Raw genomic sequence first — 922,746 nt, forward strand, 5'->3', positions numbered from 1 at the left:
GAGAAACAGCTGCACCAGCAGCGGCACGTTGCGGAACACTTCCACATAGGCGGTGGCGATGCCGGCAATCCAGCGGTTCGGCACCGTGCGCATCACGCCGAGCAATGAGCCCAGCAACAGAGCGATGATCCAGCCCGCCAGGGCGACGGCGAGGGTCCAGCCGAGACCGGTGAAGAACCAGTCCAGGTAGATTTCATCGCCGATCCCGGTGGACTTGAAGAACACGCTCCAGTCCCAGTTGTAGTTCATTGGGGGTTTCCCTCAATCGGTCGGTTCACGGGTGAAGGCAGGGGGTAAGGGGCCGGGGGAGAGGGCGGACTTACCCTCTCCCCAGCCCTCGGCTTTGACATCCTGAGTCGCCCTACCTCCTGCAGCCATGCAGTCGTCTCCCGTAAACGGGAGAGGGGGCAAAAGCCTTGCCCGCGCCGAGTGCCTGTCAGATTTCTTCGGCCGACTTGTCGGTCGGGTTGGCGATCAGCTTCTTCAGCTCGTCGCTCATCTGGAAGTTGAGGTTGAGGCTCTTCGGCGGGATCGGCTGGGTGAACCACTTGGCATAGATGGCGTTGATCTGGCCGGAGGCGTAGGTCGCGTTGATGGCCTTGTCGACCACCTGCTTGAACGCCGGGTCGCCCTTGCGCAGCATGCAGCCGTAGATCTCGAAGGACTGCGGCTCGCCAACCACCACCCAGGCGTCGGGCTGCTTGGCCTTGGCCATTTCACCGTAGAGCAGGGCGTCGTCCATCATGAACGCCACCGCGCGGCCGGATTCCAGCATCAGGAACGACTCGCCGTGGTCCTTGGCCGAGATGATGTTCATGCCCATCTGCTTCTCGGCATTCATGCTCTTGAGCAGGCGCTCGGAGGTGGTGCCGGCGGTGGTCACCACGTTCTTGCCCTTGAGGTCGGTGAACTCGTTGACGCCGGAGGTCTTCTTGGTCAGCAGACGGGTGCCGACCTCGAAGATGCCGACCGAGAAGTCCACCTGCTTCTGCCGCTCGAGGTTGTTGGTGGTCGAGCCGCATTCGAGGTCGACGGTGCCGTTCTGCACCAGCGGAATGCGGGTCTGCGAGGTGACCAGGTTGTAGCGCACCTTGAGTTCCGGCAGGCCGAGCTCCTGCTTGAGCGCCTCGACCACCTGCAGTTGCAGGTCATGGGCGTAGCCGACCGGCTTGCCCGGCTCGGCGCCGAGGTAGGAGAAGGGGATCGAGGCGTCGCGGTGGCCGAGGGTGATGGTGCCGCTGTCCTTGATCTTCTTCAGGGTGCCGGTGAGTTCGGCGGCGACGCTGGTGGTGGAGAACAGGGCGGCAGCGACGGCTGCGCCCAGGAGTTGGGGAAGGATGCGCATGAATCTAGTCCTCGGCTTGTTGTTTTTAGGGAATACGCCAGCTGCGCTGAAATGCTTCAGGTGCCTGTTCGCATTCGTCCCCTGCCTAAGAGCAGATTGCATGCCAGCCTTTTTGGCTTGCGTGCTTTTATTTCATCTTGTTGAAATTAAAAGAGTTTATTAAATTTCTCGAGGAGCCTTGGCGGGCGTCTGTCCGGTCTGCCGAATTTTTCCGGGATCATTCGTTCGGTTTCCCGAACGCTCACGCGGGCCCGACGAAAAAACGGGGGATCGCTCCCCCGCCAATACCCGCTCGGTCAGTCGATCGCCTCGTAGGGCAGACCGACATAGTTCTCGGCAATCGTCTTGCGCCCGGCCAGCGAGCCGACGTAGTAGTCCAGCTCGGTGCGCTGCATGCGCTGGCTGAACGCATCGGTATCGGGGAAGCGGTGCAGCAGCGAGGTCATCCACCAGGAAAAGCGCTCGGCCTTCCAGATCCGCCGCAGGCAGATTTCCGAATATTTCTCCAGCAGCTTGCTGCGGCCTTCGGCGTAGACCTTGACCAGGATGCGCTACAGCGTGTTGACGTCGCTGGCCGCCAGGTTCAGACCCTTGGCGCCGGTGGGCGAGACGATGCGCGCGGCGTCGCCGCGCTCAGGCCTGCTTGCGCAGCCGTGCCAGGTCGCGCAGCGGCGGGGCGCCGAACAGGCGGCTGTATTCGCGGCTGAACTGCGAGGGGCTTTCGTAACCGACCCGGTAGCTGGCCGCCGAGGCCTCCAGGCCTTCGGTGATCATCAGCCGTCGCGCCTCCTGCAGGCGCAGCTGCTTCTGGTATTGCAGCGGGCTGAGCGCGGTCACCGCCTTGAAGCGGTGGTGCAGGGTGGAGGCGCTCAGGTTGACCGTGCGCGCCAGCTCGTCGATGCGCAGTTGCTGGTTGTAGTTCTGGTTCAGCCAGTCGATGGCGCGGGCGATGCGATGGCCCTGGCTGTCGGCCAGGGCGATCTCGTGCAGGATCTGCCCCTGCGGGCTGTGCAGCAGGCGGTAGAAGATCTCGCGCTGGATCAGCGGGGCGAGCATGGCAATGTCGCGCGGCGTTTCCAGCAGGCGCACCAGGCGGATCAGTGCATCGAGCAGCGTCACGTCGAGGCGGTCGAGGTACAGCGCGCGTGCCGGGCCGGCATTGGGCACGCCGATCGGCCCGGCATCGGCGATCAGGCGGGCAATCTGGGTGGCGTCGAAATCCAGGCGCAGGCTCAGGTAGGGCTGCTCCGGCGAGGCTTCGACCACATGGCCACACACCGGCAGGGTCACCGAGGCCACCAGATAATTGAGCGGGTCGTAGAAGAAGCGCTCCTCGCCCAGCTGTATCTCCTTACGGCCCTGGGCGATCACGCACAGGCTCGGCTTGTACAGCACCGGCATCGGCAGGGTCGGCTGGTCGCCACGGACCAGCGCCAGACCGGGAATGGCCGACTCGTGGATGCCTTCTTCCGGGGTCAGGCGGCGCAGCAGCGCGACCAGTTCGGCCTGGCGCTGGTCGAGGGCGGGATCGGCAGTAGCGGGCTGGGCAACGAGCGTGGTCATGGCGGATACCTCTAAAGGATGCTGCAGCTTAGTCCGGCTTTTCAGGCAAGTCTGCGTTGCCCAATCAACATCCGCAGGATCAGGCAAGAATTCGCCAGCTTTGGGAAAAACGCCCATGTTCAGTGGCTTGGCTTGATCTAAGCGATGTATGCGTGAGCCGCCGTGTGGTTCGACGGCTCGATTGCACAAAAGCAGTATCAGGCAAGAATGCGGCAGTAACCGGCTAACGCCCGGGCGGCCATCCCCGTAGCCTCTGGACCTGTAGCGGCGCACCACGCAGCCGACCCCAGACCCCGAGGATGCAAGCATGAACAAAGTCATTCTGATCACCGGCGCCAGCAGCGGTATCGGCGAAGCCAGCGCACGTTTGCTGGCCGAAAAAGGCGCCCGGCTGTTGCTCGGCGCGCGGCGTACCGAACGCCTGGAAGCCTTGGTCGCGGAAATCCGCGCCGCCGGCGGCACCGCCGAGTTCCGCCGCCTCGACGTGACCAGCCGCGAGGACACCCAGGCCTTCATCGATTTCGCTCTGGAGCGTTACGGCCGCATCGACGTGCTGCTCAACAACGCCGGGGTCATGCCGCTATCCAAACTCGAGGCGCTGAAGGTGGACGAGTGGGACCGGATGATCGACGTCAACATCCGCGGCGTGTTGCACGGCATCGCCGCCGCGCTGCCGGTCATGCAGAAGCAGCACAGCGGCCAGTTCGTCAACATCGCCTCGATTGGCGCTTACAGCGTGGTGCAGACCGGTGCGGTGTACTGCGCGACCAAGTACGCGGTGCGGGCGATCACCGAGGGTCTGCGTCAGGAAGTCGGCGGCGATATCCGCGTGACCCTGGTGTCGCCGGGCGTGGTCGAGTCGGAGCTGGCCGACAGCATCTCCGATCCGCTGGCCCGCGGGGCGATGCAGGAGTTCCGCAAGATCGCCCTGACCCCCGATGCGATTGCCCGCGCCATCGCCTACGCCGTCGAGCAACCGGCGGATGTCGATGTCAGCGAGCTGATCGTGCGGCCGACTGCCAGCCCTTACTAAGCAGCCCTTGTCCGACCAGGAGATCGTCATGACGACCCATCATCTGGCTTACGTCCGCGCCTGCCGCGGGCGCTCGACGCAACTCGGTGCCTACCTGCGCGATTTGCAGGAGCCCGTCGCGCGGCTGCCGGGCTGCCTGGCGTTCAACGTCGAGCCGCTGCCGGGCGGGGTGTGGCGGTTGCAGGGTAGTTGGGAGTCGCTTGCGGCGCGCCAGAGGTTCTTCACCGCGCCGCTGCTGCAGGAGATGTTCAGTGGCTTGCTGCGCGATGGACTGCTTGGCAGCCTGGAGTGCCAATCGGACGAACATGGATGACCATGAAAAAGCCCCGGTGCTCACGCAGCCGGGGCTTTTCGGTGCCGGACTATTACTCGGCGGCGGCCTGCGCCTTGCCTGACTTCTTCGGCGCGAAGCGTGATGCCAGGCGCATCGAGCCGACCACCAGGCGCTGGTACAGGGTCGGCAGCACGCGCTGCATGCCGTCCAGTGCCCAGGCATCGGCGCCGATCAGGATGCGCCGCTTGTCGCGCAGCACGCCGCCCAGGATCACTTGGGCCGCTTTGTCCGGCGTGGTGCGCAGCAATTGATCATTGAACTGCTGACGCGCCTGCTCGACGCCCTGGCCGGTGACGCGCGCCATGCTGTCATTCATCCGCGCGGTCTTGGCGATGTTGGTCTTGATTCCGCCCGGGTGCACGCAGCTGACCGACACGCCGTTGCCGGCCATGTCCAGCTCCTGGCGCAGTGCCTCGGTGAAGCCGCGCACGGCGAACTTGGTGGCGTTGTAGGCGCTCATCCCCGGCTGGGCGAACAGCCCGAACACGCTGGAGACGTTGACGATATGGCCTTCGCCGGACGCTTTCAGGTGCGGCAGGAAGGCCTTGGTGCCATACACCACGCCCCAGAAGTTGATGTTCATGATCCATTCGTAGTCGGTGTAGTCGTTGGCTTCCACCGTGCCGCCCTGGGCCACGCCGGCGTTGTTGAAGATCAGGTTGACCCGGCCGTGCTCCTGCACCACCTGCTCGGCCCAGGCGTGTACGGCTTCGCGGTCGGACACGTCGACCCGCGCATCGGTGACGCTGACGCCCAGCTTGCGCGCCTGCTCGGCGGTTTCCGCGAGGCCTTCGGCGTTGACGTCGGCCAGCGCCAGGTGGCAGCCCTGGCGGGCCAGGCGGTAGGCGAGGGCGCGGCCGATGCCGGAACCGGCGCCGGTGATGGCGGCGACTTTATTTTCGAACGACTTCATGCGGTGGCCTCCTCGGCGCTGATGGCATAGCTCTGGGCGGAATGTGCGGCGTGCTCGCGGCTGAAATGATAGGCGGCTGGGTCGAAGTTGCGCGTCAGCATGCGGAAGCGCCAGGTGAAGCCGGGCCACACGGTGCAATTGCGTCCACTCACCGGGTGCAGGTACCAGCTCATGCAGCCACCGGCGTTCCATACCGTACTGCCGAGGGTGCCCTGCAGCTTGGCGTTGAACTTGTCCTGCGCCTCGCGCTTGACCTCCAGGCTGCGCAGTTGGCGCTGGTCGAGCAGGTCGAGGGCACCGAGCACGTAGTGGATCTGCGACTCGATCATGTAGACCATCGAGTTGTGGCCGAGGCCGGTGTTCGGGCCCATGAGGAAGAACAGGTTGGGGAAGCCGGCGGTCAAGGTGCCCTTGTAGGCTTCCGGGCCTTGCGGCCAGGTGTCGAGCAGGTCGACGCCGTCACGACCGAACACCACGCCACGCGGCAACGGATCGCTGGGCATGAAGCCGGTGCCGAAGATGATGGCGTCGACCTCGCGCTCCTGGCCATTGGCGGTGACGATGCTGCCCGCGCGGATTTCCTGCACGCCGTCGGTGATCACGCTGACGTTCGGCTGGACCAGCGAGGGGTAATAGTCGTTGGAGATCAGCACGCGCTTGCAGCCCATGGTGTAGTCCGGGGTGACCTTGGCGCGCAGGACCGGGTCCTTGATCTGCTTGTTGATGTACAGCTTGCCAACGGTCTGGGCCACCTTGAGCAGGCGTGGGGCGAAGGCGATCACCCGGCTTTCCAGCATGGTGTAGAGCAGCCCGCGCCAGAGCTTCTGCGCCAGCGGGAAGTGCTTGAAGCGGGCGCGCTCGCGCTCGCTGATGGCGCGGTCCGGCTTGGGCATGATCCACGGCGCGGTGCGTTGGTAGAGGTCGAGCTGGGCGACCTGCTGCTGAATCTGCGGGACGAACTGGATCGCCGAGGCGCCGGTGCCGACCACGGCGACGCGCTTGCCGGTGAGGTCGAAGTCATGGTTCCACTGCTGCGAGTGGAAGACGGTGCCTTTGAACTTCTCCAGGCCCTTGAGCTTGGGAATCGACGGGGTGGACAGGGCGCCCATGCCGGAGACCACGAACTGCGCGCTGTACTGGTTACCCTGGGCATCGGTGATGTGCCACAGCTCCCGCAGTTCATCCCACTTGAGGTGGGTGATTTCGCTGCCCAGCAGGGTCTTGTCCTGCAGGCGGTATTTCTCCCAGCAGCCTTCCAGGTAGCTCTGGATCTCCGGCTGCTTGGCGAACATCCGCGTCCACTTCGGGTTCGGCTCGAAGGAGAAGGAGTACAGGTGCGATTGCACGTCGCAGCCGCAGCCCGGGTAGTTGTTGACCCGCCAGGTGCCGCCGACGCCGCCTTCCTTCTCGAACAGGAGGAAGTCGTCCTCGCCTTGCTGTTTCAGGCGGATGGCCATGCCAAGGCCGGAAAAGCCACTGCCGATGATGGCGATCTTGCAGTGGCGAGCAGTGCTGCGGGGTGACACGGGCGCATTCATATGGCCAAGCTCCTGTTATGCTTATTGCCGGCGTATACATCTGTATACCAAAGTAGACATCTGTATACTCGCCGGCAAGGCACACCGCCACAAGCCAACCTTAGGTAGGGTTAGTCATGGGTACTGAGGTCAACGACACCCCCTCTGCGCGGGAAAGAAGCAGCGATGCTCCCGGCAAGCGCCTGCTGATGGAGGCGGCGTTACGTTTGACCTCGACCAGCCGCAGCCTGAGCAGCCTCGGCCTGCGCGAACTGGCGCGCGAGGCGGGGCTTAACCCGAACACCTTCTATCGCCATTTCAAGGATGTGGACGATCTCGGCATGGCGGTGATCCGCGATATTTCCGTGCAACTGCGCCAGCCGCTGCGCGACCTGCGCCGCGAGGCGGCGCAGCGGGCGGTGAGCGAGTCCAAGGACACATCGCCGCAGCTGTTCGGCATCGACCTCAATCGAGGGCGGCGGGTCTGCCATGAAACCGTGCGGCTGTTCTTCGCCTTCGTCGAGGCGCATCCGGAAGCCTTCATCATCGGCGTACGCGAACTGCATGGCGCCTCGCTAGTGCTACGCGCGGCGTTGCAGGAGGTGATGGACGAGTTCGCTGCCGACATGGCCGAGGACATCTTCGAGTTCAAGCTGCTGCCGGCCTTGGTCAGCAAGCCGGTAGTGCTGCAGATTTCCAGCCTGGTCAGCCGCAACCTGTTCCAGGTGTCGCTCGACTACATCGGCCAGCCTGAACGGCGCGCGGCGATTTGCGCGCTGGCCGAGGAGGAGATCGTCATGCTGTTCACCGGCGCCAGCGTGCTACAGGGACTGGGGCAGCTGCGCTTGTCTTGACGGAGTCGGTTGCTGAAAGTTCGTAGGATGGGTGGAGCGTAGCGATACCCATCGTTGCAGCGCCAAGCCTTGTACAGCCCGATCGGCCAATCCTTGGGTATCGCTGCGCTCAACACCAACCTACAGGTGCAGGCCTTGGCGCTCTGCGTTCTGCCCAACCCGCGGAAACAAAAAAGACGGCGCCGCCTTGGGGAAGGCGACGCCGCCAACTTGGGTTGTGACGATGATCAGTTGCTGAAGCCCAGGCGCTGCCGCCAGGTTTTCTCCAGGGTCTTGGTTTCGTGATCGTACGGGTGGAAGCCCGGGCGGTAGTAATCGAGGTACGGCCCGATCAGTTTGGTGAAGAAGCCGTTGCGCGGGCTGAACAGGGTGGTCAGCCCGCGTTTCCAGGCGCGCCAGTTGAATAGTTGGCCGTCCTTGCGCAGCAGATGCAGCTGGAACCAGCCGATCACGCCGAGGAAGATCACCGTGGTCAACAGCATCGTGATGGTGCGGATGAAATAGCCGCCGCCGATGGCCTGATAGGCGTCGTAGCAGACCGCCTTGTGCTCGTTTTCCTCGATCGCGTGCCACATCCACAACTGATACATCTTCGGGTCGTCGATCTGGGTGGTCAGGTCCTCGCGCTTGAGCAGCTGCTCGGCCATGGTCGCGGTGAAGTGCTCCAGGGCGCAGGTGGCGGCCAGGCATTGCTTCTTGGTGAACACCTTGGTCACCCATTCCAGCAGGACCTTGATGCGCAGCTCGAGCTTTTCCAGGTCGATGCCGTGTTCCGCCGCGTAATCGTTGTAGGTCGCATGCTCCTTGGAGTGCATGGCTTCCTGACCGATGAAGGCGCTGATGTCCTTCTTCAGTTGTGGATCGGTGATCCGCTCGCGTACGGCGCGCACGCTGTCGACGAAGAACTTCTCGCCATAGGGAAACAGTGACGACAGGTTGTTCATGAAGTGGGTCATGAACGGCTCGTCGCCCCACCAGTACTTCTTGGTGTCGCTGAAGCTGAAATCCATCCGGCGTACGGGGAAGCTGGCGCTGGGCTGCGGTTTGGCCGCGGCAGTAGTCGACATGACGAAGTCCTCGATTCGTGGCGGCAAATCGGGTGCCGCTGTTCTTGTTGTGGGCGTGGCCATGACGGTGCTAACCATGTCATTGCGTGATGTCACTATCGAGTAAGTCGTCAATTCCCGCGGCCAACTTTTGGCGGGTTGTGCCTCGTGCGTGGGCGTCCGGGTAGCAGACGGCCAGCTGTGGGTAACGGCTCGGGGAGATGCAGGCAGGCGCGACAGCAGAACAGCAGGGTAACGCGGAGGGGGTGGGGCCGCCGGGCGGCGGCCCGGGTGTTCAACGTTCGTCGAGGGCGAAGGCGGTGAGGGTGAAGGTGGGGATGCCGATGTCCTGCAGCTTCTCTGAGCCGCCGAGTTCCGGCAGGTCGATGATCGCCGCGGCCTCGAACAGGCTGGCGCCCATGCGTCGCACCAGCTTGGCGGCCGCCAGCAGGGTGCCGCCGGTGGCGATCAGGTCATCGAATATCAGCACCGAGTCGCCTTCGCAAAAGCTGTCGGCATGCACTTCGAGGAAGGCCTCGCCATACTCGGTCTGGTAACCCTCGCTGAGCACTTTGGCGGGCAGCTTGCCCTGCTTGCGGAACAGCACCAGCGGCTTGTTCAGCTCATAGGCGATGATCGAACCGATCAGGAAACCACGGGCGTCCATGGCGCCGATATGGCTGAAGTCGGCCTCGACATAACGCTGGATGAAGCTGTCGGCAACCATGCGCAGGGCGCGTGGCGACTGGAACAGCGGGGTGATGTCGCGAAACACCACGCCGGGTTTGGGGAAGTCCGGCACTGGGCGGATCAGGGTTTTGATGCTGAATTCGTCGAAGATCATGGTTGCGGGGTCCTGCGGCAGACGGGCGAGGAAACAGGCCATGGCGCCGGCACTGGGCCGGCGGGCGGGGCGGAATCAGGCGTCGAGATTGCCGCCGGCCAGGGCGCAGAGTTCGATCGGGTCGAGAATCTGCACTTCCTTGCCGGTGGCGCTGATCAGGCCGTTTTGCTGGAAGCGGGTGAACACCCGCGAGACGGTTTCCACCGCCAGACCCAGGTAGTTGCCGATCTCGTTGCGCGACATGGCCAGACGGAACTGGCTGGCCGAGAAGCCGCGGGCGCGAAAGCGCGCCGACAGGTTGACCAGGAAGGTGGCGATGCGTTCGTCGGCGGTCTTCTTCGACAGCAGCATCATCATCTGCTGGTCGTCGCGGATTTCCCGGCTCATCACCCGCATCAACTGACGGCGCAGCTGCGGCAGCTCGGCGGCCAGCTCGTCCAGCCGCTCGAAGGGAATCTCGCAGACCGAAGTGGTTTCCAGCGCCTGGGCGGAGACCGGGTAGTGCTCGCTGTCCATGCCGGACAGGCCGACCAGTTCGCTGGGCAGGTGGAAGCCGGTCAGCTGCTCTTCGCCATCATCGCTGAGGCTGAAGGTCTTCAGGCTGCCGGCGCGCACGGCGAATACCGAGCCGAACGCGTCGCCCTGGCGGAACAGGAATTCGCCTTTCTTCAGCGGCCGGCCGCGTTTGACTATCTCGTCGAGCGAATCCATGTCTTCGAAGTTGAGCGACAGCGGCAGACACAGGCTGGCCAGGCTGCAATCCTTGCAGTTGACTTGCGGCAGCGGGCGAACCTTGATGATTTCCGACATTGCGAGGATTCCTTGCTGCAAAACACACATTGTCAGCAAGGGTACTCCACGGGGGGACGTTTCTGCCAGTTAGCCCCAGCGCGCCGGCCTTGTGCCCTGTTTAGATCACCCGGGAGAAGCGTTGGCTGTTCTGCTCGCCTAGATAGGCATCGAACAGCATGCACACGGCGCGCACCAGCAGGCGGCCGGCCGGGCGGATGACCAGGCTGCGTTCGCTCAGTTCGATCAGGCCGTCGCTGGCCATCTGCAGCAGTTGTGGCCAGATTTCGGCGAAATAGCCGCGGAAGTACAGCTCGAAAGCTTCCTCGATTTCACTGAAGTCCAGGCGGAAGTCGCACATCAGGCGTTGGATCACCGCGCGACGGATGCGGTCGTCCTCACAGGTGAGCAGACCGCGGTGGGTGGCCAGCTGACCGCCGTCCAGGCTGTTCTGGTACTGCTGCAGATCACTGTGGTTCTGGATATAGAGCTCGCCGATCTTGCCGATGGCGGAGACGCCGAGGCCGATCAGGTCGCAATGGCCATGGGTGGTGTAGCCCTGGAAGCTGCGCTGCAGGCGACCCTCTTCCTGGGCCATGGCCAGGTCGTCGTCGGGCAGGGCGAAGTGGTCCATGCCGATGTAGCGGTAGCCGGCGCCGTTCAGCTGCGTGATGGTGTTCTGCAGCATGCTCAGCTTGGCCGCCGGCGCCGGCAGGTCGGCGCTGTTGATGCGCCGCTGCGGCATGAAACGCTCCGGCAGGTGCGCGTAGTTGAACACCGACAGGTGATCGGGCTGCAGGCCGATCACTTCGTCGACGGTGCGGGCGAAGCTCTCCGGGGTCTGTTTGGGCAGGCCGTAGATCAGGTCGATGTTCACCGAACGGTATTGCAGGGTACGCGCCGCCTCGAGGATGGCGCGGGTTTCCTCGGGGGTCTGCAGGCGGTTCACCGCGCGCTGCACCTCCGGGTCGAAGTCCTGCACGCCGAGGCTGATGCGGTTGAAACCTAGCTCGCGGAGCAGGCCCATGGTCGCCCAGTCGGCCTCGCGCGGGTCGATCTCGATGCTGTAGTCGGCACTGTCGTCATCCAGCAGGTTGAAGTTGCGCCGCAGCTCGACCATCAGCCGGCGCAGTTGGGCATGGTCGAGAAAGGTTGGCGTGCCGCCGCCGAAGTGCAGCTGCTCGACCACCTGATCGTGATCGAGGTGGCGGCCGAGGATTTCGATCTCGTGGATCAGCCGTTGCAGATAGGGCTCGCTGCGGCTGCGGTCCTTGGTAATCACCTTGGTGCAGGCGCAGTAGTAGCAGATGTGCGCGCAGAACGGGATGTGCACATAGAGCGACAGCGGGCGCTTGGCCCGGCGGCTGCCGCGCAGGGCATGGAACAGCTCGAACGGGCCGACGCCGGGGTGGAACTGCACGGCGGTGGGATAGGAGGTGTAGCGCGGGCCCGGATGATCGTAGCGACGGATCAGCTCGAGGTCCCAGTGAATGGTGTCGCGCATGTCAGCGCTCTCCGTTTTTTCAGGCTATGCGGAGAGTCTAGGGAGCGGCCGGGCCGGCGGTTTTGATCTGTATCAAGCGCCTCAGTGGTTGTGCTGCATACCGCTGTGGTCGGCAGCATGGCCGCTGTCATGGCCCATCAGCCAAGCCTGGTGCGGGCCGGGCATTGTCCACAGGCCAAAGAGGATCACCAGCAGGCCGCCGGCCATGCGTACCCCGCGCTTGCGCAGCAAAGCGGTGAGGCGCTCGGCGGCGAGGCCGGTGGCGAGCAGCACCGGCCAGGTGCCGAGGCCGAAGGCCAGCATCAGCAGCGCGCTGTCCAGCGCATCGCCCTGACTGGCGGCCCACAGCAGGGTGCTGTAGACCAGGCCGCAGGGCAGCCAGCCCCACAGGGCGCCGAGCAGCAGGGCGCGCGGCAGGCTGGCGACCGGCATCAACCGGCTGGCGAATGGCTGGATATGCCGCCACAGGCCGCGGCCGAGGGCTTCGATGCGGGTCAGACCGCTCCACCAGCCGGCCAGATACAGGCCCATGGCAATCAGCAGCAGGGCGGCGACTACCCGCAGCAACATCGCCGCCGGGCTGCTCGCCACGGCCCAGCCGGCCAGGCCGATGAGCAGACCGGCGGCGGCATAGCTGAGGATGCGTCCGAGGTTGTAGGCCAGCAGCAAGTGCAGGCGGCGACTGCGTTGTTCGACGGGGATGGCCAGGGTCAGGGCGCCCATCAGACCGCCGCACATGCCCAGGCAGTGGCCGCCGCCGAGCAGGCCGAGGATCAGTGCGGAGACCAGCAGCGGAGCGAGTTCAAGCACGCGGCGGCTCCTGGCGCTGATCGCGCTTGTCGGCCGAGGCTTCGTCGACGCCGGCCTGATGCTGGGGGTCCTCGTCGTCGAACAGGATGCTGTGCGCCGGGCCGTCGAGGTCGTCGTACTGGCCGCTGTCCACCGCCCAGAAGAAGATGTAGATGGCCACGGCGACGATCAGCAGGGCGACCGGAATCAGCACATAGAGAGCGGGCATGCGGGCCTCCTAGCGGGTCAGCCGCAGCGCGTTGAGCACCACGGTCAGGGAGCTGACGGACATGCCGATCGCCGCCCAGGCCGGGGTGATCCAGCCGAGGGCGGCGAAGGGCAGCATCAGGCCATTGTACAGCCCGGCCCAGAGCAGGTTTTCGATGATGATGCGCCGCGTGCGCCGGGCCAGACCGAAGGCCGCCGTGAGCGCCTCCAGGCGATTGGACAGCAGCACCGCATCGGCGCTGGTCTTCGCCAGGTCGGTGGCCGAGCCCATGGCCACGCTGATGTCGGCGGCGGCCAGCACCGGAACGTCGTTGACGCCGTCGCCGAGCATCAGCACCTTGCGTCCCTGTTGGTGCAGCTGTTGGAGGATCGCCAGCTTGTCGTCCGGGCGCAGGCCGCCGCGGGCATCGGCGATGCCCAGCTCGGCGGCGACGCTGGCGACCATCGGCGAGCTGTCGCCGGACAGCAGCAGGGTGTTCCAGCCGCGCGTTCGGCAGGCGGCCAGCAGGGCCGGGGCGTCGGCGCGCAGGCGGTCGTCGAGCACCAGCCAGGCCAGTGGCCCATGACTGTCGCCGAGTAGCAGCCATTGACCGGGTTCGTCGGGCATGCTCGGCGCTGGGCGGCCACTCAGGGCGGCGACGAAGGCCGGTTGGCCTATGCGCAGGCGGCGGCCGTCGACCACGCCTTCCAGGCCCAGGCCCGGCGTATTGCTGACCTCATCGGCGGCCTGCGGTGCCTGGCCGAAGGCGCGGGCGATGGGGTGTTCCGAGCGGCTTTCCAGGGCGGCGGCGAGCGCCAGGCAGGTGTCGGCATCGACCGCGGCCAGCGGGCGGATTTCGCGCAGGGTCAACCGGCCTTCGGTGAGCGTGCCGGTCTTGTCGAAGATCACCGTGTCGATCTGGTTCAGGCCTTCCAGCACATGGCCGCGGGTCAGCAGCAGGCCGAGCTTGTGCAGGGTGCCGGTGGCGGCGGTCAGCGCCGTCGGGGTGGCCAGCGACAGCGCGCAGGGGCAGGTGGCGACCAGCATGGCGAGGACGATCCAGAACGCCCGCTCGGCATCCAACTGCCACCAGAGCAGGCCGATAGCGGCCGCCGCCAGCAACGACAGCAACAGGAACCACTGTGCGGCGCGGTCGGCGAGTTCGGCCAGGCGCGGCTTTTCCGCTTGCGCGCGCTCCAGCAGGCGGACGATGGCTGAGAGCCGGGTGTTTTGGCCGAGCGCCTGCACCTCGACGGTCAGCGGCCCTTCGACGTTGAGCGTGCCGGCGGTGACCGCATCACCCGGGCGACGCGCCTGCGGCAGGTATTCGCCGGTCAACAGCGATTCGTCGACGCTCGACTGGCCGGCGAGGATGCGCCCGTCGGCCGGTATTACAGCGCCGGGCAGCACCTGCACGCGCTCACCCAGGCGCAGTTCGCTGAGCAGGATGCGCTCGCTCTGCTCCTCAGCATTCAGACGCAAGCAGGAGGCCGGCAACAGGTTGACCAGCTGTGCGGTGGCTGCGGCGGTGCGCTCGCGGGCGCGGCGCTCCAGGTAGCGGCCGCTGAGGAGGAACAGGGCGAACATGCCGACGGCATCGAAATACAGCTCGCCCTGGCCGCTGATGGCCGTCCAGATTCCCGCCAGGTAGGCGCCGCCGATGGCCAGCGAGACCGACACGTCCATGGTCAAGTGGCGGGTGCGCAGGTCGCGCAGGGCGCCTCGGAAGAACGGCGCGCAGCTGTAAAAGACGATCGGGGTGGTGAGGAACATCGCCACCCAGCGCATGATCTGGTGCATCTCCGGGCTGAGGTCGATGTTGAATTCCGGCCAGGTGGCCATGGTCGCCATCATCGCCTGGAACCACAGCAGGCCGGCGACCCCAAGCTGGCGCAAGGCGCGACGGTTTTCCGTGGCCAGTTGCTCGGCGGCCCGGTCGGCCTGATAGGGATGGGCGGCGTAGCCGATCTTGCGCAGCTCGGCGAGCAGCTGGCTGAGCGGCAGTTGGCTGTCGGCCCAGCGCACATGCAGACGGTGGTTGGACAGGTTCAGGCGCGCCTCGCCGACGCCGGGCAGATGCTTGAGGTGATGCTCGATCAGCCAGCCGCAGGCGGCGCAGCTGATGCCTTCCACCAGCAGGGTGGCTTCGGCCAGATCGTCCTGATGGCGGACGAAGGGTTGCTGCACCTCCGGGCGGTCGTACAGGGCCAACTCGTCGCTGAGCTGCTGCGGCAACGCCTGGGGGTTGGCGGAATTTTCGCTGCGGTGCTTGTAGTAGCTGTCCAGACCACCGGCAACGATCGCCTCGGCCACCGCCTGGCAGCCGGGGCAGCAGAATTCACGCGGGTCGCCGAGCACCGACGTGCGAAAGCGGCTGCCGGTAGGTATCGGCAGTCCGCAGTGGTAGCAGGGCAGGGGAGCGGTCATGGGGCTACTCGGGAAAGGGTGACAGCGCGCGGCGTCATCACTTTCCTTGGACTTCGGCCCCCGGGATGGCTTCGTCACCGAGTTTCAGCTCAGCGCCCGGAGCCACGCTTTCTTCCTCGAACAGGCGCCAGGTCTGGCCTTCGTGCTCGCCCAACAGTTCGACGAAGCGGTGGCCACTGATGGCCTCGCTGAGCTGGCCGACGTAACGGCCCTGCTCGCTGGCGCTGCGGTTGAGCTGGATATGCCGGTCCTTTTCCGGTTGGGTCGGCGAGATCAGGCTCAGCTCGAGGCTGGCGGGCTGGCTGTTGCCGTTCAGGCTCAGGCTGATCTCGCCGGTCAATTCGTCCAAGTGGATGTCGGCATGCAACTGCAGGTCACGGGCCAGGCGTTCGCGGTCGAGCGAGCGGCTGATGCCTTTGCCAGCCTCGTAATAGTTGTCGTTGACCAGGGTGTCCTGGTTGCTGACCGCAATGCGGATCAGGTTGACGCTGAGGATCACCGAGGTGCCAAGCATGCCGATGATGGCCCAGGGCCAGAAGTTCTTGTACCAGCGGGTGCTGTGTTGCGGAGCGGAAGGCATGCTGCGGTTCTCTTGCTGGGCAGGCGGACACGCGTTTGGCGCGTGCCCGCGGGATTTTACCGGACGCGTGGACCAATGAAACGACTCTTCGCCTCGACCTGGCTGCCCGGGTTGTCGGCGTCGTGCAGGGTGAAGGTCACCTCGTTGGTGCTCGACGGCAGTTTTTCCGGCGCGATGGACAATTCTACCGGCAAGCTGAGAATTTCACCGGCGGCGACTTTCAGCTCGCGTTTGCCTTCCAGCTGGATGTCGTCCAGGCCCTTGGCGTCGATCAGATAGGTGTGATCGCGCTGGTCCTTGTTCATGATCTTCAGGCTGTAGACGTTCTCGATCCGGCCTTCGGCATTCTCGCGGAACAGCACGCGGTCCTTGCTGACATCGAAGCCGACCAGCGGGCGCATGACAATGGCGCCGACCAGCACGCTGATCATCGCCAGCAGGGCGAGGGCGTAGCCGATCAGGCGCGGGCGCAGCAGGTGGGTCTTCTGCCCGGACAGGTTGTGCTCGGTGGTGTAGCTGATCAGGCCGCGCGGGTAGTTCATCTTGTCCATGATGCTGTCGCAGGCATCAATGCAGGCGGCGCAGCCAATGCATTCGATCTGCAGACCGTCGCGGATGTCGATGCCAGTCGGGCAGACTTGCACGCACATGGTGCAGTCGATGCAGTCGCCGAGCCCTGCGGCCTTGTAGTCGATGCCTTTCTTGCGTGGGCCGCGGTGTTCGCCTTTGCGTGGGTCGTAGGAGACGATCAGGGTGTCCTTGTCGAACATCACGCTTTGGAAGCGCGCGTACGGGCACATATAGATGCACACCTGCTCACGCAGCCAGCCGGCGTTGCCGTAGGTGGCGAGGGTGAAGAAACCGACCCAGAAATACGCCCAGCCATCGGCCTGGCCGGTGAACAGTTCGCTGAGCAGCTCGCGGATCGGCGAGAAGTAGCCGACGAAGGTCAGGCCGGTGAGGAAACCGATGAGAATCCACAGGCTGTGCTTGGCCAGCTTGCGGGTGAACTTGTTGGCGCTCATCGGCGCCTTGTCGAGTTTCATGCGCTGGTTGCGGTCACCTTCGGTGATCTTCTCGCACCACATGAAGATCCATGTCCAGACGCTCTGCGGGCAGGTGTAGCCGCACCATACCCGGCCGGCGAATACGGTGATGAAGAACAGGCCGAACGCACTGACGATGAGAATGCCGGACAGCAGGATGAAGTCTTGCGGCCAGAAGGTGGCGCCGAAGACGAAGAACTTGCGCTCGGGCAGGTTCCACCACACGGCCTGGCGACCGCTCCAGCTGAGCCAAACAGTACCGAAGTAGATCAGAAACAGCGCGGCGCCACCGAACCGGCGCAGGTTGCGGAAAAAGCCGGTAAAGGCGCGGGTATAGATTTTCTCGCGCGAGGCATAGAGATCGACGCTGTTGTCCGCGGGTTTGGCCTGCGGGGTCACGTCTTGGACCGGAATCAGCTTGCTCATCAGTGCGTACCACGGCGGTAGAAGAGTGCCCCGGTCAGTGCATGCCGACAGAGGTCAAGGTGACTTGCGTCCTTCCAAGTATACCCTTGGAGTGCTGGCTAGACGGTGCGACCGGAGGTCGCGTGGTGTTGCGGGGAGGGTTTCCACACCGGATTCGGCCAGCGCTGCTGGCGCGAATCCGGGGGAGAGCTGGGCTTACAGGTGCTTATTCAGCAGCCTTTTCACCGTGGGACAGGCTGTAGACATAGGCGGCCAGCAGGTGGACCTTGTCGTTGCCTTGCATTTGTTCCTGAGCCGGCATTGCGCCCTGGCGACCATAGCGGATGGTCTGTTGCAGCTGGGCGAAGCTCGAGCCATAGATGAAGGCGCCCGGGTTGGTCAGGTTAGGTGCGCCCATGCTCGGGGTGCCTTTGCCTTCCGCGCCGTGGCAGGCGAAGCAGGTGGTGGCGAAGATCTTCTGGCCGGCAACCGGATCGGCCTTGGCATCTTCGGGCAGCTTGCGGCCGTGCAGTTGGGTCGTGACGAAGGCGGCGACGTCGCGAACGCCCTGATCGCCGATCATCGGGCCCTGGGGCGGCATCATGCCGTGGCGGCCATTCATGATGGTGGTCTTGATGGTTTCCGCCTCACCGCCCCAGCGCCATTCGCTGTCGGTCAGGTTGGGGAAGCCGTAGGCACCCTTGGCGTCGGAGCCGTGGCAGACCGAGCAGTTGGACGCGAACAGGCGGCCACCCATTTTCAGGGCTTGTGGATCCTTGGCGACTTCTTCGATCGGCATGCTGGCGAACTTGGCGAAGATCGGCCCGAACTTGGCGTCGGCCTTGGCCATTTCCTTTTCCCATTCGTGCACGCCGGTCCAGCCAGGCTGGCCGTTGGAGAACTCCTGCTTGGTTTCGCTGTTCACGTAGGCGTAGCCCGGCAGCAGGCCTTTCCAGTTACCCAGGCCCGGATAGAGCACTAGGTAGCCGAGGGCGAAGACGATGGTGGCGACGAACAGCCAGAACCACCATTTCGGCAGCGGGTTGTCGTACTCCTCAATGCCGTCGAAGGCATGGCCGACGGTCTCGTCGGTGGCTTCGACGCGCTGGCCCTTGCGCGTGGATAACAGGATCCAGGTCAGGGTGGCGATGGTGCCCAGGGTGAGTACTGTGACGTACAGACTCCAGAAGAGGGTCATTCTTTGTTACTCCTAGAAGCTTGCTCTTGCGCGACGTGCTTGATGGCATCGGGGTCATCTGCAAAAGGCAGCAGAGTGGCTTCGTCAAAGTCCTTGTTGCGTCTGGCGCTAAACGCCCAGAGAGCCAGACCGATGAAGGCAACCATCACGACGACGGTGCCCAGGCCACGAATAGTCCCGATGTCCATCGCAATCACCGTTTGCTTTTGATAATGGTGCCAAGACCTTGCAGGTAGGCAACCAGGGCATCCATTTCGGTTTTGCCCTTGACGGCCTCACGTGCGCCGGCAATGTCTGCGTCGGTGTAAGGCACGCCCATGGAGCGCAGCACTTCCATCTTCTTGGCAGTGTCTTTGCCGTCCAGCTTGTTCTCGACCAGGAAGGGGTAGGCCGGCATGATCGACTCAGGCACCACGTTGCGCGGGTTGTACAGGTGCGCACGCTGCCACTCATCGGAGTAGCGGCCGCCGACACGGGCCAGATCCGGGCCGGTACGCTTGGAGCCCCAGAGGAACGGGTGGTCCCAGACGCTTTCACCGGCTACCGAGTAGTGGCCGTAACGCTCGGTTTCGGCGCGGAACGGGCGGATCATCTGCGAGTGGCAGCCGACGCAGCCGTTGGCGATATAAACGTCACGGCCTTCCAGCTCCAGGGCGGTGCGTGGCTTCATACCTTCCACCGGCTTGTTGGTGACGTCCTGGAAGAACAGCGGAACGATCTGGGTCAGGCCGCCGATGCTGACGGCGATGACCATGAAGAAGGCCAGCAGGCCGATGTTCTTCTCGACTACTTCGTGGTTCATCAATGGGCTCCTGCAGTGATCACGGCTGCGGCTTCAACTTCGGCCGGCTTCGAGGCGCGCACGGTGCGGAAAGTGTTGTAGGCCATCAGCAGCATGCCGGAGGCGAAGAACGCACCACCGATGGCGCGAACGACGAAGCCTGGCTGGCTGGCCTGCAGCGCTTCGACGAAGGAGTAGGTCAGGGTGCCGTCCTCGTTGATTGCACGCCACATCAGGCCCTGGGTGATGCCGTTGACCCACATGGAGGCGATGTACAGCACGGTGCCGATGGTGGCGAGCCAGAAATGCGCGTTGATCAGGCCCACGCTGTGCATCTGCGCACGGCCGTAGAGCTTCGGAATCATGTGGTACAGCGCGCCGATGGAGATCATCGCCACCCAGCCGAGGGCGCCGGCGTGCACGTGGCCGATGGTCCAGTCGGTGTAGTGGGACAGGGCGTTGACGGTCTTGATCGCCATCATCGGGCCTTCGAAGGTCGACATGCCGTAGAACGCCAGGGACACGACCAGGAAGCGCAGGATCGGGTCGGTGCGCAGCTTATGCCAGGCGCCGGACAGGGTCATCATGCCGTTGATCATGCCGCCCCAGCTCGGCGCCAGGAGGATGATCGACATGGCCATGCCCAGGGACTGCGCCCAGTCCGGCAGGGCGGTGTAGTGCAGGTGGTGCGGGCCGGCCCAGATATACAGGGTGATCAGCGCCCAGAAGTGGACGATCGACAGGCGATAGGAGTAGATCGGGCGCTCGGCCTGCTTCGGCACGAAGTAGTACATCATGCCGAGGAAGCCGGTGGTGAGGAAGAAGCCCACGGCGTTGTGGCCGTACCACCACTGGATCATTGCGTCGGTCGCGCCGGAGTACAGCGAATAGGACTTGAAGAGCGAAACCGGCATTTCCATGCTGTTGACGATGTGCAGCATGGCGGTGACCACGATGAAGGCACCGTAGAACCAGTTACCGACATAGATGTGCTTGGTCTTGCGCTTGATGACAGTGCCGAAGAACACCGCCGCGTAGGTCACCCAGACGATGCCCAGCAGAATGTCGATCGGCCATTCCAGTTCGGCGTATTCCTTGGTGCTGGTGTAGCCCAGCGGCAGGGTGATGCCGGCGGCCACGATCACCGCTTGCCAGCCCCAGAAGGTGAAGGCAGCCAGGCTGTCAGAGATCAGGCGCGTCTGACAGGTACGTTGCACCACGTAGTACGAGGTAGCGAACAGAGCACAGCCACCAAAGGCAAAGATCACCAGGTTGGTGTGTAGGGGGCGCAGGCGTCCAAAGCTCGTCCACGGCAGGCCGAAGTTCAGCTCCGGCCATACCAGTTGCGAGGCAATGAAAACGCCCATGCCCATGCCAAGGATCCCCCAGACCACCGTCATGATGGCGAACTGGCGGACCACCTTATAGTTATAAGCAGTCGGACTGATTGCTGTGCTCATTCTAAGGTTCCACGGTTTTGGGTATTTTTTAGGGTCAAAAATCGGCGGCAAGTATGTAGAAACAAGGTACTCATTGCAACGCCAAAAGCCGTAGCTATCGGGCTTCCAGGCTGCTTATACAAAATGTTTCGGCGTCCTGAAGCGTGCGCTTCTCAGATGCACGCGTGACTGCGGATGTCACGCGAAGAAGGGCGTGGCCTTGGTCTGTCGACCGCAGGCTGCTGGGCGAAGATTAGTCCAAGACAACTGGCAGGAAAGGCTGTTGGTCGGAGAGGTGCGACACTCAGTCGCAGCGTGAAAGAGCCCCAAGAATGGAACATGGCGATGCCGCATGCGTCTGGGGTCGCCTGGTGCAAATCGGTGCTGACGGCGGGATAGAACCCTTGGTTGCGACCGGCCGTTTGGCGTCGACCAGTGGGCGAGGCCGAGTTCATACAAAGAGAGGAAAACATGGCGAATACGCCACAACCTGATACTGACGATGAAGTTCCGCTGGAACCGCCCCAATGGCTGTGGAATCGACCAACTGGCGAACCCCGGGCCAGCTTGATTCTTGCCCACGGCGCCGGCGCGCCGATGGACAGCAGCTTCATGAGCGGCATGGCCGCCCGCTTGGCTGAGCGCGGCATTGCGGTGCTGCGCTTCGAGTTCGCTTACATGGCCGCGCGACGTGTGGATGGGCGCAAACGCCCGCCGAATCCGCAGGCGCAGTTACTGGCGCAATGGCGGGAGGTCTATGCCCAGGTGCGCCAACAAGCCGCAGGGCGATTGGCCATCGGCGGCAAGTCGATGGGCGGGCGGATGGCCAGTCTGTTGGCCGATGAGTTGGGGGCTGATGCGCTGATTTGTCTCGGCTATCCCTTTCATGCCGTCGGCAAGACCGACAAACCGCGAGTGGCGCACCTGGCGGCCTTGCAAACGCCGACGCTGATCGTCCAAGGCGAGCGCGATGCCATGGGCGATCGCCCGACCGTGGCGCAATACGCACTGTCGGCGGCAATCGAGTTGTGCTGGCTGGCGGCGGCCGATCATGACCTGAAGCCGTTGAAGGCCTCAGGCATCACCCATGACCAGCATCTGGACCGCGCGGCGGATGCGGTGGCGAGCTTCTTGATCCCGAGCTGAGGGCGCTTTTCTGTAGGAGCCGTAGGGTGGATGTCGCTTTTCACATCCACCGCTTTTCCGGTGGAAAACGCTTCGCGGTTTTCCACCCTACGGCCTGGCTTTAACGGTTGAAGCGCTCCACCAGTGCCGACTGATTGTGCGCAGTGGCGGTCAGTTCCCGGCTCAGTTGCGCGGTGTTCTGCGCTTCGCCGGCGGTCTGGTCGGCCAGTTGGGCGATGGTGGTGATGTTGCGGTTGATCTCGTCGGCCACCGCGCTTTGTTCTTCCGCGGCGGCGGCGATCTGGTTGGCCATGTCGGTGATGTTGGCGACCGCATCGCCGATCCCGGCCAGCGCCTGATCGGCCTGCTGCACGCGCTCGACGCCTTCGTCGGCCTGGCGGCGGCCGATCTCCATGGTCATCACCGCCTCTTCGGCCGTGCGTTGCAGCTTGGCGATCAACTGGTGGATCTGCTCGGTGGACTCGGCGGTGCGTTGCGCTAGCGAGCGCACCTCGTCGGCGACCACGGCGAAGCCGCGACCCATCTCGCCGGCGCGGGCGGCTTCGATGGCGGCGTTGAGAGCCAGCAGGTTGGTCTGGTCGGCGATGCCTTTGATCACATCGACCACGCCGCCGATCTCGTTGCTGTCTTGGGCCAGGCGGGTGACGGTTTCGCCGGTTTCGCCGACCGACAGCGACAGACGCTGGATCGCCTCACGGGTTTCCGCGGCGATGGTGCGTCCCTGGTTGGTCAGATTGTTGGCCGCCTGGGTGGCGATGGCGGTACGCGCGACATTGCTGGCCACCTCCAGAGTGGTTGCGGCCATTTCGTTGACGGCCGTGGCGACTTGCTCGGTTTCGACACGTTGGCGCTCGAGGCTGCCGGAGCTGCTTTGCGCCAGGCTGTCGGCCTGGCGTGCCTGCTGGGTCAGGTGCTCGGCGGTGTCCTGCAGGCGGGTCAGGCAGGTGCGCAAGTGCGCTTCCTGACTGAGGATCGACATCTCCAGTCGTCCTTGCGAGCCGCGGCTGTCGGTGTACATCTGCGCGATCAGCGGGTCCGAGGTGCTTTGTTCGGCCAGGTGCAGCAGCCGGCGCAGGCCGCTCTGCTGCCAGTTCAAGCTGAACAGACCGAGCGGGATCGCCAGCGCCGCGGCCAGCAACAGGCCCCAGCCGGAACCCAGCCAATTGCCGATCAAGCTGCCCAGCGCGGCGGTCAATATAAAAGGCAGCCAGTACTGCAGCAGCGGCAACCAGCTGTCACTGGCCGGGACCGCCGACTTGCCGGCATTGATCCGTTGATACAAGGCCTCGGCGCGGCGTACCTGTTCTGCCGTCGGTTTGACCCGCACCGACTCGAAGCCAACCACCTGGCCGTTTTCCAGCACCGGGGTGACATAAGCGTTGACCCAGTAGTGGTCGCCGCTCTTGCAGCGATTCTTGACGATGCCCATCCACGGCCGGCCTTTCTTCAACGTCGTCCACATATGGGCGAACACGGCTGGCGGCACGTCGGGGTGGCGCACGGTGTTGTGCGGGGCGTGCAGCAGTTCGTCGCGGCTGAAACCACTGATGGCGACGAAGTCGTCGTTGCAGTAGGTGATCTGCCCCTTGAGGTCGGTGGTGGAGATCAGCCGCTGCTGGGCAGGGAAGGTACGTTCGCGTTGGGTGATGGGTTGATTGTTACGCATGGGGCTTGTCCATAAGGTGGATAACCAGTGATCGGCCGCCACTGGGAAAATTTGAGCCGGAAGGCAAAAAAAGACCGGACGATTAGTCCGGTCGTTTTAGGGGCGGCAGTGTAATCCGATTGGACCGCGTTCACAGTTCTGTTGCCGGAATCACCCGGCGATCAGCTGCCGCAACACGTAATGCAGAATGCCGCCGGCCTTGAAGTACTCCACCTCGTTGAGGGTATCGATGCGGCACAGCACCTCGAAGCTGTCGCGGCTGCCGTCCTCACGATGCACCTCCACGGTCAGGTGCATCTTCGGGTGCAGTTCGACGCCGTCCAGGCCGCAGATGTCCAGGTTTTCGCGGCCGCTCAGCTTCAGGCTATTGCGGTCCTGGCCGTCCTTGAACTGCAGCGGCAGCACGCCCATGCCCACCAGGTTGGAACGGTGGATGCGCTCGAAGCTTTCGGCGATCACCGCCTTGATGCCCAGCAGGTTGGTGCCCTTGGCCGCCCAGTCGCGCGACGAACCGGTGCCGTATTCTTTGCCGGCGACTATCAGCAGCGGCGTGCCTTCCTCCTGGTAGCGCATGGAGGCGTCGTAGATCGCCAGCTTGTCGCCGCTGGGGATGTGCAGAGTATTGCCGCCTTCCTCGCCGCCGAGCATCTCGTTCCTGATGCGGATATTGGCGAAGGTGCCGCGCATCATCACTTCATGGTTGCCGCGCCGCGAACCGTAGGAATTGAAATCCTTGGGCTCCACGCCATGCCCTCGCAGGTAGCGGCCGGCCGGGCTGTCGGCCTTGATGTTGCCGGCCGGGGAGATGTGGTCGGTGGTCACCGAATCGCCGAGCAGGGCGAGGATGCGGGCGTGGTGGATGTCGCCGATGTGTGGCGGGGCGTCGCCGATATCCTCGAAGAACGGCGGGTGCTGGATGTAGGTGGAGTCGTCCTGCCAGACATAGGTATCGGTCTGTGGCACCTGGATCGCCTGCCACTTGGCGTCGCCGGCGAACACCTCGCCATATTCCTTGTGGAACATCGCGGTATCGACCTTCTGCACCGCTGCGGCGATTTCCGCCTGGCTGGGCCAGATGTCCTTGAGATACACCGGCTGGCCGTGCTTGTCGGTGCCGAGCGACTGGCTGCTGATGTCGAGGCGCACGCTGCCGGCCAGGGCATAGGCCACCACCAGCGGCGGCGAGGCCAACCAGTTGGTCTTCACCAGTGGATGCACGCGGCCCTCGAAATTGCGGTTGCCGGACAACACCGAGGCGACGGCCAGATCGGCCTGCTGGATGGCCTTCTCGATCGGCTCTTGCAGCGGTCCGGAGTTACCGATGCAGGTGGTGCAGCCGTAACCGACCAGATCGAAGCCCAGCTCGTTCAGATAGCTCGTCAGGCCGGCGGCGTTCAGGTAGTCGGTCACCACCTTGGAACCGGGCGCCAGCGAGCTCTTCACCCAGGGCTTGCGTTGCAGGCCTTTCTCCACCGCTTTCTTCGCCAGCAGGCCGGCCGCCATCATCACGCTGGGATTGGAGGTGTTGGTGCAGGAGGTGATGGCGGCGATCACCACCGCACCGTTCTTCAGGCGATGGGTGGCGCCTTCGTATTGGTAGTCGATTTCGCCGACATGGGAGGTGCCGCCGACCGCGGTTCCGCCGCCGCCCTCGTCGAGCAGGCGACCTTCTTCGTTGGGGCTCGACTTCAGTTGCAGGCCGAATAGGTCGTCGAAGGCCTTGGGCACCTGCGGCAGGGCGACGCGGTCCTGCGGACGTTTGGGACCGGCCAGGCTGGCCTCGACACTACCCAGGTCGAGCTCCAGGCTGTCGCTGAACAGCGGTTCGTGACCGGGCTCGCGCCACATGCCCTGGACCTTGGAGTAGGCCTCGACCAGCTTGACGGTATTCTCCGGACGGCCGGACAGGCGCAGGTAGCTGAGGGTAATCTCGTCGACCGGGAAGAAGCCGCAGGTGGCGCCGTATTCCGGGGCCATGTTGGCGATGGTGGCGCGGTCGGCCAGCGGCAGGTCGGCGAGGCCGTCGCCGTAGAATTCGACGAATTTCCCCACCACCCCCTTCTTGCGCAGCATCTGGGTGACGGTCAGCACCAGGTCGGTGGCGGTAATGCCTTCGTGTAGTTTGCCGGTGAGCTTGAAGCCGATCACCTCGGGAATCAGCATCGACACCGGCTGGCCGAGCATGGCCGCTTCCGCCTCGATCCCGCCCACGCCCCAGCCGAGTATGCCGAGGCCGTTGATCATGGTGGTGTGCGAGTCGGTGCCCACCAGGGTGTCGGGGAAGGCGAAGGTCTGGCCGTCCTCGTCCTTGGTCCAGACGGTGCGGCCGAGGTATTCCAGGTTGACCTGGTGGCAGATGCCGGTGCCCGGCGGCACCACGCTGAAGTTGTCAAAGGCATGCTGGCCCCAGCGCAGGAAGCTGTAGCGCTCGCCGTTGCGCTGCATCTCGATCTCGACGTTTTCTGCGAAGGCCTGCTTGGAGGCGAATTTGTCGACCATCACCGAGTGGTCGATGACCAGGTCGACCGGCGACAGCGGGTTGATCCTCTGCGGGTCGCCACCGGCCTTGGCCATGGCGGCGCGCATGGCCGCCAGGTCGACCACCGCCGGCACGCCAGTGAAGTCCTGCATCAGCACGCGGGCCGGGCGGTACTGGATCTCGTGGTCGGAGCTGCGGGTTGTCTGCCAGTCCACCAGTGCCTTGATGTCATGGGCACTGACGGTGGCGTTGTCTTCCCAGCGCAGCAGGTTTTCCAGCAATACCTTCAACGACATCGGCAGGCGGCTGATGTCGCCGAGGCTCTTGGCGGCCTCGGCGAGGTTGTAATAGTGGTAGGTCTTGCCGTCGACATCGAGCGTACGGCGGCTGTTCAGGCTATCCAGGGAGGGCATTTTTATCTCCTCTTGGCCCGCACGGCACGGCACGGGCCTGGCTATCGGCTCAGGAATCTTCAACCTAGACCGCTTCGGGTGGTCCTGCCTGTTTAACTGGGCTGTCCGCCGACGTTCGGGTTGTTAACTCCGTTATCATGCGCGGCTTGAGGAGACCCCCGATGAATTCTTTGTTATTGCACTGCCGTCCCGGTTTCGAGGGCGAGGTGTGCGCGGAAATCAGTGAACACGCCGCCCGCCTGAACGTCGCCGGCTACGCCAAGGGTAAGCCCGGTACGGCTTACGCCGAGTTCATCTGCAGCGAGGCGGACGGCGCCGAGCGCCTGATGCGCGGCCAGCGCTTCAACCGGCTGATCTTCCCGCGCCAGTGGGCGCGTGGAACCTTCGTCGAGTTGCCGGAAAGCGACCGCATCAGCGTGCTGCTCGAGGCCCTGGCGGCATTCCCGGTCTGCGGCAGCCTGTGGCTTGAGGTGCTCGACACCAACGACGGCAAGGAGCTTTCCAACTTCTGCAAGAAGTTCGAGGCGCCCCTGCGCAAGGCCTTGAACAAGGCCAGCAAACTGGTCGAGGACGGTCACAAGCCGCGCCTGCTGCTGACCTTCAAGAGTGGCCGCGAGGTGTTCCTCGGTCTGGCCGAGGCGAACAATTCGGCGCTGTGGCCGATGGGCATCCCGCGCCTGAAGTTCCCTCGCGAGGCGCCGAGCCGCTCGACCCTCAAGCTTGAGGAGGCCTGGCATTTCTTTATCCCGCGCGAGCAATGGGATGAGCGCCTGTCGGGCGAGATGACGGGGGTCGACCTCGGCGCCGCGCCCGGTGGCTGGACCTATCAACTGGTCCGACGCGGCATGCTGGTGACCGCCATCGACAACGGGCCGATGGCCGAGAGCCTGATGGATACTGGGCTGGTCCAGCATCTGATGGTCGACGGTTTCACCTGGAAGCCGAAGCAGCCGGTGGACTGGATGGTCTGCGACATCGTCGAGAAGCCGGCGCGCAACGCCGCCTTGCTGGAAACCTGGATCGGCGAGGGCCTGTGCCGCGAGGCGGTGGTCAACCTCAAACTGCCGATGAAGCAGCGCTACGCCGAGGTGCGGCGCTTGTTGCAGCGGCTTGAGGACGGTTTCGCCGCGCGCCGGATCAAGGTGTCGATCGCCTGCAAGCAGCTCTACCACGACCGCGAGGAAGTGACCTGCCATCTGCGCCGGTTATAAGCGGACGTCGGGTGGCGGAGTGAAGCGCCCGTAGCCCGATGCCGTTCGGACTTTCTCTCACCCTGACCCTCCCGCAAAGGGAGCGGTCTGATCGGGGCTCGGAAACGCCGGGAGGGCGGCTAACACCTGCTTATCAATAAACGCCGCCTTGCATCATTCCCCCTCTTGATTGGCGGGATAGCCGCTTTAGGTTGGGTATCGCTAGTCCTGTGCGATCCCCTAAGATCGCAGGGCATTTCAGTGGCGAGGTGGTAATGAATTTTTCCGAATTGATGCGGGCGGTGCGTGGCAACCCGAACGACGTGGTGGTGCCGAGTCATTGGGGGCAAGGCCGGGCCGGTTTCGGTGGGCTGGCGGCGGCGCTGGTGTACGAGGCGATGCGTGCCAAAGTCCCCGCCGGGCGTCCGGTGCGTTCGCTGGCAATCACCTTCGTCGGCCCGCTGGCGGTCGATACGCCGGTGAGTTTCGAGGTCGAGGTGCTGCGCGAAGGCAAGGCCGTCAGCCAGGTGCTTGGCCGCGCCGTGCAGGACGGTCAGGTGGTGACCTTGGTGCAAGGCAGCTTCGGCGGCGCGCGCGAGTCGGCGATCAAGGTCGAGGCCGAACTGGCTCCGGCGATGAAGCCCGCCGAGGAAGCCATGGAGCTGCCCTATGTGAAAGGCGTGACGCCGGAATTCACCCAGCACCTGGCGATGCGCTGGGCGGTTGGCGGCATGCCATTCACCAATACACCGAAGCGGCAGATGGGCGGCTGGGTGCGCTTTCGCACCGAAACCGAGGCCCGGCCGGTGGACGAAGCCGACCTGCTGGCCCTGGTCGATGCCTGGCCGCCGGCCGTGTTGCCGCACCTGCGCCAGAAGGCGCCGGGCAGTTCGCTGACCTGGACCATAGAGTTCGTCCAGCCGGCGCCGACCCTGAGCACCCTGGACTGGTGCCAGTACCTGGCGGAGATCGACCATGCCCAAGACGGTTATGGCCATGTCGCCGCCAAGCTGCGGACCCCGAGCGGCGAGTTGGTGGCGATTAGCCGGCAGACGGTGGCGGTGTTCGGCTAGGACGGGCGGAGAAGGACGGAGTTGACCTTCACCCGTTCAGATCGCCGGCAAACGAAAAAACGCCCGCGCGCAGGCCGTGGTGTGCTCGGCCACTTGCTCCGGGCTTTCGCCACGATGACGGGCGACCTCCTGCAGGACCTCGGTGAGAAAGGCGGGCTCGTTGCGGCCGTGTTTGGGTTTTGGCCGCAGGCTGCGCGGCAACAGATAGGGCGCATCGCTCTCTAGCATCAGGCGACCCTGGGGGATTTCCCGCATCAGCGGATGCAGATGGGTGCCGCGGCGCTCGTCGCAAATCCAGCCGGTGATGCCGATGTGCAGGTCCATATCCAGGTAGTTGAACAGCGCGCGCTTATCGGCGGTGAAGCAATGCACCACCGCCGCCGGTAGGCGGTCACGGTAGTCGCGCAGGATTTCGCGCAGGCGTTGATCGGCCTCGCGCTCATGCAGGAACACCGGCAACTGCAGTTCCACGGCCAGTGCCAACTGTTCCTCCAGCGCCTTTTCCTGTGCAGGGCGCGGCGAGAAGTCACGGTTGAAGTCCAGCCCGCATTCGCCGACCGCGCGTACCTCAGGCTCCCGCAGTAGCGCGCGCAACTGGTTGGCGCTGGCACTGTTCCAGTGGCTGGCATCGTGCGGATGGACGCCGGCGGTGCAGAACAGCCGTTCGCTGCTTTCATCCAGTTGCCGGCAGAGGGCCAGGGATTGTTCGCTGCCGGCCAGGCTGGTGCCGGTGAGAACCAGCTGGCAGACACCGGCCTCGTAAGCGCGGGCCAGTACGGCTTCAAGCTGCTGGGTGAAGCTGGCGTGGGTCAGATTGATGCCGATGTCGATGAGTTGCATGGTGCTACCTCGAAACTGAGCCGTGCAGCATAACAGAGCGCGTTTCTCATAAATAAAACTAACAAATACATATAGTTAACGTTAACTATTAATGTTGGATAGTGGGTGGGGCTGGCGTCACGCGACCTGCTGTGCCAACCTCCGCGCCCCGCGTGTTGGGGAACTCCCCGATTGCGCAACGCTCTCAGACGATCGGCTTTCAGTGGTTTAAACCGATCTGCCCCGGAGACACGATGACGCGACCGCTGCTGTTTCTGCTCTGTCTGCTGGCGCTGTTGCCATTGCCGGCGGCTGCGCGCCTGGCCGGGCCGCCGGAAACCTGGCAGCAGTCGGGCAATGCCCGCGATCTGGCGCAGATCCGCAGCAGCGGCGTATTGCGCGTGCTGGTCAATCAGAGTCGCAACAGTTCTGGCGCGGTCAAGGGCCAGAGCATCGGCATCGAATATCACCGCCTGCGGGCGTTCGAGCAGTACCTCAACAGCAAATCCCGCGATGGCCGCCCGCTGACCCTGAAGATCATCCCCAAGGCCAAGGACCAGTTGCTGGCGGCCCTGCAGCGCGGCGAGGGCGACCTGGTCGCGCCGGGGGAGCTGCTCAGCGCCCGTAGCGGCCAGCAGGTCAGTGCCACCGCGGCGTTCCGCAACAACGTGCCGATCGTGCTGGTCAGTCGCCAGGGTGACCGGCGCTATCAGCGCCTGGAACAACTGGCTGGGCGCAGCCTGGCATTGCCGGTGGGCAGTGCGGCGGATGAAGCGCTGCGGGCGGTCAACCAGAAACTGGCGCAGCGCAGGCTGGCGCCGATGATGATCGAGTGGGTCGACCCCAGTCTGGCGGTCGAGGATGTGCTGGAACTGGTCCAGGCCGGCATTCTCCCGCGTAGCGCGGTAGAGCTGCCCATCGCCGAGCGCTGGGCCAAGGTCATGCCCAAGTTGCGCATCGACAAGCAATTGGTCTTGGCCAATGAAGGCGACATGAGCTGGTTCGTACGCCGCGATGCACCCATGCTGCGCGCCAGTGTCGACCGCTTCATCAAGACCTACCATGTGCCCACCGATCAGGATGCCGATTTTCAGCGGGTCTATCGGCGTCTGTATCGGGTGCATTCGCCGTTGGCGCTGGCCGATCGGCAGCGCCTGGAGAAGGTCCGCCCGGTCCTGCAGCGCTATGCCGAGCAGAATGACTTCGATTGGCTGGCGTTGGCGGCGCTGGCCTTCAAGGAGTCGACCCTGAATCCTGCCGCACGCGGGGCTGGCGGGGCCACCGGGCTGATGCAGATCACGCCGGCGGCAGCGCGCCGTGTGGGCGTTGGCAACGTGCAGGCGCTTGATGGCAATGTGAAGGCCAGTGCCAAGTACCTGGCGATGATCCGCCGCAACTATTTCAGTAGCCGGCAGATCACCGAGCGTGAACGCCTGGCGTTTGTCTTGGCGGCCTACAACCTGGGGCCGGAACGGGTGCAAGGTCTGCGTGCGGAGGCGCGCCGGCGCGGCCTGAACAGCAATCAGTGGTTCTTCCAGGTCGAGCGTATTGCCATGGAGCAGCTGGGTATGGGGGTGGCCAGCTACGTCAGTGCGGTGAACAAGTACTACCTGGCGTATGACCGCGAGCGCGATTCGCTGGAACGGCAGGGGCGACGGGTTAGCTCACGCTAACCGCCTATTTTTCGATAGGTATGGCGGATTTTTTGCGCCTTTTTAAACGGATTAATAATTTAGGCTAGCCTCAACTTAACCCTCTCAGCCAAAGGACCCTCGCTCCATGAACAACGCGCTCAAAGCTGTTTTCGCTACTCAGGCCGGTTACGGCATCACGCTGCTGCGCGTGGTCACCGGCCTCACCTTCGCCGCCCACGGCTCACAGAAACTGTTTAGCTGGTTCGGCGGTCACGGTCTGGCCGGTGTCGGCCAGTGGATGGAAAGCATCGGTCTTACCCCCGGCTACCTGATGGCGTTGCTGGCCGGTAGTGCCGAGTTCTTCGGTGGCATGGCGCTGGTGCTGGGCCTGTTGGTTCGTCCGGCAGCCCTCGCCTTGATCGTGAACATGGTGGTGGCGATTTTCGCGGTGCACTGGGTCAATGGCTTCTTCATCACCGAGAATGGCTACGAGTACGCCATGATCCTCGGCCTGATCAGCGCCGTGCTGCTGATCGAGGGCGCCGGCAAGCTGTCGTTGGATCGCCGCATCGCCAGCTGAGCCTGAGCGAGTCAAACAAAAGCCCGCATGATGCGGGCTTTTGTCGTTTAGGTGACGTCTGTCGCGTTACAGCCCAGCGTTCTTCAGGCGGTTGGCCTGCTGGCGATACACGGTGGTCGGATTGGTCTCGAACAGGCTGGTGAGGCCGAAGGTCTGGTTGACCTCGTCGAGGTGGTTCATCCGGTAGTTGTCGCGGATGACTTGACCGAGGTGCGAACTGCAGCGGCCGACCAGGCCGTCGTTGGGCTCGCTGAAGGTCAGCGAACTGGCGCCGAGCATCAGGTCGCTGACGTCCAGGACGTTGGTCAGCGGGCTGGTGCCGCTCCACGAGTAGTAGCGCACGCCATTCACCGAATAGGCGCCCTCGCCGCAGGCGCTGCTCGGAATGCCCGCAGGGAATTTGGCGTTGAACACCGCCGCGCCGGCGCTATTCAGCGACTCCAGCGAGCCGAGGGCGTTCTGCGGCGTGGTGCTCGGACTGGTGGAGAGGAAGTTGATCAGTGCACCGAGGCCATTGACGATGCCGGCGAGGATCGCTTCCCCGGCCGAGTCCGGCGGGATCTGGCGCAGGAAGTCGGCGGTGGCCGAGCCCTTGTGCGGGCTGCCGACGCTGGTCATCGAGGCGACCAGGTCCGGGCGCACCCCGGCCACGTAGCGGGCGGTGGGGCCGCCATGGCTGTGGCCGATCAGGTTGACCTTGGGCTTGCCGCTGATGGCGACAATCTCCTCGACCTGGGCCAGCAACTGTTCGCCACGGGCTTCGGAAGTGTCCAGCTGGCTGACTTCGGTGACGTATACCTTAGCGCCGTCGCTGCGCAGCGCGCCAGGAATGCCGTACCAGTAGTTGATGCCGAGGATGCTGTCGAAGCCGAGCATGCCGTGGGCCAGGACGATGGGGTACTGGGTCTGGGTATAGCCGGACGAGCCGAACAGTCCCGCTTGGGCCGGCCCGCTGAAGGCACAGGCGGTGCCCAGGCAGAGGGCGAGCAGAGTCTTGTTTTTGTTCATGGGCGCTCTCGAGATAAATGGGGCGCGGGCAGGCTTCCATGCTCCCTGGGGATGGCCTCGTCCAGAGGCTGACGACGAAAAGGCAGGAAGCGTGCCATGTTCTCGGGCGCGGAATGGAGAAGGCTCTGGTGCAAGCCCTGGGGCGATGCCGGGGCGAGAAGTCGCAAGGAGTCCAGCCTGGATGTCTGTTACAGGCTGAAACGCGCGGGTGTTGGTTAGGCGCGAGGTTCCCAGCCGGTTGTCAGAAGATGCCTTCCACCTAGCCGAAGGTTAGGGTCTGTTGACGTTTCGTCACGAACCGCGTTGCCGCGCAACCCGCAGAGACAGGTCTGTTTTTGCGCGGCGCATCGTTGCTCGACGCTCATTTGAAACGACCAAACTTCGCGTCTCGCGCCTAGCCCCGCGCAAAAACAGGCTCCGTCGCGGCCGTGACGAAACGTCAACAGACCCTAGGTGGCACAGGAGCACTCTTCAGCTTTTGCTCGGTTGTTGCCGGGCCTTGTTCATCTGCTCGGCGGCCTCTAGACGCAGCCGTTCGCGCTCGTCAAAACCTTCCTCGGCCAGACGCCGGATGGCGGCCTGCTTGTCGGCCTCGCTCAGCCCATCCTGGGCCGCGATCCTGGCTTTCTCGGCGCTGTAGGCCTCGACCCGCTGCTTCCAGGCGGCGCGTTGCTGATCCAGCGTCTCCAGGCGAGTGGTCGCTTCGCTGCCGACCAGCTGTTGACGCATGGCTCGAATCTGTTCGGCGCTGGCGCCCTGAGCCTGCAACTCGGCGGTGCGCGCCAGCAGTTCGCTCTGCAGCTGCGGCAACACGCTGTCCTGCAGTTCCGTCGGCAGGCTTTCGCGCAGGCGATCCATGGCGGTGCCCTTGGCTGCGGCGTCGAGGCTGCTGTCGCGGCTGATCGCCAGGCGTTCGAGGTTGAAGCGGTTGTAGGCCTCTTCCAGGGCGAAGAGCGCCTGGTGCGCCTCGGGGCTGAAGATGCGCGCGCGCAGGTCGTGGACCGCTGTCTCGCGGCGGCGGATGGCGTCCAGATCGTTGAGCACCGGCAGGTCGCGCTCCAGCAACACCAGCTCGCGCTTGTAGCTGAGGTACTGGTCGAGCAGTGCCTGGGCCTGGCCTTCGGCCGGCTCGTCCAGAACGGCGGCGATGTAGTCGCGCAGCCGCTTGATGCTGGTCTTCAGTGGTTCCTCGCCGATGGCGCTGAGGAAGTAGTCGAACAGGCGGCGGATGTCCTGGGTGATCAGCAGGTTGCCACTTTCGTCGATGCTGAAGCCGCCGTCCACCTCGGTGCCGCGAAAGGAGGGGGGCAGTGGCACGACACTGGGCGGCAGCGCGGATGTCTTGGTGGGCGCCTGGGGCTCGGCAGCCGGGGTGGCGCTGGATGCATCAGTGGTTTCGCTGGTGCGAGAGGGGGCCTCCGGAGCCGGTATGGGCTGCTGGAGGAGAAACATGGCCACGGCGGCGATGAATAGCACGGGCAGCAGCAACAGCAGTTTCTTCACGGACAATTCCTTGGCAAAGGTCGGAGTGACGAAGAGTTAGCACAAGCCATGCCAGCGTGCCGCCGCTTCGCGAAAAGCCTTGTGGGGCGGGGCTTGCGGCATTCTGGCCGATTCGCTGAGGGCTGGGGCGGTTACGTCGCGTAACGCCCATGGGGGCCGGGACGCCGTGGCGTCCCGGCAGACGCGGTCACAGTCCGGCGTTCTTCAGACGGTTGGCCTGCTGGCGGTAGACGACCTTGGGATCGGTCTCGAACAGGCTGGTGAGGCCGAACGTCTGGTTCACCTCGTCGAGGTGGTTCATCCGATAGTCGTCGCGGATGGTCATGCCCAGGTGTGAGCCGCAGGCGCCGACCAGGCCGTCGTTGGGGGCACCATCGAAGACGACGGAGGTCAGGCCCAAAAGGGCATCGCCGGCATCGGCCGCGTTGGTCAGCGGGCTGGTGCCGCTGAACGAGTAGTAGCGCACGCCGTTCACCACATAGGCGCCTTCGCCGCAGGCTGTGGTCGGCACGCCCTGCGGATGGCGGGCGTTGAAGGCGGTGATCCCGGGAGTATCGAGAGAGGCCAGCGCTGTGGCGGCATCCTGGGCAGTCCACGGATCCCCCGGCGAGAGGAAGTCGATGTAAGCCGCCAGCGCATTGTTCACGCTATTGAGGAAGTCCGTGGAGCCTGCAGGCTGGTTGGCGATCATGTCGGCCAGTGGTACGCCTTGGCTGGGGCCGGCGACGCTGGTAACCGATGCCACGAGGTCCGGACGCACCGAGGCGACATATCGCACGGTCGGCCCGCCGTGGCTGTGGCCGATCAGGTTGACCTTGGGCTTGCCGGTGATGGCGATGATCTCCTCGACCTGCTGGAGCAGTTCCTCGCCGCGCAGTTCGGTGCTGTTGAGCTGGCTGACTTCGGTCAGGTGCACGTCGGCGCCGCCCGAGCCGAGCGCCAGGGGAATGCCGTACCAGTAGCTGACGCCGAGGATTCGGTCGAAGCCGAGGACGCCGTGGGTCAGCAGGATCGGGTATTTGGTCTTGGTGTAATCGAGCAGGCCGGCCTGGGTTTGAGCTGACAGTGCCATGCTGGCGCCGAAGCACAGGGCGAGGAGGGTATTTTTCTTATTCATTGTGTGCTCTTCAGGGTTGGAGTTCGGGCGAGATGCAAGGCCTTGCCTGCCCATTTCACCCTTCCATGGGTGAGTGCAGGAGGGATGGCAGGAAACATGCCATTTCCTGGCGATTGGCACGCGCGGCTCTGGACTGCACTTCTTTGTCGAAACGCGATTTTTCACCGGGCTGGCGGGGGCATAGATCTTGTTACATGGGGAAGCGCCCGCTGCTGCGATTTGCCTCCAACCGTAGCGTTGTTGCAGCAGAAAATCGGCGTCTGCGACGGTGTTTGGGCCTGCTAGAAGCAGAAAAGCCGCCACGGGTGGAGGTTTTTTGCGGCTTGGGGATCGGTGGGTTAACCCAGTTGTGTGACTAGTCGGTCATCCTTTGGCTGTTGGACTCGCCATCACCCTGCGAGTCGCGGGCTGTGTTACCGCCTGGTTTGTGGCCGACGGCGGCATCGTTGTTCCGTGAGGGCGGCAGTAGCGGCCACTGGCTCAGTACCCGATAACGCGTGCCTTTGGCGTTGCTCTCCGAAACGAACAGGGCGAAGTGCTCGACCTGCCAGGCAAATGCGGGAGCTGGGCCGGCCGGCAGCCGGGAACAATGCCGGGCCAGGGTCAGGTGGGGATGGAACGCCCGGCTTTCCAGGTTGAAGCCTACCAGTTGCAGCCGTTCGCGCAGCTCATGCACCAATTGCAGCAACGCTTCGGGCGGTTGGCTGAGAGCAAGGTGCAACAAACCGTTATTCCAGCGCTCCAGTCGGTCGAGTTGGAGCCGGAAGCTGTGCCCATCGATGGACGCGGCCAAGGCTTTCAGCTCGGGCAGGCGGCCGCGTGGTTGCGCGCCGAGGAATATCAGCGTCAGGTGCAGGTTGTTCGCGGTTACCGGGCGGCTGTGCGTGGACAGGCTATCGCGCCAGTCGACCATGGCCTGCGCCTGTTCGGGCGGGCAGGGCAGGGCGAAGAACAGACGCAGGGGCGGCGTAGTCATGGGCAGGCTCCCGGATTGGTTGCCTTGACAGTATCGCGCGAGATTTCCTAGGATGCCGCTCAAGCGCCGATTTAAACAGCTACTTGCGGGGCGCGGAGGTCTTCTCTGAAGGCATCGAAATACCGCTAAAACGCTGGTTCGGTGTCGCCTCTCACCGCTGCCCAGCGGGATTCCCGAGGCGGAGACGCGCACCATGACCTGTCCCCAACCACTCATTCGCCTGGCCCCGATCACCAGCGGGCCGATTCTGCGCAACCCCAAGATACTGCTCAGCGGCGAACACCAGCCGACCCTGCTGCGTTATCTCGAGGGCTGGCCCAAGCGCTGGAGCCAGCCGCGCACCCTGCTGATTCAGTTCGCCCACGAAGGCGAATCGCTGGCGCGCTTTGCGACGAATAGCTTCGACCTGGCCGTGGTCCAGGCCCCAAGCCGCGAGCAATTGCCGGAGCTGGTGCGCGAGCTGATCCGGGTCGCCCGCCAGGGGCTGATTACCCGCCGCCGGGCCTAGCTCAGACCGGCTCGCGATGGTCGCGCAAGTGCTCAGGGATAGTGGATGTCGACGATATAGCAGGTCTTCTCGCCGGTCGGAGTCTGCACCCGCACTTCGGCGTCCAGGGCCTTGCCGATCATGGCGCGCGCCAGTGGCGAGTCGATGCTGATCAGGTTCTGCTTCAGATCCAGCTCGTCCGGGCCGACGATGCGATAGCGCGACTCCGCGCCGTCTTCGTCCTCGATGGTCACCCAGGCGCCGAAATACACCTTGCTCGGATCGGAAGGGCGTTCGCTGACGACCTTGAGGTTTTCCAGGCGCTTGCTGAGAAAACGCACACGGCTATCGATCTCGCGCAGCATCTTCTTGCCGTAGGTGTATTCGGCATTCTCCGAGCGGTCGCCCTGGGCTGCCGCCTCGCTGACCGCCTGAGTGACTTGCGGGCGGCGCACGTGCCAGAGCTCATGCAGTTCGGCGCGCATCCGTGCTTCGCCTTCGGGAGTGATCAGCGGTGTGCCCGCGCTGCGCGGTGGACGATAACGACTCATGCGGTTCGGCTACTGGGGGGAAGAGCACAGTTTACCAAGCTCAACCTTCGCGCAACACGCTGAGCGGACTGGCATTCAGGGCCCGGCGAGTGCCCAGCATGCCGGCACCACCGATCAGCAGGGCACCTATCAGCGGCAACAGCAGGAGCCAGGGATGCGGATGCCAGTTCATATCGAAGGCGAAGCGATACAGCAGAAAGCTCACCAGTTCACAGCCCAGCGCCGCCAGTATGCCGCTGCCGGCGCCGAGCACGGCGAACTCGGCGCGGCGCGCGCTGGCCAGCAACTGGCGCCGGGCCCCGAGGGCGCGCAGCATGGCGCCCTGGCGGATGCGTTCGTCAAGGGTCGCCTGCAGGCCGGCGAACAGCACGGTGAGGCCGGCGGCCAGCACGAACAGCAGGACATATTCCACCGCCAGGGTGACCTGGGCGAGGATGCTGCGCAGTTGCGCCAGCAGGGCATCGACCTGCAGCAGGGTGACGGCCGGAAAGGCACGGGCCAGTTCGACCAGCTGCTGCTCATGGTGCGGCGGCAGATAGAAGCTGGTCAGGTAGGTGACCGGCAAATCCTGCAGCGTGCCGGGCTCGAAGACCATATAGAAGTTGGGCTGGAAGCTGTCCCAATCGACCAGACGGAAGCTGCTCACCCGGGCCTCGCGCTCGAGCCCGCCGACGTTGAAGCTGAGGCGATCGCCCAGCTTGAGACGCAGGCTTTCCGCCAGCTTGGCTTCCACCGAGACGCCGGGCAACTCGCTGGCATGGGCGCTATTCCACCAGCTGCCGGCGGTCAGCTGGTTGCTTTCCGGTAGCTCGGTGGCCCAGGTGAGGCTGAGGTCGCGGCGAACGGCGCGGTCACCGGTGCTGTCCTTGCTGACGACCTGCCGTACCGGCTCGCCGTTGATGGCCACCAGCCGTCCCGGCACCACCGGATAGAGCGGCGTCGGATGTGACGAGAGTTGGGCCAGACGGGCAGCGAACGCGTCTTTCTCGGCGGGCAGCACATTGAGGGCAAAGTGATTGGGGGCATCGGCCGGCAACTGATCCTGCCAGGTGTCCAGCAGTTCGCTGCGCAGCAGGGTGATCAGCGCCATGGCCAGGAGGATCAGGCCGAAGGCCAGCGACTGGCCGGCTGCAGCCAGGGGATGACGCAATAGCTGACCCAGCCCTAGACGCCAGGGCAGGGCTGCGCGCGCCAGCAAACGGCGCAAACCGCGCAGGCAGAACAGCAATAGCCCGCCGAGCAGCGCAGCGGCGACCAGACCACCACCGAGCAAGCCTAAGGTCAGGCGTAGATCCAGGCTGAGGCGCCACATGATCAGGCCGAGGGCCAGCACGGCAGCGCCATAGACCAGCCAGGCGCTCGGCGGCAACGGCAGCAGGTCGCGGCGCAGTACCCGCAGCGGCGGAACGCGGCCGAGGGCGGCCAGTGGCGGTAGAGCAAAGCCGGCCAATGCGACCAGGCCGGTGGCGATGCCGGCCAGCGCCGGCAGCAGACCGCCCGGCGGTACCGTAGCGGGTAGCAAGCCTTGCAGGAGATGGAACAGCCCCAGTTGCGCCAGCCAGCCGAGCAGGGCGCCGCACAGGCTGGCCAATAAACCGAGCTGCGCCAACTGCAGGCTATATAGCCCTAAGGTTTCCCGGCGCGAGAGCCCCAGGCAGCGCAGCAGGGCGCTGGCATCGAAGCGCCGGGCGGCGAAACGTGCGGCCGACAAGGCGACCGCGACCCCGGCGAGCAGCACCGCCGCCAGGCTGGCGAGGTTCAGATAGCGCTCGGCGCGGGCCAGCGCTCCACCGATCTGGCGGTTGCCGTCGCGGGCGTCTTCGAGGCGCTGGCTGGGCGTCAGGTCGGGTTTGACCGCGCGGCGGTAGTCCGCCAGCGCCTGTGGGCTGCCGCGCCACAGCTCGCGGTAGCGCACACGGCTGCCGGGCTGGACGATGCCGGTGGCGGCGAGGTCGGCGAGATGCATCAGCACTCGTGGCGTCAGGCTATAGAAGTCGCCGGCGCGATCCGGTTCGTAGGTCAGTACGCGGCTGAGTTTCAGCGTCTTGTTGCCGACCTCGATCGGGTCGCCGACTCGCAGGTTCAGGGCCGCGAACAGGCGCGCCTCGGCCCAGGCCTCGCCGGGTTGCGGCCCCTTGCCGACGCTTTCCGGCTGATAAGGCGCTGCGGCGCTTTTCAACTGGCCACGCAGGGGATAGGCGCTGCCCGCCGCCTTGACGCTGGCCAGCTGGATGCCATTGTCGGTGGCGATCACGCTGGAAAACTCGACCACCTGTGCATGCTCCAGGCCCAGACGCTTACCGCTGTCGATCTGCTCAGGCGTTGCTGGTGAACTGCCGTTGAGCACCAGATCGGCGCCGAGGAATTCGGTGGCGCGCAGCAGCATGGCGCCGTTCAGACGTGCGCCGAAGTAACCGATGGCGGTACTGGCGGCGACGGCCACCAGCAGGGCGAAGAACAGCACGCGCAACTCGCCGGAGCGGGCGTCACGGAGCAGTTGCCGGTAGGCGAGGGCGCCCAAGCGGGACAGGGACATGCCGGCCATCAGGGCTCCACGTGGTCGACCAGGCGACCGCCTTCCAGACGGATCAGACGCCGGCAGCGATGGGCCAGACGTTCGTCATGGGTCACCAATACCAGCGTGGTGCCACGTTCCTGGTTCAGCTCGAACAACAGGTTGCTGATGCGCTCGCCGGTCTGGCTGTCGAGGTTGCCGGTCGGCTCGTCGGCAAACAGCACATCCGGCTCGGCGGCAAAGGCGCGAGCGATGGCCACTCGCTGCTGCTCGCCGCCGGACAGGTGGCGCGGCGAATGGCTGAGCCGTTCGCCCAGGCCGACCCGTCCGAGCAGCTCGGTCGCGCGGGCACGGGCATCGCGGCGGCCTTCCAGCTCGAGCGGCAGCATGACGTTTTCCAGTGCATTGAGGTTGTCGAGCAATTGGAAGGACTGGAAGACGAAACCGGTGTGTTCCGCTCGTACCCGCGCGCGCTGATCTTCATCGAGCGCGCCGAGGTTGCGTCCGGCCAGGGTGACTTCGCCCGCGCTGGGTAGGTCGAGGCCGGCGAGCAGACCGAGGAGGGTGGATTTGCCCGAGCCGGAAGTGCCGACGATCGCCAGACTGTCGCCGCGGTTCAGCACGAGGGAGAGGTCGTCGAGGATGGTCAGCTCGCCTTCCGCGCAGGGGACCACTTTGCTAAGGTTCTGCGCAGTCAGAATGCTTGTGCTCATGGAGAATCCAATGCGTAGCTGGTGGTTGGGCAGTGCCCTGATGTTGCTACTGTGGGCTCAAGGCGCCGTTGCAGGCACAGTGCTGGTCGTCGGCGATAGTATCAGCGCCGCTTTGGGCCTGGATACCAGCCAGGGTTGGGTCGCCTTGCTGGAAAAGCGCCTGGCACAAGAGGGGTTCGACTACCGGGTGGTCAACGCTTCGATCAGCGGCGACACCAGTGCGGGCGGCCTCGCACGGCTGCCGGCGTTGCTGGCGGAGCATCGTCCAGACCTAGTGATTTTCGAACTGGGCGGCAACGATGGTCTGCGCGGTCAGCCCCCGGCGCAATTGCAACAGAATCTTGCCGCGATGATCGACAGTGCTCGCAGCAACGGCGCCAAGGTGTTGTTGTTGGGTATGCGTTTGCCGCCCAATTATGGTGAGCGCTACACCCATGCCTTCGCCGAGGTGTTCCAGGCGCTGGCCGAGCAAAAGCAGGTGTCGTTAGTGCCGTTCTTCCTCGAGGGGGTTGGCGGCGTACCCGGGATGATCCAAGCCGACGGCATTCACCCGACCGCCACGGCGCAGCCGCGACTGCTGGATAACCTCTGGCCGACATTGAAACCCTTGCTCTGAGACTTTTCCGCACACAGCCTTTCGGCTAATGTGGCGCCCCCTGCTCAGGAGCCTTCGATGCCCCGTCCCGCCTGGTCTTTGCATGCCTATCAAGTGATTGAGCCAGACGAGCAGCTGGATCTTTTCGCTTGTCGCGAGGTACGCCTGCATCTGGTCGCGCGCCAGCTCGAACTAGGGTGGTACGCCGACCGCACTCTCTGTGGCGGCCTGCTGCCGGCGCAACCGCGCTGGTCAGGTCTGAACAGGCCAGCGCTGCGTGACAAACGCCTGTGTCCGGCCTGCCATGCGACTCTGCAGGCGCAGCGAAGCGGCGAGCGTCCGGACTGGTCGGGCTTCTGAACCCTCCCAGCGCATGGACTGGCGGTGTACAATTGCTACCTTTTCCGTCGTTTATTATGTCAAGGATTTCCGGATGTTGTTGCGTGTTCCTACCGTCACCCGCTCGCTGTCACTCGCCGCATTGTTTGCAGTCGGCCCAGTTGCAGCCCTAGAGTTGCCCTTGCCGCCGCCTGGCGAAGATATCGTTGGCCAGGTGCAGGTGATCAAAGCCAAGTATGAGGACACCTTTGCCGACATCGGCGTGGCCAACGATCTGGGCTATCTGGAAATGGTGGCGGCCAACCCGGGGGTCGACCCTTGGCTGCCGGGCGAAGGCACCGAGATAGTGCTGCCGACCCGCTACATCCTGCCGCCCGGCCCACGCGAGGGCATTGTCATCAACCTGGCGGAATATCGCATGTACTACTATCCGAAAGGGCAGAATGTCGTGCACACCTTTCCTTTGGGGATTGGTCGCGAAGGTTGGGGCTCGCCGGTGGCCCAGACCACCGTTATCGCGAAAACCTCGAATCCGGCCTGGTATCCACCCAAGTCGATCCGTGAAGAGCACGCCGCCGATGGTGATCCACTGCCAACTGTTGTGCCGCCAGGACCCGACAACCCCCTGGGGCCGTTCAAGTTCAGCCTTGGCGTGACGGGCTACCTGATTCATGGATCGAACAAGAAGTTCGGTATTGGCATGCGTGTGAGCCATGGTTGTTTCCGCATGCTCAACCCGAATGTTCTTGAGCTCGCCAAGATGGCACCGGTAGGCACCAAGGTGCGAATTCTTAACGATCCTTACAAGTTTGGGGTCAGTAACGGGAAGATTTACCTGGAAGCCCATACCCCGCTCGATGATCATGGCGAGCCTTCAGTGGTCGACAAACATACAGCGGTAATCAATGCCTTGATCAAGCGTGAAGATCTGGCTGGCAATTTGCGTCTGAATTGGGATGTGGTACGCGAGGTTGTCGCTGCCGAGGATGGTCTGCCTGTGGAAATTGCTGAACCGGCAGCAGCCGTCGCAAGCAGTGCCCCCGCTGTTTTTTGAGCTGCGGCGCTAACTTAAAACCCGTTGTGTGCGAAGCATCAGCGGGTTTTTTATTGCTGCATATTTGCGCTGGTCAAATTATAGGCAATAAAAAAGCCGACCCAGATACTGGGTCGGCTTTTATAGCCTGTGGGGCTATTACTTGCGGCTGGCTTTTTCCAGCATACGCATGGCGCGCTCGTTGGCTTCGTCAGCAGTTTGCTGAGCCTTCTGAGCGGCAGCCAGAGCTTCATCAGCCTTGCGATAGGCTTCGTCAGCGCGGGCTTGAGCGCGAGCAGCTGCGTCTTCAGTCGCAGTCAGACGGGCTTCAGTTTCTTTGGAAGTGCTGCTGCAACCGGTAGCCAGTACTGCGGCCAATGCCAGAGCAGAGAATTTCAGAGCGTTGTTCATCATGATCCCCTTAAGGTGGATATTCCATAAAAGCAACTCCCCGAGCTCGAGGAATTAGCCGGCCTACATACTACCCATTACTTTTAGTAAGTAAACTGACGGAGCGCTAGGACGGCAGTTTTTTTCAGCTGATTGAGTGTTTCGTAAGCAACTGGTAATGCGATTGTATAAAAAACATCCAGCATGGCCTATGAGGCGCTCAAGCATCCTTATCTTTGTAGCAGAAATTCAGGTGTGCGCCCGGTCACGTTTCTAAGAGGGTGGCCGATAGGGCAGCGTGGTGACTGGCAACCTGCCGCGCTGATAAGCTCGCGGTCAGAGTTGGCTTGCGCCTCTCCCCAATTCACAGCTCGCATCAAGGACGTCTGAATGTCGAAGATTCTTAAATGGAGTCTGCTTTCTGTATTGGCGATTGCACTGCTGATCAAGTTGTCACTCTGGCTGTCTGTGCGCTCGATTATGGAAGATGCCATTGCGCGCTTGTCACCTGTTATGGATATCAGCTACGGCGGTATCACTTCGTCCTTCGATGGCCGCGTAGGGCTGGAGAAGGTGAATGTGCGGGTTCCGGCGTTGGGCGATAGCGTGCGAGTGGCGCATGCAGAACTGAAATTCAACGGCCTGGGCGAGCTATTGCGCTTTAAAGAGCGCTTGGCCGAGGGCAAGTTTCCCGAGCAGATGGCCTTGACTCTCAAAGGGATGGCCCTGGATGTCCACGGTCCCTTCATGCAGCAGCTGTATGACATGCCCGCCGAGCGCAGCGTATTTACGGCGATGAGTGAAGTCGCCTGCGGCAAGATTCGTCACATTGGTACTACTGAATTGCTGGAGATGGGCTATCGCACTTTTGAAACTGATGCTGAGATCTCTTATCTGTTTAAGCCCGGTGCGCAAACACTGACATTTAATATGACTGCCGATGCCCGTGACATGCTGGATATGCGGCTGAGCATGTCACTGGCCAACATGTCGGAGAATCCAGGCGATCTGCGCGTGAATCCGCCGCGTCTAGCGATGTGGACGCTGGAGTTGAACGACAACCAGTATCAGCGCAAGGTGCAGGCCTATTGTGCTGCTAAGCTTGGTCAGTCGAGCGAAGCCTACGTACAGACTGCAGCCGATCAATTCGATCGGGTGTTGCGTAGCCAGCGTATTGCCCTTGATGCCCCGGTTCTGGAGGCATATCGGAAGTACCTGCAGGATCCACAGTCCCTGCGCCTGGAGCTCAATCCTAGCGAGGGCATGAGTTGGGATGGCTTGCAGTTCTTTGCGGCAAAAGACGTGTTGGCGATGATGCGCCCGGTGCTGCTGGTCAATCAGCAGCTGGTGAGCCCGCTGGGTTTTGCCTGGGCCGAACCGACCGCCGGCAAGCAGTCAGGGGCGCATGAGGTGGTGGTTGCAGAAAAAGTTGAGGCTACCCGTGCAGCGCCGCAATATGAGTTCGTCAACGTTTCCAGTTTGTCCGAGTATGCCGGCAAGCGCTTGCAGTTCATCACCCATGACGGCGCTTACTATCAAGGTGTTTTGCATAAGGTGGAGAACGGAAAGGCGTTTCTCAGTGTCCAATTCGGCTCGGGAAGCGCGGAGATGTTTCTTCGGCTGGAAAAGATCGATAAGGTAAGGGTCATGCTTTAAGGCCCGCTGAGGAGTAGCGATGAGCGAGGTGCTATCCATTAACCATGACCAGGCAGGTCATCAGTTTGAAACCATCGTGAATGGTGATCGCGCCTACCTGGCTTACATGGACCTGGGTAAGCAGACCCTGGACATCTATCGGACTTACGTGCCGAACTCCCTGCGTGGCCGTGGCATTGCCGCCGCGCTCACCGAGCGCGCGCTGGAGTATGCCGAACGGATGGGCTACACGGTGATTCCGTCGTGTTCTTATGTTGAACGTTATATGGAGCGCAGGCAGCGTCACGCTGTAAGGAACTGAGCTCTTTGAGATAAAAAAACGCCGGGCAATTGCCCGGCGTTTTCATTTCTGCTTGCTCAGCCGCGCTGACGCTTGGGCAGTACGTCCTTGAGCTTGGCGTGCATGCTGCGGATGCTCTTCTCAGTGGTTTCCCAGTCGATGCAGGCATCGGTGATGGAAACACCGTACTTGAGTTCACAGAGATCTTTCGGGATCGCCTGGTTGCCCCAACCTAGATGGCTTTCCACCATCAGACCGACGATGGACTGGTTGCCTTCGAGGATCTGGTTGGCAACGTTGTCCATGACCAGTGGCTGCAGAGCCGGATCCTTGTTGGAGTTGGCGTGACTGCAGTCGACCATGATGTTCGGGCGGATGTCTGCCTTGGTCAGTTCCTGCTCGCAGATGGCCACGCTGACCGAGTCGTAGTTCGGCTTACCGTTACCGCCGCGCAGAACCACATGGCCGTAGGCATTGCCTTTGGTGGTGACGATGGAGACGCCGCCTTGCTGGTTGATGCCGAGGAAGCGGTGCGGGCTGGAGACCGACTGCAGGGCGTTGATTGCTACGGTCAGGCCGCCGTCGGTGCCGTTCTTGAAGCCCACGGCGGAGGACAGGCCGGAAGCCATCTCGCGGTGGGTCTGGGATTCGGTGGTGCGCGCGCCGATGGCCGACCAGCTGATCAGGTCCTGCAGGTATTGCGGGGAAATTGGGTCGAGCGCCTCGGTAGCGGTTGGCAAGCCCATCTCCGCCAGGTCACGCAAGAGCTGGCGACCGATGTGCAAGCCGTCCTGGATCTTGAACGAGTCATCCAGATATGGATCGTTGATCAGGCCTTTCCAACCGACAGTGGTACGCGGCTTCTCGAAATACACCCGCATCACCAGATACAGGGTATCGGCCACTTCTTCCGCCAACACCTTCAAGCGCGCAGCATATTCGTGGGCGGCCTTGATGTCGTGAATCGAGCAGGGACCCACGACCACGAACAGACGATGATCCTGGCCATCGAGAATGTCGCGGATCACTTCGCGACCCTTGGCAACAGTGTGCAAAGCGGCGTCGGTGAGGGGAATTTCGCGCTTCAGCTGATCAGGTGTGATCAGGGTTTCGTTGGAAGCGACGTTGAGATCGTCGATCGGTAAATCAGCCATCGTGCTATTCATCAGCTCAGAGTCAGGTCACGGGTGCCGGCCGCCAGCCATCCCCGCGCGGCGGAGCACAGCATTATGGGCGCAACGGGGTAAGGAACCTTAGCGCGTTACACGCCGGCTCGACAATGGGCGGGGGCGGTTTAATCAGCCGGGAAGTGGCGAAACGGCTAGTTCAGGCGGGCGCTGGGAAAGTCGGCGGCATGTTGCGCGATCCATTCCTGGGCAACAGCTTCTACCGGTAAGGGCTGCCCAGCTTGTTGCTCGCGCTGCTGTCGATACTGTTCGATCTGGCAGATCTGCTCGACCATCCGAGCGCGGAACAGCGAATCCTCGTCGATGAAAGCGATGCCGATCAGGTAGTCGTCAAGCTGCTTGCGGCACCAGGCGACCACGCCGGCACAGCGCGCCTGATCGCCCAGCAGGGGGATGCACAGTTCCACGGCGGTACCGCGGCGAAAGCTCTTGCTCGAGTTACAGGCCACACCGCCCAAGCTGATATTGTGCAGGCGCTGCTTGGGCAGGAAGGCGTGCTTGCGCTGAATCAGCTCCACAGGCAGCTCGCTGGGATGACGTAGGAATTGGCGCATGAAGACGAACTCCGGGTGGGGCAAATGGATATCGCTTTAAACAGTGTAGTGACCGAACTGGAGCTGACGGATTTGGATGCCGATCGTCAATTGCTCGATTTGCCCGGTACTTCGCTGCTGATATTTACCAGCATAGGTTGTGCCAGCTGCCGCTGGGCGCGCCGCGAGCTGCCGAGGATGGCTTTGCCGATCGCCCGCCTGTGCTGGGTAGACGCGGGCGACAATGGCGGCTTGGTCGAACGCTACGAGGTCTTTCATTTGCCGGCGCTGTTCGTGGTCCGTGATGGTCAGTTCTACGGCACCTTGCAAGCGCGCTTGAGTGCTGCTGATTTGACTGCTGCTATGGGACGGGCATTGCGTCGGCCCGTCGAGGAGCTTCCCTGATGTCTGATTTGAAACGTCCGCGCATTGGCATCATCGGTACCGGCGCCATCGGTGGTTTCTATGGCTTGTTGCTGGCACGCGCCGGTTTCGATGTGCACTTTCTGCTGCGCAGTGAATACGCTGCAGTGGCCGAGCGCGGCTTGCAGCTGAACAGTGTGGTTCACGGAGCGCTCAGCCTGGCCCCAGTCCAGGCCTATCCGTCGGCGACGCAGATGCCACCTTGCGACTGGCTGCTGGTCGGGGCCAAGACCACCAGCAATGAGGCGTTGGCGCCGGCGATCAGCCAGGCCGCGGCCAGTGGCGCCAAGGTAGTGCTGCTACAGAATGGGCTGATGGTGGAGGAACGTCTGCGACCTTTGCTGCCGGACTCGCTGCATCTGCTGGGCGGTCTCTGCTTTATCTGCGTGCATCGCGCCGCGCCCGGGGTGATCGAGCACCAGTCGCTGGGAGCGGTGAACCTCGGCTATCACTCCGGTCCTGCCATCGACCAAGCGGCGCGGCAAACCATAGTGGAAGAGGGCGCGGCACTGTTTCGGGCGGCCGGTATCGATTCCACCGCGGTGGCTAATCTGCAGCAGGCACGCTGGCAGAAGCTGGTATGGAATGTGCCCTACAACGGCTTGTCGGTGCTGCTGAATGCCGGGACCACGGCCTTGATGGCCCAAGCCGACAGTCGGGCGCTGATTCGGGCGATCATGCAGGAAGTGGTGCAGGGGGCGGCGGCCTGCGGGCATCAGGTACCGGAAGGCTATGTCGGCCAACTGCTGGCGGCGACCGACCGCACTCCGGACTATCTGCCGAGCATGTACCACGACTATGTCCAGCGCCGGCCGCTGGAGTTGCAGGCCATCTATGCCGCGCCACTGCAGGCCGCGGCGCAGGCAGGCTGCGAGTTGCCACGCATACAGGCGCTGTATCTGGCTTTACGTTTTCTCGATGAACGCAATCTGAGCTGAGGTCGATATGAGCAAGGGATTGGGCGATAAGCTGGTATTGGCGATTTCTTCACGTGCCTTGTTCGATTTACGCGATAGCCATCGGATCTACGAGACCGAGGGGGTCGAGGCCTATCGCCAGTATCAGATCGATCATGAGGACGAGATTCTTGCGCCGGGGGATGCCTTTCCCTTGGTGGAAAAGCTGCTTGGCCTCAACTCCACGCTGGGACAATCGCGGGTCGAGGTGATCCTGGTCTCGCGCAACAGTGCGGATACCGGGCTGCGGGCGTTCAACTCGATTCAGCACTATGGTCTCGGGATTTCCCGCGCGGCCTTCGTCGGCGGGCGCAGCCCCGATCCCTACCTGGCGGCGTTCGGCTGCCAGCTGTTTCTCTCCACTCATGCCGAGGATGTGCGCAGCGCACTGAAGTCCGGTTTCGGTGCGGCCACCATTCTTTCCGGGGGCGCGCGGCGGGCGGCCAGCACCGAGTTGCGCATCGCCTTCGACGGCGATGCGGTGCTGTTTTCCGATGAATCCGAGCGGGTCTACCAGCAAGATGGTCTGGCGGCCTTCCAGAATCATGAGCGCGAATCGGCGCGTGAGCTGCTAGGAGGCGGGCCGTTCAAACCGTTTCTCGCGGCGTTACACCGATTGCAGCAGGAGTTCCCCAGCGAGGCCTGCCCGATCCGTACGGCCCTGGTGACGGCACGCTCGGCGCCGGCCCATGAACGGGTCATTCGCACGCTGCGTGAGTGGAATATCCGCCTGGACGAGTCCTTCTTTCTCGGTGGCCTGGAAAAGGCGGCGATTCTCGAAACCTTCGCTGCCGATGTGTTTTTCGACGACCAGTTGGGGCATTGCGAAAAAGCCCGCGAGCTGGTCGCCACCGGCCATGTTCCGCACGGGATCAGCAACGAGCCGCAGCTCTAACCTGCCGCTCATCCCGGCGCGGCCTGGCGCCGTTGCGTTGTGCTTGGCGCTGCTAAGCTCAAACAAGACCCCCAGGCCGGCAGTCGAGGAGAATGCATGATCCGTTCGATTCTCTACGCCACAGATCTTGGTCTGTACGCCCCCTTCGTATTGCAGCACGCTCTGGCTCTGATCCAGGCCTTTCGTGCCGAGCTCTATGTGATTCATGCGGTCGAACCCATGAGTCTGTTCGCCGAGTCGATGCTGAAAACCTATCTGGACCAGGACACCCTCGAGGAGATGCAGAGCAAGGGGCTGCCGACGGTCATGTCGAGTATCGAACAGCGGGTGCTGGAGGCCTTTCGCGACGAGCTGAACGAAGCCCAGCAGGACATGACGATGATCCGTGCCGTGCGGGTGGTGCAGGGCGATCCACCGCAGGTGATTCTCGAAGAAAGCAAAAGACTGGCGGTGGATCTACTGGTCATCGGCAGCCATAGCCATGGGGCGGAGGCGGAGGCGCCGATGGGGCGGACAGCCGCTCGGCTGCTGCAATTGTCCGAAGTACCGGTGTATCTGGTGCCGATGCTGCAGCATCGGGGCCGTGGGGAGATGTGAGCCTGTTAGACGAATGGCATGCAAGTCTGAGAAAAACGTCTAGCTTTATTCTTCTAACCATTAATATGGTTATATGACGCCGCTCGAGTCCACAGCGCCGTATTCTTGCTTTGAGGGAAATCTATGAAGCTTCAGCAATTGCGTTACATCTGGGAAGTAGCGCACCACGACCTCAATGTGTCCGCCACGGCCCAAAGTCTGTACACCTCGCAGCCCGGCATCAGCAAGCAGATCCGTTTGTTGGAGGACGAGCTGGGAGTCGAGGTGTTCGCCCGCAGTGGCAAGCACCTGACCCGGGTGACCCCGGCCGGCGAGCGCATTATCACTACGGCCGGGGAGATTCTGCGCAAGGTCGAGAGCATCAAGCAGATCGCCCAGGAGTTCTCCAACGAGAAGAAAGGCACGCTGTCGATCGCCACCACCCACACCCAGGCGCGCTATGCCCTGCCGCCGATCATCAGCAGCTTCATCAAGCAATATCCGGATGTCTCCCTGCATATGCACCAGGGCACGCCGATGCAGATCGCCGAGATGGCGGCCGACGGCACCGTGGATTTCGCCATCGCCACCGAGGCGCTGGAGCTGTTCGGCGATCTGGTGATGATGCCGTGCTACCGCTGGAACCGCTGTGTCGTGGTGCCGCAAGGTCATCCGCTGATCAAGCTGCCGAAGCTGACCCTGGAGGCCTTGGCCGAACACCCGATCGTCACCTATGTGTTCGGTTTCACCGGGCGCTCCAAGCTCGACGAGGCCTTCAATCACCGCGGTCTATCACCGAAAGTGGTGTTCACCGCCGCCGACGCCGACGTGATCAAGACCTACGTGCGCCTCGGTCTGGGTGTTGGCATCGTGGCCAAGATGGCGGTGGACACCAAACTCGATACTGACCTGGTGGTGCTGGATGCCAGTGAGCTGTTCGAGTCCAGTGTGACCAAGATCGGTTTCCGCCGTGGCACCTTCCTGCGCGGTTTCATGTGCGATTTCATCGAGAAGTTCGCCCCGCACCTGACCCGCGACGTGCTGGCCCAGGCGGTGCAATGCCACAACAAGTCCGAGCTGGAAGAGTTGTTCCACGATGTCGAGCTGCCGACCTACTGAGGCGGCCAGCAACACAAAAAAAGCCCGGCACTTGGCCGGGCTTTTTTGTGTGTAAACGCTTCAGAGCATGTCGAGGCCGTCGCGTTTAGCCAGCTCGGCCAGGCTCGCGCGCGTATCGCTGGGCGCGTCGCTCTGCCGAGGCTCGAGCACCTCATGCAGGAAGGCGAGAAATACGCTGTAAACCTGCTCGCGGCCATCGTCGTGGCGGACCACGAAGAACGGCGCGGCATCCACGCCGTAGTGCTGCGCCACCATCCAGCCGGCGCTGCCGGGGTCGCGCTCGTCGGCGACTAGAATGCGGTCGATGCGCCCCAGGTGGCCGCGTCGTTCGAGTTGTTCCAGCACGTCGCGACATTTGCGGCAGTCCTGGCCGTCGGCCAGGATTTTCTTCACCAGGGTGATACGCATCGGTTCAACTCTTCGCGATCAGGTTGCCGACGTGCAGGCCGCATTCCTTCTGGGTGGCTTCCTCCCACCACCAGCGGCCTTCGCGTTCATGCTGGTTGGGCAGCACCGGACGGGTGCAGGGCTCGCAGCCGATGCTGATGAAGCCGCGCTCGTGCAGGCTGTTGTAGGGCAGTTCGAGCATGCGGATATAGGCCCAGACCTCCTCGCTGCTCATCTGCGCCAGCGGGTTGAACTTGTACAGTGGCTTGTCGGCAGTGGAGAACGCCGAGTCCACTTCAAGGACCGCCACCGCACTGCGGGTGCCGGGGCTCTGGTCGCGGCGCTGGCCGGTGGCCCAGGCGCTGACAGTGCTCAGCTTGCGCCTCAGCGGCTCGATCTTGCGGATGCCGCAGCATTCGCCGTGGCCATCCTTGTAGAAGCTGAACAGGCCCTTTTCCTTGACCAGGGGTTCGAGCAGGCGCGGGTCGGGGGAGAGCACTTCGATGGCGATCTGGTAATGCTCGCGGACCTGATCGATGAAACGATAGGTCTCCGGATGCAGGCGGCCGGTATCCAGGCTGAACACCTTGACGTTCTTGTTGAGTTTCCAGGCCATGTCCACCAGCACCACGTCTTCGGCGCCGCTGAAGGAGATCCACAGGTCGTCGCCGAAATGTTCGAAGGCGAGTTTGAGGATGTCCTGGGGGGATTTGTTGGCGTAAGTTGCGGCCAGTTCGGCGACGTCGAAAGGGTGGCTCATCAGGCAGGCTTCCTAGTTATGGCGGCGTTGACACGCTCTATGGCGGCGATGGTAACAAATCGGAGATATGCCCCTAAATAACCATGTGAAAGCATAGCTAAGGCTTTTGGATATAAGGCCTGCGTTGCGCGGTCCGGGACGAGCGGATAGAGTGCCGCCTTCTTCTTGCTAGCTCTCTGGGAGTGTCCTGTGGAAATCGCCTGTCTCGACCTGGAAGGGGTCCTGGTTCCGGAAATCTGGATCGCCTTCGCTGAAAAAACCGGTATCGATGCGCTCAAGGCGACCACCCGGGATATTCCTGACTACGACGTGCTGATGAAGCAGCGTCTGCGCATCCTCGACGAGCACGGCCTGAAGCTGGCCGACATCCAGGAAGTGATCGCCACCCTCAAGCCGCTGGACGGCGCGGTGGAGTTCGTCGACTGGCTGCGCGAGCGCTTCCAGGTGGTGATCCTCTCCGACACCTTCTACGAGTTTTCCCAGCCGCTGATGCGTCAACTGGGCTTCCCGACCCTGCTGTGCCACAAGCTGATCACCGACGAGACCGATCGTGTGGTGGATTACCAGCTGCGCCAGAAGGACCCCAAGCGCCAGTCGGTGCTCGCCTTCAAGAGCCTCTACTACCGCGTGATCGCCGCCGGCGACTCGTACAACGACACCACCATGCTCAGCGAAGCCCACGCCGGCATCCTGTTCCATGCCCCGGACAACGTGATCCGTGAGTTCCCGCAATTCCCGGCGGTGCACACCTACGAAGACCTCAAGCGCGAGTTCATCAAGGCGTCCAGCCGGCCGCTGAGCCTGTAAGGTTCCAGCTCAAGAAAAAGCCCGCTTCGGCGGGCTTTTTCGTTTCCGGCTCAGGGGTGCAGCTGTTCCAGGGTATCCAGCAGCACCTTCACCTTGGTGATCGACTCGCGGTATTCGGCCTGCCAATCGGAGTCCGCGACTATGCCGCCGCCACCCCAGCAGCTGACCTGGCCGTCTTTCACCAGCAGGCTGCGGATGGCGATGGAGCTGTCCATTTCGCCGCGCACGTCGAGATACAGCAGCGAACCGCAGTAGATGGCCCGGCGGGTCGGCTCCAGTTCGTCGATGATCTGCATCGCGCGGATCTTCGGCGCGCCGGTGATCGAGCCGCCGGGAAAGCTGCCGGCAAGCAGGTCGAGGGCGTCCTTGCCCGGCGCCAGTTCGCCGCTGACGCTGCTGACCAGATGGTGCACGTTGGGGTAGCTCTCCAGGGCGAACAGCTCCGGCACCCGTACCGAGCCGGTGGTGCAGCTGCGGCCGAGGTCGTTGCGCAGCAGGTCGACGATCATCAGGTTTTCCGCGCGGTCCTTGCTGCTGGCGAGCAGTTCGGCGGCCAGGGCTGCGTCTTCCGCGGCAGTCTGGCCGCGCGGGCGGGTGCCCTTGATCGGCCGGGTCTCTACCCGACCCTGGCTGACATGGATAAAGCGTTCGGGCGACAGGCTGAGAATCGCGCCGCCATCGGCCAGCCCGAGAAAGCCGGCGAACGGCGTCGGGCAGCTGGCGCGCAGGGCGCGATAAGCGCTCCAGGGTTCGCCCTGGCACGGTGCGCGGAAGCGCTGAGCGAAGTTCACCTGATAGCAGTCGCCGGCCTGGATGTAGTCCTGAATGCGCTCGATGGACTGGCGATAGCGCTCTTCGCTGAGGTCGGCACGGAATGCCTCTTTGAGCTGGAACGGTTGGCCTGGCGCCGTCTCGGGTTGACTGAGCAGCGCGATCAGCCGTTGCCGCTCGCTGGTGGCGAGGCTGGGGTGAAAGACCAGCTGACTGGTGCCTAACAGGTGATCGCTGATCAGCGCCCAGGGATAAATGCCCAGGCAGGCATCGGGCAGATGCAGGTCATCCACGGCGTGAATGGGTAGTGATTCGAGGTGGCGGCCGAAGTCATAGGAGAGATAGCCGATCACGCCGCCGACGAAAGGCAGCTCGCAGTTTTCCGGGGGGCTGGTCGGTCCCAGCCGGGCTAGAGCGGTGCGCACACGGTGGAGAAAATCGTTGGCCGATTCGTCGGCTGCCAGTGACAGCTGCGCCAATGGCCACGCGCTGATTAGGTCATAGCGTCCACGTTGGGCGGCGGGTCGCCCGGCGTCCAGCAGCACCGCGCCGGGGGCATGGCGGACGGCGGCAAAGTAATCGGCGGGGTCTGCCCGATAAGGCAAGGCGTGTAGTGAACAGGTAGGCATGCGCGGCTCAGGCAGCTCGGGAGACGATTGTAATTCGTCGCCAGCATTCGTCCTAGAGCATCTAAGGCGGGTTTACTCTGGCTTCGGCGGCTGATAAGTATGGGTAGTAAAGCTCGGTCGTACTACAACAATAATGATCAAGGAACCTGGCCATGGATGTTGTGTTAGATCCAGCCGTTGGCAGCTTACTGCGCTCAAAACTTACCCTTCCTCAAGCTCCAATCGAGCATCTGGCGCGTCCGCAGGTTCAGGCCGCGCTGGCGGCGCATCCGTATGCCCGAGTGCTGCTGTTCTCGGCGCCGGCGGGGTTTGGCAAGACCACCGAACTGGCGGTCATCGCCGAAAGACAGCGCCAGGCCGGGCACGCGGTCGCCTGGTTGTCCCTGGGTTCGGAGGACGACGATCCGTCGCGTTTCTTCCAGCAGCTGATCAAAGTGCTAGGTGCGGAGATTCCGGGCCTGGGCGCCAATGCTCAGGCCTTTCTGCTCAACACCATGCGCGTGCCAGTAGCGGCGGTCATGGAAAGCCTGCTGGCCAATCTGTGCCAGCACGAGCAGCCCTTGCTGCTGGTGCTCGATGACCTGCACCTGCTACAGGACAGCGAGCTACTGGCAGCGCTCAATCGTCTGGTGGGGCTCGCTCCGGCCGGCTTCACTCTGGCCATCGGCAGCCGCGCGCAACCGGCCTTGAGCCTGGCGACCTGGCGGGCCAAGGAACTATTGCTGGAAATCGGTCCGCAAGAGCTGCGCCTGAGCAAGGCGGAGACGCGCGATTACCTGGAGCGCAGCGGCTTGCAACTGGACGAGCGGGCCCTCGATACCCTGTATGGCCAGACCGAAGGCTGGATGATCGGCGTGCACCTGGCGGCGCTGCTGCTGCGCCACCAGCCGCAGACGCCGGAGCAGATAGCCAGGTTCGGCAGCGATCAGGTGGCGGTCGGCAACAACCTGCTGCGCACGGTGTTCGAGCAGCTGCCGGCGGAGATGCAGGGCGTGCTGCTGGCGCTGGGGGTGGCCCGGCAGCTGAGTGGTGATCTGGCCAACGCCCTAACCGGTCGGCAGGATGGCCAGGCCCTGCTGGAGCAGTTGGAGTCCATGCAGTTGTTTCTTTTGCCGCTGGATCGCGAGCGGCAGTGGTATCGCTTCCATAACCTGTTTGCCGATTTTCTCCACGCGCGGCTCAAGGAGCGTGACCCGGAGCGTTTCAGTCAGCTGCATTTTAATGCCAGCCTGTGGTTCACCAACCACCATATGCAGAACCTCGCCATCGAGCACGCGTGTCTGGCCGATGACCCGGAGATGCTCGCCGCGCTCATCGATGGCTGTGGCCTGGAGTTGATCAACCGCGGTCAGCTCAGCCTCATCTACCGCTGGCGCCAGCAGGTGCCGGATGAGATCGCCCAGCGCTACCCGGTGCTGGTGCTGGCCGATGTCTGGACACAGGCGGCCACGCTGTCGCTGCCCGAGGCCAATCGCATGCTCGACGAGCAGTTGGAGCGCTGGAGCAGCAAGAAGCCCGAGGGGGGCTTGAGCGATAAGGCTCTGGCCGCCCTGGCGATCAAGTCGGTGTTGGCGATGCAGAAGGACGATCTGGAAAGCTGTGTCAGCCTGGCGCGCAGAGCCGAGGGGCAACTGGGGCAACACGCGGCGTTCCTGGAAGTGGCGATGCTGCTGCTCGGTGCGCTGGCGCATGTGATGCTGGCACAACCGGAACAGGCGCGCAGGCTGCTGGCCCTGGCGCAGCAGCGCAAACATTTCCTCGAAGGCCGCTATCTGGACATGCAGTTGGCCAACGTCGAGATCCTCCTGCACCTCGAGCAGGGGCAGGTCAAGCAGGCGCAACTCCTGTCCGAACAGTTGCATGCCCGTGTACTGCCGTGGTTCGGCGAGCGTTCGCGGGCCCTGGTTCTGCCGACCATCACCGAGTCGCTGATCGCTTATCAGCAGGCGCGCCTGGAGGACATCGAGGCGCGTTTGCGCTGGGCACTGGCGACGGTCGATGTGATCAACCCGATCGACCTCTATGCCCAGGGCATGCTCAGTCTAGCGCGTAGCCAGCGCCTGCTGGACAAGCCCAAGGAAGCTTTGGCCAGCCTGGTGCTGATGCAAAACCTGGCGGCGCGCAATCAGTCCTGGCGCTTCTATGCGCAGGCGGTGGGTGAGGAGATCGCCCTGATCCTGCAGGAGCCGGCCACCGACCGGCTCAAGCGCGCCGAGCAGCGCTTCAGTAGCGTGGAGTGGAGCAAGCTGGCCGCCGGCTATCAGCGCATGAGTTTCAACCCGGTGCTCTGGGTGCAGGGGGTGACGCGGGTTCGTTTGCAGCAGGCGCGCGGTCACTACAGCGAGGCGCTGCACGAGATCACGCAGCTGCGTGGCTTGCTGCAAAACGGCTGGCACGGTTTGCAGCGCCTGCGCCTGGACCTGCTGGCAGCGCTCAGCTACCAGCGCCTGGGTTACCAGGAACGGGCGCAGTCGTTGCTGGTGCAGTGCCTGATCACGGCCGAGCGTGAAGGGGTGCGCAACCTGTTCATCGAGGAGGGCGAGGCGATTCGCCAGTTGCTGCAGCAGTTGGAAGCGGCCGAGCGGCAGCCGGCCTTGCAGAGCTTCATTCGCGGCCTGCTCGGCATCTGGCCTGGGCAGGCGGCGCGTAAATCCCTCGATGCGCTGGACGAAGGGCTGACCGAGCGTGAGCGCGAGGTGGTGTGCCTGGCGGCCCGCGGCATGTCCAACGAGGAGATCGGCCAGCAGCTGGCGCTGGCGCTGGGCACGGTCAAATGGCACCTGCACAACATCTACGAGAAGCTCAAGGTGCGGAACCGGACGCAAGCCATCCGCCGCGCCCGTGAACTGAATCTGCTCGCCTGAGGAGCATGCCCGTGTCGAATCTGAATGCGTTGCCGCTGTTGCGCACCAAGCTGTTTCCGGCGTCGGTCACAGGCCGTGCGCAATTACCGCGCACGGCCTTGCTCGAGCGCCTGTTCGCCGCCCGCGAGCAGCGCTTGCTGCTGCTCAGTGCGCCTGCCGGCTTTGGCAAAAGCACGTTGCTCGGCCAGTACCGCCAACGTCTGCTCGCCAGCGGCGCGCAGGTGGCCTGGCTGTCCTGTGATGAGTCGGACAGCGAACCACAACGGCTGATGCAGTATCTAGTCGCGGCGATCGAGGCGGTGGTGCCGCGCTTCGGCAGCCACATCACGGGGTTGCTGCAGGGGGATGCGAGCTGGCCGCTGGAGGCGCTGATCGATGCCTTCTTTTCCGATATCCGGCGTCTGCAGGATGACATCTACCTGATGCTGGATGACTTCCATCGCATCCGCCATCCGTCCATGCGCAAGGCGGCGCGCTACCTGGTCGAGCATTTGCCGAGCAATCTGCACCTGATCACCAGCATGCGCTTCAAGCCATTGGTGCTCGATCAGCAGACGGACCTGTCCTGGGTGTGCTGGCTCAAAGCCGACGATCTGCGTTTGAGCAGCGAGGAAACGGCCAGCTACCTGCGCGAGGTGAAGCAGCTGAGCTTGACCAGCGCGGAGCTGAGCGTGCTGCATGCGCGCACCGAGGGCTGGATCACGGCCTTGCATCTGGCGGCTCTGGCGCTGGCTCGGCATCCGAATCAGGCCGCGTTTCTCGCCGGGCTGTCCGGCACCGAGCGCAATATTGCCGACTATCTGGCCGAGGATGTGCTCGCCAGCCTGCCGGAGACTGTGCAGCAGTTTCTCGACCAGACTTCGGTGCTCGACGAACTCAGTGCCGAGCTGTGCAACGCTTTGACCGGGCGGCGCGACGGCCTGGAGATGCTGATGCGTCTGCAGAACGAGCAACTGTTCGTGATCCCGCTGGACGAGCAGGGCGAATGGTTCCGCTATCACCCGCTGTTCGCCGAGTTCCTGCAGGGGCGGCTGACCAAGCGCGGCGATCCCTCGGTGCTGCTGCATGCCGCGGCCCGCTGGTGCGAGAGCCATGAACTGCCGGATCGTTCGATCAGATACGCCTTGCGCGCGCGGGACTTCCAGTTCGCCGCCGACTTACTGGAACGCCAGGGCGCCAACCTGATTGCCGGCAACCGCGTGTACGGCATCCTCGCCATGCTCAAGAGCGTGCCGGCCGAGGTGATTCGCGAGCATCCGGTGTTCCAGATCTTCTATGCCTGGCAATTGGCGTTCGATCAGCGCTTTGCCGAAGCCGAGGCGCTGATCGAGGAAATCAGCGCACGCTTGTTGCAGGGGCGCGGCAAGCCTATGCATTTCGGCCTGATGGAGCTGTTCGCCATCGTCCAGGTGCTCAAGGCGCTGGTGCTGCTGTATCAGGACAAGCTGGAGAACTGCCTGAAAGTCGCGCGCCACTGGCTGAGCCTGGTCCCCGGCAACCAGCCGGTGTTCCGCGCCAGCCTGTCCTGCGTGCAGGCGGCGGCCTATGCACTGCTGGGCGAGTACGGCGAAGCCGGCAAGGCGATCGCCGTGGCGCGCGACAACCTGCGCCAGACCGACAGCGACTACCTGCACGTGATGACCAGCCTGATCGAGTCGCTGATCTGCAAGGAACATGGCGAACTGGAACGCGGCAGAGCCCTGGCCGAAGCCGCGCGGGCGCGGGTGGAGCGGGTGTTCGGTCGACGCAGTCGGGTCGGTGGGCCGCTGGCGCTGGCCTATGCCGATCTGCTCTACGAGCAGGATCGGCACGCGGCGGTCCTCGCCGAGCTGCCGCTGGCCACCACCTGGCGCGACGTGGCGACGCCGGTGGAGTTGATCAGTCGCGGCAAGCTGGTGATGGCGCGGGGGCGCTTCTTTGCCGGCGAGGCGGAGCAGGGACTGGCCCAGCTCGACGAATGGCTGGCCGAATTGCAAGGTGCCGGCTCCGAGCGGGTCTTTGCCTTGGGCATGAGCTGCAAGGTGCAGTTTCTCCTGTGGCTGCGCCGTCCCAATGAGGCCGAGCGGGTTTGCCTGCAATTGCAGCAGCATCTGGCCAGCCTGGCGGTCGGGCGCTATCCCGATGCAAACACCGCCCTGGCCTTGGCCGAGGCACGCCTGGCGCTCAGCGAGCGGCGGGCCGACAGGGCCCAGAGCGGCCTGGAGGCCTGCCTGGCCAAACAGACGGCCGAGCACCAGCGCGACCGGCGCTTGCGTTTGGCCTTGTTACTTTCTGTGGCGTATTGGCGCAAAGGTAACAGCGAAAAAGCCTTTGCCCTGTTCCAGTCGACCCTGGAGGAAGCCTGGAGCAGCGGCTATCGCCGCCTGTTTCAGGATGATGCCCTGTGGCTGCTGCCGCTCTGGGAGGCCTGGCAAGCGGCCGAGCCGAAGCGTGCCGCGGCCTGGCACGGGTTGGCCGAAATGCTTCGCGAACAATGCCGCCGGCTGGCCGTTGACTATGAAAACCTGGATGAAAATCAGGATGTTAGCCACAGGGAGCGGGAAATTCTGCGCTTCGTGGCGGCGGGTCTGTCGAACCGCGATATCGCTCAGTCGGTGCATTTGTCGGAGGCCACCATCAAGTGGCATCTGCACAATCTGTTCTCCAAGTTGGGGGTGCGCAGCCGCACCCAGGCGGTACTCAAGGGCAAGAGCATGGGCTTGCTGAGCGAGCTGTAGGTTCACCTGGGGTGCCGCCTGACCGTGCTCCATCCGTTGGATAGGCTGGCAGCCGAGGGTGGCATCAGTAACTTGAGGTTCAGGGCGGGAAGCACGGTGCTTCACGAATCCAGGCTTGCGGTAACTAGGGAAGCAACCACGAGCCTGGAGATCGGCGTGAGCCGGTCCAGCTGTCGGTGACAGGAGTCCGCGGCAGCAAAACCTCATCTGTGAACTGTGGAGACAACAACAATGAAAAACTTCAAACAACTGGTTCTTGCTGCTGCTCTAGCTGCTCCGTTCATGGCCCAGGCCGATCTGAAAGCCATGGACGACAGCACTCTGGCGAGCGTGACCGGTCAGGACGGGATCAGCATTGCCGGTGACTTCTCCGGTTCCATCGGCAACGTGGCCTACACCGACGATGGTGGTGCGCTGAACCTGAATGATATCGATATCACCGGTTTCACCATTGACGATAACGCCCCGCTGACGGTTGACGTGGTGACCACCAGCATCACTCCGGTCGGTGGTGGTGCGGCCGTAGCGACCAAGCAGTTGGCCATTGGCTTGCCGGCCATGACTGGCACCGTGTCGGTAGGGAAAATCAACGTAGGCGGTGCCTATAGCGCCGGTGCCCTGACTGGCGGTAGCAATATCGGCGGCCTGGCGATTTCCGATATCAACATGAGTGGCAGCACCATCAAGGTCTGGGGCCACTGAGTTCGCTCACCGCACCAGCCTCGGAAAACCTTATCAGCCTCGGCTGATAAGGTTTTCTTCTGATAAGAAAAGTCGCTTTACCAGGACTGCTGATGATCGAAATTCTCTTGGGTAGCCTGATCGGCCTGTTCGGCTTTACCGAGGCGGTGGACACCAAGCCGCCGGCGCCGGGAACGGTCAATATCACCCAGGCGCTGGTGCCCAACGGCCCGCTGCGCGAGTCGGTGGTTCTCGAGCCGATGAGCCAACTGCAGTTTCGCAATGTGATCCGTCAGGCCTACGACTACAGCTGCGGCTCGGCCGCGCTGACCAGCCTGTTGGACTACTACCTCGGTCGCAATCTGGAAGAGCGCCAGGTGATGGAAGGCCTGCTGCGTTACGGCGAGGCCGACAAGATCGTCGAGCGCCGCGGTTTTTCCCTGCTCGACATGAAGCGCTTCGTCGGCGCCCTCGGCTACAAGAGTGGCGGCTTTCGCGCCGAATTCGCCGACCTCGATGCGCTCGAACATCCGGCCATCGTGCCGATCCACTATGCCGGCTTTAAGCATTTCGTGGTGGTCCGTGACGTCTACAACGACCACGTGTTCGTCGCCGATCCGGCCCTCGGCAATATCAGTTTTACCCGTAGCCGTTTCGAGGAAATCTGGGACCAGAACGTCCTCTTCGTGATTTTTCCCAGCGGTCAGGAACCGCACAACGCCATGGCGTTGGCCGAGCGCGATCTGCGCATCATCGATGACCGCACGATAAGCCTGCTGGCGTTTCGCGAGTTCCCGCAAATCAGCAAATTCACCGAGAACCAGGCCGACGAATTGGGCTCTGGGGGCGACATTCAATACATCCGTCGCAAATGATCTTGAGGCAATCCACTGCCCGGCATAACAAGAAATTACTGGGGATAGCGTGATGGATGTGAAGGGGTGTGCATGGCTGGCCATGCTGGCGCTGCTGGTGGCGCAACCGCTATGGGCAGATGAGTCTGCGGTCAATGCATCCGGGGTCGACCAGGCGCGCGATGCCTTGAGCAAGAAAGACGACGACGCCGACAGCGCCAAGGCCCTGGAGCAGGTGTTCCAGGCCGCTGAACAGAGCTACACCCTGCTGAAGAAGGGCGAGCGCACGCTGACCTACGGCTTCGACTATTCGCTGCTGCGCGATACCCAGATCCAGACCGTGCGCAGCGGCACCAACGTGTTCAGCGTGGTGTCGCAGGCCGAGGCGCAGCACACCTTCACCAACTCCTTCACCTTCGATTACGGCGTATGGGACAACCTGACCTTCAGCATGCGCTTGCCGCTGGTGGCCAAGTACGACACCGAGCGCGAGATCGACGTCTACAGCCTCGGTGATATCTCCGCCAGCCTGCGCTGGCAGCCCTGGCCGTCGCTGCGCGGCAAGCCGGTCACCACCCTGTTCGCCACCATTGGCCTGCCGACCGGCACTAGCCCCTACGACATCAACAGCGACAAGGACCTGGCCACCGGCAGCGGCTTCTACAGCCTCGGTGGTGGGGTGAACATGTCCTACGTGATCGACCCGGTGGTGCTGTTCGGCTCGGCGGGGTACACCTACAACGTGCCGGTCTCGGGTATCCATCAGGTGCGGGGCGGGCGCGAGCTGCAGAAGGTCGACCCGGGCTCGACTCTCAACTTGAGCATGGGCTTCGCCTATGCCCTGTCCTATGACGTGTCGCTGTCCACCTCCTACCAGATGGCGCACAGCTTCAAGCCGACCTACACCTTCGCCGATGACAGCTTCGAGGGCACCGAGCAGACCAGTGCGATCATGAACTTCTCCCTGGGGCTGCGGACCTCGCCGGACTACATCGTCAACATCAACGCCGGTTTCGGAATGACCGAAGACTCGCCCGATGTGTTGCTGGGGCTGTCGATGCCCCTGGATATCAAGGGCCTGAAGGCTCAATAAGCGGCGAGCGGACAGGTCATGACTATGCGTATTTCGCCGCTGGCGCGGGCGGTTGCCGGGATCACGCTGCTCTGGGCCGGGCTGGCGCAGGCGCAGCTGGCGCAAAACCTGACCATCGGCAACCCCAAGGCGATGGCCCTGGGCAATGCCATTACCGCCGACTACAGCGGCATCGATGCGGTGCATTACAACCCGGCGGCGCTGACCAAGCTGAAAGGCCGGCAGACCATGGTGAAGTTCCTCACCGGGGTCATGGATATTCGCGCCGACTTCGACGCGCCAGCGGATTACGGCAGCAACTTCCTCGGCCTGGACGACGACCCGGTGGCCAATCGCTCCAGCCGCACCACCGCGGCGGCGATGTATTTGCCCGGACTCGGCGGCGCTACCGAAGTCCCAGTATTGTTCGCGCCGCTGGCTGGGCTGTCGATCAATCCGCCGGGCTCGAAGTTCACCTTCGCCACCGACGTTTATGCTCCGCAGGCGCTGGGCTACTCGCGCGATGACGACGACCCGGCGCGTTATCAGGGCAAGGAAGTGGTGTTGCAGCGGATCACCTACTTTTCCCCATCGCTGGGCTATCAGGTGAATGACGAGCTGGCGGTGGGGCTGTCGATCGGTTTTTCCCACCAGGCGGTGGCGCTCAACCAGGACTTCCGCGCGCCGGGCGTGCTCACCGGCTTCACCGGGGTGGCGCAGGACGCGTTGTGTACAGTCGACGGCAACCCGTTCGAGGTCCTCCTGAATATCTGCGGCGGCGACCTTGGCCCGTTCACCGATATCGCCAACCTCGACATCGACATGCAGCAATCGCTGTCGCCGACCTGGAACGTTAGCTTCCTGTGGGAGCCATACGACTGGTTCGCCCTCGGCGCGGTGTATCAGAGCGAGGCGAAGATGCATCTGCAGGGCAGTTATCGCGTCGACTATTCGCAGGACTGGCAGGGCTTCTGGCAGGGTCTGGACAGCTCGCTGATCGGCGCCATCTTCAACAGCATCACCCCGGATGGCGTGTTCGACGAGGAGCAGGGCAACGTCTCCATGGACCTGACCTATCCCCAGCACTTTTCCACCGGGATCAAGCTCAAGCCGCATCCGCAGTGGCAGGTCAACTTCGACGTCAAATGGACCGACTATGCGGCCTGGAACGAATTCAAACTGGAGTTCGACCGGCCGCTGGACGTGCTGAAAATCGCCAGCCTGTTCTCGCCCAACAACGCCACGGCGACCACCATCACCCTCGATCGCAATTACGAGTCGGTGTGGAGTTGGGCGCTTGGCGTCCAGTACGAGGTCAACGACCGTCTGAGCCTGCGCGCGGGCTACGAGCCGAGGCCCTCGGCGATTCCGGATGACCAGGCGGATGTGCTCGCGCCGCTGGGCGACGCCCAGCTGTATGGGCTCGGCCTCGGCTATCGCTGGGACAAGGACACGCTGATCGATATCGGCTTCAACTACCTGGTCAGCAAGCAGAGCATCCCGGCCCGCTCCAGCTGCAACATCAACTGTTCGGATATCGACAGCATGGTCTACAACCCCTACGCCGATCTGGATGTCGACACGAGCGTCAAGGCCTATATCCTGGCGCTGACCTACCAGACCACCTTCTGAGCCTTCGCCATGTCGACACTTGTGCGTATTCCGCAACTCCTGGCTCTGCTGCTCTGTACGCTGGCGGCGAGCGGGGCGGGTGCCAGCCAGGGCCGTTACCTGACCTGGGTGGACGAGCAGGGGCGGGTGCATAACACCTTCGTTGATGGCCACTACGGCGAACAGCAGCGCCAGGCGGCGCGGCGTATCAGCCTGAGTGACCAGGCTCGGCTCAACGACGACGAGGCGGCACGCTGGCCGGGCAGCGCCAGCAGTGGCGAGAGCAAGCGCCGCTACTACACCTGGGTGGACGCCAGCGGCAATCTGCAGAACAGCTTCTATGCCGGCGACCAGCAGCTGGCCAGGCAGGCCGATCAGTTGTTGCCCAATGGCGAGCGTTCCGGCGAGTACATCGACGCCGATGTGCTGGAAGGCCGCGGTTTCGCTCGTCCGGAACACAGCAAGCAGTACTACACCTGGGTCGACGAGCAGGGGCGGATGCGCAATTCGACGTTGCCGCCGGCGGGGCGCCAAGCCGTTGCCAGCTCTGGCCAGCCGATCCAGTTCAGCGAGGGCCGGCAGATCGAGTTTTCCAGCAAGGCGGCCGTTTTGCCGGCCCTGGACGGCCAGCCGACTGCCGCCATGCAGGCATTGCTGGCGGGTAGCAAAAGCACTGGCGACGGGCTCTACCAGAGCCTGCTGGCGCAATGCTGCGGACAATTGGCGGAAGACGCCTTCAGTGAACTGTCGGCCGATGAACCGCGCTATGAGGAGCTGAACCGCTTCTCGCCGAGCTTCGATTTCCCCATGGGCCGCAGCTATTACGCCGCGGTGAAACTGCCGCGTTCGCAGCGGACCTATGGTCTGCGCGTGCGCAGCTTCGCCAACAAGCAGGTGGTCTATCCCTCGCTGCTGTTCCTCGACGAGGCCAAGCGTCCGACGCGCCTGGTCAGCGACGCGGTCTACCAGCTGCATGGCGAGACCTGGTACCGCTATGCCTTCATCGAAGGCACGGTGCCTGTCAAGGCCGCCGAGGGCGAGCGCTATGTGCTGCTGCTGACCACCGACGAGGATCGCCATCTGCAGACCCTCGACAACAAGCCGTTCAAACGGCCGCTGCAGGAGCTGGCAGTCGATACGGCCGGCATGCAGGCCCATGCGCACAGCGATGAAGGTGGCTTCGAGCTGGCCATCGTGCGCTGAATGGCCGCCGTGAAAAGCAAAAAGCCCGGCTAGCTGCCGGGCTTTTTGCTGAGCGCATGACCGCTCAGAGTTCGGCTTGCTGCACGTGACCGAACAGCTGTTGGGCGAAGCGCACGCGCTCTTCCGGCGTCTCGACCACGCCTTTGGCTTCCATCTCCGCCAGGCGTGCCTCGACCGCATGGGTACGCTTGGTCAGGCCGCAGTCGTTGGCGATCTGGATGTTCAGGCCGGGGCGGGCGTTGAGCTCGAGAATCAGCGGTCCCTTGTCCTGGTCCAGCACCATGTCCACGCCGATGTAGCCGAGGCCGCACAGCTCGTAGCAGCCGGAGGCGAGCTTCATGAAACCGTCCCAGTCAGGCAGTTGCACGCCATCCACCGCGTTGGCGGTATCGGGGTGCTTGCTGATCTTGTTGTTCAGCCAGGTGCCTCTCAGGGTCACGCCAGTGGCCAAGTCGACGCCGACACCGATCGCGCCCTGGTGCAGGTTGGCCTTGCCGTTCGACTGCCGGGTCGGCAGGCGCAGCATGGCCATCACCGGGTAGCCCTTGAGGACGATGATGCGGATGTCCGGTACGCCTTCATAGCTGATGCTCTTGAAGATCTGGTCCGGAGTCACCCGATACTCGATCAGCGCACGGTCGCGGTGGCCGCCGAGCGAGTAGAGGCCGGTGAGGATGTTGGAAATCTGGTGCTCGATTTCATCATGGCTGATGATCTTGCCGGAAACCGTCTTGTAGCGCTCCTCGAAGCGGTCGGCGATCACCAGGATGCCATCGCCGCCGGCGCCCTGCGCCGGCTTGATGACGAAATCGTTGCGCTCGCCGATGATCTCGTTGAGCTTGTCGATCTCCTTCTCGGTCTCGATGATCCCGTACATCTCGGGAACATGGATGCCCGCCTCGATAGCCCGCAGCTTGGTGATGATCTTGTCGTCGACAATCGGGTACAGGTGCCGTTGGTTGTACTTCAGCACGTAGTCCGCATTGCGCCGGTTGATGCCCATGATGCCTTTGGCATCCAGGGCTTTCCATCGCTTGATCAGGCCGAACATGGCTCAGTCCTTCAGGAAGGCTTTGAAACGGAATAGTTCGGTGAGGCGGTAGCCGCGGTAGCGACCCATCGCCAGCATGAAACCGACCAGCACCATCAGCACCGCCGGGAAGGTGAATATGAAGTACACCAGCTCCGGCACCTTCATCAGCAGATGCGCCAGCGAGGCGGCGAACAGGGTGCCGATGGCGGCCTTCATGGCATGGGCGGCGCCGCGTTCTTCCCAGGTGATCGACAGGCGTTCGATGCTCATGGTCAGGATCACCATCGGGAACAGGGCAATCGACAGACCGCTCTCGAAGCCGAGCTTGTGGCTGAGCAGGCTGATAGCCGCAATGGCCACCACCACGAAGGTCAGCACCACCGATAGGCGCGGCAGCATCTGCAGCTTCAGGTGTTCGAGGTAGGAACGCAGCGACAGGCCCAGTGCGGTGATCACCGTGAACAGGATGATGCCCCATTGCAGGCCGGTTTCGCGGAAGGCGAGGGCGATCAGCACCGGGGTGAAGGTGCCGAGGGTCTGCAGGCCGATCAGGTTGCGCAGGATCAGGATCACCAGCACGCCGATGGGGATCATGATCATGATCTGGAAGGTCTGCTGGGTCTGCAGCGGCAGGCCGTACAGCGAATATTCGAGGAAGTCGGCGTCGGTGCTCTCATCGGTCAGCTTGGCCAAGTGGATGGCATTGATCTCGCTGTTGTTGAGGTTGAAGCTGACTTGGGCCTTCTTGCCGCCATCCACGCTGACCAACGGCTGGTCGCCAATCCACCAGACCAGGCGATCGCTCGGTAGGCCCTGCTCGCCGGTCTCCGGGTTGAAATACAGCCAGTTTTCACCGTCGAAACTGCGCAGCCAGAGTTCCGGGTTCTGCGGCTGGTCGGCGATCAGGCGCAGGCTGTGCACGCGCTCCATCGGCACATGGGCGATGGACAGCAGCAGCTCGATAGTCTTGGCCTTGTTGACGGTCGAGGCATCGCCGGCCAGCAACAGTTTGACGTTGTCGTCGCCGAGGTTGTTGACCCGCTTGATGGTTTCGCTGATGAAGGTCTCCACGTCCGCGGAGTGCTGACGGATCGGCGCCAGCAGGGCCTCGGCGGCAATCTTCTCCGGCCCCTCGACCGGGATGGTGTCGCGGAAGATCGGTCCCTTAGGCTTAGGCTGCTCACCGCTGTAGCGTTTGGTCAGTACCAGGCGGTAATAGAGAACCTGGTTGCCACTGGCGCGACGGGCCGACCAGGTGACCTTACGGTTGCCATCGACGCGATTGATGCTGACCCCGTAGTTTTTCGAGACGAAGCTCTCGTTCAGGCTGACGTAATCCTGGCTCAGCGGTGGCACGAACATCTGCAACTTCACCGGGCTCTTCGGGTTGGCCTGGAATTCGACCTTGGCGTCGATGTTCCACAGATCATCGGTTTCATCCTCGGTGACCGGGATGCCGACGATGAAGATCTGGTACGCCGTGATCAGAATGCCCAGGGTCACCAGTACGGCGATCAGGACTTTCAGATGGAGGTTGAGAGAGCGCATGGGTTTTACTCTGCAGAGTTTGCGTCGGTGGCACAGCCCGGTTTTCCGGCTGCGTATTTAAGGCTTGGGTCGACCAGGGCATTGAAGCGTTTGAGCGCCTCGGAGCCGATCAACAGCGGGTATTGGAAGGCGCTACGGTCGGTCAAGTTCACTTCGATGGTGCGCAAGGTCGAGCCCATGCACACAGCCAGCTCGATGACCGGGCGGGCGGTGTAGGTTTTTTCTTCCTCGGCGTTGTAGTCGCCCGCGCGGCGTTTGATCTTACTGATCCGTGCCAGTGGGCGCTCGAACGGGTGACTCTGGGCATCATCGATGGCCAGGTAGAAGCGCACCCAGGTTTCCCCGTCACGCTTGAAGCGCTTGATGTCGCGCGCGCTCAGGGAGGCGGTCTTGGCTCCGGTATCCAGCTTGGCGGCAACCTGCTGATCAAAATCGGCGAGTTGGGCGTATTCGTTCAAGCCATAGACGGTTTTGTCGGCAGCGAGACTGAGGCCGGGCAAAAGAAACAGACAAAACAACAGGGCGAAGGGCTTGGATCTCATAAGTCCTAATGGCGTAGGGCGATCGCATGGAGTCTAGCTGGCGCGGCGAGGCCGCCCGGCCGGTGCAGGCGGGCGGCATTCTAACATGCGTGGTTTCAGCCGTGACAGGCGCTTATAGGTGTTTGTGTAAGTGACCAGGCGTTTGTTGGAGTTTTTGCTTATTAGTGGATTGTCGACAATAGGGTCTAACCGTTTGACATGAATGCCTTGCTGGCGTAGTTTTCACCGAAATATTTACCGGTGTGTCGACAATATGCTGGATGCCACTGAAGAGCTGCTGGTCGCTCAAGACGAAAGCGAAACGCTAGCGGAGCATGTCTTTCGGCGTATTCAGGCAGCCATCGTCAAGGGCGAAATCGCCCCCGGCAGCAAGATCTCCGAGCCGGAGTTGGCGCGTACTTACGGTATCAGTCGCGGCCCGCTGCGCGAGGCCATCCATCGCCTGGAAGGGCAGCGGCTGCTGGTGCGAGTGCCCCACGTCGGCGCCCGGGTGGTGTCGCTGAGTCAGGCCGAGCTGATCGAGCTGTACGAAATCCGCGAGTCGCTCGAAGGCATGGCCTGCCGCCTGGCCGCCGAACGCATGAGCCAGGACGAGATCGACGAACTGCGCCGCCTGCTTGACCTGCACGAGCAGGACGAGGCGTTCAAGGCGGGCGTCGGCTACTACCAGCAGGAAGGCGACTTCGACTTCCACTATCGAATCATCCAGGGCAGCGGCAACCGCACCCTGACCCAGATGCTCTGCGGCGAGCTGTACCAGTTGGTGCGCATGTACCGCCTGCAGTTCTCTGCCACGCCGAACCGGCCGCGCCAGGCCTTCGCCGAGCACCACCGAATTCTCGATGCCATCGCCGACCGTGACGGCGAACTGGCCGAGTTGTTGATGCGCCGCCACATCGGCGCCTCCAAGCGTAACGTCGAGCGCCATTACCTCGGCGCTTCCACCCCGACAACCACTCCACGAGGTGAGTCATGAGTTTGAAAACCCCCGGCCAGCGTTTCCGTGACGCCATTGCGGAAGAGCATCCTCTGCAGGTCATCGGCGCGATCAACGCCAACCATGCGCTGCTGGCCAAGCGTGCTGGCTTCAAGGCCATCTACCTGTCCGGTGGCGGTGTCGCGGCCGGTTCGCTGGGTCTGCCGGACCTGGGTATCAATACCCTGGATGACGTGCTCACCGACGTGCGTCGCATCACCGACGTCTGCGAGCTGCCGCTGCTGGTGGATATCGACACCGGTTTCGGCCCGAGTGCGTTCAACATCGAGCGCACCGTCAAGAACCTGATCAAGGCCGGCGCCGCCGCCGCGCACATCGAGGACCAGGTCGGCGCCAAGCGCTGCGGTCACCGTCCGGGCAAGGAAATCGTCTCGGTCGAGGAGATGGTCGACCGCGTCAAGGCGGCCGCCGATGCCAAGACCGATCCCAACTTCTTCCTGATCGCCCGTACCGACGCGATCCAGGCCGAGGGTGTCGAGGCTGCCATCGAGCGTTCGCTGAAGTACGTCGAAGCCGGCGCCGATGCGATCTTCGCCGAAGCGGCCTATGACCTGCCGACCTACAAGCGCTTCGTCGACGAGGTGAAGGTGCCGGTGCTGGCCAACATCACCGAGTTCGGCGCAACCCCGCTGTTCACCCGTGACGAGCTGGCTTCGGTCGGCGTGGCGATCCAGCTGTACCCGCTGTCCGCCTTCCGTGCGGCCAACAAGGCTGCCGAAGCTGTTTACACGGCGGTGCGCCGCGATGGCCATCAGAAAGAGGTCATCGACCTGATGCAGACCCGTGCGGAACTGTATGACCGCATCGGCTACCACGCCTTCGAGCAGAAGCTCGACGCGCTGTTCGCCGCCAAGAAATAACCGGCAAGCAGGCCGGCTTGCGCAGCGCGAGCCGGTCTGCCCACGACAAGAAGCGACACCGAACCGGATTACATGAGGAGAGACACGCGATGAGCGCTACCCCAGAAACGACCACTCCAGGCTTCAAGCCGAAGAAGTCCGTAGCCCTGAGTGGCACCGCCGCCGGCAACACCGCACTGTGCACTGTCGGCCGCACTGGTAACGACCTGCACTACCGTGGCTATGACGTTCTCGACTTCGCCAACCGCTGCGAATTCGAAGAAATCGCCCACCTGCTGGTCCATGGCAAACTGCCGAACGTTGCCGAGCTGGCTGGCTACAAAGCCAAGCTCAAGGCCCTGCGCGGCATCCCGGCGGCCCTCAAGACCTCCCTCGAGCAACTGCCGCCGTCCGCCCACCCGATGGACGTGATGCGCACCGCCGTATCCGTGTTGGGCTGTGTGTCGCCGGAGAAGGAAGACCACAACCACCCGGGCGCCCGCGACATCGCCGACAAGCTGATGGCTTCGCTGGGTTCCGCGCTGCTGTACTGGTACCACTTCAGCCACAACGGCAAGCGCATCGACGTGGAAACCGATGACGATTCCATCGGTGGCCATTTCCTGCACTTGCTGCACGGCGAGAAGCCGCGTGAGTCCTGGGTGCGCGCGATGCACACTTCGCTGAACCTGTACGCCGAGCATGAATTCAACGCGTCCACCTTCACTTCCCGCGTAATCGCCGGTACCGGTTCCGACATGTTCTCCTGCGTTGCTGGTGCCATCGGCGCACTGCGCGGCCCGAAGCACGGCGGCGCCAACGAAGTGGCCTTCGAGATCCAGAAGCGCTACGACAACCCGAATGAAGCAGAAGCTGACATTCGTGCGCGCGTCGAGAAGAAGGAAGTCGTGATCGGCTTCGGTCACCCGGTCTACACCGTTGCCGACCCGCGCAACAAGGTGATCAAGGAAGTGGCTCGCGAGCTGTCCGCCGAGCAGAGCAACACCAAGATGTTCGACATCGCCGAACGTCTGGAAACTATCATGTGGGACATCAAGAAGATGTTCCCCAACCTCGACTGGTTCAGCGCCGTCAGCTACCACATGATGGGCGTGCCCACCGCCATGTTCACCCCGCTGTTCGTGATCGCCCGCACCTCCGGCTGGTCGTCGCACGTCATCGAGCAGCGCATCGACGGCAAGATCATTCGCCCGAGCGCCAACTACGTCGGCCCGGAAGATCTGAAGTTCGTGCCGCTCAAGGACCGTAAATAAGATGAACAGCCAATACCGCAAGAATCTGCCCGGAACCCAGCTGGACTACTTCGATGCCCGCGCGGCGGCCGAAGCCATCCAGCCTGGTTCCTGGGCGAAGCTGCCCTATACCTCGCGCGTGCACGCCGAGAACCTGGTGCGCAAATGCGATCCGGCGATCCTCACCGAGTGCCTGACCCAGATCGTCGAAGGCAAGCAAGAGCGTGACTTCCCGTGGTTCCCGGCCCGCGTCGTCTGCCACGACATCCTCGGCCAGACTGCGCTGGTCGACCTCGCCGGCCTGCGCGACGCGATCGCCGACCAGGGCGGCGACCCGGCCCAGGTCAACCCGGTGGTGCCGGTCCAGCTGATCGTCGACCACTCGCTGGCCGTCGAGTGCGGCGGCTTCGACCCGCAAGCGTTCGAGAAGAACCGCGCCATCGAAGACCGCCGTAACGAAGACCGCTTCCACTTCATCAACTGGACGAAGAAAGCGTTCAAGAACATCGAAGTGATCCAGCCGGGCAACGGCATCATGCACCAGATCAATCTGGAGAAGATGTCGCCGGTAATCCACTCGGACAATGGCTTGGCCTACCCGGACACCTGCGTCGGCACCGACAGTCACACCCCGCACGTTGACGCGCTGGGCGTGATCGCCGTTGGCGTGGGCGGCCTGGAAGCCGAGAACGTCATGCTCGGCCGCGCCTCCTGGATGCGCCTGCCGGAAATCGTCGGCGTCGAGCTGACCGGCAAGCCGGCCGAAGGCATCACCGCCACCGATGTGGTGCTGTCCCTGACCGAATTCCTGCGTCAGTCGAAAGTCGTCGGCGCCTACCTGGAATTCCGTGGCGAGGGTGCTTCGGCCCTGACCCTCGGCGACCGCGCGACCATCTCCAACATGGCTCCGGAATACGGCGCCACCGCGGCGATGTTCTTCATCGACCAGCAGACCATCGACTACCTCAAACTCACCGGCCGTGACGACGAGCAAGTCAAGCTGGTTGAGACCTACGCGAAGGAAGCCGGTCTGTGGGCGGACAGCCTGAAGACCGCGCAGTACAAGCGCGTTCTGAGCTTCGACCTGTCCACCGTCGTGCGTACTCTGGCTGGCCCGTCCAACCCGCATCGCCGTCTGCCGGTCTCGGCACTGGCCGAGCGCGGCATCGCCGTGGATCTGGACAAGGCTCGTGCTCAGGAAGCTGACGGTCAGATGCCAGATGGCGCAGTGATCATCGCTGCCATCACCAGCTGCACCAACACCAGCAACCCGCGCAACGTGATCGCTGCCGGCCTGCTGGCACGTAACGCCAACAAGCTCGGTCTGACCCGCAAGCCGTGGGTGAAGTCCTCGCTGGCTCCGGGCTCCAAGACCGTTGCCCTGTACCTGGACGAGGCCGGCCTGACCGCAGATCTGGAGCAATTGGGCTTCGGCATCGTCGCCTTCGCGTGCACCACCTGCAACGGCATGTCCGGCGCGCTGGACCCGGTGATCCAGCAGGAAATTATCGACCGCGACCTGTACGCCACTGCCGTACTGTCGGGCAACCGTAACTTCGACGGCCGTATCCACCCGTACGCCAAGCAGGCCTTCCTGGCTTCGCCGCCACTGGTGGTTGCCTATGCCATCGCCGGTACCATCCGCTTCGATATCGAGAAGGATGTGCTGGCCGTGGTCGATGGCAAGGAAATCCGCCTGAAGGACATCTGGCCGAGCGACGAAGAAATCGACGCCGTGGTTAAGGCGGCGGTCAAGCCGGAGCAGTTCCGCAAGGTCTACATCCCGATGTTCGCCATCCAGGAAGACACTGGCCCAAAAGTCGAGCCGTTGTACGACTGGCGCGAGATGAGCACCTACATCCGTCGTCCGCCGTACTGGGAAGGCGCGTTGGCGGGTGAGCGTACCCTTAAAGGCATGCGTCCTCTGGCCGTACTGCCGGACAACATCACCACCGACCACCTGTCGCCGTCCAACGCGATCATGATGGATTCGGCCGCTGGCGAGTACCTGCACAAGATGGGCCTGCCGGAAGAGGACTTCAACTCCTACGCGACCCACCGTGGCGACCACCTGACTGCTCAGCGCGCAACCTTCGCCAACCCGCAGTTGGTGAACGAAATGGCCGTGGTCAATGGTGAGGTCAAGAAGGGCTCGCTGACCCGTATCGAGCCGGAAGGCAAGGTCACCCGTATGTGGGAAGCGATCGAGACCTACATGGATCGCAAGCAGCCGCTGATCATTGTCGCCGGCGCCGACTACGGTCAGGGCTCGTCCCGTGACTGGGCGGCCAAGGGCGTGCGTCTGGCGGGTGTGGAAGCGATCGCAGCTGAAGGCTTCGAGCGTATTCACCGCACCAACCTGATCGGCATGGGCGTGCTGCCGCTGGAGTTCAAACCGGGTACCACCCGCAAAACTCTGGGTCTGGACGGCACCGAGACCTACGACGTAGTCGGCGATCTCACCCCGCGTACCGATCTGACGCTGGTGATCAATCGTCGCAACGGCGAGCGTGTCGAAGTGCCGATGACCTGCCGTCTCGACACCGCGGAAGAAGTATCGGTCTACGAGGCCGGCGGTGTGCTGCAGCGCTTCGCCCAGGACTTCCTGGAATCGACTGCTACCGCTTAAGAAACGCTGAACGGTTCAGCGTTGCTTGCTCTGACAATCGACCCGGTGCCGCAAGGCCCCGGGTCGATTGTTAAACGGAGCAGGGCGGCGCAAACCCAATGAATCCGACCCATTCGTGGTGCTTCATGTGCCGCGGAATCTATCAGGACAACATTGCCATGGCCCACGTACCCCAGATCAAAGTTCCCGCCACCTATATCCGTGGCGGCACCAGCAAAGGCGTGTTCTTCCGTCTACAAGATTTGCCCGAGCGCTGCCAGGTGCCGGGCGAGGCCCGTGACAAGCTGTTCATGCGCGTGATCGGCAGCCCCGACCCTTATTCGGCGCACATCGACGGCATGGGTGGTGCCACCTCCAGCACCAGCAAATGCGTGATCCTGTCGAAGAGCAGCCAGCCCGATCACGATGTGGACTACCTCTACGGCCAGGTCTCCATCGACAAGGCCTTCGTCGACTGGAGCGGCAACTGCGGCAATCTGTCGACCGCCGCCGGCGCCTTCGCCCTGCACGCCGGGCTGGTCGATCCGGCGCGCATCCCGCAGAACGGCACCTGCGTGGTGCGCATCTGGCAAGCCAACATCCAGAAAACCATCATCGCCCATGTACCGGTCACCAATGGCCAGGTCCAGGAAACCGGCGACTTCGAGCTCGACGGCGTGACCTTCCCGGCCGCGGAAATCGTGCTGGAGTTCCTCGATCCGTCCGACGATGGCGAGGAAGGCGGCTCGATGTTCCCCACCGGCAACCTGGTGGACGACCTGGAAGTGCCAGGCATCGGCACGCTCAAGGCGACCATGATCAGCGCTGGGATTCCGACCGTGTTCGTCGAGGCCGAGGCCATCGGCTACAAGGGCACAGAGCTGCGTGAAGACATCAACACAAACCCCGAGGCATTGGCCCGCTTCGAGGCGATCCGCGTCGCCGGTGCCCTGCGCATGGGCTTGATCAAGACGGCCGAAGAGGCGGCCACCCGGCAGCACACGCCGAAGATCGCCTTCGTCGCCAAGCCGGTCGATTACCTTTCCTCCAGCGGCAAGACCGTAAGCGCCGGCGACGTGGATCTGCTGGCCCGCGCCCTGTCGATGGGCAAGCTGCACCACGCCATGATGGGCACCGCCGCCGTCGCCATCGGTACTGCCGCCGCGGTCCCCGGTACCCTGGTGAACCTCGCCGCCGGCGGCGGTGAACGCAGCGCCGTGCGCTTCGGCCACCCGTCGGGCACGCTGCGTGTCGGCGCCGAAGCCACCCAGGTCAACGGCGAATGGACCGTGACCAAGGCGATCATGAGCCGCAGCGCCCGGGTGCTGATGGAAGGCTGGGTCCGTGTGCCGGGCGATGCGTTCTAACAACGCCCCGGGAAAACGAAAAAGCCGGAGCGAAAGCCCCGGCTTTTTCGTTTCAGCAAGACGCAAGGGATGGATGGCGGAAACGCTGTATAGCCGTAGGATGGGTTGAGCAACGCTATACCCATCACTAAACCCTGCGCGGGTATCGCTGCGCTGCACCCACCCTACCTGCTAGCGAGTGGTTCGAAAGATGAGCGCCAACGTCGACCTCAACATCCGCCCCGATTACGACCAGGTCCTCCAGGACATTGCCGACTACGTCCTGAATTATAAGGTCGAGTCCGCCGAAGCCCTGAACACCGCCCGCAACTGCCTGATGGATACCCTCGGTTGTGGCCTGCTGGCCCTGCGCTTTCCCGAGTGCACCAAGCACCTCGGCCCGCTCGTCGAAGGCACTATCGTGCCGCATGGTGCTCGCGTACCGGGTACTACTTTCCGCCTTGATCCAGTCAAGGCCGCCTGGGACATCGGCGCGATGGTGCGTTGGCTGGACTTCAACGACACCTGGCTGGCGGCCGAGTGGGGCCACCCATCCGACAACCTTGGCGGCATCCTCGCCGTGGCCGACCACCTGTCGCAGAAGCGCATCGCCAAAGGCGATGCACCGCTGACCATGCGTGTCGTGCTGGAGGCCATGATCATGGCCCACGAAATCCAGGGTGTGTTCGCTCTGGAGAACTCCTTCAATCGCGTCGGCCTCGATCACGTGTTCCTGGTCAAGCTGGCCTCCACCGCCGTCACCGCCAAGCTGATGGGCGCCAACCGCGAGCAGCTGCTGTCCGCGCTGTCCCATGCCTGCGTCGACGGCCAGGCCCTGCGTACCTACCGTCACGCACCGAACGCCGGCTCGCGTAAGTCCTGGGCCGCCGGCGATGCCTCCAGCCGCGGCGTGCGCCTGGCTGATATCGCCATGCGTGGGGAAATGGGTATCCCCGGCGTGCTCACCGCGGCGCAGTGGGGCTTCTACGACGTGCTGTTCAGCCACACCAACAAGGACCTGGCGACCAAGCCGGCCGACCAGCGCCAGTTCAGCTTCCCGCAGGGCTTCGGCACCTACGTGATGGAGAACGTGCTGTTCAAGATCAGCTTCCCGGCCGAGTTCCACGCGCAGACTGCCTGCGAAGCCGCGGTCAAGTTACACCCGCAGGTCAAGGACAAGCTGGACCAGGTCGGGAGGATCGTCATCACCACCCAGGAATCGGCGATCCGCATCATCTCCAAGGTCGGCCCGTTGGCCAACGCCGCCGACCGCGATCACTGCATCCAGTACATGACCGCCGTGTCGCTGGCCTTCGGCAAGCTGGTGGCCGAGCAGTACGAAGATGACTTCCACGCCGCCAATCCGGTCATCGACGAGCTGCGCGAGAAAATGGAAATCGTCGAAGACGAGCGCTACACCCGCGAGTACCTGGAAGCCGACAAGCGCTCCATCGCCAACGCCGTGCAGGTGTTCTTCAAGGACGGTACTTCCACCGAGCAGGTTGCGGTCGAGTACCCGGTCGGCCACCGTCGCCGCCGCGCCGAAGGCATTCCGCTGCTGGAAGAGAAGTTCAAGGCCAATCTCGCTACCCGTTTTACCGGCCAGCGCAGCGCGGAAATCTTCGCCCTGTGCAAAGATCAGGCGAAGCTGGAAGCTACGCCGGTCCACCGTTTCATGGATCTGTTCGTGATCTGATGCGCTCCGGTTCCCCGTCCTGCGCTGCGCGGGGCGGATACCTTAGGCAGGAAAAGAAAAAGCCCGCATTTTGCGGGCTTTTTTGTTGCTCGGGTTGGCGATTATTTCAGGCGCCGTTCAACGCCTTTTTCCACCAGAATCTTGGCGGAGATCTCCTCCACCGAGAAGTGCGTGGAGTTGATGTAGTTGATGTTTTCCCGGCGTAACAGACTTTCCACCTCGCGCACCTCGAATTCGCATTGGGCGAAGCTGGCGTAGCGGCTGTTGGGTTTGCGCTCGTTACGAATCGCCGCCAGTCGGTCAGGGTCGATGGTCAGGCCGAACAGCTTGTGCTTGTAGAGTTTGAGCGCGGCCGGCAGCTGCAGGCGCTCCATGTCGTCTTCGGTCAGCGGGTAGTTGGCCGCCCGGATGCCATATTGCATGGCCATGTACAGACAGGTCGGCGTTTTGCCGCAGCGCGAGACACCGATCAGGATCAGGTCGGCCTTGTCGTAGTAATGGGTGCGCGCACCATCGTCGTTATCGAGGGCAAAGTTCACCGCCTCGATACGCTCCATGTAGTTGCCGCTGCTGGCGATCGAGTGCGACTTGCCGACGCTGTAGGACGAGCGGGAGGTCAGCTCTTGCTCCAGTGGGGCCAGGAAGGTGGAGAAAATGTCGATCATGAAGCCATCGGATTTGGCCAGAACGTCACGAATTTCCTGGTTCACCACGGTGTCGAAAATGATCGGCCGGGCACCATCATTCTCCGCAGCGGCGTTGATTTGTTGTACCATTGCGCGCGCTTTTTCAATGCTGTCGATGTACGGTCGCGTGAGCTTGCTGAACGTGATGGTCTCGAACTGCGCCAACAAGCTCTGGCCCAAGGTTTCGGCGGTGATGCCGGTGCCATCGGAGATGAAAAAAGCGGTTCGTTTCATTTGCGCCGTAGGCCTTAAGCTGGGATCGATTCTTGGCTATCATAGGCCCCCCTTTTGCCGGGCCTGTACTGGCCGGCATTGTGACTTATTTGCCAGGGCCAAAGCCACCGCACGCTGGCTTTCCCAAATTCAAGTGGAGAGATCACCTTGGTTGAGTACGTAGTTTCCCTCGATAAGCTCGGCGTCCACGATGTTGAGCATGTAGGGGGCAAGAACGCCTCCCTGGGCGAGATGATCAGTAACCTCGCTGGTGCCGGTGTCTCGGTTCCCGGCGGTTTCGCCACTACCGCTCAGGCCTATCGTGACTTCCTCGACCAAAGCGGTCTGAATGGCCGTATCCATGCCGCCCTCGATGCGTTGGACGTGGACGACGTGAATGCCCTGGTGAAAACCGGCGCGCAGATTCGCCAGTGGGTGATGGAAGCTGAGTTTCCCGAGCGTCTGAACGCCGAAATCCGCACCGCCTTCGCCTCCATGTCCAACGGCAATGACAACATGGCAGTCGCCGTGCGCTCTTCCGCCACCGCCGAAGACTTGCCGGACGCCTCCTTTGCCGGTCAGCAAGAAACCTTCCTGAACATTCGCGGCGTGGATAACGTGATCCGCGCGGCCAAAGAGGTGTTCGCCTCGTTGTTCAACGACCGTGCCATCGCCTACCGCGTGCACCAGGGCTTCGACCACAAGCTGGTCGCCCTGTCCGCCGGCGTGCAGCGCATGGTGCGTTCGGAAACCGGGACCGCCGGCGTGATGTTCACCCTGGATACCGAGTCGGGCTTCCGCGATGTGGTGTTCATTACCGGCGCTTACGGCCTCGGTGAGACCGTGGTGCAGGGCGCGGTCAACCCGGACGAGTTCTATGTCCACAAACAGACGCTGGAGGCCGGCCGTCCGGCCATCCTGCGCCGCAATCTGGGCAGCAAAGCGATCAAAATGGTCTATGGCGATGAAGCCAAGGCCGGTAAGTCGGTCAAAGTTGTGGATGTCGAGCACGCCGATCGCGCACGTTTCTGTCTGAGCGACGCCGAAGTGGCCGAGTTGGCCAAACAGGCGATGATCATCGAGAAGCACTACCAGCGGCCGATGGACATCGAGTGGGCCAAAGACGGCGACGACGGCAAGCTGTATATCGTCCAGGCGCGCCCGGAAACCGTGAAGAGCCGCAGCAGCGCCAACGTGATGGAGCGCTACTTGCTGAAGGAAACCGGCAAGGTGCTGGTCGAGGGCCGTGCCATCGGCCAGAAAATCGGCGCCGGTAAGGTGCGGGTGATCAACGATATCGCCGAAATGGACAAGGTCCAACCGGGCGACGTCCTGGTTTCCGACATGACCGACCCAGACTGGGAACCGATCATGAAGCGCGCCAGTGCCATCGTCACTAACCGTGGCGGCCGTACCTGTCACGCGGCGATCATCGCCCGTGAATTGGGTATTCCGGCAGTCGTCGGTTGCGGTAACGCCACTCAGGTGCTGAAGGATGGCCAGGGCGTCACCGTGTCCTGTGCTGAGGGCGACACCGGCTTCATCTTCGAGGGTGAGCTGGGCTTCGATATCCGCCAGAATTCGGTCGATGCCATGCCCGAGCTGCCGTTCAAGATCATGATGAACGTCGGCAACCCGGATCGCGCCTTCGACTTCGCCCAGCTGCCGAATGAAGGCGTGGGCCTGGCCCGCCTGGAGTTCATCATCAACCGCATGATCGGCGTGCATCCGAAGGCGCTGCTGAACTTCGCCAGCCTGCCGGCGGAGATCAGGGACAGCGTCGAGAAGCGCATCGCCGGTTACGACGATCCGGTCGGCTTCTATGTCGAGAAGCTGGTCGAGGGCATCAGCACTCTGGCCGCGGCGTTCTGGCCGAAGAAGGTCATCGTGCGCCTGTCGGACTTCAAGTCCAACGAGTATGCCAATCTGATCGGCGGCAAGCTCTACGAGCCGGAAGAAGAGAACCCGATGCTCGGCTTCCGTGGCGCTTCGCGCTACATCAGCGAGTCGTTCCGCGATTGCTTCGAGCTCGAATGCCGCGCGCTGAAGAAAGTCCGCAACGAGATGGGCCTGACCAACGTCGAGATCATGGTGCCCTTCGTGCGTACTTTGGGCGAAGCCAGTCAGGTCGTCGATTTGCTCGCCAGCAATGGCCTGAAGCGCGGCGAGAATGGCCTGAAAGTCATCATGATGTGCGAGCTGCCGTCCAACGCCATCTTGGCCGAAGAGTTCCTCGAGTTCTTCGACGGTTTCTCCATCGGCTCCAACGACCTGACCCAGCTGACCCTGGGCCTGGACCGTGACTCCGGGATCATTGCCCATCTGTTCGATGAGCGTAATCCGGCGGTCAAGAAGCTGCTGTCCAATGCCATCCAGGCCTGCCGCAAGGCCGGCAAGTACATCGGCATCTGCGGCCAGGGCCCTTCGGATCACCCGGATCTGGCCAAGTGGCTGATGGAGCAGGGCATCGAAAGCGTGTCCTTGAACCCGGACTCGGTCTTGGAAACCTGGTTCTTCCTGGCGGAAGGTCAGCAGGCCTGATACGCGTTCCTCACCATAAAAGGGGCGGGATTGATCCCGCCCTTTTTTGTGCCAGTAACAATTCATTGTCAGTAGTGGTATGCAAAGTAGTAGTGAGCTGTTCCCTGTCGCCCTGGTAAGTGCGGAGCTGCGTGGCGACCTGAGCGAAGATGTCTACCGCTTGAAGCCCGGTAACAGTCCGGACCGCAGTGTCGAGCTGGCGTTGACTCGTCTGGGCCTCCATCGCAGTGAGGGACGGCGTGGTACGCCGGTGATTCTGCTGCATGGCAGCTTTTCCAATCGACGTTTCTGGTACTCGCCCAAGGGCCTCGGGCTAGGCCCTTATCTGGCGCGGGCCGGCTTCGATGTATGGATCGCCGAGATGCGTGGTCACGGCCTGTCGCCGCGCAATCAGGCCTATCGCCATAACCGGGTAGCCGATTACGCCCGCTATGACCTGCCAGCGATTGCCGCCTTCGTGCGCGAGCAGAGCGACCAGGTTCCCCACTGGCTTGGTCATTCGCTGGGTGGCATCACCCTGGCGGCGGCTCTGGGTGGGCACTATCTGGGCGAGGCTGAAGCCGCCTCTGCGGCTTTGTTCGGCAGTCAGGTCAGTCGGGTCTACTGGCCCTTGAAGCTGCCTCCGCTGGAGTGGGGTGGGCGCCTGCTGCTCAAGCGTCTCGCGGTATTGTCCGGCGCTGGGCTCAAGCGCGGTCCGGAAGACGAGCCTATCGGTGTCGCGCTGGAAAGCTTGCGCTGGCACGGTCTGTTCGGCCGCTTCGGTGATGCCGGAGGCGACTGGTGGGCCGGGCTTTCCGAGGTGCAGGTGCCGCTATTGGCGGTCGGTTCTGCGGGTGATCATCAGGACCCGCCCTGGGCTTGCCGGAAGTTACTGGAGCAGTTCGGCTCGGCGCGCCGTGAGTTTCTCCACCTTGGCAGGAAAAACGGCTTTGCCGAGGACTACGGGCATATCGAAATGCTGCTGAGCAAGTCGGCGCAAAGTGAGGTCTGGCCGCTTGTCGTGCACTGGTTGCAGCAGTTGTGCTTGCCCGAGTTACCAGTCAGAGGCTAAGCCAGACGTAAAGCCAATTGCTCAGCTTTCTGGGTGGGCGCTCCCCGGTATGCCGCGTAGCAGAGCGGGCGGGCATTTCGCCTCGCGTGGCATCCGGCTAAGATGTGACGCGGAGTTGGCTTGCAGTCATTTCTGCTGCCACTGGAGGTGCCATGTTCGTTGCGCTCGAACGGTTACTGAATCTGGAAGAAGGTTATCGGCGGACCTTTCAGCTCGCCGGGCGTAACCTCTTACTCATGGTGGTTGACCGTCAGCCTCTGTTGCTGGAGAACCGTTGCCCGCATCAGGGCGTGCCTTTGCACAACGCTACCCTGGCCGGTTGGGTGTTGCGCTGTGCGCGACATGGGGTGGAGTTCGATTTTTTCAGCGGCCAGGCATTAAATGCACATTGTCCTGCACTGACTCGTTTTGAGCTGGTCTATGACGACGATCGTATCGGCGTCGACCTCTGACACTGTTTTCTCTTTACAGGAGTTTTCCCCATGCAATATGTCACTCCCGATCTGTGCGATGCCTACCCGGAGCTGGTGCAGGTGGTTGAGCCGATGTTCAGTAACTTTGGCGGTCGCGACTCCTTCGGCGGCGAAATCGTCACCATCAAGTGTTTCGAGGACAACTCCCTGGTCAAGGATCAGGTAGAGGTAGATGGTAAGGGCAAAGTGTTGGTCGTCGATGGTGGCGGCTCTCTGCGCCGTGCTCTGCTTGGTGACATGCTGGCCGAGAAGGCGGCGAAGAATGGCTGGGAAGGGCTGGTCGTCTATGGCTGCATTCGTGATGTCGACGTCATTGCCCAGACCGAGCTGGGTGTTCAGGCCCTGGCTAGCCACCCGATGAAGACGGATAAGCGTGGGATTGGCGACTTGAACGTGCCGGTGACTTTCGGTGGCGTGACATTCCGCCCGGGCGAATTCGTGTATGCCGATAACAACGGCATCATCGTTTCGCCCAAGCCGTTGGCAATGCCGGAGTAACGAGCAGAAAGCCTGGTGCCAACCGGGGTTTTTCTGAGGGCTGTCAGTAGTGGGGAGTGGGATGCTCGAGGAAGACAACTCGCAATGGGGGCTGGTCCACGCATTTGTCCTGGACGGCAAGGGAGGGGCGAAGCCTATTTCGCGCCAGCAACTGGATGAGTTGCAGCTCACTGAGGAGCAAAGCCTGTGGCTGCATTGGGATCGTGGTCATCCGCAGACGCACGCCTGGCTACGCAGCGCCAGCGGCCTGAATGAGTTCAGCTGCGACTTGCTGCTGGAGGAGAACACCCGTCCCCGTCTGCTGCCGTTGCCGAACAATGAGCTGCTGCTGTTTCTGCGCGGGGTAAATCTCAATCCAGGGGCGGAGCCCGAAGACATGGTCTCGGTGCGGATTTTCGCTGCGCCTCAGCGGATTATTTCCCTGCGCCTGCGGCCATTGCGGGCGACCGATCAACTGATCGATGAGCTGGAAAGGGGCGAAGGCCCGAAAAACCCCTCCGAGCTGCTGCTCTATCTCGCGCACCATCTGAGCGATAAGGTCGATGACTTGGTCGCAGGGCTGGCGGAGCAGGTTGATGGTGAGGAAGAGAAGATTGACGCCGACGAGCGCTACGCGCCGGACCATAGCCTGATGCTGCATATCCGTCGGCGCGCCGCCAGTTTACGGCGATTCCTTGCGCCGCAGCGGGACATTTATGCGCAGCTATCGCGTAACCGGCTGCCCTGGTTCGTCGACGGTAATGCCGATTACTGGAATGAGCTCAACAACCATCTGACCCGCAACCTTGAAGAGCTCGAGCTGATTCGCGAGCGGATAGGCTTGGTTCTGGAGTCCGAGCACCGGCGGATGAGCGAGCGAATGAGCCGTACCATGTACCGTTTCGGCATCATCACTGGGGTTTTTCTGCCGATGAGTTTTCTGACTGGGCTGTTGGGGATCAATGTCGGCGGTATCCCAGGGGCGGAAAGCCCCTATGGCTTCTTGATTGCCTGCCTACTCATCGCTGGGGTAGCGCTTGGTCAGTGGTGGTTGTTCCGCCGCTTGCGTTGGGTTTGATGTGACTTGTCGACTTTTCATCTCGTCTAGCCGACACATCCCAAGAGGTGCGCATGCGCGATCCGTTTGAAGAATCTCTCCGCGACCTGCTGAGAGCGTCGCCGTCGACCCATGACGATGATGCGACGCTAGGGCGCGTGCTGAAAACAGCCAACCGCCAGGTCGGCGCCGGTGATCTGTTCAGTCTGATGGGGCATTGGTTCGAGGCGCTGATGATGGCCTTGAACAAGGGCGCCGCCCATGTGGCCCCTGTTTCTCGCCGCACTTCTCCCGACCGTACTGCTGATAAGGCTGAGTGAAGATGGAATTCGACCCCTGGACTCAAGGTCTGGTCAACGCCATGACCAATGTATGGACGCCCGTCGCCGGCTTTATTCCACGCTTGTTTGGTGCGTTGGCGGTGGTCTTGCTTGGTTTCGTCGTGGCCAAGCTGCTCGACGCCTTGCTTTCCAAGCTTCTGGCCAAACTGGGCCTGGATCGCCTGATGGCTGGAACCGGTCTGACCAAGATACTTGGGCGTGTCGGCATCCAGGTGCCGGTCTCGACCCTGATCGGCAAGATCGTCTACTGGTTCGTATTGCTGATCTTCTTGGTTTCTGCGGCTGATTCGCTTGGCCTTGGGCGTGTTTCCGCCACGCTCGATGTGCTGGCGCTGTACCTGCCGAAAGTCCTGGGTGCTGCGCTGGTGGTGATTGTCGGCGTATTGCTGGCGCAACTGGTCAACAGTCTGGTGCGCGGCGCCGCCGAAGGCGTCGGGCTCGATTATGCCGGTGGCCTGGGGCGTTTTGCCCAGGGACTGGTCATCATCATCAGCATTTCGGTGGCCATTGGTCAGCTGGAGGTCAAAACCGAGCTGCTTAACAACGTGATCGCCATCGTGCTGATTTCGGTCGGTCTGGCGGTGGCCTTGGCGCTGGGGCTCGGCAGTCGTGAGCTGGCTGGGCAAATTCTTGCCGGCATATATGTGCGTGAGTTGTATCAGGTCGGGCAACAAGTCAAGGTGGGTGATGTCGAAGGCCAGATCGAGGAGATCGGCACGGTCAAGACCACCCTGCTGACGGAGGAGGGGGTATTGGTTTCCGTGGCCAATCGCATTCTTCTCGAGCAACAGGTGAGCAGTCGCTGAGGCGTCAATCCCTGCTAATGTATGTCGCCATCTGATGGCCCGGGCTCCGGGCCGTGGCGGCTATTCACCTGACTGTCGGCCCGACTCGTTTTGAATAAAGTCCAATCGCTACCTTCTCGCTATGACCCTCGCGAGCTCTCGGACGAAGAGCTGGTGGCGCGTGCTCATGGCGAGCTGTTTCACGTAACCCGAGCCTATGAAGAGCTGATGCGGCGCTACCAGCGCACGCTGTTTAACGTTTGTGCCCGCTATTTGGGAAATGAACGTGATGCGGATGATGTGTGTCAGGAAGTTATGTTGAAAGTGCTGTATGGCCTGAAAAATTTTGAGGGCAAGTCGAAGTTCAAAACTTGGCTATACAGCATTACTTACAACGAGTGTATTACCCAGTACCGGAAAGAGCGTAGGAAGCGCCGGCTGATGGATGCGCTGAGTCTGGATCCGTTGGAAGAGGCTTCCGAGGAGAAGACTCCCGCAGTTGCCGAGCAAGGTGGTCTGGATCGTTGGTTGGTCCATGTAAATCCGATTGATCGGGAAATTTTGGTATTGCGTTTTGTTGCGGAACTGGAGTTCCAGGAAATAGCCGACATCATGCACATGGGGCTTAGCGCGACGAAGATGCGTTACAAGCGAGCCCTGGACCGCTTGCGAGAAAAATTTGCTGGCGCGACCGAAACTTAGTTGGGGAAGATAGCTCCAATCGTTCGGGCGAACTCTGTTACAATCGCCCGCTGAGTTGTCCTGGAATTGTTAGACAACTTACTGACTACCAAGATGGGGATTTACGGATGAAATTGAAAAACGCCTTAGGCGTTGTAATTGGCTCTCTGATCGCTTCTGCCTCTCTTCAGGCGCTGGCTCAAGGCCAAGGTGCGGTAGAAGTGGAAGGCTTCGCCAAGAAGGAGATGTTCGACAGCGCTCGTGACTTCAAAAACAACGGCAACCTGTTCGGCGGCTCGATTGGCTACTTCCTGACCGACGACGTTGAATTGCGTCTGGGCTACGACGAAGTGCACAACGCTGTTGGCGAAGACGGTCGTAACATCAAGGGCTCGAACACTGCCCTGGATGCTCTGTACCACTTCAACGCCCCTGGCGACACGCTGCGTCCGTACGTCTCCGCAGGTTTCTCAGACCAGAGCATCGGTCAAACCGGCCGCAGCGGTCGTAACGGTTCCACTTTCGCCAACGTTGGCGGTGGTGCCAAGCTCTACTTCACCGAAAACTTCTATGCTCGTGCTGGCGTTGAAGCTCAGTACAACATCGACCAGGGCGACACCGAGTGGGCTCCAAGCGTTGGTATCGGCATGAACTTTGGTGGCGGCTCCAAGCCTGCTGCTCCAGTTCCTGCTCCGGCTGAAGTGTGCGCCGACAGCGACAACGATGGCGTGTGCGACAACGTCGACAAGTGCCCGGATACCCCGGCCAACGTCACCGTTGACGCCGACGGCTGCCCGGCTGCGGCCGAGGCCGTGCGGGTCGAGCTGGACGTGAAGTTCGACTTCGACAAGTCCAAGGTGAAAGAAGAAAGCTACGGCGACATCAAGAACCTGGCTGACTTCATGACCCAGTACCCATCGACCACCACCACCGTGGAAGGTCACACCGACTCCGTCGGTACCGATGCGTACAACCAGAAGCTGTCCGAGCGTCGCGCCAACGCGGTTAAAGACGTGCTGGTCAACCAGTACGGTGTCGGTGGTGAGCGCATCGAATCGGTCGGCTACGGCGAGTCCCGCCCGGTAGCGGACAACGCCACGGATGCCGGTCGCGCCGTCAACCGTCGCGTAGAAGCTGAAGTGGAAGCTCAAGCCAAGTAATGGCGTTGAGTGGTGAGAAAAACCCGGCCTCGGCCGGGTTTTTCTTTATCTGCACTCCGGGTTCCGTGGTTCAGGTATTTCCCGTGTAGTCATAACCGTATGATCGGTGGCCTTATCAGGCGGAGAGTGACGAGCTTGTTCTGTTTTAATCGCAACTCATTGTCATTGTTGAAATTTTTCCTGGTGACGGGTCTATTGCTTGGCGGTTGCCAAGGCCCGGGAAATTTACCGGTGGATATTCAACGTCTGCCAGAGCGGGTGGAATTGAGCGGCGTACCGTTCTTTGCGGAGTCGGCTTTTGATGGTGCTCCTGGAGCTTTGGCGACCGTGTTGTCGCAGCAAGGGGTGGTGACTACGCCGGGATTGGTCGCCAAGCAATTGAAGTTGCCTGAGGCGGAGTTGCAACTGGCGCAAAACATCCCGCGCGTAGCTCGCGAGCAAGGGTTCGTGGTCTATCCCCTTGGGGCCGGTCTTGCCGAGTTGCTGGATCAAGTTGCAGCGGGATTTCCAGTACTGGTGCGCTTCAGTGAAGGGCTCGGCTGGATGGCTTCGTCTCGCTATGCGGTGTTGGTCGGTTACGACCGCGCCCAGCAAACGCTTTTGCTGCGATCAGGGCAAAGCAAGCGCTGGCTGGCCGATTTCACAGCATTCAAGGATGACTGGGAGAAGGCGGGGCGTTGGTCGGTTCTGGTGCAGGCGCCGGCGCGCCTACCCGCAAGTGTGGACCCGCTGCGCTGGCGGCAGGCGGCGGCAGAGCTGGAACGAGTCGGCCAGGTGCAGGCGGCGGCTTCGGCATATCAGGCTTTAGAGGCGCCTTCGCAGCCTGTGAAGAGTAAAACGGCGCCCTGAGGCGCCGTTTTTTCTTAGACGCCCAGCTTGTCGCGCAGGCTGTAGTACCAGGCGCCAAGGGCGGTGAAAGGTACGCGGAAGACCTGTCCGCCAGGGAAGGGGTAGTGTGGTAACTCAGCGAAGGCATCGAAGCGCTCCGCTTGTCCACGCAGGGCCTCGGCCAGAACCTTGCCGGCAACATGGGTGTAGGTCACGCCATGGCCGCTGCAGCCCTGTGAGTAGTAGATGTTATGGCCCAGACGGCCAACCTGCGGTAGGCGCGAAAGGGTGAGCAGGAAGTTGCCGGTCCAGGCGTAGTCGATTTTCACATTTTTCAGTTGCGGGAAGGTCTTCAGCATCTTCGGGCGAATAATCGCCTCGATGTTGGCTGGGTCGCGCGCGCCATAGACCACGCCACCGCCGAAAATCAGGCGTTTGTCGCCTGAGAGCCGGTAGTAGTCGAGGAGATAGTTGCAGTCTTCTACGCAGTAGTCCTGAGGAAGCAGGCTCTTCGCTAGCTCGTCGGAAAGCCGCTCGGTGGTGATCACCTGGGTGCCGCACGGCATGGATTTGGCGGCTAGCTCTGGCAGCAAGTTGCCCAGGTAAGCATTGCCAGCGACCACAACGAACTTGGCTTTCACGTGCCCTTGGGGCGTGTGAACGACTGGCGCCGCTGTACGCTCAATTCGAATGGCGGGTGATTGCTCGTAGATCATGCCGCCAAGGGATTCGACCGCTGTGGCCTCGCCGAGCGCCAGATTGAGTGGGTGGATATGGCCGCCGCTCATGTCGAGCATGCCGCCTATGTAGTTGTCAGTGGCGGCAACTTCGCGGATGCGTTTGGCGTCTAACAGCTCTAGTTGGGTATGACCATAGCGTTCCCACAGACGTTTCTGCGACTCAAGGTGGGTCATCTGCTTGGCAGTGAGGGCAGCGAAGACGCCGCCGTCCTTCAGGTCGCATTGGATGCCGTACTTCTTAACGCGTTCGCGGATGATGCTTCCGCCTTCAAATGCCATGTCTCCGAGGAGCTGGGCATTTTTAGGGCTGACGCTGCGTTCAATGCTGTCGATGTCACGGCTGTAGCTATTGACGATCTGCCCGCCGTTGCGCCCCGATGCACCAAAACCTACCTTGGCTGCCTCCAAGATTACTACCTTGAAGCCATGTTCGAGTAGGAATAATGCAGTCGACAGGCCGGTATAGCCCGCGCCGATGATGCAGACATCAGTTTGGACTTCACCAAGTAGTTCTGGGCGCGCAGGCGTGGGATTAGCTGAGGCGGCGTAGTAGGACTGTGGGTAGGGGGTGTGCGTCATTTTGCAACCTATGTTCTTTATTTTTTACGACTGTTGCGATGCTAACTCAGCTGAAAATCCTCGGCTAGTCTGTGTGCAAAATATTTAACGCAGCAGTGAGCGCTAAAAAATCCACTTTTTCAGGCAGTTAGAATAAAAGCTGTTGACAGCAATGAGTAATTCCGTAGAATGCGCGGCCAATGGAGGCACATAGCTCAGTTGGTTAGAGCACCACCTTGACATGGTGGGGGTCGTTGGTTCGAGTCCAATTGTGCCTACCAAATTTAAAGGGTCGCGTAAGCGGCCCTTTTTTATTGCGCAGCTTGTCAGGGCTGCGGCTTTCTGAAAGCATCCCGTTTCTTCGCATCCAGTGACTCTGGTTCGGTTTCAGGTAGGCCTTTGGGCTCCTGCCACTGTGAGGCAGGTACACCGCCGGATCGCTTACTGGCTCATCCCAACCCACGTGACCTTTGGTAGGGGTCACCACTAGGAGAGGAGGCGCCATGCCCATCATTACTCTTCCCGACGGCAGTCAGCGCTCGTTTGATCACCCGGTTACCGTGGCTGGGGTGGCTCAGTCCATTGGTGCTGGCCTGGCCAAAGCTACTTTGGCTGGTAAGGTCGATGGTCGTTTGGTAGATGCCGGTGATCTGATTGATAGCGATGCCAGCCTGCAAATCATCACGCCGAAAGACGAGGAGGGGTTGGAGATCATTCGCCATTCCTGCGCCCATCTAGTCGGTCATGCGGTCAAGCAGCTCTATCCGGCGGCGAAAATGGTGATCGGTCCTGTCATCGATGAGGGCTTCTATTACGACATCGCTTACGAGCGGCCCTTCACTCAGGAAGATCTCGCCGCCATCGAGCAGCGCATGCAGCAGTTGATCGACAAGGATTACGACGTCATTAAGAGAGTGACGCCGCGTGCCGAGGTGATCGAATTGTTCAGGGCGCGGGGCGAGGAGTACAAGCTGAGGCTGGTCGATGACATGCCTGATGAGAAGGCTATGGGCCTGTACTTCCATGAAGAGTATGTGGACATGTGCCGTGGTCCGCACGTGCCTAATACGCGCTTCCTTAAAGCATTCAAGCTGACCAAGTTGTCCGGCGCCTATTGGCGTGGTGATGCCAAGAACGAGCAGCTGCAGCGCATTTATGGCACTGCCTGGGCGGACAAGAAGCAACTGGCTGCCTACATCACTCGCATCGAAGAAGCGGAGAAGCGCGATCACCGCAAGCTTGGCAAGCGCCTGGATTTGTTCCATACCCAGGAAGAAGCGCCCGGCATGGTGTTCTGGCATCCGAATGGTTGGACTTTGTATCAGGTGCTTGAGCAGTACATGCGCTGTGTGCAGCGGGAAAATGGCTATCTGGAAGTGAAGACTCCCCAGGTTGTCGATCGCAGTCTGTGGGAGAAATCCGGGCACTGGGCGAACTACGCCGAGAACATGTTTACCACTGAGTCGGAAAGTCGCGACTATGCGATCAAGCCGATGAACTGCCCCTGCCATGTGCAGATTTTCAACCAGGGGCTGAAGAGCTATCGCGAATTGCCGATGCGCTTGGCTGAGTTCGGTGCTTGCCACCGCAATGAGCCGTCAGGTGCGCTGCATGGCATCATGCGGGTGCGTGGTTTCACGCAGGACGATGCACACATTTTCTGTACTGAAGATCAAATGCAGGCCGAGTCTGCGGACTTCATCAAGCTAACCCTGGATGTCTATGCCGATTTCGGTTTCGCCGACATTCAGCTGAAGCTGTCGACTCGTCCGGAAAAACGGGTCGGTTCCGATGAGTTGTGGGATCGTGCTGAGGCGGCTTTGGCTTCGGCGCTGGAAAGCGCCGGTCTGCCTTACGACTTGCAGCCGGGGGAGGGGGCTTTCTATGGGCCGAAGATCGAGTTCTCCCTGAAGGATTGTCTGGGTCGGGTGTGGCAGTGTGGTACCCTGCAGCTCGACTTCAATCTGCCGGTTCGCCTTGGTGCTGAGTTTGTCGGCGAGGATAACAGTCGCAAGCACCCAGTGATGCTACATCGCGCGATCCTCGGTTCTTTCGAGCGCTTCATCGGCATGCTGATTGAGCACTACGAGGGGGCGTTCCCTGCTTGGCTGGCGCCAACCCAGGCGGTGATCATGAATATCACCGACAAGCAGTCAGAATTCGCCCTTGAGGTGGAGAAAACCCTCAATCAAAGCGGGTTCCGTGCCAAGTCCGACTTGAGAAACGAAAAAATCGGCTTTAAAATCCGCGAGCATACTTTGCTCAAGGTTCCCTATCTCCTGGTTATTGGTGATAGAGAAGTCGAAATGCAAACGGTCGCCGTGCGTACCCGTGAAGGTGCTGATCTGGGCTCGATGCCCGTCGCTCAATTCGCAGAATTCCTTGCGCAGGCGGTTTCCCGGCGTGGTCGCCAAGATTTGGAGTAATCATTATTAAGCGTGAAATGAGACAGGATAAACGAACTGCACCGAAAGCCCCGATCAACGAGAATATCTCGGCACGCGAGGTTCGGTTAATTGGCGCTGACGGCGAGCAGATTGGCATCGTCTCGATTGATGAAGCGCTTCGAGTGGCTGAAGAAGCCAAGCTGGATCTGGTAGAAATCTCCGCTGATGCAGTGCCGCCTGTCTGCCGCATCATGGATTACGGCAAGCATCTGTTTGAGAAAAAGAAACAGGTCGCTGCCGCGAAGAAGAACCAGAAGCAGGTTCAGATTAAAGAAATTAAGTTTCGTCCAGGGACGGAAGAAGGGGATTACCAGGTAAAACTACGCAACCTGGTACGTTTCCTAAGTGATGGGGACAAGGCCAAGGTATCCCTGCGATTCCGTGGTCGTGAGATGGCTCACCAGGAGTTGGGGATGGAACTGTTGAAGCGGGTCGAAGTCGATCTCGCCGAATACGGTACCGTCGAACAGCATCCTAAGCTGGAAGGACGCCAGCTGATGATGGTCATCGCCCCCAAAAAGCGAAAATAATCTCCAGGGCACTGGCAGGCCTTGTGGTTATGTGTAATTGACTGAATGCGGAGTATCCGAACATGCCAAAGATGAAAACCAAGAGTGGCGCTGCGAAGCGCTTCAAGAAAACTGCTGGTGGCCTCAAGCACAAGCACGCTTTCAAGAGCCACATCCTCACCAAAATGACTACCAAACGTAAGCGTCAATTGCGTGGCACCTCCATGCTGCACAAATCTGATGTCGCTCGTGTAGAGCGTTCGCTGCGTCTGCGTTGATTTCCGGTCTAGGTCAAGAGGATTAATTCATGGCTCGTGTTAAGCGTGGCGTTATTGCCCGTGCCCGTCACAAAAAAATTCTGAAACTCGCCAAAGGCTACTACGGTGCGCGTTCGCGTGTATTCCGTGTTGCCAAGCAAGCGGTAATCAAGGCTGGCCAATATGCCTACCGTGACCGCCGTCAGCGCAAGCGTCAGTTCCGTGCTCTGTGGATCGCCCGTATCAACGCTGGTGCTCGTGTCAACGGTCTGTCCTACAGCCGTCTGATCGCCGGTCTGAAGAAGGCGTCCGTCGAGATCGATCGTAAGGTTCTGGCCGATCTGGCAGTGAACGAAAAAGCGGCGTTTGCTGCGATTGTCGAGAAAGCGAAAGCCGTCCTGGCTTAAGTCCCCGACAATCACCGGGTTCGCCCGGTGCTAAACGTCACCAATAGGGGAAGAGCCTTCGTGCTCTTCCCCTATTTCGTATCTGGAGTCCGTACATGGAAAACCTGGATGCGCTGGTCTCGCAAGCGCTTGAGGCCGTGCAACATACCGAAGACGTCAATGCCCTGGAGCAGATCCGGGTTCATTATCTCGGCAAGAAAGGCGAGCTGACTCAGGTGATGAAGACCCTGGGCGATTTGCCGGTTGAAGAGCGGCCGAAAGTCGGTGCCCTGATCAACGTGGCGAAAGAGCGCGTGCAGGAGGCCCTGAATACGCGTAAAGCAACGCTGGAGCAGGCCGCCCTGAGCGCCAAGTTGGCTGCCGAGTGTATTGACGTGACTTTGCCGGGGCGTGGTCAGGTTTCTGGTGGTCTGCACCCGGTTACCCGCACCCTGGAACGGGTCGAGCAGTTCTTCACGCATATCGGCTACAACGTCGCCGAGGGGCCTGAAGTCGAAGACGACTATCACAACTTCGAGGCCCTCAACATCCCTGGCCACCATCCGGCGCGGGCGATGCACGACACTTTTTATTTCAATGCGAACATGTTGCTGCGCACCCATACCTCGCCGGTGCAGGTGCGCACGATGGAGTCGCAGCAACCACCGATCCGCATCGTTTGCCCGGGTCGGGTCTATCGCTGCGATTCAGATATCACCCACTCGCCGATGTTCCATCAAGTCGAAGGTTTGCTGATCGACGAAGGCATCAGCTTTGCCGATCTGAAGGGCACCATCGAGGAGTTTCTGCGGGTGTTCTTCGAGAAGGACTTGGGTGTGCGTTTCCGCCCATCCTTCTTCCCCTTCACCGAGCCGTCGGCAGAAGTCGATATGCAGTGTGTGATGTGCAGTGGCAAAGGCTGTCGTGTATGCAAGCAGACCGGCTGGCTGGAAGTGATGGGCTGCGGCATGGTGCACCCGAATGTTTTGCGCATGTCGGGCATCGATTCCGAAAAATATCAAGGCTTCGCCTTTGGTATGGGGGTCGAGCGTTTGGCGATGCTGCGTTATGGCGTCAATGATTTGCGCCTGTTCTTCGATAACGACCTGCGATTCCTGGCGCAATTTCGCTAGAACTCGCACGACCGTAACCGAATTGATTGGGAGAGCAGGATGAAATTCAGTGAACAGTGGCTGCGGGGCTGGGTAAATCCGCAGGTTTCCCGTGATGAATTGGTAGCTCGTCTGTCCATGGTCGGCCTCGAGGTCGACAGCGTGACTCCGGCTGCCGGCAATTTCTCCGGAGTGGTGGTGGGTGAGGTGCTCAGCACGGAGCCGCACCCGGATGCTGACAAGTTGCGCGTTTGCCAGGTGAGCAACGGCGCCGAATCTTTCCAGGTGGTCTGCGGTGCCCCCAATGTTCGCCCCGGGTTGAAGATTCCGTTCGCCATGATTGGCGCGGAGCTGTCTGGCGACTTCACGATCAAAAAGGCCAAGCTACGCGGGATCGAGTCCAACGGCATGCTCTGCTCGGCGTCTGAATTGCAGATCAGCGAAGACAATAATGGCCTAATGGAGTTGGCCGCCGATGCTCCGGTCGGCGAGAGCATTCGCACCTATCTCGGGCTGGATGATGTGAGCATCGAGCTTGGCTTGACGCCCAACCGCGGTGACTGTTTGTCGATTGCAGGTTTGGCCCGTGAAGTAGGAGCCATCTACGCCGCCGAGGTTAGTCCGATGTTGGTCGAGCCTGTTGCGGCGGGCCATGATGAAGTACGGCCAGTCGAAGTCTCGGCGCCACAGGCTTGCCCGCGCTATTTGGGACGAGTGATTCAAAATGTCGACCTGTCTCGGCCGACGCCGCTGTGGATGGTCGAGCGCCTGCGCCGTTCGGATATCCGTAGCATCAATGCTGCCGTCGATGTCACCAACTACGTGATGCTAGAGCAAGGCCAGCCGATGCATGCGTTTGATCTTGCCGAAATCAATGGCGGGATTCGAGTGCGCATGGCAGAAGAGGGCGAGAAGCTGGTGCTGCTCGATGGTCAGGAAGTCAGCCTGCGGGCCGATACCCTGGTAATCGCCGACCACCAGCGCGCGCTGGCAATTGCCGGTGTGATGGGGGGCGAGCATAGCGGGGTGAGCAACGCAACTCGCGATGTGTTCCTGGAGAGCGCGTTCTTCGACACCATTGCTTTGGCCGGTAAGGCGCGCTCCTATGGCCTGCATACGGACTCTTCGCACCGGTTCGAGCGTGGCGTGGACTCCCAGTTGGCGCGGAAGGCCATGGAGCGTGCCACTGCTCTGTTGATCGAAATTATGGGTGGTGAGGCGGGGCCGATCATTGAGGTGGTCAGCGAGGCGAGCTTGCCGCGTGTCGCACCGATTACCCTGCGTGCCGAGCGCATTGCTCAGATGCTTGGTCTTGAGATGGACTCGGCTGAAGTCGAGCGCCTGCTGAGAGCTCTGGGCCTGACCGTGAGCAGCCAGGGTGTTGGGTTATGGCAGGTCGGGGTGCCAAGCCATCGCTTCGATATCACTCTGGAAGTCGACTTGATCGAAGAGCTCGGGCGTCTCTATGGCTACAACCGCTTGCCGGTTCGTTATCCGCAAGCGCGTCTGGCGCCCCAGGCCAAGGCGGAAGCTCGTTCTGAGTTGCCGGCACTACGCCGTTTGCTGGTGGCGCGTGGCTATCAAGAGGCTATCACCTATAGCTTCATCGATCCGAAGCTGTTCGAGCTGTTCAATCCGGGCGTTGAGCCACTGCAATTGGCCAACCCGATTTCTGCCGATATGTCTGCCATGCGCTCCTCGCTGTGGCCGGGTTTGGTCAAAGCGCTGCAGCACAACCTGAATCGCCAACAGTCGCGTGTGCGTCTGTTTGAAAGCGGACTGCGCTTTGTCGGTCAGTTGCCGGGACTCAAGCAGGAGGCGATGCTGGCTGGCGTAATCACCGGTAGCCGTTTGCCTGAGGCATGGGCCAATGGACGTGAAGGTGTGGACTTCTACGATCTGAAAGCGGATGTCGAGGCGTTGTTAAGCCATGCTGGAGCCGTCGAATCTTTCCGCTTCGTGCCGGGCGAACATCCCGCGCTGCATCCAGGGCAGACGGCACAGGTCGAGCGCGATGGGCGTCTGGTTGGCTTTATCGGGGCGATCCATCCGGAGCTGGCTCGGTCGCTTGGCCTCGAGCAGCCGCTCTATCTCTTCGAATTGGTATTGTCCGAAGTTGCTCAGGGACGCTTGCCGAAGTTCAGCGAACTGTCGCGTTTCCCTGAAGTTCGCCGTGATTTGGCACTGTTGGTGGGGCGTGATGTCGCTGCCGAGGCGGTGCTGGCGACTATCCGTGAGGCGGCCGGTGAGTGGCTAACGGACCTCAGGCTGTTTGACGTGTATCACGGTAAAGGCATTGATCCACATAGAAAAAGCCTGGCCGTCGGCTTGACCTGGCAACATCCATCGCGCACTCTTAATGACGATGAGGTGAGTAGTACAACGCAAAACATCCTTACCTCGCTGGAACAAAGGTTCAATGCCACGTTAAGGAAGTAACGTATGGGGGCTCTGACGAAAGCTGAAATGGCGGAACGTCTGTATGAAGAGCTAGGCCTGAATAAGCGGGAAGCCAAGGAGTTGGTGGAGCTGTTCTTTGAAGAAATCCGGCAGGCGCTGGAGCTTAATGAGCAGGTCAAATTGTCGGGTTTCGGCAATTTTGACCTGCGAGATAAGCGACAGCGCCCGGGACGTAATCCAAAGACAGGAGAAGAGATTCCGATTACGGCTCGCCGTGTCGTCACTTTTCGCCCCGGCCAGAAACTGAAAGCCAGAGTTGAAGCTTATGCTGGAACCAAGTCATAACGACGAGCTTCCGCCGATACCGGGCAAGCGCTACTTCACCATCGGTGAAGTAAGCGATCTTTGTGCGGTGAAGCCGCATGTCCTGCGTTACTGGGAGCAGGAGTTTACTCAGCTCAATCCAGTCAAGCGACGCGGGAATCGCCGCTACTATCAGCGTCAGGATGTGCTGATGATTCGGCAGATTCGGGCCTTGCTTTATGATCAGGGCTTCACCATTGGCGGTGCCCGTCAGCGCCTTTCCGGCGATGAAGCCAAAGACGACACGACTCAATACAAACAACTCATCCGGCAGATGATCGTTGAGCTGGAAGATGTCTTGTTGGTGCTGCGGAAATAGCTCGGCTTTTCAAAAAACTTCCATATTTCATAAGCTTAATGTATAGTTCGATCCGCTTTCAGTAGTAGTCGAGAGCGGTTTGACTTAGTCGGGGCGTAGCGCAGCCTGGTAGCGCACTTGCATGGGGTGCAAGGGGTCGAGTGTTCGAATCACTCCGTCCCGACCAAATAACCCTAGAAAATCCAGTCACTTAGCGGTGACTGGATTTTTTTTATGGGCACTTTTTTTTATTGCTTCTGTACTCGGCTGACATGGTGCCCGTTTGGTGCCCGTTTGTGCTGTAAGGAGGCGACGGATTTGGCACTACCTTGCGAGATGTTTGGCACTTCCTTGCGAGGCTCGTAGCAGCGAATTTTGCAGGGTGTTTGGCACTCGGCCTGTCTGCTGAGAGGGTCGTGCCGATTCGGGCACTGTAGCAGCGATATCAGGTTTCTTCATTGCCGATTGAAAAGCGCGGGCGATGGGGCCAACTCCACCCCGGAGAAACTCATTCCCCACCGCCCGCAACCCGTTGTGCAGCGCGCCTGGTTCAGGCGCAGCCGCTAGTGATCATTGAACCCATACCCCATCATGCTCGATCCGGACGATCTGTCCCATGGGGGAGCGGGTGCCGCCGCCGTCTGTCGACGTGACGGTCTGGTTGTCCAAGATGTAGGCCGTCGCGAGCAGATGTGCTTGGGTGATGGTGCCGTCATTGACCCATTTGAGCGCGTAGCTGGTCGGCCGCTGGACTTGGACCACCAACTCGCCGTCTTCGCCGCCGCTGTTGTCCACGGTAGCCCTCGCAGCGCCTGCATAGGTCAGGTCGGGGGATTCCATGCCGGAGACGCCGAAACCTTCGCTGTCGACTGCCACTATGGTTCCGTAGAACACGTGAGCACCTGCGGCCAGGGGGATTGGGATGATGTCTGGTGCCCATCTTTCAAAGGGACGATCTTTGGCGATGCTGGTCATGCTTCCTCCTAGAGGCGAGTTTTGCCGTGCTTGAGACGAGCCATGCGCAGTACATCTGCGAAGGACTCCTGTTCGGCCTTGAGTGGCGGTAGGCGGTTCCCGTCGATGGTCAGGTTCACCGTGCCGAGTGATTTAGGGGTGTCGTGCATTGCGGCATTGAGCACGCCGTCTGCTGCGGGAATGCTGGGGGTGAGTCGATTACCCACGAACCCACCCGCCGCGAACTTTGGCAGACGCAGGCTGTTGAACTGTTGCAGCAGCTCCGGCCCGTAGTGCTGCACAGCCGCTGCGCGCATCACGAACTCGCCGTTGGAAAGCCGCGCCAGGATGGAGTCGCTGGTGCCTGAGCCAGGGCCTTGGATGAGGCCACCGATGGCATAGCCCGGATAGTTGACCTGCGGGGTTTGCAGGGCCATGGCGTTCATCGCATCGGTGCCTTCGACGTTGTAGGGCACCATACGCACCGGGATGGTCAGCGTCTGGCCGAGATTGGCTGCCAGGGCCTGCATCTGAGAGACAAGCGCGCCTACCGCTTCCTCGTCCATGGTCGGGGTAATCTTCACCTCCTTCAGTTCGTCGGCCTGGGCTTTGAGTAAGGCGATGTTCATGGCGATGACAGCCAGCTTGTTGTCGGCCTCGGTCTGCTCTAGGTCGTTGGCCGCCAGCTCGATGTCCTGCAGCTCCTTGGCGAAGCCGCTGAGGCCATAGGTGTTTTCACCGGCGGCCTGAAGGTCGAGCAGCATCTGCCGCGCTGCTTCGGCCTGGCGCTGAGCCGTCTCGAAATCTCCCTTGCGTAAGGCCTCCTTAGCGCCGACCTTGAGCGCGTTGGCGCTCGCATAGCTGGGTTCTTGGCTGGTACTTGGCAGGTTCAGCTGGGCAATCGTTTGTGCGTATTTCTGCTCGATAGCAAGGCGCTCATCCTTGACCTTCTTGCTGTCGGCGAGCGCCTTTTTCTCGGCGGCCTGAAGGGCTTTGATCGCCGTTTCGGCATCTTTCAATTGCCGATCTTGCAGCGACTTCAGTTCACCAATGTATTGGGTCTGGGCATTCACTTCTTTTTGCCGAGCTTCCTCGGCGGCAGCGTGAGCAGCATCGGCAAGCGCCTTCATCTCGGCATTCATGCCGCTCTGCTGTTCGACCAACTGCACTCGCTCCTTCTTGAGCGCATCCAGCTTGTTTTTCAGCTCGTCGTCCGAGTAGAGCATGTCGACGAGAATATCGCCGACGCTCCAGCCATTGAGGGTCTTTTCGATGGCCTTGATCTCGTTGTCGATCTCGTCGATACGCGTGATGCTGCCGGCCGCCTGAGCGGCCCAAACCGCAATCTGATTTCCCAGTGAGCCGAGGTCGGATATGGCGCCAAGGGCGACCGACCCAAGACGCACGATGGCGGAAGTCACCTGGCCGATTCCTTCAGCTGTGGCTGGGTCTTCGACCTGCTGGCGTAGGGCGTTCAGCGAGTCGATCAGTGGCTGAAGGTTGGTCTTTCCAACGGCCCCGTTTATCGAGTCCGACAAGGCTGTCATGGCGCCGCCTACCGTCTCCGGCAAGCTGGCCGCCTCAGTGCGCAAGGTTTCGAGCTGGCTGGTCAGTGCGTCGGTGACAACGCCCGCTGTCAGCAGGCCTTGCGCGGCCATTTCTTTCAGGGCTGCAACCGGGACACCGATGCCTGCTGCCAAGGCTTGCATGAGCCGCGGCGCCTGTTCTGCCACGGAGTTGAACTCATCGCCTCGCAGTGCGCCGGCCCCGAGTGCCTGGGCGAACTGGATAACGCCGTTCTCGGCCTCCTGAGCGCTTGCGCCCGATACCCGAAAAGCTGTTGCCACCGACTCGGTCAGCTTGATGATGTCCGCCTGAGAGCGGCCAGCCTCCTTGAGTGGGCGGCTGATCCGGCCATAGAGGGTGTAAAGCGATGCCAGTGGCGACTGGGTGGCCGTGGCAATGCGGGCCAGTTCGGCTTGAGCGGTGTTGAATTCTTCCTGCGAACTGGTGGCCAGCTTCAGCCGGGCATTCATCAGGGTGTAAGCATCGGCAGCGCGGGCGATGGCCGCAATGGATTGCACGCCGGCATATGCACCGATGGCGCTGCCAACTCCTGAACCGATGCGATTCGCCAAGGCAGCTTGCGCCCCAGCGATCTGCGCCTGGCGACCGACCGCCTGAGTCGTCTGGACGGCCTCAGTGCGCAACTGGCGTTGCTCTGCGGCCAACTGGCGCGATGCGGTGCTGGTCCTGAGCTGCTGTGCTGCCAAGGCGGCCAGGGCGATCTGCTGTCGAGCTGCGGCACCGTCTAGATTCCGGGTTGCCTGTGCTGCGGCCAGCGTTTCGCCTTGCACCTGTTGCAGGGTGGACGCTTGGCCGAGGGGCTTCCTCAACTGTTCGACCAGCGCCTTGAAGTCGCCACGAAAGCCCTGAGCTGCCCGTTTGGCCTGCTCGGCATCAAGGGAAATGGAAAGCCGGACGTCTGTCATTGCGTTGCCTCAGCAGCCTTTAATGCGGCCAGGAAAAAAGACCAGGGATAGTACGGAGTGTGTACATGCCCAAGGCGCACCAGGGCATGTACACACTTATCAAACTCGCTCAGACCTTGGCGTTTCCGTCGTGGCCGCTCATGACCTTGACGCGACGGAGGAAGTCGAAAAAATCCGGATTCAGCTCCTTGCATACCTGGATCACTTCGCGCAGTTGGGTGGGCCGTAGGGCGTCGATCTGCTCGTCGGCCAGGCTGCTCATGCGCTTCAGGTCGCTGAACGCGCAGTCATTGAAGAAAGCCACATCAATCAAGCCCTCTTCGCTGAACTCGCCGGAGAGCCAGGTGCGCACCTGCATCACGGTCATTTCGCGGACGGTGATGCGGATATCGCCAAAGACCAGCTCGCGGCTGTTGGTTGTATGTTGAGTCACTGTTTTTTCTCCTGGTGCGCTGCGATGAGTGAGTTGACGCAGCGCGTGGGTAGCAAAAGGCCTGAGTGCTAGTCGCTGATGGCGCGATTGAGGGAGAGAATCTTGGCTTCGACATCTGCCAGCTGCGCCTGTAGCGCCTTAAGGTCGCGGTCGGCTTCATTGGCCAACTGCCGACGCGCTTCGGCTGGCGGGTTGTCGCTATTGCCCCAGTCTTCGCCGTAGCGGGCATGCAACGCCTCAAGCAAGCGAGCATGGATAGCCTCTGGAAAGTAGAAGCACAGCTCGGCACCGCTTACGGCAGCACCTAACGCGCCTGCCAATACGTCAACCGATCCCGAGTCTATTTTCTGCCACTCGATCTGACTGTGAGGTCTGGCCTGTCCATGGGTGGCCGGGGTTTCACGTAAGCTCCAGCGGCTGGCAAAACCTTCCCCGCGCTGGTCAATTGCTCGGCGCAGATAGGCGGCGTAATCCGTCAAGGAAATCGGGCCGTACAGCGTCCCGTTGACACGACTCATTGCTGCCGAGATTTTCGAATCCAGTTCGACTTTCAGCTTGCTGAGGATGTCGCGCTGTTCTTTTACGGCCGCAATCGTTGCCTCGTATCCATCAGCCTTGTGAGCGTTGTTTGTCATTGTGTGTACCTTTCAGAGGATGCCTGGTTGGAGCGGCTCATTTAGCGTGAGCCGCCGTGCCATTTGCGAAGTGGTTAGGTAAGCCAAGGGCAAACAAGAACCTTGGCGCTATTCGCCCAGGGGTTGCCGCCGCTCTCATCTTTGGCCAGTAGCTTGAGCGCTTGCCCTTCGAGGCCAGGGGGTACGACCAGAATATTTGGGGTGATGGCCAGCGGCCGGCCACCATCGGCTTTCATGCCCCGCATCGCTGCACGAGCAGCTCCGTAATGGATCGCGTCCAGGGGCTGTTTCGAGGCATAGGCCATCTGCCAGAAACCAAAGCCGGCATTGCAGCGATAGCGCACGCCGTGCACGTATTCATCATGGTTAAACACGTGGTCGCTGTTGGTAGGGTCTGTTTTGCTGACCAGCTCAGCCTTTGTGCGCTCCTGAAAGATAAGCGGTTTGATCGACCGAGACGTATCCAGCAGATACCACGTCGGGCCGGCATTAGTGGCCGGTACATCCATATTGCTAACCGCTTCAGCAACGCCAGTGCCGTCGACGTTCGGGTATACCGGGTGCTCCACATCGAAGAAGTTTTTCCCGTCATAACAGGCAGTCGAAAAGCCAGCGGCCAGCAGGTCAAAAATCAGCTCATCAGGATGAGTACCCGTAGCTCGGCCCATCTCTTCAAACATCGGGCGGTAAACCCCAGCACTGTCGTCTTCAACAGTGGTGCGAGGTATACCTACTGTCGCTTCGAACAGTTTGTTGTCGATTGAATAGCTATGAAGCTGCATGTCTTTCAATACACGAGGGCCAAGCCATTCGCGAAGTCGTGGGAATTGACCGAGCCAGCTATAGACGTTACTGGCTGCTGCGCTGGGGATCAGGGTTGCTACTTCTTGCCATTGGCTTGGTGCGTTTTCGAGCCCGCGCTTGTAGTCAGAGTGGAGTCCGACGAAAAGCGCCTGCAATAGGCCTGGGGTTACAACTGCCATTAGTGAATCTCCGGGGTGGTTTTAAGGTGGGCATGCAATGAGTTGGCGTTGCCTGCTGGCGAGTGTCGAGATGTCGCGGGTGGTCTCTTTAGGATGATCCAGATATGGCGGTCGCTGAGTTGATATAAAGTTGCAAGGTCATTAACAATTTTGTTCATGCTCCGACCTGCAGATATGCCAGCCTCAGCCGCATGATGAATTTCAATGTTGCGTAAGGCGCGCTCAACTGCGGAGCAGCTCGGTATATAGAGAACTTCCCCGCCGTAATATTTAATCAATCCTTGAACTAACTGCTTACTTCCAATTTTTTCGATTAAATTTTTCCCAGCCTCGCAAATTTCACCTTTAGGAATATATGTGCTCGTGCCGCCCATGGCTTTTGCGATGGTGAACGCTCCGTATATCCCCATCCGGCTAGCCAAGTTCTGCACCATTTCAGGCAGTAGATGGGCTACCAATTCAAGGTTGCTCGGCAAACATAGCGGCTTAGGTGGCTGTACTTGAGTGCATATATTGGTCACGTGGTGTTTTCCGGCTGTCCAATGAGTGATGCCATTGGAGCCATTTACTGACGCCCATCATTAGAGGATGGACGTCAGTAGGAACAGGGGCCGAATTTGGATGGTGTGCATGAAGGAAATGGTGGTGCTGAAGGGGAAATAGCTTTGCAGTAGTCCGATGGACTGCCGGAATTGCCCGTCAGGCGCGTTAGACCCGCGTTAGATTTGCGAAGAAACAGCAGATTGCATAAAGGTAGGGCAAGGGGAGCGCTTTAGATCGAACGCCCGTTACAGGGCGTTCTGTGCGTTTGAGCTTAGATAGTTGCTCAGGGTGAGTTCAGGCGGGTTGAGAGAGGTGGGAGCGTTGTTGATCCGTACCATGCTGGCGAACAAAAATCTCCATGGCGTCGGATAGTGGGTGCTCTATATCGAAGTCGCCATAACGCTCTAGGAAGGTCGGCCACCGACTTAGCAGGACGCCATGTCGCCGCATGCTTGGTATTACCCATATCCAGGCTAGAGACCATTTTCCCTTGCGCTGCATAAATGCGCAGGCCCCTACAATGGTTCCGGGGGGAAAGATGCCATTGTGATCAGCGAACAGGTAACCGTGGGCGTTTGATGTGGCCTTTTGTGCGCTGCTGCCATTCCACTGGAGGAAGTCGTAGTGGAACATTCTCCTGAACTGTGCAGCTCTTTCGCGAACCGCCTGATGCATCCATAGAGGTGAATTCCCGTTAACTAGCTCTGGCTCCTTGTGGCGTAGAAGGCGCTCCGCGAACTGGCGCTTCGGTTTTGGTTCAAGAATTCGTTTTAACCTGCTGTGCTCTGAGCGATGGGTCAGGCTGGATTCGAGGTCTCCTTTTTGATAGCAAATTCCGCAATAGTCGCAGGTTATATTCTGGCGCGGTTTTAGGTTGCGATGTTTGGGGCCGGTTACCTCCAGTCGATATGCCTTTTCTTTCACCATGATTACTTTATATCGGTATCCGGTGGCGCTTTTGAAGCGCTCTTCCTCCCAGAATCCATGCATGATATCTAGGTCTGATTTAATAGTTATCCGGGAGCGGTGTCTTAGTTTTTCATGATTCCAAACGCTAAGCTCGCTTTCGGTTAGTGTGGTCTTGTTCTTTAGCTTTTTTGCAAGTCGCTGAATGATGGGTGCCGGGTTTAGATCAATTCCAAGGTCTTCTAGGTGGATTAATAGGGCTGCTGCGTCAAAGGCTTCGATGCCAGGATGGCCGACAGAAGAGCTATAGGCAAAACGGGGCTTGTGGTAGAGGTAACGCAAAGGAATGCTGTTATATGCGGCGAGTTCTTTAATCAAGAAACTTAAGCGGTATGAGCCTCGACGCTCAGATGAGGATATGTAGTCCTCAAGGTCGCTCAAGTATATGGCGCTGGACTTGATAAACTGCTGTTCTTGGGGTGTTAAGAAATTTCTCTCAGCTGGTGGCGTGGGCTCTTCCTTCAGGAGCTCAATCAGCCTCTCCAGAACATCGACAGGCAGCTTTTCAGACATGAGGTCGTCCTTGGCTTGGTGCTTAGGGTTGTCAGCCAGCCTGCCAAGTACCTCATGTATCTGCAAGGCGACTATTTGTCATGAGGAGGCCTGAGGACGAAAACAACCTTACCCACGTTCGGGTCATACAGTTGAGCGCTGCGCTGAATCATCGGTGCTTGTGGCCCGGTGTACATACTGCGTTTAAGTCGGTATCTAGCCTGTCTACCGGGTTGTGACGGTGTTACCAGGTCGAGGTATCCACCCCAATTCAGCCACTTGAGATAGTTCTTGGCGGTGGCCAGGCTGGTGGCTGAGGCAGCGCTGGCATTGGTGGCCAACTCTGAAGCATTGACGCTGTCCAGTATGCGCAGCGTTCGCCACATGGCTTCTGTGCCACGGCCTTGCAAGCTGGGTGTTCCGTCTAGGCGAAGGCGAGGGGCTTCGGCTCCGGTGTCCCTTACAAGTCGGAACGCCGCCAGTTCACCAACGCCGCCACAGCGCTCCAGAAAGCCTCCTTTGCGCAGGCAACTGATGTAGGTTTTTACCGTCTCATCGGCGATGTTCGTGCGCCGGCTAATGGCGTAGCCGCTGATTCCGGCCGGGTATTGTCGCAACACATCCCAGATTCTTTGACGGTTGTCTTTGCCATCTAGCATGCACAGGTGGGCGGGTTTTCGGCCGTTGTTCCGCATGTGACTCATCGCCGTGGTGGCTCGCCAGTGAACCACCTGCGCTCACCCCATTGCTCTAGGTTGATGCTGTCCAGGCACATTGCAGATGCCTCGGAGTAGACGTGGTACAGGTTGACGACAATCCGCCGCAAGCAGCCACGGACAGCCCGCAGTAAGTCCTCAAGTAAGTCGTCATCTATATACAGTTTCGGGTAACTGCTGTCGGCGAGTATGCGTATGTCCTCGACGGTTGCTGGCAAGGCGGGTACCCACTCAAGCACGCGATTGTGTAAGCGCTCCAGTTTCGCCAGTGAGTTGGGGACCCGCTCTTCTCCAATAAGTACAAGGGTGCCGTGGCTTGCGTTATAGATGTCGGTCAGTACGTTGGCTGCGGCTTTGTCCAGCAGGTACTGAGCGTCATCCACGATCAGTGGGCGGGCGCTGTGTGATAGCTGATCTGCTATCTGGTCAACCATCTCCGACATCGTACGATGAGGGAAGATGGCCATTTCTTTAAGAATCGCGGCGAGGAAAGCCTTTTTCGTCCAAGTGTCTCGGCATTCGACGTAGTAGCCGCGATAGATGTTGGCGGCAAAGGTCGCGCCCACGGTCTTGCCAAGACCGCTTGCACCGTACATCACCACCAGCCCAGGTAGATTGTCAGGACGGTTTTGCGCACGCTCTATGGCACTGGCCAGCAGCCCCACATTGGTCAAAGGTACGATCTTCGATCCGTTCATTGTTTTCTCCGTTTCGGCCTGCTCAACGGGCTGGCATGGTGTGCTCGAAGACACGCCGGATAGCTTGAAAGTCGGGGTGTTTGGGGTATCGCTGATGCCATAGCGCTTCTTCATCCGTAATGACTTCGCCGGCCTGTAGGCGAGCATCGAGGCGTTGCCAGAGTCGATAGCGAGACATAGCGTCACCCGGCACCTTGAAGGGATCAGGCGTAGGTGCTGCAAGGCGTGCGGCATGTTGACGTGCGGCAGCCAACTCCTCCTGGCTGTAGTCAATGACAGGCTCGGAAACCAGTTCCACGCGTTGGCCGGTCAGGTTCTCCAGCTTGGCCACGGTCTTCTTGAACTGGCCCTTGGCCTGTTTGGCATAGCCCTGCTCGACTATTGAGGGGGCTATGTAGTCGCTGGCGTTACCGTTCAACCTGGCTTCGCCTATCAGCTCACCACTCATGGTACGTACCCATACCCGAGAGGCGTCACGGACGTCATATGCAACCCACACCTGCTTACCGTGTAGGTCAGCAAGGGCGTCCAGTGCATAGCGCTCGCCAGCCCAGGCGATTTCACCACGCATGGTCTTGCGGACGATTTGAGGGCGAAACAGGTCATGCACCACTTCGGGTGGCGCCTTGAGTGGTTCCCAGCCCTTGGCAATGGCGACGTCCCAGGCTTCCAGCGGGGTCATGTGCCGGCGCTGGAAAGTCTGTGGGTCGCGTATCTTGGGCAAGCCCCGGTGTGGCTTACGGTTGTAGGCTTCTATCTCCGCTTCGGCGCCGGCCCTGAACTCGTCGAAGGTGGGCATCAGGCTTGTGCTGCCGAAGTCTCGCAGTTGCCGGCGGGTGATCTTGTGCACCTTGTGGCCTGCATGCCGATCCATATCGGCGCCCAGGTAACTGGGGAGTTTCTTGGCCGCGTTCACCCATATGGTTTGGTGAGCACGCTCAATCAGCCCGCGTGCTTGGCTGTTGTAGGGCAGAGCGTGGACCATGCTGCCGCCCAGGCGCTCCACGACTTCCCGGACGGTGCCGCTTTTGTAGCCAGGGCCGTTGTCGACGTAGAACATCACGAACATGCCGCCGCGCTGCACGGCATCACGCAGAGCGTCGAGCACGACAATATGCGACTCGGCTTCACCGACCGAAAAACCGAGGGCGCGGCGCGTGGCGACGTCGATAACCGTGGTGATTTCCGGACGGTAAGGTTTACCGGTGCGAGGGTTCAGCACCTCGGCATCAAAGGTATGGCCGTCGGCGGTATATACCTCGCCAGGCAGCATATTCAGCGTGTTGCGCCGGTTAAATGGTTTATGCGCTTTGGCTTCCTGGGTACTGCAGCGGCCAAGCTCGCGGGCATCGACGCTCAGCTTATTAAGGAAGCGGCGCACCTGGTGAATGCTTGGGCGCTCGCCAGAGTGCTTGCCTGCGAACTCTGCATAGCTGGCCTCGACGCTGGGCTTTGTCGGGCGCTGATAACAGCGCAGAAAGTCCGCAGCCCATTCCGGCACATTTACCTCTGCTTTACGCCGGGCCGGCGCCAAGCCTGCCTCGCCATGCTGTTTGTAGTCGGCAAGCCAGCGTTTGAGTGTGCGTTCGGATAGGTTGCGGTCGCTGGTTTTGCGGTCGTTAGCACGTTCCAGGCGTTCGGCCAGGTAGAGGGAGAGTTCTCCGGTATGTATCTGCTCAAGCAAGGTAGCGATGGCGCGTCGTTGTGACGTGACCTTGCTCAGATGCTCGACCTCACGGATGAACGCAAGGCGAGCGATCATGATGGAACGTTGCGTATCGTTTAGGCGTGACGAGAAATTAGCATCACGCTCGATAACTTCCGGCGAGTTGGCGGCGCCCACGGTTTTGGATAGCAGGGACTGCTGCGTTTCGGCAGGCAGTGAGGCAAAGGCGTATTCGCTGGCCTTGCTGCCGATCCGCCGTTGGCTGCTCCAACCGGTGCGCTGTGCGAGGCTGCGGATAGCACGGGGAGTAGTGGGCAGGCCTGGCAGGCCGGCGAGTTCCTGGGCGGTGTACCAACTGTTCATAGGCACCTCTTGTACGTGTCTGCCGGACCGACCGAATGGCCAGGCCGGCATGGGCGATCAAGCGGCTTGGCGGGCGGCGCTGAACAGAGCTTCGGCGTCGTCAACCAGGAGGAGTAGTGCGCGGGACACCTGCGCAACGTCTCGGCGGCCACCGTCCTCGGTCGAACAGATGCTGAGAACGCTCAGCAGCTCCTGTACAGCGCCAAGCCGCCATTCGGCTGCGTCCATCAGCTCACGCTGTGCAGCGCTACCGTCGATGAAAAGCACAGGCTTGGTTCCGCCCTGGGAGCCGGATTCAAGAGGTGTGAAATTAGCCATGGGCCACCTCCTGAACGTCCAACGCGCGGGCTTTGGCCATGGCCGCGTTGTAGCGAGCCAAGCGAACGGAAAGGGACGAGTCCGCACGTAGGGCGGCAACTGCGATGGCCCGAAAGGCAGCAGCGTGGGTGCTTGTTGCGGATGGGTTGCTGGCGTACGGGTGGTGCATGTAAGTGGTGCTCCTAGAGTTGAGGAGCTGCCACGAATCGCCGTCAAACGATAATGGTGGCAGCTGTGCGCGGGTTGACGGACCGGGACTCTAGGCACCCGGCGCACCCGAAGGTGCCCCACGCACAGCCGCCATAACTCGAAACGGCAGACACAAAAAAGCGCCTGCAATGAGATGGTCGGCGCCTGTGCGCCTAGAGATGTTCGGGCCGTCAAACCCGGTCGCTGAATTTGCAGCGACGGCCAAACCTTAGTGGGTTGTTTGGCACAAGGCAAGAGCTAACGGCCTCAACCGGATAGAAAGCACGTGTAGAAAAGGGATGCTTGACGGGTCTTCCAGACATTCAATTCCCTCCACTGAAAATCCTGCTGTATCCCATGAAAACCGCATGTGAATCAGTTGGTTGGAAGGATTTGAACGAGTTGAATGTCGCGGTGTGGGTGCATTCAATTCAGGGGCTCAGCATTGAATGCTGAAGGGCCGCTTTTTGCCTTGATCTATGGGCTGTCGCAGTTCTTAGAAACTGATGTCTTGGCGTGCAGGTGAGTTCCGCTTGATTTGGCTGGTGGGCCGAAGCCAAAACCTCCAGAGCGCCCGTTGTTTGGGGGATCGGCCCTGTCGGAACTGAAAGTTTGGGCAGGGCCGATTGCGCGGGTATCAATCGGAAGTTGATCAACTGGCTAGGCTTTCTTTTCACAGCTAGCGCTTTGGGGCTGGTGAGCGCAGGAAGCCCGCTGAGGGTGGTGGTTTTAGAGAATGGAAAGCAAGGAAACCAGACTGCTGCGCAGTTGCTATTGCAGCGTGGGGAATAGAAACAAGTAGTGCTGGGCCTATAGTTGATTAAAGGGATGTAATGCGGGGGCTGGCAGCGTCCGATTCTTCTACGCTTATAGCCCTACGCGAACCCGTGTTAATCCATATAAATATGGTTTAAATCAGTACGTTATGAGCAATCAGATGATTCGGACGCACATTCGTAAGAACGTCCAATTCCGAGGCTTGGAAATGGATGCTCACTGGCAATTGAGGGGGAGCCTGAGTCAGGGCGATTGAGAAGCTAGGAGGCTGTGATTTGAAGGCTCGCCGGTTTCAAGTTCGGTCAAGGTTGGCGGTCAATGTTTTCAATGCCTGCAGGAAGATAAACCTTTAAATACAGTAGGTTGAGGGATCTTTGACCGAACTTGAAAGCATGAAAGTTCGGTCAATCTTCCTTTCAAGTTCTGTGACTGACCTTGAAAGGAGCGGGACGCAGGCAGGGCAATCCGCATGGTGCTTTCAGGCTTTTCAGCAGCTCAGGACGCAGTGCCAAAGGATTTGCGAAATCCTGACTTTTTGGTGTTTTCGAGTTTTGGCACTGATTTTTGGGTTTGGCACTGCCCTGGCGGTAGGTGCCTCGCTGAACCCCGCGCCACGCCTGGCCGGGCGCTATTGCCCGGCTATACCCGGCTTCTTCCGACTCACTCCCGGCCCTGTGCCAAAGCTGCCACCTCCTCACAGGTGTTTTATGCTGGGCTGCAATTTTGCCCCACTTTTTGCTCCACCGAAAAAATTGCCCCACCAAGCGCTAGGCATTGAGGTGGGGCAGGGTGCCTAAGCGCGGGCGGGTTGCTCGCCACGGTGGGAAGCCAGTGGGCCGATCTAGGAGGGTTTGCCTGCAAGCTGTCGCGGTCTTTGTGACGGGTGGTGACTCACGACTTACCCCGTCCAGGCTTGCCGCTCTGGCAGTGGTCACAATGTCTTGCAATCGAGGTGGTGTCCCCGCGCACCAGCGTGCAGCTGTAAATCGTGCACATGGTGCGGCACAGCCTGAGCTACGTGTCCTGGAAGCGCCGCGCCGAAGTCGCCGCCGACCTCAAGCGGATTTACCAGTCCAGCACGGCGGACGAGGCGGAACTGCGCCACGGCGAGTTCGAGGCCAAGTGGGACGACTACCTGCCGATTGGCCAGTCCTGGCGGCGCAACTGGGTACGGATCACGCCGTTCTTCGACTTCCCGTCGGAAATCCGCAAGGTGATCTACACCACCAGTGCCATCGAATCGGTGAACATAAGCCTGCGCAAGATCACCACGAACCGCGGCTCGTTCCCCGGCGACGAAGCGCTGCTGAAACTCTTCTACTTGGCCCTACGTAACATCAGCAAGAAATGGACGGATGTCAATCCGTGACTGGAAAGCGGCCCTGACCCGCTTTACGATCAGCTACGAAGATAGGTTGCCACAGCAGTAACCCCAGCCCCGGTTACACAAAATTCTGCACACCCTCGGATCTGAGGCTCGCTTCTTGGCGCCTAGTTGGTTGCGTCATGGGCATTGCTCATAAGCTGCTTTTCAGGCGTCAAGATTTCGGCAGAGGCTGGCTGCCAGCAATTGTTACAGTCCGGTTTCCGTTAAGGCGACGTTCGTGCGCCCCCTGGGGATCGCGGCCCTTTTGCTCATTTGCACGGTCATCTGACCGCCATCCAGGCTTGCATCCGTGATGCTCTTATCATTCCCAGCAGAAGGGAAGAGATCCTTTGTGATGGCATATTGCCTACGCAAATGAAAGCCTCTAGTTTTGCGCGCCGGATGAGGAAGAGCGATCAGCAAAGATTGTAGATACCTGTCGTTCTTGTTTATCCGGCAATTAAAACGCCTGCCTCAGCGTGGGTTAAGTCTGTGCCAAGGAATGCAGATGTCAGACGAACACCAAGGACCGGCTGTTCAAGCTGAGGCCGATACCGGCCTTGCCTGTTTGGTCATGCTCGCGCGGTTTCACAATGTGGCCGCCTCTCCTGAGCAACTCGCCCACGAGTATGTCGAAGACGGTCGGCAGTTTGCCAAGCCGGAATTGCTCCTGGCCGCGAAGCAGCTCGGTTTAAAAGCCAAGTTCGTGCGCAGCAAGGTTGAGCGGCTGGCCTACACTCCACTGCCCGCCATCGCCGCCAGCCAAGACGGGCGCTTTTTCATCATTGCCCGCCTGGATGACGGCAAAGCCCTGATCCACGACCCACTGGCTCAGCGTCCAGAAGTCTTGAGTCTCGAGGAACTGCACGCGCGCTGGACCGGTGAGCTGATCTTGATCCGCTCCGAAGCCAGCCTCGCCGGCGAGCTGAGCAAGTTCGACTTCACCTGGTTCATCCCCGCTATCGTCAAATACCGTAAGTTGCTCGGCGAAGTGCTGCTGGTGTCCTTCGTGCTGCAGATCTTTGCGCTGCTGACGCCGCTATTTTTCCAGGTGGTGATGGACAAGGTGCTGGTCCATCGCGGCCTCACCACCCTGGACGTGATCGCCGTCGGCCTGCTCGGCATCATGCTGTTCGAGAGCGCCCTCAGCGGCCTGCGTACCTATGTGTTTGCCCACACCGCCAGCCGCATCGATGTCGAGTTGGGTTCACGCTTGTTCCGCCATCTGGTGACCTTGCCGCTGGCGTACTTCCAGGCGCGGCGGGTCGGCGACTCGGTGGCGCGAGTGCGCGAACTGGAAAACATCCGCAGCTTCCTTACCGGTAACGCCATCACCCTGTTGCTGGATGTACTGTTCTCGGTGGTGTTTATTGCCGTGATGTTCTATTACAGCGGCTGGCTGACCCTGGTAGTGGTGCTGTCGCTGCCGCTGTACTTCCTGATCTCACTGCTGGTCACCCCGGCGCTGCGCGCGCGCCTGAATGAAAGCTTCAGCCGCGGCGCGGAAAACCAGGCCTTCCTGGTGGAAACGGTCAACGGTATCGATACCCTCAAAGCCATGGCGGTGGAACCGCAGATCACCCGCAAGTGGGACAACCAACTGGCCGGCTACGTGGCCGCCGGTTTCAAGACGCAGAACTTGTCGTCAATCGCCAACGAAGCGGTCTCGCTGGTCGGCAAGCTGGTTACGGTCGCCACCCTCTGGCTGGGGGCGCGGCTGGTGATGGAGGGGCAGCTGTCCGTCGGCCAGTTGATCGCGTTCAATATGCTCGCCGGGCGGGTGTCACAGCCGATCATGCGGTTGGCTCAGCTATGGAGCAACTTCCAGCAAACCGGCGTTTCCGTGCAGCGTCTGGGCGACATCCTCAACACCCGTACCGAGCTGTCGCAAGCCACCCGCAGCGCTCTGCCACCGCTCAAAGGTCAGATCGAGTTCGATCAGGTGCAGTTTCGCTACCGCCCGGATGGCTCCGAGGTGCTGCGCAGTATCAGCCTGACCATCCAGGCCGGGGAGGTGATCGGCATCGTCGGCCGCTCCGGCTCCGGCAAAAGCACCCTGACCCGATTGCTGCAACGCCTGTACACCCCCGAACGGGGGCGGGTACTGGTGGACGGCATGGACCTGGCCTTGGCCGATGTGTCTTCGCTGCGCCGGCAGATCGGCGTGGTGTTGCAGGACAACATGCTGTTCCACCGCAGCATCCGCGAGAACATCGCCCTGACCGATCCGGGTGCGCCAATCGAGACGGTAATCCAGGCGGCCAAGATGGCCGGCGCCCATGAGTTCATTCTCGAGCTGCCAGAAGGCTACGACACCCTGGTCGGCGAGCACGGCGCCTCGTTGTCGGGCGGGCAACGTCAGCGGGTGGCCATCGCCCGTGCGCTGATCGGCAACCCACGCATCCTGATCTTCGACGAAGCCACCAGTGCGCTGGATTATGAGTCGGAACGGATCATCCAGCAGAACATGCAGACCATCTGCCAAGGCCGCACGGTGATCATCATCGCCCACCGCCTGTCCGCCGTGCGCGATGCCAATCGCATCGTGGTGATGGACCGTGGCCAGATCGTCGAGCAAGGCACGCATGCCGAGTTGCTAACCCACCAAGCTGGGCATTACTCGCGGCTGCATCGCTTGCAGCAAGGCGGTGCCGCATGAGCCAGCCTTCAGCCAGTCGTGAACTACTACGGCGTTATCGCAGTGCCTGGCGCCAGTCCTGGGCTAACCGCAAGGCCATGGACGCCCCACCACGCTTGAGCCATGAAGTGCAGTTCCTCCCGGCGGCCTTAGCGCTGCAAGAGCAGCCGGTGCATCCGGCGCCGCGCTACATCCTCGGGACGATCATGGCCTTCTCGGCGCTGGCGCTGCTTTGGGCCTGTGTCGGGGAGATCGATGTGGTTGCCACCGCCAGTGGCAAGATAGTCCCCAACGGCAAGAGCAAGATCATCCAACCCAGCGAAGTGGCGGTGGTCAAGGCCATCCATGTCTATGACGGGCAACAAGTCAAAGCCGGTGAGCTGCTGGTGGAGTTGGATGCGCAGATCACCGGCGCCGATGTCGAGCGCCTGAACAGCGACCTGCTGGCGGCTCGGGTAGACAGCGCCCGGGCTAATGCACTGCTGGATGCAATCCAGAACAAAGGCGAACCCGCCTCGTTGGCCAGTTTGATCCCACAGGCCAGCCCCGAGCAGCAGCACGCCGCTCAGCGCTGGGTGCAGGGCCAATACCTGGAGCTGCGTAGCAGCTTGGACCAGGTTGATGCCGAAATTGAACAGCAGGCGGCGGAGATCCAGGCCGCCAGAGCCACCGTCGCCTCGCTGAAGGACAGCTTACCCATAGCCCGACAGCTCTCCGCCGACTACAAACGGCTACTGGACAAGGCCATAGTCGGTAAGCACGCCTGGCTGGAAAAGGAACAGGCACGCATGGACCAGGAGCGCGAACTCCTGGTGCAGCAAGCCCATGTACTGGAGCTGATGGCCACGAAGAAAGCCGCCGAGCGCCGGCAAAACAGCATCCTCGCCCAGGCCCGCCGCGCGATGCTCGACCTGCAGCATGAGTCCGACCAAAAAGCCGCCGCCCTGGCGCAGGAACTGAAGAAGGCCGAACAACGCAACCGCCTGACCCGCCTCACCGCCCCGGTGGATGGCACGGTGCAGCAGCTGGCCATCCACACCGACGGCGGCGTGGTCACCGAAGCGCAGCCGCTGATGGTGATAGTGCCCAGCGATCAGCCGGTGGAAGTGGAGGCCATGCTGGAGAACAAGGACATCGGCTTCGTGCGTCCCGGCCAGGAAGTGGAGATCAAGGTCGAGACCTTCACCTTCACCAAGTACGGTGTGGTGCACGGCACGGTCATCAGCATCTCCAATGACGCCATCGAAGATGAAAAGCGCGGTTTGCTGTACAGCACCCGCATCCAGCTGAAGGAAAACAGTATCCGTGTGGGCGGCGAGAAAATCGCCCTATCGCCGGGCATGGCGGTGCGCGCAGAGGTGAAGACGGATAAACGCAAGGTGATCGATTACTTCCTAAGCCCACTTAAGGAATATGCAAGCGAGGGAATGGTTGAGCGGTGACCCTTGAAAGAATCATGTAGTAGATATCTGCTTTTGGCGGAAGGAAAAATAAAAAACGGTCCACAGGCAAGCGCTCAAGGCGCCATTAAAGCTCTTAAATTTTATCAGTGATGATGGGGTGAATAAAATCCTCGCCAAAATGATGAGTTAGAGTGTGTCGGTAGGATATAAATCAAGGCTGATCGGTGCGCATAAAAGGTGCTCTATGCTAGGTAAGATGGTTGTCGAGTCATGCTTCACTTTTTCGTTTGTTTTTTATTGGCTGACTTTGGCATTAAGCCTTAAGCTAAGAGTATTTTTAAGTCCGGCTCTTTTGAATATTGAAAGCCATTTGGGTGGTGTATCTTCCTCTGCGATCCAGATTTCGGCAACTACCTCAGCGATTGTTGCTGTTGTTTTTGGATTGATCCGGAGGCAGGATTTTGAGGTGATAAGAATATTTACTTTCACCGGCTGTTTAATCGCCGGTTCGGCTCTGGCGGTCTTCTGCTATGGTTTTCCCCACATATTTTGGTCTGGGGAACTTGTGCATAAAGATGGCATGATGCGGCTGATATATTCGGCGGGACTTAATAGTGACTTGCTTCTTTCGCTGATCTTCTCTGTGTTTTCAGCGGTTGGCGGTTTGGGATTGTATATTCTCGTTAGAGGTTTCACCAATTTTACGGTAAAGGAAAAGGGAGATTTCCATGAGTGAGAGCGATAATCAAAGTCAAGAGATGCAGAAAAGCATCGAAGATTTTTCTCAAGATTTGGCAAAGGAAACTGCATCAGAGGGTGCTGATTATTTTGCCGAAAAAGCTACAAATAAAGCGGAAGCCTATTCTCAGTTGGCTGGCAAGCTGTCAAATGATATGGAGGTTGCAGCACGGCTGGCTGATAAGTATCAAGCTATTGCAGAGACTGAAGGGGCTACAGAACGAGCCAAATACTATAAAGAGTACGCATCTCAGATGCGTCAAATTCTCAGCGAGCAGCAAGGAAAAAGCAGCGAGGCTTGGTTAAAAAGTAGTGTATTGAACCGGGCGTCTAGTGCTCTTGAGCATGTTGGTCCAATTGGCTATGGAATTGATATTGCTAAAGGGATTTCTGCAATAGAGCAAGGTAATTATGATGAACTTGGGCGCATCTCATCAGCAATGTTGGGGGGGATTGTTGCTGGAGTAATCACCGCTGCCTTTATTGCAACTTTGCCAATAAGCGGGTTTGCGACCCTTCTCATAGGGATTGCTGCAGCATTCGTTGGCGGACAAGCGGGTGAATTGTGGTGGGATAACTTTGTTTCAGCGGGGGTGAATGATGACTACACCTCCGCCCTCAACTTTATCCCGCGCCGTGATCCACTAACCTTAGACCTCGACGATGACGGAATCGAAACCGTTTCCGCCAACTCCGGTATTACTTTCGACTTCGATAGTGATGGCCTGAAAACCGGCACGGGCTGGGTCAAAGGGGACGATGGTTTCCTGGCCTTGGACCTCAATGATAACGGCACTATCGACACCGGCGCCGAACTGTTCGGCGTCGATACCGTCAAGCGCGATGGCAGCACGGCCACCGATGGCTTCGATGCGTTGCGCGAGTTGGATAGCAATGGCGATGGCATATTCGATGCCCAGGATGAGCACTTCGCCAGTGTGCGGGTCTGGCAGGATCTTAACCAGGACGGGGTATCCCAGGCTGGCGAACTGAAAACCCTGGTGGAAAGCAATATCGCCTCCATCAATCTCACGGCCAAGAGCAGTAACCAAGCGAGCAACGGCAACCTGATCAGCGCCGTTGGCAGCTTCGTGCGCCTGGATGGCTCCGCGGGTGAAGTGAGTGGTAACCAGAGCCTGGCGGCCAACCTGGATCTGGCCAGCAATCCGTTCTATCGGGAATACACCGACCATATTGAGCTCAGCGAGGAAGTAGCGGCGCTGCCGGACATGCAAGGCTCCGGCGCGGTTCGCGATCTGCAGGAGGCCGCCATGCTGGATGCCGGACTGCGCACTGTTCTGAGCCAATACGCCCAGGCCACTACGCGGGACCAACAGCTCGCCTTGGTGGACAAGCTGCTGGTTGAGTGGGCCAGCAGTAGCGATTTCAGGACGTTCGATCAACGGGTCAGCAACCTGAACACCGAGTCCGGTTTTTTGGACATTGAATTTGAGTTTGCCTACTCCTGGAACAAGCCGGAGAGTGGTTTTTCATTGTCCGGTGGCTCGGGGTCAGGCAGTGGTGGCAGTCTCGGATTTCCTCTTGAGGAAGATACCGGGCCTACGGCTGAGCAGCTGGCGAAAAAAGGCCTGCTGGAAAAAATAAAAATCCTTGAGGTCTTCAACGCTCAAAACTTCTTCAATTTCGCTAAGCAAGAGACTCAAGCCGAGAACGGGGACCGCGACGTTTCGTTCCGGCTTGCTTCCGGAGCGACCTCCCGAAACACCGGGGGTGCGCTAGGTGGAATGCTGTTCGGAACCCACACGGTCTACATCACCGAAGAGGACTTGGCAGTTAACGCGGGCCAGGCGGGGTTCCTTGAAAGCGCCTATGAAACCTTGCGGCAATCGGTCTACGACGCTCTGCTGCTGCAAACCCGCCTCAAGCCCTATATGGATGCGGTTTCCCTGGCTATCGACGAATCTGGCCTTCGTCTTGATTTCTCGCAGGTCGACAGCCTGTTCCAGGCGCGCTACGACAGCGCGCCTGGCGAGGCGATCCGCGACCTGCTGGATCTGCAGCGCGTAGTTGGCGTGAATTTGGCCGCGCAAGGCTGGGAAGGCCTTGGCCAGTTGAATCAATGGCTGAATGAGGCACTGGGCGGGTCTGGCGAAGCGGCGGCCTTGGCCGCCCTGGCCGATTTCGGTTACTCCGGCGTTCGCCTGCCAGGTGAGGAGTCCAGTGGTAACGACGTCGTCATCAGTGACGCGAATGGTGGCGTTCTGCAAGGGCAGGGCGGCGACGATCTGGTCCTGGGTGGTGCGGGCAACGATAGCCTGAGCGGCGGCAGCGGAAGCGACACGCTGTTCGGCGGCCAGGGCAGCGATCTGTACCGCTTCAACCTGCGTGATGGTCACGACGTCATCATCGAAAGCCTCGGCGAGCAGGACAGCAACACGATCGAGTTCGGCTCGGGAATAGCGGCCGGCGATATCACGATTAGCCTCGACGGCAGCAATCTGCTGTTCAGCCATATCAATGGCCGCGATAGCCTCACCGTCGCCAATTGGCTGGGCGGCTTGAGCGATTCGCCTCGACGCATCGACACCGTCCGCTTCGCCGATGGCCGCAGCTTCGACCTGGCTGCCATGCAATTCGGCACGGTGAGCGCCGACAACCTGGCGGGTACAGATGCTAACGACTTGCTGGCGGCAGGCGCCGGCAACGATAACCTGGAAGGTGGCGCCGGCGGCGACTGGCTCGATGGTGGGAGCGGAGCCGACACCATGGTCGGTGGCGTGGGCAACGATACCTACATCGTCGACAACACTCTCGACCAGGTAAGCGAGGAGCTAGATGCCGGCCTCGATACGATCGAAAGCAAGGTCAGCTACAGCCTTGGTGACAACCTGGAGAGTCTGAGCCTGCTTGGCGCTGCCAACATCAATGGCACCGGCAACGCGCTCGACAACCGAGTGATCGGCAATGATGGCGACAACCGCCTGCTGGGTCTGGCGGGCAACGATGTCCTTGTGGGCAATTATGGTAACGACCTTCTCGATGGCGGCGCCGGAGACGACACCCTGCTTGGCGGTGTCGGTAACGATACCTATGTGGTGGACAGCGTCGGCGACAGCGTGAGCGAGCTGACCAACCAGGGTACAGATACCGTCCAGAGCTCCATCGATTACACCCTGGGCAGCCATCTGGAAAACCTCGTGCTCACTGGCGAGGCCCACCTGAGTGGTACGGGCAACGAGCTGGCCAACGTCATCACCGGCAACGGCGGCGACAACACACTGGCGGGCCTGACCGGTAACGACAACCTGTCGGGCGGCGCGGGCAACGACACGCTGCTGGGCGGCGATGGCAATGACCGGCTGGATGGCGGAACCGGTGCCGATCTGCTGGTCGGTGGGCAAGGTAACGATGCTTATGTGGTGGATGACTTCGCCGATGCGGTGGTGGAGAACCCCAGCGAAGGCATCGACAGTGTTCAGTCGAGCATCGCCTACACCCTGGGCAACGATGTAGAACACCTCACCCTGACCGGCACCGCCAGCATCGACGGCACCGGCAACGAGCTGGATAACGTCATTGCCGGCAACGGCGCGGCCAACACCCTGCTTGGCCTGGCTGGCAACGATGTGCTCGATGGTGGCACAGGCGCAGACACCCTAATCGGCGGTGTGGGCAACGATACCTATGTGGTCGACAACAGCGGCGATCAGGTTGTGGAGAGCGAGGGCGAAGGCAACGACACCGTCAGCTCCTCCATCTCCTACAACCTTGGAGCCAGCCTCGAAAGTCTCGTTCTGACCGGCGGTGCTGCCATCGATGGTACCGGCAATGCGCTGGACAACCAGCTGACCGGCAACAGTGGTAACAACGTGCTGGATGGTGGCCTGGGGGCGGACAGCATGGCCGGTGGCCGTGGTAACGACACCTACATTCTGGACAACCTGGCGGACACCATTGCCGAGCAGACCATGGAAGGCTCGGATACCGTCATCAGCCCCTTCGATTACGTCCTTGGCGCGAATCTCGAGAACCTGACCCTCACCGGAGTAGCCGTGACGGGTACGGGTAACGAGCTGGACAACGTCATCGTTGGCAACGAGCTGGACAACGTCCTGGCTGGCCTCGGCGGTGACGATACCTATGTGGTCAACAATGCCGGTGATCATGTTATCGAACAGGCAGATGCCGGTATCGATACCGTGCAAAGCAGCTTGACCTGGACCTTGGCCGAAAACCTGGAAAACCTCAGCCTGACTGGCACTGCCGCTATCGATGGTATGGGTAACGAGCTGGACAACATTCTCCAGGGGAATGCGGCCGCCAACGTCCTGATGGGGCTGGAGGCTGACGATACCCTCGATGGAGGTGCCGGAGCCGACGTCCTGGTCGGTGGCACTGGCAACGACAGCTATGTGGTCGATGACGCCGCCGACGAGGTTGTCGAGTTGGCGGGCGAAGGCGTCGATAGCGTCAAGGCCGCCATCGACTACCAACTGATTGACGACCTCGAGAATCTCGAACTCACCGGTGGCAGCCACCTCACGGGTACCGGTAACCAGTGGGACAACGTTCTTCTCGGTAATGATGGCAACAACGCCCTGTACGGACTGGAAGGCAACGATAGCCTGAATGGAGGCAAAGGGGCCGATACGCTGGTGGGCGGCACAGGAGATGACTCCTATGTCGTCGACTCCACGGCGGATGTGGTAATCGAGCAGTCCGGCGAGGGTGTGGACAGCGTCCGCAGTTCGGTCAGTTACGCCCTGCAGGCTAATACCGAAAATCTGGTCCTGGTTGGTACCGCTTCCATTGATGGCACTGGTAACGAGCTGGATAACCTGCTGCTCGGCAATAGCGGTAAGAACCGACTGGACGGGGGTGTTGGCGCCGACGCGATGCAGGGCGGTGCTGGCGACGACAGTTACATAGTCGATCATGCCGGCGATACGGTAGTCGAGCTGGCTGGCGAAGGGCTCGATACGGTGTCTGCCTCCGTCAGCTACACGCTTGCCGAGCAGGTGGAAAACCTGAAGCTTGTCGGTGATGCCGATATTGATGGCGCCGGCAACGGCCTAGACAATCTGATCAACGGCAACAGTGGCAACAACGTGCTGCTGGGTATGGCTGGTGTCGACAGGCTTTATGGTGGTGCCGGCAACGATTTGCTTGATGGCGGGACCGGGCGCGATCTGATGGTCGGCGGGGTAGGTAATGACCACTACGTCGTCGATAACGTGGGCGATTTGGTTAGCGAGCTGTCTGGCGAAGGGATGGATACGGTCAGTGCGAGCCTTTCCTATGTTCTGGGCGACCATCTGGAAAACCTGATTCTGACCGGGACGGAGAACCTCAGCGGTACCGGTAACGCGCTGGACAATCAGCTGACCGGCAACAGCGGCAACAATCTGCTGGATGGTGGAACTGGCACCGACACCATGGCCGGTGCGGTCGGTGACGACACCTTCGTGGTAGAAAGCCTTGCGGACATCGTTGTTGAAAACACTGGAGAGGGTATCGACACCGTTCGTGCGTCTATCGATTACAGCCTGACCGCTCATGTCGAGAATCTGCTGCTTACGGGTGATGGCAATCTCTCGGGTAACGGCAACGCGCTGGACAATCAGCTGATCGGCAACAGTGGCAACAACCTGCTGGACGGTGGAGCCGGTGCCGACACTATGGTGGGCGGGGACGGCGACGATACCTACGTGGTAGACGATGCTGGAGACTTGGTCGTCGAGCAGGGCGACAGTGCTGGCCTCATGCGTTTCGCCACTCTTGCAGCAACCTCTGTCGGGGTTGCTGGTGGCATCGATACCGTGCATGCCACCGTCGACTACACCCTGACCGAGCATGTCGAGAATCTGGTTCTGAGCGGAGCCGAGGACCTGAAGGGTATTGGCAACGAGCTGAACAATATCCTGACCAGCAACAGCGGTATCAACGTTCTCACTGGCCTCGGCGGTGACGACACCTACATTGTCAGCGACAGTGCTGACGTGGCAATCGAGAGCGCTGACGAAGGCATCGATACCGTGCAATCGTCGGCAGACTATGTGCTCTCCGAGCATGTCGAAAACCTGACCCTGACCGGAACGGACCATCTCCTCGGCACAGGCAACGCCCTGGATAACACCATCACTGGCAACAGCGGCGACAACATCCTGGATGGCGCGGCAGGAGCGGATACGATGCTTGGCGGTGCCGGCAACGATGCCTATATCGTCGACAACACTGCGGACAAACTGGTCGAACTGAGCAACGAGGGCATCGATATTGCCTATGCCTCGGTTAGCTATACGCTGTCGGCCAATGTGGAAAATCTCACCCTGACCGGCACGGGCGATACCACTGGCACCGGCAATGAGCTCAATAACATCGTATTGGGTAATACCGGCAACAACCGACTTTATGGCCTCGCCGGCAATGACACACTGATTGACGATGCCGGTGACGACCTACTCGATGGTGGTAGCGGTGCCGACAACATGGCCGGTGGTGTGGGCAATGACACCTATGTAGTGGACAACACTGGCGACCAGGTTGCCGAGGACCTGGATGAGGGGACGGACACCGTTCAGTCCTCCATCACTTACACCTTCGGGGATAACCTCGAAAACCTTACCCTGACTGGTTCTGCCAATATCAATGGCACCGGCAATGCCCTGGATAATGTGCTGACAGGCAACAGCGGCTCCAACGTGCTGAGCGGGCTTGGCGGTAACGACTCGCTGATCGGCAATGCGGGTAACGATACGTTGAATGGCGGCACGGGCGCGGACCTGATGCGCGGTAACCAAGGCAACGATACCTATGTTGTTGATGACCTCGGGGACCAGGTGGTTGAGAACCTCAACGAAGGGACGGATCTCGTTCAGGCGTCGATTGCCTATATCCTCACGGCCAACGTCGAAAATCTAACCTTGACCGGCAGCGCCGATCTCGATGGTACTGGCAACAGCTTGGGTAACGTCATTACCGGCAATAGCGGGACCAACCAGTTGGACGGTGGTGCTGGCAACGACACCCTCTACGGTAACGCTGGGGGCGACGTGCTACTGGGCGGAGATGGCAATGACTTGCTTGACGGCGGTACGGGCGCAGACGTGATGACTGCCGGCACCGGCAATGACACCTACGTGGTGGACAATATCGACGATCAAGTAATCGAGAACGCCGCGGAAGGAACTGATTTGGTTCAGTCCTCCATCACCTACACCCTGACGGATAACGTCGAAAACCTCACTCTCACCGGAGCCGCCAATCTCAACGGCACCGGCAATCTGCTCGACAACGTCATCACCGGTAATAACGGTAATAACGTATTGGACAGCGGTATAGGCAATGACTCGCTGTTCGGCGGTGCAGGCAACGATACCCTGCTCGCCGGCGAGGGTAATGACCTGCTCGATGGCGGTACGGGGGCAGACGCCATGGCGGGCAGCAGCGGTAATGACACCTATGTGGTGGACAATGCCGTCGACCAAGTGACTGAGCTTGCCGATGAAGGCTCCGATACCGTTCAGTCCTCGATCAGCTACACCCTGACCGATAACGTCGAGAATCTTACCCTGACCGGTTCGGCCAACATCAATGGCACCGGCAATGCGCTGGATAACGTGCTTGCCGGTAACAGCGGCGCCAACGTACTGAAAGGTCTGGACGGCAACGACAGTCTGATCGGCAACGCCGGCAACGACACGCTGGATGGCGGCACGGGCGCAGACCTGATGCGTGGCAATGCCGGCAACGACACCTATGTCGTCGATGAAGCCGGGGATCAGGTGATCGAGAGCGCCAACGAGGGCACTGACCTCGTGCAGTCCGCTATCACCTACAGCCTGACGGCCAACGTGGAAAACCTGACGTTGACTGGCAGCGCCGACCTCGACGGCACCGGTAATACGCTGGCTAACGTGATCACCGGTAACAGTGGTTCCAACCTGTTGGATGGGGGCACCGGGAACGACTCTCTCTACGGCAACAGCGGTGACGATACCCTGCTGGGTGGTGACGGCAATGATCTGCTGGATGGCGGCACGGGCGCAGACCTGATGCGCGCGGGCAGCGGTAACGACACCTATGTGGTGGACGATGTTGGTGACCTGGTGACGGAGGGAGTTGGCGAGGGCTCCGATACCGTTCAATCGGCCATCACCTACAGCCTGACGGATAATGTCGAGATCCTTAACCTGACGGGCTCGTCCAACATCGACGGTACCGGCAATCTGCTCGACAACACGATCATCGGTAACAGCGGCAATAACGTGTTGGACAGCGGCGTGGGGAACGACTCGCTGAACGGTGGCGCAGGCAGCGATACCCTGTTCGCCGGTGAGGGCAATGACTCGCTCGATGGCGGTATTGGCGCAGACGTAATGCTCGGAGGCAGCGGCAATGACAGCTACGTAGTGGATAACGCTGGCGATTTGATGACCGAGAATGTTGATGAGGGCACAGATAGCGTGCAGTCCTCGATCAGCTACACCCTTGTCGATAATGTCGAGAACCTCACCCTTAGCGGCACGCTTGCTCTCAATGGCAGCGGTAATGCGCTGGACAACGTCATTGTTGGCAATGGCAGTAATAACGTACTGCTGGGCCTGGCAGGAAATGACACCCTCAATGGCAACGCCGGTAACGACACGCTGGATGGTGGGACAGGTGCAGACGTGCTGCGTGGTGGCACCGGCAACGACACCTATGTCATCGATAATGCCGGGGACCAGGTGATTGAGAACATCAACGAGGGTACTGACCTCGTCCAGTCCGCTATCACCTACACCCTGACCGCTAACGTGGAAAATCTGGTGTTGACTGGCAGCGCTGACCTCAACGGCACGGGCAATGCGCTGCTGAACGTGATCACCGGCAACAGCGGCAATAACCTGCTGGATGGTGGTGCAGGCGCCGACACCCTTAACGGTGGTGCCGGCGATGACGTTTACGCTGTCGACAATGCCGCTGATGCTGTGATCGAAAATACCAATGAGGGAGCGGACACTGTCCTATCCAGCGTCAGCTACGCCCTGAGTGCCAATATCGAAAGCCTGACCTTGACGGGCGGAGCCAACATCAACGGCACGGGTAACGGGCTGAACAACACCCTCATCGGCAATAGCGGGGCCAATACGCTGTATGGCGGTGCAGGCAATGACTGGCTGGATGGTGGCGTGGGGGCTGACACCCTGTGGGGTGGGAGCGGTGATGACACCTACCTTGTCGAGCACGCTGGCGATGTCGTCAATGAGAGTGCCGGAGAGGGTAGCGATAGCGTCCAGTCGAGCATCGGCTACGCCCTGACCGATAACGTGGAGAACCTTGTTCTCACCGGGATGGCCGACGTCAACGGCACAGGCAACACGCTCGACAACGAGCTTACTGGGAACACTGGCAATAACACGCTGGATGGCGGTGCGGGCAATGACATCCTCGCTGGTGGACAGGGCAACGACACACTGCTGGGTGGCGCAGGAGATGATCGCTACCTTTTCGGCCTGGGTGATGGAAACGATCGAATCGTCGATGCACTGGGTAACGATACGCTTTATATCGGCAGCAATTTGACCGAAGCCGATCTGCAAGCTGAGCGCGTCGGCAACGATATGCTCGTGCAGATCACCGGCAGCGCAGAATCCATTGTGCTGGCGGACTGGTTCGTTCAGACCGAAGGGACCAACAGCATCGAGTTCGGTGATGGTACCAGGCTCGACAGGCAAGGAATGGTCATGCTGATGAATCGGCCGCCAGTCGCCAATCCTGACAGCATCACCGCCTATGAAGATGGGGGGGCGTTGGTTTTCTCGGCGGCCGATCTGCTCGCCAACGATACCGACCCGAATCCCAATGACGTGCTCACTGTCGTGTCGGTCGGCGAGTCGCAAATTGGTGCAACGGTAGTCCTGATCAATGGCGAGATTACCTATGACATTGGAGATCGCTTCCAGAGTCTTGGAGTTGGTCAGACACTGAGTGACAGCTTCGCGTATGAGATCAACGACAGTAAGGGTGCAACCGCCACCAGCGTGGTTAATATCAGCATTGTTGGCACCAACGATGCTCCTGTCGTCACCTTCGATTCTGCGCACGTGATCGAGGATGTTCAGACGTTCACCAGCGGAAACGTGCTGAGCAATGATGTCGATGTCGATGCCGGCACCGTTCTTAAAGTCGCAGCACCCGGCTATTACGTTGGTAATTACGACCTGCTGGCACTGGCAGAGAATGGCAGTTACGCCTATGTCCTGGATAATGATAGCTATGCCGCCCAGTCTCTTGGACGCAACAGCGAGATCACCGAGCGGTTCGGTTTCAACGTCACCGACGGTTGGGTCGACATCCCCTCCACGCTGGATATCACAGTAAAGGGCAGCAATGATGCTCCGATTCTAGTCTGTGCGCTGAATGATCAGTACGCGCCGATCAATCGGAGCTTTTCCTGGCAGGTTCCGGAAGGAAGCTTCGTCGATATCGACAAGGGCGATAGCCTTGCTTTCACTGCCACCCTGGCCGATGGCTCGCCTCTTCCGACTTGGCTGAGCTTCGACGCGGCTACCAGTACTTTCTCTGGTGTATCGCCGAAGCGAGTAGAGCCCTTCTTGGATATCCGTGTGACTGCTACTGACCGAGTGGCAGCGACGGGAAGCACCGAAGGGAGCCTCTCGGTCTCGGATATCTTCCGTGTTTCGTTTAGCCATGGGAATCAGGGGCTCGGAAACGGTCAGGACGCGCCGCCTCCAGGGCATGACACTAACTGGAATGACGGGCCGGGGACATCGCCGGGGAATCCGGGTGCAAACGGCGGCAACTTCAATACCCTGCTCGATAGCCAGGTGCAGTTACTGATAAATACTATGGCTTCTTTCGTGCCGCCGGCTGGCGGCGGATTGAATCTGACGAGCAATCTCAGGGCACAACTGGATGTGGTAATTGCTGCCAACGGACAGTAGTCATTAATTGTGGTATGGCGTGGGGTCTTCTCTTTAAGGATGGCCCCACGTTTCTTTCAGCTGTCAACTCATCAAAAGAGATCGGTCGACTAAGTCAATGAGCTCCCAGTATTAATCCACAGATAAATTTGTAAAGTGTTCTAGTCATGGAATTTCTGTTCAGGACGACGTAATTCAGTGTGAAAATAAATGAAATTATGAACGTAGAGTTTTAGAAGAAATAAAGGATGCAATTGAGGACTAAGGATGGTCTGAAGTAGCCCGATGTTTTCAGGTTGCTTCGCCATCCACGATTTAAAAAACAGGCGCACTGATCGAAAAGCGATCAAGTCAGGAGGGTGTCCGAATTTTTGTGTAACCGGCTCATGAGCGACACTGTCGCTCCAGACCGGAGACACCATGAGCAAAACGAAACACCCCATCACCGACGAGCTGCTGGATCAGCTCCTGGCCAATTACCAGAAACCTGAAGACCTGATCGGTGCCGAAGGCATCCTCAAGCAACTGACCAAGAAGCTGGTCGAGCGTGCGCTGAATGCCGAGCTGACCCACCACCTCGGGCACGATAAGCATCAGCCGGCTAGCAACCCGGCTGGCAATATCCGCAACGGCTTCAGCCGCAAGAAGCTCAAGGGCGAGTTCGGCGAGCTGCCTATCGAGGTACCGCGTGACCGCCACGGCACCTTCGACCCGCAGATCGTCGAGAAGCAGCAGACCCGCTGGGCGGGCTTCGACGACAAGATCCTCTCGCTGTATGCCCGCGGCATGACCGTGCGTGAGATCCAGGCCCACTTGCAGGAAATGTATGGGGCCGAGGTGTCGCCTAGCCTGATTTCCTCGGTGACCGATGCCATAGCCGATGAGGTGAAGGCCTGGCAGTCGCGACCGCTCGACGCGGTTTACCCCATCGTCTATCTCGACTGCATTCACACCAAGGTGCGCGAGGGCGCCGTGCGGGTGAAGGCGGTGTACCTGGCACTGGGCATCAACCTGGCCGGCGAGAAGGAAATCCTCGGACTGTGGATCGCTCAGAACGAGGGCGCCAAGTTCTGGTTGCAGGTGGTGACCGAACTGCGCAACCGCGGCGTGCAGGACATCTTCGTCGCCTGCGTGGATGGCCTGAAGGGCTTCCCCGAAGCCATCGAGGCGGTGTTCCCGCACACCAGCGTGCAGCTGTGCATCGTGCACATGGTCAGGCACAGCCTGAACTACGTGTCCTGGAAGCGCCGGGCCGAGGTGGCGGCTGATCTCAAGCGCATCTACCAGTCGGCCACCGCCGACGAGGCCGAACTGCGCCTAGGCGAATTCGAGGCCAAATGGGATGACGACTATCTGCCGATTGGCCAATCCTGGCGGCGAAACTGGCCGCGGATCACGCCGTTCTTCGACTTCCCGCCGGAGATTCGCAAGGTGATCTACACCACCAATGCCATCGAGTCGGTGAACATGAGTCTGCGCAAGATCACCAAAAACCGCGGCTCGTTCCCCAGCGACGAAGCGCTGCTGAAACTGTTCTACCTGGCACTGCGCAACATCAGCAAGAAATGGACGATGCCGATCCGCGACTGGAAGGCGGCGCTGACGCGCTTTACGATCAGCTACGAAGACAGGCTGCCACAGCAGTAACCCCAACCCCGGTTACACAAAATTCTGCACACCCTCTTGCCTGGGCTACCAAGCTGCTGTGTTGCAGGCGGTAGGACTCGTTGCCCGTTTCGACGATGTGGCAGTGGTGCGTAAGCCGATCCAGCGGGGCTGTGGTCATCTTGGCGTTGCCGAACACGCTCGACCATTCTGCGAAGCTCAGGTTGGTCGTGATCATGACGCTGGTGTGCTCGTAAAGCTTGGACAGTAGGTGAAACAGCAGGGCACCGCCGGCCTGACTGAACGGCAAATAACCCAGCTCATCGAGGATGACCAAGTCCATGCGCAGCAGTGCTTGGGCGATCCGCCCGGCTTTGCCGTCGTGCTTCTCACGCTCCAGCAGATTGACCAGGTCAACCGTGGAGTAGAAGCGCACGCGCTTGCCGTGCAGGGTGATGCCGGACATGGCCAGCGCGGTGGCCAGGTGCGTCTTGCCGGTGCCCGGCCCGCCGATGAGCACCACGTTCTGCGCCGTGTCGGTAAAGGCCAGGCTGGCCAGCTCCCTGATCAGGCGTTCGTCGGCGCTGGAGGCGCTGAAGTCGAAGCCAGCCAGATCACGGTGCATGGGCAACTTGGCCATGCTCATTTGATGGTTCACCGAGCGGATGGCGCGATCCGCGTACTCCTGCTGGAGCAGGTGTTCGAGCAGCCATTTCGAGGAGGCTGTGGCCGACTCACCTTGCGCGACTAAGTCCGCCCAGGCATTGGCCATGCCGTGCAGGCGCAGTTCCTTGAGTTCTGTCATGAGATCACGCATGACGGATCTCCTTGGCGCTGCCGCGCAGACGGTCGTAGCGTGCCGTGTTCGCGACTGGCGCTTCCTTGAGCTGCAAGTGGGTTTCGACTGTTGGCGGTGGCTCGGTCGATGTCAGCCGCGCTACGACATTCAGGATGTGTTCAGCGCTCAGCGTGCCGGCTTCGAGTACCAGCTCTACGGCCACCAGCACGGCATTGAGTCCGGCAACGGGAACGGCGGCCAGGACTTGCGCCATGATCCTATCTCCGCCGGCATGACGTGCCAGACCATGCTTGAGCTGACGCAGCGGCGCTGGCAAATCCGCAAAGGGTGCGCCGTTGCGCAGCGCGCCCGGCTTGCGTTCAATCAGCGGGATGTAGTGCTGCCAGTCATAGCCGACCTGGTCGCGATCCAGCAAACGCTCGTGGCTGGCAATCAACACCTCATCAGCCACCACCTCTATCCGTGTCGGATACAAGCGACTGCTGACCCACCGACCAGCGAACACGCACGGCACCGAGTAGCGGTTGCGCCCCACGCTGATCAGGCCGGTGCTGAAAACCCGCGCAGCACGCTCGACATAACCGTCGAAGGCCGTGGACATGGGCATCATTTCGGCCCGTTCCAGCTCCAATACCTCGGCCACACTGAGCCCGCTGTATTGCGGGTGCGGCAGCTCACGCCAGAGCGCACGGCAGCGCTGCCCCAGCCAGGCATTGAGTGCCTCGAAGGTATGGAATTGGCCGTCTTGAGCATCCAGCCAGATGCGTCGCCGGCTGTCTTGCACGTTCTTTTCGACGATGCCCTTTTCCCAGCCAGCGGCGACGTTGCAGAAGTCCGGATCGAACAGGTAGTGCGCGCACATCACCGCGAAGCGCGCATTCACCGTCCGGCCTTTGCCTTTATTGACCTTGTCGACGGCCGTCTTCATGTTGTCGTAAATGCCTCGGCGCGGCACGCCGCCCAAGGCGCTGAACGAGCGCGTATGCGCGTCGAACAACATCTCGTGACCTTGGCTCGGATAAGCCACCAGCCAGAATGCACGGCTGGCACATAGCTTCAGGTGCGCCACCTGCATGCGCCGGTACATGCCGCCGATCAGCAAACCCTCCTCGCTCCAGTCAAACTGAAACGCCTCGCCAAGCGCAAAGGTCAACGGCACAAAGGCGTGCAGAGCCTTACCCTGATCCCCGCGCCAGGCACGGATAAACGCGGTGAGCTGGCTGTAGCCACCGTCGTAACCCTCGGCTTTGATTTGCGCCAACAGCGCCTTGGCACTGCGCCGCTGTTGCTTGGGACGCAGCGAGTCGGCTTTCAGCGCCTGCTCCAGCGTTGCGTGAAAAGCACTCAGCTTGTTGAAAACCGCGCGGCGCTGGTACGCCGGCTGCTTGGTCTCCGGTGCCCTGACCCACTTGCGGATCGTGTTACGCGCCAACCCGGTGCGCTTGGTTATCTCATGCAGCGACAGCTTGTCGCGAAAATACATCCGGCGAATTTTGCCCATCATTTCCATACTTATCACCCTGTGTTCTCCTGCTCAAAAATTGAGCAGGAGCAGTTGAACACCTGGGTCAGTTTTCGATCGGCAGAACAGCCTCTACTGGGTCAGTTTTCGGTCAGCAGCAACACAGCTGATCGCCGAGGCGGCGCCGATCGAAGATGCCGGTCGCGGTGGCAACGACCTGGCCTGCGTGATGTACACCGGCGGCACCACTGGCTTCCCCAAAGGCGTGATGCAGTCGCACCTGAACCTGTGGGCCGCGTGCATCCAGCGCATGGCGGAAATTCCGCAAACCACGGACAAGCGCGACCTGTTCGTCATGCCGCTGTTCCATATCGCCGGCCTGGCACGCGTCGTCTCCGGCTTCATCTCCGGTGGCTCGCTCGTGCTGGTGCCGATGTTCGAGCCGAGCGAGGTGCTGGCCATTATCGAGCGCGAGGCGGTCACCGACACGATCCTGGTGCCGACCATGATCCAGACGTTGCTGGCCCATCCCGAATTCGTCAAGCGTGACCTGAGCAGCCTCAAGCGCCTGACCTACGGCGCCTCGCCCATCGCCGGTGAGATAGTCGAGCAGATCCTTGCCGTGCTGCCCGAGCTGCAGCTGTCGCACTCCTATGGGCTCACCGAGGCTTGCCCGATCGTGTCGACCAACCCGCCGGAGAACCACACGCTGGCAGCGCGCCAGCGCGGCCTGACTCGCTCCGTCGGCCGTGGCGGCTTTGGAGTTAACGTCAAGGTCGTCGACGAGCACGGCCGCGAAGTGCCGCGCGGCACCGTCGGGGAAATCATCGTGCGCGGGCCGAACATCATGCAGGGCTACTGGAACAAGCTGGAGGAAACCGCCAAGGCGCTGCGCGACGGCTGGCTGTACACCGGCGACGGCGCCTACATGGACGAGCAGGGCTACCTGTTCATCATCGACCGGCTGAAGGACATGATCGTCAGCGGTGGCGAGAACGTCTATTCGGCCGAAGTGGAGAGCGTCATCACCCGTCACTCGGCGGTGGCCATGTGCGCGGTGATCGGCATTCCGCATGACCAGTGGGGTGAGGCGGTGCATGCGGTGGTGGTGTGCAAGTCGGGAACCTCGCTCAGCGAGAACGAAGTGCGCGCGCATTGCCGCGAGTCGATCGCTGGCTACAAGTGCCCGAAGAGCGTCGAGTTCCGCGAGTCTCTACCGCTGACCGGGGCCGGCAAGATTCTCAAACGCGAACTGCGTGATCCGTTCTGGGCGGGTAAGACGCGAGGGGTGAACTGATGAGCGCTGCCGAAAACAACTCAATGACAGACGTGCCTGAGGGCTTCGCGCCGCTGGAGGTCTCGCCTGGTTTCGTACGCTTTTGCGGTGGTTTTTATTTCCATAACGAGCTGCCGATCGTGGCCGTGCGCATCGGACCGGAGCATCTCAATTCCGTGCGCATCGTGCATGGTGGCTTTCTGGCGACGGTGGCGGATTCGGCTTTCGGCGTGGTGTTCAAACGCCAGCTCGGCACGCCAGTGCCGTCTATCACGATCAATTTGAACATCGACTACCTCGGAGCCGTGCGCGAAGGCGAGTGGCTCGAGGCGCATGTCGATGTGCTCAAAGTGGGTAGCAGCTTCGCGAATGCAAGCTGCCTGCTCAAGGTCGGCGAACGACTGGTGCTGCGTGCCAACGGCATTTTCACGATTTGGAAGGGCAAGGTTTAGCCTCCCGTATGAACCCATCCGCAACAGGCGACTGGGTCTGTGCGGAATCAGGCTGACGAAGACGCGGAGTGCCAGCGCTGTGGATGAACAGCCTGCACTTCGCAGTGCCGAACACCCAGTCGCAGGCCTCGCAGCAACGTCACGCTGCAGCTTCCGAGCAGTTTCTCCCCCACAATAAGAACAGGGGAGAAACCATGTACCTGACCCAGCGCCTGCAGCGCCAGGCGCAGGGGGCGAGGCGGGCTACGTCGACCAAGGCCCCGTACCCGCCGAGCACGGTGGCGGTGACTTCAGCCATGCCGCCGTGCTGGTCGAGGAGCTGTCTTGATCACAGGACGGGCTGCATCGCCTGATCATCCCCCAGCTAGAAGCACTCGTCGTCCATGGCCAGTGCCGCGTCGCCGCCCTGGATTAGCGTCTGCGCCAGACCTCCGGTGCGCACCAGCAGGTGGTCGGCGTAGAAGCGTGCAGTGTGCAGCTTGGCCTGATAGAACGGGGCCTCATCGCTGCCGTCGCTTAGTTGTTGCTGGGCGACCAGTGCCGCGCGGGCGAGCTGCCAGCCGCCAGCGACGATACCGAACAGCTCGAGGAAGGGCACCGAACCTACCGATACCTGGCGCACCTGAGCGTCGTAGTTGGCGACGATGAAACGCACCGCCTTTTCCAGCGCCAGGATGCCCTGGTGCAGCGTCTGAGCGATGTGGCTCAGGACCACGTCGTCGGCGTCGTCCAACTGCTGCTCGACGCCGCGCATTTGGGCGATCACCCGAGCCACGGCCTGGCCCTGGTCGCGGGCGATCTTGCGGCCGATCAGGTCGGCGGCCTGGATGCCGGTGGTGCCTTCGTAGATGCTGGTGATGCGGGCATCGCGCAGGTGCTGGGCGGCACCGGTTTCCTCGATGAAGCCCATGCCGCCGTGGATCTGCACGCCCAACGAGGCGATGTCGATGGCGTTCTCGGTGCTCCAGCCCTTGACCACCGGGATCATCAGGTCGACGAAGGCCTGGCTGTGCTGGCGCTGCGCGGTGTCGGCATGGCGCTGAGCGATGTCCATCGCGGTGGCCACTTCGCAGGCCAGCGCACGCATGGCTTCGGTGCGCGACTTCATCGACAGCAGCATGCGCCGCACGTCCGGGTGACGGATGATCGCCACCTTGTCGCGGCTCTTGGCGCCGAGTTCGCTGCCCTGCACGCGGTCGCGGGCATAGGCGAGGGCGCGTTGATAGGCGCGCTCGGACAGGCCGATGCCTTCGATGCCGACCGAGAAGCGCGCCGCGTTCATCATGATGAACATGTATTCCAGGCCGCGGTTTTCTTCGCCGACCAGCCAGCCAGTGGCGCCGCCTTGGTCGCCGAAGGCCAATACCGCGGTCGGGCTGGCGTGGATGCCGAGCTTGTGTTCGATCGACACGCAACGCACATCGTTGCGCGCGCCGAGGCTGCCGTCGGCGTTGACCAGGAACTTCGGCACGACGAACAGCGAGATGCCTTTGACGCCGTCCGGCGCGCCCGGCACGCGGGCCAGCACCAGGTGGACGATATTGTCGGTGAGGTTGTGCTCGCCGTAGGTGATGAAGATCTTCTGGCCGTAGACGCGGTAGCTGCCGTCGCCCTGCGGTTCGGCGCGGCTGCGCACGGCGGCCAGGTCGGAACCGGCTTGCGGCTCGGTGAGGTTCATGGAACCGGTCCACTCGCCGCTGACCATCTTCGGCAGGTAGGTTGCCTTGAGATGCTCGGAGCCACGCAGCTCGATGGCTTCGATGGCACCACGGGTCAGCATCGGGCACAGACCGAAGGACACGTTGGCGCCGTTCCACATTTCCTCGACCAACGCCGAGACCAGACGCGGCAGGCCCTGGCCGCCGAATTCCGGTTCGCAGGACAAGGCGTTCCAGCCGCCTTCGACAAACTGCTCGTAGGCTTTCTTCCAGCCAACCGGGGTGCTGACTTCGCCATCGTTCCAGCGCGCGCCTTCATGGTCGCCACTCACGTTGAGCGGCGATAGCACGCCGCTGGCGAACTTGCCGGCTTCGCCGAGAATCGCCTCGACCAGATCCGGTCCCATCTCCTCGCAGTCGGGCAAACCGCTGACCTGGTCCAGATGACCCAGCTCGTTCAGGACGAACTGCATGTCGCGCAGGGGGGCGTTGTATTCACTCATAAAAGGCTCTCTATGCAATCAGTAACGCAGCAGCCCAGCGCAAGGCGCTGGGCTGCTGTCCAAGGCTTTGCCTCAGGGCGTGACGATATTGAATTGCTGGTTGAAGGTGTCGAGCGTGGACAGGAACTCGCCGAGCTTTTTGCCGTTGCCGTCCAGCTTGATGGCGCCCTGCTTGATCGCGGTGGGGAAGTCCAGCTGACGCATGCTGATCTGGTCCAGGGTGCTCTTGTCCATCTTCACGGTGACGTTGGCCTGCGGGTTCTGCTTGCCTTCGCGATGAGTCAGCACGCCGTTGCGCAGGGTCAGCACGAAGGGCTGCTTGACGTCCTCGAACACCCAGTTGAGGACCATGTCGTGGCCCTGGGCCTTGTCGCTGTCCAGGCGCACGGCGAGGTAGTCGAAGAACTGGCTGGCGGTCATCGAGCGTCCCAGGTCGGATCGCGTCGAGCCACCGGTATAGGCCGGCACGCCGTTGCGCAGCTCCATCGTCCCGGTCAGGTAGATGTTGCGCCACAGGGCGTTCTCGCTCTGATAGCCAAGCTGCTCCAGAGCATCTGCCTGCAGGTCCTTGGCAGCCTGGTTGCCCGGCTCGGCGAATACCAGGTGGTTGCCGAGGGTCGCAGCCCAGCGGTAGTCACCTTTGGCGATGGCCGCTTGCATCTGCTTGAGTACCGCGGCGGCGCCACCCATGGCTGCAACGTAATGGGTGCCGGCATCCACGGGGGGCAGTGGGTTGAGGTTGGCTGGGTTGCCGTCGTAATAACCGAGGTAGCGCTGGTACACGGCGCGCGAGTTGTGGCTGAGGGAGCCGTAGTAACTGCGGGTGTACCACTTCTTCTCCAGGTCGCCGGGCAACTTGTCCATCTTCTCGGCGATCTCGGCCGACGTCAGTCCCTTGTTGAGCAGGTTCAGGGTGCGATTGTTGAGGAAGGCGTACATGTCGCGCTGGTCGGCGAGGAAGGTGCGGATGCGTTCACCGCCCCAGACCGGCCAGTTGTGCGAAATGAACATTACGTCGGTCTTGGCGCCATAGCGCTCGAGGCTTTCGTCGATGAATTCAAACCAGGCCTTGGCGTCGCGCACCAGGGCACCACGCGGGGTGAGCACGTTGTGCATCATCTGCGTGGTGTTTTCCGACATGCACAGCGCGTGCTGCTTAGGCAGGAAGAAGTTCATCTCCGACGGCGCTTCGGTGCCGGGGGTTAGCTGGAACTCGACTTCGATGCCGGCAATGCGGTGGGTTTCGTAGGGTTCTTTGATCAGATCGGTCGGCGCAATCACGCTGATGGCGCCGTTGACGGCGATGGTTTTGCCCATGCCGGTGTCGACCTGGCCTTTTTCGCCACGCGGCAGCAGCGAACCGAACTGGAACTGCGCACGGCGGCTCATGGCGGTGCCGGCGAACACGTTCTCGGCGACCACGTGCTCCATAAAGCCCGATGGGGCGAAGATCTTCACCTTGCCGGCCTTGACGTCCGCCTCGTCGACCACGCCGCGCACGCCGCCGAAGTGGTCGCCATGGCTATGGCTGTAGGCGACCGCGACCACCGGCTTTTTCGGCCGGTGCTGGTAGTACAGCTCGAGCGCGGCCTTGGCGGTTTCGCCGTAGGTCAGCGGGTCGATGATGAACAGGCCGTCATCGCCTTCGATGACGGTCATGTTCGACACGTCCATGCCGCGCAGCTGGTAGATGTTCTCGGCGACCTGGAACAAACCGGCGTGCTTGTTCAGCTGGGCCAGGCGCCACAGGCTAGGGTTGACACTTTCAGGGGACTTGTTGGCGTCGAGGAATTTGTAGGCGTCGATGTCCCATACCACCTGGCCATCGGCATTCTTGATCTGCCCGCTGAACGGCGCGATCAGCCCGCGGCTGGCCGACTCGTAATCGGCACGGTCGGTGAACGGCAGGACCTTCAGCACTTCGGCGTTCTTCGTCGCGGTGATCGGGCTGGCGGGCTTGCTGGCTTGGGGGGCGGCAGCTAGCAGCGGCTGGCTCAGGCTGGCGGCGAGCAGGCAGGTCAACAGGGAACGCTGGCGAGCAAAGGAGGGCAGGGCCATACAAACTCCAGGAATTATTTTTAGGAACTGGAAAGGTGAAAATGATGCGGCGGGCGCACGGGCCCGGCCAGCCCGGTGGGCTGGCGGAAGGCTGTGGAGCCGGCCCGCCACGCGGCAGGCCGACTCCGAGGTGCGGCTTACATCAGGTCGCCGGCCACCGCGATGGTTTGCGCGGTGATGTAGTTCGACTCCGGCGAGCAGAACAGGTACACGGCGTTGGCGGCTTCTTCCGGGGTGCCGGCGCGGCCCAGCGGGTTGCGCTGGGCATGCATCTTGGCTGTATCGGGGTTGATGCCGACACGGATGTCACGGCCTTCGATCTGCACGGTGGCGCCAGCGTGGGCGTCGGCGCGAGTCATGCGAGTTTCGATGAAGCCAAAGGCCACGGCGTTGACGTTGACCTTGAAACGGCCCCACTCACGCGCCAGGGCGCGGGTCATGCCGAGCACACCGGCTTTGGCGCCGCTGTAGTTCATCTGTCCGGCGTTGCCTTTCAGCGCCGAGACCGAGGAAATATTGACCACTTTGCGGAACACTTCTTGGCCCACGGCAGCTTCGGCCTGGGCCTGGGCTTTGATGATCGGGTAGGCCGCGCGGAGGATGCGGAACGGCGCGGTCATGTGGCAGTCGAGGATCGCGTACCACTGCTCGTCGGTCATCTTCTGCACCACGTCGTCCCAGGTGTAGCCGGCGTTGTTGACGATGATGTCGATGCCGCCAAAGCTGTCCATCGCGGTCTTGATGTAGCGATCACCGAAATCCGGGGCGCTGACGTTGCCGTGGCAGACGGCAGCTTCGCCACCCAGCTTGCGGATCAGTTCGGCAGTTTCCTGGGCCGGATCGAGATCGAGGTCGTTGATGACGATGCGCGCGCCTTCGCTGGCCAGTTTCAGGGCGATTTGCTGACCGATGCCGCGGCCGGAACCGGTGACCAGTGCTACTTTGCCGTCGAGTTTTGCCATGTTGTGTACTCCTGAACGAATGGGGTTTTCAGAATCAGGCCCCGATCTTTCGGAGCCTGCTTTTGCCCCCTCTCCCGTTTACGGGAGAGGGTTGGGGAGAGGGGCTGTTGAAATTCCCCCTCTCCCCCAGCCCCTCTCCCACAAGTGGGAGAGGGGAGCGGAATGCCGTTTACAGGGCGATCACCGCGTCGCCGAGAATCTTCACGTCGCCGTACTGGTTGGCGGTCTGGATCTCCACTTTGATGCGCTGCTCGCCGTCGGCTTCGAACTTCTCCACCACCTTGCCGGTGCAGGTGATCTGGTGGCCGAGGTGGGTGATGCCGATAAAGCGCACACCGAATTCGCGCAGCTGGCGCTGGTCGACCCACTGGGTGAGCAGGCGGCCGAGGTAGGCCATCGACAGCATGCCGTGGGCGAACACGTCGTTCATGCCGGCCTTGCGGGCGTAGTCGATGTCGATGTGGAGCGGGTTGTGGTCGTTCGATGCGCCGGCGAACAGGCCCAGGGTGGTGCGGTTGATCGGCGCCAGTGCCAGCGGCGGCAGCAGGTCGCCGACCTGGACGGAGTCGAAAGTAACTGTGCTCATCGGGATTCTCCGGGTCAGCCGTTGCGATGGACGAGGACGGAGCGCAGGTCCGCCACGTGCTCGCCGCGTTGGTTGGTCACGCGCGACTCGCGCACCACGAACTCCAGGGCGCCGCCCTTCTTGGCGTAGATGTCGGCGATGCGGGTCTGGAAGTGCAGGTTGTCGCCGGCGTAGGCCATGCGGTGGTACTTGAAGGTCTCCTCGCCGTGCAGCACGCGGGCCGGCACGATGCCCAGCTCGTCGCGCCAGGCTTGCGACGGAATGAGGAATTCCAGCGAGAAGAGGAAGGTCGGCGGCAGCGGCAGGCCCGGATGACCGGCGTCGCGCGCAGCGTTCTCGTCGAAGTAGATCGGGTTGGTTTCACCGACGGTCTTGGCGAACAGGCGCAGCTGGCCGGCCTCCGCGGTGACGGAGAAGGAGCCGATCTCCTTGCCGATGTGTTTCTGGTCGATCATGTCGTACAGCTCCGTAGGTTGCAGACCATGAGCAGCACCGGTTCCGGTCAGCGCTGCCGGGATTTTCCAGGGCGCTGTCCTAATTGCGTGCTGCATGGGTAAGTGCTTTATGTAGGAGCGGATTTATCCGCGAACGACGGGTAGAGATGACGCCAACCCTTTCGCGAATGAATTCGCTCCTACAAAAGTTGTTTCCAGGGTCGGTCAGTTCTTCTGGTAAACGGTCACCACGCAGGCGCCGCCGAGGCCTAGGTTGTGTTGCACGGCGATGCGTGCGCCTTCGACCTGACGGGCTTCGGCGGTGCCGCGCAGCTGGTGGCTCAACTCGTAGCACTGGGCCAGGCCTGTGGCACCCAGCGGGTGGCCCTTGGACAGCAGGCCACCGGACGGGTTGGTCACCCACTTGCCGCCATAGGTGTTGTCGCCATCCAGCACGAACTGCTCGGCACCACCTTCGGCGCACAGGCCCAGGGCCTCGTAGGTCAGCAGCTCGTTCTGCGCGAAGCAGTCGTGCAGTTCAACGACCTGGATGTCCTGCGGGCCGATGCCGGCCTGCTCGTAGGCTTGCTGGGCGGCCAGGCGAGTCATGTCGAAACCGACCACGCGGATCATGTCGCGGGCGTCGTAGGTGCTCGGCAGATCGGTGGTCAGCGACTGGCCGGCGATCAGCACGTCGGTGCGCAGGCCGTGCTTCTTGGCGAAGGCTTCCGAAACCACGATGGCCGCGGCGCCGCCGCAGGTCGGAGGGCAGGCCATCAGGCGGGTCATCACGCCTTCCCAGAGCATCGGCGCGGCCATGACTTCCTCGGTGCTGACCACGTTGCGGAATACCGCCAGCGGGTTGTTGGCGGCGTGGCGGCTGGCCTTGGCGCGAATTGCGGCGAAGGTTTCCAGCTTGGTGCCGTACTTCTGCATGTGCGCGTAGCCGGCCCCGCCGAACTGACGAATGGCCATGGGCAGGTCGGGCATGCCGATCAGGTCGGTGGTCAGATGTTGGGCGCGTTCGGTGGCCGGTGCGCGATCGCTCCAGGCGGACTTCAGTGCACCCGGGTTCATCTGCTCGAAGCCGAAGGCCAGCACGCAGTCGGCCGCGCCGCTCGCCACCGCCTGGCGCGCCAGGTACAGCGCGGAGGAGCCGGTGGCGCAGTTGTTGTTGACGTTGATCAGCGGGATGCCGGTCATGCCGACGCGGTACAGGGCCTTCTGGCCGCAGGTGGAGTCGCCGTAGACGTAACCGGCGTAGGCCTGCTGGATGGCGCTGAAGTCCAGGCCGGCATCGGCCAGGGCCAGGCGGATAGCCTGCTCGCCCATCACATCGTAGGTCTCGCTGGTGCCGGGTTTCTTGAACGGGATCATGCCGACGCCGGCGACGAATACCTTGTTGCTCATGTCATTTCTCCTGCGGGTGGAATTCGGGGGTCACAGCTTGCGGGCGATGAGTTCGCGCATGACTTCGCTGGTGCCGCCATAGATGCGGTTGACGCGCATGTCGACGAAGGCGCGGGCAATCGGGTACTCGAGCATGTAGCCGTAGCCGCCGTGCAGCTGGACCATGTCGTCGAGGCACTTCCACAGCGACTCGGTGGTGTAGAGCTTGGCGATCGCCGCTTCCTCGAGGCTCAGGCGGCGGCTCATGTGTTCGCCCAGGTAGTGGTCGACCATCAGGCGCGTGGCGGTGGCTTGGGCCTTGATGTCGGCCAGCTTGAACTTGGTGTTCTGGAAGTCCCAGACGGTCTGGTTGAACGCCTTGCGCTCCTTCACGTACTCGGTGGTCTGTTCGAGCAGGCACTCGAGCTTGGCGGCGGCGCTGACTGCGATGGAAAAGCGCTCCTGCGGCAGCTCGGCCATCAGGTAGGCGAAGCCCTTGCCTTCCTCGCCGAGGCGGTTGCTCACCGGCACGCGCACGTTGTCGAAGAACAGCTCGGCGGTGTCGGCGGCCGGCTGGCCCACCTTGTGCAGCTTGCGGCCGCGCTGGAAGCCGGCACGGCTGGCTTCCACGGCGATCAGGCTGATGCCCTTGGCGCCGGCTTCCGGATCGGTCTTGCACACCACGATCACCAGGTCGGCGGTCAGGCCGTTGCTGATGAAGGTCTTGGCACCGTTGATCACGTACTCGTCACCGTCGCGGATGGCGGTGGTGCGTACGGCCTTGAGGTCGCTGCCGGTGCCCGGCTCGGTCATCGCGATGGCGAGGATGATCTCGCCGGAGCAGGCGCCCGGCAGCCACTTCTGCTTTTGCTCCTCGCTGCCGCAGCGGTTGATGTACGGCGCGATGATGTCCGAGTGCATGCCGAAGTAGGCGCCACTCACGCCGGCGCGAGCGAACTCCTCGCTGAACACCGCGCAGTGGCCGAAGTCGCCGCCACCACCGCCGTACTCGGGCGGCAGGGTGATGCCGAGCAGGCCTTCGCGGCCGGCCTTGAGCCAGGTCTCGCGGTCCACCTGACCGGCTTCATCCCAGGCGGCCTGGCGCGGCAGGCACTCGCGCTCGAAGAAACGCCGCGCGGTGCTGCGGAACATCTCGTGGTCGTCGCGGAAGACGGTGCGGTGAATATGCATGGGGCTCTCCAAATGGGCCGCGAACCTCGCGGGCATGGCCAAGCAGGCAGGCGCTTGGGTCGGAGAGTGAATCTAGTGGCGAATGCAGGGAGCAGACTCCCCCCAGGTCGGGTGGCGGAATGGCGTGGAATTGCCCGCAAAGGCAGACAGGACGAGAGGCGGAAGTGTTCGGCCCCGGCAAATTGCGACGGGAGGACGGTTGGCGTGGGGCACGTAGCCCGGATGCAATCCGGGCTACGGCTTGTGACTGTGGTGATGGTGGACGCCGCGCTCCCTCACCCTAACCCTCTCCCAAAGGGAGAGGGGACTGGTCCGTGCGATGGCTGGATAGCTTTAGCCATCTGACACTTCGGGCAAGAACCTAAACAGGTTCCTAACGGTCCCGTCCTTCGCCGGCGCTTAGCTCCACTTCGCGCAGGCGAGCGACGGCTTCGTCACGCGTGGTGACGCCCAGTTTGGTGAAGATATGCCGCAGGTACCATTTGACGGTTTCCGGCGATAGCGCAAGGGCGCGGGCGATCTTCTTGTTGGGCAGGGCTTGGGCCAGCAGCCGCAGAATCTCCAGCTCGCGCGCACTGAGTGTTTCCAGACCACTGGAGAGCTGTTTGCGCGACGCATCCGGCTTGCGACTGACAGCCTCGGCAGCAGCCGGCAGAGCCGCGGCTTGCAGGCGCTCGACATAGAATGTCAGCACCGGGTCGAGGGTTTCGCCTTCGGCGATCTGGCTGATCAGCGCCAGCGCTTCCGGATGCGCGTCCAGCAGGCTGCGCACCTGGCCGTAGCGGTGGCCGGCGCGCAAGGCGGCGAGCACTTTCTCCCGCGCTGCGTCCATGAGCCTGCGTTGCGCATCGAACACCGCGCCGAGCATATTCAGGCGGGTCACGCCCAGCTGGCGGCCGCCCGATTCGCACAGGGCGATGACCTGATTGAGGCGTAGCGAGGCGCCGTCCAGGTCGCCACTGGCCGCCAGCCAGCGGACATGCGCATGTTCGGCAAGGATATGAATAGCGCGCAGTGAGCTGCGCTCGGCATTGGGGTGGCAGGCATCGATGGCATCCAGGCGTGCCCGCGCGGTTTCCGCGGCCGAGCGCTCGCCCATTTGCAGGTGCCAGTGGACCTGGGTCACCAGGCTGTGGGCTTCCAGCCGGTCCAGGCCCAGCTTGCTGGCGTAGGCCTGCAGTCGCCGCAGGTAGGCGAAGGCGCCCTTGTGATCGCCGACGAACCAGCGCGTCTTGGCCAGCACTTCCAGCACCCGCAACACCGAGTCGGGGATCGACACTCGCTCGAAAATATCCACCCAGTTGACCAGCAACTGGTAGGCGGCCTCGACCTCGCCGTTCTCGTACAGCACCTCGCCCAGCAGTGCAGTGGCCAGACAGCGGGCATCGAAGCAGGTCTTGCCACCCCGTTCGGCTTCGAACAACACCTCGCGGTAGATGCGTTCGGCCTGGTTCATCTGCCCCTCCATCGCCAGGCTCAGGCCGATCAGGCAGCGGCCCTGCAGGCTGCCTCCGGTGGTGCCCAGCAGTGGTGTGCCGTTGATCAGCAGGGGCGGGCGATCCAGCTGGATGCGCCTGGCCAATTCGAACTCGCCGCAGTGCATGTACAGCCAGGAAAGAACGTTGGTGCTGCCGCCGATCATCACCGCGTCGGCGTTTTTCGGCGGATGCAGGAGTTGCGGCAGGATGGCCACGGCGGCGTCGGTGTCGTCGCGTTGCACCGCCAGGATGGCGCGCAGCATGGTCAGGCGAAAACGCACCTCCGCGGCGCTCTCGGGAATATCGCGCTCCAGCCGTTCGATGCCCTCGACGCAGGCGGCGAAGTCGCGCGCATAGATCTGCATGCGCACCAGCAACATGCGCAGCGACACGCTGGCCTGCAACTGTTCCATGGGCAACTGGCGGACCAGTTCGACCAGCATGCGCAGATCGCCCTGGGCGTACAGCGTTTCGAGCCGCTGTTCGACAAACTTGGCCGCCGCGCCTGCCTCGCCACCATGCACGGCATGCCCCACCGCTTCGCTGAGCAGGTCGCGATCACGAAACCAGGTCCAGGCACGGGCGTGCACCGCCCGTTGCTCGGCTTCGCCGCCGGCCTCGAAGAGTTTCAGCAGCGTCTCGCGTAGCAGTGGGTGGAAGCGGTACCAGGCTTCGCGGTCGGCGCTGTCGACGGCGATCAGGAACAGGTTGTCGCTTTCCAGGCGCTCGAACAGTGCAGCGGCATCGACAACGGCGGAAGTACGGTTGACCAGGGTCGCGCACAACGCCGGACAAAAGCGCTCGCACAGAGCCAGCGGTCGCAGCAGTTCGAGTTCGGCAGGGGTGAGCTGCGAGAGGACTTCAGTCTCGAAGAAATTGGAGAACGCCTGGTTGTCGAGCAACTGCGCCTGCGGTTGGCCTGATGCGGCGCCGTCCAGCTTGCGCTGTCGACCCTTTTTGCGACTGGCCGCGACCAGTTGCAGCCCGGCGATCCAGCCATCGGTCATGCGGTAGATCCGCTGGATGTCGCTCGGGTCGATCTCGCCCAGCTGCGTCTTGAGAAACTGCTCGGCTTCCTCGGCGGTGAAGCGCAGGTCGCGCAGATCCAGTTCGAGGGTGAGGTTCTGGCTGCGCAGGCGGGCCAGCGACAGCGGCACGCTACTGCGCGAGACCAGCGCCAGGTGCAGGTTGTCCGGCGCGTAGTCGAGCAGCCACTGCAGGGTCTGGTGGATGCTGGTGTCGGTCAGGGTGTGCAGGTCGTCGAGGACCAGCACCAGTTCGCGCGGATGCGCGGCGATGCCACGCACCAGGGTGATGACGGTGCGCTCGACCGCCTCTCTGTCGCTGCTGTAACCCTCGAGCAGCAAGGTGTCGCGGACCATCGTCGGGTCGACCTGGGCCAGGCTGGCGAGCAGGTAGTCGAGGAAGCGGGACAATTGGTTGTCGCCACTGGTCAGGGTCAGCCAGGCGACGTCGAAGCCCAGCGAGAGCTGCATCTGCCGCCAGGAGGCCATTGCCGTCGTCTTGCCGCAGCCCGCCGGCCCTTTCAACACGATGCAGCGCCGCCGCCGCGCCTCGAACAACTGCGTATGCAGGCGCTCGCGGGCGAGGATTCGGGTGCCGATCCGCGGCGGCGACAGTTTCGTGCTGTCGATCGGGCTGAGTGCGGCCGAGCCCTCTAGACCGGTGTCTTGAGCGGCAGTGGTATGGGCGGCTGTTGGGGCTTTGCTGGGTTTATCCATGGTGATCCAAGGACTTCTGGTAGCGGCTGGAAACGAACGGTGCGGGCATGCTTTTTTCAGCATGAAGCATATCGCTGCCGGATATCCAGCAAGACTAGTTCGTTGCCGCTTCTCGGTCTGCGTCTCCTGCTGCTGAGCTGATTTCCACCCGACATGGGGGGACGCCCGCCTGAGCTGCATTGCTCTACTTTGCCGACAGCAGCATTTGGCCGCGCCAACAGGGCGGTGCCGGAAGAACTTCATGTTTCAACGTGCCCGAGGCGGCGCGAGCGAGAGGCGATAGATGGGCGTACTGAGCGGAATCCGCGTATTGGAGTTCGAAGCGATTGGTCCGGGGCCGTTCGGCACCATGCTGCTGGCCGACATGGGCGCCGATGTGGTGCGCATCGACCGTCCGACGGCGCCTGGCGATCTTGGACCCAAGTTCGACGGGCCACGGATCGACATCACCGGGCGCAACCGTCGCTCGGTGACCCTCGACCTCAAGCGTCCGGAGGCGGTGGCGACCGCCCTCGAGCTGATCGAGCGCGCCGACGTAGTGATCGAAGGTTTCCGTCCCGGCACCATGGAGCGTCTCGGCCTGGGCCCGGACGTCGCCTTGGCACGCAACCCGCAGCTGGTGTACGGCCGGATGACCGGCTGGGGCCAGACCGGCCCGCTGGCCGAGCGCGCCGGCCACGACCTCAACTACATTGCGCTGTCCGGCGTGCTCTCCGGCATCGGTCCGGCGGGCGGGCGCCCAGTGCCGCCGTTGAACCTGGTCGGCGACTACGGCGGTGGCGGCATGTTGCTGGCCATGGGTGTGTTGGCGGCGCTGCTCAACGTGCAGCGCGGCGGCCAGGGCCAGGTGGTCGATGCGGCCATGACTGAAGGCGCGGCGCAGCTCGGCTCGGTGTTCTGGGGCCTGGTGGCCAGCGGCAACTGGCGCGAAGAGCGGGGTAGCAACCTGTTGGATGGCGGCGCGCCCTGGTACGACACTTACCGCACCCTGGACGGCCAGTACATGGCCATCGGCCCGGTGGAGGGGCGCTTCTACGCCGAGCTGCTGGAGAAGCTCGGCCTGGCTGAAGCCAATCTGCCCAAGCAGCACGACCGCAGTGGCTGGCCGCGACTGCGCGAGGCGTTCATCCAGGCCTTCCTCGGCCGCACCCGCGACGAGTGGTGCGCGGTGTTCGAGGGGAGCGACGCTTGCGTCGCTCCGGTGCTCGGTTTCGCCGAGGCCGCCAACCATCCGCACAACCAGGCGCGCGGCAGTTTCATCGAGGTCAATGGCGTGGTGCAGCCGGTGCCGGCGCCGCGTTTCCTCGGCACCCCGTCGGCTCAGCCGCGCCCTGCACCGGCGCGCGGCGAGCAGGGCGCTGCGGCGCTACGCGACTGGGGCTTCGATGAGCAAGGTATCGAGCGCCTGTGCGCACAGGGACTGGGCTTCCGCTCATAGCTCCAGGATCGGAAACAAGCTGCCACGTCACTTTTGAATAAAAACAAGTTAGAGGAATTCACTATGTACCTGACCCAAGGGCTGCACCGCATGCTGCAGCAGCAACCCAACGCACTGGCCACGGTATTTCGCGACCGTCGCCGCACCTATGCAGAACTGGCCGACCGGGTGGCCCGCCTGGCCGGCGCCCTGCAGAGCTTGGGCATGCAAACCGGCGACCGGGTTGGCCTGCTCGGCCTGAATTCCGACCGCTTCCTCGAGTACTTCCTGGCGACCTGGTGGGGCGGCGGAGTGGTCAACCCGGTCAATATCCGCTGGAGCGTGCCGGAGATCGTCTATTCGCTGGACGACTGCGACACGCGCATCCTGTTGATCGACGACACCTTCCTGCACATGGCCGAAGGCATCGCCAGCTCGTGCAAGGCGAAGCCGCTGCTGGTCCATATCGGCGACGGTCCAACCCCACAAGGGATGCTGTCCTATGAACAGCTGATCCGCGACGCCGCGCCGGTCGACGATGCATTCCGTGGAGGCGACGACCTGGCCAGCATCATGTACACCGGCGGTACCACTGGCTGGCCCAAGGGCGTGATGCAGTCGCACATGAACCTGTGGTCCGCGGCAGTGGCGCGCATTGCCGATGTCCCGGTTCCGGCAGATGCCCTGACCCTGCATATCGCGCCGATGTTCCATCTCGCGGCCCTGTCGCGGGTGATCCTGATATCGCTGATCGGCTTGCCGAGCATCTTCATACCGGCGTTCGATGCGCTTGACGTGATGCAGGCCATCGAGCGCGAGCGAGTGACCGATACCCTGATCGTGCCGACCATGCTGCAGGCGTTGATCATGCATCCGGATTTCGCCAAGCATGACCTCGGTAGCCTCAGAAGACTGACCTACGGCGCCTCGCCCATCGCCGTGCCATTGCTGGAGCTGGCCCTCAAGGCCTTGCCGAATGTCGAGTTCACCCAGGGCTATGGCATGACCGAAGCGGCGCCGCCGATCACCGCCAACGGCCCGGAGAACCATAGCGCCGAGGCCATCGCCAATGGCCGTCTGCGCTCGGCCGGCCGTCCCGGCCTCGGGGTGACCGTGCGCATCGTCGATGAGAACGACAATGAAGTCCCGCGGGGTACCGTTGGCGAAGTCGTCGTCCGCGGGCCGAACATCATGCTCGGCTACTGGAACAAACCCGAGGAAACCGCCCAGGCCCTGCGTGGCGGCTGGATGCACACCGGCGACGGCGCCTACATGGACGAGGACGGCTACATCTACATAGTCGACCGCATCAAGGACATGATCGTCAGCGGTGGCGAGAACGTGTACTCGGGCGAGGTGGAGAGCGCAATCGCCCGCCATCCGGCGGTGCTGATGTGCGCGGTGATCGGCATCCCCAGCGAGCAGTGGGGCGAGGCGGTGCATGCGGTGGTGGTGTGCAAGCCCGGTATCGAACTCGCCGAGGATGAGGTGCGCGCGCATTGCCGCGAATCGATCGCTGGCTACAAGTGCCCGAAGAGTGTCGAGTTCCGCAGCGAGCTGCCGCTGTCGGGCGCCGGCAAGATCCTCAAGAAGGACCTGCGTGAGCCGTACTGGGCCGGCAAAGCGCGGAGCGTCAACTGATGGGCGCGGTGATGCGCATACCCGCAGGCTTCGAACCGTTTCAAACCCGCGCCGGCTTCGTTATCGGTTGCGGCGGTTTTTTCCTGCACAGGGAACAGCCGATTCTGGCCATGCGCGTCGGCGCCGAGCATCTCAACTCGGTGCAGATCGCCCACGGCGGTCTGTTGGCGACCCTGGCCGACTGCGCCTTTGGCGCGATCCTCTGGCGTCAACTGGATACGCCGACGCCGCCGATCACGGTCAACCTGAACGTCGACTACCTCGGCGCGGTGCGCGAAGGCGACTGGCTGGAGGCGCATGTGGAGGTCGAAAAAAACGGCGCCAGCTTCATCAACGCCAGCTGCCGGCTCAAGGTCGGCGAGCGCCTGGTGTTGCGCGCCAATGGCATCTTCACCCGCTGGAAGGGCGCGCCTCAGCCAACGGCGTGAGGCTCCAGGCGGGTCTCCAACAATAAGAAAAACGGAGCTCCTATGTACCTGACCCAGTGGCTGCAGCGCTCGCTGCAGCAGACCCCGGACAAACTGGTCACCGTCTTCGGCGACCGCCGGCACACCTACCGCCAGTTCGGCGAGCGCGTCGCGCGCCTGGCCGGGGCGTTGCGCGGCCTGGGTATGGCGCCGGGCGATCGCGTCGGCATGCTCGCGCTCAACTCCGACCGCTACCTCGAATACATGATGAGCGTGTGGTGGGGCGGTGGCGTGCTCAACCCGGTCAACATCCGCTGGAGCGTGGCGGAGATCGTCTATTCGCTGGATGACTGCGACACCGGCATCCTGATCGTCGACGACCAGTTCCTGCCGCTGGTCGACGGCATTCGCGCCAGGGCCAAGCGCCCGCCGGTGTTCATCTACGCCGGCGAGGGCCAGACGCCCGCCGGCCTGCTCTCCTATGAGCAGTTGATCGTCGATTCGGCGCCGGCGCCGGTGGCGGACGTCGGCCGCGGCTACGACGACCTCGCCTGCATCATGTACACCGGTGGCACCACCGGTTTTCCCAAGGGCGTGATGCAGTCGCACCAGAACCTGTGGTCGGCCTGCATGCCGCGCACCATAGATATGCCGCCGATCCAGGGTGGCGTTGTGCTGCACGTGGCGCCGCTGTTCCACGTCGCCGGCCTGGCGCGCGCGCTGATCCAGTTCATCGCCGGTGAATGCCATGCGCTGGTGCCGACCTTCGACGCCGGCGAAGTGCTGCGCATCATCGAGCGCGAGCGGGTCACCGAGACCCTGCTGGTGCCGACCATGATCCTCACCTTGCTGGCCCACCCGGACTTCGCCAAGCACGACCTCAGCAGCCTCAAGCGCCTGACCTATGGCGCCTCGCCGAGCGCCGGGGCGATGGTCGAGCAGGTCATCGCCGCGCTGCCGGGGATCGAACTCAGCCATTCCTACGGCCTGACCGAAGCCTGCCCGACGGTCTCCAGCAACCTGCCGGACGGGCATACCGAGGAAGCGCGGCGCTGCGGCCGCTCGCGCTCGGTGGGACGTGGCGGCTTCGGCGTGCTGGTCAAAATCGTCGACGAGCAGGGCCAGGAAGTGCCGCGCGGCACGGTGGGCGAAGTCATCGTGCGCGGTCCCAACGTGATGCAGGGCTACTGGAACAAGCCGGAGGAAACCGCCAAGGCGCTACGCGTCGGCTGGCTGTACACCGGCGACGGCGCCTACATGGACGAGGACGGCTACATCTACATAGTCGACCGCATCAAGGACATGATCGTTAGCGGTGGCGAGAACGTGTACTCGGGCGAGGTGGAGAGCGCGATCGCCCGCCATCCGGCGGTGCTGATGTGCGCGGTGATCGGCATCCCCAGCGAGCAATGGGGTGAGGCGGTGCATGCGGTGGTGGTGTGCAAGCCCGGTATCGAACTCGCCGAGGATGAGGTGCGCGCTCATTGCCGCGAATCGATCGCCGGCTACAAGTGCCCGAAGACCGTCGAGTTTCGCGCCGAGTTGCCGCTGTCGGGCGCCGGGAAGATCCTCAAACGCGACCTGCGCGAGCCGTTCTGGGCCGGCAAGAGTCGCGCGGTGAGCTGAGGTCTTGCCCGGTGGGCTCGCGCCTGGCTGATAACGTCAGGTACCAATTATCAACGGTGAAACCAGGAGAACGTCTCACATGGCCAACGTGACTCGCCAGAACATCGGCACCTGAGCGGTACTGACCCTGAACCGGCCGGATGCGCTGAACGCCATGTTCAGCGATAGCTGACGCGCCGGAGATTCAGCGGTGCACGCCAAATGCGTGCGCGGCGGCGATACCGAGTTGCACACCAAAACAACAAGCGATCCGCAGATCGCGAACAGGAGGCATCCATGGTTTATGTCCATCCGCATCCGACCGCCACGGGCGTGATCGAGCGTCCTACCGGGGCGCTGAGCGTCAATCCCGCGCACGCCAGCTATGTGCCAACGCGCACCGTGCATGTCCCCGAGACCAGCGTGTTCTACAACCTCGAAGTCGCCGCCCGGCGCTACCCCAGCAAGACCGCGATCCAGTTCTACGGCGCCGCCTACACCTATGCCGAGCTGCTGCGCGACGTCGAGCACATGGCCGGTTACCTGCAGCAGGTCTGCGCGGTCCAGCGTGGCGACCGGGTGGTGGTGTTCAGCCAGAACTGCCCGCAGTTCATTGCCGCCTACTTCGCAATCCTGCGTGCCGATGCGGTGATGGTGCCGGCCAACGCCATGCTGCGGCTCGACGAGATGGAGCACATCATCAGCGACAGCGGTGCGGTGGTGGCCTTCGTCGCTCAAGAACTGGCCGCGCAGGTCGCTCCGCTGGTTGGCAAGACCTGCCTGCGCCAGATGATCGTCCACGCCTATGGCGATGCCTTGGGCGACGACGATGCCGGTCTAAGCGTTCCCGACTGGCTGCGCCCCCGTTCACCGGCGGCGCTGGACTTCGTCGGCGGTGCGCTGTGGAACGCCGCCCTGGCGCAGCAGCTTCAGCCCGCACCAGCTCTCGCCGGTCCGGATGACCTGTGCATGCTGCCGTACACCTCAGGCACCACCGGCAAACCGAAGGCCTGTGTGCACACCCATCGCACGGTGATGACCTCGTTCGTCGGCTCCAGCCTGTGGCGGCCGACCAATGCCGCGTCGGTGTTCCTCGCCGTGGCACCGCTGTTCCACCTGCTCGGCCTGCAGAACAACGTCAACGCGGCGGTGTTCAACGGCGGCACCCTGGTGCTGATGCCGCGCTGGGACCGCGAGACGGCCGCCGAGCTGATCGAACGACATGGGGTGACCTTCTGGGCGGCACTGCCGACCATGTTGGTCGACTTTTTCAGTCAGCCGGGCATCGAGCAGCGCGACCTGAGCAGCCTAGCGCTCATCACCGGTGGCGGTGCGGCGACCCCGCAGCACATCAACAACCTGCTTAAGGAGCGTTACGGCCTCGACTACATCGAGGGCTACGGCATGACCGAAACCGCGTCGTTCCTGTGCACCAACCCACTACACAAACCCAAGCGTGGCTGCCTCGGCACCCCCACCTTTGGCGTCGATGCGCGGGTAGTCGATCCGCAAACCCTGGAGCCGGTAGAGCAGGGCGAGGTGGGAGAAATCGTCGTCCACGCCGCGCAAATCATGCTCGGCTACTGGAACAACGCCAAGGCCAACGCCGAGAGCTTCGTGGTCATCGACGGCAAGCGTTTCTTCCGTACCGGCGATCTGGCCAGCGTCGATGAAGAAGGCTTCTTGTTCATGCGCGACCGGCTGAAACGCATGATCAACGCCTCCGGCTTCAAGGTCTGGCCGGCCGAGGTAGAAGCGGCGCTGGGTGGCCATCCGTCCATTCTCGAATCCTGCGTGATCGCCGTGCCCGATCCGCATCGCGGCGAAACCGTAATGGCGGTGGTGACCCTGCGCGCCGGGGCGAGCGACAGCGTCGAGGACATCCTCGCCTGGTGCCGCGACCACATGGCGATCTACAAGGCGCCGCGCATCGTGCAGATCGTTGACAGCCTGCCCAAGTCGGCGACCGGCAAGATCGCTTGGCGCGAGCTGCAGGAAGAAGAGCGGGCCCGGCGCGCGTCCTGACGCCAGCCTTGGTAGGCGGATTCCGGAGCGTTAGCGAACGATCCGTCGTGATCGATTACTGCGGCGTACTGCTGCGCGTGTACGCCTACGTGTCGGTGCAGCCAACAGCACTCCACCCGACGTGGGGGGAAGTTGCAACCCTCTGCGGGCCACAAGATTAGTACCCAGAACCCTGCGTCTGCCTGCTTGGCAGCGCCCGCAATGTCCACGACCAGATTTGGAGAACCTATGCATATTCACCGCACCGTCTACCGTGACGACCATGAAATGCTGCGCGACACGGCGCGGCGCTTCTTCGAACGCGAGTGTTTGCCGCTCCAGGCGCAGTGGGACGCCGCAGGCCAGGTCGACCGTGAAACCTGGCTCAAGGCTGGCCGTAATGGTCTGCTGTGTCTGACCGTGCCGACCGAATACGGTGGCGGCGGCGGTGACTTCGGCCACTCCGCGGTGTTGATCGAGGAGCTGTATCGCTCCGGCGTTTCCGGCTGGAGCCTGGGCGTGCATTCCGACATCGTCGCGCCCTACATCGTGCGTCTCGGTACCGAGGAGCAGAAGCAGAAGTGGCTGCCGAAGATTTGCACCGGCGAAACCGTGCTGGCGGTGGCCATGACCGAGCCGGGCACGGGTTCTGACCTGAAAGCCATCCGTACCACCGCGGTGCGCGACGGCGACGAGTGGGTGCTCAACGGCAGCAAGACCTTCATCAGCAACGGCCTGACCTGTGACATGGTGGTGGTGGTCTGCAAGACCGATCCGAGCGCCGGCGCCAAGGGCTGTAGCCTGATCGTGGTCGAGACCAACCGCGAGGGCTTCCGCCGCGGCCGCAAGCTGGAGAAAGTCGGCCAGGCGGCTGCCGATACCGCCGAGCTGTTCTTCGACAACGTGCGCGTGCCGGTCGGCAACCTGCTCGGCGAGGAGAACAGGGGCTTCATGCACCTGATGGAGGAGCTGGCGCAGGAGCGCCTGGTGATCGCCACTTACTGCGCGGCGAAGCTGGAGCGCCTGCTCGAGCAGACAGTCGAATACGTCAAGGACCGCAAGGCGTTCAACCAGACCGTCTGGGACTTCCAGAACACCAAATTCAAACTGGCCGACATCAAGGCCCAGGCCACCGCGGTGCGCCTGACGGTTGACTACTACCTCGGCGAACACATGCGCCGCCGCCTGACCGTGCAGGAAGCCGCGATCGCCAAGCTGTTCGCCACCGAAACGCTGTGGAAGTGCATCGACGACATGGTCCAGCTGCACGGTGGCTATGGCTACATGCTCGAGTACCCGATCGCTCGCGCCTTCGTCGACATGCGCGTGACCCGCATCTTCGGCGGCACCAGCGAAGTGCTGCGCGAACTAATCGCGCGCCAGCTGTGATCCCCTTCCTACATTTGCAGGTGACAAGATGAGCGAAAAAGTATTGGTAGCCGGGGTCGGCATGATCCCGTTCAACAAGCCGAGTGCCAGCGGCACCTACGTCGAGATGGGCTCCGAGGCGATCCGCCGCGCCCTCGCCGACGCAGGCATCGGCTACGAGCTGGTGCAGGAGGCCTACGCCGGTTACGTCTACGGTGACTCCACCTGTGGCCAGACCGTGCTCTACGAAGTCGGCATGACCGGCATTCCGGTGGTCAACGTCAACAACAACTGCTCGACCGGTTCCACCGCGCTGTACCTGGCGCGCCGGGCCATCGAGACCGGCGCGGCGGATTGCGTGCTGGCCGTCGGCTTCGAGCAGATGCAGGCCGGTGCGCTGAAGTCGCATTGGGACGATCGCCCGCCGACCCGCGAGCGCTTCCTGCCGATCCTCCGTGGCCTGACCGCCGATATGGGCGACATGCCGCAGGCCATCCGGACCTTCGGCGGTGCCGGCCGCGAGTACATGGCCAAGTACGGCTGCAGCATGGAAACCTTCGCCGCCGTGCGCGCCAAGGCCAGCCGTCATGCCGCCAACAACCCGCTGGCGCTGTTCCGCAAGGTGCTGACCACCGAGGAGGTGATGAACGACGCGGTGATCCTGCCGGGTGTGCTGACCCGTCTGATGGCCTGCCCGCCGACCTGCGGCGGCGCGGCGGCGATCCTGGTTTCCGAGCGCTTCGCCAAGAAACATGGCCTGCGCAGCGACGTGCAGATCCTCGCCCAGTCGCTGACCACCGATACCCCGGAGTCGTTCAACTTCGAGAACCCGTCGATGCTCGACTGGGTTGGCACCCACATGACCCAGGCGGCGGTAGGGCAGGTTTATGAGAAGGCTGGCGTCGGTCCGCAAGACATCGACGTCTGCGAGCTGCACGACTGCTTCGCGCAGAACGAGGTGATCAGCTACGAATCGCTGGGCTTCTGCCCGGAAGGCGGCGCCGAGAAGTTCGTTCGGGATGGCGACAACACCTATGGCGGCAAGATCGTCATCGGTCCGTCCGGTGGCCTGCTGTCCAAGGGTCACCCGCTGGGCGCGACCGGTTTGGCGCAGTGTTATGAGCTGACCCATCAGCTGCGCGGCAGTGCCGAGCAGCGCCAGGTCGACGGCGCCAAACTGGCGCTGGCGCACAACCTGGGTCTGGGCGGCGCTTGCGTGGTCACCCTGTACGGCAAGAACTAAGTTCCTCGCTAGAGCATCGGCCTGGCCGATGCTCACACCGGATGCGCCAGCACCCGATGTTTCGGAAGGCCGGCAAGCGGCCTTCCAATCCCTTCCAAGCTTCCCATTTAATCCACCACTTCAGCGGCGCCAACCCCCCGGCGCAGACCGCTGCCGACTAGTCGCGCCTGGCAATTTCGTAGGGCTGTTGCCGGGTACACAACGACTGTCACCCAAGGTAACGGAGCGGTGACACTGGTCGTGCGCAGGAATCACTACTTCGGGTGTTAAGACGCTCAAGGATGCTGGCTAGCATGAGTGCTCCACTTGATCTGTATTTTTTGGAGCGCCGCATGACAAGAACAACAAAGCGCGGAGTCTTCCAGCCGCATCTGCTGGCTGCAGCCGTCGCCTTGGGCGTGAGTGCACAAGCTCACGCCATTAACTTCAACATCGGGGAGATCGAGGGGCAATTCGACTCATCGCTGTCGGTCGGCGCCAGCTGGGCCGTGCGCGGGGGCGACCCTGACTTTATTTCCAACTTCAACTCGCAGGGTAAGCGAGGCGCGTCTTCCACCCGCACAAACGACGACAACCGCCTGAACTTCAAGAAGGGCGAGACCTTCTCGAAGATCTTCAAGGGCGTGCACGACCTCGAACTCAAGTACGGCGATAGCGGCGCCTTCGTGCGCGGCAAGTACTGGTACGACTTCGAGCTGAAGGATGAGCACCGCCTGTTCTACGACATCGACGACAGCGGTCGCGATGATCTGGCCAAGGCCTCCGGCGCCGAGTTCCTCGACGCTTTCGTCTACCACAACTACAGCATCGGCGATCTGCCCGGCAACGTGCGTCTCGGTAAGCAGGTGGTGAGCTGGGGTGAGAGCACCTTCATCGGCAACTCGATCAACAGCATCAACCCGATCGACGTCGCCGCCCTGCGCCGTCCGGGTGCTGAGGTCAAGGAAGGCCTGATTCCGGTCAACATGTTCTACCTGTCCCAGGGCCTGACCGAAAACCTCAACGCCGAGGCCTTCTATCAGCTCGAGTGGGACAAGACCATCGTCGATAACTGCGGCACCTTCTTCGGCAACGATGGCCTGCCCAAGGGCTGTAACGATCGCCTGGTGGTGGCCGGCCTGGACCTGGCGCCGGGTGTAGCGCAGAACACGGGCGGTTTGGCTGCCGTCGGCGCTGGTACTGACGACGTCTTCATCCCGCGCCTGAAGGACAACGATGCGCGCGACGGCGGCCAGTATGGCGTGGCCCTGCGCTGGTTCGTGCCGGAGCTGGACGACACCGAGCTCGGCGCCTACGCGCTGAACTACCACAGCCGCAACCCCTATCTCAGCGTCAAGCAAGCGAGCACTCTGGCCGGCGGTTCACTCGCCGTCGCCCGCAGCGCGCGTTACTTCATCGACTACCCCGAGGACATCCGCCTCTACGGCCTGAGCTTCCAGACCAACGTCGGCGGCACCTCGCTGGGCGGTGAGGTCAGCTACCGGCCGAACATGCCGCTGCAACTCAACACCGCCGACCTGCTGTCCGCGGCGACCTTTGGTGCTACTTCGCCGCTGATCAAATCCGGCTTTGCCAGTGGAAATCCGGCGGCGGGTCTCGGAAAAACGGTGAACGGCTATGATCGTTTGCCGGTATACCAGGCGCAGATGACCGCCACCCAGTTCTTCGATCAGGTCATGGGCGCCAGCCGCCTGACCCTGGTCGGCGAGGTCGGTTACAACCACATCAGCGATCTGGGGGCTAGCGACGGCAGCGACCTGCGCTTCGGTCGCAGCTCGAACTGGGGCGCCGGCACGCTGCAAGGGCCAACGGGCCCGGCGACTTGCAGAGGCACTGCTGCCGGGACTCCAGCTGCCAGCAACCCGCAGCAGGAGTGCAACAGCCACGGTTTCTATACCACCGACTCCTGGGGCTACCGCGCCCGCGCTCGTCTGGATTATCCCAACGTGTTCGCCGGCGTCAACCTGGCGCCGAGCCTGGCCTGGCAGCATGACGTTGAGGGCTTCGGGCCGAACTTCGATGAAGGCAGCAAGGCAGTCAGCGTCGGTCTTGATGCCGACTACGCCAACACCTACACCGCCAGCCTCAGCTACACCGACTTCTTCGGTGGAGACTTCAACACCAACAACGATCGCGATTTCGTCGCGCTCAGCTTCGGCGTGAACTTCTGATAGCCGTCAGTAAGAGGAAACAGAGCATGAAAACAAAAACAATGATGCAAATGGGCGCCCTGGCGCTGACCCTGCTGGCTAGCAGCGTGATGGCGGCCGTCTCCCAGGAGGAGGCCAATAAGCTGGGCACCAGCCTGACCCCGTTGGGCGCGCAGAAGGAAGGCAATGCCGATGGCAGCATCCCGGCCTGGGGCGGCAGCCTCAAGCCCGGCGCCGCGCCGGTGGATGCCAACGGTTTCCTCGGCGACCCGTTCGCCGGCGAGAAGCCGCTGTTCACCATCACCGCGGCCAACGCCGAGCAGTACAAGGACAAGCTGACCCCCGGCCAGTTGGCGATGTTCAAGCGCTACGCGGACAGCTACAAGATCCCGGTGTACCAGAGCCACCGCACCGCCGGCGCACCGCCGGCGGTCTACGACGCGGCGAAGAAGAGCGCGGTGACCACCGAGCTGAAGGATGGCGGCAACGGCCTGGCCAACTTCGCCGAGACCCGCTACTACCCCTTCCCACTGCCGAAGAACGGCGTCGAGGTGTACTGGAACCACACCACCCGTTTCCGCGGCGGCAACAACCTTCGCCAGGCAGCCCAGGCCGCGCCACAGACCAACGGCTCCTACAACATCGTCGAGTACAACGACGAGCTGAGCTATCCCCAACTCATGGACGGCATCAGCCCATCCCAGGCTCAAAACCTCCTGTATCTCTACAAGCAGCGCATCACCGCCCCCTCGCGCCTGGCCGGCAACGTGATCCTGGTCCACGAGACAATCGACCAGGTCAAGGAGCCGCGCCTGGCCTGGGTCTACAACGCCGGTCAACGCCGCGTGCGCCGCGCCCCTCAGATCGCCTATGACGGCCCGGGCTCGGGCTCCGACGGCATGCGCACCGCCGACAACACTGACATGATGAACGGCGCGCCGGATCGCTACGACTGGAAGCTGGTCGGCAAGAAGGAGCTGTACATCCCCTACAACAACTACCGCCTGAGCTCGCCGAAGCTGAAGTACGCCGACATCATCAAGCCCGGCCACATCAATCAGGACCTGACCCGTTACGAGCTGCACCGCGTCTGGCATGTGGTTGCCACCCTGAAGCAGGGCGAGCGACACATCTACGCCAAGCGCGACATGTACTTCGACGAGGACAGCTGGCAACTGGCCGAGGTCGATCACTACGACGGTCGCGGTCAGCTCTGGCGGGTCGGTGAAGGCTATGCGCTCACCGACTACGAGCGCCAGGCTTCCGGCTACACCATGGTGGGCATCTATGACCTGATCGCCGGCCGCTACAACGTGCTGGGTATGACCAACGAATCGAAGAAGGCCACGCAGTTCGGCGACCGGACCCGGATGAGCGACTTCACCCCGGCAGCACTGCGCAACGCAGGCATTCGCTGAGTCCATCTGAAGTAAACGACACAACGCCCTGCATGCAGGGCGTTGTGCTTTCCGGACCTTGCACTGGGTCGCGCTGGCCTTTCTGCTTGGTCTTTCCCCGTGGTTCTTTTCCCATCTGCATAGCGATTTCCCTGGCGTGCTGTGCCATTGCCGTGCGATGCCCGCCACCTGATGCGGGTGGTGTCGCTGGGCTCTGCCTGCGCAACCATGGGTCACCTCCAGCGAGGCTAACCTGCGCGCATCGTCATGTCGCATGGGCTACGGCTGGGGCATCCGTTTCCTCATGCTCTTTGATCGAGGTCCACCATGGGTCTTGGTTCTAATCTTTTCCAGGTACGAGACAACCTCATGTCTGTTCCGTCCCTGCCTGTTGCGCACCTGTTGCGCCAACGCCTGCTCGACGCCTTGCAGGGAGGCAGGGAACGCCTGCGCCTGCTGTGCGCGCCAGCCGGCTTTGGCAAGACCGTGCTGTTGAGCGAGTTTCTGCAACGGGTCGGCTCCGGGCGCGTGGTTTGGCTGAGTCTCGATGGACGGCAGCAGTCGCTGCCTGAGCTGGCTGCCCGAGTGGCAGCCGGGCTTGGACTCACGCCTGGACATAGCGCCTCGCCTGAAGCGCTGCTGAAATTCTTCGAGTCCTGCGAGCAGCCTATCTGGCTGGCTCTGGATGATCTGCCCGGCGAAATGGCGAAGGAGCTGAACGATTGGTTCGACCGGCTTCTGGCACTGCAGTCGAGCAAGCTGCAGTTGCTGGTCAGCTGTCGGCAACGCCCACATTGGAACCTGCCGCGCCTGAAGCTCTTGGGGGAGTTGCTGGAGCTGAACCACAAGCAGCTCGCATTTTCCCGCGACGAGTGCGAGGCCCTGATCGAGCAGTTGGCGCCCGAGGCAGAGGCCAGCTGGCGCACCGAGCTATGGCAACAGACTGTCGGCTGGTGCGCCGCTATCTGCTTGTTGCTGTCGGATCCGGTGCATGGGGGGAGGGCAGGGCCGAACGGCTTATCCTGGCTGCGCCAGTATCTGGAGCACGAACTGTTGTCGAGGCTGAGCGACGACGAGCGCGAAGTCCTCTCCGGCTTGGCCCACCTGTCCAGGTTTTCCGCAGAGTTCTGTGCCCAGTTGTGGGAAGAGCAGGGCGGCGGATTGCTGTTCAGGCGCCTATTGCAACGCGACGTGTTTTTCCTTCCGCTCGATCAGCCGGATGGCTGGTACCGGATGCGGCCGGTCGTGGCGCAGGCGCTACACGACCGCCTAACTGCCGCCGAACTGAACCGGCTGCGCCTGCGCGCCTGTCGGGTGCTCAGCGTCGTCGGCCACCTCAGTGAGGCGATAGACCAGGCGCTTGGTGCCGAGCAGCATGAAGTGGCGGCCAATTACATGGAGCGCCTGCGGCTTACCTGGCTATACAGCGATCAGCACTTGAGCCGGCTCATGAGTTGGCGTGAGCAGATTCCGCCGCAGTTGCTGGGCAGCACTCCGCGCTTGCTTTACCTCTGCGCCAGGGGGTTGTTGTTCAGCGGACGCCTGGACGAATCGGAGGCTTGCCTGCAGCGCTTGGGGAATTTCCTGCCACAGTCCTCGGCCGAACGAAGCGCGCGCTTGCTGGCTCTCTGGCAGGCGATGCAGGGCAGCATCGAGGCGGTGCGCGGCAACGCCGCCACGGCACGCCAGAGTTGCCGGGCGGCCCTTAGCCAACTCGGCGCAGACGACTGGCTGACGATACTGCTGTGCCATATCACGCTGGCGCGCCTTGCCATGGCCAGCGGCGAGACCAGCCAGGCCCAGCAACTGCTGCAAGAAGCGGTTGAGCTCGCCCGGCGCAAGCGCTTCCAGGATGGCGAGGTGGTGCTCAACGTGGAGCGGCTGCGGCTGATGATTCTGCAGGGTGAGCTTCCTCGCGCCCAGGCCTTGCTGCAGGAAGACATGCAACGGGTCGAAGCCGGCAATAACTGGCGTAACCCGCTGCTGGGTCGCCTGCTGTTCCTCCAGGGTGAACTGCACCTGTTGGGCGGGCGTCTGGCCGAAAGCGAGGCGGCGCTGCTGGCCGGCCTGGCGCAGGTAAAAGACTTCTCCGCGCCGTTCATCCTGCATGGATATCTGCTGCTCGCCGAGGTCGCCGTCGCTCGCGGTGAGTACGAGGCTGCTCAGCTGCATTTGCATCAGGCGGAGCGGCACATGCATTGCGGCAATATCGACAGTGCCTGCTATGAAAGTGCCATTACCCTGCAGGCCATGCGCATCCTGGCCGGCCAGGGTCGCTGGGAGCAGGTGCTGACCATGGCGCGGGCGATGGAGGCGTCTTTGCAAGGGCCGATCTCCCGACTCCCGCCTGCGGGCATGCCATCACTGGCGCAACGCAACCAGCTACTGTTGGCGCGGGCTGAGTACGAAATGGGCAACCGTATGCAGGCCAAGCAGCGACTGGTGACATTGCTCAAACAATGCAAGCGCTACCAGTTCGCCCTGCTGGCGAATGAGGTCCAGCAGGCGCTGGTCAATCTGGGCTTCGGTGACGGCCAGGACGAGTTGGATGCTCTTCAGCAGGGGCTCCTGCAATCTGGCGCCGACAGCCTCGAGGGTGAGGCGGGTACGGATGATGACGGGGAGCAGGGCGACCTCTGCGCAAAGACGCTGAGGGAGGGCTATCACCGGGACGAATTGACGCCTCGTGAGGTTTCGGTGCTGCGGCTGCTGGCTGAGGGCATGTCCAATCAAGAGGTCAGCGACATCCTGTTCATTTCGGTGAACACGGTGAAGTCCCATGCCAAGAACATCAATACCAAGCTCGGCGCCAGCCGTCGCACCCAGGCCATCATTTTCGCCAGGGCCAAGGGGATATTGGCCTGAGCCGTAGCGCGAAGCCGGGAGCCGGGTTGCCATCGCCGCCCGGCTGATCCAGCAACGCTAGCTCTGTGCCGGTGTTCTTGTCGGGCTTCCGCCACCTGATCTGGGTGGCGAGGATGCACAGGCATTACTCAATCATAAGACAGCAGCCGAGTGCCCGAGTCAGCCCGGCTGCGTGTACCCCATTGCTTACCCATAAAAAGAGACGTTGTTATGAGCGCCAATGAACACGTGAGTGCCGCGGACATCCGCACGATCCTGGACAAACAGCGTGCTGCCTTCCTTGCTAGCGAACCGTGGAGCGCCGAACAGCGCATCGAACTGATTGGCCGCGCCATCGCGCTGTTGGCTGAGAACGAGCAGGCGATCGTCGATGCGCTGACGGCCGACTTCGGCCATCGCAACGCGATGTTCTCGCGCGGCAGCGAAGTGCTGTCGCCGCTGGCCAGCCTCAAGCAGACCCAGGCCGAGCTGGCCAAGTGGATGCAGCCCGAGGCGCGCAAGACCGAGGCCGGCGAAGCCTGGGTGCAATATCAACCACTCGGCGTGGTCGGCATCGTCACCGCCTGGAACGTCCCGGGCAACATGGTCTTCAAAGGCCTGGCCGGCGCCCTGGCGGCGGGCAACCGGGTGATGATCAAACCGTCGGAGTTCAATCCGCACACTTCCGCGTTGATCGCCAAGCTGATCGCCTCGGTTTATGCCGAGGACGAAGTGGCGGTGATCACCGGCGGGCCGGAAATCGGCCAGGCGTTCTGCTCCATGCCGTTCGACCACCTGCTGTTCACCGGCGCTACCAGCATCGGCAAGCACGTGCTGCGTGCCGCTGCCGAGAATCTGGTGCCGGTGACCCTGGAGCTGGGTGGCAAGTCGCCGACCATCATTTCGCGTTCGGCCGATTTCCAGGCCGCGGCGAGCAAGATCGTGGTTGGCAAGCTGCTGAACGCCGGCCAGCTGTGCGTGGCGCCGGACTACGTGTTCGTCCCCGAAGAGTCGGTCGAGGCGTTCATCGCCATCGCCAAGGCGGTGGTGGCGAAGATGTTCCCGACCCTCAAGGACAATCCCGAGTACACCTCGGTGATCAACACGCGCCACTATGAGCGCCTGCTCGGCTATCTCGACGAAGCGCACGAGGCTGGCGTCGAACTGACCGAGCTGAACCCGGCGGGCGAAGACCTTAGCCAGGCGCACAACAAGATCGTGCCGACCCTTCTGCGCAATCCGGGCGATCACCTGAAGGTGATGCAGGACGAGATCTTCGGCCCGCTGCTACCGATCAAACCGTACAAGACCATCGACGAGGTGCTGGCCTTCATCAACGCCCGCCCGCGCCCGCTTGGCCTCTACTGGTTCGGCAGCGATGCCGCCGAAGAGGCACTGGTGCTCAAGCGCACCACCTCCGGCGGCGTGACCCTCAACGGTGTGATGAGCCATGCCGGCATCGAGAGCCTGCCGTTCGGCGGCGTCGGCGCCAGCGGCATGGGCAACTATCACGGCATCGACGGTTTCCGCACCTTCAGCCACGCCAAAGCGGTGTTCCGCGCCGGCTAGTAATTGGACCTGGCTCGAGCCTGCTCGGGCCATTTCGCTCCTTATCGAGAGGTACACCATGAAAGCTGCTGTATTCCACAAAGTCGGCGAACCGCTGGCCATCGAAGAAGTCGGCATCAGCAAACCGGGTCCGCGCGAAGTGCTGATACGCACCGTCGCCGTCGGCGTCTGCCACTCCGACCTGCATGTGATCGAAGGCTCCTTCCCCTATCCAGGCCCGCTGGTGCTCGGTCACGAGGCGGCCGGCGTCGTCGAGGCGGTGGGTTCGGAAGTGCGCACGGTCAAGCCGGGCGATCACGTAGTCACCTGCCTGACCGTGTTCTGCGGTTGCTGCGAACATTGCGTCACCGGCCATCTGGCCCGTTGCGTGTCGCCCGACACCAAGCGCGGTGCGGACGAAGAGTCGCGCCTGACCTACGTACAGAAGCCGATCCCGCAGTTCGTCAACCTGTCGGCCTTCGCCGAGCAAATGCTGGTGCATGAGAACGCCTGCGTTTCGATTCGTCGCGACATGCCGATGGACCGCGCGGCACTGCTCGGTTGCGCGGTGACCACAGGCACTGGCGCGGTATTCAACACCGCCAAGGTACGTCCAGGTGAAACCGTGGCCGTGATCGGTTGCGGCGGCATCGGTCTGGCTGCTATCAACGGCGCCGTGCTGGCTGGGGCAGGGCGCGTCATCGCCATCGACATGCTCGACTCCAAGCTGGAGTTGGCCAAGCAGTTCGGCGCTACCGACGTGGTCAACGCCAAAGACGGCGACGCGGTCAAGCAAGTACTGGAGCTGACTAAGGGCGGCGTGCATCACTCGTTCGAGTGCATCGGTCTCAAGCAAACCGTCGAGCAGGCTTTCGCCATGCTCGCCCGCGGCGGCATCGCCACCGTGATCGGCATGGTCAAGCCGGGTCTGAAACTGGAAATCGATCCGCTACAACTGCTCCACGAGCGCAAGATCCAGGGCTCGCTGATGGGTTCCAACCGCTTCCCGGTAGATATGCCGCGTCTGGTCGACTTCTACATGCAAGGCCGTCTGAAGCTCGACGAGATGATCTCCCAACGCATCAAGCTGGAGCAGATCAACGAGGCCTTCGAAGAACTGCGCCGCGGCGAGCTGGCCCGCTCGGTAATCATGTTCGACCAGTAAAACGCTCGACCGCCGCCGCGTGCACTGCGCGGCGGCCCCGCCTGAACCCGCTCAACCCGGTCGGCCCCGTCGCTGACCATAGATCGAGGCTCCACCCGATGGACATCCAGTTCACTCCCGAAGAGTGCGCGTTCCGCGAGGAAGCGCGCGCTTTTCTACGCAGCCAACTGCCGGCAGAAATTTCCACCCGCGTCCAGCAGGGCAAGCGCCTGAGCAAGGAGCACCAGGTCGCCTGGATGCGCATCCTCAACGAGCGCGGCTGGCTGGCACCGAGCTGGCCGGTTGAGCACGGCGGCACTGACTGGACTGCCGTGCAGAAACACATCTTCGAGGAAGAATGCTTCGCCGCCGGCGCGCCGCGTGTGGTGGCCTTCGGCGTGAAGATGGTCGCCCCGGTGATCATCAAGTTCGGCACTGAGGCGCAGAAAGCCCACTTCCTGCCACGCATTCTCAGTAGCGAAGACTGGTGGTGCCAGGGCTATTCCGAGCCGGGCGCCGGTTCCGACTTGGCCAGCCTGAAGACTCGCGCAGTGCGTGACGGTGACCATTACGTGGTCAACGGCCAGAAGATCTGGACCACCCTGGCGCACTACGCCGACTGGATGTTCTGCCTGGTGCGCACCGATCCCGAGGCGCAGCAGCAGCGTGGCATCAGCTTCCTGCTGATCGACATGAACACCCCAGGCATTACCGTGCGACCGATCATCACTCTGGACGGCGAGCACGAAGTCAACGAGGTGTTCTTCGACAACGTGCGCGTGCCGGTGGAAAACCTGGTCGGCGAGGAGAACAAAGGCTGGACCTGTGCCAAGTACCTGCTCACCCACGAGCGCACCAGCATCGCCGGCATCGGCCAGACCAAGGCGCTGCTCGCCAAGCTGAAGCTGGTCGCCAGCCGCGAACTGCGCAACGGCCAGCCGCTGCTCGACGACCCGCTGTTCCGCGCGCAGATCGCCGACGTCGAGATGCAGCTGATGGCCGCCGAGATGAGCAACCTGCGCACCCTGGCGGCGACCCGCGACGGCGGCGTGCCCGGCGCGGAAAGCTCGATCCTGAAGATCAAGGGCACCGAGCTGCGTCAGCAGATTACCTACCTGATCAACAAGGCTGTGGGCACCTATTCGCTGCCGGTCCTCGAGGAGGAGCTGGGTTACGGCTGCGGCGCCGAACTGCTGCATACCGACTACAGCAGCGCCGCCAGCAACCAATACCTGGACATGCGCAAGGCGTCGATCTACGGCGGCTCCAACGAAATCCAGAAGAACATCATCGCCAAGATGATTCTCGAGCTGTAAGGGGCAGATCATGGACTTCAAACTGACAGAAGAGCAGCAGATGCTGCAGGACACCGCGGCGCGCCTGGTGCGCGACGCCTATGGCTTCGAGCAGCGCGAGGCGTTCCTCAAGAGCGCGCCGGGCTTCAGCCCCGAGTTCTGGGTGCAGCTCGGCGAGCTGGGCCTGACCTCGGTGCCATTCGCCGAAGAGTTCGGCGGCTTCGGCGGCAACGGCGTGGACAGCATGCTGATCGCCACCGAGCTGGGCCGTGGCCTGTGCCTGGAGCCCTACTTGTATTCGGTGATCTTCGCCGGCGGGCTGATCAACCAACTCGGCAGCGCCGTGCAGAAGAGCGAACTGTTGCCGCAAGTGGCCAGCGCCCAACTGCAGCTGGCGGTGGCCCTCGACGAGCCGCAGAGTCACTACCAGTTGCACGACGTGCAGACCCGTGCCGAAGCAGGGCAAGGCAGTTGGCAGCTGAGCGGCCGCAAGTCTGTGGTCATGGCCGGCCAAACGGCCGGGTTGATCCTGGTTTCGGCGCGTACCAGTGGTGAAGCGCGCGACGAGGCGGGCGTTAGCCTGTTCCTGATCGATCCGGCCAGCGCCGGAGTGAGTCGCCGCGAGTTGCCAACCGTAGACGGGCGCAAAGCCTGCGAGCTGTATCTCGACAACGCCAGCGGCACCTTACTCGGCGAGCCGGGTCAAGCGCTGGCCGCGCTGCGCTACCAGCAGGGCCGGGCGATCGCCGCGCAGTGCGCCGAGGCGGTCGGCAGTATGGAAGCGGCTTGCCAGCTGACTCTCGATTACCTGAAGACGCGCAAACAGTTCGGCCAGGTGATCGGCAAGTTCCAGGCCCTGCAGCACCGCATGGTCGACATGCGCATCGAGCTGGACCAGGCCACTTCCATGGCCATCCTCGCCGCCTGCGTGGCCGACGAGCCGGACAGTGCCGAGCGCAGCCGTACCTTGGCCGCTGCCAAGTACATCGTCAGCCGCGCGGCGCGCTTCGTCGCCGACCAGGGCATCCAACTGCACGGCGGCATCGGCCTGACCTGGGAATACGTGCTGTCGCATCACGCCAAGCACCTGCTGATGGTCGCCCGCCAGTTCGGCGACGACGACCATCACCTGCAGGCGTTCAGCAAGCTGATGCAGGTCGCCTGAGCAGCACTTTGAACTCGCCGGACCGTCAGGCCCGGCTTTCTAACGTCCTGCTCGATCCATAACAAGACCAAAACAGAGAGTAAGTTATGACTCCGTTGCGCAAACTGCTGCCCGGCTTCGGCCTCGCGACCTTGCTGCTGGGAACCTCGCTGTTCGCCAGTGCGGCCGACAAGCCGAACATCCTGGTGATCTTCGGCGACGACATCGGCATGTTCAACATCAGCGCCTACAACCAGGGAATGATGGGTTACGAAACACCCAACATCGACCGTATCGCCAAGGAAGGTGCGCTGTTCACCCATGCCTACGGCGAGCAATCCTGCACCGCCGGTCGCTCCGCTTTTATTCTCGGCGAACACCCATTTCGTACCGGTCTGCTGACGGTCGGCATGCCCGGCTCCGAGCACGGCATCCCCGACTGGGCGCCGACCATCGGCGACGTGATGAAGCAGCAGGGTTACACCACTGGCCAGTTCGGCAAGAACCACCTCGGCGATCGCGACAAGCACCTGCCAACCAATCACGGTTTCGACGAGTTCTTCGGCAACCTCTACCACATGAATGCCGAGGAAGAGCCGGAGACCTACTACTACCCGAAAGACCCTGAATTCCGTAAAAAGTACGGCCCGCGCGGCGTGGTTCACTCCTATGCCGACGGCAAGATCGAGGACACCGGCCCGCTGACCCGCAAGCGCATGGAAACCATCGACGAGGAGTTCCTGCAGGCCACCGAGAGCTTCATCGACAAGGCGCACAAGACCGACAAACCCTTCTTCGTCTGGTTCAACAGCACGCGCATGCACGTCTGGACCCACCTGAAGAAGGAGTCGCAAGGCAAGACCGGTATCGGCCTGTACCCGGACGGCATGGTCGAGCACGACGGCCAGATCGGCCAGTTGCTGAAGAAGCTCGACGACCTCGGTATTGCCGACAACACCATCGTCATCTACACCACCGACAACGGTGCGCAGAAGGTCAGTTGGCCGGACGGCGGTACTTCGCCGTTCAATGGCGAGAAGGGCACCTCAAACGAAGGCGGGCACCGCGTACCGCTGCTGGTGAAATGGCCGAAGGTGATCAAGCCGGGTAGCCAGTTCAATAACATGATCGCCCACAACGACTGGATGCCGACCCTGGCCGCGGCGGTCGGCCTGCCGACGCTGCGCGAAGACCTGGCCAAGGGCACCAGCCTGGACGGCAAGCAGTACAAGGTGCACCTGGACGGCTACAACTTCCTGCCGTTCTTCCAGGGCGAAGCGAAGGACAGCCCGCGCGAGGACTACTTCTACTTCGGCATGGCCGGCGAGTTGAACGCGGTGCGCTGGAAGGACTGGAAGGTCAGCTTCGCCACCATCGATGGCGATATCGGCTCGGGTAGCCGCAAGGTCACCAACTTCCCCCGCACCACCAACCTCAAGGCCGACCCCTTCGAGACGGCGATGAAGGAATCGCCGATGTCGCGGCGCTGGAGTTCGGACCAGCTGTGGCTGTTCGTGCCGATCCAGGCACAGATCCAGAAGTTCATGGCGACCATTGCGCCGTACCCGTTCCAGGAAGGGGTCAACCTCAACCCGGCGAACATCAACTACCAGAGCCTGGCGATGAAGCAGGCGATGATGAAGCTGCAGAAGTTGTCGCCGCCGGCCGCCAACTGAGTGCTCTTCCAGTTTTCTTGCAGCCGGGCCTCGGCCCGGTTTTTTCTCGGAGTAACCCCATGAAAGTCCTAGTCGCGGTCAAGCGCGTGGTCGATTACAACGTCAAGGTCCGCGTCAAGGCGGACCACTCCGGCGTGGATCTGGCCAACGTCAAAATGTCGATGAACCCCTTCTGCGAAATCGCCGTGGAAGAAGCGGTGCGTCTGAAAGAGAAGGGTGTCGCCAGCGAAATCGTCGTGGTTTCCGTCGGCCCCAACGCCGCCCAGGAACAACTGCGCACCGCCCTGGCCCTCGGCGCCGACCGTGCCATCCTGGTCGAATCCAACGACGAGCTGAACTCCCTGGCCGTGGCCAAGCTGCTCAAAGCCGTCGTGGATAAGGAGCAGCCGCAGCTGGTGATCCTCGGCAAGCAGGCGATCGACAGCGACAACAACCAGACCGGGCAGATGCTCGCCGCGCTGAGCGGTTACGCCCAGGGCACCTTCGCCTCCAAGGTCGAAGTCGCCGGCGACAAGGTCAACGTCACCCGTGAGATCGACGGCGGCCTGCAAACCGTGAGCCTGGCCCTGCCGGCCATCGTCACCACCGACCTGCGCCTGAACGAGCCGCGTTACGCCTCGCTGCCGAACATCATGAAGGCCAAGAAGAAGCCACTGGACGTGGTCACCCCGGACGCCCTGGGCGTGTCCACCGCCTCGACGGTCAAGACCCTCAAGGTCGAAGCCCCGGCTGCGCGCAGCGCCGGCGTCAAGGTCAAGTCGGTGGCCGAACTGGTCGACAAACTGAAGAACGAGGCGAAGGTAATCTAAATGGCTATCTTGGTTGTTGCAGAACACACGAATGCCGCCCTGGCGCCGGCCACGCTGAACACCGTGGCGGCCGCGCAGAAAATCGGCGGCGAGATCCACGTGCTGGTTGCCGGTCACAGCGTCGGCGCCGTCGCCGCAGCGGCGGCGAAAGTCGCCGGCGTCAGCAAGGTGCTGGTTGCCGACCAGGCCGCGTTCGCCCACCAGCTGCCGGAAAACGTTGCACCGCTGGTCGCGCTGCTTGTTCAAGAGCAGGGGGGCAAGGGCTACAGCCACGTGCTGGCGTGCGCCACCGCCAACGGCAAGAACATCCTGCCGCGCGTCGCTGCGCAGCTGGACGTCGACCAGATCTCCGAGATCACTGCGGTGCTCGGCGCCGACACCTTCCAGCGCCCGATCTATGCCGGTAACGCCATCGCCACCGTGCAGTCCTCGGCGGCGGTGAAAGTGATCACCGTGCGCGGCACCGGCTTCGATGCCGTGGCCGCCGAAGGCGGTTCGGCCGCCATCGAAAGCGTCAGCGTCGGTGGCGATGCCGGCAAGTCGAGCTTCGTCGGCGAAGAACTGGCCAAGTCCGACCGTCCGGAACTGACCGCCGCCAAGATCGTCGTTTCCGGCGGCCGTGGCATGCAGAACGGTGACAACTTCAAGTACCTGTACGCCCTCGCCGACAAGCTCGGCGCGGCGGTGGGTGCCTCGCGCGCCGCGGTCGACGCCGGCTTCGTGCCGAACGACATGCAGGTCGGCCAGACTGGCAAGATCGTCGCGCCGCAGCTGTACATCGCCGTCGGCATCTCCGGCGCGATCCAGCACCTGGCGGGCATGAAGGACTCCAAGGTGATCGTCGCGATCAACAAGGACGAAGAGGCGCCGATCTTCCAGGTCGCCGATTACGGCCTGGTAGGCGATCTGTTCGAAATCGTTCCGGAGCTGGAAAAGCTGATCTGATCCAGCGACAGGCGTAAGACAAGAAACCCGCTCATCGAGCGGGTTTCTTTATGCGCGAGCAATCTCCCATTCCCATCGCAGTTTGCAGATTTCCTGCTCCCGGCAGCCGGTATTCACCTGGCAGAACAGGTAGGCAGGGCACTCGGTAGATCGGATCGACTGCTCATCCCAGGAATGCGAGCAGTCGATCTTTTGTCTTGGCGTGACCGTATCTTTCGCTATATAGTTTTTGATATAGCGATTGAGGCGGCTTGCGCTCATTCAGCTTCGAGTTCTGCGTATAAGAACAACTGAGGAGTCTTGCATGCGTTGTCGTAATTTCGTTGCGTTGGTGGCCGGATTTGCTGTTTGTGTCGGTCAGGCGGCCATGGCCGAAGAGGTGCAAGTCGCGGTGGCTGCGAATTTCACGGCGCCGATGCAGGCCATTGCCAGTGACTTCGAGAAGACGACCGGCCACAAGCTGGTGACGGCGTTCGGCGCCACCGGACAGTTCTATGCGCAGATCAAGAACGGTGCGCCGTTCGAGGTGCTCCTCGCCGCCGATGACAGCACGCCGGCGAAGTTGGAGCAGGAGGGCGAGGCGGTCGCCGGCTCGCGCTTCACCTATGCGGTCGGCACTCTGGCGCTATGGTCGGCAAAGGACGGTTATGTGGATGCCAAGGGTGAGGTGTTGAAGCGCAACGCGTTCAAGCACCTGGCCATCGCCAACCCGAAAACCGCGCCCTATGGTCTGGCCGCGACCCAGGTGCTGGCCAAGCTGGGGCTGACCCAGGCGCTGGGGGGCAAGCTGGTGGAAGGGCAGAACATCACCCAGACTCATCAGTTCGTTTCCAGCGGCAATGCCGAACTGGGCTTCGTCGCCTTGTCGCAAATTTACAAGGGCGGTCAAATCAGCAGTGGTTCCGCCTGGATAGTGCCAGCCAGCTTGCATGAGCCGATCAGGCAGGACGCGGTGATCCTCAACAAGGGCAAGGACAATCCGGCGGCACGGGCGCTGCTGGATTACCTCAAGGGTCCGAAAGCGGCCGAGGTGATCATGTCCTATGGCTATGAACTCTGAGAAACGCTCGCCATGCCGCTGACCAGCGCCGATTTCAGTGCGATTTGGCTGACCATCCAACTGGCTACGCTGACCACGCTGTTGTTGTTGCTGATTGCCACGCCCATCGCCTGGTGGCTGGCGCGTACTGCGTCGCCCTTGAGGGGGGCGGTGGGCGCGCTGGTCGCCTTGCCGCTGGTGCTGCCACCGACGGTGATCGGTTTCTACCTGCTGGTCAGCATGGGGCCACACGGGCCCATCGGCCAGCTGACGCAAAGCCTGGGGCTGGGCACCTTGCCGTTCACCTTCGCCGGCCTGGTGGTGGGCTCGATGTTCTATTCGTTGCCCTTCGTGGTGCAGCCGTTGCAGCACGCGTTCGCCGCCATCGGCGCGCGGCCGCTGGAAGTTGCGGCGACCCTGCGGGCCGGGCCCTGGGACACATTCTTCAGCGTGGTGCTGCCATTGGCCAAGCCGGGGGTGATCACCGCAAGCGTCCTGGGCTTCGCCCATACCGTCGGCGAGTTCGGCGTGGTGCTGATGATCGGCGGCAACATCCCGGAGAAGACCCGCGTGGTCTCGGTGCAGATCTACGATCATGTCGAAGCCATGGAGTATGCCCAGGCACACTGGCTGGCGGCCGGCATGCTGGTGTTCTCTTTCCTGATTCTGCTGGTGTTGTACTCCAGCAAGCGCTTCCGACCGGGTTGGAGTTGAGCGATGCCGTTTTGGTCTAAGCGCAGTAGCGGCGGAGACGGGGTGGCGGACGAACGGATCCGGGCACGGTTTCGTTTCGACCATCCGGGCTTCGCCTTGGATGTCGATCTCGATCTGCCGGGGCGTGGCATTACCGCCTTGTTCGGGCCCTCCGGCTCGGGCAAGACCAGTTGCCTGCGCTGCATCGCCGGGCTGGAGCGGGCCGGGCAGGGCTATCTGTGGGTCGATGGCGAGGTCTGGCAGGACAGCAGCCAGCGCCTGTTCACCCCGACCCATCGGCGTGCGCTGGGCTATGTGTTCCAGGAGGCGAGCCTGTTTGCGCACCTGTCGGTGCGGCGCAATCTGGAGTTCGGTTACCAGCGCATCGCCGCCGGGCAGCGGCACGTGCAGTTGGAGCAGGCGGTCGAGTTGCTGGGCATCGGCCATCTGCTCGAGCGCATGCCCGAGCGGTTGTCCGGTGGCGAACGCCAGCGCGTGGGCATGGCGCGGGCGCTGATCACCAGCCCGCGGCTGTTGCTGATGGACGAACCGCTGGCGGCGCTCGATCACAAGCGCAAGGGCGAAATCCTGCCCTACCTCGAGCGCCTGCACGATGAGCTGGACATTCCGATCCTCTATGTCAGCCACTCGCCTGACGAGGTGGCGCGCCTGGCCGACCATCTGGTGCTGCTCGATGAGGGGCGGGTGCTGGCCAGCGGGCCGATTGGCGCGACCCTGGCGCGTCTGGATCTGCCCACTGCGCTGGGCGACGATGCCGGGGTGGTGATCGAGGGTAGGGTCAGCGGCTACGACGCAGAGTACCAATTGCTCAGCCTGGGGTTGCCGAACAGTTCCCTCTGCGTGCGGGTCGCCCATGCGCCGCTGGCTGTAGGGCGGCGGTTGCGCTGCAAGATTCAGGCGCGCGACGTCAGCCTGAGCCTGCAGCGGCAGGAACACAGCAGCATCCTCAACCTACTGCCGGCCACCGTCACGGCGCAAATGCCGGCCGACAACAGCGCCCATGTGCTGGTGCGTCTGGAGGTCGAGGGCACGCCGCTATTGGCGCGGATCACCCGCTACTCGGGCGATCAGCTGGGCTTGCACCCTGGCCAGCGGCTGTGGGCGCAGATCAAGTCGGTGGCGCTGTTGGCTTGAACGGGTTTTGCATCAGCCACAACAATGAAAAGCCCGCCAACTTGGCGGGCTTTTCAGTTCAGCAGGATCAAGCGCTGGGCTCAGGATTGCGGCGCAGCCGCCGGCGCTTGCCCGACCCGCTGTTCGACCCAGCCGCCACCCAGGGCCTTGTACAGGTTGACCTCGCGGGTCAGCTGCGCCAGGCGGTCGATGATCAGGGCCTGCTGGGCGTTGTACAGCAGGCGCTGGGCGTCGAGGAAGGTCAGGTTGCTGTCGATGCCAGTGCGGTAGCGTTTTTCCGCCAGGCGATAGTAGTCCGTGCTGGCGCCGACCAGATCGCGCTGGGCTTGCAGCTGCTCGCGGTAGGTGGCGCGGGCGGTGAGGCCGTCGGCGACTTCCTGGAAGGCGGTCTGGATGGCCTTTTCGTATTGCGCCACCTGGATGTTCTTCTGCACCTCGGCGAAGTCGAGGTTGGCCTGCAGGGCGCCGGCAGTGAAGATTGGCACGCTGATCTGCGGGCTGAACAGCCAGGTGCCGGAGCCGCCGTCGAACATCCCGGCCAGGTCGGGGCTGAGGGTGCCGGCGTTGGCGGTCAGGCTGATGCTCGGGAAAAATGCCGCACGCGCCGCGCCGATATTGGCGTTGGCCGCTTTCAGCTGGTGCTCGGCGGCGAGGATATCCGGACGACGTTGCAGCAGCTCGGATGGCAATCCCGCCGGCAGTTCGTTGAACAGGTCGGCGTTGAGGTCGAGCGGTTGCTGCAGGTCGTTCGGCAGCGCATGGCCGAGCAACAAGGTCAGGCCATTGCGGTCTTCGGCGACCAGGCGTTGGTACTGGTTCAGGCGCACCCGCGCGCTTTCCACCTCGGTGCGTGCCTGGCTGAGCATCAGCGCCGAGGCGATGCCAACCTCGTAGCTGCGTCGGGTCAGGGAGTAGCTGTCCTCGTAGGCCTTGAGGGTTTCCTGGGTCAGCTGCAGCAGGTCCTGGTCGGCCTGCCAGGTCAGGTAGGCGCTGGCGACGTTGGCGATCAGGCTGATCTGCGTGCCGCGGCGCGCCTCCTCGCTGGCGAAGTACTGCTCCAGCGCGGCATCGCGCAGACTGCGCAGGCGACCGAAGAGGTCCAATTCCCAGGCGACGCCGATGGTCGCCGAATACTGGCTGGTGATCGCCGCGTCGGGGCTTTGCGTGACCCCGGCGGGGATGCGCTGGCGGCTGGCGTTGGCATCCGCCGATATGCTCGGATACAGGTCGGCGCGCTGGATCCGGTATTGGGCCTGGAAGGCCTGGATGTTCAGCGCGGCCGTGCGCAGGTCGCGGTTGTTGTCCAGGGCGATCGCGATCAGCTGCTGCAGCGCCGGATCGTGGAAGAACTCGCGCCAACCCTGCACGGCTTCGGACTCGCCGCGCATTTCGGCGGCCGGCGGGTAGGCCTCACCCTGCGGCCAGTCGCTGGCGATCGGCGCTTGCGGGCGCTGATAGTCGGGAATCAGCGAGCAGCCGCTGAGAACGATGGAGGCGACGGCCAGGGACAGCAGGGACTTTCTCATTTGGCCACCTCCTGCCAGGTCTCGGCAGGCTTGGGTTTGCGTTGGAACAGCGACGTCACCATGACGAAGAACAGCGGCACGCCGAAGATCGCCAGCACCGTGGCGGTGAGCATGCCGCCGATCACCCCGGTGCCGATGGCATGCTGGCTGCCCGAACCGGCGCCGGTGGAGATGGCCAGCGGTAGTACGCCGAGGACGAACGCCAGCGAGGTCATGATGATAGGCCGCAAGCGCATGCGGCAGGCCTCGATGGCGGCATCGGTGATGCTCTTGCCTTGGGCGTGCAGGTCCTTGGCGAACTCGACGATCAAAATGGCGTTCTTCGCCGACAGGCCGATGGTGGTCAGCAGGCCGACCTGGAAGAACACGTCGTTGGAGAGGTCGCGCATGTAGGTGGCGAGCAGCGCGCCGATCACCCCCAGCGGCACCACCAGCATCACCGAGAAGGGGATCGACCAGCTCTCATAGAGCGCCGCCAGGCAGAGGAACACCACCAGCAGCGACAGCGCATAGAGCGCCAGCGCCTGACTGCCGGCGAGGCGTTCCTCGTAGGACAGACCGGTCCAGGAATAGCCGATCCCGACGGGCAGCTGCTTGGCGATCTCTTCCACCGCGGCCATGGCTTCGCCGGAGCTGTAGCCCGGAGCCGCTTGGCCCAGCACTTCCATGGCCGATACGCCGTTATAGCGCGACAGCTTCGGCGAGCCGTAGCTCCACTGGCCGCCGGCGAAGGCGGAGAACGGCACCATCTCGTTCTGGTCGTTACGCACGAACCACTTCTTCAAGTCCTCGGGGCTCATGCGTGCCTGGGCTTCGCCTTGCAGGTAGACCTTCTTCACCCGCCCGTGGTCGATGAAGTCGTTGACGTAGCTGGCGCCCCAGGCAATCGACAGGGTGTCGTTGATGTCTGCCAGTGACAGGCCAAGCGCGCGCGCACGCTCATCGTCGATGATCAGCTGGTATTGCGGTTCGTCGTTCAGCCCATTAGGCCGAACGCGAGTGAGTACGGGACTCTTGCCGGCGAGTTCGAGGAACTGGTTACGTGCTGCGACCAGCGCCTCATGACCGACGCCGGCACGATCCTGCAAGTACAGGTCGAAGCCGCTGGCGTTACCCAGTTCCATTACCGCGGGCGGGGCGAAGGCGGACACCTTGGCGTCGATGAACTTGCTGAAGTGCTCCTGGGCACGTTCGGCCAGGCTGAACACGCTGTGTTCTTCGCCTGGGCGTTCGTCCCAGGGCTTGAGCATGATGAATCCCATGCCCGAGCTCTGGCCGCGACCGGCGAAGTTGAAGCCGGTTACGGTGAACACCGAGCTGACCGTGTCCTTTTCCTCGGTTAGCAGGTATTCGCGCATCTGGTCGACCACCGCCTGGGTACGCTCGGCGCTGGAACCGCTTGGGGTCTGCACCTGAGCGAACAGCACGCCCTGGTCTTCATCGGGGAGGAAGGCGGTTGGGATGCGGGTGAACAGCCAGACCATGCCGACCAGGATCACCAGATAGGCGAGCAGGTACGGCGCTTTATGTTTGAGCATGCCGGTGACGCCGCGCTCATAGCTTTGCACGCTGCGATCGAAGTTGCGGTTAAACCAGCCAAAGAAACCCTGCTTCGGTGCGTGGTGTTCGCCCTTTTTGATCGGTTTTAGCAGGGTGGCGCACAGTGCGGGGGTGAAGATCAGCGCTACCAGCACCGACAGCGCCATGGCTGACACGATGGTGATCGAGAACTGCCGGTAGATCACCCCCGTGGAGCCGCTGAAGAAGGCCATTGGCAACAGTACGGCGGAGAGTACCAGGGCGATACCGACCAAGGCGCCCTGAATCTGACCCATCGATTTGCGCGTCGCCTCCAGCGGTGAAAGCCCTTCCTCGGCCATCACCCGCTCGACGTTCTCGACCACCACGATGGCGTCGTCCACCAGCAAGCCGATGGCCAGCACCATGCCGAACATCGTCAGGGTGTTGATGCTGAAGCCGAACGCCGCCAGCACGCCGAAGGTGCCGAGCAGTACCACCGGCACCGCCAGGGTTGGGATCAGCGTGGCGCGGAAGTTCTGCAGGAACAGGTACATCACCAGGAACACCAGGACAATCGCCTCGGCGAGGGTCTTCACCACCTCGTCGATCGAGGCCGAGACCACCGGTGTAGTGTCGTAGGGGTAGACCACCTTCATGCCCGCCGGGAAGAACGGTTCCAGCTGCGACAGGGTGGCGCGGATGGCTTTTGCGGTATCCAGCGCGTTGGCGCCGGTGGCCAGTTTGATGGCGATGCCGGAGGCGGCGTTACCGTTGAATTGCGCGCCGATGTTGTAGTTTTCGCCACCCAACTCGACCTTGGCGACATCACGCAGGCGGACTTGCGAGCCGTCCCGGTTGACCTTGATCAGGATGTCGGAGAACTGCTCGGCACTCTGCAGACGGGTCTTGCCGATGATGGTGGCATTCAGCTGCTGACCTGGCAGTGCCGGCAAGCCACCGAGTTGGCCGGAGGAAACCTGGACGTTCTGCGCCTGAATGGCAGTTTTCACGTCGATCGGGGTCAGCTTGAAGTTGTTCAGCTTGGCTGGGTCCAGCCAGATACGCATGGCGTACTGCGCGCCAAACACCTGGAAGTCGCCGACGCCCGGAGTCCGCGAAAGCGGGTCTTGAATGTTGGCGACGATGTAGTTGGACAGGTCGTTCTTGTCCATGCTGCCGTCTTCGGACACCAGGCCTATGACCATCAGGAAGTTCTTCACTGCCTTGGTCACGCGAATGCCTTGCTGCTGGACTTCCTGCGGCAGCAGCGGGGTCGCCAGTTGCAATTTATTTTGCACCTGCACCTGGGCGATGTCCGGATTGGTGCCCTGATCGAAGGTGGCGGTAATGGTCATGCTGCCATCGGCGTTACTTTCCGAGGAGATGTAGCGCAGCTTGTCGATACCATTGAGCTGCTGCTCGATGACCTGCACCACAGTGTCCTGCACCGTCTGCGCCGAGGCGCCGGGGTAGCTGACCTGGATGCCGATGGCGGGCGCGGCGATGCTCGGGTACTGGTTGATCGGCAGCTTGAGGATCGACAGGGTACCGACCAGCATGATCACCAAGGCGATCACCCAGGCGAAAATCGGGCGGTCGATGAAGAACTTCGACATTGGAGTTTTCCCTTAGCGATCTTGAGCGGCGTTGGTGGCATTGGCCTGGACTGCGACCGAGACGTTGCTGGCGGCGACCACCTTGACCTCGCTGCCGGGATGCACGAACTGCAAGCCCTCGGTGATCAGCCGGTCTCCAGCCTGCAGGCCGCTCGTGACCAGCCATTGGTCGCCGACCGTGCGCTCGGCTTGTAACTGGCGCAGTTCGACGACGTTCTGATCGTTGACCACCAGCGCCGTGGGTTGGCCCTTGAGGTCACGCGTCACGCCTTGCTGCGGGGCGAGGATGGCCTGCTTGTTCAGCCCCTCGAGCAACTGGGCGTGGACGAACATGCCTGGCAGCAGCTCATGCCCAGGGTTGGGGAACACCGCGCGGAGGATCACCGAGCCGGTGCCGCTGTCGACCGACACTTCGGCGAACTCCAGGGTGCCTTCATGCGCATAGCTGCTGCCGTCCTCCAGCTTCAGCTTGACCTTGGCGCCGTGGCTGCCGGCCTTCTGCAGCTGACCGCTGGCCAGCTCCTTGCGCAGACGCAGGATGTCCTTGGTCGACTGGGTGACATCGACATAGATCGGGTCGAGCTGCTGGATCACCGCCATGGCGTCGGCCTGGCCATTGTTGACCAGCGCTCCCTCGCTCACCGCGGAGCGGCCGATGCGTCCGGAGATCGGCGCCAGCACCTTGGTGTAGCGCAGGTTGATCTGCGCGCTGTCCAGCGCCGCCTGATCGCGCAGGCGGGCGGCTTCGGCTTCGTCATATTCCTGCTTGCTCACCGCCCGGTCGGCGACCAGCACCTTGTAGCGCCCGGCCAGCGACTGGGCCGACATGAAGGCGGCCTGGGCGCTCTTGAAGGTGGCCTGATAAGTGGCCGGGTCGATTTGATAGAGCTGCTGACCGGCCTTGACCTCGCTGCCCTCGGTGAACAGGCGCTTGAGGATGATGCCATTCACCTGCGGGCGCACTTCGGCGATGCGAAAGGCGCTGGTGCGGCCGGGCAGTTCGCTGGTCTGCGCGAACGCCTGCGGCTGCAGGGTTACCACGCCCACTTGCGGATTGGCCTGCTGCGGTTGCTCGACCTGTTTCTCGCAGCCACTGAGCAGCACAGTGGCCAGGGCGATGGCGGTTAGCAAGGCGGTAGGGGCTGACTTGAAGGACATGAAGTTGTCTCGGATTTGCTGCGCGCGGGGTGCGCGGAAACGAAAGTGTTGTGGCGGAAACTAAAGAAGTTAGCAGGCTAACAAATATACTTACATTCAAGGCTGTTTGTAAATATTTCCCAGCCGCAAGCGGGCGCCTGGTGGGCATGTTACGCCATATGCAAAACCGGCATGGTGGCTGGGTTGCGGTGCGGCGGTCGGAGGGCGGGGCGGAGGCCGCGGGCAGGCCTGCTGGAGGCCGGGTTGAAAAGGCCGCGCGCGAGCCAGTCTGCGGGTTAGCGGGCTGTTGAATGGGCCGCTGATTTCCCCCGTGGCGAGCAGGCGCAAGGCTGGTCGCGGGGAAAATCAGCGATGCTGGGCGGGCCGTGGTTTACGGCTGGAAGGGCGACTGGCTGAGGATTACTCCGGTTTGCGCAACATACTGTTGCCAATGCTCGAGCAAGGCGGCGAGCTTTTCCGGCTGCTGCTGGGCCAGATCGTGGATTTCTCCCGGGTCCATGGCCAGGTCATACAGCTGCCAGGTTTCCGGGCCGACCGGGGCGGGGATATACACGGCCTTCCAGCCGCCCTGGCGGATCGCGCGGCGGCCGAACAGCTCCCAGCCGGTCACGGTCTGCTCGCCGTGCACCTGCGCGGTCTCGCCGGTCAGATAACCCAGCCAGGACTTGCCGCGTACCTCGGCCACTTCGCGGCCGCGCCAGAGCTTGCCGGGGTGGCGCACGCCGGCGAGGTCGAGAATGGTCGGGGTGATGTCCATCACCGTGCCGAAACTAGCGCTGATCTGCCGCTGGCGCTGGAGCTCGGGGTAGCGGATAAGCGCCGGCACGCGAATGCCGCCCTGGGTGGTGAAGGCCTTGTACAGCCGCGACGGCGCGGTGGCCGCCTGCGCCCAGCGCGGGCCGTACCAGACGTAGGAGTTGGCGCGGCCGAGGTTGTCCAGGCTGTTGTCGTAGTGCTGGTCGAGGAAGGTCAGCAGTTCCGGGCCGAATTTCGGGAAGGCCTCCAGCAGCGCGCCTTCGGCGCCGTTGTCGGACATGAACAGGATGAAGGTGTTGTCCAGCTGGCCCTGCTGGCGCAGGTAGTCGAGCACCCGGCCGATGTTCCAGTCCATGCGCTCGACCATCGCCGCATACACCTCCATGGCGCGGGCGGATTTTTGCCGTTGTTCGGCGCTGAGCGCGGCCCATTCCTGGCTGCTGGCGACGACCGGATGGGCGTCGATGTCCGCCGCCACCAGACCGAGTTCCTTGAGCTTGGCCAGGCGTTCCTGCCGCAATTCCTCCGGGCCGGCGTCATAACGGCCGCGGTACTTGTCGACGATCTCCTGGGGTGCCTGCAGCGGCCAGTGCGGTGCGGAGAACGGCAGATAGGCGAAGAACGGCCGGCTCTGGTCGCGCTCCTTGAGGTACTGCAGCAGCTTGGCGCCGAAGGCGTCGGAGGAATAGAAATCCGCCGGCAACTCGTCGACGAACTGGTCGTCCTCGATATACAGCGCCGGCGTCGACTTGAGGATGCCCGGCGTGCTGTCGTCGTAGGGCGGCTCATAGCCATAGTGGTTGGCGGCCCCGGGCAACAGCGCGAAGGAACGCTCGAAGCCGCGCGCATGCGGGGCCAGTTCGCGGGTCAGGCCGAGGTGCCACTTGCCGCTCATCAGCGTCTGGTAGCCGGCCTCGCGCAGCAACTCGGGCAAGGCGACCACGCGGTCGTTGAGGTGGCCCTCGTAGCCGGGCTTGCCGATCAGTTCGGGGGTCAGTGCTTCGGCCATGGTGCCGAGGCCGGCGATATGGTGATCGGTGCCGGTCAGCAGCATCGAGCGGGTCGGCGAGCAGGTCGGCGCGGTGTGGAAGTCGGTCAGGCGCAGGCCGGCTGTGGCCAGGCCGTCGAGATGCGGGGTGCTGATCTCGCCGCCGAAGGCGCCGAGATCGGAGAAGCCGAGGTCGTCGGCGACTATGACCAGGAAGTTGGGGCGTTTGCTCATGGTGGCACCAGTGCGGTGAAGACGTGCGCGGGGGATGGGGTTCAGCAGGCGATAAAGGCCGGCGACAGGTTCTCCACGCGGGCCGCCGGCGGCGCGTGGTAGTCGCCGTCGCGGGTCAGCTCGTGGAGCAGTTCTTCGCGCAGCTGATGGAACTCGAAGCTGCTGCGTGTGCGCGGGTGCGGCAAGTCGATGTCTACCACCCGCTTGATCCGTCCGGGGCGCGGCGCCATCACCACCACGCGGTCGGCGAGGAAGATCGCCTCCTCGACATCGTGGGTGACCAGGATGCTGGTGAGCCGGGTGCGCGCGCGGATCGCCAGCAGTTCGTCCTGCATCTGCTGGCGGGTCAGCGCGTCGAGGGCGCCGAACGGCTCGTCGAGCAGCAGCAGGCGCGGACTGGCGACCAGGCCGCGGGCGATGGCCACGCGCTGGGCCATGCCGCCGGACAGCTGGTGCGGATAGGCGCGCTGGAAGCCGTCGAGACCAACCAGCTGGATCAGCTGCTCGATGCGGCGGAAGCGTTCGGCCTGGGTCAGCGGCTCGTTGACCAGGCCGAGGCCGATGTTGTCGGCCACGCTCAGCCAGGGAAACAGGCGGTGCTCCTGGAACACGATGCCGCGTTCGCTGCCGATGCCGGTGACCGGCCGGCCGTCCACCTGGATCTCGCCGCGAAAGGCACTATCCAGGCCGACCAAGAGGCGCAGCAGGGTCGATTTGCCGCAGCCGCTAGAGCCGACGATGGCGATCGACTCGCCCTCACGGACGTCCAGGTCGAAGGCGCGGATGGCTTCCAGCTCGCCGCCATCGACCTCGAACAGCTTGCCGACCTGGCGGAAGCTGACGATGGGGAGGGGAGGCGGGTCGAGGTGCGCGGGCAGGTGCGGCCGGGTCAGCGAATTCATGCATTTCTCCAGCGCGTGGTGCGCGCTTCAAGGGCTTGTCCGAGGGCATTCAGGCTGGCGCCGGTGAGGCCGATCACGAGCATTCCGGCCATCACCAGATCCTGGCGAAACAGCTGCTGCGCACCGATCAGCAGGCTGCCGATGCCGCTCGCCGAGGGCATGAAATATTCGGCGCCGATGGTGCCGAGCCAGGCGTAGATCAGGCCCAGGCGCAGGCCGGCGAAGATCGCCGGGGCCGCGCCCGGGAGGATCAACAGGCGCAGGCGCTGCCACAGATTCAGGCGCAGCACCTGCGCGGCCTCGCCGAGTTGCGGCGACAGGTTGGCGATGCCGCGCTGGGTGGCGATGAATAGCGGGAAGAAGGCCGCGAGGGCGACGAACACCAGCTTGGCCAGTTCGCCGAGACCGAACCAGGCGGTGAGCAGCGGCACCCAGGCGAAGATCGCCACTTGCCGCAGTGCACCGAGGCTCGGCCCGAGCAGGCGTTCGCCGCTGCGCGACAAGCCGAGCAGCAGGCCGAGCAGCACCCCGCTAACGCCACCGAGGGCGAGGCCGCCGAGGGTGCGGGCCAGGCTGTGGCCCATGGCGTTCAGCAGGCTGCCGTCGAGCAGGCCCTGCCAGGCGGTCAGCACCACGGTGCTGGGCGCGGCGAGGATGTTGCTGTCGATCCACTGCGACCGGCTGACCAGTTGCCAGAGCGCCAGCAGGCTCAGCGGCAGCAGCCAGGCTTGCAGGCGCTGCCAGCCGCGTCCGGCCGGGCGGCGGCGGAATTCGGCGGTGGGCGGATGCGGCCAGTGCACCAGTCGCCGGTCGAGCGCCTGAATGCCGCGATCCAGCGCCACGCCGACCAGGCCGATGACCAGGATGCAGACGAAGACGATATCCAGCATGAACAGCTGACGACCCCAGACCATCAGGTAGCCGAGGCCTTCGCTGGATGCCAGCAGCTCCACCGCCAGCAGCGACGACCAGCCGGTGGCCAGGGCCAGGCGCAGGCCGGCCATGAACGAGGGCAGGGCGGCCGGCAGCACCAGGCGCCAGATCAGCAGGCGCGGCGGCAGGCGCAGCACGGCGGCGGCCTCGCGCAGCTTGGGCTGGGCGTCGCGCACGCCGACCAGGGTGTGAACGGTCACCGGCACCACCACGGCCTTGACCAGCACCACCAGCTTGAGGGCTTCGCCGATGCCGAACAGCAGCATGAACAGCGGAATCCAGGCCAGCGTGGGGATCTGCGCCAGAGCCGTGAAGGTGGGGAAAACCAGCCGTTCGGCACGCGCACTGAAGCCCAGCCAGGCGCCCAGCACGGCGCCCCCGAACACGCCAAGCAGCAAGCCGCAGAGCAGCCGTTGCAGGCTGATCCCTAGATGGCTGGCTAAATCGCCATGGGCCAGCTCCAGCGCGGTTTGCCAGACCAGTTCGTGGGCCGGAAGGATCTGTGCGGACATCCACCGATAGTGACTGGCCAGCCACCAGAGCAGGGCGAGCGCGCTCGGCAGCAACCAGGGCAGCAGCCTGGCCGCAACCTGCGGGGGCCAGAAAGCGCGGGCGCCGCGCCAGGCGGCAGTGGGGCTGAGAGTCCAGGTTATGGCCATAAACGGATTCCGGGCGCAGGGAGGTTGGTGTTAGCTAATGGGTTAATATTCTTTAATGGAATATAAAAAGTAATATTCAATGCATTAGATGGATAAGGGCGCATTTAAGGGCGGTACCCGGCTCACCACAAATGCCTTCGACGCATATTTTTTATGCCCTGCAGGCAGCCCTGGGCGCAGGTCGCGCCAATGCTTGTTTATCTCTTTTGGTTACTAAAAAATAAATTAACAGTATTTATTTGTTATCGATCGGCTGTGCCTAACTCCGCCCAAGCCCGGTAGATGCCGGCTTCACCCGTGAGCGGATTTGCGCAGGAGCAGCAGCCAAGATGAAAACCTTCCTTAATAGCTTTCTCGGTCTTTTCGCCTCGCCGGTGCTGATCGGCTTATTGGGCAGCTTTGCCTTGCCGGTCTCGGCCGCCAGCGAAGCGCTGAAGGAAATCCGCATCGCCGTGCCGGACCTCAGCGCCGGCAGCGAACACAGCGGTGGCGGGGTGGTGGACGTGCTGCGCCAGCAGCAGCTACTGGAGAAGGCCTTCGCCGATCAGGGCATCGCCATCCAGTGGAACTTCTTCAAGGGCGCCGGCCCGGTGATCAACGAAGCCTTCGCCAATGGCCAGGTGGATTTGGCCTACCTCGGCGATCTGGCGGCGATCATTGGCCAGGCCAGCGGCCTGGACACCCGCGTGCTCAGCGCCACGGCTCGCAACATCAAGAGCTACCTGGGCGTGGTGCCCGGTTCGGGGATCGAGTCGCTGCAAGACCTGAAAGGCAAACGCGTGGCGCTGTTCCGCGGCACCGCCAACCAGCTGTCGTTCGACGCCGCGATCGCCAGCCAGGGCCTGAGCGAGAAGGACTTCAAGATCATCAACCTGGATTTCACCGCCGGCACCGCGGCGCTGGCCGCGCATCAGGTTGATGCCTCCTGGGGCCTGTCCAATCTCAACGCCCTGCGCGCCCGCGGCTTGATCGAGATCCCGCTGACTACCAACGACCTCAACGGTGCCGGCAGCATCCAGAGCGTGCTGGTCGGTGCCCGCAGCTTCGTCGAGGCCCATCCGGAGGCTGTCACCCGCCTGCTCAAGGCGCAGGAGCAGGCCATGCAGTGGCTGGGCGAGGAGCAGAACAAGGAGGCCTACATCCAGCTGGTATCCGGCCTGGCCAGTTACCCGCCGGTGATCCTGCAGGAGGATCTGAAGACGGAAAAACTCGGCGAGATCTTCCGTTCCGAACTGGATCCGGCGTTCCTCGCCAAGCTGGCCCACTCGGTCAAGCTGGCCGACGAACTGCGCCTGATCCGCAAGCCGTTCAACGTCAGCGACTGGGCCGAGCCACGCTTCCTCGAGGCCGCCCGCCAACCAGCGTCGGCGGCGGCACAGGCCTCGCGCTAGCTGGAAACCTGCGGCGTATCGGTGGGTTACGCCGCTGCGCGGCTAACCCACGGATGGACTGACCGTGCATTCGCTCTGATCACCTATTTGCACCCGACTTGGCCATCATGTCCGTGAGTCGCGCGACAGGCATAAACCGGCCAGCAGCAGCCATTCGAGAGCCGTGGGATTAGACCAAAGCCGGATAAACTAGACTCTCTAGATTTTCTAGGACTGTACTGCAAGATTGGTAGGGTCGCCTTCCCTGAGCATGGCGTGTAGACGCAGCCGCTCATCGGGGCCAGGAAGAACCCCTGTGGTTTCCGCCTCCAGCACCACTACTCCCTCAGCGTTGCGCATTGTCACCACGGCCTTGGCTCGCCCTCGATCATCGATCTCGGTGATCACCCAGTCGCATGTGAGGGAGTCCCCTGCATACACAGGGCGCTTGAAGCGGAACGTCATTCCCGATGCCAGCCTATCTGCCCGCCTATTTCGGTCATCAGGCTGGCGGTCAGCAGCCCTTGGGAGACGGGCGCCCTGAAGTTGCGAAGCGTGGCGTAGTGGCTATCAAAATGCACCGGGTTGTAGTCACGAGAGATGCGGGCAAACTCCTCGATGTCGCTGTTCGTGAAACGCCGCGTAAGGGTGAAGCTGTCGCCGGTACGAAGGCCATCCGCTGCTCGCTCTCGATAACTCTTCATGCCTGAACCTCGGGTTTTTGATCCGGAAAAGAGTGGTCTGGCCCAGGGAAAGCGCCTGCCTCCACGTCGGCGGCAAAATCCTGAGCCGCCCTATGCAGCACTCCACGCATATCGGCATATTGCTTGACGAAGCGTGGCAGGCGCCCGCTGCGCAGTCCGGCCATGTCCTGCCAGACCAGCACCTGGGCATCGCACTCGTTGCCGGCGCCAATCCCTACGGTCGGAATGGCCACCGAACGGGTTATCTCGGCGGCAACCTCGCTGGGTACCATTTCGATGAGCAGCGCGAAGGCGCCAGCTCGCTCGAAGGCCTGTGCAACCTCAATTAGGCGCCGGGCATCATCGCCGCGCCCCTGCACACGGTAGCCCCCCAACTGGTGCTCCGCCTGGGGCGTGAAACCGATATGGGCCATGACCGGTGTCCCGGATGAGACCAGCTTCTCTACCTGGGGCAGCATCTCGACGCCGCCCTCGATCTTCACCGCATGGGCGCCACCTTCCTTCATGAAGCGAACGGCGGTGTGGAAGCACTGCTCCGCTGATGCCTAGTAGGAGCCGAAGGGCAGGTCGGCGATGACCAGCGCGCGGTGCGTCGACCTAGTAACCGCGCGAACGAGCGGGATCAGCTCATCGACCGTTACAGGCAAGGTCGAGTCGTAGCCGAAGACGTTGTTGGATGCGGAGTCACCGACCAGAAGCACGGGGATGCCGGCGACCTCGAAGATCTCGGCGGTATACATGTCGTATGCAGTGAGCATCGCCCACTTCTTGCCGTTCGCCTTCATCTGCCTGAGGTGGGGAATCCTGACTCGGGCTGGTTTGGCCGTGTCTATCACGCCGCCATAAGGTGAGGCCTGTTCGCTCATGTTCTTACCTTTCTGATTCAACCAAATGCCTGCTCTGTGAGCAGAATCAGGCCGACCATGATCATGGCCGCCCCGGAGAAGTTGCTGACAAATAGCGCGGCGCGCGGGCGAGCCCTGAGCACAGACTCCGAGCCGAAGCCAACTAGCAGGTAAACCACCCCGCAGCTCAAGGTATGCACAAGCCCCAGTGCGACAATCTGTACGGGGATTGGCCAAGCTGAGCCGGGCTCGGTGAACTGTGGTAACAGCGCCAGGAAAAGAAGAAACACTTTCGGATTGAGGCCGCTGATGCAGGCCCCTTTGATTGCCCATCGTTGCCAGGAGTCGGTTTCTTGAACCTCTCCCGCCTCTGGTGCTGAGGGGTGGCGCAGCAAGTTGATGCCGAGCCATATCAAGTAACCGGAGCCTGCGACGGTCATCACAATCATGGCCATAGGCGAGCCCGCTACGATCCCTCCAACACCTGCCGCTACGATCACAGTCGCTAACAGATGACCACTCAACAAACCACCCACGGCAGGGACGACAACACGCCCTCGCAAGCCGGCCGAGATAGCGTAGGCCCAGTCGGCGCCGGGGGTGATCACGAAAAGGAACGACACCACCCAGAAGGCGGCAAAGGTGCTGAAACTCATCTCATCTTCCGAATAGGGGATGGCTCTCTGGTGACGAAGCGGGCCATCTGGCCGAATTCGGAAAGGAAGAATATAGATTAAGCGATAGAATATTCTTTTAAACTGAACTGCATAAATCAGTCGATCAGGGAGAATATTTCGATTGGACAGGATTGATAGGAGGATTCTTGCTGAGCTGCAAAAGGATGGAAGGCTCACCGTCACAGAGCTGGCCGAGCGCGTCGGGCTCAGCTTGTCTCCCTGCCATCGTCGGGTACGTACCTTGGAAGAGTCGGGGGCGATCCAGGGTTACCGAGCCCAGCTTGATCCCGTCACCCTGGGCCTAAACTTCTCGGCGGTGGTCTTTGCCACGTTGCGTGAGGGGGATCGAAACGCCGTCGCTGCGTTCGAAGCCGCACTTATCGATATTCCACAGATAGTCGAAGCCCAGCGCCTTTTCGGGGAGCCGGACTATCTGCTGCACGTCGTTGCTCGCGATCTGCCGGCGTTTCAGAAGCTCTACGACGACAGCCTGTCAGGGCTGCCCAATGTGCAACGACTGACTTCCACCCTCGTCATGAAGTGTGTGATTCAGGACAGAGCATTACCGCTGTAACTTCAGGGAAGACGGCTGTTGGAACGTCCGCCATTGGCCGGGAGGTGCCGCTCGTCGACGACAGCTGTCGGCCAGAAACGGACACACCGCTCCAATCGCAAATTTGTCCCCTTTGCCCGTGAACCTTGCGTTGCGGCCCGCAGTCTTAGCCCGGTCTCGAAGTCCAGTTGCCAGCAACTCCAGCAAGGCGCTTCACCGGTCTTCCGCCGCGCCTTTAACGCCAATACCGTCGTCATCCCATCAGAGCTGTTCGCCGTTCATGCGCCAATCCGCCCGCACCTCCCGCATTGTCTCGTTTTGCCTCATTTCGTTGTTCCCTCTGTTCGCCAGTCCCGCCCATGCCAGCGGGGAAAGGCAATTGCTGGCGGCCATCAACGACTACCGCGCCCAACCCCAGCGCTGCGAGAGACGCACGGTCCAGGCGTTGGCACCGCTGGCGCTGAAGTCGAGCCTGGCCTTGCCGGTCGGCTTTAACGGCGGTTTGCGGGAAGCGTTGAAGGCTTCCGGCTATCAGACGGTGACGGTGCGGACCATCCGCCTGGTCGGGGCGGAGGATGCCGAGGCAGCCTTTGCCATGCTCCGGCGCGGTTACTGCGGGGCCCTGCTCGATACGCAATTCGCCGATATCGGCGTCAGTCGCACAAGAAGCAAGTGGCGGGTGGTACTGGCGCGGCCCTTGTTCGATAACCATCTGGGCGATTGGAGGGCGGCGGGCAAGGCCTTGCTGGTCCAGGTCAACGCGGCACGGGCGAAGCCGCGCCTGTGTGGTCGTCGGCGCTTCGCCGCCGCACGGCCATTGACCTGGAATTCCGCCCTGGGGGCGGCGGCCCAGGAACACAGTCGGGCGATGGCCAACGGCAACTACTTCGCACACCAGGACCCCGACGGTGATTCGCCGGCGGATCGGGCGCGGGCCGCCGGCTACCGTGGCCGGCAGATCGGCGAGAACATCGCCGCCGGACAAGGCTCATCGAGCAAGGCGCTGGAAGGCTGGCTGGCCAGCCCCGGGCATTGCGCCAACCTGATGACCCCGCTGTTTACCCAGGTTGGCGCGGCCTATGCAGCGCAATCGCGTAGCGACGCGGGAATATATTGGACGATGCTGTTCGGCGCGCCCTGAGTTGTAGTCGCGGATCTCTTGCGTGTGGGCGACCCCACTGCCACGGGCGCCAAAGCGAAGGGGGCTTGCAATGAGGGGGAGTCCATATACGGACCTTAAACGGCAGCACCTGACCAAGCCAACCTGACTAGCGCAGCGGCTCACTGGTACTCGGGCTACAGCGGCAGAGACCTATCTTGAATCACGCGCTTCATCACCAGGGTGGAGGTTAACCGATACCTCCTACAGCAAGAGCCTTCCCGTTGCCTCTCGAATGGCTACTTGGCTTGGTCGTCGCATAGGAGGAGGTGAACACTAAACGGTGCGTGCACCGGACGTACTACAGTTGACGACGGGGGCCTTGGTGCGAAATTGAACGGAATTGACCAGTACGCGCCAAAGTGACGACCGGCAGAAAGCGGCCCAGACTGTGTAAAAACGTTGGCATCGACCTTGCTGTGATTTGATGGATTCAAAATCAGTGGAGGACGCCAATAAAGCGCTTTATCCAGGGAGAGCATCGAGGGCAAAGCACGCTACTTCCCGAGAGCCTGGATGACTATGTGGCGGACACCAACCCGGTGCGGGTGGTCGATGTTTTCGTCGATGAGCTCGACCTCGGCACGCTGGGTTTCGACGGTGTCGTCCCGGCGGAAACCGGCAGACCGGCCTACCATCCTGCCGATCTCCTGAAGATCTACATCTACGGCTATCTCAATCGCATCCAATCCAGTCGCCGTCTTGAGCGAGAGGCCCAGCGCAATGTCGAATTGATGTGGCTGACCGGACGTCTGATGCCGGACTTCAAGACCATCGCCAATTTCCGCAAGGATAACGGCAAGGCAATCCGCGGCGTCTGTCGGCAGTTCGTGGTGCTGTGCCAGCAGCTTGGCCTGTTCGCGGAAGCGCTGGTGGCCATCGATGGCAGCAAGTTCAAGGCGGTCAACAATCGCGACCGCAACTTCACCAGCGCCAAGCTTCAACGGCGCATGGCGGAGATCGAGTCCAGCATCAATCGTTAGCTGGCGGCGCTCGATACCGCAGATCGTCAGGAACCTACCGTTGCTCAGGTCAAAGCCGAACGCCTCCACGACAAGATCGTGCGTGGTCGACGCAGGATGCGCGAGTTCATGAGCGAATAGTCTAGGTCGTTCAGAGGGTTGATGCCGGAGGTGCGTGGAGCCTTCGAGGGGGCACAGGCTGGCACCCTCATTCCAAACTTGCGCACGGATAGCCTCGTGCTGCAGCGCATCTGGAACGACGCCGGTTAGCTCATCGCTCCCGTCCGGTTGGGCATCGCTGAGTGATCAATTCCAGTGGTGACCCCGCATATATCCGCGGCAATCAATCCCGGCACTGGACGCATCCTTCCTGCCCGGCGGTGCCATGCCTACCCCGCTGCGCCGGCTCAGTCGCGCGCGCGGCTGAACACGTAGTCGTGATCCTTTTCGGTGGTGGCGCTAGCTGGCGCTCGGGTTCGCGAGGATGCGGTACGTGCAGCGGCGGTCGCCGGCGAGGAAGTGCTCGACGCGTTCGACGGTGACGCCGTCGCCGAGCACCTCGCGAAACAGCGTCAGCTCGCCGCCGCAGAGCCGGGTGCAAAAGTGCGCGGCCTTGGCGATCGCACAATGGTTTTCCACCAGTTCGATGGTCCCGTCCTGAGCCGGCCGGCACTCGGCCATGAAACCTTCCTCGCAGCGGATCCTGACCAGGGCGGCCACCCGCTGGTCGAGCGGCAGGTCCTGGCGGGGCATCTGCGCGCGATAGGCGGCCACTTGCTTGCGTGTCCAGCCGTCGGTCAGGCGCTCCAGGCCTTCTTCACCGAAGGTGCTCTGCACCACCTGCAGCATCTCGACCGCCAGCCCCGCGTGGTGATCAGGGAAACGCGCATTGGCCTTCGGCGTCAGCCGCCAGATGCGCGCGGGCCGGCCAATCTTGCGCTGCTCATCGCTGAACTCGACCAAACCCTCGCCGTAGAGGACGGAAAGGTGCTGGCGCACGGCCATGGCCGTCACGCCTAGTTGCTGCGCGACCTGCGCCGTGGCCTGGGGGCCGTCCCGCTTGAGCAGGAAAAGGACCCGATCCCGACCGGAGCCGGGCGCCTCGGCATTCTTGCTGGCCACACGCATCGCTGCTTCCATTTCCATACTTAGGAAAGTTCATTATTGACATTCGAGGGGCGACCGTCTAGCAGTGAAGTTTGGCGGCTCGGCAGCCCTGCCGAGGGCCTAGGCCGCAGCCTGGAGTGGCGCCATGAGTGAATTCGTCAGGGTCGCCCGCGTGGGCGACATCAAGCCGGGTAGCGGCAAGACCGTGTACCTGGGGGCTACGCCCGTCGCGCTGTTCAACGTCGCCGGCCAGTACTTCGCCATTCACAATAGCTGCCCGCACGAAGACGGCCCGCTGGGCGAAGGCACGCTCTGCGGCTGCGTGGTGACCTGCCCCGTGCACGCCTACGAGTTCGACGTGACCAACGGCGAATGCCTGACGGAATCGGCCTATCGGGTCGAGCAGTTCGAGGTGCGGGTGGAGGGCGACGACATCTTGCTGCGGCCCTCGGCGGAGGGCTGACGCGGGGCTGGTTTCGCTGCCCGGCGCCGCGCTCCGCGACCCGCAACTCCCCCGCCGTCACCGGCAAGTGCGCGAGCGCCCCCAGCCAGAGAATTTGCCGAGTATCTCTACTTTAAAAAGAATATAGTTGCTAAATATAGGACTGCGATTCAGGGATGGGCGATCGAATCCTCCGTTGTGGGGGGACGAGGAGGGCAGTGATGAGCACTGATAATGCGAAGATCCGCGAACTCAGCAGTCGGGCGTACAAGTACGGCTTCGTCTCCGACCTGGAGAGCGACGCCGCCCCGCGCGGGCTCAACGAGGACATCATCCGCCTGATCTCGGCCAAGAAGAACGAGCCGCAGTGGCTGCTCGACTGGCGCCTGAAGGCCTACCGTCACTGGCTGACCATGCGCGAGCCGAGCTGGCAGAACGTCCACTACGCCCCCATCGACTACCAGGACATCATCTATTACTCGGCGCCCAAGCCGAAAACCCCGGGGCCCAAGAGCCTCGACGAGGTCGACCCCGAACTGCGCACGATGTTCGGCAAGCTCGGCATCTCGCTCGCCGAGCAGGAGCGCCTGACCGGCGTGGCGGTGGACGCCGTGGTCGACTCGGTCTCGGTGGCGACGACCTTCAAGCAAAAGCTGGCCGAGGTCGGCGTGATCTTCTGCTCCTTCTCCGAGGCCGTGCAGAATCACCCGGATCTGGTGCGTAAATACCTGGGTTCGGTCGTCCCCTACAGCGACAACTTCTTCGCCACGCTGAACTCGGCGGTGTTTTCCGACGGCTCCTTCTGCTACGTGCCCAAGGGGGTGCGCTGCCCGATGGAGCTGTCGACCTACTTCCGCATCAACGCCGCGGACACCGGCCAGTTCGAGCGCACGCTGATAGTCGCCGAGGACGACGCCTACGTGAGCTACCTCGAGGGCTGCACCGCGCCGATGCGCGACAAGAACCAGCTGCACGCGGCGGTGGTCGAACTGATCGCGCTGGATGATGCGCAGATCAAGTACGCCACGGTGCAGAACTGGTACCCGGGCGACGCCGAAGGGCGCGGCGGCATCTACAACTTCGTCACCAAGCGCGGCAAGTGCGCCGGCAGAAACTCGAAGATCTCCTGGACCCAGGTCGAGACCGGCTCGGCCATCACCTGGAAGTATCCGGGCGTCATCCTCCAGGGCGACGACTCGGTCGGCGAGTTCTACTCGGTCGCCCTGACCACCAACCACCAGCAGGCGGACACCGGCACCAAGATGATTCACATCGGGCGCAACACGCGCAGCACCATCCTCTCCAAGGGGATCTCCGCCGGCCATGGGCAGAACACTTACCGCGGCCTGGTGAAGATCCAGAAGGGGGCGGCCGGCGCCCGCAACCATACCCAGTGCGACTCCCTACTGCTGGGCAGCCAGTGTGGCGCGCACACCTTCCCCTATCTCGAGGTGAAGAACCCCAGCGCTCGGGTCGAGCACGAGGCCTCCACCTCGAAGATCAGCGAGGAACAGCTGTTCTACTGCCGGCAGCGTGGCATCCGCGAGGAAGATGCGGTGCCGATGATCGTCAATGGCTTCTGCCGCGAGGTGTTCAAGGAACTGCCGATGGAGTTCGCGGTAGAAGCCCAGAAACTGCTGGGCGTGAGCCTGGAGGGTTGCGTCGGCTGAGGGCCGAGGTTTGAAGGCTGAGGTGGAGCATGCTCGAGATCAGGAATCTGCACGCCAATGTCGAGGGCCGCGAGATCCTTCGGGGCATCACGTTGCGGATTGGCGCCGGCGAGGTGCACGCGATCATGGGGCCGAACGGCTCGGGCAAGAGCACCCTGGCCCAGGTGCTGGCGGGCCATGAGGCCTACGAGGTCAGCGGCGAGGTGCTTTATGAGGGCCGGGATCTGCTCGCCATGGCGGCGGAAGAGCGCGCGGTCGCCGGCATCTTCCTGGCGTTCCAGTACCCGGTGGAGATTCCCGGCGTCGGCAACCTCTACTTCCTGCGCACGGCCCTCAACGCGGTGCGCAGGCAGCGCGGGCTCGAGGAGCTCGACGCGCTGGACTTCCTCACGCTGGCCAAGGAGCGCATGGCGCTGGTCGAGATGGACCAGAGCTTCATGAGCCGCGCGGTCAACGAAGGCTTCTCCGGTGGCGAGAAGAAGCGCAACGAGATCTTCCAGATGATGATCCTGGAACCCAAGCTGGCCATCCTCGATGAAACCGACTCGGGCCTGGACATAGATGCGCTGCGCACTGTCGCCGCTGGCGTCAACGCGCTGCGGCGTGAAGACCGCGCGCTGCTGGTGATCACCCACTACCAGCGCCTGCTCGACTACATAGTGCCGGACCATGTGCATGTCATGGCCAACGGCCAGATCGTGCAGTCCGGCGACAAGACGCTGGCCGTCGAGCTCGAGAAGCACGGCTATGCCGGCTTCGAGCAGGGGCCGACAACCGGAGCCACGCCATGAACGGCGAAGCGAGCACGGCGTTCCTCGCCCGCCTCGAACCCAGGGTCGACGGTCGCCAGCCGGTCTGGTTGGGGGATCTGCGTCTCGCGGCGTTCCACTGGGTGGCCGAACAGGGTTTTCCCACGGCCAAGGACGAGGCCTGGAAGTACACGCGAGTCGCGCCCATCCTGGCCATCCCGTTCCAGCCGGCCGGGCCCGGCGCGAGCCGGCAGCTGTCCGCCGCGAACGTCGAGCAGCTCTGCGGCGACCTCGGCGGCCCGCGGATGGTCTTCGTCAACGGCTATTTCGCCGCTGAACTCTCTGCGTTGAAGGGCCTGCCCCCAGGCGTCCAGCTCGGCAGCCTGGCCGCACTGCTCCCGGCCGACAGCGGGGCGCTCGAGGACCTGTTCGCCCGTGCGTTCCGCTCGCAACCGCAGGCCTTCACCGCGCTCAATGCGGCCCTCGCCGAGGACGGGGCCCTGGTGCGGATCCCCGCCGGCACCCGGGTCGAGGCGCCGATTCACCTGGTGTTTCTTTCGGCCCCCGGCACTACGCCGCTGGCGGCGCATCCGCGCGCCCTGGTGCAGGTGGGTGCCGGGAGCCGCGCGACCGTGGTGGAAAGCCACCTGGGTAGCGGGGCAGGGGTCTACCTCAGCAATGCCGTCACCGAACTGGTGCTCGAGGCTGGCGCGACGCTCGAGCATTACAAGCTGCAGGACGAGAGCACCTCGGCGTTCCATGTTGCGCTCCTTGGCGTGCGCCAGGCCGAAGACAGCCGCTTCGTCGCGCACTCCTCGGCACTCGGTGCGGCGCTGGCGCGGCAGGAGGTGCGGGTGCTGCTCGAAGGCCCCGGCGCCCAGGTCGTTCTTGATGGTCTTTACCTGCCCCGCGGCGAGCAGCACCTGGACAACCAGACGTGCATCGAGCACCTGGCACCGCGCTGCACCAGCCGCGAACTCTATAAGGGCGTGATCGACGGGTGTGGCCACGGGGTCTTCGACGGGCGCATCATAGTGCGCCCGGGCGCGCTGAAGACGGATGCCAGCCAGACCATCAAGACGCTGCTGTTGTCGGCGTCGGCCCAGGCCAACACCCAGCCGCGGCTGGAGATCTTCGCCGATCAAGTCAAGTGCGCCCACGGCGCCGCCGTCGGCCAGCTGGATGAACAGGCCGTTTTCTATCTGCGTTCGCGCGGGATATCCGAGGCGGCGGCGCGGTCCCTGCTGACCTATGCGTTCGCCAGCGAGATGCTCGAACTGATTCGCCTGGAGCCGCTGCGGGCCCGGGTGGAGCGCCTGGTGGCCGCGCAGCTGCGGGGCCTGGAGGTGGCGGCATGAGCAACCTGGAAACCAGCCTGCAGACACCGCCGAAACGGCTCGACCTCACGGCCGGCTACGACGTCGAGCGGGTGCGCCAGGCCTTCCCGATACTCGCGGAGACGATCTACGGAAAACCCCTGATCTACCTCGACAGCGCTGCGACCAGCCAGAAGCCACAGGCGGTCATAGACGCGATGTCGCGCTTCTTCCTGAAGGAAAACGCCAACGTGCACCGTGGCGTGCACTTTCTCTCGGTGCGTGCCACCGAGGAGTATGAGAAGGCGCGGGCGAAGGTCCAGCGGTTTCTCAACGCCGAGCACGTCGAGGAAATCGTCTTCGTCCGCGGCACCACCGAGGCGATCAATCTGGTCGCGCAAACCCTTGGCAAGACCCAGGTCCACGCCGGCGACGAGGTGCTCATCAGCGCCATGGAGCACCACTCGAACATAGTTCCCTGGCAGATGCTCTGCGAGCAGACCGGCGCCCATCTGCGGGTGGCGCCCATCGACGATGCCGGCGAACTCCTGCTGGATGAGCTGGAACGGCTGATCGGGCCCAGGACCAGGCTGGTGGCGGTCGCCCATGTCTCGAACGTGCTGGGGACCATCAACCCGATCCAGCGCATCGTCGAGCTCGCCCATGCCCGGGGCGCGCGCGTGCTGGTCGATGGCGCCCAGGCGGCCCCGCACCTGAGGCTCGACGTGCGCGCCCTGGGCTGCGACTTCTATGCCCTGTCGGGGCACAAGATGTACGGCCCCACCGGCGTAGGCGTCCTTTATGGCCGCCGCGAACTGCTTGAGGCGATGCCGCCCTACCAGGGCGGCGGCGACATGATCCTTTCGGTCAGCTTCGAAAAGACCCTCTACAATAAGCCGCCCTACCGCTTCGAGGCGGGCACGCCGAACATGGCCGGCGCGATCGGGCTCGGCGCGGCGATCGACTTCCTCGGCGAGCTGGGGGCGGAGGCCATCGCTGCCCACGAGCAGACTGTGCTGTCCTACGCGCAGCAGGCGCTCGCGGCGGTGCCCGGCCTCCGGCTGATCGGCACCGCGCCGGAAAAGGTCGGCGTACTGTCTTTCGTCCTCGACGGCATCCATCCGCACGATATCGGTACCGTCCTCGACCGCGAGGGTATCGCGATCCGCACCGGGCACCACTGCGCCCAGCCGCTGATGCAGCGATTCGGCCTGGCCGCCACGGCCCGCGCCTCGCTCGGCTGCTACAGCACGGAGCAGGACATCGATGCGCTGGTGACTGGCCTGGCCAAGGTCCGGGAGCTGTTCCAATGAACGGCGAGCTGCGCGATCTCTACCAGGACGTGATCATCGACCACGGCAAGCGGCCGCGTAATTTCCGCCCGCTGGAGGGCGCTACCCATACGGCGGAGGGCTTCAATCCGCTGTGCGGCGATCAGCTCAGGGTTTATATCCAGCTCGCGGACGGGGTGATCGAGGACATTGCCTTCCAGGGGGCCGGCTGTGCCATTTCCCAGGCCTCGGCGTCCTTGATGACCATGGCGGTCAAGGGAAAACGGCAGGAGGAGGCGCTGGCGCTGTTCGACCGGGTGCATGCGTTGCTCACCGAGGGTCCGGATGCCCAGGCGGCACCTGCGGAGCTCGGCAAGCTGGCGGTGCTCGCCGGGGTCTGGGAATTTCCGGTGCGGGTCAAGTGCGCGACGCTGGCCTGGCACACGCTGCGCAGCGCCCTCGAAGGGGGCAGCGCGCCGGTCACTACGGAGTAAGCCATGGCAGCCGAGCGGCATATTCCCGGCATCCGCTTCAGCGACGCGGCGCGGCAGGTCCTGCGCGACGCCCTGGCGGACGGCCGCAGCGGCTTGCTGCGGCTGAGGATCGACGAGCGCTTCGAGCATGAGCTGCTCTTCGGGTCCGGCACGGAGGAGGATATCGCCGTCGAAACGGACGGCATCAGTCTGTGGCTCGACCCCGCGAGCGCGCGCCGGGCCGATGGGCTGGCCATCGACTACGTGCAGGAACTGCGCGGCGCCGGTTTCACCTTCGACAACCCCAACCAGCCGGGCCACGCCCAGCGGATAGCGCTCAAGCGAGATTGCACGGCCACGCTGATTCCGCGCGGGGAGCCGCTACGGCTGGCACGGGGCGAGTGGGTCGTCGTGACCCAGTCGCTCGGCGGCAGCTTCACGATCAGGACCGCCAGCGGCCAGCTCGCGCGGATCGCAGCTGGCGAGGCCGACGCCCTGGGGCTGAGCATGCCCCAGGCGAGCGCCCAGCCGGCGTCCGGTACTTTGAACGTCCAGCAGGTCCTCGACGTGCTGCGGACCGTCTACGATCCGGAGATCCCGGTCAACGTGGTCGATCTCGGGCTGATCTACCAATGCCAGGTCCAGCCGCTGGAAGGCGGCGGCCAGCGAGTCGCGATCAGGATGTCGATGACCGCGCCCGGCTGTGGCATGGGCGAGGTGCTGAAGGAGGAGGCGCGGGCCAAGGTCCAGGCGCTCCCCGGCGTCAGTCAGGTCGAAATCGAGCTGGTCTGGGAGCCGCCCTGGGACCAGAGCCGCATGTCCGAGGCGGCCCGCCTGCAGCTTGGTCTGTTGTGAGGGGCCCGAAGGAAGCAGTTCCAGAGAACCCATTGTGAGGAGCCAGTCATGAGCAACCGACTCGCCAATGAAACCTCGCCCTATCTGAGGCAACACGCAGAGAACCCGGTGGACTGGTATCCCTGGGGTGACGAAGCGTTCCGTCGCGCCCGCGACGAGGACAGGCCGATCCACCTGTCGGTGGGCTATGCCGCCTGCCACTGGTGTCATGTGATGGCCCACGAGTCGTTCGAGGACCCGGATCTCGCGCGCCTGCTGAACGAGCACTTCATCAACATCAAGGTCGACCGCCAGGAGCGGCCCGACCTCGACGACATCTACCAGAAAGTCGTGCAGATGCTGGGGCAGGGCGGTGGCTGGCCGCTGACGGTGTTCCTCACCCCGCAGCGCGAGCCGTTCTTCGGCGGCACCTACTTCCCGCCGCAGCCGGGCCACGGCCGGCCCGGCTTCGCCCAGGTTCTGCTTGGGCTGAGCGAGGCCTGGCGGAACAACCGCACGGCGCTGCGGCAGAACGTCGAACAGATCCACCAGGGCTACCGCCTCATGGCGGAGCTCCAGTTGCAGGGTGATACGCCGCTGGAGCAAGACCAGCCGGCCGCGGCGGCCCGGTTGATCGCCAAGAGCACCGACCGCATCCACGGTGGCCTGGGGCAGGCGCCGAAGTTCCCCAATCCCTCCTGCCATGACCTGGTCCTGCGGCTCCATCAGCGCCTGGGCGAGCCGGACCTGCTGAGCTCCCTCGAGCTGACCCTCGAGCGCATGGCGGCCGGTGGCCTCTACGACCACCTCGGCGGCGGCTTCGCCCGCTATTGCGTGGACGAGCGCTGGGCCGTGCCGCACTTCGAGAAGATGCTCTATGACAACGGCCAGTTGGTGAAGCTCTATGCCGACGCCTATCGCGCGACCGGCAATCCCTCCTGGCGGCGCGTGTTCGAGGAGACGATCGACTACATCCGGCGCGATATGACCCATCCCGAGGGCGGCTTCTACGCCAGCGAGGACGCCGACAGCGAGGGTGAGGAAGGCAAGTTCTACGTGTGGACTCCGGTGCAGGTGCAGGCCGTCCTCGGCGCTGCGGACGCTGCCTTGGCCTGCCGGGCCTACGGCGTGAGCGCGGCGGGCAACTTCGAGCATGGCAGCACGGTGCTGCACCGCGCCACCGCGCTGGACGCGGGCGAGGAGGCGCAACTGGCGGGCCTGCGCGAGAAGCTGTTGGCGGCGCGGGCCCAGCGCATTCGTCCGGGGCGCGACGAAAACATTCTCACCAGTTGGAACGCGCTGATGATCCAGGGCCTCTGCGCCGCCTACCAGGCCACGGGAAGCGCGGGCCACCTGGACACCGCGCGGCGCGCCGCCGAGTTCCTCCAGGACCACCTTTCGACCCCCGAGGGTGGCTTGTACCGGGCCTGGCGCGAGGGCACGGCCAAGGTCCCGGGCTTCCTCGAGGACTACGCCTTCCTCGCCAACGCGCTGCTCGATCTCTACGAGTGCGACTTCGACCCGCACCATCTCGCCCGGGCCACGCGGCTGGTCGAACTGATCCTCGAGAAGTTCTGGGATGATGGCCTCTACTTCACCCCCAGCGATGGTGAACAGCTGGTGCACCGACCGCGCGCGCCGCACGACAATGCCTGGCCTTCGGGTACCTCGACCAGCGTGTTCGCCTTCCTGCGACTCTTCGAGCTGACCGGTCGCGAGCTCTACCGCGAGCATGCCGAGCAGGTATTCGCCATGTACCGCGCCGCGGCCGCGCAGAACCCCTTCGGCTTCGCCCATCTCCTGGCCGCGCAGGACTTCGCCCAATGCGGCCCGCTGAGCGTCGTCATTGCAGGCGAGCGCGAGGCCGCCAGCGCCTTGCTGGCGAGCCTGCATCGGCGCTACCTGCCGGCACGGGTGCTGGCCTTCGCCGAGGACGTTCCCCTGGGCGCGGGCCGCACGCCACTCGCCGGACAAGCCACCGCCTATGTGTGCCGCAACCGCACCTGCGCTGCCCCCGTGACCAGCGCTGCGGCGCTGGTTGAGCGTTGCCTGGGTGAAAGCGCGTAGCCGAACCAGCGATGGAAAGCGGCCAGGATGTCGAGCGCCTGGTACACCGCCGAAAAGCGACTGATCGCGTCGATCACATAAGTGCTGACGGAGACAGCGGTCAGTACGCCCAGTAGCAAGGTGACCGAATGGCCAGCCGCGGCCAGGGTGACATTACAGCCCCACATCCTCGTCGGTGTGAGCCTGGAGAGGATCCCCGGCGACACCACGATCTTTGATTTGAACTTGGGAATCCACGTCCTTAGGGCGTGGTTTTGAGTAACCGGCTCTACCTGTTACGACTGTGGTAGTCAAGGTTGTGCGACGACGCTGCGCGCGAGGGCAAGCCAGGAGTTGCACGGAGCGTCCAGGAGCCCTGTGCCGGTGTTTTGCACAGCGGTTGCAGGATTCGGTAGCCCGGATGCAATCCGGGGGAAGCTCGGCGACTCCCGGATTTCATCCGGGCTACGGTCGACGAGGCCAAGCAGGTTCTTTCTCGTCATCGGTTGAACGAACAGACGGTCCGCCACTGAAGGGTAATTCCCAGCTAGTGAGTGACTGGTCAAGGCAGAATTGGTCACTCCATGCGCAACTATGGAGCAACCGGAAAGCCCCATGTCCAGCAATGGATCTCACCGGAGTGACCCGGCAGCGCGATCCGGCCTGGCTGGCCCGCTGGCTCAAGGAGCCCGACCGCATGCTGGGCGAGCAGGACCCCCTGGCCATGGCCCTATATGCGCAATACAACCAGATGGCCATGCCCAACCTGCGCCTGACGGATGGCGATGTCGCGGCGCTGATCCAGTACCTCACGGAAGAGAGTGCACGGATGCAGGCTCAGACTCCCGGCGTCTCGGTGGGCAGGGAGGCTCGGCAGCTCGAGTAGGGGTGGTGGGGCTTATCCTCGGTAGCTTAGTGGCTGGGGCAACGGCACACCGCCGCAGCCCAGTTTGTGCCGCCATTCTCCCATATCAACAACGGAAGCAACCTTCGGCTCGCGCATCAAGGCGAACCGACAGCCACGTCTCATCGGCAGCAAAGTAGCGAGCGGGATGATGCTCAGGACTTAGGGTCGACAGGAGGGGAGACGGTCTGGTCGAGCGCGTCACGACGAAGGGCCCAACAGCGCATCAACGTCAGAATCAGACGGGTATAGACGGTCGTGGAGAGAAGGCCCTGATCCAGCAGAGCTCGGGCGTAGCCACGGGCTCGGCTCAGCGCGTGCTTGGCATCCTCAGCGGTCGGGGCGTTCTTCAGCTTGGCCACGTAGTCGGACCACGTGGCCAGCGCCTTTGGGCCGACGCCGTTAGGGAGCAGTGGTTCAGCGGGGCGTTTGGCAGCCATGGGCGTCCTCCTAAGGCAGAGACAACGACGGGGAGCCGTTCTTCCGCCAATTCTAGGTCAGGCAGTGGAGGACCAGGTGAGCGCTTGATCCCAGGCAGGGGAGCGCGGGCGGTTTGAGGCTGAACCTGCGTCCGGTCCTTCCTCAGTTGGGGGCCGGGGCAGACGCGGATTCGCGGTTGTCCAACAGGCAGTCAATCTGCGCCAACAGATCCTTGCGGGTTGAGGTGGTCTGGCGAACGTGCTTGCCGTTGGGCTGCAGCATCGAGAACGCCGTCGACCAGTGCCCCCAGAAACCGCGACAGCTGTCATCGCGACGGATGAGCACTCCCCGGTATTCGTACTCGCCCTCCGTATCCTTGACCCGCTTACAGCTGTGATGGGCTCCGGTTGGTTGAGATGGCTTACGATGTGGACGATGGTGCGTATAGCCTTCATCTCTCCTGCGAATGTGGCCATAAGCTCCGGCCGATCCAGGGCGATCAGCTCGTTCTGTTGCTGAACTTCATCCATCAGCTTGTGGGCTTCCTGCCTCACGTCGAGTGCGAACTGCCTCATCAATTTCAGCGCCGTCGTGGGTTTGATCCCAAGCGTCTCGCCGGCGGCGAGGAGAATGTCGCTGTTCAGATGTGCCAAGCGGTCTTCGGTTCCGATCGGCCAAGCACCTTATATGGATAAGAGGACGGTGCCGCGCAGAATAAGACGAATCCATGGCGCTTTCGTGACAGTGCAGGGTCTTATTGCCGCCGAGAAACCGATAGGGAGCAAGGCAAACAGCGAAAATCAGGCGCATAGTTGGACACTGAGGAGCCGAAGACATGAAGTGGGATATTCCGTTTCGTGACCGGGTGGAGGCGGGCCAGACCCTGGCCGCGGCGTTGGCGGCGTGGCGCGAGCAAGCCGATGTGCTCGTGCTGGCCTTGCCACGGGGCGGCGTGCCGGTCGCCTATGAAATTGCCAGCGCACTGGCCCTGCGGCTGGATTTGATGCTGGTGCGCAAACTAGGCACGCCCGGTCATAAGGAGCTGGCGATGGGCGCCATTGCCAGCGGCGGCGTGCAGGTGTTGAACGATGATGTCATCCGTCACCTGCACATACCCCCTGCGGCCATCGACGCGGCCGTGCAAGAGGAAGTTCTGGAGCTGCAGCGCCGTGACCTGGCCTATCGGGGCGAACGTCCCGCGCCAGCCGTGGCCGGGCAACGGGTGATACTGGTCGATGACGGACTGGCGACCGGTGCCACCATGCGTGCGGCGATTGCGGCGGTACGCCAGCAGGCGCCGGCGCGCATCGTAGTCGCCGTACCGGTCGCGCCCGTGGAGACGCTGGCGATGCTGCGCCCTCTGGTCGATCAACTGATCTGTCCGCTCGCCCCAGAGCCCTTCTTTTCCATTGGCCAGTGGTACCTCGATTTCGCCCAGACCACGGATGAGGAGGTGAAGACCTTGCTGAGCCAGGCTTGGCGGAGGGAATTGCGTGACGCTGCGCAATAGCCCTGCGTGCAGTCACTGGAATGCCGGGTGACAGGCCGTAGTGCGTGATCGTGGAGGACTGTTCTGTCTGCAAAGCAAAGACCTGAGTCTTGGCTAGTCGTGAGCCGAGTCAGGGTCTGTAGTGGACTCGCTGCGTTCCGAACAAGTCAGGATGACTTGCGAGGAGCCCGCTTAATTGGAGCCTATCGACATGAACCAAGAACAGTGGCTGCAACACCGGAGTCTGAGCTTGCCCCTGGCGGATGCCGAGTTGGACGCCGATCTGGCTCTGCCTGCCGACGCCAGCGGAATCGTGCTATTCGCCCATGGCAGCGGGAGCAGCAGGTTCAGTCCGCGCAATCGAATGGTGGCGGATTACCTCAATCACCTTGGGCTTGCCACGCTGCTCCTCGATTTGTTGACCGAGGACGAGCATCGCATCGATATGCTCAGCCGTGAGTTTCGGTTCGATATCGCGCTGTTGACGCGGCGGCTGCTAGCCGCGATCGACCACCTGCGCCACGACGAGGAGTTACGCCAGTTGCCAATCGGACTGTTCGGCGCCAGTACCGGCGCCGCCGCGGCCCTGAAGGCGGCTGCGGAGCGGCCGAGCGCTGTCGTGGCGGTGGTTTCACGCGGTGGCCGCACCGATCTGGCCGGGCCGGCACTGCAACAGGTCAAGGCACCCACCCTGCTGATCGTTGGCGAGTGGGATGACACCGTGCTGGCGCTGAACCGCGAGTCCGCCCGGCAACTGCAAGGCCCGCAGCGCTTGGAGGTAGTGCCGGGCGCGAGCCATCTGTTCGAAGAACCGGGCAAGCTCGAGGTGGTGGCCGAACTGGCCGGCAGTTGGTTGCTGAACCACCTGCAACCTCAGCCCGAATGAGGGGCGAGCCGCAGCACATCGATACGAAGCTCCGTCTCGTAGGGGGGCACGTTGCATTCGATGATATCGCTAGGTGCCACCTGCAGGCGCAGCCCGGTGATGTCGGCCTGTATCGGCTGTTTGCACACGCAACGATCGACTAAGACCGCAGTGCGGATCTCGTTGGCGCCCAGTTGCGCCAAGTAGCTGCTCGCGCGCAACAGAGAATGGCCCTCATACAGGACGTCGTCGACCAGCAGCAGGCGGGTTCGGGGCAGATCCAGTGTCGCCAATACCGGGTTTTCGGTCAGCGCGGTTTGGGCATACAACAGCGTCAGATCATCGGCGTAGCGCTTCAATTTGAGCGGGTAGAGCGGCAACTCGGGCAACCCGAACTTGTTGCACCAGGCGCTGTTGCAGCATGCGCGCCAGTGGCTCGCCGCGCCTTAGGATGCCGATCAGTACCGTTTGCCGCTGAGGGGAGAGTAGGGCGACTGTCTGCCTGGCCATCGCCTCCATGATGTTGTCGAGCTGCTCTGGCGTATAGAGACAGAAACGCTGCCCGCCGGGTTTCGGCTCCATAGTGGCCCCCCAGGGGGATAGGCTGGTCTGTATAACGTTAGCTCAGCTCGGCGGGCTGCAGGCGACGTGCGGGAAGACAACCCTGTGCTGGTCGAATTTTCTCGGACGGCTCGAACAAAGAAGGGCCGCTCGATGAGCGGCCCTTCTTTGTTCCGCATCCAGCCAGTCGGTGAACGCCTCGAAGTTAGCGAACGAGGTGATCGGCTCACCGTCGAGCAGATTGACGATCGATGCCTTGAGGCCGTCTGCCAGCTCGCGATCGGCAGCCCCTTGGGCGAAACCATCGGCGAACTCCTGATCGTGAACACTGGCGGGGGAGCCTGGCGCGGATTCGCGGGAGAAGCCACTGCGGTATCCGTCGGCGTAGAAGGTGCTGGAGTTGAGGCTCATGGGGTCTCCGGGGTAATGACTTGATGAACCCATCATCTCTCGGAATCCGGAAATGCAAGCCCAGCGGCGCTGGGTGCTACTCCTCGCTGTAGATGACCTCGAGCCAGGCCTCGTATGTTGCCGGCGTCCGGCCGAACGCCGGCGCGTTGGTCTCCGCCAGCCAGGTGGCCAAAGCCTCCGGCGTGGTGAACGCCGGGCTCATTGGAGTCCCTTCGTTGATGACCTGGTACATCATGAAGTGCGTGGCCAGGTCCTCCGACCGTTCAAGCGCGCTTCGCTCCAGGCGGCGTGCCCTGGGAAGTCTCGTCTGTGCATGGTGGCCTCCTGGAGGTTGCTTCTCGAATGGGAGTGTGTGCTGTCCATCCTTCACCGGCAGGGCGGCTGTGTGCAGGTCCAATGCAATTGAGTGTTCAGGTCGAATGCAATCAGGCGTGCAAGTGAATGCAATTTCCCAGTGTCGGCAAGGACCGGCCCGTTCTATTACGCCGAGAAGGTAGAGCCCACAGTGCTGGAGCAACCGAACGCCGAGCATTGGATGGCCGAGTTCCTCAAGCGTGCCTGGAGCCGGCGGCAGCGCCAGGCGACTGGCGCGATGGCGTAGGGGCAACCGATGCCGGTCTATGTCGATGATATGCAGTGGCCGTACAGAGGCATGAAGAAGTGCCACATGATCGCAACAACGGATGACGAACTGCATGAGATGGCCGCCAGGCTCGGTATGCGGCGCAGTTGGCACCGATTCCCTGCGTCTGGGTCGGGTATCTCGCGGCGTATCGCCGGTGCAGACCTGGATCAGCGCGATCAGGTGCGGCGGCATGCCACCCAGCCATTTGATGATGAGCGCCGCCACTGCATAGAGCAGCGCCGCGCCCAGGGCCAGGGCAATGCCCGCCAGGTAGTCGCCGCCGCTCTCGCCCTGCCCGCCGTGGCGATCCACCGCCAACTGACGGCGATGGGCTTCGCCGTACAGTCCGAGCAGCTCTTCACCGCGCCCCAGGCCGTGCTCCGCCATGTACGGGCCGAGGGTCTGCGGCCGTACTGCCTGATCCATCCGGGGCTGGATGAGGAGTGACCGGCAAGACCGCCCCTTGCTCGGCAGCTATTCGGCTCCAGACTCGCCCGCCACGCTGAATAGGCTCCTAGCGATGCCGCTGATAGCGGCCTATCAGCTCCGTCTGGGCCAGGATGTGCCCCGACATCGTCTGCTCCAGCATCTTCTTGGTCGGGTGTCGCAGGTCGGCAAGCACCGTATCCAGGGCATAGAGTTTGTGGAAATAATGGTGATTGCCAATCGGCGGACAGGGCCCGCCGTAACCGGTTCGTTGCCAGTCATTGAGTCCCTGCAGGGTACCCGGCGGCAGGTTCTTGTCCGTCACCCCCTCGGGCAGGATGCCTGCAGTGGGCGGCAGGTTGTACAGCAGCCAATGGACCCAGGTCATCTTCGGCGCGGCGGGGGCGGGTGCGTCCGGGTCGTCGACAATCAGTGCCAGGCTCCTGGTGCCGGCCGGCGGCTCCGTCCAGCTCAGGGGGGGAGAAAGATCCCGACCATCGCAACTGTGTATCGCGGGGATCGATTCGTTGGGCGCGAATGCCGCAGAGCTTAGTCTGAAGGTCATGGCCATATCTCCTTGGTTGCCAGGTGGATTCAGCAGCAGACCGCAACAGCGACGGCCGGCATTGCAGGCTGGCCGTAATCGGGGACTCCCTGAAAAGCATAGTGGTTCGACCCCGAAGCCTCAGGAAAACCGCCGCGTGGTCCGTGGCCGATAGGCCGGCCGGTTGGGAATCCGGCAGGTCGCTGGCTGTAGTTTGGGCCGCTGCCTAGACCGGCCAGCGCCGATGCCGACGCCGAACTGGCCGCCATCGAAGCCGGCGGCGGCTTCTTTGGGTTTGGCTTTCCACTGGGCGCCCATGGCGGCTCTCTCGCTGTTTGCGGATGGGGAACGGGTGCACGGGCCCATTGACGCTGCGCGTGACCTTGGTCTGCTTCTTCTTCGCCTCGCGGTACTGCTCGCTGCGAGTCAGGTAGCGAAGGACGGGTACGACGGTCTTGCTGACCTCGAGCATTTCATCGGGCGTCAGGGTCGTCCGGCCTGCGTACTTGGCAGTCAGCGCTTTGATCCGAGCCTCATAGCGAGCAGCCTCGCCGGGTTTCAGCGGGTCATAGGTCTCGAGGCCGTCGAGTTCCTTGCCCTGGAACGCTGCATACGCTCGCTCAGCGTTCGCTTGATCCTCGGGGGGCCATTGCCGGTGGTCGCCGCCAGGGCGCGCGTCGGGGACGGAAATGCCGGCGGCCTCGGTAATGCTGTTCAGACTGCCGGTGGCGGCGCCTAGCGAGGCGAGCACGCCGCCGGCGCCCTGGGTGAGGGTAGAAGCTCCGCTGCTGGCGCCGCTCTTGAGGTTTTGCCGGGAATACAGCCGGCGAGTGTGACGAGGAGGGTGATCGCCGCAGTCCCGCGCAACAGCCGGGACTGCTGGAATCGCATGATGCTCATGTGGAGTCCTTTCGGTGATAAGGACGTCCGACGTTACGCGCTGTTTCAGAACTGCAAGGGGCCTATTCAGCCCATTCCAAGGCTGTCACAGCAGCTCTGCCTGGGAGTACGTAATTGCACTAACTTGACCACCCGTTTGCACACCAGTTGACCAGTCATTTGCATTCACGCTGACCAGCTGTTTGCAGTTGATCAGTGTCAGCAGGTGCCACTCAGGGGGAGTGCGTCAGCCAGGCACCGAAGGGCAGCAACCGACCCAGGCTGTGTGAAAATGCCGGTATCGCCTAAATTTGATGAATCGATGTCAGCGGGGGCTGCACATGAAGCGATTCATCGAGGGGGAAAGTCGGGCACAGGTGAGTTTGCTTCCAGAGTGCTTGGATGACTACATCACCGACGAGAACCCAATCCGTGTGGTTGAAGCGTTCGTCGAGCAGCTCGATCTGGCTGGGCTGGAGTTTTCCGGTGCAACTCCTGCCACAACGGGGCGTCCGTCCTACCATCCCGCGGTGTTGCTGAAGATCTACCTCTACGGTTACCTCAACCGCATTCAATCCAGCCGTCGCCTCGAGCGCGAATGCCAGCGCAACCTCGAACTGATGTGGCTAACTGAACGGTTGGCGCCAGACTTCAAAACCATCGCTGATTTCCGTCGCGATAACGGCAAAGCCATCCGCAGTGTTTGTCGGCAGTTCGTCGTGTTGTGCCGCAACCTTGACCTGTTTTCCCAGTCGATCGTGGCCATCGACGGCAGCAAGTTCAAGGCCGTCAACAATCGCGACCGCAACTTCACCCAGGGCAAGCTGCGCGCCCGCATGGAGCAGATCGAGAAGAGTATCGATAGGTATCTGGCGGCGATGGACACCGCCGACCGAACCCAGTCCGATGTCGCCGAAGCCAAGGCAAGCCGACTCCAGGACAAGATCGAAAAGCTCAAGCAGCAAATGCAGGCACTCAAAGAGATGGAGCAACGGCTACGCGAGGCACCGGATGGGCAGGTGTCTTTGACTGACCCCGATGCTCGCTCCATGGCCACCAGTGGTCGAGGCACCGGAATCGTCGGCTACAACGTACAGACCGCCGTGGACACCAAACACCACCTGATTGTCGCGCACGAAGTGACCAACGTTGGCCACGACCGAACGGCGCTGGCCATGATGGCCGAGCACGCGCGCAACGCCACCGGAGTCGAAGCTCTCACGGTCGTAGCCGACCGCGGCTATTTCAGTGGCGAAGAAATTCTCGCCTGCGAGCAGTCCGGCATAACCACCTATGTACCCAAGCCACTGACGTCGAACAGCAAGGCTGACGGCCGCTTCGGCAAGCAGGACTTCGTGTATGTGGCCGAGAAGAACGAATACTGCTGCCCTGCTGGGGAAAGCTTGATCTACCGCTACACGAATCTCGAGGCTGGGCTGACGACGCATGCCTACTGGAGTTCTAACTGCAAGCAGTGTTCGATCAAGTCGCAGTGCACCAACTTGTCATTCCGAAGAGTTCGACGCTGGGAGCACGAGGGCGTCATCGATGCCATGCAACAGCGACTGGATCACCAGCCCGAGATGATGGGCGTGCGTCGTCAGACCGTTGAGCACCCATTTGGAACGCTTAAATACTGGATGGGTTCGACGCATTTTCTGACAAGAACACTGGCGCGCGTGAGCACCGAGATGAGCCTTCACGTGCTTGCCTACAACCTCAAACGACTGGTGAGCATCCTCGGCATCGCTGGAGCACTGGAAGCAAATGCGGGCCTAAAGAGTGATGGCCTTTTTCCGCCCTCTATTAGCCTTCTGAGAGGGGTTTCAACCGACGTCAGGGCTTACCTCCGCCTATTACGGCGATCTGTGGTGATCGGCTGCTTTGACTGCCAAGGCGTGCCCCGCTCTGGAGGTTGGTCGAGATGCGGGCTGTTTTCACACAGCCTGGACCCTTTGCAGTCGTTTAGCTGCTATTTTCACAACCACCGATAATGGCCGTTTGCGAGGTCACGCCGACGCCTCACTCGGAAAGACCGGCCTTGCGGTAGCCATCAACGAAATGCTCAAGCGTCGCAGCGTCGCGCAATGGCTCCGTCGTGGCCCAGTGGGTAGAGCATCGTGGCCGCCCGGCTTTATAGATATCGACCTGCTGCCCACCAGAATTCGGCACGAGCAGTCGAAGGTTTGTTTTCTCGACGCTGTAAAGCCTACAGCCGAAAGGGCTGGCGCATCTTTCATGGACGCCCGACGGGGTTCGCTGTAAACATTCCGACCGCTTGATTTTAGAGGAGACGCAGCATGGACCGATTCACGGGCGGTTGCCTTTGCGGCAACGTCCGAATTGTGGCCTCGGGACTCCCCTACCGGGTCGGCCTTTGTCACTGTCTCGACTGCCGTAAGCATCATGGGGCCCTTTTTCACGCTTCCGCGGTGTTCCCTCAGGATGCGGTGACGATCGATGGCGAAACACGCGACTACGCCGGGCGGTTTTTCTGTCCCCGCTGCGGCTCGTCCATTTTCGCACGCACCGCAGACGAAATCGAAGTGAACCTAGGATCCCTGGATGCCCCTGACCAACTGATGCCAACCTACGAAAGCTGGATCGTCCGTCGCGAGTCCTGGTTGCCGCCGTTTCCGCTCACGAGACGATACGAGCGCGATCGTGACGCCACGGGTCGCTTTGAAGAGTAGGTGGCACGAACGACCCACAACGGACGTTCGCGAGAGACAGAGATCGGCCGAGGCTGTGTAAAAACGTTTTCGAGCAGGTTTGGTGGTCTGAATCGGAACAAAAATCGCGCTCCTGGGTAAATTTCAGGTCTGCTGATTAACCAAACACCGGCAGATTTTACGTAGCAACGCAGACTTCAAAACGGGGGATGCGTTTTTACACAGCCTGGGCCAGAAGCAGACATAGTCAATCTGCCCCAAACCACGCAGCTCGTTATAGACAGCACGGATAGGCGCACACGCAACCGAGTCATGCCGCGCCCCTTGGAACCAGCTTTGTCGAACTCCGGTTGATGATGGGCACGAATGCGAGGAATTAAGTCCCAGACATCGTCCGAATCAATGCGCTGAGGCGCGAACTGACGCACCATCGCTTCGCCATCGATGATTGCAACAGCGATGGCGTAGGCGATGTTCATCTGCGCTGCGATTGGAGTAATGGGACGCTCCAGCTCCCACCAACCATGGTGGTAGACCGCATGGGACAGTTCGATATCGATGCTCTCGATGTCCTCGGCACGTAGCGGATGCTTACCACACGTGACCATTGCGCAGGATGCGAGCGCCGATAAGTGCCGCGAACTGATGGAAGACAATCAAATCCGGCGCGTACTGGTGACGGACGCAAGCGGGTGTTGCTGCGGCATCGTCAGCCAGGCCGATTTCGCTAACGAGGCGCAGGGATTGCGCCGGCGAAATCGTGCACGCGATTTCACGTCCGGCCGATACCGCTTCCAACGTTCTTCACTGAAATCGCCCCGGTCGAGCCTGCGTCACCATCGAAGTGAGCTCGATCGCCCTTCAGCGCTGCGGGCGCCTTATCCCTTAAACCCCTTCCCCACCAGATAAACCTCCCTCGACCGCGGCCGCGAGGCCTCTGGTTTGCGGATCACCACCTTCTCGAAGGAGGTGCGAACGTCCTTCAGGAATTCGTCAGAGCCTTCGCCCTGAAAGACTTTGACCACATAGTTGCCATTGGGCTTGAGCACTTTGCGGACCATATCGAGGGTGAGTTCGACCAGGTACATCGAGGCGGCTTGATCGGCGGCAGCGACGCCGCTGATGTTGGGGGCGATGTCGGAGACGATCAGATCGGCCTGGTTGCCGCCCAGCTTGTCGAGAAGCTGCTGGAACACCGCGTCATCGGTGAAGTCGCCCTGAATGAAGTCGACGTTATCCAGCGGGTCCATCGGCAGAATGTCGGTGGCTATAACCCGTCCCTTCTCGCCCACGAGCTTTCCGGCCACCTGCGACCAGCCGCCCGGCGCCGAGCCCAGGTCCATGACCAGCATGCCGGGGCGGATCAGCCGGTCCTTCTCGTTCAGCTCGATCAGCTTGTAGCTGGAGCGGGAGCGCAGGCCATCCTTCTGCGCCCGTTTGACGTAGGGATCGTTGACGTGTTCATTCAGCCAGCGGCTGCTGCTTTTGGATCGTTTCATGAGAGAGCCACGGAAAATCAGGGTGAGGTGCGGGTCAACGGAGCGAACAGAAGGACGCTGTTGGACGCAAAATGGCGGCAATTATAAGCCGATAATGCTGCGCAGGTTTAGTCCGCCGGGCAGGAGCACACGGCACCGCCCCACACGGCGCCCATCCGGCCACGCCTGACAGGGGTGAACGGCGGCGGGTACAATTCGCGCCTTACCCCCTCTTCTGCTTCCTTTGCCGGAGTCACCGGCCAGGATTACCGCCATGATTCGCATCAACGAACTGTCTCTGCCCCTCGATCACTCCGCCGATGAGTTGCGCAAGGCCATCGTCAAACGCCTGAGTATCAGCGACGCCGATCTGCTGAACTTCACCGTGTTCAAGCGCAGCTACGATGCCCGCAAGAAAAACAGCGTCATTCTGTTCATCTATATCATCGATCTGGAGGCCCGCGACGAGGCGGCAATTCTGGCGCGCTTTGCCGATGACCACAATGTACGTCCAGCCCCGGACACCCACTACTATCCAGTAGGACAAGCGCCAGCCAATTTGAGCGAGCGGCCGCTGGTCGTGGGTTTTGGCCCCTGTGGATTATTCGCGGCGCTGTTGCTCGCGCAGATGGGGTTTAAACCCATTGTGCTGGAGCGCGGCAAGGATGTGCGCAGCCGCACCAAGGATACCTGGGCACTGTGGCGCAAAAAGATCCTGACCCCGGAATCCAACGTACAATTCGGCGAGGGTGGTGCCGGCCTGTTCTCGGACGGCAAACTCTACAGCCAGATCAAAGACCCCAAGTTCTACGCCCGCAAGGTGATGCTGGAGTTTGTCCGCGCCGGCGCGCCGGACGAGATCATGTACGTGAGCAAGCCGCATATCGGCACCTTCCGTCTCACCGGCGTGGTAGCCGCCATGCGCGAGGAGATCATCGCCCTCGGCGGCCAGGTGCGCTTTGAAAGCAAGGTGACCGATCTGCTGATCGACGATGGCCAGCTTGAGGGGGTGGCGCTGGCCAGCGGCGAAACCATCCGCAGTCGCCATGTGGTGCTGGCGCTGGGCCACAGCTCCCGCGATACCTTCCGTATGCTGCACCGGCAGGGTGTGTTCATCGAGGCCAAACCCTTTGCCGTGGGCTTCCGCATCGAACACCCGCAAGGCCTGATCGACCAGGCCCGCCTGGGCAAATACGCCGGCCATCCGGAGCTCGGCGCCGCCGACTACAAGCTGGTGCATCACGCCAAGAATGGCCGCGCCGTCTACAGCTTCTGCATGTGCCCCGGCGGCACCGTGGTGGCCGCCACGTCCGAGCCGGGGCGTGTCGTTACCAACGGCATGAGCCAGTACTCGCGCAACGAACGCAATGCGAATGCCGGCATCGTCGTGGGCATCAACCCGGAGCAAGACTTCCCGGGCGGCCCGCTGGCCGGCGTGGAGTTCCAGGAGCGTCTGGAGTCCCGCGCCTATGAACTGGGCGGCAGCGATTACTGTGCGCCCGCGCAATTGGTGGGCGACTTTATTCGCGGAGTGCCGTCGAGCGAATTTGGCGAGGTGGAACCCTCCTACAAACCCGGCGTGCGCCTGGGCGACCTGGCGCCCTCGCTACCGGATTATGCGATCGAGGCCATCCGCGAGGCGCTGCCGGCATTTGGCAAGCAGATGCGCGGTTTTGATCGCGATGACGCGGTGCTCACCGGTATCGAAACCCGCACCTCCTCGCCGGTGCGTATCACCCGCGACCACGAGACATTGCAAAGCCTCAACCTGCGCGGCCTGTATCCGGCCGGTGAAGGCGCCGGTTATGCGGGTGGCATTTTGTCGGCGGGCGTGGATGGCATTAAAGTCGCCGAAGCGGTGGCCACGTCGCTGTTGTCGCAGACTGAAGTGCAGAGCAACTGAGCGCCGTATTGATGAAACTCGATGACATTAAAAAACTTCACCAGAAAAAGTACCGGGCGGAGTTCGGTCATTTTCTGGTGGAGGGCGAGCATCTGTTGCTGGAACTGCAGAAAGCCGCCTTGCAGAACCCGCTGCTACAGCGCAGTCAGCTGTATGTCACCGGCGCCTACGAACACTGGCAAAGCCCGTTCAAGACCCATGTGATCAGCGACCGGCAAATGGCGCAGATCGCCGACACCCAAACACCGCAGGGCATTATTGCGCTGGTGCCAATGCCAGCGACAGCCGCGCCGGTTTCTGCACCCACTAATAACGAGCGCGCCATTTACCTGCATGAAATCCAGGACCCGGGCAATCTCGGCACCATCCTGCGCACCTTGGCGTGGTTCGGTAATTTTCGCTGCCTGCTCAGTCCCGGCAGCGTTGATCCGTATAATCCTAAAGTCGTGCGCTCCAGCATGGGCGCCATTTTTCATGCGCCCATGGAGCTGGATGTGGAATTGGATTCCTTGCGCACGCGCTTTGAGCGCATTGCCTGTCTGGATATGAATGGCGAGCGCGTGCAATCCGCCAGTTTCAAGACTTTCGATTGTTATCTGTTCGGCAACGAAGCACGCGGCGTGCCCCGCGAGCAGTTGCTCGCCCTCAACGCCCAACCTTTCACGATTCCCGGTTGCGGCACCATCGAATCGCTGAACCTGGCCGCGACGGTCAATATGTGCGCGTACGAATTAAACAGATAGCGGATCAGGGAGCCGTTCTCTCGTTTGGAAAGCCCGGCCAATCCCAGGCCAAGTGCAGCGTCATGTTGCTGAAGGTCATCTGGTAAGCGTGTTGAAAGACTGGTGCCCGCCAGTGACCGGCTACCACTTGTACTACCCGAGCCGCCGACAACCTACCGCGGCATTCACGTTGCTGGTGGACGCACTACGTTTTCGAGGATGAAGGGATGATTGCAACGTCCGCTTGGCCGATCGCAGCCACTCGTAAAGGGCCGCTTTCGGCCAGGAGCAGCCGTTCGATTTATCTAGAAGGTGGGGGCGATTCAGGGCCTGCACCAGATTCAGTTCAACAGTGCTGACCTGGCACTACGTAATCAACGGCCCGCTGCTTAACAGCGGGCAACCGATACTGGCTGGCGACGGCGTTCGGCGAGGGGCGTTACCATCAAAAGCTCGGGTCGACCTCGTCCTTGATGCAGCCGTACAGCTTGTCTGCGCCCCCAAACTTGGCCAGCGCACCGTTTCCGCCCTCCTCCACACGCTGACCCGTGATAGGCCGCGCCAGCACGGCGCCAGCGCCGGGGAAGATCAGCATCGCGGTGGGCCCGGCCTGGAAGCGATCGACGGCATCACGCCGGTGCTTGGGCAGATCAGTTTCAGGCAACCCGCTGAGCTTGCGATTCATGGCAACGCTCGCCTCGCCCAGCTCTTTGCTGGGCCCGACATCGCCGACAATGCCGGGCACCACGCGCTTCGTCGAGCTCTTCGAGAGCGCGATGACGATGCTTCGCTTGGCAACGCCGAGGGAGAGGAACCGGCTTTGGCCGGGTACGACGAATGCCGGCACCGTCAGGGCATCAATCCACTTGGACTGGTCGCAGTCGCCCTGGCGATTGAATCCGCCGGCCACCGCCACATCCGCTGTCATCGAGACCAGATACCCATCAGGCGAAACACAGGGCTTACCCGTTTTCGCATCCTTCTCGATGATGCTCGGGCTGAGAACCTCCCAGGTGCGCGGGCTGGGATAGCCGGCGTCACGCACCGCTTCAAAGTCGGATACAGGCTGGGTGTGGTCCCTGTAGGCATTGCGAATGTTGTTGATCGCACAGGGCTTGGCGCCAGGGTCGGTGGCGCAGCGCCGGCCGGTCACGTCGTCCTGATGGTAGGAAATCCGTGTGCCGTCCGTGTTCACCTTCAGGGACGTGATAAACAGCAGCGGCCGGATATTCCCCAGCGCCGGGACTGGGTCACCCTGGAAGACTTGGACAGTCTGGTTTCCGCCTTCGTCCGCCTGCTTGAACGTGGGTTGAAACCCACACGCGCCAGCGAAGGCATTGATGGGCATCGCAATGGCGATGACGAGAGAAATGTCGCGCACCAGACCAGGGGAAGAAGTCATTAGGCCTCCGAAATAGTCCCTATCAGTACCCAGCCACACAGGCATTGATCGCGGCCGGCAATGCCACGAGCTTCTTACCTGTGCTCACCTGACGCTCTAGTGGCACGAGGCTCTCCTCGGTGGAGATCCGTCTCGCGTTCGCGCTATCTGCAGCGGTGGCCACGAAACCTGCCGCATGCATTTGCGCCACCGCTTCCCCGTCCTTCTCGACCTTCTTCTTCAGCTTATTCTCAGCCTCGCCCATGTCGGTGAAAGACTGGCGCTGCTGGTCCAGGACAGCCTTGAAGTCTGCCGCCTTTACCGGCTCGCTCTGGATCGTCTGCAGCCGGGTGATGATGCTTTCCTTCACCTTCAGGGTCGCCTGCACAATTGCTGCCGGCAGCCCGCTCGCTGCCTCCTGAGTCTCGGTACTGCCCTGCTGAATTGTGCCCCACAGCACCTCATCGTCGTTGGTGGTGGACACATGGCTCTGCATGCACTCCAAGGCCTTTCGTGCGCCGGCATAGGAGGCATTCTGGATGTTGCACTTGTAGCGCTCACGGACGGTCAGTCCGAAGATCGACATGCCCGCGCCGGTATTCATCAGGCTGGTCTGATCAGCCATCGCCCCACCTACGGCCGCAATAGTCCCGAGCGTGGCTCGCCCAGTCTCTCTTGCCGCTGTCGGTGCTGTGCGTGTTGATGAGCGCTCGCAGGCCTTCCGCATGGTCCGCGGCGAGCGACAACTGTTCGAATTTAGCTGGATCTGGCGCCAGCTGCGGGGGCGGATACTTGACGATGTCGTCTGGCGGGACGGGCCAGCTATCTTCCATCAGCGACCTCGTACACCCACCCAGAAGTAGCGACGCCACGACCAGAAGAATCGGAAAGGCCCCTCGGTTGCCCATAAGAGTCCTCCATGACAATGCGAAAGGGTTATGGCTCGAAGGTAGACCAGCCGGCCATGGTGTCAATGCCCATCCGCATTCCGCCACTCTACTCCGTCCGTAGAGTGGCTCACTTCTCAGCACCCTTTCCTGACCCTGGTCCTGTCGAACTCAGGGTCGGGTGATTACCGGTACTCCTGATCAGGCCACTCTGCCGCTTTGTCCTGCTTCTTTCTGCGACGTTTCCTCAGCCAAACGAGTAAGAGCACGGGAGACCCGCTCACCGCGATGATGGATAGGAATTCAAAGACACTTCTCATGGTCGATCTTCTTCTTATTGGCGCCGGCTGAATTGCCGTACGCACCTCCTATGCTGCCGAGCTGTCTCAGCCGAAACAATCCATCCCCTGGGGCTTTTCGGTTATACAGCCGCGCCAAAACCTGGGCGTCCGGTAAGCCAGGCCCGCTGTCACGCATGCGCCCGCCGTATAGCTGACATGGCGGACGCTCATCTGCAGCAATGCGCTGTGAGTCTGCTATACCGATGATCCGGACGCCCGACCTAAGTCGTAGAGGGATATCACCAGAACTGAACTACACCGGAGACACAGAACATGGCTCTCGCTGAAACCCACAGCCCAAGCTTCATCGAAATTCTCGGCCTGGTGATGAAAGACCTGCAGGAAGACACAGGGCCTGCCCCCCTCCCAGCTGACCTCGCCGGGTCAGACCAGCCATCGCTGAACAACGACCCGTTGCCGGATGATGTTGAGGCAGGTTCCGATGCTGGAGCGCTGGGCACTCGATCGCCTACGGCTGAAGAAAGTGCCCTGGGCAAGCTGGTGCTGGATGGTGCCCCCTCGGCCTGCACACCGTTCGAAGTGGCCAGTTACATCTGGGCGGTTGGCCAAGGTCATTTTGGCGAGGATCGGAAGGCGTATGCGTCAGCTTGGCCGTCCCGTTGGAACCCAGTGATTGTCGAGTTCTTCAAGGCAACACAAACCAGGCCCGACGGCGACACGACGGCGTGGTGCGCGGCCTTCGTCAATTACTGCCTCTTGCAGGCCGCCAAGGGCCACACGTTGCCTACTGGCTCCGCCGCGCCAACCAAGAGTGCCAGAGCACTGTCATTCAAGAACTGGAGCCAGCCAACGGCTTCGCCCAAGCCAGGCGACATTGTCGTGTTCGATAACGTCACGGACGGCGAGGGCGGGAAAGGCCACGTTGCGTTTTACCTGGCTGACCAAGGTGACCGGGTGTTGGTGCTCGGCGGCAACCAGCGTGATGGGACGCCCGCCAGGCCCGCGGTCTGCCGGAAGTCGTACACCAAGAACGGCTCCATCCTGAAAGTGGTGGGCTACCGCACTGATCAGCAGCTGCACCCATAGGCGATCAGAGCGTTGGCTGTCCGATCGCTCCTGTCTGTAGGGGCCGATAGGACGTGACCGTTATGCTGAGCGCTCGGCTCGCAGCTCGGCCTTGATCCGCTTTTGGCCGGCTGTTGCCTGTCACTACCGGCAGCTATGGGTCCAGGCTGTGTGAAAACAGCCCGCATCTCGACCAACCTCCAGAGCGGGGCACGCCTTGGCAGTCAAAGCAGCCGATCACCACAGAGTGCCGTAATAGGCCGAGGTAAGCCCTGACGTCGGTTGAAACCCCTCTCAGAAGGCTAATAGAGGGCGGAAAAAGGCCATCACTCTTTAGGCCCGCATTTGCTTCCAGTGCTCCAGCGATGCCGAGGATGCTCACCAGTCGTTTGAGGTTGTAGGCAAGCACGTGAAGGCTCATCTCGGTGCTCACGCGCGCCAGTGTTCTTGTCAGAAAATGCGTCGAACCCATCCAGTATTTAAGCGTTCCAAATGGGTGCTCAACGGTCTGACGACGCACGCCCATCATCTCGGGCTGGTGATCCAGTCGCTGTTGCATGGCATCGATGACGCCCTCGTGCTCCCAGCGTCGAACTCTTCGGAATGACAAGTTGGTGCACTGCGACTTGATCGAACACTGCTTGCAGTTAGAACTCCAGTAGGCATGCGTCGTCAGCCCAGCCTCGAGATTCGTGTAGCGGTAGATCAAGCTTTCCCCAGCAGGGCAGCAGTATTCGTTCTTCTCGGCCACATACACGAAGTCCTGCTTGCCGAAGCGGCCGTCAGCCTTGCTGTTCGACGTCAGTGGCTTGGGTACATAGGTGGTTATGCCGGACTGCTCGCAGGCGAGAATTTCTTCGCCACTGAAATAGCCGCGGTCGGCTACGACCGTGAGAGCTTCGACTCCGGTGGCGTTGCGCGCGTGCTCGGCCATCATGGCCAGCGCCGTTCGGTCGTGGCCAACGTTGGTCACTTCGTGCGCGACAATCAGGTGGTGTTTGGTGTCCACGGCGGTCTGTACGTTGTAGCCGACGATTCCGGTGCCTCGACCACTGGTGGCCATGGAGCGAGCATCGGGGTCAGTCAAAGACACCTGCCCATCCGGTGCCTCGCGTAGCCGTTGCTCCATCTCTTTGAGTGCCTGCATTTGCTGCTTGAGCTTTTCGATCTTGTCCTGGAGTCGGCTTGCCTTGGCTTCGGCGACATCGGACTGGGTTCGGTCGGCGGTGTCCATCGCCGCCAGATACCTATCGATACTCTTCTCGATCTGCTCCATGCGGGCGCGCAGCTTGCCCTGGGTGAAGTTGCGGTCGCGATTGTTGACGGCCTTGAACTTGCTGCCGTCGATGGCCACGATCGACTGGGAAAACAGGTCAAGGTTGCGGCACAACACGACGAACTGCCGACAAACACTGCGGATGGCTTTGCCGTTATCGCGACGGAAATCAGCGATGGTTTTGAAGTCTGGCGCCAACCGTTCAGTTAGCCACATCAGTTCGAGGTTGCGCTGGCATTCGCGCTCGAGGCGACGGCTGGATTGAATGCGGTTGAGGTAACCGTAGAGGTAGATCTTCAGCAACACCGCGGGATGGTAGGACGGACGCCCCGTTGTGGCAGGAGTTGCACCGGAAAACTCCAGCCCAGCCAGATCGAGCTGCTCGACGAACGCTTCAACCACACGGATTGGGTTCTCGTCGGTGATGTAGTCATCCAAGCACTCTGGAAGCAAACTCACCTGTGCCCGACTTTCCCCCTCGATGAATCGCTTCATGTGCAGCCCCCGCTGACATCGATTCATCAAATTTAGGCGATACCGGCATTTTCACACAGCCTGGGTCGATTTGAGCCGGTTGGGAGGCCCGCGTAAGCGGTCAGCCTTTTGCAAATGCGTGGTCATATTGAATGCAAATGACTGGTCAGTAAGGCAAACCGGTGGTCAAGTGAGGCGGAATTTCGCACGCAGCAATACCCCTCACTGCGGCGTATCTGTGGGTACGCCACTGCGCGGCTAACCCACCTTACAGAAAGACGCCGCATCAGGGCGTGGCGCTCAGATGCTGCTTATCGAACTGGGCGCGGAACCACTCACCGAGCATGGCCTTCTCGGCGTAGAGGCGGTCACTGCTGTTAGCCCGGCCGGGACGTTGCAGATAGAACATGTCGCTGACCCGGGCGTCTTCGCTGGCGATCTGTTGGTCGTTCTGCTTGAGCACATAGTGCAGGTCGATGCTCGGCCAGGTGATATCGAGCATGAAGCGCACATGGCTGGCATTGACGCGCCAGGGCTCGTAACGACCGGCCAGGTCGATGTCACGCACTTCGATTTGCAGCGTCTGCCCGGGTTGCAGATAGCGTGCGCCGAGTTGCTCGAAACGGCTGCGCAGCTCCTTGAGGACGAACTCGTCGGCGCCGGCGCCGTAGCCGGAACCCTTCAGACTGGCGTCGCGGAAGGATTCGGGATTCATGAAGCTGACGTCGACCGCGGACGCCGCGGCGAGCGGCCGTGGCATGCCGCTCAGCGCCACCAGGGCGATTGCGGCACAGGTAATGGCGCGGCGCATGACACACCTCCTAGGGCGGCTCTGCCGAGGCCGCCGCTGTGTTCAGTGTACGCCGCTGAAACCTGTCGACAACTGCTGCGCGCCGTCTAGCCTGCGGCTTTTGCCTGCACGGGGACGCCGGCCTGGTCCAGCTCGACCAGCGTGGCGATCATTGCCCGCGCCGCCGGCGACAGGCGGTAGCCGCTACGGCTGATGATGCCGCAGCGGGCGCTGAGGGCGTCGAGGTTGGGTGGCAGGTTGCGCCAGTGCAGTTGCACCAGTTCGCCCCGCGCGATCGCCGCGCGCGAGGCGTCGTCGATGCCGATACCGATGGCATCGGACTGCCGCACGATCTGCTCCAGGGCCTGATAGTGCTCGGTCTCGATGCTCGGGATGCAGTCGATGCGGCCACTGAGGTTCGCCAGCACCTTGCGCGCGCCGGGCGCAAGCGCCGGGGTGGCCAGCGGGTAGTCGAACATGTCGTTGGTCGACAGGCTTTCCTTGGCCAGCAGCGGGTGGCCGGGGCGGCAGAAGAACAGGCCGCGCCGGGGCGTCAGCGCCTGGGTCTGGAAGTTCGGGTCGGCTTCGAAATGGCGAATGTCGGCGACGCAGAACTCGATCTCATCACGGCTGAGGCTGCGGCCGAGCTTTTCCCAGTTGTCGACGCTGAACGCGGTGCGAATCCGCGGGTGGCGGTTGATGAACCGCGCGACCGCATCGGGCACCAGTTTGACCGCCGGCGCCGGGCCGCAGCCGAAACGCAGGTCGCCGGCGTCCAGTTTGGTCATCTGGTCGATTTCCTTGCTCAGGTTGGCCGCGCCCTGCACCAGGCGCAGCGCGTGCTGGAGCACCAGCTGGCCTTCGGGGGTGGGGCGCAGATCCTTGTTACCGCGGTCCACCAGCGGGCAGCCGAACTCCTGTTCCAGCCCTTGAATACTGCGGCTGAATGCCGGCTGGGTGATGCCGATGGCGTCCGCCGCGCGGACGAAGCTGCGGTGTTCGAGCAGGGCGATGAAGTAACGCAGTTGACGCAGATCCATGATGCTTTCCCGGCATTGAAAAAATAAGGCAAAGGCATTTGCCCAGTCCCTGGCACTGTTTTTAAATGCAGGCTCTTATTCCGTCAATCAAGTACTAATGTATTTAATAGATTCAAAAGGAATAATGTTATGGCCTTGAGCCGAAGGGGAGCCAGCCATGTCCAGACGCAGATCAGCCAGGCCATACCGGCATGCGGCCGCCCGAATGTGCGGCTGTCGCTAAGCCATCCAGGCGCACCCACCCAGGCTAACTGGGTGTCGGCTGCTTAGCCGGTCGTAGCGCCCACCACGCCGCACCTGTTCACCGCCACATCTGAGTGGCGCGGGTTTGCTCGTCCCGCGGTTTTGCCGCGGGTCGAGATCAAGGAGATATGCATGAGTTCGCCACGCAAGAACATCGATCAGGGCTTCCGCCCACGGGTTGCCCGGCCTTTGGCCCTGCGCCAGCTGGCTACGCCGGAATATGCCCTGACCCTGCTGTTGGCGCTGGGGAGCGCCGTATCGGGGAGCGAGGTCTGGGCCCAGGAGCCGGTCAAGCCCAAGCAGGACGCTACCGCGCAGGAGCAGGGCAGCAGCGCCAAGAGTGATACCGCCCTGGCCAAGGTCACGGTCACCGCGCGCCGGCGCGAGGAGGATGCGCAGGAGGTGCCGACGCCGATCACCACCCTGAGCGGCAACACCCTGGAGGAGCAGCGGGTGTACCGGGTGCAGGACCTGCAACAGGTGTTGCCGAGCGTCAACGTCGCCTACATCCACGCCCGCCAATCGAGCATCGCGGTGCGCGGCATCGGCAACAACCCGGCGGGTGACGGCCTGGAAGGCAGCGCCGGGATCTACCTGGACAACATCTATCTGGGCCGTCCGGGCATGGCGGTGTTCGACCTACTCGACATCGAGCAGTTGGAGCTGTTGCGCGGCCCGCAGGGCACGCTGTTCGGCAAGAACACCACCGCCGGCGTGATCAATATCAGCACCCGCAAGCCGACGTTCACCCCCGAGCGCAGCGTCGAGGTATCCGGCGGCGAGCGCGGCTACTTCCAGGGCAAGGGCAGCGTGTCGGGGCCGCTCACCGAGACGCTGGCCGGGCGCCTGTCGGCCTACCGCACCCGCGATGACGGCTATATCGACAACCTGCATGACGACCGCACGTTCAACGGCGGCGCGCGCGAGGGTGCGCGCGGTCAGTTGCTGTTCGAGCCGAATGAGGATTTCAACCTGCGGTGGATCACCGATTACAACGAGGAGGATTCCACCAACGGCGTCTGGGCGCTGTATGGCGTTTCCGATCGCTTCCGCCAGCGTGCGGCACTGATCGGCGCCACGCCGCAACTCGATCCGAAGAAGCGCGAGGTCAACATCGATAGCGCGCAGTCGGTGAATGTGTACCAAGGCGGCACTTCGCTGGAGGCCAATTGGCAGCTGGGCGGCGGCTATACCCTGACGTCGGTGAGCGGCTACCGCTACTGGCATTTCATCCCCCGCAACGACACCGACTTCCTCGACGTGCCGGCCATCGAGCACGCCGGGGTCGAGGTGCACGATCGCCAGTTCTCCCAGGAAATCCGTCTGGCATCGCCAACCGGCGGCGCCTTCGACTATGTCGTGGGCACCTACCTGTTCAACCAGAACCTGGGCAACAAGACGGTGCAGGAGTACGGCCCGCTGGCTGACCTGTTCCTCACCGGGGCCAATGCCGGCATCTTCAACAACGTCACCAGCCAGGCCAACGGCAAGATCGAAACCGACAGCTACGCGCTGTTCGCCCAAGGCACCTGGCACCTCAACGAGCGCCTGGATGTCACTGCCGGCGTGCGCGGCACCTATGAGGAGAAAGAGGCACGAGTGAATCGCTTTGCGCCGGACGGTGGCGCGGTTCTGCCACCGGCCCTGAACGCGGCGCGTCAGCGGCAGCTGGGGGCATTGGACACGGGCGACTTCGGCCTGCACAACGCCGCGCCGTCCGGGCTGCTCAGCCTGAGCTACAAGTTCAGCGAGGATCTGCTCGGCTATGCCAGCCTGGCGCATGGCGAGAAGTCCGGCGGGGTCAATCTGGTCGCGCCGACGGCGGGATTCGACAGCGATTCGCTGGTGGTCGGTCCTGAACGCGCCAACGACGCCGAACTGGGCTTCAAGAGCACCTTGCTGGACCGTCGCCTGCAGCTCAACGCCAACATCTTCTGGACCGGCATCCACGGTTATCAGGCCACCACGCTGACCACCGCACCGGGCGCGCTGACCGCCACTTCGATACTCGCCAACGCCGGCAGCGTGCGCTCGCGCGGCCTGGAGTTCGAGGCCTCGGCGCTGCCGTTCCGCGGTCTGACGGTGAACTTCAACGGTTCCTACAACGATGTCACCTACCTGTCGTTCAAGGATGCGCCGTGCCCCGGCGAGATCAGCACGCAGCCTGGCGCCCCGGCCACCTGCGACCTGACCGGCGAGCGCGTGGTCGGCGCTTCGAAATGGATCGCCAACCTCAACGGCCAGTACCAGTGGCAGCTGGGCAATGGCTTCGATCCCTACGTCACCGCCAGCTACGCCTACCGCTCCGAGGCCGAAGGCACGCTGGACAACTCCGACCTATCGAAGATCGACGGCTACGGCCTGGTCAACCTCTCCGCGGGGGTGCGCAGCGAACTGGGCGGTGGCCTGTTGGACGCCTCGGTGTGGCTGAAGAACGCCACCGACAAGGACTACTACCTGACCGCTTTCGCCATGAGCAACGGCGCCTACACCGCCTCCGTCGGCCAGCCGCGCACCGCCGGGGTATCCGTGCGCTACGACTTCTGAACAACGAACTTCCCCACCAACCGAGGGTTACATCATGAGCAATAGTGCATTAGCCGTAGAACCGACCACCGCCGTACTCGACATTCACCCGGTCGCCGGTCGTATCGGCGCGGAAATTCGCGGAGTGAAACTCTCCGGCGAACTGGATGCCGCCAGCGTCGACGCCATCCAGCAGGCGCTGGTGCAATACAAGGTGATCTTCTTCCGCGCTCAGCAGCATCTCGACGACCAGGGTCAGGAGGCGTTCGCCAAGCTGCTCGGCGAGCCGATCGCGCATCCCACCGTGCCGGTGCGCGAGGGCACCGCTTATCTGCTCGAACTGGACGGCGCCGAGGGGCGCCGGGCCAACTCCTGGCACACCGACGTGACCTTCGTCGACGCCTATCCTAAGGCCTCGATCCTGCGTTCGGTGGTCGCCGCCCAGGCCGGCGGCGACACCGTCTGGGCCAATACCGCGGCGGCCTACAACGATCTGCCGGAGGCCCTGCGCGAGCTGGCCGACAAGCTCTGGGCGGTGCACAGCAACGAGTACGACTATGCCGGGGTCAGGCCCAGCGTCGATCCGGCCAGGCTCGAGGAGTACCGCAAGGTGTTCGCCTCCACCGTGTACGAAACCGAGCACCCGGTGGTGCGCGTGCACCCGGTCAGCGGCGAGCGCACTTTGCTGCTCGGGCATTTCGTCAAACGTCTGAAGGGCCTGTCGCAGAGCGATTCGGCGCAGCTGTTCAGCGTGCTGCAGAGCCATGTCACGCGCCTGGAGAACACCGTGCGCTGGCGTTGGACGCAAGGCGACGTGGCGATCTGGGACAACCGCGCGACCCAGCACTACGCCGTCGACGACTACGGCAGCCAGGGCCGCATCGTCCGCCGCGTGACCCTGGCCGGCGACGTGCCGGTGAGTATCGACGGCCAGCGCAGCCAGACCCTGCGCAAGGGCTGAGCCCGTCCCCTCATCCCGGCATGGCACGGACAACGCCCTCTCCCTTTGGGAGAGGGCTGGGGTGAGGGGCGGGCAAGCCCACTTACAACTTTTTGGCCTTCCCCGAGCGGGAAAGCAGCCTTGGAGCTTCGTAGGGTGGATGTCGCCTTTCACATCCACCGGCTCTTGGTGGAAAACGCTTCGCGGTTTTCCACCCTACAAGCTGTCACTCATTTTCCTAAGAGAACCACGCACATGAGCCAAACCGCCACCGCTCTCCGCAGAGAGCCAGAAGATATCGCCATCACCCCGCTGGCCGCGCCATTGGGTGCCCAGGTCAGTGGCCTGGACGCCCGCCAGCCGTTGGCGGCCGAGCAGATCCTCGCCCTCAAGCAGGCACTGCGCGATCACCACATTCTGATCTTCAAGAACCAGCAGTTGGATGACCGCCAGTTCCTCGACTTCTCCACCTATTTCGGCTCGGTGTTCCAGCCGCCGGCGGATATTCCTGTGCTGTCGTCGGGCGAAGATGGCAAGGCGCCGCAGATCGTCAAAGTAGCCAATACCGGCGATGGCGAGCTGGGCAACTTCGCCTTGCCGCCGCACACCGACCACCACTGGACGCCAACGCCTTCGGCCGGCTCCCTGCTGTATGCCCTAGAAGTGCCGAAGCAGGGCGGCGAGACCAGCTGGTACAACCTGGTGCTGGCCTACGAAAGCCTCGATGAGGCGACCAAGCGCGAAATCGAAGGCCTGCGCCTGATCAACTACAACCCGTTCATCCGCATCAGGGCCGGCGGCTATGGCGGCGCGCACGTCAGCTATCGCACCCCGGATATCGAGGCGATCCAGGGCAGCGAGCACCCCTTGGTGCGGGTGCACCCGGAGAGCGGCAAGCGCCTGCTGTATCTGAGCGTGCTCACCGAAGTGGAAATTCCCGACTATGACCCGCAGCGCGGCCAGGAACTGATCGCCCGCCTGCGCGAGCACATCGCCAGCCCGCGTTTCTACTACACGCATAAATGGGCGGTAGGGGACATCGTCTACTGGGACAACCAGGCCACCTTGCATGCCCGTACCGCCTTCGATGCGAGCGAGCGGCGCAATCTGAAGCGCATCAGCCTCGCCGGCAGCCGACCGTTCTAACCGCGGTTCGACTCGGAGCCCCGTGAACTCTATTTCACGGGGCTTTTTTGCGTCTGCAGCCGAGGCAGTCCGGGTGCTGATGGTGGGCTTGAGTGATCTCCAAGCTTTGAAGGCATTTTTCCCATGCCTTTCGGGCATAAAGTTTAAAAAAGCCAATAAAAACAATCAGATAAAATCTTTTATGTTTTTTTGTTATTACAAGATCAATAAAAATTACTTTGTGAGATAAAGGCGCTCGCCAATCATTGCTCCAACACCCGGTAGCCGCTCTGCAATGGCCTTTTCAGTGGGTTGCGTGTGGGCCTTCTGGCTCTGCTGAAAACGCCGTCTACGGAACCGGACAGGGTGTGCAACAGGTCATTTCAAGGAGTTTTTTGATGGGCAATGCACAGACCGCCGCCAGCGCAGCCGAGGTGCTTTGGCGGGAGCTGCCAAGTGCCGACCTGTTCGATCTTGGTCGCCAGTATCGTGAGCCGTTGGGCCGCCAGCATCATGTGCGACCGACGGGCCCGTTGAGCCGCCGCGAAAGCGTTCTGCTCGGCACTTTCGCGCTGGTCCTGCATGGCGCATTGATCTATTGGCTGAGTCAGCAACCGACCCCGAAGCTGCCGGAAGTGCCGGTGCAGATTCCGCCGATGGAGATCGAGCTGACGCGCCCGGCGCCGCCAGTAGTCGAGCAGCCACCGCCGCAGCCGATCCCCGAGCCGGTGGTCGAGCCTCCACCGCCGGTGGTGGATGAGCTGGCGGTGAAACCACCGCCGCCCAAGCCGATCCCCAAGCCCAAACCGGTGCCGCCGCCGAAACCCGCGCCCAAGCCGGTCGAGCAACCGCCAGTGCCCAAGCCGGTCGCGCCCACGCCACCCCCGGCAGCGCCCGCGCCAGTGACGCCGCCCTCGGCCAGCGCTGGCTACCTGCGCAATCCGGCACCGGAGTACCCGTCGCTGGCGCAGCGCCGCGGTTGGGAAGGCACGGTATTGCTGCGGGTGCATGTGCTGGCCAACGGTCGGCCGAGCGAGATCCAGGTGCAGATCAGCAGCGGTCGCGAGCAACTCGACAAGGCGGCGGTGCAGGCGGTCAAGCGCTGGACCTTCGTGCCGGCCAAGCGCGGCGAGGTGGCGCAGGACGGCTGGGTCAGCGTGCCTATCGACTTCAAGCTGCACTGAACAACAGACACTTCCTTTATCGCTGAAAGAGAGAGACGCACATGAACCTACTGGCATCCCCACTCGAATCCATCGAACATGCCGTCATCTGGCTGCTGATTGGCTTTTCCGTCATCACCTGGGGCCTGGCCTTGCTCAAAGGCGTGCAGTTCGGCCGCCTGAAGGGCCAGGACCGCAAGTTCCAGCGCCTGTTCTGGGGCGCCTCCAGCCTCGACGGCGCGGCCGAACTGGTCAACACCCAGCCCGGGGCGGTATCCCGTGTAGCCCAGGCCGGCTTCGGCGCGATCCGTGTGCAGGATGCCGGGCACGGCGACCTGAGCCAGGCCATCAACCACCAGGACCGCCTCGAGCGTGCCTTGCGTCAGCAGATCCAGCGCGAGCGCCGTTCCCTGGAAAGCGGCTTGGCGGTACTCGCTTCGATCGGTTCCACTTCGCCCTTCATCGGCCTGTTCGGCACCGTGTGGGGCATCATGGAAGCGCTCAAGGGCATCAGCGCGGCCGGCTCGGCGAGCCTGGAAACCGTGGCCGGACCCATCGGCGCGGCGTTGGTCGCCACCGGCGTGGGAATCGCCGTCGCCGTGCCGGCGGTGCTGGTTTACAACTACTTCCTGCGCCGCCTGAAGCTCAACGCCGCCGACCTCGACGACTTTGCCCACGACTTCTACAGCCTGGCGCAGAAGAGTGCGTTCAAGCTGATCCAGCTCCCCACAGCCAAGTCGGCCGGCACTGCACAGAAAGTGAAGGAGGCGTCCTGAAATGGCTTTCTCTACCCAAGACAGCGATGAAGTGCTGAGCGAGATCAACGTCACCCCGCTGGTGGATGTGATGCTGGTGCTGCTGGTGGTGTTCATCGTCACCGCGCCGCTGCTGACCAACGCCATCCCGATCAACCTGCCGAAGACCGAAGCCGTCGCGCCGCCCGAGCAGAAGGACCCACTGGTGGTAAGCATCGACGGGGCGGGCAAGTTCTTCATCAACAAGGATGAAATCCAGCCAGAACTGCTGCAGAGCAACTTAGAAGCCGCCAAGGCTGCGGATAGCGAACTGCGCGTGCAGTTGCAGGCCGACGAGAGCGTGGACTATGGCCAAGTGGCCAAAGCCATGGCGTCCATCGAACGCGCCGGCATCACCAAACTTGCGGTGATCACGGCTCGCTGAGTTTTTACTGCGTGGCTGCGAGCAAAGCCGAGCATGCAAATTTTCTGGCCGTTCTTCTTCAGGCAGGGGAGGAATGGCCTTTTTTATTCATTGTAAATTTGGCAAGACAGAGTAGGGGAATGCTGCCGAAGGGGGGCTGTATCCAGCTGCGGGTAATGCGAAGGAGTGCACAGTTACGTTGCCGGGGGAACTAGTTAGTTGCTGCACCCCAGACGTTTCGCTGGGTACAGCGAGCAACACCTGATCAAAGCCAAATCAGAGCAGATATCCGTCGATGTTGCGGTTTGATCTTATTGTTTGGCATTTCTGGCCAACTTGACAGTTCGCAAATTGCATGGTGGCACTTTGCAGGTGCCGAGAAAAAGTTAGAAATCTTGTTTAGCGCGACTCGCGATAACTAAATCCTTCTACTACTTTCAAAAAGGTCCATGTGTACGCACTACGACTCGCATCGCATCTAACTGGGGACTTTACGGATGAAATTGAAAAACACCTTAGGCGTTGTCATTGGTTCACTGATCGGAAGTCTTTCGCTCAGCGCGCTGGCCCAAGGCCAAGGTGCTGTAGAAGCTGAGGTTTTCGGGAAGCGTTATTTCACTGACAGCACCCGCAATATGGACGACGGCAATCTGTTCGGTGGTTCTCTTGGCTACTTCCTGACCGAGGACCTCGAGCTGGCGCTGTCATATGGCGAATACCACGACCTGAATGGGGATTCCCCCGGTAACAAGGATATCAAGGGCAGCGCTGCTGGCCTGGATGCGATCTACCACTTCGGCGAACCTGGTCCGGGTCTGCGTCCGTATGTGTCTGTTGGTGCAGCGCACCAGTCGATCAGCAATACCTTCACCAGCGGCCGCGACCACACCACGCAGGCCGATCTCGGCGCGGGCTTGAAGTACTACTTCACCGAGAACTTCTTCGCCCGCACGGGTGTGGACTACCTCTACAACTTCGACCGTGGTGATTCCGAGTGGATGGCCGGCGTTGGCGTCGGCGTTAACTTCGGCGGCACCAAGCCGATGCCGCCAGCTGCTCCGGTGGCCGAAGTGTGCGCCGACAGCGACAACGATGGCGTGTGCGACAACGTCGACAAGTGCCCGGATACCCCGGCCAACGTCACCGTTGACGCCGATGGTTGCCCGGCTGCGGCCGAGGCCGTGCGGGTCGAGCTGGACGTGAAGTTCGACTTCGACAAGTCCAAGGTGAAAGAGGAAAGCTACGGCGACATCAAGAACCTGGCTGACTTCATGACCCAGTACCCGTCGACCACCACCACCGTGGAAGGTCATACCGACTCCGTCGGTACCGACGCGTACAACCAGAAGCTGTCCGAGCGCCGTGCCAGCGCGGTTAAAGACGTGCTGGTCAACCAGTACGGTGTCGGCGGCGAGCGCATCGAATCGGTCGGCTACGGCGAGTCCCGCCCGGTGGCGGATAACGCCACCTCGGAAGGCCGCGCCGTCAACCGCCGGGTGGAAGCCGAAGTGGAAGCCCAGCCCAAGTAATTGGACTGAGTTTCACGGCAGGAGAAACCCGGCTTCGGCCGGGTTTTTCTTTGCCTGAAAATTCTGCCCTGTCGCTGACAGGATGCGGCTGTTGTAGGGGCGAGCTCTGCTCGCGAACATTGGTAGCTCAAAAGCTTCACGAGCAGCGCTCACTCTTGCAGGCAAAAAAAACCGGCCTGGTGCGGCCGGTTGAGGTGCTCCACAGGAGAAAGGGTTCAGGCGCTTTGCGCCAGTGCCAGGTGCTGCGCGGCCTCTGCCACCTCGCCGATCACCAGGATCGCCGGGCTTTTCAGTTGGAAGGCGGCGGCATCGCCGAGCATTCGCTGCAGGCTGCTGCGACATTCGCGCTGCTCGGGCAACGAGGCGTTCTCTATCATTGCCACCGGCATGTCGGCGCGCATCCCGCCGGTCAGCAGACTGTCGCGCACCTCACCGAGCTTGGCCACGCCCATGTACACCACCAGGGTGGTGCCGCCCTGGGCCAGGGCCTGCCAGTTCAGGCTGCTGTCGTCCTGGGTATGGGCGGTGACCAAGGTCACGCCACGGGCCACGCCGCGCAGGGTCAGGGGAATGCCGCAGTTGGTGGCGCCGGCCAGGCCGGCGGTGATGCCGTTGACCATCTCCACCTCGATGCCGTGCTCGGCCAGCCAGTCGGCTTCCTCGCTGCCGCGGCCGAAGATGCACGGATCGCCACCCTTCAGGCGCACCACGCACTTGCCCTGGCGGGCGTAGCGCAGCATCAGGCGATGGATGAACGCCTGCGGGGTGGAACGGCAGCCGCCGCGCTTGCCGACCGGCACGATGCGCGCGGATGGGCAGTGTTCCAGCACGGCCGGATTGACCAGGTCGTCGATCATCACCACCTCGGCTTGGTTCAGCGCCTTTACCGCCTTGAGGGTCAGCAGTTCCGGGTCACCGGGGCCGGCACCGACCAGCCAGACTTTTGCATTCATAGCGACATCTCCTCGTAGGGTGGGCAACCGCGAAGCGTTGCCCACCGACTGGTTCTGGTGGAAAACGCTGCGCGGTTTTCCACCCTACGTTTGTTGTTCAGGCGGTTATTGCCACCGGCTGTTGCGCCAGCAGTCGTTTGATTTCCGGGACGCAGGAGCCGCAGCTGGTGCCGCATTTGAGCTCCTGTTTCAGACCGTTGAGGTCGAGGCCGCGGGCGATGCCGGCGCACACTGCGCTCTCGCTGACGTTCAGGCAGTTGCACAGGGTCTTGCCGGCCTTCTGTCCGCTCGCCGAACCGGGCGGGGTGGACAGCGGCGCGAGCAGCCAGCGGCGCAGTTCGGCATCGGTCTTGCCTTCGCTCCACAGGCCTTTCAGCCAGTCGCGGGCGGCGGTTTCGCCGGCCAGGCGGATCGCGGTGATGCGTCCGTCCTCGATGCGCACGCGCTTGCCGACGGTACGCCGCGGGTCGTCATAGGCCAGCACCGGACCTTCATCGACGCCGAGCAGCACATCGATTCTGGCCAGCAGCTCGGCTTCCGGTGCCACCGCGCTGGCCGCCTTGATCAGCAGGGCGGGGCGTTCGCGGCCGGTGAGGGTCAGACTGGCGTAGGCGAAGTCGTCGAACAACGGGCGCAGGGCGCTGAAACGCTGCTGCACGTCACCCTCGACCAGGGCGAACAGCTGCCAGGGCAGTTCGACCTTCTCCACTTCGACGCCGGCGTGCTTGAGTTCCGGCTGTTTGGACAGCGGATCGAACGCCGGCAGGGTCAGCACGTTGGTGCCCAGGCCCTTGAGGAAGCGGTTGCCCCAGTGCATCGGCAGGTAAGCCTGACCGGAACGTACGGCCTCGTCGGCCTGCACCGGGACGATCAGACTGCCGCGCCGACTGCGGACCTTGACCAGCTCGCCGGCCTGCAAGCGACGGCGGCGCAGTTCGTCCGGGTGCAGGCTGAGTGCGGCTTCCTCGACATGGCCGAACAGCCGCGCGGCGGTGCCGGTGCGGCTCATGCCGTGCCACTGGTCGCGCAGGCGGCCGGTGTTGAGGGTCAGCGGGAAGCGCGCCTCACGCTTTTCCTTCGGTGCACGGTAGGGATCGGCGTGGAAGCGCGCGCGGCCATTGTCGGTGGGGAAGCGGCCATCGGCATAGAGACGCGGCGTGCCAGTCGCGGCACCGGCTGGGAACGGCCATTGCTGCGGCCCTTGATTATCGAGAATGGCGTAGCTCAGGCCGGATAGGTCGAGATCGCGCTCATTGGTGAGCTGCTTGTATTCCTCGAACAAGGCTTCGGGATTTTCGAAGGCGAACAGGCTGGGCAGGCCCGGACGCAGGCGTTGTTCCAGGCGGCGGGCGAAGTCGCTGGTGATCGCCCAGTCCGGCCGCGCCTCGGCGGGCGCCGGCACGGCGCGGCGTACATGGCTGATGCGCCGCTCGGAGTTGGTCACCGTGCCTTCCTTCTCGCCCCAACTGGCGGCGGGCAGCAGCAGGTCGGCGTAGTGGCAGGTCTCGGTGGTGAAGAAGGCTTCCTGGACCACCACGAACGGGCAGGCGGCCAACGCTTCGTGCACCTTGTTCTGATCCGGCAGCGACTGCGCGGGGTTGGTGCAGGCGATCCACAGCGCCTTGATCTTGCCGTCGCGCACTGCGTCGAACAGTTCGATGGCGGTCAGGCCGGTGTTGTGTGGCAGCGCGTCGACGCCCCAGTAGCCGGCAACTTCAGCACGGTGCTCGGCATTCGCCGCCTCGCGATGGCCCGGCAGCAGGTTGCTCAGGCTGCCGGTCTCGCGGCCGCCCATGGCGTTGGGCTGGCCGGTGAGCGAGAAGGGGCCGGCGCCGGGGCGGCCGATCTGTCCGGTGGCCAGGTGCAGGTTGATCAGCGCGCTGTTCTTGGCGCTGCCGGCGCTGGACTGGTTCAAACCCATGCACCACAGCGAGAGGAAACTCGGCGCCTTGCCGATCATCTCGGCGCAGGCCTGCAGGTTGTCCACGGAAATCCCGCAGATATCCGCCACCGCGGCCGGGCTGTAGTCGCGCACCAGCTTCTTCAGTTCGTCGAAGCCTTCGGTGTGGTTATCGATATAGCGGCGGTCGATCCAGCCTTCCCACAGCAGGATGTGCAGGATGCCGTGGAACAGCGCCACGTCGGTGCCTGGCAGGATCGCCAGGTGCAGGTCGGCCAGTTCGCAGGTGTCGGTACGCCGAGGATCGACGACGATGATCTTCATGTCCGGGCGCTTGTCCTTGGCTTCCTCCAGGCGACGGAACAGCACCGGGTGGGCGTAGGCCATGTTGCTGCCGGCGATCAGCAGGCAGTCACTCTGCTCGATGTCTTCGTAGGAGCAGGGCGGGGCGTCGGCGCCGAGGCTGCGCTTGTAGCCGACCACTGCCGAGGACATGCACAGCCGCGAGTTGCTGTCGATATTGTTGGTGCCGACCAGCGCGCGGGCCAGCTTGTTGAAGGCGTAGTAGTCCTCGGTCAGCAGCTGCCCGGAAATGTAGAACGCCACGCTGTCCGGACCGTGGGCGCGGATGGTTTCGGCGAACTGATTGGCAGCGTGCTCCAGGGCGCTGTTCCAGTCGGTGCGGCTGCGGGCCAGACCCTTGCCGAGGCGCAGTTCGGGGTACAGGCCGCGGGCGTCGAGGTCGCCGGTCAGGTGCAGGGTCGAGCCTTTGCTGCACAGCTTGCCGAAATTCGCCGGGTGGCTGGGATCGCCCTGGACGCCGAGGATCTTCTCGCCGTCGTGCTCGATCAGCACGCCGCAGCCGACGCCGCAGTAGCAGCAGGTCGAGGCGGTGATTTGACTGGGAGTAGGCATGGCACGGGGTTCCTGCGGTTCGTAGGGTGGACAACGCTGCGCTTGTCCACCGGGACGACGGTGATAGCGGTGGAAAAGCCTGCGGCGTTTTCCACCCTAGGGTGCTAGGCGCACTGCGCGGCGGCTTTCACCGCCAGCAGCACGCGGCCATTGGCTACCTTCACCTGATGGCGATGGGCGCAGCCGACGTCCGGGGCCACGGCGTCGCCGGAGGCCAGTTCGATCTGCCAGTTGTGCAGCGGGCAGGCCACGCGCTTGCCGTAGATCAGCCCCTGGGACAGCGGCCCGCCCTTGTGCGGGCAGCGGTCGTCGAGGGCGAACACTTCGTCGTCCGAGGTGCGGAAGATGGCGATATCGCCCTTGGGGCCATCGACGATGCGCGAGCCGAGCGGGTTGATTTCGTCGAGGGCGCAGATATCCAGCCAGGTCATGTGTGTGTCTCCAAATCCGAGGGGCCGGTTTTCCCTCTCCCCTGGCCCCTCTCCCATGAATGGGCGAGGGGAGATGCTTATGGGAGAGGGCGCTTCTTAGGCGGTTTCCAGTTGCTTGACCGCAATCCGGTCGAATTCCTTCTTCAGCACCGGCGTCTCGATGCGCTCCTTCCATGGGTCCTGCTCGAACGACAGCGCGTACTGCAGGCGATCGTTGAGTGCCTTGCGGTTGTCGGCGTCTTCCAGCACGGCCTTCTTGATGTGCTCCATGCCGACGCGCTGCATGTAGTGCACGGTACGTTCCAGGTAGAAAGCTTCCTCGCGGTACAGTTGGAGGAAGGCGCCGTTGTATTCGCGCACTTCCTCGGCGGTCTTGACCTTGACGAAGAACTCGGCGACTTCGGTTTTGATGCCGCCGTTGCCGCCGATGTACATCTCCCAACCGGAATCCACACCAATGATGCCGACGTCCTTGATGCCGGCCTCGGCGCAGTTGCGCGGGCAGCCGGAGACTGCGAGCTTGACCTTGTGCGGCGACCACATGTTGAACAGGTCGTGCTCCAGGTCGATGCCCAGCTGGGTCGAGTTCTGCGTGCCGAAGCGGCAGAACTCGCTGCCGACGCAGGTCTTAACCGTGCGGATGGACTTGCCGTAGGCGTGGCCGGAGGGCATGTCGAGGTCCTTCCAGACGCCCGGCAGGTCTTCCTTCTTGATTCCCAAGAGGTCGATGCGCTGACCGCCGGTGACCTTGACCATTGGCACGTTGTACTTATCGGCGACGTCGGCGATGCGCCGCAATTCGGACGGGTTGGTCACGCCGCCCCACATGCGCGGCACTACCGAGTAGGTGCCATCTTTCTGGATGTTGGCGTGGGCGCGTTCGTTGATCAGGCGCGACTGCGGGTCGTCCTTGGCTTCGCCCGGCCAGGTGGAGATCAGGTAGTAGTTCAGCGCCGGCCGGCAGGTGGCGCAGCCGTTCGGCGTGCTCCAGTCCATGAAGCGCATGGCCTCGGCCATCGTGATCAGATGGTGGTCGCGGATGGCCTTGCGCACCTGGCCGTGGTTCAGCTCGCTGCAACCGCAGATGGCTTTTTCGCTCTTCGGCTTCACATCCGCGGCGCCGCCGACCGTGCTGATCAGGATCTGCTCGACCAGCCCGGCGCAGGAACCGCAGGAGCTGGCGGCCTTGGTGTGCTTCTTCACCTCGTCGACGGAAAACAGGCCGTTGTCGCGGATCGCCTTGACGATGGTGCCCTTGCACACGCCGTTGCAGCCGCAGACTTCGGCGGTGTCCGGCATGCTCGCGGCGCTGCTCTGGCCCTGATGGCCGACGTCGCCGAGGGCGCTTTCGCCGAACATCAGGTGGTCGCGGATCTGGCTGATGTTGGCGTTCTCGCGCACCTGGCGGAAGTACCAGCCGCCGTCGGCGGTGTCGCCGTACAGGCAGGCACCGACCAGCACGTCGTCCTTGATCACCAGCTTCTTGTACACGCCGCCGATCGGGTCGGAGAGGGTGATGGTCTCGGTGCCGTCACCGCCCATGAAGTCGCCGGCGGAGAACAGGTCGATGCCGGTGACCTTGAGCTTGGTCGAGGTCACCGAGCCCTTGTAGCTGGCGAAGCCGAACTGGGCCAGGTGGTTGGCGCACACCTTGGCCTGGTCGAACAGCGGCGCCACCAGGCCATAGGCGATGCCGCGGTGGTTGGCGCACTCGCCGATGGCATAGATGCGCGGGTCGTAGGTCTGCATCGTGTCGTTGACCAGGATGCCGCGGTTGCACGGAATCCCGGATTGCTCCGCCAGTTCGGTGTTCGGGCGGATGCCGGCGGCCATTACCACCAGATCGGCGGGGATCACGTCGCCGCCCTTGAACTGCACGGCGCAGACGCGGCCGTCGCCGTTGTCCATCAGCTCTTCGGTCTGCTCGTTGAGACGGAAGTGGATGCCGCGCGACTCCAGCGCACTTTGCAGCAGCTTGCCGGCGGTCTTGTCGAGTTGACGCTCGAGCAGCCAGTCGGACAGGTGCACCACGGTCACTTGCATGCCGCGCTGCTTGAGGCCGTTGGCGGCTTCCAGGCCGAGCAGGCCGCCGCCGATCACCACTGCGTGGCTATGGGTCTTGGCGGTTTCCATCATCATCTGGGTGTCGGCGATGTCGCGGTAGCCGATCACGCCTTCCAGCCTGTTGCCCGGCACCGGCAGGATGAACGGGTTGGAGCCGGTGGCGATCAGCAGGCGGTCGTACTCGGCCTCGCTGCCGTCCTCGGCGATGACCTTGCGCGCCTTGCGGTCGATCTTCACCACCTTGCGGCCGAGCAGCAGCTTGATGCCATTGTCCGCATACCAGTTGAGGTCGTTGAGCACGATCTCCTCGAAGGTCTGCTCGCCGGCCAATACCGGCGACAGCAGGATGCGGTTGTAGTTCGGGTGCGGTTCGGCGCCGAACACGGTGATGTCGTACAGATCGGGGCTGAGCTTGAGCAGTTCTTCCAGGGTGCGAACCCCGGCCATGCCATTGCCGACCATGACCAACTTGAGTTTTTTCATGCGCGATCTCCGGCATAAAAATCACGGAAAACAAAAAAGGCGTCCCGCCGGTTACCCAGCGAGGACGCCTTTGTCCAATCCCGTTCTGTCGGGAAGTGCCCCCTCGCCGTTGAGAGGGACGCTTTATGTGATTGTCGAAGTCGTTATTGCAGGGCGCGTGCCAAGTCGAGCGAACGCCGGTTTTCCATGAGCTGGACGGGTTTCTCGGGGCGCTGGAGGGAAAAGTCGCACCGCTTTAAAGCGGGTTGGCGCCGTTGTGGTGCGCGGCTGCGCCGGGGTAGGGCGTTTGGCCAATCGGATGGGTTAGCCATAGGCGATACCCATCGCCGCGATTGATGGGTATCGCTTCGCTCAACCCATCCTACGGGCGCGACGCCTGGCTCGCCGTCCAGTCGATCAGTTGCCGGGCGAGTTGATCGCTGGCCTGGCCGAAGGCATTGACCACGGCTGGCACCTGCACATCCTGGCTGGGCTGGCGCACGCTGAAGCTGCGGCTGGCGACGATGCGCTGGGTGCCGCTGCGCACCAGACGCGCATCCAGGCGGATCACCGCTTCGGGGCGGCCGTTGCGGTATTCGCTCTGGAATGCCAGCAGGTTGCCGATCAGCTCCAGGTCGGCCTGCACATGCTGGTCGTCGTTGCTCAGCGCGGCGAAGCGGCCATCGGCCTGGAAGGCCTCCTGCAGGCGGTCGCGCAGCAAGGCCGGGGCCGGGTTGCTCCAGCGCGCGCCCTTGTAGTTGCTGATCTGGCTGCCCTGCGGAATCACCGCAATGCGCGTGCTATCCAGCACCTGGCTGGCCTGCGGGCGGGCGATGCGCAGCGAGCGGTCGAGCTGGTTGTTGCTTGCGCGGGCCGGCGTGGCGCCCTGCGGCAGCAGGTAGGTCTGCACCGTCTCGGCCTGCGGCAGCACCGAGCAGGCGCCGAGCAGCGCGACGGCGCCGGCCAGGCACAGGCCACGGCCCCAGCGGGAAAGGTGGTTCATGGTTGAAACTCCTGAGTCTGTTGGCGATCCAGCAACAGGCCGCTGGGGTTGTCGGACAGCCGCTGGCTCATCTGCCGCAGCGCGGCCAGCGTGCTGCGCAGTTCGGAGACCGCCGGGCCGAGTTCGCCGATACCCTGAATGCCGCCGTTGAGGGCGTCCTTGTTGGTGCTGAGGATCTGTTCGATCTCGCCGCTGGCGCGCTCCAGTGCCGCCATGGTCTGTGCGGCATTGTCGAGGATGCCGCGTCCCTGCTTGTCGACCAGGGCGTTGGTGTTGTGCATCAGCTCGCTGGTCTGCTGCACCATGGTGCCGGCCTGCCGGCTGACTTCGGCGAGCTGCTTGAGGGTTTCCTGAATGTCGCCGCGCTGCGAGGCGAGCACGCCGGTGGCCTGGTCGAGGTGCTCCAGGGTGCGGCTGACGCGGTCGATGTTCTCGCCGGAGAACATCAGGTTGGCGTTGGCGATCAGGCGGCTGATGTTGCTCACCAGGTCCTCGCCGTTGGTCAGCAGGCGCGATAGCGGCGACGGGGTGGCGACGATCACCGCCGGCTGCTCGTTGTTGGTCGCCAGTGGCGGGCTCATTGGCGAGCCGCCGTGGAGCTGGATGATCGAACTGCCGGTGACCCCGGTCAGAGTCAGGCGGGCGCGGGTGTTCTCCTTGATCGGCGTGTCGCCGCCGACGCGGATGCGCGCCAGCACCTTGCGCGGGTCCTTGGGGTCGAGCTTGAGCTGGACCACGTCGCCGACCTTGATGCCGCTGTACTGCACCGCGCTGCCGATGGACAGGCCGGTCACCGCCTCGTTGAACACCACGTCGTAGAGGCTGAATTCCTTGTCCACGCTGGACTTGCCCAGCCACAGGGCGAACAGCAGGGCGCCGCCCACCGCCAGGACGGTGAACAGGCCGATCAGGATGTGATGCGCACGGGTTTCCATCAGTGCTTCTCCGAGCTGGCGGCTTGCTGCGCCGCGCGGCCACGCGGGCCGTGAAAATACTCGCGGATCCAGTCGTCATCGGTGGCTTCGACCACCTCCAGTTTGTCGGCGACCAGCACGCGCTTCTGCGACAGCACCGCGACCCGGTCGCAGATGCTGTACAGCGTGTCGAGGTCGTGGGTGACCAGGAACACGCTGAGGCCCAGCGCATCGCGCAGGGTCAGGATCAGTTGGTCGAAGGCCGCCGCGCCGATCGGGTCGAGGCCCGCGGTCGGCTCGTCGAGGAAGAGGATTTCCGGGTCCAGGGCCAGCGCGCGGGCCAGCGCGGCGCGCTTGATCATGCCGCCGGACAGCGAATCCGGGTACTTGTCGCCGGCATCGGCCGGCAACCCGGCCAGCGCCACCTTGACCCGCGCCAGACGCTCGGCCGTCGGGCGGTCCAGCCCGGCGTGCTCGATCAGCGGCAGGGCAATGTTCTCGATCACCGTCAGCGAGGAGAACAGGGCGCCGCGCTGGAACAGCACGCCGAAGCGTCGTTCCACCTGCGAACGCTGCTCGGCGCCCAGGGCCAGCAGGTCTTCGCCGAACACCCGCACGCTGCCGGCCGCCGGCCGCAGCAGGCCGACGATGCTGCGCAGCAGCACCGACTTGCCGGTGCCCGAGCCGCCGACCACGCCGAGGATCTCGCGGCGACGGATATCCAGGTCGAGATTGTCGTGCACCACCTGCGGGCCGAAGCGGTTGACCAGCCCGCGCACCTCTACCAGCACTTCGTCCGTCACCAGCCCATCTCCATGAAGAACAGCGCCGCCACGGCATCCAGCAGGATCACCACGAAAATTGACTGCACCACCGCCGAGGTGGTGTGGTCGCCCACCGACTTGGCGCTGCCGCCGGATTTGAAGCCTTCCAGGCAGCCGATGATGGCGATGATGAAGGCGAAGAACGGCGCCTTGACCAGGCCGATATAGAGGTTTTTTACCGGGATTTCCGACTGCAGGATCGACAGGAACCTCGCCGGCGACACATCCAGCTGCAGGGTGCTGACCATGCCGCCGCCGACTATGCCGCAGAGCATGGCGATGAAGGTGAGGATCGGCAGACTGATCAGCATCGCTAGCATGCGCGGCAGCACCAGCAGCTCCATGGGGTCGAGGCCGAGGGTGCGGATCGCGTCGATCTCCTCGTTGGCCTTCATCGAGCCGATCTGCGCGGTGAAGGCGCTGGCCGTGCGCCCGGCCATGAGGATGGCGGTGAGCAGCACGCCGAATTCGCGCAGGAAGGAGAACGCCACCAGGTGCACGGTGTAGATGGTGGCGCCGAAGTTGGCCAGCACCGTGGCGCCGAGGAAGGCCACCACCGCGCCGACCATGAAGGTCAGCAGGGCGATGATCGGGATGGCGTCCAGCCCGGTCTGCTCGATATGCGCCGCCAGCGAGGTGATGCGCCAGCGCCGCGGCCGCCACAGGCTGCGCAGCAGGCTCTCCAGGGTCAGGCCGATGAAGCCGAGCAGGGCAAGCACCTGCTGCCAGAAATCGGCGACCGCGCAACCGATATGTTCCAGCACCTCGCTGAGGGCCGAGTGGCCGGACTCTCCGGGTTTGTGCGGGCAGCTGGTCAGCGCCTGGCCAACGGTGCGCAGCAGCGCCACGCGCTCGACTGGCAGGTCGGGGCTGTTCTGCGCCAGCTCGAGCAGGCGGCCCTCGCCGAGCCAGCGGCCGAGCAAGGCCGCACCGGCGGTATCCAGCTGACCCAACTCGGTGAGATCGATCTGCCCAGCGCTTTCGGCCACGGCGCTGGGGACGCTCTGCAACTGTGTCTGCAAATGGGCGTAGTGCGCCAATGTCCAGTCGCCGCGCACGCGCAGACGCGGAGGGCTGGACGCGGTTTCCAGTTCTATATTGCCTGCCTGCGGCATGCTCATCCTGGCTTCTGCATAGGTGTTGAACGCTATGTATAGCTGCTGAATCAAGCCGGGATGAGGCGTGGTGCAATCTTTTCGCGCATTCCAGCGCTCTGCACTAAGCGCCTAGACGCGCTGATGGTGCGTGGAGCGCCTAGGTTGGCTTTCAGGCGGAGAGCAGCAGCACCAGCAGCAGGTTGAGCAGCAGCGAAACCAGCGCCACGCCGCGCCAGACCTTCAGCGGTTCGCGCTCCAGCAGTGGGCGCGGGCGCACGCTGAGGGCCTGGCGTTCGCCCTGTTCGAGGATCAGCAGCCATTCCTCGGCGGTTTCGTAGCGCTGCGCCGGGTCGGCGGCGACGGCCCGCTTGAGGCAGTCGTCGAGCCAGGTCGGCAGGTCGGGGCGGTAGCGGCTGGCCGGGGTCGGTTGGCCGAAGCGCGGGTGCTGGAAGGCTTCGATCTCGCCGTGCGGGTAGTGCCCGGTGAGCAGGTGGTAGAGCGTCACGCCGGCGGCGTAGAGGTCCTGCTGCGGGCTGGGTGGGGTGCCGGTGAAGGCTTCCGGAGCGATGTAGCTGGGAGTGCCGGGCAGGCTGTGGGCCTCGTCGCGGGACAGTCCAGGGCAGTAGGCGAGGCCGAAGTCCAGCACGCGCAGCTCGCCGTCGTCGCCCCACAGCAGGTTGTCCGGCTTGATGTCGCGGTGCAGGATGTTGCGCCGGTGCAGCATGCCCAGGGCCTTGAGCAGGCGCGCGGCGATGTCCAGCCATTCCGGCAGGCCCACCGGGCCGTTCAGGCGCAGGTGCTCGGCCAGGGTCTGACCGGAGTATTCGCGCTGGACGTAGTAGAGGTGCTGACGCTGCGGCAGCGGGTGGACTTCCGGGAAGTGCCGGCCGGCGACCCGGCGCAGGAACCACTCCTCGAGCAGCAGCGCCGGGCCGGCCTGCGGTTCGTCGGCGCGGCTGGCCGGCAGGGTTTTCAGCAGCCAGCGTCGCGTTTGGCCATCGCGCACGCGGTAGACCAGCGACTGGCGGCTTTCACTGAGCAGGCGTTCGATCTGCCAGCCTTCGAACTCCTGACCTTCGCGCAGTTTCGGCGGCAGCGGCCAGTGGTCGAGTTGGGCCAGGGTGTCGCTCAGCGCACTTTCCGGCAGGTCGCCAACCTCCACCAGCAGAGCGCTGGCGTTGTCCTGGCTGCCGGCCAGGTGGGCGGCGCTAACCAGCGCCTGGCAGATGGCGTTGGGCTCGTCGGCATCCTGCAGGATCTGCTGGATGCGGTTATCGCCGAGAACGGCCCAGACGCCGTCGCTGACCAGCAGGAAGCACTCGCCGGCGCGCAGTTCGCCGTCGAGATAATCCACCACCAGATGCTGATCCAGACCCAGCGCGCGCTTGAGCACATGCTGCATGCCTGGCTGGTCCCACACGTGGTCCTCGCTGAGGCGCTGCAGCTCGCCGGCATGCCAGCGGTAGGCGCGACAGTCGCCGACATGCGCGAGGGTGAAGCGCCGCCCGCGCAGCACCAAGGCGGTAAGGGTGGTGAGCAGTGGTTGACCACCGCCATTGGCGCGCAGCCAGCGGTTGTGGGCCAGCAACAGGCGTTCCAGGGATTGCGCCACCGCCCAGGTTTCCGGGGTGGCGTAGTAGTCCAGCGCCAGCGCCTGCAGGGTTGCCCGCGCGGCCAGGCCGCCATCGGCACACTGGCTGACGCCGTCGGCGAGGGCGAACAGGTAGCCCTTGCTCGCCGCCAGCGTCGGCGCCGGGGTGACCACGCGCAGGGCGTCCTGGTTTTCCTCCCGCGGGCCGGTGGCGCTGGCTTCGCCGAAGCGTAATTGCAAGGTCATGGATGTATCCGAACTCTATGGCTTTCGTAGGATGGGTTGAGCTTGCGATACCCATCATGGAGACCGCATGGGTATCGCTGCGCTCAACCCATCCTACAAATAAGTCAGACGCGCGCGGCCGTGACCGCAGCCGAGCCCCAAGTGGTGCGCCAGCGTTGCTTGACGCCGTGCAGGCCGAACCAGGCGACCACGCCGAGGCTGGCGAACAGCCACAGGCCGAGCTGGTAGTCGCCGGTGTGCTGCTTGATTGCGCCGAGCCCGGCGGTCAGGCAGAAACCGCCGATGCCCCCGGCCATGCCGATCAGGCCGGTCATCACGCCGATCTCCTTGCGAAAGCGCTGCGGTACCAGTTGGAACACCGCGCCGTTGCCGGCACCGAGGCTGAGCATGGCCATCACGAACAAGGCCAGGGCCACGGTCGAGCTGGAGATGTGGAAGCCCACCGCGGCGATGCAGATGGCCGCCACGGTGTAGACCACCAGCAGGCTGCGAATGCCGCCAATGCGGTCGGCAAAGGCGCCGCCCAGCGGGCGCATCAGGCTGCCGGCGAACACGCAGGCGGCGGTGTAGTAGCCGGCGGTCACCGGCGCCAGGCCGTATTGGTCGTGGAAGTAGCCGGGCAGGGTGCTGGCCAGGCCGAGGAAGCCGCCGAAGGTGACGCTGTAGAAGAACATGAACCACCAGCTGTCGCGGTCGCCGAGGGCCTTGAGGTAATCGGCCAGGGCCTTGGGCGCCGGGCGTTCGGGGGCATTCTTGGCGACGGTGGCGAAGATGATCAGGGTCAGCACCAGCGGAATCAGCGCCAGGCCGAACACGCTGTTCCAGCCGAACAGTGTCGCCAGCCCCGGAGCGAACAGCGCTGCCAGCACGGTGCCGGAATTGCCGGCGCCGGCGATGCCCATGGCCTTGCCCTGGTGCTGCGGCGGATACCACTGCGAAGCCAGCGGCAGGGCGACGGCGAAGGAAGCACCGGCAAAGCCGAGGAACAGGCCAAGCAGCAGCGCCTGCTCATAGCTGTGGACGCCGAGCTGCCAGGTGCCTAACAGCGCGCCAATGACGATCACCTGGCCAACAATGCCGGCACTCTTCGGTGAGGTCCGATCGGCCAGCAGGCCCATCAGAAAACGCAGCACGGCACCGGCGAGAATCGGCGTGGCGACCATCATCGCCCGCTGCTGGGTGGTCAGGCCGAGGTCAGCGGCGATCTGCACGCCGAGCGGGCCGAGCACATACCAGACCATGAAGCTCAGGTCGAAATACAGAAATGCGGCGAACAGGGTTGGCGTATGCCCGGCCTTCCAGAAACTTGTATTCATCTAACACCTCATCCTGATGTAGGGCCCGGCGGTTGCGATTCACCGTGATCGTGGGCACGGCAGTCGCAACCGGCCGGGAAGGCGTCGTGCTTGTGGCACGCCGCCTGTGGCCGAAGCCACAGCGGGTTGAAAGAGTTACAAGCGGAGCGCCGGATCGCGGTCGCTCCACCGGCCCCGATCTCTGGGGCCAAAACGAAAAAACGTCGCAACACCTGACGCCGTGAGGGCGAAGGGCGGGCGACGTCTTTGTCGTGTGTGGAGGCAACCGCCATTGGTTACCTGTATCAGCTGTTTAGCAAAAGCTGAGCCAAGTCTGTGAAGCGCCAATTTTCAGAGGGGGCGACGCTAGGCGGGGCGGCTTAACGATGCAAAAGGGCGCGTTATGCGCACCCTCGTGCGTCGTGTTGGGGCGTCGTTACGGTCAGTCGACCCAGTTGACCATGGGGAAGGTGGCACGAAAGCCCTCGGGCATCGGCACCACCTTGGACTGCTGATAATCGAAGAACACGAAGCCAGACTTGGCCATGGCCACCAACGCGCCGTCGGCCGGGCGGCTGATGCGAAAGATGATGTCGCCGCCGTACTTGTTGAAGTCCATCACGCCGACCTCGAACAGCAGTTGGTCGCGGGCGTGGGCTTCGGCTTTGTAGGTGGTGGCCAGGTCGGTGACGATGATGCCGGTGTCGCCGGACGTGACTTCCTTGATGCCGAAATCGAACAGGAAGCGTGCACGAGCCTCGGAGATCATCGAGATCATCGAGTCGTTACCCAGGTGGTTGGCACCATTGATGTCGGTGACCCGCACGGTGAGGTGGGTGCTGTAGCAGAACAGTTCTTCGGGGAATTCGAGTTTCAGGCGAGCCATGGTCGATCTCGGGCGTTCGGTAGGACAAGGGGGGCGATTCTACCTGCGCCGCCCCTCCCGTGACTCGCTCGATCGAACTAGATGCCGCGCGGGCGGGGGCTCACTTGTGCGCCGCATTCAGCCAGTAGAAGGTCACCCGGCCGCCTTCGGTGTCCGGCCCATAGTTGTCCTGTACATAGGCACCGGCCTTGAAGTAGAGCAGTTGCTTGCCCCAGTAGGCACTGATCGGCTGGTAGTGCGAGCCCTGGTCGCCGTCGCTGCTGGTCACTCTGATGCCGAGATTGCCGCTGGGCGTCAGGCGCAGGTCGTAGCCGAAGCGCTCGCCGAGCCGGATGTTCTCGGCGATCAGGATGTTCTGCACCGTCGTGTCGCCGGGCCGCTTGCGCAGCAGCGCCTCGATGCGGCCGACGCCGTTGTAGTAGTGGTACTGCAACTTGAGCAGCGGATCGTTCTCGCTGCCGGGCTGGTCCTTGCTGTGGATCTGGCCGATGACGATTTTGTTCTTGCTCGGCACCTGGGTGACGGTCAGCACCGCGCTCAGGTAGTTGTCGGCCTGGGCGTAGGGCCAGTTGTTGAGCGTGCCGTCGGCTTGGGTTTCGCGCAATTCGCTGCGCGGGTAGCGGGCGTCCTCGCTATGGCTGCCGGTGACTGGCACCCAGAAAGTCACGCTGCCGTCCGAGTTGCGGCGGAAATACTGGCTCTCGTAACCGTTGTTGAGGCGGGCGGTGTCGATTTGGGTCGCGGAGGTGAGGGTGGGGATGCTGAGGGCCCAGGTGCTGAGATCGATCACTGGCAGTCCTTATGAATGATGGAGACGGAAATAGCTCCTATTCGTGGCCTGGCGGCGTGACAAGTTCAAAAGCGCTGACGAGCGGAGTGGTAGCGATGGAATGGTGAGAACTGTATTTTCGTCAAATAGCGGTTGATAACGCTAAATATGATTGCAGGATTGAGTTTTGCTTGGGGGGATGTCGCGGAGGGGGCAGGCTGGATATGAAATATAGGGCAGTGAGCTATTAAATATTTGAACGTCCCTGTTCAATTTATATTGGTGTTTTGTATTACCGATGATTGACTGCCAGGATCCCGGCGTAAGCCATACGGGGTGCAGGTTTGGTTTTGCTTCTGGAAGTTTTCCAATCAATCAGCAGAAGCATCATGGCGAAGCCCGCGGCAATCAGCAGCGGATAGGCAATCAAGAGTTCTTGCAGGCTGTATTTCCACGCCAGCGGTCGGCCAACGCCCAGCATGGCGGCGTACAACCAGGACACGCCGGAAACGGTGCCGGCGAAAACGGCCAGGGTACGCGCGTTGGCTTCCAGCTTGAGAATGCAGCCGGCCTTGGTCATGGCGGGCATGACGACGTGGTGCAGGAGGAAACCATTGATGGTCAGCAGCGCCACGATAAGGATCTTGGCTTGCAGTTTGGGGTTGAGGAAGTATTCCTCGCCCTTGATCGATGCATCCAGGCCAATAATCATCAGGCCGGTGATCCACAGGGCGGCAAGTGCGATCAATACGGTGTTTTTGAGTTGGACAAGGTGGTGAGGATCCTGCTGGGAAGTGTCACCGGTGATTAATCTTTTTATCATCGCGGAGTCGCTGACGATAACCATTCCGATGGCTACACAGCAGGCGATAAGATGTGCGTATACGATTGCCAAGCGCAATAGCTCCATGGTTCCTTCCTGCTTGAGCAGGGAAGTAAAGAACAAATAAATTTCCATGGGGTTATACCTCTTGTTGTAACGGTTGATTATTGAGTCGACGCTTATGCGTCGTTGTCGGGGTGCTACTCCAGCGCCTCAGTAATTTTCATTTTTCCGCCCAATTTGCGGAGTCTTGTAATTATGTGTGGTTGGGCTTGTCCTTTTCCCAGGCAAAAGATGCCTACGCACATGACTCGTGCTAGAAGCAATATTTCTCCTTGGGTGTACCGGATGCCCAAAAGCACGAGGCCGACGCTCTGTGTTCAGACATGGTGTGAGAACAAGGATACGCGATTTTGTTCCGACTTTGGTCGTAATGGCGGAGTGAAAGCCGACGAGCGGCAAATTCCGTGCCAGCCGCGGCAAGCCGCCGAAATAGCGGTATGCCGCGAGGCAGATGGGTTGCGAGTGAAAATTCTGATCAGGCAGTCAAGACCTTGCGTCAATAATATGACTGTCAGTTTTCGGTGTTTTTGCTCTCAGTTCGCATTGCGATCGGAGCATCCAGCAAGCCATTGGCACGGAACATATTCTTAATTCCGCGCACGGCCTGGCGAATGCGTTCCTGGTTTTCGATCAGGGCGAAGCGCACATGGTCATCGCCATAGTCGCCGAAACCGATCCCTGGCGAGACGCAGACTTTGGCCTCGGCCAGCAGCTTCTTGGCGAACTCCAGCGAGCCGAGTTGGACATAAGGCTCGGGGATCTTGGCCCAGACGTACATCGAGGCCTTCGGGTTTTCGACCATCCAGCCCAGCTCATGCAGACCCTTGACCAGCACGTTGCGGCGCTGGCGGTACTGCTCGGCGATATCCCGTACGCATTGCTGGTCGCCTTCCAGTGCGGCAATAGCGGCCACCTGCAGTGGGGTGAAGGTGCCGTAGTCGTGGTAGCTCTTGATCCGTGCCAGGGCGCTGACCAGTTCCGGATTGCCAACCATGAAGCCGATCCGCCAGCCGGCCATGTTGTAGCTCTTCGACAGGGTGAAGAACTCCACGGCGATGTCCTTGGCGCCCGGCACCTGCATGATCGACGGGGCTTTCCAGCCGTCGTAGACGATATCGGCGTAAGCCAAATCGTGGATCACCAGCACGTCGTACTGCTTGGCCAGAGCCACCACGCGCTCGAAGAAATCCAGCTCGACGCACTGGGCGGTGGGGTTGGAGGGAAAGCCGAGGATCATCATCTTCGGCTTTGGGATGCTCTCGCGGATCGCTCGTTCCAGCTCATTGAAGAAGTCCACGCCGGGCACCAGCGGTACCGAGCGCACCTGGGCGCCGGCGATTACCGCGCCATAGATGTGGATCGGGTAACTGGGGTTGGGCACCAGCACGGTGTCACCGTGATCGAGAGTGGCCAGCATCAGGTGCGCCAGGCCTTCCTTGGAGCCGATGGTGACGATCGCTTCGCTTTCCGGGTCGATCTCCACCTCGTAGCGCTCGGCGTACCAGCGCGAAATGGCGCGACGCAGGCGTGGGATGCCGCGGGAGGTGGAGTAGCCGTGGGTGTCTTCGCGTTGAGCGACCTGCACCAGCTTCTCGACGATGTGAGGCGGGGTGGCACCGTCGGGGTTGCCCATGCTGAGGTCGATGATGTCCTCGCCGCGGCGGCGGGCGGCCATCTTCAGTTCGGCGGTGATGTTGAAAACGTAGGGGGGGAGACGATCGATGCGCGCAAAGCGACGCGAAGCTTGTTCAGCCATGCTTTCCTCGGAAACGTAAGCGCCCGGAACCGTCCGAGCGACGTCGGCCACTGCGGTGGCCTGCGGCGAAGATAAGCGGGCGCGAGGGCGACTGTCGAGGAGTTTGTCGGCCCGCGTCAGGGGCCGAGCAATTCGCTCATGGCGATAATCTGTTCGGCGACCTGGATCAGCTTCTGCTGACGGCTCATGGCCTGGCGGCGCATCAGGGTGTAGGCCTCTTCCTCGTTGCAGTTTTTCATCTTCATCAGGATGCCTTTGGCCTGCTCGATGCGCTTGCGTTCGGCCAGCTGCGCTTCGCGTGCCTGCAGTTGTGCGCGCAGCGCCTGATCGCTCTCGAAGCGCAGCATGGCAACATCGAGGATCGGCTTCAGGCGCTGCGCCTGGATGCCTTCGACGATGTAGGCGCTGACCCCGGCCTGGATGGCCTGGCGCATCACGCTGGGGTCCTGCTCGTCGGTGAATAGCACGATGGGCCGTGGCTGGTCGCGGCTGACCAGCACCACCTGTTCCATCACGTCGCGGCCGGGAGATTCGCTGTCGATCAGCACGACGTCGGGACGTATCGCCTCGACTCGTGCCGGCAAATCGATGGTCAGCCCCGATTCGTCGATCACCTCGAAGCCGGCCTCAATCAGCGCGGCTTTCAGGCGGCCAACCTTCTTTTGGGTGTCGTTGATCAGGAGAATTCGCAGCATGGGTGGGTTCCTCCTCGACATCACAGCGCGGCTGTCCGGGTGTGGTCACTCAGGGCGTGCAGGGCGAAGCTGCGCGCATAGCCGGCCGGGTCGCTGCCATCCCAGATTTTACCGTCGATCAGCGTTGAGCGGCGCATCGGCTCGGCCGGCACGTCGATGCCGAGGGCACTGGCAGCTTGCTGGTATAGCTCGATCTGCTGAACCTGCCGGACCACGGCGAGGTAATCGGGATCGCTGCGCAGCAGGCCCCAGCGGCGGAACTGGGTCATGAACCACATGGCATCGGACAGGTAGGGCATGTTCACCGCGCCCTCGGCGAAGAAGCGCAAGGGGTGCTGGTCCTCCCAACTGTTGCCCAGGCCATCCTGGTAATGACCGAGAAAGCGTGGCTCGATGGCCGACAGCGGGGCGCCGATGTAGTCGTCACCGCTGATTAGCTGGGCGGTGCTGCGCTTGTTGTCCAGGCTGGCTTCGATGAAGCGGCTCGCTTCCAGCAGTGCCATGGTCAGCGCGCGGGCGGTATTCGGGTGGCTGTCGACGAATTCGCGGGTGACGCCGAGCACCTTCTCCGGATGGTCGGCCCAGATCATCTGGCTGGTGGCGAGGGTGAAGCCCTGGCCTTCCTCGACCGCCAGCGCCCCCCAGGGGCCACCGGCACAGAAACCGTCGATGCGCCCGGCCTTGAGGTGAGCAACCATTTGCGCAGGCGGCACGACCACGCTGTGCACGTCTTCAAGCGGGTGAATGCCCTGGCTGGCCAGCCAATAGTTGAGCCACATGGCGTGGGTGCCGGTGGGGAATGTCTGGGCGAAGGTCAGTTTTGCACTGTTTTGGAGCGCTCGCGTGAGCAGTGCTTCGGCGCTGGTCACGCCCGAGCGCTTGAGCGGTTCGGAGAGGTTGATCGCCTGGCCGTTCTGGCACAGTCCCATCAGAATGGCCATCTCGGTGGCATTGCCGCCAATGCCCAGGTGGATGCCATAGACCTGGCCATACAGCATCTGCGCGGCATCCAGCTCGCCACTCAGCAGTTTGTCGCGCAGGGTGGCCCAGGAGCCCTGGCGATGCAGATTGAGCGTTAGTCCGTAGGGCTGGGCAAAGCCCTGGGTCGCCGCCACGATCAGCGAGGCCGAGTCGGTCAGCGGCATGAAGCCGAGATCGAGGACGCTTTTTTCCGGTGCATCGCTGCCGGCTACCCAGGCCAGGTGGTCCGCGCGGGTGTCGGTTTTATTTGCTGTCATGCTTCGTTCCATCGCAGGGCAAAAAGGCGCCGCCCGGTCGCTGCGATCAGCCACCGGAAACGACGCCATTGTCTATGAGGCTGCTCCGCCGTTGGAGCAGTTTGCCGATTGCGAAGCAAGCGATATGCCAGCGTCTGTGGCGTGGGGATAAAGAAAGCCCCGCCGAGGCGGGGCAAAGATTGAGGAAGGAGCTACCTCAACGTTCGATGATCTGTTTCACCTGGGCCTGGGGGATCTGTTGCTCGCGTCCCTCACTGTCTTCGAAGCGGAGCATGCCGGTGTCTTCGTCGAGTTCGGGTTTATTGTCGGTGGTCAGCAGCTGGCCGTCGGTAGTGGAAATCAGGTATTCGCTGGCACAACCGCCGAGGCTGAGCAGGCAAATTGCAGCGAGAATCCAAGCCTTCATGTGCACCTCCTATGATCCGTCGGTAGGCCTTAATTGGAAGGTAGTCACTGTTGGCCCGTCTGCAAGAGCCGGCTAGAAAGAAAAAGCCCCGCACTAGGCGGGGCTCTTCTTGACGCTTTGCTCGTTAGGCTTGAACGACCGGGATATTGGCGTTCGCAGCGGCTTCACGGAACTCGGCGATCTGGTCGAAGCTCAGGTAGCGGTAAACGTCGGCAGCCATGCTGTCGATGTCCTTCGCGTAGACCATGTACTCCTCGACGGTCGGCAGCTTACCGAGGATGGAGGCAACAGCCGCCAGCTCAGCCGAGGCGAGGAACACGTTGGCGCCATCGCCCAGGCGGTTCGGGAAGTTACGAGTCGAAGTCGACACCACGGTGGAGTTGGCAGCCACGCGCGCCTGGTTACCCATGCACAGCGAGCAGCCCGGCATTTCCATGCGCGCGCCGGCTTTGCCGTAGATGCCGTAGTAGCCTTCCTCGGTCAGCTGGTGGGCGTCCATCTTGGTCGGCGGCGACAGCCACAGACGAGTCGGGATGCCACCTTTGACCTTGTCGAGCAGCTTACCGGCAGCGCGGAAGTGACCGATGTTGGTCATGCAGGAACCGATGAACACTTCGTCGATCTTCTGACCTTGGACGCTGGACAGCAGGCGCGCATCGTCCGGATCGTTCGGAGCGCAGAGCACAGGCTCTTTCACTTCGTTCAGATCGATCTCGATGATCTCGGCGTACTCGGCGTCCTTGTCGGCTTCCAACAGTTGCGGATTGGCCAGCCAGGCTTCCATCGCTTGGGCGCGACGTTCCATGGTGCGCGCATCGCCGTAGCCTTCGCTGATCATCCAGCGCAGCAGGGTGATGTTGGACTGCAGGTACTCGGCGATGGCCTTTTCCGGCAGCTTGATGGTGCAACCAGCGGCGGAACGCTCGGCCGAGGCGTCGGACAGCTCGAACGCTTGTTCGACGGTCAGCTCGTCCAGCCCTTCGATCTCGAGGATGCGGCCGGAGAAGGCGTTCTTCTTGCCTTTCTTCTCGACGGTCAGCAGGCCCTTCTGGATGGCGTAGTAAGGGATGGCATGCACCAGGTCGCGCAGGGTGATCCCCGGCTGCATTTTGCCCTTGAAGCGCACCAGCACGGATTCCGGCATGTCCAGCGGCATCACGCCAGTCGCGGCGGCGAAGGCGACCAGGCCGGAGCCGGCCGGGAAGGAGATGCCGATCGGGAAACGGGTGTGCGAGTCGCCACCGGTGCCGACGGTATCCGGCAGCAGCATGCGGTTCAGCCAGCTGTGGATGATGCCGTCGCCCGGACGCAGGGACACGCCGCCACGGGTGCGGATGAAGTCCGGCAGGGTGTGGTGGGTGTTGACGTCGATCGGCTTCGGATAGGCCGCAGTGTGGCAGAAGGACTGCATCACCAGGTCGGCGGAGAAGCCCAGGCAAGCCAGGTCTTTCAGCTCGTCGCGGGTCATCGGGCCAGTGGTGTCCTGGGAGCCGACGGTGGTCATCTTCGGCTCGCAGTAGGTGCCCGGACGCACGCCGGCTACGCCGCACGCCTTGCCGACCATCTTCTGTGCCAGGGTGAAGCCCTTGCCGCTGTCAGCCGGCTGTTCCGGCTTCTTGAACAGATCGGAGGAGGGCAGGCCCAGTTCGGCACGGGCCTTCTCGGTCAGGCCGCGGCCGACGATCAGCGGGATACGGCCGCCAGCGCGGACTTCGTCGAGCAGCACCGGAGTCTTCAGCTCGAAGGTGGTGATGACCTCTTCGCTGCCGTGCTTGCACACCTTGCCAGCGTACGGATAGACGTCGATCACGTCGCCCATGTTCAGGTTGGCAACGTCGAATTCGATCGGCAGGGCGCCGGCGTCTTCCATGGTGTTGTAGAAGATCGGAGCAATCTTGTTGCCGAAGCAGAAGCCGCCGGCGCGCTTGTTCGGCACGTAGGGTACGTCATCGCCGAAGAACCACAGCACCGAGTTGGTGGCGGATTTGCGCGAAGAACCGGTGCCGACCACGTCACCGACGTAGGCGACCGGGAAGCCCTTGGCTTTGACTTCTTCGATCTGCTTCAGCGGGCCGATGGCGCCTTGCTGCTCGGGGACGATGCCGTCGCGGGCCATTTTCAGCATGGCCAGGGCGTGCAGCGGGATGTCCGGGCGCGACCAGGCATCGGGAGCCGGCGACAGGTCATCGGTGTTGGTTTCGCCCGGGACCTTGAACACGGTCAGGCTGTACTTCTCGGCGATGGCCGGCTTGTTGGTGAACCACTCGCCATCGGCCCAGGACTTCAGCACGGCTTGGGCGTTGGCGTTGCCGTTCTTGGCGCGCTCGGCGACGTCGTGGAAGGCATCGAACATCAGCAGGGTGTGCTTCAGCTGTTTGGCGGCGGCGGCAGACAGCTCGGCGCTGTCCAGCAGCTCGACCAGGGTGGCGATGTTGTAGCCGCCCTGCATGGTGCCCAGCAGCTCCACGGCGCGTTGCTTGTTGATCAGCGGGGAGTTGGCTTCGCCTTTGGCGATCGCGGAGAGGAAGCCGGCCTTGACGTAGGCAGCTTCGTCCACACCCGGCGGAATGCGGTTGGTGATCAGGTCGAGGAGGACGGCTTCTTCACCAGCCGGAGGATTCTTCAGCAGCTCGACCAGGCCTGCAGTTTGTTCGGCGTTCAGCGGCTGGGGGACGATACCCTGAGCGGCACGCTCTTCTACATGTTTGCGATAGGCTTCAAGCACAGTTATTACCCTCATCAGTGGTCCCAAAGGGTGTCCGGGACGCATTCAGGGAACCGCTAAACACATCCGCGCAGCAGCTTTATGAGCTGAGAGCGATGGTTTCAGTGGCCCCATCCAGAAGCTGTTTTCAAAGTTTTACGCTTGCAGGAAGGGAGGGATGAGGGGTGGCGCTGGCTCGGAACTCGAAAGCCAGTGCCAACATCTTCCTGCTGGAAACAACTGTGCTCGTGACGCTTTGAAAACAGCTTCCAACGGACATCGGCGCCTAAAAGGCGGAGGGATTCTACTGGAAAGGCTCGGCAAAGTTAAGCTAAAACCCGCATGGAAACTGGGGTGACCCTGCCTAGACAAAGGGCTAAGATGCCAGCCTGTTCCGCCTGCCTATATCCACCACCGCTATGTCCAACCAGCGTATCAAGACTCCTTGCGTCGGCCTCTGTTCCACGGTGTACGGCGATCTGGTCTGCCGCGGCTGCAAGCGCTTTCATCATGAAGTGGTGAACTGGAACCTCTACAAGGAGGAGGAAAAGCGCGCGGTTTGGCGGCGTTTGGAGATTCTGCTGGTTCAGGTGATGGGGGCGAAGCTGGATGTTTTCGACGCCACACGCCTGCGTAGCCAGCTCGAGCAGCACAAGATCCGCTTCGTGCCGGAGCAATCGCCGTATTGCTGGGCCTACCAGCTGATCGCCCGCGGCGCCCGCCTGATCAGCCAGCTGGAAGCCTATGGTGTGGCCTTGTTGCCCGAGTTCCGTCATTGGGCGCTGCCGGAATTGCGTGACGCCATCGATCGCGAGTTCTTCCTGTTGTCGGAAGCGCACTACGAGCGCTATATCGCGCCGCGTTTTCTGCTCGAGGGCGTGGAAAGCCGCGTTTGAGTCCGGCTTGCAGACAACAAAGCCGCCAATAGGCGGCTTTGTTGTCTGTGGGGGAGGCGCTTAGCGCTGGGCGACCAGTTCCTCTAGGTGGGCGATGATGTCGTCCGGCTTCAACACCAGCACATCGCTTTCCAAGGTATCCAGTACCACTTCGGCGGTATTGCCGATCAGCGCGCCGGACAGGCCGGTGCGGCCCACCGTGCCGATTACCGTGACGGCCGCGCCGAGCTTGTGAGCTGTTTGGGGAATGAGCACGTCGGCCGGACCTTCCTCGATATGCAGCTGTTCATCGCTGAGTTCGTATTCGGCCTGGAAGCTCTTGCACTGCTCGCGGTAGCGCTCCTCGATGGTTTCCTTGAGCTGGAATACCGGGTCGGCCGCCGACAGCATTGGTGACGGATGGGCGGCGATGACGTGCAGATCGGCCTTGGCCAGGGCGGCGATTTCATAGGCGTGGCTGATGATGCTGGCATGCAGGGTGCGGTGCTCGCTGTCGGCATTGCCGACGTCGACGGCGGCGAGAATGGTGCCGCCCGCCCAGGGCTTGTCGGTTTTTACCATCAGCACCGGGCAGGGGCAAAAGCGCAGGATCTTCCAATCGTCCGGGGTGAGCAGGGCCTTTTTCACCGGGCTGTCCGGCAGGTGACGCTTGACCACCAGCCCGCAGCCTTCGGCCTGCTGAATGGCGATGATGGTTTGATGCAGGCTTTCATGCCAGGCCTGCTGGCTGGAGACGCTGTGGCCCTCCTGCTGCAGCGAAGCGCTCAAGCTATCGAGGAAGACGGAATGATCGTTCTTCTTGTCACAGATCAGCAGGTGCAGGTGCGATTGTGTGACGCTGGAGATGAGCTTGGCGCGTTTGAGTGCCAGGCCCTCTGGCTGATCGGCTTCCATCACTACCAGGATGCTGCGAATGGCTTGCATGGTCGTCTCCCTGAAATCTGCTTATGCCTTTTACTACTGTAATAGCCGTCAGGTTCTCGCCTTGTTGATCTAAATCAACTGCCCGGCTGGCCGTCCTGACCCGCATTCGTATAATGGCCCGCCCCGAACCCATCTGCCAGCGCCGCTAGGGCGCCTTCGTGAGCCCATGCAACTGCTTCCAGAAATCACCCCTTATTTACTTTGCCCGACGTCAGGCGCCTGGGCTACTCAGGCCTTGTTACACCAGTGCCTGCTAATGATCTGCCATACCTGTCCACGAACTGCAGGAGGCGGTCATGCTGCCTGAAGTTCATGATTTCCTGGGCTGCAGGACGCCTGCCGGCTGGGTCGAAGCGGCCTTGGCTCAGCAGGACATCATGCTGCTGGACCATAAAAACTGCGAATTCAAGGCGGCTTCGACAGCCCTCAGCTTGATCGCGAAGTACAATACCCATGTCGACCTGATCAACTACATGTCGCGCTTGGCTCGCGAAGAGTTGGTGCACCACGAGCAGGTCCTACGGATTTTGAAGAAGCGCAGAATCAACCTGCGTCCAGTCTCGGCAAGCCGCTATGCCTCGGGGCTGAGAGCCGCTGTCCGCACTCATGAACCGCACAAGTTGGTGGATACGCTCGTGGTAGGGGCGTTCATCGAGGCGCGTAGCTGTGAGCGTTTCGAGTCGGTGGTGCCGCATCTGGATGAGGAGCTGAGCAAGTTCTACTTCGGCCTGCTGAAGTCGGAGGTCCGACATTTCCAGAACTACCTGCGCTTTGCCTATCAATACGGTGATGCGGCGGACGTGGATCGGGTGATCGAAAAGGTCCGGGCCGTGGAGCGGGAATTGATCGAAAGCCCGGATAGCGAGTTCCGTTTTCATAGCGGTGTCCCGCAACTGGCATGATCTAGGTTTGAATCCCTTTCTCTGTGGCGTGTAGACGCCCAGGCAGGTCAATGCCAGTGGGGAATGGCAGCAGGCTACGCTTCCATACTAGGGACTGGCATTGAGCGGTGGCAGCATGAGTAATCAATCCCTGGATCAAGTCAAAGTTGAGTTCAAGGGACGAGAGTACAGCGCCGAATACGCTGTTTCTAAGGGTATGGTCAAAGTCACGTCAATCTATGGCGAGAGGTCAGTGCCGATTGGCGGGATGACCGTGGAGTGGGCGGCTCGACAGGCGCTTGAGGCGATCCTCAAGGCTGCTGATGCGCGCGGCGTTCTGGACGCCTACTAATGTTCTCAGTCGTATCCTCACGGAGTTCCCCAATTTCCCCCAAATTTCGGCCCCATGTTTTAGCTGGGCCGTAGAGCGGGAGTTGATCGAGAGCAATGAACGCGAGTTCCGCGTTCATTGCGGTGTCCCGCAAGTGGTGTGATATGGGGATTCTGTCCGCGGCATATTAAAAAGGTCTTGATGCAATCGTAGATATTCTTATGGTCGGTCATCATCCCTTGCATCCAGAAAGAATCGATCAACCCTTGTGAAGTCTTGGCGCCAGGCCGGTTGAACCCAAAGAGCGGCCTGCCAGCGATATCCTTGTACAGCTGCGAACGATCGGCGATGGAGCCGGCATGGGTATGCCGACGCCTGTCTCGGACCTTGAGCCGGAATGCAGTGTTCCTGCCTTATGGGGCTTCAGTTTGACCGTGGGTGGGCTCAGCTCAGCGCAAACGCATGTTGCTGAAAGCCATTGGCATCGACCAGTAAGGCCCAGCCCTGCTTGTCCCAGTCGCCCAGCACGATGCGCTGTGCGGCCGCGCCGTCGACCAGCAGGGGGTGCGTGGCCGGGCGATGGGTATGGCCATGGATCAGGGTCTTCACCCCGTAGGCGGCCATGATGCGTGGCACTTCCTCGGCAGTGACATCAATGATCTCGCTGGCTTTCATGCGCGTCTGAGTGCGACTTTCCTTGCGCAGCTTGCGCGCCAGTTTATGCCGGGTAGCCAGCGGCAGATGGCGCAGAATCCACAGCGTCAGCGGGTTGCGCAACCAGCGGCGCAGGCGCATGTAGGCCTCGTCCCGGGTGCACAGGCTGTCGCCGTGCATCAGCAGTACGGGCTCGCCGTTCAGCTGCGCCAGAGTCGGGTCGGCAAGCAGGGTGCAGCCGGCCTGGCGGCAGAAGTCCGCACCTATCATGAAGTCGCGGTTGCCGTGCATCAGATAGATCTTCGTGCCGCCGTCGCTCACTCGGCGCAGGGCCTGAGCGATCGAGCGCTGAAACGGGCTCATGGCGTCGTCGCCAATCCAGGCCTCGAAGAAGTCGCCGAGGATGTACAGCGCCTCGGCCTGAGTGGCGCGGGTCTGGAGAAAATGTAGAAACGCCCGGCTGATGTCCGGGCGCTCCTCTTCAAGATGCAGGTCGGAGATCAGCAGGATCAAGCGACGATCTCGGCCTTCTCGATGATCGCGTCGTCAACCGGTACGTCCTGGTGGCCGGAACGCATGGTGGTAGCGACGCCCTTGATCTTGTTCACCACGTCCATGCCCTCGACCACTTCACCGAACACGGTGTAGCCCCAGCCTTGGACGGTCGGTGCGCTATGGTCGAGGAAGGTGTTGTCGGAAACGTTGATGAAGAACTGCGCGGAAGCCGAATGCGGCTCCATGGTGCGGGCCATGGCGATGGTGCCGATCTTGTTCGAGACGCCGTTGTTGGCCTCGTTCTTGATCGTGGCGCGGGTGGCCTTCTGCTTCATGCCTGGCTCGAAACCGCCGCCCTGGATCATGAAGTTGCTGATCACCCGGTGGAAAATGGTGTTGTCATAATGACCGGCCTTCACGTACTCCTCGAAGTTGGCCACGGTTTCTGGGGCCTTGTCGGCGAAGAGGTTGAGGGTGATGACGCCGTAATTGGTATGCAGTTTGATCATGGTGGAATCGCTCTATCGAGAAAATCGAAGGTCTGTCAGGGGGTTGACCGCTTCGGCTATGATAAGCGCTTTGATTTGACCGGCCTACCCTGCGCCGCGCACCAGCATGATCAAGGACCCCATGAGCAAGCCAGAGACTCCCGCCGCAGCAAACTTTCTTCGCCAGATCGTCCAGGCCGACCTTGATGCCGGCAAGCACGCGAAGATCATCACGCGCTTCCCGCCGGAGCCGAACGGCTACCTGCATATCGGCCATGCCAAGTCGATCTGCCTGAACTTTGGGCTGGCCAAGGAGTTCGGCGGCGATTGCCATCTGCGCTTCGACGACACCAACCCGGCCAAGGAAGACCAGGAATACATCGACGCCATTGAAAGCGATGTGAAGTGGCTAGGCTTCGACTGGGCCGGCGAGGTGCGCTATGCCTCGAACTATTTCGACCAGCTGTATGCCTGGGCGCTCGAGCTGATCAAGGCCGGCAAGGCCTATGTCTGCGACCTGACTCCCGAGCAGGCGCGCGAATACCGTGGCAGCCTGACCGAGCCGGGCAAGAACAGCCCGTTCCGCGAGCGTTCGGTGGAGGAAAACCTCGATCTGATCGCACGGATGAAGGCCGGCGAGTTCAAGGACGGCGACAGGGTGCTGCGCGCCAAGATCGACATGGCCTCGCCGAACATGAACCTGCGCGACCCGATCCTCTATCGGATCCGCCACGAGCATCACCACCAGACCGGCGACCAGTGGTGCATCTACCCCAGCTACGACTTCACCCATGGGCAGTCGGACGCTATCGAAGGCATCACCCATTCGATCTGTACCCTCGAGTTCGAGGATCATCGCCCGCTCTACGAATGGTTCTTGGCAAATCTGTCGGTACCGGCGCAGCCGCGCCAGTATGAGTTCTCGCGACTCAACCTGAACTACACCATCACCAGCAAGCGCAAGCTCAAGCAGCTGGTGGATGAGAAGCACGTGAGCGGCTGGGACGATCCGCGTATGTCGACCCTGTCCGGCTATCGCCGTCGCGGCTACACGCCCGAGTCGATCCGCAATTTCTGCGAAATGATCGGCGTCAACCGCGCCAGCGGCGTGGTCGATGTCGGCATGCTGGAGTTCAGCATCCGTGAGGATCTGGATGTCCGCGCGCCGCGCGCCATGTGCGTGTTGCGCCCCTTGAAAGTGGTGATCAGCAATTATCCGGAAGGTCAGGTAGAAAGCCTCGAGCTGCCGCGCCATCCGAAAGAAGACATGGGTGTGCGCGTGCTGCCGTTCTCCCGCGAGCTCTACATCGACGCAGGCGACTTCGAGGAGACCCCTCCGGCTGGCTACAAGCGCCTGATCCCCGGCGGTGAAGTGCGCCTGCGTGGCAGCTATGTGATCCGCGCCGACGAGGCGATCAAGGATGCCGGTGGCAATATCGTCGAGCTGCGTTGCTCCTACGACCCGGATACGCTCGGCAAGAACCCGGAGGGCCGCAAGGTCAAAGGCGTGATCCATTGGGTGCCGGCGGCGGAAAGCGTCGAATGCGAAGTGCGCCTGTACGACCGTTTGTTCCGCTCGGCGAACCCGGAGAAGGTGGAAGAGGGCGCCAGCTTCCTCGACAACATCAACCCCGAGTCCCTGCAAGTGCTCACGGGTTGCCGCGCGGAGCCTTCTTTGGCCCAGGCGCGACCGGAAGATCGCTTCCAGTTTGAGCGCGAAGGCTACTTCTGCGCCGATCTGAAGGATTCGCAACCTGGCAAGCCGGTATTCAACCGTACCGTGACCCTGCGTGACTCCTGGGGCCAATGATGACGCTGTCGATCTATAACACCCTGAGCAAGACCAAGGCGCCGCTCAAGCCGCTGCTGGGCAACCAGGTGCGCATGTACGTGTGCGGCATGACCGTCTATGACTTCTGTCATATCGGCCATGCGCGGGTAATGGTGGCCTTCGACGTGGTGGCACGCTGGCTGCGGCATAGCGGCTACGAGCTGACCTATGTGCGTAACATCACCGATATCGATGACAAGATCATCAAACGTGCCCAGGAAAACGGCGAAAGCTTCGAGCGACTGACTCAGCGCATGATCGCCGCCATGCTCGAAGATGAGGCGCGCTTGAGCGTCCTGCGTCCAGATCAGGAGCCGCGCGCCACTGGGCATATCGCCGGCATGCACGCGATGATCCAGACCCTGATCGACAAAGGCTTCGCCTACGCGCCGGGCAACGGTGACGTTTATTACCGGGTCGGCAAGTTTGCCGGCTACGGCAAGCTGTCGCGGATGAAGATCGAAGACCTGCGCATCGGTGCGCGTATCGAGGTCGACGAGGCCAAGGACGACCCGCTCGATTTCGTCCTGTGGAAGGGTGTCAAGCCCGGCGAGCCGAGTTGGGAGTCGCCCTGGGGCGCTGGGCGTCCGGGCTGGCATATCGAATGCTCGGTGATGTCCACTTGCTGCTTAGGCGAGACCTTCGACATTCATGGTGGCGGCCCCGATCTGGTGTTCCCGCACCACGAGAACGAGATCGCGCAAAGCGAGGCGGCGACCGGCAAGACTTACGCCAATGCCTGGATGCACGCCGGGGCGGTGCGGGTGGATGGCGAGAAGATGTCCAAGTCGCTGGGCAACTTCTTCACCATTCGCGAAGTGTTGGAAAAATATCATCCAGAGGTGGTGCGCTACCTGCTGGTCTCCAGCCATTACCGCAGCCCGATCAACTACTCCGAAGACAGCCTGAAGGAAGCCAAGGGCGCGCTTGAGCGTTTTTACCACGCCCTGAAAGGCTTGCCGGCGGCCCAGGCGGCCGGTGGCGAGGCTTATGTCGAGCGCTTCGCCAAGGCGATGGACGATGATTTCAACACGCCGGAAGCTTGTGCCGTGCTGTTCGAACTGGCACGCGAGGTGAACCGTTTGCGCGAAAGCGACCCACAGGCGGCTGCGGCCTTGGCTGTGCGCCTGCGGGAGCTGGCAAGCCTGCTTGGCGTGCTACAGCTGGAGCCGGATGCCTTCCTGCGCGCAGGCGCGGAAGATCGGCTCGATGCGGCGGAGGTTGAGGCCTTGATTCAGGCGCGCTTGGCTGCGCGAGCGGCCAAGGATTGGGCGGAGTCCGACCGTATCCGTGACCAGCTCACCGCAATGGGGGTGGTGCTGGAGGATGGCAAGGGTGGCACGACCTGGCGTTTGGCAGAATAGTTTGCTTCGCGCATAAAAAAGGCCGCTTCATGCGGCCTTTTTTATGTTTGCATACTTTCAAGCGTGCAGATGCTCGGCGGCGTGCAGGGTGTTCTCCAGCAGGCAGGCTCGAGTCATCGGACCGACACCGCCGGGAACCGGTGTGATCCAGCTGGCGCGGGGGAGGGCGGTTTCATAGACCACATCGCCCACCAGTTTGCCGTTTTCTTGGCGATTGATGCCGACGTCGATGACGATCGCCCCTTCTTTGATCCACTCGCCTTTGACTAGGCCGGGCTTGCCGGCGGCCACTACCACCAGATCGGCATTCGCCACGTGGGCGGCTAGATCGCGGGTAAACCGGTGGGTCACAGTGACGGTGCAGCCGGCTAGCAGCAATTCCATGGCCATCGGGCGGCCGACAATATTCGAAGCGCCGACAATCACCGCATTCATGCCATACAGATTGGCGCCGGTGCTGGTGAGCAGCGTCATGATGCCTTTCGGCGTGCAGGGGCGTAGGAGCGGAATGCGCTGGGCGAGGCGGCCAATATTGTAAGGGTGGAAGCCGTCGACATCTTTGTCGGGGCGGATGCGCTCGAGCAGAAGCGAAGCGTCCAGATGTTCTGGCAGCGGCAGCTGAACGAGGATGCCATCGATAGCGGGGTCGTCATTCAAGCGATCGATCAGGCCACTCAATTCATTCTGACTAGTGCTCGCGGGCAGATCATAAGCCTGGGAAAGGAAGCCAACCTCTTCGCAGTCTTTACGCTTGTGCGAGACATAAACCTGCGAGGCGGCATCAGTACCAACCAAGATTACCGCCAGGCCGGGGGCGCGCAAGCCTTGTTGGCGACGCTCGGCGACACGTTGGGCGATCTGCTGGCGGAGGCTGGCGGCGATCGCTTTGCCGTCGATTAATTGTGCGGTCATGACGCGTGCTTAACCATCGAAAAGGATTGAAAAAGGACGCGCATTCTCGCATGACCTGAGGAGTGGGCAAAGGCAGCGACTCGGCAATTTCCCGTAACTCCTTTATCTCGCTGAATTTTTTAAGTTTTATAGTTGACGTCATTGCGCCTCCCCATTAACATTCGCCCCGCTTGTCGAGCACAGCTAGCGCTGGGTTAGAAGGCGAAGGCGAATCGAGGTTGATTCGTTAAAGCCAGGGCTTTTGATCTGCGCTTCAAATGAAGTGCTGATGAGTAAGCGCCCGTAGCTCAGCTGGATAGAGCATCCGCCTTCTAAGCGGATGGTCGCAGGTTCGAGTCCTGCCGGGTGCGCCATTTGGCTGCTTTGGCACAAGCGATGCAATATGGTGGGCGTAGCTCAGTTGGTAGAGCGCAGGATTGTGATTCCTGTTGTCGTGGGTTCGATTCCCATCGTCCACCCCATATTCGAAAAGACGCCAGGTTCTCAGCCTGGCGTCTTGCTTTAAAGCTTGTATGCGGACGTGGTGGAATTGGTAGACACACTGGATTTAGGTTCCAGCGCCGCAAGGCGTGAGAGTTCGAGTCTCTCCGTCCGCACCATCTTTTAGTGCTTCCCTCCCGTTTTTAGCCCGCGTTCTGTGGGGTGACTTCTTCGATTTGACCCACTAGAATGCATGCCCTTGATTCTGGGGCTGGAAACGGCCGGCTAACGTCTGTGCAACGAGGAATATCCATGCAAGTTTCTGTTGAAAACACTTCCGCTCTTGAGCGTCGCATGACTATCGGCGTTCCGGCCGAGCGTATCGAGACCGAAGTCAACAAGCGTCTGCAACAGACTGCACGTCGTGCCAAAATCCCAGGCTTCCGTCCGGGCAAGGTGCCGATGAGCGTTATTCGTCAGCGTTATGAAGATGCTGCGCGCCAAGAAGCTCTGAGCGATCTGATTCAGGCGACTTTCTACGAAGCCGTGGTTGAGCAAAAGCTGAACCCGGCCGGCGCTCCGGCTGTTGAGCCGAAGGTCTTCGAGAAAGGTAAGGACCTGGAGTACGTTGCTACTTTTGAAGTATTCCCCGAGTTCCAGGTTTCCGGCTTCGATGGCATTGCCGTCGAGCGTCAGCAGGCGGAAGTGACCGCTGCCGATGTCGATAACATGCTGGAAATCTTGCGCAAGCAAAACACCCGCTTCGAGAACGTCGAGCGCGATGCGTTGAATGGCGATCAGCTGAATATTGATTTCGTCGGCAAGGTCGACGGCGAAGTCTTTGCCGGTGGTTCGGCCAAGGGTACTCAACTCGTGCTGGGCTCCGGCCGCATGATTCCGGGCTTTGAAGACGGCCTGGTCGGCGCCAAAGCTGGCGAGGAGCGCGTCCTCAATCTGACTTTCCCGGCCGAGTATCAAAATCTGGAGCTGGCCGGCAAGGCCGCCGAGTTTACTGTTACCGTCAACAGTATCTCCGAGCCCAAGCTGCCGGAGCTGAACGATGATTTCTTCGCGTTGTTCGGGATCAAGGAGGGTGGCCTCGAAGGTTTCCGCGCCGAAGTGGGTAAAAATATGGAGCGCGAGCTGCGTCAAGCCATCAAATCCAAGGTGAAAAACCAGGTGATGGATGGCTTGCTGGCTGTCAATCCGATCGAAGTGCCAAAGGCTCTGATCGGCAATGAAGTAAATCGTCTCCGCGTACAGGCCGTTCAACAGTTCGGCGGCAATATCAAGCCGGATCAACTCCCGGCCGAGCTGTTTGAAGAACAGGCTAAGCGCCGTGTGGTGCTTGGTTTGATCGTTGCCGAAGTGGTCAAGCATTTCGAGCTGAAGCCGAATGAAGACCGTGTGCGTGAACTGATCCAGGAGATGGCTTCGGCCTATCAAGAGCCCGAGCAGGTTGTGGCCTGGTACTACAAAAATGACCAGCAGCTGAACGAAGTGCGTTCTGTTGTGCTGGAAGAGCAAGTTGTAGATACTGTCCTGCAGAAGGCCAAAGTGACCGATAAGCAGGTCTCCTACGAAGAGGCGGTCAAGCCGGCGGAAGCCCCGCAGGCTGCCTGATTCCTCGCCTCGTTCGAGCACACCATAAGCCAGCCTTCGTGCTGGCTTATGCGTCCTTGAGACATGACTATTAGGGAGTGATCGCTGGACATGTCGCGTAATCCATTTATGCAACAAATGCCTGATATCCAGGCTGCCGGTGGCCTAGTGCCGATGGTGATCGAACAGTCCGCTCGCGGTGAGCGTGCCTACGACATCTATTCCCGCTTGCTGAAGGAGCGGGTGATCTTCCTGGTTGGCCAGGTCGAGGACTACATGGCCAACCTGGTGGTGGCTCAGCTGCTGTTCCTCGAAGCCGAGAACCCTGACAAGGATATTCACCTTTACATCAACTCGCCGGGTGGTTCGGTAACTGCTGGTATGTCGATCTACGACACCATGCAGTTCATTAAGCCCGACGTCTCCACTATCTGCATTGGCCAGGCCTGCAGCATGGGGGCTTTGCTGCTGGCTGGCGGTGCGGCTGGCAAACGTTACTGCCTGCCGCACTCGCGGATGATGATTCACCAGCCGCTCGGTGGCTTCCAGGGGCAGGCTTCGGATATTGAGATCCATGCTCGGGAAATCCTCACTATCCGTGAGCGTCTGAACAAGATCCTCGCCGATCACACCGGTCAGCCGATCGAAGTGATTGCTCGCGACACCGACCGTGACAACTTCATGAGCGGCGATGATGCCGTTAAATACAGACTTATCGATCAGGTTCTCAGCAAGCGCCAGCTCGTTGGCTAGCCGTTCCTCTTGCGCGGTCGGCAGCTGGCCGACCGCTCCGCGGGCTTGAAAATGCCCGCATTTGCCTTCATCTTGTGTTTCAAGCCTACCGGACTGGATTGATCGAATGACTGACACCCGCAACGGCGAGGACAACGGCAAATTGCTTTATTGCTCCTTCTGCGGCAAAAGCCAGCATGAAGTGCGTAAATTGATTGCCGGCCCCTCGGTCTTTATCTGCGACGAGTGCGTCGACCTGTGCAATGACATCATCCGTGAGGAGGTGCAGGAGGCCCAGGCCGAGAGCAGCGCGCACAAACTTCCCGCGCCGAAAGAAATCAGCAACATCCTCGATCAATATGTCATCGGTCAGGAGCGTGCGAAAAAGATTCTGGCGGTGGCGGTATATAACCACTACAAGCGCCTCAATCATCGCGATAAGAAAGATGACGTCGAGCTGGGTAAGAGCAATATCCTGCTGATTGGCCCGACTGGTTCAGGGAAAACTCTGCTGGCCGAAACATTGGCTCGTTTGCTCAATGTGCCTTTCACTATCGCCGATGCGACCACCTTGACCGAGGCAGGTTATGTCGGTGAAGACGTTGAAAATATCATTCAGAAATTGCTGCAGAAGTGCGATTACGATGTAGAAAAGGCCCAGATGGGCATCGTTTATATCGACGAGATCGATAAGATTTCCCGCAAGTCTGACAATCCTTCGATCACTCGGGATGTTTCCGGTGAGGGCGTGCAGCAGGCCCTGTTGAAGCTGATCGAAGGTACTGTCGCATCGGTACCACCGCAAGGTGGGCGCAAGCATCCGCAACAGGAGTTCTTGCAGGTCGATACCCGCAACATCCTGTTCATCTGCGGTGGCGCGTTCTCCGGCCTGGAAAAAGTCATCCAGGGGCGTTCCACCAAGGGTGGTATTGGCTTTAATGCTGAGGTTCGTAGCATTGATCTGGGTAAGAAGGTCGGTGAATCTTTGCGTCAGGTGGAGCCGGATGACCTGGTGAAGTTCGGGTTGATTCCTGAGTTCGTTGGACGTCTGCCGGTGATCGCTACTCTGGATGAGCTGGATGAGGCTGCTTTGATGCAGATTCTCACTGAGCCGAAAAATGCGTTGACCAAGCAGTATGCCAAGCTGTTCGAAATGGAAGGGGTTGATCTGGAGTTCCGCCCTGATGCACTTCGTTCAGTTGCCCATCGTGCTCTGGAGCGTAAAACTGGTGCTCGTGGTTTGCGTTCGATTCTGGAAGGCGTACTACTCGATACCATGTATGACATCCCCTCGCAGGCTGAGGTGAGCAAAGTGGTTATCGATGAGAGCGTGATCGCCGGTACCTCCAAACCGCTGCTGATCTACGAAAACAGCGAGCCACCGGCAAAAGCTGCGCCCGAGGCGTAAGCAACACTCAGCAAACAAGGGGCCTGCGGGCCCCTTTGTATTTCCTGCCGCAGCGCTTGTTTTTTCTCGGGCCTACCCCCATCTTAGGGCCAAGGGGTACTCCCATCCGTTCACGGCCGAATGGCCGCCGTAGAGCCAAAATCATGAAGACAACAGTCGAATTGCCTCTTTTGCCGCTGCGCGATGTCGTGGTCTATCCGCACATGGTCATCCCGCTCTTTGTTGGGCGAGAGAAGTCTATAGAGGCGCTGGAAGCCGCTATGACGGGCGACAAGCAGATACTACTGGTAGCGCAGAAAAACCCGGCCGATGACGATCCGGCAGAAGAAGCGCTCTATCGTGTGGGAACTGTGGCAACTGTACTGCAATTGCTCAAGCTGCCAGACGGAACTGTCAAGGTCTTGGTCGAGGGTGAGCAGCGTGGCGCTATTGAGCGTTTTGTTGCCATGGATGACCACTGCCGTGTCGACGTGGTGCTGATTGATGAACAGGATGCGGCTGAACGCGAGTCCGAGGTGTTTACCCGTAGCTTGCTCAGCCAGTTTGAACAATACGTGCAGTTGGGCAAGAAGGTCCCCGCCGAAGTTCTTTCCTCTCTGAACAGCATCGATGAGCCTGGTCGTTTGGTCGACACCATGGCTGCGCATATGGCACTGAAGATCGAACAGAAGCAGGAAATTCTGGAGATTACCGACCTTTCGGCACGTGTCGAGCACGTTTTGGCGTTACTGGATGCTGAGATCGATCTACTGCAGGTTGAAAAACGCATTCGTGGTCGCGTCAAAAAGCAGATGGAGCGCAGCCAGCGTGAGTACTACCTGAATGAGCAGATGAAGGCGATTCAGAAGGAGCTTGGTGATGGCGATGAAGGGCATAACGAGCTCGAGGATCTGAAAAAGCGCATCGAAAGTGCCGGCTTGACTAAAGAGGCGTATAGCAAGGCCCAGGCAGAGTTGAACAAACTCAAGCAGATGTCACCTATGTCGGCTGAAGCCACTGTGGTGCGTTCCTATATCGATTGGCTAGTCAATGTTCCGTGGAAAACCGAGAGCAAGGTTCGACTCGATCTGGCCAAGGCCGAGGAAATTCTGGATGCCGATCACTACGGCCTCGAGGAGGTGAAGGAGCGCATTCTCGAGTATCTCGCCGTGCAGAAGCGGGTCAAGAAAGTCAAAGGCCCGGTACTCTGCCTGGTTGGCCCGCCAGGGGTGGGCAAAACCTCGTTGGCCGAGTCGATTGCCCATGCGACTAATCGAAAGTTTGTGCGCATGGCGTTGGGTGGGGTGCGTGATGAGGCGGAAATCCGCGGTCACCGGCGTACCTACATCGGTTCGATGCCTGGGCGTTTGATTCAGAAAATGACCAAAGTCGGTGTGCGCAATCCGCTGTTCTTGCTTGATGAGATCGACAAGATGGGGCAGGACATGCGCGGTGATCCAGCTTCAGCGCTGCTCGAGGTGCTCGATCCGGAGCAGAACCACAACTTCAATGATCACTATCTGGAGGTTGATTACGATCTTTCAGACGTGATGTTCCTCTGTACTGCCAACTCCATGAACATTCCTGCGCCATTGCTGGACCGCATGGAGGTGATCCGCCTTCCAGGCTACACCGAGGATGAGAAGATCAACATTGCGGTGAAATACCTGGCCCCCAAACAAACCCAAGCCAACGGCTTGAAGAAAGGCGAGCTGGAATTTCAGCCAGAGACAATTCGCGACATCATTCGTTACTACACTCGCGAGGCTGGGGTCCGCGGTCTTGAGCGGCAGATTGCCAAAGTTTGCCGTAAGGTCGTGAAGGAATATGTGCGTGAAAAGCGTTTGAAGGTATTAGTCACTCCTGAGTCGCTTGAGCACTTCCTGGGTGTCAGAAAGTATCGTTATGGTTTGGCCGAACAGCAGGATCAGATTGGCCAAGTCACCGGGTTGGCCTGGACCCAGGTCGGGGGTGAGTTGCTGACAATCGAAGCAGCCGTGGTTCTAGGCAAGGGGCAGCTGATCAAGACCGGTTCGCTGGGGGATGTGATGGTCGAGTCCATTACTGCGGCCTTGACCGTGGTGCGCAGCCGCGCCAAGAGTCTGGGGGTTGCTTCGGACTTCTATGAGAAACGCGACATTCATATCCACATGCCGGAAGGTGCTACCCCTAAAGACGGGCCGAGTGCAGGTGTTGGCATGTGTACCGCCTTGGTCTCAGCGCTCACGCAAATCCCTGTGCGTGCCGATGTTGCCATGACCGGAGAGATCACATTACGTGGTCAGGTTCTAGCTATTGGCGGTCTGAAGGAGAAGTTGCTGGCTGCTCATCGTGGCGGAATCAAGACGGTGATCATCCCTGAAGAGAACGTGCGTGACCTGAAGGAAATTCCGGAAAATATTAAGCAAGACCTACAGATTAAACCGGTCAAATGGATTGACGAGGTCCTGCAAATTGCGCTGCAATACGCCCCGGAGCCCTTGCCCGATGCGGCTCCGGAGATGGTTGCAAAGGATGACAAGCGCGAGACTGATTCCAAGGAGCGAATCAGCACGCATTAGCCGGGGGGCTTCCTTGACACATTTTTAAAGCCCTTGTTATAAACGGCTCTTCTTGTGTCGGCAGGCCACTCAGCACCCGCTTTGCTTACACCAAAAATTAAGAAACAAACTCAACAGGAATAAGGGGACTTAGAGTGAACAAGTCGGAACTGATCGATGCAATCGCCGCATCTGCTGATATCCCGAAAGCTGTCGCTGGCCGCGCGCTGGACGCAGTGATCGAATCCGTCACTGGCGCTCTTAAGGCTGGTGATTCTGTAGTATTGGTCGGCTTTGGTACTTTCGCTGTTAAAGAGCGCGCTGCCCGCACTGGCCGCAACCCACAAACTGGCAAGCCGATCAGCATCGCCGCTGCCAAGATTCCAGGTTTCAAAGCTGGTAAAGCGCTGAAAGACGCCGTTAACTAAGCGTCCTTCGAGCCTTACCCAACCACATCGGGCGATTGGCTCGGTTTGGTCGCGGAGCGGTAGTTCAGTCGGTTAGAATACCGGCCTGTCACGCCGGGGGTCGCGGGTTCGAGTCCCGTCCGCTCCGCCAGTTACGAGAAGGCGCATCCTCGGATGCGCCTTTCTTATATCCGGATTCTACCCACGCTCCACGGCCGTTTACTTCAGTCGGTCGTTTTTGGGGGACGCATGCTGCAGAACATCAGGGACAATTCACAAGGCTGGATTGCCAAGACCATCATCGGTGTTATCGTCGCGCTGATGGCGTTGACTGGCTTCGATGCCATTTTCAATGCCACTCGAAATAATCAGGAAGTTGCCAAGGTTAATGGTGAAGAGATCGGCCCGAACGAGCTGAGCCAAGCTGTGGATATGCAGCGTCGGCAACTGATGGAGCGTTTGGGTAAGGACTTCGACGCTTCGCGGCTGGATGAGAAGCTGTTGCGTGAGGCCGCTCTGAAAGGCCTGATCGAGCGCAAGCTACTGTTGCAGGGAGCCACGGATGCAGGCTTCGCTTTCTCGCAAGCGGCGTTGGATCAACTGATTCTGCAGACCCCAGAGTTCCAGGTGGATGGCAAGTTCAATTCCGATCGCTTCGATCAGGTCATCCGCCAGATGGGTTACACGCGTATGCAGTTCCGTCAGATGCTCGAGCAAGAGATGCTGATCGGACAGTTGCGTGCCGGGTTGTCGGGTAGTGGCTTTGTCACTGAAGAGGAAGTCCTGGCGTTTGCTCGCCTGGAAAAACAGACCCGTGATTTCGCCACATTGTCCCTTAAGGCGGATAGCAAGGCAGTGAAGCTCTCCGACGAGGAGATCAAGGCCTATTACGATGAGCACGCCAACCAGTTCATGAGCCCCGAGCAAGTGGTGCTGGAATATGTCGAGCTGAAGAAGGATGCCTTTTTCGACAAGGTCAGCGTCAAGGATGAGGACCTGCAAGCGCTCTACCAGAAGGAAATCTCCAATCTGGCCGAGCAGCGTGATGCGGCGCATATCCTGATCGAAGTGAATGACAAGGTGACCGAGGCGCAAGCCAAGGCCAAGATCGAAGAGGTGCAGAAGCGTCTGAGTCAGGGAGGCAACTTTGCCGCGCTGGCCAAAGAGTTCTCCGAGGATCCGGGTTCGGCCACTAATAGCGGCGACCTCGGTTATGCCGGCCCGGGGGTTTATGATCCCGAGTTCGAAAAAGCCCTGTACGCCTTGAAGAAGGATGAAGTATCGGCCCCGGTCCGCTCTGCTTATGGTTGGCACCTGATCAAGTTGTTGGGTGTTCAGGCTCCCGAGGTGCCGAGCTTCGCCGCTCTGAAAGATAAGCTGAGCCGTGAGCTCAAGGCTCAGCAAGTGGAGCAGCGCTTTGTTGAGGTCAGCAAAGAGCTGGAGGATGCGGCCTTCGAAGCCTCTGATTTGGAGCAGCCGGCTCAGGATCAGGGTCTGCAGATCAAGCTGAGTGCACCATTCGGGCGTGAGGGCGGTGAGGGGCTGGCTGCCAACCGTCAGGTGATCCAGGCTGCTTTCAGTCCGGAGGTGCTTGAAGACGGCGCCAACAGCGGTGCCATCGAGCTGGACCCCGATACCGTGGTGGTTCTACGTGTTAAAGAGCACAAGAAGCCCGAGCAGTTGCCGCTCGAGCAGGTTACGACCAGCATTCGCGAGCGTTTGGTCGGAGAGCATGCCAGTGCGGCGGTGCAGGCCAAGGGGCAGGCGCTGCTAGCCAGCCTGCGTGAAGGCAAGACCCCGGTGGTTCAAGCGCAGGAAGGTCAGACCTGGAAGATGGTTGAAGCCGCGACGCGTAGCCAGGAGGGCGTGGATCCCGTGGTGCTGCAGACTCTGTTTCGCATGCCGAAACCAGCGGCGGCCGACAAGCCGAGCTTTGCCGGCGTGACGCTGGGCAATGGTGACTATGTGCTGCTGCAACTGAAGGGCGTGAGCGAGCCGGAAGGCGCGCTGGCTGCAGAGGAGACGGAAATGTACCGCCGTTTCCTAGCGTCTCGCGTGGGGCAGCAGGACTTTGCGGCGTTCCGTAATGAGCTGGAAGGCAAGGCGAAAATCGAGCGTTTCTAAACCTCGGATAACCGCTCAATAAAAAGGCCGCTGAAAAGCGGCCTTTTTATTGAGGCATCCATCAGTCGGCGATGGAGCCCATGGCAGGGGAGGCACAGGTCTGCACTCGAACCCCAGCCTGCGGCGAACTCCTCGACGCGCCCCTTGAACTTGTCGTTCTGATAGGTGAAGGCAAGTTCGGCGCCCTCGCGGTGCATGGCAGCAGCAATGCCAGATGCGATGGACAGTTTGCTGGCGACACCTATGATCAGGACGGCGCTTGCCGGCGAGAAAACCCATGTCCGCTCCTCTTCTGGTCAATCGGCAGCTATGGGTGCCATGAAGGCAGCCTCCAGCAGTTGCTGGGTGTAAGGGTGTTGCGGCGCGGCGAAGATGTCCTCCGCCGAGCCCTGTTCGACGACCTGGCCCTGCTTGACCACCATCAGTTGGTGGCTGAGCGCCCTGATCACTGCCAGGTCGTGGCTGATGAACAGGTAGGTCAAGTTGTACTTGGCCTGCAACGAGCGCAGCAATTCCACGACTTGGCGCTGTACCGTGCGGTCGAGCGCGGAAGTCGGCTCGTCCAGCAGGATCAGCTCCGGTTTCAGCACCAAGGCCCGGGCGATGGCGATACGCTGCCGTTGCCCACCGGAAAACTCATGGGGGTAGCGGTGCCGGGTTTCCGGGTCCAGCCCCACCTCCAGGAGCGCGTCGATGATCGCCTGTTCCTGCTCCACTTCGTTCCCGATCTTGTGGATATTCAGGCCTTCGCCAACGATCTGCCCGACCGACATGCGTGGGCTGAGGCTGCCGAACGGATCCTGAAACACCACCTGCATCTGCCGGCGCAGAGGGCGCACTTCGCGCTGCGCCAGGCCATTCAGCGCCTGGCCGTGAAAGCGGATGGTTCCCTGGCTGTCGAGCAGCCGCAGGATGGCCAGACCCAGTGTGGACTTGCCGGAACCACTTTCGCCGACGATGCCCAAGGTCTGCCCCCGGGGCAGGCTGAAATTGATGCCATCCACGGCTTTCACATAATCGACGGTGCGGCGCAGCAAGCCTTTCTTGATCGGGAACCACACGCGCAGGTCGTCGACCTCTAGCAACGGTGCGCCGGCAGGGTTGCTCGCCGGTTCGCCGCTGGGCTCGGCGCCGAGCAGTTCCTGGGTGTAGGGATGCTGCGGCGCATGGAACAGCTGTTCACACGAGGCCTGCTCGACGACCCGCCCGCGCCACATGACGCAGACACGATGGGCAATTCTTCGCACCAGGTTGAGGTCGTGGCTGATGAGCAGCAGCGACATGCCCAGGCGCTGCTGCAAGTCCCTGAGCAGGTCGAGGATTTTCAGCTGTACGGTGACGTCGAGGGCGGTGGTTGGCTCGTCGGCGATCAGCAATTCCGGCTCGTTGGCCAGGGCCATGGCAATCATCACCCGCTGCCGTTGGCCGCCGGACAGCTCGTGGGGGAAGGCCTTGAGGCGCTTGTGCGGTTCGGGGATGCCGACCAGTTCGAGCAATTCCAGCGTGCGCCGGGTTGCCGCCTTGCCGCTCAGGCCCTTGTGCAAGGCGAGCACCTCGGTGATCTGCCTTTCGATGCTGTGCAGCGGGTTCAGCGAGGTCATCGGCTCCTGGAAGACCATGGCGATGCGGTTGCCGCGGATGCTGCGCAATTTGGCCACGGATGTGGTCAGCAAGTCCTGGCCGGCATAGTGGATGCTGCCGGACGGGTGGCGCGCATGGGGGTAGGGCAGTAGGCGCAGGATCGAGTTGGCGGTCACCGACTTACCCGAGCCGCTCTCGCCGACCAAAGCGAGGGTCTCGCCGCGGCGGATATCGAAGCTGGCGCCCTCGACGACCCGCTGCACCCGGTCGCCCATGACGAATTCGACGGCGAGATCGCGCACTTCAATCAGATTCTCTGACATGTCATTTCCTCGGGTCGAAGGCATCGCGCGCGGCCTCGCCGATGAATACCAGCAGGCTCAGCATCAGACCGAGGACCACGAAGGCACTGATCCCCAGCCAGGGCGCCTGGCGGTTGGACTTGGCCTGGGCCACCAGTTCGCCGAGCGACGGTGCACCGGGCGGCAGGCCGAAGCCGAGGAAGTCGAGGGCGGTCAGGGTGCCGATCGCACCGGTGAGGATGAACGGCATGAAGGTCATGGTCGAGATCATGGCGTTGGGCAGGATATGGCGGAACATGATGGCGCCGTTCTGCATGCCCAGCGCGCGGGCGGCGCGCACATACTCGAGGTTGCGGCCGCGCAGGAACTCGGCACGCACGACATCGACCAGGCTCATCCAGGAGAACAGCAGCATGATGCCCAGCAGCCACCAGAAGTTTGGCTGCACGAAGCTGGCCAGGATGATCAACAGATAGAGCACCGGCAAGCCGGACCAGACCTCGAGAAAGCGCTGGCCGAACAGATCGACCCAGCCGCCATAAAAGCCCTGCAAGGCGCCAGCGACCACGCCGATCAGCGAGCTCAGCAGGGTCAGGATCAGGGCGAACAGCACCGAGATACGGAAGCCGTAGATCACCCGCGCCAGCACGTCGCGGCCCTGGTCGTCGGTGCCCAGCCAGTTCTCCGTCGACGGTGGCGACGGCGCTGGTACCTTGAGGTCGTAGTTGATGGTCGAGTAGCTGTAGGGGATTGGCGGCCAGACTATCCAGCCGTCCTTCGCCGCGATCAGTTCGCGGATATAGGCGCTCTTGTAGTTGGCTTCGAGGGGGAATTCGCCGCCGAACGCGGTTTCCGGGTAGCGCTTGAGCACCGGGAAGTACCACTGCTCGTCGTAGTGCACCACCAGCGGCTTGTCGTTGGCGATCAGCTCGGCGCCCAGGCTGAGGATGAACAGCGCGAGGAACAGCCACAGCGACCACCAGCCGCGCTTGTGCGCCTTGAGCCGCTCGAAGCGGCGGCGGTTGAGGGGCGACAGCTTGAGTGCGAAGGCCATCTCAACCCTCCCGGTTTTCGAAGTCGATGCGCGGATCGACCAGGGTGTAGGTGATGTCGCCGATCAGTTTCACCAGCAGGCCCACCAGGGTGAAGATGAACAGGGTGCCGAACACCACCGGATAGTCGCGGTTGATCGCCGCCTCGAAGCTCATCAGGCCGAGGCCGTCGAGGGAGAAGATCACTTCGATCAGCAGCGAGCCGGTGAAGAAGATGCCGATGAAGGCGGCCGGAAAGCCGGCGATGATCAGCAGCATGGCGTTGCGGAACACATGGCCGTACAGCACGCGACGCTCCGTCAGGCCCTTGGCGCGGGCGGTGATGACGTACTGCTTGTTGATCTCGTCGAGAAAGCTGTTCTTGGTCAGCAGGGTCAGGGTGGCGAAGTTGCCGATCACCAGGGCGGTGACCGGCAGGACCAGGTGCCAGAAGTAGTCGAGGATCTTGCCGCCGAGGCTGAGCTCGTCGAAGTTGTTGGAAGTCAGGCCCTTGAGCGGGAACCAGTCCAGGTAGCTGCCGCCGGCGAACAGCACGATCAGCAGGATGGCGAACAGGAAGGCGGGGATGGCATAGCCGACGATGATTGCCGAACTGGTCCAGACGTCGAACGTGCTGCCGTGGCGGGTGGCCTTGGCGATGCCCAGCGGAATGGACACCAGATACATGATCAGGGTGCTCCACAGCCCGAGCGAGATGGACACCGGCATCTTTTCGACGATCAGGTCGGTGACCTTGGCGTCGCGGAAGAAACTCACGCCGAAGTCCAGATGCAGGTAGTTCTTCAGCATGATCCAGAAGCGTTCTGGCGCCGGCTTGTCGAAACCGTACATGCGCTCGATCTCTTCGATCAGCTCGGGGTCCAGCCCCTGCGCGCCGCGGTAGTTGGAACCGGCCACCGAGACTTCGCCGCCGCCACCGGAAATCCGTCCGGTGGCGCCGCCTGAGGCGGCGTCGAAGCCCTCCAGCTTGGCGATCATCTGCTCCACCGGGCCGCCGGGGGCGGCCTGGATGATGATGAAGTTGATCAGCAGGATGCCGAGCATGGTGGGAATGATCAGCAGCAGGCGCCGCAGGATATAGGCGAGCATTTACGGCGCTTCCTTGGCGGCCGCCTGCGTCGCGCCGGCTTCGGCCTTGTCGCTCTTCTGCCACCAGGTCATCAGGCCGTAGTCATACAGCGGTGTCTTTTCCGGGCGGCCGAACTTGTTCCAGTAGGCGATGCGCCAGGTGTCGACGTAGTAGTTGGGTACCACGTAATAGCCCCACTGCAGGGCGCGGTCGAGGGCACGGGCGTGTTCGATCAGGCTCTGCCGCGAATCGGCGCGGATCAGGCCGTCGACCAGCTGATCGATGGCCGGGTCGCGCAGACCGATGAAGTTGCGGCTACCGGGGTTGTCGGCGCTACTGGAGTGCCAGTACTCGCGCTGCTCGTTGCCTGGCGAGTTGGATTGGCCCCAGGTGGCGCTGGTCATGTCGAAGTCCCGCGAGCGCAGGCGATTGATGAACTGCGAGGCATCGACCCGGCGGATCTGCATGTCGATGCCGAGTTCGCTGAGGTTGCGCTTGTAGGGCAGGAGGATGCGTTCCATGTTGGTCTGGAACAGCATGAACTCGAAACTCAGCGGCTTGCCATCGGGGCCGACCATGCGGTCGTTGTCGATGTGGTAGCCGGCTTCTTGCAGCAGCTGATAGGCCCTGCGCTTCTGCTCGCGGATGATGCCGTCGCCCTTGCTGACGGGGGGCAGGTAGACCTGGGTAAAGACCTCCGGCGGCAACTTGTCGCGCAGCGGTTCGAGAATTTTCAGCTCGGCGGCATCCGGCAGGACGCTGGCGGCCATTTCCGAGTTCTCGAAGTAGCTGGTGGTGCGTTTGTAGGAGCCGAAGAACAGCTGCTTGTTCGACCACTCGAAGTCGAACAGCAGGCCAATGGCTTCGCGCACACGGCGGTCCTGGAACACCGGGCGGCGGATGTTGTAGGCGAAGGCCTGCATGCCCACCGGATTATGGTTGGTGATCGCCTCCTTGAGCATCCGCCCGTCGCTGAGGGCGGCGGACTGGTAACCGGTGGCCCAGTCCTTGGCGGAGTACTCGAGGTTGAGGTCGAACTGACCACCCTTGAAGGCTTCCAGGGCGACCGCCATGTCGCGGTAGTAGTCGACCACTATGGCGTCGAAGTTGTATTGGCCGCGATTGACCGGCAGGTCCTCACCCCACCAGTCCTTGACCCGCTCGTAGCGGATGCTGCGGCCGGACTCCAGGCTGGCGACGCGATAGGCGCCGCTGCCCAGGGGCGGCTCCAGGCTGGTCTTGGCGAAATCACGGGTCGCCCACCAGTGCTTGGGGAGGATTTGCAGCTGACCGAGAATCAGCGGCAGCTCGCGGTTGCCCATGTGTTTGAAGTCGAAACGGACTTTCAGCGGGCTTTCCACCACCACCTTGTCGACGTCGGCGTAATAGCTGCGGTACATCGGGTCGCCGTTCTTCATCAACGTCTCGAAGGTGAATTGCACATCCTCGGCGGTGACCGGCGCGCCGTCGTGAAAGCGGGCTTTGGGATGGAGGTAGAAGCGTACGTAACTGTTGTCCGCGGCCTTTTCGATCTTCTCGGCGAGTAGCCCGTATTCGGTGAAGGGCTCTTCCGGCGAATGGTAGGTCAGGCTCTCATAGACCATGCCGATGCGGCTTTCGGCGTTGCCCTTGGGGATGAACGGGTTGAGGCTGTCGAAGCCGCCGTTGCCGGACAGGCGCAGAGTGCCGCCCTTGGGCGCATCTGGGTTCACATAGTCGAAGTGTTGATAGTTGGCCGGGTATTTGGGCGCTTCGTCGTAGAGCGTGATGGCATGCTGCGGCGCGGCCTGGGCAAGACCCGCTAGGCCGAGCAACAACAGGCTGCTGCCGTGGAGCAGGGCACGCAGGGCAGGGGTCATAGGGCATTCTCCGTGGGCTTCAGCCACCAGGCGCGCAGGCCGAGGGTATAGGGCGGCGTGGTGTCGAAGGCGAACCGGTTGCGGTACGCCACTCGGTGATAGTTGATATACCAGTTCGGGATGCTGTAGTGCTGCCAAAGCAAGACGCGGTCCAGGGCACGGGCGGCCGCGACCTGGTCGTCACGGGTTTGGGCGGACAGTAGCTTTTCCAACAGATTGTCGACTATCGGACTGGCCACGCCGGCGTAGTTTTTGCTGCCCTTGACCTTGGCCTGGCTGGAATGGAAGTACTGCCATTGCTCCAGGCCCGGGCTGAGGGTTTGCGGCAGGGTCATGAGGATCATGTCGTAATCGAACTGGTCCAGGCGTTGTTTGTACTGGGCGCGGTCCACCGTGCGCAGGTTGGCCTGAATGCCGATGCTGGCAAGGTTGGTGCTGTACGGGCGGAGGATGCGCTCGAGGCTCGGGTTGACCAGCAGAATCTCGAACTGCAGCGGCTCGCCATTGCTGTTGACCAGGCGTTGGCCGGACAACTTCCAGCCAGCCTCGCCCAATAGACCCAGGGCGCGGCGCAGGGTTTCCCGCGGGATGCCGTGGCCGTCGGTGCGCGGCAAGCTGAATGCCTGGGTGAACAGCGGCGCCGGTAGTTGCCTGCGAAAGGGCGACAGCAGTAACCACTCATGACCTTCGGGCTTGCCGGTGGCGGCAAATTCGCTGTTCGGGTAGTAACTCTGGCTACGCACATAGGCATTGTTGAACAGCGCGCTATTGGTCCACTCGAAGTCGAACATCAGCCCCAGCGCTTCGCGCACCTGGCGCTGGGCAAAGGTCGCGCGGCGACTGTTGATGAACAGCGCCTGGGTCTGGGTGGGGATCTGATGGGGGATCTCGGCGCGGATCACGTCGCCGCGGGCGACCGCGGGAAAGCGGTAGCCACTGGCCCAGTTCTTCGCCTGGTGTTCGATGTAGAAATCAAACTCACCGGCCTTGAAGGCTTCGAAGGCGACGTCTCTGTCGCGGTAGAACTCCACGGCGACGCGATCGAAGTTGTACTTGCCGCGATTGACCGGCAGTTTTTCGCCCCACCAATCCTTGACCCGCGCGAACACCAGTTCGCGGCCGGGCACCACCTTGGCGATCCGGTAGGGGCCGCTGCCCAGCGGTGGCTCGAAGGTGGTGGCTTTGAAGTCGCGGTCTTTCCAGTAGTGCTGCGGCAGCACTGGCAGTTCGCCGAGACGCAGGATCAGCAGAGGATTGCCGGCACGCTTGAAGACGAAGCGGATGCGGTGACGGTTGAGGATATCGACGCGTTTCACTTCCTGCAGGTTGGTGCGGTACTGCGGGTGGCCCTGCTTGACCAGCAAACGGTAGGAAAACGCCACGTCGTAAGCGGTGATCGGCTTGCCATCATGGAAGCGCGCCTCGGGGCGCAGATTGAATACTACCCAGCTGCGATCATCGCTGTATTCCAGCGATTGCGCGATCAAGCCGTAGCTGGATGCCGGTTCGTCGCCGGAGGGGTCGTACTGGCCGCTGCCGGCCATCAGGGTTTCGTTCAGTTCGTTGACGCCGTATTGCTGGAAGTCAGCCGTCGCCACCGGGCTGCTGCCCTTGAAAGTATAGGGGTTGAGGGTGTCGAAGGTGCCGGACGCCATCAGCCGCACGCCGCCGCCCTTGGGGGCCTCGGGGTTGACCCAGCCGAAATGGGTGAAGGTGGCGGGGTATTTGAGGGTGCCGAACTGGGCGTAACCGTGGCTTTCGCTGATAGTTGCAAAAGCGGCAAAGCTTGGGGCCAGGCTGAGGAACAGCAGGAGCAGGGGACGCATCAGGCGAGAGATCCGATCCGTGGCGGCTTTGGGCTTCTTGCTCGGTACAGTAACAGCTTGTATCAGCAGGAAAAAGAGTGACCTGTCCGCGGCTTGTGCCATCATCCTGAGCACTATTTAGCGAATATTGGAGTGGGGTTTTCACTTGGCCGAACGCAGTCATGGTTTGCAGGCGTGGATCGAGCGGTTGAGTCAGGCCGAACTGCCGGCATTGGCCGCGGTGGTGCAGGATCTGCAACGCCTGGCCCAGCCAGATAACACCTCGGTGCAGCAGCTGGCCGAAGTCCTGCTGCGCGATGCGGCCCTCACCTCCAAGGTGCTGCGTGTCGCCAACAGCGTCTATTACAACCCATCCCAAGAGCCCATCCGTACCATCAGCCGGGCCATCGTGCTGATCGGCTTCGAGCAGGTGCGTTTGATCGGTCTGTCGGTGAGCCTGATCGACCATCTTCTGGCCCGCCAGCCGCGCGAGCAATTGCAGGAGTTGCTGGCGCGCGCCTTCCACGCCGCGGTACAGGCGCGCAGCATCGCCGGCTATGTGCTCTCCAAACACCAGGAGGAGGTGTTCATCGCCGCCTTGCTCAATCAGTTGGGCGAGTTGGCGTTCTGGGGCTCTGCGGGTGAGCAGGCCGACGAATTGGCCAGTGTCCTGGCGCAACCGGGCATCGAGGTGGAAAAGACGGTGCGCGAGGTGCTGGGCATCAGTTTCCGCCAGCTGACCCTGGGGCTGGTGAAAAGCTGGAACCTGGGTGAGCTCGCCAGCTTGGCGCACACTCGCGCCAGCCAGCACGATCCTGCGGTCCAGGCGGTCCGGCTCGGCGTGCAGATCAGCGAGGCGGCGCTGGACGGCTGGGACTCGCCGGCTATCGACAGCCTGGTCGGGCAACTGGCGGCCTTCATCGGCGTGACGCCCGAGGAGGCCCTGCAACAGGTGCTGGCCAGCGCCGACGAGGCGGTCAAGGTGGCAGCCACCTTCGGCGCCAGCCGGTTGTGCCACCTGATTCCGCATACCGACCCGGAGCAGATTCGCCTGCAACAGGAGCAGCGGCGCGCGCGCCTACTGCAACCCAACCTGCAGATCCTGCAACAGGCGCTGCAGGATATCGGCGCGATGGTGGCGCAGCGGGCCGATCTGAATCGGGTGCTGGATGCGCTGTGTCTGGGCTTACATCAAGGGGCCGGTCTGGAGCGCGTGATGCTGGCGGTGCTGGCCGACGGGCAGACGTGCTTTCGCGTCAAGCGAGCCGTGGGTGAGGGGACCGAGGCCTGGCCGAGTGACTTTGTGCTGCCGGTCGAACGCCCCGAGCAGCCACACCTGTTCAGTTACGTCCTGCGCCATCGCGAGACCTTGTGGATGGGGGTGCCGGCCAGTTGCAGTCTCAATGAGCTGGTCACTCAGCCGCTGCGGCAAATGCTGGGGCAGGGCATGTTCTTCATCGCCCCGCTGCTGGTGGGCAGCCGCGAGATCGGGGTGCTCTATGCCGACCGGCGACTGTCCGGGCGAGCGCTCAAGCATGAGCAGTTCGTGGCCTTCCAGCGCTTCAGTCAGCTGACCGCGCGCTGTTTGGAGGCGATGGGTCGGCGGGGCTGATCAGTTGGTCAGGTAGAGGGTGAGGGTTTGCCCCGGGCGCAGCGCCCGCCCGGTATTGGGGTTCCAGTTTTCGAGATGCCGGGTCTCGACATTGAAGCGCTTGGCGATCAGGTACATGGAATCGCCCTTCTTCACCTTGTAGTAGGTGACGGCCTCCCGCGACTTGCCTTTGCTGGCGGCAACCGCCTTGCCGCCTTGCAGTTTGAGCACCTGGCCGGCTGTCAGACCCTGCTTGGAGAGCTTGTTCCAGCGCTTGAGGTCGTTGACCGTGACCTTGTTGGCCTTGGCGATCTGCCACAGGTTGTCGCCTGGCTTGACCCGGTAGCTGCGTGACGGCTGAGTTTCCCGCACGGCCGCATTCTGGAACAGCGGCTGCTGCGGTTGTGTTCCAGGGCGGGCAGGAATGCTCAGCACCTGGCCGACACGCAGATGGTTGCCGGAAAGGCGATTGATGTCTTTCAGGGTGCTGACCGTCAGGTGAAAGCGGTTGGCGATGCCGTGCAGGCTATCGCCATTGCGCACCTTGTATTCCTGCCAGTCCACCAGTTCCTGCGGTTTCATCATCGACAGGTTGGCGGCCAACAGCTCGGCCTTTTCCGCCGGCACCAGCAACTGCTTGGGACCGCCGTAGGTGATGCGTTTCTTGAATGCCGGGTTGAGCAGGTAAAGCTCTTCCTCGTCGATATTGGCGAGGGTGGCGACGCGCGACAGGTCCATGCGCTGGTTGATGGCGATCGCCTCGAAATAGGGCTCGTTGGCGATCGGCTCCAGGTTGATGCCGTAGGCCTCGGGCGCCACTACCAGTTGCGACAGGGCCAGGAGTTTCGGTACGTATTCCTGGGTTTCCTGCGGCAGTGGCAGGTTCCAGTAATCGGTCGGCAGGCCGAGTTTCTGGTTGCGCTCGATGGCGCGGCTGACCGTGCCTTCGCCGGCGTTGTAGGCGGCCAGGGCAAGCAGCCAGTCGCCGTTGAACATCTCGTGCAGGCGCGACAGGTAGTTCATCGCCGCATTGGTCGAGGCGGTGATATCGCGGCGGCCGTCGTACCAACTGGTCTGCTGCAGGTTGTAGTGGCGTCCGGTGGCCGGGATGAACTGCCAGAGGCCAGCGGCATTGCTGCGCGAATAGGCGAGGGGATTGTAGGAGCTTTCGATGACCGGCAGCAGCGCCAGCTCCAGGGGCATGTTGCGCTCTTCCAGACGCTCGACGACGTAATGGATATACAGGCTGCCGCGGCCGCTGACGCTTTCCAGGTAGGAGGGCTTGCTGGCGAACCACAGGCGCTGGCGCTCGATGCGCGGATTGGTGCCGATCTCGCCCTGGAGCTTGAAGCCGGTGCGTATGCGCGCCCAGATATCCTGCGGCGGCTCGGGCTCAGTCGTCTGCTCCAACCATTCTGTTTGCCGTGCAAAGTCGACGGCGCGATCGGTGTCCTGGCCACTGTTGTCGGGCGGGGCGGTCATGCTCTGACAGCCGGCCAAACCGAGGGCGAGCGCGGTCAGCAGCGCTCGGGAGACCCTTGCCAACACATCTAGATCAAGTTTTTTAGAAGAAGATGACGACATTGGCTGGGGTCTTATTCCAGTCGTAAATGTCGGGCGATTCTAGAAATCGTCCATGGCTTGGTCAAGTTTTAACCGCTTCGACTGAGTGGGGCGGACCGTCAAAACCGGTCCTTCCAGGCCCTCAGGCTGGCGAACACCGCGCTGGGCGTGCGTTGACCAAGCCCATCCCGCTCGTCGGTTTTCCGAATGACGGAGGGTTCGCGGCTGCGCAGGAAGGGATTGGTCGCCCGTTCCAGGGCCAGAGTGGACGGCAGGCTGATCTGGCCTTGCGCCCGCCAGCTCGTGACTTCGGCCAAGCGGGCGGCAATGGCTGGATTCTCCGGCTCGACTGCCTGGGCGAAGCGCAGATTGCTCAGGGTGTATTCGTGGGTGCAGTAAACCTGGGTGGCGTCCGGCAGGGACGCCAGGCGGCTGAGCGAGTCGTACATCTGCTCGGGGGTGCCCTCGAACAGGCGGCCGCAGCCGGCAGCGAACAGGGTGTCGCCACAGAACAGCCAGGGCCGTTCGGCATCGGCGTGGTAATAGGCGATATGGCCGAGGGTATGCCCCGGTACTTCCATGATCTGGAAGCGTTGGCCGAGCACCTCGACCATGTCGCCTTCGGCCAGGGCCACGTCGCGCGCCGGGATCTTTTCGTTGGCCGGGCCGAGCACGCGGGCGCCGGTGGTCTGTTTGAGCCGTTCGACGCCGCCGACATGATCGAAATGATGATGGGTGACCAGGATGTCGCTGAGCTGCCAGCCCGGATGCGCGGCCAGCCAATCGAGTACCGGGGCGGCATCGCCCGGATCGACCACGGCGCACTGCCTTTTGGCAGTGTCTTGTAACAACCACAGGTAGTTGTCGTTGAAGGCGGGCAGGGCGTCGATCTGTATCATCGTGAGAGTCGCTAAGCTGTAAGCAATGGCCCATCTTAGGCGTAAAGGATGCGAGCAGGTACTCCTATGACCGATCAAGCTTTCGCCCAGGCCGATGCCGAATGGCTGGCCCTGACCCGCGCGGCGCGTGCCTGGCTCGAAGGGCCGCTCGGCCAGTTGTTGCTGGTGCAGGAGCGGCGGCTGCTGGAAGAGGAGCTGGCGCGCCTGTTCGGCGGTTATCTGGTGCATTACGGCCCTGCGGTCGAGCTGGCGGGCTGTGGGCAGATCCAGCGCAGTGTGCGTCTGGGGGCTCCCTTGCCGGGGGTGGAGATCGTCTGCGAGGAGCAGGCCTGGCCACTGAGCGAGCACGCCGCCGATGTGGTGGTGCTGCAGCATGGTCTGGATTTCAGCCTGTCTCCGCACGGTTTATTGCGTGAAGCGGCGCACAGCGTCAGGCCAGGCGGGCACTTGCTGATCATCGGCATCAACCCGTGGAGCACCTGGGGGCTGCGTCACTGGTTCGCCGCCGATGCCTTCCGTGAGGCCCGCTGCATCGCCCCGACGCGGGTCGGCGACTGGCTCAACCTGCTCGGATTCGCGCTGGAGAAACGCCGCTTCGGGTGCTATCGTCCGCCGCTTTCTTCCGCCGTCTGGCAATCGCGTCTGGAGCGTCTGGAACGCTGGGGTGACCGCTGGCAGCCGTCAGGCGCGGGCTTCTATCTGCTGGTTGCGCGCAAGATTGTGATGGGTTTGCGGCCCCTGCGGCAGGCGCAACGTGTGCCCTTGGGCAAGTTGGTGCCTATGCCCGTAGCCAAGATCAGCCGGCGGGATTCCGAATAGCAAGACCTGAGCCTTGAGAATGTCTGAACTGATTGAGATCTTCACCGACGGTGCCTGCAAGGGAAATCCAGGCCCCGGCGGCTGGGGCGCGCTGCTTATTTATAAGGGCGTGGAAAAGGAGTTGTGGGGCGGCGAGGTGGAAACCACCAATAACCGCATGGAACTGACCGCGGCGATTCGCGGCCTGGCCGAGCTCAAGCGCACCTGTGAGGTGCGCCTGGTCACCGATTCCGAATACGTCATGCGCGGTATTCAGGAATGGCTACCGAACTGGAAGAAACGCGGCTGGAAAACTGCCGCTCGCCAGCCAGTGAAGAATGCCGATCTGTGGCAGCAGCTGGACGAACAGGTCAATCGCCACCAGGTCACCTGGCAATGGGTGCGCGGGCATACCGGTCATCCCGGCAACGAGCGTGCCGATCAGCTGGCCAACCGCGGTGTGGAAGAAGTAAGAGGCAGAAAACATGCGTAGTGTGGTCCTGGATACCGAAACGACCGGCATGCCGGTTACCGATGGCCATCGCATCATCGAGATCGGCTGCGTCGAGCTGATGGGCCGGCGCCTGACCGGCCGCCACTTCCATGTCTATCTGCAGCCCGATCGTGAAATCGACGAAGGCGCCATCGCGGTGCACGGCATCACCAATGAATTCCTCAACGGCAAGCCGCGCTTTCGCGAAGTCGCCGATGAATTCTTCGAGTTCATCAAGGGTGCCCAGCTGATCATCCACAACGCGGCGTTCGACGTGGGCTTCATCAACAACGAGTTCGCCTTGCTCGGCCAGAGCGAGCGCGCCGATGTCAGCGATCATTGCTCGATACTCGATACCCTGTTGATGGCCCGCGAGCGCCATCCGGGGCAGCGCAACAACCTCGATGCGCTGTGCAAACGCTACTTCGTCGACAATTCCGGGCGCGAACTGCACGGCGCCTTGCTTGACGCCGAGATTCTCGCCGACGTCTACCTGGCGATGACCGGCGGCCAGACCAGCCTGTCGCTGGCCGGCAATGCCTCCGATGGCAATGGTCATGGCGGCGGGCAGGCCAGCGAGATTCGCCGTTTGCCGGCGGAACGCCCACGCACGCGGGTGATTGCCGCCAGCGCCGAGGATTTGTCTGCGCATGCCGCGCGTCTGGCGATCATCGAGAAGTCGGCCGGAGCGCCGGCCTTGTGGGTGCAGATGGAGACCTCGTCCACCGAGATCTGATATATGCCTCAGCGTGCCGACTTATCGGCGCGCGACCTTTTCGTACAGGCTGAAGCAGCAGGGGTTCCGTCCGTGCGGGCGTGCCTCTACCCTGAGGTGATTGGCGGCACCAGCCGCCCACCCCAGGGGCGCAGAATGTACAAAGACCTTAAATTCCCCATCCTCATCGTGCACCGCGACATCAAGGCCGATACCGTGGCCGGTGATCGCGTACGGGAGATCGCCCGCGAACTGGAACAGGACGGTTTCACCATCCTTTCGACCGCCAGTGCGGCGGAAGGCCGCATTGTCGCCTCCACCCACCATGGCCTGGCTTGTATCCTGATGGCGGCCGAGGGCGCGGGCGAGAATCAGCGCTTGTTGCAAGACGTGGTCGAGCTGATCCGTGTGGCGCGGGTACGGGCGCCACAATTGCCGATCTTCGCTCTCGGCGAGCAGGTGACCATCGAAAACGCGCCGGCCGAGGCGATGAATGACCTCAACCAGCTGCGTGGCCTGCTGTACCTGTTCGAGGATACTGTGTCCTTCCTCGCCCGCCAGGTGGCGCGCGCGGCGCGTAGTTATCTGGAAGGTCTGCTGCCGCCGTTCTTCCGCGCGCTGGTGGAGCACACCGCGCAGTCCAACTACTCCTGGCATACGCCAGGCCACGGCGGTGGCGTGGCCTATCGCAAGAGCCCGGTGGGACAGGCCTTTCACCAGTTCTTCGGCGAGAACACCCTGCGTTCCGACTTATCGGTATCGGTACCCGAGCTGGGCTCGCTGCTCGATCACACCGGCCCGCTGGCCGAGGCCGAAATGCGTGCCGCGCGCAATTTCGGCGCCGATCACACCTACTTCGTCATCAATGGCACCTCGACGGCCAACAAGATCGTCTGGCATTCGATGGTCGGGCGTGACGACTTGGTGCTGGTGGATCGCAACTGCCACAAATCGATCCTCCACTCGATCATCATGACTGGGGCGATCCCGCTCTACCTGTGTCCGGAGCGTAATGAACTGGGCATCATCGGCCCCATCCCGCTCAGCGAGTTCTCCCCCGAGTCGATCCAGGCCAAGATCGCCGCCAGTCCCTTGGCCAAGGGGCGCCCAGCCAAGGTCAAGCTGGCGGTGGTGACCAACTCCACCTACGACGGCCTCTGTTACAACGCCGAGATGGTCAAGCAGGCTCTCGGTGATAGCGTTGAGGTGCTGCATTTCGACGAGGCCTGGTACGCCTATGCGGCCTTCCACGAGTTCTACCGTGGTCGTTATGGCATGGGCACCAGCCGTGATCCGCACGCGCCGCTGGTGTTCACCACCCATTCGACCCACAAGTTGCTGGCGGCCTTCAGCCAGGCTTCGATGATCCATGTGCAGGATGGCGGCGTGCGTCAGCTCGATCGTGATCGCTTCAATGAAGCCTTCATGATGCACATCTCCACCTCGCCGCAGTACAGCATCATCGCCTCGCTGGACGTGGCCTCGGCGATGATGGAGGGGCCGGCCGGCCGCTCGCTGATCCAGGAAACCTTCGACGAGGCGCTGAGCTTTCGTCGGGCTCTGGCCAACCTGCGGCAGAACCTGCCGGCGGATGACTGGTGGTTCAGCATCTGGCAGCCGCCGCAGGCCGAAGGCGGGGAGGGTGTCACCACCGGCGACTGGCTGTTGGCGCCGAACGCCGATTGGCATGGGTTCGGCGAGGTGGTGGATGACTATGTGCTGCTTGATCCGATTAAGGTCACCCTGGTCACTCCGGGCCTAACCGCCGGCGGCAAGCTGGACGAGCACGGTATCCCCGCCGCGGTGGTCAGCAAGTTCCTTTGGGAGCGTGGTGTGGTGGTCGAGAAGACCGGCCTGTATTCCTTCCTGGTGCTGTTCTCCATGGGGATTACCAAAGGCAAGTGGAGCACGCTGCTCACTGAACTACTGGAGTTCAAGCGCCTGTACGACGCCAACGTGCCTTTGCCCAGCGCCCTGCCAAGCATTGCCAAGGCCGGCGGCGCGCGCTACAGCGGCATGGGTTTGCGCGACCTGTGCGAAGAGCTGCACGGCTGCTACCGCGAGAACGCCACGGCGAAGGCCTTGAAACGCATGTACACGGTGCTGCCGGAAGTGGCGATGAAACCGGCCGATGCCTACGACCTGTTGGTACGCGGTGAGGTCGAGGCGGTGCCGATCGATCAGCTCGAAGGGCGCATCGCCGCGGTGATGCTGGTGCCTTATCCACCGGGCATCCCGCTGATCATGCCGGGCGAGCGCTTCACCCAGGCGACGCGCTCGATCATCGACTATCTGGAGTTCGCCCGTGCCTTCGACAGCCGCTTCCCCGGCTTCGATGCGGATGTGCATGGCCTGCAGGATGAGGATATTAATGGCGTGCGCTGCTATACAGTTGATTGCATAAAGCAGTAGTTCAGCCGGGGGAGCACATGAGTCAAGGAGCGGCAGACAAGGCGGGCACCATGGGTTTCTGGACCTGTACCGCCTTGGTGGTCGGCAACATGGTCGGTTCGGGGGTGTTCCTGCTGCCCGCCAGTCTGGCCGCTTTCGGTGGCCTGAGCCTGTTCGGCTGGCTGATCTCCTCGATTGGCGCCGTGATTCTGGCGCTGACCTTCGCGCGTCTGAGCCGCCTCAAGCCCGCTGCCGGCGGGCCTTATGCCTATACCCGCGACGGCTTCGGCAACTTCGCCGGCTATCTCTGCGCCTGGACCTACTGGAAGGCGGCCTGGATCGGTAACGCGGCGATTGCGGTGACTCTGGTCGGCTACCTGCAAGTATTCATTCCGGCCTTGAAAGATCCGGTGCTGGCGGTCAGTACCGCCATCGGCGCCATTTGGCTGTGCACCTTCATCAACCTGCGCGGCATAGGTGCCTTTGGCCTGGCGCAGAACATCCTCACTGCACTCAAACTGGTGCCCCTGTTGCTGATTGGCATCCTCGGCTGGTTTTCCTTTCACCCGGAATACCTGCGGATTCCCGAGGTGCAGGACATTCCCGGTGGTGGCGGTTATGCCCAGGCCATCGCCACCACGGCGGCGCTGACCTTGTGGTCGTTCATTGGCTTGGAGTCGGCAACCGTGCCGGCCGAGCATGTGCGAGACCCGAAACGCACCATTCCGCGCGCCACGGTCTTCGGCACCTTGGTCGCGGCGGGGGTCTACATCCTGTCAATCACCGCGGTGCAGGGCGTGCTGCCGCCGGAGGTGTTGATGCGTTCCAGCGCCCCATTCGCCGATGCCGCGCAGGTGCTGCTTGGCACCTGGGGCTACTATCTGGTCGCCGGTGGGGCGGTGGTGGCCTGCTTGGGCGCGCTCAATGGCTGGGTGCTGCTGCAAGGGCAGATCCCCATGGCTACCGCGCGCGATGGCCTGTTGCCGAGTTCTCTGGCGAAGACCAACAAATATGATGTGCCGGCCAATGGTCTGCTGGTTTCCGCGCTGCTGGTCACCGCACTGGTGCTCATCGACGGCCAGGGCGACCTGGTCGAGGTGTTCAACGTCATCATCCTGCTCGGCACTATGACCGGCGTGGTGCCTTATGCCTTCTGCACGGCGGCACTGTTGCAGTTTCTCGCCGTGACGCCGCAAGACTTCAAGCCGCGCGAGCGCGGCCCGCTGTTTGCCCTTGGCACGCTCGGTTTCTGCTATTCGCTCTGGGCGCTGTATGGCACCGGCGAGCAGGCAATCTTCTGGGGCTTCCTGGTGCTGATGGCCGGCATCCCGCTCTACACCTGGCGCCAATGGCGCAATCGGCTGGATGCCGAGACGCTCGGTAAGGCGATTTAATCCTCAAGAGATCAAGCAGTTAACGCCATATCACAAAGCTCCTTGCAAGCTTTGCGGCGTGTCCCGCATCACAGTCGCCGGCATCGACATTTGAGCCTCGCTTGTTATAGTTGGGCGGTTTTAACCATAACAATATCTATTATGCGCGCCCGCGCTGTTTGAGGATGCGTCATGTCCGACTACAAAGCCTTTCGTGTCGAGCTGAAGGACAAGATCGCTCATGTGGTGATCAATCGTCCGGAAAAACTCAATGCCATGAATGCCGACTTCTGGACGGAGATCGTCGATATCTTCCGCTGGGTCGATGACACCGACGAGGTGCGGGTGGTGGTGCTCTCCGGTGCCGGCAAGCATTTCTCTTCAGGCATTGATCTCACCATGCTCGCCAATGCAGGCCAGTACGGCACGGATGTAGGTCGCAATGCGGAAATGCAACGGCGTCAGATTCTCAAGCTGCAAGGCTCTTTCAATGCCGTCGACAATTGCCGCAAACCCGTGTTGGCGGCGATTCAAGGATACTGCCTGGGCGGCGGTATCGATCTGATCACCGCCTGCGACATGCGTTACGCCACAGTCGACGCAAAGCTGTCCATTCGTGAAATCGACATGGGCTTGGCCGCAGATGTCGGTACCCTACAGCGCTTGCCACGCATCATCGGCGATGGGCTGGCGCGCGAACTGGCCTATACCGGGCGTGACATCAGTGGTGAAGAAGCGCGCAGCATCGGTCTGGTCAATCGCACCTTTGCCGATCAGGCTGCACTGCTCGCGGGGGTATTCGCAATCGCTGGCGAGATTGCCAGCAAGTCGCCGATTGCCGTGCGCGGTACCAAGCGGATGCTTGATTACATGCGCGATCATCGCATCGACGATGGCCTGGAATATGTCGCGACCTGGAACGCAGCGATGCTGCAGTCCGCCGATTTGCGCGTGGCGATGGCCGCGTTCATGAGCAAACAGAAGCCGGAATTTGCCGACTAAGGCTGACGCAAAGCATCCGATGCAGTCCATTTACCCGGCGCGGGAGGCGCACTAGGCATGGTTTCAGGAGCTACGTCCCTGAGTTTGGTGCGCGACGAGCTGTTCGCCACCATGGAAGAGGCCGAACAGAGCCTCGAGCATTTCATTGCCGAGCGGCATAACGGCAGCCCGTTGCAGCAGGCCGTCGAAAGCCTGCAGCAAGTGCGCGGCACCTTGAATTTGATCGAACTGGCGGGTGCCGAGTTGCTGGCCCAGGAAATCCTTCAGCAGGCCACGGACATTCCCGCCGGCGCCGGCGAGGAGCGCGACGGCCAGTTGACGGCGCTGAGCAATGCCTTGCATGTGCTGCGTCGCTATCTGGAGAACGTCGACAGTCATCGTCAGGAGTTGCCGGAGCTGCTGCTGCCGGCGATCAACGAGCTGCGCCAAGCCGGCGGCCAGACGCCGCTGCCGGAAAGTTTCTTTTTCAGCGCGCGTCTCGATCAACTGCGCTCCCCAAGCAGCGCAAGCGTGCTGGATGCTGCGACCCTGGCCAGCCAGGTGCGCCACCTGCGGCACATGTATCAGGTCGGGCTGCTGGGTTTTATCCGCGAGCAGAACTCCCAGGCCGGGATCAAGCTCATGGCGCGTGCCTTCAGCCGGCTCGACAACTTGTTCGCCAACGAGCCACGCGGACGCTTGTGCTGGATCGCCGCTGCCGCGCTGGAGGCCCAGCTCGACGGCCAGTTGCTGGCGCGTAAATCGCGCAAGCAGCTGTTTGCCCGACTCGATCGCGAGCTCAAGCAATTGCTTGGCAATCCGCAGCATGAAGCTCCGCGCAATCTACTCAAGGAATTGCTCTATCTGGTGGCGCTTGCCGACAGCCGGGGTCCCTTGGCCAGTCAGGTGCGCGAGACTTTCGGCCTGGCCGCGCTGCCGTTTACCGATCAGTTGCTGGAAGAGGAATATCAGCGCCTGGCAGGGCCGGGGCAGGCGGTCATGCGCTCGCTGTCTTCGGCGATCCGCGAGGAACTGGCCGGCGTCAAGGATCTGCTCGATCTGATCGAGCGCGGCACTGCCGAGAGTGAGGGCTTCAACGCCCTGCAGGCCTTGCTGGCGAAGCTGACCAAGACCCTGAACATGGTCGGCTTGAGTTCGGCGAGTACTATTCTCAGCGCCCAGTTGCCGACGGTGGCGGGTTGGAGCGAAGTGCAGGCAGCCGACACCGCGGCGCTGAACAAGCTGGCCGATGCGGTATTGCATGTGGAAAGCATGGTCGCCGGTCTCGATCGCGGCGAGCGCCGCGATCAGCGCCTGGCCACGGTCGTGGATGAGGCCGAGTCCTTCGCCCTGCATCAGCTGGCCGAGGCGCGGATCGTGGTGGTCGACGAAGCTCAGGCGGGTCTGGCCTTGGCCAAGCGGGCGATCACATCATATCTGGAGTCCAGCGGCGACAAGCTGCACCTGGCCAACGTGCCATTCAGTCTGCAGGCGGTGCGTGGCGGCTTGTGGTTCCTCGGGCAGGAGCGGGCGGCCTGGCTGGTCGGTGCCTGCAGCGACTATATCCAGAAGCAGATGCTCGAAACCGCGCAGATACCGTCGGAGCAGATGCTTGAGACCCTGGCCGATGCGCTGACCAGTCTTGAGTACTATCTGGAAGGCGGCGCCGTGTTGCGTCCTGAGACCACGCCCAGCGTGCTCGACCTCGCCGCTGACAGCGTGCGTGCCCTCGGCTTGCCGGTGGCGGCCTGATGGAACAGGGCTGGCAGACCACTCCGGCGCTGGACAACAGCCTGCCCGGTGGCTGGGCCTTGGCTCGCTGTCAGCAGGGCTTTCTCGCTGACAGCAATGGCGTGCTGTTTCCCCGTGAGTGGCTCAAGCGCCAGGAATTGTCGCTCTCGGCCGAGCATGGTTTGGGTTACTTCAACGGCGAGCCGGTCTGGCTATTGGAGCTGCAGCAACCGGCCGAGGTGATGGGCTGTCACTGGCAGGGGCTGCGCCAGTTCATGCTGCAGGCCGATTACCCGACGTTCCGCATGCTGTCCTTCGCCGAGCAGATCGGCAGTTGGAGCAGCCAGCACCGCTTCTGCGGGCGCTGCGGCAGTCCGACCCGGCAGGTGCCAGGTGAGCGCTGCATGCGCTGCCCGGGCTGCGGGCTCGACAGTTATGCGCGGATTTCACCGAGCATGATCGTGCTGGTCACCCGGGGCGATGAAATCCTCCTGGCCCGTTCGCCGCGTTTCGTGCCCGGCATGTACAGCACCCTGGCCGGTTTCGTCGAACCCGGCGAATCGGTGGAGGAGTGCGTGGCCCGCGAGGTGCGCGAGGAAGTCGGCCTGGAGGTAGGCAACCTGCAGTACCTGGGTAGTCAGGGCTGGCCTTTCCCGCATTCGCTGATGCTCGGCTTCCATGCCGAGTACGCCGCAGGCGACATCACCCCGCAGGCGGATGAGATCGAAGATGCCCGCTGGTTCCCTATCGAACAACTGCCGCCGCTGCCAATGCAACGCTCCATTGCCCGCTATCTGATCGACCTCTACCTGGCGCGCCGCCTAGGCCATCCCGAACCAGTGCTGCCACGCTAAACGCGCGGTCAACGCCAGCACCACCAGAATGAACACCGGGCGAATGAACTTGGCGCCGCCATGAATGGCCGTGTGGGCGCCAAGAAAGGCCCCGGCCATCAGGGCCAGGCCCATGCTGATGCCGAGCGCCCAGGCCACCTGACCCGAGACGATGAACACTGCCAGCGCCGCGGCGTTGCTGATGAAGTTCATGCTGCGCGCCACGCCACTGGCGCGTAGCAGGTCGAGCGGGTAGAGCAGCAGGCTGCTGACCGTCCAGAACGCGCCGGTGCCAGGCCCGGCGACCCCATCGTAAAAGCCCAGGCCGAGACCTTGCGGCCACTGCCGGCCACGGGCGATCGGTGCCTCGACATTCACCGGCGCCGTCGGGGTGCGGCTGAACAGCAGATACAGGCCGCAAGCGAACACCACCACCGGCAGGAATTGATTCAGCCAGGCGGCTGGCAGCCAGTGCGCGAGCGTGGCACCGAGCAACGCACCGATGCCGGTGGCGACCAAGGCATTCCGCCATTGGCCAGGATCGAACAACTTGCGCCGATAGAAAGTGAAGCTGGCGGTGGCCGAGCCGAAGGTCGCGCACAGTTTGTTGGTGCCCAGTACCAGATGTGGCGGCAGGCCGGCGGTGAGCAGGGCCGGGATGGTCAGCAAGCCACCCCCGCCGGCAATGGCGTCGATGAAACCGGCGAGAAAAGCCACCAGGGCCAGGATCAGCAAGGTCAGCGGATCGACGATCAGGTCAAGGGGCATAAAAATCCAAAGTGTGTCCGACTGCGCGGAGTGTTGACTGGCCGGTTGGCGGCTTGCTGAGCATAATGCCGGCTATTTTCCACACAAGGAATTGGGCTTATGCAGTATGACGGTTTGGCTTGGTGCATCGCGCTGCTGGCTCTGCTTGCCGCGCTGATCGCCGCACGCATTCTGTTCAGTCGTCAGTGGTTGCTCGGCTGGCTGCGCGGCACCTGCGGTGTGGCCTTTCTTGCCCTGGCCGGGCTGGTGGGGCTCGCCGGCTATGACCTGATGAGCTATACCGCGCTGCCGCAAGGCAAGCCCGTGGTGACGCTGAGCTTCCAGGCCGATGGCCCGCAACGCTACCGGGTCAGCCTGCTGGAAGGAGCCGAAGAGCGCACTGTCACGCTGGAAGGCGATCTGTGGCAGCTGGATATGCGTATGCTGCAGTGGAAGGGCCTGGCGGCGTTGATCGGTCTACAGCCGGGTTATCGGCTGGAAAAGCTCTCCGGGCGTTTCCTCGCCATCGAGCAACAGGAGCTGGCTCAGCATGCGCAGGTAGCGCTGGCGCAGAGCTTCTACGGCATAGATTTGTGGCGCTGGCTGCGACTCGGGCAGCACGATCTGTTTCTCTTCGATCCGCAGGCGCTGCGGGTGACCTATCTGCCGGTGGCCGATGGCGCCGTCTATGCGGTGGGGCTGACGCCGACCGGACTGCTGGCGCAGCCGGTGAACCAGGCCGCCAACCAGGCGCTGAAGGACTGGCGCTAAAGTTAGCCGCATGAAAAAAGGGACCCGTGGGTCCCTTTTTTCATGCCGGGCGAATCCTCAGGAGAGGTAACCGCCATCGACATTCAGCGCCACGCCAGTGGTGTAGCTGGAGGCATCGCTGGCCAGGTAGAGCACGGCGCCGGCCATCTCGCTTGGGTTGGCTACGCGCTTGAGCGGGATGCGCTGCAGGGCGGTATTGAGGATGGCGTCGTTCTTCACCAGCGCGGAGGCGAACTTGGTGTCGGTCAGGCCCGGCAGCAGGGCGTTGCAGCGAATGCCGAACTGCGCGCACTCCTTGGCAAAGACCTTGGTCATGCTGATCACTGCGGCCTTGGTCACCGAGTAGATGCCCTGGAACTCGCCTGGCGATACGCCATTGATGGAGGCGACGTTGATGATGCTGCCGCCGCCGTTGGCTTTCATCAGCTTGCCGCCTTCGATGGACATGAAATAGTAGCCACGGATGTTGACGTCGACTGTCTTCTGGAAGGCGCTGAGGTCGGTGTCCAGCACGCTGCAGAACTGCGGGTTGGTGGCGGCGTTGTTGACCAGAATATCGAGGCGGCCGAACTGCTCGCGGATCTGGGCGAACACGCTCTGGATTTGCTCCATCTCGCCAATGTGGCAGGCGATGGCGGTGGCTTTGCCGCCGTCGGCGATGATGGCGTCGGCGACGGCCTGGCAACCGTCGATCTTGCGGCTGGAGACGATCACATGGGCGCCTTGCTGGGCCAGCAGCTTGGCGATGGCTTCACCGATGCCGCGGCTGGCGCCAGAGACGAAGGCGATCTTGCCGTCGAGGTCGAACAGATGAGTCTTGGACATGGGGTTCCCCTAGTTATGGGCAATTACGGCTTAAAGCCGGTTACAGCCGAGATTTGCCGATGACCTGCAGGCTCATCTGCTCCAGCAGCTTGTTCATGTGAATGAACTGGGCGAAGCGTTTGTCCTGGGTCTGGCCGTGATAGAAGCGGTAGTAGATCTGCTGCACGATGCCGGCCAGGCGGAACAGGCCGTAGGTGTAATAGAAGTCGAAATTGTCGATCTGGATGCCCGATCGTTCGGCGTAGTAGTCGACGAACTCCTGGCGGGTCAGCATGCCCGGCAGATGGCTCGGCTGGCGGCGCATCATCTGCACCGGGGCCGGGTCGTTGGCCTCGATCCAGTAGGCGAGGGTGTTGCCCAGGTCCATCAGTGGATCGCCGATGGTGGTCAGCTCCCAGTCGAGCACGCCGATGATTTTCATCGGGTTGGCCGGGTCGAGGATGACGTTGTCGAAGCGGTAGTCGTTATGCACGATGCCCGGTTTGGGGTGATCGGCCGGCATCTTGTCGCGTAGCCAGGCCTTGACCGCTTCCCAGGACGGGGCGTCGGGGGTCAGGGCCTTCTCGTAACGATCGCTCCAGCCGCTGATCTGACGCTGAACGTAGCCTTCCGGCTTGCCCAGATCGCCAAGCCCGCAGGCGTTGTAGTCGACGTTGTGCAGGTCGACCAGCTTGTCGACGAAGCTCTTGCACAGCTGGCGAGTCTGGCCTTCGTCGATGCTCAGTTCCGGCGGCAGGTCGGCGCGCAGGATGATGCCCTTGACCCGTTCCATGACATAGAACTCGGCGCCGATCACCGATTCGTCGGTGCAGTGCACGAAGGCTTTGGGGCAGTAGGGGAAGCCGGCATTGAGCTGATTGAGAATGCGGTACTCGCGGCCCATGTCGTGGGCGGACTTGGCCTTGTGGCCGAAGGGCGGGCGACGCAGCACCAGTTCCTGTTCCGGGTATTCCAGCAGGTAGGTCAGGTTCGACGCACCTCCGGGGAACTGGCTGATACGGGGCGAGCCACTGAGGCCGGGAATGTGGGCCTTGAGGTACGGATCGATCACCGCGGCGTCGAGTTCTTCGCCATCGCGGATGCGAGTGGATTGGTCGGTAAGCGCCATGCGTATCCCTTCTATTTATGATGGGGGCCTTAGACTATTGGTTAATCTAATGCTGCTGCCGAAGCCTCACAAGCTGCACGCGGCTTTATAGGCGAGCGTGTTGCAGCTCAATCAGCCTGCCTGATTGCTGTTTGCAAGCGAAAAAAAACCGGAGTCAGACGACTCCGGTTTTTGCGGTTGCCGTGGCAGCCTTGAAGCTTAGACCGGGAACAGTTCGCCCAGCTTCATCGCCAGCATCATATCGCCTTCGGCGCGCAGCTTGCCGGCCATGAATGCCTGCATGCCGTCGGTCTCGCCGCTGGTGATGCCTTTCAGGGTTTCGGTGTTCATGATCAGGGTGACGTTCGGGGTAGCGGCATCGCCTTGCTGCAGATCGCAGGTGCCGTCTTTCACCACCAGGTAGTGGTTCTCGCCATCTTCGATGTTGAACTGGAATACCAGGTCCAGGCCAGCAGCGGCGCTGGCGTTGAACTTGGACTGCATGGTTTTGACGATGTCAGCAACTGTGGTCATGGTGTGATCCTTTCTAGTTTTGGGGTTTTCCAGTGGCCTTGACGGCCAGGGTATCCGAGAGCTCAACGGTAGGTGATGAGTTCCGGGGCCTTCAACAGCTCCAAATGCACGTGACTGTTGAAGGAAGCCAAAGCCACCTCGCGGCCGCGAAACTTCAGGCGGTTGAGCGAGGTGTTGACGATTTGCCAGTTCAATTCGAACGCCTTGTTGGCCGGTACACCGGTGATCAGGTGCAGCAGGGCGGTGATGGTGCCGCCGGAGGTGAACACGGCGATGTTCTGCTTACTGTCTGCTTGCGCGAGGATGCGCTCGAGTCCGGCCTGGACCTTGTCGACGAAGCTCTGCCAGCTTTCCAATTCAGCGGCGTGTTCGCCGCTGAGCCAGCGGCCGATCAGGATTGCGAACAAGCGCTGGAATTCCGCTCGGTTCTGCGCGCCATTGCGCAGGATGTACAAGGCCTCCGGCTCCTCGGTCAGCAGGCCGGGGAGCAGGGTGCGGATCACCGCGTCGGCGTCGAACTCATTGAACGCGGGGTCGATCTCGACTTCCGGAGCCGGCAGGCCCACGGCCTGGAGCTGGGCGAGGGCGGCTTGGGCGGTGTGTTGTTGGCGGCGCAGGTCGCCGCTCAAGCAGCGGTCGAAGCTCACGCCGAGGTGGGCCAGATGTTTGCCCAATAATTCGGCCTGACGAATTCCAGTTTCAGACAGTACATCGTAATTGTCGGCGCCGAACGAGGCCTGGCCATGTCGAATCAGGTAGATACTGCCCACGCTCGGCTCATCCTAAAAGGTGAAGATTTCGCGAGGTTATGAGGATAGGTAGGGCCTGTCAACGGAAAAACATACGCTTGTTTGAATGAGCAAGGCAGGCCCATCTTTCAATGGGGGACGTCGATTCGGTCGACTTTCGTTGCTGGCCGCCGGCAGGCCGCCTGAGTATGCTTGATCGTTATCAATCGCGCTCAACACCGGGTCGCGGAGCAGCAAGCGAGGGGAAAACGCGTGGAGTTTCTAGCCGACTATGCAGGCTTTCTGGCCAAGACGGTAACGCTGGTGGTGGCCATTTTGCTGATCCTGGCGGCGATTGCCGTGTTGCGCAGCAAGGGTCGCGGCAAAGGCACCGGGCATCTGGAAGTGCACAAGCTCAACGACTTCTACAAGAGTCTGCATCAGGGCTTGGAACAGGCCGTTCTCGGCAAGAGCCGGCTGAAGGCGGTGCGCAAGGAGGAGGCCAAGGCTGAGAAGGTGGCGAAGAAGGCCAGGGTGCAGAAGCCCCGGGTGTTCGTATTGGACTTCCACGGTGACATCAGGGCGTCAGCGACCGACCACTTGCGCCATGAGGTGACCGCACTGTTGAGCATGGCCTCGGCGAAGGATGAGGTGGTGCTGCGACTCGAGAGCGGCGGTGGCATGGTCCATAGTTATGGCTTGGCTTCCTCGCAACTGGCGCGGATTCGTCAGGCCGGTGTGCCCTTGACCGTCTGCATCGACAAGATCGCCGCCAGTGGCGGCTACATGATGGCCTGCGTCGGCGACAAGATCTTTTCCGCACCTTTTGCCATTCTCGGTTCGATTGGCGTGGTGGCGCAGCTACCCAACGTGCATCGGCTGCTGAAGAAGCACGAGATCGATTTCGAGGTGCTGACCGCCGGCGAGTACAAACGCACTCTGACGGTTTTCGGCGAAAACACCGAGAAAGGTCGGGAGAAATTCCAGGAAGACCTGGAAACCACCCATGAGCTGTTCAAGGGCTTTGTGGCTCGTTACCGCCCGCAACTGGCGATCGATGAGATCGCCACCGGCGAAATCTGGCTGGGCCAGGCGGCGCTGGGTAAGCAACTGGTCGACGAGCTCAAAACCAGTGACGAGTACCTCGCCGAGCGTGCCAAACAGGCCGATGTGTTCCAACTGCACTATGCGCAGAAGAAGAGCTTGCAGGAACGTATTGGTTTGGCTGCCAGCCTGGCAGTGGACCGGCTGGTGCTGACCTGGGTGAGCCGACTCAATCAGCGGTTCTGGTAATCGAGAGCTCTGGTAATCAAGAGCTCCGACATTTAAGGAGGTTGGTGATGAGCAAGTTCAAGGCGCTGCTGGTCAGCGAAGGGGCGGCCGGCGAGTTCACCCGCCAGGTGGTTGAACGCGATGTCAGCGAGCTGCCGGCCGGCGAGTTGTTGATCCGGGTGCAGTATTCCTCGTTGAACTACAAGGATGCCCTGTCTGCCAGCGGCAACCGCGGTGTGACGAAGAATTTTCCCCATACTCCGGGTATCGACGCCGCCGGTGTGGTGGCCGAATCCAGCGTGGCGGAGTTCAGCCCCGGCGACGAGGTGATCGTCACCGGTTACGACCTGGGTATGAATACCGCCGGCGGTTTCGGCCAGTACATCCGCATTCCGGCGGCCTGGGCGATCAAGCGGCCGCAAGGCTTGTCGCTACGCGAGGCCATGGTGCTCGGTACTGCCGGCCTGACCGCTGCACTGTGCATCGACAACCTGGAGCGGGCGGGGCTGGATGCCGCCGCCGGGCCGGTCCTGGTCACCGGCGCAACGGGTGGGGTCGGCAGTATCGCCGTCACTTTGCTGGCCAGTCTCGGCTATCAAGTGGCAGCGTCCACCGGTAAGGCCGATCAGGCCGACTTCCTCAAGCAGCTGGGCGCCAGCCAGATCGTCGAACGCAGTGCCCTGCAAGAGGGTGTGGAGCGGCCGTTGCTCAAGGAACAATGGGCGGGCGCAGTCGATACCGTCGGCGGCGATATCCTCTTCAATGTGGTCAAATCCTTGCAATACGGGGCCAGCGTGGCCTGCTGCGGATTGACTGCCGGTACGAGTTTCAAGGCCAGCGTAATGCCCTTCATCCTGCGCGGGGTGAATCTGCTCGGCGTCGACTCGGTCGAGCTGCCGCTGGTGGACAAGGCTTCGATGTGGGATCGATTGTCCGTGCAGTGGAAGCTCAACAACCTCGAGCGGCTGGTGCACGAGGTGACGCTGGAGCAGCTGCCGGCCGCGATCGAGCAGATCCTCGCCGGCAAGCTGGTTGGCCGGGTGCTGGTACGCCTGGACTGAGTACAACGCGACACTGAAAGGCCCGGCAAGCTGCCGGGCCTTTTCGTTAGTGGCCGGCGACGCTGCTATTCCGCTGCATGCCTGGGCAGGCCAAGGGATATCAGCGCGGCCAACAGCACGAAGGCCGAGGAAATCCACAGGCAGGCCTCCAGCCCATAGCGCTGAAAAATCCAGCCGGACAGCAGAGTGCCAAGCAGGCGGCCCAAGGCGTTGGACATGTAGTAGAAACCCACATCCAGCGACACCCCGTCCTCCTGGGCATAGGCGACGATCAGGTAGCTGTGCAGCGAGGAGTTCACCGCGAACAGCGCGCCGAACAGCATCAAACCGCCCAGCAGCACAACTTGAGGCGACCAACCCACCGAGAGCCCGAGGGCGATGGCCGCAGGCAGACCAGCTAGTAACGCCGCCCAAGCGAAAGCGGCGCGACCATCGGGAACATGCCCGCGCTGCTTGCCGGTGATAGCCGGGGCGAAGGACTGGACGATGCCGTAGCCGATGATCCAGGTCGCGAGGAAGCCGCCGACCTTCCAGAAGTCCCAGTCGAACACTGTGCTCAGGTACACCGGCAGCGCCACCACGAACCACACATCGCGGGCGCCGAAGAGGAACAGTCGCGCAACCGAGAGGATGTTGATTGCCCGGCTCTTGGAGAGGATCTCGCGGAACTTCGGCTTGGCTTTGGCCTTGCCCAGATCCTTTTTCAGCAGCAACAGGCTACCGATCCAGATCAGCGCCAATGACGTCGCCATCAGCAGCAGAGCGCCCTTGAAGCCGAGCAGGGCGAGCAGGGCGCCGCCGAGGAAGAAACCCACGCCCTTGAGCGCGTTCTTCGAGCCGGTGAGGATCGCCACCCACTGGTACAGCCTGCCTTGCTGGCCGGCCGGCACCAGCAGCTTGATCGAGCTCTTGGCACTCATCTTGTTGAGGTCTTTGGCGATGCCCGACAGCGCCTGGGCGCCCATCACCCAGGGGATGGTTAGCCAGACGGCCGGCACCGTCAGCATCAGCAGGGCGGCGACCTGCATGCCCAGACCGATGTTCATGGTGCGATTGAGGCCCAGGCGGGCGCCGAGGTAGCCGCCCACCAGGTTGGTAACGACGCCGAAGATTTCGTAGAACAGGAACAGCAACGCAATCTGCAGTGGGCTGTAGCCCAGCGTATGAAAATGCAACACCACCAGCATGCGCAAGGCGCCGTCGGTGAGGGTGAAGGCCCAGTAGTTGCCGGTTACCAGCAGGTACTGGCGCACTTCCAGGGAAAGGGCTGACAACGCCTGCATAATCGCCCCGGTTAGCCGGCCAAGCCGACCAGTCGAGCTAGCTCGACAGTGCGGTTGGCGTAGCCCCACTCGTTGTCGTACCAGGCGTAGAGCTTCACCTGGGTGCCGTTGATCACCATGGTCGACAGCGCATCGATGATCGAGGAGCGCGGGTCGGTGCGGTAGTCGATGGACACCAGCGGCCGCTCCTCATAGCCGAGGATGCCCTTGAGCGGGCCTGCGGCGGCGGTCTTAAGCAAGGCATTCACCTCGTCTACCGTGGTTGCACGCTCCACTTCAAACACGCAGTCAGTCAGCGAAGCATTGGCCAGCGGCACGCGCACGGCATGGCCGTTCAGGCGCCCGCGCAGCTCGGGGAAGATTTCCGCAATGGCGGTGGCCGAGCCGGTGCTGGTGGGGATCAGGCTCATACCCGAGGCGCGGGCGCGGCGCAGATCCTTGTGCGGCTGGTCGAGGATGCTCTGGGTGTTGGTCAGATCGTGAATGGTGGTGATCGAGCCGTGGCGGATGCCCAGGTTTTCGTGAATCACCTTGACCACTGGCGCCAGGCAATTGGTGGTGCAGGATGCCGCGGTAACGATGCGGTGCTGCGCCGGATCGAATAGCTGCTGGTTGACGCCCATGACGACGTTCAACGCCCCCTTCTCCTTGACCGGAGCACAGACCACAACGCGCTTCACGCCCTGATCCAGATAGTCTTGGAGCGCGGCGACGGTCTTCATCTTGCCGCTGGCCTCGATCACCAGATCGCAGCCGGACCAGTCGGTGTCGGCAATCGTCTTGTTGGCGGTGACCTGGATGCGCTTGCCGTCGATCACCACGCGATCGCCTTCGGCGCTGGCTTCGTACTGCCAGCGGCCATGCACCGAGTCGAAGTTGAGCAGGTGCGCATGGGTCGCAGCGTCGCCGGCTGGGTCGTTGAGCTGCACGAATTCGAATTCCGGCCAGCCCCAGGCTGCGCGCAGGGCGAGGCGACCGATGCGGCCGAATCCGTTGATGCCGACTTTGATGCTCATGTTGTTGTTCTCGCGCTGCGGGAAATTACGACTTGGTGATGTCGAACTGGCTGATGTAGTCGATATGCACTGGGTGCTGGATAGCACGGGGGCGTAGCGCTTGGACTGCGCTGACCGCCTCGCGGAACAGCACGCCATTCTCAATCAGGAGTTGCGCGGCAATCAGGCCGGTGCGACCCGAACCGCCCTTGCAGTGGATGGCGATGTTCTTCCCGTCGCTGAGCAGTTGCTTGATCCGCTCGCGATTGGCTTCCCAGGCCGCCTGGAAGGCCTCACCGGGAGCCTGCTCGTCTGCCACCGGTAGATGGAACCACTCGATGCCGCGCTGTTGGCACTGCTCCGGCAGGTTCTCGACTTCGTTCTGGCTCAACTCTTCAGTGGGCATCAGTGTCAGCAGGGCCGAAGCGCCGGCCTCTTTGAGGGTGTCCAGCGCCTTGGCGACCGAAGTCTCCTTGGTGCCCGGACACGGAGTGAAGATCAGTTGGCCTTTGACCTGCTCGGCTTGAAGCACGGAGTAAGGATGTATCGACACGTTAGAATCCTTCAGATGGAACGTTGATTGACGCGTTTGGAGAGTTCTTCCGCCGATTCCTTGCGTTCGGAATAGCGGTCAACCAGATAGTCCGAGCGCTCGCGCAACAGCAGGGTGAACTTCACCAGCTCTTCCATCACGTCCACTACGCGGTCGTAGAAGGACGACGGCTTCATCCGACCAGCCTCGTCGAACTCCAGATAAGCCTTCGGCACCGAGGACTGGTTGGGGATGGTGAACATGCGCATCCAGCGGCCCAGCACACGCAGCTGATTGACCACGTTGAACGACTGCGAACCGCCACAGACCTGCATCACTGCCAGGGTCTTGCCCTGGGTCGGACGCACCGCGCCCATGGCCAGCGGTATCCAGTCGATCTGCGCCTTGAACACTGCAGTCATAGAACCGTGGCGCTCCGGCGAACACCAGACCTGGCCTTCCGACCACTGCATCAGCTCGCGCAGTTCCTGCACCTTGGGATGGCTATCCGGAGCATCGTCCGGCAGCGGTAGGCCAGATGGATCGAAGATCCGCGTCTCGCCGCCGAAGTGCTCCAGCAGGCGCGCGGCTTCCTCCGTCAGCAAGCGGCTGAAGGAACGTTCACGGGTCGAGCCATAGAGCAGCAGGATGCGTGGTTTGTGAGTGGCAGTAAGCGTGGTGCCAAGCTTGTCCGGGGTCGGCAGGTCAACCAATTCAGCATCAAGGTTGGGAATAAGATATTTAGTCATACATTTACTCCTGAGCGAGGGCGCCCTTGGGCTGATCGAACCAGCGGCGCTTGAGCCAGAAGGCCACGCCGACCAGCGAGATCAGCACCGGCACCTCTACCAGTGGGCCAATTACCGTGGCGAAAGCCACGGGGGACGCGAGGCCGAAGGTGGCAATCGCAACGGCAATCGCGAGTTCGAAGTTGTTGCTGGCGGCGGTGAAGGCCAGTGCCGTGGTGCGCGGGTAATCAGCTTCCAGCAGCTTGCCCATCCAGAAACTGATGAAGAACATCACCACGAAGTAGATGGTCAGCGGGATGGCGATACGCAGCACGTCCAGCGGCAGTTGCAGCACCATGTCGCCCTTGAGGCTGAACATCGCCACGATAGCCAGCAGTAGCGCGACCAGCGTCAGGGGGCTGATGCGCGGGATGAATCGTTGGCTGAACCAGGCCTCACCTTTGAGGCTGATGAGAGTCTTGCGAGTGAGAAGTCCGGCCAAGAACGGGATGCCCAGGTAGATCAGTACGGACTCGGCGATGCTGACAAGACTGACATCGATCACGCTGCCCTGTAGGCCGAACAGCGGCGGCAGCAGGCCGAGGAAGATCCAGGCGTACAGGCTGAAGAACAGGATCTGGAAGAGGCTGTTGAACGCTACCAGCCCGGCCACGTACTGGTTGTTGCCGCCCGCGATCTGGTTCCATACCAGCACCATGGCGATGCAGCGCGCTAAGCCGATGAGGATCAACCCGGTCATGTATTCAGGCTTGTCGGCCAGGAACACGATGGCCAGGACGAACATCAGCGCCGGGCCGATCACCCAGTTCTGGACAAGCGACAGCGCCAGGATGCGCTTGTCCTTGAATACCTCAGGCAACTCCTCGTAACGCACCTTCGCCAGCGGCGGATACATCATCACGATCAGACCGATGGCGATGGGGATGTTGGTCGAGCCGACGGACAAGCTGTTCAGCCAGCCCGGCAGCCCCTCGAACAAGCTGCCCAGGGCGACACCCACAGCCATGGCCAGGAAGATCCAGACGGTCAGGTAGCGATCCAGGAAAGAAAGACGGCTTTTGCTCATTTTCTATCTCCTGCTCAGAGCTTGCCGATCAGGGCCAGCTCGGCCTTGAGCTGCTCTGGGCCCATTTGCTTGAACGGCAGTGCGAGAAAGCCCTGGATACGAGTACGGATGGTTTCCAGCGTGCTTTCGAAGGCGGCCTCCACCTCCTCGGGACTGCCCTGGTACTCCGAGGGATCGGCTAGCCCCCAGTGCGCCTTGGTCGCCGGACCGAAGAACACCGGGCAGGCTTCGCTGGCAGCCTTGTCGCAGACGGTGATGACGAAATTGGGCACCAACGCCTCATGGACATCGCTCAACTTGCTGTACAGCCCCTCGGTCGAAATGCCGGCCTTATCCAGGGTTTTCAGGCTGAGCGGATGCACTGTGCCTTTCGGCTGGCTACCCGCGCTGTAGGCCTTCATACCGGCTGGCGCCAGGTGGTTGAACATGGCTTCGGATAGGATGCTGCGGCAACTATTGGCGGTGCAGAGGAACAGAACTTTCATTTGCGGGCATCCCTTTAAACTCGGGCAAGCGTGGAGGCTCGGATCAGCGGCAGGCGGCGACACGCTCAGGACGGTCGCCCATCTGATCGAGGCGCTTGGCATCGGGGCTTAACCAGTGACGGTTGGCTTCGAGCGTGGTCTCCAGCACTTTGACGACCCAATCCGGCAGATTCGGATGCAGCCGGTAATACACCCACTGCCCCTGGCGGCGATCCTCCAGCAGGCCGCAAGTACGCAGTTGGGCCAAATGCCGGGAGATCTTCGGCTGGCTTTCATCTAGCGCGCAGGTCAACTCGCAGACGCACAGTTCGCCCTCGCGAGCGACCAGCAGCATGACGCGGACACGGGTCTCGTCAGCTAGGCACTTGAATACGGTGGTGGGTGTCAGATGGTCAGCCATTGCAGTCTCAAGGTTTGGTTTTCACCAGAACGAACATCTTGATGCGTTCATGGATCTCGTGGAGGGTGTGGCGGAATGCCTCGGGCTTGGTATTGGTCGTCGGGTCTTCAAAGTTCCAGGCCAACGCCTCACCGGCTCCGGGAAGGGCATGGCATTCCAACGCCGATTTATCGCACAGCGTGATGACGTAATCGAAACGCTCGCCCACAAACTCATCAAGGGACTTGCTGCGCAACCCTTCGGTGCTGACGCCCAGATGCTGGAGTGCCTCAAAAGTGCGCGGGTCGATCTCGCTGGGCGCGGTGCCGGCACTGAATGCCTCGAAACGCTCGGAGTCGGTGTGCCGCAGCAGCGCCTCAGCCAGTTGCGAGCGGGCAGCGTTGGCCACACAAATGAACAACACGCGGGTCTTGTAGGTCATTGCCAGATCTCGAGAGTGATATGGTTTTTAAAATATATGGTTTATCAAATATTAAGTAAAGGTCCCGAACAACGAACGGGCGAAATGCCTTGCTTTCTGGCCGTAAGACCTATTTCTGTCCAGTTGTTTGGTGGTCTTTTAGTAGGCCGCTCAACTCTTTGATCAAGAAATATCTGGATATACGCATGTTTTTGCGTGCGTAATCAATCTGTCATCAAGGCGGCTTTAGGTTCCTTCGCATCCCAACCCCAACAGGAACCTTGTGATGAAAAAGCTGACCTTGACTGCAATGCTGCTGAGTAGCCTGTTCGTCGGCGCAACCTTCGCCAGCCAGTACGAGAAACCCGGATTCGTGACCGAGGTTGAAGATGGCCGTCTGTGGGTATTCCGTCAGAGCTTCCAGGAGCTGAAGGACTTCAAAGCGCATGGCGAGCTGGCCAAGCAGTTCACTGACATCGGTACGGGCCCGGAAGGTATGACCGTCAAATCGGGCGATGAGAAGACGCTGAAGGACTACCTGAGCACACTGAAGAAGTAGGCAGTATCGTCACGGAAAGACGCGTAATTCATGGTGCCGCCATGATCCCTTTCTAACCGCCTTCGGGCGGCTTTTCATTTTTCCCGGATGCCTGCGAGCCGGTTATCAGCTGCTGCTAAGGCGCTCTGCGGCAAGTGCCATGCTTGCTGGTGAAGATGCAGCCGGAGGCATGCCATGAAGGGCTATCAGGTGACGTTTTATACCCAGCAGAATCGGCGGCATGCCGGGAAGATGCTGGCCGATTGGGTGGTCGGTCTGGCCAAGGAGCTGGGACTTGGCGGCGCGACCTTGGTTTCAGGCATCGAAGGATTCGGACATGACGGGCGTTTTCATTCACATCATTTCTTCGAGATGGCGGATCAGCCGATGTTGATCGTGCTGGCTCTCACCGAGGGCGAATGCGCTCGGCTGTTTCAACGCCTGGAGGCTGAGGGGCTCTCGTTGTTCTATGTGAAGGTGGCGGCGGAGTTTGGCCTGCTCGAAGGTTCTCAGCCGGCGGCAGCGTCATAGGCGCGGCGGGCGATGGTGCCTATTCCATTCCCGTTGCACTTATTCGTGCATGAAAAAGCCCCGCAATTGCGGGGCTTTTCAAGGCTTGAAGCTTCAGGCCGAGCGGCGGCGGAACAGCGGTAGCGGCTGGTCAATGGCGGCCTGATAGACCTCGGAGAACTCCTCGAAGGCTTTCAGGGCGTCGTAGGGATCGCGGTCTTCGCGCACGGCGAAGGCGTCGAAACCACAGCGCTTCATGGCGAACAGCTGGTCACGCAGCACGTCACCAATGGCGCGGACTTCACCCTGGTAGCCATAGCGCTGGCGCAGCAGGCTGGCGGTGGAGTAGTGGCGGCCGTCGGTGAAGCTCGGGAAGTTCAGGGCAATGACCTGAAAGTTGTCCAGTGCATCGGCGATTTCCTCGATTTCCTCGCCGGCATCCAGCCACACGCCGAGGCCACCGTCGCGGGCCAGCAGGGCATGGCTGTGTTCGCGCCACAGGGCCAGAGGCACGAGGTAGTCGTCGCAGTTGGTCAGACCATCCAGCGTCGTGTCCTTGGGCAGCAGATGCCAGGTTTCGTCGACGACCTGGTCGTTCTTAATGATTCGCTGCATATACGCGCTCCTTGAACGGGTCGATGCCGATACGGCGGAAGGTGTCGAGGAACGCTTCTTCTTCGCTACGGCTTTCGACGTAGACGTTGATGATCTTCTCGATCACATCCGGCACGGCGTCCTGCGCGAAGGATGGGCCGAGGATCTGCGCCAGGCTCGCGTCACGGCTGGCGCTGCCGCCGAGGGAGATCTGGTAGAACTCCTGGCCCTTCTTGTCCACGCCGAGGATGCCGATATGGCCGACGTGGTGGTGGCCGCAGGCATTCATGCAACCGGAGATGTTCAGGTCGATCTCGCCGATATCGAACAGATAGTCGAGATCGTCGAAGCGCCGCTGAATGGCTTCGGCGACCGGAATCGACTTGGCGTTGGCCAGCGAGCAGAAGTCGCCGCCCGGGCAGCAGATGATGTCGGTCAACAGGCCGATATTCGGCGTGGCGAAACCCAGCTCGCGCAGCGTGCCCCAGAGGGTGAACAGCTGAGCCTGCTCGACGTCGGCGAGGATGATGTTCTGCTCGTGGGAGTTGCGCACTTCGCCGAAGCTGTAGCGGTCGGCGAGATCGGCGATGGCGTCCAACTGTTTGTCGGTGACGTCACCCGGCGCGGTACCGGTGGGTTTCAGCGACAGAGTCACGGCGGCGTAGCCGGGCTTCTTGTGGGCGACGACGTTGCGGGCGCGCCAGCGGGCGAAACCGGGGTGTTCGGCGTCGAGTTGGGCGAGGGCGGCATCCTGGTCTTCCAGGCTCTTGTAGGCTGGGTCGACGAAGTGCTGGGCAACACGCTGGACTTCAGCCTCGGTCAAAGTGGTCGGGCCGTCTTTCAGGTGCGCCCACTCGGCATCGACGCGCTCGGCGAAGATTTCCGGAGTCAGCGCCTTGACCAGAATCTTGATGCGCGCCTTGTACTTGTTGTCGCGACGACCGTAGCGGTTGTACACCCGCAGAATGGCATCGAGATAGCTGAGCAGGTGCTGCCAGGGCAGGAATTCGTTGATGAAGCTGCCAACGATCGGGGTGCGGCCGAGGCCGCCACCGACGGAGACACGGAAACCCAGTTCACCGGCCGCGTTCTTCACCGCTTCCACGCCGATGTCGTGCACCTCGATGGCGGCACGGTCGCTCACGGCACCGTTGACGGCGATCTTGAACTTGCGCGGCAGGTGGGTGAATTCCGGGTGGAAGGTCGACCATTGGCGAATGATCTCGCACCAGGGGCGCGGGTCGACCAGTTCATCGCGAGCCACACCGGCGAACTGGTCGGTGGTGGTATTGCGGATGCAGTTGCCGCTGGTCTGGATGGCGTGCATCTGCACGGTGGCCAGCTCGGCGAGAATTTCCGGCACGTCTTCCAGTTCAGGCCAGTTGAACTGGACGTTCTGGCGCGTGCTGATATGGGCGTAGCCCTTGTCGTAATCGCGGGCGATTTGCGCCAGCTTGCGCACTTGGGTGGAAGACAGCAGGCCATAAGGCACGGCTACCCGCAGCATGGGTGCATAGCGCTGGATGTAGAGACCGTTTTGCAGGCGCAGCGGGCGGAATTCTTCGCCGCTCAGTTCGCCTGTCAGATAGCGGCGGGTCTGATCGCGATACTGTTTGACGCGATCTTCGACGATCCGTTGATCGTACTCATCATATACGTACATAAATGTTCAGTTCTCAGGCTGCTACAGCTATTCGCGCGCACGGCCGCGCACTCCTGGCGGAGTCGGGCACGATACCAGCTCAGGGGTTATGCGCAAAAGTGATGTTTTAGTATATGAATCAAACTCATGGTGCTAAGGCGGTCGGCGTGACGGATGCTCGGCTTGAGCGACTTGTCAGGCTGGGCTTAACTGCAAGGGCGAACCACCAATAACCACAAGAAGGGGGAAGCCATGTCCGACCATTCCGAACCTGATAACCGTGACAGCGTCGTCGATGCGCGGGCGATTTTCGTCTTGATCCTGCTGGTCGTTGTCACGGCGGTGTACTGGGTTAGTCACCAGTAAGTTACATGTTTGCCAAACAAGCCGCCGCGGACATCCGCGGCGGCTTTGTTTCTATGGCTTGCAGACGAGTGGTTTCATAGTGCCATTACGCGTGCAGTTATACTTGAGTGACTGTTTATAACGCAGGCTAGTGAAATTGAAGGGGTTGCTGCGCGCTGTTCTGATGATTGGGTGCCTGCTCGGTGTGGGCGGGGTCCATGCTGCCAGCGTGGTTTTCCTCAATCCTGGCCGCTCCAATGAAGTCTTCTGGACCAGCTATTCGCGATTCATGCAGGCCGCTGCCGACAGTTTGGGCATGGAGTTGCGGATCCTCTATGCCGAGCGCGATCCGCATCTGATGGTGCGCCAGGCCCACCAGGTGTTGCGCGGCGAGCAGCGCCCGGACTATCTGCTGCTCGTCAATGAGGAATATGTCGGCCCCGAGATTCTGCGCCTCGCGGCGCATAGCGGGGTAAAGCTGTTCATGGTCAACAGCCGCTTGAGCGCCGATCAGCAGAAGTCGCTCGGCGCCTCTCGGGAAAAATACCCTAACTGGATCGGCAGCCTGGTTCCCAACGATGAGGAGGCCGGCTACCTGATGGCCAAGGAGCTGATCCGCGTCGAGCAGGCCAGGTCGGGGAAAACCCCCGTCGAGCTGCTGGCTTTTTCCGGAGTGAAGAGCACGCCGGCGGCTCAGCGGCGTGAGCTGGGCTTGCGCAAGGCCTTGGCGGAGCATCCTGAGGTTCGCCTGCGCCAGATGGTGCAGGGCGAATGGAAGCGGCAACGCGCCTATGAGCAGGCGAAGGTGTTGCTTTCTCGGTATCCGGGTGTGCGCCTGATCTGGGCAGCGAATGATGAGATGGCCTTCGGTGCCATGCAGGCCCTGCAGGAGAGAGGGGGCCGGCCTGGCCATGAAGTGTTGTTTGCGACGCTGAATAATTCGCCGGAAGTTCTGCAGGCGCGCATCGACGGCCGTGTTTCGGTGTTGGTCAGCGGCCACTTCACCCTGGGCGGCTGGGCCATGGTGCTATTGCATGACTACGATGCCGGTCTCGACTTCGCCCTGCGCGGGGGCAAGGACCGTCAGGACCCGCTGTTCATGCTGCTCGACCCTGGTCAGTCGAAAAAATTGCTGCAGCATGTGCAGCAGAAGGGATTTAACCTGGATTTTCGCCGCTTCAGCGCCGTCGGCCATCCCGACATGCGCGACTACCAGTTTTCGCTGCGTCCGCTGTTGGACTAGATCCCGGCCAGGTGCAGAACCAGTTTCACCAGGCCAAACAGCAGTAGCGCGAAGACGGCGGTGAACACTATGCCCAAAAAAATGAAGTGGCTGGGTTTGCCGTGGGTGAAGTCCCGTGCCCGGTTCTTCCCGCTTTGCACACCAAACGCGGCGGCCAGCACGCTTTGTAGCGTTTGGCCGAGACCGAGGGGTTTGTCGTCTTGTTCGTCGCTCATGGGCACCTCCTGCCTTCAGCATAGCCGCCAACTGGCTCGAGGCGGGAAGGCCCAGGGCCAGGCCGCGCGTGAGAGCACTGAACCTGCCCCCGAGTGTTCACCGACTTACAGCTCCGCGTCCAGCGCTCGCACGCGCTTGCGTTCCAGTTCGTCGAAGCGACTGGCCTGCAGCTCGCCGATCGCCCGTTGCAGATCGCTCGGAGCGAGGCCGGACGTGTGCAAACGGTTACGTTCGACGGCGTAGTCGCTCAGACGCTGCTTCCAGGCGGCGTGCTGCTGGTCCAGTTCGGCCAGGCGATCAGCGGCGGCACTGCCCAGAGCCTGCTCTCGGAGCTGGTGGATCGCCTCGGCGCTGGCGCCGCTTTCCTGCAGGGCGCGTGCGCTGCTGTATAGCTCGGCCTGGCGGGTGACGCGAGCGCGGGTTTCGCGCAACTCGACCGGCAGTTGCGCCTCCAGCTCGGCCTGCGCCTGGCGTTGCTGGTCGAGGCTTAGCTCTGGCTGCTGGGCGATTGCCAGGCGTTGCAGCATGTAGTCGTCTTCGACGTTTTCGCGCGCGAAGAGGGCCTCGTATTCAGCGGGGACGAAGTACTGGTCGCGCAAAGCGTTGAGGGCATCCAGGCGCTGGCGCAGGGCGCCGGCTGCCAGCGTGCCGGCGCTTTTCGGCAAGTCCTGCAGGGCGATGCGGTAGTCCACATAGCGCCGCAGCAGGTCGCGGGCCTGCGTCAGGGCCACGCCGTGCAACTGGGCAGCCAGGTCGCGATGGAGGCGTACTAGGACCTTGTCGATGCCTTCCTCTTCCAGCCCGCTCAGATAGAAGTCGAACAAGTGCAGGATGGCCTCCTCGACCAGCAGGTTGCCGCGCTCATCCACCTGTAGATGCACATCGTGTCGTGCGCCCCGTAAAGAGGCCGGCAGCGGGCCGGAGTCGGGCAGCTCGGCGACTGGTGTCTGGCGCAGGCGACTGTTGAGCACGATGGCGTGGCGGGTGCGCGGATCTGGAGTCGGGGTGGTGCGGGCCGCCGGCGTCGCGCTGGGCCGGGCCGGGGTATCCGGATACAGCGCCAGGGTGGCCCAGATGCTCAGCCCGCCCAGCCCGGCAATGGCCAGGGCGCGAAGCAAGAGCTGGTCAGGCATGCAGTTCTCCTGTGCGGCCGGTCTGGGATGCCGGGTCGGCGGCCCAGACCGGTTCGCGCTGTTACAGGCCGAGGTTCTTCAGGCGGTTGGCCTGGTTCTGCATCAGGGTTTTCGGATTGGTCTCGAACAGCGACACCAGCCCGAGAACCTGATTGTTCGCATCCAGGTGGTTCATCGTGTAGTTGTCCTTGAGCACCTTGCCGAAGTGGCTGGAGCAGCGGCCGGTAACGCCGTCATTGGGCTCGTTGAAGGCCAGGGCGGTGATGGCGAACAGCGGGTCCGAGATGTCCACCGCAGTGGTCAGCGGGGCGGTGCCGCTCCAGGAGTACAGGCGGATGCTGTTGCCGGCGATGTTCACGGTTTCCGGGCCTTCGCCGCAGGCCGTGGTCGGCACGCCGGTTGGGAAGGCCTGGTTGTTCGCTGCGGCGCCGTTCTTGTTGAACTCGGCGAGCATGGCGCGGACGTCGGAGTCGCTCTTGCGATTGTTCGACAGCAGATTGACCAGGTCGCCTACGGTGTTGGCGAACACGTCGAAGGCCACGCCCTGCAGGGTGCTGGGCGGGACGACGCCGGTGACCAGGTCGGCCAGCGGCGAGCCCTTGTGCGGAGAATGCAGGGTGGTGACCGAGGCGACCAGGTCCGGGCGCACGTTCATCACGTAGCGCGCGGTCACGCCGCCCTGGCTGTGGCCGATCAGGTTGAACTTCTTGATGCCGCCGCCCGAGGCCGCGCGGATTTCTTCCAGTTGTTCGATCAGGGCTTCGCCGCGTTTGGCCGAGCTGTCGAAGGCATTGATCTTGGGCACATAGACCTTGGCGCCCTGGCTCTCCAGGGCGCTGGGAATCTTGTACCAGTAGTCGATGCCGGCGATGGTGTCGAAGGCGAAGATGCCGGGCACCAGGACAATGGGGTTCTTGGTTTGCGACTGGGTGTTGTTGCTGAACAGCCCGGCCTGGCTCTGCAGGGCGGCGCAAAGGCCGAGGGCGGCCAGGGTCGAGGCGAGGAGCTTTTTCATGGTGGGGGACCTGTGTTGAGTTCTTGTTTTGGAACTCCGCACACAGCAGCGGAGGTGCCGCTATCTAAACAGCGGCGTGGCGGTCTCGGCTTGTAAGAACTGATGAGCGACGGGCGAATGACAGGGGATAATCTGTGACATAAGTCACAAAAAGTGTCGGGCAGATTAGGCCGCGATTCCGGGCTTGTGTTAACCCTCGCCGCCAACAACAACCAGAGCGGCCGTATGCGCAGGCCGCCAGGGGGAAATGCCCATGCTCCCGAACGATGCCCCGATCTTGCTGTATCTGTGGGACAAACGGACCTTCTACCTCGGCCCCCTGGAGGAGCCGCTGCAACTGTCCCAGGCCGCGTCCATGCTGGTGCTGAGCCTGGATGGGCCGCTGCGTATCCGCCGCCAGGGGGATGAAGTGACGTGCCGCAGCGCGCTGCTGCCGGCCGGCTTGGCGCTGTCCGTGGATACCGGGCTGTCGCGGGTCGCGGTCTGCTACCTGGATGTCTTCGGCGAGGACTTCGCCCTGCTGGCGCCGCGTATGAGCGGGGAGGCGATCGGGATGCGGTTCGGGCTGGACGAGGAGGCGGCCTGCGCCCAGCAGTTCGACACCTTGCATCGCGGCAGCGCCGCGCCGGAGCAGGTCTATGCCTGGCTGGAACGGCTGATCAACCCACGCCAGCAAGTGCCCGCCGGCTTCGCCCCCGACCCGCGCATCGTCCGGGTGGTGAGCCTGATCAAGGGCGATGTGGCCTGCAACCACTCCATCGACTACCTGGCGGAACAAATCGCGCTCTCGGTGCCGCGTCTGACCCAGCTGTTCCGCCAGAAGATCGGCATCCCTATCCGCCGCTACCGTCAGTGGCACCGCTTGTTTGTCAGCACCACTAGTGTGGCCCGCGGCCTGAGCCTGACCGAAGCGGCCGTGGCGGCTGGCTTCAGCGACTCGGCGCATTTCTGCCACACCTTCCGCAGCATCATCGGCATGAAGCCCTCGACCGTGCTGACGCAGCCGCAGCGCATCCGCCTGTTCGCCGGCTAGGCCGCATGGGGCGGTGGCCTGACTCCGTTCAGTACCGGCGAGGCTCTCAGAACCTGTTTACGATCTCGCGAGCTAGAGTCAAACAAGGCGCAACGACCAACGGGAGTAACAGCCGAAGGCTGGCCCGCAGGGCGAGCGTAGCGAGTCAAACGGCTGAGGAAGCGGAGTTTACGCGTTGTAAATGAGCATTCCGAAGCCGTTTTCAACGCAGTTTGACCGACGCGCAGCAGATCGTAGACAGGTTCTCAGCGTGCGGGCTTGTGCAGCTGCCGGGTGTTCACCACATCCACCGCTCGCGCCCGCAGCTGGCCGCAGCCGCCGTCGATATCCTGGCCCGCGGAGTTGCGTACCTTGGTCAGCACGCCACGGCTGTGCAGGTAGCGCACCATCTGCACGATCCGCTCGCCGGCAGGGCGCTGGAATTCATCGGCTTCCAGGCTGTTGTAGGGAATCAGGTTGAGCACCGCGAACTTGCCCTTGAGCAGGCGCAGGATGCCGTCCATTTCTTCCTGGCTGTCGTTGATCCCGGCGAGTAGCGTCCACTGGTATTGGATCGGGTAGGCGAAGCGGCGGGCATAGTCTTCGCCCAGCGCGACCAGCTCCTCGGGGTCGATGCGCGGTGCGCGCGGCAGCAGTTGCTGGCGCAGTTCGGCATCGGTGGTGTGCAGCGACAGGGCCAGGGCTGGCTTGATCCGTTGCTGCGGCAGGCGCTCGAACACGCGCATGTCGCCGACCGTGGAGAACACCAGGTTCTTGTGGCCGATGCCGCCCTCGGTGCCAAGCAGATCGATGGTCTCCAGCACGTTGTCGAGGTTGTGCGCCGGCTCGCCCATGCCCATGAACACCACCTTCTTCACCGGGCGGAAGCGCCGGGCGAGGGCGACCTGGGCGACGATTTCGGCGCTGCCGAGCTGGCGCAGCAGGCCGCTCTTGCCGGTCATGCAGAACACGCAGCCCACTGCGCAACCGACTTGGGTCGATACGCACAGCCCGTCGCGCGGCAACAGCACGCTTTCCACCATTTGCCCGTCGGCCAGTTCGACCAACAGGCGCGCGGAGCCGTCGGCGCCCGGGTGCTCCGAACGCAGGCGCGCCAGGCCATCCAGTGTCTGCGCCAGCTCTGGCAAACCCTCGCGCACGCTCAGCGGCAGAAAGTTCTCGGTCTGCTGATGGCGGGTGCCGGTATCCAGCGGCAGGCCTTTCAGCCAGGCACGGCTGATCCGGCCGATATGCATGGGCTTGGCGCCGAGGTCGGCGAGGCGTTGGTGGATATCGTGGATTTTCATGGGGCGCGCATGCTACCACCGCGCGCCGCTGGCGCGTAGAGCGCCTTGTCGCGGGGCGGTTGGCGTTGAGCGGAGCGAAAGCCAGTGGCGAATCGATGGGTATCGCTTCGCGCAATCCATCCTACGGCCCATACTGTCGGCCTGATTTGGCAAAAGCGGCGTGGAGCTGTCGATGAAATTCATACACCAGCGCGAACATCTGAATGAGGACGATATCGTCGTCATCCAGTGCTCGCAGCCCTGCAACATCCGCCTGATGAACGATGCGAATTTCCGCAGCTTCAAGAATGGCGGGCGCCATACCTATCACGGCGGCGCATTCGATAAATTTCCAGCGAAAATCACCGTGCCAAGCTCGGGGTTCTGGAACATCACCATCGACACCGTCACCCGCCGGGCGATCAGCGTGACGCGCAAACCGGCTCTGACCCACTCGATCAAGATCGTCCGCAAGTCGCCGTCGAAATTGCATTGAGCGCGGCACCAAAGGCGCCGCTGAGGCACGCATCAGAACAAAGCCCGCATTTTGCGGGCTTTGTTTTTGCGGCGATTGACTCAGTTGTCGTAGCCGAGGTTCGGCGCCAGCCAGCGTTCGCTGACGGCCAGATCCTGGGCCTTGCGCTTGCTGTAGCTCTCGACCTGGTCCTTGTCGACCTTGCCGACGGCGAAATACTGCGCCTCGGGATGGGCGAAGTACCAGCCGCTGACGGCGGCGGCCGGGAACATGGCGTAGTGCTCGGTGAGGGTCACGCCGCTGGCGCCGTCTTTGTCGAGCAGTTGGAACAGCGTGCCTTTCTCGGTGTGGTCCGGGCAGGCCGGATAACCCGGGGCAGGGCGGATGCCCTTGTACTGTTCCTTGATCAGCTCTTCGTTGCTCAGATGCTCGTCTTGCGCGTAGCCCCAGTAGTGCGTGCGCACCTGCTGGTGCAGCCACTCGGCGCAGGCCTCGGCGAGACGGTCGGCGAGCGCCTTGACCATGATCGAGTTGTAGTCGTCGCCCTTGGCCTGGTAAGCCTTGGCGACTTCCTCGGCGCCGATGCCGGCGGTGGTGATGAAGCCGCCAACGTAATCGGTGATGCCGCTTTCCTTCGGCGCGACGAAGTCGGCCAGGCACAGGTTCGGTTTGCTGTCCGGCTTGATGGTCTGCTGACGCAGGTGGTGCAGGATCGCGAGCGACTTGCCGCGCGCGTCATAGACCTCGATGTCGTCGTGGTTGATCTGATTGGCCGGCCAGAAACCGAAGACTGCCTTGGCGCGAATGAGTTTCTCGTCGATCAGCTTCTTCAGCATTTCCTGGGCATCGTTGAACAGTGAGGTGGCGGCTTCGCCGACCACTTCATCGGTGAGGATGCGCGGGTACTTGCCGGCCAGGTCCCAAGAGATGAAGAACGGCGTCCAGTCGATAAATTCGGCCAGAGTCGCCAGATCGATATCTTCCAGCACCTGCACGCCGGTGAAGCTCGGCTTGGGCGCGCGATAGTCGCTCCAATCGAACTGTGGCTTGTTGGCCAGGGCGTCGGCGTAGGCCAGGCGCTCGGTGCGCGAGGCGCGCGCCGCGGTGCGTTCACGGACCTCCACATAATCCGCGCGGGTACGCTCGACGAAGCCGGCTTTCAGCTCCTTGGACAGCAGTTGGGTGGCCACGCCAACGGCGCGCGAGGCGTCGGTGACGTAGACCACCGCGTCGTTCTGGTACTTGGGCTCGATCTTCACCGCGGTGTGCGCCTTCGAGGTGGTGGCGCCACCGATCATCAGCGGCAGGCTGAAGCCCTGCCGTTGCATCTCGCGGGCGACGTGGACCATCTCGTCCAGCGACGGCGTGATCAGGCCGGACAGGCCGATGATGTCGCACTTCTCGGCGATGGCGGTCTGCAGGATCTTCTCCGCCGGCACCATCACGCCGAGGTCGACGATGTCGTAGCCGTTGCAGCCGAGTACCACGCCGACGATGTTCTTGCCGATGTCGTGCACGTCGCCCTTGACCGTGGCCATGAGGATCTTGCCCTTGGCTTCCGGCTTGTCGCCTTTTTCCGCCTCGATAAAGGGGATCAGGTGGGCCACGGCCTGCTTCATCACGCGGGCGGATTTGACCACCTGCGGGAGGAACATCTTGCCGGCCCCGAACAGGTCGCCGACCACGTTCATGCCGCTCATCAGCGGGCCCTCGATGACCTCGATGGGGCGCGCGCACTGCTGGCGGCACTCCTCGGTGTCCTCGACGATGAAGGCGGTGATGCCCTTGACCAGCGCGTGTTCCAGGCGCTTGTCCACCGGAAGGGCGCGCCAGGCTTCGTCTTCCACTTCCTTGACGCTGCCGTCGCCCTTGTAGTGGTCGGCGATCGCCAGCAGCGCCTCGGTGCCGTGCGGGGTGCGGTTGAGCACCACGTCTTCGACCTTGTCGCGCAGCTCCTTGGGAATCTCGTCGTAGATTTCCAGCTGGCCGGCGTTGACGATGCCCATGGTCAGGCCGTTCTGGATCGCGTGGTAGAGGAAAACCGAGTGGATCGCCTCGCGCACCGGGTTGTTGCCGCGGAAGGAGAACGACACGTTGGACACGCCGCCGGAGCTGAGGGCATGGGGCAGGTGGTCGCGGATATAGGCGCAGGCCTCGATGAAGTCAACCGCGTAGTTGTTGTGCTCTTCAATCCCCGTCGCAACCGCGAAGATATTCGGGTCGAAGATGATGTCTTCCGGCGGGAAGCCGACTTCGTTGACCAGGATGTCGTAGGAGCGCTGGCAGATCTCGCGCTTGCGCGCGGCGGTGTCGGCCTGGCCGGCTTCGTCGAAGGCCATCACCACCACGGCGGCGCCGTAGCGCTTGCACAGCTTGGCGTGGTGCTTGAAGGCCTCGACGCCTTCCTTCATCGAGATCGAGTTGACGATGCCTTTGCCCTGGATGCATTTCAGACCGGCTTCGATCACCTCCCACTTGGAGGAGTCGATCATGATCGGCACGCGCGAGATGTCCGGCTCGCCGGCGATCAGGTTCAGGAAGGTCACCATGGCCTTCTGCGAATCGAGCATGCCCTCGTCCATGTTGATGTCGATCACCTGCGCGCCGGCTTCCACCTGCTGCAGGGCGACTTCCAAGGCCTCGGTGTAGTTGTCCTCGCGGATCAGGCGGGCGAACTTGGCCGAGCCGGTGATGTTGGTGCGCTCGCCGACGTTCACGAACAGCGAGTTGCGATCGATGGTGAACGGCTCCAGGCCGGACAGCCGGCAGGCCTTGGGAATGTCCGGAATAGCACGTGGTTGGTACTTGGCCACCGCCTCGGCAATCGCCTGGATATGACCTGGCGTGGTGCCGCAGCAGCCGCCGACGATATTGAGAAAGCCGGAGGCGGCGAACTCTTCGACCACCGTCGCCATCTCGGCCGGGGTCTCGTCGTATTCGCCGAAGGCGTTGGGCAGACCGGCGTTGGGGTGGGCGGAGACATGGGTCTCGGCCTTGGTCGCCAGCTCTTCCAAATACGGACGCAGGTCCTTGGCGCCGAGGGCGCAGTTGAGCCCCACAGAGATCGGCTTGGCGTGGCGCACCGAGTTCCAAAACGCCTCGGTGGTTTGTCCGGACAGGGTGCGGCCGGAGGCGTCGGTGATGGTGCCGGAGATCATGATCGGCAGCTCGACGGCGTCTTCCTCGAACACCTGTTGCACGGCGAAGATCGCCGCCTTGGCGTTGAGGGTGTCGAAGATGGTCTCGATCAGGATCAGGTCCGCGCCGCCTTCGATCAGGCCGCGGGTGGCTTCCACGTAGTTTTCCACCAGCTCGTCGAAGGTGACGTTGCGGTAGCCGGGGTTGTTCACGTCTGGGGAGATCGAGCAGGTGCGGCTGGTTGGACCGAGCACGCCGGCGACGAAGCGCGGCTTATTCGGCGTCTCGGCGGTCTTGGCATCGGCCACCTGGCGGGCCAGGCGTGCGCCTTCGACGTTCAGTTCGTAGACCAGCGCTTCCATGCCGTAGTCGGCCTGGGACACGCGGGTGGCGTTGAAGGTGTTGGTTTCGAGGATGTCCGCACCGGCGTCCAGGTAGGCCTTCTCGATGGCGCCGATCACGTCCGGGCGGCTGAGGATCAGCAGGTCGTTGTTGCCCTTGACGTCGCTCGGCCAGTCGGCGAAGCGCACGCCGCGGTAGTCCTCTTCCTCCAGCTTATAGCTCTGGATCATGGTGCCCATGCCGCCGTCGAGGATCAGGATGCGTTCCTTCAGGGCTTGCTGGAGAGCGTGTAAGCGGGCGCTGCGATCGGACAGGGACATGGACAGAACTACCTGAGAGAAGCTATGACAAAGGGGCGAGATGATAACAAAACCTTAGTCGTTCCGAGCTTTATGGCGTTTTACATGAGCCGTATTCATGTTCACGACTAAAGCCGGGCTCGTCCGCATGAGTGGTGCGCCAGTAGAATCCACCTCATTGGATGATCTGGAGCTGCCCATGCTGTCGCGAGTGTTTGTTGTCTTGTCGTTGCCTTTCATGCTGCTGATGACGCCCGTGCAAGCGGTCGAAGTCTCCTACAGCCGCGACATCCAGCCGATTCTCACGCAGAAGTGCGTGGCCTGCCACGCGTGCTACGACGCGCCGTGTCAGCTCAACCTCGGCAGCGGTGAAGGGGCATCGCGCGGCGCCAGCAAGCTGCCGGTGTACGACGGCGGGCGCACCCAGGCGCAGGCCACCACCCGCCTGTATTTCGATGCCCAGGGCGAGGCAGCCTGGCGGCGCAAGGGCTTCAATTCGGTGTTGGATGCCCAGGGCGGCCAGGCCGCGCTGATGGCGCGCATGCTGGAGCTGGGGCGCGCCAATCCGCCGGTGCCCAATGCCAAGCTGCCGGCCGATCTGGATATCTCTATCAACCGGCAGAACCAGTGCCCGCTGCCCGGCGAGTTCGATGCCTACGCGAAGAAGTTCGCTCATGCCGGTATGCCGTTCGCCGTCGCCGGGCTCAGTGACCAGGAGTACCAGACCTTGCAGCGCTGGCTTGCCCAGGGCGCGCCGGTCGACGAGCAGGTGTTGACGCCCTCGCTGGCGGAAGCCGAGCAAATTGCTGACTGGGAGGCCCTGCTGAATGCCCCGGGCGCGCGCGAGACGTTGGTGGGGCGTTGGCTGTTTGAGCATCTGTTCCTCGCCCATCTGTACTTCGAGGGTGGCGAGGCCGGACATTTCTTCCAGTTGGTGCGTTCGCGCACGCCGAGCGGGCAGCCGATCGACCCGATCGCCACCCGCCGGCCGAATGAGGACCCGGGCAGCCAGTTCTACTACCGCCTGTGGCCGATCCAGGGCGTGATCGTGCACAAGACCCATATCACCTATCCCTTGAGTGCTGGGAAGCTGGCGCGGGTCAAGCAGCTGTTCTTCGCCGGCGACTGGCATGCGGATAAGGTGCCGGGCTATGGCGCCCAGCGCCGCGCCAACCCCTTTGAGACCTTTGCCGCCATTCCCGCCCAGGCGCGCTACCAGTTCATGCTGGATAACGCCGAGTACTTCGTCCGCACCTTTATCCGCGGGCCGGTTTGCCGTGGGCAGATCGCCACCGACGTGATCCGTGACAACTTCTGGACGCTGTTCCAGGACCCGCAGCACGACCTGTACATCACCGATGCGGCCTATCGCGAGCAGGCCACACCGTTGCTGGCGATGCCCGGGCAGTTCGATGAGATCGGCGACCTGTTCGGCCTCTGGCACGCGTATCGCGACAAGCGCAATGACTACGAGGCCTTGCGCATGGATGCCTATGCCGAGGCCCCGGCGCCCAGTTGGTCGCACATCTGGAGCGACAACGACAATGCCTTGCTGTCGATCTTCCGCCAGTTCGACAGCGCCTCGGTGCGCAAGGGCCTGGTCGGCGAGATTCCGCAGACCATCTGGTGGCTGGACTTCCCGCTGCTCGAGCGCACCTATTATCAGCTGGTGGTCAACTTCGACGTGTTCGGCAATGTTTCCCATCAGGCGCAGACGCGGCTGTACTTCGACCTGATCCGCAACGGCGCCGAGGTCAATTTCCTCCGCCTGATGCCGGCGGATTCGCGCGTGGCGCTGCTCGGCGACTGGTACCAGAACAGCGGCAAACTGAAGATGTGGCTGGATTACCAGAGCATCGACGACGATTCCCCGACTGCCCTGCAACTGCCGGTTGAGCAACCCAAGCAGGCTTTTGCCGAAGCCCTGCTGCAGCGCTATGGCGATCTCAACGCGCGGCCCGACCCGATCAACCGCTGCCGCGCCGGTCAGTGTTATCGGCCGAACCTGGTGCCGGCCCAGCAGGATGCCGAGCAGGCCCTCAGCCGCCTGGCCAGCCGCCCGGCCGCCGGGCTCAAGGTGATTGAGCAACTGCCGGAGGCGACACTGCTGCGGGTCGAATTGCCGGAGGGCAAGCGTGAGGTCTACAGCCTGCTGCGCAACCGCGCGCACAGCAATGTCGCGTTCATGATCGGTGAGGAGAGGCGCTATCAGCCCGGGCTGGACACCCTGACCGTTTACCCGGGCGTGCTGAGCAGCTACCCGAACTTCATGTTCAACCTCAAAGCTGCTGAGGTACCGGGTTTTGTCGCGGCTTTGGAGCAGGCACGCGATGCTGCGGCGTTCGACAAGGTCGTCGAGCGTTGGGGCATCCGCCGTTCCAACCCGCAGTTCTGGCATTACTTCCATGATCTCGCGGCCTATATCCATGACACCGAGCCGGTCGAAGCCGGGGTGCTGGACATGAACCGCTACCAAAACCTGTGAGGACTAATTCCTTGACGATGAGCGGTGGTCGCGACTGTTTGTTCCTTCGGGCTTATTCCGACCAAAACACTAGGACTTCAAGCATGGGGTCGATTGGCGTAAACTGCCGGCACGTTTGCGAGGAGTTGCCATGAGCGCCATCACTATTACCGAAGCTGCCCACGACTATCTGGCTGATCTGCTGAGCAAGCAGAACACCACGGGGATCGGCATTCGCATTTTTATCACCCAGCCCGGCACCCAATACGCCGAGACCTGCATCGCCTACTGCAAGCCCGGTGAAGAAAAGGTCGAAGACAGCGCCCTGGCGCTGAAAAGCTTCACCGCCTGGATCGACGCGGTCAGCGAGCCCTTCCTGGCCGACGCTGTGGTCGACTACTCCACCGACCGCATGGGCGGCCAGCTGACCATCAAGGCACCGAATGCCAAAGTACCGATGGTCAACGAAGACAGCCCGCTCAACGAGCGCATCAACTACTTCCTGCAGACCGAGATCAACCCCGGCCTGGCCAGCCACGGCGGCCAAGTCTCGCTGATCGAAGTCGTCGAGGACGGCATTGCCGTGTTGCGTTTCGGCGGCGGTTGCCAGGGTTGCGGTCAGGTCGACCTGACCCTCAAGGATGGCGTCGAGCGGACTTTGCTGGAGCGCATTCCGGAGCTGAAGGGCGTGCGTGACGTCACCGACCACAGCAACCGCGAGAATGCCTACTACTGAGGCGCACTCCGGTAAAAAGGCGGCCCGATAGCCGCCTTTTTTATTTCACCACGCCAGCACTAGCCGGGCAGAGCAAGGCCGCATGCCGAGGATCGCCGGACTACGCAGGGCGGTCCTCGTTGCCTGAGGTGATCTGCCCGGCACAGCCAGCGGGTTTGTAGACGCGTTCGCTGGAGGCAGGGAAACGTGCCAGCTTGGCTGGCGACCTCGGCGGACGGGCGAGCAGTAGGCCGCCACAGTTCGGGCAGCGATGCTGCAGGTGGCTGGCGCAGCCGCGACAGAAGGTGCACTCGAACGAGCAGATGAAGGCGTCGCCGGAGTCGCCGGGCAAGTCACAGTCACAGCATTCGCAATTCGGGCGTAGTTGCAGCATGGGGCTCTCCTTGGGATGGTTTCAGCCGAAGCGCTGGGCGTATTCCTGGGGGCTGATGGCCAGATGCTTGTGAAAGGTACGGCGCAGGTTCTCCGGGTGGCCGAAGCCGGCCAGTCGCGCCACTGTGCTGATCGACACCTGGGTGTCCTGCAGCAGTGCGCGCGCAGCTTCGAGACGGATGCGTTCGACATAGCGCCCGGGGCCCATGCCCAGTTCCTGGACGAACAGGCGAGACAAGGTGCGCGGTGCTAGACATGCCTGTTCGGCCAGCGCAGCCAGCGACAGGTCATCGCCGAGGTGGGCGGGGATCCAGTCGAGCAGGGCCGCCAGCCGCGGTACACGGCAGGGCTCAGGGGTGAGCAGAGCGCTGAACTGGGCCTGGCCGCCGGGGCGGCGCAGGAACATCACCAGCCGCCGGGCTACCGCCAGAGCCAGCGCCCGGCCGAGATCGGCCTCGACCAGCGCCAAGGCCAGGTCGATGCCGGCGGTGACACCGGCGGACGTGAAGACATGGGCATCGCCAACACGGTTGTGCGGGTCGTAGGTATGCAGACGGTCGGCCTGGACCTGCACGGCGGGATAGCGCGCGCGCAACTCGTCGGTGTCGGCCCAATGGGTGGTGGCGAGGCGGCCGTCCAGCACCCCGGCGGCGGCCAGGATCAGGGCGCCGGAGCAGACCGAGCCGAGCCGCCGCACTTGGGGTTCGGCGCCGTGCAGCCAGGCGAGCAGTGACGCATCGGCGCGCTGCGCATCCACGCCCTGGCCGCCCGGCACCAGCAGGGTATCCAGCTGCGCCGGATCGATCTCCCGCCAGGGACGGTCGGTGTACAGGCGCAGCCCGGCGGAGGTGGCCACCGGCCCAGACTGCTTGCCGAGCAGGCTCAATTCATAGGCGGGCGGTAGCCCCTGGCGCTGGCGTTCGACATTGGCCGAGGCGAACACCTGCATGGGCCCGGTGACATCCAGGCTCATGACCTCCGGAAAAATCAGGCAGGCGACCCGCCGCAATGCCTCCATCGCACACCTCGCTGTTCAATTGCGCTCAGTGTGGGCCGCCCTCGCGGTGGCGACAATGTCATTGTTCGCACAGATATTGCCAATATCGGCCCGGCTGCTCATGCGCAGGCAACTGTGTCAGGGCTGCTTAGGCAAGAGGGGCGAGAGGCTGGTTGGTGCGCGCGGAAAGGCGTCAAGCGCCGTGGCGGGGAATCAAGAGAGAGCGGGTTGGCCGAGGTGCTAGCACCTCGGCCGCAGTTCAGCGGGAAGTGGGCGGCGCTTATTCCGGCATCTGCCAGGGCTCGAGGGCGTAGCCCTGCTGGCTCAGTTCATCGCGCGATTTTTTCAGTTCGCGAGCCAGTCGCTCGGGGTCGCTATAGATGCTGCTGGAGAGTTGAGTGCGGCCCAGCAGGCGCGTGCTGGTGCGGTCGATGACGGTCAGGCTGAGTTCGCCGGTGCCATCCAGTGCGGACCAGGCCACGCACTGGAAAGGTTGGAACGCGCGGCCTGCGATCAGAAGTGCTTCGTTGAAACGGAGCGTGGCGTTCATGAGGTTGTTCTCCGAATGGTACCCATTGCAATAGTCGGCCTTTAACGCTAAGCGCCGTCATGGCCTGTTATGCAAGTGGATGAGCGGAGTTGACTCGCGAGTCACATCGGGACGCAAAAAGAACTGAAATTGTCGCTTTGTCGAAAATTCCTTCGACTACCCGGGCTATACGCCATCCTGCACTTGCCAGGATGGCGCATAGCCCTTGGCCTGACTTGGCCGCGCTCAAGGATGGGCATTGCGCTCATGGCGATAGACGCTGACAGCTTCATAAACGGCCTTGCGCAGGCGGTTGATGCCGCCAATCGGCTGGTGCTCAGGCAATGAATGCCAGGGGTTGAACGACAGGTTGTCGCAGAACCGATTCTGCTCCGGCGTATCGAAGTCCTGCGCCGGGAGCTTAACGGTGGCGACGGTTTCGAAGGGCGCAATCGACTCATCCCATTCCACGCTGGGATCTTCGATCGGCATGTAATACGCGGGATTCTGCCGTTGCACCTGCAGCGCGAAGCAGGCCGGCACGCGATCCAGTGACAGTTGCTGGTACAGCGCATTGCGCAGGAAGTTCGGTAGATCACGGTTCTGCGCCGGCAGGTCATAGCCGGGGCAGCTGCCGCGGGCTGGAATCACTCGGTACTTGATGTTGTGCGAGCCGAGCTTGAACGGGGCGATCGAGTTGTAGGTAGTCGCCACCGGGCTTTCTGGCGCGGCGCTGAGGGTTTGCAGGGCAATGAACAGGTGGCGAACCTCCCAGCTGCGTGGGTCCCAGCTGGGGAAGAAGGCCAGGACTTTCTTGCCGCTGGCCTGGGCGGCGAAGTTGCTTTGGTATTCCGCCACGTCGCGGACGAAGAACGCCGTGTTGTTGAACATCACGAAGTCTTGCTCGCCGCTGCCGGTGGGACTGCTCATCAGCGTGGCGCCGGGCACGTCGAGCAGCTTGATGGCCATGCCGCGGGCGTCGCGCGCGCGATCGAATTGCGGGTAGGCATTGCCGTTGGACAGGCGCATCCAGGCTTGCCAGGTCTTCCCCGGCTCGCGGAACACGCCCTGACGCAACTCGGTGGGCAAGTCGGGCAGCACCTGGACTTCCGCCCGCACGCAGCCATGGGCCTTGGCATGGGCGTCACGCAGAACGCGGGTGTTGTCGCGATGCTGTTCGACGATGCGGATGGCGTCCTCGATGATGCCTTGGGTCAGGGCCGCTTCACCGGCTGGGATCTGCTCTTCGCTGGCGACCGGGCCGGAAAATTTCCAGCCATAGTACAGCGTGCCGGTTGCCCAGCCGGTCAAGCCGAGGACCAGCAGCAGAGCGATGAACTTGCCGAGCAGGCGGCCCAGCCAGAGCCAGAATTTTTTCAGCATGTAAGCATCCTTGTTGATCTTGTTGTTCCTGTTGGTCGGCGCCTGGAGTTGAGCGCCGATTGTTCAGCCTTGGCAATTGGGGCCTGGCGTCCAGGGTTTGGCTTGCACGGGTTTGAGCTGTGCTTCCAGCTGAGCGTTGCCCAGGGTTTTCAGGTACTCGACCAGCGCCCAGCGCTCCTCCGGCTGCAGGCCGCGGCCGATGATGCCCTGGCTGCGACAACCGTTGCGGAATTCATGGCCGCGGTTGCTATTGCCGGTAACCGCGGTCTGGAACAGAAAGCCACCGGCGAATTTTTCGGTGTGATAGCCAATATGTTTCGGGTTGTACTCATGGTTACCGACCCAGAACTGGTTGGAACGCTCGGACTGCGGCGAGAGCAACTGGAATAGGTTGGGCACCGAGCCGTTGTGCAGGAACGGTGGAGTCGCCCAGATGCCATCCAGCGGGCGGGCCTTGTAGCCGCGCTTCTCCTGCACGCCGATGGGCAGGCCGTAACCGTTCATGCGGGCGCGCTCGCTATCCGGGATGCCGGCATCCTGATAGGCCCGGTTCTCCACATACGCGGTGATGTAGGCCAGCCCTTTGGCGCTGGAGATGCTGGCGAAGTCCACGTCCGCGAGCTGGCTGCCGAACAGCCGCACGTCCAACTTGCCGAGCTGCTCCTTGCTCCAGGCCAGTTTGCGGATATCGAAGCGGTGATCGGCGATGTTGTTCGCCGCCGTCGGATCGGTGCCGACGATGCTGGTCGGCACCACACGCATGCGCCATTCGGGATCGCGTGTGGGGGCGTAGCGCTGATCTTCGGGTTTGGGCACCGGGGCATGGCAATAGGCGCAGTTTTCCGCGAACAGCGCGCGGCCCTGGCTGGCCAGTTCCAGGTCGACTTTGCCGAACACTTGTTCCGGCCAGGTTGGTGGTTGCAGTTGCTTGAGGGTTTCTTCCAGGGTGTAGAGGTCGCGCAGGCGCACGCTGGAGGCATAGCGTTCGGCCTCCGGTATGGCCTGGCCGTGGCTGTCGAAGATCTGCAAGGTGGCGCCGACCCCCAGTGCTTCGCCGATATTGCGCGCCATCGGTTGCATGGCCGAGCCGTTCCACTGCACCCAGTCGAACTTCCAGATATCCCAGACCTGCGGATAGCTGACCGGCGCGTTGGCCACCCGGTAGTTGCGGGTATCGATGGCATCGCCGAACACGCTGTTGGCGATGCGGCCGAAGGCATCGGTGCGGCCGAAGCCTTCCTCGGTCGGGTAGAGGCCGCGGTGCCAGTCGTTGTAGGCCGTGGCGAGCAGGCGGTCGAGCACGACTTTGAAGTCGTGCCGCAGTTGCGTGCGCTCTTGCGCATAGCGTTCGCCCAGCACGCGCTTGGCGAAGCGGTTGAACTTCAGCGGGTTGTAGTAGGTGAAGGCCATGCTCATGCCCAGCGCCTGGCCGAAGCCGCCACCACGCAGGGTGGGTACCGTCGAGGCTAGCGAATGCAGGGCGCCGCCGCCATCGATGCGGATGGCTTGTCCCTGGTAGCGCAACTCGCCGGTGTGGCAGGCCGCACAGGTGATATCCAGGTATTGCGCAGCGGTTTCGCTATCGGCATGGCGGGCAAAGCCGACCGGCAGGTTGCCGGGGTTGAGCGCCGTCGGTTGTTGCTGCGGATCGATCAGAAAGCCGAAGCGGGCGAGGTAGTCAGGGCTGGCCAGCTTGTCGCGGGAAAACGGCAGTTCGAGGGCGACGAACCAGTCGTAGTGCAGGCCTTTCACCTGCGTGCCCTGCGGGGTGTAGTAGTAGGTTTGCCGCGCCTGCGGGCTCCACTGATCGAGGTAGTGCAGCGTACTGGGCTGCTCGTAGGCCGGCAGGTTGGGGCGGGCGATGTAGTAGAGCGGTACGGCCAGCCCAACCAGAACAATGCAAAGGCACAGCAGCAGGGCGCGACGAAGGGCACGCATCGAACACTTCCTTGTGGAGTTTTAATTTTGTCGGACGTTATGCCAAGCCTTCGCGGCTTGGCAAGCAAGGCGAAAACAACGCTTTTGGACGCGTGCCGGGCAGTACGGCGATGAAGGCTGGGCTAGCGCGGCTCAGCGTAAAGAAGTGGCGCATAGGTTAAGCCAGGCTTTTTTCCAGCTTAGGTTATGAATAAACGATCCTATCAAGTGTCAAAATTCCGCTAAATTTTACTTTGTCCTGGCCAACATATTGTTTTTATTGACTGTCGTAAATTTGACGCCAAGGGATGGATATGTTGAACACTACTGTCGGTACTCGTCGATTACTGATGGTCGATCCTTGCGACCACTGCCACCAACTTTTGCCCAACTTGAGCAATATCGGCTGGGATGTAGAGAGCTGTACGCTGGACGCCGCAGTCTCACGCGTTTGCGATGTGGGCCTGCTGCGTCTGCACTCCACGCATCTTGACCGACCGGAGCACATCAAGAATTTGATTCAGCGCAGTGGCACCGAATGGATCGCCATACTCAGTCCTGATCTGCTGTCGCGCAAGGGAACCAGCGATCTGATCGGCGAATGGTTCTTCGATTTCCATACCTTGCCGTTCGATGTCGAACGTGTGCAGGTCATGCTGGGCCGAGCAGTGGGGATGGCGCGTCTGCGGGGCAGGAAGAGTCTCCTGGCGGATGCACATGGGAACGAAATTCTGGGTGAAAGCCGTCCGGCCCGTGAACTGCGAAAACTGCTGGCCAAGTTGGCGCCCACCGATGCGCCAGTGCTGATCCGCGGCGAAAGCGGTACCGGTAAAGAGATGGTTGCGCGAGCGTTGCACGTCCAGTCGCGGCGTGCCGAAAAGCCATTCGTTGCCATCAATTGCGGCACCATTGCGGAAAATCTGATCCAGTCCGAACTGTTTGGCCACGAGAAAGGGGCCTTCACCGGCGCCCACCAGCGCAAGGTCGGGCGCATCGAGGCGGCGGACGGCGGGACTTTGTTCCTCGACGAAATTGGCGATTTGCCGCAGGAGTTGCAGGTGAACCTGCTGCGCTTTCTGCAGGAGCAACTGATCGAGCGTGTTGGCAGTTCCCTGCCGATCAAGGTGGATGTGCGCATCCTGGCGGCCACCCATGTGGATCTTGAAGAGGCCGTGCGTCACGGGAGTTTCCGTGAGGATCTGTATTACCGACTCAATGTGCTGCAGGTCATGACCGCGCCTTTGCGCGAGCGGTCGAGTGATCTGGTGCTGCTGGCCAACCATTTCGCCCGCCTCTACAGCCACGAGATGGGCAAGCGGCCCCGGCGTTTCAGCGAGGGGGCCCAGGTAGCGATGACTCAGCATAGTTGGCCGGGCAATGTCCGCGAGTTGGCCAACCGGGTGCGGCGTGGTCTGGTATTGGCGGAAGGTAGGCAGATCGAGGCCGCCGATCTGGGGTTGGATAATCTCGACGAAGCCTATCTGCCTCTGGGTACCCTGGAGCACTACAAGACCGAGGCCGAGTGCCAGGCGCTCCGTGATGCCTTGGCGCGGCATAGCAGCAACATGAGCGTGGCCGCCCGCATGCTGGGTATCTCCAGGCCGACTTTCTATCGCCTGTTGCACAAGCATCAATTGCGCTGATGGACAGGGCTTGGTTGTTCTGCTAATGACACGTACCTGCTGAAGCAACCGCCGGAAGTCCTGTAAATCCGGGGTTGTTGGGCTCTTGGCCAAACCTGTTCCATTCTTGAAACGACATCCCAGAACACAGGGCAACGCCGCCATTTCTCGGGCTTTGCTTGAGGCGAGGTGTTTTGACAGCGGAACAGGTGCGCACTATTTCGACAGCTGTTGACGCTCAAGAATGGGCGGTTTCAAGGTGCAAGTGGCCGAGGTGGCCGACAGGGGCAGGGCACAGTCCGTATAGCGGGATCAAGCGCCACAGCAAACGCAAGCGAGCGCATGCGTTCAACAATCAGCTGTCGCTGGTAAAGCTCGAAAAACGTTATTTCACGAGCCCGGAGCGTGTCTGGGAAGGCCGGAGCGATTCAAGTTGGGGTTCAGCAGACCAGGCTATCCGCCTCCCGATAGAGCATCAGCAACTTGCGGGTAATGGTCTGCTGGATATCGTCGCGATCGAAGGCGGAGAGGTGAGTGAGTTTGTTCACCTGCAAGCGATGCAGATGGATGTAGGGCATTTGCTGGTCGAATTCGCGCAGGTCGCCTTTCTGCAGGATCGGCAGAAACAGGCCGCCGGCTTGCTTTTGCTTGCTGATGATCTGCGCCAGCGCGGCCCTGAACGGCATGGTCTTGGGTGTTTGGCCGCCTTCGTCAAGGTGATTGGCGAGCAGCAACCCGGGCTTGCCCAGTAACGCGCCGGGCAGCACGCACAGACCGGTCTTGCGGATGGCCTCGGCGTCGATGCCATGCAGGGTGTCGTGAAAGGCGTAGGTGTTGGGCAGCACCACCATCTTGCGGCCGAGATCGGAGGGGAAGTGCAGGGTGTAGTTGGTATACAGTTGGCGCACCGACTCGGAGTAAACGCACAGACGATTCTCGAACAGGCGCATGAAGCGCTCGGCCAGCTCGCGGCGGGCCAGGCTCCCCATATCCCAGATCAGATCCTGATTTTGCGGTTGGTGCAGGTCGATTTCCTGATGTTCCATGCGCTTCATCCATTCGTCATGCGACGTTTGTACCACACCTCTGATAGCATCTCCGCGCCCACGCGGCAAACCCGAGCGCCTGCCGGGTTGTCGTTCCGTTTGGGCATCCGCTTGTTGGAATTGACTTTTCGCCGGTGAGTCACAAGCTCGCCCGGCAGCATCTGGCTGTTGAATTCATTATGCGGCAATGCGCGGCATTGCCACACAGGGGACTGCATGGATCTTTGGGTTGCCGTTCAGGCGCTGATTTTGGGCATCGTGGAAGGGCTGACGGAGTTTTTGCCGATTTCCAGCACCGGCCACCAGATTATTGTCGCCGACCTGCTTGGCTTCGGCGGCGAGCGGGCGATGGCGTTCAATATCATCATTCAGTTGGCGGCGATTCTGGCGGTGGTCTGGGAGTTCCGGCGCAAAATCACCGACGTGGTCGTCGGCCTGCCGACCCAGGCCCCGGCCCAGCGCTTCACCGCCAATCTGCTGATCGCCTTCCTGCCTGCGGTGATTCTCGGCGTGCTCTACGCCGACCTGATCCACGCGTACCTGTTCAACCCGATCACCGTGGCGAGCGCGCTGGTGGTGGGCGGGGTGGTCATGCTCTGGGCCGAGCGGCGCGAGCACGTCATCCGCACCGAGACGGTCGATGATATGGGCTGGAGAGAGGCGCTGAAGATCGGCTGCGCCCAGTGTCTGGCGATGATTCCCGGCACTTCGCGCTCGGGGGCGACCATCATCGGCGGCCTGCTGTTCGGTCTGTCGCGCAAGGCGGCGACCGAGTTTTCCTTCTTTCTCGCCATGCCGACCATGGTCGGGGCCGCGGTGTATTCCGCCTACAAGTACCGCGACCTGTTCCAGCCCGGCGACCTGCCGGTGTTCGCCGTCGGTTTCGTGACCTCCTTCATATTCGCCATGATCGCCGTGCGCAGCCTGCTGAAATTCATCGGCAGCCACAGCTATGCGGCGTTCGCCTGGTACCGCATCGGCTTCGGCCTGCTGATCCTGGCGACCTGGCAGCTGGGCTGGATCGACTGGAGCACGGCCCAGCATTGATGGGCTAGAGGCATCCGGCGGCTAGCTAAAGGCGCGCTTGCGAGTGCGCCTTTAGCTGAGTGGAGCTGGGTTTTTGCGGCGTTTCCAAGCCCGCACCTCAGTGTCGATACGGTTATGCTTAGTTGATGGCCCGCGTGGCTCGCTATGCGGGCTGACATTTGCGAAGCGGCGTCGCCGTCTACGCCTGATCTGCCTAGCGAGACCTGCATGTCGCCCACCGAGCGTTTCGACGGCCCTGAGCAAACTGCTATTACCGGCGAAACCGTGCTGCGCTACCACTATTGCTGGAAGCGCCGGGACCTCGACGGAGTGATGGCGCTCTATCACCCGGATATCGAATACAACGACTTCTTCCAGAACCGCGTGATGCATCTGACCGAGTTGCGCGACTACGTGCGCGCCACCATGCCGCGTGGCCCGGAAGAGGCGCTGGAACACAGCGACCGGATTCGCCTGGATGGCGACACGGCCTTTATCCAATACCGGATCACCTTGCGTGGCGGCGAAGGGCTGGTGTCCTTCCGCGCCAGTGAGGCGCTGACCGTGCGCGATGGCCTGATCTGGCGGGTCAATGAGTACGCCTCGCTGGTGCACGAAAGCCGTGTCGCCAACTCCGCAGCCGACAGTCGCCCGGCGATCAGTCGCCTGGGCCTGTCGGCGCGGCAACTGGGTTTCCTGGCGCAAGACCTGCAGCAGTATTTCGAGCGCGATCAACCCTATCTCGATCCGGAGCTGAATCTGCAACAGGTGGCGGCTCACAGTGGTTACAGTCGCAACCAGATTTCCTACCTGCTCAATCAGGTGCTCGGGCAGAGCTTCTACCGCTATGTGAACCAGGCGCGCCTACAGCATCTGTTGGCCACGCTGGCAACCGCCCCGCAGCCGGTGCGGATCGACGAGTTGGCCTTCGCCGCAGGTTTCAATTCCCTGTCCGCCTTCTATAAGTGCTTTCGCCAGCACACCGGGCTGTCGCCCAAGGCCTATTTAAAGCTGAGTCCTGGCGAGCAAATTTCTTTGCGGGCACGCGCGCAAGACAAGCGCTGAGCCGAGCCACTAGGCTCTTGCGGAAATACAGTCCACCCCTGGAGTTTCCGCATGACCGCCTGGCGCAGCATCAGCCTGTGGATGGATCAGCTTGACGACGAACTGAGTGCGCGCCTGGCACTGGACGGTGCGCTGGAGGCTGACGTCGCGATCATCGGGGCGGGCTATACCGGGCTGTGGACCGCGTACTACCTCAAGCGTCAGGCGCCGCACTTGCGCATCGCGATTGTCGAGGCCGAGACCGCCGGCTTTGGCGCCTCCGGGCGCAATGGGGGTTGGCTGATGGGTAATCTCCTCGGCGAGGATCGCCTGCTGGCCGGCCTGCCAGCAGAGCAGCGGCGCGCAGCCTTCGACCTGCTGCACGGCATTCCCGACGAAGTGGCGGTGGTACTCCAGCGCGAAGGCATCGAGTGTGACTACCGCAAAGCAGGGGTGCTGTACTGCGCCGCGCGCTATCCCGAGCAAGAAACCAGCCTGCGTCAGCAGTTGGAGCATCTCTACAGCCAGGGCCTGAGCGAAGCGGATTATCGTTGGCTGAGCCCTGCCGAACTGAGCCAGCAACTGCGTATCGCCAAGCCTTTCGGCGCGATCTACACCCCGCACTGCGCGACCATCCAACCCGCCAAACTGGTTCGTGGCCTGGCACGTACAGTCGAGCGCATGGGCGTCCAGCTGTTCGAAAAAAGCCGCGTAACCGACTGGCAACCGGGGCTGATTCGTACAACCCACGGCGAAGTCCGTGCCCGCTGGGTGGTGCCGGCGGTGGAGGGCTACTCGGTCACCTTGCCGCCCTTGGGCCAATACCAACTGCCGGTGCAAAGCCTGCTGATCGCGACGGCTCCGTTGTCAGCCAACACGTGGGCCGAGATCGGCCTGGATCGCGGGCAAGCCTTCAGCGAAAGCAGCCGGCAGGTCACCTACGGCCAGCGTACCGCTGACGATCGCTTGGTGTTCGGCGCCCGTGGTGGCTATCAGTTCGGCGGCAAACTGCGCCATGACTTCAATCTCACCGAGGATGAAGTTGGCCTGCGCCGCTATCTGTTCGGCGAACTCTTCCCGCAGCTAAAAGCAGTCGAAATCACCCATTCCTGGGGCGGCAACCTGGGCATGTCGCGGCATTTTCACCCGCACATGCTCTGCGACCGCAAGAACGGCATCGCGCTGTCCGGTGGTTATGGCGGTGAAGGCGTGGGCGCCAGCAACCTCGGTGGGCGGACCCTGGCGGACTTGATTCTGGCCCAGGACAGCCTGCTCACCCGTCAGCCCTGGGTGCTTAAGGACGACTCCATTCAGGCGCTGAAAGCCTGGGAGCCGGAGCCCTGCCGCTGGCTCGGCTATAACGCCATCATCCGTAGTTTCGTGTATGAGGATCAGGTCCTCGCCAACCCTCACAGCCCCGTTTGGAGACGCAAGCTCGCCAGCCGCCTGGCGGACTTCATGGAAGCTTTGATGCGCTAGAACCCCGCTGGTTACCGACTCGCGGACGATTAACAAAAAGGTACTCGAACCATGAGCATCACCCACTTTAAAAACACCGCCAGCGTGGCCCTTGCCGCCTCGGCGCCGGTCGCCGTGCCCTTGAGCGAGCCGGTCGCCATCGCCTCGACAACCAGCGTGACAAGACCCGATGGCGTCGAGACCGGCATCTGGGAATGCACGCCGGGACGCTGGCGCCGGCAAATCGTGCAGCAGGAGTTTTGCCACTTCATTCAGGGCCGCTGCACCTTCACCCCGGACGGCGGCGAGCCTCTGGAGCTCGAGGCCGGCGATGCGTTGATGCTGCCGGCCAACAGCACCGGCATCTGGGATATTCAGGAAACGGTGCGCAAGACCTACGTGCTGATTTTCTGAAGCCGCTGCCGGTAGCTCCCTGAGCGATCGCTATCCCAAGAATCCTTAGCCACAACAAAATCAAAGTAAGGAATCAACATGCGCAAGATATTTGTCCCGCTGATGCTGATGGCCTCGATGAGCCAGGCCGCCGAAACGGTGAGAATCTATAACTGGTCCAGCTATATCGCCCCGGACACCCTGAAGAACTTTCAGGCCGAAACGGGCATCCAGCCGACTTACGACGTGTATGACAGCAACGAAACCCTCGACGGCAAGTTGATGACCGGCAACTCCGGGTATGACGTGGTTGGGCCCTCCAACCATTTCATGGCCCGGCAGATTCAGGGCGGCGCCTTGAAGAAGTTGGACAAGAGCCAGTTGCCTAACTGGAACAACCTCAATCCCGTGTTGCTCAAGGCGCTCGAAGCGAACGACCCTGGCAACCAATATGGCTTCCCCTATCTGTGGGGCAGCACAGGCATCGGCTACAACGTGGCCAAGATCAAGGAAGTCCTGGGCGCGGATGCGGTCATCGACTCCTGGGACATCCTGTTCAAACCCGAGTACATGGAGAAGCTCAGCAAGTGCGGCGTGGCCATTTTGGACAATGGCCCCGAGGTCTTTCCCATCACCCTGAATTACCTGGGGCTACCGCACCACAGCCAGAACCCGGATGACTACAAGAAGGCCGAGGCGGCGCTGATGAAAATCAGACCCTATGTGAGCTACTTCCACTCCTCGAAATACACCTCGGATCTGGCGAACGGTGATGTCTGCCTGGTGGTCGGTTTTTCCGGCGATGTTTTCCAGGCCGCCGAGCGTGCCAAGGAGGCTAACAACGGTATCCAGATCGGCTATTCCGTGCCCAAGGAGGGCGCTCCCATGTGGTTCGACATGATGGCGATGCCGGTCGATGCGCCGAATGAAAAAGCCGGCTATGCGTTCATGAACTATCTGCTGCGCCCCGAGGTGATGGCCAACATCAGCAACCATGTGCAATACGCCAACGGCAATGAACAGGCAGACAGCTTGGTGAACCCGGCGATCAAGGCCGACACCAAGATCTATCCCACCGCCGAAGTGCAGAAGAAGCTATTCGCGCTCGAGGCGATGCCGATGAAGATCGACCGCGTGCGCACCCGCATGTGGAGCAAGATCAAGTCGGGCAGCTGAGTTGATCGCCCGGCGCCGGCTGTTCCCGCTGGCGCCGGGCGCTCTTCGTCACTTGGCGCAGGCCGCAGCCCTCTTGTAACCTGGCCGGCCACCACGGCCAGGTCAGTTCGACGAAGATGGAAGTACGCGGTTCGATAAAAAGCTGGAACGATGACAAGGGTTTCGGTTTCATCACGCCAGAGCAGGGCGGCAGCCAGATCTTCGTACACATCTCGGCCATGCGCGGTGATCGCCGGCCCATGCCGGGTGACCCGGTGCTTTACATTGCCAGCAAGGATGACCAGGGGCGCCTGCGCGCCGAGCATATGCGCCTGGAGGGTCTGAGCCTCGATATACCGACTATTCGCAACAAGCCCAAAGCGCTTAAACCTCAACCAGCCAAGCCTCGATCGCAAGCCAAACGCTCCGTACCTAAGCCTTCTCTCGGCTTGCCGCAAAACCTCGGGTTCAAAACCCTGCTGTTTACCGGCCTGTGCCTGTTGCCCCTGATCGGCTCGATACAACTGCTGTTGACGCAGGCCTTGATCTGGCCGCTGTGCGCCTACCTGCTGGTCAGCCTGGTCACTTTTTGCCTGTATGCCCATGACAAGCAGAGCGCCGAAAAAGGTCGTTGGCGTACGCCGGAAAGCACCCTGCACAGTGCCGAGCTGCTCGGCGGTTGGCCCGGCGCCTTACTGGCGCAGCAGGTCTATCGGCATAAAACCCGCAAGGTCTCTTATCAGGCGGTGTTCTGGATGATTGTGCTGGCGCATCAGGCCATCTGGGTCGATTGGCTGTTGCTGAAAGGTGCCTATCTCGGGTCTCTGCTTCACATCTTGTTGCGGCTCGGCTAGCCGCCGAAACCGAGCAAGCGATCTGCAGCGTTCATCGCTCAGTCCACATCGAGTAACAACCCCACCTGGCGGATCTTTGACAGCCGGCGCACCACCATTTGATGGGAGCGGGTCAGCAAGTCTTGCAGCTCGGCATCGCTCAGCGGGTAGGGCGCCGTCATGCTGATCCAGTAGGCGCGCGCTAGGTACGGCGCCGGCTGGATGCCGGGGCGGTCGACATAGCCGAGGAACAGCTCGCTCTCGACCTTGAAGGCCAGGCCGTCGCCGAGGAAGTCGAGGATGGCGAACATCTTGTTGCCCGCCACCGAGAACACCCGGTTGCTACCCCATTTGAGGTCCTCACGGGCGCCTGGCAGTTGCAGGCAATAGGCGGCGACTTGGTCGGCGGTCATCCGGGCCTCGCTTCAGACGGGCTGGTCGGGGTAATCCTTGAAGGCTGCACGCAAGTGTTCGATCCACGCGCGCACCGCCGGCAGCATCCCGCGCCGGTGCGGGTAGACCGCCTGCAGGTAGCCGCCAGGGATGCTCCACTCGGGCAGCAAGACTTGTAGACGGCCATCGGCCAATTCCTCCTGACAGAAAACCTGCGGCAACAGGGTCATACCCAAGCCGGCCAGTGCTGCGGCCTTGCGGATCGCGAAGTCCTCGACACTCAGGCGTGCCTCCAGGGCGATATCGCGGCGATTGCCGCTGCGGTCCTGCAGACGATAGTGAATCTTGCGATCGGCCTCCAGCGCACCCAGCGCCGGCAGGCTGACGAGATCTTCCGGCGTGGTGATGTGGCGCCCTTCGAGCAAGGCTGGCGCCGCCACCAACAGGCTCTGGGCCGGGAGCAGGCGACGGGTGATCAGGGCCGGGTCTTCGTCATCGGCGGTGCGCACCCGCAGGGCGACATCGACACCCTCATTGAGCAGGTCGATGCGGCGGTTGCTGATCAGCACCTCGAGCTGCACTTGCGGGTAGGCGCTGAGAAAGTCGGTGACGATTGGCGTTAGCTGGCTGAAGCCCACCGGACAGGACACCCGCAGCCGGCCGCGCGGCTCGCTGCGTAAGGTGGCGACGGTTTCCTCGGCCTGCTCGGCCTCCAGCAGCATGGCCTGGCAGTGGCGCAGGTAGCGCTCGCCGACGTCGGTCAGCGCCAGTTTGCGCGTCGTGCGTTGCAGCAGACGCACGCCGAGGCGCTCCTCCAGCTCGGCGATCCGCCGCGACAGGCGCGACTTCGGCACGCCTAGTTGGCGCCCGGCGGCGGCGAACCCGCCGGCCTCGACGACTTTGGCGAAGTAATAGAGCTCGTTGAGATCTTGCATGGCTATCGTCCTATCTGTGGGACGAACTATCGCATTCTGTAGGGCTAATCAGCAATTGAATCCATGGGTAGGATTTATCCCCAGCAGATCGCCAACCGGCGATCAGAATTCAGGAGCCTTGCCCATGAAACTTCTGCACATCGACTCCAGCATCCTTGGTGACGCATCGGTATCCCGTCAATTGAGCCGCACCGTGGTCCAGGCCTGGCAGGCCAGCGAGTCCGAGCTGCAAGTCAGCTACCGTGATCTGGCCGGCGACGAGCTGGGGCACCTGTCGGCCGGCAGCCTGGTCGCCGGCAGCACCCCGGCGGATCTTCGCGATGCCGCGCAGCAGCATGAAGCGGCGCGGGCCGAGGCCGCGCTCAATGAGTTTCTCGCGGCGGACGCCATCGTCATCGCCGCGCCGATGTACAACTTCGCCCTGCCCAGCCAGCTGAAGGCCTGGATCGACCGCATCACCGTAGCCGGCAAGACCTTCCGCTACACCGAGGCGGGCCCCGAAGGGCTGGCGGCCGGCAAGCAGGTGGTGATCGTCTCCACCGCCGGCGGCCAGCACGCAGGCCAGCCCAGCGCGGCGGCCCACGAGGATTATCTCAAGTTCGTGCTCGGTTTCCTCGGCATCACCGATGTGAGGGTGGTGCGCGCCCATGGCCTGGCGATGGGCGAGCAACCGCGCGCCATTGCCTTGCAGCAGGCGCAGGAGCAGATAGACGAACTGTTCGCGGTAGCCGAGCTGAGTTGATCGAAGCGGGCGCGCCAGTCCTAGCGACTGGCGCGCGCCAACACCACACTCAACAACAGGCCGGCCAGCGAGAGCAGGGCCGAGACCAGAAAGATCGAGGCATAGCCATAGCCGCGCGCGATCGCGCCCATCAGCGGCCCGGCAATCCCCAAGGCCAGGTCGAAGAACATCGCATAGGCGCCCAGACCGGCGCTGCGGCTGCTGGCCGGGATGCTGCTGATCACTTCCATGCCCAGCGCCGGATACACCAGGGACAGGCCGAAGCCTGCCATTGCCGCGCCCAGCAGGGCCAGCGAAGTTGAAGGGGCGAGCCAGAGCAGCAGCAGGCCGAGGGTTTCGATGCCCAGGCAGATGATGGCCACGTTGAAGCCGCCCAGGCGGTTGATGCTGTTGATGAAAAACAGCCGCGCGGCAATGAAGGCCAGGCCGAAGGCCGTCAGGCAATAGGCCGCCCCCGTCCAGCCGCGACTGGCGTAGTACAGGGTGACGAAGGTGGTCAAGGTGCCATAGCCGATCGAGCCGAGCGCCAGGCCGCTGCCGTAGGGCAGCACGCGGCCGAGGGCGGAGAGGAAGGGCAGGCGTTCGCCGGCTATCACCGGTGAGGAGGGCTTCGGCCAGAGCAGCAGAAGGCCCAGCACAGCCAGCAGTGCCAGCGAGGCGCCGATGGTCCACAGCCCGAGGTTGTCGGCGAGGACCACCCCCAGTGGCGCGCCGATACCGATGGCGGCATAGGCGGCGATACCGTTCCAGGAAATCACCCGCGCCGTGTGCTCGCTGCCGACCCGGGCGATCCCCCAGCTAAGCGCACTGATGCCGATGATGCTGAGTGCCGCGCCGAGCACCACCCGGCCGCCGAGCAGTATCAGCAGGCTCGACAGCGGTTGGCCCTGTAGCGAGGTGGCGAGCAGCGTCAGCAAGCCGCTCAAGCCGATGCCGATCAGCCCATAGGTCAGCCCGCGCTTGCAGCCTCTGCTGTCGGCAATCCGCCCGGCGATGGGGCGACCGAGCAGGGTGGCGAAATATTGCAGGCCGATGGTCAACCCCGCCCACACACTGCCGTACCCTAGGTCTTGGTGGACATAGCCGGGCAGCACGGCGAGCGGAATGCCGGTGCAGAGATAGCCGAGGAAGGAGAAGAACACCACACCGAGGATCTGCAGAGTGATCTTCGAACTGGGCTGGGCAGAGCCTTGGCTGGACATCAGGAACTTCGCAGGCGCTTGAACACGAATGCAATGATCGCCGCAGCGAGGAATAAAAGGAAGCTAGCTAACAATAAGCCGCGTACAGGTTTTGTATCTTCCATAAAGCACGACGCCCCGGCAGAGCGGGGCGTCATGTGACTCGTTCAGGGCGGTCGAATCAGACCAGCACGCCCTGGCTGCGCAGATAGTCGTCGTAGGTGCCGCTGAAGTCGACCACGCCGCTGTCCGATAGCTCGATGATGCGCGTCGCCAGCGAGGACACGAACTCGCGGTCATGGCTGACGAACAGCAGGGTGCCCGGATAGTTCTCCAGCGCCAGGTTGAGCGCCTCGATGGATTCCATGTCCAGGTGGTTGGTCGGCTCGTCCATCACCAGCACGTTGGGCTTTTGCAGGATCAGCTTGCCGAACAGCATGCGGCCCTGCTCGCCACCGGAGATCACCTTGACCGATTTGCCGATCTCGTCGCCGGAGAACAGCATGCGTCCGAGGGTGCCGCGCACCATCTGCTCGCCGCCCTGGGTCCACTGGCTCATCCAGTCGAACAGGGTGGCATCGTCGGCGAAGTCGTCGGCGTGGTCCTGGGCGTAGTAGCCGACCTCGGCGCTTTCGGTCCACTTCACGTCGCCGGCATCCGGGCTCAGCTCGCCGACCAGGGTGCGCAGCAGGGTGGTCTTGCCGATGCCGTTGGGGCCGATGATGGCCACGCGCTCGCCGGCTTCGATCTGGAAACTGAAACCCTTGAACAGTTGCTTGCCGTCGAAGCCTTTGGCCAGCTTGTCCACGGTGATGGCCTGGCGGTGCAGTTTCTTGGTCTGCTCGAAGCGGATGAACGGGCTGACGCGGCTGGACGGCTTGACCTCGGCCAGCTGGATCTTGTCGATCTGCTTGGCGCGCGAGGTGGCTTGCTTGGCCTTCGAGGCGTTGGCCGAGAAGCGGCTGACGAAGGTCTGCAGCTCGGCGATCTGTGCCTTCTTCTTGGCGTTGTCCGACAGCAGCTGCTCGCGGACCTGGGTCGCCGCGGTCATGTATTCGTCGTAGTTGCCGGGGAACAGGCGCAGCTCACCGTAGTCCAGGTCGGCCATGTGCGTGCACACGCTGTTCAGGAAGTGGCGGTCGTGGGAAATGATGATCATGGTGCTGTTACGCGCCGTGAGGATGTTTTCCAGCCAGCGGATGGTGTTGATATCCAGGTGGTTGGTCGGCTCGTCGAGCAGCAGCACTTCCGGGTTGGAGAACAGCGCCTGGGCCAGCAACACGCGCAGCTTCCAGCCCGGCGCGACTTCACTCATCGGGCCGAAATGCTGGGCCAGCGGAATGCCCAGGCCGAGCAGCAACTCGCCGGCGCGCGATTCGGCGGTGTAGCCGTCCATCTCGGCGAACTCGGTTTCCAGCTCGGCCACGGCCATGCCGTCTTCTTCGGTCATCTCCGCCAGCGAGTAGATGCGCTCGCGCTCGGCTTTGACCTTCCACAGTTCTTCGTGACCCATGATCACCGTGTCGATCACGCTGAAGTCTTCGTAGGCGAACTGGTCCTGGCGCAGCTTGCCGAGGCGCACGTTGGGCTCCAGCATCACCTGGCCGGCGCTCGGCTCGAGGTCGCTGCCGAGGATCTTCATGAACGTCGACTTGCCGCAGCCGTTGGCGCCGATCAGGCCGTAACGGTTGCCGTTGCCGAATTTGACGGAGACGTTCTCGAACAGGGGCTTGGCCCCGAATTGCATGGTGATGTTGGCTGTAGAAATCACGAATCTTGACCGGTGCGTAAGCGAAAAGGGCGCGATTGTAGCGGTTTGTCGCCAAAAACGGCAGCTAAACAGATCGGAGGCGGGTGAATGGGCAGAGCCTCGGTATCCGGCTACTATGCTGCCCAGGGCGCCTCGGCAGTAGGCGACCGAGCACGCACCAATCAGGAAAATACGGCAAAGTAAGGAAACCGATGCGGAAGATCCGAGGATTCGGGCTGGGCATGCTGGTCTGGCTGGCGCTGCCGGCAGCCGCGGAGCAGGCCATCGGCATAGGCGATGCGATGGATCGCCTGCGCGACAGCCCCAGGCTGAAGGCCGGCGATGCCGCCATCAGTGCGGCTGAGGGCAAGCGCGAGGCGGCGGCGGCTAAGCACTTGCCGCAGCTGGCACTGTCCAGCAACCACTACCTGCTGGACAAGGACATCGAGGTCGATCTCGGTGACGTGCGTCAGGCGTTCATCGACCGGGGCGATGGCGCCCTGGCGGCACGCATCAACGATGTCACCATCCAGGAGCGCAACTTCGGCAGCCTCGACGCCATCGTCAAGTACCCGGTGTATACCGGCGGACGCATCACGGCCGGCGTCGCGGTGGCCGAGTCGGGCATCGCGGCGTCCCGCGAGGCGCGCGAACATACCCACGAAGAACTGCTGCTGGAGCTGGTCCGGCGCTATTACGGCGTGCGTGTCGCCGACGAGGCATTGGCGGTGCAGACGGCGGCGGCCCGTGGTCTGCGCGAGCACCAGAGGCACGCCGAGCACCTCGAGAAAGAAGGTCAGATCGCCAGGGTCGAGCGGCTCAGCGCCAATGTCGCCGCCGCCGAGGCAGAGCGCGAGCGGGTGGTGGCCGAGCGCAACCTGACGATGGCACGTCAGGCACTGACCTCGCTGCTGGACGCCGAGGCGATGCCGCCCGGGCAACTGGGGATCCCCTCGGTCGAGAGCCTGCCGCCGCTGCAGCGCTTCGTCAGTGGCACCCGCGACAACAACGCTCAGCTCAAGCAACTGGCTGCTACCCGCAAGCAGGCCGAGTCGGCTACCAGCGCGGTCAAGGGCGCCTATCTGCCGACGGTCAATCTGCTGGCCATTCGCAGCCTGAGCAACTACAACCTGCCGGATGTCTGGCCGGACTGGACGGCCGGCGCGACCATCAGCCTGCCGTTGTTCGACGGCGGCGAGCGGCGCGGCAAGCTGCACGAGGCCAATGCCCGTCTGGAGCAGGTCGGTCAGACCTACGAGCAGGCGCGGCGGGACTTTGAGTTGCTGGTCGAACAGCGCTACCACGAACTGCAGAACGCTCAGGAGCAGATTCGCACGCTCAAGCGCACGCGCGAGCTCAGCGAGGAAAGTTTGCACGCCCAGCGGAAGGCCTTCAGCGAAGGCGTCGCCCGTTCACTGGACGTGATCGATGCGCAGACCACCCGCTCCAAGGTGTTGCTCGCCGATCTCAGCGCCCGCTACTCGGCATTGACCAATTACGCCGCGCTGATGCTGGTGTCCGGCCAGGGGCCGGCATTGGAGGAGTGGTTGCGCAGTACACAGGAGAATCAGCCATGAGCGAAGAAACCGGAAAATCCAGGTCAGCCAGCACGGTGTTGCTGGTCCTGCTGGTGGTCGTCGTGCTGGTCGGCCTGGCGGTGTGGGTATTCTGGCCGCAACCGCGCTACCTGGAAGGGCAGATCGAGGCCGATCGGGTGAGCATCGCCTCCAAGTATCCGGGGCGGATCAGGGCCATCCATGTCCGCGAGGGTGATGCGGTCAAGCCCGGGCAACTACTGGTGGAGATCGATAGTCCGGAGGCCGACGCCAAGCTGGCTCAGGTCCGGGCCATGGTCAGCGGTGCCACCGCGCTGCGCGACAAGGCCGAGGCCGGGGCGCGCAGCCAGGACATCGCCCGCGCCAAGGCCGGCTGGCAGGCGGCCCTGGAGGAGGCCCGGCTGGCGCAGACCACCGCCGGGCGCATGGAGCGTCTGTTCCGCGACGGGGTGATCCCGCAACAGCGCCGCGATGAAGCGCGGACCATGGCCGCCGCCGCCGCGCAGAAGACCGCCGCCGCCAAGGCCCAGTACGACGAGGCTCTGGAAGGTGCCCGCAAGGAGGACAAGGCCGCGGCCAGCGCCCAACTCGGCGAAGCCGAAGGTGCGCGCGCCGAGGTCGAGGCGGTGGTCGCCGAAACCCGGTTGAGTGCTCCGGTGGCCGGCGAAATCAGCACGCGCGTCATCGAAGAGGGCGAGGTGTTGGGCGCCGGCTTCCCGCTGCTGGTGATCACCCGTACCGACCTGCCGTGGGTCACCCTCAACCTGCGCGAGGATTTCCTGCAAGGGCTCAAGGTCGGCCAGGAATTCACCGCCCGGGTGCCGGCGCTGGGCGGCCGCGAGGTGCGCTTCAAGGTCAGCCTGATCGCGCCGCTGGGCGACTTCGCCACCTGGCGCTCGACCCGCGACCTGGGCAGTTTCGACCTGCGCACCTTCGAGGTCCGGGCACGGCCGGTCGAGGCGGTGGAGGGGCTGCGTCCGGGCATGCGCGTGGTGCTGCCTGAAACCGACCTGACCGCGGGCTGAGACCGGCATGGGTCGTTTCCTGTGCCGCGAGTGGCAGCGTATCCGCGATCACCAGTCGGCGGCCTGGCTGCTGTTCGGGCTGCCGCTCATCGGCACCATGCTGCTGCTATGGATCTTCTCCGCACGCACACCGCATGACCTGCCGATCGCCGTGGTGGACCTCGACAACAGCGCCTTGAGTCGCGAGGTCACCCGTCTGCTGGATGCCGCCAGCTCCACCCGGGTCGCGGCCTTTCCAGACAGCGTCGGTGCCGCGCAAGACCTGCTGCTGCGTGGCGAGGTCTATGCGGCGATGGTGCTGCCCCACGACCTGTTCAAGCGGATGAAGCGCGGCGATCCGGTCCCGATTCAGGTGTTCGTCAACCAGCAACTGATGACGGCGGCGGGCAGGATCAGCGTCGATGTCCAGTCGGTGCTGGGTGAGCTGTCGGCCCGCTACTCGTTGATCCAGCAGGCACAGATGGGCGGCAAGGTGGTCAGCATCCTCCCGGTGCGCGCCGAACTGCACCCGCTGTTCAACCCCGGCATCGACTATGGGCCCTTTCTCGCCTTGCTACTGATCTCGGCGACGCTGCACGTGTTCATCTTCATCAGCGCTACTCAGTTCATCGGCACCGAACTGCTGGAGAAGAGCGTACCGGCCTGGCTGGCGGCGGCGCAGGGCGGCTGGTTTCGCGCGCTGATACGCAAGTTCGGGCTCTATACCGGCTGGTGGATGCTGTTCGGCGGCTTGCTGCTGTTCGGCACCTACCGCTGGCTGGGCATGGGCATGCCCGAGCATCTGGGCGTGATGCTGTTCGGCTTGCTGCTGTTGGTGCTGGTTTACCAGGGCCTGGCCCTGCTGCTGGTGATGACCACCGCCAACTACCGGGTGGCCGTCTCGCTCGCCAGCCTGATCGCCTCGCCGGCGGTGGCGTTCTGTGGGGTCACCTTTCCTCTCGAGGCATTGCCGCTTGGTCCGCGCATCTGGGGCGAGATGCTGCCGCTGACCCATTTCGTCCATCTGCAGATCGAGCAGACCCTGGGCTCGATACCCGAAGCGGCGTCCGCTCAGCGTTTGCTGACCCTGGCCCTGATGACCATATTCTTCTGGGGGATCGGCCTGTGGCGGGCGCGGCTGGTATTGCAGACACCGAGCTACTGGGGGCGCGAATGATCGGGGCCTTCCTGCAGGCGATGCGCGAGGAGTTCGCCGCGGTGCGTCGCAACGAGGGCGCGCTGGGCGTGCTGATTGGCGCCATTCTGCTGTATGGCCTGCTGTATCCCTCGCCCTACAGCAACCAGGTGTTTCGCGACGTGCCGGTGGTGGTGGTCGACCACGACAACAGCGTCCTCAGCCGTCAGCTGATCCGCATGGCGGATGCTTCCGAGATGGTCGATGTGATCGGTCAGGCAGGCGACATGAGCGCCGCCCGCGACCAGCTGTATCGCTCGAAAGTCCTTGGCGTGGTGCAGATTCCTCGCGAGTTCGAGCGGCGCGTGCTGCGCGGCGAACAGGCGGTGATCGGCGTGTACGGCAACGCCGGTTATGTGCTGGCCTACAGCATGATCGCCGAAACCCTCACCGAAGTGGCGATGACCATCGGCGCCGGAGTGCAGATCGAGCAGCTGCAGGCCAAGGGGGTGCCGCTGGAGCAGGCCAAGGTTGCGCGGGCGGTGCTGCCGGTCACCATCAAGACGCTCTACGACCCGGCCGGCGGTTATGCCAGCTACGTGGTGCCGGCGGTGCTGATCATCATGCTGCACCAGACCCTGCTGATCGGCATTGGCATGCTTTCGGCAGACAATCGCCACCTGCCACTGTCGCCCGTGGCCGGACGCTCGCCGGGGATGTGGGTGCTCGGCCGCTGCGTGCCGTACCTACTGATCTCGGCGTTCAACTCGCTGTTCTTCTTCGGCGTGATCTTCCGCCTCTACGGACTGCCGAGCCAGGGCAACGGCTGGGTGCTGATGCCCTTTCTGACGCTGTTCCTGCTCGCCACCACGCTGTTCGGCCTGGTGGTTGGCAGCCTCTTCCGCAGCTCGATCACCGTCGGCCAGGTGCTGCTGTTCACCTCGTTGCCGGGCGTGTTCCTCGCCGGCTTCAGCTGGCCAAAGGAGATGTTGCCTGAGCCGTTGTTCTGGTTGTCGAGGATGATCCCCAATACCGCTGGCGTAGAGGGCTTCCTGCGCCTGCACCAGATGGGCGCCGACTACCGGCAGATCGAGTGGCCGCTGGTCAATCTGGCCATCCTCGCCCTGGTGTTCTGGCTGCTGGCGCGCTGGCTGACGCGGCGGCGGGTGAGAGCGGAGCAGGGAATTGCCCCCGGTCACACGGGGCAGACCTGACCTCCGGGGCGTCCCGCATCACTCGCGATAGAACACCTGCACCAGGTGATAGCCGAACTGGCTCTTCACCGGCCCATGCACTTCGCGCACCGGCTTCTTGAAGATCACCTGATCGATCGCCCGCACCATCTGCCCGGGGCGCACCTCGCCGAGGTCGCCGCCGCGCTTGCCGGATGGGCAGAGCGAATACTTGCGGGCCAGCACGTCGAAGGCCTCGCCGGCGGCGATGCGTTTCTTCAGCGCGGCCGCTTCGGCCTCGGTCTTGACCAGGATGTGGCGGGCCATTGCCTTTGCCATGACGCTGTCCTCATTTTTGCGGGGCCGGTATTGTGCCAGTATTTGCCGCGCCACCAGAATGACGCCGGTTTTCAGGCTTATCTGGCGGCAAGCCGCCGCGACTCATCGCCCAATTTACGGAAATGCCGCACATGGATCTCTCCGCAATGCTGAAAATCCTGGCCAGCCAGGATGGTTCCGATCTTTACCTGTCCACCGGCGCGCCGCCCTGCGCCAAGTTCAACGGCGTGCTCAAACCGCTGAGCAGCGAAGCGCTCAAGTCCGGCGAGGTCGCCAGCATCGCCGCCAGCGTCATGGACAGCGAACAGAGGGCCGATTTCGAGCGCGAACTGGAGATGAACCTGGCAATCTCCCTGGCGAACATCGGCCGCTTCCGCATCAACATCTTCAAGCAGCGCAACGAGGTGTCGATCGTCGCGCGCAACATCAAGATGGAAATCCCCAAGTTCGAGGACCTCAAGCTGCCGGAAGTGCTGCTCAAGACGGTGATGGAGAAGCGCGGTCTGGTGCTGTTCGTCGGTGGCACCGGCTCGGGCAAGTCGACCTCGCTGGCGGCGCTGATCGACTACCGCAACCGCAACAGCGGCGGCCACATCATCACCATCGAAGACCCGGTGGAATACGTGCATCGGCACAAGAAGTCGATCATCAACCAGCGCGAAGTCGGGGTGGACACCCGCAGCTTCCATGCCGCGTTGAAGAACACCCTGCGCCAGGCCCCGGACGTGATCCTGATCGGCGAGATCCGCGACCGCGAGACCATGGAGCACGCCCTGGCCTTCGCCGACACCGGCCACCTGGCGATCTCCACCCTGCACGCCAACAACGCCAACCAGGCGCTGGATCGCATCATCAACTTCTTCCCCGAGGAGCGCCGGCCGCAGCTGCTCAACGACCTGGGCAACAACCTCAAGGCCTTCGTCTCCCAACGCCTGGTCAAGACCGCCGACGGCAAGCGCCGCGCCGCGGTGGAGGTGCTGCTCGGTACGCCGACCATCCGCGACCTGATCAAGCGCAACGAGTTCTCCGAGATCAAGGAGATCATGGAGAAGTCGAAGAACCTCGGCATGCAGACCTTCGACCAGGCGCTGATCGACCTGGCCAACGAGGGGGTGATCAGCGAAGAAGAAGCGGTAAAGAACGCCGACTCGGCGAACAACGTGCGCCTCAAGCTCAAGCTATACCGCGAAACCCCACCGGCAGCGAGCCCCGCGCCGACTGCGCCGGTGGCTGCCACGGCCAAGGCCAGCGAATCCGGCGACTGGAGCATGGAACTCAAGCTCGAGGACATCGAAGAGGAGGCGCAGCCCGAAGCTCCGGGGCGGCACGGCATCTGAATCGGCTGTACCGCTGAGTCAGACGCTCACTGTACCGGGCGATCCGCCGTCGTTCTCTCTACAGTCGCTGCAGGGCTCAACCGACAGGAGCGGAACATGCGCATCGCCGTACTGACCTTCGATGGCTTCAACGAACTGGATTCCTTCGTCGCCGCCGGGCTGCTCAATCGCCTGCGCGGCCAGGGCTGGCGGGCGGAAATCACCTGCCCGACCGAGCAAGTCACCTCGATGAACGGCGTGACCGTGCACGCCCAGCAGCCGCTGGAGTTCGCCAATGCGGCGGATGTCGTGCTGTTCGGCAGCGGCGTGCAGACCCGCGCGATCGCCACCGATACCGCCATCCTTGACCGCCTCAGCCTCGACCCGCAGCGGCAACTGATCGGCTCGCAGTGTTCCGGCGCGCTGCTGATGGCCAAGCTGGGCTTGCTCGGCGACCTGCCGGCCTGCACCGACCTGACCACCAAGCCCTGGGTCATCGAAGCGGGCGTGCGCGTGCTCGACCAACCGTTCTACGCTCAAGGCAATCTGGCCACCGCCGGCGGCTGCCTGTCGGCGCCCTACCTGGCCGCTTGGGTGATCGCCAAACTGGCCGGCGAGGGCGCCTGCGCCGAGGCGCTGCACTACGTGGCGCCGGTGGGCGAGAAGGAGGACTTCGTGGCCAGGGCGCTGGGCGTGGTGAGGCCGTATCTGTAGTAGTGGCGACCAGTTGCTGGCGTACTGCTCGCAGCGCTCCTGAGTCCGCCCCACGGGCTGAAGCTCGAGGAGAGCCGCCGGAAGACCCGGGGCGACCGGGGGCCGAGGCGGAGCACAGGCTTTTGTAGGAGCGAATTTATTCGCGATTCTGGAGCGACTCCGCATAGCCCCTTGTCGCGAATAAATTCGCTCCTACAGGAAAGGGCATTGCCTGCCAGGCCCGAATTTCTTATGCCCGCGCTTGCGAGGAGGGCAGGCCACGGTTTCTCGCGGAACGACCACACTGTAAGAGGAGCCCGCAGGAGCCCGACTTCTGCGGTCGTTCGAATAGTCACTTGCTGAACGCCGGGGCGCAGGCCCGGCGGTTAGCGCTAGGCATCACTCGCATAGAGGAGGCTGATCATGAGTGATTCATTCAAAGCGGTAGGAGGGTGCCGCTGTGATACCAACCCCGTTCGCTACGAGTACACCGCCCGACCCGCCGAAGTGCATTACTGCCTGTGCACCGATTGCACCGACATCTGCGGCGGGGCCATGGCGATCATCGCCGTGGTCGACAAGCAGTCCTTCCGCATCACGGAGAATGCGGACAAGTTGCGCACCTTTCACTCCAAATCCACCTGCCATCGGCACTTCTGCAGCGCATGCGGCTGCCATCTGTACGTGCACGTGGATTCCTTCGCTGATTTCGAGCTGGTGCACGTGCCGACCCTGGACCGCGACCAGGATGTGGGCGGCAAGCCCGACCGCTGGGTATTCGTGCGCTCCAAGCACCCCCTGCTGACCCTGCCCGAGGATGGCTTGCCCCGGCATCAAGGCTGGGCCAATAGTGGTGAGCCGGTAGCGGCTTGACGAGTTATCCGCGACCGGCTTGTGGCTGGCGTACTCCCGTAGCCGTACGCCAGCCGCAGGCGGACTGTTCGCTGCGCTTCTGAGTCCGCTCGAAGGTCGCGACTCAGCCCGTAAGGAATGCTCGAGAAACAATGCACCGCGTGCTCCACAGCTTCAGCAGATCGCGATAACCCGCCAGCCATATAGGCATTGGTAGGATGGGTTGAGCGCAGCGATACCCATCCTACGGTTCTGCGTGGTCCGCTAGCGATCGCCAGCAAGCCACGCCGCGCCGGTTAAAGCACTCGCACCTGCAACGACCTAATGGCCATCATTGGCTCGATGAAAGGGTGGCAAGCGTTCACGCAGAATTCCTTCTCAATGGTGCTTACCCGGTCGGTACACAGGCGCCGCCTCAAAGGCTTTGCATCACCCGGCATTTGGGGAAAGTCGAGCAACCCCAGAATTGCTGGCCGGCTTTGGGGCCGGATTTGATGCTACGGATGACCAGGGCGCTGCCGCATTTCGGGCAGTTGCGTTCGGCGTTGGGGTCGCTGCGCCGTTTGAGGTTTTGCACGTGCGCGCGGTGGGTGGCGAGTGTCGGGGCGAGGCGGCCGGTTTGCAGGGTGTGCAGCATCGCCTCGACCTCGGAGGCGCTGAAGACTGGCTGCTGGAAGGACTTGATGTAGCGGACAAAGCCGATGCCTTCGGTGACGTTCGCCGGCATCGGCGTCTTGAAGCTGCTGCCGCCGACAAAGGTGATCACCGAGTGCAAGTGCTCGGGGGCGATGCTCAGCGCAGCCTCCAGTGCCTTGAGGTGCTTGAAGTTCTGCCGCAACGGGTTCTGGAACTTGAAGCTGCGCTTGTAGAGCTTCTGCGTCCACTGCGCCTGCTGCTCGTTGCCGAAGATCCAGCCGCTCATGTTCTTGGTCTCCAGCACGAACAGGCCGAAGGGCGAAATAAACACGTGGTCGATCTGCGTGCTGCCGTCCGGTGTGGTCAGGGTGACGTTGTGCAGGCGGCGATAGGTCTTCTGGTCCAGCATCCAGTGGGCGAACAGGCGCACCAGCAGCTCGCCGAGCTGGCCCTTGGCCCAGGGCGACTTGAGCAGGCCGATCAGCAGCATCAGCGGGATCAGCCAGCTGGCCGTGCTCCAGAGCTGCGCGATGATGGGGGTGAAGTCCATTTCCGAATCTCCTTGGTGATGGGGCGATGAGGCTGGAGCAGTGGGGTGGATGGTGCGCACGCCGCCGGCTAGCACCGAAAGGTCAGGGCCAGCACGGTATCTGAGGCGAGCGCTGTAGGAGCGAATTCATTCGCGATCAAGGCACACCACCGTGGCGCCCGTAAGCGTCCGTGCAGACAGGCTCAGCGGCATGGGACGACAGTAAACAAGCTGGCCAATTTTGGCCAGTTATGCGGAGCGCGCCCGGATCCAGACTCCGGCGTGGCCCTGGTCGCGAATGAATTCGCTCCTACAAGTGGGCACGCCTGTAGGAGCGAATTTATTCGCGATTGGAGCAGCTCAGTCCTTGAGCTGCGGTAGATCGCGGAACAGCTCCAGCGCCTGCGGGTTGGCCAGAGCATCGGTGTTCTTCACCGGTTGGCCGTGCACCACGTTACGCACCGCCAGTTCGACGATCTTGCCGCTGATGGTGCGCGGGATGTCGGCGACCGCGATGATCTTCTCCGGCACATGCCGTGGCGTGGTGTTGGCGCGGATGATCTGGCGGATCTGCTTTTGCAGTTCGTCGGTCAGCGCGACGCCCTCGCGCAGGCGCACGAACAGCACCACGCGCACGTCGCCGTGCCAGTCCTGGCCGATGGCGATGGATTCCATCACCTCCTCGACTTTCTCCACCTGGCGGTAGATCTCGGCGGTGCCGATGCGCACGCCGCCGGGGTTGAGCACGGCGTCGGAGCGGCCATGGATGACCAGGCCGCCGTGTTCAGTTTCCTCGGCGTAGTCGCCGTGGGCCCAGACGCCGGGGAAGGTGTCGAAGTAGGCGGCGTGGAATTTCTCGCCCTGCGGATCGTTCCAGAAACCCACCGGCATCGACGGGAAATGCCGGGCGCAGACCAGTTCGCCTTTCTCGCCGATGACCGGCTGGCCGGCGTCGTTCCAGACCTGCACGTCCATGCCCAGACCCTTGCACTGCAGCTCGCCGCGCCGCACCGGCAGCACCGGGTTGCCGAGGGCGAAGCAGGAGACGATGTCGGTGCCGCCGGAGATGGAGGACAGGCACAGGTCCGCCTTGAACGCACGGTAGACGTAATCGAAGCTCTCGTGCGCCAGCGGCGAACCGGTGGAGAGGATGGCCTTCAAACGCTGCAACTTGTGGCTCTGATTCGGCAGCACGCCGGCCTTCTCCAGCGCGGCGAGGTACTTGGCGCTGGTGCCGAAAATGCTGATGTTCTCGGCGTCGATCAGGTCGATCAAGCGGGAGGCAGAAGGGTGGAACGGCGAGCCGTCGAACAGCACCAAAGTGGCGCCCAGGGCTAATCCGGAGACCAGCCAGTTCCACATCATCCAGCCGCAGGTGGTGTAGTAGAACAGGGTGTCGTCTGCGCCGAGGTCAGTGTGCAGGCCGTGTTCCTTGACGTGCTGCAGCAGGGTGCCGCCGACGCCATGGACGATGCACTTGGGCACGCCGGTGGTGCCGCTGGAGTAGAGGATGTACAGCGGCTGCTCGAAGGTCACCGGAGTGAACTGCGGCTCGCCGCCGGGCTGGTAGAAGTCGTTCCACAGCGCCACTTGCGCCGGCGTGCGGAAGTCGTCGGCCTGCGCCTCGCTACGCGAGTAGGGCACCACCACCAGCTGTTGCAGGCTGGGCAGGCGTTCGAGGATTTCGTTGAGCTTGGCGGTCAGGTCGAGGTTCTTGCCGGCGTAGCGGTAGCCGGCGGCGGCGATCAGCACCTTGGGCTCGATCTGGCCGAAGCGGTCGATCACCCCCTGGGTACCGAAGTCCGGCGAGCAGCTCGACCAGGTGGCGCCGAGGCTGGCGGTGGCGAGCATGCCTACCACGGTCTGCCAGGTGTTCGGCATGAAGGCCGCGACGCGGTCGCCGATGCCCACACCGGCATTGCGCAGGCTCTGCTGCAGGCCTGCGACCTGCGCGGCCAGTTCGGCATAGGTCAGCTGTTCGCGGCTGCCGTCCTCGCCGATGGCGACCAGCGCCGGACGCGCGTCGCGGCGGCGCAGCAGGTGCTCGGCGAAGTTCAGAGTGGCGCCGGGGAACCAGTGGGCGCTGGGCATCGCCGGATCTTCCGCGAGTACGGCGCTGGGCGCGCTACTGAAGCGAACCTCGAAGAGGTCGACGATGGCCTGCCAGAAGGCTTCGCGCCGTTCCACGCTCCAGGCGTGCAGGGCCGGGTAGTCGGCCAGGCTCAGGCCGTGGCGCTGATTGACGAAATGGCGGAAGGCATCCATGCGGGTGGCGGCGATGCGTTCGGCGGAGGGTGTCCAGAGTGGTTGCGACATATCGGAATTCCGTGCTTCGTGGTTCTTAGAACCTGTTTCGGATCTGCTGCGCGTCGGCGATACAGCGTTAAAAACCGCCTCAGAGTGCTCATTTACAACTCGTAAACTGCGCTTCTTCGGCTGTTTTTGCCTTGTCTCGCTCTAGCTCGCGAGATCCGAAACAGGTTCTTATCGTAGGGTGGATGTCGCTTTTCACATCCACCGGTTTGTGGTGGAAAACGCTTCGCGGCTTTCTACGGGGTGGAAGGCCACCCTACAGGCTCGTTCCAACAAGGCTCACTGCGCCAACCAGCCGCCGTCCACGTTCCAGGCGGCGCCACGCACCTGGCTGGAGGCCTCGCTGCAGAGGAACAGCACCAGTTCGCCGAGTTGCTCGGGGGTGACGAACTCGCGCGACGGCTGCTTCTCCGCCAGCAGGTCGTGACGCGCCTGCTCGACGCTGCCGGCGGCCTCGGCGCGGCTGTCGATCTGCTGCTGGACCAACGGGGTCAGCACCCAGCCGGGGCAGATGGCGTTGCAGGTGATGGCGCTCTGCGCGGTTTCCAGCGCCACCACCTTGGTCAGGCCGACGACGCCGTGTTTGGCGGCCACGTAGGCGGCCTTCTGCGCCGAGGCGGCCAGGCCGTGCACCGAGGCGATATTGACGATCCGCCCCCAGCCGCGCCGGCGCATGCCCGGCAGCGCCAGGCGGGTGGTGTGGAACACCGAGGACAGGTTGATGGCGATGATCGCGTCCCAGCGCTCGAGCGGGAATTCCTCGACCGGCGCGACGTGCTGGATGCCGGCGTTGTTGACCAGGATGTCGACGCCGCCGAATTCGCGTTGGGCGTAGGCGAGCATCTCGCCGATCTGTTCGGGGCTGGCCATGTCCGCCGGATGATGGCCGACCTTGCCGCCGTGCTTGGCGACGGCGGCGAGCGCGGCCTCGACCTCGCCGAAGCCGTTGAGCAGCACATCGGCGCCGGAAGCGGCCAGGCGCTCGGCGATGCCGAGGCCGATGCCGCTGGTGGAGCCGGTGACCAGTGCGGTCTTGCCTTTCAGATACATGGGGTTCTCCTGCGATTGCGTCGGGCCCGGCGAGCCAGGCCCTGTTGAGCCGGCGTGATCAGACGATACCGGTAGCGTAGAAGGTGCCGATCACCACGAACACCGCCAGGGTCTTGATCAGGGTAATGCCGAAGATGTCTTTGTAGGCTTCGCGGTGGGTCAGCCCGGTGACCGCCAGCAGGGTGATCACCGCGCCGTTGTGCGGCAGGGTGTCCATGCCGCCGCTGGCCATCGAGGCCACGCGGTGCAGCACCTCCAGCGGAATGCCGGCGTTGTTGGCGGCGGCGATGAAGTCGTTGGCCATGGCCGCCAGGGCGATGCTCATGCCGCCCGACGCCGAGCCGGTGATGCCGGCCAGCAGGGTGACGGTGATCGCCTCGTTGACCAGCGGATTGGGGATGCTTTTCAGCGCGTCGGCCAGCACCAGGAAGCCGGGCAGCGAGGCGATCACCGCGCCGAAGCCGTATTCCGAGGCGGTGTTCATCGACGCCAGCAGCGAGCCGCCGACCGCGGTGCGGGTGCCTTCGGCCAGCTTGCCGCGGATGGCGCGGAATCCGCACACCAGCACCAGCAGGATGCCCAGCAGCAGTGCCGCCTGCACCGACCAGATGGCGGTCAGCTTGGCTACGTCGCTCTGCACCGGCGCGGCCATGCCGGCCAGCTGCAGGCTGTGGGCCTTGCCGTACAGCTCGGGAATCCAGCGGGTGAACATCAGGTTGGATACGCCGACCAGCACCAACGGCGCGATGGCCAGCCAGGGGTTGGGCAGGCTGATGTCGTCCGGGGTTTCCGGCTCGTTGCGCAGGTTGCTGCCATAGCCTTCACCGCTGCGCCGGGCTTTGCCCAGCTGGCGCTGTAGGTAAAGCATGCCGACGCTGAACACGAACAGGGTGCCGATCAGCCCGAGCCAAGGGGCGGCCCAGGCGTTGGTGTTGAAGAACGCCGAGGGGATGATGTTCTGGATCTGCGGGGTGCCGGGCAGGGCGTCCATGGTGAAGCTGAATGCACCTAGGGCAATGGTGGCCGGGATCAGCCGCTTGGGGATATCGCTCTGGCGGAACATCTCGGCGGCGAACGGGTAGACCGCGAACACCACCACGAACAGCGACACGCCACCGTAGGTGAGCAGGGCGCAGACCAGCACGATCACCAGCATGGCCTGGCTGGTGCCGAGCAGGCGGATGGCCGCGGCGACGATGGCGCGCGAGAAGCCGGACAGCTCGATCAGCTTGCCGAACACCGCGCCGAGCAGGAACACCGGGAAATACAACTTGATGAAACCGACCATCTTCTCCATGAACACGCCGGTGAAGGCCGGCGCCACGGCGGACGGGTCGGTGAGCAGCACGGCGCCGAGGGCGGCGATCGGGGCGAAGAGAATGACGCTGTAGCCGCGGTAGGCGGCGAGCATCAGCAGGGCGAGTGCCGCAAGGGCGATGACCACACTCATTGACTGGTCTCCTGGGGCTGCGTCGCGGCGAACGGTTCGCGCACGCGCAGCGATCTGTTGTTTGTCTGCGGCCTGGGCCGCCAGGTTTCATGGACTCGGGCCTATCACTTGCTCACGATCCCTTCTCCGGGCAGCGGACTTGCCGCTTTGCCCCCTCTCCCGTTTACGGGAGAGGGGAGTCCCCCGGGATCGTGCATGCACTGCCTACCAGAGTGGCAGCGTGTAGCTGAGGATCAGCCGGTTCTCGTCGAGGTCGTTGCCGAAGTTGGCCCGTGTGGTCGCGTTGCGCCATTTCACGCCGAAATTCTTCAGCGGGCCGCTCTGTACCACATAGGCGATGTCCATATTGCGCTCCCACTCCTTGCCTTCGCCCTGGGCGGCGCCGCGATCGATGTCGTCACCGGACAGGTAGCGGGTCATGAAGGTCAGCCCGGGAATGCCGATGGCGGCAAAGTTGTAGTCATAGCGCAGCTGCCAGGATTTCTCATCCTTGTTGGCGAAGTCGCCGATCTGCACGAAGTTGACCAGGAAGGCATCGGTGCCGTTGATATAGGCGAAGCCGGTGTCGCCGCTCATCGCCTGGTAGCCGGCGCCCAGCGCGTGGCCGCCAAGGCTGTAGGTGAACATGGCACCGAAGGCGTTGTTGTCGACGTTGCTGCTGTCGTCGTCGCCGGAGCGGCTGTAGCGCAGGTCGGTCTTCAGGGTCTGGCCTTCGGCGACCGGCAGCACATGCAGTAGGTTGAGGGTGTGCTGGCGATAGAAGCCGTCCAGACCGCCATAGTTGTAGGCGGTGGTGAGCCGGTCGTTCCACTTGTAGCTGGCGCCGGCGAAGTTGAACTGGTCGCTGGTGGTGCCGGGGCGGAAACTGATCTGTTTGGCGCCGTTGCCGGTGATGGTCATGTCCTCGCTGTCGGACGAGTCGCGCTGGCTGACCTGGCGCAGTTGCCCGGCATCGAGGGTCAGGCCGGCGAACTCGCTGGAGCTCAGGTGTGCGCCCTGGAAGGTCTGCGGCAGCAGGCGCGAATCATTGGCCAGCACGCTCGGCAGCTTGGGCAGCAGGGTGCCGAGCTTCAGCACGCTCTGCGAGGCGCGCAGCTTGGCGGTCAGGCCCAGCTCGCTGTAGTCGTCCTGGGCGCGTTTGGGCGCTTCGCGGTCGCGCGGCAACAACCCCGAGCCGGCGCGATCGGGGCTGGAATCGAGTTTGACGCCGAGCAGGCCGAGAGCATCGACGCCGACGCCAATCGGCCCCTCGGTGTAGCCGGATTCGTAGCGCAGCAGGAAGCCCTGTGCCCATTCCTCGGCCTTGGCCTGGGAGGCGTTGTCCTGGCGGAAATCGCGGTTGAAGTAGAAGTTGCGCAGTTCCAGGCTGCCCTTGCTGTCGTCGAGAAAGGCGGCGTGGACGGAGGAAGCGAGGCCGGCGGTGGCGCCGAGGGTGGCGAGGGTGGCGAGGGCGAGGCCCCGGGTGAGCTGGGTGTGGCTCATCTATGACTCCTGGCACGGCGACGTGGCGAACGGGGACGGTGCCGGAGCGTCCCGCTGGAGCATTCGCACAACGTGCAGCGATCTTGTTGTTATTCGGCTGCGGACAGGCCGCAGGAGTCCGATAGCGGCTTTCGTGCCAGATTTATAAGTGATTGATAATAAAGATATTTACCTGATTTTCCGGGGTTTACGCGAGTGAAAGTCTCCAGGCGGAGACAAACAGGCGGCAGCTCTACGGCGGAAACGTTGAGTTCTCGGGCTTCAGGAGCATGTCTCCGATTTGAGACGAGTCTCCAAGTCAGGACGAAAACCCCAGCGCGGCCATCTTCTTGTACAGCGTCGAACGGCCGAGCCCCAGGCGCCGCGCGGCTTCGTTGACGTTGCCGGCATATTCGGCGAGGGCCTGGCCGATCAGCTCGCGCTCGAAGGCTTCGCGGGCGCTGTGGAAGTCCAGCGCTTGCTCCGGGCCGCGCCGGGAAACGCTGGTTTTGGTCGGGTTCGGCAGCGGCGTCAGCGTGCCGATCGCCGCACGCAGGGCCTCGGCACCGAGCAACGGTTCGTCGCTGAGCAGGGCGGCGCGCTCCAGCACGTTGCGCAGTTCGCGGATATTGCCCGGCCAGGCGTGGCTGGCGAGCAGGGCGAGGGCGCCGTCATCCAGTTCGTGGTGCTGATGGCCGGCGCCGAGGCGCAGTTCGTCGAGTATCGCCTCGCACAGGGCCGGCAGGTCGTCCAGTCGTTCGCGCAGCGGCGGCACCCGGAGCGGCAGGACGTTGAGGCGGTAGTAGAGGTCGGCACGGAAGCTGCCCTTGCGCACGGCTGCCTCGAGGTCGATCGAGGTGGCGGCGATCAGGCGGATGTCGCTGCGGATCACCTGGTTGGAGCCGACCGGCTCGAACTCCTTCTCCTGCAACACGCGCAGCAGCTTGCTCTGCAGCGCCAGCGGCATGTCACCGATCTCATCGAGGAACAGCGTGCCGCCCTGGGCGATTTGCAGCTTGCCAGGCCGCGCCTTGCGCTCGGCGCCGGTGAACGCGCCCGGCGCGGTGCCGAAGAACTCCGCCTCCAGCAGGGCCTCGGGAATCGCCGCGCTGTTGACGCTGACGAACGGCTTGTTGGCCCGCGGCGAAGCGGCGTGGATGGCGTGGGCAAGCAGTTCCTTGCCGGTGCCGGTCTCGCCGAGCAGCAGCACCGGCGAATCGGTGGCCGCGCTGCGCCGCGCGCGGCGTTTCACTTCCAGGCTGGCGGCGCTGGTGCCGATGAAGTTGGAGAAGCTGTACTTGGCCTGGCGCGCCTGCAGCAGTGAGCGGGTCGAGGCCAGTTCGGCCTGCATGTTCTGGTAGCGGATCAGCAGCGGCGACAGCGAGCGCAGCTGGTCGAACAGGGCGAAACCGATGGCGCCGATGATTTCGCCTTGGTCGTCTTGGATCGGCAGGCGCATCACCACCAGCGGGTCCTTGGGCGTGTCGAGCATGTCCAGCAGGATCGGTCGGCCCGTGCTCACTACTTCGCGCAGCAGGCTACCGGGAATCACGCTTTCGCAGGGTTTGCCGATGGCCTGTGCGGCGCTGTCCAGGCCAAAACGACGGGCATAGCGCTCGTTCATCCAGACGATCTTGGCATCGTGGTCGACGATGATGGTGCCTTCGCTGGATTGTTCGACGATCTCGAACAGCGAGCGAATCGCCAGCAGGCGCACGTGCTGGTAGTCCTTGAGGCTCTCGGCGTCTTTCATGGGCAGTCTCGGCGGAGGGAAGGCGGCAAGCGTAGTCGGCTGGATTGCAGGGCCGTAAGGCAGGCTGGATTGAGCCAGGCGGGGGACCGCCGGCAGATCGATGGGTATCGCTGCGCTCAACCCATCCTACGGGAACTACGCCTGACGGGCCTTGGCAACCCGCGAGCCGTTGTCACGACCGAGCACCTGGCAGATGCGCCGGCCGGCGGCGATCAGCTTGTCGAGATCGATGCCGGTGTCGATGCCCAGGCCGTTGAGCAGGTAGAGCATGTCTTCGCTGGCCACGTTGCCGGTGGCGCCCTTGGCGTAGGGGCAGCCGCCGAGGCCGGCGACCGAGCTGTCGAACACGCTGATGCCTTCGAGCAGGCTGGCGTAGACGTTGGCTACAGCCTGGCCATAGGTGTCATGGAAGTGCCCGGCCAGCTTGTCGCGTGGCACGTCGCGGCCGACCACCTCGAACATCTTGCGGGTAGCGCCGGCGGTGCCGACACCGATGGTGTCGCCGAGGGAGACTTCGTAGCAGCCCATGGCGAACAACTCGCGCGCCACACTGGCCACCTGTTCGGGCGCAACCGCGCCCTCGTAGGGGCAGCCGAGTACGCAGGACACATAGCCGCGCACGCGCACGCCGCGCTGCTTGGCGGCGTCTAGCACCGGCACGAAGCGCTCCAGGCTCTCGGCAATCGAGCAGTTGATGTTCTTCTGCGAGAAGGCCTCGGAGGCGGCGGCGAACACCGCGACTTCCTCGACCTTCGACTCCAGCGCGGCCTCGAAGCCTCTCAGGTTCGGCGCCAGCGCGGCGTAGGTGACGCCCGGCTTGCGCGCGATCTGGGCGAACACCTCGGCGCTGCCGGCCATCTGCGGCACCCACTTGGGCGAGACGAAGCTGCCGACCTCGATATAGCCGAGGCCGGCGGCGCTCAGGTCGTCGACCAGACGCACCTTGTCGGCGACGCTGATCGGCTGCTTCTCGTTCTGCAGACCGTCACGCGGGCCGACTTCGACCAGGCGGACGTGTTGGGGTAGGTTCATGTTCTGGTTCTCCGTTTTCATCGACGGTTCTGCGAACCGTTCGTTGGGCTTCGTTCCTCAGCACCAACCTACGGGCGCGGGGTGCTCCGGTAGGTTGGTGCTGAGCCTGCGAAGCCCAACAGCTCTGTCAACGCCGGGCGATGGGTATCGCGTTGCTCAACCCATCCTACGGGGTGCTGAGTCCGCCCTGCTATCCACCGAACTCGCCGCCGCCGGTGGCCAGTTGCTCCAGCTCCACCAATGCCGCGCCTTCGCTGACCATGTCGCCCTCTGTGCAGTACAGCGCCTTGACCACGCCGGCATGCGGCGCGCGGATGCTGTGCTCCATCTTCATCGCCTCCAGCACCACCAGGGCGGTGCCGGCCTCGACCGCTTGGCCGGCTTCGACCAGCACGCGGACGATGCTGCCGTTCATGGGGGCGGTGAGGCCGCCGTGATGACTGTGGCTGGCTTCCACTGCGGCGATCGGGTCGAAGCGGGTGATGGCGTGCAGCTCGCCGTTCCACTCGAGATACAGGGTATCGCCCTGGCGGATGGCGTGCAGGCGGCGTTGTACCCCTGTAGGAGCGAACTTGTTCGCGATCGGGGATTCTGGCTGCGTCTGCGATGTCTCTTCGCGAATAAATTCGCGCCTACAGAACAGCGAAGCACCTTGGAGCTGGGCACTGCCAGTGGGGCGCACCTTGCGTTCCACGCCGTTGCAGACCAGATGCAGCTCGGTCTCCGCTGTCACCCCGGCACGCCAGCCGCTGCGGGCGTTCCACGGCGAGTGTGGATCGTCGCCGCGCACCTGGCTGGCTTCGCTCTGGATAAAGGCATCGGCGGCAGCCTGCCAGAACGCCTCCGGCAGTGCGCCCGGAGCCGGTAGCAGCACATCCTGGTGGCGCGGGATGAAGCCGGTGTCCAGCTCGGCGGCGGCGAAGGCCGGATGGGCCAGCACGCGGCGGAGGAAGGTCAGGTTGGTTCTGACCCCGCCGATCAAGGTCTCGTCGAGCATGGCCAAGAGGCGCTGGCGGGCTTCCTCGCGGTTGTCGCCCCAGGCGATCAGCTTGCCGAGCATCGGGTCGTAGAACGGCGAGACCACATCGCCTTCGGCCACGCCGCTGTCCACTCGGCGGCCCGGGCCGGCGGCCGCTTCGCGATACAGAGCGAGGGTGCCGGCGGCCGGGAGGAAGTCGTTGTCCGGGTCTTCGGCGTACAGGCGCACTTCGATGGCGTGGCCATTGAGCGGCACCTGCGCCTGGCTGATCGGCAACGCTTCACCGCGGGCGACGCGGATCTGCCAGGCGACCAGGTCGAGGCCGGTGATGGCTTCGGTGACCGGATGCTCGACCTGCAGGCGGGTATTCATCTCCATGAAGAAGAAGTCGCCACGCGCATCCAGCAGGAATTCCACGGTGCCGGCGCCGACATAGCCGATGGCCTGCGCGGCCTTCACCGCCGCCTCGCCCATGGCCTGGCGCAGCTCGGGGGTGAGGCCCGGAGCCGGGGCTTCCTCGACCACTTTTTGGTGGCGACGCTGGATCGAGCAGTCGCGCTCGTTGAGGTACAGGCAGTTGCCGTGCTGGTCGGCGAACACCTGGATCTCCACGTGGCGCGGCTTGAGCACGTACTTTTCCACCAGCATGCGCGAGTCGCCGAACGCCGATTGCGCCTCGCGCTGGGCCGAGGCCAGGGCTTCGCCCAGTTCGCTCTCGCGTTCGACCACCTTCATGCCCTTGCCGCCACCACCGGCGGCAGCCTTGAGCAGCACCGGGTAGCCGATGCCCGCGGACGCAGCGCGGAAGGTTTCCACATCCTGCGCCTCGCCGTGGTAGCCGGGCACCAGGGGCACGCCGGCATCTTCCATCAGCGCCTTGGCGGCGGACTTGCTGCCCATCGCGTCGATGGCTCTGGCGGGCGGGCCGAGGAAGATCAGCCCGGCGGCCTCGATGGCGCGGGCGAAGCCGGCGTTCTCGGAGAGGAAGCCGTAGCCAGGATGAATGGCCTGGGCGCCGCTGGCCTGGGCCGCGGCGATCAGCTTGTCGACCAGCAGGTAGCTGTCGGCCGGTTTGGCGCCGCCGAGGTCGACGGCCATGTCGGCCTCGCGCACGTGGCGGGCGTCGCGGTCGATGGCGCTGTGCACGGCCACGGTCTTCAGGCCGAGGGCTTTGGCGGTGCGCATCACCCGGCAGGCGATCTCGCCGCGGTTGGCGACCAGCAGGGTGGTGATCATGGCTGCGACTCCGAAGGGCAGAGGGAAACGGAACGTAGGTTGGGTTGAGCCTGCGATACCCAACGGGCGGGTTTGAGCGCGACGAAGGGGTCTTTGTTGGGTATCGCTTCGCTCAACACCAACCTACAAAAGCATGCAGACCTCATGGCGTTTCCTGCCAGGTCGGTTTGCGTTTGTCGAGGAAGGCGCGCAGGCCTTCCTGACCTTCGGCGCTCATGCGCACGCGGGCGATGGCGCTTTCGGTATAGCGGCGCAGCGCCGGGGTCAGCTCGGCGGCGGCGACCTCATGGAACAGCGCCTTGCAGGCGCTCATCGCCGCGGGACTGTTGAGGCGCAGGTTGGCGATCCAGGCCTCGGCCTGGGCCTCCAGCTCCTCGGCCGGATAGCTTTCGGCGAGCAGGCCGAGGGCTACGGCGCGCTGGCCATCGAAGCGCTCGGCGGTCAGCGAGTAGCGGTTGGCGGCGCGCTGGCCGATGGCCTTGACCACGAACGGCGCGATGGTTGCCGGGATCAGGCCGATGCGCACCTCGGAGAGGCTGAACTGTGCGTTGTCGGCGCCGATCGCCAGGTCGCAGCAGCTGACCAGGCCGAGGCCGCCGGCGAAGGCCGCGCCTTGCACCACGGCCAGGGTCGGCTTCTTCAGGTGGTAGAGGTTGTGCATCAGCTCGGCGAGTTGCTGGGCATCGGCCAGGTTGCCGTTGTAGTCCAGTTCGGCGGCCTGCTGCATCCAGCTCAGGTCGCCGCCGGCGCAGAAGTGCTTGCCGCGGCCGCGCAGGACCAGCAGACGCACGCTCTTGTCGGCGCCGATCGCATCGAGGGCGAGGATCAGCTCGCGGATCATCTCGGCGTTGAAGGCATTGTTCTTGTCCGGGCGGTTGAGCCAGAGGGTGGCCACGCCGCGCGGGTCGATCTGTAGTTCGATGGTGTTGAAGTCGGTCATGGCATCACATCCTGAACACGCCAAAGGTGGTCGGCTCGATCGGCGCGTTGAGCGTCGCCGAGAGCGCCAGCGCCAGCACCTCGCGGGTCTGCGCCGGGTCGATCACGCCGTCGTCCCACAGCCGGGCGCTGGAGTAGTAGGGGTGGCCCTGGTGTTCGTACTGGTCGAGGATCGGCTGCTTGATCTGCCGTTCTTCCTCGGCGGAGAAGGCCTGGCCGGCGCGTTCGGCCTGTTCGCGCTTGACCTGGGCGAGCACGCCGGCGGCCTGTTCGCCGCCCATCACGCCGATCCGCGCATTCGGCCACATCCACAGGAAGCGCGGGTCGTAGGCGCGGCCGCACATGCCGTAGTTACCGGCGCCGAAGCTGCCGCCGATGATCACGGTGAACTTCGGCACCTTGGCGCAGGCCACCGCGGTAACCAGCTTGGCGCCGTGCTTGGCGATGCCGCCGGCCTCGTATTTCTGCCCGACCATGAAACCGGTGATGTTCTGCAGGAACAGCAGTGGAATGCCGCGCTGGCAGGCCAACTCGATGAAGTGCGCGCCTTTCTGCGCCGATTCGGCGAACAAAATCCCGTTGTTGGCGAGGATCGCCACCGGGTAACCGTGCAAGTGGGCGAAGCCGCAGACCAGGGTGGCGCCGAACAGCGCCTTGAATTCGTCGAAGGACGAATCGTCGACGATCCGGGCGATCACTTCACGCACGTCGAATGGCTGCTTGGCATCGGCCGGGATCACCCCGTACAGCTCCTCGCTGGCGTAGCGCGGCGCCAGCGGCTGGTGGCGTTGCAGCTCGCCGAGCTTGCGCCAGTTGAGGTTGCTCACGCAGCGGCGGGCCAGGGCCAGCGCATGCTCGTCGTCCTCGGCGTAGTGGTCGGCGACCCCGGAGGTCTTGCAGTGCACATCGGCACCGCCGAGGTCCTCGGCGCTGACCACCTCGCCGGTGGCGGCCTTCACCAGCGGCGGGCCGGCGAGGAAGATGGTGGCCTGGTTGCGCACCATGATGGTCTCGTCGCTCATCGCCGGCACATAGGCGCCGCCGGCGGTGCAGGAGCCCATGACCACGGCGATCTGCGGGATGCCCAGGGCGCTCATGTTGGCCTGGTTGAAGAAGATGCGGCCGAAATGCTCGCGGTCGGGGAACACCTCGTCCTGGCGCGGCAGGTTGGCGCCGCCGGAGTCCACCAGGTAGATGCACGGCAGGCGGTTTTCGCGGGCGATGGTCTGGGCGCGCAGGTGCTTCTTCACGGTCAGCGGGTAGTAGGTACCGCCTTTCACCGTGGCGTCGTTGGCGATGATCATGCACTCGACGCCCTCGACCCGGCCGATGCCGGCGATCACCCCGGCGGCCGGCACGTCTTCGCCGTACACCTTATGGGCGGCGAGTTGGCCGATCTCGAGAAACGGCGAGCCGGGGTCGAGCAGGCGATTGATGCGCTCACGCGGCAGCAGCTTGCCGCGCGAGGTGTGGCGCTCCTGGGCCTTGGCGCCGCCGCCTTCGTGGACGCGGGCGAGTAGGGCGCGCAGGTCGTTGACCTGTTCGAGCATGGCCGCAGAGTTGGCGGCGAAATCCGCCGAACGCGGGTTAATCTGGGTGTGCAGGATGGTCATCAGGTGGACTCCGATACCGTAATCCGTAGGGTGGATAACGCTTTGTTCATCCACCGGCTCTGGTGGAAAACGCTTCGCGGTTTTCCACCCTACGAGGACGAATCAATTACGTAGGGTGGGTTGAGCGTAGCGATACCCACGCGGCTCAAGTGATGGGTATCGCTGGGCTCAACCCATCCTACAAAGGCCTCGATTACTTGGTTTCGTTGAACAGCTCGCGGCCGATCAGCATGCGGCGGATTTCGCTGGTGCCGGCGCCGATTTCGTAGAGCTTGGCGTCGCGCAGCAGGCGGCCGGTGGGGAAGTCGTTGATGTAGCCGTTGCCGCCGAGGATCTGGATGGCATCCAGGGCCATCTGCGTGGCGCGTTCGGCGGTGTAGAGGATCACCCCGGCGGCGTCCTTGCGTGTGGTCTCGCCACGGTCGCAGGCGTTGGCCACCGCGTACAGGTAGGCGCGGCTGGCGTTGAGCTGGGTGTACATGTCGGCGACCTTGCCCTGGATCAGCTGGAACTCGCCGATGCTCTGGCCGAACTGCTTGCGGTCGTGGATGTAGGGCAGCACCACGTCCATGCACGCCTGCATGATCCCGGTCGGGCCGCCGGAAAGCACCACGCGCTCGTAGTCGAGGCCGCTCATCAGCACCTTCACGCCGCCGTTGAGCGCGCCGAGGACGTTCTCTTCCGGCACTTCCACATCCTGGAACACCAGTTCGCAGGTGTTCGAGCCGCGCATGCCGAGCTTGTCCAGCTTCGGACTGCGGGAGAAACCCTTCCAGTCGCGCTCGACGATAAAGGCGGTGATGCCGCCCGAGGCCTTGCTCGCGTCGGTGCGCGCGTAGATCACGTAGGTGTGGGCGTCCGGGCCGTTGGTGATCCACATCTTGCTGCCGTTGAGCACATAGCGGTCGCCCTGCTTGTCGGCGCGCAGCTTCATCGACACCACGTCGGAGCCGGCGTTCGGCTCGCTCATGGCGAGGGCGCCGACATGCTCGCCGGAGACCAGCTTGGGCAGGTACTTGGCCTTCTGCTCGGCGGTGCCGTTGCGCTTGATCTGGTTGACGCACAGGTTGGAGTGCGCGCCGTAGGAGAGGGCGACCGAGGCCGAGGCGCGGCTGATCTCTTCCATGGCGACGACGTGGGCCAGGTAGCCCAGACCCGAGCCGCCGTACTCTTCTTCGACGGTGATGCCGAGCAGGCCCATGTCGCCGAACTTCTTCCACATGTCCATGGGGAACTGGTTGCTGCTGTCGATCTCGGCGGCGCGCGGCGCCAGTTCGGCGGCGACGAAGCCCTGTACCTGCTCGCGCAGCATGTCGATGGTTTCACCGAGGGCGAAGTTGAGGTTCAGATAAGTCATGGTTCCACCTGTAATTGTGTTTGTAAGGTTTAGGACGCAATACCTTGTTTTCTATCGGTTTCGGCCAGGGCGGTCAGGCAGCGCTCCTCGGCGGTATCCAGTTCCAGCTGCATCTGCTGGATGTCCAGCAGTTGTTGCTCCAGTTGTAGGCGACGCTCGGCGATCTTGCGCATGAAGGTTTCCAGCTGTTTGCGATTGCCGTGCACCGGGTCGTACAGCTCGATCAGCTCCTTGCATTCGGCCAGCGAGAAACCGATGCGCTTGCCGCGCAGGATCAGCTTGAGCGTAACCAGGTCCTTGGCGCTGTAGACGCGCTCCTGGCCACGCCGCTCGGGGCTGAGCATCTCCTGCTCCTCGTAGAAGCGGATGGCGCGGGTGGTGATGTCCAGTTCGCGGGCCAGGTCGGAGATGGAGTAGGTCAGGGACATAGGGAAGTGCTCGGCTGCTTGTTTACCTTTACGTTAACGTAAACATATGCCAGTCTGACTGTCAACCGTGATCCACAGCCCGTCGATATCGCCAGCCAGGGCTACTCTTTACGGACTGCTCATGCAGGTGTAGACATTCCGGGCGTGTGGTTGCGTATCCGGCCCGTGATGCCCGAACATCGTGTTCGGGCCCGCCGGGAGAGCGTGTTGGAGCGACAGATGGCCCAATCCATACCGATAACAACAGAGTTGGACCTCCTGCAGGAGGTTCGCCAGGTCCGCCAGCGACTGCTCAGCGACGGTCAGCTGCCCCTGGGGGTGCTGCGCGCGGAGATCGACGCCTCATGGCGGCGCAGCATCGACCATGGCCTCAGCTGCATGGGCGAAGAATCTGTGGCGCTGCAGCACCGCAGCGACCTGGAACTGCTGCTGGCCAACAACCGCCTGCTGATCGATGCCGCCACCCCCGAACTGGAATATCTGGTCAGCCAGCAGGGCAAGGCGAGCCTGGTGATCCTCGGCAATGCCGAGGCCACGGTGCTGCTTGTCGAGGGCCAGACCGAATTCCTCGACAATTTCGGTCTGCGCGACCTGCGCCCGGGCGCTTGCTGGAGCGAATCGGCGCGCGGCACTAACGGCCTGGGCACCGCGTTGGTGGAGGCGCAACCGACGCTGATCAACTGTGGCGAACATTATCTCGACCGCCTGAGCCGGTTCTCCTGCATCTCGGTGCCGATCAAGGACCCGCAAGGCCAGGTGATCGGCGTACTCGACCTGACTCGCGAGGGTGTCCTGACCCAGCCGCAGGACAGTCTGGCGACCCTGGTGCTGGCCGCGAGCAATATCGAAAGCCGTTTGTTCGGCGCCTGCTACCCCGAGCATAGCGTCCTGGCCTTCCATACGCGCCCGCAGTATCTCGGGTCGGCCTGGCACGGCCTGCTGGCGCTCAGCCTCGATGGTGAGGTGCTGGCAGCCAATGAGCAGGCCTGCGGTCTGCTGCGCCTGTCGCGCCAGCATCTGGTCGGGCGCCGTAGCAGCGAGCTGCTGGGCAGCCAAAGTGCGCAGTTCATGGCGCGTCTGCTGCAGGGCGGGGTCGGCAGCCTGCAGACCGCCAAGGGCGAATTCTTCTTCAAGGCCTTGCAGATGCCGCGCTGCGCCAGCCTGGGCACCGCCGTATCCGCGCCTCGGCCGCAGGCGGCGAAACGCCGGAGCCTGGACGAGCTGGCCGGGCGCGATGAGCGTTTCGCCCGTTCCCTACGCATGGCCCAACAAGGCTTGGCGGGTGACCTGCCGGTACTGCTGCTGGGCGAGACCGGCACCGGCAAGGACGTGGTGGCGCGTGCGCTGCACCAGGCCAGCGCACGGGCCGACAAACCCTTCGTCGCGGTCAACTGCGCGGCGATTCCCGAGGGCCTGATCGAGTCCGAACTGTTCGGCTACCGCGAAGGCGCCTTCACCGGCTCGCGCAAGGGCGGGGTGGTCGGCCGGCTGATGCAGGCCCATGGCGGCACCTTGTTCCTCGACGAGATCGGCGATATGCCGCTGAGCATGCAGGCGCGTCTGTTGCGCGTGCTGCAGGAACGCAAGGTGGCCCCGCTGGGGGCGGCCGAGGAGCAGGACATCGATGTCGCGGTGATCTGCGCCACCCACCGCGAGCTCAAGCGCCTGGTGCAAGAAAAGAGCTTCCGCGAAGACCTGTACTACCGCATCAATGGCATCAACCTGCGCCTGCCGGCGCTGCGCGAGCGCGACGATGTGCACGGCATGATCCTCGCTGTGCTGGGCAAGCTGAGCAACGAGCCGGTGAGCCTTGACAAAACCCTGAGCGAGTTGCTCTGCCAGTACGACTGGCCGGGCAACATCCGCCAGTTGGAGATGGTGTTGCGCGCGACGCTGGCCATGCGCGAGGCGGGCGAGACACTGCTCGGCCTGCAGCATCTCACCGACTCCCTGCTGGAGGAGCTGACCAGCAGCAGCCGACAGCCGTGCAGCATCCGTGAGAGCGAGCTGGAACTGATCCGCAGCGCGCTGGAGCGGCATGACGGTAATGTTTCGGCCGCCGCCGATTCGCTCGGTATCAGCCGCGCCACCCTGTATCGCAAGCTCAAGCAGTTGCGGGCCTGATGCCCCGGCCGCCCGCCCTGAGCGCAAGCCCGAAGCGGCGGACCCGGCCCGCTGGGCGTTATCGGTAAACCCACCTTCCGCGAGACACGATGATCAGATTTCTGCTCGGGCTGGTGGAAACCAGCGACCCTGAGTTGTTGCGCCGGGCCATGGCCTGGCTGTACAGCTTCGTCCGCCCGCAGCGGCGGGGCATCCTGCTGCTGCTCGGGCTGTCGCTGTGCGCCTCGCTGCTGGTGTTGGCGCAGCCCTGGCTGACCAAGATGCTGATCGACGACGGCCTGCTGGCCAAGGATTTCGGCCGCCTGGTGCAGGTCGCCGTGGCAATGATTGCGGTCGGCATCATCGGCACGCTGCTGGCCGGGATCAACCGCTACCTGCATACCCGGCTGTCCGGGCGCATCCTGTTCGCCCTGCGCGACGCCCTGTACCGCCACCTGCAGCAACTCTCGCCGACCTTCTTCGGCCGCCGACGGATTGGCGACCTGCTGTCGCGCCTGGATGGCGACGTCGCCGAGATCCAGCGCTTCGCCGTCGACTCGCTGTTCTCCGCGGTGTCCAGCGTCATCGGCCTGCTCGGTGCCATCGCCCTGATGCTGATGCTGTCCTGGCAGCTGTCGTTGCTGCTGGCCGTGCTGATTCCCATCGAGGTGCTGTGGCTGCGCTGGATGCGGCGCAAGGTCGAGCGCGACGTGCGCCAGTTGCGCGAGCGCTCGGCGGATCTGTCGTCGTTTCTGGTGGAAACCTTGCCGGCGATGAAGTTCATCCAGGCCGCCGGCCAGCAGCAGCGCGAGTCCCAGCGCCTGGAAGGGCTCGGTCAGGGCTATATGGGCCAGTTGCTGAAACTGCAGATCACCGAGTTCTTCACCCATGCGCTGCCGGGCACCCTGACCTCGCTGTCGCGTGCCTGTGCCTTCATCATTGGCGGCTACTGGGTGGTGCAGGGCAGCTGGCAGCTGGGTTCGCTAATCGCCTTTTCCACCTACCTGGGCATGGCCGTGGGGCCGGTGCAGAGCCTGCTCGGCCTGTATGTGGCGCTGCAGCGCATGACCGTCAGCCTTGGCCGGGTCATGGAGTTGCAGCAGGAGCCGGTCGCGGTGCGCCAGCCGCAGGCGCCGCAAACGCTGCCGGCGGGCAATGGCGAACTGCGCTTCGAGGGCGTCTGGTTCGCCCACCAGCAGCGTGCCGAGGCGGTGCTGCGCGGGGTCGATGCTTGTATTGCCGGCGGCCTCAAGGTGGCGATCAGCGGCGCTTCCGGGGTTGGCAAGTCGACCCTGATCGACCTCCTGCAGCGTTTCTACGACCCGGACCAGGGCTGCATCCGCCTCGATGGTGCCGACCTGCGCGAGCTGGACCTGTTCGCCCTGCGCCGGCGCATCGCCGTGGTCAGCCAGGACATAGTGCTGTTTCGCGGCAGCCTCGCCGACAACCTCGCCTACAGCGCGCCCGAGGCCGGTCGCGACGCCATCGAGCGGGTGGCGCGCCTGGCCCGGCTGGATGGCCTGATCGCGACCCTGCCGCAGGGCCTCGACAGCCAACTCGGCGAGCGGGGCCAGCAGCTGTCCGGTGGGCAGAAACAGCGCATCGCCATCGCCCGCGCGTTGCTGCAGGAGCCGCTGATCCTGGTGCTCGACGAAGCCACTTCGGCGGTCGACGAGGCCACCGAGCGTGAGGTGATCGCCGCCATCGACCAGCTGTTCGCCGGGCGCACACGCATCCTCATCAGCCATCGGCCGTCGACGCTGGCCCAGGCCGACCTGCGCTTGCACTTGGAGGCCGGGCTGCTGCAGCCAGTCGTCGAGCCACAGGTGAGCCATGGCCACTGAACTGCGCGTCGGCGTGGTCGACAGCGGCCACGCGCCGGCACAGTCCCCGCTGGTCTGCGCCTCGCGGCGCTTCTGGCTGGAGCAGGAGCAATTGCACGAGGGCGAAGCGCAGGCCGACCGCCTCGGCCATGGCGCGGCGGTGATCGACAGCCTGATCGCCCAGGCCGGGTCGCCACGGCTATGCGTCGCCCAGGTCTTCGCCGAGCGCTGGACGACCAGCCCGCTGCAGATCGCCGCGGCGATTCATTGGCTGATCGAACAGCAGGTGGCGCTGATCAACCTCAGCCTCGGCCTGCGCCAGGATCGCCCGGTGCTGCGCGCCGCCTGCGCGGCGGCGCACGAGGCCGGCATCCTGCTTTGCGCCGCCAGCCCGGCACAGGGCGCGCCGGTGTACCCGGCCAGCTACCCGGGCGTGCTGCGCATCACCGGCGATGCGCGCTGCGCGAGCGGGCAATGGTCCTGGCTGGACAGCGCGCAGGCCGATTTCGGTGCCGCGGTGGCGGCCGGCAGCGGCTTGGCCGGCGCCAGCGTTGCCTGCGCGGCGCTCAGCGGGCAGATCCTGGCCTACCTGCACGAGCATCCGGCAGCCGGGCCGGGCCAGGTGCTCGACTATTTGCGCCATGGCGCAGCCTTTCTCGGCCCCGAGCGGCGGAGCGCACAGCCATGAGCCGGGCACGGGTCGTCGTGCTCGGCGCCGGTCCGGCCGGGGCGACCGTGGCGTTGGGCCTGCAGCGCCTCGGCTACCAGGTTTGCGTGGTCAGCGAATGGCGCCGCTTCGCCGCGGTGGAAGGGGTGTCCCAGCGGGTGCTGGACGGTCTGCGTCAGGCCGGGCTGCTGCGTGCCCTGGCCTGCGCGGCGGCGCCTTCGCCGCGCCGGGTGGCATGGAATGGCGCGCGCCAGCTGCTCAACCAGGAATTCCTCCTCGACCGCCGGCGCTTCGATGCGGCGCTGCGCGAGGATCTGCGCGCGGCCGGCGTCGAGCTGATCGAGGCGCGAGTGCGCCAGGTGGACTCGACTGCACACGGCCATCGGCTATCGATCGAGCCGGGGGCGACGCTGCTGGCGGATTTCCTCGTCGAGGCGCGCGGCCGTCAGGCGCCGCTGGCCGGCCGCCGGTGGCGCGGGCCGGAAACCCTCAGTCTGCTCAACCACTGGCAGGAGGCGGCGGGGCAACCGGCCTCGGCAGTGGAGAGCCGCGCCGATGGCTGGGCGTGGATGGCGCGTCTGGCCGATGGTCGTTGCTACTGGCAGCTCACCCTGGATGCCGCCAGCGCCGAACTGCCCGGCAAGGAGCAACTCGCCGCTTACTGCGCCGAGCGTCGTGGTCAGTCGGCGCTGGCGCGTGAACTGTTCGGCGCGCAAGCCCTGCAACCGGTCAGCCTGTACGCGCGCAGCAGCACCGCCACGCTGTTTCACGAGGCCGGCGGGGCGAACTGGCTGCGCGTCGGCGATGCGGCCATGGCGGTCGACCCGTTGTCCGGCAACGGCATCTTCCAGTCGCTGTCGTCCGCCCTGCAGGCGCCGGCGGTGATCAACACGCTGCTCAGCCAGCCGCAGTTCGGCGAACTGGCATTGCGCTTTCACCAGGCGCGCGTCGAGCATCTATTCCGGCGTTTCGCCCGCACCGGACGCGACTTCTATGCCCTCGAGCAGCGCTGGCCGCAGCAGCCGTTCTGGCGCAGCCGAAGTGGCTGGCCGGATAGCGAGCCGCTGCATGCCGGCGCCGATTTCAGTCAGCTGCGGGTCGAGCGTGCGCCGGTATTGCGCGGCGCGCTGATCGACGAGGCCGAGGTGGTGGTGACCGCCGACCAGCCGCTGGGCATCTGGCACCTGCAGGGCCTCGAGCTGGCGCCCATCGTCCGCAGCCTGCAACAAGGCCAGCTGGATCAGGCGTTGGCGGCGCTGCCCGTGGAGCACAAGCGCATGGTGCAGGGCTGGTTGCTGGCGCAGGGTTACAAGCCCTAGCCCTGCGGGAGAGGGGGTAAAGGGGGACTCAGTGGCGGCTGGCGGTCTTTGCCGGAACGTCCTGCGGTCTGATATTTCCAGTCCTTCGCGGGCCAGTCCCCTCTCCCGTTTACGGGAGAGGGTTGGGGAGAGGGAGCCCAGGTCTCAGCTCAGAGCTTGATCAGCACCGACTTCAACTCGGTGTAGTGCTCGATGGCCGCCGCGCCCATCTCGCGGCCGACGCCCGAGAGTTTGTAACCGCCGAAGGGCAGGGCCGGATCGAGGGCGCTGTGGCAGTTGACCCACACCGAGCCGGATTTGATCCGCGGGATCATCCGGTGCACCGCCGCGAGGTTGTTGGACCAGATGCTCGCACCGAGGCCGTAGGGGTTGTCGTTGGCCAGGCGCACGACTTCGTCGAGGTCGTCGAACGGCATGGCCACCAGCACCGGGCCGAAGATTTCCTCCTGCACCAGGCGGTGCTGCTGGTCGACATCGACTATCACCGTGGGCTTGACGAAGTAGCCGGGGCCGAAGCTGTCACCACCGCAGGCGATGGTGGCGCCAAGTTTGCGGCCCAGGTTGATGTAGTCGGTGACGCGCTCCTGTTGCCTGGCGGAAATCAGCGGGCCCATCTGCACGCTGGGATCGAGGCCGTTGCCCAGTTTCATGCCGTTGGCAATGCCGGCGATGTCGGCCACCACGTTGTCGAAGTGCTTGCGCTGCACATAGAGGCGCGAACCGGCGCAGCACACCTGGCCCTGGTTGAAGAAGATCGCGTTGGCGGCGCCGGCGGCGGCCTGCTGCAGGTCGGCGTCGGCCATGACGATGGTGGGCGACTTGCCGCCCAGTTCCAGGGTCACGCGGGTCATGTTGTCCATCGCCGCCTTGCCGATCTGGATGCCGACCGCGGTGGAACCGGTGAAGGTCAGCTTGTCGACGTCCGGGTGCTGGGTCAGGGCGACGCCGGCCTGCAGGCCGGTGCCGGTGATCACGTTGAATACACCGGCCGGGTAGCCGGCCTCCAGCACCAACTCGGCCAGCTTGAAGGCGGTCAGTGGGGTTTCATCGGCGGGCTTGAGCACCACGGTGCAGCCGGTGGCCAGCGCCGGGCCGAGCTTCCAGCAGGCCAGCAGCAGGGGGAAGTTCCAGGCGACGATGGCACCCACCACGCCCACCGCTTCGCGGCGAATGAAGCCGTGGAACTGGTCGTCCGGCATCAGCGGCAGGGAGACGTCGACGGTCGTGCCTTCCACCTTGGTGGCCCAGCCGGCCATGTAGCGGAAGAAGTCGATGGCCAGCTGGACGTCCATCACCCGCGCCACGCTGGCGCTCTTGCCGTTGTTCAGGCACTCCAGTTCGGCCAGCTGCTGGGCGTCGCGTTCCATCAGGTCGGCGAGCTTCCACAGCAGGTTCTGCCGCTCGCGCGGCCGCATGCGGCTCCACGGCGAGTCGTCGAAGGCCTGGCGGGCGGCCCGCACGGCGAGGTCGACATCTGTCGCGTCGGCCGAGGGTACCTCGCCGAGGACGTCGCCGGTGGCTGGGTTGCGGAAGCTCATGGTGGCGCCGCTGGCGGCATCCAGCCATTGCCCGCCGATCAGCATTTTCAGCTGGCGGGTGGCGAAGGCGCGGGTTTGCGGGAGGATGGGCAGATCGACAGGCATGGTCTCGGGCCTCGGTGATTGGCGTTGCGGGCAATGTCGCAACCGCCATGCCAAGCCCTGTCTGTTCTTCTAACTCGATGATATGGAAAGTCTTTTTCTGCAGGTTCGGGATTTTCCGGGCCGCCCAGCTGTAGCAGTTTGAGACGCGCTGAGACGGCCATGGGACAGTGTCTCAGGCCGGTACAGGCTGTCGCGAAACGGGACAGCGCAGATGGGCTCGCGCAGCGCTCGATGCGGGCTAAGGGGTTGTTGCGCAAGGCCTTCGCGCCTGTGGCATGCAATGTGCCAGCTGGGCGGACAATAACAAGGAGATCTGACCGTGCACGACCTACGATTCGGCAGGTTCCAGCAAGGAATGCTCGGGCTTGTCCTGTCCTGTGCCTTGCTATGGTCCCTGCCGTAGCTGGGCAATGTGCTGCTTGCGGCAGCTGTGCGAAATACTCGACTACCGCTATGCGCGCCACGTGGGCGATCCGGGCTACGTGCTGCCCCCGTTCATCGTGCGCAGCTGGTCGGAGGACCTGCAAGTCTGGGTGCCAGCATCGTCTAAGCTGATGTTGACCGAAGGCAAGGTCAGGGCGGGCGCCGACGAGATCCAGAGCGTGGTGGTCGTGCGGCGCTATCCTTCGTCTCGTTCGTGTGGGTCGGCCTGCTGGCGATGGTGCTCGGCATCCTGCTGCTGCCCGCTCCCGGCCATGCCTCCAGAGGCAGCGGACAGGCCTGTCTCAGAGTTAGACAGCTATCGCGAAATTAGACGCCGACACCCCGTCTCCGCCCCCTGCTAACGGCGTCGAATTAGACCTAAATACTTGTTACACAAGGCTTTCTAGGTCTTTGGCACACAACATGCCTTACCTCGTGCAGATGTGCTTCTAGCCCCTCGCCGGGCGCGAATTTTAACAACAATACCGTGGAGGCCTGACCTTGAAGACGACACGACTCCGGCATTTCCTGGGCACCAGCACCGTGGCCCTGGCCATGGGCATGCTGTTGCAGCCCCAGGCGCACGCCGCCCAGGATGGGCCAGCCATCCTCAACTCCAAATGCATGGGTTGCCACATCCCCGAAGGCAACAACGCTTTCAGCCGCATCAGCCACCAGCGCAAGACGCCAGAAGGCTGGCTGATGAGCATCGCGCGCATGCAGGTGATGCACGGCCTGCAGATCAGCGACGACGATCGCCGCACGTTGGTCAAGTACCTGGCCGACAAGCAGGGCCTGGCGCCGAGCGAGACCGAAGGCGTGCGCTACGCCATGGAGCGCCGCCTGAACACGGTGGAGAAGTTCGACGACAAGCTCAGCCAGATGTGCGGGCGTTGCCACTCCGGCGCGCGGGTGGCGTTGCAGCGCCGGCCGGCCAAGGAGTGGGAACACCTGGTCAACTTCCACCTCGGCCAATGGCCGTCCCTCGAATACCAGGCGCAGTCGCGCGATCGCGACTGGCTGGACATCGCCCTCAAGGAAATGGTCCCCGACCTCGCCAAGCGCTTCCCGCTGGACAACGCGGCCTGGGCCGACTGGCAGAAGGCCAAACCGAGCGCGGCCGCCCTGCCGGGGCAGTGGAGCTTCAGCGGCCACATGCTCACCAAGGGTGATGTGCGCGGGGTGATGACCGTCAGCGCCGAGCCGGGCGATACCTTCAAGGTCAGCGTCAAGGGCCAGTACGCCGACGGCACGCCGTTCGATGGCAGCGGCTCGGCGATCCTCTACAACGGCTACGAATGGCGCGGCAACGTCAAGGTCGGTGAGCTGAACCTGCGTCAGGTGTTCAGCGTGCTCAACGGCGAAATGCACGGGCGCATGTTCGAGGCCGAGCACGACGAGCGCGGCCTGGACTTCAGCGCCGCCAAGGCCGGCACCGCCAAGCTGCTGGCCGTGCAGCCAAGCTACCTGAAGGCCGGCAGCGAGGCCGAGCTGACCCTGGTGGGCAGCGGGTTGACCGGCAAGCCGGCGTTCGGCGCCGGTGTCGAGGTCCTGCAGGTGCTGGAGCAGACCCCGGAACGCGTGCGGGTCAAGGTCAAGGCCGCCGCCGACGCCTCGGGCGGTCCGCGCGCGGTGAGCCTTGGCGACCTGAAAGGCGTCGAGCTGGCGGTCTACCAGACCATCAACGAAGTCAAGGTGGTGCCGGAATTCTCCGTGGCACGGGTCGGCGACAACGGCGGCTCGACGCCCAAGGTGCAGGGCCGCTTCGAGGCCGAGGCCTGGGGCAAGGACGCCAGCGGTAAGCCCTACCGCATCGGTTACCTGCCGGCGAAGTGGTCGGTCGAGCCCTTCGACGAGCGCGCCGCCGAGGACGAGGACGTCAAGTTCGCCGGCACCATGCAGAAGGACGGCGTGTTCCTGCCCGGCGACGCCGGCCCGAACCCGGCGCGCAAGATGTCCACCAACAACGCCGGCAACCTCAAGGTCATCGCCCAGCTCGAAGAGGGCGGCATGAAAGGCGAAGGCCACTTGATCGTCACCGTGCAGCGCTGGAACAACCCGCCGATCCCGTGACGCACGGGTGCGGACAGAACCAGAGTGCCCGCCACGGTGGGCGTATCAAACGAGTTTCTGGAGGTTGTCATGGGTGCCATCTTGAATTTGGTCGAGCGCAACCTGCATGAAGTGCAGGTCGACGCCGACCGCCTGCTGTTCCACATCCCGAGCAGTTCGCTGTTCGCCAGCGATGCACTGACCGGCGGCATCATCGATGCGCTGCGTGAGCAGGGCTGTTCCTCGGAAGAGTTGGTGCAGCGCCTCGGCGGGCGCTTCGCCGGCGCGGACATCGACGAAACCCTGCGCGAGCTGATGGCGCTGGAAGTGGTCAGCGACGGTTCGCCGCTGACCCCGGAAATCGCCGTCAAGCGGGTCGAGCGCACGGCGCTGAACACCGTGGTGTTGAACGTCAACACCGGCTGCAACCTGAGCTGCACCTATTGCTACAAGGAAGACCTGGCCAAGCCGTCGGCCGGCAAGAAGATGGGCGCGGAAACCGCCGAGGCTTCGGTGGAGATGCTCCTCAAGGAGTCGCCGGACGAAGAGCGCTACACCGTGGTGTTCTTCGGTGGCGAGCCGTTGTCGAACCGCAAGCTGATCGAGCACATGGTCGATTACTGCGAGCGGCGTTTCTCCGAGGCGGGCAAGCAGGTGGAGTTCGTCATGACCACCAACGCCACGCTGCTCACCGAAGAGGTCGTCGACTACCTCAACGCCCATCGTTTCGGCCTGTCGGTGAGCATCGACGGGCCGAAGACCGTGCACGACCGCAACCGCATCACGGTGGGCGGGCAGGGCACCTACGACGTGGTGCGGCGCAAGGCCGAGATGCTGCTGTCGCGCTACAACAGCCGCCCGGTCGGCGCGCGGGTCACGCTGACCACGGGTATCACCGACGTCGAGACGATCTGGGACCACCTGTTCAACGAGCTGGGGTTCGCCGAAGTCGGCTTCGCCCCGGTCACCTCCGGCGACATCAGCAGCTTCAACCTGACCGGCGAGGAGCTGGTCGAGGTGTTCGCCAACATGAAGGCGCTCGGCCGGCGTTACCTCGAAGCGGCGCTGGAGCATCGCAACATCGGTTTCTCCAACCTGCACCAGCTGATCACCGACATCCACGAAGGGCACAAGAAAGCCCTGCCGTGCGGCGCCGGGCTGAAGATGCTGGCGGTCGACCACAAGGGCGAGCTGAATCTCTGCCATCGTTTCACTGGCTCGTCCTTGCCGACCTTCGGCAACGTGCACAGCGGGGTGAAGCAGGTCGAGCTCAACGACTTCCTCTCGCAGCGCCTGGATCGCAGCAACACCGGCTGCGAGGACTGTCGGATTCGCAACCTCTGCTCGGGCGGCTGCTACCACGAGAGCTATGCGCGCTACGGCGATCCCACTCACCCGACCTATCACTACTGCGAGCTGATGCGCGACTGGGTGGACTTCGGCATCGAGGTCTACAGCCGGATCATGGCGGCCAACCCGGCCTTCATCAGCAGCTACATCACTCCGCGGAAGGCGCACTGACATGAAACATCTGAAGCCGCTCAACAACAAAGCGCAAATGCTCGACCAGGCCGCAGCCGAAGATCGCATCGAAGAGGTCCTGGCCATGAGTGCGGTGGTCGGTTGCACCTCGACCACCGATCCGGGCTGGGAAGTGGACGCCTTCGGTGGCGTGACGTCGCTGTGCCAGCCGATGGAGTCCGACCTTTACGGCTGCTCCGACCCGTGCTGGTGGCCGGCGCAGGTGCCGGACATGATGAGCACCTACCCCGACTGGAACAAGGATGCGCAGAGCTCCGGCGAAAACTGGCGCAACCTCGGCACCGTGTTCCCGAAAGACAAATGACCCGGCGAAAAGAATAAAAGGGGTACCGCTATGAAGCTTCAGTTCACCGGCAGTCTCGCTGCCACCAGTATTGGTCTGGCTATCCTCGGCGCCGCCGCCGTTGTCGGCCTGGCGCTTGGCGCGCCGAGCGCGGTCGCCGCGGAGGCCGGCCCGACGCTCAAGGCTGGTCACGAATACATGATCGCCACCAACTACCCGAACAACCTGCACGTCATCGACCTGGCCAGCGACACGCTGTACAAGACCTGCCAGCTGCCCGATGCCTTCGGCCCCGGCACCGCCATGATGGCGCCGGACCGCAAGACCGCCTTCATCCTCAACAACCACTACGGCGACCTGTACGGCGTCGACCTGGACAATTGCAAGACGGTGTTCCACGCCAAGCTGTCGGTCAATCCAGGGGAGAAGGCACGCGCGATGTTCTCCTTCGCCCTCAGCCCGGACGGCAAGGAGCTCTACACCACGGTCAATCCCACGCAGATGCTCAACGACCACTACGTGGTGCAGCAGCCGCGCCTGCAGGTGTACGACACCGCCGCCGGACTGGACGCCAAGCCGGTGCGCAGTTTCCCGATGCCCCGTCAGATCTACCTGATGCGCGCGGCGGATGACGGCACCCTCTATGTGGCCGGACCGGACATCTACAAGATGGATGTGAAGACCGGCAAGTACGAGGTGGCGGTGCCCGGCCGCAACTGGCAGCGGCCGCTCTACAGCGCACCGGACGTGCTGTATTTCTGGCCGCACCAGACGACTTACCACGAGTTCTCGATGCTCTACACCACGGCCAAGTTCAAGGACGAGAAGCAGGACCTGGCTACCGCCGACTTCGTCTATGGCTACGTCAGCATCGACCTGAAGACCGGCAAGAGCACGGTGCAGGATTTCGCGCCACTGACCGAGCTGTATTTCAGCGGCCTGCGCTCGCCGAAGGACCCGAACCAGATGTTCGGCGTACTCAATCGCCTGGCCAAGTACGACATCAAGGAGCAGAAGCTGATCAAGGCGGCCAACCTGGATCACTCCTACTACTGCATCGCCTTCAACGCCGAGGGCAGCAAGCTGTACCTGGCCGGCACCTTCAACGACATCGCGGTGTTCGATCCGGACAGTCTGGAGAAGGTGAAGAACATCAAGCTGCCGGGCGGCGACATGGCGATCACCACCACTCAGGTGTTCACCCGCTGAGCCAAGGCCCTCTCCCCGGGCGGGAGAGGACGCCTCCCGCCAGCCGGCATGTGGCCGGCAGCGTGCCATTAGACTTAAAGCTGATCGGACGGTACTTGGACGCGCTGCGTGTTGACGTTAACGTAAACGACAAGTCGCCGATCACCGCCCACAACAATCACAAAGGGGCAGCCATGAAACACCGCAGCTACACCCGCGGCCGGCAGGACAAAGACCTGCTGGCCATGACCATAGGCGATGCGTTCGACGCCACCGTTGCGCGCTTTGCCGAGCGCGAGGCGCTGGTGGTGCGCCACCAGGGCCTGCGTTTTAGCTGGGCCGAGCTGGCCGAGGCGGTCGAGCGCCATGCCCGTGCCTTGCTCGCCCTCGGCCTGCAGAGCGGCGAGCGCCTGGGCATCTGGGCGCCGAACTGCGCCGAGTGGTGCATCACCCAGTTTGCCAGCGCCAAGATCGGCGCCATCCTGGTCAACATCAATCCGGCCTATCGCAGTAGCGAGCTGGAATACGCGCTGAAGCAATCCGGCTGCCGCTGGGTGATCTGCGCCGACGCCTTCAAGGCGTCCGACTACCACGCCATGTTCCTTGGCCTGCTGCCCGAGCTGGCCCAGGCCGCGCCGGGTGAATTGAACTGCGAGCGCCTGCCGGAGCTGCGCGGCGTGGTCAGCCTGTCGAGCACTCCGCCCGCCGGGTTCCTGGCCTGGCCGGCCCTGCAGCAACGCGCCGACGCGGTCAGTCGCGAGGCCCTGGCCGAGCGTCAGGTCAGCCTGCAGTTCGACGACCCGATCAATATCCAGTACACCTCCGGCACCACCGGTTTCCCCAAGGGCGCCACCCTCAGCCACTACAACATCCTCAACAACGGCTACATGGTCGGCGAGAGCCTGGGGCTCACCGAGCAGGACCGCCTGGTGATCCCGGTGCCGCTGTACCACTGCTTCGGCATGGTGATGGGCAACCTCGGCTGTCTGACCCACGGCAGCACCATGATCTACCCGGGCGATGCCTTCGATCCGCTGGCCACGCTGAGCGCCGTTGCCGAGGAGAAGGCCACCGCACTCTACGGCGTGCCGACCATGTTCATCGCCGAACTGGATCACCCGCAGCGCGCCGAATTCGACCTCTCCAGCCTGCGCACCGGGATCATGGCCGGCGCCACTTGCCCGATCGAGGTGATGCGCCGAGTGATCGGCGAGATGCACATGAGCGAGGTGCAAATCGCCTATGGCATGACCGAAACCAGCCCGGTGTCGCTGCAGACCGGCCCGGAGGACGAGCTGGAACTGCGCGTGACCACGGTCGGCCGCACCCAGCCGCACCTGGAGAGCAAGATCGTCGACGAGGCCGGCAAGGTGGTGCCGTACGGGCAGATCGGCGAACTGTGCACCCGCGGCTACAGCGTCATGCTCGGCTACTGGAACAACCCGCAGGCCACCGCCGACGCCATCGACGCGGGCCGCTGGATGCACACCGGCGACCTCGCCTCGATGGACGACAACGGCTACGTGTGCATAGTCGGGCGCAGCAAGGACATGATCATCCGCGGCGGCGAGAACATCTATCCGCGCGAGCTCGAGGAGTTCTTCTTCACCCACCCGGCGGTGGCCGACGTGCAGGTGATCGGCATTCCCTGCAGCAAGTACGGCGAGGAAATCGTCGCCTGGATCAAGTTCCACCCCGGCCACAGCGCCACCGAGGAGGAGCTGCGCACCTGGGCCAAGGAGCGCATCGCCCACTTCAAGGTGCCGCGCTACTTCCGCTTCGTCGACGCCTTCCCGATGACGGTGACCGGCAAGATCCAGAAGTTCCGCATGCGCGAAATCAGCATTGAGGAACTGGCGCCGCCCAAGGGCAATGTCACGGCGATTCGCTAGCCAGCCTGCAAGGGAAAACATGACAGGCACGTCCGCCGAGAAAGGCACCATCTCCGTACGCCTGGTCAACGAAGCCCTGCTGGAACTGCGCCAGCAGGGCCTCGACCATCTGCGTCTGCTGGATCAGGCCGGCATTCCCGTGGAGTTGCTCGACAAGCCCTATGCGCGGGTTTCTTCGCAGCGCTACGCGCGGCTCTGGTTGCTGATCGCCGCCGCCATGGATGACGAGTTCTTTGGCATGAACGCCAGGCGCCTGAGATCCGGCAGCTTCGCCTTCATGGCCCGGGCCGCGGTCAAGGAACCCACCCTCGGTACGGCGCTGGAGGGGGCGCTGCGCTTCCTGCGGCTGATCTTCGATGACCTGACCCCGTGTCTGGAGCGCAAGGGCGGGCTGGCCGAAATCGCCCTCGACGAGCCGCCGGCAGGGCAATGTCGGGCGTTCGGCTGCTTCACCCTGTGGATGATCGTCCACGGCCTGGCCTGCTGGCTGGTCGGCCGGCGCATCCCGGTCCTGGCCGTCGACCTGCGCGGCGAGATGCCCGACTACATCGAGGACTACCGGGTGATGTTCACCGACAACCTGCATTTCTCCCGGCCGCGCAACCGCCTGTTGTTCAATGCCGACTGCCTCGACCTGCCGGTTCGGCGCAGCCGGCGCGAACTCCAGGGCTTTCTCGTCGGCGCCCCGGCCAACATCCTGGTGCGCTACCGCGACCCGCAGAGCCTGGCCGCGCGGATCAAGGCCTACCTGCGCAGCCTCAAGCCCGAGCGCTGGCCGGATGTCGAGGCGCTCTCCAGTCACTTCTACATGGCACCCTCGACGCTGCGGCGCAAACTCGCGCTCGAGGGCCAGTCCTACCAGGGGCTCAAGGACCAGGTCCGCCGCGACCTGTGTCTCGCGCGCCTGGATCGCGGCGAGATCAACTTCGGTGAACTCGCCTTGGAGCTCGGTTTCGCCGACGCCAGTGCCTTCTACAAAGCCTTCAAGAAATGGACCGGCTCGACGCCGGGGCAGTATCGCGCGCTGATCCATCCGACGGCGTCCCCTGGGTCCCAGTGACTGCCCAGGGTTGTCAAAAACGCTCGGCCAGATTGACGTCTTTCGACATTGCCGAGACCTGCCAGCGGCGCGAACATTCCGATTACTCCAGACAAAAACAAACCGGGAGTTACCGTCATGCGCGATTACTTCACCGTTGCCCACGAGTTCGACTACGCCAGTGCTGCCACCAGCACCCTGGCGGGTTCCCTCGACGCCCTTAACGCCTGTGTCGAATGCTGCGACCGGCATGCCTTGCCGGGGCGCATCGCCCTGTTCTGGGAAGGCCGCGACGGCAGCAGCGCCAACTACACCTTCAGCCAGCTGAAGGAAGAGTCCGCCCGTTTCGCCAACTTCCTCCACAGTCAGGGCGTGCGGGCTGGCGACTGCGTGTCGGGCATGCTGCCGCGCACTCCGGAACTGCTCATCACCATTCTCGGCACCTGGCGCCTCGGTGCGGTGTACCAGCCGCTGTTCACCGCCTTCGGCCCCAAGGCCATCGAGCACCGGGTGCAATGTGCCGGCTCCAAGCTGGTGGTCATCGATGCGGCCAACCGCGCCAAGCTCGATGAGGTCGAGGGCGCTCCGCTGACCGTCACGGTTGGTGGGCCGAAAGGGCAGGGCATCGCCCGCGGCGACTTTAGTTTCTGGGCCGAGCTGGAGCGCCATTCGCCGCAGTTCGAGCCGGTTATGCGCAGTGCCGAAGATCCGTTCCTGATGATGTTCACCTCCGGCACCACCGGCTTGGCCAAGCCTGTGCCGGTGCCGCTCAAGGCGATTCTCGCCTTCGTCGGCTACATGCGCGATGCGGTGGATCTGCGCCCCGAGGACGCGTTCTGGAACCTGGCCGACCCGGGCTGGGCCTATGGCCTCTACTACGCGGTCACCGGCCCCTTGGCCATGGGCCATCCGACCACCTTCTACGAGGGTGCGTTCACGGTCGAAAGCACCTGCCGGGTCATCCGCAAGTACGGCATCACCAACCTGGCCGGCTCGCCCACCGCCTATCGCCTGCTGCTGGCCGGCAAGGCCGAGGTGGAGCCGCAGCTCAAGGGCCGCCTGCGCGCCGTTAGCAGTGCCGGCGAGCCGCTGACCCCGGAAGTGATCCGCTGGTTCGAAGGCGGGCTCGGGGTGACCATCCACGACCATTACGGGCAGACCGAAACCGGCATGGTGCTGTGCAACCACCACGCCCTGCAGCACCCGGTGCGTATCGGCGCCGCCGGTTTCGCCGTGCCCGGCCACCGCGTGGTGGTGCTGGACGAGGCCAATCGCGAACTGCCGCCCGGCCAGCCGGGCATTCTCGCGGTGGACCGGCGCCAATCGCCGCTGTTCTGGTTCCCCGGCTACCTGGGCATGCCGACCAAGGCCTTCGCCGGCGACTACTACCTGAGCGGTGACACCGTGGAGCTGAACGAGGACGGCAGCATCAGCTTCGTCGGCCGCAGCGACGACGTGATCACCACCTCCGGCTACCGCGTCGGCCCCTTCGATGTGGAAAGCGCGCTGATCGAGCACCCGGCGGTGATCGAGGCGGCGGTGATCGGCAAGCCCGACCCGGAGCGCACCGAGCTGGTCAAGGCCTTCGTCGTGCTGCACGCGCAGTTCCGCCCGGACGCCGAACTGGCCAATGAGCTGCAGCAGTACGTGCGCAAGCGCCTGTCCGCCCATGCCTATCCGCGCGAGATCGAATTCGTCGCGGAACTGCCGAAAACCCCCAGCGGCAAGATCCAGCGTTTCCTCCTGCGCAATCAGGAGATCGCCAAGGCCCAGGCGCAAGCCACTGCGTCCGCCGCCCACTGATTCAGGAGTCCAGCGTGCGTATCGAAGATCGAGTATTTCTGCTCACCGGCGGCAGTTCCGGGCTGGGCTTGGCCACTGCCCGCGAGTTGATCGCCCAGGGTGGCAAGGTGGTGCTGGCCGATATCAATGCCGAGGCCGGCGCGGCGCGGGCCGAAGAGCTGGGCAGCCTGGCCCGCTTCGTACAGACCGATATCACCCGCGAGGCGGATGGCCTCCGCGCGGTCGAGGTGGCCCTGGAGGCCTTCGGCGGCCTGCATGGCTTGGTCAACTGCGCCGGCATCGCGCCGGCGGAGAAGGTCCTCGGTCGTAATGGTCCGCATGGGCTGGAGAGCTTTCGGCGGGTGATCGAGGTCAACCTGATCGGCAGCTTTAACATGCTGCGCCTGGCCGCCGAAGCCATGGTCGGAAGCCAGGCCAACGAGGAGGGCGAGCGCGGGGTGATCATCAACACCGCCTCGGTGGCGGCCTTCGACGGGCAGATCGGCCAGGCCGCCTATGCCGCCTCGAAGAGCGCGGTGGTCGGCCTGACCCTGCCGGCGGCCCGCGAACTGGCGCGCACCGGCATCCGCGTGATGTGCATCGCCCCGGGCATTTTCGAGACGCCGATGATGGCCGGCATGCCCGCGGAAGTCCGCGCTTCGCTGGCCGCCGGCGTACCGTTCCCGCCGCGCCTCGGGCGCCCGGACGAATACGCCGCGCTGGTGCGCCACATCATCGAGAACCCCATGCTCAACGGCGAGGTCATCCGCCTGGACGGCGCGCTGCGCATGGCTGCTAAGTAGGGGTTCGGGCGGGCTACGGCTGGTTTATTGGATTCCCGCCTGCGCGGGAATCCAGCGGACCGCACGGGAACGACGAGCGCATAGCCGGATGCAATCCGAAAGACCAAGGCAGCCGGCTTCCCCGGATGGCATCCGGGCTAGAGGATTTGGCAATGAGGAGTAGCGAGATGAACAGACAATCCGATCCGGTGGTCATCGTCAGTGCCGTGCGCACGCCGATGGGTGGCTTCCTCGGTGATTTCAAGGACGTCAGCGCCGCCGCACTGGGCGCCGCGTCGATCCGTGCCGCCGTCGAACGTGCCGGCCTGCCGGCCGAGGCGGTGGACGAGGCGATCATGGGCTGCGTGCTGCAGGCCGGCCAGGGCCAGGCGCCGGCGCGCCAGGCGGCCTTGGGCGCCGGGCTGCCGCAGGGCGTGGTTTGCTCGACGGTGAACAAGATGTGCGGCTCGGGGATGAAGGCGGTGATGCTCGGCCATGACCTGCTGCAGGCCGGCAGCGCCGAGGTGGTGATCGCCGGCGGCATGGAGAGCATGTCCAACGCGCCCTACCTGCTGGAGCGCGCCCGCGCCGGTTACCGCATGGGTCATGGCAAGGTACTCGACCACATGTTCCTCGATGGCCTGGAAGACGCCTACGACAAGGGCCGGCTGATGGGCAGCTTCGCCGAGGACTGCGCCCAGGACTACGGTTTTTCCCGTGAACAGCAGGACGCCTTCGCCATCGCCTCGCTGACCCGCGCCCAGCAAGCCATGGCCGAAGGCCGTTTCGCCAACGAAATCGTCGCGGTGCAGGCCAAGACGGGCCGCGAGGTGCGCAGCATCGCCAGCGACGAGCAACCGCCCAAGGCCCGGCTGGATAAGATCCCGACGCTGAAACCGGCGTTCCGCGACGGCGGCACGGTCACCGCGGCCAATGCCAGTTCGATTTCCGACGGCGCCGCCGCATTGCTGCTGATGCGCCTGTCCGCGGCCGAGAAGCTCGGCCTGACGCCGCTGGCGCGGATCAGCGGGCACGCCTCCTTCGCCCAGGCGCCGAGCCGGTTCGCCACCGCGCCGGTCGGCGCGCTGCAGCGGCTGATGGCGCGCACCGGCTGGTCGCTGAATGACGTCGACCTGTTCGAGATCAACGAGGCCTTCGCCGTGGTGCCGATGGCGGCCATGCGCGACCTCGACATTCCCCATGCCAAGCTCAACGTGCACGGCGGCGCCTGCGCCCTCGGCCACCCGATCGGCGCCTCCGGCGCGCGGGTGCTGGTGACCCTGCTCAATGCCCTGCAGCAATACGACCTCCAGCGCGGTGTGGCTTCGCTGTGCATCGGCGGCGGCGAAGCCACGGCCGTGGCCATCGAACGCCTGCGCTGAAACGGGAGAACACCATGATTCCTTCGGAACAAGACCTGCAGATCCGCGACGTCGCCCGTCAGTTCGCCCAGGAGCGGCTGAAACCCTTCGCCGCGGACTGGGATCGCGAACATCGCTTCCCCGCCGAGGCCCTGCGCGAGATGGCCGAACTCGGTTTTCTCGGCATGCTGGTGCCGGAACAGTGGGGCGGGGCGCAGACCGGGCACCTGGCCTATGCCCTGGCCCTGGAGGAAATCGCCGCCGGCGATGGCGCCTGCTCGACCATCATGAGCGTGCACAACTCGGTCGGCTGCATGCCGATCCTCAAGTTCGGCGACGACGAACAGAAGCGTCGCTTTCTCGTGCCGCTGGCCCAGGGCGCGATGCTCGGCGCCTTCGCTCTCACCGAACCGCAGGCCGGCTCCGACGCCAGCGACCTGCGCACCCGTGCGCGGCGCGACGGCGAGCACTACGTGCTGAGCGGCAGCAAGCAGTTCATCACTTCCGGCAGCCATGCCGGGGTGGTGATCGTCTTCGCCGTTACCGACCCGCAAGCCGGCAAGCGCGGCATCAGCGCCTTCATCGTGCCCACCGATAGCCCCGGCTACCAGGTGGTGCGCGTCGAGGACAAGCTCGGCCAGCACGCCTCGGACACCTGCCAGATCCAGCTCGACGAGGTGCGTATCCCGGCCTCCTTGCGCCTGGGCGCGGAAGGCGAGGGCTACCGCATCGCCTTGAGCAACCTGGAGGGCGGGCGCATCGGCATCGCCGCGCAATCGGTGGGCATGGCCCGCGCGGCCTTCGAGGCGGCGCGTGACTACGCCCACGAACGGCAGACCTTCGGCAAGCCGATCATCGAGCACCAGGCGGTGGCCTTCCGCCTGGCCGACATGGCGACCCAGATCGCCGTGGCGCGACAGATGGTGCATCACGCGGCGGCGCTGCGCGAGGCCGGGCTGCCGTGCCTGACCGAGGCGTCGATGGCCAAGCTGTTCGCCTCGGAGATGGCCGAGCGGGTCTGCTCGGCGGCGATCCAGACCCTCGGCGGCTACGGCTACCTCAAGGATTTCCCGCTCGAGCGCATCTACCGCGATGTGCGGGTGTGCCAGATCTACGAGGGCACCAGCGACGTGCAGCGGCTGGTCATCGCCCGCAACCTTTAGTCTTCCCCTTCCGTCGTGCAGGCGCCGGCCTGCCCAGCTATGTCCTGGCTCCCCGTCGGCACGGTGAGGGCGGCTTTTATTGTGCACTTCGCGGGCTGCGGCACGGGCGCAGGAGGCCCCGAATACGCCGTGCGCCGGCGCGCACGGCGGTGCTGCGGCTCAAGGCGGGCGCCAAGGCATGTAGGCGCGGGTTCCTTCAACGCAGGGCTGCCGCGTCGAGCGTCGGCTGTTCCAGGCGGTGTTCGCCGCCGCGGATCGGCAGGAAGGCATGCGCGCTGACCTTTGCTCGGCGAGTTGTCGTACGGAACCTCGTCAGCCGGCAGATCAGGCGCACGCCGGCCCCGTTGAGCTTTGTCGCGAGGCTAGATTTCAGGCTTTCTCGGCCTTAAGTTCCTGAGCAGTGACCTGCTGGCAGATCTCGATGATCTGCTCGCGCATCCAGCGGTTGGCCGGGTCCTGGTCGGTGCTTTCGTGCCAGTACAGGTGGGTTTCCAGCGCCGGCACGTCGCTCACCGGCAGGTCGACGTAGTGCAGCTGGTGGCGGCGGGCGAAGCGCTCCGGCACGGTCACCACCATGTCGGTGCTGTCGACCACAGTAGAGGCCATCAGGTAATGCTGCGAGCGCAGGGCGATCTTGCGCTGCAGGCCCATCTTGCCCAGCGCCAGGTCGATGTAGCCGAGGCCGCTGCGGCGGCTGGAAATCTGGATATGCGACAGCGACAGGTAATCGTCGAGGTTGAACTTGTCCTTGGCCAGCGGGTGACCCTTGCGCATGGCGCAAACGTAGCGGTCTTCCATCAGCTTGACGTGGCGCACCTGCGGGTCGGTATTCAGCGGCGCGTCGATGGCGAAGTCCAGACGCCCGGCGGCCAGTTCCTTGGTGGTCTCGCGGCGCTTGGCCAGGAAGCTCTCGATCTGCACATGCGAGGCCAGCCGGCGCAGGCGCTGGAACAGCGGCGGCAGGATCACCGTCTCGGTGAGGTCGGTCATGCTGATGCGGTAAGTCTTGTTCGCCTGCGCCGGGTTGAAGATGCGGCTTTCCTGCACCGATACGCGCAGCAGCTGCAGGGCGTTGCGCACCGGGCCGATGATGTTCTGCGCCATCGGCGTCGGCACCATGCCCTGGGCGGTGCGCACGAACAGCGGGTCGTTGAAAGTCTCGCGCAGGCGGGCGAGGGCGTTGGACACCGCCGGCTGGGTGATGCCGACGATCTGTCCGGCGCGAGTCAGGTTGGCCTCGGTATAGATGGCGTCGAAGACGATGAAGAGGTTGAGGTCGACCTTGTTTAGATTCATGCCGCGTGCGACTCCTGTGTTAGCCCGATCGGGTGATCGCATATCGTTTATGAATGTTTATACACGATGAGAATAGGTTAGATAAATCGTAATTGCTGTTCTAGGATCACTCTCACCTCTCAATAGCCCGTCAGAAGGTAGCCCTCGATGGATTTCGCCTATTCCCCCAAGGTTCAAGAACTGCGTGAGCGCGTCACCGCATTCATGGACGCCTACGTCTACCCGGCCGAGCCGGTGTTCGAGAAGCAGGTTGCCGAAGGCGACCGCTGGCAGCCGACGGCGATCATGGAAGAGCTGAAGGCCAAGGCCAAAGCCGAAGGGCTGTGGAACCTGTTCCTGCCGGAGTCCGATTACGGCGCCGGCCTGACCAACATGGAATACGCGCCGCTGGCCGAGATCATGGGCCGCTCGCTGATGGGTTCAGAGCCGTTCAACTGCTCGGCGCCGGACACCGGCAACATGGAAACCTTGGTGCGTTACGCCACCGAAGCACAGAAGAAACAGTGGCTGGAGCCGCTGCTCTCCGGTGAGATCCGTTCGGCCTTCGCCATGACCGAGCCGGGCGTGGCCTCGTCCGACGCCACCAACATGGAAGCCCGCGCGGTGCGCGAGGGTGACGAGTGGGTGATCAACGGCCGCAAGTGGTGGACCTCCGGCGCCTGCGACCCACGCTGCAAGATCATGATCTTCATGGGCCTGACCAATCCGGACGGTCCGCGTCATCAGCAGCACTCGATGATCCTGGTGCCGACCGACACCCCGGGGGTGAAGATCCTGCGTCCGCTGCCGGTGTTCGGCTACGACGACGCCCCGCACGGCCACGCCGAAGTGCTGTTCGAGAACGTGCGTGTGCCCTACGAGAATGTGCTGCTCGGCGAGGGCCGCGGTTTCGAGATCGCCCAGGGTCGCCTCGGCCCAGGCCGCATCCACCACTGCATGCGTTCGATCGGCATGGCCGAGCGCGCGCTGGAACTGATGTGCAAGCGCGCCGCCAGCCGTACCGCGTTCGGCCGGCCGCTGGCCCGCCTGGGTGGCAACATCGACCACATCGCCAATTCGCGCATCGAGATCAACCAGGCCCGCCTGCTGACCCTCAACGCGGCGTACATGATGGATACCGTGGGCAACAAGATCGCCCAGAGCGAGATCGCCCAGATCAAGGTGGTGGCACCGAACGTTGCGTTGAGCGTGATCGACCGCGCCATCCAGATCCACGGTGGTGCCGGTGTCTCCAATGACACGCCGCTGGCGTACTTCTACGCCATGCAGCGCACCCTGCGCCTGGCCGATGGTCCGGACGAAGTGCACCGCGCGGCGATCGGCAAGTTCGAGATCGGCAAATACGTGCCTAAGGAAATGCTCCGCAGCAGCCACTGAGTGCCGCTTTAACGCCAAGGCCCGCAATTGCGGGCCTTGGCGTTTGTGGGCTGCAGGGCTACGGCTTGGTGCACGTCGGTCTTTTGGATTGCTCCGCTGCGGGCCTGCACAAGCGCTATTCCGCGATAAAGCTGCGGTCCCGCCTTCGCGCACTACAACAAACAGCAGCCGCCTAGCGCCTTGAAATACCGCTCGCCACGGGAGTTTAGGCGCTTGGCTGGGTCCTCGACTTAACGGCGTGCCGGTGTCCGGTTCGATAGGGGCAACGCCAGACGCCTTCCCGCTGTATCCACCATTCGCCGAGGAGAGGTTGTAGGGGAATCCGCCGCTCGAAAAAAAATCTACGCTACCCAGAGTGGGTACCTACAGGTTCGGAGGAAAAAACCTCCAGAACACCAGGGGTGATAGGAATGATGGATGCCGACGAAAGCAGGCAACTACTGAGCGGCATGTTGCGGGCCGTGGCAAATCACGACCGCAGCGCCTTTGCCGCGCTGTACCGGCTGACATCGGCCAAGTTGTTTGGTATCTGCCTGCGCATGCTGCCGCAACGTAGCGATGCCGAAGATGTACTCCAGGAGGTGTATGTCACCGTATGGCATAAGGCCACGCTGTACGACGGTCAGCGGGCGAGCCCGATCACTTGGCTGGCCATGATCGCGCGCAACAAGTCCATCGATCGCCTGCGCGTCAGTGGCGTTGAACGGCACAATGAGCCCATAGAACTGCTCGAGCGCATGCATGAGCCCGAGCCGGCCAGCGACCCAGTCGAAATCGACGCTGAGCGGCGGCGTCTCGATCAGTGCCTGGCCGCTTTGGAGGATCGTCAACGCTGCGTCATCCGCACGGCGTTCTTCGATGGCTGTACCTATGAAGAACTGGCCAGTCGCAGCGGCGTGCCGCTGGGAACCATGAAAAGCTGGATTCGTCGAGGCCTGTTGCGCCTCAAGGAGTGCCTGGAAAAATGAATACACTCGACGAACCAGGCGAAGACGATGACGAACTTCGGATCGCCGAATATGTGCTGGGTGTACTTGACGCCCCAGAGCGTAAAGCCATAGAGACGCTGATCGCCAGCGATGTCGAATTCGCTGACCGATATGCCGCCTGGCAGGAACGCCTGGCCCCCTTGGCCAGCGAAATCGAACCGGTCGCGACTCCCGACTATCTCTGGTCGAGCATCGCGGCGCAGTTGCACTTTCCTGCTGCTCCTACTCCGCAGCGGGTCGAGCCGGCGCCAACAAAATTGAGATTCTGGGACAGCCTGGTGCTATGGCGTTGGCTCACTGCCGGTGGCTTTGCGTTGACCTTGCTCCTGGGGAGTCTGCTGTTGCTGAATATTCGCCCGGCGACCGATACGACTTCGCTTCCCGCCCTGACCGCCACCTTGCAACTGGAGAGTGGACAGGCCGTGTTTACAACCAGCATCGACACCCTGCGTCAGCGCATCATCGTTATCCCGAGCGCACCGGTTGAGCTCGCCGGCAGGGTCGCTGAACTGTGGTTGATCGCTCCCGGGCAGAAGCCTTATTCCCTCGGTCTGCTCGCCGCGGACCGGGCGATAACCTTGCCGATACCGCCCGACATCCGAAGCGTGACCCAGCCCCAAGCCGTGTTCGCAATCTCCCTGGAACCGCCTGGCGGGTCACCGACCGGGCAGCCGACCGGGCCGGTTATCGCCAAGGGCGAAATTTTCAGTCTCTGAGTGCATCCGCAGGCCCAGCTACTCCGTAACTCTTATGCGCCTCGATTGGAGCGCATCCCTGAACTACGGAGAACCACCATGAAACTGATTCGCCATAGCCTGGCTGCTGTCTGCCTTTCACTCGCCGCCGGATCGGTATTGCCCGCATTGGCAGCCGATAGCGTGATGGTCGGCGGCGCGGCCATGTATCCCAGCAAGACCATCGTTGAAAACGCGATGAACTCACAGGATCACACCACCCTGGTGGCAGCCGTCAAAGCCGCCGGTCTGGTCGACACCCTCAACAGCAAGGGACCGTTCACCGTCTTCGCCCCGACCAACGCAGCCTTTGCCGCCCTGCCGGCTGGTACGGTCGATAGCCTGTTGAAGCCGGAGAACAAGGCGACCCTGAGCAAGATCCTGACCTACCACGTGGTTGCCGGTAATCACACGGGGCATGAGCTGATGGCCGCCGCGAAGAAAGGGGGCGGCTGGACCAAGTTGACGTCTGTCGAAGGCGAGCCATTGATCATCAAGGAGCATGGGGAAATGCTCACCGTGACTGATGCGAAGGGCGTCTCTTCCGCAGTCACCATCGCCGATGTGAAGCAGTCCAATGGCGTCATTCATGTCGTGGATAAGGTGCTGATGCCCAAATAGGCAGGTCCAGCCTGAAGCGCCAGGGACGGCGCTGTAAGCCAACTCTGGCCACAGGCATCGAGGATGTTTTAGCCCCGGGCTCAGGCCGCGCTGTTGCGGGAGAAGCGGCGGGCGAAACCGTCCGCAACACGTCGCTTGGAATCGCGACGCACTGGGCACATTTTCCGGCCCTCAGCAGGTCACGCACCCTGACCTTTAGTGCCGAGAGCGTCCATCCGAGAGGAGACACATCATGCGCACATCAGCTTTCAGCCGTTTTACCTTCACCCCACGTCGCGCCGTCCTTTCTGCATTGCTCACGGCGAGCCTGCTGGGTGGGGCTGGGATGGCCCTGGCCGGGGATCAGCCTGACCCCCAGCGACCGATCGAAGTGAACCAGACCGACGGTTTCGGCAACGAACGCCTGGTCGCCTTCACTTACTTCATGAACTTCGACTGCGTCCATGGGCCCTTCGACAACTTCGATAACAACAAGGACGAACTCGGTAATCCGAAGGTCGCAGCCGTGGACCCGGACCAGTTCCAGACCGGCGACCCGCAGGCGCGCCAGACATCGGGATGCGTGGTGGGGGTGCAACCCGGGCTGGACCCTGCCGGCAAACCGGTCGAGCAAACGGAAAAGCTCTTTGTCATAGTGCCCTTCTTCGACAAGGGCGGCGAGGCAGCCACGCCGGAGCTGACGGGCGCGCTGAGACAGCTGTTCGGGTTCGTCCCGGAGGCGTTCAACCCGACACCCCAGGTAGCCGTGCAATGTCCTGAGCCCGGCTTGCCCCTCACCCAGCACCAAGGTGCCTTCGGTACCTGCACCATGCATCCCAAGCAGTTGGACCTCGGCCCCGTGCTGACGGCCCTGGGCAAGAATCCGGACGCCACCCCGCTCAACGTGCCGCTGCCGAATCACAGCCACATCATTCGAGGTGCCAATTTCGGTGCCGTGTGGTGGCAGATTATCGTCGTGCTGATTAACGATGCGAATTTCTGGCCGGATGCGAATGGCATGACGCCCACCGGGCAGATGTTGAACTCCGTCGAGGCGCTTCGCGCCGTGCAGGCGGCCGGCAAAGCCTCGGCGGATGTGCCGAGCAACTTCTTCCTGTTCTTCGACTCGCGTCAGTTCCAGCACTGAAGTCGACGCCTTGACAAGGGTTGCCCCGTGGTCAGTTCGCTGACCGCGGGGCGTAGTTGATGGGGGCGCTTAGTGCTGCATGGGGGAGGTTTTTGTGTAGGAGCGGATTTATCCGCGAATCAGGGATAAAGGTAGTGCCAAACCTTTCGCGAATGGGTTTGCGCCTACAGGTTTGGAATGAGCTGACCGCCCACCGGGTAAGGGATGCTGCACCCAGGATGCAGGCCGGGACGCGCAGCGGGTGTCTGGAACCTCAGGGCGGCGTGGGATCACTGCTGTCCAGGTCATCGCTCTGCTGGTGCAACCAGTGCACGCGCAGGTGCAACTGGGCGGCGAAGGCGCGGGCAGCCTGTTCCTGCGCGAAGGTCACGCAGCGGCGCCCGAGGCGCACTTGCCACAGCTGCTTGCCGCGCCTGTCGACGGATTCGATCTGCACATCCTGCATGTCCACGGCCTTCTTACTCTCCAGCTAGCTCTGCTCGGCTTTGTCGCGCGTCCTCAACAGTGATAGCAGAACGCCGCCAGCCAGCAGGCCGAAGGTTACGCCAAGCGAGAGCCAGGCGGGAATCTTGCCGATGATGCCGTGCAGGAAAATCTTCCCGCCGATGAAGATCAGCACCAGCGCCAGGGCGTATTTCAGGTAGACGAAGCGGTACATCAGCGCCGCCAGGGTGAAATACAGCGCGCGTAGACCGAGGATGGCGAAGATGTTCGAGGTGTAGACGATGAACGGGTCCTGGGTGATGGCGAACACCGCCGGCACGCTGTCGACGGCGAACACCAGGTCGGCCAGCTCGATCAGCACCAGGGCGAGAAACAGCGGGGTGGCGTACAGCAGCGTCTGGCTCTCGCCGGTCTTGCGCAGGCGCACGAAGAAATGGCCGGCGTGCAGTTCGTCGGTGACGCGGATATGCCGGCGCAGAAAACGCAGCATCGGGTTCTGCGTCAGGTCCGGATGGGCCTCTTGCTGGCTGAACAGCATTTTCACCCCGGTGATCAGCAGGAAGGCGCCGAACACATAGAGGATCCAGTCGAACTCCTTAATCAGCGCCGTACCCAGGCCGATCATGATGGCGCGCAGGATGATCACCCCGAGGATGCCCCAGAACAGCACGCGGTGCTGATAGCGGCGGGGGATGGCGAAGAAGCCGAGGATAGTCGCCATGACGAAGACGTTGTCCATCGACAGCGACTGCTCGACCAGGAAGCCGGTATAGAACTCCAACGCGCTCTGCGTCCCCAGCTCATGCCAGACCCACACGCCAAACAACACACCGACGGCGAAATAGCCGCTGTACAGCAGCAGGCTTTCGCGCATTTCGATTTCGTGCTGATCGCGGTGCAGGACGCCGAGGTCGAGCACCAGCAGGGCAAGGACGATGCTGATGAACACCAGCCACAGCCAAGTGGCGGTGCCGAGGAATTCGCCGGTGAAGAACGCGTGTAGAGCTTCCATTGAGCCCCTCCTTGGATGTCGGACGTTGACGAATCAACAGTGACTCCGACATCACGGTGAATGATCACCGCCAGAGGGGCCCGGTGCCACTCCACCAAGGCTAGGAGCGCCGGCGCCGCCCTGGCAAGCGCAGGGGTGTAAGAAATTGCGTCCTCAGGCGGAACCGGCGAGCTGGCGATTGCGCCACCGGGCTGCGCAGTACCGTGGGTTGGGTGGAGCGCAGCGATACCCAACGAACCGTAGTCCACGGGTATCGCTACGCTCAACCCATCCTACCGATGAGCTCCAGGCGTAAGCCGGGGCGCCGCATTACCCGTCAGCCAGGCTGTCAGCACATCCCGAAGCGGTAGGCGCGAATTCATTCGCGAACGGGCTTGGCCCTTGCTCGCGGATCAATCCGCGCCTACAAAAACACTGACCCAGGCAACACGCCACTGGGACATAGCCTTCGGAAAGGCGTAGTCGTAAAGCCTCCGGCTTAACCACACCCAGGTAAAAGATATGGCAGTGCTGGCAGGCACATCGACTCAAGTCATCCCACGGACGGTCTGGGCGCTGGGATTCGTCAGCCTGTTCATGGATTTATCGTCGGAGCTGGTGCATAGCCTGTTGCCCGTGTTTCTGGTGGGCACGCTGGGCGTGAGCATGCTGACCGTCGGACTGATCGAGGGGGTGGCGGAGGCGACTGCGCTGATCGTTAAAGTCTTTTCCGGGGCGATCAGTGACTTCATCGGTCGTCGGAAAGGATTATTGCTGCTCGGCTACGGCCTGGCGGCGCTGACCAAGCCGTTGTTTCCCCTGGCAGCCTCGGCAGAGATGGTCTTTAGCGCCCGATTCCTGGACCGGATAGGCAAGGGCATTCGCGGCGCGCCACGTGACGCGCTAGTCGCTGATGTGGCCCCGCCGGCCATCCGCGGCGCCTGTTTCGGGTTGCGTCAGTCAATGGATACCGTGGGTGCCTTTTTAGGGCCAATCCTGGCGATCCTGCTGATGCTTTGGTTGGCCGCCGATATTGCGCTGGTGTTGTGGTTTGCAGTGATTCCCGCACTGCTGGCGGTCGGACTGCTCTTCTTCGCGGTGAGTGAGCCGCACCACGAAACGACGCCACACCATTTCCGTTCGCCCATCCGTCTCAACGTATTGGGCCAGTTCTCGCAGGCCTACTGGTGGGTCGTAGGGATAGGCGCGATCTTCGCCCTGGCGCGCTTCAGCGAAGCGTTTCTGGTGTTGCGTGCGCAGCAACTGGGGTTTTCCGTCACCTGGGTACCCCTGGTCATGGTCGTGATGGCGGGGTTCTACATGCTCTCGGCCTACCCGGTGGGGAAATGGTCAGATCGCATCAGCCGCCCAGCCTTGCTGAGTGCCGGTTTGCTGCTGCTGATCCTGGCCGACCTGGTGTTGGCCTGCGCCGAATCAGTCGCCATGGTTCTGCTCGGCGTCGCCCTGTGGGGGCTGCACATGGGGTTCAGCCAAGGCACTTTGGCGACCCTGGTAGCGGACACGGCACCTGCCGATCTCAAGGGCACCGCCTTCGGCCTATTCAACCTTGTGAGCGGGATCGCGTTGCTGCTGGCCAGCGTATTTGCCGGCTGGCTCTGGCAGGTTTACGGCGCTGCGGTGGCCTTCTACGCCGGGGCAGGGTTTTCTGCAGCGTCGCTGCTGCTGCTTTTGATCAGGCGGCGATTGCGCTGAAGCCTGACCGTCATGGCCAGGCGCAGGTCCCGCTAGAGCGCTCAGCGTCTCTTGCACGGCAATGCTCCAGTCGCTGAGCGCAGCAAGACCCATCAGGATGAATGTCCTGACTCCCCCCTTGCTTCGCCTAGTAAACCCAGACCTCTACCCGGCGATTCTTCAAACGGCCATCCTCGACGTCGTTGGCGGCCACCGGCAGCCGGTCGCCGAGCCCGGTGATCTCGCGGAAGGCCACCCCGTGGCGGGCCAATTCGCGGCGCACGGCCATGGCGCGCAGCTTCGACAGCAGCGCGGCGCGGGCCGGATCGAGCTTGGGGTCGCCGAAACCGACCAGCACCACCTGCTGATTCAGCTTGTCGTGGCTCTGCAGATAGTCCAGCACCCGCTCGAGGTCGCGCTGCGCCTTGTTGTCCAGCGTCGCGCTGCCTTCCTGAAAGCGGAAGTTCACCGACAGCCGCCGCGCTTGGCTGGCGAGTGTGCGGTAATCATCGGGCATTGCCGGGTTCGGCGTGACCTGGATGGCCTGCACGGTCTGGGCGATGAAGCCGTTCTGCTCGACGATCGCCTGGCCACGCGGGCTGTGGGCGAACTGCACCAGAGCCTGGGCCCAGGGGTTCGCCTGGCCGGGCAGGACGTAGAAGAACAGCCGGCGCGACAGCGGATAGTCCTCGGTGGCGATCTGCGAGGTGGAGGGCGGCAGCGGCTGCGACTCGCCATCGGCGATGGCCACGGCCTTGGCCTGGCGGATATAGGGCAGGCCGATGAAACCGATGCCATGGACATCCTGGCTGACCAAGTCGGACAGCTGCTCGCTGGACTCAAAGCGCTTGGCATTCGCTGCCAGCACCTTGCCGTGGGCGGCCAGGACCAGTTCCTTGAAGGTGTCATAGGTGCCGGAGTTGTCATCGCGCGCGTAAACGTGGATCTCGCCGCCACGGCCGCCAATTTCCTCCCAGGTGCGCACTTCACCGGCGAAGATCCGTGCCAGTTGCTCGGTGTTCAGGGTGCTCAGCGGGTTGCTCGGATGCAGGATGATCGCCAGGCCGTCGAGGGCGATGATCTGTTCGGCGGCCCGACTTTTCAGGTCGCCGAGCGCGGCCAGTTGCTGCACTTCACTTGCCTTGATCGGGCGCGAGGAAGCAGCCAAGTCGGCGCTGCCGTCCTTGAGGGCGACGAAGCCGGTGCCCGAGCCGTGAGCGGCGACTTCGATGCGTACTTCCCGGCCATCCGCCGAGCGACCGACGACCCGCTGTTCGTTTTCTGCGGAGCCTTGCTGGATGTGGATATCGCGAAGTCCCCGTTCCTCGAACAGGCCCTTGACCAGCGCCGGCCCCAGTTTGGCGCCGATGGTGTTGGAGCCCTGAATGCGCAGCACCGTGGTCGAGGCGTCGGGCTGAGCGGCGAACACCGACCAGGGCAGGGCGTAGCAGATGAAGCCGAGCAGCAGCCAGCTGATGGTGGCGGGCCAGGAATCCGCCGGTCGGCGGGAGAGGGGGGGCAGCATGAGCGCGTCCTTGGAGTGATCCGATGGCCGGCAGGCTAAGCAGCAAAGATGACAGGAGCGTGACGAAATGATGTCACGCCTGCGCGGTCGGCTCTGGCAGAACGGCTTTCTCCGGTGCGACGAGAGCAAGCTGTCGAGGCAGCGCCCCCTGCGGTTGGCATATTCCCCGACGGCGGTGAACACTCTGATGGCGTCGAAGGCATAAGCGGGCGGTATGCCGTGTGCCTGGAGCGACTGTTCCCCGGTCGGAGATGAGCTGCAACAAAAAAGCCCGGCGGTATCTCGGATACCGCCGGGCTTTTTTAGGTTCTGTACGAAAACTGCCTGCGCTCGGTGATGCTGCGTTAAAAAGTGGTTCGGACTGCTCATTTACAACTCGTAAACTCCGCGTCCTCGCCACTTTTTGCCTTGCCTGACCTTCGCTCGGCGACTTTTCGTACAGAACCTAGGGTGCGGAAGGTGACTAGCTCAGCTCCAGCCAGATCGGCGCGTGATCGGAGGGCTTCTCCATGGCGCGCAACTCGTAGTCGACCCCGGCGTCCTTGAACCGCGCCAGCAGCGGGTCGGAGGCCAGGATCACGTCGATGCGCAGGCCGCGCTTGGGTTCGTCCTCGAAGCCGCGGCTGCGGTAGTCGAACCAGCTGAAGCGGTCGCTGACCGTCGGGTTGAGGTGGCGGAAGCTGTCCACCAGGCCCCAGCTCTTCAGGGTCGCCAGCCATTCGCGCTCTTCCGGCAGGAAGCTGCACTTGCCGGTCTTCAGCCAGCGCAGGCGGTTGACCTCGCCGATGCCGATGTCACTGTCTTCCGGCGAGATGTTGATATCGCCCATCACCACCAGCGGCTGGCTGGGCAGGAACTGGTTGATCAGCAGCTGCTGCAGATCGGTATAGAAGCGCTGCTTGGCCGGAAACTTGGTCGGATGGTCGCGGCTTTCGCCCTGGGGGAAGTAGCCGTTCATGATGGTGATCGGGTTGCCCTGGGCATCGGCGAAGGTGCCCCAGATGAAACGCCGCTGCGCTTCCTCGTCATCGCCGGGAAAGCCTTTGTTCAGCACCAGCGGTTCCTGGCGCGAGAGCAGGGCCACGCCGTAGTGACCCTTCTGGCCGTGGTAGTGCACGTGGTAGCCGAGCTGACGGATTTCCGCTTCGGGGAACTGCTCATCGCTGACCTTGGTCTCCTGCAGACCGATGACATCCGGCTGGTGTTTGTCGATCAGCGCCGCCAGTTGATGGGGGCGGGCGCGCAGGCCATTGATATTGAAAGAAACGATCTTCATGGCGGGCCATCCTGGGAAAAGCCCGATGCTAGCCCATCACCTCCGACGCGGCCAGTCGCCTGGCAGCTGCCATGGCCCGGTGCTAACGTGGCTGAGAACCTGACTCGGATCTGCTGCACGTCGGCTATACGGCGTTAAAAATGGCTGACTCTAGCTCGCGAGACCCGAAACAGGCTCTGCGGGCCGAAAAAATACCGATAACAATAACTAGAGGTCACCGTGAATGCCGAACTCCCATCTTCCCAGCGCTCCCGTTGAAATCCGCATGCTCGATAGCAGCTTCGTCCGCGAGGCGCGTTCGCTGCTGTACCACGCCTATCGCCATGAGCCGACCTTCGCTTACCTGTTCGAGGCCGAGCGTCCGGGCTATGACCAGCGCGTGCGCGCCACCGTGCGTGAACTGGTGCTGCAGCATTTCGCCGAGGAGCTGCCGGCCATCGGCCTGCTGATCGAGGACCGCCTGGTCGGTATCGCCCTGGTAGCGCCGCCGCAACGTCGTCTGGACATCACCGAGAGCTGGGGTTGGCGTTTGCGCATGTTGCTGACCACCGGTTTCCGCTGCACCAAACGCTATCTGGAATACCACGACGCCGTGCTCGCCTGCCTGCCGCCTGGGCCGTACCACGTGCTGCCGCTGCTCGGCGTGCATCCGGAGTTCCAGGGCCATCACCTCGGCGAGCAGCTGCTCACCGCCCTGCACGACTGGTGCGCCGAGGACACCGGCTCGCAAGGCGTGGTGCTGGATACCGGCAACCCGCGCTATCTGGACTTCTATGCCCGCCAGGGCTACGAGGAAATCGGCGAGGTGGCGGTCGGGCCGATCCGTGAGCACGTGTTCTTCCATCCCAACCCGCGCCCGGCGGCGCTGGCCAGCGCATAGCTTGGGTTGGGGCCTGCGCTCAACCCGATTGACGACTCCGCGCTCTGCGGCGGACCGCTCTAGCCAGCGGCCGCCGCCGTGCTAGCATCCGCGCCCATGAGTTTCCAAGGAAAGATTGCGACGGTCCTGATGCTGCTGGTCGTCGCCTCCACCGCACTGGCGCAAGGCCAATTGGACGTGCGCATCGAGCCGCGCAACGCCGCGCTGAAAAGCAATGTGGAAGGCTACGTCGGCAACCTCGCCGCACCTGACGAGGCGGCGCTGCAACGCCTGCGCCGCAGCGCCGAGGTGCAGGCACGGCAGGCCGCCGAAGCGCTGGGCTATTACCAGGCGCGGATCGACAGCGAAGTGAAGACGGTCGAAGCCGGCAAGCCAGCGCGGCTGATTCTGCATGTCGAACCCGGCGAGCCGGTGCGCTTGCGCGAGGTGACGGTGCGTATCGAAGGCCCGGCGACCCGGCTCAAGGGCTTCAGCCTGCCGCACAGCGCCCAGCTCAAGCCCGGTGCGCAGCTCAACCACGGCAGCTACGAGGACGCCAAACGGCTAATCCAGAACCAGGCGTCGCGCTACGGCTTCTTCCGCGGCCAGTTCACCCGCCAGCGCCTGAGCGTCGACCCGCCAGCCGGCGTCGCCGATATCGAACTGGTCTATGACAGCGGCCCGCGCTACCGGCTCGGCGCGGTGAAGTTCGCTGGCGACGCGCCGTTCGACGAAGAACTGCTGCAACGCATGGTGCCGTTCCAGCCCGGCACGCCCTACGACTCGGAACTGATCGCCGACCTCTACCAGTCGCTGCAGGGCAGCGGCTATTTCGACAGCGTGCGGGTCGACGCGGTGCCGGCCCAGGCCAGCGCCGAAGCAATCCCGGTGGATGTCCAGCTGACCACCCGCAAGCCGCGCACCTTTGGCCTCGGCGGTGGTTTCTCCACCGACGTCGGCCCGCGCGGGCGCTTCAACTGGACGCGTCACTGGGCCAATCCGCAGGGCCACAGCTACGGCTTCGAGAGCGAACTGTCGGCGCCGCGGCAGAACGTCGGCCTGTGGTACGACATCCCGCTCGATCCGCCGCTGACCGACAAGTTGCGCTTCGCCGGCGGCTACCAGTACGAAGAGATCGCCGATACCGACAGCCTGAGCAAGCTGCTCAAGCTCGGCCCGGAGTGGCACCACCGCACGGACGGCGGCTGGCAGCAGGTGCTGTCGCTGAAGTGGCAGCGCGAGGAATTCCGCCTGGGCGACGACTCCGGTCTGAGCAACCTGTTGCTGCCGGGCGTCAGCTACGCCTACCTGCAGAGCGACAACCGCCTCGACCCGCACAACGGCTATCGCCTGCAGTTCGATGTGGCGGTGGCGAAGAAGGGGCTGCTGTCGGATGCCGACGTGGTGCACGGCAACGTCATGCTCAAGGGCCTGACTACCCTGTGGCAGCGCCACCGCCTGCTCGGCCGCCTGCAACTGGGCGGCACCGAAACCACCGACTACGATTCGATCCCGCCGTCGCTGCGCTACTACGCCGGTGGCGACCAGAGCGTGCGCGGCTACGACTACCAGTCGCTGTCGCCGCAGGATAACGAGGGTGACCGGGTCGGCGGCCGCTATATGGTCGCTGGCAGCGTCGAGTACCAGTACGCCATCGCCGAGAAGTGGCGGGTGGCGACCTTCGTCGACCAGGGCAACGCCTTCGACTCGCTGGAAATTCCCACCCTCAAGACCGGCGTCGGCATGGGCCTGCGCTGGGTCTCGCCGGTGGGGCCACTGCGCCTCGACCTGGCCCGCGCGCTGGACGGCGACGGTGGCTTGCGCCTGCACTTTTCCATGGGGCCGGAATTATGAGGCGCAAACGCATCGCCTTCACTTTGTTGGCGCTACTTCTGGCGCTGCCGCTGGCCGTTGCGTTGCTGCTCGGCACCAGCACGGGCAGCCGCTGGTTGCTGGGCTGGATGCCAGGCGTGCAGGTGGACGGCTTCGATGGCCGCCTGGGCGGGCGCTGGCAGGCCGAACGCTTGCTCTGGCAGCAGGACGGCCAACAGCTTGAGCTGCTGGCGCCGCGCTTCGAGTGGTCGCCGGCTTGCCTGCTGCGTCTGACCCTGTGCCTGGAGCGAGTCGAGGCGGAGCAGGTGCGCCTGGTTTTTCCGCCCGGCGCAGAGCGCGATGACACGCCGCTCAGCCTGCCCGCGCTGCGCCTGCCGTTGGCCATCGAGCTGGGCGAGGTGCGGGTCGGCAGCCTGACGCTGGATGGCGCGGAGCAACTGCGCGAACTGCAACTGCGCGCGCACTGGGCTGGCGACGGCCTGGCGATCGAGCGCCTGAGCCTGCGCCAGGGCGATCTGGCCCTCGCCCTGACCGGCAAGCTCAAGCCCGAGGGCGACTGGCCGCTCGAGGCGCAGGGTACGCTCGACCTGCCGGCGCCGGAGCAGCAACCCTGGCGCCTGGCTTTGCAGGCACGCGGCGAGCTGCAGCGCAGCCTGCAGCTGACGGCAGACAGCAGCGGTTATCTGGCCGGTCGCCTGATCGGCGAGGTGCAGCCGCTGGCCGAGCACCTGCCGGCCAGCGCCCAGCTCAGCACCGAGGGCTTCAAGGCCACCCGCGAATTGCCGGATACCCTGCGTCTCGACCAGGTGCAATTGAACGCCAGCGGCGATCTCAAGGACGGCTATCAGGTCCGCGGCAGCGCCAGCCTGCCGGGCGAGGGCGGTGCCGTGGCGCTGCAGTTGCAGGGGCGGGTGGATGCGCAGGGCGCCGATATCGCCGCGCTGCGCCTGGACGCCGGCCAGGATCGGCAGGCGACGCTGGAAGGTCGGTTGGACTGGCAGGATGGCTTCGCCGCAGACAGCCGCCTACGCTGGCAGGACTTTCCCTGGCAGCGCCTGTACCCCGTGGAGCAGGAACCGCCTGTGGCGCTGCGTCGCCTGAAAGCGGAGTTGCAGTACCGCGATGGCAACTACCTGGGCAATTTCGATGCCGCGCTCGACGGCCCGGCTGGCGCCTTCAGCGTGCAAAGCCCGGTCAGCGGCGATCTGCAGCAGGTGCACCTGCCTTCGCTGCAGCTGCAGGCCGGCCAGGGCAAGGCCGAAGGCCAGCTCAGCCTGCGCTTCGCCGAGGGGCTGGCCTGGGGCGCCGCGCTCGATCTCAGCGCCCTCGACCCTTCCTACTGGCTGAAAGAGCTGCCCGGCGAACTGGCCGGCACGCTACGCAGCCAGGGCGAATGGCGCGACGAGCAACTGCGCCTGAATGCCGACCTCAACCTCAAGGGGCGCCTGCGTGGCCAACCGGCGCTGCTGCAGTTGCAGGGGGCCGGCGCCGACAGCGCCTGGAAGTTCGAGCAGCTGGACCTGCGCCTGGGCGACAACCGCATCCACGGCAACGGCGCGCTCGATCAGCGCCTGCAGGGGCAACTGCAACTGGCCATGCCGCGCCTGGGCCAGCTCTGGCCCGGCCTGCAGGGCCGGCTCGACGGTCGTCTCGACCTGGCCGGCACGCTGCAGGCGCCGCAGGGCCAGCTGACGCTGCAAGGGCAAGGCTTGGCACTCGACGACCGGCGCCTGCAACGCCTCGAGCTCAATGCCCGCCTCGATGGCGCCCAGCGTGGCCGCTTGAGCCTGACCGGCGCCGGCATCCGCCTGGGTGACAGCGAGCTCGGCAGCCTGGTCGCCAAAGGCGAGGGGGATAGCCGCCGCCAGCGTCTGGACCTCGATCTGCAGGGGCCGCAGCTGCAAGCCGAACTCGGCTTCGACGGCGCCCTCGAGCAGCTGCCGAGCGGCTGGAACTGGCGCGGGCGCCTGGCGCGCGGCGAACTGCAGGCCGGCGGGCAGGACTGGCGCCTGCAGCAGGCGGCGCGGCTGGAGCGGCTGGCCGATGGCCGTCTCAACCTCGGCGCCAATTGCTGGGTGTCCGGCGCCGCCAGCCTGTGCGGCGAGGACGCAAAACTACTGCCCGAACCGCGTCTGCGTTACCGCCTGCGCGACTTTCCGCTGGCCAGTCTGGGCCCCTGGCTGCCGGACGACTTCGCCTGGGACGGCCAGCTCTCCGCCGACCTGCAGCTCGATCTGCCGGCCAGCGGCCCCAACGGCCAGGTGCGGGTGGATGCCGGCAGCGGCAACCTGCGCGTGCGCGAGCAGGGCCAATGGCTGAGCTTCCCGTACAGCCGTCTGGCATTGGAAAGCAGCCTGCGGCCGCAGCGCATCGACAGTCTGCTGCAGTTCCAAGGGGGACCGCTCGGCGAGCTCTCACTGCAAGCCCGGCTCGATCCGCGCCCGGCGAGCAAGCCGCTGGCCGGCGAATTCCGTCTGAGCGGCGTCGACCTGGCGGTGGCGCGACCCTTCCTGCCGATGGTCGAGCATTTGGCCGGGCGCCTGAGCGGCAGCGGCCGGATCAGCGGCGGCCTGCTGGCCCCGCGTATCGACGGCAACCTGAGCCTGAGCGGCGGCGAGATCAGTGGGCCGCAGCTGCCGACCCGTTTCGAGCAGCTCGAGGTGCAGGCGCAGATCGCCGGCGAAAGCCTGCAATTGCGGGGCAACTGGCGCAGTGGTGAGCAGGGTAAGGGCAGCCTGAGCGGGCAACTGAACTGGGCGCAGGCCATGGAAGGCGACTTGCAGGTGCGCGGCGAGCGGCTGCCGGTCAGCGTCGAGCCCTATGCCAACCTCGAAGTCGAACCGAATCTGGTGGCGCGGCTGGCCGAAGGGCGGTTGGCGATTGCCGGCCAGGTGCAGGTACCGCGCGGCACGATCGAGATTCGCCAGTTGCCGCCCTCGACGGTAAAAGTATCCGACGATGCGGTGGTGGTCGGCCGTCAGCAGGAGGAACGACAAGCGCTGGGCATGGCGATGGACCTCGACGTCGAGGTCGGTAGCGACAAGCTGAGCTTCAGCGGCTTTGGCCTGAATGCCGAATTGGCCGGGCGCTTGAAGATCGGCGACAACCTCGACACCCGCGGCGAGCTGGATCTCAACAATGGCCTCTACCGTGCCTATGGCCAGCGCCTGCAGATCCGCCGCGCGCGCCTGCTGTTCACCGGGCCGATCGACCAGCCGTACCTGGATGTCGAGGCGATCCGCCGCGTCGACGAGGTGGTCGCCGGCCTGCGCATCAGCGGCAGCGCCGCGCAGCCGCGCACCCAGGTGTTCGCCGAGCCGGCGATGAGTGAGGAGCAGGCGTTGTCCTACCTGGTGCTCGGCCGCCCGCTGGGTGGTACCGGCGAGGACAGCAACCTGCTGGCGCAGGCGGCGCTGGGCCTGGGCCTGGCCGGCAGTTCGTCGGTCACCGGCAGCCTGGCCCAGCGCCTCGGTATCAGCGACTTCCAGCTCGACACCAGCGGTGCCGGCCAGAGCACCAGCGTGGTCGCCAGCGGCAAGCTGTCCGAGCGCCTGAGCCTGCGCTACGGGGTCGGCGTGTTCGAGCCGGCCAGCACCGTCGCCCTGCGCTACGAGCTGACCCGCCGGCTCTATCTGGAAGCCGCCAGCGGCTTGGCCAGCTCGCTGGATCTGTTCTACAAACGCGATTTCTGATCGCGTGCCGGTTCCTGCAGCGGCCGTAGGATGGGTCGAGCGCAGCGATACCCATGCGGTCATGGTGAGGGCTAATCGTTGCGCGGGGGATTGGCCGCGAGGGCAGCTGGATAGGCTGAGTTGCGCCAGTCGGCCCGAGAAAATGTATACAATTGACCATAAGGTCAGGACATTTCTGCCCATGCGTGCTTAACTTTCCCGCCTACTCCTCCCACCCAACAAGAAGGACTCCTTCCATGTCTCAAGTGACCCTCAAAGGCAACCCGATCCAAGTCGACGGCGAGCTGCCGAAAGTTGGCCAACAAGCCCCGGCATTCAGCCTGGTCGGCAAAGACCTGGGCGACGTGACCCTGGCCAGCCTGGCCGGCAAGCGCAAGGTGCTGAACATTTTCCCCAGCATTGATACCCCGACCTGCGCCACCTCGGTGCGCAAGTTCAACGCCGAAACCAGCAAGCTGGCCAACACCGTGGTGCTGTGCATCTCCGCCGATCTGCCGTTCGCTCAGGCGCGCTTCTGTGGCGCCGAAGGCCTGGATAACGTGGTGAACCTGTCGACCATGCGCGGCGCCGAGTTCCTCAAGAACTATGGCGTGGCCATCGCCAATGGCCCGCTGGCCGGGGTCGCCGCCCGTGCCGTGGTGGTGCTGGACGAGCACGACAAGGTGCTGCACAGCGAGCTGGTCGGCGAGATCGCCAACGAGCCGAATTACGAAGCAGCCACTGCGGCGCTCACCAAGTAATACCCGGCAATATTAAAAACGGCCTGCTTAGTCAGGCCGTTTTTATTTGTGCGTCATGGGCTTAGAAGCGTAAGTGCGTGATGATTCGTAGGGTCGGTTAGCCGTAGGCGTAACCCACCAACCCTGTCGGACACCGGTGTCCAGGGCGACCGCGCCGCTGGGTTACGCCGCTACGCGGCTAACCCGCCCTTGGGAAGCGGTGCTCAACACTCAACTTTTTATTTGCGGGTCATGGGTTTAGAAGCGTAAGTGCAAGGTAAAAGGCCGGTAAAGAGGCTTTGCTTGGAGGCCGCCAGTGCTTATCGTGCAGTCTCCCCAAGACATTGACTGTGCATCATGGCCGATCGCTCCCTGAATACCCCTGCTTCCCGTTCCTCCCGTCGCTGGAAGATCCTCGGCTTAGGCGTGATTGCTGTCGCCGCGCTGGTCTGGTGGCAATGGCCGGCCTCGAAGAGCGAGGAGGGTAGCCGTGCCAAGCCGGAGCAGGGCTCCCTGACCCAGCCGGCCGGTGGTGGTCGGCGTGGTGGCCCGCCCGGATTCGGCGGTTTCAGCGCTGGTCCGACGCCGGTGCGCGTGGCCGCCGCCAGCGCGGGGGATTTCCCGGTCTACTACAAGGCGCTGGGCACGGTGACGGCGCTGAATACCGTCAATGTCCGCGGCCGCGTAGACGGCCAGCTGGTCAAGCTGCTGGTCGAGGAAGGGCAAATGGTCAAGGCCGGTAGCGTTCTCGCGCAGATCGACCCGCGCCCCTTCCAGGTCGCCCTGCAACAGGCCGAAGGTACGCTGCAGGAGAACCAGGCGCAGCTGACCAACGCCGAGCTGGACCTCAAGCGCTACCAGGGCCTGTATGCCGAGGACAGCATCGCCAAGCAGACCCTCGATACCCAGCAGGCGCTGGTCAACCAGTATCGCGGCACCATCAAGGGCAACCAGGCCGAGGTGGCCCAGGCGCGTCTGAACCTCGAATTCACCCAGGTCAAGGCGCCGATTTCCGGGCGTCTGGGCCTACGCCAGGTGGATGTCGGCAACCTGGTCAGCTCCGGCGACACCACGCCGCTGGTGGTGATCACCCAGACCCAACCGATCAGTGTCAGTTTCACCCTGCCCGAGCGCGACCTGCCGGACGTGATCGAGCACTACCGCAGCGGCCTGCCGATGGTGGTCGAGGCCTGGGATCGCGGCGACAGCCGCCTGCAGGCCGAGGGTGTGCTGCACAGCCTGGACAACCAGATCGACACCACCACCGGCACCCTCAAGCTCAAGGCGCGTTTCGCCAACGACAAGGAAAGCCTGTTCCCCAACCAGTTCGTCAACGTGCGCCTGCGCGCCAACACCCTCAAGGATGTCGTACTGGTGCCCACGGCGGCGGTGCAGTTCGGTAATAGCGGCTCGTTCGTCTATGTGCTCGATGGCGACAAGAAGGTGAAGATGCGCCCGTTGCAGGTCGGCCCCAACGATGGCGCGCGCACGGTGATCACCGCCGGGTTGAAGCCCGGCGAGCGGGTGGTGCTGGAAGGCACCGATCGCCTGCGCGACGGCAGCGACGTGGAGGTGGTGCACGACAGCGATGCCGTGCCGGCCACGCCGAGCGAGCAGCTGCACGGCGACGGTAGCGCCGTCGAGCAGCCGAACACGGCCAAAGCGGCAAAAGCCGGCGTATGAACCTGTCCCGGCTGTTCATCCTCCGCCCGGTCGCCACCACCCTGAGCATGCTGGCGATCCTCCTCGCCGGCCTGATCGCCTACCGGCTGTTGCCGGTGGCGGCGCTGCCACAAGTGGATTACCCGACCATCCGCGTGCTCACCCTGTATCCCGGCGCCAGCCCGGAGGTGATGACCAGTGCGGTGACCGCGCCGCTGGAACGCCAGTTCGGGCAGATGCCGGGGCTGGCGCAGATGTCCTCGACCAGCTCGGGTGGCGCCTCGGTGATCACCCTGCGGTTCGCCCTGGAGATGGGCCTGGATGTCGCCGAGCAGGAGGTGCAGGCGGCGATCAACGCGGCCAGCAATCTGTTGCCCAAGGATCTACCGGCGCCGCCGGTGTACAACAAGGTCAACCCGGCCGACACGCCGGTGCTGACCGTGGCGATCAGCTCCAAGACCATGCCGCTGCCCAAGCTGCACGACCTGGTCGATACGCGCATGGCGCAGAAACTGGCGCAGATCAGCGGCGTCGGCATGGTCAGCCTGGCCGGCGGTCAGCGCCAGGCGGTGCGCATCCGCGTCAATCCGGAAGCCCTGGCGGCCAACGGCCTCAACCTGTCCGACGTGCGCACGCTGATCGGCAGCGCCAACGTCAATCAGCCGAAGGGCAACTTCGACGGCCCGACGCGGGTGTCGATGCTGGATGCTAACGACCAGCTGAAATCCCCGGCGGAATACGAAGAACTGATCCTCGCCTACAACAACGGCGCCGCGCTGCGCCTGAAGGACGTCGCCACCATCATCGATGGCGCCGAGGACGAACGCCTGGCCGCCTGGGCCAACCAGAACCAGGCCGTGCTGATCAACATCCAGCGCCAGCCGGGTGCCAACGTCATCGAAGTGGTCGACCGCATCCAGGCGCTGCTGCCGAAGATCACCTCGACCATGCCCGCCGGCCTCGACGTCACCGTGCTCAGCGATCGCACCCAGACCATTCGCGCCTCGGTGCGCGACGTGCAGTACGAGCTGCTGCTGTCCGTCGCCCTGGTGGTAATGGTGACCTTCCTGTTCCTGCGCAAGCTGTCGGCCACCATCATTCCGTCGATCGCCGTGCCGTTGTCGTTGGTCGGCACCTTCGCCGTGATGTACCTGGCCGGCTTCTCGGTCAACAACCTGACGCTGATGGCGCTGACCATCGCCACCGGCTTCGTGGTCGACGACGCCATCGTCATGCTGGAGAACATCGCCCGGCACCTGGAGGCGGGGGACACGCCGCTGCAGGCGGCGCTCAAGGGGGCCAGGCAGATCGGCTTCACCCTGATCTCGCTGACCTTCTCGCTGATCGCCGTGCTGATTCCGCTGCTGTTCATGGCCGATGTGGTCGGCCGGCTGTTCCGCGAGTTCGCCATCACCCTGGCGGTGGCGATCCTGATTTCCCTGGTAGTGTCGCTGACCCTGACGCCGATGATGTGCGCACGCCTGCTCAAGCGCGAGCCGCAAGAGGCCGAGCAGGGGCGGTTCTACCGCGCCAGCGGCGCCTTCATCGACGGCATGATCGCCGCCTACGGTCGCGCTCTGCAGTGGGTGCTGCGCCATCAGCCGCTGACCCTGCTGGTCGCCATCGCCACCCTCGGCCTCACCGTGGTGCTCTACCTGGCGGTGCCCAAGGGCTTCTTCCCGGTGCAGGACACCGGCCTGATCCAGGGCATCTCCGAGGCACCGCAGGCGGTGTCGTTCCGCGCCATGAGCGCGCGCCAGCAGGAACTGGCGGCGATCATCCTCAAGGACCCGGCGGTGGATAGCCTGAGTTCCTACATAGGCGTCGATGGCGACAACGTCACGCTCAACAGCGGTCGTCTGCTGATCAATCTCAAGCCACACGGTGAACGCGACGAAAGCGCCAGCGAGGTGATCGCGCGCCTGCAGCCACGACTGGACCAGCTCAGCGATATCCGCCTGTTCCTCCAGCCGGTGCAGGACCTGACCATCGAGGATCGGGTCAGCCGCACCCAGTTCCAGTTCAGCCTGGAGTCGCCGGACGCCGACTTGCTGGGCGAGTGGACGCACAAGCTGGTCGAGGCGCTGCGTCAGAAGCCGGAGCTGCGCGATGTCGCCAGCGACCTGCAGGACAAGGGCCTGCAGGTGTACCTGAACATCGACCGCGACCTCGCCGGGCGCCTCGGCGTCAACGTCTCGAGCATCACCGACGCGCTGTACGACGCCTTCGGCCAGCGGCAGATCTCGACCATCTTCACCCAGGCCAGTCAGTACCGCGTGGTCCTGCAATCTCGCGATGGCGAGCAGATCGGCCCGCAGGCGCTGGGGCAGATCCACGTCGCCACCAGCGCCGGCACTCAGGTGCCGCTGTCCAGCCTGGCGCGGGTCGAGGAGCGCAATGCCGAGCTGGTGATCAACCACATCGGCCAGTTCCCGGCGGTCAACCTGTCGTTCAACCTGGCGGACGGCGTGTCGCTCGGCGAGGCGGTGGCGATCATCGAGCAGACCCAGCGCGACATCGGCATGCCGGAGGGCGTGCAGAGCCGCTTCCAGGGCGCCGCCGAGGCGTTCCGCGCCTCGCTGTCGAGCACCCTGCTGCTGATTCTCGCCGCGGTGGTGACCATGTACATCGTCCTCGGCGTGCTCTACGAGAGCTACATCCATCCGGTGACCATCCTCTCCACGCTGCCCTCGGCCGGGGTCGGCGCCTTGCTGGCCTTGTTGCTGACCGGCAACGACCTGGGCCTGATCGCCATCATCGGCATCATCCTGCTGATCGGCATCGTCAAGAAGAACGCGATCATGATGATCGACTTCGCCCTCGAGGCCGAACGCAACCAGGGCATGAGCCCGCACGATGCGATCTACCAGGCCGCGTTGCTGCGCTTCCGGCCGATCCTGATGACCACCCTGGCGGCGCTGTTCGGCGCCATTCCGCTAATGCTCGCCACCGGCTCCGGCGCCGAGCTGCGCCAGCCGCTGGGCCTGGTGATGGTCGGCGGGTTGCTGGTCAGCCAGGTGCTGACGCTGTTCACCACGCCGGTGATCTACCTGTACTTCGACCGTCTGGCGCGGCGTTTCGGGCGGAAGGAAGAAGAGGGTGAAGAGGTGGTGGTATGAGCGCGCCGAGCTGCTTTTCCTCCCCTCGCCCGTTTACGGGAGAGGGGCCGGGGGAGAGGGCGGGTGGTTCCCTCGCGAGAGTGCTTTCCCTCTCCCCAACCCTCTCCCATGAATGGGAGAGGGGGCTGTCCGTGCACGGATGGGACTTCTAGATGAACCTCTCTGCGCCCTTCATCCGCCGACCGGTGGCGACCATGTTGCTGAGCCTGGCGATCCTGCTGCTCGGCGGCCTGAGCTTCGGCCTGTTGTCGGTGTCGCCGCTGCCACAGATGGATTTCCCGGTGATCACCGTGCAGGCCAACCTCGCCGGGGCCAGCCCGGAGATCATGGCGTCCAGCGTCACCACGCCGCTGGAACGCTCGCTCGGCACCATCTCCGGCATCACCCAGATGACCAGCCGCACCGGTCAGGGCTCGACGCGGATCATCCTGCAGTTCGAGACCGACCGCGAGATCAACGGCGCCGCCCGCGACGTGCAGGCGGCCATCAATGCCTCGCGCAACCTGCTGCCCAGCGGTATGCGCAGCATGCCGACGTACAAAAAGGTCAATCCGTCGCAGGCACCGATCATGGTGTTGTCGCTGACCTCCGACGTGCTGGAGAAGGGCCAGCTCTACGATCTCGCTTCGACCATCCTGGCGCAGAGCCTGTCGCAGGTCAGCGGCGTCGGTGAGGTGCAGGTCGGCGGCAGTTCGCTGCCGGCGGTGCGCGTCGAGCTCGAACCGCAGCTGCTCAATCAGTACGGCATCAGCCTCGATGAGGTGCGCACGGCCATCAGCAACGCCAACGTGCGCCGGCCCAAGGGCGTGGTCGAAGATGCCGAGCGGCAATGGCAGGTGCAGGCCAACGACCAACTGGAGCGGGCCAAGGATTATCAGCCGCTGATCATCCGCTATCAGGACGGCGCTTCCTTGCGCCTGAGCGATGTGGCCAAGGTCCGCGACGCGGTGGAGGATCGCTACAACAGCGGCTTCTTCAACGACGATTCCGCCGTGCTGCTGGTCATCAACCGCCAGTCCGGCGCCAACATCATCGAAACCATCGAGGCGATCAAGGCGCAGCTGCCGGCCCTGCAGGCGGTGTTGCCGGCCAGCGTCAAGCTGGACCTGGCCATGGACCGCTCGCCGGTGATCCGCGCCACCCTGCACGAGGCCGAGCGCACGCTGCTGATCGCCGTGGCGCTGGTGATAGTGGTGGTGTTCCTGTCGCTGGGCAACCTGCGCGCCTCGCTGATTCCCGCGCTGGCGGTGCCGGTGTCACTGATCGGCACCTTCGCGGTGATGTACCTGTGCGGCTTCTCCCTCAATGTGTTGTCGCTGATGGCGTTGATCCTCGCCGCCGGGCTGGTGGTGGACGACGCCATCGTGGTGTTGGAGAACATCGCCCGGCACATCGACAGCGGCGAGAAACCGTTCCAGGCGGCCTTGCGCGGCACCCAGGAAGTCGGCTTCACCCTGCTGGCGATGAACCTGTCGCTGGTGGCGGTGTTCGTCTCCATCCTGTTCATGGGCGGCATAGTCGGCCAGCTGTTCAAGGAGTTCGCCATCACCCTGGCGGCGGCGATCCTGGTGTCGCTGCTGGTGTCGCTGACGCTCACGCCGATGCTCTGCGCGCGCTGGTTGAAACCCCATCGCGCCGGCCAGGAAACTCGCCTGCAACGCTGGAGCGAGCGCGTCCACGAGGACCTGGTGCAGTTCTACGACCGCAGCCTCGGCTGGGTGCTGCGCCACCCGCGCCTGACCCTGCTGAGCCTGCTGGCGACCATCGGCCTCAACGTCGCCCTGTATGTGCTGGTACCGAAGACCTTCCTGCCGCAGCAGGACACCGGCCAGTTGATCGGCTTCATCCGCGGCGACGACGGCCTGTCGTTCAGCGTCATGCAGCCGAAGATGGAAACCTTCCGCCGCGCGGTGCTCAAGGACCCGGCGGTGGAGAGCGTGGCCGGCTTCATCGGCGGCAGCGGCGGGATCAACAACGCCTTCATGATCGTGCGCCTGAAGCCGCGCGACGAGCGCGACCTCGATGCCCAGAAGGTGGTCGAGCGGCTGCGCAAGAACCTGCCCAAGGTGCCCGGCGGCCGGCTGATGCTGATGGCCGACCAGGACCTGATGTTCGGCGGCTCGCGCGAGCAAGACAGTTCGCAGTACCAGTACGTGCTGCAGACCGATGAGCTGAGCGCCCTGCGCGAGTGGGTGCCGAAAGTCGCCACCGCGCTCAAGACGTTGCCGGAACTGACCGCCATCGATGCCCGCGAGGGCAGCGGCGCGCAGCAGGTGACGCTGCAGATCGACCGTGAGCAGGCCAAGCGCCTGGGGGTCGACATGGCGATGGTCAGCACGGTGCTCAACAACGCCTACAGCCAGCGGCAGATTTCCACCATCTATGACAGCCTCAACCAGTACCAGGTGGTGATGGAGGTCAATCCGAAATACGCCCAGGACCCGAGCACCCTCGAGCAGGTCCAGCTGATCACCGCCGCCGGCCAGCGCGTGCCGCTGTCGACCTTCGCCCGCTACGAATACAGCCTGGCCGACGACCGGGTGAACCATGACGGCCAGTTCGCTTCGGAAAGCATCTCCTTCGACCTGGCGCCGGGTGTCAGCCTCGAGCAGGCGACCGTCGCCATCAACCGCGCGGTCGCTGCCGTCGGCCTGCCGACCGAGGTGATCGGCCGCCTCGGCGGTGCCGGCGATGCCTTCCAGAGCACCCAGAAGAACCAGCCGTGGATGATCCTCGGCGCCCTGGTGCTGGTCTATCTGGTGCTGGGCATCCTCTACGAGAGCTACATCCACCCGCTGACCATTCTCTCCACGCTGCCGTCCGCCGGGGTCGGGGCGCTGCTGGCGATCCTCCTGGTGCGTGGGCAGTTCAGCCTGATCTCGCTGCTCGGCCTGTTCCTGCTGATCGGCATCGTCAAGAAGAACGCCATCCTGATGATCGACCTGGCCCTGCAACTCGAGCGCGAGAACGGCCTGTCGCCCAGCGACTCGATCCGCCAGGCCTGCCTGCAGCGCCTGCGGCCGATCCTGATGACCACCCTGGCGGCCATTCTCGGCGCCGTACCGCTGCTGATCGGCGGCGCCGAGGGCGCGGAAATGCGCCAGCCATTGGGCATCACCATCGTCGGCGGCTTGATCCTCAGCCAGATCCTCACCCTCTACACCACCCCGGTGGTCTACCTCTACCTCGACCGCCTGCGCCACCGCTTCAATCACTGGCGCGGCGTGCGTACGGATGCCGCCTTGGAAACTCCTTTATGACAACCACTATGAAACCTGTTGCGCTTGGAGATACTGCGTTGAAAGCCGGCTCAGAATGCTCATTTACACTCGGTAAACTGCGCTTCTTCGCCGGTTTTCGCCTTGTCTCTCCTGCGCTCACGACGGTTTCACAGCGGTTGTTGAAACCTTTGTCTTTGGCCGTTGCCATCGCAACCCTCACTGCCTGCGCCGTCGGCCCCGACTACCAGCGCCCGCAAACCGACAGCCCGGCGGCCTTCAAGCAAGCCGCCGGCTGGAAGGCGGCGGCGCCGGCCGATGTCTTGCAGCGCGGCAACTGGTGGCAGCTGTATGGCGATGCCCAGCTGAACCAGTTGGTCGAGCGCCTGAACGCCAACAACCAGAGCCTGGCCAGTGCCGAGGCCCAGTACCGCCAGGCCCGCGCCTTGACGCGCGGGGCGCGCGCGGCGTTCTTCCCCACCGTCGGTGCCCAGGCCGGCGTCAGCCGCGCGGGGCAGGGTGGCGGCAGCAACACCATCAGCACCGGCGATGGCGTCAGTGTCAGCGGCTCGAATGCCGCGCGGGTGTCGAAGAGCTATGACACCAGCCTGTCGGTGAGCTGGGAGTTGGACCTGTGGGGCAAGCTGCGCCGCCAGCTGGAGGCCGAAACCGCGAGCATGGATGCCAGCGCCACCGATCTCGCCGGGGTACGCCTGAGCCTGCAGTCCGAACTGGTGCAGAGCTACCTGCAATTGCGGGTGCTGGATGAGCAGAAGCGCCTGCTCGACGACACGGCCAACGCCTATCGGCGCTCGCTGAAACTCACCGAAAACCAGTACAACGCCGGCATCGTGCCGAAGTCCGACGTCACCCAGGCGCGCACCCAGCTGAAAAGCACCGAGGCGCAGGCCATCGATCTGGAATACCAGCGCGCCCAGCTGGAGCATGCCATCGCCGTGCTGATCGGTGTGCCGCCGGCCGACTTCGCGCTGGCCGAGGTCGACCAGGTGCCGGCCCTGCCGGCGGTGCCGGTCGGCGTGCCTTCGGCGCTGCTCGAGCGGCGCCCGGACATCGCCGGCGCCGAACGCCGGGTCAAGGCCGCCAATGCCGACATCGGCGTGGAGCAGGCCGCCTACTATCCGGATCTGACCCTGTCGGCCAGCGGCGGCTACCGCAGCGGCAGCCTCAACGACTGGATCAGCGCCCCCAACCGCTTCTGGTCGATCGGCCCGGCGTTCGCCATGACCCTGTTCGACGGCGGCATCATCCGCTCGCGGGTCGAGCAGGCCGAGGCCAGCTACGACCAGACCGTCGCCGACTACCGCCAGACCGTGCTCGACGGCTTCCGCGAGGTCGAGGACTTCCTCGTCCAGCTTGAGGTGTTCGAGCGCGAAAGCACGGTCCAGGGCGAGGCGCTGGACGCCGCCCGCGAGTCGCTGCGGTTGATCGAAAACCAGTACAAGGCCGGCACGGTCGACTACAACAGCGTGGTCAATGTGCAGACCAGCGCGCTGTCCAACGAGCGCAACCTGCTCACCCTACAAGGCAGCCGATTGACCGCCAGCGTGCAGCTGATCGCCGCCCTCGGTGGCGGCTGGGACGCGCAACAGTTGCAGGACATACCGCCCATGCAGAACGCCTCAACCCGCTAACAGGCAAGGCGCTGTGCCGCTTAGCGCCTGTTCACGATCTTGGCCGACGTGCCAGCGGGCTCAAGATATCCCGATTCGTAGGGTGGGTTAGCCGGAGGCGTAACCCGCCAAGCCTGCTGGACGCCTATGTCTCTGGCGGCAGCGCCGGTGGGTTACGCCGCTGCGCGGCTAACCCACAAAGCTGCAGCGTCTGTTGGCGGATCGCCAGCCAGCTGGCTCCTACAAATCCGGCCACGCCAAAAGCAAACGCCGCCCGCAAGCCGGTTGGCCTGCGGGCGGCGCTTGGCTCCCTCCCTAGCGGTTGGTGACCGGCGCGGTGCGCACTGTGCCGAAGGTTGAGGTCACCCGGGCGCTGGGGGTGGCGCTCGGCACGATGGCCCCGTTGTTGTTCACCTTCAGACTCCAGCGGCCGTTGGCGGCCGGCACGGCGTTGCCGAGCAGCGCCAGGCCATTGGTAGTGGTCACTTCGATGCGCATGGTGTTGCCCGCTGGCCGCGAAGTGGTACCGCTCACCTGCCACTCGAAGCGGCTGTTGGTTTTCGCCCTAAGCGTGGCCGTGGTGATCGTCACGGTGTCGGCGATCACCGGGGACGGGGCGACCGTCACGGTCACCGTCGCCGGCGGAGTCGACAAGCCACCCACAGTATCCAGGGCGCGATAGGTGAAGCTCACGCTGAACGTGGTGGCGACCGTGGCCGGCGGGGTATAGGTCACCGTGCTGCCATCGGTGCTGAGGCTGCCTTGCGCGGCCGGGATCGCGCTCAGGCTGGCGGCATCCACGGCCAGGGGCACATTGCCGTCCGGATCGCTGTCGTTGACCAGCACGTCGAGGGTCAGCGGCACGCCGGCGGTGGTGTTGCCCGTGTCGTTGACCGCAATCGGCGCCTGGTTGGGAGCCACCGCTACCGTCACGGTGGCCGGAGCCGACAGGCCGCCGAGGGCGTCCTTGGTCTGGTAGGTGAAGGTCGCGGTCAACGGCGCGGTGACCTCGCTCGCCAGCGGCGGGGTGTAGATCAGCGAAGTGGTTCCGTTGGCCGCGACACTGCCGGTCCCCGCCGCCGGTTGCGTCAGGTTGGCCAGGTCCAGGGTCAGCGGCAGGTTGCCGTCCGGATCACTGTCGTTGGCCAGGACGTTGAGCGTCACTGGCACACCGGCGGTGGTGCTGGCCAAGTCACCCTGGGCTACCGGCGGCAGGTTGGCCGGAACCGGCGGCGGGCTGCCGACGACCGTGACCATTTCGCTATCCGTACCGCCCTTGGCGGATTTCACCGTGACCTTGGCCGGCGGTTGAGCCACATCGCCCGCGATCAGCCGCTGAGTGGTGCCACCGACCTGACTCAGTTGCCCGAAGCCTTCCGCGGCCAGCACCGGAATCTCCACCTCGTCGCTGGATTTGGCTTCGATGGTCAGGGTCTTGCTGTCCCAGGAATAACGCGCGGTGCTGATGTTGACGATATCGGTCAGGGTTTTGGTCTGCGAGCTCGGCGCAGTCGAGGCGCTGTCATTGGTTGCGCTGACGATCACAAAGGGCGGCAGGCTGGTGGGGGCGATGTCCTGGCCGAAGAACTTGCCGACGCCGTCGGCGGTCATCTCGAACTGGCAGGGCGAGGGTGGGTCACCCGCCAGGTCGAGGGTCTCGCGAAAGCACAGGCTGGCGCCGACGTCCGAGGTGCCAAACACCGAGATCCAGGTGCGTTCGGCATCACGGCTGTAACTGGCGCGGTCCACTTCCAGCTTGGTCCCGACCTGGCTGCTCAAGAGCTTGCCGGACAAGCTGAACACGTTGGTCTGCGCGACGCGCCCGTTCGGCCCTTCGATGCGCACGAAGTTGGTGCCGAATGGGCTGCCGGTCACCGGTTCGCTGAGGTTGGGGTCGCCGACGAAGCTTTCCAGCACCCCGGTTTCCGGGTTGGGCTCCTGGTAGAACGGCAGCGGATTACCGGCAATGTCGGCATGGCGCAGGAAAGGCCCGATGTTGCCGGCCAGGGCGCCGGTGAAAATACCCGGTGCGCCGATGCCGATATCGCGGGTCATGTTGATCGCCCGGCCACCCGGTGTGGTGACGTCGAACTCATCGACCCCATAGGGATGGATCACCTTGTAGTGGCCGGCCACCGGCACGCTGGCGCGGATGCGGATGCGGGCGAAGCTCTGCTGGTCGCCCGGCAGCGGATTACCGCCGGCGAAAGCCGCTTCGACGCCTGCCACGTAGACATCCAGGGAAATGCCGTTGCCCGGGTCTGCAATCGTGGTTTCGGCCAGCATCCAGAAGCTTTCGTCGGGGAAGTTGGCCGGGAAGGCGATCGGCAGGGTGTCGTCGAACACCCCGGGATTGGGCAGCAGGGTGCACATGTAACTACCCGGTGCCCGTGAACTGAGTGTCTTCGACAGGCACAGCTCAAGCTTCAGCGAGTCCGGACTTGTCGCACCATCGGGTAGGTCTTGGTACCAGAGCGGGTAGCCGCCGGTTGCCACGGTGTAGGGCCCCGGGTCGACGGCAGCGAGTTGCGCCTGAGCCGTGCCGGCGGAGCCAACACCCAGCCCTAGGGCGATTGCAAGTATTCCTGGCCACTTATACATGAATGCCTCCATTCGCGGTGAGCATGTAGTCGCAGTTGCGCCTTAGGGAAGGATGTGCACTTCTTCGGTATCACTGCCGCCATTGGCGGAGATCACCGTGACATGCGCGGGGGGTATGGGTAGTACCTGCTGCTGCAGGCGACCGTCGATGAACGGGCCGATGATGCCGTCGATACTCAGGCCCTGTTGCGCGGAGGTGTCGCTGGAAGCGGCCTCGACGGTCAGGGTGCTGGTCGCCAGGCTGTATTCGGCGCGACTGATGGTCACCAGGTCCACCAGCGGGCTGGTCTTGGTGGTCGGTGTGCTGCCGGCAATCACCTGCGAGTTGTCCGCGGTGATGCTCACACTGCCTGTGCCAACCTGACTCGACTGTCCGTACCAGGCACCGAGCTCGGTGCCCCGCATCGGGGTCGCATCGAAGCTCGCGGTGCCCAAGGGAGGCGGCGCGAGGACGAAAATATCCTGCTGGGTTGTGCCCTGGTCGCCACCACGCGAGTAGGTGGTGCGCTCGACCAGCAGCGGTGTCGGCAGCGGGACCGATGAAAGCTTGCCGGTGACGGCGAACAGCTTGGTTTCCGCACGGATACCGTTCGGCCCTTCGATGCGCACGAAGTTGGTCCCGAACGGGCTGCCGGTGACCTCTTCCAGAATGTTGGGGTCACCGATGAAGGTGTCCAGGGTACCGGCTTGCGGATCGGGTTCCTGGTAGGGGCCGTTTTTGCTACGCAGGAAGGGGCCGACGTCGCCCTTGAGGGCCCCGGTGAAATCACCCGCCGAGCCGATGCCGATGTCGCGGGTCAGGTTGATGGCCTTGATCCCCGGGGTGTCCACCGTGAAGACTTCCACGCCGTAGGGGTGGGTCACCGTATAGGTGCCGGCCGCCGGCACATCCACCCGGATGCGAATGCGGGCGAAGCTGACCTGGTCATTCTCGGCCGGCAGGCCGGAACCGAAGGCGGCCTCGACGGCCGACACGTAGCCCAGGTCGATCCCCGCGGCGGCGTCGGTGATGCTGGTATCCGCGGCGAACCAGAAGGCCTCGTCCGGGAAGTTGGTGCCCCAGCTGACCGGTTGGGTGGGGTCGAATACCCCCGGATTGGGCAGCAGGTTGCACATGAACGTCCCAGGCGCGCGCCGGCTTTCGGCCTTCGACAGGCAGAGGTCGAGGGCACGGCCGTGGGTGTCCTGATACCAAGCCGCAAAGAAACCGTTACTTGCGGTGGGCGGGGAGGGGTCGACGGCATAAAGGGCCGCCTGGGCCGAGTCGACCGTGAGAGCCAACAGAAGCGAAGCTGAGATTTTTGTGAGGGTGATGCGCATGGTTTCGCCCTTCCGTGCCAATGAACTTCAGCTTGGGGTGGGGCCGGGATGGCCCCGGTCTCACTGCTGGCAAGGGCATCGCAACATCTGTACCAATTTTTCGACATTGGCCCGGATGCTCTAGAACGGGCGTTTTGCCATGCTTGAAGCACACCAGGGCGCCTCCAGTTGTGGGGGATACCCCCAGAGTTGGGTGTAGTGGGGGAGGTTGGCCACAAGCCGCGCCAGGGCCGGTGAGTAAGCTATAACTACAAGCAGATCGGGACTTATGACCCGACACGCCGATGGCTATTGCCTGTTTGCATCATGGGCATTTCATCGGTCAGAAAGGGAGAGTTCGCTGATGCAAATGGCCGCGGGCCCGAAGCCATTCAACCTGTTTCGTTGGTTCTCCTTGGCGAGCCTATTCATCATCGTCGCCGTGGCGATTGCCCTGGCGGTTGCCGCAACTCGCTTCGTAATGACCGAAAGCGTCGATCGCGATGCCATGCTGAGCGCCCAGTTCATCCAGTCGATTGCCGACGTCGAAATTCTGCATGCCCATTTCCCGCCCAGCTTGAAAATGGGGGAGTTCCTCGATGCCCGCGTGGATGGTGCTCAGTTCGGCATTCCCAACGATCAACTGGCGCGGGTGCGCCGCGAGTTCTTCGACCACATAACCCGCATGCCTGATGTGCTGTTGGCCAGCGTGTATGCCGCCGACGGGGTCATCATCTGGTCGACCAATGCCAACATGATTGGCCAGCGCGTACTGGAAAATGACGACCTGAGCGAGGCGTTCCGCTCGAACAAGACAGTCACCACCTTTCGGCGCAAGGCGCACGGCGGCCCCATCGAGGGGCAGTTTCAGCGTAGCCCCAGAGGGCAATACATCGAGAACTACATCCCGCTGGTCGACAGCACGGGCAAGGTCGCGTGCGTGATCGAGATCTACAAGGAACCGCAGGATCTGATCACCCGAATGAACCGCGGCTACATGCTGCTGTGGCTGGCTACCGCGATCGGCGGAACGGTGATCTATGTCAGCCTGTTCTGGATCGTGCGGCACGCTTCCGGCCTGTTAGCGTCTCAGCAACGCAAGCTGATCGATAACGAAACCCTGGTGGTGCTGGGGGAAATGTCATCCGCTGTCGCGCATGGTTTGCGCAATCCGCTGGCCTCCATCCGTTCCAGTGCGGAGCTGGCCCTGGATGCGGACAGCCCCTCGGTGCACAAGAACCTGGACGACATCATTACCCAGGTCGACCGCTTGTCCAAATGGGTGCGCGAACTGCTTTTGTCGTCACGGCCACTCAGCGACGAGTACGAGAAGGTGAATCTGGTCGAAGCGGTGCATGAGGCGTTGACCACCTATGAGCAGCAGATCAGACGCGCCGGCATTCAGGTCGACTGGACGCCAGAGCCGGCGCCGGCGGTGGTCAGCCATCCGGTACTGCTTTCCCAGTTGCTCAGCAGCGTGTTATCCAATGCCATCGAGGCGATGCCCAAAGGCGGGCGACTCAACCTCACGCTCGATGCGGACAAGCGCAAGCAGCACCTGATCCTGACGGTCAGCGACAGCGGCAGCGGCATGTCGCCAGCGCTGCTGGAAAAGGCCTTCAAGCCTTTCCACACGACCAAGCGGGGCGGCATCGGCGTCGGGCTGGTGCTGGTGCGCAGAATCGTCGAGCGCTTCGGCGGAGAGGTGCATATCGAGAGCCGCGAAAACCTGGGCACCGATGTGCATTTGACCTTCAGGGTGGCAGGGGGAGGGTAACCGGATGGGCCACAGCATTTTGATCGTCGAGGATGACGACATACTCGCGGACAACCTCCGCACCTATCTTGAACGCCAGCACTACGAGGCCATGGTCTGCACCTCGGCCGAAGATGCGCTGGCGGTGATCGAGTCGCAGCACCCCGATCTGGTCCTGACCGACTACTCCCTGCCTGGCATGAGCGGATTCGAGCTGATCAGCCGCGCGCACGCTAGCGACCCGCAGCTCAAACTGATCATGCTCACCGGGCATGGCAATGTGCAGGGCGCCGTGGCGGCGATGAAGGCGGGGGCCTGCGACTACCTGACCAAGCCGGTGGTGCTGGCCGAGCTGAAACTGCTCATCGAGAAGGTGCTCGAGGCTCAACGCCTGGAACAAACGTTGTCGTTCTATCAGCAGCGCGCCGCCCAGGACGCCGGGCTGGACGCCTTGATCGGCGATTCGGCGCCCATGCAGGCAATGAAGTCGATGGTCCAGCAGTTGCTCGCCGCCGAGGCGCGGATGGCTGTCGAGGAGCTGCCGGTGGTGCTGATAGAGGGGGAGACCGGGACCGGCAAGGAACTGGTCGCGCGGGCCATCCATTTCGACGGCGTGCGCCGTGACGGGCCGTTCGTCGAGTTCAACTGCGCCTCGATTCCCTCGCATTTGCTCGAAGCGGAACTCTTCGGCCATGAAAAGGGCGCGTTCACCGATGCCAAGGATCGGCGCCTGGGGCTGGTCGAGGCGGCCGATGGCGGCACCCTGTTCCTCGACGAAGTCGGTGAGCTGGACCTGTCGCTGCAAGCCAAGTTGCTCAAACTGCTCGAAGATCGCAGCATCCGCCGCCTGGGCTCGGTGAAGGAGCGCAAGGTCAACCTGCGGATCATCAGCGCCACCAACTGCAACCTCGAACAGATGGTGCAGGAGGGCAAGTTCCGCCGTGATCTGTTCTTCCGCCTGCGCATCATCGCCATCAAGGTGCCGCCGCTGCGGGCGCGTGGCGATGACATTCTCACCCTGGCGACGAACTTCATCGCCCAGCACGGCAAGCGTTATGGCAAGCCAGGGCTGTTCCTCAGCCCGGAAGCCGAGGCGGTGATGAGGGGGTATAGCTGGCCGGGCAACGTGCGCGAGCTGCGCAATATGCTCGAGCAGACCATCCTCCTGGCGCCGGGAACCCTGATCACCCCGGATCAGCTGGCCATCTGCCCGGGGTTGCTGGCCGGGACCGGCGTGGTGCAGACGCCGCGCCCGGTTGCCGAGCTCTACAGCGGGGCGCCGCCCACGTTGGGCTCGAATTCCGAGGATGCCGAGCGCGATCTGCTGATCAAGACCCTGGGCAAGACCGACTGGAACGTCACCAAGTCGGCGCGCTTGCTCGGCCTCACCCGCGACATGCTGCGCTACCGGATCGACAAGCTTGGGTTGGCCCGGCCGGGCCAGCATTGATGCGCGAACGTCGCTCTACGTGTGGTTTTTGCGCGGTTTCGTCTAGCGCCAGGGAGCGTCGCCATCTCCTTTGTGAATCCGATAGAGACGATGTGGTTTCGGCCGGCTTTGCTTTGCCGCCAAACATGCCCGTGTTGACTTAATGCGCCCGAACCAAAGCCGGCGCTGGCCGCTGAGGAGCAACCACCGTGCCCGCCCAAAGTGCTAATTATCGAGGATGGCGAGGTGCTCAGCCGTCGGTCGAAATACACACCGGGAGGCGTCGCGAAGAAAATGGAGGTATAGGCTTAAGGTTGGCTGCGGGATGTTTTTGCCCGGCGACTAATCGAAATCAAAGCGAGATCGGAACGTCGGGCTCATCTTAAGCGCACCACTCATTCGAGGGCTGCTGGATGACTCGAGACCATGACCTTCAAGTCCCCATCCGCGACCGAACCGCAGCCGGCCAGGCCCTGGCCAAGCGGTTGTTATCCTATTGCCGCCAGCCTGACGTGATAGTCCTGGCCTTGCCCCGAGGCGGGGTGCCGGTGGCCTATGAAATCGCCACGGTTCTGGGGGTTCGCCTGGATCTGATGCTGGTGCGCAAGCTCGGCGTGCCCTGGCATGCCGAGCTGGCCATGGGCGCCATTGCCAGCGGCGGAGTGCGGGTGTTGAACCAGGATGTCCTGCACATGCATGCAATCGATGAGCGCACCATAGAAGCGGTGGCGGCACGGGAGGCCATTGAGTTGAAGCGGCGCGAGCGCGCCTATCGGGGTGAGCGGCCTGTGCCGGAATTGCGCGGCCAGCAGGTGATTCTGGTCGACGATGGCCTGGCCACGGGCGCCACTATGCAGGCGGCGGTACGGGCAGCACGCCAGCAGGTGCCTGCGCGCCTCATAATCGCCGTACCGGTGGCGCCACCGGAAACGGTGACGATGCTGCGCGCAGAGGTCGATGAAGTCGTGTGCCCGCTTATGCCGGAGATGTTCATGGCAATCGGCCGTTGGTATGTGGATTTTTCCCAGACGTCGGACCAGGAGGTTTTAGACCTCTTGCAGCGTGCCTGGCAGCGTGAGTCCACACAGGCATCCTGAGAAGTTCAGAAGATAGCCGCAGCTGTCGGAGTCGCCGGATGTTATCGATGTGTGGAATAGAGACGACGCCGAGTCGAAGCATCCCGCTGTCTTGCTGGCTGGTCCAGGCAAGCGAGCGCCGCATCATTCCGATCAACTAGTGTCACGAGCAGAAAAGCCACCTGCGTCAAGGCCGGCTCGTAGCGATGCGCCTTGCTCACCGCACTGTGCAGGTTGTCCGGCACCACGATCTCCGGTACCCCGCCGAGGAAAGCGAAGGTGCGCGCGTGCGAGCCCAGCCAATCCGGCAACTGCTGCGACCAGGTCGCCTCGGCGAAGGTGTAGCTGGAGGCACCGAGCACTGCGACGAACACCTGCGCCTGGCTAATCTCGCCTCTGTCGCGGTCGATCACCGGCACCGTCTGGCTGCCGCGGAATCCGCATCCTATCCCGATACGATCAAGCAGGTCTCTGGTAAGCAGGGTGCGAGTTACTGGGCGTTACAGCGCTTGGAATGTGCAGCAAATTCGAGGCGTTTCAAACGGCCAGATAAAGGGCAGCCGTGGCGATCACGCGGCACCTCGATGGGCAGTTCACCGAACTCGCCCTTGAGCTTCTTGCGACTGAAACCGTTGCGGGTATTGCCGCTGGGGTTGCCCACCGGCTGGTGCTTTTCGTGCCCGAGGTGATGGGTCAGTTCTGCATCCAGCGCGCGCTCGCCCAGCTTCTTGGTCAGCTGCTTGAGGATGCCGTCGGCACCAATCAGGTCTTCAGGTTTCTGGTAGTTGCCCAGGAGCTGATCCAGCAACTCGTCGGTGATGGGGTGTTTCGATTGGGTCATGGTGTCTCCGGTCTGGAGCGACAGTGTCGCTCATGAGCCGGTTACACAAAAATTCGTACACCCTCCTGCGCCCGGGGATGATGGCGACGAAGCTGCCACTGCGCCCGTCCATGGTCTTCATCCCCGATGAAGGACACTACTTCGCGGCTTGGATGCGGCAGAACAGCTTGTTGCGTCTGGAGGTCGGCGACGAAGCCGAAGTGGCGTTCGACGGCATCCCCGGCAAGGTCTTCAGTGGCAAGGTGAGAGAGGTGATCGCCGTGATCGGCGAAGGGCAAGTGCAGCCATCGGGCACGCTGATCAGCTTCACCGGATCGCCCCCACCGGGGCGGGTGCCGGTGATCATCGAGATCACCGACCCCGCATACGAACCCTACAGCAAGCGGATGCCGGGTGGCGCTTATGGGCAGGCAGCGCTATACAGCAAGCATTTCCAGCTTGTTGCGGTGATGCGCAAGATCCTCCTGCGCATGGCGGCGTGGATGAACTACCTCTTCCCGTTCCACTGAATGGCGTAACGGTGCAGGAAAGAGGTGAAGAACGTATCGATTCCGGTTCGATTAGCTGCACTCAAGGAGAAACATGATGGCGCCTAGTCCTCTCACTGAACGGATGCTGTCGCGTGGATTGCTGGATGTCCTGATCCGCGCAGGTCTGATTACCGTCCTGGTCGTTTTCTGCTTCCAGATCTTCAATCCCTTCCTCGACCTGATGCTCTGGTCGGTGATCCTGGCCATCACGCTGTACCCACTGCATCGAATGCTGAAGGCCCGGCTCGGAGCTCGCGATGGGCATGTGGCGAGCCTGATCGTGCTGGTCGCGCTCGCCATCCTCATGGTGCCGTTGTATCTGCTGGCCAGCTCGATGGCGGAGTCGGCACAGAGCGCCCTGGAGGTGGTCAAGTCCGAGAGCCTGCATATTCCGCCACCGAGTGAGGCGGTGGCCAGTTGGCCGCTGGTGGGGCCGACCCTGCACGCCTTCTGGCTGCAGGCGTCGACGGATCTGACGAGCGTGGTGAAAGAGCTGACCCCGCACCTGAAAGGCGTTGGTCTGACGGTACTGGGCAAGCTGGCCGGTGTCGGAATGGGCTTCCTGATGTTTATCGCGGCACTGATCATCGCCGGCGTCGTCATGGCCTATGGCGACAATGGCCACCACAGCGCAGTGCGGATCGCCTCGCGCATCTCCGGCCCGGAACGGGGACCGAAGATCGCCGAGCTGTGCACCTCCACCATCCGTGCGGTGGCCCAGGGCGTGGTTGGTATCGCCTTTATCCAGATGCTGCTGGTTGGTGTCGCCTTCGTGCTCATGGGCATTCCCGGCGCCGGCCTGCTCGCCCTGGCGGTGTTGCTGCTCGGCATCATGCAGCTACCGGTCTTGCTGATCACTGTGCCGGTGATCGGTTATGTCTTCGCCACCGAGGGCGCCACCGTGGCGAGCATCATCTTCGCCATCTACGCCTTCGTCGCCGGCATGGCCGACAACGTGCTCAAGCCTTTGTTACTGGGACGCGGTGTCGATGTACCGATGCCGGTGATATTGATCGGTGCACTGGGTGGTATGGTCACCAGCGGGTTCATCGGCCTGTTCATCGGCCCGGTGGTGCTCGCGGTCGGTTACCGGCTGTTCTGGCAGTGGGTGGATGACCCGGCGCAGAGCAGCGAGACAAGCGACCAGCAACCGGCGTGACGCGGCCGCCGCCCTCGCCATGGTGCAGATTCCCGGTCCGAGCCGGCTAGTCCTGCTGATAGCGCTTGGCGTCAGCGGCTGCGTGCGCGTCGGGCCGGATTTCCAGGCGCCGGGCGAGGCGTGGGTCGACGGCTGGCACAGCCCGGCACTCGAGCAGGTCAGCCAACCGCGGCCGCCACCCGATCCCCGCCAGTGGTGGCAGGTGTTCGCCGATCCGATCCTTGACCGGCTGATCGCCGAAGCCGATGCCAACAACCCGGACTTGAAAATCGCCGGCCTGCGGGTGATGGAAGCCCGCGCTCAACTGGGCATCGCCCAGAGCGGCCGTTACCCGCAACTGCAGCAGGCCAGTGCCGACAGCCTGTACTTCGACCACAACGAATCCGGTGGCCGCAACCCGCAGGATCGCCATTTCTGGCAGCACAGCGCCGGCTTCGACATCGGCTGGGAGCTGGATTTCTGGGGGCGTTTCAGCCGCGCCATCGAGTCGGCCGATACCGCCTACTTCGCCGCCCAGGCCAACCATGCGGATGTCCTGGTGCTGCTGCGCGCACAGATGGCGGACAGCTACTTCGCCCTGCGCACTGCCGAGGCGCGCCTGCGCATTGCGCGTGACAACGCGCGGCTGCAGAAACGCAGCTATGAGATCACCGAGCGGCTGTTCACCAGCGGCGAGAGCGCCGAGCTCGACCTGCAACAGGCCAAGACCCAGTACCTGGGGACCCTGAGCAGCATTCCCGAGCTGGAAAGCCAGGTGTTGCGCACCCGCAATGCCCTGTCCGTGCTGATTGGCCGCCCCCCGGGCCAGCTCCCGGAACTGGCGGAGAATGAAGGACTGATCCCGCTGATCGACCGCGTAGTGCTGCAGGACGTACCTGCCAACCTGCTGTTGCGTCGCCCGGACGTACGCGCCGCCGAACTGCAGGTGGCCGCCCAGTCGGCGCAGATCGGCGTGGCCGAGGCGGACCTGTACCCGTCGCTGAGCCTGCTGGGCAGTATCGTCTGGACAGCCAGCTCGCTGGACGGCGCTCCCGACAGCCTGGACCTGATCGGCGGCCCCAGCCTGCGCTGGGACCTGTTCGACCACGGCCGCATCAAGAACAACGTACGCGTGCAGGACGCCCGCCTGCAGCAGCTGATCGTCGCCTATCAGGACGGCGTGCGGCAGGCGGCACGCGAGGCCGACGATGCCGCCAGCAGCTTGATCAAATCCCTGGAGCGCGAGCGCATCCTGGGCGAGGCGGCACTGTCTGCCGAGCGTTCGTTGACCCTGGCCAACGCCCAGTACCGCGAAGGCTATTCGGATTTCCAGCGCGTCCTGGACGCCCAGCGCGCGCTGTTCGCCCAGCAGGACGCCTATCTGGTCAACCGCAGCACGGCAGTGAGCAACCTGATCGCCTTGTACAAAGCTCTGGGTGGTGGTTGGTACAGCGAACAGCCGCTGGTCGATCCGACCACTCGCCAACAGATGCAACAACGCACCGACTGGGGCGACGTGCTGGACGAACCGAGCCGCCCGCCTGCCGGCGCCAGCCCACCTGAAGACAAGGGAAGTTCCGATGAGTGACAACCAGCCGAACCCCGCAGAAGAGGCGCCCGCCCGCACACCGGAACCCGCCGCCGACCCGGTGAAGAAGGGCGCCAACTGGGTCGCCGTGCTGATCGGCGTGAGCCTGGTCTGGTACCTGCTGGCCGACCGTTTCACGCCCTACACCCAGCAGGCGCGGGTGCAGGCCTTCGTCGTCCCGGTGGCGGCGGAAGTGGCGGGGCGGGTGACCCAGGTGCACGTGCGCAACAATCAGGACGTGAAGGTCGGCGCTGTGCTGTTCGAGATCGATCCGCAGCAGTACCGGATCGCCGTCGATCGGGCCCGCGCCGACCTCGAGTCGACACGCCGGCAGATCGCCGCCAGCACCGCCGGCATCGACTCGGCGCAGGCCTCCTTGCGCGCCGCCCAGGCCAACGAACTCAAGGCGCGCCAGGATAGCCAGCGCCTCGAGCGCCTGTACCGCGAAGATCCGGGCACCATTTCCCTGCGCCGCCTCGAGGTGTCGCGCGCCACGCGCGAAGAGGCCATCAGCCAGGTCGCGGCGGCCCGCGCCGAAGTGCAACGCGCGCGCGAACAGCAGGGCGGCAGCGAGGAAGAGAACGCCCAGTTGCGCAGCGCCGCCACCGCCCTGGCCAAGGCCGAACTGGACCTGGCTAATACCCAGATACGCGCCCGCTCGGCCGGGCTGATCACCGACCTGCGCACCGATGTCGGCCAGTTTGCCGCTGTCGGCAACCCGGTGATGACCCTGATCGCCATTCACGACGTCTGGATCAGCGCGGAAATGACCGAGAACAACCTGGGCCGGGTCGAGCCGAATACCCCGGTTGCCATCGTGCTGGACGCGCTGCCTGGCAAGATATTCAAAGGTCGTGTACGCAGCGTCGGCTATGGCGTCAGTGTCGGCCAGAGCACCGCGCCTGGCACTCTGCCGACCGTGGAGAACAGCCGCGACTGGCTGCGCCCGGCCCAGCGCTTCCCGGTGATTGTCGAGTTCGCCCCGGGCGAATTGAGCACGCTGCGCGGCATCCGCGTCGGCGGCCAGGCCGAAGTCATGGCATTCCCCAGCGAGGGCAACCCGCTCAACCTGCTCGGTCGCCTGTTCCTGCGCCTGATGAGCTGGCTGTCCTATGCCTACTGAGCGCGATCCTCGCAGCCAGCGGGCACTGCGCCTGGCCAGCGGCACCGCGCTGTGCCTGGCCGCGAGCTACGGCTTGAGCCTGCCGATTCCCTTCCTGGCGCCGTTGCTGGCGCTGTTCATGTTGGCGTCGATGAATCGGCCGCTGTCGCTCAAGGCCGGGCTGGGGTTGGCGCTGATGGTGATGTTGACCACCGGCAGCGGCCTGCTGCTGATCCCGCTGCTGCAATATGTCCCCCTGAGCGGAGTGCTGCTGGTCGGGCTGTGCTTGTTTTACTGCTTCCGCTATGGCCTGCACGGGGGCAACCCGCTGGTGGCGACCTTCCTGGTCATCGGCTTGACCCTCATCTCCGCCACCGGCACCAGTGCCTTCTCCCTGGCCCTGCTGGTCATCGAAGGGCTGGGCAAAGCGGTGCTGCTCGCCGTGCTGACCGTCGCACTCAGCCACTGGCTGTTTCCCGAGCCGGCCAATGCTCCCGCAGGTCCCCGTCAACCTGCGCTGGCGCCTGCCGAGGCCAGCTGGATCGCCCTGCGCGCGGCCCTGGTGGTGCTGCCGGCCTTCCTCCTGGCGCTGATCGATCCGGCCAGCTACATGCCCGTGATCATGAAGGCGGTGAGCCTCGGCCAACAGGTGTGCAGCACCAAGGCGCGCGATGCCGGCCGCGAGTTGCTCGGTTCGACCCTGCTCGGTGGCCTGCTGGCCATCCTGTTCTGGGGCGCCCTGAGCATTCTGCCGCACCTGTGGCTGTTCTTTATGTGGATGCTGCTGTTCTGCCTGCTGCTGGCACGCAAGCTGTATGCCCTGAGCCCGACCCGGCAAAGCCCGGGATTTTGGTTGAACAGCATGGTCACCCTGATTATCTTGCTCGGCCAGTCGGTGCAGGACAGCGTGGCCGGCAAGGATGTCTACAGCGCCTTCGCCGTGCGCATGGGGCTGTTCATCGCCGTCACCCTGTACGCCTGCGGGGCGGTTTACCTGATCGACACTCGCCGCCATCGCCGGCAGCGGCGCGTGAGCACCTGAGGAGAGGGCCGAATGCTGCTCAACCTGTTGATGGGTCTTCCCGTGATAATGCTCTGTTTGTTGCTCCAGGCGGCGTTCGTGGCTTTGAGCCTGCGGCAGTACGTGCGCGTCAGGAATGCCCACCGCAAGCCCGACTCATTGCTGTGGAACACTGCGCTGCTGTCGCTGGTGTTGTTGCTCATGCTGCTGGGCAACTTCGTACAGATGGGGATCTGGGCAGCGCTGTTCATGATGCTCGATGAGTTCGACACCTTCGCCACCGCGCTTTATTTCTCCGGCGTGACCTTCGCCACCTTGGGCTATGGCGACATCGTCATGTCCGAGCGCTGGCGCCTGCTCAGTCCATTGGAGGCGGCTAATGGCATCCTGATGTTCGGCGTCTCCACCGCCGTGATGACCGCCGCGGTAATGGATGTCATCAAGCGCCACACGCCGCGGTCACAACAGCGTCCCGACGACTAGCTCAATCAGGCGGTGGCTGTTCGCTAGCGCCTGCCTGGGCTGCGACGCTAGGGCAGCGCATAGGCCTTGAATAGCATCTTGGTCGTATCGCTAGCCCCACCCAGGTATTTGCCGTACGCCTGTTCGATCTCGCCCGAACGGTACATTTCGCTCAGCGTGGTATCCACCAGCAAGCGGAAGTCCTCATCGCCACGTTCGACCGCCAACGACGCCGGCGCGTATTCGAAGGTACGGTCCACCACCATCAACTGGCCGGTTTCGTTGTGCTTCTGCAGGTAGTTCTTCAGCAACATGCGTTCGGCGAAGAAGGCATCAGCTTTGCCGTCGGCAACCAGTTGCACGCCTTCCTGGTTGTTCTCAACCGTCACCAAGGTGGCCACCACGCCGAGCCGGCGCATTTGCTGGCGAATCCAGTCCTCGGTGACGCTGCCAGCGGTGGCAGCGTAGGTCTGGTTGGCCAGGCCGCGGTTGATGGTCGCGCGCCAGGTCGGACCGGTATGCGCCACCTCACCATTGAGCGCTCTGCGCAACGTCTCGGGGGCATCCTTGCGCACCACCGCCGAGAGGCCGGCGGTGTATACCGGCACAGAGAAACTCACCGACTTGCGTCGCTCCAGCGTTTCCGGGGTCGGCATGCAGAGGATGTCGACCTTGCCCGAACTGACGGCACTGATCTCATCGGCAGTCGTGAGCGCTTGGTAGCGCACCTGCAGGTTGGGCAAGCCCCGTTCGGACTTGAGCCGCTCGGCGATCTTCAGGCACAGGTCGATGGCGTAGCCGCTGACCTTGTCGCCCTCCTGGCTGCTGAACGGTGCAAAGCCCGGCAGATAGCCCAGAGTGAAGCTGTTGCTGGTGCGCACGCGCTCAAGCGTGTTGGCGCCAGCCAGCAGCGGTAGCAGCACGAGCACACAGGTGAGCAACGCGCTTGGGGATTTTGACAGCTCTAGGTTCATATCCTGTTCCCCTTGTTCGGATGTCGATGCGGTCCTGGCGGCAAGGCTTACGGCTTGCCGGCGCCGGTCAGCTTGGGCGGTGCAGGTTCGACAAAGAACTTGGCGATCGAGCCATAGAACAGGTAACCGATCGCAAGGACCAGGGTGCCGCCGAACACGGCGTCTTCGCCGCAGGAATACAGCGCGTAGAAGGAGTAGGCCAGTGCCACCATCAGCACCGCGCTGTTGCGCATGTAGATCGCCGGGGCGACGCCGACCTTGTACATGATCACCAGCAGGCCGGTGAGGGCGGTCACGTAGGGAATCAGGTTGGTCACCGCGGCCAGGCTAATGAGCTTGCCGAACTGGGCGCTGGCATTGGGCGAGATGGTCGACAGGGCCATCAAGGTCTGCAATACGCCACAGACGATCATGCCGAGCACTGGCGCGCTCATCGCGCTGAGCTTGCCGAACAGTTTCGGGAACATGCCTTCATCGGCGGTCATCTTGGCCGTTTGCGCCAGCGTAAATTGCCAGCCCAGCAGCGAGCCGATGCAGGCCATGACCGCCAGCACCATGATGATGGTGCCGATCGTAGGGTTGAACATCCGCGCATAAACCAGAGCGAACGGCGCCGAGGAGTTGGCCAGCTCGGGATTGGGGATGATGCCCTGGATGACCGTGGTCGACAGCACGTACACCACCGCCGCACCGAGGGTGCCGAACAGGCAGGCCAGCGGCACAGTGCGCTTGGGATCTTCCACTGCATCGGAGGCCTGCGCCGCCGACTCCATGCCGAGAAAGGCCCACAGGGTCAGGGGGATCGTCTTGCCGATGGCCTCGTTGATTGGCAGGTTGTTCGGGTTCCAGGCCGCAGTGAACACCTCCGCCTTGAACCAGAACCAGCCGATTATGCTCAGGCCAGCCACCGGAATGATCACCCCCCAGACGCTGATGGCGCCGATCTTGCCGGTGATGTTCGGGCCGCCGAAGTTAGCCACGATGGTCAGCCAGATCAGGCCAACCGTGCCGATGAACAGCGGAATAGCGCCGCTGCCAAACCAGGGCACGAACGACGTGATGTAGCCCACCGCAGAGATGGCGACGGCCACGTTGGCGATGGCGAGTGACAGAAAGTAGAGATACGAGCAGAGAAAGAACCCTGACTTTGCGTGCGCCTCTTCGGTATAGGCCGACAGCCCGCCGGGCCGCGTACAGTAGATGCCGCACTGGGCGAAGCTGTAGGCAATGGCCATGGAGCCGACCGCGGTGACGACCCACGACAGCAGTGAAACGGCCCCGAGCTGGGCCATGCTTGTGGGCAACATGATGATGCCCGAGCCCATCATATTGACCGCCACCAGCGTGGTGAGCCCCATGAGGCTCATTTTCTTGCTTGACTCAGCCATCGAAGTCTCCTTGCGTTGTCCCAGGCGCTGATCCTGGGTTTGGCGGTGAGTTAGCAGTGACGGATGATCATGTCGATGAAACGGCAACGAGCGTCACGCATAACGCTCGTTGCTCATCAGTGTGGCTTAGATTGGATGAGGCGAAGTGTTCGTCGCGGCTCGACGCTGACGAGGCCTGTTGACATAACGTCCATTATGCGGAGCCTGTGAAGGAGCTTTTCAAATCGAGAAAACGTGCGGGTTGTTCCGAGTGTCGCGACCAAAGGCTTCGCATAATGGACGCCCTTATGTTGAGCGGCGTCCGGATAATCGGCGCAGCTCCGGGCGTCGGTTAACATAGGGGCGATTATGCGTACGCCCCTCGATATACCGTCTTACCTCATCCGCGATGCCCAGCTCTACGCGCCCTCTAGGGACGCTCTAGACGCTGTTTGCCATGTTCTGGCTGATTACCCCCGCCTTGTCGCTGAAACGCGCCAGATGCGTTCCCGGCTCGCTCAGATCGATGCTGAGTCCGCTGACCTCGACGCGCGGCTAGAGCAGCTGCAACACGTTTGCCGGCAAATCCTCGATCTTTGACCACCCCTCATCCTGATTACTCAGGAGCGCAGCGACCATGTGTAGCGAATGGCGGAACATTCCCCGGCAGGGGAACGGGTAGCCGGCAGGCGCAGGGCGGCAGCCCTGTTCGTAGCAGCTGACGAATGTCAGCGTCGCGGAGAGCTTGTAAGGCAGGCACACGGGATCGGGGGTAGGCCGAACGGCCGCAGGGGTTCACCCCTGGTCGAAGCGAAGGCGGAGACGGCTTTTCGCTTTCCCTGCGGCAGCAGGGTCCACCATCTCTAATGGTGGACTCTTGTGACATGGTGTCATTTTCTGGCTGTTTTGATCAGCGCAGAGCTTCTTGTTCGTAGCTCATCAGGATTCCGCGCAAGGCGATCTTCGCGTGGATGAGGGGCAGACATGGTTTCGGGTTCGCCATCACGGCTCGAAGGTGCCGGACTACGCCAGTCGGCTGGAGATCATGCGCAAGGATGGCCACGAGCTGCACGTCATCACCCAAAGCCCGAAGCTGATCGATGCGCACATGCGCGAGCTGTGCAACGGGCATGTTCACTTTTACCGGCCCCGTGGCGCCGCCTACAGCAAGCGTTATCAGTTTGAAAAGCCGGAGCTGTCAGTAAACGAAAATAAGTATGTGTTCCCCTCGGGTGAGGACACCCGAGTTCCGATGGATTCGGCGTACTTCGGTTGTTACAAGTCGGTGAAGGAGGGCACGAAGCACCATTTTAAGTTCCGCATCCCTCGCGCCGCGCTTGTCCTGGGCTTCGTCGCCCTGGTGGTCGGCGGCATCGGCTACTACCTCTACGGCCGGTTGTCCGGGTTCGAGAAAGCTGCCGAACAGCCCGTTGCCGCTGCGCCTGTCGCCGTACCAGCCGCGGCTGCCGCGCCGTCCAGCGCCGTCGCTCACGTCACGACTGAGCAGTACATTGCCGAGCGTACGCCGCGCCTTGCTGGTGTGCCGTCGTCGGCGCCGATCTATGACGAGCTGACTAAGCCAGTGACGTTCCCGAAGCCCAGTTGTTACGCGACGAAATCAGAGGATGTGATTGCCAGGAAGCGCAAAACGCTCAAGCTCGGCAACCGACATGGACGCCTGTACGGCTGCGCCTGTTTCAGCCAGCAGGCCACGCGCATGGACGTTGAGTTCAACGCCTGTATGGATATGGTCGAGAATGGTGCCTTCGACAATACCAAGCCTGATCGCCAGCAGCGCGCCGATGGCGTGACGGACTCGCTCCGCGAGGCCGACACACCAGCGGCAGCGTCTGCCGTATCAGTTCCCGTTGCCGTCGTGGCAACAGCACCGACCATTTGAGGCCTTGGCGATGATCGATAACATTTTTTTAGTTTTTTTCTGTGTGCTATCGGGCGTTGTGTTAGTCGTCGAAACGTTTCGCTTCCTGTTCCCTGGGGAATCTTAGGCTTCGCATAATGTATATTATGTTAAATACAGGCCGTTTCATAAGTGTTGCATTTTTCTCCAGGCTTTTAGCGTTCTGAACTAATTCTCCAAAAAAACGGTAAGTAAAGATCCGAATGGCGAATTTATTCTCCAATATGGATCTTTAGTTCATCCCCGAACATGCACTGAGCTGGGTAGCACCGGCCTCAGTCTGTGCGACCAGCTCCGCTCGCTGTGCGGGCAGATGGCAGCCGACCAACTGCGCGAATAACGGCTTATTACCTCTGCTGGCAGAAAGCTCCCGTTGAGGGGCAGATTCAGCTCGGGTAATGTCATGGCATCCGCCACGACAAGGCCATGTGGGGAAGGCAATTTTGGACTTTTGGCCGGATAGGACCGCCACTTTTCGGTCTCCTGGAAGGCAAAGTGAAACTACACTTTGTGTCTGGAAGGCGAAGTGAGACTTTGGTCGGTGATCTGTCGCAGTTTTGGAAGGCAAAGTGGAGCTCTGGTCGCCGCTCGCCCCCATTGGATTTCGCCCCAGCATGAATCTGATTTAGAGGGCATGGTGATGGAGGCTTGGCGAGGCGACAGCGCCAGCGTCGTCATTGGGCTATCGCACCTCCACCCGACCTGCCAACCAGATCGTCTCCGCTGTCGGGTAGTGCCGTAGTAGATTGGGGCGACGTGGCAGCTTCACGACAGTAAGCGTTGAGGAGGACTGTCTGCGGCTACCGCTAAGTCAGTGCGCCTTGTAATCCACGCTACTCGGTTAATCTCGCCTCAAACCCTAATCGCCCTGCTCTTTTGAGCCCTCGGCAAGATCTCGGATAGCGTTGCGGTCAAGTGCAGCCCCTTTCGGCTTGTTACGATTTCTGGCGTCGCGGATCCTAGCCCAGGCACAACGTCTGGCGCGATGGTCAACCGTCGACACGAGAGCTCAACAGTGGTGTGTGAAGCTGGATAGCAACTTCCCGCCTGGGATCGTCGGGCGAAACCGTAACCAGAAACTCTTCGAATTTCCCGAGGAGGAGAACCGTTTAAGCATCAGGATAGTGGCGTAACAAACGCTTCGCTTCTCGTCTGATGTTCTCAGGAAGCTCAGGATTCTTTGACAGGTCGCGCAAGAACTCTTCAGCCTGTATCACGCTGCGCGTACGCTCATGTGGCCTGGTCAAGATACATGCTCCCGGTGCAGGGGTGAACTCCCTAACAATCTAACCTTGATCGCCCATATGGCCTAGATACTAAGCCACCGCACCTAAGACGTTGCCCCGCCCTCCCCTGTGCTCGCGGCCGCCATGCTTAGGCCAGTTGGCGCTCAGGATTGCGCGGCCTAAGGCTCCTCCATGGCCATTAGTTCCGCAATTATCCGCTGCATCAATTCTTGGCTGCTGCCTGAACTGTCTTTGCGAAGATAAGCAGCAACGAGGATGGTTACGTGTAGCGACCTGCATTTGAAATCGTCCCGACCTGCAATCAACGCGATTCTCGACCGGGATTAACTGCGACTGTCCGGCCCGGCAAACCAGCATTGGTTGCGAATGAACCTGCATTTATCCGCGCCGACCTGCATTCCATTGCCGCCAGAGCCCCATTCTATAGAAATCGCATGGCCATCTTCCCTGCCAGGCGATGCGACGCTTTAAAGGAAATTATTCCCTGCCAATAATTATTCAGTTCCAATAATTTTTACTAAAGTCATGACTGATACCGTCCTCCCCTCTTGGCCTCCGAGTTGGCCAGGGTATTTCCACGATCAGATAACGGAACCTGCAGCCGCAGGTCAGACTGTCACGGAAGTCTAAAGAGAGTCGACGCTGGCTATGTAATGGTATTCGTGGGGAGAGAATCGTCCATCCGGGCCGAATAGCAGACGGGCTGTGAAATGCTCCCGGTACGTTAGGGCCTCCTGCTGGACGTAGCGTTCGTAATAGGCGCGTCTCAGGAGACTGAGACTCCGCTACAGCCGAGCCGAAAGCAGCCTCATTGACAAGATGCCTTTGCCGGACGGTTACGTGCCCAATGGATCAGCAACGGCCAAAGCCCTCGATTACAGCCTTAAACGCTGGGTAGCGATGACGCGCTACCTGGAAGATGGGGCCGTGCCCATCGACAACAACCAGGTCGAGAACCAGATCCGCCCGTGGGCGCTTGGACACTTGAACTTGTTATGCCCCATCGCTGGATGCATGCCTCGATCACCGAACGATCTCCAACCACTTCTCCATAACAATGGTGCGTTCAGAGCCGTGAAACTCATCACGGATCTTCTGGTAGCCCAACGTAACGTAGAAGCCCTCCGCAGTAATTGATGACGGCACGCGCAGTCTTTCAATACCAGTACTAACAGCCGTCGTGGAGTGGATGACTTCCATCAGTTGCCTACCGATACCTAAACCCTGATGTGTAGGGGCAAACGAAAACGGTTCTAACAACATCTCCATGTATCACCATCTCCGCCAACAGGTAACCGCGAATGTCGTACCGCGCGTCAACTGCCCTGATCACTATTCTGTAGCAATAGTGGAAGACAGGCCTGTTGGCGGGTGCTCTGGGATGCTTGTTGATCGCTCATCTTTGGCCCCCTGTGAAGCCATTCAACAGCTGCATCACGGTCTGCAAACTGCGAAAGTCGGGATAGACTGATGGCGAGCCGCGCCTGGAAAGTGAAGAAAAAATTTGGAAAACCGCCAGAACTAAAAATTTTGTTTGGTAACTCAAGAAAATCTTTACGACCAAGACTGCCTGAACGAAAAAAGATCCGGCTACTCAACATCGGCAAAGCGCATCTGGATCATGCGGCAGGCTCGCCGTAGCTACCAGGCTCTCCATATGAACTGCGACGAATACCTTGCGATTACTCAGTAATGTCTTGATTGCCTCTGGAGAGTTGCCCGATCTCACTTACACGCTGTGTTGGCAGCCGCGTCAGCACATCCTTGAGATAGGCATACGGATCATGCCCATTCATACGCGCCGATTGGATCAGGCTCATGATCGCCGCCGCGCGTTTGCCGCTGCGTAGCGAGCCAGCAGCCACCAGCGACTGGGAGAACAGGTCGAGTTGGCGGCAGAGCACGACGAACTGCCGGCAGACATTGCGGATGGCTTTGCCGTTGTCACGGCGGAAGTCGGCAATGGTTTTGAAGTCCGGCGCGAGTCGCCCGGTCAACCACATCAGTTCGAGGTTGCACTGGCACTCACGCTCCAGACGGCGACTGGACTGGATGCGATTGAGGTAGCCGTAGATGTAGATCTTCAGCAACACGGCGGGGTGGTAGGAGGGCCGTCCGGTTGCCGCGGGGTCCACCCCGTCGAACTCCAGGGTTGCCAGGTCGAGTTGTTCGACGAAGGCCTCGACCACGCGGATCGGGTTGTCTTCGGCGACGAAATCCTCCAGGTACTCTGGCAGCAAACTGACCTGCGTCCGGCTCGCCTCTTCGATGAACCGTTTCATACGTCGCCCCCGCTGACGTCGACTCAGCAACTCCAGGCGAGATCGGCGTTTCCACACAGGCTGGGCCGAAAGCGGACCTTGGCCAGATCGACAAAGTATCTTGGTGAACGATGGTTTTTGAGTGCGTCCAGTTTGCTCGGGCTTGCCGAGACTGAGCGGGGTTGGGGCTTGTACCGCCCCAATCCCGCCGCTTCTATTTTTAGCCGCGCTGCAATGGTGGGGTTCGCGAAGGGATCAATCGCTTCGTCCCGGTCGACTCATACGCCGAAGCCAAACGAAGCAGCGCCGAATCGTCGTAGGCGCGGCCGGCAAATGTCAGGCCTACGGGCATACCGATGTCCGGCATCACGCCCATCGGCACAGTTACCGTGGGGACACCCAAGTGGCGGATAGCGAGATTGCCGTTAGCGACCCAGATACCGTTACTCCACGCGATATCTGCAGACTTCGGATCCACATCGGCATTCGCCGGACCAACGTCGGCTACCGTCGGGAATATCACCGCGTCGAGCCCCAACCGATCCATCCAGTCTTCGAGATCGATTCGACGCGTCTCCTCGAGCCCCCGCAGCCCATCAGGAAGCGTGGTGATCTCGTCCCACGGGGTGATACCGCGCTCGGCCATCCTCACATACTCATCCATGCCGGCGACAAGGTCACCTTCCCGATTTGGCAGAGTCCCGGGGTCGTGCGGGAAAATCAGCGGTCCGTCCACGTCCACCAGACGGTTCAATTTGGGATCGCCGTTCGCCCGAAGGAAATCATCGAACGCCCAGGCCGTCAGATCCCACAACTCATGGTGAAGGAACTCTTTGGAAACCAGGCCCCGAGTAAACACCGTCGGCGCACCAGGGCGATCACCCTCGCAATTCGAGACCATCGGGAAATCGACCTCGACCACTTCGGCACCAAAGGCTTCGAATGCCTGGCGAGCCTTTTCCCAGAGCCCGATCACGGAGGGACGGGTGATGATTCGCTGCCCCGTCGGACCACCGATGCCAGGCGCATCGGCCGTGCCCGCCTCGGGATCCGCGTTGATGTACATACGGGGAACGCCGAACCGCTTGCCTGCGAGCGCATCGGTATTCGCGGCAAGCGACCCATAGGAGGCGGGACGAACGGAGGCGACACTCGGAATGGGCACCCAGGGTTGCAGCCGCCACAGATCTCCGCGAGTGTCGGGATCATCCGCCACCACCACATCCAGCACTTCGAGCAGGTCGGCCATGGTCCTGGCATAGGGCACGACGACGTCCATGGTCGGCGTCAGCGGCCAGTTGCCGCGCACCGAGATCACCCCACGCGACGGGGTGTAGGCGCACAGGCCATTGTTCGATGCAGGCCCTCTTCCGCTCGACCAGGTTTCTTCCGCGAGGCCGAAGGCCGCGAAACTGGCTGCGGTTGCCGTACCTGCGCCGTTCGATGATCCCGATGCGAATGGTGCGGTGAGATAGTCAGCGTTGTACGGGCTCTCCGCACGGCCATATACCCCGCGCTGCATGCCGCCGTTCGCCATGGGCGGCATATTGGTCTTGCCCAGGCAGATCGCTCCAGCGGCGCGAAGCCGTTCGATGGTGAACGCATCGCGATAGGCGATGAGGTTCGCGAATGCGGGACTGCCGGACGCCGCCGTGAGCCCCTTCACCAGATAACTGTCCTTGGTCGTATAGGGGATGCCATCCAGCGGGCCGAGTGTCTCGCCCCGGGCTCGACGGGCGTCAGAAGCCTCCGCCTCCTTGAGCGCATCGGGGTTCCGAACCACTACCGCGTTGAGGGCGGTGGGCGTGTCGGGTCCATCATAGGCATCGATCCTGGCGAGATAGGCCTGGACCAGCTCAACCGCCGTCGTTCGGCCAGATTCGAGTGCCGCACGCAGTTCGGCAATGGAAACCTCGGTTACCTCAATCATGCTGTCACCGCTGGCTGCTGGTGGGTTATGCAGTGAATGTCTCACTGAACGTAGTTGCTGCGGCGTCACTTGGCTCGTAAACGGCAATTGGGAGGGCATAAAGATGCTGGTAAAACTAACCCCTAACACCGTTCTTGCGCTTAGAGTGAGCCTTGTCGGGGCGCTGCTAATCGGCGCCAACTCGGTAACCGCAGCCGACAAGGATATGTGGCCCGGAACCCAGGTGGGCGAGGCTGTCCCGCAGGTCGAAGGAGTCCCGCCCGAACTGGCGAAGAACCTAGCGAATTTCGATGATCTTGACTTCCGCGTTTACACCGAGCAGCAGTGGCAAGACCTTCACAAGAGCCACACGAAAGACGTCGTGGTGCATTGGCCCGACGGCCACCAAACCAAAGGCATCGAGAAACACATCGAAGACCTGAAGTACATGTGGACGTTCGCACCCGACAACCGAATCAAGGAGCACCCCGTCCGGTTCGGCACCGCTGACGGCACCTGGACAGCCGTGACCGGCTGGCTTGAAGGCACCTTCACGAAACCGATGGTTCTTCCCGATGGCAAAGGTGATTCAGCCGACTGACAAGGCCTATCGCATCCCCATGGCGACAATCGGCCACTGGAACAAGGACGGCATCATGTTCGAAGAGTACCTGTTCTGGGACAACGGCGCGTTCATGCAGCAGATAGGGCTCGCCCAGTAATTTCCCTGTGGGGTGCCAAGTCAGGTGTACCTTGGGACTTCAACCTCAAGGCGATCTCGCCAGGCAAACTGTGAGATATCTCCTGCCTGGGAGTGGCGGGAGCAATGAATCGCAGCTGAGCCTCAAACGCTTCGATCAAATTCTCGAACTGGTTAACGCCAGGCGATAGGAGCTTGGAATCACCCAGGAGATTTTCCCTGACCTGCATAGGCGCCTCAGTGAAGGTCAAAATGGAGGACCGTTGTCGGCCTGAGCTAGCCGGATCTCAATCAGAGGCCCGCGGTGTCGTGTCAGGAAGGGAGAAGATCAGCAACGCAGCCGGATGGCTCTTAGCTCCGACGCACTTGGCACAGGAGCGAGTCCATCGGAAGGGAAAAAGTGTGGAGGTATCGAACCTGCAGTAGCGGGGAGGGGGGCAATTATGAGGAGGCGTCTGTCTCTTCCTCTTCCTCGGAAATGCCATCGTCTGCCTCACGGCATTTCAAACCATCCAGAAGATCCTCAGTGGCCTGGCGAGCTTTCTGTTGACCGGCGTCAACCGTGCTTTGCAGGTCAACCTTACCGGTCCTCAGCGCCTTGGTGACCTTGCTGAACCCACCCACATCGGCTGGGGTAATGTTTGCGTTGGGTAGCGTATCGTTGATGGCTTTCGTCATCAGGCCATCAGCCGCCGGCGCACCATATTCTTCAACAAGCTCTTCGTAGATCCGGGTTTCATGAAGTACCGCTGCAGTGCCTTGGGGTTTGTCCATTGGGACTTCCTCTCTGCGTTCAAGTTGACGCTACAGCAGGTCCGATAACCCAAGGCTACAAAAATTTAGGGCTCCTGTGTTCGGAATTTTATCGACCACAAGATACCCGTTCCTACCGCAGCGATGCTCCGCGTGAGGCCTGTTGGGATCATGCCGTGATAAGGGGAAAATTCTTTCATTTTGTCTGCAAGCTATTGTTTTTATTTATGAGACCAGCATGGCATTGAGCCCATCGGTGTCATCGGCTGACATCGGCATAGCTGGCTTCATCGCACCCTGCTGGAGCGGGACCTGCACCGATCCCTGACAGCCCTCCAGCCCTGTTCGCTAGGCCGTAACTGCCGGTTTTCGCTGCCGCTTCGCCGGCGTGGCACGGGCGCGCTTGGTGCGCACCGGCTGGGCGAGCTGTTGCTCAAGGATGCTTGCCCGGGCCTTCTCGGCGGCAGCGACTTGCTGGGCCGCACTGAGCTGCGTCAGCGCGGTATCCAGCCGCTGGCGCAACTGGTCCTGCTGCTTGGTGACCGCCTTCAGCTGAGCGGCCGCCGCCCGGCTCTCCTCCCGGGCCTGGTCGACTTCACGGTGGGCGCGATCCTCCACCCCCCGCACATAGGCAGCCGAGGCCTCACGCTCCTGCGCTAACTGGCGCTGCGCGGCCTGCAGCTCCTGCCGCAGCGTACTGACATCGTGCAGGGCCGCCTTGCGCTCCTCGGCGAGCACCGTGCAACGACTCTGCAGGTCAGGCTTGCGGTGCACCACCGAAGCAGCGATTCGACACGACGGCCATTTGGGGTCATGCCGAGATAAGGGGAAAATTCATTCATTTTGTCTGTAGGTATTTGTTTTTAAATGATTTTATCTTCCGACTTCCATTGGTGACCGAAGGACTATCCTTCTCGCTTGCCTGTCGATGGGCAGCAGAAAGCGCTTCACGCCGGAGCAGATCGCCTTGCACGACCTGATCGCACTGTGGGTTTCCGGACTGCATGGTCGTCGAAGGCGCGCGGAAGGAAATCTCACCGCGCCAGACGCCGCGCTGGCAGGGCAACCTGGAAGAGGCGATGGAGCATCGGCACACCGCTGACCACGCGGGAACTGGATGTCGGCCGCCTGCCCCTCGGCGACTATTCCATAAGGAGGTGGCCAGCAAGCTGACCATCGCCGCCGAGACAGTCAAGGTCCACCGCCGGCATATCTACGCCAAGCTGAAGATCAAGTCGCCGCCGGAACTTTTCTCACTGTTCCTCAAGGCGCAGAAAGGGGTAAGGCCGTTATGTCGAGCAGATCAAGGACTGGCGCGCAGCCTGCGAGCGGGCCACCGCGCCGCCGCCGCCGGTCAAGAGCCGGCGCGAGCGCGCAGAGGAAAAGGCCGCGCAGAGTCGAAGGCTAAGAAACACGGCAGTTCCACCACTGCCCGGGACACGATCCCGATTGGCATTGCCCCGCTGGTCGAACTTGTGCCAGACCGTGAGCAATGAGCCCGCTGGCTCACCAGTCAACCTCAGGCGAACAAAAAAGTGCCGCCCGGAGGCGGCATGAAGATGGGGATTACACGGATGAAATCTCACTATAGCCGGTAATGAATCTACCCAGCTACAACCCTAGCGAACAATTCGCCCGGCCGGACTCATCAACAAACGCTGAGGACAGTGGACGGTCTGGTGAGTCCACTAACTGATGTTTGGCCTCCCCTACCGTGCCTGCTGAGGGTCGCCCTACTCAGCAGCCGCGGTGTCCTTCGCCCGTATCCACTGTGGGATGGCCCGCTTCTCAAGCGGGGTTCACCGATTGCGCCAGTCCTCCCGTTCGGTTTCGGCTTTCTCCCGCCATTCCTACGGAGTCTGCCCGGCCTCACGTCGTACAGTGACCACGAGCTGCCCAGGGTTGGATAGGCGGCCAGGAAGCTGTTGAGCCGGCCGGCTACGTCGTGCTTGAGAACCACGCTCTGGATCCAGGCTTGTTCAAGAGCCACGGTTGGAACCTTCAGCAGGCAGTCCAGGCCAACCGAAGGCCGAGGTCCGCCAATCGGTTCAGCGCTGGACGTCACGCAGCGGTGGATCCATGGCCCCCTACAGGTGGACGTTTACTCGGTAGCTCAATGGCACGTGGACCCCTGCTGGCACCGCGAGGAGCCGAAACCACGAGCGCTGTGAAACAATCCAGGTTGAGACGTCCGGCCGAGACCTTACCAGGGTCCGGTGGCGGCAGTTGCTGGCGCCGCCGGCGATGAAATCCACCCATCAGTCAGAGCAAGCGAGAAACCAATTTGCGATTTCTAGATGCCACCGTGGTACTGGGTCTGGCCGCGGCGATTCACGGCACCGACAAGGCGGTGAGAGCTGCAGCACTGCGCTGTGCCAAAGCAGTGCCGCGCAAGGACCGCCAGCTCCTGTTTAACGTCGCTAACAGTCCATCGCCCCTCAAGCGGGTCCGGCTGATGCTCGGCAGCCTCCCCGACGACCTCCTCAGCATGGATCCGGCGACCCGAGCGGCGGGGGAATCAGAGGCCCCGCCCCTCCCGCTGCAACAGGGCATCGATATCCCTTAGCTCGGCTTCGGTGCTCCTGAGCCACTTGGCGGCACCCGCCAGGCGTTTCATCGCCTGATCCGCCATTGCCGCATCCCGCCTGGCTCGTGCCTGATTACGCTGGTAGCGCTTGCAGTGCGCCACGGCCTCCGCCCGGCGCGGGCGAACTGCGGGTGCTGCAGGAAATCGACGTACCGGCGCGGCGTGCCGGGCCGGCACAGGCTCCGACGGAATGCGCTGGCTATTGAGCAGCTGGGTCAGCAGCATCCACTGGCTGACCACAACGGGCGCCGCGTCGGTGTCGAATTGCACCTGCACCTTGTTGTTCGCAATCTGCTGCTCGTAGGCATGCAGCACCTCGCGGGCTGTGGCGATCACGTCGACCTCTTCGGATTCGCCACTGAGCGGACGCGAAGAAATAGGCAATTCGCGTACCCACCGCCCGCCAGCTTGTATCGCGGAGGGTATTGCACTAGTGTGCCAACTTCGGGTGACCCGGTCGGGCAGTCGTGCTTTCTGCAGAAGGAGTTGTGGATGTTCAAGCGTTCTATCGCCTGGCGCCTGGTTTTGGTGGTCGGAGCCGCAATCACCTGCATCCTGGCGACTAGTGGCGGGATGCTGACCCAGAGCATCGGTGCGCGGGTCGGTGCACTCAAGCAGGCCAACATGCAGCATTTGGTGCATTCGGCGCTGATCATGGTCAAGGCCTATAACCGGGAGCTCGAGGACAGGGCCAAGAATCTATCCGCGCTCTTCGGCGAGACCTTCGCCGGGCCCTTTGAACTGGACGCCACGCAAGAGATGCTGGTGGAGGGGCAGCGGCTGCCGCTGCTCACCCAGGGCGGCAAGCCGCTGGCCGGCGATCATCATGCGGTGGACCGCTTCGCCGCGCTCACCGGCGGCAACGCGACCATCTTCGTCAAGCGGGGCGAGGACTTCGTGCGCGTCGTCACCTCGGTCAAGAAACAGGACGGCAGCCGCGCGGTGGGCACTCTGCTCGATCGCGCCTCGCCGGCATACGCACGGGTCATTCGTGGCGAGGCCTTCACCGGCAAGGTCAACCTGTTCGGCCGGCAGTTCGTCACCAACTACACGCCGATCAAGGACAGCGCCGGGCAGATCATCGGCATTCGCTACATCGGCATCGGGTTCGACGAGTCACTGCAAAGCCTCAAGGATGGACTGGGCGCGCTGGCAATAGGACAGAACGGCTACATCTTCGCCCTCGACGCCGCCGCAGGGGACCGGCGTGGCGCTTTCGTCCTGCACCCGGCACTGGCCGGGCGCAACCTCGATCAGGAGAGTGGTGGCCAGTTCGTCGCGCACCTGCTGCAGCAGGGGGGCGGCGAGCTTGTCCATCAGGGCCCGCAGCAGGGCAGGAGCGGCCCAGTCTCGGGGGAGTGGGTCACCTATTTCGAGACCATTCCCGAACTCAACTGGATTGTTGCTGCCACCGTGCCGGCGGAGGAGTTGAGCGAGGTCAATCGCTGGCTGGTGCGGTTGATGTTGGCGATGACGGTGTTGATCATCGCCTGTGCCGCGCTGGTGCTGGTGCTCGCGGTTCGGCGTCTGGTCGGTGCACCGTTGGCCCAGGCGGTGGTGGAGCTGGAGCACATCGCCGCCGGCGACTATTCGCGGGCGATCAAGGTCACCCGCGATGACGAGGCCGGCCAGCTGCAGCGGGCACTGCAGCGCATGCAGCAGCAGGTACGCGAAGTGCTGGTCGAATTGACGCGGACTGCCGGCGAGTTGGCCGGCGCCGCCGGGCAGACGTCGGCGGCCAGCGCGCGTGTGGCCCAAGGCTCGGCGGAGCAGAGTCATGCGGCCGCTCAGATCGCCTCAACCATCGAGGAGTTGACGGTGAGCGTCGATCGTCTGGCGGAGAACGCCGAAGAGGCGAAGAGCCTGTCAGAGTCCTCTTACCGCACCTCCGAGGAGGGGGCACAGGTCATAGCGCAAGCCGGCATGGAGATGCAGGGCATTTCCAGCAGCGTGAGCGGAGCTGCCAGCGATCTCGACCAGCTGGGCGAAATGTCCGGGCAGATCAGCACCGTCCTGGCGGTGATCGAAGACATTGCCAAACAGACCAACTTGCTGGCGCTGAACGCCGCCATCGAAGCGGCTCGCGCCGGCGAACAGGGTCGGGGGTTCGCCGTGGTGGCCGACGAGGTGCGCAGCCTGGCCGGCAGAACCACCACCTCGGCGCGGGAGATCAGCGTCACCATCGCCGATATCCAGCAAAGCACTCAGCGGGCGGTCGGCAGCATGCAGGCTGGGGTGCAGCGGGTCGAACAGGGGGCGGCGCTGTCGACGCACGCCGGCGAATCCATCCAAAGCATTCGCGACGGCTCGCAGCGGGTGATGGAGGTATTCAGCGGCATCTCGCTGATGCTGAAGGAACAGGCCCAGGCCAGCAACGATGTCGCCGAGAACGTCGAGCGCATCGCCGCCATGACCGAGACCAACACCCAGTCGGTCCGTCAGGTGGCGGAAGCCGCGCGGGAACTGGAAATCATGGCGGATTCCCTGAAACGCCTGGTGGCGAGCTTCAGGATTTAATCGGCCATTGTCGCCCAAGTGTGAGGTCGAAACACTGCCAGGGCTGGCTAGTCCACATGCTCGGCCAGATAGTTGTCCAGCTTGAGCGGCTCAGCACTGTCGACGATGGCGAACATGGGGTCATGCGGGTTGCTACCTTCCTCAGGGTCGGCGTCCTGAAGGCGACGACTGCGAATGCTTTGGGCAGCCTGACCGTGAGGTGCATGTTTCCGTTGCGCCACGCCGCGTAAGCGCTCGATGATCGAGTCTTGCGGGCGTACCGCTTGGCAGGACTGCCGCGAACGGGTGCTTCGGCCACGTCCTCCCGCCGACGTTAAAGGTGCCGGGCAAGCCCCCCAGGAGCGTCACCAAGGAGCGTTGAGTGTCTCGCACAATCCACAGCCTGCGCACACGTACCCTCTTCTATCTGCTATTGCTGCTGTCCGCAGTGGCGCTGGCCAGTTACTGGAGTACCTCCAACCTGCTGCACCAGAGCCTGGGGCAGTATGAAGAGCGCCATGCCCAGGAAGAGCTGGAACGGGTCAATGTGGCGCTGGTCACTGACGCCCAGGCGCTGCTGGGCAGTACCTTGGACTATGGCTTCTGGGACGATAGCTACGAGTACCTGCAGCAGCCGAGCCTGGCCTACCTGGACTCCAATTTCACCGCCGACTCCATGCGCAACCTGCGCGTGGACTTCACGGTGTTTCTCACGACCGCCGGTGCGCTGCACTCCGCCTTCGAATTCAGTGGCGAGCAACGCGAACACCTCGCGACCGACAGCAGCACGCTGCGCGCGGTGTACGACGGCCTGGCCACGCTCCCCGCCACGTTACAGCAGCAGGGCGCCTACCTGCTGCGCTGGATCGATGGCATGCCAGTAGTCCTGGCCTACAGCCCCATCCGGGACACTGACCGTAGCCAACCACAGCGGGGTTGGCTGGTGATGGGCCGAAGGCTCGACACGAATGCCTTGGCCAGACTGGAGCAGCTGGTCGGCACCCCCTTCCAGCTGGCACCTACCACGACCAGTGCGCCGGCGCTCCCAACGGCACCGGGCAGCCTGCGCGTCAGTCGCCTGCTCGCGGACTCCCTGGGCCCCAGCGCCGTGCACCTCATCATCCAGCGCCCGCCCATCCTGGACCCGCAGAAACGCGACGGCGACCTCCTGCTCCTCGGCAACTCCCTGCTCATTCTGCTGCTGGCTGCCCTGGCCGCCACCCTCCTGCTCGACCGCCTGATCCTCAAGCGCCTGAGCCGCTTCTCGCACCTGGCCGAGCAGCGCCGGCGCAATGCGGAACAGCCGGCAGTCTGGCCGGTGCAAGGCGACGATGAACTGGACCAGCTCGCGCTGTCGCTCAACGAGCTGATGGCGGAAGTGCACACGGCCCACGAGAGCCTTTACCAGGAAGCGCGCCGGGATCCCCTCACCGGACTGGGCAACCGAAAATTCCTCAGCGAGCGCCTGCACCTCTACCAGGCGATGCAGCGGCGCCAGCCCGGCCTGACGCTGACCCTCTACCTGATCGACCTGGACGACTTCAAGCTGATCAACGACTGCCTCGGTCACGAAGCCGGCGATGCCCTGCTGAACAGCCTCGCGCAACGACTGGGGGGATTGCTGCGCGCTAGCGATACGGCGGTGCGTATGGGCGGAGATGAATTCGTCGTGCTCAGTCTGACGGACGACACCGGGCCGGGCAGTCACGCCCTCGCCCAGCGCCTGCTGGAGGCGGTCTGTCAACCGCTGATGTTCCAGGACACGCAGCTGGCGATCAGCGCCTCCATCGGCATCGCCCTGGCCGGACCGGGTACTAGCGAGGACGAGTTGCTGCGCAACGCCGACATCGCCTTGTACCAGGCCAAACGGGCCGGCAAGAGTGGCTTTGCGATCTTTTCCGCGACCATGCACACCAATGTGCAGGAACGCATGCGCATCGAACAACGCCTGCGCCAAGCCCTGGCCCTGGGCCAGTTGGAAGTCTGGTTCCAGCCGATCGTCGACGGTGAATCTGGAGCCACCCGGATGGTTGAAGCACTGGCGCGCTGGCCTGTCGACGGCGGCTACTGCCCACCCGACAAGTTCATCCCGGTGGCCGAGGAGGCCGGTCTGATCGGCGAGCTGGGCCTGTATATCGCCCAGCGCGCCATCCAGGCCCTGCCCCGCCTGCAGCAGGCCCGCCCAGGACTGGTCCTGAACATCAACCTGTCGGTCAAGCAACTGCTGCAGGTGAACCTCGTCGGTCAACTCTGTGAACTGGTGGACGCCGAACGGCTATCCCGGCACAGCGTGCACTTCGAGCTGACCGAGAGTGCCTTCTCGGAAAGCCTGGAGGTGCTCGAGGAACAGGTCAATGCGCTGGTCGCGGCCGGGTTCCAGCTCCATCTCGATGACTTCGGCACCGGCTATTCCTCCCTGCAACGCTTGCAACATTTGCCGATGTCGGCGCTTAAGCTGGACAAATCCTTCACCCGCCTGCTGGACGAGGGCGATGAGCGCATCGTCAAGGTGATCCTGTCGCTAGGTGAACTGCTGCAGCTGAGGGTGATCGCCGAGGGCGTCGAAACCGAGCAGCAGCGGGAGCGTTTGCAAATCCTCGGCTGCCGGCTGATGCAGGGTTATCTGTTCGCCAAACCAATGCCCGAACAACAATTGCTCGACTGGCTACCGGCCCCTTCCTCCACGGCTGGCTCAGTGTGAGAACAACAGGCGTGATGCTCGGCCGGCTACGCAAAGCCGCCAGGCGGTCGCCCTGAGTGCTGGCGAAGCGAGCAGGGTGGATCAGGAGTTCAAATGCGCGTGCTGATTCTGGACAACGACCCCGGCGTCGCCGATCTGCTCAAGCAGCTCCTGCTGAGCCTGCGTTCGCGGGTCCGGGTGGATGGTTTCACGGCGTTGCGCGAAGCCGTTGAAGCCTGGCAGCGAGCGCCCTACCAGTTGGTGCTGGCGGACTGGCACCTGGCGCACGCCGACGGCGTCCGCTGGCTGGAAAGCATCCGCCGGGAGAACCACACCACCGCCGTGGTCGTCCTGAGCAGCCGCTGCGATCGGGCCAGCGTGCTGTCGGCGCGCGCCTTGGGGATCAGGGGTTTCATCAGCAAGCCCTTTCAGGTACAGCGGGTCATGGCGTACCTGGCGGACTTGATACCGCCAACCGAAGACGAGGCCCAGATCCGGCCGGACGACGCCAGCTTCCTGACTTACCTCGCGGGCTTGAGCGCCGCCGAACTCGACTTGCCGCTTGTCAATCACGTCCGTGATCAACTGCTGCGCTACCTGCAGGGCGAGCAACCGGACTTGCGCGCATTGGCCGAGGGCTGGCAGCAGGATCCGGCGCTCTGCGCGCGGCTGATCACCGTCGCCAACAGCAGCGCTTATCGCACTGGGGGCCGCCCCTGCCTTAGCCTGCTGGAGGCTATGCAGCGCCTGGGGGCCCAGACCAGCCTCAACCTCGCCTTCGGTATGGCCTTGCGCCGCTTCACCGAACAGGCGAGCCCGTTGCTGCAGTCGATTATTCAGGAGCAGCTCGAGGCGATCGAGCGGCTGAGTGATCACGCCACTTCCCTCGCCCGCCACTGTCGGCTTGATCCCGCCCCCTTGCAGACCGCAGCGTTGCTGCACCGAATGGGCGAGCTGTACGTGCTGTACCTCGCCCAGGTGTGGGAGAACAGTCGCGGAACGCTGGACGACCACCTAGTGCCGCAGGCCATCGGCCAGTTCAGCCGCCCGTTCGCCGTCCGCTTGAAGGCCCACTGGCGCCTACCCCTGCCCCTGCGCGAGTTGATCGGTGCCGTGTATGGCCTGCCACCGACGCCGGTGCATCAGGAGCAAGTCGTGATGCGCCTGGCGGCCGCCGAACTCTATGGCGAAGACTCAGCACGACTCGAACGTCTGAAGCGTTTGGCCGGCCTGATCTAAACGGAGTTATCCCGCGAGCCCACCAGCGGACGCCTGCGGCATGACTCCACCTGTCACGGGATTACGATCAGGAGGAGCCTGGAGCCGACCCAGCACAGCAACTGCCTGCCGCGACAGCAAGTGGGCAAGGCCAGCGCCTACGGCATGGCGCCCGACGCAGATCGACCCAAACGCTAGCAGACCTACCTTGCGCCACATGGAGGTAGCCACTACATTGACATCAACCCCGCGCACGCAGTGGTCAGATCATGAATAAAAAAACAAACGGGGAGAGGTGGCCTGTATGAAGGGCATTGTCTTCAATCTGCTGGAAGAAGTGGTTTGCCGCCACCACGGTGAAGATGCTTGGGATGCTCTGCTGGAGGGCGCCGAACTGGAGGGTGCCTACACCTCCCTGGGCAGCTACCCCGACGCGGACATCCATAAGCTGGTCGACGTCGCGGCGCGGGTGCTGAACCTGCCGGCGGCCGAGATCCTACGCTGGTTCGGACGCGAAGCCATGCCGTCATTGGCCAGCCGCTATCCCGGCTACTTCGACGCCCATGCCACCACCCGCCCCTTCGTCCTCAGCGTCAACAGCATCATTCATCCCGAAGTGCGCAAAATCTATCCCGGCGCCGACGTGCCGACCTTCGGCTTTCGTGACGAGCCGGACGGTTCGCTGCTGATGACCTACCGCTCCCCCCGCCGCTTGTGCGCGCTGGCCCAGGGCTTCGTTGAAGGCGCCGCCGAGCACTTCGGCGAGCGCGTCAGTTTTGACCATCTGCAGTGCATGCACCAGGGCGATCCCCACTGCCTATGCCGCATCACTTTCCATGGCCCGCAACCCCACTGAGTCAGCATGGATCCCATTCAACGCCTCGAAGCCGAAGTCGAGCAACTACGTCGGCGCCTGCAGCGCGAACGCCAGGCGCGCCTCGACGCGGAACGCATCGCCGAACAAGGCATGCGCGCGCTGTATGACCAGCAGCGGCGACTCCAACTGCTGGAAGCCATTGCGGACGCCGCCAACGGCGCGTTCTCAGTCGCCGAGGGCCTCCAATTCACCGTGCGTACGGTTTGCCAGTTCACCGGCTGGCAGCTCGGCCATGTCTACCGGGCGGACAGTGTGGACGGTGCCCCCTGTCTGCATTCGACCTCCATCTGGCACGGCGTCGACGACGCGCGTTTCCACGAGTTCTACCGGTTGACCGAGGCCATGCAGTTTCGCCCGGGGATCGGCCTGCCCGGCCGCGTCCTGGCCAGTGCGGCCCCGGCCTGGATCACCGACCTTGCTGAAGACCCGAATTTCTGCCGAGCCGGTCCGGCGGCGCGGGCCGGGTTGAAAGCCGCGGCGGCGTTTCCGGTGCTGCTGGGCCACGAAGTCGTCGCCGTGCTGGAGTTCTTCGGCGACCGTGTGCTGGCACCCGATGAGCAGTTGCTGCACCTGATGGCACAAATCGGCAAGCAAATGGGCCGTGTGGTCGAGCGCAAGCGTGCGGAAGATCAGTTGGTGCACGATGCCTTCCACGATCCGCTCACCGGCCTGCCCAACCGCGCCTTGTTTGCCGACCGCCTCGCGCGCGCCATCGCCCGGAGCAGCCGCCATTACGAGGCGGTGTTTGCCGTGCTGTTCATCGACCTGGACCGTTTCAAACTGGTCAACGACAGCCTGGGCCATCAGGCCGGCGACACCCTGATTGTTCAGGTCGCCGCGCGCTTGCGCGCCTGTCTGCGGGACGCCGATACCCTGGCGCGGATGGGTGGCGACGAATTCACGATCCTGCTCGACGACCTCGACGAGCGGAACAACCCAGTGCGGGTCGCCGAGCGGTTGATGGCGGCCTTGGAACCGCCCTTTCTGATCGACGGTGAACAGCTCCACATCAGCGCCAGCATCGGCATCGTCCCGAGTGACCTGGGTTATGAGTCGGCCCATGAGATCCTCCGCCATGCGGACTTGGCGATGTACCGGGCCAAGACGCTGGGCAAGCGGCGCTACGAGGTCTTCGATCCCAGCCTGCACGCCGCGGCAGTGAGTCGCCTTGCCTTGGAAACCCAGCTGCGCCGTGCCCTGCTCAACCAGGAGTTCGTCTTGCACTACCAGCCGGTGGTCAGCCTGGCCAGCGGAGAGATGGTTGGGGTCGAAGCCCTGGTGCGCTGGCAGAAATCCCCCACCGAGCTGGTCTACCCGGGCGACTTCATCCAGGTGGCCGAGGAGACTGGCCTGATCCTGTTCCTTGGCCTGTGGGTCCTGCGCGAAGCCTGCATGACCATGGCCCGTTGGCACCGGGAATTTCCCCGGCCGCTGCCGCTGACCGTCAGCGTCAATCTCTCGGCCCGCCAGTTCGCCCAGCCCGACCTGGTGCAGCAGGTCGGGCGAATCATCGCCGAAACGGGCATCCGCCCGGACTGTGTGCGCCTGGAACTTACCGAAAGCGTGTCCATGGCCGATTCCGAGCACACTGCCACCCTCCTCGACCAGTTGCACGCCTTGGGGGTGCGCATCAGCATCGATGATTTCGGCACGGGGTATTCCTCGCTCAGCTACCTGCACCGGTTCCCGCTGGACGTGCTGAAGATTGACCGCTCCTTTGTCGCCCGGCTCGACCAGGGCCCGGAGGGCCAGCAGATCGTGCAGACCATCCTGAGTCTGGCGCGCAACCTGGGCATCGAGGTGATCGCCGAAGGTGCCGAAACGGCCACGCAAGTTCACTACCTGCGCGCCTTGGGCTGCGCCTTTGGGCAGGGCTATTACTTTTCCAAACCGGTGGCGTCAGCTGAATTGTCCGCTTTGCTGCTGAGTAGCCAGCACAGTGCGCTGGACTTGGACGAGCGGCTGGCTGAGAACCAGCCGGCCTGACAATCCGGAACCGCCCGACGGGAATCGCATAGGTGAACAGCCTGTGGTGCGGGCCATGAAATCCCTCTACCGGATGGAGGTGTCTAGTGAGGCTTGAGATGGAACTGAACCCTGGTACCTGATGGTGCCGCCCCTGCTTGAACCGACACTTAAGGAAGATCGTCATGCCCCGTTTACTTGCTCCGCTGTTGCTCACGCTAATTCCGCTACTGGCGACTCCGCTGCCGGCCTGCGCCGAAGAGCTGATCCGCGTCTACAACTGGACCGACTACATCGCCCCGCAGGTGCTAGCCGACTTCGAGAAGCAGACCGGCATCCGCGTCGAGTACCACACCTTCAGCTCCGCCGAAGAATTGGAGAAAATCCTGGCCAGCGGCGAGGCGATCGACGTCGCGGTGCCCACGCACAGCGATCTGCCGGCCCTGATCAAAGCCGGGCGCCTGCAGCCGCTGGAGATGGCCAAACTGCCCAACCGCGCGCATCTGGACAAGCAACTGCTGAACAAGCTCGCGGCGGTCGATCCGCAGCACCGCTATGCGATTCCCTACCTGTGGGGCGCCGTCGGCCTGGCGGTGAATACCCAACTGGCGGAACAAGCCTTCGGTGGCCCGCTCCCCGATAGCTGGAGCCTGTTGTTCGACCCCGAGCAGAGCAAGCGCCTGGCCAGTTGCGGGATCAGCGTGCTGGATGCCCGGGACGAAGTCCTCTCCGTGCTCATGAACTACCAGGGCCGCAGCCTGGCCCACAGCTCGCCGCGGCAGATCAAACGGGCTGGCGGCGTGCTCGATGAGCTGCGCCCGCAGCTCAGGTACGTCGACGGCCAGCGCCAGTTAACCGACCTCAGCAAGGGCGAGCTGTGTCTGTCCCTCACCTGGGTCGGCGACGCCCTGGCCGCCGCCGCGGCCGGCCAGCCTGTGCGCTTCGTGATACCGCAGGAAGGTTCGGCGGTGTTTATCGACAACCTGGTGATTCCCAGCAGCGCGCGCCGGGCCGATCTGGCGCACCGCTTTATCGATTACCTGATGCAACCCAAAGTGGCGGCGCTGATCACCAAGGAAACCCTCTACCCCAGCGGCAATGCCGACGCCAAGGCGTTTCTCGACCCGGCCCTGCGTGAGCAGCCCGGTCTCTATCCGGACCGCGCCACCAAGCGCCGCCTGTTCGCCCTGGAAACCCTGCCGGATAAGCAGCGAGTGGTCCGCGACCATGTGTGGGCGCGTTTTCGTGATGGCAGTTGATGGCGCGGGTGGGGAAAGCGCCTTTGGTGGTCTGGCGGCGAACCCCGTCCTTGGGGCGCCCGCAGAAAACAGATGGGACAAAAACAGGACGGCCATGGGATGGTTTTACCCATGACCGACGCCGAGCGCGCCACCCACCGCCTCACCGTGGACAACGCCATTGCCAGCCAACGCCTCGAAGGCCTGGAGCCGGACGCCGAGGTCATCGAGCAGCTGCGCGACTATGCCGAGGGGCGGCGGGAGATCGGGGATATCGTCGAGGAGTTGCACAAGAGGATCGTGGGTGGCCGGCTGCAACCTGGCGCGGGAAAGCCGTAGCGGCGTAACCCAGATGACCCGACCAAGGCCCGCAAAACTCACCGGGCCTGGGGCTCGCCATTGGCAATGGGCGTGACGCTTTTTCCGGTGCGGTTACCGACCGCGTCGTAAGTGTAAGTCTGCTGAAGGTCAGCGTTCTGCTCCTCAGTCAGACGGTCAAGGGCGTCGTAGCTGTAATTGAGATTGCCCAGCAGGCTGCTTTGCAGGCTGGTGATGTTGCTGTTGGCGTCGTAGCCGTATTGGCTGTTCCAGCCATCGACGGTTTGTTCGGTCAGGCGGTAGTCCTGGTCATAGCTGTGGCTCAGGCTTATACCGTTGCCCCAGGTCAGGCTTTTCAGTGGGCCGAACTGCAATGCTGATCTGCCTGATCGATTGAGCGCTTGGCCCCCGCTATGGGGTTCTACAGAGTGGCCAGGGCGGCAACGCCCACAACAGGCCGGATATACGCATGCAACCGCGCTGACGACAGGGCTGGAACAGCTTTACTCACTACTTGTGGGGAGAGTCCATATACGAGTTGTTAGGTGGCACTATCGGCTGGGCCGACCCAGAAATGGGGGTTGTGCGCAACCTCCCAAAGATGACCATCTGGATCTTTGAAATACCCTGAGTAGCCGCCCCAGAAAACTTTTTGGGCTGATTTTACAAGTATTGCACCTGCTGTAACTGCTTGCGCAAGAATCTGATCGACTTCTGCCTCCGATGAAACATTATGCGAAAGTGTGAAGCCCTCAAAGCCGCTACCAGCTGAGGAAACCGTTGCATCTTCAGCCAGCGATTGACGGGGATACAAACTCAACCAGCTTCCGTTTAGGGTGAAAAAAGCAATTTCAGGTGGGGAGTCCATGCGGGGAAATTCAAGGCCTTGCTGATAGAGCTTCACAGATGCGGCGAGATCACTAACAGCAAGTGTAATCATGCTTATGCGAGGTTTCATTTGCGCTTCCTATGGAGAGTGAGTTTGTGCCACCTAACGTTTAGTTTAGGGGCCGCGGCACGCGGTCTCAGAGAGCGAAGCGAACGATTTGAACCGCTTATTATACCTAGGCGTCAACGGCGTGTTCGCCGATAAGAGTACTTAACCTGATTAGATATCCGTCTGGATCCATGATCATAAATTGCCTGACGCTTAAAAATTTATTACCGACTCGATATTGTTTCTGTTCTAAGGGTAGCTTAACTGGATAGCCATGCTTCAGTAAACGATTGTGAATTCCATCAAGATCTATAACGTTTATCTGGAAATTTATACCTCTGCCAAAGGGATATTCGAGCTTTGCTGTAACCCATGGATCATTTTTTGGATCAAGCTCTTCTATTTGCTCAAGCATTAAAAAAGCGCCGTCGAGCTCTATTGTTGCAAAACCATCCTCTGAGCGTTCGAAACAAATCGCGAAACCAAGCAGCCCCGTATAGAACTCTAGGGCCTTTCCGATGTTTCGAACATTTAGCTCTGGTGTTAACGGGGGGAACATATCGGTATTGGCCATAATTCATACCGTATAACGTTGGAGTTAAGGGCGCGTTTTTGGCGCATGCCAAAAACGTCGACCCTTGAGTTGTTAGGCGGCGGATCGCCCCCAGCCGACGCAAGCTAAAGCGATTGATAAGGAGTGAACAGTCGCACGGGTGACCCCTCTAGCACCCTGACCAACTCAGGTGCTGCGTTCCCGCACACCTCACCAGCTGCCGTGCAAGTCTTCAGCATCGCGTCCATGAGTCCCCCGATGTTTTTGAGATGTTCCATTAGAGCTTGCGAATCACGATACCTCTCAAGAACTAGGCATTCGGTTTGGTCTGCATTGAAGTACAACTCGTACTGCAATGTACCCGTATCTTTCGTTCTAACGACTTCCATACATTGAGAGGCAACTTGCTTGAACTCCTCAAGTTTGCCGTCATGAATCTTCAGTCTTGCGATTCCTTGGATCTCGTTCATAGGTTTCAATGCCTCCGGTGATTGGATTCCAGCCGCCTAACGCCCGCGCTCAGGGGTGCCGCGACAGCGGCGTCCCTTGGAGTGTTGTTAGCGGGCACAGTTTGTAGACAGCATATTCACGTCGCATCTGTAGCCATCTTGGCGCGCCGGCTCAATTCTTTCGCGCTTGGCTCAGCCGCGCCAAATGCGCCAAGCGGAATATCTCCAACTGGAACATAGGTGCTCATCACAACGCCAGTTGTTGAAACCTTCGAAGCCACGAGGCGCAGTGCACTTGGCCTTGCGCCTTTTTCAAACAATCGCTTTCCACGGCCAAGAACTACCGGGAACGTCCATATGTTGTATTCGTCAATGAGCGATGCAGCTTGTAGCGTCTGAATCAGATTGCCGCTGCCAATGATTTGAAGGTCGTGTCCGGGCTGACCCTTGAGCGCGGATATGTCAGGATGTCACCGCCAAGTACCGTCGAATTGTTCCATTGCAATGACTTCAAAGTGCGGGACGCCACATGCTTTTTTGCCGCATTGAGCGTCTTCGCAATCGGATCATCCTCTGGTTGGTAAGGCCAATGTGCCTCGAATATTTCGTAGGTTTTGCGGCCGAGTACAAGCTCTCGATCTTTACCATCGAAACCTGACGCAGAGAGATCCATCACTTCATCCCAGAAAGTGAACGACCAACCACCTAACGTGAAATTTCCGGTTGGATCTTCGGTCGGCCCTCCTGGTGCCTGCATGACACCGTCCAGTGATGTAAATGTGGACGCAATGAGTTTCCTCATAGGTTCTGGAGCCTTACTAACTGTTAACTGTGATTTATCTTCCATAAATCAATCACTTACCTAATTTAATTTTTTTCGGGATTTATACGTGCGAGGCATGTGACTGCTCTTGCCTCAGCAGAGGATGATCTTTCCCACAAACATGGATGCCATCGTAGCCGAGCTTCAGTAGCCGGCACACAAGCTCTCTTGGGAAAACCATGAAAGATGGAGCTCGCCTCGCTGGATAGTCCCGTGAGGCCTCGACGGCAAGCAATTGCCGCTCGTGGGAGCAGCGCCCGATCCATCTCCATTTCTACCTCGACAACTGCCGGCGTTTGCTGCGTTGCGTGAGGGCATCCATCCGCCATGTCTGCGTGCAGAACTACCGGGTTCTGCGCAAGGCGGCCACCTATGCTTACCACATCTGCCGCGAGCCACTGAAGCAGCACCTTGAGACAGATTCGAATGAAGGCGGCTAGCTGCACGATAAGTGCATCAGATATCGACCTCACTCAACTCCCGCTCAATTCTTTCAAACAATTCGCGGAGGCTGACCTCTGGATTGGCTAAGCGATATGCCGCAGCAAGGATGCTCAGTGGATGAACGTCCAGGGTCTCCCCGATCTGGTCGATCTTAATGAGCGTGGCATTCCGGGTCCTGCCTTTTTCCAGCGTGCTGATGTAACTCTGGCTCGGGCCTAAGCCCTCTTGGCTGTGCTTTCGAGCGGAGCGAAAGATTCTGATCGCCTCACCAATTGCGGGTTTGAGCACCTGTCCCATTTGTCGCCCTGCAAAAGCTACGATGAAGCCGTGCGCCGACAAATAGGGCTATGCTGTATATTGATAATTGAGGGGGTTCTGATGTTTCAGACTTTTCCATCTGCCCAGATTCAGTTCTTACCCTTGTTCGGAGAGAAGCATCTTCTTTGGTCAATGGTGGAGCACGACATCCACCGACCTTGGTTTTATGTGACGGTCGTAAATCTCTATGGGGATCTCGACATGCGCAGCATGGTCATGGCCGGAAATGAGGATTCGTTGCAGGAGATCCTTCAGTCACAGCAGGCGGATTGCTACGTAGAAGGCGTGATGGTTGCCACTCCAGGACACGTCAACGGGACCGCACGCTGGCAGCTTGAGCCGCTAGAGAAATTAGTGGCTTATCGGGAAAAGGGCGGCGGGTCATCGCTTGTCTATTCCATCACGGATGGTCGCACCTATGTCATGGGCGAGCAGAGTCTCGTAAGGGATGACCATCCTGATCAGGAAATGCTTTACAGCACTGGAATGCTCCGAGTGTGTTCCTCGGGAAGTGACTAGGGGCAGGGAAAAGTAGCGGGTCTTCCTGTGTTCAAACAAAGTCTGTGATTTCAAATGCTGATCGCACAGCGCAGGCGGGATACACACTTCTGGGAATTGCTCGTCGTAGGCCGGGCGTTACCGTAGCTAACTTATTGAGGCGGGCTCGATATCGTTTGGAGGCTTGCCCGCTTCGAAGAGTCGCTTCCGAGTCATCTGAGGATCAACCCATTATTCGGGACCGGCTTTTGAAATGAGGGGCTGCGGCAAGAGCGGATCATGTCGTGAGCGTGAGGTCGAAGACTATCCATACCTGCTGGAGCATGTGATAGCGGCAGTACCTTTCCGCCGGAGAGCTTTGGATCGAAGAGTGGAATCTTCCTTCTGGACCGGCATGTCAGGACCTCGCAAGCGGGAGCTTGGGCCGCTGTTCAGGTGACCAGCCCTTCGGCAATTGGACTCCCACACAATTCACGCGTCCATGAGGTGCTTTCGAAAGCGGAAGCCGAGAATTATGCGCTAAGGTGTCTACAAAAACTGGGGCGATTCAGTCTGCTTTTCGCTCAAGACCGCATTCATTCCTACAGGATGTTGTAGGGCTGCGAGGAGCGAGACGTCGAGCTGATAGTCGAAGCCAGCTTGAACGGCGGCCGCGCCCGCGGGAGACGCTTTGCTTCTGCGCTATCGGTCAAGGATGGGTTCAACGCGTCGGAGCGCGATTATTTGTCGACATCTTCGAACAACGAGCGCTTTGTGACGACTGGAGTGGGAGGCGGAGCTTCTTCCTTATTTTGCGTCACGATGTGCGTCCAATCCGCTTCATCTTCGGAGCCTTCATCATGCTCGCGCTTGCGCTCTTCAAGCGCCAAGATTGAGCGCTTCACGTGATCGCGCGCGTCGCCGATCAAGGCCGTAGCGTCAGTATCGACACCAATCGCCTCAATGCGATCAATCACGCTGAGAAGCTTCTTAAAGTGGCTGTCAGGCTCTTCGTTCAAGTCGGCGTCGGCGGTCATCTCGTCGATCCGCTCCTCGAGCGACGGCAGCACAGTTGTCCGCAGCGCTAAGCCCACACCGATAAGCTTTAGCGGCGGTATGACCGCTAACATTTGTGCTTCCTCAAAGAAGGAGACGTCGAGGCCGTTGAGCACGGCAGACTCTAGCTTGTCGGCTACATCCGATCGCAGATCGTCAGGCAAGACGCTCAGGTGATGAGCACGTGCGCAGGTGGCGATCTGGGGATCGTTGCTGGCGAGATCGGATTGCCAGCAAGGCCTTCGAAGTAGATCTGGAAATTGTTCGACGGCTTTCTTGAATACGGCCTCACTCGAACGATAGGACAGGAAGTGGAACAGCATCCAATTGCGGTGCCATTCGTCGGGCGTGCGGCCAAGTCGTGCGACCAACGCGTCGTCGAGCGTCGTCGGGATAACAAGCCCATCTCGAATGAGCGGCGAGCCTTCACACGTGAAGCTGAGAATGGTGTCGATAGGCGCGCCTCGTATAAGCGCCGCCATCATATGGGGCTTCTGGCGCATAATCTCCGTTAGGGCGTCGGAGATCGTCGGATGGGCGAAGGTCCATTTTGATCCGGAAAGCTTCAGGAACGAGCCCTTCAGCTCAGCGAAACAATCCTGAATTTTAGTGAGAGTGTACCCCGTCAGCTCCGCGACCGTCTGTGCAGCCGAAGCGTCATGATCGCTGGGATCGAAGCCGGCCTGATGGACATAAACGAGGATGAGCGCGGCCTGCAGCTGATCATCCAAGGCGTTGACGGTATCGATCAGATGCTCTGTCGGCTCCTCCATGAAGCGGACGAGAGAGCTTTCGCGAGGCGCTAGTCCCTTGGTGAAGTTTGGGTCGCCGAGACGTTCGGCGATTCCAGGGAGGAAATCGCGAACTGCGGCGACTGCATCCAGATGCGGCTTGACGCTCGATCGCCAGCTCTGGCTCTGCTCGCCGAAATTCAAATGGTTATAGAGAATCTGCGCCTTCTCTTCGGACGTCAGCTCGCCGACATCCACCACGGCGCTGCCATCTGCGAACAGGGCAAGGTTGCGCTGTCCGAGCCGACGCCGCGCCGCTTCATAGATATGCTTGCGGGAAGTTAGGAGAAAGCGATTGCCATGCTTAATCGCAGCCCGCAGCTTGGAGAAGGCCGACGTCCAATCCTGCACATAGTCGTCGCGTAGCACATTCGAGCCGAAAGCATCGTCAATCCAGAAAAAGCGTCCTGGGTCATTGGGATTCCAACCGGCCTCGAAGTCGCGTGGGCTGGTCAGAGCAAGTACGGTGTTGTCCGGATTTTCCGATGCTATGGTCGAGACGATGGCTCCAATCGCCGATTTGCCGCTTGAGGGGTTGCCGAGCAGCAGCACTACGCCGTGCTTGGAGATCGCATTGACCGCAGCGCGATGAGCCTGGGTAGGCACATAAGTGCGAAGTTTTGGGATCCAGCTGTCAAGCAGCGCTCGGCTCTGCTCGCTGAGCCGCTCATCCAAGATCGAAGTGAGGTCCCCCAGACCGTAGACCTGCGGGACAAGGGCCCGCAGGCGCGCGCTGCTCCTGATAACACGGACCATATACTGGCGACCAAGTATGTGCGGTTTACGCACACCGAGGGCCCGGAGTCTGGCACGCATTGCGGCTGCGACGGGCGCATCCACGCTCATGTTCGTCATGAAGGCGTAAGTGTCCGCCTGGCCGGCTTTGACCAGTTCTTCGACATGATCGATCTCGGCGTTGAGATCGCTAAGCTTCAACGTTTTTACTGCATCGGACGTATGCTTGCACTGGACCGTACCAATCGGCGGAGCGTCGTTTCCCGCAGGAATGAGGAAGACTGCGTCCTGACCGCCGTCTTGGGCTTCGCGGAAGATCTCCACGGGTCGGCCGAGTACGACCTCACATACCTGCGAACATAGATCCTGAAACGCGCGCCAGCCGATGGTATGGAGTGCCAAATCGCTCCAAGGGCCGTGCGCTCGACGCTCGCGCGGCGCCGGAGGCTCGATGCTCTCGGCCTTCATGCGGTGGCCACACCGCGTAGAACACCGACCGGCATCGGATGGATTACCTGGTCTGTGACCACGCTCGTTGCGCCGAGCGGCCCAAGGTCGATGTCAAGACGCCGGCCTTCCTCAGTCGCGGTGCTCATCAAGCGTCGGCACAGGAGATCGGCGAGCGCGGGGTCCTCAACGGCGCAGATGATCTGACGCCCATCCAAGCGCAGAGCGGCGAGCACTTCCACTAGGTGAAGGGCCCTAAAATCGTCGATGTGCTGAACGGGGTCGTCGAGCAGCAGGGACCTGAGTGGTGTCCACGCCCGCGCGAGATGGACTGAGAGAAGGAAAGCGAGACCGGCGGCACGACGTTGACCGCTGCTGAAGACAAATTGCGGGTTCAGGCCGTCTCCGACCTTCAGGCTCAAGAAACGACGGACGTCGCCGCGAATGCTGTAATCGATTGTCCGCCAGTCGGCGTGCGGTCGCAGGCGCTGGTACAGTTCGTTGAGAAGCGGACTGATCTGAGCGAGACGCTCATCGATTATTTCGGCGCTCACACGCCTAACCGAGCGTTCGATTTCGCGGGCCGCTGTGGCGGCATTTTGCGACTGGCTGACCGCCTGCGCCAGCTTCTCTATTTCAGCTCGCAGCGCCGATATGTTGCTTTCGATCGACGACATTCGCGATACCGCTTGCGAGGCCTCCAGCACAAGCAGCGCACGCTCGAGGTCGATCAACCGGTCGCGTTCGGGAGAAATGGCCTGCTCCAGCCCGTCAGGATCCTGGATGAAGCGGTGCTCGAGCCCCCACTGATCGTAGAAATCGACATGTGCCGCTTCCTGCTCGCGAAGCCGGCGCAGCTCGTCTGCATGAGTTTGAACCGTGGCGGCGGCTGCCTGGAGCGTGAGGCTGGGTAGCCGCGCGTTCTCTTTCGCGGTGGCGAGAGCATCGCGAGCGGCCTGAACGCCCGACGCCAGTGATGTGATCCGTCGCCGCGCTGCGGCCAGACCGGCAGCAAACTCGTCCGGGGTCCGATAGGCTGCGCATAACGGGCAATGATCTTCGTGCAGCCCTAGGCGCTCACCGTGCTCGACCAGAAGGCTCAGCGACGCTGCGATCGCGTCCACCTCTTCTTCGCGCGCGAGGCGTTGTTCGGCTTCCGAGACCGCTTGCTGCGCAGCCTGATGCTCGCGCTGCGCCTTTTCGTGCGCCTTTGATGCGGTCTCTCGATCCGCAACAGCCTCCGAAGTGTTGTAGGCCGCCTGTACTGACGCGACCTCGCGACCGAGTTGAAGCGCTTCGCTCATTCGACCCAATCGGGCTCGTCCGTTCGCGAGTGCGTTTCTACCCGCCGTCAGTCGTGCCGTCAGTTCGGGCGGCGCATCCGGCGCGGCGGCTCCGATCACCTGGAGGGCGGTGGACACATCGCCTGACCGGCTAAGGGCGGCGTGCGTCTCAGACTGTTGCGTCAATCTGTCCGCCAACCGCGAACGGGCAGCCTCATAGGCGGCCTCATCTTTAGCGTGCGCGGCTTCGGCGGCCGCCACAACTTCCTTGGCTCTACTACCTGCTTCCGAGCCTTCTAAAGCACCGAGCGCCGAGCGGACGAGATCGAATCGCTCCGTTTCGGTGAGGTCTAGGCTGAGCGCGGCGATCCATTCGTCGCGAATGATTGATGTTCGGGTGAGCTGCCGGAGTGCGTTGTCTGGCGCAGGCCCGCCGCAAAGCGCGGCCTGGATTTCGTCCGCTGATCGATCAGCGCCCGACTCGCGCGTGCGAGTGATGGTGAACGGCTTGCCGTCGTCGTCGACGAACGAGACCGTTACATAGTGGGCCTTTGGAACGCCTTTGCCACGCCACCATAAATAATCGCTGAGGCTTTCCTTCGCCGCCTTCTCGACGGCATATTTGTCGATGGAGCCGGTGATCGCGAACTCGACCGCATCGCATAGCGTGCTCTTGCCCACGCCGTTCCGGCCAGTGATGACGGTGAAGCCCCGTCCGAAGTTGATCCGGACGAGATCCCTGAATCCACGAAAACCGCATGCTTCGATGAAATCGAGTCTCATGATGTCGCTCCCAGGATGCGAGCGACCTCCGCCGGCGTGGTCTCTTTCAGGAACGCGGTAACGGCCTCAGGAGGAATGTCCTTCAGCCTGGTGCGCAGTCTCGTTTCGAAGTTAGACGCGGCGAGCAGTGGCTTGGAGCGTAAGGACAGCAGTGGTAGCAGCGCCTTCTCAACGTCATCCGCTGTGGCGATCGAGGCCCTGGCGATCTTTCGGGTCAGAGAGAAATCCTCTTCGATGCGCTCGATCTCGCGCCCTCTGCGCGCATCCTGATCCGGGGTCAGAAAGACCGAATAGACGTTCCACGCTTTCGCTCCTGCGCCGCGCAACGAAGCGGCGTGGCGGGTGAGCGCGACTTGCTGATTTGCACGCCAGGTGCTGAGAAGAGTATCTGCGGTGCCGAAGACGTGGACGAATCCCATTAGTGCCGCGCTTTCGAAACAGGTCACGGGGCCGGTCGAGCCAGACCACGTCCAAGTTTCATACTGGGCGTCGCGAAGGAGTATTTCGGCTTGCGTGAAGATGTCCATTAGATGCCCAACGCCGCTCTTGCCCCAGAGAAGTCGTACCATTCGCCCGCTGGGTCAGGACGAATGACGTCGCCAGCGCGTCCGCTACGGACGACGTTATCCGGCACGCCCAGGTCGGTCGCGCCCACTGCCACAACGATGTCTGACCGCATCACAGCAGGCGGCTCAACGAATTTTCCGCGCAGCGTTCCGAGGACGGATTGCGCTCCGTTGAGGACACGGATGCTCCGGCCGTTCAGTTCATAACCTTCGGCGCGTTGAATGGCCCCAGCCTGACGTAGCAGCAAGTGGAAGAAGCCGAGGGCTTCCGGACTTGCTGGGCGCAGGAGCTTGGCCGGCTCCGCCGCCGAGACGCCTTCGGCATCCCGCCTCAGGCCGTACAGAGCCTCGCTATCGAAATTCCCGATGTTTAGCCAAGCTGGGTCGCACTGGATTCCGGTGGCGTGCTCGAAGGTGGCCCGTCCGGCATCCAGCACTTGTCGAAGGTAGTTAGATGAGAACGCGCGACGAAGCTCGTCGAGCGCCACAGCCCCAGACTCTTGGACATGCTCGAACGTTACGTTTTGCGCGTGCGCCATCTCCCAGAGCTGCGGGGCCTTCTGCTCGAGCGTGTTTGTTGGCGACAGGTCGATAACTGTCACGGACAGCGGTTGGACGTCGATCAGCGCTTCGCCGATCACGGCATTGAGATATTCCCAGTCTGACCAGAAGCCGACGACGAGCAGGTCCTTCTGCCGAAGGTTGGCAGCCATCCAAACTTTGCTTCGCGCAATGCGGGCCGAGATGGTCGGATCATTGAGCTGCGAAGGCGCCCAGACCGTGGCTGGCCGATCGCGGTGAGAACAGCCATGGAATTTCAGCAGGGGCGCCTGACGAACGGAATCGGCGGTGGCTTCATCTCCGTCGAGCGAGCCGCGGAAGTCCGCGCCGTAGTCCCAGGCGCGTCGTTCGATGAGGGTGTCGTAGTTGCTCGATATGCCAGCAACGGCAGCGCGGGTGATGAGAAAATCCGCTATCGCGGCATGCCCCGTGTTCGAAGGCCGCACAAAAGCGGGCCAGGGCACGAGATGCTCGATGAAGACCGATTGAAGGGTGTTGAGTCCCGCGAAGTGTTCGGCGAGCGCCTCCAGATTGTCCCGAAGTGCGAGGTCACAGTTCGGATCAGATTCAAGACGGTATTTGTCGAAGCACCGCTCGGCGACCGTCCGGGCCGCTGGCAGGCTGCTAGGCGGCGCCATCGACAGCCCGGCGCCACAGACCACTAGAAGCCGGCCGGCGTTCATGGAGGCTAGCAGTCGAGTGATTGTCTCAGGCGTCATGCGAGCCCCCACCGAGAACGAACTCGCCGACTTGATTCGGTTGCGATTTTGTCGATCCAGCTGATCGTATTAATGGCACTCACTGCTGTCCCTCGCTAATGCCTGAGCCCGCCTCTCGACGTGAAAAAAACTGATCGAATCCTCGCCCCCTTACCCTTCGACAGGAGATCGTGGCATCGACCTGCGGCTACAGCGTAACACTCAATATTGGCTAAGTGCCCAGTGACCAGCATCCGCCCCGATTCCCGCTTGCAAACAGTCCGCTTCTGGCCGAGGCTGTGTAAAAACGTTTTAGAGCAGGTTTGACTGTCAGGATCGGGACGAAAATCGCGCTCCTACGCAAATTTCTGGTCTGCTGATTAACCAAGCGCTGGCGGATTTTACGTAGCAACGCAGACTTCAAAACGGTGCATGCGTTTTTACACAGCCTGGGCCGAGAGCGGAACTCGCCTCCGATCAGTAGAATGTCCTGCTGAAAGGCATCTCTTTAGACGGGCTCCGCATGCTCTTTGATCAGTTGCTCGCACGCTCGGCGATACTGGAGGATCGGCTCGCCGGCTTCTTCTCGCTACCGTTGGTAAATGGTTCCAGCCGCCTACAGGCAACCAGGGCACTTGCTAGCCTTGGATTTTAGCATGCTCAAAGCATGAAGCATCTGGTGGCGGCTGGTCTGTATACATCTGCCGCCGCTCTACTTCGAGTGCAGTATGAGTCCCTGGTTCGTGCTCTTTGGGCGCTCTACGTAGCGACGGACAGGCGCCTCGACTGGATCAAGCCTTTCACCAAGGTGAAGCAGACCTCGTTCGACGACCACCACGTCGACATCAAGTGGTTCGCCGACGGCACCCTCAACGTTTCCGCCAACTGCCTCGACCGCCACCTTGCCGAGCGCGGAGACCAGCCAGCGATCATCTGGGAAGGCGACAACCCCGCCGAACACCAGGTCATCACCTACCGCGATCTTCACGAGCGCGTCTGCAAGTTCGCCAACGCCCTGCGCGGCCAGGACGTACACCGCGGCGACGTGGTGACCATCTACATGCCGATGATTCCGGAAGCCGTGGTCGCCATGCTGGCCTGTACCCGCATCGGCGCCATCCACTCGGTGGTTTTCGGCGGCTTCTCCCCCGAGGCCCTGGCCGGCCGCATCATCGACTGCAAATCCAAGGTGGTGATCACCGCCGACGAAGGCCTGCGCGGTGGTAAGAAGGTGCCGCTGAAGGCCAACGTCGACGACGCCCTGACCAACCCCGAAACCAGCAGCGTGCAGAAAATCGTGGTGGTCAAGCGCACCGGCTCCGACATCAAGTGGAACCAGCACCGCGACGTCTGGTACGAGGACCTGCTGAAGGTCGCCTCCAGCCACTGCGCGCCGAAGGAAATGGGCGTCGAGGACCCGCTGTTCATCCTCTACACCTCCGGCTCCACCGGTAAGCCGAAGGGCGTGCTGCACACCACCGGCGGCTACCTGACCTATGCCTCGCTGACTCATGAGCGAGTCTTCGACTACCGTCCGGGCGAGGTTTTCTGGTGCACCGCCGACATCGGCTGGGTCACCGGCCACACCTACCTGGTCTATGGTCCGCTGGCCAACGGCGCCGCCACCCTGATGTTCGAAGGCGTCCCGAACTACCCGGATGTGACCCGCGTGGCGAAGATCGTCGACAAGCACAAGGTCAATATCCTCTACACCGCGCCGACTGCCATCCGCGCCATGATGGCCGAGGGTAAGGCGGCGTTTGACGGCGCCGACGGTTCCAGCTTGCGCCTGCTGGGGTCGGTCGGTGAGCCGATCAACCCGGAAGCCTGGCACTGGTACTACGAGAACGTCGGCCAGAACCGCTGCCCGATCGTCGACACCTGGTGGCAAACCGAAACCGGCGCCTGCCTGATGACCCCGCTGCCGGGCGCCCATGCGCTGAAGCCGGGCTCCGCCGCGCGTCCCTTCTTCGGCGTGCAGCCGGCGCTGGTGGACAACCTCGGCAATATCCTCGAGGGCGCCACCGAGGGCAATCTGGTGATCGTCGACTCCTGGCCGGGCCAGGCGCGCACCCTGTACGGCGATCACGACCGCTTCGTCGACACCTACTTCAAGACCTTCAAGGGCATGTACTTCACCGGCGACGGTGCGCGCCGCGACGAGGACGGCTACTGGTGGATCACCGGTCGGGTCGACGACGTGCTCAACGTCTCCGGCCACCGCATGGGCACCGCCGAGATCGAAAGCGCTATGGTCGCCCACCCGAAAGTCGCCGAAGCGGCGGTGGTCGGCGTGCCGCACGACATCAAGGGCCAGGGCATCTATGTCTACGTGACCCTGAATGCGGGCGAGGAGGCTTCCGAGCAGCTGCGTCAGGAGCTGAGGGCCTGGGTACGCAAGGAGATCGGGCCGATCGCCACCCCGGATGTGATCCAGTGGGCTCCGGGTTTGCCGAAGACCCGTTCGGGCAAGATCATGCGCCGCATCCTGCGCAAGATCGCCGTTGCCGAATACGACGCCCTCGGCGACATCTCCACCCTGGCGGATCCCGGCGTGGTGCAGCACCTGATTGATACTCACACGACCATGAACATCGCCTGACAATTCAAGCCTCATCAACGCCCACCCGCCCGGCTGCTGACCGGGCCGGGCTTAATGAGTTGGTCAGCCTAATCGAGAGGCTCTGCAGCTTTCCGCTTGCAGGGTTGTTCTCGTTTTTGGGGCGGGGATATTTCATGCCGCGATGAACGCAGAAGCGGCCGGAGGTAAGGCCTGAAATGGGTTGGCAGCAGTCAGTAGGGAGAGTCAGCTTTCGGCTGTGGATTCCGGCTTGTCATGACCGGCAGCAGTCGGTCGATTCTGTTGAAAAAGTCCCACTGCAATTTCTGCCTGCGAAAGTAGGTGGCTGACGTTGAAATCTGAGCCGGTAACCAACGCCGAACTGCTTTAAATTTCGCGCAGCAACGCCTCAATCGGTCGTTTTTCGGCTTTTTGCTCGAGAACCGAGACGGCCCCGACTTTTTCAACAAAATCGGCCAGGAGCGGCCAGGAGCGGCCAGTGGACAGGCTGATGGCAAATGGGTAGCTTCAACCTACCGAGCTGATTCTGTAGCGACTTACTCGATCACGGCCTTCGCCGCGGTACCGGCGGTGGTCTATGACTTCGGCCCCAGCCGTGCCGGCGAACAGCTACTCCGACCAGGAGGACAATGAGCGCGGTCCCGGTGCGCCAAAGCGTCGGCCTCGGGGCTGGGATCAATAGCGAGCAGGAAACTCGACCGACAAAGTGCCAGGGCACCCTCGATCTGCGAGGCCTCCCGTCATCTCCGAACTCCCACCCAACCAAAAAATCAATCACTTATACGATCCATGGTGGAATTTTTGCTTTATCTCGGCATAACCCCTAGTTACCTTCGCCCAGGATCTCCCGGTCCTTCCCGTGTTCAGTGAAGAGCCAGGGGATACGACGCCCGCTGCTGGGCAGTTAGAACTGGATGCAGTCGTGGTCGTCAAGATCGCCCAGGGACATGGGGGTGCCGACCCTGGCCAGGTAATCCGGGGTGGCCACGACAACCAGCCGTGCATCTTCGAGATGCCGGGCGATGAGCGTCGAGTCGGGTTGAGCGCGCACCCGGATCGCCAGATCGTAGCCCTCCCCTACGAAGTCGATTTTCCTGTTGCTCAGGTGGATATGAATCTTCACGCCCGGATGGCGCTCCCTGAAGCGCGACAAGAGCGGGAGGATGCGATGGTGGCCATAGGTCGTGGAAATACTGATGCGCAGCTCGCCTGTGGGTTCGAGCTGCTTCCCCATCACTTCACGCTCGGCTTCCACCAGTTGGGTCAGCGCCTGACGGCACTGTTCGAAGTAGGCACGACCGCTTTCCGTGAGGCGAATGCTGCGGGTCGTTCTCACGAACAACCTCGTACGCAGACGTTCCTCCAGTCTCGAAATCGACCGGCTCACTGCCGCCGGCGTGACCCCGGCTGAGAGCGCCGCGGCAGTGAAGCTCCCCTCCTCCGCGGCAAGACAAAAGAGCTCGATGCTGCCCAGCTGGATGTCATCAAAGTGGCGCTTCACGATTAATTACACCGGGTATCAACTGAAGTATCAGATCCTACATTTGCCCAACAATCGGGCACAAATAGAGCTCATCCCATGAAGTCGAACCCGACGCCTCCCGGTCCAGGAAGCCCGATGAAATGGCAAGGTCAACACACAGTTCAGGTTTGCTTGAGCTGTGCTGTGTCGATCGGAAGTGTACGTAGCCGTTTCCCCGTGGCCGCGAAAATGGCATTGGCTACTGCCTGATGCAGCCTATTGGTTCGCCAGGCCGGTGCCCGAGCAGCAGCTGCTAGACTGGCTGCATGCCTGTGACACCGTCTTGACCTCAGATCAGCCGCACGCACCTCAAGGCTTCGTTCATGCACTCTGCCGCGCAACTGGTCGCCACGCTCGTACTTGCCGCAGGCCTGTTGGGCTGCAACGAGTCACCACGTCCCGACCTGAAACGGCTCTACCAACTCAGCAGCCCCCAGGCCGAAACCGCGCCGGTCATCTTGATTCCAGGGGCCTTCGGCACGAGCCTGCGCGACCGGGTCAGCGGCGAAGAAATCTGGCCGGGGTCCTGGTGGCGCATTCTGTTCTCGTCCTATCCGGAACTGGCCCTCGACATCGATCCGCATACGAATAGGCCGCTCCCCTCGAGACTGGAGCCCTCGGGCATTGCCGAGCAGGCGCTACGGCGCGACTTTTACCGCCCGATCCTGCGAACGTTGACGCAATTCGGTGGCTATGTGCGCGCCCAGCCCGGGACGCCGGCGCGCAAGGGCGAGCGCCGCTACTACGTCCTGTCCTACGACTGGCGCCAGGACACCTTGAACAGTGTGCAAGAGCTCGATCGGCTGATCGAGGCGGTGCGTCGTGACTACGCCGATCCTGCGCTACGGGTCAACCTCGTAGCGCACAGCATGGGTGGTCTTATCGCACGTTACTACCTGCGCTTTGGCACCCGCGACGTGCTGGACGGCGAGCCTCACCAGGTGACCATGGACGGTGCGCCGCAGGTGCGCAATCTGGTGTTGCTGGGCACACCCAATGGGGGATCGGTCAGCTCGTTGCACGCCTTCATCGGTGGCGAAAAGGTCGGTCTGGGGCGTATTTCACCACGCACGCTGGCCACCTTTCCCAGCGGCTACCAGCTGTTTCCCCACCCGCTCAACACCTGGCTGGTGGACATCGAAGGTAAGCCGCGCCACGACGACTTGTTCGACCCCAAGACCTGGCAGAGCATGGCCTGGTCAATCTATTCACCCAGCCTGTCCTCCGCTGTCGACGCACCGGTGATGCAACGCTATTTCGCCTATAACCTGGAGCGCGCACGTCGTTTGGCTTGGATGCTCTCCGTGGCCGAGCCGGTATCGCCGATCCGCTACGTGCTGTTTGGTGGCGGCTGCCACATGACGCCTGCACGGCTCCTGGTGGAACAGCGCGATGGGCGCGACACGGTACGCCTCACGCCAGCGGACATTGCTGCACCCCGGCCCGGTGTGCCCTACGACGAGCTGATGATCGAGCCAGGTGATGGACGCGTCACCAAGCCGTCGCTGCTGGCACGCGAGACGCTGGACCCAGGCGTGCCACAGAATGAGGACAGCTTTCTGCCGGTCGCTTATGCGTTTTTCCTGTGCGAGAACCACACCGACCTAACCAGCAACATCAATTTTCAGGACAACCTGCTCAATGTGCTCCTGTCGAACCAACCCCGGCCCTGAAGTCAGCTCCGCAGGGGGGAAATCGACTTTCATTTCCACCATTCACCGCCCAGTCGGGGCACCAATGGTGGACCGATACAGCATGGTCCACCCCGCTTCGCCCGACCCATCCTATGGAGCGCCTCGTTTTGTGGGAGATTCCATGTCAATCAGCCGTGGCGACTCTTGGTCGATACGGCTGTTGGCTGGTCATCAGGGCAAAAGCAATTCTGGCCAGCTTGCGCGCCAGGATTATCAGTGCCTCGGTTTTCTCCAGGCCTCGCTGCAGGTAACCCTGGTAGTGGGCCTTCCAGGCAGCTGTGCGGCTGGCCGCCATCGCGGCGGTGTAGAGCAGCCGGCGGATTTCCAGCATCACGGCACCTTGGTGCGCTTCACACCCCCAAATCTGACCGGTGGGCCTCGCTGATTGCGGAGAGGCCTGGCCTGCTTTTGAGGCCCACCAGGAGGTGCCATGAGCAACCAGCGTTACCCCGAAGAATTCAAGATCGAAGCGGTCAAGCAAGTGACCGAGCGCGGCCGCCTGTTGCCGAGGTGGCGGCACGGCTGGGCATGTCGGCACACAGCCTGTATGCTTGAATCAAGCGCTACGGCAAGCCCCAGGAACAGCGGCAGCAATAAGACGAGCAGGAGGCCGAGCTGCGCCGTCTACGCGCGGAACTCAAGCGGGTTACCGAAGAGCGAGACATCCTAATAGAGGCAGGAGCCATATGCGGTAGTTCCGCACGTACGGATCTGTGCGAGGGGGTGGCAGGTAACTGCCATTCCTACCGCGACCACTGGAAACTGGTATCAGCGCAAATGTTTCAGCGCGCGTACCTGCCCCGACTGAATGGTTCAGTGCTCCCCTGCTCCTGCGAAATACAGGTGCATCAATTCCGGCCGGCCACTGATCTCTTCCGGCTCACCATGCAGGGCGCAGCGTCCGCCCTCTAGGACATGAACGTAGTCGGCAATCTCTATCGCCAGTCGCGCGTTCTGCTCGACGAGCAGAATAGCGATGCCTGAATTGGCCAGATCAAGGATAATATGAAAAATCTGCGTGATGATCTTGGGCGCCAACCCTAATGACGGCTCGTCGAGCATCAGTAGAGAAGGCTCGGCCATCAGCGCTCGACCGATGGCGAGCATCTGATGCTGGCCTCCGGACATGCGGTTAGCTGGGCTGTTGCGACGCTCCTTGAGGACCGGAAATAGCTCAAAAACCTCCGCACGCAAAGTCTCGAAGGATTTGTCGGTACGACCGACGTGTCCGGCAATCAGGTTCTCCTCGACCGTCAGGCGCTGGAGGATCTGCCGACCTTCCGGACACAGAGCCAAACCATGGCGCACCACTTGGTCAGGGCGCAGGCGGTTGACGTCCTGTCCGTTGAACACGACCCGACCCGAGGTAATCTGGCCTAGCCCGGTCACTGCGTTGAGGAGAGTCGACTTACCGGCACCATTGGGCCCCACTACAACGACGATATCGCCTGCAGGTACCTTCAGGTCGATATTGAAGAGTACGTGCTTAGGCCCGTACGCGGCGCTGAGATTTTCGATTTCGAGCAGATTCGCGGATGTCGTCGAGTTCATTTTCAGTTCCCAGATAAGCTTCCTGCACCTCAGAATTGGCTTGTACTTGCTGTGGTGTACCTTGGTAGAGCAACGCACCATTGTGCAGGACTATGACATGGTCGGAGAGCGACATAATCAGCTCCATGTCGTGCTCTATCACGATGATAATCAGGTCTGGCCGTCGCAGCTGTGCGATGCGCTGCTTGAGCTCCCGGCTTTCGGACTCGTTGAGCCCGGCAGCGGGTTCATCGAGCAATAGCACGCGCGGCTGGCGTACCAAGGCCCGGCAGATCTCCAGCATCCGCTGCCGCCCATAGGGCAGAGTCCCAGCCTGTTCATCCGCGTATTTCTCCAGGTCGAATTGGCGCAGCAGCTGCAGGCAGTGCTCACGCCGACGCTCACGGTGGCGAGCGGCCGAACGCCAGAAGAACAGATCACGAAGAGTACTGCCCTTCTCAACCGGATATAGGCAGACCTCAAGGTTCTCCAGCGCGGTCATACGATCGAACAGCCGAATGTTTTGGTAGGTCCGTGCGACACCTGCCAAGCTGATCTTGTATTTGGCCTTGCCATCTAGGCGCTCGCCATCAAGCCGGATGCTCCCGGAACTGATGGTATAAGAGCCGGCAATCAGGTTGACGAAAGTCGACTTGCCTGCCCCGTTAGGGCCGATGAGGCCATAGATGTTGCCCGGTTCTAGCGTCATCGACAGGTCGTTCATCGCCATCAGCGCGCCGTAGGATTTGGTCAGGTTGGAAATCTGCAAGCTCATTTGTTCAATACCACCCTGAACAGTTGTCTTGGACCGAAACTGCGTGGCACCAGCCCCTCCGGACGTACCAAAATGATCACCACCATCATCAACCCCATGATCAGCATCCTGTACTCGGAGTACTCGCGCAGGATCTCTGGAATCAGGATCATCACCAGCGTGCCGACTATGATTCCGAGGATGTTGCCCGCCCCACCGATGACAATCATCAGGACGATCAGGATCGACTCGTGGAGAGTGAAGCTTTCCGGGCTGACAAAGCGCTGGAAGGTGGCGAAGATGACTCCCGCCCCGCCAGCTATGGCCGCGCTGACGGCAAACGCGGTGAGCTTGATACGGGTTGTATTGATACCCACGCCAGATGCAGCGTCTTGATCCTCGCGCAAGGCGAACCAGGCCTTGCCTTGCAGCGACCCCTCGAGCCGGTAGACAATCACCATGCAGACCGCTACCGCAACCAGCAGCAGCCAGTAGAAGTCGAGCGGCGTGCTCAGGACCTCCCCACCAATGCTTGGCCGATCTAGCCGACTCAGGCCGCGAGGCCCATTGGTCAGCCTGTCGAGGTTGTTGATCAAGATACGGATGATCTCGCCGAAGCCCAGCGTGACTATTGCTAGGTAATCCCCACGTAGGCGAAGTACCGGAAAACCGAGCAGCACCCCGACAAAGCCACTGAGCATAATGCCAATTGGCAGGATCGCCAGGAAGGGAAGGTGCAGCCCTAGGTGAGGGCTGGCCAGCAATCCATAGGTATAGGCGCCGACCGCATAGAATGCGACGAAACCGAGGTCCAACAGGCCGCAATAGCCGACCACGATGTTCAAGCCCAGGCCGAGCAGGATGTAGATGAGGATGCTGTCCGCGACTCGGATCGAACCATAGGGCATGAAGGGCACGGCTGACGCCAGGGTGATCAGGGCCAGCAGGAATAGTAGGCCGCCCCAACGGGTTCCCGGATGAGTGCGGGGACTTGCATGCATGGTATTCATTAGAAGTCCCTCTTGTAGACCATGCTTTCTTCTGTGATTGGCTGCCCCAGGAGGCCTGCCGGGCGGAACAGCAGCACCAGGATCAGAGCTGCGAAGGCAAAGATGTCGCGATATTCAGGGCCAAGCGCGCCGTTGCTAATAACCGGCAGCAGGGCCGTGCCGAAGACCTCCAGCAACCCCAGCAATATGCCGCCGAGCACCGCACCCGGAATGCTGCCGATGCCCCCCAGGATTGCCGCAGTAAACGCCTTCATGCCGATGAGCACGCCCATGGTCGGGGTCACCACACCGTAGTAACTGGAATAGAGGATGCCGGCGACTGCCCCCAGTCCTGGGCCGATGAGGAAGATCAGGCTGATGGTGCGGTTCACGTTGATGCCGATTAGCCCAGCCGTACGCGGGCTCTCGGACACCGCACGAACGTAGACGCCCATGCGCGACTTCTCGACAAACAGATAAAGTCCGGCGAGCAGTAGCAGAGCCAACAGGGTGATGCCGATCTGCAAGGTAGTGATAGAGGCACCCGCGACATCCAGGCGTTGCGATGGAATAATCGCCGGGAAATGCAGGGGTTGCGGACCGATGAGGATCTGCATTGCTGCCTGCAAGGCCAGAGATAGTCCCAGCGCACTGAGCAACGGTGCCAAACGCGAGGAATGGCGCAGTGGGCGATAGGCGACACGCTCGATGGCAATACCGATGAAGCCGACCGCGAAGAACACACCCATCAGCAGCACAGCCAGGAGCAATGGGCCGGGGACGATGCCGCTGACCCCAAGCAGTGCGAGAAGGCCCAGGCAGATATAGCCACCCAGCATGAACAGCTCGCCATGCACGAAGTTGATCAGGCGCAAAACACCGTAAACCATGGTGTAACCCAGAGCGATCAAGGCATAGAGCGAGCCGATGGTCAGGGCGTTGAAGGCCTGTTGCAGAATGTACGAAGTCATCAGCTAACTCTCCCTGACGGGCGGCCGATGGCAGCAGGCTGCGCCGGCACGCAAAGGGGTCGCCCTGCGCCATTGGTCGATGACACAGGGGCGTTGTGCGGTCAGTCGTTGCTGACCAGCTTGAACTTGCCGCCCTCGACTTGGTACAGGTAGAGACCACCGCTGCTGATCCCCCCCTTGTCATCGAACTTGATATGCCCGAGGGCGGTATCGAGGTCGGTCTTCCTGAGCTCCTCAAGGATCGCGGTACGACTCAACTCGTCAGCGTTCTGCATGGCGTTGGCCAGAATCTGGGCTTGAACCCAGCCATACACGGTCTGCGGGCCCGGGTCGCTGTTGAAGGTCTTGCTATACAGAGCCCGCAGCTCACGCAGCTCCGGCGAGGAGTCATAGGGTGGAGCCTGGAATGAGACCAGCGCTCCCTCGGCCCCATTACCGCCGAGCTTCATCAACTCATCGGTGTAACCGCCATCTGGCATGATCAGCTTGGCCGTCAGACCGAGCTCCTGGGCCTGCTTGGCGAACAGCGCGAGCTGCGGCATCACAAAGCCAAGGTAGATGACATCGGGCTGTTGCTGTTTGAGGGCGGTTATGGTGGAGCTGAAATCCATGTCGGTGGCATTCAGTCCAGAGAGCGAGGTGATACTGCCGCCCATCTGCTGGAAGGTTTCGGCAAACTTCTCCGAAACCCCCTGGCCGAAGGCCTGCTTGTCGTTGACCACCGCCGCCTTGCGAGCAGCCAGCTGCTCATATGCGTAGCGGGCGCCGATGCGACCCTGGGCGAAGTCGTTGGGGGTCGGCTGAAAGATATTCTTATAGCCCAGCTCGGTCACTTGCGGGCTGGATGACACGGTAATCTGTGGCAGATCGCAGCCACTGTAGATGTCCATGGTGGGAATGGTCACCCCGCTGTTCAGGTGACCTATGATGGCAAGAATATCGCCCTCATCGCAGAAATGCTGGGCGATGGTGGTACCTTCCCGCGGGTCGGCCTTGTCATCCATCTGCTGAATCTTCACCTGGCGGCCCTTGATACCACCCTTGGGATTCACCACCGTATCGAAGTAAAGCTTGGCGCCGTTATGCCAGGTGGTGCCAAAGAAAGCCTGCGCTCCTGAAAGAGGTCCAGCGGCACCGATCACGATATCCTCTGCGGCGATGCTCGGAACGCTGAAGCTCGCCAGGGCACCGATGCCCATTGCAAGGACGCAGTTTTTTATACTTTTCATCTTTCTTGCCCTCACTCTTACTGGATTGTTCTGTCCCCGCACGGGACGGCAATTGGAAAGATTAGCTCCTCGGCTCACTGGAGTTCACGGGCAAACTCCAGAATGAAGTCCGCTACGAGGAACTCCGCTCCAATCACCTCGAGGATTGACAATTTGTGTAGCGGGTCCTGTTCCCAGCCGTTCAGACTGACCTGCGCCCTGCCCTTGATCGAACTGTGCACGGTACCGGCACGCAGTTCATTGAGAATCACCTTGTCGATATCCAGACTGCGGCCATCGGCGGAGGGAAATTTTTTCACCTGCAGGCGTGGCTGCAGCACCGGCTTGTCATAGATGGCGCTCTCGTCCTGTATGAACTCAATAGCGATCAACGGCCGTCCGCGACGGGTCAGGGAAGCACTTACCTTCCCCCCCTGCTCGAGCCATTCGACCTCACCTATCTTTTTGGGGTAGCCCCAGATTTCACGACCAGCCGCCATGGAATCGTCGGTGGTGACGTACTCATAGAGGACATGACCGCCTTCGTATTCACCGAAGCGCACCTGGGCGACGATGCCACCTTCACGGTAGCTGCCCAGGCTGCCGCCGTCGGGCACATCCATAATGAAGACTTCGATCAGGTCGGAAGTGAGCTCGAAGCCCGCCGGGAGCATGCGTTGCAACTCCTGCGCATCCGTCCGGCAAAAAGCACTGAGCTTGCGGTAGCTGCGGTAGGAATACGGGGGGCGTTCGAACAACGGAGCGCACTCTGGCAACGAATAGCCGTCAGTTTTGGACATATTGCTCTCCTACTGAGTTGTATCGCATTGACGTGATCGCGACCTGAAAATATCATCACAAAAATGAAAAAACATCACATATTTGAAGAAAATCGATGGATATATCATGAGTGCGAAAAAAGCGACTGCCTTAGATGAAATCACGCTGACCTCGACAACCCGTCGGGTAGGTGAAGCCATCCGTGAATTACGCAAGTCGCGCAATCTCACGATCAGCCAGCTCGCGAAGGCGTTGGATCGCTCGGCGGGCCATGTGAGTCAAATCGAACGAGGCCTTTCGCAACCAACGTTGAAAGATCTGTATGCCGTTAGCACTGCGCTTAACGTGACGCTCAGCTGGTTCCTACACGACCAGCCCGATGCGACCGATGATGAACAGGACTTGATCGTTCGGCGTAACCGCCGGCGCTCAATGGACCAGAACGGTCTGCTTTCGGAAGTCCTCACCCCTCAGCTGAACCACCGCTTCGAGTTCATGCAGACCACCTTCGCCCCCCTGGTCGAGACCGAGCTGAAGAGCATCCAGAACCCAGGTACAGAATGCGGACTGATCCTCAAGGGGCAGCTCGAACTCTGGGTCAACGATCGCTACTTTCTGCTCGAGGAAGGCGATAGCTACTGGTTCAAACGCGACCAGCAATACAGATCGCGCAATCCTTCTTCCGACTCACCAACCATCGTGGTCTGGGTCGTTTCCTACTCATTTAGCTGAAGAGAAAAATCCCATGACCTACATCGTGCGCAATGGCAACAACATGCCGCTGCAGGCCCCTTTGATCCCTGATCCCTTCGTTCCCTACAACTGCCCTGGCAACCGCACACTGAACGTCTATTGCCGGACAGACCGCGCGGTCATCGACCGCTTCCTGCAGCCAACTCCGTTCCATTCGGTGGGCGACACCATTCTCGTCTACATCTCGGACTTCACGAACTGCGCGAAACTGCCGTTCATGGATGCGGGCATCGTCATACCGGTAGCCTATGAAGGCCGCGCCGGAGGCTATTTCCTCTTCGAGTACGAAGACGAGGATGCAGCCATCGCGGCAGGACGCGATCTCTGGGGCTATCCCAAGAAGTTCGGCGAGGTGGAGCTGATCGAAGAAGACGGGCGGATACACGGGTGCGTGCTGCGCAAAGGAGTGCGCATCATGGAAATCTCATGCGATCTGCAGGAAAGTGCTACACCGGTCCAGCTGGCGACGACCCCGCATCTGAACATCCATGTTCAGCCGGGGCCTGATGGCAAGATCCTCTCGCGACGTATCATCGAACGTGATACGTCCCCGGACTTTCAACTGACTCATAGCGTAAGCGGTCACGCCAGTGCCACCTTGAGCAGTCTGCCAAGCGATCCGCTGGCCGAATTAGGACCTATGGAAGTGCTGGGCGGGACCTATATTGTCGGCGACTTCTACGCTACAGAAACCAACGGTTGGGGGCGCACCATCGGTGAGTTCTGAGGCGTGATCACGACTGTTACAAAATGCCAACTCGACTTCCACATTTCTGGAGGTACTTATGAGCAAGGACTGCAAAGTGGCGCTGATTACCGGTGCCGCTTCCGGTATCGGTCGTGCTACAGCCGAGCTTTTTAGTACGCAGGGCTATCACGTCTGTCTCCTCGATATACAACTCGCCCCGCTCGAGGCGCTGGCAAGCGAAATAATCAGCTCCGGCGGTCAGGCACTGGCGCTGAAGACGGACACAACCTGTTCAGCCGACCTGCAATATGCTGTCGCACAGACCCTAGATGCGTGGGGACGCCTGGATGCTGTGGTATCAGCCGCCGGAATCGCACGCCAAGGGCTGGTAACAGAGATGTCCGAGGATGGATGGGAGCGCATGCTGGCTGTCAACCTCACCGGAACCTTCCTGTTGGCACGCCACACCATCCCCGCATTGTTGCAAAACGGTGCCGGCTCCTTTGTCGCGGTCAGCTCGGACGCCGGCGTGCGCGGCTCGGCCGGATTCGCCGCGTATTGCGCCTCCAAGCACGGGGTGGTCGGCTTGGTACGTTGCTTAGCCCTCGACTACGGCCCACGTGGAATACGCAGCAATGTGGTTTGTCCAGGATTCGTCGAAACACCTATGGCCGATGAACTGCTGGCAGCCGAAGGTGCTGCAGAGAAGCGTTTCTACGAAAGCCAGGTACCTTTGGGGCGGTTCGCTAGGGCCGACGAGGTTGCCCAAGCAATCCTTCATTTATCATCGAGCCAAGCTAGCTACACCAATGGCATGCTCTATGTGATCGACGGTGGCAATACTGCAGGTACATTTGTTGCTGATTAGGGCCTGTTAACGCTAATGGTATCGGAGTGAATCATGCGAGATACTTTGCGCATGGAAATTAGCCAAGGGCTCGATAACACCTACCCGCTTCACATACGCGGCCCATTCTCTCTGTAGCTGAGCCACCAGTTCGGGATGCTCGGCTGCCACATCCGTGGTTTCACCCCGATCCTGCGCCAGATTGAACAGCTGCCAGGCATACGGTTTATCCAGTAACGGTAAACCTCGCGGTGCCTCGGCCGTCAGCAACTTCCACTGGCCCTTACGCACATAGGCTTGACCGAACAACTCGCCTGCCATCAACGCCTGAACATCCTGCGGCTGCTCGCCCCCCTCGAGCAGAGGCAGCATGGAGCGGCCGCTAATTGGTAACTTGGGCTTGCCGTCATAACTACTCCCCGGATCCGGTATACCAACCAGTTCGAGGAAAGTTGGCAGCAGATCATCCACCCTGGCAGGTTCATTCAGCAGGCCATGACGCCCGCGGCCGTTGGGCAGGCGCACGATGGCGGGCACGCTGATGCCCCCTTCGGCGGTAGTGCCCTTGAACAAGCGAAATGGAGTGGCACTGACCTCCGCCCAGCGCATGCCGTAACTGAGATTGGATTGGCGACGGCCGATGTTCCCGTAGCTGTTGTCGGTGTCGGCGGTATTCGGCGAATAGCCTTTGCTGTGATCCTCGCCCGCCGCTCCGTTGTCCGACATGAAGAACACCAGCGTGTTGTCGTACTGCCCCGTGCGCTTCAGATAGTCGAGCAGACGCCCGATGTTGTGATCGAGGTTGTCGACCATGGCGGCATAGACCTCCATCTTGCGGGCTTCGAGCTTACGCTGCTCGGCGCTGAGCCCTTGCCACTGGGCCCCGGCGGCATCCGGCAGCAAGGCTGCGGGATTGAAGTCATGAGCGATCAGCCCGAGCTTCTTCAGGTTCTCCAGCCGCGCTTCGCGGGTGGCCGCATACCCTCGGTCATAACGGCCCTTGTACTTGGCGATAAAAGCGTCTGGCGCCTGCACCGGCCAGTGGGGGGCGGTATAGGCGGCATAGGCGAAGAACGGCTTGCGGCTGTCGCGCTCGGACTCGATGTAGTCAATCAGCTTGTCGGTGTAGAAATCGCTTGAGTAGAAGTCATCGGGCACTCGCACCGGCTGCCCATCCTCCCGGTAGGAGACTTTCTCGACGCGCAGTTCGGAGCCCGGCTGCGGCGCGAAGTGTGTCGCCCCGCCATCCAATAGGACGAAGGACTTGTCGAAGCCGCGGGCTTGCGGTCCCTGCTCATCGCGCAGGCCCAAATGCCACTTGCCCACCATGAAGGTCCCGTAACCACCGTCTTTGAACAACTGAGCCATCGAGTGCGAGCGCTCGGTGAGATAGCCTTCGTAGCCCGGCTGGCCCTGCAGGCGCGGGGAGAAAGGCAGTATCTCGGCCATGCTACCCAACCCGACCAGATGGTTGTCCGTCCCCGACATCAGCATCGAGCGCGTCGGCGAGCAGGCGGGCGCGGCGTAAAAGCTGGTGAGCTGCAGGCCATCGGCGGCCAGTTGGTCGAGCGTAGGGGTCTCGATCTCGCCCCCGAAGCTGCCGATATCCGAATAGCCCAGGTCATCGGCAACGATCAGCAAGATATTCGGCCGAGTCTCGGCGACCGAGCCGCACAGTGGCAGCAGCGCCCCGACCAGCATGGCCGCGAGCATGTCAGGCAAGCGCATCATGATTGACTCCTGGTTATTGATTCAGGCTCGACGCACGCCTCTAGCGTGCGGACTCCAACGCCCCGTCCAACTTGAGCAGTCGATCGCCGGTATAGGCCCCAACGTACAGCTTCGTCCCGACCTCGAGCGCCACCGAAGCACCCGCCAACAGCCCCGGTGGCGCCTTGAACAAGACATGGGCCGTGGCCCGCTCAGGATCTATCGCCGCCACTTGGAAGGCACTTGCGCAGTGTTCATCCCTGGCCTTGAAGCAGGTGCGGAAGACTTCCGGGTCTTCGATACCGGCGGCGAGCAACTGTCCATTCGCCGTCCAGCCGAGGTTATCGGGCATGAAGTCCAGAGCGATGCGCTGCAGGGTACGCCCTTGCCGCAGATCAAACTGCCGCACTTCCTTTGCCGTCCAGGCGGCGAACCAGGCTTGGCGGCCGTCGGCACTTAGCTGCACGCCATTAGGGAACGGCGCGTCGCTGCCCTCGACCTTGGCAAGCGGCAGGCCGGGCGCCCAGGTCATCAAATAGCCGGTGTCACGACCATCGAGCAACTGCTCGAGCGGCAGCGGTGGCGCCATGCTGGTTGACTCGAACATCACGGTAGCAACCAGACCGCCAGCCGGTGTGGCGGCCACATCGTTGAACCGCCCTAAGCCCTGCTGCTCGACACAACCACGCCAGACCGCCGCCCAGCCGTCATCGACCGGCTTGAGCTCGAGAAACTCGATGGCTTCACGCCCGTTATGGTTGACCACCAGCAGCTGCTGGCGACCATCGACGCGTGCGGACAGGTGAATACCATGTGCACCCAACGGCTTGTCCGGCGCCGCACAACCCTCCTCCCCCCAGCCTGCCTGAGGAGCGACAGAGAGCGGCAAGTCACGGGCCTGCTGCGTAGCCAGATCCATGATCCGCAAACGCGATTTGTGCTGCCCGGCCAGCCCCGGGGTGATACTCATGAACAGGTAGCGACCATCCGGCGACAGCTCCAAGTCTTCCGGCGGAGCAATGCCGCACACCGGCTGGTATCCGCTACCGGCATCGCAAGACGGTGTAGCGGCATGGGTAATGGCGCTGGCCATCAGACAGGTCAGCCCAACAAAAGCGCTTGCAAGCTTGTACATACACAACTCCCTTGTCCTGGTTGTAATGAGCCTAGGCTGCCCACGCTACCAACCCTTCCGGATGGCACCAGACAAAATAATTGAAAGGTGCTTTCGGTTTAACGCCGATGAAGCCCCGACCCAAGTTGATAGGATGACTCGACCTACACACAACATGGATCCGGCCCGCTTTGCGCTCATGGATCTGCGGAGAACCCTATGACTAGCGCAGACACTGCTCTGGACCCTCGCCAATTCCGCCGCGCCCTGGGCAACTTCGCTTCAGGCGTGACCATCGTCACCGCCCGCGGGCCCGATGGTCGCAAGGTGGGCGTCACCGCCAACAGCTTCAACTCGGTGTCACTGGAGCCGCCACTGATTCTCTGGAGCCTGGACAAACGCTCCAGCGCCTGGGAAGTATTCCAGGCGGCCAGCCACTTCACAGTCAACATCCTGGCTTCGGACCAGATTGCCCTGTCCAATCATTTCGCCCGCCCCCAAGAAGACAAATTCGACGGCATCGAGCACGACAGTGGTCTCGGCGGCGCACCGCAGTTCAGCGATTGCTCGGGCAACTTCCAGTGCGCCAACTACCAGCATGTGGATGCTGGTGACCACTGGATCATGATCGGCAAGGTGGAGAAGTTTGAAGATTACGGCCGCTCGCCGCTGGTCTACCACCAGGGCGGCTATGCCATGGTGCTGCCGCATCCGCGCGGGCGAAAACCGGAAAGCACAGACACGTCCGAGTCCAGCAACATGCTCAATACCAAGCTGGGCGACAACCTCTTCTACCTGATGGTCCAGGCGGTCAACGCCATTCACTCGCGCTTTGTCCAGCAGCATCTATCATTGGGCCTGCGCAACAGTGAATCACGTCTGCTGATGGTTCTCGAGAGCGCCCCGAGCGCTTGCCTGGGTGAGTTGCAGCAAGCTGTGGCAATGCCGGCACGCGAGGTAGAGGAAGCGATGGCCACCTTGCAGGACAAGGGCTACCTGAATATCAACGGCGACCAGCGCCAGGTCACCGCCACCGGCCACAACAAACTGGAAGAACTCTGGGACTCCATGCGCAAGGGCCAGAAAGAGATCTTCAGCGAGCTCAGCGAAGGCGAGATGGAAGTGTTCAAGAAAGCTCTGCGCTTGGCCATGACCTCTCGCTGAAGTCAAGCCAAGGCGCCCGTTCAGCCCCGCGAAACGTCTGAGATCGAATCGATCTTGTCGGGGGTTAAAATGGTTAAGCTGGAAATTGGCTAAGCATGCTTACTCTGACGAACAACCGGCCATGGATGGCGGGGCATTCATGAACACTTGATGTTGTGTAGCCCCCTTCGCCAATATACGTCCACTCACGAGCGGAGAGGCTAGCCAAAACTGCTCTCCCCCTTTCCGAGCAACATCAGCCACAAGTGAACGATGCCGATTTGTGACTCAAAGGCTGTTCTTAGCTACTTGACGATCAACTAAGAAGATCCCTCCCAGTCTGTTTGGAAAAGCTATCCATCCCCTCGCTGGCAGATTAATTCGAGCAGATCCCGCCATTCGGTTTCCGACTCCAGTTGAGCTACCCGCGCGGCAAGTTCCGCCAATGTCTGCGGATCAAACGGCAACTCTGCCTGCATCCCTGCCAGACTTTCCGCAACCCGTGCAAACGACCAGCGCAGATCCTCCGGCGCCAGATGCATGCGCCGGGTGTGCAGGCGGCCGTCCGTCAGCTCGACCGTAATGCGCGAATGCAGCATCGGCAGCTCCTCGCAGGCCACCACCTGCGAACGCTGCACCAGCGCCAGCACCTGCGGATCATCGAAGCGTTGCAAGGCGGCCATGTCCACAGGCCAGCCAAGCAGACCGAGGGCGACGCAGAACGGTGTGCTCATCAGCGTCTCGACCCGGCTACGGAACGGCCCGTAGCAAGCGATGCCGGGGTGCCCGGCCTCATAGGGGTGCATCTCGATGCGGATCGCGGCGATCAGCCACGCATCGCCGATCTCGCGTCCCAGGGCCTGGGCATTGGCCAGCGGTGCCTGATTACCGGCACACACCGGCAAAGCCTTGAAGTTGACATTAAGAATTTCGTGGCGCGTACCCAGTCCGTCCAGTACCGCCTGGGTATCACCGACCTCTCCGGCAAAAGCCTTAAGGAAACCGGCCGGCCCGTCCAGCGCCGCGCCTGCCGCGCACAGCCCGGCAGCGGCCATGCGCGCGGCAAGAATACCGTTGCGCGCGGCCTGGGCATTGTGCAGAAGGAACTCCTCGCTGCCACTGGCGAACGGCTGGATGCTGCCACCGGCAAGGGTCGCAGCAATGCCGATGGCACTGGCGGTCTGTACGCTGTTCAGTTGCAGCAGCCGCGAGGCAACCACCGCAGCCCCCAACACCCCGAAGATGCCGCTGGCACGAAAGCCTCGGGGAGTGGTACGGGCGGTGTACTCGCGGCCCAGTGCGGCGGCCACTTCATAGCCGGCCACCAGTGCCTCGACCAACTCGCGCCCCGTGCGCCCGTGCGCCTCGGCCAGGGTCAGGCCTGCAGAAATCAGCACGGTACCCAGGTGCGAGGTGTGATGAGTGTCGTCCTGTACCCGCGCATGGAACAGCGCCGCATTGGCAAAGGCGGCATTCATCGCCGAGGTCTTCCCGCCACCGAGCAACAGGGTGGATTCTTCTACCGCGCCCTCGGCCCGCATCAGCCGCATTACTTGCCAGGGCGTCTGCAGCCGATGACCGGCCATGCCGATGCCCAATTGATACAGCACACAGGCGCGCGCCTTCTCGAGGACTTCGGCCGGCAGTTGCTCGTAACGCAGCGCGCAGGCGTAGTCGGCTAGTTGTCTACTCAAACTGCTCATGCGCCGGCCTCACCGTAGATGGCCCGCGCGCCTAGGCTGAGCAGGCGGTGCGCCAGTAGGCCGCCGACATTGAAGCAGAACACCACCAGCGTGAGCGGCAGCAGGCTGCCATCATGCAGCAGACTGACCAGCAATCCGGCCAGCATGCCCATGCCGAATGTCAGACTGACATGCAACGCCGACGCCAGCCCTGCACGCTGCCCCTGTCGAGCCATGGCCAGAGCCGTGGTATTCGGCCCGACCAGGCCAACACTCGATACCAGCAGGAAAAAAGCCGGCAGGATCAACCACAGGCCAGGCACGCCGAGCAGCTGATTGAGCAGCAACAGCGTACCGGCCAGCAGCGGCAGCCACAGCATCACGGAGAGCAGCTGCTGCGACGTGTAGCGTCGCAGCAGCTGGCGTACAAACTGGCTGGCCAGTACCAGGCCAATGGCATTGATGCCGAAGAAGAAACCAAAATACTGGGGCGCCACGCCATGCAGTTCGATCAGGGCGAAGGGCGAGCCGACGATGTAGGCGAACATCGCCCCAGTGGTGAAGGCCTGGCTCAGGGCATAGCCGATAAAGCTGCGATCGCGCAGCAGATCGGCGTAGCCCTTGAGCACCGGCCACAGGGCTAGACGCGCACCGCGCTGAGCCAGGGTTTCATCCAGCACACTTAGCAACCCGCACAGGCACAGCAGGCCGAAGCCAGCCAGCACCACGAAGATGGCCTGCCAGCCCCACAGCCCCAGCACCAAGCCGCCAGCCAGCGGTGCCAGAATCGGCGCCACACCCATCACCAAAGTGATCATTGACATGACCCGCGCCGCCTGCTGCGGCGTGCAGCGGTCACGCACAATGGCCACCGTCAGCACCGCGCCGGCACAGCCGCCCAGCCCCTGGAGAAAACGCCAGCCAATCAGCTCCACCAGGCTCTCGCTGCCGGCCAGCAACAGCGAAGCCAGGCTGTACAGGGCCAGGCCAAACAGCAGCGGCGGCCGGCGACCAAAGCGATCACTGATTGGGCCGTAGCAGAGCATGCCCAGCAACATGCCGATGAAATAGGCGGAAAAGCTCAGCTCAACCTGCCCCGGCGCCAAGCCAAGACCGGCCTGGATGGCCGGAAATCCCGGCAGATACATGTCGGTGGACATGGGCGCGATGGCCGTCAGTGCCCCCAGTAGCAACAGCAGCAGAAGCGGTACACCTGGACTCGATGGGCTGGATTCCGTTGAACTGGACATGATGTTGACGATTCCCGATCGATACAGATAAAAAAGGGGGAGGCAATCTACCTCCCCCTACGCGTGACGCCTGCTACCTTCCTCAGTGCTTGAGGAAGTCGATGACCAGGCGGTTGAAGGCATCGGCGTGTTCCCACTGCGCCCAATGGCCACATTGGCTGAACACGTGCAGGGTGGAGTTGGGGATCATGTTGAGCAGCTTCAGGCTCCAATCGATCGGCACGAAGCGGTCGTCACGGCCCCAGGTAACCAGGGTCTTGTGCGGCATGTTGGGCAGGTCGTTAGTGAAATCGCCCAGGTTGAAGTTGCTCAGCTCAACCGACTTGAGGAAGTTGGCCAGGTGCTCCGGGTTGGCCAGGATCGCCTTGTGGCGCAGTTCGATCAGTTCGTCGGTCAGCGCACTGGAGTCGTAGACGAAGACATTGAGCATGTTCTTCAGGTTTGCGAAGGTCGGCTCGCGGTAGACCTGAAACAGCAGCTTGATGCCTTCCATCGGCAGCGGGGTGAAGATGCTGGTCTTGCCAACGCCACCGGCGCCCATCAGGATCATCTTGTCCAGTCGCTCCGGGTAGTCGCGGGCGAAGGCCAGCGAGCTGCCGCCGCCCATGGAGTTACCGACCAGGTGCGCCTTGTCGATCTTCAGCACGTCCATCAGTTGACGAGTAGCGCGGGCGTTGACCACGAAGCGCGGCTCGGCGGTGACCAGTTCATCAGACTGACCGAAGCCCGGGCAATCGAGCAGGATCACTCGGTAGCCGGCATCGACGAAGGCATCGACGTTGCGGTGGAAGTTGGCCCAGCCGGTGGCACCGGCGCCGGAGCCGTGCAGCATGATCACCACCTCTCCCGCGCCGGCGTCGTTGTAGTGCAGCTTCCACTCTTCGGTCTGAACGAAGTGGCTGGTGTTGTCCTGGGTAAAACGGCTCATGTTGTTGTCCTGTGTTGTGTGCAAGGCAAATGGGTTGGTTTCAGGCGCGCTGCTTGAGCAGGTCGAGGGCGACGTCGACGATCATGTCTTCCTGGCCGCCGACCATGCGCCGTTTGCCCAGTTCGACGAGGATGTCCACGGCCTTCAGGCCGTATTTCTGCGCCGCCACTTCGGAGTGGCGTAAAAAGCTGGAGTAGACGCCGGCATAGCCCAGCGCCAGGGTTTCGCGGTCGACCCGTACCGGCCTGTCCTGCAACGGCCGGACGATGTCGTCGGCGGCATCCATCAGGGTGTAGAGGTCAGTGCCATGCTCCCAGCCGAGACGTTCGGCGGCGGCGATAAACACTTCCAACGGCGCGTTGCCGGCACCGGCACCCATGCCGGCGAGGCTAGCGTCGATGCGGTCGCAGCCCTCCTCCACCGCGACGATGGAGTTGGCCACGCCCAGGCTCAGGTTGTGATGAGCATGCATACCGGTCTGGGTCTCGGGCTTGAGCACGTCCTTGAGAGCGCGGAAGCGCTCGCGGATGTCCTGCATGCTCATGGCACCGCCGGAGTCCACCACATACAGACAGGTGGCACCGTAGTCTTCCATCAGCTTGGCCTGCTGCGCGAGACCCTGTGGGGTCTGCATATGGCTCATCATCAGGAAGCCGACGGTGTCCATTCCCAGCTTGCGGGCATGCTCGATGTGCTGTTTGGAGACATCCGCCTCGGTGCAGTGGGTGGCCACACGGACGATGCGAGCGCCCGCCTTGTAGGCATTGTCCAGGTCATGGATGGTGCCGATGCCAGGCAGCAGCAAGGTGGCGATCTGTGCGTGGCTAACCACCTCGGCCACCGCCTCGATCCATTCCAGGTCGGTGTGAGCACCGAAGCCATAGTTGAAGCTGGAGCCCTGCAGGCCATCGCCGTGGGCTACCTCGATGGAGTCCACCTTGGCCTTGTCCAGGGCGCGGGCGATATCCTGCACATTCTTGATCGAATACTGATGACGGATGGCATGGCTGCCGTCACGAAGGGTGACGTCGGAAATATAGAGTTTCTTGCCGGGATTGAAAGTCATGGTCGTATCCTCAGGCCTGGATCAGCGACTGCGCCATGCGTTCGGCAGTGGCCAAAGCAGCGGAGGTCATGATGTCGAGATTGCCGGCGTAGGCCGGCAGATAATGGGCGGCACCCTCGACTTCGAGGAAGATCGAGGTTTTCAGGCCGCTCAGGTGGCCGAGGCCGGGAATGTTCAGCGGTGCGGAGGCGGGAATGACGTCGAACTGCACCTTCTGCTTGAGGCGGTAGCCTGGCACGTAGGCCTGCACGGCCGCAGCCATCTCTTCGATGGAGGCCTCGACCTTGGCCTGGTCGGCCAGATCCGACAACACGTACACGGTGTCGCGCATGATCAGCGGCGGCTCGGCCGGGTTGAGGACGATGATCACCTTACCCTTCTGCGCCCCGCCAATCACCTCGATGGCCTTGGCGGTGGTCTCGGTGAACTCGTCGATGTTGGCGCGAGTGCCCGGGCCAGCGGACTTGCTGCTGATCGAGGCAACGATCTCGGCGTAATGCACCTTGGCCACCCGTGAAACCGCCGCCACCATGGGGACGGTCGCCTGGCCACCGCAACTGACCATGTTGACGTTGGTCTCGTGCAGGTTGGCCTCCAGATTGACCACCGGAACGCAGTATGGGCCGATCGCCGCCGGGGTCAGATCGATGATCCGCAGGCTCGGCTTGAGGCCGCGCAGGAAGACTTCGTTCTTCATATGTGCCGAAGCGGAAGTGGCATCGAAGATCACGTCGATGTCAGCGAATTCCGGCATCTGCACTAGACCATTCACGCCTTCGTGGGTAATTGCCACGCCCATGCGCGCGGCCCGGCCCAGACCATCGGATGCCGGGTCGATACCGACCATGGCGCCCATTTCGATGTGCTTGCCGTGGCGCAGGATCTTGATCATAAGGTCCGTGCCGATGTTGCCGGAGCCGATGATCGCGGCCTTGAGTTTTTTCGTCATTGCGATTTCCTCTGGATTATTTCAGTCGAAGCGGACCGAGCAGCTGCCGATGCCCGCCAGACTCATGCGCAATTGGTCACCGGCCACCACCGGCACCATGGCCGACAGCGCACCGGACAGAATCACTTCGCCGGCCTTGAGGCTCATGCCCAGGCGGCCCAGTGTGTTGGCCAGCCAGGCCACGGCGATCACCGGGGAACCCATGGTGGCGGCGCCGGCGCCGGTACCGACGATGCGGCCGTTCTTCTCCAGCACCATGCCGGTGGTATAGAGGTCCAGGTTGCGCGGATCGACCAGGCGATCGCCGAGCACGAACACACCGCAGGACGCGTTGTCCGCCACCGTGTCCTGGATCTTGATCTGCCAGTCACGGACGCGTGAATCGACGATCTCGAAGCAGGCCATCACCCCTTCGGTGGCACGCAGTACATCCGCCACAGTGATGCCGGGGCCGGCCAGGTCATGCTTGAGCACGAAGGCGATCTCGCCCTCGGCCTTGGGCTGGATCAGCGAACTCATGGGCACCGAAGCACCCTGATTGACCACCATGCGGTCGGTGAGCTGGCCGAAGTCCGGCTGGTTGACCTTGAGCATGTCCATCACTGCCTGGCTAGTCACGCCAATCTTCTTGCCGATGATCCGCTCGCCCTGCTGCAGACGACGGCTGAGCAGGCGCTGCTGGATGGCGTAGGCATCCTCGATGGTCAGTTGCGGGAAGCGCTCGGTCAGTGGAGCCACCATGCGCGCCGCCGTAAGGGCGTCGAACAGCTCGTCACCCAGTTGATCGAGATTGAGGATCGATTGACTCATTGTTGTTCTCCTGAAAAATCCGCTTGCAGCTCTGTCAGGCTGCAAATGGCTGCGCAGCCAGCCTGCGCGCAGTCCATGTCTTCTTCCTCGCTGGCACCGGATACACCGATGGCGCCGACCAGCCGACCGTCGATCAGCAGAGGGAAGGCGCCGCCCATGGCGACGATGTCCGGGCGCAGCAGCAGGTTCATGCGCACGCGTTCACTGGCGTTGTCGATCATGTCGCCAAGGGTGCTGCTGGGCAGCGCGAAGGACACCGACGTACGGGCCTTGTCAATGGCCAGGTCGATGCTGTGCAAGGGCGTGCCGGAAACCCTTGCAAAGGCCAGCAGGTGGCCGCCGGCATCCAGCACGGCGATGCTGATCTGCAACTCCTCACGGCATGCGTGGGCAAGCGCCGCCTCCACGGCCGCCCAGGCGGCGGGCAGCGGAAGATCGCCGCCGCGGATATGCGGAAGACTGATACCACTGCGGCTCATGCGTGCGCCTCCTGCTTGATGGCTACCCCGGCCGCACGGGCGACTGGCTGCTCCTCGCGCTCGCCGGGCTCCTCAGGCTCAGCCTTGGAGAAATGCCGCGGCTGCAAAAGGAAGCAGGCCAGTGCAGGCACCAGCACCAGCGCCACCAGCATGTTGCAGAGGAACATGAAGGTCAGCAGGAGGCCCATATCGGCCTGGAACTTGATCGGCGAGACGATCCAGGTCACCACGCCCAGTGATAGGGTGATGCCGGTGAACACCACCACTCGCCCGGTGAAGGACAGTGCGTAGGAATAGGCTTCCGCCAGACTGGAGCCACGCTTCAGCCAAAACAGCATCACGCTGATGATGTAGAGCGCGTAGTCCACCCCGATACCGACGCCAAGTGCCACCACCGGCAGGGTCGCGACCTTCAGACCCATGCCCAGCTTGACCATCAGCGCCTCGGCCAAAAAGGTGGTGAGCATCAGCGGCAGGATCGCGCAGACGGTCGCCCGCCAGGAACGGAAGGCAAGTAGGCAGAGCAGGCTGACGGCCAGGTAGACGCCAATCACCATTTGCGTGTTGGCAGTCTTGACCACGATATTGGTCGCGCTCTCGATGCCGGCGTTACCGGCGGCCATCAGGAAGCGAGCCTGGTCGCTACTGAACTCTTCACTGAAGGCCTCGGTGACCTCGACCACGCCGTTGAGGGTCTGCGCCTTGTGATCCTTGAGGTAGACGTAAACCGAGAGCAGTTCGCAGGTCTCGTTGAACAGCTCGCGAGGCGAACGGTTGGCGGCGGCGTTGATCATCGGCTGGTTGGGCGGAAGCTCGTTCCACTTCAGCAGCCCTTCGTTCATGCCGACGTTCACCCGGCGCGCAACCCCGGCAATGGAGTTGGTGCTATCGACACCAGGCAACTGGCGCAGGCGCCATTCCAGCTCTTCGACCAGGCGCAGGGTTGCGTAGTTGACACACTGCCCCGCCGGGGTTTCCACCATGATCACGAAAACGTCACTGCTGGCCTGGTAGTTGCCGATAATAAAAGCATTGTCCTGGTTGTAGCGCGAGTCGGCACGCAGCTCCGGCGCGCCTGGATCGAGGTCGCCGACCTGCAGGTGGCGTGCCTCGAGCACGGCCCAGACACCGACCACGAGCGCGACCACGAGGGCGAGGGAGGCATAGCGAACCTGGGTGAAGCGATCGAGCACGCGGATCACCTTGCCCGGACGATAGCCAGCCTGGTGCCGAGCCTGTTCAGCAGCCAGACGGCGGCTGGCCGCGCGGCGGGAAACACCGGTATAGGACAGCGTGATCGGCAGCAGCGCCAGGTTGGTCAAGACCAGCAGGGCGACACCGATACTGGCAATGATCGCCAGTTCCTTGATCACCGGAATGTCGACGATGGTCAGCACGGCAAAACCCACCGCATCGGCCAGCAAGGCAGTGATGCCGGCTGCGAATAGCCGGCGGAAGGTGTAGCGTGCAGCGATCAGCTTGTGGGTACCACGGCCGATGTCCTGCATGATGCCGTTCATCTTCTGCGCACCATGACTAACGCCAATGGCGTAGACCAGGAAGGGCACCAGAATCGAGTAGGGATTGAGTTCGTAACCGAGCATCGGCAGCATGCCCAGCAACCAGATTACGCCAACCAAAGTGCAGCCCTGCACGACCAGGGTACTGCGCCAGCAACGGGTGAAATACAGCAGGATCAGCGTGGTGATGCACACCGCTGCGGCAAAGAAGGCCAGCACCGCGTAGAGGCCGGAGATCAGATCACCCATCACCTTGGCAAAGCCGATGATGTGGATGTCGACGCCCTCCTGCTGATAGCGCGTACGAATACTCTCGAGGATGTCGGAGAGCTGCTTGTAGTCGAGGGTCTTGCCAGTGGCCGGATCAGTGTCGAGCAACGGCACGTGAATGATGCTGGAGCGGAAATCCAGGGCGACCAGCTGGCCAATCTCGCCAGACAGCTCGATATTGCCGCGCAGCACTTCCATATCCTGCGCGCTACCGCGGAAACCGTCCGGAATCACCGGACCACCATCGAAGCCCGACTCGGTCACGCCCTGCCAGCGGGTCGTCGGCGTCCACAATGACTTCATGAAAGCGCGATCAACGCCCGGGGCCAGGTAGACCTCGTCGTTGATCTTGCGCAGGGTTTCCATGTAACCGTCGTCGAAAATCGTCCCCTCACCCTTGACCGCCACGGCGATGCGCAGGGTGTTGGCCACACCCTTGAGTTCGTCCTCATGGGCAAAATAGTTGAGGATGAACGGATGGCTGGTCGGAATGGTCTTGAGAAAACTGGCATTCAGGCGCAGCTGGCCGGCTGAGGCACTGAACAGCACGGTCAGCAGCAGGCACAGTGTAATAAACACAGCACGGTTGTTGAACAGGATGCGTTCAAGCACATTGCCCGACTGCCGATCAAAGTCGGCCAGCGAGGCGATTGTCTTGAAGCCGTCGGATATTTTGCTACCCATAGTGATGGCCCCCCTTGGAGGCTGAAAACAGGTTATTCGAGGTCAGTGGCCTGGAAGCGGGTAATCCCGCGCAGGCCGACCGCCAATACGCTGCCGTCTTGCAGAGGCGTCAGTGCGGTGAAGGAAAACTGGTTCTCGGGCTTCACCAGCCGGAAAGTGCGTCCCGCGTCCTGGCTGTACCAACCGGCGCCGGACGCATCGGCGAGCAGAATCGCGCCGCTGCCCAACAGGGCTCCGGCTGTCAGGCTCTGCGTGGTCCGGAGGGCAATCTGTTGCCACTCGGAATTAGCGCCCTGCCAGCGGAACACATGCCCGCGCAACCCATAGGCAATCAGGGCGCCATCGGCGCTGGTGAGCAGGCCGAAGAAGCTGCCGTCATAAGGTTCGGCTAGCACTTGCACAGTGGCCAGATCACTGCCAGCCCGGTACAGGCCGCCCTGCTCGCCCGCCAGGTAGAGACCTTCGGGCGCTGCGGTAATGGCATTTATATGGCGCTGATCGGTACCGCGCAGCGCAGCCAGTGACGGCTGCCAGTGCTGACCACCGTCTTCGGTGCGCAAGACCAGACCGTAGGCACCGACCGCAGTGGCTTGCTGCGTGCCGGCACAGTGGATATCCAGGAACGGCTTGTCGGCACCGTCTGCTACGAGCATTTCTGCGCTGTCGAGCAGATCGCTCTGCTGGCGACGCGCCTCGTCGACGAGTGCCGACGCCACCTGATGGCCCTGCAACTGCAGCGACCAGGTCTGGCCAGCATCGCCAGTCGCCAGAATCACGCCGCGATGGCCCACAGCCCAGCCGCGGCGATCATCGGCAAAACATACCCCGGTGAGGGTCACACTGACGGGCACCTGGGCCTGCTGCCAGCTGTTGCCTTCGTCATCGGAGTAAAGAATGTGTCCGCGCGCACCCACAGTGACCAAACGCTGGCCAGCACGGGCGATATCGCTGAGCATCGAGTGCTCGGCAAGGCGGGAAGTAACGGCCGGCTGCGACAGGCTGTCGGGGAGAACCCCGGTATGCTCAGACACGGCTTGCACGCTAGTGACTGCTGACAAGGCCAGCAGCACGGATATTGTTATGTTTTTCACCAGTACCACTCCGTTTGCGCATTTATGTTGTCCGCCACCCGAAACCGAGTGGCGGACAACAGAACATCAACTTAACGGCCGCTCATCCTGAGCAGGGACTGCGGCGAGAAGTAGGTGTCCGGACGGCGCTCGGCCATCGCGTACTGCTTATCGCCGGCATCACCCAAGGCACAGTTGTAGATCCAGGCCTTGGTACGATGGTCGTGGAAGAAGCCGGTGCAGAAGTTCACCGTGGCCGGGATGTCCGGTGCCGCAAACGGGGTGGTCAGCGAGGTGCGCCACAGGGTGCCCTCGGCGTCCCAGCCATCGAGGATGGCGGTGCCCCAGTTGTCTTCGTCGTAGTAGTACTTGCGCTTGGGCACGGCATGGCGACTGCCAGCCTTGAGGGTGGACTCGACCTCCCACACACGGTGTAGTTCCCAGCGCATAAACTCCGGTTTGACGTGACGCGTGGCCATAACCGCCTCGTCCTTGTTGGCCAGCAAGGCGTTGTTGTTGTAGGGAATGATCATTTCCTTCTTGCCGATCAACTTCCAGTCGTAGCGCTCGGGTGAACCGGTGCCGCCGAAGGTTTCGTCGACGAAGTTGGTGCCGGAGGCCACCGAGTTCGGCGTGTCGAAGTTGATGCTCGGGGCTTGGCGCACGCGCCGCTGGCCGGCCAGGTACTGCCACAGGGTGCGCCCCTTCACGTGGTCCAGCACGTTATGCACCATCAGCGCCTCACCGGCACGGAAGGCTGGCTCGTACGCCAGCTGGATGGCCAGCATGTAGCGGGCATCCGGCATGCTCGCGAACGACTCGCCCTTGTAGTAGTACGGGTACTGACCGTAGTCGACTGCGGCGGTGGCGAGGAGGTGCTTGCCATCGGCGGTGGTGGTCCAGACCTTGTACTTGGTGTCGGTGGACTCGCCGCGCCACAGGGTCAGGTGGTTCCAATGCACTTCAAGACCGCTCTTGGGAACCGGGAAGGGTGCCCCGCCAAAGGCGCCCTTGACGGTCAGACCGTCGTTTTCCAGGGTCGCGCGGGTGGCATTCTCGAAGGTGTTGTCATATACGGCCTGCGGTGCCGCTGCGGTACGCCGGGTCGGGTAGACATCGATGCGGAAGGTGCTCGGGTTGTCCTTGAACAGCTGCTGCACGCCATCGGCCAGCTTATCCCGGTACTGATCCAGGTTGGCCGCGGTGATGGTGTACAGCGGCTTGTCGGCGGCAAAAGGATCGACGTTGCGCTGGCCCTGCTTGTAGCCGGCGGGAACCGTGGTGAAGCCGCCATCCCAGGCCGGGATGCTGCCGTCGGCATTGCCGGCACGCTCGGCCCCCATGGGCGTCAGCTCGCTCTTCAGTTTGGCAGCTTCGGCAGGGGAAACCGCAGCCTGGGCGGAGGCGATGCTCAGCGCCAGAAGCGAGGCGCAGAGAGCGAGATGTCGAATCTTAATGTTATGCATGAGCTGCTCCTCAGAACGTGTAGGACGCATTGAGCGAAAGGAAGTCGCGGTCGGAGTTGGTCTGCTCGAAGGTCTTGATGCCGCCGATGCTGGTAGGCGCGGACGGACCATAGAAGCCGTTGTAACTCAGGGCCACGGTGACTACTTTCACGAAGTCGAAGGACAGACCAATGTTGTAGTTGCCGCCCTTGTCTTGGCTGAAACCGCCGACCGCCGAGGAACGCCCATCGATGCCGTAGCCGAAGCCCATGGGTACGTTGAGGTCCACGCCGTCGAACACTTGGAAGTAGGTCGGGGTGAACACCACGCGCATGGCGGTTGCATCACGGGTGCTGTTCGGATCGAGGTTCTGCGGGTTCTTGTCCACCGACAGGGTGCGGTTCCAGGCCACCTCGCCGAGCAGTGCAGCGCTGTCCCACAAGGCATTGCCCGGCATGACCCGAATCATGTTGATTTGCGCGTGAGCGGTCTTGCCGATGGCATACAGCGCTTCGTCGTTGTTGTCGGCCACAGGCACCGGGGCAACCGCACTGAGGTCAGCGACTGTCAGGCTGACCAGCGGTGCATTGCGCCGGATCGAGGCCTCGAAGGCCACGTTGGCATCACCGACGCCCTTGTTGACACTGAAGCCGTAGGCCTCTATGTCCTCCGGGAACACCAGCATGTATTCGCCGATTTTGTCAGCCGGTGTGCCAGGACCAACTCCCGCACCGGGGCGTACTTGCACCTGGAAGTTCTTGTCGTGGTAGCGGATGGCGTACAGGCCGAATTCGGTACCGATGTCTTCGGCGCGGTAGCGCAGCTGTGCGCCGAACTGGCCGGAGTCACGCGCCTCGATATCGTCGGCACGGTAGAAGGAAGCGACAGGACCAACATTCGGTACAGCGGCAACTATGATGCGCTCGCCACCGCCATCGAGCAGATCCGCCGGGCTGAAATAGCTGCCAGCCGCCGGAATGCGGGTGCGTTCCCACTCGAACTGATAGTAGCCACCGACCGACAGGGCCGGGGTCAGCTGCAACTCGGTGGAGAACTGCTCGACTGGCAGGGCCAGCTCCTTGAACTGCGAGTTGGGTACCGACAGAGCCTGGATGGCGTTGATCGGCTGCATGCCGCCGGCAATGCCGTTGTTGCCGAAGAACAGACTTTCGCCGTACAGCAACGAGTGTTGGCCCAGCCGCGCCACGCCCCAGCGATCGCCGCCCAGGCTGAAATCGCTGTAGACAAAGGCGTCACGGATTTCCGCGTCGCGGCCATGCAGGTCGCGGGTCTCGTCGGTGAACTCGTCATGGTCGACCGACACCGAGTTCGCCGTGAATGGCGAGTCGTTATCGTTCTTCTTGTTGTAGATATCGTCATACCAGGCGGCCGCACTGACGCGCGCACCAGTACCCTTGTAGTCGACGTCGAACTCGGAGAACAGATCGACACGGTTGTTGATCATCGAACCCTTGTCGAAGTTGCGGTCCCCGTCATCCAGCGTAGGGTCTGCAATCTGCTTATCATGCTGATCCTTCACCCGCCAGGCACCGGTGTACTTGACGTTGGTATCGAGACGAATCTTCAGATCGTCGCTACCAGTATCGAACTGAAAGGCCTGCACGGGCAGTACCGAGCAAGCCAACAGCGCGGCGCTGAGGGTGGAAAGGCGAAAGGTCTTTTCAAACGCACGAACCGGGCGCAATGCCTGCTGGTTAAGTGTGGCCATCTAGCACCTCATAGGGACGGTATCCCGTCTTTTGTTTTTATTTAAAGCGCTGCCGGAGCCTGGCACCGGCAGCGGGTGTTACAGCGAGAATCGGGGTTCTGTTAGCGCAAGTCAGTCGTTGATGCTCACCGCACTGAGGCCAAAGATCATCGGCGGCAGGGTCTGGCCCAGCAGGTAGGCGCCGAGCATGCCGGCGGTGTCGTCAGCGTTCTGGGTGATGTGGTTGGAGGCGGCAATCACGTCGCGCATGATTCGTTGCAGCGGGTTGTTCAGGTAGATACCACGCGCCGAGGTGGCCTTGAACAAAAGCATCACGGCCTCTTCGCAATCGCGGCCGACCCGGGCGATATCGAGCATGTGGTGGACGCGGTCGTAGGTCGGTACCAGCTCGCGGCGGGCCACGGTGTCGCTGGTGTCAGCCATCATCTGCAGCAGCCGAGCGCGGGCCGAACGCACACGAACCACGGCATTGCCCAGCCGATCCTTGACGTAGGGACTGAGCGCCGCCCCACCACCATCAGTGGTGTTGGTGCGCACACTCATCTGGCGGATGTACTCGTCGATACCCCCTTGGGCCATGCCGACGATCAGCGCGGACACCGCACCAAAGAAGATCTGGTTGAACGGGAAAAGGTAGTGGGTGCCGCGATCGCTGTTTTCGTAGCGGATCAGGCTATGTACCCGGTGGTAGGGAACAAAGGTTTCCTTGACCACCAAGCTCTTGCTGCCGGTACCGGCCAAACCGAAGGTGTGCCAGTCGTCTTCGATTTCCCAGGCCGAGCTGGGCACCAGCATCGACAAGCGGTCGATGACATTGCCGTTGGCATCGCGGCGCAGACCGCCGAGGAACCCCCACTTGCCATGATCGCAGCCGCTGGACGTCTTCCAGGTACCGCTGATCATGTAACCGCCTTCAACCTCGACCACCTTGCCGAACGGCGGATAGGACGAGGCGATAATGACCGCATCATCTTCACCCCAGACATCCTCGCAGGCCTGAGCGCTGAGCGTGCCGAACTCCCACTGATGGACGCCCAGGATCATCATGTTCCAGGCGCTGCTGCAGCAACCGCGGCCGAGCTCCATCAGCACCTTGTAGAACACCGCCGGGTTCATTTCCCAGCCACCGTAGGCGGCCGGTTGCAAAATCTTGAAGAAGCCGGCATCGACGAATGCCTGGATGGTTTCCTTGGAGACCATACGGTTCTTTTCCACCGACTCCGCCTTGTCCATCAGCATCGGAATCAGATCGCGTGCCCGCTGAATCAGCTCGGCCTCACTGGGAACAGGGCTAGCCGTCGAGGTGCTTTTCTTAAGTACATTCGTCATCTTCATCTCTCTCTTTATTGTTTTCAGCGGGCAGCCAGCACTCAGCCGAGAGCCGCGAAATTTCCGTTGAAGTACATCAGGGGGGATTCCTGATTCATCCGCCCGGCCAAACCGATGACCTCGCAGAGAAACATGTCGTGGGTGCTGGCCGGAATGACCTCGACCACCTTGCACTCGAAGCTGACCAGTGCATCCTGCAGCACCGGCACACCGCTCAACCCGTCCGCCCACAGCCCGTCGGCGAAACGCTCCTCGCCGACCACGCCCTCGACCATGCCGGCAAACCGTTTGGCGATGGTTTCCTGTTGCTGCCCGAGCACATTGACACTCAGGTTGCGGCTGCCACTGATAACCCTGTGTGCATAGACATTGCGGTTGACGCACACCAGCAGCTGTGGCGGATCGGCGGTGATCGAACAGACCGCCGTCGCGGTCAGGCCCGCGCGCTTGCTGCCGTCGGCGCTGGCAATCACCACACAGGCACCGGCCAGGTTGCGCATCGCCTGGCAAAAGTCCGGCGTAGGCACCGGCCCGATAGATTCCGCCTGGCGCATGGCCATGACTTGAGCACTCATTACGCCACCCTCCCGCTGGACAGGAAATTCAGCACGACCTGGTTGAACTCTTCGGGCGACTCGTACTGCGGCCAATGCCCCGCCAGTTTCTTCATCACATACAGCTGGCCCTTGGGCAGGCGCGGCAGCGCCAACTCGGCAGCGGCCACGTCGTGAATGGGGTTATGGCTGGTCCACAGCAGCAGCGATTCGCACTGCACCTTTTCCAGTTCGATCATGTCGGGCGTGCCGCCCTCGTTGACCTTGCGCAGGCGCGAGTAGACCAGAGGCGCGCTGGCCTGGAAGTCCTCGCGGCTGTAAATCGCTAGGCGCGAGTTGACCAACTCCTCGCTTAGCAGATCCCAGTTGCCCTCGTAGAGCAGCCACTGCATGCGCGCCAGCACGCTGTCGAAGCTGGGCTTCTGCCCGGAACTCTTGGCCGACAGTTCGGCCAGGTTTTTCAGGTCCTGACGGCCCTGTTCGCTGACGATCGGAATGCCGCCGGTGGTGTTGAACACGGCACGCATCACCCGCTGCGGATAGCGCACGGCAAAACCACCGGTCACCACGCCACCGAGCGATTCGCCCGAGATGTGCGCCTTGTCGATGCCCATCACGTCGAGCAGTTCACGCAACTGCTCGACGTAATCGCTGATCGAATACTCGATATCCAGCTTCTTGGCCGACAGGCCGTGACCGACGTAATCGAAGGCAATCACATGGTAGTGCTCGCCGAGCGCCACCACGTTCTTGGCATAGGCTTCCAGATGACCACCAATGCCGTGCATCAGGATCAGTGCCTCAGGCTTGCCGTGGCCAGCCTCGGCAATACGAGTGCGACCATAGGTGGGCAGATCGACGTAACGGATCTCGGCCCCGAGAAAATCCAACCAGATACTCATGACGTTATGTCTCCAAGTCGGGCAAACGCTCAGGAGAGCGGATGCTCCTCGGTTTCCTGGATCACGATCGGGTTGCGCTTGTGGCCCCAATCACTCATCTGCTGGTAGGTCTTCACTTCCCAGCTGTTCTCATCGATCACCACACCGCCCCAGCCAAACTCGTAGTTGAAGCCCGAGGGGGTCTGCGCATAGAAGGAGAACGTCTTGTCGTTCGGGTGATGGCCCAGCTCCAGCACGATGTTCAGGCCGGCGGCCTTGGCCCGGTCATAGGCCAGGCCGACGTCGTCCATGTCCTCGACCTGCACCATGAAGTGGTTGAGCACCTTGGGGGTCGGCGCCTGGGCGGTGGCGATGGAATGGTGACGGCCGGTCTTGGTGTGAAAGAAGGTCGCCTCGACCAGCATGCCCGGCTGCACTTCCTGGCGGATGTAGTCGCTGACGCGCAGCTTCAGCACGTCCTTGTAGAAGGCGACGGTTTCCGGGCCGTTGTCGCGGTTGGCGAACGGCAGGATATGACCGACGCCCAGATCACCGGTGACGAAGCGACCCTTGAGCACCTTGGAGCGGAACTGATCCTTGAGATTGGCGACGCCATGCCCGAAGAAGAATTCATGGGCATAGCCATTCGGGTCCTGGCAGGTATAGGCCTTTTCCACGTGACGGCGACGCGCCAGCTCGGGGCTCAGTTGGGTCAGTTCGACCCCCTTGGCCTTGAGCTCGGCGACGTAAGACTCCAGCTCTGGTTCGCTGGTGAACTCCCAGCCCGCCACAATCAGGTCGTCGCACGGATTCAGTTCAAGGAAGAAACGCTGGCAATATTCGTCCATACGCAAGGACATGCTGGTTTCGTCGCGCTGGGCGATCTGCATGCCCATGACGTCCGTTGCAAAGACTTGCCACTTGTCCAGGTCGCTGACGCCAAAACCGACGTAACCCAGAGATGAAATCTCGGCCACTGCCTTACCTCCTGATTGTTGTTGTTTCCCCAGCCGAGCGGCAGGCTCGGGCAGGGTGAAAACACCGACCCGATAAGGGGGTGTTTTGTCTGACAAGGAGTAGGCAACGACTGTGCCAGCAATGCCGGATCGCTTAATTAAGTTTTTAATTCAATATAAACAATGAGTTATGAATTAACCGAGGACCATTAACCAAGCCGATGCTTGGGCTGAGCAGAACGGCAAGTTCATCAAATTCGAATAGCTGCGAATTTGATGAATTAAAAGTCATAACATTTATGACCTACCGGTCATTCTGGTCGGCATAGCGCCGACTCAACGGTCGAGCCCTGCTATCATGGCGGTCAATTTCAACCCGCCACGCTCCCGCCGAAACGGGTAAGGCAGCGCCGCAACTCCACTGAAAAATCTAAAACCTGGAGACCACGATGAGCGCACAGACAGGTAATGGCTCCGCGCAGACGCTCGGCCAGGCAGTGCTCAAGGACATCATTACCGACCTGCGCTTTCCGGACATGAAAGACCTGGTCGAACACCTTCATTTCCGCCCCGATGAGGGTGCCATTTGGCTCGCCGAAAAACGCATGTTACTGCTGCATGCCGAGGCCTTCGGCACGCTGCGCGAAGAGCTGCTGGAAACCATGGGCACCGAGTACACCCGAGGGCTGATGACGCGTATTGGCTACCTGTCCGGCAGCCGCGATGCCGATCTAGCAATCAAGACCCGTATTAATGGCTCGGAGCTGGACATTCTGGCTGCGGGCGCTCAGTTGCACTCCTTGAGCGGCATGGTTCGAGTCGAACCGGTACGCATTGAGGCCGACCAGACCAAGGGTTACCTGTACGGCGAGTTCACCTGGACGCATTCACTGGAAGGCGACCAGCATGTGGCACTCAGGGGCCACAGCCACGACCCTATCTGCTGGATGGAGGTCGGTTACAGCTCCGGCTTCCTGACCCGCCTGATGGGCAAGCGCATTCTGGTCCGCGAAACCCAATGCCGTGGGGCTGGCGATGAGGTATGCCGCGCCGTGGCACGACCCATCGAGGATTGGGACGATCCTGAAGAAGACCTCAAGTTCTTCCAGCCACGCTCGACGGACCGCCTCACTCGTAATCCGCCGCCCGAGCAGATGGATACTGCCGAAGCCAAACAGGCCAAAGCGCCGTTCGGTCTCGAGTTCGAAACCCAGGACCCGGCTTCGCTAAACCGGCCGGTGGGCAACTCGGCAGCCTACATTTCGGTCCTGCACAAGATTTTGCGGGTCGCCAGCACTAATGCGAGTGTGCTGCTACTGGGTGAAAGCGGAGTCGGCAAGACCATGTTCGCCCATGAAGTACACGCCAACAGCCGTCGAGCGCAGAAGCCCTTCATCGAGATCAACTGCGCCGCTATTCCGGAGCAACTTATCGAGTCGGAGCTCTTTGGAGTTCAGCGCGGCGCATACTCGGGGGCAACCGAGCCCCGTCCGGGCCGCTTTGAAATCGCCGACGGCGGGACCATTCTCCTGGATGAGATCGGCACCCTGAGTATGACGGCGCAAGGCAAGCTGCTGCGCGTATTGCAAACTGGCGAGCTCGAACGCCTGGGCAGTAACAAGACCGTCAAGGTAGACGTCAGAGTAATCGCGGCAACCAACGAAGACCTCGGCGATGCCGTCAAGCACGGCCGCTTTCGCGGCGACCTGTTCTATCGCCTGAACGTTTTTCCGGTGACAATTGCTCCACTGCGCGAACGCAAGGACGACCTACCACTGCTGCTCGAAAGCTGCGTCAACAAACTGTCTCGCCTGCACGGACGGCATATCCCTGGTATCACCCCGCGCGCCCTGCAACGTGTCCTGGACTATCAGTGGCCCGGCAATATCCGCGAGTTCGAAAATGTCATCGAACGGGCGGTGATACTCGCCGACGACGGCGATCCCATCGATATCCGCCACCTCTCGGGCATCGAAGAAGCCGAGGGCACGCCGCAACTGGGCACCGTCAGCTGGGATCAGGCGCCAGTTATCGGTATCCGTCTGCCAAAAGGCGAGCCAGCCGCCGTCGGGGCTGGCCAGCAAGAGAATGCCAGCCACCAACAGCTCCTCCAGTTAGCCAGACGAACCCTGCAACGCGGTCCGATCAAACTACCTGAGATCGAAGACGTATATATCGAGGAAGCCATGAAAATGAGCGAGGGCAAGGTCTCCAAGGCCGCAGCGCTACTCGGCCTGAGCCGCGCCCAACTCGATTACCGCTTGAAGAAGATGGCCGGCGAGCGCCTGGACTGAGGCGCGCCTCAATTCAGGCGGCGCGAGGTCCGGAGCGCCCACAAAAATAATAGGCCGAGCATCGCGAAGATAACCGAGTAAGGTGCGCTACCGGCCGGTAGCGCGCTCCAGCCCTTCAGGTTGGCCGCGCTAAGGCTGGCCAGCAGTACTCCGATCATGGTGATGCCTAGCGCTCCGCCGGCCTGCCGCAATAACGTGGTGACAACGGTGCCGCGCCTCAGCAACTCGTCCGGTACGGCACGAACCATCGCCGTGTACAAGCTGGGAATGATCATGCCCAGGCCAATACGACCAAGCACAATGCCGAGGGCAATTAGACCCAAACTGGCCGGTAACGCCAGCAATAGACAGGAAAAAGCGAAGCAGGCCAGGCCGATCATCACCACCAGTCGCGGCGAGAAGCGGTCTACCAGCTGACCGGCCATCTGGATACTCAGGGCCAGCGCCAGGCCGCCAAGCAGCATCAGGTTGCCGGTGGTAACCGCCGACTCACCGAGGCCATCTTGCAACAGCAACGGAACCAAAAAAATCGAGCCATACATGCCGGCACCGTAAGCTACGGTGACGAGGATGCCACTGAGAAAACGCGGATAGCGGAACAGCTTGGGCGCAATCAGGGGTTCCTCGCTGCGCTCTTGCTGGTGCCAGAACACGACCAGTAACAGCAACCAGGCAACGACCAGCACCGCGGCCAACCAGGTCGAATAAGCCAGCAGTGGCGGCCAGGCAAAGACTACGGCTACCAGGCAGGCGAGCAGAACCAGTCCAGGTAAATCCAGCCGCCCTTGCCCAACACGCTGGTGCAGGTCAACTGGCCGCGCCCAAGCCACCAGTCCAAGCGCGATAAGGGCCGGCGGAACACCAAGCCAGAAGGTATAGCGCCAGCCAAACAGTTCAACCACAAAGCCAGCCAAGGTCGGCCCAAGGGCCGGAGCCATCACCACTCCTAAGCCGAACATGGACATGGTGCGCCCCTGTTTCTCAGGCAGAGCCGACTCTAAAATCAAAAACAGTGACAACGGCTGGATAATGCCTGCACACAAGCCTTGCAAACCGCGAGCAATGAGCATGGCGGAAAAGCTGTCGGAAACGCCCGCCAACAAAGAAACCAGCACATAAAGCAGCAGCAGAGCGCGAAACACCCACCAAGCGCCGAAACGATCGGCAATCCAGGCTGCCAGCGGCGCACAGACCACGGTCATACCAAGAAATACCGAAGAGAACTGCTGGGCGAGGTGATGACTGATGGCTAAGTCGCGCATCATCGGGGCAATCGCCACATTGATAGTGGTAGCGGACATGACCACAGCAAAGGAGCCAATGACCAGTGCTGCGGTTTCCATACGACTGGTTGCGCGACCCACCCTGCCCCCTCGAGCCTAATAAAAAAAGCCCGACATAGTGATTCATGGTCGGGCTGCAAATCATGCTCCCGTGACCGGGAAGCAGATTCAGGTAAAGGCCAACTCGGAGTTGGCCACGGAGCAGAAGCGGCTGATGCTAGCCACGGAGTTTTCGTGTTCCTGGGCGGACGGCGAAGCACAGCAATCCTCCAGCAACACCACATCGAAATCACGGTCATGGGCGTCACGCACGGTGGCCTGCACCACGGCCTGGGTGCTCACGCCGCTGCAGTAGATGCGCTCGATGCCTTCACGTTTTAGCAGCAGCTCCAGGCGCGTCTGGTAGAACGGGGAAACACGGTGCTTGACGATGTCCCACTCGCCGTCCTGCGGAGCCAGCGCTTCGTGAACCTGACCGCCCCAGGCATTCATCTTGAGGATGCCGTTCTTAGCGATGGGGCCGAACACCTGGGAGTTCGGGTTGGCCTCACGGTGATCGTCGGAGAAGGCCACACGGACGAAGGCGATCGGGATGCCCTCGGCGCGGGCCCGAGCGATGGCCGTAGCGGTTCGAGCGATGATCTCGCGCGCCCGCACCTGCTCGCCCAGCGGGCCTTTGCCGCTGGCGCCGTCCGCGTGCACCAGGTCGTTCTGCATGTCCAGGACTAGGTAAATACTTTTCATGGTTGTTGGTCTCTGCTGAGTTGAATGGAGGAATGCTTGGGTTGAATCAGTCGCACCAGAGGGCGCCGTTGACGTCGAGAATTTCCCCGGAGATGAAGCCGGCCTTGGCCGAGAGCAGGAAGTACACCGCCTCTGCCACGTCCTCGGGGCTGCCCATACGCCCGACGGGCACCAGGGCCCGCAGGTTGTCCGGGAACACCGTGGTCATAGCTGTGGCAATCGGCCCCGGCGCCACCGCATTGACCCGCACGCCCTGACTGGCCAGTTCCTTGGCGAGGAACAGGGTCAGGGTATGCACCGCCGCCTTCGACATGCCGTAGGCCACGTTGCCGGCCACCTCCTGCTCACCGCGGTCCAGCCAGGGTCGAGCATTGCCACCATTCTTGCCGACCACCGAGCCGATGTTGACGATGGCGCCGCGCCGACGTTCGGCCATCAGCTGGCCGACCAGTTGGCAGGGCACCAGGGTGCCCTGCACGTTGATGCGCATCACCCGCTCGAACTCGGCGATGGACAGCCCCAGGGCGCTGCCCTTGGAGACGATGCCGGCCACGTTGACCAGCGCAGTGATCGGCCCCATCCGCCCTTCGACCTCGTCGATGACCTCGCGCACCTCGCTCTTCGCCGCCACATCGCAGACGAAGAACTGGGCCCGGGCCGGCAACGTCTGGGGCTCGCTCAGGTCCAGGGCCGCCACCTGGTAGCCCTCGGCCGCCAGTTGACGGCAGACCGCGGCGCCGATGGCGCCACTGGCGCCGGTAACCATTGCCACACTCATCTTCTTCTCCCTCACCTCAGCGGCCGGCAGCGCAGTAGCCCGCCTGGCGGCCAAATACCAGGCCCTTGAGCACCGAGGTGCCGCCGGCGTAGTTACCGAAGTACAGGCCCACGGTCTCGCCCGCGGCGTATAGGTTGGCGATCGCCTGCCCGTCGGCGTTGAGTACCCGAGCCTGCTCGTCGATCTTCAGGCCACCGAAGGTGAAGACATTGGCCGAGATGATCGGATAAGCCATGAACGGCCCCGCATCGAGCGGCCGCGCCCAGTTGCTCTTCGGCGGCAGCAGCCCCTCGGTGGCCAGGCCGTCGAGCCGCAGCGGGTGATAGTCGCCCGCGCGGCAAGCGGCGTTGTAGCGCGCCAGGCTGGCCTCCAGCGCCGCGGCCGGCACGCCGATCTTGCCCGCCAGCTCGGCCAGGGTCGGCGCCTCGATGGCCGGCTGGTCGGTGCGGATGCCCAGGCGGTAGTTGGGAATCTCCTTGACCTTCTGATCCAGCACCACCCAGGCAATGCCCTCGCTCTGCGCGTAGATCTGCCGGGTCACCCGCTCGTACCAGGCATCCACGGTGCCCGGTGCCTCGTCGGTGAAGCGCTCACCCTGCTGATTGATCAACACACCGTAGGGAAAGATGAAGATCGACGGCTCGGAAATGCCCGAGCGCGGGTCCACCGGCTCGGCGTGGTAGCTGCCAAACTCGCCAGCCGGCGCCGCGCCGATGTCCAAGGCCATGGCGATACCTTCGCCACGGTTGTAGTAGCCGCCCTTGCACACCGGACGCAGGAACACCGAACGCGGGCCCAGGTAGCGGGCGAGCATCTCGGCATTGCCCTCGAAGCCGCCGCTGGCCAGCACCACGGCGCCATGCAAGGCCAGTTCGCCGCGCTCGCGCGACCAGGCGCGCAGGCCAATGACGGTATTGCAGTCGGCGGTGATCAGCGACCGGCCACTGGTCTCGTAGAAGAACTCAACGCCCAGGGCCTCGGCCCGCGCCGCCAGAGCCTCGACTATGGCCTCGCCGCCGCCCACCGGCAGCAGGCGCGGCTGGGTGCTGGTAAGAAACTGGGTCGGCAGGAAGTCGAACTTCACGCCGTTGTCCTTGAGCCAATCGATGGTTTCCGGCACCAGTGCCGAGAACGTGCCGATCACCCCGGCATCGATGGAGGCTAGCGCCTTGGTCTGCGCCGACCAGGTATCGCGCTCGCGGAGGCTCTCGGCGACGAAATCCGGATCCTGATAGTACCCCGAATGCTCGGCGAGAAACGTATCGAAGTCATCGGTGACCTCTTCGTGACTCTTCATCCGCAGGTACGCCTCGGTGAACCGGCTCTGCCCACCGCGCTCCTCTTGCGTTGCCCGCTCGAGCACCGCCACGCGCAGGCCGCGTTCTCCCCCCGCCACCGCTGCCGACAGCCCGGCGACGCCACATCCAAGCACAACAAGATCGAACTTCAATTCAGTCATGTCTGTGTCTCCTCAAAGTGGCTGGTACTATAAGAATGCTCTCGCCGGCGTTCGAGCCAGGCAGAGCTAATGGGTTATTAGAAAAAGGTGAAGAACCAAATGGACAGACTCTGGGCCATGCAGGTGTTCGTGCGGGTGGTGGAATGCAGCAGCTTCAGCCGCGCGGCGGAGTCCCTGGATATCGCCAACGCCACCGTCACCTCTAGCGTGCGCAACCTGGAGAACTACCTGGGCACCACCCTGCTGTCGCGCAACACCCGAACCTTGCGACTGACCGATGCCGGGGAAAGCTATTTCCAACGCTGCACCGAGCTGTTGCGCCAAGTGGAAGAAGCCGAATCCTCCGTACGCGAAAAGCAGGGCGAGATCGCTGGCCAGCTGAGCGTCGAATCGCCGGCCGCCTTCGCCCGCGCACTGCTCTGCCCGGCCTTGCCTGCGTTTGCCGGGCAGCACCCGGAGTTGTCGGTGGCCTTGCGCCTCACCGACCATCCTGAGGATCTGATTGCCAGTGGCACCGATGTTGCCATCCGCATCGACTCGGTGAACGACGCCGACCTGGTAGCCCGACCGCTGTACCAGGCGCACTACGTCGCCTGCGTGTCGCCCGCCCTGCTGGCCGCCAGCGGCACGCCGCAGCAGCCTCGAGACTTAGACGCGCAGCGCTGCCTCGGCCTGCTCGGCCAGGGCCGTTATGCGCCGGCCCCCTGGTCGTTCAGCCGCGACGGCGACAGCATCGAACTGACGCCCCAGGGCAAACTGCACTTCAACAGCACGGACGCCCTGATCCAGGCCGCACTCGCCGATCAGGGCTACATCTACGTGCTCGACGTGTTCGTCAACGCGCTGATTTCATCCGGCCAGCTGGTGGAGCTGTTTCCCGGCTGGCATACCGGTGGGCGTACGTTTTACACCGTCACCCCCAAGACCCGCTTTGTCGCGCCACGCACCCGGGCCTTCATCCAGTTCATGCTGGAGACCCTGGATGCCCAGCGCCGCCCGCCACCGGAGGCCAGTATCGCCTTGCACCCGGGGCGGCACGGTCGCGGCTGAGTGGCTCGGCAACCGTCAGGAAACGGCTGACTCGCGCACAGATGCCAGCAGCGCCGGCAGCAGCGTCTGCCAGTCACCGACAGCACCGACAGCGGCAACCTTGAAGATGTCTGCCTCTGGGTCCTGGTTGATCGCCACGATTCGGGTATCCGGGCTGACTCCCGCCAGGTGTTGCGGCGTCCCGGAAATGCCGACCGCCAGGTAGATGTCCGGGCTGACAAACTTGCCGGACACCCCGACCTGACGCATCACCGGCACCAGCCCCGCATCCACCGCCGGCAAACTGCCACCCAGCGTACCGCCAAGGGCCACGGCCAGTTCTTCGAGCAGGAGGAAACCCTGTTCGTTGACACCGCGCCCACCGGACACCACCAACCTGGCTCCATCCAGCGGCGGCAACCGCTGCCCGGTAGGCCGCCGTTCCAGCGCCAGCGGCACGGGCAAGGCATCGTACAACAACAGTTCGGTGATCGGCGCCGCGCCCGTGCCTGCGAGTTGCGCACGACCACAGCGCAGACAGGCGAAGGCCACACCGTTTTCGACTCGCAAGCCCAGGCGCATGCGTCCGCCCCAGGCGGCACGCTCTGCCAGCAAGGCGTTGTCCTGCCAGCGCAGTTCGGCACAGCGGCCCAAGGCCTGGCCGTCCTGGCTGTCAGCCAGCCGCGCGGCCAACTCCTCGCCCGCCGCCCCCGGCGGCAGCAGCACCAGCGTCAGCGCGCCGGCCGCGGCCAACGGCTGAACCAGGGCCGTGCCGGCCGCAGCCGCCAGTGCCGCCGCGTCGTCGCGGCCGGCCAGAGCGGGATTCAGCGCCTGCCAGATCCGCGCCGCGCCGGCCTCTGCCGCCCGCCGACAGGCCTGTGGGTCCGCCTGCGCGCCCAGCAGTACCACCTCGAAGGTGCCGCCGCTGGCGGCGACACTCTGCGCCGCCGCCAGTACGGCATCCAACGCTTCCTCGCCCCACGCCAATGGCACCAGTACCAGCACTGGCGACCTTACCGCTGAACCCTGCGTGCTCATGCGCCAACCCCCTGCTCATTCAAATAGGCCAGCAGTGCGCTGGCCTGCTGTGCGGCGCTGCCTTCCAGCATGCGGCACTGGCCACCGCGCACGCTCACCCGTGCCACCCCCAGACTCGCCAGCGGCAATGCCGTCGGCTCCTCCACGCCGGCCGTCACGCCGGCAAAACTCATGCGTTTGGCCTCCATGACGTTCTTCATCAGTGGGTGGCGCAGCTTGTTGCGTTTATCGTTGGTGACGCTGGCCAGCAGCGGTTGAGAGACCTCCAGGGACTCCTCGCCCGCACCGCGCTCGCGCAGCAGGCGAACCTGGCCGCCGGCCCACTCGGCATGCTGGGCCAGGGCGAACAGCGGATAGCCGAGACGCTGCGCCAGCAATACGGGAATGCTGCCTTCGTCGAGGTCGCCGAACTCGCGGCCGATCAGCAGCAGATCAGCCCCCCCCTCGCTCTTGAGCAGACCGGCTATTTGCCCGGCCGTCAGCCGCGCATCCCAGGGGCAGGCAGGCTGCAGGTCGAGGCGGCGCAGTGAGTTGGGGCGAAACGCCGCCACCGTGCGCAGCATGGCCTCGTTGTTCGCACCGGCCAGCAACAGCACGTCGATCTGGCAGTCGCTGCGGGCATCGCGCAGTTTCAGCGCCAACTCCAGCGCCGCCTCGTCGAAGGGACTGAGCAGGCGCCGGGCATTGCCATTTTCCTCGATCAGCCCCTCAGCGCCGATGCTCAGGGTATGCAGCGGGAAGCGGATGTCCGCCACCCCAGCCAGTAACACCAGAATCTTCATAGCCAACTCCTAGCCGTCGGTCATAAGCCTTGCGCGGTAGCCGCGGCGAGACGCCCGAAAATGGCCGCCTTGCCCAGCGCCGAACCCGTCATATAGGCCGCGCCATGCAGACCACCGACCACCTCGCCGGCAGCCAGCAGGCCCTCGATCGGTGCGCCAAACACGTCGTGCACGCGCATCTGCGCATCGATGCACAGGCCGCAGTAAGTGCCGAATACCGCCGCCGTGGAGGGGTAGGCGTAGAACGGCCCGCGTTCGATGGGCCGCAGTTCGCCATGCTGATGCACCAGATGGCGGCGGCCGAACTCCGGCTCCTGGCCGTCGCGCACCGCCTGGTTGTAGGCCGCCACCTCGGCCAGCAGCACTTCCTCCGGCACCTCGATCAGGCGCGCCAGCTGCTCCAGGCTCTCGGCCTCGACGAACAGACCTTCCTCCAGGCGCCGCTCGAAGTCGAGGATGCGCACCCGGTTGTCGCCGCTTTCCATGATGTCGCGGTCGAGAATCTGGTAAGTCACGCCATAAGACTGCTGCATGCAGGCATCGCCGAGCAGCTTGTAGGACAGCGACTCGTCGACGAAGCGGCGGCCTTCCTGGTTCACCGCAATGGCGCCCTTGTACACCGCCAGGCAGGCATGGTGATTGTTCTCGTCCATCGGATGCTTGCCGAAGGTGCCCTTGATGTAGGGCGTGTCGCGCACGTCGGCACCCAGCGCCCAGGCCATGCGCAGGCCATCGCCCTCATTGCCCTCGCCGCCGATGAACACCGCGTTGTCGTACTGCGGCACGAAGCGGTGCACCAGCGCGCGGTCATGGACGAAACCGCCGGCGGCCAGCACCACGGCCTTGCGCGCGTACAGCTCGAGTGACTCGCCGCCCTGCTCGGCCAGCACCCGGCGCACCCGCCCATTGCTCTCGCGCAACAGGCGGCGGGCGCGGGTCTGCTTGAGCACCTCGACCCGGCCGCTGGCCTTGGCCGCCAACTCCAGTTGGCGGATCATGTCCGCCGGGTCGACGTTGTGCACTCGCGGCACCGACTGCCCGGAAGCCGCCTCGATCACCGGGGCGAACACCACGCCCTTGTCGCGCAGCCATTGGTAGGTGGCCAGTTGGTTGTCCGCGTAGGCGCGCACCAGCGCCTCGTCGCATTCGCCCTTGCCGACCTCGACCAGGTCGGCGAACAACCGCTCGGCGGAATCCTCGATGCCGTTCTCGCGCTGCAGGTCGGTGCCGGCGAAGGCCAGGCAACCGCCGCTCATCGCCGAGGAGCCGCCGGTCTGTGCGGTCTTCTCCAACAGGATGACCTCAAGGCCGGCCTCGGCCGCCTCCAGGGCCGCGGCGAAACCGGCCAGGCCGCCGCCGATCACCACCAGATCGCATTCACGGGTTTTCATGCTGTCACTCCAAGCTGTTGTTCCGGCGTCAGGAAGCGCTCACTGAGGCCGTAGAAGGTGAAAATTTCCTTGACCCGTTGGCGTTCGGGCCGCGCCGAGAAATAGCCTCGGTTGCATGGCCGCACGCCGTTGGCGCGACGCAGGTCGACCATGGCCTCGGCCTGCTTGATCCATGCGCCGAGCGAATCCAAAACCGGTACGCCGTCGACCTCGTTGATGCCGTGACTGGCCAGCAGCACGTTCAGCGGCGCCTCGCCGGGGATGATCACTTCGGCACCGTCAGCGATCAGTGCGCGGGCCGCCACGCGAAAGCGCTCGATCAGTGCGGTCGGATCGCTGAAGGCGGTTAGCACGTCGGCGAAGCGGAAACCGACATGGCGCACACTGGCCAGGCGCTCGGCCAGGCCATGACGCGCGGCGTTCTCCTGCACCAACTCGGCCAGCTCGTCGATAAACACCAGCACGCCGAACTTGCGCCCGAGCATGCACGCGGTAAGCATCGCCGACTCGCCGTAACCCACCACCGGGATGTCCAGCAGGCTGCGGATATCGCGCAGAGCCGGTTCCGGCAGGGTGCTGATGGCGTAGGCATCGAAACCCTGCTCCTCGGCATTCAGCCCGGCCGCCATGAACTGCAGGCCGTGCAGGTATTGCAGGGCGGAATGCTTGATGTCGTCGCCCGGGTAGTTGCTGCGATAAGTGCCCGGCTGCATGCCGTGCATGTGGATCTCGGTGCCCGGCCGCGCCACCTTGCGAAAATGCGCGCGCAGTGCCTGGTCGTAGGCGCCCAGGTCACTCAACACGGTAAAGCTTTGATGCCAGATACGAATGCTCATGACGGTTCCTTATGGCTGGCTTGGCGTTGACTCGGCCTGTGCCGGGATGATCAGTTTCGGCGGCGACGGCACCTTGGCCCGAGCGCGGTCGCGAATGAATTGGTAGATGGCGTCCAGTTCGCCGTCGCTCAGTTCGTCGAAGCGCGGCATCCCCCGTGGCTGCAAGGCACCGTCGCGCACCACCGCCTCCAACCCCTCGCGAGTAAGAGCCAGCGGTGACGCGCGCAGGTCCGGCGCACCGCCGCCGCTGATGGCATCGTGGCCGTGGCAGGTCTGGCAGGTCATCGCGTAGAGCGCCTCGCCCTGACTAACTCGACCCGCGTCCAGTTGCAGCTCCGGGCGGTCCAGCGGAGTCACCTTGGTGATCGGCGTATCCGGCAGTACGCCTTTGGCGTCCACCGCGAAGGTCAACAGGCGCCGCCCGCCATCGCGGAAATTCCAGCCGTGCTGGGCGAACAGCGAGCCGCCCACCAGCGGCCCGCCGCCGCCCCAGCCGACCAGCACCGAGATGTATTGCCGCCCATCCACGCTGTAGCTGATCGGTGGCGCGGAGATGCCGCGCTGGGCGTAGAACTGCCAGAGGGTCTTGCCGTCGGCCGCATCGAAGGCCACCAGATGCCCGTCTGCCTGGCCTTGGAACACCAGCCCACCTGCGGTGGTCAGGGTGCCGCCCGGCCAGGCGCCCGCCGTGGGCCGGCGCCAGACTTCACGCTGGGCCAGCGGGTCCCAGGCAACCAATGCCGAACTGCCGGCCTCCTTGGGAATATCGCCGGCATCCACATTCACGCCGAAGGCATAGGTGTTGCGCTTATGCTCCCACTTGAGCGGATCGATACCCTTGTCGTTGTAGTAACCGGGGATATCCAGGGTCGGGATATAGACCAGGCCGGTACCCGGATTGAAGGACATCGGATGCCAGCTGTGACGTCCCGGTGGCCCCGGCCAGATCAACGCCTCGCCACTCTCGTAGCGGGCGCCGGGCACCTCGACCGGGCGACCGCTGGCCAGGTCGACCTTCTCCGCCCAGGTGACCTTGCCGATTTTCTCCGCCGAGATCAGCTTGCCGGTCTCGCGATCGATGACATAGAAGAAGCCGTTCTTCGGCGCGTGCATCAGCACCCGGCGTGGCTTGCCCTCCACCTGCAAGTCCGCCAGCACCATGTCCATCGCCGAGTTGTAGTCCCACATCTCGCCCGGCGTGGTCTGGTAGTGCCAGGCATATTCGCCGCTGTCGGCATCCAAGGCGACGATCGAGGACAAGTACAGGTTGTCGCCGCCACCAGGGCTGCGGATCTTGCGGTTCCACGGCGCGCCGTTGCCGGTGCCGATATAGACCCGGTTGAATTGCGGGTCGTAGGTCAAGGAGTTCCAGGCGGTGCCGCCGCCACCATGTTTCCACCACTCGCCGGTCCAGGTCTTGGCGGCCATTTCCATGGCCTTGTTTTCAAAACCATCGGCCGGATTGCCCGGTACGGTGTGGAAACGCCAGGCCTGTTTGCCGGTCTGCGCATCGTAAGCGGTGACATAGCCGCGCAGCGGACCGTTGTCGGCGCCACCGAAGCCGATCAGCACCTTGCCGTTGAAGGCCAGCGGCGCACCGGTGATCTGTGCATGGGTGTCTGGGTCGGTGGTCTGGGTCGACCAGACCTGCTGGCCGGTCTGCATCGCGATGGCAATCAGACGGCCATCGCCGGTGCCGACAAACACCTTGTCGCTCCACATGGCCAAGCCACGGTTCATCCCCCAGTACATGCGCTGGCGTGCGGGATTGTGCTCGCGAAAAGCCTCGGTCACCTTCGGATCAAAACGCCACAGGGTCTTGCCGGTTTTCGCCTCGACCGCATACACCACGCTGAAACTGGCGCTGAAATAGATCACGCCGTCCTTGACCAGCGGCGTCGCAACCAGCGAGGTCGCCTCCGGCACATCCATGGCCCACGCTAGGCCCAGACGCTTGACCGAGTCACGGTCGATCTTGGCCAGCGGACTGAAACGCTGCTCCGAGTAGTTACGGCCGTAGGCCAGCCAGTTATGGCCCGGCTCGTCGGCGGCGATTGCCTGGGCATCGACGTCAGCGGCCAGCACCTGTCCGCCCCATAACAGCGCCAGGCTGCAGGCCGCCAGACACACCGTGACGCCCAGCGAACGGAAAATCCGATACGGCTTCATCTTCTTGTTGTTCTCCATGAGTAGTCTCCTCAACCCAGCCGGCGGGCGGCAGCGCCCGCGCCGGCGATACGCCCGAGCACCGAGCCGGACGTCAGCCCGGCGCCACCGGCGTATTTCACGTAATAGAGATTGCCGACCAGCTCGCCGGCGGCGTAGAGGCCGGGAATGACCTGACCCTCCTCGTCGATCACTTCGGCTTGGCTGTTCACCTTCAGCCCGCCGAAGGTGAAGGTGATGCCACAGGTCACCGCGTAGGCTACGAAGGGCGGGCGCTCCAGGGGATTCGCCCAGTTGGATTTGGGAATGGCCAGGCCAACGGTCGAACGGCCGTCGCGCACGGCCGGATTGAACGGCACTTCACGGCTTACTGCAGCGTTGTAAGCACGCAGCGTATCGAGCAGGGCGTTGACGTTGACACCCTCCAGCTTCGCCGCCAGTTCTTCCAAGGTGTTGGCCTGGATGCGCGTCGCCTGGCGTACCCGGTATTCGTCCGGCAGCAGCGGCTCGCTGTGCTGGTCGAACAGCTGCCAGGCGATGCCACCCGGTTGCTGCAGCACCTTGGCGCCCATGCCCGAGTAGGTGTAGTTGCGAAAGTCCAAGCCCTCGTCGACGAAGCGCTTGCCCTCGGCGTTGACCACCACGCCGAGGTGGAAATAGTTCTTCTGCTGGTTGAGCAGGTTGAGGTCGCCCTGCTCGGGCGCATTGACATCGTAGAACACCGCGTGGCAACCCGACCAGTTGCCATGCGCGGCCGCGCCGATGTCCATAGCCATGCGGATGCCGTCGCCGGTGTTGTAACGCGAGCCGCGCACCTTGGCCAGGTCCCAGCCCGGCCCCAGGTACTTGGCGCGCCACTCCAGATTGGCGTGGAAACCGCCGGTGGCCAGGATCAACCCGGCGGCACTGAAGCGCTGGCCGTTGGCACACTCGACCTGCCAACGCCCTTGTTCATCGCGGCTCAGGCGCTGGGCTCGGCAACCGTAATGCAGCTCGACGCCATTGCGCTCGGCCCGCCGCATCAGCGCCTCGACCAGGCCCAGGCCGCCGCCGGACACCTCCACGGTGAGACCGCCCCAGAACTTGTACTTACCCTCGACCTTGAACGCCTGGCGGCCGAAGATCGGCATGAAGCGCACGCCCTGGCGGGTCATCCACTGCAAGGTGGCGAAGCCCTCGGTGACGACGGTGTCGAGCACCTCGGGGTCGGCACGGTATTGGCTCTGCGCGGCCAGCTCGGCGAAGAACTCCTCCTGGGTATAACTGCCGAAATCACTGTTCTCGATCTCGCTGTCGAGTAGGTCGGGCATCAGCTCGCGTAGATCCTCGACCCCCCGATAAGCGACGCGAAAGGCACCGCCGGTATGTGCCGAGTTGCCCCCGCGCTGTTCCACGGGCGCCCGCTCCAGCAGCGCCACGCGAGCCCCCTGCTCGCGCGCCGACAACGCCGCGCACAGGCCGGCATTGCCGCCGCCGAGCACAATCACATCGTAATGATTCATTTCCATCGCCCCTCGGCAGAAAACTCGGTGCTGCCCCTAGGGCTGGCAGCTTTTGCCGAATTATCTGCAGGGACCCAACGCGATTACAGGCGGCCCGGCCGAAGGGGCTTTTCACTAAACCTGCAAGGTGTCGACCAGGCGCAGCGCAAACAACCCTCGACCAGGTGCGCTACGGCGAGCCGCATGACGCTGCTCAGAATTGATAGGACAAATTGGCGCCTGCGTACCATGACAGCCCCGGCGCCGCTTCGTAGAAGCGGCCGTTGCCATCACCGACGATCACCGAACCGACGTACTGGCGATCCAGCAGGTTGTCCAGGCGCAAGGTCTGCTGGAAGGTCCAGGGCGCGTGTTTCTGCTCGAAGCGGGCGCGCCAGTTGAACACGCTGTAGGCCGGGGCGGGGCGCGCATTGTTGCTGTCTTCGACATAGACCTTGCTGCGGTACAGGCCCTCGATAGCGGTACTGAGCCAGTCGCGGGGCTGCCAGTTGAGTTCGGCGAACAGGGTGTTCTGCGGGATGCCGGGCAGGTAGTTGCCCTCGTCGACGCGCTTCTGGCTGGCACCGCTGCCGCTGATAAAGTCGCTGTCGTAGGTTGCTTGCAGATGGGTATAAGCGATGTGGGTGCTCCACTGCTCGCTGATCTGGCTTGCCAGTGCCAGCTCGAAGCCGCGGCGCAGGGTGCGTCCGGCGTTTTGATAGCTGGTGCGCCCACCCACCGATTGCGCGACCACCAGCTCATCTTCGGTGCTGATCTGGAACAGCGCGGCATTGATCCGCGTGCGGTCACCGAGCAGAACCTTCAGACCCACTTCGTATTGCTTGCTGGTGGCAGGCTTCAAGCCGAAGTTGAAGCCTTCACGGCCGCCGGGGGCATAGGCCAATTCGGCCTGGGTCGGGGTTTCGAAGCCTTTGCCGACGCTGACATAGCCATGCAAGTTCGGGGCGAAGGCGTACATCACGCTGAGCGCCGGGTTGTTCTGCTGGTAGCGTTTGTCACCACTGGCGTCACCGTTGCTGAGGAAGTGGTCAGCGACTTCCAACTGCATGGTGCTGTGGCGCAGCCCGGCCTGGATCGTCCAGTTGTCGATGGCCCAGTTGGCTTGCCCATAGGGATCGAGGCTGGTGGCGGTATCGACTTCATCGCGGCGCAGTTCGCCCTTGATGCCTGTTTGGCTGCCAATGAAATTCTGGAAGCCGCGACGGTCGTCTTCGCTCCGGTCGAAGTCCAGCCCGGCGATCAGGGTCAGCTCGCCCGGCGCGCTGCTGACCGGTTGCAACCAGCGCACCCCGGCGCCGTAGAACGTCCGGTCAAAGTCGACCACGCCGCCGCCCCGCTCACTCGCCGGAGTGCCTTTGGGAATCGACAAGTACTGAATCACGCTGCGCTCGCCGGTGTAGGCATTGAGCTGCAAGGTCGCCTCACCCATGTAGCGCTCGTAGTTCATCCCCAACTGCTGGTGGTCGATGCTTTTGCGGGTGTTGTAGAGCTGCGCGTTGGCCGTGACCGAACGCGGGTCGGCTTTATAGGCTTCCCAGGTTTGCCCCAGCGGGTCCTGCGTGCCGTTCTGCTCAAGGCTGCTGTAGATCAGCGCCAGTTTGCTGTCGGCGTCGGGGTCAAGGTTGAGCTTGGCAAAGGTCTGGTCGCGTCGCGCGGCGCTGTGGTCGCGGTAGCCGTCGGTGTCCAGGCGCGAGGCGTCGAGCACAAACCCGGCGCCGGCCACTGCGCCTTCGGCGCTGAGGTGGTTCTTGCTCAGACCGTCGCTGCCGATCAGAGTCTCAGCGCCAATGCGCGGAGCGCCCTCACCATCTCGGGAGAACAGCTGGATCACGCCACCGGCATTGCTGCCATACAGAGTAGCGACCGGGCCACGCAGCACTTCGATGCGCTCGGCGGTATCGAGATTGAAAGTCGCCGCCTGGCCTTGGCCGTCCGGGGTACTGGCTGGAATGCCGTCAGCAATCAGCTTGAGGCCGCGCACGCCGAAGGCCGCGCGCGCACCGAAGCCGCGCGAGGATATTTGCAGATCCTGGGCGTAGTTCTGGCGGTTCTGCACCACCAGTCCCGGCACCCGATTGAGGACTTCGGAAGCATTGATACCGAGCTGGCCGTCACTGATTTGCTGCTGATCGAGGCTATCCACCGAGAATGGCAGGTCGAAGCTGTCATCCGGCCTGTAGGTGCCGCTGACGACCAGAGCATCGAGCAGCACTGCGCTCTCCCGAGCCTGTACCGCGTCCCCCTGCCCCAAGCAAACCGCGGCAACCGACAACCCGTACAAAAACATCGATGGTCTGAATAGCGTCGGATGTTTCATCTGCTGACTCCTGCGTGAAAAACACCCGTGCAGCACTGCAGAGAAACGGCAGCCGCAACCGGACCTCAAGCAACGCAGCGAGTACAAGCGGCAGTCAGCACATTGACTGAACTGCTACTCCGACCGGATGCCGGGTCGCGATTATTTTCTGAATGACGGAACACTCCACAGGCAAGAATCCCGAACACGCCTTTCGGAAATCTCGCAAGGTCTCGGTCAACTACGCACTTAGAATCAGGAGGGAGGGACGCCTTTGTACGTAGCACTCGCACAGAAGGAACATAAAATGATGAAAACAAGAAAAACGTTCATTTTCCTTTCGGTTTTATTGGCATTAACGCTCTCGGCAGTGTCTTACAGGATCGCCATAACCAAGCCTGACAAGCCAACCGTGTTTGCTTGCCCCTACTCCATCCATGGCTGCGCCATGCCGTTCAACTTCAAAGGCTGGCCCAGTATTCCGTGAGTCGTGGGGGTTATTCCAGCTCGATGAGGACTCCTTCGCGTCGCGCTGAGCGGAGATCAACGTCTGCTGAGGACCTGCCATGGTCCCGAGTCCAGTCATCTGCGCTTCGCGCGTGAGGCGGCAAGGATCGGTACAAGGGCCCAATGATCAGTCTGCACCGCGCCGCCCTCGAGAAAACTGTGATCGCGGGGGCGCTCTGGATATCACCAACTAGCTACATGAATCGAGTTGCTTGCCTGGGTGGCGTCCGCTATTTCACATGCAGGGAGAGTTTCTAGGGGCTGTTGACGTTTCGAGCCAGAAGCGTTGAAGAGGAGAAGCAAACCCGCAGAATTGAGGTTCCTACACCGAGGGTGTGCAGAATTTCGTGTAAACGAAACCCCGTTTACACGAAATTCTGCACACCCTCTTCTCTGGACGACCTCCTGAACAAAATTCGACGGGAGACAATTGAGAACCTGACCGACAACTCCGCTGAAGAATAAGCCGCTTGAAACTATTTGAGGGCCGGATCAATAGCGCTCGAAAGAGTTCTGTAGATGACCGTGAGCTGACCGTGGAAAGCCAAAATTTAACGGGCTATCGCGCGCTTAGAGATATTTATCCGTGACGGCGCCTTCCGAGGCACTGGACACGGTATTGGCGTATTTGGCCAGCACCCCGCGCTTGTACAGGGGTTCCGGGCGTACCCAGCGGGTCTTGCGCTCGGCCAGCTCGGCGTCGGAGACAGCGACCGTGATCTGCCGGGTTTCGGCGTCGATGGTGATCTTGTCGCCGTTCTCGATCAGCGCGATGGGGCCGCCGTCAAAGGCCTCGGGCGTGATATGACCCACCACAAAACCGTGGGAGCCGCCGGAGAAGCGGCCGTCGGTGATGAGTGCGACCTCCTTGCCCAGCCCCTTGCCCATGACGGCAGAAGTCGGCGAGAGCATTTCGCGCATGCCGGGGCCGCCCTTGGGGCCTTCGTAGCGGATCACGATGACGTCGCCGGCTTTGACTTCGCCATTGAGGATGCCGGCCAGCGCGCCTTCCTCGCCGTGGTAGACACGGGCCCGGCCTTCAAAGCGCAGGCCTTCCTTACCGGTGATCTTGGCCACCGCGCCCGTGGGCGAGAGGTTACCGCTCAGCACCACTAGGTGGGAGTCCTTCTTGATGGGCGCATCGAAGGGTAGGATCACGTCCTGACCTGCCGGGTAGTCGGCCACGCTTTCCAGATTTTCGGCCAGGGTCATGCCGGTGACCGTGAGCACATCGCCGTGCAGCATGCCGGCGGCCAGCATGCGCTTCATCAGGGGTTGGATGCCGCCGATGGCGACCAACTCGCTCATCATGTATTTGCCGCTGGGGCGCAGGTCGGCCACCACCGGGGCGTCCTTGCCCAGACGCACGAAGTCGTCCAGGGTCAGGTCCACGTCCACGGCATTGGCCATGGCCAAGAGATGCAGCACGGCATTGGTGGAGCCGGCCAGGGCGATCACGACCCGAATGGCGTTTTCAAAGGCCTTCTTGGTCATGATGTCGCGCGGCTTGATGTCACGCTTGAGCAGCTCCATGATCTGCTCACCGGCGCGGAAGCAGTCCGAGGCCTTGTTGCTGCTGATGGCGTCCTGGGCGCTGGAGCCGGGCAGGCTCATGCCCATGGCCTCAATGGCCGAGGCCATGGTATTGGCCGTATACATGCCGCCGCAGGAGCCGGGGCCAGGAATGGCCACTTCCTCGATCTGCTTGACCTGGATCTCGCTGATGTCACCACGCGCGTGCTGACCCACGGCCTCGAACACGGAAATGATGTCGGTGTGGCCGGCGCCCGGCCTGATGGTACCGCCATAGACAAAAATGGATGGACGATTCAGGCGCGCCATGCCGATGATGCAGCCCGGCATATTCTTGTCGCAGCCGCCCACGGCCACGAGGCCGTCAAAGCCTTCGCAGCCGGCCACGACTTCAATGGAGTCGGCGATGACTTCACGCGACACCAGCGAATACTTCATGCCTTCGGTGCCGTTGGCGATACCGTCGGAAATAGTGATGGTATTGAAGATCACGGATTTTCCGCCGGCGGCATCGGCACCCTTGCCGGCTTCTTCGGCCAGCTTGTTGATGTGCATATTGCAGGGCGTGACCATGGCCCAGGTGGAGGCAATACCGATCTGCGGCTTTTTGAAATCCTCATCCGTGAAGCCCACTGCGCGCAGCATGGCACGGGCGGGAGCGGCTTCTACACCGTCAACCACTTGAGAGGAATATTTACGCAGATTGTCGTTGTCGCTCATGACTTTTTCTCACATCAAAACCGTTGGCAGCCGCCTTTGAACGGCCCGGGAGCTTAGAGCTTTTTGCTAAAGACCAGCGAGTTGCGCTGGAAGTTGTAGCGAACTAAACCCGTACTCGGCGACCAAACCGCGAATCTGATCGGCCTTGGCCGTGCGCTGATGGATCAACCCGCTGCGGATGCGATGCGTCGCCTGGATATCCTGTTGCTCGATCGTCTTGATGGCGACGAAGCGCATGCTGGGGCGGCTCATCGCTTCACAGATTGCCTCGGCATCGTTGGCGTCGTTCTTGTTGCTCTTGACGTAGGGTTTGACGAACTGAGGCGCGATCAGCTTCACCCGAAATCCGCATGCCTGTAGCTGTCGCGCCCAATGGTGCGCACCGCCGCAACTTTCCATACCGATCTCACAACCGGGCTCGATCTTCTCCAGTACCGTTTGGAGCCAGCGATCGCGGGGCAGCCGCTGCCGCCAGACCGGCTTCTCATGACAATCCACACCGTGGATCTGAAACACGTTCTTGGCCGAGTCGACCCTCATGCGCATAAGCTTCATGTGTGGACTCCTTCTCACTGTTGACCGTAGTTCGCACCTTCAGTCTGGCACTTCAAGATGCCGAGGTGAGGAGGAGTCCATCCCATTGCTCGGGTCCAGACTGTGTAAAAACGCCCAGAGAGATCTACTCGGTAGAAATGCGACTTGCTGTAAGGCGCTACAAGCGATTTTTTCCACTTGGGTATGGGGTCAAGTGCCCCCTAAAATATCCAGGATTTGCGTTTTTATACAGCCTCGGTTGAAAGCGGTCTGACAGCATCGGGCCAGATCGGGGCTCGCCAGGAAGGAACGATAAGCCCATGACGATAGTTGATGCGACCATCGCCTTGCTGTTGGCCGCAAAGATTCACGGCACCAACGAGGCGATCAAAGCCACCGCCAAGCGCTGCGCCAAGCAACTGCCGCGGAGTAAGCGCGACTTGATGTTCTCGGTCATCGACAGCTCGAATCCGCTCCTGCTGGTCGACTTCCTCGCCAAGAATCTCGACTGAATTTTCTTGTCAGCGAGCCTCGCCCGGAAAAGGCTCAGCCGAAATCGCTCGCACGGCGGACGCTTGCAGGTTTCCGGCGAAGAACCCCGCGGCCTCGACATAACGCAGCGCTGACTTGGCGTCCTTCCAGCCGACATAGCTCATCAAGGATTTCTGGTCCCAGCCGTTGCGCGTCGCCCAGGTGGCAAAGCCGCGGCGCAAGGAATGGCTGCTGTACAGCTCGCCGTCCAGCCCCGCGCGTTGCAGCGTCTGCCGCAGCAACGGGATCACGCTGTTAGGGTGCAGCGCCGTGTCCTGCAGTTGGCCCCAGCGGTTGATGCCACGAAACACCGCTCCGCGCGCGATGCCCGCCACGCTGATCCAGTCCGTGTACGCCTGTACCGGACAGAGTCGAGCCAGCGCCGGCGCGCGGTAGGTCTGGCCTTGGTTGTCGCGGTCGCCCTTGCTCCAGGGCAGGAACAGCTGCATGCCCTCCCCCGGCCTGACCTGGATGTGCTCGACCTGCAGGCGGCACAGTTCGTCACTGCGGAAGGCGCGCCAGAAGCCGATCAGCAGCAGTGCACGGTCGCGCCAACAGCGCAGCAGCCGTGGCAGGTCGCCCTCCGCACGTGCCTTTTCCCCTGCCCGCTCCAGCCAGGCGACGCACTGTTCCAGTTCGCGTAGTTGCAGCGGCTCCGCCTGCTTCTCCGGTTTCGGGTGCAGGGTGCGGATGCCCTTCAGCACCTGGCGTACCAGCGGCGTCTTGGTCGGGTCGGGAAAGCCCTGACTGGTATGCCACTGGGCCAAAGCAGCCAGGCGCAGCTTGAGCGTGCTGCTGGCCAGGGTGCCGGCGTGATCCACCAGGTAGCGCACGATGGCGTCGCTGGTCGCCGGTAGGAAGCCGCCCCAACTCACCTCGAAGTGCTCGATCGCCTGCTGGTAGCTGCGCCGGGTGTTGGCCCGGCTGCCCGCCTGCAGGTAGCGCTCGACGTCCTGATGCATCGCCCCTCCCGCCCTGGCGTACTGCGTTTCGACGCAAATCCGGTCGAAATGCGGCCTAACCTTGGATAATTCGTGATTATCCAATTTTAATTGAGCTTCCATCTAGTGAAAAGGATCGCTGAAAAATAGAATGTAAATACAGGCTATGTAATACAGTATGAAATAGTAGGAGATCGACATGGCGCGTGGCGGCATCAACAAGGCGGTGGTACAGAAGGCTCGCACCGCCCTCCTCGCCCGCGGCGAGCACCCGAGCATCGACGCGGTACGGGTTGAACTGGGTAATACCGGCTCGAAGACCACTATCCACCGCTACCTGAAAGAGCTGGAAGCCGCCGACCGCGGCCGTGGGGCGGTGCCGCTTTCTCTGAGCGAGCAACTGACCAACTTGGTGAGCCAACTGGCCGACCAGTTGCAGGAAGAGGCGCAAGCTACCGTCGCTAGCGAGCGAGAGCAGTTGGGGCGTGAGCGGATCGACTACCAGCACCGGATTCGACAGGCCGAAAGCCGCATCCAGCAACTGGAAGACCAGGCCACCCTCGATGCCGAACGACTTCAGGTGACTCATCGCGAGCTGCAGCATGCAAGCGAGCAACGGCAGCAGGCCGAGATCGAGATCGCTCGCCTGCAGCAGGCTAATCGCGATCTGGAAGAGCGACTAAAGGATCGCGACGCACAGATCCACTCGCTGGAGGAAAAACACCAACATGCACGCGACACCCTGGAACACTACCGCCAGGCCAGCCGGGAACAGCGTGAGCAGGAACAACGCCGACACGAGTCGCAGGCGCAGCAACTTCAGTTGGAAGTGCGTCAGCTGCAGCAGACACTGATCATCAAGCAGGGCGAACTGACCCAACTGAATCGCGACAACGAACGCCTTCTCACCGAGGCAAGACTGTTGCATAGGGATCAGCAGGCCCAGCAACGCCTGCTGGATCAAAACGTTCAGACCCTGGGAGCTCTACAGAGTCAGCTCAGCGCGGAAGTAACCGCCAAACTGGTACTGGAGCAGCGCAGTCAGGACCTACAGAGCGAACTGAATAGCTTGAGCAAGGCCAGGCAAGGTGGCCGTCGGCAGCCACGCAAGGGCGAGCGCGCAACTAAGGCCGTAGATAAACCGACTCCGCCAGCGAAAAGCAAAGTTGGCCGAAGCGACTAGGCCGGCAAGCCATACTCAAGCGTGTGGATCACGCCGCGCGACGGCCAACTGCGACTTTCTTAAACCCAGAGATCGTTCAGGTTAGCTTCAGTTCGGACATCTGAGGTAGCAGACAGGACGGGTCACAGGCGAGTTGGCCCGCGATCCGATACAGCTTCTCGACGGTGATGCTTACTTCACCACGCTCGATCCGCCCCATATAGCTGCGGTCGATACTGCAGGCCAGCGCCAAGGCATCCTGAGAAATCCGGCAGGCCTTTCTCTGCGCTCGGATGCGCCCGCCCAACGCTTTCGCCAACTTATCCATAACCGTCTCAATCCCGCTGAGACGGCAATATCATGCGTTTACGGACGCACAGACCACGGACTATAATCCGTATTTCAGCGTTATCTCCTCTGGTGCCTCAATGAAATCAGCCTCGTTCATCTTCGACAGGCGGCTGTATGAGCTGCTTCAGGAGGAAGGGCGTACACGGTTCACGATCCGTGAACTGCGCGATGCCTACGCCAAGCGTCTGGAAGGCATGACTTTTCGCATCGGCGATGTCCGCCGCTACGTGTATGAGCAGATCCGCCGAATGCTGCGGCTAGGCTGGCTCGTGCATGACGAAGAGCGCCGCACACGGGGACAGGTCTACCACCTGCTGCCCATCCCGGCACATCTGCAACTGGAGCTGATCGATAACGGATTCGAAAACGGCCACAAGACTTCTTGTGAGCCAGAGCAGGAGCCGTCAGCGTTCGATAATGCGGCGGTTCCGCAACCATCAGCCGATGCGGATCAGCACCTGGAAGCGCTCCACAAGGAAATCAGGCTGGACTTCCTGGCATCGATGGGTGAGGCGGAGCGATACAAGCTGCTCCTCGATGAGATGCCGCATCTCCGGGACAAGGTCGAAGGTGAGTACTTGGAAGCTAGAGACCGGAGCTCGCGTCTGCTGGGCCATCTCCGCGCCATCGAGAAAACGCTCAAGACGCTTGCCTCCGCACGATGACCACACTGCTGCGAAACTGGCAACGCCGCTGCATCGACACAGCACTGGAGCACTTTACTGCCACGCCGCACTTCTTCTGCCAGGCAACGCCGGGCGCCGGCAAGACGCGCATGGCGGCAGAGCTGGCCAGCAGGCTGCTTGGGCAGGACAGGATCGATCTGGTGCTCTGCTTCGCGCCATCCTGCCAGGTTGTCGAGGGCTTTCGCTCGTCCTTTGCTGCGGTGCTCGGCAAACGCTTGGACGGCCAACTCGGCGCAGTGGGGGCGGCGTTCACCTATCAAGCCATGGAATACCGGGATGAGGCGTTCTGGCGACTCCTCGATGACTACCGTGTGTTCGCGGTTTTTGACGAGATCCACCACTGCGCCGGCCACGATGTACTTTTGAGCAACGCCTGGGGCCAGCAAATTCTTCAGCGGATACAGGACAGGGCAGCTTTCACCTTGGCTCTCTCCGGCACGCCATGGCGTTCGGACGACCGGGCCATTGCCCTCGCTCGCTACTCCTCGCCCGAGGGACACCTGATCTGCGATTACCGCTACGGACTGAAAGAGGCCATTGCTGATGGGGTGTGCCGCTCCCCTCGTATTGTTCTGCTCGACAACCAGAAGGTGAAACTTACCGAGGAGCTGGACACAGAGAGCACTGTCAGGATGTTTCCCAGCATCGCCAAACTATTGGGGGAATCCCCTGTCACCTACGAAGAGCTACTACGCCATGACGAAGTGATCGATCAGTTGCTCGGTCTTGGGTGCAGCAAGCTGGATGAGCTTCGCCTGATCAAGCCCGATGCGGCAGGCTTGGTGGTTGCCACCGACATCGAGCACGCCCAGCAAGTTGCCCTAGCCCTGGAAGCCAGAGGCGAAGGTTGCCACATTGTGACCAACAAAACCCCGAATGCGCAGCAGGTGATCAATGCGTTCAGACACAGCGCCTGCCGGTGGATTATCGCGGTTGGCATGATCAGCGAAGGCACGGACATCCCCCGCCTCCAGGTGTGCTGCTATCTCAGCCGCATCCGCACCGAGCTGCATTACCGGCAAGTGCTGGGGCGAGTGCTTCGACGCACAGGCGAGCCCGATGAACAGGCGTGGCTATTCATGTTGGCGGAGCCGACGTTGCAGTGTTTGGCGGAGAGAATTGCAGATGATCTGCCGGATGACCTAGCGGTGCTGAACGAGGTACAGATGCCAGCCTCCACTTCAGGCTCAATATCTGGCTGGATTGGGGCTATCGGCAATATCGATGGCGTGGATGACAGTATTGGCAATCGCACCGCGCTGGCAATTGAGACGGGAGCTACAAGCATCTTCACCTCGGGGGACTCTGCAGCTGAGCCGAACCATCAGGTCAGCTTTTCCAGGCACTACCGGCAACAGTTGCTGGCTTGCTTTTGATGCTTGTATGGAGGTCAGAACTCAGGCATCGGCAGACGTGGTTGACTGAATCAGGAGATAACGCATTGACCCTTCCCCACGAAAGAACCCGCAGCGTCATCAAGACCGAAGAATTCTTGCGAGAGCTCTCTCGCAACGCTGAGCTTCCCGAGGATATCCGCAGCTATGCGAAAAGCCTGCTCAGGCACTACCCGTCGGCGGCCCAGATTTACTCACTGGGCCGCCTCGAAGAGTGCCTGGTGAGTGATGCGCTAGATGATGCGTATCGACGGCGAATGATCGCCCTACATTGGCCACTGTTCAGCTCGTCATTGGAGTTCACGCTATAGACGTGGGGGCTGCAATGTCCCGCACTGATCGTGCCCTGTCGGTATCCACCCGCATTGCGCAACGGGTCAAGCACCTACCCAAAGGGCAACCCTTCAGCATCAGGCGTTTCGCGGAACTTGGAGCGAGAGGCGCCGTATCCAAGGCAATAGCACTGCTGGTCAACCGAGGTGAGCTTGAGCGGGTGTATCGAGGAATCTACATGCGCCCGAAATCCAGTCGATACGTTGCACGGGTTCGCCCAAACGCATGGGAAGTGGTGAGCGTGATTGCCAGGCAGAACCGTCAGGCTCTGCAGATCCATGGTGCCAATGCGGTCAGGAGGTTTGGACTGAGCACCCAGATGCCGCTTATTCCGATCTATTGCACCAGCGGGCCCAGCCGATCAGTATTTATAGGGAAAGGTGAAGTCCGGCTGGTACATGCAGCCCCAATGGTCATGCAACATGCTGGGTCAGAGGTGGGGACGGCCATCAGTGCACTATTTTATCTCGGTAAAAACGGCTCGACACCGGAGTGCATTGCCGCGGTCAAGAAAGCGCTCAGGCCCGAAGACCTAACCACATTAATGGCATGCAAGATGCCAAAATGGATGCGCAAGGCACTAGAAATACCCGGCCTAAGCCAAGCCGGTGTTTTGCTTGAAAGTCGGGCTGTGAAGTTACTCAAAGACACGAAGAATGAACAGCAATAATGTTGCAGTGGCTTTACATGCCTCAGATAACTAAAAAATCAGCCCGCCACCCTCCGTAAAATTTATATAAGGAATCGGACAATCAGCATCATCTGGAAAGATTAGTGCGATGCGGCTACTACCTCCTTCTCTCGCCAAAGCTGGAATTCTATCCATCTCTTGACAGCTTTGGCATCGATGCCTCAATCCATAGTTAGATCTGAACATGAATCCTAATCCATTGCACCACAGCGTCCTATCAAAATTACCGCCTCCGCGTCCAAATAGATAGATGCTTTTTCGTCTACTCAGCGACTCTTCCAGATGCCCCAAGTAATATAAAAATATATACCTTATAAATTTTCGTCGACTTTCAAATAGCCAATTATAAAAATTGGATTTAGCGATAAACCTGCCGTAATCAGCTAAAGATGGGCACAACGTAAATGGGAGAGGCCAAGAAGGGCGCGCCAAGGAGAACCGGAGAAAACTGTAAGCAACTGAAACAGGGCAAAAATTACAATACCTACTCCGTCCGTCTGGATACCCCAACACCTGATCAGTAGCTTGAAGACAATCGGTGTGGCCACCTAAATACTGTGCCTTTACCGCATCGCACTCTTCCTTGATATATTTTTCAAACGTTCTCCTATCTTTTGGATGCCTGCCGGACTCCAAACCTTTAGTGCAAACCCATATTAATTTCGAATGGTCGTAATCGACTTGACTAACCAGGCCATCAAAGCTAAATCCAAAAAGTGGCTCCAGCACGCTAGTGGAATATGCTTCACTCTGTGGAGTGCCAGAAAAGAAAAGCTCGGCATAATAGTTCCCGTTTCGCACTTCATTTACAATTTTGTCAAACCAACGATGCAAAATTTTTCCGGCTTGTAAGAATTCATAGTGCAGTAATTTATTCCTTCGGTGCGCGATTTGCCTTTCCATTGATAAAAGCTCGTAACCACAGTTATAGCAAGTCCAGGCCTTGGTTCCCACACCCATAAGACGGCTACAGGAATGGCACATCTCGCGTAAAGAAATATCATGTATTACGCATCTATTTACGCTTCTGATTAACCAGAAAACGGAGTGATAGCCAAATCTAATACACTTCTCGCAGTATCTAAAGTTCTCATCACCGCGAATCACAGACTTCGGATGACAGTAGACTCCGGGAAAATGCAACTCGTAAGCGTGCTTTGAGCTGGGTAAAAAGAGTTGTGTATTTTTGGGCGGCAATTCCCACAAAGATTTGAACTCGCTTCGACAGTCGTCCCACCGGTGATTAAGTTTTGAGCAATAATTTTTGAGTGTTAAGAAATTTAAAATTCTTAAATTACAAATTATACTGACGGAGGACTCATAAGGGAAAACTCCGCCGCTGTAAAATCTGCACGAGTTCATACGGATTTAGATCCAAACCTGCAGAATTCAGCCAGATTAGATTCTTCAGCTGATTTACGAATAAGCCCTTCAATTGCACTCTTGGGAATAGGATCATGCCTTTCGGCAGTAATTAAGAAATACTTAATGGACATCATGAAATGTTCCATTGGGAGGTTCTTGACATAAAACCCTGAGGACAGCTTGTTCAATTCTCTCCAAAACAGTTTTGAAAGCTCCTCCAAACGGAAGCCGTTATCGTATGCAATTGGCATAAAATGACGGGTATACGTAATTCCAGAACCCTCGGGATAGGTAGAGATATCATCGTAGGACTTAAGGATTACACGCATCTCCTCTTCTGACTGAAGACCCTTAAAGCTAATCACCTCACTCATAAATCTGGAAATAATTTGCCGCTGCTCTGTGCGCAAAAAGTCGTCGCGCTTGTCAATAATCTCCGGCATTGCAAAAGAGATTACTGTCATTTTGATTTGCTTCAGATCTAGAGCATTATACAAATCCGCTAATTGGTAAAAGTCATCCCTTCCGAAACGCTGAAGCTCATCAATAAGCAGAACAAACTGATTGCCTCTAGACTCCAAAGTGTTGAATACGATTGTATCTACCACTTCGAGAAACACAGATAGCCGAGTTTTGCTTCGACTCAGAGATACGCCTAATACGTTAGCCAACTGCTGGATAACGGTTGCATGGCTATTCCCCTCTCTGTTTACTGCTGGCAAAAGCGTGATATAGGATCGGGAATTTGTTTTCCTCAAAGTCTTTTCGATAATTTCGCAACATTTTGTTTTGCCAAGCCTAGATTGCCCGCAAAAAATAACTCCAGTCTTGCGCATTAATACTTTGAACTCGGCCAAGCTGCAAATCTTAGAAACTTGAGCGGTTGAAACCCAGAAGTAGGTGCTGAGAATTGGATGATCTAAGTCCATGGCGTAGCTCCTGAGCTAAGATTAAACTGACTCCCCAGGCATCAACACTTGAGGGAGATCGTAAAATATCTCAATATTTTCTTGCTCTGCGTCGTGATCAATTAACTGTTCTGGCAGTGCAGTAGATTGATCAGAACCGCCGTCCGACTCTTTCTGTTGCCTTAATAGCTCGAGATTATTTTTCTTGCTCTTATTACTCTCTAGATGATCGCGCCAAGCAGTGATCACACTTTCTCCTCCGTTAAGGATAAATGTCTTTTTTGACAGGGCCCGATTAATGAGTCTACGAGTCATCACGCTGTGCTTTTCCCTGCCCCAAGGCCCCAAAGCTTTCAGCTCATCAAAAAAGACCCCCGATGGTAAATAAGCGGTAACTTTCCGATAGTCCTCTGGGTCAACAATAACGGTCAGTTTTGTAACTATCATGCTCGGCCGCGATGAAAGCTTTGGACTAGTATATCTAACCTTGTCAAGCTGGACGTATGGCCTTGTGCCCTTCTCGATACTTCCCCGAACGGTTAAATTCACCGAATGAGAATTGAGACCTCCAATAACCAGATCTTCAGAGTTAATATTTACCCTTAATATGTTAGTGTCACTAAGGCGGCACCGGAGTATTTCTAGTGGGCTCAGCGAAAAAGACCCGCCTCCCTTTGGCATAGAATTGTAGTTGGCGACAAAAATATCGGTCAATTTAATCGCCTCCTCTACGTCAACTTCGTAGGCGACCGCGTTACTTTCTGGGTCACCTGATCGCCCGCGCCCAGGACTGCTTCCTGTAGTTGACTGAATTTTGTGCATGAACATTGAGGCTGTTTGCTTAAACAAGTTCTCTATAATAGAACGTCTTTCCGGACTCTGCAGCTGGCCATAATTTACGGCGAAACTGAGTTTCTTGGTTATAAGGTCTTTAACATTATTTGAATGATGCTGCATTGCGTTATCGAGATAAATTGCCCCCCAAAGATTGTTTTTAATTTCGGGGAATAAAAAACCAGGGAGGCCAGCGCCACTCAGGTAATGTACGCCGGGGATCTCAGGCTCTTCAAGAGGCCTCCAACTACCCGTATATGCTCCACTTAATACATCTATAACATCTTGAGCTCGAGTCTCACTGGAAAAACACAACTTATAAGAAAAAATCGCTCCACTATAAACGTCGACAGCCGCGTTAAACCAAAATCTGTCGACAACATCCTCGGTAGTTACTTTTCTGTCTGGCTTTATGTTTAGAACAAAGTATCCATCTATCTTCCATGCATCAACTTGCATTACATCAAAGATTTCTGATGGTACGAGAAGGCGCTCATGACCGCTCCCAACTTTCGAGTGAATTTTCGCATTCCCCCCTCCCAAAGCAAATGCGGCCTGGGCAAAATCACTGTCTAGTATGGATTGGACGTATGAATAGACTGTTCTTATTCCCATACTCAAAATATTGAAAGGCCATTCATCCTTCGTAACACCAGCATCTTCCAATAACTTGTAGAAGCTAGAAGCAAGCGACCTTTTGCTGAAGTGTATTCCATCTTCAAGTCCTTGCTTTTTCTTTAGTACATGAACAATGAACTCCTCGTGTACCTGAGGGTATCTTTTAAGCGTCGCTACTAGAGCGCCACTATACCCACCTCTTTGCTCTGTTCGCTTACCTTTGACTGGTAAAGTACGCGTATATTGTTTGATTCTAAAATTTGGAATTAATGCTGCCTCACCCCAATACTTTCCTGTGGGCGCCAAGGTGGTATACCTAGCAATATATCTGGAGAGCTCGGAGCTAGAGATTCCCGTCCGCTCCGAGATTTCACTCCTTTCTACACCATCTAGCGCTTGCTCTACGGCTTCTCTCCTCAACAAAAATGCTGCTCTCTTATCGCCATCTAAGAGAGAGCTTTCGACCGTTAGCGCTCCAACGGAATGTATGTCATTCATAGTTATTTTATTGATCATTTTTTCTCCACTTGGTTTTCATGTGGAAAAACGCCTCATCGAATTCAACTTGGATTTCTCCCGAGGCAAATAATCTACTAAAATAGAGAAGCGAGGTGGTTGTACTAAATGAATTCAGTACGGACAAATAGTCACGAATATAGCCAGACTGCTGATCATTTATATGGGCATGAGCTTTTTCAATTAGCTGCTGCGGTATGGCTATGTTTTTCCCGCTTGAGAGAAGCGTGGCAACTTTAAGAAGCGGGAATATTTTTTGTTTGCGGGGAAAGTATGAATAATCGTCGTATAGACGATATATAGCTTTGTGCTTTAGGGCTAAAAGTCTTTTCTCCTCGCACTCATTCCACTGCACTGAGCCCGTCTGAGGTTGCTGCAAGAAGATATCATGCCATTCGACTGGCGACAGTAAGGGAGTCACGATGGCGGAGAAAGAGTAAATTTTTTCTCGCTTTGATTCGTCTAGTGCGCGCTCGACTTTACCGATTTCAAACTCTCTGATACTTGAGTCAAATTCGATATTTAGCAGCCAGTGAGCCAATTGACGATCATTTCGGAGCTCGACAATTTTCCCAGCTTTAAAACTGTAAAATTTCCAGATGTTTCCGAATGCGAAACCTCTTTCAGTAAACGCTGCCGTTTTGCTTTTTTTCTGCATAATATCCCCCAAGCTTAGATGCTAGGCGGATATACTGATCCTTATTTAGATTCCATTCAGCGGAGTATTCCAGTTGCCATTGTAGTAACGAGAGCGCAATGAGATATATTTTTTCAGAATTATAGTGCTGTGCTAATTCAATTCTAATCTAACGCAGTGGGCGGGCCGCTTATTCTCCATTATGGAGATTTACTTCAATCTCTAATAATCTCCTACATACTCTTCAGAAGTAAAATTCAAAACGAACTCGCTTTCGCGCTCACAAAAGCGGTGTAACATATTGATTTATACTTAATACATTAGCCTGGGTTATTGTGGTCTTTTACTTCAGGCTGCTCTTTTCTCGCCCCATGCCCACCAGACCGCGCTTCTAGCTCTGCGAGGTGTCTAGCTCGGCTTCCGATGCTGCCTCTACCTCAGTACGATTACGCATGACCTGCGTAAATCTCCGTTTTGATGTAATCCCTCCCTCTCTCCGCGGTTGGCAGCTGTTGGACAGTTTTGGACTGCCACGCTTCTGGTCCACGGTTTGGGCTGATGTCTTACGAGCCGGCCTTGCTGACAGCACTCGTTCCCGAGCTCTCTACGCAGCATTGCGAAGAACAGCTCCAGGCCGATTGCCTTGACGCCTTGCTGTTCGATCATCGGCTCGATGAGCTTGAGTCAGTCCTGTCTGGGTTCTTCACGAGACTCCGGAATCAAGCCAAGCGAGACCAAACAGCTAACGCTGACGTGCTGCGCTATATCTCGAAAGGTGACTTTTCTGTACGCGGACATGGTCTGGGTAAACCACACACAAGCACTTCAAAACGAGTGACTGAGCTGCAACCCACTGCCGGAGTCAGGACTGGCATCGGAAAACCCTTTGAGCGCATACAGCTGGACTTTCCAGGATGGGCTGAGCCTTTGGGTCAAGAACAGGGTGAATTCCTGGATCTCATCGCCATCGGCAGTCACTTTCTGTCGCCAGTCATAGGCCGCGCCCACGGAGGTTGCAGGCGCTAGTCGGGTAACAAAGCCGAGCGAAGCAAAAATCGGATCGCGGAGGTTAGTTTCCGAGGGGTCGCCGAAGTTCTTCCAGCCCAAAGTAGCAAAGCCGCTGATAGCGCCGAAGGCTTGCGTGAGGTCGAACTGGGCGGAGAAGTCAGTCTTGCCGGTTCCGAGACAGTTTTCTTCATTGGCTGTCGGCAGCTTTACCTTGCCGATCAGCTCCACGATCAGCCCATCACCTCGACTGCCGTCCAACAGCGCGAAGTTCGCACTCGCCACAGTGTCCCCCAGGCCTTTTTCAACGCTGCCGCAGTCCCCTGGCAATGGTTCGCCATCCGGCCCCACCGAGGGATTGGTGATGCGCAGGTACGGGATGGTCAACTTATAGATCATGGGACCGGTTTCATACTTAGCGACCACCGGGACATACCAGGTCTCGCTGGTTGTTGGGGTCCCGTATTTCCCCCGCGAGTAATCAAACCCTGAAGAAACCGTGAATTCATCGGCAAGGACCGGCAAGACCAGGGACACCAAAAGGCCCGGCATGATCAGGCGAGCAGCTCTCATGTTTACCTCGTTGCAATCCAGACACCGAAGTTCACATCACGATCAATGCCATTACCCTGGCGGAAACTTCATAGAGCCCGGTTGCCCAATTCCTTCCAGGACGCTGGCCCTGCTTAGCTTAGCCGGCCATCTGCTACCCGCTTGGGCATATGCCTGCCTCCAGCAGAGATAGATTGGGCCTCTAATGGGGCCCGGACCGATCCACCCTCTCGCCCCGCTCCACCCGTTCAACCTGGTCTGGTCGTTCGACGCGTTCAGGCTTGTCCACACGCTCTACGCGTTCAACCCGTTCCGGTTTATCAACACGGTCCGAGCGTTCGATTCTCTCGATTCTCTCGATCCGCTCGACCCGCACACCGTTCTCGAAAATCTCTATCCGCTCCCGGGTTTCCAGGCGGTCACCGGAATCGCGTGTCTCTATCCGCTCGCGACGTTCCAAGTCGCCGGACGCGGATTCCTCTCTCCGCTCGATTCTCACCCGGGTGTCGCCATCGTCGCTCCGTTCGATTCTCTCCCGCGTCTCGCCATCGCTGCTACGCGCGCGTGACTCAATGCCATCACGACCGGAGCCGCTGTGCTCATGCTGCTCGTTTTCGTCCGTAGACGAGTCCTGGTGGCCGGCCCCCTCCCGGATGGGAGTTGCAGGCTGCTCCCGGGAGAATTCGATGCGCGCGGCCCGAATATCCCGTCCCTTGCCGAACTCGCCGGACACCCGGATGCGCTGGTCGACTGCAAGGTCGGCGGCCTGCCCGCCGAAATAGGACGTACTGCTGTCCACATAGGCAGTGAATCCGCCGAACTCGATGCGATTTCCCTTCTGTCCGCGCACCAGGCCTTCCACGAGTGCGTTACGCACCCGTCCGGCGAAGGGCATGCCAGGATCGCTACGCGTCTGGACGACATTCAGTTGCCTGCCATTCCAGGTCCCGCGCACCAGGACCTCGCCGCTGGGTGCCAGCGGCTCGCTAAGGGCCAAACCTTGCAGGTTACCGGCTCGCTCGATCGCACCGATGGCGCTGACCTGTGCCAGCTTCGGTGCCCGATCGATCCGGCTGGCGACAACGATGCCCCGGGCATCGCGCAAGCCACTGACCCGTACCGGCTCGCCAACACGCAGCCCTTCTGCCACACGGGCCCCGGCGGCAACGCGAACGGGCTGCCCCATCACCCGAATTGGAGCGGCGCCCGTTGGCACATCCGTGATCGGACCTTCATAGGCATGGAGGATCGCGATGCTCCGCGCCTCGAGCCCTCGTGGCGATTTGCGGGCCTCCACTGCCACGACTTGGCCAATGGCCAATTGGTTGCTGCTGGCAGATACGCCGTTCTCACTCAGCGAAGCCTTACTATCAAAGTGCACTTCCACGCCATTCACGCAGATAGAGCCGAATCCGGTGATGGTTCCCACAATGCCCGTACCACCGATTCCACCGTTGTCGGCTGGTGCGCCGGTACCACCTATTCCACCGTTATCGGACGCGCCGGTACCTCCGATGCCACCGTTGGCTGGAGCGCCAGTACCGCCGATACCGCCAGTAGCAACGGCGCCCGTTGCTCCCATGCCGCCCGGCTCAAGGCAAACCGGTGCGGCGCTCAGCGCGGGAGAAGCCAGCAGTAATGGTCCGCAAATGAAAGCGAAGGCACACAGCAAGCGCGTGGCAGTGTTCATGACGAACTGGCCGTTGTCGGGTTGGGTACTGCTGACGGATTGGGTTCAGTGTAGAAATAAAGGCCGATGGTGATTCGCTGCCTGGCGTTCGGGTTCGGGGCGTCCCGGGCCTCCAGTTCGGCGGCTAGTTGGTTAAAACCGATCAGCACCTGCATGCCTTCCGCACTGACGGCTTCGCGCAGTTGGTCGACACCGGTTGACGACAAGCTGTCGTAGTGGACGCTGCGCTCGAAGAAAGGCGCCCCGTCTTCGGTAAGGTTGTGCACGGCGGCGCTGGCATGATCGTGGAGGTTGTGCTGGAAATAGGCTGCCTTCTCGTCAAATCCCCTTGTGGGAATGAATGCCATCGTCTCCAGGAGGACCCGATCCTGGTCGTCCATTCGCACAATGCCCAGACGAAGCCACTCGTCCAGTACAACGCGGGCACGGATATCCTTGCTGACTTGAGCCACCAGCCCATCGAACGAACACTGGCCACCAATGCTGGCCAGGCGGTCCAGCGGCAGCGGCCGGCCGGGCCGCTCGCAGAACGGCGAGTTATTCAGCCAGACGCTGACCAAGTGAGCCCCAAACGAAAAATCCTCGGACGGGCCGGCCGCTCGTCCGACCGCCTTGGCCCGCAGGCGCCTGACATCCTTGCGATGCACCCCCGTCAGCAGGCTGATCCTGCTGTCGGTCGGAGGCTTGTCGTCGAGGCGAAATTCGCGCTCGGCTACATCAACGAATATCTCCTTGAGCAGGTCGGCAAATCTGGTATAGGTGACCCCCTTTTTGAGCATCAGCCTCACCAATGGGCGCATGACGTGCTTCAGCGCCGGCAGTAGAGAGGGAGGCAAAGTGGGCAATTGCATCAATGCATTCCTTAAGAACTGTTGATAGCTAAAAACTCCCCTGAGCGGTCAGCCCAGCTTTTCGCCCGAGACTCTCGGCAATCCCGCGCCCATCGCCTAGAGCAGAACATCCGTCCAACTTCCCGGCCCCGGGCCACAAAACCCGGAGCGTTCGTCGCCCGGTTCATCGCCCGCGTGCGCACCACGAAGGAGTCGCAAACCCCGTTTGCGACTCCCAGTTGATGCGTCCCTCAAGCTCCCGGGACGTTTTCTACGGGTATGCCTGCGTGTTCATTTCGGAACTCGCTGGCCTAGCGCTCTACCTCAGCCACGTCGACATCCGGTGCGTCAGGGGCGTCCGGTGCGTCAGGGGCTTCATTGGCGTCCTCCGCAGCCTCTCTGGCAACATCTGCGGCGTCTTCGGCAGCCTCTCTGGCTGCATCTGCAGCGTCTTCGGCAGCCTCGCGAGCAGCATCTGCAGCGTCGTCGTCAGCCACTCTGGCTGCATCTGCAGCCGCTTTGGCCGCGTCTCTGGCTGCATCTGCAGCAGCTCTGGCAGCGTCTCTGGCTGCATCTGCCTCAGCTTTGGCAGCGTCCCTGGTTGCGTCTGCAGCAGCTCTGGCAGCATCTCTGGCTGCATCTGCGCCCACTACGCCAGCCGCTTTGGCCGCATCTCTGGCTGCATCTGCAGCAGCTCTGGCAGCGTCTCTGGCTGCGTCTGCTGCATCTCTGGCTGCATCTCTGGCTGCATCTGCATCAGCTCTGGCAGCGTCCCTGGCTGCATCTGCAGCATCGTTGTCAGCGTCATTGTCAGCGTCGTTGTCATGGGCATTGCCTGGGCCTCTGTTCCCAGCGATACCACCATGGTCAGCGTCGCCGCGTCCCGGGCCTCCATGACCGTCACCGGCATGGCCCGCTGCACCATGGCCGCCGCCACCGGTACCACCGTGACCGCCTCCGCCGTCACCGCCGTGACCACCGCCTCCGGAGCCTCCACTGCCGGAGCCACCGCCACCGGAGCCGCCGCCACCGGAGCCGCCGCCACCGGAGCCGCCGCCACCGGAGCCACCGCCACCGGAGCCACCACCACCGGAGCCACCGCCACCGGAGCCGCCGCCACCGGAGCCGCCGCCACCGGAGCCACCGCCACCGGAGCCGCCGCCACCGGAGCCACCGCCACCGGAGCCGCCGCCACCGGAGCCACCACCGTGGCCGCCTCCACCGCCGCTGCCGCCACTGCCGCCCTCACCGGCATACGCGCTTGAACCAATCGAAACGTAGTCCGGAACCAGCACGGTCGATGCCGACAGGACTCCGCCAATTGCCAGAGCCAACAAACATTTCTTGAGCAGCATGATGCACCTCCGCTTGGAGTTGCGTAGTCATTTCCGTATCGAACGCAATGACCAGTAAATTCCCCGCCGCCCATTGGAGCGGCCAGTCAACCGGCGCGGCCATCTATCTGCAGCATGAATGTGCAACAGCGGTTTCCGCACGATCCCTCTGAACCAGTTAGTGTGGTTTCGTGGGAAATTTTCCCACATCTTTAAATTAGTACTATCAGCCCGAGTGTCAACGACCGAATATCAGGACTCGCCATGAATGCGGGCTACTTGAACTCCAGGTCGTACGCGCACAGCTTCCCGGAATCCAGTCAGGAACTGCCAGCCCGGCTCGACCCTCTGCTTCTTGACGCAGCCCTTTAGCACCTCGGGTGTATCAAGCTTGGGCTGCCGGGCAAGAGCGGTCTCTAGAAAAGCCGGGGCTATTCAGGCAGGTACTGAGCGGAGATTGCTAATGAGGGCTAAAAAGCAGAATCCAAAACTTGAACTGGTCGCGAAGCTCGATGCCGAGGCAATGCGTGGAGACGGTTCTGTATCAAGCAACCAGCGGCGACTCTTGAAGGTCGAAGGAACTCGAGCCTGTCGGCAAGTTGGCCGGGGCCGACGAACTCAGTGGTCAGAGGGTAATCAGCTGATCAAGACTTGGGACGCAAAAGGCGCCAGGAGCCGTGATTTATGCTCCTGGCAATAAATCACCATAAAACGGCGTCTCTCAGCCCCAGCTGTCGCGCCATCGGTGGACTTCCTTGCAAGCCTTGGCGGCTGTTGGGCTGGGGTAGTCCCGCGGGGGCCCTACTCCCCTACCCTTGCGGCCCTGCCTCTCAATGTTCTTGGGTTGTCCGCCGTTCATTGTTCCATCCGGCGGCGAACGACTCGCTCAGATTGATTCGCCCGTGCATCCAGCTTTGCGGCGGTGCACTCGCATCTGACATGGGCATCTCGCCCTAGAGTGCCGAAGCGAAGGGCACCAGTTGGCTGAATACCCGCAAGCCGTCCGCGATGAATTCAGGCGCCCCGCACCTACCAACTGGCGCCATCCATGGCATAGCCTTCCGGTTTGACCATGCCATATGCCGAGCAGCGGCCGGTTACCGATGTTGCGCTCGACAGCAAGCTGCTGCAGTGCACGAGGCAGCTTACTTCCGATACTGCTCATCTCCCCAAGCAAGCATATTTTCCAGCAGCGTTCTGAGAACTTTCTGGAGTGACTTTGCCAAGTCCTCTCGATAGGTGAAGGGCGCACGCTCATCCATGTAGCTGCACTGCCCAAGCTCAAGTTGAATGGCATGAATGTCGTTCGAGGGATTGCCGTAGTTACGCGTGATGTACCCGCCTTTAAACCTTCCGTTGAGCACATGACTGTAAGTCGGCGCGGAGTCGCACACTGCCCTCAGTATTTCAGCCAGGCGCTGATCGCAACTAGCGCCATTGAATGTTCCAAAGTTAAGGTCTGGCAGTTTGCCGTCGAAAAGACGGGGGATATGCGAGCGAATCGAATGCGCATCGAACAACAGTGCATAGCCGAACTCGGCCTTCATGCGCGCGAGCTCTTCCGCGACTGTGCGGTGATAAGGCGCCCATATCTCGGCCAGATAACGCTCCCGTTCTTCGGCCGAGGGCTCACCGCCTTCACGAAACAACGGCTGTCCATCGAACAGGGTCGAGGGGTATAGGCCTGTGGTAGCCCCGGCATACAAGGGCTTGTCGTCGGCCGGTCGATTGAGGTCTATCACATAGCGCGAATACCCGGCCGCCAGGGTGCTGGCGCCCAGTTCGGCGGCGAAGTCGTAGAGCCTGGGGATGTTCCAGTCGGTGTCCGGCAGGCTGCGCGCCTGCTCCACCAGCCCCGCCTCGACGGCCGGGGTCAGGCGGGTGCCGGCGTGCGGCATGCTGATCAGCAGCGGCACGCGGCCACGGCTGAATTCGAAAGCATTGTTGATCTCAAACATTTATAAGCTCCTTGCCATGGCGGACCACGCGTTTGGGCAGCTCGCCGCCGAGCCAATAGGACAGTTCCGCCGGCCGCGCGATGTCCCAGGCGACAAAGTCGGCGACCTTGCCGACCTCCAACGAACCGTGACTCGCCTCTAGCCCCAAGGCGCGGGCGGCATGCAGGGTGACGCCGGCCAGCGCTTCTTCCGGGGTCATGTGGAACAACGTGCAAGCCATGTTCAACATCAGCCGCAGGGACAGCGCCGGCGAGGTGCCGGGGTTGAGGTCGCTGGCAACCGCCAGCGCCACGCCATGTTTGCGCAGCGCCGCCATCGGCGGCAGCTGGGTCTCGCGCAGGAAGTAGAACGCGCCGGGCAGTAGCACCGCCACGGTACCGGCAGCCGCCATGGCCTGGGCGTCACCCTCGGTCATGAATTCCAGGTGATCGGCCGACAGCGCCTGATAGCGCGCCGCCAAACTGGAGCCGCCGAGGGACGACAATTGCTCGGCATGCAGCTTGACCGGCAGGCCCAGCGCGCGGGCGGCGATAAACACCCGCTCGACCTGCGCCGGCGAGAACGCCAGGTACTCGCAGAACGCATCGACCGCATCGACCAGCCCCTCCGCCGCCAGGGCCGGGAGCATCTCGCTGCAGACATGCGCGATATAGTCGTCGGCGCGTTCGGCGTATTCCGGCGGCAGCGCATGGGCCGCCAGGCAGGTGCTGCGCACGGTGACCGGCAGCGTCTCGCCGAGGCGGCGGATCACCCGCAGCATCTTGCGTTCGCTGGCCAGGTCGAGGCCGTAGCCGGACTTGATCTCGACCGTGGTCACGCCGTCACGCAGCAGGCTGCGCAGGCATTTGCTGGCACTGGCCAGCAGCTCGTCCTCGCTGGCCGCACGAGTGGCGCGCACGGTGCTGGCGATGCCGCCACCGGCCGCGGCGATCTCGGCATAGCTGACGCCTTCGAGGCGCTGTTCGAACTCGCCGCTGCGGTTACCGCCAAACACCGTGTGGGTGTGGCAGTCGATCAACCCAGGGGTAACCCAGGCGCCGCCGAGGTCGATGGTCTCGGCATAGTCCGCGGCCGGCAGCTCGGCGCGTGGGCCGATCCATTCGATGCGCTCGCCGCGGGTGACCAGCGCCGCATCCTCGATGATCGAGTAACGCCCGCCGACCATGGTCGCGGCGTGACAGTGGTGCCAGAGAGATTTCATCAGAACACTCCGCTTACCTATCTATGCGTGGAGAACAGGTTCGAGGCCGCCAACCCCGGTTTGGCTACCGCCGGCCTGACCCACAGCCAGTAAGCGATAGACAGCAGGGCAATCCATACGGCACCGACATACAGGGCCATGCGCGAATCGGGGAAATAGCCGAGCACGGCGAAGATGAACAGCATGAAGACGATGGCCGCGGCCGGCGCGAAAGGCCAGAACGGCACCGGAAACTTCAGCGCGGCGGCTTCTTCCTTGCTCAGCGAACGGCGCATGGCGACCTGTGACAGCAGAATCATCAGCCAGACCCAGACTGTGGCGAAGGTGGCGATCGAGGCGATCAGCAGGAACACGTTCTCCGGAATCAGGTAGTTGAGCAGCACGCCGATCAGCAGAGCGCCGCCCATCACCAGCACCGTCATCCAGGGTACACCCTGGCGCGACAGGCGCGCGAAGCCTGCTGGAGCCTGCCCCTGACGAGCCATGCCATACATCATCCGCCCAGCGCCGAAGATGTCGCTGTTGATGGCGGAGACGGCGGCCGAAATCACCACGACATTGAGGATGGCCGCCGCCGAGGCGATGCCCAGGCTGTCGAATATCTGCACGAAGGGGCTGCCCTGGCTGCCGATCTGCGGCCAGGGGTAGATCGCCATCAGCACGAACAGGGTCAGCACGTAGAACAGCAGGATGCGCGCCGGCACCGCGTTGATCGCCTGTGGGATGACCCGCTGCGGGTCCTTCGCCTCACCGGCGGTGATGCCGATGATCTCGATGCCGCCGAAGGCGAACATGACCACGGCAAAGGAAGCGATGAGGCCGCCGATGCCGTTGGGCATGAAGCCGCCATGCGCCCACAGGTTGTGGATACCGGTGGCCGCCCCGCTCCCCTCGGCGCTGCCCAGGCCATAGAGCATGATGCCGAAGCCTGCCGCGATCATCGCCACGATGGCGCCGACCTTGAGCAGCGACAGCCAGAACTCCAGCTCGCCGAAGACCTTGACGTTGCACAGGTTGAGCGCGCCGATGAACAACACGATCGCCAGTACCCAGATCCAGCGCGGCACTTCCGGGAACCAGAAGCCCATGTAGACGCCGAAGGCGGTCACGTCCGCCAGGCAGACGATGATCATCTCGAAGGCATAGGTCCAGCCGGTGATGAAGCCGGCGAGCGGCCCCAGGTAGCTGCTGGCGTACTGGCCGAACGAGCCGGCCACCGGGTTGTGCACCGCCATCTCGCCGAGGGCGCGCATCACCATAAACACGGCGGCGCCACCGATCAGGTAGGCCAGCAGGACAGCCGGCCCTGCCATCTGGATAGCCGCCGCAGAGCCATAGAACAGGCCCGTACCGATGGCCGAGCCAAGCGCCATGAAGCGGATATGACGCGCAGTGAGGCCGCGCTGCAAGCCGTTGGAATGCTGTTGCATTTCGCTTTCCTGATTATTTTTGTCGGGCGAAAAGCCGTGCGCAGCCCGCGAGACAGGCCGCGCACGGCAATTGGGTCGGGCCGGGAATCAGGCTTCCCGGCTTAGAGCCTGCTTAGAGGCTCGGTAACAGCTGGGCCGGCACCAGTACGTTCAGGCAGCGCGACGCCAACAGTTGGCCGGCCGCCTCGATATCTGGGGCGAAGAAGCGATCCTGCTCGAAGTGGGACACCCGCTCACGCAGCGCCTGCCGCGCCTGCTCCAGCTTCGGCGAGGTCTTGCGGCCTTCACGGAAGTCCAGGCCCTGGCAGGCGCCCAGCCACTCCACGGCGAGAATGCCGCGCACGTTGTCGGCCATCTCCCACAGGCGTTTGCCGGCAGCCGGCGCCATCGACACATGGTCTTCCTGGTTGGCCGAGGTCGGCAGGCTGTCGACGCTGTGCGGATGCGCCAGCGCCTTGTTCTCGCTGGCCAGTGCGGCGGCGGTGACCTGGGCGATCATGAAGCCGGAGTTGACCCCGCCATTGGCCACCAGGAACGGCGGCAGCTGCGACATGTGCTTGTCCATCATCAACGAGATGCGCCGCTCGCTCAGCGAGCCGATCTCGGCGATGGCCAGCGCCAGGTTGTCGGCGGCCATGGCCACCGGCTCGGCGTGGAAGTTACCGCCTGAGATCACATCGCCCTCGGCGGCGAACACCAGTGGGTTGTCGGACACCGCGTTGGCCTCGACGCTCAAGACTTCGGCGACCTGACGGATCTGGGTCAGGCAGGCGCCCATCACCTGCGGCTGGCAGCGCAGGGAATAGGGATCCTGCACCTTGTCGCAGTCCGCGTGGGACTGGGAGATCTCGCTGCTGGCCGTGAGCAGATCGCGATAGGCCGCGGCGGCATCGATCTGCCCGCGCTGGCCGCGCGCCGCGTGGATGCGCGGATCGAAGGGCGCCCGCGAACCGAGCATGGCCTCGACGCTCAGGCTGCCGCAGACGGTCGCGGCGGCGAACAGATCCTCGGCGGCGAACAGGCCGCGCAGCGCGTAGGCGGTGGAGACCTGGGTGCCGTTGAGCAGCGCCAGGCCTTCCTTGGCCGCCAGGGTCAGCGGCTCGAGCCCGGCCTTGGCCAACGCCTCGGTGGCCGGCAGCCACTCGCCACGATGGCGCGCCTGGCCCTCGCCGAGCAACACCAGGGACATATGCGCCAGCGGCGCCAAGTCGCCTGAGGCACCCACCGAGCCCTTGAGTGGGATATGCGGGTAGACCTCGGCATTGATCATCGCGATCAGCGCATTGATCACCGTCCGGCGGATGCCGGAGAAGCCCCGCGCCAGGCTGTTGACCTTGAGCACCATGACCAAGCGCACCAACGCATCGTCGAGCGGCTGACCGACACCGGCGGCATGCGACAGCACCAGCGAGCGCTGCAGGTTTTCCAGGTCCTCGGTGGCGATGCGGGTCTGCGCCAGCAGGCCGAAGCCGGTGTTGATGCCGTAAGCCGTGCGGCCTTCGGCCAGAATCTGTTCGACACAGGCCACACTGCGCTCGATGGCATCCGCGGCGCCGTGATCCAAGGTGATGTGCACCGGGCCCTGATGGATAAGGCGCAGTTGAGCCAGGGTCAGTTGGCCGGGCAATAGGTTCAGCGTGTTCATGTTTAGGCTCCTTTAACCGAGTTGATCATCGGCAGGTTGAGGTCCTGCTCGCGGGCGCAGTCGATGGCGATCTGGTAACCGGCATCGGCATGGCGCATCACCCCGGTGGCCGGGTCGTTGTGCAGCACGCGGGCGATGCGCGCCGCGGCGTCGTCGCTGCCGTCGCAGACGATGACCATCCCCGAGTGCTGGGAGAAGCCCATGCCGACGCCGCCGCCATGGTGCAGCGAAACCCAGGTGGCGCCGCTGGCGGTATTCAGCAGGGCGTTCAGCAGCGGCCAGTCGGAGACCGCATCGGAGCCGTCCTGCATGGCTTCGGTTTCGCGGTTGGGGCTGGCCACCGAGCCGGAGTCGAGGTGGTCGCGGCCGATCACGATCGGCGCGGACAATTCGCCGCTGCGGACCATTTCGTTGAAGGCCAGCCCGAGCTTGGCGCGCAGACCCAGGCCGACCCAGCAGATGCGTGCCGGCAGGCCCTGGAAGCTGATGCGTTCGCGGGCCATGTCCAGCCAGCGGTGCAGATGCTCGTCGTCCGGGATCAGTTCCTTGACCTTGGCGTCGGTCTTGTAGATGTCCTGCGGGTCGCCGGACAAGGCGGCCCAGCGGAACGGGCCTATGCCACGGCAGAACAGCGGGCGGATATAGGCCGGGACGAAACCGGGGAAGTCGAAGGCATTGGCGACGCCCTCCTCCTTGGCCATCTGGCGGATGTTGTTGCCATAGTCGAAGGTCGGCACGCCCATCTTCTGGAAGTCCAGCATGGCCTGCACATGCACCGCCATGGACTGCTTGGCGGCCTTGACCACCGCGGTCGGCTCGCTCTTGGCGCGTTCGCGGTACTGCGCCCAGGTCCAGCCGATCGGCAGGTAGCCGTTCAGCGGGTCATGGGCGCTGGTCTGGTCGGTGACCAGGTCCGGGCGCACGCCACGGCGCACCAGTTCCGGGAGGATTTCCGCGGCGTTGCCACAGAGGGCGATGGAGATGGCGCGGCCTTCTGCAGTGTACTTGGCGATGCGCGCCAGGGCGTCGTCGAGGTCGCTGGCTTGCTCATCGACGTAACGGGTCTTCAGGCGAAAATCGATGCTGCTCTGCTGGCACTCGATGTTCAGTGAGCAGGCACCGGCGAGGGTGGCCGCCAGCGGCTGCGCGCCGCCCATGCCACCGAGGCCGGCGGTGAGTACCCAGCGGCCCTTGAGGCTGCCGCCGTAATGCTGGCGGCCAGCTTCGACGAAGGTTTCATAGGTACCCTGGACGATGCCCTGGCTACCGATGTAGATCCAGCTGCCGGCGGTCATCTGCCCGTACATGGCCAGGCCCTTGGCGTCCAGTTCGTTGAAGTGCTCCCAGCTGGCCCAGTGCGGCACCAGGTTGGAGTTGGCGATCAGCACGCGCGGCGCGTTGCTGTGGGTCTTGAACACGCCGACCGGCTTGCCCGACTGCACCAGCAGGGTCTCGTCGTCATTCAACTGCTTGAGGGTCTCGACGATCTTGTCGTAGCACTCCCAGTTGCGCGCGGCACGGCCGATGCCGCCATACACCACCAGCTCCTTGGGGTTCTCCGCCACTTCCGGGTCGAGGTTGTTCATCAGCATGCGCAGCGGCGCCTCGGTCAGCCAACTCTTGGCATTCAGCTGGTTGCCGCGCGGGGCGCGGATTTCGACGTCTCGGAAACGGTTTGGCTTGTTCATGACGGGCCTCTGGTGAAGATGGTTATCTGCTTGTTCTTGTGTGGTCGCCACAGCAAGGCATGCAAATATGTAAGCATGTATATACAACTCAATCAAGCAGAATTTCACCCCCTCTTTCTGCCGGCCGGCCACCTGCCGCAGGCGGCATCCGGCCTGGTCCAGCGCCGGCTGATGGCGCTGGATGATGCGGCCGAGCGCGCATTATTTGCCTGAAGGCCGAGCGCCACAGGCTATGTTTGTAAAGGGCACGTGACCGCTGCGACAGCCCTGCCGTGCGGCAAGCCCTGCTTGAGGAGACTGCGATGAGCAAGCTATTGAGTGAAGACGGAAAGGACCTGCTTTTTCGCAGCGCCCGCACCCACAGCGCCTGGCTCAAGAAACCCGTGAGCGACGAAACCCTGCGGCAACTCTACGACTTGATGAAGTGGGGGCCGACCAGTGCCAACTGCTGCCCCGTGCGCATCCTCTTCCTGCGCACAGCTGAAGCGAAGCAGCGCTTGCTACCTGCCCTCGCGCCGGGCAATGGGGAAAAGACCATGGCCGCGCCCGTAACCGCCATCATTGCCTACGACACAAAATTCTACGACTTGCTGCCGAAACTCTTTCCCCATGCCGATGCCCGCGCCTGGTTCGCCGCTACGCCCGAACTCGCCGAGATCACTGCCCGGCGCAACAGTTCTTTGCAAGGCGCGTATTTCATGATCGCGGCACGCGCACTGGGGCTGGACTGCGGGCCGATGTCCGGCTTCGACAACGCCAAGGTCGATCATGAGTTCTTCCCGGCCGACAAGGCGCAGAACGAGTTCCAGATGGAGCACTTTGCCGACAGTCACGTGAAGTCCAATTTCTTGTGCAATCTGGGCTATGGCGACTCGAGCAAGCTGCACCCCCGCAGCCCACGGCTGGATTTTGCCGAGGCCTGCCAACTGCTCTGATGGCGCGCCAGGCAAGAGCGCAACGAACCTCTGGCAGCGTCACCGGCGCCAACCCCGTGAAGCTGCCAGCCACGGCCACCGGCCCTGTCCTGGCGAGAATAAACTTCCCAGCCGGCGTAACAATGGGTAACGGCGCCTGGTTTCCCTGGGTCATGAATATCCTTTCACTCTCCCCCATTTCCCAATGAGCCGTGGCTTTCAGCTCAGGCGCGAGTGTTGGTCCACGTCTTGCTTATATGTATATACAGGCGCGATCAAGATATTACGTGCCTATATAAAGGCAACCCACCCAACAAGAAGAGACTCCATGAGAAAACTCCTCGCGATGTTTTTGCTGTCAGCCTGCACGCTCACCGGGATCACCGCCCACGCCGGCGCCATTGATGACGCGGTCAAGCGCGGCACCTTGCGGGTCGGCATGGACCCGACCTACATGCCGTTCGAGATGACCAACAAGCGCGGCGAAATCATCGGCTTCGAAGTCGACCTGCTGAAGGCCATGGCCAAATCCATGGGTGTCAAGCTGGAGCTGGTATCGACCAGCTACGACGGCATCATCCCGGCGCTCTTGACCGACAAGTTCGACATGATCGGCTCAGGCATGACCCTGACCCAGGAGCGCAACCTGCGCATCAACTTCTCCGACCCCTTCATCGTGGTCGGCCAGACCTTGCTGGTGCGCAAGGAGCTGCAAGGCAAGATCAACTCCTACAAGGACCTCAACGACCCGCAATACCGCATCACCTCGAAGATCGGCACCACCGGCGAGATGGTCGCCAAGAAGCTGATCGCCAAGGCCCAGTACCACGGCTTCGACAACGAGCAGGAAGCGGTGATGGATGTGGTCAACGGCAAGGCCGACGCCTTCATCTACGACGCGCCGTACAACGTGGTGGCGGTGAACAAGGCCGGCGCCGGCAAGCTGGTCTACCTCGACGAGCCGTTCACCTACGAGCCGCTGGCCTTCGGCCTGAAGAAGAACGACTACGACAGCCTCAACTGGATCAACAACTACCTGCGCCAGGCCAAGGAAGACGGGGCTTACGCGCGCATTCACGACAAATGGTTCAAGAGCACGGACTGGCTCAAGGAAATGGAATAAGAAGCAGCGCAATCAGCGGGGTCCGGCCCCGCTGATTGCGGCCTTGAAGCCTGTGGTCGAGAACTCTCTATGAATACGCAGAAAAAACTCCAATTACCCTGGCAGGCGCTGGTCAAACTCCCCACGGGAGCAGGTTCCCGAAGAACCCGCCTGTGGCCATGGCATGCGCTGACTGGCTTGATCCTGATCGTCGTGGCCTACGGCCTCTGGTACTCCACTTCGCTGATCTCCTACGAGTGGCGCTGGAACCGGGTACCGCAGTATTTCGCCTACCAGGCCGAAGAGGCGCAGCGCGCCGCCGACTATGCCCGGGTCGAAGCGATCGAGGTGCAAGGCGCTACTGCTCGCGTGACCCTGGCCGGGGACTCGGGCGCCAGGCAGGTGCTGGAGGTCGATCAAGACAGCCTGCGAGTCGCTCAGGGCGATGATGTTGCCGAGGGCGACGCAGTCGGTGTGACCCACCACTGGGCCGCCGGGCCACTCTTCTGGGGGCTGTGGACCACGCTGTGGATTTCCGTGCTATCAGGCGCTCTGGGACTGCTGCTCGGCCTGGCCACCGGCCTCTGTCGGCTGTCGAAGAACCCGACCCTGCGTGACCTGTCGACCGTCTACGTCGAACTGGTGCGCGGCACGCCGCTGCTGGTGCAGATCTTCATCTTCTACTTCTTCATCGGCACGGTGCTCAACCTGTCGCGCGAGTTCGCCGGGGTGGCGGCGCTGGCGCTGTTCACCGGCGCCTACGTGGCCGAGATCGTCCGCGCCGGGGTGCAGTCGATCGTCAAGGGACAGAACGAGGCGGCCCGTTCGCTCGGTCTGACCGCGCCGCAGGCGATGCGCCACGTGATCCTGCCGCAGGCGTTCAAGCGCGTGCTGCCGCCGCTGGCCGGGCAGTTCATCAGCCTGGTCAAGGACACCTCGCTGGTCTCGGTGATCGCCATCACCGAACTGACCAAGAGCGGTCGCGAGGCGATCACCACCTCATTTTCCACTTTCGAAATCTGGTTCTGCGTCGCCGCGCTGTACCTACTGATCAATTTGCCTCTGTCGCAAATTGCCAACCGACTGGAGCGGAGGCTCGCCCAAAGTGATTGAAGTCCGTGACCTGGTAAAAGTCTTCGACGCCCGCGGCCAGCAGGTGCGCGCGGTGGATAACGTCAGCACCCGGGTGGCCAAGGGCGAGGTGCTGGTGGTGCTCGGCCCGTCCGGCTCCGGCAAGTCGACCTTCCTGCGCTGCCTCAACGGTCTCGAGGCGCTGGATTCCGGCTCGGTAGCCATCGACGGCCTCGACCTGTCCAATCCGAAGACCGACGTCAACGCCTACCGCCGCGAAGTCGGCATGGTGTTCCAGCACTTCAACCTGTTCCCGCACATGACCGTGCTGGAGAACCTGTGCCTGGCGCAGAAGGTGGTGCGCAAGCGCGGCAAGGCCGAACGCGAGGACAAGGCGCGCGCGCTGCTGGCCAAGGTCGGCATCGCCCAGAAGGCCGACGAATTTCCCTCGCGCCTGTCCGGCGGCCAGCAGCAGCGGGTGGCGATCGCCCGCGCGCTGTGCATGGAGCCGAAGGTGATGCTGTTCGACGAACCGACCTCGGCGCTCGACCCGGAAATGGTCGGCGAGGTGCTCGACGTGATGAAGCAGCTGGCCGTGGAAGGCATGACCATGGTCTGCGTCACCCACGAGATGGGCTTCGCCCGTGAGGTGGCCGACCGCGTGCTGTTCTTCGATCACGGCAAGCTGCTGGAAGATGCCGCGCCCGCGCAGTTCTTCGCCCAGCCGCAGGACCCGCGCGCGCAAGCCTTCTTGCGTCAGGTGCTGTAGGTTGGGCTGAGCGCAGCGAAGCCCAACGGCGGTGGCGAAGGCGGCGCATCTGTCGTGATGCGCGATCACCGCTGGGCTTCGTCGCTGCGCTCCTCAACCCAACCTACGTTCTGGGTCAGCCGCGCTGCGGCGTAACCCGCCATGCCCCCGTGGCGTTTATCGCGGTATGCCGGATTGATTCGTAGGGTGGAATCGCCGAAGGCGCTTCCACCGTTAACCGCGCGAACCGTTCGGCCACAACTCCGACTTGTCGGCAAACTCCCGCCCTGTGTGGGCGTTTGTTTTTGTGGGGTGGGTTGATGACGGATTACGCCGCTGCGCGGCTAATCCAGCCTACGTGGCTAGGGTCTGTTGACGTTTCGTCACGGCCGCGACGGAGCCTGTTTTTGCGCGGGGCTAGGCGCGAGACGCGAAGTTTGGTCGTTCCAAATGAGCGTCGAGCAACGACGCGCCGCGCAAAAACAGGCCCGTCCCTGCGGGTTGCGCGGCAAATGGCGCCATGCGTCGTTGCGGGACTTGGCAAGGGAACGACCATTCCCTGCGTCCCGCGCCTAGCCTGGCGCCATTTGCCGCGGCAACGCGGTTCGCGACGAAACGTCAACAGACCCTAGGATAGTTATCGGGGGGTTAATTCGATCAGGCAGCAGCTGCCCGCGCTTGCCGCCTGAATCTGCAACTCCGCCAGCCCAGGCTCGCGCTCGAAGTGCAGGCAATCGTAACGCCCCAAGATGGGGCAAGCGGCGGCGTCCAGGCGCACCTCAAGCCCGTCAGCGGCACTGAACAACAGCAGCGTAGGCGCCGAGCTGAACAGTCGTTGCGGCTGCTCCAGCGCCAGCCATTGCAGACGCGCCAGGTAACGATCGGGCGAATAGATCAGGTTGAAGTCACGGATAGCGCCCGCCAGCAAACGGCAATCCACCTGGCTGTCACCGGCAAAGGCAAAGGGCTCGAGGGCCAGCAGTGGCCGCGATAGCCGGCCATCCACCTGCAACTGCATGCCGCCGCCTTCCAGGACGGTGATGATGCGCTGGTAGCCATTGAAGGCAGAGAAGCCCCCCGCCTCGCCGACATCGGCGATTGACAGCCGCCAGCCAAAGCTGTCCAGGCTTGCGCCGCCATCCCGGGCAATCTCCAGGGTGCTGCCCGCGCCATTCTTCCAGGGCATGCGCGGATAGTCGGCGGCTCTATGGGTCTGAGTCCGGGTCATGAGCTGAAACGCCCCTCCAGGCGGTGCCGCGAGCCCGGATGCAGCAGACGCGCCGAAGTGACGGCCTGGTTGCCGGACCAGGTGCGCCGGCGAATCAACAGGCAGGGCTCGTTGCGCTCGATCTGCAACAGCCTGCACTCCTCGGCCTCGGCAAGGATCGCCTCGACCACATGCTCGCCCTCGGTCAGCGGTGCGATCCGGGACAGGTAGGCATAAGGCGTGAGCTGGGTGAAATCCTGTTTGAGGTAATCCGGGGCCACTGCGGCATTCACGTAGCGATCTTCGAGCTGCACCGCGACGTCATTCTCGTAGTGCACGATCAGCGAATGAAACACCCGCTGCCCTTCACGCATATCCAGCGCCAAGGCCCGCTCCGGGCTGGCCAACTCTTCGGCCAGACGAATCACCTTGCAATGATGGCGGTGACCGCGCGCGCTGATCTCGTCGGCGATGTTATTCACCGCAAATAGGGCCGAACGCCCTTTCGGCTCGGCGACGAAGGTTCCAACCCCCTGCATGCGCAGCAACAAACCATCGGCGGTGAGTTCACGCAGGGCGCGGTTGATGGTCATGCGGCTGAACCCCAGCTCCTCCACCAGCTCGCTTTCCGAAGGAACTCGGTGGTGGGCCGGCCAGGCGCCACTCTGGATCTGCTGGATGATCATCTGTTTGACCTGGGCATAGAGGGGCGCTGGTACATCACTGAGCTGATCGGCCAGCGAAGAAGACCTCAAGAGCTGTTTCGACATGTGATTCTCCTTGTCAGCCTGGACAGTAGTTTACTCTCGCCGCAAACGCATGTATATGTATATACAAATAAATGCGAGTCCACAGGTTAGCCATTATGCCTGCATTCATAGCGCCCTGCGCACTGTTGCCCGAAGGCTGGGCGCACGATGTGCGCCTGGAGATTTCCACTTCCGGCATCTTGGAAAAAATCACCATCGGCGGCGCGATTGAAGGCGCGGAGCGCTTGCGTGGCCCGGTGCTGCCGGGCATGCCCAACCTCCACTCGCACGCGTTCCAGCGCGCGATGGCGGGGCTGGCGGAGGTCGCGGGCAACCCGAATGACAGTTTCTGGACCTGGCGGGAACTGATGTACCGCATGGTCGGCCGTCTTTCTCCTGAGCAGGTGCAGATCATCGCTCGGCAGCTCTACATCGAAATGCTCAAGGCCGGCTACACCAGCGTGGCGGAGTTTCACTATGTGCATCATGACGTCGACGGCACGCCCTACGCCGATCCGGCCGAGCTGGCCTGGCGTATCAGTGCAGCCGCTAGCGACGCCGGCATAGGCCTCACCCTGCTGCCTGTGCTCTACAGCTACTCAGGATTTGGCAGTCAGCCGCCTACTCAAGCTCAACGCCGTTTTATCCACGGCACCGATAGCTACCTCGACCTACTGGCTCGATTGCAATCACGGCTGGCGGCGAAAGAGACGCAGAGGCTCGGGCTTTGCTTTCACTCTCTTCGGGCGGTATCACCGGAGCAGATCAACCTCGTGCTGAGCAACGCCAAGGCTGATCAGCCGATCCATATCCATATTGCCGAACAGATGAAAGAAGTCAGCGATTGCCTGGCCTGGTCAGGGCGCCGTCCATTGCAATGGCTCTATGACAATGTTCCGGTCGACGAACGCTGGTGTTTGGTCCATGCCACGCATGCTGAACCCGATGAGGTTGCGGCAATGGCACACAGCGCTGCGGTGGCAGGCCTGTGCTTAACCACAGAGGCCAATTTGGGCGACGGCATATTCCCCGCGGTCGATTATCTCGGCCAGGGTGGCCGCTTCGGTATCGGCTCTGACAGTCACGTATCGCTGAGCGTGGTCGAGGAGTTACGCTGGCTGGAATACGGTCAGCGCTTGCGTGACCAAAGGCGCAACCGGCTCTACCGAGACGGCCAGCCGATGATTGGTCGTAACCTTTACGATGCCGCCTTGAGTGGCGGAGCTCAGGCACTTGGGCAGAATGTCGGAGCGCTTGCGGTAGGCAAACGGGCCGACCTGCTGGTTCTCAACGGTGAGAACCCGTACCTGGCAACTGCCAAGGGCGATGACATTCTCAACCGCTGGTTGTTTGCTGGAAGCAACTCCCAGGTCTGTGACGTCATGGTTAGCGGGCGCTGGGTGATCAGGGGCGGACGCCATGCCGAAGAAGAACGTAGCGCTCAAGATTTTGCCGAGGTGTTGCGCACTCTTTTGGCTTGAGTAAATGCACTGATTGCCTCATCTGGGTATGGCACAGCTCATCGCTGCGAAAGGCCCGCCAGGAACCGATCGGCCGCTCGCTAACGCGGCCTGCCCCATCCGCTACGACGCACTGCCCCAATCCATTGCGATCCCGATGGGCCAAGCTTGATCCAGGCCATGCCAGCGATGCCCCAGTGGATAAATTTTGGATTGCCCAAATCGCAGCCGATCGTTGACGCCATTTTCTCGGCTCTACGCCAGCCTCCTCCCCCGCGCTCTATTCTCGCGAGAATTTCTGAGTCGTGCCTGCTTGATAAAGCAGCGTCAGAACCCCGCTAACTTTCTAATTTTTATGATGAAAAATCGTAAATATTTGCTACGATCGGGAAGCTTTATGTTTGAGCACGAAAGTCTCAAAGCCGGCAACCGCTCGCTGAGCGTTCAAGCAAAGTAGTCAATCCAGGGATCAGGAGAGTTGTTCGAGCCTGTCCACACATGCATCGACCGATGAGAAGGATCGCCATGTTCAGCCCTCGCAGAATGACGCAAAGCGTCGCCTTGCTCGCCCTATTGAGCGGCGGCCTTGCCCAGGCCGACAACGCCGAAATCGCCAACAAGAGCAACAACCCGCTGAGCCTGGCGCCCGGCCTGAACTTTCAGGACTACTACAGCCCCGAGCTGTACGACAGCAACGCCCACACCAACGACTTCCTGCTGCGCGGCACCTTGCCGGTCGCCCCGGGCGAGTTCATCGGCGTACCGCAGTTGTTCCGCGCCACCCTGCCGATCAGTACCCGCCCCGATCCGCATAGCGGCTATAGCACCGGCATCGGCGACCTCAATCTCTTCGATATCTTCCTGCTGAAAACCGAAGGCGTGCAGCTCGGCATCGGCCCGCAGATCACCGCGCCCACCGCCGAACATGACGAATTGGGCACCGGCAAATGGCAGGCCGGACTGGCCGCGGTGGCGATCGACTCGTCGCCGCGCGGGCTGCTCGGCGCGCTGGTTCAATACCAAAGTTCGTTCGCCGGCGACAACGACCGGGCGCACGTGGAGTCCGCAACCTTCCAGCCGTTCATCATCCACAACCTGCCTAAGGGCTGGTATCTGCGTTCCACCGGCACCTGGACCTTCGATTTGAAGAACGACACCCATTACATCCCGCTCGGCCTGGGTGTCGGCAAGGCCACCAAGATCGGCCACAACATCTACAACGCCTTCATCGAACCGCAATGGACGGTCGATCACCAGGGCGCCGGTCTGCCGCAGTTCACAGTGTTTGCCGGCATTAATATCACCCTTGGTAAATAATGTTGATCGAGTTGCCGCCAGCCAAGGCATTGGCTCCGAGCGACACGAACTGCTGCAAGACCTGGCTAAAAGAGAGTTTGCCCATGATCGCCACGGAAGCGATTTATAGGCACTCTAAGACGCTTGAATATGAGCATTAAGACCTTGCTGTAGTTGCCATGGTACTGGCCGTCTCGGATATGAACCTGACAACAAGACCATAATGAGTACGGACAACCGTATCTGGAACCGGAGCACATCAAGATGGAACAGTCGTTAAAGCACAAGTTAGTCATCTGGCCTCACGCCGGCCGCCATGCCGTAGCGGCCCTGTACGCCGGCGTGGCGCTAGCAGTGGCAGTGCCTAGCGCTTTGGCGGACGAAGGTGGTGTTAGCTTTTGGCTACCGGGCCAGTTCAGCGCATTGGCGGCCGTGCAAGTCCAACCTGGCTGGAGCCTGCCGCTGTTCTATTACCACACCAGCGCAGACTTAGGTGGAAGCAAGCAAATACCGCGCGGTGGACGTGGCCGCGTCGCAGCAGGTGTGGACGCGGAAGCTGACTTATTGTTTGCGGGCCCAACCTATACCTTCGGCGAACCGCTGCTGGGCGGCCAGGCGGCAGTTACGGCCCTAGCCGCCGTGGGGCGCATGGCAGTTGATGTCGATGCCACGCTCACTGGCCCACGCGGCAATACAATTTCCACAGGGGTCAGCGACAGCCTGAAAGGCAGCAGCGATCTCTACGCAATGGCCACGTTGAAGTGGGAGCACAAGGACGTACACAACTTCATGGTTTACACCATGGGCAATCTGCCGGTTGGTGCCTACGACCCTGACCGGCTGGTCAACCTCGGGCTGGGCCATGCGTCAATGGATGTCGGCGGCGGCTACACCTACTTCGACAAGGTGAACGAGTTCTCTGTAGTGACGGGCATGACCTACAACTGGGAAAACTCTGATACCGACTACCAAAATGGTATCGACGCCCACCTCGACTGGAGCGCCTCGCGCTTTATCTCGCCGCAAACACACTTTGGATTGGTTGGCTACTTCTACGAGCAGGTGACCGGTGATGAAGGCAGTGGCGCCGTGCTCGGCGACTTCAAATCGCGGGTCAGGGGGGTGGGGCCGCAGGCCGGGCATTTCTTCGCGGTCGGGCAGGAACTCTGGTACGTCAGTCTCAAAGGCTACTACGAGTTTGATGCGCGCAATCGCGCGGAGGGCTGGAACACCTGGGTGAGCCTCATCATTCCCCTCGGCAAGTACGAATAGGGAAGCACCTCGCCCCTTTTGCAGACGCCGCGGCCAGTGCATTCCGCGGCGCCAATGTTCGTGTCACAAGGAAAAACCATGAGCGTACGTAACGACATCCTCAGCCTGCACTCCAGCATTGCCCAGGCCGTGCTTGGTCAGGATGAGGTCATTCGCCAAGTGCTGCTGGGCCTGCTCGCCAACGGCCACCTGCTGTTGGAAAGCCTGCCCGGCCTGGCCAAGACCCGCACGGTCAAAGCACTGGCCAAGCATCTGGACGCGAAGATGAGCCGCATCCAGTTCACCCCCGACCTGCTGCCTTCGGACATCACCGGCGCGGAAATCCTCCAGCAGAGCGAGGGCCACAACGAGATCAAGTTCCAGCCCGGCCCGTTGTTTGGCAACGTGATCCTCGCCGACGAGATCAATCGGGCCCCGGCCAAGGTGCAGGCCGCCTTGCTGGAAGCCATGGAAGAGCGGCAGATCACCGTCGCCGGCACCAGCCACCCGATGCCGGGTCTGTTCATGGTCCTGGCGACGCAGAACCCCATCGAGCAGGAAGGCACCTATCCGTTGCCCGAGGCGCAGATGGACCGCTTCCTGATGAAGGTGCTGCTGGACTACCCCAAGCCGGACGACGAGACCCAGGTGCTGCGCCTGTTGCGCGAAGAGGAGCAGGCCGCCCAGCAAGGCGCGCCAGCTGTAGAGGCCAAGCTTGCGCAGGACGCGATCTTCGCCGCACGCAAGGAAGTCAGCGCCGTGCATGTATCGGAAGCGATCGACCGCTACCTGATCGATCTGATCAACGCCACCCGCAAGCCGGCCGACTATGACGCCGATCTCGCTCGCTGGATCCACATCGGCGCCAGCCCGCGTGGCGGCATCGGCCTGGACCGCAGCGCCCGTGCGCATGCCTGGTTGGCTGGCAATGACTTCGTGTCGCCTGACGATGTGCGCGCCGTGGTCCATCCGGTGCTGCGCCATCGCCTGCTGCTGTCCTATGACGCCGTGGCCGACGGCGTCAGCGCCGATCAGGTACTCGATCGCCTGCTGGACAAGGTGGCCATTCCGGCCTGAATGCATTGAAGCAGAGGCCCGCCATGCAGCAGCAACGACAGGACGCCGACGGTTTCGTCTACGTCTCGCTCCCTCAGCTGATGAAGCTGGAGCATCGCGTGCGTGGGCTGAGCTTCCAGGGACGCCAGCCACTGTCGAGCATCCTTTCCGGCAATCACGCGTCGCGCCTGCGCGGGCGCGGGCTGAACTTCGACGAGCTGCGCCGCTATCAGCCCGGCGACGACCTGCGCCACCTCGACTGGCGTGCCTCGCTGCGCTATGGCAAACCTTTCGTGCGGACCTTCACCGAGGAGCGCGACCGGCCGGCGCTGATTCTGGTGGACCAGCGCATGAGCATGTTCTTCGGCTCGCAGCGCAGCTTCAAATCCGCCGCCGCCGCCGAGCTGGGCGCCCTCGCCGCCTGGATGACCTTCCACGCCGGCGACCGGGTCGGCGGCCTGGTGTTCAACGACAACCGCATCGAGCGGATCAGCCCGATCCGCAGCCGCAGCCGGGTGGAAGCCCTGTGCGCCGCCATTGTCCGGCAAAATCAGGCGCTGTCGGCCAGCCAGCCGGACGCCGAAGACGACGACCAACTCGACAAGGTCCTGCAGCACTGCCTGAGCATGGCCGGCCACGACCACCTGATCTGCATCGTCAGCGACTTCGCCGGCGCCGGCCCGCGCACCCTGCAGCTGCTGCGCGAGTTGTCCGCGCATAACAACGTGATTGCCATGCAGGTCTATGATCCCCTGGCCCTCAAGCTGCCGGCCAGCGGGCGGGTGCTGGTCACCCAGGGCGAGCTGCAGGTCGAACTGGAGGTCGAGCGGCGTCAGGTGCACCAACCGCTGGGCGAGTTCCTCACCGGCCGTTTGAAGGACGTCGCCACCCTGCTGCGCCGCAGCCAGGTGCCGCTGATGATGTTCAGCACCGGCGAAGACGCGCTGGAACAGCTGCGCCGGGAAATGGGCCGGCTGACGGGGGCGCCACGATGAGTGCGAACCCGCCAAGTCTCGACCAACTCAAGGAACTGCCGCTGCCGGCGCCGGTAGTCAGCTACTTCCCGCAGACCTGGGGCTGGCTGCTGCTGTTGCTCCTGCTGCTGGCCGGGCTGGCGATCTGGGCGGCGTTGCGCTGGCGGCGCTGGCGGCGTGATCGCTATCGCCGCGCCGCCCTCGCCCGTCTGGCCGAGCTGGAACAGGCGCTGACCGATGAGGCCCAGCGCTTGCCGGCCCTGCGTGAACTGCCGGAGCTGCTCAAGCGGGTGGCGCTATCGATGCCCGGACGACCGGACGTGGCCACCCTGAGTGGCACAGGCTGGCAAGCCTTTCTGGACAAGACCTGCGCACAGCCACTGCCGCCGACCTTCGGCCAGCAGCTGGCCACCCTCGCTTACGCCCCGGAGGCGCAGTTGCGCGCCCTCCCCGCCGCCGCACAGCAGGCGCTACTGACGAGCAGCCGGCACTGGATAGAGAACCACCATGTGGCAATTTGATTACCCCTGGCTGCTGCTGTTGCTGCCGCTGCCGCTGCTCGGTTACCGCTACCTGGCCGAGTACCGCGAGGCGCGCAGCGCCGTGCGCGTGCCGTTCTTCAGTGCCATGAGCCGCGCCATCGGCCAGACGCCGAACCGCTCCGGGGTCCATGGCAGTATCTGGCAGTTGCTGCTCAACCTGCTGGTCTGGGTTCTGCTGGTGCTCGCCTGCGCGCGCCCGGTGCTGGTGGAGAAACCCATCGAGCGCACTCAGCCGGTACGCGACCTGATGCTCGCCATCGACATCTCGCAGTCGATGGAGGCCACCGACTACACCAACGCCGGCGGCCAGCAGGTGGACCGGCTGAGCGCCGTCAAGCAGGTGGTGCAGAGCTTCATCGAGCAGCGCAAGGATGACCGCCTCGGCCTGATCGTGTTCGGCACCGGCGCCTATCCGCAGGCGCCGCTGACCCTCGACCACGCCAGCCTGAGCCTGCTGCTCGACGAAGTGGGTATCGGCATGGCCGGGCCGAACACCGCCATCGGCGACGCCATCGGCCTGACCATCAAGATGCTCGACAGCGCCAAGGAAAAAGACAAGGTGCTGATCCTGCTCAGCGATGGCAACGACACCGGCAGCGCCATCCCCCCCGACCATGCGGCGAAGATGGCGGCCGCCAAGGGCATCGTGGTGCACACCATCGGCATCGGCGATCCCGAGGCCACCGGTGATGCCAAGGTCGATCTCGGCGCACTGGAGAAAATCGCCCAGACCACCGGCGGGCGCTTCTTCCGCGCCGATGACCGCGATGCCCTCAAGCAGGTGTATGCCACTCTCGACCGCCTCACCCCGCACGAGGTGAAGAAGTTCAGCCACCAGCCCAAGCGCGACCTGTTCTGGCTGCCGCTCGGCGCGGCTCTCGGCCTATTGGCGCTGTATCAAGCGCTCGCTGCGCTGCGCGGCTACCTGGCCAGCGCTGGCGGCCCACGTCAGACGCAGGAGGGCTGAGATGGACATCGACCTCAGCGCTTTCCACTTCCTGCGCCCGCTCTGGCTGTTGCTGCTCCTGCCCGGCCTTCTTCTGCCGCTGGCCTGGGGACGCAGCCGCGATCTGAGCCGGCGGCTGCGCGGAGCCATCGCGCCGAACCTGCTCAAGCATCTGGTGATCACCCCCAGCGACCGGCAGCGCCTGCGCCCGGTGCATCTGTTCGGCGCCCTGCTGATCCTCGGTGGCCTGGCAGCGGCCGGGCCGACCTGGGAGCAGGATCGTCCTGCCTTTCTGGAAAACCGCGCGCCGCTGATCCTGGCGGTCGATCTGTCGCCGTCCATGGATGCCAACGACGTGCCGCCGACCCGGCTGGAGGCCGCCAAGCACAAACTGCACGACCTGATCCAGCGCCGCGCCGGCGCACGCACCGGGCTGATCGCCTACGCCGGCAGCGCCCATCTGGTGCTGCCGGCCACCGAGGACCCGGCGCTGCTGGACAGCTTCCTGCAGGCGCTGTCCACCGAGCTGATCGAGGCGCCTGGCAAGAACGCCCTGGCCGTGATCGAGGAAGCCAAGCGCCTACTGGCCGCCGAGCAGTCCCCCGGCACCTTGGTGCTGGTCACCGATGGCGCCGACGTAAGCCAGCTCGAAGCAATCGGCAAGAGCCTGGACAACGCCGGGCTGCAGCTGCTGGTCCTCGCCGTCGGCAGTCAGGACGGCGGCATGCTCCGTGATGCCCAGGGCCAGCCGCGGGTGGACAGCACCGGTCGGCCGCTGCTCGCCAACTTCGACGCACAAGGCCTCAAGCAGCTGGCCGATGCCGCCGATGCACCGCTGGGCAGCCTGACCCTCAACGACGACGACCTCGACTGGATCGAGCTGCACGCTCAGCAGCACTTCCAGGCTGCCAGCGGCGACGGACAGGAAGTGCACTGGAAGGATGCCGGCTACTGGCTGTGCTGGCCGCTGCTGCTGATCGCCTTCTTCTGCGTGCGCCGTGGCTGGAGCGTCAATTGGCTGGGCGGCCTGCTGCTTGCGCTGGGCCTGGCCCTGCCCGCACCGCCGGCCCAGGCCGGGGTGCTGGCCGATGCCTTCTTCACCCCCGACCAGCAGGGCCGTTGGGCCTTCGAGCATGGTCACTACCCGCAGGCCCAGGCGCACTTTCACGATCCCTACTGGCAGGGCCTGGCGGCCTACAACGCCGCCGATTACAACGCCGCGCTAGCCAGCTTCGCCCGTCTCGACAGCGCACAGGCCTACTTCTACCTGGGCAACAGCTATGCCCGCTTGTACAAGCTGCCGGAGGCCATCGCCGCCTTCGGTCAGGCCCTAAAGCTGCAGCCGCAGTTCCCCGAGGCCAGCGCCAACCTGGCCCTGGTCACCGAGCTGTACCAAGACCAGCAAGAAGAAGGAGAAAAAGCGCCGGAGCTGAAGCCCGACGAAGAGAAATTCGACAATAAGACCGGTAAGGGCAAGACCGAGCAGATGCAGGCACCGAAAACACCTTCGGACGAGTTGTGGCTGCGTAACCTGAGCACCTCGCCGGCCAAGTTCCTCAAGCAGAAGTTCAGCCTGCAGGATGCCGCCCGCAAAGCCTCAAACGGAGGCCAGCCATGAAGCGCCTGGTCCTTCTGCTCTGCTGCCTCTGCCCGTTGCTGGGCCTGGCCGCCCCCAAAGTGCTGGTGGAAAGCCGGATAGCGCCGGCCGGAACGGTGACAGTTGGCAGCACCGTGCGCCTGGAAGTCGACGTGCTGGTGGACACCTGGTTCACCGCCGCCCCGCGGCTACCAAACCTGGACCTCCCCGGCGCCATGGTCATGCCGCCGAGCAGCGAAGCGACCCACCTTACCGAACAACGCCAGGGCAAGACATTCTTCGGCCTGCGTTTCAGCTATCTGATCACCCCCAACCAGGCGCAGAGCTACAGCATCCCGGCCCTGGCGATCCAAGTCAGCCCCGGCCAGGGTAGCGGCCCGGTCACGGTACAGAGCCAGCCGCTCGGCTTCATCGCCCGTATGCCGGAGGGTGTGTCCGCTGGCCAGCACGTGCTGGTGGCCCAGGGACTGAGGTTCGGCCAGCGAATCGTCCGCTCCCACGAGCCGCTACGGGTCGGTGACAGCCTGACCCGGCAGCTGACCATCGAGGCTGACGGCGCCCAGGCCATGTTGATCCCGCCTCCCACCTTTGTCGAAATCGACGGACTCAAGCGCTATGTGAAAACCCCGCAAGTGGTACCGCTGGACAATGGCCGTGGTGCCATCAGCGGCGGGCGGCGGGTCGATGTCGCCAGCTATGTGATCGACAAACCCGGCCACTACACGCTACCGGCCATCGAATTGCGCTGGTGGGATGCTGCAGCCAATCAGGCGCGCACTGCCCGGGTAGCGGCGCTGGAGTTCGAAGCCACGGGCAACAGCGCTTACCAGGCGCCTTTCTCCATCGCTGAAGATTTGCAGAAGCTCGGGCAGAAAGCTCGAGTGCGAATCGCCCGGCATTGGTTGCTGCTCGCCATAGCCCTGGTGGTTGGTGCGCTGGCCTTCTACTGGGGCAAGCCCTGGTGGCGGCGTGGGCGGGCCGCCCTACGCGGCTGGCAAGCCAGGCGGCAGCAGGCCTACCTGCAGTCGGCGGACTACGCCTGGAAACAACTGCCCGGGCAACTCAACGGCAAACCGGCGCAGCTGACCGCTTTGTACCTCTGGGCCAGACGCAGTCAGGGCGCGGAAACCCTGAAGAATTTCGCGGGTCAGCTCCCCATCCCCTTGGCGCAACGGCTGCTAGTCTTGCTGAGATCCTGTTATGGCCGGCCGGAACGCGCCACCGAGGCACTGCAAGAATTGCAGCAGAGCCTACCGGCGCTGCGTAAGGAAGCCCGCAAGCAACAACCTCAGGCCCTTGCCAGGCATGGCCTGGTGCCGTTGAACCCTCGTCAAGCCCCGCCTCCGTCGGCGGTACATAGCACCAAGGAAGCCCTATGAACCGATCCGCCTTTCCCCCTCTCAACCTGCGCTGGCTGATGCCGCTGCTGCTGGCCTTGCCTCTACTTGTGCAGGCGGCCGACCCGCTACCATCGTGGAATGACGGCCCCTCGAAAAAGGCCATCGAAAGTTTCGTCAGCGCCGTCACCAGCGAAGGCTCCAAGGATTTCGTCCAGCCTGCCGAGCGGATTGCGGTGTTCGACAACGACGGCACCCTGTGGAGCGAACAGCCGATGTACTTCCAGGTGCTGTTCGCCTTCGCCGAGGTCAAACGCCTGGCCCCGCAGCATCCTGAATGGAAGGAGCAACAACCCTTCAAGGCCGTGCTGGAAGGTGACCAGAAGACCCTGGCCGCAAGCGGCATGGACGGCATCATCAAGATCGTCGGCGCCACTCATACCGGCCTGAGCAACGAAGCCTTCATCGACAATGCCGAAGCCTGGCTGGCCAAGGCCGTGCATCCAAAAAGCCAGAAGCCGTTCACCGAGATGGTCTACCAGCCGATGCTGGAGCTGCTCGCCTATCTGCGCGCCAATGGCTTCAAGACCTACATAGTCTCCGGTGGCGATGTGACCTTCATGCGCGCCTTCGCCGAGGAGGTCTATGGCATCCCGCCGGAGCAGGTGATCGGCACCACCTTCGTCACCCAGTTCCAGAACCAGGACGGCAAGCTGTCGATCCTGCGCACGCCCAAGCTGGCGCATAACGACGATGGCCCAGGCAAACCGGAAAGCATCGACTCGATCATCGGCCGCCGGCCAATCTTCGCCTTCGGCAACTCTGACGGTGACCTGCAGATGCTGCAGTGGACCGCCGCCGGCAGCGGCAAGCGCTTCACCGGCCTGGTGCATCACACCGACGCAAAGCGCGAATGGGCTTATGACCGCGAATCCAAGGTCGGCAAGCTGGACAAGGCCCTGGACCAGGCCAAGGCCGAGGGCTGGACTGTAGTGGACATGGCAGCGGAATGGCGGCAGGTGTTCCCTTTCGCCACTGCCACAAGCGGGCAATAAACCCGCGCAAGAATCCTGGAGATGCCGTATTGCAGTCGGCGGCTCTGGTGCAACGTAGTCGTGGAACGCGACTCTGAAACGTGAAATGGAGAGAGTTCAATGAACCGCACAAGAAGATGGCTACCGAGGCTTGCCCTCGCGGCCGCCGCAGTCATGGGGGCATCCGCCGCCAGCGCCGCGGACAAGCCGAATATCTTGGTGATATTCGGTGACGACATCGGCCAGACCAACATCAGTGCCTACTCGATGGGCGTGCTCGGCTACAAAACCCCGAACATCGACCGCATCGCCAAAGAAGGCATGATGTTCACCGATTACTATGCGGAAAACAGCTGCACCGCCGGCCGCTCGACCTTCATCACCGGCCAGTCGGCGCTGCGCACCGGCCTGTCCAAGGTCGGTACGCCAGGCGCGACGGTCGGCCTGCAAGACCGCGACATCACCATCGCCCAGGCGCTCAAGTCGCAGGGCTATGCCACCGGACAGTTCGGCAAGAACCACCTCGGCGACCGCGACGAATACCTGCCGACCAAGCACGGTTTCGACGAGTTCTTCGGCAACCTCTACCACCTCAACGCCGAAGAGGAACCTGAGCGCCCCTACTGGCCGAAGGATCCCAACGACCCCTACGTGAAGAACTTCTCGCCGCGCGGCGTGCTGCACTCCTATGCCGACGGCAAGATCGAGGATACCGGTGCGCTGACCAAGAAGCGCATGGAAACCATCGACGACGAAACCACCGAAGGCGCCATCAACTTCATCAAGAAGCAGGCCGAGGCCGACAAGCCCTTTTTCGTGTGGATGAACACCACGCGCATGCACGCCTTCACTCACGTGCGCGAGTCGATGCAAGGCCAGAGCGGAATGCCGGGCAACGAATATGCCGACGGCATGCTCGAGCACGACGGCGACGTCGGCAAGCTGCTGAAAACCCTGGACGACCTGAAGATCACCGACAACACCATCGTGGTCTACACCACCGATAACGGCCCGAACCAGTGGTCCTGGCCGGATGCGGCGACCACGCCGTTCCGCAACGAGAAGAACTCCAACTGGGAAGGTGCCTTCCGCGTCCCAGCGATGGTGCGCTGGCCGGGCAAGATCAAGCCGGGTGAAGTCTCCAACCAGATGTTCTCCGGCCTCGACTGGTTCCCCACCCTGCTGGCCGCCGCAGGCGATACCGAGGTCAAGGACAAGCTGCTCAAGGGCTGGGCGCCGACATCCGCCGGCAAGAGCTTCAAGGTCCACCTCGACGGCTACAACCAGCTCGACTACCTGACTGGCAAGACCGACAAGAGTGCGCGTAGCGAGTTCTACTACTTCAACGACGACGGCGTCCTGGTCGCCATGCGCTCTGGTGATTGGAAGACGGTGTTCTGCGAGCAGCGGGCCCCGGGGGGCTTCGCAGTCTGGAGCGAGCCCTTCACTTGCCTGCGCGCGCCGAAGCTGTTCAACCTGCGCATGGACCCCTACGAGCGCGCCGACGTGGTTTCCGACCAGTACTACGACTGGCTGACCAAGAACGCCTACCTGTTCGCTATGGCCACCATGAAGTCCGCCGTCTTCCTGGAAACCTTCGTCGAATATCCGCCGAGCCAACGCCCGGCCAGCTTCAGCATCGATCAGGTGCGCCAGGCCGTGGATGCGAAGATCGCGGAAAAAATGAAGGCTGCTCAGAAACAGTAAGCTCTAGCGTTACAGCCGCCGCACCCTCCGGTGTAACGGCCTGATGTACCTCCCGGGTGGCGCCGGCCGCGCTGCTCGGGAGGATACCCAGCGTTCATACAAGGCCCCATTGCATGCCTCTTGCCACCACATCATCCCGTCGCGCTGCCAGCGATTCGTGTGCTTCTGCGCAATCGGCGCTGGCGCTATCCAGCGTCGCCATCCCCGCGCTGCTGCTATTCATCTCGGGTATTGCCGCGCTGATTTATCAGGTTTTGTGGATCAAACAGCTGTCCCTGGTCGTCGGCGTCGAGGTCTACGCCATCACTACCGGGATCAGCGCCTTTTTCGCCGGACTCGCCCTCGGCGGGTTCCTGTTCGGCCGCTGGGCCGATCGCCTGAGCCGCCCTGTACGGCTCTATTCCTTCCTCGAACTGGCTGTCGCCGTGCTGGGCGTCGGCTCGACCCTCGGTCTGGCGCATGCCGCCGGCCCCTTTGCCAATCTGGAAGCCCATGCCGGTCTGTTCGCCTGGCTGTTGCCTTTTGCCCTGGTGGGCATTCCCGCATTCCTGATGGGCGGCACCCTGCCGGTACTTGTCCGCGCCCTGACCCCGCCGGCCGGCCAACTCGGCACCGCCGGGGGGCGCCTGTATGCCGCCAATACCGCCGGTGCCATCGCTGGCGCCTTGCTGACCAGTTTCCTGCTGATTCCCGCGCTGGGCGTGCAGGGCACCGCTTATGCCGCCGCCGCTCTTAATCTGCTCGCCGCACTGGGCGCCTTCGCCCTCGATCGGCGGGTCGAGCCGCGTCCGGCGGCCGCACAATCTGGCCAGAGAAGCGCCCAGGCGCGCCTGGCGATCACTCTGTATGCGCTGGCCGGCGGCATCGCCCTGGGCTACGAAGTGGTCTGGTCGCAATCCATCGTGCAATTCATGAGTACCCGCAGCTTCGCCTTTTCCGTGGTGCTCGCCACCTATTTGGCCGGGCTGGTGATCGGCAGCGCGCTGTATGCCCGCTGGGCCGACCGGATTCGCGACCCTTGGGGCGTGTTCGCCCTGCTGATCGCCGCCGCCGGCCTGATCGCCTTGCTGGAAATCGCCGGATTGGGGCGCTGGCTGGTGATTGTCCAGACCCAGGCCGAGGCACTGGCGCTGAGCCTGACCGGCAGCGACCTGGCCGGCATGTGCGCGCGTTTCGCCGTCGCCGCGCTCAGCGTGGTGTTCCTCCCGACCCTGTTGCTCGGCGCCGCCTTCCCAGTGGTGCTGCGCCTGGCGGTGGATGCCGGGCAGGTTGGTCGCGATGTCGGCACCGTGGTCGCCCTCAACACATTCGGCGGGATTGTCGGTGCAATGCTCACCGGCTTTGTCCTGGTGCCGCTGCTCGGCCTCGTGCATAGCCTGGCAGCCCTGGCGCTTGGCGCCGCAGCGATTGCCCTCTGTGCGGTGACCTACGGCCAGCGAGTCAGCAAAGGTCGTCGCCAAGGCGCCTTCGCTCTGGCTTTGGTCGCAGTGTTAGCGGCGGTCCTTATCCCCAGCGACCGCTTGGCCCAATTGCTGCCCGGTGCCCGCGGCGGCAGTCTGGCCTTCTACGAGGAAAGCCGTGGCGGCACTGTCGCGGTGGTTGATCAGCAGCGCGGTCGTTCCAGCTTCAAGCGCCTGTACATCCAGGGCGTGTCCAACTCCGGCGACGCGATGCCGTCGCTGCGCTACATGCGCCTGCAGGCGCTGTTGCCGCTGCTGATTCAGCGCGATGAGCCCAAGTCGGCGCTGGTCATCGGTTTCGGCACCGGCATCACCGCCGGCGCCCTGCTGCGCTATCCAGGGCTGGAACAACGGGTAGTGGCCGAACTGTTGCCGGCGGTGGTACGCGCCGCGCCGCTGTTCCAGGGCAACTTCAATGTGGCGACCGATCCGCGCATGGATATCCGCCTGCGCGATGGCCGCCGCGAGCTGCTGCGCAATCCGCAGCAGTACGACCTGATCACCCTCGAACCGCCGCCGCCGTCGGCCGCTGGGGTGGTCAACCTGTACTCCCGTGACTTCTACCAGCTCGCCGCCCAGCGCCTGCGTGCCGGTGGTCAGGTCGCCCAATGGCTGCCGCTGCCGACCCAGAACAACGAAGATAGCCGCGCGCTGGTGCGCAGCTTCCTCGACGTGTTCCCCCACGCCTCGCTATGGACCACCGAGTTCCACGAGATGCTGCTGATTGGCTCCTCCGAACCGCTCGAACTCGACGCCGCCCGCATCCGCGCGCGCTTCGAGCAGCCGGACGTGGCCAGCGCCCTGCGCGAAGTCGGGGTGGTCTCCCCCGCCGCGCTGCTGGCCACCTGGGTGACCGACCGCGCCGGGCTGGAGCGTTATGCCGGCGATGCCCTGGCGGTGACCGACGACCAGCCGCGCATCGAATACGCCACCTGGGTCCGCCACGATGAATTCGCCCGGGTCCTGCCGGAACTGCTGGCGTTACGCAGCGAGCCGCCGCTAATCAATGCCGACGCCAGCTTCCTGGCCGCGCTGGCCAACCAACGTGAGCGCCTGATGCGCTTCTATGCCGTTGGCCTGTATGCCTACAACGGTGAACGCCAGGCTTGGGAGCAGGCGGTGCAACGGGTCATCGCCGAAGATGGCGGCAACCCCTACTACCGCTGGTTTATCGGGGGCGGGCAATGAGCGCAGCGCCAGTGCGGGACACCGCACTGGCGCCAGAAGAACCGCGCTGTTGCGTTTGACAGCCCCTACGCAGTCACTGAAGCTGCGCCGAACAGGCTGTTGAAAAACGTAGCGAGCGAAGGCTAGACAAGGCGAAATCAGCCGAAGAAGCGGAGTTTACGAGGTGTAAATGAGCATTCTGAGGCTGATTTCAACGCTGGATAGCCGAGCGCAGTAGTTTTTCAACAGCCTGCTAACCGTGAAACACGCTCGTCAGCACATTGGATGTCTGCATGTCGAAGTACAAGAATAAATCTGCCACCGGCGCCCCCCGCCAGCCTGGCAAAACTTCTTTCAGCCTGTTCTACCCGGTCCTCGCCGGCCTGCTGTTGCTGGCCACCCTGGCGATCTGGTTCGTTTTGCAACGCAGCACCCCGGTTCCTCAGGTTGCCCCCAGCGGCACGGTGAAGGCACAACCAGCTCCCGCCAAGCCGGCCCCGGAAAGCACCGCCAAGCTGGTCGACGAACAACAGTGCCAGGGTTGCCACACTCAGCAATTCAAGGACTGGCAAGGCTCCCATCACCAGATGGCGATGGAGGAAGCGCGCGCCGATAGCGTGCTCGGTGACTTCAACAACCAGTCCTTCAAGGAAGGCAGCGAGACCACGCGCTTATTCCAGAAAGACGGCGACTTCTGGGTCAATACCCCGGGACCGGACGGCAAGGCTGCGGACTTCCGGGTGGCCTACACCTTCGGCGTCGCGCCCTTGCAGCAATACCTGCTGGAAGCCCCTGGCGGCCGCCTGCAAGCCCTCGGTGTGGCCTGGGATGTGGAGAAGCAGCACTGGTTCCACCTCTACCCCGGCCAGGGCGTCGACTTCAAGGACGAGCTGCACTGGAGCAAGCCGCAGCAGAACGCCAACTTCATGTGCGTCGAGTGCCACACCACCGGCTTCAAGCGCAACTTCGACGCCAAGAGCAACAGCTACGCCAGCCAATGGCAGGCCCTCGGCGTCGGTTGCCAGGCCTGCCACGGCCCAGCCTCGCAGCATCTGCAATGGGCAGCCAAGCCGGACGGCAGCCCCAACCGAGGTTTCGATATCGACTTGAGCAAGGCCAGCGCGACTTCCCAGGCGGAAACCTGTGGCCGCTGTCATGCCCGGCGCGCGCCGCTGGGCGATGGTTTCGCCGCGCACAAGCGGCTGATGGACGACTATCTGCCCAGCCCACTGACTCAGGCGCTGTACGAACTGGACGGCAAGATCAAGGAGGAGGTGTTCGAGTACGGCTCGTTCACCCAGAGCAAGATGTTCGCCAAGGGCGTGCGCTGCAGCAACTGCCACAACCCGCACAGCACCGCGTTGAAGGCGCCGGGCAATGCCGTCTGCCTGCAATGCCATAACCCGGCCGGCAAGACTTCACTGCCAGGTATCGACGGCAAGGGATTGCAGGCGAAGAACTACGACTCGCCCGAGCACCATAAGCACCAGCCCGGCCAACCCGGCTCGCAGTGCGTGGATTGCCACATGCCGGGCAAGTTCTACATGGTCAACGACTACCGTCATGACCACGGCTTCAGCATCCCCAACCCGGCCCGGGCGCTCAAGCTGGGAACGCCAGACGCCTGCCTCGGCTGTCACAAGGAAACCGCCGGCGACAAGGTCGCCGAGCAGTTCCGCACCTGGTACGGCGCCGACCAACCCGGCGCGCCGCGCTACGACGAAGGCCTGTGGCTGATCCGCAACGGCCAGCCCGGGGCGTCCCGCGCACTGTTCCAGCAACTCGACTCCAGCGATCTGCCGGCCATCCGCCGCGCCACCCTGCTTGCCGAATTGCCGGGCTATCCCAGCCAGCGCGCCTTGGACCTGGCCCGCCGTGACTTGAAGAACGACGCGCCGCAAGTGCGCCAGGCCGCCGTCGAGGCTGTCAGCGCCATGCTGCCGCTGGAGCACCGCTCCGGTCCCATCGCGCCCTTGCTCAACGACCCCGTGCGCGCGGTGCGCATCGAAGCCGCTCACGCCCTGCTCGGCCTGCCGGCCGAGGCGCTGCAGTACCTGGCCAACTGGGACAAGGCCATCGGCGAATATGAGCAGGTGCAACTGGGCCTCGTCGAGCGCGCCGAGGCCAACCTCAACCTGGCCATGCTCTATCAGGCCCAAGGCCGCTCGGCGCTGGTCGAGCCGGCGTTGCGCGCGGCCCTGCAACGCGATCCGGACTTTCTCCCGGCGCTGGTCACGCTGATGCAGTGGCTGGACGGCAACTACCGCATGAACGAAGCCCAGCAACTGCTGCGCGATGGCCTCAAGCAGCACCCGCAGTCGGGCCTGCTGCACCATGCCAACGGCCTGGCGCTGATTCGCCGCGGCGAACGGGACGCCGCGCTCAAGGAGCTGGCAGAAGCCGCCCGCCTGGAGCCGGGCAACGCCCAGTTCACCTACGTGTTGGCCATCGCCCTGCACGACAGCGGCGACCAGCAGGCCGCCATCCACCAGCTGGAGCAGTTGCTCGAACGCCAGCCGAGCAACCGCCAGGCGCGCATGACCCTGATCGGTTTCTGGCGTGAAGCCGGGCAAATCCAGAAGGTCCAGGTGCTGCAGGCCGAACTGGAGCAGCTGAACCCGGACGACCCGGCCCTGCGGCAAACCCAGTGAGCTCCGGCCCGGAATGAGCCCCGCGGTTCATTCCGGGCCTAGGGCGCCGCTATCCGATCCAGGCCGTTGCCATCTGAGCGCGTGTATGGACGCCCAATACCGGCGCAACCGCACCCGCGAGCAGCAGATCCAGCGGCTCGTCAGCCCGCTCCAGGAGCAAGGCGGCGCCGGCAACCTGGCCTAAGCCGGCGCCTCAGGGCTCTTCGTCGCCGGCCAGACGTAGGTCGGTTTCGGCGATGACCGCCACCATGGCCTGTGCCGCCGGCGAGAGCTGTTGCCCGGCGCGGCTGACGATGCCGTAACAGATCTGCATGTCCGCCGGCTGGTCGGGCAGATCGGTGATACGCAGCAACGCCACCTCGCCGCGCCGCCGCGGCTCGATCAACGCCTCCATGGTGGCCAGGCCAACGGCCTGGGAGCGCCCGACGATGCGCAAGATCGCATCGAAGTGGCCGCACTCGATGCTGGGCACGAAGTCCGCCTGGCCGACTGCCTGCCCAAAAATCTTGCGCAACGCCGGCGGCAAGCGGGTACCGACAATCGGAAACTTCAGCAACTCGGCCAGCTTCAGCGAGTCATGGGCAAGCAAGGGATGGCCTGGGCGGCAGAAGAAGCGCCCGCGCCGGCGGCGCAAGAGCTGTACCTGGTACTGCGGATCGCCGACAAAATAGCGCACGTCGGCGACGAAGAACTCCAGTTGCTCCTCCTTCAGCCGTCCGGCGAGGACATCCCAGTGGTTGATCTCGTAGCCGATCTGGATGCCGGGATGGGCCTGGATGAAGTCCGCTAACGCCTCCGGCACCAGCAACTGTGCGGGTGATGGACCGCTGCCGAAACGCAGTTCACCAGCCGTCAAGCCGTTGTACTGAATCAGCTCGTTCTGCAGGGTGCGCGCCCCGGCCAGGAGCCGTCGGGCATGCTGCAGCACCAGTTGACCTTGGGCGGTCAGACGCAGCTCGCGGCTGCTGCGATCCACCAGTTGACAGTCGAGCGACTGCTCCAGCGCCTGAATGCTGCGGCTGAACGCCGGTTGGCTGAGCCCGACCACATCGGCCGCCCGCACGAAACTGCCGTTTTCCGCCAGGGCGGCGAAATGACGAAACTGACGCAGATCCAATATGCACCTCACGCATTCTTTGTATGTAGTAAATGCATTTGATAAATATCAGCCCAAGCTGTTGTAGTAAACGCCCCGCACATACATCACACGTGCATGAGGTATCGGTATGCACCAGGAACCCTTGGTGGCCAGCGCTTGGGCCAGCACCATCCTCAATTACGCCGCGCAGTGCCAGCTGCCGATCGACGAGCTCTGCGCCCGGGTTGGCCTGTCGGCCGAGGTGTTGCATGACCACAGTCAGCTGATTCCCGCGCAGCAGGTCCTGCAACTGTTCGACGAGTGCGCGGCAATCGGCGCCAGCGATCAGTTCGGCTGCGGGCTGCGGGTGGGCTTGAGCAGCACCTACCTGCAAGGCCTGAACATTCTTCTCGATTCCGCCGCCACCCTGGGTGACAGCCTGCAGTGCCTGGTCGAATGCCTGCCGAGCCTGATGGGCCATATCCAGCCGGAGATCACTCAGCAGGATGGCTTCAGCCGTGTGACCTTCAATGCCTCGCTGGCGCCGCATGCCTTCGGGCTCGACTCCTGTGTGCTGGCGCTGGTGCGCAACATGTCCCGCCGGGTCGGCCTGAGCCCGGCCGAAGTGTTTGTCGAAGCGCAGATCACCGAACAACAGCACTGCGGTCAGTTGCTGCACAGCTGGGGCATTCCCTACCGCCACGCCAGCACCCTGAGCCTGCTACTGCCCAGCGCTGTGCTGGCGCTGCCGTTGCAGGGTGCCAACGAGTTCCTGTATCAGGCGCTGCGCGCCACCCACAAGCCATCGCGCCCGCCCGAAGCCAAGCGTGCGCCGAACCAACAGCTACACCTGGCGCGGCAGTGGCTGAGAAGCTCGGATCAACCGATCGAGAGCATCGCTACGCGCATCGGCTACAGCCAGGCGAGCAATTTCATCCGCGCCTTTCGCAAGCAATACGGCATCACGCCCAAGCAGTTCCGCCAGGCCGAGGGCTGAGTCTGCCGCCCCGGGTCGCCGGCAGCCCTGATCGGCGCTGCCCACTTCCCCTCAATCGGAGTCCAAAATGACAACAACGAGTCCGCGCACCGTCCTCCATCGTCGCCTGAGCCTACTCGCCCTGACGCTCAGCCTTGGCCTGCCGATCGCCCACGCCGCCCCCAGCCCGGAGCAAGCCCGCAAGCTGGCCGCAGAGGCCTACGTGTTCGCCTATGCCACGGCCGAGCACGACAAGGTGCTCAACGCCATCGCCGCCAAACTGCCGTACAACGTGCTGTTTGGAGAAGCACGGTTGCTGGGGCCGGATGACAAGAATGTCGTCTCGCCGAACAACGACACCTTCTACTCGCGCGCCCTGCTCGACTTGCGCAGCGAGCCGCAGGTGCTCAGCGTGCCGGCTGAAGGCAAGCGCTACTACAGCTTCCAGCTGGTCGACCTGCGCACCAACAACCTCGACTACATCGGCACCCGCGCCACCGGCACCGCCGCCGGCCGCTACCTGATCGCCGGCCCCGACTGGCAAGGCCAGCTGCCGGCCGGCTTCGACGGTCTGATCCGCTCGCCGAGTCGAGTGGTATTCCTGCTCGGTCGTACCGAAGTCAAGGGCGCGGCCGACCAGCCCGCCGCCGCCGCGGTGCTCAAGGAATATCGCCTGCAGAGCCTGTCCGCCGCGCTCAAGCAAGACGCCCCGGCAGCGTTGCCGAAACTGACGCTGCCGCCCTACAGCAACACCAAGGCAGGCAAGGCCAGCGCACTGTTCAGCACCTTCAATGCCCTGGCGCCGCTGCATGCCTGGTCGGCCGAGGAGCAGGCGCAGCTCCAACGCTTCGCCGAGATCGGCGTCGGTCCGGGGCTGGACTTCAAGCCGTCGGCAGAAATCGCCGCGGCGGTAGACGCCGGCGCCGAAGCTGGCCGCGACAAGGTCAAGGCGGCGTCCGTGAGCATCTCGCCGAATCGCAACGGCTGGTACAGCTCGCCGGCCAATGTCGGGCATTTCGGCAGCGACGACCTGACCCGTGCAGCCGCCGCCTGGCGCTACATCTACGTCAACGACGCCGCCGAGGCGCTCTACCCCATCGCCCTGCAGGACAGCCAGGGCCAGCCGTTGAACGGCAGCAAGCGCTACCGCCTGCACTTCGCCGCCGGGCAGTTGCCGCCGGTGAACTCGTTCTGGTCGCTGACCATGTATGACAGCCAGACCCAGCTGTTGGTGGCCAACCCGATCCAGCGCTATTCCATCGGTGATCGCACCCCCGGCCTGGTCTACGACGCCGATGGTGGCCTGACCCTGTATCTCCAGCACGACGCACCGGCAGCCACCCAGCAAGCCAACTGGCTGCCGGCGCCAAAAGGCCAGTTCAACATGCTGCTGCGCCTCTATCTGCCCAAGGAAAGCGCCCTCAAGGGCACTTACCAATTGCCCGCCATCACGCCCGTCGGCGGCCAGGAGTAAGGCATGCGGGATATCCCCTTCAGCCGTCGTCACACCTTGTCTCGACGCCAGTTGCTCGGCGGCCTAACCGCCCTCGGCGCCGGGCTGGCCTGCCCGAGCTGGTTGCTGGCCGCCGCCCAGCCGCTGAGCGACGACCCCACCGAGTTCCAGGCCATCGCTCGTGACGCCTGGATCTATGCCTACCCGATGCTCATGCATTACCAAACCATGCAGAAGCAGGCGCTCAATCCCAAGGCCAACGAGTACGTCGGCGGCTTCGGCCAGTTCCGCCACTACAGCGAACTGTTCACGCCGCAGAACCGCGACATCGTCACGCCGAACAACGACACGCCCTACTCCTGGGCCTGGCTCGACCTGCGCGCCGAGCCCTGGGTGCTGAGCGTGCCGGCGGTGGATGCCAAGCGCTACTACGTGCATCAGCTGGTCGACCAGTACACACAGAACTTCGCCTATGTCGGGGTGCTCAGCACCGGCCGCGAAGCGGGTGACTATCTGATCGCCGGCCCCGAGTGGCAGGGCGAGACGCCGGCCGGGATCAAGCAGGTGCTACGCAGCGAGGCCGAGATCGTCATGATCCTCGGCCGCACCGGCCTCAACAGCCACGACGACCTGCCGGCGGTGCGCGCCATCCAGCAGCAGTACCAGTTGCGTGCCCTGCATGACTACGCCGGCACCGCCGCCCCGGCAGCCGCAGCGGCGATCGCCTGGCTGCCCTGGGAGATCAAGACCGGCTTGGGTGCGGGCTTCATCCCCCATCTCAACCAGCTGCTGACCCTGTGCCCGGTGGTCGAGTCGGAACGTGGCCTGCGCGAGCGCTTCGCCCGCATCGGCATCGTGCCCGGCCAACCCTTCGATGCCGCGGCCCTCAGCGCGGTACAGCGCCAGGCGCTGATCGCCGGCATCCAGCAAGCGCAGGCGGAATTGAAGGCCGCCACCGAGAAAACCCCGCGGCCGCTCAGCCTGTTCGGCGACCGCAAGACCCTGGCCAACGATTACCTGAAACGCGCCTCGGGCGCCGCCCTGGGCATCTATGGCAACAGTATCGAGGAAGCCTTCTACACCGGCACCAAGCTGGACGGCAGCGGCCAGCCGCTGGTGGCCGGGCAGAAATATCGCCTGCGTTTCGCGCCCGATCAGCTGCCGCCGGCCAGCCAGTTCTGGTCGCTGACCCTGTATGACCTGCCGGACCGGCAACTGGTGGTAAACCCGCTCGACCGCTACTGCCTGAGCAGCCGTGATGCGCTGCAACGCGATGCGGACGGCGGTCTCACCCTGCTGCTGCAGACCGAGGCCCCAGCCGAGCAGAGCAACTGGCTGCCGGCGCCGGCCAAGGGGCCGTTCTTCCTCGCCCTGCGCCTCTACGGGCCAAGCGCGGCGGTGAAAGCCGGGCAATGGCAGATGCCCAAGGTCGAGCGCCTGTAGTTCGCGCCCGCCATAACGACAACGGCCACCCTGGGGTGGCCGTTGTCGTTTCAGAGCAAGCTCTTAGAACCTGTTTACGATCTCGCGAGCTAGAGTCAAACAAGGCGAAAACGGCTGAGGAAGCGGAGTTTACGCGTTGTAAATGAGCATTCCGAAGCCGTTTTCAACGCAGTTTGACTGACGCGCAGCAGATCGTAGACAGGTTCTTAGATGCGGTCGAGCAGATGGAAGCGCGGTAGTGACAGATGCCAGCGGATCGCCGCCAGGCGGGTGAACAACACCGTGAGCATCGCCATGCCGGTCGCCAACCAGTGGGTCACACCGATCTGCAGCAGGGCAATGAACACCAGCGAACCGGCGATACACGAGGTGGCGTAGATTTCCTTCTGGAAGATCATCGGAATCTCGTTGCACAGCACATCGCGCATCACCCCGCCGGCGACGCCGGTCATCACGCCCATGATCACCGCCGTGCTGATCGGCGTGCCGTGCTGCAGCGCCACCTCGGTGCCGATCACGGTGAACACCGCCAGGCCGAAGGCATCCGCGATCAGCAGGCCAGTTTCGTGGATCGGCCGGGTCAGGCGCACCCACAGCACGGTGCCGATCGCCGCCAGGGTGGCGACCAGGATGTAGGTGTCGTTGCGAATCCAGCTGACCGGATGGTTATTGAGGATCACATCGCGCAAGGTGCCGCCACCCAGCGCGGTGACGATGGCGATCACCAGCACGCCGAACAGGTCCATGGACTTGCGCCCGGCCATCAAGGCTCCGGTGATCGCGAAAACGGCTACGCCAAACAGGTCCGACAGGTAGAAAAGTTGTTCCATGGTGCTTTCAGCTGGTTACGGGGGCGCGCATGGTAACAAACTCCTCGGCGGCGGTTGGATGCACGCCGAGAGTTTCGTCGAACAGCTGTTTGGTCGCCCCGGCCTTCAGCGCCACGGCCAATCCCTGGATAATCTCGCCGGCCTCCGGGCCGACCATATGGCAACCCAACACCCGGTCGGTCTCGGCATCCACCACCAGCTTCATCAGGGTGCGTTCCTGGCATTCGGTAAGGGTCAGCTTCAGCGCGCGGAATCGGCTCTCGAAGATCTTCACCTTATGCCCGGCCTGCCGCGCCTCTTCTTCGGTGAGCCCGACGGTGCCGATGTTCGGCAGGCTGAATACGGCGGTGGGAATGTGCGCGTAATCCACTGGCCGGTATTCCTCCGGTTTGAACAGCCGGCGCGCCACCGCCATGCCCTCGGCCAGCGCCACGGGAGTCAGCTGCACGCGGCCGATCACATCGCCGATGGCGAGGATCGACGGCTCGGTGGTCTGGAACTGCTCGTCGACACGGATAAAACCGCGCTCATCCAACTCGACGCCGGTGTTTTCCAGGCCGAGGTTGTCGAGCATCGGTCGCCGGCCGGTGGCGTAGAACACGCAATCGGCCTCCAACACGCGGCCATCCTTGAGGGTGGCGAGCAGGCTGCCGTCGGCTTGCTTGTCGATCCGCGCGATCTCGGCGTTGAACTGCAGCTCCAGGCCCTTCCTGCCCAGCTCTTCTTTCAGATGCTGCCGCACCGCGCCATCGAAACCGCGCAGGAACAGCTCACGGCGATACAGCAGAGTGGTCTGCGCGCCCATGCCGTGGAAGATCGAGGCGAACTCCACGGCAATGTAGCCGCCGCCGACCACCAGCACACGCTTGGGCAGTTGCTGAAGGAAGAACGCCTCGTTCGAGCCGATTGCATGCTCATGTCCGGGGATCTCGGGAATCTGCGGCCAACCGCCAGTGGCGAGGAGGATATGTTCGGCGCTGAAGCGCTGGCCGTCGACTTCCACATGATGGGCATCGAGCAGGCGTGCATGGCTTTCCAGCAGGGTCACCCCGGAGTTGACCAGCAGGTTGCGGTAGATGCCATTCAGACGCTGGATCTCGCGATTCTTGTTGCTGATCAGCGTCGGCCAGTTGAACCCTGTTTCGCCCGGCGACCAGCCGTAGCCCTGCGCCTGCTCGAAGTCATCGGCGAAGTGCGCGCCATAGACCAACAGCTTCTTCGGCACGCAGCCGACATTCACGCAGGTGCCGCCCAGGTAGCGGCTTTCCGCCACCGCCACGCGCGCGCCGAAACCCGCGGCGAAGCGCGCCGCCCGCACACCACCGGAACCGGCGCCGATCACGAAAAGGTCGAAGTCGTAGGCCATTTGAGCGTCTCCTAAATAGGTGGCAAGCATACCCCAATCCCGCCAAGCGCCAGTGCCAGGGCCTAAACTGCAAGGCACGCGATAAGGAGAAAACCCATGCGCCCCACCCTCACCCATATCGCCCTGCATGTTCCCGATCTGGATGCCTGCGTGCAGTTCTACAGCCGCTTCTGCGCCATGCGGGTGATCCACGAACGCGCCGGCAAGGGCTCGCGGATCGTCTGGATGGCCGAGCCCGGCAAGGAGCACGCGTTCATTTTCGTCATCATGCCCGGCGGCCAAGACCGTCAGCTCGCTGCTGACGACTACAGCCACTTCGGCTTCGCCCTGGCAAGCCGCGAGCAGGTCGATGCCATCGCCGCCCAGGCCGCAGAGGCCGGCTGCCTGATCTGGGCGCCGCGCGACGAGCCCTATCCGGTCGGCTACTACTGCGGTCTGCGCGACCCGGCCGGTAATTATGTCGAGTTCAGCTACGGCCAGCCGCTCGGTCCCGGCTCAGAGGCCATGCCGATTCCGTAGGATGGGTTGAGCACAGCGATACCCATCGGAAACGACAAGGCCACCCGCAGGTGGCCTTGTCGCTGAACCGCAAACGTCTCAGAACGCCTTGCCGGTCTTGTAGTAGTTCTCGAAGCAGAAATTGGTCGCGTCGATGTAGCCTTCGGCGCCACCGCAGTCGAAGCGCTTGCCCTTGAACTTGTAGGCCAGCACGCAGCCGTCCTGGGCCTGTTTCATCAGCGCGTCGGTGATCTGGATTTCACCGCCCTTGCCCGGCTCGGTCTTTTCGATCAGGTCGAAGATGTCCGGGGTAAGGATGTAGCGCCCGATGATCGCCAGGTTGGACGGCGCATCTTCCGGCTTCGGCTTCTCGACCATGGTGTTCACCCGGTAGATGTCATCGCGGATCATCTCGCCGGCGATCACGCCGTACTTCGAGGTTTCCTCCGGCGGCACTTCCTGGATGGCCACGATCGAGCAGCGGAACTGCTTGTACAGCTTGACCATCTGGGTCAACACGCCGTCGCCATCGAGGTTAAGGCACAGGTCGTCGGCCAGCACCACGGCGAACGGCTCGTCGCCGATCAGCGGGCGGCCACTGAGAATCGCATGGCCCAGGCCTTTCATTTCCACCTGGCGGGTGTAGGAGAAGCTGCACTCGTCGATCAGGCGGCGGATGCCGACCAGGTATTTCTCCTTGTCGGTGCCCTTGATCTGATGCTCCAGCTCATAGCTGATGTCGAAGTGGTCTTCCAGGGCACGCTTGCCGCGGCCGGTGACGATGGAAATTTCGCTCAGACCGGCATCCAACGCTTCTTCGACGCCGTACTGAATCAGTGGCTTGTTCACCACCGGCAGCATTTCCTTCGGCATCGCCTTGGTGGCAGGCAGAAAACGGGTGCCGTAACCGGCGGCCGGGAACAAGCATTTCTTGATCATGGGAGTCCTTGCAATAAGGGGGACACGGAGTGCCGCGCAGTCTAATCAGGCCGCAGTCGCCTTACAATGGCCTGCCAGTGGCCCCTTGATAGAGAGACTCCCACTCGAAGAGTTCCACGGCATGAGGAATATTGGGCCCGTTGACCGGCGTAACGTCCGCGGTGGGGAGAGTTAACAACTCTGGCTATATTGATAGCCTTAGAACCTGTCTCGGATCTGCTGCGCATCGGTCAATCAGACCTTCCCTAGGTTGCTACCACAAAGAGTTGGCGGCGCAGTCGCGCTCGGAAGCATTTCGAAATCATCCGCCCCGTCTCATTGTTGGGCGCTACATCCCCGGCTAGACTGGCGAGCATGAAACGCTGCCTGCGGTTTTGCCTCATCTTCCTGATTAGCCTGGCGCTTCCCCTGAGCGGGATGGCGGGCCTCGCAGCAGCGACAGAACCTTGCCCGATGGAAGCGGCGGGCGTGGCGATGATGACGCCTGAAACCAGTGGGGATGTGGGCCAGGACTGTTGCCAGGATATGGGCAGTCCCTCCGATCATGGCAAACCCTGCAAGCCCGGCCAGGAATGCAAGACCGCCAGCCTGCTGCAAGTGTCGATCGTGAAGCCTCCCGTCACCTTGTCCAGCCCCGTTGTGCTTTCCTTCTCCAGCGACTTCCTGCCAGCCCAGGCCCCTTCCGGGGTGTGGCGCCCTCCCCGCGTTTGATTCCTGTACCTAGCTGAGTTCCATCCCGCCACCAGCGGGATGGCCGACCTGTGCGCACGCTCGAGCGGCGAGCAGGACCACCACAGGAATCATGAACATGCACTCCAAACGCTATTGCGCCGCGTGGCCCGTCGCGGCTGCCCTGGTGGCGACCGTGCTGGCATTGCCGAGTCAAGCCGCCCCCCTGACACTCGATGAAGCCTTGCGCTTGAGCGAAGACAATGCCCCTTCGCTGACCGCCCAGGCGGCCAAGTTGGAGGCGGCCAATAGTGCCGCCATCCCGGCCGGTGAATTACCCGATCCGAAGTTACTGCTGGGCGTGCAGAACTATCCCATTGGCGGTCCCGATCGCTGGAGCATCGACCAGGACTTCATGACCATGCAGATGGTTGGGGTCATGCAAGAGGTGCCCAACCGTGACAAACGCCGGGCACGCATCGAGGTGGCAGAGGCGGCCGTCGACCGGGCCACGGCTGAACGCCGGGTCGAGCGCCTGAACGTCCGCCAGGCTACCGCTCTGGCCTGGATCAGCAGCTACTCGGTGGAGCGCAAACAGGCACTGTTCCAAGACTTCTTTCGCGAGAATCGCCTGCTAGCAGATGCCGTCCGCGCGCAGATCGCCGGCGGCCGAGCACAGGCCGCCGATGCCGTGACGCCGAGGCAGGAGGCGGCCCTGCTGGATGAGCAAGAGGACGAGCTGATCCGCTTGCGCGCGCAGGCCCGTGCGGCACTCAGGCGCTGGATCGGCCCGGCCGCCGATGAGCCGTTGGCCGGCAACTTGCCGGAGTGGCCCATCAACGTCGCCGGCTACAGCCATAAATTGCCCCACCATCCCGCGCTGACAGCCTTTGTCCCGATGACCCGCGAGGCGCAAGCCAAGGTGCACGAGGCGGTGGCGGAAAAGAAGTCCGACTGGAGCTGGGAACTCGACTACCAGCGCCGCGGCCGTGAGTTCGGCGACATGATGAGCGTGCAGCTCAGCTTCGATCTGCCGCTATTTCCCGGCTCCCGGCAGAACCCCAAGATCGCCGCCAAACATGCCGAGCTGAACCAACTGGAGGCCGAGCGCGAAGCCCTCACCCGCGAGCATGCCCAGCAGCTGGAAGATGATCTTGCCGAATACCAGCGCCTGAACCGCGCCGTGCGCCGCAGCCAGAACAGCCTGTTGCCCCTGGCCAAGGAAAAGGTGGCGCTGACCATGGCCAGCTACCGCGCCGGCAAAGGTGACCTGGCGGCCGTCATCGCCGCCCGTCGCGAACTGATCGAGGCGCGCCTCAAACATATCGACTTTGAAGAACAGCGGGCCCTGACCAGCGCCCGCCTGTATTTCACTTACGGGGAGAATCACCAATGACTGCGCGAATCTGGCAAGGGGCTTTGTTGACAGGTCTGTCGGTCGTCCTCGGCGTTGCCGGCGGCTACTGGTTCGCTCAACAGCGCATGGATGGAATGCCCAGCGCCGCCACCGAGCCGGGTGCCGCCGCGCAAGACCAACGCCAGGTGCTGTATTGGTACGACCCGATGTACCCGCAGCAGAAGTTCGACAAGCCGGGAAAATCGCCCTTCATGGACATGGAACTGGTGCCCCAGTACGCCGATGCAGCGGCGGACAGCGCGGCCATCAGCATCGACCCCAGCCTGACCCAGAATCTCGGCCTGCGCCTGGCTCCAGTCACCCGCGGGGCCCTCGCCAGCAACCTGGAGGTGGTCGGCGTATTGGCGTTCAACGAACGGGATATCGCGGTGGTGCAGGCGCGTACCGCTGGCTTTGTCGAGCGCGTCTATGCCCGTGCGCCCGGCGATCTGCTGACGGCCAATGCGCCGCTGGCCGACCTGTTGGTGCCGGAATGGGCCGCGGCCCAGGAGGAGTTCCTCGCGCTCAAGCGCAGTGGCGACGCCGGCTTGCTGGCAGCAGCACGCCAACGCCTGCGCCTCACCGGCATGCCGACGGCGCTGATCGCCCAGGTGGAACGCAGCGGCAAGCCCCTGCCGGTTCTGACCCTTACCAGCCCGATTGCCGGTGTACTGCAGGAGCTGGATGTGCGTGCGGGCATGAGCGTCGCGGCCGGCGACACCCTGGCCCGCGTCAACGGTTTGAGTAGCGTCTGGCTCGCGGTAGCCGTTCCGGAGGCCGAGGTTGGGGCGATTGCCGTTGGCCAGGCGGTCGAGGCACGCCTGCCGGCCTTCCCAGGGGAAGTGCTCGGCGGCACGGTCAGCGCCGTTCTGCCTGAGACGAATCCGGACAGCCGCACGGTTCGCGTGCGTGTCGAACTGCCCAATCCCGACGGCCGCCTGCGGCCAGGCTTGACCGCGCAGGTGCGCCTGAACCGGTCGACTGAACAAAGCCTGTTGTGGGTGCCGAGCGAGGCGGTCATCCGCACCGGCCGCCGTGCCCTGGTGATGCTCGCCGAAGACGGCGGGCGCTACCGCCCGGTCGAAGTACAGCTCGGGCGGGAAAACGAAGGCAAGACGGTGGTGCTGCAAGGTCTCGAGGAAGGCCAGCAGGTGGTCGCCTCCGGACAATTCCTGCTCGATTCCGAAGCCAGCCTCAAGGGCATAGTCGCGAATCCCGCGCCAATGCCGGAGCCTGCCATTGCAGGCCCCGCCTTGCATGAGGCCGAGGGGCAAATCGTCGAGATCACTAACCAAGGCGTGACCCTCGCCCATGGTCCGTTCAAGACCCTGGGTATGCCCGGCATGACCATGACCTTCCCGCTGGCGGACCCGGCCCTGATGCTCGGGGTGAAGGCAGGCGACAAGGTACGTGTGGCGGTGCGCCAAACCGACGATGGTTTGGTGATTGAGCGCCTGCAGAAGCTGGGAGGCCAGCCATGATCGCCGCACTGATCCGCTGGTCGGTGGCCAACCGTTTCCTGGTGTTGCTGGCCACGCTGTTCGCCAGCGCCTGGGGCGTCTGGTCGGTGCAAAGCACGCCCATCGATGCGCTGCCAGACCTCTCCGATGTGCAGGTGATCATCCGCACCCCCTACCCCGGCCAGGCACCGCAGATCGTCGAGAATCAGGTCACCTATCCGCTGGCCACCACCATGCTCTCGGTGCCGGGGGCGAAGACGGTGCGCGGCTTCTCGTTCTTCGGCGACAGCTTCGTCTATGTGCTGTTCGAGGACGGCACCGACCTGTACTGGGCTCGCTCGCGGGTGCTGGAGTACCTCAGCCAGATCCAGAGTCGCCTGCCGGCCAGCGCCAAGCCGGCTCTGGGGCCGGATGCCACCGGGGTGGGCTGGATCTACCAGTACGCTCTGGTGGATCGCAGCGGCGGGCACGACCTGGCGCAACTGCGCGCGCTGCAGGACTGGTTCCTCAAGTTCGAGTTGAAGACCCTGGCGAACGTCGCGGAAGTGGCGACCGTCGGCGGCATGGTCAAGCAGTACCAGGTGCTGCTCGATCCGCTCAGGCTGGCCAGTCTGGGCATCACCCAGGCCGAAGTGATCGAGGCCATAGGCCGGGCCAACCAGGAAACCGGTGGTGCCGTGCTGGAGATGGCGGAGGCCGAGTTCATGGTGCGCGCTTCCGGCTACCTGAAGACGTTGAATGACTTCCGCGCGATTCCCCTCAAGCTCGGTGCCGGTGGCGTGCCGGTGACCCTCGGCGACGTGGCGACTATCCAGCAGGGACCGGAGATGCGCCGCGGCATCAGCGAACTCGACGGCGAAGGCGAGACGGTCGGCGGCGTGGTGATTCTGCGCAGCGGCAAGAATGCCCGCGAAACCATTGCCGCGGTCAAGGCCAAGCTCGACGAACTGCAGAGCAGCCTGCCGGCCGGGGTGGAAATCGTCACCACCTACGACCGCAGCAAGCTGATCGACCGCGCCGTGGAAAACCTCAGCCACAAGCTGCTCGAGGAGTTCATCGTCGTCGCCCTGGTCTGCGCGGTCTTCCTCTGGCATTTGCGTTCGTCCCTGGTGGCGATCATCTCGCTGCCGGTTGGCATACTCATCGCGTTCATCGTCATGCGCTATCAAGGGATCAACGCCAACATCATGTCCCTCGGCGGAATCGCCATCGCCATCGGCGCCATGATCGATGCCGCGGTGGTGATGATCGAGAACGCCCACAAGAAGGTCGAGGCCTGGCACGCAGCCCATCCTGGGGAAGAATTGGCGGGCGAGCATCACTGGCATGTGATGACCGAAGCCGCGGCCGAGGTCGGTCCGGCGCTGTTCTTCTGCCTGCTGATCATCACCCTGTCGTTTATCCCGGTGTTCACCCTGGAAGCCCAGGAGGGCCGCCTGTTCGGCCCGCTGGCCTTCACCAAGACCTATGCCATGGCCGCGGCGGCCGGCCTCTCGGTGACCCTGGTGCCGGTATTGATGGGCTACTGGATTCGCGGACGGATTCCCAATGAAGAGCAGAACCCGCTGAACCGTTGGTTGATCAGGATCTACCAACCGGCCCTCGATGCGGTGCTGCGTCGGCCCAAGGTCACCCTGCTGGTCGCGCTGCTGGTTTTTCTCAGCGCGCTGTGGCCAATCTCCCGGCTGGGCGGCGAGTTCCTGCCGCCGCTGGATGAGGGCGACCTGCTCTACATGCCTTCGGCCCTGCCGGGTTTGTCGGCGCAGAAGGCGGCGCAGTTGCTGCAGCAGACCGACCGCCTGATCAAGACGGTACCGGAAGTCGAGCACGTGTTCGGTAAGGCCGGACGCGCCGAAACCGCCACCGACCCGGCGCCGCTGGAGATGTTCGAGACCACCATCCAGTTCAAACCGCGCGAGCAATGGCGACCCGGCTTGACCCAGGAGAAGCTGGTGGAGGAACTGGATCAGGTGGTCCAGGTGCCGGGGCTGACCAATATCTGGATTCCGCCGATCCGCAACCGCATCGACATGCTCGCCACCGGGATCAAGAGCCCGATCGGGGTGAAGGTCGCCGGCAGCAACCTGACGGAGATCGACCAGGTCACCCAGGCAGTCGAGCGCGCGGCCAAGAGCGTTCCGGGCGTGAGTTCGGCCCTGGCCGAGCGCCTGACTGGCGGGCGCTACATCGATGTGGACATCGACCGCCAGGCTGCCGCCCGTTACGGGCTGAATATCGCCGATGTGCAATCGATCGTGGCCGGCGCCATCGGTGGCGAAAACGTCGGGGAGACCATCGAAGGGCTGGCGCGCTTCCCGATCAACGTGCGCTATCCCCGTGAGTGGCGCGACTCGCTCGGCGCCCTGGAGCAACTGCCGATCTACACCCCGCAGGGGGGCCAGATCACCCTGGGCACGGTGGCCAGGATCAAGGTCAACGATGGGCCACCCATGCTCAAGAGCGAGAACGCGCGGCCTTCCGGCTGGGTGTATATCGACGTGCGTGGCCGGGATATCGCCTCGGTGGTCGCCGACCTGCGTCGAGTCGTCGGCGAGCAGGTCAAGCTGCAGCCGGGGATGAGCCTGAGCTACTCGGGGCAGTTCGAGTTTCTCGAACGGGCCAACGCGCGGCTCAAGCTGGTGGTGCCGGCCACCCTGCTGATCATCTTCGTGCTGCTCTACCTGACCTTCGCCCGCTTCGACGAGGCCTGCTTGATCATGGCCACGCTGCCGTTCGCCCTGACCGGCGGGGCATGGTTCCTCTACCTCCTGGACTTCAACCTGTCGGTGGCCACCGGCGTCGGCTTTATCGCCCTGGCCGGGGTGGCGGCCGAGTTCGGCGTGATCATGCTGCTCTACCTGAAGAACGCCTGGGCCGAACGTGAAGACACCGGTGACAACACTGAGCGTGGGCTGGTCGCAGCGATTCGCGAAGGTGCCGTACAGCGTGTGCGACCTAAGGCCATGACGGTGGCGGTGATCATCGCCGGCCTGCTACCTATCCTCTTGGACAGCGGCACCGGCAGCGAGGTGATGAGCCGCATCGCCGCGCCCATGGTCGGTGGCATGGTCACCGCGCCCTTGCTTTCCCTGTTCGTCATTCCGGCGGCCTACCGCTTGATGCGCCGTCGGCATCTCCCCGCTGTATCCACCAACCGTCAAGGAGAAGCTGTATGAAGAAGGTCCTGATCGCCGTTGCAAGCGCAATCGTCTCGCTATCCCTTCCCGTCCTCGCCGAGGACATGCCGGGCATGAAGATGGGGAACATACCCATGGAGGGCATGCAGATGAAGCAGGAAGCGCAGCAGGCGCCCATCGCCAAGGCCGAAGGCACGGTCAAGGCCATCGACATCCAGCAGAACACCGTCACCCTCGCCCATGACGCCGTGCCGGTCTTGCAGTGGCCAGCCATGACCATGGCGTTCAGCGCGACACCTGTGCAACTGGCGGGGCTGAGAGTCGGCGACCGCGTGGCGTTCGAGTTCCGCGCTGCGGGCATGAACGCCTCGATCATGTCCATCAAAGCACTGCAGTAGCGGCCATCTCGCCGTTCAGAACCGCTACAGAGACTAAGGCAAACAGTGGAACAAGGCCTTCTTCCACGAAGGCGAAGCGATCGGCTCACTCAGCGCCTACCTGAAACAGCAGCCCTGCACCTACAGCATCGAGGCGCTGGAGCAGAGCCGGCTGGTGGCTGTGCCGCGGCATACCCTGACCCGCCAGCGCGAGCGCTTCCCGCAGCTGCAAGGGATGCTCGACAAGGTCACCCGGGAAATCATGCTACGCAACGAAACCCGCGAGGCGCTGCTCCTCACCTGCAATAGCGAGGCGCGCTATCGCTGGCTGCTGGAGCACGAAGCCTGGCTGCTGGCGCAGGTGCCGCAGTACCAACTGGCGAGCTATCCGAGCATGGACGCGGTGTCCTTCTCGCGGATCAAGCGCAAGCTGAGCGACTGAATCAGTCCTGCCGCACACCCGGTTCGGGCCAGGCGCCGTGGGCCAGCCAATGCTCAAGCATCCACAGGCGGTCGCTGCCCCAGATCAATTGCCCGTCGACCACGAAGCTCGGCGCACCGAACACCCCGCGCTCGAGCGCAGCGCTGACCGAGTCCCTGAGCGCCTGCTTGATCGTCTGGCTGTCGATGGCGGCGCGCAGCTCCCGGCCTTCCAGACCCTGTTCCCCGGCCAACTCGGCCAGCACCGCGGGATTACCGATATCGCGGTCCTCCTGGAAGTAGGCGCAGTACAGGTGCTTGGCGAAGGCAGCGGCCTGCCCCGGCCAGTGCTGCTTGACCCAGCAGAAGGCCCGCGCCGGCGGCAAGGAATCGATCCGCCGCGAGGGCATGCGGAACGGGATGCCGTAAAGCGCCGCCAGGCGCGGCACGTCGTGGAGGATGTACTCACCCTTGAGCGGTGTTTCCAGCAGCGGCTTGAGGCCCATCACCTTCACAACCGAGATGCCGAGCAGCATGGCGTGCCACTCCAGCGGCCGCTGGTAGCGCTCGGCGAGCCGCTCGATCTGCATGGCGGCGAAGTAGCCATAGGGCGAGAAGAAATCGAAGTAGAAGTCGATCACAGGGTCACCTCCTCCGGCGTCTGAACGCATAGGCCCAGGCGCTCGGCCTGCTCGGTACACCAGTGTAGATGCGCGGGTGGCACTCCATCGGGGTTGAGCAACAGGCTGCCATCGGCCTGCTGGCTCACTTCGGCGGCGAGCTGGCCGCAACGCGGCGCCGCGCGTTCGCCAAAGACACTGGCCGCCGCCAGCTCCCGCAGGCGCTGCTTGAAGATCTTGCCCACCGCCGTGACCGGCAGGGCTTCGACCTGAAAGATCCGCTTCGGGCAGGCGGGGCGTTCGGCGATGTGCTCGAAGGCGTACTGCTGCAGTTCGTCAACGCCGACCTGGCTGCCCTGGCGCAGTTGCACGATTGCCCTGCTCGTCCAGGTGTCCCAGGTCGCCGGTGCGCAGCCAGCCGCCCTCGAGAGGGGCCGCACCCTGCCTTAGAGCCTGTTTACGATCTCGCGAGCTAGAGCCACAGCGAAGCGGAGTAACAGCCGCAGGCTGGCCCGCAGGGCGAGCGCAGCGAGTAAATCGGGCGAAGAAGCGCAGTTTACGCGTTGTAAATGAGCATGACTCGCTGCGCTCGCCCCTTCAGGGCCGCGCTAAAGCGCGTTAGCCGCAAGCGGCTTACTGAGCCTGATTCCAACGCCGTATGGCCGACGCGCAGCAGATCGTAAACAGGCTCTTAGAGCAAAGAGGCAGGACGGGAGCCGGGGGCTTTGCATGAAAGGCCTGCAGGTGACGCAGACAAAGCGCTGGATGGGATAGTGCTGAGCAAGAACCACTGCCCTTATGAACGAAGAAGCCCAGCGCTTGCCGGGCCTCGATGCGGATTCTCACTCATGGGGATCAGCCGGTACGCGAATGCCGATACACCTCAGCATCGTCCAGCAATGGGTCAACGCCTATGTCGTCCGGATCGCGCATCACCTCGATGTCGACGCAGTCAGGATCGATTCGCCAACGAGGAAGCTCCGGTTGATTGTTGGCATCATTTCTAGGAATGCCGACTTTTCTATCTCCTCTCATATTGCACCTCTGCAAGGTCGACTTGGTCCTCAGAATATTTGAGTTGTTTTCGATCCTTGACGTTCAGGAGGTGCCCTGCCGCCGGTCCACTTTATGCCCGACGAAATGCTTTCGACATTACAGAGATTGAGGCCTGGGGCTGGCATTGCAGAAATAAAACGCCCGCAGCGTGACACGGGCAAAGCGCTGCTTGGGGAACAGCGCGAGGACCATAAAAAAGGCTCTGCCCCAGTTAGGTGTTGTAGCGCTTTGTAGGAACTCGCGGGCAGACGATCACAGCCGGACTACGCCGTACCGTAGGTTGGGTATCGCTACGCTCAACCCATCCTACCGATGCATTCCAGCGCCGGCGCCTGAGCTGGGTAGGCGCCAGGATTGCACGGCTAGCCTGTCCCGCCCAGCGGCTGACAGGAAGTTGTCTGCTCGGCCTATACAACACGTAACTGGGACATAGCCATAAAAAAGCCCGCGCAGGGCGGGCTTTGGGGTGGAGTTTAAGAGTAGGTGGCCGGTGCTGGTCTCCGGCTTACAAGGTTTATCAGGCATCTGACAGAAGAACACATGTTCTTCTGCTTCACACGGCAATTGGGGCCTGAATCTCTTGGCCGTGTACCCTTCGGAACGCGCCCCTCGTCTCCTTGCTATCCTGTTTGCGCATCAGTCTGCGTCTTCACCTACCATGTTCAATTTAGCAAAAGCCCGACGTGGCGGCCGGGCTTTTTTAGATCGTTTTCTTCATAGAAAAGAACGGCAAGTTAGAAGGACTGGCGCTCACTCGCTCACCAACCGTCAAGTGTGGGTTTTCAACTTTTTCATTCCATGACCTCGCATCCGCACCCCGCAGCCTCCCCCTCGATCAAGCCGTGTCCCTGTAGCATTTACTCGACGCTCTCAAGCCGGCCAGGAGCGGACAGACCATATGTCTACCAAACCAGGGGCGCTTCAGGCAGCCGCGCTTTGCGGCAGGATGCGCAATAGGGGCAGGCTCAGAATAAGCCGAGCTGCCTGTCGACCAGCGTGGTGAAGTCGTCGTGCACGAACGGCAGGATGGCGTCCGCCACCGGCTGCAGTTGGCGCGTGACGTAGTGGTCGTAGTCGATCGCCGTGCGTCGCGTCTCCAGAGGCTCAGGCCCCGCGACTGTCATCACGTAGCTGATCCAGCCGCCATTCTGGTACTGGAGCGGCCGGCCCTGCCGGTCGTTGTATGCATCAGCGATGCGCGCCGCGCGCACATGCGGCGGCACATTGCGCTGGTAGTCGTCCAGTTGGCGGCGCAGCCGCTTGCGATAGATCAGCAATTCATCGAGCTCCCCCGCCAGCGTCCGGCGTACATAGTCGCGCACATAGTCCTGGTAAGGTCTCCGGTTGAAGATGCGCTGGTAGAGCTCCTGCTGGAACTGTTGGGCCAGCGGTGACCAGTCGGTGCGTACCGTTTCCAGCCCCTTGAAGACCATCTCGTCGCTGCCGTCCGCGCGTGCGACAAGGCCGGCGTAGCGCTTCTTGCTGCCCTCCTCGGCGCCGCGAATGGTGGGCATCAGGAAGCGCAGAAAGTGCGTCTCGAACTGCAGCTCCAGCGCGCTTTCCAGGCCGTACTCATGCCGCAGGTGGTCACGCCACCACTGGTTGACATGCTGCACCAGCGCCCGCCCGATGCGCGCCGCATCGTCCTCGGCATGCGCACGCCCGAGCCAAACGAAGGTGGAGTCAGTGTCGCCATAGATCACCACATGGCCTTCAGCCTCGATCAGCTCGCGCGTCCTGTGCATGATCTCGTGGCCGCGCAGGGTGATGGATGACGCCAGGCGGGGATCGAAGAAGCGACAGCCGCTGGAGCCGAGCACGCCGTAGAAGGCGTTCATGATGATTTTCAGTGCCTGCGAGAGCGGCTTGTTGTGCTCGCGCTTGGCCGTTTCACGGCCTTCCGAAACCCGTGCCACGATGGCCGGAAGGCAATGCCGCGTACGCGAGAAGCGCGCACCGCGAAAGCCCGGCACCGACTCGCTGTCGTCGGGATACCGCATGCCCTCCACCAGCCCCAGCGGATCGATCAGGAAGGTGCGAATGATCGACGGATACAGGCTCTTGTAGTCGAGCACCAGCACGGAATCGTACAGGCCGGGCCGCGAATCCATGACGAAGCCGCCCGGGCTGGCCTCCGGCAGCCGCTCGCCGAGGTTGGGCGCGACGAAGCCCTGGCGATGCATCAGCGGCATGTAGAGGTGGGTGAAGGCCGCGACCGAGCCGCCGCTGCGGTCGGCGGGTAGACCCGTGACGGTGGCGCGTTCCAGCAGGAAGGTCAGCAGTTCGGTCTTGGCGAAGATCCGCGTCACCAGTTCGCAGTCCTTGAGGTTGTAGCGCGCCAGCGCGGGCTTGTCCTCGGCGAACATGCGGTCGATTTCGTCCATGCGCTGATAGGGGGTGTCGATGGACTTGCCTTCGCCGAGCAGCGTCTGCGCGACGTTTTCCAGGCTGAACGACGGAAAGCTCCAGGTCGCCGAGCGCAGCGCCTCGATACCGTCGATGATCAGTCGTCCGGCGGCTGCCGCGAAGTGGTGGTTGGTGTGGGTGCCGTGCGCGCGCCAACCCATCACGTCACCGTCACGCCCGAGCCGCAGCGGTACCTGCAGGCGCTGCGCGTGCTCGTGCAACACGCGCAGGTCGAACTGCACCAGGTTCCAACCGATGATCGCGTCGGGGTCATGTCGGGCGAGCCACTCGTTCAGTCGCTCGAGCAGTTGCGCCCGGGTTTCGCAGTAATCGAGCCGAAAATCGACCGCAGCGTCCTTGTTCGCCGGCCCAAGCATGTAGACCTGGCGCTCGCCACAGCCTTCGAGCGCGATGGAATACAGCTCACCATGGGCGGTGGTTTCGATGTCGAGGGAAACCAGCTTCAGGCGCGGGCGATAGTCCGGCGCGGGCTTCATCTGCGCATCGAGCAGCATGCCGCTGCCGTCCGGTGTGCCACCGAACCACACCGGTGCGGTAATGAAGCGTTCCATCAGATAGCGTTCCGGCGGGCGGATATCGGCCTCGAAGACATCAACACCCGCTTTCCGGAGCAGCTTGTCGATGCGCATCAACTGGCGGTGCTGCCGGCAATACAGGCCGAGCACGGGCCGGCGATGGAAATCGCACAGGCCCAACGGGCGAAGTTCGACGTCACGCTCGCCGCGCAGCAGCGACTCGGCCTGCTCGCGCTGTTCGGCGGGGATGAAGGCCACCGAGGGCTGGTAAGGCAGGCGGATATGCCGGGGACCGTGGTCGGTCGCCAGCCAGAACTCGACTTCGGTGCCAGCGGGCGTATCGCGCCAGTGCCGGGTCAGAACGAAGCCCTGCTGTAAATCCACCGCTGCAACCTCAAGAACCTATTTCACAGCGCGATTCTACTTGCCAATGTGAGAGTCCGCCTTGAGTCGTTTTGAAATGCTTGAGGCTGCGATAGTGGTCATCCTCTCTGCACATCCGTGGTCATGTCGAATGCAAATGACCGGTCAAGTGAAGGGCAATTTCGCCCTAAGGGTCGAGCACGGCTCGCATCGCGCCCCAGGCATCACTTAGCTGGCCCGCACGGCTCAACACCTAATTGGCACATAGCCCGGAAAAAACCGCCAAGGGCAAGCCTGCACCCTACCCGGCGTAAGCCTGCTGTAGCTTGCCAATGTCGAGCTTCTTCATTTTCAGCATGGCATTCATGGCTCTTTGCGAGCGGGCGGAATCGGCATCGCTGAGCATCTCGAGCAGCACGTTGGGAACAACCTGCCAGGAGACGCCGTACTTGTCCTTAAGCCAGCCGCACTGCTGGGCGTTCTCATCCCCGCCTGCCGAGAGCTTTTCCCAGTAGTAATCCACTTCGTCCTGGGTCGCGCAGTTGATCTGCAGCGAGACGGCCTCGTTGAAGGTGAATAGCGGGCCACCGTTCAGTGCGCTAAACGCCTGCCCATCCAGCTCAAAGGCCACGGCCATGACCGATCCTGGCGGTTTGCCGTGGATCTCCCGCCCCGCTTCGCCATAGCGGCTGATGCGCACGATCCTCGAATTCTTGAAGATGGCGGTATAGAACTCGGCCGCCTCTTCAGCTTGATCATCGAACCACAGGCATGGATTGATCTTTTGCGTCGGTTGCATGGCGTTTCTCCTCTGCGGGACCAGTCACGGTTGAGAGTGGTCGTGACTGTCAGATAGTCGTCTGCGCCGACCGCAGATCGACAGCACCCGAAAGAGGATGGATGTATTTTTCAGCACCGGGGCGCTTTTCAGCTTGCCTCTCCAATATCACCCGATCACCAGTCCACTGACTTCTACCTCGCTCCGGTGCTGCCGGTGGCAAGCATGAACGGCCGTGGCTGTGTGCGTGACCGACTCGCCACATGCTCGCGGGCTCGGCCTTAAAGCAAAACGCCCGGCATGACCGGGCGTTTTTTCGAAGCGCTGTGCTGCACATCAGAACCGGTAGTTGGCACTCACTTCCAGGGTCCGTGGTGCACCCGGGGTGATCAGGTCGACCGAGCCGTGGGCGGAGGCGTAGTACTCCTTGTCGGTCAGGTTGGTCAGCCGCAGGGCGGCGTCCCAGGTCGGTTCGTTGTACAGCAGGGCGGCGTCGAAGGTGGTATAGCCGGGCATCACCACGTTGTTGTCCAGCGCGGTGAAGCGCTCGTCGACGTAGTTGGCGCCCATGCCCAGCCGCCAGCGCGGGGCCAGGCTGCGAACCAGCCAGAGGTTGGCGCTGTTGCGCGGGGTGAGGGTCGGTGTCTGGCCTTCGTTGGGCACGCCGTTGGTCTTGCTGTTGGACTTGGTGATCTCGGCGTCTAGGTAGGCGTAGCCGCCGTAGACCTGCCACTTGTCGCTGAGCTGGCCGCTAACCGTGGCCTCGAAGCCGTCGGTGCGCTGCTCGCCGGCGAGCACCGTGAGGTTGGGGTTGGCCGGGTCAGCGGTCTTCATGTTGGTGCGCTCCAGGCGGAACACCGCGGCGGTCACCGACAGGCGGCTGTCCAGGAAGTCCCACTTGGCGCCCAGCTCGTAGTTGGTGGTCTCTTCCGGCTCCAGGTGCTGGTTGCTCGGCGCCAGGGCGAACACTTCGCCGGACGGCTGGTAGCCGCGGCTCACCGACACGTAGTAGGACTGCACCTGGTCCGGCTGGTAGACCAGGCCGGCGCGCGGGCTCCAGGTCTTGTCGGTGCGGTCGAGGTCGACATTCTGCACGCGCTCGTCGTCGTACTCCTGGCCGAAGATGTCGTAGCGCACGCCGAGCAGGGCCTTCCACTGCGGGGCCAGCTCGACCAGGTCCTGTACGTAGAAGCCGGCGGTGTCCTGCAGGTTGGTGCCTACGGTGCGTGGTCCGACGGCGTGCTCCGGCACCGGCACCAGGCCGTCGCGGAACACCGGCACTTGGGCCACGTTGTTCTGGTTGACGGACCGCTGGTGCTTGTCCTGGTGGCCCAGCTCCACGCCGTAGAGCAGGTTGTGCGCCATGCCGGCGAGCTGCGCCTGCTGCTTGAGCTCGGTCTGGTTAAACACGCCATATTCGTCGCGGGCCACGTTGCCGCGGTTGAGCTTGACCAGCAGCTCACCGTTCGGCGCGGTGACGAAGCGGGTCGCGCTGGAGTCGGCCAGGGTGTTGTTGCGGTCCAGATCGTAGTGGTAGTAGCGGGTGGCGTTGGTCAGGGTCAGATCGTCACTGATCCGGTAGTCGACGCCGGCGGTGAAGGTGAACACCTCGCTGCGCGCGTAGTCCTGGTCCGGGTCGCCGGAGCCGAAGCGCGTCTCGCGGTCGACGTCCACCGGGCGGTTGCCGACCGCCGATGCGGGCAGGCGGGCCGCTGCCGGCTGGTAGGCGGCGAGCTGGCCGGGGATGCCGAAGTCGATCAGCCGCTTGTCGTACAGGTAAGTGGCGCCGAGGTTCAGCTCGAGGTCGTCGGACAGGCGGAAGTAGGCCGAGGGCGCCAGGGCCTTGCGGTCGATGTAGCCGTCGTCGCGGAAGGTGTCGCTGTCCTCGAAGGCGCCGGTGACGCGGAACGCCTTGTCGCGCTGCTGGTCGTCAGCCCAGCCGGCATCGAACTGGGTGCGGCGCTGGCCTTCGCTGTCGAAGCTGACGCCGACCTCTTGGCGCGGGGCGAAGGTGGGCTTCTTGCTGACGTTGTTGATCAGTCCGCCGGACGAGCCGCGGCCGTAGAGCACGGCGGCCGGGCCCTTGATCACCTCGACCCGCTCGATGTTGGACAGGTCGCGGAAGTACAGGGCGTCGTCGCGCATGCCGTCGACGAAGATGTCGCCGATGGCGCTGAAGCCGCGGATGGTGACCTGGTCGCGCTGGCCGTCGCCGTTGGACAGGCCGACGCCGGGCACGTTCTTCAGCACGTCTTCCAGCGACTGTGCGCCCTGGTCCTTGATCACGCTCTGCGGCACCACGTTGACCGTCTGCGGGATGTCGCGCAGCGGCGCGTCGATCTTCAGCGCGCTCTTGCTTTCGGTGGGCATGTAGCTTTGTTCTTCATATGCGCTGGTAACCGCAGTTGCCGGTATAGCCAAAGCTTCCTTGTTAGTTTCCGCCTGCACCGCTGGTATGACCAAAACACCCAGCATCGACAGCGATGCCGGGTTAATGCGCAATAAAGCCACCATAAGCCCCTTATTATGAGTAAAGAGACAAATGATAACGTTTCTGATTCGTGAATAAAACGTTTCGACTCAGATATTTGCCGTTTCCCAATGCCCCGGCAATAACGCCTCTCCTAAACGGCCGCCGGCACTCTGAGCAAACTGGCGCCGGTGCTGCTGGTGTCTGGGTTGGACCTCGCCTAAACCGGCGTGCAGACCGCCGGCGCAGGTGCCCAAGGGTGCCGCAGTTCAGCGTGGCGAGGTTCTCGGGGCTGCCATGGACGAGCGTGATATCCGGGACGAACACCTGCTCGTCAAGCAGGCCAAGGCAGGGATGAAACGGCAGATTGAGATCATGGGGAGTTTCGAGGAAGGCAGGCCACAAGGGTCGCTCAACGCGCCTGGCGATAGCCGAAGATGGATCGCCGATGTCGATCGCAATGCTGCGTGGCCGTTTCGACAAGGCCAGACAGGTCGCCAGATACCCAAGGCAGACTTCCAGTTCCGCGCCCTGCGCGCGAAAGCCAGTACCGACAAGGCCGAATCGAGCGGCGATATCCTGCAGGCTCGGGATCAGCTAGGTCACACCACAGTGGTGATGACCGAGCAGTAAATCCGCGAGAGGAAGGGTAAGAAAATCACTCTGACCCGCTGAGTTGCGGACCAAAGCCAGAATTGCGGACCATCGCCGGAAGGCGTTGAATTGTTGAAACTCGCATAAATAGTGGTGCCCGAAGCCGGACTCGAACCGGCATGACCTTTCGATCGAGAGATTTTAAGTCTCCTGCGTCTACCGATTTCGCCATTCGGGCAGTAGCGCGATACATCGCTGAAGTGAAACAGCCTTCGCTCGATGAGCGCAGGAATATATACAGCCAGAGCCTCTAGGTGCAAGTTTCTAGCGCCGTCCAGACAAACAAAAAGCCCCGTAAATCAATGATCTACGGGGCTCTCTATAATGGAGGCCGATGTCGGAATCGAACCGGCGTACACGGATTTGCAATCCGCTGCATGACCACTCTGCCAACCGGCCTCAAAACGAAGACGCCGCAATCTGCGGCGCCAACGTCAACAAATTGGAGCGGGAAACGAGACTCGAACTCGCGACCCCGACCTTGGCAAGGTCGTGCTCTACCAACTGAGCTATTCCCGCATGTCTTGGTGACGGGCGCCATTCTATAGAATCCAAACGCCTCGTCAACCCTTTGATTCAAAAAAGCTTATTTCTTTTCAACCGATGTGCTGAGGTGCGGCCAGGCGGCTAACAGGTATTGCAGCATGGACCATAAGGTCAGCCCGGCGGCGATGATCAGCAGCACATAACCCGACAGCACCCAGGCGTTCATTACCGCCGGATTAGCCAGCAGGATCACCAGGGCCAGCATCTGCGCAGCGGTTTTCCATTTACCCAGATTGGAGACGGCGACATGGGCACGGGCCCCCAACTCGGCCATCCACTCACGCAAAGCGGAAATGACAATCTCGCGGCCGATGATGATGGCTGCCGGCAAGGTCAGCCAGAAATTGGCATGTTCCTCGACCAACAGAACCAGCGCTACCGCCACCATCAGCTTGTCCGCCACCGGGTCGAGGAAGGCACCGAACGGCGTGCTCTGCTCCAGGCGGCGGGCCAAATAGCCATCGAGCCAGTCGGTGAACGCAGCCAAGCCGAACACTGCACTGGCCGCCAGATGGCTCCAAGGGAACGGTAAATAGAACAGTAGGATGAAGATGGGGATCAGCAGGACGCGCAGTACGGTTATTAGATTTGGGATATTCATCGGCACGATTAGGCTGCGAGGTGTGCGGGCATTCTACTCGCTGTGCAGAGCGGCATAAATCGACTCTGCCAGCTTTTTACTGATGCCCGGTGCTTTGGCGATTTCTTCCATGCTAGCGCGCATCAATTCCTGCAACCCGCCGAAATGGTTGAGCAGTTCGCGGCGCCGCTTGGGCCCGACTCCGGCGACCTGCTCGAGACTTGAGGTCGTGCGTGCCTTGCCGCGTCGCGCGCGGTGGCCGGTAATGGCAAAACGGTGGGACTCATCGCGGATCTGCTGAATCAGATGCAGCGCCGGCGAGTGGCCCGGCAACGTGAACTCATGGGCGGCATCATTCAGATAAAGGGTTTCCAGGCCCGGCTTGCGCGTCACTCCCTTGGCCACCCCCAGCAGGATCAGTTCCGGCACCGCGAGCTCCTGCAGCACTTCTTGCGCCATCGCCAATTGGCCTTTGCCGCCATCCACCAGCAGGATGTCCGGTAACTTGCCCTCGCCGTCCTTGATCTTGCTGAACCGTCGAGCCAGCGCCTGGCGCATGGCCGCGTAGTCGTCGCCAGCCGTCACACCTTCGATGTTGTAGCGGCGGTAGTCGGACTTGAGCGGGCCTTCGGGACCGAACACCACGCAGGAGGCCACGGTCGCCTCGCCACTGGAATGGCTGATGTCGAAACACTCCAGGCGCTGCGGTGGCTCGTCCAGATCCAGCGCTTCGGCCAAGGCATCGAAACGTGCAGCCAGATGCTGCCGATTGGCCAGACGCGCAGCCAATGCCTGCTCGGCGTTGGTGACGGCCAGTTGTTGCCAGCGCGCCCGCGTACCTCGTACACGGTGTCTGATACTCAACTCGGCGCCGCGCAACTCGTGAATGGCGTCGATCAGGGCCGGGAAGTCTTCGTGCGCGACGTTGACGATCAGCTCGCCCGGCAGGTCGCGCTCATGGCTGCTCAGGTAATACTGGGCCAGGAAGGCCGCCAGCACCTCGTCGACCTCCTCTTCGATCGCCACCTGGGGAAAGAAATTCTTGCTGCCCAGCACCCGACCGCCACGCACGCTAATCAGATGCACACAGGCGCCACCGGGGCTGACCGTCGCGGCGACCACATCAACGTCGCCGGTACCGCCTTCCATGCTTTGCTGATCCTGTACTCGCCGCAGCAAGGCGATCTGATCGCGCAGCTCGGCGGCTCGCTCGAAATCGAGGCTCTGCGCGGCCCGCTCCATGGCTGTCGACAGCTCTTCACTGAGGGCATTGCTGCGCCCCTCGAGGAACATCACCGAGTGACGCACATCCTCGGCATATTCCGCCGGCTCGACCAGGCCCACACATGGGCCTTTGCAGCGTTTGATCTGGTATTGCAGGCAGGGCCGGGTGCGGTTCTTGAAATAGCTGTCCTCGCATTGGCGCACCAGAAACGCCTTCTGCAGCAGGCTGAGACTTTCCCGAATTGCACCCGCGCTGGGATAAGGCCCGAAATACCGGCCCTTTTGCTTCTTCGCCCCGCGATGAATGCCCAGACGGGGATAGTCGCCATCGGAGAGAAACACGTAGGGATAAGACTTATCGTCCCGCAACAGGATGTTGTAGGGCGGCCGCCATTCCTTGATCAGCGTCTGCTCGAGCAGCAACGCTTCGGTTTCGTTGGCGGTGATGGTCGTCTCGACCTGGGAAATCTTGCCAACCAGTGCGGCGGTCTTGGGCGCCAAACCAGTCTTGCGGAAATAGCTGGCCAGGCGTTTCTTCAGGTTCTTGGCTTTGCCGACATAGAGCAGTTTGCCGCCCAGATCGAACATGCGGTAAACGCCGGGACGGCTACTGCATGTGGCGATGAAGACACTGGAATCGAAGGAGTCGACCATCTCAGCTGGTGGCGTCGACCATGCCGTGGCGCACTGCGAGCAGCGCAAGCTCCACATCGCTGGTGATCGCCAGCTTCTCGAAAATGCGATAGCGGTAAGTGTTCACCGTTTTCGGCGACAAGCAAAGCTTGTCAGAAATGCTCTGTACCTTCTGGCAGTCGGCGATCATCAGCGCGATCTGGATTTCCCGCTCGGAGAGCAAGTCAAAAGGCGAGCCATTGCTCTGCGGCTGGAATGGTTTCAACGCCAGTTGCTGAGCGATCTGGGGGCTGATGAAGCGCTGACCGGCGAACACCAGGCGAATGGCCTGGACCATCTCTTCCAGCGCCGCGCCCTTGGTCAAATAACCGGCGGCCCCGGCCTGCAGCAGGCGAGTGGGAAATGGATCGTCCTCACAGGCGGTGACGGCGATGACCTTGAGGTCCGGATGGCTGCGCAGCAGTTTGCGGGTTGCTTCCAGGCCGCCGATGCCAGGCATCTTGATGTCCATCAGCACCACATCTGGCTTGAGCTCACGGGCTTTCTTCAGGGCTTCCTCGCCGCAATCAGCCTGGCCAATGACTTGCAGGCCATCGATGTCGGCAAGCATGCGCGTGATGCCGGTACGAACCAGATCGTGGTCATCGACCACTAGGACCCTAATCAAACGACACCTCTTCGCAGGTCAAAGCCGCTCCCTGCAGCGGTCTTATTGGTTGTCGGCCACCTTATCAAAAACTCAAGGCCGCACCTAGCTTGACGAATGAAAGTCAAACTGCAAGCGCCAAAGTTCAGGCTTTCGGGGAGAGATCGGAGATCAGGAAGAGGATGGCGGAAGCGGTGAGATTCGAACTCACGGACCTGTTACAGTCGACGGTTTTCAAGACCGTTGCCTTAAACCACTCGGCCACACTTCCGCATAAGCGCGGGGCCGCAATATTACCGGAACGAAATACACTGTCAAACTCTCAACATTCGCAGCGCCAGAGCCTCTGTTATGCTTTCAGACGACTGCGGTCACGGAACCCTTAGCCCGAGTAGGAGTGTTGCCATGCACGAACAAGATTACGCCCTCAACCATACGCAGGTTGCGCAGCTCGAAGTCAGCCGCGTGCTGCGCAACACCTACGGCCTGCTGGCCCTGACCCTGGCGTTCAGCGGTGTGATGGCTTACGTCGCGCAGCAGATGAATGTTCGCCACATCAATATTTTCGTATTGCTGGCGGGCTTCTATGGCCTGTTCTTCCTGACCACCAAGCTGCGCAACTCGGCCTGGGGTCTGCTGAGCACCTTCGCCCTGACCGGCTTCATGGGCTTCACTCTCGGACCGATCCTCAACCGCTACTTGGGTATGCAAGGCGGTGCCGAAGTCGTCAGTTCGGCCTTCGCCATGACCGCCCTGGTCTTCTGCGGCCTGTCAGCCTATGTGCTGACTACCCGCAAGGACATGAGCTTTCTCAGCGGCTTTATCACCGCCGGCTTCTTCGTCCTGCTCGGCGCGGTGCTGGTCAGCCTGTTCTTCCAGATCAGCGGCCTGCAACTGGCGATCAGCGCCGGTTTCGTGCTGTTCTCCTCGGCGTGCATCCTGTTCCAGACCAGCGCGATCATTCACGGCGGCGAGCGCAACTACATCATGGCGACCATCAGCCTGTACGTGTCGATCTACAACCTGTTCGTCAGCCTGCTGCAGCTGTTCGGCATCATGGGTAGCGACGACTGATCTGTAATGCCTCGATCAAGCCCGCTTCGGCGGGCTTTTTCATGCCTGCCGCGAGCATCTTGGCCGTGCAGGCCGTATCATTTCGGCAGATTCAACCCGCGCAGGTAAGCCATGAAGTTCGCCATCGCCCTCTTCTCTCCGCCCCATGCCCCCTCTTCACGGCGCGCCCTGCGTTTCGCCCAGTCTGTGCTCGCCGGTGGCCACGAGATTGTGCGGCTGTTCTTCTATCAGGATGGGGTGCACAGCGCGTCGGCCAACGTCGTCGCGCCACAGGATGAGCTGGATAGCGCGGCCGAGTGGACGGCCTTCGTCCGCGAACAGCAACTCGACGGCGTGGTCTGCATCGCCGCGGCCCTGCGCCGCGGCATTCTGAATGAAGAAGAAGCACGACGTTATGAGCGTGCCGCCGCGAATTTGGCCCAGCCGTGGGAACTGTCCGGCCTGGGACAGTTGCATGAGGCGACACAGGTCGCCGACCGCCTGATTTGTTTCGGAGGGGCGTGAAGATGGCCAAGTCGCTACTGATCATCACGCGCCAGGCGCCTTGGGCAGGGCCCAGCGCTCGCGAAGCACTGGATATTGCCCTGGCCGGCGGCGCCTTCGACCTGCCGATCGGCCTGTTGTTTCTCGATGACGGCGTGTTCCAACTGGTCCGCCATCAGCAATCCGCCGCGCTGCAGCAGAAAGACCTGACCGCCAACCTGCAGGCCCTGCCATTGTTCGGCATCGAGTCGCTGTACGCCTCCAGCCGCAGCCTGGATGAGCGCGGTCTGCACACCGAAGCACTGAGTCTGCCGGTGCAGAGCCTGGATGACACCGCGCTCAGCGCGCTTATCGACCAATACGACCAAGTGATCACCCTCTGATGGCCACCCTGCACATCCTTTCCCACTCGCCGTTCAGCGACAGCCGCCTGAGCAGCTGCCTGCGCCTGCTGGGCGCCCATGACGGCCTGCTCTTGAGCGGCGATGCCGTCTATGCCCTGCAGCCCGGTAGCGCGCAACGACAAGCGCTGGAGCTGATGCCTGACAGCATCGCTCTGTTCGCCCTCGATGAAGACCTGCAGGCTCGCGCCCTGCAAGCGCCAGCACGCCTGCAGGCGGTTGACTATGCCGCCTTCGTCGAGCTCTGTACCCGCTTCGATAAGGTCAATAGCTGGCTATGACTGCGCTCCAACTCGGCGACCGCAAGATCGCCCTGGACAAAGATGGCTACCTGGCCGACCTCAACGACTGGTCGCCCAGCGTGGCCGAAGCCTTGGCGGCGCAGGAAGAATTGGTGCTCAGCGACGCGCATTGGGAAATCCTCCAGCTGCTGCGCGCGTTTTATGCCGAATTCCAGCTCTCGCCGGCGACGCGACCGCTGATCAAATACGTCGCAATGAGGCTCGGTCCGGAGAAAGGCAACAGCCTCAACCTCAACCGCCTGTTCAAGGGCACTCCCGCCAAACTCGCCGCCAAGCTGGCAGGCCTGCCGAAACCGACTAATTGCCTATGAATCCGTCACCGCTCACTCTGGTCACGCCAAGCGAACATCCCTTCGCCCAGTTCGTCCGCATTCTCGGCAAGGGCAAGCGCGGCGCGCGTGACCTGACCCGTGAAGAAGCCCGCGAGGCCATGGGCATGCTGCTCGATGGCCAAGTCGAGGACACCCAGCTCGGCGCCTTTCTGATGCTGCTGCGCCACAAAGAGGAAAACGCCGAGGAGCTAGCCGGCTTCACCGAAGCGGTGCGCGAGCGCCTGAACGTACCGCCGATCGCGGTCGACCTCGACTGGCCGAGCTACGCCGGCAAGAAACGCCATTTGCCCTGGTATCTGCTCGCGGCCAAATGCCTGGCCGGCCAGGGCCTGCGCATTCTCTTGCACGGCGGCGGCGCGCATACCGCCGGGCGCATGTACAGCGAGCAGTTGTTGGAGATCCTGCAGATACCGCTATGTCGCGACTGGCCGACCGTGGCCCGGGCGTTGGATGAGCAGCGTCTAGCCTTCGCCCCGCTGATGGATTGGATGCCGCGCCTGCAGCGGATGATCGACCTGCGCAACACCCTCGGGCTGCGCTCGCCGATCCACTCGCTGGCACGTATCCTCAACCCACTCAAGGCGCGCTGCGGCCTGCAGAGCATCTTTCACCCCGGCTATCAGGAGCAGCACCGCGAAGCCAGCCGCCTGCTCGGTGATACCGCCATCGTCATCAAGGGCGAAGGCGGCGAAATCGAGATCAATCCGGATGCCCACAGCCATCTGTACGGCACGCAGGGCGGTGAAAGCTGGGACGAGGAATGGCCCGCGCTCTCGGCCTTGCGCCACGTTAAACCCGCACAGCTCGATCCCGCCCATTTGGCCGCGTTCTGGCGAGGCCAGGTGGAAGATGCTTATGGCTTACTGGCGGTCCAGGCGAGCATGGCGCTGGCCCTGCGCGGGCTGGGAACGCCGCGGGAACAGGCCTTGGTGCTTGCCGGTCAATATTGGCAGGCGCGGGATAAATCGATTTGATCGATTAAACCCCCACGAATATTCCACTATTCGTTCGGGCGGGCTGACATAGACTGGACTCCTTCCGAACGAAACCAGGAGCCGAATCATGGGCCTGCTGATCGAAGGGCACTGGCGCGACCAGTGGTACGACACCAAACGCGACGGCCGCTTTCGCCGTGAAGACGCCCAAAGGCGCAACTGGATCACCGCCGATGGCGCCCCCAGCCCCAGCGGGGTCGGCGGCTTTCGCGCCGAGGCCGGCCGCTACCACTTGTATGTCTCCTTCGCCTGTCCTTGGGCACACCGCACGCTGATCTTCCGCCAGCTCAAGGGGCTGGCGGACTTGATCGACGTGTCGGTGGTCAGCTGGCTGATGGACGAACAGGGCTGGACCTTCGACACTGCCCACGGCTCGACCGGCGATACCCTCGACGGCCTGACCTATCTGCACCAACGCTATACCGTCGACGACCCGCGCTATAGCGGGCGGGTCACCGTGCCGGTGCTGTGGGACAAGCAGCAGAACCGCATCGTCAACAACGAGTCGGCGGAAATCATCCGCATGCTCAACAGTGCGTTCGACGATCTGACCGACAATCGCCTGGATCTCTACCCCAAAGCGCTACGTGGGGAAATCGACACGCTCAACGCGCGCATCTATCCGGCGGTCAACAACGGCGTATACCGGGCCGGATTCGCCACCACACAGGATGCGTACGAGGAAGCCTTCCAGGCGCTATTCGATGAGTTGGAGTGGCTGGAGGCGCGCCTGGGCCAGCAGCGCTATCTGGCCGGCGAGCGCCTGACCGAAGCCGACTGGCGGCTGTTCACTACCCTCATCCGCTTCGATGCGGTGTACCACGGCCACTTCAAATGCAACCTGAAGCGCATCGCCGACTACCCGAACCTATCGAATTGGCTGCGCGAGCTGTATCAGTGGCCGGGCGTGGCGCAGACGGTGAACTTCGAGCACATCAAGCACCACTATTACGCCAGTCACCGCACCATCAACCCGACTGGCGTCGTGCCGCTCGGCCCGCAGCTGGACTTCAACCTGCCCCACGACCGGCAGCGGCTGGCCGGCAAGGGAATCGCCATCCGCTAGGCTGCCGCGAAGGCCTCGCGCCGTGGGTGCGCCGTGCTTTTTTCACTGCCGCCCCTCGAACCAAGCCAGCTTGTCGCGCAACTGCACTACTTCACCGACGATCACCAGGGTCGGTGCATGGACTTCATGCCGGGCAACCAGCTCGGGCAGATTGGCCAGGGTACCGGTGAACACCCGCTGCTTGGCCGTGGTGCCCTGTTGGATCAGTGCCGCCGGCGTGCTGCCGGCGCGCCCATGGCGGATCAGCTGCGCGCAGATCACCGGCAAACCGACCAGGCCCATGTAGAACACCAGGGTCTGCCTGGGCGCCGCCAGCTCCGTCCAAGGCAGATCGCAGCTGCCGTCCTTCAGATGGCCGGTGACAAAACGCACCGACTGGGCGTGATCGCGATGGGTCAGCGGAATCCCGGCGTAGGCCGCGCAACCACTGGCCGCGGTGATCCCCGGCACCACCTGGAAGGGAATGCCGTGTTCCGCCAACTCCTCGATCTCTTCGCCGCCACGGCCGAAGATGAACGGATCGCCGCCCTTCAGGCGCAGCACCCGCTTGCCCTGCTGGGCCAGGGCGACCAGCTGCTGGTTGATTTGCTCCTGCGGCAACGCATGGTCGGCGCGCTGCTTGCCGACATAGATGCGTTCGGCATCGCGCCGGCACAACTCAATAATTGCGGGCGAGACCAGCCGGTCGTAGAGCACCACATCGGCCTGCTGCATCAGGCGCAGCGCGCGAAAGGTCAGCAGGTCAGGATCGCCCGGGCCGGCGCCGACCAAATACACCTCGCCCAAGGCCTGCGGGGCAGCGCCGCTGAGTTTGCTTTCCAGCAGCTGCTGCGCCTTGGTCGTCCGGCCAGCCAGCACCTGCTCGGCGATCGGGCCCTGGAACACCTCCTCCCAGAACACCCGGCGCTGCTGCACATTGGGCAGCAAGGCTTTCACCTGGGTACGGAAGCGTTTGGCCAGGCCGGCCAGCTGGCCGTAGGCGGCGGGAATCCACGTCTCGATCTTCGCCCTGATCAGCCGCGCCAGCACCGGCGCATCGCCACCGCTGGAGACTGCAACTATCAGCGGCGAGCGATCGACAATCGCCGGAAAGATCACCGTGCACAACGCCGGCGCATCGACCACATTGACCGGCAGGCCGCGGGCCTTGGCATCCTCGGACACCTGCGCGTTCAGCGGCTGGTCATCGGTGGCGGCGATGACCAGCACGCAGCCGGCGAGATCGCTTTCGCGGTAACCGCGAACCCAGGTCTCGCCGCCCTTCTGCCCGACCAGCTCGGTCAGTTGCGCTTCGATTTCCGGCGCTACCACGCGCAGCTGCGCACCAGCATCGGCCAGCAGCCGCGCCTTGCGCAGCGCGACCTCGCCGCCGCCCACGACGAGCACGGTGCGCCCTTGCAGGTTGTGAAACAGCGGTAAGAAATCCATAGCGATGCCTAACTCGTTGGTCGTAGCGATCTCGTCGCCAGGGCAAGCAAAGGGGCAAATTGGCTCGCCCCTAGCTCAATGGCCTCAGCCGATGATCTCGATGCCGCCCATGTAGGGCTTGAGCACCTCAGGTACACGGATCGAACCATCGGCCTGCTGATAGTTTTCCAGCACGGCGACCAGGGTGCGCCCGACCGCCAGGCCCGAACCATTCAGCGTATGCACCAGCTCCGGCTTGCCGGTTTCCGGGTTACGCCAGCGCGCCTGCATACGGCGGGCCTGGAAGTCACCGCAGTTGGAGCAGGAAGAAATCTCGCGGTATTTGTCCTGGCTCGGCACCCAGACTTCCAGATCGTAGGTCTTGACTGCGCTAAAGCCCATATCGCCGGTGCACAGGGTCAGCACGCGGTAAGGCAGTTCGAGCAACTGCAGGACCTTCTCGGCGTTGCCGGCCAGGCTTTCCAAGGCCTCGAAGGACTTGCCCGGCTCGACGATCTGCACCATCTCTACCTTGTCGAACTGGTGTTGGCGGATCATGCCGCGGGTATCGCGACCGGAGGCACCGGCCTCGCTGCGAAAGCACGGCGTGTGTGCGACCAGCTTCAACGGCAGCTGCTTGGCATCGAGAATCTCGCCGGCGACGATGTTGGTCAGCGACACTTCGGCGGTCGGGATCAGGTAGAAGTCGGCCTCGCCTTCGCGGCTGATCTTGAACAAATCCTCCTCGAACTTCGGTAACTGGCCGGTGCCCTGCAACGCCGGAGCCTGCACCAGATAAGGCGTGTACGCCTCTTCGTAGCCGTGTTCGCGGGTGTGCAGGTCGATCATGAATTGCGCCAGGGCCCGGTGCAGACGGGCAATCGGTCCGCGCAGCAGGGCGAAACGGGCGCCGGAGAGCTTGGCGGCGGTCTCGAAGTCCAGCCAGCCGTGCTGCTCGCCGAGAGCAACGTGGTCCTGGATGGCGAAATCGAAGGTTCTCGGGGTACCCCAGCTGCGCACTTCGACGTTGTGGTCCTCGTCGTCGCCGACCGGCACCGATTCGTGCGGCAGGTTCGGCAGGCCCAGGAGAATGCCATCGAGTTCGGCCTGGATCGCATCCAGCTCCTGCTTGCCCTGGTGCAACTCGGTGGCCATGCGCTCGACATCGGCCATCAGCGGTGCGATGTCCTCGTCACGCGCCTTGGCCTGGCCGATGGATTTGGAGCGCGCATTGCGCTCGGCCTGCAATTGCTCGGTGCGGGTCTGCACGGCCTTGCGCTGCGCTTCCAGGCCGTCGATGCGGGCCACATCCAGTTGAAAACCACGGGTCGCCAGACGCTCGGCTACGGCCTGCAGTTCGCTGCGAATCAGTTTGGGATCGAGCATGTTGGTTCTCGTCTATCAGAGTTTTGCAAAAGTCAGGCCTGCCCAGGTCGCGAGCAGACTGCCCAACACGCTGGCCGCCGCATAGCCCAAGGCCAGCGGCGCCTGCCCACCTTCCAGCAGGCGCAGGGTGTCGAGCGAAAAGGAGGAAAAGGTCGTCAGCCCGCCCAGGAACCCGACCATCAACCCCGCCCGCACTTCGACGGGAACATCCGGGCGCATCAGGAACAGGCCGTACAGATAGCCGATCAGCAGGCAGCCGACGATATTGACCGCCACTGTAGCCAGATAAAAATGCTGCGGCCAATGGGTCGATACCCAGTTGCCCGTGGCGAAGCGCAGCAGAGTGCCGATCATGCCACCCGCGGCGACCGCGAGAATCAACGGCATTATGGTTTTCTCCGTTGCCGTGGGCTGGCGCGATCTTGCGCAACCAGGTGCTGCAGTTTGTCGCGAATCTTCAATTCCAGGCCGCGCGGTACCGGCTGGTAGTACTGCCGGGGCTCGAGCGCGTCGGGGAAGTAATCTTCACCCGCGGCATAGGCTTCCGGCTCGTCGTGGGCGTAGCGGTACTCGTCGCCGTAGCCGAGCTCCTTCATCAGCCGAGTCGGCGCATTACGCAGGTGCAGCGGCACTTCCAGCGAGCCATTTTCCGCCGCGTCACGCATCGCCGCCTTGAATGCCATGTAGACCGCATTGCTCTTCGGTGCACAGGCCAGATAGACGATGGCCTGCGCCACCGCCAACTCGCCCTCCGGGCTGCCAAGCCGTTCCTGAACATCCCAGGCCGCCAGGCACAGGCTCAAGGCGCGTGGATCGGCATTGCCGATGTCCTCGCTGGCCATGCGCACTACCCGGCGGGCGATATACAGCGGGTCGCAACCACCGTCGAGCATGCGTGCGAACCAGTACAGCGCTGCGTCTGGATTGGAGCCACGTACCGACTTGTGCAATGCGGAAATCTGGTCGTAGAACGCCTCGCCGCCCTTGTCGAAGCGCCGCCGGCTGTCGCCCAGCAGGTTCTGCAACAGCTCAGTGCCGATGGCTTCGCCGTCCTCGGCCAGATCGGCGGCATTCTCCAGCAGGTTGAGCAGACGCCGGCCATCGCCATCGGCCGCCCGCAGCAGGATCTGGAAGCTTTCTTCGGGCAGGCTCAACTGACGCTTGCCGAGCCCCTTGTCTTCAGTCAGAGCACGCTGCACCAACTTGCGCAGCGCCGCCTCGTCCAGGCTCTTCAGCACATAGACGCGCGCCCGCGAGAGCAGCGCATTGTTCAGCTCGAAGGACGGGTTCTCGGTGGTGGCGCCAATGAAAATCAGCGTGCCGTCTTCCACATAGGGCAGAAAGGCATCCTGCTGGGATTTATTGAAGCGGTGCACCTCGTCGACGAACAGGATGGTCCGCCGTCCGTATTGCGCGGCCTGCTGCTTGGCCATCTCCACCGACTGGCGGATTTCCTTGACGCCCGACAGCACTGCGGAAATCGTCTCGAAATGCGCGTCGGAAACCTGCGCCAGCAGCTTGGCCAGAGTGGTTTTGCCGACTCCCGGGGGGCCCCAGAAAATCATCGAGTGCAGCGCGCCCTGCTCCAGCGCCTCGCGCAAAGGCTTGCCCGGCGCCAGCAGATGTTCCTGGCCGACGTACTCGTCCAGACTGGCGGCCCTTAAGCGGGCTGCCAGCGGCTGGGCGATGGGTTCGGAGCGGAACAGGTCCATGGGCTACGCAGGCGACCTCTTATTCCTGGATGACGTCGGCGCCGGCCGGAATCTGGAAGTTGAACTGGCCGGCGTCGACCGTCGGATTCAACTTCACGCCGAAGAACAGGATATTGGTGCGCTGACCGACGCTGTCGATCAACTGCATGTCATTGATGACGCCCTTGCGAAACGACAGCCGCAGGGTGTCGAACAGGGTGTCCGTGGCTTTCGGCTTGAGGGTGAAATCAACCACATCCCCCGCCTCCTTGTAGCTGATTTCGAAGTTCTCGCTGATCTTCGAAACATCACCGGACAGCAGCAATGCCGGGGTATGGGTCAGACGCTGGTCGAGAGTCTGGATGGTCACCTGCTGCAGGTCCGGGTCGTACAGCCAGACCTTTTCACCATTGGAGACCAGCAGTTGCTCCATCGGCGCATCGGTGTGCCAGCGGAACAGGCCCGGGCGCTTGAGCGTCATGTCACCGGCGGTTTCCTGCAATTGCGTGCCGGAGCCATCCAAAGTCAACTGCGAGAAGCGCCCGCTGATGGTTTGGGCCTTGTTGAGCATTTCGGTCAGACGCTGGATGGCCGCCTGGTCAGCGGCCTGGGCGTGCACCGCAGCAATGCTTAATACGGCAATCAACAACATGCGGATCAGGCGCATGAAAGTCCTCTATCGGTATATCGGTATGTAGAACTGCTGAAAACGTCGCGAGGAACACCAGAGCAGGCGAAAACAGGCGCGGATGCAGAGTTTACAAGCAGTAAACGCGCAATACCCGTTTAACTCGCCCCACCGAGCCCCGGCGTTCCCGCCGCAGATGACCTGGCCCGACCTTGCTCAGTCGCGCATCGGCCCTGGCGCAATCACTTCGCGCGAGCCGTTAGTGTTCATGGAAGTCACCACCCCGGCCATCTCCATGGCCTCGATCATCCGTGCGGCGCGGTTATAGCCGATTTTCAGTTTGCGCTGCACCGCGGAAATCGAGGCACGACGGCTCTCGGTGACAAAGCGTACGGCCTCGTCGTAGAGCGGATCTTCCTCGCTGCCCTCACCGCCACCTTCACCACCGTCGAAACCGCCGCTGGGGCCCTCTTCGGCGCCCGCCAGGATATCCTCGATGTAATCCGGTGCCCCACGCAGCTTCCACGCCTCGACCACGCGATGGACCTCTTCGTCGGAAACGAAGGCGCCATGCACGCGGATCGGCAGACCGGTGCCGGGCGGCAGGTAGAGCATGTCGCCATGACCCAGCAACTGCTCGGCGCCGCCTTGATCGAGGATGGTGCGCGAGTCGATCTTGCTCGATACCTGGAAGGCCATCCGCGTCGGGATGTTGGCCTTGATCAGACCGGTGATCACGTCCACCGACGGCCGCTGGGTGGCGAGGATCAGATGAATGCCCGCCGCGCGCGCCTTCTGGGCGATGCGAGCGATCAGCTCTTCGACCTTTTTGCCGACGATCATCATCATGTCGGCGAATTCGTCGACGATCACCACGATGGTCGGTAAGGCCTTCAGCAGTGGCGCTTCGTCGTCCATGCTCTCGCGGCGGTACAACGGATCGGTCAGCGGCGTACCCGCCTCCTCCGCGTCCTTGACCTTGCGGTTGAAACCGGCCAGGTTGCGCACGCCCATGGCTGCCATCAATTTGTAGCGCCGCTCCATCTCGGCAACGCTCCAGCGCAGGGCGTTGGCGGCCTCCTTCATGTCGGTGACTACCGGGCAGAGCAGGTGCGGAATGCCTTCGTAAATCGACAGCTCGAGCATTTTCGGGTCGATCATGATCAGCCGCGCCTGCTCCGGCGTGGACTTGAACAGGATCGACAGGATCATCGCGTTGACCCCCACCGACTTACCGGAGCCGGTAGTGCCCGCGACCAGCAGGTGCGGCATCTTCGCTAGGTCGGCAGTGATCGGCCTACCGCCGATATCGTGGCCGAGGGCGATGGTCACCGGAGATTTGGCTTCATCGTACTCGCTGGACTCCAACACCTCGGAGAAACGCACGATCTGCCGGTCCTCGTTGGGGATCTCGATGCCGACCGTGGTCTTGCCGGGAATGACCTCGACCACGCGCACACTGATCACCGCCAGAGAACGCGCCAAGTCCTTCGCCAGGTTGGAAATACGGCTGACCTTGACCCCGGCCGCCGGCTGGATCTCGAAACGGGTGATCACCGGGCCGGGATGCACGGACTCGACGATGACTTCGACGCCGAACTCCTTGAGTTTGATTTCCAGGAGACGCGACATGGCCTCCAGCGATTCCGGCGAGAAGCTTTTTTGCTTTTTCTCAGCGCGATCAAGGATCGAAATCGGTGGCAAGGTGCCCTCTACCGCGCTATCGACGAACAGCGGCGCCTGCTTCTCTTTTTGCACACGCTTGCTCGGCTCTGCGGTTTTCACCGGTTCGGGCGGGGTGATCGTCACTGGCGCGCGCTTCTCGCGTTCGCTCATGTGCTTGCTCAGGGCCTCTTCGCGCTCGATCAAGCGCTCCTTGACCCGGGCCTGCTCGCGGCGGTCCGGTACTACGGGGGCGGCCACCTCACTGACACGGTTGTCCACCTCGCGCAGCTGCGCCACCAGCTGCTTGCGCTCGAGCCGGGCGCTCCACCAGCGGTTGACGGCATTCTGGATCAGTTCGGCCAGATCGAGGGTGATCTTGCCAGTCAGATCCATGACCTTGAACCAGGAGAGGTCGGTAAAGACGGTCAGGCCAAAGAGGAACAGCGCAATGAACAACAAGGTGCTGCCCTGCACATTGAGAGCAGCCACTGCCAGCTGGCCCAGGCTTTCTCCCAGCGCTCCGCCTGCCGAGGCCGGCATGCTTGAGCCGGAATGGAAATGGATAAAGGCCAGGGTCGCGCCGGAAAGTACCAGGAACACCAAGCCGATCAGGCGCCAGGAGAACAGCCAGCCACTCCACTGCCAGGGCTCATGGCGAGCGCGGAACACCTGCCAGGTCTTCACCCCCAGCAACAACGGGAACAGGTAAGCAAAATAGCCCAAGGCCATGAACAGGATATCGGCGAACCAAGCGCCGGCGCGCCCGGCGGCGTTCTGCACCTGCTCGACGTTGCTGGTATGAGTCCAACCGGGGTCGTTCTGGTCGTAGGTCAGTAACGCCATCCACAGATAGAGGCAAAGCGCACCTAGCGCAATCAGCGCCCCTTCCTTGAGCCGGTAGGGCAACTGCTGACGCCATACCGGGGCCTGAGTAGTTGTGCTCGAATTCTTCAAAACGCGTCGTTTCCTGCGCCCGTGGCGCGTCCAACAATCGATTGACAACAGAAATGCGGCCTATTGTACGGCTTTGCCTGCATCATGCCACGCCGTGGCCGTAGGGCTCTCGCTCCCACTCTGCTTCGGTGTAGCATAGTCGGCAGTTGCTTTCGCGCGGCTCAATTTGAGCATGCATTCTCTTTTGTGACAAAGGCTTATGAGGTGTTTTTATGAGTGAAGTCAAGCATTCGCGCCTGATCATTCTGGGCTCCGGCCCGGCCGGCTACAGTGCCGCCGTTTATGCCGCGCGCGCCAACCTCAAGCCCACGGTCATCACTGGCATCCAGCCTGGCGGGCAGCTCACCATCACCACCGAAGTAGACAACTGGCCAGGCGATGTCGAAGGCTTGACCGGCCCGGCCCTGATGGAACGCATGCAGAAACACGCCGAGCGCTTCGATACCGAGATTGTCTACGACCACATTCATACCGCCGAGTTGCAACAGCGCCCCTTCATCCTCAAAGGTGACAGCGGCACCTACAGCTGCGACGCACTGATCATCGCCACCGGTGCCTCAGCTCAGTACCTTGGCCTATCCTCGGAAGAAGCCTTCGCCGGCAAAGGCGTCTCGGCCTGCGCCACCTGCGACGGCTTCTTCTATCGCAATCAGGTCGTCTGCGTAGTTGGCGGCGGCAATACCGCCGTGGAAGAGGCTCTCTACTTGGCCAATATCGCCAAGGAAGTCCACTTGATTCACCGCCGCGACAAGCTGCGCTCGGAAAAAATCCTTCAAGACAAACTGTTCGAGAGAGCCGCCAACGGCAATATCCGCCTACATTGGAACCAAAACCTGGATGAAGTGCTCGGCGACGCCAGCGGCGTTACCGGCGCCCGCCTGAAACACAGTCAAACCGGCGAAACCAAGGAGCTTCAACTGTCCGGTGTATTTATTGCCATCGGCCACAAGCCCAATACCGACCTGTTCCAGGGCCAGCTGGAAATGCGCGACGGTTATCTATTGATCAAGGGCGGCAGCGAAGGCAATGCCACCGCTACCGCTATCGAAGGCGTGTTCGCCGCCGGCGACGTGGCCGATCACGTGTATCGTCAGGCCGTCACCTCGGCGGGTGCCGGCTGCATGGCCGCGCTCGACGCCGAAAAATACCTCGACGACCTCTGAGGCCGCAGGGCTGGTGTTGGACCCGCCCTACCCTTCTGCAGAGCCCGCCATGCTGACCTGGCTGCACCGCGACTCACTGGCCTTCCCCCCGCTCGAAAAGGCTCTCCGCGAGCCTAACGGGCTGCTCGCGGCCGGCGGCGATTTGAGTATCGAGCGCCTGATCCAGGCCTACCGGCACGGCTGCTTCCCCTGGTATCAGGAAGGTCAGCCGCTGCTCTGGTGGTCACCAGATCCACGCACCGTGCTATTTCCAGACGAACTGCATGTTTCCCGCAGTTTGCGCAAACTCATGCGCCAAGGGCATTTCGAAGTTACTTTCGATCGCGACTTTGCCGCTGTGATTCGTGCCTGCTCCGCGCCGCGCAGCTATGCCGACGGCACCTGGATCACCCTGCCAATGCAGGCAGCCTATCTGAAGCTGCATCAGCATGGTATCGCTCACTCGATCGAAGTCTGGCGGGAAGGCGAGCTGGTTGGCGGCCTGTATGGCCTGGCAATAGGGCAACTGTTCTTCGGCGAATCCATGTTCAGCCGAGTCGACAATGCCTCCAAAGTCGGCTTCGTCACCCTGGCCGAGCAATTACGGGACTGGGGATTCGCGCTGATCGACTGCCAGATGCCGACCCAGCATCTGCACAGCTTCGGCGCTCGCGCCATTCCCCGTGCGGAGTTTTCCGGCTATCTGGCACGGCATCTGGATCAGGTCAGCGCAGCCGACTGGCTCGCCTAGGCGAGTCCCGTAGGCTGGCATACACTTATTCAAGACTTACCCCGAGACGCGACCATGACCGAGCTGGCTCGCTTGAAGTTCTATGCCACTCAGCCACATCCATGCAGCTATCTGCCCGAAGAACAGGCCACCACTCTGTTTCTCGACCCCAGTCAGCCGATGGATATGGAGGTCTACGCCGAGCTTTCGGAAGTAGGCTTTCGCCGTAGCGGCGATCACCTCTACCGCCCACACTGCCAGCACTGCAATGCCTGCGTTCCAGCCCGCATCCCGGCGAGCGTCTTTATCCCCAGCAGGCAGCAGCGACGCATTCTCAAGCGCAATTCCGAACTGCAAGTGCACGCGGTACGCCCGACCTTCTCGGAAGAGTACTACGCGCTGTACGTGCGCTATATCGAGCAGCGCCACGCCGATGGCGACATGTACCCACCCAGCCGCGAGCAGTTTTCAACCTTTCTAGTGCGCGACCTGCCCTTCGCACGTTTCTACGAGTTCCGCCAGCGCGAGCGCTTGCTGGCCATCGCAGTCACCGATGTCCTGCCCAATGGGCTTTCCGCGGTCTACACCTTCTACGATCCTGACGAAGAGCGCCGCAGCCTTGGCCGTTATGCCATTCTCTGGCAAATCGGTGAAGCAGCCCGCCTTGGGCTCCAGGCTGTCTACCTTGGTTACTGGATCAAAAATTGCCGCAAGATGAATTACAAGACTCAATACCGGCCAATTGAACTATTCGTTAATCAGCGCTGGGTCACCCTCACCTGAAGCCCTTGGCGGACTACCCCATTTTCGGGCACAATGCACGCCGATTTTGCCTGGAGCTTGTTGCTCCCGGCCATTCACTGAATACCGAGGGCTTTACTGCATGTCGAAAGAAGACAGCTTCGAAATGGAAGGCACTGTCGTCGACACCCTGCCCAACACCATGTTCCGCGTGGAGTTGGAAAACGGGCACGTCGTAACAGCGCACATCTCCGGCAAGATGCGCAAAAACTACATCCGTATCCTGACTGGCGATAAAGTGCGTGTCGAATTGACGCCCTACGATTTGAGCAAAGGCCGCATCACCTACCGCGCGCGCTAAGCCAATCCAAACAAAAACGCCCGGCATCTGCCGGGCGTTTTTGTTTGTCTCTTGTACCGCTAGACCAGCTCTGCCGTGGTTTCAAACTCAAAGGACAGCTCGCCGTCCTTCAGGTCGATATGCACCACCCCCCCATGCTCGGCCAACTCACCAAAGAGAATTTCTTCCGCCAGCGGCCGCTTGATCTTGTCCTGAATCAAGCGCGCCATTGGCCGCGCGCCCATCTGCACGTCATAACCAGCCTCGGCCAGCCAGCCCCGCGCCGTATCGCTGACCTCGAGAGTGACATGCTTGTCCTCGAGTTGCGCCTGCAATTCGGTGAGGAACTTGTCGACGATACTCTTGATCACCTCATGGCTCAGACGACCGAACTGAATGATGGTGTCCAGGCGGTTACGAAACTCCGGAGTGAAGCTCTTCTTGATGACTTCCATCGCATCAGTCGAGTGATCCTGATGGGTAAAGCCGATCGAAGCCCGCGCCGCGATTTCCGCCCCAGCATTGGTAGTCATAATCAGGATGACATTACGGAAGTCCGCCTTGCGCCCGTTGTTATCGGTCAGGGTACCGTGGTCCATTACCTGCAGCAGCAGGTTGAAGACTTCCGGATGCGCCTTCTCGATCTCGTCGAGCAGCAACACGCAATGCGGCATCTTGGTGATCGCCTCGGTCAACAGCCCACCCTGGTCAAACCCAACATAGCCGGGAGGCGCGCCGATCAGGCGCGAAACGGTATGCCGCTCCATGTACTCGGACATGTCGAAACGCACCAGCTCGATCCCCATAGCCTTGGCAAGCTGCCGAGCGGCTTCCGTCTTGCCCACCCCGGTTGGCCCAGCAAAGAGGAAGGAGCCGACTGGTTTATCCGGCGATTTGAGCCCGGCCCGCGACAGCTTGATCGCCGTGGATAGCGAGTCGATCGCCGCATCTTGGCCAAACACCGTGAGCTTGAGGTCACGCTCCAGGTTGCGCAGCAATTGCTTGTCTGAGCTGGTGACATTCCTCGGCGGAATTCGGGCGATTTTCGCCACGATATCTTCCACCTGGGCGACGTCGATGCGCGCAGCCCGCTTCTCCAGCGGCTGCAAGCGCTGGTAAGCGCCGGCCTCGTCGATCACATCGATGGCCTTGTCCGGCATGTGCCGATCATTGATGTAACGAGCGGCCAGTTCGGCGGCGGCGCGCAGCGCCTCATCGCTGTATTCGATACCATGATGCTGCTCGAAACGCACCTTCAGTCCACGCAGGATGCCGATGGTGTCCTCGACCGAAGGCTCGGTGACATCCACCTTCTGAAAACGTCGCGCGAGCGCACGATCTTTCTCGAAAATGCCACGGAACTCCTGGAACGTGGTGGAGCCGATGCAGCGGATCTCACCCGAAGACAGCATCGGCTTGAGCAGGTTGGAAGCATCCATCACCCCGCCAGAAGCAGCGCCTGCGCCGATGATGGTGTGAATCTCGTCGATGAACAGAATGGCGTGAGGCCGCTTACGCAGCTCATTGAGCAGCGCCTTGAAACGTTTCTCGAAGTCCCCGCGGTATTTAGTACCTGCCAGCAAGGCGCCAAGATCCAGGGAGTAAACCACGCTGTCGGCCAGCAAGTCCGGAACCTGGCTATCGACAATGCGCTTGGCCAGACCTTCTGCGATGGCGGTTTTACCAACCCCCGCCTCGCCCACTAACAGCGGATTATTTTTACGCCGCCGCGCCAGGATTTGCGCAACGCGCTCGACCTCATGCTCACGCCCCACCAGCGGATCGATCCGCCCCTGGCGCGCGAGGTCGTTAAGGTTGCTGGCATAGGCATCGAGCGGATTGCCGGAGGGCGAAGACTCGCCTCCCTCTTCGTCCTGCATCTCCTGGTCATTCAGGGAATGATCGCCATGCCCAGGAACCTTGGAAATGCCATGCGCAATGAAGTTGACCACGTCAATGCGCGCAATGCTCTGCTGCTTGAGCAAGAACACTGCCTGACTTTCCTGCTCGCTGAAGATTGCCACCAACACATTGGCGCCCGTCACTTCCCGCTTGCCGGAGCTCTGCACGTGAAATACGGCGCGCTGGAGAACCCGCTGAAACCCAAGCGTCGGCTGGGTTTCACGATCTTCGTCATGCTGGGGAATCAGCGGCGTTGTGGAGTCGATGAACTCCTGCAGGTCATGCCGCAGCCTGTCTAAGTTGGCGCCACAAGCGCGCAGCACATTGGCTGCCGCCTCATTATCCAAAAGCGCTAACAAAAGGTGCTCAACCGTCATGAACTCATGACGCTTTGCGCGAGCCTCTTTGAAAGCCAGATTGAGGGTGACTTCGAGCTCACGGTTTAACATAACTTCACCTCATACCCAAGCGGCCGGAGTTAACCGTCCTTCTCGATCTCACAGAGTAGCGGATGCTGGCACTCTCTCGCGTACTGGTTGACCTGCATAGCCTTGGTTTCAGCGATGTCGCGGGTAAACACTCCGCACACTGCCCGCCCCTCTGTATGGACGGCCAGCATGATCTTGGTCGCCAGCTCCCTGTTCAGGTTGAAAAACACCTCGAGCACTTCGACCACAAAATCCATGGGCGTGTAGTCATCATTGAATAGGACCACTTTATACATCGGTGGCACCTGCAACTTCGGCTTGGCCTCCTGCACGACTAGGCCGAAAGAATCACCCTCATGTGGCGCAGGATGATCCTGATTGAATGTTAGTCGAATCTGGCTGCTTACACGCATATTGGAATGAAAGGTTCGCGGCTGGAGAATGACGATGCTAGACGGACTTTGACCGATTTCGCAGGTGGTCGCCGTATAGCCTTGACTATCGGCAAAAGGGTGTTACAAACAGTGAATACCCATTTTGGGTATCAGGAGTTCCGCGCCCCATCCAAACCGGTCATTTCGCGCGGAATCGGGTGGATGATACTCCAGCTATGGAGTCCTTTGCAGAGGGATATCAGCATGCTTAGCGGTAAGGTCAAGTGGTTCAACAACGCCAAGGGCTATGGATTTATCCTGGCAGACGGCCGAGATGAGGACCTGTTCGCCCACTACTCGGCGATCCAAATGGAAGGCTACAAGACGCTTAAAGCTGGCCAACCGGTAAGCTTCGATATCGTTCAAGGCCCCAAGGGACTGCACGCCGTCAACATCAGCACGATTTCTGCATCGGCTGAAGCCCCCGCTACTGCCCCACAGACCCAGAGTTCTGCGCTCGAAGCTTAAGCTCAGTAGCATTTGACATAAAAAAGGCCGGTCAATTTGACCGGCCTTTTTCTTGCCGCGGATCAGCTCACATATGAGCGATCATGGCATCCCCGAACTCCGAGCAAGACAGCAGCTTGGCGCCGTCCATCAGGCGCTCGAAGTCGTAGGTCACTGTCTTCGCGGCGATAGCGCCATTGGTGCCCTTGATGATCAGGTCGGCAGCTTCGGTCCAGCCCATGTGGCGCAGCATCATCTCAGCAGAGAGAATGACCGACCCCGGGTTGACCTTGTCCTGGCCAGCATACTTCGGCGCGGTGCCGTGGGTAGCTTCGAACATGGCCACGTTGTCGGACAGGTTAGCGCCCGGAGCGATACCGATACCGCCCACTTCCGCCGCCAAGGCATCGGAGAGGTAGTCACCGTTTAGGTTCAGGGTGGCGATTACATCGTATTCGGCCGGACGCAGCAGAATCTGCTGCAGCATGGCGTCGGCGATGGCATCTTTGACCACGACGGTTTTGCCGGTGTTCGGGTTCTTGAATTGCATCCATGGGCCGCCGTCCAGCAACTCAGCACCGAACTCGTCACGGGCAACTTCGTAGCCCCAATCTTTGAAGGCACCTTCGGTGAACTTCATGATGTTGCCTTTGTGCACAATGGTCAGCGAGTCGCGGTTGTTATCGACGACGTACTGCAGAGCCTTGCGTACCAGGCGCTGGGTACCTTGCTTGGAAACCGGCTTGATGCCGATACCGCAATCCTGATCGAAACGGATCTTAGTGACACCCATCTCTTCTTTCAGGAACTTGATAACCTTAGTCGCTTCAGGCGAACCGGCCTTCCATTCGATTCCGGCATAAATATCTTCGGAGTTTTCACGGAAGATGGTCATGTCGACGTCGCCTGGCTTCTTGACCGGGCTGGGCACGCCTTCGAACCAGCGCACCGGGCGCAGGCAGACATACAGATCGAGTTCCTGACGCAGGGCTACGTTCAGCGAACGGATACCACCACCGACCGGAGTGGTCAGCGGACCCTTGATGGAAACAACGTAATCGCGCACGGCCTCCAGGGTTTCTTTCGGCAGCCAGGTGTCCTGGTCGTAGACTTTGGTGGCTTTCTCACCAGCGTAAACTTCCATCCAGGCGATTTTGCGCTCACCGTTATAGGCTTTCTGTACGGCCGCATCGACGACCTTGATCATCACCGGACTGATGTCGGCACCGATGCCATCGCCCTCGATGAACGGGATGATCGGGTTGTTCGGTACATTCAGGGACATGTCGGCATTGACGGTGATTTTGTCACCGGTTGCTGGCACCTGGATCTTTTGGTATCCCATGCTGGACTCCGTAGCTCGTGTGGTCTGACATCCCGCCGCGCGGATGGCGCGGCAGCTGGATCTTGGGTCTCGGAAAGGCGGGTCATTCTTGTAGTTTTTCTACAGAAAGTCACGCACTTTTCCATCTATCAGCGCGGCGAATTACTGCTCAGAGCCATATAAAACCAGCCTTTTATGCGCTCTTGTAGTAAGACTACAAGAGCGCTACAAAACCCGCCGAACAAGGCCGCAATTTATCCTAGCAGCTCATCACTCGCGCACCCTGACTCGCCGCCTGTTGCCGCGCTGGCTAATATGCGCCTCCCGAACGAGAGGACTCCATAATGCGCTTCACCCCTCATGTTACCGTCGCCACTGTGATTGAGAGCGAAGGCCGCTTCCTGCTGGTCGAGGAGATGGCGGGCGGCCGTGCCGTATTTAATCAGCCTGCCGGCCACTTGGAAGCCGACGAAAGTCTGATTGAGGCCGCCTTACGCGAGACGCTGGAAGAAACCGGCTGGGACGTCGAGCTGACGGCAGTCACCGGCATCTACCTGTATACCGCCGTCAGCAATGGCGTGACCTACCAGCGCGTCTGCTTCTCCGGCAGACCGCTGCAGCAACGGCCCAATCACTCGCTCGACGAGGGCATCCTTGGCCCACGCTGGCTGAGCCGAGCGGAGCTGGCCGCACAACCTGAACGCTGGCGTAGCGAGTTGGTTCTGCGCTGCATCGACGACTATCTCGGCGGCGAACGTTTTCCGCTGAGCCTGATCCGCATGCCTGCTTGAATCGCCTTGGCAGCCTGGCTGCTGATAGAATTCCATCCTTCACCCGAGCCAAGCCTCCGTATCGCCATGTCTGATCCAGTCCGCAATGCAACTCCACAGCGCGTCATCGTCGGCATGTCCGGTGGCGTTGATTCCTCCGTGTCCGCCCTTCTGTTGATGCAGCAGGGCTACCAGGTGGAAGGCCTGTTCATGAAGAACTGGGAAGAGGACGACGGCACCGAATACTGCACCGCCATGGATGATCTGGCCGACGCCCAGGCGGTCTGCGACAAGCTCGGGATCAAACTGCACACCGCCAATTTCGCGGCGGAATATTGGGATAACGTGTTCGAGCACTTTCTCACCGAATACAAGGCCGGCCGCACGCCGAACCCAGACATCCTCTGCAACCGCGAAATCAAGTTCAAAGCCTTCCTCGACTACGCCTTGACCCTCGGCGCCGACCTCATCGCTACCGGTCATTATGTGCGCCGCCGCGATAGCGACGGGCGCACCGAACTGCTCAAGGGCCTCGACCCGAACAAGGATCAGAGCTACTTCCTCCACGCCGTGGGCGGCGAGCAGATTGCCAAGACCCTGTTTCCGGTTGGCGAACTGGAAAAGCCCGCGGTCCGCGTCATCGCCGAGCAATACGAACTGGCCACGGCGAAGAAGAAAGACTCTACCGGCATCTGCTTTATCGGCGAGCGCCGTTTCAGCGACTTCCTCAAACAATACCTGCCAGCCCAACCGGGCAACATCGAAACCACCGAAGGCCAGGTGATTGGCCGCCATCATGGCTTGATGTACCACACCATCGGCCAGCGCCAAGGCCTGGGTATTGGCGGTCTGAAGGATGCCGGCGAAGAGCCCTGGTACGTATTGAGCAAAGTCCTTGAGCGCAATGTCCTGATTGTCGGCCAGAGCAACGACCATCCCTGGCTGTTCTCCCGCGCCCTGCTGTGTTCAGAGATCTACTGGGTCAATCCCATCGACCTGAGCCAGCCGCGCCAGTTGAACGCCAAGGTGCGTTATCGCCAGAGCGACCAGGCCTGCACCCTGGAAAGAACCGCCAGCGGCTACCGCGCGACATTCGCCCAGCCGCAACGGGCGGTGACGCCCGGCCAATCGGTGGTGTTCTACGACGGCGCGGTTTGCCTGGGCGGCGGCGTGATCGAAACCGCCGAGCCCTGGAACAGCAAGGATCCGCACCCATGACGCCAATGCAGGAACAACTGGTGGCCCTCGGCGCGGTCTTTGAGGCGGCAGTCCTGGTCGACAAAATCGCCCGCACCGGCCAGATCAGTGAAGCCCCGCTGGGCTGCATGCTCGGTAGCCTGCTGATACGCAACCCCGAGAACACGTTGGAAATCTACGGTGGGGACGATCTCAATCTGCGTGATGGCTACCGCGCTCTGGCCGGCGCCCTCGAGCGCGAGCCGGCCAGCCTGCAGCGCGAACCACTGCGCTATGCCCTCGCCCTGCTCGGCCTGGAGCGCCAGTTGGCCAAGCGCGATGACATGCTGCACGTCATCGGCAGTCGCCTCGATCAGATTCAGCAGCAGGTGCAGCATTTCAGCTTGACCCACGAAAACGTCGTGGCGAGTTGCGCCAGCCTTTATCAGGACACCTTGAGTACCTTTCGTCAGCGCATTCAGGTGCAAGGCGACATGCGCAACCTGCAGCAGCCAAACAACGCCGCAAAAATCCGCGCCCTGCTGCTAACCGGCATCCGCTCGGCTCGTCTGTGGCGCCAGCTGGGAGGCCATCGCTGGCAGCTGGTTTTCAGTCGCCGCAAGATGCTCGCCGAGCTGTACCCGCTGATGCGCGGCTGACCCCGGCCATCGGCGCAAGACACGACGCTAATCGGCTAGCCGCGGGCCGGGCGCGTTTTTCATGTATGATACGCCCCCATTTTCGTTAGCCGACTGTCCGAGAACGCCCTCCATGCAGCTCTCCTCGCTCACCGCGGTTTCCCCCGTCGACGGCCGTTACGCCGGCAAAACCAGCGCCCTGCGCCCCATTTTCAGCGAATACGGCCTGATCCGCTTCCGCGTCATGGTCGAAGTGCGCTGGCTGCAGCGTCTGGCCGCGCACCCGGGTGTTCCGGAAGTCGCGCCCTTCTCCGCCGCAGCCAATACCCTGCTCAACGGCCTGGTCGATGACTTCCAGCTGGAGCACGCCGAGCGCGTCAAAGAGATCGAGCGTACCACCAACCACGACGTCAAAGCCGTGGAGTACCTGCTCAAGGAGCAGGCCGCCAAGCTGCCGGAGCTGGCCACGGTCAACGAGTTCATCCACTTCGCCTGCACCAGCGAGGACATCAACAACCTGTCCCACGCCCTGATGCTGCGTGAAGGCCGCGACCACGTGCTGCTGCCACTGATGCGCCAGATCGCCGGCGCGATCCGTGAGCTGGCGGTGAAGTTCGCCGACGTGCCGATGCTGTCGCGCACCCATGGCCAGCCGGCTTCGCCGACCAGCCTCGGCAAGGAGCTGGCCAACGTGGTCTACCGCCTCGAGCGACAGATCGCCCAAGTGGCTGGCGTGCCGTTGCTGGGTAAGATCAACGGTGCCGTGGGCAACTACAACGCCCACCTGTCGGCGTATCCGCAGGTCGACTGGGAAGCCAACGCCCGCCAATTCATCGAAGGCGACCTCGGTCTGGCCTGGAACCCCTACACCACCCAAATCGAGCCGCACGACTACATCGCCGAGCTGTTTGACGCCATCGCCCGTTTCAACACCATCCTCATCGATTTCGACCGCGATGTGTGGGGCTACATTTCCCTCGGCTACTTCAAGCAGAAGACCGTGGCTGGTGAAATTGGCTCATCGACCATGCCGCACAAGGTCAACCCGATCGACTTCGAAAACTCCGAAGGCAACCTCGGCATCGCCAATGCGCTACTCCAGCACCTAGCCAGCAAGCTGCCGATCTCGCGCTGGCAACGCGACCTGACCGACTCCACCGTGCTGCGCAACCTCGGCGTCGGTTTCGCCCACAGCGTGATCGCCTACGAAGCCAGCCTTAAAGGAATCAGTAAGTTAGAGCTCAATGCTCAACGTATTGCTGACGATCTGGACGCTTGCTGGGAAGTGCTCGCCGAACCGGTGCAGACAGTGATGCGTCGCTATGGCATCGAGAACGCCTACGAGAAGCTGAAGGAGCTGACCCGCGGCAAAGGCATCAGCGCCGAAGCCCTGCAGCACTTCATCGACGGCCTGGATATTCCGGCGGAAGCCAAAGTGCAACTGCGTGCCCTGACCCCCGCGAGCTATATCGGCAATGCCGCCGCTCAAGCCAAGCGCATCTGACAGCCCCCTCTTTTTTGCACGCCCGGCTGTGCCGGGCGTTTTTATTTCAAAGGCTTAACTATGAATCCTGATACTCCTCTTCAACTTCTGGGCGGCCTGACTGCACGTGAATTCCTCCGCGATTACTGGCAGAAGAAACCCCTGCTGATCCGCCAGGCACTGCCAGGGTTCGAAAGCCCGATCTCCGCCGATGAGCTGGCGGGGTTGTCGCTGGAAGAGGAGGTCGAATCACGCCTGGTCATCGAGCACGGCGTGCGCCCCTGGGAGCTGCGCCGCGGCCCCTTCGGCGAAGACGACTTCAAGAACCTGCCGGAACGCGACTGGACCCTGTTGGTGCAGGCCGTCGATCAGTTCGTGCCTGAAGTCGCCGAACTGCTGCAGCACTTCCGCTTCCTACCCAGCTGGCGCATCGATGACGTGATGATCAGCTTCGCTGCGCCTGGCGGCAGCGTCGGGCCGCACTTCGACAACTATGATGTCTTCCTGCTCCAGGCCCAGGGCCAACGGCGCTGGAAGATTGGCCAGACGTGCGACTCTGACAGCGAACTACTGGAGCACGCCGACCTGCGCATCCTGGCCAACTTCGAGCAGAGCGATGAATGGGTGCTGGAGCCTGGCGACATGCTCTATCTGCCGCCGCGCGTGGCGCATTTCGGTACCGCCGAGAACGATTGCCTGACCTATTCCGTAGGCTTCCGCGCGCCCAGCGCAGCCGAAGTACTGACCCATTTCACCGACTTCCTCAGCCAATTCCTGCCTGACGAAGAGCGTTACAGCGATGCCGGCATCGCGCCGACCAACGACCCGCACCAGATCCAGCACGATGCACTCGAGCGCCTCAAGGCGCTGCTGGCCGAACACATGGGTGACGAACGTCTATTGTTGACCTGGTTTGGTCAGTTCATGACCGAGCCACGCTATCCCGAGTTGGTGGCTGGCGCCGAACTTGGCGAAGAAGACTTCCTAGCCAGCCTGGAAGACGGCGCCGTGCTGATCCGCAACCCAAGCGCGCGCCTGGCCTGGTCCGAGGTGAACGAAGATCTGCTGCTGTTCGCCAGCGGCCAGAGCCGCCTGCTGCCGGGCAACCTGCGCGAACTGCTGAAACTGATCTGCGCCGCCGACGCCTTACATCTCGACAATCTCGGCCGATGGCTAGCCGACGACGAGGGGCGTAAGCTGCTGGTGGAACTTATCAAGCAAGGAAGTCTGGAGTTTACTGATGAATAACCTGCATGTCCGCGTCGCCGATTGGCAGAAAGACAACGCCGATCTGCGCCGAATTCGCGAGACGGTCTTTATTGCCGAGCAGGCAGTGCCGCCAGAGCTTGAATGGGATGCCGAAGACCCTCATGCCGTACACTTCCTGGCCCTCGACGGCGACTACGCGATAGGCGCCGCGCGCCTGCTGCCCGACGGCCATATCGGCCGCGTGTCGGTTCTCAAGGATTGGCGCGGACTGAAGGTCGGCGAGGCGCTGGTAACCGCTGCAATCAAGGAGGCCGAACGGCGTGGCCTGACCCGGCAAATGCTCAGCGCCCAGGTGCATGCGACCCCCTTCTACGAGCGCCTGGGCTTTGCCGTGGTCAGCGGCGAGTTCCTCGACGCCGGCATTCCCCACGTCGATATGGTGCGCCAAAGCCGCTGAGGTCAGGATGAACGACGACAACGCCCCGTCACCTGAAGCGAACGCCGAGCCAGTGGAACTGCCGGCCATTGAGTTTCAGTCACCGGGGCGTTACGTCGTGCACAACCCGCCCAGCCCGCAAACTGAACCGCAGCCCTGGGAGCCGGCCCCGTTCATGCTTGGCAGGCACCAGCCCCTGGAGCACTTCAGCCAACCCGCCGACGCCCGTGCCCATGCCCTGGCGCTCCTGCAGCAGGCGCAACGCAGCCTGTGCCTGTACAGTCCGGACCTCGAAGCCTGGCTGTACAACCACAGCAGCGTGCAGGATGCCTGCACCCACTTCTTGCTGGCCAACCCGAAGAATCGCCTGCGGATTCTCCTGCGTGATACCACCCGCGCGACCAGAGAGGGGCACCGCTTGCTCAACCTTGCGCGCCGCCTGCCGAGCAACCTGCAGATCCGCAAACTGCATCCCGATCACCCCAGCGAAGAGGTCGCTTTTCTGCTGGCGGACGGCCGGGGCCTGTTGCTGCGCCCCGAACCCGAACAACCCGCCGGCTATGCCTTGTATAACGACCCCGGCCGGGTGCGCCAGCACCAGGCGCAATTCAACCAAGCCTGGGACCTGAGCATCACCGATCCCGATTTGCGGAGCTTTCTGCTATGAACCTGCGCGCCTCGCTTGCTGCCCTTCTGCTGGTCTGTTGCCAGCCACTACTCGCCGCCACCGAGGTAATCCCGCTCAACTACCGCACCGCCGAAGATGTGCTACCGGTCGTACAGTCGGTACTGGGCAACGAGGGGCGCGTGAGCCCCTATGGCAACCAGCTGATCGTCAATGCCTCACCGGCGAAGATTCAGGAGCTCCGTGACCTGCTCAATCAGCTGGACACCCAACCCAGACGCCTGCTGATCAGTGTCGACACGTCCGACGCCAGCCACATGAATGACCGTGGTTACGCGGTGAATGGCTCGGCCAGCGCTGGCAACGTGGAAATCCAGGCCGGCCGCGGCGAGGTCGGCGGCCGCGATCAGGTACGCATCATCCGCAACAGCACCGCCAGCCGTGGCGGTGGCACCCAGCAAGTACAAGCGACCGAGGGCTACCCGGCGCTGATCCAGGTCGGCCAGAGCGTGCCGCTCACCACCACTAGCGTCGACCCGTACGGCGGCGCCTACAACGACACCCGATACCGCGATGTCACCCGCGGCTTCTACGTGACCGCCAGCCTCACCGGCGACATCGTCCACGTCAGCATCAGCAGCAACAACGACCGCCTCAGCCAGACCCAACCTGGCGCCATCAACGTGCAGAGCACTGACACCCGGGTCAGCGGCCGTCTTGGCGAGTGGATAACCATTGGCGAAGTCAATGAGAGCAGCCAAGCCGATCAAGGCGGCTTTCTTCAGCACCGTTCGACTCAGGGGCGTGACGATATGACCTTACGCCTCAAGGTCGAAGCCCTGGACTGACACCCCGACTCCTGACCGAACAGTCGCCTCTAAAAAAATATGTAGTAGTGATAAAAAAGCACTACAAAACGTTTGACGGACATTTGTTTGAAAGGCATCATGGCCCCGCTCCCGCTAATCAGGGGCTCTGGAAAGGGCCTCCGGATCGCGCTCTAACTTAGCAACCTGAGCCGATCCGTGTTGTACAGCCCACAAGGCGGTTTGACGAGATTGCGACTGGAACGAAGTTGTCCTGAGGGACGGGGAAGCGTTTTAGCGTATCAGCCAGATTGACCTGTTCAGCCCAGCGAATCGCCCGACGGCACCCACGAGCCAACCCGCGATTCGAGCCAAGCTCACGAATATGGTCATCTAACTGTTCGTTTCGTCCCCCCTCCTCCCAGTTTCAACCTCGTCTTGGTCAATACCTCGCCACACTGCGGTGAGCCACCCGCAACAATGCCTTCGGAACCTTAGGTTTTCAGTGGGGTTTTGAGTGGGAAGCCGGTGCTCAACCAAACACACACTTTGAAGGATTGACCATGTCAGCTTATCAAAACGACATCAAGGCCGTTGCCGCGCTGAAAGAGACGTTCGGCAGCAGCTGGAGCGCTATTGACCCTGAGTCCGTGGCCCGCATGCGCGCCCAGAACCGCTTCAAAACCGGTCTGGAAATCGCTCAGTACACTGCCGACATCATGCGCAAAGACATGGCCGAGTACGATGCTGACTCCTCCGTCTACACCCAGTCGCTGGGCTGCTGGCATGGTTTCATCGGTCAGCAGAAGCTGATTTCGATCAAGAAGCACCTGAAGACCACCAACAAGCGCTACCTCTACCTGTCGGGCTGGATGGTTGCTGCTCTGCGTTCGGATTTCGGTCCGCTGCCGGATCAGTCCATGCACGAGAAAACTTCGGTTTCCGGCCTGATCGAAGAGCTGTACACCTTCCTGCGCCAGGCTGACGCCCGTGAGCTGGACCTGCTGTTCACCGCTCTGGACGCTGCCCGCGCTGCTGGCGACAACGCCAAAGCTGCTAACCTGCAGAACCAGATCGACAACTACGAAACCCACGTAGTGCCAATCATCGCCGACATCGACGCTGGTTTCGGTAACCCGGAAGCCACCTACCTGCTGGCCAAGAAGATGATCGAAGCGGGTGCTTGCTGCATCCAGATCGAAAACCAGGTTTCCGACGAGAAGCAGTGCGGCCACCAAGACGGCAAAGTCACCGTGCCACACGCTGACTTCCTGGCCAAGATCAACGCTGTTCGCTACGCATTCCTCGAGCTGGGCATCGACAACGGCGTGATCGTTGCCCGTACCGACTCCCTGGGTGCTGGCCTGACCAAGCAGATCGCTGTTACCAACCAGCCGGGCGACCTGGGCGACCAGTACAACTCCTTCCTGGATTGCGAAGAAGTTTCCGCTGCCGACCTGAACAACGGCGACGTGGTACTGAACCGCGGTGGCAAGCTGCTGCGTCCTAAGCGTCTGCCGTCCAACCTGTTCCAGTTCCGTGCTGGCACCGGTGAAGCGCGCTGCGTACTGGACAGCATCACTTCGCTGCAGAACGGCGCTGACATGCTGTGGATCGAAACCGAGAAGCCACACGTCGGCCAGATCGCAGAAATGGTTAACGAAATCCGTAAAACCATCCCGAACGCCAAGCTGGTTTACAACAACAGCCCGTCGTTCAACTGGACCCTGAACTTCCGCCAGCAAGTGTTCGATGCGTTCGCTGCCGAAGGCAAAGACGTTTCCGCCTACGACCGCACCAAGCTGATGAGCGTCGAATACGACGAAACCGAGCTGGCTCAGGTTGCTGACGAGAAGATCCGTACCTTCCAACGTGATGGTTCCGCTCAGGCTGGTATCTTCCACCACCTGATCACTCTGCCGACCTACCACACCGCCGCGCTGTCCACCGACAACTTGGCCAAAGGGTACTTCGCAGACCAGGGCATGCTGGCCTACGTGAAAGGCGTTCAGCGTCAGGAGATCCGTCAAGGTATCGCCTGCGTTAAGCACCAGAACATGTCCGGTTCCGACATCGGCGACGCTCACAAAGAGTACTTCGCTGGTGAAGCGGCCCTGAAAGCCGGCGGCAAAGACAACACCATGAACCAGTTCAGCTAAGAACCGGTTCACTCAACCGAGACCACGATCAAGGTTGAGTGTGTTGATAAAAACCCCAGCAGAAATGCTGGGGTTTGTTTTTTGGGCACATCCATAAAGATGTGCGTTTGAGCACGCCTGGCCACCCCGGCCAAGCGTTGTCATGTTTTCGTCTTGCTCAGGCTTTAGCGTCAAGGCTCCGTGATTCACCCACATGGAGACCAGCTGTGAACGAGCAAAATGACAACGCCGGGCTGTTTGGCAGCGGCGACGAAGCCCCTAGCAATCATTCCAACAATCCTCACTTCAATGACTTGGTCGCGGGTATCACCCGCCGCCAGATCCTGGCGAGCAGCGCCGCACTAGGCAGCCTGGCCTTTCTTGGCGCAACCCTGCCGAGCCTTGCCGAGGCCGGCGAGCAAACCGTTGCCAGTCAGCCACTCAAGCGCCGCAATCGCCTGCCGTTCACCGCCATTCCGACCAGCCGCGCGGACACCATTAGCGTACCGCCAGGCTACAAGGCCACACCCTTCATTCCCTGGGGCACACCGATTACCGGCCGTTACCCGGCCTTTGCCGATGACGCCAGCAACAGCGCCCAGGATCAGGCAGAGCAGACCGGCATGCATCACGACGGCATGCACTTCTTCCCTATCGATGCCCAGCGCGGCCTCGGCCGGCAATCCGATCACGGCCTACTAGTGCTGAACCACGAGTACATTGACGCGCCGCTGCTGCACCCTAACGGCCCGACTGTGGTGAATGGCAAGCGCGTCAACGCCGAGGAGGTGCGCAAGGAAATCAACGCCCATGGCGTATCCGTGGTCGAGATCCGCCGCAACGTGCGCGGCGAATGGGATGTAGTGCCGAGCCCGCGCAACCGCCGCATTACTGCCGCCACGCCTATGCAGATCCGTGGTCCGGCCCGTGGCCACAAGCTGCTGCAGACACGCTACAGCCCGGATGGCAAGGCTACTCGCGGAACGCAGAACAACTGTTCGAACGGCTACACCCCCTGGGGCACCTATCTGACCTGCGAGGAGAACTGGGCCGGCTACTTCGCCAGCGCCGACGCCGATATGCCGCGCGAACTGAGCCGCTACGGCCTGCGCAGCAGCAGCCGCTTCGGCTGGAATACGCTGCCTGGCGATGAGTTCGAGCGCTTCGACGCCACCCGCAAAGGCGCCAGCGCCACAGCCGACTACCGCAACGAGCCCAATCACTTTGGCTGGATCGTCGAGATCGATCCCTTCAACCCCGAGTCGGTACCGATCAAGCGCACAGCTCTTGGCCGCTTCGCCCATGAGGGACTGATCTTCGCCCCGGCCAAAGCCGGACGCCCCTTGGTGTGCTATTCCGGGGACGATTCGCAGAACGAGTACCTATACAAATACGTCAGCCGCGACCGCTATTGGCCAGGCTTCAGCCATGGTCGCCTGCTCGACGAGGGAACCCTGTATGTCGCACGCTTCAACGCCGATGGTAGCGGCGAGTGGCTGGCACTGGACATCACCAATCCACGCTTCCTCAAAGCCTGCCTCACGGCCAGAGTCACCTTTGCCGACCAGGGCGAGGTACTGATTAACACCCGCCTGGCGGCCGATGTGGTCGGCGCCACCAAGATGGACCGCCCCGAATGGGGCGCAGTGCATCCGGATACCGGCGAGGTCTACTTCACCCTCACCAATAACACCGCCCGCACCCTTGCGGATGCCGCCAACCCACGCATCGCCAACGCCTACGGGCACATCATCCGCTGGCGCGAACAGAGTCGAGACCACACTGGCACCCGCTTCAACTGGGACCTGTTCTTGCTTGCCGGACCGCAAACCGACAGCCGCGGCCCGGATGGCACAGCGCTGACAGCCGACAACACTCTCGCCAGCCCGGACGGCTTGTGGTTCGACCCAGATGGCCGCTTGTGGATCCAGACCGACATGAGCGGGAGCCAACTCAGCAACGGTCCATTCGGCAATAACCATATGCTGGTTGCCGATCCACGCAGTGGTGAACTCAAGCGCTTCCTCGTTGGCCCGCTGGGCGCAGAGATCACCGGCATCACCGCCACGCCAGATTTCCGCACGTTGTTCGTCAACATCCAGCACCCCGGCGAAGGCTCGACCGCGACCAACCTGCTCAGCTCCTGGCCTGACGGCCCAGGCAAGCGACCACGCTCATCTACCGTAATCATCACTCGCGAGGATGGCCGCCACATATTGTGAGCCCAGACCGACCAGCCCCTCTTCGGCCGGCCAACCATGGCCGGTCATTTTCCCGCAGGCTTCACTCTCGGGCCACGGCGAAGCAACAGAGAAGCGCTTCAAACTCCGCCTAAGGCACTTGCCAACCCCCGAACTTGTCCAAACAGTCGTCACTAGTCGCAGGTCTATAGCGACCTCGCCAGCACAAGGGCACTGGATGGAGTACATCGGTCAAATCGCGATTAAAGCAAGCGGGATTGACTCAGACTTGACCGCAATAGTTGCGCGGGCATCAAATCAGGAAAGACGACAAGCAATTAAATGATAATAGTTATTATCTGCATGCAGACATACTCATCGCAACTGTTCGATGGATATACGACTAAAGCCGCAAAACCCTCGAGGAGGCCCGCAAGACGCTGATTTTGCGCGATTCTGGACTGTCATACCTGAACGCTAAGTTAATTTTTTATAAGGAAAAATTTACTTAGCGTGGCAGACACGCATAAAATTAGAGGAATCGATTGCTGGCTAAGCATCTGCCCCCAGCGACTCCACTTTTATTATGTATCGCCGCCCCTTGTCTAAGGAGTCCCGGCATGACTGCTGAAACTATCGCCACCGTGTCCCACAACTGGGGCTTTGCCATTTTCCTTCTGGGTGTCGTCGGCCTCTGCGCCTTCATGCTCGGCGTTTCCAGCCTGCTGGGCAGCAAAGCCTGGGGCCGGAGTAAGAACGAACCCTTCGAGTCCGGCATGCTGCCCACCGGTAGTGCTCGCCTGCGCTTGTCCGCCAAATTTTATCTGGTCGCGATGCTGTTCGTGATCTTCGACGTTGAAGCCCTCTTTCTCTTCGCCTGGTCGGTGTCGGTTCGCGAAAGCGGCTGGGCCGGCTTCATCGAAGCTACAGTTTTCATAGCAATTCTGTTGGCAGGTCTTGTCTACCTTTGGCGCATCGGGGCGCTCGATTGGGCTCCCGAAGGTCGTCGCAAGCGGCAGGCGAAGCTAAAACAATGAGGCTTTGGCGATGCAATACAAACTCACCAGGATCGACCCGGATGCTCCCAACGAGCAGTATCCGATCGGCGAACGGGAGACCGTAGCCGATCCGCTCGAGGGTCAAGTCCACCGCAACATCTACATGGGCAAACTGCAGGACGTGCTGACTGGCGCGGTCAACTGGGGACGCAAGAACTCCCTGTGGCCGTACAACTTCGGCCTGTCCTGCTGCTACGTGGAGATGACTACCGCCTTCACCGCACCCCATGACATCGCCCGCTTCGGTGCCGAAGTGATCCGTGCATCGCCGCGCCAGGCCGACTTCATGGTGATTGCCGGCACCTGCTTCATCAAGATGGCCCCGGTCATCCAACGCCTCTATGAGCAAATGCTCGAGCCCAAATGGGTTATTTCCATGGGTTCGTGCGCCAATTCTGGCGGCATGTACGATATTTACTCGGTCGTTCAGGGGGTCGACAAATTCCTCCCTGTGGACGTTTACGTGCCCGGCTGCCCTCCGCGCCCCGAGGCATTCCTGCAAGCGCTGATGCTGCTGCAGGAATCGATCGGCCAGGAGCGTCGCCCACTTTCCTGGGTTGTCGGTGATCAAGGCGTCTATCGCGCCGAGATGCCCTCGCAACGGGAACAGCGCCGTGAACAGCGTATCCAGGTAACCAACCTGCGCAGCCCCGACGAAGTGTGATCCCGGCCTTTCCACAAGAAAGCCCTACTCACCCTTTACGTTGACTGAAAGCGACCGAGACCATGACTGCAGACAGCGCTCTGTACATCCCGCCCTACAAGGCTGACGACCAAGACGTCGTCGTTGAACTGAACTCCCGCTTTGGCGCTGAGACCTTCACCGTCCAGTCCACCCGCACCGGCATGCCGGTACTTTGGGTTGCCCGCGAGAAACTCATCGAAGTGCTGACCTTCCTACGTCAGCTGCCCAGGCCCTACGTGATGCTCTACGACCTGCACGGAGTCGACGAGCGTCTGCGCACCAAGCGCCACGGTCTGCCGGGCGCTGACTTCAGCGTGTTCTATCACCTGCTGTCGATCGAGCGAAACAGCGATGTGATGATCAAGGTGGCCTTGTCCGAAGGCGACCTCAACCTGCCGACTTCGACCGGCATCTGGCCGAACGCCAACTGGTACGAACGCGAAGTCTGGGACATGTTCGGCATCACCTTCGCCGGCCACCCGCACCTGTCGCGGATCATGATGCCGCCGACTTGGGAAGGTCACCCGCTGCGCAAGGACTACCCGGCACGCGCCACGGAGTTCGACCCGTTCAGCCTGTCGGTCGCCAAGCAGAACCTGGAAGAAGAAGCCGCGCGCTTCAAGCCGGAAGATTGGGGCATGAAACGCCACGGCGAGAATGAGGACTATATGTTCCTCAACCTCGGTCCCAACCACCCGTCCGCCCACGGCGCCTTCCGCATCATCCTGCAGCTGGACGGCGAAGAGATCGTCGACTGCGTGCCGGAAGTCGGCTACCACCACCGTGGCGCCGAGAAGATGGCCGAACGACAGTCCTGGCACAGCTTCATTCCTTATACCGACCGCATCGACTATCTCGGCGGGGTGATGAACAACCTGCCGTACGTGCTGGCCGTCGAGAAGCTCGCCGGAATCAAGGTGCCGGAGAAGGTCGACGTCATCCGCGTGATGCTCGCCGAATTCTTCCGCATCACCAGCCACCTGCTGTTCCTCGGCACCTATATCCAGGACGTCGGCGCCATGACGCCGGTGTTCTTCACCTTCACCGACCGCCAGCGCGCCTACACGGTGATCGAAGCCATCACCGGTTTCCGCCTGCACCCGGCCTGGTACCGCATCGGCGGCGTGGCCCATGATCTGCCGCGCGGCTGGGAGAAGCTGGTCAAGGACTTCGTCGAATGGCTGCCCAAACGCCTCGACGAATACGAAAAGGCCGCATTGAAGAACAGTATCCTCAAGGGCCGCACCATCGGCGTGGCGCAGTACAACACCAAGGAAGCGCTGGAATGGGGCGTTACCGGTGCCGGCCTGCGCTCCACCGGCCTTGACTTCGACCTGCGCAAGGCCCGTCCTTACTCCGGCTACGAGAATTTCGAGTTCGAAATCCCGCTGGCGGTGAATGGCGACGCTTATGACCGTTGCATCGTCCGTGTTGAAGAGATGCGCCAGAGCATCCGCATCATCGACCAGTGCCTGAAGAACATGCCGGAAGGCCCGTACAAGGCCGACCACCCGCTGACCACGCCGCCGCCAAAAGAGCGCACGTTGCAGCACATCGAAACCCTGATCACCCACTTCCTGCAAGTTTCCTGGGGCCCGGTCATGCCGGCCAACGAAGCCTTCCAGATGATCGAGGCGACCAAGGGCATCAACAGTTACTACCTGACGAGCGACGGCGGCACCATGAGCTACCGTACCCGGATCCGCACCCCCAGCTTCCCGCACCTGCAGCAGATCCCTGCGGTGATCCGCGGCAGCATGGTGGCTGACCTGATTGCGTATCTGGGCAGTATCGATTTCGTTATGGCCGACGTGGACCGCTAAGCATGAGCACGTTAATCCAGACCGACCGTTTTACCCTCAGCGACAGCGAGCGCTCGGCCATCGAGCACGAGATGCATCACTACGAAGATTCGCGCGCCGCGTCCATCGAAGCCTTGAAGATCGTGCAGAAAGCCCGCGGCTGGGTGCCGGATGGCGCCATCCCGGCGATCGGCGAGATCCTCGGCATTCCGGCCAGCGACGTCGAAGGCGTGGCGACCTTCTATAGCCAGATCTTCCGCCAGCCCGTCGGCCGCCACATCATCCGCGTCTGCGACAGCATGGTCTGCTATATCGGCGGCCATGAATCGGTGGTCGGAGCGATCCAGCAACAACTGGGCATCGGCCTCGGCCAGACCACCGCCGACGACCGTTTCACCCTGCTGCCGGTGTGCTGCCTGGGCAATTGCGACAAGGCCCCGGCCTTGATGATCGACGACGACACCTTCGGCAATATCGGGCCGGACGGCGTGGCCAAACTGCTGGAGGCCTACCCATGAAACTGACCTCCTTCGGCCCTGCCAACCTGATCGCCCGCAACCCGGAAACCCATCCGCTGACCTGGCGTCTGCGTGACGATGGCGCGCCCGTCTGGCTCGACGAATACCAGGCCAAAGATGGCTACAGCGCTGCGCGCAAGGCCCTCGCGCAAATGGCCACTGACGATATCGTCCAAGTCGTCAAAGACTCCGGCCTCAAGGGCCGTGGCGGCGCCGGCTTCCCCACCGGGGTGAAATGGGGCCTGATGCCCAAGGACGAATCCCTCAACATCCGCTACCTGCTGTGCAACGCGGACGAGATGGAGCCCAATACCTGGAAAGACCGCCTGCTGATGGAACAGCTGCCACACCTGCTGATCGAAGGCATGCTGATCAGCGCCCGCGCGCTGAAGGCCTACCGCGGTTACATCTTCCTGCGCGGCGAATATGTGGATGCCGCGCGCAACCTCAACCGCGCCGTCGAGGAAGCCAAGGCCGCCGGCCTACTGGGCAAGAACATCCTCGGCAGCGGCTTCGACTTCGAGCTGTTCGTCCACACCGGCGCCGGCCGCTACATCTGCGGCGAGGAAACCGCGCTGATCAACTCCCTGGAAGGCCGCCGCGCCAACCCGCGCTCCAAGCCGCCCTTCCCCGCCGCCGTCGGCGTCTGGGGCAAGCCGACCTGCGTCAACAACGTCGAGACCCTGTGCAACGTGCCGGCCATCGTCGGCAACGGTGTCGACTGGTATAAGACCCTGGCCCGCCCGGGCAGCGAAGACATGGGCACCAAGCTGATGGGCTTCTCCGGCAAGGTGAAGAACCCCGGCGTGTGGGAGCTGCCGTTCGGCATCCCGGCCCGTGAGCTGTTCGAGGACTACGCCGGCGGCATGCGCGATGGCTACAAGCTGAAATGCTGGCAGCCCGGCGGCGCCGGTACCGGCTTCCTGTTGCCTGAGCACCTGGACGCGCCGATGTTCGCTGCCGGTATCGCCAAGGTCGGCACCCGTATGGGCACCGGCCTGGCCATGGCGGTCGACGAGAGCGTCAACATGGTCTCGCTGCTGCGCAACATGGAAGAGTTCTTTGCCCGCGAATCCTGCGGTTTCTGCACGCCGTGCCGTGACGGCCTGCCGTGGAGCGTGAAGATGCTTCGCGCCCTCGAGCGCGGCCAGGGCACCAAGGAAGACATCGACACCCTGCTGCAGCTGGTCAACTTCCTCGGCCCCGGCAAGACCTTCTGTGCCCATGCACCGGGTGCCGTGGAACCGCTGGGTAGCGCGATCAAATATTTCCGTCCGGAGTTCGAGGCAGGCGTTGCCCGCCAGAACGCACCGGCGGCGCCGGTCCAAGTGGTCAGCGCATAACAGTTTGCAGATCGGCGGCCACACCCGGCCCCGATTGCACCGTGATTCTATTAGCCAAGCCCGCCACAAGCGGGCCAACGAAGAAACCTGAACCATGGCCACTATCCACGTAGACGGCAAAGCGCTCGAAGTCGACGGTGCGGACAACCTGCTCCAGGCTTGTCTCTCGCTCGGCCTCGACATCCCCTACTTCTGCTGGCACCCGGCGCTCGGTAGCGTCGGCGCCTGTCGCCAGTGCGCGGTCAAGCAGTACACCGACGAGAACGACAAACGTGGTCGCCTGGTCATGTCCTGCATGACCCCCGCGACCGACAACACCTGGATCTCCATCGACGACGAGGAAGCGAAGCAGTTCCGCGCCAGCGTCGTCGAATGGCTGATGACCAACCACCCGCACGACTGCCCAGTGTGCGAGGAAGGTGGGCACTGCCACCTGCAAGACATGACGGTGATGACCGGCCACAACGAGCGCCGCTATCGCTTCAGCAAACGCACCCATCAGAACCAGGAACTCGGCCCGTTCATCTCCCACGAGATGAACCGCTGCATCGCCTGCTACCGCTGCGTGCGCTACTACAAGGACTACGCCGGCGGCACCGACCTCGGCGTCTTCGGTGCCCACGACAATGTCTACTTCGGCCGTGTCGAAGATGGTGTGCTGGAAAGCGAGTTCTCCGGCAACCTCACCGAGGTCTGCCCAACCGGCGTGTTCACCGACAAGACTCACTCCGAGCGCTACAACCGCAAGTGGGACATGCAGTTCGCCCCAAGCATCTGCCAAGGCTGCTCGAGCGGCTGCAACATCAGCCCCGGCGAGCGCTATGGCGAGATCCGCCGCATCGAGAACCGCTACAACGGCTCGGTCAACCACTACTTCCTCTGCGACCGAGGCCGCTTCGGCTATGGCTATGTGAATCGCGAGGATCGCCCCCGCCAGCCGCGTTTCGGCCAGCAGCAACTGGGCCTGGACGCCGCGCTGGACAAGGCCGCCGAACTGCTCAAGGGCAAACGCGTGATCGGCATCGGTTCGCCACGCGCCAGTCTGGAAGGCAACTTCGCCCTGCGCGAACTGGTCGGTGCGGGCAACTACTACAACGGCATCAGCGCCGCCGAGTTGGATAATCTGCGCTTGGTCCTGCAAGTGCTGCAGGACAGCCCGCTGCCGATCCCGTCGATCCGCGAGATCGAGGATCACGACGCAGTATTCGTGCTCGGCGAAGACCTGACCCAGACCGCCGCGCGTATCGCCCTGGCGCTGCGCCAGTCGGTCAAGGGCAAGGGCGAGGACATGGCCGCCGCCATGAAGATCCAGCCCTGGCTCGATGCGGCGGTGAAGACCATCGCCCAGCACGAACTGAACCCGCTGTTCATCGCCAGCCTGACCGACACCAAGCTCGACGACGTCGCCGCCGAGTGCGTGCACGCCGCCCCGGACGACCTCGCCCGCCTCGGCTTCGCCGTCGCCCATGCCATCGACCCAAGCGCCCCGGCCGTCACCGGCCTGGATGCCGAAGCCAGCGAACTGGCTCAGCGCATCGCCGCCGCGCTGCTCGCAGCCAAGCGCCCGCTGATCATCTCCGGCACCTCGCTGGGCAGCAAGGCGCTGATCGAGGCCGCGGCGAACATCGCCAAGGCCCTCAAGACTCAAGAGAAAAAGGGCTCTATCAGCCTGGTAGTGCCGGAAGCCAACAGCCTCGGTCTCGCCCTGTTCGGCGGCGAATCGCTGGACGCCGGCCTGCTGGCCCTGACCAATGGCCAGGCCGACGCCTTGGTGGTGCTGGAGAATGACCTGTACCGCCGCGCCGATGCCGCAGTGGTCGACGCAGCGTTGAATGCCGCCAAGGTGCTGATCGTTGCCGATCACCAGCAGACCGCGACCGTTGAGCGTGCCCATCTGGTGCTGCCGGCTGCCAGCTTTGCCGAAGGCGACGGTACCCTGGTCAGCCAGGAAGGCCGTGCCCAGCGCTATTTCCAGGTCTACGAGCCGTCCTACTACGACGCCAACATCCTGGTGCGCGAAGGCTGGCGCTGGCTGCATGCGCTGCACAGCACCCTGCAAGGCAAGACTGTCGACTGGACGCAACTGGACCAGGTCACCGCAGCCGTGGCTGCCGGCAACGGCAAGCTCGCTGGCATCGTCAACGCCGCGCCTTCCGCCTCGTTCCGTATCAAGGGCCTGAAGATGGCGCGCGAACCGCTGCGCTACAGCGGCCGCACCGCCATGCGCGCCAACATCAGCGTGCACGAGCCGCGTCAGCCGCAGGATCAGGATTCGGCGTTCGCCTTCTCCATGGAAGGCTACTCCGGCAGCAAGGAAGACCGTCAGCAGATCCCGTTCGCCTGGTCGCCAGGTTGGAACTCGCCGCAGGCCTGGAACAAGTTCCAGGACGAAGTCGGCGGCCATCTGCGCGCCGGTGACCCTGGCGTGCGCCTGATCGAAGCGCAAGGCGATCGCCTGCAATGGTTCAGCGCGATTCCGGCGCCGTTCAACCCGGCCGCCGGCAGCTGGCAAGCGGTGCCTGTGCATCACCTGTTCGGCAGCGAGGAAAACTCTTCGCGCGCCGCCCCGGTGCAAGAGCGCATCCCGCAATCCTATGTCGCGCTGGCCAAATCCGAGGCCGAGCGTCTGGGCGTGAGCGCCGGTACGCTGCTCAGCTTGCAAGTCGGCGACCAGGCCTTGCGCCTGCCACTGCGTATCGACGAGCAACTGGCCGCTGGCCTGGTCGCCCTGCCGGTTGGTCTGGCGGGCATCCCGCCGCTGGTTGCCGGTCAATCGGTCACTGGTCTGCAGGAGGCCGCGCAATGAGCTGGCTGACTCCCGAAGTGGTTGATGTGATCGTCGCCGTCCTCAAGTCGATCGTGATCCTCCTCGCAGTAGTGATCTGCGGCGCGCTGCTCAGCTGGGTGGAGCGTCGCCTGCTGGGCCTCTGGCAGGATCGTTATGGACCAAACCGGGTGGGGCCGTTCGGCGCCTTCCAGATCGCCGCGGACATGATCAAGATGTTCTTCAAGGAAGACTGGACGCCGCCGTTCGCCGACAAGCCGATCTTCACCCTGGCGCCGGTGGTGGCCATGAGCGCCCTGCTGATCGCCTTCGTGATCATCCCGATCACCCCGACCTGGGGCGTGGCGGATCTGAACATCGGCCTGCTGTTCTTCCTCGCCATGGCTGGCCTGTCGGTCTATGCGGTGATGTTCGCCGGCTGGTCGAGCAACAACAAGTTCGCCCTGCTCGGCGCCCTGCGGGCCTCGGCGCAGACGGTATCCTACGAAGTGTTCATGGGTCTGGCCTTGATGGGCGTGGTGGCGCAAGTTGGCTCGTTCAACATGCGCGACATCGTCGACTATCAGGCCCAGCACCTGTGGTTCATCATTCCGCAGTTCCTCGGTTTCTGTACCTTCTTCATCGCCGGCGTCGCCGTGACTCACCGTCACCCGTTCGACCAGCCGGAAGCGGAGCAGGAGCTGGCCGACGGCTACCACATCGAATACGCCGGGATGAAATGGGGCATGTTCTTCGTCGGCGAATACATCGGCATCGTATTCGTCTCGGCACTGCTGGTGACCCTGTTCTTCGGCGGCTGGCATGGCCCGTTCGGCATCCTGCCGCAGATTCCGTTCATCTGGTTCGCCCTGAAAACCGCATTCTTCATCATGCTGTTCATTCTGCTGCGCGCCTCGATTCCGCGCCCGCGCTATGACCAGGTGATGGACTTCAGCTGGAAGTTCTGCTTGCCGCTGACCTTGTTCAACCTGCTGGTGACCGGCGCACTCGTGCTGGCCGCGGCCCAGTAAGGACAATCACCATGATCAAAGACATCCTGCATATCGTGCATGGCACCTTCACCCAGTTGCGCAGCCTGGTGATGATCTTCGGCCACGCCTTCCGCAAGCGCGACACCCTGCAATACCCGGAAGAGCCGGTGTACCTGGCGCCGCGTTACCGCGGCCGCATCGTCCTGACCCGCGACCCCGACGGCGAAGAGCGCTGTGTAGCTTGCAACCTTTGCGCAGTAGCTTGCCCGGTCGGCTGCATCTCGCTGCAGAAAGCCGAAACCGAGGACGGCCGCTGGTATCCCGAGTTCTTCCGCATCAACTTCTCGCGCTGCATCTTCTGTGGCCTGTGCGAAGAGGCCTGCCCGACCACCGCGATCCAGTTGACTCCGGACTTCGAGATGGCCGAGTTCAAGCGTCAGGATCTGGTCTATGAGAAGGAAGACCTGCTGATTTCCGGCCCGGGCAAGTACCCGGATTACAACTTCTATCGCGTTGCCGGTATGGCCATCGCCGGTAAGCCGAAAGGCGCCGCGCAGAACGAGGCTGAACCGATCAACGTGAAAAGCCTGCTGCCTTAAGGACGAAAGATGGAATTCGCTTTCTATTTCGCTGCCGGCATCGCCGTGGTGTCCACGCTGCGGGTGATCACCAACAGCAACCCGGTGCATGCCCTGCTCTACCTGATCATCTCCCTGTTGGCGGTATCCATGTGCTTCTTCAGCCTGGGTGCACCCTTCGCCGGCGCTCTGGAGATCATCGTCTACGCCGGTGCCATCATGGTGCTGTTCGTCTTCGTGGTGATGATGCTCAACCTTGGCCCCGCCATTGCCGAGCAGGAACGTAAATGGCTGCAGCCTGGTGTCTGGGCTGGGCCGGCGCTGCTGGCGCTGCTGTTGCTGGTCGAGTTGCTGTATGTGCTGTTCGGCCAAGCCTCTACCGGTGCTTCTCTGGGCCTGGCCACGGTTGACGCCAAAGCCGTTGGCATCAGCCTGTTCGGTCCCTACCTGCTGGTCGTCGAACTGGCCTCCATGCTGCTGCTCGCGGCGCTGGTCGCCGCTTTCCACCTCGGCCGTCACGAGGCGAAGGAACCATCATGATCAATTCGATTCCCCTGGAGCACGGCCTGGCCGTCGCCGGTGTGCTGTTCTGCCTCGGCCTGGCCGGCCTGATGGTGCGGCGCAACATTCTGTTCGTGCTGATGAGCCTGGAAATCATGATGAACGCCGCCGCCCTGGCCTTCGTCGTCGCCGGTAGCCGCTGGGCGCAGCCGGATGGGCAAGTGATGTTCATCCTGGTGATCACCCTGGCCGCGGCGGAAGCCAGCATCGGTCTGGCGATCCTGCTGCAGCTGTATCGCCGCTTCCACACCCTCGATATCGACGCTGCCAGCGAGATGCGCGGATGAAACTTCTATTCCTGACCTGTTTGTTCCCCCTGATGGGCTACGTGCTGCTGGCATTTTCCCGCGGCCGCTGGTCTGAAAACCTCTCGGCACTGATCGGCGTCGGTTCGGTCGGTCTGTCCGCCCTGATCGCCGCCTGGATCATGTGGCAGTTCAACGCCAGCCCGCCGGAAGGTGGCGTGTACACCCAGGTGCTCTGGCAGTGGATGGCGGTTGAAGGCTTCAAACCCAGCTTCACCCTGCACCTGGACGGCCTGTCGCTGACCATGCTCGGCGTGGTCACCGGCGTCGGCTTCCTGATCCACCTGTTCGCCTCCTGGTACATGCGCGGTGAAGAGGGTTACTCGCGCTTCTTCGCCTACACCAACCTGTTCATCGCCAGCATGCTGTTCCTAGTGCTCGGCGATAACCTGCTGTTCCTCTACTTCGGTTGGGAAGGCGTGGGCCTGTGCAGCTACCTGCTGATCGGTCACTACTACCAGCACGTGCCCAACGGCAACGCGGCGCTCAAAGCATTCATCGTCACCCGCGTCGGCGACGTGTTCATGGCCATCGGTCTGTTCATCCTGTTCGCCCAGCTCGGCACCCTGAACATTCAGGAACTGCTGGTGCTGGCACCGCAGAAGTTCGCGGTCGGCGACTTCTGGATCGAACTGGCGGCCCTGATGCTGCTCGGCGGCGCGGTCGGCAAGTCCGCCCAGTTGCCGCTGCAGACCTGGCTGGCCGACGCCATGGCCGGTCCGACCCCGGTCTCGGCGCTGATCCACGCGGCGACCATGGTCACCGCCGGCGTCTACCTGATCGCCCGCACTCACGGTCTGTTCCTGCTGGCGCCGGACGTCCTCGAACTGGTCGGTATCGTCGGCGGCGTGACTCTGGTACTGGCCGGCTTCGCCGCCCTGGTGCAGACCGACATCAAGCGCATCCTCGCTTACTCGACCATGAGCCAGATCGGCTACATGTTCCTCGCCCTCGGCGTCGGCGCCTGGGAAGGCGCGATCTTCCATCTGATGACCCACGCCTTCTTCAAGGCCCTGCTGTTCCTCGCCTCCGGCTCGGTGATCGTCGCCTGCCACCACGAGCAGAACATCTTCAAGATGGGCGGTCTGTGGAAGAAACTACCGCTGGCCTACGCCTGCTTCATCGTCGGCGGCGCCGCGCTGGCGGCCCTGCCGCTGGTCACCGCAGGTTTCTACTCGAAGGATGAGATCCTCTGGGAAGCCTTCGCCAGTGGCCATCAGACCCTGCTCTACGCCGGCCTGCTCGGGGCATTCATGACTTCGCTGTACACCTTCCGCCTGATCTTCATCGCCTTCCACGGCGAGGCCAAGACCGAGGCGCACGCCGGCCACGGCATCACCCACTGGCTGCCGCTAACCGTGCTGCTGGTGCTGTCGACGTTCGTTGGCGCGCTGATCACCCCGCCGCTGGCCGGTGTGTTGCCGCAGAGCGTCGGTCATGCCGGCGGCGAGGCCAAGCACAGTCTGGAAATCGCCTCCGGGGCGATTGCCATCGCCGGCATCCTGCTCGCCGCAGTGCTGTTCCTCGGCAAGCGCACCCTGGTCCGCGCCATCGCCGATAGCGCGCCTGGGCGCTTCCTGTCGGCCTGGTGGTTCGCCGCCTGGGGTTTCGATTGGCTCTACGACCTGCTGTTCGTCAAGCCCTTCCTGCTGATCTGCCGCCTGCTCGGCCGTGATCCGATCGACCGCAGCATCGGCGTGCTCCCGCGCCTGGCGCGGGGCGGGCACTACGCCATGAGCCGCACCGAAACCGGCAATCTGCGCTGGTATGCGGCCTCCATCGTCGGCGGTGCCGTGCTGCTGCTCGCCACCCTTCTGATTCTGAATTAAGGAACCCAGCCCGTCATGATTCTGCCCTGGCTAATCCTGATTCCCTTTATTGGCGGCCTGCTGTGCTGGCAAGGCGAGCGCTTCGGCGCCCCCCTGGTGCGCTGGATCGCTCTGCTGAGCATGACCCTGCTGTTCGCCCTTGGCCTGTGGCTGTGGGCGACCGGCGACTTCAGCCTGGCCCCGGCCCCCGGCGCCGCGCCGCAGTGGGCGGCCGAATTCCAAGTGCCATGGATCGATCGCTTCGGCATCAGCGTGCACCTGGCGCTGGACGGCCTATCGGTGCTGATGATCAGCCTCACCGGCCTGCTCGGTGTGCTCTCGGTGCTGTGTTCGTGGAACGAGATCCAGACCCGCGTCGGCTTCTTCCACCTCAACCTGCTGTGGATCCTCGGCGGCGTGGTTGGCGTGTTCCTCGCCGTCGACCTGTTCCTGTTCTTCTTCTTCTGGGAAATGATGCTGGTGCCGATGTACTTCCTCATCGCGCTCTGGGGTCATAGCGGCAGCAAGGGCAAGTCGCGCATCAACGCCGCCACCAAGTTCTTCATCTACACCCAAGCCAGCGGCCTGACCATGCTGGTGGCGATCCTCGCCCTGGTGTTTGTCCATTACAGCCAGACCGGCGTGCTGACCTTCAGCTACGCCGAACTGCTGAAGACCGAAATGGCACCGCGCACCGAATACCTGCTGATGCTCGGCTTCTTCGCCGCCTTCGCGGTGAAGTTCCCGGTGGTGCCGGTGCACTCCTGGCTGCCGGACGCCCATGCCCAGGCACCGACTGCCGGTTCCGTCGACCTCGCCGGGATTCTGCTGAAAACCGCCGCCTACGGCATGATCCGCTTCGGCCTACCGCTGTTCCCCAACGCCTCGGCCGAGTTTGCGCCGATCGCCCAATGGCTCGGGGTGTTCGCCATCGTCTATGGCGCCCTGTTGTCGTTTGCGCAGACCGACATCAAACGCCTGGTGGCCTACTCCAGCGTCTCGCACATGGGCTTCGTGCTGATCGCCATCTACTCCGGCAGCCAGATCGCCCTGCAGGGCGCCGTGGTGCAGATGCTCGCTCACGGCCTGTCGGCAGCCGCGCTGTTCATCCTCTGTGGCCAGCTCTATGAGCGTCTGCACACCCGTGACATGCGCGAGATGGGCGGTGTCTGGGCGCGTCTGCCGTACCTGCCGGCGCTGACCCTGTTCTTCGCCGCCGCTGCCCTCGGCCTGCCGGGTACCGGCAACTTCGTCGGCGAGTTCCTGATCCTGGTCGGCAACTTCCCAGTGGCGCCCTGGATCACCGTGCTGGCCGCCAGCGGCCTGGTGTTCGGTTCGGTCTACGCGCTGATCATGATCCACCGTGCCTATTTCGGCCCGGCCAAGGACGAGCGCCAGTTCGCCGGCCTGAAGTCGCGAGAAATGGGCATGATCGTCGGTCTGGCGGTCTTGCTGATCCTCCTCGGCATCTACCCGCAGCCGGTGCTCGATACCTCGGCCGCCAGCATGCACGGCGTCCAGCAGTGGTTCACCACCGCCTTCACTCAACTCGCTTCGGCTCGGTAAGCAGCGCTATGGAATTCACCACTCAACACCTCATCGCCCTGCTGCCACTGCTGGTGACCAGCGCCACCTTGGTGGTGGTCATGCTCGGCATTGCCTGGCGCCGCAACCACTCGCTGACCTTCGTGCTGTCGGTGATCGGCCTCAACTTGGCGCTGCTGGCGATCATTCCGGCGATCAGGGTCGCGCCACTGGCGGTCACCGACCTGCTCCAGGTGGACAACTTCGCCTGCTTCTACATCGCGTTGATTCTGGTCGCCACCCTCGCCTGCGTGACCCTGGCGCATGCCTACCTCGGCGGGCAGCAGGACGGCAAAGGCTATCCGGGCAACCGTGAAGAGCTGTATCTGCTGATCCTCCTGGCTGCGGCAGGCGGCATCGTGCTGGTCAGCGCCCAGAACCTGGCGGGCCTGTTCGTCGGTCTGGAGCTGCTGTCCGTACCGACCTACGGCATGATCGCCTACGCCTTCTTCAACAAGCGCTCGCTGGAGGCCGGCATCAAATACATGGTGCTGTCCGCCGCCGGTTCGGCCTTCCTGCTGTTCGGCATGGCCCTGCTGTACGCCGATGCCGGCACCCTGAGCTTCAGCGGCATCGGCGCCAAACTCGCGGCGACAGGGATGCAGAGTGCCCTGGCCCAACTGGGCATCGGCCTGATGCTGGTCGGCCTGGCGTTCAAACTGTCGCTGGCGCCCTTCCACCTGTGGACCCCGGATGTCTATGAAGGTGCGCCGGCACCAGTCGCCGCCTTCCTCGCCACGGCCAGCAAGGTCGCCGTGTTCGCCGTGCTGCTGCGCCTGTTCCAGATCTCCCCGGCGGCCAACGAGGGGCTGCTGAACGTCGTGCTGTCGCTGATTGCGGTAGCGTCGATTCTGATCGGCAACCTGCTGGCGCTGATCCAGAGCAACCTCAAACGTCTGCTCGGCTACTCCTCCATCGCCCACTTCGGTTACCTGCTGATCGCGCTGATCGCCAGCAAGGGCATGGCGGTCGAGGCCATCGGCGTGTACCTGGCGACCTATGTACTGACCAGCCTCGGCGCCTTCGGCGTGATCACCCTGATGTCCACGCCCTACAGCGGCCGCGATTGCGATGCGCTGTACGAGTACCGCGGCCTGTTCTGGCGCCGTCCGTACCTCACCGCGGTGCTCACCGTGATGATGCTGTCGCTGGCCGGCATTCCGCTGACGGCCGGTTTCATCGGTAAGTTCTACGTGATCGCCGTCGGCGTGCAGTCGCAGCAATGGTGGTTGCTCGCCGCCCTAGTGATCGGCAGCGCCATCGGCGTATTCTATTACCTGCGGGTGATGGTCGCCCTGTTCCTGGTCGAGCCCAACCTGCTGCGTCACGATGCCGAGTTGCACTGGGCGCAACGCGCAGGCGGCATCATGCTGCTGTTCGTTGCGCTGCTGGCCTTCGTGCTGGGTGTGTACCCGCAGCCGCTGCTGGAACTGGTCCAGTATGCTGGTCTGGCATTGGCTGGCTAAGCCTCGCGAAAAACAAAAAACCCGGCCTAGGCCGGGTTTTTTGTGTCTATCAGAAACTCGCCACATTACCGGGATGGCTCCCGACTAGACAGGAAGCGCAACCGCACGTGGATCATGCCGCACCTCGCCTCCCCCGCTAGTCGACCGTTAAATCAACGGCCGATTGAAGTGCGGAGGCTAGTGCGCGTCGGCCGCGGCGGCCGCCTTCGCCACGAACGGCGGCTTGGCCAGCCAGATCAACAGGCTCAAGCCCAGGCAGACCCAGCCGGCCATGGTGAAGTAATCGACAGTCGACATCAGGAAAGCCTGGCTGCTGATCATGTGATCGAGGCTCGCCGCGTTTTGCTGTGTCAGCCCCCCCATCTGCGCGAGCGTCTCCCGCGTGGTCGGCTCATACAGGCTGATGTGCTCGGTGAGTTGGGCATGATGCTGCTCCGAGCGACGGACCCAGATCCAGGTGGTCAGCGACATCGCGAAGCCACCGCCGAGGGTGCGCAGGAAGGTGGCCAGCCCCGAACCGTCGGCGATCTGATCCTGCGGCAACTCGGACAGCAGGATGCTGAAAACCGGCATGAAGAACAGCGCCACGCCAATGCCCATGAACAACTGCACCAGGGCGATGTGCAGATAATCCACCTCCAGGGTGAACTGCGCGCGCATGAAGCAGCTGCCCGCCATGGCGAGAAACGCCAGGGTCGCCAGTACGCGCAGGTCGAACTTGTGCGCGTAGCGGCCCATGAACGGCGCCAGCAACACCGGCACTATCCCGATCGGTGCCGCCGCCAGGCCCGCCCAGCTGGCGGTATAGCCCATCTGCGTCTGCAACCACTGCGGCAACAACAGACTGATGCCCATGAACGTCGCATAGCCGAAAACCAGCGCCAGGGTGCCGGCGCTGTAATTGCGGTAGCGGAACAGGCGCAGATTGACGATCGGATGACGCTCGGTGAACTCCCAGATGAGGAAAAACGCCAGGCCGATCACCGCGACAATGCTGCCAACAACGATGAAGTTGGATTCGAACCAGTCGAGATCATTGCCCTTGTCCAGCACCAACTGCAAGGCGCCGACGCCGATGATCAGCGCCAACAGGCCGATGTAGTCGATCGGCACCCGCTGGGTCGTCACCGGCCGCTTGCGTAGCTGCTGGTAGACGATCAGGGCGGAGAACAAGCCAATCGGCAAGTTGATGAAGAAAATCCACGGCCAGCTGTAGGCATCGGTGATCCAGCCGCCCAGCAGTGGCCCGGCGATGGGCGCCACCACCGTGACCATCGCCAGCAGCGCCAGGGCCATGCCACGCTTGGCCGGCGGATAGATCGCCAACAGCAACGCCTGGGTGACTGGATACAAGGGACCGGCAACGAAGCCTTGCAGCACGCGGTACGCCACCAGGCTTTCCAGCGATTGGGCGATACCGCAGAGAAACGACGCCAGCATGAACAGCAGTATCGCGCCGATGAACAGGCGTACCTCGCCGAACCGCCGACTCATCCAGCCGGTCAACGGCAGCGCAATGGCAGTGCTCACCGCGAACGAGGTGATCACCCAGGTGCCCTGCTCCGAACTGGCCCCCAGGTTGCCGGCGATGGTCGGCAAGGCGACGTTGGCGATGGTGCCGTCCAGCACCTGCATGAAGGACGCCAGCGACAAGCCGAGGGTTGCCAGCGCCAAGCTCGGCGGCGTGAAGCTGGCCGTATTCTGATCGCTCATGGTAGCAGGGGCACCTTCAGCGCAGGGCTGTCTTGCGGGCGCCTTGCGGGCCATTGGCATGAATCACCTGCTCGATCAACTGATCGGCGGCGGCCAATTGCTGCTGATAGACCTCGGTGGCGAACACCGCCTGCTTCGGTGGCTGTTGGGCCAGGGCCGGGCCGCTCTGGTCGTGCAGATCCACCTTGACCTTCATCGACAAACCGATGCGCAGCGGGTGCTCCTTCAATTCGGCCGGATTGATGCGGATGCGCACCGGCAAACGCTGGACAATCTTGATCCAGTTGCCGCTGGCATTCTGCGCCGGCAGCAGCGAGAAGGCGCTGCCGGTACCGACGCCGAGGCTATCGACGGTGCCGCTGTACTGCACCTCGTCGCCATAGAGGTCGGACTCGATCTGCACGCTCTGGCCGATGCGCATCTTCTTCAGCTGGGTTTCCTTGAAGTTGGCGTCGATCCACACCTCGTCGAGGGGAATCACCGCCATCAGCGGCGTACCCGGCTGCACCCGCTGACCGAGCTGCACGGTGCGCTTGGCCACATAGCCGCTGACCGGCGCGACGATAGTGGTGCGCGAGTCATCCAGATAAGCCTCGCGGAGTTTCGCCGCCGCTGCTTTGACATCCGGATGCGAGGCAATCACGGTGTCGTCGATCAGCGCGCGACCGGTATTCAGTTGCTGGTCGACACTGGTGAGCGCACTGCGCGCCGAGTTCAGCGCATCTTCTGCGTGGGCGAGCTCTTCCTGGGAGATCGCCCCGTCCTTGGCCAGATTCTTGCGCCGCGCATAGTCGGCTTTGGCCTTGTCCAGCGCGACCTTCTTGGCCGCCACCTCAGCCTTGAGGCCATCGACGTTGCTGAACAGCCCGCGCACCTGACGCACGCTGCGGGCCAGATTGGCCTCGGCCTGCTGCACGCCGATCTCGGCATCGCTGGGGTCGAACTTCACCAGCTCCTGACCGGCCTGGACCAGATCGCCATCGTCGGCGCCGATGCTGACCACGGTGCCGACCACCTGCGGGGTAATCTGCACCACATTGCCGCCGATGTAGGCGTTGTCGGTCTCTTCGCTCCAGCGCCCGAGCAACAGCTCCCAGCCCAGACTGGCGAGGCCGCCGGCGGTGATCACCAGCAACAGCAGGAGTAATAGACGTTTGCGCTGCGAGTTGCTTGGGGTCGTATTTTCTTGCGTGCTCATGGAAAGGGCCTCGGTTATTCGGCAGCCGGGCGCGCCACTTGGGCGAGCGGGCCTTGATCGGGTTGAAAACCACCGCCTAGGGCCTGTACCAGGCGCACGGAGGTGTCGAGTTGTTGGGCATTGAGCTCAGCCAGCAAGCGCTCGCTGACCAGCAGCTGCTGCTCGACGCTGAGAACGTCGAGGTAGTTGCCGATGCCCTCGCCATAGCGCCGCGTGGCCAGGGCGAAGTTGGACTTGGCGATGTCGCGGGCCTGTTGCTGGGCACTGATCTGCCGCTGCAACGAACGCAGCTGGCTGAGATCCTCGCTGACCTCACCGAGGGCGCTGACCAGCGCCTTGTTGTACTGGGCCACGGCGAGATCGTAATCGGCGTCCGCGCCGGCCAGATCGGCACGGCGGCGGCCGCCGTCGAAGATCGGCAGGGAAATCGCCGGCGCCACCTGATAGAAACGGCTGGAGCCCTGGAACAGGTCGCCACCGTGGCTGGCCAGCAGGCCCGCCATGGCACTGAGGTTGAGGTTGGGATAGAACTCGGTCTTGGTCGCCTCGATGCCCTTGCTCGCCGCTTCTACCCGCCAGCGCGCGGCGATCACGTCCGGACGCCGGCCAAGCAATTCCGCCGGCAGGTTGGACGGCAAGGCTAGCGCCGTCGGCTGCAACACCTGTGGACGGTCGATCTGCTGACCGCGGTCCGGCCCCTGGCCGAGCAGGACCGCGAGCGCGACGCGCTCACTGTCGATCTGCTGCTCGGTCGCCGCCAGTTGCTGCTGGGCGCTGGCTTGCAGGGTTTGGCTTTGTTGCAGTTGCACCTTGCTGTCCAGCCCGGCATCCATGCGCTGCTGGCTGAGCTTGACCAGATGCTCGGCGCGCTGCAGTTCCTCGCGCGCCAGATCGCGGGCGATAAAGGCGTAACCGAGCTGGCTGTAGGCACGCGCGACATTGGCGGACAAGTTCAGCCGCGCGGCCTGCCGATCGACCTGCGCGGCGCGCGCCTGCCCCAGTGCGGCCTCCCAGGCGGCGCGCTGGCCGCCCCAGAGGTCGAAATCGTAATTGAACCCCAACGACAGATACTTCACCGCCGAAAAGCTGCCCCCCAGGGGCTGCGGCACCAGGCTTTCCGGCAAACGTGAGCCGGCATAGCTGGCAGTCGCAGTCACGGTCGGTAAGCGCGCGGCATCTTCGGCCATGGCCTGGGCGCTGGCCTGACGCGCCCGGGCATCGGCAATCTGCAGGTCGGGCGTGCCTTGCAGCGCCTGCTCGATCAAACCGCTGAGCTGCGGGTCGCCCAGCACCTGCCACCAGTCTTGATGCGGCCAGTTGGCAGGCGAGAGCGGCACCCCGGAGAGACTTTTCCCGGCTTGCAAGGCCGCAATATCCAGGGGCTTGCCCTGCGGCTCCAGGCCATTGGGACTCACACAGGCGCTGAGCATGAGCAGCGAACTCAACAGCGCGGACATAGGCAGAGTGCGGGTAAATCGGTTGAAACTACACATGGTCAACGCTCCGCCGCAGCCGTGGTGTGCGGTTGCAACATTTTTTCCAGTAGACCGAGCAGGCTTTGCAGCTCGTCATGGCTAAGCCCGCGGGCAAGTTCGTTCATGGCCCTGGCCACCACTTCCGGAGTTTGCTGACAAACCGCCTGCCCCGCAGCGCTCAGCGTCAGGCGCACACAGCGGCGATCCGTTGGACATGGCTTGCGATGCAACAGCCCCTTCTTCTCCAGGCGGTCGAGCATGCGCGTCATCGAGCCGCTGTCGACCGACAGCAGGCGGCACAGGTCTGCGGGGGTGTTGGCCTTTTCCAGGTAGATGTAGATCAGCACCTTGAACTGCGCGGCACTGATTTCCAACGAGGCCAAATGGCTATCCAGCAGCCGATCCTTGAGCAGTGCGGCACTGCCCAAGTAGTGGCCGATGGAGCCGGAAAAGGGAAAGTCGGCGGGGCTGTAGTGATTCATGACAAGGCTAATATCTGTCTAGGCAGCAATACAGCCAAGATAATACTGCCTAAGCAGTAGTTAGCAACACATCTTCTGTTGCATAGGCGCGACAATCTGTTGCAGATGACGCAATTGCTCATTCGCACCGGCTAAAAGGTGGACCAGCGTCAACACGAAACTAAGCGGTTGTTCAGCACAGTTCTTGCTGTATTGAGTCTGCTGCGTCTGAGCAGCGCCTGGTGGCCCTGCGGCGCACAAGCTTAAGTCAAGAATTCCCAGACTGCGCCGATAGAGAGTCTGTAGTCCGACAAATGAAGGTGCTCCGCATGTTTCCCAGTCGTCTCTCCATCCAATGGAAAATCACCCTGCTGGCCGGCCTCTGTCTACTCGCCATAGTGACCCTGCTGGTGGGCGCGTCGCTCTACCAATCCAAACGCAGTGCCGAAATGGTCAAGGCCTCCAGTTCGCAGATGCTCGAAGAGTCGGCCCTCTCGCGCATGCAGGCCCGCGGCGAGACCCAATCGCTGCGTATCCAGCGCTACTTCATGGATGCCTACCAATATGGCAAGGGGTTTTCCCGTCAGGTTCTGTTCCTCCGCGAGCAGGCGGAAAAACGCTTTCTCGACGCCTTTGACCTGCGTGAAGACCTGACCCGTCAAGTGCGTGGTGCCCTCGATGCCAACCCGGCCCTGCTCGGCCTCTATGTGGTATTCGAGCCCAACGCGTTGGACGGCAAAGACGAGCTGTTCGCCAACCAGGCCGAGCTCGGCAGCAATGACCAGGGCCGCTTCGCCCTCTATTGGTCACAAGGCACGCCCGGCCAACTGGAATCTGAAGCACTGACGGAAAAGCTGCTGAACGACACCACGGTCGGCGACAACGGCTCGCCCTACAACGCCTGGTACACCTGCCCGCGCGACACCGGCAAGACCTGCCTGATCGACCCTTATGTCGACGACGTCAACGGTCAGCCGACCCTGATGACCAGCATCGCCTTCCCGCTGGAGCAAAATGGCAAGATCATCGGCGTGCTGGGTGTCGACATCAGTCTCGCCAGCCTGCAGCAGCTCAGCCTCGCGGCCAACCAGGAGCTCTACGAGGGCCAGGGGCACGTCAGCATCATCAGCCCGGCCGGTCTGCTCGCCGGTCATAGCCGCGATGCCGCACAGCTGGGTAAGTCGGCCGGTAAAGCCTATGGCGAACAAGCCGCGGAGCTAATGAGCCTCAGCAGCCAGGGGCAGGCCCAGGTCCTGCACCACGACGGCATGCTGCGCGTGTTGCAGCCGCTGTTGCCGATCCCCGAGTCCAAGCCCTGGAGCGTGCTGCTCGAGGTACCACAGCAAGCGCTGCTCGGTCCGGCGCAGAAGCTGGAAGCCGAACTGGATGACCGCCGCCTGTCCGACAGCCTGTTCGCCCTGAGCATGGGCCTGCTGGCCGTGCTGCTCGGCCTGCTGCTGATGTGGCTGACCGCGCGCGGCGTGACCCGGCCGATCCTCAATGTGGCCGCCATGCTCCGCAACATCGCCAGCGGCGAGGGCGACCTGACCCGCCGCCTCGACTACGACAAGCAGGATGAACTGGGCGAACTGGCCGGCTGGTTCAACCGCTTCCTCGACAAGCTGCAACCGATCATCGCCGACGTCAAACGCTCGGTTCAGGATGCCCGCGGCACCGCCGACCAGTCGGCCGTCATCGCCAGCCAGACCAGCTCCGGCATGCAGCAGCAATATCGTGAAGTGGATCAGGTCGCCACCGCCTCCCACGAGATGAGCGCTACCGCCCAGGATGTCGCGCGCAGTGCGGCGCAGGCCGCCGAGGCCGCTCGCGGCGCCGACCACGCCACCCGCGAAGGCCTTGGCGTGATCGATCGCACCACCAGCACCATCGACGCCCTGGCCCGCGACATGAGCAGTGCCATGAGCCAGGTCGAAGGCCTGGCGGTCAGCAGCGAGCAGATCGGCTCGGTGCTCGAGGTGATCCGCGGCATCGCCGAGCAGACCAACCTGCTCGCCCTCAACGCCGCCATCGAAGCCGCTCGCGCCGGCGAAGCCGGACGTGGCTTCGCCGTGGTCGCCGACGAGGTGCGCAACCTGGCCAAACGCACTCAAGACTCGGTGGAGGAAATCCGTCAGGTGATCGAAGGCCTACAGAATGGCACGCGCGAGGTGGTCAGCTCGATGCACAACAGCCACCAGCAAGCGCAAGGCAGTGTCGAACAGGTCGAACTGGCGGTCGCCGCATTGCGCCGCATCGGCGAGGCGGTTTCGGTGATCACCGACATGAACCTGCAGATTGCCAGCGCCGCCGAGGAACAGAGCGCGGTGGCCGAGGAGATCAACCGTAACGTCGCCACCATCCGCGACGTCACCGAGTCGCTGTCCGGCCAGGCCGACGAGTCGGCCCGCGTCAGCCAGTCGCTCAACAGCCTGGCCAACCATCAACAGGGGCTGATGGACCAGTTCCGCGTATAGCCCGCCGCAAAGCAGCCGGCAACGCGAGTTGCCTGGCTGCCCTGGGGCGCTTGCCCCAGGCTCCCGAACAGCCGCTGGCGTCATTCGACCACCAGCCTGACGCCCCACCATTTGCCCGCTCGGCTGCGCCGCATTAGCCTGCGCGTCATCATTCGAAGGGAACCTCAAGAATGCTGAATTTCGCCATCGTCGCTGGCTCCAGCCGCATCAACAGCCAGTCGACCAAGATCGCCCGCTACCTGCGGCAACGCCTGATCGAGCTGCAGCACACCAGCGCAGCCCAGAGCAGCCTCATCGATCTCGGCGCCGGCCCGCTACCACTCTGGCCCGCCGAACACAGCGGACCGTGGAGCCAGTATGCCGAGCAACTGCAGGCCGCCGATGCGGTGATCATCATCGCCCCGGAATGGCACGGCATGGCCGGCCCGGCGATCAAGAACTTCTTCCTCTATGCCGGCAAGGTCGAGCTGGCGCACAAACCGGGCCTGCTGGTCGGTGTGTCCTCTGGAGGTGGTGGTGCCTATCCGATCAGCGAACTGCGGGCCTCCGGCTACAAGAACTGCCGGCTCTGCTACCTCCCCGAACACCTGATCGTGCGCCACGCCGAAAGCGTGCTGAACGAGGCACAAGCCAGCAGCGAGGATGATCGTCGGCTGCGTGCACGCAGCGACTACGCACTGGATATCTTGGTGAAATATGCCCGCGCGCTGAAGCCAGTGCGCGAGTCCATCGACATGGGCAACCCGGCCTTCGCCAACGGCATGTAAGGCCCAGCCGGCCAAGCGTCACCGCTCAGCGCGCCGGACTATCACTCGGCAGCACGCCCCAACCCGGCCCGCACCGGCAGCTCGATGCTGACCCGCAAGCCGCCCAGCGGGCTGTCCTGCAATTGCAGGCGGCCCTGCCAGGCTTCCACGATATCGCGCACGATGCCCAGGCCCAGGCCATGCCCGGCGACCTGTTCATCCAGCCGCACCCCGCGGCTGAGCACTTCCTCGCGCCGCCCAGGGCCAATGCCGGGCCCGTCATCATCGACCAGCACGCGAAAACCACCGGTCACCGTCTCGATGCTCAAGCGCACCTGACTGCCGGCCCACTTGCAGGCGTTGTCCAGCAGGTTGCCCAGCAACTCGAGAAAGTCTTCGCGATCCCAGGGTAGACGCAAGCCCGGTGGTGCCTGCCACGACAGATCGAGCCCGCGGTCATGGATCATCGCCAGCGTGGAAAACAGCCCCGGCAGTTCCTCGCCGCAATCAAAATGCGCGCCAGGCAACGCCTCCCCCGCCAATCGTGCGCGGCCCAGTTCACGGGCCAAGCGCTGCTCGATCAACTCGAGCTGTTCGCGCAACTCCGGATAAGCCTGCAGCTCCCTGCGGCTGGCCAGGCTCAGCAGCACCGCCAGCGGCGTTTTCAGCGCATGGCCGAGATTACCCAGGGCATTGCGCGAGCGTTTCAGGGTGTCCTCGGTATGCGTCAGCAGGTGGTTGATCTGGCGAACCAGTGGCTCAAGCTCCTGGGGTACCTGGTTGTCCAACTGACCGCGCTGGCCCTGCTGCAATTGGGCGATCTGCTGGCGGGTCTGCTCCAACGGGCGCAGGGCTTGCCGCACGATCAGGCGCTGCAGTAACAGAATCAGCAACAGTGCACCGCCGCCCACGCTCAGGCCTATCAGCTGCAAACGACGAAAGTTGGCCAGCACCGGGCTGTAATCTTCCGCCACGCTGATGGACAACTGTTGCCCAAAGCGCTGGTAGTCACCCCGATAGACCAGCAGCAACTGGCCATGGGGGCCGTCAGCCAATTCGCCTTGCATCCCGACCAGAGCCGGCTTGTCCAGTCCCCGATCCCACAGCGAACGAGAACGCCACGTCTCGTCGATGAAGTCGATCCGGAAATAGTGCCCGGAAAAAGGGCGTTGATAACCTGGAGCGAGGCGCTGCTCGTCCAGCTGGATGCCTTGCGGGCCGCGCACCAGTGCGACCAGCAGGCTCTCGGCATCATCTCGTAATGCGGCCTGCAGATAGCGACGCAGGCCGAGATCGAACAACCACAGGCTGCTCTGCGCCAGGACCAGGCCCACCACCACCAAGACGCCGAGCAGCCCCAGAGTCAAACGGCGCTGAATCGACCTCACTCGGCTACTCCGCTGAAGCGATAACCCTGGCCACGACGGGTTTCGATCACGTCACGACCGAGCTTGCGGCGCAAGTGGTTGACATGCACCTCGATCACGTTGGAGTCGCGCTCGCTTTCGCCGTCATACAGGTGTTCGGCCAGATGGCTCTTCGACAAAATCTGCCCGGGGTGCAGCATGAAATAGCGCAACAGGCGGAACTCGGCAGCCGTGAGATCGATCTCGTCCCCCGCCCGGCTCACGCATTGCCGGCTTTCATCCAACTGCAGACCGGCGGCCTCCAAGTGCGGCTGGTTGGCCACGCCATGGGCGCGCCTCAGCAGCGCCTGGATGCGCAACTGCAGCTCTTCGGGGTGAAACGGTTTGGTCAGATAATCGTCGGCACCGGCCTTCAGCCCGTCGATTCGCTCAGCCCAGGAACCGCGCGCGGTAAGGATCAGGACTGGCGTCGCCAGCCCACCAGCGCGCCATTCCCGCAGAACTTCCAGGCCAGGTTTACCCGGCAGGCCGAGATCGAGAATGATCAGATCGTAAGGTTCGCTGGCCCCCTGGTAGACCGCGTCGCGCCCATCGGCCAGCCAGTCCACTGCATAGCCCTGGCGCCCGAGGTCTGCGAGCAATTCATCGGCCAGTGGCACATGATCCTCCACCAACAACAAACGCATCTAGTCTTCCTCATCCTTCAGGATCCGCCCATTACGGGCATCCAACTCCAGCTCACGCACTAGGCCATCGGCCGTAAGCAGTTCCACTTCATAAACATAGATGTCGTCTTCCTCTTCCAGCTCGATTTCTAGCAGACGCGCCCCGGGATAATGTTCCAGGGCGCGCTTGAGCAACGTGTCAAAGGGTTGTATCACGCCCTCCTCACGCAACTTGAGCGCTTCATCCTGATCCAAGTCGCGCGCCTGCACCTCGAACGCCAACAGGAGGAGTCCGAGGATCAGGGCCACAATGCCGCTATAGCGGACAAGAGGCTTCATCAGTCGTCCTGGTGATCCTTGAGGATCTGGCCGTTAGTGGCATCCAGCTCCAGATCCCACTGTGCACTTTGCGGGTCACGCAACTCGACCTGATAGATGTAGCGCCCATATTCCTCCTCAAGTTCACTCTCTTTGACAGTCGCCCCTGGGTGCCTGGCAATCGCCGCCGCATTGAGCTTTTCGAAGGACTGGATGGTGCCCGCGTCGCGCAAGCGCAGTGCTTCGTCCGGGCCCAGATCACGAGCTTGCACCATACCTGCGCTGGCGGCGAGAACGGCAAAGGCGAAGAGGCTGGTAAGTTTTTTCATGTCGAGTCTCCTTACGAGGCTGAGTGCTTTCTAGGGTTCTCACGATACCGGCCCCGACTTAACTCAAGCTGAATCGGCCATCAGGTGAATCCGGCAAACCGGCCCCATTCACGCGATGAAGTCACTTGGTCTGGCGGCCAGCCTCTTTATAATTGCCGCCTCGCGTGTTGGAGGCCTGCATGAGCGCCATTCAAATCAAGTTTCCCGCCCTCACCCTCAAAGCCGGTCCACGTGCCCTGCAGCGTATTCGCGAGCGTGGCCTGAGCCCCGCCGACGTGGGGACGCTGCCTGGTGCTGCTGGCGGCCCCAAGGCCCTGGGAATCCAGGGGCTGGATCTGGCCCTGTTTGGTGACTGGCTGGCACGTGCGCCTCGCGAACGTTCGCTGATCGGCGCCTCCATCGGCTCCTGGCGCTTTGCCAGCGCCTGCCTGCCCAACGCTAGCGCTGGCATTCGCCGCCTCGGCGAACTCTATAGCCAGCAACGCTTTGCCAGGGATGCGAGCATGGCGGACGTTTCGCGCAGTTGCAGCCGCATGCTGGACGACCTCCTCGATGGCCAGGACGCCAGCATCCTCAGCAACCCCAGCTATCGCTTGAACATCGTCGTGGCCCAAAGCCATGGCCTGCTCGCCGACGACCGCCGCAGCTCACTGGGCCTCGGTCTGTCCTCGGTAATCTGCAACAACCTGCTCAGCCGCTCTCGTCTGGCCAAACATTTTGAACGCGTGGTTCTCCATGACTCCCGCCAAGCCCCGCCGTTAACGACACTCAACGACTTCCCTTCGCGCTACCTGCACCTGGAGGTCGCTAATCTTCGTCATGCCCTGCTCGCTTCCGCCTCCATCCCCATGGTGATGGAAGGCGTGCGCGACATTCCCGGCGCCGGCCCGGGGACCTATCGCGATGGCGGCTTGCTCGACTATCACCTCGACCTGCCTTACAGCGGCAGCGATGTCGTGCTCTACCCGCACTTCACCGACGAGGTTATTCCTGGCTGGTTCGACAAGGGTATGCCTTGGCGCCGCGGCGACAGCGGGCGCTTGCAGGATGTACTGCTGCTTGCACCATCCCGCGAATATCTGACCCACTTGCCTCACGACAAATTGCCAGACCGCAAGGACTTCAAGCGTTATCAAGGGGACGATGCGGGGCGGGAACGCCACTGGCGCAAGGCGATGGACGAAAGCCGCCGACTCGGCGACGAATTCCTCGAGTTGGTCGATACGGGTCGTCTGGGCCAGCACCTGCAACCCCTCTAAGCATCTGACCCGCCGGACAACTCCCGATGGGTAAGCCATGGCAGAGCTGTTAAACTACAGCTCTATTTTCTGGTCGTGTTCGCGGCCCCCAACCGAGCGCAACACCGTGGAACTGTTCAAAGAATTCATCTTCGAGGCCGCCCATCGCCTCCCCCACGTACCTGCAGGCCATAAATGCGGCCGCCTGCATGGACACTCATTTCGCGTAGCCATTTATATCGAAGGCGAGGTCGACCCTTACACCGGCTGGATTCGCGACTTCTCCGAGATCAAAGAGATTTTCAAGCCGCTTTACGAGCAGCTTGATCACAACTACCTGAACGACATTCCAGGCTTGGAAAATCCAACCAGCGAAGTGCTTTCCAAGTGGATTTGGCGGCAACTCAAGCCACTTCTGCCAGAACTCTCGCGCGTGCGCATCCACGAAACCTGTACCAGCGGTTGCGAATATCGCGGCGACTGATCCCGGCCAGATACAAAAAAGCCACCTCACGGTGGCTTTTTTGTATCTGCGCCTTTGCGAACGAGTGGGGTCGACTTTGGCCCATGCGTTGCTTAAGAGTCGCGGGCAAACTTTTCCCGCGCGCAAAGACAAACCCCCAGCCTGCTGTCGCGGGCTGGGGGTTTGGGATAGGAGCTTGACGATGACCTACTCTCACATGGGGAGACCCCACACTACCATCGGCGATGAGTCGTTTCACTACTGAGTTCGGGATGGGATCAGGTGGTTCCAACTCTCTATGGTCGTCAAGCAATTGGGTTGGGATGTCGTGGTGAGACGCCATCCCGAATGGGTATGTGACAGTGCCTTGCGGCGGGTATTAAGCGAGTTCTGTCGAACTTTCGGTATTTGTCGACTTCACCGTCCAACACCACAATCGTCAGATTGTTTGGGTGTTATATGGTCAAGCCTCACGGGCAATTAGTATTGGTTAGCTCAACGCCTCACAGCGCTTACACACCCAACCTATCAACGTCGTAGTCTTCGACGGCCCTTCAGGGAGCTCAAGGCTCCAGTGAGATCTCATCTCGAGGCAAGTTTCCCGCTTAGATGCTTTCAGCGGTTATCTTTTCCGAACATAGCTACCCGGCAATGCCACTGGCGTGACAACCGGAACACCAGAGGTTCGTCCAACCCGGTCCTCTCGTACTAAGGTCAGCCCCTCTCAAATCTCAAACGTCCACGGCAGATAGGGACCGAACTGTCTCACGACGTTCTAAACCCAGCTCGCGTACCACTTTAAATGGCGAACAGCCATACCCTTGGGACCGGCTTCAGCCCCAGGATGTGATGAGCCGACATCGAGGTGCCAAACACCGCCGTCGATATGAACTCTTGGGCGGTATCAGCCTGTTATCCCCGGAGTACCTTTTATCCGTTGAGCGATGGCCCTTCCATACAGAACCACCGGATCACTAAGACCTACTTTCGTACCTGCTCGACGTGTCTGTCTCGCAGTCAAGCGCGCTTTTGCCTTTATACTCTACGACCGATTTCCGACCGGTCTGAGCGCACCTTCGTACTCCTCCGTTACTCTTTAGGAGGAGACCGCCCCAGTCAAACTGCCCACCATACACTGTCCTCGATCCGGATGACGGACCAGAGTTAGAACCTCAAGCATGCCAGGGTGGTATTTCAAGGATGGCTCCACGCGAACTGGCGTCCACGCTTCAAAGCCTCCCACCTATCCTACACAAGCAGGCTCAAAGTCCAGTGCAAAGCTACAGTAAAGGTTCACGGGGTCTTTCCGTCTAGCCGCGGATACACTGCATCTTCACAGCGATTTCAATTTCACTGAGTCTCGGGTGGAGACAGCGCCGCCATCGTTACGCCATTCGTGCAGGTCGGAACTTACCCGACAAGGAATTTCGCTACCTTAGGACCGTTATAGTTACGGCCGCCGTTTACCGGGGCTTCGATCAAGAGCTTCGCTTGCGCTAACCCCATCAATTAACCTTCCGGCACCGGGCAGGCGTCACACCCTATACGTCCACTTTCGTGTTTGCAGAGTGCTGTGTTTTTAATAAACAGTCGCAGCGGCCTGGTATCTTCGACCGGCATGGGCTTACCGAGTAAATCGTTCACCCTCACCGGCGCACCTTCTCCCGAAGTTACGGTGCCATTTTGCCTAGTTCCTTCACCCGAGTTCTCTCAAGCGCCTTGGTATTCTCTACCCAACCACCTGTGTCGGTTTGGGGTACGGTTCCTAGTTACCTGAAGCTTAGAAGCTTTTCTTGGAAGCATGGCATCAACCACTTCGCGCTCTAAAAGAGCACTCGTCATCAGCTCTCAGCCTTAAGACCCCGGATTTACCTAAGATCTCAGCCTACAACCTTAAACTTGGACAACCAACGCCAAGATGGCCTAGCCTTCTCCGTCCCTCCATCGCAGTAACTAGAAGTACAGGAATATTAACCTGTTTCCCATCGACTACGCTTTTCAGCCTCGCCTTAGGGACCGACTAACCCTGCGTCGATTAACGTTGCGCAGGAACCCTTGGTCTTTCGGCGTGGGTGTTTTTCACACCCATTGTCGTTACTCATGTCAGCATTCGCACTTCTGATACCTCCAGCAAGCTTCTCAACTCACCTTCACAGGCTTACAGAACGCTCCTCTACCGCTCGTCTTACGACGAACCCGTAGCTTCGGTGTATGGTTTGAGCCCCGTTACATCTTCCGCGCAGGCCGACTCGACTAGTGAGCTATTACGCTTTCTTTAAAGGGTGGCTGCTTCTAAGCCAACCTCCTAGCTGTCTAAGCCTTCCCACATCGTTTCCCACTTAACCATAACTTTGGGACCTTAGCTGACGGTCTGGGTTGTTTCCCTTTTCACGACGGACGTTAGCACCCGCCGTGTGTCTCCCGTGCTGACACTTGCTGGTATTCGGAGTTTGCATCGGTTTGGTAAGTCGGGATGACCCCCTAGCCGAAACAGTGCTCTACCCCCAGCAGTGATACACGAGGCGCTACCTAAATAGCTTTCGAGGAGAACCAGCTATCTCCGAGCTTGATTAGCCTTTCACTCCGATCCACAGGTCATCCGCTAACTTTTCAACGGTAGTCGGTTCGGTCCTCCAGTCAGTGTTACCTAACCTTCAACCTGCCCATGGATAGATCGCCCGGTTTCGGGTCTATACCCAGCGACTAAACGCCCTATTAAGACTCGCTTTCGCTACGCCTCCCCTATTCGGTTAAGCTCGCCACTGAATATAAGTCGCTGACCCATTATACAAAAGGTACGCAGTCACCTAACAAAGTAGGCTCCCACTGCTTGTACGCATACGGTTTCAGGATCTATTTCACTCCCCTCTCCGGGGTTCTTTTCGCCTTTCCCTCACGGTACTAGTTCACTATCGGTCAGTCAGTAGTATTTAGCCTTGGAGGATGGTCCCCCCATATTCAGACAAAGTTTCTCGTGCTCCGTCCTACTCGATTTCACTTCAAAGATCCTTTCATATACGGGGCTATCACCCACTATGGCCGCACTTTCCAGAGCGTTCTATTAGAATCAATGAAGCTTAAGGGCTAATCCCCGTTCGCTCGCCACTACTAAGGGAATCTCGGTTGATTTCTTTTCCTCAGGGTACTTAGATGTTTCAGTTCCCCTGGTTCGCCTCTTGCACCTATGGATTCAGTACAAGATACCTAGGTTATCCTAGGTGGGTTCCCCCATTCAGAGATCTCCGGATCAAAGTCTGTTTGCCGACTCCCCGAAGCTTATCGCAGGCTACCACGTCTTTCATCGCCTCTGACTGCCAAGGCATCCACCGTATGCGCTTCTTCACTTGACCATATAACCCCAAGCAATCTGGTTACTGTCTCGAACGTGAAGACGACATTCGCCGAAAATTCGCGCTTGAACTCGCAAATTTTACCTTGACTTGAATAATCACCAGTGAAAGAGATTATTCAGTCTACTTCTATCACATACCCAAATTTTTAAAGAACAGTTACTGGCGCAAAGACCAGAATTCAAGGCTCACTCTTTAAGCATTCAATTCTGAGCTTTCAGCGATTGCGTGATAATGGTGGAGCCAAGGAGGATCGAACTCCTGACCTCCTGCGTGCAAAGCAGGCGCTCTCCCAGCTGAGCTATGGCCCCATCTAATGACCGGCCACATCCCTTGACAATTGGTGGGTCTGGGCAGATTCGAACTGCCGACCTCACCCTTATCAGGGGTGCGCTCTAACCAACTGAGCTACAGACCCAATCGTCTCACTCTCGGGTCTAAACCCAATCGCTTTTCGCAAGTGAATCAAGCAATTCGTGTGGGAGCTTATGAGAAAGCTGATGTCGTCGATTAAGGAGGTGATCCAGCCGCAGGTTCCCCTACGGCTACCTTGTTACGACTTCACCCCAGTCATGAATCACACCGTGGTAACCGTCCCCCTTGCGGTTAGACTAGCTACTTCTGGTGCAACCCACTCCCATGGTGTGACGGGCGGTGTGTACAAGGCCCGGGAACGTATTCACCGTGACATTCTGATTCACGATTACTAGCGATTCCGACTTCACGCAGTCGAGTTGCAGACTGCGATCCGGACTACGATCGGTTTTGTGGGATTAGCTCCACCTCGCGGCTTGGCAACCCTCTGTACCGACCATTGTAGCACGTGTGTAGCCCTGGCCGTAAGGGCCATGATGACTTGACGTCATCCCCACCTTCCTCCGGTTTGTCACCGGCAGTCTCCTTAGAGTGCCCACCATAACGTGCTGGTAACTAAGGACAAGGGTTGCGCTCGTTACGGGACTTAACCCAACATCTCACGACACGAGCTGACGACAGCCATGCAGCACCTGTCTTACAGTTCCCGAAGGCACCAATCCATCTCTGGAAAGTTCTGTAGATGTCAAGGCCAGGTAAGGTTCTTCGCGTTGCTTCGAATTAAACCACATGCTCCACCGCTTGTGCGGGCCCCCGTCAATTCATTTGAGTTTTAACCTTGCGGCCGTACTCCCCAGGCGGTCGACTTAATGCGTTAGCTGCGCCACTAAGTTCTCAAGGAACCCAACGGCTAGTCGACATCGTTTACGGCGTGGACTACCAGGGTATCTAATCCTGTTTGCTCCCCACGCTTTCGCACCTCAGTGTCAGTATCAGTCCAGGTGGTCGCCTTCGCCACTGGTGTTCCTTCCTATATCTACGCATTTCACCGCTACACAGGAAATTCCACCACCCTCTACCGTACTCTAGTCAGGCAGTTTTGGATGCAGTTCCCAGGTTGAGCCCGGGGCTTTCACATCCAACTTACCAAACCACCTACGCGCGCTTTACGCCCAGTAATTCCGATTAACGCTTGCACCCTTCGTATTACCGCGGCTGCTGGCACGAAGTTAGCCGGTGCTTATTCTGTCGGTAACGTCAAAATACTCACGTATTAGGTAAGTACCCTTCCTCCCAACTTAAAGTGCTTTACAATCCGAAGACCTTCTTCACACACGCGGCATGGCTGGATCAGGCTTTCGCCCATTGTCCAATATTCCCCACTGCTGCCTCCCGTAGGAGTCTGGACCGTGTCTCAGTTCCAGTGTGACTGATCATCCTCTCAGACCAGTTACGGATCGTCGCCTAGGTGAGCCTTTACCTCACCTACTAGCTAATCCGACCTAGGCTCATCTGTTAGCGTGAGGTCCGAAGATCCCCCACTTTCTCCCGTAGGACGTATGCGGTATTAGCGTCCGTTTCCCGAACGTTATCCCCCACTAACAGGCAGATTCCTAGGCATTACTCACCCGTCCGCCGCTCGCCGGCATCCCGAAGGACCCGCTGCCGCTCGACTTGCATGTGTTAGGCCTGCCGCCAGCGTTCAATCTGAGCCATGATCAAACTCTTCAGTTCAATACTGCTTGGGTTTTGTGAAAACCCTAAACTTGGCTCAGCAATCGCAAATAAACTCTCGAATTCACGAGTGTTACTTGTGATGCTGATAATCAGGTGACTATCAGTCTTACCTCACAAGCACCCACACGAATTGCTTGATTCAGTTGTTAAAGAACAGTTGGTTAAGTCTTTCGTCTCAACCGAGGCGCGAATTTTACAGCAGCCCCTCATTCCGTCAAGCGATTTCGAAAATTTCTTTTCTACTTCAACCGCTTGCGCTTCCGATCAGCCTTCAGCATCTCGTCAGCGGGAGGCGAATTCTACAGCGTTTCAAACCGCTGTCAACCTCCTCCTGCACCGCTTTCGATCAACCCGATCGAACCACCTCCAGCCCCCTGAAAATCTCTATAACCTATTGATTATCAAGATCTTTTACATCAGGACTGCCCACTATGGCCGCACTTTCCAGAGCGTTCTATTAGAATCAATGAAGCTTAAGGGCTAATCCCCGTTCGCTCGCCACTACTAAGGGAATCTCGGTTGATTTCTTTTCCTCAGGGTACTTAGATGTTTCAGTTCCCCTGGTTCGCCTCTTGCACCTATGGATTCAGTACAAGATACCTAGGTTATCCTAGGTGGGTTCCCCCATTCAGAGATCTCCGGATCAAAGTCTGTTTGCCGACTCCCCGAAGCTTATCGCAGGCTACCACGTCTTTCATCGCCTCTGACTGCCAAGGCATCCACCGTATGCGCTTCTTCACTTGACCATATAACCCCAAGCAATCTGGTTACTGTCTCGAACGTGAAGACGACATTCGCCGAAAATTCGCGCTTGAACTCGCAAATTTTACCTTGACTTGAATAATCACCAGTGAAAGAGATTATTCAGTCTACTTCTATCACATACCCAAATTTTTAAAGAACAGTTACTGGCGCAAAGACCAGAATTCAAGGCTCACTCTTTAAGCATTCAATTCTGAGCTTTCAGCGATTGCGTGATAATGGTGGAGCCAAGGAGGATCGAACTCCTGACCTCCTGCGTGCAAAGCAGGCGCTCTCCCAGCTGAGCTATGGCCCCATCTAATGACCGGCCACATCCCTTGACAATTGGTGGGTCTGGGCAGATTCGAACTGCCGACCTCACCCTTATCAGGGGTGCGCTCTAACCAACTGAGCTACAGACCCAATCGTCTCACTCTCGGGTCTAAACCCAATCGCTTTTTCGCAAGTGAATCAAGCAATTCGTGTGGGAGCTTATGAGAAAGCTGATGTCGTCGATTAAGGAGGTGATCCAGCCGCAGGTTCCCCTACGGCTACCTTGTTACGACTTCACCCCAGTCATGAATCACACCGTGGTAACCGTCCCCCTTGCGGTTAGACTAGCTACTTCTGGTGCAACCCACTCCCATGGTGTGACGGGCGGTGTGTACAAGGCCCGGGAACGTATTCACCGTGACATTCTGATTCACGATTACTAGCGATTCCGACTTCACGCAGTCGAGTTGCAGACTGCGATCCGGACTACGATCGGTTTTGTGGGATTAGCTCCACCTCGCGGCTTGGCAACCCTCTGTACCGACCATTGTAGCACGTGTGTAGCCCTGGCCGTAAGGGCCATGATGACTTGACGTCATCCCCACCTTCCTCCGGTTTGTCACCGGCAGTCTCCTTAGAGTGCCCACCATAACGTGCTGGTAACTAAGGACAAGGGTTGCGCTCGTTACGGGACTTAACCCAACATCTCACGACACGAGCTGACGACAGCCATGCAGCACCTGTCTTACAGTTCCCGAAGGCACCAATCCATCTCTGGAAAGTTCTGTAGATGTCAAGGCCAGGTAAGGTTCTTCGCGTTGCTTCGAATTAAACCACATGCTCCACCGCTTGTGCGGGCCCCCGTCAATTCATTTGAGTTTTAACCTTGCGGCCGTACTCCCCAGGCGGTCGACTTAATGCGTTAGCTGCGCCACTAAGTTCTCAAGGAACCCAACGGCTAGTCGACATCGTTTACGGCGTGGACTACCAGGGTATCTAATCCTGTTTGCTCCCCACGCTTTCGCACCTCAGTGTCAGTATCAGTCCAGGTGGTCGCCTTCGCCACTGGTGTTCCTTCCTATATCTACGCATTTCACCGCTACACAGGAAATTCCACCACCCTCTACCGTACTCTAGTCAGGCAGTTTTGGATGCAGTTCCCAGGTTGAGCCCGGGGCTTTCACATCCAACTTACCAAACCACCTACGCGCGCTTTACGCCCAGTAATTCCGATTAACGCTTGCACCCTTCGTATTACCGCGGCTGCTGGCACGAAGTTAGCCGGTGCTTATTCTGTCGGTAACGTCAAAATACTCACGTATTAGGTAAGTACCCTTCCTCCCAACTTAAAGTGCTTTACAATCCGAAGACCTTCTTCACACACGCGGCATGGCTGGATCAGGCTTTCGCCCATTGTCCAATATTCCCCACTGCTGCCTCCCGTAGGAGTCTGGACCGTGTCTCAGTTCCAGTGTGACTGATCATCCTCTCAGACCAGTTACGGATCGTCGCCTAGGTGAGCCTTTACCTCACCTACTAGCTAATCCGACCTAGGCTCATCTGTTAGCGTGAGGTCCGAAGATCCCCCACTTTCTCCCGTAGGACGTATGCGGTATTAGCGTCCGTTTCCGAACGTTATCCCCCACTAACAGGCAGATTCCTAGGCATTACTCACCCGTCCGCCGCTCGCCGGCATCCCGAAGGACCCGCTGCCGCTCGACTTGCATGTGTTAGGCCTGCCGCCAGCGTTCAATCTGAGCCATGATCAAACTCTTCAGTTCAATACTGCTTGGGTTTTGTGAAAACCCTAAACTTGGCTCAGCAATCGCAAATAAACTCTCGAATTCACGAGTGTTACTTGTGATGCTGATAATCAGGTGACTATCAGTCTTACCTCACAAGCACCCACACGAATTGCTTGATTCAGTTGTTAAAGAACAGTTGGTTAAGTCTTTCGTCTCAACCGAGGCGCGAATTTTACAGCAGCCCCTCATTCCGTCAAGCGATTTCGAAAATTTCTTTTCTACTTCAACCGCTTGCGCTTCCGATCAGCCTTCAGCATCTCGTCAGCGGGAGGCGAATTCTACAGCGTTTCAAACCGCTGTCAACCTCCTCCTGCACCGCTTTCGATCAACCCGATCGAACCACCTCCAGCCCCCTGAAAATCTCTATAACCTATTGATTATCAAGATCTTTTACATCAGGACTGCGCCGGAAGTGGTGCGCATTATAGGCCCGCTAAAACACACGTCAACAGCTTATTGCGCAATTTACTGACTTTTAGGTTAAACCCCACTGGAATGGCTTATGGATCGCTGCGCCTCATTTACGACCTTTCTTCTGCGGGAAGGTCCAATATTAGAAAACACCTTCGCGGGCTGAGGCAGTACAAGCGGAATGGAGACCTACCTGCAGCAGACCAACAAGATCAGGAGGCAGTCATGACAACGCAAGCGCATACCGGTATCGCGGCTCCTAACGTCAAGCTACTGATTGACGGGCAACTAATCGACTCACAAAGCAGCGATTGGCGCGAGGTGATCAACCCTGCCACCCAGGAGGTGCTCGCCAGGGTGCCTTTTGCAACTCCCGCAGAGGTAAATGCCGCAGTCGCCAGCGCCAAGGATGCATTCATTAGCTGGCGCAAGACCGCTATTGGGACTCGAGCGCGGATCTTCCTCAAGTATCAGCAGCTGATCCGCGAAAACATGCAGGAGCTTGCGGCGATCCTCACCGCCGAACAGGGCAAGACTCTGGCGGATGCCGAAGGCGATGTGTTCCGAGGCCTGGAAGTGGTCGAACATGCTGCCGCCATCGGCAACCTGCAGCTCGGCGAGCTGGCCAACAACGTCGCCAGCGGGGTTGATACCTTTACTTTGCGACAACCCTTAGGGGTTTGCGCCGGGATCACCCCATTCAATTTCCCGGCAATGATCCCGCTGTGGATGTTCCCGATGGCGATAGTCACCGGCAACACCTTTGTGCTCAAACCTTCCGAGCAGGACCCGATGGTCACCATGCGCTTGGCCGAACTGGCGCTTGATGCCGGAATCCCCGCCGGGGTGCTGAATGTGGTCCATGGCGGCGCCGAGGTGGTCGACGCGATTTGCGCTCACCCGGACATCAAGGCCGTCTCTTTTGTCGGTTCGACGCGTGTGGGCACCCACGTCTATAACCGTGCCTCGCAATCGGGCAAGCGCGTGCAGTGCATGATGGGGGCGAAAAACCATGCCATCGTCCTGCCGGATGCCCATAAGCAGCAAACCCTGAACAACCTCGTGGGTGCGGCCTTTGGCGCCGCCGGTCAACGCTGTATGGCGGTGTCGGTGGCGATTCTGGTCGGCGAGGCACAGCAATGGCTGCCCGAGCTGGTCGAGAAAGCCAAGGCACTGAAGGTGAATGCCGGAGCCGAACCGGAAACCGATCTGGGGCCGGTCGTCTCCACCTCTGCCTTAGAGCGCATCCTCAGTTTGATAGAAAGCGGCAGCCAAGAAGGCGCCAGCCTGGAACTGGACGGGCGCAATCCACACGTGGCGAGCTATCAGAAAGGCAACTTCATCGGCCCGACCTTGTTCTCCGGCGTCACGCCGCAGATGCGTATCTACCGCGAGGAAATCTTCGGCCCGGTGCTCTGTGTGATGCATGCAAACAATCTGGACGAAGCCATCGCCCTGATTAACGCCAACCCGAATGGCAACGGCACCGCTATCTTCACCCGCTCCGGTGCAGCGGCACGGCATTTCCAGGAAGAGGTGAATGTGGGCCAGGTCGGTATCAACATACCGATCCCGGTGCCGGCGCCGATGTTCTCCTTCACTGGCTCCCGGGGCTCCAAGCTCGGCGACCTGGGCCCCTATGGCAAGCAGGTGGTGCAGTTCTATACCCAGACCAAGACCGTCACCGAGCGCTGGTTCGACGAGAACGACGTGGGTGGGGTCAACACCACCATCACGCTCAAATAAGGAGGACAAGGTAAAGCTATGCATGATCTCGAGCTGAGCGAAGAGCAACGCATGATCCGCGACATGGCTCGCGATTTCGCCCGCCGCGAAATCGCTCCGCGCGCTGCCGCGGCGGAAAAGGCCGGCTGGATCGATGATGCACTGGTCTCACAGATGGGCGAACTTGGCCTGCTGGGCATGGTGGTGCCGGAGGAATGGGGGGGATCCTATGTCGACTATGTCGCTTATGCACTGGCGGTAGAGGAAATCTCTGCGGGCGACGCGGCGACCGGCACCTTGATGAGCGTGCACAACTCGGTGGGCTGCGGCCCGCTGCTGCAATACGGCAGCGAAGAGCAGAAGCGCACCTGGCTGCCCGACTTGGCCAGCGGCAAAGCTATTGGCTGTTTTTGCCTGACCGAGCCGCAGGCCGGTTCCGAAGCCCACAACCTGCGCACCCGCGCCGAGCTAAGTGACGGCCACTGGGTGCTCAACGGTGCCAAGCAGTTCGTCAGCAACGGTAAGCGCGCCAAACTCGCCATAGTCTTTGCCATCACCGATCCGGACAAAGGCAAGAAGGGTCTCTCCGCTTTCCTGGTGCCGACCGATACAGCGGGGTTTGTCGTCGACCGCCAGGAGCACAAGATGGGCATCCGCGCCGCCGATACCTGTGCAGTCACCTTGCGCGACTGCCGCATCCCGCAGACCAACCTGCTGGGCGAACGGGGCAAGGGCCTGGCCATCGCCCTCTCCAACCTGGAAGGCGGGCGCATCGGCATCGCCGCCCAAGCTCTGGGGATCGCCCGCGCCGCTTTCGAGGCCGCGCTCGGCTATGCCCGTGAGCGGGTACAGTTCGGCAAGCCGATCATCGAACATCAGAGCGTGGCCAACATGCTGGCGGACATGCATACCCAGCTCAACGCCGCACGTCTGCTCATCCTGCATGCTGCACGCCTGCGCAGCGCCGGCCTGCCTTGCCTGTCGGAAGCCTCGCAAGCCAAGCTGTTCGCCTCGGAACTCGCCGAATCGGTCTGCTCCAAGGCCGTGCAGATCCACGGCGGCTATGGCTATCTGGAGGACTACCCGGTCGAGCGTTATTACCGCGACGCGCGGATCACCCAGATTTACGAGGGCACCAGCGAGATCCAGCGCCTGCTGATCGCTCGCGAGCTGAGCAATTACCCGCTTTAGGCGCCAGCAAAAAAAGGGGCAGCCAGTGGCTGCCCTTGGGCTGCACTGGCACGAACCGCCGCAGTTGATCGCCAGCTCAACGGGTCGACATCCTCGAATCTTTACGAGCCATCTCGAATGAATCGGCCAGCAGGTTGGTGGTGGTACTACTATGGCGAGCCTTGGCGACCCAACACAGCAATGTGGAGCTCGATATGTCGCGTGCGCACTGAGCCCCAGAAAAGGTTCGGGTTTGCCAGATAAGTACCCGACTGGGTCTAATTTGCCAGAAGCCATACCTGGGAACCGCTCATGAGTCGCGCCGAATTCCACCAGCAGCATCAGCAACGCGCCATCGCCGAGGCCGAGCGCCTGCTCGCCGAGAGAGCCAGGTTGCAGGGCCGCTGGCTGGATTGGGTAGCCGCCGAGCTTTACGCCCTGCGCCCACCCGCCTTCGCCAGCATGGTGCGGCGCGAGCTGGAGAGATTGTCCAGGCAATAAAAAACCGGAAGACGATCAAAAAACCGCCTCCCGGTTATGGGCAGGTCAGCGCCCTTCAGCTCTGCATCGCCTCCCCATGCACATCCATCGCCGCCTGGCGCAACGCCTCGGAGCGGGTTGGATGGGGGTGGCAGGTCAAGGCGATGTCCTCGGCCGAGGCGGAGAATTCCATGGCCACGCAGTATTCGCCGATCATCTCGCTGACGCTCGGGCCTATCAGGTGCACGCCCAGCACCTCGTCCGTGCGCTCGTCGGCGATCACCTTGGCAAAGCCCTCGGTCTCGTGGTTGATCTTCGCCCGACTGTTGGCGGTGAAGGGGAACTTGCCGACCTTATAAGCGCGGCCTTCGACCTTGAGCTGCTCTTCGCTCTTGCCGACGCTGGCGACCTCGGGCTTGGTGTAGATCACGCTGGGAATCAGGTTGTAGTTGACCTCGCCGGCCTTGCCGGCAATCTGCTCGATACAGACGATGGCTTCGTCCTCGGCCTTGTGCGCGAGCATCAGCCCAGAGGTGACATCGCCGATCACCCACACGCCCGGCGCGCCGCTGCGATGCCGCTCGTTGGCCAGCATGCCGCGCTTGTCCGTCGCCAGGCCAACCGTTTCCAGCCCCAGGCCCTGGGTATAAGGGCGGCGGCCGATGGCGACCAGCACGTAATCGGCTTCCAGCGTCTCGGCCTGACCACCGGCCGCCGGCTCGATGCTGAGCGTCACGCCGCTGGTGGATGGTTTGGCGCTGGTCACTTTGGAACCCAGCTTGAAATGCATGCCCTGCTTGCTCAGCGAGCGCTGCAGGGTCTTGGCGGTTTCCGCGTCGAGGCCGGGACAGATACGGTCGAGGAACTCCACCACCGTCACCTGGCTCCCCAGCCGGCGCCAGACTGAGCCCAGCTCCAGGCCGATCACCCCGGCGCCGATCACCACCAGGTGCTTGGGCACCTCGGGTAGCGACAAGGCGCTGGTGGAGTCGAGGATGCGCCGGTTGTCGATCTCCACACCAGGCAAAGGGCTCGGCTCGGAACCAGTGGCGATGACGATGTCCTTGGCCTGCAGGATTTGCTCGGTGCCGTCGGCCGCGGTCACCACTACCTTTCCGGGCCCGTCGATGCGGCCCCAACCCTTGATCCACTCGGCCTTGTGCTTGCGGAACAGGAACTCGATGCCCTTGGTCAGGGCCGTCACGCTGTCGCCCTTCTGCTTCATCATCTGCGCCAGGTTGAGCTGTGGCTTGACCTCGATGCCGAGCGTGGCGAACTCGCCGCCGCTAGCCGCCTCGTACAGCTCCGAGGCATGCAGCAGCGCCTTGGACGGCATGCAGCCGACGTTCAGGCAGGTGCCGCCAAGCGTCGCGCGACCTTCCACGCATGCCACCTTGAGGCCCAGCTGGCCGGCGCGGATGGCCGCGTTGTAACCGCCCGGGCCACCGCCGATCACCACAACGTCATAACTGCTCATGGTCGATACCTACTCGCTCAGTAATAAATAGAGGGATTGAGCATAGGCAATCGGTCAGGCGCTGCCGCAGTTACGGGGCTTTCGCCACAGCCACCGGGACATTCCCCGGCGCGCGCGGACGCAGTATCTGGAAAGCGGCAAAGGCGCCGAGCGCGAAAGCACAGTGCACGGCGATCATCGGCAGCGCCGTGCCGTCCTGAAAACGGCTCAGCACCAAGCCGGCACTCATGCCGCCGGCCATCTGGGCAAAGCCCATGAAGCCGGCGGCGAGCCCGGCACGGTGGGCATTGGGCATCACCGCGCCGGCCACTGCGGCCGGCAGCACCATGCCGGCACCGAAGGTCAGCAGCAGTTGCGGCAGGAACAGGCCGAAGATCGACAGACCGAGCAATTCATGCACCAGCAACGTGGCCAACGCTCCGAGTGCCACCAGGCTGGTGCCGATGGCGACGATGCGTTCGGCCCCGTGGCGTGCAATCAACCGATTGGTGCACAACGCACCGACTATCAACCCGGAAACGATGCCGCCGAACACCAGGCCGTACTGGGTGGCCGTCAGCCCCAGCAAGCCGACGAAGACCGGCGAGGAGCCGGCGATAAAGCAGAACATCGCCCCGTAGGTACAGGCCAACGCCAGGGCGAAGGCGCGATAGGAGCGCGCGCTCAGCAGGCTGGCATAGTGACCGCCGAGCGTGCGCAGCCGCCCGGCTTGCGGGTCGAGCTTGAGGTTGCTTTCGCGATACAGCGCCAACAGTGCCAGCAACGCCAGGCCACCGATCAGCCAGGACAACCCCACCGCCGCTCGCCAGCCGCCGGCATAGGTGGCCACCAGCCCGCCCAACGCGGGCATCAGCACGATGGCGCAGAGCATGCCGATCACCGTCAGTGCCAGGGTCGGCGCCGCACGCTCCTTCCATACATCGCGCACCACCGCCCGCGCCAACACCAGGGCCGCGCAGGCCCCCAGCCCTTGCACCACCCTGGCCACGATGAACTCGTGCATGCCGCCGGCGAACAGCATCCACAGCGTGGCCAGCAAATAGAGCGTCAGACCGCCGATCAGCACCGGCCGGCGCCCTACCCGGTCGGACAAGGGCCCGAGGATCAACTGACCGACCCCGAAAGCACCGACGAACGCCGCCAAGGCAACCAGCGCGGAACCCTGCGCGGCGGCGAAGTCCGCCTCGATAACGCCGAGGCTGGGAATCAGCAGCTGCGTGGAGATCTCCCCCAGTCCGGTCAAGACGACCAGCAATACCAGCAGGGTGCGTGATGGCAGTGGCGCAGTGCTCAGGCCCATGACACGGCTCCTTGCGGCTTGAGCGCGGCGTACGCGGCAAGCAGTTGCAGCTCAAAGTCCTGCCAGTCAGCTTCCGGCACATGGTCCTGGCCACAGCGGAACGCCTCAGAGCCAGCGAGGTTCGATGGTCTGGCGACATCTGCCAGCGCTTCAGAACGAGGAATGGCGATCTTGCTCATGGCAGTCTCCAGCGGCACACGTATTTAGATTATGATCGACATACGTATGTTTGTATTGCATTCATAATATTGTCAACCACTGATCTGCCCCTACTGCCGACGAGCGCCTGTGTTAAAATTATGACTAACATTTCAATCGATCAAATTCTGCGGAGATCACGACCTTGAGATATCCGGATACCCATAAAGCGGAAACCAACCAGCGCATCATCAGCGAAGCGGCCGAACGCTTTCGCCGCGATGGTATCGGCGCCACCGGCCTGCAGCCGCTGATGAAAGCCTTGGGCCTGACCCACGGCGGCTTCTACGCGCATTTCAAATCCAAGGATGACCTGGTCCAGCAGGCGTTGCGCGCCGCTGCAGACAAGCTCGATGAAGCCTGCGCGGAGACTTTCGCTCAGGACAAGCCGCTGCAGCAGTTCATCGACAATTACTTGTCCGGCGCCCACCGTGCCAATCCCGGCGCCGGCTGCCCATTGCCAACCATGGCGGCGGAGCTGGGCCAGCGCGGCCAGCCCAGCCCGATCACCGATGAAGTGGTGCGCAACCGCCTCGGAATGATCGAAGGTGCCCTGCCCGGGCCGCAGGCTGACGAGCAGAGCGTGGTGATCCTCTCCGCACTGGTCGGTGCGCTACTGCTGTCGCGCAGCGTCGAAGACTCACAGCTGTCCGACCAGGTCCTGCACAGCACGCAGAACTGGCTGAAGCAGGCGTTCTGCTGCGCGCAGGCCTAAGCGCTCTAGCGGCGCAGCAGCACGGATATGTCACCACCACCCCGGTGAAAGCCAGCGAGACCACCAAGGACCCGGTACTGCTCGCCCCCGACGTGCGCTGCGCGTTGCGCCGCAGCATCGTCGTCGGCATCGCGAGCTGTCGGTGTTCATCCTCGAAAACGCCCTGGAAAACACCCTGCTCAGCGCCCTGTCGATCGCCCAGCAGGCCGGCCCGGTGAGCCTGGACAACATTCCGGTGGAGCCGAATCTGCTCAACCAGTTGCAGACCGCCATGCCGGTGGTCAAGGAGCGCCTGCGCAAGGAAGGCCACCCGCCGATCCTCACGGTGATGCCGCAACTGCGTCCGCTGCTAGCCCGTTATGCGCGGGTATTCAGCCCCGGCCTGCACGTGCTGTCGCAGAACGAGATTCCCGAGCGGGTCGGGGTGAATATTCTCGGCACCCTGGGCTAAACCTCCGCGCTTGCGCGGGTAAACGGCCCGCGCAAGCGCAGATCCAGCGCTTCCAAACGTCGAAAAAATTCACTGACCACTCGATCAGTATATGAACAGCGCAGCCGCATACCTGCGGCAATCCCGCGCTGTTTCTACGTCTCGGCGGTCTGTTTCCCGCCCCCTGACATGGGGGGCGAGGCGCAAGAGGCAATCCTTAAAGATGAAAAAGCCCCCTCTCGGGGCGACTTACCTCATCAGCCTCTCGGATGACGTCCTCTCTGCGTGCACTCAGGAAGAGACAGTCACCTCACATGCAGGACAACCCGGATGAAACAGCTCTCCCCTTTGGATGCGCAGTTCTTTTACTCGGAAGCGTCGCATCAACCGATGGTCATCGGCGGCTTGTGGTTGTGCGATCAGAGCAGCGCCCCCAACGGCCTGGTCAGGCACAAGGACATCCTCAAGTACATCAGCAACCGCCTGAGCTCGTCGTCACTGTTCCGCCGCAAGCTGCAGCACGCACCGTTGCGCCTGGACGACCCCTACTGGGTGGAAGACAAGAACTTCGACCTCGAATACCACATCCGCCACGTCGGCCTGCCGCAGCCCGGCGACTGGCGCCAGCTGTGCATCTTCGCGGCCCGGGCGATGTCGCGGACCATGGACATGGAACGCGCGCCCTGGGAAATCACCATCATCGAAGGCCTGAACAATGTCGAGGGCATTCCGCCGGGCAGCTTCGCCCTGCTGCTGCGCCTGCACCATGCCTATGTCGACGGCAAGTCCGGCGTCGAGCTGACCACCGCGCTGATGTCTGACAGCCCCGATCACGATTACGAGCAGACACCGCAGCCACACTACAGCGAGCGCCTGCCCAGCCACGCGCAGATGTGGGCACGTACCCTGCCGCGCCTGCTCGGCCAATCCGCGCGCACCGTCCGCGCCGGCGCCAGCGTGGCGCGCAAGAGCTTCCAGCTGTTCGGCCAACTGAAAAACAAGGCACAGCCGGATCAGCGTTACGCCCCGAGTACCCTCTTCAACGCCCCGATCTCGGCCCACCGCGCCTATGGCGGCATGAGCTGGAACATCGCCGAGCTCAAGCAGATCCGCCGTTGCGCGGAAGGCGCCACGCTGAACGACGCCATCATCGCCATCATCGGCGGCGGCTTGCGCCGCTACCTGATGCGCCGGGATGCCTTGCCCTTCGATCAGTCGCTGGTCGCCCTGTGCCCGGTTTCGATCCGCCCGGAGCACGCGCGCCGGGACATGGGCAACCTGATTTCCATCATGCTTATCGGCATGGGCACCGATATCGCCGACCCGCTCGAGCGCCTGGATGCCGCCGTGCGCCAGCGCACCCAGCGCGGCGGGCCGCTGGCCAAGGACGTGGTGCATGAGCTGATCACCTCGCTCGGAGAGCTGGTCCCGGCCCCAGCGCGCATGCTCACCGGCTGGCTGCAGAACAAGGCCCGTTTCGCCAGCCGGCTGCCGGTGATCAACACCCTCATCACCAACGTCCCAGGCCCGACCAACGGCACCGCCAAGAAGTACATCGCCGGCGCGGAACTGCTCGCGACCTATCCGATCGTGCCGATCCTCGACGGCATGGGTCTGTGCCACGGCATTACCGGGCTTTACGGCCAACTCTTCCTGGGCGTGGTCGCTGATCGCGAAATTCTTCCGGACATGGACCTGTACATCGATTGCATTCAGCAATCCACCGATGAGTACCTCGCGCTGTGCAGGCAACAGGCAGCGGTCGCCGCGGCAGCAGCTGAAGCGGCGGCGGCCACGGTCGTGCCCCTGGAGCAGGAAAAGTCGGCGGCGCCGCGCAAGCGTGTCAATGCGGCCAGTCAGGACGCTGAAGCCGGCAAAGGGGGACCCGCCTGACCTGGCTGCCAGCAGCGCCATCGCGGCCGGCATGAGCCTCGTCGCGATGGCATCAATCAATAGTACGAGTGAAGGGAGACCATCAAATGTTCTGGCACAAATCGCCAGTAAAAGGCCTGCAGAGCAAGATGGAAGCCGCAGAAAGCTACCAGCAGTGGGCAGAACACGCCGCAGTCTACGATTGGGAAACCGGGCTGGATGACTGGCGCAGCACCGAACCGTCCTCGCAGTACGACTACCGCTCGGTTCGCAAGCGTTTTGAACTCCTGCGCGGGCTGCGCTACCGCCACGATTACCCTGGCCTGATGTTCGCCCTCAACGAGGGCATCCACGGCAACCTTGCCGGCATGGGCAAGGCCGCGCTGTACAGCCAGGCCAAGCTGGGCACCAAGCACCTGATCCATCAGTACACCGAGGAAGTCTGCCAGGCGCTGCGGACCATCGACGAGCTCGACGACAGCGTGATTCCGCTGGCCGAGCGCAAGGACTTCTTCCTCCGCACCAGCCACTGCTTCGGCCGCTCGGCGCTGATGCTCAGCGGTGGCGCGGTGCTCGGCTTCTTCCACATCGGCGTACTCAAGGCGCTGTTTCAGGAAAACCTGCTGCCGAGCATCATTTCCGGCTCCAGCGCCGGCTCGATCATGGCGGCGATCGTCGCCACCCACACCGACGACAAGCTGCTCGAACAGATGCGCCCGGAGCACCTGGAGATTGTCGAGGCACTCGAGCCCGAGGCGCTGCAGCGCCGCAACCCGCCGGATGCCAAAGTGCTGCGCCAGTACCTGGAACGGGTCATTCCGGACCTGACCTTCGAAGAGGCCTACCGCCTGACCGGGCGCAAGCTGAACATCACCGTCACCGGCCTGCTGCCGCGTCAGGCGCCGCGCCTGCTCAACGCCATCACTGCGCCAAATGTGCTGATCCGCTCGGCGATCCTGGCTTCCTGCGCGCTCTATGGCATCTATCCGCCGGTCACCCTGCAAGCGAAAAATGCCGCCGGCGAGCAGGTGCCCTATCTGCCGGAGCTGCAATGGATCGACGGCTCGTTCATCGACGATCTGCCGGCCAAACGCCTCGGCCGGCTGTATGGGGTCAACCATTTCATCTCGAGCCTGACCAACCCCGCCGCGCTGTTCTTCACCCCGGACCCCGACACCCGTCATGGCCTGCTGCAGAGCGCACTCAACTACCAGGTCAAACTGTCCAAGAACGTCGCCACCCATCTGCTCAAACTCAGCCGCGACCACCTGCGCCTGCGTAATCCCACGCTCAGTCGCTGGCAACATCTGGGCTACAACGTGCTGGCGCAGGACTACACCGCCGATATCAACATCTTCCTCGGCAAGCGTTGGCACAGCCCGTTGAAACTGCTGTCGCCGCTGCCGCTGGCGGAGATGGAACAGTTGATCCGCGAAGGTGAACAGGCCACCTGGGAGCGCATGGAAATGATCCGCAACTGCACGGCGATCAGCAGGACGCTGGACCGCATCCTCATGGACCACGGCTGGGCGGATTAAACCGCACCGCCCGCCGGACGCAACGCCCCCGGCGGGGCACGGCAGTCAGCCGTCAATCGGTATCCTCCGATGGCGGCTGCAGCCGCTAGCTCTCCTCACCCACGCCGCGTGTGGCGCGCATGGCGCACACAAGTACTTGGCAAGCGATAGCCCCAGACCAATCAGTCTCAAAAGACATCAAACCTGCACCGGCCGGGTTTTTACACCTACCCAAGGCGCCCTCTATCTCCGCCCGACGCGGGCAATGACAGCCTGTATAATGGCGCTCATTTCCCCCTATGCATCGGACAGCGCGCCGTCGCTGCTTGCTGAAGAGTCGACCTTGAACACACCCAATGCCTATGGCGGCACGCCGTCCCGTCGCTTCTCCGTCGCCCCGATGATGGACTGGACCGACCGCCACTGCCGGTTCTTCCTGCGTCTGCTGTCGCAACACGCCCTGCTGTACACCGAGATGGTCACCACCGGCGCCTTGTTGCGTGGCGACCATGCGCGCTTTCTCCGCCATGACCAGAGCGAGCACCCGCTGGCCTTGCAGTTGGGCGGCAGTGTGCCGGAAGAGTTGGCGGCTTGTGCGCGGATGGCCGAGGACGCCGGCTACGACGAGGTCAACCTCAACGTCGGCTGCCCCAGCGACCGGGTGCAGAACAACATGATCGGCGCCTGCCTGATGGGCCATCCGGCGCTGGTGGGTGACTGCGTCAAGGCCATGCTGGATGCGGTGGCGATCCCAATCACGGTCAAGCACCGCATCGGCATCGATGGCCGCGACAGCTACGCCGAGCTGTGCGACTTCGTCGGCCAGGTGCGCGACGCCGGTTGCCGCAGTTTCACCGTGCACGCGCGAATCGCCATCCTCGCCGGTCTGTCACCGAAGGAGAACCGCGAGATCCCACCGCTGCGCTACGAAGTGGCGGCGCAATTGAAACGCGACTTTCCGGATCTGGAGATCATCCTCAACGGCGGGATCAAGACCCTGGAGGAGTGCCAAAACCATCTGCAGACTTTCGACGGCGTGATGCTCGGCCGCGAGGCCTATCACAACCCTTATCTGCTGGCGGAAGTGGATCAGGCCTTGTTCGCCCACGACCGACCGATGATCGGCCGGGCCGAGGCGCTAACCCAACTGCGCCCCTATATTGAACGTCATCTAGCCGAAGGCGGTGCGATGCACCACATCACCCGCCATGTGCTCGGTTTGGCCCAGGGTTTCCATGGTGCCCGGCGCTTCCGCCAGCTGTTGTCGGTGGATATCCACAAAACCACCGATCCACTGGCCTTGTTCGATCAGGCCATCGACCTGTTGCAGGGACGGTAGGATGGGTTGAGACGCGCAGCGTCGATACCCATCGTTGCCGGTTTGATGGGTATTGCTGCGCTCCGGCTAGGTGCCCCCTCCCATCCTACACAGCGGGAATCCAATAGCCCTCCCCCGTAAACGGGAGAGGGGGCATACCGTATTTCAGCCGACCTGCAAGACCACCCGCCCGCGCTTCGGGCAGCCTTCCATATAACGGTGCGCGGCGACCACGTCCTCGAAGGCGAAGACCTTGTCGATTTGCGTCTGCAGCAGGCCGTCGCGGGTCAGCTGATTGATCGCCGCCACTGCACGCTCCAGCGCCGGCTGATCCTGAGGGATGCCAAGCTCCGGCTTGCCGGTAAAGTTACCCAGGCAATGGACAAAGAACTGGATGTTCTTCTGGAATGCCGCGCAGGCCGGGAATGGCGTCTGGTTACCGCCCTGCAGGCCATACAGCACCAGGCGTCCGCGCGGAGCGAGTACATCGCCGAGCAGGCACATCTGCGGGCCACCGAGGCCGTCGAGGACGATATCGACGCCACGCCCATCGGTGAGCTTGTTGATCCGCCCGACCAGATCCTCTTCCTCGGTGACTATCACCTTGTCGGCGCCGAGCGCCAGCAGGTAGTCGCGATCTTCGGCGTCCTTGGTGGCGGCGAACAGTCGTGCGCCGAGCGCCTTGCCGAGTTGCAGCAGGGCCGGCCCGGCACAATGGGCGGCATCGGTGATCAGCACCGTCTGCCCAGCTTGCAGGCGCGCCAAGTCGACATAGGCGAAATAGCCCATCAGCAGCGAGGTGTAATGCGCGCTGGCCTGCTGCGCGCTCAACTGCTCTGGATAGCGAGTCAGCGAGCCACGCGGCAGCAGCACCTGCTCGCCATAACCGGGGTAGTCGTTGGGACTGTGGGCCGGGAAGCTGGCGACCTTGTCGCCCACCGCCAGGTCATCGACGCCTTCGCCGACGGCCAGCACTTCACCAGCCAGCTCATGGCCGAGGCCGGCTGGCAGCCGCGCCTGGCTGGGCGCCAGATTTTGCCGCCAAAGCACGTCGTACCAGCTCACGCCGATGGCCTCGACGCGCAGCAGAACCTCGCCCGGGCCGGGATGGGCAACGTCTACCTGTTCGATCTTGAGAACTTCGGCAGAACCAAATTGGTGAAAGCGAATCATGCGGGACATCACGAACCTCGCCGGTGATCTCTTATGGCCACGGACTTTATCCGGGCTTTGCAGGTAAGACCACCCGTTGTCATCAATAGTGCACATGAATATGGATGATGCTGCGGCTTGACGACAGCGGTGCGAGCCTGCAGTTTAATCCGCCAGGCAAGCCGGGAAGCACGCCATGAACCGTAACGATCTGCGCCGCGTCGATCTCAACCTGCTGATCGTCTTCGAAACCCTGATGCACGAACGCAGCGTCACCCGCGCGGCGGAAAAACTGTTCCTCGGTCAGCCGGCGATCAGTGCCGCCCTCGCCCGTCTGCGCAGCCTGTTCGACGACCCGTTGTTCGTCCGCACCGGCCGCAGCATGGAGCCTTCGGCGCGCGCCGTGGAGATCTTCGCGCTGCTGTCGCCGGCGCTCGACTCGATTTCCACCGCGGTCAGCCGCGCCGCCGACTTCGATCCGGCCACCAGCACCGCGGTATTCCGCATTGGCCTGTCCGACGACGTCGAGTTCGCCCTGCTGCCGGCGCTGCTCAAGCGTCTGCGCGCCGAAGCCCCAGGGGTGGTGCTGGTCGTGCGCCGGGCCAACTATCTGTTGACGCCTAGCCTGCTGGCGTCCGGGGAAATTTCCGTGGGCGTCGGCTATACCGTCGAACTGCCGGCCAATGCCAAGCGCAAGGTGCTGCGCCGCAATAAACCCAAGCTGCTGCGCGCCGATAGCGCGCCAGGCGCGCTCAGCCTCGACGACTATTGCGCGCGGCCGCATGCGCTGGTGTCCTTCGCCGGCGATCTCAGCGGCTTCATCGATGAAGAGCTGGCCAAGCTCGGCCGCAGCCGCCATGTGGTGCTGGCCGTGCCGCAGTTCAACGGCCTTGGCACCCTGCTGGCCGGTACCGACATAGTCGCCACAGTGCCGGACTACACCGCCGCCGCCCTCACCGCCGCCGGCGGCCTGCGCGCCGAGGACCTGCCGCTGGAGACCGGCAGCTTTGAACTGCACATGGCCTGGCGCGGCGCCCAGGACAACGATCCGGCCGAACGCTGGTTGCGCTCGCGCATCCAGATGTTCTTCGGCGATCCCGACAGCCTGATGTAGGGCCGTGTAGGATGGGTTGAGCGCAGCGATACCCATCAATCCGGTCCCGCATGGGTATCGCCTACGGCTCAACCCATCCTACGTCGCTACGTCCACGTCGATACACCACCACCTTCCATCATTCAGATTGATATTCAACTTCGCCCGGTTCGATTCGTCCTCGACAAACCCGCGTCGCAGACTGCGCCAATCCTAAAAAACGATTGGCGGAGTCACCCATGGAACAGTCATTCAAGGCCTTGCGCTTGCCCCTCGCCGCACTCTCACTGCTAGTCCTCGAGGCCTGCGGACGTGCACCGGAGCAGGCCAGCACGGCGCCGCCCGCCAAGGTCAGCGTCGCTACCGTGATCGAGCAACCGATCAACGAGTGGGACGAACTCACCGGCCGCCTGGAAGCGCCGGAATCGGTGGTGGTCCGCCCGCGCGTGTCCGGCTACGTCGACCAGGTCGCCTTCACCGAAGGCGCCCTGGTGAAGAAAGGTGATTTGCTGTTCCAGATCGACCCGCGCCCGTTCGAGGCCGAAATCCGCCGCCTGGAAGCCCAATTACAGCAAGTCCGCGCCAACCTCAGCCGCACCGAGAACGAAGCTCGCCGCGGCGAGCGTCTGCGCGCCAGCAACGCGATCTCCGCCGAACTGGCCGATGCCCGTGCCAGCGCCGCGCTGCAAGCCCGAGCCGAAGTGGCGGCGATCCAGGCCGGCCTGGAAGCGGCGCGCCTGAACCTCAGCTTCACCCGCGTCAGCGCGCCGATCGACGGCCGCGTCAGCCGCGCCGACGTGACCACCGGCAACCTGGTCAACGCCGGCGAAACCCGCCTGACCAGCCTGGTCTCCACCGACAAGGTGTACGCCTACTTCGACGCCGACGAGCGCGTGTTTCTCAAGTACGCCGAGCTGTCACGCCAGGGCAGCCGCGGCGACGCCACCCCGGTGTACCTCGGCCTGTCCGACGAGGACGGTTTCCCGCATCTCGGGCAGATGGACTTCATCGACAACCAGGTCGACCCGAAGACCGGCACCATCCGCGGCCGCGCGGTGTTCGACAACCGCAACGGCGAGTTCACCCCCGGCCTCTATGCCCGCCTGAAACTGGTCGGCAGCGCCACCTACGACGCCGCGCTGATCAAGGATTCGGCCGTCGGCACCGACCTCGGCAAGAAGTTCGTCCTGGTCCTCGCCGAGGATGACAAGGTCGCCTACCGCGCCATCGAACTCGGACCCAAGCTGGAAGGCCTACGCATCGTCCGCAGCGGTCTGGCCAAGGGCGAGAAGATCGTGGTCAACGGCCTGCAGCGCGCCCGTCCGGGCATGCCGGTCAGCCCTGCCGCCGTGCCCATGGCCGACGAGGCCACCCTCGCCGCCCTCGCCGAACAACGCAACGCCGTGGCCGCCAGCAATCCGCCGCGGGTTGCCGAACGCCAGCCCGTCAACCACCCAACCACGCCGCGCGGCTAAGGGCCCATTCAGGATCTGCTGCGCTCGGTGAGGCGGCGTTAAAAACACGCTCAGAATGCTCATTTACAGCTTGTAAATTCCGCTTCTTCGCCTGTTTTTGCCTTGCCTCACCGTCGCTCGCTTAGCTCCTGAACCGGCCCCTAACCAGCCCGTCTTCCAGCCCCGTTTCGGCGGGGCGACGGGACGGTTTTGCCTGAGAATCCTGAAGGACCCAGACGATGAACTTCTCGCAATTCTTCATTTCGCGGCCGATCTTCGCCGCCGTGCTGTCGCTGCTGATCCTGATCGGCGGCGCGATCTCGCTGTTCCAGCTGCCGATCAGCGAATACCCGGAAGTGGTGCCGCCGACCGTGGTGGTGCGCGCCAACTTCCCCGGCGCCAACCCCAAGGTGATCGGCGAAACCGTCGCCTCACCGCTGGAACAGGCGATCACCGGGGTCGAGGGCATGCTCTACATGTCGTCGCAGGGTACCGCCGACGGCAAGATGACCCTGACCATCACCTTCGCCCTCGGCACCGACCTGGACAACGCCCAGGTGCAGGTGCAAAACCGCGTGACGCGGACCATGCCGACCCTGCCCACCGAAGTGCAGCGTCTCGGCGTGACCGTCGACAAGGCCTCGCCCGACCTGACCATGGTCGTGCACCTGACCTCGCCGGATAACCGCTACGACATGCTCTACCTGTCCAACTACGCCGCCTTGAACATCAAGGACGAACTGGCGCGCCTGGATGGCGTGGGCGACGTGCAGCTGTTCGGCCTCGGCAACTATTCGCTGCGCGTGTGGCTCGATCCGAACAAGGTGGCTTCGCGCAACCTCACCGCCAGCGACGTGGTCAACGCCATTCGCGAACAGAACCGCCAGGTCGCCGCCGGTTCCCTCGGCGCGCCGCCCGCACCGGGCGACACCAGCTTCCAGCTGTCGATCAACACCCAGGGGCGGCTGATCAACGAGGAAGAGTTCGAGAACATCATCATCCGCGCCGGTGAAGATGGCGAAATCACCCGTCTGAAAGACATCGCGCGCATCGAGTTGGGCTCCAGCCAGTACGCCCTGCGCTCGCTGCTCAACAACCAGCCGGCGGTGGCCATCCCGGTATTCCAGCGCCCCGGCTCGAATGCCATCGAAATCTCCGATGCCGTGCGCAAACGCATGGGCGAGCTGAAGCAGAGTTTCCCGCAGGGCGTCGACTACGAGATCGTCTACGACCCGACCATCTTCGTGCGCGGCTCCATCGAAGCAGTGGCACACACCCTGCTCGAAGCCATCGTCTTGGTGGTGCTGGTGGTGATCCTGTTCCTGCAGACCTGGCGCGCCTCGATCATCCCGCTGGCCGCCGTGCCGGTGTCGCTGATCGGCACCTTCGCGGTGATGCACATGTTCGGTTTCTCGCTCAACGCGCTGTCGCTGTTTGGCCTGGTGCTGGCCATCGGCATCGTGGTGGACGACGCCATCGTCGTGGTGGAGAACGTCGAACGGAACATCGGCCTCGGCAAGTCGCCGGTGGAAGCCACCAAGCAGGCGATGAAGGAAGTGACTGGCCCGATCGTCGCCACCGCCCTGGTGCTCTGCGCGGTGTTCGTGCCAACCGCGTTCATCTCCGGCCTCACCGGGCAGTTCTACCAGCAGTTCGCGCTGACCATCGCCATCTCCACGGTGATCTCCGCGTTCAACTCGCTGACCCTGTCGCCCGCCCTGGCCGCGGTGCTGCTGCGTGAACATGACGCACCTAAGGACCGCTTCTCGCGGGTCCTCGACAAGCTGTTCGGCGGCTGGCTGTTCCGCCCGTTCAACCGCGTGTTCGAGCGTGCCGGCAAGGGCTACGTCGGCACGGTGCGCCGCGTGCTGCGCGGCAGCTCGGTGGCGCTGGTGGTCTATGCCGGGTTGATGGGCCTTACCTATCTGGGCTTCTCTAGCACCCCGACCGGCTTCGTGCCGCCGCAGGACAAGCAGTACCTGGTGGCCTTCGCCCAGCTGCCGGACGCCGCCACCCTCGACCGTACCGAGGCGGTGATCAAGCGCATGTCGGAAATCGCCGGCAAGCATCCGGGCGTGGAAAACACCGTGGCCTTCCCCGGTCTGTCGATTAACGGCTTCACCAACAGCCCGAACAGCGGCATCGTCTTCACCCCGCTGAAGCCCTTCGACCAGCGCAAGGACCCGGCGCTGTCGGCCAGCGCCATCGCCGCCGACCTCAACGCCCAGTTCGGCGAGATCCAGGACGCCTTCATCGCCATCTTCCCGCCGCCACCCGTGCAGGGCCTCGGCACCATCGGCGGCTTCCGCGTGCAGGTGCAGGACCGCGGCAACCTCGGCTATGAGGAGCTCTACACCCAGGTGCAGAACATCATCGCCAAGAGCCAGAACGTGCCGGAGTTGGCCGGGCTGTTCACCAGCTACCAGGTCAACGTGCCGCAGGTGGATGCCGATATCGACCGCGAGAAGGCCAAGACCCACGGCGTGGCAATCAGCGACATCTTCGACACCATGCAGGTCTACCTCGGCTCGCTGTACGCCAACGACTTCAACCGCTTCGGCCATACCTATCAGGTCAACGTCCAGGCCGAGCAGAAGTTCCGCCTGGCGCCCGAGCAGATCGGCCAGCTGAAAGTGCGCAACAACCGGGGCGAGATGGTCCCGCTGTCGACCTTCGTCAAAGTCAGCGACAGCGCCGGCCCGGATCGGGTGATGCACTACAACGGCTTCCTCACCGCCGAGATCAACGGCGCCGCCGCCCCGGGCTACAGCTCCGGGCAGGCCGAGGCGGCAATGGAGAAGCTGCTCAAGGAAGAACTGCCCAACGGCATGAGCTACGAGTGGACCGAACTGACCTACCAGCAGATCCTCGCCGGCAACTCCGCGATCTTCGTCTTCCCGCTCTGCGTGCTGCTCGCCTTCCTGGTGCTGGCCGCGCAGTACGAAAGCTGGAGCCTGCCGCTGGCGGTGATCCTGATCGTGCCGATGACCCTGCTGTCGGCCATTACCGGGGTGATCCTGGCCGGTGGCGACAACAACATCTTCACCCAGATCGGCCTGATCGTACTGGTCGGCCTGGCGTGCAAGAACGCCATCCTCATCGTCGAGTTCGCCAAGGACAAACAGGCCGAAGGCATGGACCGCGTCGCCGCGGTACTGGAAGCCTGCCGCCTGCGGCTGCGGCCGATCCTGATGACCAGCTTCGCCTTCATCATGGGCGTGGTGCCGCTGGTGCTCTCCTCCGGCGCCGGTGCGGAGATGCGCCACGCCATGGGTGTCGCGGTGTTCAGCGGGATGATCGGCGTGACCTTCTTCGGCCTGCTGCTGACCCCGGTGTTCTATGTCCTGATCCGCGCCTTCGTGGAGAAACGCGTAGCGCGCAAGGCCGCGAAAGTCGAGTCACTCAAGGAGCTGCATGCATGATCGCCAAGCTATTCGCCCCTTCCCTGTTCGCCCTGGCGCTGAGTGCCTGCGCGGTCGGCCCGGACTATAAGGCACCGCAGACCGAAGCCGCCCGCGTGGTCAGCGCCGATAGCGGCAACTACGACCGCGCACGCTTCGAGACGCTGTGGTGGCAACAGTTCGACGACCCGACCCTGAACCAGCTGGTCAGCCAGTCGCTGCAGGGCAACCGCGAGCTGCGCGTGGCCTTCGCCCGCCTGAAGGCGGCACGGGCGATCCGCGATGATGTGGCTAACGATCAATTACCCACCGTCACCAGCGCTGCCAGCGCCGAGATTGGCAAAGCCCAGCAACCGGGCGTCACCGAGGAGCGGGTCAACCTCGAGCGCTACGACCTCGGTCTGGATATGGCCTGGGAGCTCGACCTGTTCGGCCGCATCCAACGGCAGATAGAGGCCAGCGACGCCGACATCGGCACCGTCGAGGCCGAGTTGCAGCAACTGCAAGTCAGCCTGATTGCCGAATTGGTCGATGCCTACGGCGAACTGCGCGGCGCCCAACTGCGCGAACGCATCGCCCGCAGCAACCTGCAGAACCAGCAGGACTCGCGCAACCTCACCGAGCGCCTGCGCGAGGCCGGAGTCGGCAACGAACTCGACGTCCTGCGCGCCGACGCCCGCCTGGCCGCCACCGAAGCCAGCCTGCCGCAGTTGCAGGCGCAGGAAGTGCGCGCCCGCAACCGCATCGCCACCCTACTCGGCCAGCGTCCGGAACAGTTGCAGGTCGATCTCGGCCCGCGCGAGCTGCCAGCCCTCAGCAAGGCCCTGCCGATTGGCGATCCGAGTGAGTTGCTGCGCCGCCGCCCGGATATCCGCAGCGCCGAACGCCAGCTGGCGGCGGCCACCGCGAATGTCGGGGTGGCCACGGCGGACCTGTTTCCACGGGTCAGCCTCAGTGGTTTCCTCGGCTTCACCGCCGGGCGCGGCTCGCAACTGGGCTCCTCGGCCGCACGCGCCTGGGCCATAGCCCCGAGCATCAGCTGGGCGGCGTTCGATCTGGGCAGCGTGCGCGCCCGCCTGCGCGGTGCCGAGGCCGACGCCGATGGCGCCCTGGCCAGCTACGAGCAGCAGGTGCTGCTGGCCCTGGAAGAGTCGGAGAACGCCTTCAGCGACTACGGCAAGCGCCAGCAGCGTCTGCTCTCGCTGCTGCGCCAGAGCGAAGCCAGCCGCGCCGCCGCCGAGCAGGCGGCGATCCGCTATCGCGAAGGCACGGTGGACTTCCTCGTGCTGCTCGACGCCGAGCGCGAACGCCTGGCCGCCGAGGATGCCCAGGCGCTGGCCGAGGTCGAGGTGTATCGCGGCATAGTCGCCATCTACAAGGCGCTGGGCGGTGGCTGGCAACCGGCGGCCTGACAACCTGATGCTCCCCTCGCCCGCGGTTCAGACTCCTGACCGCGGGCTTTTTTTACCTTGCTCGCGCTACTCCGCGACCGGCCGCTGCATGGCGCGCGCGTAGCCGTGCGGGGCGAAGCGCAGCGTCACGCCGAGCATCAATACGATGGACACCGCGAGCAGCAGCCAGGACGTCTGGAAGCTGCCGGTGACATCGCGCAGCCAGCCGGTCACGTAGGGAATGATGCCGGTGATGATGAAGCCGATGCCTTGGACGAATGCGGCCAGGCGGCCGGCGGCGCCGGGGTCAGGTAAGTGGTCGAGGGTGAGCGTCAGGCTGAGCGCGAAACAGGCGCCCAGGCCGTAGCCGATCAAGGCCACCCACAGGCCCGGCAGGTGCAGCGGCGCCAGCAGCAGGCCGGCGAAGCCGCCGAGCTGCACCAGCAGCGACAGGCAGAGCCAGGGGCGGCGGTCCGCCGAGCGACGGCTGAGGATCGGCATGCTCAAGGCGGCGAGGACCTGGAAGATGGTCATCAAACCGATCAGCTGGCCACTCGCTTCGGCGCTCCAGTCCAGCTGCCGGTAATAGACCGGCAGCCAGGCAACCATGCTGGTATAGCCACCGTTGATCAGGCCGAAATAGATCGCCAGTAACCAGGCCCGGCGACTGGCGAAGAAATGCCCACCGGCCTGCGCCTGTATGCCCGCAGCCGGCTCTCGTGGCCGCACCAGCCCCCACAGCAGCAGGCCGAACAGTGCCGGCAGCAGCCAGATGCCGAGGCCGCTCTGCCAGCGCCCAAAATGCTCGGCGACGACCGGCGCCAGCACCGCGGCACTGCCGCCACCGGCCATCAAGGACGCCGAATACAGGCCCATCGCGGCCGGCACGCGTTGCGGAAACCAGCGCTTTATCACTCCCGGCACCAGCGCCTGGATGATCGCCACGCCGGTACCGGCCAGCACCGCGCTGGCCACCAGCGCCAGACCGCTGTCCAGCAGCAGGCGCCATAGGCAGGCGACGGCAATCGCCAGCAGCCCGCAGACCATGCCCCGCCCCTCGCCGAGCCGAGGTCCGAGCCAGGGCAGCGCCAAGGCGAACAGGCCCATGCACAGCACCGGCAAGACGGTCAGCATCGACGCACCCTGGAAACCCAGACCGGTCGCCTGGCGAATCTCGCTGAGCAAGGGGCCGATCGAGGTCAGCATCGGCCGCAGGTTGATGCCCAGCGCGACTATCACCAGCAGGCCCAGCGAACCCACCTGGGCGCGCGTTCCGCTCTCGCGTAGCGCCGACTCGCAACCGCCGCCACTCATCCCCGACTCGCTTGCCAGAAGGCGTACAACCCCTGCTCGCCCTGGGGCAACAGTGGCCGCAAGGGTAGCGACTGCTCCTGCGGCGGGTGCTCCATCTGTGCGTAAACCGCCGCGGTCGACAGCCCGAAGGCCGCGCCGTCCTCGTTCGAATAGGCGAAATAGGCCGCGCTCACCCCGCACAGGTGCATGGCCGCCAGGCACATCGGGCACGGATGGCCGCTGGCGTAGATCACGCAGCCGTCCAACCGGGGACTGCCGAGCACCTGGCTGGCCCGGCGGATCGCCAACAACTCGGCGTGGCCGGTCGGGTCCTGATCGAGGTGGATTTCGTTGGCGGCGCGCGCGATGACCCGGCCATCGCGGACCAGCACGGCGCCGAACGGTCGCCCGCCCGCGTCGACATTGGCACGGGCCAAGGCCACGGCTTCGCGCATGAAATCTTCGTGTTGCATGAATGTCACCGACTCTGCTGCAAGTCAGAAAATTATGCCCAGGCGGCCTAGTATGTTGAAATTAAATGGTGAAATGCTTTCCAGTGGGAATCAGAATGCTCGACCCGACTTTGCTGCGCAGTTTCGTCATGGTGGTGGATGCCGGCAATTTCACCCGCGCCGCCGAACACCTGCACCTGACCCAATCCACCGTCAGCCAGCAGATTCTCCGTCTGGAACAGAGCCTGGATTGCCGCCTGCTCGACCGCAGCCAGCGCCAGGTCCTGCCCACCGAGGAAGGCGAACGTCTGCTCGGTTATGCCCGGCGCATCCTGCTGCTGGGCGAGGAAGCCCGCGAAGCGCTGAACATGGAACACAGCGAAGGCGTGCTGCGCCTGGGCATGCCCGAGGATTTCGCTGGCGAACGCATGATGCCGCTGCTCGCCGCGTTCAGCGCCCAACGTCCGCGCCTGCGCCTGGAGATTTCCAGCGGCCTCAGCCACGAACTGCTGCGCCAGTATCGCAACGGCGAGCTGGACCTGTTGCTGGTCAAGCAGTGGGGCGCCGACAGCGACTGCCTGGCACGCTGGCCCGAACCCCTGTGCTGGCTGGACAGCGCGGCGCAGCCCAGCGCCAGGCGCGATCCCCTGCCACTGGTGGTATTTCCGCTGGGCGCCCTGTATCGCCAGGAGATGATCCACGCGCTGGAGGGCAACAGTCGCCGCTGGCGAATCAGCTATTGCAGCGCCAGCCTGGCCAGCCTCGCCGCGGCGGCTGGCGCCGGCATGGGTGTGAGCCTGTTGCCGCTACGCTGCCAGCAGCCTTCGCATCAGGTGCTTACGGCCGAGGAAGGTTTCCCGTCGATCGACGGGCTGGAACTGGTGCTCTATGCGCGCGCCGAGCTGGGTAGCGCCGGCCGCAGCCTGTGCGACCAGCTCCGTTCGCTGTGCGGGCAGACGGCAGCCGACCAACTGCGCGAATAACGGCTTATTACCACTGCTGGCAGAAAGCTCCCGTTGAGGGGCAGATTCAGCTCGGGTAAGGTCATGGCATCCGCCACGACAAGGCTTCGCCATGACCTCCAAGCTGGATCGACTCAAAGCTTTCACCACCGTGGTCGCCGACACCGGCGATATCGACGCCATCGCCCGCCTCAAGCCGGTCGACGCCACCACCAATCCCTCGCTGCTGCTCAAGGCCGCCGCCCTGCCACGTTATGCGCAACTGCTCGACGATGCGGTAGCCGGCTGTGACGGCGATCTCGGCCTGGCCTGCGACCGCTTCGGCGTCGCGGTCGGCGGGGAAATCCTCAAGGTGATTCCCGGGCGCATCTCCACCGAGGTGGATGCCCGTTTGTCCTTCAATACCCAGGCCACCCTGCAACGCGCCGAACGCCTGATCGGCCTGTACGAGCAGGCCGGCATCGGCCGCGAGCGGGTACTGATCAAGATCGCCGCCACCTGGGAAGGCATCCGCGCCGCCGAACAGCTGGAAAAAGCCGGCATCCAGACCAATCTGACCCTGCTGTTCGCCTTCGCCCAGGCCGCCGCCTGCGCCGACGCCGGCGTGTTCCTCATCTCGCCCTTCGTCGGCCGCATCTACGACTGGTATAAAAAGGCCGAAGGCCGCGACTTCGCCGGTGCCGAGGACCCCGGCGTGCAGTCGGTGGCGCGCATCTACGACTACTACAAGGCCAATGGCTACGACACCGTGGTGATGGGTGCGAGCTTCCGCAACCTCGGCCAGATCGAGCAACTGGCCGGCTGCGACCGCCTGACCATCAGCCCCGAGCTGTTGCAGCAACTGGCCGACGATCACGGCCCGCTGGAGCGCAAGCTGGCGCCCGGACAAATCGGCGAGGCGCGTCTAAACCTCGGCGAGAACCAGTTCCGCTGGGCCCTGAACGACGACGCCATGGCCACCGAAAAGCTCGCCGAAGGCATCCGCCTGTTCGCCCGTGATCAAGAGAAACTCGAAGCTGTGCTGGCCAGCAAGGCCTGAAAACACGCGGCCCTGAAAAACAAAGCGCGCGACACCTGCCGGGTGTCGCGCGCTGTGATTTAGCGGCTATTAGCTAATCAGTGCCGTTCGAGGGCATTGACCAGATCGTGGAACGCCTCGCGGTTGGACTCGTTGAGGCCCATGAGGATCCTGTGAGCTTCCAGCACCTTGGTCCGCACCACCTCTTCCGACTGTTCCTGCGACGGCAAGTCAGTCAGGGATTCCGGGCACGGAATCGGACGATCGACGATGTTGAACACCTGATCGAAGCCCATCGACTGCAACAGCCGGGTGATGTCTTCGTGGGTGGTGACCACGGTCGGCAGCAAGCCGATCCTCTGCCGCGAAAGGATCGACAGCTTGGCCAGCAGACCCAGGGTGGTGCTGTCGATGCTGCGGGTTTCGGTCAGGTCGATGATGATCGCGGAAAAATTCAGCGCCGTGAAAATCCTCTCGATCGTGGCATCCAGGGCCGAACACAGGGTCAGCCGCACTTCGCCGACAAACTTGAGCACGAAAGTGCCGTTCTGCTCGGCGAATTGAATTCTACCGGTACTCATGCCACGCCTCTCATGCTGCTGCTCATGCAAGGTTTCTGCTCAACACCAGCAAGGCAATATCGTCAGGCATATCGCCCAGACTCCCCAGCCCAAGCACCTGACGCAGCCCTTCCAGACTCCCGCCAGCCTTGCATACCAGCTCAGGCAACGCTGTCTCTTTGTCTTTGAGTGTCTCGCCGGGCAAAAGGTCCAGAATGCCATCGGACAACAATGTGAGGCTGAACGAGGCCGGCAGGTCCATGACCTGATCGCTATACCCGGCTTCCTCGAACAACCCCACCGGCAAGCCACGACCTTCCAGGTAGTGAGCCTTGCCTTCGGTGAACATCACCGGCAGCGGCAGGTGCCCACCGATGCTATAGGTCAGCTTGCCGCTGTCTTGGTCGATTATCCCGCCGAGCATGGTCACGTGTTTCCCCAGCTTGCAATTGATCAAGCCGCGGTTGATATGGTTCAACACGTCCGACGGCTTGAACGCCGGCAACCGCCCGCCGCGGCGCGACTCGTAGAGCAGCCGGGTGGTCATGAACTTGAGCAGCACGGTAACGAACGCCGAAGAGGCGCCATGCCCGGACACGTCGGCCAGGTAAAAGGCCACCCGATGCTCATCGACCCGGAAGTAGTCGACGAAGTCACCCGACAGATACAGCGATGGAATGATTTGATGAGCGAACTGCAGGTCGTCGACCGTCCAGGGCGTCACCGGCAGCATGTTCATCTGCACCTGGCGCCCGGCGTTCTGGTCCTCCTGCAACAAGTGCAGACTGGCCTCCAGCTCGCGATTGGCCGCTTCCAGCTTCTCGCGGTAACGGCGGTTTTCCAGGCGCAGCTGCGCACGATCCAGCGCGCGGCGCACCGAATGCTCAAGCACTGCAAGGTCTTCCAACGGCTTGATCAGGTAGTCGGCGGCGCCCAGGCGCAAGGCCTCGACCACGTCACCCATCACCCCGGCACCGGACACTACGATCACCGGTACTTCGACTTCCAGGGCATTGATCCGGCGGATCAGCTCCAAGCCGTCCACCTGTGGCATACGCAGATCACAAACGACGAGGTCGGGCTTTTCCTGCTCGAAGACTTGCAGCCCCTGCGAACCATTGCTGGCCTGCAGGACACTGAAGCCACTGTCTTCCAGGTAGGCCGCGAGGCTCGCGCGCACTACATCGTCGTCGTCAATTATCAGCAGCGAGGCACTGGAATTGTGCATGGGGTACCAGGCAAACGGCGCCAGGGGAGTTGGCATAAGCGTCAAGGGTGTGAGCCTGAACGCGTGTACTCGGTTCACATTAAGGCGCAGACGGTACTCCCATCCGGGCCCCGATTCAAGCTTCGCCCGATTGGCGTGTCGGGCGCCTTTACAGTCGAAATAGGCGAAGGCTATAAGGCCTGCGGAAGCCCATATAACAAGAGGATCGGGAGCATGAGCCAGAACGATCGTGACTACAGCGAAAAGCGCGACTTCATTCGCATGCGGGTGGAAACAGCCGTCATGTTGCAGCATGCAGGCCAGGAATTTGCCGCCGCCTGCCTGGATCTGTCGAGCACCGGCATGCACGTGGAAGCCGCCACGGCCTTGAACATGGGCGACCGAGTGAGGGTGCTGATCCCCTCCTCTCACAGCGAACTCAAGGGTCTGGACGCCGAGGCCGAAGTCATCCGCGTTAGCCCGCTGGAGGGCGGCGGTCAGGCCCTGGGGCTGGCGATTGTGTCGATGATATAGCTCCGTACAGTGCGGATATGACAAAGGCGGCCGAGGCCGCCTTTGTCATATCTGGAAGCAACTTGCGTTTAAAAGTCGTCTTCGACCTGACCGTCTTGCACCTTGAACTCACGGTTCTGCAGGTAGACGTTGCGAATGAACACATACTTGTCGCCGCTGACCATTTTCTCGGCGGACAGCAGGTTAGCCCGGGTGTCGATCACCTCCACGCCACGGGTCACGTTACGGGTCGGCACATGATCGATATAGGGATAGGGGCCGAGATAGCTGTCCGGAATCATCGCCGGCGCATCGCGCAGGGTGCTCGGGCCGAAGAACGGCAGCATCAGATACGGACCGCTGTTCAGGCCCCAGGCGCCGAGGGTCTGACCGAAATCTTCGTCGCTGCGCGCCAGGCCCATGCGGGTACCCACATCGAAGAAGCCGAGCACCCCGAAGGTGGTGTTGACGATCAGCCGGCTGGTATCGACCCCGGCGTCGTGCACCTTGCCCTGCAGCAGGTTGTTGGCCAGGTTGCCGACATCGCCGACGTTGTTGAAGACGTTATGCACGCCGTCTTCGACGAACTGCGGAGTGACCGCCTGATAGCCTTGCGCCAAGGGCTTCAGCGCATAGGTATCGAGGGTATCGTTGAAGCGGAAGATTGCCCGATTGAAGCCTTCCCAGGGGTCCTCTTCAGCGGCCTGGGCGGCCAACGGCAGCGAGGCCAGGCTGGCGCAGGCAAGCAACGTCAGGCCATTGATCCAGTTCGCAGCGAGCAAACGCATTGCAGTCTCTCCATGAGAAAAAGTAGGGTGACGACTCTGAGCCGCCAGCAGGCCGCGCAGTATAAAGCCACGACACCCTAAATAGGCAGCATAGCGAAGCCCATTCATGCAGGAAAAACGCTTACTCTTCACCGCCCGGATTCCGGTGCGCTGGGGCGACATGGACAGCCGCCAGCACGTCAACAACACCACCTATATCCAGTACATGGAAGAAGCCCGGGTGCTCTGGTTTCGCCAACTCGGCCTCGACTTCAGCGAGATCGGCCCGCTGGTGCTGCAAAACATGCACACTTACCTGAAGGCGGTGGTCCACCCCGCCACCGTGGTCGTCGAGTTGTACGGCGGTGCCATCGGCCGTAGCAGCCTGGTGGTGGAGCATCGCCTGACCACTTTGGAAGACCCCGACACCCTCTACGGCGAGGGCTTCTGCAAGCTCGTGTGGGTCGACCATCAAAACGGCGGCAGCGTGGCGATCCCCGATTCGGTGCGCGCCCTGCTGGCCTGAGCCGGCACTCAGGCGCTGCTAGCGGCGCCTGTCATCCACGCTTCATCTGAGCGTCATGAGTCCGCATTAACTTGGTCGAAAATCGTCCAGGGATAACCCTCATGCCGCCCCCCTCCCCACCCGCCTTCACCGCCGTGCTGTTCGGCCTTTCCGGCTGCCTGGTGGATTTCGGCGCCCGCACCTTGGCAAGCGCACAGCAACGCCTGGGCCTTGCGGACCACGTGGCCTACCCCGTACTGCCCGCGGCAACGCGCAACATCCTGCAGCCGATGTTGCTCGAAGCCGCCGACCGACATGCCCAGCCCTGTCCCGGCAGCTTGGCGCTGCTGGAGCAGTTGCAGCAACAGACCGTGCCCTGCGCCTGGCTGGAGGAATTGCCTGCCGCTGCCTGCGACGTACTTGCCAGCGCCTTGCCGGCCTGGCTGCAGGGCGCGCCCTGTGGGGACAGCAGCCGACCCTGGCCAGCACCGGACAGCTGCTGGCAAGCCTTGAGCACCTTGCAGGTGGCACGCCTGGAGGGTTGCGTGCTGATCAGCGGCGAACCGCGCCTGCTCCACGCTGGGCTCAATGCCGGGCTGTGGACCGTTGGCCTGGCTGCCAGCGGACCGCTCTGCGGCCACGCCCCGCAGGATTGGCAGGGGCTCTCGAGCGAGCGGCGCGAGCAACTTCGCGCACAAGCCACGTTGCAGTTGTATCGCCTCGGAGTGCACTCGGTGGTCGATCACCTGGCGGAACTGGGTCCGAGCCTAAACGATCTGGCCAACCGTCGGCAAAAAGGCGAAAAACCCTGACCCAGCCTCACGACTTCACCGCTCCTCAGTCGCCATTCAACCTCTTCGCTCGATAAAGAACCTGGCTTGCCCCGGATCAAGCAAGGCCGGTCGGCTTGCATTACCCTTGATAAAAGGATCTTTAGCCGCCCGCCAGGGTCCATGCTTTGCCTATGACGAAAGGAGAACACCATGCCTGCCCGCGAACTGCAGCAGCAATTGAACAAACTGCGTGAGCAACTGGACCAAGGCGCAACGCTCTCGGCAGAAGAACAGGAGCACCTGCGTGAGCTGATCCAGCAGATCGAGTTGCAACTCGAGCTGGAGACCGCCATCCCTGATACCGGCCTGGTCGATAACGTCAACCTCGCCGTAGAACGCTTCGAGATCGAACACCCGACCCTGGCCAGCACGCTGCGCAATATCGTCCAGGCCCTGGCCAATATGGGCATCTGAGCGCATTCGGCAGCGCGCCCTAAACGACAACCCCGGCTCAGGCCGGGGTTGTCGTTTATATCAAGACGGTCATTACGGAGCGTTCACTGCCGCACCAGCCGGCGGTTGTCCGGCGTGATCGATGCCGTGCTGCGATAGGGGTTGATGTCCAGGCCGCCACGGCGCACATAACGGGCGCACACCGTCAGACGCTCGGGATTTAACAGGCGTTTGAGGTCGAGAAAGATGCGCTCCACGCACTGCTCATGGAAGTCCGCATGCTGGCGAAAGCTCACCAGGTAGGCCAGAAAACTGGCGTGATCGAGCCGTGCGGCAGCGCGATACTCGACCACTACGCTACCCCAGTCCGGCTGGCCGGTGACCGGGCAGTTGGATTTCAGCAGATGGCTGTGCAGCGTTTCGCCGCCCGACGCCACGGTCTCGCAACGCAGCAACTCGGGCTGCGGATGCGCATAGTTGGACACCTGGATATCCAGCTCGTCGATGCAAATGCCCGGCAACGGCGCCACCCCCTCCGCCTCCACTTCGCCCAGGCTACGCACGCGCACCGCGACCGGCGCCCCCGCGGCGGCCGAAAGGTCCTTGGCCAGCACCGCCTCGAGCGCCGCATGATCGGTAAAGGTGCTCTGATTCAGCGAGTTGAGATAGAGCTTGAACGACTTGGATTCGATGATGTTCGGTGAATCGGCGGGGATGGCGAACTCGCCAATGGCCACCACCGGCTTGCCGGAGGGCAGCAGCCAGGACAGCTCGTAGCAGTTCCAGTAGTCCACGCCTTGATAAGGCAAGGTTGCGGCAGTCAGCCCCAGCTCGGCCCATTTCGGCGCACGCGGGATGGGGAACAGCAAATCCGGGCTGTAGGTGGCGATGTATTCGCTGGACTTGCCCAGAGGCGAATGTTCGGCGGGGTGCTGCATGACGGAAACCTGAAAGGAAAACGCGGCAAGTGTATACAGTTTCCCCTGCGTTTTCAGCGTCAGCTTGTCGCCCCTGTAGGCCAGCGTTGCACTCCATCCAACCCATGTTGCGGTTCAAGCACCGAGCCGTAATAGCACCCTCTCACCCGACCCGCGCCCATTAATGGGCGCGGGGGTTAGCGAGTAATGGCCAGGAACGTTGCAGGCAAACTCGAGACTATAGCCACCTGGCAGAACTGTAATGTTCGCCTCAGGTTCCTGACAGGACGCAGTGGTTAAGGTTACTTCGAGCCTGAAGCTCAACCCCCAGAACCACCTGGAAGGTGGAGTCAGTGGGGTAACCAACTCGCTCTTGAGGATACCCAGATGAAAGCCATGAAAGCTCTGTTCGTAATCGCCGCTCTGACTGCCTCCTCCCTGGCCATGGCCGCCGGTGGCGGTGACCGGACCTTCGCGCGTATGGAGCAGGCCCAGAAAGTCTCGATGGCGGCCTACCGGCTTGCACAGAAGCAGGAGACTGAAGCCCCGGTAGCTGAAAGCAAGGCGAAGTCGGCCGATCACGCCAATTGCTGATCCACTTCACACCGTCCAACCTGACAGAAATGTAATCACCCGGATAGTTCAGATGTGGCAGTTTCCAAGCTCGCTGGCGCGTGCGCCTGACTCATAGCGGCAGCGGGCCAGCCTGGTTGGGAGCCTGAGAAGAAACGCCTGACCAGGGGCGAGCAACACAGGCTGGCTGTTTAGCACCGGTTTCCTTCGATTGATTGGACATTTACGGCATGCAATCCAAAACCTCTAGGCGAACCTTCGTCAAAGGCCTGGCCGCCGGCGGCATACTCGCCGGTCTCGGCCTGTGGCGCACACCGGTATGGGCAGTGACCAGCCCGGGCCTGCCGAGCGTGCTCACCGGCAGCGAATTTGACCTGTTCATCGGCGAAACCCCAGTGAACATCACCGGCTCACCGCGTACGGCGATGACCATCAACGGCACCTTGCCGGGTCCTCTGCTACGTTGGCGGGAAGGCGACACGATCACGCTGCGGGTCAAGAATCGCCTGGATGAGGACACCTCCATCCACTGGCACGGCATCATCCTGCCCGCCAACATGGACGGCGTCCCCGGCCTGAGTTTCCACGGCATCGCGCCGGATGGCATGTACGAGTACAGGTTCAAGGTCCAGCAGAACGGCACCTACTGGTACCACAGCCATTCGGGGCTGCAGGAGCAGGCCGGCGTCTATGGCCCGCTCGTGATCGATGCCAAAGACCCCGAACCGTTCCAGTACGACCGCGACTACGTCGTGATGCTGTCCGACTGGACCGACGAAGACCCTGATCGTGTCATGGCCAAGCTCAAGAAGCAGTCGGACTACTACAACTTCCACAAACGCACCGTCGGCGATTTCATCAACGATGTGAGCGAGAACGGCTGGTCCGCCGCCGTGGCCGATCGGAAGATGTGGGCCGAGATGAAGATGAGCCCCACCGATCTCGCCGACGTCAGCGGTTACACCTACACCTACCTGATGAACGGCCAGGCGCCCAACGGCAACTGGACCGGCATCTTCAAACCAGGCGAGAAGCTCCGCCTGCGCTTCATCAACGGCTCGGCCATGAGCTATTTCGATGTGCGCATCCCGGGTTTGAAAATGACCGTGGTGGCCGCCGATGGCCAGCGCGTCAATCCGGTCAGCGTCGATGAGTTCCGCATCGCAGTCGCGGAAACCTATGACGTGATCGTCGAGCCAGCCAATGAAGATGCCTACACCATCTTCGCTCAATCCATGGATCGCACTGGCTATGCCCGCGGCACCCTGGCCGTGCGTGAAGGCTTGAGCGCAGCCGTTCCCGAGACTGATCCCCGCCCGCTGATCGGGATGGGTGACATGGGCATGGACCATGGAAACATGGGCGGCATGGGCAATAGCGACATGGCTGGCATGGACCACAGCAAGATGGCTGGCATGGGCAATGGCGACATGGCCGGCATGGATCACAGCAAGATGGCTGGCATGGGCAATGGCGACATGGCCGGCATGGACCACAGCAAGATGGCTGGCATGGGCAATGGCGACATGGCCGGCATGGACCACAGCAAGATGGCTGGCATGGCCGGAATGCAGTCGCACCCAGCCTCTGAGAACGGCAGTCCGCTGGTCGACATGCAGACCATGTCACCGACACCGAAACTGGATGATCCGGGCATTGGCTTGCGGAACAACGGCCGTAGGGTTCTCACCTATGCCGATCTCAGAAGCACCTTCCCCGATCCCGATGGGCGAGAGCCGAGCCGCACAGTCGAATTGCACCTGACCGGCCACATGGAGAAGTTCTCCTGGTCATTCGACGGCATCAAGTTCTCCGATGCGCAGCCCCTACGCCTCAAGTACGGCGAGCGGCTACGGATCACCCTGGTGAACGACACCATGATGACCCACCCCGTCCACCTGCACGGCATGTGGAGTGACCTGGAGGATGAGAACGGCAACTTCATGGTGCGCAAGCACACCATCGACATGCCACCCGGCTCGAAGCGCAGCTACCGCGTCACCGCGGATGCCCTCGGCCGCTGGGCCTACCACTGCCACCTGTTGCTGCACATGGAAATGGGTATGTTCCGCGAAGTCCGTGTGGATGAATAAATAGAGGAGACCTTCGATGAGCAACTACCTGAATCGCAAAACCCTGATTGGCGGTGCTTTGTCAGTTGGCCTGATGGCCGCCCTGTTGGTGCCCGCAGCCATGGCCGGCGAGAAAACTCTCGCCGATCATCAGAAGGGCCAGGCTGCCGAGTCGCAGAAAATGGACCATAGCCAGATGAACCATGGGCAGATGGATCACAGCAAGATGATGCAGTCGATGGGCCACGACGGCATGGATCACAGCAAGATGGCTCATGGCTCGATGAACCATGAACCCAAAGCTAACCAGGCCGCTGCGGATCGAGATCATGACCAGTAGCTTTACCCGTCCGACCCTGCTTGCGGCAGCCGTTTCGCTCAGCACCATTACGGCCGGTGTGGCGAACGCAGCCGAGGCCATGGACCATTCGATGCACGCGTCGCCTTCCGCGCCTGCCGCGGTAGAAGCGAAACCCGCAGCGGCTGCTAAAGCCACGCCAGCCAAGCAGCCCCCTGCCAGCGGCGGGCAGATGGATCATTCGGCCATGGGACATGGCTCCATGCAGTCCATGGACTATAGCCAGATGGGTTCGATGGACCACGGCTCCATGGATCACAGCCAGATGAATCATGGACAGACGGACCAGCGCCCATCTGACTCCATGGACCACGGCGCCATGGATCACGACAAGATGAACCAGGGCAGCGCTGACGAAGGACCCGGGACAACGAGCCGCACTCCGATTCCGGTCCTGACCGATGCCGATCGCGAAGCAGCGTTCCCGCCGCTGCCTGGCCACGCGGTGCATGACAAGCTGCTCAACTCTTTCTTCTTGCTCGACCAACTGGAATACCAGGACGCCGATGAGGGCAGCGCACTGAATTGGGATGCCAGCGGCTGGATCGGCGGCGACGTCGATCGTCTGTGGTTGCGCTCCGAGGGCGAACGTACCAATGGCGTGACCGAGGAGGCCGAGATCCAAGCCCTCTGGGGACACGCCATTGGTCCTTGGTGGGACGTGGTCACCGGTGTCCGACAGGACTTCAAACCCGGCTCACCACAAACCTGGGGCGCTTTCGGCATCCAGGGCATGGCGCTCTATGCCTTCGAGGCTGAGGCCACCGCGTTCATCGGCGAGAACGGTCAGACCGCCGCTCGGCTGGAGGGCGACTACGACATCCTGCTCACCAACCGCCTGATCCTGCAGCCGACTGCCGAAGTGAATTTCTACGGCAAGAACGACCCTGAGCGCGGTATTGGCTCCGGCCTGGCCAATACCGAGGTTGGCCTCAGGCTGCGCTATGAAATCGTCCGCGAGTTCGCGCCCTACATCGGCGTCACCTGGAATCGCGCCTACGGCAATACCGCCGACCTGGCTCGCGATGACGGTGAGGACGATAACGAAGCGCGCTTCGTCGCGGGTATTCGTGTGTGGTTCTGAGGCCCTGAGATGAAAAGAACAATCAAAACCTTGGCTATTACGGGTACGGTGACGGCCGTGGCTGTCGCCGGTGTGGTCTACGCAGGCCTGGTAAACGTGGGGGCTGACGACCCGCATTTCGCCGCTGTGCACGCCTTGCTGGCTACCGCGCGTGACCGCTCGATCGAGGTCAGGGCGCGCAATATCGAAGTTCCGAACCTTAACGATGAAGCCCTGATTCGCGCAGGGGCTGGCAACTACAACTCCATGTGCATTGGCTGTCACCTGGCTCCTGGCGTTGCCGAAACCGAGTTGAGTCAGAGTTTGTATCCCGCCCCGCCGAACCTGACGAAAGTGGGTGTGGATGGCAGCCCATCTGCCGCTTTCTGGATCATCAAGCACGGCATCAAGTCCACCGGCATGCCGGCCTGGGGCAAGAGCATGAGCGATCCCTACATCTGGGGCATCGTGGCCTTCCTCCAGCAGTTGCCGACGCTCGATGCCGAGAAGTACCGGGCTCTGGTGGCAAGCAGTGGGGGTCACCAGCATGGTGGCGGCGAAACTAAAATGCATAACCATGAAGGCCAGCACGGCAGCGGCAAGCCAGCCAGCGCTGGGCAGCATGGCGCCAGTGGCGAAGATCATCATGCTGGTCAGCCCGCCGAGGCAGAGGGCGGGGCTAGCCATCATGACTCGGATGGCGCTCGAAACGAAGCTGCGCCCGCGCCCAAAACGCACACCCACGCCGATGGCAAAGAGCACGTCCATGAAGGCTAAAACACTTCTGAAAGGCAGGGCACTACAGGTTGCAGCAGGCGCTGCCTTGCTCATGGCCTCTACAGCTCAGGCGACAGAGGCGCTGACAATTGACGTCCATCGTGACGCCAATTGCGGCTGCTGCAAGAAGTGGATCGCGCACCTCGAAACCAATGGTTTCAAGGTCAACGATCAAGTCGAAGCCAACATGAGTGCGGTCAAGCAACGCCTGGGCGTTGTCCCACGGCTGGCGTCCTGCCACACCGCGGTGATCGACGGCAAGTTCGTCGAGGGGCATGTTCCTGCTGCACAGGTCATTGAGCTGAGCAAACGATCCGATCTGCTCGGGATCGCCGTTCCGGGCATGCCGGCAGGCTCTCCCGGCATGGAGGTCGGCGACAAACGGCAGGCCTTCGAGGTCATCGGCTTGAGCAAAGCCGGAACGGATGAAGTGATCGCCGAATATCCGGCAAACTAACCGGATATCCAGCCGGCCATTGTTAGGCCAGCCGAAGCGAACGAGAGCCTGATGAAACTGCTGATCGTCGAAGACGAACCCAAGACCGGCCAGTACCTGCGCCAGGGCCTGAGCGAGGCAGGCTTCGTCGCCGAACTGAGCACCGACGGCAACAGCGGCGAGCAGCTGGCGCTGTCCGGCGACTACGACCTGCTGATCCTCGACGTGATGCTGCCCGGCCGCGACGGCTGGCAGATCCTCGCCAGCATGCGCGCCGCCGGCCTCGCTGTGCCGGTGCTGTTTCTCACCGCCCGCGATGCGGTGGATGACCGCGTGCGCGGCCTGGAATTGGGCGCCGACGATTACCTGGTCAAACCCTTCGCCTTCACCGAGCTGCTTGCCCGCGTGCGCAGCCTGCTGCGCCGCAGCCAGAGCGGCCCGCAGGAGACCCAGCTGCAGCTGGCCGACCTGTCCCTCGACCTGTTGCGCCGCCGCGCCGAACGCAGTGGCCGGCGTATCGACCTGACCGCCAAAGAGTTCGCCCTGCTGGAACTGCTGCTGCGCCGCCAGGGCGAGGTGCTGCCCAAGTCGCTGATCGCCTCGCAGGTGTGGGACATGAACTTCGACAGCGACACCAACGTCATCGAGGTCGCCATCCGCCGCCTACGCGCCAAGGTCGACGAGGGCTTCGCCAGCCCGCTGATCCATACCGTGCGCGGCATGGGCTATGTGCTGGAGGCACGCGGCTGATGCGCCGCCTGTCGCTGGCCAGCCGCGTCGGTTTGCTGTTCGCCGCCTGCACCGCGGGAGTCTCGCTGCTCGCCGGCGTGCTGTTCAGCCGGGCCAGCGAGGCGCATTTCGTCGAACTGGACCGCCAGCTGCTGGAAGGCAAACTGCAGGTGTTCGCCGAGCTGCTGCAGGGCGTGGACAGCCCGGCTGCACTGGCCGCCCGGCGCCCGCAGCTGCAACTGGAGCTCGATCGCCATCCGGACCTGGCCCTGCGCATCGAGGGCGCCGACGGCCAAGCCTGGTTCACCAGCCAGCCCCTGCTGGCCGGACTGCCGGCCAGCCCCGAGCAGTTGCGCACCTGGCGCAGCGGCACGACCGACTTCCGCGCCCTCAGCACCCCGCTGGACCACGGCAACCGCCTGACCCTGCTGGTCGACATCACCCACCACCAGCATTTCCTCGCCCGGATGCAGCGGCTGATCTGGCTCACCGTCGGCCTTTCCGCCCTGGCCACCGCCCTGCTCGGTGCCTGGGCCGCGCGCCGCGGGCTGGCGCCGTTGCGCCGCATGGCCGAGGTCACCCGGGCGGTGTCGGCCAGCTCGCTGACGGCGCGTCTGACGGACCAGCAGGTGCCGGCCGAACTGGCCGAGCTGAGCGAAGCCCTCAATGCCATGCTGGCGCGCCTGGAGGATGCCTTCGCGCGGCTGTCGGCCTTCTCCGCCGATATCGCCCACGAGTTGCGCACGCCGCTGTCCAACCTGCTGACCCAGACCCAGGTGATCCTCAGCCAGCCACGCGGCCTGGAGGACTACCGCGAGGCGCTGCACTCCAACCTCGAGGAGTTGCAGCATCTGGCGCAGATGGTCAATGACATGCTCCTGCTGGCCAAGGCCGAGCACGGCCTGTTGCCCACCCGCCGCGAGTCGCTGGCGCTGGGCGAGGAATTGCAGGCGCTGGCCGACTACTTCGCGCCGCTGGCCGAAGATCGCGCCGTCACCCTAAGCGTGGCAGGCACGGCCCACCTGCGAGCCGACCGCGGTCTGCTGCGCCGCGCGCTGTCCAATCTGCTGGACAATGCCCTGCGCTTCACCCCGGCCGGTGGTGAAGTGCTGTTGACGGTGGAAACCAAGCCGCAGGGGGTCTGCCTGACGGTGGCCAATCAGGGGGCGGAGATTCCCGCCGCCCAGCTGCCACGCCTGTTCGACCGCTTCTTCCGCGCCGATCCGGCGCGCCGCGAGGGTCAGGCCGAGCATGCCGGCCTCGGCCTGGCGATCACCCGCTCCATCGTCCGCGCCCACGGCGGCGAGATCCGCTGCGAGTCGGCGGCTGGCTGGACGCGCTTTATCCTGGAATTCCCCACCGCTCACGCCTAGGAGCCCGCTTGCTGGCGATCCGCGTCGCCGGCCTGCCCCGTAGGTTGGGCTGAGTTCCGCGAAGCCCAACAGCGATGCCGGGCCAGGCCACAGTGGCATGGCTAACGGCCGCTCGTTGGGCTTCGTCGCTGCGCGCCTCAACCCAGCCTACGCGGCCTCCTCCACCAGCCGCGACACCGGCCGCCAGCGGCGCAGCAGCAGATACAAGGTGGGGATCACGAACAGGGTGAAGAAGGTACCGACCAGCAGGCCGCCGACTATCACCAGGCCGATCTGCTGGCGACTTTGGGCACCGGCACCGCTGGCCAGCACCAGCGGCAGCGAGCCGAGGACCATCGCCCCGGTGGTCATCAGGATCGGCCGCAGGCGCTGCACCGAGGCCTCCAGCACCGCCGCCTGCAGCGGCCGGCCACGCTGCAGCAGCTGGTTGGCGAAGGCAACGATGAGGATGCCATGCTTGGTGATCAGGCCGATCAAGGTCACCAGGCCGACCTGCGAGTAAATGTTCAGGGTGCCGCCGCCGAGCCGGAGGGCGAGCAAGGCGCCAGCCATCGACAGCGGCACGCTGATCAGGATGATCAGCGGGTCGAAGAAGCTCTCGAACTGCGCCGCCAGCACCAGGTAGATAAAGGCCAGCGCCAGCACGAAGATCAGCGCCACGCCGCGGCCGGACTCCTTGAAGTCGCGCGACACGCCGGTGTAGTCGAACTGGGTGTCGGTCGGGAAGATCGCCTGCGCTGCCAGTTCCAGGTGGGCCAGCGCCTCGCCCAGGGTGTAACCGCTGCCGACGTTGGCGCTGACCGTCACCGCGCGCAGCTGGTTGAAGTGGTTGAGCTCGCGCGGCGCCACCGTCTCGCGCACCGCGATCAGGTTGGACAGCTGCACCATGCTGTTGTCGCGGCCGCGCACATAGACGCGGTCGAGGTCGGCCGGGTTGCTGCGGTCCACCTCCGCCAGTTGCACCAGCACGTCGTACTGCTCGCCACGCTGCTTGAAGCGGGTCACCTGGCGGCTGCCGAACAGGCTCTCCAGGCTGCGACCGATGGTCGCCACGTCGCTGCCCACCGCCACCGCCTGCTCGCGGTTGACCTCGATCTTCAGCTGCGGGGTGTTCAGCTTGAGGTCGCTGTCCAGGCTCTCCAGCCCCGGGTAGGCGCGCACCCGCGCCAGCAACGCATCGACGTAGGTCTCCAGTTCGGCATAGTCCAGCGAACTGCGAATCACCAGGCTGACCGGCTGCTGTCGCGCGCTCTGCCCGAGCGGCGGACGGTTGACCGGGAAGGCGCGCACGCCGGCGATATCGCGCAGCTTGGGCAGCAGCTCTTCGCGGATCTCGAACTGGCTGCGCGCGCGCTCGTCCCAATCCGTGAGTTTCATGAAGGATATTGCCTGGGTCACGCTGGGGAAGCCGGCGATCAGCGCATAGCGGTGGGTCTCCGGAATGCTCGCGTAGGCCGCCTCCACCTCGCGGGCGTAGCGGCTGGTGTAGTCGATGGTGGCGCCGTCCGGGGCATTGATGATGCCGATCAGGGTGCCGGTGTCCTCGGTCGGCGCCAGCTCGCTGCGCAACCCGCCAAACAGCCACAGGCAGGCCAGCAGCACCGCCAGCAGCACGCCGAACACCAGCAGCCAGCGCTGCAGCACCCGCTCCAACAGCTGCCGGTAACGGTTGCTCAGGCCATGCAGAACGGCCTCGCCGAGGTTGTAGAAGCGCCCGTGCTGGGCCTGGTGCGGCTTGAGCAGGCGCCCGCACATCATCGGCGACAGGCTCAGGGCGACGAAGCCCGACACCAGCACCGCGCCGGCCAGGGTCCAGGCGAACTCGGTGAACAGCTTGCCGGTGCTGCCCTGCAGGAAGCCGATCGGCGTGTACACCGCGGCCAGGGTCAGGGTCATGGCGACCACCGCGAAGGCGATCTCGCGGCTGCCGGTGAACGCCGCCTGCAGCGGCGGCAGGCCGCTCTCGATATGGCGGTGGATGTTCTCCAGCATGACGATGGCATCGTCCACCACCAGGCCGATGGCCAACACCATGGCCAGCAGGGTCAGGGTGTTGATGGTGAAGCCCATCAGCGCCATTAGGGCGAAGGCACCGATCAGCGACACCGGGATGGTCACCAGCGGGATCAAGGTGGCGCGCAGCGAACGCAGGAACAGGAAGATGATCAGCACCACCAGCGCCACCGCCTCCCAGATGGTGCCGTAGACGTTGCCGATCGACTCGCGGATGAACAGCGAGTTGTCGTGAGCGATGGCCATCTGCATGCCGTCCGGCAGCAGCTGGCGGATTTCCGGCAGTGCCCGCTCGAGGTCGTCGGAGATTTCCAGCGGGTTGGCCGTGGCCTGCTTGATCAGGCCCATGATCACCCCTTCGCGGCCGTTGTAGCGCACCACGCTGCGTTCGTCGGCCGCGCCGATCTCGGCATGGCCGACGTCCGCCAGACGCAGCAGGTAGCCGCGCGAGTCGTCGAGGATCAGGTTGTTGAACTGCTCCGCGGTCTTCAGGTCGGTTTCCGACAGCACGCTGAACTCGCGCTGCTGCGACTCGATGCGCCCGGCCGGGATCTCCACATTCTGCCGGCGCAGGGCATCCTCGACGTCCTGCACGGTGAGGTTGTGCGCGGCGAGCTTCTCCGGATCGAGCCAGATGCGCATGGCGTAACTGCGCTGGCCGCGGATCAGTACATCGGCCACCCCGGGAATGGTCTGCACACGGTCCTTGATCACCCGCTCGAGGATGTCGGTGATGGCCATGGCCGAGTGGCGCTCGCTGTAGAAGGCCAGCCAGACCACCGGAAAGGCGTCGGCCTCGACCTTCTGCACGATCGGTTCGTCGATCTCGTCCGGCAACAGACCGCGCACCCGGCCGAGGCGGTCGCGCACGTCGTTGGCGGCCTCGTCGGCATTGCTGTCGAGGCGGAACTGGGTGGTGATCTGGGTGTTTTCCGAGCGGCTGATGGAGCTGACGAAGTCCAGCCCCTCGATGCCCGAGAGCACATCCTCGATCGGCTGCGCCACCTGCGATTCCATGATCTCCGGGCTGGCGCCGGGATAGGTGACGGTGACCGTGACGATCGGCACGTCGATGTTCGGGTACTCGCGCACGGTCAGCCGCTGCCAGGCCAGCAGACCGAGCAGGACGATGACCAATGACAGCACGGTGGCGAACACCGGCCGGCGGATGCACAGGTCGGACAGGATCATGGCGTCGCCCCCGCCGGCTTGCTGCGCACCGCCATGCCCGCGGTGACCTTCTGCCAGCCGGCGCTGATCAGGCTTTCACCGCCGTCCAGGCCCTCGACCACCTCGACTCGCCCCTGCTGCCGGCGGCCGGTGCGGATCTCGCGCGGCGCGACCTTGCCGTCCACCACCAGGTTGACCCACAGCCGGTCGCCCAACGGCATCACCGCCTCCTCCGGAATCACCAGGGCCTGCGGGCGCTCGGCGAGAATCACCGAGACCTTGACGAACTGCCCGGGCTTGAGGCGCTGATCCCGGTTGGCGATATGCGCGCGGATCGCCTGGCTGCGGCCGACCTCGTCGAGCCGCGGATTGAGGGCGAAGATCTCGCCGCGAAAGCGCTCGCCGGCATAGGTATCCAGGGTGATTTCGATCGACTGGCCGAGGTGGATCTGGCTGACCGCCTTCTGCGGCACGCGGAACTCGACCTTGAGCGGGTCGAGCACCTCCAGGTTGACGATGTCCTGGCCGGCGTCCAAATAGTCGCCGACGCTGACCTGGCGCAGGCCGAGCACGCCGTCGAAGGGCGCGCGGATCTGCGTCTTGTCCAGCCGCGCCTGCGCCAGGGCCAGGCTGGCGCGCATCGCCTGCTGCTGCCCCAGCGCCTCGTCGAGCGCTTGGGCATTGCTGGCGCCGCGCTGGAACAGGTTCTGCGCGCGGACGTAGCTGCGCTCGGCGAGCAACAGGTTGGCCTGCGCCTGGGCCAATTCGGCACGCACGATGGCATCGTCGAGACCGACCAACAGCGTGCCGGCCTTGACCGCCTCGCCCTCACGGAAATGCAGGCGGGCGACCCGGCCTTCGATCTCCGAGCGCAGCATCACCGACTCGTCCGAACGCAACGAGCCGAAGGTCACCAGCTCGTCGCGCACCAGCATGCGCTGCGGCTGCACCACCTCCACCAGCGGTGCCGGTTCGGCAGCCTCCTCCTGCGCCTGACCGAAGCCGGCGGCCAGCAGCAGGGCGGCCAAGAGCCAAGCGTGCAGACGGGCGGTCATACTCGACCTCTGCAATGGGGGAACAGATCGAGTATGGCCGCCCCGCGGGCGTTATTCAGCCGCAGCCGGCGCAGCGGAACCCGATTCCTTCTAGAACATGCATGGGAAGCCCTGGGCGCAGGCCACTATTCGCCGCGAATGTAATGTTCCAGGTGCTGGATCAGACTTTCCTGCTCGGCGGTGATGTCGCGGACCAAGTCGCCGATAGACAGCAAGCCGATCAGCTTGCCGTCGTCGAGAACCGGCAAATGGCGCAGTTTCTTCTCGGTCATCAGCTGCATGCAGTACTGATTGCTGTCGCGTGGCCCGACGACGAACAGATCGGTGGTCATGACCTCCTCGACGCTGGTGGCGTAGGCGGAACGCTCCAGCGCCATCACGCGGCGTACATAGTCACGTTCGGTGACTATCCCCACCAGTTGTTCGCCGTCCATCACCAATAATGCGCCGATGCCTTTATCGGCCAGCAGGATGGCGGCTTCCAACACAGAGGTGGTGGGGCTGACGCTGTAGATGACATCCGATTTGAATCTGAGAATCTCGGCGACTGTTTTCATGCACTGACTCCTAGCGGCTTGTACTTCTTATAGCTGAACCTCGGCACTCGCCCACTGGCTCCAGCCGTCGGGCTCCGACCGGGCCCCTGCGACCGCCTGCCTATACTGCAAAAATCCTGCAAACGGAGGTGGTCATGGCGAACTATCCGGTAGAAGCCATCCGAACGGTCGCCCTGGTCGGCCAGGGTGACAGCGGCAAGACGAGCCTGGCCGAGGCGCTGCTGCATCGCAGTGGCGCCATCGGCAGCATGGGCAGCCTGGAGCGCGGCGATACGGTCTGCGACTTCGACCCCATGGAGCGCGAATACCGCCACTCCCTAGCCTCGGCGCTGGCGCACTGCAGTTACGCCGGCGCCGAGATCAACCTGATCGACACCCCCGGCTTTCCCGACTTCATCGGCCAGGCCATCGCCGCCCTGGCCGCGGTGGAAACCGCGCTGGTGGTGGTCAACGCCCAGAGCGGCATCGAGCTGACCACCCGGCGGATGATGACCCTCGCCAGCGAACGCGGGCTGTGCCGGCTGCTGGTGGTGAACAAGATCGATGCCGAGCGAGTCGACCTGCCCGGCCTACTCGCCGACCTGCGCGAAACGTTCGGCAGGGAGGTGCTGCCGCTCAACCTGCCGGCCGAAGGCGCCAGCCGCGTGGTCGACTGCTTCTTCAACCCAGCGGGCGTCGCCGATTTTTCCTCGGTGCAAGACGCGCACCAGGCTCTGGTCGACCAGGTCGTGGAAGTCGATGAGGAACTGATGGCGCGTTACCTCGAGCATGGCGAGATCAGCCCGGAAGAGCTGCACGAGCCCTTCGAGCGGGCGCTGCGCGAGGGCCATCTGATTCCCTTGTGCTTCGTCTCGGCACGCAGCGGCGCCGGCGTGGGCGAGTTGCTCGACATCCTTGCGCGGCTCGCGCCCAACCCGAGCGAAGGCAATCCGCCGCTGTTTCTCAAGGGTGACGGCGAGGACGCCCAGCCCTTTCGCTCCGAACCCGACCCGCAGGCCCACGTGCTGGCCCATGTGTTCAAGGTGGTGATGGACCCTTTCGTCGGCAAGCTCGGCATCTTCCGCGTCCACCAAGGCACCCTGCAGCGCGACATGCAGTTGTTCGTCGGCGACGGCCGCAAGCCGTTCAAGCTCGGCCACCTGCTGCGTCTGCAGGGCAAGCGCCACGAAGAGGTGGTGCAACTGATTCCCGGTGACTTCGGCGCCCTGACCAAGGTCGACGAGGTCGAGTTCGACGTGGTGCTGCACGACTCCCACGACGAAGACCAGATCCGCCTCAAGCCGCTGGACTTCCCGGCGCCGATGCTGGGCCTGGCCATCGAAGCCAGGCGCCGTGGCGACGAGCAGCGGATCGCCGAGGTGCTCGCCCGGCTGCAGGCCGAAGATCCCTGCGTCAAGCTCGACTACCACCCGGCCACCCAGGAAACCGTGCTGCGCGGCATGGGCGAACTGCACCTGCGCTACCTGCTCGACCGCCTCGCCGGCAACTACAAGCTGGAAGTGGAGACCCGGCCGCCGCGCGTGCCTTACCGGGAAACCATCACCCGCCCGGCCGAAGGCCATAGCCGGCACAAGAAGCAGACCGGCGGCGCCGGCCAGTTCGGCGAGGTGTTCCTGCGCGTCGAACCGCTGCCGCGCGGCGCCGGCTTCGAGTTCGTCGACGAGGTGAAGGGCGGCGTGATCCCCTCCCAGTTCATCCTCTCGGTGGAGAAAGGCGTGCGTTCGGTGCTGGACAGCGGACCGCTGGCCGGCTACCCGGTGGCCGACGTGAAGGTCACCGTGTATGACGGCAAGAGCCACCCGGTCGACTCCAAGGACGTGGCCTTCCAGGCCGCCGGGCGCAAGGCGATGCTCGATGGTCTGCGAGCGGCCGGCTGCATCGCCCTGGAGCCGATCGTGACGATCGAGGTCACCGCGCCCGAGGCCCGGCTCGGCGACATCACCACCGACCTGATCGGCCGCCGCGGCCAGGTCCTCGGCACCGAGTCGCTGTCCCAGGGCGTGGCGCTGATCCGCGGTCAGGTGCCGCTGGCCGAACTGGAGGGCTATGCCGGACGGCTGAAGTCGATCACCGCCGGCCAGGGGGCCTACGGCATGCTACTCAGCCACTACAACAACGTGCCGCAAGAGGTGCAGCAACGGCTGGCGTCCGCCTATAAGGCGGTGCAGGAAGAGGATTGAGCCACCATCCGAGTCAGCCCAGGGTCTTTGCAACAGCGCCATAGCCCCAGCCCTGGCAATGAGCTGGGGGGAGCACTGGCCAGACTGTTGCGCCGACCTCAGAACCTGTCTCGGATCTGCTGCGCGTCGGCCAAACGGCGTTAAAAACGGCTTCGGAATGCTCATTTACAACTCGTAAACTCCGCTTCCTCAGCCGTTTTCGCCTTGTTTGACTCTAGCTCGCGAGATCCGAAACAGGTTCTCAGAGCAAGCCTTCCGTCTTCAGCGCCTTCTGCACCGCCGGTCGGGCGGCGACCCGTTGCAGATAGCCTTGCAGTTCCTCGGTGTTCGGCAGCTCGAACTTGAGATACGGCGCCCACCCCGACAGGACGAACAGGTAGGCATCCGCGGCGGTGAAGCTGTCGCCGGTCAGGTACTGCTTCCCGCGCAACTGCGCGGAGACCCAGCTGAATTTCTTCTGCAGGCGGTTGACGAAGAGCGCCTTGCTCGCCGCGTCGAACGTCGGATTGAACAGTGGCGCGAAGGATTGGTGTACCTCCGAGTTGAGGTAGCTCTGCCACTCCATCACGCGATAGCGCGCCAGGCTGCCGGCGGCTGGCATCAGCTCGGTATTGCCGGCTTTGTCGCTGATGTACTGGGTGATGACCGGCCCCTCGGTCAGCCGCTCACCATTGTCCAGTTCCAACGTGGGCACGTAGCCCTTGGGGTTGATCTGGTAATAGTCGGCGCCGTGCTCGGTCTTGTGCGTATCGAGGTCGACCCGCTCGAGGCTGAAGGGCAGTTCGGCCTCCCTCAGAACGATATGGGGGGCCAGTGAACAGGCTCCGGGTGAATAAAAGAGTTTCATGGTGAGGGCTCCGCGATCATGACCAATGGGCGGCGGACAGGCATGCTTCAGGGAGCTGCGGCCTGGCGCCTGGCGGTGCCGGCCACGGCAGGATCGGGACAACGGGCGCGGGGCGCGCGGATGGCAAGAACGACCCGAGGGTAACCGGCTACCTGAAAGCATAGAGCGCTTTGCCCAGGCCGCCGGCCTTGGCGGCATGCAAACTGCGGTGGTTGGCAGCCTGGACTACGCCCGTCTGAAAACCAGGCCGCGTTCCCCGCCAAGCGCGCTGAACCGGCTTAGCCGCAAACGTCGGCGGCGCCCTGCGCCAGCGCCATCAGGCCTGCGCCTCCAGAAGCTTCAGCCCGACCCAACTGATAGGCACAGCGTCCGTTGCGGTTGCAGCGCCCGAGCGCCCAGCAGATCGCGGCCTTGCTCAGCCCCTCGTCCCAGGCCCAGCGCAAACCGACGGCGGCAGCCAGCACTTTGATCCAGTGGCGCACCACAAGGTGCCGCAAGAGGTGCAGCAACGTTTGGCGGCGGCCTATAAGGCGGTGCAGGAAGAGGACTGAGCCGAGCGTGGCTGGCGAAGATGTAGGTTGGCGTTGAGCGCAGCGATACCCAACATGGCCGTCGATGGGTATCGCTGTGCTCAACCGCATCCTACGGTCAAGTCGGTAACCGAAGGACTACTGGCGCATGCCGCGGCCGCTGACCAGCAAGCGAATACATACGACATAGAGCAGCGCGGTGGCCACCAGCATAAAGCTGATGGCGATGCCGATGCCGATGTCGGACACCCCGAGAATGCCGTAACGGAAGGCGTTGACCATGTGCAGGATGGGGTTGGCCAGCGACACCGTCTGCCAGAACGGCGGCAGCAGGCTGATCGAGTAGAACACCCCGCCGAGGTAAGTCAGCGGCGTCAGCACGAAGGTCGGGATGATCGAGATATCGTCGAAGTTGCGCGCATACACGGCGTTGACGAAGCCGCCGAGGGAGAAAATCGTCGCGGTCAGCAGCACCACCAGCACGGTGACGCCCAGGTGGTGCACCTGCAACTTGGTGAAGAACAGCGACAACAGGGTGACGATCAGCCCCACCGCCAGGCCGCGCAGCACGCCGCCGATGGTGAAGCCGAGGAGGATGGTGTGCGGCGACACCGGCGACACCAGCAGCTCTTCGATATTGCGCTGAAACTTGCTGCCGAAGAAGCTCGACACCACGTTGCCGTAGGCGTTGGTGATCACCGACATCATGATCAGCCCGGGAACTATGTACTCCATGTAGCTGAAGCCGCCCATGTCGCCGATCTGCCGGCCGATCAGGTTGCCGAAGATGACGAAGTACAGAACCATGGTGATCGCCGGCGGCAGCAGGGTCTGCGGCCAGATGCGGGTGAAGCGGCGGATCTCGCGGTAGACGATGGTGTTCAGGGCGATCCAGTTGGCGCGCAGATCGGAATTGAGCAGCTGCGTATTCATACCGCCACCTTCGCCAGATTCTTCTCGACCAGGGACACGAACAGCTCCTCCAGACGGTTGGTCTTGTTTCGCAAGCTAAGCACTTCGACGTTCAGAAGCGCCAATTGGCGGAACAGCTCAGTCAGCCCCAGGCTTTTCTCCACCTGCACCTCGAGGGTGTGGTGGTCGAGCAGTTGCGCCGGGTAGCCGTTGAGCTGCGGCGCCACCAGCAGCGAGTCCTTGAGGTCGAGCAGGAAGGTTTCCATGTGCAGCTTCTTCAGCAGCGCCTTCATGCTGGTGTTCTCGACGATCCGCCCGTGGTCGATGATGCCGATGTTGCGGCACAGCTGCTCGGCCTCTTCCAGATAGTGGGTGGTGAGGATGATGGTGATGCCCTGCTGGTTGAGCTGGGTGAGGAAACTCCACATCGAGCGGCGCAACTCGATGTCGACGCCGGCGGTGGGCTCATCGAGGATCAGCAGGCGCGGCTGGTGGACCAGCGCGCGGGCGATCATCAAGCGGCGCTTCATGCCGCCGGACAGCTCGCGCGAGGCAGAATCGCGCTTCTCCCACAGGCCGAGCTGGGTCAGGTACTGCTCGGCACGCGCCTTCGCCAGCTTGGCCGGAATGCCGTAGTAGCCGGCCTGGGTCACGACGATGTCGAAAACCTTCTCGAACTGGTTGAAGTTGAACTCCTGCGGCACCACACCGAGGCAGCGCTTGAGCGCATAGGGCTCCTTGTCGAGGTCATGGCCAAACACATTGACCGTGCCGCTGGTTTTGTTCACCAGGGTGGAAAGGATGCCGATGGTGGTGGATTTGCCGGCGCCGTTGGGGCCGAGCAAGGCGTAGAAGTCACCCTCGGCGACGTCCAGATCGATGCCGTGCAACGCCTGGAAGCCGTTGCCGTAGGTCTTGGTCAACTGCCGGATGGACAGGGCGGAACTCATGGGAGGCGGGTTCTCAGCGAAATGAAGGGGCTTAGATATAGGTTGGCCCGGGCAATTGCAACCGTCTGTCTCAGGTTAGCGGCGTGCTTGCCCGCAGAAACTGTAGGAGCCAGCTGGCTGGCGATCACGGCGTATCAGGACGCACGGATCGCCAGTGCATGGCTACACCTGCCCTGCACCCTAGCACTTGGGAGGCGATAGAAAAGACGCGAATGCCGATATCAACTATCGATCCGCTTCATGTTCAGGGCCTCGGCCTGCAGGTCGCCGCTCATGAACAATGAATCGGCCGCGAACAGGTGCGGGTAGCAGTGCTGCAGATGAGCGAAGAACAGCTCAACCGGCAGATCGGCAAACTGGCCATGATCGGCCAGGTACTCCATGTAGCGTTCGCCCTTGTCGTTGAACGGGTGGAACACGCTATCGCCGAGCCCGTCGAACTCCAAGGGCGCCACCTGGAAGGCGCGGCACAGCTCCTGATTGAACGCCGGCGTGGCCTTCACCCAGCGCCCGTGTAGATACAATTCGGTATAACCGTGCATGGCGAACACCTCGCTACGCAGCAGTTCCAGCAGGCGCGGGGTGGCCAGATGGTTGCGCACGTCGGCCAGGCCGAGGCGCGCAGGTATCCCGCAATGGCGGGCGCAGGCTGCCAGCAACAGCGCCTTGGGCACGCAGTAGGACTCACCCGCCTGCAGCGCATGACTGGCCGTCAAGCTGTCCGGCTCGGCGCTGAAGCTGTAGGGGTTGTAGCGGATCTCATCGCGCACCGCGTAATACAGGCTCACCGCCTGGGCCAGCGGATCGGCGCTGGTTCCGCGCCGCTGCTCGGCGAACTCCACCACCCGTGGGTGGTCACTATCGATGAAGCGGCCTGGCTCGAGGTATTCGCGCATGGGGATTCTCCTGTGTGTCGCCAGCCAGTCTAACCAGGCCGTCCCGGCGGCGGTCACGACGATTCGGCCAAGCTCACCGCCCTTGGCGCCAACCTGCCCCACCTCTGGCGACTAAGCTCAAGGCGAACGCCGCAAGGCTTATCGTCCTCAGGGGGATTGCGCATGCTTGTCCTGTGGTTATTGGTTCTGCTCCTGGGCGTGGCCTTCCTGGCCCACCGCCGTATCGCCCCCCTGCCCGCCCTCGCCGTGGTCGCGGCCTATTTGCTCGCCATGCTGGTGCTGCGCCAAATACCAGGCTGGCTGCTGGCCTTGCTTGGCCTGCTGTGGCTCGCCGTGGCGCTGCCGCTGCTGTTTCCGGAGCTGCGCCGCAAGCTGCTCAGCGCGCCGCTGTTCGCCTGGTTCGCCAGGGTGCTGCCGCCCATGTCGGACACCGAGCGCGAAGCCATCGAGGCCGGCACCGTCTGGTGGGACGGTGAGTTGTTCAGCGGCCGCCCGGACTGGGACAAGCTGCTGAACTACCCAAAAGCGCAATTGAGCGAAGAGGAACAGGCCTTCCTCGACGGCCCCACCGAAGCGCTCTGCGCCATGGTCAGCGACTGGCAAGTCGGCCAACAGCTCGACCTACCGGACCAGGCCTGGCAGCACATCAAGCAACACGGCTTCTTCGCCCTGATCATTCCCAAGGAATACGGCGGCAAGGGTTTTTCCGCCTACGCCCACTCGCAGGTGGCGATGAAACTGGCGAGCCGCTGCGGCGACCTCGCCTCCACCGTGATGGTGCCCAACTCCCTCGGCCCGGGCGAATTGCTGCTGCACTACGGCACCGCAGCACAGCGCAACCACTACCTGCCACGCCTGGCCCGTGGCGAGGATATCCCCTGCTTCGCCCTCACCGGCCCGCTGGCCGGCTCCGACGCCGGCGCCATGCCGGATACCGGCATTGTCTGCAAGGGCCAGTGGCAGGGCGAGGAAGTCGTCGGCTTGCGCCTGACCTGGGAGAAGCGCTACATCACCCTCGGCCCGGTCGCCACCCTGCTCGGCCTGGCCTTCAAGGCCTACGACCCCGAGCACCTGCTCGGCGCGGAGGAAGAACTCGGCATCAGCCTGGCGCTGATCCCCACCGACACGCCCGGGGTGGAAATCGGCCGCCGTCATCTGCCGCTCGGCGCCGCCTTCATGAACGGGCCGAATTCCGGCAAGGACGTGTTCATCCCGCTGGACTATCTGATCGGCGGCCAGCCCATGCTCGGCAAGGGCTGGATGATGCTGATGAACTGCCTGTCGGTCGGCCGCTCCATCTCCCTGCCGGCCGGCGGCACCGGCACTGCCAAATTCGCCTGCCTGGTCACCGGCCAGTACACGCAGATCCGTGAGCAGTTCAATGTGCCGCTGGCGGCCTTCGAGGGCATTCAGGAGGCGCTGGCGCGCATCGGCGGCAACACCTGGCTGATGGATTGCGCACGCATCCTCACCGCCAGCGCCGTCGACCTCGGCGAGAAGCCCTCGGTGCTCTCGGCCATCCTCAAGTACCACCTGACCGAGCGCGGCCGCGAGTGCATCGGCCACGCCATGGACGTGCACGGCGGCAAGGGCATCATCATGGGCCCGAACAACTACCTGGGCCGCACCTGGCAAGCCGCACCGATTTCCATCACCGTCGAAGGCGCCAACATCCTCTCGCGCAACCTGATGATCTTCGGCCAGGGGGCGATTCGCTGCCATCCCTACGTGCTCAAGGAAATGGCCCTGGCCAGCCGTGAAGACCGCAAGCAGGCGCTGTTGGAATTCGACGAACTGCTGATGCAGCACATCGGCTTCGCCGTCGGCAACGCCGCCAGCAGCCTGATCCTCGGCCTGACTTTCGGCGGTTTCGCCGAAGTGCCCGGCGACCGCATCAGCCGCCCCTATTTCCGCGCGCTCAACCGCCTGGCGGCGGCCTTCGCCCTACTCGCCGACTTCAGCATGCTGCTGCTCGGCGGCGAACTGAAGCGCCGCGAACGGCTGTCGGCGCGCCTCGGCGACGTACTCAGCCACCTCTATCTGGCCTCCGCCGCGCTCAAGCGCTACCACGATCTGGACAGCCCCGAGTACCTGCGCGCCCCGCTGCAGTGGGCCTTGGAAGAAAGCCTCGGCCAGGCCGAACAAGCCCTGGACGAGTTGCTGCACAACTTCCCCAACCACCTGCTCGGCTGTCTGCTGCGGCTGCTAGTGCTCCCCTTCGGGCGGCGCCATAAGGGGCCATCGGACCGACTGGACGCGGAAATCGCCGCCATCCTCGGCCGCCATAGCGGTGATCCCGCATTGGAAGCGCTGCTCGCCGGCTGCTATCGCCCGCAAGGCGAAGACGACCCGGTCGGCGCGCTCCAGCACGCGCGGGACCTGGCGCTCGCCAGCCAATCTGCGGAGAAAAAGCTGGAGCACGCGTTGAAATCCGGGCAATTGCGGCCGGCGCCCGGGCAACAGGTGCTGGACGCAGCGCTGGCCGCCGGCGTGCTGCAGGCCGAAGAAGCACAAAGCCTGCGGGTGGCGGAACAGGCTAGGCGCAAGGTGATCGACGTAGACGATTTCGCTCCAGAAGAACTGAAGCTCAGCCGTGGTCGGGTCCGCTGAGGCGGGTCAAGAGGACAGCGGGCGCCGGGCGTTTTATACTCCCGCGCCCGTTTTGCTATCAGGATCACCGCCATGGCCTCAGCCTACCTCGACCACCACCTGGCCCTGCTCCAGCACCTGCGCGGCATCCTGGTCGCCCTCGGTGAAGCCGAGCAAGTATCGGACGACACCCACGCCCTGTTCCTCGAACGCTTCGACGAACTGCTCGGCAGCCTGCCGGACGATCCCGAGGGCAGCCTGTACCTGGGCCAGGACCTGATCAGCCAGGTGTTCCACCGTTACCCGCAGATCGCCCATCTAGTACCGCGCGACCTGCTGTGGTTCTTCGGCGGCGACTGCCTGCACTTCATGCCCGATGAAGAGATCGAACTGTTCCAGCGCCTCGACGAACGTCGCTATGAAGCCGAGCAGAATGGCGAGCCGTTCGACTGGAACCAGGAAAAGCAGTTGCTGGCCCTGCCGCCGGAAAGCAGCAAGCACTGACGACAAAAAGGCCCGCACGGCATCACCGGCGGGCCTTGGGCATTTCTGCCGGGAGGCAGAAACAAAAACGCCGCTCAGTGAGCGGCGTTTTTGTGTATTTGGAGCGGGAAACGAGACTCGAACTCGCGACCCCGACCTTGGCAAGGTCGTGCTCTACCAACTGAGCTATTCCCGCAATACAGCTTGGTAATACAACTGGGTACAACTGAAAATGGCGTCCCCTAGGGGACTCGAACCCCTGTTACCGCCGTGAAAGGGCGGTGTCCTAGGCCACTAGACGAAGGGGACAAACAACGCAACCGGCATTGCTTGGTAAATTGGAGCGGGAAACGAGACTCGAACTCGCGACCCCGACCTTGGCAAGGTCGTGCTCTACCAACTGAGCTATTCCCGCGATACAACTTGGTAATACAACTGGGTACAACTGAAAATGGCGTCCCCTAGGGGACTCGAACCCCTGTTACCGCCGTGAAAGGGCGGTGTCCTAGGCCACTAGACGAAGGGGACGTAGCCCGGAACTTACAACAGCTATGACGCCTATTTCCGGCTTTCAGGTTTTGCCGTTTGGCTTAGCGCTGAAAGTGGCGCGCATTCTATGAAGGCTTTAACAACCCGTCAACCCTCAAACAATTTTTTTTCAAAATCAAAGACTTCTGGGTCGAAATGGACCTTCCGCTATGAGCTTGAAAGCTAAGGCACTACACTCGGGCGAAAAACAACATTCGAGAGGTGTAACGGTGTCTCCACTCGTAATTACCCTACTGATCGTAGGCGGCATCGCCATCCTGATCGCCATTGGTTACATCAATCATATGGTCGAGAACAATAAGCTGGAGAAAGCCCGGCTGAAAGCCGACCTCAGCGACCGCGTACGGCGCTGTCGAGAGATTGCCGAGACGCTCCCCGGCCAGTTCATGTCCCCCGCCCTCAAACTGCTGCTGGCCCACCTGCAACTGCAAAGCAATGAACGCCTGCTACCGCTGGACAAGCACAACACGGCTCTCAAGGTCCGCATCGAAGAATTGCGCTACCTGGTCGGCCAAGGCGAATCCATTGCAGTCGCCAACCCTCCGCAGAAAGTCCTCACCGAGGCCAAGGCCAAAGACATCCGCTACCTGTTGGAAAACCTGCATGGCCAGATCGGCCGTGCCAGCAAGGAAGGCACCCTGCAAGCGCTGGACGCCAAACACTGGGCCAAGGAAATCCAGCAAATGCTGGTGCATACCAACATCGAACTGTTCACTAACCTCGGCCAGCAGGCCCTGCAGCAGAACCAGCCGGGCCAGGCGCGGCTGGCCTTTGAGCGTGGCGTGCAGTACCTGCGCAAACAGAACGATCCAAGCCCTTATCAAGCCGCGCTGAAACAGCTGGAAATGCAGCTGGCCCGGGCCAACTCGATGGTGCTGGACACCATCAAGCCGCTGGAGGATGAATCGAGCGAACTCACCGACGGTCTCAAGTCCCTGGACGATGACGGCTGGAAGAAGAAGCAGATCTATGACTGAGAGCCGTGCGCCAGTCACATCCCGAAGCCCTCAATAAAAATAAGGACCTGCACATGAGCCTGACCGTCTACGGTGCCCCGCTTTCCCCTTTCGTCCGCAAACTGCGCCTCTGCCTCGCGGAAAAGGGCCTCGACTACCAGCTCGAGATGGTCATGCCCGGCGACCGCTCGGCAGGATTCCGCGCGATCAGCCCGCAGGGGCGTATTCCGGCCTTGCGCGACGGCGACTTCACCCTCGCCGACTCCAGCGTGATCTGCCAATACCTGGAGGACAAACACAGCGAGCGCATGCCGCTGTATGGCCAAGGCGCCGAACAGCGCGCCCAGGTGCGCTGGCTAGAGAAGTATGCCGACTACGAGTTGGCGCCCTTGGCCACCTTCACCGTGTTCCGCAATCGCGCGCTGAAGCCGAGCATGGGCCAGCCATGTGATGAGACCGCGGTACAGGCCGCCCTCCACGACAAGCTGCCGCCGCACTTCGACTACCTGGAAAAGACCCTGGGCAACGCCGAATACTTTGTCGGCGACGCCCTGAGCATCGCCGATCTGGCTGTCGTCTGTCAGTTGATCAACATGCAGCACGGCGACGAACAGCTCGACGCCCAGCGTTGGCCGGCACTGGCCGCGCACTATGCCCGGATCACGGCACGCGCCTCGGTACAGGCGGTAATTCCGGGCGAGCAGAAGATGCTGGCCAAGATGACCGGCAAGGCCTGAGCGCTGTACTGATCCCGAAACCCCGCCCCATGCCAGCCAACCAAGTGGTTAACTGGGCGGGTTTCCCCCGGCCGGCCCATTCACGACTCAGGCTTGACGCTTTCGGCAATACCCCGGTCGTTTTTGCGCGATAGCGGCGAATCCCCCGGGGATATGCTCCCCCCAAAGCGCCGGCAGACGATTCGGCGCATGGATAACAGGGGACAGCCTGATGAGCCCAGCCGAACTGCACGCCGACAGCATCGTCATCGACGGTCTGATCATCGCCAAGTGGAACCGTGAACTCTTCGAGGACATGCGCAAGGGCGGCCTGACCGCGGCCAACTGCACGGTGTCCGTGTGGGAAGGCTTCCAGGCCACGGTGAACAACATCGCCGCCAGCCAGAAGCTGATCCGCGACAACAGCGACCTGGTGATCCCGGTGCGCACCACCGCCGACATCCGCAAGGCCAAGGAACAGGGCAAGACCGGCATCCTCTTCGGCTTCCAGAACGCCCATGCGTTCGAGGACCAGATCGGCTACGTCGAGGTGTTCAAGCAGCTCGGCGTGGGCATCGTGCAGATGTGCTACAACACCCAGAACCTGGTCGGCACCGGCTGCTACGAGCGCGACGGCGGGCTGTCCGGCTTCGGCCGCGAGATCGTCGCCGAGATGAACCGCGTCGGCATCATGTGCGACCTGTCCCACGTCGGCTCGAAGACCTCGGAAGAGGTCATCCTCGAATCATCGAGGCCGGTGTGCTACTCGCACTGCCTGCCGTCCGGCCTGAAAGAGCACCCGCGCAACAAGTCCGATGAAGAGCTGAAGTTCATCGCCGACCACGGCGGCTTCGTCGGCGTGACCATGTTCGCGCCCTTCCTCGCCAAGGGCATCGACTCGACCATCGACGACTACGCCGAAGCCATCGAGTACGTGATGAACATCGTTGGCGAGGATGCCATCGGCATCGGCACCGACTTCACCCAAGGCCACGGCCAGGACTTCTTCGAGTGGCTGACCCACGACAAGGGTTACGCCCGCCGCCTGACCAACTTCGGCAAGATCGTCAATCCGCTGGGCATCCGCACCGTCGGCGAATTTCCCAACCTCACCGAAACCCTGCTCAAGCGCGGCATGCCCGAGCGCACCGTGCGCAAGGTGATGGGCGAGAACTGGGTGCGCGTGCTCAAGGACGTCTGGGGCGAGTAACCGCCCCACTCACTCGACGTAGGTTGGCGCTGAGCGAAGCGAAGCCCAACACGGAGCGCAACGCGCCCCCACGATTTCACCGATAACGCCGCTGGCCGGCTCTGCGAGCCGGTTGTTGGGCTTCGCAAGCTCAGCACCAACCGACGGACGCCACGCCAGCGCCAGCGCCAGCGCCAGCGCCACTAGCAGAATCGAATTCCGGAGCTTGAACAACATGGCCAAACACGCCCCCGAACTGCCCATCGAAGTCGACAGCGAAACCGGCGTCTGGACCAGCGACGCCCTGCCGATGCTCTATGTGCCGCGGCATTTCTTCGTCAACAACCACATCGGCATCGAGGAAGTGCTGGGCGCCGAGGCCTATGCCGAGATCCTCTACAAGGCCGGCTACAAGTCCGCCTGGCACTGGTGCGAGAAGGAAGCCGAATGCCACGGTCTGGTCGGCGTCGAAGTGTTCGAGCACTACATGAAGCGCCTGTCGCAACGCGGCTGGGGCCTGTTCGAGATCGAGGCCATCGACCTCGACAAGGGCACCGCCAGCGTGCGCCTGAAGCACTCGGCCTTCGTCTACGTCTACGGCAAGGTCGGCCGCAAGGTCGACTACATGTTCACCGGCTGGTTCGCCGGCGCCATGGACCAGATCCTCGCCGCCAAGGGCAGCGCGATCCGCACCGTCGCCGAGCAGGTCCACGGCGGTTCGGAAGAAGGCCACGACGACGGCCTGTTCATCGTTAAACCTCTGTAAGGCGGAGCACCCACCATGGCTTTCGAGGCAATGTTCCAGCCGATCCAGATCGGCAAGCTGACCATCCGCAACCGTGTGCTCAGCACCGCCCACGCCGAGGTCTACGCCACCGACGGCGGCATGACCACCGAGCGCTATGTGAAGTACTACGAGGAGAAGGCCAAGGGCGGCATCGGCCTGGCCATCTGCGGCGGCTCCTCGGTGGTCGCCATCGACAGCCCGCAAGAGTGGTGGAGCTCGGTGAACCTGTCCACCGACCGCATCATCCCGCACTTCCAGAACCTGGCCGACGCCATGCACAAGCATGGCGCCAAGATCATGATCCAGATTACCCACATGGGCCGCCGCTCGCGCTGGGACGGCTTCAACTGGCCGACCCTGATGTCGCCCTCCGGCGTGCGCGAGCCCGTGCACCGCGCCACCTGCAAGACCATCGAGATCGAGGAGATCTGGCGGGTGATCGGCAACTACGCCCAGGCCGCGCGCCGCGCCAAGGAAGGCGGGCTGGACGGCGTCGAGCTGTCCGCCGTGCACCAGCACATGATCGACCAGTTCTGGTCGCCGCGAGTCAACAAGCGCACCGACGAATGGGGCGGCAGCTTCGAGGGCCGCATGAAGTTCGGCCTGGAAGTGCTCAAGGCCGTGCGCAAGGAAGTCGGCGACGACTTCTGCGTCGGCATGCGCATCTGCGGTGACGAGTTCCACCCGGACGGCCTGTCCCACGAGGACATGAAGCAGATCGCCAAGTACTACAGCGACACCGGCATGCTCGACTTCCTCGGTGTCGTCGGCTCCGGTTGCGACACCCACAACACCTTGGCCAACGTCATCCCGAACATGAGCTTCCCGCCGGAGCCCTTCCTGCACTTGGCGGCCGGCATCAAGGAAGTGGTCAACATCCCGGTGCTGCACGCACAGAACATCAAGGACCCGAACCAGGCCACGCGCATCCTCGAAGGCGGCTACGTGGACATGGTCGGCATGACCCGCGCGCACATCGCCGACCCGCACCTGATCGCCAAGATCAAGATGGGCCAGGTCGACCAGATCAAGCAGTGCGTCGGCGCCAACTACTGTATCGACCGCCAGTACCAGGGCCTGGACGTGTTGTGCATCCAGAACGCCGCCACCTCCCGCGAATACATGGGCGTGCCGCACATCATCGAGAAGACCACAGGCCAGAAGCGCAAGGTGGTGATCGTCGGTGGCGGCCCGGCCGGGATGGAGGCTGCACGAGTCGCGGCCGAACGCGGCCACGACGTGACCCTGTTCGAGAAGAAGGACCAGCTCGGCGGCCAGATCACCACGGCCTCCAAGGCGCCGCAGCGCGACCAGATCGCCGGCATCACCCGCTGGTACCAGCTGGAGATCGCTCGCCTGGGCATCGACCTGCGCCTGGGCACCGCAGCGGACCCGGACACCCTCCTCGACTTGCGCCCGGACATCATCGTGCTGGCCAACGGCGGCCATCCCTTCCTCGAGCAGAACGAGCACTGGGGCGCGGCCGAGGGGCTGGTGGTGAGCAGCTGGGACGTGCTCGACGGCAAGGTCGCCCCCGGCAAGAACGTGCTGGTCTACGACACCATCTGCGAGTTCACCGGCATGTCGGTGGCCGACTTCCTCGCCGACAAGGGCAGCCAGGTGGAGATCGTCACCGACGATATCAAGCCGGGCGTGGCCATCGGCGGCACCTCGTTCCCCACCTATTACCGCAGCATGTACCCGAAAGAAGTGATCATGACCGGCGACCTGATGCTGGAAAAGGTCTATCGCGAAGGCGACAAGCTGGTGGCGGTGCTGGAGAACGAATACACCGGCGCCAAGGAAGAACGCGTGGTCGACCAGGTGGTGATCGAGAACGGCGTGCGCCCGGACGAGGGCCTGTACTACGCGCTCAAGCAGGGTTCGCGCAACAAGGGCCAGATCGATGTAGAGGCGCTGTTCGCGATCAAGCCGCAGCCGTGCCTGTCGGAGGCCGGCGACGGCTACCTGCTGTTCCGCATCGGCGACTGCGTGGCCCAGCGCAACACCCATGCGGCGATCTACGACGCCCTGCGGCTGTGCAAGGACTTCTGACGCCTGCCTGATCGTTCCCACGCTCCGCGTGGGCACGCAGCCCGTGACGCTCGGCGTCACAGAAGCGGACGCGGAGCGTCCAGTGAGGCGTTCCCACGCAGAGCGTGGGAACGATCGCAATCACCCTGTGCGGTCCCGCTGAGGAGACCACAAGATGTTGAATACCCTGCTGCCGATCCTGCTCTTCGCCGCCCTGGCACTGGCCGTGCTCGGCGCCGCGAAGCGCTTCTTCATGTGGCGCCGCGGCCGGCCGGCCAAGGTCGACTGGCTCGGCGGCCTGCTAGCCATGCCGCGCCGCTACCTGGTGGACCTGCACCATGTGGTCGAGCGCGACAAGTACATGTCCAGGACCCACGTCGCCACCGCCGGCGGCTTCGTGCTGTCGGCCCTGCTGGCCGTCGTCGTGCACGGTTTCGGCCTGCACAGCCGGATCCTCGGCTTCGCCCTGCTGGCGGCCACGGTGCTGATGTTCGTCGGCGCCCTGTTCGTCGCCAAGCGTCGGCGCAACCCGCCGGCGCGGCTGTCCAAGGGCCCGTGGATGCGCCTGCCGAAGAGCCTGCTGATGTTCGCCGCGAGCTTCTTCATCGCCACCCTGCCGGTGGCCGGCATCCTGCCGGAAGGCTTTGGCGGCTGGCTGCTTGCCGCCATCCTCGCGGTCGGCGTGGCCTGGGGCGTGTCCGAGCTGTTCTTCGGCATGACCTGGGGCGGGCCGATGAAGCACGCCTTCGCCGGCGCCCTGCACCTGGCCTGGCACCGCCGCGCCGAGCGGTTCTCCAGAAAAGACGGGGGCGGCGGCCGTTCCACCGGCCTCAAGGCACTGGATCTTGAAGACCCGAACACCCCGCTTGGGGTGGAGAAGCCCAGCGACTTCACCTGGAACCAGCTGCTCGGTTTCGACGCCTGCGTACAATGCGGCAAGTGCGAGGCGGCCTGCCCGGCCTTCGCCGCCGGCCAGCCGCTGAACCCGAAGAAACTGATCCAGGACATGGTCATCGGCCTGGCCGGTGGCAACGACGCCAGGTTCGCCGGCAGCCCGTATCCTTCATTGGACGGCATGGGCATCCCGCTCGGCGAACACAGCGGCGGCCCGCACCAGCCGATCGTCTCCCTCAACGGCAAGGCCCTGGTGGATGCCGAAACCCTCTGGTCCTGCACCACCTGCCGCGCCTGCGTCGAGGAGTGCCCAATGATGATCGAGCACGTCGACGCCATCGTCGACATGCGCCGCCACCTGACCCTGGAAAAAGGCGCCACGCCGAACAAGGGTGCCGAGGTGCTGGAGAACCTGATCGCCACCGATAACCCCGGTGGCTTCGCCCCAGGCGGCCGGCTGAACTGGGCGGCGGACCTGAACCTGCCGCTGATGAGCGAGAAGCAGCAGGCCGACGTGCTGTTCTGGGTCGGCGACGGTGCCTTCGACATGCGCAACCAGCGCACCCTGCGCGCCTTCGTCAAAGTGCTGAAGGCCGCCAATGTCGACTTCGCCGTACTCGGCCTGGAAGAACGCGACAGCGGCGACGTGGCCCGCCGGCTCGGTGACGAGGCGACCTTCCAGCAGCTTGCAAAACGCAATATCGCCACGCTGAACCAGTACCGCTTCAAGAAGATCGTGTCCTGCGACCCGCACAGCTTCCACGTGCTAAAAAACGAATACGGCGCCCTAGGCGGCAACTACGAGGTGCTGCACCACAGCACCTTCATCAACGAACTGGTGCAGGGCAATGCCCTCAACCTGGGCCAACACAAGGGCGGCAGCGTGACCTATCACGACCCCTGCTACCTGGGCCGCTACAACGGCGAGTACGAGGCGCCGCGCAATGTGCTCAAGGCCATCGGTATCGAGGTGCGGGAGATGGAGCGTTCCGGCTTCCGCTCGCGCTGCTGCGGCGGTGGCGGCGGCGCGCCGATCACCGACATCCCCGGCAAGCAGCGGATTCCCGACATGCGCATGGTCGACATCAAGGAAACCGGTGCCGAACTGGTGGCCGTCGGTTGCCCGCAGTGCACCGCCATGCTCGAAGGCGTGGTCGCGCCGCGTCCGGAGATCAAGGACATCGCCGAACTGGTGGCGGACGTGCTGATCGAGGTGCCGGTGGAGGCAAAAAAGTCGTCGGCGGCTAAAGCTGCCATGGAGGTGGCGTGATATGAAGACCGCTCCGCGCTTGCTTGCCTCCCCTCTCCCGCTTGCGGGAGAGGGGCTGGGGGAGAGGGCCAGTCGCCTGTCACCCCCTCTCCCTAGCCCTCTCCCCCAAGGGGGAGAGGGCATGCTCAGTTCCGCCCTGGAGACCCTGAGATGAGCGACATCATCCGCCGCGACCCGCGCGCCGAGTGGATCGCCCGCAACCGCCTGCACCCGCTGCACGCGTCCTTGCAGAAGGCTGAAACCAGCTGGATGGGCCCCCACGGCATCATCCGCAAGAACCCCCACGGCATCGGCTTCATCGGCCCCAACGGCCTGAAGCGCATCGACCGCAGCGGCGCCCAGCAGGGCGGCAGCCAGAGGCGTTCGAGCACCAGCGACGTGGTGCAGTTGCCGCTGCACGTGATCGAGCAGCCGGCCTTCCACATCGTGGTGGTGCCGGACATGGTCGGTGGCCGCCTGAGCAGCCACGACAAGGACCTGCTCGGCCTGGCCAACCAGCTGGCCGGCAGCGACGGCGCGGTGGTCGCGGTGATCTTCGGCGAGGACAAGGAAAGCGCCTTCGCTAGCGCCGGCGTCGACCGCCTGTTGCGCATCGACGGCGCCGCCTTCGACGGCTACGCGCCGGAACAACGGGTCCTCGCCCTGAGCGCGGTGGAAAGCCAGCTGGCGCCGCGCCACTGGCTGCTGCCGGACAGCCGCAGCGGCGGCGGCGAGCTGGGCCGCCGACTGGCCGCCAAGCTCGGCGAACGCCCGGCGACCCGCGTCTGGCAAGTGGCCGATGGCCGCTGCATAGGTCGCGCCGGCGCCGGTCGCGAAGACCTGGCCCGCGCCGTGCCACGGCTGATCCTGGCCGCGCCCGAGTGCGCCGAGCCGGTCAGCGAGACCCGCCATGAAGCACGCCCGTTGGAGCTCCACGACAAGATCGCCCACAGCCTGCCGCGCATCGACGACCTCGGCCCGGTGGCCGTGGACCCGGCGGCCATCCCCATGGCCGAGGCCGAGTTCATCCTCTCCGGCGGCAACGGCGTGCAGGACTGGGCTCAGTTCCACCAGGCCGCCGCAGCCCTCGGCGCCACCGAAGGCGCCTCGCGCGTGGCGGTGGACGATGGCCATATGCCGCGCAACCGCCAGGTCGGCGCCACCGGCACCTGGGTCACCGCACGAGTCTACCTGGCGGTCGGCATTTCCGGCGCCATCCAGCACCTGCAGGGCATCGGCGCCTGCGACAAGGTGGTGGCGGTGAATAGCGACCCCGGCTGCGACATGATCAAACGCGCCGACCTGTCGGTGATTGGCGACTCCGCCGCGATCCTTCAGGCGCTGATCGAACGGGTCGCCGCCCATCGCCAGGGAGCAGCCCGCAATGCGGCATAGATACCTAGGGTGGATCGCGCTTCATCGATCCACCACACCTCGGCACCGGTGGATGCAAAAAGCGGCATCCACCCTACGGGAGTCGTTCCATGGCTGAGCTGAACATCATCACCCTGGTTTCCATCGGCGCCCACCCGACCTCGGGCCGCGCCCGCCGGGCCGAGCAGGATGCCCGCGCCGTCGAGCTGGGCCTGCGCCTGGCGGGTGAACGCCTGCAGGTGCTGCATGCCGGCGACCCTGCGGATGAAGCGCTGCGTGCCTACCTGGGCATGGGCCTGGCGGAAATCGCCGTGCTCGAACAGCCGAAGCACGCCGATGCCCTGCCGGTGCTCACCGAGTACCTGCGTGACGCCGGTGCGCAGCTGGTGCTGACCGGCAGCCAGGCGGAAACCGGCGAAGGCTCCGGCATGCTGCCCTTCCTGCTGGCGGAACAGCTGGGCTGGCCGCTGGTGGTCGGGCTGGCCGAGGTGGAAAGCGTGGAGAATGGCGTGGCCCAGGTGCTGCAGGCCCTGCCCCGTGGCCAGCGCCGCCGTCTGCGCGTACGCCTGCCGTTCCTCGCCAGTGTCGACAACGCTGCGCCAGCCGCCCGGCAAAGCGCCTTCGGCCCCGCCCGGCGCGGTCTGCTCAAGGCGCAGGAGGTGGCCCTGGTGGCGGACGCCCTGCTTGGCGAAGCGCAACTGCAGCCAGCCCGCCCCAGGCCGAAACGACTCAAGGTGATCAAGGCCAAGACCGGCGCCGAACGGATGAAGGCGGCCACCGCGAAAGCCTCTGGCGGCGGTGGCCAGGTCCTCAAGGATGTCTCGCCGCAAGCGGGTGCCGAGGCTATTTTCAAACTGCTGCTGGATGAAGGTGTGCTGCGCTGACCGCGCGGCACCGATACCGGAGGAAACAGGCGATGATGCATGCCGATCTGATCGACCAGGAAGACTTCCGCGAGCGCCTGGTGGCGCTGGGGCTCAGCATCCCGCCTGGCGTCAGCGCCGAACAGGCCTGCGAACACGCCGTGCGCGGCCTCAGCCCGGAGCGGGCGGTCGCCTTGCGCCGGCTGGTCGAAGAACTGCTCGGCGGTAGCGCCACCCTGCTGCCGACCGTGCGCGAAGCGATTTCCCGCACCCTGCTGCCGGCCCTGGTTCCCCAATGAGCCGGGCCTAGTAGCCGGTGCGGTTAGTTGGTTACCTCAAGTTCGGATGACTGAGGCTCTGAAACAAGGCGCTGCGACGAGTCATAGTCCGCTATGGCGAGGCGGCAACGCAGTACCAGGGCTTCAGGCGTCGAAATTGACTAATCGAATTAACCCAACAAGCCACTAGCGCCAGGTTCTGTAGGACAAGTCGCCGAGCGAAGGTAGTTTTCGTACGGAAGCTAGAAACCGCAAGGGCCGCGCCCCTTTGCATGCTCCACCCGGTCAGGGCCGGGACGCTGGCGTGCCCGCGGGCATCCACGGCGCGCCGCTATTCGCCGCGAATGTAATGCTCCAGGTGCTGGATCAGGCTTTCCTGCTCGGCGGTGATGTCCCGGACCAGATCGCGGATGGACAGTAGGCCGATCAGCTTGCCGTTTTCGACTACCGGCAAATGGCGCAGCTTTTTCTCGGTCATCAGCTGCATGCAGTATTGATTGCTGTCACGCGGGCCGACGACGAACAACTCGGAGGTCATGACCTCCTCGACACTGGTGGCATAGGCGGAACGCTCCAGCGCCGTCACCCGCCGCACATAGTCGCGTTCGGTGACTATCCCCAGCAGTTGCTCGCCTTCCATCACCAGCAGCGCGCCGATGTCTTTGTCGGCCATCAGGCTGGCCGCTTCGAGCACCGTGGTCGTAGGGCTGGCGCGGTAGATATTGACGTGCGGCTTGGCTCTGAGAATCTCGGCGACTGTTTTCATGCGCGGGCTCCTCGCGGTTGGTCTTTCTTGTAGCTGAGCTTGAGCGCTCGCACGCGCGCCCATCGGTCATGCGATCGATCACCCAACTGCGCCGGCCAAAACGGCAACCTAAGCGCCGCCAAGTACGCCCGGCTCGGCGCGCGTGAGCAGGCGCTCAGTAGTCGATGGCCACGTCGCCGCGCGGCACGCTGCAGCAGGAGAGGATATAGCCTTCGGCGAGGTCCTCGTCGGTGATGCCGCCGTTGTGCTCCATCGCCACCTCGCCGGCGGTCTTCAACACCTTGCAGGTGCCGCAGATGCCCATGCCGCAGGCCTTGGGAATGTGCAAGCCAAGCTTGGCGGCGGCGGCGTGGACGGTTTCGCCGGGGGCGACGCGGATGCTTTTGCCGGTGCTGGTGAAATCCACCAGGCTCAGCTCGCCGGCCGGCAGCTCTGCCGCTTCGGCGGCCTCGGCGGCGTGCTCGCGCACCTCCTCGCGGATTGCCGGCGGGGTCGGACCGAAGGCTTCCTCGTGGTAGCGCCGCATGTCGAAGCCATAGGCTTCCAGCAAGCGCCTGATCGCGCTCATGTAGGGGGTCGGGCCGCAACAGAAGATTTCCCGTTCCATGAAGTCCGCCGCGATCAACTGCAGCATCACCTGGTTCAGGTAGCCGCGGTAGCCGGACCAGGTCTCGCCAATATCGTATTTCTCGCAGATCAGGTGCAGCTTGAAGTTGTCGATGCGCGAGGCCATGTGGCGCAGTTCGCGGTGATAGATGATGTCCTTCGGCGCGCGGGCGCTGTGTACGAAGACCATGTCGACAGCGCCGTTGGTATCGAAGAACCAGCGCGCCATGGACATCACCGGGGTGATGCCGACGCCGCCGGAGAGGAACAGCACCTTGTCCGCCGGGAAGTCGATGGCGTTGAACAGGCCGACCGGGCCGTGCACCGGCAGCACGTCGCCTTCCCTGAGGTTGTCGTGCAGCCAGTTGGAGACCTTGCCGCCCGGTACGCGCTTGATGGTCAGCGAGAAGCTGTAGGGCACCGAGGGCGAGCTGGAGATGGTGTAGGAGCGCATGAGCGGCTGGCCGTCGATCTCCAGTTCCAGGGTGACGAACTGCCCGGGTTTGAAGAAGAACACCATTGGCTGATCGGCCATGAAGCAGAAGGTGCGCACGTCCCAGGTTTCCTGGATAGCCTTGACGCAGCGCACCAGGTGACGGCCGTTGGTCCAGGTCTGGGTGGTCACTGGATTGAGGAAGTTGTTGGTCATGGACGGAGCTCCGCGCACAGCCGGATATCGGCCTCTTGCGACGGATTGTGCGTAACGCAAAAACCGCCTATTTATCCGCCTGCGACATCCACATGCTTATCGCGACCTGCCAGCAACCATCGGCCCTGGCGCGTCGGAAACGGATGTTCCCATGTCGCCCCCGGATAAGGTCGGCCCGTCCCTCCCGGCCAAACTCGACTCCAGCCGAACATAAGGTTCAAGAGCGCACCCGCCCTCAGCCGTACTCGCGGTCGCCACTCGGCAGGCGGAACTGGGGCCATATGCGCCGCCTTGCGTAGCAAACCGATCAGCCATTTTGCGGCGGTCGCCACTGCGACCAGCCAATGAGGAGTTACCGATGGACGTCACTACCAACCTGAGTCTGGGCGACCCGCTGGAGCCGGCACGCAAGGCCACCGCAGCGATGCTCCGCGAGCGCGATCCCAGCTTCTCCTTGCCGCAGCCGTTCTACAGCGACGAGCGTCTGTTCCAGATCGACATGCAGGAGATCTTCCACAAGGAATGGCTGATCGCCGGCATGACCTGCGAGATCCCGGCCAAGGGCAACTACCTGACCCTGCAGATCGGCGCCAACCCGATCATCGTCCTGCGCGGCGCCGAAGGGCAGATCCACGCCTTCCACAACGTCTGCCGCCACCGCGGTTCGCGCCTGTGCGTCAGCGACAAGGGCAAGGTCGCCAAGCTGGTCTGCCCCTACCACCAGTGGACCTACGAACTGGATGGCCGCCTGCTGTTCGCCGGCACCGAAATGGGCGCCGACTTCGACCTCAAGGATTACAGCCTGAAGCCGGTCAAGGTGAAGACCGCCGGCGGCTACATCTTCATCAGCCTCGCCGAGCATCCGCCGGCCATCGACGACTTCCTCGCCACCCTGGCGCACTACATGGAGCCGTACGACATGGAGAACACCAAGGTGGCGGTACAGACCACCTTGATGGAAAAGGCCAACTGGAAGCTGGTGCTCGAGAACAACCGCGAGTGCTACCACTGCAACGGCTCGCACCCCGAGCTGCTGAAGACCCTGCTGGAATGGGACGACGTCACCGACCCGCGCGCCAGCCAGGACTTCAAGGACCAGGTGGCTGCCTGCACCAGCGCCTGGGAAGCCGAGAAGATCCCCTACGCCCACGCCAGCTTCGGCCTGCGCAACCGCATCGTGCGCATGCCGCTGCTCAAGGGCACCGTGTCCATGACCATGGATGGCCAGCCGGGCAGCAAGAAGCTCATGGGCCGCATCCAGAACCCGGACCTCGGCTCGATGCGCATCCTGCACCTGCCGCACTCCTGGAACCACTGCATGGGCGACCACCTGATCGTCTTCACCGTATGGCCGATCAGCGCGCAGGAAACCATGGTCACCACCAAATGGCTGGTCCACAAGGACGCGGTGGAAGGCGTCGACTACGACGTCGCGCGCCTGCGTGAAGTCTGGGACGCCACCAACGACCAGGACCGTCGCCTCGCCGAGGAAAACCAGCGTGGCATCAACTCCAGCGCCTACCAGCCGGGGCCCTACTCGAAGACCTACGAGTTCGGCGTGATCAACTTCCTCGACTGGTACAGCGAGCGCCTGCTCAACAACCTCGGCGATACCCCGGCCACCCGGCTGCGCCAGGTCGGCGCCGAGTAACGGAATCGGGAGCGCCGGCCATGTCCCTGAACCTGTGCGTCGTCATCCTGCTGACCCTCTACGGGCTGACGGCCTGGCGCATCCCGCCGCGCTCCAACGTCACACACTGAGGTCCCGCAAGGACCACCCCTCGCCCCTTCCAGGTCAACGGCCCTGGCGGGGGCTTTTTTTGGCCATGTCCCGGCTGCGTGTAGTAGCGCTTTGTAGGAACTCACTGGCAGGCGATCACTGCCGGACTACGCCGTACCGTAGGTTGGGTTGAGCGCAGCGATACCCAACGAACCGGCGCCGATGGGTATCGCTGCGCTCAACCCATCCTACCGATGCACTCCAGCGCCGGCGCCTGAGCCGGGTAGACGCCAGGAGCGCGCAGCGGCCGCTACAGACGCACGCTGGCAAAACTCGATTCGCCCTGCGCCCGGCTGAGCGCCGCCATGGCCGAGGACGACGACGGCCGCATCAGCTCTTCCGCCATCGGCACCAGGGCTACGACGTTCGCCGAATGCTGCCCGGCGCGCTCGTCACGCGGTGGAATGCCGAAATACTCGCGGTAGCACTTGGAGAAGTGCGGGGTGGAGACGAAGCCGCAGACCGAGGCCACCTCGATGATCGACAGCGCCGTCTGCTTGAGCAGTTGACGGGCGCGGATCAGCCGCAGCTTCAGGTAGTAACGCGACGGCGAGCAGTGCAGGTACTTCTGGAACAGGCGCTCGAGCTGGCGGCGCGAGACGTCGACGTAGCAGGCCAACTCGTCGAGATCGATGGGCTCCTCGAGATTGGCCTCCATCAAGGCGACGATTTCCTGCAGCTTCGGCTGGTTGGTGCCGAGCATGTGCTTGAGCGGTACGCGCTGGTGGTCCTGCTCGTTGCGGATGCGTTCGTAGATGAACATCTCGGAGATCGCCGCCGCCAGTTCGCGACCGTGCTCGCGGGCAATCAGGTGCAGCATCATGTCCATCGGCGCGGTGCCGCCGGAGGCGGTGCTGCGGGTACGATCGATGGAGAACAGCCGGGTGGTGACGGCCGCCCGCGGGTAAGCCTCCTGCATGGCCGCCAGACACTCCCAATGCACGCTGCACTCGTAGCCGTCGAGTAGGCCGGCCTTGGCCAGCGCCCAGCTGCCGGTGCACACCCCGCCCAACTGGCGGCCCTGGCGGCCCTGCGCCTGCAGCCACTGCACATGCTCGCGGCTGACGCTGTGCTGGATGTCCACACCGCCGCAGACGATCACTGCATCCAGCGCCGGCGTGTCGGCCAGGCCGGCGTCGGGGGTGATCTGCAGGCCGTCGCTGGCGCTGATCGCGCGGCCGTCCTGGCTGAGGGTGAACCAGCGGTAGAGCTCACGGCCGGAAAGATGGTTGGCCATGCGCAGCGGTTCCACCGCCGAAGCCAGGGAAATCAGGGTGAAGTTGTCCAGCAGCAGGAAGCCGATGGATTGAGGAACGCGGCTCTGGGCCTGAGCCCCTTGGTTGAACGCAGACATTGCACACCCTCACGCTAGGCACGGTGGAACCTCATACGAGGCTTATTATTATGGTCTGGAACGACATTCCCCAGACGGATGCCAATAGCTAAGGCAAAGGTCATGCCTAAGTTGAATGATCGTTCAATATAAAACTCATAATAGCCATCCAGTGCCCGCTGCATGGGTCTAGGCACTAGCGACAGGAAGGTTCTATTTGCGACCACCAGGCGCCTCGGCGCTGGTGCATGGGGATTCCGGTAGCACGCTAGGGCACAGTGCGCGTCACCCCGCTACGGAAGGAAATGCGCTGTCGGTAACGGACGAACGGTGCGGTCGCCAAACCTCCGCTCCCGACTGTTACCTACCCCACCCGGCAACGCGCACCCAAAGCTGGCAGCGTCGTCCGGGTTGGGCAAAAGCGGTTCAGCACTCGATGGCGCTGACGGCCAGGCCGCCGCGCGAGGTTTCCTTGTACTTGTCGTGCATGTCGGCGCCGGTGTCGCGCATGGTGCGGATCACCCGGTCCAGCGAGATGAAGTGCTCACCGTCACCGCGCAGGGCCATCTGCGCCGCGTTGATCGCCTTCACCGCGGCGATCGCGTTGCGCTCGATGCACGGCACCTGCACCAGCCCGCCCACCGGGTCGCAGGTCAGTCCCAGGTTGTGCTCAAGGCCGATCTCCGCCGCGTTCTCCAACTGCTCCGGGGTCGCCCCCAGCACCTCCGCCAGCCCCGCCGCGGCCATCGCGCAGGCCGAGCCCACTTCGCCCTGGCAGCCCACTTCGGCGCCGGAGATCGAGGCGTTCTTCTTGCACAGGATGCCTACCGCCGCGGCGCCGAGGAAGAAATTCACCACGTCGTCCTCGCTCGCCTCCGGGTTGAAGCGCATGTAGTAGTGCAACACCGCCGGGATGATCCCCGCCGCGCCGTTGGTGGGGGCGGTGACCATGCGCCCACCGGCGGCGTTCTCCTCGTTCACCGCCAGGGCGAACAGGTTGACCCACTCCATGGCGCTCATGGTCGAGCCGATCACGTTGGGCTTGCCCAGCTCCTGCAGGCTACGGTGCAGCTTGGCGGCGCGCCGCCGCACGTTCAGCCCGCCGGGCAGGATGCCTTCGTGCTTGAGGCCGTTGTCCACGCATTCGCGCATGGCCTCCCACAGCCGCAGCAGGCCGCTGCGGATCTGGGCCTCGCTGCGCCAGGCCTTTTCGTTGGCCAGCATCAGCTCGGCCACCCGCAACCGGTGGCGCTTGCACAGTTGCAGCAGTTCTTCGGCGCTGGCGAAGTCGTAGGGCAGCGGCGTGTGATCCTGGTCCAGTTGGCCGGTGGCGGCCTGCTCGGCATCCACCACAAAGCCGCCACCCACCGAGTAATAGGTGTCGCGGTGCAACTCCCCTTCCGCGCCTTCCGCCACCAGGGTCATGGCGTTGGGGTGATAGGGCAGGTTCTCCTCCAGCAGACGCATGTCACGCTGCCAGTCGAAGGCCACCGGCAGGCGGCCGTCCAGCTGTAATTGACCGCTTTCCAGCAGGGCGGCGATGCGCGGGGCGATCTGCCCAGGGTCGATGCGATTCGGCCATTCGCCCATCAGGCCCATGATCACCGCACGATCGGTGCCGTGGCCGACGCCGGTGGCGGACAGCGAGCCATACAGGCGTACCTCGATGCGCCGCACCCGCTCGAGCAAGCGCCGCTCGCCCAAGGCAGTGACAAACAGCGCCGCGGCGCGCATCGGGCCGACGGTATGCGAGCTGGATGGGCCGATACCGATCTTGAACAGGTCGAACACACTGATAGCCACGTGGATCTCCAGAACGGGTGAGTCAGTCACGCCCCATCATCGGCATTTCCCCGCGCCGGCGCCGCCCCACACCGACCCGCTCGTATCCAAACACGTCGCCCGCCGCGGCAAGCTTTTATGTCGAATACGACAGCAGCATCCTGGTTACGACCTGTTTCATAGTCAGCTTCCCACCGCTGCCGCCATCATCCGGGCGCCCGGCGCGCAGGCCTGCAGCAGTCTGTCTAGCCAAGCGGGACCGGCAAAAACCCTCCTGACCCTGCGATGGATTCGCCCATGACTCCAGTTAAATCCTGCTTGATCGCGGCCGCCCTGTACGCCCCGCTGCTGGCCCAGGCCGCGGACCCGGAAACCTGCTCCGCCGTGCGTTTCGCCGATGTCGGCTGGACCGACATCACCGTCACCACCGCCGTCACCCGCTATGTGCTCAGCGAGCTCGGCTATGTCACCAAGGTCAGGCGCCTGTCGGTGCCCGACACTTACAAGGCCATGCAGGAAAATAATGTCGACGTGTTCCTCGGCAACTGGATGCCCAGCATGGAAAACGACATCCGCCCCTACCTGAAGAACGGCTCGGTGCAGACCCTGGGCGCCAACCTCGAAGGCGCCAAATACACCCTGGCGGTGAACCAGGCGGCCTACGACGGCGGCCTGAAGAGCTTCGCCGACCTGGCCCGGTTCAAACAGCAACTGGACGGCCGGATCTACGGCATCGAACCGGGCAACGACGGCAACAAGCTGATCCAGAGGATGATCCGCGACAAGGCCTTCGGCCTCGATGGTTTCAAGCTGGTGGAGTCCAGCGAGAGCGGCATGCTCTACCAGGTCAAGCGCGCCGAACACCTCAAGCAATGGGTGGTGTTCCTCGGCTGGGAACCGCACCCGATGAACAACCAGATAAAGATGCGCTACCTGGAAGGCGGCGATGCCTATTTCGGCCCCAATTACGGTGGCGCGACCGTCTACACCAATGTCAGAAAAGGCTTGGCCGAGGAGTGCCCGAACCTTGGCCAACTGTTGAAAAACCTGCGCTTCAGCCTGACCATGGAGAATCATCTAATGGCGGCCATACTTAATCAGAGCACCAACCGCCGCCGCGAGGCCAAGGCCTGGCTGAAAGCCAATCCCGACACCCTGGCCAGCTGGCTGCAGGGCGTCACCCTGCGCGACGGCAGCCCGATTCCGCAGGGTCTGATGCAGGCGAAAGCACCGTAATACGGCGCATTCAGCGATAAATGAATGGCATGTCGCCGCCCAACATATGAAGGTCGCAAACCGACAATTGCCAAGTCCCCAAGGCTTTATCGTTGGGTCACCCGATTCGTCGCTGCCGGTTCCCGTGGGCCGGCAGACTGAGAGCCCACCGCTCCAGACCGAAGAACCCATAAGCGGCAGCCTTCTCCTCGCATGAAGGCACGCCTACAAGAAATTTCGGAAGTACGCACACCTCCGGTCGAGGTGTTGAATGCCCCAGGGAATGGGTTTCGTAACACTGCCAGAGGGCATTTCCGTTCTCGACAATGTTATCCACACAGGCAAGGCAGTCGGCATCAGCAGGCCGTGCGTCGTCGAGGCGCCGGCTGTGGCTTCGTGTAGCTGACCTGGATGTCTACTGAAGGGGAAATATCCCATGCAGTCTGGAAAGATCGTGGTGCAGAACCTCTACAAGGTTTTCGGTCAACAACCACAGGAAGCGATCGATTTACTCAAGCAGGGCTGGAGCAAGGAGAAGATCCTCGCCGAGCGTGGCGCGGTGATCGGCGTCAGCGACGTGTCGTTCAGCGTCAACGAAGGCGAGATCTTTGTCCTCATGGGCCTGTCCGGCTCCGGCAAGTCGACCCTGATCCGCTTGATCAACCGCCTGATCGAACCCACGGCCGGCGATGTCTTCATCGACGGCCAGAACGTCGCCAAGCTGCCCAAGGCGCAACTGATCGAGTTGCGCCGCCGCGACATGAGCATGGTATTCCAGTCCTTCGCCCTGATGCCTTCGCGCTGCGTGCTGGACAACGCCGCCTTCGGTCTCGAAGTCGCCGGCAAGGGCCGCAAGGAGCGCGAGAAGCGCGCCATGCAAGTGCTCGAGCAAGTCGGCCTGGCCAGCTTCGCGCACAAGTATCCGCATGAACTCTCCGGCGGCATGCAACAGCGCGTCGGCCTGGCCCGCGCCCTGGCGGTCGACCCCTCGATGATCATCATGGACGAGGCGTTCTCCGCCCTCGACCCGCTCAAGCGCCGCGAGATGCAGGACGTGCTGCTGAACCTGCAGAAGGAGCAGAGCCGCACCATCATCTTCGTCTCCCACGACATCGAAGAGGCCATGCGCATCGGCACACGCATCGGCATCATGGAAGGCGGCAAGCTGATCCAGGTCGGCACCCCGCAGGAAATCATCGAGCGGCCCGCCAACGAGTACGTGCGCAACTTCTTCAACACCGTCGATACCAGCCGCTACCTCACCGCCGGCCAGCTGAAGGCCGACAGCGTGCCGCTGTTCGTGCACAACGGCAAAGCACCGGATGCGCTGATGGTCTGCCAGAAGCTGCAGGCCATGGACAAGCACTACGCCTTCATCGTCGACGAGCAGAACATCTTCCGCGGCTCCATCAGCCTGGAGAAGATCGCCCTGCTGGTGGAGGCTGGGCGGCCCCTGGAACTGGAGCAGAACCTGCTCAAACAGATCGAGCCGGTGCCGGAAGACCTGCCGCTGGACTGCGTGATCCAGCGCCTGGTGATCAATGAAGGGCCGATCCCGGTCGTCGATCAGCATGGTCAGTATTGCGGCGCCATCAGCAAGGGCCGCCTGCTGAGCCACCTGCGGGGAGAATGAAGATGAGCGAGAAACTGGATCTGGGCAGCTGGGTCAACGACGTCGTCCAGCACCTGCTGGACAATTACAGCGGCGCCTTCGAGAGCATTGGCGGCCTGGTCAGCGGCTTTTCCGAGCTGATCGAGCGCTTCCTCATGTGGCCACCGGCCTGGGTGCTGATCGCCGTGTTCATCGGCCTCGGCCTCTGGCGCATCGGCGTCAAGTTCGCCGCCTTCACCGCCGCCTCGCTGGTGCTGATCGTGCTCACCGGCTTCTGGGAACAGACGGTGGTAACCCTCGGTCTGACCTTCTCCTCCACCCTGATCAGCCTGATCCTCGGCATCCCCCTCGGTATCTGGGCGGCCAAGAGCCAGCGCGTGGCCTATGTGATCCGTCCGATCCTCGACTTCATGCAGACCATGCCGGCCTTCGTCTACCTGATCCCGGCAGCCATGCTCTTCGGCCTCGGCCGGGTCCCTGGCATCATCGCCACGGTGATCTTCGCCATGCCGCCGGCCGTGCGCCTGACCAGCCTCGGCATCCGCCAGGTGAACAAGGAAATCGTTGAAGCCGGCCAATCGTTCGGCTGCACCGGCTGGCAGTTGCTCTACAAGGTGCAACTGCCGAACGCCATGCCTTCGATCATGGCCGGGGTCAACCAGACCATCATGATGGCGTTGTCCATGGTGATCATCGCCTCGATGGTCGGCGCCGGCGGCCTGGGTAACGACGTGCTGGCCAGCATCCAGCGCCTGGACATCGGCCTGGGCTTCGAAAGCGGCATGGCCGTGGTCTTGCTGGCGATCATCCTCGACCGCATCACCGAAAGCTTCGGCACCCCGCAAACCGCGCCCAACGTCCGTCGCTTCGGCTGGCTGAGCGCGAAGCTGCAGCGCCAATAACCCGCAAGCCAACACCTTGTCCTTTGAACCTGGGAGTCGCAGATGATGAACTTGAAGCAAGTCGTGGGAACCGGGCTGCTGGCCTGTGCGCTGGTGCAAAGTGCCTGGGCCCAGGAGCCGCAGAGCTGCAAGCAGGTGCGTTTCGCCGAAATCGGCTGGGCCGACATCGCCGCCACCACGGGCGTGGCCATGGTGCTGACCGAAGGCCTGGGCTACACCCCGCGCAAGATCATGGCCTCGGTGCCGATCGCCTTCACTGGGGTGAAGAACAAGCAGATCGACGTATTCCTCGGCTACTGGGCGCCGTCGATGGACGCGGTGATCGAGCCCTTCACCAAGGACAACGGCGTCAAGGTGCTGCCGACGCCGAACCTGGCAGGCGCCAAGTACACCCTGGCGGTACCGACCTACGTCGCCGAGGCAGGCCTGAAGAGCTTTCAGGACATCGCCAAGTTCAAGGACCAACTGGACGGCAAGATCTACGGCATCGAGCCGGGCAACGACGGCAACCTGCTGATCGACAAGATGATCAAGGGCAACCAGTACGGCCTCGGCAGCTTCCGCATGGTCGAGTCCAGCGAGGCCGGCATGCTGGTACAGGTGCAGCGCGCGGTGAAGAAGAAGGAGCCGGTGGTGTTCCTCGGCTGGGCGCCGCATCCGATGAATACCCAGTTCGACCTCACCTACCTGGCCGGCGGCGATGAGGTATTCGGCCCGGATTACGGCGCCGCCCGGGTCTATACCGTGGTGCCGCCGGACTACGAAACACGCTGCGCCAACGTCGGCAAGCTGCTGAACAACCTGCAATTCAGCGTCGAGATCGAAAGCCAGCTGATGGAAAAGGTGCTGGACAAGGAAAACCCCACCGTGGTCGCCAAGAACTGGCTCAAGGCCAACCCGGCCGTGCTCGACAAATGGTTGGCCGGCGTGACCACCTTCGACGGCCAGGACGGCGCCGCCGCGGTGAAGAAACACCTCGAGCTGTGATCCCAGCCCCACCCCACCTCTCTGCTTTGTCGCTTGTCGCGGTCTGAATCCCAGGCCGCGACGGGCACAATCGCGAAAGCCGCCTAAGAGCGGACGAGCGGCACGTAGTCAGCTGCCAATCCCACCTGATGGAGCAATACGTATGCGCAAGTTGAAATCCCTCTGTGTGCACACCCTCGGTATCGCCACCCTGGCCCTCGGCCTGGGTCTGGCGCACGCGGCCGACAAACCGGTGCTGAAGATCGGCTACGTCAATGGCTGGGACGACAGCGTCGCCGCCACCCATGTGGCCGGGGAAATCCTCAAGGACAGACTGGGCTACAAGGTCGAGCTGAAACCCGTGGAGCCGGCCATCATGTGGCAGGGCGTGGCCCGCGGCGACCTGGATGCCACCCTCTCCGCCTGGCTGCCGGCCACCCACGGCGAATACTTCGCCAAACTGAAAGACAAGGTGGTGGTCCTCGGCCCCAACTACCAAGGCGCGAAGATCGGCCTGATCGTGCCGGACTACGTCCAAGCCAAGTCCATCGAAGACCTGAACAAGTACGGCAAGGACTTCGACGGCAAGATCACCGGCATCGACGCTGGCGCCGGCGTGATGCGCCGCACCGAGGACGCGATCAAGCAATACAACCTGGACATCAAGCTGATGCCCAGCTCCGGCCCGGCCATGGCCACCGCCCTGACCCGCGCCGAGAAGGCGCAGAAACCGATCGTGGTGACCGGCTGGATTCCGCACTGGATGTTCGCCAAGTGGAAACTGCGCTTCCTCGAAGATCCGAAGAAGGTCTACGGCGATGACGAGCACGTCGACACCGTGATCAACCCGACGCTGCAAACCAAGGCCGCCGATGCCACCGCCTTCCTGAAGAACTTCTCCTGGAACGGCGAGGAAGTCGGCAGCGTGATGCTCGCCATCCGCGACGGCGCCAAGCCGGAGCAGGCCGCCAAAGACTGGATCGCCAAGAACCCCGAGCGCGTCGCCGGCTGGCTGCAGTAACCCGCTCGACACTCCCGGTCGTGCCTGCCGCCAGCGCGGCGTGCGCGACCGGCTGCGGCTGTCCCTGAGCGACAAGCCGTCTCCAGACCGACTTCTTGATTGATCGATCAAATAAAACCGCCCTAGACTGCACGCATCCCAAGCCCACACAGACTGGTGGAGTTACCGATGCCCAAGGTCGGAATGCAACCGATCCGCCGTTCACAGTTGATCAACGCCACCCTCCAAGCCGTCGACCAGGTCGGCATGGGCGATGCCAGCATCGCCTACATCGCCCGGCTCGCGGGGGTTTCCAATGGCATCATCAGCCACTACTTCCAGGACAAGAACGGCCTGCTCGATGCCACCATGCGGCATCTGATGCTCGCCCTCAGCAACGCCGTGCGCGAACGCCGGGCGGTGCTGCGCGATGGCAGCCCGCGCGCGCATCTGCGGGCGATCATCGAGGGCAACTTCGACGACAGCCAGGTCAACGGCCCGGCGATGAAGACCTGGCTGGCGTTCTGGGCCAGCAGCATGCACCACCCGGCCCTGCGTCGCCTGCAGCGGGTCAACGACCGCCGTCTGTACTCCAATCTGTGCTGCGAGTTTCGCCGCGTACTCGGCCTCGCCGAGGCGCGCACGGCCGCCCTCGGGCTGGCCGCCCTGATCGACGGCCTGTGGCTGCGCAGCGCGCTCTCCGGGGAGTCCAATACCGGGCAGGCGCTGCAGATCGCCTTCGACTACCTCGACCAGCAGTTGGCCAAAGCCGACGAGGTGCCGGCGCAGCCAGCGGTCCGCGCCACAGCGCATTGACCTTGCCGGGCCTGCGGCATGGCATGGCATGAAGACCGTAGGATGGGTTGAGCAACGCGATACCCATCCTACGAACTGCCTCCGTCGAGTCCATCGCGGGAGCGCAAACAAAAAAGCCCGGTCCACTGGACCGGGCTTCTTCATTCCAGCTCAGGGGCCGATCAGGCCGCTTCGCCGCGTAGTACCGCCTGCGCAACCGGCGCTGCCTGGCTGGCGGCCAGGTCCGCCTTCATCACCTTGAGCAGGGCGAACATGTAGAGCAACAGCACCACCGAGAACGGCAGGCCGGCCAGCACCACTACGGTCTGCATGGCGGTGAAGTTGCCGGCGAACAGCAGGCCGATGGTGGCCACGGTCACCACCGCCGACCAGAACACGCGCAGCCAGTTGGGCGCGTCCTCGTCGAGGTCGCCACCCTGGCGCGACAGGTTGGCCAGCATCACCGAGCCGGAGTCGGCCGGGGTGAGGAACAACACGAAGCCGACGCAGATCGACACGCCGATAACCACCTTGGACCAGGGGTAATGCTCCAGCAGCAGGTAGATCGACATCGCCGGCTGCTCCAGCGCCGCCTTGCCGAGATCGGCGGCATTCTGGTTCAGCACCAGATCCAGCGCGCTGTTGCCGAAGATCGACAGCCAGGCCAGGGTGAAGCCCAGCGGAATCAGCAGCACGCCGCAGACCAGTTCACGCACCGTGCGCCCGCGGGAAATCCGCGCGATGAACATGCCCACGAACGGTGCCCAGGAAATCCACCAGGCCCAGTAGAACAGGGTCCACAGGCCCATCCACTCCTCACTCTTGCCGGACTGGCCGGTGTAGACGTAGAGGTCGAAGGTCTTCAGCACCAGGCCGTTGAGGTAGTCGCCGAGGTTCTGCACCAGGCCGTTGAGCAGGTGCAGGGTGTCGCCGGCCAGCAGCACGAACAGCAGCAGGCCACTGAACAGGAGGATGTTCAGGTTGGACAGGCGGCGGATGCCCTTCTCGATCCCCGACACCGCAGCCAGGGTGGCCACCGCGCTCATCACCAGGATCACTGCCAGCAGCGCGCCCTGGCTGTGCGGCAGGTCGAACAGGTACTCCAGGCCGGACGACACCTGCAGGGCGCCGATGCCGAGGTTGGTGACCAGGCCCAGCAGGGTGACGAAGATGCCGAAGCAGTCCACCGCATTGCCCACGCCGCCGCGCATCAGGCGCTCGCCGAACAGCGGGTAGAGGGCCGAGCGCAACGCCAGCGGCTGCTTGTGACGGTAGGCGAAATAGCCGACGGCCAGGCCGACCAGCGCGTAGATCGCCCAGCCATGCACGCCCCAGTGCAGGAAGGTCAGCTGCAACGCCTGGCGCGCGGCGAACTGGCTGCCCGGCTCGCCTTCCGGCGGGTTGTAGAGGTGATCGATCGGCTCGGACGCGGCGAAGTACAGCAGCGAGATGCCGATCCCCGAGGAGAACAGCATCCCGGCCCAGGCGCCGTAGCTGAAGTCCGGCCGTTCGTGGTCCTCGCCCAGGCGCAGGTGGCCGTAGCGCGAGAAGGCCACATAGAGGACGAAGAACAGGTAGGCGCCGATGGCCAGCATGTAGTACCAGCCGAAGCTGCGCGACAGCCAGCTCTGCGCCTGGCCCAGCAGGCTGCCGGCGGCATCGGGGAAAAGGATCAGCGCGGCGGTGAGCAGCAGAATCAGGGCGGTCGAACCGAAGAACACGACCGGATTCAGACGCACCTTCTCGGGCTTTGTTGTTATTGCGGAAGCAGTGCTCATGGCGGAGTTGGGCTCCAAGGCAGAAAAAAGGGCACCGCCACGATTTCCCGAAGAAACGGGCGGCCCCGGACTCAAGACCTCTAGACGATCACGCGGGCCGAAGCTCGACACCGCACGCCGGGGGACGACGCGCAGTAGACCGAAAAGGTTCTTACACGCACCCACAGGTACGCCCCTCAGGCGTCTCACCATGGACCAGGAGAGGTGCGGCGAACTGCCGCAGCCAACTCGTGGAGCCGAGCTTATTCTTTGTTGATTGATCGTTCAATAAAAATAAAGTAGCCTGAATTTCGACCTGTTACGGCCGGGAGGACGAGGCCCGCACGCCCGCATCTCCGGCCCGCCTTGCGCGCCATAACCCCATAAGAGAGGACTCACCGATGGCCCGATTCGAAGAACAGAAGCTCTACATTGACGGCCGCTACGTCGACGCCAGCAGCGGCGCCACCTTCGAGACCGTCAACCCGGCCAACGGTGAAGTGCTTGCCAACGTCCAGCGCGCCAGCCAGGCAGACGTCGAGCTCGCCGTCGCCAGCGCCGTCGCAGGGCAGAAGGTCTGGGCCGCGATGACCGCCATGCAGCGCTCGCGCATCCTGCGCCGCGCCGTGGACATCCTGCGTGAACGCAACGACGAACTGGCCGCGCTGGAAACCCTCGACACCGGCAAGCCGCTGGCGGAAACCCGCGCGGTGGACATCGTCACCGGCGCCGACGTACTCGAGTATTACGCCGGCCTGATCCCGGCCATCGAGGGCGAGCAGATCCCGCTGCGCGAAACCAGTTTCGTCTACACCCGCCGCGAGCCGCTGGGCGTGGTCGCCGGCATCGGCGCCTGGAACTACCCGGTGCAGATCGCCCTGTGGAAATCCGCCCCGGCCCTGGCCGCCGGCAACGCGATGATCTTCAAGCCCAGCGAAGTCACCCCGCTGACCGCGCTGAAACTCGCCGAGATCTACACCGAGGCCGGCGTGCCGGACGGCGTGTTCAACGTGCTCACCGGCAGCGGCCGCGAAGTCGGCCAATGGCTGACCGAACACCCGCTGATCGAGAAGATCTCCTTCACCGGCGGCACCGCCACCGGCAAGAAGGTCATGGCCAGCGCCTCCAGTTCCTCGCTCAAGGAAGTGACCATGGAACTGGGCGGCAAGTCGCCGCTGATCATCTTCGAAGACGCCGACCTCGAGCGCGCCGCCGACATCGCGGTGATGGCCAACTTCTTCAGCTCCGGCCAGGTCTGCACCAACGGCACCCGCGTGTTCATCCCGCGCGCGCTGCAGGCGCGCTTCGAGGCCAAGGTGGTCGAACGGGTCAAGCGCATCCGCCTCGGCGACCCGCAGGACGACAACACCAACTTCGGCCCGCTGACCAGCTTCGCGCACATGGACAGCGTGCTCGGCTACATCGCGGCCGGCCGCCAGGAAGGTGCGCGCCTGCTGATCGGCGGTTCACGCGTGACCGACGGCGAATTCGCCAAGGGCGCCTATGTCGCCCCGACCGTATTCACCGATTGCCGCGACGACATGACCATCGTCCGCGAGGAAATCTTCGGCCCGGTGATGAGCATCCTGGTCTACGACAGCGAGGAAGAAGCCGTCCGCCGCGCCAACGCCAGCGACTACGGCCTCGCCGCCGGCGTGGTGACCCGCGACCTGGCCCGCGCCCATCGGGTGATCCACCGCCTGGAAGCCGGCATCTGCTGGATCAACACCTGGGGCGAATCGCCGGCGGAAATGCCGGTTGGCGGTTACAAGCAATCCGGCGTCGGCCGCGAGAACGGCCTGACCACCCTGGCTCATTACACTCGCATCAAGTCCGTGCAGGTGGAGTTGGGCGATTACTACTCGGTGTTCTGAGCCGCTGACCAGACCGAACCCGTAGGGTGGATTAGCCGCGCAGCGGCGTAATCCACCGCTCAGTTTCACGCCCGCCACGGTGGATTACGGCTTCGCCTAATCCACCCTACGTGCGAATCCTGATCCGCGCCGCTCCATGCAGGAAAACCACAGCCATGTCCCAAGAATTCGACTACATCATCATCGGCGCCGGTTCCGCCGGTAATGTCCTGGCCACCCGCTTGAGCGAAGACGCCGACGTCAGCGTGCTGCTGCTGGAAGCCGGTGGCCCGGACTATCGTCTCGATTTCCGCACCCAGATGCCCGCCGCCCTCGCCTTCCCGCTGCAGGGTCGCCGCTACAACTGGGCCTATGAAACCGAGCCAGAACCGCACATGAACAACCGCCGCATGGAATGCGGGCGCGGCAAGGGCCTCGGCGGCTCCTCGCTGATCAACGGCATGTGCTACATCCGCGGCAACGCCCTGGACTTCGACAACTGGGCCAAGACCCCCGGCCTGGAATACTGGAGCTACCTGGACTGCCTGCCCTATTTCCGCAAGGCGGAAACCCGCGACATTGGTGCCGACGACTACCACGGTGGCGACGGTCCGGTCAGCGTGACCACGCCCAAGGCCGGCAACAATCCGCTGTTCCACGCCATGGTCGAAGCCGGCGTGCAGGCCGGCTACCCCGCTACCTCCGACCTCAACGGCTACCAGCAGGAAGGCTTCGGCCCGATGGACCGGACTGTGACCAAGCAGGGCCGCCGCTCCAGCACCGCCCGCGGCTACCTGGATCAGGCCCGCGGCCGCCCCAACCTGACCATCGTCACCCACGCCCTCACCGACCGCATCCTGTTCAGCGGCAAGCGCGCCAGCGGCGTCGCCTACCTGCACGGCGACGGCGACACCCCGGTGACCGTGCGCGCCCGCCGCGAGGTGCTGCTGTGCAGCGGCGCCATCGCCTCGCCGCAGATCCTGCAGCGCTCCGGCGTCGGCCCGGCCGCCCTGCTGCGTGACCTCGACATCCCGGTGGTGCATGACCTGCCAGGCGTCGGCGCCAACCTCCAGGACCACCTGGAGATGTACCTGCAGTACGCCTGCAAGGAGCCGGTCTCGCTCTACCCCGCCCTGCAGTGGTGGAACCAGCCGGGCATCGGCGCCAACTGGCTGCTGCGCGGCAAGGGCCTGGGCAGCAGCAACCAGTTCGAAGCCGGTGGCTTCATCCGCACCCGCCCGGAATTCGCCTGGCCGAACATCCAGTTCCACTTCCTGCCGGTGGCGATCAACTACAACGGCAGCAACGCGGTGAAGGAGCATGGCTTCCAGGCCCACGTCGGCTCCATGCGCTCGCCGAGCCGCGGGCGCGTCCACGCCAAGTCCAAGGACCCGCGCCAGCACCCGAGCATCCTCTTCAACTACATGTCCAGCGAGCAGGACTGGCAGGAGTTCCGCGACGCCATCCGCATCACCCGCGAGATCATGGCGCAACCGGCCCTGGATGCCTTCCGTGGCCGCGAGATCAGCCCCGGCAAGGACGTGCAGAGCGACGCCGAGCTGGACGAGTTCGTGCGCCAGCATGCGGAAACCGCCTTCCACCCGTCCTGCTCGTGCAAGATGGGCAGCGACGACATGGCGGTGGTCGATGGCCAGGGCCGCGTGCACGGCATGCAGGGCCTGCGGGTGATCGACGCGTCGATCATGCCGGAGATCATCACCGGCAACCTCAACGCCACCACCATCATGATCGCCGAGAAGCTGGCGGACCGAATCCGCGGCCGCAAGCCGCTGCCGCGCAGCTCGGCCACCTACCATGTCGCCAATGGCGCGCCGATACGCGGCCAGGCGCTGCGCCCGGCCTGACAAGCAGCCGGCAACAGAGCAACCGCAACCAGGGCTCCGCGCCCTGGTTTTTTTTGGTTCTATACCAGCCCCGCTTTTGTAGGGCGGGTTAGCCACGTAGCGGCGTAACCCGCCAGCGGTGTCGCCCCGAGCTCCGGTGTTCGACAGGGTTGGTGGGTTACGCCTACGGCTAACCCACCCTACGAATCTGGTTTTTTTGGCGCTATCCCGGTTACCTGTTGCCTGGGGTAATGCTCTTTGTAGGAGCGGATTTATCCGCGAACCGGAGATACAGGCGGTGCCAAGCCTTTCGCGAATGAATTCGCTCCTACAGGATCGGTATGGGCTGACACCCCGCACGGCTAATGCGGCGCCCCGGATTACGCCTGGAGTTCATCAGTAGGATGGGTTGAGCGCAGCGATACCCATAGGCGACGGTTCGTTGGGTATCGCTGCGCTCAACCCAACCTACGGAGCTAAGCGGCAGCGGCAAGCCGAGAAGAGTGCCAAGGCGGACTATCCGAGGCAAAAAAAAAGAGGAGCCCGGGGGGCTCCTCGAGGGGGTGACGCCGCGGCTGTGCTACCCACGGCGTCGGGGGGGGGGGGGGTAGGAACGGCGCTCAGGCCGCGCTGAACATCTTGTGCGGGTCGATGACGAATTTCTTCGGCACCCCGGCGTCGAACTCGCCGTAACCGCGCGGCGCGTCGTCCAGGCTGATCACCTGCACACCGACCACTTCGGCGATGTTGATGCGGTCCCACATGATCGCCTGCATCAGCGCGCGGTTGTATTTCATCACCGGGGTCTGGCCGGTGTGGAAGCTGTGCGACTTGGCCCAGCCGAGGCCGAAGCGGATGCTCAGGCTGCCGATCTTCGCCGCGGCGTCCACCGCGCCCGGGTCCTCGGTGACATAGAGGCCGGGAATGCCGATCTTGCCGGCGACCCGCACCACCCCCATCAGCGAGTTGAGCACGGTGGCCGGGGCCTCCTGCTGCACGCCGGCATGCCCATGGCCACGGGCCTCGAAGCCCACCGCATCCACCGCGCAATCCACTTCCGGCTCGCCCAGCAGGGCGGCGATCTGCTCGTGCAGCGGCGTGTCCTTGGACAGGTCGGCGATTTCGAAGCCCTGGGCCTTGGCATGGGCCAGGCGCACCGGGTTGACGTCGCCGACGATGACCACCGCCGCACCCAGCAGGCGGGCCGAGGCGGCGGCGGCCAGACCGACCGGGCCGGCGCCGGCGATATACACCGAGCTGCCCGGGCCGACGCCGGCGGTGACCGCACCGTGGTAGCCGGTGGGTAGGATGTCGGACAGGCAGGTCAGGTCGCGGATCTTCTCCATGGCCTTGTCGCGGTCCGGCAGCTTGAGCAGGTTGAAGTCGGCGTAGGGCACCAGCACGTATTCGGCCTGGCCGCCGGTCCAGTCGCCCATGTCGACGTAACCGTAGGCGCCGCCGGCGCGGGCCGGGTTGACGGTCAGGCAGACCCCGGTGTGCTGCTCCTTGCAGCTGCGGCAGCGGCCGCAGGCGACGTTGAACGGCACCGAGACCAGGTCGCCGATCTTCAGGTTTTCCACGTCGCTGCCCTTCTCGATCACCTCTCCGGTGATCTCGTGGCCGAGCACCAGGCCGACCTGGGCGGTGGTGCGACCGCGCACCATGTGCTGGTCCGAGCCGCAGATGTTGGTGGAAACCACGCGCAGGATGACCCCATGCTCGATCTTCTTGCCGCGCGGATCCTGCATTTTGGGATAGTCGATTTTCTGTACTTCGACCTTGCCCGCGCCGAGATACACGACACCACGATTACCAGACATAAGGTGTTCTCCTTTCTTGTAGTTGGACAAAGGCGCAGCCGACGGCCGCACGACCTTGCACCGGAGTGTTTTGCGTCTTTCATCTGTTGCGCGGGAGAGACCGCCAAGGGCAGAGCGGTAATGCCTCTCCGGTTTTACCTATCCCGGATGCGCATCCGGGATGGGTGATTCAGCTGCGTGGGATGGGTTGAGCGAAGCGATACCCATCTGGGTATCGCAGGCTCAACCCATCCTACGAACTAGGCGTGCAGCACCACGGTGCGGTTGGCGTTGAGGAACACGCGCCGCTCGATATGCAGGCCGACCGCCTTGGCCAGGGTCAGGCACTCGATGTCACGGCCCTTGGCGATCAGGTCCTCGGGATAGTGGGCGTGGTCCACCGACTCCACGCCCTGGGCGATGATCGGTCCCTCGTCGAGGTCGTTGTTGATGTAGTGGGCGGTGGCGCCAACCAGCTTGACGCCCTTCTGGTAGGCCTGGTGGTAGGGCTTGGCGCCCTTGAAGCCGGGCAGCAGCGAGTGGTGAATGTTGATCGCCCAGCCATCCAGGCGGCGGCACAGCTCGGGTGAGAGCACCTGCATGTAGCGGGCGAGCACCACCAGTTCGGCGCCGGTCTGCTCGATCACCTGCAGCACCTTACGCTCCTGCGCCGGCTTGTCGTTGGGGTCGAGCGGGAAGTGGTGATAGGGAATGTCGTGCCAGCGCGCCAGCGGTTCCAGATCCGGATGGTTGGAGACCACCGCCACCACATCCATCGGCAGTTGACCGATGCGCTGGCGATAGAGCAGATCGTTGAGGCAGTGATCGGCCTTGGACACCATCAGCACCACCTTGGCGCGGTAGCCCGGCGGGGTCAGCTCGGTGTGCATGTCGAAGGGCGCGAGGCGCTCGCCGAGGCCGGCGCGGAAGGTCTGCTCGTCGAAGCTGTCCGGCTGGCGGAACTCGACGCGAATGAAGAAGCGTCCGGACAGCCGGTCGTCGAACGAGTGGTGCTCGGTGACGTAGCAACGCTGCTCGTAGAGGAAGCGCGTCACCGCATCCACGGTGCCGAGCACGCTCGGGCAGTGGGCGGTGAGAATCCAGGTATCGGGGGTGCGGCTCATCTCGATCTCCACTGGCGCATCGGTGCGGGTTGGCGCGTAGGTTGGTGCGTAGGTTGGCGCTGAGCTTGCGAAGCCCAACAAGGAGCGCAACGCGCTCCCTGCTGCTCACCAGGGACTCCGGAAGCCGGTTCTGCGAACCGGTCGTTGGGCTTCGCTGCGCTCAGCGCCAACCTACAGGAGCCCCGTTCCAGCTAGGCCTTCACCGCCAGCCCGAACTCGGCGCTGGCATCCTGCAGCCACAGCCAGAAGTAGTCGGCGAAGCTGCGGCGGATCAGCAGTTCCCAGGTGTCTTCGCCGGTGTGGCGGATCACCAGCTGGGACTTGGCGAAGACGGTGCCCACCGCCTTGCCCACCGGGAAATTGCTCGGGTGCACGTCATAGGGCGTCGACTTCATCAGCACTTCGCGGACCTTGGGCCCGGCGAGCTCGAGGAGAGTCTGGCCGCCGCTGACGTTCACCACCGAGTGGTGCAGGCCATCCAGGGCGGCGCGCAGGCGCTGCTCGGCGGCGAACTCCTCGCCGCTCGGCACGATCAGCAGCCACTCGTCGGGGGCCAGCCACTGCAGCGAGGTCTCGCCGCTGGCCACCAGGGTCAGGGCCACCGGCAGCTCCAGGCCGAGGGCCTTGTGCACGCCGCCGGCGAAGGCCGGATCCTTGGCATCGCCACGGATCATCAGATGGCCGAGGAGTTTCTTCTCGCGCAGGCTCACCCCCGCGCTGCGCTTGCCCTTGCGCGCCAGCTCGTCGAGGCCGGCGTGGCGCAGGGGCGACTCGGCAGGGGCGGCATCGGGGCGTTGCTGGTAGACGTTGACGTTAGACATTCTGGCGATCCCCTTTCGGGTCATAGAACACGGAGCTGACGATTTCGGCTTCAATCACGCGGCCATCCACCAACGGCGCGAACACGCGCTCACCCATGCGCTTGAGGCCGCCCTTGACCACCGCGAGGGCGAAGGCGTAGCCCAGCGAGGCGCTCATGTAGCTGGAGGTGACGTGGCCGACCATCTGCATCGGGATGGCCTGCTTGGGATCGAACACCAGCTGGGCGCCTTCCGGCAGCACCTGGTGCGGGTCCACGGGCTTGAGGCCGACCAGTTGCTTGCGCTCCTCGCGCAGGCAATCCTCGCGGTTCATGCCGCGCCAGCCGATCCAGGAGAACGGCTTGTTGCGGCCGACGCACCAGCCCATGTCGAGGTCGTCCGGGGTCACCGAACCGTCGGTGTCCTGGCCGATGATGATGAAGCCCTTCTCCGCCCGCAGCACGTGCATGGTCTCGGTGCCGTAGGGGGTCAGGTTGTACTTCTTGCCGGCCTCGACCAGTTTCTCCCAGACGCCCATGGCGTAGTCGGCCTGGACGTTGACCTCGTAGCTCAGCTCGCCGGTGAAGGAGATGCGGAACACCCGCGCCGGCACGCCAGCGACCTTGCCCTCCCTCCAGCTCATGAACGGGAAGGTGTCCTTGTCCAGGTCGATGTCGGTGACTTCCGCCAGCAGCTTGCGGCTGTTGGGGCCGGACAGGGTCATGGTCGCCCAGTGGTCGGTCACCGAGGTGAAGTACACCTTCAGCTCCGGCCATTCGGTCTGGTGGTAGATCTCCAGCCATTCCATCACGCGGGCGGCGCCGCCGGTGGTGGTGGTCATGACGAAATGGTTGTCGGCCAGGCAGGCGGTCACGCCGTCGTCGAAGACCATGCCGTCTTCCTTGCACATCAGGCCGTAGCGGGCCTTGCCCACGTCAAGCTTGGTCCAGGCGTTGGTGTACACGCGGTTGAGGAACTCGCGGGCATCCGGGCCCTGGATGTCGATCTTGCCCAGGGTCGAGGCGTCGAGGATGCCCACGCTGTCACGCACGGCCTTGCATTCGCGGGCTACCGCGGCATGCAGGTCTTCGCCGGCTCTCGGGAAGTACCAGGGCCGCTTCCACTGGCCGACGTCCTCGAACTCGGCGCCGTGCTCCAGGTGCCAGCGGTGCATCGCGGTGTAGCGCTTGGGCTCGAACAGCGGGCCGCAGTGCCGACCGGCGACCGCGCCGAAGGTCACCGGGGTGTAGTTCGGGCGGAACATGGTGGTGCCCATCTGCGGGATGCTGATGCCCAGCGACCGGGCGGCGATGGCCAGGCCGTTGATGTTGCCCAGCTTGCCCTGGTCGGTGCCGAAGCCCAGCGCGGTGTAGCGCTTGACGTGCTCGACCGACTCGAAGCCCTCGCGGGTGGCCAGCTCGATGCCGGCGGCGGTGACGTCGTTCTGCAGGTCGACGAACTGCTTCGGCGCCCGCGCGGTCGGTTTGTCGTGCGGCACCTGGAACAGCGCGACGGTCGCCTCCTCCTGGCGCTTCTCGGCCTTCGGCAGGCTGCCTTCGACCTTCTTGAAGCCCGCGTCGGCGGCCGCCGCGGCACCGGCCGCGAAGCCATCGCCGAGCACCTCGCCCAGCGCGAACACGCCATTCACGGCGCCGGCGCAGAGGCGCTTCTGGAAGCCTTCACCGGGGACGAAGGCGAGGATGTCGTCACGCCAGGTCGGCTTGCCGCCAAGGTGCGAAGCCAGGTGCACCACCGGACTGTAGCCGCCGGAGCTGACGATCAGGTCGCAGTCCAGCACTTCGCCGGGGCTGGTGACTTTCAGGTTGTGCACGTCGATGGCGCAGATCCGCGCGCCGCTGACGCGCTTGCTGCCCGCGGCCTCGACCACCGCGCTGCCGGTGAGGATGCGCACGCCACGGGCGCGGGCTTCTTCCACCCAGGTGCCGCGCGGGTTGCTGCGCGCATCGGCGACGGCGACCACCGGCAAGCCGGCATCCAGCCAGTCGAGCACCACGCGGTAGGCGTAATCGTTGTTGGTCGACAGCACCAGTTGCCGGCCCGGCGCCACGCCGTAGCGGCGCACGTAGGTGGAGACGGCACCGGCGAGCATGTTGCCCGGCACGTCGTTGTTGGCGTACACCAGCGGCCGCTCGTGGGCGCCGGCGGCCAGCACCACGCGCTTGGCGCGCACGCGGTGCAGGCGCTGGCGCACCTCACGTTGGCCGAACGGGCCCAGCGGCGCGAGTTCGCCGAGGTGGTCGGTGAGGCGCTGATGGATGGTGAGGAAGTTGTGATCGTGGTAGCCGTTCACCGTGGCGCGCGGCAGCAGGGTCACTTCCGGCATCTGCTGCAGCTCGGCGATGGCCTTGGCCAGCCAGTCGGCGGCGGGCTTGCCGTCGAGGGTCTCGCGGCTATCCAGCAGGCTGCCGCCGAACTCTTCCTGTTCGTCGGCGAGGATCACCCGCGCACCGCTGCGCCCGGCTGCCAGGGCAGCGGCCAGGCCGGCGGGGCCGGCGCCGACCACCAGCACATCGCAGTGCTGGTTCAGGTAGTCGTAGCTGTCCGGGTCCATGGCGGTCGGCGCGCGGCCGAGACCGGCGGCCTTGCGGATGTACTTCTCGTAGGTCAGCCAGAGGTTCTGCGGATACATGAAGGTCTTGTAGTAGAAGCCGGGCGGCATCATCTGCCCGCCGACCTTGCCGAGAATGCCCATCAGGTCGGTGTTGACGCTCGGCCAGCCGTTGGTGCTGTTGGCCACCAGCCCGGCGTACAGGGCCTGCTGGGTGGCGCGCACGTTGGGGGTCTGCGCGGCTTCGCTGGAGCCGATCTGCAGCACGGCGTTGGGCTCTTCGGCGCCGGCGGCGACGATGCCGCGCGGCCGCGAGTACTTGAAGCTGCGCCCGACTATGTCGACGCCGTTGGCCAGCAGCGCGGCGGCCAGGGAGTCGCCGGCGTAGCCCTGGTAGCTCTGGCCGTTGAAGCTGAAGCTCATCGGCTGGCTGCGGTCGATGCGACCGCCCTTGGAAAGACGATTGACCTGGCTCATGCCGGTACTCCTTGGTCGACGGCCTTCTTCTCGGTCACCCCGGGACGCTCGCCGACCTTGTAGGTTTCGAGGATTTCGTAGCTCACGGTGTGGCGCGTGACGTTGAAATATTTGCGGCAGCCGGCGGCGTGCACCCACAGCTCATGGTGGATGCCGCGCGGGTTGTCGCGGAAGAACAGGTAGTCGCCCCACTCCTCGTCGGTGCAGGCGTTCGGGTCCAGCGGGCGGGCGATGTGCGCCTGGCCCTTGGCATGGAATTCCTCTTCGGAGCGCAGTTCCCCGCAATGGGGGCAGAAGATGTGCAGCATGGTCGAAGCCTCCGGTTTACTCCCCTCTCCCATTTATGGGAGAGGGGCTGGGGGAGAGGGCTGGCTCGTTCATGCCGCCCTGTCCCGAATCGTTATCACTGGGAGCGCGAGTCGTGTAAGCCACGCCACCCTCTCCCGCCCTTCGGGCACCTTCTCCCGGCTCTCTGTTAAGAGAAGGGGGAGAGGGTCATCAGCCGTCGCCCTCCGGGCGACCTTTTAGTGCGCGACCCCGGCCGCGCCGTGCTCGTCGATCAGCGCGCCGGTGTGGAAGCGCTCGATGGCGAACGGCTGGGCCAGCGGGTGCATCTCGCCCTTGGCCAGGCTGGCGGCGAACACGTGGCCCGAGCCCGGAGTGGCCTTGAAGCCACCGGTGCCCCAACCGCAGTTGAAGAACAGGTTCTTCACCGGCGTCTTGGCGATGATTGGGCAGGCGTCCGGGGTGGTATCGACTATGCCGCCCCACTGGCGGTTCATGCGTACCCGCGAGAGCACCGGGAACATCTCGACGATGGCCTGCAGGGTGTGCTCGATGGTCGGGTAGGAACCGCGCTGGCCGTAGCCGTTGTAGCCGTCGATGCCGGCGCCGATGACCAGGTCGCCCTTGTCCGACTGGCTGATGTAGCCATGCACGGCGTTGGACATGATCACGCTGTCGATGACCGGCTTGATCGGCTCGGACACCAGCGCCTGCAGCGGGTGCGACTCCAGCGGCAGGCGGAAGCCGGCGAGCTTGGCCATATGCCCGGAGTTGCCGGCGGTGACCACGCCGACGCGCTTGGCGCCGATAAAGCCGCGGTTGGTCTCGACGCCGATGACCGCGCCGTCCTGCTTGCGAAAGCCGGTCACCTCGGTGTTCTGCAACAGGTCCACGCCCAGGGCGTCGGCGGCGCGGGCGAAGCCCCAGGCCACCGCATCGTGACGGGCGACGCCGCCCCGCCGCTGCAGAGAGGCGCCCATTACCGGGTAGCGGGTGTTCTTGCTGCAGTCCAGGTAGGGAATCAGCTCCTCGACCTGCTGGGCATCGAGCACTTCGCCGTCGATGCCGTTGAGGCGGTTGGCGCTCACCCGCCGCTCGATGTCGCGCATGTCCTGCAGGGTATGGCCGAGGTTGAACACGCCGCGGGCCGAGTACATGACGTTGTAGTTGAGGTCCTGGGACAGGCCTTCCCACAGCTTCATCGCGTGCTCGTAGATGTGCGCCGATTCGTCCCACAGGTAGTTGGAGCGCACGATGGTGGTGTTGCGCGCAGTGTTGCCGCCGCCCAGCCAGCCCTTCTCCACCACCGCGACGTTTTTCACGCCGAATTCCTTGGCCAGGTAGTAGGCGGTGGCCAGACCATGCCCGCCACCGCCGACGATGACCACGTCGTACACCGGCTTCGGCGTGGGGGTGCGCCACATCCGCTGCCAGTTCTCGTGGTGGCTGAGGGAGTGCTTGAACAGGCCGAAGCCGGAATAACGCTGCATGTGGATGCTCCTGGTTCTGCTCCCCTCTCCCACTTGTGGGAGAGGGGCCGGGGGAGAGGGCCGCCGTTTGGCCCACCACCCTCTCCCGCCCTTCGGGCACCCTTTCCCGGCTCTCTGTTAAGAGAAGGGGGAGAGGGGAATTTGGATCAACGATAGACCGGAAAGTCCGCACACAGCCCGGCGACCTGCTTGGCCACCTGCGCCTCGACATCGGCATCGCCGAGGTGGTCGAGGATGTCGCAGATCCAGCCGGCCAGTTCGCGGCTCTGCTCTTCCTTCAGCCCGCGGGTGGTGATGGCCGGGGTGCCGATACGGATGCCGGACGTCACGAACGGGCTCTGCGGATCGTTGGGCACGGCATTCTTGTTGACGGTGATGCCGGCGCGGCCGAGCGCCGCATCGGCCTCCTTGCCGGTCAGGCCCTGCTTGATCAGGCTGAGCAGGAACAGGTGGTTGTCGGTGCCGCCGGAAACCACGTCGAAGCCGCGGGCGACGAAGGTTTCGGCCATCGCCTGGGCATTCACGATCACCTGCTGCTGGTAAGTCTTGAAGCCCGGCTCCAGTGCCTCCTTGAAACACACCGCCTTGCCGGCGATCACGTGCATCAGCGGGCCGCCCTGAGCGCCCGGGAACACCGCGGAGTTGAGCTTCTTCTCGATCTCCTCGTTCTTGCGCGCCAGGATCAGGCCGCCGCGCGGGCCGCGCAGGGTCTTGTGGGTGGTGGTGGTGACCACGTCCGCGTAGGGCAGCGGGTTCGGGTACCGGCCGGCGGCGACCAGGCCGGCGACGTGGGCCATGTCGACGAACAGGTAGGCACCCACTTTGTCGGCGATGGCGCGAAAACGCGGGAAGTCGAGGGTCTTGGAGTAGGCGGAGAAGCCAGCGACGATCATCTTCGGCTTGTGCTCGAGCGCCAGGCGCTCCACTTCGTCGTAGTCGATCAGCCCAGTGGCGGTGTCCAGGCCGTACTGCACGGCGTGGTAGAGCTTGCCGGATGAACTGACCTTGGCGCCGTGGGTCAGGTGGCCGCCGTGGGCCAGGCTCATGCCGAGAATGCAGTCGCCGGCCTGCAGCAGGGCCAGGTAGACCGCGCTGTTGGCCTGGGAGCCGGAGTGCGGCTGGACGTTGGCATAGTCGGCGCCGAACAGCTGCTTGGCACGATCGATGGCCAGCTGCTCGACCTTGTCGACGAATTCGCAGCCACCGTAGTAGCGCTTGCCCGGGTAGCCCTCGGCGTACTTGTTGGTCAGGCCGCTGCCCTGCGCCTGCATGACGCGCTGGCTGGTGTAGTTCTCCGAGGCGATCAGCTCGATATGGTCTTCCTGACGACGTTCCTCTTCGTTGATGGCGCTGAGCAGTTCGTCGTCGTAGCCCTGGATCTGGTCGTGCTTGCTGAACATCGCTGATCTCCCTGCGACAACCTGCTGTCGCGTCTAGTGTTGGGGCCGCCCTTTGCCCCAACGGATCGGGGCGTGCCGTCCTCGTCCCGGTTTCCCGGAGCGCCTCCGCGGGTCGCGTGGCAGCAGGCTCGCGGGGGATGGCGACACCGGTTCTGGCGGTCGGTCTGGGCCTGTTGCGACCGATTGTGCGAAATACCCATGACCGCCATTTGCCTGTTTGCGACGTCAAAATGCCCAAACTGACCCAGATGGCAGCGAAACCCGGAGAGCAACGGCGCGATGAGGCTTGCCGTCCCGGACCATGGCCCGGACGCAGGAGGGTTGATCGGCGGCGCCAAGCCTGCGCCCCATCCGCTCGCCAGGAGGAAGCGGATACGCGTTGCGCGGTGCAGCGGGCTGCGGCTGCCGGCGGAAGTGCTGAAGCGCGGCCGCGGCCAAGGGCGATGAAGCGCGCAGCGCGGACGCGCTGCTAACGCATGGGTAGGAAGCGGGCTAAGCGCTGAAAGCCGTTGGGCCGACGCGCAGCAGATCCGAGATAGGTTCTTAGCAAGACGAGCCAGCGCAGCCGTCAGGCTTGGCGACCCCAGCGCGCGCTCATGCCCGCGACTCCAGCAGTTGCAGCCCCACCCAGTAGCGGGCGAACTGGTAGGCGCAGCGCCCGTTGCGGTTGCCGCGCCCGAGCGCCCAGCGGATCGCGGCCTTGCTCAGCTCCTCGTCCCAGGCCCAGCGCAAACCGGCGGCGGCGGCCAGCACCGCGATCCAGTGGCGCACCACCTCAAGGAAGTGCTCCTGGCTGAAGGGGTAGAAGGACAGCCACAGGCCGAAACGGTCGGAGAGCGCGATCTTGTCCTCCACCGCCTCGTTGGGATGCAGTTCGCCGTCGACCATCTGCCAGTTGTCGTTGTCGCTCTGCTTTTCCGGCACCAGATGGCGGCGATTGGAGGTGGCATACAGCAGCACGTTGTCCGGCGCGCGCTCCAGCGAGCCGTCGAGCACGCTTTTCAGCACCCGGTAGTCGCCCTCGCCGGCCTCGAAGGACAGGTCGTCGCAGAACAGCACGAAACGCTGTGGCAGCTTCGCCAGTTGCTCCACCACCCGCGGCAAGTCGGCCAGATGGTCGCGCTCGATCTCGATCAGGCGCAACCCGGCGCCGCCATGCTCGGCCAGCAGCGCGCGCACCAGCGACGACTTGCCGGTCCCGCGCGCGCCCCAGAGCAGCGCATGGTTAGCGGGCAAGCCATCGACGAACTGGCGGGTATTGCGCGCTAGCTGCTCGCGCTGCTTATCCACGCCGATCAGATCGCTGAGATTAAGATCCAGGCTCACGTCCAGCGGCTGCAGATAGCCCCCATGACCCTCACGGTGCCAGCGCGCCGCCAGGCTGCGGCTCCAGTCGATCGTCACGCGCGGGCTCGGCAGCAACGGCTCCAGGCGGGCCAGAACGGCCTCGGCACGCTCGAGAAAAGCATTCAGGCGGGAGTCCACAATTCACTCCTTATGGATCGGTTTACGGATAGTTCGGCCTGCCAGCCAGTGCTGCGGATGGGCTATGCTCGGCGGGCAAATGGACTCGAGACCAGCTTGATTACCCATGGATATAGCGCTGACCCAACGTCTGTCGTTCAAACAGGCCGGCTTGACGGTTCTGGTAGCGTTTATCCTCGGCACCCTGCTCAGCCTGATTCAGGTGAGCGTCGATTATGCCAGCGAAGATGCCTCCATCAATCGCGAGATTCGCGCCTTGCTGGAGGTCAGCCACAACCCCGCCACCCGTATCGCCTACAACATCGACGCCGAACTGGCGCAGGAGTTGGTCGCCGGCCTGCTGCGCTCGCCGGCCGTGATCGGCGCCGAGATCATCGACAACCACGGGGCAATCCTGGCCAGCACCAGCCGACCGCGACTTGAAAGCGACCTGCGCATACTCAATGACTTTCTCTTCGGCGCCACTCGCCACTTCGAGGACTTACTGTTCATCGCCCAGGAGCCGCACGAGGCCCTCGGCACCCTGCACCTGACCATCGACACCTATGTCTTCGGCAGCCATTTCCTGCGCCGCGCCCTGCTGACCTTCATCACCGGCTTCGCCCTCAGCCTGTTGCTTTCGCTGATCCTGCTGGTGCTGTTCTATTTCATGCTGACCAAACCGCTGGTGGGGGTGATCGGCGCCCTCAGCAACCGCGACCCGCGCCGCCCCAACGACGCCCCGCTGCCCTACCCGGCCGGCCACGAGCGCGACGAAATCGGCGAACTGGTCAGCGTCACCAATCGGCAACTGGCCGACATCGGCCACGAAATCGCCCAGCGCCACGATGCCGAACAGCGCCTGAGCCAATACCTCAACGAACTGGAAAGCATCGTCTCCATCCGCACCGACGAGCTGCAAGCCGCCAACGCCCGGCTGCAGCACTCCAATCAGGAGCTGGAACTGGCGCGCAGTGACGCCGTGACGGTCGCTCGAGCCCGTTCGGTTTTTCTCGCCGCGATGAGCCATGAGATTCGCACGCCACTCAACGGCTTGCTCGGCATGCTCACCCTGGCCCTCGACGGCCCGCTGAATACCGAGCAGCGCCAGCAGCTGTCGATCGCTCACGACTCCGGCAAGGTGCTGGTGGAATTGCTCAACGACATCCTCGACCTGTCCAAGTTCGAGGCCGGGCAACTGGAGCTGGAGCACATTGCCTTCGACCTCGGCGCGTTGATCGAAGAGACCGCCAGCCTGCTGTCGCAGAACGCCGCCGCGAACGTCGAGCTGACCTGCCTGATCGACCCGCAACTGCCGGCGCAGCTGCTCGGCGACCCCACCCGAGTGCGGCAGATCGTCAGCAACCTGCTGTCCAACGCGCTGAAATTCACGCATGCCGGGCGTGTCGATGTGCGTGTCAGCCATAGCCCCACGGGCGTGCGTATCGCCGTGCGCGACAGCGGCATCGGCATCCCGGTGAACGCCCAGGCGCGTATTTTCCAGCCGTTCGCCCAGGCCGGTGTCGACATCACCCGCGAATACGGCGGCACCGGCCTCGGCCTGGCGCTGACGCAACGTCTGTGCGAAGCCATGCACGGCCAGCTCAGCCTCAGTTCGCAACTCGGCATGGGCAGTGAGTTCTACGCCAGCCTGCCACTGGTCTCGGCGCAAACCGCCACGGCACTGCCCCGCTTACAGGGCCGTGTGGCGGCGCTGTGTCCGGCCAACAGCGGCCTGGCCGAACTGCTTGGCACCCTATTGCCAGCCTGGGGCCTGGATTACCAGCGCCGCGATCCCGACAATACGCTGGAGATCCTCGACGCCGACATCTTGATCAGCGACCGCCCGGAACCGCTGGAAGAGCTGCGCTCACAGCTGCGCCTGCCGATCCTGCTGGTCACCGCCTATGGCAACTTCATCCCCACCGAGCGGGCCAGCCAGATGGCTCCCTTCGAGCAACTGGCCCGACCGCTGGCCCGCGCGACGCTCTACCAGGCATTGCAACGCGCCCTGCAACCGCAGCAAGGCACGCTCGACAGCGCCCTGCCCTCCGCCACGCCGGCCAACGGCGGCGGCCGTGTGCTGCTGGTGGAGGACAACCCGGTGAATCAACTGGTCGCCCAGGGCATGCTGCGCAAGATGGGCTGTGAAGTGCTGGTCGCCGCCCATGGAGCGCAAGCGCTGGAACTGCTGGAGCAGCACGCCATCGACCTGGTGCTGATGGACTGCAATATGCCGGTGATGGATGGTTACGAAGCGAGCCGACGCATTCGCCAGAGCGGACGCTGGCCGGACCTACCGATCATCGCCCTGACCGCCAACGCCCTGCCGGACGAGCGCGAGCGTTGCCGCGCCGCCGGCATGAACGACTATCTGGCCAAGCCCTTTCGCCGCGAGGAGCTGGCGGCGCGGCTGAAACTGTGGCTGGACGTCAGGAAGCCGCAATAAGCCTATCGAGCAAGCCGCCCACTAGGTTGCGCAGCTCGCCCAGCTGCTGCGCATCGGCGCCGCTGTCGCAGAGCAGCCGGGTCTTCAGCGGCAACACTCGCTCGCGTAGCTGGCGCCCCGCCTCGGTCAGGCCCAGGTGGACTTCCCGCTCGTCCGCGGCGGCGCGCTGGCGCTGCACCAGGCCCAACTGCTGCAGGCGTTTGAGCAGCGGCGTCAGCGTCCCGGAATCCAACAGCAAGCGCTGGCCCAGAGCCTTCACCGTCGGTTGCGGCGGCGACTCCTGCTGCCACTCCCAAAGCACCAGCATCACCAGGTACTGCGGGTAGGTCAGCCCCAGCTCATCGAGCATCGGCTTGTAAGCCCGGATCACCGCCCGCGAGGCCGCATACAGCTTGAAGCACAGCTGATCGCTCAACAGCAGCGAGGCCATCTCCGTCGGCAGCTGTGATTGCTGGTTCATTGCAGCAGCGCTTCGATCTCGGCCGCCAGGTCTTCCGGCTTGGTGGCGGGGGCGAAACGCTTGATCTGCTTGCCATTAGCATCGAGCAGGAACTTGGTGAAGTTCCACTTGATGCCCTTACTGCCCAGCAGGCCCGGGGCGCGCTGCTTCAGCTGCACATACAGGGGGTGGGCATTGGCACCGTTGACCTCGATCTTCTTGAACAGCGGGAAGCTGACGCCGAAGTTCAGCTCGCAGAACTCGCTGATGGCGCCCTCGTCGCCCGGCTCCTGCTTGCCGAACTGGTTGCAGGGAAAGCCGAGCACCACCAAGCCTTTGTCCTTGTACCGCTGCCAGAGGCTTTCCAGCCCCTTGTACTGCGGAGTGAAGCCACACTCGCTGGCGGTATTGACCACCAGCAGCGCCTTGCCACCGAACTCGGCGAGGGTCTTCTGCTCGCCCTTGATGGTGGTGCACGGGATGTTGAGGAGTGCATCGCTCATGGTTGCGGTCCTGCTTGAAGGTTAGGGAGATTCAAAATAGCGCGCAATTGAATTGCGCACAATTTATATAAGCCAAAATAAGGCCCGCCCATGGACGAGCCTTATCGCCGCGCCTAGAACCTGCTTACGATCTCGCGAGCTAGAGTCAAACAAGGCGAAAACGGCTGAGGAAGCGGAGTTTACGCGTTGTAAATGAGCATGACTCGTTTCACTCGCCCTTTGGGCCGCGCTAAAGCGCGTTAGCAGCAAGCTGCTTTCCGAAGCCGTTTTCAACGCAGTTTGACCGACGCGCAGCAGATCGTAGACAGGTTCTAGCCGCGGGGCTCGAGCTTCAGCGAGGCCGAGTTGATGCAGTAGCGCAGGCCCGTGGGTGCCGGGCCGTCGGGAAACACATGGCCGAGGTGGGCATCGCACTTGCCGCATTTGACTTCGATGCGGTGCATGCCGTGGCTTAAGTCGTCCTTGCTGGCAATCGCCTCGCTGGAAACCGGCTGGAAGTAGCTCGGCCAACCGCTACCGGAATCGTACTTGGCGTCCGAATCGAACAGCGCCGTGCCGCAGCAGGCGCAGCGATAGAGCCCCGGTGTCTTGGTGGCGTGATACTCGCCGGTGAACGCCCGCTCCGTACCGCCCAGCCGGCAGATATGGAACTGCGTGTCGGAGAGCTCCTCGCGCCAGGTTTCCAGGGGTTTCTCGAGCTTATCCATGGGGCTACCTCGTGAGCTAAAAAAGCCGATCGATACCTTTTCCGGGAATCGGGCCGCACGTATGATTGCGGCTCTTTTTAGACGCCAGTCTGTCACCCGCGTTACAGGCTGCCAAGCCGCGCCAGCTGACTCTTTACCAGCCCTTTCTGCGGCGTTCGTTCATTTCAGGGTCCCCTACATGCAGGTCAGCAAATCCAATAAGCTCGCCAATGTCTGCTACGACATTCGCGGCCCGGTGCTCAAGCACGCCAAACGCCTGGAAGAGGAAGGCCACCGCATCCTCAAGCTGAACATCGGCAACCCGGCGCCGTTCGGTTTCGAAGCGCCGGACGAGATCCTCCAGGACGTGATCCGCAACCTGCCGACCGCCCAGGGCTACAGCGACTCCAAGGGCCTGTTCAGCGCGCGCAAGGCAGTGATGCAGTACTACCAGCAGAAGCAGGTGGAAGGCGTCGGTATCGAGGACATCTACCTCGGCAACGGCGTTTCCGAGCTGATCGTGATGGCCATGCAGGCGCTGCTCAACAACGGCGACGAAGTGCTGATCCCGGCCCCGGACTACCCACTGTGGACGGCATCCGTGGCGCTGGCCGGCGGCAATCCGGTGCACTACCTGTGCGACGAGCAAGCCAACTGGTGGCCCGATCTCGACGACATCAAGGCCAAGATCACCCCCAACACCAAGGCCATGGTGATCATCAACCCGAACAACCCGACCGGCGCCGTGTATTCCAAGGAAGTGCTGGAGGGCATGGTCGAACTGGCCCGCCAGCACAACCTGGTGCTGTTCTCCGACGAGATCTACGACAAGATTCTCTACGACGAGGCCGTGCACATCTCCACCGCTTCGCTGGCACCGGACGTGCTGTGCCTGACCTTCAACGGCCTGTCCAAGTCCTACCGGGTGGCCGGTTTCCGCTCCGGCTGGGTGGCGATTTCCGGGCCCAAGCACCGGGCCCAGAGCTACATCGAGGGCCTGGACATCCTCGCCAACATGCGCCTGTGCGCCAACGTGCCGAGCCAGCATGCGATTCAGACCGCGTTGGGCGGCTACCAGAGCATCAACGACCTGGTGCTGCCCAACGGCCGCCTGCTGGAACAGCGCAACCGCGCCTGGGAACTGCTCAACGACATCCCCGGGGTCAGCTGCGTCAAGCCGATGGGCGCGCTCTACGCCTTCCCGAAGATCGATCCGAAGGTCTGCCCGATCCACAACGACGAGAAATTCGTCCTCGACCTGCTGCTGTCCGAGAAGCTGTTGATCGTCCAAGGCACCGCCTTCAACTGGCCGTGGCCGGACCACTTCCGCGTGGTCACCCTACCGCGCGTGGACGATCTGGAGCAGGCGATCGGCCGCATCGGCCACTTCCTCAAGTCCTACAGCCAGTAACCATGGATCTGCAGATCGATGACTTCTACAAGGACTGCGCGGCCGGCCTGCTGCAGCTGTATCAGGCCTTTCCGCGCAAGACCGCGCTGTATGTCGAAGACCTGATCGGCCGCGAAGAGCCGGATGAGTTCGGTCTGCCGAGCAAGCGCCACCAGAGCTGCCTCGGCGCGCTGCTGTGGCTGGCCGACGAGGGTTATCTGCGCTACGAGTCGACCATCCACTATGACGCCCTGGACCAGTCGGTGCTCAGCGAAAAGGGCTTCCTGCGCCTGTCCCGCGCCATTCCCCATACCCTGCGCGACGCTGAAGCGCTGCCGCCGAGCGTGCGTCGCGTGCAGGCCACCCTCGCCCATCAGCTGCGCGAGGCGCTCGCCAGCCGCCACAGTGAGCGCATCGCCCGACTGGCGCGACTGCTGTTCGACGGCACCCTGGCCAGCCCAAGCGACATAGTTTGAAATAGTCCCCAGGTTGAATAGCACTAGGGCCCGCCCCTATATAGCCCGCATAATCCGTATGTCTTTCGCCGTGAGGAGAAGCTTTACACCATGATGCGCATCCTGCTGTTCCTGGCCACCAACCTGGCGGTGATCCTGATCGCCAGCATCACCCTCAGCCTGCTCGGCTTCGACGGGTTCATGGCGGCTAACGGGGTCGATCTGAATCTCCAGCAGTTGCTGGTGTTCTGCGGCGTGTTCGGCTTCGCCGGCTCGCTGTTCTCGCTGTTCATCTCCAAGTGGATGGCGAAGATGGGCACCGGCACCCAGATCATCAGCCAACCGCGCACCCGCCACGAACAATGGCTGCTGCAAACCGTCGAGGAGCTGGCCCGCGAAGCCGGGATCAAGATGCCGGAAGTCGGCATCTTCCCTGCCTACGAATCCAACGCCTTCGCCACCGGCTGGAACAAGAACGACGCCCTGGTCGCCGTCAGTCAGGGCCTGCTCGAGCGTTTCTCGCCGGATGAAGTGAAGGCCGTGCTGGCCCACGAAATCGGCCACGTGGCCAACGGCGACATGGTCACCTTGGCGCTGATCCAGGGCGTGGTGAACACCTTCGTGATGTTCTTCGCGCGGATCTTCGGCAACTTCATCGACAAGGTGGTGTTCAAGAGCGAAGAGGGCCACGGCCCGGCCTTCTACATCGCCACCATCGTCGCCGAACTGGTCCTCGGCATTCTCGCCAGCGCCATCGTCATGTGGTTCTCGCGGCGCCGCGAATTCCGTGCCGACGAAGCCGGCGCTCACCTCGCCGGCACCGGCTCGATGATCAATGCCCTGCAGCGCCTGCGCGCCGAACAGGGTGTGCCGGTGCACATGCCCGACACCCTGACCGCCTTCGGCATCAACGGCGGCATCAAGCACGGGCTGAAGCGCCTGTTCATGAGCCACCCGCCGCTGGAAGAGCGCATCGAAGCGCTGCGTCGCCGCGGCTGATCGATCGGCAACGACAAGGGCGGCTCTGGCCGCCCTTTTTATTGCGTGAAAACAGCGACGAATTCGATCAAATCGCTCGAAAATTTATACTGGAAGTCGATATATCCCGGCCGGATGATGACAGCATCTACCGGAGGAAAACCTGATGCTGCCCAGTCTGTTCATCTCCCACGGCTCACCGATGCTGGCCCTGCAACCAGGCGCCAGCGGCCCGGCGTTGGCGCGCCTGGCCGCCGAGTTACCGAAACCGCGCGCCATCCTGGTGGTTTCCGCCCACTGGGAAAGCCGTGAACTGCTGCTCAGCAGCGCCGCTAAACCGACCACCTGGCACGACTTTCGCGGCTTCCCGGCCGAGCTCTACAGCCTCGACTACCCGGCCCCCGGCTCGCCGCAGCTGGCCGAGGAAGCCGCCGCCCTGCTGCGTGAGCACGGCCTGGCGGCCCGCCTCGATGAGCAACGCCCGTTCGACCACGGCACCTGGGTGCCGCTGTCGCTGATGTACCCGGCCGCCGACATCCCGGTCGTGCAGCTGTCGCTGCCCAGCCAGCTCGGCCCGGCTTTCCAGACCCGCGTCGGCCGCGCCCTCGCCGCCCTGCGCGCGCAGGGTGTGCTGCTGATCGGCTCCGGCAGCATCACCCACAACCTCGGCGAACTCGACTGGCACGCCGGCCCGGAGGTGATCACGCCCTGGGCCAAGGCGTTCCGCGACTGGATAGTGGAACAGCTCGCCCGCGACGACGAAGCCGCCCTGCACGACTACCGCCGCCTGGCGCCCGCCGCCGCGCGCAACCATCCGAGCGACGAACACCTGCTGCCACTGTATTTCGCCCGCGGCGCCGGCCAGCGCTTCAGCCTGGTGCATGAGGGCTTCACCCTCGGCGCGTTGGGCATGGATATCTACCGTTTCGACTGACTCATCGGGCAGACAAACTGTTTCTCAGTTAGGGGTTGGCCGGACACTTGGGCATGGGGCTTTTATCCCTCACCCCTCCGGGAGAGGGCCGGGGCGGGGGGCGGAGCGATCGGGTCAACGCCTTGCCTGCCTGCTTCCCTCTCCCCCAACCCCTCTCCCATGAATGGGAGAGGGGAGCCAGCGGTCCGGCGGTTACGATACATAACTGGGACATGGCCAAACAAAAAGCCCCGCACTAGGCGGGGCTTTTTCATTAGCGCGGCGGGATCAATCCTCGCGATAGCGGCGCAGCTTCAGCTGCTTGCCACCGACACGGGTGTCCTTGAGCTTGCCGAGCAGGCGCTCCAGGCCCTCTTCCGGCAACTCGACCAGGCTGAAGGATTCGCGCACCTGAATGCGGCCGATCTCTTCGCGGGTCAGACCGCCTTCGTTGAGGATGGCGCCGAGCAGGTTGCGCGCGGCGATGCCGTCACGGGTGCCCAGCGCGGTGCGGCAACGGGCGCGACCTTCGGCCAGCGGTACCGGCGCGCGGCGCTCGCGAAGTTCGCCACTGCGTTCGCTGCGCTCGGGGCGGGCGGCGCGCGGGGCGCTGCTCGGCACCAGCGGCTGCTCGCGCTCGACCTCAGCCAGGCTCAGCGCCTGACCGTTGGTGGCCTTGCGCAGCAGGGCCGCGGCCAGGGCACGCGGGCTGCAACCGATCTCGCTGGTCAGACGGTCGAGCAGGTCACCATGGCTGGCTTCCGCATCGGCCACCAACGGGCGCAGGCTGTTGGTGAGCTTCTTGATCCGCGCATCCAGCACTTGTTGCGAGTTGGGCAGGCGCACTTCGTCGACTTTCTGCCCGGTCACGCGCTCGATCACTTGCAGCATCCGCCGCTCGCGCGGCGTCACCAGCAACAGGGCGCGGCCTTCACGACCGGCACGGCCGGTGCGACCGATGCGGTGCACGTAGGATTCCGGGTCGTACGGCATGTCGACGTTGAACACGTGGGTGATGCGCGGTACGTCCAGGCCACGGGCGGCGACGTCGGTGGCGACGACGATGTCCAGACGGCCATCTTTCAGCGAGTCGATCACCCGCTCACGCTGGTTCTGGGCGATGTCGCCGTTCAACGCAGCGGCCTTGTAGCCCTTGGCTTCCAGCGCCGAGGCCAGATCCAGGGTGGCTTGCTTGGTACGCACGAAGGCGATCAGCGCGTCGAACTCTTCGACTTCCAGCAGGCGCAGCACGGCCGAATGCTTCTGATCGGCATGCACCAGCAGGTGGGCCTGCTCGATGGCGGTCACGGTCTGGGTCTTGGTTTCGATCTTGACGTGCTTTGGATTGCGCAGATGCTTCTCGGCAATGGCGCGAATCGAATGCGGCAAGGTGGCCGAGAACAGTACGGTCTGGCGGGTCTCCGGCATGGCGGCGAAGATGACCTCGAGGTCATCCATGAAGCCGAGCTTGAGCATTTCGTCGGCTTCGTCGAGGACCAGATGCTGAATGGTGGACAGCACCTTCTCGTCACGGCGCAGGTGGTCGACCAGGCGACCCGGCGTGGCGACGACAATCTGCGCACCATTGCGGATGGCCTTCAGCTGCGGGCCCATGGGCGCGCCGCCATACACGGCGATGACATTCACCCCCGGCATTTGCTTGGCGTAGGTTTCGAACGCGGTGGCCACCTGCAGGGCCAGCTCGCGGGTCGGCGCCAGGATCAGCGCCTGCGGCTCGCGCTTGGCCGGGTCGATGCGGCTCAGAATCGGCAGCGCGAAGGCGGCGGTCTTGCCGGTACCGGTCTGCGCCTGGCCGATCATGTCGTGGCCGGCGAGGATCACCGGAATCGACTGGGCCTGGATCGCAGAGGGCTCTTCGTAGCCGGTCGCAACGACGGCGGCAACAATATTGGGATGGAGCTCGAGCGCGGCGAATCCGCCGGATACTTGGGTCATGGGTCTGCCTCTAAATCCGCAAAGACCCATGTTCCGAAGCTGCACATGCCATGAAAGACCCGAAGGTCACCCTGACAGCCTTGGTCGGCGGGGATTTGCGAAAACGTGAATGGATGAATCGTCAAAAGTAGTCCGCAGGGCGGACACGCTGCCGAAGGCTGGCTTCGGGGGAGATTGCATTACCTCAAACGCGGCCAGGTAACTGGCCGGCGCGCACTATACCGGAAAATCCTGACCCTCGTGCGAGTTTTTCCCACCAAAGGGTGACACCCCGCTGAACGGTCAACCTGTTTGCGCCGCTCAAACCCGCGGATCGAATGGCTTGGACAAGCCCCCGCATGGCGCGCTATACAAGCCCCTATCGCCCATTGCCAGCACAAGGACCCATGCCATGACTCAAAGCTCCAGCGGCCGTGTCAGCCGGGAAAAACGGGGGCACATCATGCTCATCGGCGTCGATCGCAGCGCCAAGCGCAACGCCTTCGACCTCGACCTGCTGAACGACTTCTGCCTGGCCTACGGCGAGTTCGAGCGCGACAGCGAGGCCCGCGTCGCCGTGGTGTTCGCCCATGGCGAGCACTTCACCGCCGGCCTCGACCTGGCCCAGATCGGCCCCAGCTTCGCCGCCGGCTGGACTCCTCCTGCAGGCGCCTGCGACCCCTGGGGCGTATTTGGCGGGCCGCGGGTGAGCAAGCCGGTGATAGTCGCCGTGCAGGGCTATTGCTACACCATAGGCATCGAACTGATGCTGGCTTCGGACATCAACCTGTGCGCCAGCAACACGCGCTTCGCCCAGATGGAAGTGCAGCGCGGCATCTTCCCCTTTGCCGGCGCCACCCTGCGCCTGTACCAGACCGCCGGCTGGGGCAACGCCATGCGCTGGCTGCTCACCGGCGACGAGTTCGATGCGCATGAAGCCTACCGCATCGGCCTGGTGCAGGAAGTGCTGGCCAGCGAGGACCTGCTGCCGCGCGCCCTGTACCTGGCCGAACGCATCGCCGCGCAGGCGCCGCTCGGCGTGCAGGCGACCCTGGCCTCGGCGCGCCAGGCGGTGCGCGAGGGCGAGGCGGCCGCCGTGCGCAGCTTCGCCACCACGGTGCCGCAGCTGATGGCCAGCGAAGACGCCGAGGAAGGCGTGCGTGCCATGCAGGAACGCCGTCCCGGGGTATTCAAGGGGCGTTGAGCGCAGCCAAGCTGACACGCTCCCGTAGGATGGGTTAAGCGCAGCGATACCCATCTCGACCGCTCGTTGGGTATCGCTGCGCTCAACGCCAACCTACCACGCATGCCCGGATTGCAACCGGGTTGCCCCTCGCCACCATCACGCCGACAACGAAGTCGAACTGACCTTGAACTGGCCGACCAGTTGCTGCAGTTTGCTCGCCGTATGGCGCACAGTTTCCGCGCTGCTGTGCAGGACACCGACCGTTTCCCCCATCTCCCCGGACGCCTGGTCGACGCCGCGGATGCTCTGGCCGTAGTGCAGGCTGCGCTCGTTGAGCTGCTGGATGATAGCGAACATGCGCTCCACCGTCTGGTGCAGGTGCAGGTTCTCCGAAGACGCCTCCTCGGTGCGCCGCAGGTTGTTGTCGACATCCTGCACCCCGCCCTGCATGAAGGCCACCGCCTCCTGCGTCTCGCTCTGCAGGCCGGCGACCATGTGGCGGATGTCCTCGGCGGCGCTGGCGGTACGCGAGGCCAGGGTGCGCACCTCGCCGGCCACCACGGCGAAGCCGCGGCCGTGCTCGCCGGCCCGCGCTGCCTCGATGGCGGCATTGAGCGCCAGCAGGTTGGTCTGGTTGGTGATGTCGCTGATCAGGCCGACGATGTTGCCGATCTCCGCCATGCGGCTGTCCAGCGATTGCACGCTGCGCGCCGAACGCGCCACTACGTCGCGGATCGACTGGGTCCCCGCGCGCACCGCCTCGAACTGCACGCGGGCGCGCTCGACCACCTCGTCCATCGCCTGTTTCATGTCCTCGGCGGTCATCGACGCCTGCTGGATCTCACCGAGCTGTTCCTCCACCAACAGCAGCATGCGGTGCACCGCCTCGGTGACTTCGCGGGTGGTCTTGCCGGCCTCGCTGCTGCGCTCGAGCATGGTTTCGTTGGTCTGTTTGACGCTCAGCGAGGCCTGGATCACCTGGCCGACGATGCCGTCGAGGTTGTCGATAAAGCTGTTGATCCAACGGCCCATGTCGCCGGTCTCATCGGCCGCCAGGCGACTGCTGTCGAGGCGCTGGCGCAGGTTGCCCTCGCCCTCGGCGATAGTGCGGATCACCTCGGTCATTGCGCCCATGCGCGCCGCCAGCCGGCGCGGGCCGAAGGCGGCGAAGAACCAGGCGCCGCCCAGCAACAGGCCACCGTCGACCAGATCCAGCGCCCACAACGGCAGGCCGCTGAAGTGCTGCAAGGCACAGCGAATGCCGAACAGCGCCACCACGGTGAGCAGGTAGGTCTTCATCAGCCCGAAGCTCAGCGAACGACGGCGGTAGACCTCTTCCAGGTCGGCTTCGCACATCATCCCCCAGCGGTCGGGCGAGCTCGGCAGCTGGAAGGTCACGCCCTTGCCGATCACTGGGATATGCCGATAGTCGGAATAGCCGGGATAGGTGACGAACAGGTTGGAGCCGTTACGGATGGTCTCGCGCACGCCGGGGTGCAGCTGGCCGGTGGCCGGGTCGGTGAAGCGCAGCTCCAGCTCGGTGTGCTCGCGCACGCTGACCACGCCCCAGTCGGTGTTCACCCCGCTCTTGAGGTTCTCGCCGTGGCTGAAGGTGTTGTCCTCGAAGCGTGAGCGTGACAGCGCGGTGCCCTGCGCGACCGCCGGATCGAAGCGGGACTCGACCATAAACAGGTAGTTGTCGCCGGATTCCGGGAAGATATGCCCCGCCTCGCGCTGGATCAGGTCGCCGAGCACGTCGTTCGGCACCCGTCCGCACAGGCAACCGCGCACTTCGCCGGCCACCACGATCGGTTGGTAGAACATCAGCGTCACCGCATCGTGGAAGCGTGAGGTGGAGGGGCCGAGGCTGCGGGTCAACGGATCGACATAGGGGCCGTGCAGGAAGGGCCGCTGCAGGCCCTCGGCCAGCGCGCGCGGCGCCACGTCGCTGGCATTGAGGTGAGCGGCATGGGTGGAGGCCAGCACCCGACCGCCGCGCTCGACGATGAACAGCTCGGAAAAATCCGCCGCCTGACGGCGCTTAGCGTGCAGCAAGGCGCTGTCGTACTGCGCCACGTCGCCGGGCGGAAAATCACGGGCCAGCACATCGGCCAGCTCGGCCAGGTGCTCCCACTGGGCGCGGGCCCAGTTCTGCAGGATCTTCACCCGGGTCTGGGCGATGCCTTCGAAGGTCTGCTCGACCACCGGGTAGATGTGCCGGTTCAACCAGCAGGAACGCGCCATCGCCAGTTTGCCGGTCTTGCCCCACCAGGGCAGCCAGCCTCGTTCGGCGGTGGACAGGTGCATCGCGTTGCTGTGCAGGGTCGACATGCGGGCTCCTTACTGCCTGACATCAAGGAGCCATCACCTCAGCAATTAGCAGGCCAGCCATCTACAACGGGCATTTCCCGGGAAGTGGCAGCGTAGCGCAGGCTCACCAAAATGGTGCAAGACGGCGAAACCGCACCACTATCGGCTCAGCTGGCCGGGCGCAGCACATCGATCAGGGACTTCAGGGAATAACCCAACTGCGGCGCCATGGCCGCCGCCTTGGAATACAAGGCGGCGAGATCCAGCTGCTGATCGAGATCGGCTGGCACCAGCAGCACGACGTTGCCCTCCTTCACCGGGCACTCCCAGTAATGGCGGTGGAACAGGCCACGCAACAAGGCGGCGCCCAGCGGCTTGCCGTCGTTACAGGCCCACTGGTTGATCACCAGCCAGCCGCCCGGATTGAGGCGCTGCTGGCAAGACTCGAGGAATTTCCAGGCCAGGTGGCCGACTCCGGGGCCGGTGTCGGTATACAGGTCGACGAAGATCAGGTCGGCGCTTTCCGCCGTCGCCAGCAGCTCCATGGCATCGCCGATGCGGATGGTCAGGCGCGGGTCGTCGTCCAGGCCCAGGTACTGCATGGCCAGGCGCGGCACGTCCGGGCGCAGCTCGATGGCCTCGACATCCTCCAGCGGCAGGAACTTCAGGCAGGCCTGGGTCAGGTTGCCGGCGCCGAGGCCGAGGAACAGCGCGCACTCCGGCGCCGGATGAGCCAGCGCACCGAGCAGCATGGCGCGGGTGTAGTCGTACTCCAGCCAGCTGGGGTCGGGAGTGAACACGCAGCTCTGCTCGATCGCTTCGCCGAACTCGAGGAAGCGGTAGTCGCCGACTTCCATCACCCGGATCACGCCGAACTCATCGCGTACCTCGGCGAGCAGGTGCTCTTCTTTCGGCTCTTCGTGTAGCGGCACAGCTCTGTTCCTCTCGCGGCAATCCGGCATGACATCGCCGACCAGTCGTCCGGCGTTAACGGCGCCGATTGTCATTGAACAGCCCGGTCCCGGTCACGCGATAATTCCGCCATACCAATAACTAGATTGAGGTCCCACTTATGTACGCCATCATCGGCGCCGGCCCCATGGGCCTGTGCACTGCCCGGCAACTGCACAAACACGGCATTGCCTTCGTCGGTTTCGAACTGAACAGCGACGTGGGCGGCCTGTGGGACATCGACAACCCGCACAGCACCATGTACGACTCGGCGCACCTGATCTCCTCCAAGGGCACTACCGAGTTCACTGAATTCCCGATGCGCGACGAGGTGGCGCCCTACCCGCACCACAGCGAGATGCGCCGCTATTTCCGCGACTACGCCGAGCACTTCGGCCTGTACGAGCATTACCAGTTCAACACCCGCGTGCTCAACGTCGAGCGCCTGGACCAGGGCTGGAAACTGACCAGCGAGCGCGCCGGCGAGCGCCGCGAGTGGCAGTTCGACGGCGTGCTGATCGCCAACGGCACCCTGCACAAGCCCAACCTGCCGAGCCTGCCCGGCGACTTCAGCGGCGAGCTGCTGCACTCCAGCGACTACCGCTCGCCGGCGGTGTTCGACGGCAAGCGCGTGCTGGTGGTCGGCTGCGGCAACTCGGCCTGCGACATCGCCGTCGACGCCGTGCACCGCGCCGCCTCGGTCGACCTGTCGGTGCGCCGCGGCTACTACTTCCTGCCCAAGTTCATCCTCGGCCGGCCGACTGACACCTTCGGCGGCGCGATCAAGCTGCCGCGCCCGCTCAAGCAGCGCCTCGACGGCCTGTTGGTGCGCGCGCTGGTCGGCAAGCCGTCGCAGTACGGCCTGCCCGACCCGGACTACAAGCTCTACGAGTCGCACCCGGTAATGAACTCGCTGGTGCTGCACCACCTCGGCCACGGCGACATCCAGGCGCGCCGCGACATCGCCCGAATCGACGACCAGCAGGTGACCTTCAGCGACGGCGAGCAGGCCGAGTACGACCTGATCCTCATGGGTACCGGCTACAAGCTCGACTACCCCTTCATCGACCGCGCCCATCTGAACTGGCCCGAGCGCACCGGCGCGCCGCAGCTGTATCTCAATGTGTTCCACCCGCAATACGACGACCTGTTCATGATGGGCATGGTCGAAGCCTCCGGCCTCGGCTGGCAGGGCCGCGACGAACAGGCCGAGCTGGTCGCCCTGTATATCCGCCAGCTACAGGCCGGCAGCAAGGCGGCACAGCAATTCAAGGCACTGAAACACGAACGGGCGAGCATTCGCCTGGACGGCGGCTACGCCTACCTCGACCTCGAACGCATGGCCTACTACGTGCACAAGGACAGCTACCGCGCCAGCATCAAGCAGCACAGCGACGAACTACGCCAGACGTTGCCGGCCCAGGCCGGCAAGCCCCTACAAGCAGCCGCACAAGCATGACCGTCACGCTGATCACCGGGGCCGCCAACGGCCTCGGCTGGGAGCTGGCGCGCGCCTGCCATGCGCGGGGCGATCATCTGCTGCTGACTGATATCGACGCGCCCGCCCTGGCCGAGCGCGTTGCCCAACTCGGCGGGCACGGGGTCATGGGGATCGCCGGCGATATCACCGACACGCGACTGCAGCGGCAGCTGCTCGAACAGTGCCGTGCACGCTTCGGCCGCCTCGACCTGCTGATCAACAACGCCGGCATCACCCACCGCTCGCCCGCCACCCGCACCGACCCGGCGGTATTCCGCAAGGTCATGGCCGTGGATTACCAAGCACCGGTGGAGCTGACCCTCGCCGCCCTGCCGCTGCTGCGGGAAAGCCGCGGCCAGATCACCGCCATCGGCTCGATGGCCGGCTGGATGCCAGTGCTCGGCCGCGCCGGCTACTGCGCGGCGAAGAGCGCGCTGGGCCAGTTCTTCGAGGTACTGCGGGCGGAGCTGACACTGGACGGCATCCACCTGCTGCTGGTCTACCCGAGCTTCCTCGACACCAGCATCGAACGCCACGCCCTCGGCGCCGATGGTCAACCGGCCGGCCATGCGCGCTCGACCATCGGCAAGGTGCGCGGCGCCGACTGGATGGCCGGACAGATCCTGCGTGCGCTGGAGCAGCGCCGCGAGCGGCTGTTCCCGGACCGCGGCAGTTATCTCGCCAGCCTGCTCTGGCGCCTGGCGCCGGCTTTCTACTACCGGCAGATGAGCCGCCGCTTCGCCGGCGAGCTGCCTAAGTCTGGAGCCTCCGATGCTTGACCCCTGGCTGCTGCTCGGCGTCTTCATCTTCCTCGCCTACACCCTGGAGGCCATGACCGGCTTCGGCAGCGTGGTGATTGCCCTGTCGCTCGGCGCCCTGGTGTTGCCGATCAAGGACCTGCTGCCGGTGCTGGTGACGCTGAACATCTTCATGAGCGGCTACCTGAGCTGGAAGCTGCGCGGCCTGATCGACCGCCGCCTGCTGCTCGGCCTGATCCTGCCCGGCATGCTGATCGGCACCCTGCTCGGCTTCGGTCTCAGCCCCTGGCTCAGCGACGGTGCGCTGAAGCAGGGTTTCGGCGTGCTGATCGTCTGGTTCGCCCTGCGCGAGTTGTTGCGCATGGGCCAAAGCAAACCGGCCGGGCGCACACCGCGGTGGATGACCCGTTTGCAGATCGGCGCCGCCGGCATCAGTCACGGCCTGTTCGCCTCCGGCGGACCGCTGCTGGTCTACGCCCTGGCCGCCACCGAGCTGGACAAGGCGCGCTTGCGCGCCACCCTGGTGTGCGTCTGGTTCAGCCTCAACAGCGTGCTGACCCTGGCTTTCCTGGCCAAGGGCAGCCTGACCCCGGCGCTGCCGCATGTCGCCAGCTACCTGCCGCTGCTGGCCATCGGCGTGCTGCTCGGCGAACACCTGCACCACCGGGTGGCCGAACAGCATTTTCGCATCGGCATCTATGTGCTGCTGTGCGTCACCGGCGCCCTGCTGGCCTGGCGCGCCTGATCATTATCGGCACCGGTTTGCTTCCGTAGGTTGGCGTTGAGCGCAGCGATACCCAACAAGCGCGGCGTGAGGGGCGATGGGTATCGCGTTGCTCAACCCATCCTACGAAAACGGACCGCCGACGCGCTGATACGACCCACCTATCACGGCCATCGGCAGCCAGGCACGACGGCAATCGGTTACCATGTGGTTACCTAGAAAAGCTGCCGTGTCGAGTCCGTGATGAGCCAAACCTGGAGCCCCGAAAGCTGGAGAGCGAAACCTATCCAGCAGCAACCCCAATACCCCGACGCCATCCACCTCGCCGAGGTCGAACGGACTCTGGCCGGCTATCCGCCGCTGGTGTTCGCCGGCGAGGCACGTGAACTGCGCCGCCAGTTCGCCGAGGTCACCCAGGGCCGGGCATTCCTTCTCCAGGGCGGCGACTGCGCCGAGAGCTTCGCCGAGTTCAGCGCGGCGAAGATCCGCGACACCTTCAAGGTGCTGCTGCAGATGGCCATCGTCATGACCTTCGCCGCCGGCTGCCCGGTGGTGAAAGTCGGGCGCATGGCCGGCCAGTTCGCCAAACCGCGCTCGGCCAACGACGAGACCATCGGCGAGCTGACCCTGCCGGCCTACCGCGGCGACATCGTCAACGGCATCGGCTTCGATGAGGCCAGCCGCGTGCCCGATCCGGACCGCCTGCTGCAGGCCTACCACCAGGCTACCGCCACCCTCAACCTGCTGCGCGCCTTCGCCCAGGGCGGCTTCGCCGACCTGCATCAGGTGCATCAGTGGAACCTCGACTTCATCGCCAACTCGGCGCTGGCGGAGAAATACAGCCAGCTCGCCGACCGTATCGACGAAACCCTGGCGTTCATGCGCGCCTGCGGCATGGACAGCTCGCCGCAACTGCGCGAGACCAGCTTCTTCACCGCCCACGAAGCGCTGCTGCTCAACTACGAAGAAGCCTTCGTGCGTCGCGACAGCCTCACCGGCGGCTACTATGACTGTTCCGCGCACATGCTCTGGATCGGCGACCGCACCCGCCAGCTGGACGGTGCGCATGTCGAGTTTCTGCGCGGTGTCGGCAACCCCATCGGCGTCAAGGTCGGCCCGAGCATGGACACCGACGAGCTGATCCGCCTGATCGACATCCTCAACCCGGACAACGACCCCGGCCGCCTCAACCTGATCGTGCGCATGGGCGCCGACAAGGTCGAAGCGCACATGCCGCGCCTGGTGCGCGCGGTGCAGAAGGAAGGCAAGCAGGTGCTGTGGAGCTCCGACCCCATGCACGGCAACACCATCAAGGCCTCCAGCGGCTACAAGACCCGCGACTTCGCGCAGATACTCAGCGAAGTGCGGCAATTCTTCGACGTGCACCAGGCCGAGGGCAGCTATGCCGGCGGCATCCATATCGAGATGACCGGGCAGAACGTCACCGAATGCATCGGCGGCGCCCGGCCGATCACCGAGGATGCCCTGTCGGATCGCTACCACACCCACTGCGACCCGCGGATGAACGCCGACCAGTCGCTGGAGCTGGCCTTCATGATCGCCGAGACGCTGAAGCAGGTACGCCGCTAATCCCACTGGCGGACAGTGCTTGGTAGGGGGACTCAGGAGCGCCAGCGAACAGTCCGCCAGCGGTGCGCAATTGACTCCGCGGGCGTCCTGCTGCGAGTACGTCCTACGAGCAATTCGGGAAGGCGCAGAACAACGTGTAGGGTGGAAAACCGCGCAGCGTTTTCCACCGCGGCCAAACGGTGGACAAGCGAAGCGTTGTCCACCCTACGCCAACAAAGGTTTCAACCGCGCCCCGCTACTGCGCTTGCAGTTCAGCTGGATCTGCGCCAGTCCGAGCCAATCCGCCAGGCTGCGCAACTGCCCGGCTAGGGCGTGCATACCCTCCTCGTCCAGGCCCTTTTCCTCCTCGTGTACCGCATGCACCGCCAGGCGGCTGTGCGCTCGCTCGGCGCGCAAGTCGACCCGCGCGGCCAGGCGTTCATGGTGCAGGAACGGCAGCACGTAGTAGCCGTACACCCGTTTGTGCTGCGGGGTGTAGATCTCCAGGCGGTAACGGAAGTCGAACAGCCGCTCGGTGCGCTCACGCTCCCAGACCAGCGAATCGAAAGGCGACAGCAAGGCGCTGGTCGCGATGCGCCGCAGCGTCTTCGGCGTGCCCGGACAGTAGGCCGGCTGGCGCCAGCCCTGCACCTGCACCGGCAGCAAGGCGCCGGCCTCCAGCAGTTCGGCCAGCCGTGCGCGGCTGTCGGCCGGGCCGAGGCGAAAGTAGTCGCGCAGGTCCTTCTCGGTGGCCACGCCCAGCGCGCAGGCGGCCCGCAGCAGCAATTGCCGCTGGGCTTCGGCCTCATCCAGTTCCGGCTGACTCAGCAGCGCGGCGGGCAGCACCCGCTCGGGCAGGTCGTACAGGCGCTCGAAACCACGGCGCCCGGCCACCGTCACTTCGCCGGCAGCGAACAGCCATTCCAGCGCATGTTTCTCCGCGCTCCAATCCCACCAGGGCCCGGCGCGCTCTTCCCGCGTGCTCAGGCTGCCGGCGCCGAGGGCACCCTGTTCGCGCACGGCCTGGAGCACGCGCTGGATCACGTCCTGCTGCTCGCGACCGAAACGCGCCAGTTGCGCGTAGATGCCTTCGCCGCTGGCCGCCCGACGCATGCGCCAGCGCAGCAATGGATACAGGCTCAGCGGTAGCAACGAGGCCTCGTGACCCCAGTATTCGAACAGCTTGCGGCTGCGCTGCGGGCCCCAGGCGGCCTGCTCCAGCAGGCTCTGCGAGTAATCGCCGAGGCGCGAATACAGCGGCAGGTAATGCGAACGCACCAGCGCGTTGACCGAGTCGATCTGCAGCACACCGAGGCGCTCGATCATCTGGCTGACGTGCGCGCTCTTCACCGTCCGCGGCGGGCGGGCAGCGAAGCCCTGAGCGGCCAAGGCCAGACGCCGGGCTTGCTGCAGCGATAGGGACTCAGCCTTGGGCATACGCCGACCTCTAACCGGGAGACGACCCCACCCTAAGCCACTCGGCCTCGCCCGGCAAAGCGTTTGCGCAGCCAGGCGTCGCTGCTGACCAGGGTAATCCCCAGCAACACCAGCAGAGCGCCGGCGATGAAGTTCAGGCTCAAGGGCTCGTCGAGGATCAGCACGCCGAAGCTGACGCCGAACAGCGGGGTCATGAAGGAGAACACCGCCATGTTCGAGGCCAGATAACGGCGCAGCAGCCAGAACCAGGCGAAATAGCTGAGGAAGGACACCACCACGCCCTGGAACAGCACGCTCGCCACGCCGACCGGGGTCAACCTGACCGCACCGACCTGGCCGGTGAAAATGGCCAATCCCAACAGCAACAGGAAAGCCACGAACAGCTGATAGAACAAGGTAAGGCCCGGCGGCGCTTCGGACAGTCTTGAGGCCCGCACCACCACGGTAGTCGCGCCCCAGGCCATGCCGGCGAGCAATGCGAAGCCATCGCCGAGCAGCATCCGCGTATCCATGCCGGTCCACGACACCCCGGCGCCGAAGGCCAGGACAACGCCAACGAAGCACAGGCCGATGCCCAGCCATTGCCAGGCGCGCAGCCGCTCGCTGGGCAGCAGCAGGTGCAGGCCGAGGGCAGAAAAGATTGGTGCGGTATAGAGGAACACCGCCATGTGCGAAGCCGTGGTGTATTGCAGGCCGAGGGCGATGAAGAAGAACTCCAGGGCAAACAACGACCCGGCCAGCAGCCCGGCACGCCAAGTGCCCTGGCGTAAGCCTTCCCAGCCGCCACGCCAGCACATCAAGAGGCCAACCAGCAGCGCGGCGATACCCGAACGCAGCGTTACCTGCATCAGTGGCGCAACATCCGCGGCCGCCAGCTTGATCACCACCTGCTGGATGCCCCAGATGGCGCACAGGCCCAGCATCAGTTGGAACAGAAAGGCGTCGGCGCCCTTGCGCTGGCCACTCATGCCAACACCAGACTGTGCTCCGGTACCGGATAAGGCTTGGCAAAGGTGAACGCCACCGGCGACGGCCCCTGCTCTTCCAACAGCCGCAGCGCGGTTTTCGCCGACTCGAGAGTGGGAGTCTGCCCGGCCGGAATCCACCATAGCGCCAGGACCGGCGTTTGCAGCTTCTCCATCCAGCTACCACGGTTGCGCAATACGCGCAGGTGCTCGCCGGAATAGACGAAGCCCTTGAGCGCCTCGAACGACTCCCACACCGACATGTTGACGATGATCAGCGGATCGTCGAACGCCTGGATCGAAGTGGCATCCCCCTCTTCCGTTTGCAGCCGCCAGACGAACCCGGGGCTCTGCTCGGCCAACGCATTGACCGCATCGAGTTGGTCGACGAAATCCCGCAGCAGCGGGTGATCGAGTGGCTCAAGGGTTCTGGCGATATTGATCTGCGCGAGATGATAGGTTTGTTTCATAGGCCTTCCTTGAAAGAAGGGCATCCGGCGCCGGATGCCCAGATAGAACAATTCAACGCTTGAACGGATCATCCCAGAACGGCCGTTCGCTTTCCTCCAGGATATCCGCCCGGCTCAGGCCGAGATCCTTCAGCGCCGCATCGCTGAGCATCGCCAGCTGCCGCCGCTGGTGCGCCAGCTCGTACCAGCGGCGTACTTGCCAGCGCAGCGCTCGCCACCAGTTACGCCGCTCCGTTGGCGTCTTGAACAGTGGCTGAGTGCCGACAAAACCAAATTGTGCTTTACCAAATTGACTTTTCATCGCATCGCCCTCCCTTGGGGATGGCGCTAGTGTCCGACCGGGAATAAGATCAATCCAACGAATGTTTCTGATGCACTGCATCTTGGAGATTGATGAATGGCCACCTACCCCAGCATCGACACCGAACTGCTGCGCACCTTCGTCGCCATTGCCGATCACGGCGGCTTCACCCGCGCGGCTGAGGCCGTCAACCGCACCCAGTCGGCGGTGAGCATGCAGATGAAACGCCTGGAAGAAGATGTGCTGCAGCGCCCGGTGTTCGAGCGTGACGGCCGCCAGGTGCGGCTGACGCCGGAAGGCCAGGTGCTGCTCGGCTACGCGCGGCGCATCCTCAAACTGCACGGTGAAGTGCTCAACACCCTGCGCGAACCGCACATGGTCGGTTCGGTGCGCATCGGCACGCCGGATGACTACGTCATGCGTTTTCTGCCGGGGATTCTGTCGCGCTTCGCCCAGAGCTTTCCGCTGGTTCAGGTGGAATTGCACTGCGAGCCCTCTTACCAACTTCTGCAGCGCCAGGACCTCGACCTGACCATCGTCACCCGCGAGCCAGGCAAGGAAATCGGCCAGTTGCTGCGTCAGGAACGCTTGGTCTGGGCCGAAGCCCAAGGCTTCAGCCCCCATGAACAGGAGCCGCTGCCGCTGGCGATGTTCAACGGCGACTGCTTCTGCCGGAACTGGGCCTGCAACGCGCTGGACGCCATGGAGCGCGAGTACCGTATCGCCTACACCAGCCCCAGTCTGTCGGCGATCATGGCGGTGGTCAGCGCCGGCCTGGCCATCACCGCCCAGTTGCAGAGCCTGATCACCCCGGACATGCGCATCATCGGCGAAGCCGAAGGCCTGCCACGCATGCCGATGGCCAGCATCGTGCTGCTGCGCAACCCGCACAGCCAGTCGCAGGTCACCGAAACCCTCGCCGAGCATATCGCCGAAGGCTTTCGGATCTGATCTCGGCTCAGCCCAGCCGCGAAACCACTCGGGTCGATGCGGTCAGATCGTGCAGGCAGCGGCGATCGCCGCGGAAGATGAACAGGCAGTCGATCAGCACCAGCAGCCAGCCGATCACCGGCACATAGACGATCGCGCCCCAGAGCAGGTAGCGCTTCAGGTACATGGGCAGGAAGGCGGGCGTGTTGCCGTCCAGATCGACGATGGCGAGCTTGAGTAGGCGCTTGCCGACCGTCTGCCCATAGCGCTTGAGCAACAGACCGTTGACCAGCAAGAAAGCCGCCAAGCCGATCAACGCGCCCAGTACTTGCAAGCCGAAAGCGGGCTCCTGCCCCGTCGTCAAGCCGTCATAGAAACCCAGTTTATAGAACAGCGGCACACTCAACAGGCACATGATCAGACCATCGATCAACGCCGCCCCCAGACGGGCGCCGCGACTGGCGAGGAGCGGTGCTTCGAGCTCGCCCTGCAGGGTCGCCTGGGGTGTTTGGTAAGGGTTTTCGACCTGGCTCATCGTGCGTTCCTTGCGTGGATTGATGCCGACCAGTGTGGCGGCAATGGGCGAACAAGCAAAGAAGCGCCATGGCGATCCGCCAGAAAAATCTAGAGCGCGAAAGTTAAGCGCGCTAAATTAATGCCAGGTTTACTTCCGGATTCCCGCCATGCCTCGTTCCAACACCTGCGAACAACTGCGCCTCGACAACCAGCTGTGCTTCGCCCTGTATTCCACTTCGCTGGCGATGACCAAGGTCTACAAACCCTTGCTGCAAGCGCTCAACCTCACCTACCCGCAATACCTGGCCATGCTGGTGCTCTGGGAGGGCGACGGCATCACGGTCGGCGAACTCAGCCAGCGCCTGTTGACCGATCCGGGTTCGGTCACCCCGCTGCTCAAGCGCCTGGAGGCCGAAGGCTTGCTCAGCCGCACCCGCAGCAGCGCCGATGAGCGTGTGGTGGAGTTGCGCCTAACCGCCAAGGGCCGCACCTTGCAGCAGCAGGCCGAGTCGGTCCCCGCCTGCATCCTCAAGACCACCGAGCAGTCGATCGACCAGCTCCTCGCGCTGAAACAAGAACTGGTCAGTCTACGCGACAGCTTGCACAAGGCGATCTAGAGCCATATTCCCCAAAGCCCGCAGGCTTATTGCAAATCTCTCCAAAGAATATCTTGCGCACTAAATAAATCGCACGTAACTTCCGCGCCACGCACTTAGTTAGCGCGCAATATTTTACCTAGCAAACAAATTGGAGATACCGCCATGCAAGCCGTCAAAGCCCTCTATACTGCAACCGCAACTGCCACCGGCGGCCGTGATGGCCGTGCCGTTTCCTCCAATGGCTATCTGGACGTGAAACTCACCACCCCCCGCGAGCTGGGCGGCCAGGGCGGTGAAGCCACCAACCCGGAACAGCTGTTCGCCGCCGGCTACTCGGCCTGCTTCATCGGTGCCCTGAAGTTTGTCGCCGGTCAGAAGAAACAAGCCTTCCCGACCGACGCCTCGATCACCGGCAAGGTTGGCATCGGCCAGATCCCCGGCGGCTTCGGCCTGGAAGTGGAACTGAACATCAGCCTGCCCGGCCTCGAGCGCGCCGTCGCCGAAGAGTTGGTCGCCGCCGCCCACCAGGTCTGCCCCTACTCCAACGCCACCCGCGGCAACATCGATGTGCGCCTGAACGTCAGCGTCTGAAGCAATCCCCTGCTGAGCAAAACGGCAGAAACGAAAAAGCCCGGCAATGCCGGGCTTTTTTGTCGCATCGAAGGCTTAGGCCTGCGGCGCTTGGGTACGGCCTTTGTAGGAGCCGTCGCGGGTATCGATTTCAATCCAGTCGTCGATGTTGCAGAAATCAGCAACTTTGACTTCGGTACCGTTGCTCAGCTTGGCCGGCTTCATCACCTTGCCGGAAGTGTCGCCACGGGCGGAGTTCTCGGTGTAGGTGATCTGACGAACGATGGTGGTCGGCAGGTCAACGGAGATCACTTTGCCTTCGAAGAACACGGCTTCGCACACGTCGGTCATGCCTTCTTCGATGAACGGCAGAACGCTTTCCAGGTCTTCGGCGCGCAGTTCGTAGGAGTTGTACTCCGGATCCATGAACACGTAGTCGGTGCCGCTGATGTAGGACAGGGACACTTCCTTACGCTCGAGGATCACCGGCTCCATCTTGTCGTCGGCCTTGTAAACGGTCTCGGTCTTGGAGCCGTTGATAAGGTTCTTCAGCTTCATTTTGACGATGGCGCTGTTACGACCGGACTTGGTGAACTCGGCTTTCTGGATAAGCCAAGGCTGACCGTCGATCAGGGCCACACTGTTGGGCTTCATTTCTTGTGCGGTTTTCATACAAATATCCGGATTTAGATGGAGATACGAATTTCTAAGGCGCGCATGATAGCCAATTTCGGTAAAACAGTACCAGCGCCGCGGCAAGATCAGGACGGGAAGCCTGCTGCAGACACCAGCGCTCGGCATGTTCGGCCACCTCCGGCCACGCCTCCAGACAGGCCGACCAGCTTTCACCTATTCTCTCACCTGCATTCCACGCCCGCCACAGGCCGCTCAAGGCCGCGTCCGCCGCCGGCGACAGCCCTTGCCGGTACAGGCTCAGAAAGGCGTTGAGCTTATCCCAGTGCACCTGCTCGTCCTGCTCATAGATGTGCCAAAGCAGCGGGCGCCCGGCCCATTGCGCGCGCACGAAGGAGTCCTCGCCACGCACGATATTGGCATCGCAACACCACAGCAGCAGGTCGTAGTCCTCCTGGCGCACGAACGGCAGCAGGTGGACCTGCAGGTTGCCACGCCGCCAACTGCCGCCCACCGCCATATCCTCGATCCCGAGCCAGGCCTGTAGGTCACCAAGGATGCGCCCCTGCGGCACTAGCAACTGGATTGACGCGGCACCCGCCGCCAGCGCATCCAACCAACTCGCCAGGCCAGGGTTTTCATAGGCAAATAAGGAGATCAATTGCGCGCCGGGCTGCCGCTGCACGCCCAGACCGAACAGAAACGCGGCCTGCGCAGCCTGGTCGGCCTGAAATGCCTGGCGCCGGGCGAGCAGATCGCTCTCGCGCAACAGGCCACCGGTATCGCCGGTAAAGCCGGGGAAGAAGAAGAACTTCTGCAAACCATTGCCCTGCGGCGAAGGCAGCCCATGGCAGCCGCCGACCCAGTCTTCGGCGCTGAGATACTCCAGATTCAGCCACAGCACCTTGGGCTTCGCCGCCATGGCCGCGATATAGGCAGGCGGCAGATGACAGGCGAAGGCCTCGATCACTACCTGCGCCGGCTCGACCGCCTGCCAGTCCGGATGCCACACCCGCACTTCGACTCCCTGCCGCCACTGGCTGTCGGCCGCCGCATCGGCCTCTGGACAGAGGCGCACGAACGCACGCAGATCATCCACCCACAAGCGCACGGTCTGACCATACTCGGCCACCAACTGGCGGGCGAGACGCCAGGTCACGCCGATATCGCCATAGTTGTCGACGACGCTGCAGAAGATGTCCCAGGTGGTTTTCATCGACGACTCCATAATGGCATGGCTGAACGCTGCCAGGGCACTGTCCAGACTGAGCAGCCAGACCACCCATACGCTCAGCTTGGCAAAATCCCTAAGGCCCAGAAAGCAAAAAACCCCTGAGGATTGCTCTCTCAGGGGTTTCGCGAAAGTGGCGGTGAAGAAGGGATTCGAACCCTTGATACAGTTTCCTGTATACACACTTTCCAGGCGTGCTCCTTCAACCGCTCGGACACTTCACCGGATCTCGCCAGACCTTATGGTCCGTCGAGGCGCGCTAATCTATCCGAACAGATGACTAAAGGCAAAGTTTTTTTGCTGGAGATTCATGCGCTTAAGCCAAAAGCCCAAGGCCGTGGGTTTCTTCCCGGGTGACTCATCGGTCAGTCATGGCGCTTTACCTGGGGTAGGCGGATGGGTAACGTCTGCCCACCCTCCGCATCTGCCTCAGCAAGGAACTTCGCCATGAGCGATCTGATCAGCTACCAACTCGAAGATGGCATCGCCACCCTGACCCTGAGCAACGGCAAGGTCAACGCCATCTCCCCGGACGTGATCGCGGCCTTCAATGCCGCGCTGGACCGCGCCGAGCAAGACCGCGCGGTGGTGATCATCACCGGCCAGCCGGGCATTCTCTCCGGCGGCTACGACCTCAAGGTGATGACCTCCGGCCCGCAGAATGCGATCGATCTGGTCGCCGCCGGCTCCACCTTGGCCCGCCGCATGCTCGCGCATCCCTTCCCGGTCATCGTCGCCTGCCCTGGCCATGCGGTAGCCAAAGGTGCCTTCATCCTGCTCTCCGCCGATTACCGCATCGGTGTCGAAGGCCCGTTCAGCATCGGCCTGAACGAAGTGCAGATCGGCATGACCATGCACCATGTCGGCATCGAACTGGCCCGCGATCGACTGCGCAAGTCGGCGTTCCATCGCTCAGTGATCAACGGCGAGATGTTCGATCCGCAGAGCGCCGTGGACGCTGGCTTCCTCGACAAGGTGGTACCGGTCGAGCAGTTGATGGCCACGGCGGTTGCCGCTGCCCAGCAGCTGAAGAAGATCAACATGACCGCGCACCGCAACACCAAGCTGAAGGTACGCAAGGCCCTGCTGGAAGCCCTCGACAAGGCCATCGAACTGGATCGCCAGCACATCGTCTGAGGCCCGCCCGCAGAGCTTCCCGAGCCCGGCTTTTGCCGGGCTTTTTATTGCGTGCAGTTCCCGCCGGCAGCTCCCGACAGCACAGCGGCTATGCTGGAACAACCTGGCACCTGGACGATCCGCAATACTCAACGGGAAAGGAACCTCATATGCAAAAGTGTCCACCTCTGGCAGCCGCTCTCCTGCTGGCAGCCCTGAGCGGTCCCGCGCTGGCCGCCGATCCGCCCGCACCGGCCATCACCTACGAACGCGACGCCAAGGCGCTCAGCGCCTTGCAGAAGATGGGTGGCTACCTGCGCTCGCTCGAGCGTTTCGAGATCAGTGCGACAAGCACCACCGACCAAGTGCTCGGTACCGGCCAGACCGTCCAGCTTGCCCACCGTACCGAACTTAAGGTCCAGCGCCCGAACAAGCTGCAGGTCACCGTCGATGACGGCCAGTACCTCAGGAGCCTGTACTACGATGGCAGTCACTTCGTCCTATACGGTACCCGGCACAACTACTACAGCCGACTCGAAGCGCCAAAGGATATCGACGCACTGCTCGACCAACTCGAAGGTCGGTATGGCATCCAGTTGCCGCTGGCCGACTTGTTCTATTGGGGGAGCGGCAAGAGCTCGCCGGACAGCCTGCAGTCGGCGCTCTACCTCGGGACCGAAAAGCTCGGAAGCAAAAGCTGTGAGCACTACGCCTACCGGCAGGAGGGCGTCGACTGGCAACTGTGGCTGGAAAACGGCAAGCAGCCGCTGCCATGCCAGCTGCAGCTAACCAACCGCAACGACGAGGCGCGGCCGCAGCATGGGATCCGCCTGAACTGGAAGCTCAACCCGGACTTCACCGCCAGCACCTTCCAGTTCAAAACACCGGAGGGGGCCCTGTCGGTCGAACTGCGGCAACTCGAACCTGCTCAACCGGCACGTGCTGAAGAGTGATAGGAGGCCCGCAATGGCGAAACTACACAAAATTGTCAGCGCCGGCCTTGCTGCGCTCATACTCCTGAGTCCGCTGGCCCAAGCCTGGCACCTGCGCGGCGGCGCCCGCACCCAGGTGTTCCAGCATCCCAACTTCGCCCTGCACACCGGGCAACGGCCGATGCCCGGCTCGATGGGCGGCGGCATCTAGCATCACTACGAGCCGGGGCCGGGGCCCACGCCTCCCCCCGCCCCGCTGCCAGGACCGGCGCCCCACCCGGGACCACCCCCGGGCCCAGGACCGGCGCCCTATCCGGTGCCGCCACCGCCCGGACCTGGGCCGCATCCAGGGCCACCACCACCACCACCACCACCACCACCACCACCACCACCACCACATTACCCCTATGGCTGGTACGACCCGGTGCTTGCCAGCGTGGTAGTCGGTGCCACCACAGCCCTGGTCATTGGCTCTGTGGTCAACAGCGTTCCAGCCAACTGCGTGCCGGTGCTGGTCAACGGTGTGACCTACCAGCAATGTGGTAGCACTTGGTATCAGCCACAGTACATCGGGACTCAGGTGCAATATGTCGTGGTAGCCGCGCCACGCTGAGGTGCTGGAACGCGGCCCGCCTGGGCGCCTTCGCGCGCGATGAGCGGCGCCCTCCGGCGGCTTACTTCAGCGCGCCGCGCGCAACCAGCCGGCGATGCTCTCGACCACCGTTTGCGGCGCCTTCAACCAGGCGCTGTGGGGGTTTTCCGCCGGCGGCCGCGGTGACGGCAAGCGCTCGACCTGCGGGCGCGCCTGTATCAGCTCGGCCAACCCACGCGTCGAGGCCAGAGGCGCGAAGTGATCGTCGTCGATGGTGATGTACAGCGAAGCAGTTGGGTTCTCCGCACTTGCCACTAGTAGCAGGCCGGTGTGACGGAAGTGACCGGTCCAGGCCACCCGCCCCCAGTCACGCATCAGGCTACGCGCCTCGTGGCCACCGAAGCCGACCTGCTTACCCGGCAGGTAGCCGAGCACCGCGGTCAGCAGGTTGAACACCACCGCCACGCTCGGCGTCAGCAGCCGGCGCACACCGCGCCAATGCCGATAGTGGATATTCCCGCAGGCCACGCCGATCACCGCCACGCCACTGTGCGGATTGGCGGCGGCATACAGGGTGGCGACCTGACCGCCGAGGCTATGGCCGAGCAATACCGCACGGCTGCTGGGAAAGTGCTGCCGGGCTGCCGCCAGGAGTTGCGGCACGAAATCCTCGACCAGCTGGCGATAACCATAATCGAACTGCCGCGACGGCCGCGGCCGGCTCTCGCCCTGCCCTGGCCAATCGGCGACCAGCACATTCAGCCCGGTCTGCACCAGGCACTGGGCCAAGCCCTCATATTTGCGCGCGGCCACCCCCAGGGCCGGCAGCACGATCAGTACCGGCGCGCCAGGCCCGGCCGGGTAAAGACTGAACGGACAATGGCAGCGACCATTGGCAAACTGCACGGCATGGGACATCCCAGCAGCTCCTTATTCTTGTCGGCCAAGCGTGGCGAATGGACTGCTGCGAATTTAGAGCAACTGCTCTAAATTCGCCAGAGCCGCCGAGATGAGACATTCCCCCAAGCTGGGTTAACCTGCCTATGGGCCTGCCCGGCACTTTCACTAGCAGAGAACGGATCACAACATGGCGCGAGTTGTTGCGGCAGCGGTTTATACCAAAGGCAAGAAAGTCACCGACATTTCCCTCGACGAAGGCAGCAGCTGGGCTGCCAAAGCCGGTCACTTCGTCTGGATCGGTCTGCACGACCCCGGCAGCGAAGAACTGCTCAGCCTGCAGAAGCAATTCAACCTGCACGCCCTGGCCATCGAAGACGCCCTGCTGCAGCACACCCGCCCCAAGCTGGAAACCTTCGGCGATGCGCTGTTCATGGTGCTCTATTCGCCGATAGTCGAAGACGACAAGCTGGTCTTCATCGAAACCCAGCTGTTCGCCGGCAAAGGCTATGTGATCAGTGCCCGCTACGGTGAGTCGCCGTCTTATGCACAGGTGCGCCAGCGCAGCGAAGCCCAGCCGCAACTGCTCCAGCACGGCGAGGACTTCGTACTCTACGCCCTGCTCAGTTTCGTGATCGAGAACTACCGGCCGCTGCTGGATCGTTTCAATGCCGAACTGGAGGACATCGAACAGCACGTCCTCAACAATCCGCTGAGCCAGGCCGACGTCGAGCAGATCCAGAGCATGCGCCGCGATCTGTTGCGCCTGCGCCGCTATCTGGCGCCGCTGGGGGAGATCTGCGAAGACCTGCAACACCTGGACTTCCCCTTCATCAACAAGCACATGCGCCCGTACTTCCGCGACGTGGCGATTCACGTCCAGCGCCTGCTGGAAGACCTCACCGCCCTGCGGGAAATGGCCGACCACGCCATCGAGGTCGGTCTGCTGCTGGAGTCGTCGCGGCAGAGCATCGTGCAGCGCAAGTTCGCCGCCTGGGCGGCGATTCTCGCCTTTCCCACCGCGGTGGCCGGTATCTATGGGATGAACTTCCAGAACATGCCGGAACTGACCTGGCACTACGGCTATTTCGGCGTGCTCGGCATCATCGCCGTCGGCTGCACCGGGCTGCACTTCAACTTCAAGCGCATGGGCTGGCTGTAGCGTCATCGCCGCACAGAAAAAAGCCCGAGCGAATCGGGCTTTTGCATTTCTGTCTAAAGCCTCAGGCCGGCTCGGCCTCACGGCCTAGCGCGACGAAGCGCATCATCCATTCCGCCACCACGGTGCCCTGGTGGTCTTGGTCCAAGCTGGAAATAGCCTGCTGGTAGATCTGCTCGCCCAGATGCTGCTGGCGGATGTCCAGCAGCGCGCGCGAATAGTCGTGGATAAACTCGGGGTGGCCCTGGAAGCACAGCACCTGGTCGTTGATGGCGTAGGCCGCATGCGGGCAGAAATCGCTGGAAGCGATCAGCGTGGCGTTCTCCGGCAGCGCCGTGACTTGGTCCTGGTGGCTGATCAGCAGGGTCAGATCCTCCAGCGTCGGCGTCATCCATTGCGGCTGTTCCGCAATCCGATAGTTGTGCGTGCCGACGCCCCAACCCTGTGCCGCGCGCTCGGCTTTGCCGCCCAGCAGCAAGGCCAGTAGCTGGTGACCGAAACAGACGCCAAGTAGCTTGTCGCCGCGCTCGTAACGCTCGAGCAGGTAGGTCTTGAGGGTCTGGATCCACGGATCGCTGCCGAAGGAGTCGGCCTTGCTGCCGGTCACCAGGTAGGCGTCGAAGCGCTCGGAGTCCGGCGGATAGTCACCCGCAACCACGTTGTAGATGCTGAACTCGGCGGCAATCGGCTGACGGGCGAAGAGTTGCTCGAACATCCGCCCGTAGCCTTGATATTGATCGACCAACTCGGGACGCAGAACGTCGGTTTCCAGAATGCAGATGCGTAACGCCATGGGGTAGTCCTGATGCAATGAACAGCGGTTCCGATTGTGCGATTTATCTAACACAGCGACAGCCGCAAGAAAACCACCGGCTGGCGTTAAACACCGAATCAGACCAATAGACTCATAGCTATGGACGTCAGCCGGCGTCAATAAAACACAACATCGGCGCGGGCAGCGCGACACGGCGCAACCATCATTCGCCTCGATATTTACCATGAAGGCCATTCACTTCTGCGCGCACGGCGGCTCGGCAATCATGCAGCCATCGGGGTTCGCCCCATCCGACATAGAGGACACCCGCATGAGCAAATACGCCGCCATCGCCAGCCTGATCGCCGCTTCCGCCTTCATTGGCAGCAGTGAACCGCAGCGCTACCAGGTCAAGACCCGCCGCGCCGCGGACAGCAGCGAGAAAAAGCCGCAGTAAGCCCCGCCCGGCGTGCCGCAAGGCGGCGCCGACTACTTACAGGAGCCTCACATGACCGTCGCCCAGAATCTTTCCAGCCCCCCAGCCTACGGCGTGACCTATGCCAGCCTGGAGAACTGCGAGTTGCGCTTCGAATCGGAGCTCGCCTTTCAGATGGACGATGGCAGCCTGCTGACCCTGCACCTGCCGACCTCGCCCGGCGAGCGCCAGGCCATCCAGCAGGCCGTCTGGCAACAGTTTCAGCAGGCGGCCAATTAAAGGTTCGAACAGAACACCTGCCTGCGTGGGAACGACGAAGTGAAGGGAAACGCTCCGCCACCAGCGTCGTCCCCGCGAATGCGGGGACCCAGTAAACAAGCCGTAGCGCAAGCAACCCGGGGAAGCAGGCAGTCCCATTTCCCCGGATTGCATCCGGGCTACGACATCGCCAACACGTAACTGGGACATAGCCAAAAAAAACCGGCCCATGAGGGCCGGTTCTTCATGGCTCCGCAGGCGTTAGAACTTCTCGCCCTTGGCGGCCTTTTCCAGCAACAGCGCCGGCGGCTCGAAACGCTCGCCGTACTGTTCGGCCAGGTATTCGGCACGGGCGGCGAAGTCCTGCAGACCGTACTGGTTGATGAACTGCAGCGCCCCGCCGGTCCAGGCGGCGAAACCGATGCCGAAGATCGAGCCGATGTTGGCGTCGGCGGTCGACAGCAGCACGCCCTCCTCCACGCAGCGCACGGTCTCGATGGCCTGGATGAACAGGATGCGGTCGCGCACGTCGCTGGCCGGGATCTGCTTGTCGGCTTTCTCGAAACGCCCCTTCAGTTCAGGCCACAGCTGTTTCTTGCCGCCCTGCGGATAGTCGTAGAAACCGCCGCCAGCGGCTTTGCCCGGGCGCTTGTACTCGTTGACCATCAGGTCGACCACCGCGAAGGCCGGATGCTTGGGCAACGGTTTGCCTTCCGCTAGCAGGTCCTTCTCGGTCTGCGCACGGATATGCGCCATCAGGCCCATCGACACCTCGTCGGAGATCGCCAGCGGGCCGACCGGCATGCCGGCCTTGCGCGCTTCGGTCTCGATCATCGCGGCGTTGACGCCTTCGCCGAGCATGGCGAGGCCTTCGTTGGTGAAGGTGCCGAACACCCGCGAGGTGAAGAAGCCGCGGCTGTCGTTGACCACGATCGGCGTCTTGTTGATCTGCAGCACGTAGTCGAAGGCACGCGCCAGGGTTTCGTCGCTGGTCTTGATGCCGCGGATGATTTCCACCAGCGGCATCTTGTCGACCGGGCTGAAGAAATGCAGACCGATGAACTTGTCCTGCTTCTGCACCGCAGTGGCCAGGCCGGTGATCGGCAGAGTCGAGGTGTTGGACGCGATGACCGCATCGGCCAACGCGACGCTTTCAGCGGCGGCGGTGACCTTGGCCTTCAGCCCACGATCCTCGAACACCGCCTCGATGATCAGGTCGCAGCCTTCGAAGTCGGCGTCCTTATCGGTGGCCTTGATGCGGGCGAGGATGGCATCGCGCTTCTCGGCGCTCAGGCCGCCGCGCGAGACACGCTTGTCCAGCAGGCCGACGGAGTAGTTCTTGCCTCTTTCCGCCGCCTCCAGGGAGACGTCCTTGAGCACCACCTCGATGCTGGCAACCGCCGAGACATAGGCGATGCCCGCACCCATCATGCCGGCACCGAGCACGCCGACCTTCTTGGTCTGGTACGGCGCGAAGCCTTGCGGACGCGAACCGCCGGCGTTGATCTGGTTCAGCTGGAACCAGAAGGTGCCGATCATGTTCTTCGCCACCTGGCCGGTGGTCAGTTCGGTGAAATAGCGCGTCTCGATGATCTGCGCGGTGTCGAAGTCGACCTGGGCGCCCTCGACGGCGGCACAGAGAATCTTCTCCGGCGCCGGGAAGCAGCCCTTGGTCTTGTCGCGCAATACCGACGGAGCGATGGACAGCATCTGCGCCACGTTGGGGCTGGACGGCGTGCCGCCGGGGATCTTGTAGCCCTTGACGTCCCAGGGCTGCAGCGCGGCCGGATTGGCGGCGATCCAGGCGCGGGCCTTGGCCAGCAGGTCGTCGCGGTCGCTGGCGAGTTCCTGGATCAGGCCGGCCTTGAGCGCGCCCTGGGCGTCGACTTTCTTGCCTTCGAGCAGGTACGGCAGGGCCTTCTCGATGCCCAGCAGGCGCACCATGCGCACCACACCGCCGCCGCCCGGCAGCAGGCCGAGGGTGACTTCCGGCAGGCCAAGCTGCACACCCCTGTCGTTCAAGGCAATACGGTGATGGCAGGCCAGGCAGATTTCCCAGCCACCGCCCAATGCCGCACCGTTGATGGCCGCCACCACCGGCTTGCCGAGGCTTTCCAGGCTGCGCAGTTGGCTTTTGACGTTGAGGACATGGCGATAGAAGTGCTCGGCGTCGGCCTTGGTGACCTTGATCAGCTCATTGAGGTCGCCGCCGGCGAAGAAGGTCTTCTTGCCGGAAGTGAGGATCACCCCGGCGATGCTGTCCTTCTCGGCTTCCAGGCGGTCGACGGTCTTGCCCATGGCCGCGGTGTACGCCGCGTTCATGGTGTTAGCGCTCTGGCCGGGCATATCGATGGTCAGGACGACGATATTGTCCTGGCCTTTTTCGTAACGGATGGCGTCAGTCATTTCTTTAATCCCCAGAAGGTGGGGGAGCTCTTCAGAGGCGTAGCGAGCGAAGGGCAGGCAAGGCGGAATTCAGTGAGGAAGCGGAGTTTGCTGTAGCAAATGAGCATTCCGAGCCGAATTCCAACGCAGCATGGCCGAGCGCAGTAGCCTCTGAAAGCTCCTTAGATGCGTTCGATGATGGTGGCTATACCCATGCCGCCGCCGACGCAGAGCGTGGCGAGGCCATAGCGCAGGTTGCGCTTCTCCAGTTCGTCGAGCAGCGTGCCAACGATGGCGCAGCCGGTAGCGCCGAGCGGGTGGCCCATGGCGATGGAGCCGCCGTTGACGTTGACCTTGTCTTCGGCAACGCCCATGTCCTTCATGAACTTCATCACCACCGAGGCGAAGGCTTCGTTCACTTCGAACAGGTCGATGTCGGCCACATTCAGCCCGGCCTTGGCCAAGGCCTTGCGGGTAGCCGGCGCCGGGCCGGTGAGCATGATGGTCGGGTCGGTGCTGGTCACTGCGGTGGCGACGATGCGCGCACGCGGCTTGAGGCCCAATTCCTTGCCCTTGGCGGCGGAGCCGATCAGCATCAGCGCGGCACCGTCGACGATGCCGGAGCTGTTGCCCGGGGTGTGTACGTGGTTGATGCGCTCGACGTGGCTGTACTGGCGCAACGCGGTGGCGTCGAAGCCCATCTGGCCCATCATCTCGAAGCTTGGCTTGAGCTTGCCGAGGCCTTCCGGGGTCGAATCGCCACGGATGAACTCGTCATGGTCGAGCAGGACGATGCCGTTCTGATCGGTGACCGGCACCAGGGATTTCTTGAACGAGCCATCGGCGCTAGCGCGCGCGGCCTTCTGCTGCGAGCGCAAGGCATAAGCATCGACGTCTTCGCGGCTGAAGCCCTCGAGGGTGGCGATCAGGTCGGCACCCACGCCCTGCGGCACGAAGCTGGTGTGCAGGTTGGTTTCCGGGTCCAGCGCCCAGGGGCCGCCATCGGAACCCATCGGCACGCGCGACATAGACTCCACGCCGCCGACCACCACCAAGTCCTCGAAGCCGGAACGGACTTTCATCGCGCCGAGGTTCACCGCTTCCAGGCCCGAGGCACAGAACCGGTTGAGCTGCATGCCGGAGACGCTGATGTCCCAGTCGGCGGCCAGCACCGCGGTCTTGGCAATGTCGCCGCCCTGATCGCCTACCGGACTGACGCAACCGAGAACGACGTCATCGACCTGGCTGGTATCCAAGTTGTTGCGCTTGGCCAACTCCTTGAGCAAGCCGGACACCAGGCTGACGGGTTTGACGCTGTACAGCGAGCCGTCCTTCTTGCCTTTACCGCGGGGAGTGCGCACCGCGTCGTAAATGAAAGCTTCAGTGGTCATGTCGTCCTCTGACCTCCCTTCAGGAGGAGTGGTGGAAATGTGCGATCAATCGTCTGGAACCTGCGCTCCGGACACAAAGGCACCTGTTCTTGTTGGATCACTACACCTTACCCCTGACCACTTTAGGCTCAATGACCGAAGTGCTCAGGACCATTGACAGCAGCGCTCAGACGAACGGTTGAGGGCGATCAGACCTTGGTCCATGGCGAAGGGACAGGTCTGGCTCAAGGGTTGGATGAGAATCCAGCGGCGGACGGCATAACCTGTTGGCACTAAAAAATGATGGCTTGGCACCAACCCTTCTAAAGGACCTGTGACGCAGCCCCTAGAGTTATCAGGGCAAAGGTGCCGCCGCCGGGTTTTGCCGGGGCGGTTTTTTTGTCCACGCTGATGCGTGACGCCGGTCCCGCCAGGCCGTTAGAGCGGTACAAGACGCCACCCAACAAGAACAAAAGGCAACTAGTCATGGCCAGACAACAGAAATTCCGCCAAGCGGGCTTGATCGTTTTTGCCACCACCGTTTTGCTTATCCTGCCCAACCTGTCCCGTCTGTTCACCTGATCCGCCCACCTCGCTCGCGGAACTGGATGGCGCCTCTCGCGTCATCCGGCCGCGGGTAACAATCTCGGCAGCGGCAGCGGCAGCGGCAGCGGCAGAAAGCCGAAGGCCAACAGCGTCGAATCCAGCGCTGCTGACCTGCTCCCGCGAGCACCCGGCGGGCAGCGCGAATAGACAATTGAACACCACCAATGGCGTCGCATCGCCGTCTGCAGCACAGCCGCGCCCTGCCCCCTACGACGGCAGGCTGGCTAGCCGCTCGCATCGAGCCCTGTTAGGGTGCCGTCACCCTCACCGCTGGAGCTCCCCCCGATGCCGCGCCTACTTGCCGTCGTCGCGCTGTGCCTCAGTCTGCTGACCCTGAGCGCCCTGCAAGCGGCCGAACTGCGCTTGGCATTGCCCGCCGGTAAGCGCAGCTGGGACAGCCACGCCCTGCTCGCCCATCCGCAGGCGCGGGACATCGAGGTCAGTGCCGATGTGTCCTACAAGCGCACCATGCATTACCGCGCGGTGCCCTTGGCGGCCTTGCTGCAAGGTGTGCAGGCTGGCGATCACCTGCAGGTGGTGGCCCTGGACGGTTTTGCCGCCGAACTGCCGGCCGCACCGTTGCTCGGCCGCACGGGCGCGCAGGCCTGGCTGGCGGTGGAGGACCCGGCCAAGCCATGGCCGCCGCTGGCCAAGGGCAAGCCGAGCGCTGGCCCCTTCTATCTGGTCTGGATCGATCCGCAGCAGAGCGCTATCGGCCCCGAGCAGTGGCCGTTCCAGGTCAGCACCATCCGCCTGCTGGCGCCAGTGGCCGAGCGTTTCCCCGCCTTGCTGCCGGATGCCAAGGCCGACGCCGAGGTGCAGGCCGGCTTCGCCCAGTTCCAGAAGAATTGCCTGGCCTGCCACCGTCTGAATGGCGCCGGCGACGCGCAGTTCGGCCCGGATCTGAACCTGCCGCACAACCCCACCGAATATTTCGCTGACGCTTTCCTGCAACGCTACATCCGCGATCCGCAAAGCCTGCGCCGCTGGCCGCAAGGCAAGATGCCTGGGTTCCCACCGGAGGTGTTGAGCGATAGGGAATTGCAACAGCTGATCGGCTATCTCCAGCATATGAGCAAGCGCAAGCTGCCCCCCACCGCCCAATGAGCTGAAACTGCCTCGCAGGCTAGCGCGCAAACGCCAGCTGCAACCAGTGCCGGTAGAAACCTTCAGCCACTTGGTTCAGAGCCGCAACCTTGGCGGGCAGATCGCTCAGCATCTGTGTCTTGCTCTGCTGGCTGGACTGGGTTTCATCCAGCAGGTGGGCCCAATCGGTAAGCCACAACCGCAGCAGCTCCTCGGTCATTTCCGGGTGGCCCTGCAGCGCCAGGATCTTGTCGCCCCAGGTAAAGGCCTGGTTCGGGCACCAGGGGCTGGACAGCAAACGTTCGGCCCCAGCCGGTAGGTCGAAGGTATCGCCATGCCATTGGTAGACCGTGAACTCGTCCGGCAGATGCGCCAGCCAGGGATTGTTCGCCGCCTGACTCGCGCGGCGCAGCGGCTGCCAGCCAATTTCGCGGTACGGCATCCGGTGCACGCGGGCCCCCAGCGCCTTGGCCAGCAGTTGGCCGCCCAGGCAGTGGCCGATCATGGGAATGTCGCGCCGGATGAAGTGGCGCAATGCGGCAATTTCTGACGCGATCCACGGCAAGGGATCGTTGACGCTCATCGGTCCGCCCATGATCGCCACCGCCCTGGGGCGGTCGAGGTCGTAGCTGTCCAACTCGCCGAGGTCGACGCGCAGGACGGTAAAATCAAGTTGCCGCTGGTCCAGCACCCGGGCCAGATGGCCGGCCGGGCAAAAATCGACGTGCGTGAGAATCAAGATATCGGTCATATCTGAACTACCTCCCTGGGCCCAGGGTAAGGCAAACAACGTGCCGAGATCGAGAGAGGAAATGAGTCGGTCGAGCGGAGTTGCCGTGAACGTCATTCCGGCCCGCGCCGGAATGACGGTTTGGCGATGATTACGGACGCTGTTCGCCTGCTGTGCGTCCGTGGCTCAAGCACACTGGCCTTTGATTTCCTGAGTGACACCCCAGCCATCCAGCACACCGCCAAGCGGAGAAAACAGCGACTCCAGATCGTGCTCGAAGTCACCGATGTCCTCGTAGGTGGCATACATCACCTTGCTGACCAGCAGATGCCAGGCCCCATCACGGGCGCTGACCTGGGCGTTCAAGGACTCGCCCCGGAACTGCTTTGCCGCCATACGGGCCCGCTCCTCATCGGGGAAGATGGCGTAGAACTCGATTGGGTGGAATCGGCTGAAGTCGAAACCACTCTCCTTCATGCGGCGCAGAACGTGACTGCTGACATCATCGTGGAAGGCAGTGCTCATAAAAGACCTCCTCTCAAGCGATGGATGAGTTTTCCGCTTTTCCAGTATCGCCAGCTTGAGCGCGCTGGCGGCGCGGCACCCGGCAACGGTGCCACCCAAGAATCAGGCCGACGCCTGATCACAGAACAACCGGACCCGCAACCCAGGCCCGCTCGGCGGCCGCCCCCTAGAAGCCGGATTCAGGGCCGTCTTTTGCAGGGTAGCGGCTAGCCGAGCGCTCTGCCGCCTGGGCTGACAACTGGTGCCGCCGGCAATCGACGGCAGCGCCCTACTCGCGGCTCAGCCAGCCCATCACCAGCCGGTTCAGCCACGCCGGCGAGACCTGCCCGGACCAGTACATCAACTTGAACGGCCAGCTCACCGGACGATGCACCGCCGCACCTTGCGCCTGCTGCCAGACGGCCGCGGCGATGTCCTCGGCCTTGAGCGTCACGCCCAGGCGGCGCAGGGTCGGCGGCTCGAAGCGCTGGCCGTCGACCATCGGCGTACGCACGAACGGCGGCATCAGGTCGCCGACGCGGATGCCATGGCGGCGCCATTCCAGCTCCAGCGCCTCGGTCAGACCCCGCACGGCGAACTTGGAGGCCGAATAGCTGACCATGTGCGGCGTGCCATACAGCCCGGAGGCCGAGCCCATGTTGATCACCTGCGCACCCGGCGTGGCCTTGAGATAGCGAAAGGCCGCATGGGTCATCTGCAGCAGGCCGAGCACGTTGATATTGAGGATGCGCGCATGTTCGGCCGATTCGATGTCCTCGAAGTGGCCGAAGCGCAGGATCCCGGCGCAGTTGAACAGCAGGCGCAACTGGCCGCCGTGCTGACCGCAGAAGTCCGCCAGCGCTTGCTGCACGGCAGCTGCGTCGGTCACATCGAGCGGCGCATGCCAGGCGCCGCCGAGTTCCTCGGCCAGACTGGCGAGTTCGGCTTGGTTGACATCCAGCAGACCGACCTGCCAGCCACGGGCGTGGAACAGCCGCGCAGTCGCGGCGCCGATGCCGGAAGCGGCACCGGTGATGAGGATGTTGTCCATGTCAGCGTCCGGCTGCCTGCTGTTCGTGGAGGAAGGCCGCGATCCGCGCCACGGCCAGATCCGCAGCCCTGAGCATGCCGACGTGGGCCTGGAACACGTGCCAGAGGCCCGGATAGCGCTCCAGGCGCACCCGCGTGCCGGCGGCGCGCGCCTGTTCGGCCAGGCGCAGGCTGTCGTTGAGTAGCACCTCGTCCTCGCCGACCTGGATCAGCAGCGGCGGCAGCGCCAAGTCGCCATGCAGCGGCGACAGGCCCGGGTCGCAGCGATCCAGACCCGGCGGGCAGTACAGGGCGATGGCCTGATCCAGCCAGGCCGGGTGCAGCAGCGGATCGCCGGCCGGCGGTTGGTGCAGGTGCTCGCCGCTGGCGTCGGTCCACGGCGACAGGCAGACCAGCCCGGCCGGCAGCGGCAGCTCCAGCCGCTTGAGCTGCTGGGTGGTGATCAGGCAGAGGTTGCCGCCGGCCGAGTCGCCGCCGATGAAGATCTGCTCGGCGCGATAGCCGGCGTCCAGCAAGGCGCGGTAGGCCGCCACCGCATCCTCACGCGCCGCCGGATAGCGATGCTCCGGCGCCAGGCGGTAATCCAGGGCGCACACCGCCAGACCGCCGCGCTTGGCCAACATGGTGCAGATCACCCGGTGCGTCGACGGCGCGCCGATCAAATAGGCGCCGCCGTGCAGGTAGAGCAGCACCGCCCCACTGTCCTGCTGCGGCCGATGCCACTCGCAGGGCCGTCCGCCGAGCTCGCCGGCACTGCGGGTCACGCCGCTGACCTTCAGCGGCATCGCGGTCAACGCCTTGATCAGCGCGCGCTGGCCGGCGATCGGCATCGGCGGTCGCACCAGGCTGCGGACCAGCAGGCGCAAAGTGCCGCGCAGCACGGCACGCAGCAGCGGCTGCTCAGGCGCGGGGGCGGTGAATTCAACGGGTGCATTCATAGTCGGCAAGCTCCGGACGGCGGGTCTGTTGGCGGTAGGTGAAGGTGAAGCCGGGCCAGTTGTTGGTGTTCTTGCCCTCGGCAGTCTTGTACCAGCTGCTGCAGCCCTGCTCCCACACGGTGTGCTGCACCTGCTTGAGCAGCCGCTGATTGAAGCTGCGCTGCACCTGCGGCTTCAGGTCCATGTAGCGCAGGCGCTGCTCTTCCAGGGCGCGGATACAGCCGAGCACATAGGCGAACTGGCTCTCCAGCATGTAGATGATTGAGTTGTGGCCGAGGTTGGTGTTCGGCCCGTAGAGGATGAACAGGTTGGGAAAGCCGCTGACACTGATGCCCAGGTAAGCCTCGGCGCCGGCGCGCCAGGCCTGGTTGAGCTCCAGGCCGTCGCGCCCGGTGATGCGCATCGGCGCGAGAAAATCGGTGGCGGCGAAGCCGGTGCCATAGATGATCGCGTCGACCTGGTGCTCGCGGCCGTCGGCGGTCACTACGCCGTGCGCCGTCACCTCGCGGATGGCGGTGTCGACCACCTCGACATTAGCCCGCGCCAGCGCCGGGTAATAGTCGTTGGAAATCAGGACGCGCTTGCAACCCAGCGGATAGTCCGGCTCCAGCTTCTGACGCAGTTCGGGATCGCGGATAGTGCGTGCCAGATGCCGGTTGAATTCCAGGCGCATCAGCTTCATCAGCGACGGGAACACCGAGAACGCCAGTACCCGCGATTCGTGCTGAATGTACTTGAGCAGGCGGTCGGCCTTCTGCAACGCCGGGAAACGGCGCATCAGCGCCAGCTCCCAGGGCTTGTAGGCACGATCCGGCTTGGCGATCACATAGGCCCCCGAGCGCTGAAACAGATGCAACTGCGCGACCTGAGGAGCGATCGCGGGAACGAACTGGATGGCGCTGGCCCCCGTGCCGACCACCGCCACGCGCTTGCCGCTCAAGTCGTAGGCATGGTTCCAGCGCGCCGAATGGAACACCTCGCCGCGGAAATGCTCCACGCCCTGGAGGCGCGGATAAGCCGGCCGATTGAGCTGGCCACAGGCACTCACCAGCGCCTGGGCGCTGAAGGTTTCACCGCTGGTACTGACAACACGCCACAGCCCGGCCACTTCGTCGAACTCGGCACTGGCCACTTCGGTGTTGAAACGGATCTGCCGGTTCAGGCCGTACTTGTCGGCGCAGTGCTGCTGGTAGGCGAAGATTTCCGCCTGCGGGGCGAACTTGCGCGACCAGTCGACTTTCGGCTCGAAAGAGAACGAATACAGATGCGAGGGCACATCGCAGGCGGCCCCCGGATAGGTGTTGTCACGCCAGGTACCGCCGACCTTGGCGCCCTTCTCCAGAATCAGAAAGTCCTGGATGCCGGCCTTCTGCAGCTGGATGGCCAGGCCCAGGCCACCAAACCCGGCACCGATGATGAGGACGCGCAACGGCGCTGCATTCAGAGGAATCTTGTGCATTGTTATCTCCTGTCGAATGCTGGGGATGCTAATGCAGCCCCGACCCGCGCGTTATGGCATAGTCGGACATAATCTGTGAGTTTCGGACAACCATGTACATCCCCCGCATCCGCCTATGAAGCAGCCGCCGCGACAACCCGCGCGCCGTAGCGCCACCAGCGTGCAGCTGCTGACCCAGTTCGGCCTCGACCACGGTCTCAGCGCGGAACACTGCCTGGCCGGCACCGGGCTCAACTGGCAGATGCTGGCCGATCCCGGCGCCGAAGTGGGCAGCGAGCAGGAGCTGCAGCTGATCCGCAACCTGGTCGTCGCGCTCGGCCATATCCCCGGCATCGGCCTGCAAGCGGGCATGCGTTATCGCCTCAACACCTATGGCATCTGGGGTTTCGCCCTGCTGAGCAGCCCGAACTATCGCAGCGCTGCGTCCATCGGCCTGCGCTATCTCGACCTGACCTATGCCTTCACCCGCATTCACCTCGAAGAGAGCGGCGACGAGGCCGCCCTGTTTCTCGACGACAGCGCCCTGCCCGCCGACTTACGCAGCTTCATCCTCGAGCGCGATTCCGCCGCGATCATGAACATCCATCGCGACCTTACCAATACCCGGCTCGTGCTTACCCAGGCGAACTTCCGGATTGCGGCACCAAGCGATCCGACGCCCTATCTGGAGTGGTTCGGCGCCGCCCCCAGCTTCAACGCGTCAAACAACTGCCTGGTCTTCCCCCGCCCAGTACTCGACCTGCCCCTGCCTGGCGCCGATCCGCAAGTCGTCCAGCACTGTGAACAACAGTGCCAGAGGCTGCTGACCAAACGCCGCGTGCGCACCGGCCTGGCCAGGCGCATCCGCGATCGTCTGCTGGCAAGGCCGGGGCATTTGCCGGACATGGAAAGCCTGGCCAGCGAATTGCACATGACCTCGCGCACCCTGCGGCGCCGACTGGAGGAACAAGGCACCAGCTTCCGACAACTGCTGGAAGAAGTCCGCCAGGCCTTGGCCGAAGAGCTGCTGGCCACCGGCCTGAATCTGGAAGAGATCGCCGAGCGCCTGGGTTATGGCGAAGCGTCCAATTTCACTCACGCCTTCAAGCGTTGGAAAGGCGTATCGCCGCGGCAGTACCGCCGCCAGTAACTGCTGCAATGACACCCTCCTGACTGGCAATGCCGTCCTGGCAGGCGTCCGTCTTAAAGTACCTTTTGCGCGAGCAGATAACCGGCAACGCAGAACCCTCTGCATCAACAATCGGAGGGAGTCATGCCGCACTGACTGGCTATAGTTGCTCAGTGGCATTGCCGGCCACCTGATGCATTTGGCGGCATTGTTGCCTAGATGTCCCGCAATGGGACGTTGTTTCTCTCACACGCAGGAGGAACGCATTTATGTTATTCGCCGTCAGTTATCAGCCCCGCGCCAATGCCACAGAGGAGTCGCAGAAGCGTGCGCTCACTCTGTTTGCCAACTGGAAGCCGCCCGCGGCTTATGTGCTCAAGGCCCATTACACCAATGCCGATGGCAGTGGCGGGCTCGCCCTGGTGGAAACGGAGTCGGCCGCCGCTGCCCTGGAAGTCCATGGTGCGTGGACACCCTTCTTCGAGTTCAAGGTGGTGCCCATCGTTGAGATTGAGAAGGCAGTGCAAATCGGCTTCGGCACCATCAAGTGGCGAGAGTCGGTGAAGTAAGCAACTCGTCGGTAGCCTCGACCGCTGTGCTCAGGCAAAAAAGAAGGGGCCTTGCGGCCCCTGCTTTTACTCACGCGTCACCAGTTTCCGATCCGGCTTGCTATCCACCACCCCGGTAGTGTTGTCCAGCAGGCTCTTGGTCGCGGTTTGCAGGAAGGCTTCGAGATTCTTCTTCAGCTCGGGATCGATGTCGCCAGGCACGCGCTCGGCCTTGGCGTTGGCGCCCAGCTGATAGTCGTACAGGCGCGGCTCGAAGCCCTTGGGCTGAATCAGGATGCGTTCGGGCGTCACGATGGCGACGGTCTGATCGCCACCCGAGGGTTTGATCACCCCGATGCCCTGGTCACCTGCCGGCAGGTTAAGCAGGTCGCGGCCCCAGCACTGGTGGCGCACTTCGCCACCCAGGCGGCCCATGACGGTCGGCACGATGTCGATCTGGGTACCGAGGGTGTGGCTGACGGCACCGAACTTGTCCTGGATGCCTGGGGCGATCAGCAGCAGCGGCACGTTGAAACGGAACAGATCCATCTCGGTCAGCTGCTCGCTGGCGCCGAAACCGTGGTCGCCGACGATGACGAACAGGGTGTCCTTGTAGTACGGCTCCTTCTTAGCCTTCTCGAAGAACTGGCCGAGCGCCCAGTCGGAATAGCGCATGGCGGTCAGGTGTTCGTCCTCGGTGCCGACACCCTGGACCGGCTCGACCGGCAGGTTCTTTGGCAGTGCGTAGGGGGTGTGGTTGGAGAGCGTCTGCAGCAGCGCATAGAAGGGTTTGTCGCTGGGCAGCTTGGCCAGCTCGGCGGCGCCACGGTCGAACATGTCCTGGTCGGACACACCCCAGGTCGGGTCCATGAACACCGGGTTAACGAAGTCCTCGCGGCCGACGAAGTTGGTCATGCCCTGGTTGCTGAAGAAGCCGGACTGGTTGTCCCACTGGAAATTGCCGTTGTAGACGTACAGGTTGTCGTAGCCACGCGGGCCAAGCAGTTGCGGCAGGCCGGAGAACTTGTGCGCGCCCTCGGGCGTACGCATCAGATACTCGAAGCTCGGCAGGTTGGGGAAACAGGCCATGGTGGCGAACATGCCCTGGTGGGTATGGGTGCCGTTGGAGAAGAAGCGGTCGAACAGCAGGCCCTCTTTGGCCAGCTTGTCGAAGTTCGGCGTGATATTCAGTGGGCTGCCCAACGCGCCGACGAAGTGGCCGGCGAAGCTCTCCATGAGAATCACCACCACGTTGCGGATCGGCAAGGTACCGTCGGCCGGCGGGGTGAAGTCGCGGCGGATGGCGGCGGTATCGGCATCGACCAGCTGGTCATGCGGGGTCAGCAGCAGCTTGCGTACGGTTTCCAGGGCCTGCTGATCGGGCATGGTCGACTTCCAGGTATTGTCGCGGTGCGGCGACAAGCTGGCCTGGGCGGCCGAAATCAGGGTCAGGGTGCCGTTCAGGCCGAGCTGGTTGGCGAACATCGAGTCGGTGGTGTAGGCATCGCCCCAGCGCAGCGGCGGACCTTGGCGCAAGTGACCACGGGCGGCGATGACGGCGACCAGCAGGCAAACGACGAACGCGGTAATGCGCCAGTGCCAGGGCGCCGTCGCGCGGGACGCGGCGGACTGCATTCCGCTCTGCAGCTTCGGCTGGCTGAGCAGATCCAGCCCCTTGAACAGCTGGTACAGCAACCAAGTGGCCACGGCCCAGGCGAGCAGATAACGGCCGACCGGGAAGCCATTCCAGAGCATGCTCAGGACCGTTTTGGTGTCTTCCTGGAAATACTGGAACACCAGGCTGTTCAGGCGCTGGTGGAACTCGCGGTAGAAGTCCAGTTCGGTGAGGCCGAGGAACAGGGTGATGCTGGCGAAGCCAGTCAACCATAGGCGATGCAGGCCGCGGGCGGCCATGGCGCGAACGCTGAGCAGCGACAGCAGCAGCGGAATACAGGCGTACACCACCACGCGCAGGTCGAAACGCAGGCCGTTGTAAAAGGCCTCGACGAACACCGCCGGCGGCGTGCTGCCGATCAGTTCGCGGTTGTAGACCAGCAGCGCCACCCGCAGCAACGTATACAACACCAGCAATGCAAAGGCACTGAGGAGCGTGAAGGCGAGGTGGTTCTTGACGGTGGGATTAGCGAAGCGCGATGAGAATTGCTTGCGGCTCAGGGCGTCCTTAGAAGTCATGCAGATCAGGATCCGTTCGGTTGGCGATTGAGTTCAAGAATGCGATTGCGCCCCTGTTCGGCGAGCAAATAGCGGCCGGAATCGAGGGCAATGATGGTTTGCGCCGAGCGCAGGTGCCGGAGGATAACCTGTAGACGGCCCGCCGGGTCGACTAATAACAGTCGCGCCATGTGAGTGGCATCCTCAGTGATCCACAGGCCGTCGGCCGTGCACTGCACGAACCCCGGCCGGTTCAGGCCCGCGGCGACCAGCCGGTCTGTGCCGCCGGCCTGCCATTGCTTGACCCAGCCCTTGGCCTTCTCGACGTAGAACAGCCGGCCATCGGGGCAGACGCTGACGCCCTCGCCCTCCTCCAGCCCTTCACGCAGAACGCTGAGCCGCCGGCTGTCGGGGTCGTAACGCAGCAAGCGGCCTTGCTGCTTGTCCTCGATGGCGTACAGATAGCGACCATCGGTGGCGAGCCCCTCGACACTGTCGGCCTCGAACAACACTTCGCGCCGACCAGCGTGTAGCCACAGCACCGGCTGCACGCCACTCTCCTGGCCCGTGACCAGACCACCGCGAAACATCACCTGGCCATCCGGCTTGGACAAACCAGTCAAGGCCTCGGCACGCTCACCATCGCGCTGCAGGCGCAGAATCCCGCCCTGGCCGTCGGCAAACTCCTGGCTGACGAACAACCCGCCCTGCCCGTCGAGCGCCAGGGCGCTGACCCGTTGGATATCGTCGCGGTACACCTGATAGTCCCAGCCGGACGTCACCGTCACCGGGTACAAATGGCGCCACGCTGGGTAGCCCAACGCCGGCACCAGTGCGGCGCCAAGGAAAATCAGCAGCCAGCCGCTGAACCACTGTTTGAGAGACAGGGACACAGGAATCTCCCGGACATCGCGATAGCGCGACGAAGGCGGATTTTTCCGCATGGGCTGTGAAAATTTTGTCGAGCCCCGCCCTTCGGATCGGCGCCGAGGAGCGAACCCATGGCGCCCGGCGCGAAGCCAGCCTGCGCCGAGCTGCTCGCCGCACGGGGATAGCTGGTTGCCCTGGGGGCGCGACTGGAGCAGTTGTCGCAGCAGTTGCATCAGCGCGCTGAGCCCGCGCAGCGACGGAATAGCCCGCGCCATGCGGGATTTTTATGGTTATGTCCCGGTTAAGTGTTGCACACCGCTTTTGGGTGGGTTAGCCGCGTAGCGGCGTAACCCACCAGGCGGCGTCACCCTGGACACCAGCGTCCAGCCTCATCGGTGGGTTACGCCTACGGCTAACCCACCCTACGAATCATCGCCTCAGGTATCACCTACTAGGCCTGTGCGTCCCAACACGTAACCGGGACATAGCCTTTTTATGCATCCAGAAATGCTGGCATGGGCCGGTTTGGGGGCAAGCGACTGTCTAACCTGGCGCTCAACTTCGCTCACTTCGTTCGCCAGGCAGGCAAAAGCTACGCTTTCACCTGACGGTTAATCGTTAGCCCTTCCACTCATTCGTTCGAGGAGCATCTGCCATGGCATCTATCCGCAAAGAGATCCTGATCGAGAACAGCCCGGAGCATGTCTGGGCGGCGGTTCGTGATGTCGGCGCCATACATCTGCGCCTGGTGCCTGGCTTCGTGGTCGACTGTCGCCTGGAAGGCGACGCCCGAATCGTCACCTTTGCCAACGGAATGGTCGTGCGCGAGCTGATCGTGGACATCGACGATGACGCGCGCCGGCTCGTGTGGGCAGCGGTTGGCGGGCAGCTCACCCACCACAACGCGTCGGTGCAAGTATTCGCCGAGGGGGCGAGTCACAGCCGGCTCGTCTGGATCGCCGACTTGCTGCCCAATGAGATGGCAGGTGCCATCGAGGCCATGATTCAGCAAGGCATAATCGCCATGAAGCAGACGCTTGAGCGCACTGCAAAAAATGCCTGACCCTGCGCTGCGGCGGTCCGCCCCAGCCCCGCTGCACTCAAACCTCAGGCATGACAGGAGAGAACGATGCAGCTTGATCCAATCGCCGTTGAACTCTCGCGTTCGCTGAAGTCGGCTCGTGCTGGTGAAGCGCTCGCAGCGGCGCTGGTGCGGGTGGAGCGCGCGTTATTGGCGCGGCCGGATCAGCCTCAAGCCTGGGAGCCGCTACCGCTCAACGCGCTGGGCTTCACGGTCCCGACCGGCATTCAGTCGTGCTGGATTTTCGTTCTTCGTGCCGGCGCCACCTTCGGTGCAGAGCGCCACCCCAATAGCCATCAACGCACCTTAGCGCTGTCCGGCAGCGCACTCTTCGAAGTGTTCATTGACGGTGCCTGGTGCCCATGGCCGCTCAGCGGCGGGGTAGCCGAATCGGAGTCGGGGTCTGCGATTTCCATTCCACCTTCGGTCTGGCATCGAATAAAGATCGGGCCAGAAAACTTCATGAGCGTCTCGTTCCACACGGCCCCAGCCGAGCGACTCATCGAGGAAACCCCCGTCGGCGATGATCTTGCAGTCACCAAGCAGCGGCTCTATCACGCCTGACCGAGCTAAAGGGGGCGTAGTGGTTGATTTTTAACCAGCCCTATGGGGCGCTGCAAAGCCGGCCGGTTAACGTGAACGGCAGGGGCTCATGTTCATACGCGCATTGCTGGCGTTTCTCGCGTTACCGGGCGTCGTTGCGTTCGCGGTTCCCCTCATCTGGCTGGCGGTCAGCGCCCACACGCGGCTCGTCTCGCCGTTCGGCCTGGTGCCTCTAAGCATCGGCTGCTTCGCACTGCTCTGGTGTGCACGCGACTTCTACGTTGCTGGCAAGGGCACCCTTGCCCCGTGGGCGCCGCCGGTCCATCTCGTCGTCGTGGGGCTGTACCGCTACACGCGCAATCCCATGTACATCGCCGTCATCCTCATTCTGCTTGGTTGGGCCCTGTCGTTTGGCTTGCAGGGCTTGTTCATCTACAGCATCGCCGTGGCCAGCGCCTTTCATCTGCGCGTCGTGCTGGGAGAGGAGCCGTGGCTGGCCCGCACACACGGTGCGCAGTGGCGCGACTATGCCAGTCGAGTTCCGCGCTGGTTCTGGTGAGCCATGTGGGCGGGGGCAACCCGCCGCTGTCGGCACAGATCCCTGGCAGGTTGCTCCCGCCCTGCCCAGGCAACCAACTGCTCTGCCTCAAGCCTCGGGCTCGGGCTCGGGCTCGGGCTCGGGCGCCTGAGGCTGCTCTTGGCCCTGCAAGTAATGCCGAACCCGGATTTCCACCCCCGGGGTCTGCTGCTTGCGCACCGCCGCCTCGACCTTCAGCTCACCACGCGTCACCCGCTGGTGGTGGCGCAGGTGTTCCAGCCAGGATTCGTCGAAGAAAAACTCCAGCCACTGCCGCGGGTTGGCGCTGTCCTGCACCAGCCCCCAGGAAATCGCCCCGTTGCGCCGGCGCACCCGCTCCAGTTCGCGCATGGCCTGCTGAAAGGCCACGGCATTCTCCGGACCGATGTCGTATTCCACGGTGACCATCACCGGCCCGCGCTCCTGGTCCAGTTCCTCGCTAACCAGCGGCGTCGGCCAGTGCAGCGAGGGCGCCAGGTCCTCGGCCTCGGTGACCGGCAGTTGAAACTTCCAGGTCAGCGGCACAGCGAATGCCAGGCCGATGGCGGCCAGCATCAACGCCAGCGAAATCGAGCCATGGCTGGCGATGCTGCCCCATAGCAGGCTGCCGGCGGCCATGCCGCCGAAGAACACCAGGATGTACACCGCCAGTGCCCGCGCCCGCACCCAGGCCGGCACCGCGGTCTGGGCCGCCACCTGCAGGCTGGAGAGCACCGCGATCCAGGCCGCGCCGCTCAGCAGCATGGCCGGCACCAGCGCATAGAGGTTACGCAGGAACGCCAGCGCCAGCAGGGTCAGGGCATAGAGCAAGCTGGCGCCGGCCACCAGGTGATCGCGGGACACCCTCTCGCGCAGCCGCGGCAGCAGCATGGCACCGGTCACCGCACCGATGCCGACGCTGCCCAGCAGCAGGCCGAAGTCCGCGGCCGTGCCCTGCAGCTCGCTGCGCACAATCAGCGGCAGCAAGGCCGTGCCGGCACTGGCGCAGAGAAAGAAGGCCAGTGCGCGCACCAGCACCGCCTGCAGTGGCTGCGAGCTGCGCGCATAGCGCCAGCCCGCGCGCAACGCACCGAAGAAACGCTCGGCCGGCAGCACCGCCTCCTCCACCGGACGCCTCCACAGCAATAGCACGACGATCACACCGAAGAACGAAACGGCGTTCAGGGCGAAAGTCAGCCAGGGGCCGACCATGCTCACCAGAATCCCCGCCAGCGCCGGCCCGATCGCCCGCGAGACGTTGATCCCGACACTGGACAGCGCCACCGCCGCCGGCAGTTCCGTCTTGCCTACCAGATCCGGGATCAGCGCGCTCCAGGCCGGCATCATCAGCGCCGTGCCGATGCCCAGCGCGAGCGTCAGCAGCAGCAGCGACGCCACGCCGATCAGGCCGTTCAGGCTGAGCAGCGCCAAGGCCAGCGCCACCAGCGCCATCCACAGCTGCACGACTAGCAGGTAGCGGCGCTTATCGACTATATCGGCCAGCGCGCCGGCCGGCAGCGCCAGGAAGAACATTGGCAGCGCACCGGCCACCTGGATCAACGCCACATGCAACGGGTTGCTCGACAGGCTGGTCATCAGCCAGCCGGCGCCCACTTCGTGCATCCAGGTGCCGATGTTCGAGGCGATACTGGCCAGCCACAGCCAGCGGAAGGTGGCATAGCGCAGCGGACTCCAGGCGGAGCCTGGCGCAGCGGCTTCGGCGACTCTGTCCATGGCGCTAGAAGGCAAAGCAGGAGCAGCCGAAGGCGCCCCAGAAGCCGTGGAAGTCGCTCACCGGCACGTTCGACAAGCGCGCCCGCTCATGGCTGTGGCTATGCACCGCGCAAGCTCCGGCGCACTGGTGGGCCTGGGCGACAAGCGGCGCAGCCGGCTTCCAGTGCCCCGGCACCTTGGCCACCGGCGACCAATCGGGGGTGACCGGCAGGGCTGGCGGGCCGAGCTTGCCGAACTCGGCTGCGCCGTACACCACCGTGGCGTCGACCACGGTGAGCACCGACTCCAGCCACTTGATCGCCTCGTCCTCGACGCTGAAGTAGTCAGCCGACAGCGCCGTCAGGTCGGCGAGCTGACCGACCTTGATCTGCCCCTTCTCGCCCTGCTCGCTGGAAAACCAGGCGCTGCCGTGGGTGAACAGTTGCAGCGCGACCTCGCGGCTCAGCCCCTGCGGATACAGCTGCAGGCCGCCGACGGTACGGCCGCTGACCAACCAGTACAGCGAGGTCCAGGGGTTGTAGCTGGACACCCGGGTGGCATCGGTGCCGGCGCCGACCGGCACGCCCTCGGCGAACATGCGCTCAATCGGCGGCGTCTGCTCGGCGGCCTTGGCGCCGTAGCGGTCGACGAAGTACTCGCCCTGGAAGGCCATGCGGTCCTGGATGGCGATGCCGCCGCCGAGCGCCCTGACCCGCTCGATGTTGTGCGGGGTGATGGTCTCGGCGTGGTCGAAGAACCACGGCAGGCCGTTGAACGGGATGTCGCGGTTGACCTTCTCGAACACGTCGAGCATGCGCAAGATGGATTCGTTGTAGGTCGCGTGCAGGCGGAACGGCCAGCGCTGCTCGACTAGGTGGCGGACCACCGGTTCCAGCTCCTGCTCCATGTTTTGCGCCAGGTCCGGGCGCGGTTCGAGGAAGTCCTCGAAGTCGGCGGCGGAGAACACCAGCATCTCGCCGGCGCCGTTGTGGCGCAGGAAGTCGCTGCCCTGCCCCGGCTTGACCATGGTGCTCCAACTCTTGAAGTCGGCCAGTTCTTCCTTGGGCTTCTGGGTGAACAGGTTGTAGGCGATGCGCACGGTCAGTTGGCCCTGAGCGGCCAGCTGCTCGATCACCTGATAATCGTCCGGGTAGTTCTGATAGCCACCGCCGGCATCGATGGCGCTGGTCAGGCCGAGGCGGTTGAGCTCGCGCATGAACTGGCGGGTCGAGTTGACCTGGTACTCCAGCGGCAGCTTCGGCCCCTTGGCCAGGGTGGCGTAGAGGATCATCGCGTTGGGCCGGGCGATCAGCATGCCGGTCGGCTCGCCACTGGCGTCGCGCTGGATCTCGCCGCCCGGCGGGTTGGGTGTGTCGCGGCTGTAGCCGACCACCTTGAGCGCCGCGCGGTTGAGCAGCGCGCGGTCGTAGAGGTGGAGGACGAACACCGGCGTGTCCGGCGCGGCCTTGTTCAGTTCGTCGAGGGTCGGCAGGCGCTTCTCGGCGAACTGGAATTCGTTCCAACCGCCGACCACCCGTACCCATTGCGGCGCCGGCGTGCGCGCGGCCTGGGCCTTGAGCATGCGCAGGGCGTCGGCCAGCGAGGGCACGCCCTCCCAGCGCAGCTCCAGATTGTAGTTGAGGCCGCCGCGGATCAAGTGCAGGTGCGAGTCGTTGAGGCCGGGAATCACCGTACGGCCCTTGAGGTCGATGACCTGAGTGGCGCTGCCGCGCAGGGCCATGGCTTCGGCATCGCTGCCCACGGTGATGAAGCGGCCGTCCTTGATTGCCACGGCGCTGGCGCTGGGTTTTTCGCGGTCGACCGTGTGGAGGCGGCCGTTGTGCAGGATCAGATCGGCGCTCATGGTGCTCCCCACAGGGCTGGCGAATGGCAGCGCGGACCACAGCGCACCAGCGGCGCCGAGCACAGAACTGGCGGCGAGGAACTGGCGGCGACTGCTGTCGGCTGGATCTTGGCTCATAAGGGGATCCCGATCTGGTCGAGTTGGAGGTCGGCCACTTGAGCCTCCTTGGCGACTCGGCGGGCACGGGAGTCGCGTGCTTGTCCACAGCAGTACGACGTCAACGAACCACACTGACGTGCCGTGATAAGCAATCTGAAAAACTTAGTCGTCCAGTGCAGCCCTGCCCGACCGCCCGTCGGTTATCACAGATGAACAAAGGCCCTAACACGGGCTTTTCGAGAGATGAACGGGTTATCTGCGCTGGCGTCGGGCACCCGAGTCGGCACAAAAAAGCCCGCACTCGGCGGGCTTCTTGTTTCAGGCGACAAGCTTAGTCATTGCTCGGCTTGTTCACCGCCTGCAGCACGTACTGCGGCAGGGCGAAGGCGCCCAGGTGGATTTCCGGGTTGTAGTAACGGGTGACGATGCTGCTGCCGGCGAAGCGTTGGCGCAGGGTCTCCAGCGGCAGTTTGCGGTGCTCGGGGTCGGTGCTGCCCCAGGCGAAGGTCATGCTGCCGCCGATGTAGGTCGGCACCGCGGCCATGTAGAAGTGCCAGTCGGCGAACAGGCTGTCCATGCGGCTGGCAGTGGTCTGCACCTCGTCCAATTGCATGAACGGCGTGCCGTTCTGGGTGACCAGGACACCGCCGTCGTTCAGGCAGCGGCGGCAAGCCTGGTAGAAGTTCTCGGAGAACAGCACTTCGCCGGGGCCGATCGGGTCGGTGGAGTCGGAGATGATCACATCGAACTTCTCCGTGGTGTTGGCGACAAAATTCATGCCGTCGTCGATCACCAGGTTCAGACGCGGATCTTCGAAGGCGCCGCAGGAGTGGTTGGGCAGGAACTCCTTGCACATCTCCACCACTGTGGCGTCGATCTCGACCATGGTGATGTGCTCGACGCTGCGGTGCTTGCGCACTTCGCGCAGGATGCCGCCATCGCCGCCACCGATGATCAGCACGCGCTTGGCCGCGCCGTGGGCGAGGATCGGCACGTGGGTGAGCATCTCGTGGTAGATGAATTCGTCGGCTTCGGTGGTCTGGATCACCCCGTCCAGAGCCATCACCCGGCCCATGCGGGCGTTCTCGAAGATCACCAGATGCTGGTGCTCGGTGCGCACTTCGTGCAGCAGCTTGTCCATGCGGAAACGCTGGCCGTAGCCCTCGTAGAGAGTTTCTTGGTAGTCGCTCATGGGGTGTTCCTCCCGAGAAGGATGATGGTGCGCGGCCCCCGGAAATCAGACCGGGTGAAAGGGCGCGCATTCTACGATGACGTCTGTGACAGGTCGAACAGCGCGGGCGAAATCGAAAGCCAGATTCGGAGCGACAAGCACCGGCGTCGGCGTTATCGTCTGGCCATGAACGATCACACTCCTGCCCGCGCCCGGCTGCGCCTGACCTATCGCGAGCCCTGGAACTGGCAACAGTTCCACAACCACTTCGCCCTGCGCACCTTGACCGGCGTCGAACGGCTCACGCCGCACAGTTATACCCGCAGCTTTCGTCTCGGCCCCCGCAGCGGCTGGTTCAGCGTCCGCCCGCTGGCGGACCAACCGGCGCTGGAACTGGGTCTCAGTCCGTCTTGCGCCGACCTTGCCCCCATATTGACCCCGCGGGTGCGGCGGATGTTCGACCTGGATGCCGATCCGGCGGTGATCGCCCGCCATCTGGGCCGCGACCCGCTGCTGGCCAGCTTGATCGCCCGCGTGCCGAGCCTGCGCCTGCCGATGGCCTTCGACCCGTTCGAACAGGCGGTACGCGCCATCGTCGGCCAGCAGGTCACGGTGAAGGCCGCGGTGACCATCAGCGGACGCCTGGTGCAGCGCCTCGGCGAGCCGCTGAGCGAGACGCCCGACGGCGAGCCCATGTGGCTGTTCCCTACCCCGGCGGCATTGGCCGAGGACCCGCTGGACGGCATCGGCATGCCCGGCAAGCGGGTACAGACCCTGCGCGGCTTCGCCCAGGCGGTGGCCGGCGGTGAATTGATCCTGAGCGTCTCCGACGGCGTCGAAGCGCTGGTCGAACGCCTCTGCGCGCTGCCCGGCATCGGCCCGTGGACCGCCGAATACATCGCCCTGCGCGCCTTCGGCGAGGCGGATGCCTTCCCCACCGCCGACCTCGGCCTGCTCAAGTCGCCGCTGTGGGGCGCCGAGGGCATCCGCCCGCGCGACCTGGCCGCCCGCGCCGAAGCCTGGCGGCCGTGGCGCGCCTACGCGGCGGTCTATCTCTGGCACAGCTACGCGGAGGACTGACCATGCACTACCGCTACCACCACAGCCCGCTCGGCCCGCTGCTGATCGCCGGCGACGAGCAGGGCCTGCGCCTGCTGCACATGGACGCCGCCCAACCCTGGGAGCTGGCGGCCGATTGGCACCCTGACCAGGGTGAACTGAACGAAGCCTGCCGCCAGCTCGACCAGTATTTCGCCGGCCGACGGCAAACCTTCGAGCTGCAGCTGGCGCCGGTTGGCACCGCGTTCCAGCGCCAGGTCTGGCAGGCGTTGCAGGAGATTCCCTACGGCCGCACCTGGAGCTATGCCGAGCTGGCTCGGCATATCGCCAAGCCCGAGGCGGTGCGCGCGGTGGGCACCGCCAACGGCGCCAACCCGCTGGCGGTGGTCATCCCCTGCCACCGGGTGATCGGCAGCAACGGCACCCTCACCGGCTACGCTGGCGGCCTGGAACGCAAGCGCCTGTTGTTGCAGCTCGAGGGCGCCTTGCTGCTGTAAGGACGACTGTTGTCGGCCGCACAGAGCAGTTCTGTAGGATGGGTTGAGCCCGCGATACCCATCGAATCGCCATCATGGGTATCGCTACGCTCAACCCATCCTACGGACTGCTGTTACAACTCGAGGGCGCATTGCTGCTGTAGGGCGACTGTTGTCGGTCGCACAGAGCACAGCCTGTAACCCGGCCTATTTGAGCTTATGCCGCGCGGCGTACAGGCAGACCATCTCCATGGCGATGGTGGCGCCGGCCAGCGCGGTGATCTCGGCGCTGTCGTAGGGCGGCGCCACCTCGACCACGTCCATGCCGACCAGATTGATGCCGCGCAGGCCGCGGAGGATCTCCAGCGCCTGGTGGCTGGTCAGGCCGCCGCACACCGGGGTGCCGGTGCCGGGGGCGAAGGCCGGGTCCAAGCAGTCGATGTCGAAGGTCAGGTACACCGGCTGGTCGCCGACCCGCGCGCGGATGCGTTCGGCGATCTGCTCCGGGGTCTGCCGGTGCACTTCACGGGCGTCCAGCACCTGGAAGCCCATCACGTCGTCGTTGGTGGTGCGCAGGCCGACCTGCACCGAGCGCGCCGGGTCGACCAGGCCCTCACGGGCGGCGTGGTAGAACATGGTGCCGTGGTCGATGCGCTGGCCCTCCTCGTCCGGCCAGGTGTCGCTGTGGGCATCGAAGTGGATCAGCGCCAGCGGCCCATGCTTCCGCGCGTGCGCCTTGAGCAGCGGGTAGCTGATGAAGTGGTCGCCACCGAGGGTGAGCATGGCGCAACCGGCCGCGAGAATGGTGTCGGCATGCGCCTCGATCGCCGCCGGGGTGGCCTGCGGTTGGCCGTGGTCGAAATAGCAGTCGCCGTAATCGACGGTGGCGAGCAGGTCGAAGGGGTCGAATTCCCAGGGGAAATGCCGCGCCCAGGCCATCTGCACCGAGGCGGCGCGCACCGCCCGCGGGCCGAAGCGGCTGCCAGGGCGGTTGGTGGTGGCGGTGTCGAACGGCACGCCGCTGACCACCAGATCGACGCCACGCAGATCGCGGCTGTAGCGGCGGCGCATGAAGCTGGTGATGCCGCCGTAAGTCGGTTCGGACGCGGTGCCGTACAGGCTGTCGCGGGTGATGGCTTGGTCGTTGTTGAAGGCAATGTCCATGGTCGCTACTCAATACTGGCTACGGAAACTGGTCCACAGGCGGGTGCGCTGGCGCTGTTCCTTGAGCGACTGGATCTGCTCGGGGAACAACTTGGCGCGCATGGCCGCGGGCGGGTAGATGTCGGGGTCGCCGGCCACCGCCGCATCGAGCAGCGGCGCCGAGGCCTGGTTGGCGTTGGCGAAGTACAGGCTGTTGGTCAGCTCGGCGATGGCCTCAGGCTTGAGCATGTAGTCGATGAAGGCACGGGCGGCCTGCGGGTGCGGCGCATCAGCCGGGATGACCATGGTGTCGAACCAGATCAGCGTGCCCTCTTGGGGGATGCGGTAGATCACCTCGAACGGCTGCTTGGCTTCCACCGCGCGGGCGGCGGCCATGCCGGCGTCGCCGGTGTAGGTCAGGGCCAGGCAGATGCTGCCGTTGGCCAGATCGTTGATGTGCTTGCCGGTGCCGACGTAGCGCAAATTCGGCTGCAATTGAGCGAGCAGCTGCTGCACCGCGGCGAGATCCTCGGCATTGCTGCTGTAAGGATCTTTGCCGAGGTAGTTGAGGGCGATGCTGATCACCTCCTGCGGCGAATCCAGCACGGCGATGCCGCAGTCCTTGAGCTTGCCGGCATATTCCGGCTTGAACAGCAGGTCGAGGCTGTCCAGTGCCACGCCTGGCAGACGCTGCTGCACCGCCTGCTTGTTGAGGCCGAGGCCAACCGTGCCCCAGGTGTAGGGCACGCCGAACTGGTTGCCGGGGTCGACGCTGGCCAGCTTGGCCAGCAGTTCCGGGTCGAGGTTGCCGGCATTACTCAGCTTGCCCAGCGGCTGCAGGGCCTTGGCCTGGATCGCCCGCGCCAGGCCACTGCTGGCCGGGAACACGACGTCGTAACCGCTGCCGCCGGTGAGCAGCTTGCTGTCGAGCAGCTCGGTGGTGTCGAAGGTGTCGTATTTGACCTGGATGCCGGTCTCGCTCTGGAAGCGCTTGAGCGCCTCGGGCGCCACGTAATCGGCCCAGTTGTAGATGTTCAGTTGTTGTTCTTGGGCCTGCAGCGGCAGGGCCAGCCCCAGCAGCAACGGCAATACGGCGAATCGCATGGCACAGCCTCCCATTCACGGATGGGCCGATACTGCGCCGTTTTTTCCTTCCGAAATATATGAAGCTTGCCACCCTGGCATTGATGGCTATCGAAGTATCAGGCGAGCCAAAGCCGGCCCATGGCGCCGGCTTCGTGGTTATCGGGAGATGGCGTTTCTCGCCGGCGGCACGCTCAAGCCCCGTGCCGCGAGCGCTCAGAGCCTGCTCACGATCTCGCGAGCTAGAGCCAGACAAGGCCCAACGTAGCGAAGCGGAGTAACAGCCGCAGGCTGGCCCGCAGGGTGAGCGTAGCGAATCAAATGGCCGAGGGAGCGGAGTTTACGAGCGGTAAATGAGCATGACTCGCTTCGCTCGCCCCTTCGGGGCCGCACTAAAGTGCGTTAGCCGCAAGCGGCTTTCCGAGGCCATTTTTAACGCCGTATGGCCGACGCGCAGCAGATCGTGAACAGGCTCTCAGAGCGCGTCGAGATCGATCACCGCAAAGCTGGCCACCGTCTCATGGCCTGCCAGCATCCCACCCTCGCGGGCCAGGCCGATGGTCTGCAGACCGGCCTGCTCGGCGGCATCCAGCTCCTCGACTATGTCGGAGAGGAACAACACATCGCCGGCCAGCACGCCGATGCTCTCGACGATGCGCGCATAGGACGCCGCCTCGCGCTTGGGCCCGGAGGTGGTGTCGAAGTAGCCGGAGAACAGCGGACTGAGGTCGCCGGCCACCGAGCAACCGAAGATCAGCTGCTGTGCCTGGATCGAGCCGGAGGAATACACGTACAGCGCGTAGCCCTCCTCCTTCCAGCGTTTCAGCGCCTCCACCGCATCCGGGTAGACGTGGCCCTTGAGCTGGCCGGCCTGATAGCCCTGCTGCCAGACCATGCCCTGCAGGGCCTTCAGCGGCGTGGACTTGCGGTCCTCGGCGATCCACTGCAGGAGGATGTCGATCACCCGCTCGATGCCGGCCTGCGGCTCACCGGCCTCGGCGCGCACGGCGGCCAGCTGCGCGGCGACTTCCGGCTGTTCGGCATGGCTCAGGACGAATTCCGGCAAATGCTCGGCGGCATAGGGGAACAACACGTCGAAGACGAAGCTCACCGCGCTGGTGGTGCCTTCGATGTCGGTGAGAATGGCTTTGATGGGCATGAACAGCTCCAAACATAGGGTGGATGGCGCTTCATCCATCCACCAATGACCCGGTTTCGGTGGACGAAAGGCGCGTCGGCCACCCTACAAAACGCCTCTCTCCCCCGGCCCCTCTCCCGTAAACGGGCGAGGGGAGCAAAGCGGCCGGTATGCGGACTTGCGATCACCGCATTGCCAGTCCCCTCGCCCATTCATGGGAGAGGGTTAGGGAGAGGGCAAAGCTTTAGTCATCCAAACGCGGAAAACGGCTGGCGATGTCTGCGCCGGTGAAGTTCGCCACCCAGCCCTCAGGGTTGTTGAACAGGCGAATGGCGACGAAATGCGGCTGCTCGCCCATGTCGAACCAGTGCCGCGTGCCGGCCGGCACCGAGATCAGGTCGTTCTTCTCGCACAGCACGGCGTAGACGTGATCCTCGATGTGCAGGGTGAACAGGCCGCGGCCGGCGACGAAGAAGCGCACTTCGTCCTCGCCATGCCGGTGCTCGTCGAGGAACTTGGCGCGCATCTCGGCCTTCTGCGGGTGGTCACGGTTCATGCTGACCACATCGACGGTGATGTAACCGCGCTCGCTCATCAGCTGGTCGATCTGCGGCCGGTAGGCGGCGATCACCTCATCCTGGCTGGCACCGGGGCTGATCGGCGCCTGTGCCTGCCAACGCTCGAAGCGCACGCCGACCTCGGCGAGGGTGGCGGCGATGTCTTCGACATGGGTCAATAGCTTGTTCGGCAGCTCGGGGCTGGATTCGTGGTAGACGGTCAAACTGCTCATGCGGGCTTCCTGACGATCAGCGGTTGATAATGGCGCGAACCTTCAGCTCGCACTCGAAGAGGAACTCGAAGGCTTCGATCTGGCGCAGCGCATCGCTCATGCGCGGTCCCCAAGTATAGAGACCATGACCGCGGATCAGATAACCGACGCACTCCGGGTGGTCGTCCAGCCAAGGCTGCACCTTGGCGGCCAGGCGGGCGATGTCCTGGTCGTTGTCGAAGATCGGCACGATGATCCGGCCTTCATGGCTGGTGACGCCGGAGAACGCCTTCTGCAGTTCGTAATCCTCCAACACCAAATGATCGCCGGGCGTCAGGCGCGACAGCACCGTGGCGTTCACCGAATGGGTGTGCAGCACCGCGCCGATCTCCGACTTCCAACGGTACAGCTGGGTGTGCAGCAGGGTCTCGGCCGAGGGTTTCTTGCCCGGCTCCAGGCTGTTGCCGTCCAAGTCGGTGGCCAGCACGTCGTCCTGCCCGAGTTGACCCTTGTGCTTGCCGGACACGGTGAGCAGCGCCTGGCCGGCGGCCAGACGGGTCGAATAATTGCTGCTGGTGGCCGGCGACCAGCCGCGGCCGTACAGGAAGCGCCCGGCTTCGATGATTTCCTGGGCCAGTTGTTCGCGGCTCATGCGCGTTCCTCTCCAGAGTCAGATAAACGAATGCCGATGATAACGGCAGCGGCCAAGGCCACCAGGCTGGCGATGGCGAAAGTCCAGCCCGGCCCCAGGCTGTTCCAGCTGTAGCCGGAATACAGTGCGCCCAGCGCGCCGCCGGTGCCGGCCATGGCCGCATACAACGCTTGGCCCTGGCCTTGCTGCTGCGGGCCGAAACTGCCCTGGACGAAATGGATGGCGGCGGCATGGAAGCTGCCGAAGGTCGCCGCGTGCAGCAACTGGGCGAACAGCAGCACCGCCAGATGGTCGGCCAGACTGCCCAGCAGCAACCAGCGCAGTGCGGCGAGCAGGAGGCTGGCCAGCAGCACCTGGCGCACGCTGAAGCGTGCCAGCAGGCGGTTCATCACCAGGAACAGGATCACTTCGGCGACCACCCCGAGCGCCCACAGCTGGCCGATCAAGCCGCGGCTGTAGCCGAGGTGTTCCAGATGCAGAGTCAGGAAGGTGTAGTAGGGCCCATGGCTGAGCTGCATCAGCGCCACGCCGGCATAGAAGGCCAATACCCCAGGGCGGCGCAGCTGGCTGAGAAAACCGCCCTCGCCCGCTTGGCTGGCGCGCGCCTCGGGCTGGGCGTTGGGCACCCAGTAACTACTGATGACGATGCCGGCCATGATGCCCACCAGCGCCCAGGGGTAGGCATCCAGGCTGAACAGCTCGAACAGCTGGCCGAGCCCGACCACGGTGAGGATGAAGCCGATGCTGCCCCACAGGCGGATCTGGCTGTAGCGCGCCGCCTGCTCACGCAGGTGCGCCAGGGTGATGACCTCGAACTGCGGCAGCACCGCGTGCCAGAAGAACGCATGCAAGGCCATGATCAGCGCCAGCCAGGCATAGCTGTGGCTGATGAAGATGCCGGCGAAGCAGATCAAGGTACAGAACGCGCCGAAACGCACGATGGCCAGCCGCCGGCCGGTGTGATCGCCGAGCCAGCCCCACAGGTTCGGCGCCACGCAGCGCATCAGCATGGGAATCGCGACCAGCTCGCCGATGCGCGCGCTGGAAAAGCCCAGGTGATCGAAATACAGCGCCAGAAACGGTGCCGTGGCGCCGAGCAGGGAGAAATAGCACAGGTAGAAGCTGGACAGGCGCCAGTAGGGCAACGCGGCGGTCATGCCTACACGCTTGTAGGTTCGGTTGAGCGCAGCGATACCCAACAAAGGCGGCGCTGGGTATCGCTACGCTCAACCCAGCCTACGGAATGGCTCACAGTTGTGGCAGCACGGGGGTGCTGACGCGGACCCCGGCGTTCTGCGCACGATGGCGCAGTAGGTGGTCCATCAGCACGATAGCCATCATCGCCTCAGCGATCGGCGTGGCGCGGATACCGACGCAGGGGTCGTGGCGGCCCTTGGTCACGACTTCGACCGGGTTGCCGTTGACGTCGATGGAGCGCCCCGGCGTGGTGATGCTGGACGTCGGCTTCAGCGCCAGGTTGGCGACTATCGGCTGACCGGAGGAAATGCCGCCGAGGATGCCGCCGGCGTTGTTGCTGAGAAACCCTTCTGGAGTCAGCTCGTCGCGATGTTCGGTGCCGCGCTGGCTGACGCTGGCGAAACCGGCGCCGATCTCCACGCCTTTGACCGCGTTGATGCTCATCAGCGCGTGGGCTAGTTCGGCGTCCAGGCGGTCGAAGATCGGCTCGCCGAGGCCCGGCGGCACACCTTCGGCGACCACGGTGATCTTCGCGCCGACCGAATCCTGGTCGCGACGCAGCTGGTCCATGTAGGCCTCCAGCTCCGGCACCTTGGCCGGGTCGGGGCTGAAGAAGGCGTTCTGCTCGACGCTGTCCCAGGTCTGGAAGGGGATCTCGATCGGGCCGAGCTGGCTCATATAGCCGCGCACCTGAATGCCGAGCGTGGCCAGGTATTTCTTGGCGATGGCGCCGGCGGCCACGCGCATGGCGGTCTCACGCGCCGAACTGCGGCCACCGCCGCGGTAGTCGCGGATGCCATACTTGTGGTGGTAGGTGTAGTCGGCGTGGGCCGGGCGGAACAGATCCTTGATCGCCGAGTAGTCCTTGGACTTCTGGTCGGTATTGCGGATCAGCAGGCCGATCGGGCAACCGGTGGTCTTGCCCTCGAACACCCCGGAGAGGATTTCCACCTCGTCATCTTCCTGGCGCTGGGTGGTGTGGCGGCTGGTGCCCGGCTTGCGGCGGTCGAGGTCGCGCTGCAGGTCGTCCAGCGACAGCTCCAGCCCCGGCGGGCAACCATCGACGATGGCGACCAGGGCCGGGCCATGGCTTTCGCCGGCGGTGGTGACGGTGAACAGCTTGCCGTAGGTGTTGCCGGACATGCAGGGCGCTCCGCGAAAATCAGCCGAAAACAAAGGCTTCGGAGTATACCCGCCACGCCCGAGCAGTTCATCCACGAACCTTATTCCAACCGGCGCATCCAAGCTGCCATGTGCCCATTGAAGTCGAACCCCATGCTGCGAGTGCTCGCCTTGACCCTTTCCCTGTTCGCCGGCGTGGCCCAGGCCATGCCGTTCACCGTGCTGCAACGACCGATCAGCCTGGACACCGGCAGCGGTGAGCTGCACGGCACCCTGCTGCTGCCGAAAAGCCCGGAGGCCGTGCCCGTTGCCCTGCTGATCGCCGGCTCCGGGCCCACCGACCGCAACGGCAACAACCCCGACGGCGGCCACAACGACAGCCTCAAACGCCTGGCCCAGGCACTGGCCAAGCACGGCATCGCCAGCGTGCGCTATGACAAACGCGGGGTCGCCGCCAGCCGGGCCGCCACCCCCGACGAGCGCGACCTCAGTGTCGAGCAATATGTCGCCGATGCCGTGGCTTGGAGCCATCAGCTCAAGGCCGACCCGCGTTTCGCCCGGTTGATCCTGATCGGCCATAGCGAAGGCGCGCTGATCGCCAGCCTGGCCGCCGAGAAAGCCGGGGCCGATGCGCTGGTGTCGCTTGCCGGCAGCTCGCGGCCGATCGACCAAGTGCTGCACGAGCAGCTGCAGTTCCGCCTGCCACCGCCGCTGCTGGCCCGCAGCGACGCACTGCTGGCCAGCCTGAAGGCCGGCCAGGTTGACGACGCGGTGCCGGATGAGCTGCAGGTGCTGTTCCGCCCCAGCGTGCAACCCTACCTGATCTCGCTGTTTCGCTACGATCCGGCCGCGGCCTTTGCCCAGCTGCGTATCCCGGCACTGATCGTCCAGGGCAGTCACGATATCCAGATCGGGGTGAAGGATGCGCAGGCGCTGAAAGCCGCCAAACCGGACGCCGAGCTGCTGCTGATCGACGGCATGAACCATGTGCTGCGCATCGTGCCGGACGATGTGCGGCGGCAGTTGGCCTCCTATAACGACCCGCAGCTACCCCTGGCGCGGCAGCTCAGCGAGGGGGTCATCGAATTTATCCACCGCAATGGCACAGTGGCAGTATCCAGTTCCGGCAAAGCCGGCCGATAATCCGGGCATTACCTGGCATCAGCGTACCAGGACGCTGCCCATGACCGACACCACACCCCCACAAACCGGGGCCGAGGCCACCGCCCAGGCCAACCAACCCCATCCCTGGGCCGAGCTCGGCCCGGAGCAATTCCATCTGCTGCGCCTGGCGCCGCTGGCGACCGACCGGTACACCGGCATGCGGCCGCTGCGCTTCGTTGAGCTGGGCCGAATGGAGCGCCACAGCCCAATGCAGAGCCTGTTGCGCCTGAGCATTCATCTGCCCGGCCAGCGTCTGCGCCGCGAGCAGAATGTGCTGGAGGTGTGGGCCGATCATCGCAGCAAGGAAGTGCGCTTCGGCGCCGATAGCGGCCTGCATCTGGAGCCGCTCAACCGTGGCCTCGGGCGCTTCTTGCTGGCGCAAGGCATCGCCTGGGCCAAGCAGCGCTGGGCGCACTACCGGGTGGAAGGTGGCGCGCTAGGGATCAAGGATGCGCTCAGCGACGATGCGCGCGCCCGTCGCGACCACTTCCTGCGCACCCAGGGCTTCGAGGTCGGCTATCAGGATGCCCTGCAGCTCAAGGCGCAATACAGCGCCGACCGAGTCAATGCGCTGCACAGCGACTGGCACAAGGACAAGGTACAGATCGTCGGCCTGCTGGACGCCGCCGCCATGCTCGAACAGGCCGATCACAACCTGCAGGAGCAGGAGACGAAGATCCGCAAGCTGGAAGAGCGCATCACGGTATTCAAGCGCGAGGACGGCACGCTGCGCTTCACCATCACCTGCCTGGTGGCGTTCGCCGTGTTCCAGGCCGGCCTGCTGATCTGGATCGCAACCCGCTAAGTCATAAACCGTAGGTTGGGTTGAGACGCGCAGCGGCGATACCCAAGGGCGGAGTTTTGGCTATCGCGGCACTCAACCCAAGCTACGCATCAGCCCTTCACCCGCGACTGGAACAGCGCCTGGTGTTCGCGGCACTGCGCGGCGGCGAGCAGGAACACGCCGTGACCGCCGTGCTCGAACTCCAGCCAGGTGAAATCCACTTCCGGATACAGCGCCTCGACATGCACCTGACTGTTGCCCACCTCGACGATCAGCAGCCCCTGCTCGGTCAGATGGTCGGCGGCCTCGGCCAGCATGCGCCGCACCAGGTCCAGACCGTCGTTACCGCAAGCCAGACCGAGCTCCGGCTCATGCTGATATTCGGCGGGCATGTCGGCGAAGTCTTCGGCATCGACATAGGGCGGATTGGAGACGATCAGATCGAAGCGCTGTCCCGGCAGGCCGGCGAAGCCATCGCCCTGCACGGTGTAGACGCGCTCTTCCAGTTCATGCCGCTCGATGTTCTGGAAGGCGACTTCCAGGGCCTCGAAAGACAGGTCGGCGAGCACCACCTCGGCCTGCGGGAATTGGTAGGCGCAGGCGATGCCGATGCAGCCAGAGCCGGTGCAGAGGTCGAGAATGCGCGCCGGCTCGTGCGGCAGCCAAGGCGCGAAGTGACGCTGAATCAGCTCGGCTATCGGCGAACGCGGGATCAGCACACGCGGGTCGACCACGAACGACAACCCACAGAACCACGCCTCGCCCAGCAGGTAGGCGGTCGGCACACGCTCCTCGATGCGTTGCTTGAGCAGCGCCTGAACATGCTCGCGCTCGTCATCCTCGAGGCGGCAGTCGAGGTAGCTGTCGGCCATTTCCCAGGGCAAATGCAGGGCACCGAGCACCAGCTGGCGCGCCTCGTCCCAGGCATTGTCGGTGCCGTGGCCGAAGAACAGGCCTTCGGCATGAAAGCGGCTGACGGCCCAGCGAATATGGTCGCGCAGGGTGCGCAATTGCGACGAGGAAACGGTCACGGCGGCATCTCCAGATAACAGGCGCGCATTCTAGAGCCTGGGGGAAAACTCCGCGAGGGCGGAGAGAATTGCCCGGTAAACGGTTTAGAGGTTCACAGCGTCGACGCGGGGAGTGACAATGGTGGCATTGCGCGTATGTCAGGAGTCCGCCATGTCTCAGCCCCAAACCCTACTTCAGCTTACTGGCCGCAGTTACGCGCCGGCCAGCCTGCAGCATGCCTGCCTGATCATCATCGATGCCCAGGAGGAATACCGCAGCGGCATGCTGCCACTGCCGGGTTTGGATGCGGCAGTCGGCGAGATCACCCGCCTGCTGGCCGCCGCCCGCGCCGCCGGTACGCCAGTCATCCACGTCCGCCACCTCGGCGTGCCAGGTGGCTTTCTCGACCCCCAGGGCCCGCGCGGACGCTTTCTGCCCGAACTGGTGCCGCATCCGGGCGAGCTGATCGTCGAGAAGCGCCTGCCCAATGCCTTCGCCGGCACCGAACTGCATGACCGCCTGCAAGCCCTCGGTCGTCTCGACCTGATCATCTGCGGCTTCATGACCCATTCCAGCATCAGCACCACCGTACGCGCCTGTAAGGACTATGGTTACCGCTGCACCCTGGTCGATACTGCCTGTGCCACCCGCGACCTGCCTTGCGGCGACGGCGTGATTAGCGCCACCGAACTGCATCGCGCGGAAATGGCAGCCCTGGCCGACAACTTCGCCGCGCTGGTACCGCACGCCGCTGCACTGATTTGAGCCGCGCTGGCTGCAGAGCCATAGCGCTTTTCCACCGGGAAGCCGGTCTAACCAGCGCAGCTGGCCGGAACCTCACCGCCTGAGGCCGGTCATACCGCCGATAACCTTTGAGGAAGTCGGAATGAAATTATCCGGTGGGTTCAATGCCCGTCGCTTGCGCCAACGTGGCCCGAGCATCTGGCGTTGGCGCTTTGGCGCGGCACTGGCCGCCCTGTTCGCCACCCTCGGTGTGCTGCTCGCCATGGCCGGGGCCGCCACCCTGCTCGGCCGCCCGCCGGCCCTCGGCTCGCTCAACGCCACGCCCGGCGCCGCCATCACCCTGCTCATCGTCGGCTTACTGCTGCTGTGGATCGGCGTGCTGGCCTGGCGTAAATGCCGGCGGCGCCTGCGCAACAGCAATGACCTAAGCATCGCCCCGCACCTGATGAAGAAGCGCGACTGACGCACGCCCCCCATCAAGGGTTAAACTAGCGGGCCTTCGCGGAGGCCCCATGCAAGACGACGACTTTTCCCTGTTTCATGCCGAACTGCGTGGCGTCAAGCCGATCAAGCACGACCGCGCCGATGTCGGCAAACCCAAGGCCGACCGCAACCGGATCACCACCCTGCGCCAGGCGGCAACTACCCGCGTGGATGCAGTGAAGGTCGACGGCCTGTCCGATCAGTTCGTCATCGACGTCGGCCCCGAGGACGAACTGCACTGGGCCCGCGATGGCGTGCAGGAAGGCCAGATGCGCAAGCTCAAGCTGGGCCAGATCGGCTTCGAGGGCAGCCTCGACCTGCATGGCATGACGGTGGAGAAGGCCCGCGACACCCTCTGGGAGTTCCTCGCCGAGGCCTGCAAGCTGGAGGTGCGCTGCGTGCGGGTCACCCACGGCAAGGCAGTGCGCAAGGACGGCAAGCGGCCAATGCTGAAAAGCCACGTCAACACCTGGCTACGCCAGCACCCCCAGGTGCTCGGCTTCACCTCCTGCCTGGCCAAGCACGGCGGCACCGGCTCGCTCTATGTGATGCTCAAACGCACCATGCTCGACGGCCGTGACGAGTAACCCATCACTAGCACTTAGAGCCTGCCTCGGAGCTGCTGCGCGTCGGCGATGCTGCGCTAAAAACAGCCTCGGAAAGCGGCTTGCCGCTAACGCGCTTCAGCGCGACCCGAAGGGCGAGTGAAACGAGTCATGCTCATTTACAGCTCGTAAACTCCGCTTCCTCGGCTGTTTTTGCCTTGTCTCGCTCTAGCTCGCGATATCCGAGACAGGCTCTATAGGCACTGAAATCGCTCAGAACGGCCGAAAAACCCGGCCATTCTGGCGGCGCCCACCCTTGCCAGCCGAGCTGTCGCGCCCTACCCTGCGCCTTTGTGTAAGAACCCCCACAGGAAGATCCATGTCCCTGGAACAGAACTACACCGCGATTCTCGGCCTGGTCGGCGAGAACGCTTCCCGCGAGGGCCTGCTCGACACGCCCAAGCGCGCCGCCAAAGCCATGCAGTACCTCTGCCGCGGCTATCAGCAGACCCTGGAAGAAGTCACCAACGGGGCGCTGTTCAGCTCCGACAACAGCGAAATGGTGCTGGTGAAGCACATCGAGCTGTACTCGCTGTGCGAGCACCATCTGCTGCCGTTCATCGGCAAGGCCCACGTTGCCTACATCCCCAACGGCAAGGTGCTCGGCCTGTCCAAGGTCGCGCGGATCGTCGACATGTACGCGCGTCGCCTGCAGATCCAGGAAAACCTCAGCCGCCAGATCGCCGAGGCCGTACAGCAGGTCACCGGCGCGCTCGGCGTGGCCGTGGTCATCGAAGCCCAGCATATGTGCATGATGATGCGCGGGGTGGAGAAGCAGAACTCATCGATGGTCACCTCGGTGATGCTCGGTGAGTTCCGCGAAAACGCCGCCACCCGCAGCGAATTCCTCAGCCTGATTCGCTAACGCGGCGCTGCAACGAAAAAACCGGCCTCTGAGCCGGTTTTTTCGTTTCAGTGGTTGCGCCCGTCGTAGCGCGTTATCTCGTAAGCACCGAGATCGACGCCCTCCAGGCACCTCACGTTGATCGCCGTCATCGGCGTGCCGTCCGGTGCGGATGCCTCACTGAACGGCGAGCAGCCGCAAACATCGCAGAAATGATGGGCGATCTTGCGGGTATTGAAGCGATAGGTCGGCAATTCGTCAGCCTTTGGCGACTTCAGTTCGAACTTGTCGCGCCCGACGAACCAGAGCAGGCCGCCCCGCTTGCTGCACAGCGAACAGTTGCAGTCCAGCAGCTTGTCGATGTCGCCGGTGACGCTGAAGGAAATCTTGCCGCAGTGGCAACCGCCTTGATAGCGCATGGTCTTGCCCTCGCAGTGTGCCTGTGGGATCGAACCACAACACTAATCCAGGCCAGGGCGGCTAGCTAATCGCGGGCAGAAAAAACCGGCCAGCGGCCGGTTTTCTGTCCTGCAGGAGCGAATTTATTCGCGAACCTGGAGCTCCGCGCGACCCTCATCGCGAATGAATTCGCTCCTACACAGCATTGCGCCAGCGGCGAGCTTTGGGTCAATGGCTCAGCCGAGCATTGCCACATGCCGCGGATGGCTGGCTACCCGCGTGAGCCAGGCCTGGATAGCCGGATAGGCGCCGAGGTCGAAGCCGCCCTCATGCGCCACGTGGGTATAGGCGTACAGGGCGATGTCGGCGATGGTGTAGCTGTCACCGACCAGATAGGGCGTGCTCTTGAGCTGCTGCTCCATCACCCGCAGGGCCTTGTGGCCGCGCGCATGGCAGACCTCGTACTCGGCACGGCGCGCTTCCGGCAGGCCCTCGTAGAGCTGGATGAAGCGCGCCACCGCGACATAGGGTTCATGGCTGTACTGCTCGAAGAACTGCCACTGCAACACCTGGGTGCGCAGGCGTGGCTCGGTGGGCAGAAACTCGCTGCCGTCGGCGAGGAAATTGAGGATGGCATTCGATTCCCACACGCAACTGCCGTCTTCCAGCTGCAGCACCGGAATCTTGCCGTTGGGGTTCATCGCGAGAAATTTCGCGGTCTGGGTCTCGCCCTTCTGGATATCGACCGGCACCCACTTCGACTCTTTGCCGAGCAGGTGCAGCATCAGCTTGACCTTGTAGCAGTTGCCGGAACGGTAATCGCCGTAGACCTTGTACATCGTAACCTCCTGTTAGGCCGCTGCGCTGGCTTGCGCCTGGCGGATCACGCTGGCCAGGCGTTGCAAACCCTCGCTCAGACGCTCCGGTGCCACGTGACTGAAGTTCAAACGCAGATAGCCGGGGTTCTGCTCCGGATGGGTGAAGAACGGCTCGCCGGGCATGAACGCGACATTCTGCGCCAAGGCCGGCTGCAGCAGTGTACGGGTATCCAGCGGCTGCTTGAGGGTCAGCCAGAAGAACAGCCCGCCCTGCGGGATGTTCCAGTCCGCCAGCTCGCCGAAATGCTCTTCCAGCGCCACCTGCATGGCGTCGCGGCGCAGGCGGTAGAAGTCGCGCAGCTCGGCCAGGTGGTCGCGATACTGCTGGCTGCCCAGCCACTGCAACGCCTGCCACTGGCCGATGCGGTTGGTGTGCAGGTCGGCCGACTGCTTGAGGCGCAGGAAATGCGGGAACAGATCCGGCGTGGCAATCAGGAAGCCCACGCGCAGGCCCGGCAGCAGGGTCTTGGAGACCGTGCCGGTGTAGACCCAGCTGGCCTTCTGCAGGCGGCTGACGATCGGTGCGGCACGGCCTTCGTCGAACACCAGCTCGCGATAGGGCTCGTCCTCGATCAGGGTGACGCCGAACTCGTCGAGCAAGGCCGCCACCGCCTCGCGCTTGGCCTCGCTGTAGCGCACGCCGGACGGGTTCTGGAAAGTCGGGATCAGGTAGGCGAAGGCCGGTTTGTGGTTTTCCAGGCGCTGCTGCAGTGCCGCCAGCTCGGGGCCGTCGGCCTCCTGTGGCACGGTGATGCAGTCGGCGCCGAACAGCTGGAAGGCCTGCAGCGCGGCCAGGTAGGTCGGCGCTTCCAGCAGCACCTCGGTGCCCGGATCGATGAACAGCTTGGAGGCCAGGTCGAGGGTCTGCTGCGAGCCGCTGACGATCAGCACCTGGCTGGCCTCGCAGGCAATGCCCAACGCCCGCGCTTCGGCGGCGATGGCCTCGCGCAACTCCGGTTCTCCCTCGCTCATGCCGTACTGGCCCATGCTGGCCGGCATGTCCGCCCACTCCACCTTCGGCAGCATCGGCTCGGCCGGCAGTCCGCCGGCGAACGACATGACTTCCGGGCGCTGCGCCGCAGCGAGGATTTCACGGATCAGGGAGCTTTTCAGGCGGGCGATGCGTTCAGAGAAGGCCATGGGTCACCGGTAGCGAAGGCAGGGAAAAATAAGTCAAACTGGTTGACCGAAACTACGATGCCGTCGGCAGATACGTCAATATGCTTGACCTGAAAAACTCGACCACTCAGCAGCTCGCCCTGGAAGCGTTTTTCTTCGGCTACCAGGCGTTTACCACCAAGCCGGACGAGATGCTGGCGCGCCGCGGGCTGAGCCGGGTGCACCATCGCATCCTGTTTTTCATCGCCCGCTATCCGGGCCTGAACATGAAACAGCTACTCGCCGCCCTCGGCGTCAGCAAGCAGGCGCTGAACACGCCGCTGCGCCAGTTGATGGAAATGCATCTGGTCGAGAGCGTGACCGCCGCGGACGACAAGCGCAAACGCCTGCTCGGCCTGACCGCCGAGGGCGCCAAGCTGGAAACCGCGCTGCGCCATGAGCAGGCCAAGTTGCTCCAGCGGGTGTTCGCCGAGACCGGCGAAGCCGCGGCCAACGGCTGGCTGGCGGTCAATCAGGCGCTGGGCAAGACTCGTCTGCCGGGTAGCGACGCGGAAGATTGAGGCGGAACACTTCGCCATCCTTAGCAAGATCCGCACAACTGTATCGCCATTTGCGCCCCTCGCTGTACCGCGACGCCGGGCGCCACCGCGCATAGGCTGGGTCCTCGTCACCCGAGAGTCCCGCCATGAGCCCCGAACTGCTGCTCGCCTTCGTCCTCTTCGCCTTCGTCACTTCGGTGACGCCGGGGCCCAACAACATGATGCTGCTCGCCTCCGGGGTGAACTTCGGGGTGCGCCGCAGCCTGCCGCACATGCTTGGCATCAGCCTGGGCTTCATGGTGCTGGTCATCGCCGTCGGCCTCGGCCTGGGCGAGCTGTTCCGCCTCTACCCGCCGCTGTATGCCGCATTGCGCTACATAGGCGCGGCTTATCTGCTCTACCTGGCCTGGAAGATTTCCCATGCGGGTGCACCGCAGGGCAACGACGGCAGCAACGCCAAGCCCTTCACCCTCCTGCAGGCCGCCGCCTTCCAGTGGGTCAATCCCAAGGCCTGGATCATGGCCATTGGCGCCATCACCACCTACACCCCGCAGGAAAATTTCCTGGTCAACGTGGTGCTGATCGCCGCCCTGTTCGCCCTGGTCAACTGCCCGAGCGTCGGCCTGTGGACCGTTGCCGGCAGCTTCCTGCGCCGCTGGTTGGACAACCCGCGCGTGCTGCGTCTGTTCAATGTTGGCATGGCCCTGCTGCTGGTGGCCTCGCTCTACCCTATCCTCACCGATTTCCACTGATCGCACTGACAAGGACGCCCGATGACCGAGGTCACCCAAGCCCCGCTGCGCCCACTTGCCGATACTTCGCCTTCGGCGGTGGTCGCCGGTTTCATCGCCATGCTCACCGGCTACACCAGTTCGCTGGTGCTGATGTTCCAGGCCGGCCAGGCCGCCGGGCTGAGCACTGGGCAGATTTCCTCGTGGATCTGGGCGCTGTCGATCGGCATGGCGATCTGCACCATCGGCCTGTCGCTGCGCTATCGCACCCCGGTCACCGTGGCCTGGTCGACCCCCGGAGCGGCTCTGCTGATCACCAGCCTCGGCGGCGTCAGCTATCCCGAGGCGATCGGCGCCTATATCACTTGCGCGCTGCTGGTCATCGTCTGCGGCCTGACCGGCAGCTTCGAGCGCCTGGTGCGCCGCCTGCCCGCTTCGCTGGCCGCCGCCTTGCTGGCCGGGATCCTGTTCAAGATCGGCAGCGAGATCTTCGTCGCCGCCCAGCATCGCCTCGGCCTGGTGCTGGCCATGCTGTTCGGCTATCTGCTGTTCAAGCGCAGCCAGCCGCGCTACGCGGTGCTCGCCGCCCTGCTGATCGGCACGGCGGTGGCCGGCGCCCAGGGTCTGCTGGACTTCAGCGGCTTCCACCTGCAGGTGGCGACGCCGGTGTGGACCACGCCGAGCTTCTCCCTGGCCGCCACCATCAGCATCGGCATTCCGCTGTTCGTGGTGGCGATGACCTCGCAGAACATGCCCGGCATCGCCGTGCTGCGCGCCGACGGCTATCGGGTGCCGGCCTCGCCGCTGATCAGCGTGACCGGCATCGGTTCGCTGCTGCTGGCGCCGTTCGGCTCCCATGGCATCAACCTGGCGGCGATCAGTGCGGCGATCTGCACCGGCCCGCACGCCCACGAGGACAAGAGCAAGCGCTACACCGCCGCGCTCTGGTGCGGGGTTTCCTACGGCATCGCCGGGATCTTCGGCGCCACCCTGGCGGCGCTGTTCGCCGCCCTGCCCAAGGAGCTGGTGCTGTCGATCGCCGCGCTGGCGCTGTTCGGTTCGATCATCAACGGTCTGACCAACGCCATGAGTGAGCCTAAGGAACGCGAGGCGGCGCTGATCACCTTCATGGTCACCGCCTCGGGGCTGACGCTGTTCTCCATCGGTTCGGCGTTCTGGGGCATAGTCGCCGGCGTGCTGACCCTGCTGATCCTCAACTGGCGGACGGACTGACTCGGCTGCTTGTTGGGTATCGCTGCGCTCAACGCCAACCTACACCATGGATCAACGTAGGTTGGCGCTGGGCTTGCGAAGCCCAACATTCACGCCCAGCAAAAACAATAAAGGCGCCTCTCGGCGCCTTTGCTGCTCAAGCCTCGGCGGCCAACTCCCTGCCGTGCGCGCGATTGACCCACCAGCCGAAGCCGGCGGCGGTGAAGAACATGATCAGGCTGTAGATCGCCGCCGGAATCGCCATGGTCGGGTTGTTCAGCAGCATCGGGCTCAGCGCCAGGGCGATGGCCAGGGTGCCGTTGTGGATGCCGATCTCCATGCCGATCGCCACCGCCTGACGCTGCGACAGGTTGAGCAGGCGCGGCACGCAGTAGCCTACCGCGAGGCTGACTAGGTTGAAGCACAGCGCCGCCGCCCCGACCAGCGGGGCGTACTCGACGAAGGTCGCCCAGTCCTTGACCACCGCCATCAGGATGATGATCGCCAGGAACAGCGCGGAAATGATCTTCACCGGTTTCTGCATGCGCTCGGCGAAGGCCGGGAAGCGGCTGCGTATCCACATGCCGATCGCCACCGGCCCGAGCACCACGGCGAACACCTGCACGACCTTGGCGAACTGCAGCGGAATGGCCTGGTCGCCGCTCATGAAGTGCGCCAGCGACAGGTTGACGATCAGCGGCATGGTGAGGATGGCGATCACCGAATTCACCGCCGTCAGGGTGATGTTCAGCGCCACATCGCCGTGCGCCAGGTGGCTATAGAGGTTGGCCGTGGTGCCGCCCGGCGAGGCCGCCAGTAGCATCAGCCCCACCGCCAGCGCGGCCTCGAGCTGGAAGCCCTTGGCGATGAAGAAGCAGGCCAGCGGCAGCAGTAGAAGCTGGCAGCCGAGGCCGATCAGTACCGGTTTGGGGAATTTGACCACGCGGGCGAAGTCCGCCAGGGTCAGCGACAACCCCAGGCCGAGCATGATGATGCCCAGCGCGAGGGGGAGAAATACGGTATTCAGCAGGCTTGCGGTCATTGTTATTGTTCTCTTCTTCTATGAATAGGCCTGCCTGGATTCTGCGCAAGCGCTCAAGCTTGCGGTAGTGGCCTGGCGCGCCAGAATCCGGCTACGCTTGTAACAGAATGCAAAAAGGCGCCGGGTGGCGCCTTTTCTTGCACCTCAGATCGCCGTCGACCCTCCATCCACTGCCAGGGCCTGGCCGGTGGTGAAACTCGCACCGTCGCAGCACAAATAGAGCACCGCCGCGGCGATTTCCTCGACCTTGCCGACCCGCCCGACCGGGTGCATGGCGGCGGCGAACTCGGCTTTCTTCGGATCGGCCTGGTAGGCGCGGCGGAACATGTCGGTGTCGATCACCGCCGGGCATACGGCGTTGACGCGGATTTTCTTCTTCGCGTATTCGATCGCCGCCGACTTGGTCAGGCCGATCACCGCATGCTTGGAGGCCGCGTAGATGCTCATCTTCGGCGCCGCGCCGAGGCCGGCCACCGACGCGGTGTTGACGATCGCGCCACCGCCCTGGGCCAGCAGCAGCGGGATCTGGTGCTTCATGCACAGCCACACGCCCTTGACGTTGACGCCCATGATGGCGTCGAACTCGGCTTCGCTGCCCTCGGTCAGCTTGCCCTTCTCAATCTCGATCCCGGCGTTGTTGAAGGCGTAGTCCAGACGACCGTAGGCGGCGATCACCCGCTCCATCAGCGCCTTGACCTCGGCCTCCTTGGTGACGTCGCAGCGGATGAAGGTCGCCTCGCCGCCGCCGGCGCGAATCTGCTCAACCGTGGCTTCGCCGCCCGCGGCATCGAAGTCGGCCACCGCCACCTTAAGCCCTTCGGCGGCGAAAGCCAGCGCGGTGGCGCGGCCGATACCGGCAGCTGCGCCGGTGACCAGGGCTACCTGGCCGGAAAAGGTCATGCTCATGGGTAAATCCTCTGCGCGAGTGGGAAAGCGACGCTCAGTCTAGTCAGCGAGCCGCTCGGTCTGGCAGCACTATCAAGGGTCGCGCTAAGGCCTTATCCAGCAAATTGATTAAGCCACTCGGGGCTTAATCAGCAGAATGGATAGTTCACCATTCCGCTGCCTGGCGAAAACTTGCCGGATCGAGCGCCGGGGACTATCAACAAGGCTTCAATGACCAATGAGTGTCCCGCCATGCCTGCTCAACTCAACCGCCAGTTCCTGCTCGCCCAACGCCCGGTCGGCCTGCCCGGCCGTGACACCTTCAGCTATGTGGAAAGCGCGATGGCTGAGGCTGGCCCTGGCCAGATCCTGGTGAAGAACGAATACCTGTCGCTCGACCCGGCCATGCGCGGCTGGATGAACGACGCCAAGTCCTACATCCCGCCGGTCGGTCTCGGCGAGGTGATGCGCGCGCTCGGTGTCGGCAAGGTGATCGCCTCGCAGAACCCGAACTTCGCCGTCGGCGACTACGTCAACGGCGCGCTCGGCGTGCAGGACTACTTCCTCGGCGAACCGAAGGGCTTCTACAAGGTCGACCCCAGCCGCGCGCCGCTGCCGCTGTACCTGTCGGCGCTGGGCATGACCGGGATGACCGCCTACTTCGCCCTGCTGGACGTCGGCGCACCTAAGGCCGGCGATACCGTGGTGATTTCCGGCGCCGCCGGCGCGGTCGGCAGCATCGCCGGGCAGATCGCCAAGATCAAAGGCTGCCGCGTGATCGGCATCGCCGGTGGCAAGGAGAAATGCCAGTTCCTCATCGACGAACTCGGCTTCGACGGCGCCATCGACTACAAGAGCGAGGACCTACACGCCGGCCTCAAGCGCGAATGCCCGAAAGGTGTGGATGTGTATTTCGACAACGTCGGCGGCGACATCCTCGACGCCGTGCTGACCCGTCTGGCGCCCAAGGCGCGGGTGGTGATCTGCGGCGCGATCAGCCAGTACAACAACAAGGAAGCGGTCAAAGGCCCGGCCAACTACCTGTCGCTGCTGGTCAACCGCGCACGCATGGAGGGCTTCGTGGTGATGGACTACGCCGCGCAGTTCGCCGATGCGGCCAAGGAAATGGGTGGCTGGATGGCCCAGGGCAAGCTGAAGAGCAAGGAAGACATAGTCGAAGGCCTGCAAACCTTCCCGGAAACCCTGCTCAAGCTGTTCAGTGGCGAGAACTTCGGCAAGCTGGTGCTGAAGGTTTAAGCATCCAGACCGACACGGATGCCCGCTTCGTAGCCCGGATGAAATCCGGGCTACGAACTGCTTTGTAGGATGGGTTGAGCCTGCGATACCCATCGAACCGCCATGATGGGTATCGCTGCGCTCAACCCATCCTACGGACTCGGTCCCCGCCTTCGCGGGGATGACGGTGGGGGCAGAACGCTTCCCTTAACCTCGTCATTCCCGCGAACGTGGGACCGCGGCTTTATCGCGGAACAGCGCTTGCGCTGGCCCGAAGGGGAATAATCCAGAGAGCCAGCAGAACTGCGGGTTGCACACGCCCTACAGAAAAAGTTTCGGCCCCTGAACGGGGCCGAATTTTTACGCCAGCTCGGCGACCACCGCCGCCAAGGCCTGAGCCGGGTCGGCGGCCTGGGCGATCGGCCGCCCGATCACCAGGTAATCCGAGCCGGCTTCCAGCGCCTCGCGCGGAGTGAGGATGCGGCGCTGGTCGTCCTGGGCGCTACCGGCCGGGCGGATGCCCGGGGTCACCAGTTGCAGAGCCGGATGCGCGGCCTTGAGCGCCACGGCTTCCTGGGCCGAGCAGACCAGGCCGTCCATGCCGGCTTTCTCGGCCAGCGCGGCGAGGCGCAGCACCTGTGCTTGCGGCTCCATATCCAGACCGATGCCGGCCAGGTCCTCGCGCTCCATGCTGGTCAGCACGGTCACGCCGATCAGCAGCGGTTTCGGCCCACTCAGCTTGTCCAGGGTTTCGCGGCAGGCCGCCATCATGCGCAGGCCGCCGGAGCAGTGCACATTGACCATCCACACGCCCAGCTCGGCGGCGGCCTTGACCGCCATCGCCGTGGTGTTGGGGATGTCGTGGAATTTCAGGTCGAGAAACACCTCGAAGCCCTGCCCCTGCAAGGCCTCGACTATGCCCGGGCCGCAACGGGTGAACAGTTCCTTGCCGACCTTGACCCGGCACAGCTTGGGGTCGAGCCGGGCGGCCAGCTGCAACGCGGCTTCGCGGGAGGGGAAATCCAGGGCGACGATGATGGGAGTCTGGCAGACGGACATGGCTGGGCTCTCGGCAAGGCGGAATCGGCGCGCATTGTAGCGGAACCCACCTCCAGCTGTTGACCCGATGATCAACCGCGCGGCACGACCGAAAAGAAAAAACGGTGTGCGACGCGACTCGTCGCACACCGTTCCAGGACGCTCACAGCCTCCGCTGTGACCGCGCGCTTCAGACCAACTGGAAGTCCGCGACAGTCACATTGGCGGCGCTCACCCCCACCAGGCGAATGCTGTCTCCGCCGATGGTGATCAGCGTATCGGCCACATCGGCGGCGATGCTCACGTTGCTGGCGAAGGTCACGGCAGTGAAGCCATAGCTGGCGACATTGAGCAGGTCCTGACCACCGCCGGCGACGGCATCGAAGCCGATGATCATGTCCTGGCCGAAGCCGGCACCGAACACGAAGATGTCGTTGCCGCTGTCGGCCAGCATGATGTCGTTGCCGGCACCGCCGGTGACGCTATCGTTGCCGGCGCCGCCATCGAGCATGTCGTCGCCGTCGCCGCCATCGAGCGCATCATTGTTGGCCCCGCCGGCGAGTTCATCGTTGCCGGCCCCGCCCACCAACAGGTCATCGCCGGTGCCGCCATCCAGGGCATCATCGCCGGTTCCACCGAGCAGAGTATCCACGCCCGTACCGCCATTCAGGCTGTCATTGCCCGCGCCGCCGTCCAGGCTGTCGTTGCCGGTGCCGCCGTTCAGGCTGTCGTCACCTGCCCCTCCGAGCATGTTGTTGGCCAGCGTGTTGCCGACGGCGACGGTGGCGCCGCCGAGCTGCACGAAGTTTTCCAGGTTGGCGGCCAGGGTGTAGCTGGCGCTGGTCGAATACACGGTATCGCTGCCGGCACCGGCCGCTTCGACCAGCACATCGGTGGCGACGTCGATGTAGTAGCTGTCATCGCCGGCGCCGCCGACCAGGCGGTCGTTGCCCAAGCCACCGTCGAGCACATCGTTGCCGGCCCCGCCGGTGAGGGTGTTGGCCAGGGCATTGCCGATGCCGGTGAAATTGCCGCTGCCGACATAGGTCAGATTCTCGACGTCAGCCGTCAAAGCGTAGAGGCCCAAGGTGGTCTGCACCGTGTCGGTCCCCTCACCCACCGCTTCGCTGACCAGATCGCCGGCATCGTCCACCACATAGCTGTCGTTACCGGCGCCACCGGTCAAGGTGTCGGCTCCGGTGCCGCCATTGAGGGTGTCGTTACCCGCGCCGCCGAGCAGGGTATCGGCACCGTCACCGCCGAGCAGCGTGTCGTTGCCGATGCCGCCGTCGAGCAGGTCGTCGCCGGCCAGGCCGTTGAGCACGTCATTGCCGCCATTGCCGAAGGCGATGTCGTCACCGGCAGTCAGCACCGGGCCGTTGGCCGCCGCGGTGCCGTTGTACAGATCACCCACCACCGCCGTTGGCGTCGAAACCAGGGTTTCCTCGTAGCCGCCATCGTCGGTGTAGCTGAGCACCACCCGCAACTGCTGGCCAACCTGCGCCTGGGTCGGGATGAACAGGTTGTCGTTGGCACCGGCGATGTCGACCCACACCCCGGCGGCCAACACCTGCCACTGGTAGTTGAAGGTCGAGAAGAAAGTGCCGTTCGCATCGAGGAAGTTCGGCGAAACGAACAGCGGCTGGCCTTCGGTCGGCCTCAGGTCATCGATGTCCACCGTGCCTTCCGGCGCCCGGTTGATCAGCCACATGAACTGATCGGCGAACTGCAGCATCTCGATATTCAGCAGCCGATCCGTACCATCGGAGAACACCGCGCCCTCGCCCACGGCATTGGTCGGGTCGACCGTCACATGCTGCACCGTCCAGCTGCCGTCGGCGTTCTCGAACACGCTGTAGTTGGCGCGCGCATCCCAATACAGCGCGGTATCGATATCGCTTTCCTGGTTGCCGTTGAGCACCTCGCGCACGATCTTCAGCTGCCCGGGGTTGATCTGCCGGTTCATCATCTGCGCCTGCAACTCGGTCATGTTCTCCGCCGCGTGCTCGACACCCAGGGCATCGGTCCAGCTGATGCGCACGTTGAGCCAGGAATCGCCGTCGATGATGTCGTCGCCGCCACGGCCCATGATGGTGTCGCTGCCGCCGCCGCCGAGAATGATGTTGCCGGCGTTGTAGACCACGGCATTCGGGTCGGCCTGGGCCTCGCCACCGACTATGGCCTGCAGCCCGCTGATGCGGTCGACCCCCGCCTGGGTCAGCTCGTGGTTGAGCAGGGTCAGCAGCTCGGCCTCCAGTTCCGGATCGTTGCTGCGGTTGTCGCCGAGCAGCACGTCATCGAACTTCCAACCGGACAGGCCCTCGACCTGATCGAAGCGGTCGCGCAGGATGTCCGCCTGCTCGGTGGTGAAGATCGGAATGTTCAGGTCGGTATTGGCCGCCAGCGGGTCGTTCTTGTGGATCGCCCAGTCGAAGCCGAACATGCCTTCGTTGCGCTGGATGCCCAGGCCCTGGACCATGATGTCGTCGCCGGACTCGCCGTCGTAGTCGGTGTCGTTGCCGTTGCCGTCGAGCACGTCGTGGCCGATGATCGGGCTGTTGAAGAACAGCTCGGAGTTGTCGCCGGCCAGGGTATCGAAGCCCTCGCCGCCCTCCATCCAGTCATCGCCCTCGTTGCCGAGCAGGAAGTCGACACCGCCGCCGCCGCGAATGAAGTCGTCGCCGCGGCCGCCGAACACCTCCTTGCCATCCGGCCCGGCGAGCACGAAGTCGCTGCCGTCGCCGGCGAAGATCAGGGTCAGGCCATTGCCGGCATGGATCACGTCGTTGCCGCCGTCGCCATGGATCAGAGCCGTGGCGCCGATATCGGTGCCGGCGTCGGTGATCAGGTCGTCGCCCTCGCCGCCATGGATGATGTCGACGCCGAAGCCGCCTTCCAGCGTGTCGTTGCCGCCATCGCCCCACAGGGTGTCGTCGCCGTCGCCGCCGATCAGCGTGTCGTTCTCCGCCGAACCGCCGAGCACGGTGTGCTCGCCACCGCGGAACTGCAGCAGGTCGGTGTCGCCGTCACCGTCGAGGTCCTGGCGCACCACCTTGGAACTCAGCGCCTGACGGATCGGGTCATCCCAGGTCGGATCGGCGCCGATCTGCCGCTGGGTTTCGATCTCGAGAATATGATCGACGTTGGCGAACAACAGCCCAGGCAGGTGCGAGGAGTTCGGGTCGCCGAGGTCGGTGTTGCGCATCACCAGATTGGAGAAGGAGTTGGCCTCCAGTTCGTTGAGCAGGTTGGTGCCCTGCACGCGGCTCAGGTAATAGAAGCGGTCGCCGTTCTGCAGGTTCTCGATCTGCATCTCGAAGACGAAGTTGAAGGTCGAGCCGAGCATGCCGCCGAACGGCATCTTCTGCTCGGCCAGACCGCCGATCCAGAAGTCGATGCTGTTCAAGCCACTGTTGGCCGCGCTCCAGGTACCAGTGCTGTTGAGGAAGGCCTCACGGTCGGCCGGCGCGCCGGCGCCGCCCATCACCAGCAGGGTGGCGGCGGCACGTTTCGCTTCCAGGGTGTCGGCGTCAAGGATGCTCTGGTGCTTGCCATAGGCGGCGATGAAGTTGATCACCGAGGCCGGGTTCTTGATGTTCATGGCGAAGTCGACCCAGCTCGCATAGGGCTTGAGCTGGCTGTCGCCGGTCAACTCGAAGAACTGCTCACGCGCCGCATTCAGCGACGGCACCCCGGTATCCCGGGCCCGCGCGATGTTGATCGCCGCCAGGTCGAGCGGCAGCCCGACGAGGTTATTGCGCAGCGCCTCGGTGACGAATTCGTCGATCTCGTTGCCGACCTGCCGCGTCATGCCACGGATGATCGCCCCGGCCGCCTCCTCGGCAGTCACCCCGCTGGCGGCGAATTCCAGGGGGTTGAGGAAGGCCTCGATCAGGCCGATCTGGTTGTTGGCGCCTATGGTCCCCGTCTCGAGGTCCATGCCGATGCGGTCCACGGTTTCGCGCAGCATCGAGTGACCGAAGCGGTACACCACGTGGGCGAACTCGGCAAAGATCGCCGGGTCGATGTCGGCGGTGTTGGAGAACACGAAGGGGTCGATGTTCGGCTGCACGGTGCGGGCGAACTCCTCGAACACCATGTGCTGGTACTGCATTTCGTTGACGAAGCGCGCGGCCTGGAACAGCCGTTCGCCATCCCACACCAGCGCGGCGATATCGAGCGGATCGGTAGGCACTGCGCCGACATCCACCAGCAGCCATTCGTTGAGGAAGGCCAGGTCGCCGGAGTCGAGGATGGTCTGCTTGTTGGCGTCGACCAGGCGGTTGTGCTCGGAGTGGAACACATGGTGCACGGCGGTCAGGCCGATGTTCTCGTTGCCGCGCCCGTCGCCGGTGATGTAGTGGGAGTCGAGCAGCTCATTGTCGTACTCCAGGTTATTGCCGCGGTTGTCCACCAGCACAGCATTGCCGGCCAGCGTGTCGCCATCGGCCGCCAACGAACCGTCGGCATTGAACACCGGTTTGGCGGTGTGGGCGATATCATCGAGGAAGGCGTGGCCGGTGCGGATCGCCAACTGGGTGCTGATCGGCGCGTCCGGATTACCTTCGACCACGGCGATGCCATTCGGGTGATCGGCATCGACCGGCACCCGTACATACAACTGTGGGTAGCCGTTGTCGCCACGGATGAACTCGCCATAGGGGTCGACCAACAGCATCGGCACATTGGTGACGTCGTAGTCGGCCAGGTCGATGCCCAACACATCGCGGGCCTGCGCCTTGATGTCAGCCCAGGTGGCCAGGCCGCCATTCTGGCCGTCGAGCATGTGACCGGTGGCCATGGGCTTGCCGTCGACCAGCACGTATTCGCGCAGGAAGGTCTGATGCGAGCCGTTGGAGGTGTAGGTCTGGTTCTGGTCGATGAACGGCGTGGTCTGGTTGACATGCTCGTGCACGTCGTCGGGGGTGCCCAGCTGGCCATCCGGCCCCGCCTGGTTGGTGGCGCGGGTCAGCACCATGAAGTTGGTCGGGCTGCCGGGGACGTACAGCGGGTCGTCCGGCAGCAGCGGGATGAGCACGGTGCCGCTGCCGCCCTTGTTGACCAGGTCCAGGCCGTGGTCGAAGAACTGGCCGAACAGGGTCATCCACGAGTTGAACGGCGCGGTCAGGCCCTCATCGGCCGAGACGTTGGGGATCACCACGCTGTCGTTTTCCACGCTGAGACCGGCATTGCTCAGCAGGGTATCGAGTTGCGTTTGCGCAGCATCGGCGGCAGCCGCAGCGTCCTCGCTGGCGGCAACCAGTTCAGCGTGCCCAGTCTGAGCAGTGGCAAGCACGGCGGCGGCGGCATCGGCCACATCGGCGGCGGCAGTTGCGGTTGCGCGGGCCTCTTCAGCCGGTAGTTTGAGCGCGTCCGCCTCGGCCTTGGCGCTGTTGAAGGTGGTAACCGCCGCAGTAAGTTGGGCCAGCGCGGCGGCCCACGCCGCGGTATCGGCCGGATCGGTCGCCACCAGTGTCGAACTGGCCGCCACGACCGCGCCATTGGCCGTGGCAACCTCGCCCAGCGCCACACCATAGTTCAGCTCGGCCTGATCGGCGAGCGTGTCGGCATCGGTCGCCGCCAGAGCCTTGGCAGCGTAATCGGCCTGCAGCGTTGCGAGGCTCGTCCCGCTGTTAGTCACAGCCTCGGCGGCCTGCTGCGCAGCGGCCGCGGCAGCATCGGCCGATTTGTTGGCCTCATAGGCTGCGATGATCTGACTGGCCATCTCGGTCGAATTGCTGACCCCGGCGGCTTCAAGCGCGGCAATGATCGCAGCCGGGTTGTTCAGCGACTGGTCGACAATCAGGTTGCTGATGGTGCGTGGCTGCGAGTCGAAGACGAAGCCGTTAGTCTGCAAATAGCTGCTGAGCGGAGTCGCTGGCGCCGGCCCCGGACCATCCGGGTCGAAGCCTTCGGCGGTGTTGAACGCAGGATCGAGCAGACGTCGCATCAGCTGATCGGCCGAGCCATACAGCTCCTGCCCCGGCACCAGACTGTTGAGCGTCCCATCGACCGTACGCAAACCCTCCGGTAGTAGCGGGCTCTCCACCATGGTGCGCAGAAACGCCGATTGCTCAGCCAATGTGGCGTTCGGATTGGCCGCCAGAAAGGCCGCATGGGCCTCGGCAATCTCGATTTGTTTGAGGATGTACTGCAGATCCGCTTTGTTGACTGTTAAGGTAGCCATTGTCGTTTTCCTCGTTGCAAAGCGCGGTGAGAAAACCACATGCAGCCGAACCCGCTGCAACAACGTGGCTAATGCGTTGCCGCTAATCGAATGATGTTTTTTCGGATAAAGGGGCTACCGCACGCCAGGCGCTAGCTGGAGCGTTTTCACTTCAGATAGAAGTGGCAGGGAATGCAGCCCCTTCGATACCAGCAGCAGGTCGCACGACCTGAACTGCCGTCAGGCTGCTGGGGGGCCATGCAGTTGGACCGATGACGGGCCCCCGAGGTCGGGAGCGGTAGTGACGCTGTCCATGAGCTTTCTCCTGGCGGCCACGCTGGGAAAGAACCGTTCTTCCGGTCCAGGCCTGGTCAGCCGTTACACGCCTCCACTAAAGGCGCGCGCCATCACACTGTCAAGCAAACGACGATTTATCAAAAAAACCAAATTACAAACGCAACTTACTGATATCTATCATTTTTACAAAAAATCTAAGACCAAAGTCCGATATCTAGAATGCACTTCTCACGCCTGTTTCAAAATATTTCAAGACGGAAAAAGTGTGCGAGTTGAGCTGGCTTAATGATTCCGGACACCCTTGAAGGCCGGCAATCTACCGTCCAACAGCGAGGTGTTACCGCCCCCTGAAAATGAGCAGAAAAGCGGCTTTGCGAATTACGAGGCGAGCATGACGATGGGGCTTATGGAGCGGTTACCCTCGGCCGTGGGAGTCGCTGCGGCTTAGTGGGTTCAGCTTTCGGCAGCCCTGCCGCAGATACTGCGACAGAGACACTGACCGGAAGGGCAAACAGAGGGGAGGAAAAATGCGTTCTACGCAGGGGGAGACTTCTTGTCATTTATGCTCTTAGAGCAACACTTCCTAAAACCGCAGAATCTAACTTAGCCGCCCCTCCTCTTTGCCAAACTTGCCAAGGATCAGGGTTCGATCCGGCGCTGCTGATGTATCCAGTCGACGATCTCCCCTTCCGGGGTATAGCCGTTGACCGTCTCGCGCAGCAACTGACGCACTTTAGCGTAGTCGTCCTGCTCAACGGCCTCGAGCAATGCCGCCAACACTGCCTTGAGAGCCTCCCAGGCTAGATGCTCCTCATTGGCCCGCATGATCATCGGGTGATCAGTTGGGCTGACGTTATCGCCGATCAGCAATTCCTCATACAGCTTCTCGCCAGGACGCAAGCCGCTGAACTCGATGGCGATATCCCCGTGAGGATTCTTCTCCGAACGCACACTGAGGCCGGAAAGATGGATCATCTTTTCCGCCAGCTCGAGAATCTTCACTGGCTGGGCCATATCCAACACGAACACATCGCCGCCCTGCCCCATCGAGCCGGCTTGAATCACCAACTGAGCAGCCTCGGGAATGGTCATGAAGTAACGGGTGATATTCGGATGCGTGACCGTCACCGGCCCGCCGCGACGAATTTGTGCATAGAACCGTGGGATCACTGACCCCGAGGAGCCCAGCACATTCCCGAAACGCACCATGGTGAAACGGGTCTTGTTGACCTGATGGACGGCATCCTTGTCTGCAAACAAAACCGGACCCGATTCCCGGCTCAATGCCTGCAAAACCATTTCAGCCAGGCGCTTGGTGCTGCCCATCACGTTGGTCGGCCGCACCGCTTTGTCGGTGGAAATCAGCACGAAATGCTTAACGCCTGCCCTCACCGCAGCCTGAGCGGTGTACAGCGACCCCATGACGTTGTTCAGCATCCCCTCGGCAATGTTGTGCTCCACCATCGGTACATGCTTGTAGGCGGCCGCATGGTAGACAGTGTCCACCTGCCAGGTCCGCATAATGTCCAGCAGCCGCTCTGGATTGCGGATCGAGCCCAGGATTGGCACCAGCCGTAGCGGCAAGGACTCACGCTCGATCCTTTGCTCAAGCTCGGTATGGATGCTGTACAGATTGAACTCGCTGTGCTCGAACAGCAGCAGCGTTGTCGGTTCACTCGCCATGATCTGGCGGCACAACTCAGAACCGATCGAGCCTCCAGCGCCAGTCACCATAATGGTCTGACCACGAATGCAACGCTCGAACAACTCCTGTTGCGGCGGAACCGCATCACGCCCGAGCAAGTCGGTGATATCCACTTCCTGGATGTCATCGACCTTCACCCGCCCGCTGGCCAGATCCATAAAGCCCGGAACACTGCGTACATGCAGCGGGAACTGTTCAAGGTGCTCTAACACCTCGCGCCGGCGCCCGCGAGAAGCCGAGGGAATTGCCAGCAATATCTCCTGCGCCCCCGTTTCCTCGATCATCTGCTTGATATGCTTGGGCTTGAACACCCGCAGTCCGGCAATTACCCGATCGGCAATGCCGCTGTCATCATCTATGAACGCCACCGGGCGCATCGCGCGCCCCAAGCGCAAGGCCCCCACCAACTGGTTACCAGCAGCCCCAGCACCATAGATCGCCACTTTAGGCAAACCGTCATCACGGTTCATAAAGGGCATCGGCTGGCTGACTGAAAACCAATCGCCCATAAAATACTGGCGCATTCCCAGGCGTAACCCACCGAGCATCACCAAACTCAACCACCAGTAGTTGAACACCAGTGAGCGCGGCACAGCTACTGGTGCATCGCGGTACCAATACACCGCCAGGGCGAGGAACAATGCAGACAGGGTGACGGCCTTGGCGATAGCGAGTAGCGCATCGTTACCGAAGTAGCGCATCACCGCCCGGTACATACCGAACCTCACGAACAGCGGGATAGCGATCAGTGGCGCGGCCACAAACAGCCAGAGGTGCCCTCCCCATGGATGAATCAGGTTGTCGGTGCCCAGGCGCACGACAAACGCCAACCACAAAGCGGCCCACACAAGCGCCACATCCGTGGTCAGCTGCAACAAGCGCTTGGAACCACGCGGCAGCCGCAACAACCCTTCGCGCAACTTATCAACAGTCCTTAACACAAGAGCGTCCTCGAAATCTTTAACAACCCAATAAGCGGATCTGCCGCAACGCAGTTAATCTTCAGCGCCAAACGCCCACCCAACCACGCATGGAATCACTGGGTAACCGGCGTTCCCTGCAGGGATATCATCCGACTCACTGTCAACATCCGCACGTAATACTCGGAAACGCACTCAACCGCCCCCTCTCACCTGGAGAGGGACCTGGGGTGAGAGGCGACTCTACTCCCGCTCCCCAGCCTTGAACCTTATCGCCAACCACACCAATGGCAGGTAAGCCAGTAGCAATCCCACGGCACCATCCACTCCACCTAGCCCGACCCAAAGCGCAACTGGCAGCAGCCAGAAAAGGTTCAGCACCGCCACCGCCAGCGTCACCGGCAAGTGTTTGCCAAACTGGCGCGATGCGTACTGGTAAGCATGGCTGCGGTGTGCCTCGTACACCTTATCGCCCCGCAGCAGCCTGCGAAACAGTGTCCATGTGGCATCAACGATGAACACCCCCAGTAGAATCAACCAACACCACAGCAACTGTGGCGCCACCCAGGCGGCTTGCAGCGAGAGCACACCCAGCGCAATACCGAGAAAGCCACTGCCGGCATCCCCCATGAAGATGCGCGCTGGCGGGAAGTTCCAGAACAGGAAGCCCGCCACCGCCACTGCCAGCGACAAGGGCGCTAGTGCGGCAGCCCCCTCGCCTAGCAACAGATAGAGCAACGCGCCGCCCAAGCACACGCAGATCGCCTCGACACTGGCAATACCATCAATGCCATCCATAAAGTTATACAGATTGAGCAGCCAGACCAGGTAAAACGCCGCCAGCGCATAACCCAACCAGCCCAGTTCCAGGTCGAAGCCGAAGATCACCAGCGACGGCAACCCCCCCAACCAGCCCAGAGCCCAACCGGCTCCGATGAAATGCGCTAACAGCCGCCAGCGCGCAGCGATATGCCCATGGTCATCGAGAAATCCCACCACGGCGATCCAGCCCCCCGCCCCTAGCAAGGCCCACATCACCGGCCATGCCAACACGCCGATTGACGCCAACAGCGGCAGTGCCGCCAGAAAGCTGAGCACAATGGCCACCCCGCCCCCGCGCGGCGTGGGTATCGAATGCGAACTGCGCCCATTGGGAATATCCATCAGGCTGCGCGCCAAGGCATAACGGCGCAAGGCACCCGTCAGAAAAAGAGAAACGCCGGCCATGGCCGGCAGCAGCCACCAAATCGTCATCAAAGGTCAACTTCCTGAAGCAGATAAAACAACAGCGTGCGCCGAGGATGGCGCCCCTACAACAGTAGAGCCTGCTCACCGCAACTTCTGCACGCGCATACTCTGTAGAAGCCGCGCTCTCGCCGCGATGCGGGCCATAGACCCACACTGTAAACGACAAGTTCAGCCACCCCGACCAGCACCTGCCAGCCGAGCGTATTGGCAATACGCGCCCCACTCCAAACGCATCCCGATCGACCGGAGTCTTGAACTCAACCGTTGACAATTCGCCGCCGGCGATCAGGGCTGGGGCCTCCGGGGTTGCCTGGTCATGTTCTGCGGCGCCACATCATTACGTGTGATGCTCCAAAAAATGCGTTGCCGTCTTGCGTAGAGCCGCATCAACGCTGACTGGCGGCGCCCAACCCAATAACTCACGTGTCTTGCTGATGTCGACCTGTAGCGAGCTGCACAATCGACGAGATAGAGCCCTCTTCCCCAGCATCGCCGCCCCCGCTTCAAGCAGCCAACTCGGCACCGGCAACAAACGGGCCGGCTTTCCCAAGGCCACGCCCATTCTGCGTAATAACTCGGTAGTTGAGAGATCCTCACCATCACTTACCAGAAAAGTCTGGTTCGCTGCAGCAGGGTGATCGATACAGGTCACGATCAGATCAACCAGATTGTCCAAGGCAACCAGGCTACGCCGGTTATGAATAGCTCCCAGGGGCAGGGGAACACCTTTACTAACAGTTTTTATCAATCGCCCAAAGTTACCTGGAGCTTTTGGTCCATACACCAACGGCGGCCGGATAATCACTATCTCCATGCTTGTCTCCGCCGCTAACTGACGTAGCCCCAACTCAGCCTCATGCTTGGAAACAGCATAAGGCTCATTTGGGCTGGGCAAGTCATCGGCAGTGAATGGACGAGAGCTTTGATTGCCATTCACACCAATTGAACTAATAAAAATAAAGCGCTCGACTCCGGCTTGCGCTGCTTGCCGCGCAAGAGCCAGGGTTCCACTAACGTTCACACGACGAAACGCTACAAGCGGGTCATCAGCGGTTTCATTCAGTACATGAGCCCGGGCGGCTGCATGAATAACGACCTTTACACCAACAAGTGCTTCCGACCAACTGGTATTTGCAGAAAGGTCACCGACCTGAACACAATGAACACCGCCAGGAAGATCAACCGACTGGCGACGCAAAGCAGCAACGGGTGAGTAGCGACCATCATTTAACAAGCGATGAATCAGTGCTTGGCCAACAAATCCCCCCCCCCAGTGACGAGGATCATTTACTTTCCTTTACTGCATAAATAAAAAAATGAACGCTGCAAATAACCACTTAAAATACCTCCGAAAAATACTCTACACCGTGCATACCCCACTACTAGCAAGCTCCCTCATGAGCCTTGAGTATACTTCATGAGACCTTCGTACTCCTGAACCAATAAACGACTCAAATAGATACTATCAAAATTTTCATACACACGCTTATATGCTTTGGTAGCCATTTCCGCTCGGATTCCTACATCGGAGGCCACCTTAACCAACGCTTGAGCTAACGCTTGATAATCTCTTACCGGAACAAGAATTCCAGTTTCACCATTCACAACGGCGTCGGAAAGGCCGTAAATATCGGTGCCTATGGTTGGAACTCCCATTGCAGCCGCCTCGATCACAACAGTTCCGAATCCCTCTCGGTAGCTGGGCAGACATAACACATCAGCAATCGACATATACTTTTCTGGCTCGCGGGAAAAACCAACCAAACGGACGCGCTGCTGAGCATTTTCATCAATTACGGAATCAAAACATTGTCGACCATCGACTTCGAAAGGGCCGACGAAGACTAAATGGGCATCGACCCCTTGGGCGATGACCTGATTGAATGCTTGAGCTAGCTCTCTTACTCCCTTGTCGCGAGTAATCCTGCCGACAAACAATATTAAGAAACTCGTTTCCGGTATACCAAGATCTTTCTTTAGACTCGATCTATCTTCTTCGGAATAGCGCTTGGGATTGAAACGCTGCAAATCGATACCAGCCAGAGATCCCTCTCCCAGCACAAATATCCTAGAGTCTTTCACTATACCATTGTCTACCAAAAATTGCTTTTGGCTAAAGCTGTCTGTATAGCAGCGAGTATTAAGTCGTCCGATTACCTTGTCACACCACTTGAGGATATGCTTTTTCACCCCGGACATAGTCACCCAAGGCTGCCCAGTAAATGTATGCAAGCGTACGCTTACGCCCGACATCTTACCGGCGATCGCACACAGCAAGCCAGCCTTGGGCGTAGTTGAATGTACAATATCAAATCTTCTTTCATTAAATAGTTTGACCAATGCGTACAAGGCCTTGAGATCGCTTAGCGGGCTTATACTTCTTGATATATTGACCTCAACAAAACTCATCTCGTCGAGATCATAAGCGTCGGCACTGAGATCGTCTTCGGCACTTGAAACAACCGTAAGATCAGCACCTGACTCCTTGATAGCGTCGAGCTGCGTACGCAACTGCGTAAAAATAAAAAATTTAACCGTTGAAACTCGGGCAATACGCAAGCCATTCATCTACTTAGCCACTCTTCTTACCAGTCGCATCCATTAGATGGCGGCAATACTGGCGCAGACCGATTTCAATACCTACTCCAGGAGAAAAACCCAGACAACCCTCTATCTTTTCAGTCGAGTAAACCGCTCTAGTCATCAAAGCATTTATACGCCCTTCCGAAAGCGGAAAACCCGGGATTAACTTCGCAAAAAAAATTATTGCCTTGACGATAAGAATAGGCATTATCGGGGTCCACCCCCCCCCCACTTCACTTTTCACTAACTGCACGAATGAGTACTGATCAATAACGTCGGAAACGATGAAGTCGTTGCCAGAAGCTATCGGATTCCCCATACAACTAATAATAGCGTCAACCACATCATCGACATGAACATAATTCATCATGCATAAGCTAGGCCTTCCTATGAAGAAGAACAATTTACGCCTGATCACCTGAATCAACTGAGCCAGTGACTGATTAGACATACCGTCACCAAACACATTTGACGGTCTAATGATAGTATAAGGAATCCCCCTGGCACGACATATATCACTCACAAGAAGATCACCTTCCGCTTTAGTGATCTCATACTCCCCCACTGGATTGAAAGGATGGCTTTCCCGAATCACCCCCGCGCCCTGAGGCCCATAAACACCAACACTACTTAGCTGAATCCAATGCGTTTTATTCTCGGTCGAAAGGGAGGACAATGCATATTGTATTGAGTCAACATGAAGTCGACGCATCAATGATTCATTTCTTATCTCACCAGCACAATTAATTACCACGTCATAATTGGATAGATCGGGGTACGTTCTATCGACCATGTCGCCAACATGGATTTTCACTGCCGGCCCCAGAAGGCTTTTTGCACGCGCCGGGTTCCTTGTCAACAAAGAGACTTCATGACCGTCGCCAATGAGCTTACTTATTAAAGCTCTACCTATAAATCCCGCCGCCCCAAAAACAAATACCTTCACAAGCACCTCGACTTTAGCCCGCAGGTTATTCACACCTGTACAGTTCAACAGGATTAAGAACGACTACCAAATTAACTTAATAAATCACTCAAAAATAAACCCCCACCCTGAGCTAGCATGGCATATACGATAACAGCGAGACAAAACACGAAAAAGCTCAGAACCCGAGGAATACACTCAAAAAAATGGGCTTGCGAAAATATTACCCCGATCAATACTGAAAAAAACAACCAGGCATTTAATAGCAAACGATCTGAAAAGGCGCCAAAACCAAAGATGAAAAATGGGATAAGGAATAACCAGTAAATCTTGAGACAACCTTGAAATAGGGTCCGCTGTGTCACTGAAAGAAATAAACGCGACAACAAATCAAGAAACAGCCCAAGCACGCAGGAAAAAGCAGCAAAGTCTAATCTAATGCCGGCCCTATACCCTTCCATGGCACCATACTCAACTACCTTGCTGTATATATCAAAGTTGGATAGCGTTGAAAAAGCCCTAACTAATGACTCTGAAACACCAAGGGAGTAAGCGAACGCAAGAATCAAGACAAATATAAGCACACACGAGTATGAAAAAATCAAACCTACCGCCACACCCACAAATAAAATTGAAGACGAATGAAAGCCCAACGCGATAACAGCGCTAAAAAAGAAAAGAAAGCCATAGCGGCCACTCAAAAAACACGAATAAAAATAAATCAACGCCAAGCAAGACACCCCCTGCCTAATGACATTAACCTGCGCAGAGAAAAAAACTGGAGAACACAGCAAAAATAATAACCCATAAATGAACAGTCCAGCATCAACATCCGATTGCTGAAAGTACGCATTAAACTTAAATAATGAACTATAGAAAAAAAACAATGAAAGACTAGATACAAACGAAAAAAACAAGCCATGACTTAACCCAACAGCAGAAAAAAATTCTGCTGTTGCGTTATATATAACATCCAACTTATACAATGACTCCTCACCATCTAATAACTCTTGGTAAAGCTGCGAATACAGCCTCGTATCCGCCCCCACTTCAACCGGACGAAACCCTGTCGCTAAAGCGACTACAAGCAAAAGCCCCCCTATCAGAAGCACATAGACGGCATCGTCTCTGCGGGAATAAATACTCACTAACGGATCCTTTGCTCGGGCGCTACCGACTTTCTCATCTTGAATACATCAAACAAGAGCCATGGTCTAAAATTATAAATATTCCTGATAAGGAAAAATATGGCTTCAGTAGAGAAACCACATTTTGCTCGAAGCATAGCCAGCGAAGTAAAAAGGCAATTAGCATACAACTGCTTCCGAACACCTGGACAACTTCGATAATAATGAAAGACATCCCTAAAGTAGATGCTGTACACTTTTACACGACCTATTTTAGTAGATAAATAAGTACTCCCACTTGGGTTGCACCTATATTTCACCAGAACTTCGTCAATATAAATTGCTCGCCCATTCTGCGACAGGGAGTCCAATGCAAAAAACCACTCCGTGAAATCGCTAGAAATAGTTCTGGTTCTTCTGGAGTTGCGTCGATAAGCATAAGCACTATGCACAGTGATTGGCCCCCACAGCGCCAAATCCGACATACCAAAATGCATAAGTCCTCCCTCTTGCAGGGAAGGGGATCCCGTCTCTATTTCATAACTGCCGTCATCTGAAAAGTAGCGCGCCCTGTGAAAAACCAAATTGACGTCTGAATTTCCACGAAAAAGGTCAAACTGTTTTTGCAACTTCCCCGGCAACATGACATCGTCACCATCTATGTGAAAAACCACATCTCCAGTTGCACTATTGTGAGCCCGAGTGTAGTTTATTGATACCCCAACATTCTTTTCACGAAGTATCAGCTTGAATTTTTCAGGCTGCTTATCTGCATACTCTTTAATGATGGACTGGGTCCTATCCACAGAACAATCATCTGAAACCAGGATATCGAAGCTAAAATCTGTTTTTTGCGAAAGAATACTTTCCAAACAGTCCCGTATATATTGTTCTTGATTGTAGCAAGAGACAACGACCGTAGCCGTTGACATATTATCTTTTGACATAAATTACAATTCCTGCACACGCGAGAATAAAATAGATAAAATTTGTAATTACATAGGAAACAAGCACGCCCTCAAGCCCAAATCCTTGCTGAACAGAGAGCCACGTGGTTAATAGGAATGCGCCACCCTGAAAGAGTTCAGCCGCCAGATAAAGCTTTAACGCCGCCTTTGCAACACCAACAAAGCCGATCACATACGCCGATATTTTGAAAAAGTCACCCAGCAACTGATATTTAATCAAATCGCCCAGAGGCTCAAATTCGTGCGACAAAAGAAGACCTATGAAAAATTCTCTTCTGATATAAAAAACTGTTGCTCCGGCCAAGAAAATGACTGAAACAAAAATCAAAAACTTTAGTACCATTCGACCTATTTCATTCTTATTATTCTCAGCCGATATCAGGGGGACAAAATAATAGGCAAGAAAAATCGTAAAAAAACCCAAATAAGCACTAGACAACCTAATCGAAGCCTGCCAGAGCCCTGCGGCTTGATAACCATAGCTTCGAATGATCATCTCACGTACTAGCATTTCTACTAAAGGGAATGAGATGGCCCCCGCACAGACCATCAAGCTATAACTGAAGAGTTTGAGAAACCCTTTATCTTTGAAACCAGTAAAAAATATCCGCCCCCAAAATTTTGACTTTACGAACAAATAAAATGCTGGAAATACATATAATAAATAAGAAAATACTATTGCTAAAATAGCACCCAAAAGTTTGTACTCGGCAATCAAGTACCAAGAAAAAGGAAAAGCAATAGAGTTACCTAGTATCTGTATTTTTGCGAAGGTTTTAGTATCTCTCAGACCATTAGCAACTCCTATCACCATATTTGAGAAAGCAAATCCAAGTTGAGCGCAAGCTAGAAAAATTATTGCCGGGAAATACTCACTTGAGCCGAATACATAACTTGATATCCGCGCTGAAAACGTAGCTACAAGTAGAAAAATTAGCACAGAAACAATAAATGAATAAGTTGCCGCAGTTGAAACAAATGATAACAGAGCTCTGGGACGGTTATTATATTCGGCGACGTACTTTACTACTCCATTGATAACACCACCACCGGCGAGCAGGTACAAAAGCGCCACGGCATTCATGAAGTTGCCGAGCTTTCCAAGGCCTTCGACCCCGAGATACATTGCAACCAGCTTGATCAAAATGAAACCAGTCACAATTTTTGAAAGGTGCGCAACCGATGTTAGCGCTATGCTATAGATTGCCCTCATTGAAAGTTAACCACAGCTACTCCGAGCTTAAAGATAAACCGATCGAGTTACTGAGCTGACAATCTTATCAATATCAGCCATTTCCATCCCGAACCACAGTGGAAGTCGAACAAGGCGCTCACTTTCTTTAGTGGTAAAGTTGTCAGTGCCTGAAAACACTCCAAGTTTCTTGCCTGCGCTTGACGAGTGCAATGGTACATAATGGAACACTGCCATTACCGACTCTTTGCTCATCGCCTCAAGGAACCTGGTTCTACTCTCAAGGCCTGACAGTTTCAGGTAAAACATATGCGAATTATGCTGACAATCAGAAGGAATGTGAGGAGTTTCTATCTTATCAGTGAGGGTGGAAAAAGCGCTTTTATACGCGCTCCAGGTTTTCAGGCGATTGATATTTATCTCTTCCGCGCGCTCAAGCTGGCCATAGAGATAGGCTGCTTGCAATTCTGAGGCTAAATAGCTACTACCAATATCTACCCAAGTATATTTATCGATCATGCCTCTGAAGAACTGACTACGGTTCGTGCCTTTCTCTCTAATAATTTCGGCTCTTACGACGAAGCGCTCGTCACTTATCAGTAACAGGCCACCTTCGCCACCGCTGGTGTAGTTCTTGGTTTCATGGAAGCTATAAGCCCCCATATGACCGATGCTGCCGAGCGGGCGACCCTTGTAAGTAGCCAACATTCCTTGCGCCGCATCCTCGATGACAAACAACTGGTGCCGGTCTGCGATGGCCATGATGGTATCCATTTCGCAGGCAACTCCGGCATAATGGACGGGCACGATCGCCTTAGTCTTAGGGGTAATAGCGGCTTCAATTAGATTTTCATCAATATTCATTGTATCAGGGCGAATATCGACAAAAACTATCTTTGCACCGCGCAGAGCAAAAGCATTGGCGGTGCTGACAAAGGTGTAACTCGGCATAATGACTTCATCGCCGGGCTGAATATCTAGCAGTATTGCAGCCATCTCCAACGCTTGAGTGCATGATGGTGTCAGTAGCGCTTTTTTACAGCCGGTTTGCTTTTCAAACCATTCCTGGCAAAGGTGTGTGTACTGACCATCACCAGACATTTTACTGCTTCGCATGGCCGCCATTACATATTTATCTTCGTTACCGGTGTATGGTGGTTTGTTGAATGCGATCATCTTGTAATATATCTCATGTATCGAGGTGACGCTGTTCCACAGTTGAACAGCAAATCTAATATGCTCACGCCTTGACTGAAATCACCCCATAGCTGGGGATATTCAGTGTATCCGGCATAGTCAAACCAAGTCAGCTTTATGTTGCGCTCGCTAAAATATTTACCGTCGATATAGTCTTTAGCAGCCGGGCCAGAAATATATTCACTACCACCGGCCTGAGTACATAAATCGGCCAATCTTTCGGTCTTACCATCTATTAAGTTATAGTCCCATGAGTTACTTATTTTTGTCGTAATTCCGAGATAATAGCAAATACCCTCAATAAAACTACGATTGAGTGCAGATAGATTCTCATGAGAAGCCTGAAGATAAAGCGGCTCCAACCACGTCGCAATCTCTTGGAAAAATGGAGCACGACGATAATTAGCCTCTAATGTACGCCAATGCTTTTGTTGCCAACGACAATCAGGAATCGTAACTTCACGAATTCGTCTTTCAATGTTTTGACCTACCGGAATACTGATCCACTCAAGACCCTTTGGAGTTTTAATTTTATTCCGATTTCGCCAATCATTTTTGGTAAACTGCATATCATCATAAATGATGAATTCGTCCACCGCTGCGATCATGTCAAAATAACCCTTCCATGGGATATAGTTAGACTGGAGAATTGCTATTTTCTTCATTTTATCTTTATTCCTTCTTCAAAATGAAACGCCACTTCTTTTGCCGGAATACCGATATTTTTCGAGAACGCTTTGGTGCTCGAAAGGACTAAAGAGCATGCGCCAACAAGACATTCATCAGAAATAAATAAACACTGGGCAATTGTTGAATTAAATCCCAAAAAACAATTATTACCCAAGCGCGAAAACCCACCTACAGTTGACTTTGCCGCAATGAACGAATGACTTCCAATAATTACGTCGTGACAAATATTTGAAGACGACCAGACAATATTATTGTCTCCAACTTGCACAAACGGCTCAATCTGCACCGCCTGCAAGATTGCGTTATTATCACCAATAACAGTTGTCGGATCGATCACTGCACTTTTACTAATATAATTTGGCATTCTATATTTTTTATTTTTAGCCTTCTGGTACATCGAAACCCTATTCCGCATATTTGAGTAACCAATAGCAACAAACATACTATACTGCTTAGGCGGAAAAGCGATCTCAACATCTTCAAAAGGAACAACTGGCAATCCATCTATCATAGGCTCTAGAATATAATCGCGATCCAGACAGTAAGCGACCACTTTACAATCAGCATCGCTCTCAAAATAGTGCCTCATGAGCTTTGCAAAACTTCCGCCACCATAAATTATTAACTCCATTTAACGACCCTAATATTTAGAAGTTATTTAATCTTACTTTAGATTAACCAACGATAATAAATATTTACCATAACAGTTCTTGCTCAGCGAGTGACCAATACGCTGCAGGTCTTCCTTGTTCAACCAACCATTATTGAATGCAATTTCTTCCAAGCAAGCCACCTTGTAGCCTTGGCGCTTCTCAATGGTTTCCACGAAATGGGCGGCTTCCAACAGGCTTTCGTGGGTGCCGGTGTCCAACCAGGCGAAGCCACGGCCAAGCAGTTCGACGTTCAGGTCGCCACGTTCCAGGTAGACCTGGTTAATGCTGGTAATTTCTAACTCGCCACGAGCGGATGGTTTCACCTCTTTGGCAATTTGCACCACATCGTTGCCGTAGAAGTACAGGCCGGTGACGGCGTAATGGGATTTGGGTTTGAGCGGTTTTTCCTCGATGGAGATGGCGCGCTTGTCAGCGTCGAATTCCACCACGCCGAAGCGCTCCGGGTCCTTGACCTGGTAGCCGAACACGGTGGCGCCCTTCTCGCGGGCAGCTGCCGCACGCAGCATGGGGCTGAAGCCTTGGCCATAGAAAATATTGTCGCCCAGCACGAGGCACACGCTGTCCTGGCCGATGAACTCTTCACCAATGATAAAGGCTTGCGCTAGCCCGTCCGGACTGGGCTGCACGGCATAGCTAAGCTTAATGCCGAACTCACTGCCATCGCCCAGCAGGCGCTGGAAGCCGCCGATGTCTTCCGGGGTGCTGATCAGCAGGATGTCGCGAATCCCGGCGAGCATCAGTACCGACAGCGGGTAATAGACCATCGGCTTGTCGTAGATCGGCAACAGCTGCTTGGACACACCCTTGGTGATGGGGTATAGACGAGTGCCGGAGCCACCGGCGAGGATGATGCCTTTCATGTGCTGCGGATCCTTATTCAGTAGTGCCTAGGCGTTCGCGCTGATAGCTGCCGTCCTGTACTCGGCGGCACCATTCCAGATTGTTCAGGTACCACTCGACGGTCTTACGGATACCGGATTCGAAGGTTTCCTCGGGCACCCAACCTAGTTCGTGATGGATTTTGCTGGCGTCGATGGCGTAGCGTAGGTCGTGGCCGGGGCGGTCCTGGACGTGTGTGATAAGTGAGGCGTGCGGCGCAAAAGCGGAGTCAGGGCGCAATTCATCGAGCAGGTCGCAGAGGGTATGTACCACTTCGATGTTCTGCTTCTCGTTGTGTCCGCCAATGTTGTAGGCCTCGCCGATCTGGCCTTCGGTCAGCACCTTGTATAAGGCGCGTGCGTGGTCCTCAACGTACAACCAGTCTCGTACCTGGTTGCCCTTGCCATACACCGGCAGTGGCTTGCCTTCCAGGGCGTTGAGGATCATCAGCGGAATAAGCTTTTCGGGGAAATGATAGGGGCCGTAGTTGTTCGAGCAGTTGGTGACCAGCGTGGGCAGCCCGTAGGTACGACGCCAAGCGCGCACTAGATGGTCAGAGCTGGCCTTACTGGCTGAGTACGGCGAGCTGGGCGCGTAAGGCGTGGTTTCGGTGAACAGTTCTTCAGGGTTTTCCAGATCGCCATACACCTCGTCGGTGGAGATATGGTGAAAACGGAAGGCGGCCTTGCCGCGGTCGTCCAGGCTTTGCCAGTACTGGCGGACGACTTCCAGCAAGGTATAGGTGCCAACAATATTGGTCTCGATGAACGCCGCCGGGCCGTCGATGGAGCGGTCCACGTGGCTTTCCGCAGCCAGGTGCATCACCGCATCCGGCCGGTACTCGCAGAACACCCGTTCGACTTCGGCACGATCGCAGATATCCACCTGCTCGAAGGCATAGCGCTCGCTGCCGTTGACTGCAGCTAGTGATTCGAGGTTGCCGGCATAGGTCAGCTTGTCGAGATTGACCACGCTATCGCTGGTGTTGCAAATGATGTGACGAATGACGGCGGATCCAATAAAACCAGCTCCACCTGTAACTAAAATTTTCATCTACATTTTTTCTTTATCGTTGCTTGTTTATTCGGCATATCAACTGCCCCCTTACCTAGCTTGGGATAACAGCATCTACGAACCTTTTTCTGCCCTTGCACTTGCTGGACAGCATTTCGGCTAACCGTTGCTTGGCCTGAGGCTCGCCATCCACAATCCGCACGCCTGACGTCCATGCGCGCATTCGCGTAACAAAATTCACTAGGCCTTTCTGGTCCGCATGGAACGAATAGCCACCTATGGTATGGACTTGAGCCCGGATGTCATAGCGTTGTTCGTCCAGTACCACGTAACCGCCGATCGGGCCGTAGGCTTGGAACCCAGCCTGGCGTAAGAGCACATTGTGTCGCAGGTCGTGCCGCATGGCTTTCAGATAATTGACGATTCGGCCGCTGCTGCACATTCCGTTCCCTCCAACGACGATGACCGAACGAGCGATTTTCATCTGATGGCGAACCATCTTCACATACGCTTGATGGCTGTCGCCGGTTAACAACTGCTCGAAGCCCAGCGGGCTGCGGCCTTGTTTGACCCGCTTTAACGCCTTTTTATCCCAAAGGGTATAGGCCCGGCGTGGTCAATGCGGGCATGGGTGGCGATCAATGCCTTGACCGTATCCAGGGGAGATTCGATAGCCAGGCGATCGACGCCGGATCTGCCGTTAGCGGAGGTTTCCGTGCTCTGGAACAGACCGTAATCGATCAACAGGCTGTGCTGGGCATCAATCAGGAGTTGGCGGCAGGAGCCAATCACGCCACCCTTGGCGCTATGGTGCAGGATGCCAGAGTATGACATTGAGCTAGTCCCTTTACTTCTGCTTCACTATCCACAACTCCAACTGTGGACTTTTCATCCTGATTTTTCAGGGAAAGCCCTCTTGCTGGGATGTTTAGGCTGCGGCTGAACGTTTTTTGAGCATCAGACGAATCAGAGCGATGAAGAGACCAAGCATGCCGCCAAGAACAGCACCGAGCGCCAGAATCAATGCCTTCTTGGGCTTGATGGGGTCATCAGGAATTTCGGTCTCACCATCCTGACGGAAGACAGCAACCTTTGCGGGATCTGCCTGCATGTTGGTGTATCGGTCGTACGCCTCCTCGAGATTACGCAGCTCGGGGATGAAGGGATCATCCGAAGTACGCCCTTCCAGCTCCTTCAGCTCTGCGCGCAGCGCCTTAGCACCGCGCATATAGGTCAGACCACCCGCCATGAATGCAGAAATTTGTTCTGCGTCTTGCCCACCGATGACAGGCGGATTCTCTAGCCCTATCGCCTCAGCCACTTTCAGCGACTCTTTGAGCTGGGTGATTCGGTCTTCTCGACGAGTCTTGGCAGCAACCCGCAAGGATTTGATGTGCTGCTGGAGGCCAGAGCCAATCACTTCGATCTCGCGACGGGCGTTCTCCAAAACCTCATCGCGCGATTGCTTGCTCACCTCGTCTATATAGCGTTTAGCCCATTCGACAGCCAGAGCGGGGTCGTGGCTTTGCACCACCAGTGAATAACGTTCTGGCTGAACCTTATCCGGAGCCTTGATGCTGAAAGCCTTACCAAAGCGTTCGTAAAGTCGATCCTGCGATCCTTGGCGATCCTCTTCACTTAGCGAGGGCAAATAGACCGTCTTGAAGAAGCGACGGGTGGCTTCTTCTGCCTGCAGGTTACGGGTGAATACTGCATAGACTCTATCCACTGTGAATAGCTCGAGCCCGCTCTCTCTGCGCCCCAGGTTAAGCCCTGCAATATTGCTCAACGATGGCGGCAACAAATAGGTTCGCGACTCGTACACAGGCTTGCTAAGAAAGGCATATCCGGCAGCGCATGCGGTTGCCAGAACGGTCACCAGCACAATCAGCCACCTTTGCCTCCAGAGGTCTTGCAGAAGCTCGACCAGATCAATTTCATCATTCCTGTGCGCGTCGCGAGGGTAAGCATTATCAGTCACAGTAGTTCCATCTCTATAAACTCATATGTATTGGCAACACAGCACAGCTAGCAGTCTGAAAACGCTGCATGATAGGGCAAAAACTGCTGCAGTTTGCCAAGTCACCACGACATTACAAGCCTTGACAGCTGCATGGCACCTCAGCTTCAGAGCCATCGGCGGAATAAAAATGCGGTGTGGGGCGGCTAGTCGCCCCACACCGCAATAGCTTATGCCTTGCTCCGCTTTGGTAGCCTCCTCATACCGCCAGGTTGAAGTCCGTCTGATCAACGGCCGCACTGCTGACACCGACAAGGCGAATAGAGTCCACCCCGATCCCAACCACCGTGTCCGCCCCGTCAGCCGTTATGCTCACGTTGGCAGCGAACGTCGCGCTGTTGATCCCCAGCCCCGCGATATTTAGCAAATCCTGCCCTCCATTTGGATTGGTGTCGAAGAAGCTTTGGATCGTATCGTTGCCGAAGCCCGCGGCAGCAAACACGAAGGTATCGTTGCCGAGGCCGCCGTTGAGCACGTCGTCGCCTGCTCCACCGGTGAGGGTGTCGTTACCCGCCCCCCCTCCGATCGTGTTGCCGAGCTCGTTGCCGGTGCCCACGAAGTTGCCGCTACCCTCGAAATACAGATGCTCGACATTGACACCCAGTGTGTAGCTCGCGAGCGAGGTCCAGACCGAATCCGTGCCCAAACCTTCCCCCTCGGCCACCACGTCCCCGAGATCGGTGACTGCATAGGCATCGTTGCCATCGCCACCGAACATCGTGTCGGCACCTCCGCCTCCGATGATGATGTCATGACCAGCACCACCGTTAAGTGTGTCGTTACCCGCCCACCCTACGATCCTGTTGGAGAGCCCGTTGCCGATACCCTCGAAGTTGCCGCTACCCTCGAAATACAGATGCTCGACATTGGCACCCAGCATGTAGCTCGCGAGCGAGGTCCAGACCGAATCCGTGCCCAAACCTTCCCCCTCGGCCACCACGTCTCCGAGATCGGTGACTGCATAGGCATCGTTGCCATCGCCACCGAACATCGTGTCGGCACCTCCGCCTCCGATGATGATGTCATGACCAGCGCCACTGTTAAGTGTGTCGTTACCCGCCCACCCTACGATCCTGTTGGAGAGCCCGTTGCCGATACCCTCGAAGTTGCCGCTACCCTCGAAATACAGATGCTCGACATTGGCACCCAGCATGTAGCTCGCGAGCGAGGTCCAGACCGAATCCGTGCCCAAACCTTCCCCTTCGGCCACCACGTCTCCGAGATCGGTGACTGCATAGGCATCGTTGCCGGCTCCGCCGGTCATAGTGTCAGCTCCGTCGCCACCGATGATGATGTCGTTACCCGCTCCACCCACGATCTTGTTGGCGAGCGCGTTGCCGACCCCCGCGAAGTTGCCGCTACCCTCGAAATACAGATGCTCGACATTGGCACCCAGCGTGTAGCTCGCGAGCGAGGTCCAGAGCGAATCCGTGCCTTCACCGGGCAGCTCGATCACTACGTCTCCGAGATCGGTAACTGCATAGGCATCGTTGCCATCGCCGCCGGCCATAGTATCGGCACCTGCGCCACCGATGATGATGTCGTCACCGCCCAGCCCCTGGATGTTGTCATCGAAGGCCGTACCGATGAGAGTTTCGTTCCCAGCGGTGCCGATGATTAGATCGCCGACCACCGTCGTTGGTGCGGAGAAGACCTGTTCCAGGTTGCCGGCGTTGTCGGTGAAAGTCGCGACGACGCGCAGCTGCTGGCCGACCTGCGCCTGGGTGGGTGTGAAGGTCGGGCCTGTAGCGATGGGGGTAAAGATCGCGCCGCTACCCATTTGCCACTCATAGCTGAACCCAGCTGGAAGCCCGTCAGCGTCGGTGAACGCATTCGAAGCGGTCAGGAGCTGGCCTTCAGTCGGGCTCGTATCGCTGATCAGCACAGTTCCAACTGGCAGGGCGTTGACGGTGCCGGTGCCGAGCGGCGTGGTCGCCGCGGTCGGCGCCGAGAAGACCGTCTCGATGACCCCCTTGGCGTCCTGATAGACGGCCTTGACGCGCAGCACCAACCCATTGAGGTCCTCCGTTACCCTGAAGGTTGCACCCTCCGCGTGTACGTCTCCTAACCCAGTCGCCACGATGATGTCTTCAAAGACGCCATCGCCGCGAACATCGGCCTGCCAGAAGAAGGCGATGGGGCCGGTGATCACACCGCCGGTAGCGGTATTGTCCGCATCAACCACGTTCGCGGCCGACACCGTCAGCAGTTGGCCGACGGCCGGCGTGGGGTCATCGATCCTCACTGTGCCCAGCGGTTCGGCGTTCAAACCGCCGACAAGCACCTCCGACAGATCGTTGAACTGCAGCCTCTCGATGTTAGTCAGGCGGTCGGTGCCGTCGGCGCCGAGAACCAGGTTGCCATCGCCGTCGAGGAACTGGTGCGTGACGGTGATCACGCCGTTCGCGTCAGGGAGGGAGATCACGTAGTTGGCGCGGACGTCAGAGAACACAGCGGTGTCGAAGTTGAAGCCGCCATTCCCAGCCAGGATCTCACGGACGATGACGAGCTGGCCGGGGTTTATGGTGCCTGCGAAGATGTCCGCTTGGAGCTCGGTCATGCTGTTGGCACTGCGGATCTCGGCGCCGGTTCCATCCGCATTCGCACGCACGCTGATGCGCACGTTCAGCCACTGGTCGCCGTCGATCAGGTCGTCACCGCCATTGCCTTGAATCAGGTCGCTGCCGTTACCGCCGAGGATGAGATTGCCGGCGCTGAACGAGGTCACGGGCGCCCCTATCCTCTGGTCGAGGAACGCCTGCAGACCATTGATCAGGCCGATATTGGTCAGCACGCTGCCCGTGAAGCCGGAGGCGGCGATCGCGGCCGCGTCGGCATCATCGCCCTGCAGGATATCGCTGAACGCCGATCCCGACAGGCCTTCCACCGATTCGTAACGGGCCAGAACCGCCCCGTTCGACGGCGGCACTGGCGTTTCATCGAAGGCACGCAGGCGCAGGTCGACGGTCGCGCCGTCTGGATCGTCCTTGAATACCGCCCAGTCGAAGCCGGAGGCGCCAATATAGCGGTCTACCGTGCCGCCGTTGCCGACCATGATGTCGTCGCCGCCTTCACCCATCATCCTGTCGGCTACAGAATCGCCGATGAAGACGTCATGGCCGATGATCGAGTCCAGCCCGCGGGTGTCGAAGTTCTCGCCGGCACTGCCATCGGCCATGCCGTGCTCGATCCAGTCGTCGCCTTCGTTGCCGAACAACATTTCGACCGGTTTAACGCCGAAGATGAAGTCGTTGCCCGTGCCGCCGAAGGCCTCCCCTTCATCCGCACCGTTGAGGATGAAGTCGTTGCCGAAACCGCCGAGGATCAGGTCGATGCCGTTGCCGCCATGGATGGCGTCGTTGCCGTCGCCGCCCTGCAGGTTATCGTCGCCACCCTTGTCGGTGATGATGTCGTCGCCGGCGCCGCCGAGGATCATGTCGTTGCCGTCGCCGCCCTCGAGCCGGTCGTTACCGGCGTCGCCATACAGCGTATCGTCGCCGATGCTGGCGATGATGATGTCATTGCCGCTAGGGTTGGCGAGGTTACCTGGATTCGTGCCGCCGAGGACCACGTGGTCTTCGCCGGTGTAGCGCAGGTAGTTGGTATCGGCACCCGCCGTCGCCGGATTATCCCGAATCACCAGCGGCGTGAAGAGGCTGCCGCCGAGCGGATCGGCATTGGGAGCAACAATGTCGTCGAGCCCCTCATTAACCGGTGTAGTGGGATCGTCCCCCAGAATACCGTCCGCACCAGGCAGAACCACATCCGCGTTGAACTGCTTGCTCTGGTCGACCTCGAGGATAAAGCCCGGTGTCGAGAACACGTCACCAGGGAGGCGTGTCACATCGGTGTTGGCCATGATCAGCTTGGCGAACGAGTTGTTCTCCAACTCGGTGAGGAAGTTCAGCCCCGCGGTGCGCTCCAGGTAGTAGAAGCGGTCGCCGTTCTGCAGCTTCTCCATCTGGTTCTCGAACACGAAGTTGAAGGTCGAGCCGAGCAGGCCACCGAACGGCATCTGCCGCTCGGCGAGGCCGCCGACCCAGAGGTCGATGTCGTCGAGGCCGGTGATGGATACGTTCCTGATGTCATCGGCCGTACCAAGGTCGCCGTCCGTGCCCGGCAACGTGACATTGGCGTAGCTGCCCGTGCTATTGAGGAAGGCGATCCGATCCGCATTATCCGCTACGAACGTCCTCTCTACGCCGCCGACGCCCCCGGCATTGATCACGGCGCTGCCACCCAGAACCAAAGCGGTGGCTATTGCGCGCTTCTCTGCGAGCGTATCGACGTCGGTGGCCAAGAGCTCAGCATGCCTGCCATAGGCCGCGATGAAATTGATCACCGAGGATTCGTGCTTCAGGTTCATCGCGAGGTCGACCCAGCTCTCGTACGGCTTGAGCTGGCTGTCGCCGGTGGCGGCGTAGAATTCCTTACGCGCCTCGTTGAGCGACGGCACGCCGGTATCGCGACCACGCATCAGGTTGATGGTCGGCAGATCGAGCGGCAGCCCCAGGAGGTTGTTGCGTAGCGCCTCGGTGACGAACTCGTCGATCTCGTTGGCGGTCTGCCGGGTCATGCCGCGCACGATGGCGCCGGCGGCCTGATCGGCGGTCAACGCGCCATCATTATTGAACGCGACCGGGTTGAGGAAGGCCTGGATCAGGCCGATATCACTCGACACGAAGTTGGGATCGAGGCGATCCACCGTCTCGGTCAGCATCGAGTGGCCGAAGCGATACACGACATGGGCAAACTCGGCGACGATCGCCGGGTTGATCGTCGTGTCGTAGCCCTGGCCTTCGCCGAGGAATACGTCGACTTGCGGCTGGACCTTGCGGGCGAACTCCTCGAACACCAAGTGCTGGTACTGCATCTCGGTGCTAAAACGCGCGGCCTGGAACAGACGTTCACCGTTCCAATTGAGGGCGGCGATCTCTGCAGGCGTGGTCGGGAGCACAGTGATGTCGGTCAGCAGCCACTGATTGATGAAGGCGACATCGTTGCTGGCGATGACCACATCTTTGGTGTGCTGGACCATCCGGTTGTGCTCGGAGTGGAACACATGGTGGACCGAGGTCAGGCCGATGTTCTCGTTACCGCGGCCATCGCCGGTGATGAAGTGGCGATCGAGCAGCTCGTTGTCATAGGTGGTTGGGTCATTGTCATCGCCAATGACGCCGTCCGCATCGGCGGTCAAGAGCGCCCCAGTCGTCGAGCTGCGTGGGTTGGCGCTATGCGCGATGTCGTCGAGGAAGGCGTGGTTGGTGCGCACGACGTTCCCGGGCACCGCCAGGCCTCCGGCGACACCTTCGACGAAGGCCGGATTTCCTCCCGTCACAAACTGGGCGAAGCCATTCGCGCCAGGGATGAACTTGCCATAGGCATCAGTCACCAGCATCGGTAGGTTGGTAACGTCCGCGTCGGTGAGCTGGATGCCAAGCATCAAGGCCTGCGCCTTGACATTCGCCCAGGTCGGTAGACCGCCATCGGTGCCGTCGAGCAACTGGCCAGTCGCAACGGGCCGCCCGTTCGCGTCGAGCGCATACTCCCGCAGGAACACCTGGTGCGAGGAGTGCGAGGTGTAGGTCTGGTTCTGGTCGACGAAGGGCGTGGTCTGGTTGTTCTGGAAATGGACGTCGTCCGCCGTACCCAACTGCCCATCGTCACCGGCACTAACCAGCGTATTGGTGGCCCGCGTCAGCAGCATGAAGTTGGTCTGGCCGCCCGGAACGAACAGCGGATCGTCAGGTTGCAGCGGGACAAAAATCACACCGTTGCCACCTTTGTTGACGAGGTCGAGGCCGTGGTCGAAGAACTGGCCGAAGAGGGTGAACCAGCTGTTGAACCCTGCCGACAGGCCCGCGTCCGGCGCGGTGTTGGGGATAAACAGTGGCTGGCCGGCTGGGATGGCGACACCGTTGAGGTCCAGCAGAACACCGTTAGCGTCCAGGGTACCCAGCCCTGCGGCGACGAAGGCCTCCACAGCCACTGGGTTGCTGATGGTCTGATCGACGATCAGGTTGCTGATGATGCGCGGGTCCGCGTCGACGACGTCAGTGGTAGAGGCGTAGTTGGTATTGGTCAACACCCCGCCAGGAGCCGGTCCGTTCAGATCGATGGTGTCGCCGTCCTGGTCATTGCGGAACTGCTGATCCAGCAACTGCGGGAAGTCCTGATCCGCCGCGCCGAAGTCGGTCTGCCCCTGAACCAGGTTGTTGAACGTCCCATCCACCGTGCGCAGGCCGAACGGCAGGCGTGAGTTCGCGATAGAGCCGAGGACATTACCGTCCGGATGGTTCTCCGAGATCAGAATCTGATCGAGAATGAACTGCAGGTCGGCGCGGATCAGGTGGAGGCCACCGCCGGGGCTGACGACTGGACTCTCGGCTGGAATAGCTGGTGCGGCTGGGGGGGCGACAAAGTTTGCCACGGTGGAGTCAGAGAACACCTGCTCCAGCACGCCAGTGTCGTCCTGGTAGACGATTCTGGCGCGCACCGCCAACCCATCGAGGTCGGGTGTGACGCGGAAGGTGTTGCCGAGCTGGGTCGCGGGGTTGCCGCCGCCGAGCGCTACGATGTCCGTGAAGACGCCTGACGCGGGGACCAACTCGACCTGCCAGACGAAGGTGATGGGGCTTCCGGTTATCGTTCCTGTTGGATTGCTCAGGAGATCAATATTGTCTGCGTCCCTGACACCCGCCGCCGACGCGGTCAACACGCCCGCGATTTGGCTGATGCTCAGCGCGCCTGTTGGGTCATTGTTGGCCCCGACGGACCCGAGCAGAGTTTCCGACTGATCGGCGAACTGCAGCCGCTCGACGTTGACGAGACGGTCGACGCCGTCGTCGCCAGGAGTGACGACGCCATTTGCGTCGACCAGGCGGTGCGTGACGGTGGTCACGCCGCCCACGGTGTCCACGTCGTAGTTGGCGCGGACATCGGAGAACATCGCCGTGTCGAAGGAGTTACCAGGCGCCGTCAGGATTTCACGGACGATGCTGAGCTGGCTGGGTTTGATCTCGCCCGACAGCATGTAGGGCACCAACTCAGTCAGGCTTTCGACGCTGGTGATGGGAGGTCGACCATCCGTAGGCGCGTGGCCAGTCACTGCGATGCGTACGTTGAGCCATTTGTCGCCGTCGATCAGGTCGTCGCCGCCTCGGCCCTCGAGGATGTCGCTGCCGCCGCCGCCGAGGATGATGTTACCGGAGCCGAACGAGGCATTGGGCGGCAGCGCCACCACCCCTAAGGCCTGCTCAAGGAAGTCCCGCAGGCCTATGATGCGGTCGATGCCGGCAGCGTTGAGCGTGCTGTCCTGCGCATCGCCGGTGCCGATCTCGGCCGCGTCGGCATCATCGCCGCGCAGCACGTCGCTCTCCGCCGAGCCCGACAGGCCTTCCACCTGGGCGAAGCGGTCGAGGATGCCCTGGTTCGACGCCGCCACCGGCGGTTCGATCAAGTCGTTGACCAGCAGGTCTGCAGTGACACCAAGCTGATCAGCCTCGTAGCTGGCCCAGTCGAAGCCGCCGCCGCCGCCGAAATGGTCCTCGCCGTCGGAGAAGACCATGATGTCGTCACCGCCTTCGCCGTCCGCCTCATCGAAGCCGCCGCCGGTGATAAAGACGTCATGGCCGAGGATCGTGCCGGCCTCTTGCGGGTCGAAGTTGTCGCCGCCGGCGCCATCCGAGGTGCCGATCTCGATCCAGTCGTCGCCTTCGTTGCCGAAGGTGGGCAGGTTCATCTGCGCGCCGAGGATGAAGTCGTTGCCCTGGCCGCCGAAGGTCTCGGAAACGTCCTCGCCGGTGATGATGAAGTCACTGCCATCGCCGCCGAGGATCAGGTTGAAGCCGTTGCCGCCGTGGATGACATCGTCGCCGGCATTGCCCTTCAGGGTATCGTCGCCGCCCATGTCGGTGATGATGTCGTCACCGGCGCCGCCTTCGATGTTGTCGTTGCCGTCGCCACCTTCGAGCCTGTCATTGCCGCCATCGCCCCAGAGCGTGTCGTCGCCCTCGCTGGCGATGAGGATGTCATCGCCGCTGGGGTTCGCGAGGTTACCTGGATTCGTGCCGCCGAGAACAACATGCTGGTCGCCGGTGTAGCGCAGGTAGTTGGTGTCGAGGCCCGCCGTAGCGGGGTTGTCGCGAATCACCAGCGGAACGAGGGCGCTGCCGCCCAGAGGATCGGAGTTGTTGGCAAGGCCGTCCGCGCCGGCAACATCGTCGCCGTTGCCCTGAATGCCGTCCAGGCCCGCTTCGTTCAGACCGGTGAACTGTTTGGTCGGGTCAACTTCGAGGATGAAGCCTGGCGTCGAGAAGATGTCGGCCGGCAGGTGGGTTGCGTTGGAGTTGAGCATCACCAGTTTGGCGAACGAGTTGTTCTCCATCTCGGTGAGGAAGTTCAGCCCGGCGAGACGGGACAGGTAGTAGAAGCGGTCGCCGTTTTGCAGCGCCTCCATCTGCGTCTCGAAGACGAAGCTGAAGGTCGAGCCGAGCATGCCGCCGAAGGGCATGATCTTCTCGGCCAAGCCACCGACCCACAGGTCAATCAGGTTCAGGCCAGTCTCCACGCCAGTCCAGGTGCCGGTGCCGTTGAGGAAGGCCACGCTATCCGCCGGCGCGCCGGCGGTGCCGAACACGATGGCAAAAGCCGCCGCGCGCTTGCCCGCCAGCGTCGTCTCGCTGGTGATGCTGCTGTGCGTGCCATAGGCGGCGATGAAATTGACGATCGACAGTTCGTTCTTCAGGTTTTGCGCGAGGTCGACCCAACTGGTGTAGGGCTTCAGCTGGCTGTCGCTGGTCATCGCATAGAACTGTGCGCGGGCCTCGTTCAGGGTGGGCAGGCCGGTATCGCGACCACGGGCGATGTTGAGCGCGGGCAGGTCGAGCGGCAGGCCCAGCAAATTGTTGCGCAGCGCTTCGGTCACGAACTCGTCGATCTCGTTGCCCTGTTGCCGGGTCAGGCCACGCACCAGAGCACCCGCGGCAATATCGGCGTCGACGCCCGTGGGATTAAACTCCAGCGGATTGAGGAAGGCCTCGATCAGGCCGATCTCACTAGAAGCAAATTCCGGGCTCAGGCGATCGACGGTTTCCAGCAGCATCGAGTGCCCCAAGCGGTACACCGCATGGGCGAACTCGGCGACGATGGCCGGATCGATGGTGGTATCGAAGCCTTCCGGGGCCAGGAAGACATCGACCATCGGCTGGATCTTACGGGCGAACTCCTCGAATACCAGATGCTGATACTGCATCTCGGTGCCGAACTTGGCGGCCTGGAATAGCCGCTCGCCGTTCCACTGCAGGGCGTCGATTCCCGCTTGCGTGGTGGGTACGGCCGCCACCTCGGTGAGGAGCCACTGGTTGAGGAAGGCGAGATCGTTGGAGGCAAGGATGACATCTTTCGTCTGCTGGACCAGCCGGTTGTGCTCGGAGTGGAATACATGGTGCACGGCGGTCAGGGCGATGTTCTCGTTGACCCGGCCGTCGCCGGCGACGAAGTGAGCATCGAGCAGTTCGTTGTCGTAGGTGCCGGCAGCTCCATCGTCGACACCTGCGACGCCATCAGCATCCGGGGCCAGGTCCGCACCGGCGCTGTTGCGCGGATTGGCGCTATGTGCGATGTCGTCGAGGAAGGCATGCCCGGTGCGCATCGCCTGGCTGGCATCGACCGGCGGCACGCCGCCTTCAAGCAGGGTGGTGCTGTTGATCACCAGTTGCGGATAACCATTGGCGCCGGGGATGAAGTTGCCGTAGGCGTCGGTGGCCAGCAGCGGCAGGTTGAGCGCGTCGAAATCGTCCAGCAGGATACCGAGGATGTTGGCGGCCTGGGCCTTCACGTCGCCCCAGGTGGCCATCCCGCCATTGGCTCCGGTGATCAGTTTGCCGGTGGCGACCGGATCACCCGCTGCGTTCAGCACATACTCGCGCAGGAACACCTGGTGCGAGGGATGTGAGGTGTAGGTCTGATTCTGATCGACGAAGGGGGTGGTCAGGTTGACGTTGCCCGTTACGTCGTCAGCCGTGTTCAGCACACCGTCCGCTCCCGGCAGCGTAACGACGCTGGCGCGGGTCAGCACCATGAAGTTCGGTGCGCCGGGCGCTGGGTTGAACAACGGGTCATCCGGTTGCAGCGGAATGAACACGGTGCCGTTGCCGCCCTTCTGCACCAGGTCGAGACCGTGGTCGAAGAACTGGCCAAAGAAGGTGAACCAGGCGTTGAAGCCCGCCGACAAGCCCTCGTCCGGTGCGGTGTTGGGGAGCGTCAGAGTCTGGCCTGCTGGTACGGGAGCCCCGGTGGTCCCATCTGCGTTCAGCTCATGTAGAACCCCGTTGACCAGGATGCCAAAGCCTGCATCGACGTAAGCCTGCACCGCCGCTGGGTTGGTAATGGTCTGGTCGACGATCAGGTTGCTGATGGTACGCGGCTGCGGGTCAAAGACCGTACCTGCGGGGTAGAAAGGATCCGGGGTCACCAGACTCGGGAAGAGGATATCGGCGGAACCGAAGCCGTCCTGCCCCTGAAGCAGGTTGTTGAACGATCCATCGACCGTGCGCAAACCAAAGGGGACCACTGAGTTCGGCAGCAGTTCGGAAAGGGGTGTCCCGGTGGCGTTCGCTTCGGCGATGAAGATTTGCTGAAGAATGAATTCCAGGTCGGATTTGATGAAATCGGCCATTTTGTTTTCCCTCTATTTGGCTAAAACACGGTATGACAAGGCCCCTGCCGCGCCAGCGAAGGCGCGACCTGGTGAAAATTCCTGGGTTGAGTGTCCGGGGCTGAATGAGGGGCTAAAAACGAAGGCGAAAACATCCACTCCGCACGCCATTGTTGGCGCGCGACTTCGCACGTTTATCGTTTTCTCCCCTCGCTGCGCTGGACAGCTCAGCGGGGTGGCTCAGACTTCAGGTGGCCCGTGAAAATGGGACGTGAAGAGGAACTTCTTTGAAGCCCCCCCCACCTGCTGAGAAGACAAGGAGCTGAACATGGTGCTCTCCCTCGTGGGACGTTGACCTCAGTTGCCGCCCCAAGCTAAGGGGTGGCTCACAGTGACAACCGTTGCCCTAGTGAGACTAAAGTCCGGCCAGAAAGAAGTGTCAAGATAGTGCCGATTAAGGCGACAAACGGAAAATCGAGTTTATATAGTTGTTTTTAATGTAGTTTTTATATCGACATAAATGCTCTAACACGAAAATACCGACCAAAGCGTTTCGCTAACGTAACAATCCTCACCTACGCTGCAGCCTTAGGCAGCCAGGAAACGCATTCAGGAAGAAATGCTTGCCTGGACACTGGAACCCGCGCCTGACAGCAGCTTGCTGAACAGTTCTCGTCTCCGGTTATGCCGTCCGTGATTCCCTGAACTCAACAGAGATGGATGACCACAATGGACAAGCAGTCGACCACCCGGTCCGAGCTGGCAGATGTACTGTTCCGCCTGCGTCGTACCTTCTATTCGCTGGGGGCCTTCAGCGGTGTAATCAACCTGTTGATGCTGACGCCAGCGGTGTACATGTTGCAGGTGTACGACCGCGCGCTGGTCAGCAGTAATGTCACCACCTTAACGATGCTGACCATCCTGGTGATGGGGCTGTTCATGTTGATGGCGCTGCTGGAGATCGTCCGCACCAAGGTGCTGATCCGGGTAGGCAATCGGCTCGACATGGACCTCAACCGGCGGATCTTCACCGCCGCGTTCGAACGCAATCTCAGCCGCTCTGGCGGCAACCCGGCACAAGCGCTGCAGGACCTGGCCCAAGTGCGTCAGTTCCTTACCGGCACGGGTCTATTCGCGTTCTTCGACGCGCCCTGGACGCCCATCTACCTGCTGGTCGCCTACCTGATTCACCCCCTGCTCGGGCTGATAACCCTGATCGGTTCTCTGATTCTGGTCGCCCTGGCTTACCTGACCGAGGCCGCCACGAAAAAGCCGCTGGCCGAGGCCAACCAGGCTTCTCAGGCGTCTGGCACCTACGCCAACAACAATCTGCGCAACGCCGAAGTGATCGAGGCCATGGGCATGCTGCCGGCAATCAGCGGCCGCTGGTTCAAAAGCCATCTGCGCATTCTGGAAATGCAAACCCTGGCCTCCGACCGGGCTGCCTATATCAGTGGCGTCGGGCGCTTCGTGCGGATCACCCTGCAATCGCTGATTCTCGGCGCCGGCGCCCTGCTGGCGATCAAGGGGGAAATCACGCCCGGGATGATGATTGCCTGCTCGATCCTCACCGGCCGCGCGCTGGGACCGGTCGAGCAGGTGATCGGCGCCTGGAAACAGTTGCTTGGCTGCCGTTCGGCCTGGGGTCGACTGAATGAAATGCTGCACGACTATCCCATTCGCCCACCGAGCATGTCGCTGGAGCGCCCTTTGGGCATGCTGTCGGTAGAGAATGCCTATGCCGGGGCTCCGGGGACCAACACCACGATCATCCGCGGGGTAACCCTCAACCTCGCGCCCGGGGAGAGCCTCGGCGTGATTGGCCCTTCGGCCTCGGGCAAGTCCACCCTCGCCCGCTTGCTGGTCGGCGTTTGGCCGACCCAGGCCGGCAAGGTGCGCCTCGACGGCGCCGACGTGTTCACCTGGAACAAGGCCGAACTCGGCCCCTGGCTCGGCTATCTGCCGCAGGATGTCGAGCTGTTCGAAGGCAGCATCGCCGAGAACATTGCCCGCTTCGGTGAGATCGACAGCGAGGCGGTGATCCAGGCGGCCAGGTCCGCTGGCGTTCACGAAATGATCCTGCACTTCCCTCAAGGCTATGACACCCGGCTGGGCGTCGACGGTAGCCCGCTGTCCGGCGGTCAGAAACAACGCATCGCGCTGGCCCGTGCGCTGTATGGCGAACCGGCGCTGGTGATACTCGACGAACCGAATGCCAACCTCGACGACGTCGGCGAAAAAGCCCTGGTCGATGCGCTAGCCGCACTCAAGCACCGTGGCGCCACCACCATCCTTATTTCCCATCGTCCCACCGTGCTGGGCATGGTCGACAAGGTGCTGATGCTGCGCGATGGCTGCACGCAGATGTTCGGCGCCCGCGAGGAGGTGTTCTCGGCCCTCCGCCAAGCCAATGTGATCTCTCCCGGAAGCCCGCCACCGCTGGCCTCCGTCAAAGTGCGGGAGTAACCGGTCATGCCAAACATCGAACGCAACGACTTGATCCTCGTCAGCCCGCAAACAGTTGTGGACATCGACGACCGCAAACCCGCGCGCTGGGGCATCTGGCTGGTCATAGCCGGCTTCGGCGGCTTTCTCCTGTGGTCCTGGCTTGCCCCCTTGGATGCGGGCGTAGTGGCCAGCGGTACCGTCAAGGTGACCAGCAATCGCAAGACCATCCAGCACCTGACGGGCGGGACCGTTGAATCCATTCTGGTGCGCGAAGGCGATGTGGTGAAGAAAGGCCAGGAACTGGTGCGTCTGGACTCGACCCGGGCGCTGGCCGAGCGGGGCGTGATCGGCGCTCAATACATCGTCAGCAAGACCGTGGAGAACCGGCTGGAAGCCGAGCGCGACGGGCGCGCCGAAGTAACGTTCGACCCCGAGCTGCTCGCCCGCTTCAAGGACGACCCGCGCCTGCGGGATGCCATCGACCTGCAGGAACGCTTGTTCGCCACCCGCCGCGCTGGCCTCGCCGGGGAAGTCAGTATCTTGCTGGAATCCCAGTCCGCTGCGGAGGTGCAGGTCAAGGGCCTGCAACAAGTCTACGGAGCCCGCGCCTCGCAACTGAAATTCCTCCACCAGGAACTCGACGGCACCCGCACCCTCGCCGCCGAAGGCTATATCCCGCGCAACCGCATGCTCGAACTGGAGCGCAACGCCGCCGAACTGAACGCCGGCCAGGCCGAGAACATCAACAACATCGCCCGTGTGCGCAGCCAGGTCACCGAGCTGAAGCTGCGCATCCTCCAGCGCCAACACGATTACCTCAAGGAAGTGGAATCGCAGCTGACCGAGGTGCAGAAGGAAAGCACCAGCCTGGCCGACCGCCTGCGTGCGCTGGACTATGAAGTGACCCACACCTCGATCCGTTCGCCAATCGGCGGCATGGTGCAGGGACTCGGCATCGCCACCATCGGTGGGGTGATCCAACCCGGCTTCAAGATCATGGACATAGTGCCGGCCGACGAGCCATTGCAAGTCGATGCGATGATCCCGGTGCAGGCCATCGACAAGATGGTGCCCAGCCTGCCGGTGGACATCGCCTTCCCCGCCTTCAACCATGCCCAGACCCCGAATATTCCGGGACGGGTGCTGACGGTCTCCGCCGACCGCCTGGTTGATGAGGAAAGCAAGCAGCCCTTCTACTTGGCGCAAATTGAAGTGACAGCGCAGGGCATGGACATGCTCGGCGCCAACCGAATCCGCCCGGGGATGCCGGCCACCGTGACGATCAAGACCGGCGAACGCAACCTGCTGAGCTACCTGTTCAAGCCGTTGCTGGACCGCATCGATAGTGCATTCAAGGAGCAATGAAATGGATCGACGTTGCTGGCTGGCCGGCCTGACTGCAATAGCCTTTCCCGCGTCAGCCATGGATCTCAAGGAAGCCTGGGACTTGCTGCAATACCAAGGCCCGATCTACCAGGCGGCCATCCATGAAAAAGAAGCCGGGTTGGAAAACCGTGCACTCGGCAAAGCCGGTCTGCTGCCGCAGATCAACGCCACTGCGTACCAAAACAAGGTCAACGGCACGCAAGACAGAGGTGCTGGCGACGAGGACCTCGACTACGACGCCAAGGGCGCCGCCGTCCGCCTGCGTCAACCGCTGTTCAACAAACTAAAAATGGCTGATTACCGCCAGGGCAAGCAGCGCGCCGACTACAGCGTGGCGGTGTTCGACGCCAAGAGCCAGGACGCCGCCGTCAGCCTTTCCGGGCGCTATTTCGACGTGCTGCTGGCGCGCGAGACCATCGCGCTGGCCAAAAGTAAGTTGAAGGCTTTCGAGGAACAGCTAGCCTCGGCCAAGCGCCGCTATGAGCTCGGTGAAGGCACGGTGACTGACGTCGACGAAGCCACCGCCCGGCGCGACCTGGCCCAGGCCGAACTGATCGAGGCCGAGGACAGCCTGCTGGTGGCGCGGCGCTTGCTGCAGGAATATCTCGGCGAAGTCCCCGATACGTTGGCGAGCCTGCGCACCAGCTTCCCCACTCCGCCGCTGGAGCCCGGCAACCTGCAGGACTGGCTGGTCAAGGCCCGGACTGACAACCCTATCATCCATGCCCGCCGCTACAGCCACGCAGTGGCCGAGGAAGATGTGAACAAGGCCAAAGCCGGCCATTGGCCGACCCTGGACTTTGTCGCCGGCTACACCTCAGGAAAGAGCGAAACCCTTTCCACCCTGGATCAGCGCAACAATTACGGCTCCGTAGGTCTGGAAGTGAACGTCCCGATCTACAGCGGCGGTTATGTCAGCGCCCAGTCCCGTCAGGCGGTCGCCAACCGGGACAAGGCCCAGGAAGAGCTGAACGCTTCGCGCGAAGAAGTGATTTCCGGTACCACCCGCGAGTTTCGTGGGGTGCAGAGCGGTGCCACACGCATCCGCGCACTGGAAAAAGCCGTCACCTCCGGCGAACGCTCGCTCGATTCGACGAAGAAGGGTTTCCTCGCCGGCACCAGCACCAACGTCGACATCCTCAATGCCGAGGAATTGCTGTACACCGCCCGGCGCGACTTGTTCGAGGCCAAGTTGCGCTACCTGACCTCGCGTCTGCGCCTGGCCGCCGCCGTCGGCGCCCTGGGTGATGACGATATCGACCAGGCCAATGCCTACCTGGGGCCGGAACTGGCGGTCTCGGAATAATCCCCACTCCCCGCTCCCCCACCAAGGCTATGCCCCAGTTACGTGTTGCATGGGGCAGTGCTTTTTGTAGGAGCGGATTTATCCGCGAACCCGAGATAAAGGCGGTGCCAAGCCTTTCGCGAATGAATTCGCTCCTACAGGTTCGGAATGGGCTGATAGCCCGCCGGGCAGAGGATGCTGCGCCCAGGATTGCATCCGGGATATACGACATCTCCAACACCTAACTGGGACATAGCCAAGCCCACAACCAGCGCCTGCGGCGGACTGACAGCACGCGACGCAGGGCGTATGGTGAAGACTCCATCGACACAAGGAACGCCGGCAGCGGCTGATCGTAGCCGCCAGCGATTCATGGAGAATGACTATGCCCTGGTACGCCTGGTTGATCCTGATCCTCGCTCTCGGCTCCATCGTCGGCGGCCTGCTGGTGCTGCGCGATACGGCCAAGAAACTGCCGCTGACCGAGGAACAGCTCAAACGCATTCACGAGCGCAACATCGAGCAGGACGCCAAAGACGCAGAGGATCGTTGAGTTTCTGCCTGCTTCAATCCGCTGTGACAGAGCGGAGGGTGATGCCGTAAAGCGCGAAGATCGCTTACCAGCGGCCATCGTGGCGCAGGGCATGCAGAATCGTAGGGCGGGTTAGCCGAAGGCGTAACCCACCGCCCCTACGGACACTAGTGTCCAAGGCGACACCGCTGGTGGGTTACGCCGCTACGCTGGGAAATTGCACTGATCGGCACACCGAATTGCATCGGATCTGAACACCCAATTGCACCGGACTTGCACACCCGTTGCAATCTGACCACGCATTTGAAAACGGAATGACCACTTTCGCGAGCCATCCGCCCGGCTCGAAACCACCCTATATAGCGGACTGTCGTGGTGGCTAACGTGCCACATAATCGGCCTGCCAACTAAACGTTGGCAGGCCGATGCAGCCGAATGCAAGCTCGCTCGCAGCTAATGTGAGACCAGCCGCTCCGTCAGTTGCTGATTGCCGAGCCCGGGGTGAGAACGGCGCAGCCCTGGAACAGTTGGAAGCCCTGCAGGGCCGGCTCGAACGCGAGGCACCGCAACTTTTGCCCGGCAGCACCGCCCCGCCTCCGGCGAAGGACTGATCAAGGCTGGAAAGACCCTGCATCCGGAGTACCATTGAGGTCTTCGTCAGGTGGGAGACGCGAACATGCAGGACTGCTCCACACCTCGCATCAAGGGCTTTCATGCCCACGTCTATTTCGACGCCTCCACCCTCGATCAGGCCCGCGCACTCTGCGAGGAAGCTGCGCAGCGCTTTCCGCTGAAGATGGGGCGCGTCCACGAGAAGCCCGTCGGCCCCCACCCCGACTGGAGCTGCCAGCTGGCCTTCAAGCCTGAGCTGTTCGGCGAGGTCATCCCCTGGCTGGCGCTGAATCGGAATGGCCTGACCGTGCTGGTGCACCCCATCACCGGCAGCGACCTGCGCGACCACCGCGACTACCCCATGTGGATGGGCGCGATGCGGCCGCTGGATCTGTCTGACCTCGCGGATGGGGCGGTGGAGTACGACCTGTGACGGGGGCTGCGGTGGGCTGAAGCCCACCCTACCGGGATTGTGCCGTAGGGTGGGCTTCAGCCCACCAACAGGATTTGCTGTTCACTACTGATGCAACTCGGTGTGCAGGTCCAATGCAATTGAGTGTTCAGGTCGAATGCAATCAGGCGTGCAAGTGAATGCAATTTCCCAGCTACGCGGCTAACCCACTACAAAAGCGGTGCTCGGCACGTAGCAGACCCTAACGTCCACAGATCCTCACTCGCCCTTGATCACCAGGTTCAAGGCCTCATCGGCCAACTGATCCAGGCTCATGGGGCCCTCGGCACGGAACCAGGTGTTGGTCCAGGACAGCGCGCCGGTGAGAAAACGCCGCAGGATGAACGGGTCGCCGTTGAAGTAGCCGGCATTCCTGGCCTCACCGAGCACATCAAGCCAGAGCTGTTCGTAGGTATCACGCAGGTTGAGGATGTAGGCCTGGCCTTCGTCCGACAGTGAGCGCCATTCGTAGACCAGCACTACCATCGCCTCGCCAGTGCCGCCGATGATCGATTGCAGCTCGCAGCGGATCAGCGCCAGTACCCGATCACGCACACTCTCGGCCAGGGCCAGCTCCGCCCGCATCATGGCCGTGTTGTAGAGGATGGTTTCCTCCATCACCGAGCGGAGGATTTCGTCCTTGCTCTTGAAGTGGTGGAAGATGCTGCCGGACTGGATGCCTACCGCGCCGGCCAAATCGCGCACCGTGGTGCGCTCGAAGCCCTTGCTGCGGAACAGGTGCGCCGCCATCTGCAACAGCTTGCCGCGCGGGCTGTCCGGGTCCGTTATCTGTCCGCCAGCCACCAGTTCGCGCATCACTGCCTGGGCTTTCTGCTCGTCCACTCTTGCTCTCCACTGCTGGCTGTCACTTGGGAATCCTGCGACCAGAGTGGTCCGCCACCTGGCAAATTCCGGCAAGTGCTTGTCGTTGTTGGCGAATTTATGCCTTGCCAACCAACCAAGCAAGCGCTTGGCCATGCTTACGTATGGAATACCGTCTCAAGGGGGTTTTCAACCAAGCGCTTGCTTGGTAATGTCGATCCACCTTCAATGTGTGACGGGCCATTCCAATGATTAAAACCGTACGCATCGGTTGCGCCTCCGCCTTTTGGGGCGACACCTCTACCGCCGCCGCCCAGCTGGTGCAAGGCGCCGAGCTGGACTATCTGGTGTTCGACTACCTGGCTGAGATCACCATGTCGATCATGGCCGGCGCGCGGATGAAGAACCCCGAGGCCGGCTACGCCACCGACTTCGTCGAAGTGTTGGCGCCGCTGCTCCAGGACATCGCCGCGAAGAGGATTCGCGTGATCAGCAACGCCGGCGGGGTCAACCCGCAGAGCTGCGCTCGAGCGCTGAGCGCCGCCTGCGAACAAGCCGGAGTTAACCTGAAGATCGCCGTGCTGCACGGCGACAACCTGCAAGCCAGGCTCGGTGAACTGGCCAAGGCCGGCACCGTGGAAATGTTCAGCGGCGCTCCGCTACCGCCGATGTGCCTGTCGGTCAACGCCTACCTGGGCGCGCCGGGCATCGTCGAGGCGCTCAAGCTGGGCGCCGACATCGTCATCACCGGTCGCGTGGTCGACAGCGCAGTGGTCAGCGCCGCGCTGGTCCACGACTTCGACTGGGCCTGGAGCGACTACGACAAGCTCGCCCAGGCGGCGCTGGCCGGCCACATCATCGAATGCGGCGCGCAGTGCACCGGCGGCAACTTCACCGACTGGGAGTCGGTGCCGGATTACGAACACATCGGCTTCCCCATCGTCGAGGTCGAGGCAGATGGCCGCTTTATCGTGACCAAGCCGGATGGTTCCGGTGGCCTGGTCACGCCTTTCTCCGTTGGCGAGCAGATGCTCTACGAAATCGGCGACCCGCGCGCCTATCTGCTGCCGGATGTGACCTGCGACTTCACCCGCGTCACGCTCGAACAAGCCGGCCATGACCGGGTGCTGCTCAAGGGCGCCCGCGGCCTGCCGCCGACCGACCAATACAAGGTCAGCGCCACCTACCCAGACGGTTTCCGCTGCACCGCCAGCTTCGTCATGGCCGGCATCGACGCGACGAAGAAGGCCCGTCGGGTCGGTCAGGCGATCATCGGTAAAACCACGGAAATGCTCGCCGAACGCGGCTGGGGCGATTACCGCGAGGTGAGCGTCGACATCCTCGGCAGCGAGTCCACCTACGGCCCCCACGGCCGCCGCGCGGACAGCCGCGAGGTGGTGTTGCGCCTGTCCGCCCGGCACAGCAAGAAAGAAGCCCTGGTGCTGTTCTCCCGCGAGATCGCCCAGGCCGCTACCGGTATGGCGCCGGGCCTGACCGGCAGCGCCGGCGGCCGCGCGGGGGTCAGCCCGGTGATCCGCCTGTTCTCCTTCCTCAGCGACAAGAGCGCCTGTCAGCTCGAGGTCGTCCAGGGCGAGCAACGCCAGGCGGTCGCCTTGCCCGAGCTGGAAACCCTCGATCCGGCCAGCCTCGCCGAAGCCGTCGAGCCTGAAGCGCCGCAGGGTTCGGCCGACGCCAGCGTGCCGCTGGTCAAGCTGGCCGTGGCGCGTTCCGGCGACAAGGGCAACCACAGCAATATCGGCGTAATGGCCAGGAAACCCGAATACCTGCCGTGGATCGCCGCCGCGCTCTCCGTCGAGAACGTCGCCGAGTGGATGGAGCATGTGCTCGACCCACAGATCGGCCGCGTGTCGCGCTGGTATTTGCCGGGCAGCCACAGCCTCAACTTCCTGCTGGAAAACGCCCTCGGCGGCGGCGGCATCGCCAGCCTGCGCAGCGACCCGCAGGGCAAGGCGTTCGCCCAGCAGTTGCTGGAATTCCAGGTGCCGGTGCCCAAGGCGCTGGCGGACAGCCTGTGAACGAAACCAATGTGATCGTTCCCACGCTCCGCGTGGGCATGCAGCCAGAGACGCTCCGCGTCTCAAGGGACGCAGAGCGTCCCGGATCTGCTCCCACGCAGAGCGTGGGAGCCATCAGAAAGAGAGCCGAAGGACCACAACGATGAGCTACGACTCCGTATTCAAACCCGGCCTGTTCGCCGGCCAAACCATCCTGGTGACCGGTGGCGGCAGCGGTATCGGCCGCTGCACCGCCCATGAACTGGCGGCGCTCGGCGCGCACGTGGTACTGGTCGGTCGCAAGCCGGAAAAGCTCGAAGCCACCGCCGCCGAGATCGTCGAGGACGGCGGCAGCGTCAGCTGGCAAGCCTGCGACATCCGCGAGGAAGAGCCGGTCAAGGCAATGGTCGCCGCGGTGCTGGCCGAACGCGGGCAGATCCATCATTTGGTCAACAACGCCGGCGGCCAGTACCCCGCCCCGCTCGCCTCGATCAATCAGAAGGGTTTCGAGACCGTGGTGCGCACCAACCTGGTCGGCGGTTTCCTGGTCGCCCGCGAGGTGTACAACCAGTGCATGGCCAAGCGCGGCGGCAGCATCGTCAACATGCTCGCCGACATGTGGGGCGGCATGCCCGGCATGGGCCACTCCGGCGCGGCGCGCGCGGGCATGGAGAACTTCACCAAGACCGCCGCCTTCGAATGGGGCCATTCCGGCGTGCGGGTCAACGCGGTGGCGCCCGGCTGGGTCGCCTCCAGCGGCATGGACACCTACCCGGAAGCCATGAAGCAGATGATCCGCTCGCTGAAGAACCATGTGCCGCTGCAACGCATCGCCACCGAGGCGGAGATCAGCTCGGCCATCGTCTTCCTGCTCTCGCCCGGCGCCAGCTTCATCAGCGGCAACACCATCCGCATCGACGGCGCCGCTACCCAGGGCACCCGCACCTGGCAACTGGGCAAGGCGACCAACAGCGAGTCCTACAACGGCTTCCACCGGGCCTACGCGCCCGACGTGCTGAAAGATCAGGAGTGAGCCGATGCCGATCCTGCAATCCGAACTGGACGTCCACGGCGACACCTTCGCGCAGAACCGCGCCGCCATGCTCGCCGCCGTCGCCAGCTTCCGCGAGGTCGAGCAGAAGGTGCTGGACAAGGCCGCCGAGGCCAAGGCCCGCTTCGTCAAGCGCGGCCAGTTGCTGCCGCGCGAGCGCCTCAACCTGCTGCTCGACCCTGGCGCGCCGTTCCTCGAGCTGTGCTCGCTGGCCGGCTACAAGTTCCATGACGACAAGGACGGCACCCAAGCCGGTGGCGGCCTGATCGCCGGCATCGGCTACGTCGCCGGGGTTCGTGTGCTGGTGGTCGCCAACAACAGCGCGATCAAGGGCGGCACCATCGCCCCGTTCGGCCTGAAGAAATCCCTGCGCCTGCAGCAGATCGCCAGCGAGAACAAACTGCCGATCATCACCCTGGCCGAGAGCGGCGGCGCCAACCTCAACTATGCGGCGGACATCTTCGTCGAAGGCGCGCGCGGCTTCGCCAACCAGGCACGCATGTCGGCCATGGGCTTGCCGCAGATCACCGTGGTGCACGGTTCCAGCACAGCCGGCGGGGCTTACCAGCCGGGCCTGTCGGACTACGTGGTGGTGGTGCGCGGCAAGGCCAAGATGTTCCTCGCCGGCCCGCCGCTGCTCAAGGCCGCCACCGGCGAAGTGGCCACCGACGAGCAACTGGGCGGTGCCGAGATGCATGCGCAGATCGCCGGCACCGCAGAATACCTGGCCGAGAACGACGCCGACGGCGTGCGCATCGCCCGCTCGATCCTCGCCATGCTGCCATGGAACGCCCAGCTGCCGGCGCGCCCGCAACGGACCTGGAAGGAACCGCTGTACCCGGCCGAGGAACTGCTCGGCGTGGTCCCGGCCGATGCCAAGAAGCCCTACGACGTCAGGGAAATACTGGCCCGTATCGCCGACGGCTCGGAGTTCCTCGACTTCAAGAACGAGTTCGACAGCCAGACCGTCTGCGGCCACCTGCAGATCGAAGGCCAGCCCTGCGGCATCATCGGCAACAACGGGCCAATCACCCCGCAAGGCGCGGTCAAGGCGGCGCAGTTCATCCAGCTCTGCGAGCAGAGCAACACGCCGATCCTGTTCTTCCACAACACCACCGGCTTCATGGTCGGCACCGAAGCGGAGCAGCTCGGCGTGATCAAGCACGGCTCCAAGCTGATCCAGGCGGTGGCCAACGCCAGCGTGCCGAAGCTGACCCTGGTGGTCGGCGGCTCCTACGGCGCCGGCAACTATGCGATGTGCGGACGTGGCCTGGACCCGCGCTTCATCTTCGCCTGGCCGAACAGCAAGACCGCGGTGATGGGCGGCGCCCAGGCCGGCAAGGTGCTGCGCATCGTCACCGAAGAAAAGCATGCCAAGGAAGGCAAGGAAGCCGACCCGAAGATGCTCGACATGCTGGAAACCATGACCGCGCAGAAGCTCGACAGCTCGGCCACCGCGCTGTACGGCACCGCCAGCCTGTGGGACGACGGCCTGATCGACCCGCGCGACACCCGCAAGTTGCTCGGTTACCTGCTGGATATCTGTGCCGAGGCCGCGGTGCGGCCGCTGAAACAGAACACCTTCGGGGTGGCACGGCTTTAACTCCCTCTCCCTCCGGGAGAGGGCTGGAGTGAGGGGACGACGACTCAGCCAAACACCGCCCCTCACCCCTTTCCCCTCTCCCAGAGGGAGAGGGGAAAGAATCAGAGTCGCCGGAAAGTACCCAGCTCACCGGCACGCACCAACAAGTCCCCTCTCCCACTTGTGGGAGAGGGTTAGGGAGAGGGCCGACAGCGCCCGCGAACGAACACCTTTCGAGGAGAACAACAAAATGATCTTCACCCCCGAACACGAAGCGCTGCGCAAGACCGTCCGTGATTTCGTCGCCAAGGAAATCAACCCGCACGTCGACCAGTGGGAGAAGGACGGCCGCTTCCCGATCCACGAGATCTTCAAGAAAGCCGGCGACCTCGGCCTGCTGGGCATCTCCAAGCCGGAGAAGTTCGGCGGCATGGGCCTCGACTACAGCTACTCGATGGTCGCCACCGAGGAGTTCGGCACCATCACCTGCGGCGGCATCCCCATGGCCTTCGGCGTGCAGACCGACATGTGCACCCCGGCCCTGGCGCGCTTCGGCTCCGACGAACTGCGCGAGGAGTTCCTGCGTCCCGCCATCGCCGGCGAGTTGGTCGGCTGCATCGGCGTCTCCGAGGTCGGCGCCGGCTCCGACGTCGCCGGGCTGAAAACCAATGCGCGCAAGGACGGCGACGACTACGTGATCAACGGCAGCAAGATGTGGATCACCAACTCGCCGTCGGCCGATTTCATCTGCCTGCTGGCCAACACCTCGGACGACAAGCCGCACATCAACAAATCGCTGATCATGGTGCCGATGAACACTCCGGGCATCAGCCTCAGCCCGCACCTGGACAAGCTCGGCATGCGCAGCTCGGAGACCGCCCAGGTGTTCTTCGACAACGTGCGCGTGCCGCAGCGCAACCGCATCGGCGCGGAAGGCACCGGCTTCATGATGCAGATGCTGCAGTTCCAGGAGGAACGCCTGTTCTGCGCGGCCAACGCGCTCAAGGGTCTGGAGCACTGCGTCGACATCACCATCGACTACTGCAAGGAACGCCACACCTTCGGCCAGCCGCTGCTCGACAATCAGGTCATCCACTTCCGCCTGGCCGAGCTGCAGACCGAGATCGAGGCGCTGCGCGCCCTCACCTACCAGGCCACCGAGCTGTACATCAACGGCAAGGACGTCACCAAACTGGCCTCGATGGCCAAGCTCAAAGCCGGCCGCCTGGCCCGCGAGGTCACCGACTCCTGCCTGCAGTACTGGGGTGGCATGGGCTTCATGTGGGACAACCCGATCTCGCGCGCCTACCGCGACACTCGCCTGGCCTCCATCGGCGGCGGCGCCGACGAGATCATGCTCGGCATCATCTGCAAGCTGATGGGCACCCTACCGGGCAAGAAGAAGTGATACCCGATGGTTCCCATGCTCCGCGTGGGAACCCATACCGGGACGCTCCGCGTCCCAACGGCGCAGGAGCGCCGCCAGAGGCATTCCCACGCTGGAGCGTGGGAACGATCACCGAACCGAGGCTTGCGATGATGGAACTGCCCACCACCGAAACCCTGCTGCTCGCGCTCGAAGGCGGCGTGCTGCACGTCACCCTCAACCGCCCGGACAGCCGCAACGCCATGAGCCTGGCGATGGTCCAGGAACTGCGCGCCGTGCTCGCCACCGTGGGTGGCGACCAGAGCGTGCGTGCCCTGGTGCTGCGTGGCGCCGGCGGGCACTTCTGCGCCGGTGGCGACATCAAGGACATGGCCGGGGCGCGCAGCAAGGGCGTCGACGCCTACCGCGAGCTCAACCGTGCCTTCGGTAGCCTGCTGGAGGAAGCCCAAGCCGCGCCACTGGTGCTGATCGCCGTGCTGGAAGGCGCGGTACTCGGCGGCGGCTTCGGCCTGGCCTGCGTCTCCGACATCGCCATCGCCCGCCGCGATGCGAAGTTCGGCATGCCGGAAACCACCCTCGGCATCCTCCCGGCGCAGATCGCGCCCTTCGTGGCCAAGCGCATCGGCCTGACCCAGGCCCGTCGCCTGGCGCTGACCGCCGCGCGCTTCGACGGCAGCGAGGCCGAGCGCCTGGGGCTGGTGCACTTCTGCGCAGCCGACGACGCGGCCGTCGAGCAACGCCTGGCGCAGGTGCTGGAGCAGGTGCGCCAATGCGCGCCGCAGGCCAACGCGGCGACCAAGGCACTGCTGCTGGCCAGCGATAGCGAGCCGCTGGGCGCCGTGCTGGACCATGCTGCCGAACTGTTCGCCGTGGCAGTGACTGGCGAGGAAGGTGCCGAGGGCACCCTGGCGTTTGTACAGAAACGCGCGCCTAAGTGGGCCGAATGACTCCCCTCTCCCGTTTACGGGAGAGGGGCCGGGGGAGAGGGAGCCCGGCAACGCAACCCTCTCCCTAGCCCTCTCCCATGAATGGGAGAGGGTACCGAATCGAGTGGCTTGAGAATCAGGAGTTCATAACGACATGCCCGCCTTCACCAAGATCCTGATCGCCAACCGCGGCGAGATCGCCTGCCGGGTGATCCGCACCGCGCACGAACTGGGCTACCGCAGCGTGGCGGTGTACAGCGAGGCCGATGCCGGCGCGCGCCATGTGCAGCTGGCCGACGAGGCGGTGGGCATCGGCCCGGCGCAGGTCAACCAGTCGTACCTGAAGATCGACGCCATCATCGCCGCCGCGCGCAAGACCGGCGCGGACGCCATCCACCCCGGCTACGGTTTCCTCTCCGAGAACGCCGAGTTCGCCCGCGCCTGCGAAGCGGCCGGCATCGTGTTCATCGGTCCGACCGTCGAGGCCATCCACCTGATGGGCAGCAAGCGTCTGTCGAAGATCGCCATGCTCGAGGCTGGCGTGCCGTGCATCCCCGGCTACGAAGGCGCCGCCCAGGATGACGACACCCTGACCCGCGAGGCCCAGCGCATCGGCTATCCGCTGATGATCAAGGCCAGCGCCGGCGGTGGCGGGCGCGGCATGCGTCTGGTCCATGAGGCCAGCGAACTGGCAGCTCAGCTACGCACCGCCCGCTCCGAAGCGCAGAACGCCTTCGGCTCCGGCGAACTGATCCTGGAAAAAGCCGTGATCCAGCCACGCCACGTGGAAATCCAGGTGTTCGGCGACCGCCACGGCAACCTCGTCTACCTCGGCGAGCGCGACTGCTCGGTGCAGCGTCGCCACCAGAAGGTCATCGAGGAGGCGCCCTGCCCGGTCATGACGCCGGAGCTGCGCCAGGCCATGGGCGAGGCGGCGGTGAAGGCGGCGGGTGCGGTCAACTATGTCGGCGCCGGCACCGTGGAATTCCTCCTCGACACCAGCGGTGCCTTCTACTTCCTGGAGATGAACACCCGCCTGCAGGTCGAGCACCCGGTCACCGAGTTGATCACCGGCCAGGACCTTGTGGCCTGGCAGATCCGCGTCGCCGAAGGCCGGCCACTGCCGCTGGCGCAGGACCAGATCGAGCTGAACGGCCACGCCATCGAAGTGCGCCTGTACGCCGAGGACAGCACCCGCAATTTCCTGCCGCAGACCGGAGAAATCCTGCGCTGGGAGCCGGCGCTGCTGGACGGCATCCGCATCGACCACGGCCTGGTCGAGGGCCAGGCGGTGACGCCGTTCTACGACCCGATGCTGGCCAAGGTCATCGCCTACGGCGCGACCCGCGACGAGGCGCGGCGCAAGCTGGTGCGCGCCGTGGAGGATTGCGTGCTGCTCGGCGTCAACGGCAACCAGCGCTTCCTCGCCAACCTGCTCAAGCACCCGCAGTTCGCCGCCGGGCAGGCCACCACGGCCTTTATCGGCGAGCACTTCGCCGCCGACCCTAGCCTCAGTCCACAAGCGCCGGCCGCTAGCGAACTGGCTAGCGCCGCCGCCCTGCTCTACCAGGCCTCGGCGCTGCAGCGCGCCCACCAGCATGGCCTGGCCGGCTGGCGCAACGTCGATAACGCGCCCTGGCGCTTCGTGCTCAAGCACGGCGAGCACAAGCATGCCGTCGAGCTCAGCGTCGCAGACAGCGGCAAGCAGCCACGCTTCGCCGCACGGATTGGCGATGTCCAGCTCGACCTGCGCCTGCTGGCGGCCGATGGTCGCTGGGCCACACTGGAACTGGACGGCGTGCGCCGCCGCCTCGCCTACCACCTGGCCGGCGAGCGCCTATGGTTGTATGGCCACAACGGCAACCTGGAACTGCTCGACATCACCCACGAGCCGGCCGCCGGCCAGGACAGCGCCAGCTCCGGTACGGTGAAGGCGCCGATGGACGGCGCCATCGTCGAGGTGCTGGTCAACGAGGGCGATAAGGTCGACAAGGGCCAGCTGCTGCTGGTGCTGGAAGCAATGAAGATGGAACACCCGCTCAAGGCCGGGGTCGACGGCGTGATCCGCCGCATCCAGGTGAGCAAGGGCGACCAGGTGAAGAACCGTCAGTTGCTGGTCGAGGTGGAGGCCGCGGAGGCTTGATTTTGAACGGCTAAACACCGCGCCTAAGCCGCTCCAATCAGTTCCCTCGCCCACTGGGAGAGGGAGCAAACACGTAGGGTGGATGGCGCTTTATCCATCCACCAAACACCGTCACGGTGGATGAAAAGAGCGTCATCCACCCTACGAACAACGACCACGGAGAACGCACATGTCCCTGCAAGGCAAAACCCTGTTCATCACCGGCGCCAGCCGTGGCATCGGCCGCGAAATCGCCCTGCGCGCCGCGCGCGACGGCGCCAACATCGTCATCGCGGCGAAGAGCGCCGAGCCGCATCCCAAGCTGGCCGGCACCATCTTCAGCGTCGCCGAGGAAGTCGAGGCCGCCGGCGGCAAGGCGCTGGCCCTGCAGGTCGACGTGCGCGACGAAAATGCCGTGCGCGAGGCCATGGCCAAGGCCGCCGGGCACTTCGGCGGCATCGACGCCCTGGTCAACAACGCCGGGGCGATCAAGCTGGTCGGCGTCGAGAAGCTCGAACCCAAGCGCTTCGACCTGATGTTCCAGATCAACACCCGCGCGGTGATGGTCTGCAGCCAGGCGGCGCTGCCCTACCTGAAACAGAGCGGCAACGGCCACATCCTCAGCCTGTCGCCGCCGCTCAACCTGGCGAGCAAATGGTTCGCCCAGCACGGCCCGTACACCGTCACCAAGTACGGCATGAGCATGCTCACCCTGGGCATGAGCGAGGAATTCAAGAAGTACGGCATCAGCGTCAACGCGCTGTGGCCGCGCACGGTGATCGCCACCGCCGCCATCGAGTTCGAGCTGGGTGGCCGGGATGTGTTCAAGTACGCGCGCAAGCCGGAGATCATGGCCGACGCCGCCCATGCGATCCTTTCCAGCCAGGGCCGCGCGATCACCGGACGCCTGTTGATCGACGATGAAATCCTCGGCGAACAGGGCATCACCGACTTCGAACACTATCGCTACGACCCGGCCGGCGGCCCGCTGGCGACCGATCTGTTCCTCGATTGAGCGCAGTAGCCCTCCCCCCCCTTCCCCTCTCCCGTAAACGGGAGAGGGGTGACTATCGACCGCCCTGCTTCGCCCCCGTCCACGCATTTGCCGATCTGCCCGACGCCGCATGCACCGGGGTCATAGGCGCGAAAACGGGCTAGCTTTAAAGTCATCACTGGCAACATCGCCGACAACAACAAAACGCGAGCGCCATGCGCAATACCGACCTGATCTCCTTTGCCGACCTTATCCGCCGCCTGCCCGCCACCCTCGGCCGTCTGCCGCGGCTGCTGCGCGGGCTGTACTACACCGCCATGCGCAACCGCGAGAAGAACCTGTCCCTGGCCTGGGCGCTGGAGCTCGCCTGCGAGCGCTACCCGGAGCGGCCGGCGGTGATGGATGAGCGGCGGCGCCTGAGCTATACCGCCTTCAACGCCTGGGCCAACCGCCTGGCCCGCGCCCTGCAGGCCGAGGGCGTGAGCCACGGCAGTGTGGTGGCGGTGATGCTGGAAAACCGCCTCGAAGTGCTCGCCGTGCTCGCCGCCCTGGCCAAGCTCGGCGCCGTCGGCGCGCTGCTCAACACCGCCCAGCGCGGCCATGTGCTGAGTCACAGCCTCAACCTGGTCAAGCCTTCGCACTTCGTCATCGGCGAAGAACTGCACGGCGCCTTCGAGGAAGTTCGCAGCGAGGTGCACAACGCCGACCAGCACTGCTACTGGCTGGCCGACCAGGACACCCTGAGCCAGCCCGGCCAGGCCCCGGCCAACTGGCAGAACCTCGCCCTACTGGCGCGCGACCAGGCCGAAACCAACCTGCCGAGCAGCGCCCAGGTGCGCCTGAAAGACCCCTGTTTCCTGATCTACACCTCGGGCACCACCGGCCTGCCGAAAGCCTCGATCCTCAGCCATGGCAAGTGGATCAAGGCTTACGGCGGCTTCGGCCATTGCGGCCTCGGGCTGACCAGCGAGGATGTGCTCTACCTGACTCTGCCCTGCTACCACAACAACGCCGTCACCGTGTGCTGGAGTTCGGCGTTGGCCGGCGGCGCGGCCATCGCCCTGCGGCGCAAGTTCTCCACCAGCCACTTCTGGCAAGACGTCGCCCATTACCGCGCCACCTGCTTCGGTTACATCGGCGAACTCTGCCGCTACCTGCTCAACCAGCCGCCATGCCCGGAAGAACGCAACAACACCCTAACCTGCATGATCGGCAATGGCCTGCGCCCGGCGATCTGGGACGAGTTCAAGACGCGCTTCGGCATCGAGCGGGTGATGGAGTTCTACGCCTCCAGCGAGGGCAATATCGGCTTCACCAACATCTTCAACTTCGACAACACGGTCGGCTTCACCCCCGCCCCCTACGCCATCGTCCGCTACGACCTGGAGAACGACCGGCCAGTGCGCGACAAGCAGGGCTTCATGGCGAAGGTCGAGAAAGGCGAGCCGGGCCTGATGCTCAGCGAAATCACCGAGAAGTGGCCATTCGACGGCTACACCGACCCGGCCAAGAGCGCGGCGGTGACCTTCCGCGACGTGTTCAAGCAGGGCGATGCCTGGTTCAACACCGGCGACCTGATGCGCGACATCGGCTTCAGCCACGCCCAGTTCGTCGACCGCCTCGGCGACACCTTCCGCTGGAAAGGCGAGAACGTCTCCACTACCGAAGTGGAAAACGCCCTCGGCGCCTTCCCCGGCATCGAGGACGCGGTGGTCTACGGCGTGGAGATTCCCGGCACCAACGGCCGCTGCGGCATGGCCGCGCTGCGCTTGAGCTGCGGCGCCGAACTCGATCAAGACGCCCTGGCCGCGCACCTGGACCGCGAACTGCCGCCCTACGCCGCGCCGCTGTTCGTGCGCCTGCTGCAAGAGGTGGAGACCACCGGCACCTTCAAATACAAGAAGGCCGACCTGAAGAAAGCCGCCTACGACCCGCAGGCGGTGCATGAACCGCTCTATGCCCGGCTGCCCGGCGAGCCATGTTTCCGGCCGCTGGACGGTTCGCTGTATCAGGCGATCCAGAGCGGCGCATACCGCTTCTGAGGCGTTCCTCCTCCGGCGCCGGCTTCTGTCACGCAGCGGCCAAGGCTCATCGCGAGTAACGGCTGGCAGCTTGTGTAGGAGCGAATTTATTCGCGATGGGGGACAGTGCGAAGGCCCTGTTCGCGGATAAATCCGCTCCTACAGGAGGAAGTCAGCCGGCCCGGCTCACTCGCCAATATCTTCATTCCACAGCTCGGGCTTGCTAGCGATGAAATCGCGCATCAGCTGCACACAGCGCGCGTCCTGCAACACTTCGACCTGCACACCGCGCGAGCGCAGCAGGTCCTCTTCGCCCAGGAACGTCTGATTCTCGCCAATCACCACCCGCGGGATGCCATAGAGCAGGATCGCGCCGCTGCACATCGAACAGGGCGACAGCGTGGTGTACAGCACCGCATCGCGATAGACCCGGGCGGGCTGGCGGCCAGCATTCTCGAAGGCATCCATCTCGCCGTGGCGGATCGCGCTGCCCTGCTGCACCCGCCGGTTATGCCCACGGCCGATGATCTGGCCCTGATGCACTATCACCGAACCGATCGGAATCCCGCCCTCGGCCAGCCCCAACTCGGCCTCTTCAATCGCGGCTTGCATGAAGGGATCCATGGTTTCTCCTCGCAGTGGGAAGGGATTGGTCGAGCGCGCCACACGGCCAGTAACAAAAATCGCAGGCCAGCAGCGCAAGCTCGCTACAACGGGCCAACCGCTATTGCTTGAACTCGAACTGCAACTCCGCGCCTTCCACCGAGCGCAAATAATCGTCCTCGCGCTCATTGGTGATCAGCTTGCCGTTGAGCTGGAACGGGCTCTCGGCCGGCGGCTTCGGGGCGAACATCTGCGGCAGCAAGGGTTTCTGCTCTGCCGTGGACAGTGGCTCCGCCGGCTCCAGGCTTTGCACCAGGTCCTCGGGCAGGCTGAGATCGAGTTTGGCTTGGGGTACGGGCGCCTCTTCCACCTTGACCGGCGCTTGCTTGACCACCAGATCCGGCTTGGTCTCGGGCGCCGGTGTAGCCGGCGCCGGCTTGGGTAGCGGCGCCTTGTACTGGGGCTTGGTGGTTTCCGGCGGTTGGGTCGGCGGCAGGCTGATCGGCGGCACAACCGGCTCAGTCACCGGCGGCTTCGGCAGCGGCGCGCTGGGCGGGACTTTCGGCACAGGCGGTTCGCTGTCGCCACAGGCGCCTAGCAGCGACAAGAGCAAAACCAGGCCAAGGGTACGCATCACGTTCATCGACGCTCATCAGCAGCGGGCAGATCTTTATATGCTCGCCCCCCGCACGCGCGCTGACAAGCGCCTCAGAACCTGTTTCGGATCTCGCGAGCTAGAGCCAGACAAGGCAAAAACAGCCGAAGAAGCGCAGTTTGTGTGTTGTAAATGAGCATTATGAGGCTGTTTTTAACGCCGTATGGCCGACGCGCAGCAGATCCGAAACAGGTTCTCAAGGCGCTTGCTCCAGGCGTTTCAGCTCGGCGGCGATGTCCAGCTGCGGGTAGTCGCGAAGCAACTGACGTTGCAACTGCTCGGCCTGCTCGTGCTGGCCGGCGCGGCGCAGTTCCAGCAGGCGCTGCAGACTGCGCTGCGGCTCGGCCGGGAGTTGGTCCGCCAGTTCCGCCGCCGGGCTGGCGGCAGTCATATCCTGCTGGCGCAACTCGCGTTTCGCCGCGGCTGGCGGTGCGGCGAGCAGCTTCGACTGGGCCGGCGCCTCGGGCAGCGCTTCGCGTTGCAGCGGCGCGCTGGCCGGGCTCGCGGGCGTCGGCGCACTCAGCACCGCCGGGGCGGCGGCATCGAAGCTCGGCGGCGCCTGCTCCAGCGTGCGCCAGGTCAGGCTGACGCCGATGCCCAGGCAGGCCAGCCCAGCCACCGCCAGTGACCAGTGCTGCCGCGCGCCGGCGCCGAACAGCCAGGCATGCAGACGCTCGCTCCAGCTCATTGCCGGTGCGGACTGCTGTTGTGCGGCGCGGGCCGCCGCCAGGATGCGCGCGTCCAGCTCTGCCGAGGGTTCGTCCTGGCTGTGCTGGCGGAAATGCGCGAGCAGCTGCTGCTCCAGTTGCCGGTCGTCGCCCGGCTGATTTCGATCATGGCTCATGCGGATACCTCCTCGGCAGCGGCCGGGTCGGCGAGCAAGCGCCGCAGTTTCTGGATGGCGTAGCGCAGCCGGCTCTTCACCGTTTCCGCCGGGGTGTGGGTCAGTTCGGCGATCTCGCCCAGTTCCATCTCGCCATGGGCGCGCAGCAGGAACACTTCGCGCTGCTCGGCCGGCAGGTCGTCCAGCGCCGCCTGCAAGCGCAGCTGGTCGCGCGTCAGGCTGAGCTGCTGCTCGGGCGTCGGCGCCGCGTCGGGTTCGCCGTGTTGCTGTTCGTCGTACTCGTCGTGCCGCGCCTGATGGCGGCCCTGCTTGCGCCAGTGGTCGATCAGGCGGTTGCGCGCGATCTGGTACAGCCAGGTGTTGAACTGCACCGCCTCGCGCAGCTCGGTTTCGCTGCGGATCAGGCTCAGCCAGGTGTCCTGGAACACCTCCTCGGCCAGCGCCGGATCGCCGCACAGGCCGCAGAGGAAACGGAACAGGCCGAGGCGATGGCGCGCATAGAGCAGGCCGAAGGCCTCGGCATCGCCACGCCGGTAGCGGCGCAACAGCTCGACGTCAGCGGGGGCGGAATCGAGCACTGTGGAGGGGACTGTCACGCTCAATCGACCTTGGCCGTGGCTGGAGGGGCTAGCGCCGGAGTTTGCAGGCTGGCGGCCAATTCGACCAGCTGGACGAACTCGCCACGCAGGCCGAAGCGGTCCTCGCCCTTGGCGCCACGCGCCAGCGCGGCCGTGTTGGCGAGGCCGAACGCGCCGGTGTACTGCCCGCCCTTGAGCTGCTGGGCGAAGGCCGCCACCGCCGTGGCGAAGCGCAGATCGGCGCTGGCCTGGGCCAGCGGCTGCACCTGTCCGGCCTTGATCGGCACTTCCAGCAGGCGGCTGCTGCTCTGCTGCGGCGCCTTGTAGCGGATGCGCAGCAGCGCCAGCTCATCGCCCGGCTTGGCCTGCGGCGCCGGCGCTCGATAGCGCAGCGGTTCCAGCCAGCCCTTGGCGCCGACCGGGACGATCTCGTACAGCGCGGTCACCGTATGGCCGGCACCGATCTCGCCGGCATCGACCTTGTCGTTGCTGAAGTCTTCGCGCCTCAAGGCCCGGTTCTCGTAGCCGAGCAGGCGGTATTCGCTGACCTGGGCGGGGTTGAATTCGACCTGTACTTTCACATCCTTGGCCACCACCGCCAGGGTCGAGGCGAGCTGGTCGACCAGCACCTTGCGCGCCTCGCGCAGGTTGTCGATGTAGGCGTAGTTGCCGTCGCCGGCGTCGGCCAGTTGCTCCATCAGCCGCTCGTTGTAGTTGTCGGTGCCGAAGCCCAGGGTGGTCAGCGACACGCCGCTGCTGCGCTTGTCCGCCGCCAGTTGCTTGAGGCTGTCGAAGTCGCTGATGCCGACGTTGAAGTCGCCATCGGTGGCCAGCAGGATGCGGTTGATGCCACCGGCGATGAAGCCCTGCTGCGCCTGCTGATAGGCCAGCTGGATGCCCGACTCGCCGGCGGTGGAGCCGCCGGCGCGCAGCTGCTCGATGGCCGCGCGGATCTTCGCCTTGTCCTTGCCGGAAGTCGGCTCCAGCACCACCCGCGACTCGCCGGCATAGACCACCAGCGCCACCTTGTCCTCGGCGCGCAGCTGCTCGACCAGCAGCTTCAGGGTGCTCTGCACCAGCGGCAGGCCTTCGCGGCGATCCATCGAGCCGGACACGTCGACGAGGAATACCAGGTTGGCCGGCGGCAGGCGCTCGACCGAGCTGTCCGAGGCCTTGATCGCCACCCGCAGCAGGCGGCTGTTGGGATTCCATGGGGTCTGCGCCAGCTCGGTGCCGACCCCGAACGGGGTGTCGCCCTGCGGCAACGGATAGGCATAGGGGAAGTAGTTGACCAGCTCTTCCAGGCGCACCGCTTCCGCCGGTGGCAGGCGACCGTCGTTGAGGAAACGCCGCACGTTGGCGTAACTGCCGGTGTCCACGTCGAGGCTGAAGGTCGACACCGGCGCCTCGGCCACCGCCTGTACCGGGTTGTCCGCCAGCCGTTGGTACTGCTCGCGGTAGACGTCGCGGTAACCCGGCGCCAGGGCGTCGGCCAGCGGCGCCGCTGCCAGCACGGACTGCACCTGGCGAGCGGCGTACTCGGCATGCACTGCGGCTTTGGCCATCGGCTGCGTACGCGGGGCCTCGGACGCCGGGGCCGACGGGGTGACGGCAGGCGCGGTGGTCGACTGCTCAGAGTGCGGGCCGCTGCAGGCGGCCAGGGTCAGCAACAGGCCGCCGATCAGCGGCGGACGGACGAGCACGAAAAGCTGGGACATGGCCTCTCTCCTGGGGACGAATGATCCATTCACCCAGGTAGACGGGGCAGCGCAAGCGATCGGGTTAACGTAGGGTGGAAAACCGCGAAGCGTTTTCCACCCATCGTCCGTCGCGGCCGTGACGAAACGTCAACAGACCCTAGCTAGGCGACCTCCTGGCACAGCTGCCCGGCCAGCATGCCGAGGGTCATCAGCGCGCGCTCGGCCTCGCGGTTCCATGGGATGCCGCAGTTGAGCCGCACGCAGTGGTTGAACTGCTCGGTATTACTGAAGATCAGCCCCGGGGCGATGCTGATGCCCTGCTGCAGGGCACGCACGTGCAGGTCCTTGGTGTTCACCCGCGCCGGCAGGCTGACCCAGAGGATGAAGCCGCCCTTGGGCCGGGTGATCTGCGTGCCCTCGGGAAAGTACTGCTGCACCGCCAGCTGGAAGGCGCTGAGGTTCTTGCGGTACTCCTGGCGGATATAGCGCAGATGGCGGTCGTAGCCGCCGTTTTCCAGGTAGGCGGCGACGCCCATCTGGGTGACGCTGCACGCCGAGTGGGTGCTGAAGGTCTGTAGCCGCTGGATCTCGGCCTGGTGCTTGCCGGCGATGATCCAGCCGATGCGCACGCCGGGCGACAGGGTCTTGGAGAAACTCGAGCAATACACCACCCGGCCCTCGCGGTCCTGCGACTTCAGGGCCTTGGTCGGCCCCTGCTCGAACATCAGCTCGCCGTAGATATCGTCCTCGACGATCTGGATATCGAAGTCCTTGGCCAGGCGCAGCAGCTGTTTCTGCCGCTCCTCGGGGATGGTGCCGCCCAGCGGGTTGGACAGTCGCGCGGTGAGCACCAGCGCCTTGATCGGCCACTGGTTGGCCGCCAGCTGCAGGGCTTCGAGGCTGATGCCGGTGGTCGGGTCGCTGGGGATCTCGATGACTTTGAGGCCCAGCAGGTCAGCCAGCTGCAGCAGGCCGTAGTAGGTCGGCGACTCGGCGGCGATCAGGTCGCCGGGCTTGGTCAGCACCCGCAGCGACATCTGCAAGGCATCCACGCAACCGTGGGTGATCACCACTTCGTTGGGGTCGACCACCACGCCGGCATCGCGCATGCGGATCGCCACCTGACGGCGCAGCGGCTCGAAACCGGGGCTGAACATGTAGCTGAACGCCCGCGGGCTGTGGAAGCGGGTGACCTTGGCCAGTTGCTGGTGCAGCGCGCGCACCGGCAGGTAATCGACGTGCGGCACGGCGGCGCCGAGGGGGAACACGCCCTCGCGACGCGACTCAGTGAGTACCTGGTTGATAATGCTGCTGCGGGTGACCAGACCGGGACGTTCGACCCGGGCGATATCCGGGGTCGGCGCGGTGAGGGCCGGGGTCTGGTGCACATAGAAGCCGGACTGCGGGCGGGCGCGGATCAGGCCCTGGTCTTCCAGGTTGGCATAGGCCTGCAACACCGTGGCGTGGCTGACATTGAGCTGCGAACTCATCTTGCGCACCGACGGCACCCGCTCGCCCGGCTGGTAAACGCCGCGGCGGATGTCTTCAGCCAATTGCTGAGCGATGCGCTGATAGAGCAACAGATTAGTCATGCTCGTCTCTCCCTGATCATTGGACCGCAACAGTAGCCGAACACCCGAAAAGTGCACCGGCACAGTTGCCAGGATTGTCGGCGATACAGTGCGTAGTTGGCAAAGACTGTATCGGTCTAATCATTCATCGAGGGAAACTGCTTTGGTCTGAGCTCAGACCTGGGTGGGTTCGGCGCGTCGCCAGACGTCGCGATCGAGCATTGAATATCGCGCGCCGTAACCCATCGGCAGAGTTCGGGTCTGGTGCCATCGGTCGGCCGTAGGGTGGATGTCGCCTTTTACATCCACCGGCACTGGGTGGAAAACGCTGCACGGTTTTCCACCCTACAGTTCAACGCACGGTAAAACGTTGCTCGGCCAGCTTGCGGTCGCCCTGGAACACCAGGAAGTGCCATTCGCCGGGCACCAGTTCATAGGGCTCGCTGAACTCGAAGGCCATCACGTCCTGCGGCGCGCCGGGTGCCAGTTTCTGCTCCACCACGAACTTGTCATGCCGTACGCCATCTGCACCGGTCACGCCTGGAGTCAGGTACAGCTGGGTCAGCGGCGTGTCGTCGACACGCTTGCCGGCGAGGCTGAAGCGCAGGCCGAACTTGGTGCCGAGCTGGGCGGGAATTTCCTCGGTGCGCTCGATCTGCTGGTTGCTGCGGGTCAGCACGCGCTCGCCGGGCTGCAGGTTCTGCGCCTGGCTGAGGAAGATCCCGTGTTCGACCGGCCCCTCGACTCGCACCTCGGCCTGAGCCAGGCCAGTCAGCAACAGCAGTGCGGCCAGCGCACTCAAACGGGTGTATTGCATCTCACGCTCCTTGATTGGGATGGCGCGAGGCTATGACACCGGCGTGACAGACTGATGACAACCCTAGTGCAGGCCCTGCTCGCGCACCTTACGCGGCAGTACGGCGAGAAAGTTGTCACGCGCGACCTTGCGCGCCACCGCATCCGGCAAGGCATCGAGGAAGGGGTCGAAGCCGTGCATCAGCTTGCCCAGGCTGTCGAAGCGACCGACTACATCGGAACCGAGCATGAAGCGCTCGGGATGCCGGCTGACCAGCTTCACCCAAGCCGGGTCCGGCTTACCCTGCTCGTCAAGCAGATAGGGCTGCAGCAGCGACCAGGACAGGTCGATGTACAGGTTCGGGTAGGCGTCGAGCAGGCGCTCGAGGCTCGGCAGGAGGAACTCCAGCTTGGTCTGATGCCGATGGATTTCCATGCTGGTGCCGGCATGCGCCCAGATGAAGCGCACATGCGGATGATTGCGCAGCGGCTCCTCGACCTCCTGCAGATACAGCGGGTTCTTCTCGCGCTTGGAGGTGATGTTGGCATGCAGCATCACCGGCAGGTCGTGCTCCGCGGCCAGATGGTAGACGCGGACCATTGCCTCATTGTTGGCCCGTGGCGTGCTGCCCTCGATCAGCGAGGTCAGGTCGTCGTGGCGGGTGAACACCTCGCCGATGCCCTGCCATAGGCCGGGGTCGAGTTCGAGCATGCGGCGAATGTGCGCATCGGCATTCTTGTCGCTGGGGTTGAAGCCGCAGAGGAACGGATGAAAGCGCCGGCGCTGCTCGGCCGGCAACCGCTTCAGCGCCGACGCGACGAGCACATCGGTGGCGCTGTACCAATAGGCCGCGGCGTCGTCACCGGCGTAATAGCGCGGGCGTTTGGGCTCGTCTTCGTGCCATTTCTTCGCCACCGGGATGCCGGAAATCATCACATGCTCGATGAGATTGGCATCCATCGCCGCCAGCAACGCCGGCATGCCGGCGCTTTCCTGGAAGAAGTCGACATAGTGCAGATGCGCATCGCTGTAGCGGTAGTCGCGCGCCAGGGCGGCGAATGTCAGGAACAGCATGGCGAAAGCGAGACAGGGGCGAAAAGCGGACAACGGCATCCTCCTTGGGCGGGTGGCTCGATGCCCAGAGGTAGACTCTCGCCCACCGAATGGGGTTCAGCCGGCATGGATGGTTGAGCAACGAAGCCGAGGGCTATCCTGGCACTTTAGTTTCGAGCCCCCCAATGTCCATTTTCAGCCGCCTGTTGCGCCTCGGCATGGCACTCCTTGCCTGCCGTTGCACAGCAGCGGCCGAACGGCTGACATATCCGCTGCACTATAACGACGTGAATCCGCGAAGTTGTGCGGTTGCTGCGTCTGACCTTGGCGGCGACTAGCCGCTGCAAGCCTCGCAGCTACAAATGGGCGCGCACCTCGGCCTGAGAGCCTGTTTACGATCTCGCGAGCTAGAGCCAGACAAGGCGAAATCGGGCGAAGAAGCGCAGTTTACGCGTTGTAAATGAGCATTCTGAGCCCGATTTCAACGCCGTATGGCCGACGCGCAGCAGATCGTAAACAGGCTCTGAGTGCCTGCCCGGAAGCGGTTATGCTCAACCTCGAACCTGCTGCGGGAGCCGCCCATGTCCAGCCTGATCCTGATCCAACCGCGTGCCGAGGATGTCGAAGGCCAGCCCATCCTGCGCCCATTGCCGTCGGCGCGCTGCCGCAGCGTCGGCCCCTTCGTGTTCTTCGACCACATGCTGGCCACCGACTACGCACCCGGCAGTGGCGTGAATATCCGCCAGCACCCGCATATCGGCCTGTCCACCCTCACCTACCTGTTCGAAGGCGAATTGCTGCACAAGGACAGCCTGGGCTCCGATCAACTGGTGAAACCAGGCGACGTCAGCTGGATGACCGCCGGCCGCGGCGTCGCCCATGTCGAGCGCACCCCAGCCGCACTGCTGCGCAGCGGCTCACGCCTGCATGGCCTGCAGATCTGGCTGGCGCTCCCGGAAGCCGACGAACTGGGCGAGCCGGACTACAGCCATCACCCCGCCGCCAGTCTGCCAAGCAGCGACGCGCTGGGCGTGCAGATCCGCCTGATCGCCGGCCACGGCTTCTGCCTGCAGTCGCCGGTGCCGGTGCGCTCGCCGACGCTCTACGCCGAGCTGTGGCTGGAAACCGGCGCCACTCAGGCAATTCCCGATGAGCATCCAGAACGCGCTCTGTACTTGCTGGAGGGCGAAGCCCTGCTGGACGACGAGCCGCTGCCGCTGCATGCCATGGCCGTGCTACCGCCGGGCGAAACCTTCACCCTCAGCGCCTGCAGCGGCAGCCGCGTGATGATGATCGGCGGCGAACCACTCGGCCCACGGCGGATGAACTGGAACTTCGTCGCCAGCGACCCAGAGCTGATCGAGCAAGCCCGCCAGCGCTGGGCCGCCGGCGACTGGCCGCGGGTGCCGGGGGAAACCGAACGCATCGAGCTGCCGCGCTAGCCGAGCGGCCACGACCGCAGCCCAGTCACAGAAACCTAGAGCGGGTGCAACCCGCCAAGACTGCACGCGGGCTACCCCCGCCCTACCCGGCTCAGCCTGTTGGGCTTCGTCGCAAGCGCCTCAACCCAACCTACGCGAACACCTCGTCCAGCAAGGCCCGCATCGCCGCGAATGCGCGCTTGGCTACCTTCGGGTTGTACTGCATCTTGCCGGGGATATTGACCTGCGGATCGGTGAACGAATGCACCGCGCCGCCATAGCTGGTCAGCTGCCAATCCACCCCGGCGGCGGTCATTTCCGCGATGAAATCCTTCAGCTGCTCGCGCGGCACAAACGGGTCGCCGGCGCCATCCAGCACCAGCACCGAACCCTTGATGTTGCGCGCATCGGCCGGGTTGGCCGTGTCCAGGGTGCCGTGGAAGGACACCGTGGCCTTGAACGGCGCCCCGTCGCGCGCCAGCTCCAGCGCGCAGTAACCACCGAAACAGAAGCCGAAGGCGGCCAGCTTCGCGCCATCCAGCGCCACGCTGGCGCCCTGCGCCTGCAGGGTGCGCAACGCCGCCTGCAGGCGTTTGCGCAGCCGCGCCGCGTCGGGCTTGACCGCCATCATCGCCGCACCGGCCTCGTCGTTGTTCTGCGGACGCACCTTCTGCCCGTAGACATCGGCGATGAAGATCACGTAGTCCGGGCCAGCCAGCTGTTTGGCCATCTCGATGGCACCGGCGCTGACGCCCATCCAGTTCGGTGCCATCAGCAGGCCGGGCCGCAGCCTCTGCACGGACTCGTCATACACCAGTTGACCTTCAAAGACCTGGCCATCGATTTCATAGGGAATAGCGCGATTGACGATCTGGTTCATGGGAGCTCCTCTGCATTGCTGGAAAAGCTGGGCGAGGCCTTAGGCCTGGCGAATACCTCATAGTAGAAGTCGTGCATGGCCCGGTACGCGCGGGCGGATGACCTCCTGCATGGAACTGACTTAGACAGGTTAGGCCCAGAAACGAAAAAGGCCCGTCGAAACGGGCCTTCTTCGGCTAGCTGCACGGTCAGGCGGAGAGTTCCACCAGCAGCTTGTTGAGCCGGCGCACATAGGCGGCCGGATCTTTCAGGCTGTCGCCGGCGGCCAGGGCGGCCTGGTCGAAGAGGATGTGCGACAGCTCGCCGAAACGCTCCTCATCCGGCTCGGCATCCAGCTTCTCGATCAGCGGGTGCGCCGGGTTGAACTCGAAGATCGGCTTCGAGTCCGGCACCTTCTGCCCGCTGGCTTCGAGGATCTGGCGCATTTGCAGGCCGAGATCCTGCTCGCCGATGGCGAGGATCGCTGGCGAATCGGTCAGACGGTGCGACACGCGCACTTCCGCGACTTCCTCACCGAGGGCCGCTTTCAGGCGCTCGACCAGGCCTTCTTTGGCCTTGGCGACTTCTTCCTGGGCCTTCTTGTCCTCTTCCGAGTCCAGCTTGCCGAGGTCGAGATCGCCGCGGGCGACGTCGACGAACTGCTTGCCGTCGAACTCGCTGAGGTAACTCATCAGCCATTCGTCGATGCGATCGGTGAGCAGCAGCACTTCGATGCCTTTCTTGCGGAACACTTCCAGGTGCGGGCTGTTCTTCACCTGCGCGTAGCTCTCGCCGGTCAAGTAGTAGAGCTTGTCCTGGCCCTCTTTCAGGCGGCCGATATAGTCGGCCAGGGCCACGCTCTGCTCGCCGGACTCGTCGCTGGTGGCGGCGAAGCGCAGCAGGCTGGCGATCTTCTCCTTGTTGGCGAAGTCTTCCGCCGGGCCTTCCTTGAGCACCTGGCCGAAGTTGTTCCAGAAGCCCTTGTATTGCTCCGGTTCGTTCTTCGCCAGCTTCTCGAGCATGTCCAGCACGCGCTTGGTCAGCGCCGACTTCATCGAGTCGATCACCGGATCCTTCTGCAGGATCTCGCGGGAAACGTTCAGCGACAGGTCGTTGGAGTCGACCACGCCCTTGATGAAGCGCAGGTACAGCGGCAGGAACTCGTCGGCCTGATCCATGATGAACACGCGCTGCACGTAGAGCTTGAGGCCCTTGGGTGCTTCGCGCTGGTACAGGTCGAACGGCGCGCGGCCCGGCACGTAGAGCAGCGAGCTGTATTCGAGCTTGCCCTCGACCTTGTTGTGGCTCCAGGACAGCGGGTTGTCGAAGTCGTGGGCGACATGCTTGTAGAACTCCTGGTATTCCTCGTCCTTGACCTCGGTGCGCGGCCGCGTCCACAGCGCGCTGGCACGGTTGACGGTTTCCCACTCGGGTTCGGCCGGCTTGTCGGCCTCTTCGCCGTGATGCTCCTTCGGCAGCTCGATGGGCAGGGCGATGTGGTCGGAGTACTTCTTGACGATGTTGCGCAGACGCCAGCCGTCGGCGAACTCTTCTTCGCCGCTCTTCAGGTGCAGGACGATGCGGGTGCCGCGCTCGGCCTTGTCGACGGTGGCAACCTCGAAGCTACCCTCGCCTTGCGACGACCAGTGCACGCCTTCGCTGACCGGGGTGCCGGCGCGACGGCTGAACACGTCGACCTTGTCGGCGACGATGAAGGCCGAATAGAAGCCCACGCCGAACTGGCCGATCAGGTGCGAATCCTTCTTCTGGTCGCCGGTCAGGTGCTTCATGAAATCGGCGGTGCCCGACTTGGCGATGGTGCCGAGGTGGGCGATCACGTCCTCGCGGCTCATGCCGATGCCGTTGTCTTCGAGGCTGACGGTCTTGGCGTCCTTGTCGAAGCTAACGCGGATCTTCAGCGGATCGCCGCCTTCCAGCAGCTCCGGCTTGGCCAGCGCCTCGAAACGCAGCTTGTCGGCGGCGTCGGAGGCGTTGGAGATCAGCTCGCGAAGGAAGATTTCCTTGTTGGAATACAGCGAATGGATCATCAGGTGAAGCAGTTGCTTCACCTCGGTTTGGAAGCCCAGTGTTTCTTTTTGAGTCTCCACACTCATGGTCGTCTAACTCCACTCAGATGGCATAGGCCGCAACTGCGGCGGATGACAAGCAGATGGGGGCAACGACTTGGATTTCAAGTGCTTAGGGTCTGTTGACGTTTCGTTGCGGCCGCGACGGAGCCTGTTTTTGCGCGGAGCTAGGCGCGAGACGCGAAGTTTGGTCGTTCCAAATGAACGTCGAGCAACGACGCGCCGCGCAAAAACAGGCCCATCCCTGCGGGTTGCGCGGCAAATGGCGCCATGCGTCGTTGCGGGACTTGGCAAGGGAACGACCATTCCCTGCGTCCCGCGCCTAGCCTGGCGCCATTTGCCGCAGCAACGCGGTTCGCAACGAAACGTCAACAGACCCTAGCAATCAGCTTGGCAACGAATAGCCTCAGGGCTCGAGCAACTCGATCTGGCTGATCTCGTCCGGGCGCAGGGTGAAGCTGGCCTCCCCCGCCCCGCTCAGATTGCGCTGGATGACGATCTGGCCCTGGGTATCGATGCCCTTGAAGCGCCCTTCGGCCTGGGCGCCGCGCGCGGTCTGCACGCGCATGCTGAGGTTCTGATAGCGGCTGGGGTTGCTTTGCAGGCGCTCCAGACTGAAGCGCAGACGGCGGTCCAGCGGCCGACTGGCGGTCGGGTTGATGGCCTCAGGCATCGACTTACTGGTCGCCTGCTCGCTCGTGACCGGCGCTAGCAGCGGATATTGATCACCCTTGACCCGCCAGCCGCGCGCCGTGCTTTTCTGCAGCAGCAACGGCAGGCGCTGCGGCTGGCCATCGATGCGTGCCTCGACCTGCAGGTCCAAGCTATCGGCCGGCAGATTGACCGGCGGCAAGCTCACTAGCTGCACCGCCCGCGTGGCGAAGCGACGCTGCAGGTAGTCCTCGATCACATAGCTCAGGGTGTCACGCGAGTCGTAGTGGGTATCGACCTTGCCGTCGACATAGCGCAGGCGATCGCTGAACAGCTCGACCCGACCGCTCAGCGTGGTCTTGAACTGCGGCGGCAGGACCAGGTGGAAATCGCCAACCAGCTTGTTCGGCGCCTGCGGCTTGAGGTTCAGGTGCAGGGTGTAGCCGTGGCTCAGGCGGCGCGCCTCGGGCAGTTCCTGCTCCGGCAGCAGCCAGCTGACCTGCACGTCCGGCAGTTGGCCGCGATCCTGCGGCAGTACATCGACCTGCACCGCGCCCTTGACCGGTTGCGGCAGACGGATGCTGATTTCCCGGCGGGCGAAGAAATCCTGGCCCTCACGCAGGCTCAGGGTGCCGTCGATCAGTTCGCCCTGCTGCGGCGCGAACGGCTGGCCGTTGAGCTCACCGCGCAACTGGATCGCCAGCTCTGCCGGGGCCTGGACTTCCGGTTTCAGCCAGTTGAGGCTGAGGATCGCCGCCAGTCGCTGCGAGTCGTGGCTGGCCAGCAGGGTCAAACCGACCACCAGTGGGATACAGCCCAGGCCAGCGAGCACCACCGCCTTGCGCGCCGTCCGCCAGTGCCGCAGCACATAGGCCAGGGTCAGCGGCGGCAACAGGCTGCCCAGGCCCCACAGCAGGCTGGTACCGAAAGCCAGCATGACCAGCCAGACCAGGCCGGTGAGGATCAACAGCAAACCGCCGAGGATCAGCAGCGCATCCATTCGGTATTCCTTGTGCGTGAACCGGCCTGTTCAGCGTCCTGCGCGGATCAAGGCTCATCGACCTTGAAGTGCGCGCGCGCGGTGGCGATTGGCTCGGTTTGGTTGGTCTGCCAGGCGGTAATCGCCACGTTGGCGACCCGACGACCTTGTCGCCACACCTGGCACTGGGCGTAGGTGTCACGATAATGACCGGCGCGCAGGTAATCTATCGAGAAGTCGATGATTTTCGGCAAATGTGGAATGCCCATGAACATCAGCAGATGGAGCATGGCCGAGTGCTCCATGAAACCGGCGATCACCCCACCATGAATGGCCGGCAACATCGGGTTGCCGATGCTGTCCTTGCTGGCCGGCAGGCGGAACACCATGTCGTCGCCGAGGCGCAGGCACTCGATACCCAGCAGTTTGGCGTAGGGAATCAGGCTCAGCAGGCCATCGTAATCGTTCTTCTCGTGGGCTTCTGCCACCAGCTTGTTGAGGTTCAGGGTCATTGCGCGCCCTCCTTGCCGGCCACACCGCTGGCCACCGTCTTGCCCATGCGCATGAAAGTGCCCACCACGTGGGCGATCGGCTGGCTGGGGTCGTCCTGATAGGCATAGCCACGGGTGAAGATGATGTTCGGGGTGACCCGATAGCACTCGGCGAAGCCGTAAACATCCTTGTTCGGCTCGGCCGGATGCATGTAGTCGATGCGCAGGTCGAGGGTCGGGCAGACCTCGAAATCCGGCAGGACGCAGACGGTGGAGATGCCGCAGGTAGTGTCCATCAGGGTGGTGATGGCGCCACCATGGATCACCCCGGTTTCCGGATTGCCGATGATCTGCGTGCTGTATGGCAGGCGCAGGATCAGGCCCTTGGTATCGGCGCTGTGCACTGTCATGCCGAGGACCTGACAGTGTCGCAAAACGCTTAAGAAGCGCTGTGCGCGCTCGAAAATGGGGTTTCCCGTCATGACTGCAACCTTGGAAAGGAACATGGCAAAGAGCCGAATCATACCCTGCCCCGGCCTGCCCTTCAGCTTCCAGCCGCGCTGGAGGCTGCCGCCACCTCGCAATCAGAGAAATTCTGGCTGAGCCGCATGGAACTTAAGGTAAAACATAAAGTTCAAAGTGCTATCAACGAGGAAAGCCACACTTGGAGGCTCAAAGATGAAAAACACCCTGTCCCTTGCCCTGCTCCTGGCCGCCAGCCTTGGTCTTGCCGCCTGCGACAAGAAGGAGGAAGACAAAGCCCAGGTCCCAGCTGCTCCGGCAACTGAAACCCAACCGAGCGCCCCAGCTGCTCCGGAGACCACTGCTCCGCAGCCGAGCGAAGCCGCTCCGGCCGCACCGGCAGAGCAACCCGAGGAAGGCCAATAAGCTTGATTGCCTCCTGAAAGCACAAGGCCCGCATTTGCGGGCCTTGTCGTTATGGTGATGGGCTAATCAGACACTGACCAACGCCCAGCGGATAGCCGGGCTCAGCATTAGCAGCAGACAGCAAAGCAGCCCGACTCCCCACACCAGGCTGCGCTGCAAGTGCCAGTCCGCCCAATACAACAGCAGATACAACACCCGCGAAAGTACGAACAGCACCGCCAAGACGTCCACCCACCAACCGAACACGTCAGCGCTATGTGCCATCAGAACCCCGGCGGCGAACAAGGGGAAAATCTCGATACTGTTCAGATGCGCCGCGTGGGCACGAGCGCCGAAACCGGTCAGGCGGGCTTGCTGGGCCCGCGGGTGATGGTTGTCGTAACCCCGTCCCTCGGCCTTCATCGCCTTGGCCACGGGGATCTTGGCCACATAGATCAACAGTGCGGCAATCAACACACACCAGAACGGGATGCTCATTCGTTTTTATCCTTGAGCGGCTCCACGGCCAGGGTCTGGGTATACACCATCACGTCCAGCACCGCGGAATGGAATTCGCGCCGATACAGCACCAGCAGGACGCCCGTGGTGACCAACATGAACAGCCAGGGATTGATGAACCAGGCGAGCACCGCCATGCCGAAATAATAGGAGCGCAGGCCCAGGTTGAACTGGTTGGCGGCCATCGAGATCACCCGTGCTGCGCGCTCGGAAAAGGCCTTGCGCTCCAGCTCGCTGACGTGTCGTTCACCTACCATCGGCGCCGAACCGATCAATACGGCGGCGAAGTTGTACTGGCGCATGCACCAGCTGAAGGTGAAGAAGGCATAGACGAACACCACCGCCAGGCCCAGCAGCTTGATTTCCGACATGCCACGACTGACCGGCTGCACCAGCGGCAGATCGGCCAGCAGCGACACCGCGCGATCCGAGGCGCCCAGCACGGTGAGAATGCCGGCGAGAATGATCAGGGTACTGGAGGCGAAGAACGAGGCGTTGCGCTCGAGATTGCCGATCACGCTGGCATCGGCGATGCGGTTGTCGCGCAGCAGCAGGCGGCGCATCCAGTCCTCGCGGTACAGATGCAGGACGCTAGCCAGGCAAGCCGTGTCGCGGCCCTTCCACAGCGCATAGCGGTTATAGCCAACCCAACAGATCAAGAACCACAGCGCCGCAAGCAGATTCGCCAGGTCGTCATCGATGCTGAACATACAAACTCCTTGTATATGCCCGGCGATTATAGCCAGCCGCAACTTCCAGCCGCGCAACAAAAAGCCGCCCGAAGGCGGCCTTTGGCAGGAGAAGCGATCACGTCATGACTTCGCGCGGTTCGCCCAGCAGACGGTCGTAGATGCTCGCCATGGCCAGAGTCGCCACCGCCGGCAGCAGCCAGGCCAGGCCCTGCTCGGCTAGCGGCAAGTGGGTCAGCCAAGTCGGCAGCCAGTGTGCCAGCTCGGCCACCTTGACGGCATCAATCACCCCGAACAACAGCGACACCAGCATCACCGGCACGACGATGCGGCTCGGCGAATACCACAGGCTCCAGCAGAAACTCAGCGCCACCAGCACGATGCAAGGCGGATAGATGGCCGTCAGCACCGGCACCGAGACATGGATCAGCTTAGTCAGGCCCAGATTGGAAACCAGCAGCGAGAAGCCGGCGAGGATCACCACCAGGCTACGATAAGACAGCGGCAACAGGCGGCTGAAGAACTCGGCGCAGGCGCAGGTCAAACCGACGGCGGTGACCAAGCAGGCCAGCGAGATCAACACCGCGAGGAAGCCACTGCCCAGCGCACCGAAGGTGTGCTGCACGTAGGCATGCAGGACAGCGGCACCATTGCTCGTCTCGGCGGCAATCGCATGGCTGCCGGCACCGAGACGGAACAGGCTGATGTACACCAGCGCCAGGCCGACACCGGCGATCAGCCCGGCGATGATCGCGTAACGCGTAATCAGCCGTGGCGACTCGACGCCACGGGAGCGGATCGCATTGACGATGACGATGCCAAACACCAGCGCGCCCAAGGTATCCATGGTCAGGTAGCCATTGATGAAACCCTGGGAGAACGGAGCGGCCTGATAGACCGGTGTGGCGTCGCCAATCGTGCCCAGTGGCAGCATGAACGCCGCGATGCCGAGCACCGCCAGGGCGGCTATCTTCATCGGCGCCAACACCCGGCCGACGGTATCCAGCAGGCGCCCCGGGTAGAGCGAGACCGCCAGCACCACGAGGAAATACACCAGGCTGTAGGCGAATAGTGCCAGCGGGGTATTCCCGGTCAGTGGCGCCAGGCCCACCTCAAAGGACACCGTGGCCGTCCGCGGCGTGGCGAACAACGGGCCCACCGACAGGTAACAGACCACCGCCAGCACCATGCCGGCGGTCTTGCCGATGGGACTGCTGAGTGCATCCATGGCGCCACCGACCTTGGCCAGGGCGATCACGGTGATCACCGGCAGGCCGACGGCGGTGATCAGAAATCCGAGCGCGGCGAGCCACACATGCGGACCGGACTGCAAACCGACTATGGGCGGGAAAATGATGTTGCCGGCCCCGACGAACAGGGCGAACGTCATAAAGCCAAGTGCCAGGATGTCCCGGCCTTTCAAGGAGTTCATCAGAGGAAATACCACATCACTAAAACAGAGTTCGTTGAGGGTTTCCCTAAGGGTCGGGGGAAACGCCATTCGCCCGTTTTGGGGCGAACCAGCTATGTGCACGCCCACCCTTTTGAGGCTGCGACGCAAGATAGTTGCAAGCCTAACGAATTAGGCTCGAAGACGGCATTGACGCAGGTCAGGCTGTCGGTTCGTTGTAACCCACTGTCGCCTGGGCAACAGTTTTCCATCGGGCCAGAAAACACAAAGGCCACCCGTAGGTGGCCTTTGTGGCAATCAGGCAGGCTTAGGCTTGCTTGACTTCCCAGCCGGTCAGCTCGGCCAGGGCCTTGCCGATGTCGGCCAGGGAACGCACGGTTTTCACGCCGGCGTCCTGCAGGGCGGCGAACTTTTCGTCCGCAGTGCCCTTGCCACCGGAGATGATGGCGCCGGCGTGGCCCATGCGCTTGCCTGGAGGGGCAGTCACACCAGCGATGTAGGACACCACCGGCTTGGTCACGTTGGCCTTGATGTAGGCCGCGGCTTCTTCCTCGGCGGAACCGCCGATCTCACCGATCATCACGATGGCTTCGGTCTTCGGGTCTTCCTGGAACAGCTTGAGGATGTCGATGAAGTTGGAGCCCGGGATCGGGTCACCGCCGATGCCCACGCAGGTGGACTGGCCGAAGCCGGCATCGGTGGTCTGCTTCACGGCTTCATAGGTCAGAGTGCCGGAACGCGACACGATGCCTACCTTGCCCGGCAGGTGTATGTGACCCGGCATGATGCCGATCTTGCACTCGCCAGGAGTGATCACGCCCGGGCAGTTCGGGCCGATCAGGCGTACTCCCAGTTCGTCGCACTTGACCTTGGCTTCCAGCATGTCGATGGTCGGGATGCCTTCGGTGATGCAGACGATCAGCTTGATGCCGCCAAATGCCGCTTCGAGGATGGAATCCTTGCAGAACGGAGCCGGAACGTAGATCACCGAAGCGTCGGCGCCAGTGGCTTCAACGGCTTCCTTGACGGTGTTGAACACCGGCAGGCCCAGGTGGGTGGTGCCGCCTTTGCCCGGAGTCACGCCGCCAACCATCTTGGTGCCGTAGGCGATGGCTTGTTCGGAGTGGAAAGTACCCTGCGAGCCGGTGAAGCCCTGGCAGATGACTTTGGTGTCTTTATTGATCAGGACGCTCATTACTTGCCCTCCGCAGCTTTAACGACTTGCTGAGCAGCGTCGGTCAGGCTGGTCGCCGCGATGATGTTCAGACCGCTGTCGGCCAGGACTTTAGCGCCGAGATCGGCGTTGTTGCCTTCCAGACGGACGACAACCGGAATCTTCACGCCGACTTCTTTGACGGCACCGATGATGCCTTCGGCGATCATGTCGCAGCGGACGATGCCGCCGAAGATGTTCACCAGAACGGCCGCGACGTTGCTGTCGGAGAGAATGATCTTGAACGCTTCGGTCACGCGCTCTTTGGTCGCGCCGCCGCCAACATCAAGGAAGTTGGCCGGCTTGCCACCGTGCAGGTTAACGATGTCCATGGTGCCCATGGCCAGACCGGCGCCGTTGACCATGCAGCCGATGTTGCCTTCCAGGGCGACGTAGTTCAGTTCCCACTTCTGCGCATGGGCTTCACGAGCATCGTCCTGCGACGGGTCGTGCATGGCGCGCAGCTTGGGCTGACGGTACATGGCGTTGCTGTCGATGTTGATCTTGGCGTCCAGGCAATGCAGGTTGCCGTCGGCCTTGATTACCAGCGGGTTGACTTCCAGCAGGGCCAGATCGTAGTCCTGGAACAGCTTGGCCAGGCCGACGAAGATGTGGGTGAACTGCTTGATCTGGTCGCCCTGCAGGCCCAGCTGGAAAGCCAGGTCGCGGCCCTGGTACGGCTGCGCGCCGACCAGCGGATCGACGGTGGCCTTGAGGATCTTCTCGGGAGTCTCGTGGGCGACTTTCTCGATGTCCACGCCACCTTCGGTGGAAGCCATGAACACGATACGGCGGCTGGAACGGTCTACCACGGCGCCCAAGTACAGTTCCTTGGCGATGTCGGTGCAGGACTCGACCAGGATTTTGCTGACCGGCTGACCATTGGCGTCAGTCTGGTAGGTCACCAGGCGTTTGCCCAGCCAGTTGGCAGCGAAGGCCTTGGCGTCTTCTTTGCTCTTGACCAGCTTCACGCCGCCCGCTTTACCGCGGCCACCGGCGTGGACCTGAGCCTTTACGACCCACTCGCTGCCACCGATTTTTTCGCAGGCTGCTGCCGCTTCTTCCGGGGTGTCTACGGCGAAGCCCTTGGAAACGGGCAGGCCGTATTCAGCGAACAGCTGCTTACCCTGATACTCGTGGAGATTCATGCTTGTCTACCGTCTTCGTTAGGTATTGCGCATTTCGGCGCTGCATTTGTTTTGCCGCGCCACCTGTGACTGCAAAGCAGTCCGGCGGGCTTTCCGCGGTGAGCCTTCGAGGAAAGCTCACGACGGGCCACCCACCGTGGTTCTGGGGTTTGCCTTAGCGCTTCTTGCGGTTGGCGATGTGGATGGCGTGGCCATTCACCGCCAGGGCCGCTTCGTGCAGCGCTTCGGACAGAGTCGGGTGCGAGAACACCATCATGCCGAGATCTTCGGCGCTGGTGCCGAACTCCATACCGATCGCGCCCTGCTGAACCAGCTCGGCGGCGCTCGGGCCGATGACATGCACGCCCAGGACGCGGTCGGTCTTGGCATCGGCGATGACCTTGACCAGACCGGCGGTGTCGTTGGCAGCCATAGCGCGGCCGCTGGCGGCGAACGGGAAGGTGCCGACGTTGACTTCAACGCCTTCGGCCTTGAGCTGCTGCTCGGTCTTGCCGACCCAAGCGATTTCCGGGTGGGTGTAGATGACCGATGGGATCAGGTCGTAGTTCATCTGCGCCTTGTGGCCGGCGATACGCTCGGCGACCATCACGCCCTCTTCCGAGGCCTTGTGTGCCAGCATCGCGCCACGCACCACGTCACCGATGGCATAGACGCCCGGCACACTGGTCTTGCATTGGTCGTCGACGAAGATGAAGCCACGCTCGTCGAGGGTCACGCCGCTGTCGGCAGCCAGCAGATCGGTGGTCACCGGACGACGACCGACCGAAACGATCAGTTTGTCGAAGACCATCTTCTGCTCGCCTTCGGCGTCAGTGAAGCTGACGGTGACCTGCTTCTTCTTCACTTCACTGCCGGTCACGCGAGCGCCCAGGCGAATGTTCAGACCCTGCTTGGTGAGGATCTTCATCGCTTCCTTGGCGATCTGCTCGTCGGCGGCCGGGAGGAACTTCTCCAGCGCTTCGATTACGGTGACTTCCGCGCCCAGGCGCGACCATACCGAGCCCAGCTCCAGACCGATCACGCCCGCGCCAATCACACCGAGTTTCTTCGGTACTGTCTGGAATTCCAGAGCGCCGGTGGAGTCGACGATGATGTCTTGATCGACCGGAGCCGGCGGGATGTCAACCGGCTTAGAGCCAGAGGCGAGAATCACGTTCTCGGCTTCGACGATCTGGGTTTTGCCGTCCAGACCGGTCACTTCCACCTTCTTGCCGGCCAGCAGTTTGCCGTGGCCTTCCAGCAGGGTGACGCCATTGGCCTTGAACAGGCCGGCGACGCCACCGGTGAGATTCTTGATGATGCCGTTCTTGCGCGCGACCATGGCCGGCACGTCGATGGTTACGCCCTTGGCCTCGATGCCATGGACTTTGAAGCCTTCGTGGGCCTCATGGTACTTGTAGGAGCTGTCCAGCAGCGCCTTGGACGGAATGCAGCCCACATTCAGGCAGGTACCACCAAGGGCGATTTTACCGTCCTTGTCCTGATACTTCTCGATACAGGCGGTCTTCAGACCGAGCTGAGCGGCCTTGATGGCGGCCACGTAGCCCCCCGGGCCAGCGCCAATCACTACCACGTCAAATTTCTGGGTCATAACTCATTCCTTCTCGGATAAAACCGGGCGGCCCCTCGTGAGGACCGCCTTTGTGCAGCTGACGGATCAGATGTCCAGCAGCAGACGGGCCGGATCTTCCAGCAGATCCTTCATGGTGATCAGGAAAGTGACCGCCTCCTTGCCGTCGATCAGACGGTGATCGTAGGACAGCGCCAAGTACATCATCGGCAGGATCACCACCTGGCCGTTCACCGCCATCGGGCGTTCCTGGATCTTGTGCATGCCGAGGATCGCGGTCTGCGGCGGGTTGACGATCGGAGTCGACAGCAGCGAACCGAACACACCACCGTTGGAGATGGTGAAGGTACCGCCGGTCATGTCCTCGATAGTCAGCTTGCCTTCTTTGGCCTTCTTGCCGAACGCGCCGATGCCCCCTTCGATCTCCGCCAGACTCATGTGCTCGGCGTTGCGCAGGACCGGCACCACCAGGCCGCGGTCACTGGATACGGCGACGCCGATATCCTGGTAACCGTGGTAGACGATGTCGCCACCATCGATCGAGGCATTGACGCCCGGCTGGCGCTTCAGCGCCTCCACAGCAGCCTTGACGAAGAAGGACATGAAGCCCAGACGCACACCGTTGTGGGCCTTCTCGAACAAGTCTTTGTACTTGTTGCGCAGATCCATGATCGGCTTCATGTTGACCTCGTTGAAGGTGGTCAACATGGCCATGGAGGACTGCGCCTCAACCAGACGCTCGGCCACTTTGGCCCGCAGACGGGTCATTGGCACGCGCTTCTCGACGCGATCGCCGGCAGCAAATACCGGTGCAGCGGCAGCCGGCGCAGCCGGTTTGGCCACGGGAGCAGCGGCAGCCGGTGCGGATTTCTTGGCTTCAACGGCGGCGACCACGTCTTCCTTGGTCACCCGGCCGCCTTTGCCGGTCCCGGCGATGCTGTTCGGGTCGATGCCATTTTCTTCGGCCAGCTTACGCGCGGCCGGAGACAGGATCGCATCTTCACCGGCAGCGGCCGAGGCCGCGACCTGGGCTGCCGGGGCAGCGGCGACAGGCGCGGCAGCCGGAGCTGCAATGGCCGCACCGCCTTCACTCAGCTTGCCCAGCAGTTCGCCGCTGAGCACGGTGTCGCCTTCGTTCTTGACGATCTCGGCAAGCACGCCGTCCGCTTCGGCCAGGACTTCCATGACCACTTTGTCGGTTTCGATATCGACAATCAGTTCATCGCGCTTGACGGCGTCGCCCGGTTTCTTGTGCCAGGTTGCAACGGTACCGTCGGCAACCGACTCTGGGAAAGTTGGGGCTTTGATCTCGATAGCCATTTAATGAGGTTCCTATGTATTCGGTTTCTTCGGCGCGAAGGCGTTAAACAGTAAAGGCATCTTGCAGCAGTTTTTCCTGCTGCTCGGCGTGCATCGAGGCATAGCCGCAAGCCGGAGCGGCCGAGCCTTCGCGGCCGGCGTACTCGAGGAACAGGCTCTTCTTGTGCGCACTGGCGACACGCCGCATATGGTGCTGACTGCAATACCAAGCGCCCTGGTTCATCGGCTCTTCCTGGCACCAGACGATGTGCTTGAGGTTCTTGTACTGAGCAAGAACCTCGGCCAGGTCGTCTTCCGGGAACGGATAGAGCTGTTCGAGGCGCACGATGGCGATATCTTCGCGGCCTTCGGCACGGCGTTTCTCCAGCAGGTCGTAGTAGACCTTGCCGCTGCACAGGACCAGGCGCTCGACCTTCTTCGGATCGATCGGATCGATCTCGTTGATGACGGTCTGGAAGGAGCCCTCAGCCAGATCTTCCAGAGTCGAGATGGCCAGCTTGTGGCGCAGCAGCGACTTCGGCGTCAACACCACCAGCGGCTTACGCAACGGGCGGATCACCTGACGGCGCAACAGATGGTAGATCTGTGCCGGCGTGGTCGGTACGCAGACCTGGATGTTGTGCTCGGCGCACAGCTGCAGGTAGCGCTCCAGGCGTGCGGAGGAATGCTCCGGCCCCTGCCCTTCATAGCCGTGCGGCAGCAGCATGGTCAGACCGCAGAGACGCCCCCACTTGTGTTCACCGCTGGTGATGAACTGGTCGACCACCACCTGGGCACCGTTGGCGAAGTCACCGAACTGGGCTTCCCAGATCACCAGCGCGTTCGGCGTGGTGGTCGAGTAGCCGTATTCGAAAGCCAGCACGGCCTCTTCCGAAAGGAAAGAGTCGTACAGGTCGAAGCTCGGCTGGCCGTCATACAGATGCTGCAGCGGCAGGTGGGTGCCGGCGTCCTTCTGATTGTGCAGCGCCGCATGGCGGTGCGAGAAGGTGCCGCGACCAACATCCTGGCCGGTAATACGCACCGGGTGGCCTTCGAACAGCAGGGTGGCGTAGGCCATGGTCTCGGCGTAGCCCCAGTTGATCGGCAGCGCACCGGCGCCCATCTTCTGGCGGTCTTCGAGGATCTTCGAGACCTGGCGCTGGACAACGAAGCCTTCCGGAATCTCCAGCAGTTTGGCGGACAGGTCCTGCAGGGTCTTCAGTTCGAAACGGGTGTCGTGGCGGGCGGTCCAGGCATGCCCCAGATACGGACGCCAGTCGACGAACAGCTCCTTGTTCGGCTCTTTGACCAGGCTCTTGACCACGTGCTGACCGTTGTCCAACGCCGTGCGGTAGTCGTCGATCTTCGCCTGCACCTTGCCATTGTCGAGGACGCTGGTGTGCATCAGGGCATCGGCATACAGCTCGCGAGTGGTGCGCTGTTTGGCTATCTGCTGATACATCAGCGGCTGGGTACCGCTTGGCTCGTCGGCCTCGTTGTGGCCGCGACGGCGGTAGCAGACCAAATCGATCACCACGTCACGTTTGTACTGCATGCGGTAGTCGACGGCCAACTGGGTAACGAACAGCACGGCTTCCGGATCGTCGCCGTTCACGTGGAAAATCGGCGCCTGAATCATCTTCGCCACGTCGGTAGCGTACTCGGTGGAGCGCGAGTCTTCCGGACGACTGGTGGTGAAACCGACCTGGTTGTTGATGACGATGTGGATGGTGCCGCCAGTCTTGTAGCCGCGGGTTTGCGACATCTGGAAGGTTTCCATCACCACGCCCTGGCCGGCGAAAGCCGCATCGCCATGGAGGGAAATCGGCAGAACCTTGTCGCCGTTCTGGTCCTGGCGACGATCCTGACGGGCACGCACGGAACCTTCGACCACTGGAGAGACGATCTCCAGGTGCGACGGGTTGAACGCCAGCGCCAGGTGCACTTCGCCGCCCGGAGTCATGACGTTGGAAGAGAAGCCCTGGTGATATTTCACATCACCGGAGCTGAGGCCTTCGACCTTCTTGCCCTCGAACTCGTCGAACAGGTCGCGCGGGTTCTTGCCGAAGGTGTTGACCAGTACGTTCAGACGGCCGCGGTGGGCCATGCCGATGACGATCTCCTGGGTGCCGTAGGAGCCGGAGCGCTGAATGATCTCGTCCAGCAACGGAATCAGGCTCTCACCACCTTCCAGACCGAAACGCTTGGTGCCCGGGTACTTGGTACCAAGGTACTTCTCCAGGCCTTCGGCAGCGGTCAGACGTTCGAGCAGATGGCTCTGCACTTCCGCGGAGAAGGCCGGACGACCACGCACGCTTTCCAGACGCTGCTGGAACCACTTGCGCTGTTCGGAATCGACGATGTGGGTGAACTCGGCGCCGATGGTGCGGCAGTAGGTCTGCTGCAGGGCTTGGTAAATCTCGCGCAGAGTCGCCTCTTCCTTGCCGATGTAGAGTTCACCGGTACGGAAGGTGGTATCGAGATCGGCGTCGGTCAGGCCGTAGTGATTGATCGACAGGTCGGCCGGCGCCGGACGCTGCCAGAGACCGAGAGGATCGAGTTGGGATGCTTGATGACCGCGCATGCGGTAAGCCTGAATCAGGCGCAGGACTTCTACCTGCTTCTTCTCATGCTCAGAGCTGACTGTCCCGGCGGAAACCGGCTGAGCGCGACGCTGGTTTTTGGCCAGCAAGACGAAGTGATCGCGGATCGTGGAGTGCGAAACATCGTTCGCGACATTGCCGTCGGCGGGCAGCTTTTGGAAGTAAGTGCGCCACTCTTCTGGCACAGCGTTGGGATCGTGCAGGTAGAGCTCGTACAGCTCTTCCACATATGCAGCATTGCCACCGGATAGGTGGGCGCTGTTCCACATGCGCTGCATCACGCTTTCTTGCATGCTTGGTCACCCTCGGTAAGGGGCCACCACCGGCGTGGAAACCGCATCGGCTTTATAAGTCCTCGAATAGCGACTTGGGTAAAGCCACTTCGGATCCCGCAGATAGTCCGGGTACCAGCCCGGATGCCCCTGCTGGTCTTCAATTTTTCAAGTAAGGAGCACCGCTTTGTGAGCCATGCTCCGACTAGAACTGCGGCGCCCGAACCATTCCGACGCCGCAGGTGTTACAGGTATTACAACAGCTGATCAGGTACCGCTTTGCAGCAACATGTTGCGAACGTGACCGATTGCCTTGGTCGGGTTGAGACCTTTCGGACAAACGTTCACGCAATTCATGATGCCGCGGCAGCGGAACACGCTGAACGGATCGTCCAGAGCGGCCAGGCGCTCCTCGGTCTTGGTGTCACGACTGTCGGCCAGGAAGCGATAGGCCTGCAGCAGTGCGGCTGGACCGAGGAACTTGTCCGGGTTCCACCAGAAGGACGGGCAGGAAGTCGAACAGCAGGCGCACAGAATGCACTCGTACAGACCGTCCAGCTTCTCGCGTTCTTCCGGAGACTGCAGGCGCTCGATGGCCGGAGCCGGCGTATCGTTCTGCAGATATGGCTGCACCTTCTCGTACTGCTTGTAGAAGATGCTCATGTCGACGACCAGGTCACGGATGATCGGCAGACCAGGCAGCGGGCGGACCACCAGCTTATTGCCCTTCACCACCGACGAGAGCGGGGTGATGCAGGCCAAGCCGTTCTTGCCGCTGATGTTCATGCCGTCGGAACCGCACACGCCTTCACGGCAGGAACGACGGTAGGAGAAGCCTTCGTCCTGTTCCTTGATCAAGGCCAACACGTCCAACACCATCAGATCCTTGCCGTCGATGTCGACTTGGAAGTCCTGCATGAACGGGGCGGCGTCTTGCTCCGGGTTATAGCGATAAACGCTGACTTGCAAAGTTTTGGCTAGCGACATATCGGCCACCCTTAATAAGTACGTATTTTGGGTTCGAACGCCGGAACGGTCTTCGGCGCGAAGTTGACGGCACGCTTGGAGACGCGCTTCTCACCCGGGAAGTACAGGGTGTGGCACAGCCAGTTTTCGTCATCGCGCTCTTCGAAGTCTTCGCGGGCATGCGCGCCACGGGACTCCTTGCGAACCTCCGCAGCGACCGCAGTAGCCTCAGCCACTTCGAGAAGGTTTTGCAGTTCCAGCGCTTCGATACGCGCAGTGTTGAAGGCTTGGCTCTTGTCGGCGATTTTGACGTTGGCGATACGCTCACGCAGATCGGCCAACTGAGCGATACCCTTCTGCATGTATTCGCCGGTACGGAATACACCGAAGTAGTTCTGCATGCAGTTCTGCAGTTCTTTACGCAGCGGCGCAACATCTTCGCCAGTGCTGCGCTCGTTCACACCGGACAGGCGCTTGAGAGAAGCCTCGATGTCGCTCTCGCTGGCACCGCGGGTCTCGACGCCTTCCTTGAGCGCCTTCTCCAGGTGCAGACCGGCTGCACGGCCGAATACCACTAGATCGAGCAGCGAGTTGCCACCCAGACGGTTGGCACCGTGTACCGACACGCACGCCACTTCGCCCACGGCGAACAGGCCTTCGATGATGGTGTCGTTGCCGTTGGCGTCCTGGGTCATGGCCTGGCCATGAATATTGGTGGCCACACCGCCCATCATGTAGTGGCAAGTCGGGATGACCGGAACCGGGGCAACGACCGGGTCGACATGCGCGAAGGTCTTGGACAGCTCGCAGATGCCAGGGAGGCGACTGTGCAGCACTTCCTCACCGAGGTGATCGAGTTTCAACAGCACATGGTCGCCATCCGGACCACAACCGTTGCCGGCGAGGACTTCCTTGACCATGGAACGGGCCACCACGTCACGGCCGGCCAGGTCTTTGGCGTTCGGCGCATAACGCTCCATGAAGCGTTCGCCGTGCTTGTTGATCAAATAGCCACCCTCGCCACGGCAACCTTCGGTCACCAGCACGCCGGCACCGGCGATGCCGGTCGGGTGGAACTGCCACATTTCGATGTCCTGCACCGGCACGCCGGCACGCAGGGCCATACCCACGCCGTCGCCGGTATTGATCAGGGCGTTAGTGGTGGAGGCGTAGATACGGCCGGCACCGCCGGTAGCCAGTACCACGGCCTTAGAGCGGATATAGACGGTTTCACCGGTCTCGATGCAGATGGCGATGATGCCAACGATGGCGCCATCCTGGTTTTTCACCAGATCGACTGCGTACCACTCGTTGAGGAACGAAGTGCCAGCCTTCAGGTTGGCCTGGTACAGGGTGTGCAGCAGGGCGTGACCGGTACGGTCGGCGGCGGCGCAGGTACGGGCGGCCTGAATAGTCGGATTATCCGGGCCTTTGGACTGGCCGCCGAACGGACGCTGGTAGATGCGACCCTGCTCGGTACGAGAGAACGGCAGGCCCATGTGCTCGAGCTCGAATACGGCTTCCGGGCCGACAGAGCACATGTATTCGATAGCGTCCTGGTCACCGATGTAGTCGGAACCCTTAACGGTATCGTACATGTGCCAGCGCCAGTCGTCGTTCGGGTCGGCCGAAGCGATAGCACAGGTGATGCCGCCCTGGGCGGACACGGTATGCGAACGGGTCGGAAATACCTTGGTGACTACCGCAGTCTTGTGGCCGCCCTGAGCCAGCTGCAGGGCCGCGCGCATACCGGCGCCACCACCACCGACGATGATGGCGTCATAGGAAAGAGTACGAATGCTAGACATGGATCAGATACCCCAGAGAATCTGCACGCCCCAGACGAAGAACGCGAACATCGCAATGCCGCAGACCGCCTGGAACAGGAAACGCACAACAGTCGCCCACTTGCCCAGCGCCATCGGCGTCAGGTAGTCGGTGGAGATGGTCCACATGCCGACCCAGGCGTGTGCGCCCAGGGCCACCAGTGCCAGCAGACTGAAGATGCGCATCCAGCCGTGAGCGAACAGCGCGTGCCATTCGGCGTAGCCGAGGCCGGGGTTCACCACGAGGAATCCGATCAGGAAGATGAAATAAGCCGCGAGAACAACCGCCGAAACGCGTTGCGCCATCCAGTCATAGAGACCCGAACGCGAAAGGTTCGTGACATTAGTTACCATACCCACACCCCCGCCAACACGATCAGCACCGCGGAAACGGCGAGAACGATTTGCGAGCCCAGCTTGCCGCCTTCCAGCGTTTCACCGATGCCCATATCCATAATCAGATGGCGAATACCGGCCACCAGGTGATACAGCAGCGCAGACAACAGGCCCCAAATCACCAACTTAGCCAGGGGGCTGGCCAGACACGCTTTCACCTGCTCGAAGCCTTCCTCGGATGCCAGGGACTTATCGAGTGCAAACAGCAGCACAGCGATGCCCAGGAAGAGGATGACACCGGAAATACGGTGCAGGATGGACGTGTAAGCAGTGACTGGGAGTTTGATCGTCCTTAAGTCTAGGTTTACAGGTCTTTGGCTATTCACGGCTTTTTTCACACTGAAGGGCCCCTAACAATCAGGGCAAAGTTGTCGGGAAGTGCACTGGTCAGGTACCCATACCCAGGGAGTGGCGACCGCCAGAATACAGGCGCTAAGGCCCCTAGCAGTCGGGCGCAGAGTATAGACAGTTAGGCTACTAATGACAATGCAATGGCCACCGCCTAAGGGCTGATTGCGCGCCCTATATAAAAGGCGTAAATAGCGGTCCATTTTCTCGAAAAATCGGCCTAAAACCCTTCTGCCGCCTGGGTTTTGCCAAATTGACTTTAGAATTTATCTCTCTATAGTGTTGCGGGCCCTGCGTGGGGGGCAGTCTGGTGATTTCAAGCATAAATAGGAGGCCAAACATGGCTGACAAAAAAGCGCAGTTGATCATCGAGGGCGCAGCCCCCGTCGACCTGCCTGTTCTGACCGGCACCGTTGGTCCCGATGTAATTGACGTGCGGGGCCTGACGGCCACGGGCCGTTTCACATTTGATCCTGGCTTTATGTCGACCGCCTCTTGCGAGTCGAAGATCACCTATATCGACGGCGACAACGGTGTCCTGCTTCACCGTGGCTACCCGATCGAACAACTGGCAGAGAAATCCGACTACCTGGAAACCTGCTATCTGCTGCTGAATGGCGAGCTGCCGACTACCGAACAGAAAGCCAAGTTCGTCAGCACCGTGAAAAACCACACCATGGTCCACGAGCAGCTGAAGTCCTTCTTCAACGGTTTCCGTCGTGACGCCCACCCGATGGCAGTGATGTGTGGCGTCGTCGGCGCGCTGTCGGCTTTCTATCACGACTCCCTGGACATCAATAATCCCAAGCATCGCGAAATCTCCGCGATCCGCCTGGTCGCCAAGATGCCGACCATCGCCGCCATGGTTTACAAGTACTCCATGGGCCAGCCGATGATGTACCCGCGTAACGACCTGAACTACGCGGAAAACTTCCTGCACATGATGTTCAACACCCCGTGCGAGATCAAACCGATCAGCCCGGTGCTGGCCAAGGCCATGGATCGCATCTTCATCCTGCATGCCGACCATGAGCAGAACGCCTCCACTTCCACCGTGCGCCTGGCCGGTTCTTCGGGTGCCAACCCGTTCGCCTGTATCGCCGCGGGTATCGCTGCACTCTGGGGTCCGGCTCATGGCGGCGCCAACGAAGCCGTACTGACCATGCTGGACGAAATCGGCGACGTCTCGAACATCGACAAGTTCATCGCCAAGGCCAAGGACAAGAACGATCCGTTCAAGCTGATGGGTTTCGGTCACCGCGTGTACAAGAACCGCGACCCGCGCGCCACCGTGATGAAGCAGACCTGCGACGAAGTGCTGAGCGAGCTGGGTATCAAGAACGATCCGCAGCTTGAGCTGGCAATGCGTCTGGAAGAGATCGCCCTGACCGATCCGTACTTCAAAGAGCGCAACCTGTACCCGAACGTCGACTTCTACTCGGGCATCATCCTCAAGGCGATCGGCATTCCGACCAGCATGTTCACCGTGATCTTCGCCCTGGCACGCACTGTCGGCTGGATCTCGCACTGGAAGGAAATGCTCTCCAGCCCGTACAAGATTGGCCGTCCGCGCCAGCTGTACACCGGCTACCCGCAGCGCGACCTGCCGCCGCTGGAAGAGCGCAACTAAGCCCTTCGCTTAGCAGCGTCGGACACAAAAAAGGCTGCCTATTTGGCAGCCTTTTTTCGTTTCTGGCAAAAACCACTCAGCGCTTTTCGGCCCGCTTGCGCAGTGCATCGAGGGTATTGAACGGCGCATCGACCACGAAGCTGTTGGCCAACCAAGAGGGAATGCTGCCACCCGGCTCGGTCCGCACTTGATAGGTCACCTCGGTGACACCCTGCCCTTTCGGCACCATCCGCCACTCGCCGACCAGCTTGGGAACGCGAATCTCGTCCTTCACTGCCGGGATGAACGTCGGCTCGGCCTGGAGCTGACGGACAATCGTACCATCGGCGGTTTGCTCGCCCTTCACATGCAGCACCAGGTCACGGCCTGTCACCGGCCAGGGCATGTCGATCTTGGAGTAAGTCCAGGCCTCATTACCCTGCCGCTTGAGCAGCTTCATCTCGGCGCAGGCATGAATCCAACGGCACGAGCCCGGAACATCCTCCTGCAGGGCGTTGAGCGTCTGCACGTCGGCCTTGATCTCGACCACACCGCGATAAGCCTTGTACTTCGAGCCCGACACGCTGCTCAGATACACCTTTATGCCATCCTCGTCCTTGGCCAACTGCCAGTCCTCGGCGTGCGCCGCTGCGCCCAGCAAAACACTCAAACCGCATACCGCGGCCACCTGACGCAACACGTTCATTTTGCCCTCCTAGCCTTATTCACAGGGATGAAACCGAAAATGCGCCGATCACGCAGCTGTCGCCTGCTCTAACCAGCCGAGCAAGCGGATCGCCTCCTCACGACTGTCGCCACAAACCACCGGGTCGGCCTGAAACGCCGCACACACCGCCGGCCGCTCGGGTTTGCCGAACAATGCGCAAAGATTTTCAGCCGATAGATGCAAGCAGCGTTCGCCCGCCGGCTTGCCCCCGGGCATGCCGGGAATCGCTGAACTGATGGAAGGTGCAATGCAGCAGGCGCCACAGCCTGCACGGCACTTCATGACGAGATAACCTCTCAAAACAGACCGCAAAACAAGAATACGATTTTACTCGGGAGCCGTAGGGGCCGTCAGCAGCCCCTGCTCAGCCAAGTCGCGATACAAGGTTTGGCCGACCGCAGAACCCGCCGGATAGAACACCGCCGGCTGGCCAAGCGGTGCCGCGATCTTGATCCGGGCTCCAGTACTGGCGCGGTATTCCCGCTGCGACCAGAGATGCACCCAACGGCCGGCCGGCAACGCCACTTCCACTGTCCGCGCCCCTGGCTCCAGCACTGGCGCCACCAACAGCTGATCGCCAAGAAGGAAACTTCTGGGCGTGGCCATCGCGCTCGCCGGGTCATCGGGATACTGCAACCACAACGGCCGCACCAGCGGCAACCCGCGATTAGCCGCCTGCGCCATCAGCTGCGCTCGATATGGCGCCAGCGCCGCATAGATCCGGGCGAAACGGGCGAACTGCGCTAGGCTGGCCGGCGAACTATAGACCTGCTGGTTTTCCTCTGGACGGTTGCCTTCGTGACTGCGCAGCAGGCTGGTGAAGGCGGAAAACTCGATCCAGCGCAGCAGCAATTCCTCACTGCGGTGGTAGTCCTTCAGCGGACTGCTGATAGTGGTGTAGCCGCCGGTGTCGCTGTGGTTCAGGCTAAAGCCCGACAAGCCGCCGCTGAGCAGACCGATCAGGGCGCTGTGCAGACCATCCTCGATACCCCAGCCCACCAGCTGATCGCCCAGCCACATGCTGGTGGTCAGCCCCGGGCTGCGGCTGTAAGCCGAGCGGGTGAAGAACAGCAGCTCGCCGGCACCACCGACCTCATCGATCAACTCGCGATTGAGCCGGGCCCATTCCTCAGGAAAGCGGTTGTGCAGCAGCGCCGCGCTCTCGCCGCTGGCCAGCCGCGCCTCGAACGGCAGCGCCTCGCCGAAATCGGCCATCCAGCCGGAAAAGCCGCGGGCGAGCATTTCCTCCCTGAGCACCTGCTTGAGCCAAGTGCGCGCCGCCGGATTGGTCAGATCGACCAAGCCGGCGCTGAAGCTGGTATTCGGCAGTGCCAGCGGCTGGCCCTGGACATCGCGGACCAGATAGCCCCGCTCCAGCGCCTCGCGATAGAGATTACGCCGGTCACCGCCCTTCTCCGCCAGATCGACCAGAAATGGATTGACGTACGCCAGGCTGCGCACGCCCTTGGCCTGCAGTTCGGCGTTCAATTCCGGCCACTGCGGGTAATGCTGCTGATCGAGCGTCCAGCTCCACCACAGCTGCTGGCCGAAACTGGTGCTGCGCTGGCCGACCCAATCCTGCAGCCAGACTCCGGCCAGCGGCACCTTGGCTTGCTCCAGGCGGGCGAGGATCTCGCGCACCCGCTGGGTGCCGCCCTGCAAACCGACGATGGCGCCGCGCTGGGTCCAGTCCGGCAACGGCGGCATGCGCCCGACCACCGAGGTGTGCGCCTCGACCAAGGCACTCGGACTGTCGCCGGCATAGATGCGCGCCGCCAACTGCCCTTCGTGCACTTCCAGCTGCACGCGGCGCTCGTCGCGCAGGTCGAAAACCTGATAGGCCGCAGATTCGCTGAAGAAACTGCGCAGCTTGCTGGTCAGGTAATGTGGCACCGGCGCGTAACTGGTCCACCAATCGCCACCAGCCCGCGCGCTGAGGTTGGCGCCGAGCGTGAGGGGCTGCAGACCACGGCCGATGCCCTGCTCCTGCACCAGGATCGGCAAGCGCCGTCCGGCCAGGTCGAAGTGGGTGAACTGCTCGCCAAAGCCGAAGAAATGCTCATCGGCGTCCCGCGCCCAGCTCAGATAGAGGCGGTTCAGCGCCGGATCATCGAGCTTCACCGCCAGCCGTAGACCGCGTGCACCATCGGCCTGCAGGCTCAGGCTGTAGGCGCTGATACGGCCATCGGTGCAACGCAAATGCCCCTTGAGGGTGAGCTGCTGGCCAACCAGTTGGAAGCTTTCCAGGCTCTGCTCACGGCAGAGCAGGCCGCGCTGCTCCTCGACAAACAGCGCCCCGCGAAATTCCTCGACCTCATCATGGCCGAG

The 922,746-nt window shown here is 62.7% G+C and carries 756 protein-coding genes, 19 tRNA genes, 4 rRNA genes, 32 pseudogenes and 1 other annotated feature (2 of these 812 cut by a window edge); of the genes and pseudogenes, 398 read left to right on the plus strand and 413 right to left on the minus strand.

What is annotated here, in order from left to right; genetic code table 11:
• The 4 genes and pseudogenes from D3880_RS09675 to D3880_RS09690 form a co-directional block, all read right to left on the minus strand.
• Positions 1-249, minus strand: partial view of an amino acid ABC transporter permease gene (locus D3880_RS09675; protein ID WP_119893259.1) — the 5' end (the start) only. 498 nt of this gene lie to the left of the window's left edge; the window shows 249 of its 747 coding nt (coding positions 1-249); its start codon is at positions 247-249; its stop codon lies beyond the left edge, outside the window.
• Positions 250-436: 187 nt separating this feature from the next.
• Positions 437-1,345, minus strand: a complete 909-nt coding sequence (locus tag D3880_RS09680; protein WP_119893260.1) for a glutamate/aspartate ABC transporter substrate-binding protein — start codon at positions 1,343-1,345, stop codon at positions 437-439.
• A 296-nt stretch (positions 1,346-1,641) separates the two neighbouring features.
• A pseudogene (locus tag D3880_RS09685) lies at positions 1,642-1,974 on the minus strand (FAD-dependent monooxygenase); the annotation flags it as partial.
• 4 nt (positions 1,975-1,978) lie between these two features.
• On the minus strand, positions 1,979-2,908 hold the full coding sequence (locus D3880_RS09690) for an AraC family transcriptional regulator (protein ID WP_119893261.1): 930 nt from the start codon (positions 2,906-2,908) through the stop codon (positions 1,979-1,981).
• A gap of 307 nt (positions 2,909-3,215) precedes the next feature.
• Here D3880_RS09690 and D3880_RS09695 point away from each other — a divergent pair, with 307 nt between their 5' ends.
• Both D3880_RS09695 and D3880_RS09700 read left to right on the plus strand, forming a co-directional pair.
• Positions 3,216-3,941 carry an SDR family oxidoreductase gene (locus D3880_RS09695; protein WP_119893262.1) on the plus strand — a complete coding sequence of 242 codons (726 nt, stop codon included), beginning with the start codon at positions 3,216-3,218 and terminating at the stop codon, positions 3,939-3,941.
• A 28-nt stretch (positions 3,942-3,969) separates the two neighbouring features.
• The gene (locus tag D3880_RS09700) at positions 3,970-4,254 is read left to right on the plus strand and encodes an antibiotic biosynthesis monooxygenase (RefSeq protein ID WP_119893263.1); all 285 of its coding nucleotides are present in this window, start codon (positions 3,970-3,972) and stop codon (positions 4,252-4,254) included.
• Between the two features lie 52 nt (positions 4,255-4,306).
• On the opposite strand, the gene D3880_RS09705 is transcribed toward D3880_RS09700, so the two are convergent.
• Together D3880_RS09705 and D3880_RS09710 are read right to left on the minus strand one after the other, a co-directional pair.
• Positions 4,307-5,188, minus strand: coding sequence for an SDR family NAD(P)-dependent oxidoreductase (locus D3880_RS09705; protein WP_119893264.1), 882 nt, complete (start codon positions 5,186-5,188; stop codon positions 4,307-4,309).
• Positions 5,185-6,726 carry a flavin-containing monooxygenase gene (locus D3880_RS09710; RefSeq protein ID WP_119893265.1) on the minus strand — a complete coding sequence of 514 codons (1,542 nt, stop codon included), beginning with the start codon at positions 6,724-6,726 and terminating at the stop codon, positions 5,185-5,187. Before D3880_RS09710 ends, D3880_RS09705 begins: the two co-directional genes overlap by 4 nt.
• 116 nt (positions 6,727-6,842) lie before the next feature.
• On the opposite strand from D3880_RS09710, the gene D3880_RS09715 reads away from it, so the two are divergent.
• A complete protein-coding gene (locus D3880_RS09715) occupies positions 6,843-7,559 on the plus strand; it encodes a TetR family transcriptional regulator (protein WP_119893266.1) in 717 nt (238 codons plus the stop codon).
• Between the two features lie 227 nt (positions 7,560-7,786).
• Here the strand turns inward: D3880_RS09715 and D3880_RS09720 are convergent, their stop codons facing one another.
• The 13 genes from D3880_RS09720 to ccoN all read right to left on the minus strand — a co-directional run bounded on the left by D3880_RS09720 (position 7,787) and on the right by ccoN (position 20,636).
• Positions 7,787-8,626, minus strand: a complete 840-nt coding sequence (locus D3880_RS09720; RefSeq protein ID WP_119893267.1) for a metal-dependent hydrolase — start codon at positions 8,624-8,626, stop codon at positions 7,787-7,789.
• 274 nt (positions 8,627-8,900) lie between these two features.
• On the minus strand, positions 8,901-9,449 hold the full coding sequence (locus tag D3880_RS09725) for an adenine phosphoribosyltransferase (RefSeq protein WP_119895708.1): 549 nt from the start codon (positions 9,447-9,449) through the stop codon (positions 8,901-8,903).
• Positions 9,450-9,524: 75 nt separating this feature from the next.
• Positions 9,525-10,259: a fumarate/nitrate reduction transcriptional regulator Fnr gene (gene fnr, locus D3880_RS09730; protein WP_119893268.1), complete on the minus strand. Its 735-nt coding sequence runs from the start codon at positions 10,257-10,259 to the stop codon at positions 9,525-9,527.
• Positions 10,260-10,359: 100 nt separating this feature from the next.
• A complete protein-coding gene (gene hemN, locus D3880_RS09735; RefSeq protein ID WP_119893269.1) occupies positions 10,360-11,742 on the minus strand; it encodes an oxygen-independent coproporphyrinogen III oxidase in 1,383 nt (460 codons plus the stop codon).
• An 81-nt stretch (positions 11,743-11,823) separates the two neighbouring features.
• On the minus strand, positions 11,824-12,552 hold the full coding sequence (locus D3880_RS09740) for a sulfite exporter TauE/SafE family protein (protein ID WP_119893270.1): 729 nt from the start codon (positions 12,550-12,552) through the stop codon (positions 11,824-11,826).
• On the minus strand, positions 12,545-12,760 hold the full coding sequence (gene ccoS / locus D3880_RS09745) for a cbb3-type cytochrome oxidase assembly protein CcoS (RefSeq protein WP_119893271.1): 216 nt from the start codon (positions 12,758-12,760) through the stop codon (positions 12,545-12,547). The genes D3880_RS09740 and ccoS overlap by 8 nt, the downstream gene beginning before the upstream one ends.
• A gap of 9 nt (positions 12,761-12,769) precedes the next feature.
• On the minus strand, positions 12,770-15,166 hold the full coding sequence (locus D3880_RS09750; protein ID WP_119893272.1) for a heavy metal translocating P-type ATPase: 2,397 nt from the start codon (positions 15,164-15,166) through the stop codon (positions 12,770-12,772).
• A 37-nt stretch (positions 15,167-15,203) separates the two neighbouring features.
• A complete protein-coding gene (locus tag D3880_RS09755; RefSeq protein ID WP_119893273.1) occupies positions 15,204-15,746 on the minus strand; it encodes a FixH family protein in 543 nt (180 codons plus the stop codon).
• Positions 15,747-15,802: 56 nt separating this feature from the next.
• The gene (gene ccoG / locus D3880_RS09760) at positions 15,803-17,218 is read right to left on the minus strand and encodes a cytochrome c oxidase accessory protein CcoG (protein ID WP_119893274.1); all 1,416 of its coding nucleotides are present in this window, start codon (positions 17,216-17,218) and stop codon (positions 15,803-15,805) included.
• Between the two features lie 205 nt (positions 17,219-17,423).
• The gene (gene ccoP / locus D3880_RS09765; protein ID WP_119893275.1) at positions 17,424-18,395 is read right to left on the minus strand and encodes a cytochrome-c oxidase, cbb3-type subunit III; all 972 of its coding nucleotides are present in this window, start codon (positions 18,393-18,395) and stop codon (positions 17,424-17,426) included.
• Entirely contained in the window at positions 18,392-18,583 is a 192-nt protein-coding gene (locus D3880_RS09770; RefSeq protein WP_119893276.1) for a cbb3-type cytochrome oxidase subunit 3, read from the minus strand. The genes ccoP and D3880_RS09770 overlap by 4 nt, the downstream gene beginning before the upstream one ends.
• Before the next feature lie 5 nt (positions 18,584-18,588).
• Complete coding sequence (gene ccoO / locus D3880_RS09775; RefSeq protein ID WP_119893277.1) at positions 18,589-19,197, minus strand: cytochrome-c oxidase, cbb3-type subunit II; 609 nt, start codon at positions 19,195-19,197, stop codon at positions 18,589-18,591.
• Positions 19,197-20,636, minus strand: a complete 1,440-nt coding sequence (gene ccoN / locus D3880_RS09780) for a cytochrome-c oxidase, cbb3-type subunit I (protein ID WP_119893278.1) — start codon at positions 20,634-20,636, stop codon at positions 19,197-19,199. Before ccoN ends, ccoO begins: the two co-directional genes overlap by 1 nt.
• 450 nt (positions 20,637-21,086) lie before the next feature.
• On the opposite strand from ccoN, the gene D3880_RS09785 reads away from it, so the two are divergent.
• Positions 21,087-21,761, plus strand: a complete 675-nt coding sequence (locus tag D3880_RS09785) for an alpha/beta family hydrolase (protein WP_119893279.1) — start codon at positions 21,087-21,089, stop codon at positions 21,759-21,761.
• Positions 21,762-21,861: 100 nt separating this feature from the next.
• On the opposite strand, the gene D3880_RS23365 is transcribed toward D3880_RS09785, so the two are convergent.
• From D3880_RS23365 to acnA, 3 genes and pseudogenes are all read right to left on the minus strand, one after another.
• Positions 21,862-22,779 carry a methyl-accepting chemotaxis protein gene (locus D3880_RS23365; RefSeq protein ID WP_420800868.1) on the minus strand — a complete coding sequence of 306 codons (918 nt, stop codon included), beginning with the start codon at positions 22,777-22,779 and terminating at the stop codon, positions 21,862-21,864.
• Positions 22,780-23,145: 366 nt separating this feature from the next.
• A pseudogene (locus D3880_RS23370) lies at positions 23,146-23,427 on the minus strand (PAS domain-containing protein); the annotation flags it as partial.
• A 150-nt stretch (positions 23,428-23,577) separates the two neighbouring features.
• Positions 23,578-26,319, minus strand: coding sequence for an aconitate hydratase AcnA (gene acnA / locus D3880_RS09795; RefSeq protein WP_119893281.1), 2,742 nt, complete (start codon positions 26,317-26,319; stop codon positions 23,578-23,580).
• Between the two features lie 161 nt (positions 26,320-26,480).
• Here acnA and rlmM point away from each other — a divergent pair, with 161 nt between their 5' ends.
• Positions 26,481-27,530 carry a 23S rRNA (cytidine(2498)-2'-O)-methyltransferase RlmM gene (gene rlmM / locus D3880_RS09800; RefSeq protein WP_119893282.1) on the plus strand — a complete coding sequence of 350 codons (1,050 nt, stop codon included), beginning with the start codon at positions 26,481-26,483 and terminating at the stop codon, positions 27,528-27,530.
• Between the two features lie 254 nt (positions 27,531-27,784).
• A complete protein-coding gene (locus D3880_RS09805; RefSeq protein ID WP_119893283.1) occupies positions 27,785-28,582 on the plus strand; it encodes an acyl-CoA thioesterase in 798 nt (265 codons plus the stop codon).
• A gap of 36 nt (positions 28,583-28,618) precedes the next feature.
• Here D3880_RS09805 and D3880_RS09810 read toward each other — a convergent pair whose 3' ends face one another.
• The gene (locus D3880_RS09810) at positions 28,619-29,422 is read right to left on the minus strand and encodes a TatD family hydrolase (RefSeq protein WP_119893284.1); all 804 of its coding nucleotides are present in this window, start codon (positions 29,420-29,422) and stop codon (positions 28,619-28,621) included.
• Positions 29,423-29,655: 233 nt separating this feature from the next.
• Here D3880_RS09810 and D3880_RS09815 point away from each other — a divergent pair, with 233 nt between their 5' ends.
• Positions 29,656-31,074: an MltF family protein gene (locus D3880_RS09815; protein WP_119893285.1), complete on the plus strand. Its 1,419-nt coding sequence runs from the start codon at positions 29,656-29,658 to the stop codon at positions 31,072-31,074.
• A gap of 106 nt (positions 31,075-31,180) precedes the next feature.
• Positions 31,181-31,615 (plus strand): DoxX family protein, encoded by a 435-nt coding sequence (locus D3880_RS09820; protein ID WP_119893286.1) that lies wholly within the window; start codon positions 31,181-31,183, stop codon positions 31,613-31,615.
• A 66-nt stretch (positions 31,616-31,681) separates the two neighbouring features.
• Here D3880_RS09820 and D3880_RS09825 read toward each other — a convergent pair whose 3' ends face one another.
• The 4 genes from D3880_RS09825 to thpR all read right to left on the minus strand — a co-directional run bounded on the left by D3880_RS09825 (position 31,682) and on the right by thpR (position 36,219).
• Entirely contained in the window at positions 31,682-32,623 is a 942-nt protein-coding gene (locus tag D3880_RS09825; RefSeq protein ID WP_119893287.1) for a triacylglycerol lipase, read from the minus strand.
• 471 nt (positions 32,624-33,094) lie between these two features.
• A complete protein-coding gene (locus tag D3880_RS09835) occupies positions 33,095-34,126 on the minus strand; it encodes a lipase secretion chaperone (protein ID WP_119893289.1) in 1,032 nt (343 codons plus the stop codon).
• Between the two features lie 187 nt (positions 34,127-34,313).
• Positions 34,314-35,243, minus strand: a complete 930-nt coding sequence (locus D3880_RS09840) for a lipase family alpha/beta hydrolase (protein WP_119893290.1) — start codon at positions 35,241-35,243, stop codon at positions 34,314-34,316.
• 355 nt (positions 35,244-35,598) lie between these two features.
• Positions 35,599-36,219 carry an RNA 2',3'-cyclic phosphodiesterase gene (thpR, locus tag D3880_RS09845; protein WP_119893291.1) on the minus strand — a complete coding sequence of 207 codons (621 nt, stop codon included), beginning with the start codon at positions 36,217-36,219 and terminating at the stop codon, positions 35,599-35,601.
• 193 nt (positions 36,220-36,412) lie between these two features.
• On the opposite strand from thpR, the gene D3880_RS09850 reads away from it, so the two are divergent.
• Positions 36,413-36,727 (plus strand): class I SAM-dependent methyltransferase, encoded by a 315-nt coding sequence (locus D3880_RS09850; RefSeq protein WP_119893292.1) that lies wholly within the window; start codon positions 36,413-36,415, stop codon positions 36,725-36,727.
• 32 nt (positions 36,728-36,759) lie between these two features.
• On the opposite strand, the gene greB is transcribed toward D3880_RS09850, so the two are convergent.
• The 3 genes from greB to D3880_RS09865 are packed head-to-tail and all read right to left on the minus strand — an operon-like array spanning position 36,760 to position 40,485.
• Positions 36,760-37,257, minus strand: coding sequence for a transcription elongation factor GreB (gene greB / locus D3880_RS09855; protein WP_119893293.1), 498 nt, complete (start codon positions 37,255-37,257; stop codon positions 36,760-36,762).
• A gap of 40 nt (positions 37,258-37,297) precedes the next feature.
• Positions 37,298-39,802 carry an ABC transporter permease gene (locus D3880_RS09860; protein WP_119893294.1) on the minus strand — a complete coding sequence of 835 codons (2,505 nt, stop codon included), beginning with the start codon at positions 39,800-39,802 and terminating at the stop codon, positions 37,298-37,300.
• On the minus strand, positions 39,802-40,485 hold the full coding sequence (locus D3880_RS09865; protein ID WP_119893295.1) for an ABC transporter ATP-binding protein: 684 nt from the start codon (positions 40,483-40,485) through the stop codon (positions 39,802-39,804). Before D3880_RS09865 ends, D3880_RS09860 begins: the two co-directional genes overlap by 1 nt.
• Before the next feature lie 10 nt (positions 40,486-40,495).
• On the opposite strand from D3880_RS09865, the gene D3880_RS09870 reads away from it, so the two are divergent.
• The 3 genes from D3880_RS09870 to D3880_RS09880 all read left to right on the plus strand — a co-directional run bounded on the left by D3880_RS09870 (position 40,496) and on the right by D3880_RS09880 (position 42,473).
• Positions 40,496-41,101: an arylesterase gene (locus D3880_RS09870; RefSeq protein ID WP_119893296.1), complete on the plus strand. Its 606-nt coding sequence runs from the start codon at positions 40,496-40,498 to the stop codon at positions 41,099-41,101.
• A gap of 57 nt (positions 41,102-41,158) precedes the next feature.
• Positions 41,159-41,440: a hypothetical protein gene (locus tag D3880_RS09875; protein WP_119893297.1), complete on the plus strand. Its 282-nt coding sequence runs from the start codon at positions 41,159-41,161 to the stop codon at positions 41,438-41,440.
• A gap of 73 nt (positions 41,441-41,513) precedes the next feature.
• Positions 41,514-42,473 (plus strand): L,D-transpeptidase family protein, encoded by a 960-nt coding sequence (locus D3880_RS09880; protein WP_119893298.1) that lies wholly within the window; start codon positions 41,514-41,516, stop codon positions 42,471-42,473.
• Between the two features lie 138 nt (positions 42,474-42,611).
• Here the strand turns inward: D3880_RS09880 and oprI are convergent, their stop codons facing one another.
• The gene (oprI, locus tag D3880_RS09885; protein ID WP_119895709.1) at positions 42,612-42,863 is read right to left on the minus strand and encodes an outer membrane lipoprotei OprI; all 252 of its coding nucleotides are present in this window, start codon (positions 42,861-42,863) and stop codon (positions 42,612-42,614) included.
• A gap of 369 nt (positions 42,864-43,232) precedes the next feature.
• Here oprI and D3880_RS09890 point away from each other — a divergent pair, with 369 nt between their 5' ends.
• Positions 43,233-44,498, plus strand: a complete 1,266-nt coding sequence (locus D3880_RS09890) for a hypothetical protein (protein ID WP_119893299.1) — start codon at positions 43,233-43,235, stop codon at positions 44,496-44,498.
• A 19-nt stretch (positions 44,499-44,517) separates the two neighbouring features.
• The gene (locus tag D3880_RS09895) at positions 44,518-44,799 is read left to right on the plus strand and encodes a GNAT family N-acetyltransferase (RefSeq protein ID WP_119893300.1); all 282 of its coding nucleotides are present in this window, start codon (positions 44,518-44,520) and stop codon (positions 44,797-44,799) included.
• 56 nt (positions 44,800-44,855) lie between these two features.
• On the opposite strand, the gene D3880_RS09900 is transcribed toward D3880_RS09895, so the two are convergent.
• Positions 44,856-45,932 (minus strand): 3-deoxy-7-phosphoheptulonate synthase, encoded by a 1,077-nt coding sequence (locus D3880_RS09900; RefSeq protein WP_162934973.1) that lies wholly within the window; start codon positions 45,930-45,932, stop codon positions 44,856-44,858.
• 167 nt (positions 45,933-46,099) lie between these two features.
• Entirely contained in the window at positions 46,100-46,519 is a 420-nt protein-coding gene (locus D3880_RS09905) for a PilZ domain-containing protein (RefSeq protein ID WP_119893302.1), read from the minus strand.
• Positions 46,520-46,543: 24 nt separating this feature from the next.
• Here D3880_RS09905 and D3880_RS09910 point away from each other — a divergent pair, with 24 nt between their 5' ends.
• The 5 genes from D3880_RS09910 to cysB all read left to right on the plus strand — a co-directional run bounded on the left by D3880_RS09910 (position 46,544) and on the right by cysB (position 50,467).
• Positions 46,544-46,903 (plus strand): YbbN family protein, encoded by a 360-nt coding sequence (locus D3880_RS09910; RefSeq protein WP_119893303.1) that lies wholly within the window; start codon positions 46,544-46,546, stop codon positions 46,901-46,903.
• Complete coding sequence (locus D3880_RS09915; protein WP_119893304.1) at positions 46,903-47,859, plus strand: putative 2-dehydropantoate 2-reductase; 957 nt, start codon at positions 46,903-46,905, stop codon at positions 47,857-47,859. The genes D3880_RS09910 and D3880_RS09915 overlap by 1 nt, the downstream gene beginning before the upstream one ends.
• A 7-nt stretch (positions 47,860-47,866) precedes the next feature.
• Positions 47,867-48,772, plus strand: coding sequence for a 5'-nucleotidase (locus D3880_RS09920; protein WP_119893305.1), 906 nt, complete (start codon positions 47,867-47,869; stop codon positions 48,770-48,772).
• Positions 48,773-48,868: 96 nt separating this feature from the next.
• Positions 48,869-49,369, plus strand: a complete 501-nt coding sequence (locus tag D3880_RS09925; protein WP_119893306.1) for a universal stress protein — start codon at positions 48,869-48,871, stop codon at positions 49,367-49,369.
• 123 nt (positions 49,370-49,492) lie between these two features.
• A complete protein-coding gene (gene cysB, locus D3880_RS09930; protein WP_119893307.1) occupies positions 49,493-50,467 on the plus strand; it encodes an HTH-type transcriptional regulator CysB in 975 nt (324 codons plus the stop codon).
• A gap of 60 nt (positions 50,468-50,527) precedes the next feature.
• Here the strand turns inward: cysB and D3880_RS09935 are convergent, their stop codons facing one another.
• Both D3880_RS09935 and D3880_RS09940 read right to left on the minus strand, forming a co-directional pair.
• A complete protein-coding gene (locus tag D3880_RS09935; RefSeq protein ID WP_119893308.1) occupies positions 50,528-50,875 on the minus strand; it encodes a hypothetical protein in 348 nt (115 codons plus the stop codon).
• A 4-nt stretch (positions 50,876-50,879) separates the two neighbouring features.
• A complete protein-coding gene (locus D3880_RS09940) occupies positions 50,880-51,614 on the minus strand; it encodes a phosphoadenylyl-sulfate reductase (RefSeq protein WP_119893309.1) in 735 nt (244 codons plus the stop codon).
• A 189-nt stretch (positions 51,615-51,803) separates the two neighbouring features.
• Between D3880_RS09940 and thrH the strand changes: the two genes are divergently transcribed.
• Complete coding sequence (thrH, locus tag D3880_RS09945; protein WP_119893310.1) at positions 51,804-52,421, plus strand: bifunctional phosphoserine phosphatase/homoserine phosphotransferase ThrH; 618 nt, start codon at positions 51,804-51,806, stop codon at positions 52,419-52,421.
• Between the two features lie 50 nt (positions 52,422-52,471).
• Here the strand turns inward: thrH and pabB are convergent, their stop codons facing one another.
• Positions 52,472-53,821, minus strand: coding sequence for an aminodeoxychorismate synthase component I (pabB, locus tag D3880_RS09950; RefSeq protein WP_119893311.1), 1,350 nt, complete (start codon positions 53,819-53,821; stop codon positions 52,472-52,474).
• A 152-nt stretch (positions 53,822-53,973) separates the two neighbouring features.
• On the opposite strand from pabB, the gene D3880_RS09955 reads away from it, so the two are divergent.
• The 7 genes from D3880_RS09955 to D3880_RS09985 all read left to right on the plus strand — a co-directional run bounded on the left by D3880_RS09955 (position 53,974) and on the right by D3880_RS09985 (position 64,823).
• Complete coding sequence (locus tag D3880_RS09955; protein WP_119893312.1) at positions 53,974-56,685, plus strand: winged helix-turn-helix domain-containing protein; 2,712 nt, start codon at positions 53,974-53,976, stop codon at positions 56,683-56,685.
• A 5-nt stretch (positions 56,686-56,690) separates the two neighbouring features.
• Complete coding sequence (locus D3880_RS09960) at positions 56,691-59,402, plus strand: helix-turn-helix transcriptional regulator (protein ID WP_119893313.1); 2,712 nt, start codon at positions 56,691-56,693, stop codon at positions 59,400-59,402.
• Between the two features lie 231 nt (positions 59,403-59,633).
• On the plus strand, positions 59,634-60,104 hold the full coding sequence (locus D3880_RS09965) for a DUF6160 family protein (RefSeq protein ID WP_119893314.1): 471 nt from the start codon (positions 59,634-59,636) through the stop codon (positions 60,102-60,104).
• 92 nt (positions 60,105-60,196) lie between these two features.
• Complete coding sequence (locus D3880_RS09970) at positions 60,197-60,958, plus strand: C39 family peptidase (protein WP_119893315.1); 762 nt, start codon at positions 60,197-60,199, stop codon at positions 60,956-60,958.
• A gap of 82 nt (positions 60,959-61,040) precedes the next feature.
• Positions 61,041-62,030, plus strand: coding sequence for a transporter (locus D3880_RS09975; protein ID WP_420800869.1), 990 nt, complete (start codon positions 61,041-61,043; stop codon positions 62,028-62,030).
• Positions 62,031-62,048: 18 nt separating this feature from the next.
• Positions 62,049-63,641 (plus strand): outer membrane protein transport protein, encoded by a 1,593-nt coding sequence (locus D3880_RS09980; RefSeq protein WP_119893317.1) that lies wholly within the window; start codon positions 62,049-62,051, stop codon positions 63,639-63,641.
• A 9-nt stretch (positions 63,642-63,650) separates the two neighbouring features.
• A complete protein-coding gene (locus tag D3880_RS09985; protein ID WP_119893318.1) occupies positions 63,651-64,823 on the plus strand; it encodes a MalM family protein in 1,173 nt (390 codons plus the stop codon).
• A 64-nt stretch (positions 64,824-64,887) separates the two neighbouring features.
• Here D3880_RS09985 and D3880_RS09990 read toward each other — a convergent pair whose 3' ends face one another.
• Genes D3880_RS09990 through rloA form a run of 3 tightly spaced genes read right to left on the minus strand, consistent with a single transcriptional unit; the run spans position 64,888 to position 67,946 of the window.
• On the minus strand, positions 64,888-65,874 hold the full coding sequence (locus tag D3880_RS09990; protein ID WP_119893319.1) for an alpha-L-glutamate ligase-like protein: 987 nt from the start codon (positions 65,872-65,874) through the stop codon (positions 64,888-64,890).
• A 3-nt stretch (positions 65,875-65,877) separates the two neighbouring features.
• On the minus strand, positions 65,878-67,404 hold the full coding sequence (rloB, locus tag D3880_RS09995; protein WP_119893320.1) for an osmotic stress tolerance membrane protein RloB: 1,527 nt from the start codon (positions 67,402-67,404) through the stop codon (positions 65,878-65,880).
• 5 nt (positions 67,405-67,409) lie between these two features.
• Positions 67,410-67,946, minus strand: a complete 537-nt coding sequence (gene rloA, locus D3880_RS10000; RefSeq protein WP_119893321.1) for a retropepsin-like aspartic peptidase RloA — start codon at positions 67,944-67,946, stop codon at positions 67,410-67,412.
• A 253-nt stretch (positions 67,947-68,199) separates the two neighbouring features.
• On the opposite strand from rloA, the gene D3880_RS10005 reads away from it, so the two are divergent.
• From D3880_RS10005 to prpD, 6 genes are all read left to right on the plus strand, one after another.
• The gene (locus D3880_RS10005; RefSeq protein ID WP_119893322.1) at positions 68,200-68,922 is read left to right on the plus strand and encodes a GntR family transcriptional regulator; all 723 of its coding nucleotides are present in this window, start codon (positions 68,200-68,202) and stop codon (positions 68,920-68,922) included.
• The gene (gene prpB, locus D3880_RS10010) at positions 68,919-69,803 is read left to right on the plus strand and encodes a methylisocitrate lyase (RefSeq protein WP_119893323.1); all 885 of its coding nucleotides are present in this window, start codon (positions 68,919-68,921) and stop codon (positions 69,801-69,803) included. The genes D3880_RS10005 and prpB overlap by 4 nt, the downstream gene beginning before the upstream one ends.
• An 89-nt stretch (positions 69,804-69,892) precedes the next feature.
• The gene (prpC, locus tag D3880_RS10015) at positions 69,893-71,056 is read left to right on the plus strand and encodes a bifunctional 2-methylcitrate synthase/citrate synthase (protein WP_119893324.1); all 1,164 of its coding nucleotides are present in this window, start codon (positions 69,893-69,895) and stop codon (positions 71,054-71,056) included.
• A 1-nt stretch (position 71,057) separates the two neighbouring features.
• The gene (gene acnD, locus D3880_RS10020) at positions 71,058-73,664 is read left to right on the plus strand and encodes a Fe/S-dependent 2-methylisocitrate dehydratase AcnD (RefSeq protein ID WP_119893325.1); all 2,607 of its coding nucleotides are present in this window, start codon (positions 71,058-71,060) and stop codon (positions 73,662-73,664) included.
• 158 nt (positions 73,665-73,822) lie between these two features.
• Positions 73,823-75,010, plus strand: coding sequence for a 2-methylaconitate cis-trans isomerase PrpF (gene prpF / locus D3880_RS10025; protein ID WP_119895710.1), 1,188 nt, complete (start codon positions 73,823-73,825; stop codon positions 75,008-75,010).
• Between the two features lie 190 nt (positions 75,011-75,200).
• Positions 75,201-76,685, plus strand: coding sequence for a 2-methylcitrate dehydratase (prpD, locus tag D3880_RS10030; RefSeq protein WP_119893326.1), 1,485 nt, complete (start codon positions 75,201-75,203; stop codon positions 76,683-76,685).
• A 101-nt stretch (positions 76,686-76,786) separates the two neighbouring features.
• Here prpD and ppsR read toward each other — a convergent pair whose 3' ends face one another.
• Both ppsR and D3880_RS23375 read right to left on the minus strand, forming a co-directional pair.
• Entirely contained in the window at positions 76,787-77,605 is an 819-nt protein-coding gene (gene ppsR / locus D3880_RS10035; protein WP_119893327.1) for a posphoenolpyruvate synthetase regulatory kinase/phosphorylase PpsR, read from the minus strand.
• Between the two features lie 14 nt (positions 77,606-77,619).
• Positions 77,620-77,806 (minus strand): annotated as a pseudogene (locus D3880_RS23375) (hypothetical protein).
• Between D3880_RS23375 and ppsA the strand changes: the two are divergent.
• The 10 genes from ppsA to D3880_RS10090 all read left to right on the plus strand — a co-directional run bounded on the left by ppsA (position 77,753) and on the right by D3880_RS10090 (position 86,999).
• A complete protein-coding gene (gene ppsA / locus D3880_RS10045) occupies positions 77,753-80,125 on the plus strand; it encodes a phosphoenolpyruvate synthase (RefSeq protein ID WP_119893328.1) in 2,373 nt (790 codons plus the stop codon). The pseudogene D3880_RS23375 and the gene ppsA sit on opposite strands and share 54 nt — an antisense overlap.
• 79 nt (positions 80,126-80,204) lie before the next feature.
• Positions 80,205-81,176 (plus strand): alpha/beta fold hydrolase, encoded by a 972-nt coding sequence (locus D3880_RS10050; RefSeq protein ID WP_119893329.1) that lies wholly within the window; start codon positions 80,205-80,207, stop codon positions 81,174-81,176.
• Between the two features lie 152 nt (positions 81,177-81,328).
• A complete protein-coding gene (locus D3880_RS10055; protein WP_119893330.1) occupies positions 81,329-81,628 on the plus strand; it encodes a Rieske (2Fe-2S) protein in 300 nt (99 codons plus the stop codon).
• Between the two features lie 30 nt (positions 81,629-81,658).
• Positions 81,659-82,147: a ribonuclease E activity regulator RraA gene (gene rraA / locus D3880_RS10060; protein ID WP_119893331.1), complete on the plus strand. Its 489-nt coding sequence runs from the start codon at positions 81,659-81,661 to the stop codon at positions 82,145-82,147.
• 61 nt (positions 82,148-82,208) lie between these two features.
• Positions 82,209-83,204, plus strand: coding sequence for a zinc transporter ZntB (locus D3880_RS10065; RefSeq protein ID WP_119893332.1), 996 nt, complete (start codon positions 82,209-82,211; stop codon positions 83,202-83,204).
• A gap of 53 nt (positions 83,205-83,257) precedes the next feature.
• Positions 83,258-83,503 carry a CrfX protein gene (locus D3880_RS10070; protein ID WP_119893333.1) on the plus strand — a complete coding sequence of 82 codons (246 nt, stop codon included), beginning with the start codon at positions 83,258-83,260 and terminating at the stop codon, positions 83,501-83,503.
• A gap of 2 nt (positions 83,504-83,505) precedes the next feature.
• On the plus strand, positions 83,506-84,330 hold the full coding sequence (locus D3880_RS10075) for a mechanosensitive ion channel family protein (RefSeq protein ID WP_119893334.1): 825 nt from the start codon (positions 83,506-83,508) through the stop codon (positions 84,328-84,330).
• Positions 84,331-84,420: 90 nt separating this feature from the next.
• The gene (gene sigX, locus D3880_RS10080; protein ID WP_119893335.1) at positions 84,421-85,011 is read left to right on the plus strand and encodes an RNA polymerase sigma factor SigX; all 591 of its coding nucleotides are present in this window, start codon (positions 84,421-84,423) and stop codon (positions 85,009-85,011) included.
• 107 nt (positions 85,012-85,118) lie between these two features.
• Positions 85,119-86,150 carry an OmpA family protein gene (locus D3880_RS10085; RefSeq protein WP_119893336.1) on the plus strand — a complete coding sequence of 344 codons (1,032 nt, stop codon included), beginning with the start codon at positions 85,119-85,121 and terminating at the stop codon, positions 86,148-86,150.
• Between the two features lie 135 nt (positions 86,151-86,285).
• On the plus strand, positions 86,286-86,999 hold the full coding sequence (locus tag D3880_RS10090) for a PA2778 family cysteine peptidase (protein WP_420800870.1): 714 nt from the start codon (positions 86,286-86,288) through the stop codon (positions 86,997-86,999).
• A gap of 14 nt (positions 87,000-87,013) precedes the next feature.
• Here the strand turns inward: D3880_RS10090 and D3880_RS10095 are convergent, their stop codons facing one another.
• Positions 87,014-88,297 (minus strand): NAD(P)/FAD-dependent oxidoreductase, encoded by a 1,284-nt coding sequence (locus tag D3880_RS10095; RefSeq protein WP_119893338.1) that lies wholly within the window; start codon positions 88,295-88,297, stop codon positions 87,014-87,016.
• Between the two features lie 183 nt (positions 88,298-88,480).
• Between D3880_RS10095 and D3880_RS10100 the strand changes: the two genes are divergently transcribed.
• The 10 genes from D3880_RS10100 to D3880_RS10145 all read left to right on the plus strand — a co-directional run bounded on the left by D3880_RS10100 (position 88,481) and on the right by D3880_RS10145 (position 96,235).
• Positions 88,481-88,557 (plus strand) — tRNA-Val (locus D3880_RS10100).
• Positions 88,558-88,779: 222 nt separating this feature from the next.
• A complete protein-coding gene (gene thrS / locus D3880_RS10105) occupies positions 88,780-90,702 on the plus strand; it encodes a threonine--tRNA ligase (protein WP_119893339.1) in 1,923 nt (640 codons plus the stop codon).
• Positions 90,702-91,253 carry a translation initiation factor IF-3 gene (infC, locus tag D3880_RS10110; protein WP_177412196.1) on the plus strand — a complete coding sequence of 184 codons (552 nt, stop codon included), beginning with the start codon at positions 90,702-90,704 and terminating at the stop codon, positions 91,251-91,253. Before thrS ends, infC begins: the two co-directional genes overlap by 1 nt.
• 62 nt (positions 91,254-91,315) lie before the next feature.
• On the plus strand, positions 91,316-91,510 hold the full coding sequence (gene rpmI / locus D3880_RS10115; protein WP_119893341.1) for a 50S ribosomal protein L35: 195 nt from the start codon (positions 91,316-91,318) through the stop codon (positions 91,508-91,510).
• A gap of 29 nt (positions 91,511-91,539) precedes the next feature.
• The gene (rplT, locus tag D3880_RS10120) at positions 91,540-91,896 is read left to right on the plus strand and encodes a 50S ribosomal protein L20 (protein ID WP_119893342.1); all 357 of its coding nucleotides are present in this window, start codon (positions 91,540-91,542) and stop codon (positions 91,894-91,896) included.
• 95 nt (positions 91,897-91,991) lie between these two features.
• Positions 91,992-93,008 carry a phenylalanine--tRNA ligase subunit alpha gene (gene pheS / locus D3880_RS10125; RefSeq protein WP_119893343.1) on the plus strand — a complete coding sequence of 339 codons (1,017 nt, stop codon included), beginning with the start codon at positions 91,992-91,994 and terminating at the stop codon, positions 93,006-93,008.
• Between the two features lie 39 nt (positions 93,009-93,047).
• A complete protein-coding gene (gene pheT / locus D3880_RS10130; RefSeq protein WP_119893344.1) occupies positions 93,048-95,426 on the plus strand; it encodes a phenylalanine--tRNA ligase subunit beta in 2,379 nt (792 codons plus the stop codon).
• A 3-nt stretch (positions 95,427-95,429) separates the two neighbouring features.
• Positions 95,430-95,732 carry an integration host factor subunit alpha gene (gene ihfA / locus D3880_RS10135; RefSeq protein ID WP_003243414.1) on the plus strand — a complete coding sequence of 101 codons (303 nt, stop codon included), beginning with the start codon at positions 95,430-95,432 and terminating at the stop codon, positions 95,730-95,732.
• Positions 95,713-96,069, plus strand: coding sequence for a MerR family transcriptional regulator (locus D3880_RS10140; protein WP_119893345.1), 357 nt, complete (start codon positions 95,713-95,715; stop codon positions 96,067-96,069). The genes ihfA and D3880_RS10140 overlap by 20 nt, the downstream gene beginning before the upstream one ends.
• An 89-nt stretch (positions 96,070-96,158) precedes the next feature.
• Positions 96,159-96,235, plus strand: a tRNA-Pro gene (locus tag D3880_RS10145).
• 383 nt (positions 96,236-96,618) lie between these two features.
• Here D3880_RS10145 and D3880_RS10150 read toward each other — a convergent pair.
• The 11 genes from D3880_RS10150 to D3880_RS10190 all read right to left on the minus strand — a co-directional run bounded on the left by D3880_RS10150 (position 96,619) and on the right by D3880_RS10190 (position 107,307).
• Positions 96,619-97,023 (minus strand): hypothetical protein, encoded by a 405-nt coding sequence (locus D3880_RS10150; RefSeq protein WP_119893346.1) that lies wholly within the window; start codon positions 97,021-97,023, stop codon positions 96,619-96,621.
• A gap of 8 nt (positions 97,024-97,031) precedes the next feature.
• Positions 97,032-99,494: a tape measure protein gene (locus D3880_RS10155; protein ID WP_119893347.1), complete on the minus strand. Its 2,463-nt coding sequence runs from the start codon at positions 99,492-99,494 to the stop codon at positions 97,032-97,034.
• Between the two features lie 109 nt (positions 99,495-99,603).
• Positions 99,604-99,927, minus strand: a complete 324-nt coding sequence (locus D3880_RS10160) for a hypothetical protein (protein ID WP_119893348.1) — start codon at positions 99,925-99,927, stop codon at positions 99,604-99,606.
• 68 nt (positions 99,928-99,995) lie between these two features.
• Positions 99,996-100,562: a hypothetical protein gene (locus D3880_RS10165; protein WP_119893349.1), complete on the minus strand. Its 567-nt coding sequence runs from the start codon at positions 100,560-100,562 to the stop codon at positions 99,996-99,998.
• 74 nt (positions 100,563-100,636) lie between these two features.
• Positions 100,637-101,545: a Mu-like prophage major head subunit gpT family protein gene (locus D3880_RS10170; protein WP_119893350.1), complete on the minus strand. Its 909-nt coding sequence runs from the start codon at positions 101,543-101,545 to the stop codon at positions 100,637-100,639.
• Positions 101,545-102,066, minus strand: a complete 522-nt coding sequence (locus D3880_RS10175; protein WP_162934974.1) for a Mor transcription activator family protein — start codon at positions 102,064-102,066, stop codon at positions 101,545-101,547. Before D3880_RS10175 ends, D3880_RS10170 begins: the two co-directional genes overlap by 1 nt.
• Positions 102,067-102,382: 316 nt before the next feature.
• Positions 102,383-103,567, minus strand: a complete 1,185-nt coding sequence (locus D3880_RS22705; protein WP_162934975.1) for a hypothetical protein — start codon at positions 103,565-103,567, stop codon at positions 102,383-102,385.
• 71 nt (positions 103,568-103,638) lie between these two features.
• Positions 103,639-104,241, minus strand: coding sequence for a hypothetical protein (locus tag D3880_RS22710; RefSeq protein ID WP_162934976.1), 603 nt, complete (start codon positions 104,239-104,241; stop codon positions 103,639-103,641).
• Positions 104,242-104,246: 5 nt separating this feature from the next.
• Entirely contained in the window at positions 104,247-104,960 is a 714-nt protein-coding gene (locus tag D3880_RS10180) for an AAA family ATPase (RefSeq protein ID WP_119893352.1), read from the minus strand.
• Between the two features lie 22 nt (positions 104,961-104,982).
• Complete coding sequence (locus D3880_RS10185) at positions 104,983-106,989, minus strand: Mu transposase C-terminal domain-containing protein (protein WP_119893353.1); 2,007 nt, start codon at positions 106,987-106,989, stop codon at positions 104,983-104,985.
• Between the two features lie 57 nt (positions 106,990-107,046).
• Positions 107,047-107,307 carry a hypothetical protein gene (locus D3880_RS10190; RefSeq protein ID WP_119893354.1) on the minus strand — a complete coding sequence of 87 codons (261 nt, stop codon included), beginning with the start codon at positions 107,305-107,307 and terminating at the stop codon, positions 107,047-107,049.
• Between the two features lie 1,909 nt (positions 107,308-109,216).
• On the opposite strand from D3880_RS10190, the pseudogene D3880_RS10195 reads away from it, so the two are divergent.
• The 6 genes and pseudogenes from D3880_RS10195 to D3880_RS10215 all read left to right on the plus strand — a co-directional run.
• Positions 109,217-109,703: pseudogene (locus tag D3880_RS10195) on the plus strand (transposase); the annotation flags it as partial.
• Between the two features lie 444 nt (positions 109,704-110,147).
• Positions 110,148-112,298: a type I secretion system permease/ATPase gene (locus tag D3880_RS10200; protein ID WP_119893355.1), complete on the plus strand. Its 2,151-nt coding sequence runs from the start codon at positions 110,148-110,150 to the stop codon at positions 112,296-112,298.
• Positions 112,295-113,719, plus strand: coding sequence for an HlyD family type I secretion periplasmic adaptor subunit (locus tag D3880_RS10205; RefSeq protein ID WP_119893356.1), 1,425 nt, complete (start codon positions 112,295-112,297; stop codon positions 113,717-113,719). The genes D3880_RS10200 and D3880_RS10205 overlap by 4 nt, the downstream gene beginning before the upstream one ends.
• Before the next feature lie 205 nt (positions 113,720-113,924).
• The gene (locus D3880_RS22715; RefSeq protein WP_162934977.1) at positions 113,925-114,416 is read left to right on the plus strand and encodes a hypothetical protein; all 492 of its coding nucleotides are present in this window, start codon (positions 113,925-113,927) and stop codon (positions 114,414-114,416) included.
• Entirely contained in the window at positions 114,409-125,328 is a 10,920-nt protein-coding gene (locus D3880_RS23190; RefSeq protein ID WP_119893357.1) for a VCBS domain-containing protein, read from the plus strand. The genes D3880_RS22715 and D3880_RS23190 overlap by 8 nt, the downstream gene beginning before the upstream one ends.
• A gap of 399 nt (positions 125,329-125,727) precedes the next feature.
• On the plus strand, positions 125,728-126,954 hold the full coding sequence (locus tag D3880_RS10215) for an IS256 family transposase (protein ID WP_119893358.1): 1,227 nt from the start codon (positions 125,728-125,730) through the stop codon (positions 126,952-126,954).
• Here D3880_RS10215 and istB read toward each other — a convergent pair.
• Together istB and istA are read right to left on the minus strand one after the other, a co-directional pair.
• Positions 126,923-127,729 carry an IS21-like element helper ATPase IstB gene (istB, locus tag D3880_RS10220; RefSeq protein ID WP_238474426.1) on the minus strand — a complete coding sequence of 269 codons (807 nt, stop codon included), beginning with the start codon at positions 127,727-127,729 and terminating at the stop codon, positions 126,923-126,925. The two genes, D3880_RS10215 and istB, sit on opposite strands and share 32 nt — an antisense overlap.
• Positions 127,722-129,221 carry an IS21 family transposase gene (gene istA, locus D3880_RS10225; protein WP_162934978.1) on the minus strand — a complete coding sequence of 500 codons (1,500 nt, stop codon included), beginning with the start codon at positions 129,219-129,221 and terminating at the stop codon, positions 127,722-127,724. Before istA ends, istB begins: the two co-directional genes overlap by 8 nt.
• 181 nt (positions 129,222-129,402) lie before the next feature.
• Here istA and D3880_RS10235 point away from each other — a divergent pair, with 181 nt between their 5' ends.
• Together D3880_RS10235 and D3880_RS10240 are read left to right on the plus strand one after the other, a co-directional pair.
• Entirely contained in the window at positions 129,403-130,470 is a 1,068-nt protein-coding gene (locus D3880_RS10235) for a class I adenylate-forming enzyme family protein (RefSeq protein WP_119893359.1), read from the plus strand.
• Complete coding sequence (locus D3880_RS10240) at positions 130,470-130,901, plus strand: PaaI family thioesterase (RefSeq protein ID WP_238474427.1); 432 nt, start codon at positions 130,470-130,472, stop codon at positions 130,899-130,901. Before D3880_RS10235 ends, D3880_RS10240 begins: the two co-directional genes overlap by 1 nt.
• Positions 130,902-131,265: 364 nt before the next feature.
• Here D3880_RS10240 and D3880_RS10250 read toward each other — a convergent pair whose 3' ends face one another.
• The 8 genes from D3880_RS10250 to D3880_RS10285 all read right to left on the minus strand — a co-directional run bounded on the left by D3880_RS10250 (position 131,266) and on the right by D3880_RS10285 (position 142,902).
• Positions 131,266-133,062, minus strand: coding sequence for an acyl-CoA dehydrogenase (locus D3880_RS10250; protein ID WP_119893361.1), 1,797 nt, complete (start codon positions 133,060-133,062; stop codon positions 131,266-131,268).
• Positions 133,063-133,134: 72 nt separating this feature from the next.
• Entirely contained in the window at positions 133,135-135,120 is a 1,986-nt protein-coding gene (locus D3880_RS10255) for an alkyl/aryl-sulfatase (RefSeq protein ID WP_119893362.1), read from the minus strand.
• A 137-nt stretch (positions 135,121-135,257) separates the two neighbouring features.
• Positions 135,258-136,082 (minus strand): SDR family NAD(P)-dependent oxidoreductase, encoded by an 825-nt coding sequence (locus D3880_RS10260; RefSeq protein ID WP_119893363.1) that lies wholly within the window; start codon positions 136,080-136,082, stop codon positions 135,258-135,260.
• A 169-nt stretch (positions 136,083-136,251) separates the two neighbouring features.
• Positions 136,252-136,668 carry a MaoC family dehydratase gene (locus D3880_RS10265; protein WP_119893364.1) on the minus strand — a complete coding sequence of 139 codons (417 nt, stop codon included), beginning with the start codon at positions 136,666-136,668 and terminating at the stop codon, positions 136,252-136,254.
• Positions 136,669-136,682: 14 nt separating this feature from the next.
• The gene (locus tag D3880_RS10270) at positions 136,683-137,123 is read right to left on the minus strand and encodes a MaoC family dehydratase N-terminal domain-containing protein (protein WP_119893365.1); all 441 of its coding nucleotides are present in this window, start codon (positions 137,121-137,123) and stop codon (positions 136,683-136,685) included.
• A gap of 204 nt (positions 137,124-137,327) precedes the next feature.
• Positions 137,328-138,512 carry a lipid-transfer protein gene (locus D3880_RS10275; RefSeq protein ID WP_119893366.1) on the minus strand — a complete coding sequence of 395 codons (1,185 nt, stop codon included), beginning with the start codon at positions 138,510-138,512 and terminating at the stop codon, positions 137,328-137,330.
• Positions 138,513-138,542: 30 nt separating this feature from the next.
• On the minus strand, positions 138,543-139,682 hold the full coding sequence (locus tag D3880_RS10280; protein WP_119893367.1) for an acyl-CoA dehydrogenase family protein: 1,140 nt from the start codon (positions 139,680-139,682) through the stop codon (positions 138,543-138,545).
• A 373-nt stretch (positions 139,683-140,055) separates the two neighbouring features.
• Complete coding sequence (locus tag D3880_RS10285; RefSeq protein WP_119893368.1) at positions 140,056-142,902, minus strand: winged helix-turn-helix domain-containing protein; 2,847 nt, start codon at positions 142,900-142,902, stop codon at positions 140,056-140,058.
• 283 nt (positions 142,903-143,185) lie between these two features.
• Between D3880_RS10285 and D3880_RS10290 the strand changes: the two genes are divergently transcribed.
• From D3880_RS10290 to modC, 20 genes are all read left to right on the plus strand, one after another.
• Positions 143,186-144,340 carry a CaiB/BaiF CoA transferase family protein gene (locus D3880_RS10290; protein WP_119893369.1) on the plus strand — a complete coding sequence of 385 codons (1,155 nt, stop codon included), beginning with the start codon at positions 143,186-143,188 and terminating at the stop codon, positions 144,338-144,340.
• A 63-nt stretch (positions 144,341-144,403) separates the two neighbouring features.
• The gene (locus D3880_RS10295; protein ID WP_119893370.1) at positions 144,404-145,960 is read left to right on the plus strand and encodes an acyl-CoA synthetase; all 1,557 of its coding nucleotides are present in this window, start codon (positions 144,404-144,406) and stop codon (positions 145,958-145,960) included.
• Positions 145,961-145,971: 11 nt separating this feature from the next.
• Entirely contained in the window at positions 145,972-146,388 is a 417-nt protein-coding gene (locus D3880_RS10300; RefSeq protein WP_238474428.1) for a PaaI family thioesterase, read from the plus strand.
• Positions 146,389-146,430: 42 nt separating this feature from the next.
• On the plus strand, positions 146,431-147,993 hold the full coding sequence (locus D3880_RS10305; protein ID WP_119893372.1) for an acyl-CoA synthetase: 1,563 nt from the start codon (positions 146,431-146,433) through the stop codon (positions 147,991-147,993).
• Positions 147,994-148,269: 276 nt separating this feature from the next.
• Positions 148,270-149,997, plus strand: a complete 1,728-nt coding sequence (locus D3880_RS10310; RefSeq protein WP_119893373.1) for a long-chain fatty acid--CoA ligase — start codon at positions 148,270-148,272, stop codon at positions 149,995-149,997.
• A gap of 228 nt (positions 149,998-150,225) precedes the next feature.
• Positions 150,226-151,365: an acyl-CoA dehydrogenase family protein gene (locus D3880_RS10315; RefSeq protein WP_119893374.1), complete on the plus strand. Its 1,140-nt coding sequence runs from the start codon at positions 150,226-150,228 to the stop codon at positions 151,363-151,365.
• A gap of 28 nt (positions 151,366-151,393) precedes the next feature.
• Positions 151,394-152,587 carry a lipid-transfer protein gene (locus tag D3880_RS10320; protein WP_119893375.1) on the plus strand — a complete coding sequence of 398 codons (1,194 nt, stop codon included), beginning with the start codon at positions 151,394-151,396 and terminating at the stop codon, positions 152,585-152,587.
• A 332-nt stretch (positions 152,588-152,919) separates the two neighbouring features.
• A complete protein-coding gene (locus D3880_RS10325) occupies positions 152,920-154,758 on the plus strand; it encodes a DUF1302 domain-containing protein (RefSeq protein ID WP_119893376.1) in 1,839 nt (612 codons plus the stop codon).
• Between the two features lie 26 nt (positions 154,759-154,784).
• Positions 154,785-156,155 carry a DUF1329 domain-containing protein gene (locus D3880_RS10330; protein WP_119893377.1) on the plus strand — a complete coding sequence of 457 codons (1,371 nt, stop codon included), beginning with the start codon at positions 154,785-154,787 and terminating at the stop codon, positions 156,153-156,155.
• Positions 156,156-156,503: 348 nt separating this feature from the next.
• On the plus strand, positions 156,504-158,999 hold the full coding sequence (locus tag D3880_RS10335; RefSeq protein WP_162934979.1) for a LuxR C-terminal-related transcriptional regulator: 2,496 nt from the start codon (positions 156,504-156,506) through the stop codon (positions 158,997-158,999).
• Between the two features lie 210 nt (positions 159,000-159,209).
• The gene (locus tag D3880_RS10340) at positions 159,210-160,547 is read left to right on the plus strand and encodes a coniferyl aldehyde dehydrogenase (RefSeq protein ID WP_119893379.1); all 1,338 of its coding nucleotides are present in this window, start codon (positions 159,210-159,212) and stop codon (positions 160,545-160,547) included.
• Between the two features lie 58 nt (positions 160,548-160,605).
• Positions 160,606-161,691, plus strand: a complete 1,086-nt coding sequence (locus D3880_RS10345; RefSeq protein ID WP_119893380.1) for a Zn-dependent alcohol dehydrogenase — start codon at positions 160,606-160,608, stop codon at positions 161,689-161,691.
• Positions 161,692-161,789: 98 nt separating this feature from the next.
• Entirely contained in the window at positions 161,790-162,986 is a 1,197-nt protein-coding gene (locus D3880_RS10350; protein WP_119893381.1) for an acyl-CoA dehydrogenase family protein, read from the plus strand.
• A gap of 10 nt (positions 162,987-162,996) precedes the next feature.
• A complete protein-coding gene (locus tag D3880_RS10355) occupies positions 162,997-164,130 on the plus strand; it encodes an acyl-CoA dehydrogenase family protein (protein WP_119893382.1) in 1,134 nt (377 codons plus the stop codon).
• A gap of 86 nt (positions 164,131-164,216) precedes the next feature.
• Positions 164,217-165,785, plus strand: a complete 1,569-nt coding sequence (locus D3880_RS10360; RefSeq protein ID WP_119893383.1) for an arylsulfatase — start codon at positions 164,217-164,219, stop codon at positions 165,783-165,785.
• 59 nt (positions 165,786-165,844) lie between these two features.
• Entirely contained in the window at positions 165,845-166,594 is a 750-nt protein-coding gene (locus D3880_RS10365; RefSeq protein WP_119893384.1) for an electron transfer flavoprotein subunit beta/FixA family protein, read from the plus strand.
• On the plus strand, positions 166,595-167,539 hold the full coding sequence (locus tag D3880_RS10370; protein ID WP_119893385.1) for an electron transfer flavoprotein subunit alpha/FixB family protein: 945 nt from the start codon (positions 166,595-166,597) through the stop codon (positions 167,537-167,539).
• 304 nt (positions 167,540-167,843) lie between these two features.
• Positions 167,844-168,599: a molybdate ABC transporter substrate-binding protein gene (gene modA / locus D3880_RS10380; protein WP_119893386.1), complete on the plus strand. Its 756-nt coding sequence runs from the start codon at positions 167,844-167,846 to the stop codon at positions 168,597-168,599.
• Positions 168,600-168,611: 12 nt separating this feature from the next.
• Positions 168,612-169,292 carry a molybdate ABC transporter permease subunit gene (gene modB, locus D3880_RS10385; protein ID WP_119893387.1) on the plus strand — a complete coding sequence of 227 codons (681 nt, stop codon included), beginning with the start codon at positions 168,612-168,614 and terminating at the stop codon, positions 169,290-169,292.
• Between the two features lie 3 nt (positions 169,293-169,295).
• The gene (modC, locus tag D3880_RS10390; protein ID WP_119893388.1) at positions 169,296-170,426 is read left to right on the plus strand and encodes a molybdenum ABC transporter ATP-binding protein; all 1,131 of its coding nucleotides are present in this window, start codon (positions 169,296-169,298) and stop codon (positions 170,424-170,426) included.
• An 80-nt stretch (positions 170,427-170,506) separates the two neighbouring features.
• Here modC and adeC read toward each other — a convergent pair whose 3' ends face one another.
• The 6 genes from adeC to D3880_RS10420 all read right to left on the minus strand — a co-directional run bounded on the left by adeC (position 170,507) and on the right by D3880_RS10420 (position 180,719).
• Entirely contained in the window at positions 170,507-171,952 is a 1,446-nt protein-coding gene (adeC, locus tag D3880_RS10395; RefSeq protein ID WP_119893389.1) for an AdeC/AdeK/OprM family multidrug efflux complex outer membrane factor, read from the minus strand.
• Positions 171,949-175,089, minus strand: a complete 3,141-nt coding sequence (locus tag D3880_RS10400; protein WP_119893390.1) for an efflux RND transporter permease subunit — start codon at positions 175,087-175,089, stop codon at positions 171,949-171,951. Before D3880_RS10400 ends, adeC begins: the two co-directional genes overlap by 4 nt.
• A 12-nt stretch (positions 175,090-175,101) precedes the next feature.
• Positions 175,102-176,247, minus strand: coding sequence for an efflux RND transporter periplasmic adaptor subunit (locus D3880_RS10405; RefSeq protein ID WP_119893391.1), 1,146 nt, complete (start codon positions 176,245-176,247; stop codon positions 175,102-175,104).
• Between the two features lie 370 nt (positions 176,248-176,617).
• Positions 176,618-178,225 (minus strand): arylsulfatase, encoded by a 1,608-nt coding sequence (locus D3880_RS10410; RefSeq protein ID WP_119893392.1) that lies wholly within the window; start codon positions 178,223-178,225, stop codon positions 176,618-176,620.
• A 41-nt stretch (positions 178,226-178,266) separates the two neighbouring features.
• On the minus strand, positions 178,267-179,127 hold the full coding sequence (locus tag D3880_RS10415; RefSeq protein ID WP_119893393.1) for an ABC transporter ATP-binding protein: 861 nt from the start codon (positions 179,125-179,127) through the stop codon (positions 178,267-178,269).
• Complete coding sequence (locus D3880_RS10420) at positions 179,124-180,719, minus strand: ABC transporter permease (protein WP_119893394.1); 1,596 nt, start codon at positions 180,717-180,719, stop codon at positions 179,124-179,126. Before D3880_RS10420 ends, D3880_RS10415 begins: the two co-directional genes overlap by 4 nt.
• Before the next feature lie 329 nt (positions 180,720-181,048).
• Here D3880_RS10420 and D3880_RS10425 point away from each other — a divergent pair, with 329 nt between their 5' ends.
• Positions 181,049-182,110: an ABC transporter substrate-binding protein gene (locus D3880_RS10425; protein ID WP_119893395.1), complete on the plus strand. Its 1,062-nt coding sequence runs from the start codon at positions 181,049-181,051 to the stop codon at positions 182,108-182,110.
• A 207-nt stretch (positions 182,111-182,317) separates the two neighbouring features.
• Here D3880_RS10425 and D3880_RS10430 read toward each other — a convergent pair.
• From D3880_RS10430 to D3880_RS10440, 3 genes and pseudogenes are all read right to left on the minus strand, one after another.
• Positions 182,318-182,793 (minus strand): annotated as a pseudogene (locus tag D3880_RS10430) (MaoC family dehydratase).
• A pseudogene (gene panB, locus D3880_RS10435) lies at positions 182,790-183,659 on the minus strand (3-methyl-2-oxobutanoate hydroxymethyltransferase). Before panB ends, D3880_RS10430 begins: the two co-directional pseudogenes overlap by 4 nt.
• A gap of 17 nt (positions 183,660-183,676) precedes the next feature.
• Entirely contained in the window at positions 183,677-184,294 is a 618-nt protein-coding gene (locus D3880_RS10440) for a LysE family translocator (protein WP_119893396.1), read from the minus strand.
• A 142-nt stretch (positions 184,295-184,436) separates the two neighbouring features.
• On the opposite strand from D3880_RS10440, the gene D3880_RS10445 reads away from it, so the two are divergent.
• The 3 genes and pseudogenes from D3880_RS10445 to D3880_RS10455 all read left to right on the plus strand — a co-directional run.
• Positions 184,437-184,889, plus strand: coding sequence for an Lrp/AsnC family transcriptional regulator (locus D3880_RS10445; protein ID WP_119893397.1), 453 nt, complete (start codon positions 184,437-184,439; stop codon positions 184,887-184,889).
• A 259-nt stretch (positions 184,890-185,148) separates the two neighbouring features.
• Positions 185,149-186,009, plus strand: a complete 861-nt coding sequence (locus D3880_RS10450; protein WP_119893398.1) for a CAP domain-containing protein — start codon at positions 185,149-185,151, stop codon at positions 186,007-186,009.
• Between the two features lie 473 nt (positions 186,010-186,482).
• Positions 186,483-187,115 (plus strand): annotated as a pseudogene (locus D3880_RS10455) (transposase); the annotation flags it as partial.
• Positions 187,116-187,448: 333 nt separating this feature from the next.
• On the opposite strand, the gene D3880_RS10460 reads toward D3880_RS10455, so the two are convergent.
• The gene (locus tag D3880_RS10460; protein ID WP_119893399.1) at positions 187,449-188,117 is read right to left on the minus strand and encodes a helix-turn-helix transcriptional regulator; all 669 of its coding nucleotides are present in this window, start codon (positions 188,115-188,117) and stop codon (positions 187,449-187,451) included.
• 124 nt (positions 188,118-188,241) lie between these two features.
• Here D3880_RS10460 and D3880_RS10465 point away from each other — a divergent pair, with 124 nt between their 5' ends.
• The 8 genes from D3880_RS10465 (at position 188,242) to D3880_RS10500 (ending at position 196,918) form a co-directional block, all read left to right on the plus strand.
• A complete protein-coding gene (locus tag D3880_RS10465; protein WP_119893400.1) occupies positions 188,242-188,559 on the plus strand; it encodes a Rieske (2Fe-2S) protein in 318 nt (105 codons plus the stop codon).
• Between the two features lie 200 nt (positions 188,560-188,759).
• Positions 188,760-190,208 carry a Fe-S cluster assembly protein SufB gene (gene sufB, locus D3880_RS10470; RefSeq protein ID WP_119893401.1) on the plus strand — a complete coding sequence of 483 codons (1,449 nt, stop codon included), beginning with the start codon at positions 188,760-188,762 and terminating at the stop codon, positions 190,206-190,208.
• A gap of 29 nt (positions 190,209-190,237) precedes the next feature.
• The gene (gene sufC / locus D3880_RS10475) at positions 190,238-190,999 is read left to right on the plus strand and encodes a Fe-S cluster assembly ATPase SufC (protein ID WP_119893402.1); all 762 of its coding nucleotides are present in this window, start codon (positions 190,238-190,240) and stop codon (positions 190,997-190,999) included.
• Positions 190,996-192,315 carry a Fe-S cluster assembly protein SufD gene (sufD, locus tag D3880_RS10480; protein WP_119893403.1) on the plus strand — a complete coding sequence of 440 codons (1,320 nt, stop codon included), beginning with the start codon at positions 190,996-190,998 and terminating at the stop codon, positions 192,313-192,315. Before sufC ends, sufD begins: the two co-directional genes overlap by 4 nt.
• Positions 192,312-193,586 (plus strand): cysteine desulfurase, encoded by a 1,275-nt coding sequence (locus D3880_RS10485; protein WP_119893404.1) that lies wholly within the window; start codon positions 192,312-192,314, stop codon positions 193,584-193,586. Before sufD ends, D3880_RS10485 begins: the two co-directional genes overlap by 4 nt.
• Entirely contained in the window at positions 193,583-194,038 is a 456-nt protein-coding gene (gene sufU, locus D3880_RS10490; protein ID WP_119893405.1) for a Fe-S cluster assembly sulfur transfer protein SufU, read from the plus strand. The genes D3880_RS10485 and sufU overlap by 4 nt, the downstream gene beginning before the upstream one ends.
• 3 nt (positions 194,039-194,041) lie before the next feature.
• Entirely contained in the window at positions 194,042-194,872 is an 831-nt protein-coding gene (gene sufT / locus D3880_RS10495) for a putative Fe-S cluster assembly protein SufT (RefSeq protein WP_119893406.1), read from the plus strand.
• Between the two features lie 48 nt (positions 194,873-194,920).
• Positions 194,921-196,918 carry a thioredoxin domain-containing protein gene (locus D3880_RS10500; protein ID WP_119893407.1) on the plus strand — a complete coding sequence of 666 codons (1,998 nt, stop codon included), beginning with the start codon at positions 194,921-194,923 and terminating at the stop codon, positions 196,916-196,918.
• Here D3880_RS10500 and D3880_RS23070 read toward each other — a convergent pair.
• Positions 196,834-197,085, minus strand: coding sequence for a HupE/UreJ family protein (locus tag D3880_RS23070; RefSeq protein WP_119895713.1), 252 nt, complete (start codon positions 197,083-197,085; stop codon positions 196,834-196,836). The two genes, D3880_RS10500 and D3880_RS23070, sit on opposite strands and share 85 nt — an antisense overlap.
• Positions 197,086-197,522: 437 nt before the next feature.
• On the opposite strand from D3880_RS23070, the gene D3880_RS10510 reads away from it, so the two are divergent.
• Positions 197,523-197,783, plus strand: a complete 261-nt coding sequence (locus D3880_RS10510; RefSeq protein ID WP_420800854.1) for a hypothetical protein — start codon at positions 197,523-197,525, stop codon at positions 197,781-197,783.
• 173 nt (positions 197,784-197,956) lie between these two features.
• Here D3880_RS10510 and D3880_RS10515 read toward each other — a convergent pair whose 3' ends face one another.
• Positions 197,957-198,241: a hypothetical protein gene (locus D3880_RS10515; RefSeq protein WP_119893408.1), complete on the minus strand. Its 285-nt coding sequence runs from the start codon at positions 198,239-198,241 to the stop codon at positions 197,957-197,959.
• A gap of 396 nt (positions 198,242-198,637) precedes the next feature.
• Here D3880_RS10515 and D3880_RS10520 point away from each other — a divergent pair, with 396 nt between their 5' ends.
• The 3 genes from D3880_RS10520 (at position 198,638) to D3880_RS10530 (ending at position 200,596) form a co-directional block, all read left to right on the plus strand.
• The gene (locus D3880_RS10520; RefSeq protein ID WP_162934980.1) at positions 198,638-198,916 is read left to right on the plus strand and encodes a hypothetical protein; all 279 of its coding nucleotides are present in this window, start codon (positions 198,638-198,640) and stop codon (positions 198,914-198,916) included.
• A gap of 140 nt (positions 198,917-199,056) precedes the next feature.
• Positions 199,057-199,731, plus strand: a complete 675-nt coding sequence (locus D3880_RS10525) for a phosphoribosyltransferase (protein ID WP_119893410.1) — start codon at positions 199,057-199,059, stop codon at positions 199,729-199,731.
• 190 nt (positions 199,732-199,921) lie between these two features.
• Positions 199,922-200,596 (plus strand): dienelactone hydrolase family protein, encoded by a 675-nt coding sequence (locus D3880_RS10530; protein ID WP_119893411.1) that lies wholly within the window; start codon positions 199,922-199,924, stop codon positions 200,594-200,596.
• Here the strand turns inward: D3880_RS10530 and D3880_RS10535 are convergent.
• The 5 genes and pseudogenes from D3880_RS10535 to D3880_RS22720 form a co-directional block, all read right to left on the minus strand.
• Positions 200,584-201,157: pseudogene (locus D3880_RS10535) on the minus strand (phosphoribosyltransferase family protein). The gene D3880_RS10530 and the pseudogene D3880_RS10535 overlap by 13 nt on opposite strands.
• Positions 201,158-201,199: 42 nt before the next feature.
• Positions 201,200-201,547, minus strand: a complete 348-nt coding sequence (locus D3880_RS10540) for a hypothetical protein (protein ID WP_119893412.1) — start codon at positions 201,545-201,547, stop codon at positions 201,200-201,202.
• A 775-nt stretch (positions 201,548-202,322) separates the two neighbouring features.
• A pseudogene (locus D3880_RS10550) lies at positions 202,323-202,484 on the minus strand (EamA family transporter); the annotation flags it as partial.
• A 202-nt stretch (positions 202,485-202,686) separates the two neighbouring features.
• Entirely contained in the window at positions 202,687-203,163 is a 477-nt protein-coding gene (locus D3880_RS10555) for a YbhB/YbcL family Raf kinase inhibitor-like protein (protein ID WP_119893413.1), read from the minus strand.
• Between the two features lie 205 nt (positions 203,164-203,368).
• On the minus strand, positions 203,369-203,893 hold the full coding sequence (locus D3880_RS22720; RefSeq protein ID WP_162934981.1) for a hypothetical protein: 525 nt from the start codon (positions 203,891-203,893) through the stop codon (positions 203,369-203,371).
• A gap of 469 nt (positions 203,894-204,362) precedes the next feature.
• Between D3880_RS22720 and D3880_RS10565 the strand changes: the two are divergent.
• A pseudogene (locus D3880_RS10565) lies at positions 204,363-205,787 on the plus strand (IS1182 family transposase); the annotation flags it as partial.
• A 534-nt stretch (positions 205,788-206,321) separates the two neighbouring features.
• Positions 206,322-206,714, plus strand: a complete 393-nt coding sequence (locus D3880_RS10570; RefSeq protein WP_119893415.1) for a GFA family protein — start codon at positions 206,322-206,324, stop codon at positions 206,712-206,714.
• Positions 206,715-206,890: 176 nt separating this feature from the next.
• Here the strand turns inward: D3880_RS10570 and D3880_RS10575 are convergent, their stop codons facing one another.
• Complete coding sequence (locus tag D3880_RS10575) at positions 206,891-207,349, minus strand: MmgE/PrpD family protein (protein WP_238474429.1); 459 nt, start codon at positions 207,347-207,349, stop codon at positions 206,891-206,893.
• On the opposite strand from D3880_RS10575, the gene D3880_RS23380 reads away from it, so the two are divergent.
• Positions 207,339-207,602: a CBS domain-containing protein gene (locus D3880_RS23380; protein WP_238474430.1), complete on the plus strand. Its 264-nt coding sequence runs from the start codon at positions 207,339-207,341 to the stop codon at positions 207,600-207,602. The two genes, D3880_RS10575 and D3880_RS23380, sit on opposite strands and share 11 nt — an antisense overlap.
• Here D3880_RS23380 and rlmE read toward each other — a convergent pair.
• A complete protein-coding gene (gene rlmE, locus D3880_RS10585; protein ID WP_119893417.1) occupies positions 207,572-208,192 on the minus strand; it encodes a 23S rRNA (uridine(2552)-2'-O)-methyltransferase RlmE in 621 nt (206 codons plus the stop codon). The two genes, D3880_RS23380 and rlmE, sit on opposite strands and share 31 nt — an antisense overlap.
• Positions 208,193-208,445: 253 nt before the next feature.
• On the opposite strand from rlmE, the gene D3880_RS10590 reads away from it, so the two are divergent.
• The 3 genes and pseudogenes from D3880_RS10590 to D3880_RS23075 all read left to right on the plus strand — a co-directional run.
• Positions 208,446-210,074: an NAD(P)/FAD-dependent oxidoreductase gene (locus tag D3880_RS10590; RefSeq protein WP_119893418.1), complete on the plus strand. Its 1,629-nt coding sequence runs from the start codon at positions 208,446-208,448 to the stop codon at positions 210,072-210,074.
• An 11-nt stretch (positions 210,075-210,085) separates the two neighbouring features.
• Positions 210,086-210,817, plus strand: coding sequence for a TrmH family RNA methyltransferase (locus tag D3880_RS10595; protein ID WP_119893419.1), 732 nt, complete (start codon positions 210,086-210,088; stop codon positions 210,815-210,817).
• 52 nt (positions 210,818-210,869) lie between these two features.
• Positions 210,870-211,019: pseudogene (locus tag D3880_RS23075) on the plus strand (LysR family transcriptional regulator); the annotation flags it as partial.
• 222 nt (positions 211,020-211,241) lie between these two features.
• On the opposite strand, the gene D3880_RS10605 reads toward D3880_RS23075, so the two are convergent.
• Positions 211,242-212,198 (minus strand): glycoside hydrolase family 75 protein, encoded by a 957-nt coding sequence (locus tag D3880_RS10605; RefSeq protein WP_162934982.1) that lies wholly within the window; start codon positions 212,196-212,198, stop codon positions 211,242-211,244.
• 22 nt (positions 212,199-212,220) lie between these two features.
• On the minus strand, positions 212,221-212,802 hold the full coding sequence (locus tag D3880_RS10610; protein ID WP_119893421.1) for a hypothetical protein: 582 nt from the start codon (positions 212,800-212,802) through the stop codon (positions 212,221-212,223).
• An 876-nt stretch (positions 212,803-213,678) separates the two neighbouring features.
• Here D3880_RS10610 and D3880_RS10620 point away from each other — a divergent pair.
• Entirely contained in the window at positions 213,679-214,452 is a 774-nt protein-coding gene (locus D3880_RS10620) for a CHAP domain-containing protein (protein WP_119893423.1), read from the plus strand.
• Positions 214,453-214,777: 325 nt separating this feature from the next.
• Here the strand turns inward: D3880_RS10620 and D3880_RS10625 are convergent.
• The 3 genes and pseudogenes from D3880_RS10625 to D3880_RS10635 form a co-directional block, all read right to left on the minus strand.
• Positions 214,778-216,202: pseudogene (locus D3880_RS10625) on the minus strand (IS1182 family transposase); the annotation flags it as partial.
• Positions 216,203-216,467: 265 nt separating this feature from the next.
• A complete protein-coding gene (locus D3880_RS10630) occupies positions 216,468-216,992 on the minus strand; it encodes a DUF3016 domain-containing protein (protein ID WP_119893424.1) in 525 nt (174 codons plus the stop codon).
• A gap of 86 nt (positions 216,993-217,078) precedes the next feature.
• On the minus strand, positions 217,079-218,011 hold the full coding sequence (locus tag D3880_RS10635; RefSeq protein WP_119893425.1) for a LysR family transcriptional regulator: 933 nt from the start codon (positions 218,009-218,011) through the stop codon (positions 217,079-217,081).
• 375 nt (positions 218,012-218,386) lie between these two features.
• Between D3880_RS10635 and D3880_RS10640 the strand changes: the two genes are divergently transcribed.
• The 7 genes from D3880_RS10640 (at position 218,387) to D3880_RS10670 (ending at position 226,695) form a co-directional block, all read left to right on the plus strand.
• Positions 218,387-220,801 (plus strand): TonB-dependent receptor, encoded by a 2,415-nt coding sequence (locus D3880_RS10640; protein ID WP_119893426.1) that lies wholly within the window; start codon positions 218,387-218,389, stop codon positions 220,799-220,801.
• Positions 220,802-220,835: 34 nt separating this feature from the next.
• Entirely contained in the window at positions 220,836-221,741 is a 906-nt protein-coding gene (locus tag D3880_RS10645) for a TauD/TfdA dioxygenase family protein (RefSeq protein WP_119893427.1), read from the plus strand.
• Positions 221,742-221,975: 234 nt separating this feature from the next.
• Positions 221,976-222,866, plus strand: coding sequence for a TauD/TfdA dioxygenase family protein (locus D3880_RS10650; RefSeq protein WP_119893428.1), 891 nt, complete (start codon positions 221,976-221,978; stop codon positions 222,864-222,866).
• Between the two features lie 377 nt (positions 222,867-223,243).
• Positions 223,244-224,029, plus strand: a complete 786-nt coding sequence (locus D3880_RS10655; RefSeq protein ID WP_119893429.1) for an energy transducer TonB — start codon at positions 223,244-223,246, stop codon at positions 224,027-224,029.
• 41 nt (positions 224,030-224,070) lie between these two features.
• On the plus strand, positions 224,071-224,784 hold the full coding sequence (locus D3880_RS10660; RefSeq protein WP_119893430.1) for a MotA/TolQ/ExbB proton channel family protein: 714 nt from the start codon (positions 224,071-224,073) through the stop codon (positions 224,782-224,784).
• A 1-nt stretch (position 224,785) separates the two neighbouring features.
• Complete coding sequence (locus D3880_RS10665) at positions 224,786-225,187, plus strand: ExbD/TolR family protein (RefSeq protein WP_119893431.1); 402 nt, start codon at positions 224,786-224,788, stop codon at positions 225,185-225,187.
• Positions 225,188-225,663: 476 nt separating this feature from the next.
• Entirely contained in the window at positions 225,664-226,695 is a 1,032-nt protein-coding gene (locus D3880_RS10670; protein ID WP_119893432.1) for an OmpA family protein, read from the plus strand.
• 215 nt (positions 226,696-226,910) lie between these two features.
• Here the strand turns inward: D3880_RS10670 and cobA are convergent, their stop codons facing one another.
• The 18 genes from cobA to acnB form a co-directional block, all read right to left on the minus strand.
• On the minus strand, positions 226,911-227,648 hold the full coding sequence (cobA, locus tag D3880_RS10675) for a uroporphyrinogen-III C-methyltransferase (protein ID WP_119893433.1): 738 nt from the start codon (positions 227,646-227,648) through the stop codon (positions 226,911-226,913).
• 97 nt (positions 227,649-227,745) lie between these two features.
• Positions 227,746-230,463, minus strand: a complete 2,718-nt coding sequence (locus tag D3880_RS10680; RefSeq protein WP_119893434.1) for a nitrate reductase — start codon at positions 230,461-230,463, stop codon at positions 227,746-227,748.
• Positions 230,464-230,567: 104 nt separating this feature from the next.
• Positions 230,568-230,894: a nitrite reductase small subunit NirD gene (gene nirD / locus D3880_RS10685; protein ID WP_119893435.1), complete on the minus strand. Its 327-nt coding sequence runs from the start codon at positions 230,892-230,894 to the stop codon at positions 230,568-230,570.
• Between the two features lie 96 nt (positions 230,895-230,990).
• Positions 230,991-233,441 (minus strand): nitrite reductase large subunit NirB, encoded by a 2,451-nt coding sequence (gene nirB / locus D3880_RS10690; protein ID WP_119893436.1) that lies wholly within the window; start codon positions 233,439-233,441, stop codon positions 230,991-230,993.
• Positions 233,442-233,802: 361 nt separating this feature from the next.
• Entirely contained in the window at positions 233,803-234,423 is a 621-nt protein-coding gene (locus D3880_RS10695) for an ABC-type transport auxiliary lipoprotein family protein (RefSeq protein WP_119893437.1), read from the minus strand.
• Complete coding sequence (locus tag D3880_RS10700) at positions 234,420-235,358, minus strand: MlaD family protein (RefSeq protein ID WP_119893438.1); 939 nt, start codon at positions 235,356-235,358, stop codon at positions 234,420-234,422. Before D3880_RS10700 ends, D3880_RS10695 begins: the two co-directional genes overlap by 4 nt.
• On the minus strand, positions 235,358-236,140 hold the full coding sequence (locus tag D3880_RS10705; RefSeq protein ID WP_420800855.1) for an ABC transporter ATP-binding protein: 783 nt from the start codon (positions 236,138-236,140) through the stop codon (positions 235,358-235,360). The genes D3880_RS10700 and D3880_RS10705 overlap by 1 nt, the downstream gene beginning before the upstream one ends.
• Complete coding sequence (locus D3880_RS10710) at positions 236,137-237,282, minus strand: ABC transporter permease (protein ID WP_238474431.1); 1,146 nt, start codon at positions 237,280-237,282, stop codon at positions 236,137-236,139. The genes D3880_RS10705 and D3880_RS10710 overlap by 4 nt, the downstream gene beginning before the upstream one ends.
• A 145-nt stretch (positions 237,283-237,427) precedes the next feature.
• Entirely contained in the window at positions 237,428-239,095 is a 1,668-nt protein-coding gene (locus D3880_RS10715; protein ID WP_119893439.1) for a bifunctional protein-serine/threonine kinase/phosphatase, read from the minus strand.
• Between the two features lie 104 nt (positions 239,096-239,199).
• On the minus strand, positions 239,200-240,411 hold the full coding sequence (locus tag D3880_RS10720) for a nitrate/nitrite transporter (RefSeq protein ID WP_119893440.1): 1,212 nt from the start codon (positions 240,409-240,411) through the stop codon (positions 239,200-239,202).
• A gap of 421 nt (positions 240,412-240,832) precedes the next feature.
• Positions 240,833-241,276: a thioesterase family protein gene (locus D3880_RS10725; RefSeq protein ID WP_119893441.1), complete on the minus strand. Its 444-nt coding sequence runs from the start codon at positions 241,274-241,276 to the stop codon at positions 240,833-240,835.
• 100 nt (positions 241,277-241,376) lie between these two features.
• The gene (locus D3880_RS10730) at positions 241,377-242,066 is read right to left on the minus strand and encodes a polysaccharide lyase family 7 protein (RefSeq protein WP_119893442.1); all 690 of its coding nucleotides are present in this window, start codon (positions 242,064-242,066) and stop codon (positions 241,377-241,379) included.
• Between the two features lie 271 nt (positions 242,067-242,337).
• On the minus strand, positions 242,338-243,003 hold the full coding sequence (locus D3880_RS10735; protein ID WP_119893443.1) for a hypothetical protein: 666 nt from the start codon (positions 243,001-243,003) through the stop codon (positions 242,338-242,340).
• Between the two features lie 439 nt (positions 243,004-243,442).
• Entirely contained in the window at positions 243,443-244,687 is a 1,245-nt protein-coding gene (alaC, locus tag D3880_RS10740; RefSeq protein ID WP_119893444.1) for an alanine transaminase, read from the minus strand.
• A 116-nt stretch (positions 244,688-244,803) separates the two neighbouring features.
• Entirely contained in the window at positions 244,804-245,382 is a 579-nt protein-coding gene (locus tag D3880_RS10745) for an ANTAR domain-containing response regulator (RefSeq protein WP_119893445.1), read from the minus strand.
• A gap of 20 nt (positions 245,383-245,402) precedes the next feature.
• Positions 245,403-246,620 (minus strand): CmpA/NrtA family ABC transporter substrate-binding protein, encoded by a 1,218-nt coding sequence (locus D3880_RS10750; RefSeq protein WP_119893446.1) that lies wholly within the window; start codon positions 246,618-246,620, stop codon positions 245,403-245,405.
• Between the two features lie 196 nt (positions 246,621-246,816).
• The gene (locus D3880_RS10755; RefSeq protein WP_119893447.1) at positions 246,817-247,026 is read right to left on the minus strand and encodes a YgdI/YgdR family lipoprotein; all 210 of its coding nucleotides are present in this window, start codon (positions 247,024-247,026) and stop codon (positions 246,817-246,819) included.
• A gap of 124 nt (positions 247,027-247,150) precedes the next feature.
• Positions 247,151-249,751 (minus strand): bifunctional aconitate hydratase 2/2-methylisocitrate dehydratase, encoded by a 2,601-nt coding sequence (gene acnB, locus D3880_RS10760; RefSeq protein ID WP_119893448.1) that lies wholly within the window; start codon positions 249,749-249,751, stop codon positions 247,151-247,153.
• A 398-nt stretch (positions 249,752-250,149) separates the two neighbouring features.
• On the opposite strand from acnB, the gene D3880_RS10765 reads away from it, so the two are divergent.
• Positions 250,150-250,626 carry a DUF1289 domain-containing protein gene (locus D3880_RS10765; RefSeq protein ID WP_119893449.1) on the plus strand — a complete coding sequence of 159 codons (477 nt, stop codon included), beginning with the start codon at positions 250,150-250,152 and terminating at the stop codon, positions 250,624-250,626.
• Between the two features lie 60 nt (positions 250,627-250,686).
• On the opposite strand, the gene D3880_RS10770 is transcribed toward D3880_RS10765, so the two are convergent.
• A complete protein-coding gene (locus D3880_RS10770; RefSeq protein ID WP_119893450.1) occupies positions 250,687-251,550 on the minus strand; it encodes a universal stress protein in 864 nt (287 codons plus the stop codon).
• Positions 251,551-251,846: 296 nt separating this feature from the next.
• Here D3880_RS10770 and D3880_RS10775 point away from each other — a divergent pair, with 296 nt between their 5' ends.
• Together D3880_RS10775 and D3880_RS10780 are read left to right on the plus strand one after the other, a co-directional pair.
• Positions 251,847-252,452: a MiaE family protein gene (locus D3880_RS10775; protein ID WP_119893451.1), complete on the plus strand. Its 606-nt coding sequence runs from the start codon at positions 251,847-251,849 to the stop codon at positions 252,450-252,452.
• Positions 252,453-252,567: 115 nt separating this feature from the next.
• Entirely contained in the window at positions 252,568-252,783 is a 216-nt protein-coding gene (locus tag D3880_RS10780) for a hypothetical protein (RefSeq protein WP_119893452.1), read from the plus strand.
• A 170-nt stretch (positions 252,784-252,953) separates the two neighbouring features.
• On the opposite strand, the pseudogene D3880_RS22925 reads toward D3880_RS10780, so the two are convergent.
• The 3 genes and pseudogenes from D3880_RS22925 to D3880_RS10795 form a co-directional block, all read right to left on the minus strand.
• Positions 252,954-253,115 (minus strand): annotated as a pseudogene (locus D3880_RS22925) (alpha/beta fold hydrolase); the annotation flags it as partial.
• A 91-nt stretch (positions 253,116-253,206) separates the two neighbouring features.
• The gene (lpxH, locus tag D3880_RS10790) at positions 253,207-253,929 is read right to left on the minus strand and encodes a UDP-2,3-diacylglucosamine diphosphatase (RefSeq protein ID WP_119893453.1); all 723 of its coding nucleotides are present in this window, start codon (positions 253,927-253,929) and stop codon (positions 253,207-253,209) included.
• Positions 253,926-254,420 carry a peptidylprolyl isomerase gene (locus D3880_RS10795; protein WP_119893454.1) on the minus strand — a complete coding sequence of 165 codons (495 nt, stop codon included), beginning with the start codon at positions 254,418-254,420 and terminating at the stop codon, positions 253,926-253,928. The genes lpxH and D3880_RS10795 overlap by 4 nt, the downstream gene beginning before the upstream one ends.
• Positions 254,421-254,541: 121 nt before the next feature.
• Between D3880_RS10795 and D3880_RS10800 the strand changes: the two genes are divergently transcribed.
• Together D3880_RS10800 and cysS are read left to right on the plus strand one after the other, a co-directional pair.
• A complete protein-coding gene (locus D3880_RS10800) occupies positions 254,542-256,209 on the plus strand; it encodes a glutamine--tRNA ligase/YqeY domain fusion protein (RefSeq protein WP_119895717.1) in 1,668 nt (555 codons plus the stop codon).
• A complete protein-coding gene (gene cysS, locus D3880_RS10805; protein WP_119895718.1) occupies positions 256,209-257,594 on the plus strand; it encodes a cysteine--tRNA ligase in 1,386 nt (461 codons plus the stop codon). The genes D3880_RS10800 and cysS overlap by 1 nt, the downstream gene beginning before the upstream one ends.
• Before the next feature lie 57 nt (positions 257,595-257,651).
• Here the strand turns inward: cysS and folD are convergent, their stop codons facing one another.
• Complete coding sequence (gene folD, locus D3880_RS10810) at positions 257,652-258,506, minus strand: bifunctional methylenetetrahydrofolate dehydrogenase/methenyltetrahydrofolate cyclohydrolase FolD (RefSeq protein ID WP_119893455.1); 855 nt, start codon at positions 258,504-258,506, stop codon at positions 257,652-257,654.
• A gap of 276 nt (positions 258,507-258,782) precedes the next feature.
• Here folD and D3880_RS10815 point away from each other — a divergent pair.
• From D3880_RS10815 to D3880_RS10860, 10 genes are all read left to right on the plus strand, one after another.
• Positions 258,783-258,859, plus strand: a tRNA-Arg gene (locus D3880_RS10815).
• Between the two features lie 32 nt (positions 258,860-258,891).
• Positions 258,892-258,967, plus strand: a tRNA-His gene (locus D3880_RS10820).
• A gap of 53 nt (positions 258,968-259,020) precedes the next feature.
• Positions 259,021-259,105: transfer RNA gene (locus tag D3880_RS10825), tRNA-Leu, on the plus strand.
• Positions 259,106-259,238: 133 nt separating this feature from the next.
• Entirely contained in the window at positions 259,239-260,549 is a 1,311-nt protein-coding gene (gene tig, locus D3880_RS10830) for a trigger factor (protein ID WP_119893456.1), read from the plus strand.
• Between the two features lie 90 nt (positions 260,550-260,639).
• Positions 260,640-261,281, plus strand: a complete 642-nt coding sequence (clpP, locus tag D3880_RS10835) for an ATP-dependent Clp endopeptidase proteolytic subunit ClpP (protein ID WP_119893457.1) — start codon at positions 260,640-260,642, stop codon at positions 261,279-261,281.
• 106 nt (positions 261,282-261,387) lie between these two features.
• On the plus strand, positions 261,388-262,668 hold the full coding sequence (clpX, locus tag D3880_RS10840) for an ATP-dependent Clp protease ATP-binding subunit ClpX (RefSeq protein WP_119893458.1): 1,281 nt from the start codon (positions 261,388-261,390) through the stop codon (positions 262,666-262,668).
• A gap of 143 nt (positions 262,669-262,811) precedes the next feature.
• Positions 262,812-265,208: an endopeptidase La gene (lon, locus tag D3880_RS10845; RefSeq protein ID WP_119893459.1), complete on the plus strand. Its 2,397-nt coding sequence runs from the start codon at positions 262,812-262,814 to the stop codon at positions 265,206-265,208.
• 134 nt (positions 265,209-265,342) lie between these two features.
• Positions 265,343-265,615 (plus strand): nucleoid-associated protein HU-beta, encoded by a 273-nt coding sequence (hupB, locus tag D3880_RS10850; protein WP_003239952.1) that lies wholly within the window; start codon positions 265,343-265,345, stop codon positions 265,613-265,615.
• 53 nt (positions 265,616-265,668) lie between these two features.
• Positions 265,669-265,745: transfer RNA gene (locus D3880_RS10855), tRNA-Asp, on the plus strand.
• 98 nt (positions 265,746-265,843) lie between these two features.
• Positions 265,844-267,718 carry a SurA N-terminal domain-containing protein gene (locus tag D3880_RS10860; RefSeq protein WP_119893460.1) on the plus strand — a complete coding sequence of 625 codons (1,875 nt, stop codon included), beginning with the start codon at positions 265,844-265,846 and terminating at the stop codon, positions 267,716-267,718.
• Positions 267,719-267,801: 83 nt separating this feature from the next.
• Here the strand turns inward: D3880_RS10860 and D3880_RS10865 are convergent.
• The 6 genes and pseudogenes from D3880_RS10865 to D3880_RS10890 all read right to left on the minus strand — a co-directional run.
• Positions 267,802-267,997: pseudogene (locus D3880_RS10865) on the minus strand (SDR family oxidoreductase); the annotation flags it as partial.
• Positions 267,998-268,014: 17 nt separating this feature from the next.
• Entirely contained in the window at positions 268,015-269,622 is a 1,608-nt protein-coding gene (locus D3880_RS10870; protein ID WP_119893461.1) for an ABC transporter ATP-binding protein, read from the minus strand.
• Between the two features lies 1 nt (position 269,623).
• Entirely contained in the window at positions 269,624-270,655 is a 1,032-nt protein-coding gene (locus D3880_RS10875) for an ABC transporter permease (protein ID WP_119893462.1), read from the minus strand.
• Between the two features lies 1 nt (position 270,656).
• A complete protein-coding gene (locus D3880_RS10880) occupies positions 270,657-271,742 on the minus strand; it encodes a microcin C ABC transporter permease YejB (protein ID WP_119893463.1) in 1,086 nt (361 codons plus the stop codon).
• Positions 271,743-273,581, minus strand: coding sequence for an extracellular solute-binding protein (locus D3880_RS10885; protein WP_119893464.1), 1,839 nt, complete (start codon positions 273,579-273,581; stop codon positions 271,743-271,745).
• Positions 273,578-275,407 carry an extracellular solute-binding protein gene (locus D3880_RS10890; protein WP_119893465.1) on the minus strand — a complete coding sequence of 610 codons (1,830 nt, stop codon included), beginning with the start codon at positions 275,405-275,407 and terminating at the stop codon, positions 273,578-273,580. Before D3880_RS10890 ends, D3880_RS10885 begins: the two co-directional genes overlap by 4 nt.
• Before the next feature lie 145 nt (positions 275,408-275,552).
• Here D3880_RS10890 and D3880_RS10895 point away from each other — a divergent pair, with 145 nt between their 5' ends.
• Entirely contained in the window at positions 275,553-276,998 is a 1,446-nt protein-coding gene (locus D3880_RS10895) for an HDOD domain-containing protein (protein WP_119893466.1), read from the plus strand.
• On the opposite strand, the gene D3880_RS10900 is transcribed toward D3880_RS10895, so the two are convergent.
• Both D3880_RS10900 and gloB read right to left on the minus strand, forming a co-directional pair.
• The gene (locus D3880_RS10900; RefSeq protein ID WP_119893467.1) at positions 276,999-278,561 is read right to left on the minus strand and encodes a LysM peptidoglycan-binding domain-containing protein; all 1,563 of its coding nucleotides are present in this window, start codon (positions 278,559-278,561) and stop codon (positions 276,999-277,001) included.
• Between the two features lie 98 nt (positions 278,562-278,659).
• Positions 278,660-279,439 (minus strand): hydroxyacylglutathione hydrolase, encoded by a 780-nt coding sequence (gloB, locus tag D3880_RS10905; protein WP_119893468.1) that lies wholly within the window; start codon positions 279,437-279,439, stop codon positions 278,660-278,662.
• Positions 279,440-279,505: 66 nt separating this feature from the next.
• On the opposite strand from gloB, the gene D3880_RS10910 reads away from it, so the two are divergent.
• From D3880_RS10910 to nudC, 8 genes are all read left to right on the plus strand, one after another.
• Positions 279,506-280,258: a class I SAM-dependent methyltransferase gene (locus tag D3880_RS10910; protein ID WP_119893469.1), complete on the plus strand. Its 753-nt coding sequence runs from the start codon at positions 279,506-279,508 to the stop codon at positions 280,256-280,258.
• A gap of 19 nt (positions 280,259-280,277) precedes the next feature.
• Positions 280,278-280,730 carry a ribonuclease HI gene (gene rnhA / locus D3880_RS10915; RefSeq protein ID WP_119893470.1) on the plus strand — a complete coding sequence of 151 codons (453 nt, stop codon included), beginning with the start codon at positions 280,278-280,280 and terminating at the stop codon, positions 280,728-280,730.
• The gene (gene dnaQ, locus D3880_RS10920; protein WP_119893471.1) at positions 280,723-281,466 is read left to right on the plus strand and encodes a DNA polymerase III subunit epsilon; all 744 of its coding nucleotides are present in this window, start codon (positions 280,723-280,725) and stop codon (positions 281,464-281,466) included. The genes rnhA and dnaQ overlap by 8 nt, the downstream gene beginning before the upstream one ends.
• A 135-nt stretch (positions 281,467-281,601) precedes the next feature.
• Entirely contained in the window at positions 281,602-283,857 is a 2,256-nt protein-coding gene (locus D3880_RS10925; RefSeq protein ID WP_119893472.1) for an Orn/Lys/Arg family decarboxylase, read from the plus strand.
• 17 nt (positions 283,858-283,874) lie between these two features.
• Positions 283,875-285,230, plus strand: coding sequence for an amino acid permease (locus D3880_RS10930; protein ID WP_119893473.1), 1,356 nt, complete (start codon positions 283,875-283,877; stop codon positions 285,228-285,230).
• A gap of 171 nt (positions 285,231-285,401) precedes the next feature.
• Positions 285,402-286,211, plus strand: coding sequence for a crotonase/enoyl-CoA hydratase family protein (locus D3880_RS10935; RefSeq protein ID WP_119893474.1), 810 nt, complete (start codon positions 285,402-285,404; stop codon positions 286,209-286,211).
• A gap of 57 nt (positions 286,212-286,268) precedes the next feature.
• Positions 286,269-287,942: a FimL-related protein gene (locus D3880_RS10940; protein ID WP_119893475.1), complete on the plus strand. Its 1,674-nt coding sequence runs from the start codon at positions 286,269-286,271 to the stop codon at positions 287,940-287,942.
• Positions 287,942-288,775, plus strand: a complete 834-nt coding sequence (gene nudC, locus D3880_RS10945) for an NAD(+) diphosphatase (RefSeq protein WP_119893476.1) — start codon at positions 287,942-287,944, stop codon at positions 288,773-288,775. The genes D3880_RS10940 and nudC overlap by 1 nt, the downstream gene beginning before the upstream one ends.
• On the opposite strand, the gene D3880_RS10950 is transcribed toward nudC, so the two are convergent.
• A complete protein-coding gene (locus D3880_RS10950) occupies positions 288,743-289,522 on the minus strand; it encodes a TSUP family transporter (RefSeq protein ID WP_119893477.1) in 780 nt (259 codons plus the stop codon). The genes nudC and D3880_RS10950 overlap by 33 nt on opposite strands.
• A 99-nt stretch (positions 289,523-289,621) precedes the next feature.
• Here D3880_RS10950 and D3880_RS10955 point away from each other — a divergent pair, with 99 nt between their 5' ends.
• Positions 289,622-290,272: a hypothetical protein gene (locus D3880_RS10955; RefSeq protein ID WP_119893478.1), complete on the plus strand. Its 651-nt coding sequence runs from the start codon at positions 289,622-289,624 to the stop codon at positions 290,270-290,272.
• 57 nt (positions 290,273-290,329) lie between these two features.
• Here the strand turns inward: D3880_RS10955 and D3880_RS10960 are convergent, their stop codons facing one another.
• The 4 genes from D3880_RS10960 to D3880_RS10975 all read right to left on the minus strand — a co-directional run bounded on the left by D3880_RS10960 (position 290,330) and on the right by D3880_RS10975 (position 293,488).
• Complete coding sequence (locus D3880_RS10960; protein ID WP_119893479.1) at positions 290,330-291,097, minus strand: SDR family oxidoreductase; 768 nt, start codon at positions 291,095-291,097, stop codon at positions 290,330-290,332.
• A gap of 40 nt (positions 291,098-291,137) precedes the next feature.
• On the minus strand, positions 291,138-292,205 hold the full coding sequence (locus D3880_RS10965) for a phosphotransferase family protein (protein WP_119893480.1): 1,068 nt from the start codon (positions 292,203-292,205) through the stop codon (positions 291,138-291,140).
• 198 nt (positions 292,206-292,403) lie between these two features.
• A complete protein-coding gene (locus D3880_RS10970) occupies positions 292,404-292,718 on the minus strand; it encodes an SCP2 sterol-binding domain-containing protein (RefSeq protein WP_119893481.1) in 315 nt (104 codons plus the stop codon).
• A 62-nt stretch (positions 292,719-292,780) separates the two neighbouring features.
• Positions 292,781-293,488, minus strand: coding sequence for a histidine phosphatase family protein (locus D3880_RS10975; protein ID WP_119893482.1), 708 nt, complete (start codon positions 293,486-293,488; stop codon positions 292,781-292,783).
• A gap of 231 nt (positions 293,489-293,719) precedes the next feature.
• On the opposite strand from D3880_RS10975, the gene sohB reads away from it, so the two are divergent.
• Together sohB and D3880_RS10985 are read left to right on the plus strand one after the other, a co-directional pair.
• Positions 293,720-294,739, plus strand: coding sequence for a protease SohB (sohB, locus tag D3880_RS10980; RefSeq protein WP_119893483.1), 1,020 nt, complete (start codon positions 293,720-293,722; stop codon positions 294,737-294,739).
• A gap of 47 nt (positions 294,740-294,786) precedes the next feature.
• On the plus strand, positions 294,787-295,779 hold the full coding sequence (locus tag D3880_RS10985; protein WP_119893484.1) for a YhdH/YhfP family quinone oxidoreductase: 993 nt from the start codon (positions 294,787-294,789) through the stop codon (positions 295,777-295,779).
• Positions 295,780-295,844: 65 nt separating this feature from the next.
• On the opposite strand, the gene arsJ is transcribed toward D3880_RS10985, so the two are convergent.
• From arsJ to D3880_RS11025, 8 genes are read right to left on the minus strand one after another with little or no spacing between them, the layout of a single operon-like run.
• On the minus strand, positions 295,845-297,062 hold the full coding sequence (gene arsJ / locus D3880_RS10990) for an organoarsenical effux MFS transporter ArsJ (RefSeq protein WP_119893485.1): 1,218 nt from the start codon (positions 297,060-297,062) through the stop codon (positions 295,845-295,847).
• 11 nt (positions 297,063-297,073) lie between these two features.
• Positions 297,074-298,078 (minus strand): ArsJ-associated glyceraldehyde-3-phosphate dehydrogenase, encoded by a 1,005-nt coding sequence (locus D3880_RS10995; protein ID WP_119893486.1) that lies wholly within the window; start codon positions 298,076-298,078, stop codon positions 297,074-297,076.
• A gap of 25 nt (positions 298,079-298,103) precedes the next feature.
• A complete protein-coding gene (locus D3880_RS11000; RefSeq protein ID WP_119893487.1) occupies positions 298,104-298,610 on the minus strand; it encodes a cyclin-dependent kinase inhibitor 3 family protein in 507 nt (168 codons plus the stop codon).
• Positions 298,611-298,621: 11 nt separating this feature from the next.
• Complete coding sequence (arsH, locus tag D3880_RS11005) at positions 298,622-299,338, minus strand: arsenical resistance protein ArsH (RefSeq protein ID WP_119893488.1); 717 nt, start codon at positions 299,336-299,338, stop codon at positions 298,622-298,624.
• A 4-nt stretch (positions 299,339-299,342) separates the two neighbouring features.
• Complete coding sequence (gene arsB / locus D3880_RS11010) at positions 299,343-300,404, minus strand: ACR3 family arsenite efflux transporter (RefSeq protein WP_119893489.1); 1,062 nt, start codon at positions 300,402-300,404, stop codon at positions 299,343-299,345.
• 14 nt (positions 300,405-300,418) lie between these two features.
• The gene (locus D3880_RS11015) at positions 300,419-300,889 is read right to left on the minus strand and encodes an arsenate reductase ArsC (RefSeq protein WP_119893490.1); all 471 of its coding nucleotides are present in this window, start codon (positions 300,887-300,889) and stop codon (positions 300,419-300,421) included.
• A gap of 43 nt (positions 300,890-300,932) precedes the next feature.
• The gene (locus D3880_RS11020) at positions 300,933-301,289 is read right to left on the minus strand and encodes a metalloregulator ArsR/SmtB family transcription factor (protein WP_119893491.1); all 357 of its coding nucleotides are present in this window, start codon (positions 301,287-301,289) and stop codon (positions 300,933-300,935) included.
• 7 nt (positions 301,290-301,296) lie between these two features.
• Positions 301,297-301,710 carry an arsenate reductase ArsC gene (locus D3880_RS11025; protein WP_119893492.1) on the minus strand — a complete coding sequence of 138 codons (414 nt, stop codon included), beginning with the start codon at positions 301,708-301,710 and terminating at the stop codon, positions 301,297-301,299.
• A gap of 265 nt (positions 301,711-301,975) precedes the next feature.
• Here D3880_RS11025 and D3880_RS11030 point away from each other — a divergent pair, with 265 nt between their 5' ends.
• Both D3880_RS11030 and D3880_RS11035 read left to right on the plus strand, forming a co-directional pair.
• Positions 301,976-302,248, plus strand: a complete 273-nt coding sequence (locus D3880_RS11030; RefSeq protein ID WP_119893493.1) for a hypothetical protein — start codon at positions 301,976-301,978, stop codon at positions 302,246-302,248.
• Positions 302,249-302,422: 174 nt separating this feature from the next.
• On the plus strand, positions 302,423-302,758 hold the full coding sequence (locus D3880_RS11035) for a DUF190 domain-containing protein (RefSeq protein WP_119893494.1): 336 nt from the start codon (positions 302,423-302,425) through the stop codon (positions 302,756-302,758).
• Positions 302,759-302,851: 93 nt separating this feature from the next.
• Here D3880_RS11035 and D3880_RS11040 read toward each other — a convergent pair whose 3' ends face one another.
• Positions 302,852-303,352 (minus strand): DUF934 domain-containing protein, encoded by a 501-nt coding sequence (locus D3880_RS11040; protein WP_119893495.1) that lies wholly within the window; start codon positions 303,350-303,352, stop codon positions 302,852-302,854.
• Complete coding sequence (locus D3880_RS11045; RefSeq protein ID WP_119893496.1) at positions 303,336-304,994, minus strand: nitrite/sulfite reductase; 1,659 nt, start codon at positions 304,992-304,994, stop codon at positions 303,336-303,338. Before D3880_RS11045 ends, D3880_RS11040 begins: the two co-directional genes overlap by 17 nt.
• A 508-nt stretch (positions 304,995-305,502) precedes the next feature.
• Between D3880_RS11045 and D3880_RS11050 the strand changes: the two genes are divergently transcribed.
• On the plus strand, positions 305,503-306,561 hold the full coding sequence (locus D3880_RS11050; protein ID WP_119895719.1) for an ABC transporter substrate-binding protein: 1,059 nt from the start codon (positions 305,503-305,505) through the stop codon (positions 306,559-306,561).
• On the opposite strand, the gene D3880_RS11055 is transcribed toward D3880_RS11050, so the two are convergent.
• The 3 genes from D3880_RS11055 to D3880_RS11065 form a co-directional block, all read right to left on the minus strand.
• Complete coding sequence (locus tag D3880_RS11055; protein WP_119893497.1) at positions 306,558-306,776, minus strand: DUF2970 domain-containing protein; 219 nt, start codon at positions 306,774-306,776, stop codon at positions 306,558-306,560. The two genes, D3880_RS11050 and D3880_RS11055, sit on opposite strands and share 4 nt — an antisense overlap.
• Positions 306,777-306,881: 105 nt before the next feature.
• Entirely contained in the window at positions 306,882-307,910 is a 1,029-nt protein-coding gene (locus D3880_RS11060; RefSeq protein ID WP_119893498.1) for a lipase secretion chaperone, read from the minus strand.
• A 61-nt stretch (positions 307,911-307,971) separates the two neighbouring features.
• Positions 307,972-308,925, minus strand: coding sequence for a lipase family alpha/beta hydrolase (locus D3880_RS11065; RefSeq protein ID WP_119893499.1), 954 nt, complete (start codon positions 308,923-308,925; stop codon positions 307,972-307,974).
• A gap of 253 nt (positions 308,926-309,178) precedes the next feature.
• Between D3880_RS11065 and D3880_RS11070 the strand changes: the two genes are divergently transcribed.
• Positions 309,179-309,958, plus strand: a complete 780-nt coding sequence (locus D3880_RS11070) for a helix-turn-helix domain-containing protein (protein ID WP_162934983.1) — start codon at positions 309,179-309,181, stop codon at positions 309,956-309,958.
• Positions 309,959-310,203: 245 nt separating this feature from the next.
• On the opposite strand, the gene D3880_RS11080 is transcribed toward D3880_RS11070, so the two are convergent.
• Positions 310,204-311,244, minus strand: coding sequence for an RNA methyltransferase (locus tag D3880_RS11080; protein ID WP_119893502.1), 1,041 nt, complete (start codon positions 311,242-311,244; stop codon positions 310,204-310,206).
• Positions 311,245-311,416: 172 nt separating this feature from the next.
• On the opposite strand from D3880_RS11080, the gene D3880_RS11085 reads away from it, so the two are divergent.
• Positions 311,417-311,719, plus strand: coding sequence for a DUF1883 domain-containing protein (locus D3880_RS11085; protein ID WP_119893503.1), 303 nt, complete (start codon positions 311,417-311,419; stop codon positions 311,717-311,719).
• An 80-nt stretch (positions 311,720-311,799) separates the two neighbouring features.
• On the opposite strand, the gene metH is transcribed toward D3880_RS11085, so the two are convergent.
• Positions 311,800-315,504, minus strand: a complete 3,705-nt coding sequence (metH, locus tag D3880_RS11090) for a methionine synthase (protein WP_119893504.1) — start codon at positions 315,502-315,504, stop codon at positions 311,800-311,802.
• 211 nt (positions 315,505-315,715) lie between these two features.
• Between metH and D3880_RS11095 the strand changes: the two genes are divergently transcribed.
• Both D3880_RS11095 and nfuA read left to right on the plus strand, forming a co-directional pair.
• Positions 315,716-317,962, plus strand: a complete 2,247-nt coding sequence (locus D3880_RS11095) for a fatty acid cis/trans isomerase (protein ID WP_238474446.1) — start codon at positions 315,716-315,718, stop codon at positions 317,960-317,962.
• Positions 317,963-318,092: 130 nt separating this feature from the next.
• Positions 318,093-318,677 carry a Fe-S biogenesis protein NfuA gene (gene nfuA / locus D3880_RS11100; RefSeq protein ID WP_119893506.1) on the plus strand — a complete coding sequence of 195 codons (585 nt, stop codon included), beginning with the start codon at positions 318,093-318,095 and terminating at the stop codon, positions 318,675-318,677.
• Positions 318,678-318,777: 100 nt separating this feature from the next.
• On the opposite strand, the gene D3880_RS11105 is transcribed toward nfuA, so the two are convergent.
• The 5 genes from D3880_RS11105 to D3880_RS11125 form a co-directional block, all read right to left on the minus strand.
• A complete protein-coding gene (locus D3880_RS11105; RefSeq protein ID WP_119893507.1) occupies positions 318,778-319,050 on the minus strand; it encodes a DUF1272 domain-containing protein in 273 nt (90 codons plus the stop codon).
• A 21-nt stretch (positions 319,051-319,071) separates the two neighbouring features.
• Positions 319,072-320,067 carry a GlxA family transcriptional regulator gene (locus D3880_RS11110; protein ID WP_119893508.1) on the minus strand — a complete coding sequence of 332 codons (996 nt, stop codon included), beginning with the start codon at positions 320,065-320,067 and terminating at the stop codon, positions 319,072-319,074.
• A gap of 259 nt (positions 320,068-320,326) precedes the next feature.
• Entirely contained in the window at positions 320,327-320,596 is a 270-nt protein-coding gene (locus D3880_RS11115) for a hypothetical protein (RefSeq protein ID WP_119893509.1), read from the minus strand.
• A gap of 225 nt (positions 320,597-320,821) precedes the next feature.
• On the minus strand, positions 320,822-321,958 hold the full coding sequence (locus D3880_RS11120) for a catalase family protein (protein WP_119893510.1): 1,137 nt from the start codon (positions 321,956-321,958) through the stop codon (positions 320,822-320,824).
• Positions 321,959-322,021: 63 nt separating this feature from the next.
• Positions 322,022-323,896 (minus strand): di-heme-cytochrome C peroxidase, encoded by a 1,875-nt coding sequence (locus D3880_RS11125; RefSeq protein WP_119893511.1) that lies wholly within the window; start codon positions 323,894-323,896, stop codon positions 322,022-322,024.
• A 293-nt stretch (positions 323,897-324,189) separates the two neighbouring features.
• Between D3880_RS11125 and D3880_RS11130 the strand changes: the two genes are divergently transcribed.
• Positions 324,190-325,518: a sigma-54 dependent transcriptional regulator gene (locus D3880_RS11130; RefSeq protein ID WP_119895720.1), complete on the plus strand. Its 1,329-nt coding sequence runs from the start codon at positions 324,190-324,192 to the stop codon at positions 325,516-325,518.
• A 419-nt stretch (positions 325,519-325,937) separates the two neighbouring features.
• Here D3880_RS11130 and D3880_RS11135 read toward each other — a convergent pair whose 3' ends face one another.
• Positions 325,938-326,543, minus strand: coding sequence for a hypothetical protein (locus tag D3880_RS11135; protein WP_177412168.1), 606 nt, complete (start codon positions 326,541-326,543; stop codon positions 325,938-325,940).
• A gap of 216 nt (positions 326,544-326,759) precedes the next feature.
• Between D3880_RS11135 and D3880_RS11140 the strand changes: the two genes are divergently transcribed.
• The 6 genes from D3880_RS11140 to D3880_RS11165 all read left to right on the plus strand — a co-directional run bounded on the left by D3880_RS11140 (position 326,760) and on the right by D3880_RS11165 (position 332,473).
• Positions 326,760-327,590 (plus strand): undecaprenyl-diphosphate phosphatase, encoded by an 831-nt coding sequence (locus tag D3880_RS11140; RefSeq protein ID WP_119893513.1) that lies wholly within the window; start codon positions 326,760-326,762, stop codon positions 327,588-327,590.
• 207 nt (positions 327,591-327,797) lie between these two features.
• Positions 327,798-328,634: a helix-turn-helix domain-containing protein gene (locus tag D3880_RS11145; RefSeq protein ID WP_119893514.1), complete on the plus strand. Its 837-nt coding sequence runs from the start codon at positions 327,798-327,800 to the stop codon at positions 328,632-328,634.
• Between the two features lie 51 nt (positions 328,635-328,685).
• Positions 328,686-330,092 carry an NAD(P)/FAD-dependent oxidoreductase gene (locus D3880_RS11150; protein WP_119893515.1) on the plus strand — a complete coding sequence of 469 codons (1,407 nt, stop codon included), beginning with the start codon at positions 328,686-328,688 and terminating at the stop codon, positions 330,090-330,092.
• Positions 330,093-330,143: 51 nt separating this feature from the next.
• On the plus strand, positions 330,144-330,485 hold the full coding sequence (locus D3880_RS11155) for a cupin domain-containing protein (RefSeq protein WP_119893516.1): 342 nt from the start codon (positions 330,144-330,146) through the stop codon (positions 330,483-330,485).
• A gap of 78 nt (positions 330,486-330,563) precedes the next feature.
• Positions 330,564-331,640, plus strand: coding sequence for a polyamine ABC transporter substrate-binding protein (locus tag D3880_RS11160; protein WP_119893517.1), 1,077 nt, complete (start codon positions 330,564-330,566; stop codon positions 331,638-331,640).
• A gap of 116 nt (positions 331,641-331,756) precedes the next feature.
• Positions 331,757-332,473, plus strand: a complete 717-nt coding sequence (locus D3880_RS11165) for a DUF1294 domain-containing protein (RefSeq protein ID WP_119893518.1) — start codon at positions 331,757-331,759, stop codon at positions 332,471-332,473.
• Between the two features lie 38 nt (positions 332,474-332,511).
• On the opposite strand, the gene D3880_RS11170 is transcribed toward D3880_RS11165, so the two are convergent.
• Positions 332,512-332,865: an MmcQ/YjbR family DNA-binding protein gene (locus tag D3880_RS11170; RefSeq protein WP_119893519.1), complete on the minus strand. Its 354-nt coding sequence runs from the start codon at positions 332,863-332,865 to the stop codon at positions 332,512-332,514.
• A 12-nt stretch (positions 332,866-332,877) separates the two neighbouring features.
• Positions 332,878-333,780 (minus strand): LysR substrate-binding domain-containing protein, encoded by a 903-nt coding sequence (locus tag D3880_RS11175; RefSeq protein WP_119893520.1) that lies wholly within the window; start codon positions 333,778-333,780, stop codon positions 332,878-332,880.
• A 124-nt stretch (positions 333,781-333,904) separates the two neighbouring features.
• Between D3880_RS11175 and D3880_RS11180 the strand changes: the two genes are divergently transcribed.
• Complete coding sequence (locus D3880_RS11180) at positions 333,905-334,522, plus strand: FMN-dependent NADH-azoreductase (protein WP_119893521.1); 618 nt, start codon at positions 333,905-333,907, stop codon at positions 334,520-334,522.
• Positions 334,523-334,542: 20 nt separating this feature from the next.
• Here D3880_RS11180 and D3880_RS11185 read toward each other — a convergent pair whose 3' ends face one another.
• Both D3880_RS11185 and D3880_RS11190 read right to left on the minus strand, forming a co-directional pair.
• Entirely contained in the window at positions 334,543-335,724 is a 1,182-nt protein-coding gene (locus tag D3880_RS11185) for an MFS transporter (protein WP_119893522.1), read from the minus strand.
• 160 nt (positions 335,725-335,884) lie between these two features.
• Positions 335,885-337,474 (minus strand): ABC-F family ATPase, encoded by a 1,590-nt coding sequence (locus tag D3880_RS11190; protein WP_119893523.1) that lies wholly within the window; start codon positions 337,472-337,474, stop codon positions 335,885-335,887.
• Positions 337,475-337,695: 221 nt separating this feature from the next.
• On the opposite strand from D3880_RS11190, the gene D3880_RS11195 reads away from it, so the two are divergent.
• The 4 genes from D3880_RS11195 to D3880_RS11210 are packed head-to-tail and all read left to right on the plus strand — an operon-like array spanning position 337,696 to position 342,362.
• Positions 337,696-339,030 (plus strand): TolC family protein, encoded by a 1,335-nt coding sequence (locus tag D3880_RS11195; RefSeq protein WP_218567607.1) that lies wholly within the window; start codon positions 337,696-337,698, stop codon positions 339,028-339,030.
• Entirely contained in the window at positions 339,027-340,034 is a 1,008-nt protein-coding gene (locus D3880_RS11200) for an HlyD family secretion protein (RefSeq protein WP_119893525.1), read from the plus strand. The genes D3880_RS11195 and D3880_RS11200 overlap by 4 nt, the downstream gene beginning before the upstream one ends.
• 7 nt (positions 340,035-340,041) lie before the next feature.
• A complete protein-coding gene (locus D3880_RS11205; RefSeq protein WP_119893526.1) occupies positions 340,042-341,190 on the plus strand; it encodes an ABC transporter permease in 1,149 nt (382 codons plus the stop codon).
• Positions 341,187-342,362 carry an ABC transporter permease gene (locus D3880_RS11210; RefSeq protein ID WP_119893527.1) on the plus strand — a complete coding sequence of 392 codons (1,176 nt, stop codon included), beginning with the start codon at positions 341,187-341,189 and terminating at the stop codon, positions 342,360-342,362. The genes D3880_RS11205 and D3880_RS11210 overlap by 4 nt, the downstream gene beginning before the upstream one ends.
• An 18-nt stretch (positions 342,363-342,380) precedes the next feature.
• On the opposite strand, the gene D3880_RS11215 is transcribed toward D3880_RS11210, so the two are convergent.
• Positions 342,381-342,659, minus strand: a complete 279-nt coding sequence (locus D3880_RS11215) for a peptidylprolyl isomerase (RefSeq protein WP_119893528.1) — start codon at positions 342,657-342,659, stop codon at positions 342,381-342,383.
• A 131-nt stretch (positions 342,660-342,790) separates the two neighbouring features.
• Here D3880_RS11215 and D3880_RS11220 point away from each other — a divergent pair, with 131 nt between their 5' ends.
• From D3880_RS11220 to D3880_RS11230, 3 genes are all read left to right on the plus strand, one after another.
• A complete protein-coding gene (locus D3880_RS11220; protein ID WP_177412169.1) occupies positions 342,791-343,996 on the plus strand; it encodes a PilT/PilU family type 4a pilus ATPase in 1,206 nt (401 codons plus the stop codon).
• 96 nt (positions 343,997-344,092) lie between these two features.
• Complete coding sequence (locus D3880_RS11225; protein WP_119893530.1) at positions 344,093-344,689, plus strand: DJ-1/PfpI family protein; 597 nt, start codon at positions 344,093-344,095, stop codon at positions 344,687-344,689.
• 402 nt (positions 344,690-345,091) lie between these two features.
• Positions 345,092-345,541, plus strand: coding sequence for a GFA family protein (locus D3880_RS11230; RefSeq protein ID WP_119893531.1), 450 nt, complete (start codon positions 345,092-345,094; stop codon positions 345,539-345,541).
• Between the two features lie 394 nt (positions 345,542-345,935).
• Here the strand turns inward: D3880_RS11230 and D3880_RS11235 are convergent, their stop codons facing one another.
• The 12 genes and pseudogenes from D3880_RS11235 to D3880_RS11290 form a co-directional block, all read right to left on the minus strand.
• A complete protein-coding gene (locus D3880_RS11235; protein WP_119893532.1) occupies positions 345,936-346,706 on the minus strand; it encodes a nuclease-related domain-containing protein in 771 nt (256 codons plus the stop codon).
• 339 nt (positions 346,707-347,045) lie between these two features.
• Entirely contained in the window at positions 347,046-349,001 is a 1,956-nt protein-coding gene (locus D3880_RS11240) for an acetoacetate--CoA ligase (protein WP_119893533.1), read from the minus strand.
• Between the two features lie 276 nt (positions 349,002-349,277).
• Positions 349,278-350,048: a 3-hydroxybutyrate dehydrogenase gene (locus D3880_RS11245; protein WP_119893534.1), complete on the minus strand. Its 771-nt coding sequence runs from the start codon at positions 350,046-350,048 to the stop codon at positions 349,278-349,280.
• Between the two features lie 58 nt (positions 350,049-350,106).
• Positions 350,107-351,498, minus strand: a complete 1,392-nt coding sequence (locus D3880_RS11250) for a GntP family permease (protein ID WP_119893535.1) — start codon at positions 351,496-351,498, stop codon at positions 350,107-350,109.
• 204 nt (positions 351,499-351,702) lie between these two features.
• A complete protein-coding gene (locus tag D3880_RS11255; protein WP_119893536.1) occupies positions 351,703-352,980 on the minus strand; it encodes an OprD family porin in 1,278 nt (425 codons plus the stop codon).
• 261 nt (positions 352,981-353,241) lie between these two features.
• Positions 353,242-354,712 (minus strand): annotated as a pseudogene (locus D3880_RS11260) (sigma-54 interaction domain-containing protein).
• Between the two features lie 135 nt (positions 354,713-354,847).
• A complete protein-coding gene (locus D3880_RS11265) occupies positions 354,848-355,744 on the minus strand; it encodes a hydroxymethylglutaryl-CoA lyase (protein WP_119895721.1) in 897 nt (298 codons plus the stop codon).
• A gap of 190 nt (positions 355,745-355,934) precedes the next feature.
• Positions 355,935-357,959 carry an acetyl-CoA carboxylase biotin carboxylase subunit gene (locus tag D3880_RS11270; protein ID WP_119893538.1) on the minus strand — a complete coding sequence of 675 codons (2,025 nt, stop codon included), beginning with the start codon at positions 357,957-357,959 and terminating at the stop codon, positions 355,935-355,937.
• A 142-nt stretch (positions 357,960-358,101) separates the two neighbouring features.
• On the minus strand, positions 358,102-358,899 hold the full coding sequence (locus tag D3880_RS11275; RefSeq protein WP_119893539.1) for a gamma-carboxygeranoyl-CoA hydratase: 798 nt from the start codon (positions 358,897-358,899) through the stop codon (positions 358,102-358,104).
• A gap of 4 nt (positions 358,900-358,903) precedes the next feature.
• Positions 358,904-360,511, minus strand: a complete 1,608-nt coding sequence (locus D3880_RS11280; RefSeq protein ID WP_119893540.1) for a carboxyl transferase domain-containing protein — start codon at positions 360,509-360,511, stop codon at positions 358,904-358,906.
• Between the two features lie 193 nt (positions 360,512-360,704).
• Positions 360,705-361,868 carry an isovaleryl-CoA dehydrogenase gene (locus D3880_RS11285; RefSeq protein ID WP_119893541.1) on the minus strand — a complete coding sequence of 388 codons (1,164 nt, stop codon included), beginning with the start codon at positions 361,866-361,868 and terminating at the stop codon, positions 360,705-360,707.
• Positions 361,869-361,897: 29 nt separating this feature from the next.
• Entirely contained in the window at positions 361,898-362,296 is a 399-nt protein-coding gene (locus tag D3880_RS11290; protein ID WP_119893542.1) for a MerR family transcriptional regulator, read from the minus strand.
• A 219-nt stretch (positions 362,297-362,515) separates the two neighbouring features.
• Between D3880_RS11290 and D3880_RS11295 the strand changes: the two genes are divergently transcribed.
• From D3880_RS11295 to qhpG, 4 genes are all read left to right on the plus strand, one after another.
• The gene (locus D3880_RS11295; RefSeq protein WP_119893543.1) at positions 362,516-364,420 is read left to right on the plus strand and encodes a sigma-54-dependent Fis family transcriptional regulator; all 1,905 of its coding nucleotides are present in this window, start codon (positions 362,516-362,518) and stop codon (positions 364,418-364,420) included.
• A gap of 89 nt (positions 364,421-364,509) precedes the next feature.
• Positions 364,510-366,243: an ABC transporter ATP-binding protein gene (locus D3880_RS11300; RefSeq protein WP_119893544.1), complete on the plus strand. Its 1,734-nt coding sequence runs from the start codon at positions 364,510-364,512 to the stop codon at positions 366,241-366,243.
• Complete coding sequence (gene qhpE / locus D3880_RS11305; RefSeq protein ID WP_119893545.1) at positions 366,233-366,910, plus strand: subtilisin-like serine protease QhpE; 678 nt, start codon at positions 366,233-366,235, stop codon at positions 366,908-366,910. Before D3880_RS11300 ends, qhpE begins: the two co-directional genes overlap by 11 nt.
• Positions 366,907-368,208: a flavin-dependent monooxygenase QhpG gene (gene qhpG, locus D3880_RS11310; RefSeq protein WP_119893546.1), complete on the plus strand. Its 1,302-nt coding sequence runs from the start codon at positions 366,907-366,909 to the stop codon at positions 368,206-368,208. Before qhpE ends, qhpG begins: the two co-directional genes overlap by 4 nt.
• Positions 368,209-368,357: 149 nt before the next feature.
• Here the strand turns inward: qhpG and D3880_RS11315 are convergent, their stop codons facing one another.
• Entirely contained in the window at positions 368,358-369,851 is a 1,494-nt protein-coding gene (locus D3880_RS11315) for an aldehyde dehydrogenase family protein (protein WP_119893547.1), read from the minus strand.
• 924 nt (positions 369,852-370,775) lie between these two features.
• On the opposite strand from D3880_RS11315, the gene peaA reads away from it, so the two are divergent.
• The 10 genes from peaA to D3880_RS11370 all read left to right on the plus strand — a co-directional run bounded on the left by peaA (position 370,776) and on the right by D3880_RS11370 (position 383,358).
• On the plus strand, positions 370,776-372,347 hold the full coding sequence (peaA, locus tag D3880_RS11325; RefSeq protein WP_119893548.1) for a quinohemoprotein amine dehydrogenase subunit alpha: 1,572 nt from the start codon (positions 370,776-370,778) through the stop codon (positions 372,345-372,347).
• A gap of 69 nt (positions 372,348-372,416) precedes the next feature.
• Positions 372,417-373,847 (plus strand): quinohemoprotein amine dehydrogenase maturation protein, encoded by a 1,431-nt coding sequence (gene peaB / locus D3880_RS11330; RefSeq protein ID WP_119893549.1) that lies wholly within the window; start codon positions 372,417-372,419, stop codon positions 373,845-373,847.
• Position 373,848: 1 nt separating this feature from the next.
• The gene (qhpC, locus tag D3880_RS11335) at positions 373,849-374,172 is read left to right on the plus strand and encodes a quinohemoprotein amine dehydrogenase subunit gamma (protein WP_119893550.1); all 324 of its coding nucleotides are present in this window, start codon (positions 373,849-373,851) and stop codon (positions 374,170-374,172) included.
• Positions 374,173-374,202: 30 nt separating this feature from the next.
• Positions 374,203-375,360, plus strand: a complete 1,158-nt coding sequence (gene peaD, locus D3880_RS11340; RefSeq protein WP_119893551.1) for a quinohemoprotein amine dehydrogenase subunit beta — start codon at positions 374,203-374,205, stop codon at positions 375,358-375,360.
• A gap of 173 nt (positions 375,361-375,533) precedes the next feature.
• Positions 375,534-377,231, plus strand: coding sequence for an AMP-binding protein (locus D3880_RS11345; RefSeq protein WP_119893552.1), 1,698 nt, complete (start codon positions 375,534-375,536; stop codon positions 377,229-377,231).
• Between the two features lie 19 nt (positions 377,232-377,250).
• Positions 377,251-378,291 (plus strand): AraC family transcriptional regulator, encoded by a 1,041-nt coding sequence (locus tag D3880_RS11350; RefSeq protein ID WP_119893553.1) that lies wholly within the window; start codon positions 377,251-377,253, stop codon positions 378,289-378,291.
• Positions 378,292-378,408: 117 nt separating this feature from the next.
• Complete coding sequence (locus D3880_RS11355) at positions 378,409-380,073, plus strand: acyl-CoA synthetase (RefSeq protein WP_119893554.1); 1,665 nt, start codon at positions 378,409-378,411, stop codon at positions 380,071-380,073.
• A gap of 14 nt (positions 380,074-380,087) precedes the next feature.
• Entirely contained in the window at positions 380,088-380,855 is a 768-nt protein-coding gene (locus D3880_RS11360) for a 3-hydroxyacyl-CoA dehydrogenase (RefSeq protein WP_119893555.1), read from the plus strand.
• A gap of 167 nt (positions 380,856-381,022) precedes the next feature.
• On the plus strand, positions 381,023-382,216 hold the full coding sequence (locus D3880_RS11365) for an acetyl-CoA C-acyltransferase (RefSeq protein ID WP_119893556.1): 1,194 nt from the start codon (positions 381,023-381,025) through the stop codon (positions 382,214-382,216).
• A 14-nt stretch (positions 382,217-382,230) separates the two neighbouring features.
• On the plus strand, positions 382,231-383,358 hold the full coding sequence (locus D3880_RS11370; RefSeq protein WP_119893557.1) for an acyl-CoA dehydrogenase: 1,128 nt from the start codon (positions 382,231-382,233) through the stop codon (positions 383,356-383,358).
• Positions 383,359-383,727: 369 nt separating this feature from the next.
• Here the strand turns inward: D3880_RS11370 and D3880_RS11375 are convergent, their stop codons facing one another.
• Complete coding sequence (locus D3880_RS11375) at positions 383,728-384,654, minus strand: LysR family transcriptional regulator (RefSeq protein ID WP_119893558.1); 927 nt, start codon at positions 384,652-384,654, stop codon at positions 383,728-383,730.
• A gap of 147 nt (positions 384,655-384,801) precedes the next feature.
• Here D3880_RS11375 and D3880_RS11380 point away from each other — a divergent pair, with 147 nt between their 5' ends.
• The 5 genes from D3880_RS11380 (at position 384,802) to D3880_RS11400 (ending at position 389,501) form a co-directional block, all read left to right on the plus strand.
• Positions 384,802-386,031 (plus strand): acyl-CoA dehydrogenase, encoded by a 1,230-nt coding sequence (locus D3880_RS11380; protein ID WP_119893559.1) that lies wholly within the window; start codon positions 384,802-384,804, stop codon positions 386,029-386,031.
• 410 nt (positions 386,032-386,441) lie between these two features.
• Positions 386,442-386,999 (plus strand): sigma-70 family RNA polymerase sigma factor, encoded by a 558-nt coding sequence (locus D3880_RS11385; protein ID WP_218567565.1) that lies wholly within the window; start codon positions 386,442-386,444, stop codon positions 386,997-386,999.
• The gene (locus D3880_RS11390) at positions 386,996-387,736 is read left to right on the plus strand and encodes an anti-sigma factor (protein ID WP_119893560.1); all 741 of its coding nucleotides are present in this window, start codon (positions 386,996-386,998) and stop codon (positions 387,734-387,736) included. The genes D3880_RS11385 and D3880_RS11390 overlap by 4 nt, the downstream gene beginning before the upstream one ends.
• A gap of 78 nt (positions 387,737-387,814) precedes the next feature.
• Positions 387,815-388,375 (plus strand): fasciclin domain-containing protein, encoded by a 561-nt coding sequence (locus tag D3880_RS11395; RefSeq protein WP_119893561.1) that lies wholly within the window; start codon positions 387,815-387,817, stop codon positions 388,373-388,375.
• A gap of 232 nt (positions 388,376-388,607) precedes the next feature.
• Entirely contained in the window at positions 388,608-389,501 is an 894-nt protein-coding gene (locus D3880_RS11400; protein WP_162934984.1) for a hypothetical protein, read from the plus strand.
• 253 nt (positions 389,502-389,754) lie between these two features.
• Here the strand turns inward: D3880_RS11400 and D3880_RS11405 are convergent, their stop codons facing one another.
• Entirely contained in the window at positions 389,755-389,946 is a 192-nt protein-coding gene (locus tag D3880_RS11405; protein WP_119893563.1) for a hypothetical protein, read from the minus strand.
• Between the two features lie 24 nt (positions 389,947-389,970).
• Positions 389,971-390,957, minus strand: a complete 987-nt coding sequence (locus tag D3880_RS11410) for a TerC family protein (RefSeq protein ID WP_119893564.1) — start codon at positions 390,955-390,957, stop codon at positions 389,971-389,973.
• 501 nt (positions 390,958-391,458) lie between these two features.
• Between D3880_RS11410 and D3880_RS11415 the strand changes: the two genes are divergently transcribed.
• The gene (locus tag D3880_RS11415; protein WP_119893565.1) at positions 391,459-392,649 is read left to right on the plus strand and encodes an MFS transporter; all 1,191 of its coding nucleotides are present in this window, start codon (positions 391,459-391,461) and stop codon (positions 392,647-392,649) included.
• 127 nt (positions 392,650-392,776) lie between these two features.
• Here the strand turns inward: D3880_RS11415 and D3880_RS11420 are convergent, their stop codons facing one another.
• Complete coding sequence (locus tag D3880_RS11420) at positions 392,777-394,153, minus strand: substrate-binding domain-containing protein (protein WP_119893566.1); 1,377 nt, start codon at positions 394,151-394,153, stop codon at positions 392,777-392,779.
• 463 nt (positions 394,154-394,616) lie between these two features.
• Entirely contained in the window at positions 394,617-395,429 is an 813-nt protein-coding gene (xthA, locus tag D3880_RS11425; RefSeq protein WP_119893567.1) for an exodeoxyribonuclease III, read from the minus strand.
• A gap of 265 nt (positions 395,430-395,694) precedes the next feature.
• Here xthA and D3880_RS11430 point away from each other — a divergent pair, with 265 nt between their 5' ends.
• From D3880_RS11430 to D3880_RS11465, 8 genes are all read left to right on the plus strand, one after another.
• Positions 395,695-396,309 (plus strand): GNAT family N-acetyltransferase, encoded by a 615-nt coding sequence (locus D3880_RS11430; RefSeq protein ID WP_420800828.1) that lies wholly within the window; start codon positions 395,695-395,697, stop codon positions 396,307-396,309.
• 129 nt (positions 396,310-396,438) lie between these two features.
• Positions 396,439-398,142 carry an autotransporter assembly complex protein TamA gene (locus D3880_RS11435; protein ID WP_420800871.1) on the plus strand — a complete coding sequence of 568 codons (1,704 nt, stop codon included), beginning with the start codon at positions 396,439-396,441 and terminating at the stop codon, positions 398,140-398,142.
• Positions 398,139-401,813: a translocation/assembly module TamB domain-containing protein gene (locus tag D3880_RS11440; protein ID WP_119893570.1), complete on the plus strand. Its 3,675-nt coding sequence runs from the start codon at positions 398,139-398,141 to the stop codon at positions 401,811-401,813. Before D3880_RS11435 ends, D3880_RS11440 begins: the two co-directional genes overlap by 4 nt.
• A gap of 236 nt (positions 401,814-402,049) precedes the next feature.
• Entirely contained in the window at positions 402,050-402,553 is a 504-nt protein-coding gene (tpx, locus tag D3880_RS11445; RefSeq protein WP_119893571.1) for a thiol peroxidase, read from the plus strand.
• Positions 402,554-402,889: 336 nt separating this feature from the next.
• Entirely contained in the window at positions 402,890-404,215 is a 1,326-nt protein-coding gene (locus tag D3880_RS11450; protein ID WP_119893572.1) for an MdtA/MuxA family multidrug efflux RND transporter periplasmic adaptor subunit, read from the plus strand.
• Positions 404,212-407,313: an MdtB/MuxB family multidrug efflux RND transporter permease subunit gene (locus tag D3880_RS11455; protein ID WP_119893573.1), complete on the plus strand. Its 3,102-nt coding sequence runs from the start codon at positions 404,212-404,214 to the stop codon at positions 407,311-407,313. The genes D3880_RS11450 and D3880_RS11455 overlap by 4 nt, the downstream gene beginning before the upstream one ends.
• Positions 407,314-407,465: 152 nt before the next feature.
• Positions 407,466-410,573 carry a multidrug efflux RND transporter permease subunit gene (locus tag D3880_RS11460; RefSeq protein ID WP_119893574.1) on the plus strand — a complete coding sequence of 1,036 codons (3,108 nt, stop codon included), beginning with the start codon at positions 407,466-407,468 and terminating at the stop codon, positions 410,571-410,573.
• A 149-nt stretch (positions 410,574-410,722) separates the two neighbouring features.
• On the plus strand, positions 410,723-412,183 hold the full coding sequence (locus D3880_RS11465) for an efflux transporter outer membrane subunit (protein ID WP_420800829.1): 1,461 nt from the start codon (positions 410,723-410,725) through the stop codon (positions 412,181-412,183).
• A gap of 294 nt (positions 412,184-412,477) precedes the next feature.
• Here the strand turns inward: D3880_RS11465 and D3880_RS11470 are convergent, their stop codons facing one another.
• On the minus strand, positions 412,478-414,763 hold the full coding sequence (locus D3880_RS11470) for an Ig-like domain-containing protein (protein ID WP_119893576.1): 2,286 nt from the start codon (positions 414,761-414,763) through the stop codon (positions 412,478-412,480).
• 42 nt (positions 414,764-414,805) lie between these two features.
• Positions 414,806-416,083, minus strand: coding sequence for a hypothetical protein (locus D3880_RS11475; RefSeq protein ID WP_119893577.1), 1,278 nt, complete (start codon positions 416,081-416,083; stop codon positions 414,806-414,808).
• 343 nt (positions 416,084-416,426) lie between these two features.
• Between D3880_RS11475 and D3880_RS11480 the strand changes: the two genes are divergently transcribed.
• The 3 genes from D3880_RS11480 (at position 416,427) to D3880_RS11490 (ending at position 420,344) form a co-directional block, all read left to right on the plus strand.
• Positions 416,427-417,839: a sensor histidine kinase gene (locus D3880_RS11480; protein ID WP_119893578.1), complete on the plus strand. Its 1,413-nt coding sequence runs from the start codon at positions 416,427-416,429 to the stop codon at positions 417,837-417,839.
• A 4-nt stretch (positions 417,840-417,843) separates the two neighbouring features.
• Entirely contained in the window at positions 417,844-419,268 is a 1,425-nt protein-coding gene (locus D3880_RS11485) for a sigma-54-dependent transcriptional regulator (RefSeq protein ID WP_119893579.1), read from the plus strand.
• Between the two features lie 392 nt (positions 419,269-419,660).
• On the plus strand, positions 419,661-420,344 hold the full coding sequence (locus D3880_RS11490) for a phosphoribosyltransferase (RefSeq protein ID WP_119893580.1): 684 nt from the start codon (positions 419,661-419,663) through the stop codon (positions 420,342-420,344).
• A 173-nt stretch (positions 420,345-420,517) separates the two neighbouring features.
• On the opposite strand, the pseudogene D3880_RS11495 reads toward D3880_RS11490, so the two are convergent.
• A pseudogene (locus tag D3880_RS11495) lies at positions 420,518-420,748 on the minus strand (IS21 family transposase); the annotation flags it as partial.
• Positions 420,749-420,882: 134 nt separating this feature from the next.
• Positions 420,883-421,164, minus strand: a pseudogene (locus D3880_RS11500) (transposase); the annotation flags it as partial.
• 53 nt (positions 421,165-421,217) lie between these two features.
• Here D3880_RS11500 and D3880_RS11505 point away from each other — a divergent pair.
• The 6 genes and pseudogenes from D3880_RS11505 to D3880_RS11530 all read left to right on the plus strand — a co-directional run.
• Positions 421,218-421,673, plus strand: a pseudogene (locus tag D3880_RS11505) (HlyD family secretion protein); the annotation flags it as partial.
• Positions 421,674-421,749: 76 nt separating this feature from the next.
• Entirely contained in the window at positions 421,750-422,853 is a 1,104-nt protein-coding gene (locus tag D3880_RS11510; protein WP_119893581.1) for an AI-2E family transporter, read from the plus strand.
• Between the two features lie 19 nt (positions 422,854-422,872).
• On the plus strand, positions 422,873-424,420 hold the full coding sequence (locus D3880_RS11515) for a TolC family protein (protein WP_119893582.1): 1,548 nt from the start codon (positions 422,873-422,875) through the stop codon (positions 424,418-424,420).
• Positions 424,413-425,543, plus strand: coding sequence for an HlyD family secretion protein (locus tag D3880_RS11520; RefSeq protein ID WP_119893583.1), 1,131 nt, complete (start codon positions 424,413-424,415; stop codon positions 425,541-425,543). The genes D3880_RS11515 and D3880_RS11520 overlap by 8 nt, the downstream gene beginning before the upstream one ends.
• Positions 425,533-426,564: a DUF2955 domain-containing protein gene (locus tag D3880_RS11525; RefSeq protein ID WP_119893584.1), complete on the plus strand. Its 1,032-nt coding sequence runs from the start codon at positions 425,533-425,535 to the stop codon at positions 426,562-426,564. The genes D3880_RS11520 and D3880_RS11525 overlap by 11 nt, the downstream gene beginning before the upstream one ends.
• 12 nt (positions 426,565-426,576) lie before the next feature.
• Positions 426,577-427,026, plus strand: a complete 450-nt coding sequence (locus D3880_RS11530) for a potassium channel family protein (protein ID WP_119893585.1) — start codon at positions 426,577-426,579, stop codon at positions 427,024-427,026.
• Between the two features lie 47 nt (positions 427,027-427,073).
• Here D3880_RS11530 and D3880_RS11535 read toward each other — a convergent pair whose 3' ends face one another.
• Positions 427,074-427,979: an amino acid ABC transporter substrate-binding protein gene (locus D3880_RS11535; RefSeq protein WP_119893586.1), complete on the minus strand. Its 906-nt coding sequence runs from the start codon at positions 427,977-427,979 to the stop codon at positions 427,074-427,076.
• Between the two features lie 47 nt (positions 427,980-428,026).
• Positions 428,027-429,367, minus strand: coding sequence for a putrescine-ornithine antiporter (gene potE, locus D3880_RS11540; protein ID WP_119893587.1), 1,341 nt, complete (start codon positions 429,365-429,367; stop codon positions 428,027-428,029).
• 904 nt (positions 429,368-430,271) lie between these two features.
• On the opposite strand from potE, the gene D3880_RS11550 reads away from it, so the two are divergent.
• Positions 430,272-431,246: a zonular occludens toxin domain-containing protein gene (locus tag D3880_RS11550; protein ID WP_119893589.1), complete on the plus strand. Its 975-nt coding sequence runs from the start codon at positions 430,272-430,274 to the stop codon at positions 431,244-431,246.
• Between the two features lie 1,127 nt (positions 431,247-432,373).
• On the opposite strand, the gene D3880_RS23250 is transcribed toward D3880_RS11550, so the two are convergent.
• Positions 432,374-432,481 carry a BPSL0761 family protein gene (locus D3880_RS23250; protein WP_338014518.1) on the minus strand — a complete coding sequence of 36 codons (108 nt, stop codon included), beginning with the start codon at positions 432,479-432,481 and terminating at the stop codon, positions 432,374-432,376.
• 870 nt (positions 432,482-433,351) lie between these two features.
• On the opposite strand from D3880_RS23250, the pseudogene D3880_RS11560 reads away from it, so the two are divergent.
• Positions 433,352-433,507, plus strand: a pseudogene (locus D3880_RS11560) (IS66 family transposase); the annotation flags it as partial.
• A 27-nt stretch (positions 433,508-433,534) separates the two neighbouring features.
• On the opposite strand, the pseudogene D3880_RS11565 reads toward D3880_RS11560, so the two are convergent.
• Positions 433,535-433,847 (minus strand): annotated as a pseudogene (locus tag D3880_RS11565) (GNAT family N-acetyltransferase).
• A 134-nt stretch (positions 433,848-433,981) separates the two neighbouring features.
• On the opposite strand from D3880_RS11565, the gene D3880_RS22725 reads away from it, so the two are divergent.
• Complete coding sequence (locus D3880_RS22725) at positions 433,982-434,152, plus strand: hypothetical protein (RefSeq protein ID WP_162934985.1); 171 nt, start codon at positions 433,982-433,984, stop codon at positions 434,150-434,152.
• 41 nt (positions 434,153-434,193) lie between these two features.
• Here D3880_RS22725 and D3880_RS22875 read toward each other — a convergent pair.
• The 3 genes and pseudogenes from D3880_RS22875 to D3880_RS11575 all read right to left on the minus strand — a co-directional run.
• Positions 434,194-434,370 (minus strand): annotated as a pseudogene (locus D3880_RS22875) (transposase domain-containing protein); the annotation flags it as partial.
• A pseudogene (locus tag D3880_RS11570) lies at positions 434,371-434,793 on the minus strand (transposase); the annotation flags it as partial.
• Between the two features lie 199 nt (positions 434,794-434,992).
• Positions 434,993-436,702 carry an amidase gene (locus D3880_RS11575; RefSeq protein ID WP_119893591.1) on the minus strand — a complete coding sequence of 570 codons (1,710 nt, stop codon included), beginning with the start codon at positions 436,700-436,702 and terminating at the stop codon, positions 434,993-434,995.
• A gap of 103 nt (positions 436,703-436,805) precedes the next feature.
• Between D3880_RS11575 and D3880_RS22930 the strand changes: the two genes are divergently transcribed.
• Complete coding sequence (locus D3880_RS22930; protein WP_218567567.1) at positions 436,806-437,282, plus strand: ester cyclase; 477 nt, start codon at positions 436,806-436,808, stop codon at positions 437,280-437,282.
• Positions 437,257-437,403, plus strand: a complete 147-nt coding sequence (locus D3880_RS22935) for a hypothetical protein (RefSeq protein ID WP_218567568.1) — start codon at positions 437,257-437,259, stop codon at positions 437,401-437,403. The genes D3880_RS22930 and D3880_RS22935 overlap by 26 nt, the downstream gene beginning before the upstream one ends.
• 419 nt (positions 437,404-437,822) lie before the next feature.
• Here D3880_RS22935 and D3880_RS11585 read toward each other — a convergent pair whose 3' ends face one another.
• Together D3880_RS11585 and D3880_RS11590 are read right to left on the minus strand one after the other, a co-directional pair.
• On the minus strand, positions 437,823-438,155 hold the full coding sequence (locus D3880_RS11585) for a hypothetical protein (protein WP_119893592.1): 333 nt from the start codon (positions 438,153-438,155) through the stop codon (positions 437,823-437,825).
• A 327-nt stretch (positions 438,156-438,482) separates the two neighbouring features.
• Complete coding sequence (locus D3880_RS11590; RefSeq protein WP_177412170.1) at positions 438,483-438,872, minus strand: hypothetical protein; 390 nt, start codon at positions 438,870-438,872, stop codon at positions 438,483-438,485.
• A 181-nt stretch (positions 438,873-439,053) separates the two neighbouring features.
• On the opposite strand from D3880_RS11590, the pseudogene D3880_RS23255 reads away from it, so the two are divergent.
• A pseudogene (locus tag D3880_RS23255) lies at positions 439,054-439,408 on the plus strand (helix-turn-helix transcriptional regulator); the annotation flags it as partial.
• A gap of 1,031 nt (positions 439,409-440,439) precedes the next feature.
• Positions 440,440-440,700, plus strand: a complete 261-nt coding sequence (locus tag D3880_RS23500) for a DUF7740 domain-containing protein (protein WP_476644153.1) — start codon at positions 440,440-440,442, stop codon at positions 440,698-440,700.
• Here D3880_RS23500 and D3880_RS11605 read toward each other — a convergent pair.
• Complete coding sequence (locus D3880_RS11605; RefSeq protein WP_119893594.1) at positions 440,653-441,057, minus strand: hypothetical protein; 405 nt, start codon at positions 441,055-441,057, stop codon at positions 440,653-440,655. The genes D3880_RS23500 and D3880_RS11605 overlap by 48 nt on opposite strands.
• Positions 441,058-441,375: 318 nt before the next feature.
• Here D3880_RS11605 and D3880_RS23385 point away from each other — a divergent pair.
• The 8 genes and pseudogenes from D3880_RS23385 to D3880_RS11640 form a co-directional block, all read left to right on the plus strand.
• Positions 441,376-442,335: pseudogene (locus tag D3880_RS23385) on the plus strand (Cache 3/Cache 2 fusion domain-containing protein); the annotation flags it as partial.
• Between the two features lie 39 nt (positions 442,336-442,374).
• Positions 442,375-443,238 carry a methyl-accepting chemotaxis protein gene (locus D3880_RS23390; RefSeq protein WP_420800872.1) on the plus strand — a complete coding sequence of 288 codons (864 nt, stop codon included), beginning with the start codon at positions 442,375-442,377 and terminating at the stop codon, positions 443,236-443,238.
• 361 nt (positions 443,239-443,599) lie between these two features.
• The gene (locus D3880_RS11615; protein ID WP_119893596.1) at positions 443,600-445,918 is read left to right on the plus strand and encodes a putative bifunctional diguanylate cyclase/phosphodiesterase; all 2,319 of its coding nucleotides are present in this window, start codon (positions 443,600-443,602) and stop codon (positions 445,916-445,918) included.
• Positions 445,919-446,011: 93 nt separating this feature from the next.
• The gene (locus tag D3880_RS11620; protein ID WP_119893597.1) at positions 446,012-447,136 is read left to right on the plus strand and encodes an HDOD domain-containing protein; all 1,125 of its coding nucleotides are present in this window, start codon (positions 446,012-446,014) and stop codon (positions 447,134-447,136) included.
• Between the two features lie 283 nt (positions 447,137-447,419).
• Complete coding sequence (locus D3880_RS11625) at positions 447,420-447,971, plus strand: heme NO-binding domain-containing protein (RefSeq protein ID WP_119893598.1); 552 nt, start codon at positions 447,420-447,422, stop codon at positions 447,969-447,971.
• Positions 447,972-447,977: 6 nt separating this feature from the next.
• A complete protein-coding gene (locus D3880_RS11630) occupies positions 447,978-449,978 on the plus strand; it encodes a putative bifunctional diguanylate cyclase/phosphodiesterase (protein WP_119893599.1) in 2,001 nt (666 codons plus the stop codon).
• Positions 449,979-450,142: 164 nt separating this feature from the next.
• Positions 450,143-451,216: a polyamine ABC transporter substrate-binding protein gene (locus tag D3880_RS11635; protein ID WP_119893600.1), complete on the plus strand. Its 1,074-nt coding sequence runs from the start codon at positions 450,143-450,145 to the stop codon at positions 451,214-451,216.
• 111 nt (positions 451,217-451,327) lie between these two features.
• Entirely contained in the window at positions 451,328-451,534 is a 207-nt protein-coding gene (locus tag D3880_RS11640; protein ID WP_162934987.1) for an antitoxin VbhA family protein, read from the plus strand.
• A 38-nt stretch (positions 451,535-451,572) separates the two neighbouring features.
• Here D3880_RS11640 and D3880_RS11645 read toward each other — a convergent pair whose 3' ends face one another.
• From D3880_RS11645 to D3880_RS11670, 7 genes are all read right to left on the minus strand, one after another.
• Entirely contained in the window at positions 451,573-451,887 is a 315-nt protein-coding gene (locus D3880_RS11645) for a hypothetical protein (RefSeq protein WP_119893602.1), read from the minus strand.
• A gap of 167 nt (positions 451,888-452,054) precedes the next feature.
• Complete coding sequence (locus D3880_RS11650) at positions 452,055-452,471, minus strand: VOC family protein (RefSeq protein WP_119893603.1); 417 nt, start codon at positions 452,469-452,471, stop codon at positions 452,055-452,057.
• 106 nt (positions 452,472-452,577) lie between these two features.
• On the minus strand, positions 452,578-453,024 hold the full coding sequence (locus D3880_RS11655) for a bleomycin resistance protein (protein ID WP_238474346.1): 447 nt from the start codon (positions 453,022-453,024) through the stop codon (positions 452,578-452,580).
• A 104-nt stretch (positions 453,025-453,128) separates the two neighbouring features.
• Positions 453,129-453,473, minus strand: a complete 345-nt coding sequence (locus tag D3880_RS23395; protein ID WP_119893604.1) for a putative quinol monooxygenase — start codon at positions 453,471-453,473, stop codon at positions 453,129-453,131.
• Between the two features lie 116 nt (positions 453,474-453,589).
• On the minus strand, positions 453,590-453,913 hold the full coding sequence (locus D3880_RS23400) for a dihydrofolate reductase family protein (protein ID WP_218567610.1): 324 nt from the start codon (positions 453,911-453,913) through the stop codon (positions 453,590-453,592).
• Positions 453,853-454,299: a dihydrofolate reductase family protein gene (locus D3880_RS22945; protein ID WP_218567569.1), complete on the minus strand. Its 447-nt coding sequence runs from the start codon at positions 454,297-454,299 to the stop codon at positions 453,853-453,855. The genes D3880_RS23400 and D3880_RS22945 overlap by 61 nt, the downstream gene beginning before the upstream one ends.
• Before the next feature lie 432 nt (positions 454,300-454,731).
• Entirely contained in the window at positions 454,732-455,016 is a 285-nt protein-coding gene (locus tag D3880_RS11670) for a helix-turn-helix domain-containing protein (RefSeq protein WP_119893605.1), read from the minus strand.
• 81 nt (positions 455,017-455,097) lie between these two features.
• Between D3880_RS11670 and D3880_RS11675 the strand changes: the two genes are divergently transcribed.
• Entirely contained in the window at positions 455,098-455,556 is a 459-nt protein-coding gene (locus D3880_RS11675; RefSeq protein ID WP_119893606.1) for a hypothetical protein, read from the plus strand.
• 698 nt (positions 455,557-456,254) lie between these two features.
• Here D3880_RS11675 and D3880_RS11680 read toward each other — a convergent pair.
• From D3880_RS11680 to D3880_RS11695, 4 genes are read right to left on the minus strand one after another with little or no spacing between them, the layout of a single operon-like run.
• Positions 456,255-458,564 carry an nSTAND3 domain-containing NTPase gene (locus D3880_RS11680; protein ID WP_119893607.1) on the minus strand — a complete coding sequence of 770 codons (2,310 nt, stop codon included), beginning with the start codon at positions 458,562-458,564 and terminating at the stop codon, positions 456,255-456,257.
• Positions 458,561-460,609, minus strand: a complete 2,049-nt coding sequence (locus D3880_RS11685; protein ID WP_119893608.1) for an ATP-binding protein — start codon at positions 460,607-460,609, stop codon at positions 458,561-458,563. Before D3880_RS11685 ends, D3880_RS11680 begins: the two co-directional genes overlap by 4 nt.
• Positions 460,606-461,136 (minus strand): hypothetical protein, encoded by a 531-nt coding sequence (locus tag D3880_RS11690; protein ID WP_119893609.1) that lies wholly within the window; start codon positions 461,134-461,136, stop codon positions 460,606-460,608. Before D3880_RS11690 ends, D3880_RS11685 begins: the two co-directional genes overlap by 4 nt.
• Positions 461,136-462,455, minus strand: coding sequence for an SIR2 family protein (locus tag D3880_RS11695; protein WP_119893610.1), 1,320 nt, complete (start codon positions 462,453-462,455; stop codon positions 461,136-461,138). The genes D3880_RS11690 and D3880_RS11695 overlap by 1 nt, the downstream gene beginning before the upstream one ends.
• A gap of 646 nt (positions 462,456-463,101) precedes the next feature.
• On the opposite strand from D3880_RS11695, the pseudogene D3880_RS23405 reads away from it, so the two are divergent.
• Positions 463,102-463,188 (plus strand): annotated as a pseudogene (locus D3880_RS23405) (DUF6988 family protein); the annotation flags it as partial.
• Between the two features lie 21 nt (positions 463,189-463,209).
• A pseudogene (gene acs / locus D3880_RS11700) lies at positions 463,210-465,036 on the plus strand (acetate--CoA ligase); the annotation flags it as partial.
• Between the two features lie 805 nt (positions 465,037-465,841).
• Here the strand turns inward: acs and D3880_RS11705 are convergent.
• A pseudogene (locus D3880_RS11705) lies at positions 465,842-466,516 on the minus strand (LysR family transcriptional regulator); the annotation flags it as partial.
• A 344-nt stretch (positions 466,517-466,860) separates the two neighbouring features.
• On the opposite strand from D3880_RS11705, the gene D3880_RS11710 reads away from it, so the two are divergent.
• Positions 466,861-468,210, plus strand: coding sequence for an esterase/lipase family protein (locus tag D3880_RS11710; RefSeq protein WP_119893611.1), 1,350 nt, complete (start codon positions 466,861-466,863; stop codon positions 468,208-468,210).
• A 145-nt stretch (positions 468,211-468,355) separates the two neighbouring features.
• On the opposite strand, the pseudogene D3880_RS11715 reads toward D3880_RS11710, so the two are convergent.
• A pseudogene (locus D3880_RS11715) lies at positions 468,356-468,556 on the minus strand (IS110 family transposase); the annotation flags it as partial.
• Between the two features lie 105 nt (positions 468,557-468,661).
• On the opposite strand from D3880_RS11715, the pseudogene D3880_RS11720 reads away from it, so the two are divergent.
• Positions 468,662-468,957: pseudogene (locus tag D3880_RS11720) on the plus strand (transposase); the annotation flags it as partial.
• Positions 468,958-469,044: 87 nt separating this feature from the next.
• Here the strand turns inward: D3880_RS11720 and D3880_RS11725 are convergent.
• The 6 genes from D3880_RS11725 to D3880_RS11750 all read right to left on the minus strand — a co-directional run bounded on the left by D3880_RS11725 (position 469,045) and on the right by D3880_RS11750 (position 474,483).
• Positions 469,045-469,782 (minus strand): ABC transporter ATP-binding protein, encoded by a 738-nt coding sequence (locus tag D3880_RS11725; RefSeq protein ID WP_218567570.1) that lies wholly within the window; start codon positions 469,780-469,782, stop codon positions 469,045-469,047.
• Positions 469,718-470,536: an ABC transporter ATP-binding protein gene (locus tag D3880_RS11730; RefSeq protein ID WP_119893612.1), complete on the minus strand. Its 819-nt coding sequence runs from the start codon at positions 470,534-470,536 to the stop codon at positions 469,718-469,720. Before D3880_RS11730 ends, D3880_RS11725 begins: the two co-directional genes overlap by 65 nt.
• On the minus strand, positions 470,533-471,525 hold the full coding sequence (locus D3880_RS11735; RefSeq protein ID WP_218567571.1) for a branched-chain amino acid ABC transporter permease: 993 nt from the start codon (positions 471,523-471,525) through the stop codon (positions 470,533-470,535). Before D3880_RS11735 ends, D3880_RS11730 begins: the two co-directional genes overlap by 4 nt.
• Positions 471,525-472,475, minus strand: a complete 951-nt coding sequence (locus tag D3880_RS11740; protein WP_119893613.1) for a branched-chain amino acid ABC transporter permease — start codon at positions 472,473-472,475, stop codon at positions 471,525-471,527. The genes D3880_RS11735 and D3880_RS11740 overlap by 1 nt, the downstream gene beginning before the upstream one ends.
• A gap of 101 nt (positions 472,476-472,576) precedes the next feature.
• Positions 472,577-473,674, minus strand: coding sequence for a branched-chain amino acid ABC transporter substrate-binding protein (locus D3880_RS11745; protein WP_162934988.1), 1,098 nt, complete (start codon positions 473,672-473,674; stop codon positions 472,577-472,579).
• Positions 473,675-473,778: 104 nt separating this feature from the next.
• Positions 473,779-474,483: an acetoacetate decarboxylase family protein gene (locus D3880_RS11750; protein WP_119893615.1), complete on the minus strand. Its 705-nt coding sequence runs from the start codon at positions 474,481-474,483 to the stop codon at positions 473,779-473,781.
• A gap of 106 nt (positions 474,484-474,589) precedes the next feature.
• Between D3880_RS11750 and D3880_RS11755 the strand changes: the two genes are divergently transcribed.
• From D3880_RS11755 to D3880_RS11765, 3 genes are read left to right on the plus strand one after another with little or no spacing between them, the layout of a single operon-like run.
• The gene (locus D3880_RS11755) at positions 474,590-475,195 is read left to right on the plus strand and encodes a helix-turn-helix domain-containing protein (RefSeq protein WP_119893616.1); all 606 of its coding nucleotides are present in this window, start codon (positions 474,590-474,592) and stop codon (positions 475,193-475,195) included.
• Positions 475,196-475,208: 13 nt separating this feature from the next.
• Positions 475,209-475,943 (plus strand): acetoacetate decarboxylase family protein, encoded by a 735-nt coding sequence (locus D3880_RS11760; protein WP_119893617.1) that lies wholly within the window; start codon positions 475,209-475,211, stop codon positions 475,941-475,943.
• 58 nt (positions 475,944-476,001) lie between these two features.
• Entirely contained in the window at positions 476,002-476,772 is a 771-nt protein-coding gene (locus D3880_RS11765; protein WP_119893618.1) for an SDR family NAD(P)-dependent oxidoreductase, read from the plus strand.
• Between the two features lie 12 nt (positions 476,773-476,784).
• Here D3880_RS11765 and D3880_RS11770 read toward each other — a convergent pair whose 3' ends face one another.
• Both D3880_RS11770 and D3880_RS11775 read right to left on the minus strand, forming a co-directional pair.
• The gene (locus D3880_RS11770) at positions 476,785-478,482 is read right to left on the minus strand and encodes an arylsulfatase (RefSeq protein ID WP_338014403.1); all 1,698 of its coding nucleotides are present in this window, start codon (positions 478,480-478,482) and stop codon (positions 476,785-476,787) included.
• Between the two features lie 40 nt (positions 478,483-478,522).
• Positions 478,523-479,596 (minus strand): SMP-30/gluconolactonase/LRE family protein, encoded by a 1,074-nt coding sequence (locus D3880_RS11775; RefSeq protein WP_119893619.1) that lies wholly within the window; start codon positions 479,594-479,596, stop codon positions 478,523-478,525.
• 198 nt (positions 479,597-479,794) lie between these two features.
• On the opposite strand from D3880_RS11775, the gene D3880_RS11780 reads away from it, so the two are divergent.
• Positions 479,795-480,739 (plus strand): p-hydroxyphenylacetate 3-hydroxylase reductase component, encoded by a 945-nt coding sequence (locus D3880_RS11780; RefSeq protein ID WP_119893620.1) that lies wholly within the window; start codon positions 479,795-479,797, stop codon positions 480,737-480,739.
• A gap of 332 nt (positions 480,740-481,071) precedes the next feature.
• Here the strand turns inward: D3880_RS11780 and D3880_RS11785 are convergent, their stop codons facing one another.
• The 15 genes from D3880_RS11785 to D3880_RS11855 form a co-directional block, all read right to left on the minus strand.
• A complete protein-coding gene (locus D3880_RS11785) occupies positions 481,072-482,421 on the minus strand; it encodes an MmgE/PrpD family protein (RefSeq protein WP_119893621.1) in 1,350 nt (449 codons plus the stop codon).
• Positions 482,418-483,560: a multidrug effflux MFS transporter gene (locus tag D3880_RS11790; protein ID WP_218567572.1), complete on the minus strand. Its 1,143-nt coding sequence runs from the start codon at positions 483,558-483,560 to the stop codon at positions 482,418-482,420. The genes D3880_RS11785 and D3880_RS11790 overlap by 4 nt, the downstream gene beginning before the upstream one ends.
• 172 nt (positions 483,561-483,732) lie before the next feature.
• A complete protein-coding gene (locus D3880_RS11795; RefSeq protein ID WP_119893623.1) occupies positions 483,733-484,578 on the minus strand; it encodes an alpha/beta fold hydrolase in 846 nt (281 codons plus the stop codon).
• 40 nt (positions 484,579-484,618) lie between these two features.
• Positions 484,619-485,644, minus strand: a complete 1,026-nt coding sequence (gene dmpG / locus D3880_RS11800) for a 4-hydroxy-2-oxovalerate aldolase (protein WP_119893624.1) — start codon at positions 485,642-485,644, stop codon at positions 484,619-484,621.
• 10 nt (positions 485,645-485,654) lie between these two features.
• A complete protein-coding gene (locus tag D3880_RS11805; RefSeq protein WP_119893625.1) occupies positions 485,655-486,593 on the minus strand; it encodes an acetaldehyde dehydrogenase (acetylating) in 939 nt (312 codons plus the stop codon).
• 21 nt (positions 486,594-486,614) lie between these two features.
• The gene (gene dmpE, locus D3880_RS11810; RefSeq protein WP_119893626.1) at positions 486,615-487,403 is read right to left on the minus strand and encodes a 2-oxopent-4-enoate hydratase; all 789 of its coding nucleotides are present in this window, start codon (positions 487,401-487,403) and stop codon (positions 486,615-486,617) included.
• Positions 487,400-487,882 carry a GlcG/HbpS family heme-binding protein gene (locus D3880_RS11815; RefSeq protein WP_119893627.1) on the minus strand — a complete coding sequence of 161 codons (483 nt, stop codon included), beginning with the start codon at positions 487,880-487,882 and terminating at the stop codon, positions 487,400-487,402. Before D3880_RS11815 ends, dmpE begins: the two co-directional genes overlap by 4 nt.
• Positions 487,879-490,356 (minus strand): efflux RND transporter permease subunit, encoded by a 2,478-nt coding sequence (locus tag D3880_RS11820; protein ID WP_119893628.1) that lies wholly within the window; start codon positions 490,354-490,356, stop codon positions 487,879-487,881. Before D3880_RS11820 ends, D3880_RS11815 begins: the two co-directional genes overlap by 4 nt.
• A gap of 32 nt (positions 490,357-490,388) precedes the next feature.
• Positions 490,389-491,426, minus strand: coding sequence for a WD40/YVTN/BNR-like repeat-containing protein (locus D3880_RS11825; protein ID WP_162934990.1), 1,038 nt, complete (start codon positions 491,424-491,426; stop codon positions 490,389-490,391).
• Between the two features lie 92 nt (positions 491,427-491,518).
• Positions 491,519-492,892 carry a DUF1329 domain-containing protein gene (locus D3880_RS11830; protein WP_119893630.1) on the minus strand — a complete coding sequence of 458 codons (1,374 nt, stop codon included), beginning with the start codon at positions 492,890-492,892 and terminating at the stop codon, positions 491,519-491,521.
• 10 nt (positions 492,893-492,902) lie between these two features.
• Positions 492,903-494,600 (minus strand): DUF1302 domain-containing protein, encoded by a 1,698-nt coding sequence (locus D3880_RS11835; protein WP_119893631.1) that lies wholly within the window; start codon positions 494,598-494,600, stop codon positions 492,903-492,905.
• 111 nt (positions 494,601-494,711) lie between these two features.
• On the minus strand, positions 494,712-495,929 hold the full coding sequence (locus D3880_RS11840) for an acyl-CoA dehydrogenase family protein (RefSeq protein WP_119895727.1): 1,218 nt from the start codon (positions 495,927-495,929) through the stop codon (positions 494,712-494,714).
• Positions 495,930-495,970: 41 nt separating this feature from the next.
• A complete protein-coding gene (locus D3880_RS11845) occupies positions 495,971-496,504 on the minus strand; it encodes a flavin reductase family protein (RefSeq protein WP_119893632.1) in 534 nt (177 codons plus the stop codon).
• A complete protein-coding gene (locus D3880_RS11850; protein ID WP_119893633.1) occupies positions 496,504-497,385 on the minus strand; it encodes an alpha/beta fold hydrolase in 882 nt (293 codons plus the stop codon). Before D3880_RS11850 ends, D3880_RS11845 begins: the two co-directional genes overlap by 1 nt.
• A 29-nt stretch (positions 497,386-497,414) precedes the next feature.
• On the minus strand, positions 497,415-498,341 hold the full coding sequence (locus tag D3880_RS11855) for a VOC family protein (RefSeq protein ID WP_119893634.1): 927 nt from the start codon (positions 498,339-498,341) through the stop codon (positions 497,415-497,417).
• Positions 498,342-498,769: 428 nt separating this feature from the next.
• On the opposite strand from D3880_RS11855, the gene D3880_RS11860 reads away from it, so the two are divergent.
• Positions 498,770-500,614 (plus strand): sigma-54-dependent Fis family transcriptional regulator, encoded by a 1,845-nt coding sequence (locus D3880_RS11860; protein WP_119893635.1) that lies wholly within the window; start codon positions 498,770-498,772, stop codon positions 500,612-500,614.
• Between the two features lie 8 nt (positions 500,615-500,622).
• Here the strand turns inward: D3880_RS11860 and D3880_RS11865 are convergent, their stop codons facing one another.
• The 4 genes from D3880_RS11865 to D3880_RS11880 all read right to left on the minus strand — a co-directional run bounded on the left by D3880_RS11865 (position 500,623) and on the right by D3880_RS11880 (position 504,878).
• Positions 500,623-501,957 (minus strand): MFS transporter, encoded by a 1,335-nt coding sequence (locus D3880_RS11865; protein WP_119893636.1) that lies wholly within the window; start codon positions 501,955-501,957, stop codon positions 500,623-500,625.
• Positions 501,958-502,065: 108 nt separating this feature from the next.
• Complete coding sequence (locus D3880_RS11870; protein WP_119893637.1) at positions 502,066-502,641, minus strand: cysteine hydrolase family protein; 576 nt, start codon at positions 502,639-502,641, stop codon at positions 502,066-502,068.
• 46 nt (positions 502,642-502,687) lie between these two features.
• Positions 502,688-503,419, minus strand: coding sequence for an SDR family NAD(P)-dependent oxidoreductase (locus D3880_RS11875; RefSeq protein WP_238474347.1), 732 nt, complete (start codon positions 503,417-503,419; stop codon positions 502,688-502,690).
• A 16-nt stretch (positions 503,420-503,435) separates the two neighbouring features.
• Positions 503,436-504,878, minus strand: coding sequence for an FAD-dependent oxidoreductase (locus tag D3880_RS11880; RefSeq protein ID WP_119893639.1), 1,443 nt, complete (start codon positions 504,876-504,878; stop codon positions 503,436-503,438).
• 99 nt (positions 504,879-504,977) lie between these two features.
• Here D3880_RS11880 and D3880_RS11885 point away from each other — a divergent pair, with 99 nt between their 5' ends.
• The gene (locus D3880_RS11885; RefSeq protein WP_119893640.1) at positions 504,978-505,928 is read left to right on the plus strand and encodes a LysR family transcriptional regulator; all 951 of its coding nucleotides are present in this window, start codon (positions 504,978-504,980) and stop codon (positions 505,926-505,928) included.
• Positions 505,929-505,943: 15 nt separating this feature from the next.
• Here D3880_RS11885 and D3880_RS11890 read toward each other — a convergent pair whose 3' ends face one another.
• The 9 genes and pseudogenes from D3880_RS11890 to D3880_RS11930 all read right to left on the minus strand — a co-directional run.
• Complete coding sequence (locus D3880_RS11890; protein WP_119893641.1) at positions 505,944-506,945, minus strand: electron transfer flavoprotein subunit alpha/FixB family protein; 1,002 nt, start codon at positions 506,943-506,945, stop codon at positions 505,944-505,946.
• Positions 506,942-507,727 carry an electron transfer flavoprotein subunit beta/FixA family protein gene (locus D3880_RS11895; RefSeq protein WP_119893642.1) on the minus strand — a complete coding sequence of 262 codons (786 nt, stop codon included), beginning with the start codon at positions 507,725-507,727 and terminating at the stop codon, positions 506,942-506,944. Before D3880_RS11895 ends, D3880_RS11890 begins: the two co-directional genes overlap by 4 nt.
• A 20-nt stretch (positions 507,728-507,747) precedes the next feature.
• Positions 507,748-509,118 (minus strand): FAD-dependent oxidoreductase, encoded by a 1,371-nt coding sequence (locus tag D3880_RS11900; RefSeq protein WP_119893643.1) that lies wholly within the window; start codon positions 509,116-509,118, stop codon positions 507,748-507,750.
• Positions 509,115-509,954: an aspartate/glutamate racemase family protein gene (locus D3880_RS11905; protein ID WP_119893644.1), complete on the minus strand. Its 840-nt coding sequence runs from the start codon at positions 509,952-509,954 to the stop codon at positions 509,115-509,117. The genes D3880_RS11900 and D3880_RS11905 overlap by 4 nt, the downstream gene beginning before the upstream one ends.
• Positions 509,955-509,963: 9 nt before the next feature.
• Positions 509,964-512,141, minus strand: coding sequence for a PQQ-dependent dehydrogenase, methanol/ethanol family (locus D3880_RS11910; protein WP_119893645.1), 2,178 nt, complete (start codon positions 512,139-512,141; stop codon positions 509,964-509,966).
• Positions 512,142-512,152: 11 nt separating this feature from the next.
• Positions 512,153-513,622: an FAD-dependent tricarballylate dehydrogenase TcuA gene (gene tcuA, locus D3880_RS11915; protein WP_119895728.1), complete on the minus strand. Its 1,470-nt coding sequence runs from the start codon at positions 513,620-513,622 to the stop codon at positions 512,153-512,155.
• 193 nt (positions 513,623-513,815) lie between these two features.
• Positions 513,816-515,939 (minus strand): TonB-dependent receptor family protein, encoded by a 2,124-nt coding sequence (locus tag D3880_RS11920; protein ID WP_119893646.1) that lies wholly within the window; start codon positions 515,937-515,939, stop codon positions 513,816-513,818.
• Positions 515,940-516,995: 1,056 nt separating this feature from the next.
• Positions 516,996-518,678, minus strand: a complete 1,683-nt coding sequence (gene ilvD, locus D3880_RS11925; RefSeq protein WP_119893647.1) for a dihydroxy-acid dehydratase — start codon at positions 518,676-518,678, stop codon at positions 516,996-516,998.
• A 108-nt stretch (positions 518,679-518,786) separates the two neighbouring features.
• Positions 518,787-519,233, minus strand: a pseudogene (locus D3880_RS11930) (IS110 family RNA-guided transposase); the annotation flags it as partial.
• A 299-nt stretch (positions 519,234-519,532) separates the two neighbouring features.
• Here D3880_RS11930 and D3880_RS11935 point away from each other — a divergent pair.
• A complete protein-coding gene (locus D3880_RS11935) occupies positions 519,533-519,724 on the plus strand; it encodes a DUF7740 domain-containing protein (RefSeq protein ID WP_119893648.1) in 192 nt (63 codons plus the stop codon).
• A gap of 9 nt (positions 519,725-519,733) precedes the next feature.
• On the opposite strand, the gene D3880_RS11940 is transcribed toward D3880_RS11935, so the two are convergent.
• Positions 519,734-520,705 carry a site-specific integrase gene (locus D3880_RS11940; RefSeq protein WP_119893649.1) on the minus strand — a complete coding sequence of 324 codons (972 nt, stop codon included), beginning with the start codon at positions 520,703-520,705 and terminating at the stop codon, positions 519,734-519,736.
• Between the two features lie 178 nt (positions 520,706-520,883).
• On the opposite strand from D3880_RS11940, the gene D3880_RS11945 reads away from it, so the two are divergent.
• A complete protein-coding gene (locus D3880_RS11945; RefSeq protein ID WP_119893650.1) occupies positions 520,884-521,867 on the plus strand; it encodes a DNA-binding protein in 984 nt (327 codons plus the stop codon).
• 76 nt (positions 521,868-521,943) lie between these two features.
• Here D3880_RS11945 and D3880_RS11950 read toward each other — a convergent pair whose 3' ends face one another.
• Positions 521,944-522,174 carry a helix-turn-helix domain-containing protein gene (locus tag D3880_RS11950; RefSeq protein WP_119893651.1) on the minus strand — a complete coding sequence of 77 codons (231 nt, stop codon included), beginning with the start codon at positions 522,172-522,174 and terminating at the stop codon, positions 521,944-521,946.
• A gap of 100 nt (positions 522,175-522,274) precedes the next feature.
• Here D3880_RS11950 and D3880_RS11955 point away from each other — a divergent pair, with 100 nt between their 5' ends.
• From D3880_RS11955 to D3880_RS11970, 4 genes are all read left to right on the plus strand, one after another.
• A complete protein-coding gene (locus D3880_RS11955; RefSeq protein WP_119893652.1) occupies positions 522,275-522,862 on the plus strand; it encodes a hypothetical protein in 588 nt (195 codons plus the stop codon).
• Positions 522,859-524,259: a DEAD/DEAH box helicase gene (locus D3880_RS11960; protein WP_119893653.1), complete on the plus strand. Its 1,401-nt coding sequence runs from the start codon at positions 522,859-522,861 to the stop codon at positions 524,257-524,259. Before D3880_RS11955 ends, D3880_RS11960 begins: the two co-directional genes overlap by 4 nt.
• Positions 524,260-524,324: 65 nt before the next feature.
• Entirely contained in the window at positions 524,325-524,588 is a 264-nt protein-coding gene (locus D3880_RS11965) for a BPSL0761 family protein (protein ID WP_119893654.1), read from the plus strand.
• A gap of 14 nt (positions 524,589-524,602) precedes the next feature.
• On the plus strand, positions 524,603-525,280 hold the full coding sequence (locus D3880_RS11970) for a DUF6088 family protein (protein ID WP_238474348.1): 678 nt from the start codon (positions 524,603-524,605) through the stop codon (positions 525,278-525,280).
• Between the two features lie 30 nt (positions 525,281-525,310).
• Here the strand turns inward: D3880_RS11970 and D3880_RS22740 are convergent, their stop codons facing one another.
• From D3880_RS22740 to hutU, 14 genes are all read right to left on the minus strand, one after another.
• The gene (locus D3880_RS22740; RefSeq protein WP_162934992.1) at positions 525,311-526,204 is read right to left on the minus strand and encodes a hypothetical protein; all 894 of its coding nucleotides are present in this window, start codon (positions 526,202-526,204) and stop codon (positions 525,311-525,313) included.
• A gap of 455 nt (positions 526,205-526,659) precedes the next feature.
• Positions 526,660-527,595: an ATP-binding protein gene (locus D3880_RS11975; protein WP_119893655.1), complete on the minus strand. Its 936-nt coding sequence runs from the start codon at positions 527,593-527,595 to the stop codon at positions 526,660-526,662.
• Positions 527,596-527,616: 21 nt separating this feature from the next.
• The gene (locus tag D3880_RS22745; protein WP_162934993.1) at positions 527,617-529,542 is read right to left on the minus strand and encodes a helix-turn-helix domain-containing protein; all 1,926 of its coding nucleotides are present in this window, start codon (positions 529,540-529,542) and stop codon (positions 527,617-527,619) included.
• Positions 529,532-530,200 (minus strand): hypothetical protein, encoded by a 669-nt coding sequence (locus D3880_RS22750; RefSeq protein WP_162934994.1) that lies wholly within the window; start codon positions 530,198-530,200, stop codon positions 529,532-529,534. The genes D3880_RS22745 and D3880_RS22750 overlap by 11 nt, the downstream gene beginning before the upstream one ends.
• 804 nt (positions 530,201-531,004) lie before the next feature.
• Positions 531,005-531,757 carry a hypothetical protein gene (locus D3880_RS11980; protein WP_119893656.1) on the minus strand — a complete coding sequence of 251 codons (753 nt, stop codon included), beginning with the start codon at positions 531,755-531,757 and terminating at the stop codon, positions 531,005-531,007.
• Between the two features lie 181 nt (positions 531,758-531,938).
• Positions 531,939-533,426: a DUF5666 domain-containing protein gene (locus D3880_RS11985; protein ID WP_218567573.1), complete on the minus strand. Its 1,488-nt coding sequence runs from the start codon at positions 533,424-533,426 to the stop codon at positions 531,939-531,941.
• Complete coding sequence (locus D3880_RS11990) at positions 533,423-534,277, minus strand: DUF6502 family protein (RefSeq protein ID WP_119893657.1); 855 nt, start codon at positions 534,275-534,277, stop codon at positions 533,423-533,425. Before D3880_RS11990 ends, D3880_RS11985 begins: the two co-directional genes overlap by 4 nt.
• Positions 534,278-534,575: 298 nt before the next feature.
• Complete coding sequence (locus D3880_RS22755) at positions 534,576-534,884, minus strand: hypothetical protein (RefSeq protein WP_162934995.1); 309 nt, start codon at positions 534,882-534,884, stop codon at positions 534,576-534,578.
• A gap of 21 nt (positions 534,885-534,905) precedes the next feature.
• On the minus strand, positions 534,906-535,493 hold the full coding sequence (locus D3880_RS23195; protein ID WP_162934996.1) for a hypothetical protein: 588 nt from the start codon (positions 535,491-535,493) through the stop codon (positions 534,906-534,908).
• Between the two features lie 1,242 nt (positions 535,494-536,735).
• Positions 536,736-537,548, minus strand: a complete 813-nt coding sequence (hutG, locus tag D3880_RS12005) for an N-formylglutamate deformylase (RefSeq protein ID WP_119893659.1) — start codon at positions 537,546-537,548, stop codon at positions 536,736-536,738.
• Positions 537,541-538,749: an imidazolonepropionase gene (gene hutI / locus D3880_RS12010; RefSeq protein ID WP_119893660.1), complete on the minus strand. Its 1,209-nt coding sequence runs from the start codon at positions 538,747-538,749 to the stop codon at positions 537,541-537,543. Before hutI ends, hutG begins: the two co-directional genes overlap by 8 nt.
• Before the next feature lie 17 nt (positions 538,750-538,766).
• The gene (locus tag D3880_RS12015) at positions 538,767-540,179 is read right to left on the minus strand and encodes an amino acid permease (RefSeq protein WP_119893661.1); all 1,413 of its coding nucleotides are present in this window, start codon (positions 540,177-540,179) and stop codon (positions 538,767-538,769) included.
• A gap of 112 nt (positions 540,180-540,291) precedes the next feature.
• On the minus strand, positions 540,292-541,824 hold the full coding sequence (gene hutH, locus D3880_RS12020; protein ID WP_119893662.1) for a histidine ammonia-lyase: 1,533 nt from the start codon (positions 541,822-541,824) through the stop codon (positions 540,292-540,294).
• 2 nt (positions 541,825-541,826) lie between these two features.
• Positions 541,827-543,512 (minus strand): urocanate hydratase, encoded by a 1,686-nt coding sequence (hutU, locus tag D3880_RS12025; protein ID WP_119893663.1) that lies wholly within the window; start codon positions 543,510-543,512, stop codon positions 541,827-541,829.
• A 75-nt stretch (positions 543,513-543,587) separates the two neighbouring features.
• Here hutU and D3880_RS22765 point away from each other — a divergent pair, with 75 nt between their 5' ends.
• The 5 genes from D3880_RS22765 (at position 543,588) to D3880_RS12045 (ending at position 547,368) form a co-directional block, all read left to right on the plus strand.
• Positions 543,588-543,725, plus strand: a complete 138-nt coding sequence (locus D3880_RS22765) for a hypothetical protein (RefSeq protein WP_162934997.1) — start codon at positions 543,588-543,590, stop codon at positions 543,723-543,725.
• Between the two features lie 89 nt (positions 543,726-543,814).
• Entirely contained in the window at positions 543,815-544,447 is a 633-nt protein-coding gene (locus tag D3880_RS12030) for a malonic semialdehyde reductase (RefSeq protein WP_119893664.1), read from the plus strand.
• A 307-nt stretch (positions 544,448-544,754) separates the two neighbouring features.
• Positions 544,755-545,549: a transporter substrate-binding domain-containing protein gene (locus D3880_RS12035; RefSeq protein WP_119893665.1), complete on the plus strand. Its 795-nt coding sequence runs from the start codon at positions 544,755-544,757 to the stop codon at positions 545,547-545,549.
• 69 nt (positions 545,550-545,618) lie between these two features.
• The gene (locus D3880_RS12040; protein WP_119893666.1) at positions 545,619-546,641 is read left to right on the plus strand and encodes an amino acid ABC transporter permease; all 1,023 of its coding nucleotides are present in this window, start codon (positions 545,619-545,621) and stop codon (positions 546,639-546,641) included.
• Positions 546,634-547,368: an amino acid ABC transporter ATP-binding protein gene (locus D3880_RS12045; RefSeq protein WP_119893667.1), complete on the plus strand. Its 735-nt coding sequence runs from the start codon at positions 546,634-546,636 to the stop codon at positions 547,366-547,368. Before D3880_RS12040 ends, D3880_RS12045 begins: the two co-directional genes overlap by 8 nt.
• A 616-nt stretch (positions 547,369-547,984) precedes the next feature.
• Here D3880_RS12045 and D3880_RS12050 read toward each other — a convergent pair.
• Both D3880_RS12050 and hutC read right to left on the minus strand, forming a co-directional pair.
• Positions 547,985-548,575, minus strand: coding sequence for a HutD/Ves family protein (locus D3880_RS12050; RefSeq protein ID WP_119893668.1), 591 nt, complete (start codon positions 548,573-548,575; stop codon positions 547,985-547,987).
• Positions 548,572-549,324 carry a histidine utilization repressor gene (gene hutC / locus D3880_RS12055; protein ID WP_119893669.1) on the minus strand — a complete coding sequence of 251 codons (753 nt, stop codon included), beginning with the start codon at positions 549,322-549,324 and terminating at the stop codon, positions 548,572-548,574. The genes D3880_RS12050 and hutC overlap by 4 nt, the downstream gene beginning before the upstream one ends.
• 95 nt (positions 549,325-549,419) lie before the next feature.
• Here hutC and D3880_RS12060 point away from each other — a divergent pair, with 95 nt between their 5' ends.
• From D3880_RS12060 to D3880_RS12120, 13 genes are all read left to right on the plus strand, one after another.
• On the plus strand, positions 549,420-550,784 hold the full coding sequence (locus D3880_RS12060; protein WP_119893670.1) for a formimidoylglutamate deiminase: 1,365 nt from the start codon (positions 549,420-549,422) through the stop codon (positions 550,782-550,784).
• Between the two features lie 522 nt (positions 550,785-551,306).
• Complete coding sequence (locus tag D3880_RS12065; RefSeq protein WP_238474449.1) at positions 551,307-552,080, plus strand: hypothetical protein; 774 nt, start codon at positions 551,307-551,309, stop codon at positions 552,078-552,080.
• A gap of 243 nt (positions 552,081-552,323) precedes the next feature.
• Positions 552,324-553,331, plus strand: coding sequence for a SphA family protein (locus tag D3880_RS12070; protein WP_119893672.1), 1,008 nt, complete (start codon positions 552,324-552,326; stop codon positions 553,329-553,331).
• Between the two features lie 78 nt (positions 553,332-553,409).
• Positions 553,410-554,387, plus strand: coding sequence for an AAA family ATPase (locus D3880_RS12075; protein ID WP_119893673.1), 978 nt, complete (start codon positions 553,410-553,412; stop codon positions 554,385-554,387).
• Between the two features lie 23 nt (positions 554,388-554,410).
• Entirely contained in the window at positions 554,411-555,361 is a 951-nt protein-coding gene (locus tag D3880_RS12080; protein ID WP_119893674.1) for a DUF58 domain-containing protein, read from the plus strand.
• A complete protein-coding gene (locus D3880_RS12085) occupies positions 555,358-555,861 on the plus strand; it encodes a DUF4381 domain-containing protein (protein ID WP_119893675.1) in 504 nt (167 codons plus the stop codon). Before D3880_RS12080 ends, D3880_RS12085 begins: the two co-directional genes overlap by 4 nt.
• Positions 555,848-556,849 (plus strand): vWA domain-containing protein, encoded by a 1,002-nt coding sequence (locus tag D3880_RS12090; RefSeq protein ID WP_119893676.1) that lies wholly within the window; start codon positions 555,848-555,850, stop codon positions 556,847-556,849. The genes D3880_RS12085 and D3880_RS12090 overlap by 14 nt, the downstream gene beginning before the upstream one ends.
• Position 556,850: 1 nt before the next feature.
• Complete coding sequence (locus D3880_RS12095) at positions 556,851-558,446, plus strand: VWA domain-containing protein (protein ID WP_119893677.1); 1,596 nt, start codon at positions 556,851-556,853, stop codon at positions 558,444-558,446.
• Positions 558,443-559,804 (plus strand): BatD family protein, encoded by a 1,362-nt coding sequence (locus D3880_RS12100; protein ID WP_119893678.1) that lies wholly within the window; start codon positions 558,443-558,445, stop codon positions 559,802-559,804. The genes D3880_RS12095 and D3880_RS12100 overlap by 4 nt, the downstream gene beginning before the upstream one ends.
• Positions 559,801-560,817, plus strand: a complete 1,017-nt coding sequence (locus tag D3880_RS12105) for an HAD family hydrolase (RefSeq protein WP_119893679.1) — start codon at positions 559,801-559,803, stop codon at positions 560,815-560,817. Before D3880_RS12100 ends, D3880_RS12105 begins: the two co-directional genes overlap by 4 nt.
• A gap of 99 nt (positions 560,818-560,916) precedes the next feature.
• Positions 560,917-562,503: an arylsulfatase gene (locus tag D3880_RS12110; RefSeq protein WP_119893680.1), complete on the plus strand. Its 1,587-nt coding sequence runs from the start codon at positions 560,917-560,919 to the stop codon at positions 562,501-562,503.
• Between the two features lie 113 nt (positions 562,504-562,616).
• A complete protein-coding gene (locus D3880_RS12115; protein ID WP_119893681.1) occupies positions 562,617-565,151 on the plus strand; it encodes a fused MFS/spermidine synthase in 2,535 nt (844 codons plus the stop codon).
• A gap of 272 nt (positions 565,152-565,423) precedes the next feature.
• Positions 565,424-567,781, plus strand: coding sequence for a cytochrome c3 family protein (locus D3880_RS12120; protein ID WP_119893682.1), 2,358 nt, complete (start codon positions 565,424-565,426; stop codon positions 567,779-567,781).
• Positions 567,782-567,974: 193 nt separating this feature from the next.
• Here D3880_RS12120 and D3880_RS12125 read toward each other — a convergent pair whose 3' ends face one another.
• Positions 567,975-568,898, minus strand: a complete 924-nt coding sequence (locus D3880_RS12125) for a LysR family transcriptional regulator (RefSeq protein WP_119893683.1) — start codon at positions 568,896-568,898, stop codon at positions 567,975-567,977.
• Positions 568,899-569,007: 109 nt separating this feature from the next.
• On the opposite strand from D3880_RS12125, the gene D3880_RS12130 reads away from it, so the two are divergent.
• From D3880_RS12130 to D3880_RS12140, 3 genes are all read left to right on the plus strand, one after another.
• Positions 569,008-569,856, plus strand: a complete 849-nt coding sequence (locus tag D3880_RS12130) for an AraC family transcriptional regulator (RefSeq protein ID WP_119893684.1) — start codon at positions 569,008-569,010, stop codon at positions 569,854-569,856.
• A gap of 67 nt (positions 569,857-569,923) precedes the next feature.
• Positions 569,924-571,309: a DUF1254 domain-containing protein gene (locus D3880_RS12135; protein ID WP_119893685.1), complete on the plus strand. Its 1,386-nt coding sequence runs from the start codon at positions 569,924-569,926 to the stop codon at positions 571,307-571,309.
• A 3-nt stretch (positions 571,310-571,312) separates the two neighbouring features.
• On the plus strand, positions 571,313-572,731 hold the full coding sequence (locus D3880_RS12140) for a DUF1254 domain-containing protein (RefSeq protein WP_119893686.1): 1,419 nt from the start codon (positions 571,313-571,315) through the stop codon (positions 572,729-572,731).
• Between the two features lie 206 nt (positions 572,732-572,937).
• Here D3880_RS12140 and D3880_RS12145 read toward each other — a convergent pair whose 3' ends face one another.
• Together D3880_RS12145 and gorA are read right to left on the minus strand one after the other, a co-directional pair.
• Positions 572,938-573,561 carry a trimeric intracellular cation channel family protein gene (locus tag D3880_RS12145; RefSeq protein WP_119893687.1) on the minus strand — a complete coding sequence of 208 codons (624 nt, stop codon included), beginning with the start codon at positions 573,559-573,561 and terminating at the stop codon, positions 572,938-572,940.
• A gap of 7 nt (positions 573,562-573,568) precedes the next feature.
• Entirely contained in the window at positions 573,569-574,927 is a 1,359-nt protein-coding gene (gorA, locus tag D3880_RS12150) for a glutathione-disulfide reductase (RefSeq protein WP_119893688.1), read from the minus strand.
• Between the two features lie 96 nt (positions 574,928-575,023).
• Here gorA and D3880_RS12155 point away from each other — a divergent pair, with 96 nt between their 5' ends.
• Positions 575,024-575,446, plus strand: a complete 423-nt coding sequence (locus D3880_RS12155; RefSeq protein ID WP_119893689.1) for a VOC family protein — start codon at positions 575,024-575,026, stop codon at positions 575,444-575,446.
• Between the two features lie 78 nt (positions 575,447-575,524).
• Here the strand turns inward: D3880_RS12155 and galU are convergent, their stop codons facing one another.
• Positions 575,525-576,364 (minus strand): UTP--glucose-1-phosphate uridylyltransferase GalU, encoded by an 840-nt coding sequence (galU, locus tag D3880_RS12160; RefSeq protein ID WP_119893690.1) that lies wholly within the window; start codon positions 576,362-576,364, stop codon positions 575,525-575,527.
• Positions 576,365-576,718: 354 nt separating this feature from the next.
• Here galU and D3880_RS12165 point away from each other — a divergent pair, with 354 nt between their 5' ends.
• From D3880_RS12165 to D3880_RS12190, 6 genes are all read left to right on the plus strand, one after another.
• Complete coding sequence (locus tag D3880_RS12165) at positions 576,719-577,075, plus strand: hypothetical protein (protein WP_119893691.1); 357 nt, start codon at positions 576,719-576,721, stop codon at positions 577,073-577,075.
• Between the two features lie 97 nt (positions 577,076-577,172).
• Entirely contained in the window at positions 577,173-578,429 is a 1,257-nt protein-coding gene (locus D3880_RS12170; protein ID WP_119893692.1) for a TolC family protein, read from the plus strand.
• On the plus strand, positions 578,426-579,910 hold the full coding sequence (locus D3880_RS12175; protein WP_119893693.1) for an efflux RND transporter periplasmic adaptor subunit: 1,485 nt from the start codon (positions 578,426-578,428) through the stop codon (positions 579,908-579,910). Before D3880_RS12170 ends, D3880_RS12175 begins: the two co-directional genes overlap by 4 nt.
• Positions 579,907-583,065, plus strand: coding sequence for an efflux RND transporter permease subunit (locus D3880_RS12180; protein WP_119893694.1), 3,159 nt, complete (start codon positions 579,907-579,909; stop codon positions 583,063-583,065). The genes D3880_RS12175 and D3880_RS12180 overlap by 4 nt, the downstream gene beginning before the upstream one ends.
• Positions 583,062-583,424 (plus strand): copper-binding protein, encoded by a 363-nt coding sequence (locus D3880_RS12185; protein ID WP_119893695.1) that lies wholly within the window; start codon positions 583,062-583,064, stop codon positions 583,422-583,424. The genes D3880_RS12180 and D3880_RS12185 overlap by 4 nt, the downstream gene beginning before the upstream one ends.
• A gap of 154 nt (positions 583,425-583,578) precedes the next feature.
• Positions 583,579-583,845, plus strand: coding sequence for a cyclic nucleotide-binding domain-containing protein (locus tag D3880_RS12190; RefSeq protein WP_119893696.1), 267 nt, complete (start codon positions 583,579-583,581; stop codon positions 583,843-583,845).
• A gap of 1 nt (position 583,846) precedes the next feature.
• Here the strand turns inward: D3880_RS12190 and D3880_RS12195 are convergent, their stop codons facing one another.
• Both D3880_RS12195 and D3880_RS12200 read right to left on the minus strand, forming a co-directional pair.
• Positions 583,847-584,464: a 2-hydroxychromene-2-carboxylate isomerase gene (locus tag D3880_RS12195; RefSeq protein WP_162934998.1), complete on the minus strand. Its 618-nt coding sequence runs from the start codon at positions 584,462-584,464 to the stop codon at positions 583,847-583,849.
• Positions 584,461-584,814: a hypothetical protein gene (locus tag D3880_RS12200; RefSeq protein ID WP_119893698.1), complete on the minus strand. Its 354-nt coding sequence runs from the start codon at positions 584,812-584,814 to the stop codon at positions 584,461-584,463. The genes D3880_RS12195 and D3880_RS12200 overlap by 4 nt, the downstream gene beginning before the upstream one ends.
• A 427-nt stretch (positions 584,815-585,241) precedes the next feature.
• On the opposite strand from D3880_RS12200, the gene D3880_RS22770 reads away from it, so the two are divergent.
• Positions 585,242-585,520, plus strand: a complete 279-nt coding sequence (locus D3880_RS22770; RefSeq protein WP_162934999.1) for a hypothetical protein — start codon at positions 585,242-585,244, stop codon at positions 585,518-585,520.
• Positions 585,521-586,464: 944 nt separating this feature from the next.
• Here D3880_RS22770 and D3880_RS12205 read toward each other — a convergent pair.
• The 3 genes from D3880_RS12205 to D3880_RS12215 form a co-directional block, all read right to left on the minus strand.
• Entirely contained in the window at positions 586,465-588,825 is a 2,361-nt protein-coding gene (locus D3880_RS12205; RefSeq protein ID WP_119893699.1) for a DNA polymerase II, read from the minus strand.
• 280 nt (positions 588,826-589,105) lie between these two features.
• Positions 589,106-589,603, minus strand: coding sequence for a VOC family protein (locus D3880_RS12210; protein ID WP_119893700.1), 498 nt, complete (start codon positions 589,601-589,603; stop codon positions 589,106-589,108).
• Positions 589,604-589,918: 315 nt separating this feature from the next.
• Positions 589,919-592,096, minus strand: a complete 2,178-nt coding sequence (locus tag D3880_RS12215) for a TonB-dependent receptor (protein ID WP_218567574.1) — start codon at positions 592,094-592,096, stop codon at positions 589,919-589,921.
• Positions 592,097-592,349: 253 nt separating this feature from the next.
• Here D3880_RS12215 and D3880_RS12220 point away from each other — a divergent pair, with 253 nt between their 5' ends.
• Positions 592,350-592,685, plus strand: a complete 336-nt coding sequence (locus D3880_RS12220; RefSeq protein WP_420800830.1) for a site-specific integrase — start codon at positions 592,350-592,352, stop codon at positions 592,683-592,685.
• A gap of 112 nt (positions 592,686-592,797) precedes the next feature.
• Here the strand turns inward: D3880_RS12220 and D3880_RS12225 are convergent.
• The 7 genes from D3880_RS12225 to D3880_RS12255 form a co-directional block, all read right to left on the minus strand.
• Positions 592,798-592,884 (minus strand) — tRNA-Leu (locus D3880_RS12225).
• A gap of 147 nt (positions 592,885-593,031) precedes the next feature.
• Positions 593,032-593,105: transfer RNA gene (locus D3880_RS12230), tRNA-Cys, on the minus strand.
• 44 nt (positions 593,106-593,149) lie between these two features.
• Positions 593,150-593,225 (minus strand) — tRNA-Gly (locus D3880_RS12235).
• Positions 593,226-593,292: 67 nt separating this feature from the next.
• Positions 593,293-593,853 (minus strand): CDP-diacylglycerol--glycerol-3-phosphate 3-phosphatidyltransferase, encoded by a 561-nt coding sequence (pgsA, locus tag D3880_RS12240; protein WP_119893701.1) that lies wholly within the window; start codon positions 593,851-593,853, stop codon positions 593,293-593,295.
• A gap of 33 nt (positions 593,854-593,886) precedes the next feature.
• Complete coding sequence (gene uvrC / locus D3880_RS12245; protein ID WP_119893702.1) at positions 593,887-595,710, minus strand: excinuclease ABC subunit UvrC; 1,824 nt, start codon at positions 595,708-595,710, stop codon at positions 593,887-593,889.
• Between the two features lies 1 nt (position 595,711).
• Positions 595,712-596,356, minus strand: coding sequence for a response regulator transcription factor GacA (gacA, locus tag D3880_RS12250; RefSeq protein ID WP_119893703.1), 645 nt, complete (start codon positions 596,354-596,356; stop codon positions 595,712-595,714).
• A gap of 162 nt (positions 596,357-596,518) precedes the next feature.
• Positions 596,519-596,606: transfer RNA gene (locus tag D3880_RS12255), tRNA-Ser, on the minus strand.
• A 134-nt stretch (positions 596,607-596,740) separates the two neighbouring features.
• On the opposite strand from D3880_RS12255, the gene D3880_RS12260 reads away from it, so the two are divergent.
• The 7 genes from D3880_RS12260 (at position 596,741) to D3880_RS12290 (ending at position 600,988) form a co-directional block, all read left to right on the plus strand.
• The gene (locus tag D3880_RS12260; protein WP_119893704.1) at positions 596,741-597,409 is read left to right on the plus strand and encodes a Bax inhibitor-1/YccA family protein; all 669 of its coding nucleotides are present in this window, start codon (positions 596,741-596,743) and stop codon (positions 597,407-597,409) included.
• A gap of 111 nt (positions 597,410-597,520) precedes the next feature.
• A complete protein-coding gene (gene tusD / locus D3880_RS12265) occupies positions 597,521-597,913 on the plus strand; it encodes a sulfurtransferase complex subunit TusD (RefSeq protein ID WP_119893705.1) in 393 nt (130 codons plus the stop codon).
• Between the two features lie 2 nt (positions 597,914-597,915).
• Positions 597,916-598,275, plus strand: coding sequence for a sulfurtransferase complex subunit TusC (gene tusC / locus D3880_RS12270; RefSeq protein ID WP_119893706.1), 360 nt, complete (start codon positions 597,916-597,918; stop codon positions 598,273-598,275).
• Complete coding sequence (gene tusB, locus D3880_RS12275; protein WP_119893707.1) at positions 598,275-598,574, plus strand: sulfurtransferase complex subunit TusB; 300 nt, start codon at positions 598,275-598,277, stop codon at positions 598,572-598,574. Before tusC ends, tusB begins: the two co-directional genes overlap by 1 nt.
• The gene (locus D3880_RS12280; protein ID WP_119893708.1) at positions 598,571-598,906 is read left to right on the plus strand and encodes a TusE/DsrC/DsvC family sulfur relay protein; all 336 of its coding nucleotides are present in this window, start codon (positions 598,571-598,573) and stop codon (positions 598,904-598,906) included. The genes tusB and D3880_RS12280 overlap by 4 nt, the downstream gene beginning before the upstream one ends.
• Positions 598,903-599,901, plus strand: a complete 999-nt coding sequence (locus D3880_RS12285; RefSeq protein WP_119893709.1) for a glycosyl transferase family protein — start codon at positions 598,903-598,905, stop codon at positions 599,899-599,901. The genes D3880_RS12280 and D3880_RS12285 overlap by 4 nt, the downstream gene beginning before the upstream one ends.
• A gap of 88 nt (positions 599,902-599,989) precedes the next feature.
• A complete protein-coding gene (locus tag D3880_RS12290; protein WP_119893710.1) occupies positions 599,990-600,988 on the plus strand; it encodes a glutathione S-transferase family protein in 999 nt (332 codons plus the stop codon).
• 42 nt (positions 600,989-601,030) lie between these two features.
• On the opposite strand, the gene cysG is transcribed toward D3880_RS12290, so the two are convergent.
• The 6 genes from cysG to ftsK all read right to left on the minus strand — a co-directional run bounded on the left by cysG (position 601,031) and on the right by ftsK (position 608,761).
• Positions 601,031-602,416 carry a siroheme synthase CysG gene (gene cysG / locus D3880_RS12295; RefSeq protein WP_119893711.1) on the minus strand — a complete coding sequence of 462 codons (1,386 nt, stop codon included), beginning with the start codon at positions 602,414-602,416 and terminating at the stop codon, positions 601,031-601,033.
• Positions 602,417-602,500: 84 nt separating this feature from the next.
• Positions 602,501-603,781 carry a serine--tRNA ligase gene (gene serS, locus D3880_RS12300; protein WP_119893712.1) on the minus strand — a complete coding sequence of 427 codons (1,281 nt, stop codon included), beginning with the start codon at positions 603,779-603,781 and terminating at the stop codon, positions 602,501-602,503.
• A 15-nt stretch (positions 603,782-603,796) separates the two neighbouring features.
• Positions 603,797-604,171 carry a fluoride efflux transporter CrcB gene (crcB, locus tag D3880_RS12305; RefSeq protein ID WP_119893713.1) on the minus strand — a complete coding sequence of 125 codons (375 nt, stop codon included), beginning with the start codon at positions 604,169-604,171 and terminating at the stop codon, positions 603,797-603,799.
• A complete protein-coding gene (locus D3880_RS12310) occupies positions 604,168-605,493 on the minus strand; it encodes a replication-associated recombination protein A (protein ID WP_119893714.1) in 1,326 nt (441 codons plus the stop codon). The genes crcB and D3880_RS12310 overlap by 4 nt, the downstream gene beginning before the upstream one ends.
• Positions 605,494-605,512: 19 nt before the next feature.
• Positions 605,513-606,139 carry an outer membrane lipoprotein periplasmic chaperone LolA gene (gene lolA, locus D3880_RS12315; protein WP_119893715.1) on the minus strand — a complete coding sequence of 209 codons (627 nt, stop codon included), beginning with the start codon at positions 606,137-606,139 and terminating at the stop codon, positions 605,513-605,515.
• Between the two features lie 177 nt (positions 606,140-606,316).
• Positions 606,317-608,761, minus strand: coding sequence for a DNA translocase FtsK (ftsK, locus tag D3880_RS12320; protein ID WP_162935049.1), 2,445 nt, complete (start codon positions 608,759-608,761; stop codon positions 606,317-606,319).
• Between the two features lie 170 nt (positions 608,762-608,931).
• On the opposite strand from ftsK, the gene trxB reads away from it, so the two are divergent.
• The 4 genes from trxB (at position 608,932) to infA (ending at position 611,693) form a co-directional block, all read left to right on the plus strand.
• The gene (gene trxB / locus D3880_RS12325; protein WP_119893717.1) at positions 608,932-609,882 is read left to right on the plus strand and encodes a thioredoxin-disulfide reductase; all 951 of its coding nucleotides are present in this window, start codon (positions 608,932-608,934) and stop codon (positions 609,880-609,882) included.
• A 49-nt stretch (positions 609,883-609,931) separates the two neighbouring features.
• Entirely contained in the window at positions 609,932-610,612 is a 681-nt protein-coding gene (gene aat, locus D3880_RS12330; protein WP_119893718.1) for a leucyl/phenylalanyl-tRNA--protein transferase, read from the plus strand.
• A gap of 54 nt (positions 610,613-610,666) precedes the next feature.
• A complete protein-coding gene (locus tag D3880_RS12335; protein ID WP_119893719.1) occupies positions 610,667-611,374 on the plus strand; it encodes an arginyltransferase in 708 nt (235 codons plus the stop codon).
• Between the two features lie 100 nt (positions 611,375-611,474).
• Complete coding sequence (gene infA / locus D3880_RS12340) at positions 611,475-611,693, plus strand: translation initiation factor IF-1 (RefSeq protein ID WP_002553999.1); 219 nt, start codon at positions 611,475-611,477, stop codon at positions 611,691-611,693.
• 59 nt (positions 611,694-611,752) lie between these two features.
• On the opposite strand, the gene clpA is transcribed toward infA, so the two are convergent.
• Together clpA and clpS are read right to left on the minus strand one after the other, a co-directional pair.
• Positions 611,753-614,023: an ATP-dependent Clp protease ATP-binding subunit ClpA gene (gene clpA / locus D3880_RS12345; protein WP_119893720.1), complete on the minus strand. Its 2,271-nt coding sequence runs from the start codon at positions 614,021-614,023 to the stop codon at positions 611,753-611,755.
• 29 nt (positions 614,024-614,052) lie between these two features.
• Entirely contained in the window at positions 614,053-614,415 is a 363-nt protein-coding gene (gene clpS / locus D3880_RS12350) for an ATP-dependent Clp protease adapter ClpS (protein WP_119893721.1), read from the minus strand.
• A 225-nt stretch (positions 614,416-614,640) separates the two neighbouring features.
• Here clpS and cspD point away from each other — a divergent pair, with 225 nt between their 5' ends.
• Positions 614,641-614,904 (plus strand): cold shock domain-containing protein CspD, encoded by a 264-nt coding sequence (gene cspD, locus D3880_RS12355; protein ID WP_119895731.1) that lies wholly within the window; start codon positions 614,641-614,643, stop codon positions 614,902-614,904.
• Between the two features lie 67 nt (positions 614,905-614,971).
• Here cspD and icd read toward each other — a convergent pair whose 3' ends face one another.
• A complete protein-coding gene (gene icd / locus D3880_RS12360) occupies positions 614,972-616,228 on the minus strand; it encodes an NADP-dependent isocitrate dehydrogenase (RefSeq protein WP_119893722.1) in 1,257 nt (418 codons plus the stop codon).
• Positions 616,229-616,551: 323 nt separating this feature from the next.
• Between icd and D3880_RS12365 the strand changes: the two genes are divergently transcribed.
• From D3880_RS12365 to nuoN, 23 genes are all read left to right on the plus strand, one after another.
• Positions 616,552-616,998, plus strand: coding sequence for an NUDIX hydrolase (locus tag D3880_RS12365; RefSeq protein WP_119893723.1), 447 nt, complete (start codon positions 616,552-616,554; stop codon positions 616,996-616,998).
• Positions 616,999-617,064: 66 nt separating this feature from the next.
• Complete coding sequence (mnmA, locus tag D3880_RS12370; RefSeq protein ID WP_119893724.1) at positions 617,065-618,195, plus strand: tRNA 2-thiouridine(34) synthase MnmA; 1,131 nt, start codon at positions 617,065-617,067, stop codon at positions 618,193-618,195.
• Positions 618,192-618,812, plus strand: coding sequence for a high frequency lysogenization protein HflD (hflD, locus tag D3880_RS12375; RefSeq protein ID WP_119893725.1), 621 nt, complete (start codon positions 618,192-618,194; stop codon positions 618,810-618,812). The genes mnmA and hflD overlap by 4 nt, the downstream gene beginning before the upstream one ends.
• Positions 618,813-618,924: 112 nt before the next feature.
• Entirely contained in the window at positions 618,925-620,295 is a 1,371-nt protein-coding gene (gene purB / locus D3880_RS12380) for an adenylosuccinate lyase (protein WP_119893726.1), read from the plus strand.
• Positions 620,296-620,355: 60 nt separating this feature from the next.
• Positions 620,356-621,522 carry a ribosomal protein uL16 3-hydroxylase gene (locus D3880_RS12385; protein ID WP_119893727.1) on the plus strand — a complete coding sequence of 389 codons (1,167 nt, stop codon included), beginning with the start codon at positions 620,356-620,358 and terminating at the stop codon, positions 621,520-621,522.
• Positions 621,515-621,940 (plus strand): GNAT family N-acetyltransferase, encoded by a 426-nt coding sequence (locus D3880_RS12390; RefSeq protein ID WP_119893728.1) that lies wholly within the window; start codon positions 621,515-621,517, stop codon positions 621,938-621,940. Before D3880_RS12385 ends, D3880_RS12390 begins: the two co-directional genes overlap by 8 nt.
• A gap of 7 nt (positions 621,941-621,947) precedes the next feature.
• Positions 621,948-622,586, plus strand: a complete 639-nt coding sequence (locus D3880_RS12395) for a DUF7931 domain-containing protein (protein ID WP_119893729.1) — start codon at positions 621,948-621,950, stop codon at positions 622,584-622,586.
• Complete coding sequence (locus D3880_RS12400; protein WP_119893730.1) at positions 622,583-623,392, plus strand: secretin N-terminal domain-containing protein; 810 nt, start codon at positions 622,583-622,585, stop codon at positions 623,390-623,392. The genes D3880_RS12395 and D3880_RS12400 overlap by 4 nt, the downstream gene beginning before the upstream one ends.
• A 521-nt stretch (positions 623,393-623,913) precedes the next feature.
• Positions 623,914-625,509 (plus strand): isocitrate lyase, encoded by a 1,596-nt coding sequence (locus tag D3880_RS12405; RefSeq protein ID WP_119893731.1) that lies wholly within the window; start codon positions 623,914-623,916, stop codon positions 625,507-625,509.
• Positions 625,510-625,715: 206 nt separating this feature from the next.
• Complete coding sequence (locus tag D3880_RS12410; protein WP_119893732.1) at positions 625,716-627,710, plus strand: PhoX family protein; 1,995 nt, start codon at positions 625,716-625,718, stop codon at positions 627,708-627,710.
• A 578-nt stretch (positions 627,711-628,288) separates the two neighbouring features.
• Complete coding sequence (locus D3880_RS12415) at positions 628,289-628,705, plus strand: NADH-quinone oxidoreductase subunit A (protein ID WP_119893733.1); 417 nt, start codon at positions 628,289-628,291, stop codon at positions 628,703-628,705.
• Between the two features lie 10 nt (positions 628,706-628,715).
• Positions 628,716-629,390: a NuoB/complex I 20 kDa subunit family protein gene (locus D3880_RS12420; protein WP_119893734.1), complete on the plus strand. Its 675-nt coding sequence runs from the start codon at positions 628,716-628,718 to the stop codon at positions 629,388-629,390.
• A gap of 62 nt (positions 629,391-629,452) precedes the next feature.
• Positions 629,453-631,234, plus strand: coding sequence for an NADH-quinone oxidoreductase subunit C/D (nuoC, locus tag D3880_RS12425; RefSeq protein ID WP_119893735.1), 1,782 nt, complete (start codon positions 629,453-629,455; stop codon positions 631,232-631,234).
• Positions 631,235-631,236: 2 nt separating this feature from the next.
• Positions 631,237-631,731 (plus strand): NADH-quinone oxidoreductase subunit NuoE, encoded by a 495-nt coding sequence (nuoE, locus tag D3880_RS12430; protein WP_119893736.1) that lies wholly within the window; start codon positions 631,237-631,239, stop codon positions 631,729-631,731.
• Positions 631,728-633,074 (plus strand): NADH-quinone oxidoreductase subunit NuoF, encoded by a 1,347-nt coding sequence (nuoF, locus tag D3880_RS12435; protein ID WP_119893737.1) that lies wholly within the window; start codon positions 631,728-631,730, stop codon positions 633,072-633,074. The genes nuoE and nuoF overlap by 4 nt, the downstream gene beginning before the upstream one ends.
• 94 nt (positions 633,075-633,168) lie before the next feature.
• Positions 633,169-635,880, plus strand: a complete 2,712-nt coding sequence (gene nuoG / locus D3880_RS12440) for an NADH-quinone oxidoreductase subunit NuoG (protein ID WP_119893738.1) — start codon at positions 633,169-633,171, stop codon at positions 635,878-635,880.
• On the plus strand, positions 635,877-636,869 hold the full coding sequence (gene nuoH / locus D3880_RS12445; RefSeq protein ID WP_119893739.1) for an NADH-quinone oxidoreductase subunit NuoH: 993 nt from the start codon (positions 635,877-635,879) through the stop codon (positions 636,867-636,869). The genes nuoG and nuoH overlap by 4 nt, the downstream gene beginning before the upstream one ends.
• An 11-nt stretch (positions 636,870-636,880) precedes the next feature.
• Positions 636,881-637,429 carry an NADH-quinone oxidoreductase subunit NuoI gene (gene nuoI / locus D3880_RS12450; RefSeq protein WP_119893740.1) on the plus strand — a complete coding sequence of 183 codons (549 nt, stop codon included), beginning with the start codon at positions 636,881-636,883 and terminating at the stop codon, positions 637,427-637,429.
• A gap of 9 nt (positions 637,430-637,438) precedes the next feature.
• Positions 637,439-637,948: an NADH-quinone oxidoreductase subunit J gene (nuoJ, locus tag D3880_RS12455; protein ID WP_119893741.1), complete on the plus strand. Its 510-nt coding sequence runs from the start codon at positions 637,439-637,441 to the stop codon at positions 637,946-637,948.
• Positions 637,948-638,256 (plus strand): NADH-quinone oxidoreductase subunit NuoK, encoded by a 309-nt coding sequence (nuoK, locus tag D3880_RS12460; RefSeq protein ID WP_119895732.1) that lies wholly within the window; start codon positions 637,948-637,950, stop codon positions 638,254-638,256. Before nuoJ ends, nuoK begins: the two co-directional genes overlap by 1 nt.
• The gene (nuoL, locus tag D3880_RS12465; protein WP_119893742.1) at positions 638,253-640,103 is read left to right on the plus strand and encodes an NADH-quinone oxidoreductase subunit L; all 1,851 of its coding nucleotides are present in this window, start codon (positions 638,253-638,255) and stop codon (positions 640,101-640,103) included. The genes nuoK and nuoL overlap by 4 nt, the downstream gene beginning before the upstream one ends.
• A 15-nt stretch (positions 640,104-640,118) precedes the next feature.
• Positions 640,119-641,648 carry an NADH-quinone oxidoreductase subunit M gene (nuoM, locus tag D3880_RS12470; RefSeq protein WP_119893743.1) on the plus strand — a complete coding sequence of 510 codons (1,530 nt, stop codon included), beginning with the start codon at positions 640,119-640,121 and terminating at the stop codon, positions 641,646-641,648.
• Between the two features lie 8 nt (positions 641,649-641,656).
• Positions 641,657-643,132 carry an NADH-quinone oxidoreductase subunit NuoN gene (gene nuoN, locus D3880_RS12475; protein ID WP_119893744.1) on the plus strand — a complete coding sequence of 492 codons (1,476 nt, stop codon included), beginning with the start codon at positions 641,657-641,659 and terminating at the stop codon, positions 643,130-643,132.
• Between the two features lie 177 nt (positions 643,133-643,309).
• On the opposite strand, the gene D3880_RS12480 is transcribed toward nuoN, so the two are convergent.
• Genes D3880_RS12480 through D3880_RS12495 form a run of 4 tightly spaced genes read right to left on the minus strand, consistent with a single transcriptional unit; the run spans position 643,310 to position 648,000 of the window.
• A complete protein-coding gene (locus D3880_RS12480) occupies positions 643,310-644,845 on the minus strand; it encodes a DHA2 family efflux MFS transporter permease subunit (RefSeq protein ID WP_119893745.1) in 1,536 nt (511 codons plus the stop codon).
• 16 nt (positions 644,846-644,861) lie between these two features.
• The gene (locus tag D3880_RS12485) at positions 644,862-646,043 is read right to left on the minus strand and encodes an HlyD/EmrA/EmrK family protein (RefSeq protein ID WP_119893746.1); all 1,182 of its coding nucleotides are present in this window, start codon (positions 646,041-646,043) and stop codon (positions 644,862-644,864) included.
• A 14-nt stretch (positions 646,044-646,057) separates the two neighbouring features.
• On the minus strand, positions 646,058-647,500 hold the full coding sequence (locus tag D3880_RS12490; RefSeq protein WP_274381164.1) for an efflux transporter outer membrane subunit: 1,443 nt from the start codon (positions 647,498-647,500) through the stop codon (positions 646,058-646,060).
• A gap of 38 nt (positions 647,501-647,538) precedes the next feature.
• Complete coding sequence (locus D3880_RS12495) at positions 647,539-648,000, minus strand: MarR family winged helix-turn-helix transcriptional regulator (RefSeq protein ID WP_119893748.1); 462 nt, start codon at positions 647,998-648,000, stop codon at positions 647,539-647,541.
• 308 nt (positions 648,001-648,308) lie between these two features.
• Between D3880_RS12495 and D3880_RS23505 the strand changes: the two genes are divergently transcribed.
• Together D3880_RS23505 and D3880_RS12505 are read left to right on the plus strand one after the other, a co-directional pair.
• Positions 648,309-650,453, plus strand: coding sequence for a methyl-accepting chemotaxis protein (locus D3880_RS23505; protein ID WP_119895733.1), 2,145 nt, complete (start codon positions 648,309-648,311; stop codon positions 650,451-650,453).
• 170 nt (positions 650,454-650,623) lie between these two features.
• A complete protein-coding gene (locus tag D3880_RS12505; RefSeq protein WP_119893750.1) occupies positions 650,624-651,220 on the plus strand; it encodes an NADPH-dependent FMN reductase in 597 nt (198 codons plus the stop codon).
• A 41-nt stretch (positions 651,221-651,261) separates the two neighbouring features.
• On the opposite strand, the gene D3880_RS12510 is transcribed toward D3880_RS12505, so the two are convergent.
• From D3880_RS12510 to D3880_RS12525, 4 genes are read right to left on the minus strand one after another with little or no spacing between them, the layout of a single operon-like run.
• A complete protein-coding gene (locus D3880_RS12510) occupies positions 651,262-652,587 on the minus strand; it encodes an ATP-binding protein (protein ID WP_119893752.1) in 1,326 nt (441 codons plus the stop codon).
• Entirely contained in the window at positions 652,584-653,252 is a 669-nt protein-coding gene (locus D3880_RS12515; protein WP_119893753.1) for a response regulator transcription factor, read from the minus strand. Before D3880_RS12515 ends, D3880_RS12510 begins: the two co-directional genes overlap by 4 nt.
• Entirely contained in the window at positions 653,253-653,570 is a 318-nt protein-coding gene (locus D3880_RS12520) for a PepSY domain-containing protein (protein ID WP_119893755.1), read from the minus strand. It abuts the gene before it with no gap.
• Positions 653,570-653,878, minus strand: a complete 309-nt coding sequence (locus tag D3880_RS12525) for a PepSY domain-containing protein (RefSeq protein WP_119893756.1) — start codon at positions 653,876-653,878, stop codon at positions 653,570-653,572. The genes D3880_RS12520 and D3880_RS12525 overlap by 1 nt, the downstream gene beginning before the upstream one ends.
• Before the next feature lie 179 nt (positions 653,879-654,057).
• Here D3880_RS12525 and D3880_RS12530 point away from each other — a divergent pair, with 179 nt between their 5' ends.
• Together D3880_RS12530 and queD are read left to right on the plus strand one after the other, a co-directional pair.
• On the plus strand, positions 654,058-655,137 hold the full coding sequence (locus D3880_RS12530) for a patatin-like phospholipase family protein (RefSeq protein ID WP_119893758.1): 1,080 nt from the start codon (positions 654,058-654,060) through the stop codon (positions 655,135-655,137).
• Positions 655,138-655,243: 106 nt separating this feature from the next.
• The gene (queD, locus tag D3880_RS12535) at positions 655,244-655,600 is read left to right on the plus strand and encodes a 6-carboxytetrahydropterin synthase QueD (protein ID WP_119893759.1); all 357 of its coding nucleotides are present in this window, start codon (positions 655,244-655,246) and stop codon (positions 655,598-655,600) included.
• A gap of 173 nt (positions 655,601-655,773) precedes the next feature.
• On the opposite strand, the gene rrf is transcribed toward queD, so the two are convergent.
• The 8 genes from rrf to D3880_RS12580 all read right to left on the minus strand — a co-directional run bounded on the left by rrf (position 655,774) and on the right by D3880_RS12580 (position 663,776).
• Positions 655,774-655,889, minus strand: a 5S ribosomal RNA gene (gene rrf / locus D3880_RS12540).
• A gap of 149 nt (positions 655,890-656,038) precedes the next feature.
• Positions 656,039-658,929: ribosomal RNA gene (locus D3880_RS12545) — 23S ribosomal RNA — on the minus strand.
• Positions 658,930-659,164: 235 nt separating this feature from the next.
• Positions 659,165-659,240, minus strand: a tRNA-Ala gene (locus tag D3880_RS12550).
• Positions 659,241-659,270: 30 nt separating this feature from the next.
• A tRNA-Ile gene (locus D3880_RS12555) sits at positions 659,271-659,347 on the minus strand.
• 93 nt (positions 659,348-659,440) lie between these two features.
• A 16S ribosomal RNA gene (locus D3880_RS12560) occupies positions 659,441-660,978 on the minus strand.
• 218 nt (positions 660,979-661,196) lie between these two features.
• Positions 661,197-661,710, minus strand: a sequence feature (23S ribosomal RNA rRNA prediction is too short).
• 252 nt (positions 661,711-661,962) lie between these two features.
• Positions 661,963-662,038 (minus strand) — tRNA-Ala (locus tag D3880_RS12570).
• Positions 662,039-662,068: 30 nt separating this feature from the next.
• Positions 662,069-662,145, minus strand: a tRNA-Ile gene (locus tag D3880_RS12575).
• A 94-nt stretch (positions 662,146-662,239) separates the two neighbouring features.
• Positions 662,240-663,776 (minus strand): 16S ribosomal RNA (locus D3880_RS12580).
• Together the 16S, 23S and 5S rRNA genes with 4 tRNA genes alongside form the textbook arrangement of a ribosomal RNA operon.
• Before the next feature lie 660 nt (positions 663,777-664,436).
• Between D3880_RS12580 and D3880_RS12590 the strand changes: the two genes are divergently transcribed.
• From D3880_RS12590 to D3880_RS12600, 3 genes are all read left to right on the plus strand, one after another.
• Entirely contained in the window at positions 664,437-665,957 is a 1,521-nt protein-coding gene (locus tag D3880_RS12590) for a CoA-acylating methylmalonate-semialdehyde dehydrogenase (RefSeq protein ID WP_119893762.1), read from the plus strand.
• 18 nt (positions 665,958-665,975) lie between these two features.
• Positions 665,976-667,127, plus strand: a complete 1,152-nt coding sequence (locus D3880_RS12595; RefSeq protein WP_119893764.1) for an acyl-CoA dehydrogenase family protein — start codon at positions 665,976-665,978, stop codon at positions 667,125-667,127.
• 291 nt (positions 667,128-667,418) lie between these two features.
• The gene (locus tag D3880_RS12600) at positions 667,419-667,607 is read left to right on the plus strand and encodes a hypothetical protein (RefSeq protein ID WP_119893766.1); all 189 of its coding nucleotides are present in this window, start codon (positions 667,419-667,421) and stop codon (positions 667,605-667,607) included.
• A 55-nt stretch (positions 667,608-667,662) separates the two neighbouring features.
• Here D3880_RS12600 and lpdA (D3880_RS12605) read toward each other — a convergent pair whose 3' ends face one another.
• From lpdA (D3880_RS12605) to D3880_RS12615, 3 genes are all read right to left on the minus strand, one after another.
• Positions 667,663-669,063: a dihydrolipoyl dehydrogenase gene (lpdA, locus tag D3880_RS12605; protein ID WP_119893768.1), complete on the minus strand. Its 1,401-nt coding sequence runs from the start codon at positions 669,061-669,063 to the stop codon at positions 667,663-667,665.
• 70 nt (positions 669,064-669,133) lie between these two features.
• On the minus strand, positions 669,134-670,357 hold the full coding sequence (locus tag D3880_RS12610) for an MFS transporter (protein ID WP_119895734.1): 1,224 nt from the start codon (positions 670,355-670,357) through the stop codon (positions 669,134-669,136).
• Entirely contained in the window at positions 670,354-670,542 is a 189-nt protein-coding gene (locus tag D3880_RS12615; RefSeq protein WP_119893769.1) for a hypothetical protein, read from the minus strand. The genes D3880_RS12610 and D3880_RS12615 overlap by 4 nt, the downstream gene beginning before the upstream one ends.
• Positions 670,543-670,706: 164 nt before the next feature.
• Here D3880_RS12615 and D3880_RS12620 point away from each other — a divergent pair, with 164 nt between their 5' ends.
• The 5 genes and pseudogenes from D3880_RS12620 (at position 670,707) to dusA (ending at position 676,434) form a co-directional block, all read left to right on the plus strand.
• Positions 670,707-671,276 (plus strand): TetR/AcrR family transcriptional regulator, encoded by a 570-nt coding sequence (locus D3880_RS12620; protein WP_119893770.1) that lies wholly within the window; start codon positions 670,707-670,709, stop codon positions 671,274-671,276.
• Positions 671,277-671,323: 47 nt separating this feature from the next.
• Positions 671,324-671,727: pseudogene (locus tag D3880_RS12625) on the plus strand (FHIPEP family type III secretion protein); the annotation flags it as partial.
• A 309-nt stretch (positions 671,728-672,036) separates the two neighbouring features.
• Positions 672,037-673,599, plus strand: coding sequence for a WS/DGAT/MGAT family O-acyltransferase (locus D3880_RS12630; protein WP_119893771.1), 1,563 nt, complete (start codon positions 672,037-672,039; stop codon positions 673,597-673,599).
• A gap of 86 nt (positions 673,600-673,685) precedes the next feature.
• A complete protein-coding gene (locus tag D3880_RS12635) occupies positions 673,686-675,116 on the plus strand; it encodes a patatin-like phospholipase family protein (protein WP_119893774.1) in 1,431 nt (476 codons plus the stop codon).
• Positions 675,117-675,495: 379 nt separating this feature from the next.
• Positions 675,496-676,434 (plus strand): tRNA dihydrouridine(20/20a) synthase DusA, encoded by a 939-nt coding sequence (gene dusA, locus D3880_RS12640; RefSeq protein ID WP_238474450.1) that lies wholly within the window; start codon positions 675,496-675,498, stop codon positions 676,432-676,434.
• 144 nt (positions 676,435-676,578) lie between these two features.
• Here dusA and D3880_RS12645 read toward each other — a convergent pair whose 3' ends face one another.
• Positions 676,579-677,595 carry a zinc-dependent alcohol dehydrogenase family protein gene (locus tag D3880_RS12645; protein ID WP_119893778.1) on the minus strand — a complete coding sequence of 339 codons (1,017 nt, stop codon included), beginning with the start codon at positions 677,593-677,595 and terminating at the stop codon, positions 676,579-676,581.
• A gap of 166 nt (positions 677,596-677,761) precedes the next feature.
• Between D3880_RS12645 and D3880_RS12650 the strand changes: the two genes are divergently transcribed.
• The 4 genes from D3880_RS12650 (at position 677,762) to D3880_RS12665 (ending at position 684,925) form a co-directional block, all read left to right on the plus strand.
• On the plus strand, positions 677,762-678,679 hold the full coding sequence (locus D3880_RS12650; RefSeq protein ID WP_119893780.1) for a LysR family transcriptional regulator: 918 nt from the start codon (positions 677,762-677,764) through the stop codon (positions 678,677-678,679).
• Between the two features lie 218 nt (positions 678,680-678,897).
• Positions 678,898-680,133: a multidrug efflux RND transporter periplasmic adaptor subunit MexE gene (gene mexE, locus D3880_RS12655; protein WP_119893782.1), complete on the plus strand. Its 1,236-nt coding sequence runs from the start codon at positions 678,898-678,900 to the stop codon at positions 680,131-680,133.
• 218 nt (positions 680,134-680,351) lie between these two features.
• Positions 680,352-683,534, plus strand: a complete 3,183-nt coding sequence (locus tag D3880_RS12660; protein ID WP_119893784.1) for an efflux RND transporter permease subunit — start codon at positions 680,352-680,354, stop codon at positions 683,532-683,534.
• On the plus strand, positions 683,531-684,925 hold the full coding sequence (locus D3880_RS12665) for an efflux transporter outer membrane subunit (RefSeq protein WP_119893786.1): 1,395 nt from the start codon (positions 683,531-683,533) through the stop codon (positions 684,923-684,925). The genes D3880_RS12660 and D3880_RS12665 overlap by 4 nt, the downstream gene beginning before the upstream one ends.
• A gap of 66 nt (positions 684,926-684,991) precedes the next feature.
• Here D3880_RS12665 and D3880_RS12670 read toward each other — a convergent pair whose 3' ends face one another.
• Together D3880_RS12670 and D3880_RS12675 are read right to left on the minus strand one after the other, a co-directional pair.
• The gene (locus tag D3880_RS12670) at positions 684,992-686,218 is read right to left on the minus strand and encodes a CynX/NimT family MFS transporter (protein WP_119893788.1); all 1,227 of its coding nucleotides are present in this window, start codon (positions 686,216-686,218) and stop codon (positions 684,992-684,994) included.
• A complete protein-coding gene (locus D3880_RS12675) occupies positions 686,215-686,670 on the minus strand; it encodes a nucleoside deaminase (protein ID WP_119893790.1) in 456 nt (151 codons plus the stop codon). Before D3880_RS12675 ends, D3880_RS12670 begins: the two co-directional genes overlap by 4 nt.
• Positions 686,671-686,765: 95 nt before the next feature.
• Here D3880_RS12675 and D3880_RS12680 point away from each other — a divergent pair, with 95 nt between their 5' ends.
• Positions 686,766-687,632: a LysR family transcriptional regulator gene (locus D3880_RS12680; protein ID WP_119893791.1), complete on the plus strand. Its 867-nt coding sequence runs from the start codon at positions 686,766-686,768 to the stop codon at positions 687,630-687,632.
• Between the two features lie 91 nt (positions 687,633-687,723).
• The gene (gene tal / locus D3880_RS12685; protein ID WP_119893794.1) at positions 687,724-688,650 is read left to right on the plus strand and encodes a transaldolase; all 927 of its coding nucleotides are present in this window, start codon (positions 687,724-687,726) and stop codon (positions 688,648-688,650) included.
• A gap of 77 nt (positions 688,651-688,727) precedes the next feature.
• Here tal and rssC read toward each other — a convergent pair whose 3' ends face one another.
• Together rssC and rssB are read right to left on the minus strand one after the other, a co-directional pair.
• A complete protein-coding gene (rssC, locus tag D3880_RS12690) occupies positions 688,728-689,210 on the minus strand; it encodes an anti-sigma factor antagonist RssC (protein WP_119893796.1) in 483 nt (160 codons plus the stop codon).
• A gap of 22 nt (positions 689,211-689,232) precedes the next feature.
• A complete protein-coding gene (rssB, locus tag D3880_RS12695) occupies positions 689,233-690,417 on the minus strand; it encodes a two-component system response regulator RssB (protein WP_119893798.1) in 1,185 nt (394 codons plus the stop codon).
• A 213-nt stretch (positions 690,418-690,630) separates the two neighbouring features.
• On the opposite strand from rssB, the gene D3880_RS12700 reads away from it, so the two are divergent.
• The gene (locus D3880_RS12700) at positions 690,631-690,930 is read left to right on the plus strand and encodes a PilZ domain-containing protein (RefSeq protein WP_119893799.1); all 300 of its coding nucleotides are present in this window, start codon (positions 690,631-690,633) and stop codon (positions 690,928-690,930) included.
• Positions 690,931-690,998: 68 nt separating this feature from the next.
• Here the strand turns inward: D3880_RS12700 and D3880_RS12705 are convergent, their stop codons facing one another.
• Entirely contained in the window at positions 690,999-691,697 is a 699-nt protein-coding gene (locus D3880_RS12705; RefSeq protein ID WP_119893801.1) for an MlaA family lipoprotein, read from the minus strand.
• 106 nt (positions 691,698-691,803) lie between these two features.
• Here D3880_RS12705 and D3880_RS12710 point away from each other — a divergent pair, with 106 nt between their 5' ends.
• From D3880_RS12710 to D3880_RS12720, 3 genes are all read left to right on the plus strand, one after another.
• Positions 691,804-692,202, plus strand: a complete 399-nt coding sequence (locus tag D3880_RS12710) for an acyl-CoA thioesterase (RefSeq protein ID WP_119893803.1) — start codon at positions 691,804-691,806, stop codon at positions 692,200-692,202.
• A 101-nt stretch (positions 692,203-692,303) separates the two neighbouring features.
• Positions 692,304-692,993 (plus strand): HAD superfamily inactivated hydrolase PcrP, encoded by a 690-nt coding sequence (locus D3880_RS12715; RefSeq protein WP_119893805.1) that lies wholly within the window; start codon positions 692,304-692,306, stop codon positions 692,991-692,993.
• A gap of 171 nt (positions 692,994-693,164) precedes the next feature.
• Positions 693,165-693,428: a DUF4404 family protein gene (locus D3880_RS12720; protein WP_119893806.1), complete on the plus strand. Its 264-nt coding sequence runs from the start codon at positions 693,165-693,167 to the stop codon at positions 693,426-693,428.
• An 83-nt stretch (positions 693,429-693,511) separates the two neighbouring features.
• Here the strand turns inward: D3880_RS12720 and queF are convergent, their stop codons facing one another.
• Positions 693,512-694,345 (minus strand): NADPH-dependent 7-cyano-7-deazaguanine reductase QueF, encoded by an 834-nt coding sequence (queF, locus tag D3880_RS12725; RefSeq protein ID WP_119893808.1) that lies wholly within the window; start codon positions 694,343-694,345, stop codon positions 693,512-693,514.
• Between the two features lie 366 nt (positions 694,346-694,711).
• Between queF and D3880_RS12730 the strand changes: the two genes are divergently transcribed.
• From D3880_RS12730 to D3880_RS12765, 8 genes are all read left to right on the plus strand, one after another.
• A complete protein-coding gene (locus tag D3880_RS12730) occupies positions 694,712-694,918 on the plus strand; it encodes a co-regulatory protein PtrA N-terminal domain-containing protein (RefSeq protein ID WP_119893809.1) in 207 nt (68 codons plus the stop codon).
• 209 nt (positions 694,919-695,127) lie between these two features.
• On the plus strand, positions 695,128-696,990 hold the full coding sequence (locus D3880_RS12735) for a copper resistance system multicopper oxidase (RefSeq protein ID WP_119893811.1): 1,863 nt from the start codon (positions 695,128-695,130) through the stop codon (positions 696,988-696,990).
• A 16-nt stretch (positions 696,991-697,006) separates the two neighbouring features.
• Entirely contained in the window at positions 697,007-697,309 is a 303-nt protein-coding gene (locus D3880_RS23200; protein WP_119893813.1) for a copper resistance protein CopB, read from the plus strand.
• Positions 697,299-698,411 (plus strand): copper resistance protein B, encoded by a 1,113-nt coding sequence (locus D3880_RS12745; protein WP_119893814.1) that lies wholly within the window; start codon positions 697,299-697,301, stop codon positions 698,409-698,411. Before D3880_RS23200 ends, D3880_RS12745 begins: the two co-directional genes overlap by 11 nt.
• Positions 698,412-698,420: 9 nt before the next feature.
• Positions 698,421-699,167: a c-type cytochrome gene (locus D3880_RS12750; RefSeq protein WP_119893816.1), complete on the plus strand. Its 747-nt coding sequence runs from the start codon at positions 698,421-698,423 to the stop codon at positions 699,165-699,167.
• Between the two features lie 52 nt (positions 699,168-699,219).
• Positions 699,220-699,624 carry a DUF411 domain-containing protein gene (locus D3880_RS12755; protein ID WP_238474451.1) on the plus strand — a complete coding sequence of 135 codons (405 nt, stop codon included), beginning with the start codon at positions 699,220-699,222 and terminating at the stop codon, positions 699,622-699,624.
• Between the two features lie 51 nt (positions 699,625-699,675).
• Positions 699,676-700,353 (plus strand): heavy metal response regulator transcription factor, encoded by a 678-nt coding sequence (locus D3880_RS12760; protein WP_119893820.1) that lies wholly within the window; start codon positions 699,676-699,678, stop codon positions 700,351-700,353.
• Positions 700,353-701,705, plus strand: a complete 1,353-nt coding sequence (locus tag D3880_RS12765) for a heavy metal sensor histidine kinase (protein WP_177412171.1) — start codon at positions 700,353-700,355, stop codon at positions 701,703-701,705. Before D3880_RS12760 ends, D3880_RS12765 begins: the two co-directional genes overlap by 1 nt.
• Positions 701,706-701,852: 147 nt before the next feature.
• On the opposite strand, the gene D3880_RS12770 is transcribed toward D3880_RS12765, so the two are convergent.
• The 3 genes from D3880_RS12770 to D3880_RS12780 form a co-directional block, all read right to left on the minus strand.
• Positions 701,853-704,909 (minus strand): efflux RND transporter permease subunit, encoded by a 3,057-nt coding sequence (locus D3880_RS12770; RefSeq protein WP_119893822.1) that lies wholly within the window; start codon positions 704,907-704,909, stop codon positions 701,853-701,855.
• A complete protein-coding gene (locus tag D3880_RS12775) occupies positions 704,906-705,943 on the minus strand; it encodes an efflux RND transporter periplasmic adaptor subunit (RefSeq protein ID WP_119893824.1) in 1,038 nt (345 codons plus the stop codon). The genes D3880_RS12770 and D3880_RS12775 overlap by 4 nt, the downstream gene beginning before the upstream one ends.
• A 125-nt stretch (positions 705,944-706,068) precedes the next feature.
• Entirely contained in the window at positions 706,069-706,500 is a 432-nt protein-coding gene (locus D3880_RS12780) for a CBS domain-containing protein (RefSeq protein WP_119893826.1), read from the minus strand.
• Positions 706,501-706,634: 134 nt separating this feature from the next.
• On the opposite strand from D3880_RS12780, the gene fusA reads away from it, so the two are divergent.
• The gene (gene fusA, locus D3880_RS12785) at positions 706,635-708,680 is read left to right on the plus strand and encodes an elongation factor G (protein ID WP_119893828.1); all 2,046 of its coding nucleotides are present in this window, start codon (positions 706,635-706,637) and stop codon (positions 708,678-708,680) included.
• Between the two features lie 241 nt (positions 708,681-708,921).
• Here the strand turns inward: fusA and gstA are convergent, their stop codons facing one another.
• The 5 genes and pseudogenes from gstA to D3880_RS12810 all read right to left on the minus strand — a co-directional run bounded on the left by gstA (position 708,922) and on the right by D3880_RS12810 (position 712,815).
• Positions 708,922-709,527, minus strand: coding sequence for a glutathione transferase GstA (gene gstA, locus D3880_RS12790; protein ID WP_119893830.1), 606 nt, complete (start codon positions 709,525-709,527; stop codon positions 708,922-708,924).
• A gap of 278 nt (positions 709,528-709,805) precedes the next feature.
• Positions 709,806-710,012, minus strand: a pseudogene (locus tag D3880_RS12795) (hypothetical protein); the annotation flags it as partial.
• A gap of 183 nt (positions 710,013-710,195) precedes the next feature.
• Complete coding sequence (locus D3880_RS12800) at positions 710,196-710,990, minus strand: ABC transporter permease (protein WP_119893831.1); 795 nt, start codon at positions 710,988-710,990, stop codon at positions 710,196-710,198.
• The gene (locus D3880_RS12805) at positions 710,987-711,919 is read right to left on the minus strand and encodes an ABC transporter ATP-binding protein (protein WP_119893833.1); all 933 of its coding nucleotides are present in this window, start codon (positions 711,917-711,919) and stop codon (positions 710,987-710,989) included. The genes D3880_RS12800 and D3880_RS12805 overlap by 4 nt, the downstream gene beginning before the upstream one ends.
• Positions 711,920-712,140: 221 nt before the next feature.
• Positions 712,141-712,815 carry a transglutaminase-like domain-containing protein gene (locus D3880_RS12810; protein WP_119893835.1) on the minus strand — a complete coding sequence of 225 codons (675 nt, stop codon included), beginning with the start codon at positions 712,813-712,815 and terminating at the stop codon, positions 712,141-712,143.
• A 162-nt stretch (positions 712,816-712,977) separates the two neighbouring features.
• On the opposite strand from D3880_RS12810, the gene D3880_RS12815 reads away from it, so the two are divergent.
• Together D3880_RS12815 and D3880_RS12820 are read left to right on the plus strand one after the other, a co-directional pair.
• Positions 712,978-715,425, plus strand: a complete 2,448-nt coding sequence (locus D3880_RS12815; protein WP_119893837.1) for an acyl-CoA dehydrogenase — start codon at positions 712,978-712,980, stop codon at positions 715,423-715,425.
• A 72-nt stretch (positions 715,426-715,497) separates the two neighbouring features.
• Positions 715,498-715,908 carry a PA2817 family protein gene (locus D3880_RS12820; RefSeq protein WP_119893838.1) on the plus strand — a complete coding sequence of 137 codons (411 nt, stop codon included), beginning with the start codon at positions 715,498-715,500 and terminating at the stop codon, positions 715,906-715,908.
• A 99-nt stretch (positions 715,909-716,007) separates the two neighbouring features.
• On the opposite strand, the gene D3880_RS12825 is transcribed toward D3880_RS12820, so the two are convergent.
• The 4 genes from D3880_RS12825 to D3880_RS12840 form a co-directional block, all read right to left on the minus strand.
• Positions 716,008-716,083, minus strand: a tRNA-Gly gene (locus D3880_RS12825).
• A gap of 37 nt (positions 716,084-716,120) precedes the next feature.
• A tRNA-Glu gene (locus D3880_RS12830) sits at positions 716,121-716,196 on the minus strand.
• A 30-nt stretch (positions 716,197-716,226) separates the two neighbouring features.
• Positions 716,227-716,302, minus strand: a tRNA-Gly gene (locus D3880_RS12835).
• A 37-nt stretch (positions 716,303-716,339) separates the two neighbouring features.
• Positions 716,340-716,415 (minus strand) — tRNA-Glu (locus D3880_RS12840).
• 230 nt (positions 716,416-716,645) lie between these two features.
• Here D3880_RS12840 and D3880_RS12845 point away from each other — a divergent pair.
• The 9 genes from D3880_RS12845 (at position 716,646) to D3880_RS12890 (ending at position 726,797) form a co-directional block, all read left to right on the plus strand.
• Positions 716,646-717,413 (plus strand): hypothetical protein, encoded by a 768-nt coding sequence (locus tag D3880_RS12845; RefSeq protein WP_119893839.1) that lies wholly within the window; start codon positions 716,646-716,648, stop codon positions 717,411-717,413.
• A 53-nt stretch (positions 717,414-717,466) separates the two neighbouring features.
• The gene (locus tag D3880_RS12850; RefSeq protein WP_119893840.1) at positions 717,467-718,129 is read left to right on the plus strand and encodes a glutathione S-transferase family protein; all 663 of its coding nucleotides are present in this window, start codon (positions 717,467-717,469) and stop codon (positions 718,127-718,129) included.
• A 211-nt stretch (positions 718,130-718,340) separates the two neighbouring features.
• Entirely contained in the window at positions 718,341-719,318 is a 978-nt protein-coding gene (locus tag D3880_RS12855) for a dipeptidase (protein WP_119893841.1), read from the plus strand.
• Between the two features lie 214 nt (positions 719,319-719,532).
• Positions 719,533-720,063, plus strand: a complete 531-nt coding sequence (locus D3880_RS12860) for a DUF5943 domain-containing protein (RefSeq protein WP_119893842.1) — start codon at positions 719,533-719,535, stop codon at positions 720,061-720,063.
• A 15-nt stretch (positions 720,064-720,078) separates the two neighbouring features.
• Positions 720,079-722,139, plus strand: coding sequence for a dimethylglycine demethylation protein DgcA (gene dgcA / locus D3880_RS12865; RefSeq protein ID WP_119893843.1), 2,061 nt, complete (start codon positions 720,079-720,081; stop codon positions 722,137-722,139).
• 154 nt (positions 722,140-722,293) lie between these two features.
• On the plus strand, positions 722,294-724,282 hold the full coding sequence (gene dgcB / locus D3880_RS12875; RefSeq protein WP_119893845.1) for a dimethylglycine demethylation protein DgcB: 1,989 nt from the start codon (positions 722,294-722,296) through the stop codon (positions 724,280-724,282).
• Positions 724,283-724,432: 150 nt separating this feature from the next.
• Positions 724,433-725,656 (plus strand): electron transfer flavoprotein subunit alpha, encoded by a 1,224-nt coding sequence (gene etfA / locus D3880_RS12880; protein ID WP_119893846.1) that lies wholly within the window; start codon positions 724,433-724,435, stop codon positions 725,654-725,656.
• 89 nt (positions 725,657-725,745) lie between these two features.
• Positions 725,746-726,519, plus strand: coding sequence for an electron transfer flavoprotein subunit beta (gene etfB / locus D3880_RS12885; RefSeq protein ID WP_119893847.1), 774 nt, complete (start codon positions 725,746-725,748; stop codon positions 726,517-726,519).
• A gap of 32 nt (positions 726,520-726,551) precedes the next feature.
• Positions 726,552-726,797 (plus strand): hypothetical protein, encoded by a 246-nt coding sequence (locus D3880_RS12890; protein WP_119893848.1) that lies wholly within the window; start codon positions 726,552-726,554, stop codon positions 726,795-726,797.
• A 310-nt stretch (positions 726,798-727,107) separates the two neighbouring features.
• Here D3880_RS12890 and D3880_RS12895 read toward each other — a convergent pair whose 3' ends face one another.
• A complete protein-coding gene (locus tag D3880_RS12895; RefSeq protein WP_119893849.1) occupies positions 727,108-727,542 on the minus strand; it encodes a CBS domain-containing protein in 435 nt (144 codons plus the stop codon).
• A gap of 154 nt (positions 727,543-727,696) precedes the next feature.
• On the minus strand, positions 727,697-728,797 hold the full coding sequence (gene gbcB / locus D3880_RS12900; protein ID WP_119893850.1) for a glycine-betaine demethylase subunit GbcB: 1,101 nt from the start codon (positions 728,795-728,797) through the stop codon (positions 727,697-727,699).
• A gap of 358 nt (positions 728,798-729,155) precedes the next feature.
• On the opposite strand from gbcB, the gene gbcA reads away from it, so the two are divergent.
• Entirely contained in the window at positions 729,156-730,448 is a 1,293-nt protein-coding gene (gbcA, locus tag D3880_RS12905; RefSeq protein ID WP_119893851.1) for a glycine-betaine demethylase subunit GbcA, read from the plus strand.
• A gap of 379 nt (positions 730,449-730,827) precedes the next feature.
• Here gbcA and gbdR read toward each other — a convergent pair whose 3' ends face one another.
• Both gbdR and D3880_RS12915 read right to left on the minus strand, forming a co-directional pair.
• A complete protein-coding gene (gene gbdR, locus D3880_RS12910; RefSeq protein WP_119893852.1) occupies positions 730,828-731,931 on the minus strand; it encodes a choline metabolism transcriptional regulator GbdR in 1,104 nt (367 codons plus the stop codon).
• Positions 731,932-732,336: 405 nt separating this feature from the next.
• On the minus strand, positions 732,337-733,713 hold the full coding sequence (locus D3880_RS12915) for an L-serine ammonia-lyase (RefSeq protein ID WP_119893853.1): 1,377 nt from the start codon (positions 733,711-733,713) through the stop codon (positions 732,337-732,339).
• A 276-nt stretch (positions 733,714-733,989) separates the two neighbouring features.
• Between D3880_RS12915 and D3880_RS12920 the strand changes: the two genes are divergently transcribed.
• From D3880_RS12920 to betI, 6 genes are all read left to right on the plus strand, one after another.
• The gene (locus D3880_RS12920) at positions 733,990-734,928 is read left to right on the plus strand and encodes a choline ABC transporter substrate-binding protein (protein ID WP_119893854.1); all 939 of its coding nucleotides are present in this window, start codon (positions 733,990-733,992) and stop codon (positions 734,926-734,928) included.
• A 415-nt stretch (positions 734,929-735,343) separates the two neighbouring features.
• Positions 735,344-736,540: a quaternary amine ABC transporter ATP-binding protein gene (locus D3880_RS12925; protein WP_119893855.1), complete on the plus strand. Its 1,197-nt coding sequence runs from the start codon at positions 735,344-735,346 to the stop codon at positions 736,538-736,540.
• Between the two features lie 2 nt (positions 736,541-736,542).
• A complete protein-coding gene (locus tag D3880_RS12930) occupies positions 736,543-737,421 on the plus strand; it encodes an ABC transporter permease (protein WP_119893856.1) in 879 nt (292 codons plus the stop codon).
• Between the two features lie 42 nt (positions 737,422-737,463).
• Positions 737,464-738,408 carry a choline ABC transporter substrate-binding protein gene (locus tag D3880_RS12935; RefSeq protein ID WP_119893857.1) on the plus strand — a complete coding sequence of 315 codons (945 nt, stop codon included), beginning with the start codon at positions 737,464-737,466 and terminating at the stop codon, positions 738,406-738,408.
• Positions 738,409-738,550: 142 nt separating this feature from the next.
• Positions 738,551-739,408 (plus strand): glycine betaine ABC transporter substrate-binding protein, encoded by an 858-nt coding sequence (locus D3880_RS12940; RefSeq protein ID WP_119893858.1) that lies wholly within the window; start codon positions 738,551-738,553, stop codon positions 739,406-739,408.
• A 168-nt stretch (positions 739,409-739,576) separates the two neighbouring features.
• On the plus strand, positions 739,577-740,203 hold the full coding sequence (gene betI, locus D3880_RS12945) for a transcriptional regulator BetI (RefSeq protein ID WP_119893859.1): 627 nt from the start codon (positions 739,577-739,579) through the stop codon (positions 740,201-740,203).
• A 161-nt stretch (positions 740,204-740,364) separates the two neighbouring features.
• Here betI and D3880_RS12950 read toward each other — a convergent pair whose 3' ends face one another.
• Positions 740,365-741,903 (minus strand): BCCT family transporter, encoded by a 1,539-nt coding sequence (locus D3880_RS12950; protein ID WP_119895736.1) that lies wholly within the window; start codon positions 741,901-741,903, stop codon positions 740,365-740,367.
• 437 nt (positions 741,904-742,340) lie between these two features.
• Between D3880_RS12950 and betB the strand changes: the two genes are divergently transcribed.
• Entirely contained in the window at positions 742,341-743,813 is a 1,473-nt protein-coding gene (betB, locus tag D3880_RS12955) for a betaine-aldehyde dehydrogenase (RefSeq protein WP_119893860.1), read from the plus strand.
• Positions 743,814-743,968: 155 nt separating this feature from the next.
• On the plus strand, positions 743,969-745,657 hold the full coding sequence (betA, locus tag D3880_RS12960; protein WP_119893861.1) for a choline dehydrogenase: 1,689 nt from the start codon (positions 743,969-743,971) through the stop codon (positions 745,655-745,657).
• Positions 745,658-746,256: 599 nt separating this feature from the next.
• On the opposite strand, the gene fdhA is transcribed toward betA, so the two are convergent.
• The 8 genes from fdhA to D3880_RS13000 form a co-directional block, all read right to left on the minus strand.
• Positions 746,257-747,456, minus strand: coding sequence for a formaldehyde dehydrogenase, glutathione-independent (fdhA, locus tag D3880_RS12965; protein ID WP_119893862.1), 1,200 nt, complete (start codon positions 747,454-747,456; stop codon positions 746,257-746,259).
• A 239-nt stretch (positions 747,457-747,695) separates the two neighbouring features.
• The gene (gene purU, locus D3880_RS12970) at positions 747,696-748,559 is read right to left on the minus strand and encodes a formyltetrahydrofolate deformylase (protein WP_119893863.1); all 864 of its coding nucleotides are present in this window, start codon (positions 748,557-748,559) and stop codon (positions 747,696-747,698) included.
• A gap of 191 nt (positions 748,560-748,750) precedes the next feature.
• Complete coding sequence (locus tag D3880_RS12975; RefSeq protein WP_119893864.1) at positions 748,751-749,380, minus strand: sarcosine oxidase subunit gamma; 630 nt, start codon at positions 749,378-749,380, stop codon at positions 748,751-748,753.
• A complete protein-coding gene (locus D3880_RS12980; protein ID WP_119893865.1) occupies positions 749,373-752,405 on the minus strand; it encodes a sarcosine oxidase subunit alpha in 3,033 nt (1,010 codons plus the stop codon). The genes D3880_RS12975 and D3880_RS12980 overlap by 8 nt, the downstream gene beginning before the upstream one ends.
• Entirely contained in the window at positions 752,402-752,713 is a 312-nt protein-coding gene (locus tag D3880_RS12985; protein ID WP_119893866.1) for a sarcosine oxidase subunit delta, read from the minus strand. The genes D3880_RS12980 and D3880_RS12985 overlap by 4 nt, the downstream gene beginning before the upstream one ends.
• Positions 752,714-752,929: 216 nt before the next feature.
• The gene (locus D3880_RS12990) at positions 752,930-754,180 is read right to left on the minus strand and encodes a sarcosine oxidase subunit beta family protein (protein ID WP_119893867.1); all 1,251 of its coding nucleotides are present in this window, start codon (positions 754,178-754,180) and stop codon (positions 752,930-752,932) included.
• Positions 754,181-754,326: 146 nt separating this feature from the next.
• Positions 754,327-755,580: a serine hydroxymethyltransferase gene (gene glyA, locus D3880_RS12995; RefSeq protein WP_119893868.1), complete on the minus strand. Its 1,254-nt coding sequence runs from the start codon at positions 755,578-755,580 to the stop codon at positions 754,327-754,329.
• A gap of 594 nt (positions 755,581-756,174) precedes the next feature.
• The gene (locus D3880_RS13000; protein ID WP_119893869.1) at positions 756,175-757,065 is read right to left on the minus strand and encodes an ATP-binding protein; all 891 of its coding nucleotides are present in this window, start codon (positions 757,063-757,065) and stop codon (positions 756,175-756,177) included.
• 106 nt (positions 757,066-757,171) lie between these two features.
• Here D3880_RS13000 and D3880_RS13005 point away from each other — a divergent pair, with 106 nt between their 5' ends.
• Positions 757,172-759,493, plus strand: a complete 2,322-nt coding sequence (locus tag D3880_RS13005; RefSeq protein ID WP_119893870.1) for a hybrid sensor histidine kinase/response regulator — start codon at positions 757,172-757,174, stop codon at positions 759,491-759,493.
• Here D3880_RS13005 and D3880_RS13010 read toward each other — a convergent pair.
• The 3 genes from D3880_RS13010 to msrB form a co-directional block, all read right to left on the minus strand.
• A complete protein-coding gene (locus tag D3880_RS13010) occupies positions 759,477-759,953 on the minus strand; it encodes a MarR family winged helix-turn-helix transcriptional regulator (protein ID WP_218567575.1) in 477 nt (158 codons plus the stop codon). The genes D3880_RS13005 and D3880_RS13010 overlap by 17 nt on opposite strands.
• On the minus strand, positions 759,950-760,435 hold the full coding sequence (locus D3880_RS13015; RefSeq protein ID WP_119893871.1) for a glutathione peroxidase: 486 nt from the start codon (positions 760,433-760,435) through the stop codon (positions 759,950-759,952). The genes D3880_RS13010 and D3880_RS13015 overlap by 4 nt, the downstream gene beginning before the upstream one ends.
• Before the next feature lie 311 nt (positions 760,436-760,746).
• Positions 760,747-761,142 (minus strand): peptide-methionine (R)-S-oxide reductase MsrB, encoded by a 396-nt coding sequence (msrB, locus tag D3880_RS13020; protein ID WP_119893872.1) that lies wholly within the window; start codon positions 761,140-761,142, stop codon positions 760,747-760,749.
• Between the two features lie 178 nt (positions 761,143-761,320).
• Between msrB and D3880_RS13025 the strand changes: the two genes are divergently transcribed.
• The 4 genes from D3880_RS13025 (at position 761,321) to D3880_RS13040 (ending at position 764,878) form a co-directional block, all read left to right on the plus strand.
• A complete protein-coding gene (locus D3880_RS13025; protein ID WP_119893873.1) occupies positions 761,321-762,532 on the plus strand; it encodes a pyridoxal phosphate-dependent aminotransferase in 1,212 nt (403 codons plus the stop codon).
• Between the two features lie 2 nt (positions 762,533-762,534).
• Positions 762,535-762,987: a hypothetical protein gene (locus tag D3880_RS13030; protein ID WP_119893874.1), complete on the plus strand. Its 453-nt coding sequence runs from the start codon at positions 762,535-762,537 to the stop codon at positions 762,985-762,987.
• A gap of 90 nt (positions 762,988-763,077) precedes the next feature.
• Positions 763,078-763,965 (plus strand): protease HtpX, encoded by an 888-nt coding sequence (gene htpX, locus D3880_RS13035; protein WP_119893875.1) that lies wholly within the window; start codon positions 763,078-763,080, stop codon positions 763,963-763,965.
• 145 nt (positions 763,966-764,110) lie between these two features.
• Positions 764,111-764,878, plus strand: coding sequence for a DODA-type extradiol aromatic ring-opening family dioxygenase (locus tag D3880_RS13040; RefSeq protein ID WP_119893876.1), 768 nt, complete (start codon positions 764,111-764,113; stop codon positions 764,876-764,878).
• Positions 764,879-765,145: 267 nt separating this feature from the next.
• On the opposite strand, the gene D3880_RS13045 is transcribed toward D3880_RS13040, so the two are convergent.
• Positions 765,146-766,813: a DEAD/DEAH box helicase gene (locus tag D3880_RS13045; RefSeq protein ID WP_119893877.1), complete on the minus strand. Its 1,668-nt coding sequence runs from the start codon at positions 766,811-766,813 to the stop codon at positions 765,146-765,148.
• A 391-nt stretch (positions 766,814-767,204) separates the two neighbouring features.
• Here D3880_RS13045 and D3880_RS13050 point away from each other — a divergent pair, with 391 nt between their 5' ends.
• On the plus strand, positions 767,205-767,996 hold the full coding sequence (locus D3880_RS13050; RefSeq protein ID WP_119893878.1) for a crotonase/enoyl-CoA hydratase family protein: 792 nt from the start codon (positions 767,205-767,207) through the stop codon (positions 767,994-767,996).
• A 138-nt stretch (positions 767,997-768,134) separates the two neighbouring features.
• Here D3880_RS13050 and D3880_RS13055 read toward each other — a convergent pair whose 3' ends face one another.
• The gene (locus D3880_RS13055; RefSeq protein ID WP_119893879.1) at positions 768,135-770,309 is read right to left on the minus strand and encodes a methyl-accepting chemotaxis protein; all 2,175 of its coding nucleotides are present in this window, start codon (positions 770,307-770,309) and stop codon (positions 768,135-768,137) included.
• Positions 770,310-770,455: 146 nt separating this feature from the next.
• Positions 770,456-771,145, minus strand: coding sequence for a spermidine synthase (locus D3880_RS13060; protein ID WP_238474452.1), 690 nt, complete (start codon positions 771,143-771,145; stop codon positions 770,456-770,458).
• A 215-nt stretch (positions 771,146-771,360) separates the two neighbouring features.
• On the opposite strand from D3880_RS13060, the gene D3880_RS13065 reads away from it, so the two are divergent.
• The 4 genes from D3880_RS13065 (at position 771,361) to D3880_RS13080 (ending at position 775,791) form a co-directional block, all read left to right on the plus strand.
• Positions 771,361-772,698 carry a flavin-containing monooxygenase gene (locus D3880_RS13065; RefSeq protein ID WP_119893880.1) on the plus strand — a complete coding sequence of 446 codons (1,338 nt, stop codon included), beginning with the start codon at positions 771,361-771,363 and terminating at the stop codon, positions 772,696-772,698.
• Positions 772,695-773,498 carry an SDR family NAD(P)-dependent oxidoreductase gene (locus D3880_RS13070; protein ID WP_119893881.1) on the plus strand — a complete coding sequence of 268 codons (804 nt, stop codon included), beginning with the start codon at positions 772,695-772,697 and terminating at the stop codon, positions 773,496-773,498. Before D3880_RS13065 ends, D3880_RS13070 begins: the two co-directional genes overlap by 4 nt.
• On the plus strand, positions 773,491-774,222 hold the full coding sequence (locus D3880_RS13075) for a sulfite exporter TauE/SafE family protein (RefSeq protein WP_119893882.1): 732 nt from the start codon (positions 773,491-773,493) through the stop codon (positions 774,220-774,222). The genes D3880_RS13070 and D3880_RS13075 overlap by 8 nt, the downstream gene beginning before the upstream one ends.
• Before the next feature lie 222 nt (positions 774,223-774,444).
• Entirely contained in the window at positions 774,445-775,791 is a 1,347-nt protein-coding gene (locus tag D3880_RS13080; protein ID WP_119893883.1) for a class II 3-deoxy-7-phosphoheptulonate synthase, read from the plus strand.
• A gap of 204 nt (positions 775,792-775,995) precedes the next feature.
• On the opposite strand, the gene D3880_RS13085 is transcribed toward D3880_RS13080, so the two are convergent.
• The 4 genes from D3880_RS13085 to D3880_RS13100 are packed head-to-tail and all read right to left on the minus strand — an operon-like array spanning position 775,996 to position 778,943.
• On the minus strand, positions 775,996-777,207 hold the full coding sequence (locus D3880_RS13085) for a winged helix-turn-helix domain-containing protein (RefSeq protein ID WP_119893884.1): 1,212 nt from the start codon (positions 777,205-777,207) through the stop codon (positions 775,996-775,998).
• A gap of 32 nt (positions 777,208-777,239) precedes the next feature.
• Positions 777,240-778,175, minus strand: a complete 936-nt coding sequence (locus tag D3880_RS13090; RefSeq protein WP_119893885.1) for a DMT family transporter — start codon at positions 778,173-778,175, stop codon at positions 777,240-777,242.
• The gene (locus D3880_RS13095) at positions 778,172-778,642 is read right to left on the minus strand and encodes a DUF3291 domain-containing protein (protein ID WP_119893886.1); all 471 of its coding nucleotides are present in this window, start codon (positions 778,640-778,642) and stop codon (positions 778,172-778,174) included. Before D3880_RS13095 ends, D3880_RS13090 begins: the two co-directional genes overlap by 4 nt.
• 52 nt (positions 778,643-778,694) lie before the next feature.
• Positions 778,695-778,943 carry a DUF1127 domain-containing protein gene (locus D3880_RS13100; RefSeq protein WP_238474349.1) on the minus strand — a complete coding sequence of 83 codons (249 nt, stop codon included), beginning with the start codon at positions 778,941-778,943 and terminating at the stop codon, positions 778,695-778,697.
• 96 nt (positions 778,944-779,039) lie between these two features.
• On the opposite strand from D3880_RS13100, the gene D3880_RS13105 reads away from it, so the two are divergent.
• Complete coding sequence (locus D3880_RS13105; protein WP_119893888.1) at positions 779,040-779,894, plus strand: LysR family transcriptional regulator; 855 nt, start codon at positions 779,040-779,042, stop codon at positions 779,892-779,894.
• 7 nt (positions 779,895-779,901) lie between these two features.
• Here the strand turns inward: D3880_RS13105 and D3880_RS13110 are convergent, their stop codons facing one another.
• Entirely contained in the window at positions 779,902-780,408 is a 507-nt protein-coding gene (locus tag D3880_RS13110) for an RDD family protein (protein ID WP_119893889.1), read from the minus strand.
• A 148-nt stretch (positions 780,409-780,556) separates the two neighbouring features.
• On the opposite strand from D3880_RS13110, the gene D3880_RS13115 reads away from it, so the two are divergent.
• Together D3880_RS13115 and D3880_RS13120 are read left to right on the plus strand one after the other, a co-directional pair.
• On the plus strand, positions 780,557-781,006 hold the full coding sequence (locus D3880_RS13115; protein WP_119893890.1) for a MarR family winged helix-turn-helix transcriptional regulator: 450 nt from the start codon (positions 780,557-780,559) through the stop codon (positions 781,004-781,006).
• A 144-nt stretch (positions 781,007-781,150) separates the two neighbouring features.
• The gene (locus D3880_RS13120; RefSeq protein ID WP_119893891.1) at positions 781,151-781,579 is read left to right on the plus strand and encodes an organic hydroperoxide resistance protein; all 429 of its coding nucleotides are present in this window, start codon (positions 781,151-781,153) and stop codon (positions 781,577-781,579) included.
• A 75-nt stretch (positions 781,580-781,654) separates the two neighbouring features.
• Here D3880_RS13120 and efp read toward each other — a convergent pair whose 3' ends face one another.
• The 3 genes from efp to D3880_RS13135 form a co-directional block, all read right to left on the minus strand.
• Positions 781,655-782,230 (minus strand): elongation factor P, encoded by a 576-nt coding sequence (efp, locus tag D3880_RS13125; protein ID WP_119893892.1) that lies wholly within the window; start codon positions 782,228-782,230, stop codon positions 781,655-781,657.
• A gap of 34 nt (positions 782,231-782,264) precedes the next feature.
• Complete coding sequence (gene earP / locus D3880_RS13130) at positions 782,265-783,407, minus strand: elongation factor P maturation arginine rhamnosyltransferase EarP (RefSeq protein WP_119895739.1); 1,143 nt, start codon at positions 783,405-783,407, stop codon at positions 782,265-782,267.
• A gap of 149 nt (positions 783,408-783,556) precedes the next feature.
• A tRNA-Ser gene (locus D3880_RS13135) sits at positions 783,557-783,646 on the minus strand.
• A gap of 223 nt (positions 783,647-783,869) precedes the next feature.
• Between D3880_RS13135 and D3880_RS13140 the strand changes: the two genes are divergently transcribed.
• The 3 genes from D3880_RS13140 (at position 783,870) to D3880_RS22880 (ending at position 785,681) form a co-directional block, all read left to right on the plus strand.
• Positions 783,870-784,559, plus strand: coding sequence for a crotonase/enoyl-CoA hydratase family protein (locus D3880_RS13140; protein ID WP_119893893.1), 690 nt, complete (start codon positions 783,870-783,872; stop codon positions 784,557-784,559).
• Between the two features lie 149 nt (positions 784,560-784,708).
• Positions 784,709-785,491, plus strand: a complete 783-nt coding sequence (locus D3880_RS13145) for a DUF2092 domain-containing protein (RefSeq protein WP_119893894.1) — start codon at positions 784,709-784,711, stop codon at positions 785,489-785,491.
• 13 nt (positions 785,492-785,504) lie between these two features.
• Positions 785,505-785,681 (plus strand): hypothetical protein, encoded by a 177-nt coding sequence (locus D3880_RS22880; protein ID WP_177412172.1) that lies wholly within the window; start codon positions 785,505-785,507, stop codon positions 785,679-785,681.
• A gap of 468 nt (positions 785,682-786,149) precedes the next feature.
• On the opposite strand, the gene D3880_RS13160 is transcribed toward D3880_RS22880, so the two are convergent.
• A complete protein-coding gene (locus D3880_RS13160; protein WP_119893896.1) occupies positions 786,150-786,980 on the minus strand; it encodes an alpha/beta fold hydrolase in 831 nt (276 codons plus the stop codon).
• Between the two features lie 169 nt (positions 786,981-787,149).
• Between D3880_RS13160 and D3880_RS13165 the strand changes: the two genes are divergently transcribed.
• Complete coding sequence (locus tag D3880_RS13165; protein ID WP_119893897.1) at positions 787,150-788,121, plus strand: magnesium and cobalt transport protein CorA; 972 nt, start codon at positions 787,150-787,152, stop codon at positions 788,119-788,121.
• A gap of 61 nt (positions 788,122-788,182) precedes the next feature.
• On the opposite strand, the gene D3880_RS13170 is transcribed toward D3880_RS13165, so the two are convergent.
• Positions 788,183-788,911 carry an amidotransferase gene (locus D3880_RS13170; protein ID WP_119893898.1) on the minus strand — a complete coding sequence of 243 codons (729 nt, stop codon included), beginning with the start codon at positions 788,909-788,911 and terminating at the stop codon, positions 788,183-788,185.
• Between the two features lie 292 nt (positions 788,912-789,203).
• On the opposite strand from D3880_RS13170, the gene D3880_RS23205 reads away from it, so the two are divergent.
• A complete protein-coding gene (locus D3880_RS23205; protein ID WP_274381165.1) occupies positions 789,204-789,329 on the plus strand; it encodes a hypothetical protein in 126 nt (41 codons plus the stop codon).
• Between the two features lie 51 nt (positions 789,330-789,380).
• A complete protein-coding gene (gene ptrC, locus D3880_RS13175; protein ID WP_119893899.1) occupies positions 789,381-789,587 on the plus strand; it encodes a type III secretion system co-regulatory protein PtrC in 207 nt (68 codons plus the stop codon).
• A gap of 240 nt (positions 789,588-789,827) precedes the next feature.
• Here ptrC and D3880_RS13180 read toward each other — a convergent pair whose 3' ends face one another.
• Positions 789,828-791,972, minus strand: coding sequence for a 3-hydroxyacyl-CoA dehydrogenase NAD-binding domain-containing protein (locus tag D3880_RS13180; protein ID WP_119893900.1), 2,145 nt, complete (start codon positions 791,970-791,972; stop codon positions 789,828-789,830).
• A 161-nt stretch (positions 791,973-792,133) separates the two neighbouring features.
• Entirely contained in the window at positions 792,134-793,342 is a 1,209-nt protein-coding gene (locus tag D3880_RS13185; RefSeq protein WP_119893901.1) for an acetyl-CoA C-acetyltransferase, read from the minus strand.
• Positions 793,343-794,212: 870 nt separating this feature from the next.
• Here D3880_RS13185 and D3880_RS13190 point away from each other — a divergent pair.
• Positions 794,213-795,034 (plus strand): cytochrome c, encoded by an 822-nt coding sequence (locus tag D3880_RS13190; RefSeq protein ID WP_119893902.1) that lies wholly within the window; start codon positions 794,213-794,215, stop codon positions 795,032-795,034.
• Positions 795,035-795,053: 19 nt separating this feature from the next.
• Here D3880_RS13190 and D3880_RS13195 read toward each other — a convergent pair whose 3' ends face one another.
• The 5 genes from D3880_RS13195 to D3880_RS13215 all read right to left on the minus strand — a co-directional run bounded on the left by D3880_RS13195 (position 795,054) and on the right by D3880_RS13215 (position 799,694).
• Entirely contained in the window at positions 795,054-795,764 is a 711-nt protein-coding gene (locus D3880_RS13195; protein WP_119893903.1) for a type 1 glutamine amidotransferase, read from the minus strand.
• A gap of 165 nt (positions 795,765-795,929) precedes the next feature.
• Complete coding sequence (locus D3880_RS13200) at positions 795,930-796,268, minus strand: ribonuclease E inhibitor RraB (RefSeq protein ID WP_119893904.1); 339 nt, start codon at positions 796,266-796,268, stop codon at positions 795,930-795,932.
• 268 nt (positions 796,269-796,536) lie between these two features.
• Positions 796,537-797,298, minus strand: coding sequence for an SDR family oxidoreductase (locus D3880_RS13205; RefSeq protein WP_119893905.1), 762 nt, complete (start codon positions 797,296-797,298; stop codon positions 796,537-796,539).
• A gap of 1 nt (position 797,299) precedes the next feature.
• On the minus strand, positions 797,300-798,235 hold the full coding sequence (locus tag D3880_RS13210; protein ID WP_119893906.1) for an alpha/beta hydrolase: 936 nt from the start codon (positions 798,233-798,235) through the stop codon (positions 797,300-797,302).
• Positions 798,219-799,694: a flavin-containing monooxygenase gene (locus tag D3880_RS13215; RefSeq protein WP_119893907.1), complete on the minus strand. Its 1,476-nt coding sequence runs from the start codon at positions 799,692-799,694 to the stop codon at positions 798,219-798,221. The genes D3880_RS13210 and D3880_RS13215 overlap by 17 nt, the downstream gene beginning before the upstream one ends.
• 115 nt (positions 799,695-799,809) lie before the next feature.
• Between D3880_RS13215 and D3880_RS13220 the strand changes: the two genes are divergently transcribed.
• Both D3880_RS13220 and D3880_RS13225 read left to right on the plus strand, forming a co-directional pair.
• Positions 799,810-800,823: an AraC family transcriptional regulator gene (locus D3880_RS13220; RefSeq protein ID WP_119893908.1), complete on the plus strand. Its 1,014-nt coding sequence runs from the start codon at positions 799,810-799,812 to the stop codon at positions 800,821-800,823.
• Positions 800,824-801,071: 248 nt separating this feature from the next.
• The gene (locus tag D3880_RS13225; RefSeq protein ID WP_119893909.1) at positions 801,072-801,371 is read left to right on the plus strand and encodes a DUF3303 domain-containing protein; all 300 of its coding nucleotides are present in this window, start codon (positions 801,072-801,074) and stop codon (positions 801,369-801,371) included.
• Between the two features lie 66 nt (positions 801,372-801,437).
• Here D3880_RS13225 and D3880_RS13230 read toward each other — a convergent pair whose 3' ends face one another.
• Entirely contained in the window at positions 801,438-803,543 is a 2,106-nt protein-coding gene (locus D3880_RS13230) for an LTA synthase family protein (protein ID WP_119893910.1), read from the minus strand.
• 5 nt (positions 803,544-803,548) lie between these two features.
• Positions 803,549-804,415 (minus strand): SMP-30/gluconolactonase/LRE family protein, encoded by an 867-nt coding sequence (locus D3880_RS13235; protein WP_238474350.1) that lies wholly within the window; start codon positions 804,413-804,415, stop codon positions 803,549-803,551.
• A 632-nt stretch (positions 804,416-805,047) separates the two neighbouring features.
• On the opposite strand from D3880_RS13235, the gene D3880_RS13240 reads away from it, so the two are divergent.
• The 3 genes from D3880_RS13240 to D3880_RS13250 all read left to right on the plus strand — a co-directional run bounded on the left by D3880_RS13240 (position 805,048) and on the right by D3880_RS13250 (position 806,575).
• Positions 805,048-805,455, plus strand: a complete 408-nt coding sequence (locus D3880_RS13240) for an SRPBCC family protein (protein WP_119893912.1) — start codon at positions 805,048-805,050, stop codon at positions 805,453-805,455.
• A gap of 66 nt (positions 805,456-805,521) precedes the next feature.
• Complete coding sequence (locus tag D3880_RS13245) at positions 805,522-806,037, plus strand: cupin domain-containing protein (protein ID WP_119893913.1); 516 nt, start codon at positions 805,522-805,524, stop codon at positions 806,035-806,037.
• Between the two features lie 88 nt (positions 806,038-806,125).
• Positions 806,126-806,575 (plus strand): methyltransferase family protein, encoded by a 450-nt coding sequence (locus D3880_RS13250; RefSeq protein WP_119893914.1) that lies wholly within the window; start codon positions 806,126-806,128, stop codon positions 806,573-806,575.
• Positions 806,576-806,662: 87 nt separating this feature from the next.
• On the opposite strand, the gene D3880_RS13255 is transcribed toward D3880_RS13250, so the two are convergent.
• The 3 genes from D3880_RS13255 to speE all read right to left on the minus strand — a co-directional run bounded on the left by D3880_RS13255 (position 806,663) and on the right by speE (position 811,440).
• Positions 806,663-808,306, minus strand: coding sequence for an MFS transporter (locus tag D3880_RS13255; protein ID WP_119893915.1), 1,644 nt, complete (start codon positions 808,304-808,306; stop codon positions 806,663-806,665).
• Between the two features lie 4 nt (positions 808,307-808,310).
• A complete protein-coding gene (locus D3880_RS13260; protein ID WP_119893916.1) occupies positions 808,311-810,266 on the minus strand; it encodes an amidohydrolase in 1,956 nt (651 codons plus the stop codon).
• A gap of 313 nt (positions 810,267-810,579) precedes the next feature.
• Entirely contained in the window at positions 810,580-811,440 is an 861-nt protein-coding gene (gene speE, locus D3880_RS13265) for a polyamine aminopropyltransferase (protein WP_119893917.1), read from the minus strand.
• A gap of 165 nt (positions 811,441-811,605) precedes the next feature.
• On the opposite strand from speE, the gene D3880_RS13270 reads away from it, so the two are divergent.
• Positions 811,606-812,499 carry a DNA-3-methyladenine glycosylase family protein gene (locus D3880_RS13270; RefSeq protein WP_119895740.1) on the plus strand — a complete coding sequence of 298 codons (894 nt, stop codon included), beginning with the start codon at positions 811,606-811,608 and terminating at the stop codon, positions 812,497-812,499.
• Between the two features lie 2 nt (positions 812,500-812,501).
• Positions 812,502-812,975 (plus strand): methylated-DNA--[protein]-cysteine S-methyltransferase, encoded by a 474-nt coding sequence (locus D3880_RS13275; protein WP_119893918.1) that lies wholly within the window; start codon positions 812,502-812,504, stop codon positions 812,973-812,975.
• A gap of 186 nt (positions 812,976-813,161) precedes the next feature.
• Here D3880_RS13275 and speB read toward each other — a convergent pair whose 3' ends face one another.
• The 7 genes from speB to aroC all read right to left on the minus strand — a co-directional run bounded on the left by speB (position 813,162) and on the right by aroC (position 820,079).
• Entirely contained in the window at positions 813,162-814,118 is a 957-nt protein-coding gene (speB, locus tag D3880_RS13280) for an agmatinase (RefSeq protein WP_119893919.1), read from the minus strand.
• A gap of 9 nt (positions 814,119-814,127) precedes the next feature.
• Complete coding sequence (locus D3880_RS13285) at positions 814,128-815,201, minus strand: polyamine ABC transporter substrate-binding protein (protein ID WP_119893920.1); 1,074 nt, start codon at positions 815,199-815,201, stop codon at positions 814,128-814,130.
• 454 nt (positions 815,202-815,655) lie between these two features.
• Positions 815,656-816,339 carry an acireductone synthase gene (gene mtnC, locus D3880_RS13290; RefSeq protein ID WP_119893921.1) on the minus strand — a complete coding sequence of 228 codons (684 nt, stop codon included), beginning with the start codon at positions 816,337-816,339 and terminating at the stop codon, positions 815,656-815,658.
• Between the two features lie 223 nt (positions 816,340-816,562).
• A complete protein-coding gene (locus D3880_RS13295; protein ID WP_119893922.1) occupies positions 816,563-817,108 on the minus strand; it encodes a 1,2-dihydroxy-3-keto-5-methylthiopentene dioxygenase in 546 nt (181 codons plus the stop codon).
• 16 nt (positions 817,109-817,124) lie between these two features.
• Entirely contained in the window at positions 817,125-817,739 is a 615-nt protein-coding gene (locus D3880_RS13300) for a methylthioribulose 1-phosphate dehydratase (protein ID WP_119893923.1), read from the minus strand.
• Entirely contained in the window at positions 817,736-818,896 is a 1,161-nt protein-coding gene (locus D3880_RS13305; RefSeq protein ID WP_119893924.1) for an MFS transporter, read from the minus strand. Before D3880_RS13305 ends, D3880_RS13300 begins: the two co-directional genes overlap by 4 nt.
• Before the next feature lie 91 nt (positions 818,897-818,987).
• Complete coding sequence (gene aroC / locus D3880_RS13310; protein ID WP_119893925.1) at positions 818,988-820,079, minus strand: chorismate synthase; 1,092 nt, start codon at positions 820,077-820,079, stop codon at positions 818,988-818,990.
• A gap of 132 nt (positions 820,080-820,211) precedes the next feature.
• Here aroC and D3880_RS13315 point away from each other — a divergent pair, with 132 nt between their 5' ends.
• Both D3880_RS13315 and D3880_RS13320 read left to right on the plus strand, forming a co-directional pair.
• Positions 820,212-821,201 carry an alpha/beta hydrolase gene (locus tag D3880_RS13315; RefSeq protein ID WP_119893926.1) on the plus strand — a complete coding sequence of 330 codons (990 nt, stop codon included), beginning with the start codon at positions 820,212-820,214 and terminating at the stop codon, positions 821,199-821,201.
• Positions 821,202-821,241: 40 nt separating this feature from the next.
• Positions 821,242-822,027 carry a hypothetical protein gene (locus D3880_RS13320; protein ID WP_119893927.1) on the plus strand — a complete coding sequence of 262 codons (786 nt, stop codon included), beginning with the start codon at positions 821,242-821,244 and terminating at the stop codon, positions 822,025-822,027.
• 89 nt (positions 822,028-822,116) lie between these two features.
• Here the strand turns inward: D3880_RS13320 and prmB are convergent, their stop codons facing one another.
• Positions 822,117-823,037: a 50S ribosomal protein L3 N(5)-glutamine methyltransferase gene (gene prmB, locus D3880_RS13325; protein ID WP_119893928.1), complete on the minus strand. Its 921-nt coding sequence runs from the start codon at positions 823,035-823,037 to the stop codon at positions 822,117-822,119.
• A gap of 151 nt (positions 823,038-823,188) precedes the next feature.
• Between prmB and D3880_RS13330 the strand changes: the two genes are divergently transcribed.
• The 4 genes from D3880_RS13330 (at position 823,189) to folE (ending at position 825,714) form a co-directional block, all read left to right on the plus strand.
• Positions 823,189-823,782: a cysteine hydrolase family protein gene (locus D3880_RS13330; RefSeq protein WP_119893929.1), complete on the plus strand. Its 594-nt coding sequence runs from the start codon at positions 823,189-823,191 to the stop codon at positions 823,780-823,782.
• Between the two features lie 121 nt (positions 823,783-823,903).
• A complete protein-coding gene (locus D3880_RS13335) occupies positions 823,904-824,224 on the plus strand; it encodes a hypothetical protein (protein WP_119893930.1) in 321 nt (106 codons plus the stop codon).
• Between the two features lie 49 nt (positions 824,225-824,273).
• A complete protein-coding gene (locus D3880_RS13340; RefSeq protein WP_119893931.1) occupies positions 824,274-824,831 on the plus strand; it encodes a Smr/MutS family protein in 558 nt (185 codons plus the stop codon).
• Positions 824,832-825,168: 337 nt separating this feature from the next.
• Positions 825,169-825,714, plus strand: coding sequence for a GTP cyclohydrolase I FolE (folE, locus tag D3880_RS13345; RefSeq protein ID WP_119893932.1), 546 nt, complete (start codon positions 825,169-825,171; stop codon positions 825,712-825,714).
• Between the two features lie 47 nt (positions 825,715-825,761).
• Here folE and D3880_RS13350 read toward each other — a convergent pair whose 3' ends face one another.
• From D3880_RS13350 to D3880_RS13360, 3 genes are all read right to left on the minus strand, one after another.
• The gene (locus D3880_RS13350) at positions 825,762-826,112 is read right to left on the minus strand and encodes a GFA family protein (RefSeq protein WP_119893933.1); all 351 of its coding nucleotides are present in this window, start codon (positions 826,110-826,112) and stop codon (positions 825,762-825,764) included.
• Positions 826,113-826,328: 216 nt separating this feature from the next.
• Positions 826,329-826,931: a glutathione S-transferase family protein gene (locus D3880_RS13355; RefSeq protein ID WP_119893934.1), complete on the minus strand. Its 603-nt coding sequence runs from the start codon at positions 826,929-826,931 to the stop codon at positions 826,329-826,331.
• A 12-nt stretch (positions 826,932-826,943) separates the two neighbouring features.
• Positions 826,944-828,110, minus strand: a complete 1,167-nt coding sequence (locus D3880_RS13360; protein ID WP_119893935.1) for an aminotransferase-like domain-containing protein — start codon at positions 828,108-828,110, stop codon at positions 826,944-826,946.
• A gap of 80 nt (positions 828,111-828,190) precedes the next feature.
• Between D3880_RS13360 and D3880_RS13365 the strand changes: the two genes are divergently transcribed.
• From D3880_RS13365 to D3880_RS13375, 3 genes are all read left to right on the plus strand, one after another.
• On the plus strand, positions 828,191-828,649 hold the full coding sequence (locus D3880_RS13365) for a MarR family winged helix-turn-helix transcriptional regulator (protein ID WP_119893936.1): 459 nt from the start codon (positions 828,191-828,193) through the stop codon (positions 828,647-828,649).
• A gap of 125 nt (positions 828,650-828,774) precedes the next feature.
• A complete protein-coding gene (locus D3880_RS13370; protein ID WP_119893937.1) occupies positions 828,775-829,380 on the plus strand; it encodes a LysE family translocator in 606 nt (201 codons plus the stop codon).
• Between the two features lie 21 nt (positions 829,381-829,401).
• Positions 829,402-830,592 carry a benzoate/H(+) symporter BenE family transporter gene (locus tag D3880_RS13375; protein ID WP_119893938.1) on the plus strand — a complete coding sequence of 397 codons (1,191 nt, stop codon included), beginning with the start codon at positions 829,402-829,404 and terminating at the stop codon, positions 830,590-830,592.
• A gap of 136 nt (positions 830,593-830,728) precedes the next feature.
• On the opposite strand, the gene D3880_RS13380 is transcribed toward D3880_RS13375, so the two are convergent.
• Complete coding sequence (locus D3880_RS13380) at positions 830,729-831,613, minus strand: bile acid:sodium symporter family protein (protein WP_119893939.1); 885 nt, start codon at positions 831,611-831,613, stop codon at positions 830,729-830,731.
• A 144-nt stretch (positions 831,614-831,757) separates the two neighbouring features.
• A complete protein-coding gene (locus D3880_RS13385; RefSeq protein ID WP_119893940.1) occupies positions 831,758-832,519 on the minus strand; it encodes an SDR family oxidoreductase in 762 nt (253 codons plus the stop codon).
• A gap of 231 nt (positions 832,520-832,750) precedes the next feature.
• Between D3880_RS13385 and D3880_RS13390 the strand changes: the two genes are divergently transcribed.
• Positions 832,751-833,755, plus strand: coding sequence for an NADP-dependent oxidoreductase (locus tag D3880_RS13390; protein WP_119893941.1), 1,005 nt, complete (start codon positions 832,751-832,753; stop codon positions 833,753-833,755).
• Positions 833,756-834,094: 339 nt separating this feature from the next.
• Here the strand turns inward: D3880_RS13390 and pyrF are convergent, their stop codons facing one another.
• The 19 genes from pyrF to D3880_RS13480 all read right to left on the minus strand — a co-directional run bounded on the left by pyrF (position 834,095) and on the right by D3880_RS13480 (position 869,055).
• The gene (gene pyrF / locus D3880_RS13395) at positions 834,095-834,793 is read right to left on the minus strand and encodes an orotidine-5'-phosphate decarboxylase (protein WP_119893942.1); all 699 of its coding nucleotides are present in this window, start codon (positions 834,791-834,793) and stop codon (positions 834,095-834,097) included.
• 169 nt (positions 834,794-834,962) lie between these two features.
• Positions 834,963-840,959, minus strand: a complete 5,997-nt coding sequence (locus D3880_RS13400) for a peroxidase family protein (RefSeq protein ID WP_119893943.1) — start codon at positions 840,957-840,959, stop codon at positions 834,963-834,965.
• 915 nt (positions 840,960-841,874) lie between these two features.
• Positions 841,875-843,881, minus strand: a complete 2,007-nt coding sequence (locus D3880_RS13405) for a polysaccharide biosynthesis protein (protein ID WP_119893944.1) — start codon at positions 843,879-843,881, stop codon at positions 841,875-841,877.
• 222 nt (positions 843,882-844,103) lie between these two features.
• Positions 844,104-845,114, minus strand: a complete 1,011-nt coding sequence (locus D3880_RS13410) for an MraY family glycosyltransferase (RefSeq protein ID WP_119893945.1) — start codon at positions 845,112-845,114, stop codon at positions 844,104-844,106.
• 331 nt (positions 845,115-845,445) lie between these two features.
• Positions 845,446-846,342, minus strand: a complete 897-nt coding sequence (locus D3880_RS13415) for an NAD-dependent epimerase/dehydratase family protein (protein WP_238474351.1) — start codon at positions 846,340-846,342, stop codon at positions 845,446-845,448.
• A 161-nt stretch (positions 846,343-846,503) separates the two neighbouring features.
• The gene (locus D3880_RS13420; protein ID WP_119893947.1) at positions 846,504-847,676 is read right to left on the minus strand and encodes a glycosyltransferase family 4 protein; all 1,173 of its coding nucleotides are present in this window, start codon (positions 847,674-847,676) and stop codon (positions 846,504-846,506) included.
• A 4-nt stretch (positions 847,677-847,680) separates the two neighbouring features.
• Positions 847,681-848,670, minus strand: a complete 990-nt coding sequence (locus D3880_RS13425; protein WP_162935001.1) for an NAD-dependent epimerase/dehydratase family protein — start codon at positions 848,668-848,670, stop codon at positions 847,681-847,683.
• Positions 848,671-848,708: 38 nt separating this feature from the next.
• On the minus strand, positions 848,709-849,764 hold the full coding sequence (locus D3880_RS13430) for an EpsG family protein (protein ID WP_162935002.1): 1,056 nt from the start codon (positions 849,762-849,764) through the stop codon (positions 848,709-848,711).
• Positions 849,764-850,690 carry a glycosyltransferase gene (locus D3880_RS13435; RefSeq protein ID WP_238474352.1) on the minus strand — a complete coding sequence of 309 codons (927 nt, stop codon included), beginning with the start codon at positions 850,688-850,690 and terminating at the stop codon, positions 849,764-849,766. Before D3880_RS13435 ends, D3880_RS13430 begins: the two co-directional genes overlap by 1 nt.
• Positions 850,677-851,855 (minus strand): O-antigen translocase, encoded by a 1,179-nt coding sequence (locus D3880_RS13440; protein ID WP_238474353.1) that lies wholly within the window; start codon positions 851,853-851,855, stop codon positions 850,677-850,679. The genes D3880_RS13435 and D3880_RS13440 overlap by 14 nt, the downstream gene beginning before the upstream one ends.
• Before the next feature lie 96 nt (positions 851,856-851,951).
• The gene (gene rffA, locus D3880_RS13445; protein WP_119893952.1) at positions 851,952-853,079 is read right to left on the minus strand and encodes a dTDP-4-amino-4,6-dideoxygalactose transaminase; all 1,128 of its coding nucleotides are present in this window, start codon (positions 853,077-853,079) and stop codon (positions 851,952-851,954) included.
• Positions 853,076-853,765, minus strand: coding sequence for a WbqC family protein (locus D3880_RS13450; RefSeq protein ID WP_119893953.1), 690 nt, complete (start codon positions 853,763-853,765; stop codon positions 853,076-853,078). The genes rffA and D3880_RS13450 overlap by 4 nt, the downstream gene beginning before the upstream one ends.
• Positions 853,762-854,421 carry an acetyltransferase gene (locus D3880_RS13455; protein WP_119893954.1) on the minus strand — a complete coding sequence of 220 codons (660 nt, stop codon included), beginning with the start codon at positions 854,419-854,421 and terminating at the stop codon, positions 853,762-853,764. The genes D3880_RS13450 and D3880_RS13455 overlap by 4 nt, the downstream gene beginning before the upstream one ends.
• Before the next feature lie 33 nt (positions 854,422-854,454).
• The gene (rfbA, locus tag D3880_RS13460; RefSeq protein WP_119893955.1) at positions 854,455-855,324 is read right to left on the minus strand and encodes a glucose-1-phosphate thymidylyltransferase RfbA; all 870 of its coding nucleotides are present in this window, start codon (positions 855,322-855,324) and stop codon (positions 854,455-854,457) included.
• A gap of 13 nt (positions 855,325-855,337) precedes the next feature.
• Positions 855,338-856,396 carry a dTDP-glucose 4,6-dehydratase gene (rfbB, locus tag D3880_RS13465; protein WP_119893956.1) on the minus strand — a complete coding sequence of 353 codons (1,059 nt, stop codon included), beginning with the start codon at positions 856,394-856,396 and terminating at the stop codon, positions 855,338-855,340.
• A 55-nt stretch (positions 856,397-856,451) separates the two neighbouring features.
• Positions 856,452-856,841, minus strand: a complete 390-nt coding sequence (locus D3880_RS22885; protein WP_238474354.1) for an MBL fold metallo-hydrolase RNA specificity domain-containing protein — start codon at positions 856,839-856,841, stop codon at positions 856,452-856,454.
• Positions 856,842-856,933: 92 nt separating this feature from the next.
• Positions 856,934-857,191: a hypothetical protein gene (locus tag D3880_RS22890; RefSeq protein ID WP_177412173.1), complete on the minus strand. Its 258-nt coding sequence runs from the start codon at positions 857,189-857,191 to the stop codon at positions 856,934-856,936.
• A gap of 94 nt (positions 857,192-857,285) precedes the next feature.
• The gene (locus D3880_RS13475) at positions 857,286-858,338 is read right to left on the minus strand and encodes an LPS O-antigen chain length determinant protein WzzB (protein ID WP_119893957.1); all 1,053 of its coding nucleotides are present in this window, start codon (positions 858,336-858,338) and stop codon (positions 857,286-857,288) included.
• A gap of 238 nt (positions 858,339-858,576) precedes the next feature.
• Entirely contained in the window at positions 858,577-869,055 is a 10,479-nt protein-coding gene (locus D3880_RS13480; protein ID WP_119893958.1) for a peroxidase family protein, read from the minus strand.
• Positions 869,056-869,763: 708 nt separating this feature from the next.
• Between D3880_RS13480 and D3880_RS13485 the strand changes: the two genes are divergently transcribed.
• The 5 genes from D3880_RS13485 (at position 869,764) to D3880_RS13505 (ending at position 875,730) form a co-directional block, all read left to right on the plus strand.
• The gene (locus tag D3880_RS13485) at positions 869,764-871,500 is read left to right on the plus strand and encodes a type I secretion system permease/ATPase (protein ID WP_119893959.1); all 1,737 of its coding nucleotides are present in this window, start codon (positions 869,764-869,766) and stop codon (positions 871,498-871,500) included.
• A gap of 6 nt (positions 871,501-871,506) precedes the next feature.
• Positions 871,507-872,847 (plus strand): HlyD family type I secretion periplasmic adaptor subunit, encoded by a 1,341-nt coding sequence (locus tag D3880_RS13490; RefSeq protein WP_119893960.1) that lies wholly within the window; start codon positions 871,507-871,509, stop codon positions 872,845-872,847.
• 1 nt (position 872,848) lies between these two features.
• Entirely contained in the window at positions 872,849-874,174 is a 1,326-nt protein-coding gene (locus D3880_RS13495; protein WP_119893961.1) for a TolC family outer membrane protein, read from the plus strand.
• Positions 874,175-874,538: 364 nt separating this feature from the next.
• Positions 874,539-874,706, plus strand: a complete 168-nt coding sequence (locus D3880_RS13500; protein WP_119893962.1) for a DUF2897 family protein — start codon at positions 874,539-874,541, stop codon at positions 874,704-874,706.
• 655 nt (positions 874,707-875,361) lie between these two features.
• A complete protein-coding gene (locus tag D3880_RS13505) occupies positions 875,362-875,730 on the plus strand; it encodes a DOPA 4,5-dioxygenase family protein (protein ID WP_119893963.1) in 369 nt (122 codons plus the stop codon).
• 237 nt (positions 875,731-875,967) lie between these two features.
• On the opposite strand, the gene D3880_RS13510 is transcribed toward D3880_RS13505, so the two are convergent.
• On the minus strand, positions 875,968-876,591 hold the full coding sequence (locus D3880_RS13510) for a TetR/AcrR family transcriptional regulator (RefSeq protein WP_119893964.1): 624 nt from the start codon (positions 876,589-876,591) through the stop codon (positions 875,968-875,970).
• Between the two features lie 227 nt (positions 876,592-876,818).
• On the opposite strand from D3880_RS13510, the gene D3880_RS13515 reads away from it, so the two are divergent.
• From D3880_RS13515 to D3880_RS13550, 8 genes are all read left to right on the plus strand, one after another.
• Entirely contained in the window at positions 876,819-878,606 is a 1,788-nt protein-coding gene (locus D3880_RS13515; protein ID WP_119893965.1) for an acyclic terpene utilization AtuA family protein, read from the plus strand.
• 142 nt (positions 878,607-878,748) lie between these two features.
• Positions 878,749-879,618 (plus strand): SDR family oxidoreductase, encoded by an 870-nt coding sequence (locus D3880_RS13520; protein WP_119893966.1) that lies wholly within the window; start codon positions 878,749-878,751, stop codon positions 879,616-879,618.
• 4 nt (positions 879,619-879,622) lie between these two features.
• The gene (gene atuC, locus D3880_RS13525; protein ID WP_119893967.1) at positions 879,623-881,239 is read left to right on the plus strand and encodes a geranyl-CoA carboxylase subunit beta; all 1,617 of its coding nucleotides are present in this window, start codon (positions 879,623-879,625) and stop codon (positions 881,237-881,239) included.
• Positions 881,240-881,468: 229 nt separating this feature from the next.
• Complete coding sequence (atuD, locus tag D3880_RS13530; RefSeq protein ID WP_119893968.1) at positions 881,469-882,626, plus strand: citronellyl-CoA dehydrogenase; 1,158 nt, start codon at positions 881,469-881,471, stop codon at positions 882,624-882,626.
• A 131-nt stretch (positions 882,627-882,757) separates the two neighbouring features.
• Positions 882,758-883,552, plus strand: coding sequence for an enoyl-CoA hydratase/isomerase family protein (locus D3880_RS13535; protein WP_119895741.1), 795 nt, complete (start codon positions 882,758-882,760; stop codon positions 883,550-883,552).
• Positions 883,553-883,685: 133 nt separating this feature from the next.
• Positions 883,686-885,674 (plus strand): geranyl-CoA carboxylase subunit apha, encoded by a 1,989-nt coding sequence (atuF, locus tag D3880_RS13540; protein WP_119893969.1) that lies wholly within the window; start codon positions 883,686-883,688, stop codon positions 885,672-885,674.
• A gap of 169 nt (positions 885,675-885,843) precedes the next feature.
• On the plus strand, positions 885,844-886,668 hold the full coding sequence (locus D3880_RS13545) for an SDR family oxidoreductase (protein WP_119893970.1): 825 nt from the start codon (positions 885,844-885,846) through the stop codon (positions 886,666-886,668).
• A gap of 194 nt (positions 886,669-886,862) precedes the next feature.
• Positions 886,863-888,689 (plus strand): long-chain-acyl-CoA synthetase, encoded by a 1,827-nt coding sequence (locus D3880_RS13550; RefSeq protein WP_119893971.1) that lies wholly within the window; start codon positions 886,863-886,865, stop codon positions 888,687-888,689.
• 165 nt (positions 888,690-888,854) lie between these two features.
• Here D3880_RS13550 and D3880_RS13555 read toward each other — a convergent pair whose 3' ends face one another.
• The 8 genes from D3880_RS13555 to D3880_RS13590 form a co-directional block, all read right to left on the minus strand.
• On the minus strand, positions 888,855-889,292 hold the full coding sequence (locus tag D3880_RS13555; protein ID WP_119893972.1) for a nucleoside deaminase: 438 nt from the start codon (positions 889,290-889,292) through the stop codon (positions 888,855-888,857).
• 100 nt (positions 889,293-889,392) lie between these two features.
• On the minus strand, positions 889,393-889,914 hold the full coding sequence (locus D3880_RS13560) for a hypothetical protein (protein ID WP_119893973.1): 522 nt from the start codon (positions 889,912-889,914) through the stop codon (positions 889,393-889,395).
• A 208-nt stretch (positions 889,915-890,122) separates the two neighbouring features.
• Positions 890,123-890,770, minus strand: a complete 648-nt coding sequence (locus D3880_RS13565) for a hypothetical protein (RefSeq protein WP_119893974.1) — start codon at positions 890,768-890,770, stop codon at positions 890,123-890,125.
• Positions 890,767-891,366 carry an RNA polymerase sigma factor gene (locus D3880_RS13570; protein ID WP_162935003.1) on the minus strand — a complete coding sequence of 200 codons (600 nt, stop codon included), beginning with the start codon at positions 891,364-891,366 and terminating at the stop codon, positions 890,767-890,769. Before D3880_RS13570 ends, D3880_RS13565 begins: the two co-directional genes overlap by 4 nt.
• Positions 891,367-891,368: 2 nt before the next feature.
• Positions 891,369-893,066, minus strand: coding sequence for a vWA domain-containing protein (locus D3880_RS13575; protein ID WP_119893976.1), 1,698 nt, complete (start codon positions 893,064-893,066; stop codon positions 891,369-891,371).
• A 143-nt stretch (positions 893,067-893,209) separates the two neighbouring features.
• On the minus strand, positions 893,210-894,640 hold the full coding sequence (locus D3880_RS13580) for an aminotransferase-like domain-containing protein (RefSeq protein ID WP_119893977.1): 1,431 nt from the start codon (positions 894,638-894,640) through the stop codon (positions 893,210-893,212).
• A gap of 331 nt (positions 894,641-894,971) precedes the next feature.
• Positions 894,972-895,436, minus strand: coding sequence for a DUF3859 domain-containing protein (locus D3880_RS13585; protein WP_119893978.1), 465 nt, complete (start codon positions 895,434-895,436; stop codon positions 894,972-894,974).
• A 63-nt stretch (positions 895,437-895,499) separates the two neighbouring features.
• Positions 895,500-896,528 (minus strand): amidohydrolase family protein, encoded by a 1,029-nt coding sequence (locus tag D3880_RS13590; protein ID WP_119893979.1) that lies wholly within the window; start codon positions 896,526-896,528, stop codon positions 895,500-895,502.
• Positions 896,529-897,049: 521 nt separating this feature from the next.
• On the opposite strand from D3880_RS13590, the gene D3880_RS13595 reads away from it, so the two are divergent.
• Complete coding sequence (locus D3880_RS13595) at positions 897,050-897,910, plus strand: pirin family protein (protein ID WP_119893980.1); 861 nt, start codon at positions 897,050-897,052, stop codon at positions 897,908-897,910.
• A gap of 130 nt (positions 897,911-898,040) precedes the next feature.
• Here D3880_RS13595 and D3880_RS13600 read toward each other — a convergent pair whose 3' ends face one another.
• The 5 genes from D3880_RS13600 to D3880_RS13620 form a co-directional block, all read right to left on the minus strand.
• The gene (locus D3880_RS13600; RefSeq protein ID WP_119893981.1) at positions 898,041-898,769 is read right to left on the minus strand and encodes a dienelactone hydrolase family protein; all 729 of its coding nucleotides are present in this window, start codon (positions 898,767-898,769) and stop codon (positions 898,041-898,043) included.
• Between the two features lie 187 nt (positions 898,770-898,956).
• Positions 898,957-900,861, minus strand: a complete 1,905-nt coding sequence (htpG, locus tag D3880_RS13605) for a molecular chaperone HtpG (protein WP_119893982.1) — start codon at positions 900,859-900,861, stop codon at positions 898,957-898,959.
• A 379-nt stretch (positions 900,862-901,240) separates the two neighbouring features.
• The gene (locus D3880_RS13610) at positions 901,241-902,485 is read right to left on the minus strand and encodes an MFS transporter (protein ID WP_119893983.1); all 1,245 of its coding nucleotides are present in this window, start codon (positions 902,483-902,485) and stop codon (positions 901,241-901,243) included.
• 47 nt (positions 902,486-902,532) lie between these two features.
• Positions 902,533-902,976, minus strand: coding sequence for a PaaI family thioesterase (locus tag D3880_RS13615; RefSeq protein ID WP_119893984.1), 444 nt, complete (start codon positions 902,974-902,976; stop codon positions 902,533-902,535).
• Positions 902,973-903,437, minus strand: coding sequence for a PaaI family thioesterase (locus D3880_RS13620; protein WP_119895742.1), 465 nt, complete (start codon positions 903,435-903,437; stop codon positions 902,973-902,975). The genes D3880_RS13615 and D3880_RS13620 overlap by 4 nt, the downstream gene beginning before the upstream one ends.
• 196 nt (positions 903,438-903,633) lie before the next feature.
• Here D3880_RS13620 and D3880_RS13625 point away from each other — a divergent pair, with 196 nt between their 5' ends.
• A complete protein-coding gene (locus D3880_RS13625; protein WP_119893985.1) occupies positions 903,634-903,843 on the plus strand; it encodes a hypothetical protein in 210 nt (69 codons plus the stop codon).
• A gap of 66 nt (positions 903,844-903,909) precedes the next feature.
• Here D3880_RS13625 and D3880_RS13630 read toward each other — a convergent pair whose 3' ends face one another.
• From D3880_RS13630 to sdhC, 12 genes are all read right to left on the minus strand, one after another.
• Entirely contained in the window at positions 903,910-904,320 is a 411-nt protein-coding gene (locus D3880_RS13630) for an MAPEG family protein (RefSeq protein ID WP_119893986.1), read from the minus strand.
• The gene (locus tag D3880_RS13635; protein ID WP_119893987.1) at positions 904,317-905,051 is read right to left on the minus strand and encodes a DUF599 domain-containing protein; all 735 of its coding nucleotides are present in this window, start codon (positions 905,049-905,051) and stop codon (positions 904,317-904,319) included. The genes D3880_RS13630 and D3880_RS13635 overlap by 4 nt, the downstream gene beginning before the upstream one ends.
• Positions 905,052-905,148: 97 nt before the next feature.
• Positions 905,149-906,462 (minus strand): branched-chain amino acid transport system II carrier protein, encoded by a 1,314-nt coding sequence (gene brnQ, locus D3880_RS13640; protein WP_119893988.1) that lies wholly within the window; start codon positions 906,460-906,462, stop codon positions 905,149-905,151.
• Positions 906,463-906,748: 286 nt separating this feature from the next.
• Positions 906,749-907,636, minus strand: coding sequence for a succinate--CoA ligase subunit alpha (gene sucD, locus D3880_RS13645; RefSeq protein WP_119893989.1), 888 nt, complete (start codon positions 907,634-907,636; stop codon positions 906,749-906,751).
• Positions 907,636-908,802, minus strand: a complete 1,167-nt coding sequence (sucC, locus tag D3880_RS13650; RefSeq protein ID WP_119893990.1) for an ADP-forming succinate--CoA ligase subunit beta — start codon at positions 908,800-908,802, stop codon at positions 907,636-907,638. Before sucC ends, sucD begins: the two co-directional genes overlap by 1 nt.
• A 154-nt stretch (positions 908,803-908,956) precedes the next feature.
• Positions 908,957-910,393: a dihydrolipoyl dehydrogenase gene (gene lpdA, locus D3880_RS13655; protein WP_119893991.1), complete on the minus strand. Its 1,437-nt coding sequence runs from the start codon at positions 910,391-910,393 to the stop codon at positions 908,957-908,959.
• A 66-nt stretch (positions 910,394-910,459) separates the two neighbouring features.
• Complete coding sequence (gene odhB, locus D3880_RS13660) at positions 910,460-911,692, minus strand: 2-oxoglutarate dehydrogenase complex dihydrolipoyllysine-residue succinyltransferase (protein WP_119893992.1); 1,233 nt, start codon at positions 911,690-911,692, stop codon at positions 910,460-910,462.
• A 43-nt stretch (positions 911,693-911,735) separates the two neighbouring features.
• On the minus strand, positions 911,736-914,567 hold the full coding sequence (locus tag D3880_RS13665) for a 2-oxoglutarate dehydrogenase E1 component (RefSeq protein WP_119893993.1): 2,832 nt from the start codon (positions 914,565-914,567) through the stop codon (positions 911,736-911,738).
• A gap of 246 nt (positions 914,568-914,813) precedes the next feature.
• Positions 914,814-915,533 carry a succinate dehydrogenase iron-sulfur subunit gene (locus tag D3880_RS13670; protein WP_119893994.1) on the minus strand — a complete coding sequence of 240 codons (720 nt, stop codon included), beginning with the start codon at positions 915,531-915,533 and terminating at the stop codon, positions 914,814-914,816.
• Between the two features lie 11 nt (positions 915,534-915,544).
• The gene (gene sdhA, locus D3880_RS13675) at positions 915,545-917,320 is read right to left on the minus strand and encodes a succinate dehydrogenase flavoprotein subunit (RefSeq protein ID WP_119893995.1); all 1,776 of its coding nucleotides are present in this window, start codon (positions 917,318-917,320) and stop codon (positions 915,545-915,547) included.
• Between the two features lie 3 nt (positions 917,321-917,323).
• The gene (gene sdhD / locus D3880_RS13680; protein WP_119893996.1) at positions 917,324-917,692 is read right to left on the minus strand and encodes a succinate dehydrogenase, hydrophobic membrane anchor protein; all 369 of its coding nucleotides are present in this window, start codon (positions 917,690-917,692) and stop codon (positions 917,324-917,326) included.
• Positions 917,686-918,072 (minus strand): succinate dehydrogenase, cytochrome b556 subunit, encoded by a 387-nt coding sequence (gene sdhC, locus D3880_RS13685; protein ID WP_177412174.1) that lies wholly within the window; start codon positions 918,070-918,072, stop codon positions 917,686-917,688. Before sdhC ends, sdhD begins: the two co-directional genes overlap by 7 nt.
• A gap of 350 nt (positions 918,073-918,422) precedes the next feature.
• On the opposite strand from sdhC, the gene gltA reads away from it, so the two are divergent.
• Positions 918,423-919,712 (plus strand): citrate synthase, encoded by a 1,290-nt coding sequence (gltA, locus tag D3880_RS13690; protein ID WP_119893998.1) that lies wholly within the window; start codon positions 918,423-918,425, stop codon positions 919,710-919,712.
• 76 nt (positions 919,713-919,788) lie between these two features.
• Here gltA and D3880_RS13695 read toward each other — a convergent pair whose 3' ends face one another.
• The 3 genes in view from D3880_RS13695 to D3880_RS13705 are tightly spaced (at most 48 nt apart) and all read right to left on the minus strand, a layout consistent with a single transcriptional unit that may run on beyond the window.
• Positions 919,789-920,397 (minus strand): START domain-containing protein, encoded by a 609-nt coding sequence (locus D3880_RS13695; protein ID WP_119893999.1) that lies wholly within the window; start codon positions 920,395-920,397, stop codon positions 919,789-919,791.
• A 48-nt stretch (positions 920,398-920,445) separates the two neighbouring features.
• Positions 920,446-920,700 (minus strand): YkgJ family cysteine cluster protein, encoded by a 255-nt coding sequence (locus tag D3880_RS13700; protein WP_119894000.1) that lies wholly within the window; start codon positions 920,698-920,700, stop codon positions 920,446-920,448.
• Positions 920,701-920,745: 45 nt separating this feature from the next.
• A protein-coding gene (locus tag D3880_RS13705) for an alpha-glucosidase (protein ID WP_119894001.1) crosses the window boundary here: on the minus strand, positions 920,746-922,746 show its 3' portion. The gene runs 258 nt beyond the window's last position; only the last 2,001 of its 2,259 coding nucleotides appear in the window; its start codon lies off the right edge, out of view; it ends in the stop codon at positions 920,746-920,748.

This window comes from Pseudomonas cavernae, from assembly GCF_003595175.1.
Classification (GTDB): domain Bacteria; phylum Pseudomonadota; class Gammaproteobacteria; order Pseudomonadales; family Pseudomonadaceae; genus Aquipseudomonas; species Aquipseudomonas cavernae.

Excerpts from the sequence above, each read along its gene's own strand:
- D3880_RS09680 (WP_119893260.1), bottom strand. The coding sequence starts at position 1,345 with ATGCGCATCCTTCCCCAACTCCTGGGCGCAGCCGTCGCTGCCGCCCTG.
- D3880_RS09690 (WP_119893261.1), bottom strand. The coding sequence starts at position 2,908 with ATGACCACGCTCGTTGCCCAGCCCGCTACTGCCGATCCCGCCCTCGAC.
- D3880_RS09695 (WP_119893262.1), top strand. The coding sequence starts at position 3,216 with ATGAACAAAGTCATTCTGATCACCGGCGCCAGCAGCGGTATCGGCGAA.
- D3880_RS09700 (WP_119893263.1), top strand. The coding sequence starts at position 3,970 with ATGACGACCCATCATCTGGCTTACGTCCGCGCCTGCCGCGGGCGCTCG.
- D3880_RS09705 (WP_119893264.1), bottom strand. The coding sequence starts at position 5,188 with ATGAAGTCGTTCGAAAATAAAGTCGCCGCCATCACCGGCGCCGGTTCC.
- D3880_RS09710 (WP_119893265.1), bottom strand. The coding sequence starts at position 6,726 with ATGAATGCGCCCGTGTCACCCCGCAGCACTGCTCGCCACTGCAAGATC.
- D3880_RS09715 (WP_119893266.1), top strand. The coding sequence starts at position 6,843 with ATGGGTACTGAGGTCAACGACACCCCCTCTGCGCGGGAAAGAAGCAGC.
- D3880_RS09720 (WP_119893267.1), bottom strand. The coding sequence starts at position 8,626 with ATGTCGACTACTGCCGCGGCCAAACCGCAGCCCAGCGCCAGCTTCCCC.
- D3880_RS09725 (WP_119895708.1), bottom strand. The coding sequence starts at position 9,449 with ATGATCTTCGACGAATTCAGCATCAAAACCCTGATCCGCCCAGTGCCG.
- fnr (WP_119893268.1), bottom strand. The coding sequence starts at position 10,259 with ATGTCGGAAATCATCAAGGTTCGCCCGCTGCCGCAAGTCAACTGCAAG.
- hemN (WP_119893269.1), bottom strand. The coding sequence starts at position 11,742 with ATGCGCGACACCATTCACTGGGACCTCGAGCTGATCCGTCGCTACGAT.
- ccoS (WP_119893271.1), bottom strand. The coding sequence starts at position 12,760 with ATGCCCGCTCTCTATGTGCTGATTCCGGTCGCCCTGCTGATCGTCGCC.
- D3880_RS09750 (WP_119893272.1), bottom strand. The coding sequence starts at position 15,166 with ATGACCGCTCCCCTGCCCTGCTACCACTGCGGACTGCCGATACCTACC.
- D3880_RS09755 (WP_119893273.1), bottom strand. The coding sequence starts at position 15,746 with ATGCCTTCCGCTCCGCAACACAGCACCCGCTGGTACAAGAACTTCTGG.
- ccoG (WP_119893274.1), bottom strand. The coding sequence starts at position 17,218 with ATGAGCAAGCTGATTCCGGTCCAAGACGTGACCCCGCAGGCCAAACCC.
- ccoP (WP_119893275.1), bottom strand. The coding sequence starts at position 18,395 with ATGACCCTCTTCTGGAGTCTGTACGTCACAGTACTCACCCTGGGCACC.
- D3880_RS09770 (WP_119893276.1), bottom strand. The coding sequence starts at position 18,583 with ATGGACATCGGGACTATTCGTGGCCTGGGCACCGTCGTCGTGATGGTT.
- ccoO (WP_119893277.1), bottom strand. The coding sequence starts at position 19,197 with ATGAACCACGAAGTAGTCGAGAAGAACATCGGCCTGCTGGCCTTCTTC.
- ccoN (WP_119893278.1), bottom strand. The coding sequence starts at position 20,636 with ATGAGCACAGCAATCAGTCCGACTGCTTATAACTATAAGGTGGTCCGC.
- D3880_RS09785 (WP_119893279.1), top strand. The coding sequence starts at position 21,087 with ATGGCGAATACGCCACAACCTGATACTGACGATGAAGTTCCGCTGGAA.
- D3880_RS23365 (WP_420800868.1), bottom strand. The coding sequence starts at position 22,779 with ATGTACACCGACAGCCGCGGCTCGCAAGGACGACTGGAGATGTCGATC.
- acnA (WP_119893281.1), bottom strand. The coding sequence starts at position 26,319 with ATGCCCTCCCTGGATAGCCTGAACAGCCGCCGTACGCTCGATGTCGAC.
- rlmM (WP_119893282.1), top strand. The coding sequence starts at position 26,481 with ATGAATTCTTTGTTATTGCACTGCCGTCCCGGTTTCGAGGGCGAGGTG.
- D3880_RS09805 (WP_119893283.1), top strand. The coding sequence starts at position 27,785 with ATGAATTTTTCCGAATTGATGCGGGCGGTGCGTGGCAACCCGAACGAC.
- D3880_RS09810 (WP_119893284.1), bottom strand. The coding sequence starts at position 29,422 with ATGCAACTCATCGACATCGGCATCAATCTGACCCACGCCAGCTTCACC.
- D3880_RS09815 (WP_119893285.1), top strand. The coding sequence starts at position 29,656 with ATGACGCGACCGCTGCTGTTTCTGCTCTGTCTGCTGGCGCTGTTGCCA.
- D3880_RS09820 (WP_119893286.1), top strand. The coding sequence starts at position 31,181 with ATGAACAACGCGCTCAAAGCTGTTTTCGCTACTCAGGCCGGTTACGGC.
- D3880_RS09825 (WP_119893287.1), bottom strand. The coding sequence starts at position 32,623 with ATGAACAAAAACAAGACTCTGCTCGCCCTCTGCCTGGGCACCGCCTGT.
- D3880_RS09840 (WP_119893290.1), bottom strand. The coding sequence starts at position 35,243 with ATGAATAAGAAAAATACCCTCCTCGCCCTGTGCTTCGGCGCCAGCATG.
- thpR (WP_119893291.1), bottom strand. The coding sequence starts at position 36,219 with ATGACTACGCCGCCCCTGCGTCTGTTCTTCGCCCTGCCCTGCCCGCCC.
- D3880_RS09850 (WP_119893292.1), top strand. The coding sequence starts at position 36,413 with ATGACCTGTCCCCAACCACTCATTCGCCTGGCCCCGATCACCAGCGGG.
- greB (WP_119893293.1), bottom strand. The coding sequence starts at position 37,257 with ATGAGTCGTTATCGTCCACCGCGCAGCGCGGGCACACCGCTGATCACT.
- D3880_RS09860 (WP_119893294.1), bottom strand. The coding sequence starts at position 39,802 with ATGGCCGGCATGTCCCTGTCCCGCTTGGGCGCCCTCGCCTACCGGCAA.
- D3880_RS09865 (WP_119893295.1), bottom strand. The coding sequence starts at position 40,485 with ATGAGCACAAGCATTCTGACTGCGCAGAACCTTAGCAAAGTGGTCCCC.
- D3880_RS09870 (WP_119893296.1), top strand. The coding sequence starts at position 40,496 with ATGCGTAGCTGGTGGTTGGGCAGTGCCCTGATGTTGCTACTGTGGGCT.
- D3880_RS09875 (WP_119893297.1), top strand. The coding sequence starts at position 41,159 with ATGCCCCGTCCCGCCTGGTCTTTGCATGCCTATCAAGTGATTGAGCCA.
- D3880_RS09880 (WP_119893298.1), top strand. The coding sequence starts at position 41,514 with ATGTTGTTGCGTGTTCCTACCGTCACCCGCTCGCTGTCACTCGCCGCA.
- oprI (WP_119895709.1), bottom strand. The coding sequence starts at position 42,863 with ATGAACAACGCTCTGAAATTCTCTGCTCTGGCATTGGCCGCAGTACTG.
- D3880_RS09890 (WP_119893299.1), top strand. The coding sequence starts at position 43,233 with ATGTCGAAGATTCTTAAATGGAGTCTGCTTTCTGTATTGGCGATTGCA.
- D3880_RS09895 (WP_119893300.1), top strand. The coding sequence starts at position 44,518 with ATGAGCGAGGTGCTATCCATTAACCATGACCAGGCAGGTCATCAGTTT.
- D3880_RS09900 (WP_162934973.1), bottom strand. The coding sequence starts at position 45,932 with ATGGCTGATTTACCGATCGACGATCTCAACGTCGCTTCCAACGAAACC.
- D3880_RS09905 (WP_119893302.1), bottom strand. The coding sequence starts at position 46,519 with ATGCGCCAATTCCTACGTCATCCCAGCGAGCTGCCTGTGGAGCTGATT.
- D3880_RS09910 (WP_119893303.1), top strand. The coding sequence starts at position 46,544 with ATGGATATCGCTTTAAACAGTGTAGTGACCGAACTGGAGCTGACGGAT.
- D3880_RS09915 (WP_119893304.1), top strand. The coding sequence starts at position 46,903 with ATGTCTGATTTGAAACGTCCGCGCATTGGCATCATCGGTACCGGCGCC.
- D3880_RS09920 (WP_119893305.1), top strand. The coding sequence starts at position 47,867 with ATGAGCAAGGGATTGGGCGATAAGCTGGTATTGGCGATTTCTTCACGT.
- D3880_RS09925 (WP_119893306.1), top strand. The coding sequence starts at position 48,869 with ATGATCCGTTCGATTCTCTACGCCACAGATCTTGGTCTGTACGCCCCC.
- cysB (WP_119893307.1), top strand. The coding sequence starts at position 49,493 with ATGAAGCTTCAGCAATTGCGTTACATCTGGGAAGTAGCGCACCACGAC.
- D3880_RS09935 (WP_119893308.1), bottom strand. The coding sequence starts at position 50,875 with ATGCGTATCACCCTGGTGAAGAAAATCCTGGCCGACGGCCAGGACTGC.
- D3880_RS09940 (WP_119893309.1), bottom strand. The coding sequence starts at position 51,614 with ATGAGCCACCCTTTCGACGTCGCCGAACTGGCCGCAACTTACGCCAAC.
- pabB (WP_119893311.1), bottom strand. The coding sequence starts at position 53,821 with ATGCCTACCTGTTCACTACACGCCTTGCCTTATCGGGCAGACCCCGCC.
- D3880_RS09955 (WP_119893312.1), top strand. The coding sequence starts at position 53,974 with ATGGATGTTGTGTTAGATCCAGCCGTTGGCAGCTTACTGCGCTCAAAA.
- D3880_RS09960 (WP_119893313.1), top strand. The coding sequence starts at position 56,691 with ATGCCCGTGTCGAATCTGAATGCGTTGCCGCTGTTGCGCACCAAGCTG.
- D3880_RS09965 (WP_119893314.1), top strand. The coding sequence starts at position 59,634 with ATGAAAAACTTCAAACAACTGGTTCTTGCTGCTGCTCTAGCTGCTCCG.
- D3880_RS09970 (WP_119893315.1), top strand. The coding sequence starts at position 60,197 with ATGATCGAAATTCTCTTGGGTAGCCTGATCGGCCTGTTCGGCTTTACC.
- D3880_RS09975 (WP_420800869.1), top strand. The coding sequence starts at position 61,041 with ATGCTGGCGCTGCTGGTGGCGCAACCGCTATGGGCAGATGAGTCTGCG.
- D3880_RS09980 (WP_119893317.1), top strand. The coding sequence starts at position 62,049 with ATGACTATGCGTATTTCGCCGCTGGCGCGGGCGGTTGCCGGGATCACG.
- D3880_RS09985 (WP_119893318.1), top strand. The coding sequence starts at position 63,651 with ATGTCGACACTTGTGCGTATTCCGCAACTCCTGGCTCTGCTGCTCTGT.
- D3880_RS09990 (WP_119893319.1), bottom strand. The coding sequence starts at position 65,874 with ATGTTCGGCCTGATCAAGCGATGGAAAGCCCTGGATGCCAAAGGCATC.
- rloB (WP_119893320.1), bottom strand. The coding sequence starts at position 67,404 with ATGCGCTCTCTCAACCTCCATCTGAAAGTCCTGATCGCCGTACTGGTG.
- rloA (WP_119893321.1), bottom strand. The coding sequence starts at position 67,946 with ATGAGATCCAAGCCCTTCGCCCTGTTGTTTTGTCTGTTTCTTTTGCCC.
- D3880_RS10005 (WP_119893322.1), top strand. The coding sequence starts at position 68,200 with ATGCTGGATGCCACTGAAGAGCTGCTGGTCGCTCAAGACGAAAGCGAA.
- prpB (WP_119893323.1), top strand. The coding sequence starts at position 68,919 with ATGAGTTTGAAAACCCCCGGCCAGCGTTTCCGTGACGCCATTGCGGAA.
- prpC (WP_119893324.1), top strand. The coding sequence starts at position 69,893 with ATGAGCGCTACCCCAGAAACGACCACTCCAGGCTTCAAGCCGAAGAAG.
- acnD (WP_119893325.1), top strand. The coding sequence starts at position 71,058 with ATGAACAGCCAATACCGCAAGAATCTGCCCGGAACCCAGCTGGACTAC.
- prpF (WP_119895710.1), top strand. The coding sequence starts at position 73,823 with ATGGCCCACGTACCCCAGATCAAAGTTCCCGCCACCTATATCCGTGGC.
- prpD (WP_119893326.1), top strand. The coding sequence starts at position 75,201 with ATGAGCGCCAACGTCGACCTCAACATCCGCCCCGATTACGACCAGGTC.
- ppsR (WP_119893327.1), bottom strand. The coding sequence starts at position 77,605 with ATGAAACGAACCGCTTTTTTCATCTCCGATGGCACCGGCATCACCGCC.
- D3880_RS10050 (WP_119893329.1), top strand. The coding sequence starts at position 80,205 with ATGCAAAGTAGTAGTGAGCTGTTCCCTGTCGCCCTGGTAAGTGCGGAG.
- D3880_RS10055 (WP_119893330.1), top strand. The coding sequence starts at position 81,329 with ATGTTCGTTGCGCTCGAACGGTTACTGAATCTGGAAGAAGGTTATCGG.
- rraA (WP_119893331.1), top strand. The coding sequence starts at position 81,659 with ATGCAATATGTCACTCCCGATCTGTGCGATGCCTACCCGGAGCTGGTG.
- D3880_RS10065 (WP_119893332.1), top strand. The coding sequence starts at position 82,209 with ATGCTCGAGGAAGACAACTCGCAATGGGGGCTGGTCCACGCATTTGTC.
- D3880_RS10070 (WP_119893333.1), top strand. The coding sequence starts at position 83,258 with ATGCGCGATCCGTTTGAAGAATCTCTCCGCGACCTGCTGAGAGCGTCG.
- D3880_RS10075 (WP_119893334.1), top strand. The coding sequence starts at position 83,506 with ATGGAATTCGACCCCTGGACTCAAGGTCTGGTCAACGCCATGACCAAT.
- D3880_RS10085 (WP_119893336.1), top strand. The coding sequence starts at position 85,119 with ATGAAATTGAAAAACGCCTTAGGCGTTGTAATTGGCTCTCTGATCGCT.
- D3880_RS10095 (WP_119893338.1), bottom strand. The coding sequence starts at position 88,297 with ATGACGCACACCCCCTACCCACAGTCCTACTACGCCGCCTCAGCTAAT.
- thrS (WP_119893339.1), top strand. The coding sequence starts at position 88,780 with ATGCCCATCATTACTCTTCCCGACGGCAGTCAGCGCTCGTTTGATCAC.
- rpmI (WP_119893341.1), top strand. The coding sequence starts at position 91,316 with ATGCCAAAGATGAAAACCAAGAGTGGCGCTGCGAAGCGCTTCAAGAAA.
- rplT (WP_119893342.1), top strand. The coding sequence starts at position 91,540 with ATGGCTCGTGTTAAGCGTGGCGTTATTGCCCGTGCCCGTCACAAAAAA.
- pheS (WP_119893343.1), top strand. The coding sequence starts at position 91,992 with ATGGAAAACCTGGATGCGCTGGTCTCGCAAGCGCTTGAGGCCGTGCAA.
- pheT (WP_119893344.1), top strand. The coding sequence starts at position 93,048 with ATGAAATTCAGTGAACAGTGGCTGCGGGGCTGGGTAAATCCGCAGGTT.
- ihfA (WP_003243414.1), top strand. The coding sequence starts at position 95,430 with ATGGGGGCTCTGACGAAAGCTGAAATGGCGGAACGTCTGTATGAAGAG.
- D3880_RS10140 (WP_119893345.1), top strand. The coding sequence starts at position 95,713 with ATGCTGGAACCAAGTCATAACGACGAGCTTCCGCCGATACCGGGCAAG.
- D3880_RS10150 (WP_119893346.1), bottom strand. The coding sequence starts at position 97,023 with ATGACCAGCATCGCCAAAGATCGTCCCTTTGAAAGATGGGCACCAGAC.
- D3880_RS10155 (WP_119893347.1), bottom strand. The coding sequence starts at position 99,494 with ATGACAGACGTCCGGCTTTCCATTTCCCTTGATGCCGAGCAGGCCAAA.
- D3880_RS10165 (WP_119893349.1), bottom strand. The coding sequence starts at position 100,562 with ATGACAAACAACGCTCACAAGGCTGATGGATACGAGGCAACGATTGCG.
- D3880_RS10170 (WP_119893350.1), bottom strand. The coding sequence starts at position 101,545 with ATGGCAGTTGTAACCCCAGGCCTATTGCAGGCGCTTTTCGTCGGACTC.
- D3880_RS22705 (WP_162934975.1), bottom strand. The coding sequence starts at position 103,567 with ATGTCTGAAAAGCTGCCTGTCGATGTTCTGGAGAGGCTGATTGAGCTC.
- D3880_RS22710 (WP_162934976.1), bottom strand. The coding sequence starts at position 104,241 with ATGCGGAACAACGGCCGAAAACCCGCCCACCTGTGCATGCTAGATGGC.
- D3880_RS10180 (WP_119893352.1), bottom strand. The coding sequence starts at position 104,960 with ATGAACGGATCGAAGATCGTACCTTTGACCAATGTGGGGCTGCTGGCC.
- D3880_RS10185 (WP_119893353.1), bottom strand. The coding sequence starts at position 106,989 with ATGAACAGTTGGTACACCGCCCAGGAACTCGCCGGCCTGCCAGGCCTG.
- D3880_RS10190 (WP_119893354.1), bottom strand. The coding sequence starts at position 107,307 with ATGGCTAATTTCACACCTCTTGAATCCGGCTCCCAGGGCGGAACCAAG.
- D3880_RS10200 (WP_119893355.1), top strand. The coding sequence starts at position 110,148 with ATGTCAGACGAACACCAAGGACCGGCTGTTCAAGCTGAGGCCGATACC.
- D3880_RS10205 (WP_119893356.1), top strand. The coding sequence starts at position 112,295 with ATGAGCCAGCCTTCAGCCAGTCGTGAACTACTACGGCGTTATCGCAGT.
- D3880_RS22715 (WP_162934977.1), top strand. The coding sequence starts at position 113,925 with ATGCTAGGTAAGATGGTTGTCGAGTCATGCTTCACTTTTTCGTTTGTT.
- D3880_RS23190 (WP_119893357.1), top strand. The coding sequence starts at position 114,409 with ATGAGTGAGAGCGATAATCAAAGTCAAGAGATGCAGAAAAGCATCGAA.
- D3880_RS10215 (WP_119893358.1), top strand. The coding sequence starts at position 125,728 with ATGAGCAAAACGAAACACCCCATCACCGACGAGCTGCTGGATCAGCTC.
- istB (WP_238474426.1), bottom strand. The coding sequence starts at position 127,729 with ATGCGTGATCTCATGACAGAACTCAAGGAACTGCGCCTGCACGGCATG.
- istA (WP_162934978.1), bottom strand. The coding sequence starts at position 129,221 with ATGGAAATGATGGGCAAAATTCGCCGGATGTATTTTCGCGACAAGCTG.
- D3880_RS10235 (WP_119893359.1), top strand. The coding sequence starts at position 129,403 with ATGTACACCGGCGGCACCACTGGCTTCCCCAAAGGCGTGATGCAGTCG.
- D3880_RS10240 (WP_238474427.1), top strand. The coding sequence starts at position 130,470 with ATGAGCGCTGCCGAAAACAACTCAATGACAGACGTGCCTGAGGGCTTC.
- D3880_RS10250 (WP_119893361.1), bottom strand. The coding sequence starts at position 133,062 with ATGAGTGAATACAACGCCCCCCTGCGCGACATGCAGTTCGTCCTGAAC.
- D3880_RS10255 (WP_119893362.1), bottom strand. The coding sequence starts at position 135,120 with ATGGCCCTGCCCTCCTTTGCTCGCCAGCGTTCCCTGTTGACCTGCCTG.
- D3880_RS10260 (WP_119893363.1), bottom strand. The coding sequence starts at position 136,082 with ATGGCAAAACTCGACGGCAAAGTAGCACTGGTCACCGGTTCCGGCCGC.
- D3880_RS10265 (WP_119893364.1), bottom strand. The coding sequence starts at position 136,668 with ATGAGCACAGTTACTTTCGACTCCGTCCAGGTCGGCGACCTGCTGCCG.
- D3880_RS10270 (WP_119893365.1), bottom strand. The coding sequence starts at position 137,123 with ATGATCGACCAGAAACACATCGGCAAGGAGATCGGCTCCTTCTCCGTC.
- D3880_RS10275 (WP_119893366.1), bottom strand. The coding sequence starts at position 138,512 with ATGAGCAACAAGGTATTCGTCGCCGGCGTCGGCATGATCCCGTTCAAG.
- D3880_RS10280 (WP_119893367.1), bottom strand. The coding sequence starts at position 139,682 with ATGCATATTCACCGCACCGTCTTCCGCGACGACCACGAGATGTTCCGC.
- D3880_RS10285 (WP_119893368.1), bottom strand. The coding sequence starts at position 142,902 with ATGGATAAACCCAGCAAAGCCCCAACAGCCGCCCATACCACTGCCGCT.
- D3880_RS10290 (WP_119893369.1), top strand. The coding sequence starts at position 143,186 with ATGGGCGTACTGAGCGGAATCCGCGTATTGGAGTTCGAAGCGATTGGT.
- D3880_RS10295 (WP_119893370.1), top strand. The coding sequence starts at position 144,404 with ATGTACCTGACCCAAGGGCTGCACCGCATGCTGCAGCAGCAACCCAAC.
- D3880_RS10300 (WP_238474428.1), top strand. The coding sequence starts at position 145,972 with ATGCGCATACCCGCAGGCTTCGAACCGTTTCAAACCCGCGCCGGCTTC.
- D3880_RS10305 (WP_119893372.1), top strand. The coding sequence starts at position 146,431 with ATGTACCTGACCCAGTGGCTGCAGCGCTCGCTGCAGCAGACCCCGGAC.
- D3880_RS10310 (WP_119893373.1), top strand. The coding sequence starts at position 148,270 with ATGGTTTATGTCCATCCGCATCCGACCGCCACGGGCGTGATCGAGCGT.
- D3880_RS10315 (WP_119893374.1), top strand. The coding sequence starts at position 150,226 with ATGCATATTCACCGCACCGTCTACCGTGACGACCATGAAATGCTGCGC.
- D3880_RS10320 (WP_119893375.1), top strand. The coding sequence starts at position 151,394 with ATGAGCGAAAAAGTATTGGTAGCCGGGGTCGGCATGATCCCGTTCAAC.
- D3880_RS10325 (WP_119893376.1), top strand. The coding sequence starts at position 152,920 with ATGACAAGAACAACAAAGCGCGGAGTCTTCCAGCCGCATCTGCTGGCT.
- D3880_RS10330 (WP_119893377.1), top strand. The coding sequence starts at position 154,785 with ATGAAAACAAAAACAATGATGCAAATGGGCGCCCTGGCGCTGACCCTG.
- D3880_RS10335 (WP_162934979.1), top strand. The coding sequence starts at position 156,504 with ATGTCTGTTCCGTCCCTGCCTGTTGCGCACCTGTTGCGCCAACGCCTG.
- D3880_RS10340 (WP_119893379.1), top strand. The coding sequence starts at position 159,210 with ATGAGCGCCAATGAACACGTGAGTGCCGCGGACATCCGCACGATCCTG.
- D3880_RS10345 (WP_119893380.1), top strand. The coding sequence starts at position 160,606 with ATGAAAGCTGCTGTATTCCACAAAGTCGGCGAACCGCTGGCCATCGAA.
- D3880_RS10350 (WP_119893381.1), top strand. The coding sequence starts at position 161,790 with ATGGACATCCAGTTCACTCCCGAAGAGTGCGCGTTCCGCGAGGAAGCG.
- D3880_RS10355 (WP_119893382.1), top strand. The coding sequence starts at position 162,997 with ATGGACTTCAAACTGACAGAAGAGCAGCAGATGCTGCAGGACACCGCG.
- D3880_RS10360 (WP_119893383.1), top strand. The coding sequence starts at position 164,217 with ATGACTCCGTTGCGCAAACTGCTGCCCGGCTTCGGCCTCGCGACCTTG.
- D3880_RS10365 (WP_119893384.1), top strand. The coding sequence starts at position 165,845 with ATGAAAGTCCTAGTCGCGGTCAAGCGCGTGGTCGATTACAACGTCAAG.
- D3880_RS10370 (WP_119893385.1), top strand. The coding sequence starts at position 166,595 with ATGGCTATCTTGGTTGTTGCAGAACACACGAATGCCGCCCTGGCGCCG.
- modA (WP_119893386.1), top strand. The coding sequence starts at position 167,844 with ATGCGTTGTCGTAATTTCGTTGCGTTGGTGGCCGGATTTGCTGTTTGT.
- modB (WP_119893387.1), top strand. The coding sequence starts at position 168,612 with ATGCCGCTGACCAGCGCCGATTTCAGTGCGATTTGGCTGACCATCCAA.
- modC (WP_119893388.1), top strand. The coding sequence starts at position 169,296 with ATGCCGTTTTGGTCTAAGCGCAGTAGCGGCGGAGACGGGGTGGCGGAC.
- adeC (WP_119893389.1), bottom strand. The coding sequence starts at position 171,952 with ATGAGAAAGTCCCTGCTGTCCCTGGCCGTCGCCTCCATCGTTCTCAGC.
- D3880_RS10400 (WP_119893390.1), bottom strand. The coding sequence starts at position 175,089 with ATGTCGAAGTTCTTCATCGACCGCCCGATTTTCGCCTGGGTGATCGCC.
- D3880_RS10405 (WP_119893391.1), bottom strand. The coding sequence starts at position 176,247 with ATGTCCTTCAAGTCAGCCCCTACCGCCTTGCTAACCGCCATCGCCCTG.
- D3880_RS10410 (WP_119893392.1), bottom strand. The coding sequence starts at position 178,225 with ATGAGCAAACGCCCCAACTTCCTGGTCATAGTCGCCGACGACCTCGGC.
- D3880_RS10415 (WP_119893393.1), bottom strand. The coding sequence starts at position 179,127 with ATGAATTCGCTGACCCGGCCGCACCTGCCCGCGCACCTCGACCCGCCT.
- D3880_RS10420 (WP_119893394.1), bottom strand. The coding sequence starts at position 180,719 with ATGGCCATAACCTGGACTCTCAGCCCCACTGCCGCCTGGCGCGGCGCC.
- D3880_RS10425 (WP_119893395.1), top strand. The coding sequence starts at position 181,049 with ATGAAAACCTTCCTTAATAGCTTTCTCGGTCTTTTCGCCTCGCCGGTG.
- D3880_RS10440 (WP_119893396.1), bottom strand. The coding sequence starts at position 184,294 with ATGAGTTTCAGCACCTTTGCCGCCTTCTGGGTGGTGTCGTTCCTTTTC.
- D3880_RS10450 (WP_119893398.1), top strand. The coding sequence starts at position 185,149 with ATGCGCCAATCCGCCCGCACCTCCCGCATTGTCTCGTTTTGCCTCATT.
- D3880_RS10460 (WP_119893399.1), bottom strand. The coding sequence starts at position 188,117 with ATGCGTGTGGCCAGCAAGAATGCCGAGGCGCCCGGCTCCGGTCGGGAT.
- D3880_RS10465 (WP_119893400.1), top strand. The coding sequence starts at position 188,242 with ATGAGTGAATTCGTCAGGGTCGCCCGCGTGGGCGACATCAAGCCGGGT.
- sufB (WP_119893401.1), top strand. The coding sequence starts at position 188,760 with ATGAGCACTGATAATGCGAAGATCCGCGAACTCAGCAGTCGGGCGTAC.
- sufC (WP_119893402.1), top strand. The coding sequence starts at position 190,238 with ATGCTCGAGATCAGGAATCTGCACGCCAATGTCGAGGGCCGCGAGATC.
- sufD (WP_119893403.1), top strand. The coding sequence starts at position 190,996 with ATGAACGGCGAAGCGAGCACGGCGTTCCTCGCCCGCCTCGAACCCAGG.
- D3880_RS10485 (WP_119893404.1), top strand. The coding sequence starts at position 192,312 with ATGAGCAACCTGGAAACCAGCCTGCAGACACCGCCGAAACGGCTCGAC.
- sufU (WP_119893405.1), top strand. The coding sequence starts at position 193,583 with ATGAACGGCGAGCTGCGCGATCTCTACCAGGACGTGATCATCGACCAC.
- sufT (WP_119893406.1), top strand. The coding sequence starts at position 194,042 with ATGGCAGCCGAGCGGCATATTCCCGGCATCCGCTTCAGCGACGCGGCG.
- D3880_RS10500 (WP_119893407.1), top strand. The coding sequence starts at position 194,921 with ATGAGCAACCGACTCGCCAATGAAACCTCGCCCTATCTGAGGCAACAC.
- D3880_RS23070 (WP_119895713.1), bottom strand. The coding sequence starts at position 197,085 with ATGTGGGGCTGTAATGTCACCCTGGCCGCGGCTGGCCATTCGGTCACC.
- D3880_RS10510 (WP_420800854.1), top strand. The coding sequence starts at position 197,523 with ATGGATCTCACCGGAGTGACCCGGCAGCGCGATCCGGCCTGGCTGGCC.
- D3880_RS10515 (WP_119893408.1), bottom strand. The coding sequence starts at position 198,241 with ATGGCTGCCAAACGCCCCGCTGAACCACTGCTCCCTAACGGCGTCGGC.
- D3880_RS10520 (WP_162934980.1), top strand. The coding sequence starts at position 198,638 with ATGGCTTACGATGTGGACGATGGTGCGTATAGCCTTCATCTCTCCTGC.
- D3880_RS10525 (WP_119893410.1), top strand. The coding sequence starts at position 199,057 with ATGAAGTGGGATATTCCGTTTCGTGACCGGGTGGAGGCGGGCCAGACC.
- D3880_RS10530 (WP_119893411.1), top strand. The coding sequence starts at position 199,922 with ATGAACCAAGAACAGTGGCTGCAACACCGGAGTCTGAGCTTGCCCCTG.
- D3880_RS10540 (WP_119893412.1), bottom strand. The coding sequence starts at position 201,547 with ATGAGCCTCAACTCCAGCACCTTCTACGCCGACGGATACCGCAGTGGC.
- D3880_RS10555 (WP_119893413.1), bottom strand. The coding sequence starts at position 203,163 with ATGACCTTCAGACTAAGCTCTGCGGCATTCGCGCCCAACGAATCGATC.
- D3880_RS10570 (WP_119893415.1), top strand. The coding sequence starts at position 206,322 with ATGGACCGATTCACGGGCGGTTGCCTTTGCGGCAACGTCCGAATTGTG.
- D3880_RS23380 (WP_238474430.1), top strand. The coding sequence starts at position 207,339 with ATGGAAGACAATCAAATCCGGCGCGTACTGGTGACGGACGCAAGCGGG.
- rlmE (WP_119893417.1), bottom strand. The coding sequence starts at position 208,192 with ATGAAACGATCCAAAAGCAGCAGCCGCTGGCTGAATGAACACGTCAAC.
- D3880_RS10590 (WP_119893418.1), top strand. The coding sequence starts at position 208,446 with ATGATTCGCATCAACGAACTGTCTCTGCCCCTCGATCACTCCGCCGAT.
- D3880_RS10595 (WP_119893419.1), top strand. The coding sequence starts at position 210,086 with ATGAAACTCGATGACATTAAAAAACTTCACCAGAAAAAGTACCGGGCG.
- D3880_RS10605 (WP_162934982.1), bottom strand. The coding sequence starts at position 212,198 with ATGACTTCTTCCCCTGGTCTGGTGCGCGACATTTCTCTCGTCATCGCC.
- D3880_RS10610 (WP_119893421.1), bottom strand. The coding sequence starts at position 212,802 with ATGGCTGATCAGACCAGCCTGATGAATACCGGCGCGGGCATGTCGATC.
- D3880_RS10620 (WP_119893423.1), top strand. The coding sequence starts at position 213,679 with ATGGCTCTCGCTGAAACCCACAGCCCAAGCTTCATCGAAATTCTCGGC.
- D3880_RS10630 (WP_119893424.1), bottom strand. The coding sequence starts at position 216,992 with ATGCGCCGCGCCATTACCTGTGCCGCAATCGCCCTGGTGGCGCTGAGC.
- D3880_RS10635 (WP_119893425.1), bottom strand. The coding sequence starts at position 218,011 with ATGGATCTGCGTCAACTGCGTTACTTCATCGCCCTGCTCGAACACCGC.
- D3880_RS10640 (WP_119893426.1), top strand. The coding sequence starts at position 218,387 with ATGAGTTCGCCACGCAAGAACATCGATCAGGGCTTCCGCCCACGGGTT.
- D3880_RS10645 (WP_119893427.1), top strand. The coding sequence starts at position 220,836 with ATGAGCAATAGTGCATTAGCCGTAGAACCGACCACCGCCGTACTCGAC.
- D3880_RS10650 (WP_119893428.1), top strand. The coding sequence starts at position 221,976 with ATGAGCCAAACCGCCACCGCTCTCCGCAGAGAGCCAGAAGATATCGCC.
- D3880_RS10655 (WP_119893429.1), top strand. The coding sequence starts at position 223,244 with ATGGGCAATGCACAGACCGCCGCCAGCGCAGCCGAGGTGCTTTGGCGG.
- D3880_RS10660 (WP_119893430.1), top strand. The coding sequence starts at position 224,071 with ATGAACCTACTGGCATCCCCACTCGAATCCATCGAACATGCCGTCATC.
- D3880_RS10665 (WP_119893431.1), top strand. The coding sequence starts at position 224,786 with ATGGCTTTCTCTACCCAAGACAGCGATGAAGTGCTGAGCGAGATCAAC.
- D3880_RS10670 (WP_119893432.1), top strand. The coding sequence starts at position 225,664 with ATGAAATTGAAAAACACCTTAGGCGTTGTCATTGGTTCACTGATCGGA.
- cobA (WP_119893433.1), bottom strand. The coding sequence starts at position 227,648 with ATGAATGCAAAAGTCTGGCTGGTCGGTGCCGGCCCCGGTGACCCGGAA.
- D3880_RS10680 (WP_119893434.1), bottom strand. The coding sequence starts at position 230,463 with ATGCCTACTCCCAGTCAAATCACCGCCTCGACCTGCTGCTACTGCGGC.
- nirD (WP_119893435.1), bottom strand. The coding sequence starts at position 230,894 with ATGACCTGGCTGGATATCTGCGCCCTCGACGAAATCAACCCGCTCGGC.
- nirB (WP_119893436.1), bottom strand. The coding sequence starts at position 233,441 with ATGAAAAAACTCAAGTTGGTCATGGTCGGCAATGGCATGGCCGGGGTT.
- D3880_RS10695 (WP_119893437.1), bottom strand. The coding sequence starts at position 234,423 with ATGAACCACCTTTCCCGCTGGGGCCGTGGCCTGTGCCTGGCCGGCGCC.
- D3880_RS10700 (WP_119893438.1), bottom strand. The coding sequence starts at position 235,358 with ATGGAAACCCGTGCGCATCACATCCTGATCGGCCTGTTCACCGTCCTG.
- D3880_RS10710 (WP_238474431.1), bottom strand. The coding sequence starts at position 237,282 with ATGAGCATGCCGCAGGCAGGCAATATAGAACTGGAAACCGCGTCCAGC.
- D3880_RS10715 (WP_119893439.1), bottom strand. The coding sequence starts at position 239,095 with ATGACCTTGCAATTACGCTTCGGCGAAGCCAGCGCCACCGGCCCGCGG.
- D3880_RS10720 (WP_119893440.1), bottom strand. The coding sequence starts at position 240,411 with ATGAATACAAGTTTCTGGAAGGCCGGGCATACGCCAACCCTGTTCGCC.
- D3880_RS10725 (WP_119893441.1), bottom strand. The coding sequence starts at position 241,276 with ATGGCTCGCCTGAAACTCGAATTCCCCGAAGAACTGTTCTGCTACAGC.
- D3880_RS10735 (WP_119893443.1), bottom strand. The coding sequence starts at position 243,003 with ATGGAAATTTATTTGTTCTTTACTTCCCTGCTCAAGCAGGAAGGAACC.
- alaC (WP_119893444.1), bottom strand. The coding sequence starts at position 244,687 with ATGGCTGAACAAGCTTCGCGTCGCTTTGCGCGCATCGATCGTCTCCCC.
- D3880_RS10745 (WP_119893445.1), bottom strand. The coding sequence starts at position 245,382 with ATGCTGCGAATTCTCCTGATCAACGACACCCAAAAGAAGGTTGGCCGC.
- D3880_RS10750 (WP_119893446.1), bottom strand. The coding sequence starts at position 246,620 with ATGACAGCAAATAAAACCGACACCCGCGCGGACCACCTGGCCTGGGTA.
- D3880_RS10755 (WP_119893447.1), bottom strand. The coding sequence starts at position 247,026 with ATGAAGGCTTGGATTCTCGCTGCAATTTGCCTGCTCAGCCTCGGCGGT.
- D3880_RS10765 (WP_119893449.1), top strand. The coding sequence starts at position 250,150 with ATGTCCAACCAGCGTATCAAGACTCCTTGCGTCGGCCTCTGTTCCACG.
- D3880_RS10770 (WP_119893450.1), bottom strand. The coding sequence starts at position 251,550 with ATGCAAGCCATTCGCAGCATCCTGGTAGTGATGGAAGCCGATCAGCCA.
- D3880_RS10775 (WP_119893451.1), top strand. The coding sequence starts at position 251,847 with ATGCTGCCTGAAGTTCATGATTTCCTGGGCTGCAGGACGCCTGCCGGC.
- D3880_RS10780 (WP_119893452.1), top strand. The coding sequence starts at position 252,568 with ATGAGTAATCAATCCCTGGATCAAGTCAAAGTTGAGTTCAAGGGACGA.
- D3880_RS10795 (WP_119893454.1), bottom strand. The coding sequence starts at position 254,420 with ATGATCAAACTGCATACCAATTACGGCGTCATCACCCTCAACCTCTTC.
- D3880_RS10800 (WP_119895717.1), top strand. The coding sequence starts at position 254,542 with ATGAGCAAGCCAGAGACTCCCGCCGCAGCAAACTTTCTTCGCCAGATC.
- cysS (WP_119895718.1), top strand. The coding sequence starts at position 256,209 with ATGACGCTGTCGATCTATAACACCCTGAGCAAGACCAAGGCGCCGCTC.
- folD (WP_119893455.1), bottom strand. The coding sequence starts at position 258,506 with ATGACCGCACAATTAATCGACGGCAAAGCGATCGCCGCCAGCCTCCGC.
- tig (WP_119893456.1), top strand. The coding sequence starts at position 259,239 with ATGCAAGTTTCTGTTGAAAACACTTCCGCTCTTGAGCGTCGCATGACT.
- clpP (WP_119893457.1), top strand. The coding sequence starts at position 260,640 with ATGTCGCGTAATCCATTTATGCAACAAATGCCTGATATCCAGGCTGCC.
- clpX (WP_119893458.1), top strand. The coding sequence starts at position 261,388 with ATGACTGACACCCGCAACGGCGAGGACAACGGCAAATTGCTTTATTGC.
- lon (WP_119893459.1), top strand. The coding sequence starts at position 262,812 with ATGAAGACAACAGTCGAATTGCCTCTTTTGCCGCTGCGCGATGTCGTG.
- D3880_RS10860 (WP_119893460.1), top strand. The coding sequence starts at position 265,844 with ATGCTGCAGAACATCAGGGACAATTCACAAGGCTGGATTGCCAAGACC.
- D3880_RS10870 (WP_119893461.1), bottom strand. The coding sequence starts at position 269,622 with ATGTCAGAGAATCTGATTGAAGTGCGCGATCTCGCCGTCGAATTCGTC.
- D3880_RS10875 (WP_119893462.1), bottom strand. The coding sequence starts at position 270,655 with ATGGCCTTCGCACTCAAGCTGTCGCCCCTCAACCGCCGCCGCTTCGAG.
- D3880_RS10880 (WP_119893463.1), bottom strand. The coding sequence starts at position 271,742 with ATGCTCGCCTATATCCTGCGGCGCCTGCTGCTGATCATTCCCACCATG.
- D3880_RS10885 (WP_119893464.1), bottom strand. The coding sequence starts at position 273,581 with ATGACCCCTGCCCTGCGTGCCCTGCTCCACGGCAGCAGCCTGTTGTTG.
- D3880_RS10890 (WP_119893465.1), bottom strand. The coding sequence starts at position 275,407 with ATGCGTCCCCTGCTCCTGCTGTTCCTCAGCCTGGCCCCAAGCTTTGCC.
- D3880_RS10900 (WP_119893467.1), bottom strand. The coding sequence starts at position 278,561 with ATGTCGTCATCTTCTTCTAAAAAACTTGATCTAGATGTGTTGGCAAGG.
- gloB (WP_119893468.1), bottom strand. The coding sequence starts at position 279,439 with ATGATACAGATCGACGCCCTGCCCGCCTTCAACGACAACTACCTGTGG.
- D3880_RS10910 (WP_119893469.1), top strand. The coding sequence starts at position 279,506 with ATGACCGATCAAGCTTTCGCCCAGGCCGATGCCGAATGGCTGGCCCTG.
- rnhA (WP_119893470.1), top strand. The coding sequence starts at position 280,278 with ATGTCTGAACTGATTGAGATCTTCACCGACGGTGCCTGCAAGGGAAAT.
- dnaQ (WP_119893471.1), top strand. The coding sequence starts at position 280,723 with ATGCGTAGTGTGGTCCTGGATACCGAAACGACCGGCATGCCGGTTACC.
- D3880_RS10925 (WP_119893472.1), top strand. The coding sequence starts at position 281,602 with ATGTACAAAGACCTTAAATTCCCCATCCTCATCGTGCACCGCGACATC.
- D3880_RS10930 (WP_119893473.1), top strand. The coding sequence starts at position 283,875 with ATGAGTCAAGGAGCGGCAGACAAGGCGGGCACCATGGGTTTCTGGACC.
- D3880_RS10935 (WP_119893474.1), top strand. The coding sequence starts at position 285,402 with ATGTCCGACTACAAAGCCTTTCGTGTCGAGCTGAAGGACAAGATCGCT.
- D3880_RS10940 (WP_119893475.1), top strand. The coding sequence starts at position 286,269 with ATGGTTTCAGGAGCTACGTCCCTGAGTTTGGTGCGCGACGAGCTGTTC.
- nudC (WP_119893476.1), top strand. The coding sequence starts at position 287,942 with ATGGAACAGGGCTGGCAGACCACTCCGGCGCTGGACAACAGCCTGCCC.
- D3880_RS10950 (WP_119893477.1), bottom strand. The coding sequence starts at position 289,522 with ATGCCCCTTGACCTGATCGTCGATCCGCTGACCTTGCTGATCCTGGCC.
- D3880_RS10955 (WP_119893478.1), top strand. The coding sequence starts at position 289,622 with ATGCAGTATGACGGTTTGGCTTGGTGCATCGCGCTGCTGGCTCTGCTT.
- D3880_RS10960 (WP_119893479.1), bottom strand. The coding sequence starts at position 291,097 with ATGTCCAAGACTCATCTGTTCGACCTCGACGGCAAGATCGCCTTCGTC.
- D3880_RS10965 (WP_119893480.1), bottom strand. The coding sequence starts at position 292,205 with ATGGCGCTTACCGACCAATCCACTCGCATCCGCGATGGCGAAGAACTC.
- D3880_RS10970 (WP_119893481.1), bottom strand. The coding sequence starts at position 292,718 with ATGACCACAGTTGCTGACATCGTCAAAACCATGCAGTCCAAGTTCAAC.
- D3880_RS10985 (WP_119893484.1), top strand. The coding sequence starts at position 294,787 with ATGAGCAAGTTCAAGGCGCTGCTGGTCAGCGAAGGGGCGGCCGGCGAG.
- arsJ (WP_119893485.1), bottom strand. The coding sequence starts at position 297,062 with ATGCAGGCGTTGTCAGCCCTTTCCCTGGAAGTGCGCCAGTACCTGCTG.
- D3880_RS10995 (WP_119893486.1), bottom strand. The coding sequence starts at position 298,078 with ATGAGCATCAAAGTCGGCATCAACGGATTCGGCCGCATCGGTCGCCTC.
- arsH (WP_119893488.1), bottom strand. The coding sequence starts at position 299,338 with ATGACTAAATATCTTATTCCCAACCTTGATGCTGAATTGGTTGACCTG.
- arsB (WP_119893489.1), bottom strand. The coding sequence starts at position 300,404 with ATGAGCAAAAGCCGTCTTTCTTTCCTGGATCGCTACCTGACCGTCTGG.
- D3880_RS11015 (WP_119893490.1), bottom strand. The coding sequence starts at position 300,889 with ATGAAAGTTCTGTTCCTCTGCACCGCCAATAGTTGCCGCAGCATCCTA.
- D3880_RS11020 (WP_119893491.1), bottom strand. The coding sequence starts at position 301,289 with ATGGCTGACCATCTGACACCCACCACCGTATTCAAGTGCCTAGCTGAC.
- D3880_RS11025 (WP_119893492.1), bottom strand. The coding sequence starts at position 301,710 with ATGACCTACAAGACCCGCGTGTTGTTCATTTGTGTGGCCAACGCTGCC.
- D3880_RS11030 (WP_119893493.1), top strand. The coding sequence starts at position 301,976 with ATGAAAAAGCTGACCTTGACTGCAATGCTGCTGAGTAGCCTGTTCGTC.
- D3880_RS11035 (WP_119893494.1), top strand. The coding sequence starts at position 302,423 with ATGAAGGGCTATCAGGTGACGTTTTATACCCAGCAGAATCGGCGGCAT.
- D3880_RS11040 (WP_119893495.1), bottom strand. The coding sequence starts at position 303,352 with ATGCAGCGAATCATTAAGAACGACCAGGTCGTCGACGAAACCTGGCAT.
- D3880_RS11045 (WP_119893496.1), bottom strand. The coding sequence starts at position 304,994 with ATGTACGTATATGATGAGTACGATCAACGGATCGTCGAAGATCGCGTC.
- D3880_RS11050 (WP_119895719.1), top strand. The coding sequence starts at position 305,503 with ATGATTGGGTGCCTGCTCGGTGTGGGCGGGGTCCATGCTGCCAGCGTG.
- D3880_RS11055 (WP_119893497.1), bottom strand. The coding sequence starts at position 306,776 with ATGAGCGACGAACAAGACGACAAACCCCTCGGTCTCGGCCAAACGCTA.
- D3880_RS11060 (WP_119893498.1), bottom strand. The coding sequence starts at position 307,910 with ATGCCTGACCAGCTCTTGCTTCGCGCCCTGGCCATTGCCGGGCTGGGC.
- D3880_RS11065 (WP_119893499.1), bottom strand. The coding sequence starts at position 308,925 with ATGAAAAAGCTCCTCGCCTCGACCCTGGCCGCCCTCGGCCTTTGCGCC.
- D3880_RS11070 (WP_162934983.1), top strand. The coding sequence starts at position 309,179 with ATGCTCCCGAACGATGCCCCGATCTTGCTGTATCTGTGGGACAAACGG.
- D3880_RS11080 (WP_119893502.1), bottom strand. The coding sequence starts at position 311,244 with ATGAAAATCCACGATATCCACCAACGCCTCGCCGACCTCGGCGCCAAG.
- D3880_RS11085 (WP_119893503.1), top strand. The coding sequence starts at position 311,417 with ATGAAATTCATACACCAGCGCGAACATCTGAATGAGGACGATATCGTC.
- D3880_RS11095 (WP_238474446.1), top strand. The coding sequence starts at position 315,716 with ATGCTGCTGATGACGCCCGTGCAAGCGGTCGAAGTCTCCTACAGCCGC.
- nfuA (WP_119893506.1), top strand. The coding sequence starts at position 318,093 with ATGAGCGCCATCACTATTACCGAAGCTGCCCACGACTATCTGGCTGAT.
- D3880_RS11105 (WP_119893507.1), bottom strand. The coding sequence starts at position 319,050 with ATGCTGCAACTACGCCCGAATTGCGAATGCTGTGACTGTGACTTGCCC.
- D3880_RS11110 (WP_119893508.1), bottom strand. The coding sequence starts at position 320,067 with ATGGAGGCATTGCGGCGGGTCGCCTGCCTGATTTTTCCGGAGGTCATG.
- D3880_RS11115 (WP_119893509.1), bottom strand. The coding sequence starts at position 320,596 with ATGAACGCCACGCTCCGTTTCAACGAAGCACTTCTGATCGCAGGCCGC.
- D3880_RS11120 (WP_119893510.1), bottom strand. The coding sequence starts at position 321,958 with ATGCTGAAAAAATTCTGGCTCTGGCTGGGCCGCCTGCTCGGCAAGTTC.
- D3880_RS11125 (WP_119893511.1), bottom strand. The coding sequence starts at position 323,896 with ATGCGTGCCCTTCGTCGCGCCCTGCTGCTGTGCCTTTGCATTGTTCTG.
- D3880_RS11130 (WP_119895720.1), top strand. The coding sequence starts at position 324,190 with ATGTTGAACACTACTGTCGGTACTCGTCGATTACTGATGGTCGATCCT.
- D3880_RS11135 (WP_177412168.1), bottom strand. The coding sequence starts at position 326,543 with ATGGAACATCAGGAAATCGACCTGCACCAACCGCAAAATCAGGATCTG.
- D3880_RS11140 (WP_119893513.1), top strand. The coding sequence starts at position 326,760 with ATGGATCTTTGGGTTGCCGTTCAGGCGCTGATTTTGGGCATCGTGGAA.
- D3880_RS11145 (WP_119893514.1), top strand. The coding sequence starts at position 327,798 with ATGTCGCCCACCGAGCGTTTCGACGGCCCTGAGCAAACTGCTATTACC.
- D3880_RS11150 (WP_119893515.1), top strand. The coding sequence starts at position 328,686 with ATGACCGCCTGGCGCAGCATCAGCCTGTGGATGGATCAGCTTGACGAC.
- D3880_RS11155 (WP_119893516.1), top strand. The coding sequence starts at position 330,144 with ATGAGCATCACCCACTTTAAAAACACCGCCAGCGTGGCCCTTGCCGCC.
- D3880_RS11160 (WP_119893517.1), top strand. The coding sequence starts at position 330,564 with ATGCGCAAGATATTTGTCCCGCTGATGCTGATGGCCTCGATGAGCCAG.
- D3880_RS11165 (WP_119893518.1), top strand. The coding sequence starts at position 331,757 with ATGGAAGTACGCGGTTCGATAAAAAGCTGGAACGATGACAAGGGTTTC.
- D3880_RS11170 (WP_119893519.1), bottom strand. The coding sequence starts at position 332,865 with ATGACCGCCGACCAAGTCGCCGCCTATTGCCTGCAACTGCCAGGCGCC.
- D3880_RS11175 (WP_119893520.1), bottom strand. The coding sequence starts at position 333,780 with ATGCAAGATCTCAACGAGCTCTATTACTTCGCCAAAGTCGTCGAGGCC.
- D3880_RS11180 (WP_119893521.1), top strand. The coding sequence starts at position 333,905 with ATGAAACTTCTGCACATCGACTCCAGCATCCTTGGTGACGCATCGGTA.
- D3880_RS11185 (WP_119893522.1), bottom strand. The coding sequence starts at position 335,724 with ATGTCCAGCCAAGGCTCTGCCCAGCCCAGTTCGAAGATCACTCTGCAG.
- D3880_RS11195 (WP_218567607.1), top strand. The coding sequence starts at position 337,696 with ATGCTGGTCTGGCTGGCGCTGCCGGCAGCCGCGGAGCAGGCCATCGGC.
- D3880_RS11200 (WP_119893525.1), top strand. The coding sequence starts at position 339,027 with ATGAGCGAAGAAACCGGAAAATCCAGGTCAGCCAGCACGGTGTTGCTG.
- D3880_RS11205 (WP_119893526.1), top strand. The coding sequence starts at position 340,042 with ATGGGTCGTTTCCTGTGCCGCGAGTGGCAGCGTATCCGCGATCACCAG.
- D3880_RS11210 (WP_119893527.1), top strand. The coding sequence starts at position 341,187 with ATGATCGGGGCCTTCCTGCAGGCGATGCGCGAGGAGTTCGCCGCGGTG.
- D3880_RS11215 (WP_119893528.1), bottom strand. The coding sequence starts at position 342,659 with ATGGCAAAGGCAATGGCCCGCCACATCCTGGTCAAGACCGAGGCCGAA.
- D3880_RS11220 (WP_177412169.1), top strand. The coding sequence starts at position 342,791 with ATGGATCTCTCCGCAATGCTGAAAATCCTGGCCAGCCAGGATGGTTCC.
- D3880_RS11225 (WP_119893530.1), top strand. The coding sequence starts at position 344,093 with ATGCGCATCGCCGTACTGACCTTCGATGGCTTCAACGAACTGGATTCC.
- D3880_RS11230 (WP_119893531.1), top strand. The coding sequence starts at position 345,092 with ATGAGTGATTCATTCAAAGCGGTAGGAGGGTGCCGCTGTGATACCAAC.
- D3880_RS11235 (WP_119893532.1), bottom strand. The coding sequence starts at position 346,706 with ATGGACTTCACCCCCATCATCGCGCAGCTCTGGAGCACGGCCAGCTGG.
- D3880_RS11240 (WP_119893533.1), bottom strand. The coding sequence starts at position 349,001 with ATGTCGCAACCACTCTGGACACCCTCCGCCGAACGCATCGCCGCCACC.
- D3880_RS11245 (WP_119893534.1), bottom strand. The coding sequence starts at position 350,048 with ATGTATCTGAAAGGCAAGACCGCACTGGTCACCGGCTCCACCAGCGGC.
- D3880_RS11250 (WP_119893535.1), bottom strand. The coding sequence starts at position 351,498 with ATGAGTGTGGTCATCGCCCTTGCGGCACTCGCCCTGCTGATGCTCGCC.
- D3880_RS11255 (WP_119893536.1), bottom strand. The coding sequence starts at position 352,980 with ATGAGCCACACCCAGCTCACCCGGGGCCTCGCCCTCGCCACCCTCGCC.
- D3880_RS11265 (WP_119895721.1), bottom strand. The coding sequence starts at position 355,744 with ATGAACCTACCCCAACACGTCCGCCTGGTCGAAGTCGGCCCGCGTGAC.
- D3880_RS11270 (WP_119893538.1), bottom strand. The coding sequence starts at position 357,959 with ATGATCACCACCCTGCTGGTCGCCAACCGCGGCGAGATCGCCTGCCGG.
- D3880_RS11275 (WP_119893539.1), bottom strand. The coding sequence starts at position 358,899 with ATGACCGACTTCAACACCATCGAACTACAGATCGACCCGCGCGGCGTG.
- D3880_RS11280 (WP_119893540.1), bottom strand. The coding sequence starts at position 360,511 with ATGACCATCCTGCACACCCAGATTAACCCGCGTTCGGCGGATTTCGCC.
- D3880_RS11285 (WP_119893541.1), bottom strand. The coding sequence starts at position 361,868 with ATGACTTATCTGAACCTCAACTTCGCCCTCGGTGAAACCATCGACATG.
- D3880_RS11290 (WP_119893542.1), bottom strand. The coding sequence starts at position 362,296 with ATGTCCCTGACCTACTCCATCTCCGACCTGGCCCGCGAACTGGACATC.
- D3880_RS11295 (WP_119893543.1), top strand. The coding sequence starts at position 362,516 with ATGGCCCAATCCATACCGATAACAACAGAGTTGGACCTCCTGCAGGAG.
- D3880_RS11300 (WP_119893544.1), top strand. The coding sequence starts at position 364,510 with ATGATCAGATTTCTGCTCGGGCTGGTGGAAACCAGCGACCCTGAGTTG.
- qhpE (WP_119893545.1), top strand. The coding sequence starts at position 366,233 with ATGGCCACTGAACTGCGCGTCGGCGTGGTCGACAGCGGCCACGCGCCG.
- qhpG (WP_119893546.1), top strand. The coding sequence starts at position 366,907 with ATGAGCCGGGCACGGGTCGTCGTGCTCGGCGCCGGTCCGGCCGGGGCG.
- D3880_RS11315 (WP_119893547.1), bottom strand. The coding sequence starts at position 369,851 with ATGCCTGTCGATCTGCCCATCCTCCCGCAAACCCGCGCCTTCGCCACC.
- peaB (WP_119893549.1), top strand. The coding sequence starts at position 372,417 with ATGGGTGCCATCTTGAATTTGGTCGAGCGCAACCTGCATGAAGTGCAG.
- qhpC (WP_119893550.1), top strand. The coding sequence starts at position 373,849 with ATGAAACATCTGAAGCCGCTCAACAACAAAGCGCAAATGCTCGACCAG.
- peaD (WP_119893551.1), top strand. The coding sequence starts at position 374,203 with ATGAAGCTTCAGTTCACCGGCAGTCTCGCTGCCACCAGTATTGGTCTG.
- D3880_RS11345 (WP_119893552.1), top strand. The coding sequence starts at position 375,534 with ATGAAACACCGCAGCTACACCCGCGGCCGGCAGGACAAAGACCTGCTG.
- D3880_RS11350 (WP_119893553.1), top strand. The coding sequence starts at position 377,251 with ATGACAGGCACGTCCGCCGAGAAAGGCACCATCTCCGTACGCCTGGTC.
- D3880_RS11355 (WP_119893554.1), top strand. The coding sequence starts at position 378,409 with ATGCGCGATTACTTCACCGTTGCCCACGAGTTCGACTACGCCAGTGCT.
- D3880_RS11365 (WP_119893556.1), top strand. The coding sequence starts at position 381,023 with ATGAACAGACAATCCGATCCGGTGGTCATCGTCAGTGCCGTGCGCACG.
- D3880_RS11370 (WP_119893557.1), top strand. The coding sequence starts at position 382,231 with ATGATTCCTTCGGAACAAGACCTGCAGATCCGCGACGTCGCCCGTCAG.
- D3880_RS11375 (WP_119893558.1), bottom strand. The coding sequence starts at position 384,654 with ATGAATCTAAACAAGGTCGACCTCAACCTCTTCATCGTCTTCGACGCC.
- D3880_RS11380 (WP_119893559.1), top strand. The coding sequence starts at position 384,802 with ATGGATTTCGCCTATTCCCCCAAGGTTCAAGAACTGCGTGAGCGCGTC.
- D3880_RS11385 (WP_218567565.1), top strand. The coding sequence starts at position 386,442 with ATGATGGATGCCGACGAAAGCAGGCAACTACTGAGCGGCATGTTGCGG.
- D3880_RS11390 (WP_119893560.1), top strand. The coding sequence starts at position 386,996 with ATGAATACACTCGACGAACCAGGCGAAGACGATGACGAACTTCGGATC.
- D3880_RS11395 (WP_119893561.1), top strand. The coding sequence starts at position 387,815 with ATGAAACTGATTCGCCATAGCCTGGCTGCTGTCTGCCTTTCACTCGCC.
- D3880_RS11400 (WP_162934984.1), top strand. The coding sequence starts at position 388,608 with ATGCGCACATCAGCTTTCAGCCGTTTTACCTTCACCCCACGTCGCGCC.
- D3880_RS11405 (WP_119893563.1), bottom strand. The coding sequence starts at position 389,946 with ATGCAGGATGTGCAGATCGAATCCGTCGACAGGCGCGGCAAGCAGCTG.
- D3880_RS11410 (WP_119893564.1), bottom strand. The coding sequence starts at position 390,957 with ATGGAAGCTCTACACGCGTTCTTCACCGGCGAATTCCTCGGCACCGCC.
- D3880_RS11415 (WP_119893565.1), top strand. The coding sequence starts at position 391,459 with ATGGCAGTGCTGGCAGGCACATCGACTCAAGTCATCCCACGGACGGTC.
- D3880_RS11420 (WP_119893566.1), bottom strand. The coding sequence starts at position 394,153 with ATGCTGCCCCCCCTCTCCCGCCGACCGGCGGATTCCTGGCCCGCCACC.
- xthA (WP_119893567.1), bottom strand. The coding sequence starts at position 395,429 with ATGAAGATCGTTTCTTTCAATATCAATGGCCTGCGCGCCCGCCCCCAT.
- D3880_RS11430 (WP_420800828.1), top strand. The coding sequence starts at position 395,695 with ATGCTCGATAGCAGCTTCGTCCGCGAGGCGCGTTCGCTGCTGTACCAC.
- D3880_RS11435 (WP_420800871.1), top strand. The coding sequence starts at position 396,439 with ATGCTGCTGGTCGTCGCCTCCACCGCACTGGCGCAAGGCCAATTGGAC.
- D3880_RS11440 (WP_119893570.1), top strand. The coding sequence starts at position 398,139 with ATGAGGCGCAAACGCATCGCCTTCACTTTGTTGGCGCTACTTCTGGCG.
- tpx (WP_119893571.1), top strand. The coding sequence starts at position 402,050 with ATGTCTCAAGTGACCCTCAAAGGCAACCCGATCCAAGTCGACGGCGAG.
- D3880_RS11450 (WP_119893572.1), top strand. The coding sequence starts at position 402,890 with ATGGCCGATCGCTCCCTGAATACCCCTGCTTCCCGTTCCTCCCGTCGC.
- D3880_RS11455 (WP_119893573.1), top strand. The coding sequence starts at position 404,212 with ATGAACCTGTCCCGGCTGTTCATCCTCCGCCCGGTCGCCACCACCCTG.
- D3880_RS11460 (WP_119893574.1), top strand. The coding sequence starts at position 407,466 with ATGAACCTCTCTGCGCCCTTCATCCGCCGACCGGTGGCGACCATGTTG.
- D3880_RS11470 (WP_119893576.1), bottom strand. The coding sequence starts at position 414,763 with ATGTATAAGTGGCCAGGAATACTTGCAATCGCCCTAGGGCTGGGTGTT.
- D3880_RS11475 (WP_119893577.1), bottom strand. The coding sequence starts at position 416,083 with ATGCGCATCACCCTCACAAAAATCTCAGCTTCGCTTCTGTTGGCTCTC.
- D3880_RS11480 (WP_119893578.1), top strand. The coding sequence starts at position 416,427 with ATGCAAATGGCCGCGGGCCCGAAGCCATTCAACCTGTTTCGTTGGTTC.
- D3880_RS11485 (WP_119893579.1), top strand. The coding sequence starts at position 417,844 with ATGGGCCACAGCATTTTGATCGTCGAGGATGACGACATACTCGCGGAC.
- D3880_RS11490 (WP_119893580.1), top strand. The coding sequence starts at position 419,661 with ATGACTCGAGACCATGACCTTCAAGTCCCCATCCGCGACCGAACCGCA.
- D3880_RS11510 (WP_119893581.1), top strand. The coding sequence starts at position 421,750 with ATGGCGCCTAGTCCTCTCACTGAACGGATGCTGTCGCGTGGATTGCTG.
- D3880_RS11515 (WP_119893582.1), top strand. The coding sequence starts at position 422,873 with ATGGTGCAGATTCCCGGTCCGAGCCGGCTAGTCCTGCTGATAGCGCTT.
- D3880_RS11520 (WP_119893583.1), top strand. The coding sequence starts at position 424,413 with ATGAGTGACAACCAGCCGAACCCCGCAGAAGAGGCGCCCGCCCGCACA.
- D3880_RS11525 (WP_119893584.1), top strand. The coding sequence starts at position 425,533 with ATGCCTACTGAGCGCGATCCTCGCAGCCAGCGGGCACTGCGCCTGGCC.
- D3880_RS11530 (WP_119893585.1), top strand. The coding sequence starts at position 426,577 with ATGCTGCTCAACCTGTTGATGGGTCTTCCCGTGATAATGCTCTGTTTG.
- D3880_RS11535 (WP_119893586.1), bottom strand. The coding sequence starts at position 427,979 with ATGAACCTAGAGCTGTCAAAATCCCCAAGCGCGTTGCTCACCTGTGTG.
- potE (WP_119893587.1), bottom strand. The coding sequence starts at position 429,367 with ATGGCTGAGTCAAGCAAGAAAATGAGCCTCATGGGGCTCACCACGCTG.
- D3880_RS22725 (WP_162934985.1), top strand. The coding sequence starts at position 433,982 with ATGGCGAGCCGCGCCTGGAAAGTGAAGAAAAAATTTGGAAAACCGCCA.
- D3880_RS11575 (WP_119893591.1), bottom strand. The coding sequence starts at position 436,702 with ATGATTGAGGTAACCGAGGTTTCCATTGCCGAACTGCGTGCGGCACTC.
- D3880_RS22930 (WP_218567567.1), top strand. The coding sequence starts at position 436,806 with ATGCTGGTAAAACTAACCCCTAACACCGTTCTTGCGCTTAGAGTGAGC.
- D3880_RS22935 (WP_218567568.1), top strand. The coding sequence starts at position 437,257 with ATGGCAAAGGTGATTCAGCCGACTGACAAGGCCTATCGCATCCCCATG.
- D3880_RS11585 (WP_119893592.1), bottom strand. The coding sequence starts at position 438,155 with ATGGACAAACCCCAAGGCACTGCAGCGGTACTTCATGAAACCCGGATC.
- D3880_RS23390 (WP_420800872.1), top strand. The coding sequence starts at position 442,375 with ATGCAGCAGCAGGTACGCGAAGTGCTGGTCGAATTGACGCGGACTGCC.
- D3880_RS11620 (WP_119893597.1), top strand. The coding sequence starts at position 446,012 with ATGCGCGTGCTGATTCTGGACAACGACCCCGGCGTCGCCGATCTGCTC.
- D3880_RS11625 (WP_119893598.1), top strand. The coding sequence starts at position 447,420 with ATGAAGGGCATTGTCTTCAATCTGCTGGAAGAAGTGGTTTGCCGCCAC.
- D3880_RS11630 (WP_119893599.1), top strand. The coding sequence starts at position 447,978 with ATGGATCCCATTCAACGCCTCGAAGCCGAAGTCGAGCAACTACGTCGG.
- D3880_RS11635 (WP_119893600.1), top strand. The coding sequence starts at position 450,143 with ATGCCCCGTTTACTTGCTCCGCTGTTGCTCACGCTAATTCCGCTACTG.
- D3880_RS11640 (WP_162934987.1), top strand. The coding sequence starts at position 451,328 with ATGACCGACGCCGAGCGCGCCACCCACCGCCTCACCGTGGACAACGCC.
- D3880_RS11650 (WP_119893603.1), bottom strand. The coding sequence starts at position 452,471 with ATGAAACCTCGCATAAGCATGATTACACTTGCTGTTAGTGATCTCGCC.
- D3880_RS11655 (WP_238474346.1), bottom strand. The coding sequence starts at position 453,024 with ATGGCCAATACCGATATGTTCCCCCCGTTAACACCAGAGCTAAATGTT.
- D3880_RS23395 (WP_119893604.1), bottom strand. The coding sequence starts at position 453,473 with ATGAACGAGATCCAAGGAATCGCAAGACTGAAGATTCATGACGGCAAA.
- D3880_RS22945 (WP_218567569.1), bottom strand. The coding sequence starts at position 454,299 with ATGGAAGATAAATCACAGTTAACAGTTAGTAAGGCTCCAGAACCTATG.
- D3880_RS11670 (WP_119893605.1), bottom strand. The coding sequence starts at position 455,016 with ATGGGACAGGTGCTCAAACCCGCAATTGGTGAGGCGATCAGAATCTTT.
- D3880_RS11675 (WP_119893606.1), top strand. The coding sequence starts at position 455,098 with ATGTTTCAGACTTTTCCATCTGCCCAGATTCAGTTCTTACCCTTGTTC.
- D3880_RS11680 (WP_119893607.1), bottom strand. The coding sequence starts at position 458,564 with ATGAAGGCCGAGAGCATCGAGCCTCCGGCGCCGCGCGAGCGTCGAGCG.
- D3880_RS11685 (WP_119893608.1), bottom strand. The coding sequence starts at position 460,609 with ATGAGACTCGATTTCATCGAAGCATGCGGTTTTCGTGGATTCAGGGAT.
- D3880_RS11690 (WP_119893609.1), bottom strand. The coding sequence starts at position 461,136 with ATGGACATCTTCACGCAAGCCGAAATACTCCTTCGCGACGCCCAGTAT.
- D3880_RS11695 (WP_119893610.1), bottom strand. The coding sequence starts at position 462,455 with ATGACGCCTGAGACAATCACTCGACTGCTAGCCTCCATGAACGCCGGC.
- D3880_RS11710 (WP_119893611.1), top strand. The coding sequence starts at position 466,861 with ATGCACTCTGCCGCGCAACTGGTCGCCACGCTCGTACTTGCCGCAGGC.
- D3880_RS11725 (WP_218567570.1), bottom strand. The coding sequence starts at position 469,782 with ATGAACTCGACGACATCCGCGAATCTGCTCGAAATCGAAAATCTCAGC.
- D3880_RS11730 (WP_119893612.1), bottom strand. The coding sequence starts at position 470,536 with ATGAGCTTGCAGATTTCCAACCTGACCAAATCCTACGGCGCGCTGATG.
- D3880_RS11735 (WP_218567571.1), bottom strand. The coding sequence starts at position 471,525 with ATGAATACCATGCATGCAAGTCCCCGCACTCATCCGGGAACCCGTTGG.
- D3880_RS11740 (WP_119893613.1), bottom strand. The coding sequence starts at position 472,475 with ATGACTTCGTACATTCTGCAACAGGCCTTCAACGCCCTGACCATCGGC.
- D3880_RS11745 (WP_162934988.1), bottom strand. The coding sequence starts at position 473,674 with ATGGGCATCGGTGCCCTGGCGAGCTTCAGCGTTCCGAGCATCGCCGCA.
- D3880_RS11750 (WP_119893615.1), bottom strand. The coding sequence starts at position 474,483 with ATGTCCAAAACTGACGGCTATTCGTTGCCAGAGTGCGCTCCGTTGTTC.
- D3880_RS11755 (WP_119893616.1), top strand. The coding sequence starts at position 474,590 with ATGAGTGCGAAAAAAGCGACTGCCTTAGATGAAATCACGCTGACCTCG.
- D3880_RS11760 (WP_119893617.1), top strand. The coding sequence starts at position 475,209 with ATGACCTACATCGTGCGCAATGGCAACAACATGCCGCTGCAGGCCCCT.
- D3880_RS11765 (WP_119893618.1), top strand. The coding sequence starts at position 476,002 with ATGAGCAAGGACTGCAAAGTGGCGCTGATTACCGGTGCCGCTTCCGGT.
- D3880_RS11770 (WP_338014403.1), bottom strand. The coding sequence starts at position 478,482 with ATGATGCGCTTGCCTGACATGCTCGCGGCCATGCTGGTCGGGGCGCTG.
- D3880_RS11775 (WP_119893619.1), bottom strand. The coding sequence starts at position 479,596 with ATGTACAAGCTTGCAAGCGCTTTTGTTGGGCTGACCTGTCTGATGGCC.
- D3880_RS11780 (WP_119893620.1), top strand. The coding sequence starts at position 479,795 with ATGACTAGCGCAGACACTGCTCTGGACCCTCGCCAATTCCGCCGCGCC.
- D3880_RS11785 (WP_119893621.1), bottom strand. The coding sequence starts at position 482,421 with ATGAGCAGTTTGAGTAGACAACTAGCCGACTACGCCTGCGCGCTGCGT.
- D3880_RS11790 (WP_218567572.1), bottom strand. The coding sequence starts at position 483,560 with ATGTCCACCGACATGTATCTGCCGGGATTTCCGGCCATCCAGGCCGGT.
- D3880_RS11795 (WP_119893623.1), bottom strand. The coding sequence starts at position 484,578 with ATGAGCCGTTTTACCCAGGACAACACCAGCCACTTCGTTCAGACCGAA.
- dmpG (WP_119893624.1), bottom strand. The coding sequence starts at position 485,644 with ATGACTTTCAATCCCGGCAAGAAACTCTATATTTCCGACGTCACCCTT.
- D3880_RS11805 (WP_119893625.1), bottom strand. The coding sequence starts at position 486,593 with ATGACGAAAAAACTCAAGGCCGCGATCATCGGCTCCGGCAACATCGGC.
- dmpE (WP_119893626.1), bottom strand. The coding sequence starts at position 487,403 with ATGAGTCAATCGATCCTCAATCTCGATCAACTGGGTGACGAGCTGTTC.
- D3880_RS11815 (WP_119893627.1), bottom strand. The coding sequence starts at position 487,882 with ATGAGCCGCAGTGGTATCAGTCTTCCGCATATCCGCGGCGGCGATCTT.
- D3880_RS11820 (WP_119893628.1), bottom strand. The coding sequence starts at position 490,356 with ATGGGTAGCAAAATATCCGACGGCTTCAAGACAATCGCCTCGCTGGCC.
- D3880_RS11830 (WP_119893630.1), bottom strand. The coding sequence starts at position 492,892 with ATGCATAACATTAAGATTCGACATCTCGCTCTCTGCGCCTCGCTTCTG.
- D3880_RS11835 (WP_119893631.1), bottom strand. The coding sequence starts at position 494,600 with ATGGCCACACTTAACCAGCAGGCATTGCGCCCGGTTCGTGCGTTTGAA.
- D3880_RS11840 (WP_119895727.1), bottom strand. The coding sequence starts at position 495,929 with ATGACGAATGTACTTAAGAAAAGCACCTCGACGGCTAGCCCTGTTCCC.
- D3880_RS11845 (WP_119893632.1), bottom strand. The coding sequence starts at position 496,504 with ATGAGTGCTCAAGTCATGGCCATGCGCCAGGCGGAATCTATCGGGCCG.
- D3880_RS11850 (WP_119893633.1), bottom strand. The coding sequence starts at position 497,385 with ATGAGTATCTGGTTGGATTTTCTCGGGGCCGAGATCCGTTACGTCGAT.
- D3880_RS11860 (WP_119893635.1), top strand. The coding sequence starts at position 498,770 with ATGAGCGCACAGACAGGTAATGGCTCCGCGCAGACGCTCGGCCAGGCA.
- D3880_RS11865 (WP_119893636.1), bottom strand. The coding sequence starts at position 501,957 with ATGGAAACCGCAGCACTGGTCATTGGCTCCTTTGCTGTGGTCATGTCC.
- D3880_RS11870 (WP_119893637.1), bottom strand. The coding sequence starts at position 502,641 with ATGAAAAGTATTTACCTAGTCCTGGACATGCAGAACGACCTGGTGCAC.
- D3880_RS11875 (WP_238474347.1), bottom strand. The coding sequence starts at position 503,419 with ATGAGTGTGGCAATGGTTACCGGCGCCAGTGGCGCCATCGGCGCCGCG.
- D3880_RS11880 (WP_119893639.1), bottom strand. The coding sequence starts at position 504,878 with ATGACTGAATTGAAGTTCGATCTTGTTGTGCTTGGATGTGGCGTCGCC.
- D3880_RS11885 (WP_119893640.1), top strand. The coding sequence starts at position 504,978 with ATGGACAGACTCTGGGCCATGCAGGTGTTCGTGCGGGTGGTGGAATGC.
- D3880_RS11890 (WP_119893641.1), bottom strand. The coding sequence starts at position 506,945 with ATGAGCACGCAGGGTTCAGCGGTAAGGTCGCCAGTGCTGGTACTGGTG.
- D3880_RS11895 (WP_119893642.1), bottom strand. The coding sequence starts at position 507,727 with ATGAAGATTCTGGTGTTACTGGCTGGGGTGGCGGACATCCGCTTCCCG.
- D3880_RS11900 (WP_119893643.1), bottom strand. The coding sequence starts at position 509,118 with ATGAAAACCCGTGAATGCGATCTGGTGGTGATCGGCGGCGGCCTGGCC.
- D3880_RS11905 (WP_119893644.1), bottom strand. The coding sequence starts at position 509,954 with ATGAGCATTCGTATCTGGCATCAAAGCTTTACCGTGTTGAGTGACCTG.
- D3880_RS11910 (WP_119893645.1), bottom strand. The coding sequence starts at position 512,141 with ATGGAGAACAACAAGAAGATGAAGCCGTATCGGATTTTCCGTTCGCTG.
- tcuA (WP_119895728.1), bottom strand. The coding sequence starts at position 513,622 with ATGAATCATTACGATGTGATTGTGCTCGGCGGCGGCAATGCCGGCCTG.
- D3880_RS11920 (WP_119893646.1), bottom strand. The coding sequence starts at position 515,939 with ATGAAACATCCGACGCTATTCAGACCATCGATGTTTTTGTACGGGTTG.
- ilvD (WP_119893647.1), bottom strand. The coding sequence starts at position 518,678 with ATGAGCGACAACGACAATCTGCGTAAATATTCCTCTCAAGTGGTTGAC.
- D3880_RS11935 (WP_119893648.1), top strand. The coding sequence starts at position 519,533 with ATGACGATAGTTGATGCGACCATCGCCTTGCTGTTGGCCGCAAAGATT.
- D3880_RS11940 (WP_119893649.1), bottom strand. The coding sequence starts at position 520,705 with ATGCATCAGGACGTCGAGCGCTACCTGCAGGCGGGCAGCCGGGCCAAC.
- D3880_RS11945 (WP_119893650.1), top strand. The coding sequence starts at position 520,884 with ATGGCGCGTGGCGGCATCAACAAGGCGGTGGTACAGAAGGCTCGCACC.
- D3880_RS11950 (WP_119893651.1), bottom strand. The coding sequence starts at position 522,174 with ATGGATAAGTTGGCGAAAGCGTTGGGCGGGCGCATCCGAGCGCAGAGA.
- D3880_RS11955 (WP_119893652.1), top strand. The coding sequence starts at position 522,275 with ATGAAATCAGCCTCGTTCATCTTCGACAGGCGGCTGTATGAGCTGCTT.
- D3880_RS11960 (WP_119893653.1), top strand. The coding sequence starts at position 522,859 with ATGACCACACTGCTGCGAAACTGGCAACGCCGCTGCATCGACACAGCA.
- D3880_RS11970 (WP_238474348.1), top strand. The coding sequence starts at position 524,603 with ATGTCCCGCACTGATCGTGCCCTGTCGGTATCCACCCGCATTGCGCAA.
- D3880_RS22740 (WP_162934992.1), bottom strand. The coding sequence starts at position 526,204 with ATGGAAAGGCAAATCGCGCACCGAAGGAATAAATTACTGCACTATGAA.
- D3880_RS11975 (WP_119893655.1), bottom strand. The coding sequence starts at position 527,595 with ATGGACTTAGATCATCCAATTCTCAGCACCTACTTCTGGGTTTCAACC.
- D3880_RS22745 (WP_162934993.1), bottom strand. The coding sequence starts at position 529,542 with ATGATCAATAAAATAACTATGAATGACATACATTCCGTTGGAGCGCTA.
- D3880_RS22750 (WP_162934994.1), bottom strand. The coding sequence starts at position 530,200 with ATGCAGAAAAAAAGCAAAACGGCAGCGTTTACTGAAAGAGGTTTCGCA.
- D3880_RS11980 (WP_119893656.1), bottom strand. The coding sequence starts at position 531,757 with ATGAGAGCTGCTCGCCTGATCATGCCGGGCCTTTTGGTGTCCCTGGTC.
- D3880_RS11985 (WP_218567573.1), bottom strand. The coding sequence starts at position 533,426 with ATGAACACTGCCACGCGCTTGCTGTGTGCCTTCGCTTTCATTTGCGGA.
- D3880_RS11990 (WP_119893657.1), bottom strand. The coding sequence starts at position 534,277 with ATGCAATTGCCCACTTTGCCTCCCTCTCTACTGCCGGCGCTGAAGCAC.
- D3880_RS22755 (WP_162934995.1), bottom strand. The coding sequence starts at position 534,884 with ATGCTGCCAGAGCTGCTGCAGACGCAACCAGGGACGCTGCCAAAGCTG.
- hutG (WP_119893659.1), bottom strand. The coding sequence starts at position 537,548 with ATGTTTGAGATCAACAATGCTTTCGAATTCAGCCGTGGCCGCGTGCCG.
- hutI (WP_119893660.1), bottom strand. The coding sequence starts at position 538,749 with ATGAAATCTCTCTGGCACCACTGTCACGCCGCGACCATGGTCGGCGGG.
- D3880_RS12015 (WP_119893661.1), bottom strand. The coding sequence starts at position 540,179 with ATGCAACAGCATTCCAACGGCTTGCAGCGCGGCCTCACTGCGCGTCAT.
- hutH (WP_119893662.1), bottom strand. The coding sequence starts at position 541,824 with ATGAACACGCTGAACCTATTGCCCGGCCAACTGACCCTGGCTCAACTG.
- hutU (WP_119893663.1), bottom strand. The coding sequence starts at position 543,512 with ATGAACAAGCCAAACCGTTTCCGAGACGTCGAAATCCGCGCCCCGCGC.
- D3880_RS22765 (WP_162934997.1), top strand. The coding sequence starts at position 543,588 with ATGTATATACAACTCAATCAAGCAGAATTTCACCCCCTCTTTCTGCCG.
- D3880_RS12030 (WP_119893664.1), top strand. The coding sequence starts at position 543,815 with ATGAGCAAGCTATTGAGTGAAGACGGAAAGGACCTGCTTTTTCGCAGC.
- D3880_RS12035 (WP_119893665.1), top strand. The coding sequence starts at position 544,755 with ATGAGAAAACTCCTCGCGATGTTTTTGCTGTCAGCCTGCACGCTCACC.
- D3880_RS12040 (WP_119893666.1), top strand. The coding sequence starts at position 545,619 with ATGAATACGCAGAAAAAACTCCAATTACCCTGGCAGGCGCTGGTCAAA.
- D3880_RS12050 (WP_119893668.1), bottom strand. The coding sequence starts at position 548,575 with ATGACCCGGACTCAGACCCATAGAGCCGCCGACTATCCGCGCATGCCC.
- hutC (WP_119893669.1), bottom strand. The coding sequence starts at position 549,324 with ATGTCGAAACAGCTCTTGAGGTCTTCTTCGCTGGCCGATCAGCTCAGT.
- D3880_RS12060 (WP_119893670.1), top strand. The coding sequence starts at position 549,420 with ATGCCTGCATTCATAGCGCCCTGCGCACTGTTGCCCGAAGGCTGGGCG.
- D3880_RS12065 (WP_238474449.1), top strand. The coding sequence starts at position 551,307 with ATGACGCAAAGCGTCGCCTTGCTCGCCCTATTGAGCGGCGGCCTTGCC.
- D3880_RS12070 (WP_119893672.1), top strand. The coding sequence starts at position 552,324 with ATGGAACAGTCGTTAAAGCACAAGTTAGTCATCTGGCCTCACGCCGGC.
- D3880_RS12075 (WP_119893673.1), top strand. The coding sequence starts at position 553,410 with ATGAGCGTACGTAACGACATCCTCAGCCTGCACTCCAGCATTGCCCAG.
- D3880_RS12080 (WP_119893674.1), top strand. The coding sequence starts at position 554,411 with ATGCAGCAGCAACGACAGGACGCCGACGGTTTCGTCTACGTCTCGCTC.
- D3880_RS12085 (WP_119893675.1), top strand. The coding sequence starts at position 555,358 with ATGAGTGCGAACCCGCCAAGTCTCGACCAACTCAAGGAACTGCCGCTG.
- D3880_RS12090 (WP_119893676.1), top strand. The coding sequence starts at position 555,848 with ATGTGGCAATTTGATTACCCCTGGCTGCTGCTGTTGCTGCCGCTGCCG.
- D3880_RS12095 (WP_119893677.1), top strand. The coding sequence starts at position 556,851 with ATGGACATCGACCTCAGCGCTTTCCACTTCCTGCGCCCGCTCTGGCTG.
- D3880_RS12100 (WP_119893678.1), top strand. The coding sequence starts at position 558,443 with ATGAAGCGCCTGGTCCTTCTGCTCTGCTGCCTCTGCCCGTTGCTGGGC.
- D3880_RS12105 (WP_119893679.1), top strand. The coding sequence starts at position 559,801 with ATGAACCGATCCGCCTTTCCCCCTCTCAACCTGCGCTGGCTGATGCCG.
- D3880_RS12110 (WP_119893680.1), top strand. The coding sequence starts at position 560,917 with ATGAACCGCACAAGAAGATGGCTACCGAGGCTTGCCCTCGCGGCCGCC.
- D3880_RS12115 (WP_119893681.1), top strand. The coding sequence starts at position 562,617 with ATGCCTCTTGCCACCACATCATCCCGTCGCGCTGCCAGCGATTCGTGT.
- D3880_RS12120 (WP_119893682.1), top strand. The coding sequence starts at position 565,424 with ATGTCGAAGTACAAGAATAAATCTGCCACCGGCGCCCCCCGCCAGCCT.
- D3880_RS12130 (WP_119893684.1), top strand. The coding sequence starts at position 569,008 with ATGCACCAGGAACCCTTGGTGGCCAGCGCTTGGGCCAGCACCATCCTC.
- D3880_RS12135 (WP_119893685.1), top strand. The coding sequence starts at position 569,924 with ATGACAACAACGAGTCCGCGCACCGTCCTCCATCGTCGCCTGAGCCTA.
- D3880_RS12140 (WP_119893686.1), top strand. The coding sequence starts at position 571,313 with ATGCGGGATATCCCCTTCAGCCGTCGTCACACCTTGTCTCGACGCCAG.
- D3880_RS12145 (WP_119893687.1), bottom strand. The coding sequence starts at position 573,561 with ATGGAACAACTTTTCTACCTGTCGGACCTGTTTGGCGTAGCCGTTTTC.
- gorA (WP_119893688.1), bottom strand. The coding sequence starts at position 574,927 with ATGGCCTACGACTTCGACCTTTTCGTGATCGGCGCCGGTTCCGGTGGT.
- D3880_RS12155 (WP_119893689.1), top strand. The coding sequence starts at position 575,024 with ATGCGCCCCACCCTCACCCATATCGCCCTGCATGTTCCCGATCTGGAT.
- galU (WP_119893690.1), bottom strand. The coding sequence starts at position 576,364 with ATGATCAAGAAATGCTTGTTCCCGGCCGCCGGTTACGGCACCCGTTTT.
- D3880_RS12165 (WP_119893691.1), top strand. The coding sequence starts at position 576,719 with ATGAAACGCTGCCTGCGGTTTTGCCTCATCTTCCTGATTAGCCTGGCG.
- D3880_RS12170 (WP_119893692.1), top strand. The coding sequence starts at position 577,173 with ATGCACTCCAAACGCTATTGCGCCGCGTGGCCCGTCGCGGCTGCCCTG.
- D3880_RS12175 (WP_119893693.1), top strand. The coding sequence starts at position 578,426 with ATGACTGCGCGAATCTGGCAAGGGGCTTTGTTGACAGGTCTGTCGGTC.
- D3880_RS12180 (WP_119893694.1), top strand. The coding sequence starts at position 579,907 with ATGATCGCCGCACTGATCCGCTGGTCGGTGGCCAACCGTTTCCTGGTG.
- D3880_RS12185 (WP_119893695.1), top strand. The coding sequence starts at position 583,062 with ATGAAGAAGGTCCTGATCGCCGTTGCAAGCGCAATCGTCTCGCTATCC.
- D3880_RS22770 (WP_162934999.1), top strand. The coding sequence starts at position 585,242 with ATGAACGAAGAAGCCCAGCGCTTGCCGGGCCTCGATGCGGATTCTCAC.
- D3880_RS12210 (WP_119893700.1), bottom strand. The coding sequence starts at position 589,603 with ATGCAACCGACGCAAAAGATCAATCCATGCCTGTGGTTCGATGATCAA.
- D3880_RS12215 (WP_218567574.1), bottom strand. The coding sequence starts at position 592,096 with ATGGTGGCTTTATTGCGCATTAACCCGGCATCGCTGTCGATGCTGGGT.
- D3880_RS12220 (WP_420800830.1), top strand. The coding sequence starts at position 592,350 with ATGGACGAGCGTGATATCCGGGACGAACACCTGCTCGTCAAGCAGGCC.
- pgsA (WP_119893701.1), bottom strand. The coding sequence starts at position 593,853 with ATGAATATCCCAAATCTAATAACCGTACTGCGCGTCCTGCTGATCCCC.
- uvrC (WP_119893702.1), bottom strand. The coding sequence starts at position 595,710 with ATGGTCGACTCCTTCGATTCCAGTGTCTTCATCGCCACATGCAGTAGC.
- D3880_RS12260 (WP_119893704.1), top strand. The coding sequence starts at position 596,741 with ATGCACGAACAAGATTACGCCCTCAACCATACGCAGGTTGCGCAGCTC.
- tusD (WP_119893705.1), top strand. The coding sequence starts at position 597,521 with ATGAAGTTCGCCATCGCCCTCTTCTCTCCGCCCCATGCCCCCTCTTCA.
- tusC (WP_119893706.1), top strand. The coding sequence starts at position 597,916 with ATGGCCAAGTCGCTACTGATCATCACGCGCCAGGCGCCTTGGGCAGGG.
- tusB (WP_119893707.1), top strand. The coding sequence starts at position 598,275 with ATGGCCACCCTGCACATCCTTTCCCACTCGCCGTTCAGCGACAGCCGC.
- D3880_RS12280 (WP_119893708.1), top strand. The coding sequence starts at position 598,571 with ATGACTGCGCTCCAACTCGGCGACCGCAAGATCGCCCTGGACAAAGAT.
- D3880_RS12285 (WP_119893709.1), top strand. The coding sequence starts at position 598,903 with ATGAATCCGTCACCGCTCACTCTGGTCACGCCAAGCGAACATCCCTTC.
- D3880_RS12290 (WP_119893710.1), top strand. The coding sequence starts at position 599,990 with ATGGGCCTGCTGATCGAAGGGCACTGGCGCGACCAGTGGTACGACACC.
- cysG (WP_119893711.1), bottom strand. The coding sequence starts at position 602,416 with ATGGATTTCTTACCGCTGTTTCACAACCTGCAAGGGCGCACCGTGCTC.
- serS (WP_119893712.1), bottom strand. The coding sequence starts at position 603,781 with ATGCTCGATCCCAAACTGATTCGCAGCGAACTGCAGGCCGTAGCCGAG.
- D3880_RS12310 (WP_119893714.1), bottom strand. The coding sequence starts at position 605,493 with ATGGACCTGTTCCGCTCCGAACCCATCGCCCAGCCGCTGGCAGCCCGC.
- lolA (WP_119893715.1), bottom strand. The coding sequence starts at position 606,139 with ATGCGCCTGATCCGCATGTTGTTGATTGCCGTATTAAGCATTGCTGCG.
- trxB (WP_119893717.1), top strand. The coding sequence starts at position 608,932 with ATGAGTGAAGTCAAGCATTCGCGCCTGATCATTCTGGGCTCCGGCCCG.
- aat (WP_119893718.1), top strand. The coding sequence starts at position 609,932 with ATGCTGACCTGGCTGCACCGCGACTCACTGGCCTTCCCCCCGCTCGAA.
- D3880_RS12335 (WP_119893719.1), top strand. The coding sequence starts at position 610,667 with ATGACCGAGCTGGCTCGCTTGAAGTTCTATGCCACTCAGCCACATCCA.
- infA (WP_002553999.1), top strand. The coding sequence starts at position 611,475 with ATGTCGAAAGAAGACAGCTTCGAAATGGAAGGCACTGTCGTCGACACC.
- clpA (WP_119893720.1), bottom strand. The coding sequence starts at position 614,023 with ATGTTAAACCGTGAGCTCGAAGTCACCCTCAATCTGGCTTTCAAAGAG.
- clpS (WP_119893721.1), bottom strand. The coding sequence starts at position 614,415 with ATGCGTGTAAGCAGCCAGATTCGACTAACATTCAATCAGGATCATCCT.
- cspD (WP_119895731.1), top strand. The coding sequence starts at position 614,641 with ATGCTTAGCGGTAAGGTCAAGTGGTTCAACAACGCCAAGGGCTATGGA.
- icd (WP_119893722.1), bottom strand. The coding sequence starts at position 616,228 with ATGGGATACCAAAAGATCCAGGTGCCAGCAACCGGTGACAAAATCACC.
- D3880_RS12365 (WP_119893723.1), top strand. The coding sequence starts at position 616,552 with ATGCGCTTCACCCCTCATGTTACCGTCGCCACTGTGATTGAGAGCGAA.
- mnmA (WP_119893724.1), top strand. The coding sequence starts at position 617,065 with ATGTCTGATCCAGTCCGCAATGCAACTCCACAGCGCGTCATCGTCGGC.
- hflD (WP_119893725.1), top strand. The coding sequence starts at position 618,192 with ATGACGCCAATGCAGGAACAACTGGTGGCCCTCGGCGCGGTCTTTGAG.
- purB (WP_119893726.1), top strand. The coding sequence starts at position 618,925 with ATGCAGCTCTCCTCGCTCACCGCGGTTTCCCCCGTCGACGGCCGTTAC.
- D3880_RS12385 (WP_119893727.1), top strand. The coding sequence starts at position 620,356 with ATGAATCCTGATACTCCTCTTCAACTTCTGGGCGGCCTGACTGCACGT.
- D3880_RS12390 (WP_119893728.1), top strand. The coding sequence starts at position 621,515 with ATGAATAACCTGCATGTCCGCGTCGCCGATTGGCAGAAAGACAACGCC.
- D3880_RS12395 (WP_119893729.1), top strand. The coding sequence starts at position 621,948 with ATGAACGACGACAACGCCCCGTCACCTGAAGCGAACGCCGAGCCAGTG.
- D3880_RS12400 (WP_119893730.1), top strand. The coding sequence starts at position 622,583 with ATGAACCTGCGCGCCTCGCTTGCTGCCCTTCTGCTGGTCTGTTGCCAG.
- D3880_RS12405 (WP_119893731.1), top strand. The coding sequence starts at position 623,914 with ATGTCAGCTTATCAAAACGACATCAAGGCCGTTGCCGCGCTGAAAGAG.
- D3880_RS12415 (WP_119893733.1), top strand. The coding sequence starts at position 628,289 with ATGACTGCTGAAACTATCGCCACCGTGTCCCACAACTGGGGCTTTGCC.
- D3880_RS12420 (WP_119893734.1), top strand. The coding sequence starts at position 628,716 with ATGCAATACAAACTCACCAGGATCGACCCGGATGCTCCCAACGAGCAG.
- nuoC (WP_119893735.1), top strand. The coding sequence starts at position 629,453 with ATGACTGCAGACAGCGCTCTGTACATCCCGCCCTACAAGGCTGACGAC.
- nuoE (WP_119893736.1), top strand. The coding sequence starts at position 631,237 with ATGAGCACGTTAATCCAGACCGACCGTTTTACCCTCAGCGACAGCGAG.
- nuoF (WP_119893737.1), top strand. The coding sequence starts at position 631,728 with ATGAAACTGACCTCCTTCGGCCCTGCCAACCTGATCGCCCGCAACCCG.
- nuoG (WP_119893738.1), top strand. The coding sequence starts at position 633,169 with ATGGCCACTATCCACGTAGACGGCAAAGCGCTCGAAGTCGACGGTGCG.
- nuoH (WP_119893739.1), top strand. The coding sequence starts at position 635,877 with ATGAGCTGGCTGACTCCCGAAGTGGTTGATGTGATCGTCGCCGTCCTC.
- nuoI (WP_119893740.1), top strand. The coding sequence starts at position 636,881 with ATGATCAAAGACATCCTGCATATCGTGCATGGCACCTTCACCCAGTTG.
- nuoJ (WP_119893741.1), top strand. The coding sequence starts at position 637,439 with ATGGAATTCGCTTTCTATTTCGCTGCCGGCATCGCCGTGGTGTCCACG.
- nuoL (WP_119893742.1), top strand. The coding sequence starts at position 638,253 with ATGAAACTTCTATTCCTGACCTGTTTGTTCCCCCTGATGGGCTACGTG.
- nuoM (WP_119893743.1), top strand. The coding sequence starts at position 640,119 with ATGATTCTGCCCTGGCTAATCCTGATTCCCTTTATTGGCGGCCTGCTG.
- nuoN (WP_119893744.1), top strand. The coding sequence starts at position 641,657 with ATGGAATTCACCACTCAACACCTCATCGCCCTGCTGCCACTGCTGGTG.
- D3880_RS12480 (WP_119893745.1), bottom strand. The coding sequence starts at position 644,845 with ATGAGCGATCAGAATACGGCCAGCTTCACGCCGCCGAGCTTGGCGCTG.
- D3880_RS12485 (WP_119893746.1), bottom strand. The coding sequence starts at position 646,043 with ATGAGCACGCAAGAAAATACGACCCCAAGCAACTCGCAGCGCAAACGT.
- D3880_RS12490 (WP_274381164.1), bottom strand. The coding sequence starts at position 647,500 with ATGTCCGCGCTGTTGAGTTCGCTGCTCATGCTCAGCGCCTGTGTGAGT.
- D3880_RS12495 (WP_119893748.1), bottom strand. The coding sequence starts at position 648,000 with ATGAATCACTACAGCCCCGCCGACTTTCCCTTTTCCGGCTCCATCGGC.
- D3880_RS23505 (WP_119895733.1), top strand. The coding sequence starts at position 648,309 with ATGTTTCCCAGTCGTCTCTCCATCCAATGGAAAATCACCCTGCTGGCC.
- D3880_RS12505 (WP_119893750.1), top strand. The coding sequence starts at position 650,624 with ATGCTGAATTTCGCCATCGTCGCTGGCTCCAGCCGCATCAACAGCCAG.
- D3880_RS12515 (WP_119893753.1), bottom strand. The coding sequence starts at position 653,252 with ATGCGTTTGTTGTTGGTGGAGGATCATGTGCCACTGGCCGATGAATTG.
- D3880_RS12520 (WP_119893755.1), bottom strand. The coding sequence starts at position 653,570 with ATGAAGCCTCTTGTCCGCTATAGCGGCATTGTGGCCCTGATCCTCGGA.
- D3880_RS12525 (WP_119893756.1), bottom strand. The coding sequence starts at position 653,878 with ATGAAAAAACTTACCAGCCTCTTCGCCTTTGCCGTTCTCGCCGCCAGC.
- D3880_RS12530 (WP_119893758.1), top strand. The coding sequence starts at position 654,058 with ATGAGCGCCATTCAAATCAAGTTTCCCGCCCTCACCCTCAAAGCCGGT.
- D3880_RS12590 (WP_119893762.1), top strand. The coding sequence starts at position 664,437 with ATGACAACGCAAGCGCATACCGGTATCGCGGCTCCTAACGTCAAGCTA.
- D3880_RS12595 (WP_119893764.1), top strand. The coding sequence starts at position 665,976 with ATGCATGATCTCGAGCTGAGCGAAGAGCAACGCATGATCCGCGACATG.
- D3880_RS12600 (WP_119893766.1), top strand. The coding sequence starts at position 667,419 with ATGAGTCGCGCCGAATTCCACCAGCAGCATCAGCAACGCGCCATCGCC.
- lpdA (WP_119893768.1), bottom strand. The coding sequence starts at position 669,063 with ATGAGCAGTTATGACGTTGTGGTGATCGGCGGTGGCCCGGGCGGTTAC.
- D3880_RS12615 (WP_119893769.1), bottom strand. The coding sequence starts at position 670,542 with ATGAGCAAGATCGCCATTCCTCGTTCTGAAGCGCTGGCAGATGTCGCC.
- D3880_RS12630 (WP_119893771.1), top strand. The coding sequence starts at position 672,037 with ATGAAACAGCTCTCCCCTTTGGATGCGCAGTTCTTTTACTCGGAAGCG.
- D3880_RS12635 (WP_119893774.1), top strand. The coding sequence starts at position 673,686 with ATGTTCTGGCACAAATCGCCAGTAAAAGGCCTGCAGAGCAAGATGGAA.
- dusA (WP_238474450.1), top strand. The coding sequence starts at position 675,496 with ATGATGGACTGGACCGACCGCCACTGCCGGTTCTTCCTGCGTCTGCTG.
- D3880_RS12645 (WP_119893778.1), bottom strand. The coding sequence starts at position 677,595 with ATGTCCCGCATGATTCGCTTTCACCAATTTGGTTCTGCCGAAGTTCTC.
- D3880_RS12650 (WP_119893780.1), top strand. The coding sequence starts at position 677,762 with ATGAACCGTAACGATCTGCGCCGCGTCGATCTCAACCTGCTGATCGTC.
- mexE (WP_119893782.1), top strand. The coding sequence starts at position 678,898 with ATGGAACAGTCATTCAAGGCCTTGCGCTTGCCCCTCGCCGCACTCTCA.
- D3880_RS12660 (WP_119893784.1), top strand. The coding sequence starts at position 680,352 with ATGAACTTCTCGCAATTCTTCATTTCGCGGCCGATCTTCGCCGCCGTG.
- D3880_RS12665 (WP_119893786.1), top strand. The coding sequence starts at position 683,531 with ATGATCGCCAAGCTATTCGCCCCTTCCCTGTTCGCCCTGGCGCTGAGT.
- D3880_RS12670 (WP_119893788.1), bottom strand. The coding sequence starts at position 686,218 with ATGAGTGGCGGCGGTTGCGAGTCGGCGCTACGCGAGAGCGGAACGCGC.
- D3880_RS12675 (WP_119893790.1), bottom strand. The coding sequence starts at position 686,670 with ATGCAACACGAAGATTTCATGCGCGAAGCCGTGGCCTTGGCCCGTGCC.
- D3880_RS12680 (WP_119893791.1), top strand. The coding sequence starts at position 686,766 with ATGCTCGACCCGACTTTGCTGCGCAGTTTCGTCATGGTGGTGGATGCC.
- tal (WP_119893794.1), top strand. The coding sequence starts at position 687,724 with ATGACCTCCAAGCTGGATCGACTCAAAGCTTTCACCACCGTGGTCGCC.
- rssC (WP_119893796.1), bottom strand. The coding sequence starts at position 689,210 with ATGAGTACCGGTAGAATTCAATTCGCCGAGCAGAACGGCACTTTCGTG.
- rssB (WP_119893798.1), bottom strand. The coding sequence starts at position 690,417 with ATGCACAATTCCAGTGCCTCGCTGCTGATAATTGACGACGACGATGTA.
- D3880_RS12700 (WP_119893799.1), top strand. The coding sequence starts at position 690,631 with ATGAGCCAGAACGATCGTGACTACAGCGAAAAGCGCGACTTCATTCGC.
- D3880_RS12705 (WP_119893801.1), bottom strand. The coding sequence starts at position 691,697 with ATGCGTTTGCTCGCTGCGAACTGGATCAATGGCCTGACGTTGCTTGCC.
- D3880_RS12710 (WP_119893803.1), top strand. The coding sequence starts at position 691,804 with ATGCAGGAAAAACGCTTACTCTTCACCGCCCGGATTCCGGTGCGCTGG.
- D3880_RS12715 (WP_119893805.1), top strand. The coding sequence starts at position 692,304 with ATGCCGCCCCCCTCCCCACCCGCCTTCACCGCCGTGCTGTTCGGCCTT.
- D3880_RS12720 (WP_119893806.1), top strand. The coding sequence starts at position 693,165 with ATGCCTGCCCGCGAACTGCAGCAGCAATTGAACAAACTGCGTGAGCAA.
- queF (WP_119893808.1), bottom strand. The coding sequence starts at position 694,345 with ATGCAGCACCCCGCCGAACATTCGCCTCTGGGCAAGTCCAGCGAATAC.
- D3880_RS12730 (WP_119893809.1), top strand. The coding sequence starts at position 694,712 with ATGAAAGCCATGAAAGCTCTGTTCGTAATCGCCGCTCTGACTGCCTCC.
- D3880_RS12735 (WP_119893811.1), top strand. The coding sequence starts at position 695,128 with ATGCAATCCAAAACCTCTAGGCGAACCTTCGTCAAAGGCCTGGCCGCC.
- D3880_RS23200 (WP_119893813.1), top strand. The coding sequence starts at position 697,007 with ATGAGCAACTACCTGAATCGCAAAACCCTGATTGGCGGTGCTTTGTCA.
- D3880_RS12745 (WP_119893814.1), top strand. The coding sequence starts at position 697,299 with ATGACCAGTAGCTTTACCCGTCCGACCCTGCTTGCGGCAGCCGTTTCG.
- D3880_RS12750 (WP_119893816.1), top strand. The coding sequence starts at position 698,421 with ATGAAAAGAACAATCAAAACCTTGGCTATTACGGGTACGGTGACGGCC.
- D3880_RS12755 (WP_238474451.1), top strand. The coding sequence starts at position 699,220 with ATGGCCTCTACAGCTCAGGCGACAGAGGCGCTGACAATTGACGTCCAT.
- D3880_RS12760 (WP_119893820.1), top strand. The coding sequence starts at position 699,676 with ATGAAACTGCTGATCGTCGAAGACGAACCCAAGACCGGCCAGTACCTG.
- D3880_RS12765 (WP_177412171.1), top strand. The coding sequence starts at position 700,353 with ATGCGCCGCCTGTCGCTGGCCAGCCGCGTCGGTTTGCTGTTCGCCGCC.
- D3880_RS12770 (WP_119893822.1), bottom strand. The coding sequence starts at position 704,909 with ATGATCCTGTCCGACCTGTGCATCCGCCGGCCGGTGTTCGCCACCGTG.
- D3880_RS12775 (WP_119893824.1), bottom strand. The coding sequence starts at position 705,943 with ATGACCGCCCGTCTGCACGCTTGGCTCTTGGCCGCCCTGCTGCTGGCC.
- D3880_RS12780 (WP_119893826.1), bottom strand. The coding sequence starts at position 706,500 with ATGAAAACAGTCGCCGAGATTCTCAGATTCAAATCGGATGTCATCTAC.
- fusA (WP_119893828.1), top strand. The coding sequence starts at position 706,635 with ATGGCGAACTATCCGGTAGAAGCCATCCGAACGGTCGCCCTGGTCGGC.
- gstA (WP_119893830.1), bottom strand. The coding sequence starts at position 709,527 with ATGAAACTCTTTTATTCACCCGGAGCCTGTTCACTGGCCCCCCATATC.
- D3880_RS12800 (WP_119893831.1), bottom strand. The coding sequence starts at position 710,990 with ATGAATACGCAGCTGCTCAATTCCGATCTGCGCGCCAACTGGATCGCC.
- D3880_RS12805 (WP_119893833.1), bottom strand. The coding sequence starts at position 711,919 with ATGAGTTCCGCCCTGTCCATCCGGCAGTTGACCAAGACCTACGGCAAC.
- D3880_RS12810 (WP_119893835.1), bottom strand. The coding sequence starts at position 712,815 with ATGCGCGAATACCTCGAGCCAGGCCGCTTCATCGATAGTGACCACCCA.
- D3880_RS12815 (WP_119893837.1), top strand. The coding sequence starts at position 712,978 with ATGCTTGTCCTGTGGTTATTGGTTCTGCTCCTGGGCGTGGCCTTCCTG.
- D3880_RS12820 (WP_119893838.1), top strand. The coding sequence starts at position 715,498 with ATGGCCTCAGCCTACCTCGACCACCACCTGGCCCTGCTCCAGCACCTG.
- D3880_RS12850 (WP_119893840.1), top strand. The coding sequence starts at position 717,467 with ATGAGCCTGACCGTCTACGGTGCCCCGCTTTCCCCTTTCGTCCGCAAA.
- D3880_RS12855 (WP_119893841.1), top strand. The coding sequence starts at position 718,341 with ATGAGCCCAGCCGAACTGCACGCCGACAGCATCGTCATCGACGGTCTG.
- D3880_RS12860 (WP_119893842.1), top strand. The coding sequence starts at position 719,533 with ATGGCCAAACACGCCCCCGAACTGCCCATCGAAGTCGACAGCGAAACC.
- dgcA (WP_119893843.1), top strand. The coding sequence starts at position 720,079 with ATGGCTTTCGAGGCAATGTTCCAGCCGATCCAGATCGGCAAGCTGACC.
- dgcB (WP_119893845.1), top strand. The coding sequence starts at position 722,294 with ATGTTGAATACCCTGCTGCCGATCCTGCTCTTCGCCGCCCTGGCACTG.
- etfA (WP_119893846.1), top strand. The coding sequence starts at position 724,433 with ATGAGCGACATCATCCGCCGCGACCCGCGCGCCGAGTGGATCGCCCGC.
- etfB (WP_119893847.1), top strand. The coding sequence starts at position 725,746 with ATGGCTGAGCTGAACATCATCACCCTGGTTTCCATCGGCGCCCACCCG.
- D3880_RS12890 (WP_119893848.1), top strand. The coding sequence starts at position 726,552 with ATGATGCATGCCGATCTGATCGACCAGGAAGACTTCCGCGAGCGCCTG.
- D3880_RS12895 (WP_119893849.1), bottom strand. The coding sequence starts at position 727,542 with ATGAAAACAGTCGCCGAGATTCTCAGAGCCAAGCCGCACGTCAATATC.
- gbcB (WP_119893850.1), bottom strand. The coding sequence starts at position 728,797 with ATGACCAACAACTTCCTCAATCCAGTGACCACCCAGACCTGGACCAAC.
- gbcA (WP_119893851.1), top strand. The coding sequence starts at position 729,156 with ATGGACGTCACTACCAACCTGAGTCTGGGCGACCCGCTGGAGCCGGCA.
- gbdR (WP_119893852.1), bottom strand. The coding sequence starts at position 731,931 with ATGTCTGCGTTCAACCAAGGGGCTCAGGCCCAGAGCCGCGTTCCTCAA.
- D3880_RS12920 (WP_119893854.1), top strand. The coding sequence starts at position 733,990 with ATGACTCCAGTTAAATCCTGCTTGATCGCGGCCGCCCTGTACGCCCCG.
- D3880_RS12925 (WP_119893855.1), top strand. The coding sequence starts at position 735,344 with ATGCAGTCTGGAAAGATCGTGGTGCAGAACCTCTACAAGGTTTTCGGT.
- D3880_RS12930 (WP_119893856.1), top strand. The coding sequence starts at position 736,543 with ATGAGCGAGAAACTGGATCTGGGCAGCTGGGTCAACGACGTCGTCCAG.
- D3880_RS12935 (WP_119893857.1), top strand. The coding sequence starts at position 737,464 with ATGATGAACTTGAAGCAAGTCGTGGGAACCGGGCTGCTGGCCTGTGCG.
- D3880_RS12940 (WP_119893858.1), top strand. The coding sequence starts at position 738,551 with ATGCGCAAGTTGAAATCCCTCTGTGTGCACACCCTCGGTATCGCCACC.
- betI (WP_119893859.1), top strand. The coding sequence starts at position 739,577 with ATGCCCAAGGTCGGAATGCAACCGATCCGCCGTTCACAGTTGATCAAC.
- betB (WP_119893860.1), top strand. The coding sequence starts at position 742,341 with ATGGCCCGATTCGAAGAACAGAAGCTCTACATTGACGGCCGCTACGTC.
- betA (WP_119893861.1), top strand. The coding sequence starts at position 743,969 with ATGTCCCAAGAATTCGACTACATCATCATCGGCGCCGGTTCCGCCGGT.
- fdhA (WP_119893862.1), bottom strand. The coding sequence starts at position 747,456 with ATGTCTGGTAATCGTGGTGTCGTGTATCTCGGCGCGGGCAAGGTCGAA.
- purU (WP_119893863.1), bottom strand. The coding sequence starts at position 748,559 with ATGAGCCGCACCCCCGATACCTGGATTCTCACCGCCCACTGCCCGAGC.
- D3880_RS12975 (WP_119893864.1), bottom strand. The coding sequence starts at position 749,380 with ATGTCTAACGTCAACGTCTACCAGCAACGCCCCGATGCCGCCCCTGCC.
- D3880_RS12980 (WP_119893865.1), bottom strand. The coding sequence starts at position 752,405 with ATGAGCCAGGTCAATCGTCTTTCCAAGGGCGGTCGCATCGACCGCAGC.
- D3880_RS12985 (WP_119893866.1), bottom strand. The coding sequence starts at position 752,713 with ATGCTGCACATCTTCTGCCCCCATTGCGGGGAACTGCGCTCCGAAGAG.
- D3880_RS12990 (WP_119893867.1), bottom strand. The coding sequence starts at position 754,180 with ATGCAGCGTTATTCCGGCTTCGGCCTGTTCAAGCACTCCCTCAGCCAC.
- glyA (WP_119893868.1), bottom strand. The coding sequence starts at position 755,580 with ATGTTCAGCAAGCACGACCAGATCCAGGGCTACGACGACGAACTGCTC.
- D3880_RS13005 (WP_119893870.1), top strand. The coding sequence starts at position 757,172 with ATGGATATAGCGCTGACCCAACGTCTGTCGTTCAAACAGGCCGGCTTG.
- D3880_RS13010 (WP_218567575.1), bottom strand. The coding sequence starts at position 759,953 with ATGAACCAGCAATCACAGCTGCCGACGGAGATGGCCTCGCTGCTGTTG.
- D3880_RS13015 (WP_119893871.1), bottom strand. The coding sequence starts at position 760,435 with ATGAGCGATGCACTCCTCAACATCCCGTGCACCACCATCAAGGGCGAG.
- msrB (WP_119893872.1), bottom strand. The coding sequence starts at position 761,142 with ATGGATAAGCTCGAGAAACCCCTGGAAACCTGGCGCGAGGAGCTCTCC.
- D3880_RS13025 (WP_119893873.1), top strand. The coding sequence starts at position 761,321 with ATGCAGGTCAGCAAATCCAATAAGCTCGCCAATGTCTGCTACGACATT.
- D3880_RS13030 (WP_119893874.1), top strand. The coding sequence starts at position 762,535 with ATGGATCTGCAGATCGATGACTTCTACAAGGACTGCGCGGCCGGCCTG.
- htpX (WP_119893875.1), top strand. The coding sequence starts at position 763,078 with ATGATGCGCATCCTGCTGTTCCTGGCCACCAACCTGGCGGTGATCCTG.
- D3880_RS13040 (WP_119893876.1), top strand. The coding sequence starts at position 764,111 with ATGCTGCCCAGTCTGTTCATCTCCCACGGCTCACCGATGCTGGCCCTG.
- D3880_RS13045 (WP_119893877.1), bottom strand. The coding sequence starts at position 766,813 with ATGACCCAAGTATCCGGCGGATTCGCCGCGCTCGAGCTCCATCCCAAT.
- D3880_RS13050 (WP_119893878.1), top strand. The coding sequence starts at position 767,205 with ATGACTCAAAGCTCCAGCGGCCGTGTCAGCCGGGAAAAACGGGGGCAC.
- D3880_RS13055 (WP_119893879.1), bottom strand. The coding sequence starts at position 770,309 with ATGTCGACCCTGCACAGCAACGCGATGCACCTGTCCACCGCCGAACGA.
- D3880_RS13060 (WP_238474452.1), bottom strand. The coding sequence starts at position 771,145 with ATGGAAGTCGGCGACTACCGCTTCCTCGAGTTCGGCGAAGCGATCGAG.
- D3880_RS13065 (WP_119893880.1), top strand. The coding sequence starts at position 771,361 with ATGTACGCCATCATCGGCGCCGGCCCCATGGGCCTGTGCACTGCCCGG.
- D3880_RS13070 (WP_119893881.1), top strand. The coding sequence starts at position 772,695 with ATGACCGTCACGCTGATCACCGGGGCCGCCAACGGCCTCGGCTGGGAG.
- D3880_RS13075 (WP_119893882.1), top strand. The coding sequence starts at position 773,491 with ATGCTTGACCCCTGGCTGCTGCTCGGCGTCTTCATCTTCCTCGCCTAC.
- D3880_RS13080 (WP_119893883.1), top strand. The coding sequence starts at position 774,445 with ATGAGCCAAACCTGGAGCCCCGAAAGCTGGAGAGCGAAACCTATCCAG.
- D3880_RS13085 (WP_119893884.1), bottom strand. The coding sequence starts at position 777,207 with ATGCCCAAGGCTGAGTCCCTATCGCTGCAGCAAGCCCGGCGTCTGGCC.
- D3880_RS13090 (WP_119893885.1), bottom strand. The coding sequence starts at position 778,175 with ATGAGTGGCCAGCGCAAGGGCGCCGACGCCTTTCTGTTCCAACTGATG.
- D3880_RS13095 (WP_119893886.1), bottom strand. The coding sequence starts at position 778,642 with ATGAAACAAACCTATCATCTCGCGCAGATCAATATCGCCAGAACCCTT.
- D3880_RS13100 (WP_238474349.1), bottom strand. The coding sequence starts at position 778,943 with ATGAAAAGTCAATTTGGTAAAGCACAATTTGGTTTTGTCGGCACTCAG.
- D3880_RS13105 (WP_119893888.1), top strand. The coding sequence starts at position 779,040 with ATGGCCACCTACCCCAGCATCGACACCGAACTGCTGCGCACCTTCGTC.
- D3880_RS13110 (WP_119893889.1), bottom strand. The coding sequence starts at position 780,408 with ATGAGCCAGGTCGAAAACCCTTACCAAACACCCCAGGCGACCCTGCAG.
- D3880_RS13115 (WP_119893890.1), top strand. The coding sequence starts at position 780,557 with ATGCCTCGTTCCAACACCTGCGAACAACTGCGCCTCGACAACCAGCTG.
- D3880_RS13120 (WP_119893891.1), top strand. The coding sequence starts at position 781,151 with ATGCAAGCCGTCAAAGCCCTCTATACTGCAACCGCAACTGCCACCGGC.
- efp (WP_119893892.1), bottom strand. The coding sequence starts at position 782,230 with ATGAAAACCGCACAAGAAATGAAGCCCAACAGTGTGGCCCTGATCGAC.
- earP (WP_119895739.1), bottom strand. The coding sequence starts at position 783,407 with ATGAAAACCACCTGGGACATCTTCTGCAGCGTCGTCGACAACTATGGC.
- D3880_RS13140 (WP_119893893.1), top strand. The coding sequence starts at position 783,870 with ATGAGCGATCTGATCAGCTACCAACTCGAAGATGGCATCGCCACCCTG.
- D3880_RS13145 (WP_119893894.1), top strand. The coding sequence starts at position 784,709 with ATGCAAAAGTGTCCACCTCTGGCAGCCGCTCTCCTGCTGGCAGCCCTG.
- D3880_RS22880 (WP_177412172.1), top strand. The coding sequence starts at position 785,505 with ATGGCGAAACTACACAAAATTGTCAGCGCCGGCCTTGCTGCGCTCATA.
- D3880_RS13160 (WP_119893896.1), bottom strand. The coding sequence starts at position 786,980 with ATGTCCCATGCCGTGCAGTTTGCCAATGGTCGCTGCCATTGTCCGTTC.
- D3880_RS13165 (WP_119893897.1), top strand. The coding sequence starts at position 787,150 with ATGGCGCGAGTTGTTGCGGCAGCGGTTTATACCAAAGGCAAGAAAGTC.
- D3880_RS13170 (WP_119893898.1), bottom strand. The coding sequence starts at position 788,911 with ATGGCGTTACGCATCTGCATTCTGGAAACCGACGTTCTGCGTCCCGAG.
- D3880_RS23205 (WP_274381165.1), top strand. The coding sequence starts at position 789,204 with ATGAGCAAATACGCCGCCATCGCCAGCCTGATCGCCGCTTCCGCCTTC.
- ptrC (WP_119893899.1), top strand. The coding sequence starts at position 789,381 with ATGACCGTCGCCCAGAATCTTTCCAGCCCCCCAGCCTACGGCGTGACC.
- D3880_RS13180 (WP_119893900.1), bottom strand. The coding sequence starts at position 791,972 with ATGACTGACGCCATCCGTTACGAAAAAGGCCAGGACAATATCGTCGTC.
- D3880_RS13185 (WP_119893901.1), bottom strand. The coding sequence starts at position 793,342 with ATGACCACTGAAGCTTTCATTTACGACGCGGTGCGCACTCCCCGCGGT.
- D3880_RS13190 (WP_119893902.1), top strand. The coding sequence starts at position 794,213 with ATGCCGCGCCTACTTGCCGTCGTCGCGCTGTGCCTCAGTCTGCTGACC.
- D3880_RS13195 (WP_119893903.1), bottom strand. The coding sequence starts at position 795,764 with ATGACCGATATCTTGATTCTCACGCACGTCGATTTTTGCCCGGCCGGC.
- D3880_RS13200 (WP_119893904.1), bottom strand. The coding sequence starts at position 796,268 with ATGAGCACTGCCTTCCACGATGATGTCAGCAGTCACGTTCTGCGCCGC.
- D3880_RS13205 (WP_119893905.1), bottom strand. The coding sequence starts at position 797,298 with ATGGACAACATCCTCATCACCGGTGCCGCTTCCGGCATCGGCGCCGCG.
- D3880_RS13210 (WP_119893906.1), bottom strand. The coding sequence starts at position 798,235 with ATGAATGCACCCGTTGAATTCACCGCCCCCGCGCCTGAGCAGCCGCTG.
- D3880_RS13215 (WP_119893907.1), bottom strand. The coding sequence starts at position 799,694 with ATGCACAAGATTCCTCTGAATGCAGCGCCGTTGCGCGTCCTCATCATC.
- D3880_RS13220 (WP_119893908.1), top strand. The coding sequence starts at position 799,810 with ATGAAGCAGCCGCCGCGACAACCCGCGCGCCGTAGCGCCACCAGCGTG.
- D3880_RS13225 (WP_119893909.1), top strand. The coding sequence starts at position 801,072 with ATGTTATTCGCCGTCAGTTATCAGCCCCGCGCCAATGCCACAGAGGAG.
- D3880_RS13230 (WP_119893910.1), bottom strand. The coding sequence starts at position 803,543 with ATGACTTCTAAGGACGCCCTGAGCCGCAAGCAATTCTCATCGCGCTTC.
- D3880_RS13240 (WP_119893912.1), top strand. The coding sequence starts at position 805,048 with ATGGCATCTATCCGCAAAGAGATCCTGATCGAGAACAGCCCGGAGCAT.
- D3880_RS13245 (WP_119893913.1), top strand. The coding sequence starts at position 805,522 with ATGCAGCTTGATCCAATCGCCGTTGAACTCTCGCGTTCGCTGAAGTCG.
- D3880_RS13250 (WP_119893914.1), top strand. The coding sequence starts at position 806,126 with ATGTTCATACGCGCATTGCTGGCGTTTCTCGCGTTACCGGGCGTCGTT.
- D3880_RS13255 (WP_119893915.1), bottom strand. The coding sequence starts at position 808,306 with ATGGACAGAGTCGCCGAAGCCGCTGCGCCAGGCTCCGCCTGGAGTCCG.
- D3880_RS13260 (WP_119893916.1), bottom strand. The coding sequence starts at position 810,266 with ATGAGCCAAGATCCAGCCGACAGCAGTCGCCGCCAGTTCCTCGCCGCC.
- speE (WP_119893917.1), bottom strand. The coding sequence starts at position 811,440 with ATGAGCGACTACCAAGAAACTCTCTACGAGGGCTACGGCCAGCGTTTC.
- D3880_RS13270 (WP_119895740.1), top strand. The coding sequence starts at position 811,606 with ATGAACGATCACACTCCTGCCCGCGCCCGGCTGCGCCTGACCTATCGC.
- D3880_RS13275 (WP_119893918.1), top strand. The coding sequence starts at position 812,502 with ATGCACTACCGCTACCACCACAGCCCGCTCGGCCCGCTGCTGATCGCC.
- speB (WP_119893919.1), bottom strand. The coding sequence starts at position 814,118 with ATGGACATTGCCTTCAACAACGACCAAGCCATCACCCGCGACAGCCTG.
- D3880_RS13285 (WP_119893920.1), bottom strand. The coding sequence starts at position 815,201 with ATGCGATTCGCCGTATTGCCGTTGCTGCTGGGGCTGGCCCTGCCGCTG.
- mtnC (WP_119893921.1), bottom strand. The coding sequence starts at position 816,339 with ATGCCCATCAAAGCCATTCTCACCGACATCGAAGGCACCACCAGCGCG.
- D3880_RS13295 (WP_119893922.1), bottom strand. The coding sequence starts at position 817,108 with ATGAGCAGTTTGACCGTCTACCACGAATCCAGCCCCGAGCTGCCGAAC.
- D3880_RS13300 (WP_119893923.1), bottom strand. The coding sequence starts at position 817,739 with ATGAGCCGCGAACAACTGGCCCAGGAAATCATCGAAGCCGGGCGCTTC.
- D3880_RS13305 (WP_119893924.1), bottom strand. The coding sequence starts at position 818,896 with ATGACCGCCGCGTTGCCCTACTGGCGCCTGTCCAGCTTCTACCTGTGC.
- aroC (WP_119893925.1), bottom strand. The coding sequence starts at position 820,079 with ATGTCCGGCAACACCTACGGCAAGCTGTTCACCGTCACCACCGCCGGC.
- D3880_RS13315 (WP_119893926.1), top strand. The coding sequence starts at position 820,212 with ATGCTGCGAGTGCTCGCCTTGACCCTTTCCCTGTTCGCCGGCGTGGCC.
- D3880_RS13320 (WP_119893927.1), top strand. The coding sequence starts at position 821,242 with ATGACCGACACCACACCCCCACAAACCGGGGCCGAGGCCACCGCCCAG.
- D3880_RS13330 (WP_119893929.1), top strand. The coding sequence starts at position 823,189 with ATGTCTCAGCCCCAAACCCTACTTCAGCTTACTGGCCGCAGTTACGCG.
- D3880_RS13335 (WP_119893930.1), top strand. The coding sequence starts at position 823,904 with ATGAAATTATCCGGTGGGTTCAATGCCCGTCGCTTGCGCCAACGTGGC.
- D3880_RS13340 (WP_119893931.1), top strand. The coding sequence starts at position 824,274 with ATGCAAGACGACGACTTTTCCCTGTTTCATGCCGAACTGCGTGGCGTC.
- folE (WP_119893932.1), top strand. The coding sequence starts at position 825,169 with ATGTCCCTGGAACAGAACTACACCGCGATTCTCGGCCTGGTCGGCGAG.
- D3880_RS13350 (WP_119893933.1), bottom strand. The coding sequence starts at position 826,112 with ATGCGCTATCAAGGCGGTTGCCACTGCGGCAAGATTTCCTTCAGCGTC.
- D3880_RS13355 (WP_119893934.1), bottom strand. The coding sequence starts at position 826,931 with ATGTACAAGGTCTACGGCGATTACCGTTCCGGCAACTGCTACAAGGTC.
- D3880_RS13360 (WP_119893935.1), bottom strand. The coding sequence starts at position 828,110 with ATGGCCTTCTCTGAACGCATCGCCCGCCTGAAAAGCTCCCTGATCCGT.
- D3880_RS13365 (WP_119893936.1), top strand. The coding sequence starts at position 828,191 with ATGCTTGACCTGAAAAACTCGACCACTCAGCAGCTCGCCCTGGAAGCG.
- D3880_RS13370 (WP_119893937.1), top strand. The coding sequence starts at position 828,775 with ATGAGCCCCGAACTGCTGCTCGCCTTCGTCCTCTTCGCCTTCGTCACT.
- D3880_RS13375 (WP_119893938.1), top strand. The coding sequence starts at position 829,402 with ATGACCGAGGTCACCCAAGCCCCGCTGCGCCCACTTGCCGATACTTCG.
- D3880_RS13380 (WP_119893939.1), bottom strand. The coding sequence starts at position 831,613 with ATGACCGCAAGCCTGCTGAATACCGTATTTCTCCCCCTCGCGCTGGGC.
- D3880_RS13385 (WP_119893940.1), bottom strand. The coding sequence starts at position 832,519 with ATGAGCATGACCTTTTCCGGCCAGGTAGCCCTGGTCACCGGCGCAGCT.
- D3880_RS13390 (WP_119893941.1), top strand. The coding sequence starts at position 832,751 with ATGCCTGCTCAACTCAACCGCCAGTTCCTGCTCGCCCAACGCCCGGTC.
- pyrF (WP_119893942.1), bottom strand. The coding sequence starts at position 834,793 with ATGTCCGTCTGCCAGACTCCCATCATCGTCGCCCTGGATTTCCCCTCC.
- D3880_RS13400 (WP_119893943.1), bottom strand. The coding sequence starts at position 840,959 with ATGGCTACCTTAACAGTCAACAAAGCGGATCTGCAGTACATCCTCAAA.
- D3880_RS13410 (WP_119893945.1), bottom strand. The coding sequence starts at position 845,114 with ATGACGATTTGGTGGCTGCTGCCGGCCATGGCCGGCGTTTCTCTTTTT.
- D3880_RS13420 (WP_119893947.1), bottom strand. The coding sequence starts at position 847,676 with ATGAATGGCTTGCGTATTGCCCGAGTTTCAACGGTTAAATTTTTTATT.
- D3880_RS13435 (WP_238474352.1), bottom strand. The coding sequence starts at position 850,690 with ATGTCAAAAGATAATATGTCAACGGCTACGGTCGTTGTCTCTTGCTAC.
- rffA (WP_119893952.1), bottom strand. The coding sequence starts at position 853,079 with ATGATCGCATTCAACAAACCACCATACACCGGTAACGAAGATAAATAT.
- D3880_RS13450 (WP_119893953.1), bottom strand. The coding sequence starts at position 853,765 with ATGAAGAAAATAGCAATTCTCCAGTCTAACTATATCCCATGGAAGGGT.
- D3880_RS13455 (WP_119893954.1), bottom strand. The coding sequence starts at position 854,421 with ATGGAGTTAATAATTTATGGTGGCGGAAGTTTTGCAAAGCTCATGAGG.
- rfbA (WP_119893955.1), bottom strand. The coding sequence starts at position 855,324 with ATGAAAGGCATCATCCTCGCCGGTGGCTCCGGCACTCGTCTATACCCC.
- rfbB (WP_119893956.1), bottom strand. The coding sequence starts at position 856,396 with ATGAAAATTTTAGTTACAGGTGGAGCTGGTTTTATTGGATCCGCCGTC.
- D3880_RS22885 (WP_238474354.1), bottom strand. The coding sequence starts at position 856,841 with ATGAAAATCGCTCGTTCGGTCATCGTCGTTGGAGGGAACGGAATGTGC.
- D3880_RS22890 (WP_177412173.1), bottom strand. The coding sequence starts at position 857,191 with ATGTCATACTCTGGCATCCTGCACCATAGCGCCAAGGGTGGCGTGATT.
- D3880_RS13480 (WP_119893958.1), bottom strand. The coding sequence starts at position 869,055 with ATGGCCGATTTCATCAAATCCGACCTGGAATTCATTCTTCAGCAAATC.
- D3880_RS13485 (WP_119893959.1), top strand. The coding sequence starts at position 869,764 with ATGGACAAGCAGTCGACCACCCGGTCCGAGCTGGCAGATGTACTGTTC.
- D3880_RS13490 (WP_119893960.1), top strand. The coding sequence starts at position 871,507 with ATGCCAAACATCGAACGCAACGACTTGATCCTCGTCAGCCCGCAAACA.
- D3880_RS13495 (WP_119893961.1), top strand. The coding sequence starts at position 872,849 with ATGGATCGACGTTGCTGGCTGGCCGGCCTGACTGCAATAGCCTTTCCC.
- D3880_RS13500 (WP_119893962.1), top strand. The coding sequence starts at position 874,539 with ATGCCCTGGTACGCCTGGTTGATCCTGATCCTCGCTCTCGGCTCCATC.
- D3880_RS13505 (WP_119893963.1), top strand. The coding sequence starts at position 875,362 with ATGCAGGACTGCTCCACACCTCGCATCAAGGGCTTTCATGCCCACGTC.
- D3880_RS13515 (WP_119893965.1), top strand. The coding sequence starts at position 876,819 with ATGATTAAAACCGTACGCATCGGTTGCGCCTCCGCCTTTTGGGGCGAC.
- D3880_RS13520 (WP_119893966.1), top strand. The coding sequence starts at position 878,749 with ATGAGCTACGACTCCGTATTCAAACCCGGCCTGTTCGCCGGCCAAACC.
- atuC (WP_119893967.1), top strand. The coding sequence starts at position 879,623 with ATGCCGATCCTGCAATCCGAACTGGACGTCCACGGCGACACCTTCGCG.
- atuD (WP_119893968.1), top strand. The coding sequence starts at position 881,469 with ATGATCTTCACCCCCGAACACGAAGCGCTGCGCAAGACCGTCCGTGAT.
- D3880_RS13535 (WP_119895741.1), top strand. The coding sequence starts at position 882,758 with ATGGAACTGCCCACCACCGAAACCCTGCTGCTCGCGCTCGAAGGCGGC.
- atuF (WP_119893969.1), top strand. The coding sequence starts at position 883,686 with ATGCCCGCCTTCACCAAGATCCTGATCGCCAACCGCGGCGAGATCGCC.
- D3880_RS13545 (WP_119893970.1), top strand. The coding sequence starts at position 885,844 with ATGTCCCTGCAAGGCAAAACCCTGTTCATCACCGGCGCCAGCCGTGGC.
- D3880_RS13550 (WP_119893971.1), top strand. The coding sequence starts at position 886,863 with ATGCGCAATACCGACCTGATCTCCTTTGCCGACCTTATCCGCCGCCTG.
- D3880_RS13555 (WP_119893972.1), bottom strand. The coding sequence starts at position 889,292 with ATGGATCCCTTCATGCAAGCCGCGATTGAAGAGGCCGAGTTGGGGCTG.
- D3880_RS13560 (WP_119893973.1), bottom strand. The coding sequence starts at position 889,914 with ATGAACGTGATGCGTACCCTTGGCCTGGTTTTGCTCTTGTCGCTGCTA.
- D3880_RS13565 (WP_119893974.1), bottom strand. The coding sequence starts at position 890,770 with ATGAGCCATGATCGAAATCAGCCGGGCGACGACCGGCAACTGGAGCAG.
- D3880_RS13575 (WP_119893976.1), bottom strand. The coding sequence starts at position 893,066 with ATGTCCCAGCTTTTCGTGCTCGTCCGTCCGCCGCTGATCGGCGGCCTG.
- D3880_RS13580 (WP_119893977.1), bottom strand. The coding sequence starts at position 894,640 with ATGACTAATCTGTTGCTCTATCAGCGCATCGCTCAGCAATTGGCTGAA.
- D3880_RS13585 (WP_119893978.1), bottom strand. The coding sequence starts at position 895,436 with ATGCAATACACCCGTTTGAGTGCGCTGGCCGCACTGCTGTTGCTGACT.
- D3880_RS13590 (WP_119893979.1), bottom strand. The coding sequence starts at position 896,528 with ATGCCGTTGTCCGCTTTTCGCCCCTGTCTCGCTTTCGCCATGCTGTTC.
- D3880_RS13595 (WP_119893980.1), top strand. The coding sequence starts at position 897,050 with ATGTCCAGCCTGATCCTGATCCAACCGCGTGCCGAGGATGTCGAAGGC.
- D3880_RS13600 (WP_119893981.1), bottom strand. The coding sequence starts at position 898,769 with ATGAACCAGATCGTCAATCGCGCTATTCCCTATGAAATCGATGGCCAG.
- htpG (WP_119893982.1), bottom strand. The coding sequence starts at position 900,861 with ATGAGTGTGGAGACTCAAAAAGAAACACTGGGCTTCCAAACCGAGGTG.
- D3880_RS13610 (WP_119893983.1), bottom strand. The coding sequence starts at position 902,485 with ATGGATGCGCTGCTGATCCTCGGCGGTTTGCTGTTGATCCTCACCGGC.
- D3880_RS13615 (WP_119893984.1), bottom strand. The coding sequence starts at position 902,976 with ATGACCCTGAACCTCAACAAGCTGGTGGCAGAAGCCCACGAGAAGAAC.
- D3880_RS13620 (WP_119895742.1), bottom strand. The coding sequence starts at position 903,437 with ATGACGGGAAACCCCATTTTCGAGCGCGCACAGCGCTTCTTAAGCGTT.
- D3880_RS13625 (WP_119893985.1), top strand. The coding sequence starts at position 903,634 with ATGAAAAACACCCTGTCCCTTGCCCTGCTCCTGGCCGCCAGCCTTGGT.
- D3880_RS13630 (WP_119893986.1), bottom strand. The coding sequence starts at position 904,320 with ATGAGCATCCCGTTCTGGTGTGTGTTGATTGCCGCACTGTTGATCTAT.
- D3880_RS13635 (WP_119893987.1), bottom strand. The coding sequence starts at position 905,051 with ATGTTCAGCATCGATGACGACCTGGCGAATCTGCTTGCGGCGCTGTGG.
- brnQ (WP_119893988.1), bottom strand. The coding sequence starts at position 906,462 with ATGAACTCCTTGAAAGGCCGGGACATCCTGGCACTTGGCTTTATGACG.
- sucD (WP_119893989.1), bottom strand. The coding sequence starts at position 907,636 with ATGAGCGTCCTGATCAATAAAGACACCAAAGTCATCTGCCAGGGCTTC.
- sucC (WP_119893990.1), bottom strand. The coding sequence starts at position 908,802 with ATGAATCTCCACGAGTATCAGGGTAAGCAGCTGTTCGCTGAATACGGC.
- lpdA (WP_119893991.1), bottom strand. The coding sequence starts at position 910,393 with ATGACCCAGAAATTTGACGTGGTAGTGATTGGCGCTGGCCCGGGGGGC.
- odhB (WP_119893992.1), bottom strand. The coding sequence starts at position 911,692 with ATGGCTATCGAGATCAAAGCCCCAACTTTCCCAGAGTCGGTTGCCGAC.
- D3880_RS13665 (WP_119893993.1), bottom strand. The coding sequence starts at position 914,567 with ATGCAAGAAAGCGTGATGCAGCGCATGTGGAACAGCGCCCACCTATCC.
- D3880_RS13670 (WP_119893994.1), bottom strand. The coding sequence starts at position 915,533 with ATGTCGCTAGCCAAAACTTTGCAAGTCAGCGTTTATCGCTATAACCCG.
- sdhA (WP_119893995.1), bottom strand. The coding sequence starts at position 917,320 with ATGTCTAGCATTCGTACTCTTTCCTATGACGCCATCATCGTCGGTGGT.
- sdhD (WP_119893996.1), bottom strand. The coding sequence starts at position 917,692 with ATGGTAACTAATGTCACGAACCTTTCGCGTTCGGGTCTCTATGACTGG.
- gltA (WP_119893998.1), top strand. The coding sequence starts at position 918,423 with ATGGCTGACAAAAAAGCGCAGTTGATCATCGAGGGCGCAGCCCCCGTC.
- D3880_RS13695 (WP_119893999.1), bottom strand. The coding sequence starts at position 920,397 with ATGAACGTGTTGCGTCAGGTGGCCGCGGTATGCGGTTTGAGTGTTTTG.
- D3880_RS13700 (WP_119894000.1), bottom strand. The coding sequence starts at position 920,700 with ATGAAGTGCCGTGCAGGCTGTGGCGCCTGCTGCATTGCACCTTCCATC.